This window comes from Streptomyces sclerotialus (assembly GCF_040907265.1).
Lineage (GTDB): Bacteria > Actinomycetota > Actinomycetes > Streptomycetales > Streptomycetaceae > Streptomyces > Streptomyces sclerotialus.
This window is the reverse complement of the sequence record NZ_JBFOHP010000002.1, coordinates 1-919,370: the sequence shown is the minus strand read 5'-3', so window position 1 is coordinate 919,370 and position 919,370 is coordinate 1. Positions and strand designations below refer to the sequence as shown.

The window sequence follows — 919,370 nt, the reverse complement described above, 5'->3', positions numbered from 1 at the left end:
GGCCGCGCGGCCGGCGGCCGGGGCGGATGTCGGCGGTCAGCGCCTTGTCCTCCTGGATGTGCGCGTTGGGGTCCAGCGCGATGGCCACCAGTTCGTTGGCGGCGTCGCCGGTCACCGTGCCGTTGGGGCCCCAGTGGAAGGGCAGGCCGATCTGGTGCACGGTGCGGCCCTGTACGGTCAGCGTTTTGATCCGCTCGGTGACCAGTACGCGTGCCTCGACGGCGTTGCGCGCCGTGATGATCGTCGCCCAGCCGGTGTGCGTCAGGCCGCGTTCGGCGGCCAGCGCGGGGGAGACCTCGCAGAAGAACTCCGGTTGCAGCTCGGAGAGGTACGGCGACCAGCGGCTCATCCCGCCCGCCGTGAAGTGCTCGGTGAGCCGGTGGGTGGTGACCACGTACGGGTAGGTCCCCGCGCCGGGCTCGTCGCCGCTGGGGTGGTAGCGGTTGCCGGGGCGTGAGTGGACCTGCCGCGCGGGCGACCGGGAGCGGGACGGGTACAGGGCGTTGGTGAACGGCGAGTCCTGGGGCTCGTAGTGGGTGGGCAGCGGCCCGTCGAGCAGCCCGGCGGGCGCGAACAGCCAGCCCTTGCCGTCGGCCTGCATGATGAACGGGTCGTCGCCGCGGAGCGCGTCGGCCCCCTCGGCGCCGTGGGGCGGTACGTACCCCGGCTCCTTGTCGGGGACGAAGTCGGGGACATCGCGCCCGGTCCACTTGCCGGCCTCGGCGTCCCACCAGATGTAGGCCTTGCGGTCGCTCCAGGGTGTGCCGTCGGGCCGGGCGGAGGCGCGGTTGTAGAGGATGCGGCGGTTGGCGGGCCAGGCCCAGGCCCATTCGGCGGCGACCCAGTCCTGTGCGGTGTGGGGCTTGCGGCGGGCGGCCTGGTTGACGCCGTCCGCGTACACCCCGCAGTAGATCCAGCAGCCGCAGCTCGTCGAGCCGTCGTCCTTGAGCTGGGTGTACGCCGAGAGGGGCGCGCCGTCCGGGCCGCGGCCGTTGATCTCCGCCAGCACGGCGTCGGCGACCGGCTCGGCCAGCTCACCCTGTACGGGATAGTCCCAGGCCAGGTCCTGGATCGCGCGGTCCATCGGGTCGGTGGAGGCGGCCAGCTTCGCCTTGATGCGGCGGCCGAGGTGGTAGGTGAACCACAGGTCGCTGCGCGCGTCCCCGTCCGGTTCCACGGCGGCGTGGTGCCACTGGACCCAGCGGTTGGTGTTGGTGAAGGAGCCGGACTTCTCGGTGTGCGAGGCGGCGGGGAGGAAGAAGACCTCCGTGCCGATGTCCTCGGTGCGCAGCTCCCCGGACTCGATCTCCGGGCCGTCCTGCCACCAGGTCGCCGATTCGATGAGGGAGAAGTCGCGGACCACCAGCCAGTCGAGGTTGGCCATGCCGAGCCGCTGGAGGCGGGTGTTGGCGGAGCCGACGGCCGGGTTCTCGCCCATCAGGAAGTAGCCCTTGCAGGCGCCGTCCAGCTGCGCGAGGACGATGTCGTACGCGCCGTGCGAGCCGGTCAGCCGCGGCAGGTGGTCGAAGCAGAAGTCGTTCTCCGGCTGCGCCGCGTCGCCGTAGTAGGACTTCAGCAGGCTCACGAGATAGGCCCGCATATTGCTCCAGAATCCCTTGTCCGTACGGCTCGCCGTGACGAACGTGTCGAGATCCTCGTGGGTGTGGGCGTGCGGCATCGGCAAATAGCCGGGCAGCAGGTTGAACAGCGTGGGAATGTCGCTCGAGCCCTGGATGGAGGCGTGGCCGCGGAGCGCCTGGATTCCGCCGCCGGGCCGTCCGATGTTTCCCAGCAGCAATTGCAGGATGCTTGCCGCGCGAATGTACTGCGAGCCGACCGTGTGCTGGGTCCAGCCCACCGCGTACGCGAAAGCGCTGGTGCGGTCCGGGCCTGAATTCTCGGTGAGGGCTTCGCAGACGCGCAGGAACGTCTCCTGCGGTACGCCGCAGATGTCCGCCACCATCTCGGGCGTGTAGCGCGCGTAGTGCCGCTTGAGGATCTGGAAGACGCACCGCGGGTGCTGGAGCGTCGGGTCCCGGTCGGGGTCCGGCTCGGCCTGTGCGCCGCCCGAGCCGTGTGTCTCGGCGTGCGCCGCCTCCTGCAGCCGGCGCCCGGTCTCGGGGTCCTTCTGGAGCCGCTGGTCGTGCCGCTGCTCCACGTCGCCCGCCGGGGCCTGCACGCCGCCGCCCTCGTACTGCCAGGTCTCGGCGTCGTAGCGGTGCTTCTCCTCGTCGAGCCCGGAGAAGACGCCGGCCAGGTCCTCGGTGTCCTGGAAGTCCTCGCCGACCAGCGTGGCGGCGTTGGTGTACGCCAGGACGTAGTCGCGGAACTCCTTGCCCTCGGTCAGTACGTAATTGATGATCCCGCCGAGGAAGGCGATGTCGGTGCCGGCCCGCAGCGGTACGTGCAGGTCGGCCAGGGCGCTGGTGCGGGTGAAGCGCGGGTCGACGTGGATGACGGTCGCGCCGCGGGCCTTGGCCTCCATCACCCACTGGAAGCCGACCGGGTGTGCTTCGGCGAAGTTGGAGCCCTCGATGACGATGCAGTCGGCGTGCTGGAGGTCCTGCATGAAGGTGGTGGCGCCGCCGCGCCCGAAGGACGTGCCGAGTCCGGCGACCGTGGAGCTGTGGCAGACCCGCGCCTGGTTCTCCACCTGGACCACGCCGAGGCCGGTCAGCAACTTCTTGATCAGATAGTTCTCTTCGTTGTCCAGCGTCGCGCCGCCCAGGCTGGCGATGCCGAGGGTACGGGCCACCCGCTTGCCGTCGGCCTCCCACTGCCAGGTGTCGCGGCGGGTCGCGATGACCCGGTCGGCGATCATGTCCATGGCGGTGTCGAGGTCGAGCGGTTCCCAGTCGGTGCCGTGCGGCCGCCGGTACAGCACCTGGTGCCGCCGTGCGTCGCCGGTCGTCAGCTGGAGCGTCGCCGACCCCTTGGGGCACAGCCGGCCCCGGCTGACGGGGGAGCCGGGGTCGCCCTCGATCTGCACGACCTTCTCGTCCTTGACGTACACCTGCTGGCCGCAGCCGACCGCGCAGTAGGGGCAGACCGACTGCACCACCCGGTCGGCGGTGTCCGTACGGGGCCGCAGCCGCTCGGTGTACTCCGACATCGCGGCCCGCCCGCGGCCGAGCGGGTCCTTGCCGGTGAGCTGCCGGTACACGGGCCAGTCGCGGATCAGCCGCTGCACGCCCATGAGTCCTCCAGCCGTCGGCGCCCCGCACGGGGATCGGAACGAATGCCTCCAGGGTTGCCCCTGGTGCGGACGGGTGCCCGCCGACATGCCGTCCACACCCGCCGATCGGAGGAGCGGCCGGGGGCCCCGGAGCCCGGGAGGAGTGCGGCGTGTCCGAGGTGAGAAAGGCGGTTCGCCGGTCAACCCTGGAAGGCGTGAGTACTACCGCCCTCATCGTCATCGACATGATCAACACCTACGACCACCAGGACGCCGAGCTGCTGCTGCCCTCGGTACGCAAGGCGCTGCCCGCCGTCGTCCGCCTGATCGACCGGGCCCGCGCGGACGGCGTCCCGGTGATCTACGCCAACGACAACTTCGGCGAGTGGCGCTCGCACCACGGCGAGATCCTGGAGACCGCGCTGGCCGGGCCGCACGCGGAGCTGGTGGACCCCGTACGCCCCGACGACTCCTCGCTGTTCATCGTCAAGGCCCGGCACTCGATCTTCTTCGAGACCCCGATGACCTATCTGCTGGCGCAGCTGGGCATCGACCACGTCGTACTGTGCGGGCAGGTCACCGAGCAGTGCGTGCTGTACTCGGCGCTGGACGCGCACATCCGGCACCTGAAGGTGACCGTCCCGGACGACGCCGTCGCGCACATCCATCCCGACCTCGCCGACGCCGCGCTGCGGATGATGGAACGGAACATGAACACGCGCATCTGCACCGTCGACACGCTGGACTGGGACGCGGCGGCCCGCCGTGATTGACGGCCGCCGTGCCGGGCACACGGGGGCGCGGGAAAGAAGCCGGGCGGAACGCGAGGCGCGTTCCGCGGGAGGAAAGGAGCGCATGATGCCCAGCGGCTCCAACGCCAAGCGTGAACGGCAGTACGAGCACATCAAGGAAGGCGCCGAGAAGCGGGGCACCTCGACCGGGCGGGCGAAGGAGATCGCCGCGCGGACGGTCAACAAGGAGCGGGCGCGCTCCGGCGAGGCGAAGAGCGCGAGCAAGGAGTCCACGCAGGACCGTAAGTCCGCGCCGGAGCGGGGCGGCCAGCGCTCGGGCAACCGTACGGGCCCGAAGGGGCCGACCAAGGACCAGCTCTACCGCGAGGCCAAGGAGAAGAACATCGACGGCCGCTCCTCGATGACCAAGGACGAGCTGGCCAAGGCACTCGGCCGCTGAACCGCCCCGCCGGGCCTACTGCCCGTCGCCCGGGTGCGCCAGGTCGTACGGGCGCGGGTACGGTCCCGACCGGTAGGCGAGGTAGCGCGCCGCCGTCGTCGGGTCGGCCCGCCGTGCCTCCGCGTTGAGGCCATCCGGTGAGGTGTCCCCCCAGCGCCCGGTGCCGATCCGGCGGTCGACCGCGTGCAGCGCGGCCAGCTGCTCGGCGGGCGTGAACGTGCAGTGCCCGGCGTTGTCGACGAACGCCTGGCGCAGCAGGCCGCCCGATCCGGCGGCCGTGACGGCACGGCGGTGCGCCGCGGTCACCTGTACCGGGACCAGCGGGTCGCCGGTGGTGTGCACGTCCAGCTGCGGGGTGCGCAGCTTCCCGGTGAAGGCGATGTTGCGGGTCAGGTAGCGGACGGCCGCGGGGTCGGCCTCGATCCGGGGCGCGCCCGCGAGCGTGCGCAGGTCCTTGCCGAGCGACAGCCCGGCCGACCGGTACAGTGCCTCGACCTCCTCGTACCCGGCCGACCTGCGCAGCATCGCCGCGTAGTCCACGCCCGTGTTCCAGGACATGTTCCCGCCGGCCCGCTGTTCGGCCTCCTGGCGGCGCCGGAAGGCGGCGTCCACCAGCATCGTGCTGACGGCGCGGTACTGGTTGGCCTGCTGCGCCTCGTAGTCGTCCGGCGCGGGCCGGTCCTGGCCCGGATCGTTCCAGCCGGGGATGTTGTGCAGGGCCGCGGCCAGTGCGATACGGGCCCGCCCGGCCGCGCTGCCCTGGGCCTTGGAGAGCACGTCACCGAGCCGGCCGGCGGCCCGGTCCGCCTCGCCGGCGTCGGCGAAGCCGGTCAGCGGGATGCCGGAGCCGGGCGCGAGAAGTGTCTTCAGGGCGAAGGCCGGGTCGAGGGTGGAGTTCCAGTTGGCGACGCCGCCCTGGACGAGGCCGCACAGGGACAGCGAGCCGTCGATGCGGCCGGGGTGCCGTTCGGCGATCGCGGTGGTGACCAGGCCGCCGTACGACTCGCCCCAGGCGAGCGTGCGGCGGGCCGGGCCCACCCGGTCCGCGAAGGCGTCCAGGGTGGCGAGCTGGTCGGGCACGGCCTGCTCGACGGCCCACCCGGTCGCCGCGTACGACGACCCGGCGAGCGCGTACCCCTCCTTCAGCAGCAGTTTCCGCGTGGCGTCGTCGGACGCGTCCACCGCCTCGTTCGGGGCGCCCGCGGGCCGGTACCCGTGGCTGAACAGCAGCAGCGTGCCGTTCCAGCGGGCCGGTGTGTCGATCACGTACGTGGCGCCGGACGGCAGCGTGCCTTGGAGGTGCCGGTCCGCGGGCCGCGGCGCGGCGGTCGCCGGGGCGGCCGTGGCGGCCAGGAGCAGCGCGGCCAGTGCCGCGCCGGTCCGGGCCCGGCGCCGGGCGCGGTGCCGTCGTCCCGGGCCGGTCGTCGAAGAGCGGGTCGTCGAAGAGCGGGGTGTCGAAGCGCCGGTCGTCGAGGAGCGGGACGTCGTGGCGCCGGTCGGGCCGGTCATCAGAGGGCTCCTTCCGCGGAGGTGGCAGGTGGGGCCGATGAGGTGGAGGCGGTGGGCGCGGCACTTTCCAGCCGGTCGCCGCTGGTCTCCCGCAGCCACCACACCGTGAGCGCGGTGACGGCCGCGCCCGCGGTGAGCAGCAGGGCGACGGGTGTACTGCCCCCGTACGAGGCGAGCAGGCTCCCGGCGATCAGCGGCGAGAACCCGGCACCGAGCAGCGTCGCGGTCTGGTAGCCGAGCGAGGCCCCGGTGTACCGAACCCGGGTGCCGAACATCTCGGTGAGCAGCGCGCCCAGCGGCCCGTACATCGTGGACTGGGCGACCCCGTGCCCGAGGACGAGTGCGACGATCAGCAGCCCGGGGCGGCCGGAGTCGACGAGTGCGAACACCGGGAACGCGGTGGCGGCCGAGAGGACCGCACCGGCCAGCACGACCGGGCGCCGCCCGAAGCGGTCCGACAGCGCCCCGGCGCAGGGCAGGACCAGCAGGGCCGTGCAGGAGGCGAGCGTGACGCCGGTGAGGACCTGGGTGCGGGTGAAGCCCTGGCCGACCGCGTAGGACACCATGAAGCTGGTCAGCAGGGACTGGGCGACGAACGGGCCGATCCCGACGCACGCCGCGAGCAGCACGGCGCGCGGCCTGCGCACCACGTCGAACAGCGGCAGCCGGGCGGCGGTCCGCTCTTCCTTGACCGCGCGGAACAGCGGGCTCTCGGCCACTTTCAGCCGTACGTACAGCCCGGCGAACAGCAGGACCAGGCTGAGCAGGAACGGCACCCGCCACCCCCAGGTGCGGAACTGTTCGTCGGGCAGCGCGGCGACGAGGGTGACGACGCCGGTGGACAGGACGGTGCCGAGCGGCGCGCCCAGCTGGGTGAGGCTGGTCCACCGGCCACGCGGCCGGCCGCCCGCGTGCTCGGCGACCATCAGCGTCGCCCCGCCCCACTCGCCGCCGATCGCGACGCCCTGGACGACGCGCAGCAGGACCAGCAGCACGGGCGCCCACACGCCGATCGCGTCGTACGTCGGCAGCAGCCCGATGAGGAAGCTGCCGACGCCCATCAGCACCATCGTCGTCAGCATCATCGCCTTGCGGCCGAGCCGGTCGCCGAAGTGGCCGAAGACGATGCCGCCGAGCGGCCGGGCGACGTACCCGGCGGCGAAGGTGCCGAAGGCCGCGACGGTGCCGGCCGCGGGGTCGGCGGCGGGGAAGAACAGGTCGCCGAAGACGAGCGCGGCGACCGTTCCGTAGACCAGGAAGTCGTAGAACTCCACGGCCGTGCCGATCAGGCCGGAGAGGGCGACGCGTCTGAGCTGCCGTGGGTCCTGGGCGTCGCGCACGGCGGTCATCCGTGGAAGCGGGAGAGGCTGCGCAGGACACAGGCGGGCTTGGTACCGCCCTCGATCTCGACCGTGCCGTCCACCGCGATCTGCACCCCGCCCTTCACCTCGTCCACGGACGCGAGGGTGGCGGCGAGCCGGATGCGCGAACCCACCTTGACGGGGGCGGGGAAGCGGACCTTGTCCAGGCCGTAGTTGACCTTCGTGGTGACGCCCTGGACGTCGAGAAGCTCGGTGAAGAGCGGTATGAAGAGCGAGAGCGTCAGGTAGCCGTGGGCGATCGGCGCGCCGAAGGGGCCCTCGGCGGCCTTCTCGGGGTCGGTGTGGATCCACTGGTGGTCGCCGGTGGCGTCGGCGAAGGTGTCGATGCGGTCCTGGGTGACCTCGATCCAGTCGCTGGTGCCCAGGTCGCTGCCGGCGAGCTTCTTGAGTTCGGCGAGGCCGTCGACGGTGATGGTCATGAGAGTCTCCTTACGGGGAGGTGGAGGTGACGGTGCGTCAGCGCGGGCCGTAGAGCGCGCGGACGCGGGGCTTGAGGAGCTTTCCTGAGGCGGTGCGCGGCAGTTCGTCCGCGACCACGACCGATTTCGGGATCTTGTACTTGGCCAGCCGCCCGGCCAGCGAGGCGAGCACCTCGGCGGGGTCCAGGGCGCAGCCGTCCCGGGGGACGACCACGGCCCGCGGCACCTCGCCCCACCGCTCGTCCGGTACGCCGATCACGGCGCACTCCGCGATACCGGGGTGGGCGAGCAGGGCACTCTCGACCTCGGCCGGGTAGACGTTCTCGCCACCCGAGATGATCATGTCCTTGAGGCGGTCGACGACGGTGACGTAGCCGTCCGCGTCCACCCGGGCCGCGTCGCCGGTACGGAACCAGCCGTCGGCGAAGACCGCCGCGCTCTCCTCCGGCAGGCCCCAGTAGCCGGACATCACGTTCGGGCCGCGCACCAACACCTCGCCGGGCTCGCCGACCGCGGTGGGGGAGAGGTCGGGGCGCACCACCCGTACGTCGGTGAAGAAGTGCGGCACCCCGGCCGAGCCCGCCTTGCTCACGGCGTGCTCACCGTCCAGGAAGAGCGCACCGGGCGCCGCCTCGGTCATGCCGTACCCCTGCTGGAAGGTGAGCCCGCGCTCCTGGTACGTGGCGATCAGCGGCGCCGGCACGGGGGAGCCGCCGCAGGTGAGGATGCGCAGCGAGGAGAGGTCGGCGGCCGGCCAGCGCGGGCTGTGCGCGATCCGCTCGAACATGGTGGGCACGCCGAACATGAAGGTGATCCGGTGCTCGGCGATCAGGTCGAAGGTGGCCTCCGGGTCGAAGGACTCCACCAGGACGCAGGTGCCGCCCTTCAGCAGCACCGGCAGGGTGAGCATGTTCAGCCCGGCGGTGTGGAACAGCGGCGCGGAGACCAGCGCCACCTCGTCCGCCGTGAGGTCGGTGTCGACCAGGACGTTGACGGCGTTCCAGGTGAGGTTGGCGTGCGTGAGCATCGCACCCTTGGGACGCCCCGTGGTGCCGGAGGTGTACATGATGATGCACACGTCGTCGCCGGTGACCGGCTCGTCGAGCGGTCCGTCCGTGGCCTCCGCGATCAGCTCCTCGTACTCCGGGCCCACTTCGACGTACGTCCGCACGGGCCCTGCCGGGTCCCGCAGCCCGTCGACGAGCGCGGCGTGCGCGGGGGCGTGGACCAGTGTGGCCGCTCCGGAGTCGGCCAGTTGGTAGGCGATCTCGGGCCCGGCCAGGCGGGTGTTGAGCGGCACGAAGACGGCGCCCAGCGCGCCGGCGGCGAAGAACGTCTCCAGGAAGGACGGATGGTTGGGGCCGAGGTAGGCGACCCGGTCGCCGCGCCGGACACCGCGTGCGCGCAGCGCGTGGGCCAGCCGGGTGGTGCGGTCGTGCAGCTCTGCGTAGGTGGTCGCCGCGCCCTCGTGGCGGACGGCGGTGCGGTGCGGGGTCTTGCGGGCCCGGCGGGCGGGCCACGACCCCAGTCCCTCGTTGCGCACAGCGGCTCTCCTTGGGGGGCCTTGCGGTGGGATCAGGCGAGCCCGAGCAGCCGGGCGGCGTTCTCCTTGAGGATCTTCGGCCGGACCGCGTCCTTGATCTGGAGCTTCTCGAAGTCCGCGAGCCAGCGGTCCGGCGTGAGCACGGGGTAGTCGGAGCCGAACAGCACCTTGTCCTTGAGCAGCGTGTTGGCGTACTGCACCAGCTGCGGCGGGAAGTACTTCGGCGACCAGCCCGACAGGTCGATGTGCACTCCGGGCTTGTGCGTGGCGACGGCCAGCGCCTCGTCCTGCCAGGGGAACGACGGGTGCGCGAGGATGACCTTCAGGTGCGGGAAGTCGGCGGCCACGTCGTCGACGTGCAGCGGGTTGGAGTACTTCAGCCGGATCCCGCCGCCGCCCGGCACGCCCGCGCCGATGCCGGTCTGCCCGGTGTGGAAGAGGGCGATGGCGCCGGTCTCCTCGATGACCTCGTACAGGCCGTACGCCAGCCGGTCGTTGGGGAAGAACGCCTGGATGCTCGGGTGGAACTTGAAGCCGCGTACGCCGTACTCCTCCACCAGCCGCCGGGCCTGCTTGACGGCCGCCTTGCCGCGGTGCGGATCGAGGGAGGCGAACGGGATCAGGACGTCGGCGTTCTCGGCGGCGGCCTCCGCCACCTCCTCGTTCGGTACCGGCTCGGTGCCGGTCGCGGACTCCGCGTCCACGGTGAAGACGACCGCGGCCATCTTCCGCTCACGGTAGTACGCGGCGATCTCCGGCAGCGTCGGCTTCCGGTTGCCCTCGATCTTGAAGTATGCGGAGGAGGCGTCGGCCAGGCTGTCGTCCAGGGACGCCTGCCCCTTGCTGGAGACCTCGGCGTGCGTGTGCACGTCGATGGCCACCAGCTCGGCCACGTTCATCGTGCCGGTCGTCATGGCTCAGGCCTCCGGGATCACGGGGGCGGGGATGCCCACGGTCTGCGGCTCGCGGCCCACGCTGCTGTGCCAGGCCGCCGCGACGGTCTCCGGGCGCCAGCCCCCGTCCGCGTACGCGACGGACACCTCCTGCGGGTGCGACCACAGCGCGAGCTTGTCGCCGCCGATGCCGACGCACTGGCCGGTGACGTCCTTCGCCGCGTCCGAGGCGAGGAAGGGCACCAGCGCCGCGCAGTCCTCGGCCGTGCCGAAGCCCTCGCCCTTGCGCAGGAAGTCCGGCAGCGGCTCGCCGCGCCGCATCGCCTCGACGTACGGGGCGAACGCCGGGATCGTCTCGGTCATCGCCGTCGCCGCGACGGGCACGATCGCGTTGACGGTGATCCCCGCCCGCGCCAGCTCCATCGACCAGGTACGGGTCATCGCGGCGATACCGGCCTTGGCGGCGGCGTAGTTGGTCTGGCCGAAGTTGCCGCGCTGGCCCGCGGGGGAGCCGACCAGGATCAGCCGGCCGCCGTCGCCCTGCTCCCGCATCCGTACGGCGGCGGCCCTGGCGCAGGTGAAGGTGCCCTTGAGGTGGGTGGTGAGCACGGCGTCGAAGTCGTCGTCGGTCATCTTCCACAGCACCCGGTCCCGCAGGATGCCCGCGTTGGTGACCATCACGTCCAGCCGGCCGAACTCGTCGACGGCGCGGGCCACGAGCCGGTCGGCGGCCTCGGCGGTGCCGACGGCCACGGCCTCGGCGACGGCCCGGCCGCCGGCCTCCGTGATGCTCTTCGCGGCCTGCTCGGCCACGGCTTCGTCGAGGTCGTTGACCACGACGGAGGCGCCGGCCGCGGCGAGCGCCGAGGCGTACGCGAGGCCCAGGCCGCGGCCGGAACCGGTCACGACGGCGACCTTTCCGGTGAGGTCGACGGGGCTGGGGGAAGCGGGTCCGGACATGGTGGCGTCCTCTCAACAGGTCTGCTGAACAAGGGGGTTGGCGGTACCGCGGGAAGGCGTCCGGACTGCTCGTCCGGCTCCCGGCCTCGCCGTGATCGAAGCTAAGACCAATCATTGTTGACGTCAATGTTTGTTCTTGTAATCGAATATGCGGCATGCTGGGCCCGCTGGTGAGATGGAGAGCCGGAGAGACCGCCCCGCACCCGGGGCTCTGAACAGGGAGCGCCATGACCCCCCAGGGAAAGCCCGCCGTCCAGGCCAGGCCCGTCGACGCCGACGAGCCGTGGATGCGGGAGCTGCACGCCGACACCGGATACCTGCTCTACCGGCTCGGCCTGCGCTCGGGGCAGCTCTTCAACGCGGCCCTCCAGGAGTCGGGCCTCCGGCTGCGCCACTACGCGCTGCTGCGCTACCTGGCCACCGTCGAGGGCGCGCCGCAGCGGGAACTGAGCGAACGGCTCGGCTACGACCCCAGCGCCATCGTCGGCCTCGTCGACGACCTGGAACGGCTCCGCCTCGTCGAGCGCCGCCCGGCCCCCGCCGACCGGCGCCGCCGCATCGTCGTCCTGGCCGAGGCCGGCCGTACCTACCTCCGTGACACCGACGAGGCCAGCCACCGCGTCACCGAGGAACTGACCGGCCCGCTCTCGGCGGAGGAACGCGAGACGCTGCACACCCTGCTGCTGCGGGTCGCGAAGCGGGACGAGGAGCGCTAGGCCTTTCGTTCGCATCACGCCGGGCGCGCGAAACGTCCCGCGACGAGCCGGTCTACGCCGTCGGGATGCGCGCGAAGCGGCCCGCGATGTGCAGGTCCGCCTCGATCCTCGCCACCGTGGCGCGCAGCTCCGGGAGGACGTCGGTGACGCAGTCCTCCGCGCTGCGGCGGACCGTGTGCATCGCGACGTTCACGGCCGCGACGACCTCGCCCGTACCGCTGCGGACCGGTACGGCGATCGAGCGGAGGCCCTCCTCCAGCTCCTCCTCCACCAGTGCGTAGCCCTGGCCGGCCACCCGGTCCAGGACGGCGGCCAGTTCGGCGGGGCCGGTGACCGTCCGCGGGGTCAGCGGCCGGCGTTCGGTGCGTGCGAGCCGTGCGGAGCGCTCGGCGGACGGCAGGCCGGCCAGCATCACCCGGCCCAGCGCGGTGGCGTACGCGGGCAGCCGGGTGCCGGTGGTGATGTTGACGCTCATCACGCGGGTGGTGGCGGCCCGCGCCGTGTACTGGATGTCGTCGCCCGCGAGTACGGCCAGGGACGCCGAGTCGTGCACGCGCGCGGCGAGCGTGGCGAGGTGCGGCGCGGCGATCCGGGGGAGCGACGTGCGGGAGAGCGGCGGGTAGCCGAGCGCCAGTACGCGCGGGGTGAGCCGGAAGACGCGCCCTTCGGAGGCGACGTACCCCAGGTGCTCCAGGGTGATCAGGGCCCGGCGGGCGGTGGCCCGGGCCAGCCCGGTCGCCTCGGCGGCGGCGGAGAGCGTCAGTTCGGCCCGGCCCGCGCCGAACGCCGTCAGCACGGTGAGGCCGCGGGCCAGTGACTCGATGAATTCCCGGCCCAGTTCCTGCTTGGAGGCGGCGGTCCAGGCGGCGAGCGGCGCGGGCGGCGGGAGGTCGGCCTCCCGCGGCGTCGTCTCCGCCTGCCGGAGTTCCCGCTCCATCTCCGTCACGGTCTCCCGCAGCCGGGGCAGCAGCGTGTCGCGCAGGGAGGCGGCGCTGTGCCGGCTGGTGTGGCTCACCACGCTCGCCGCGCACGCGACCGAGCCGTCCGGGGCGCGCACCGGCACGGCCAGCGCGACCAGCCCCGGCTCGATCAGCTGGTCGTCCAGCGCCCACCCCTGGTCCCGCGCCTGCCGGGCGAGCTCCTCGAAGCGGTCGCCTTCCGCCGCGGCCCGGGCGGCGTCCCGCGGTGGTACGGCCGGGAAGCCGCGGTGTTCCGGATCGGCGGCCCGGCGCTCCCGCCACCGCGCCCACTCCTCCTCGGTCCACCCGGCGGCGAACAGCGCGCCGGGCGCGGTGCGCTCGGCGGGCAGCAGGTCGCCGATGCGGAAGCTGAGGGACATCGCGCGGCGCCGGGTCGCCTGGTGGAGGAAGCGGATGCCGTCCCGGTCGGGCACCGCGAGGGACACCGACTCGTCCAGCGCGTCGGCCAGCGCGTCGGCGTGCCCGCCGAGCAGGCCGGGCAGCCGCAGCGCGGCCAGGTAGGCGTTGCCCAGCTCCATGACGCGCGGGGTGAGCACGGCGTCCCTGCCGTCGAGCCGTACGAAGCCCATCCGGGCCAGGGTCGCGGTCACCCGGTCGACGGTGGACCGGGCGAGGCCCGTGGCGCGCTCCAGTTCGCTCAGGCTCAGCGTGCCGTCGGCCTCGGTGAGCCGGCGCAGTACGGCGATGCCGCGCATCAGGGGGGTGACGGCCTCGGCCGGTGCCCCGGCGGCGGCGTCGGGCGGCGTCGTGGTGTCGGTCGGTGGCATCGGCTCTCCGTCGCGGTCTGTCAGGACACCGTAAGGAATGCGGGCGGCCCGCCGCACCGGAGGTCCGCTGTGGCGTCCCGTCCGGCGGACCATTGACAGCGGGCAGCGCCGGGCGCAGACTCAGCGGAACGTCAGTGAACATTATTTCACCACGCGAACATCCTGCACAAGCCCGCCTCCTGGGACGTCGGAGCGCGGGCCCGTCCTCGACGACGAGGAGACACGTATGCACACCACCGTCGGGATCATCGGCGGCGGCCCCGCAGGCCTGCTGCTCGCCCGCCTGCTGCACACCGCCGGCATCGACAGCGTCCTGCTGGAACGCCGCGACCGCCGGTACGTGGAGCAGCGCCAGCGCGCCGGAATCCTGGAACAGGCCACCGTGGACGCCCTGCGGGCGTGCGGAGCCGGGGCGCGGCTGGACGCCGAGGGCATGGTCCACGACGGGATCGAGCTGCGCTTCGACCGGCGCGCCCACCGTGTCGACTTCCCCTCCCTCGCCGACGGGCGCCGGGTGACGGTGTACGCACAGACCGAGGTCGTCAAGGACCTCATCGCGCTCCAGCTCGCCGAGGGCGGCCCGCTCCTCTTCGAGGCCGACGTGCACGCGGTCGAGGGCGCCGACACCGACCGCCCGCTGATCCGGTACACCCACGAGGGCGAGGAGCAGACCCTCACCTGCGATTACGTGGTCGGCTGCGACGGCTTCCACGGAGTGGCCCGCAACGCCGTGCCGGAACACCTGCGCACCACGTACGAGCGCGTCTATCCGTACTCCTGGCTCGGCATCCTCGCCGACGCGCCGCCCGCCGCTGACGAGCTGATCTACGCCCACTCCGACCGCGGCTTCGCGCTGGCCAGCATGCGCTCCCCGTCGGTCAGCCGGCACTACCTCCAGGTCCCCAACGGCACCGACCCCGCCGACTGGCCCGACGACCGCATCTGGGACGAGCTCGACGCCCGCTTCGCCCTCGACGCGGACCCCAGCCGGCGGCTCAAGCGCGGCCCCGTGACCGCCAAGTCGGTCCTCCCGATGCGCAGCCACGTCACCGAGCCGATGGCGTACGGCCGGGTCCTGCTGGCCGGCGACGCCGCGCACATCGTGCCGCCCACCGGCGCCAAGGGCCTCAACCTCGCCGCCGCCGACGTCATCGTCCTGGCCCGCGCCTTCGCGGACTGGGGCACCACCGGCGCGACGGACCTCCTGGACGCCTACTCCGACACCTGTCTGCGCCGCGTCTGGCGCGCCGAGCACTTCTCGTACTTCATGACCACCACCCTGCACACCGCGCCCGGCCAGTCCCCCTTCGAGACCCGCCTGCAGATCTCCCAGCTCGACCGCATCGCGGCCTCCCGCCACGCGGCAGCCGAGCTGGCCGAGAACTACACGGGGCTGCCGCTGCCGACGGCGCCGGCGGTCTGATCCGCCCGGGGCGGTGCAGTTCTTCGTCGTGCACCTGGTGGTGCAGGCGGCTCGGCCGGCCGCGCCCCGTCTCACCCGTTCGGACGGTGGCGGTCGGCGGGCGGGCGCGAGCGTGGTCACGCTGTGACGGGTACGCGGGTACTCCGCAGGCCCCCGACGGAAAGGCACATCCATGGCACGCGCGGCACTCTTCGACGTCGACGGCACGCTCGCGGACACCAACCACCTGCACGTCACCGCCTGGTGGGAGGCGTTCCGCCAGTACGGCCACCACGTGGCGATGACCACCGTCCACCATGCGCTGGGGCGCCCGTCGAGCGACCTGATCGCCCATGTGCTGGGGGCGGACCGGGACACCGGCCAGGACGCCGGCATCAGCGCCGCGCACAAGACGCTGTACGCGACGTACTTCGACCGGCTGCCCGCGCTGCACGCGGCGGGCGACCTGCTGCGCGCCCTGGCCCGGCGCGGCTGGCGGAACGTCCTGGTCACCTCGGCGGGCGGGTACGAGCTGGCCGCGCTGCGCCGGGCCGTCGACGCCGACGACGCCATCACGGACACCGCCAGCGCGGACGACGTGAACGAGGGCAAGCCCGCGCCCGAGCCGGTGGAGCACGCCCGGAAGCTGGCCGGGGTGACGGCCGAGCAGGCGGTGTTCGTGGGGGACTCGGTCTGGGACATGCAGGCGGCGGCCCGCGCCGGGGTCCCGGCCGTCGCCCTGCTGTGCGGCGGGATTCCGCGCGCCGACCTGGAAGAGGCCGGCGCTTCGGAGGTGTACGCCGACCCCGCTGAGCTCCTGGACCGGCTCGACGACAGCATCTTCGCCAAGGTGGCGGGTTAGCGAGGGGCCGGCGGAACGTCCCGTGATGCCGGATATGACGTGGACCACCATCATGAGTTGAGGCCCGTGCGGCGGGGCACCCGGCGGTCCCGGAAGGACGGAACGGAGTGTTATGACTCGGAAGAACGCACACGACGAGAACGGTCGCAGCGCCGCGAAGGGCGCGGGCCGGGGCGACCCCCGGGACCGGGACACGGCGGCGAAGGAGGTGCTGGCCGAGTTCGAGGACGCCGAGACGCGCGTGGCGGAGCCCGAGGAGCGGCGGCACGTCGTCGGCGAGAGCGGCGACCCGCTGACGCCCAGTCTGGACGCCCAGGAGGACGTCGACGAGGACGCCCGCGCCGAGGCCGGCACCCGGCGCGACCCGGAGCGGCCCGAGCGCACCCGGCCCCCGCGGTCCGGGTCCCCGCGTGCCGAGGAGGACTGAGGCCGTGGCGGTGCCCCTGTCCTCCCTGCCCGCGCTGTCCTCCCTGTCCGACAGCACCGTGCCGCTCCTGCTGGAGGGGTACGCCTGGCTGCCGGACCGGCGGCGCCGCAACGGCGGCGCGCCGGTCCGTACCCGGCTGCTGGGCAAGCCGGCGATCGCGCTGCACGGCACGGACGCCGTGCGGTTCTTCTACGACGAGGGCCACGTCCACCGGCGCGACGCGCTGCCCGGGCCGGTGCTCGACACCCTCTTCGGCCGCGGCGCCGTGCACACGCTCGACGGTGAGCGGCACCGGGTACGCAAGGCCCTCTTCGTGCACCTCCTCAAGGACCGGGAGGGCATCGCCGACCTGACCGAGCGCGCGAAGGCGGAGTGGGAGCGATCCCGTGCCGACTGGGCCGGCCGGTCGCACGTGGTCCTCTTCGACGCGTTCGCGCTGCTGCTCACCCGTACGGTCTGCGGCTGGGCGGGCATCGCGCTCGACGACGAGGAGGCGCGGGAGACGGCGGCCGACCTCGTGGCGATGGTGGACGGCTTCGCGACACCGGGACCGCGCCACTGGCGGGCCCGCCGCGCCCGCCGCCGCCAGGAGGAGCGGCTGGCGCGCCGCATCGAGGACCTCCGGCGGGCCGGCCCCGGGCACACGGAGCCGGGCCCGCCGACCGGTACGGCGCTGACGGAGGTGGCCCGGCACCACGAGGCGGACGGCGCTCCGCTGGACCCGCACACGGCCGCCGTGGAGATCCTCAACGTCATCCGGCCGACCGTCGCGGTCGCCTGGTTCCTGACGTTCGCCGCGCACGCACTGCACCGCTGGCCCGAGCACCGCGCGCCGCTCGCGAAGGGCGACACCGCGTACGCCCGGGGCTTCGCCCACGAGGTACGCCGCTTCTACCCCTTCGTGCCGTTCCTCGGCGGCCTGGCCGCGCGCGACCTGGAGTGGCAGGGCGAGCGGATCGGGGCCGGCACGATGGTCCTGCTCGACGTCTACGGGCAGAACCACGACCCCGCCCTCTGGCCCCGCCCGTACACCTTCGACCCCACGCGCTTCACGGACGCCGAACCGGGGCGCGACGACCTCATCCCGCAGGGCGGCGGCGAGGTCTCCAGCGGTCACCGCTGCCCGGGCGAGGACATCGTGCTCGCCCTCCTCCAGACGCTCGTCCCGCTGCTGGCCCGGCTGGAGTACCGGGTGCCGCAGCAGGACCTCACGGTCCCGCTGCACCGGGTGCCCTCCACCGTGGGCGGCGGGTTCATCGTCACCGACGTGCACTGAGCGTCACCGACGTGCGCTGAGCGCCCGGACGGGCGCGGGCGGTCCGGCTTCCCGCCGGACCGCCCGAGTCCGTCCGCCCGGATTCACGCCGCCCGCGGCTCCTCCCGTACCACCTCGGACGGCTTCTTGTCGTCGCGCAGGCCCTGGAAACGGGGGTGGCGCAGCATGCCGTCCCTGGTCCACTCGGTGAAGCCGACCTCGGCGACCAGCTCGGGGCGTACCCAGTGCGCGCCCCGCTCCCGTACCGCGTCCCCGAAGGGCGAGCGGGTCTGCTCCCGCTCGTCGAGGAGGCCGCGGATACGGTGCAGCGCCGCCTGGTCGTAGCCGGTGCCGACCTTGCCCGCGTAGCGCAGCGTCCCCCTCCGCGTAGTAGCCGAGCAGCAGCGCCCCGAAGCCGACGCGGCTGCCGGCCGGCTCGGTGAAGCCGCCGATGACGAACTCCTGGCCGCGCTCGCACTTCAGCTTCAGCCAGTCGCCGGAGCGGCGCGGCACGTACGGCCCGTCGGCCCGCTTGGCGATCAGCCCTTCCCAGCCCCGGTCGCAGGCGTCGGCCAGCTCCTCGGGGCCGCCCTGGTTGCGGTGCGGGGTGAAGCGCAGCGGGGAGACGAAGCGCAGGGCGCGGCGGAGCAGCGACTTGCGGGTCCGCAGCGGCAGCCGGGTGAGGTCCTGGCCGTCCAGCCGCAGCAGGTCGAAGACGTAGTAGGTGACCGCCACGGAGCTGGCGCGGGCCTGCGCGGGATCGGTGATGCCCATCCGCTGCTGGAGCCGGGAGAACTCGGTGCGGCCCCGCGAGAAGGCGACGACCTCGCCGTCCACCGCGAAGTCCCGGCAGGTCTGCGCGGCCAGCGCGTCCGCGATCTCGGGGTAGGTGCCGTCCATGGCGCGGCCGGTGCGGGACAGCAGCCGGGTGCGGTCCCCGTCGCGTACGGCCAGCGCCCGGACGCCGTCGAGCTTGCGCTCGAAGAGCCAGTCGCCGTCGAAGTCGCGCCGGTCGGAGAGCACCGCGAGCATGGGGCGGGCTGCCAGCTCCTCGCCCGAAGGCGCTTCGGCCAGCAGCCGCCGTTGTTCGCCGGGCAGCGACTCCAGCAGTCCTTCCGCCATGCTCAGCTCTCCTCGCCCGCGCCGGTGCCCTCGTCGGCCGCCACCTGCTTGAGCGTCCGTCCGCTCCGTACCGACTTGGCCCGGCGCGGGTCCGGGGCGCCGCGCTGCGCCGCCCGCTCGTCGTTCTCCTTCACCAGCAGCCAGGACTCCCGGCCCTCGGACTCCTCGGTACGGAACCGGGTGAGCGCGTAGCCGCCGCGCAGCTTCTCGCCGTCCATCCAGAACGTGACGTGCCCGTGCTCCAGCCGCTCGGCGAAGGACGCGACGCGGTCCTTGCGCTTCTTCGGCGGGAGCGGGCGGTACGTCCCCTGGTCCCACACGATCACCGTGCCGCCGCCGTACTCGCCCTTCGGGATCACCCCTTCGAACTCCCGGTACTCCATCGGGTGGTCCTCCGTGGGCATGGCCAGCCGCTTGTCGTGCGGGTCGGTGGACGGCCCCTTCGGCACGGACCAGGACTTCAGGACGCCGTCCACCTCCAGCCGGAAATCGAAGTGCATGGTGGAGGCGTCGTGGATCTGCACGACGAAGACCGGATCGCCGCCGTCGGCAGGCGGCGGTCCGGCGGCCTGCTTCCCCCGCGGTTCACGGGTCCGCTCGAAGTCGCGCTTGCTCTCGTACGTCGTCAGGCCTCGCTCGCCCTTCACGGCAACCCCTTCCTGCCGATGGCCGCTGCTGTCACTGTCGCGCACGGGCCCGTCGAGCGCATGCGGGAGCGGTGTGCCGGGCGGGTCCGCCGGGGCGCGCGACGCCGTCGTGCCGAGCGGTCATACGGAGCGCAGCGCGAAGGGGTGGCCCGCGGGGTCCGAGAAGAGCCGCAGCTCCTCGCCGCCCTCGTTGCGCTGCGACTCGATCGGACGCCCGCCGTAGTCGATCACCTGGCGCTCCACGTCGTCCATGCGGTCCCTGGGCACCGTCAGGTGCAGATGGGACTGCTGTGAGTCGTCGGGCCGCGGCCAGGAGGGCGGTGCGGCGCCGTGGTCCCGCCGGAACGCCATCCGCGTGCCGCCCCTGCCGGTGATCTCGATGAGCTCGACGCCCAGCTCGGCGGGGAGTTCGGCGCCCATGAGCTTCGCGTAGAACTCGGCGACCGGCTCGGGCTCCGCACAGTCCAGGACCAGTACCCCGGCTTCGACATGAACGGGTGCCTCCCCGAAGACGGGGCCTTCCGCGTTCTTGGCCATCACATGTCTCTCCCGAATCAGAGCCGCCCGGCGGAGTCGTCCGCCGGAGCCGTCCGCCGGGCCGTCGCCCGGCGGTGCCGGTCCGGGTAACCGTGTGCGGCCGCTTCATGCACCGTGCGGGGCAGTGCGGGGAGCGGGGGAGGGGAGGCGGGCGCGGGGCCCGTGTGCCGGCCGGTCCGCCTGGGCGGGCGGGCCGGCCGGCCTGTCCGGTGTTCGGCTGTCCGTTCGTTTCCTTTCTCGTCCGTCGCCGTCCGCTACGGCCGCTTGGTCACCTTCGCGGCCGCTCCCGCGCAGGCCAGCCCGAGCAGGGCGGTCAGGACGCCGACGATGACGTTGTTCCAGACGACTCCCGCGTCGGGGCTGCTGCCGACGATCCACGGCGAGATGATCAGCCACACGCCGATGGCGGACATGGCCCAGCTCATGCCGTACATCCGCTCCGGTGTGACGGTGAATCCGAGTGCCAGCAGGCCGATCGCGATGCCCAGGATGAGGTTGTGGGTCACCAGGGCGGGCTGGTTCGCGGTGAAGTGGAGTGTCCAGGGCGAGATGGCGCAGTACAGACCGATGAGGAAGACCGGCCCGTCCATGAGCGCCACATCGCGACCGCCGAGCATGCGGGCGTACCGGTCCCGCATCTCGGGAACATCAGGGTGACTGGCGATATCGCCTCTGGTGTGTGAGACGTCTGCCATCAGACTCGTCTCCTTCGATCTCCGCGGCTCTGTTTCCTGAAGTGCAGAGCGCCGCTACGGCTATCTTGCGCTTATTTCGTCTTTATGTGTAGCGGAGGGCCGAAGGGCCGGATTCCGGCCGCGCGCGGGGCGGCGGCGCGGCCGGTTCCGGCCGTCTCGGGCCGGGCCGGCGGGGTACTCGTCCGGCGTCCCGCACGTCGAGACGAGAGGGGCCGCACGACATGACCGAGAAGCAGAAGAACGTCGTGGAGCTGCTCGAACAGCAGCACCAGCAGATCCGCCGCCTCCTGGACGACGTCGCGAACAGCAAGGGCGACGAGCGCAAGCAGGCCTTCCACCGCGTGGTGCGCCTGCTGTCGGTGCACGAGACGGCCGAGGAGGAGGTCGTCCACCCCTACGTCCGCGACCACGTCAAGGGTGGCGGACAGGTGGTGAAGGACCGCTTGGCGGAGGAGAAGGGCGCCAAGGAGGCACTGAAGCGACTGGAGGACATGGACACCGAATCACCGGAGTTCCACGAGCTCTTCGCCGCGCTCCGCCAGGACGTGCTGGCGCACGCCGAGGCGGAGGAGAAGCAGGAGTTCACCCACCTGCGCGCGGTCGCCGACCAGAACGCCCTGCGCGGCATGGCGAAGGCGGTCGAGGCCGCCGAGGCGGTGGCGCCGACCCATCCGCACCCGGGTTCGGAGTCCGCGCTGAAGAACGTGGTCACCGGCCCGCTGCACGGCCTGGCGGACCGCACCCGGGACGCGGCGGTGGCAGCCGTGCGGGCCGCGATGGGGAAGGACACCGAGCGCTGAACCGGCGGACCGGTCACTGAACCGGCACACCGGCGGCCCCGCCCGCGTGGCGGGGCCGCCGTACTGCCGGGCCGCCGTACCGCCGGTCCGTGGTGCCGGGCCCGGCACTCCCGGCACCACGGAGCTTCGAAGTCTTCGCCACTACCGGTCCTCGTCCCTCGGAAGGAGCGAGCCGAGCGGACCCAGGTCCAGATTGAGCTCGTCGCGGCCCACGTCGTACCGCGCGCACAGCTCGTCCATGCGGCGCTCCAGCAGCATCAGCGTCGTGCCGATGCGCTCCTCCTGGTCCTCGGACAGGTCACCCTGGTCCACGCGGCGCAGCGCCTGCCGCTCCATGAGCTGGTGCAGCAGCTCCACGACGGTCAGCACCAGCCGTACGAGGTCCCGCTCGACGCTCTCCTCGTCCAGTTCCACCCGCCTGCTCACGGCCGCACCTCCTCGACCCGTACCGGCGCCACCGCGCGTACCGGGTCCGTCGCGGGTGCCGCCCCCTGCGGGGTGAGTTCCGCGAACGGCGACGGCACGTTCTCGTTCACCGAGCTGATCAGGGCACGCAGGTCCACCCGTACGAGGTCCACGTCGGCGATGCGCAGGGTGAGGTCCCCGGCGATCACCACGCCGCCGGCGAGCAGCCGGTCCAGCAGGTCGATCAGGGCGACGGGCGTGTGCGGGGCCGGGGTGCTCATGGTGCCTCGTCCGGCAGGTCGGTGAAGGAGTAGGGGGCCCAGGGGCCGGTCAGTTCGATCCGCAGGGCGGGGGAGCGGGCCGCCAGCTCCCCGACCCGCTCGGCGAACGCGCCGGCCTCCTCGCGGCGCACCAGGTACGCGCCGTTCAGGAGGTTCGGGCCGCGTACCACGGCGGCGCGGGAGCCCGCGGGGGCGTGGCCGTCACCGTCGGCGGCGCCGGAAGCGGCGACGGCCTCGGCGAGCTTCGGGTCCTGCGGGCGGTGCAGCCGGCTGTCCTCGGCGGCCTGCGTCAGCGTGTCGTGCACGGTCCGTGCCAGGCCGTCGGCCTCCTGGCGCGCGCTGTCCTTGACCTTGCGGTCCCGCAGCCGCCGGCGCAGGAACTCCCGGCCGGTCTCCGCCTCGGCCGCCGGGCGCCGCGCGGCGGGCTCGTGCCCGGCCGCCGGCCGGCCCTCCGTCGCCTGGGCGTACGCCTTCACGCCCCACTCCAGCCGTCCGTCCAGCCGCGCCAGCAGCCGGCCGAACCGCTCCGCGTGCGCGACCAGCGCGGCCCGTACCGAGTCCTCGTCGTGGTACACGGTGACCAGCCGCAGCGGCAGCACCCCGACCTCGGCGGCGGCCTCGTCCACGACCCGGCGGTGCGCCCGCGCGGTCGCCTCCAGCCACGCCAGGTCCTCCAGGCGTTCGCGTACCTGCGGCTGGTCGAACTCCGCGGCCGGCACCGCGGAGACCAGTGCTGCCAGCCGGCCCTCGGCCACGGTGTGCACGGGCGCCTCCCCTATGCCGACCAGACCGGCCGGCGGCCGGGCGCCGCGGCGGAGGACGGCGTAGGCGTACGTCAGCCGGCCGTTGTTCTCGAGCGTGGTCACGGTGACTCCTCCTTTCTGTCCTCCAGCGCGTCCCGCCCGCCCTCCAGGGCGGCGATGCGCTCACGCAACTCGGCGTTCTCCCGGGCCAGTTCATGCTGTTCCCGGTTCTTCTCCCGGTTTTCCCGGTCCACCTCCCTGCGGCGGGCGCCGGCCGACAGCGACGGGTCGTCGCGCCACCAGTCGATGCCCATCTGCTCGGCGCGTTCCACCGAGGCCACGATCAGCCGCAGTTTGATGGTGAGCAGTTCGATGTCGAGCAGGTTGATCCGGATGTCGCCGACGATCACCACGCCCCGGTCCAGGACGCGTTCCAGGATGTCGGCGAGGCTGGCGCCGCTGCCGGCGCCACTGGCGGGGTACGACATGGGGCGTGTGCTCACCTCACCCGTTCCGGCTCGGGCTCGTCCTCGTACTCCTCGGCCTCGGCGTCCTCGACTTCCTCCGCCTCGACGTCCTCCGCCTCGGTGTCCTCGTCCTCGTCGTACGCCTCCGGTTCCTCGTCGGCGTACTCGTCCTCGTCCGTGAACTCCTCGTCCTCGTACGCCTCTGCCGGCTCGTCCCGGTCCTCCGGCGCGTCTTCGTCGCCCTGGTCCGCGGGCTCCTCCCGCTCGTCCGCCGCGGCGTCCGGCGTCTCCGCCGGTGCCTCGTCCTCCTCGCGGGCCACCGCGTCCTCGTGCGACTCGACGACCTCGCCGTCGCGGATCTCACCGCGCCAGCTGCCGGTCGGTTCGCCGCGCAGCATCACGAAGCGGCGGAAGTGCTTCAGGTCCAGCCGGGCCCGCCGCCCCTGCGCCCGCCACAGATTGCCGGTCCGTTCGAAGAGGCCCTGCGGGTAGTACTCGATGACCAGCAGGACACGCGTCAGGTCCGGCGTCAGTTCATGGAAGGTGACGACCCCCTTCAGGGACGCCTTCGCCCCCTTGGCCGTCCAGGCGATCCGCCGGTCCGGCAGCTGTTCGGTCACCGTGGCCTGCCAGCTGCGGGTGGACCAGAAGACCTTGGCACGCCAGTCGGACGTGGTGTCGTCCGTGCGGTCCACGCCCTGCACGCCCTTGGCGAAGTTGCTGAACTCCTGGAACTGCGTCCACTGGTCGTACGCGGTGCGCACCGGCACCCCGACGTCGGTGTCCTCGACGACGGTGACGAACGAACCCTGTCCGGTGCCGGCCCGCGCGCCGCCGACCGCCTTCCGCAGCGTGTCGCGGATGCGGTCCTTCGCCCCGGCGGCGCCGGCGCCGACGGCCGCCCGCAGCGGCCCCTCGCCGCCGGCGATGCGGCGGCCGCCGTCCAGCACCATCCGGCCCAGGCCGGGGCCGTTGCCCTCGGCCATGTCCTGCAGCCGGGTGGTCGCGGCGCCCAGCTTCCGGCCACCGGCGATCAGCAGCCGCTGGGCCTGGGCCGCGGCGAACGCGGCGGCCTCCTCCTTGAGCCGGTCGGTGGCCGGGCTGCGGGCGATGCTCTCCTTCAGTTGGGTGGCGGCGCCACCCTGCGTCCGGTCAGCCATCGGTACCCTCCCGGCTCCGGCCGGACGACGACCTGGCGCCGCCCGCCGACCGGGTGCCGGCCTTGCCGCCGGACCCGGTTCCCGTCCTGGTCCCGGTCCTGCCCGCGGCCTTGCCGCCGGTCCTGCCCGCCGCCTTCGTGCCGCTCTTCGCCGCGGTCCTCGCGGGGCGCCGGGCGGGGGACGGCTTGCCGGCGGCCTTCTTCCGCGGCGTACGGGTCCGTGCGGCGCGGGTCTCTTCCTGCTCGTCCTCGTCCCGCCGGTCCTCGTCCTGCCGGTCCTCGCCTTCGGGCCGGTCGTCCGCCGCGCGGTCCGCTTCCTCCGCTTCGGGTTCCTGGGCCGGTCCGTCCTCGGCGTCCGCGTCCCGTCCCTGCGGGAGTACGCCGCCGGCGATCCGGTCCTGGATGCCGAGGGTGCGTTCGTGGAGGCTGTTCGCCAGCCCGTCGATCCGGCGGCCGACGAACGCGTCCGTCGCCGCGCGGCCCACGCCGCTGAGGTCGTCCCGCAGCTGTTCGCGCAGCTCCGCGAGTTGCGGGTCCGCTTTCAGGCGCTCGTCGACCAGGCTCAGCAGCCGCTGCGGGTCCAGTTGCAGCCGCCGTCCCAGAACCATGCCGCCGACGGTGAGCGCGAGCTTCATCTTCTTCGTGCGGCCCAGTGCGTATCCTCCGGCAACGGCTAATGCCAGTGCCGCCCGGTTGTTCATCTCACCCGTCTCCTCGTCATTCCCGTCGTCCGTGTGGTGTGCGTCCGCGAGGCGCCTGTCCGCGCGCGACGGCCAGCCGGTCCAGCAGCTCGTCCTCGCGCCGGTCGAACTCCGCCTCGTCGATCCGGCCGTCGTCCAACTGGCGGGCCAGTTCCCGTAGTTCCTTCTGGATGGCCTGGGGGTCGTAGTGCTGCCGCTCGGCCTCGGCCACGACCTGGCGCAGCACCCATGCGGTACCGCGCACCGGCGCGGCGGGCAGCAGCAGCACTTCCTTGAGCAGTCCCATCAGCCGACCGACTTCTCCTGCGACCGCTCACCGGCCTGTCCGTCCGAGGCCGAGTGCGCCGGGCGGACGAAGCTGTACGGCGGGAGCGGGCCGTTCACCAGCAGCTCCAGGTGGGGCTGGGTCTCGGCGAGACGGTGGGCCGCCTCGGTGAAGGGTGCCGTCTCCCCGCGTGGCAGCAGGAACGAGAGGTTGACCAGCCAGCCCGATCCCTCGGGGCCGGGCGCCGACTGCTCGGCCAGCGGCGCCAGGGTCCGTTCGACCGTACGGGCGTCGCTCACCTCACGGGCCCGTACGCCGTTGGCCACCAGTTCACCCAGCTGGACGCGTTCGGGGTAGCTGCCCCCGCCGGCCGACTGCAGGGACTCCGTGAGGCGGCGGACCTCCGGCTCGTCGTCGACGACGAGCCGCAGGACGGCCTCCTCGCGGTGCACGGCCTTGACGTTGTACTCGACCCGGCCGGCCAGCTCGGCCAGCTGCGTCTTGTAGTGCTCGGTGTGCTCACCGAGCGCGTCGCGCACCGCCTCGTCGTCCGCCGAGAGGGAGCCGAAGCGCAGCGGCAGCACCGCGCCGGCGCTGCTCGTCTCGGTGAGGACGTGCTGGTGTGCCAGCAGGTCGCGGCGCTTGGGCCGCAGGTCGTCGGGGCAGTCGCTGACGACGGCGGCCAGCTCGCCGGCGCGTACGATGCGGACCGGGCGGGGCGGGTCGCCGATGCCCAGTACCTGCTTCTCGGGCGCGGGGTGGTCGGCGTGCGCTATGCCGTACACGTACGTGGTCATCAGCTCTCCTCCTTCTTGCGGGAGCTGGTGGCGCGCCGGGTGCGGCGCGGGGCCTCCTCGCCTTCGGACCCGCTCCGGGAGCCGTTGCTTCCGCCGGCCGCCTCCCGGCCCTGGCCGATGGCCTCGGCGAAGGTCTCGGCGGCGCCGGAGAGCGCGCCCTTGCTCTTCCCGCGGGCGCCGGACTCGGTCATCTCACCGACCAGGTCGGGTAGGCCGGGCTGCTTCTTGGGTCCGGATTCCAGGTCCAGCCGGTTGCAGGCCTCGGCGAAGCGCAGGTAGGTGTCCACGCTCGCCACCACGACCCGGACGTCGATCTTGAGGATTTCGATGCCGACCAGGGAGACGCGCACGAAGGCGTCGATCACCAGTCCGCGGTCCAGCACGAGCTCCAGTACGTCGTAGAGCCCGCTGCTGCCGCCGCCTCCCTGGCCGGTCTGCTGTTGAGCGGGGAGCACAGTCATGTCTACGGGTTTCCTTTCGCGCGTTCGTAGCGGCCGACGCGCCGGTACCCGGTGAGCAGTCCCTCGTGGTCGAGTACCAGCTCGTAGAGGGCCATGAGGCTCATCGTGTCGGGCACCCTGGCCAGCTCCAGCACTTCGGCTTCCAGGAGCCAGCCGTCCTCGGTCCTCTCGAACCGGGTGATCGTCTCGGGGTGCAGTCCGGTGAGCTCGGCGAGCTGGGCGCGGGCCGCGCGCATCAGCTCGGGCAGTGCCAGGCCCTTCGCGGGGCCCCGGCGGTCGCCGTCATCCGGTGTGTTCGTGTGGTGCGTCATGAGGTCATCTCGCTCGGGCTTCTCCGTCCGGGAGTCACCGCAGGGAAGTCCATGGCGCACCGAGTACCGCCTCCAGGCGAAAGGAAACCCGCATGCCTCTCGGGTGCCGCACCGCCGCGCCGGCCCGGTGCCGGGTCGCCGATCCTGCCGGGCGCCCCGATGATGGATTGAGGCCCGTCGGGCGGGGGACCCGTGGCACAGCCGAAGGGGGCGGCTGACCACGGAATACGGTCGATGTGGAACAGGAGGAAACAGTGGCCGCGCAGAACCCGGACCACCACGACGACGCGGGGAACGGCACCGCGAGCGGGCAGCCGCAGAACCCCCGGGAGAAATACCCGAAGCCCGAATTCCGGCAGCAGGACCAGGAGCACCCCGGCTGGACCGGACCGATGGACCCGCCGCCCGACCACGGCGAGGAGTCCTACCGCGGCAGCGGACAGCTGACGGACCGTAAGGCGCTGCTGACGGGCGGCGATTCCGGTATCGGCCGGGCGGTGGCGCTGGCGTTCGCGCGCGAGGGAGCGGACGTGGTCTTCACCCATCTGCCCGAGGAGGCCGACGAGGCCCGGGAGACCACACGGCTGGTGGAGGAGGCGGGCCGCAAGGCGGTCGCGGTCGCCTGCGACATCCGCACGGAGTCCGCCTGCCGGGAGCTGGTGGAGCGGGCCGTCGCGGAGCTCGGCCGGATCGACATCCTGGTGAACAACGCGGCGTACCAGATGTCCCAGCCGGACGGCATCCAGGCCATCAGCACCGAGCAGTTCGACCGCGTGATGCACACCAACCTCTACGCGATGTTCTGGCTGTCGAAGCTGTCGCTGCCGCACATGCCCAAGGGCGGCTCCATCATCAACACCACGTCGGTGCAGGCGTACAAGCCCAGCCCGCACCTGCTGGACTACGCGACGACCAAGGGCGCCATCGTCACCTTCACGCAGGGGCTGGCGCAGATGCTCGCCCCCGACGGCATCCGTGTGAACGCCGTCGCGCCGGGCCCGGTGTGGACGCCGCTGATCCCGGCGACGCTGCCGGACACGCAGGAGTTCGGCAAGCAGGCGCCGCTGGGCCGGCCCGCGCAGCCCGCCGAGATGGCCCCGGCCTATGTGTTCCTCGCGTCCGAGCACGCCGGGTTCATCACGGCGGAGATCGTGAACGCCACGGGCGGTACGCCGCTGCCGTGACGCTCCGCTGACGTCGTGCCAGGTCGTATCAAGAGGCCTTCTTGCGGCGGCGGGACTTCGGCCCGCCGCCGGAGAGGGCCTCGATCAGTTCGTCCCGGTCCATCGAGGAGCGGCCGGGCACGTCCGCCTCGGTGGCCCGCCGGTAGAGCTCCGCCTTGGTGAGCCCGTCGAGCCCGGCCCGGCCGGACTCCGCGTTCCGACCGGCTTTCGGTTCACTGCCCGACTTCGATTCCCCGCCGGACTTCGACTCCCCGCCCGACGCCGGCTGCCCGCCGCCCTTCCGGCGGCCCTTCGCGCGGTCCACGCTGGCCTGCAGGGCCTCGCGCAGGTCGATGACGTTGGTGGGCTCCGGAGCGGGCTCGGCCTTCTCCACGGACTCCCCGGCGCGCTTGGCCTCGATGAGCCGCCGCACCTTCTCCTGGTACGTGTCGTGGTAGTCCGCCGGGTCCCATTCGACGGTCAGCGCGTCGATCAGTGACACCGCGGTCTCCAGCTCCTTCTTCTCCGGCTTCGCGCGTCCGGGCAGCGTCGGCAGCTCCTTGCGCGGGTCCCGTACCTCGTCCGCCCAGTGCAGCGTGTGCAGCGCCAGGATGTCGCCCTCGGCCTTCACGGCGACGAGGTACTCCCGGTTGCGCATCACGAACGTGGCGATGCCGGCCTTGTTCGCCTTCGCCAGCGCCTCCCGCAGCAGGCCGTACACCTTCGCGTACTCCTTGCTCCTGGGCGCGAGGTAGTACGTCCGGTCGAAGAAGATCGGATCGACCGCGTCGAGATCGACGAATCCGGTGATATCCAGTTGCTTCGACCGGCCCGGCGCGATCTCGTCCAGCTCGTCCGGCTCCACGAGCACGTACTCGTCCCCGGCGTCGTAGCCCTTGACGATGTCGTCGTACCGGACTTCCTTGCCGGTGCGCTCGTTGACGCGCTTGTTGCGCACCCGGTCGGAGGTGCCGCGCTGCAACTGGTGGAAGTGGACCGTGTGGCTCTCCGTCGCGGTCACCATCTGCACCGGCAGGGCGACCAGCCCGAACGAGAGCGCACCGGCCCAGACCGCATGTGCCACGTACCGCCACCTCCTCCGCTCCCATCGCACCCCGTACGGGCGGCCGCCGCATCCCGGCGTGCGCCGTACGGAGGGCCGGTGCGGCAGGGAGGTTTGCGTCCGGGAGAGCGTGGCACTCGGCACCCTGGCCGAGCGGCCGGCCATTGGGAGATGGGAAGGCGCCGGGCCGGAAGGGAGAATCCGGCCCGGCGCAACCATGTCCGGGGGAGGACGGACGGGGCGGCGTGCGCGCCCGGGTCCGCCGCTGCGGTTCAGGTACGGCGCTCCTCGGTGCCGAGGCCGAGCGCCCGCGCGATGTCCTGCACGTTGCCGAACTGCTGCCCGCCGGGCAGGTTCTCGGCCCGCGCCAGGATGCTGTCCGGCGCGTTGTTGCTGCGCAGCGAGTCCAGCACGGTGGTTCGGTCGGCGGGGTAGATGCTCGGTTCCAGGTGGCGGGCCAGCTCCGACCGCAGCTCCACGTCGCCGCCGGACATCCCCGGGGGTGTGCCGCCTTCGAGGGTCCCTTCCGGGGAGCGCTGCACCGCGGGCTGGTCCTCACCCGCGGGCTCGGCTTCGTGCTCCTCCTCCACCCGGATGCCGCGATTGGCCTGCAGCTCGCCCTTCAGGCGCTTCTTCACCTCGTCGTCGTGCAGCGGGCTGTCCGGCCCGCTCCCCTTGTCCGCCATGTCGTCCTCCAGAGGATCGGTGCTTGCGGGCTTGCCTGCCGCCGGAGCCGTCCGCGGCGCGCACGGTGGCGCGGTGACCTGCCGGCGGCGCTCCCGGAGTGCCCGTCACCGCGGCCGCGGAAACCCGTGACGATCAGGTTCGGCCCAACGGCGCAGCAACCCCGGCGGCGGCCCGGCGCACCCGGCCCGTCAGGCGGTTTTCGGCCGGCTCGCCAGGGGCGGCGTGGGCGCTCCGCTCTCGTTCCGCAGCCCGCTCAGCAGCGCTTCGACGGCCTCGGTCGCGGTGCGCTCCGGCCGCCAGCCCAGCTCCTCGCGCGCCCGGCGGCAGTCCATCAGCGGCAGCCCCAGCACCGCGTCGAACAGGTGCGGCGAGGCGCGTACCAGCCGCAGCCGCCAGCCGGTGCCGAGCGCTGCCCGGGCGGCCGCCGCGGGCATCCGTACCGTACGGGCCTTCAGCAGCCGGGCGAGGAAGGGCATGTCCACCGGCGGTTCGGCCGCGAGGTTGAAGGCGCCGCGTGCCTCACCGAGGACGGCCAGCCGGTAGGCGCCGGCCGCGTCGTCGGTGTGCAGCACCTGGAAGCGCAGGCCCGGGATGTCCGGCAGGAACGGCAGCAGCCCGGGACGGGCCAGCTTGCCGAGCTGCGCGGGTGTCGCGACGCCGCCGAAGATCCGCCGCTGCTCGGACGCCGACTCCTCCTTGAAGAGGAACCCCGGGCGCATGCGGACCACCCGCATGTCGGGGTGGTCCCGCTCGAAGCCGTCCAGGACCCGTTCCAGGTACGCCTTCTCGCGGCAGTAAGCGGCGTCCGGCCAGCCGTGGGTGGGCCACTCCTCGTCCACCTTGTGGTCCTTGGGGCCGGGGGAGTAGGCACCGACCGAGGACGCGTGGACCAGCGCGGGCACGCCGGCCCTGGCCGCCGCCTCGAAGACCCGCATGCTGCCGAGGACGTTGGTGCGCCAGGTCTCCGGCGGGCGGTGGGTGGGCTGGAAGGCCCAGGCGAGATGTACCACGGCGGACGCGCCCGCGAAGTCGGCGGCGAGGTCGTACGCCTCGTCCGCGATGTCGGCCGCGGTCCATGTGGTCTTCTCCGGCGAGCTGCGCGGCATGCGGCGCGCGACGCAGTGGACCTCGTCGACCTGCGGGTCCTCACTCAGCACGCGGACCACACTGGTGCCGACGTTACCGGTGGCGCCGGTCACCACGACCCGCCGCTGGGAAGCACTGCTCATCAGCTGTTTCCTCTCTGCCGCCGACGCGTCGGCGAGGCGGACGGAAGGTGCCCGTCCTGGGTGCCCCGCGGGCCCGCCGTTACACGTCGGTGCCGATGTCCAGCTGCTCCAGCGGGTGCAGCGCCGGACCTTGGAGTACGGTGCCCTCCGTGCCGAAGCGGGAGCCGTGGCAGGGGCACTCCCACGCCGTCTCCGCCGCGTTGAACGCGACCAGACAGCCCAGGTGGGTGCAGCGGGCCGAGACCGCCTGCACGGTGCCGTCCTCGTCCCGGTACACCGCGCACCGCCGGCCGTCCACCCGTACCACCGCGCCGGTTCCGGGCGGAATGTCCGCGACCGAGTCGACGTGCGTGGTGCGCAGCCGGTCGCCGATGAAGTGCAGGCCGACCTTCGCCTGGTGGCTGAGGAAGGCGGGCGCCTCCCGGACCGGACCCCACAGCCGCCGCGGGTCGTACAGCCCGGCCCACGGCGGCGGGTCCCCGGCGATCAGCCCGGCGATCAGGCGGCCCGCCATCACACCGCCGCTCAGCCCCCAGCCGCCGAAGCCGGTGGCGACGTAGGTGTGCCGGGCGCCCGGGTGGAACGGCCCGACCAGCGGCACCGTGTCGGTGGAGTCGTTGTCCTGGGCCGCCCACCGGTAGGCGACCTCCGTGCCGGGGAAGTTCCGCTCGGTCCAGCCGGCGAGCTTCCGGAACCGCTCGACGGTGTCGCCCGTACCGGGGGTGAAGGTCTCGCCGGTGACGACGAGCAGCCGCCGGTCGTCGCCGTACGGCGCGGTGCGTACCGAGCGCTTGCCCTCCTCCTCGGTGATGTACATCCCGCCGATGTCCCGGCCGGCCTCGATGGGCGCGGCGACCACCAGCTCCCGGCGCGGCGAGAGCCGGGTGAACAGCAGGGCCCGGTCGAACACCGGGTAGTGCGTGGCGACGACCACCTCGCGGGAGGTCACCGTCGCGCCGGTCTCGGTCGTCACCCGGCAGGGCGAGCCCTCGTGCAGCCCGGTGGCGCGCGTCCGCTCGTACACCGCACCGCCGTGTCCCCGCAGGTCCTCGGCGAGCGCCAGCAGGTACTTGCGGGGATGGAAGAGGAGCTGGTCCTCGACGCGCACCGCACCGGCCACGTCGAACGGCAGCCCGGTCTCGGTGACGTACGAGGCCGGCAGGCCCGCCTCCTGCGCGGCGTCGGCCTCGGCGCGCAGCTGGTCGGTGCCCGCCGGGTCACGGACGTAGGTGAACGCGGGGAACCGCTCCAGCTCGCAGTCGATGCCCAGCTCCTGCGCGACCTCGGCGACCCGCTCGACCGCGCCCTGCTGGGAGACGGCGTACTGGAGCGCGGCTCCGCTGCCACGGGTGCGGCGCAGCCGGTCGTAGACCAGGGTGTGCAGCGCGGAGAGCTTGGCGGTGGTGTAGCCGGTGACGCCCGCCGCGATCCGGTCCGCTTCGAGGACGACGACGCGCCGGCCGGCTCTCGACAGCTCCCACGCCGTGCAGAGCCCCGCGATGCCGCCTCCGATCACCGTCACGTCGGCTTCGGTGTCCTCGGTGAGCGGGGCGTACGAGGTGGTGTGCGCGCTGGCCATCCAGTACGACTCGTCGATGCCGGGAAGATCTGAGATGTGGGACATGCGGGGACGGGTGCCCCTCCCCGGCCTGGCCGAAGCCTGCCGGTGCGGGGATGCGCCCGTACGGAGGGCGACGGCCGCCGCGCGTCGGTGCGGGACGCGGGCCCGCCCTGCGCATGGGTTGCGGCTCCGGGCGGGAGCCGCACCATGGAAGGGACCAGAGGAGGCGGCATCATGGGCGGCGACCTGCTCGCGGCGGTGCGGACCTCGGGGCGCTACCGGACCATGGCGGAGGCCGAGCGGGCCGTCCGGCACATACTGGTGGCCTTCGCCGGCCAGCTCACCGGCGCGGAGCGCGTCGCCTTCCTCCGGTCGCTGCCGCCCGAGGCCGCGCGGATCGTCGCCGGTGACATAACGGACGAGCGGCGGCGGACCGCCTGCGAGTTCGTGGACCGGTTGGCGGCCCGCACGGAGGGCGCCACGCACGCGACCGCGCGCTGGGACGCCAGCACCGTCCTCACCGCCGTCGGCGCCCATCTGGGGGAGGAACTGCTGCAACGCATCCTGGCGCAGCTGCCCCGCGGGTACGCCCTGCTGTTCGGCCGGGCCGATCTGACCCCGATGGCCTGACGCGCCCCTCCCGCACCAGCCCTGACCTGCCGGTATCGGCGAATTTTCGGCGCGCGGAGGTTTGCCCGCCGCGGTGCATGGGACCCGGACGTCGGCCATGGGCTCCCATGGGGATGGGAAGCGCCGGGCCGGTGACCGTCGAACCGGCCCGGCGCGCAGTCCTTTACGGATAAGTCGGCCATTCGGCCCAATCCTTCCCGATCGGTCGAGTTGCGGCGTTACGGGACTGAGGTATCGGGAACTCGTCCGATGGCGCCCGGAAGGTCCGGTCCGCGCCGCTTCCAGGAAAGGTGGCAGTACTCATGGGTCACGGCGGCGACGTCATCCAGGAACTGACCACTGACCACCGCGAGGTGACCGAGCTCTTCCGACGCATCGAGGGCGCCGTCCCCGGGTCGGAGGAGCGCAAGCGGCTGGCCGACGAGCTGACGATCGAGCTGGTCCGGCACTCGGTGGCCGAGGAGCAGCACCTCTACCCGGCGGTGCGCAGGCACCTCCCGGACGGGGACGCGCTCGCCGACAAGGAGACAGCCGACCACGGCCGGGTGGAAACACTGCTGAAGAGCCTGGAGAAGACCGGGGCCGAGCATCCCGACTTCAGCCACCTCGTCGTCAAGCTGCGCACCGAGGTCACCGAGCACGTCAGGGACGAGGAGGGCCGGCTCTTCCCGCAGCTGCGTGACGCCTGCCCGCAGGAGGAGCTGGACGAGCTCGGCGAGAAGATCCGCAGCGCGAAGAAGACGGCGCCCACCCGGCCGCACCCCAAGGCCCCCAGCACCCCGCCCGCCAACAAGCTGCTGGCCCCCGGCGCGGGACTGGTCGACCGGGCCCGGGACTTCGTCACCGGGCGCGGCAAGTAACCCCGGTCCGGGGCCGGACCGCCGGCCCGCCGCGGCTTCCCGGTACGCCCGCCCCTGTGCCGCCGGCGGGCGTTCCGGCGGCACAGGGGCGGGCGGCCCGGCGACGGCGGCGGTGCCGAGGCGGAGACGGACGAGGAAGGTGACCATGGCCCCGAACGAACGAGCGGCGCTGACCGACCGCAAGCGCGCGGTGTCCGGCGGGACGGACCTGGACGTGGCCGCGCTGGAGCGGGCGCTGCGCGAGCGGGTCGACGGCGAGGTCCGCTTCGACGCGGGCAGCCGGGGCGCGTACGCCACCGACGGCTCGAACTACCGGCAGGTACCCATCGGCGTGGTCGCTCCGCGCGACGTGGAAGCGGGCGCCGCGGCGGTCGAGGTCTGCGCGGAGTTCGGCGCTCCGGTGCTCTCCCGGGGCGGCGGCACCAGCCTGGGCGGCCAGTGCACCAACACGGCGGTGGTCATCGACTGGACGAAGTACTGCCACCGTCTGGTCTCGGTCGACCCGCAGCGCCGCACCTGTGTCGTCGAGCCCGGCATCGTGCTGGACGACCTCAACCGGCAGCTGGCGGAGCACGGCCTGAAGTTCGGGCCCAAGCCGTCCACGCACAGCCACTGCGCACTCGGCGGCATGATCGGCAACAATTCCTGCGGCGCCTCGGCGCAGGCGTACGGCAAGACCGCCGACAACGTGCGTCGCATGGAAGTGCTCACCTACGACGGCACCCGGATGTGGGTCGGGGCCACCACCGACGCGGAGTTCGAGGAGGCCGTCGGGGCCGGCGGCCGCAGGGGCGAGCTGTACCAGGGGCTGCGCCGCATCGCCGACCGCTACCTGGCCGACATCCGGCGCGGCTATCCGCGCATCCCGCGCCGCGTCTCCGGCTACAACCTCGACGCGCTGCTCCCGGAGAACGAGTTCCACCTCGCCCGCGCGCTGATCGGCAGCGAAGGCACGCTGGTCACCGTCCTGCACGCGGAGCTGGACCTGGTACCGGTACCGGCCGCCGAGGCCATACTGGTCCTCGGGTACGACGACATCTGCGCCGCCGCCGACGACGTGCCCCGGCTGCTGAAGCACTGCCGTCCCACCCAGCTGGAGGCGCTGGACGGGCGGATGGCCCAGCTCATGCGCGAGGAGGGCGCCTTCCTGGACTCCCTCGAACGGTTCCCCGAGGGCGAGAGCTGGCTGCTGCTGCAGTTCAGCGGCGACAACCAGGAGGACGTCGACGGGCAGGCGTGCGATCTGCTGCACGCGATCAACCGCAGCGAGGGCGACCCCGACGTGGCGTTCTCCGACGACCCCGAGCGCGAGCAGAAGATGCTCAAGGCCCGCGAGGCCGGGCTCGGCGTGACCGCGCGGCCCCCGGACGACCGCGAGACCTGGGAGGGCTGGGAGGACTCCGCCGTACCGCCCGACAAGCTCGGCGACTACCTGCGCGACCTCAAGCGGCTCTTCGCGGAGTTCCACTACGACCACCCGTCCCTCTACGGGCACTTCGGCCAGGGCTGTGTGCACACCCGTATCCCCTTCGACCTCAAGACCGCCGAGGGCGTCGCCGCGTTCCGGGAGTTCCTGCACCGCGCCGCCGACCTCGTCGCCTCCTACGGCGGGTCGCTCTCCGGCGAGCACGGGGACGGGCAGGCCCGCGGCGAGCTGCTGCCGAAGATGTTCGGCGAGCGGCTGGTCACCGCGTTCGGCGAGCTCAAGGCGCTGTTCGACCCGGACGACCGGATGAACCCCGGCAAGGTCGTGGCGCCCTACCGGGTGGACGAGAACCTCCGGCTCGGCGCCGGCTGGCGCCCCGACAGCCACGAGACGCACTTCGGCTACCCCGAGGACGACCACTCCTTCACCCGCGCGGTGATGCGCTGCGTCGGCATCGGCAACTGCCGCACCCACTCCGGCGGCGTGATGTGCCCCTCGTACCGGGCGACCGACGAGGAGGAGCACTCCACCCGCGGGCGTGCCCGGCTGCTCTTCGAGATGCTCGGCGGGCACGCCGACTCGCCCGTCACCGACGGCTGGCGCTCCACCGAGGTCAGGGACGCCCTCGACCTCTGCCTGGCCTGCAAGGGCTGCAAGTCCGACTGCCCGGTCGGCGTCGACATGGCCACCTACAAGGCCGAGTTCCTCGCGCACCACTACGAGGGGCGACTGCGGCCCGCGGCACACTACTCGATGGGCTGGCTGCCGCTGTGGGCCCGGCTCTCCCGGGCGGCGCCACGGCTGGTCAACGCCGCGCTGAGCGCGCCCGGCATCGGACGGCTCGGGAAGCTCGCGGCCGGCGTCGCCGGGGAGCGCACAGCGCCGGTCCTCGCCGAGGAGTCGTTCGTCCAGTGGTGGCGGGCGCGCAAGGCGCCGGAGCCCGACCCCGCCGATCCCCGCACGGTCCTCCTCTGGCCCGACACCTTCAGCACGTACTTCCACCCCTCCATCGCCAAGTCGGCGGTGCGCGTGCTCGAGGACGCGGGCTTCCGCGTCACCGTGCCCACCCAGGCCGTGTGCTGCGGGCTGACCTGGATCTCCACCGGGCAGCTGCGCACCGCCAAGCACGTGCTCCGCCGCACCCTGGACGCCCTGCGGCCCTGGCTGGAGGCCGGTACGCCGGTCATCGGGCTGGAACCGTCCTGCGCGGCCGTCTTCCGTGCCGACGCGCCCGAACTCCTGCCGGAGGACGAGGACGTCCAGCGGCTCGCCGGGCAGTTCCGCACCTTCGCGGAGCAGCTGCTGAACCACGCGCCCGACGACTGGCGGCCGCCCCGGCTGGCCCGTACCGCCACCGTGCAGACCCACTGCCACCAGCACGCCGTCCTCAAGGACGACGCCGACCGGGAGCTGATGCGCCGGGCCGGCATCCAGGCGGAGGTGCTGGACGAAGGCTGCTGCGGGCTGGCCGGCAACTTCGGTTTCGAACGCGGCCACCACGACCTGTCGATGAAGGTCGGCGAGCTGGGCGTGCTGCCCGCCGTACGGGACGCGGCGCCCAGCGCCCTGGTCCTCGCCGACGGGTTCAGCTGCCGTACCCAGATCGAGCAGGGCGGCACCGGGCGGCGCGCGCTGCACCTCGCCGAGGTCCTCGCGCTCGGTCTCGACGGGCCGCTGCCCGCCACCCGGCCCGAAGCGCTCGCGCAGCGGCCCGACGTCAGCGCCCGCGACGGCCGGCTGCTCACCGCGGGCGCGCTGGCAGCGCTCGGCGCCGCGGCCGTCCTGGCCGTCCGGTCGGCCCGCCGCTCGCACCGCACGTCACCCACCGGAAAGTGAGAGGTATACCAAGTGTCGATCAAGGTGTCCGACTACATCCTGCAGCGGCTGCGCGAGTGGGACGTCGACCATGTCTTCAGCTATGCGGGTGACGGCATCAACGGCCTGCTCGCCGCCTGGGGGAGGGCCGACAACAAGCCGGAGTTCGTCCAGGCGCGGCACGAGGAGATGGCCGCTTTCGAGGCCGTCGGCTACGCCAAGTTCTCCGGCCGGGTGGGCGTCTGCGCCGCTACCTCCGGGCCCGGCGCCATCCACCTGCTCAACGGCCTCTACGACGCCAAGCTCGACCACGTGCCCGTCGTCGCGCTCGTCGGCCAGACCAACCGCAGCGCCATGGGCGGCTCGTACCAGCAGGAGGTCGACCTCGCGAGCCTCTACAAGGACGTCGCCTCCGACTTCTGCGAGACGGTGACCGTCCCCGAGCAGCTGCCCAACGTCATCGACCGGGCCATGCGCACCGCGATCGCCCGGCGGACCGTCACCGCGGTCATCATCCCGGCCGACGTGCAGGAGCTGGACTACTCCCCGCCGCAGCACGCGTTCAAGATGGTGCCCTCCAGCCTGGGCATGGCCGACTACGCCCCGCTCCCCGCGAAGCCCGCCATCGCCGACGCCGCCAAGGTCATCAACGAGGGCGAGAAGGTCGCGGTCCTCATCGGGCAGGGCGCCCGCGGCGCCCGCGCCGAGGTCGAGGAGCTGGCCGACGTCACCGGCGCGGGCGTCGCCAAGGCGCTGCTGGGCAAGGACGCGCTGCCGGACGACCTGCCGTACGTCACCGGCGCCATCGGCCTGCTCGGCACCCGGCCCTCGTACGAGCTGATGATGGAGTGCGACACCCTCGTCGTGATCGGCTCCAGCTTCCCGTACACCCAGTTCATGCCCGAGCTGGACCAGGCACGCGCCGTCAACATCGACATCGACGCGCACATGGTCGGCATGCGTTACCCCTTCGAGGTCAACCTCGTCGGCGACGCCAAGGAGACACTGCGGGCGCTGCTGCCGCAGCTGAAGCGGAAGAAGCACGGCGACTGGCGCAAGAAGATCGAGAAGAACACCAAGCGCTGGTGGGAGGTGATGCAGCGGCGCGCCGCCGTGGACGCGGACCCGATCAACCCCGAGTACGTCGTGCACGCACTGGACGCGCTGCTGCCCCACGACGTGATCCTGGCCGCCGACTCCGGCTCCGCCGCCAACTGGTACGCGCGCCATCTGCGGATGCGCGGCGCCATGCGCGGCTCGCTGTCCGGCACCCTGGCCACCATGGGCCCCGGCGTGCCGTACGTCATCGGCGCCAAGTTCGCGCACCCCGAGCGGCCCGCGCTGGCCATCGTCGGTGACGGCGCGATGCAGATGAACGGCATGGCCGAGCTGATCACCGCGCGCAAGTACTGGCAGCAGTGGTCCGACCCGCGGCTCGTCGTCGCCGTCCTGAACAACGAGGACCTCAACCAGGTCACCTGGGAGATGCGCGCGATGTCCGGCGCCCCGCAGTTCGAGCCCTCGCAGCACATCCCGGACGTGCCGTACGCCGACTTCGCCCGCTCCATCGGCCTCGGCGGCGTCCGCGTGGAGAAGCCCGGTGACGTGGAGTCCGCCTGGCGCCAGGCGCTCTCCGCCGACCGCCCGTTCGTCATCGACTTCCGTACCGACCCGGCCGTGCCGCCGATCCCGCCGCACGCCAGCTTCGACCAGATCGAGGCCGCAGCGGCCGCCGTCCTCAAGGGCGACAGCGACCGCGGCAACGTCCTCAAGCAGGGCATCAAGGCCAAGATGCAGGAGATGCTGCCCGGCCACCGGCACCGCGAGGACCGGCCCGGCGCCGACGACGACCGCAACGCGTGATGGCAGCTGAGCACGAAGGGGGCACCGAACCCCCGGTGGAGTCGGTCGGGACGGCGGTCTACACCGTCCCGACCGACGCTCCGGAGGGCGATGGCACCCTCACCTGGGACTCCACCACGCTGGTGCTGGTGACCGTGCGCTCGGGAGCCACCACCGGCTTCGGCTGGACCTACGGCGCGCCCGCCACCGCACAGGTCGTCACCGGCCAGCTGGCGGACGTGGTGACCGGCCGCTGCGCCCTCGACGTGCCGGCCGCCAACGAGGCGATGCACCGGGCCGTCCGCAACGCCGGACGGCCCGGCCTGATCGCCGGGGCGGTCTCGGCCGTCGACCTCGCGCTGTGGGACCTCAAGGCCCGGCTGCTGGACCTCCCGCTGGTCCGGCTGCTCGGGGCCTGCCGGACCGATGTACCGGTGTACGGCAGCGGCGGCTTCACCACGTACGACGCCGGGCAGCAGGAGCGCCAGCTGCGGCACTGGGTCGAGGAACAGGACATCCCCCGCGTCAAGATCAAGATCGGGGAGTCGTGGGGGAGCGCCACCTGGCGCGACGCCGAGCGCGTCACCGCCGCCCGCCGCGCCATCGGCGACACCACCGACCTCTACGTCGACGCCAACGGCGGCTACTCCCGCAAGCAGGCCGTCCGGGTCGCGGCGCACCTCGCGCAGCAGGGCGTCACCTGGTTCGAGGAGCCGGTCTCCTCCGACGACCTCACCGGCCTCGCCCACGTCCGCGCCGCCGTCACCCCCGACGTCACCGCCGGCGAATACGGCTACACCCTGCCGTACTTCGGGCACCTGCTCCGCGCGGACGCGGTGGACTGCCTGCAGGCCGACGCCACCCGCTGCGGCGGCCTCACCGTCTGGCTGCGCACCGCCGCGCTCGCCGAGGCCAACGGGCTGGAGCTGTCCGGCCACTGCGCGCCGCACGTGCACGCGCACGCAGCCGCCGCCGTGCCCAACCTGCGGCACCTGGAGTGGTTCCACGACCACGTACGCATCGAGAACCTGCTCTTCGACGGCGCCCTCGACCCGGCCGGCGGCAGCATCCGGCCCGGCGCCGACGGGGCACCCGGACACGGGCTCACGCTCCGCGCCGACCTGGCCGAGCAGTACCGCACCGGCTGAACCGCCCCACCGAGCACACTCCGCACCACCCCCTCCGGAGACCGATGAGCACCGTCGAACCGCCCGAAAGCCACGCCTTCCCGCCGCAGGCGCTGCGCGACTACGCCGTACTGGCCGACGGCGAGCGTGCGGCGCTGGTCGGCCCGCGCGGCGAGATCTGCTGGCTGTGCGCCCCGCGCTGGCACGACGAGGCGGTCTTCGCCACCCTCATCGGCGGGGGCGGGACGTACGCGGTGACCCCGGAGGAACGGTACGTGCCGGGCGGGCACTACGAAGAGGGCACGCTGATCTGGCGCAGCCGCTGGATCACCCAGAGCGGCATCGTCGAGTGCCGGGAGGCGCTCGCGTACCCGGGCGACCCCGGCCGCGTCGTCCTGCTGCGCCGCGTCGAGGCCTGCCAGGGCCCGGCCCGCCTGCGGGTGGTCCTGCACCCGCTGGCCGGCTACGGCGCCGCACCGCTGACCGAGCCGCACCGCGACGAGCACGGCGTGTGGACCGCCCGGGCCGGCGGCCTCCACCTGCGCTGGACGGGCGGCGCCACGGCCCGCCTGACGGACGCCCCGACGGACGCGGGTGCGGAGGCGGCCGTCGGCGTGCACACGGAGACCGGCGGTACCGACGCGCGTACCGGCACCGGCCGGGGCACCGGTTCCCGCCGCGCCACCCGCCTCGTCCTCGACCTGCGGCTCGACGCCGGGCAACGGCACGACCTCGTCCTGGAGATCGGCCGCACCCCGCCGCCCGGCCCGCCCCCGGAGCCCGGCGCCGCCTGGGCCCGTACCGAACAGGCCTGGCGGGAGGCCGTGCCCGCGCTGGACGACACCATCGCCGCGGGGGACGCCCGGCAGTCGTACGCCGTGCTGTGCGGCATGACCGGCGCGAGCGGCGGGCTGATCGCGGCAGCCACCACCAGCCTGCCCGAACGCGCCGAAGAGGGCCGCAACTACGACTACCGGTACGTGTGGATCCGCGACCAGTGCTACGCGGGCCAGGCCGCGGCGGCGGCCGGGCAGTACCCGCTGCTCGACGCGGCGGTCCGCTTCATCGGCGCCCGGCTGCGCGAGGACGGCCCCGAGCTCAGCCCGGCGTACACGGTCGACGGCGGTCCCGTACCCGACCAGCGGGAACTGGACCTGGCCGGCTACCCCGGCGGTTACGACCGGATCGGCAACCGCGTCAACCGGCAGTTCCAGCTCGACGCCTTCGGCGAGGCACTGCTGCTGTTCGCCGCCGCGGCCCGCGCCGGCCGGCTCGACGGCGACGGCCGCAAGGCCGCCGAGATCGCCGCGGACGCCGTCGCCCGCCGCTGGCAGGAACCGGACGCGGGCATCTGGGAACTGGAGCCCCGCGCCTGGACGCACAGCCGCCTCATCTGCTCCGCCGGGCTGCGCGCGATGGCCGCCGCCGGACCGCCAGGCCCGCAGGCGCGCAGGTGGACCGAGCTCGCCGACACCCTCCTCGCCGCCACCACCGCCACCGCACTGCACCCCGACGGCCACTGGCAGCGCGCCGCCGACGACCCGGCCCTGGACGCGGCACTGCTGATACCGGCGCTGCGCGGCGCGCTGTCCGCCGACGACCCGCGCACCCGCGCCACACTGCAGGCGTACACGGAGCGGCTGACCGACCACCACTACGCCTACCGGTTCCGGCACGACGACCGGCCGCTGGCGGCGGCGGAAGGCGCCTTCGTGCTCTGCGGCTTCGCGATGGCGCTGGCGGAACACCAGCAGGGCAGGGAAGTTGAGGCGTACCGCTGGTTCGAGCGCAACCGCGCCGCGTGCGGCGCGGCGGGGCTGTACGCCGAGGAGTACGACATCACGCAGCGTCAGTTGCGGGGCAACCTGCCGCAGTCGTTCGTGCACGCCATGATGCTGGAGTGCGCGGTCCGGCTGGCCGGTGCCGACGGCGTGCCCGAACGGCCCCCCTCCTCTCGCGGACCGCGCAGGTGAGAGGTGGAGTGGAACGTGCCACCTGCCCGCGCTCCCGGCGGGCCGGGGCCGACCACGAGGAGACGTGACATGCCGCGAGGTTCCAGCAACAAGCGCGAGCGACAGTACGAGCACATCAAGGAGGGCGCCCAGAAGCGCGGCACCTCCACCGGCCGCGCGAAGGAGATCGCCGCGCGCACGGTCAACAAGGAGCGGGCCCGCTCGGGCGAGTCGAAGACCGCGAGCAAGACCTCCACCCAGGACCGGAAGTCCGCGCCGCAGCGCGGCGGCCAGCGCTCCGGCAACCGTACGGGCCCGCAGGGACCGACCAGGGACCAGCTCTACGCCGAGGCCAAGAAGAAGAACATCGACGGCCGTTCCTCGATGAACAAGGACGAGCTGGCCAAGGCCCTCGGCCGCTGACCGGCCGGTACGCCGGCCATCGGGCCGGCCCCCGGTTCCGTCCTACGGGGCGCCCTCGCCCCGCCCCGCCGGCGCCGTGTCCCGGTCGTGGGCGAGGCGTCCCGCCACGTACGTGGCGCGGACCACGCGGTCGTCGCCCATCGCCGCGAGCACGAACAGCAGCTCCTCGATGTCCTCGGTGCGTGCGGCGCGCCGGGCGAGCAGCGGGGTGGCCCGGGGATCGAGCACCGCGAAGTCCGCCTCCTGGCCGGGCGCGAGGGAGCCGACGGTGTCCGCCAGGCCGAGCGCCGCGGCCCCGCCCCGGGTGGCCAGGTGGTACGCCTGCACGGTGTCGACCGGGGCGCCGCGCACGGCCGCGACCTTGTACGCCTCGTACAGCGTCGACAGCATCGAGAAGGTGGGGCCCGCGCCGACGTCGGTGCCGAGCCCGACGGTCACCGGGCGCGGCCCGCCGGCGGTCTCGCGCAGCGGGAACAGTCCGCTGCCCAGGGCGAGGTTGGAGCCGGGGCAGTGGGCGAGGGCCGTGCCGGTGGCGGCGCAGCGGTCGCGTTCGGCGGGGGAGAGGTGGACGCCGTGCGCGAGTACCGCGCCCGGCCCGAGCAGCCCGTAGTGGTCGTAGATGTCGAGGTAGCCGGCCCGGCCGGGGAAGAGCGAGCGGGCCCACTCGGCCTCGTCCGGGGTCTCCGAGACGTGGGTGTGCAGGAGGGCGCCGGGGTGCTCCCGCCACAGCGCGGCGGCCGCTTCCAGCTGTTCCGGCGTGCTGCTGGGAGCGAAGCGGGGCGTGATCGCGTACCGGGCACGCCCCTTGCCGTGCCAGCGTTCCAGCAGCGCCTTGGACTCCTCGTAACCGCTCTGCGCCGTGTCGAGCAGCGCGTCGGGTGCGTTGCGGTCCATGAGCACCTTGCCGCAGACGATACGGAGGTTCCGCCGGGCGGCCGCCTCGAACAGCGCGTCGGCGGAGCCGGGGTGGACGGAGCCGAAGACCAGGGCCGTGGTGGTGCCGTTGCGCAGCAGCTGGTCGCAGAAGGCGGCGGCGGCCTCGCGGGCGTACCGGCCGTCGGCGAACCGCTCCTCCTCGGGGAACGCGCGCCGCTCCAGCCAGCCGGTCAGGTCGGCGCCGGTCGCCGCCATGACATCGGTCTGCACGCCGTGCACGTGGGTGTCGACGAAGCCGGGGACGACGACGTGGTCCGGATAGTGCGCCGGAGTGACGCCGGCGGGCAGCCGGTGGCGCAGCGCCGCGTGGTCGCCGACGGCGGTGATCCGGCCGTCGGTGCAGATCAGCAGCGCGTCGGGCGTGTACGTGAACGCCGCGTCGCGGCCGGTGCGGAACGGGTCGTCGAGGAAGCGGACGAGCGGGCCGCGTACGGCGGTGGTGTTCTCGCCGGTACGGGCCCGGGTGTCGTCGGCGGTGGTCATGGCGGACAGCTCCGGGGATCGGCGTGGGCCGGGCCGCCGTCAGGGGGCGCCGGGAGGGGCCCAGCCCAGGGGATAGGGATCGGCTTCGACGGCCTGCGCCGCGGGTTCACCGGCGGCGCAGGCGAAGGCGGTCAGCGCCGCCACCAGTTCGGCGCGCCGGGGCGCCGGCATCCGCGCGACGATCTCCGCGATCTCGGCGTGCCGCCGCGCGGTGACCTCCTCGACGATGCGCCGCCCCTCGCCGGTCAACTGCAGAATCGTTTCTCGACGGTTGTGGGGATTGACCTCGCGACGCACATGACCGGCCGCGATCAGCCGGTCGACCATGCGCAGCGCGGTGGAGGGGTTGACGCCCAGCAGCTCCGCGACGGTCACCAGCTTGGCGCCGCCGTGCGCGGACAGCACGACCAGCAGCCGGAACTGCGGCAGCGTCACCGTCCCCTCGATGGCGGCCAGCGAGCGCGCCGAGACGGCCACCAGCACCCGGGACGCGGTCAGCACGGCACGCGTCACCGCGTCCACGTCGTCCTCGTGTGCCTGTCCCGCGCCCTCGCTCATGCCCCCTTTCTACCGCCTCAGCGCAGCGGCGGGGACTGGTCGTCGTTGACGTTCTCGTCGTCCACGACGTGCATCGCGGCCTCCTCCGCGCCCGCGGCACCGCCGTCGATGCCCACGTCCCGGGCGACCACGTCGTTGGCGTTCCGGCCGCGGTCGGGGTAGCCCTGGTCGCCGCCGACGATCCGGCCGGCCCGGTCCTCGCCGACCTGCTCGTCCACCGGCTCGCCGTCGCTGTCCACCTCGTCGCCGATGCCGTCGCCCTCGGGCGGTGTCACGTCCGGCACCTCCTCGGCGAGCCGCTCGTCCAGGCTCTCGCCCTCGCGCTGCTCGTTCGCCGTGGTGCCCGTCTTGTTCACCCCGAGAGGCTTCTCGGGCGGCGAATAGCCCTGGTCCAGCTGCTCATCGGCGTCCGGCTCGTCGAGGGCGTCCTCCATGTCGAGGTCGTCGGGCTTGGCCGCCACTTCGTAGGCGGGCGGCTGGTAGACCTCGTCACCCATCGCCTCGTCGGACATGGCCGCTCTCCTCTCCTGGACCGCCGTTCCGCGGGATCTCGCCGGTGCCTTCCCCGGTGTCCTCCGGTGCCTTCTTCGGTGTCTTCTCCCGGCCCGTGCAGCACGGGTGCCCGTTTCTGCACCGGTGCACCCCACCCTGCGGAACCGTCACATATCGCGCAAACGCAACTTCGGGCTGTCAGCGAGTACCCGCCTGCCACCGGTCCACCGCCCGCTGTGAGAATCCGCACCCACTCGGCGGAACCCTTGGGGCGCAAGGGATGCGCGACAGGGTGACGGCCATCGCACCCGCAGGGCGTTTCGCCGGCCGCACCGGTGTGTGAAAGTCGGATCTCGTCGTGCCCGGGGCGTGCACCGTCCGCCCCGGCCCGGCACCGACCGATCTCGGCACCCCGGCCCGCCGCCGCACGCAGTCGTGCCCGCGCGCCAGCCGAGCCGCTTTCCGAGCCTGACGGGCTCTTCACGAAGTGTCTTCCGCTGTGCCTTCTCCCGTCCTTGCTCCCGAGCCCACGCCCGGGCAGACGCCGTCCGCGCACCCGTCCGCCGCCGCGGACCCCGCCGAACCCGTCGCCGAGCCGGGCGAACCCGCCGGCGATCCACGCGGCGGCAAGGCCCCCTCCGCGGTCCGCCGGTACACCGCCAACCTGCGTTACCTGTTCGGCCGCGGCCGTACGCGCGACGGCGGCGACCACGCGCCCTGGCGCTCGCTCCGCTACCGCAGCATGCGCTGGTGGTCGGTGGCCAACCTGGTCTCCAACGCCGGCACCTGGATGCAGCTGACCGTGCAGAACCTGCTGGTGCTGCAGCTCACCGGCTCCGCGGCCGCCACCGGCCTGTCACTCTCCGTACAGGCCGGCCCCGGTCTGCTCATGGGCCTCTTCGGCGGCGCCGCCGTCGACCGCTGGCCCCGCAAGCTCACCGCCGCGGTGAGCCAGGGCGTGCTGGGCCTGGTGGCCTTCGCCACCGCGTTCCTCGTGGCGACCGACCAGCTCAACTACGGCCTGCTCATGGCGCTGTCCGCCGTGACCGGTCTGATCGCCACGGTCGACGGGCCCGCCACCGCGCTGCTCGGCAACGACCTGGTACGCCGGGAGGACGTCCCCTCGGCCATCGCGGTCGGCTCGCTGGTGCACAGCGTGGGCCGGCTGGGCGGTACGGCGCTGGCCGGTGTGGCCGTCGGCGTCCTCGGCACGGGCGCCGCCTACGCCGCGAACGGCTTCTCCTTCCTCTTCGTGGCCGCGGTCATCCCCTTCCTCCGCCCGGTCGGCAAGGCGCTGCGCGCGGGGGGCGAGGACACCGGGTCGCAGCAGGCGAAGGTGAGCCTGGAGAAGGCGCCCGAACCCGCGGCCGCGCCCGCCGAGGCGGACACGGAGCCCGCCATGACGGCCCGCGAGGGCATGGCCTTCTTCCTGCGCCGTCCCCGGCTGGTCGCGCTGGCCGTGATCACCGGCCTGAGCGCGATCTTCGGCCGGAACTACCAGCTGACCCTGGCCGTCCTGGTCACCGGGCCGCTCAGCGCGGGCGCCGGCGCGTTCGGCACGGTCTCCTCCGTCCTGGCCGCCGGTGGCATCGTCGGCGCGATCCTCGCCGCCCGGCTGCGCAGCCCCTCGGTCAAGCTCGTCGGCGCGCTGGCCGCCGCCGGAGCGCTGCTCCAGATCGTCGCGGGGCTCTCGCCCTCGCTGATCTTCCTGCTGGTCCTCGTGCTGCCGATGTCGGTGGTGGAAGCGGTGTCCGACACCGCGGGCACCACCGTGCTCCAGACCGACCCGCCGGCGAACATGCGGGGCCGGGTGCTCGGCGTCTGGCGGAGCCTGAGCACCGGCTGGGGCCTGGTCGCCCCGCCGCTGCTGGGCCTCCTGATGGAGTGGGCCGGTGCGCGTGGCGCGCTGGTGCTGGGCGGCCTGATCATCGCGGGTGTGACCGGCGTGGGCGCGCTGCTGCACACCCGCAAGGGCACTCTCCTGCGGACCGCTCCGGCCACCGCGGAGGCCTACCGGACCGCCGCCTGACGGCAGGAACGCAGGTACCCCGACCGGACGAAGGGGCCGGGACACGCACGTGTCCCGGCCCCTTCCGCATGTACGCTCCGGTGCAGCATGTCCCCTCCGGGGCAGCGTGTCCGCTCCAGGGCGTCCGCCGCGATCAGGAGGTCTCCTCCGTCACGTCCTCCACCACGGACTTCTCCAGTGCGGCGCGCACCAGGGCGGCGGCGAAGGCGGCGGTGTCCTTGCCGGGCACCAGCCGTGCCAGCGCACCGGAATCCTTCGGCAGGCCGAGCCGTTCCGCACCCTGGACGGCCTTGGCGTCGATGTACGGGACGAGGTCCGGCCAGACGGCCTGGGCCTCGCGCAGGAAGATGTCCGCGCCGGCCGGGCCGAGTCCTGGCACCTTCTGCAGCAGCTCACGCAGCCGGCCCACGTCGCCGCCGGCCTCGTCGCGGAGTTTCCGCAGGTCACCCTGGTAGTCGTCGAGCAGCAGCTGGGCGCCGTCGCCGAGCTGGGTGGCCGTGCGCTCGTCGTACCGGCGGTAGCTGCCCCGGCCCAGGGCGTCCACCCGCTGCTGCCAGGTGGCGTCCCGCATGCTCCGGGCGTCCCGCATGCCGGCCTCGAAGAGCTCACGGGCCGCCGCGACCGCCACCGAGGCCCGGATACGGGCGCTGAGCAGGCAGGACAGTACGAGCAGCTGGTAGAGGGGCTGCGGGGTGTCGCGGAGCTTGATGCCTGCTTCCGCGGCGTACGTCCGCCCGTGCGTCTTCAGCAGGGCATGCGCGGTCTTCCGCTGGTCACCCGTCATGCCTGCACTCCTCGTGAGGTCGGGGGCGGGGGCTAGTGGGCGCCTCGCGAGGCGCCGCCGAAGAGCCGGGCGAGCGCACGGAAGGGGAGCGTCACCACGGCGGCGATGGTGCTGCCGATGGCCCGCAGTACGTCGGCGATGGCGCTGAGCACGATTCCTCCTCATACAGGACGGACTGTTCCTGTCCCTCGGGTTACCGGAATCGCGGAACGTAATCATGGCCGGTGGGCCCCGCGGGCCCGCTCCATGAGCCGCGCCCGCCGCCCGGCCGCCGCGCGGCCCGCGGGGGAGAGGCACCACTCCCACCACCGGTCCAGCGTCCCCGGCGTGACGCCGTCGGCGGGCAGGACGGCGGGCCAGCGCAGCGCCCGCGCCTGGGCCGTGACCTTGGCGCCGCCCAGTACGGGATCGACGACCAGCGCCGGGGTGCCGGCGCGCAGCGCCAGCACCATGCCGTGCAGCCGGTTGGTGAGCACGGCGTCGAGGCGTGCCGCGAGCCCCATGAACTGTTCGGGGGTCGCGCAGTGCCGCCAGTCGTCGATCGCCAGCCGGGTGTCGGCGGCCACCCGTGTGCAGTCCAGCCGGGTGAGCCACTCGGCCAGCCGCTCACCGACCGTGTCGTGCCGCCGCCGGTCGGCGTACTCGCCCTGCCCGTAGGTCAGCACCACGCCCACGACGGGTGGCACCGGGTGCACGGGTGCCGAGGCGGCCAGGTCGACGGTGGGCGCGGCGGCCGGCTCGTCCCGCGCGAAGACCCGGTCGAAGCCGGTCACCGCGGGGTCGGCGGGGTCGATGACGCTCACGCCGACGGCGAGCCGCCGGCAGCCGGCGAACTGCCGGTGCAGCCGCCGCACTTGCTCGCCGTGCGCGGGTCCGCAGGTGAAGAGGACATGGCCGTAGGCGGCGGGGTCGGCGGCGTCCAGAGGCATCCGGTCCGGTGCGAAGCCCCGGCTCCAGGCGGTGTCGTGGGAGATGCCGCACGCCGTGAGCGCCTCGGACACCCGGCGCTGGGCCAGCGCGTCACCGACCGTGACCTCGCCGTCGTCGAAGCTGAACCACCCGGTCAGCAGCGTCCGTCCGGGGCCACCGGGGCGAGAGAGCAGATCGTCGGTGAGGGCTCGAAGCGGTGGGTGCATGGGAAGTTTGCTCCTTCGCTCAGTGCGCACTCGGGAGGCGTACCCGGACAGTCGCCGGTAGAACAGTACGAAGATGCGTAAAAGCATCGAAAGGGGACACTCAGTGTCCGTGCTGCCCAGACTCTGCCGCACACAAAGGAGGACGACGGGTGACAGCCCTGCCCCTGCGACCGACGTGGCGCCGAGCGCTCGTGACCGGCGGCGCCGGTTTCCTCGGCTCCCACCTCTGTGAACGTCTGCTGGAGAGCGACGTCGAGGTCGACTGCGTGGACAACCTCTGCTCGGGATCCATGGAGAACATCGAGCACCTGCTCGGACGTCCCGGCTTCCGCTTCCTGGACCGGGACGTCTGCCTTCCGCAGTGCGTCGAGGAACTCCGCGGCCCCTACGACCTCGTCCTGCACTTCGCGTGCCCGGCCTCGCCCGTGGACTACCTCCGGATGCCGCTGGAGACGCTGGACGTCGGCAGTCTCGGGACGCGGAACGCGCTGGCCGTCGCGCACCGCGACGGCGCGCGCTTCGTCCTCGCCTCCACCTCCGAGGTGTACGGCGACCCACTGGAGCACCCGCAGCGCGAGGACTACTGGGGCAACGTCAACCCGGTCGGCCCGCGCAGCGTGTACGACGAGTCCAAGCGGTTCGCCGAAGCGCTGGTCACCGCCCACGTCGGCGCCAAGGGCAGCAATGCCGGCATCGTGCGGATGTTCAACACCTACGGACCCCGGATGCGCGCGCACGACGGCCGGGCGGTTCCGACCTTCATCTGCCAGGCGCTGGCCGGCGAGCCGCTGACGGTGGCCGGCAGCGGCGAGCAGACCCGCTCGCTGTGCTTCGTCGACGACACCGTCGACGGCATCCTGCTGGTGGCCGCGAGCCGCGCGGTACGGCCGGTCAACATCGGCGGCGGCGAGGAGACGCCCGTCGCCGAGATCGCGCGCCGCATCATCGCGCTGACCGGCTCCCGGTCGGAACTGCGGTACGTCGAACGGCCCGAGGACGACCCCGAACGGCGGCGGCCCGACACCAACCTGGCCCGCGAGATGTTCGGCTGGGAGCCCAAGGTGGCGTGGGAAGAAGGGATCAAGCGCACCATCGGCTACTTCGCGAGCCGCGACCCCCGCGAACGGCTCACCGCGCAGCCGGCGACCACCGCCGCCGCTCATGCCGCCCCGCCCGAAGAAGCCCCCCACCCCTGAGGGATCATTCCATGCGCGTCCTTGGTGTCAACGCTCTCTTCCACGACCCCGCAGCAGCTCTCGTCGTCGACGGCACGACCGTCGCCGCCGCGGAGGAGGAACGGTTCAGCCGCCGTAAGCACGGCAAGCGCCCCGTCCCCTTCTCCGCCTGGGAACTGCCCGAGCTCTCCGCCCGCTGGTGCCTGGAACAGGCCGGCCTGACCCCGGCCGACCTCGACGCGGTCGCCTACTCCTACGACCCCGAACTCTCCCGCCCCGCCGAGATGATGGGCCTGGACGACCCCTGGGACCACCTCCGCCAGGAGTACGCGAGCCGGGCACCGGAGTTCCTCGCCGAGGCGCTGCCCGGCCTGAAACCCGGACGCGTCCGCTTCGTGGCCCACCACGTCGCCCACGCCGCCTCCGCCGGGCTCGCCTCCCCGCACGACGACAGCGCCGTCCTCGTCCTCGACGGCCGCGGCGAGTGCGCCTCGCACCTCGCGGGCGCGTACTCCGACGGCGAGCTGAAGGTCCTCGCGGCCCAGGAACTCCCGCACTCCCTCGGCCTGTTCTACGAAGAGCTCACCGACCACCTCGGCTTCCTGCGCAGCAGCGACGAGTACAAGGTCATGGCGCTCGCCTCCTACGGCACGCCCCGCTTCCGCGAGCAGCTGCGCGAGTACGTCCACGCCGACGGCACCGGCGGCTACGTCGCCCACCACGTGCCCTGGGAGCGGATGGTGCCGCGCCGGCTCCCCGGCCGCCGCATCACCACCGACCACGCCGACCTCGCCGCCAGCGCCCAGGCCTGCCTGGAGGACATGACCCTCGACCTCGGCCGCTGGCTGCACGAGAAGACCGGCCGCCGGACCCTCTCCATGGCCGGCGGCGTCGCGCTCAACTGCGTGGCCAACACCCGCCTGTACCGCGACGGACCGTACGAGGACATCTGGGTCCAGCCCGCGGCGGGCGACGCCGGCACGGCACTGGGCGCCGCACTGCACGTCGCCCAGGAACAGGAAGCCTCACCGGTCGCCCCGATGCCGACCGCCGCGCTCGGCCGCGGCTGGTCCGACGAGGAACTGCGCGCCGTCCTCGAGGAGGCCGCCGTCCCGTACGAGGAGCCCGACGACGTCGCCGAGACGGTCGCCGAGGCACTCGCGGACAACGGCATCGTCGCCTGGTACCAGGGCCGCAGCGAGTACGGCCCGCGGGCGCTCGGCCACCGCTCCCTGCTCGCCCACCCCGGACACCCCGACAACCTGGAACGGCTCAACGCCGTGAAGGGCCGCGAGGAGTTCCGGCCCGTCGCACCGATGGTCCTGGAGGACCGGGCGGCCGAGCTGTTCGAGGGCGGGCCGCTGCCCAGCCCGTACATGCTCTTCGTGCACGACGTCCGCGAGGCGTGGCGGGACAGGATCCCCGCCGTGGTGCACGTCGACGGCACCGCCCGTGTGCAGACCGTCGAGGAACGCACCGAACCGCTGGTGGCCCGCATGCTGGCGGCCTTCGACCGCCGCACCGGCATCCCCGTCGTCGTCAACACCAGCCTCAACACCGCCGGACGCCCCATGGTGGACAGCCCGCGCGAGGCACTGGAGTGCTTCGGCAGCGCGCCGGTCGACCTGCTGGCCATCGGACCGTTCGTGGTCCGCCGGGGAAGGGCCTTCGCATGACGCCTCCCGACACCCCCGCAAGTACCGCGACCGGCACCGCGGAACCCGCACAGCACCGCGCCGAGGGCAAGATCTCCTACGCCGTCGTGATACCCACCCTCGGCAGGCCCTGCCTCACGGACTGCCTGCGGGCCCTCGCCGACGCCGGCGAACCACGGCCCGACCAGGTCGTCCTGGTCGACGACCGGCCCGAGCCCGGCGAGCCGCTGCCCCTGGAGGCCGCGGGCCCGCTGCGGGACCGGATCCGTACGACGGCCACCGGCGGGCGCGGACCCGCCGCCGCCCGGAACGCCGGCCTGGCCGCCGTGGGCACCCCCTGGGTCGTCTTCCTCGACGACGACGTACGGGTGACGCCCGACTGGAGCCGCCGGCTCACCGCCGACCTCGCGGCCGCCGACGTCCGCACCGGCGGCGTCCAGGGCCGCATCCACGTCCCCCTCGACGGCGGCCGCCGCCCCACCGACTGGGAACGCGGCACCGCCGGCCTGGAAGGCGCCGCCTGGGCGACCGCCGACATGGCCTACCGCAGCGCCGCGCTCCGCGACGTCGGCGGCTTCGACGAGCGCTTCCCGCGCGCCTTCCGCGAGGACGCCGACCTGGCGCTGCGCGTACTGGACGCCGGGTGGACACTGCGCCGCGGCGCACGCGTCACCCACCACCCGGTACGCCCCGCCGACCGCTGGGTCTCCGTGCGCGTTCAGCGCGGCAACGCCGACGACGCCCTCATGCGGCGGCTGCACGGCGGCGACTGGTGGCAGCGGGCCGCGGCGCCGCGCGGCCGGCTCGCCCGGCACGCCGCCGTCACCGCCGCCGCCACGGCCGCCGCCGCCCTCGCGCTGGCCCGCCGCCCGCGCGCGGCGGCGCTGGCCGGGGCGGTGTGGGCGCTGGGCACCGCCGAGTTCGCCTGGGCCCGCATCGCGCCGGGCCCGCGCACCCGTCACGAGGTCACCACGATGCTCTCCACCAGCGTGCTCATCCCGCCGCTCGCCGTCGCCCACCGCCTCCGCGGCGAGCTGGCACACCGCCGCACGGCGCCCTGGCGAGGTGCCGCATGACCGAATCACCCCACGACGGCGCGTCCCTCGCGGACGGCCGCCCCGGCGGACGGCACGAGCGGCCCGCCGCCGTCCTCTTCGACCGGGACGGCACGCTCATCGAGGACGTGCCCTACAACAGCGACCCCCGGCTGGTCCGCGTGCTGCCCGGAGTGCCCGAGGCGCTCCGGCTGCTGCGCGCAGCCGGCATCCCCACCGCCGTGGTCAGCAACCAGTCGGGCGTGGGCCGCGGCCTGCTGACCGAACAGCAGGTACGGCTGGTCAACGCCCGCGTGGACGACGCCCTCGGCGGCTTCGGCACCTGGGTGTACTGCCCGCACAGCCCCGACGCCGGCTGCCTCTGCCGCAAGCCGAAGCCCGGCCTGGTCATCGAGGCGGCCCGCCGGCTCGCCGTACCGGCCGAGAAGTGCGTGGTCATCGGGGACATCGGCGCCGACGTACTGGCCGCGCAGGCCGCCGGCGCCCGCGCCGTCCTCGTCCCCAACGCCGTCACCCGCCCGGAAGAGGTCACCGCCGCGCCGTGCACCGCGCCGGACGTGCTCACGGCCGTACGGGAACTGCTCGGCCACGGGCCGGAGACCGCACCCGTGCCCATCACGGAGACCTGGGGGTGGGACCGGTGAGATCACTCGTGGTACGCCTCGACAGCTTCGGCGACGTACTGCTCGCAGGCCCGGCGGTCCGGGCGGTCGCCGCGCACTCCTCGCACGTCACCATGGTGTGCGGGCCGCGCGGCGAGGACGCGGCGCGCATGCTGCCCGGAGTCGACGAGGTCCTGGTGTGGGAGGCGCCCTGGGAGGGCTTCAGCCCGCCGAGCGTCGAGGACGCCGACGTGGCGGACTTCATCCGCCGGGTGCGCGAGGGCGCCTACGACACGGCCCTGATCCTCACCTCCTTCCACCAGAGCCCGCTGCCCGCCGCCCTGCTGCTGCGGATGGCGCACGTCGGCCGGATCGGCGCCGACAGCCGCGACCACCCGGGACGGCTGCTCGACGTACGCCACCGGCGGCTGCCCGGACGGCACGAGGCCGAAGCCGCACTCGACACGGCGGCGGCCCTCGGATTCGTCCCCGAACCCCGCGACGACGGCCGGCTGCGCGTGCTGCCGCCACCGGACACCGTGGGGCTCACCGGCAACGGCCCGTACGTCGTGGTCCACCCCGGCGCCAGCGCACCCGCACGCGCCTGGAGCCCGCACCGCTGCGCCGAGGCGGTCGCCGCCCTGGCCGACGCCGGCCACCGCGTCATCGTCACCGGCGGACCGGCCGAGACCGCCCTGACCAAGGAGGTCAGCGGGACGGCGGCACGCGACCTCGGCGGACGCACCGATCCCCGCAGCCTGGCCGGAGTACTGCGCTCCGCCGACGTGGTGGTCAGCGGCAACACCGGCCCCGCGCACCTGGCCGCGGCCGTCGGCACGCCCGTCGTGTCGCTGTTCGCGCCCGTGGTACCCGCAGAGCGGTGGGCGCCGTACGGCGTGTCCACGATCGTGCTCGGTGACCAGCAGGCGGCGTGCGCCGGCAGCCGTGCCCGGTACTGCCCGCAGCCCGGCCATCCCTGCCTCGACGACGTCACCGCGACCGACGTGGTGCTCGCCGTGCAGAAACTGCTGAAGGAGAGCACATGAACATCCTCATCTGGCATGTGCACGGCTCCTGGATCACCGCGTTCGTCCAGGGTGCGCACACCTACCTGGTCCCGGTCACGCCGGACCGCGGCCCGGACGGCCTGGGCCGCGCCCGGACCTGGGACTGGCCGGCCTCCGTCCGCGAACTCTCCCCGGAGCAGCTGCGCGCGGCCGACATCGACCTGATGGTCCTGCAACGCCCGCACGAGGTGGACCTCGCCCACGAATGGACCGGACGGCGGCCGGGCCGCGACGTGCCCGCGGTGTACGTCGAGCACAACAGCCCGCACGGAACGCCCGTGGACACCCGCCACCCGCTCGCGGACCGCGACGACATCCCCGTCGTCCACGTCACCCACTTCAACCGGCTGATGTGGGACAACGGCCGCGCTCCGACCACCGTCGTGGAGCACGGCATCATCGACCCGGGCCCGCGCTGGACCGGCGCGGAACAGCGGGCCGCCGTGGTCGTCAACGAACCGGTGCGGCGCGGCCGTACGACCGGTACCGATCTGCTGCCGCGGTTCGCCGACGCCGCGCCGCTGGACGTCTTCGGCATGCGCACCGAGGGGCTGACCCGCCACCTGGGCCTGCCGCCGGACCGCTGCCGCACCCGTGACCTGCCGCAGGAGGAGCTGCACACGGCGATGTCCCGCTGCCGGGTGTACGTGCACCCGATCCGCTGGACCTCGCTCGGGCTCTCCCTGCTGGAAGCCATGTTCCTCGGGATGCCCGTCGTGGCACTGGACACCACCGAGGTGCGCGAGGCCGTCCCCGAGGGGGCCGGCGTGGTCTCCAACCGGCTGGAGACGCTGACCGACGCGGTCCGCGGCTTCGTCGCCGACCGGGACCTCGCCGAACGGACGGGCCGGGAAGCGAGGGCCGCCGTACAGGCCCGCTACGGGGTGGGGCGCTTCCTGGACGACTGGGACCAACTCTTGAAAGAGGTCACGCGATGAAGCACGAAGCCCCCGCCCTCCACGTCGCCATGGTCTCCGAACACGCCAGCCCGCTGGCCGCGCTGGGCGGTCCGGACGCGGGCGGTCAGAACGTGTACGTGGCGCAGCTCGCCCGGCACCTGGTCCGCCGCGGGCACGAGGTCACGGTCTACACGCGGCGTGACGATCCCGCGCTGGCGCACACCGTCACCACCCGGGACGGCTTCAAGGTCGTCCACGTGCCGGCCGGACCGGCGGCCCCCGTGCCGAAGGACGAACTCCCCGCCCACATGCCCGAGTTCGGCCGTCACCTCGCGCGCTCCTGGGCCGTGGCGCCGCCCGACCTGGTGCACGCCCACTTCTGGATGTCGGGTACGGCCGCCCTGGCCGGCGCCCGTGACCAGGGCATCCCGGTCGTGCAGACCTTCCACGCGCTGGGCACCGTCAAGCGGCGCTACCAGGGCTCGGAGGACACCAGTCCGCCCGAGCGCATCGAGACCGAGGCCCGCATCGGCAGAGCCTGCCGCCGGGTCCTCGCGACGTGCTCCGACGAGGTCGGCGAGCTTCTCGCGATGGGCATCGACCGCGGTCACGTACGTGTCGTGCCGTGCGGCGTGGACACCACCCACTTCGCGCCCGTGGCCGACGCCCGGCGGCCGGACGGCGCCCCCAGACGGCTGCTGGCCGTGGGCCGGCTCGTCCCCCGCAAGGGCTTCGACCGGGCCATCCGCGCCCTGGCCGGCATCCCGGACGCCGAACTCCTCATCGCCGGCGGGCCCGAGGAGCCGCTGCTCTTCGACGACCCGGAGGCGAACCGGCTGCGCAAGGTCGCCGAGGAGTACGGCGTGAGCGAGCGGGTACGGCTGCTGGGCGCGGTCTCGCACGACGAGATGCCCGCCCTGATGTCCAGCGCCGACCTGGTGCTCTCGCTGCCGCGTTACGAGCCCTTCGGCATCGTCCCCATCGAGGCGATGGCCTGCCGTACCCCGGTGGTGGCCACCGCCGTCGGCGGCCACCTCGACACGGTCGTCGACGGGGTCACCGGCGTCCTCGTGCCGCCGGTCGACGACCACGGCCTGGACCGGGTCGTCCGGCAGCTGCTGGACGACCCCGACCTGCTCGCGCGCCTCGGCGCCGCCGGCCGCGAACGTGCCCTGGACCGTTACACCTGGGGACGCGTCGCGGAAGGCGTCGCCGCCGTCTACGACGGCCTGCTCTCCGTACCCGAACTCTCGGGGGTTGCCCGATGACCGCACTCGACGACGCCCGGCACTGCGACGACCTGCAGCACGCCCTGACCCGCTTCCGCGCCTCCGCCGCCCGTCTGGAGTCCTGGGGCAGCCGGCTGGCCGACCGCCTCGGCCGGGGCGCCCGGCTGCTCGTCGCCGGCAACGGCGGCAGCGCGGCCCAGGCCCAGCACCTCACCGCCGAACTGGTCGGCCGGTACCGCGAGGACCGCCCCGCCTACTCGGCGCTCGCGCTGCACGCCGACACCTCCTCCACCACCGCCATCGCCAACGACTACGGCGTGCAGGAGGTGTTCGCCCGGCAGACCCGCGCCCACGGCCGCCCCGGCGACGTCCTGCTGCTGATGTCCACCAGCGGCGCCAGCGCCAACCTGCTGACCGCGGCGGGCGAGGCCCGCCGCATGGGCATGACCGTGTGGTCGCTGACCGGCCCTGCGCCCAACCCGCTGGAGGCGGCCGGCGACGAGGCGCTGTGCGTGGACGCGCCGGTGCCCGCCACTGTCCAGGAACTCCATCTGGTCGCCGTCCACATGATCTGCGAGGCGTTCGACCGGGCCATCGCCCTGCAGGACGGTGCGGCACAGCAGGAACCGGCCCTGGACCGCGTACGCGTGGAGGAGTCATGAGCCCACCGGCACCCCTGCTCGTCGTCGGCGACGGCCTGCTCGACCACGACCTCTCCGGGCGCGCCGAACGCCTCGCGCCCGACGCCCCGGTACCGGTACTGAAGGGCCTGCGCCGTACGGTGCGGCCCGGTGGCGCCGCGCTGGCCGCCTGCCTGGCCGCCGAGGACGGCCGTGAGGTCACCTTCGTCACCGCCCTCGGCGACGACGAGACCAGCCGCACGCTGCGCAGGCTCCTCGCCGACCGGGTGCGGCTGGTCGAACTGCCGCTCTCCGGCGCGCTGTCCAGCAAGACCCGGCTGATGGCGCGGGACCGCCCGCTGCTCCGGCTGGACGAGGGCGACGGCCGGGCGGGCGACGCGACGCAGGAGGCGGCGGAGGCGATCGCCGCGGCCCGTGCCGTCCTCGTCGCGGACTACGGCCGGGGCACCGCCGACGCCGTACGCGACGCGCTCGCCCGTGCGGCGCGGCGCGTCCCCGTCGTCTGGGACCCGCACCCCAACGGGCAGCCGCCCGTGCCCGGCGTGAAGCTGGCCACCCCGGCCGCCGCCGAGGCCCGTGCCTTCGCCGGCGCGCTCGCCGAGGAGACCGGTACGCGCGCCCGGCAGCGGCCGTCGCGCGCCGCGTCCGGTGACGAGACGGCCGCCGGCGGTTCCCGCGTGCAGCTCGCCCAGGCGGCGGCCGACGCCCGCACGCTGCTGAGCGCCTGGCAGGCCGCCTCGGTGGCGGTGACGATGGGGGAGCGCGGCGCGCTGCTCACGCACGGCGAGGCACCCATGCTGGTGCCCGCGCCTTGGAGCGCGCAGGGCGACGCCTGTGGTGCCGGGGACCGCTTCGCCGCCTCCGCCGCGGGGCTGCTGGCCGACGAGGCGCTGCCCGAGGACGCCGTGCAGGGTGCCGTCCACGCGGCCACCCAGTTCGTCGAGGACGGTGGTGCGCACGGCTTCACCGCCCACTTCGAGTCCGCCTCCGCGCCGAAGGACGACGGCGGCGAGAGCGCCGCCGAACTCGCGGCCCGGGTGCGGGCCGCGGGCGGCACGGTCGTCGCGGCGGGCGGCTGCTTCGACCTGCTGCACGCCGGGCACGTCGCGCTGCTCCAGGCCGCCCGGCGGGCCGGTGACTGTCTCATCGTGTGCCTGAACTCCGACGCGTCCGTACGCCGCCGCAAGGGTGAGGAGCGGCCGATCGTGCCCGCCGCCGACCGGGTACGGGTGCTCCAGGCGCTGGGCTGCGTCGACGCCGTCACCGTCTTCGAAGAGGACACGCCCGAGCAGGTCCTGCGGGAACTCCGCCCGCACATCTGGGTCAAGGGCGGCGACTACGCGCTGACCCGGATGCCGGAGGCGGAGGCGCTGGAGGGCTGGGGCGGCCAGGTCATGCTGCTGCCGTACCTCGACGGCCGGTCCAGCACCAAGCTGGCCGAACGCGCCGCGGGACGGCTCGGCGACCCGCACGGCGATCCGCTGCCGGGCGCCACGGCCGACAGGGTGGTGTGAATGACCTCCGCCGACGGACCCACCTCGCCCCGCCCCCGCCTTCTGGTGCTGCGTGCGCTGGGCCTGGGTGACCTGCTGGCCGGCGTGCCCGCGCTGCGCGGCGTACGCCGGCACTTCCCGGGCCACGCGATCGTGCTGGCAGCGCCGCCCGCCCTGACCGACGCGGCGCTGGCCACCGGCGCGGTGGACGCCGTGCTCGCCGCGCAGGCGCCGGGCCGCGGCGTGCCCTCGCTGCGGCACTGGCCGGGAGCGCCCCCCGACGTCGCCATCGACCTGCACGGCAACGGCGCGGCCAGCGCCGACGTCCTCGCCGAGCTGCGCCCCGGACGGCTCATCGCCTATGCGGCGCGGGACTCGCCCGCCGCCGCGCTGGGCGTCTGGGAGCGCGGTGAGCACGAGCGCATCCGCTGGTGCAGCGTCCTCGGTGCGTACGGTATCGCCGCCGACCCCGAGGACTTCCGTCTTCCGGTGCCGGACCAGCCTTCTCCCGCGCCGGGTGCCGTGGTGATCCACCCGGGTGCCGACGCAGGGTCCCGCCGCTGGCCTGCTCACCGCTACGGCGCGGTCGCCGCGCGGTTGCGCGCCGCCGGGCGGCGGGTGGTGGTGCTCGGCGGGCCGGGGGAGGAGGACCTGACGCTGACCGTGGCGGAGGCCGCGGGGCTCGGGCCGGGCGAAGTGCTCACCGGAGGGCTGCCGTTCACCGAGCTGTCCGCGCTGGTCGGGCAGGCCGGCGTGCTCGTCAGCGGTGACACCGGCACCGCTCACCTCGCCACCGCGCACGGCACGCCCTCGGTCACCCTCTTCGGGCCGGTCCCGCCGCGCCTGTGGGGCCCGCCGCCCAGCGACCGGCACACCGCGCTGTGGCACCCGGGCCCGCCCGGCGACCCGCACGGCACCGAGCCCGATCCGCTGCTGCTGCGGATCGGCGTGGAGGAGGTGGTGGAGGCCGTGCTGTGGCACGACCGCGAGATCACGCCGATGCCCCGTGCCACGGAAGCCGGCGGTGCGTCCGGCCGCCCCCGCATGCGGCGCAGGCTCCGGGCCCCCGGTGCCGTTCCGTACCACAGCGCGCGCGGCGCGGCCCGGCCCCGGACCACCGGGGAGGTGTGACCGTGACAGCGGACCAGCACGCCGTCCCCGGGCGCACCGAGGACGACGCGCGGCCCCCGGCCCGTACCACCGTCGCGATCATCACCCGCGACCGCCGCGAGCGCGTCCTGCACACCCTGGACCGGCTGGCCGAACTCCCCGAACGGCCCCCGGTGATCGTGGTGGACAACGCCTCGGGTGACGGCACGGCGGACGCGGTCCGGGCGCACCCCATCGGTGCCCGGGTCCTCCGCCCGGGCCGCAACACCGGCGCGCTGGGCCGGACCCTCGCGGTCCGTGCGGCGCGCACCCCGTACGTCGCGTTCAGCGACGACGACTCGTGGTGGGCCCCGGGCGCCCTGGCCACCGCGGCCCGTCTCCTGGACGACCACCCCGGTCTCGGCCTGGTCGCGGCGCGCACGCTCGTCGGGCCGCGGAACACCGAGGACCCGCTGAACGCGGTGCTCGCGGAGTCCCCGCTGCCGGCGTCCGAACGGTTCCCGGGCCGGCCCGTCCTCGGCTTCCTGGCCTGCGCCGCCGTCGTACGCCGCTGCGCCTACTTGGAGGTCGGCGGCTACCATCCGCTGCTCTTCTTCGGCGCGGAGGAGACGCTGCTGGCGTACGACCTGACGGCGGCGGGCTGGGGCGTGGTCTACGAGCCCGCGCTCACCGCCCACCACCATCCGGATGCCGCGGCCAAGCCCGGCCGCTCCCCGCTGCTCCAGCGCAACGAGGCGCTCACCGGCTGGCTGCGCCGCCCGCCGCGTGTCGCCCTGCGGCGCACCGCCACGCTGGCCGCCGCGGCGGCGCGCGGTGAACCGGGTGCGGCCCGCGCCCTGCTGGGCCTGCTCGCCCGCATTCCGCCGGCGCTCGCCCGGCGCCGCCCGCTGCCCGCCCATGTGGAGCACGCCATCGCCCTCCTGGAGCGCCCGGCCTCCGCACCGCCCGCCGAACGACCAGGGACACACCAGCCATGACGCAGCACGAGGCGAACGACACGGTGGCCGCTCCGGAGCCCGTCGGCACCGGGGGCCCGGCGGCCGGACCGGACGGCCGGACCACCGTCGTGGTCATCACCCACAACCGCCGCGGCGAACTCCTGCGCACCTTGCGCCTGTTGCGTGAACTGCCGGAGCGGCCACCGGTGATCGTCACGGACAACGGGTCCACGGACGGGACGGCGGAGGCGGTGGCGCGGGAGTTCCCCGAGGTACGCCTGCTGCGGCCCGGCCGTAACCTCGGCGCCGTGGGCCGCAACCTCGCCGTCCACTTCGCGGCCACTCCCTACGTGGCGTTCTGCGACGACGACACCTGGTGGGACCCCGGCGCGCTGCGGCGCGCCGCCGACGTCCTGGACGCCCGGCCGCGGCTGGCGGCGGTCACGGCCCGGATCGTGGTCGAGCCGGCGGGGACCGAGGACCCGGTGGTCGCCGAGCTGCGCGACTCCCCGCTGTCCGGGCCCGACTGGCTGCCGGGGCCCGCGCTCGGCTCGTTCCTCGCCGCCGCGACGGTGCTGCGGACCGACGCCTTCCGGGAGGCCGGCGGCTTCCACCCGGGGCTGTGGCTGGGCGGCGAGGAGGAGCTGCTCGCCACCGATCTGATGGAGCGCGGCTGGTGGCTCGCGTACGACGAGGCGCTGACGATCCACCACGCGGCTTCGAAGGCCCGCGACAGCACCGAGCGGCGGGTGCTGGGGCTGCGGAACACCCTGTGGTTCACCTGGCTGCGGCGGCCCGCGGCGGCCGCGTTGCGGCGCACGGCGCACCTGGCGCGTACGGTCCCGCGCGATCTCGCGTCGGTACGTGCCTTCGGGCGTGCGTGTGCCGGGCTGCCGTGGGTACTGCGGGAGCGGGTCGCCGTCTCCGCCGCCACCGAGGCGCGGATCGTGGCGCTGGAGGAGGCGCGGCGGGGGTCCAGCGCCCGGCGGTACGTGGGCTGAGCAGCCAAGGAGGCGCGTTCGGCCCAGCCGGGCACGCATGATCCGCCGTGCGCGTGGAACTCTGGACAAGGTACCCATAACGCCCATTTGTTTCCGATGATGCGTGAGGACGTGAACACCATGCAGGTGGCATTCCTGGTGGCCCCCGAGGGCGTCGAGCAGGTCGAGCTGACCGAGCCCTGGCAGGCCGTGAAGGACGCCGGCCACGAACCGCGGCTGGTCTCCACGAAGTCCGGGCAGATCCAGGGCTTCAACCACCTCGACAAGGCCGACACCTTCGACGTCGACACGACCGTCGCCGACGCGCGGGTGGAGGACTACGGCGGCCTCGTGCTGCCCGGCGGCGTCGCCAACCCCGACTTCCTGCGCATGGACGCCAAGGCCGTCGCCTTCGCCAAGGGCTTCTTCGACGCGGGCAAGCCGGTCGCCGCGATCTGCCACGCACCCTGGACGCTGGTCGAGGCCGACGTGGTGCGCGGCCGCACCCTGACCTCCTGGCCCAGCCTGCGGACCGACATCAGCAACGCGGGCGGCGTCTGGGTCGACGAGCAGGTCAAGGTCTGCACCGGCGGCCCGAACACGCTGATCACCAGCCGCAAGCCGGACGACCTGAAGGCCTTCAACGGCGCCCTCGTCAAGGAATTCACCGCTCAGGACCACCGGTCCTGACGACCCACCACTCCTGACCCACAGCTCTCCGCGAGCGGGAGGCAGCGATGCGCGCCCTCACCTGGCACGGGAAGCGGGACGTACGGATCGACACCGTCCCCGACCCGAAGATCCAGGACCCGACAGACGTCCTGGTGAAGATCACCTCCACCGGCATCTGCGGTTCCGACCTGCATCTGTACGAGGTCCTCGGACCCTTCCTCGAACCGGGTGACATCCTGGGCCACGAGCCCATGGGCGTCGTCGAGGAGATCGGCCCCGAGGTCACCCGGCTCAAGCCGGGGGACCGGGTCGTGGTGCCCTTCAACGTCTCCTGCGGCACCTGCTGGATGTGCTCCCAGGGCCTGCACTCGCAGTGCGAGACCACCCAGGTCCGCGAGCGCGGCAAGGGCGGCTCGCTCTTCGGCTACACCAAGCTGTACGGGCAGGTGCCCGGCGGGCAGGCGGAGTTCCTGCGGGTACCGTTCGGCGACCAGCTGCCGATCAAGGTGCCGCACGGGCCGCCGGACGACCGCTTCGTCTACCTCTCCGACGTACTGCCCACCGCGTGGCAGGCGGTGGAGTACGCGGACGTCCCGCCCGGCGGCACCGTCACCGTCCTCGGCCTCGGCCCGATCGGGGACATGGCCGCGCGGATCGCCCTGCACCGCGGCGCCTCGAAGGTCATCGGTGTCGACCTGGTGCCCGAGCGCCTGGACCGGGCGCGGGACCGCGGCGTGCACACCCTGGACCTCAACGAGTACGGGAAGCACACCGCCGACGAGATCCGCCGGCTCACCGACGGCCGGGGCACCGACGCCGTCATCGAGGCCGTCGGCATGGAGGCGCACGGCACGCCGGGGGCGAAGATCGCCCAGCAGGCCGTGGGACTGCTGCCGAGCCCGGTGGCCGAGAAGCTCACCGAGCGCGCCGGGGTGGACCCGCTCGCGGCCCTGAACACCGCGATCGACGCGGTCCGCCGCGGCGGCACCCTCTCCATCTCCGGCGTCTACGGCGGCAACGTCGACCCGCTGCCGATGCTGACCATGTTCGACAAGCAGATCCAGATCCGCATGGGCCAGGCGAACGTCCGCCGCTGGGTGGACGACATCCTGCCGCTGCTGGACGACGCCGACGTGCTCGGCGTCGAGGACTTCGCCACCCACCGGCTGCCCCTGGAGGAAGGCCCCCAGGCCTACGCCACCTTCCAGGCCAAGAAGGACGGCATGGTCAAGACGCTGCTCCAGCCCTGACCGCCCGTCTCCGGGCCCGGACGGCGGGCCACGGCCAGCGGATGCGTACCGCGCGCCGGTCCCCGATCCTGGACGGGACGGGGAAACACGCAGGAAGGACGGACACCATGTCGGTGATGGACAAGCTCAAGCAGATGCTGAAGGGCCACGAGGAGCAGGCCGGAAAGGGCATCGACAAGGGCGGCGACATGCTCGACGAGCGGACCCAGGGCAAGTACAGCGGCCAGGTCGACACCGGCCAGGACAGGCTCAAGGGCCAGCTGGGACCGGACCAGGGGAAGGAGCCCCCGCACGGGCAGTAGCCGCCCGCCCTGTCAGGGCCGGCCCGGCGGGACCCGGCTCAGCTGGTCAGGCCGAAGTCGCGCGCCCACCGCATGACGTCCGCGGTCGACGCGTTGCCGCCGCACAGCACCAGCCCGATCCGGGCCTCGTCCCCGACCCGTTCGATCACCTGCCGGGCCGCCGGCAGCAGACAGCCGGCGGCCGGCTCGGCCCAGACCTTCGCGTGCTCGGCGAGGTCGAGGACGCCGCGCACCGCCTCCCGGTCCGGCACCGTCAGCACCTCGTGCACCAGCGCCGCCGTGTGGTCGTACGTGAGCTGGGAGACGGCCGGGGCGCTCAGCGTGGAGACGATCGAGGACAGCTCCACCGGGACCGGGCCGCCGGCCGCCAGCGCCTCGGACATGGCCTGCGCGCCTTCCGTCTCCACACCCCAGACCCGCACGCCGGGCCGGAGCGCGTGCAGCGCCGCCGCGACGCCCGAGATGAGGCCGCCGCCCCCGATGCTGACCAGTATGTCGGTCAGCTCGCCCGCGTCCTCGGCGAGCTCCTTGCCGACGGTGCCCTGAGCGGCCACCACCACCGGGTCGTCGAAGGGGTGCACCAGCGTCAGGCCGTCCGCCTCCAGCTCCGACACCAGCTTGAACGCACCGTCCATGTCGTCGGTGAGCTGCACGGAAGCGCCGGCCGCCGTCGCGATGTCCACGGACCTGGCGGGCGCCGACCGCGGCATCACCACGGTCGCCTTGAGCCCCAGCACCCCGGCCATCACCGCGAGGCCGATCCCGTGGTTGCCGCCGCTCACCGCCACGACGCCCGCCGCACGGTCCGCCTCGCTCAGCGAGAGCAGCTTGGCCGTCGCCCCGCGCGACTTGAAGGAACCGGTCCGCTGCAACAGCTCCAGCTTGGTGGTGACCGGCACACCGAGCAGCGCCGACAGGCCCGGACTCGGCACCGTCGGAGTCCGTACGACGTACTCGCCGATCCGCCCGGCCGCTTCCTCGATGTCCGCGATGCCGATCACGGCACCCCTCCCTCTCCGTCGCCGATGTCTCCGCTGCCACCTGCGCTTTCACCCCTGGCGGCGCTCCCCGACCCTACAACTCGCGGGCCTCGCGCAGGCCGGCCTCAGGACACGGTCACCGGCCGGCGGACTTCCGCCCCCGGTGAAGTAGCCAGCCCCTGCTGGAGTCCCGGCTCGGGTACGCGGCGGGCATCCTGCTGATCGTGCCGGCCGGCGACAGCCGCGACCGGCGCCGGCGGCGCTGGTCGGCGTCGCCTTCGGCGCGTTCCGGACGACGCTGACGTTCCTGCTGGCGCGCCGGTACCACCTCGGCCCGACCGGTGGAGCGCTGTCCCTCCTGACCGGCCTGGACGGCGGGTGGCCGGCCCGCCGTGGTCGGCACCGGCGTCGCCGCGGCGGTGGCGGGCCTGCTCATCGGCGTCATACCGACCGGTACGCAACCTTTCCGGCGCCTCGGCGGTCTTTGAGGCACGCACCTTGACCGGGGGAGTCGCACATGGCTGGTAGCCGCCTGATCGTCAGCCTCATCGGAGCCGTCCTCGCCCTGTGGGGCCTCGTCATCCACGGACAGGCCGACACCGCGGCGGTACCGGCGGACGGCACCACGCGCCAGCAGGCTTCACCCCTGCTGGCCCTGGAGGTCACCGACGACACCGACCCCACGGAGGCCGCCGCCGACGCCGAACTCACCCAGCAGGGCAGGACGCTCGGCATCGGCATGGCCGCCGGCGGCGTGCTGATCGCCGCCGTGCCGTGGGTGGGCCGCCGCCGCACCGGCTGAACGGCGGCCCCGGGGCTACGTCACCAGGCCGACCGCAGCGGCCACACCGTCAGCCGCTCGATCCGCAGCCCGCCCTCCTCGGCGAAGGCGCCCAGACCTGTGGCGTCCTCGCCGGGGAAGATCTGGTCGGTCAGGCAGACCGTGCCGTCGCCCGCGTACACCTCCACCGACGAGCGGTCCACGAGCACCCGCAGCCGCAGCACGCCGTCCGTGAGCGCCAGCGGGGCGCGGTGGACGGCCGGGAACTCCGCGGCGAAGCCGACGTCACCGGAGGCCGTGCGGTCCACGTACACCTCGCCGCCGGAGTCGTAACCGATCCGGGTACGGTGCCCGCCACCGGTCCGTACCTCCAGACCGCAGCGCTTCGCCCCGTCCGGCCGCAGCACCGCCTCGACCTCGTACGTCTGCCCCACGTCCCGCAGCAGCCGGGCGGCGGTGCCCGCCCGGACCCGGCGGCCGGAGAGCCGCAGGGCCGGCCGGCGGCGCAGCGTGGCCAGTTCGGCGACCGGCCGCTGCACGAGCGCCACACCGCCGCCCGCCGCGGACCGCAGGCCCAGTTCGCGGGGGAAGCCCATCGCGCTGCGCCACGGGTCGGTGGGGATCTTCTCGCCGTACAGCCAGTTGTTCATCCAGGCGACCAGGACGCGGCGGCCGCCGGGCGCGTCGTTGTAGGTGACGCCCGCGTACGCGTCGGCGCCGTGGTCCAGCCAGCGCGGCCCGTCCTGCGGGTCGGCGGTGAAGGTGGTGCCGTCGAAGTCGCCGGTGAAGTACTGGCCCGCCGAACCGCCCGCCGGGCCACCGGGGTTGAGGTTGACGATCAGTACCCACCGGCGGCGCCCCGAGGCACCGTCCACCGGCAGCTCGAAGAGGTCAGGGCACTCCCACACGCCGCCGGTCGCCCCGCTCGGCCCGAAGTCGCTCAGGTACGTCCACGTCTTCAGGTCGGGGGAGGCGTAGAAGCGGATGCGGTGCTCGGCGGCCATCGCGACGGCCATCACCCAGCGGTCGGTCGGCGCGTGCCAGAAGACCTTGGGGTCACGGAAGTCGTTCGAGCCGATGTCCAGGACCGGGTTGCCCGCGTACCGCGTCCAGGTCTCGCCGTCGTCCGTGCTGTAGGCAAGCGACTGCCGCTGCCGCCCGGTCGCCTTGACCATGCTGGTGTAGACGGCGACCAGCGGGGGAGCGGCCGTGGTGCCCAGGCCGCTGGTGTTGTCGCGGTCGAAGACCGCGCTGCCGGAGAAGACCATCTCCTCGTCGTCGTGCGCAATGGCGACGGGGCGTTCCTCCCAGTGCACGAGGTCGGGGCTGGTGGCGTGGCCCCAGGACATGTTGCCCCAGGTGTTCCCGGACGGGTTGTACTGGAAGAAGAGGTGGTACGTGCCGTTGTGGTGGAGGAGCCCGTTGGGGTCGTTCATCCAGTTCCGGGCGGGGGAGAAGTGCACCTGGGGGCGGTACGGCTCGTCGTACGCGCGGAGTCCGGCGGCCGCGGCCGGTGCGGTGGACCAGGCGCTCAGCGCGCCGGTGCCGGCGAGGGCGAGGGCGGCCGTCAGGACGGTGCGCCGGGTGACGTGGCGGTGCGGGGTGTCGGGCATGGGGTGCTGCCTCCAGTCGGGCGCGCGGCGGGGCCGCGCGCCAGGGAAGGTGAGGCACAGCGCGTCCGCGGCTCCCGACGAACCGGGCGGCTGAGCAGGGTGGGTGTGCGGCGGCCGGTGCCGACGACGGCCGCGGGAACGGAGCGTGGCCCGGTGGTCACCGGGAGACGTCCGCCGCAGACTGTAGGAGGCCCGCCGCGCGGATGTCCAGAGTTTCCGCCGCAGTCGTGCGGGGCCCCGGTCAGCGCATGGTTTCGGCGGGGCAGCCGCAGGACGTGCGGTGCACCAGCGTCGGTTCCAGCAGCACGGTCCGCTTCGCGCCGTCCGGGTCCGCGAGCCGGTCGATCAGCATCCGTACGGACCGGGCGCCGATCTCCTCGACCGGCTGGGCGATGGCGGTCAGCTGCGGCTGGAGCAGGTCGGCCCACTCGAAGTCGTCGAAGACGCTGAGGGCGACGTCCCCCGGGGCCTTGAGGCCCAGCCGGGACAGCGCGCGCAGCACGCCGAGCGTCATGTGGTTGTTGCCGACCACCAGCGCGGTCGGCGCGTCCTTCCCGCTCAGCAGCCGCTCGGTGACCTGCTGCGCCATGTACGCGTGGCTGTGCCCTTGGACGACCAGCTCCTTGGCCGGGTCCAGGCCCTGCCGCCGCATGCCGCGCTGCCAGCCGCGTACCCGCTCCGAGCTGGTACGGATCCCGCGCCGCCCGGCGACCATGCCGATCCGGGTGTGGCCGAGGTCGGCGAGGTGGTCGACCAGGCGGGCCGTGGACTCGACGTTCGCGGTGCCGATCTGGTCGAAGGCGGGGGAGGCGCAGCGGTCGATCAGGACGGTGGGCAGGCCGGTGTCCTTGAGGTACCGCAGTGCGGCACCGCGGGCGCCGGCCGCGGTGGCGAGCAGCAGTCCGTCGACGCGGCGCTGGTGGAGGTTCTGCACGACCCGCAGCTCTTCGGCGGGGTCGTCGTGGGTGTCGGCTATCAGCAGGGTGTAGCCGGCGGCGCGGGCCGTGGCGTCGATCGACGAGACCATGTCGGCGAAGTGGAAGTTGGTGACGGCGGAGACCGCGAGGCCGAGGGTCTTGGTGCTGGAGGTCACCAGCGAGCGGGCGATGGTGTTCGGGATGTAGCCGCTCTCGCGCATGGCGGCGTGCACCTGGTCGCGGGTCTCCTCCTTCACGAACCGGGTCCCGTTGATCACGTGGGACACGGTCGAGACCGAGACACCGGCCCGACGTGCCACGTCGGCCATGGTCGCCATGCGTGCCTCCTCCGCTGTCTGCCCGTCCCCGCGATCGTACGTGAGCCCCAGCAGGAGAAAAGCGCTTGCGCAAACGCTTGCGCGAAAACGCTCGACAGGTCACGATGCCGTACCGGCGGTCACTTCCCGACCGGACCTTCCGGCACCCAGCGTCGCGTGCCGGAGTTCCGTGACCGCCCCCTCCGGCTGCCGTGCGACGCGGCACCGGCTCCCGCCGCCCGTCCCCGCCGACGGACGGCGGCGGGAGCACCGCCTGCCCCGCCCCGCCGGACGACCGGGACGGGGCACGGCGGGGCGCACCGGTACCAGCTGACCTCGCGTCAGCCCACCTGAAGGAGACTGGCCTTGGCCCGCACCGACACCGTCCTCCCGCCCGAGCCGGGCGCACCGCCGCGCACGCGCGGCCGCGCCGCGGTCCTCGGCGCGTCAGCGGTCGCCGCGCTCGGCGGCTTCCTCTTCGGCTACGACACCGGAATCATCTCCTCGGCGCTGCTGCACATCGCGCCCGAGTTCCACCTCAGCGACGGCATGCAGCAGGTCACCGTGGCCTCCCTGCTGCTCGGCGCGATCGTCGGCGTGCTGGTCAGCGGCGCGGTCACCGACGCGGCGGGCCGCCGCCGCACGCTGCTCACCGCCGCCGGCATCTTCACCGCGGGCGCCGTCGGCTGCGCCGTGGCACCGGGCAACGGGGTGCTGATCGGCGCCCGCTTCGTCCTCGGGCTCGCCATCGGCACCGCCTCGCTCGCCGTGCCCGCGTACATCGCCGAGATCGCGCCCAAGGAGAGCCGCGGCAAGCTGGTCTCGCTCAACCAGCTGATGATCACCGTCGGGATCTTCGTCTCGTACCTCGTCGGCTACGCCTTCGACGACGTGGCCCAGGGCTGGCGCTGGATGCTCGGCCTCGGCGCCGTACCGTCCCTGCTCATGCTCGTCGGCGTGTTCCGGCTCTCGGAGAGTCCGCGCTGGCTGCTCACCCACGGCCGCCCCGACGAGGCACGCGCGGTCCTGTGCCGCACCCGCACCGCCGAGGAGGCCGAGCGCGAGGTCCGCGAGATCGAGACGCTGGCGGCCCAGGAGTCGAAGATCGGCTACCGGGACCTGCTGCGCCCCGCCATGCGCCCCGCGGTCGTCCTCGGCGTGGTGGTCGCCGCCACCAACCAGCTCGTCGGCGTCAACGCGGTCATCTACTACGCGCCCACCATGCTCCAGCAGGCCGGCTTCGCCAGCTCCGCCGCGATCCTCTCCTCGCTCGGCATCGGCCTGGTCAACATGGTCCTCACCGGCATCGCACTGCTCCTCGTCGACCGGGTCGGCCGCCGCCCGCTGCTGCTCGGCGGCACCGCCGTCGTCGTCCTCGCCCTGGTCCTGCTCGGCGCGCTCTACCTCGCCGGTGACGGACAGCCCGCGCACAGCGGCCTGCTGGTCGCCGGACTCTGCCTCTACATCGGCGCGTTCGCGCCCAGCCTGGGCCTGGCGATCTGGCTCATCAACAGTGAGATCTTCCCCACCGCGGCACGCGGCAAGGCGTCCTCCTTCGGCAACGTCACGCACTGGGGCCTGGACTTCGCCATCTCGCTCACGGTGCTGACCACCATCAGCGCCCTCACCCCGACCGGCCTCTTCTGGCTGTACGCCGTCTTCGGCCTGCTCGGCGTCGGCTACCTCTACCGCAAGCTGCCGGAAACCAAGGGCCGCAGCCTGGAGGACATCTCGGCGTCCCTGCGCGGCGGCCGCAACCCGGCCGGGGGCTGACCGGCGACGGCCGGGCCGACGGCGAGCTCCGGCGACGAGGGGCGGCCGGGCCGTGCGGTCCGGCCGCCCACCACGTCCTGCGCTAATCCGCGTTGACCGGACGCTCGAACTCCAGGGTCCACGTCTCCTGGAAATCCGGGCTGGGCGGCGACAGATGGAGCTGTGCACCGCGGTGGCCGGAGCGCCAGGCGAGACCCTTCTCCGAAATGATCTTGAGCCCGCCGATGACCCTTTCGAACGTGAACTTCGCCCATTCGGGACGGGGTACGGCTTTGACGTAAAGCTTGTCGTTGTGCACCACGATGCCTGCCTCGTCCTGGTGCGCCAGGTGAATCGCATACGGCGCGCCCGGGACGGGCTCTGCGGGCTCGATGACCCATTCCTGCTCGATCGGCAGCTGGTTCATCCGGTCGGTGATGATCGGGGCGCCGTGCTCGGTGGCATACTCGGTGGTCGTGACCAGCGAGGACGGGCCGATGATGTGGGCGTGGATCTTGTAGATGCCAGGACGTACCGGAATCGGGGCCATTGCGGACTTCCTCTTTCTCGGTGTGCCGACACCCCCAGGCCGAGCGCCGGGAGATGATGCCCCACCCTCGCGGCGCGCCGGGCCGCCGTACAGGACCGGATACGGCCAGACCGACGACGTCGCAGATCGATCGGTCTCCGAAACTGACCGGTCAGCTCCTTCCCGCGCACGCGTGCCCCCCTCGTGCCCGGGGGACACATGTCCACAATCGCCGCGCGCGGCGAACACGTTGGTCGTTGACCCTCCCCGCCCCTCTCCCACAAGGTGAGTAGAAGCCCGTGACTGATCCCGCCGGGGCCCGGTCACCGGCCGCACCGTCCATCCGCACCGCTTCAACGCCGTGGGAGAGAGCTGTCGTATGAGCCACCTTTCCGAGCATCTGCGCCAGGCCACACCCGTCGTCGCCGAGCGCGGCGAGGGCGTCCACCTCTTCGGTACGGACGGCCGCCGCTATCTGGACTTCACCGCCGGCATCGGCGTCACCAGCACCGGCCACTGCCACCCGCGGGTGGTCGCCGCCGCACAGGAACAGGTGGCCACCCTGATCCACGGCCAGTACACGACCGTCCTGCACCAGCCGCTCCAGAAGCTGGTCGAACGGCTCGGTGACGTACTGCCCGAGGGGCTCGACAGCCTCTTCTTCGCCAACTCCGGGAGCGAGGCCGTCGAGTCCGCGATGCGGCTCGCCCGGCAGGCCACGGGCCGCCCCAACATCGTCGTCTGCCAGGGCGGTTTCCACGGCCGTACGGTCGCCGCCGCCTCGCTGACCACCTCCGGCACCAAGGTCCGTACGGGTTTCGGTCCGCTCATGAGCGGCGTCCACGTCACGCCCTTCCCGAACACCTACTACTACGGCTCGCGTTACGGCTGGGACGAGGAGGCCACCACCCGCTTCGCGCTCGGCGAGCTCGACCACCTCCTGCAGACCGTCACCGACCCCGACGACACCGCCGCGATCATGGTGGAGCCGGTGCTCGGCGAGGGCGGCTACGTCCCCGCCAACAGTGCCTTCCTCCAAGGGCTGCGGGAACGTGCCGACCGGCACGGCATCCTGCTGATCCTGGACGAGGTGCAGACCGGCGTCGGGCGCACAGGGCGGTTCTGGGGCCACGACCACTTCGGCGTACGGCCCGACATCATCATCACCGCCAAGGGCCTGGCCAGTGGCTTCCCGCTGTCCGGCATCGCCGCCTCCGACGCGCTGATGGCCAAGGCCCGGCCCGGCTCGCAGGGCGGCACGTACGGCGGCAACGCGGTGGCCTGCGCCGCGGCCGTCGCCACCCTCGACGTGGTCCAGGACGAGGGGCTGGTCGGCAACGCCGCCACCACGGGCGCCCGGCTGCGCAGCGGCCTGGAGGACGTGGCCGCGAAGAACCCCGCCATCGGCGACGTACGGGGACTCGGCCTGATGCTGGCCAACGAATTCGTCACCGACGACGGGCAACCGGACCCGAAGACCGCCTCCCGCGTCCAGCAGGCCGCCGTCGAGGAGGGGCTGCTCCTCCTCACGTGCGGCCCGTGGGGCAACGTGGTCCGGATGATCCCGCCGCTGATCGTGACCGAGCAGCAGATCGACGAGGGGCTGCGGGCCTGGTCCGCGGCCGTCCAGGCAGGCTGCGCCGACCGCTGAGCCGCCGCCACGGCAAGGCCGGCCGGTCCCCGTACGGAAAGGGGCCGGCCGCCCGTACCCCGCCCGCTCCGCGTACCGAACCGCCGGGAGGCACCGATCATGACCACGACCACCAGCACCCAGCCGTCGGGCTCAGCGGACGCGCCGCGCTCCGGCATCGGCGTCGTCGACGCGGCGCCCAAGCAGCTCTTCCTCGACGGCCGGTGGCAGGACGCGGCCGGCGGCCGCACCCTGCCCGTGGACGACCCGGCCACGGGGCGCGAGCTGTGCCAGGTCGCCGACGCCGCGCCCGAGGACGGCCGGCGCGCCCTGGACGCCGCCGTCGCCGCGCAGGAGTCCTGGGCGGCCACCGCACCGCGCGCCCGCAGCGAGATCCTGCGCCGCGCCTACGAGCTGATCATCGAACGCAAGGAGGACCTCGCCCTCCTGATGACCCTGGAGATGGGCAAGCCGCTGGCCGAGGCGCGCGGTGAGGTCGGGTACGCGGCGGAGTTCTTCCGCTGGTTCTCCGAGGAGGCCGTGCGCATCGACGGCGGCATGTCCCGCACCCCCGACGGCGCCAACCGCGTCCTGGTGATGCGCCAGCCCGTCGGCCCCTGCCTGCTCATCACCCCGTGGAACTTCCCGCTCGCGATGGGCACCCGCAAGATCGGCCCGGCCGTCGCGGCCGGCTGCACGATGGTCCTCAAGCCCGCCCCGCAGACCCCGCTCTCCAGCCTGGCGCTGGCCGCCATCATGACCGAGGCGGGCCTGCCGCCCGGCGTCCTCAACGTCGTCACCACCACGGACGCGGCCGGCGTCGTGGAGCCCCTGCTGCGCAGTGGCGACGTACGCAAACTGTCCTTCACCGGCTCCACCCAGGTCGGCCGCATCCTCCTGGCCCAGTGCGCCGACACCGTCGTACGGACCTCGATGGAGCTGGGCGGGAACGCGCCCTTCCTCGTCTTCGCCGACGCCGACCTGGACAAGGCCGTGGACGGCGCGATGGTCGCCAAGATGCGGAACATGGGCGAGGCCTGCACCGCCGCCAACCGCTTCTTCGTGCACCGCTCCGTCGCCGACGCCTTCGCCGGCCGGCTCGCCGAGCGGATGGGTGCCCTCACCGTCGGCCCCGGCACGCAGGACGGCACCGACGTCGGCCCGCTGATCGACGCGGCAGGGCGTGACAAGGCCGCCGACCTGGTCCAGGACGCCGTACGGCGCGGCGCCAAGGCCGTGCTCGGCGGCGAGGCCCCGGACGGCGCCGGCTACTTCTACCCGCCCACCGTCCTCACCGACGTGCACCCCGACTCCGCGCTGATGTCCACCGAGATCTTCGGCCCGGTCGCCGCGATCCTCACCTTCGACGACGAGGACGAGGCCGTACGCGCCGCCAACGACACCGAGTGGGGCCTGGTCGGCTACCTCTTCACCGAGAACCTGGACCGCGCGCTGCGGGTCGGCGAGCGGCTGGAGACCGGCATGGTCGGCGTCAACACCGGCCTGGTCTCCAACCCGGCCGCGCCCTTCGGCGGCATCAAGCAGTCCGGCCTGGGCCGGGAGGGCGGCCGGGTCGGGATCGAGGAGTTCCTGGAGTACAAGTACCTGGCCATTCCGGCCGGGCAGGGCTGACAGGCGGTATGTCAGCTGACCTGTTCGGCCTCATGTACTACTGCAATCAGGCGGTGACGGCGTGCCCCGGGTGGCGAACCGGCCGCGAGTGGTCATCCTCTCAGGGACAAACCCCCTCGCAACTGGAGAAAACATGTCCATCCGTACCGTCCTTGCCGGAACTGCCCTGGCTGCCGCGATGGTCCTCGGCGGCGCCGCCGGTGCCGTCGCCGACTCCGCCGCGGAGGGCGCGGCCTACGGCAGCCCGGGCGTCCTCTCCGGCAACGTCGTCCAGGTGCCGGTGGGTGTCCCGGCCAACGTCTGCGGCACCAGCGTCGACGTCATCGGTCTGCTGAACCCCGCGAACGGCAACGGGTGCGCGGCGGACACGCAGCAGGGCAAGCACCACGGCAACTACGGCCGCGGCTGACCGCTCACTGCAGGCGCACACGCCCGCCGCCGGGTCCAGGACCCGGCGGCGGGCGTCGTGATGGGCGCGTCGGAAGAACGCGGGCGGCGTGCCGCGTTCAGAGCCTGTGTCCTCACCCCGGCCGGGCGCCCGCCGCCCGGCACTTCCCCGAGCTCTCGGCTTCGCTCGAGCAGAGGAGGCCCCATCCTCGCGGCGTTGCCGAAACGCCCTGGTAGCTCCTCCCCCAAGGCCTTGAGGGCCAGGGGGCGTCCCCTTCGAGGACGCTCCGGCGCCTTGCGAGCGCACGCACCGGACGACGTTCGCTGATCCGACCGGGGTGATGACACAGGCTCTCACGTCCGGGACGGAGTGGTGACCGGAGTACGGTCATCGGGCCGCGTCGGCGGTGCGGCGGGGACGCGGTTCAGGCGGCTGACGGCCGGGCCCGTGACCGCTGTGGTGAGCAAGGCCATCAGGACCAGCACGGTGAACAGCTCCGGGCCGATGGCGCCGAGTTCGAGCCCGATGTTGAGGACCACCAGTTCGGTCAGGCCGCGGCAGTTCATCAGCGCGCCGATCGACAGGGCCTCCCGCCAGGGCCGTCCGCAGGCGCGGGCGGCGACGGCCGCCCCGCCCCACTTGCCGAGCATCGCCACGACCAGGACGGCAGCCGCCCAGCCCCACTGCGCCGGATCGGCCGCCAGCCCGCCGATGTCCGTCCGCAGGCCCGTATGGACGAAGAACAGCGGCAGCAGTACGGGAACGGCGACGGCCCGCAGCCGCCCGGCCGAGACGTCGATGCGCGCCGCGCCGCGGGGGGTGATCACACCGAACAGGAAGGCACCGAAGAGGGCGTGCACCCCGATCAGGTCGGTGGCCAGTGCCGACAGGCTCAGTCCGCTGAACAGGCCGACCAGGACGACCCCGTCGCCCGCCCGGTCGAGCCGTGCCGCCCAGCGGGCGAGCAGCGGCCGCACCACGTGGAGCATGAGGAGGGTGAAGCCCACCGCCAGCGCCGCGGTGGTCACCGCGTCCAGCGGGGAGCCGGCCGACGCGAGCGCCACCACCAGGGCCAGCAGGCACCAGGCGGTCACGTCGTCCACGGCCGCACAGGCCATGGCGAGCGCCCCGACCGGGGTCCCGTACATGCCCCGGTCCACGAGGATCCTGGCCAGTACGGGGAACGCCGTGATGCTCATCGCCACCGCGATGAACAGGGTGAAGGGCAGCCGGCCGACGCCCTCCGGGGCGAACTGCCCGTACATCCCCAGGGCCAGCAGGGCACCGAGCGCCAGCGGCAGCACCATGCCCGCCTGACTGACGGCGAGCGCGATCCGGCTGTGCCCGCGCAGCGCTCCCAGGTCCAGTTCCAGGCCGACCAGGAACATGAAGGAGAGCAGCCCGAGCTGGCCGAGCACGGAGGTGAACGGCAGCACGGCCTCCGGGAACAGCCAGTGCTGCGCCCCGGGCCACAACCAGCCCAGCAGCGAGGGGCCGAGCAGGATGCCGAGGGCGATCTCGCCGACCACCGCCGGCTGGCCGAACCGGCGGAAGAGCACCGCCCCCGCCTGGCAGGCCAGGATCACCGCCGGCACGGCCACCAGCAGTGCGGGCAGCGGGTCAGCGGCGGACACGGGCGGCTCCTTCGGACGGCGCCGGCGGGGCGCCGGCCTCGGGGAGCGATGCCACGGTGGGCTGCGGTACCGCGGCGGGCTGCGGTACCGCGGCGGCGTCGGACCAGTGGGCGTAGCGGCGCCGCCCGTACAGCAGCGGCTGCCCCGACTCGCGTACCGTCACCCGGCTCACCTCGGCGAAGACGGCCGTGTGGTCACCGAAGCGGATGGTTCTGACGACCGCGCAGTCCGCGACGGCGTGTGCGTCGGCGGTGAGGTGGGGGCCGCCGGCGCCCAGTGGCAGCCGCCACTCGGTGCGTGCGAAGCGGTCGGGGGCGCCGGAGGCGAAGAGGTCCGAGGTGGCCCGCGCCCGCTCGTGCAGCAGGTTGAGCGCGAACCTGCCGTGCGCGAGCAGGGCTTCCAGGGTCGGGCTCGCGGTCCGTACGCACACCACGAGGGTGGGCGGGGAGAGGGCGACGCTCGCCAGGGAACTGCAGGTCAGGCCGCGCGGTGCGGCGTCGGCGTCGAGCGTGGTGACGACCGAGACCCCGGTGGGGAAGGCGGTCATGAACGAGCGGAGATCGGCCGGCTGGGCCCCGGGGCGGTGCGGCGCGGGGTGAGGCATGTCTGACTCCTGTGGGTGGCTGGAGCAGTGCCGCCCGGCAGCCGGCGCGATGGCCGTGCTGCCGGGCGGGCCGTAGGGGAGAAGCGGTGGGCCGCGGCGGTGGGGGGACAGCGGCGGGTTACGCCTTGCCGTGCAGCAGGCGCAGGTAGTCGTATGTGCTGGGCAGGGTCTCCAGCAGGTTCTGCTGCTGGCGCTTGACCGTCTCGAAGAGCGGTTCGGCACCGGCCACCGACTCGGGCTTGTGGTCGAGGGCGGGCAGCGGGGCGTCCGGCTCCAGCCCGAGGCCGGCGAAGATGCAGTAGTAGCTGCCGTTGGTCCAGAAGTTGCGGAACTCGGCCTCGAAGTTCCCGTAGTACGTCGACTCGTCGGTGATCGGCGAGTTGATGGGCAGCCCCGCCTTGTACGCGGCGATCTTCTTCTTGATGTTGTCGGCGAGCTTCAGCTCCTTGTTGGCCCGCCAGAACGGCGTGTCGTTGCGCGGCGCGTAGAAGAAGTGCGCCTGGATGAAGTCGCGGGTATCGTCGAACATCACCTCGATCTCGTGGTTGAAGCTGTCCACCAGACCCTGGTTGAACGTCTTGTCAGGGAAGTGCTTGGCCAGCTGGTAGATCGCCGCGGTGATGAAGTAGATGCCGGTCGACTCCAGCGGCTCCACGAAGCAGGACGACAGACCGATGCTGACGACGTTCTTCACCCACGCCCGGCGGTTGCGCCCGACCCGGAAGCGGATGTGGTTGAACTGCGTCTCCTCCGGGTCCAGGCCCCACATCCGCGCGAACTCACGGGTGGCGGTGTCCTGGTCGGTGAACTTGCTGGAGTACACGTAGCCGGTGCCGGACCGGCCCAGCATCGGGATCTTCCAGGCCCAGCCGGAGGACATGGCGATCGAGGAGGTGTACGGCTCGACACCCTCCGCCTCGTCGTCGTGCGGGATCGCGGTGGCCACCGCGCTGTCGCACAGCAGGTGGTCGCTCATGTCGAGGAACGGCTCCGCCATCGCCTTGTTGATGAGCAGACCGCGGAAGCCCGAGCAGTCCACGAAGAGGTCGGCGTCCAGCACCCGGCCGCCCTTGGTGCGCAGCGCCGTCACGTAGCCGCGCTCGTCCTGCTCGACGCGCGTCATCTCGTCCTCGACGTGGTGCACGCCCTGCTTCTCGGTGGCGAAGCGGCGCAGGAAGTCGGCGACCAGCTGCGCGTCGAAGTGCCAGGCGTAGCGGGTGGCCGGCCGGCCGTCGAGCCAGCGCGGCGCCTTCATCGCGTCCATCACCGGGGGCTCGCGGAAGCAGGCGTAGTCGAACGGCTCGGTGGTGCGGCCCTCGTACTTGCGCTTGTACCAGTAGTGCGACAGCGGGGTCTGGTCGTAGTCCGGGAGCAGGCCGAACGGGTGGTAGAAGTGGTCGGGCCGGCCGTCCGGCAGCTCGCGCGCCGTGGCTTCGCCCTGCCCGTCGGTGCGCCAGTTCACGAACCGCACGGCCATCTTGAAGCTGGCGTTGCACTCCCGCATCCACTCGTCCTCGGCGATACCGAGGTAGTCGAAGAAGGCACGCTGGAGGTTGGGCACGGTGGCCTCGCCGACGCCGATGCGCGGGATGGCCGGCGCCTCCAGGACGGTGATGTCGACGGTGCCCTGGAGCGCCTTGCCCAGGTACGCGGCGGTCATCCAGCCGGCCGTGCCGCCGCCCAGGATGACGACCTTCTTCAGTCGGGTGTCGCTGCTGGTCATGGAACAGCCTCATTTCTACGGGCCGGTCGGGGTGGTCGTGCCGAGAACAGTGGCGGGCCGCCCTATGCCGGACCTACACGCGCGGGCCCCGCCGGTTATAGGGCCCGCGTAGAGCACCGGAAGACACTCGCCGCAGGCAGAACGGCCTGCGAGCGACTTCCGGGAGGAAGCGATGACCACCGCGGTGGGGGACAGAGCGCGGCACACGGACGCGGCTCGGCGTGCGGACGCGGCCGGGAGCGCGGCGAAGGTACGCATCCGGTTCCTGGGCGACTTCGCGCTGACCGTGAACGGCAGCCCCGTGGAACAGTGGCGGGCCGGCAAGGCACGCGGCCTCTTCCAGTACCTGGTCACCCACCGTGGCCGTACGCTCACCCGCGAGCGGCTGTACGAGGCCCTGTGGCCCGACGCGGACCGGTCCGCCGACAGCAGCTCCCTGAAGGTCGCGGCGCACGCGCTGCGCCGGGTGCTCGACGCCCACCCCGACCGCCCGGGACCGGCCGGAATCCGGCTCAGCTACCGCGACTTCGGCTACGTCCTGGACGTCGCCGACCTCTGGTCCGACGTGGACCGGTTCCAGGAACTGGTGCACGGCGGGCTGCGCGCCGCAGGGCGCGAGGACACCGGACTCGCCCGCACCCGGCTGCGGGCCGCCGTCGCGCTCTACGGCGGTGAGTTCCTGCGCGGCGAGAGCGCCGACTGGGTCGTCGAGCAGCGCGAGTACCTCAAGTCGATGGCCCTGCGCGCGCTGGCCGTCCTGCGCACCGACGCCGAGGCCCGCGAGGATTTCGCGGAACTGATCGAGGTGTGCCGGCGCACGCTCGAGATCGACCGCCACCACGAGGAGACCTACCGCACGCTGATGGCGGCACACGGCAGGCGGGGCGAGTTCGCGGGCGTACGGAGCTGGTACGAGCTGTGCGCGCGCCGGCTGCGCGACGAGCTCGCCGTGGCACCCGGCCGGGAGACCGAACGGCTGCTGCGCTCCCTCGTCCCGGCCGCCACCCGGCCGGCGGCGGTACCGCCCCCTGCCGCACGCACCGCGCGGACCGCCGCCATGCGGACCACCGCGCCCCTCCCGGCATGGTCGGCGCACTTCCCGGCGTGGCCGGCCGACCGGCTCCGCCCGGCGCGGCGCGCCAGGCCGGACGGCCGGAACACCGCCACCGCCCCCGCCCGCGCGGCCGGCCGGACGCCGGCCGCCCCTGCCCGCCCGTGACGCGGCGACGCAGTGACCGGATCCAGTGACTCAGTGAGGACCCCATCGTGACTGTGCTGTCCGTGCCGCACGACCCCGGCCCGTCGCAGGCCGCGGCGTGCCCGCCCGCCCTGCCGCCCCGCCACGACGACCAGTGGATCGGCGGCCGCTGGACCGCCTCCGACGCCGAAGGCCGGCTCGTGGTGACCGACCCCAGCACCGAACTGCCGCTGGCCACCGTGCCGGCGGGCACCGGACGCGACGCCGACCTCGCCGCGCGCGCCGCGGCCGGCGCCTTCCCCCGCTGGGCCGCGACCCCCGTACGGGACCGGGCCCGGCTGCTCCGCCGGGTCGTCGAGGGCCTGGAACGGCGTGCCGACCGGTTCACCGAGGTGATCACCGCCGAGGTGGGGGCGCCCCTGCGCATGGCGCGCCAGACCCATGTGGGGCTCGCCCTCGGCATGGCGGCGCACTGCGTCGAGACGGCCGCCTCCTACGCCTTCGAGGAGCGCGTGGGCCACTCGCTGGTGGTGCGCGAGGCCGCCGGGGTCGCCGCCTGCATCACCCCGTGGAACACCCCCCTGCTGCTCACCGTGCAGAAGATCCTCCCGGCGCTCGCGGCGGGCTGCACCGTGGTCCACAAGCCCAGCGAGATCACCCCGCTGCACGCCCGGCTCCTCGCCGAGGTGATCGCGGAGGCCGATCTGCCCCCCGGCGTCTTCAACATGGTCGTCGGCACCGGCCGCACGGTCGGCGCGGCGCTGGTCACCCATCCGCTGGTCGACGTGGTGTCGCTGACCGGTTCCACCCGCGCCGGGCGCGAGGTCTCCGCGCTGGGCGCCGACGGCATCAAGCGCGTCCACCTGGAGCTGGGCGGCAAGAACGCCAGCCTGGTCCTGGCCGACGCGGACCTGGAAGCGGCCGTCCGCGCCACCGTCGACCAGATGCTCTTCAACACCGGCCAGACCTGCCTGCAGTGGAGCCGGCTGCTGGTGCCCCGGGACCGCCAGGACGAGGCGGTCCGTGTCGCGGGGGAGGCGATGGACGGCTACGTGACCGGCGACCCGCGCTCCCCGGACACCGACCTCGGCCCGCTCGTCTCCGCCGCCGCGCACGACCGGGTGACCGGGTACATCCGGCGGGGCGCGGGCGAGGGCGGCGCCCGGCTGGTGCGCGGCGGTCCCGAGCGCCCCGCCGGGCTGGACACCGGGTACTACGTCCAGCCCACGATCTTCGCCGATGTCGACCCGCTGACCACCATCGGCCGCGAGGAGATCTTCGGCCCGGTGCTGTGCGTCATGCCGTACGACGACGAGGACGAGGCGGTACGGATCGTCAACGGCACCCGCTACGGGCTGCACGGCGCGGTCTGGTCGGCCGACGACAGCCACGCCGAACGGGTGGCCCGCCGCTTCCGCACCGGCCTGGTCGACGTCAACGGCGGCCAGTTCAACCCCGCGGCGCCGTTCGGCGGCTTCAAGCAGTCCGGGATCGGACGCGAGTGCGGCACCGCCGGACTGGAGTCCTTCCTGGAGACCAAGTCGATGCAACTGCCCCAGGGCCCGGGCGGACAGGTGGTCGGCCCGCGGCTGCGCGCCACCGCGCCGGCCCGCACCACGGCCGCCGGGAGGACCGACGGATGACCACCAGAACCGCACCCCCGCCGCCCCTCTTCGAGGCGCTGGAGCGATGGACCCGCGAACAGCCGGACGCCACCGCCGTCAGCGCCGCCGACGGCACCCTGACCTACGCGGCGCTCACCGCCCGCACCGCCGCGGTCGCCACCGCGCTGGCCACCGCCGGCACCGGACCGGAGACCGCCGTCGGGCTGCTGCTCGGCCGGTCCCGGGAGAGCGTGCCCGCCCTGCTCGCCGTCTGGAGCCTCGGCGCCACCGCCGTCCCCCTGGACGCCGGGCACCCCGTCGAACGCCTCGGCCACGTACTGCGGGACGCCGCGGCCTCGGTCCTGCTCGCCGACGCCGTACCGGCCGGACTCGGCCTCACCGGCATCCGCACCCTGTCCCCGGCCGACTGCCACCGGCCGGCGCCCGGCGCGCTCGCGGTGACCGTGCCCGCTCCCGAGAGCTGCGCGTACCTGATCTACACCTCGGGAACCACCGGGCGGCCCAAGGGAGTCGAGGTCACCTACCGGGGGCTGGACACCTTCCTGACCGCGCTCGCCGGTCTCGGCCTGCCAGCGGGCGGGCTCGGGCTCAACGCCGTCTCGCCCGCCTTCGACGGCTGGCTGTGGTGCACACTGCTCTACCTCCTGCACGGCCAGGGCGTCGCACTGGCCGACCTGTCCCTCCGCGGACTGCGCGAGGCCACCGCCACGGGCCGCGACCCCCTGCCCGCCGGGCTGCGCACCGCCTCCCTCACGCCCTCGCTGCTGGCCGCGCACGGTGCCGGTCTCGGCTCCGCCGAGGTGGTCGTGGTCGCCGGGGAAGCCTGCCCGGCCGCGCTCGCCGAACGGTTCGCGGACGGCCGCCGGCTGCTCAACGTGTACGGACCGACCGAGGTGACCATCGCGGCGACCTGGGCCGACAGCGAGCGAGGTGACGATGTGAGCGCGATCGGACGACCGCTGCCCGGCTACCGGGCCTACGTCCTGGACGACGCACTGCGCCCCGTACCGGCGGGGGTGGAGGGCGAGCTGTACCTCGGCGGGCCCGCCGTCGCCCGCGGCTACCGGGGCCGCCCCGGGCTGACCGCCACGCGCTTCCTGCCCGACCCGTTCCAGGGCGGCGGCGCCCGGATGTACCGCACCGGAGACCTGGTGGTACGCCGCCCCGGCGGCGAACTGGAGTACCGGGGACGCCGCGACGACCAGGTGAAGGTCCGCGGCCACCGCGTCGAACTCGGCGAGGTCGAGCGGATCGCCGCCGAGCTTCCCGAGGTCGTCGCCGCGGCCTGCTGCCCGCTGTCCGACGGACAGGCCCTCGGCCTCGCCGTGCTCGCCGCACCCGGCGCCGACCCGGGCACCCTCCCCGACCGCGTCGCCGGTCACTGCCGGGACCTGCTGCCCGAGGCGGCGGTGCCCACCACCGTACGGGTGCTCGACCGGCTGCCCACCCTGACCACCGGCAAGGCGGACCGGGCGGCACTGGCCCGCGAACTGGCGGTACCCGTACGGACACCGAGCGCCGGAGGGACCGCGCGCGAGCGCCAGGTGATGGCGGTCTGGGCCGACGTGCTCGGACGCGAGGTCCCCGGCCCGGAGGCCGACTTCTTCGAGCTGGGCGGCCACTCGCTGGCCGCGGCGCGCGCCATCGCCGAACTGCGCCGCACCACAGGACTGCGGATCACCCTCGGCAAGCTCCTCGCCCGGCCGACGGCCGCCGACCTCGCGGCCGAACTCGACCGGCTCGCCGCGGCACCGGACGCACCCGGGGCCGCCCCCGCGGCGGAAGGAGCCTGACGCCATGGGTACCTGGATCTCCACCTGGCCCACCGGGCCCGCTGACAGCCGCCTGCCCGCGCTGCTCTGCCTGCCCCCGGCCGGCGCCGGCTGCCAGCAGTTCCGCGCCTGGCAGCCCGCGCTGGCGGGCATCGCCCAGGTGTACGGCGTCCAGCTGCCGGGCCGCGAGAACCGCTGGCGCGAGCCGATGCCGGACACCTTCGGCGAGGCCGTCACGGCCGTCGTGGACGAACTGCGGCACACCGTCGCCGCCGACCGGCCGCTGGTCGTCTTCGGCCACAGCTTCGGCGGGCTGCTCGGCTACGAAGTGGCCCGCCGGGTCCGGCCGCGGGCCCTGGTGGTCAGCGCCTGCCGGGCGCCCGGCCACTGGGACGGCGCCGGGCACGGCATCGTCGAGGACGACGCGGAGCTCGACAAGCTCTTCGACACCGCGGGGGTCGACCCCGCGTTCCTGGACGAGGACACCCGCGCCCTGATGGTCGCCATGCTCCGCAAGGACGCCCAGCTGTCGCTGAGTTACGCCCACACGCCCGGTGCCCGCCTCGACGTGCCCGTGCACGCCTGGGGCGCGGACGGCGACGAGACCGTCAGCGCCGAGGAGCTGGCCGGCTGGGCCGAGGTCACCACGGCCGGCTTCCACCGGCACACCGCCACCGGCGGCCACCACGCCGTACTGCGCCGCCCCGCACCCGTACTGGAGCAGCTGGCCGGACTCCTCAGGGGCGACGGTGACCGCCTGCCCCGCACCGCCTGACGCACCGCCGGCCCAGCCGGCCCGAGCCCGGAGGACACCGTGCCCACCACCTACCAGGTCCTGGTCAACCACGAGGAGCAGTACGCCCTGTACCCGGCGGCGCGCGAGCTGCCGGACGGCTGGGCGCCGGCCGGGTTCACCGGCACCGAGGACGAGTGCGCGGCCCACGTGGACGCGCACTGGACCGACACCCGTCCGCTGAGCCTCCGCGCACGCGAAGGAGCCTGAGATGCGGATCGATCTGCTCGACCCGGCCCCCTTCGGCCGCAACGACTTCTGGTCCGCCTTCACCTGGCTGCGCGCCAACGCGCCCGTCCACCGGCACCCCGAGCCCGGCGGCGAGGGCTTCTGGGTGCTCAGCAAGCACCGCGACATCATGCGGGTGTACGCGGACAGCGACACCTTCAGCTCCGCGCGGGGCATGCGGCTCGGCAGCGAGCCGGCGGCCGTGGCGGCCGTCGCCCAGCGCATGCTGATCGTCTCCGACGTACCGCACCACACCCGGCTCAAGCGCGCGCTGTCCCAGGCCTTCGGTCCCCAGCAGATGCCCCGGCTGGAGTCCCTGGTCGAGACGGTCGTCGGGGAGCTGGTGACCGAGGCGGCCGAGCGCGGCGAGCTGGACTTCATCGACCTCGCCAAGCAGCTCCCCAACCGGGTGGTCTGCGCCATGATGGGCATCCCGCGCGCCGACTGGGCGTGGATCGGGGCGCTGACCACCGACGCCTTCGACTCCCCGGACGAGACGGTGCGCAGCAACGCGCACTCGGAGATCTTCCTCTACTTCATCGAACTGCTCGCCGAGCGCCGGGCCCGCCCCGGAGCCGACCTGATCAGCCAGATCGCCCACGACACCCTCGTCGACGAGGGCGACGGCACCGCCCGCCCGCTAAGTGACGAAGAGATCGTCTTCAACTGCAACGGCGTCCTCTCCGGGGCCAACGAGACCACCCGCTACTCCGCCGCCGGCGCCGTGCACCAGTTCGCCCGGCAGCCGGAGCAGTGGGAGCTGCTGCGCCGCCTCGGCCCCGAGGGCATCGCACCGGCGGTCGAGGAGATCCTGCGCTGGACCACCCCCGGCGTGCACGCGCTGCGCACCGCCGTGCGCGACACCGAGATCAACGGGGTGCCCGTCGCGGCGGGCGACCGGGTGACCCTCTGGAACGTCTCGGCCAACCGGGACGAGGACGTCTTCACCGACCCGCACAGCTTCCGGGTCGACCGCCGCCCGAACCGGCACGTCGCCTTCGGCCACGGACGCCATCTCTGCCTCGGCGCCCGCCTCGCCCGCTTCGAACTCGGTGCCCTGCTCACCGAGATGCTCGCCGTGCTCGACGGCTTCGAACTCACCGATCCCGCCGTCTTCAACTCGTCCAATTTCACCTGGGGCATCAAGAGCCTCCCGGTGCGGCTGCTGCGCAGCCGAGCCTTCACAGGAGCAGAAAGGGCCGCGCTGTGACCACCGCACTCCTCGACCTCAACCGTACGGACACCCCGTTCCCCGCGACGGGCTACCCGGAACTGCTCGCCGAGCAGACCGCCCGCACCCCGCACGCCCCCGCCCTGGTGCAGGGCGACCGCTCCTGGACGTACGCGGAACTGGAGGCCGCCACCAACCGCCTGGCGCACGCGCTGATCGGCCGCGGCGCGCGGCCCGGCGAGCGGGTCGGACTGTGCTACCCGCGCGGTGCCGACTACGTGATCGGCTCGCTCGCCATCCTGAAGACCGGTGCCGCGATCGTCGCGCTCGACCCGGTCAACCCCGACGACCGGCTCGCCGCGATGATCGGCGACGCCGGGCCCCTCCTCGTCCTCACCCCCGCCGAGCTCACCGCGCGGATACCCGCGGGAGTGGCGCACGCCGAGGTCGCCACCGCCGGCCACGGGCAGCCCGCGACACCCGCCGGCGTGCCCACCGGGCCCGACACCATCAGCCACCTGATCTACACCTCCGGCTCCACCGGCACCCCCAAGGCCGTCCTGGAGCGGCACGGGGCGCTCACCAACCTGGTGCACTGGACCCGGCGCGCCTACGGGGTACGCCCGGGGGACCGCGCCTCGTGGATGTCCACCCCCGGATTCGCCGTACAGATCATGGAGTGGCTGGCCTACCTCCCGACAGGCGCCGCGATCCACATCCCCGAGGCCGGCCAGGCCCAGACCCCCGACCAGATCCGCGACTGGCTGGTCCGGGAGCGGATCACCCACACCATGCTGGTGGCCGCGCTCGCCGAGCCTGTCTGGGGTCTCGCATGGCCCGCGGACACGGCGCTGCGGATCATGGTGACCACGGCCGAACGGGTGCACAGCTGGCCGCTCACCGACACCCCGTTCCGGGTGGTGATGACGTACGGCACCACCGAGACCACCAACGTGCTCTCCTGCCTCGACCTGGGCGCCGGCATCGACTTCACCAGCCCGGCCACCCCGGCGGAGATCCGCGCGACCCGGCAGGTACCGGTCGGGGTGCCCATCGCCAACCTCCGCGTCCACCTCCTCGACGACGCGGACCGCCCGGTGGCCGACGGCGAGGTCGGCCGGCTGCACGTGTCGGGCGCCGGACTCGCCGCCGGGTACCACGGCAGACCGGAACTGACCGCCGCGGCGTTCCGCCCCAACGTCGTCGACGGCGACCCGCACCCGGTGCTCTACGACACCGGTGACCTGGCCCGCCGCCGCGAGGACGGCGCCGTCGAACTCCTCGGCCGCGCCGACTCCCAGGTGAAGATCCGCGGCTTCCGGGTCGAACTGGGCGAGGTCGAGACGCACGTGGCGCGCCTCGACGGCATCGCCGAGGCCGTCGTCGTCACCCAGGAGCGCGGCCCGAACGACAAACGGCTCCTCGCCTACGTGGCGCCCGAGCAGGGCGCGGCACCCGACTCCGGCACCGTACGCGCCGAGGTCGCCCGCACCCTGCCGTACTACATGGTGCCCGGCGCGATCGTCGTCCTCCCCGAACTGCCGCGGCTGCCCAACGGCAAGGTCGACCGCCGGCGGCTGCCCGAGCCCGCCGACATCAAGGACGGTGCCGCGCAGGCGGGATACGAAGCGCCGCGCAACGAGGTCGAGGACTCCCTCGCCCGCCTGTGGTGCGAGGCCTTCCGCACCGACGGCATCGGCATCCACGACAACTTCTTCGAGCTGGGCGGGCATTCGCTGCTCGCCTTCCAGCTGATCGACGAGATCCGCCGCCGGTACGGCGCCGAGCTCAGCCTCTCCGACCTCTCCGGCTGCCCGACCGTCGCCGAACTCGCCGCCCTCCTCACCACCGAAAGATCCGGCGGACGCGGCGACTTCGGCGGACTGCCGGCCATCGTCCCCGACCCGGACCGGCGCTTCGCGCCCTTCCCGCTCACCGAGAGCCAGCAGGCCCTGTGGATCGGGCGCGGCGGCCTCGTCGAGCTGGGCAACGTGGGCTGCCACGGCTACTTCGAGTGGGAGAGCGAGCAGCTGGACGTCCCCCGCTTCACCCGCGCCTGGCACCGGCTCGTCGAGCGCCACGACGCACTGCGCACCCGCATCCTGCCCGACGGCACCCAGCAGGTGTACGAGGAGATCCCCGCGTACGACATCCCGGTCACCGACCTCGGCGGCCTGGACGAAGCAGCCCGCGAGACGGAGCTCGCCGCGCTGCGCGAGCGGCTGTCCCACCAGGTGCTGGACGCCGACAGCTGGCCGCTGTTCGACGTACGGATCAGCCTGCTCGGCGGCGGCCGGGCCCGCATCCACCTCTCGCTGGACTTCCTGGTCGCCGACGCCTGGAGCTACTTCCAGGTCCTCGTCCCGGACCTGGTCACCTTCTACACCGAGCCGGACGCCGACCCCGCGCCGCTGGAACTGACCTTCCGCGACTACGTGCTCGCCGTCGGCAGTTCGCTGCGCGACAGCGAGCTCTACCGCCGCTCCGAGTGGTACTGGCGCGACCGGCTCGCCACCCTCCCGCCCGCCCCCCAGCTGCCCGAGCGCCCCGCCGACGCGCCCGAACTGCCCGTCCGCTTCGAGCGGCGCAGCCACGTCGTGGACGCCGCGCTGTGGACCCGCATCCAGGAGCGGGCGCACGCCCGCGAGGTGACGCCCTCCGGCGTGCTGGCCGCCGCGTACGCCGAGGTACTGGGCAGGGCCGCCGGACAGTCCCGGTTCACCGTCAACTTCCCGCTGTTCAACAGGCTGCCGCTGCACCCGCAGGTCAACGCGCTGCTCGCGGACACCACCACCACACTGCTGCTCGCCGTCGAACAGCGCGAGAACACCTTCGCGGGGCGCGCCCGCGACCTCCAGCGGCGGCTGTGGGCCGACCTGGAGCACCGCTACTTCAGCGGCGTGCAGGTGCTGCGCGAACTGACCAAGCTGCGCGGCTCGCTCGCGCCCGCCATGCCGGTCGTGATGACCAGCCTCGCCGGTCACCCGCCGCAGTACGCGGAGACCGAACTCGGCGTCCCGGTCTACGGCATCTCCCAGACGCCGCAGGTCTCGCTGGACTTCCAGGTCTTCGAGAAGGCCGGCGGCCTCACCTTCAACTGGGACTTCCTGCCCGCCGTCTACCCCGACGGCCTGATCGACGCGATGTTCACCGAGTTCGTCACCCTCCTGGAGGCGCTGGGCGACGAGGAGGTCTGGGAGCGCTGCTCGCCACCGCCCGGCGAGGAGACCGCGCCGGAACAGGCCGAGGAGCGCGACACCGGCGACGCGTGGGAGCGCTACTGGGCCGGGATCGAGCGGACGGGCCGGGGCGGCGACGTGATCTGGGACGCCGACAGCGGCGAGGAGTTCCACTGGCTGCTCGGCCAGGCCGCGCGCCACTTCGACCCCCGCCTCCCGGTCATCGACCTGGGCTGCGGCAACGGCCGCTACAGCCGCGAACTCGCCCCGCGCTACCCGCGCGTCGTCGGTGTCGACGTCTCCGCCAGCGCGATCGAGCACGCCCGGCGCGAGGCCGCCGAACGCGGCGGGGAACTCTCGAACGTCGACTACCTGGCGCTCGACATGACCGACGCCGAGCAGGCCGCCGAACTGGGTGAGGGCCCGTACAACATCTTCGTCCGCGGGGTCTTCCACGTCCTGGACGGCGCGGCGCGGGCCCGGCTCGCCGCCGTCGCCGGCCGGCTGCTCGGCCCCGGCGGGACGCTGATCGTGCACGAGCCCGACTATTCCAGCAACTCCTTCGGATACCTCGGCTTCGTCGGCGGCAAGCGCGGCCGGGCCGAGGACCTGGTCGGGCCGCTGGAGGCGGCCGGGGTCCGGCACTCGCACCGCTTCACCCGCCCCGAACTGGCCGAGGCCTTCCCCGAGCCGGACTGGGAGGTCGTCGACGACGAGGCGATCGAACTGCACGCCATCGACCCGCGGTCGGACTCCGATGCGCTGCGGCTGCCCGGCTACTACGCGGTGCTGCGCCGCAAGCGCTGATGGGCGGGGTGGCGCTGGCCGGGCGGACCGGAGCGGTGCTCGCGGCGGCCGGTGCGGCCCGCGACCTGCTGACCCCTGCCGAACTGGCGCGGGCCGACGCCTTCCGGTCACCCGGCGACCGGGACGACTTCCTGGCCGCCCACGCCCTGGTCCGGCTCTGCGCCGGGCGGCTCCTCGGCCGCCCGGCGCACACCCTCACCGTGGTACAGCGCTGCGGGGAGTGCGCCCGGCCGCACGGCCGGCCCCGGCTCGCCGAGGCACCGGACCTCGGCGTGAGCCTCACGCACACCCGGGGCCGGGTCGCCGCCGCCGCGGCTCCCGGCCCCGTCGGCATCGACCTGGAGACCGACCCGGGCGGCCCGCTGGACTGGCGGGTCGCCCACCGGGCGTGCACGGAACGGGAACTGGCGGCGCTGCGGCGGCACGACCGGCCGCTGCGCGCCTTCCTCCGCCAGTGGGTCCGGAAGGAGTCACTGGTCAAGGTCGGGGTGGCTACGCTCGACGAGCTGAGCCGCCTCGACCTTCCGGTGTACGGACAGGAACCGCCCCGGTGGGGTGCCTGGCGGCTGACGGACTGGGCCGCCGGGGACGCCGTCGGCTGCGTGGCGGCGCAAGAGGACATGCGGCTGACGCTGCTCGACTGAAAGACGGGACACGTGGCACAAGGAACGACCGACCGGCTGCTCAGGGCAGAGGCACAGGCGATCGGCGGCGGACACCGGGAACCGTCGGCCGCCGCCGTGCTCGACCGGGTCCTCGCCGTCCAGGCGCAGGACCTGACCGCCGCGGCGCTCGGACTGCGGGTACGGGCCCGTGGGCTGACCGCCGAAGCGGTACGGCAGGCCACCGACACCGACCGCAGCGTCGTACGCGGCTGGTTCATGCGCGGCACCCTGCAGTACGTGCCGGCCGCCGACGCCCGCTGGCTGCTCGCGCTCTTCGGCCCGGTACACCTCGCGCTCGCCGCCCGCCGGCTGCGCGAACTCGGCCTGGACGAGGCGCTGTGCGAGCGCGCGGAACGGCTCATCGCCGACGCCGTCGACGGCGAGGGGCCGCTGACCCGTCCCGAACTCACCGACCGGCTCACCACCCTCGGCGTGCCCCCGAAGGGCCAGGCCGCCTTCCACCTGATCCGCCGGGCGGCGCTGGCCGGCCGGATCTGCCACGGACCGCAGCGCGACGGGGAGGCCACCTTCGTCCTCCTCGACGACTGGCTGCCCGCCACCGGCCCGCTCCCGTTCACCGGAGCGGCCGCCGAGACCGAACTCGCCCGCCGCTACCGCGCCGCCCACGGGCCCGCGACGGTGGAGGACTTCGCGCACTGGTCCGGGCTGAGGATCGGGACGTGCCGGAACGCCTGGGCCGCCGCACCCGCCCCCGGACCGGCCACCCCCGCCGACTGCGCCGGGCCCGACGTACGGCTGCTGCCCGCCTACGACAACTACCTGGTCGGATACCGCAGCCGGGAACTGTCCGTGCCCGCCGCGCACGAGCGTGTGGTGTGGCCCGGCGGCGGCCAGATCCGGGCCACCGTCATGGTCGACGGCCTGGCGGTGGGCACCTGGACGCGCGGCCGGCGCGGGGGAGCGGTGACGGCCGAACCCTTCCCCGGGGACGCGCCCTGGGACCCGGAAGTGGCCGCCGGCATCGCCCGCGAGAGCGCGGACATCACGCGTTTCTACGCCGCTTCTCATCCGCTGTCTACAGCCGGCCTATAGTCCCCCGGATTCATAACCGGCCGCTAACCCCCGCCGCATAATTTCGGAGCCGTCCGACAATTCCGTCCCCCACAGAAAAGGGCGTCTCCATGGCACTCGGTCGGCATTCCGATTTCAATCGACTCTGGTTCGGGCAGACCGTCAGCAATTTCGGCGACAAGATCTCGCTGCTCGCGCTCCCCACCCTCGCGGTCGTGGTTCTCGGCGGCGGAGCATTCGAGGTCGGCGTGCTCGGCGCGCTGCGCTTCCTCCCCTTCGTGCTGCTGGCGCCGGTCGCCGGTCTCGTGGCGGACCGGGTCTCGCGCCGCATGGTCATGATCGTGGCCGACCTGGGGCGCTTCCTCGCCCTGGGTACGATCCCGCTGGCGTTCGCCCTCGACTCCGTCAGCATGACCCACGTCTACCTCGTGGCGGCCGTCACCGGCTGTCTCACCACCTTCTTCGAGGTCTCCTACCAGTCCTGGCTGCCACAGCTGATCGGTACCGAGAACCTCGTCGAGGGCAACACCAAACTGCAGATCAGCCGCAGCGTCGCCGAGGCCGTCGGCGCCGGTGCCGGCGGTGCGCTGATCCAGCTGCTCGGCGCCGCGCGCGCCATCACGGCGGACGCGTTCACCTTCCTGGTCTCGCTGATCGCGCTGCTCGTCATCCGCCACCGCGACACCCGTGAGCGGACCGAGGAGCGCAAGGCCTCCGCCAAGGCCGAGATGAAGGAGGGCCTGCGCACCCTCTTCGGCAACCCGATCCTGCGCGGCCTGTTCACCGCCAACGTCGTGGTCAACCTCGGTGCCGCGATGGGTGACGCGCTGCTGGTGGTGTACGCGTACAAGACGCTGCACCTGAGCCCCGGCCAGGTCGGCGCGGCCTTCGCCGTGATGTCGGTCTTCGTGATCGTCGGCGCGGTCCTCTCCGAGCAGGTCGCCAAGGGGCTCACGCTCGGCCGCACCCTGGTGCTGACCGCCGTCGTGCTCGGCGCCGGCTACATCCTGGTGCCGACGGGCGGCGCGGCCGCCGGGTTCATCGGGCTGATCGTGGTCCAGGCCGTCATCGGATTCGTCTCGCCGATGTTCGACATCCACGTCCTGAGCCTGGTGCAGGGGGTCACCCCGAACGAGCAGATGGGCCGCGTCAGCGGTTCCGCGCTCGCCGCGGTGTACGGCGCCCTGTCGCTCGGCTACTTCGCGGGCGGCGCGCTGGGCGAGGCGATCGGCCTCACCGCGGGCCTCGCGGTGGCCGGCGCGATCGCCGTCCTCGGCGGTCTGACCCTGCTGGCCGGGCCGGTCGCCCGGATCAAGGACATGCCGGGCGGCGACACGCCCGAGGAGAAGACCGCCGCGGCGGCCGCCACCACGGGCGGCCACGAGGACAACGCCAAGATCACCGCCTGACCGCCCGACGCGCGACGCCCTTGGGGGAGTGGGTGCCGGCCGGCACCCACTCGCCCCGTACGAGGAAACCCCGCCGGAAACCCCGCCGAGGCACCCGCGGCGGCTCGCGCGGAGCCCGCCGTACGCGTCCCCCTGCCGCGAACCACCCACCCCCTCGCACCGTCCCGCTCCCGAACACGCACGGAGGCTCAAGGTGAGCGAGTCCCTCGCCGAACGCATAGCCGCACTGCCGAAGGCCCGCCGGGCACTGTTCCAGGCCCTCGCCGGCCGCAACGGGAGCCGTGCCGCCACGCCGGAGGACCCCGCGCCGGCCCGCCGGGACGCCGCGGAGCCGCCCACGCTCTCCTTCGCCCAGCGGCGGCTGTGGTTCATCGACCAGCTCCAGCCCGGCAGCCCCGCGTACAACGTGCCGGTCGCCACCCGTATCCGCGGGCCCCTCGACGTCCCCGCGCTGCACGCCACGCTCCAGGAGATCGTCGACCGGCACGAGGTGCTGCGCACCGTCTACGCCGACCGGCCGGGCGCCGAAGAGGCCGAGCCCCGGGTGCTGGGTGACTTCCGGCTGCCCCTGCCCGTCACCGAACTGCCCGACGAGAGTGCCGTCCGGCCGTTCTACGACGCGGACGCCGCGGCCCCCTTCGACCTCGCGGGCGCCGCACCCCTGCGCGCCTCGCTCGGCCGGCTCGCGCCCGACGACCACGTCCTGGTCCTCAACCTCCACCACATCGTCACCGACGGCTGGTCGATGCGGCTGCTCTACACCGAACTGGAGCGCGGCTACGCGGCGCGGGTCGGCGCCGCCGCCGAAGCCCTGCCCGAACTCGCTCTCCAGTACGCCGACTTCGCCGCCTGGCAGCGCCGGCGCGTCAGCGGGGACCGGCTGGCTCAGCTCACCGGATTCTGGCGCACCGAACTCGACGGCGCGGCACCGGTGGACCTGCCCACCGACCGCCCCCGGCCGCCCGTCTTCGGCCACGCCGGGGCCTCCCGCTACATCGACCTGCCCGCCGGACTCATCAGCCGGCTGCGCGAGTTCGGCAAGGCCGAAGGCGCCACGCTCTACATGACCATGCTGGCCGGCTTCGCCGCGACCCTGCGCCGCTGGACCGGCCAGGACGACATCGTCGTCGGCACCTCCGTCTCCGGGCGCGACCACCCCGCCTTCAGCGAACTCATCGGCTTCTTCGTCAACACCCTGCCGCTGCGCATCCGGACCGGCGGCGACCCCGGCTTCGCCGAACTGGTCCGCGCCACCCGCACCACCACGCTCCAGGCGTACGCGCACCAGGAACTGCCCTTCGACCTCATCGTGGACGCCGTCGGACTGCCCCGCGACCCCAGCCGGCCACCGCTGACCTCCGTGATGTTCCTGCTGGACGAGACCCCGGACACCGCGCCCGGCCTCGCCGGACTCGGCACCGAGCCCCTCGACTTCGCCTCGCGCGCCACCAAGTACGACCTGATGATCAGCGTCCACGACACCGGCACCGCCGTACGGGCCCTGGTGGAGTACCCCACCGACCTCTTCGACGCCTCGACCGTGGACCGGCTGCTCGGCCACTTCCTCACCACCCTCGAAGGCGCCGTCGCCCGCCCGGAGGCGCCGCTGTCCGAACTGCCGCTGCTCACCGAGGCCGAGCAGCGGGCGGCCCTGCACGACTGGAACGCCACCCGCGCCCCCTTCCCGCAGGACGCCTGCCTGCACCAGCTCTTCGAGCAGCACGCCGACCGGCGCCCCGAAGCACCGGCCGTCCTCTGCGGCGGCCTCGGCGGCTGGGCGGTCACCTACCGGGAACTGGAGGAGCGCGCCAACCGGCTGGCGCACCGGCTCATCGAGGCGGGCGCAGGCCCCGACCGGACCGTCGCGCTCTGCCTGCGCCGCGGCCCGGGGCTGGTCACCGCGATCCTCGCCGTGCTCAAGGCGGGCGGCGCCTACGTCCCGCTGGACCCCGGTTACCCGGCCGAGCGGCTGGCCCTGCTGCTGCGCGACGCGGCCCCGCCGATCGTCGTCTCCGACTCCGAGCTGATCGGCCGGCTGCCGGCCGGCACCGCCACCACGGTGCTGCTGGACACCGACCGCGCGGCCCTCGCCCAGCAGCCCGCCACCCGGCCCGCCGTGCCCGTCACCTCGCGCGACCTGGCGTACCTCATCTTCACCTCGGGCTCCACCGGCACCCCCAAGGGCATCGCCCTCGAACACCGGGGCGTGGTCAACAACCTGCTGGACCTCAACCGGTCGTACGGCATCGGCCCGGGCGACGCGGTGCTCGCACTGTCCTCGCCGAGCTTCGACATGAGCGTGTACGAGACGCTGGGCATGCTCGCGGCGGGCGGCACCCTCGTCCTCCCCGACCCGGCCGCCGCCAAGGACCCGGCGCACTGGGCGGACCTGATGGCGCGGCACGGCGTCACCGTGTGGAACTCCGCGCCCGCCCTGCTCGACCTCCTCGTCGACCAGCTCGAACACGCCGCCGGGCCCGCACTGCCGAAGCTGCGCACCGCGTTCCTCGGCGGCGACTGGATCCCGGTCGCCCAGCCGGACCGCATCCGCGCCTTCGCGCCGGAGCTGGCGTTCGTCGCGCTCGGCGGGGCCACCGAGGCGTCCATCCACTCCGTGGAGTACCGGGTCGGCCGCGTCGACCCCGGCTGGACCAAGCTGCCCTACGGGCGGCCGATGGCCAACCAGCTCGCCTTCGTCCTCGACCCGCACGACCGCATCGTCCCGGCGGGCGTCCCCGGCGAGCTGCACCTCGGCGGCGTCGGCCTGGCCCGCGGCTACCTGGGCAGGCCGGAGCTGACCGACGAGAAGTTCGTGCACGTCGAACTGGAGCCCGGCCGCACCGAACGGCTGTACCGCACCGGCGACCTGGCCCGCTACGGGCCGGACGGCACCATCGAACTCCTCGGCCGCACCGACTTCCGCATCAAGCTCAACGGCCTGCGCATCGAGCCCGGCGAGGTCGAGAGCGCCCTGCGCGAGCAGCCGGGCGTCCGCGAGGCCGTGGTCGTCGCCCGGCAGGCGGCGGGCTCGGCGCGGCTCGTCGGTTACCTCGTCCCGGAGGACGGTACGGAACCGGACCTGCCGGCCGTGCGCACCGCGCTGGCCACCGTCCTGCCGCCGCACTGCGTGCCCGCCGACCTGGTGGTACTGGACCGGCTGCCGCTCAGCCCCAACGGCAAGGTGGACCGCAACGCCCTGCCCGCCCCGCGGACCGGGCCGTCCGCCGCACCTCAGCGGCCGGCCCCGGAGGCCGGGCCCGCCGCAGCACCGCAGCCGGCCCCGGACACCGCGGGCCACGCCACCGCCCAGCGCATCGCCGCCGTCTGGGCCGAGGTGCTCGGCGTCCCCGCCGTCGGGTCCGACGACGACTTCTTCGCCCTCGGCGGGGACTCGTTCGCGGCCGTACGCGCGGTACGGGCCGTCGCCGCGGCGCTCCCGCAGGGCGGCGCGGCCGCCCTGCGCGTCGTCGACCTCTTCAGCAACCCGACCCCGGCCGGGCTCGCCGCCCGGGCCGCCGAACTCGCCGGCCCGGCCGGCGGCGGCGCGGTACCGCACCGGCTGCTGCACCGGCTCACGCCCGAGCGCCCCGCCGGCACCGTCACCCTCACCCTGGTCTGTTTCCCGCACGGCGGCGGGGACGCCATCGCCTACCAGCCGCTGGCCGCCCACCTGCCGCCGCACATCGAGCTGCTGGCGGTCTCCCCGCCCGGCCACGACCCGCTGCGGCCCGGACCCATGCTGCCGGTCGCCGAGTTCGCCGAGCTGGCCGCCGCGGAGATCGCCCGGACCGTCAGCGGACCGTACGCGGTGTACGGACACTGCGCCGGAGTCGTCACCGCGCTGGAGACCACGCACGTCCTGGAGCGCAGCGGACAGCGGCCGGTCGCCCTCCACCTGGCGGCAGCGCTGCCCGACGAGGACCCGGAACACGCCCTGGAGATGGAGCGCGTCTCCGGTGACGACGACCTCGTCGCCTACCTGACCGCCATGGACGGCTTCGACGGCGTGCTCGACGACAGCGACCTCACCGCCGTGCTCCGGATGGTCCGGCACGACATGACCGAAGCCGCGCGCTTCTTCGCCCGTACCCCGGACGGCTTCGAGAAGCCGCTGGTCACGCCGGTCACCTGCGTCATCGGTGACGCCGACGACGCGACCGAAGGCTACGCACAGGGATTCCGTGCCTGGGGCCGGTACGCCGCCGACCTGCGGCTCGCCGTGCTCCCCGGCGGCCGCCACTACTTCGCCAAGCACCTGCCCGACCGGCTCGCCGCACTACTCGCCGACCTGCACCGCAACGGAGGAACCCATGTCTGATCTCGCCGAACGGCTCGGCCGGCTGCCCCAGGGCCAGCGGTCCCGTCTCCTCGGCCGGATGCGCAACCAGATGACCGCCGGCGTCGGCCGCCGCGCCGAGCTCAAGCGCACCGACCACGGACCGCGCTCCCGCACCTCCTTCCAGCAGGAGCAGATGTGGTTCGTGGACCGGCTCGGCGCCGGCAAGGCCCGCAACAACATCGCCCTGGCGATACGGCTGTCCGGACAGCTGGACCGGGCAGCCCTCCACGAGGCACTGAACGCGGTGGTCTCCGGACACCAGGTGCTGCACAGCAGACTCGTCGAGGTCGACGGGGTCCCCTGGCAGGAGCCCGTACCCGGGTTCGTCCTCGGCGTCCTGTCCACCGACCTGTCCGGCAGCGACGACGCCGACCGGGAGCTGCGCGAGCTCACCGAGACCTGCGCCGCGGCCCCCTTCGACCTGGCCGCCGCGCCGCCCGTACGGGCCCACCTGGTGCGCCTGGCCGCCGACCGGCACGTCCTGCTGTGGGTCGTCCACCACGTCGTCTGGGACCCGGGCTCCACCCGGATCTTCACCGAGGAACTGACCTCCCACTACGCGGAGGCGGCGGCCGGCCGGCGCCCCCAGTGCCCCGAACTAGCCGTGGAGTACGCCGACTTCGCCGCCTGGCAGCGCGCCAAGCTGGAGAACGAGGAGCACGGCAGGGCGCTGGCCGACAAGTGGCGGCAGCTCCTGGCCGGCGCGCAGGCCACCGAGATCATGACCGACCACCCGCGCAGCCCCGAGACCCGCGGCGACGGGCGCGGCCTGAAGATCAACCTTTCCCAGGAGCTCCTGGACCGGCTGAACGAGGTCGCCGAGAGCAGCGGTACCACCGTCTTCACCACCCTGCTCGCCGCCTTCAACGCCACCCTGCGGCACTGGACCCGCACCGAGGACGTCGTCGTCGGCACCGCCAGCGCCTCCCGCCCGCACCCCGACCTGGAACGCGTCATCGGCTGCTTCGTACAGATGATCACGCTGCGCACCGAGGTCACGGACGACCTCACCTTCCGCGAGCTGGTCAGCCGCACCGCGGGCACGGTCATGGACGCCTTCACCCACAGCGAGCTGCCCTTCGAGCAGGTCGTGGAGGCCGTCCGCCCGGTCCGCGACCCGCTGCGGCACCCGCTCTTCCAGATCGAGTTCACCTCGCTCGGCCGCTGGGGCACCCACCGCGCGGAGGCCGCCGGCGTCGAGTTCGCCATGGACCAGCTGCACGACGGCGCCGCCAAGTTCGACATGAGCTTCCTGGTCGGCGAGAACGACGGCCTGGAACTGTCCCTGGAGTACAACACCTCCCTCTACCGGCACGGCACGGCCGCCGCCCTCCTCGCCGCCTTCCAGCGGATCCTGGAACAGGTCGCGCAGCACCCGGACGTCCAGGTCGGCGAGCTGACCCTGGTCGAGGAGCCGGCGGCCTCCCGGCACGCCCGCGAACTCTCCCGCGGCGGACCGGTCGACGAGGCCGCCTGGACCACCACCCTGGACCGCGCGTTCCGCGAGCGCGCCACCATCTCCCCGGACGCGGTCGCCGTCCGGCACGGCAGCACCCGCCTCGACTACGCCGCGCTCGACCGCTGGTCCGAGGCCATCGCCCACCGGCTCCGCGACCGGGGCGTCCGGCACGGCGACCCGGTGGCCGTGTGCGCCGGCCGCGGCCCGGCGGCCGTCGCCGGACTCCTCGGCATCCTCAAGGCCGGTGCCCACTACGTACCGCTCGACCCGGCGGCGCCCGCCGAGCGGACCAGGACCGTCCTCGCCGACGCCAAGGTGCGGCACGCCCTCGTCGACGCCGCCGCCGAGCTGCCCGTACCGCTGGAGCTGGTCCAGACGGGCTCGACGGCACCGGTCCGCGAAGTACCCTCCCTCGCGCCGTCGTCGACCCCCGGCGACCTGGCGTACGTGCTCTACACCTCCGGCAGCAGCGGCACGCCCAAGGGCGTGATGATCGAGCACCGGTCGGTCACCCACTTCTCCCGCACCATCGCCAAGGCGTACGAGATCGGCGCCCAGGACCGGGTGCTGCAGTTCGCCCCGCTCACCTTCGACGTGTCCGTCTTCGAGGTGTTCAGCACCCTGCTGGCCGGCGGTGAACTCGTCGTCGCCACCGACGACGAGCGCCGCGACCCGGCCCTGCTGGAGGCCCGGATGCGCACGGACGCGGTGACCGTCGCGGAACTGCCGCCCGCCCTGCTGCCGCTGCTGGACCAGTCCCGGCTGCCGGACCTGCGGCTGGTGTCGGTCGGCGGCGAGGCGTTCCCCGGCCGGCTCGTCGCCGAATGGACGCAAGGCGAGCGCCGCTTCGTCAACGGATACGGCCCGACCGAGGCCACCGTCGCGGTCACCCTGATGGACTGCACCGGCAGCTACGACCGCAATCCGCCGATCGGCCGCCCGATGCCGGGCCACCAGGCGTTCGTGCTCGACGCCCGGCTGCGCCCGGTGCCGCCCGGCGTACCCGGTGAACTCTGCGTGGCAGGACCCGGCGTGGCACGCGGCTACCTCGGCCGCCCCGAACTGACCGCCGAGCGGTTCGTCGACAATCCCTTCGCGGACGGCCCGGAGACCGCCCGGCTGTACCGCACCGGCGACCTCGTCCGCTGGCTGCCCGGCGGCAACCTGGACTTCCTCGGCCGCACCGACCGCCAGCTCAAACTGCGCGGCCACCGGATCGAACCGGGTGAGGTCGAGGCCGTCCTCACCGGCCACCCCTCCGTCCAGCAGGCCGTCGCCGTGGACCGGCCCGCCGCCGGCGGCGAGCGGATGCTCGTCGCCTACGTGACGGTCGAGCAGGTCGGGGCCTACGCCTCCGAGGTCGCCGACGCGGAGGGCGTGCGCGCCTACGCCGCCGCCCGGCTGCCCGGCTACATGGTGCCGGTCGTCGTGGTCCTCCCCGAGCTGCCCCTCACCCCGCACGGCAAGGTCGACACCGCGGCGCTGCCGCTCCCCGCCGACCAGGCCGCCGAGGGCGGCACCGCACCCCGCGACGCGATCGAGGAACAGATCTGCCGGGACATCCTCACCCCGCTGCTGGAGTGGTCCAGCCCGGACGTCGAGGGCGACTTCTTCGCGCTCGGCGGCAGCTCGCTCCAGGCCACCATCGTGGTGTCCCGGGTCCGCGCCGTGTTCGGCATCGACATCGCCCTCGCCGACTTCTTCAGCCGGCCCACCGTCGCCGGCCTCGCCGACCTGGTCCGCGCGGCCAAGGCCGAGGCGGCGGGCGAACAGGACCGGCTGCTCGCGGTCTTCGAGCAGATCGAGAACATGAGCGACGAGGAAGCCGCCGCCCTGCTCGGCTCCCTCCAGACCCCGGACGGTCCGAGATGACCACCCCGGCCGGGTCGGCGCCGCCCGGCGCCACCGCGGGGGTCGAAGGAGCACTCGCCGCGCTGCCCGAGTCCCGGCGCGAGCTCGCACGGCTGCTCCTCGCGGCCCGCAGCCCCGTGCCCGGCCGCCCGGCCCCGCGCTCCGGCGCCGGGCCGGTCCCGGCCACCGCGCTGCTGACCCGGCTGTGGCACCGGGAACACGGCACGGGCCGGGCCCCCGCACAGCCGGGAACGGGCGGCGCACCGGGCACCGGCTCGCACGCCGTACGCCTCGAGGGCCGCCTCGACCACGACCGGCTGCGGGACGCGCTCACCGGCGTACTCCGCCGCCACGAGGCGCTGCGCACCCGGCTGGCCGCGGACGGCACGGCGGCGCCGCGGCTGTACGTGGACGAGGAACCGGTCCTGCGGCTCACCCGTACCGACCTCTCCGCGTACGGCGAGGACGCCCGCGCCGACCGCGTCCGGCACGAGCTCACCGAGAGCGCCGACGCCGCCCTCGACCTGGGCACCGGCCGCACCAGCCGCTTCCGGCTGCTGCGGCTGGCACCCGACGAGCACGTCCTGGTGCTCGCCTCCCACCTGGGGGTCTTCGACGGCTGGTCGTCCGGTGTGTTCCTGACCGGTCTCGCGGCCGGGTACCGGGACGGCGCGGACAGCCTCCCCCCGCCGGGGCTGCAGTTCACGGACTACGCCGACTGGCAGAGCCGCTGGCTGGCCGGACCGGAGGGCACCGCCGAGCTGGCCGCCCGCCGGGCGGTGTTCGCCGACGCCCCGCCGGCGCCGCGGGCCCCCGGCGGGTTCGAGCGGGGGCATCTCCCGGTCCGGCTCGGCCGCGGCCCGGTCGACGCCGGGCTCGCGCTCGGCGCGGCCGAGGGGGCCACCCCCTTCATGACGCTGCTGACGGCGCTCGCCGTGGTCCTCGCCCGGCGCGAAGGGCGCGACGAAGCGGTGATCGGCACGCCTGCCGCCGGACGTTTCTCGGACCGGCTGGAGGACGCCGTCGGGCAGTTCACCACCGTCGTGCCGATCCGGATCGACCTCGCCGGCGGCGCGGCCTTCCCGGAGCTGCTGCACCGTACCCGCGCCGCCGTAGCGGACGCGCTCAGCCACCAGCGGCTGCCGGTGGACGCGCTGTTCGGGCCCGGCACCCCGCCGCCGTACCGCGTCCTGTTCGCCCTCCACAACTACCCGGCCGTCCCGTTCGGCCTGCCCGGGATCGAGGTGAGCCAGCTGCCCGGGCCACCCGCCCGCCATCTGGAGCTCTACAGCCCGGACCCCGCCGCCACGCTCGCCTGCATCGGCCTGACCGAGCGCGACGGGCGGATCGGCGGCACCGCCGAGTACAACCGACGGGCGGCAGCGCCCGAGGACGTACGCGGACTGCTCACCGGAATCGAAGCGGTGCTGGACCGGGCCGTCGCCGAGCCCGCCGCCCCCGTCCGCACCCGGCACTAGGGAGTCCCCTTTGCTCACCACCGAGTTCTACCGCGCACCCGCGGACTGCGGACTCGTCCGGTCCGGCCCGGACGTGCCCCGCACGCCGATGCGCGCCCTGCGGGAAGAGGTGCACGACGTCCTCGTCTCGGCGCCGGTCGCCGAGGCCCGGCGCACCCGTGACCCCCGGCCCGTCCACCTGGCGCTGGGGCAGGCGGGCCTGCTCGCCCCCCAGTGGCCCACGGAGTACGGCGGCCGGGGCGTCAGCCAGGTCGCCGCCGCCGTGCTGGTCGAGGAGCTGGCCATGCACGACGTACCGGACCTGCTGCACACCCTCACCGTGCAGATCGTCGGTTCCACGCTGCTCAACGTCGCGAGCCCCGAGATGAAGGCCCGGCATCTGCCGGGCTTCGCGGCCGGCACGGCGTTCGGCTGCGTGCTCTTCAGCGAGCCGCAGGCCGGGTCCGACCTCAACATCCTCTCCACCCGAGCCGTCGCCGACGGCAACGGCGGCCACAAGCTGTACGGCACCAAGGTCCACTCCCTCTTCGCCGGGCTCGCCGACTACGGGCTGTGCCTCGCCCGCGGCGAGAACGACGCGCTCAGCCTGTTCCTGGTGCCCCTCGCCCAGCCGGGCGTCACCATCCGGCCGATCCCCGGCATCGGCGACGACGCCTTCCACGAAGTCACCCTGGACGGGGTGGCGGTGACCGCCGACGACGTGGTCGGCGAGATCGGGCAGGGCTGGGCCATCGTCGTCAAGACCCTGGCGTTCGAACGCACCGGCCTCGACTACTACGTCAAGGCCCTGCGCTGGTACCGCGCCGCCCTGGAGCGGCTGGAGGGACACAGCGACCGCCTCGAAGCCGGCCAGCACGACCAGATCGGGCTCGCCAAGCTCAACGCCCGGCTGCTCGCCGCCGGGACGCTGGTCCGCCGCGTCCTCACCCGGCTGGACCGGGGCGAACTCAACGAGGACGAGGCCGCGGCCGCCAAGTGGTACACCACCGAACTCGCCGCCGAGGTGGCCTGGTGGGCCGCCGAGCTCGACGGCGACCGGAGCATGACCCTCGACGACCCCCGGGTCGACGGGGTGGCACACCCACTCGACGCGGCGCTGCGCGAAGCACCCGGGATGCGGATATCCGGCGGCACCGCCGAAATGATGCTGGAGACGCTGGCCCGGCTGCGTCTCGACTCAGGGGCGGAGGTACGGCCGTGACGACGACCACGGAGGCCGGCGGGAGAGCCGAGCGCTGGCGGGAGCGGGAGGACGAGGACGCCCTCTTCCGGCAGCTGCGGCTCACCGTACGGCAGGGCCTGGAGGCCGGCGGGGACACGCCCGCCGCCTCCTGGGAGGCGCTGACCCAGGTCGGCGCCTGGGAGTTCGCACTGCCCATCGGCACGGACGGCCTCGACCTCGGCCAGGCCGTCCTCGCGATGGTGTGCGAGGAGGCGGGCAACGCGATGCAGCCCGTACCACTGACCGACACCCTGCTCGCCCTCGACCTGCTCGCCGGGCTCGGCCCCGCCGCACCGGAGGCGGCCGACGCCCTCCTGGACCGGGTACGGGCCGGGGAGCACCCCCTCGCCGTACCGGGCCGGCTGCCGGACCCGCGCGGCACCGTACCGCCCGGCGTCACCTGGAAACCGGACGGCGGGACCGGCGGCATCGTGCTGACCGGCACCGGCGGCCCGTTCGCCGCCGGAGTCGGCGCCGGTTCACTGCTGGTCCTGGCGAGCGGCCCGGACGGGCCGTGCGTCGCGCTGGTGGACCTGCCGGCCGCGGGCGTCGAGGTACGGCCGCTGCGCGACCACGGCGGGGGAGCGGTGTCCGGGGCGGTCTTCGACGACGCCCGGCTGCCGGCCGAGGCGGTGCTGCTGCGCGGCCTCGCCGCCGAGCAGGCGCTCGCCCGCGTGGGCCTGCGGGCCGCAGTCCACCAGGCCTCGCTGCTGGCCGGCATCACGGCGGCGGCGCTGACCGCTGTGGTGTCCCGGATCCGCGGCCGGCAGCAGTTCGGGCAGGCACTGGTCAAGCACCAGGCCCCGCGGCTGCGGGTGGCGGGGCTGCTCGCCCGGCTGGACGCCGTGCGCTGGGCGGTGGACGACGCGGCCCGGGACCTGGACAAGGACCGGCTCACCGTGGGCGAGGCGGCCGGGCTGATCGCGCTGACGGCGGAGACCTCCCTCGACGTGACGCGCGACGCGGTCCATCTGCACGGCGCTTCGGGGCTGGTGCGCGACGGGCTGGTCGCCGGGTGCTACCGCCGCGCTGCCTGGGAGGCGCTGCGCTGCGGCCGGCCCGCCCACCTGTGGGACACCGCGGCACACACCGTCTGAACACGCCAGGAGGGGGAGGGACGTCCGTGGTGCGGACGTCCCTCCCCCTCCTGTCCGGACCGGGCGCCGGAACCGGCCCGACGCCCGGCGCCGGCCCGTCAGTCCAGGTCGCGGCGGAGCACCCAGCGGTACCGCTTGTCGCTCTTGGCCTCGGTCCGCTTCACCCGCCGGAAGCCCGCCCGCTCGAACATCTCCATCGTCCCGACGTACGCGAGCGTCGGGTTCACCCGGCCGCCCTCAGGATCCACCGGGTAACCCTCGACGGCCGGAGCGCCGTGCGCCCTGGCGTGCTCGACGGCACCTTCCAGCAGGGCCGACGCCACGCCCTTGCCGCGGAACTCCTTGCGTACGACGAAGCAGGTCACCGACCACACCGGTACCTCGTCCACCGGAGTGATCGTCTTGGAGGAGGTGAGCCGGTCCAGCTCCTTCCGCGGTGCCACGTTGCACCAGCCGGCCACCTCGCCTCCCACGTACCCCAGTACGCCGGGCGGCGGGTCGGCGGCCTCCACCAGGGTGCGCAGGTGCTCGCCCCGCTGGTCCGCCGACATCCGCCCGTAGTCGCCGGTGGTCAGCCGCCAGGCCATGCACCAGCACGTGTGCGCGCTCTTCTTCGGTTGCAGTACGGCCTGGAGATCGTCCCAGCGCTCTTTCGTGGCGGGACGTACTTCTACACTCATGCTGCTTCTGTGCTCTCTTCCGCTGTCGCCGTGTGTTCCGTGTCCGCGCTCCGCCGCGCCCCGGTTCCGGCCTCTCGCAGCGCCGTCACCAGGACCCCGACGGCCCGTCGGCACGCCTGTCGTCCTGCGTCCAGATGGGTGACCAGCCGGACCGTTCCGGGACCGGGCGCGGTCACCAGCACCCCCTCCCGGGCCGCCCGTGCCACGACGTCCCCGGCGCCGGGCGCCTCGACGAGGACGATGTTGGTCTCCGGCGGGCGCACGGCGAACCCCGCGTCCCGCAGCCCCGCCGCCAGCAGCGCGGCGTTCTCGTGGTCCTCGGCGAGCCGCGCCACATGGTGGTCCAGGGCGTACAGCCCCGCGGCCGCCAGGATGCCCGACTGCCGCATCCCGCCGCCCAGTCCGTGCGCCAACTTCCGTGCGCGGGAGAGTTGTTCGGCGGGGAGCAGCAGCACCGAGCCGACCGGCGCGCCGAGCCCCTTCGAGAGGCACACCGAGAGCGAGTCGGCGACCGGCGCCCCGTACTCGGCCCACGGCGTCCTGGTCGCGGCCCCGGCGTTCCAGATCCGCGCCCCGTCGATGTGCACGGCGACGCCCGCCTCAGCGGTCAGTTTCCGTACCGCGCGCAGCGTCTCCAGCGGCTGGACCGTGCCGCCCGCGCGGGTGTGCGTCTGCTCCACCTCCACCGCGCGGGTGCCGAGCGTGTACGCGTTCCCGGCCCGCAGGGCCCCGGCCAGCGCCTCGGCGGTGACCAGGCCGCGCCCGGCCGACACGGTGCGCGTCTGGATCCCGCCGTACCGGGCGGGCGCGGCCTCCTCGTGCGCCAGGATGTGCGCCTCGGCGTCGCACACCAGCTCCTCACCGGGGCCGGCCAGCAGCCGCAGCCCGATCTGGTTGGCCATCACGCCGGAGGGCACGAACAGCGCGCCGGAGAAGCCGAACATGCCGGCCAGCCGCTCCTCCAGCGCGCGTACGGTGGGATCTTCGCCGAACAGGGCGTCCCCGACCTCGGCGGACGCCATCGCCGCGCGCATCCCCGCGGTCGGCCGGGTCACCGTGTCGCTGCGCAGATCGACGGTCTCGGTGGTCATGACGGCGCGTCAGCTCCTCGGTCGCGGGGCTCCGGGGTGAGCTTGTGGTCCACCACCCAGTCCAGCAGCGGACGGACCAGCTGCCAGGTCTCGCGGACCAGCTCCCCGGCGCGGGCCGTGTGGACGTCGGGCCCCGGGCCGTAGCGGCGCCCGGCATCGATCTTGCGGTGCCGGAGGAGACCCAGGCGCGGGTGGTCCGCCGGGACCCCGCGCGGCCGGGACTTCAGCCGGTCACCGCCGATCGTGAAACCCCGTGCCGCCAACTCCGCCGTGATCGCGGCCAGTTCACCGCCACTGTGCGGATCGTCGACGGCGGCGCGGTACCGGGCGACCTCGGCACCGGCGTACGGGTAGTACCGCCCGGAGACGTACAGCCCCTCCCGGTCCAGATGCACCCAGAACCCGAGACAGGGCAGCACGTCCAGGTACGCGCCCTGGTAGGTCTTGTACGGGGACTTGTCGTGCGACATCCGGGTGTCGCGGACGGGGCCGAGCACCCGCACCCCGTCCGGCCCGGCGAGCTCACCGAAAACCTCGGTGAGCTCGCCGGCCAGCGCGTCCATCGGCGCCCGCACGTCCCGCTCGTACACCTCGCGGTGGCGCAGCCGCCACGCCTCCTTGGTGTTGTCGGCAGCGAGGTCCGCGTACAGGCGCAGCGCGCCGGGCGGAAATCCGGTGAAGGTCACGAGAGGTACCCCGGCAGGGGATGGCGGGCGCACAGCGCGGACACCCGGTCGCGGACCCGGTCGCGCACCGCGTCCGGCAGCGCGCCGCCGTGCGCGCGCAGCGCGTCGAGGACGTCGGCGACCAGGTCGGCGCACTCGGCGGCCGCGGTCCTGTCCATCCCGCGGGCGGCCAGCGTGTTGCTGCCCAGCCGCAGTCCGCCCGTCACACGGGCGGGGGTGGTGTCCCCCGGTACCCGGTTGCGGTTGACGACGATCCCGCAGGACTCCAGGGCCCCTTCGGCGACATCGCCGGTCACTCCGGTGCCGCGCAGGTCGAGCAGCACCATGTGGGTGTCGGTGCCGCCGGTGACCAGGCGCAGCCCGCGCTCGGCCAGCCGCTCGGCGACGGCCTGGGCACCGTCCGCCAGCCGCTTGGCCAGTTCGGCGAAGCCGGGGCCCGCCACGAAGTCCAGCGCACGGGCCTTCGCCGCCACCGACGCCAGATCGGGCGTGCCCTGGGTGAAGGGGAACACGGCCCGGCGCAGGGTCGCGGCGAGGGTGCCGCGCTCGGGCCCCGGCATCCGGGCGTCGCGGCCCAGCAGGATCAGACCACCGCGCGGACCGTAGAGCTGCTTGTACGTACTGGTCGTCGTCACATGGGCGTGGTCGACGGGGCTGGGGTGCAGCCCGGCCGCCACCAGCCCGGCGATGTGCGAGATGTCGGCGAGCAGATAGGCGTTGGCCTCGTCCGCGATCTCCCGGAAGCGGGCGAAGTCGATGCTCCGCGGGTACGCGCTCGCGCCGCAGACGATCAGCTTGGGCCGGTGGGCGAGGGCCAGTTCGCGGATCCGGTCGTAGTCGAGGAAGCCGTCCGGGGTCACCCGGTAGCCCTTGGCCCGGTAGTAGCGGCCGGTCACCGAGGCGGGGGAGCCATGGGTGAGGTGGCCGCCGCAGTCGAGGTCGAGGCCGAGCAGGGTGTCACCCGGGCTCAGCAGTGCGGTGATGACGGCGAGGTTCGCCGAGGAGCCGGAGTGCGGCTGCACGATCGCGTCCCGCGCGCCGAAGGCCGCGCACGCCCGGTCGATCGCGAGCCGCTCGATCTCGTCGGCCACCCCGCACCCCGCGTGGTAACGGGCGCCGGGGAACCCCTCGGCGGTCAGATTGCCGAGCGCGCTGCCGCCGCAGGCGAGTACGGAGGGGTCGGCCACGCTGGAGGCCGCGACCATCATCAGGGTGTCGTTCTGGCGGGCCGACTCCCGGCTCAGCAGCGCGTACAGCGCGGGGTCCGCCTCCCGGAGCCCGGCCGCGGCCCGGCCGGCGAACGCGACCAGGTCGGGGCCGGTCGCCGGCCCCGCGACGGGCGCCGCGGCGGCCTCGACGGGCTCCGCGACGGGCGTGGGCAGGGTGAGGCTCATGACTGTCCCTTCTCGGACTCGTCCGTGGTGTCCGTGGCGCCGGCGGCGTCCGCGTCGTCCGGCTCCAGCGCGCTCAGCGCCTCGGCGGCCGCGACGGCGTCCGCGCCGTGCCGCTCGTCCGCCGCGGTCTTCGCGGCCAGCTCGCGGAGCAGCGGGTTCCCGAACACGGTCTTGACCGGCACCGGCACGCCCAGCAGGTCCTGGAGCAGACCGGCGAGCCGGGTGCCGCTGAGCGAATCGCCGCCCAGCTTGAAGAAGTTGTCGTCCGGCGACACCCGGTCCAGGCCGAGGATGTCGGCGACGGCCGCGCAGAGCACCAGCTCCAGCGGGCTGCTGGGCGCCTCGTCCCCGTCCGGTGCCGCGGCGTTCCCGGCGGGCTGCTGCTGCCCGGCCTCGGTGGCGAGCCGCAGCCGGTCCACCTTGCCGTTGCGGGTGAGCGGCAGCCGGTCGAGCACGGTGAGCGCGGACGGCACCATGTACGAGGGCAGCTGTTCGGCGAGCCGGGCCAGCACGGGATCCGCTGCCTCCGGGCCCTCGGCCACCACGAACGCGTGCAGCCGGCGGACGCCGTGGGCGCTGGCCGGGGCCACCACCACGGCCGCCTCGACGCGCTCGTCCCGGCGCAGCACCGCCTCGATCTCGCCCAGCTCGATGCGGTGGCCCTGCACCTTCACCTGGAAGTCGTCCCGGCCCAGGATCTCGATGCTGCCGTCCGGCAGGTAGCGGCCCAGATCGCCGGTCAGATAGGCGCGTTCACCGGTCTCGGGCAGGTGGACGAAGCGGCTGCCGGTGCGCTCCGCGTCGTTCCAGTAGCCGAGCGCCAGGCCCACGTCGCTGGCCACCGCCATCTCGCCGACGACGCCGAGCGGCCGCTCGTACGCCCCGCCGTCGACGACGTAGTACCGCTGGTTGGTGATCGGCTTGCCGTACGGGATGCTCGTCCAGGACGGGTCGACCGCGCCGATCGGCTGGAACAGCGACCAGCAGATCGTCTCCGTCGGGCCGCCGGAGCCGACCACCTGGATCCCCGGGCTCTGCGCGCGCAGCCGGTCCGGCAGCGTCAGCGGGATCCAGTCGCCGGAGAGCACGGACAGCCGCAGCGACTCCAGCGGCCGGCCGCCGCCGCGCCGCTCCCGCACCTCGGCCTCGCCGACCAGCAGCTCCATCAGGACCGGCACGGAGTTCCACAGGGTGACCCGCTCGGCGGCCACCAGGTCGGCCCAGACGTCCGGTTCGGCGTGCTCGAACGGCGGCGGGACCACGACGGTGCCGCCCTGCGTCAGCACCCCGAACACGTCGTAGACCGAGGCGTCGAAGTGCAGCCCGGAGATGGCCAGGAGCCGGTCGGCCGCGGTGACCTCGAAGCGCGCGGCCACGTCGCGGATCAGGTTGACCACACCGATGTGGTCGACCATCACCCCCTTGGGCTCACCGGTCGAGCCGGAGGTGAAGATGGTGTACGCCAGGTCCGCCGGGGTCTGCGCGGTGTCGGGACGCTCGGCGCTGCCGATCTCGAAGTCCAGGTCCACCCGGTAGCGGTGGGCGCTCGGCGGCCAGCCGATCCGGGTCTCCAGCCGCGACTGGGTGAGGATCTTGTCGACCTTGCCCTCGGCGAGCAGCCGGCGCAGCCGCTCCGGCGGCACGGACGGGTCCAGCGGCAGGTAGGCGGCGCCGGCCGCGAGGATGCCGTACACCGCCGCGTACTGCTCCCAGCCCTTCTCCATGACCACGGCGACCAGCTCGCCCGGCGCGGCACCGTGGGAGCGCAGGGTACGGGCGATCCGCCAGGCGTAGGCGGCCAGTTCCGCGTACGTCAGCCGGCGGCCGGCCGCCACGACCGCCTCGGCGTCGGGCGTGCGCGCCGCCTGCTCGGCGAAGAGCTCGTGCAGCGTGACGTACGGGATCTGGGCGGCCGTGTCGTTGACCTGGCGGCGCAGCTCCCGCTCGGCCGGCGGGACCAGGTCGAAGCGCTTGGCGCGCAGGCTGTCCGGGTCCTCGACGAGCCGCTGGAGCAGGGAGACGTACGCCTCGAAAGCGGCGTCGACGAAGCCGGGCGCGAACGCGCCGTCGACGAAGTCCCAGATGACCCGCAGTTCGCCGGCCAGCTCGCGGAGCTGGACGTCCAGGGAGACCTGCGGGGTCTGTGAGATCGAGTAGACCTCTTCGCCGAGGTCGGTCACCGGGCGGCGCACCGGGTAGTCGAGCAGGCTGGTGACGACGACGGGCATGGCGGACCGCGCGCCCGTGCCGTGCTGCCGGGTCAGCTCACGCAGTACGCGTACGCCGTTGAACGCGTCGTGTTCCAGGTCCCGGGCCAGCTGATCGCGGAGCGCGTGGGCCCGGTCGAGGAAGGTCTCGCCCGAGCCGTCGGCGGCCAGCAGCACGGCGTTGGTGAAGTCGCCGAGTACTCCGCCGATCTCCTCGTGCACCGGCGGGCGCCGGAAGACGGGGTAGTTGAGGGTGAAGTCCCGCTCCTCCGACCAGCACCGGATCACCTCGGCGAAGGCGGCGGTGAGCAGCACGGACGGTGTCAGCCCGGCCTCCGCTGCGCGCTCCGCGAACCGCTGCCGGTCGGCGGGGGAGAGGCGGTGCTCGCGCCGGTCGAAGCGGACCCCGCCGTCCTCCTGGCCGCCGCCCTGTGGCAGGGACGGCGCGGGCGGCAGGTCAGGGACGCGCGCCAGCCAGTACTCGCGGGCGGTCCGGAAGGCGTCGGTGTGCGGCAGCGCCTCGGCACGCCAGCGGGCGTACTCGGCGAACGAGATGCCGGGAGCGGGCAGCTCCGCTTCCGGGGCCTCGTACAGCTCGATCAGGTCGGGGAAGAGCACCTGGAAGGCGCTGGAGGCGTCCAGCACCTGGAGGTCGATGCCCAGGTGCACCCGGCCGCGGTTCCCCGCACCGGGCAGCAGGATGATCCGCAGGTCGAACAGCGGCCAGCTGCCCACCGGGAAGACCACGTGGCTCATCTCGGCACGCAGCGCGGCGAGCCGCTCGTCGGCCGCGTCCGGCGTGAGCGCGCGCAGGTCCAGGACCGGGATGTCGTACGGCGGCGGGTCGGCCGGCACGTGCTGGGTGCCGTCCGGGCTGCCGACCGCGCGGAGCATGTCGTGCCGGGCGACCACCCGGCGCCAGGCGGTGGCGAGGCGCTCCGGGTCGAGACCGGCGCGCTCCCACTCGAAGTAGCCGTAGCAGCCGATGCTGCCGAGCTCCACTCCCTCGCCCCGCCCGATCATCAGCGCCTGCTGCGTCTCGGTCATGGGGAAGGGCGCGGCACTGTCCGTACGGGTGTGCAAGAGGTCGGTCATGGTCCAACTCCACTCACTGATAAGGGGTCCGGTCCGAAGCGGCATGGCGGCGGGCGCGGCGAGGCTAGGAGCCGCCGGTTAGCCGCCGGTTACGTGCCGGGAGGCGGGCATCCGCACCGGGGGCGTCGGCCGGTCCGGCAGCGAGAGGGCGAACAGCCGCACCAGGGGGTGGAACAGGTAGCAGGGCTGCCCCCACTCGTCGGCGCCGCTGACCTCCAGCAGTGCCGCGTCGGCGAGCGCTTCCAGCAGCCGTTCGGCGTCCGCCTCCGGCACCGCCAGCGAGCGGGCGGCCTCCCGCGCGGGGAACGGCTCGGAGCCCAGCGCGGCGAGCGCGGGGAAGGCCTCCCGCACCTCGGTCTCCAGCACTCGCCAGGACGCCTGCAGCGCGGTGTGCACGTCCAGTTCGCCCGAGTGCAGCTCGCGCAGCCGGGCGGCGGGGTCCGCGAGGCGCCGGGCCAGCCGGTCCGGCGCGTAGTGCGGCCGGGCGGCGATGCGGATGCCGGCGATCCGCAGCGCCAGCGGCAGGCCGGCGCAGTGCTCCACGATCGCGGCCGCCGCGCCGGGCGCCGCCGCCAGCCGGTCGGGCCCGGCGGCCGAGGCGAGCAGTTCCAGCGCGGACCGGGAATCCAGGGGGTCCAGGGCGACGGTGTGTGCGCCGCCCACCGAGGGCAGCGCGGTACGGCCGGTGATCAGTACGGTCGGCTCGGGGGAGTTGGGCAGCAGCGGTCCGAGCTGGGCGGCGCCGGACGCGTTGTCGAGCAGGATCAGCAGCCGTCTGCCCCGGGTCAGCGCGCGGTAGCGGCGGACCAGTTCGTCCAGATCGTCGGCGCCGGCCCCGTCGTCCGGCGCGTCGAGCGCGCGCAGCAGATGCCGCAGCACCCGGCCGGGGTGCTGCGGGGAGCCGTCGGGGGCCCGCAGGTCCGCGAACAGCTGGCCGTCCGGGAACTCCCGGTGGCAGCGGTGGGCCGCGTGCACGGCGAGCGCGGTCTTGCCGAGGCCCGCCATCCCGGTGACCAGGACGCGGCGGGGGCGGTCAGCGGTGCCGTCGTCCGGCGCGAGCGCCCGGCACACCAGGTCCAGCTCGTGCTCCCGGCCGGTGAAGTCGGCGGTGTCCGGGGGCAGCATCGCCGGTACGCCGTGCCGCCGGGCGGCCTCCGGCACCGGCCGGCCGTCCCGTGGCGCGGCCGCGGCGGGCGGCTGCCGGTCGAGCGTGCCGTCGAGCAGCGCCTGGTACGTGGCCTGCAGCTCCTCGCCGGGGTCCACGCCGAGCTCCTCGGCGAGCACCTCGCGGCCGTGGTGGAAGAGGTGGATGGCGTCGGCCTGCCGCCCGGAGCGGTACAGGGCGGTCATGAGCTGGCTGCGGATGCGCTCACGCAGCGGGAACTCGGCGACCAGACCGGCGAGCTCCATGGTGATCTGCTCGTGCCTGCCGAGCGCGAGATCGGCCGTGATCCGGTGCTCCAGGGCCGCCACCCGGGCCTCCATCAGGCGCGGGGCCTCGGCGTCGGCGAGGTACTCGGTGGCATTGGCGAAGGGAAAGCCGTTCCACTGCTTCAGGGCGGCGCGCAGCAGATCACCCGCTCTTTCGAAGTCGCCTTCGAGAAGTGCCGCCCGGCCGCCCTGCTCCAGTCTTTCGAATTCCGTCGCGTCCACCGTGGAATGTCCGGCGGACATGGCATATCCGGGCGGCCGGCGGTCGATGCGCACCTCGTCGCCGAGTATTTTCCGCAGCCGCGAAACGTACGTGTAGATCTGCGCGCTCATGGTCGCCGGCGGGGCCCAGCCCCACAGCAGCTGGCTGAGCCGCTCGTCGGAGACGACCTCTTCGCGGGCGAGGAGAAGCGCCGCGAGGACCGTGTGCAGCTTCGCTCCGGAGAGCGGGATCCTGCGGCCGTCGCGGCGTACTTCGACCGGCCCGAGCACCCGGAATTCCATGTTCAGCCCCCGTTCGTGATGCACAGCAAGAATCTCCGGACGATGCTGGTCGATCCCGCTGTTCTCTCGATATCGTGGCGATTTCACGGGGTCTCCCGCGCACGAAACAGGAACAACAAGGGTTCAAAACGAGCCATCCCTACTGTTCCGGTCGTGCCGCAGCAGCGGTGCCGACGGTCCACCGGGAGGGGAATTCCGATGCGCAGGTCTCGTACGGCGAAGAGCGTGAGAACGAGCTGCCTGGTCGTGCTCACAGGGCTCTTTCTGGGGGTGGCCGGCGGACCGCAGGCCCTGGCGCAGTCGGCCGTCGTCGCCGGCGGCGAGGACATGCCGTGGGGCATCGTCCAGCCCGTGGGGCCGCACGCCACCGGCAGCGGAGAGGACGACATGCCGTGGGGCTGAGCCCCGCCACGCCTGCCGGGTGACCGGCCGGTCCGGCGGTCAGTCCGGCGCGTGCGCCAGCAGCAGCGTCAACTGATCAGCCGTGAACGAACGTTGCGGCGCACCGTCGCCGCCCACTCCGCCGCACTCGCCGCCGTCGCCGCGCACCGCGGCGAGCAGCCGTGCCGCCCGCGCCCGCCAGAGCTGGGCCCCCACTTCGCCGAACGCGGCGTGGGCCCGCCCGAACCGCTCCGCCGCCTCGTCCCGGCCGTCGAGCGCCGCCACACAGCCGAGGTCGGTCTCCACCCGTGCGTACAGGAACCGGTCGGCCAGCTCCTTCGTGATCTCCAGGGCCTGCTGCAGCGTCTCCCCCGCCGCTGCCAGCAGGCCCTGGCTCCACTGCGTCTGGCCCAGCCCGCGCAGCGCGTGGGCCTCGCCGACCCGGTCGCCCTCCTTGCGCGTGAGCTGGAGCACCTCACGGAACGACACCGCGGCCTCCGCCAGCTCACCGGCCAGCAGCCGGACCTCGGCCAGGCGGTAGACGCTCTGCGACTCGGCGCGTACGGACCCGGTGCGCCGGCTCAGCGCCACGGCCTCCACCGCCAGCGGCAGCGCGGGTTCCACCTGCCCCCGGTCGAGCTCGATCTGGGCGAGGAAGCCGAGCAGATGGGCCTCGTTCCCGGTGTCACCCGCCTCGTGGAAGCCTTCCAGGGCCGCCCGGCAGTACTCCAGCGCCCGGTCCCAGTCCCCCTGGAACCGCGCGCACATGGCCAGATTGCGCTGGGCCAGGGCGACGCCCCGCACGTCCCCGGTGGCGCGCAGCAGCCGCAGCGCCGCGACGTTCCAGCCCTCGCCCTGCTCGTACCGCCGCTGGTAGATCGCCAGCGACCCCAGCAGCCGCAGCATGGTGGCCTCGCCCCGCCGGTCCCCGGTGCGCCGCGCCGACGCGAGGGACAGTTCGGCGCAGCGCTGCCATTCCTCCAGGTAGTTGCGGGTCTCGAAGTGCGGTACGGCGCTCTCGGCCAGCGCCCACGCGTACCGGGCCCGGTCGGTCTCCGCCGCGTGCGCGACGACGTCCGGGATCGTCGCGCGCTCGGACTCGAACCAGTCCGAGGGCGTGGCCAGCAGTTCGTCGGCCGACTCCGCCAGGTGGGCGGGCGCGGGCACTCCGGCGCGGCCGACGGGGTAGGCCCGCCCGTCCAGCCGCCGGTGCGCCTCCTCCGCGAGCCAGAGCCAGGCGGCGAAGGCGCGCTCCAGCGCGGCGTCGCACTCCGCCGGCGGCTCGTCGGCCTCCGCGCGTTCCCGCGCGAACAGCCGCAGCAGGTCCTGGAAGCGGTAGCGGGCGGGCCGGCCGGGACCGGCGTCGGAGACCTCCAGCAGCTGGGCGTCGACGAGCTGGTCCATCAGCTCCTCCGCGTGCCAGACGTCCGTCTCCAGTACGGCGGCGCCGGCCCAGGCCGCGAAGTCGGCGGTACGCAGCAGGCCGAGCCTGCGGTACATCAGCGCCGCCTCCGGCCGCAGGTCGCGGTAGGTCAGCCGGAAGCCGGCCCGCACCCCGCCCTCGCCGGGGCTCAGGATGTCCAGCCGTCTTCGCTGGTCCCGCAGCCGGTCGACCAGGCTTCGTACGCTCAGCCCTGGCTTGGCGGCGAGCCGGGCGCCGGCGATCCGCAACGCCAGCGGCAGACGGTCGCACAGCGCGCCGAGCTGTTCGACGGCCACCGGGTCGCTGCCGAACCGTTCGGCGCCGGCGATCTTCGTCAGCAGGGTGGTGGCCTCGGCCGGGGCGAGCACCCGCAACCGGATGCGCAGCGCGGTGTAGTCGCCGGTGAGGTCGTCCAGCGTCTCCCGGCTCGTGGCCAGCACCACGCTCTGGCCGCCCCCGGGCAGCAGCGGCCTGAGCTGGGCGAAGGAGCGAACGTTGTCCAGGACGAGGAGTGTCCGGCGGGTGCTGAGGATGCTGCGGAACAGCGCGGCCCGCTCGTCCGGCTCCGCCGGTATCTGCGGCGCCGGCATCCCGAGGGCGCGCAGGAACCGGTCGAGTACGACCGTGGGGGAGACGGGCGCGTGCTCCTCGTCGTAGCCGCGGAGGTCGGCGAAGAGCTGGCCGTCCGGGAAGCGGTCGGCGACCTGGCTGGCCCAGTGCACGGCCAGCGCGGTCTTGCCCACCCCGCCGGCGCCGGCGATGGTCGCGACGGCCGGTGCGTGCAGGCGGTGCGGCTCCTTCAGCAGCCGGTCCAGCGCGGCCATCTCCGCCTGGCGGCCGGTGAATCCCATGATGTCGGCGGGCAGCTGCGCGGGGACGGTCCGCACCGGGGCCGGTGACATCGTGCCCACGGTGGGCGGCCGGGTCAGCTCGGGGGAGTCCTTGAGGATCAGGTCGTGCAACTGCCGCAGCCCGGGACCGGGTTCGATGCCGAGCTCCTTGATGAGCAGCTGCCGGCCCTGGCGGAAGACGTCCAGCGCCTCGGCGCGCTGCCCCGAGCGGTACAGCGCCAGCATCAGGTGCTCGCGCGACTGCTCGCGCAGCGGGTGCAGCTTGACCAGTTCGGTGAGTTCCCCGGTCAGTACGCGATGACGGCCGAGCTCCAGCATGAGCCCGGCCCGTTCCTCGGTCAGGTCCAGCCGTATCTGCTCCAGGCGTACGGCCTCCACCTCGATCCGCTCGCCGCCCAGTTCGTCGAGCGCGGGCCCGCGCCATTGGTTCAGGGCCTCCTCCAGCAGGGCGCAGGCTTCCTCGGTCCGGCCGTGCCGGGCGGCGTCCCGGCCCCGCTCGGCCTTCTCCAGGAACTCGGTGACGTCGATGCGGTGTTCGCCGCTTGCCAGCAGATAACCCGGGGAGTGGGTGACCAGCAGGTCGTCCACGCCGGCCTGTTTGAAGGTCTTGCGCAGCGTCGCCACGCAGATCGCGATCTGGTTGCGGGCCGTGGTCGGCGGGGAGTCGGGCCAGACGGCGTCCACGAGGGTGTCGACGGAGACGACCCGGTCGGCCGAGAGCAGGAGCATCGCGAGGACGACGGACTGACGGCGTCCGTGTATCCGCAGGGGACCCTCGTCGGTCTGCACGGTGAGTGGGCCCAGCACTCTGAAGACGAACCGGTTCAAGAGATCCCCCTAAGTGCCGACTTGGCAGGCGGTAACGCTACAGCAAAGGGATGGTCAGAGGGTGGTCAACCGTTCGTGTGCGCGGACCGTGCGGGCGGAGGCGTGACGCGCGTTTTCGTCACGGTCGGTGAGGCCGTCGGCGGCCGGAGCGCGAAATAGTCCTCCCGGTATTTTACGCCGGGCACCGCCTGCCATTTGCCCTACTGTTTCCCCGTTGTCTGCGACAGGGAGAGAACAGATGGCCACGTTCGTGCTGGTACCCGGCGCCTGGCTGGGCGCCTGGGCATGGGAAGACACTGCCCGCGAGCTGCGCGAGCGCGGTCACACCGTGCTGGCGACGGCACTGACCGGGCTCGGTGAGCGGGCCGGTCAGGCGACCCCGGAGACGGGCCTGGACACCCACGTCGACGACATCGTCACCTTCGTCGAGGAGCATGACCTGCGCGACGTCACACTCGTGGCGCACAGTTACGCGGCGGCCCCCGCCACCGGTGCCGCCGGGCGCCTGGGTACGCGGCTGGCGCGCGTCGTCTACGTCGACAGCGCCCCGTTCGCCGAGGGCATGCGGATGCTCGACCTCATGTCGGAGGCCGAGGCGGAGATACTGCGCGAGCAGGTCGCAGCGGAGGGGGACGGGTGGCGGCTCCCGATGCCGGCGATCGACGCGCTCGGCCAGGTGGGAGATCTCGACGGACTCACCGAGGACCGGCGCGAGCTGATGCGCAGCCGTGCCACACCACAGCCGTTCCGCACGTACGAGCAGCCCCTCACGGCGCCGGTCGGACCCGCCCCCGAGGTGGACCGCGTCCTCATCGCCTGCAACGAGTTCAAGGCCCTGCTGGACGCGGGCGTCCCCATGCTGGCGTACCTCGGCCGGCCGCCGTGGCGGCGGGTCGACCTGGCCACGGGGCACTGGCCCATGCTGTCGGCCCCCGCCGAGCTCGCGAAGGCCCTCGACACGGCCGTCTCCTGACCCCGGCTGCCCGGTTCAGGCAGACGGCCCGGGCTCTCGGCCCCGGTCGCGGGCGTCCGCCGTCCACATGTCCTGGAGGACCGGCGGGGCCGTGTGACCGGGGAGGCCCACCAGGGCCTCCACCTGGCTGCGGTGGTACGGCGTGGGGCCGTGCCACTCCACCAGCAGGACCGTGGCGTCGTCGTTCAGCCGGCCGTGGTGGTAGTCCAGGTGGTGCCGGATCAGGCGGCGCAGCGTCTCCGGGAGCGGCAGGCCGTCCGAGTGCCGGCGGATGAGGAAGTCGGTGAAGCGGGCGAGCCCGAACTCCTCGCCCTCGGGGTTGCGGGCCTCGGTGATGCCGTCGGTGTGGAGCAGCAGCCGGTCGCCGGGCTCCAGCTGGTCGTGGCAGAGCGAGGGGGACAGCCCCAGGCCGGTGCCGAGCGGCGGACCCGGCGGGCAGTCCAGGGAGAGCGCCGTGCGGCCGCCGCGGATGATGACCGGCGCGGGGTGGCCGCAGCTCGTCCAGCTCAGCACACCCGTGGTGAGGTCCAGGTCGGCCAGGACGCCGGTGGCGAAGCGGCTGCCGTCGAACTGCGCGGCGAGCGCCTCCTCCACGGCCGCCGCGGTCCGCAGCATGCCCGAGTGCTGGCGGCGGTGGTTGCGGCAGGCGGCGAGCGCGAGGTTGGCGGTCAGCCCGGCGGCCGTGTCGTGGCCCATCGCGTCGAAGACGCCCAGGTGGACGGTGTCCCCGGCCACGCCGTAGTCGAAGACGTCGCCGCTGACCTCGTAGGCCGGCTCCATGACGGCGCTGATCAGCACCCGGTCGGTGGCGAACGTCCGCGGGGGCATCAGCCGCCACTCCATCTCGGCGGCCACGTTCATCTCCCGGCGGCGCACCAGCCGGGAGTAGGAGTCGCTCGTACCGCGCTTGCTGACCAGCATCAGTCCGATGAGGCCCGCGAGGTTGCGCAGGTCGGCCATGAGGGCCGGGTCGTCGGGCGCCTCGATCCGCAGGACGCCCATCCGCTCCGTGCCGTTCACCAGCGGTACCCACCACTGGTCGCCACCGGTCGCACAGGCGGGCACCACCGTGCCGAGCTGGAAGGCGCGGCCTGCGAGCGTCCCGTCCACCCGGAGCTCGGACGGCCGGTCCCGGTCGTCCTGGCGGGGCGGGCCGTACCCGGAGTCCGGGCCCCGTTCGGTCAGCAGGTGGAGCATGTCCTGCTGGAGGTCGGCGAGGTAGATCAGCACGTCCGGCCAGCCCGCCCGCGCCGCGTGCTCGGCGACCAGGCCCGGTAGCTGCTCCAGCGTGATCAGGTGGCTGGCGGCGATGAGGTCGGCCAGTAGGCTCCGCCGGGCGGCCGCAGTGCTCATACGGGGCCCTCCTCGGTGTGGGGACACAGCGGCCCCATGGCGGTCCCTGTGTGCACGCAGTACCCGCCGCCGGTACCTCCGTAACACCCTGCGGGTGCCGTAACGGGAGGAGGCCGGTACAACGGGAGATACCGGGCGTTTGCCGTGTGACGCCCGGTGGTACGGCTGTGGCGCACGCCCGGCGCGCCGCCGGGCCCGCACCCGCGCCGGCCCCGCCGGACCGGCGAAGACCGTCGAAGGAGACAGTGCCGTGGCCTCGAAAGCCGACCCGAAGCTCGCCTACACGGTTCCGGGCATGAGCACCTCCGAAGGCTCGGAGGTCGTCCAGCTGCTCCGGATGCGGCTGCATGCGCTCAACGACCTGGCGCTCACCCTCAAGCACGTGCACTGGAACGTGGTCGGCCCGCACTTCATCGCCGTACACGAAATGCTCGACCCGCAGGTGGACGCCGTACGCGACATGATCGACACCACCGCCGAGCGCATCTCGACGCTCGGCGGCGAGCCCGCCGGTACCCCCGGCGCCCTGGTCGCCGAGCGCACCTGGGAGGACTACGCCATCGGGCGGGCCGAGTCGATCGAGCACCTGGGCGCGCTGGACGTGGTCTACACCGGCGTCATCGAGGACCACCGCGCGGCGGTGCGCGCCACCGACGAGCCCGACCCGATCACCCAGGACATGCTGATCGAGCAGCTGCGCAGCCTGGAGCTGTTCCAGTGGTTCATCCGGGCCCACCTGGAGAACTCCGGCGGGAAGCTCAGCACCGCCGGCCGGACCAGCGAGGCGCAAGCGGCGCAGGCGGCGGGCCGGCAGGCCCGGCAGCAGCCCTGAGGCCCACCGCGTGCGCCACGCTCAGCGGCGGTGGCCAGGGCCGGTGGTCCGCCGGTTGGTCCGAGTGAGGTGTGCGGCTGGTTTGTCCGTTTTCGGGTGCTGCGTTCAGGGGCACTGGTGACTCCATGAGACGCACGGAGGGTACGGGCGGCGCGGACACCACCACCGCGCTCACCCTGCACATCAACGGTGAACGCCAGGAGCGCACGGTCGACAACCGCACCTCACTCCTCGACCTGCTCCGCGAGGACCTGCGGCTGACCGGCGCCAAGAAGGGCTGCGACCACGGCCAGTGCGGGGCCTGCACGGTCCTGCTGGACGGCCGGCGGGTCAACTCCTGCCTGCTGCTCGCGGTGGCCGCCGACGGCGCCGAGGTCACGACCGTCGAGGGCCTGGCCGACGGCGACGCGCTGCATCCGCTCCAGGAGGCGTTCCTCGCGCACGACGGTTACCAGTGCGGCTTCTGCACCCCCGGCCAGATCTGCTCGGGCGTCGGCGCGATCGCCGAGGCCGAGGCGGGCTGGCCCAGTGCGGTGACGCCGGACGGCGCACCGGACGGACCGGTGGAGCTGACCGGCGGCGAGGTCCGGGAGCGGATGAGCGGCAACATCTGCCGCTGCGGCGCGTACGTGAACATCATCGACGCGGTACAGGAGGCGGCGCGGTGAAACCCTTCCGGTACGAGACGGCCACCGATCCCGCCGCGGCCGTGGACCTGCTCTCCCGGGAGCCGCGCGCGGCCTTCCTCGGCGGCGGCACGAACCTGGTGGACCTGATGAAGCTCGGGGTCGAGGTGCCCGAGATGCTGGTCGACGTGAGCCGGCTGCCGTTCGACGAGATCGCCGGCACGGACGACGGGGGCCTGCGGGTCGGCGCCACCGTACGCAACAGCACCCTCGCCGTGCACCCCGTCGTCCGCGAGCGCTACCCGGCGCTGTCCCAGGCGCTGCTGGCCGGCGCCTCGCCGCAGCTCCGCAACCTCGCCACGATCGGCGGCAACCTGCTCCAGCGCACCCGCTGCACGTACTTCCAGGACGTCGGCAAGCCGTGCAACAAACGGCGGCCCGGCTCAGGCTGCCCCGCGCGCAGCGGCGTCCACCGGGACCTCGCGGTCCTCGGCGCCTCCCAGCACTGCGTGGCCACGCACCCGTCGGACATGGCGGTGGCGCTGGCGGCGCTCGACGCGCGGGTGCACTGCGTGTCGGTGGAAGGTACGCGGACGCTGCCGGTGGCCGAACTGCACCGGCTGCCGGGCGACGCACCGGACCGCGACACCGTGCTGGAACACGGCGAGCTGATCACGGCCGTCGAGCTGCCGCCGCCGGCCCAAGGCGCCCGCTCGGCCTACCGCAAGGCCCGGGAGCGCGCGTCGTACGCCTTCGCGCTCGCCTCGGCCGCCGCCGACCTGCGGGTCACGGACGGCACCGTGGAGCACGTGCGGCTCGCGTTCGGCGCGCTGGCGGCCAAGCCCTGGCGGGCCCGGGCCGCCGAAGAGGCGCTGCTCGGCCGGCCCGCCACCGAGGAGTCCTTCGGCCGGGCCGTGGACCAGGAACTGGCGGCCGCCGAGCCGCTCCGCGACAACGGCTACAAGATCCCCCTGGCCCGCCGGCTGGCCGTCGCCCTGCTGACGGACCTGACAGGCGACCACGCGGGAGGTGCGCGATGACGACCCTGCCCCGGACCCTGGGCGCGGACACCGCACGGCTGGAGGGCCGCGAGAAGGTCACCGGCACGGCGCGGTACGCCGCCGACCACGGACATCCCGACGGCCTGTACGCCTGGGCGGTGCCTGCCACGATCGCCCGCGGCGAGATCACCGGCGTGGACACCGGCACCGCGCTCGCCGACCCGGCCGTCCTCACCGTGCTCACCCACGAGAACGCGCCCCGCCTCGAAGAGGGTGACGACCCGACGCTCGCCGTCCTGCAGTCGCCGCGCGTCGCGCACCGCGGCCAGATCGTCGCCCTCGCGGTCGCCACCTCCCTGGAGGCGGCCCGCGCCGCGGCCGCCGCCGTCCACCTGGACTACACCTCGGAGCCGCACGACGTCCTCCTCGGCCCCGACCACCCGGGCCTCTACGCCCCCGAGACCGCCAACGGCGGCCACCCCGCCGACCGGGAACGCGGCGACTTCGACACCGCGTACGCCGGGGCGGCCGTCCAGCACGACGCCGTGTACGAGACGCCGCCGCTGCACAACCACCCGATGGAGCCGCACGCCGCCACGGCCTGGTGGGAGGGCGAGCGCCGGCTGTGCCTGTACGACTCCAGCCAGGGCTCCTCCACCGTCCAGCAGATGCTGGCGCAGCTCTTCGGACTCGGCCCGGACCAGGTGCGGGTCACCAGTGAGCACGTCGGGGGCGGTTTCGGCTCCAAGGGCACACCGCGCCCGCAGGCGGTACTCGCCGCCATGGCGGCCCGCGTGACGGGCCGTCCGGTGACCCTCGCCCTGCCGCGGCAGCTGCTGGAGTCCGTCACCGGGCACCGCGCGCCCACGATCCAGCGCCTGCGCCTGGGCGCCGACCGCGACGGCCGCATCCAGGCGCTCGCGCACGAGATCCTCACCCAGTCCTCCACCGTCCAGGAGTTCGTCGAGCAGGCCGCGGCCCCCAGCCGGACGATGTACGTCTCGCCGCACAGCCGCACCACCCACCGGGTGACCCGGCTGGACGTCCCGACCCCGTCATGGATGCGGGCGCCCGGCGAGTGCCCCGGCATGTACGCGCTGGAATCGGCCATGGACGAACTCGCCCTCGCCTGCGGTCTGGACCCCGTCGAGCTGCGGGTACGCAACGAGCCCGACCGGGAGCCGGACTCCGGCCGCCCGTACAGCAGCCGCCACCTCGTGGAGTGCCTGCGCGAGGGCGCCCGCCGCTTCGGCTGGCAGCACCGCGACCCGGCCCCCGGGAAGCGCCGCGACGGCCGGCTGCTGCTCGGCACCGGTGTGGCCGCCTCGACGTACCCGGTCATGGTCGCGCCGTGCCGGGCCGAGGCGCACGCCCGCGCCGACGGGCGGATCGACGTACGGGTGAACGCCACCGACATCGGCACCGGCGCCCGGACCGTCCTGGCCCAGATCGCCGCCGACGCGCTGCGGATGCCCCTGGACCGGGTCCGGATCCAGGTGGGCAACAGCGATCTGCCCGAAGCTCCGGTGGCGGGCGGCTCGTCCGGCACCTCCTCGTGGGGCTCCGCCGTGCACAAGGCGTGCGAGGGGCTGCGGCGGAAGCTGGCGGAGCACAGCGAGGTACCGGCGGGCGGCCTGACGGTCACCGCCGACACCACCGAGGACGCCGAGCGGGGCAAGGAGTACGCGCGGCACGCGTACGGCGCCCAGTTCTGCGAGGTGCAGGTGGACACCGCGACCGGCGAGACGCGGGTACGGCGGCTGCTCGGTGTCTTCGCCGCCGGCCGCATCCTGAACCCGCGTACAGCGCGCTCGCAGTTCATCGGCGGCATGACGATGGGCCTCGGCATGGCGCTGACGGAACACAGCACGATGGACCGGGAGTTCGGCGACTACGCGGAACGCGACCTGGCCATGTACCACGTGCCGGTCTGCGCCGACGTCCCGGTCCTGGACGTGCACTGGCTCGACGAGGAGGACCCGCACCTGAACCCGATGGGCTCCAAGGGCATCGGTGAGATCGGCATCGTCGGCACCGCGGCCGCCGTCACCAACGCCGTCCACCACGCCACGGGCGTTCGCGTCCGCGCGCTGCCGGTCACCCCGGACGCACTGCTGCCGCAGCTGTGACGGTGCCCGGTACCTGATGCGCTGTCAGCGTTGTGGCAGGGCGGCGGCGAAACGGGACGCTATGGCGGCCGGCGCGGTGATGGCGCCGCCCACCACGACGCCCCACGCACCCGCCTCGATCGCGGCCGCCGCCTGCTCCGGGGTGTGCAGCCGCCCCTCGGCGAAGACGGGCACATCCAGGCGCCCGGCCAGCTCGGCGACCAGCTCCAAATCCGGGCCCGGCTGCCGGCGGCTGTACGGCGTGTAGCCGGAGAGGGTGGTGGAGACGAGGTCGGCGCCGAGCGCGGCGGCCGCCACCCCCTCCGCCACGGTGGAGACATCGGCCATCAGCAGCCTGCCCAGCGCGTGCACCGCCTCGACCGTCTCGCGCAGCGGCCGTCCGTCCGGCCGCGGCCGGTCCGTGGCGTCCACGGCGACGATCTCGGCCCCGGCCTCGGCGACGGCCCGCGCGTGGTCGGCCGTCGGCGTGATGTATACGCCCTCCGCGCCGTCCTTCCACAATCCGACGATCGGCAGGTCCACCACGGCCCGTACGGTCTCGATGTCGGCCACGCCCTGTACCCGGACGCCCGCCACCGGCGCGCCCGCGGTCACCGAGGCGGCCATCGCGGCCATGTGCTCCGGGGCCCGCAGCGGATCGCCGGGCGGCGCCTGACAGGAGACCACCAGCCGGCCGCGCAGCCCGTCCAGCAGCTCGCGGGCGCGGTCGGCGGGCAGTGCGGTCCGGCGGGTGTCCCGGCCGTGCTCGGTGCCGGATGCGGTCTCGGTCATGCGCTGTCCCTCGTCGTCCTTCGTCGGGTCCGTGCGGTGGTTCATCGGCCGTTCTCCGGTCGCCGTACCGGGACGTCCACGGGGCCGTCCTCCAGCAGCAGCGCCGCCGCGCCGACCACCGCGGCGCGCGGGCCGAGCGCCGCCGGTACGGGCCGGAGGCCGGCGGGCCCCGGCAGCAGCTCCGCGGCGAACGCCTCGGTCAGCGGCTCCCAGAACGGCGCGCCGATCGAGGCGACACCGCCGCCGACCACGACCCGCTCCGGGTCCAGGGTGTTGACCAGCCCGGCCAGGGCGCGGCCCAGCGCGCCCGCGCCCTCCGCGAGGGCGGCACGCGCCGCTTCCGTACCGGCACCGGTCGGCCCGGCGTCCGGCTCCGCCAGCGCCGCGACCCTCCGCAGGTCGTGTACGTCCTCGTCTCCGCTCAGCTCGCGGAAGCGGGCGGTGATCGCGGGCCCGGACGCGACGGCTTCCAGATGCCCCGCGCGCCCGCAGTTGCAGGGCCGCCCGGCGGCCTCGGGCACCGCGAGGTGGCCGAACTCGCCCGCCGTCCAGTGCGCGCCGCGCAGCAGCCGGCCCCCGCTGACCAGTCCGCCGCCGATGCCCGTGCCCACGCTCACGTACAGCGCGGACGCGCAGCCCGCACCGGCGCCGTAGGTCTGCTCGGCCAGCGCGAAGACGTTCGCGTCGTTGTCGGCGGTCACCGGCAGTCCGAGCCGGTCGCCCAGCTCCTCGCTCAGCCGGGTGCCCGCCCAGCCGGAAAGCAGCGCGTTGGCGGACAGTACGACCCCTTGGTCGCGGTCGACGACGCCTCCCGTACCGATGCCGAGGCCCACCGCGCCTTCCCGGCCAGGCAGTTCGCGGACGGCCGCCGCGATGGCGTCCAGTACGGCCGTCCGGCCCTGTGCGGCGGGCGTGGGCCGGACGACCGAGGCCAGCAGCGTCCCCTCGGGGGAGACGACCCCGGCGGCGATCTTCGTGCCGCCCACGTCGACGCCGAGCAGCGGGCGCGGCGATGCGGAGGCGGGCCCGGACTCCGCCGCGTGCCGCGGTCGCGGCGCCCGTACGGCCGTCACGGCTGCGCCCTGCGGACGGTGAAGCGGATGTCGTAGCGGTCGGCGCGGTAGATCGTGGTGGTCGCCTCGACGGGGGAGTCGCGGCGGTCCAGGCCGACCCGCTGCACCCGCAGCCCCGAACTGCCCAGCGGGACATCCAGCAGGGCCGACTCGGTCTCGTCGAGGTCGACGGCGCGGACGATCTGGTCGGCCGAGCGGATGTCCAGCCCGTAGCGCTCGTCGAGCAGGGCGTAGAGCGAACCGGTCAGGTCCTCGTCGACGAGGCCGGGGACCCGGTCGGCCGGGAAGTGCACGTTCTCCAGGCACATGGGGGAGCCGTCCGCCAGCCGCAGCCGGGAGACGCGTACGACGTCGGAGTCGGGGGCCACGCCGAGCCGCTCGGCGATCTGCCGGCCGGCCCGTACCGTCCCGGCCGCCAGCAGCCGCGAGGCCGGTGCGAGGTCACGGGCGCGCATGTCCTCGGAGAACGAGGTGAGGGTGAGCGACTTGGAGACGACGGGCGGCGCGACGAACGTGCCCGCGCCCTGGACCCGGTAGACGCTGCCCGCCGCCTCCAGCGCGTCCAGTGCCTGCCGGACGGTGTTGCGCGAGACGCCGTGGTCCGTGGCGATCTCCCGTTCCGTGGGAAGCGGGGTGTGCGGGGGAGCCCCGGCCGTCTCGGCCAGCAGCGCCAGCCGTAGTTCCTCGTGCTTGGCCTGTCGGGCCACGCTTCACCATCCAAGGTCGTTGTGATTGGTACCAACCAATACCGGGATTATGACGGGAGAGCTCGGGAAAGCCAAGGCTGGAGTCGGATTGGTACCTGCCAATCTCTGGACTGAGTGAAGGGAAAGCGCGATGGCGGCACTCGGTACGGGCGCCGTGCCGCGGAGCGGCGGACCGCAAGGGTCCGAGGCTTTCCCGAAGGGCCTCCGGAGGGTCACAAATCCCCTCTGGCCAGCAGCTTTTGTCAGTGTGACGGGGTAATATAGAAGCAGTGTTCGAGAGAGCTCACGGGGGGTCCGGGGCTCTCGACCACGACAGGAGGGACCCTGTGACGGCTGCCGCAATGACTCCGACGTCCGCTCTGTTCGACCTGCCGTACGCCCCGCTCGCCAAGAAGCCGCTGCCCGCCGGCCGGCCCCGCGAGTGGTACATCGCCCACAACCGCCGGCTCAAGGCCATGCGTCTGGCCATCGCGCTGCTCGACTCCGGTGTGCACACGCCGGACCGCGCGCCGAACCGGCTCATCCGCGACACCGCCGCGCTCGTCGGCATTCACCGCCCGTCCGACACCACCTGCCACATGGTCCGCACCCTGATGCGCTACACCCGCTGACACGCACCGAAGCCGAAGGGGCGGGCCGGTTCTCCGGCCCGCCCTTTCCGCTTCCGCGTGCGCGGCTACACAGCTCCGGCGGCGGTGGCCGCGCTCCCGGTCTGCGGGGCCGGTCCGGGTGTCCCGCCGGGGCCGGATGCGCCGTCCCGGGCCGCGGCCGTGAGCAGGGTGAACCACACCGTCTTGCCGTGGGTGGTGGGCCGGGTGCCCCAGGCATCCGCGAGCGCCTCGACCAGGAGCAGGCCGCGGCCGTTCTCCGCCATGCCCTCCGCCAGGCGGGCGCGCGGCCGGGGCGTGCTGCCGTCGGTGATCTCCACGCCCAGCTCACGCACGCTGTGCCAGACCCGCAGGGTGAGCGGGCCCTGCGCGTGCCGGACCCCGTTGGTCAGCAGTTCGGAAGCCAGCAGGAGTGCGGTGTCGGCCAGTTCGGCGAGCCCCCACTCGCGCAGACGCTGACTCAGGAACCGCCGCCCGGCCGGTACCGAGAACGCCTCGCCGGCCAGCTCCGTCTCCGCGGTGTCCAGCGGGGCCGTGGGGAAGCTGACGAGCAGCAGGGTCACGTCGTCGGCGTACGCGGCGGTGTCCGGCAGGAGGGTGTTCAGCACGCGGTCGGCGGCGTCCTCCAGCCCGTCGGCGGTGGCGAACACCTCCTCCAGCGTGCCGGCCACCAGCTCCAGCCGGCGGTCGATGTCGCTGTCGGAGGTCTCCACCAGGCCGTCGGTGTACAAGGCCAGGGTCGTGCCGGCCCGGAGCGGGAGACGGACCTGCTCGTGCGGCACACCGCCCACGCCCAGCGGGATGCCGGTCGGCACCGGCAGTTCGCTGACCACTGCGTCCGGTTCGATGAGGAGGACCGGCAGATGACCGGCCGAGCACACGGTCACCTCGCCCTGTGCGGGATCGGCCTCCAGGTAGACGCAGGTGACGAACTGTTCGGGCAGGTCATGGGTGAACGCGTCCAGGCACCGCATCAGTTCCCACGGCGGGAGCCCGGCCAGGGCGAGGGCGCGGGCAGCGGAGCGCAGCTGCCCCATGACGACGGCCGCGTCCAGGCCGCGCCCCATCACGTCCCCGACGAAGACCCCGACCCGGCCGGCGCCCAGGTCGATCAGGTCCAGCCAGTCCCCGCCGACGCCCTGCCCGTGTGTCGAGGGCAGATAGCGGCTGGCCGCCTGGGCCCCGGGGATCTGCTTGGAGGCCCCCATGAGGTTCAGCGCCAGGGAGATGTGGCGCTGCTGCGCGTACAGCTCGGCGAGCTGTGCTTCGGCTTCCTTGCGTCCGGTGATGTCACGCATGACGGAGCAGGCCGCGGTGATGGCGCCGTCCCGGCTGCGGATGGGCCACAGGGTCACGTCGATGTCCAGGACGCGGCCGTCGCGTGTGGTGCGGCGGGTCTCGTAGTGCTCGATCCGCACGCCGCGGGCGATGCCGTCCAGGAGGTCGGCTTCCTCGTCCTTGAGGTCGGGGGGTACGAGCATGCCGACGTGGCTGCCGACGGCTTCGTCGGGGGTGTACCCGTACAGGCGTTGCGCGGCCGCGTTCCAGAAGGTGATCTCTCCGTCGAGCGACTTGATGAGGATCGCGTCCTGCGAGGACTCGACCACCACCGCCAGCTCGTCGACCCGTGCCTCGGCTCTTTTGCGGTCGGTGATGTCACGCATGACGGAGCAGGCCGCGGTGATGGTGCCGTCCCGGCTGCGGATGGGCCACAGGGAGACGTCGATGTCCAGGACGCGGCCGTCGTGGGTGGTGCGGCGGGTCTCGTGGTGCTCGACGCACTCGCCGCGGGCGATGCGCTCCAGGAGACCGGTTTCCTCGTCCTTGAGGTCGGGGGGTACGAGCATGCCGACGTGGCTGCCGACGGCTTCGCCGGGGGTGTACCCGTACAGGCGCTGTGCGGCGTCGTTCCAGAAGGTGATCTCCCCGTCGACGGTCTTCACGAGGATCGCGTCCTGCGAGGACTCCACGAGTCCTTGGAACAGCTCGTGCCGGCCCCCGGCGCCCCGCAGGGCTTCGATTGACATCAATTGGTGCCTCGCTTCACATGACGCATTCGCACCGAGGCAGCGAGATCACGGTCCCCGTCTGTCATCGCGTGCGCGCCGTCCAACACCTGCTGAGATGCCGGATATTGCAGCACATCAGGCGTCACCTTCTCGTACCTGCCTGGAATTGGCCGCTTCGGTTCGCAAGAGACCGCTTGCTGTAACGCCGAGGAAGATCACGCGCATATTGAGTTCATCGGACACATCAGAAGCGATCCGCGAGGAGGCCGCCCGGGCCTCCCGCCCGGGCTTCCGCCGAGGCTCACGGCTGAGGCGGTAACAGCCCCAGTTCGCGGGCGCGGCGGACCGCGGCCGAGCGGCGGGTGACGCAGAGCTTGCGGTAGACGCTCTTCAGGTGCGTCTTGACGGTGTTGGCGGACAGCTGGAGTTCGGCGGCGATCTCCTCCGTCGTCAGGGTGCGTGCCAGGTGGGCCAGGACGTCCAGCTCACGCCTGCTGAGCGCCACGGCCGGCTCCCGGGCGCGGTCCTCGTCACCGCCTCGCGGCAGCCCGTTGCGGGCCGCCGGCGGCCCGGCGCCGGCCAGGCCGGTCCAGGCACGTACCGCTTGCAGCGCGGCGTGCGAGTGGTCAGCGGGGGAGCAGACGGGCAGCGGGGGCCGCTGTGCGGTCGCGGCGAGCTCGGCGGCGGCACGGAAGCGTCCGCGTACCGCCGCCAGCAGGGCGAGTTCGATGAGGCAGTCCCGGCGCAGCGCCCCGTTCCCCGCGGCACCGGCCGCCTTGAGCCCCGCCGTCAGGGCGCTCTCCGCGGCCGCCGGCCGGCCGCGCCGCAGCTCGGCGCTGCCGCGCACCAGCGAGACCAGCGCCCGCAGTTCGGGCCGGTCCGCGAGCGCTTCGCGGGGAAGGAGCGCGAGGAGTCGTCGCGCGTCGTCCGCCGCCGCCGGGGCCGCTGCGGGGTCCCGGTACCGCTCCAGCTGCGTACGGATGACCGCGTACGCCAGCCGGTTCCGCAGCATCCGGTCACCGTCGGCCGCCGGGCCGCCGAGGGAAGTCCCGTTCGCCGCCGGGCCGTCCGTGGCAGGTCCGGCGAGCGCGCCCGCCGCGTGCGCCAGGGCCGCGGCGCAGGCCGGTACGTCACCGTCCGCCAGGGCGCTCGCCGCGGTGACGAGCGCCGTCTCGGTGCTGTCGTCCGCAGGTGTGAGAGGTCCGGTGACGGGCGGCCGGGCGGTGGCGGCCAGCAGGCCGCGGGGCAGCCGGCCGGCGGTCAGCCCCAGCACCTGGCCGATGGCGAGGTGGTGGACGATCAGCCGGTGCGCGTACGGGCGGTCGTCGGCGGCGAGCGCGTGCCGTACCGCGTCCGCCAGCAGCCCGTGGTCGCCCAGCCAGGCCGCCGCCCGGCGGTGCGGTCCGGCGGCGCGCCCCGGGCGCTCCTCGTCCAGCCGCTTGCGCAGCGCCTCGCCGATCGTGCGGTGGTACCGGTACCAGCCCTGCCCGCTCGCCTCCAGGAACGCGTTCTCCCGTACCAGCGCGGTGAAGTGCCGCCCTGCCCGGCCGCCCGCGACCGCGTCGGCCAGCGCGGCGTTCACCCGGTCCAGGACGCTCGTCGTCAGCAGCAGGCGGCGCACCTGGGCCGGCCGGCCGTCCAGCACCTCCTCCACGACGTAGCCGACGACCTCCTCGTCGGCGCCGGAGAACTGCGCCGCGTACCGTTCCGGGTCGGGCTGCCGCGCCATGGCCCGGGCGGCGAGGGACAATCCCGCCGCCCAGCCCTCCGTACGCCGCGTCAGCGACGCCACGGCGCGGCGGGGGAGCGCGGTGCCGTGCAGTGCCAGCAGTGCCGTCGCCTCCTGGTCGTCGAAGGCCAGCGCGCCGGTACGGAGTTCGGTGAGGCCACCGGCGAGGCGGTGCCGGTGCAGGTGGAGCGGCGGGTCCCCGCGCGCCGCCACCACCAGCCGCAGCGCCGGCCCGGCGTGGGCGAGCAGCGACAGCACCCCGGCGGCGCACGGCGAACCGGCCTCCGTGGGGAAGCCGTCCAGCACGAGCACCACCGGCGCACCGCGCGCCGCCAGTCCCTCGGCGAGCCGGGCCACCGGCAGGAGGCAGTCCTGCGGGCGGCCGGGCACCGGGCCGGTGCCCGGCGCCGCGGTGCCGTCCCGGTCCGGTACCGCGACGCCGGCCGCGCTCAGCGCGCGTGCCACCCGGTGCCAGAAGAGGCCCGGCGGCTCGGCGCCACTGCCGTACGCACCGTTGCCGGGCGCGCCGCCGTCGCACGTCACCCAGGCCACCGGGCCCGGCGCACCGCCCGTCAGCGCCCACTCCCTGAGCAGGGCCGTCTTCCCGGAGCCGGGAGGGCCGACGAGTACGGTCAGCGGCCCGAGCACTCCGGCGGACAGCCGTGCCACGAGCCGGGGACGCGGCACGGACCGGCCGGCCGGGCCGGGGAGCGGGTCCCGTCCCACGCCGGACCGCAGTGGCGTCCGTTCCGCGGAGCAGCCCATCGCCGGCACCTCGCTCTCGGAGCGTGTCCGACGAGTCTGCCGCTCCTACGGGAGGGGTGGCAGCCGGTACGGGACCATCTCCCCCCGGTGCAGTGGCCCCGCCTCGGCGGTGCGGTGGCGACCCTCGTCCCCGGTGCGCCGCTCACCTCCCCTGAAGAGCGGAAACTCACCTCCCTTGAAGAGCGGAGATCAGCTCCTCCTCACGGTCCCTCGTGAGCGAGGTACGGACCTACGGATCCGGTGGATTTCGCGGCCCGTTGAGCCGCCGTCCACGCCGCCGGTCGTCACCCGGAACGGGTGAGTGCCGGCCCGGCGGCCCGCGGTGCCAGTCGTGGACGACCACGCTCGCCACGGCCAGGTCCTGGAGCGACCTGCCGTACCGGCTGACGGGTATCCAGAGCAGGCCCCAGGGGAAGGCCACGCAGAGCACCGCCCGCAGCAGGGCCCGGCCGGGCCCCAGCGGGCGTCCCGACCGGCCGGTCACCCGGAGCCCCATCAGCCGGTCCCCGGCGGTACGGCCGGCCGTCAGCCAGCTCCCCGCGAGGTAGCCGACGGCGAGTACGGCGCCGCACGCGGAACTGGTCCTGGGCGGCAGGTGCGGCAGCGCGAACGGCGGCCCGGCCACCATGAACCGCACGGCCCCGGCGGCCAGCAGCGCCGCGAGCCCGACGGCGAGGACGACGAGCACGTCGACGACCGCCGCGAGGGTACGGGAGACGAGCCCCGCGGCCTGCCCTTGTCCCGTGGCCGGGCCGTACTGCCGGGCGGGCTCCGTCACGGTGCTTCCGGGGGCGCGGGCGCCGGGCCCGGAGGGAGAGCCGGGCCCGTGACGTCGCCCCTGCGCAGCAGCCGGCCGGCGGCACGGTTCACCAGCCGGTCGGCGCGCATGGCCTGGAAGCGGAACGCGTCGACCGTCTCCTCGGCCATCCCGCCGCCGGTCTCCCGCACGATCCGGCCGATGTCGATCTCCTTGAGCACCTGCTCGACGAGGGCCACCAGGTCGATCCGGTCCAGCACCGCGTCGATGTCCACGCGGTCGGCGATCCTGCGTACGTCGACCCGGTCCGCCACCCGGTCGACGTCGACCCGCTCGGCGACGCGCCCGACATCCACCCGCGCGACCACGGCGTCGACGTCCACCCGGCCCACCACGGCATCCACGTCCACCCGCGCGACCACGGCGTCCACATCGACCCGGTTCACCACCGCGTTCACGTCGACCCGCGCGACCGCCGCGTCGAGGTCCACCCGGGACAGCACCGCGTCCAGGTCCAGCTGGTCGAGCACGGCGCCGGCCGCGGCACGGACCGCCGACCGCAGGGCCGACCGGACGGAGGAGCGGAGGCGATCCCGGACCGCGTCCGCCAACTGCCGTACGCCGGACGGTACGAGCCGTCGTGCCGCGGCCAGGCCCCAGCCGACGGCCCGGACGGCGGGCCTCGCCGCGCTCCGCACCGTACGCCGCCCCACCGCTGCCCCGACATGCGCGTCCACTCCGGCATCGCAGCACGCCACCGGGGGCCGCGCCTCCTCCGCCACGGGTGACCGGCAGCGGCCGCGTGCGGGCGGTCAGCTGCGGTACACGTCCACGATCCGGTCGATCACCGCGGCGGTGATGCGGAGTTCCTCCTCGGAGAAGCCCTCCAGCGCGTCGGAGAGCCACTGGCGCCCGGTCGCCTCGGCACGCAGGACGACGTCCCGGCCCTGGCCGGTGACCTCGGCGCGGCGTACCCGCTGGTCCCCGGGCTCGGGGGTGGTCCGCACGAGGCCCTGGTCCTCCAGGCGCCGGACCTCGCGCGTCACGTGCGGGGCCCGGACCAGCAGCGCCTCCGCGAGTTCGCCCATCCGCAGCGGCGAGGGGGCCGCCGCGAGCGCCCGCAGCAGGGCGAGGGAGCCGCGGTCGACCGCCACTCCGGACTCCGAGCGGAGCCGCTTGTGTGTGCGGTTTCCGGCCATTACGTAGGCCAGGCCGGAGAGGGCGGAGTGCAGGTCGGTTATCGGTTCCCGGTCGGGGGAGTCGGTGTGTGCCACGCCCTGATCATGTCGCAGAAGGGGAGCGGGTGGGCAGCGCGGGGAGCGCGGAGCGGACTGGCGGAAAACGTGCCCTTTGCATGTACCGGCGTGGACGAGGGGATTCCGGCGCGGTGATCTCGGTGTTACCGTCTGCGGCGCGTAGTTACTTTTGTTAAGTAATGCGCAGGCAATGCCTGTTCCGAGAAAGCGTCAACTTCCGTTCCGCATCCGCAAGGAGAAGCCGTGCGCATCACCATCGACGAGGACAAGTGCTGCGGGGCCGGGCAGTGTGTGCTGGCGGCGCCCGAGGTGTTCGACCAGCGGGACGAGGACGGCATCGTGGTCCTGCTGGACGCCGAACCGCCCGCGCGGGAGCACGCGGCCGTCACGGAGGCGGCGCAGATCTGCCCCGCGGCAGCCATCACGCTCGCCTGACCCACCGTCACCACCGGCTCCTGCCCGCCCCACCGTGGAAGGACACCCATGACCGAGGCTCCCGCCGCTCCTGCCGACGCCCCCGCTCCCGCCTTCACCACCCGACGCGCTCCCGGCTGCCCCTTCGATCCGCCTCCCGTGACACAGGAACTGCGCGAGCAGGCGCCCGTGACCCGTGTGTCGCTGTGGAACGGCTCGGTGGCGTGGCTGGTCACCCGGCACGAGGAGCAGGTCGCGCTGTTGCGCGACCCGCGGATCAGCGCGGACAGCCAGCACCCCGGCTATCCCAGTGTCAGCGCGTCGTTCGAGGCGACCCGGGCCCACAACCGTACGTTCCTCACGATGGACGAGCCGGAACACAACGCCCAGCGGCGCCGGTTCACCGGTGACTTCACCATCAAGCGCACGCAGGCCCTGCGCCCGCGCATCGAACGCATCATCACCGACCTGCTGGACGCCATGGAGCAGGCGGGCCCGCCGGCCGACCTGGTCACCGCGTTCGCGCTGCCGCTGCCGTCCCTGGTGATCTGTGAACTGCTCGGCGTGCCGTACGAGGACCACGACTTCTTCCAGCGGTGCAGCGCCGTCATGATCGACACGCGCAGTACGCCGGAGGCCGCCCTCGCCGCTTCCCAGGAGCTGCTGGCGTACCTCGAAGAACTCGTGGCGGCCAAGGCGGAGCGGCCCGGTGACGATCTCCTGAGCCGGCTGGCCACGCGGTACCTGCTCACCGGCGAGAGCACCGTCGACGAGTGCGCCAAGCAGGCCCGGCTGCTGCTGGTCGCCGGGCACGAGACCACCGCCAACATGATCGCGCTCGGTACCTGTGCCCTGCTCCAGCACCCCGACCAGCTGGCAGCGGTCCGGGACGGCGATCCGCGGCGCGTGGCCGGCGCGGTCGAGGAACTGCTGCGGTACCTGACCATCACGCACATGGGGCGGCGCCGCGTCGCCGTCGCCGACATCGAGGTCGGCGGGCAGCTCATCCGGGCCGGCGAGGCCGTGATCTGCGCGGGCGACCTGGCCAACCGGGACCCCGAGGTCTTCGCCGACCCCGACCGGCTCGACGTGGACCGGGCCGCCCGCGCACACCTGGCGTTCGGTTCCGGCCCGCACCAGTGCCTGGGCCAGAACCTCGCCCGCATCGAACTGCAGCTGGCCTACCCGGCGCTGCTGCGGCGCTTCCCGGGCCTGCGGACGGACCGGCCCCTGGAGGAGCTGCCCTTCCGTACGGACATGGCGGTCTACGGGCTCCACGAACTGCCGGTCAGCTGGTGACCGGCTGACCGCACCCGCGACGCCGTCCGCAGGCGCGCACGGGACAGCGCCCCGGTGCGCTCAGCCGACCGGCAGCCGGCTGCTGATCTTGTGCGTCCTGCGGGCCGTGCGCGCCCGCAGCGCCGCCTCCCGGCGGGCCTGCTGCGCCGCGTGCCGGCCCTGCCAGGCGAGGGACGGCTTGCCGTGGGTGTCGGCCCCGGCGATGAGCAGGCCGCCGAGCATGGAGAGGTTCTTGAGGAACTGGATGCGCTCCGCAGTGCGGGTCTGTTCGTCCTCGGCCTCCCAGAACCGGTGTCCGGCGAGCGTCGTGGGCACCAGCGTGGCGGCGATCGCCAGCGCGGACAGCCGCGGCAGCCGGCCGATCGACAGCAGCGAGCCCGCCACCAGCTGGACACCGCCGCTGAGCTTGACGAGCTGTTCGGTCTGCTGCGGCAGGCCGGGGACGCGCCGGGCGATCGGCTGGACGACCGGCTCGGCGGCCGGGACCAGCGGCTCGGGATTGCGGAACGTCTGGTAGCCCTGGATGACGTAGGTCGAGGCCAGCATGGGCCGGGCGAGAAGTCGCAGTAGAAGCATGGCCCACGAGTGCCCCCTCCGGCCGGTCCTCATCCCTGGCCCGGGGCGGCGCCGCTCGGATGGGCCACATCCGGGCCGGTTCCCCGCTGCTCCTGCGGGCCCTTCACTCTTCGCCCGGCACCGTCTTTACTTCAGTCGTGACCTACGAGATCCGACCTGTTCCCGGCGCAGCCGGCCCTCCGCCCCGACCGCCCCGCGGCGACCGGGCCGGCCGGGTGGTGGCCGTCAGCGACCTGCACGTCCGGTATGCGGAGAACCGCGACATCGTCGAGCGCCTGAGGCCGGTGTCGCCGGACGACTGGCTCCTGGTCGCCGGGGACCTCGGGGAGTACGTCGCGGACATCCGCTGGGCGCTGGAGCGGCTCAGCGCCGCCTTCGCGAAGGTCGTCTGGGTGCCGGGCAACCACGAGCTGTGGACACCCTCCAAGGACCCGGTGCAGCTGCGCGGCGTCGCGCGCTACGAGCATCTGGTCGGGATCTGCCGGGAGCTGGGGGTCGTCACCCCCGAGGACCCCTACCCCGTCTGGGAGGGCGCGGGCGGCCCGGTCGTCGTCGCGCCGCTCTTCCTCCTCTACGACTACACCTTCCGCCCGCCGGGGACGGCCACCAAGGAGGCGGCGCTCGCCGTGGCCGAGGAGGCGGGCGTGGTCTGCACCGACGAGTTCTTCCTGCACCCCGACCCGTACCCGACGCGGGAGGCGTGGTGCCGGGCCCGGCTGGCGGCCACCGAGGCGCGGCTCGCCGCCGTGCCGGAGGAGCTGCCCACCGTCCTCGTCAACCACTTCCCGCTCGTCCGCGAGCCGGTCCGGCCCCTGCGGTACCCGGAGTTCGCGCTGTGGTGCGGTACGGAGGCGACGGCGGACTGGCCGCGCCGGTTCCGCGCCACCACCGTCGTCCACGGCCATCTGCACATCCCACGGCTGGTGATGTGGGACGGCGTGCCGCACCAGGAGGTGTCCCTCGGTTACCCCCGGGAATGGCGGCCCCGCTCCGGCCCGCAGGGCCGGCCCGTCCAGATCCTCCCCACCGTCACCGCGGCGGCCGGGGCCACCGGGAGCTCCGTATGATCGACAAGCTGCTGCCCGCGCCCGTGATCACCGCCGAGACCTGCCACGACGCCCCGCTCTCCGACATGTTCCCCGAGGAGTGGGCGCTGGTGGACGGAGCCGTACCGAAGCGGCAGCTGGAGTTCGGCACGGTACGCGGCTGCGCCCGCGAGGCCCTGGGGCGGCTGGGCTTCGCGCCCGCCCCGCTGCTGCCGGGCCCCGGCCGCGCGCCGCGCTGGCCGGCCGGCGTCGTCGGGGCGCTGACCCACTGCGACGGGTACCGCGCCGCCGCGGTCGCCCGCGCCACCGACGTGCTGGCGCTCGGCCTGGACGCGGAGCCGCACGAGCCGGTGCCCGATCCGGACGTCATGCAGCTGGTCGCGCTCCCGGAGGAGCGCGACCAGCTGGCCCGGCTCGCGGCGCTGGCGCCCGGTACCTGCTGGGACCGGCTGCTCTTCAGCGCGAAGGAGAGCGTCTACAAGGCCTGGTACCCGCTCGCCCGCCGCTGGCTCGGTTTCGAGGAGGCGCGGCTGACCCTAGACCCGACGGACGCCACCTTCACCGCCCGCCTCCTGGTCCCCGGGCCGGTCGTCCAGGGTCGTGAGATCACCGGGTTCGACGGCCGCTGGATCATCGGCTCGGGGCTGGTGGTGACGGCCGTGCTGATGCCCGCGAGCCGTCCCTGACCAGCCCTGCGACCGCCTTCGGGGGTCGGGATGCGGGCCGGGTGAGGGAGGCGCAGCCTGGAGGGGGAGGGGTGTGCGGGGGCTCATACCGAAACGTTTGCGTTTCGATCGGAGCGAGGCGTACGCTCGAAGGAGGTAAGAGTACGAAACCGTTTCGATCCGCTCTGCCTCGCAGCTGAACGTTCCGCGGGCCATCGGCCCCGGAGAACGCACCACGTCCTGGAGAACAGGTGGACATGTCCGTCTCCACGCCGCCGCCCGCCGCCCCCGCGCCGCGTCAGCACGGGGAAGGGGCGGCCCGCCGGACCCGGCTCTCGCCGGAGCGCGAGGGCGAGCTGTACGCGGCCGTCCTCGAGCTCGTGCGCGAGGTCGGGTACGAGAGCCTCACCCTGGACGCCGTCGCCACGCGCTCCCGGTGCAGCAAGGCCACGCTGTACCGCCGCTGGCACGGCAAACCCCGGCTGGTGTCCGCCGCGCTGCGGCACATGCGGCCGTTCTCGCTGGAGGACCTGGACACCGGCTCGCTCCGCGGCGACGTGCACGAGCTCGCGCGGCGCATCGGGGACACCAAGAAGGACATCGACCTGATGCGCGGCATCACCCACGCCGTGCACAAGGACGCGGAGCTCGCCGAGGCCATGCGCACGGCCCTGATCGAACCCGAACTGGAGGTGATGCAGGCGATGCTCGACCGGGCGGTCGCCCGCGGCGAGGTCGACGCCGACTGCCCCGCGATCCCCTTCTTCCCGCACGCGCTGTCCGGCGCCGTCTTCGCGCGCCCGATGATCGAACAGCGCCCCGCGGACGCCGCGTACCTCACGCGCTATCTGGACGCCGTGGTGCTGCCCGCCCTGCTGCGGAACTGAAGCCGGCCCGGCCCGGACGCCGGGCCGCACGCACGAGAACCACCCCCGGGGCCCCGGAAGAGGAGTACCGGCCCCCGGAAGATCCGAAGGACTCCGTATGACATCCACGCCTGTCGACGCACGCGCCGACGCCGCTCAGCCGGGGGACGCGCCGTCCGACGGCGGGGCGGCGGGGCACGCCCCCCATCGCTGGTGGGTGCTGGCCGTCATCGGCCTCGCCCAGCTGATGGTGGTGCTCGACGCCACCATCGTGAACATCGCCCTCCCGTCCGCCCAGCGCGACCTGGGCTTCAACAACGACGGCCGGCAGTGGGTCGTCACCGCCTACTCCCTCGCCTTCGGCTCGCTGCTGCTGCTCGGCGGCCGCCTCGCCGACCTCTTCGGACGGAAGACGACGCTGCTGATCGGCCTGGTCGGCTTCGCCGGATCCTCGGCGCTGGCCGGCGCGGCCCACAGCTTCTCGATGCTGGTCGCCGGCCGGGCCCTGCAGGGTCTCTTCGGCGCGCTGCTCGCGCCGTCCGCCCTCTCCCTGCTGACGACGACGTTCACCGACGCCAAGGAGCGCGCCAAGGCGTTCGGCATCTTCGGTGCGATCGCCGGTTCCGGCGGCGCCATCGGCCTGCTGCTCGGCGGCGTACTGACCGAGCACCTGGACTGGCGCTGGACGCTCTACGTCAACCTCGTCATCGCCGTCGTCGCGGTCATCGGCGCGCTGGTCTTCGTCCGCCGCCCGGCCCCCGCGGCGCGGCCCCGGCTCGACCTGCTCGGCACGCTGCTCGTGGCGGCCGGTCTCTTCGGCATCGTCTTCGGCTTCTCCAACGCCGAGACGCACGCCTGGAGCCACTGGATGTGCTGGGTCTTCCTCGCGGCCGGTGCCGTGCTGCTGCTCGCCTTCTTCCTGTGGGAGACGCGCGCCGGGCACCCGCTGCTGCCGCTGCGCGTGCTGGGTGACCGTAACCGTGCCGCGTCCTTCATATCCGTGTTCATCTCCGGCGCGGGCATGTTCGGGGTCTTCCTCTTCCTGACCTATTACCTGCAGCAGACGCTCGCGTACACACCGGTCAAGACCGGCCTCGCCTTCCTGCCGATGGTCGGCATGCTGATGGTGATGGCGCAGCTGTCCATGAACATCCTGGTGCCGAAGATCGGCCCCAAGCCGATCGTGCCGCTGGGCATGGCGTTCGCCGCGGTCGGCCTGGTCTGGCTGACGCGGCTGGACATCGACAGCACCTACGCCGCGCATGTGCTGCCGCCGCTGCTGGTGATGGGCCTCGGCCTCGGCATGGTCATGCCGCCGGCGATGAGCCTCGCCACGCTGGGTGTCGCGCCCGGCGACCAGGGCGTCGCCTCCGCGACGGTCAACACCATGCAGCAGGTCGGCGGCTCGATCGGCACCGCGCTGTTCAACACGATGGCCGCCAGCGCCGTCACGAACTACATGGCGGGCAAGCGGCCGACCCGGCTCAACCAGGCCGAGGCCGCGCTGCACAGCTACGACGTCGCGTACTGGTGGGCCGCCGCCTTCTTCGCCGCCGGCCTGATCGTCTCGCTGCTGCTGTACCGCAGGGGCAAGGCCGTCGCCGACCACGGCCCGGCCGTACCGGTGGAGTCGGAGCACCACGGCCACGGCCACGGAGGCGGCCACGGCCGGCACGCGGCGGACGACTCCGCGCCGACGGCCGCGTTCCCGGCGGCGGGCGCGACGCCCGAGACGGACCCGGCCCCCGTGGCCTCCGCCGAGGCCATGGCGGGTCCCGCCCTGCACGGCCGGGTCCTGGACGCGGCGGGCGCCCCCGTGCCGGAAGCCGCCGTCACGCTCATCGACCCGGGCGGCCGCCAGCTCGGCCGCGCCACGGCCGCCGAGGACGGCCGGTACGCCCTGGCCACCCCGGCCGCGGGCAGCTACGTACTGGTCGGCGCTGCCGCCGGGCACCAGCCGCGGGTGGCCACCCTGGCCGTCGGCGAGGAACCGGTCGCCTTCGATCTGCTGCTCGCCGGCACCGGCGGCCTGGAAGGCACGGTGCGGACCGGCACCGCGCCCGTGCCGGGCGCCCTGGTCGTCGCCACCGACGAGCGCGGCGATGTCATCGAGTCGGCCGCCTCCGGCGAGGACGGCGGCTACCGGCTGCCCTCGCTCGTCCCGGGCGTCTACACCCTGACGGCCAGTGCCGAGGGCTTCCAGCCGTACGCGGGCATCGTCGAGGTGACCGGTGGCGTACCGACCCGCCAGGACGCCGTGCTCCAGTCCGCCGCGACCCTCCGCGGCACGGTCCACAGCCGCACCGGTACGCCCCTGGGCGAGGCCCGCGTCTCGCTGCTGGACCCGGCGGGCAACGTGGTGGCGGTCCGGACGACGGGCCCGGACGGCGCGTACGCGTTCACCGACCTGTCCGGCGGCGAGTACACGGTCGTGGCCAGCGGCTACCCGCCGGTCGCCACCCCGCTCACCGTCACCGACCAGGGTCACGACGGCTTCGACATCACCCTCACGCACGGGGACTGACCACCCGCGGCCCGGCACACATCGGGGAGGGCACCGGCATGCTGCCGGTGCCCTCCCCGTTCTCGTGCGTCAGGCGTTCCGGAGGCCGGTCAGGCGGCCGGCCGCTCCGCCGTGGCCGGTTCCTCCGTGAAGTCCAGCTCCGGCGGCGGGACGCGGAACAGCCGGGTGAGGTAGGCCAGGTAGCAGACGCCGAGGGCCAGCCAGACCAGGCCGAGGGTGAGGGCCTTGCCGTCCAGGCGGCTGAGGAGCCAGAGGTCGACCGCGGCACCGACGGCGGGGAAGACCAGGTAGGTGACCGGGTCGAGCCGGGTCCCGGCGTGCCGTTCGCGCAGGTACGTCGCGATGACGCTGATGTTGACCAGCGTGAAGGCGGTGAACGCACCGAAGTTGATGAAGGAGGTCGAGGTGGTGACGCTGAGCCGCAGGGCGATCAGGCCGATCAGTCCGGTGAGGGCGATGTTGAGGGCGGGCGTACGGAGCCGGGGGTGCAGATAGCCGAAGAGGCGGCGGGGGAGCACCCCGTCGCGGCCCATGGCGTACAGCAGGCGGGAGGCGCTGGCCTGGGCGGCGATGCCGGAGGCGAACTGGGCGACGACCAGGCCGGCGAGGAAGACCGAGGCGAAGAGGTCGCCCGCGATGGTCCGCGCGATCTCGAAGGCCGCCGAGTCGGGGTCGTCGAAGGCCGCGCCGGGGTGGACGAGCTGGGTGGTGTAGGCGAGGGCGACGAAGATCCCGCCGCCGATGAGGGCGGTGAGGAGGATGGCGCGCGGAATGGTCCGCTGCGGGTCGACGGCCTCCTCGGTGAGGGTGGTGACGGCGTCGAACCCGAGGAAGGAGTACGCGGCGACGGCCGCACCCGCGGAGACGCTGGACAGGGTGGTCGCGTCGTTGACGAACGGGGTGGTGCTGAACAGCGCGCCGGTACCGCCCTGGTGGAAGACGTGCAGCAGGGACAGGACGGCGAAGAAGCCGATGACCAGGACCTGGAAGGCCATGAGGAGGTCGTTGGCGCGCTCGGCGGTGCGGATGCCGCAGATGTTCAGCGTGGTGGTGACGGCGATGAAGGCGAGGATCCACACCCAGGACGGGACGCCGGGGAACTCGGCCTTGAGGTAGGCGGCGCCGATCAGCCAGATGACCATGGGCAGGAAGAAGTAGTCCAGCAGGGTCGCCCAGCCGACGAGGAACCCGGCACGGGAGTCGACGGCGCGCCGTACGTACGTGTAGGCGGAGCCGGCGACGGGATGGCGTGCGGCCATCTTGCCGTAACTGTGCGCGGTGAAGATCATCGCGACCAGGGCGAGCAGGTACGCGGTGGGGACGGCGCCGTGGGTCTCCGCGGCGACGACGCCGAAGGTGCCGAGCACGATCAGCGGGGCCATGTAGGCGAGGCCGAAGGCGACGACGCCCTTCAGGGACAGGGTCCGGCGGAGCGCGGGGGCCGGCTCGGTCACGGTGGTGCTCCAGGGGTCGGGACGTGCGGGAGGGGGCAAGGGGCCGCGGATCAGGGCCGGGCGTTGTGCGGGTCCGGGCGCCAGCTGCGGGGGTCGATGCGGCCGTCGTACAGCGGCAGTCCGATGGCGGTGTCCCGCTCCCCGAAGTGGTCCCACATGCGGCTGAGGCCGGCCGTGCCGTAGGTGCGTACCCGCTCGACGTCGTCGAGGTCGAGCACGTCGGTGAGGACGGTGGGAACGGAGTCCGCCGCTTCGGTGCGGACCCGGCCCTCGGGGTCGACGATCAGGCTGCGTCCGGTGCCGGCCGGGCCCGCGGTGTTCACGCTGAGGACGTACACCTGGTTCACGATGGCGTTGGCGCGCGCGAGCACCAGCTCCTGCGCCCGGTCCGAGGTGGTCGTCATGACGGGGTTCACGACGACCTCGGCGCCCATCCAGGCCAGCTGCCGCGCCACCTCGGGGAACCAGGCGTCGTAGCAGATCGCGAAGCCGACCCGGCCCGCTTCACCGAGGTCCGCGACGACGAAGCGGTCCCCGGACGCGTACGGCTCGTACGGCCGCCAGGGGAAGACCTTGCGGTACGAGGCGGCCAGCCGGCCTTCCGGTGAGAAGGCCAGTGCGGTGTTGAACAGCTCGCCGCCGGGGCCCCGTTCGCACACGGTGCCGGGCAGCAGCCAGACGCCGAGGTCCCCGGCCAGCTCGGCGAGGGCCTTCGTGCGCGGCCCGTCGAGGGGCTCGGCGGCGTCCTGGAGCCGGGCCTCGCTCTCCGCACGGTTGCCCGTGACGCCGCAGAGGTGCAGCTCCGGGTAGGCGACCAGCCGCGTCCGCGGGAACTTCTCCAGCAGCGCGTGGACGTCGTCGGCGAAGCCGGAGAGCGGCGCTTCGGCGGGGCGGGGCGGTGTCTGGGCGAGTGCGACGGGCAGCGGGCGGGACATGGACGTCACCTGCTTAGAAGGGGGAACGGGTGCGGGGTGCGGAGTGCCCGAGAAAAATAGAGCACATTGATCAGTTAAACAAGAGTGTTCAAGGTGAGCAGTTTTTTGGTTACGGTGCCCCCATGGTCGGCTCCCCTTCCCGTTCCGCTTCCCCCTCCGGCGCGCCGCCGTCCGCGGCGCGCGAGCAGATATCCCCGGCGCCGCACGCCCTGAACGCGCCACCGCTGACGGGCATCCGGCGGCTCTCGGCCCTGGACGCGGTACGGGCACGCATCGCGCTCGCGGTCGACCTGGGACTCCTGGAACCCGGCGAGCGGCTGCCGGCCAGCGACCGGATCGCCGAGGCGCTGCACACCTCCGAGATCACCGTCCGCCGGGCCCTCGTGGCCCTGTGCCGGGACGGCGTGCTGGAGCGCCGGCGGGGACGCACCGGCGGCACGCTCGTGGCGGAACACCCGCCCCGCGGCGCGGTGGGTGCCGTGGAGTCCTACCGGGCCGCGGCGCCGGACGTGCACGCTCTGATCGACCACCGCCTCGTCCTCGAATGCGGCATCGCCCATCTCGCCGCCGCCCGGGGCCTGGACGAGGCCGCCGACCGCGAGCTGCGGCGCCTGGTCGAGGAGATGGAGACGGCCGGGAGCTGGGCCGAGTTCCACCGCTGGGACGAGCGGTTCCACCTCGCCGTCGCGGCCGCCACCGGCCTGCCGTCGGTCGTCGAGCCCTACGGGCTCGCGCTGAAGGAGCTGTACCGGTACTACCTGCCGTATCCGCTGGACCACCTGCGCGAGTCCAACGGCGAGCACCGCGCCCTGGTCGAGGCGGTGCGCCGGGCCGATCCGGCCGCCGCTGCGGAGGTCGCCAGGCGCCACGTACAGACCCTGCACGAGAGCATGTTCATGCACTTGTTGAACGATTCCTGACCGGGATATGTTGCCGAAGGCAACTATTGGTCCGGTGAGAGGCGAGAACGTGACAGCAGTCGTGCAGGGCACCTGCGCCCCCGGGTTCGAGAACGTCCGCGCCGAGTTCGCGCGCAACTTCGCCGAGCGCGGCGAGGTCGGCGCCTCCCTCGCGGTGACGCTCGACGGGGAGTTCGTGGTGGACCTCTGGGGCGGGTACGCCGACGCCGCCCGCAGCCGTCCCTGGGAGCGGGACAGCCTGGTCAACGTCTACTCCACCAGCAAGGGCATGACCGCGCTCTGCGCCCACCTGCTGGCCGACCGCGGCGAACTGGACCTCGACGCCCCCGTCGCCCGCTACTGGCCCGAGTTCGCGCAGGCCGGCAAGGACGACGTCCCGGTGCGCTGGCTGCTGTCCCACCGCGCCGGCCTGATCGCCCCGCGTACGCCCCTCACTCCGGACGACGTCTACGACTGGGAGAAGGTCTGCGCCGTCCTGGCCGCCGCCGAACCGTGGTGGCGGCCCGGCACCGCTCAGGGCTACCACGCCGTCAGCTTCGGCTTCCTGGTCGGCGAGGTCGTCCGCCGGATCACCGGCACCTCCCTCGGCACCTTCCTGCGCACCGAGATCACCGAACCGCTCGGCGCCGATCTGTACATCGGCACCCCTGAGGCCGAACACACCCGCTGCGCCGAGCTGATCGCCCCCGGCGTGGGCGGCGGCCTGCGGAAGGTGTTCCCCGGGATGCCCGAGGGCCCCTTCGCGTCACTGGACGCACATCCCCTGGCCGGCGTGGCCGTGGCCATGGGGTACCTGCCGATCGGGGACGTGAACAGCGCCCGCTGCCGTACCGCCGAGATCCCCGCGGCCAACGGCAACGCCACCGCGCACGGCCTGGCCACGGTCTACCGCGCCCTCGCCACCGGCGGACTGGTCGGCTCCGGCACGCTGGCGGCGATGCGCGCGCAGCAGAGCCGGGACGGCGAACCGGACCTGGTGCTCAGCGCCGCGGCCCCGGAGCGGCTGCCGTTCGCCTGGGCGGCCGGGTACATGCTCAACTGCTTCGGCTACTTCGGGCCCAACCCCGGTACGTTCGGGCACGGCGGCGCCGGCGGCTCGCTGGCCTTCGCCGACCCGGAGAACCGGCTCTCCTACGCCTACACGATGAACAGGTTCGGCGGCAGCACGACCGGCGGCGACACCCGCAACCTCAAGCTCGTCGAGTCGGTGTACGCGGCGCCGGCGCTCGCCGGACAGGCCTGAGACACCGCGTCCGGCGGCGGTACGCGCCTGGTGTGGCGCGCACCGCCGCCGGACGGTGGTGGTACGGGGCCGGGCGGGAGAACCGGCCCGTCCTCACATCTCGTGCGCCGGGTTGCCTCCCCAATGCGCGTGCCGCGGTACCTCCTCGCCCTTCATCAGGAAGGAGTCCGGGGCCAGCGTCGCGCCGTCGCCCACGGTCACGCCGTAGTGCACCAGCGTGCCGTTCCCGAGGGTGCAGCCGTTCCCGAGCGTGGTGCGGTCGGACTTGAAGGTGCCGTCCTCCTGGGAGTGGCACTGGATGACGCTGCCGACGTTGAGCGTGCAGTCGTCGCCGATGGTGACGAGCGTCCGCTCGGGCATCCTGGCCCCGTCGTCGAAGAGCCGCTTCCCGAGCCGGACGCCCAGCATCCGCCAGAACAGGCCCTTGAACGGGGTGCCGTTCAGCAGCCGCAGCTCCATCGCCTGGTGCTTCCAGAAGCGCTCGTGCTGCCAGAAGTACGGGTGGTAGATCGAGCAGAACCGCGGGCTCTGCCGCCGGAACCGGGTGGCGACGCGCTCGACGAGCGCCGTGAACCCGATGGTGAACGCGACGGTGAGGACGGTGGCCGCGGCGATCGCCAGCGCGCCGAGGGACTTGTAGAGCCCGGCAGCCGCGCCCGCCAGCAGCAGCACGCCGAAGGCGTGGATCCACCGCGTGAACAGGAACGAGAGCAGCGTGACGGCGTTGTGACGGTTCTTGGCGGACAGCTGTCGGCGCAGCTCCGCACCGCTGCGCAGGTGGTCGAAGGTCGCGTCGCGCTCGACGGAGCGCGGGATCTCGAAGCTGGGCGACCCCAGGAGCCCGACCCCCTCCCGGACCTTCCCGTCGATCGGGACCATGACCTTCGTCGCGAGCAGGACGTTCTGCCCTGTCCTGCCGCGCGACGGGTAGTTGACCTGGTTGCCGAGGAAGTTGTGCGGGCCGATCGCCACCCGTGTGACGCGGAAGGACGTGCTGGAGTAGTCCGCGTTGATGACCGACAGCCCGTCGGCGACCATCGTCCCCGTGCCCACGGTGCTCAGGTACGGGTTCTCGTGCTTGACCTCCGTGCCGAAGTTCGACCCCGTCTGTTCCACCCGCGACAGGTCGTACCCGATGGCGCGCAGGTAGTGGACGACGAGCGAGCTGTCGCCGGCGAGCCGCATGAAGAACTTGTTGTTGGTCATCCGTGCGATCGTCCGGTGCACCGAGTAGTGGAAGCCGTACAGCGGATAGACCGTGTCCGGCCGGAGGAAGAGGTTCAGCAGACGGGGAACGGTGGTCACGAAGAGCAGACCGAAGACCAGCGAACCGAAGAAGAGCACGAACGACGCGGCCAGCGCGTCCCGGTAGAACGTCCAGCTCGTGAAGGCCATCGACTCCGCGCTCAGCAGCGCGCTGAGCTGCGGCACCTGCGACACCAGCAGGTCCACCCCGCCGAACACCAGCGGCACGTACACCAGCAGCGCGGTCAGCAGCTGGACCACGCTGTAGCCGACCCGGCTCACCGTGGTGCACTTGGCGGGCCCGACCGACCGGTAGTCCGTGTCGGTCGGCTGCGCGGGCGTGCCGTGCCGGCGCTCGCCCGCGGGCACGGACTGCCCGGAGTACAGCGAGGAGGCGTGACCGAGCTGCGCCCCGTCGCCCATCGAGACGTCGATGTCCAGCACCGTGGCCTCGCTGACGTACACGTCCTTCCCGAGGGTGACGGTGCCGGTGCTGATCCAGCCGGCCTCGGCCCGGTAGCAGGTGAGGAACGCTTCCTTGCGGACGACCGAGTCGTCGCCGACGGTCAGCAGGTCGGCGCAGACCGGCACGTGCTTGGAGAGGTACGCGACCCGGCGGCCGATGTGCGCGCCCAGTGCCTTCAGGTAGAGCACGTACAGCGGTGAACCGGCGAACAGCACCAGCGGGTTCAGCTGGATCAGCGTCCGGACGAGCCAGAACCGGACGTACGACAGGCTCCAGATGCGGATCCGCTGCGGCTTCCACCGCCCGATGAGCAGCCACTTCGCCGCGATCGGCAGGGCGCACATGCCGAGGAAGACCGCGCCGCCGAACAGGACGGCCCGCACATAGCCGTCGAGCAGGCCCGGGGCGGCCGCGATCCAGTCGTAGCCGAGGCCCAGGACGAGCGCGGTGACGTAGGCGTAGCCGAGGAAGAGCAGGAACTGCAGGGCTCCGCAGAAGAGGTACTCCGCCGTGCTCGCCCTGGCCGGCTCCGGCGGGGCCGGCAAGGCGGGCGCCGCCACGGCCGCCTGCCCGTTGGACGCGGGCGGCGCGGGCCGGTCGAGCGCCGCGGCCAGGCTGCGGAGCGTCGGGTGCCGGTAGATGTCCTTCATCGACACCGCCGGCAGGTCCGGGCGCTTCCTGACCCGGGCACAGAATTGCGCCATCAGCATCGAGTCGGCACCGAGGTCGTCGAAGAAGTGGCTGTCGGCCGGTACGTGCTCGACGCGCACGACCGCGGCCAGCACTTCGGCGAGGGCACTTTCGGTGCCGACTGCTGCTGGGACGGTGTGTTCGTGTGGAACTGTTGCGGGTTCCGCCAGGTCCTCCGTTGTGACCTGTGCGTTCTTTCCCACCACATGGACTCCTTGAGAGTGTTGGTCGAGCGGGCGGGCGAGTGGCGGAGTGGAATCGTCCACTCGCCCGCTGGTGGGGGCGTGGCCCTCGGGGTCCAGGGGTGCGGTGGGGGAGCCCCCGGGGCTGGCGGAGGGACGGCGCGGCGAGAGCCGGGTGCCTGGCCGCCGTTCAGCGGCGGCCGTGGTTCACCGGAAGGGCGCCGGTGGGACCGTGGGTCTGGGGACCCGCCCGGTCGGGTACATGTCCGGCAGTGCGCTGTGCACCTGCGGCAGTGCGCTGTGCGTCGTCACGGCCACAGTCTTGGGAACGGACAGGATTCAACCGAGCCGCCAGGTTTCCGGAGTCCCCCCGCCGGGCGGCCGGAGCCGAGCCCCCGACCGGCCGGAACCACCCCGCCGACCGGCCGGAGCCGACCCGCCGCATGGCGGGAACCCGCCGCGGGCACCCGGCAGCAGGCAAGGGGCGTGGTACACATCGGGCGGTGTCCCGAGGCGAGTGGAGCACGCGTGATCCGGGTACTGGTGGTCGACGACGAGGCCCTGATCCGTACGGGCTTCCAGCACATCCTCGGTGCGGCGGACGACATCGAGGTCGTGGCGGCGGTCCCCGGCGGTCAGGCGGTCCGGACCGTACGGGAGTTACGGCCGGACGTCGTGCTGCTCGACATCCGCATGCCGGACGTGGACGGGCTCACCGTCCTGGCCGACCTCCGGCGGTTGCGGGAACCACCGGTGGTCGCCATGCTCACCACCTTCGACACCGACGAGTACGTGGCGGCCGCCCTGCGCTCCGGCGCCGACGGATTCCTCCTCAAGGACACCGACCCCGAGCAACTGCCGCATCTGATACGCACGTTGGCGGCCGGCGGTGTCGTGCTGTCCGCCACGGTCACCCGGACGGTCGTCAACGGCTACCTCGACAGCGGCCCCGACGAGCCCGCCGTCCGCGGCGTGGCCCGGCTCACCGACCGCGAACGCGCCGTTCTCCGCCTCGTCGCCGAAGGACTGTCCAACGCCGACATCGGGACACGGATGCACTTGAGCACCGGCACGGTCAAGGACCACGTCAGCACCATCCTCACCAAGCTGGAGGTGGGCAGCCGGGTACAGGCGGCCCTGCTCGCCGAGCGCGCGGGGCTCCTGCGGGCCCCGCGGCACGAGGAGGGCACATGAAGACCCGCCGCCCGCCGGCCCTGCTCAGATCCGGCCGCCCGCTGGTCCTGCTGAAGTCCCGCCGGCTGCCGGTACTGCTGCTGGACCTCGCCCTCATCGTCGCCGTCCTGCTGGACGCCTGGGCCCACTACGAGCCGGACGACCCACTGGGCACCGTCACCTCCCTGGTCGCCGCCTTCTCCCTCGCGCTCCGCCACCGCCTGCCGCTGACCACGTTCGTGCTCACCCTGCCCGCACTCGTGGTCGCCGACGCCAAGTACGCCTCACTGGCGGCGCTCTACACCTTCGCCTCGCTCACCCACCGCCGGGTGCTGCTGGCCGTCTGCGCCCTGACGGTCGTGGCCGGTCACGTCGTGCCGTGGCCGTACCCGGAGTACGACGACTACCAGGACACCTCGACCCTGATCCACCTCGGGTACAAGCTGGCGATGGCGGCCGCTCCCGTCTTCCTCGGCCAGCTCGTCCAGGCCCGCCGGGACCTGTCGGTGCGGCTCGCCGAGATCTCCGAGGCCCGCGACCACGAGCGGCTGCTCATCGCGCAGACGGTCCTCGCGAAGGAACGCGCGCAGCTCGCCCGGGAGATGCACGACGTGGTCTCCCACCAGGTCAGCCTGATCGCCGTCCGGGCCGGAGCGCTCCAGGTCGGCACCCGGGACCCGGCGGTGAAGGAGGCGGCGGCCACGATCCGGCGGCTCAGCGTGCAGACGCTGGAGGAACTGCGGCACATGGTCAGTGTGTTACGGGCTTCCGGCAGCCGGCCGACCGAACTGACCCCGCAGCCCTCCCTCGTCGACCTCCAGCGCCTGGTGAACGGCAGCGGCATCGAGGCGGAGCTCAGGACCGACCTGCCCGAAGGGCTGCCGCCGACCGTGCAGCGTGCCGTCTACCGCACCGTCCAGGAAGCCCTGACCAACGTACGCAAGCACGCCCCGGGCGCCACCGCGACGGTCCACCTCTACTCCGAGGGCGGCACCCTGCACGCCGTCATCACCAACACCGCCCCCACCCGCCCGGCCCTGCCGCTGCCCAGCGCCTCCCACGGCCTGGTCGGCCTGCGACAGCGCGCCGAACTCCTCGGCGGCACCGTCACCGCCGGCCCCACGGCCGACGGCGGCTACCGGCTCCACCTGGAACTCCCGGCGGAGGGCAGACCGGGGACCGGCGGGCAGCGCTGAGCGGCCCGCGCCCCTAGGGCAGCACGGCGCGGGCCCGGTCGATCAGGGCGCGCGCTGCGGGGCTGCGCGGCCCGTCGGCCCGCCAGGCGAACACCAGGCGCCCGCGCAGTGCGGGCGGATCGATCCGGACCGTGCGCAGCTGCCCGGCCAGCGACGCGGCGTAGCCGCCCGGGAGGATCGCGGCCCCCAGTCCGCGCGCTGCGAGCTGGGCGAGGACCTCGGGCTTGCTCGCCTCGAAGGCGATCTGCGGCGTGAAGCCCGCCGCCGCACACGCCTCGTCGAGCCGGGCGCGCAGGCCCGTGCCGCGGGGCAGGCTGATCAGCGGGCGGCCGCGCAGGCTGTCGAGCGGGACGACCGGGTGGACGGCCAGTTCGTGGCCGGGTCCGACCGCCGCGACGACCGGCTGGTCGTCCACCACGATGATCTCCAGGCCGGCCGGGGTGCCGCTCCCCACGCTGACGACCGCCGCGTCCAGCCGGCCCGTCCGCAGATCCTCCATGAGCTCGTCCGACGTGGCTTCGGACAGCGTGATGTCGACCGCGGGGTGGGCGTCGTGGAACTCCGCCAGGAGGCCGGGCAGATCGACGTGGTGCGAGGTCACGGTCCCCACGGCGACGTGCCCGCGCAGCAGCCCGGTCAGCTCGTCGACGGCCGCCCGGGCCCCGTCCACCGCGGCGAGCGCCGCCCGCGCGTACGGCAGGACGGCCGCGCCCACCTCGGTCAGCCGCACCGCGCGCCCCGAGCGGTCCAGCAGTTCCTCGCCCAGCTCCCGCTCCAGCCGCCGGATCTGCGCGCTCACCCCGGGCTGGGCGACGTGCAGCTTCTCCGCGGCCCTGGTGAAGTTCCGCTCCTCGGCCACGGCGACGAAGTACTGCAACTGATGAAGCTCCATGACCGGGCAGTCTAGCCCGCCATAACCACTGCTTCTGATGAGCAGACTCACCATCTCTTGGACTTCTCATCGCCTCCGGACGAGAGTGAAGACACGCGGTCACCACCGGCCGCGGTAGCGAGAAGGGAACCGCCATGACCGAGACCCGTGAACGCGCCACCACCCCGGAGGACCTGGCCCGGCTCTTCGTGGCCCGCGCCAACGCCCGCGACGCCGAGGGGCTGGCCGAGCTGTACGCGCCCGACGCGGTGCTCGCCTACCCGCCGGGCTCCACGACCGTGGGACGGGACGCCATCCGCGCCGTGTGCGAGCGGCTGGTGGCGCACGCGCCGCTCCCGTTCGCCGAGGAGGAGCCGCTGCCGACGCTCCGGTACGGCGATCTCGCCCTGACCGCCACCCGGCCCGCCGACGGCACGGGCGGCCGGGTCCAGGTCGCGCGCCGGCAGCCGGACGGCACCTGGCTGCGCATCATGGACCGCCCGGAGGCCCCCACCGCTCCCGCGGCACAGGACCGGCGATGACCGTCCTGATCGCCGGAGCCGGGATCGGCGGCCTCACCGCGGCGCTGAGCCTGCACGCCGCCGGAACCGACGCGAGGGTGGTGGAGAGCGCGCGCGAGGTCCGGCCGCTCGGCGTCGGCATCAACCTGCTGCCGCACGCCGTACGCGAACTGACCGAGCTGGGCCTGGGCGACGACCTCGCGGCGCTCGGCGTGGCCACCGCCGAGAACGTCTACTGCGACCGGCACGGCCGGCGGATCCACACCGATTTGTGCGGCAGGGCGCAGGGCTACCACTGGCCGCAGTACTCCGTCCACCGCGGCGAACTGCAGATGCTGCTGCTCGCCGCGGTCCGCGCACGGCTGGGCGCCGGCGCGGTCCGGACCGGAACCCGCCTGGTGGACTTCGAGGAACGGGCGGACGGCGTGCGGGCCCGGCTCCTGGACCGGGCGTCCGGGGAGGAGCGGGAGTACGGCGCCACGGCGCTCGTCGGCGCCGACGGCCTGCACTCGACGGTCCGGGCCCGGCTGCATCCGCAGGACGGCCCGCTGCGGTGGTCGGGCGTCCGCATGTGGCGCGGGGTGACCACCGAGGCCGAACCGTTCCTCACCGGCTCCTCGATGGCGATCCTGCGGGACGCGGCGGCGGAACTGGTCGTGTACCCGATCGGCCGCCGCCGCATCAACTGGGTGTGCCTGGTCCGGGAGGCCGAGCCGCAGCCGCTCACCGAGGACGCGGCCTGGAACCGTGCAGGCCGCCCGGCCGACGTACTGCCGCACGTCGCCGGCTGGCGGCTGGACCGGCTCGACGTAGCCGGCCTGGTGGCGGGCAGCGACGTCGTCCTGCAGTACCCGATGGTCGACCGCGACCCGCTGCCCGCCTGGGGCAGCGGCCGCGTCACCCTGCTCGGTGACGCCGCCCACCCGATGTACCCCGTCGGGGCCAACGGCGCGTCCCAGGCGGTCGTCGACGCCCGGGTACTCGCCCACGCACTCGCGCGGGCCGCCGGCGTACCGGACGGACTGGCCCGCTACGAGTCCGCGCGCCGCACCGCGACCACGGCCGTCGTCCTGGCGAACCGGGAGATGCACCGGGCCGGCGGCCGGACCCCGCAGGACCTCGCCCGCATCACCGGCACCTACCGGCACGCCACCGGCAGCGACGTCACCGTGCTCAACTCCCGGGCCTCCCTGTCCGTCCGATGAGGACCGGGACGGGCGCCGTGGTCAGCCGTCCTTGCCCATGACCTTGCGGATGGCGTCCCGGGCCCGGTCCATGACCGCGGCCACGGGGCCGGCCACGAGGTTCTTCGCGGCCGTCTCCGTCCCGGGGTGCGGATGGGTCGGCGCCGTCGCCTCGGCCGCCTTCACGGCCTTGGCCATCGCGGCCAGCCGGCCGGCGTCGTTCAGCCGCCGCAGCTGGGCGAACTCGTACCGCTCCTCGGCGCGGGCGTGCTCCGTCACCGCGGTACGCAGCTCCAGCAGCCGCGGCAGAAAGGCGGAGTCCTCGGGATCCATCCCGTCCAGTTCGCTGAGCGCCTCCTTGGCGGCGTTCTCCTCGGCCAGCCGGTCCGCCACGATGTCCGCGCCGCCGTCCACGGCGCTCTTCACGTACGGGTGGACGACCTCCTCCTCGGCGGTCTCGTGCACGGCCAGCAGCCGCACCAGGCGCCGGAAGGCGTCCCGGCGGGCGTCGCCGGTGGTCTGCTCCACCTCGTCGAAGAGATTGCGGATCTCCCCGTGCTGGCCCATGAGCAGGGCGACCACGTCCTGCTCGGGCGCGGGTGCGGGGGTGGGTGCCGTCGTCGGGCTCACCATGTCCTCCAGGCGTCGATCGGTCGTCTCAGCTCTCGCGCAGCCCGGGCACGGGGTGGTCGCCCTCGGTCTGCACCCGGTACTCGCGGCCGAAGGTCTGGTGATGTTCTTCCATCACGCGGTCGCTCGGCGGTGCCTCACCACCGTGCAGCGCCTCCTGCATCGCCTCGAAGCGCTCGTGTGCCTCGCGGACGTACCCGGTGCCCAGCGTGGTCAGGTCGAGCTGGTCGGCGATCAGCTCGCGCAGGTACGCCTTGTTGGGTTCGAACGTCAGCACGTTCGGCAGCTCGGGCGCCAGGATTTCGGCCGGGTCCCGCTCGTCGTGGCGGCGCATCAGGTCGCACGCGATATGGAGATGCTCCAGCTCCATGTTCAGGTGCAGCTCCCAGATCGCCTTCACCTTCGGGTCGCTCTCCTGCTCCATGAAGGAGTGGTAGAGGTAGCACTCGTTGTACTCGTGGTTGACGAGCTGCTCCCACCACGTCTCACCCGGGTCCACCAGGGACTCGTAGTGCGTGACGTGCTCCTCCTCGATGAGCCCGATCTCCTGGTAGAGCTGGCGGGCGATCGGCTCCATGTAGGTCGGGCCGACGTTCATGTAGAAGTTCATCGTCTGCTGCTCGGCCGACATCACGGTCAGCGCGTGCAGCTTCGACAGCGGATCGGTACGTGCCTTGTCGTAGGGTTCGCGTACGTTGTCCACGGGGCTGCGGTGGTGCATACGGGTCGGCCGGCCCGGCATGACCTCGGTGAGCCCGTCGACGACCGACTCCGCCTTGCGGTGCTCGATCATCTCGTACAGGTTCGCGTACCGGTACAGGTGGTCGAAGTCCTCCAGGACGCCGAACTGGTACGCCTGCTTCAGGTACGGGTCGGGCTCGCTGCGCGCCACCCACGCGGTCAGGTCGACGGCCACCTGCTCGTAGGCGAGGGTCGTCTCCAGCACCGAGGAGACGCCCGGCAGCAGCCAGTTCACGGCCTTCTGCTGCTGCGCCTCGACGTACCGGGTACGCGCCAGCTGCCGCTTGACCGCCGGGTCCTTGCAGTGCCGGGCGAACTGGTGGCTGAAGAGGATCGCTTCCACCTCGATGCCGTTCATCGTGATGATCCGGCAGCGGGTGTACGGATCGCAGTGATCGGGGTCGATCGGCGTCACGTCCAGCTCGCGCCAGTTGCGCAGCTGACGGTCCAGCGGGATGCCCCGCTGCTCCAGAGGGTTGAACGTCACGGGGGCCTCCCGGCCGTTGGGATGGGTCCGAGGATGGCCGGGGTACCCCCGCTCACGGCGGCGAATCGCCGAGTGGGCCGGTTCCGCCCCGCAGCACAACGCAAATGGGCCAAGCACCGGGCCGGCCCGCCCGCCCGCACTCGTCCCCCGTCCGGCGAGCCGCCGTCAGGCCGTACCGAAACTCCGGGCGGCCTGTTCCACGCGCAGCCGCTCCAGGGTCCCGGACTGCCGGTCCGCGCGTTCCAGGAGGTCGTCGAGCCGGGCGGCGTCCAGCCGGTCGTCGGCCTCCGCCAGCTCACGCAGCGTCCGCCAGCCCGCCGCCTTGCCCTCCACACCCAGCCTGAGCACCTCCAGCTCGAGGAGCGGGCTGAGCGGCGAGCGGGACAGCAGCCGGCGGTTGGTCTTGAGCCGGCCGATCTTCTCGGCGGCCCAGCCCGCACCGGCCTTGTAGCCCCGGGCGCGGATGCCGAGGTCCTTCATGATGCGCAGCAGGGCCGCCCGGTCCGCCGCGATCTCGGTGGCCAGCGCCTTGAGCGTCTCCCCGGTCGCGGGGTCCGCCGGGCTCCGGGCCAGCCGGCGCGCCAGCTCCGTACCGAACATCGCCCCGGCCAGGTGGTCGTTGAGGTACACACCGAGCAGCGCGAGCCGGTCACTTCGCGGGGCGCGCGGCACGGAAGGGGTTTCGGCGCGTTTCGTCATGCGGCCACGAGTACCCGTGGGTACCGCGCCTATCCTCGGTCCGTGAGCGGGAGTCCCCTTCAGGCGCCGGCGCCACCCGGACGCCCCGGCTCCCGCCCGTCACACCCGCTCCCGATCCGCACACGAAACGGCAACCCCATGGCTGTGCTCACCGACCAGGCGTTCCCGCACCACGTCGCCGACCGGCTCGCCGCCCTGCCCGCCGTGCACGCCGTCACCCTCGGCGGCTCCCGGGCCCAGGGCACCCACGCGCCGGACAGCGACTGGGACTTCGCCGTCTACTACCGCGGCGCCTTCGACCCGGCGGACCTGCGCGCCGTCGGCTGGGAGGGCGAGGTCTCGGAGATCGGCGACTGGGGCGGCGGCGTCTTCAACGGCGGCGCCTGGCTCACCGTCGACGGCCGGCACGTCGACGTCCACTACCGCGACCTCGACGTCGTCGAGCACGAGCTCGCCGAGGCCGGGCAGGGGCGGTTCCACTGGGAGCCGCTGATGTTCCATCTCGCGGGCATCCCCAGCTACCTGGTGGTGGCCGAGCTGGCCGTCAACCAGGTGCTCCGCGGCGAACTGCCCCGCCCCGCCTTCCCGGAGCCGCTGCGCGCGGCGGCGCCGGCGGTGTGGCGCGGGAGGGCGGAACTCACGCTCCGCTACGCCAAGGGCGCCTACGCCCCGCGCGGCCAGGTCACCGAGGTCGCCGGTGCCCTCGCCACGGCGGCCATGGAAACCGCGCACGCGGTCCTCGCGGCACGCGGCGAGTGGGTCACCAACGAGAAGCGGCTGCTGCAGCGCGCGGGGCTGCGCGGCCTGGACACGGTCCTCGCCGGACTGCGCCCGGACCCGCAGCAGCTGGCCCGCGCCGTCGCGGAGGCGGAGACCCTGTTCGCGGCGGCCTGAGAGCCGGTGTCAGCACCCCGGCCGGACGCCCGCCGCCTGGCACTTCCCCCAGCGCTCGGCTTCGCTCGAGCAGGGGAGACCCCATCCTCGCGGCGTTGCCGAAACGCCCTGGCAGCTCCTCGAGACACAGGCTCCGAGCGGCGTACGGGCTATGCGCTCAGGTGGAGGAGGAGGCGGTCCACGAAGGCGCGCTGGGCCGCGATGAGCAGTTCCCTGGCCCGGTCCGGGCCGTACCACGCCACGCGGTCGATCTCGGGGAAGGAGCGGACGGTGCCGGAGCCCCTGGGCCACTCCGTCTCGAAGGTGCCCGGCACGATCGCGCCGGGGTCGAGGTCGGCCTCGGCGGCCCAGGCGGTGACCGTCTTGCCGCCCGACTGACGGACCTCGCCGAGAGGGACGTACGGCCCCTCCGGGGGCGGCAGGCCCAGTTCCTCCTCGAACTCGCGCCGGGCGGCGGCCAGCGGCTCCTCCGGCGGGACGTACTCGCCCTTGGGCACCGTCCACGCGCCTGCCGTACGGCGGGCCCACAGCGGCCCGCCCATGTGTGCCAGCAGCACCTCCACCCCGGTGTCGCCACGGCGGTACAGCAGGAGGCCGGCGCTCCGTTTCCCCGTCATGGTCCCGGCACACCGTGTGCCGCGAGAACGCTCTTCACCGTGTCGGCCTCCTCGGGGGTCTTGTCCTCCCGGTACCGCACCACCCGGGCGAACCGCAGGGTGACACCGGCAGGGTAGCGGGAGGAGGTCTGGAGGCCGTCGTAGGCGATCTCCACGACGAGTTCGGGACGTACGGTCACGACGGAGCCGGTCTCGTCCACGGCGAGTTCCCGCAGCCGCTCGGTCTGCCAGGCCAGCGTGGCGTCGGTGAGGCCCTTGAAGGTCTTGCCGAGCATGACGAACGAGCCGTCGTCCCCACGGGCGCCGAGGTGCAGGTTGGACAGCTTCCCGGCGCGGCGGCCGTGCCCCCACTCCGCCGCCAGGACGACCAGGTCGAGGGTGTGCACGGGCTTCACCTTGAGCCAGGAGGCGCCGCGCCGCCCCGCGCTGTAGGGCGCGGCGAGCCCCTTGACCACGACGCCTTCGTGGCCGCGGCGCAGCGTCGCGGCCCAGAAGTCCTCCACCGCCTCCAGGGCCTCCGTGTCGTCCGGCTCCCGGACCACGACCCGGCGGACCCGCATCGGCTCCGGCACGATCCGGGCCAGCTCCGCGTGGCGCTCCTCGAAGGGCAGGTCCATCAGGTCCCGGCCGTCGGCGTACAGCACGTCGAAGAAGACCGGTGACAGCGGCAGCGCGGCCTGCGCGGCGGCCACGTCCACGCGGGAGCCGAAGCGCCCGGCGGTGCGCTGGAAGGGCAGCGGCCGGCCGTCGGCGTCCAGCGCGATCACCTCGCCGTCGAGCACGCACCGGGAGGCCGGGAGCGCGAGCGCGGCCTCGGTCACCTCGGGGAGCCGGTCGGTGACGTCGTCCAGGGTGCGGGTGTGGACGCGTACGTCGTCGCCGTCGCGGTGCACCTGTACGCGGATGCCGTCGAGCTTCTCCTCCACGGCGCAGGCACCGAGCTTGGCGACGGCTTCGGCCGGCGACTTCGCGCTGTGGGCGAGCATCGGCCCGACGGGGCGCCCGACGGTGAGCCGGAACCGGGCCAGCGCGGGCGGCCCGTCGGCCAGCAGCGCCCGGGCCACGTCCTGGAGGCCGCCGAGCATCACGGCCCGCCGGACGTCCGCCGCCGGTGCGTCCGTCGCCGCCGCGAGCCCTTCGACGGCGAGCGCGTCCAGCGCCCCCTGGCGTACCTCGCCGGTCAGCAGGCCGATGAGGAATCCCTGTTCCGGCTCGGTGGCCGCGCCCAGCAGTTCCTGCACCAGCCGCCGGCGCTCGGTCTGTGAGCCTGCTCCCGAGACCTGGGCGAGCCCGGTCAGTGCCGCGTCGACGCCGCCTACGGTGAGCGTGGCGCCGGCGGCCGGGGGAGCCGGGTCGCGCAGGGCGCTCCAGCCGATGCCGATGCGCCCCTGGGGCAGCCGTCCGGCGAGGTAGGGGATGACGACCGGTACGTCCTCGGGCGCGGCGTCCCGGAACAGTTCGGCCAGCAGCGCGACCTTCTTGGAGCGCGCGGAGGTCGAGGCGACTTCTTGGGACACGCGGGCAAGGTGGGCCAGCAGCATACGGCCATCGTGCCTCGCCCGGCCCTGCCACGCCTCCGGGCCGGACACCGGGCATGTCGGCCGAGCCGGGCGGCTGTCACGACGTGATCCCGCCAAAAGTTGGCGCGCCCGGCCCCTTCGTCATCCACAGAGATTGCCATTCATTGACATCTGCTTGGTGAACCTTTTACCTTCAAGCGGTGCGGCAAAAGCGCACGTCAGCGCCGCATGTCCAGCTCACTCTCCACCTCTCGGAGGCTTGCATGGAACAGCTCATCAAGAAGATGGCCCAGGACGACGTCTGGCAGGGCTGGGTCGCCGCCAACTCGGCGCAGAAGGCGGACAAGGACGGCTGCATCAGCGCGTCCCCGAAGTCCGGCTGCATCAGCGCGACGAAGACCGGCTGTATCTCCTGACCCGTCGCCGCCCGGTGCTCCGGGGCCGGTCCGCAGCGGCGCACCCCCGCTGCCGGCCGGCCCCGTGAGCCGGCCCACGAGCACTGTTGAGGTTCCCTTGAAGGTTTCCCCGGACGGTCAGCCGACGGCCGAGGTCATCGCGCGCGTCAAGGACATCCCCATCTACCGTGACGCGCTGGCGCGCGGCCACTTCCCCGTACTGGAGAAGGCCGAGATCGCGCGCGGCTTCCCGGACAACTGGATGACGCCCGCGCTCGCGGCCGCCCTCGAAGCCGGCGAGGCGGAATTCGTGCTCTCCACGGGCACCAACCACGCCCGGATGCAGATCATCCGGCCCCCGTACTTCCTCCTCAAGTCCTACTACCGGCTGTGGAGCGAGCACCCGGACATCAAGGAGACCTGGGAGGCGGGCTGCCGGCGCGTCTCGCTCACGACGGTGCTCGCCACGGAGCACGTGGCCAGGGTGAACGCCAAGAAGCGCGGCGAGGAGCCGCGGCCCGACCCGCGACCCGAGGACCGCCGCCTCGACGCCCGCACCTTCTACCTCAACACCCGCCTCGACCCCGCGCTCTGGGAGCGCGCCGACGTCGAGCGGATGCTCGCCGAGATGGCAGAGGCCCGGCAGGCGCATCCGCGCGGGTGGTACCACCTGGACTGCTCCAGCTACCACCTGGCGCACCTGCTCCAGAAGATCGGCACCTGGGGGCTGTGGGACGCCTTCTCGCCGCCGGCGAGCATCATCCACGCCTACGAGTACACCCCGGTCAACGTGCGGCGGTATCTCCAGCAGCACTTCGCGTGCCCGATCATCGACCTGTTCGGCAGCACGGAACTGGGCTACCTCTTCTACAGCGACCGCCGCGGCCGCTACCACCCCTTCCTCGACGACATGAGCGTCGAACTCGCGCCGGTCACCGAGGGCAGCGGGCTCTTCCACCTCATCGTCACCAGCGTCCGCAACCCGCACATGCCGCTGGTCCGCTACCGCTCCGGCGACTGCGTCCGCACGGCCGACGGCACTCCCGACCCGGCGCGCATCACGCAGTTCTGCGGCCGGGAGAAGGAACTGCTGGATTCCCCCGCCGGGCCGGTGGCGCAAGGCGACCTGGACGCCCTCGTCGGTTCCGTCTCGCCCCGCGTCTTCGTCCCCCAGCTGCGGGTCCTCAGCCCCGCCGAGGCCGTGCTCGCCTACACCACCTTCGACGGCAAGCCCCTCGCATCAGCACAGGTGGCCGCCCTGGGACGGGGCGTGCGCGAACTGACAGGCCGCCGCTGCGTACTCGACCACCGCGCACACATCGCCATCGGAAAGTCGGGTAAGTACGCCTGGCTCGACCGGGACGGAAAGGGAGAGGGACCATGACCACGAAGACGTTCGTGACGGCGGACGACCTCACGACGCTGCTCGGCCCCGCACTCCACGCGGAGCTGGTCGGGCACTTCGCGGCCGGCAGCGAAGCGCCCCGCGAGTACACCGAGCGGCAGGCGCTGGAATGCCTGCGCTACCTCTACCTGATCTCCAAGTACCCCGAGCAGCTCAGCGGGCTCTTCCTCCCCGTCGAGCAGGAGATCGACGAGTTCTGGCACTACCTCATCCTGCAGACGCGCGAGTACCGCTTCCTGTGCGAGGAGCGCCTGCCGGGGAAGTTCTTCATCGAGCACCGCAGCATCGGGTACGAGGAGTACCAGCAGGAGCCCGGACGCGAGCAGGCGATCGAAGAGGCGCTGCGCTGGATACCGCTGTACTGCAAGGAGTTCGGCCCCTTCGACGAGGGCGCGCTGCCGCACTGGACCATCGTCCGGTTCCTCCACGACCAGCTGGGCATGCCGCTGGCGGAGATCTCCGCGCTGGAGCCCGTGCGAGGGGACGGCGCGTGACCGGACGGACCCCGGCGGTGCCCGCCGCCCAGGGCCCGCGGCTCCCCGCGGCCACGGCCGTCCCCGCGACGTCCGTCGCCGCCGCACAGCGACGCGTACTGACCGTCCTCGTGGTCTCCCAGGTGCTCAGCGGTGCGGGGCTGGCGGCGGGCATCACCGTCGGCGCGCTGCTCGCCGAGGACATGCTCGGGACCACGGGCCTGGCCGGCCTGCCCAGCGCCCTGTTCACCGCCGGCTCGGCGCTGGGCGCCGTGGGCATCGGGCGGCTGTCCCAGCGGTGGGGCCGGCGCCCCGGCCTCGCACTGGGCTACGCCGGCGGCGCGCTCGGCAGCCTCGGCGTGGTCCTGGCCGCCGCGACCGGCAGCGCACCACTGCTCTTCGTCTCGCTCACGGTCTACGGGGCGGGCACGGCGACGAACCTGATGGCCCGGTACGCGGGCGCGGACCTGGCGGCGCCCGAGCGGCGCGGCCGCGCCGTGAGCACGGTACTGATGGCCACCACGCTCGGCGCGGTGGCCGGACCGCTGCTCGTGAGCGTCACGGGCGAGGCCGCGCACGCCTGGGGCATCCCCCGGCTGGCGGGCCCGTTCGGGCTGGCCGCCCTCGCCTTCACGGCGGCCGCGCTCCTGCTGGCCGCCCTGCTGCGCCCCGACCCCCTCCGCCTGGCGCGCACCCTGGCCGAGGCGGAGGCGGAAGCCGGGTCCGGAGCCGGGGCGCGGAGCCGGTCCGAGGCCGAGGAGGCACGGAGCACGGCGGAGGCCGGCGGTGCCGAGGCGGCCGGCGCGCGTGACGCCCGCCCCGACCGGCGCGCTCTCCTCACCGGTACGTCCGTCATGGTGCTCGGCCAGCTCGCCATGATCGCGATCATGACCATGACGCCGGTCCACATGCTCGCGCACGGCCACAGCACCGGCGACGCCGGGCTGGTCATCGCCCTCCATGTCGGGGCGATGTTCCTGCCCTCCCCGCTGACCGGGCTGCTCGTGGACCGCGTCGGCCGGCCGGCGGTCGCCGCCGCGTCCGGGGTGACGCTGTTCGCCGCCGGCGCCGTCGCCGCCCTGGCGCCGGTCCACTCCGTGCCGGCCCTCGCCACCGCCCTCGTGCTGCTCGGCATCGGCTGGAACTTCGGCCTGATCAGCGGTACCGCCCTGGTCACCGACGCGCTGCCGGCTGCCACCCGGGCCCGTACGCAAGGGCTGCTGGACGTGGGCCTCGCCATCGCCGGGGCCACCGGCGGCATGTCCTCGGGCCTGGTCGTGATGGCGGGCGGCTTCCCGGTACTGGCCCTCGCGGGCGGGGTGCTGGCGCTGGCGATCGTTCCCGTGACGGCACTGACCGCGCGGCGGTCCGGTGCCGCGACCGGTGCCCGGCGCCGTGCCGCCCCGCACGCCTCCCGCAGCGAATCCGGAGAGACCGCTGCATGATCCCCATCCGCGCGCCGAGGCCGCCGCCCGCACGCGCCGCACCACCCCGCGGTACCGCTGCCGGCCGGCACGGACACCGCATCGACGACCACTGCCCGTGCAATCCGCTCCCGCCACATCCCTCAGTGGCACCCTCACCAACAGGAGACATCTCCCGTGGAGTCCTTCATCCAGCAGGCCCGCAACTTCAACGCCCGTATCGCCGAACGACCTGAGGAACGGGAGATCTTCAGCCGCCTCGCCGAAGGCCAGTCGCCGCTCGCCCTGTTCATCACCTGCTCCGACTCCAGGGTCGTGCCGTCCCTGTTCACCGGAGCCCGGCCCGGCGAGCTCTTCGAACTGCGCACCGCAGGCAACGCCGTCCCCGCTTTCCACGAGGGAATGGCCTGCTCGGAGGCGGCGACCATCGAGTACGCGATGCGGGTGCTGAAGGTGTCCGACATCGTGGTGTGCGGCCACTCCCACTGCGGTGCGGTGGGCGCGCGGGCGCGTGCCGAGGACCTGAACGACGCGCCCGCCGTACGGGACTGGCTCGCCCAGGAGTTCTCCTCCGAGCTGCCGAAGGACGACACCCCCGCGGTCGCCGGCGCCGTCCAGCGCCATGTGTGCGAGCAGGTCGAGCGGCTGCGCGCGTACCCCTGTGTCCGTGAGCGGCTGGACGCCGGCGAGGTGACGCTGCACGGCTGGTTCTACGAGGTGCACACCGGCCTGGTGACGGCGCACGACGCGGCCACCGACACCTTCCTGCCGGTCTGAGACCAGGCGGGCGGAGCCCCGGGCCGGTGCTGTCCCGGGGCTCCGCCCGTCGCCCGGTCACGCTCCCCGCGCGACCGCCCTGCGGGACATCGTCCCTGCGTCAGCCGCCTGCCCGGTCGGTGGGTTCGCGGCTGCCGCTCTTCGCCAGGCCCCGGCTGAGCAGGTAGCCGATGCTGAGCAGGGTGACGTACAGCCATGCCTGGTCGGCGGGGAAGCGGTCCACGACGCCGGCGCCGCTGCCCACCACGGCGGAGGCGATGAGAACGGCCACCACGGCGGCCACGTAGACGAAGAACTCGGTGGTCTTGAAGGACGGTTTGGTCTCGGTACTGCTCGGCCGCGCCGCGGTGTAGGTACTTCGCGGCATGCCGGATTCCGAGTACCCGGGGGATGAGGCTGCGGTCATGATGCGCCTGCCTTCTCACGTGGGTCGCCCGGCGGGTGCCGGGTGCGGCGCACGCGTACCCGGGCGCCGGGCACCGGAACGCCGGGCGGCCGCCGGCCGTCCGTACGGGAGCGCTGTCGGCCAGTAGCCCGCCCGCCGCAGGCGACCGCTGTGGCAGGGCGGGCCGCCGTGAGCCGCCGACGGGGTGGGAGGAGCGGCAGGGGACCGGCGGGCCCCGGGGTACGAGGCGGAGGTCGGCCGAATCACCCCCGGAGTTCCGGGTCGGTGGGCGATTTCCGGAGGCCGGCGGGGGCCGCGGTGCGCAGTGAGCGCAGCGCGAGCAGGAGGACGCCGATGTCGTCGAGGTACACCGGGTCCGGGAGAAGGTCGACGGGGGAGAGCAGGTAGAGGAGCGCGCCCCAGAACGCGAACTCGTTCATCGGCAGGCCGGCGGCCTTCAGGCGGCGGCGGGTGGCCACGGTCTTCACGAGGAGCACGACGGCCACCGCCAGGGTCAGCAGGAGCAGGACTCCGGCCACCACCACGACGACCCACAGTGCGTCGTTCATCATGTCACCCCTCACCGCTTCGCCACCCGTCCGGGTGTCGGGCGGGCCCGTTGTCGACGGTACCGGGGTCAACGACATTTCCGACATGTATCCGTCCGTGTGCGACACTCGGCTTGTATCACATGCCCGTAGTTCACTGCCTGTAATTCACGGCCCGGGGCCGACGAGCGCGGCTACCGTCTGGTAACCAACCCGTGGGGTGTCCGTGCGACAGGTGACCGGAGGTGCGATGTCCACGGGTACAGGACGGCTGGCCGTCACTGTTCTCACCGACTCCGATGCATGCGCCGTGCTGCGCGTCAGCGGAGAACTCGACCATGCCTCCGAGGCGGCGTTCCTGTCCAGCACCGGGGCCGTGCTCGCCGACGGCTACCGCTACCTCGTCCTGGACGTGGCAGCGCTCACGTTCTGTGACTCCCGCGGGCTGAACTGCCTGCTCGCGCTGCACTGGCTCCTGCGCCGCCGGGAGGGCACCCTGCTGCTCGCCTGCGCCGGCCGCCGCCTCTCCGACCTGCTCGCCCACACCGGCAGCGACCAGCTCTTCCCCCTCCACGCCACGGTCAGCAAGGCCCTCGCCGCCCTCCCCGAGGCGTACCGCCCCACCTGGCCGCCCGTGGCCACGCGCTAGCGGCCCGGGCCGGCAGGCTGCCCAGGCACAGGTGCGGGCTGCCCTTCGGCGTGGGCGAGTTCCTTGACGCAGGGGGGCCGCCGCTCCTGAGGCACCGCCGGCCACCGCATGGTCCCTGCCGGTCAGGCGGCCGGCCGGGTGCTCCTGGCGTCCAGCGCGGCGTGGAGCCAGTCATGGGTGGCGCCCGGAGTCGGCGCGGCCGGGCCGGTCAGCTCCGCCACGAGCTGCCAGTAGTGGTCGATACGGGGATCGGCGGCGAGCTGTCCGCTGAGTACGCGGCGGAAGGCCGGCGTGTCCCGTGTGCCGCAAGAGCGGGCGTAGGCGTCGACGAAGCAGTCCAGCGCCTCGCCCTCGTAGGGCGCCCGCTGCCCCCGGATGTCGGCGGCGGCCAGCCCGTACGCCTCGATGAGCCCTTCGTAGAGGACGGCCGGGCGGTAGCCCTCGTCGGGGCGGTGCGCCGCGGGCTGCCAGTGCGCGGTGCCGGTGCGGGGGCAGGGACCGGACACGAAGGCGTGCAGCCGGGCGAAGGCCAGTACCTGGTCCGGCGTCGGGTCCGCCGGGGGCTGTGGCACCGCGTGCTCGAGGATCGCGGAAGTCAGCCGGGCCGGGAGCCGCGGGGGCAGCCAGCGCCGCCAGAAGCGGGCCAGCGCGGCCGTGTCGGGCGGTGCCGTCACCGCGCCGATCAGCCGCAGCCGGTCGGCCCGCTCCTCCGGGGCGCAGTCCCGCAGCAGGTGCAGGGCGGCCTCGCGCCAGCGCAGGGCGGCCATGCGCGAGCCGAGCTCCCGGAGCTGCCCCGCGATGACGTCCTCCAGCGCGTCCTCCCGGTCCAGCACCCGGCCGACGTCCGGGACGGGCAGGTCGAGGGTGCGCAGGGAGCGGATGAGCCGGAGCCGGTCGAGCGCCTCGGGGCCGTACCGGCGATGGCCCCCGGCGCTGCGGGCCGCCTCGGGCAGCAGGCCGCGGTCGGAGTAGAAGCGGACGGTCTTGACGGTGACGCCCGCGTGCTCCGCCAGCTCGCCGATGCTCCACATGCCGTCGGCCGCACCGGGCGGCACGGCCCGTGCGGGGACCTCGAAGGACTCGGACGACTCAGCGGTCACGGTTGAACCTCCCTCAGGGGGAGTTCCTACGGTACCCGCGAGCGCGGACGGCCTACGGGGGCGGTCTCGCGGACGCACGGTATGCGAGGAGACCAACATGACGGCATTCATCCTGGTGTCGGGCGCACACACCGGCGACTGGGTATGGGAGGAAGTGGCCGGCCGGCTGCGGGAGTCGGGGGCCGAGGTCCATCCGGTGACGCTGACCGGCATGGGCGACCGCCGCCACCTGGCGGGGCCGAACACGGACCTGGACACACACATCGAGGACGTGGTGGAGCTGATCGACCAGGTGGAAGCCCCCGAGGTGGTGCTCGTCGGCCACTGCTACGGCATCCACCCCGTACTGGGCGCCGCCGGCCGCCGCCCGGAACGGATCGCCCGGATCGTCCACCTCGACGCGGGCCTGCCCCAGGACGGTGACCCCGCCCTCAAGCTGGTACCCGACCAGGCGGTCCGCGACCGGCTGGCGCAGGACGCCGGGCCGGTCGGGCGGACCGGGGACGGCTGGCGGGTCCCGCCGCCACCGCCCGGCGAGTGGCACCGCTGGGGCAGCGTCGCGGGCGTCCCCGAGGCCGCGCTGGCCCGCCTCTCCGAACGCGCCGCACCGCAGCCCGTGCGCACCCTCACCCAGCCGCTCCGGCTGCCGGAGGCGGTCGCCGCACTGCCGACGACCGGCGTCCTGTGCACCGCCAACGGGTCGAGCATCGGCATGGTGGAGACGGTGCTGAGGCTCGGTGACCCCCGCTTCCTGGCGCTGGTCGATCCCCGGGTGACCTTCTTCGAACTGGACACCGGACACTGGCCGATGCTCTCCGTCCCCGGCGAACTGACCGGTGTACTGCTCCGGGCCGCCGCCGGGGAGGGGTACCGGCTGTCGGCGCCGGGCGGCGAGCGGCCCGGCCACCTCCGGGCGTTCCTCCTCGACGTGCCGGAACGGCCGCGTGAGCGGGTGGGGCGGGTCGACCTCTACCTGCCGGACGCCGACGGCCCCCGGCCCGCCGTGGTGTTCGTCCACGGCGGCCCGGTCCCCGCCGGAGCGCGGCCGACGCCACGGGACTGGCCGGCGTTCACCGGCTACGGCCGGTACGTGGCGCAGCTCGGAGCGGTGGGTGTGACGGTGGACCACCGGCTGCACGACCTCACCGACTACGAACGGGCCGCCGAGGACGTCGCCGAGGCCGTCGCCCTCGTACGTGCCGATCCGCGCGTCGACGGGGACCGCGTCGCGCTGTGGTTCTTCTCCGGCGGCGGGCCGCTGTCCGCTGACTGGCTCGCGGCGCCCCCGCCGTGGCTGCGGTGCGTGGCGGCGACCTACCCGATCCTGCTGCCGCCGCCGAGCTGGGGGCTGTCCGGGCCCCGGTTCCGCCCGGCGGACGCGGTGCGCTCGGCGGGCCGGCTGCCCGTCGTGCTGACGCGGGTGGGACTGGAGGTCGCCGAGATCGCGGTCACGGTCGAGGCGTTCCTGACCGCCGCCGAGGAGTGCGGGGCCGATGTCGAGGTGATCGACGTACCGGACGGCCACCACGGGTTCGAGACGCTCGACCACACCGAGCAGGCGCGAGACGCCGTCCGCCACGCGGTCCGTTCCGTACTGGGGCACCTGCGGAGCTGAACGCCACTGCCGGTACCTGTCCGGGTCCGCCCGCGGCCCGTCGATAAGCGCGGCCTATCCGCCGATAACCAAGCCGTCTTTGACGCCTCCCGGGCTCTGCCGGAAGCTGATCGGGTCGGGCCGCCGCTCTCCCGTACGGGCGCGGTGCGGGCCGGCGTCGAAGTGGTACGCGGACGTACCCGGGCAGGGAAAGGTGAGGTCAGGCCATGAGTTCCGACGAGGACCCGACGGACGAGGGGCTGGCGGTCACCCCGCCCAAGACGTGGGCGACCGGGGCGCCGGCCGTGGCGCACGCACTGAAGTACTCCCTCGGCCAGACCTCCGTCCGCCGGACGGCGCTGACCCTGCTGAACATCAACCAGGTCAAGGGGTTCGACTGCCCGGGCTGCGCCTGGCCGGAGCCCGGGCCGGGGAAGCGCCACACGAACGAGTACTGCGAGAACGGCGCCAAGCACATCGCCGACGAGGCGACCTCCCGCCGGATCACCCGCGACTTCTTCCGGCAGCACCCGGTCTCCGAACTGGCCGGCAAGTCCGACTACTGGCTCAACCAGCAGGGCCGCCTCACCGAACCCATGGTCAAGCGGCCCGGCGCCGACCACTACGAACCGATCGGCTGGGACGCGGCCTTCGACCTCCTGGCCACGGAACTGCGCGCCCTGGACTCGCCCGACGAAGCGCTCTTCTACACCTCGGGCCGGCTGAACAACGAGGCGGCGTTCCTCCTCCAGCTGTTCGTCCGCGCCTTCGGCACCAACAACCTGCCGGACTGCTCCAACATGTGCCACGAGTCCAGCGGCACCGCGCTCAACGAGACGCTGGGCATCGGCAAGGGCAGCGTCGGCCTGCAGGACCTCTACGACGCCGACCTGGTCTTCGTCGTCGGGCAGAACCCGGGCACCAACCACCCGCGGATGCTCTCCGCGCTGGAGGAGACCAAGCGCAACGGCGGGCGCGTCATCGCCGTGAACCCGCTGCCCGAAGCGGGCCTGCTGCGGTTCAAGCACCCGCAGAAGGCCCGCGGGGTGATCGGCCGCGGCACCGAGATCGCCGACCGGTTCCTGCAGATCCGCCCCGGCGGCGATCTCGCCCTCTTCCAGGGCCTCAACCGGCTGCTCCTGGAGGCCGAGGACGCCGCGCCGGGCACCGTGCTCGACCACGACTTCATCGAGACGCACACCACCGGCTTCGCCGACTTCGCCGCGCAGGCACGCAAGGTGTCCTGGACCGACGTCCTCGACGCCACCGGACTGACCCGCGAGGAGATCGACCGGGTCCACGCGGACGTCCTGGGCAGCAAGAAGGTCATCGTCTGCTGGGCGATGGGACTCACCCAGCACAAGCACGGCGTGCCCACCATCCGCGAGGTGGTGAACTTCCTGCTGCTCCGCGGCAACATCGGCCGCCCCGGCGCGGGCGTCTGCCCGGTACGCGGCCACAGCAACGTGCAGGGCGACCGCACCATGGGCATCTGGGAGAAGATGCCGCAGTCCTTCCTGGACGCGCTGGAGCGGGAATTCGGCTTCACCCCGCCACAGCACCACGGGCTGGACTCGGTGGACGCGATCCGGGCCATGCGGGACGGCCGCGCGACGTTCTTCCTCGGCGTCGCCGGCAACTTCGTCCGCGCCACCCCTGACAGCGACGTCACCGAGCGGGCCATGCGCAACTGCCGGCTCACCGCGCACATCTCCACCAAGCTGAACCGCTCCCACACCGTCTGCGGTGAGACGGCGCTCATCCTGCCGACGCTCGGCCGCAGCGACCGCGACATCCAGGGCGGCGTCGAGCAGTTCGTCACGGTCGAGGACTCCATGAGCGAGGTGCACGCCTCCCGCGGGCGGCTCGCACCGGCCTCCGAGCACCTGCTCAGCGAGGTCGCCATCATCGGCCGGCTGGCCCGCCGCACCCTCGGCGAGCATCCGGACATCCCCTGGGAGGAGTTCGAGCGGGACTACGGCACCATCCGCGACCGGATCTCCCGTGTCGTCCCCGGCTTCCACGACTTCAACGCCCGCGTCGCCCGGCCCGGCGGCTTCCGGCTGCCGAACCCGGTGAACGAGGGCGTCTTCCCCACCCCCAGCGGCAAGGCCGTCTTCACCCGCAACGCCTTCGAGGCGCCGGAGGTACCGGAGGGCCACCTGCTGCTCCAGACGCTCCGCTCCCACGACCAGTGGAACACCGTCCCGTACGCCATGAACGACCGCTACCGGGGCATCCACAACGCCCGCCGCGTCGTCCTCGTCAACCCCGCCGACCTGGCGGCCCTGGGCCTGGCCGACCGCGACGAGGTGGACCTGGTGAGCGTCTGGCGGGACGGTGCCGAGCGGCGCGCGCCCGCGTTCCGGGTGATCCCGTACCCGACCACGCCGGGTTCCGCCGCCGCCTACTACCCGGAGACCAACGTCCTGGTCCCGCTGGACAGCGTGGCCGACCTCAGCAACACACCGACGTCGAAGAGCGTGGTGGTACGCCTGGAGCCGACCGGGGCCTGATTGGTGCTTCGGCCCTGGCTGAGGTAGACCGGTGCGGTGCTCTTCCGCCAGCTCGAATATCTGGTCGCCCTCTCGCGCGAACGCCACTTCGCGCGCGCCGCGCAGTCCTGCTACGTCTCCCAGCCCGCCCTGTCGGAGGCGATCCGCAAACTGGAGGAGGAGCTCGACGTCCCGCTGATCCGCCGCGGCCGCAAGTACGAGGGGCTCACCCCCGAAGGCGAGCGGGTCGTGCTGTGGGCGCAGCGCATACTGGCGGACCGCGACGCGCTGACGTCCGAGGTGCAGGCGCTGCGCACGGGGCTGAGCGGCGAACTGCGGATCGGCTGCGTCCCCACCGCCTCGGCCGCCGTTGCCCTCCTCGTCGAGCCGTTCTGCGCGGCGCACCCGCTGGTCGACGTGCGCATCGCCTCGGACCTCCGCTCCAGCGACATCCTGGGCCGGCTGGAGAACTTCGAGCTCGACGCCGGCATCACGTACCTGGGCGACGCCCTCTCGGACCAGTTCCGCACCGTGCCGCTCTACCGGGAGCGGTACGTGCTGCTCACCGGCGCGGCGCACCCGCCGGCGGCCTCGGACACGGTGTCCTGGGCGGCGGCCGCCGCCCTCCCGCTGTGTCTGCTCAGCACGGGGATGCAGGGGCGGCGGGTGCTCGACGAGATGTTCGCCGAGGCCGGGGTCCAGGCGGCGCCGCAGGTGGAGACCGACTCGGTCGCCTCCCTGTACGCGCACGTCCGGACCGGCCGGTGGGCCGGCATCCTCCCGCACGCCTGGCTCCGGGTCTTCGACATGCCGCCCGGCATGCGGGCCGTGCCACTCGTGGAACCGGTCCGCACCGCGGCCATCGGTCTGGTCCTCACGGCACGCGAGCCCGGCTCGGTCATGGCCCGCGCGCTGACCGACATCGCCCGCCGCACGGACGTGGCGGCGACGCTCGAATAAGCAGGGGTACCTCTCAGCAGTACTACCTAGCGAATTACGGATTGTTTCGACCGATCGGCAGGCGGAGGGTGAGTCCCGCCCCGCCCGGCCCCCGGCCGGGTGGCACGGCATCCCCCTCGTCACGAAAGGTCCCCCACTCGATGAAGCGCTCCCACCTCGCCGCGCTGCTGCTGGCACTGCCGGCGGCCGTCGTCCCCGCCGCCGGTACCGCGGCCGCCGCGGGCCAGGACGCCGCGCCGCGGCTCGTGACCGTGGAACAGGCTCCGGACAGCAAGGTCATCAAGGGCAACTACATCGTCACCCTCAAGCCGGGCGTGGCACCCGGAGCCCTGGCCGACAGAGCGGACGTCACCACCCGCCACCTCTACAAGAAGGTCCTCAACGGCTTCTCCGCGAAGCTCTCCGCCGACCAGCTCGCCGACCTGCGCAGCGACCCCTCCGTCCAGGCCATCGAGGAGGATCAGAAGGTCACCGCCTCCGCCACGCAGTCCAACGCCACCTGGGGCCTGGACCGGATAGACCAGCGCAACCGCCCGCTGAGCGGCACCTACACCTACAACCGCAACGGCTCGGGCGTCACCGCGTACATCATCGACACCGGCATCGACGCCGGCCACCCCGACTTCGGCGGCCGGGCCCGTAACGTGTACGACGCGTTCGGCGGCAACGGGCAGGACTGCAACGGGCACGGCACGCACGTGGCAGGTACGGTGGGCAGCACCACGTACGGCGTCGCCAAGGGCGTGGCGCTGCGCGGCGTCCGCGTCCTGGACTGCAACGGGTCGGGCTCCTACTCGGGCATCATCGCGGGCTTCGACTGGGTCCGTACCAACGCCACGAAGCCCGCCGTCGCCAACGCCTCGCTCGGCGGCGGCTACTCCTCCGCCGTGAACGACGCGGCCGCGGCCCTGAACAACTCCGGTGTCTTCCTCTCCGTCGCCGCCGGCAACGACAACGCGGACGCCTGCAACACCTCGCCCGCCAGTGCTCCGGGAGTCATCAGCATCGCGGCCTCGGACAGCTCCGACCGCAAGGCGTCGTTCAGCAACTACGGCAGCTGCACGGACCTGTTCGCGCCCGGCGTCTCCATCACCTCCACCCGCCTCGGCGGCGGCACCACCCAGATGAGCGGCACCTCGATGGCCTCCCCGCACGTGGCCGGCGTGGCCGCCCTCTACAAGTCGAGCAAGGGCGACGCGTCGTCCTCGACCGTCAACAACTGGCTGATCACCAATGCCACGGCCAACGTGATCAGCAACCCGAGCGGTACCCCGAACCGCCTGCTCTTCAAGTCCGACCTCTGACCTTCGGACTGAAGAGCCGCGCCGGAGCCGCCACTTCCACGGGGGAGGGGCGGCTCCGGCCGCGATGTCCGCGGGGCGTCGGGGCGCCCCCTGGCCTGGGCTCCCGCGGTGGGGCCCGTACTCTTTCCGCAGTCAGGGAAGGGGGCCGGATGGACCGGAACGTGCGCACGGTCGACGACGTACTGAAGCTGATGGACGGCCTGTTCGCGCCGGCGGCCGACCGCTGGACGAGCGGCGGGGCCGACTGGTGGGACGACTTCTACACCGACCGCTCCCGGCCCGTGCCGTTCTTCGTGGCGAAGCCGGACGAGAACCTCGCCGCGTACCTCACGCGGCACCGGCTCGCCCCGGGGCGGGCCCTCGACCTCGGCTGCGGCCCCGGCCGCAACGCCCTCCACCTGGCCGCGGCGGGCTTCCAGGTGGACGCCGTCGACCTCTCCCCGGCAGCCGTCGGCTGGGCACGGGAGCGCGCCCGCGAGGCCGGTGCCGACATCCGGTTCCTGCAAGGCGACGCCTTCGCGCTCACCGCCGAACTCGGCGGGCCCTACGACCTGATCTACGACTCCGGCTGCTTCCACCACCTGCCGCCGCACCGCCGCATCAGCTACCTCGCCCTCCTGGAGCGGACCCTCGCCCCCGGCGGCCACTTCGCCCTCGCCTGCTTCGCGGCCGGCGGAATGGGCTCCGAGCTGTCCGACGCCGAGCTGTACCGCAGCTCCGAGCTGCACGGCGGGCTCGCCTACACGCCGGAATCGCTGCGCCGGATCTTCTCCGGCCTCACCGAAGTGGAACTCCGGCGGATGCACGACGAGCCGGACGACTCCCCGTACTTCGGCGAACCCTTCCTCTGGACGGCACTCTTCCGCCGCGACGCCTAGCCGGAGGCCGGTACGCACCCGGCTTCCGGCCGAGGTCAGCTGCGCACGCGCTGCGTGACCGCGATGCAGCCGAGGACGATCAGCGCCGCGACGGGAGTGAGCGGGGAGAGCTCCTCCCCCAGGAGCAGGACCGACCAGACGAGGGTGATCAGGGGCTGGGCCAGCTGGATCTGGCTCGCCTTGGGGACTCCGATGACGGCCATGCCGCGGTACCACATGACGAATCCGCCGAACTGTGAGACGGCGGCGATGTAGGCCATGCCGACGACCGCCTTGCCGGTCAGCTGTACCGGCTCGGCGGGCAGGGCGAAGGCGGTGACCAGGGCCGACACCGGCAGCGCCGCGACGACGCCCCAGGCGATGACCTGCCAGCCGGGCATGTGGGACGCGAGCCGGCCGCCCTGCGCGTACCCGGCGGCGCACACCAGCAGGGCGCCGAAGAGGTACGCGTCGCCGAGCGTCGGCAGGCCGTGATTCTGCTGGAGGGTGAAGGCGGCCACGGCGAGCGCGCCGGCCCCGGCCGCGGTCCAGAAGGCCCGCGAGGGACGCCGGCCGGTCAGCGCGGCGGAGGCGGCGGCGGTGGCCAGCGGCAGCATGCCGATGACGACGGCCGAGTGCGCGGTGGTGGACGTCTGCAGGGCCAGGGTGCTCAGCAACGGGAAGCCGATGGCGCAGCCGGCGGCCACCGTGAGCAGGCCGGGCCAGTGCTGCCGCCCGGGCACCGGTACCCGGGCCCCGAACAGGCAGGCCGCGGCGAGGAGGCCCGCGAGCACGCCACGTACGCCGGTCGCCGACCAGGGACCGAAGCCGTCCAGGGCCCACACGGTGGCCGGGAGGCTGAAGGAGAAGGACAGGACGCCGAGCGCGGCCAGGACAGTACCGGTACGGGTAACGCTGCTGACTGCTATCGCCGAGGACTGAGTAGCGCTATCTTGTATCGTCATGAAAGACAGTAGCAGTGTGAACCAGCTGGCCACGACCTTGCGTAAAGAGCTGGACCGCTACTCGGAAGGGGAGAAGCTCCCGTCCAGCAGAGCGCTGGTGACGCGGCACCAGGTCAGTCCGGTGACGGTCTCCCGGGCGATCGCAGCGCTCGCCGCCGAAGGACTCGTCACCTCCCGGCCCGGCGCCGGTGTCTTCAAGGCCGCCGCCCGCCGCCACACGGGCGCCCTCGGCGACGTCTCCTGGCAGGAGGTGGCCCTGAGCGCCGACCCGCCGCACGCCGCCATCGACGCGGGCCCCCGCGGTACCGACGCCGCCGGGGTCCTCGCCACCCTCACCGCCCCGCCGCCCGAGGTCATCGACCTCAACGGCGGCTACCTGCACGCGGCGCTCCAGCCGGAACGCGCCCTGGCCGCCGCCCTGGCCCGGGCGGGCCGCAGGCCCGGCACCTGGTCCCGGCCCCCGGTGGAAGGCCTGGCCGAGCTGCGGGACTGGTTCGCCCGCGACATCGGCGGACCGGCCGGCCCGCTCGACGCCTCCGACGTCCTGATCACCGCCGGGGGACAGGGCGCGCTCACCACCGCCCTGCGGGCCCTGGCAGCACCCGGCTCCGCCGTCCTCGTCGAATCGCCCACGTACCCCGGCATGCTCGCCGTCGCCCGCGCCGCCGGACTGCGCCCCGTACCGGTACCGGTCGACGCCGACGGCGTGCGCACCGACCTGCTCGCCGAGGCGTTCGCGGCGACCAGGGCCCGGGTGTTCGTCTGCCAGCCGCTGTTCCACAACCCCACCGGCGCCGTCCTGTCCGCGCAACGACGGCCCGACGTGCTCGCCGTCGCCCGCGCGTCGGGCGCCTTCGTCGTCGAGGACGACTTCGCCCGCCGCCTGGCGCACGCCGACGCCCCGGCCCTGCCGCTCCCGCTGGCCGCCGACGACCCGGACGGCGTCGTCGTCCACGTCCGCTCGCTGACCAAGGCGGCCTCGCCCAGCCTGCGCATCGGCGCGCTGACCGCCCGCGGTCCGGCTCTGGAGCGGCTGCGCGCCATCCAGGTCGTCGACAGCTTCTTCGTCCCCCGCCCACTCCAGGAAACCGCACTCGAACTGGTCGGTTCGCCCGCCTGGACCCGTCATCTGCGGGTGCTCTCCGCCGCTCTGCGCGAGCGCCGGACCGCCCTGCTCACCGCGCTGGGCAGCGCACTGCCCACGCTCCTGCCGCAGCAGCCGCCGCGCGGCGGATACCACCTGTGGCTGCGGCTGCCCGACGGCACCGACGAGCACGCCGTCACCGCGACGGCCCTGCGCCACGGCGTGGCGGTCACCGCGGGCGGCCCGTACTTCACCGCCGAAGCACCGGCGCCCCACCTCCGCCTGAGCTACGTCAGCGCGTCCGGTACCGCGCAGCTGGAGGAAGGCGTTGGGCGGCTCCACCGGGCCCTCGCCGAGAACTCCGCACTCCCGGCGTGACGGGCCCCCACCGGGCCGGAGTCCGGGCTCAGCCGTCAGGTCCCCGCGTTGCCCCGCAGTTCTTCCACGGCGGTGCGGGCCGCCGCGCCGATGACCGCGTCGGCGCGGGGCAGGGTGCTGTCGGCGCGGGCCGCCTGGGTGAAGACCACGGCGGTGTACGCGCTGCCGTCCGCGAGCTCGACCACCCCGGCCTCGTGCCGCATCGCGCCGAACGTGCCGGTCTTCCCCGAGACGGTCACGTCGTCGTACGGGAACCCGGAGGCCAGCCGGTGCCGCCACGGCTGCTTGCCCATGACCTCCCGCATGAACGCACAGCGCTCCGGAGAGGCCGCCTCCCCGGTCCAGATCGCCCGCAGCAGCCGCGCCATGTCCGTGGGCGTGGTGGACGCCTTCGAGACCGGGTCGTACACATCGGCGGGCACGGTCGTGTCGTTGCTGGAGATGCGCTCCATGGCGGCCGCCAGCGACTCGGTGCCGGTCTCGGTGACCAGCTGCCGCCAGGTCCCCGCGACACCGCCCAGGATGCGGGTGTCCGGCAGGCCGAGCTCGCGGCACATCTCGTCGACCGCCGTCGTGCCGACCGCGCGGAGCACCGCGTCGGCCGCCGTGTTGTCGGAGATGGTCATCATCAGGACGACCAGGTCGCGCAGCGACATGGAGACGGCGTCCCGCAGGATGGAGATGCCGGTGGGCCCGGCGATCCGGTGCGGCGGCTCCAGGGTCAGCCGCCGGCGCGGGTCGACCGCGCCGGCGTCCGCCAGCCGGCAGAACGCGACCATCAGCGGCACCTTGTAGACGGAGCCCATGGGCACCGGCTCGTCCGGGTCGACGGTCACCCGTGCCTCGGGACGGCCCACCTCCGCCACGTGCAGCCAGCCGCGCACACCGGCGTCGGCGAACATCTCGCGCAGCGTGCGTTCCACACCGCTGCCGCGCCGCGCCGCGCTCACTTCGCCGCCTGCCGGGCGAGCGTGTCCACCAGCAGCTGAGCGGTGTCCGCCGTCTCCGCTGCGTCGGGCCGCCGCGGGTCCCACACCACCCGCAGCCGCAGCGGCAGCGCCGGGTCGGTGGCCCGGCGCCGCTCGACGCCCTCGGCGGTCAGCGTCTCGTCGGCGGTGACCAGTACCGCCTGCCCGGCCGCGACGAGCGCGAGACCGGCGCGCTCGTCGGACACCACGACGGTCTCCACCCGCCGCCCCCGGCTGGCGAGGGTGTCGACGAACAGGTCATGGGCGGCGGGCGCCTCCTCCCGCGGCCGTACGGCGACGGGCAGCCGCCGGGACGCACCGCCGGACCCCCTGCCGTCGTAGCCCTCGGGAGAGAGGACCCAGGTCGGGAAGAGCACCACCCGTCCGGCGTCCAGGCCGTGCAGCACCGCCGGGTGCCGGATCACGGCGAGGTCGAGCCGGCCGGCGGCGACGTCGGACAGCAGCGCGGCGGTCGGCGCGGTCACCACCCCTATCCGGCTCTGCTCCCCGGCCCGCACCGGCGCGGCCGCCACGGCCGCCGCGAGCCACGCGGGCACCTCGGGCGCCAGGCCGAGCCGGAGCCGGCGGCCGTCGGCGTGCTCCCGCGCGCCGATCTCCCGCAGTTCGGAGAGCGCGGCGAGCGCCTTGCGCGCGTGCGGCAGCAGCAGGGAACCCTCGTCCGTCAGGGCGACGCCCCGGTTGCGCTCGAAGAGGCGTACGCCGAGCAGTGCCTCCAGCCGGCGCAGCCCCTGCGACAGGGGCGGCTGGGTGATCCCCACCCGCTGGGCGGCGGCGCCGAAGTGCTGCTCCTCCGCCAGCGCGACGAAGATTTCCAGGTGCCGTTCCGTCAGCATTCCAGTCCTGTGGTGCGGTGATATCCCGAGTGAATCGGCCTTAGGCCAAAAGCATATTCGACATGTGCGTCGGCCACCGGTTGACTCCGAGGCGACGCCAGGGGGCGGCGGTCCGCGCTCGTCGTGGCTGTCCTGGCATACCTGACGGGAGGCACCATGACGTACGCGAATTTCCCCGGCGGGCCGGTTCTCCCCGGTCGGCGGCGCGGGAACCGGCGGGTGTACGGCGCCCTCGCCGCCGTCCTGCTTCTCGGCGGCGGGGGCTGGGCCGGCTACCACTTCCTGCTGGCGGACAGGGGCGCGAAGGACCCCCAGGTGATCGCCGCCACGTCCCGCTTCGAGGCGTTCGCCGGGGCATGGGAGGCGGGCGAGGCACGCAAGGCCGCCACGTACACCGACTCGCCGGACGCCGCCGCTTCGCTCCTCACCTCGGTCATGACGAACCTCGCACCGTCCTCGACCGAGATCACTCCCGGCGCCGGCGAGAAGGAGCGGGACGGGGAAGTGCGCCTCCCCTTCACGGTGGACATGAGGATTCCGGGCGCCGGCGCGGTGACCTGGAAGACGCAGGCCCAGCTGCGGCAGCGGTCCGGCACATGGACGGTGCTGTTCACGACGCCGATGGTCCACCCGGAGATGAAGCCGGGCCAGAGCCTCGCCCTGAAGAACCGGAACACCCGCGCGAAAGTCCTCGACAAGAACGGCGATCCGCTGGCGGCCGCCTCCCTCGTCGGCTCCGTGGACGAGGCCACCGGAAAGGGAACGTCCGGGCTGGAAGCCCGCTATGACGCACAGCTCTCCGGAGGAAAGGGGCCGCGGAAATCCGTGGTGGTCGTGGACCGCCACAGCGGACAGGCCGTGAAAACCCTCACCGCGGTGAAGGCCACCAAGGGCCGGCCCGTGCGGACCACCGTCGACCCGCGCATTCAGCGGGCGGCTGCCGAGGCACTTTCCGGGGTGCGGAAAAGGGCGGCGATCGTCGCCGTCGACCCGCGCAACGGCCATGTCCTCGCCGCCGCCAACAAACCCGGCGGACTCAACCGCGCACTGGCCGGACGGTATCCGCCCGGTTCCACCTTCAAGGTCGTCACCGCCGCGGCGCTGCTCGAAGCGGGACGGAAGCCGGCCGACCCCGCGGAGTGCCCGAAATTCGCCCGGGTCGACGGCCAGCGATTCGAGAACCAGGACCAGTTCGAACTGCCGGACGGCGCCACGTTCAAGGACGCCTTCGCGAAGTCCTGCAACACCTTCTTCGTCAATTCCCGCACCGATCTCTCCGCCTCGTCCCTGCGGGACGCCGCGCGGGCTTTCGGCATCGGCGGCAGCTGGGACGTGGGCACCACGACCTACGACGGCAGCGTGCCCGTGAACACGAGCGACAACGACAAGGCCGCCGCCGCCATCGGCCAGGCCCGTGTCCAGGCCTCGCCGCTGGTGATGGCGTCCGTCGCGGCCACGGTGAAGAACGGCACGTTCGAGCAGCCGGTACTGGTACCGGACGCGGTGCAGCGGAAATACCGGGCCCCCGGAAAGCTGGACGCCCAGGTGGTCGCCGATCTGCGCGACATGATGCGCGCGACGGTCACCTCGGGTTCGGGCCACGCACTGAAAGACCTGCCGGGCCGCCCGTACGCGAAGTCCGGTACCGCGGAATTCGGCACCGAGAACCCGCCGCGCACCCACGCCTGGATGATCGGCTACCAGGGCGATTCCGATCTCGCCTGGGCCGTCCTCCTGGAGGACGGCGGCTCCGGCGGCGCGGACGCGGGCCCGGTCGCGGCACGGTTCCTGAAGAACACGGAGAATTCGTGAGAAACAGAGGAGAGAACAGGAAAGTGGAGACCACAGCAACGCGTCCGACCCGCCGCACGGTACTTGCCCTCGGTGCGGGAACGGCCCTGGCCGCCGCCCTTTCCGCGAGCGGTACGGCAACCGCCGCCACCCCACGCGGAACGGACGTCACCCGGCAGCTGCGGAGCCTCGAACAGGAACACGCGGCCCGGCTCGGCGTGTTCGCCCGCAACATGGCGACGGGCGAGACGGTGCGGTACCGCGCCGACGAGCGCTTCCCGATGTGCTCCGTGTTCAAGGGGCTCGCGGCCGCCGCGGTCCTGCGGGACCTCGACCGCGACGGCGAATTCCTCGCCGAGCGCATCCACTACACCGAAGCCGAGGTCAGGAAAGCGGGATACGCCCCGGTCACCGGGGAGCCCGGGAACATCGCGAACGGCCTGACCGTCGAGGAGCTGTGCGCCGCGGCGGTCAGCCACAGCGACAACGCCGCGGCCAACCTCCTCCTCCGCGAACTGGGCGGACCGACGGCCGTCACCCGGTTCTGCCGCTCGATCGGCGACGGCACGACCCGGCTGGACCGGTGGGAGCCCGAACTGAACTCCGCTGAACCCTGGCGGCTGACCGACACCACCAGCCCCCGGGCCGTCGGGACGTCCTACGCCCGGCTCGTCCTCGGCCGCGCGCTGACCCCGCCGGACCGCAAGCGGCTGACCGGCTGGCTGACCGCCAACACGACCAACACCGAGCGCTTCCGCAAGGGCCTGCCGGCCGACTGGACCCTGGCGGACAAGACCGGCGGCGGCAGCGAGTACGGCGTCGCCAACGACGTGGGCGTGGTCTGGCCTCCCGGCCGGTCACCGCTCGTCCTGTCCGTGCTCTCCACCACGTACGACCCCGCGGGCCCTTCGGACAACCAGCTGGTCGCCGAGACCGCGAGGCTGGTCGCCGGCTCGCTCACCTGAGGCCCCGCTTCCGCCGGAACCTGACCGACTCCGTACCGGATCTGCCCCTACGGCCATGGTCCGCCGGTCATTCGTGTCCTCAGCCGGTCATTCGTGTCCTACATGACCGGTTCGGGCCAAAGGTTCCGTACGGCCTCCGATCACCGCGGCCAAGGCGGCAGGTCGGCGGCCGGGCGCCGGCCGTCTCCCCCTACCTCGCCGCCACCCGCCGCGACCGCGAGGCGAAGGCCAGGGAGGGGCTGGGGGAGCAGGCCTACGAGCGGGCCTTCGCGGACGGCGCGCCCGGATGGAAACCGACGAGGGCTACGCCCGCGCCACCGGCCTGGCCGCGGTCAGGTGACGTCGGCCGCGTCCAGCCGGTACAGCGTCTGCCCGGAGCCGCTGCCGCCGTACTCGGACGCCTTCACCGCCGTGCCGTGCTTCTTCACCCAGGCGTTGACCTCGGTGGAGAGGCTGTTGCCGGCACCGGGGCCGCCGCCCATGCCGCCACCGACGATCACGTAGTGCAGTTCGCCGGCCTTGACCAGTGACTTCAGCGTGGCCACGGTCATGGCCCGGTCCGAGCCGGTGAAGCCCCACATCGAGAGCACGGGCTGCTTGCTGCTGAGGATCATGGACGCGGCGCTCTGGGAGTTGGCGACGGCGGCGAGCCAGGTGGCGCCGTCCCGGTGCCGTTCCAGGTAGGAGAGCATCGTGCTGTCCGCGCCGCCCATGCCGCCGGGACCGCCGCCCTGGCCGCCGCCGCGGCGGGCGGTGCCGCCCGAGTCGCCGGAGGTGCCGGCACCCGAAGCGGGGCCGCCGGACGGCGGGGTCATGGCGCCGCCCGGCACACCGCCCTCGGCGCCACCGGGCATGCGGCCCTTCGCGCCCGGGGGAGGTCCGCCGCGGCCGCCGCCCGGCCCGCCCGTGCCGCCGGTCGACGGGCCCGCGGTCGGGTTGACCCCGCCCATGCCGCCGCCACCGGAGGAGGCGGGTACGGAGACCGCGTACGCCGTCGGTCCGGCCAGCGCGGCCAGGACGGCCACGACGAGCGACACCGCGAGCAGCTTCGTGCGCCGTACCGCGCCGGGGCCGGCCGGCGTGCGGAAGGCGAGGAGCCCGGCCAGCGCGGCGAGCGTCAGGACCACGACGACGGGGACGAGCCAGCCGTTCCAGTCCGCGGCGCGGCGCAGCAGGACGACCGCCCACGCCGCCGTCACGGCCAGCGCGGCGGGCAGGACCCAGATCCAGCGGCGGTTGTCGCGGAAGGCCCGGAACAGCAGCGCGCCGCCACCGCCGCACAGCGCCGCGATGCCCGGGGCCAGCGCCGTCGTGTAGTAGGGGTGCACGGTGCCTTCGGACAGGCTGAACACCAGGTAGTGGAGTACGGTCCAGCCGCCCCACATCAGCAGTGAGGCGCGCACGGCGTCGGTGCGGGGTGCCCGGCCGCGCAGTACCAGCCCGGCGGCCAGGGCGATACCCGCGAAGGGGAGCAGCCAGGAGATCTGGCCGCCCAGCGTCTCGTTGAACATCCGGCCCCAGCCGGCGGCCCCGGAGAAGCCGCCGCCGCCTCCGCCGCCCCCGCCGTTGCCCTCGCCGCCGAGGACACGGCCGAGGCCGTTGTAGCCGAGGATCAGGTCCCAGGCGGTGCCGTCCGTCGAGCCGCCGATGTAGGGCCGGCTGCCGGCGGGCCAGAGCTGTACGGCCAGTGCCCACCAGCCGCTGGCCGCCACCAGGGCGACACCGGCGAGCAGCAGGTTGCGGAGCCGCTCGGCGAGGCCGAGGCCGGCCGCGTACAGGTACACCGCCGCGATGGCGGGCACGACGATGTACGCCTGGAGCATCTTGGTGTGGAAGGCCAGCCCGAGCGCGACGGCCGTGCCGAGCAGCGGCAGGAGCCTGCCGGTGCGTATCGCGCGCAGCGCGAGCACGGTGCCGGTGAGCATCAGGAACACCAGCAGCGGGTCGGGGTTGTTGTCCCGGGTGATGGCCACGGTGATGGGCGTGAGCGCCAGGATGAACGCGGTGACCGCCGCGGCGCCGTGCCCGAACACCCGCTTGACCGCGGTGTGCAGCACGGCGATCGAGCCGAGCGCCGCTCCGGTCATCGGCAGCAGCATCTGCCAGGTGCCGTAGCCGAGGACGCGGCAGGACAGGCCCATCACCATCAGGGCGAACGGCGGCTTGTCGACGGTCAGGAAGTTCCCGGCGTCGAGGGAGCCGAAGAACCACGCCTTCCAGCTCTGCGTGCCGCTGTAGACGGCGGCGGAGTAGAAGCTGTTGAGGTCACCGGCCGAGGTGGACCAGCAGTACAGGAGCGCGGCGACGAGAAGCGCGGCCCACAGCGCGGGGCGCGACCAGCGGGGTTCGTCCCGGCGGCCGAGCAGGAACGCTGCCGGCCGGGCCCGCGGCGGTGCGGGCGGGACGGTGGGAACGGGAGGGGCGGTCATGGCGGGAGGCTCTTCCTCGGGCGGGGACGGTCAGTGGCAGGCGGCGGCAGCGGCCGGTGCGCCGGCGGGCTGCCGCCCGGCCGGCAGCGGCTCGCCCGGCAGCGCCTCGGCGAAGTTCCGCAGCCAGGAGCGGAATCCGGGGCCGAGGTCGGGGCGGCCGCACGCCAGCTGTACGACGGCGCGCAGGTAGGAGGCCCGGTCCCCGGTGTCGTACCGCCGGCCCCGGAAGACCACGGCGTGCACGGGTCCGCCCTGACCCTCCGTGCGTCCCGTCAGCTTGTGGATCGCGTCGGTGAGCTGGATCTCCCCGCCGCGTCCGGGGGCCGTGCGCTCCAGGACGCCGAAGACGGCGGGGTCGAGCACGTACCGTCCGATCACCGCGTAGTTGCTGGGCGCCTCGCCCGGCGCCGGCTTCTCGACCAGCCCGGTCACCCGGACCACGTCCTCCGTGCCGGTCGGCTCGACCGCGGCACAGCCGTACAGGTGCGTCTCCGCGGGGTCGACCTCGGCGAGCGCCAGGATGCTGCCGCCGAACCGCGCGTGCGCCGTGAGCATGTCCGCCAGCAGCGTGTCGTCCGGGTGGATCAGGTCGTCACCGAGGAGCACGGCGAAGGGCTCGGCGCCGACGTGCTCCCGGGCGCGGAGCACCGCGTGCCCCAGGCCCAGCGGAGCGCCCTGCCGGACGTGGTGCATCCGGGCCAGCCGGGACAGGTCCCGTACGGTTTCCAGCCGGTCGTCGTCGCCCTTGGCCGCCAGTACCTCTTCCAGCTCGTGCGCGCGGTCGAAGTGGTCCTCCACCGCGCGCTTGTTCCGGCCGGTGACCATCAGGACGTCGTGCAGACCGGCGCCGGCCGCCTCCTCCACGACGTACTGGATCGCCGGCTTGTCGACGACCGGCAGCATTTCCTTGGGCGTGGCCTTCGTCGCGGGCAGGAAGCGGGTGCCGAGACCGGCGGCCGGGACGACGGCCTTGTGCACGGACGTGGGTACGGGCATGAAAAACCTCACGGGAACGGAGAAGTGCAACTGCCCTCACACCCTGCGTCCCTTCGATGTGGGCAGGCTTGGCCGGTCCTTTGAGCGAGCTGTGAAGGGGGCCCACTGCGCGACCTGCGGAAAGAGCCGTACGGTAGGGTCTCTGCCCAGATTTACCTCATGCATATGATGTGCAAATGCGCGGCTACTGCATCAGAACGGCGACGCCCGACGACCTCGACGGCGCTCGCCGCGTCATGCTCGACACGGTCTACCGGGACTTCGGCACCGGATACGTCCCGCGCTGGCACCGCGACATCATCGATCTTGAAAAAGCCTACGTCGTCCCCGGCCGGCACACGCTGCTGGTCGCGGTCGACGAGGCGGACGGGACCGTCGTGGCGACCGGCGCGCTCGACTCCCGGGGCCCCGCCCACCCGCCGAACCCGCGCGAGATCGCCGAGCGCTTCCCCTCGGGCGGCACGGCGCAGCTGCGCCGCATCTACGTCCAGCCCGGCCACCGGCGGCGCGGGCTGGCCCGGCTGCTGGTCCAGGAGCTGCTGGACTTCGCGGCGGCCGAGGGCGGCTACCACGCGGTGTACCTGCACACGGACCCGGCGGTGACGGGTGCCGAGCCGTTCTGGCGGTCGCTCGGCGAGGTGGTCTGCGACGAGCGGCAGCTGCCGGACGGCGGCCAGGGGATCATCCACTTCGAGATCCCGCTGCGGGTGCCCGCCCCGGCCGGCCCCCGCGCCCTGGCCGAGACACCCGCCGTGTCCTGACCGGGCACCCCGCCACGTACCCCTCGCCCCGCTACGCAAAGAACGAGGACCATGCGCCTGCTCCGTCGCCGTCGGTTCGCCGCCGCCGTGCTGCTCGCCCCCCTGCTCTCCGGCTGCTTCGCCGCCAGTGACGGCGGCTCGTCGTCGCAGGGCTCCGGGGGCGGCGACCGGCTGCGGGTCGCCCTCGCCTTCCCGCCCGCCGAGAACTTCTCCCCGTACGGCGCCGACGCCACCCTCCTCAGCCGGCTCGGCGTCACCGAGGGCCTGACCAAGCTGGACGCCAACGGCACGGCCGTGCCGGCGCTCGCCGAGTCCTGGACCCGGGAGAAGGGCGGCAGCTGGCTGTTCACGCTGCGCGAGGCGAAGTTCCAGGACGGCACCGAGGTCACCCCGAAGGCCGTCGCCACCGCCCTCACCCACGCCACGGAGGCCGAGCCGGTGCCCGCCGCGCTGTCGGGCGTGCGGCTGACCGCCGAGGCCGCGGGGGACCGGCAGGTCCGGATCACCACCGCCGACCCCGACCCGGCACTCCCGCTCCGGATGTCCAGCCCCGGCCTCGCGGTCCTCTCCGCCAAGGCGTACGAGGGCGGCAAGAAGGCGGGCGGCGCGGACAGCGCCGACCCCGTCGGCACCGCCACCGGACCCTTCGAGCTGACCAAGGTCACCGGCATCACCCGGGCCTCCCTCGACCGCTTCGACGACTACTGGGGCGGCCGGGCCCAGGCCTCCGGCGTGGACGCGCGGTTCATCTCCGACGGCGCCGCCCGCGCCAACGCCCTGCGCACCGGAGAGCTGGACATCGCCGAGGCCGTACCGGTCTCGCAGGCCGCCTCCCTCGACAAGAAGACCGTCCATGAGACGGGCACCTCACGTACCACGAGCCTGCTGCTCAACACCCGCAAGGGCGCCTTCGCCGACCCCGCGGTGCGCGCCGCGGCGCGCAAGGCCGTCGACACCTCGGCGCTCGCCAAGGGCGTGTACGAGGGGCACGCCGACCCCGGCAAGGGCATCTTCGGGCCCGCGCTGACCTGGGCGGAGGGCAAGCGCGAGAAGCCTTCGGGCCGGGCGGCGGCCGCGGCCCCCGACGGCCGCACCCTCACCCTCGCCACCTACAACAACCGGCCCGAGCTGCCCGAGGTCGCGCAGGTGCTCCAGCAGCAGCTGGAGAAGGCGGGCTTCAAGGTCGAGCTGACGGTGCGTGAGTACTCCCGGCTGGAGAGCGACGCGCTCGACGGCAAGTTCGACGCGATCGTCTCGGCCCGTAACACCATGCTCGACACCGGCGACCCCGTCTCCATCCTCGCCAGCGACTACACCTGCAAGGGCAGCTACAACCTGGCGCAGCTGTGCGACAAGAAGGTGGACGCGGCCGTCGCGAAGGCAGCCGGCCAGACCGACACCGCGAAGCGGCAGGACGCCACGATGACGGCGGAGGCCGAGATCCTCGGCACCGACGCGGTCGTGCCGCTGGTCCACCAGCGGATCATCACCGGCGTCGGCACCTCCGTACAGGGCGTCACCTACGACCCGTACGAGCGCGCCCTCCTCGGCACCGGAACGCGGCGCTGAGCGCCGGGCAGGACAGCGGGATGCGGAGCGGCAGGACCGAGCCGACCGGGAGCGGTGACGGCACCGGCCCGGCGGCACGGATACGCCCGGCAGCACGGATACGCGCGGCGGCCGGGACGCTCGTCCGGGGACGCGGCCCCGCGCTGCTCTGGCGGTTCGTCCTCGCCGCCGTCCTGCTGTGCGGGATCGGCCTGCTGCCCTGGCTGTCCCGCACCGACCCGGCCCTCACCGTCCTCAAGGCGCGGTCCGCCGACCGCGACCCCACCCCCGAGGTGCTGGCCGCCGTCCGGGACCAGCTGGGCCTGGACGCCGGGCCCCTGCACCTGCTCGGGCGGTGGCTCGAACGACTGGTGCTGCACGGCGACGCCGGGCAGTCGTGGATCTCCGGCGCGGACGTCACCCCGTCCGTCGCCCAGGCCCTCGGCGTCTCCCTGCTGCTCATGGCCGGGGCACTGGTGGTCGCCCTGCTCACGGCCGGCGCCGTGTGCGCCCGCACCCTCCGGCTCGGCGCACGGCGCCGGCTGGGCGGCCGGCGGGCCGGTGGCAGCGGTACGGCGATGCTGGCCGCGCTGCCGGAGTTCCTCACCGGATCGGTGCTGGCCGCGGTGGTCGGCGTACAGCTCGGCTGGCTGCCCGCGCTCGGCTGGTACGGGCCCCAGTGGATGGTGCTGCCCGCGCTCGCGCTGGGGCTGCCCGCCGGCGGCCTCCTCGGGCGGGTGCTGGACGACCTGCTGCCCGGCGCGTTCGCCGAGCCCTGGGCGCTCGCCGCCACCGCACGTGGCCTGCCGGCCCGGCGCGTCGCCCGGCAGGCCCTGCGCCGCTGCGTCCCCGGGCTGCTGCCGAACCTCGGGCTGTTCGTGGTCGGTCTGACCGGCGGCGCGGTCGCCGTGGAGCAGATCTTCGACATCCCCGGCCTCGGCCGGCTCACCCTCCAGGCCGCCACAGCGCAGGACCTTCCGGTCCTCCAGGCCGGCACGCCGGCCCTCGTCCTGCTCGCCGCGGTCTCCGGTGCCGTGGCACGCGGCGCGGCCCGGCTGCTGCTCGGGCCCGCGCTGCGCGACGGCGCGCTCCCGACGCTGCACCGGCCCGCGCCGCCCGCCCGCCGGACCCTGCCGGTCCTCTACGGCGTCGTCCTGCTGGGCGTGGTCGCGGCCGGCCTGCCCCGCGATCCGCTGGCGCTGGACACCACCGCCAAGCTCCAGGCGCCCACCGGGACGCATCCCTTCGGTACCGACGCCCTCGGCCGGGACATGCTGGCCCGCGTCGCCCACGGCGCGCTCGACACCCTGTCCCTCGCCCTCGCGCTGAGCGCCGCCGCCCTCGTGACCGGCGTACTGCTGGGCCTGCTGCCCCGGCTCTCCGGCCCGCTGGTCGACACCGTCAACGCCGTACCGCCCGTCCTCGCCGGCCTGCTCGTCGCGGGTGTCGCGGGCAGCGGCCCGGCCACCCCCGCGCTCGCCGTGGCCGCCGTGGCCTGGGCCCCGCTGGCCGCGCACACCTCCGCACTGCTCCAGCAGGAGCGGGCCACCACCCACCTCGCCGCCACCCGCGCGCTCGGCGCGGGCCGCTGGTACGTGCTCCGGCGCGGACTGCTGCCCGCCGTACTGCCCCCGGTCACCCGCCACGCGCTCGTACGGCTGCCCGGGATCGCCCTCGCGCTCGCCGCGCTCGGCTTCCTGGGCCTGGGCGCCCAGCCGCCGTCGCCCGAGTGGGGCCTGCTGCTCGCCGAGAACCAGCCGTACGTGGAACGCGCCCCCTGGGCCGTGCTGGCACCGGCCGCCGTCCTCGCCCTGCTCGGCGCCCTCGCGGTGACGGCCGCGGGCGCGGCCCGGGGCCACCGCCGCAGGGGCGCGCCCGCACCCGGCGGCCACGACGACGGCGCCGGCCAGGGGAGACCTCCGGCGACCGTCCCTCCGGAGCACGTCCCCGGCACGCACCCCGCCCGGGAGTACGTATGACCGACGCCCCGGCCACGGGACGGACGGGCGGGGCCCTGGCACGGCTGCGGGCGCCCGGTTCCTTCCTGCACACCTGGCGGGCCCTCTCCCCGCTGCTCCGCCTGCTGATCCTCACCCAGCTGGCCTTCAACATCGGCTTCTTCGCCGTCCTGCCGTTCCTCGCCGAACACCTCGGTACGGGCATCGGCATGGCCGGCTGGCTGGTCGGCATGGTGCTGGGGCTGCGGACCTTCAGCCAGCAGGGGCTGTTCGTGGTGGGCGGCGCGCTGGCCGACCGGTACGGCGTCCGCCCGGTCGTCCTGACGGGCTGTGTGCTGCGGATCGCCGGCTTCGCCTGGCTGGGCTACGCCGAGCGGCCCTGGGCCGTGATCGGTGCGGTACTGCTCATCGGCTTCGCCGCCGCGCTGTTCTCGCCCGCGGTGGAGTCCGAGGTCGCCCGGCAGGCCGTGGCCTGGGAGGAGGCGGGCGGCGGCCCCCGTACCCGGGTGCTGGCGCTGCTGACCGTGGCCGGCCAGGCCGGCGCGTTCCTCGGCCCGCTGCTCGGCTCCCTCCTGCTCGCCGTGGACTTCCGCACGGCCTGCCTCGCCGGCGCCGGCGTCTTCGTCCTGGTCCTCGCCGGGCACGCCAGGCTGCTGCCCCAGCACATCCCCGGCCGGACGACGACACGCGGCAGGGGCGGCCTGCGCAAGGCCCTGCGCAACGGCCGGTTCCTCGCGCTCTGCGCCGCGTACGGCGCCTACCTGCTGGCCTACAACCAGCTCTACCTGGCGCTGCCCGAGGAGGTGGCCCGCGCGACCGGCTCGCAGGCGCCGCTGGCCTGGCTGTTCGCCCTGTCCTCGCTGCTGGTCGTGACCACCCAGCTGCCGGTCACCAGGTGGGCGGCCGACCGGCTGGACCTGCGCCGTTCGATGTCGGCCGGGCTGCTCCTCATCGCCGCCGGCTTCGCCGCGGTGGCCCTGGCCCGCCCGGCCGGCTGGACGGGCGTACCGGGTCTGCTGCCCGCCGCCGTCTTCGTCGTCCTGCTCACCCTCGGCCAGATGCTGGTCGCCCCGGCCGCCCGCGCCTGGGTCCCCGACCTCGCCGAGGACAGCCGGATCGGCCTCTACACCGGCGCGATGTCCTCCGTCTCGGGCCTCCTCGTCCTGGCCGGCAGCTCCGCGACCGGCTCCCTCCTCGGCACGGGTCTCCCGCCCGCCGTCCCCTGGCTAGTCCTCGCCGCGGTACCGGCCCTGGCCGTACTGCTGCTTCCCCGCCGCGCGCGGGAGGGCGGCGCGGCGTAGGGGGCCCGGCCGGGGGGATGACACAGGCTCTCAGTCGCGGGGCGGGGCCGTGCTCTTCCGGACGACGAGGCTGGTGGCCAGTTCGAGCCTCGTCGTGACGGTTTCCCGCGCCCGTATGCGCAGCAGCATCTGGGTCGCCTCCTCGGCCATCTGCCGCAGCGGCTGGTGCACGGTGGTGAGCGCCGGGCTGGACCAGCGCGCGACCGGTACGTCGTCGTAGCCGACCACGGACAGGTCGTGCGGAACGCGCAGGCCGCTGACGCGCGCCGCCTCCAGGGCGCCCAGCGCCTGGAGATCGCTGCCCGCGAAGACCGCGGTCGGCGGCCGGGGGAGGCCGAGCAGTTTCCGCGTCCCCTCGTAACCGCCCTCGACGTGGAAGTCGCCGTACAGGACGAGGTCGGGGTCGGTCTCCAGGCCCGCCATGCTCATCGCCGAGCGGTAGCCGTCCAGGCGCGCCAGCGAGCAGAGCATGTCGTCGGGGCCGGTGATGATGCCGATGCGGCGGTGCCCGCACTCGATGAGGTGGCGGGTCGCCGCGAGCCCGCCGTTCCAGTTGGCCGAGCCCACCGAGGGCACGTCGGGGTCGGGGTCGCCGGCCGGGTCGACGATGACGAAGGGGATGGAACGCGCGCGCAGCTGCTGCTTGACCTCCGCCGGCAGGGCGGAGAAGACCAGCACCACGCCGAGCGGCCGGCGCTGGAGTACCCCTTCGATCCAGTCGGGGCCGGGAGCCTGCCGGGTACCGCTCTCGGTGAGGACGACGCCGGCCTGGTGGGCCTTGGCGACGTTCTCCACGCCCCGGATCAGCTCCATCGCCCAGATGCTGTCCAGTTCGTGGAAGACGAGCTCGATGAGCGGCGCCTCCTGGGCCGAACGCGTCGTGCGCCGGTAGGAGTGCGTCTCCAGCAGGCGTTCCACCTTGCGCCTGGTCGGTGCGGCGACGTCCTGCCGCCCGTTGAGCACTTTCGAAACTGTCGAGAGGGAAACCCCGGCCTGCTTGGCCACCTGGGCCAGGGTGACACGGCCCAACTCCTCGTCATCGCGCATGGTGAGGAGCATAGAGCACGGGCAACTACGGCCGCAGCATCACAACTTGGTAACTCGCCGACCGAGGGTTGACCCCCCGAAGCGAGGAGCCCTAGCGTCCCGACGCATGAAGTTTCGGAAATAACGTCGAAACATTTCGAAAGGTGGGGGCGATGAGACCACGTGCACGGTTCCTGCGGAAGGCCGTTGTCGGCGGAGCGGTTCTGACCCTGACGCTCACCCTGTCGGCATGCGGCGGGGACACCGGCCGGGCAGGCGGGGACGACGGCAAGATCCACGTCCTGGTCTACGGCGACAGCGCGAACAAGGTGGAGAAGCGGATCATCGCCACCTTCAACAAGACATCGAAGGTGAAGGCCGTCCTGGACACCATTCCGGGCGCGGACTACCAGGCCAAGCTGCAGACCATCATCAACAGCGAGCAGGCTCCCGACGTCTTCTTCAACTGGGGCGGCGGCAGCATCAAGCCGTTCGTCGACGCCGGGCTCCTCATGCCACTGGACGACTTCATCGCCAAGGACCCGGGCCTGAAGGACAAGTTCCTGCCCTCGGTGTTCAAGAGCGCGGAGGTGAACGGGAAGCCGTACGGCGTCCCCATGCGCGGCACCCAGCCCGTCCTGTTGTTCCACAACAAGAAGGTGCTCGAGGAAGCCGGCATCGAGCCGCCCAGAACCTGGGACGACCTGCTGGCGGCGGTCCGGAAGCTCAAGGCGGAGGGCGTCACGCCGATCGCCCTGGGCGGCGGCGACAAGTGGCCCACGCTCATGTGGTTCGAGTACCTCTACGACCGGGTGGCCGGGCCCGGGCTGTTCCAGAAGGCGCTGGCCGGGGACAAGGACGCCTGGGCGAGCGCCGACAGCAGGAAGGCCCTCGGCATGCTCAAGAGCCTGGCGGACGCCGGCGCCTTCGGCACCAACTACGACTCGGTGAAGTTCACCGACCAGGGCTCGCCCACCCTCCTGGCCACGGGGAAGGCCGGCTTCGAGCTGATGGGCTCCTGGGAGTACTCCACCCAGCAGGACAGCCACCCGGACTTCGCCGCACACGACCTCGGTTACAGCACCTTCCCGTCGGTCGACGGCGGCAAGGGTGATCCGGACAACCTCGTCGGCAACACCAACAACTTCTACTCGGTGCTGAAGAAGACCAAGCACCCGGAGGCGGTCGCGGAGTTCCTGAAGCTCCAGTACTCGGACGAGTTCGTCAAGGCCCAGCTCGGCATCGGCAACCTGCCCACCACCACGACCACCGACAAGTTCCTCGACACCGCCGCCGATCCGGACTTCGCCCGCTACCAGTACGACAAGGTCGAGAAGGCGCCCGCTTTCCAGCTCTCCTGGGACCAGGCGTACCCGCAGACGGCAACGGTCGGCATGCACCAGGCCGTCCAGCAGTTCCTCAACGGCGGGCTCGACGAGGACGGGTTCATCAAGGCCATGCAGGCCCTGCCCACGTCGTGACCGCGCCGACCACCCGACTTGGAACCCCTCTCATGACCCCCACCGCCACCGGCGTCAGCCGGCCGGGCTTCGCCTGGGCGGCACCCGCCGCCGTCTTCTTCGGCCTCTTCGCGCTCCTCCCGCTCGTGCTGGTCGCCGTGCTCTCCTTCACCCACTGGGACGGGCTGAGCGCCCCGCGGTTCACCGGGCTCGACAACTGGAGCAAGCTGTTCGACGACCCCGTGATGCTGAAGAGTCTCTGGCTGAGCGTCCTGCTCACCGGTCTCGGCGTCGCCGTCCAGACGCCGCTGAGCATCCTGCTCGGCGTCTGGGCGGCGGGCCACCAGCGCAACCGGGCCGTCCTCTCCGCCATCTACTTCGTCCCGCTGCTGCTGTCGGCGGCGGCCGTGTCCGTGCTGTGGCGCGCCGTCCTCGACCCCAACTTCGGTGTGCCCGCACACGCCGAGTGGCTGTTCGGCGACGGCAACCTCTTCGGCGTACAGAGCAGCGCCATCGGCGTCCTCGTCTTCGTGAGCGCCTGGCAGTTCACGCCGCTGCACACGCTGATCTACCAGGGCGCGGCCCGCGCGGTGCCCCGCGTCCTCTACCAGGCGGCGCAGATCGACGGCGCCGGCAGGGTCCGGCAGTTCTTCCACATCACCCTGCCGCAGCTGCGCAACAGCATCATCACCTCCACCATCCTGATGGTGGTGGGCGGCCTGACGACCTTCGACACCGTCCTCATCCTCACGCAGGGCGGCCCCGGCACCGACACCACCATCAGCGCCTTCTACATGTACCAAAAGGCGTTCAAGAACTTCGACTACGGGACGGCCTCGGCGATCGGCGTGCTGCTCGTCCTGGTCGCCACGGTCATCTCGCTGATCGTGGTGCGCCTCTCGGGCTACGACAGGATGCGCAGCACGATGGAGGGCCTGTGAGCAAGCGCCGCCCCAACTACCTCGCCGGCTTCGGCTCGCTGGTCTGGCTCTTCCTGGTCGGACTGCCGCTGTACGCGATGCTGGTCGCCACGTTCCAGTCGCGGGCCGACTACGGGGCGAACGGACCGCTGGCCCTGCCGAAGACCTTCACGCTCGACAACTACGTCAAGGACTTCCAGAGCGGATTCGGACAGTACTTCCTCAACACGGCCCTCGTCACCGTGTGCGTCGTGGGCATCGTCGTACTCCTCGTACCGCCGCTGTCGTACGCCATCGTGCGCAGCCGCAGCAGGCTGACGCACACGGTCTTCCGGCTGTTCCTGCTCGGCCTCGCCATCCCCTCCCAGGCCGTCATCGTGCCCATGTTCTACGTCATGAGCGAGGCCGGGCTCTACGACAACCTCATCGGTGTCATCCTGCCTACCGCCGCCTTCGCCATGCCGGTGTGCGCCCTGATCCTCAGCGGCGTGATGCGGGACATCACACCGGAGCTGTACGAGGCGATGACGATGGACGGCGCCTCCTCCCGTCGCGTCTTCTTCCAACTGGTCCTGCCGCTCTCCCGCAGCGGCCTCTCCACGATCATCGTCTTCTCCGCCCTGCAGGCATGGAACGGATTCCTCTTCCCCCTGGTGCTCACGCAGTCCGCCGACACCAAGGTCATCACCATGGGCCTCTACGACTTCCAGACCGAGCACGGGGTCGACATCCCGGGTCTGCTCGCCGCGGTCGTCCTGTCCATGCTCCCCATCCTGCTCGTCTATCTGTTCGCCCGTCGCGCCCTGGTCCAGGGGCTGATGGGCGTCGGAGGAAAGTGACCGGCCACGTGTCCGTACACGCCGAACGCACCGAACAGACCGAACAGCCCCGGCGAACCGAAGAGACCCGGGTCCCGCTGTGGCGGGACCCGGCCCGCGACCCGGAGGAGCGGGCCGACGCCCTGCTCGCCGAGATGACCCTGGAGGAGAAGACCGCCCAGCTCTTCGGGGTCTGGGTCGGCGCCTCCGCCGAGGGCGCCGAAGTCGCCCCGCACCAGCACGACATGGAGGAGCCGGTACCCCTCGACGACCTGCTGCCCCACGGCATCGGCCAGCTGACCCGGCCCTTCGGCACCACCCCCGTCGACCCCGCCCTCGGCGCACTGTCGCTGCTCCGTACCCAGCGCAGGATCGCCGGCGCGAACCGCTTCGGCATCCCCGCGCTGGCGCACGAGGAGTGCCTCGCGGGCTTCGCCGCCTGGGGCGCCACCGCCTACCCCGTCCCCCTCTCCTGGGGCGCCACCTTCCACCCCGCGCTGATCCAGGAGATGGCTGCGGCGATCGGCCGCGACCTGCGTGCCGTCGGCGTCCACCAGGGCCTCGCCCCGGTACTCGACGTCGTACGCGACGCCCGCTGGGGCCGGGCCGAGGAGACCATCGGCGAGGATCCCTACCTCGTCGGCACCATCGGCACGGCGTACGTACGCGGCCTGGAGTCCGCCGGCGTCGTCGCCACCCTCAAACACTTCGCCGGATACTCCGCCTCCCGCGCGGGGCGCAACCTGGCCCCCGTCGGCATGGGCCCCCGGGAGCGCGCCGACGTCATCCTGCCCCCCTTCGAGATGGCGGTGCGCGAGGGCGGTGTCCGCTCGGTGATGCACGCCTACACCGACACCGACGGCATCCCGTCCGCGGCCGACGAACCACTGCTCACCGGCCTGCTCCGCGACACCTGGGGCTTCGGGGGAACGGTCGTCGCCGACTACTTCGGGATCGCCTTCCTCCAGACCCTGCACGGTGTCGCCGGGAGCCTCGGCGAGGCCGCGGCCGCCGCACTCACCGCGGGCGTCGACGTGGAACTCCCCACGGTGAAGGCGTTCGGCGCGCCCCTGCGCGAAGCGCTCGCCCATGGACTGGTGCCCGAGGCGGCCGTGGACCGCGCCGTGCGCCGGGTCCTGATCCAGAAAGTCCAGCTGGGACTGCTGGACGCCGACTGGGACCCGACACCGGCGGCCCTCACCGGAACGGCTGCGGACACCGACACGGACGCGGCGAACCTGCGCGGCACGGTCGACCTCGACACGGCGGACAACCGCGACCTGGCCCGCCGCGTCGCGGAGCAGGCCGTCGTCCTGCTCCGCAACGACGGCACGCTGCCCCTCGGGCCCGGCCGGGCCCCGGCGCGCATCGCGCTGATCGGTCCCAACGCCGACACGCCGACGGCGGTCCTCGGCTGCTACTCCTTCCCCGTGCACGTGGGCAGCCAGCACCCGGAGGTGCACGCGGGCATCGAACTGCCCACCCTGCGCGAAGCGCTGGCCGCCGAGTTCCCGGACAGCGAGATCGTCACCGCGTCCGGTACCACCGTCGACGGCAGCGGCACCGACGGCTTCGCCGAGGCCGCCGGGCTGGCGCGCGACGCCGACCTGGTGATCGCCGCACTCGGCGACCGGGCCGGGCTCTTCGGCCGTGGGACCAGCGGCGAAGGCTGCGACACCGGCTCCCTGGCCCTGCCCGGAGTGCAGCAGCAGCTGCTCGACACGCTCCTGGACGCCGGCACCCCGCTCGTCGTCACCCTGCTCGCCGGCCGGCCGTACGCCCTGGGCCGGGCCGCCGACGAGGCCGCCGCCGTCGTCCAGACGTTCTTCCCCGGCGAGGAGGGGGCGGTGGCCCTCGCCTCCGTCCTCAGCGGACGCGTCGCCCCCACGGGTCGGCTCCCCGTCAGCGTGCCGCGGCTCACCGGCGCGCAGCCGTCCACCTACCTCGCCCCCCGCCTGGGGCACGCCACCGAGGTCTCGAACATCGACCCGGCTCCCGCCTTCGGCTTCGGCCACGGGCTGACGTACACCACCTTCGACTGGTCAGGCCTCGCCGTGGAGAACGAACAGGCTGACACCGGAGGGGAGTTCGCGCTGTCCTGCACCGTGTGCAACACCGGGGCGCGCCGGGGCACCGAGGTCGTCCAGCTCTACCTGCACGACCCCGTCGCCTCGGTCGTGCAGCCCGTGCAGCGCCTCATCGGTTACGTACGCCTCGACCTGGCGCCCGGCGAGGCGGCGGAGGTGCGGGTCACCGTCCCGGCCGACCTCGCGTCCTTCACCGGCCGCGACGGCCACCGCGTCGTCGAACCGGGCGAGCTGGAACTGCGGTTCAGCGCCTCCAGCACGGATACCCGGCTGACCGCCCGGGTCACGCTCACCGGGCCGGTCCGCACGGTGGACCACCGGCGCCGGCTGCACGCGGACTTCCGTGTGACGCAACGTCAGGAGCGGTAGAGACCCTTTCGACGCATCGTCAGGTGCCCGGTCGCCGACCCGATCGGCGGCCGGGCACGTGTCCGTGCCACCGAGGAGACGAATGCACACCGATCTTCCCGAGAAGGAACTGCGCACCTACCGCAGCGCCCAGCGCGACCCCACCGACTTCGAAGCGTTCTGGCAGTCCACCCTGGGCGAGGCGAGAGCTGAACCCGCCGAGGCGTCGCTGAGCGCGGTCGAAACGGGCCTGACCGCCATCGACACCTACGACGTCACCTTCCCCGGCCACGCCGGCGAGCCCGTCAAGGGGTGGCTGCGCCTGCCGCACGGGGCGCGCGGGCCGCTGCCCACCGTCGTCGAGTACGTCGGGTACGGCGGCGGGCGCGGCCACGTCCTGGAGAACCTGCTGTGGGCCGGTGCCGGGTTCGCGCACTTCCACATGGACACCCGCGGCCAGGGCTCCGGCTGGTCCCGCGGCGACACCCCGGACAGCTGCGCCGCGGGCCCGCAGGTGCCCGGGATGATGACGCGCGGCATCGAGGACCCGCACACCTACTACTACCGGCGCCTGTTCACCGACGCGGTCCGCGCCGTCGACGCCGCGCGGGGCCTGCGCGCGGTCGACCCCGCACGCATCGCCGTGCTCGGGAGGAGTCAGGGCGGGGGAGTGGCGCTGGCCGTCGCGGCCCTCGTCCCCGACATCGCCGCGGTCGTCGCTCATGTGCCGTTCCTGTGCGACTTCCCGCGCGCCGTCACCGTCACCGACAGCGCCCCGTTCCGTGAGATAGCCGACTACTTGGCCGTCCATCGCGACCGCGAGGCGCAGGTGCACCGTACGCTCGCCTATTTCGACGGGGTCAACTTCGCCCGCCGGGCACGCGTGCCGGCCCGTTTCTCCGTGGCCCTGATGGACGACATCGTGCCGCCCTCCTCGGTGTTCGCCGCATACCACGAGTACGGCGGCCCCAAGGAGATCGACGTATGGCGGTACAACGGCCACGAAGGGGGCGCCGCCGACGACGACGAGGCGGCGCTGCGGTTCCTGCGCGCACGCCTGCGAGTGGCGGGGTGACCGGGTCCGGGCCCCGGTGGGCGGCGGGATCGCTGCGCACCAGGGCCCGGCCGGTCACCGCGCCACCACGGCGGGCGCGGTGTACGTCACGAGGCGGTGCACGCCCCGACGGTGGGCGGGGCGGTGTTGCCGTTGGTCATGACGGTGAACCCGAAGCTGGTCGAGGCACCGGCGGCGAGGCTGCCGTTGCCGTTCGGCCTCATCGTCATGACGTTTCCGGTGCTGTCCCAGCTGGGCGTGCCGTTCCAGGTGGCGGAGATCTTCTGCCCGGAAGCGACGGTCACCGGCACGCTCCAGCCGCTGGTCCCGGACGGGCCGGCGGTCACGGTCACCTTGCCGTTGTACCGGTCGCCCCACTGCTCCTGCTTCGCGTAGGAGACGGTGCAGGTACGGGCGCCGTCACCGCCGCCGCTCGTGCCGCCGAGCGCGGACAGCACCGCGTAGTACGCCGGCTTCTTGCCGTAGTTGTCGTCGAAGAGCAGCGGTGTGCCACTGCTGCGCCACGAGTACTTGTCCGGGATGCCCCAGACGGTGATGCCGGTGCAGCGGGACACCGCCAGACACGCCTTGACCACGTTGCCGTAGCTGGTGGCCTGCGCGGAACCGGAGCCCTCGATGTCCAGCTCGGTGATCTGCACGTCGACGCCCAGGTCGGCGAAGCGCTGCAGGTTCTGCCGGTAGTCGGCCGGCACGGGGGAGTTGCTGTTGAAGTGGCTCTGGAACCCGACGCAGTCGATGGGGACGCCGCGCTGCTTGAAGTCCTTGACCATGGCGTACACGGCGTTGGACTTCGCGTTGACGCCGTCGGTGTTGTAGTCGTTGTAGCAGAGCTTGGCCGCGGGATCGGCGGCCCGGGCGGTGCGGAACGCCTCCTCGATGAAGCCGTTGCCCAGCTTGTCCTGGAAGGGGGAACTGCGCCGCGCCCCGCTGCTGCCGTCCTGGAACGCCTCGTTGACGACGTCCCAGGAGTGGATCTTGCCCTTGTAGTGCTGCATGACCTTGGTGATGTGGTTGTTCATGGCGGTGCGCAGATCGGTGGCGGACAGACCGCCCACCCAGCCGGGCAGCTGGGAGTGCCAGACCAGGGTGTGACCGCGGACCTTCATGCCCTTGCTCTGGGCGTGCCCGACGATCCTGTCCGCGGCGTCGAAGGTGAAGGAGCCCCGCGCGCTCTCGACGGCGTCCCACTTCATCTCGTTCTCCGGTGTCACCGAGGTGAACTCGGTGTCCAGCGTGCTGACGTACGGCGCTTCACCGAGGTGGTTCGCCGCCACCGCCGCACCGAAGTAGCGGCCCTGGGCGGCTGCCGCCGTACCCAGGGTGCTTGCGGCCTGCGCGGAGCCGGAGAGTGCGACGACGCCCGTCACGGTGAGGAGCCCCGTCGTACCCAGGGCCAGGATCCGGCGGGCCGCGCCGGAGGCTCTGTCTTTAGTGTCCGCTCTGTTGTTCATGACTACCTCTTTCGGCGAGGAGGGGTCGAGAACTTTCGGAGGCGATGCGGCCCCACTTGCCGTCCAGGGCATGCCGAGGGCATGCACCTGACAAGCAAGGAGGGCGGGCGGCCGGAGGCCTGAACAGATCCTGGAGCATGGAGTGCCGCCGAAACAATCCCGAGGGATGGTCGAAAGAGTTTCGAGCCGAACCTACGCCGCTCGCCCCAGTACCCGGAGCAGCGCGCGGAACGCGGCCGGCATGTCGACGGCTTCGGGGTCCAGGAGCCACTGGTACTGGAGGCCGTCCATGACCGCGATGAGGAGGGGCGCCGCCTCCTCCGGCGTGAGCCCGCCCGGAAGCCGTTCGCCGAACTCGCCGCGCAGCGAGGCGGCGGCGGACCGCCGCACCAGCTCGTAGCGGTGGGCGAAGAACTCCCGCGCCGGATGGTCCCCGGTGACGCTCTCGCCGAGCAGGGCCGAGAACGTCTGGACGACGCCGGGCCGCATCGCGTTGTACTCGACCAGCGAGGCGTACAGGTCCAGCGGCCAGGGCTCGCCGCCCGGCCGCGGGCCACCGCTGATGTCCCACTCGTCCCGCGCCTCCAGCACGGCGACGAGCAGCGCCTCCTTCGTCGGGAAGTAGTGCAGCAGCCCCTGCTGGGTGATGCCGACGCGCTCGGCGACCGCGCTGAGCGAGGCGCCCCGGTAACCGCGCTCGGCGATCACCTCCAACGCCGCCCGGAGGAGCTCCGCACGGCGGTCCTCGCCGCGCACGGCCCGCCCCTTGCCGCGCTGTACCCCTCGTCCGTTCGCTCCCACGGCGCCGAGCCTAACCGAACGGAAACGCCCCGGATCTTCGGCGGTAACGAAGAGGTAACAACGCCTACCGTTCAACAAGTGGCCGGTACAGGATGCTGCGAACAGCAGGGAGCTGCCCCCTCTTCCTCCCTGTTCGAGCCGCTTTGTTCGCCTCAACGAGGAGGTACGACAGTGGATCAGGCAGCCGTCCCCGCTTCCGCAACGCCCGCTCACCCACGAAGATCCGCCACCGCGGGAACCGCCCCGCGCGGCTTCGTGCTCCGCCTCGGTCTCGCCAACTTCGGCCTCTACAGCGCCCTGATGACGCGGTCATCGTCACCATGGCGCTGCGCGTCGCGGACGTCGCGCCCCGGAACAAGGAATCGGTGCTGGGCCTGGTGCTCGGCGTCGGCGCCGTCATGGCGCTGATCGCCAACCCGCTCTTCGGCAGGCTCTCGGACCGCACCCGCTCCCGCTTCGGCCGGCGCCGCCCCTGGCTCGTCGGGGGAGTGCTCGGCGGCCTGCTGGGTCTGACGGTGATCGCGTTCGTGCCCGCAGTCCCCGCGCTCGTCGCCGGCTGGGCCCTCGTCCAGACCTCCTTCAACGCCGTGTACGCGGCCCTCATGGCGACCATCCCCGACCAGGTCCCCGAAGCCGCCCGCGGCAGCGCGTCCGGCGCCCTCGGCACCAGCATGACCGCCGCCGTACTGGCCGGATCGGGGGTCGCCGCGCTCAGCTCCGACGCCCGGGTGATGTTCCTGCTGCCGGCCGTCCTGACCGTCGTGCTGGTCGGCTGGTTCGCCCTCCGGCTGGCCGACCGGCCGCCGGCCGGGCCGCCCGGCCCGTTCTCCGTCCGGGAGTTCCTCGGCAGCTTCGTCTTCGACCCGCGCCGCAGCCCGGACTTCGGCTGGGCCTGGCTCACCAAGTTCCTCGTCATGTTCGGCGCGGTCGCGCCGATGACCTATCTGGCGTACTACCTGCCCTTCCGGATGGGGGCGAGCCCCGCCGCCACGGCCGGCACCGTCGCACTGCTCGTCGCCGCCGGCTACGCCGTCCAGTCCGTCATGGCAGCGCTCGGCGGCTGGCTCTCCGACCGTTCCGGCCGCCGCAAGCCCTTCGTCGTCGCCTCCGGCCTCGTCGTCGCCGCCGGTCTCGCGCTGCTGGCCCTGGCCCCCGACCTGACCTGGATCGTCGTCGCCCAGCTCGTCATGAGCGTCGGCGGCGGACTCTTCTACGCCGTCGACATGGCGCTGATCACCCAGGTCCTGCCCGACCCGGACAACCCCGCCAAGGACCTCGGCATCGTCAACATCGCCAACGCGCTCCCGCAGTCGCTCATGCCGATGATCGCCCCGTTCGTCCTGGCGCTCGGCGGGGGAGGGAACTACCCCCTGCTCTTCGGCATCGCGGCGGCCGCCGCGCTCGCCGGAGCCGTACTGGTCACCCGTATCAAGGGCACCCGGTGAGCCCCGCCGGCCCCGGCCACGCCACCGCGCCCGACGCGCCACCCCCACGCACCAAGAAGCCACCCCCACGCACCAAGAAGGAGTCACCGATGACCCCGTACGACGCGACCGTCGAGGACGCGCTCGGCAAGCTGGACCTCGACGCCAAGACGCGGCTGCTGGCCGGCCGGAACATGTGGGCACTGCCCGCGCTGCCCGAGATCGGCCTGGCGTCCCTGGTCATGTCCGACGGCCCGGTCGGGGTGCGGGGCGTGCGCTGGACCGCGGACGATCCCTCCGTCGCCCTGCCCAGCCCCACCGCGCTGGCCGCCACCTGGGACCCGGCGCTGGCCCGCCGCACCGGCCACCTGCTCGCCCAGGAGGCCCGCCGCAAGGGCGTACACGTCCTGCTCGCCCCGACCGTCAACCTGCACCGCTCCCCGCTCGGCGGCCGCCACTTCGAGTGCTACTCGGAGGACCCGCACCTCACCGGCGCGATCGGCACCGGATACGTCACCGGAGTGCAGGAGGGCGGCGTCGGCACCACCGTCAAGCACTTCGTCGCCAACGACGCCGAGACCGAGCGCTTCACCGTCAACAACACCGTCGCCCCGCGGCCGCTGCGCGAGCTCTACCTCGCGCCGTTCGAGACGATCGTCAAGAACGCCCGCCCCTGGGGTGTCATGGCCGCCTACAACTCCGTCAACGGCCCCACCATGACCGAACACCGCCACCTCCAGAACGAGGTACTGCGCGGCGAGTGGGGCTTCGACGGCTGCATCGTCTCCGACTGGATGGCAGCGCGCTCCACCAAGGGCGCGATCGAGGGCGGCCTCGACATCGCCATGCCCGGCCCGCGGACCGTCTACGGCGCGGCGCTGGCCGCCGCCGTCCGCGCGGGCGAGGTCGCGGAGTCCGTCGTCGACGACGCCGTACGCAACGTCCTGCGCCTCGCGGCCCGTGTCGGCGTCCTCGACGGCGCGCCGCCCGCCGTCGCCCCCGCCGACCTCCCCGCTCCGGTCGACGGCGCGGCGCTGGCCCGCGAGATCGCGCGCCGCGCCGTCGTCCTCGTACGGAACGAGCACCGCACCCTGCCGCTCGACCCGTCGGCAGTCGGCACCGTCGCCCTCATCGGCGCCGCGGCCCGCGACGCCCGCGTCCTCGGCGGCGGCTCCGCGCAGGTCTTCCCCGACCACGTCGTCTCCCCGCTCGACGGGCTGCGCGCCGCGCTCCCCGAGGGGGACCTCACGTACCGCGTCGGCGCCGACCCCAGCGACGAACTCGCCGCGGCGGGGCACGGCTTCACGCTGCGTGCCGTGTGCCGGGACCGGGCCGGCCGGGTGCTGGGGGAGACCTCGCTGCCCAACGGCGCGGTCCAGTGGCACGGCGACGACCTGCCGGCCGGCGTCACCCACGAGGAGCTGCACACCGTCGAGATCACCGGCACCTTCACGCCGCGCGAGAGCGGACCGCACTGCTTCGGCACCAAGGGCATCGGCGGCTTCCGGCTCACCGTCGGCGACCGCGTCCTCTTCGACGGTGCCGAGGTGCCTGACCACGCCGACCCGTTCGAGGCCTTCTTCGGCGCGCCCGTGGAGCGCGGCCGGGCGGAGCTCACCGCGGGCGAGCCGGTCGAGGTCGGCCTCCGCCACACCGTCCCCGACACGTCCGGCGCGCCGGTCCAGGCCGTCGGGTTCGCCCTGGCCCACCGCGAGCCCCGGCGTGACGCCGAGGAGCTCATCGAGGAGGCCGTGGCCGCCGCCCGCGCCGCCGGCACGGCCGTCGTCGTGGTCGCCACCACCGAGCGGGTCGAGAGCGAGGGCTTCGACCGTACCGACCTCCGGCTCCCCGGCCGCCAGGACGAGCTGGTCCGGCGGGTGGCCGCCGCCAACCCCCGTACCGTCGTGGTCGTCAACTCCGGCTCCCCCGTGGAGCTGCCGTGGCGGAACGACGTGGCCGCCGTGCTGCTCAGCTGGTTCCCCGGACAGGAGGCCGGCGCGGCGCTCGCGGACGTCCTCCTCGGAGCGGCGGAGCCCGGCGGACGGCTGCCCACCACCTGGCCGGCCCGCCTGGCCGACGCGCCGGTCACCCGCGTCACCCCCGACAACGGTGAACTCCCGTACGAAGAGGGCGTCTTCATCGGTTACCGTGCCTGGCAGAAGGCGGGCGCCGAGCCCGCGTACTGCTTCGGTCACGGCCTCGGATACACCGACTGGGAGTACGAGACGGCCACGTACGCAGCCGCTGCGGGCGGCGCTGACCTGGGCACGGTCACGGTACGGGTACGCAACACCGGCGACCGCCCCGGCCGCGAGGTGATCCAGCTCTACCTCGCCGTCCCGGACGGCGACACGGCCGAACGGCCGGTCCGCCGCCTCGCGGGCTTCGCCACCGTGCAGGCGGCCCCCGGGGAGACCGCCGAGGCGAGCATCGCCGTGCCCCGCCGGGCCGCCGAGATCTGGGACGAGCAGGCGCACGGCTGGCGGCTGGTCCCCGGCACGTACACCGCGGAGACCGGCCGTTCCCTGGAAGACGTACGGCTGCGGAACCGGGTCCAGGTCGGCGGCTGACCCACCGCCCGCCGCCCTCGCGAGGGCGGCGGGCGGCACTGTCGGTACCGCGGTCTACATTGTCCTTGGCAACGCCGAATCGATCTTCGCCCGCCCGCCGAGGAGTGACCCCATGAACGCCGGCGCACCGGCCCCGGACAGCTACTTCGAGCGCATCGACGAGCACCGGTACAAGCCCACGCCGCACGTCGGTGGCGCCTGGGACCCCGACGAGCAGCACTTCAGCCCGCTCGGCGGCCTGATCGTGCACGCCGTCGACCGTTACCTGGCCGGGCGCCCCGACACGGGCATGGTGCTCGGCCGGATCGGCTTCGACATCCTCGGGCGGCTCGCCACCGACGAGTGCGAGGTCCGGGTGGAGACCGTCCGGCCGGGCCGCACCATCGAACTCATCGAGGCCACCGTGCTCATAGCCGGCCGCCCGGTGGTCCGCGCCCGCGCCTGGCTGCTGGCCGCACTGGACACCGCCGCCGTCGCGGGCGGCGGGGACGACCGCCTCACCCCGCCCGAGGAGCTGACGTCCTGGCGGATGGCCGACGTGTGGCCCGGCGGCTACATCGGCACGCTGGACGTCCGGCCGGTCGGGCAGCCCCGGCCCGGCCGCACCACCGCCTGGATCTCCACGGGCGTCGGCCTCGTCGCCGGGGAGCCGGCGAGCCCCCTGGCGTCCTTCGTCGCACTGGTCGACACCGCCAACGGCATCGCCGTCCGGCAGTCGCCCGCCGACTGGATGTTCCCCAACGTCGACCTGACCATCCACCTCCACCGGCAGCCCGAGGGCCGCTGGACCGGCCTGGACACCACCGTCGTCTTCGGCCCCACCGGCCAGGGCATCACCAGCACCGTCCTGCACGACACGGCCGGACCGGTCGGACACGCCCAGCAGATCCTGACCGTCCGCCCGCAGCCCACGGCGGACTGACCCCATGGACGACCGCGGGGGCGATCCCATGACCGAGGAAGTCATTCCGATCCTGCACGTCGCGGACGCCGCTGCCGCGGTCGCCTGGTACGCGCGCCTGGGCTTCACCCAGCAGTGGGAGCACCGTTTCGCACCGGGCCTCCCCGCGTTCGTCGAAGTGGCCCGTAACGAGGTGCGGCTGTTCCTGTCGGAGCACGCCGGCGACGCCCGTCCCGGCACACTGGTGTACCTCCGCGTCCGTGACGTCGACACCCTCGCGGACACGTTCGGCGTCGAGCCGACGGACGCTCCGTGGGCGCGCGAGATCGAACTGCGCGACCCCGACGGCAACCGCCTGCGGGTGGGCACGCCGACGGACTGACGGGGGCCCTAGTCGGACGGCTCGGCGGAGTTCTTCGTCCTGGGGCGGGCGCGGAGGTGGGCGCGTTCGCCCTGTTTGCCGAAGAGGCTGAGGAATTCGACCGGCTCCTCGTCGGCGGAGCCGAACCAGTGCGGTACGCGGGTGTCGAACTCGGCCGCCTCACCCGGCGCGAGCACCAGGTCGTGCTCGCCGAGGACGACCCGCAGGCGTCCGTTGAGGACGTAGAGCCACTCGTAGCCCTCGTGGGTCTTCGGGTCGGGCTCCCGGCGCGCGCTGTCGGCCGGGATGACGAGCTTGTACGCCTGGATGCCGCCCGCGCGGCGGGTCAGGGGCAGCATGGTCATGCCGTGGTGCGTGACCGGGCGCAGGTGGATGCGCGGGTCCCCGGTCGGCGGGGCGTCGACGAGCTCGTCGAGCGTGACGCCGTGCGCCTTGGCCAGGGGCAGCAGCAGTTCGAGGTTGGGGCGGCGGGCGCCGGACTCCAGCCGGGACAGGGTGCTCACCGAGATGCCGGTCGTCTCCGACAGGTCGGCCAGCGTGATCTCGCGCTGCCGGCGCAGCGCCCGGAGCCGGGGACCGACTGCTTCCAGTGCTTGGTCGAGGTCGTTGTCCATACCCGCAAGCTTGCCATACCGGCAAAGAAGTTTGCGGGTATGGCCGGTGGTTCCGCATGGTCGTCGTGAAGGAGGTGGTCACGGTGACCGATGCATTGAGGGACAGCTACGACGTGGTGGTGGTCGGTGGCGGCGCCGCGGGGCTGAACGGGGCGTTGATGCTGGCCAGGGCGCGGCGGTCGGTGGTGGTGATCGACGCGGGTGCCCCGCGCAACGCCCCGGCGGACGGTGTGCACGGCCTGCTGGCCAGGGAGGGGATGCCGCCGGCCGAGCTGCTGGAGCGTGGCCGGGCGGAGGTCCGTGCGTACGGCGGCCAGGTGGTGACCGGAGCGGTCGCCGCGGCGGCCCGGGACGCGGCGGGGCTGACCGTGACGCTCGCCGACGGCCGGACGGTGCGCGCGCGCCGGCTGCTGGTGACCACCGGGCTGGTCGACGAGCTGCCGGACGTACCGGGGCTGCGGGAGCGGTGGGGCCGGGAGGTCGTGCACTGCCCGTACTGCCACGGCTGGGAGATCCGCGATCAGGCCATCGGCGTACTGGCCGCCGGGCCGCCGGCGGTGCACCAGGCGCTGATGTTCCGGCAGTGGAGCGACGACGTCACGTTCTTCACGCACACCATGGCGCCGCCGGCCGGTGAGGAGGCGGAGCAGCTGGCCGCCCGCGGCGTACGGGTGGTGGACGGCGAGGTGGCGGGCCTGGAGATCGACGGCGACCGTCTGGTGGGGGTGCGGCTGAGCGACGGCACGGTGGTCGCCCGTGAGGCGCTGGCGGTCGCGCCGCGGTTCACGGCACGGGCCGGCTTCCTGGCGGGGCTCGGGCTGCGGCCCGCCGTCCACCCCTCGGGAGCCGGTGAGCACCTCCCCGCTGACGCGGCCGGCCGTACCGAGGTGCCCGGCGTGTGGGCCGCCGGGAACGTCACCGATCCGACGGCCCAGGTCGGCACCGCCGCCGCTGCGGGCGCCACGGCCGCCGCACAGATCAACGCCGACCTGATCGCCGAGGAGACGCGGCGGGCGGTCGCCGCGTACCGGGACCCGTTCTCGCCCGAGTCCGAGGCGCGCGTCGGCGAACTGGTCGCGGGCGACCGCCGCCACGGCCTGTGAAGCCACGGCCTGTGACACCGCGCCCTGTGGAACACGGAGAGGAACCGAGCACCATGACCGAGGAATTCGGCAAGGACTACTGGGAGCAGCGCTACCGCGGCCACACCATGGCCCGCATCCGGCAGCCCAACCCCCAGCTGGTGACGGAGGCCGCGGACCTCGCGCCCGGTACGGCACTGGACGCGGGCTGCGGCGAGGGGGCCGACGCCGTCTGGCTCGCCGCGCGTGGCTGGCGGGTGACGGCGGTGGACATCTCCGCCGCCGCGCTGGAGCACGCCCGGGAGCAGGCCGCGGCGTCCGGCGCGGACGTGACCGGCCGGATCGACTGGGTGGAGGCCGACCTGACCGCCTGGGCACCGCCCGAGAACCACTACGACCTGGTCTCCACGCACTACGTGCATCCGGCGGCGTCACGGGAGGCGCTGTTCGGCCGGCTGGCCGAGGCGGTCGCGCCGGGCGGCACGCTGCTCGTCGTGGGCCACCATCCGTCGGGGCACGGGACCGCCGGAGTGCACGGCGCCCCGCGCGAGGTGCACTTCACCGCCGAAGAGGTCGCGGCGGCCCTGGATCCGGACCGGTGGGACGTCGTCGCCTCCGAGGCCAGGACCCGGACGGCCACCGGCCACGGCGGTCAGGAGGTCACCCTGCGGGACACCGTCCTGCGGGCCCGCAAGCGGCCCTGACCGAGGTCGGCTCCGCCCTCCCTGAGGCCGCCTGTCCCGCCTGTCAGCACCCGCGATTCTCGTCGCCAATATGGAAAACAAAAGTGTTGACAATCCTGTGGGCTAGATTTACGTTCGACAGGCACTCACTCAGGGAGGGCACGATGCCGAACGAAGCCGGTCCAGGCACCGGAGAGCAGGCCAAGCAGCACGCACTCGTGCAGCTGCGGCAGGCGATCGCACGCGGGGACATGGCGCCGGCGCAGCGGCTGGTGGAGAACGAGCTCGCCGAGCAGTTCGGCGTGACACGGGCCAGCATCCGTGCTGCGTTGATCGATCTGGCGTCGGAAGGGCTGGTCGAGCGCATCCGCAACCGCGGATCGCGGGTACGGGTGGTGACCGTCGAGGAGGCGGTGGCCATCACCGAGTGCCGCATGGTCCTGGAAGGGCTGTGCGCCGCCAAGGCGGCCGTCGCGGCGAACGAGGAGCAGTTGGCGGAGCTCACGGAGCTGGGCGAGGCGATGTCCAAGGCCGTCGCCGCCGGCGAGCCCGTGACCTACTCGGAGCTGAACCATCAACTGCACGACCGGATCAAGGAGTTCTCCGGTCAGCACGTGGCCGTGGAGCTGCTGGAACGGCTCAACGCACAACTCGTGCGCCACCGCTTCCAGCTCGCCCTGCGGCCCGGACGGCCGCAGCAGTCCCTGAGTGAGCACCTGGCCATGATCGAGGCGATCCGGGCCAGGGACCCGCGGGCGGCCGAAGAGGCCGTCCACGCCCACCTCGCGAGCGTGATCGAAGCCTTGCGCCAGTGACGCCACCGGGGTGGGCAGCGGCACCTGCTCACCTAGGAGAACGCAGCAATGACGAACGGCCCCGAAGGGCTGCGCTGCATGCTGATGCGGGGCGGTACGTCGAAGGGGGCGTACTTCCTCGCCGAGGACCTGCCGTTCGATGCGGAAGCCCGGGACGCGCTGCTGTTGCGCGTCATGGGCAGCCCCGACCCGCGGCAGATCGACGGCCTGGGCGGCGCGCACCCGCTCACCAGTAAGGTCGCGGTCGTCTCCGCCTCCGGACACCCCGATGCCGACGTCGACTACCTGTTCCTCCAGGTGGGCGTCGAACGGCCCGAGGTGTCCGACCGGCAGAACTGCGGCAACCTGCTCGCCGGCGTCGGCCCGTTCGCCGCGGAGCGCGGACTGGTGGAGCCCGGGAGCGGCGAAACCTCCGTACGCATCCGCATGCTCAACACCGGGGACCTCGCCACCGCGACCTTCGCCACCCCGGACGGCCGTGTCGCCTACGACGGCTCCGCCGAGATCTCCGGCGTACCGGGGACGGCGGCGCCGGTCGTCATCGGGTTCCAGCAGGGCGACCGCCCCCTGCTGCCCACCGGGCGGGCCCGTGACATCCTCGCGGACACCCCCGTGACCTGCGTGGACAACGGCATGCCGACGGTGCTGATCGCCGCGTCCGCACTGTCGGTCAGCGGCTACGAAGAGCCGGCGGAGCTGGAGGAGGACCAGCGGCTGGGGGAGCGGCTCCAGGAGATCCGGCTGGCGGCCGGCCCGCTGATGGGCCTCGGCGACGTCAGCGGCACCACCGTGCCCAAGCTCAGCCTGCTGGCGCCGCCGCTGCACGGCGGAGCCGTCATGACCCGCACCTTCATCCCGGTCCGCTGCCACACCTCCATCGGTGTGCTGGGCGCTGCCGGCGTCGCCGCCGGCCTGCGCGTCCCCGGCGGCGTAGGTCAGGACGTGGCCGAACTCCCCGAGACAGGCGACCGGTTGAGGATCGAGCACCCCACCGGCTTCCTCGACGTCGAGAGCGCCGTCGACCCCGGTACGGGCGACTCGGCCCCCGCGGCCCGCCGTACGGCCGTCGTCCGCACCGCCCGGAAGATCTTCGACGGCACCGTCTTCCCGCGTCCCGTCTGACCCGCCGTTCGACCCGCGCCCCCTTGAGCGCCACCCCCTCCTGAGTCGTACACACCGTTAAGGACCTGAAGATGACGACCCCGCCGCTCGGCGACATCGCCCACCTCGGCCACGTCGAACTGCTCACCCCCGACCTGGACGCCAGTGTGCGGTTCTTCACCGACTACCTCGGCCTCACCGTGAACGGCCGCTCCGGTGACTCCGTGTACCTGCGGACGTTCGACGACTACGAGCACCACAGCCTCGTCCTCACCGCCCACTCGACCTCCGGCATCCGCCGCACCGCCCTGCGCACCTCCAGCGAGGAGGCCCTGCAACGCCGGGTCGAGGAGCTGGAGAACGCAGGCCGGGCCGGCCACTGGGCCGAGGACGAACCGGGCATCGGCAAGCTGTACGTGACGACCGACCCCGACGGTCACGAGTACGCCCTGTACTGGGAGAGCGAGTGGTACCAGGCCCCGGACGAGCTGAAGCCGGGCCTGAAGAACCAGCCGCAGGCCAAGCCGGGGCACGGCGTGGGCGTGCGCCGGCTGGACCACGTCAACTTCCTGGCCGCCGACGTGCTGCCCAACGGCGACTTCGTGCGCCAGGTGCTCGGCGCCCGGCCGACCGAGCAGATCCAGCTGGACACCGGACGGATCGCCGCCCAGTGGCTGACCTTCAGCAACAAGTCCTACGACCTCGTCTACACCGAGGACTGGACCGGCTCGAACAACCGCCTGCACCACATCGCCTTCGCCACGGACACCCGCGAGGACATCCTGCGCGCCGCCGACCTCGCCATCGACACCGGCGTGTTCATCGAGACAGGGCCGCACAAGCACGCCATCCAGCAGACGTTCTTCCTCTACGTCTACGAGCCGGGCGGCAACCGCGTCGAACTGTGCAACCCGCTCACCCGCCTGGTCCTGGCCCCCGACTGGCCGCTGGTCACCTGGACCCAGGCCGAGCGTGCCAAGGGCCAGGCCTGGGGTCTGCAGACCATCGAGTCCTTCCACACCCACGGCACCCCGCCCGTCGGCTGACGTCCCGGCCGACACCCCCTCGGGCCGGCCTCCGCACCCCGCACCGCCTCCGGGGCGGCGGCACGAGCCGCGCCGCCGCCCTACGTCCCCCACCCCTTCGAGGAACCGCGCCACCCCCACCACTTCCCCTTCGAGGACTCGCCTCCTGGACGAGAGGATCCCCGATGTCCGCCTCCCCCGTTCCCTCCGCCGCCCGCGGTACTCGGCTGGCCGTGCTGGTCGTCTGCCTGTGCTGGCTGGTCGTCCTCTTCGACGGCCTGGACCTCTTCATCTACGGCGCCGTGCTGCCCGGCATGCTCGACGACCCCGAGCTCGGACTGACCGCGGCGCGCGCCGGTGACCTCGGCAGCTACGCCACCTTCGGCATGCTGCTCGGCGCCCTGTCGGTGGGTACGCTCACCGACCGGATCGGCCGCAAAAAGGTGATCATCGGCTGCACCGTGGTGTTCTCCCTCGCCTCCGCCGTGTGCGCGGCGGCCCCCGGCGTCGGTGTCTTCGGGCTGGCCCGCTTCGTCGCCGGCTTCGGCCTCGGCGGCCTGCTGCCCACCACCATCACCCTGGTCGCCGAGTACGCCCCCCGCGGCCGCGGCAACCTCATGATCGGGCTGCTCATGACCGCCCACCAGGCGGGCGGCATCCTCGCGGCCTGCCTGGGCCTTTGGCTGGTCGAGCCCTTCGGCTGGCGCTCCGCCTTCTGGGTCGGCCTCGCGCCTCTGGTCATCGCCGTACCGCTGGTCGTGAAGTTCCTGCCCGAGTCCCTCGGCTTCCTCCTGGCCCGCAACCGTACCGAAGAGGCCCGCCGGCTGGCCGAGCGTTACGAGGTCGAACTACCCGCCATGCGGCCGTCCTCCGCCGCCTCAACGGACCGCTGGGATGCTCTGGCCGCGCTGTTCCGCGACGGCCACTGGAAGCGGACGTTGCTGTTCTGGGCCACGTCCTTCGGGGGCCTGCTGCTCGTCTACGGCGTCTCCACCTGGCTGCCCACCATGATGCGCGGCCAGGGCTACGAACTCGGCTCAGCGCTGGCCTTCCTCGTCGTCATCAATGTCGGCGGCATCGTCGGCATGCTGGTGGCGGGCCGTATCGCCGACCGTTTCGGCGCCGTGCGCGTCGCGGCCGTCTGGTTCGCCCTCACCGCCGTCGGCATCCATCTGCTGGGCATCCACATGCCACTGGTACTCACCTACGTCGTGGTCTTCCTGACCGGCCTCTGGCTCTTCAGCGCCCAGACCATGGTCTACGCGGCCGTGTCGGGGCGTTCCACCGCCGACAACCGGGCCACCGCGGTCGGTTGGACCTCCGGCATGGGCCGCTTCGGTGCGGTCTTCGGCCCGTGGCTCGGCGGTCAGCTCGTCGCCGCCCAGGCGGAGAGCTGGGGCTTCACCGTCTTCGCCGCCACCGCACTGCTCGCGACCGTCCTGGTCGGTCTCGCCGGCCTCGGTCAGCGCAGCAGCACCGGACCGGACCTGACGGTGCGTCCGGTCAGGACCTGAACGAGAAGGAGCAAGCACACCAATGATCATCGACTGCCACGGTCACTACACGACCGCGCCGCCCGCCCTGGAGGCATGGCGCAACCGGCAGATCGCCGCCCTTCCCGGCCCCGCCGCGGCACCCGCCCCCGGTGACCTGCGCATCAGCGACGACGAGCTGCGGGAGAGCATCGAGCCGAACCAACTGCGCCTGATGGACGAGCGCGGCATCGACCTGACGGTCTTCTCGCCCCGCGCCTCGTTCATGGCCCACCACATCGGTGACTTCGACACCTCCTCCCGGTGGGCCGCCCTCTGCAACGACCTGATCCACCGCGTCAGCACGCTGTACCCGGAGCGCTTCGCCCCCGCGGCGATGCTCCCGCAGTCGCCGGGCGTCGACCCCGCCACCTGCGTACCGGAGCTCAAGCGTTGCGTCGAGGAGCTCGGTGCGGTCGCCGTGAACCTCAATCCCGACCCGTCGGGCGGCCACTGGACGGCCCCGCCGCTCACGGACCGCAGTTGGTACCCGCTCTATGAGGCCATGGTCGCGTACGACGTCCCGGCGATGGTGCACGTCAGCACCAGCGTCAACCCGGCCTTCCACACCACGGGCGCGCACTACCTCAACGCCGACACCACGGCATTCATGCAGCTCGTGCAGGGCGACCTGTTCACGGACTTCCCCACACTGCGCCTGGTACTGCCGCACGGCGGCGGCGCCGTCCCGTACCACTGGGGCCGCTTCCGCGGTCTCGCCATGGCGCTGAAGAAGCCGCCGCTGGAGGAACACCTCCTGCACAACGTGTATTTCGACACCTGCGTCTACCACCAGCCCGGCATCGACCTGCTGCTCGACGTCGTATCCTGCCGCAACGTCCTCTTCGCCTCGGAGATGATCGGCGCCGTCCGCGACATCGACCCGTGCAGCGGCCACCACTTCGACGACACCCGCCGCTACGTGAAGAGCGCCGGCCTGTCCGCCACGGAGCTGGCCGACGTCCAGGAGCGCAACGCCCGCACCGTCTACCCCCGTCTGCACGCCCTGCTCACGCGGCAGGGACGCTGAACCAGCGGAAAGAGTGAACACCTCATGTATGAACTCGGAGTCGTCCACCGCACCGTCGACCGGCCGTCCGGCGAGGACGTCGAGAAGCTCGCACCCTTCGGTGTGGCCACGATCCACGAAGCCATGGGCCGCACCGGCCTCATGCGTCCCTACATCCGCCCCGTCTACCCCGAGGCCAGACTCATCGGCACGGCGGTCACCGTCCTGCTCCAGCCCGGGGACAACTGGATGCTGCACGTGGCCGCTGAGCAGCTGCAACCGGGCGACGTCCTGGTCGCGGCCTGCACCACCGAGTGCGAGGACGGGTTCTTCGGCGAACTGCTCGCGACGTCGGTCCGCGCCCAGGGCGGCCGCGGCCTCGTCATCGACGGCGGCTGCCGCGACGTGGCGGAGCTGGCGGCCATGGACTTCCCCGTCTTCAGCCGCGCGGTCAACGCCAAGGGCACCGTGAAGGCCACCCTCGGCTCGGTCAACGTCCCCGTCGTCTGCGCCAACGCGCTGGTCCACCCCGGTGACGTGGTCGTGGGCGACGCCGACGGTGTGGTCGTCGTGCCGGCGGGGCGCGTCGCCGAGGTGGCCGAGGCCGCCCGGAAGCGGGAGGAGAACGAGGAGGGCAAGCGGCAGCGGTTCGCCGCCGGCGAGCTCGGCCTCGACGTCTACGGCATGCGCGAGCCGCTCAAGGCCGCGGGTCTGCGCTACGTCGACTGACCGCGGGCGTCGGCAGCAGCTCCGCCGTTTCACGGAAGCCCGACAACGTCAGTGCCCTGGTGTCCGAGCTGGTCCGGCAGGGTGGCCCCGCACGTGCGGGGCCACCGCTGGTGGGATCCCCAGGGATCAGTGGCCGAGACGGATCCGGGTCAGCTTGTCGTCGGCGGTGCCGGTGCCGGACTTGTCGACCACGTACGCGGTGCCGCCGGCCACCTCGACGTGGTTGGGGTCGGTGCCGGTGGGCACGGTCTTCTCGACGGTGCCCTTGCGGGGGTTCACCACCGACAGGGTGGCGTCGGTGCGGTTCACGACCACGACGCGGCCGGAGCGGGTGTCGGTGGCCACGGACAGGGCGCCCTTGCCGGTGGTGACCGACTTGGTGACGGCGCCCTTGCGCAGGTCGACGACGGAGATGCCGTCGCCGTTCTGGTCGGCGGTGTACGCCGTGCGGCCGTCCTTGGACAGCGCGATCGAGATCGGCGCGTCGCCGGCCGGGATGAACCGCGGGTCCGTGGTGCCGGGGGAGGCCTGGATGATGCGGTCGTTGTTGAGGTCGGCGGCGTAGGCGGTGCCGGACCGCTCGTCCACGGCGAGGCCCGTGGGGCTCGCGCCTTCGACGGTGATCCGCTCCTTCTCCTTGAAGGTGCGGCTGTCGAAGGTCACGAGGGAGCCGTCGCCGAAGCCGCTGGCCCACACGGTGTCGTGGCGCTCGTCGACCACGATCTCGCGGGCGTGCGCCACGTCCGGCAGTGTGGCGAGGTGCTTGCCGGTGCGCTGGCTGTAGACGGCGACGGTGTCGTTGCGGGTGTTCGTGGTCCAGACGGTGTTGTGCTCGTCGTCGACGGCCACGCCGTAGACGGCCTCGACGGCGCCGGTGGCCTCGTCGGTGACCGGCGGGGTGTACGACGCCTGCACCTTCAGCGTGCGCGGGTCGACCTTCATCAGCGTGGACCGGGTGACCGGCGGCCGGCCGACGGCGGCGGTGGTCCACAGCACGTGGTTCCGCTCGGAGTACGCGGACTGGTAGAGGCCCTTGGTGAGCGGCGCGCTCGTGACGGCCTGGCCGGCGGTGCCGGCGTGCGCGGTGCCGGAGTGTGCGGAGGCGGTACCGGTGAGCACCAGCGAGCTGCCCGCTGCGGCGGCCACGGCGATCGCGGCGGTACGGCGCATACGGCGGATGAGAGAGGTCATGCTGCGTCAATCTCCTTGGCGGACGGCACTTCTGGGGAAGTGCGCAACACGTAACTTAGCTTAGCCTTTCCTAAGTAATATTCGATTTCCGGTGTGGCCCGCGCCACTTCCGCTGAGAAGGTAAGGTGACCCTAAGTTGACCTTCTCGTCGGTCGGAGTCCGCCCGCATGAACCTGTCCGTGCCCCCACAGGGAGATCCGCACCGGCCGCCCCGGTCGGCGCGGCCCACCCCGCTGCCGCGTCTCGCGCACCCCGCCCGTGCCCTGCCGGACCCCGGTGAAGTCCGCGAATTCTGGGCCGACGTGCGGCGGCAGGGCACTCCGCTCGTCGGGCCGGACCCCCAAGGGAGTGCGGACCACCGCGCCGTGACCTTCCTCTGGCGCGGTACGCCCGCCACCCGCGCCGTCCAAGTGCTGCCCAACAAACTCGGCGACCCGCGCGCCCCCGAGGGCAACGTGATGGAGCACGTCCCGGGCACCGACGTGTGGCACTGGACGCTCCGGCTGCGCCACGACTGGTACGGCACCTACGACTTCCACGTCGACGAGGGCGAAGGCCCCGAGCCGGGCTCCACCGCGTACTGGCAGTGGCTCCGCACCCAGCGCCGCAACGACCCTTTCAACCGCCGCACGCTGTCCAGGCGTTGGGGCGGTGAGCCGGTCTCCTGCGCCGAGCTCCCGGCCGCTCCGCGCGCCCTGGACTGGGAACCCCGCGAGGACGTCCCCCGCGGCGGTGTCACCGAGCACAAGGTGACCAGCGCGCACCTCGACGGCCCGCGGCGGGTGTGGCTGTACCGGCCGCCGCACACCGCACACCTGCGGCAGCGGCTGCCGGTGCTGATCCTGCTCGACGGCGAGCACTGGGCGCAGCCCGGGCTCGGCCTCGCCCACCTCCTCGACAACCTCATCGCCGACGGCCGCATCCCCCCGGTGGCCGTCGTGCTGCCGGAGTCCGTGGACGCCGCCACCCGGTGGGCGGAGCTCACCTGCCGTCCGGAGTACGTCGCCTTCCTCGCGGACGAGCTGCTGCCCTGGGCCGGCGGCCTGCTGCCCCTCACGGAGGACCCGGCCAGGACCGTGGTCGCAGGACAGAGCCTGGGCGGGCTCACCGCCGCGTACGCGGCCCTGCTCGCACCGCACCGCTTCGGCAACGCCCTCGCCCAGTCCGGCTCGTTCTGGTGGCCCGACGGGCCCCGCGCCGAGTGGCTCACCGACCGCATCGCCGAAGGGCCGCGGCTGCCGGTGCGCTTCTGGCTCTCCTTCGGGGAGCAGGAGTGGGTGGCCCTCCCGGCGGCCCGGCGCCTCCGCGAGACGCTCGCCACCGCCGGCTACGACGACGCCGTGTACCGGGAGTTCAACGGCGGGCACGACTACCTGTGCTGGCGCACGGAGCTCGCGGCAGGACTGGAGGGCCTGCTCTCCGGTGCCGCGGACTGAGTCCGCATCCGCCCCGGTTCGGGCAGCGCGCAGGCCGCGGCGTACCCCGGCGGCACCTCGACGTCGCTGAGCAGCCAGCCCGGCAGCCCGGCCGGCGCGGGGCCCGTCCCCAGCCGGACGGTGCGCAGCCCGTCCCCGGACAGGCCCTCGCCGATCGCCTTCAGATAGGCCTCCTTGCGGGTCCAGCAGCGGGCGAACGCGAGGGCACGGGTGTCCGGCGCCGCCCCGGCCAGCTCCTCCTGTTCCGCCGGGTGCAGCGCGCCGGCCGCGTCCTCCACCAGCCGCTCCTCCGGCACGCGCTCGACGTCCACGCCCACCGGCCGGGCGGCCAGGCCCAGCAGGGCCAGGCCGCCCGTGTGCGACAGCGAGAAGTGCACGTACGCGCCGTACGGCCCGGCCACGGCGGGCCGGCCGTGCGGCCCGCCGCAGCCCGGGCACGGCAGCCGCGTCAGCGGAACCCGCGCTGCCGGAAGCCCCAGACAGCCGCCCAGCGCGCGGCGCAGCGCCACATGCGCCGCCACGTACAGGGCACGGTCGGCCGGCCGCCGCAGCGAATCCGCGCGACGGCGCTCTTCGTCGTCCAGTACCGACTCATCGGGCGGGGCGCCCGGCCCGGGAGCCCGGACCAGCCACAGCCGCGGACCCGGGGCGAGGTCCTGCGGCCGGGGCAGCGGTCCGGGGTCCGGCCACGGCCGTACCGCGGTCATCGGCGTCATGCGGTGTGCGTCTCCACGTGACGCACGCAAGCCTCGTGCGGAGCCGGCCCGAACCGCGCGGACCAGCCCGGCGGCACGGCGCGCCACACCGGCCACAGCGACCGGCGGCCGTGGTCGTTCTCCAGCACCAGGTGGGTGTCGCCCTCACCTGTGCCCGCGTCGAACGGGCCTGCCTGCTGCGTCATGCGTCGAGCTCCTTCAAGCGCGCCGCCAGCACCGCGGCGATGTCGTCCAATTGCCGCTCCCGCATCAGCTGCGGGTGCGTGCAGTCCAGGTCATGGTTGACGACGGCGCCGCTCACGTGCGGACGCCACGCCTCCCGCGTCAGCCAGTCCTCGGGACGCGGCGCGGCGGCCGTGAAGAACAGCACGTCACCGTCGAACACCTCGTGGTGGTGCTCGCGCATCATGCGCGCGTGGTTCGGCACGATGTCCACGATCCTCGCCAGGGTGTGGTCGCTGAGACCGGCGAGCGGACTGCCCGCCTGCCGCAGTGTGGCGAGTACGTCGGCACGGTCGCGTTCGTGCGTACGGTCGAAGCCCGCCATGCGGAGCACCGCGGTCAGCGCGTCGCCCTCCTCGGGCGCGGCGTTCTCCCGCCACTGCTCGGCCGGGAACGCGTCGAGCAGCGCCAGGAGTTCGACCTCCGCACCGGCCTGTTGCAGCAGGACGGCCACCGTGTGGGCGAGGACGCCGCCGACCGACCAGCCCACCAGCCGGTACGGGCCGTGCGGCCGGAGCTCGCGGATGCGCTCGACGTAGTCGGCCGCCTCCTCCCGCAACGTCGACGGCAGCGGTTCGTCGCGCACCAGGCCGCGGGCCTGGATGCCGTACAGCGGCTGCCCCGGGCCGAGCCGCGCCGACAGGCCCGCGTAGCACCACGCGATACCGCCCGCCGGATGGATGGCGAACAGCGGCGGCCGGTCGCCTTCGGTGCGCAGCGGCAGCACGACGTCCAGCGCGTCCTCGGACGCGGGTCCCGTACTGTCGATACGGGCCGCGAGCGCCGCCGGGGTGGGCGCCTCGAACAGCGAACCGATCGTCAGCTCGGCACCCAGCTCCTCCCGGATCCGCGCCACCAGACGCACCGCGAGCAGCGAGGTACCGCCCAGGTCGAAGAACGCGTCGTCAGGGCCCACCTGTTCGACGCCGAGCGCCTGCGCGAACAGCCGCGTCAGCGCCTCCTCGCGCGCCCCGGCGGGGCGCCGGCCGCCCCCGCTCCCGGCGAACACCGGCGCGGGCAGTTCACGGCGGTCCAGCTTGCCGTTGGGGCTCAGCGGGAACGCGTCCAGGGCCACGACCGCCGTCGGCACCATGTGCTCCGGCAGTACGCCCGTCAGCGCGGCGCGTACGGTGGCGGGATCCGCACCGCCCGTCACGTAGCCGATGAGCTGCTGCTCGCCCGGCCGGTCCTCCCGTACCAGGGCGCACGCCCCGTCCACACCGGCCTGCGCCGCGAGGGCCGTCTCGATCTCGCCCAGCTCGATGCGCTGGCCGCGCAGCTTCACCTGGTGGTCGGTGCGGCCGAGGTACTCCACCTCGCCCTCGTCCGTCCAGCGCGCCAGGTCGCCCGTGCGGTACATGAGGCTGCCCGGCGGACCGAAGGGGTTCGCCACGAAGCGGGCGGCGGTCAGGCCGGCACGGTTGAGGTAGCCGTCGGCGAGCTGCCGCCCGGCGAGGTACAACTCGCCCGCCACGCCGGGCGGGCAGGGCTGGAGCGCCGCGTCCAGGACGTACAGCCGGGTGTTCCACACCGGCCGGCCGATCGGGACCGGGCCCGTACCGTCCGGGACGCAGGCGTGGTACGAGACGTCGACGGCGGCCTCCGTCGGTCCGTACAGGTTGTGCAGCTCGGCCCCCGGCAGCGTGCGCGCGAAGGCGTTCGCCGTCTCGCGGGGCAGCGCCTCCCCGCTGCAGAACACCTGCCGCAGACTGCCGCAGCCGGCCGCTCCGGTCTCCGCCTCGGCCAGGAAGACCTGCAGCATGGACGGCACGAAGTGGCAGGTGGTGATCTGCTGCTCGCGGATGATCCGGGTCAGGTAGGCGGGGTCCTTGTGGCCGCCGGGCGCGGCCACCACGAGCGTGGCGCCCGCGCGCAACGGCCAGAAGAACTCCCACACCGACACGTCGAACGAGGACGGTGTCTTCTGCAGCACCCGGTCCCCGGCGCCGATCGGGTACGCGTGCTGCATCCAGCGCAGCCGGTTGTCGATGGCCCCGTGCGGGACGACGACGCCCTTGGGCCTGCCGGTGGAGCCGGAGGTGTAGATGACGTACGCGGGGTGCGCGGGCGTGAGCGGACGCCCCGGGTTGATGGTGAGGTACCCGGACAGGTCGAGTCCGTCCAGGACGACGAGCGGGGTCCCCGCGTCGTCCGGCAGCCGGTCGGCGCGGTCGGTGACGGCGCACACCGGAGCCGCGTCCGCCAGCATGAAGGCGAGCCGTCCGGCGGGGTAGTCCGGGTCGAGCGGCAGGTACGCGGCCCCCGTCTTGACCACGGCGAGCAGCGAGACCACCAGCTCCGCCGACCGGGGCAGCGAGACGGCCACCACCGCGCCGGGCCGCGCGCCGTACGTCTGGAGGTGCCGCGCGAGGCGGTTGGCGCGCGCGTTCAGCTCGGCGAAGGTGAGCGACGTGTCCTCGTACACCAGCGCCGTGGCGTGGGGCGTGCGCATGGCCTGGGACTCGATCGGGCCGACCAGCGTCGTGGGCGGCAGTTCCGCGTCGGTGCGGTTGAACTCCTCGACGACCAGGGCGAGTTCGCTCGGCGTCGCAATGGGGTGGGCGGCCGGCGGCAGGTGCGGGTCGGCGCTGGCGAGCCGGTCGACCAGGTGCAGGAAGCGTTCCTGGTGTGCGGCGAGTGCGCCGTCCTCGTACAGCGCCGGGTTGCCGTCGTGGTCGATGCGCAGGCCGCGCCCGTCGGCGCGGTCGTAGATGTTGACCGTCACATCGTCGACCGGGCCGGCGGAGAGGTTGCGGGCCCGTGCGGGCGCGCCCGCGAAGTCGATGTCGTAGTCGAACGGCATGATGTTGACGAGCGGGCCGACCAGGCCGCGGCTCTCGCCGAGCAGCCCCAGGTCACGGCGGATGTCCTCGTACCGGTAGCGCTGGTGCCTGCGCACCTGCCGGATGCCGAGCACGACCTGCCGCACCAGCTGCGCGAAGGTCGCGTCGGGGGTGACGGTCAGCCGCAGCGGGAGCACGTTCATCACCATGCCGGGCACGCGCAAGGCCACCGACCCCATGCGGCCCATCATCGGCAGGCCGAGCACGACATCGGCACGCCCTGTCGCCCGGGAGGTGTAGAGGGCCTGGGCGGCGATCAGCACGTCCGGCCAGGTCGCGCGCAGTTCGGAGGCCAGCTCCCGCACGCGCTCCGTCGCCTCGGGACCGAGCTGCGCACTGTGCCGCAGGAACGTACGCGAGGGCAGCGCGCCGCGGCCCGCGAGCCGGGACGCCTCGGGCCGGTCGGCGAACGCCTCCGTCCAGTGGGCGCGGTCGGCCTCGAACGCCTCCGAGGCGCGGTACTCGGCGTCCTGCGTGAGGAGGTCGGTCAGCGACCCGAAGGTGCGCGGGCCCGGCTCGTCTCCGCGGACGAGCGCCGTGTAGACCTCGGCGGTGCGCCGGACGAGCAGCGAGTAGCCGTAACCGTCCATGACGAGGTGGTGGATGCGCTGGTACCACAGCCACCGCTCCTCGCCGACGCGGAACAGCGCGTGCCGGAACGGCGGCCCCGCCGCGAGGTCGAAGGGCTCGGCGAGGTCCGCGCGCATCCACGCCTCGGCCTCCTCCTCGGCCCGGTCGCGGCCGCGGAGGTCGCACAGGGCCAGCGGCGGTTCGACGGCGTCCAGGACCCGCTGACGCGGCCCTTCGGCGGTGTCCTCGACCCGTATCCGCAGCGCGTCGGCCTCCGCGGTGACGCGGCGCAGCGCGGCGTCGAACAGCCGCGGGTCGAGGGGCCCGTCGATGTGCAGGCACTCGGCGGTGTTCTGCGCGGGGCTCAGCGGATCGAGGGCCTGTGCGTACCACATGCCCGACTGGGCCGCCGTCAGCGGCAGCGGGGTGCCGGCGGCGCCGGACCGGTGACCGGTGCCCTCCGTCGCCGTGGCGGTCATGCGGCCCCCAGCAGCGGTGCCCACGCCTCGATGGCGGGCTGCTCGGCGAGGTCGGCGAAGGCCGCCTGGACGCCGTGGTCGCGGCGCCAGCGCTCCAGCAGGGCCATGATGCGTACCGAGTCCAGGCCGTGGTCGACCAGGTTCTCGTCGTAGGGGATGTCAGCGGGATCCTCGCCGAGGGAGTCGGCGACGTCGCTGCGGATCTGCTCCAGGGTGAGCGCCATGGCTCTCAGATCTCCTTCAGAAGGGCGTCGGTGGTGGTCACGACGGCGCAGCGGCCGGCGGCCCAGCGCAGGGCCATGTCGTGGTCGGCACGGGAGAAGTCGGCGACGGCGTCGGCGACGACGAACGCCTGGAGGTCCCGCTGCCACGCGTCGGCGGCGCTCATCAGCACGCCGATGTGCGCGTAGACGCCGGTGATCACCAGCTGGTCGCGCCCGGAGTCGCGCATCAGCGTCTCCAGTTCGGTGCGGACGAAGGCGCTGTACTTCCACTTGGTGAGGCGGATGTCCCCGTCGGCGGGCGCGACCACGTCCGGCACCGCCAGCTTCTGCGGGTCGTCCGCGACGCCCGGGCCCCAGAAGTCCAGCTGGAGGCCGCGCTCCTCGGGCGTCTGGCCGCCGCGCTGGGCGGAGTGGACGACCGGGACGCCGAGGCGGCGGTACGCGGCGAGCAGGCGTGCGGTGTTGTCGAGCATGCCGGTCACCGGCTGCTCGCCGGCCGGGAACGCGTCGAGGAAGTGCTGCTGGAGGTCGTGGACCAGCAGCAGCGCGCGCGAGGGGTCCACGGTCCAGGACACACGGTTGGCGGGCAGCTCGTCGGGGGCCGGCAGCGGGTAGGGGGCGATGGCGGGAAGCGCCATGGGCGGCAGCCTTTCAGGTGGTGCGCGTCAGCGGTCGGAGTCGGCGGTGGGCGTGGCGGCGGAGGACCGCAGCCCCTTCTTGCTGACCTTTCCGACGCCGGTCCGCGGGAAGGCGTCGACGAACTCGACGAGGTCGGGGACCTTGTAGGCGGCGAGGCCGCGCTCGCGGACGTACCGCTTGACGGCGACGGGCTTCAGCGGCGCGGCGCCGTCGCGCAGGATCACGTACGCGAGGGAGCGTTCACCGAGGTACGCGTCGGCCACCGCGACGACGGACACGTCGTGCACGGCGGGGTGGCCGAGGATGACGTTCTCGACCTCCTCCGGCGCGATCTTCTCCCCGCCCCGGTTGATCTGGTCCTTGGCCCGGCCCTCGACGACGAGGTGACCGGTCGCGGTGCGGCGCACGATGTCGCCGGTGCGGTAGAAGCCGTCCTCGGTGAAGGTCCGCGCGTTGTGCTCGGGAGCGCGCCAGTACCCGCGGATCGTGTACGGGCCCCGGGTCAGCAGATGCCCGAACTCGCCGTCGGGGACGTCCTGTCCGGCGTCGTCGACGATGCGGATCTCGTCGTCCGGGGAGATCGGCAGGCCCTGGGTGGTGACGATCGTCTCGTAGTCGTCGTCCAGCCGGGTGTAGTTGACGAGCCCCTCGGCCATCCCGAAGACCTGCATCAGCCGGCAGCCCAGCGCAGGCTCCAGCCGCCGCGCCGCCGCCTCGCTGTACTTGGCGCCGCCGACCAGCACCAGCTCCAGGCTGGACAGGTCGTGTTCCGTCTGCGGCGCGGCGTCCGTCCACACCAGGGCGAGCGGCGGCACCATGCCGGTCATGGTGATCCGCTCCCGCTCGATGAGGGGGAAGGCCGTCGCGGGGTCGGGCCGCGGGCACAGGACGACCGTGGCACCGGCGTACAGCGCGCCCAGCCAGCCCGGGGAGCTCATGGGGAAGTTGTGTGCGGCGGGCAGTACGACGAGGAAGCGGGTGCCGGCGTCGACGCCGCAGATCTCGTTGGAGCCCCACAGCGAGTACATGTAGTCGTCGTGGGTGCGCGGAATGAGCTTGGACACGCCGGTCGTACCGCCGGACAGCTGGAGGAACGCCAGCTCGTGCGGCTCGGGCCCGGCGGGCGGCCCGGCCGGGTCGCACGGGACCTCGGACAGCGCGGTGTGCTCGCCCGGATCCCCGACGACGAACACGTGCCGCAGGGCGGGAGTGCGCTCCTTGATCTTCGCCGCCAGTTCGCGGTGGTCGAACCCGGCGTGCCGGTCGGGGATGACGTAGGCGACGGCCTCGGTGAAGGAGCAGAAGTGCGCGATCTCCGTCTCCCGGTGGGCCGGCAGCGCGTAGACCGGCAGCGCGCCGATCCGGAACAGCGCGAAGACGACCTCGATGAACTCCCCGACGTTGGGCAGCTGCACGACGACCCGGTCGCCCTTGGAGATGCCGCGCGCGAGGAACCCGGCGGCGAGCCGGTCGGCGCTCTCGTCCAGCTCCCGGTACGTCCAGGTGCGGCGCTCGGGGGCGGGGTCGACCAGGGCGACACGGTCGGGGTGGGCCGCGGCGCGCTCGCGCAGTACGCCGCCGAACGTCTCCCCGCGCCAGTACCCGGCGGCGCGGTAGCGCGCGGCGAACTCGGCGGGCCAGGTGGGCGCGTCCAGGCCAGGTGTGGTCGCCAGGGGCGGCGGGGCGGCGGTTCCGGTGGTGCTCACAGCGCGGCTCCCACGGCGTTCAGGAAGGTACCGAACTTGGCGCCGGTCTCGGCCGTCTCGGCCTCCGGCGAGGAGGCGGCCACCACGCCGGCCCCCGCGAACAGCCGCAGGGCACGGCCCTCGGCCTCCGCGCAGCGGATCGTCACGACCCACTCGCCGTCGCCGTCCGCGTCCTGCCAGCCCACCATGCCGGTGTACGGGCCGCGGTCGAAGGGCTCGGACTCGGCTATGACCTCGCGGGCCACGTCGGTGGGGGTGCCGCACACTGCGGGCGTGGGGTGCAGCGCCGACGCCAGGTGCAGGGCCGTGGTGCGGCCGGGGTCGGCCAGTTCGCCGGTGACGGTGGTCGACAGGTGCCACATGGCGGCGGTACGCACCAGGGTGGGCCGCGCGGGGACGTCCAGGTAGCGGCAGAACGGCGCGAGCGCCTCGCGCACGGCTTCCACGACCACGGCGTGCTCGTGCAGGTCCTTCGGCGAGTCCAGCAGCGCGGCCGCGCGCCGGACGTCCTCGGCCAGGTCGGTGCTGCGCGGTGCCGACCCCGCCAGCGGGTTGGCGACGAGCCGCCCGCCGCGGCGGGCCACCAGCAGCTCGGGGCTGGCGCCGATGAGCGTACGGGCCGGGCCGCTGGGGACGGCGAAGGTGTAGCCGGCCGGGTCACGCTGGGCGAGCCGGCGCAGCATGGCGGGCAGGTCCAGCTCGCGGGCCGACGTCAGTTCCAGCGTGCGGGCCAGTACGACCTTGTCGAACTCGCCGGCGCGCATCCGCTCGACAGCGGCGGCCACGGCCGCGCCGTACTGCTCGGGCTCCGGTACGGGCCGCACCTGCCACTGGTCCTGTTCGTCGTCGGCGGCCGGGGCCGGCAGCACGACCAGCGGGTCCTCCCGCAGGGGCGGTGCCCAGCGCACCGCGTGCGGCACGGCCAGTGCGGGCGGGGCTTCCGCGGCGAAGGGCACCGATCCGACGACGACGGGCGCCGCGTCGCCCGTCCGCCGCCGCGTATCGAGGACGTCGCGCACGCGATCGGGCAACGGTCTGGCGTCGTGCGGTACCTCGGCCGCCGTACCGCGGCCCAGCAGGGTGCGGTGCGGGGTGGCGAGGAAGCGGTCCGTTCCCGGGCGGTACTCGTCGAGCAGGGCGGTCGCCGAGCCGGGGGTGACCACGGCGCCGGGTGCGGGGCCGTGGGGGAGGGCGGTGGGTTCACGCAAGGAGGCGGACATGGGTGTCTCCAGGGGGAGGGTCGGTACGGCCGTGGTCGGCGGCCGTTCGGAGGGGCCGGAGGCGGAGGTCAGGCCCGGAGGGTGGCGCCACCGTCGACGTACAGGTCGTGCATGGTGATGTGGCGGGCCCGGTCGGAGGCGAGGAAGGCGACCGCCTCCGCGATGTCGGCGGGGTCGGCGATGCGGCCGAGCGGGATGCCCGTGCGGTGGGTGGCGAGGTCTCCCTCGATCACCCGTCGTGCGGCGGCCTCCTCGTCGCCGGAGGTCCACATGCTGCGTTGCATGTCGGTGAGGGTCGAGCCGGGGGAGACGGTGTTGCAGCGGATGCCGCGGGAGGCGAGCTCCAGGCCGAGGCACTTGGTGAACATCACGGTCGCCGCCTTGGACGCGGCGTAGGCGGACATGCCGGCGCGCGGGATCCCGGCCGCGTTCGAGGCGACGGTGACGATGCTGCCGCGGCCCCGCCCGCCCATCCGGCGGGCGACCGCGCGCGAGACGTGGAACACCCCGTCGGTGTTGACGGCGAAGGTGGCGGCCCAGTCCGCGTCGGTGGTGGCCACGACGTCGGACTGCCGCAGGACGCCGGCGACGTTGACCGCGATGTCCAGTGCCCCCAGGGTGCTTTCGGCCTCGGCGACGAGTTCCTCGACGGCCGCGGCGTCGGTGACGTCCAGCCGGCGGGCCACGACCTGGTCGCCGAGGTCCTTCGCGAGCGTCCGGACGTCCCCGGCGGACAGGTCGGTGGCGAGGACGCGGGCGCCGCGCCCGGCGAGCACCTCCACGACCGCGCGGCCGATGCCCCGGCCCGCGCCCGTGACGAGTGCGAACCGCCCGGCGAGCTCCTGGTCGGCGCTCACTTGACCATCGCCTTCCGGATGTCGCCGAGCACGGAGACGGCGGCCTGGGCGCCGCCCAGGCTGGTCCACTTGGAGCCGTCGATGACGGTGGCGTGGTGGTCCCGTACGGCCTTCAGCTCCTTGTAGGCGGGCTTCCCGGCCAGCTCGTCCAGGAGGCCCTTGTCCGGTCCGGCCGAGGAGAGGGTGCCGATGAACAGCCAGTCCCCGTCGATCTCCTGGAGGTTCTCGTCGCTGATCGGGGAGGAGTGGCCCTCGCCCTTCTCGTTCTGGATGCCGGGCCGCCCGAAGCCCAGGTCCTTCAGCACGTCGCTGATGAACACGCCCTGCTGCATGACGGCCGTGCCCTTGGCGGAGTAGCGGGCCACCGACACCTCGGCGCCCGCTTCGGACCCGAGGTCCTTCTTCAGCGCGGCGACCTTGCCGTCGTACGAACTGAGGAACTTCTCCGCCTCGTTGGCCTTGCCGAGCACCGTGCCGGTGAGTGCGAGGGACTTCTTCCAGCTCTTGGTGCCGTCCACCGTGACGACGGTGGGGGCGATCTTCTTGAGCTGCTGGAGCACCTGCTGGTCGGCGAGCTGGCCGGCCAGGATGACGTCCGGCTTCGCCTGGACGACCTTCTCGATGTCCGGGCCGGTGACCGCGCCGACCACGGGGATGCCCTCGGCCTGGTCGGCAAGGTAGGCGGGGGCGCCCTTCTGGCCGCGGCCCGCGGTGAGTCCGACGGGCTTGACGCCGAGGGCGAGCGCGGAGTCCAGGTCCATCTCACTGAGCGCCACGACCCGCTTCGGGGCGGCCGGCACCTGCACCTTCGCGCCGGTCGCGTCGGTGACCCGGGTGGTGCCGCTTTCGCCGGAGCCGCCCGTTTTCGCGCTCTGGTCCGAGGAGCCGCAGGCGGTGGCTGCCAGCGCGAGGGCGGCGAGCACGGCGGCCGCGGCGACGGAGCGCGGGGATCTGCGGGAGGGCGAGACGGTAGTCGACACCAGGGGCCTCTTTCTGCGTTTGTCGTGCGCTTGTGGGGATCGATCCGGCAGGCGGCGCCGGGGCGTTGGACAAGGGCCTGGGCGGGGTGCGCGGCGCGATCAGGGCGTGCGTGAGCCTGCCGAGCCGTCGGCTGACGGGTCGGAACTTAGGTTAGGCTAACCATATGTGGAAAGTGCAAGAAATCCGGGGTCGGACCACGGGAAGCCGAAATGTCCGGCACCCGTCGCCCGAAGCGAGACGCGCGTCGTGGGCCGCCGCCGGACTCGTCGTCGTCTTCCTCGGGCTCGCACTGCTGTCCCTCCTCATCGGGACGGGCAACAGCTCCCCGGCCCGGGCCTGGGGGTACCTGACCGGCGACCCCGCGGCCCGCGCCGACACCCAACTGCGCCTCGCGCTCCTGGACGTACGCCTGCCGCGCACCCTCGCCGCCGTCCTGGTCGGGGTCTGCCTCGGCACGTCCGGCTGCCTGCTCCAGGCCGCGACCCGCAACCCCCTCGCGGAGACCGGACTGCTCGGCGTCAACTCCGGTGCCGCCTTCGCGGTCGTCCTCGGACTCACCTTCTTCGGCGTCACGTCGTCGGCCGCACTGCTGGTCTGGGCACTCGTCGGCGGTATGGCCGCCAGCGCCGTCGTCCTCCTGCTCGCGGCCTCCGGACGCGCCGCCGGATCACCACTGCGGCTCGTCCTCGCCGGTTCCGCGCTGGGCGCCACCTTCCACGGCCTCACCGCGTACGTCCTCCTCGGTACGCAGTCGACCTTCGACACGTACCGGTACTGGACGATCGGCTCGCTCGCCGGAGTCGAGATCTCCGACCTCCTGCCGCTCCTGCCGCTCGCCGCCGCCGGCCTGCTGGCCGCACTCGGCTGCGCACGGCCGCTGTCGGCACTGGGCCTCGGCGACGACAGCGCCCGCTCGCTCGGCCACCACCCGGGCCGGATCCGCCTGGTGGTGGCCGGGGCCGTGTCGCTGCTGGTCGGCTGCGCGGTCGCCGTCGCCGGGCCCATCGCCTTCCTCGGACTGCTCGCCCCCTACGCCGCGCGCGCCGTGGCCGGGGCCCGCATGGCCGTACAACTGGCCCTCTCCGCGCTGATCGCGGCGGACATCATGCTCCTCGCCGACATCCTCGCCCGCGTCGTCATCCGGCCCTGGGAGACCCCGGTCAGCGTGCTGCTCGCCTTCGTCGGCGGGCCGCTCCTCATCTGGATCGCCCGCTCGTCCCGCCTCTCCACCGCGGGAGCCTCGGCATGACGGACGTGACCCCGCCCGACAGCGTCGTGCTGCGCACCGGCACCCTGTCGTGGCTCTTCCCCCGCCGCAGCGCACGGGCCGCCGCTTTCCTGGTGCCGCTCGCCGCCGTCCTCATCTGCTGCGGGGTGCTGGCGAGTTCGACCGGTATGAGTCTGTCGCAGACCGTTTCCGGACTGCTGGGTACGGGCGACCCCGGCACCGTGATGATCGTCCAGGAGTTCCGGCTGCCACGCGTCCTCGTCGGCCTGATGGTCGGTGCCGCGCTCGGCGTCTCCGGCTGCCTGACCCAGACCCTGGCGGGCAACCGGCTGGCCACTCCCGACCTCGTCGGCGTCAACGAGGGTGCGACCGCCGCGGTCGTCGCCTCCGTGGCCGGCTCCGCGACCGGCATGGTGGGCGACTGGTGGCTCGGCCCCCTGGGCGCCGTGGCCGCCGCCGCGGTCGTCGTGCTGTGCGCGGGCGGCGCGGGCGCGGCCGGTTACCGCGTGCTCGTGGTCGGCATCGGCGTCTCCACCTTCCTCGGCGCGGTCAGCGACCTCATCATGTCCCGCGAGAACGACAACACCGCGGGCGGCGTCTTCCTGTGGGCCGTCGGCAGCCTCAACGGGCGCGACGGAGGGGTCGGAGTGCCGCTCTCGCTCGCCCTGCTGTTCCTGCTCCCGCTCGCGCTGGCGGTCGGCCACCGGCTGCAACTCCTCCGCTTCGACGACGACATGGCGGCCTCGCTCGGCGTCGACCTGCGGCGGGTACGGGCGGCCGCACTCGCGGTGGCCGTCGCCCTGGCGGGCCTCGCCGTGGGCGTCGGCGGCCCGATCGCCTTCGTCGCCCTGGCGGCCCCCGTTCTCGCGCAGCGGCTGGCCGGCCCCACCCGGGTCCCGGTCATCGGCTCGGCCCTCGCCGGCGCCGCGCTCATCGCCGCCGCCGACGCGCTCGGCCGCGTCATCGCCCCTGTCGAACTGCCCGTCGGCGTCGTCACCAGCGTCCTCGGCGGCCCCTTCCTCCTCTGGGTCCTCTTCCGCACGGAACGGACCACCGGAAAGGCATGAACACCCCCATGACGCACACCCAGCCGCCGCGGCGCCGGGCCTCGAAGTCCGGGCGCTGCACTCCGGTTACCCCGGCCGCCCCGTCGTCCACGACGTCGACCTCACGGTGCCCGCCGGCCACGTCACCGCCGTCGTCGGCCCCAACGGCTGCGGGAAGTCCACCCTGCTCCGCACCCTCGCCCGCCTGCACAAGCCCGCGTCCGGTACGGTCCTGGCGGCCGGCGACGACATCTGGGGACTGAGCCGGCGGCAGGCCGCGCACCGGGTCGCCCTGCTGCCGCAGTCGCCGCGCGCCCCCGAGGCCGTCACCGTGGCCGGGCTCGTCCGCTACGGCCGCCACCCCCACCAAGGGCTGCTGCGGCAGTGGTCGCGCGAGGACGAGGACGCCGTACGCGCGGCACTGGCGGCCACCGGCACCACCGAACTGGCCGGCGAACGCGTCGACCGGCTCTCCGGCGGCCAGCGCCAGCGCTGCTGGCTCGCGATGGTCCTCGCCCAGCACACCCCCGTCATCCTGCTCGACGAGCCGACCAGCGCCCTCGACCTGGGCCACGTCGTCGACGTACTGGAACTGGTCCGCGAGGTCGCGGCCGCGGGCCGTACCGTCGTCATGGTCCAGCACGACCTGGCCGCCGCGGCCCGCTACGCCGACACGCTCGTCGCCATGAAGGACGGCCGTGTGCTCGCCCAGGGCGCGCCCCGGGACGTCGTCGACGAGGCGCTGATCAAGGACGTCTACGCGCTGGACGCGGACATCCTGCGGGCCCCCGGTGACGGCTCACCGGTCGTGGTTCCCCGCGCCCGCTCAGGAGCGGCTCCGTGAGGTGCGGGGGGTCACGGGCGCGAGCCAGACGGCGGTGATCGCGTCGATGAGCCCGCTCGCGTACTCGGACCAGGTGGAGGGGGTGGCCTGGGTGTTGTCGGCGAGTGCGCGTTCCCGTTCGGCGAGCGTGTGCACCAGCAGCTGCCGGGCCATCTCGCCGCGTTCGATGCGTACCGGCAGCGGCAGGTCGGGCAGGCACCGGTTGAGCCCGTCGAGGGTCTGCTGGACCGTGGGCCCGAACGTCTCGTCGATCATGATCTCGCGCAGCACCGGATCGGTCATCACCTGGGCGGCGAACCGCGCGAACCAGGTGGGGCCGGCCAGCTCGGCCAGGTGCTCGGTGTTCGGGCGGACGAGACAGGCCACCCAGTCCCGTACGTCCTCCGAGCCGCCGGTCTCCGCCAGCATCGCCTGCCGCAGCTCGTCGATCCGCCGCGCGTGCTTGCGGACGATCGCCCGCAGCAGGTCGGTCTTGGTGCCGAAGTGGTAGCCGACGGCGGCGTTGTTGCCCTGCCCGGCGGCCTCACTGACCTGCCGGTTGGAGACGGCGAACACACCGTGCTCGGCGAACATCCGCTCCGCGACGGTGAGGAGGGCCTCTCTGGTTCCCTCGCCCCGCCCGGACCGGGCCGCTCCGCGGACCATCGCGTCTCCCTTCCGTCCCTGCTGTCTGCGCTCAGTGAACGCGTCTCGCTCAGCCAGGTCAAACGGCTGACTTAACCGGGCGGCGCACCCCGTGCGGCCGCACGCCGGACGCCAGGTAGAAAAGGGGGCGACGGGCGCTTTCCGGGCGCGCCCGGGTGAGTGGTCCAGATCACTGGAACCGCTCGTGGCCCGCGAACAGGTAACGGGTGTGAAGCAATCAGAGCACGCGGACGATCTGCGCCGGCGGATCCGGGCCGGGGACCGTCAGGCGTTCGCCGACCTGTACGAGGAGCACGCGCGGGCGGTCTACAACCATGCCCTGCGGCTGACCGGCGACTGGTCGAACGCCGAGGAGATCATGTCCGACACCTTCCTGGCCGCCTGGACCACCCGCGAGCGGCTGAACCCGGACGGTGGTTCGCTCCGAGCCTGGCTCCTGGGCATCGCGACGAACAAGGCCCACAACGCCCACCGCAGCCTGCGCCGCCGGCTCGCCTTCCTCGCCCGCGCCCCGGCGCCGCCCCCGGTGGACGACTTCGCCGAGGAAGCGGCCGGCCGCATCGACGACGCCCGCCGGCTCGCCGCGGTCCACGCGGCGCTGCACCGGCTGCGCCGGCCGGAACGTGAGGTGCTGGCCCTGTGCGTGTGGTCGGGGCTGGACTACGCGCAGGCAGCGCAGGCCCTGGACATCCCCGTCGGCACGGTGCGGTCCCGCCTGTCGCGCGCCCGCGACCGGCTCAGCCGGCTCAGCCGGCTCAGCGAGGAGAACGGGAAAGACACGGAACCGCGGCGGGTCCGCGGAGAGGTAAGAAGCAGGGCCGCGTTCGTGGCCCTGCCCGCCGAGGAGGAAACCCCGTGACCGACGCCGCCCCCGCCCGCCCCGACCGGGACGAGGCCGACGAACTGGCCAGGCTGCTGCCTGCCCCGGCCGAATGGGACCTCCCGGCGGAGCGCCACCTCCACCACAAGGAAACCCTGATGCGACAGATCGACCGCGACCAGGCCGGCGCCATGGCCGCCCGCCGCCGGCTGCTGCGCCCGGCCGTGCTGGCACCCGTCACGGCGCTCGCCCTGGCCGGAGCGCTGACCGTGGGCCTCGCCGTGGCAGGCGACGACGGGACCGGCCCGAAGGCCGTGCCCCAGGCCCGGAGTTCGGCTTCCGGGCAGCAGGCCACGGCGTTGCTCGGCCGGATCTCCGAGGTTGCCCTGGCGACCGACGTCACGCCCGTGCGGGACGACCAGTTCGTCTATGTCAAGAGCAAGGGCCGCGACGCCGACGTGACGAGCGGCAAGGCCGTCACCGGCCCCCTGAAGGACCGGGAGGTCTGGTCCTCACAGCGCCCGGGCCCGGTCAAGAAGCTCGGCCTGGTCCGCGAGGACGGCGAGACCCTGCCGATCAACGCCGAACTGGGCGACGAGAACGGCACCGAGCCGGGTTGGCACCGGCCCACCTACCGCTGGCTCGCCTCGCTCCCGACCGACCCCGAAGCGCTGCTGAAGTACGTCTACGCCCACACCGACAAGACGGCCGGGCAGGAGCACGACCAGGCGGCCTTCGAGCAGATCGGGTACCTGATCTCCGAGCGGGTCATGCCGCCCGAGCTGGCCGCGGCGCTGTACCGGGCCGCCGCCCGCATACCGGGTGTCACCGAGGCCCCGAAGGCGCACGACGCCATCGGCCGGCACGGCGTCGGCATCGCCCGCACCGACACCCGGTACGGCGAGCGCTCGGAGTGGGTCTTCGACGCCGACGACCTCTCCTTCCTGGGATCCCGTACCTACCTGATCAAGGACACCTCGCTCGGTGCTGCCGGCACGCTGCTCTCCAGCAACGCCGTGCTGGCAGGGGCGGTGGTGGACAAGGCCGGCGAGCGGCCCACGGCCGGGCAGGTGGTGGGCGGCGAACCGGACAACTCGGCCACCGGGAAGAGCTGACGGCCCTTCTCCGGGCGGACCCGCGCGACGCCCCGGAAAATGCGTCTGGGATTCCAGGTGAGGGATGCGTTTTCCGGGGTACTGGGGTGCCGCTGCCAGGACTCGGCCGAGGGTGGGGCAGCGCCGGTGGATCTTTGCGTGCTTGACTGCGCTCGGTAAGATCTGCCGGGCCGACCAAGCCCGGAGGGATGGTTTCCGGCTAGCGCCGGCAACCGGCCGAAGCGCCACCGAGAATGGCCGTTGACCTGGAAGGACCGTGGTTTTGAGTTCCACCGAGACCGGCGTGCGCGAGCTTGTCGCCGGTGCGTTGGAGGCAGAGGCCGACGACATCGCCGACCGCTGGGTGCAGCTGCAGTCGACGCGCACCGCCCCGGGGGCCGAGGTGAGCGAGGGCGAACTGCGCGAGGAGGCCGACGGCCTCGTCGGTGCGCTCGCCGCCGGCCTCAAGGGCGACGTGCCCGTGGAGCGGATCGTCGCCACCCACCACGACCTGCGCCGCGCGGTGTCCGAGTTCTCCCTGCGCAGGGCCCGCAAGGGCGCGTTGCCGACCGCGACCTCCATGGCGGTGCTCACCCTCAAGGAGGCGCTGCTGGAGGCCGTACAGCGACGGACGCACGACGGTGACGAGCTGTTCGCGGCAGCCCTGCTGATCAACCAGCTGCTGGACGGCGCCGGAGCGCTCTGTTTCGAGACGTACGTCGAGGGCCGCGAGGAGATCATCCAGCGGCAGAGCCGGCAGCTGCTGGAGGTCTCCACGCCGGTGGTGCGCCTGTGGCGGCAGGTGCTCGCCGTCCCGCTGATCGGCACCCTGGACACCGCCCGCACCCAAGTGGTCATGGAGAACCTCCTCCAGGCCATCCAGGAGCACGAGGCGCGGATCGCCATCATCGACATCACCGGTGTCCCCACGGTGGACACGGCGGTCGCCCAGCACCTGATGCACACGGTGAACGCCGTACGGCTGATGGGCGCGGACTGTGTGATCAGCGGCATCCGGCCGCCCATCGCGCAGACCATCGCCCAGCTGGGCATCGACCTGTCGACCATCGTCACCCGCGCCACGCTCGCCGACGCGCTCTCCGCGGCGATCGAGCTCCGGGACACGCCCGCGCAGGCCACCTTGGCGGAGCGATGAGCGCGCCCGCGTCGACCGGTGTGCCGATCCTGCGCCTCGGTGACGTCCTGGTGACGGGGCTGCTCAACGAGCTGGACGACAAGACCGCCGTCGCGTTCGCCGACGAACTGACCGAGCGGATCTCGGCCGACCGCGCGCGGGGCGTACTGATCGACATCTCCCGACTGGAGATCATCGACTCCTACGTGGCGCGCATGCTCATGGAACTGACCACCATGTCCCGCCTGTTGGGCGCCAGGGTCATAGTGGCCGGCATGCAGCCCCCCGTCGCCATCACCCTGGTCGAGCTCGGCCTCCAGCTGACCGGTGTGGAGACCGCGCTCAACGCCGAACAGGGAATGGCCGCCCTGGGCTGGCACCGAAGTCCACAGGCACCCGAGGGAGTCTCGCGTGACGCCCATAGGTGAACTGCGTACCGCTGTCGCCGATGTCACGGACGCCGGCCCGGAAGCGGCCGACGGCGAGGAGGCGGCGTCGGTGTACCCCGTCGAGAGCGAGGAGGACCTGCTGACCGTACGGCACGCCGTGCGCGCGGCCACCATCCGTGCGGGATTCGGCATCGTGGACCAGACGCGGGTGGTCACGGCCGCCAGCGAACTGGCCCGTAACGCCTACATCCACGGCGGAGGCGGCACCCTCACCGTCGAGCACCCGGTGCGTGCCGACAAGAAGGGACTGCGCCTGACCGTACGGGACAAGGGACCCGGCATCGCCGACCTCGACACCGCGCTCACCGACGGCTACACCACGGGCGCCGGACTGGGGCACGGGCTGGGCGGAGCACGCCGGCTGATGGACGAGTTCGAGGTGGACACCGCGGAAGGCCGTGGCACGACCGTCGTGGCCACTCGGTGGGCGAGCCGTTGACCGACCGTTCCGTCCCGCCCACCGTCTCCGTCCGCATCGACCACTACAGCGCGGTCCACGTGGCGGCCCATGCCGCCCGGCAGCTCGCCGCGCGGTGCGGACTGCCGGGCGCACTGCCCGACCAGGCCGCGGTCATCGCGTCGGAGCTGGGCAGCAACCTCGCCAAGTACGCCACGGACGGCGTCCTCTACCTCCAGCGGCTCCCCACGGGCGGCGGCATGGAGGTGCTCGCGGCCGACCGCGGCCCCGGCATGCCCGAGCTGGAACGGTGTCTCGCGGACGGCTTCAGCACCACCGGCTCGCTCGGCGCGGGCCTGGGCGCCGTGCGCCGGATAGCGTCCCACTTCAGCATCCGGAGCGGCTCGGCGGACGGCACGCTGGTCTGCGCCCGGCTCTGCACGCCGGAACAGGCCGCCGCGTCCGGCGACGGCGTGGGCGCGGTGTGCCTGCCCGCCGAGGGCGAGCAGGAGAGCGGGGACGCCTGCACCGTCCTCGACACCGACGACTCCCGCACCGCCATCGTCGTCGACGGCCTGGGCCACGGGCCGCCGGCGGCCGAAGCCGCGCAGACGGCGCTGCGGGCCTTCCACCGCGTACCGGACGCGCCGCTGCCCGACGTCCTCACCACCGTGCACCGCTCCCTGCGGCGTACCCGTGGAGCCGCGATCGGCCTGCTGCGCCTGCGTCCCGGGCACGGTGAGTACTGCGGCGTCGGCAACATCCGCGCGCTGGTGCTCGGCCCGGACGGCGTCCACCACCGGCTCACCGGCCGGCCCGGCATCGCCGGCCTGCAACTGCCCCCCACCCCCCGGGTCAGCGATCTGCCACTGGCGCCCGGCGGCACCGCGGTGCTGCACACGGACGGCATCAACCACCGGTGGAGCCAGTCGCCCCCGCTCTTCACCCTCAGGCTGCCGCCGCCGCTGCTGACCGCCTCCCTCGCGCACGGGCACCGGATCACCCGTGACGACGCGACCGTACTGGCCGCCACTCCCCGACAGAGAAAGCCATGACCCCGCAGACCTTTCACACCCTGCCGGCGCTCCGTGGTGCGGTGCGCCGGCTCGGCGACGCCCACCAGCTGCCCATCGAGACCCGGGCCCGGCTGGTCCTCGCCATATCGGCGGTCGCGCAACAGGAATTCCAGGCGGGCGGGTACACCGTGCTGGAGACGCTGTCCGCGCAGCAGGACGGTGAGCCGAGCCCGCTGACCGTCGTCCTGCGCGCCCCGCTCAAGCGGTGCATGCTGCCCACCTCGGGCCTGCCGCTCCCCGCGCAGGCGACCCCCGACGGCGCTGCGGTCTGGCGTGTCACGCCCGGGGCGCATCCCGGTTCCGGCGGGCCCGCCGAAGTCCCCGCCGACGGGCACGTACGGGGCAACGGCAGCAACGGCAGCAACGGCACGACGCCGCCGGCGGACGACGGACAGCGGGCCGCGCGGGCCGACGGCGCACGGCAGCAGGCCGCTCCCTCCGCCGAGCTCGCCGCGCTGGAGGAGGAGCTGCGGGCCGCGCTCGCCCACCTCGACGCCGTCAACGCGGAGCACCAGCGCCTCAAGCACGAACTCGCCGAGACCAACAGCGGCGTGCTCGCCCTCTACGTCCAGCTCGAAGAGCGCGACGAGCAGCTGCGCAACGCGCACGGCAAGATCCTCCGCGAGCTGGAGGACGCCCTGCGGCCTTCGCCCATCAGCGTCGAGGGCCTGGAGCTGGCGGTGCACTACGCCCCGGCGGAGGCCGCCGCACCGACGGGCGGCGACTTCTACGACTGGTTCGTGCTGCCCGACGGCACCGTCCACATCACCGTCGTCGACGCCCTCGGACACGGCGTACGCAGTACGAAGAGCGCCCTCAACGTCACCCACGCCGTCCGCACGCTGGCCCTCGAAGGCCACCCGCTGGACTTCATCGTCGCGCGGGTCAACGAAGTCCTCGCGCCGTTCGACCCCGACCTGATGGCGACGGTGCTGCTGGCCAGGATCGAGCCGGCGACCGGCCGGCTCCAGCTGGCCAACGGCAGCCACCCGCCGGCCCTGGTGCTGCGCGCTGACGGCACGGGGGAGTACCAGGAGGCGCGCGGGCGGGGCATCGGCTTCCCGGCGCCCGGCAGCGAGAAGGTGCTGGAGACCCGCCTCGGGGCCGGCGACCTCCTCATGCTCTACACCGACGGCCTGACCGAGAGCCGGCGGGACCCGCTGGAGGGCGAACGCCGGCTCATCGACAGCGCCCGCACGCACCGGCACCTGCCCATCGAGGAGATCCCCGGAGCCATCGCCGGGGACATGCACCGCGTGATACTGCACTCCGACGACACGCTCGCCCTCGCCGTACGGGTCGTCCCCGCGGGCTGAGCGCCCGTGTCATGACCCTGGCCGGCAGCCCCGGGCGGCCGGTGGAGCCCCCGGCCGCCCGGGGGCTGGAGGCTGGGGGCTCCACCGCCCCGCCTCACCCCTGCGTGGCGGCCTCGCCGCTGCCGATGGCGGCCAGGGCGTCGTCCACGGTCGCGTAGACGGGGCTGGTGGCACTCAGCCCGGTCAGCTCCAGGAGCCGGTTCACGGCGGGCGTCACGGCCGCGACGTAGAGGTTGCCCGACACCTGGCGCGCCTCACGGGTCGCGCGCAGCAGGACGTTCAGGCCCATGGAGTCCATGAAGTCCAGGGCTGCCAGGTTCAGTACGAGGTGGCGGCGCCCGTGGTGGAGCTGGTTGACCAGGTGGTGGTGGAGCAGCGTCGCCGAGTCGAGGTCCAGCTCCCCGCCGACGGTGACGACGGCGGTGTCGGAGCTGCGGACCTCGACCTCGACCTCGACGTTCAGTGCTTCGTTGTCGGTGGACACGAGAGCGGTACCTCCTATGGGGATGAGCCCGGGTGCCGGCCGGTCGGCTCGGCCCGGTACGCGGGCGGTCGTGCTGACGGATCCGTCTGCATGACGTACTGCCCCGAACGGGGGAGTTAAACATTCGCCGGACACAAGAGATTCGCGCGTCACGCCTGGCGCCGGGCCTGCGGTCCTGTCGGATGCCCGGGGCACGTGCCATCGGTCCTCTTCGCGTCCGGCCGGTGTGAGAACCGCGACCGTGGGCACCAGCACCTCCGAGCGATGGCGTCGCGGGACGGCACGGTGCGGGACGTACCCCGTACCATGCGAAAAGTGTGCGCAAGCTTCCGCCGCGCCCACAGCGGGAAACCGGTGCAGACCGGAGGAACGAGCGGGATGATCACGAGTTCGCAGGAGGCCGACGTCTCCCAGGCCAGGCACGCCACGGCCGCCTTCCTGTCGGAGGAATGTCCATGGGTGGACCGGGACGCGGTGGTGCTCGTGGTCTCCGAGCTGATCGCCAACGCGGAACGGCACGCCTCGGGCTGGTGGCGGCTGAGCGTCTCGGTGCAGCACGGCCGCCTGGTGGTGGAGCTGCACGACGGGGTCGAGGCGTCACCCGTCGCCAGGAAGGGTGACCTCGGCGGAGCGGGCGGCCACGGCTGGCACATCATCCAGCGGCTGGCCACCGAGGTGGAGGTCGTGCACCGGCCGGGTGGCAAGTCGGTGTGCGCCCGGTGGGACCCCGCCGCGAACGCCCTCTGCGCGTAACCGGCCGACCGGGTTTCTCGCGCACGCCCCTTGTGAATCGTTTCATACGCGCTCTACGGTCCCCTGAGTCGATTCAAACCGCTGGTTCGCGCAGTCGACGACTCAAAGGGGAACCGTCATGGCCCTGCCTCTCGCCGACCCTGCCCAAGCCCCCAGCCCCTGGTGGGTGGGGATCGTTTCGGGAATGGCGTCCTACATCGACGCGGCGGCGATCGTGTCGAACGGCATCGCGCTCGTCATCTACCAGGACACGATCGGCCTGAGCGGGGCCGAATTCGGCCTGCTCTCGGGCGCCCTCACCTTCTGCATCGCGATCGGCGCCGTCACCGGCGGCAAGCTCGGTGACGCCATCGGCCGGCGCACCGTCTTCACCGTGACGATGGCGATGATCGCCATCGGCTCCGCGCTGCTGGTCTTCGGTACGGCGTTCCCGCTCCTGCTGGCCGGTGTCGTCCTGGTGGGCCTCAGTACGGGGGCCGACCTCCCGGTCTCGCTCGCCACGATCTCCGAGGCGGCGACCGACCGGAACCGGGGCGCGCTGCTGGGCCTGTCCAACCTGCTCTGGAGCGTCGGCATCCTCGCGACGACCCTCATCGCGTCCTTCGCCGGCGGCCTCGGCAGGCTCGGCGGCCAGATCATGTACGCCCATGTGGGGATCGTCGCGCTGCTCCTCCTGCTGCTCCGGCTCGGCATCCCCGAGTCGCCGTACTGGCTGCGGGCCCGGGAGGAGCGCCGCCGCGGCATCGGGACGATCCGCGCGGAGCGGGCGCGCTTCGCGGACCTGTTCCGCCCTCCCTACGTCAAGCCGCTGCTCGCGCTGCTCGTCTTCTACTGCCTGACCAATCTCGCGGCCAACACCAACGGCCAGTTCGGCACGTACATCGCGGTCAACGTCGTCGGCATCGGCGTCGAGACCAACTCGCAGCTCGGACTGCTGACCTTCCCCCTCGGTCTGGCCGGCGGCCTGCTCTTCATGAAGTTCGTCGGCACCCGCCACCGGATGCCCCTCTTCGCGATCGGCGCGGTGCTGCTCCTCGCGTCGTACGCCACCCCCGTGGTCTTCGGGTTCCACCTGACGACCGTCGTCGTGGTGATGGTCCTCAGCGTCGCCGGCAGCGCGTTCGCCTTCGAGGGGATCATGAAGGTGTGGACGCAGGAGTCGTTCCCGACGATGCTGCGGTCCACCGCGCAGGGCGGGATCATCGCGGTCGCCCGCGTCCTCGCCGCCGTCCTCGCCCTCTTCACCCCGGCGCTGGTCGCCTACAGCCCGCGCCTGACGTACGCCGGGCTCCTCGCGGCCGTCGCCGTCGGCCTCGGAGCCGCCTGGCTGACCTTCCGGCACCGGACGCGCAGCGAGTTCGCCGTCGAGGGCGAGATCGCGACCGACCAGGCCGGCGCCCCCGGCCGCACCGGCACCGGCCCCGGCACCGACCGCCCGGCGAGCCCGCCCTACGTGTGAACCGCTCACCCCGACCGGCCCCAGGAAGAACCCACCACAGGAACCGGAGTCCTCCGTGCTCGACACCGCCATGATGATCACCGCCGGCAACGACCGTGCCGCAGCCGTCGTCCTGCACCGGACCGTCACCCTCGACGGCCCACGGCCACAGGTCACCGCGGCACGCCTCCGGGCGACGGCCCACGGTGTCTACGAGGCGCGCGTCGACGGGCGCCCGGCCTCCGACTCGGTCCTCGACCCGGGCTGGACGGCCTACGAATGGCGTCTCGAGGTCCAGGAGTTCGACGTGACCGCCCTGGTGCGCGGGCCGGACGGCGCGCCGGCGGGGGAGGAGGGGCAGCCGCCGGCAGCTGACCGCGTCGGCCTCGACGTCCTCCTGGGCAACGGCTGGTGGCGCGGTGACCTCGGCTTCGAGGGGGCGAACGCCAACTACGGCGACGAGACCGGCTTCATCGGCGAACTGGAGATCACCTTCGCCGACGGGCACGTCCAGTCCGTCCCGACGGACACCTCCTGGTCGGCCCGGACGAGCGAGGTCACCGAGAACAGCCTTTACCACGGCCAGCGGATCGATGCCCGGCTCCGCGGCACCGGCGAGCCGCTCGCGGTCCGTGTGACCGCCTTCGACCGCTCGCGCCTCGTGCCCCAGGTGGGGCCGCGGGCGACCCGCCATGAAGTGCTGCGGCCGCAGCGCATCTGGACGTCACCGCAGGGCCGTACCCTCGTGGACTTCGGCCAGAACCTGGTCGGCTGGATCCGGCTGCGGGCCGGCGGCCCGGCCGGTACGGAGATCGTCGTCCGGCACGCCGAGGTCCTGGAGAACGGCGAGCTGGGCACCCGGCCGCTGCGCGCCGCCAAGGCCACCGACACCTTCGTCCTCTCCGGTGAAGACGACCTCTTCGAGCCGACCCTCACCTTCCACGGCTTCCGCTACGCCGAGGTCACCGGCTTTCCCGGAGAGCTGACGGCGGACGCGCTGGAAGCCGTCGTCGTCCACTCGGACATGGCGCGCACCGGCACCTTCGTGTGCTCCGACGACCTCGTGAACCAACTGGTGGCGAACTCGGTCCGGAGCCAGCAGGGCAACTTCCTCCACGTCCCGACCGACTGCCCGCAGCGGGACGAGCGGCTCGGCTGGACCGGTGACATCGCCGCCTACGCCGCCACGGCGTCGTTCCAGTACGACACGTCCGGCTTCCTCCACCGGTGGCTGCTCGACCTCGCCGAGGAGACCCGGCACGCCGGGGCCGACGGCGTACCGCACGTCGTCCCGGACGTGCTGAAGCACGGGACCTTCGCCGACCCGGCGCTGTTCGAGAAGTGGAGCGGGCCCACCGCCATCTGGGGCGACGCCGCGGTGTGGGTCCCGGAGGCGCTGTGGGAGGCGTACGGCGACCGTGAACGGCTCGCAGCGCACTACCCGGGCATGGTGCTCCACCTGGAGTCCGTCCTGCCGAGGCTGTCCGGGAACGGCCTGTGGGACAAGGGCTTCCAGTTCGGCGACTGGCTCGACCCGGACGCCTCGCCGCACGAGCCGTGGGCCGCCAAGGCCGACCCCGGTGTCGTCGCCACCGCCTGCCTGTACCGTTCGGCAGCCTTCGCCGCCCGGACCGCGCGCCTCATCGGCGAGACCGCCGGCGCCGCCCGCTGGGAGGAGCTGGCGCACCGCACCAAGGACGCGTTCCGGCGGCACTACGTCGAGGACGGCGGCCGGATCCGCTCCGACTGCGCGACGGTGTACGCGCTGGCCATCTGCTTCGGTCTGCTGGACGACGAGACCCGGGCGGCCGCCGGTGACCGGCTCGCGGAGGTCGTCCGGGACCGGGACCACCGCGTCACCACGGGCTTCGCGGGCACGCCCTTCGTCACCTGGGCCCTGTCGGAGACCGGGCACGTCGACGACGCCTACCGGCTCCTGCTGGAGAAGGAGTGCCCGTCCTGGCTGTACCCCGTCACCATGGGCGCCACGACGATCTGGGAGCGCTGGGACTCGATGCTCCCGGACGGCACGATCAACCCGGGGGAGATGACGAGCTTCAACCACTACGCCCTCGGTGCCGTCGCCGACTGGCTCTACAAGGTCGTCGCCGGGATCCGGCCCGCCGAACCGGGGTACGCGCGCGTCCGTATCGCCCCGACACCAGGACCCGGCCTCGACTGGGCAAGCGCCGGTCTCCGGACACGGTACGGCCGGGTCGAGTCCGGGTGGCACCGCACGGAATCCGGCTTCGAGATCCGGGCGGTGATACCGGACGGCATCGAGGCCGACGTGCTCCTCCCGGACGGCACCACCACCGCCGTCACGGGCGGCGAGCACACCTTCCGCTCGGGGCCGCGCGCGTAGCGCCGCAGGCCGCACCGGGCGACGGCCGCCGTCAGCCGCCCGGTGTGCCGGTCTGCTCGTTCTCGCGTTCGCGCGCACGGCGGCGCTGCCGGGAGGCGCGGAGGTTGGCGGCGTTGCCGCAGCCGCGCGTGGCGTGCCAGACGCCGCTGTTGTTGCGGGAACGGTCGTAGAACGCGCCGCCGCACTTCTCGTTGCGGCAGATCTTCAGTCGCTGCCAGGTCCCGGTGGCCTGTGCCAGCAGTGCTTCGCCCAGTACGGTCGAGGTCAGCCAGCGCCAGCCCTCGCCCTCGGGTTCGGCGGTGAGCGTCGCGTCACCGTGCAGGCTCACCTGGAGCAGGCACGAGGTGAAGCGCACGGTGTCGCCGCCGGCGGCGTCGTGGCGGCCGGCCAGGGCTCGCCGCAGCTGTTCCCGCAGCCGCCGGAGGTGCGGCAGGTCCTCCTCGGTGAGCGTCAGCCGCACCCGGGCGCGGCCGGTGCCCGCGGCCCAGGAGCGCAGCGCCGTCGTGGCCCACTCCTGTGCGTCCGCCGCCTCGGCCAGGAGGTCGGGGCGACGTGGGCGTCCGCCGGACGCCGTGTTGAGCAGGTCCTGGACGAGGCCGAGGCCGCCGGGCACGGCAGTGGGGTAGTAACGCTCGGTGGCCGGCCAGTTCATGCCTCCATCGTACGCGCACGTGCGGGCCGGGCACCTGGCGACATGGGCGGGTGACATGAGTGGGTGACATGAGCGTAAGCTTTTGCTCATGTCGTCCGGGGCCGGCCCGGACCGCACTGTCCAGACGTACGCAGGAGGACATGTGACTGCCGAGATCGAGCACCGCTTCGTCGAGGTCAACGGGGTCAAGCTGCACATCGCCGAGCAGGGCCGGGGACCGCTGGTCGTCCTGCTGCACGGCTTCCCGGAGAGCTGGTACTCCTGGCGTCACCAGTTCGCGCCGCTGGTCGAGGCCGGGTACCGCGTCGTCGCCCCCGACCAGCGCGGGTACGCCCGCAGTGACCAGCCCGCCGACGCCGACGCGTACAGCCTGCTGCACCTCACCGGCGACGTGATCGGGCTGATCCACGCGCTCGGCGAGGAGCGGGCCGTGGTCGTCGGCCACGACTGGGGCGCACCGGTCGCCTGGACGACGGCCATGCTCCGCCCGGACGTCGTACGGGCCGTCGCCGGACTCAGCGTCCCGCCCGTGCTGCCCGCCGGCCTGGCCCCGCCGTCGGTCACCCGGAAGCAGTACGGCGACCGCTACTACCAGGTCTACTTCCAGCAGCCCGGCGTCGCCGACGCCGAGCTGGCCCGGGACCTCCCCTCGACCTTCCGCCGGATGCTGTTCAACGGTTCGGGCGACAATCCGGCCAACAACCCGCCGCGTCCCTGGGTCGTTCCCGAGAACACCCCGCTGCTCGGCACAGGGCCGGACCCCGAACTGCCCTCCTGGCTCACCGAGGACGACATCGACGCCTTCGCGCGCGACTACGCGCACCACGGGGACCGGGCCTTCACCGGGCCCCTCAACTGGTACCGCAACATCGGGCGCAACAACGAACTCCTCGCCGTCTTCCGCGGCCGCGGCATCGACGTACCGGCGCTGTACGTCACCGGCGACCGGGACATGGTCACCTCGCTGCACGGCATCGACCGGATCATCGACTCGCTCGAAACCGTCGCCCCGAAGCTGCACCGCAAGGTGATGCTGCCCGGCTGCGGTCACTGGACCCAGCAGGAGCGCCCGGACGAGGTCAACGAGGCGCTGCTGGACTTCCTCGGCCACCTGCCGAAGGAGGACTGACCCGCAGGCCGGCGCAGGCGGGGGCCGTGCCGCGCGAAGCACTCGCGCGGCACGGCCCCGTGCGGCGTCCTCGCATCAGACGGCGGCCCAGCCGTCGTCGACCGGCAGGACGGCGCCGTTGACGAACGCCGCGGCGTCGGAGGCCAGGAAGACGATGGCGTCGGCCTGCTCCTCCGCGCTGCCCAGCCGGCCGATGTTCGCACCGATCAACTGGCCGATCACGGTGGGGCCGTGGGCGTCCGGCGCCGCGTCGACGCTGATGCTGGTCGCGGTGGGGCCGGGGGCTATGGCGTTGGCCCGTATGCCCTGCTTCCGGTACATCACGGCGAGGCTCTTCACCAGGCCGACCACACCGTGCTTCGAGGCGGTGTAGGCGGCACCGGCCGCGCCCCCGCGCAGGGCGGCCTCGGAGGCCGTGAAGATGATCGAGCCGCGCCCGGCTCCGAGCATGTGCGGCAGCGCCGCCCGCGTCAAAAGGAAGGGCGCGGTCAGGTTGATCCGTACGACCCGCTCCCACTCCGCGTCGCCGGTCTCGCCCAGCGCGGACATCCGGTCCATGATCCCGGCGTTGTTCACCAGGACGTCCAGCCCGCCGAGCGCCTCGACGGCCCGCTCGACGACGGTGTCCACCACCTGCTGGTCGCTGAGGTCACCGGCGACGGCGAGTGCCGTCCCCCCGGACTTCTCGATCTCGCGGACGACCTCCTCGGCGCCTTCCCGGTTCAGGTCGGCGACCAGTACCCGGGCGCCGGCCCCGGCGAACTTCAGGGCCGCTGCCCGGCCGATGCCGGAGGCGGCTCCGGTGACGACGACACCGCGCCCTGCCAGTCCCGCATGCGTCATGATGTTTCCTCTCCGCCGGAACTTCCGGCACGGTGAACGGTGGTGCCCGCGCGGGGCGTCAGGCGCAGTACGGTGCCCTCTCCGTTGGCCGAGAGGAGCAGGGAACCGTCGGGGGCCGCGGTGAGTCCGGCGAACGGCCGCGGCACACCGGGCATGCCGTTCGTGAACAGCGCGGGTTCGGTACGGGGTCCGGTGCCCGGCGGCAGCCCGACGGGCAGGTCCTCCGCGTCGGTCCGGTGCTCCCCGGTGGTGAGCGAGACGGCCCGCAGCTTCCGCGAGCCGGTCTCCACGACGAAGACCTCGTCTCCCAGCACCGCCAGGCCCTGCGGTGCTTCGAGCCCGTCCGCGACGGTGACGGCCTGTCCGCCGTCGATCCTGAGGACCGCTCCGCGCCGCTCGTCGCTCACGTAGCAGCGCTCCTCGGCGTCGAACGCCACGTCCACGGGGCGGTCGAGTCCGCCGGCGAGCTCGGTGACGGTGTCGTCCGTGCCGACGGCCACTATCCGCCCGGCGTCCGCCTCGGCGACCACCAGGGTGCCGTCCGGCCGCGCGGAGATGCCCGTGGGCCGTCGCAGACCACTGGCCCGGACCCGGGTCGTCCCGTCGCCGGGGTCGTAGGTCGTGACCTCGCCGTACTGCGAGGTGAGGTGCAGGAGCCCGCCCTCGGTGCTGATGCCGTGCGCGAACGGCCGCAGGACGTGCGTGCGCACGTAGTCCGTGCCGTCCGCCGCACGGCTCTCCGGGCCGGCCACCCGGTAGTGGTCGGCCGCGTACACCGTGCCCGCCAGGTCGACGGTGACCCCGAAGGGCCCGTCGAGACCGCGGGGCACGATCTCCCGCGTCCGGCCGTCGGGGCGCAGCTCGGTGATGCCGCCGGTGGCGAAGCTGGAGACGAACATCCGGTTCTCGCCGTCGAAAGCGGCGTTGTCGAGCCCGACGAGACCACTGGTGACGACGGACCGGGAGCCGGTGCCGTGCAGGTCGATACGGGTCACGATGCCCGCGGCGCCCCGGGACAGGACCATCAGGACGCCGCCCTGGTCGAAGCGGACCGCGACCGGTTCGTGCACGTCCTCCGCGACCAGTTCGGGTGCCCCGCCGTCGGGGGGTATGCGCCAGACCTGCCCCGTCACCATGTGCGGGTAGTACAGGTGGCCGTCGGGCCCGAGCTGCATCGCGTTGCCCAGGGCCAGCCCCTCGGTGAGTACCTTCGGGGCGTCGTCGCCGTCGGGGAACAGTTCCAGCAGCCGGCCGTTCATCCGCATCTCGTTGACGAACAGCCGGTTGCCGATGCAGGTGATGCCGTTGGGCACCTTCACCTGGTCCGAGACGAGGGTGTACGCGCCCTGCGGGCTGCGGCGCCACACCCGTCCCGGCACCAGGTCGGTGATGAACATCGAGCCGTCCGCCCCGAAGGCGAGGTCGTCCGGTGACTGCACGGGGCCGTCCATCGGGACCACCGTCTCGACGTCACCGGTGGCCGGGTCCACCGCGCTGATCTGCCCCGCCAGGAACTGCGCCGCGTACAGCCGCCCGTCGGGCCCGAACGCGACCCCGTTCGAACCCCACAGCGGGCTCGGCAGGTTGAGCCGTCGCACGTCCCAGGTGTCCGAGGCCGGTACCGCCGCGGTCCCGCCGTACCGGCTGGGATGCTCCGCCGTCATCGTCCCTCCTCGGCCTCGTCCGGCCCGGCGTCGACGAGGACGTCGCGCATGCCGCCGCCCGCGCGCCAGTCCCGGAGCAGCGCGTGGAAGGCGACGGGGCCGTCCCCGTACGACTCGCTGCGCTTCCTCGGCATGCCCTCGTTGTTGTAGTAGCCGGGGGTGCACTCGGCCTGGAACCTGTACAGGTCAGGGGCCTTCTCGCGGATCGTGGCGACCCATGCGGCCTCGGCCTCCGCGGTCGGCTCCACATACCGGGCCTGCCGTGCGCGTGCCGCCGCGATGACCTCGGCGACGTGTGTCGCCTGCTCGTCGAGGACGTGCACGAAGTTCACGGAGGCGGCGTTCTGGAGCGGCCCGAGCTGGAAGAGGTTGGGGAAGCCGTGGCTGTAGAAGCCGTGCAGCGTCCGGGGGCCCTCCCGCCACGCCTCGGGCAGGGTGATGCCGCCCCTGCCCTGGACCGGCAGCCGTCCGGAGGTGATGCCGGAGACACCGACCTGGAACCCGGTGCCGAAGATGATGCAGTCGACCTCGTAGGAGGTGCCGCCGACCACGACGGCGTTCTCGGTGATCCGCTCCACGCCGTGGTGGTCGGCGGTGTCGACCAGCGTGACGTTGGGCCGGTTGAAGGTCTGGAGGTAGTGGTCGCTGAACGTGGGCCGCTTGCACATGTAGCGGTACCACGGCTTGAGCAGCTCGGCCGTCGCCGGGTCCGTGACGACGGCGTCGACCCGGGCCCGGATCTCGTTCATCTTCTGGAAGTCGGCGAGCTCGTAGGCGCGCTCCCGCTCCTCGGGCGGCACGTCCTGGTAGCTGTCGCTCGGGATGAGCTTCTGCTGGAGGCGGGCGCTGCTGGTCCAGCCGTCGTCGACCAGGTCCTCGTCGGCCCGGCCACCGGTGACGAGGGTGAGGAAGTTGTCCCTGCGGCGCCGCGTCCAGCCGGGGGAGAGGGAGGCCGCCCACTCGGGGTCGGTGGGACGGTTGCCGCGTACGTCGACGGAGGAGGGCGTGCGCTGGAACACGTACAACTGCTGTGCGTCGGCGCCGAGATGGGGCACGCACTGGATGGCCGTCGCGCCCGTGCCGATCAGGGCGACGCGCTTGTCGGCGAGCTTGTGCAGGTTTCCGTCGGCGTCGCCGCCGGTGTACGCGTAGTCCCAGCGGCTGGTGTGGAAGGTGTGTCCCCGGAAGGTCTCGATCCCGGGGATGCCGGGGAGCTTGGCCTCGCTGAGCGTGCCGCTCGCCGTGATCACGTACCGGGCCCGTATCCGGTCCTCCCGGTCGGTGCTCACCAGCCACTCGTCCGCGTCGTCGGCCCAGCGCAGACCGGTCACCCGGGTCTGGAAGACGGCGTCGCGGTAGAGGTCGAAGGTCCGGCCGATGGCCTTCGCGTGCTGCCGGATCTCCTCGCCCGGCGCGTACTTCCACTTCGGGACGTAGCCGACCTCCTCCAGCAGCGGCAGGTAGATGTAGGACTCGATGTCGCAGTGGATGCCGGGGTACCGGTTCCAGTACCAGGTGCCGCCGAAGTCGCCGCCCTTCTCGATCACCCGGATCGACTCCACGCCCGCCTGGCGCAGGCGGGCACCGGCGAGCAGTCCGCCGAAGCCGCCGCCGACGACGACCACCTCGACCTTGTCGTGCAGCGGTTCCCGGGCGGGCGCCGCATCGGCGTACGGGTCCTCGTCGTAGTAGCCGAACCGGCCGGTGACGGGCTGGTACTGGCGGCCGCCCTCCGGCCGGATCCTGCGGTCCCGTTCGGCCTGGTAGCGGGCCCGGAGGGCGGCGACGTCGATCTCCGGTTCCCGGTCGCCGGCGACGGGGCCGGACGGGTTGTGGGGGTGGGGCATGAAGTCCCTGTTCCTCTCAGTAGGGGAGCTGTGGTGAGGGCCTGTCAGCCGTGCCGCGGTGCGGAGGCGAGGTGTCCGGAGTCGGTTCCGGTGGCCGGGCCGGCGTCCTCGGTCCCGGCGCGGGGGCGGCCGGTATGGCGGCCGCGACCGCGACGGCGATCAGTGCGATGCCGCAGCCGACCAGCGGGCCGGTGCGGAAGCCGCTCTCGGAGGTGACGGTGTGACCGCCCATGGTGGTGGTCAGCTGGGCGAGTACCACGCCGGTCACGGCGGCGCCGACCGAGGTGCCGAGCGAGCGCATGAGGGTGTTGAAGCCGTTGGCGGCGGCGGTCTCGGACTGCGGCACCGAGCTCATGATCAGGGCCGGCATCGCACCGTACGCGAGGCCCACCCCAGCCCCAGAGGGCCAGTACCACGACGGCGGCGGCGAACAGGCCGAGCGTGGTGGCCGAACTCCAGCCCCAGTCGGCGCCCTTGGAGACAGCGAGCGGCAGGCAGACCAGGCCGGGGCCGCGCAGCCCCAGAAGAGGGCGCGCCAGCTCGCGTACTGGGCGACGGCGGCGGCGACCGGCAGCCCCAGGCCACCGCCGATGCCCATGGAGGCGCTGACCAGGGCGATGCCCAGCGGCACCATGCCCATGCCCTGCAGACAGCGTCCGGCGATCATGGGCACCACCGAGGAGGAGAGGGCGCACACCACCGAGCCCGCCACCAGCGGCACGGCGCACACGAGCAGCATCCTGCGCTTGCCCGCCAGGTCGCCGAGCCGGCCGAAGACGGGGACGCAGACGGCGCCCACCACCAGCGCGGCGGTGATCACCCAGGCGGCGTCGGAGGCGGTGGTGTGCACGATCGTCGGCAGCTCCGCCAGCAGCGGGGTGACCAGCGTCTGGGTGGTCGCCGCCGTGATGCCGGCGACCGCCGGCGTGGCGACCACGCCGCCGGGGCGGGAGGGGGAGCGGGGGGCGTCCATCGCGGGACTCCTTGACGGTGTTCGCGGCACCATGACGGCGTCCGCAGCGATGTGCATCGTACACGTCGCATGTATGGACCACATGGTGTGCGTGATGCATCTTCGTGAGAAGATGGCGACAAGGAGCCACCTGGAGGCGCGATGCGTCGGCGGCGCGGCAAGGAGCGGAAAGCAGGAGGCGGCGGACGCATGGTCAGGCCGACGGACGAGGTCGAGTACGAGCAGATGCTGCTCAGCCGGCACACGTTCTTGAACAAGCGGGGCGGACGGCACAAGGACGGCGCGCTGGAGCGCAGCGCCTACATCCTCCTCAGCCGCATCCGCATGCAGGGGCCCATGTCGATCGGTGAGCTGAGCGACGCCTTCGGCCTCGACGCCTCCACCCTCAACCGGCAGACCGCCGCGGCGATGCGCGCCGGACTCGTGGAGCGCATCCCCGACCCCGCCGGAGGCATGGCCCGTAAGTTCCGCATCACCGACAAGGGCACGCAGATGCTCGACGAGGAACGCGAGGACCTGGTCCGCATCCTGGACGACATCATGGTGGACTGGCCGGACGAGGACATCGCGGCCTTCGCCTCCTACCTGCGGCGCTTCAACACCGACATAGAGCGCATCGGCGGCCGCCCCTGGCCGCGTCCGTGACCGGCCTGGCCGCGTCCGTGACCGGCGGATCCGCCTCCGCTCCCGTACACCGTCGAGGAAGTCCACCGCACAGCCGCAGAGGGGTTGCCACGGCGCACGACAGGGGGCACAGGGACTGACGGTGCGCCTGCGGTGCAACGGGATGATCAGGGAGGAAAGTTCATTCTCGAAGTATGCGGGCACTCCTGCGGTGCGGTCGGCGAGCGGGGGCGTGAGGGCCGCATTCGGACAGGACGAACCGAAGGGTGGGCAATGATCCGGGTGACCGTGGCGCACGACGTGGATCTCTTACGGTCGGCGCTCGAGGCGTTGTTACGGGCGGAGCCGTCGTTCGAGGTGACCGCGGTGCACTGCCGGAACTGGCACCGGGAGGCGGTGGCGCTCCGCTCCGACGTGGCCGTACTGGACTGTCAGTCCTCCGGCGCCGCGGCGGCCTTGGAGGCGTTCGGCCGGTCCCGGCCGCACACCGGCCGCGTGGGGGAGCTTCTCGTGCTGGTCCCGACGGGACGGCCGAGGCTGCTGCTCAAGGCATGTGATGCGGGTGCCCGCGCCTTCGTCGACCGCGACGGGGACGCGGGCACACTGGTGAAGGCGATCCGGACGCTCGCCGAGGGCGAGAGATTCGTCGACGACTCCCTCGCCCTGGACTTCCTCCGGGCCAAGGACATGCCGCTGTCGGCCAGAGAGCTGACCGTCCTGTCCCTCACCGCCGACGGCCAGGCGACGTCCGACATCGCACGGATCCTCAACCTCTCGATCGGCACCGTCCGCAACTACCTGGCCGCGGCGACCCGCAAGGTGAACGCCCGCAACCGTATGGATGCCATCCGCCTCTGCCGGCAGTACGGCTGGATATGAGCGCCCGGCACGGAGCTCAGCGGCCTGCGCCGCCGCTCCAGACGCCGACGAGATCCCGGTAGAGCGGCGAAGCGGTCAGCAGCTCGTCATGGGTGCCCACCGCGGGCCTGGTCCCGTCCAGCACCAGCACCCGGTCGGCGCGCCGGGCCGAGGAGAGCCGGTGGGCCACCACGATCAGCGTGCCCGGCCGCGCGGCGAGCGCCGTCTCGGCGCGCTCCTCCTCCCGCGGGGACAGGTGGCAGGTCGCCTCGTCGAGAAGGACCAGCGGGGCGGCGGAGAGATGGGCGCGGGCCAGGGCGAACAGCTGGCGTTCGCCCTGGGAGAGCCGGTGCGGCTCCACGGACGCCGACGGCCCGCCGAGCCCGTCCACCAGCCGGTGCAGGCCGAGCGCTTCGAGGGTGGCGGCCAGTTCCTCGTCCGTGGCCTCCGGCCGCAGGTAGCAGAGGTTCTCCCGGACGGTGCCGCTGCAGACGTAGGCCTCCTGCGGCACGAGCGACCGCCGCCGCGCCAGCTCCTCCGCGGGACGGCCCACGACCGCACCGCCGTCCACCAGGACCTCACCCGCCTGCGGGGTCAGCATCCCCGCGACGAGTGCGGTCAGGGTGGACTTCCCGATCCCGCTGGGGCCGACCACGGCCAGGTGTTCCCCGTGCCGCACGGTGAGGTCCAGCCGGTCCAGCACGGGGCGGGCTCCGTATCCGAAGGTCACGGAGCGGAGTTCGACGGCGGGCGGGTGCGCCCCCGCCGCGTCGCGTACGGGAACGGAAGGAGAGGCAGCAGTTCCGAGAGGGCCGGCGCCCGCGGTACCCGGCGTGCCCGGGACCGGCCGGGTGCCCGGTCCGGCACCGGGGTGCGGGCGGTGCGCCGGGGAGGGAGCCCTGCCGGCCAGCCGGTCGAGTACCACCAGCAGCCGGGTCCCCGTGGCGCCGAGTGCGGTCATGAGCGTGCTGAGCGCGGGCAGCAGGGACTGGGTCAGATAGGTGAGGGCGCCGACCAGGGCTCCGGCGGTGACGCCGTTCCGCAGCAGCCACGGCGCACCGGCCAGCAACGACAGCACCGGAAGGTGCGCCGAGACGCCGAGTGCCACGGTGCGTGCCGCTGACCACCGGGCCAGCGCCCGGGACGCGGCGGCCTCGGCCGCGACGAGGTCCGTCAACTCCCCGGCGGTGCGCGGGCCGGCACCGCAGGCGGTGATGTCCCGCAGCCCTTCGCAGGTCCGCCCGGCGGCGGCCGCCAGCGCCTCGTCGGCGTCGAGATAGGCGCGCTGCCGCGCCGCCATGGGGGAGAGGACCGCGAGGAACAGGCCGATGCCCAGCACGAGCGGCAGCACCACGAACGGCAGCAGCAACGGGGCGAGCGCCCCCAGCCCGAGCAGCGCGCCCGCCGCGGTGAACACGAACGAGCGCAGCGTGAGCAGCACCCCGGCGAAGCCGTCCCGTGCCGCTTCCGTCTGTCCGGTGAGCCGGGAGACCGCCGCGGTGTCGGCGCGGGCGGGGTCGGTGAGCGCCCCGGCCAGCGCATCGCTCACCGTCCGTCGTACGAGTCCGTCGCGCAGCGGCTCCACCAGCCCGGCCAGGCCCGTGAACACCCCGCGGACGGCGAAGCCGCCCAGTACGGCGGCCGTTGCCGCGGCCGCCAGCCAGAGCAGGCCGGTCACCGGACGGCCTGCCAGGAAACCGTCGTCCAGCGCGCGCGCCGCGCCGTACCCGCCGAGGAAGGTGTGCCCGGACTCCAGCAGCGACCAGCCCGCGAGCACGGTGAGCGCACGGAGGTGCTGCCCGAGGAAGCGGCGGCCGGGCCGCCACAGGCGCCGCACCGGGCTCCCCGCTCCGCGCTCCGCTCGGGCCCGCGCCCCCGTGCCCGGCCCCGGACGCCGCTGCCGGCCGAGGGGCACCGCGCGCTCGTCGACGGCGCTCACCGGCCGGAACCCGTCGTCGGTACGGCGAAGTTGGCGCGGTAGTCCGGGTCCTGCCACAACTCCTGGTGGGTTCCGGTGGCCCGTACCGTTCCGTCCTCCAGCCACACCACCGTGTCGGCGAGGGCGGCGCACGACGGCCGGTGCGCCACGATGAGCCGGGTACGGGCCCGCACCTCACCGGAGAGCAGCGCGCGGTTGACCTGCTGTTCGGTGACCGTGTCGAGGCTGGACGTGGCATCGTCCATGATCAGAAAGCGCTCGCTCCCGGCGAAGGCACGGGCGAGGCCGAGCCGTTGACGTTCGCCACCGGAGAGCGGAACCGCTTCGAGCGGGGTGCGGTAGCCGTGCGGCAGCAGCGTGACGAAGCCGTCCGCACCGGCCGCGCGCGCCGCCCGGCGCACTTCCCGCGCCGGGTACCGCCGGGGTCCGCAGGCGAGGGCGTCCTCGACGGTACGGCCGAAGAGCGCGGGCCGCGCGAACGCGGTGCCGATCGCCTGCCGGGTCTCCTGGTAGGTCAGGTCGGCCAGCGGTACGCCGTCCAGGGTCACCGTTCCGGTGTCCGGATCGAGCAGCCGTCCGGCCACGGCGGCCAGCAGTGTCTTGCCGGAGCCCGAGGGGCCGACGACGGCGGTGGTGGTGCCGCCCGGCAGCCGCAGCGCGGGAATGTCGAGCAGCCGGGTGCCGTCGCGGGTGACGGTGAGGCCACGCAGCTCCAGCGTGCCCGTGCCGTCGGCCGGCAGCCGCGCCCCGCCATGGCGCAGCTCCGGGAGTTCTTCCAGCGCTCCCACGCGGCGAGCCGCGATGCGCCCGCGTACCAGGGTGTTCAGCGCTCCGGTGACCGTGCCGACGCCCGCGGCGAAGGTCGCGTAACGGGACAGCGCGAGCAGTTCCCCGACGCTGATCTGCCCCGCGGCCAGCCGGAGCCCGCCCACGGCGAGTACCACGGTGGTCAGCAGCGGCATCAGGACGGTGCTGCCGGCCACGGCGAGTCCGTACACCCGCCACATGCGGCGGCCCTGCGCGCCGAGTTCGTCCAGCGGGGCCAGGATGCGGGCGCGCTCCTGGTCCCCGGTGCCGGCCGCGGCGATGGTCCGCGCGCCGGCCAGCGCCTCGGCCAGCCGGCCGGCGATCGTGGCCTGCGTCCGCTGGTAGGCGGCGTTGCTCTCGGCGGTGCCCCGGATGAAGGCGCGCAACAGGAGCAGCAGCAGTGGCACGCCCGCGAGGAAGGCCAGTGCGGTCCAGGCGTCGATGACGAACAGGGCCACCAGCGCGCCCACCGGGGGCAGCACCGCGGTCACGGCGGTCACCGCCGTGACGGGCGCGGTGCCCGCGTCGGTGGTGTTCGCGGTCAGCCGGGTGGCCAGGTCCCCGGCGCCGAGCGCGCCGGCGCGGTGCGGTTCGGCGGCCAGCAGCCGGCGGACGCCGCGCCGCCGCAGCCACGCGGTGGAACGGGCCGTGGCCGTGCCGCTGTGCCAGGCGACGGCGGTGTCCAGCCCGATCTCGGCGATGAGCAGCGCGGCGCAGGTCAGTACCGCCGTGGTGCTGTGCGCGCTGCCGGCGAGCAGCAGGTCGAGGGCGCGGCCGAGCGCCGCGGGCACGGTGAGCGTCACACCTGCCGCCGCGGTGGCGCACAGCGCCACCACCGCCAGCCGCCCTCCGCTGTGCCGGGCGGCGGCCCGCAGCAGGGGGCCGGCGCGGCCCGGCTCCGCCGTGCTCACCGGGGGCGAGGCCATGGGTCCTCCTGGGAGAGTGCCGACGTGCCTGGTTCCGGGCGGAGGACAAGCCGCCCGGAACCAGAGGACCGTCTCACTTCGGCGTCGGCCGTGGCCGGCGCCTCAGAAGCCGGACGAAGGACGGACCCGCGTCACGGGGTGCAGACGAGGACGCTGAGGGAGCTGTACTCGCACGCGATCACACTCACCTGGCTGCCGGTGGCCAGGTCGCCGGCGGCCTCCTCGGCCGGGGTGTCCATCGCCTGAAGGTCCAGAAGTGCCATGACGGTTACCTTTCTGGGGAGAGTGTTCCGTTGTGATGAGCGGTTACTTGCCTTCGGCCCCTGGCTGGGACCGGTCCGTGGGCCGCCGCAGCGGCGGGAGGAAGGGCAGGTGCGCCCGGTCGGGGCGGTGCACACTGCCGAGGGCGAGCAGACATCCGGCGGTGCCGGTGGACAGGTCCATCGACAGCCGGGACAGCTGCTCCCCGGGGAACGCGAGCTCCCCCTGCCAGGGGATCGCGTGCCAGGCGAGGAGTTCCGAGAGCCGGCGCACGTCCTCGCGCAGGCCGTCACCGGGCGTGGCGGTGCGGGCGAGATGCAGGATCAGACCCGCCACGCCGCGGAACAGCCCGGGCTGGACGTAGAAGGAGGAGCGCGCCGCCTGGAGGATCTCCGCGCGCGCCGTCGCGAACTCCTCGTCCGCCCGGTGGACGAGGTAGTCGTCGAGGACCGTGCCGATGCCCACGCTGCCCCCGCCGAGGTACGGCATCGTACGGCGGGCCTCGCGGACCACCAGCGCCCCGTGGTCGTCGCGGACACAACGGGCGAGGTCCCTGCGCAGCGCCGTCGCCGCGGCGTCCAGGAGCGCGGGATCCTCGTAGCACTCGTACAGGCGGATGAAGAGCAGCGCGGACCCGGACGCACCGTGCAGCAGACCGGCGCGCGCGTTCCCCGCGGGTGTGCCGGCCAGCCGGCGGGCGGCCAGCTCGGCGCAGCGCAGCGCCGTCTTCTGGAGTGCCTCCTCCCCGAGGAGCCGGGACAGTTCCAGCAGGGAGAGGCCGACCCCGGCCAGCCCGGAGTGCAGACCGGCGTTCAGGCCGTCCAGCGGCTGCCGGGCCACCAGGTGGGCGAGTTCACCGGCCGCCGTGCGATGGCCCAGCCGCGCCAGGACCCAGGCCACACCGGACAGCCCGTCGTAGAAGCCCGCCGGGGTCCCGGACTCAGCCTCCTTGCTGCGCCGCAGCAGCCACTCCTCACCCTCCTCGCAGCGGACGCCCGCGCTCTGCAGCGCGTACAGGACTCCCGCGGTGCCGTAGCCGAAGGACCGGCCGCCGCACGGCGAGGCGAACTGGGCGATGTCGCCCGGGAAGAAGCGGTCGTCCCGCTCCGGTGTGGCGGAGCCGAGGACGGCCCGCACCATGGAGTCCCGGCTCGCGGGCCAGTCGTCCGGACGTACCGGGAGGTACGCGGGCCGTTCGGGCGCCCCAGCGGGCGCGGGCGGGGTACCGGTGATCTCCGCGACCGCCTGGTCCAGGAGCTCGCGGCGTACCGGATATCGGTCGGCGATGATGTCCGCCAGATGACCGGCCTTCGCCCGGTCGAGCGGGAAGAGCGTGGTGAGGGGCACGAAGAGCGCCAGCCTCAGGCAGGCCAGTGCGTACCGGTCGATCGCCTTGCCGCGGCGGTCGGCGGGCGCGACGAACGCGGGGTTGGCCACCACCTGCCGCCGGTTCTCCGCGGCCGGTGTGGCGGCCTCGAAATCCAGCAGGGTGACCGAGGACTCGTCCGGCGCGACCATCACATTGCTCATGTGCAGGTCCCCGAAGACCAGACCGCGGTCGTTGACCTGCCGCACCGCCCGTTCGACCAGCCGGTACAGCCGTTCCGCCCATTCCGTGTGCGCGGCGAGCCGCTCGGGCTCCGGACCGGGCTCGGAAAGGGGGAACCTCCGGGCGAAGAGGGTGTTGAGCGTGGTGCCCTCGATGTACTCCAGCACCATGAAGTAGTGCTCTCCGAGGGTGAAGGAGTCCAGTACCCGAGGGACGCAGTCCAGGCCCGCCAGCCGTTCCAGCGCCCGCTGTTCACGCCGTAATCGGGCCACCGCGTCGGCGCCGTCGGCCGCCAGCCCGGCGTGCGGGCGGCCTTCCTTGAGCACCACCGGCCGGCCGGTGCGCCGGTCGCGCGCCGCGTAGACGCCACCACCGTTGGAGAAGTGCAGTGCCCGTTCGACCGTGTAGGGCAGGTCGGCCAGGCTGTCCGCGGACCGCGCCGCCAGGTGCGGCGCGAGGAACTCCGGGGGAGTCACCCACTCCGGCAACCGGAAGACCGGCCCGCGCGTATCGGGTACGAGCTTCCCCTCCGGGTCGGCCACGGCGGGGACGAGCACACCGTCGTCGGCGTGGCAGTACCGCCGGGCGAACGCGCCGTAGCGGAGGTGCACCGGACCGTCGCCCCAGCGCAGATCGCTCAGGATGTACGGGCCTTCTTCGCCGGCCAGCAGCCGGTCCAGCTCCCGCGCCGCCTCCTCGCACCGCCGCTCGTCCTCGGGGTACACCGTGAGGAACTTGCCGCTGCCCGCGCGGTCGGCGTACTTGGCGTTCTTGATGTGCAGCAGATAGCGGCTGGGCACGAACTTGAAGGCGAGCCGCTGCCCGAAGCAGTACCCGGCGGCCTTGCGCAGCACCGTGCCGGCGTTGTCAGGACCCGCCGAGACGTGGATCTTCCACCCCTGTGCGGGAAGCCGTGTGCCGGCCGGTGAGAACGCCGTCCAGTCGCCGCTGTTCTGCCGCTCCCACTCCGGTGGCAGCGCGAGGTCCGCCTCCTCCTCGAAGAGGGTGCCGCGCTCCCGTTCCCCCGCCACCCGGCGTGGTGCGTCGTAGAACCAACGGTCGGCGTCACAGTAGACGGCGTACTCCGGGTTCACACCCACCTCCCGCGTCGTCCCTCGGCTCGCTATCGGTGGCCGGGCGGCGCGGTGTGGCTGCGCTTTCGTCCCCGGCGCACCGACGTTCTCATGACGACAGCGGGCACCAACAGTCGCAAATGTCACGTGAGTTGTGTGGGAAACGCATATGCCTGCGGAAGGTCCCCCGTGCCCGCCGTCCGCGTCGTAGCGCAAGAACCCCGGTGAGCGGGGTATTCCACCTGCTCACCGGGGCCGTCCTGCTCAGCGTCGCGGCCGCGGCCGGCTCACAGCGCGGGGTGTGCGTTCTTCAGCAGTTCCTGGAACTGTGCGGAGAACCACTGGCCGGAGAGCGGGGCGTTCGGCAGCGCCCCGGACATCTGGTATCCGTTGCGGGCGTTGCCCGTGTACGACGGGTCGCACATCCGGTCGAAGCCCTTGCCCTCGTCGTTCGGGATCTCCTTGCTGGCCCCGTCGGACTCGCCCGGCGGCTTCATCCAGACGTACGCGTCGATGCCCGGCGCGGGGGCTGCCTTCGGCCGTTCGCCGAGGCCTGCGCCCGCCTGGTTGCACCAGTTGCCCACGTGGATGCGCCGGTCGATGCGGCCGCCCTCGACGTAGGTGTCCACACTGGTCCTCGCCCCCGGCGCGGTGGGCCGTGCCGTACCTCCCCAGCCGTTGCGGGAGGTGTCGATCAGCATGCCGACGCCGGGATCGAACCCCACGGAGACCAGTTTGTCGCGGAACGCCTGCGCGAAGGACTGCTCGTCCACGTACCGGTTCCAGTCCACCCACTTGGACTGGCGCACGGACACGCCGTTGACCGCATCGTCGACGGAGAAGTGTTCCTCCTTGAGCGCGCTGTAGTTGGCCGTGTTGGTGATGAAGCCGTGCACCTTGCCGAGCGTGCTGCCCTCGGCGGTCGCCGCCTGCTTGAACATTTCGGCGGAGGGGCCGAGGTTGTCGTCCCAGCCGATCCAGCCGTGGTGCCCGGCGTCGACGTAGTTGTAGACGTTGGGGACGGCGCCCAGCTTGTTGAGGGCGTAGCCGACGCCCTTGATGTAGTTGCCGTTGGCCTTCATCGTGTCGCACTGCGGAGTCGCGGTCGGCCTGCCGCTGACGTTGGTGACCAGGTTCGGCAGGGAGTCGATCTCGACGGTGGTGACGATGCGCAGCGACGCGTACTTGGAGTCGGCGAGGATCGCCGCGATCGGGTCGATGTACTGCGTCTTGTACTTGTCGATCTCGGTCGGGCCGAGTTCACCGTTGGAGGCGAGCGCCGAGCAGTCCCGGCCCGGGAGGTTGTAGATCACCAGCTGGACGACGAGTTCGCCGTCGCCCTTCTGTCTCAGGGCCTCGTCCAGGTGGTCGCGCAGGCCCATGCCGCCGTTCACGCCGTTGATGGCGGCGATCCGGTCCAGCCAGACACCGGTCGGCTGGTCGGCGACCTTGCTGCCGCCGGGCTCGGCCGCGGCCTTCGCCGACCACTCGGGGTTCACGTACCCCTTGGCTCCGGCGTACGGGTTGTCGACCCTGGCGGCAGCCGGTGCGGCGGCGCTCGCCACCGGACTCAGGGCGGTGGCCGTGCCGGCGCCGGCCATCAGCAGGGCGCAGGCGGCGAGCAGTGCGGTACGCCGTCGGGGCGTCGGGGTGGGTAACGAGCGGCTCATGATGTCCGTCCTTCGGTGTAGTTGGCGCCTCGGTACTCGCGCTTGATGGGGGCGGTGCCCAGTCGGCGCTGCTCGTCGAGGGAGAACGGGAGGAACGGGCGAGGGGGGTGTCGCATGAGCGACTCCTTGCAGCTCGGATGCGTTCCAGGACGCATGTGCCGACTGATGGAATCGTGCCCACTAGCGCTTCCGTTTTCGGAAGGTACCGCCATGCGAGTTCACGCAACAGAGGCAGCACGTGCCTTTTTCAAAGCCTCCGTTCGACACTTCAAACGGCGTGTCACTTCTCTTGACCGTGCTGCCCCTCGCGGTCATATTGGGCACGTTTCCATCGGCACCTGACGAGGTGTGCGCTGTCCGCGTGCCTTCATGCCTTCACGCTTTGGCAGTTCACCACGCGCTCACGCCGCGATCGGACGGTGGACCGCACCTCGTCATGTACCGGCCGCCCTCGAGCCGCAGGCTGAGGCACGCACCTGACATGTCCGATCCCATGAGGAGCGTCCGCATGCGCAGATCCGCGCTCGCCCGGCCCGTCACCCTGTTACTCGGTACCACCCTCGTCGCCCTCGCCGCCGCCGTGCCCGCCGAGGCCGGCGGCCATGGCGCCACCGCACTCCCCGCCGTCACGCCCCGGGCCGAGACGCCCGCGCTGTACGACGACGAGGCGGGCGGCAACGCCGACGCGGACGACCCGGCGATCTGGCGCAACGCCGCGGCGCCCGGCCGCAGTCTGGTGATCGCCACGGCCAAGGAGGGCGGCCTGCGGGTCTACGACCTCGACGCCAGGCCCGTGCAGTCGGTCCCGGCACCGCCGGCGCCCGGACCTGACGACGCACCGGGCCGCTTCAACAACGTGGACCTCGTGCACGGCCTCCGCCTGCCGTCCGGCCGTACCGACCTGGCCGTGACCACCGACCGCGGCCACGACACACTCCGCATCTACCGCATCGACCGCGACCGGCCGGGCGGCCCGCTCACCGACGTCACCGACCCGGCCGCACCGCCGGTGTTCTCCGCCGACCAGGCCGAGGTCAACGGGCAGCAGACCGCTTACGGCCTCGCCACCTGGACCGACACCGCGACCGGACGGTCGTACGCACTCGTCAGCCGGCGCGACCGCACCACCCTCGCACTGCTGGAGCTGACCGCCACCACCCACGGCAAGGTCGGCTACCACACGGTCCGCACCCTGGACCTGCCGTCCGCGTTCCGGCTGCCCGACGGCAGCTCGTGGACGCCCTGCGCCGAACCCGGCGAGCTGCCCCAGGTCGAGGGCATGGTCGTCGACCTGGCCGACAACATTCTCTACGCGGGTCAGGAGGACGTCGGGATCTGGCGGCTGCGGGCCGACCTCACCTCGCGGCCCCAACTCGTCGACAAGGTACGGGAGTACGGCGTCCCCGGCCGGTACGACCCGGGGACCGAGGAGTGCACCCCGGGCGCCGATCCCGGCTACGGCGGCACCCGGCTCTCGGCCGACGTCGAGGGCCTGACACTGCTCACCGAGGCCGACGGGGACGGCTACCTCCTCGCCTCCAGCCAGGGCGACGACACCTTCGCCGCGTACGACCGCGAACGGGACGAGGACAACGAGTACGAGGGCGGATTCCACGTCGCCGCCGCCTCACGGGAGCTGGACGGCTCCGAGGAGTGCGACGGCGCCGCCGTACTGAACGCGCCGCTCGGCGCCCAGTACCCGGACGGCCTCCTCGTCGTCCAGGACGGCCACGACACCCCGGCGGACGGCGACCGCGCCGCCACCGGCTTCAAGTTCGTGGACCTCGGTGATGTCATGCGGGCGGTCGACGACTGAGGACCGCCCCCGCCCTGCCCCGTCGGCGCCCGCCTGCCGGGTCCGGCCCGAACAGCTTGATGACGGCTCCCCGTGCCGTGAGCCGGGTGGCATGCTGTCAGGCAGTGTGCGCCTCCTGCACCGAGGCGGTGGGGGAGGGGCACGTTCCGGTTCCGGGATGTTCCGGGAGGCTTCGTCATGGTGTTGCTGTCCCTCCTGGGTCGTGGCCGTACGCGCCGGCGGGCACGGGCCCGTCTCGCGGGAGCCGCCGTCGCGGTGGCGGTGGCGTTGCCGGCGAGTGGGTGTTCCGGTGGGGGCGACCGGGACGGTGCCCGTGGCGACACCTTCGTGTACCTCTCCAGCCGGGGTCTCGTCACCGAATGGGACCCGGCCCGCTCGTACTCCGACGAAGTGGTGGTCCTGTCGAACGTGTACGAGACCCTCACCCGCTACAACGCCGACACCCGTCGGACGGAGGGAGTGCTCGCGACCCGGTGGACATCGTCGGAGGACCGCCGGACCTGGACGTTCACCCTGCGGGACGGCGTACGGTTCCACTCCGGGCGTCCGCTCACGGCCCAGGCGGTGAAGGCGGCCGTCGAGCGCACCATGCGGCTGAAGGCCAGCGCCTCCTACGTGTGGGACCCGGTGAAGAAGATCGTCCCACTCGGGACCCAGCGGGTCCGCTTCGAGCTGTCCCGGCCGGCACCGCTGGACATCGTCGCCTCCGCCACGTACGCGGCGTACATCTACGAGGTCAGGAACGATGCCGAGGACTACCGGGCCACCAGCCGGGGCACCGGTCCGTACACCATCAGTTCGTGGCGGCCCGGCAGTGAGAACGAGGTGGAGCTGACCGCCTTCGCGGACTACTGGGGCGGCTGGCGCGGCAACCGCTACACAAAGGTGATCTACCAGGCGGTGCCGCAGTCGTCCACGGCGGCGCAGCTCATGAGCTCGGGAAAGGGCGACTACGCCGGAGGGCTGCCGCCGCAGCTGATCGACACGCTGCGCGGTCGGCCGGGCGTCACCGTACGGGAACGGCCCTCATGGCAGACCCTCATCGGCCTGCTGAACACCCAGAAGGAACCGCTCGACGACATACGGGTGCGCCGGGCCGTCGTGAACGCGCTCGACTACGGGGAGCTCACCGCCGCGAGCAGGGGCGCACTCGTACGCTCCGACGGCATCATTCCGCCGGGCCTGCTCGGGCACACCGCCGACCCCGACCTGCCCGGTGACCGCAGCCTTGCGCGGAAACTGCTGAAGGAGGCCGGGTACGGGCCGGGCAGCGGCCGGACCGTCGAACTGGAGATGACCTATCCGGCGGGCGACGACACCATCCGCACCCTCGGCGACCTGATGACGGCACAGCTGCGCCCCTTGGGCATGGACCTGAAGGTCAAAGGCCTGGAGTGGACATCGGCCCAGTGGCCGCTCGCCAAGCGGAAGGATCCGGACGAGCGCCAGGACGTCTTCGTCATGTACTGGTGGCCGGACGACCCCGAGTCGCTGTCGTACTACCGCAACGTGTTCCGTACCGAGAAGGAGATCTCCTACAACCTCGCCTACTACTCCAACCCCCGGCTCGACCGGCTCATCGACCGGGTCGGCGCGCTCACGGCCACCGACCCGGACCGGGCCGTGCGGACCTACCGCGCCATGCAGGAGATCGTCATCGACGACGCGCTCGTCCTCTTCCTCGGCACCACGGTCTACCAGCGGGTGCTGAGCAGCGACGTCGTGGGGTTCACCGACAACCCGGCCTACGCCAACGTCGTGTTCGTCCACGACCTCACCTACCGCTAGGACCGGAGGCGGACATGGTGCGCGCCGGGAACGGCCGCGGAATGCCGGTGTTGCTCTACACGGCCCGCCGGACGGGACTGTCCGCCCTGGTCGCCCTCGGGGTGGTGGTGCTGACGTACTTGATCGCACGCGTGGTGCCGAGCGACCCGGCCGGTGTATGGGCGGGGCCCCGGGCCTCGGCCGCCGCGCGGGCGCGCGTCCGCACCGAACTGGGCCTCGACCGCCCGGTCCACGAGCAGCTCCTCTCCTACGTGGCAGGGGTGTGGCGCGGCGACTGGGGTGTTTCGGTGCACACCCACCGTCCCGTCCGCGACGATCTGTTCGGACTGTTGCCCAACACCTTGCAACTGGTCCTCGCCGGGCTGGCCATCGGACTCGTCGTGGGGGTGCCCGCGGGGCTGGCCGCGGCACGGTGGCACGGACGGTTCCCCGACGCGCTGGTGCGGGCCGGCGCACTGCTGAGCGCCGCGATGCCGGTGTTCTGGCTGGCGCTGCTCCTCCAGATGTTCTTCGCGAGCCGGCTCGGACTGCTGCCCATCGCCGGCAGCTACGACCGCACGGTGCTCGCCGAGCACCCGGTGACCGGCGTCACCGGGCTGCCGTTGCTCGACGCCGTGCTCACCGGCAACCGGGCGGCGGCCGCCAGTTACCTCGGCCATCTGATCCTGCCTGCCCTCGTGGTGGCCACCTATCCGGCCGCTGTCGCCGCCCGCCTGGTGCGGGCCGGCGTCCTGGACGCCCTGGGCGAACCCCACATCCAGATGGTGCGGGCCCTCGGCTTCCCCGAGCGCGCCGTGCTCGGCCGTTTCGCGCTGCGGCTCGTCTGGAACCCGGTCCTGCAGCTCAGCGCGCTGGTCTTCGGGTACTCGCTGGTCAACACCTTCCTGGTGGAAGCCGTTTTCGACTGCCCGGGACTCGGGCTGTACGCGGTCGACGCGGTGAAGTCGCTCGACGCGCCGGCCGTCGTCGGCGTGACCCTCCTGGTCGCGTTGGTCTACCTCGCCGCGAACCTGGCCGTCGACCTGGCCCAGGCCGTCCTCGACCCGCGTATCCGACTGAGGTGACCGCGCATGACGGCCTCCCCCTCCCTCTCGCGTCCCTTCCGCGCCCGCCGGGTCCCCGGTGCGCCGCGCGGCCGGTCGACGCTGGTCCTGACCGTCGGCGGGCTGCTGCTCGTCGCGCTCCTGGCGCTGCTCGCCCCCGTGCTCGCCCCGTACCCGGAACTCGCCACCGACACCGCTCAGGCACTGCGTCCGCCCTCGTCCGCCCATTGGTTCGGCACCGACGAGCTGGGCCGCGACGTGTTCTCCCGGGTGCTGTACGGCGCGCGGACCGGCCCGGTGGTCGCGGTGGCGGTCGTGGCGGTGTCCCTGCTGGCGGGTACCGCGATCGGGCTGGTCGCCGGGTACTTCGGCGGATGGGCCGACGAGGCGCTGATGCGCCTCACCGACGTCTTCCTGGCGGTGCCGGCGCTGTTGCTGGCGCTGGTCCTGACCACGGTGCTGACTCCCGGGCCGGTCGGGCTGACGGTGGCACTGGCCGTGACCTGGTGGCCGTGGTACGCCCGGCTGGTGCGCGGCGAGGCCGCGTCGGTGACCGGACGCGCGTACATAGAGGCGTGCCGCGCCCTCGGGCTGGGCCACCGCCGTACCCTCTTCCGGCACGTCCTGCCCAACGCCTCGACCCCGTTGCTGGTCCAGGCCTCGACCGACGTCGGCGGGGTCCTCCTCGTCGCCTCCGGGCTGTCCTTCCTCGGGCTGGGACCGCAGCCGCCGACACCCGACTGGGGGCTGATGGTGGAGCAGTCGCAGAACTACTTCACCACCCACTGGTGGCTCGGCACCTTCCCCGGCCTGGCCATCATGGTGGTCGCGGCGCTCTGCTTCCTGCTCGGCGACGCACTGCGCGACCGGCTCGACCCCCGGTACGTCCCACCGCCACGGGCCTGACCGATGGCCACCGCCGGCGACGCACCGTTCCTTCAGCTGCGCGACCTCCGCGTCCGGTACGGCACCGCCGATGCCGTACCCGTCGTCCACATCGAAGAACTCGTCCTGGCCGAAGGGGAGTTCCTGGGCCTGGCCGGGGAGAGCGGGGCAGGCAAGACGACGGCCGGGCTGGCGGTGCTGGGGCTGTCACGCCATGCGGGCGCCCGGGTGACCGGCAGCATCCGGCTGGCGGGCGAGGAGCTGGTGTCGGCGCCGGAGCGGCGGCTGCGACGGCTGCGCGGTTCCACCATGACACTGATCCCGCAGAACCCGGCGGCCGCGTTCCACCCGGTACTGCCGGTCGGCGCGACCGTGCTGCGCGCCCTGCGGCTTCACGGGAGCACCCGTGCCGAGGCCCGGCGCCGGGCCGTCACCGGGCTGGAGAGAGTGGGCCTGTCCGCCGCGCACCTCTCCCGTTACCCGCACCAGCTCTCCGGCGGACAGCTCCAGCGCGTGGCGATCGCCCTGGCGTCGGCCCTCAGGACGCGGCTGCTCGTCGCCGACGAACCGACCAGCTCGCTGGATGTGACGGTCCAGGCGGAGATCTGCGCGCTGCTGGCGGAGCTGCGCGCGGCGCACGGCACGGCCGTACTGTTCATCAGCCACGACCTCGCGCTGCTGGCCGGGTTGTGCGACCGGATCGCGGTGCTGCACCGGGGCCGGGTGGCCGAGGAACGCCCCGCGGCCGACCTGGTCGCCGCGCCACGGGCCGATTGCACCCGGCGGCTGCTGGCAGCGGTACCGGAACCGGGCGTGCCGACGGGCCCCGGGCCGGGCGGCGGGCACCGGCACGCCGAAGCACACGGTGCGGCGGGCGGCGGAGGGGCGGACGACGATGCTTGAGGCGCGTGACCTGACCGTGGTGCACGACGGTACGGCCGTGGTGGAGGGGGTGAGCCTCACGCTGCCGGCGGGCCCGTACGGCATGGGGCTGATCGGCGAAAGCGGTTCGGGCAAGACGACGGTGGCCCGGTGCTTGGTCGGCCTGGTGACGCCCACGCACGGCACGGTGTGTTTCGAGGGCGAGGACGTCCGCGGCATGCGGCGGCCGCGCGCGTACCGGCGTGCCGTCCAGATCGTCGTGCAGGACACCGAGGGCGCCCTCGACCCGCGTATGCGCGTGGGCACGGCGATCGCCGAGGTGCTGCGGGCACACCGGATGGTGCCGCGCGGCACCGAGCGCGGGCGCGTCGCCGAACTGCTGGACGACGTGGGGCTGGCCGCCGAGCACGCCACGCGCTTCCCGCACCAGCTGTCCGGAGGGCAGCGCCAGCGGGTGGCGATCGCCCGCGCGCTCGCGGTACGGCCGCGCTTCCTGGTCCTGGACGAACCGACCAGCGCACTGGACACGACCGTACAGGCCCGCATCCTGGACCTCCTCCGGAGACTGCGTGCCGAGCACCGCCTGTCGTACCTCGTCATCTCCCACGACCTCGCCGTGGTGGCACAGCTCTGCCCCCGTGTGGCCGTGCTGCAGCACGGCAGCGTCGTGGAGGAAGGCCCCCTCCGCGACGTACTCCGCACCCCCCGGCACCCCGCCACCCGCGCGCTGCGGAACGCGGTGCCGCGCCTCCCTCGGCGTCCCCCCGGGTGACCGTGGTGACCACGCTGGCCGTGGGGGCCTTGACGGGGGACGCAAGTGTTGAGAACGTTCTCAACCATGGCTGATGAGAACGTTCTCCACGAGTCTGCGGGCAAGCGGTCGGGTGAGGGGCCGGGCAAGCGTGTCGTCGTCGTGGGCGGTGGCATCATCGGGGTGTCCACCGCCACGCACCTGCAACGTGACGGTGCCTCGGTGGTGCTGGTGACCGAAGGCGAGCTCGCCGACGGTGCGTCCGGCCGTTCCCTGTCCTGGCTGAACTCGGCCGGTGCCCGCTCGGATGCGTACCATGCGCTCCGTGTCGCGGGTATCGACCGGTACCGCACGCTGTTCGCGGCCGACCCGAGCCGGGAGTGGCTGCGTTTCGACGGCGGGTTGTACTGGGCGTCCGCGGGGCAGCGGGAGAAGGTTGAGCGGCGCCACCGGCACGAGGTGGCACACGGCTACGACTCACGTCTCGTCGCGCCGTCCGCCGTGCCCGAGCACGTCGCCGGTGTGCGGCCGGACGCGGTCACCGAGGTCGCCGTCGTCAACCCTGGCGAGGGCTGGGTGTCCCTGCCCGAGCTGATCGGCCACCTGGTCGGCGAGTTCACGCGGCACGGGGGAGAGGTGGTCACGCATGCGGGCAAGGCCCGCGTGGTGGTGGACGGTGGTACGGCGCGCGGTGTCACGACGGGCGACAGGCGGCGGTTCGACGCCGACGCGGTCGTCCTCGCGTGCGGCGCGGCCACGCCCGCCGTCGTGGCCGAGCTCGGGGTGACCGTCCCGGACGGCTCGCCACTGTCGATGCTGGTCGTCACCGAACCGGTGGAGTCCGGGGTCACCGCCGTGCTGAACACCCCGCGCGTCGCGGTGCGTCCGCACCCCGGCCAGGCGTTCGCGCTCGACCACTCCTGGTACGAATCACAGATCGACGAAGCCCCGGACGGCAGCTGCACGGTCGACGAAGCCGTGGTGAAGGAACTCGTCGCGGCGGCGAACGCACTCCTCACCGGGAACGTCACACTGACCGCGGCCTCGTGGAAGCTCGGCCGCAAGCCCGTCCCGGGTGACGGTGAGCCCGTGTTCGGTGAGCTGGCGCAGGTGCCGGGCTGCTTCGTCGCCTTCACGCACTCCGGTGCCACGCTCGGGCTCATCGCCGGCGAGCTGATGTCCTACGAGATCCTCACCGGCGCCAGGCATCCGATGCTGGAACCGTTCCGGCCGGAACGGTTCCAGCACGCGTAGCTGCCGGTCAGCGGATGTTCACGTCGATGCACGCGTAGAAGGCGTTGGAGGTGTCGGCGATGTTCCACACCGCGAGCACCTTGTGCCGCCCCGTGGCGCTGCCGAGGTTGACCTGGTGCGAGACCGTCTCCGGCGGCTGCTGGTTGTTGCCGTTGATGGTGGCGACCTTGGTGCCGTCGACGAAGTACTCGTAGTTCGCGGTGCGGTGGCGGGCGGTGAACTTCCAGGTGAAGGTCGTGGTGCGGCTGACGTCGCTGACCTTCCAGCCCTTGCTGTCGTCGTCCAGCTCGGCGAATCTGGAGTTGCCGCCGCTGCAGCTCCGCAGGCCCTTGGGGCCCTCGACGCTCTGCGGCTCGTACTTGATGGCGCCGCACGGGACGATGCCCCTGGCGCACTGCTCCTGGCGGCTGGCCGGTGCGTTGACCCAGCCGTGTGCGGATGCCGAGCCGGTCGGCAGGGTCAGCGCGAGGACCGGTGCCAGGGCCGCGCCGATCGTGGCGGCCAACTTCCGCTTGCTGTCCATGCGTTCTCCTTCATGGGGGTGGTGCATGGGAGGGGGGCTTGCGTGAAGTTCTCCGGCGGGTGAGGGGTGCGAAAGCCGGATTAGTCTAGACCATAGCGCTTGACGGACCTCCGTCAAGCGCCCTCGCACCGCGAGGACATGACCGGGTCCGGGTCCCGTCGGCCCGTACGAGCGGTCGGGAAACGGGCACGGATGAAGGCGATACGGGCAGCCGGTGCCCGCGGAGCGGTGGTCCGGCGGGCGGAGTGCGTGGTCGCGGTGGTGGGGAAACGGGCACGGTATTCGCTGCGAAGAGGCTAGTCAGCGTACGAGGGGCTTGTTTGAATCACACCCACTTGCCCGAACGGGCAGGGTGCCGACCGGAGTGCAGGAGGAGTGTGATGGATGCCGCCGGCCGCCGCAGGGGCATGCTGGAGCTGGTCCGGCGGACGGGCTCCGTCGACGTCGTCCGGCTGGCCGAGGAGTTCGGCGTCTCCAAGGAGACGGTCCGCCGGGACCTGAACGTGCTGGAGGACCAGGGGCTGGTGCGCCGCACGCACGGCGGTGTGTACCCCGTGGAGAGCGCGGGCTTCGAGACCACCCTGGCGTTCCGCGCGACGCAGCAGGTGCCGGAGAAGTCCCGGATCGCCGCTGCCGCCGCTGATCTCCTCGGGGACGCCGAGACGGTCTTCGTCGACGAGGGGTTCACGCCCCAGCTCATCGCCGAGGCGCTGCCCCACGACCGGCAGCTGACGGTGGTCACGGCATCGCTGGCGGTGGTGAGCGCCCTCGCGCCCCGGCCGAAGACCGCCGTGCTGCTCCTGGGCGGCCGGGTACGCAACGGCACCATGGCCACCGTCGACCACTGGGCCGTCCGCATGCTGTCCGACTTCGTCATCGACCTGGCGTACATCGGCGCCAACGGCATCTCCCGCGCCTACGGCCTCACCACGCCCGACCCCGTGGTCGGCGCGGTGAAGGAGCAGGCGATGCGGTCGTCCCGGCGGCACGTCTTCGCCGGTGTGCACACCAAGTTCGGCACGACGAGCTTCTGCAGGTTCGCGGACGTGACCGATCTGGAGGCGATCGTCACCGGCAGCGGCCTGTCGGCGGCGGAGGCCCACCGTTATCAGCTCATGGGGCCCAGAGTCATCCGCGTATGACGCACAGGCGCCCCCGATGCCGTCGGCTCCGTCCGCCGTTGCCGAGCCGTCGGCTCCGTCCACCGTCCCCGAGTTCCTGGAGCCCCCATGCGCAGTCAGCACCGCCGGAGGATCTGCGCGACCGTCGCAGCCGCCACCGTGAGCGCTCTGCTCGCCGGATGCGCGGGAGCCGGCGGAGCCGGCGCCGACAGTGACGCCGTGAACGTCCTCATGGTGAACAACCCGCAGATGATGGAGTTGCAGAAGCTCACCGCCAAGCACTTCACCAAGAAGACCGGCATCAAGGTCAACTTCACCGTGCTGCCCGAGAACGACGTCCGCGACAAGCTGAGCCAGGACTTCGCCAACCAGGCAGGCCAGTACGACGTCGCCACCCTCAGCAACTACGAGACCCCCCTCTACGCCCGCAACGGCTGGCTGCGGAACCTCGACGCCTACGCCGAGCGCGACAAGGCCTTCGACCGTGACGACATCCTCCCCTCGGTACGCACCTCCCTCAGCGGCGCCGACGGCAAGATGTACGCCGAGCCCTTCTACGGCGAGTCGTCGTTCCTGATGTACCGCAAGGACGTCTTCGCCGAGAAAGGGCTGACGATGCCGGCCCACCCCACCTGGCACCAGGTGGCCGACCTCGCCGCGAAGGTGGACGGCGCCCAGCAGGGCATGCGCGGCATCTGCCTGCGCGGGCTGCCCGGCTGGGGCGAGATGATCGCTCCCCTCACCTCGGTCGTGAACACCTTCGGCGGCACGTGGTTCGACGACAAGTGGCGCGCCAGGCTGACCGATCCCGGCTTCAGCAAGGCGACGAAGACGTACGTCGACCTCGTACGGAAGCACGGCACGGCAGGTGCCGCGCAGTCCGGGTACGCCGAGTGCCTGAACAACATGACACAGGGCAAGAGCGCCATGTGGTACGACGCCACGGCCGGGGCCGGCTCGCTGGAGGCCAAGGGCTCACCGGTCAAGGGCAAGATCGGCTACGTCGCCGCGCCCGTGGAGAAGACGAAGTCCTCGGGCTGGCTCTACTCCTGGGCATGGGGCCTCCAGAAGTCGTCCACGAAGCCCGACAAGGCGTGGAAGTTCATCTCCTGGGCCTCCAGCAAGGAGTACGAGCGGCTGGTCGGCAAGGAGTTCGGCTGGGCCAACGTACCGGCGGGCAAGCGCGCCTCCACCTACCGCATCCCCGAGTACAAGAAGGAAGCCGGGGCCTTCAGCGAGGTCGCCCGCAAGGCGATCGTCGAGGCCGACCCGCGCGATCCGGGAGTACAGCCACGCCCGGCGCCCGGCATCCAGTTCGTCGGCATCCCGGAATTCCCTGACCTGGGCACCAAGGTCTCCCAGGAAATCAGCGCGGCCATCGCCGGCCGGCAGTCGACCGACGAGGCACTGCGCCGCTCGCAGGAGCTGGCCTCCGTCGTCGCCAAGGACTACGAGGGGCGGGACACCCAGTGAGCACCGCAGCGACCACCTCCACAGCGCCACGGGACCGCCGTACGGTACCGGCCGCCGGCCGGCCCGGCGGCCCCTCGGACCGGCTGCGCGCCTGGGCGGCGCGCGGGCCGCTGCTGCCCGCGCTGGTGTTCCTGATCCTGGTCACCCAACTGCCCTTCGTGGCCACGCTGGTGATCTCCCTCTTCAAGTGGAACGCCTACTACCCCAAGGAACGCAGCTTCACCTGGTTCGCCAACTACCAGGAGGTGCTGAGCGAACCGGCACTGCGGGACTCGGTCCTCACCACCGTGCTGCTCACCGTGACCGTCGTGCTGGTCAGCCTGGTGCTCGGCCTCGGCCTCGCGCTGCTGCTGGACCGCACCTTCGCCGGGCGCGGCATCGTCCGCACGATGCTCATCGCCCCGTTCCTGGTGGTGCCCATCGCCGCGGCCCTGCTGTGGAAGCACGTCCTCTACAACCCCGAGTACGGCCTCTTCAACGGCCTGCTGCACTGGGTCTTCGGCGACGGGGCCGCGCAGCCCGACTGGATCGCCGAGATGCCGCTCGGCGCGGTCGAGGCGGCGCTGGTGTGGCAGTGGACCCCGTTCATGATGCTGATCCTGCTGGCCGGACTGCAGAGCCGGCCCGCCGACGCCATCGAGGCGGCCCGCATCGACGGCGCGGGCGCCTGGCAGATCTTCCGCTACCTCACCCTGCCGCACCTCCGCCGCTACCTGGAGCTGGGCGCGCTGCTGGGCTCGGTGTACGTCGTGCAGAACTTCGACGCCGTCTACACCATCACCTCGGGCGGCCTGGGCACCGCCAACCTGCCGTACACCATCTACCAGACCTTCTACCAGGGACACGAGTACGGCCGGGCCTCGGCGGCCGGCGTGCTGGTGGTCATCGGATCCCTGATCATCGCCACCTTCGCCCTGCGGGTGGTCTCGTCCCTGTTCCGTGAGGAGTCCGCCGCATGAGCGCCCCGACCACCGGCGTACGCAGCCCTCGCGCCACCGGCGCGCACCGCCCCCGCACCGCCAACACCCTCCTCGGCCTGCTCGCCTGGCTCTGTGCGATCGTCTTCTTCCTGCCGATCGCCTGGATGGCACTGACCTCGTTCCACTCCGAGACGGACGCCGCCACCAACCCGCCCTCGCTGGGCGCCCCGCTCACCCTGGACGGCTACCGCGAGTTCTTCGGTGTGGGCGGCGGCGCGAGCCCCTGGCCCGCGCTCGCCAACTCCGTGACGGCGAGCGTGGTGTCCACCCTCCTCGTCCTGCTCCTGGCGCTGCCGGCGGCGTACGCGCTGTCCATCCGGCCGGTGCGCAAGTGGACGGACGTGCTGTTCTTCTTCCTCTCCACCAAGATGCTGCCGATCGTCGCGGGCCTGCTCCCGGTCTACCTCTTCGCCAAGCAGACCGGCCTCCTGGACAACGTCTGGCTCCTGGTCATCCTCTACGCCTCGATGAACCTGCCGATCGCGGTGTGGATGATGCAGTCCTTCCTGCGCGAGATACCGGTCGCCCTGATCGAGGCCGCCAAGGTGGACGGTGCCCGGCTCCCCACGATCATGGCCCGGGTCGTCGCCCCGATCTCCGCACCGGGCATCGCGGCGACCGCGCTGATCTGCTTCATCTTCAGCTGGAACGAGCTGCTGTTCGCCCGGGTGCTGACCGGCGTGGTGGCCGAGACCGCGCCGGTCTTCCTCACCGGCTTCATCACCAGCCAGGGCCTGTTCCTCGCGAAGGTGTGCGCCGCTTCCCTGGTCATCTCCCTGCCGGTGCTGGCCGCCGGCTTCGCCGCCCAGGACAAACTCGTCCAGGGCCTGTCCCTCGGCGCGGTCAAGTGACGCACCGTCGAGCCTGGGTCTCCGGTGGGGTGCGAGGGATGTCCGAGGTGCGCGGTAGCGTGTGTGGACGTGTGAGCGAACGTCTGGCGCAGCAGGCGGATCAGAGGAGACGCGCATGGATACGGAGCAGATCAGGGCGCTGTACGGGAAGTGGATCGACGAGCTCTGGCACGCCGATCCGGACGACATGGACCAGCTCGCCGAGCAGTTGGTGACCCCGGATTTCGTCGGGCACTGGCCGGGCGAGGAGGTGTCCGGGCCCGCCCAGCTGGCCGAGATGCTCCGCCGGAGCGTCTCCCTCTTCTCGGGGGTGCGCGTCGAAGTCGTCGTCGGGCCCGTCGTGGAGAACGACCTGGTGTCCGCCAGGTGGACGTTCAGCGGGAAGTACAACGGTGAGCTCCCCGGCTCCCCGGCCGCCGCGGGGACAGAGGTCTCCTTTGCGGGTACGGACATCTTCCGCTGCCGTGACGGCAGGTTCGCCGAGTACTGGGTGAGCTCCGACGGGCTCCAGTTCATGGCGCAGCTGGGGTTCACCCCGAAGCCCTGACGGCCATCCGTCGCGGGGGTCAGAGGCGGTCGGCCGGGATCTTCTCGTACCGGCGCCTGAGGTCGGTGAGTACGGGGTGCTTCGCGTCCAGCGGGGTGTCACCGATGGCGGAGAGGGGACGGACGCCGACCGTGGTGTTGGTGGCGAAGGCGGCGCGCATCCGTGGCACGTCGTCGGGGATGAGGGGGCGGCTCACCGACGGGTGCGCCTCCTGGAGCAGGCGCATGGTCACGCCCGGCAGTACGCGGGCCTCGGGCCACACCACGCGGTCCTGATCGTCGACGAAGCCGACGTTCCACGTTCCGCCCTCGGAGACGACCCCGGTCGCCGGATCGGTGAACAGCACGTCGTCGAAGCCGGCCCGTTGGGCCGCACGCCGGACCGCCAGCTGCCCGAAGAGCCCGACGTGTTTCACCTCCGGCATGTCCCGCTGGTACGCCGTCGTCGTGACGCGCAGCGGCGGCTGGTCCGGTGCGACCGGCCGGCAGGTGACCAGGACGTGGGGCCGGGCGTCGGCGCCGGGCTGCCCCACCCCCAGCGCCGGGTCGAACACCGTCACGCGGACGACGAACGACCCCGACTGCTGTTCCGCGGCGTGCCGGACGTACGTGAGGACGCGGGCCGGGTCCAGTTCCGCGTCGAACACCGTCCGGCAGTCACGGACGAGGCGGTCGAGGTGCAGGGACAGCCCTTTGGCCCGGCCGCCGTCGACGCGCAGCGAGGTGAAGTGACCGAAGTTGGTGAGGGCGAGCGCCTTCAGGCTGCCGGTGTCGACAGGGTTGCCGTTGAGGAGGTCCATCACGGCAGTCTGACATCCACCGCGGCCCTGTACCGCCGCCCCCTCACCCCCGTGCCCCGGTTCGCCGCCCCCTCAGCCCTGTACCGCGGTCCGATGTCCCTCGGGCGTGGCCGTGAGGACGAGGTCGACGTCGACGGGGCGGTCCTCGCCGTGGTGCACGGCCGCCGAGGCGCGCGGCGCGTGGCCGGCGACCATCGCGGCCAGTACGTACGATCCGCCGTCCGGGACGGCGACCGAGTAACGGCCGTGCTGGTCGGTGAGCGCGGTACCGGCCCGGCGTCCGTGCCGGTCGATCAGCGCCACCCTGGCGCGGGCGACCGGCTCCCCGGCCGCGTCCAGGACCCGCCCCCGGAACCCGGCGTCCAGCGCCCGGGACGCCCGGACCGCCTGGCCCGCCTGCGCCGTGCGAACCACCTGGTCCGCCTGGCCCGCCTGCGCCGTGCGGCGTTCCTGGCCTGCCCGGAGCGCCTGGGTGGCGCGTTCCAGGTTGGCTTCCTCCTCGCTCGTGGCCATCAGCTGCGGCGCGGACAGCTGCCGGCCGCGCGGCAGGAAGGCCGCGAGCAGCAGGCCGACGGCGACCGCCGCGGTGGCGATGAGGAACGAGACGCGGAAGCCGTGCATGGTGGGCACCGCCACCGGCCCCGCGTGGTGCGCGGTGTCGGCGAGGACCATGCCGATGACGGCGCTCGACACCGACGTGCCGATGGAACGCATCAGGGTGTTGAGCCCGTTGGCCGCGCCCGTCTCGGACGGGTCGACGGCACCGTTGATCAGCGCGGGGAGGGAGGAGTAGGCGAGGCCGATACCGGCGCCGACGATCACCGAGATGACGATGGTCTGCCAAGCCGCGCTCATCAGCCCGAGCCCGGCGCCGTAGCCGACCGCGATGATCAGCATGCCGAGCATGAGGGTGAGCTTCGGACCGTACCGCGCCGACAGACGGGCGTAGACCGGCGCGGTGAACATCATCGTCAGGCCCAGCGGTGCCACGCACAGCCCCGCGACGACCATGGACTGGTCCAGACCGTACCCGGTGGAGGCCGGCAGCTGGAGCAGCTGCGGCAGGACGAGCGAGATCGCGTAGAACGCGACACCGACCATGATCGAGGCGAGGTTGGTGAGCAGTACCTCGCGGCGCGCGGTGGTGCGCAGGTCGACCAGCGGGGCCGTCATGCGCAGTTCCATCAGACCCCACAGGACCAGGACGACCAGCGCGGCGGCGAAGAGGCCGAGTGTGGTGGCGGAACTCCAGCCCCAGTCGCTGCCCTTGGTGATCGGCAGCAGGAACAGGACGAGACCGAGGGAGAGGCCGAGCGCGCCGGCGACGTCGAAGCGGCCCTCGGCCCGGACCCGGCTCTCCGGTACGACCGCCAGCGTGAGCAGGATCGCTACGGCGCCGAGGCCGGCGGCGCCGAAGAACAGCGCGTGCCAGTCGGTGTGCTGGGCGACCAGGGCGGCGAGCGGCAGGGCGAGCCCGCCGCCGACGCCTATGGAAGAACTCATCAGGGCCAGGGCCGAGCCCAGCTTGTCGAGGGGCAGCTCGTCGCGCATCAGGCCGATGCCGAGGGGGATGGCGCCCATGGCGAAACCCTGGAGCGCACGGCCGACGATCATCACGAGGAGATCGCTGGTGAAGCCGCAGACGAGCGAACCGACGATCATGACCGCGAGACTGGTGATGAGCATGCGGCGCTTGCCGAACAGGTCGCCGAGCCGGCCCATGATCGGGGTCGCGACGGCGCCGGCGAGCAGGGTGGACGTCATGACCCATGTCGCGTTCGACGCGGCGGTGTTCAGGAGGGTGGGCAGGTCCTTGATGACCGGCACCAGCAGCGTCTGCATCACGGCGACCGTGATGCCGGCGAAGGCGAGGACGAGGACGACTCCGCGTGGGTGTCGTTGGGTCGTCGTCTGGGGCATTGCCTGGGACCTCCGGAAGCGGGCAGAGCGGCGCGAGTCGGCGAGTACGCGTCGGTGGGTACGCCGATGGGTACAGGTACTGCGTGCACAGTGATACGTGCATAGTGAACTGGTTCACTCGCGCCGGCATTCCGAAGAGCGTCCCACGGGCGTGAGTCTTGACCTTTCCGTTACGTCGCCCGGGGCGAACGCACCGGATTTGTCAGGATGTGGCCGAGGCTCCGCCGCCCTGGGGCGGCTGGTCCTGCGGGCGCGGCCGCAGCACGAAGTCCTGGTGGGCGACGGGTCCGTCCTTGATGAGGACCCGCTTGATGGACGGGACGCGGCGCGGTCCGCCGGCGATGACGTTGACGAAACCCTCGGGCAGCCCGGTCAGTTGGTACCGGCCGTGTTCGTCGGTCCGCGTACGCGTCAGCTGTCGCCCGTCGGTGGTGGTGACGGTGATCAGCACACCGTGCAGGGGCTGCGACTGGGTGTCCAGGATGCGCCCGGCCAGCATCGGTTCGGAGGCGCCGATGTAGTGGGTGGACGCGCGTACCGGCATCGGCTGCGGCATCTCGAACGTCGGGTCCTGGACCGCCTCCTCCAGGTCGGAGGGCGTCAGCTCCTCGTCCCCGCCGGAGCGCGCCACGTTCACCCGGTGCCGTTCCCAGAAGTACCCGATGCAGATGAGCACGATGCCGGCGGCGATCCAGATGCTCAGCGCCAGCAGGGGACGGAAGAGCTCCACGCCGTCGAAGTACATCTCGTTGCGCAGCGCGTCGACCAGGTTGCCCAGCGGCATGTAGGGATGCAGCCAGCGGAAGAAGGACGGCACCATCTCGACCGGGATCGCGCCACCGCTGGCCGGCATGGAGAGCAGCACGAAGACGACGATGGCCACCCCGGGGAAGAACTGCCGTACGAACGGCACCAGCCCGTAGCAGGTCAGCGAGACGCCCAGGCTCAGCATGAACATGTAGAGCAGACAGACGGGCCGGTCCACGATGCAGTCCATGGCGAGCGCGATGTAGAAGGCGGCCACGGCCATCACGGCGCCGGACACGACGAAGGTGACGACCTTCTTCCAGCGGCCGATGCCGGTGGCCCGCAGCATCATCATCACCATGATGTACGACGGGATGGTGAGCCCCAGACAGAGGTAGAAGAGGCTGGTGCCCATCGCGTCCTTGGGCGCGGTGGGCGCGAGCTCGACCTGCTTCAGGCGGGCGCCGCCCCGCTCGGCGAGCGGGGTGAACGTCTGCTGCAGCACGGCCTCGATCTCGAAGCCGCCGGCCTTCGCGGTGTAGAGGGCCGGGTGCGCCGGATCCGGGAGGTAGCCGCCGGCTGCGCGGCGGTCGAGCACCGCGCGCCGGAGGGCGGTGTCACCGCCCGGTACCGGCTTCACCTCGAATCCGCCCGGAACGGCCTGGTCGAGCGTCTTCTGCAGCTGGGCCGCCGCCGGGGCCGGGACGGCCACCTTGATGTCGTGCGGGGTGGGGTTGTGGAAGGCGAGCAGGTAACAGAAGAGGAAGCCGAAGAAGAAGAGCGCAGGGAACCAGAGGCTGCTGGCGAGCACCTTCGCCGTGTGCGTCCACCGCCGGCGCGGTTCGTCGTCGCTGTCGGCCGGTGCTGCGCCTCCGTGCTGTGTTTCGGACATGCCGCGCCTTCCCTGAGCGGGTTCCTGACTCTCCGCTGCTGGGGCATCTCCGCCGCCACGTCCGCGCACACCCTCCTTGCTGCACTCGGCCCAGCATGTTGGCCCGCGCGTGGTAGGCACGGCACCCGGCGGCCTTCGCGATGTGCGCACCCGGTACAGGCCGTCACGGCTGTGCGCGTGGCGGCCGCTGTGCCGGCTTCGCCCGGCCCGGCAGCCGCAGCGCGAGTGCGGCGCCGGCGAGTGCGAGGACGCTCATTCCGGCCGTGGCGGCGGTCAGGCCGTCCTCGCGGGCCAGTGCGTTGATCCGTACCAGTTCGTCGGCGGGGGCGCCGGTCACGCCCCGCTCCGCCAGCGCCGTACGGACCTGGCGGTCGCTCACCGCGGTCACCTGTACGCCGCGCTCCAGCGCCTGCCGGCTCTGCTCCTTCTGGTCCCCGGTCAGCACGGAACTGGCGCCGATGGAGTGCAGGGCGGTGGTCAGCAGGACGCCGGCCAGCAGTGTGCCGGCGAGCGCTACGCCGAGGGACTGGCCCAGGTAGGAGGTACTGCGCGAGAGGCCGGCGACATCGCTCACCGTGTCCTCGGCGGCCGCGGACTGGACGAGGTCGGGGAGCAGGGTGCACAGGCCGAGTCCGAGGCCGCCCACGGCGAGTCCCGGCGCGATGCGCAGGCCGGAGCTGTCCGGGTCGAAGGCGAAGGCGACCAGTGCCGTCCCGGCCGCGACCAGCAGGAAGCCGAGGACGATGAGCGACTTGCGCGTGGTGCGTCCGTCGCCCACGGCGCGGGCGCCGGCCATCGAGCCGAGTACGAGCATCACCGTGGCCGGGAGCAGGGTGAGCCCGCTCTCCAGGGCGTCGTAGCCGAGTGTGGTCTGCACGAAGACCGGCACGAGGAAGAACATCCCCGCCAGTACGAGGAATTGGACGGCGAGGGCGAGCGAGCCCACCCGTACGCGGCGGTCGCGCAGGACGGCGATCCGGACCAGCGGGTCGCGTCCGGCCCGTACGAGGCGGCGTTCCCACCACCCGAACGCCGCGAGGACCAGGAGGCCGGCGAGACCCAGTACCACCGTGGGGGCCGGCCCGCCCGCGTCGAGCACCGTACGGCCGAGGACGGTCACCTCCTCGCGGGCGGTCAGCAGCCCGTACCGGCCGGCCAGCAGGGTGCCCATGACCAGCAGGCCGAAGCCCAGCGCTGACAGGACGACACCCGTGATGTCGAAGGGCTGCCGGGGCTCACGGGACGTCCGGGACAGTGTCCGCCGGAGGTTGCGGTGGCGGAGGACGAGGGCCACGGCCACCGCGGTGACCAGCGTCTCCATGAGGAAGGAGACCCGCCAGGTCAGGTACTTCGTGATCAGGCCGCCGACGACCGGCCCCAGCGCCGCCCCTGCCCCGGCCGCCGCGCCGACGAGGGTGAGGGCGCGGGTGCGCTGGGCACCGGTGAAGGCCATGGTGGCGATCGAGAGGATCGCCGGGAAGACCAGGGCGGCGCCGATGCCTTCCAGCAGCGACCAGCCCACCAGCATGACCGGCAGGCCGGGGCTCAGCGCGGTGATCAGGGCGCCGGTGCCGTACACCGTGGCGCCCAGCGTGAACATGCGGAGATGGCCGGTCCGGCTGCCGAGCTTGCTGCCGGTGATCATCAGGGCGGCCATCACCAGGGCGTAGAGCGAGATGGCGGACTGCACTCCGGTCAGGGTGGTGCCGAGGTCGGTGACGATGTCGGAGACGGCGACGTTCATGGCGGTCGAGTCGTACGCCATCAGCAACTGCTGCGTCGCGATGACCCCGAGCACCGTGCGGGCGGCGCCAGGGCCTGCCGCGTGCGCCTGCGTCTTCGTGGCCATGCGGCGCTCCCTGCCATGGGCTTCCGGGACGGGCTCAGTGTCGCCGCCCGCACCGGCCCGTGCCTCACCTGCTGCGGGTGAGGCTGCCGCCGCCGGGCTCACTGGGCTTCCGGGCCAGCACGTACCCGACGGCGATGCTGATGACGACGGCGGTGAAGAAGAGGATGAGCCAGGACAGCATCGTGAAGACGGAACCGAGCGGCCCGTAGCGCGCCACACTCCGCTCCAGGGAGTACGGCAGCCAGAGACCGGACACCCCGGTGAACAGCACCACGGCACCGCCCGTCACCAGGGCGCCGGGAAGGAGCGGCCGCCACCCGACCCGCCCGGCCAGCAGCAGGTGCTGGGTCCACCACCACAACAGGACCGCCACCAGTACCTGGAGCGCGACGCCGGGCGCGGGCCCGGCACCGAGGCCGCCGCGCAGCATCCCCTGGCACACCAGTGCCGCCGTCCAGACGAGAAGCCACACGAACCATCGCCACACCGCGATGCGTACCTTCGCATGCGGCAGGTGCCAGGCGCGTTCGCACAGCCGCTGCAACGCGCGGACGAAGGCGGTCGCGGACACCAGTGTGACCAGCACGCCGACCGCTCCCCACGTCTCCCGCGCCCCTGGCGCACCCCGGTAGACCCCTTCCACCTGCCGCAGCACGGGACTCGGGGCACCGAACAGGGAGCGCAGCGAGACGAGCAGTTCCGCGCGTACGGCCTCGGGGGAGTAGGCGGCGATCGCGATGAGCATGGGCAGCGCGGTGAGGAACGCCTGCGCGGCGAGGCGGGTCGCGTTGTCCAGCACGCCGACGCTCGCGAGCTGCTGCGCGACACGGCGAGCGAAATGCATGCCCCGAGAATCACACCGGCGGGCCGCCCGGCACCTCACCCGCACCGGGTGGGACACCACAGGGCTCTCCTCCGGCGATGGCCGAAAGCGGTGCCTGACGCGGCACGGCCGTCGTGGAACCGTGGTGAGGAGCTCCACGCGGCCGAGTACCCCAGGACGTACCCATGAGCACCTACGACGACATCGTCCTCTCCGACAGGCCGGTTCTGTACCTCCCACTGGGCGGCAGTGCCAAGGAAACCTCCGTGACGGGCGAGCTCACCGCCGTCCGGCACGGCATTCCGGGCACCGGCCCCCTTCCCAACGGCGACCTCGCCACCGTCTTCGACGGCACCCCGCGCAGTACGCCGAGGTCCCCGACGACGACTCGCTGTCCGTTCCCACCACCGGCGTCCTCACCGTCGAGGCGTGGATGCGCCCGGACGACCGCACCCCGCCACACGTCGAGGGCAGTGGGTACGCCCACTGGCTGGGCAAGATCACGTACGGCGGTGGCAACCAGGCGGAGTGGGCCGCCCGTATGTACTCGCTGAACAACGAGGGAGGCCGGAACAACCGCATCTCCGGTTACGCCTTCAACCGGACAGGCGGACAGGGAGTGGGGTCCTACTTCGAGGATCGGTGGAAGTGGGCAGTGGATCCACTACGTCCTGGTCATCAACACCGTCGTCCGCGATGCGCCGTACCCCATGGGATACACCAAGATCTACAAGAACGGTGACCAGCGGAAGCAGGATTCCCTCGCCCAGCTCGAGATCGTGCCGGAGAACACCACGTCCCCCTGCGCATCGCCACCGCGGGGCTCCGCTCCTTCTTCCCCGGCGGCATCGGCAAGGTGGCGGTCCACTCGTACGAACTGCCGGGCGACCGCATCCGTGCCCACTACGCCGCGATGACCACGTGACGGACTGACGGAGTGAATCCCGCGCTTCCGGGACGCCATGTCCCATGCCGTCCGGGACGCCGGGGCGGCAATGTGACGGTGGAAGCCGGCGCAACGGCCGGCGCGTCCGGCTGTCAGGGCGAGCGCGGGGGACCCGCCCTGACGGCGGGGGCGTGTGTGCCGGGGACGCGCACACGCCCCCGGTGATGACACGGCTCTCAAGGAGGCGTGGACCTCATGCTCGCTTCCCTGGCTCGCCGTCCGGCCTCCAGCCGGTCGCGGGCGGGGAGTTTGCCGAGGACCGCCGACACGTGGTTGCGGGCGGTCTTCACACTGATGCCGAGCCGCAGGGCGATCGCCTCGTTGGAACAGTTCTCGCCCAGGAGGGCCAGCACCTGGTGCTCCCGCTCCGTCAGCCGGGGGAAGGGGCGGGGCGGCCGGTATTCGGTGCGGAAACGGGCGCGTACTGCTTCGGCCAGCCGCGGATCGAGATACATGGCGCCACGGGCGACGGCCCGGACGGCTTCGAGGATGGCCGCCGGCTCCGCGTGCTTGGACAGATACCCCAGGGCTCCGGCCTGCACCGCGGTCTCCAGCTGCTGGACGGTGTCGTGGAAGGTCAGGATGAGGACGGCGGTCGCGGGAGCGGTCGCACGCAGCAGCCGCGTCGTCTCGATGCCGTCGGGCGCGGGCATCTCGATGTCCAGGACGGCTACGTCGGGGCGGAGTTCCTGGGCGAGACGCACCGCTTCTTCGCCGGTGCGGACGCCGGCCACCACGGTCAGGTCCGGGGTGACCGCCAGCCGGTCGGCCAGCCCTTCGAGTACGAGGGGGTGGTCGTCGGCCAGCAGGACGCGGACGGGTCGGTCAGCCATCATGCTCCCCGTGGGTGAGGCGGTTGCGCGTCGGCGGTCCGGCGGCAGGGAGGTCCAGGGCGGGGCCGGGCAGTGGCAGTACCGCCTCTATTACGGTTCCGCCGCCGGGGAGCGAGCGGGCACCGCACAGGCCGCCGAGTTCCTGGGCGCGTTCCCGCATGGTCCGCAGTCCGAGCCCGGCGGAGCTGTCGCCTACGTCAGCGGGCAGGCCGATGCCGTCGTCGCGCACCTCGACGTGCAGGTACTGCGGGGCTCCGGCGCCGAGCAGGTCGTCGGGGGCCGGTGCGAGCCCGGCGGGAACGGTGCGGGTGAGCACGATGCGCACCGTGCACCGTGAAGCGCGCGCGTGCCGCACACAGTTGGCCACCGCCTCGCCCGCGATGTGATACGCCGCCACTTCGGACGCGGCGGGGAGCGGTGTGTCCCGGCCGACACCGGTCACCGTGACCCGTGGGCCGCTGTCGTCACCGGCGGTCAGCTGCTGTGCCCTGAGCCGGACGGCCCCGGTGAGGCCGAGGGCGTCCAGGGCCGGCGGGCGCAGCCCTTCCACCAGTACACGTAAGTCCCTGGCCGCGGACCGCATGCCTGCCACGCTCTCGGTCAGCAGCCGGCGGACGCGCGCCGACCGGTCCGCTGCCGTCCCGGCGTGACCGTCTCCGGACACGTCCGACGGGGCGGCGGGCGGGCAGCGGCCGAGCAGTTCCAGAGCCGTGTCCGTCTTGAGCGACAGCCCGGTCAGGACGGGGCTGAGACCGTCGTGCAGGTCGCGGCGCAGCCTGCGGCGCTCGTCCTCCCGGGTGGCGACGGCCGCGGTGCGGGACCGCAGTACCTCCTCGTACAGGGCCACCGCGTGCACGGCGGCCCCCAGCTGCGCGGCCACCTCGGCCAGCAGGTCGTGATCGGCCCTGGAGAGCGGTTCGTCCGCCTCGCGCGCCGAGACCGTCAGGAAACCGACGGTACGGCCGTGGTGGCGCAGTGCGCTGCGGTAGCTCTCGCCGACCGGTGTGCCCTGGCTTTCGGCGGTCCGGAAACCGCCGGGCACGGTCGGATCGGCCAGCTCGACCGCGGCGTACGGGAGCCGTAACGCCTGGACGACACCGGCCAGCACCTGCGGAAGCGCCTGCTGCGGGGACGGGATGCGGGCGAGTGCCCGGCCGAGTGCGCGGAGCGCCTGGGCGGGGTCCTCCCGCCCGCCGAAGAGCCGCCGGGAGGCGCGGCGCCGGATCGCCTCCCGCAACGGCAGTGCCGCCAGTGCCACGGTCACCCCGGCGGCCGCCGCCGCGAGGGTGTCGGAGGCGGTCGCCGCCGCGGCCAGCGCGGCCGCCGCCAGATAGCAGCAGGAGAGGGTGGCGGCCAGTGCGGCGAACTGCAGGCCGCGGCTGAACACGTGCTGGATGGCGTAGAGGTGGTACCGGAGGACGGCGACGACGATGCCGAGGGTGATGGGCAGTCCGGCCAGGCCGACCCAGAGCATGCTGGTGGGGCGCTGTCCGACGACGATGTCCGGCACCAGCCACAGTGCGAACAGGCCGAGTGCGGTCAGCAGGCCGCCGCCGAGCATCCAGCGCTGGGGCGGCCGACGGGACGCCGGCGAATGGCGGTAGACCAGCACCGACAGCGCTCCGGCGGCGATCCAGCAGGCCATGATGATGGCCTCCTGACCGGTGTGGATCAGCCCGACGGCCGGCGGGCCGCCGGGACCGAGGAGGAGCACGGCGCCGATCCACGCGACGAGCAGCAGGAGGGGGAGGACGTACGCGGCTGCGCGTGCCCCTGCGTAACGGCCGGGTATGCGGGTGCGCAGCGGCGCCAGGGTGAGGGCGACCATCGCTCCCCAGCCGAACGTCCCACCGCCCAGCGTCGCCACGTGGTACAGCCAGAAGAGCTGGCTGCCGGTCGCCACGTCCAGCGCGGTCAGCCCCACGACCGGCCCGGCGACCAGCCACGCGGCGATACCGGCGAAGCCGAGGAAGAGCGGTGTGCCCATGGGGGCGTCCGGGCGGCGGACGCGCAGCCACAGCGCCAGCAGCCCGAAGACGGCCAGGTACAGCAGCACACTGGCCAGCGGGGCGACGGTCTGGCTGAGGTCCGGGCGCAGCAGCGGCAGTGCCACCTCCACCGGCTCCCCGTCCCGCAACAGGCGGTAGTGCAGCACCGCACCGTCGCGGACGACCGTGCCGGGCACCGATCCCACTCCGCCGGCCAGCTCGTGCCCGTCGATCGCGACGGCGACGTCACCGGCACGCACCGGCTCGGCATGGGAGAACCACGCATCGACGCCGAGCCCCACGGGCAGCCAGTCGCCGCGTGAGTACCGCACGTCCGTACCGTCGCACGGGGTGTCGGCGCGCAGTGCGAGACTCCACCCGGCGAGCGCGAGCAGGCTCCCGCCCAGCACCATGGCGGGCCGGATGCGCGTCAGGCCGGGCCGGAGCCGCGGCAGCACATTCACACTTCATGATGCGGCCGGTGCGCTGCCGGCGGCAATCGAGCGGTGCCGTACCGGCCCGGTGTGCGGCCGCGGTCACAGCCGCAGGGCACGCCGTACGATCCCCAGCGCCTGGTCCGCCCAGCCCAGGACGGCCAGGCCCTGCGTCAGGTTTCCCGGCGGCCGGTTGATCAGTGTGTCGTGGCGGATGAGACGGTCGAAGTCGACGAGGACGGGGTCCGGCCGCGGGGTGACCGAGTCCGGACGCCGGAACTCGACCCCCGCCCGCCGCATGACGTTGACCGTCTCCTGGGCGAGGATGCCGTAGGCGACGGTGGTCGGATGGACGCCGTCCAGGGAGAACAGCCCGCCGTCGACACGCCGTTTCCCGTCACTGGCGAGGAAGTGGGTGTTGGGAGGCGGGGTGAGTGCCTGCAACTGCGGCGGCAGCACGTACGGCTGCCACCACTCGGGACGGGCGGCCGGGTCCTCGATGTAGCGGCGCGCGGCGAGCCGGTCCAGGAGGCCGGCCGTGTCGAGGAGGTACCAGTCCTTCCCTTCCTGCCGGGCCTGCCGGACCTCCTCGGTGATCGCGACGTTGTACCGGTCGATGGCCTGGTCGACGTCCTGGGCCTGTTGCCCGGTGAGGTGCGGGTCCTGACGCGGGTCGAAGTCCCGGTCCCGGATCCAGGGCCGGGTGTAGTACGGGAAGTAGGCGGACCCCGGTCGGGTCTTGCCGCCGACGCCCCGCGCGAGCGGTGCGATCGTCACGTGCGGCACGGTGCACCAGATCACGTGCCGCGCCTTGATGTTGCGCACCGCACGGGCGACCAGCCGCAGCTCGGCCGCGAAGTGTTCGGGCCGCCACACGGTGAAGGCACCCTTGCGTGCCAGGTCGTCGTAGCCTTTCGCGCTCCAGACGACGCGCAGCTGAGTGATCACCGGCAGGGCGTTGTTCGCGCCGAGGAACACGATCAGCGTCTCGATGCCGTGCTCCGGGTCCGTCGCGCTGACCTCGTCGCCGAGCCGCTCGGCCGCGCCCAGTTGCGTCAGCGCACCGGCCTCCGGGGGTGTCGTCGGCAGTACCCGCAGTGCGGCGCGCTCACCGGCGTTCTCCACGATCTGGTCGATCCAGTCGTCCTCGGGGGCGGCGATCGCCCGGCGGCACACGTCGGCGGACTTCTCCAGGGCGTCCCGCAGGTCCCAGCCGAAGACGGCCAGGTTGTGGTGGATGGCCGTGGTCTCGCGGACCTTGGTGCCGGGCCCGCGCTCCCAGTAGTCCTCCACCTGGTCCATGAGGTGCCGGGCCCGGAAGAGCGCCGGCGCCGCCTCCCACCAGTCGATCTTCGTCCCGTAGCGCTCCTCCAGGTCACGCAGCAGCAGTTCGATGTTGAACGGGAGACCCCCGTGGCCGTTGAAGGAGGGGTGCCGGAAGTGCTGGTCCCACCCCATCTCGTAGGCGATGATCGCGGGAAAGGAGAGATCCGTACGGAAGATCGCCGCACTCTGGAACCCCTGGGCGAGCGAGTCCCCGACGGCGACGAGACGGTGCCGGGGCTCTCCCCGCCATGTGCGCGCCACCTGGATCCCGAGTGTGGGGTCCGTGACCGGCTCCCCTGCGGTGTGCTGCTGCGGTTCGGTGGTCATACCTCATTCCTCTACCAGAGCGTGCGGCAGGGCAGTAGCGCCCGACGGGGATTTACGTCAGAGATGCCCGGGGGAACGGGATCCGTGACCCATGCCGCCCGGGACGGCTCCGTGCCACGCTGCCGGCAACGACGGCGGTAACGCCCGTTCCACGGGAGAGGGGCGTCATGAGCAACAACTACACGGGAAACGGCGGGAGTTACGGCGCCCCCGAGCGGGAGCCCATGCGACGGCTCCTCTTCTACTGGGCCGCGGAAGCGACCGTGGGGGTGATCGTGACGTGGCTCTTCGCGCACGTGGGTGATGTCGCCACCTTCACGGCGCTCGCGGGCACGGGCCTGAGCATGGCGGTGACGAGCGTAGTGCTCGCTCCCGTGCAGCTGTTCGGAACCGTACTGCTCTTCCTCGGCAACCTGGCCTTCCCCTTCGTCGGCGCGACGGTCTACGAGGAGTCTCAGGGGCAGCCGATCTCCGCCGTGGTCAAGGGCGAGGACCGGACCGGTACCACCTGGGAGCGCACCGGCGGCCAGGTCGTCAAGAACATCACCCGGAACCCGTCACCCACCGACCCCGATCCCACTCCCGATACCGGTCCGCCTACCACTCCCGACACCCCCACCACCCCGAACGGTGACCCCACCACGCCGACAGAACCACCGTCGCTCCCGCCCACCGCGCCCCCGGAGACCGGCGTCCCGCCGCAGACCGGCGGACCGGACACGGGCCCGCCGGCCCCGGGATCGGCCCCGTGACCGTGACCTCGGAGTACGGACGCGCGGCTGGAGGAAGCTGGCGGTCATGGACGTGGACGAGGTGTACGACGCCGTCGCGCCCGGCGGCGTGGATCTGGCGCCGGGCCTGGACCACCCGGACGTACCCGTCCGCCGTGCCCCTGCGCTGCGGATGACGCGCCTGCACCGGGAGCGGTTCCCGCCGGCGGAGCCGCCGGTCCGCCTGGCCGCGATAGCCGATGCCAACGTCGCGCTCGGTGCGGACGCGGCGCGCCGGTACGGGTACGAGCAGGCGCTCCCGAGCTGGGAGGCCGTCGCCGAGGACCCGACGATCGACGCACGCTCTCCCGCCTGAGCCGCTTCCCCCCGACCACCGTCAGCCAGAATGCCCAGGCCCTGAGGCGCTGTGTCAGCGGCAGGCCTCCGCCGCGGTACCGCCTCGCTCAGTGATGCGGCCCGGCGTGCCGGCGCAGCAGCATGCGGGCCGTGGCTGCCATCGCCTCGTCGGCCATCTCTCCCTCGAACGTCACCGCGCCCGCGCCGCGTGCCTGCGCCTCCTCGACGGCGGCGATCAGGCGTGCCGCGCGGGCGAGTTCGCCGGGACCGGGGGAGAACACCTCGTTGATGACGGGAACGTGGGAAGGGTGGACGGCCATCATCCCCGTGTAGCCGAGGGCGCGGTTCTGCTGGGCGAAGGAGCGCAGCCCGTCGAGGTCGCCGATGCGGGTCCACAGGCCCGTCACCGGGTGGGGCGCTCCCGCGGCGCGCACGTCCAGGAGGACCCGGGAGCGCAGGGCGTGCGTCTCGGTCCCCTGGGGGCTCCAGCGGTAGCCGACGGCGCGCTCGACGTCACCGCCTGCCCCGGTGAGCGCGCCGAGGTAGGCGACCCGGCCGGCGGCGGCCGCGCAGTGGTACGCCGCACGGAGGGCACCCGCCGTCTCCAGCACGGGAACGAGGGCGAACTGCCCGCCGGGCAGGCCGTGTTCGCGTTCGCACCAGGTGAGCAGCCGGTCGGCGTACCGCACGTCGAGGGGCCCGGTCACCTTGGGCAGCACGATGCCGCTGAGTCCCGGGCGGGCGACCGCGCGCAGTTCCTCGGCGGCCGCCCAGCTGTCCAGGGGGTTGACGCGTACGAAGAGTGCCGGGGAGCCCGGCCCCGAGGCGTCCTCGGCCGCCCGTGCCACGGCCTCGGCCACCTGGTCACGGGCGGCTTCCTTGCCGCTCGGCGGCACCGCGTCCTCCAGGTCGAGGATGACGGCGTCGGCGCCCGCGGCCCGCGCCTTCGGCAGCCGGTCCGTCCGGGTGCCGGGCACGAAGAGCAGGGAACGCAGCGGAGGACGGGGCGGAACGGCACCCCGGCCGGTGTCAGACGACATGGCTCTTCTCCAGCTCCGTGAGCGCGTCCTCGTCGAGGCCGAGCCAGTCGCGGTAGACGAGGTGGTTGTCCTCGCCGAGTGCGGGGCCGGTGCGCCAGACCCGCCCGGGACGCTGCCGGAAGTGCGGGAGCACCGCCTGCATACGGACCGGGCCCAGGTCCGCGTCGTCGACGGTGACGATGTCCTCGCGCTCGGCGTACACCGGGTCCTCGGCGATGTCCGCGACGCTGAGGACCCGGGACGCCACCACCTCCCTGCGCGTGAACTCCGCCAGGCACTCGGCGGCGGTGCGCTCCGCCACCCACGCCCGCAGGCCGTCGTCCAGTTCCGCCCGGCCGGCGTACTGCTGCGCGGCCGTCGCGAACCGTGCCTCGTCGAGCCCGAGCAGCCGGGCGATGTTCCGTACGGAGCGCAGGGTCGCGGAGGTCACCGTGATCCACTCGTCGTCACGGGACCGATAGGTGTTGATCACCGCGGCGGGGGCGACCGCGAGCTGGTTGCCGGAGCGCTCCGGTACCGATCCCAGTTGGTCGTGGACGATGACCTGCCACTCGACGAGGCGGAACAGCGGCTCGAAGAGGGCGAGGTCGATCCATTCGCCGTCGAAGCCGGGGTCGCGGTCGCGGCGGTGCAGCGCGGCGAGTACGGCGTACGCGCCCATCAGCCCGGTCACGGCGTCCCCGTGCGAGAAGCCGGTGTGCACTGGGGGGCTCTCCGGGAACCCGGTCAGGTGCACCACGCCACTGCGCGCCTCGCCGACCTTGCCGAAGCCGGGCGCGTCGGCCTGCGACGAGGTCGCGCCGAAGCCGGATATCTGGAGCAGCACGGCCTTCGGGTTGATGCGGTGCACGGACTCCCAGTCGAGTCCCCACGTGCGCAGCCGACTGCTGCGCAGGGTGACGATCACGACGTCCGCCCAGGCGACGAGGCGCCGGGCGACGTCCCGGCCGGCCTCGTGGTGCAGGTCCAGGGTGACGGAGCGCTTGTTGCGTCCCGCGACCTTGAACCACAGCGGGTGGCCGTCCTTGCGGGGCCCCATGGCGCGGGCCGCGTCCCCGGCGCCCGGCGGCTCCACGTGCACCACGTCGGCGCCCTGGTCGGCGAGCAGGGAACCCGCCAGCGGACCCGCCACCACGTGCGCGAACTCGACCACCTTCAGGCCGCACAACTGGCCTTGGCCGCCTGATGTACCCACTGACGCACTCACTGCGCTCCCTCGCCGGATCAGTAGTCCTCGCCTGCTGTGGCCTTCAGCCTGCCGATGCGGGAAAATGCCTGTCCAGCAAGAATTGCCCATCAATCGATGCGCTTTCCGCAACAGTGACGGCCGGGCCAGGAGATGAGGCGATCAGGCGATCGGGTGATCAGGCGCTCGGGCGATCAGGTTCAGGCCCAGGCGACCCCCGGCGGCAGGTCGTTCCCTTGTGCCCGGGAGTCCTGAAGCGTGTCCAGGAAGCGCTGGGCCGCCGCGGGCAGCGGACGCCGTGCGCGCAGGGCGACGTCCAGCCGCCGGTCGACCACGGGCCCGACGAGCGGCCGGTGCACCAACGGCCCCGTACCCAGCAGGGGGAGCACGAGCGCGGGCAGCGCCGATACGCCCAGACCCGCCGCGACCAGTCCGCCCACCGTGGCGACGTTGCCGGCCTCGGCGGCCGGTGCCGCCCGTACGCCGGTTTGCGCGAAGGCCGCGTCCGTGAGCCGTCGTACGCTCGACTCCGGCCCAACGGCGAGGAAGGGCTCGCGGGCCAGGTCCTCCCAGGACACCTCCGGCCGCTCGGCCAGCGGATGACCGTGCGGAAGCACCGCGACGAACCGGTCCCGGACGAGCGGGCGGTGCTCCAGCTGACGTGAGGGCTCCCCGGTGGTGATGGCGAAGTCGGCCTCCCCGGACAGGACGCGGCCGAGTACCGACTGTTCCAGCCCGTCCATGATCTGCATCGTCACCTGGGGCCACTGCCTGCGGAAGTCCGAGATCACCCCGGGCAGGAGGACCGCGGCGACCGAGGGGAGGGTGGCCACGGCCACCGTTCCCGACTCGCCGAGCAGGAAGCGTTCCAGCTCCTTCATGCCCGACCGGTGCGCGTTCACTATCTGCTCGGCTATGCGCAGGGCTTCCACGCCCGCCGCCGTCAGCTGGACGTTCCTGGTGTCCCGTTCGAGGAGCTGGGCCCCCAGCTGCCGCTCCAGGTCGGCGACCGCACGGCTCAGCGAGGACTGGGAGACGTGCAGGCCGGCGGCGGCCGCCGTGAAGCTCTCCGCCCGTGCGACGGCCGCGTACGCCGCCAGTTGACGCAGGTTGTTCTCCATGGCGAGCGAGCTTAGGGCCGTATCCGGCTCATCGACCGGCTCATTGATGCGCAGACCGCATGGACAGATCTCGGTTCGATGCTGGACGCCGATCTGTCGTCGCTCCGAAACTCGTCCGCGACGCCGGTGCCGTGGTGTGCCGCGCCGTACCTGGTCACAAGCCGTCACCGAGAAAGTGAGCGAGGCCGATGCAGGCAGCCCTGGGGTTCTCCACGATCGGCCTGTTCCTGCTGCTCACCATGACGAGACGGGTCTCCGTCCTGGTGGCGCTGGTGCTGCTCCCGGTACTGGCCGCGCTCGTCGGCGGCTTCGCCGGCGACCTGGGCGCGATGGTCCTGACGGGCCTCACCACGGTGGCGCCGACCGGCATCATGATCGCGTTCGCGGTCCTCTACTTCACGCTCATGGTCGACGCCGGGCTCTTCGACCCGCTGATCCGCCGGATCCTGCGCGCCGCGCGCAACGATCCGGCGCGGATCGCCGTCGGCACCGCCGTCCTCACGATGTGCGTGGCCCTGGACGGCGACGGCGCCTCCACCTTCCTCATCACCACCTCCGCGCTGCTGCCCGTCTACAAGCGGCTGGGGGTCAGCCCCCTCGTGCTGTCCGGCACCGTGTGCCTGGGCGCGGGCGTGATGAACATGGTCCCCTGGGGCGGGCCGACGGTGCGCGCCATGGCGGCGCTGGAGCTGGAGAGCGCGGAGGTCTTCACGCCGGTCCTGCCCGCGATGGGATGCGGTGCCGCCTGGGTGCTGCTGGCGTCGTACTGGATCGGGCGCCGGGAGCGGCGCCGGCCGGCCGGTACGGCACCGACGGGCGACCGGGCCGAGCGGCTGAACCCGGCAGGCGAACCGGCCGGGCGGCCGGGGCCGCTGGCCGGGGACGGGCCCGGCAGTCCGCTCGTACCTGCGACGACGCGGCCCCCGCTCCCGCTGACCGTCTTCAACGCCCTGCTGACCGTGGCGCTCCTGGCCGGCCTGGTCATGGAGATCATGCCGCTGCCGGTGCTGTTCGCGGTGGCCTTCGCCCTCGCCCTGCTGGTGAACCACCCCTCGTGGGAGGCGCAGCAGGCCCTGCTGGAGAAACACGCCAAGAGCGTGGTCCTGGTCATCACGATGATCTTCGCGGCGGGCGTCTTCACCGGCGTCCTGACCGAAACCAAGATGATCTCCGAGATGGCCGGGTCCCTGGTGTCCGTCGTGCCCGACGTCCTCGGCGGCCACCTGCCGGCCCTGGTGGCCGTCACCGGCATGCCGCTGAGCCTGGCCTTCACCCCGGACGCGTACTACTTCGGCGTACTGCCCGTCCTGGCGCACACCGCCTCCGGGTTCGGCACCGACCAGGCCGAGGTCGCCCGCGCCGCCATCCTCGGCCAGATGACCACCGGCTTCCCGCTCAGCCCGCTCACCGCCTCCACCTTCATCCTCATCGGCATGAGCGGCGTACAGCTCGGCGAGCACCAGCGCTTCATCTTCCGCTGGGCCTTCGGCACCACGCTCGTGATGACCGCGGCGGCGCTGCTCACAGGCGCCATCTCCCTCTGAACCACGCCGTCACCGAAGGAGAGGACGAGAACGGGACCATGACCGACCTCACGAGCGATCCGCAGCAGAGACAGCAAGGACCTCTGCGACGCCGGACCTTCTGCACCCTGGGCGCGGCCGCCGGGCTCACGGCCGCGCTCACCACCCCCGCGGCGCCGGCGGCACCCGCGCCGGGAGAGCGCACCGGCGCCCTCACGGACCCCTTCTTCTCGTACGACCGTCCGGCCCGCTACGGCGTCGTACGGCAGGACGTCAGAGTGCCGTTGCGTGACGGCAGCCACCTGGCGGGGCAGCTGTACCGGCCGGCGGACAGCCACGGGCGGCCGGCCGCCGGCACCTTTCCCGGCATCGTGTACGAGTTCACGGCGTACGCCGCGTCCCTGGAGTCCTTCGGCACCGGCGCCGCCTACTTCGTACGGCGCGGTTACGACGCGCTGGTCTGCCAGGTCCGCGGCTCCGGAGGGTCACCCGGCACGGTCGATCCCTTCAGCCCGCAGGAACAGCGCGACAACTACGACGCGGTCGAATGGCTCGCCCGGCAGCCCCACTCCACCGGCCGCATCGGACAGACGGGCGTCAGCTACGGCGGGCACACCACCCTCCTCGCGGCCGTGAACCGCCCGCCGCACCTCGAAGCCGTCATCCCGATGAACGCGCTCCACGACTGGTACGAGAACACCATCTACCGCGGCGGCATCTACTCCGCCCGTATCCGCGACTGGCAGCGGGTCACCGCGCCCGACACCCTCCGCACCTACGCCGACCACCCGCTCTACGACGACTTCTGGCGCGGCCGCAGCGTCATGTCCCGCTGGGACCGGCTGACCGTCCCGACCCTGGAGATCAACGGCTGGTACGACCGGTACCGGGACGGCATGGTGAAGAACTACCTCGCCCGCCCCGACCACGTGTGGCTGGTGTCGGGGCCGTGGGAGCACGGCTACCCGCAGGGCCAGTACGCCGGTATCGGCCCCGGCAGTTACCTCGCCTGGTGGGACCACTGGCTCGCCCGGGACCGGCGCGCCCCACTGCCCGCCGCGCGCGTGACCTCGTACGAGACACCCGGCCCCGGAGTGGGGAAGGGGTGGCAGCAGTTCGACCGGTGGCCACCGCGAGATACCCGCGACCTGACACTGCGGTTGCGTGCGGACGGCTCGCTGGCGACCCGCCCGGGCCCCGGTGCGGTATCCGCCTTCGACGTCAACACGGGCACCGGCAACCCACGACAGCACCAGCAACTGCGGTACGCCACACGCGCGTTGCCCCACGACCTCGTCCTCGCGGGCGATGCCACCGCACGCGTCCGTGCATCGTTCACCGCCACCGACGGCAACATCGTCGCGGTGCTCCTCGACCAGGCTCCCGACGGGTCGGCCACCCGGATCACCGCCGGGTGGCTCAAGGCGAGCCACCGCCACGGCCACACGGCACGCTCCGCCGTCATCCCGGGCACGTACGACGAACTGGCCGTCCACATCTGGCCGACGCACTACCGGCTCGCCGCCGGACACCGGCTGGTGCTCCGCATCTCCAGCGACGATTACCCGGAGATCGACTCCGACGCACCGGCGGGCCGCGTGCACCTGAGGACCGGCGCCCTCGGATCGGCCCTGCGCCTCACCGTACGGACTGCTTGAACGGTTTGATCGTGGTCGGAGTCCCGTCCGGGGCGAACGAGTGGTGGAAGGTGAAGGCGTGCGGCGCGGGGCCGTGGTCGTGGAGGTTCTCCAGCCTGGAAACCCCGTCCTGCCAGGTGGGTATCACGCCGTCGGAGACCCACCAGAACACGTAGTTCGGGTGTCCTGTCCTCTCGAACCAGTCGGCACGCCTGTTCAGCGCCTCGCGGTGCAGACCGGTGTAGATGGCGTCGAAGGCGGGGCGCAGGCCGGTCCAGAGTGAGAGGGTCGCGTCCAGGGCGATGGTTTCCACCGTACGGCCCTTGCCGTACCAGGCCGGTACGGCGAACTCTCCCCAGGCACCCCAGTCCAAGTCGAAGTGTGTGCCCCGGCCGCGGTCCGCCGCTTCAGCGCGAGTGAGGTACCCGGGGTGCCGGCTGATCTTCCGGTAGACGGCCTCGCCGCTGTCGTGGAGTTCGCGCGTGAGAGGTGCGGGGTCGGCGAGAGGTGACTTCAGGACGCCGAATGTGTACAGCGCAAGATGGGGCATGCGTCTCTCCCTGTCGGGGGTGCCTGGGCTCAGGCTGAAGGAACTCCTGTACGACCGTGGGCGATCGCCGAAGTCCAGGTGAAGGTAGCTGCCTCCGCGGGCCGTGTCGAAGTTGCGTTTTCCCTGCCCAAGTGGCCTCCTGCACCGGCCATTGCGGGGGCTGGGCGGTGACGGGCGGGACGGGCCGCGGGTGCGTGCGCAGGTGGTGCCGCACGCCGCGCATGGACGCTCCCGCGCATGCATCAGCCTTATTGCTTATAGTTTGCAAGTGCGGCAGCGATGCAGAAGGAGTGAGGTATGAGTGCACCGGTGGTCCTGGGCATCGAGTCGTCCTGTGACGAGACCGGCGTGGGCATCGTGCGCGCCGGAGAGCTGCTGGCCCACGTGGTGGCGTCGAGCATGGACGAGCACGCGCGGTTCGGCGGCGTGGTGCCGGAGATCGCCGCCCGCGCGCACCTGGAGTCCTTCGGTCCGGTGGTCCGGCGGGCGCTGGACCAGGCGGGGCTGCGGCTGGGCCGGATCGATGCGGTAGCCGTCACCACCGGCCCCGGGCTCTCCGGAGCGCTGCAGGTCGGTCTCGCGGGCGCCAAGTCCCTGGCCTACTCCGCCGGAGTACCGCTCTACGGCGTGCACCACCTGGCCGGCCACGTCGCCGCCGACACGCTGGAGCACGGCCCGCTGCCGGAACCCTGCGTGGTGCTGATCGTCTCCGGCGGCCACACCTCGCTGCTGCTCGTACGGGACCTGGTGCGCGAGCCGATCCTGCACCTGGGCGACACGCTCGACGACGCGGCGGGGGAGTGCTTCGACAAGGTGGCGCGGATCCTCGGCCTGCCGTATCCCGGCGGACCGGCCGTCGACCGGGCCGCGCGGGAGGGGGATCCGCGCGCCGTCGCCTTCCCGCGGCCGCTGACGCGCCCCGGTGACGACCCGTACGCCTTCTCCTTCTCCGGCCTGAAGACGGCGGCGGCCCGCTGGGCCGAGGGCTGCCGGCAGCGCGGCGAGGAGCCCCCGGTCGCCGACGGGGCCGCGTCCTTGCAGGAGGCGGTCGCGGACGTGCTGACCCGGAAGGCGCTCGCGGCCTGCCGCGCGCACGACGTGCAGACGCTGATCGTGGTGGGCGGAGTGGCCGCCAACTCCCGGGTCCGTACGCTGGCGGAGGAGCGCTGCGCCGCGGCCGGGATCGAACTGCGCGTCCCGCCCCTGACCCTGTGCACCGACAACGGCGCGATGATCGCCGCCGTCGGCGACCTGCTGGTCCGTTCCGGTGCCGAGCCCGCGCCCCTGGAGGTGTCCGTCGACCCCTCCGCACCGCTGGAGTACGCAGCCCTGACCCCGCTCGCCCGCCCGGCGGCCCACGCGGCGTGAGGCCGGACGCCGCCGTCCCTGACCTCAGCCGCCGACCACCGACCGCCCGGAGCACCCCTTGCGCACCGCCGACATCCGCAGCCGTTTCCTCGACTTCTTCGCCGCCCGCGGCCACACGGTCGTCCCGAGCGCGCCGCTGCCCACCCCCGACCCCACCCTGCTGTTCGTCAACGCCGGCATGGTGCCCTTCAAGCCGTACCTGACCGGTGAGCAGGCCGCGCCCTGGCCGCGGGCCACCAGCGTCCAGAAGTGCCTGCGCACCCTGGACATCGAAGAGGTCGGCAGAACCACCCGGCACGGCTCGTTCTTCCAGATGAACGGCAACTTCTCCTTCGGCGACTACTTCAAGGAGGAGGCCATCGCCGTCGCCTGGGAGCTGTCGGTCACGGACCGGGAGCACGGCGGGTTCGGGCTGGACCCCGACCGGATCTGGGTCACCGTGCACCACTCCGACGACGAGGCCCGCGCCGTCTGGCGCCGCGTCGCCGGACTGCCCGAGCAGCGGATCGTGGCCCGCGGCGACGAGGACAACTTCTGGTCCATGGGCGTCCCCGGCCCCTGCGGGCCCTGCTCCGAGCTGTACTACGACCGGGGCCCCGCACTCGGCCGCGAAGGCGGCCCGGCGGTCGACGAGGACCGCTACATGGAGTTCTGGAACCTCGTCTTCATGCAGTACGAGCGAGGCGAGGGAACCGGTAAGTCCGGCTACCCGATCCTCGGCGAACTGCCGCGCCGCAACATCGACACCGGCATGGGCCTGGAGCGGATGGCCACCCTCCTCCAGGACAAGGACAACCTGTACGAGATCGACGAGACCCGCCCGGTCCTCGACCGCGCCGCCGAGCTCGCCGCCGTGCGGTACGGCGCCGACGCCCCGGCCGACGTACGCCTCCGGGTCGTCGCCGACCACGTCCGCACCGCCCTGATGCTGCTCGCCGACGGCACCACCCCCGGCAACGAGGGCCGCGGCTACGTCCTGCGCCGCATCCTGCGCCGTGCCGTCCGCGCCATGCGGCAGCTCGGCTTCCACGATCCGGCGCTGCCCGAGCTGCTGCCCGTGGCCCGCGACTGCATGGCGCCCAGCTACCCCGAGGCCGCCGAAAGCTTCGCCCGCATCGCGGACCAGGCCTACGGCGAGGAGGACGCCTTCCGCACCACCCTCGAGCAAGGCAGCACCGTGCTGGACACCGCGGTGGCCAAGGTCAAGGCCGAAGGCGGGCGTACACTGCCCGGCGCGCAGGCGTTCCTGCTGCACGACACCTACGGATTCCCCGTCGACCTCACCCTGGAGATGGCCGCCGAGCAGGGGGTCGAGGTGGACCGCGCGGGCTTCACCGCGCTGATGAACGCGCAGCGCGAGCGCGCCCGTGCCGACGCCCGCGCCCGTAAGTCCGGCTCCACCGCGGATATCGCGGCGCTCCGTACCGTGCTCGACGCCCATGGCCCGACCGACTGGCGCGCCTGGGAGACGCTGACCACCGAGTCCCGGGTGCTGGTCCTGCTGGGAGCCTCCGGCTGGGTACCGGCCGCCCGCGCGGGCGAGATCGTCACGGTCATCCTGGACCGTTCCCCGTTCTACGCGGAGTCCGGCGGCCAGGACAGCGACGCCGGGCGGCTCTCCGGCAGCTCGGCCGAGGCCGAGGTCCTCGACGTCCAGCGCCCGCTGCCGGGCCTGGTGGCCCACCAGGTACGCATCACCGCGGGCGAACTGGCCGTGGACGACCCGGTGGTCGCCGCGGTCGACCCCGAGTGGCGGCTCGGCGCCCGCCAGGCCCACTCCGGCACCCACGTCCTGCACGCGGCGCTGCGCGAGGTCCTCGGCCCCACCGCCCTGCAGTCCGGCTCCTACAACCGGCCCGGCTATCTGCGCCTGGACTTCCCCTGGCGCGGCGGCCTCTCCCCGGCCGTCCGCGGCGAGATCGAGGAGACCGCCAACCGGGCTCTCCGCCGGGACCTGCCCGTCGACGTGCGCTGGATGCCCCTTCCGCAGGCGAAGGAGCTGGGCGCGCTGGCGCTGTTCGACGAGACGTACGGCGAGAAGGTGCGCGTCGTGGAGATCGGCGGTGCCTGGTCGCGGGAGCTGTGCGGCGGTACGCACGTCGAGCACGCCTCCCAGGTCGGTACGGTCGCCCTGACCGCGGAGTCCTCCGTCGGCGCCGGGATGCGCCGGCTGGAGGCGGCCGTCGGCATCGAAGGCTTCGCCTACCTGGCCCGCGAGCGTGACCTGGTCTCCCGGATCGCCGAGCAGCTGAACGCGCCGCGCGCCGAACTGGCGGACCGGGTCGCCGGCCTGCTGGACCGGCTCAAGGCAGCGGACCGGGAGAACGCCCGCCTCAAGGAGCGGGCCACGGCGGGCCGGGCGGCCGAGCTGGCCGCCACCGCCACGGACACCGGACGGGCCGCCCTCGTCACGACGGTCATCGACGGCTCCCCCGACGAGGCCCGCGCCCTGGCTCTCGCCGTGCGCGACCGCCTCCCGGCCGGCCGGGCCGGTGCGGCGGCGGTGGCCACCGGGACCGGTGCCCTGGTCCTGGCGCTGAACGAACCGGCCCGCGACACAGGCCTGAACGCCTCGACCCTGGTCAAGCAGCTCCTCGGCGGCCGTGGCGGCGGCACGCCGGACACGGCCCAGGGCGGCGGTCTCCCCGCCGACCGCGTCACCGCCGTACTGGCCGACCTCCCGGGGCTCCTGCACGCCGGCTGATGCCGGAGGGCCCGGCGCCCCCTAGGCCGGGAGGCCCGAGGGACTGGCGTCAGGGTCAGGTCAGGGTGAGGGGGCCGTCGATGCGGCGGGGGATGCGGTACGGGTCGTCGTCCTGGAGGGGCGGAGTGCGCCGTGGCCGGGCGGGTGCGCGGGGGGTGCGGTCACCTGGAGTCGTCCTTCTGTGCTGGTGCTGGTGAGGGGGCGTCAGGTGGTGGGGGCCGGCAGGCGCTCGATCAGCTCGGCGAGTTCGGCGCGTTCGGCCTCGGTCAGGTCGGTCAGCGGGGGCCGTACGGGGCCGGCGCTGTGGCCGGTGACGGTCATGCCGGCCTTGACGATGCTGACCGCGTAACCGGCCTGGCGGTCGCGGATCTCGGTGTAGGGCAGCACGAAGTCCCTGAGCCGGTCGAGGACGGTGTCGTGCTTGCGCGCGCGGACGGCGTCGTAGAACTCCAGGGCGAAGGCGGGCAGGAAGTTGAAGAGGGCCGAGGAGTAGGTGGTGACACCGAGTTCGAGGTACGGCAGGGCGTAGGTCTCCGCGGTGGGCAGGCCGCCGACGTAGGTGAGGCGGTCGCCGAGCCGGGTGCGGATGCGGGTCATGGCGTCGATGTCGCCGGTGCCGTCCTTGTAGCCGATGAGGTTGGGGCACGCGTCGGCCAGGCGGGCGAGGGTCTCGGCGGTGTAGGTGGCGTTGGCGCGGCCGTAGACGATGACGCCGAGGGAGGTGGCGCGGCACACGGCTTCGACGTGCCGGGCGAGCCCTTCCTGCCCCGCTTCGGTGAGGTAGGGCGGGAACAGCAGGATGCCGTCGGCGCCGGCGCGCTCGGCGGCCTCGGCGTACTCGACGGCGGTACGGGTGCCGTAGCCGGCCGGGGCGAGGATGGGGGTGCCCTCGGGGGCCGCCTGGACCGCCGCGGTCACCACCTGTTCGGTCTCGGCAGCGGTCAGCGAGAAGAACTCGCCGGTGCCGCCCGCCGCGAACAGGCCGCCGACCTCGTACTGCGCCAGCCGCTCGATGTTGTTGCGGTACGCGTCCTCGTCGAAGGAGAGGTCGTCGGCGTCGAAGTGGGTGACGGGGAAGGACAGCAGGCCGGAGCCGATGCGCCGGCCGAGCTCTGCCGGGGTGAAGGACGTCATGCGTGGTCTCCGCGATGAGGGTGAGGGGTGTGGTGGTGGCGCGGCCGCGCCGGGCGGGAGCGGGGGCGGGTCAGGGGCGCTTGCCCGCCTCGTGGGTCGCCTGGGTCCAGGCGCGGGCCTGGTCGCTGAGCGTGATGCCCAGACCGGGGCGTGCGGGTACGTGCATCCGTCCGTCGCTGATCGTGAGGCGCTCGTTGAACAGCGGCTCCAGCCAGTCGAAGTGCTCCACCCACGGCTCGATGGGGTAGGCGGCGGCGAGGTGCAGGTGGATCTCCATCGCGAAGTGCGGGGCCAGCTGGAGGTGGTGGAGCTCGGCGAGCGCGGCGAGCTTGAGGAACTGGGTGATGCCGCCGATGCGCGGGGCGTCCGGCTGGATGACGTCGGCGGCGTGCCGGCGGATGAGCTCGTAGTGCTCGGCGACACCGGCCAGCATCTCGCCGGTGGCGATGGGAGTGTCCAGCGAGGCCGCGAGGGCGGCATGGCCCTGCGTGTCGTACGCGTCCAGCGGCTCTTCGATCCAGACCAGGCCGAAGTCCTCCATGGCGCGGCCCATGCGCCGGGCGGTGGGGCGGTCCCACTGCTGGTTGGCGTCGACCATCAGCGGTACGTCGTCGCCGATGTGCTCGCGTACAGCGGTCAGGCGGTGCAGGTCCTGCTTGCCGTCCGGGTGCCCGACCTTGATCTTGATGCCGCCGATACCGCTGGCCAGCGACGCGGTGGCGTTGTCGAGGACCTGCTCGGTGGGAGTGTGCAGGAACCCGCCGGAGGTGTTGTAACAGCGCACCGAGTCGCGGTGGGCGCCCAGCAGCTTGGCCAGCGGCAGTCCGGCACGCTTGGCCTTCAGATCCCACAGCGCGACGTCGACGGCGGCGATCGCCTGTGTGGCGACACCGCTGCGGCCGACCGACGCACCGGCCCACACGAGCTTGGTCCACAGCTTGCCGATGTCGCTCGGGTCCTCGCCGATCAGCTCGTCGGCGATCTCCTTGGCGTGGGCGTACTGGGCCGGTCCGCCGGCGCGCTTGGAGTAGCTGAACCCGATGCCCTGGTGTCCCTGTGCCGTTTCGATCTCGGCGAACAGGAACGCCACTTCGGTCATCGGCTTCTGCCGTCCGGTCAGGACCTTGGCGTCGCTGATCGGCGTGGCCAGCGGCAGGGTGACCGAGGAGAGCTTGATCCAGGCGATGGTGTCGAGCGTCGCCTCGCCGTGACGGCCGGCGGAGGTGGCGGTATGCGTCATGGTCACCACTTCATGTCCCTGGGGTGATAGGTGGGTGCGGTCGCGGTCGGCCGCGAGGAGGGGGAGGAGCCCGGTGGCGCTCCCGGTGCGAGGCGGGCGGTTCCTCCCGGCCGGGGCGCCGGCAGGGGTGGCTCGCCGTGGATTTCCCCTGACGCTAGGGTCGGCGATTGATCCACGTCCAACTTAGTTTTTGGATGGCTCAATACCTGGAGGGTATCGTTGTTCACACTCGTGCAGTTGGTGAGCTTTGTCGCGGTGGCCGAGGAACTGCACTTCACGAGGGCCGCCGAGCGCCTGCGCATGACCCAGCCTCCGTTGAGCCGCCAGATCCAGCTGCTCGAACACGAACTGGACGTGCAGCTGCTGGACCGCACCAACCGCACCGTGCGCCTCACCCCGGCCGGCCGGTCCTTCCTCAACGAAGCACGCAACATCCTGCGCCAGGCGGAAGCGGCGACGCTCGCCGCCAAGCAGGTCTCCGCCGGGCAGGCCGGCGCGATCGCCATCGGCTTCACCGCCGCCAGTGCCTACTCCGCGCTCGGCACGCTGCTCGACGTCGCCCGCTCCACCATGCCGGGCACGGAGATCGTGCTGCGCGAGAAGGTCACCCGCGACCAGCTCGAAGCGATCACCGAAGGCTCGCTCGACCTCGGCATGATCCGCCCCTCCAGTACCGGGCCCGACCTGGAGACCCGCCCGGCCATCAGGGAAGGCCTGCTGGCCGCCGTGCCCCGCGACCATCCGCTCGGTGCGGCGGAAGGCCCGGTGGGCGTCGGTGAGTTCGACGGGCAGCAGGTGCTCATGTACTCGCCGGTGGAGGCCCGCTACTTCCACGAACTGCTGGTCAGCATCTTCCGCGCCGCCCGGGTCACCCCCGTGTTCACCCAGTACCTCAGCCAGGTGCACAGCCTGCTGGCCATGGTCAACGCGGGCTGGGGCATCGCCCTCGTGCCCGAGGCGGCCGCCCAGATGCGCTTCTCCGGCATCACCTTCAGGCCCCTCGAACTGCCCGACCCCACCCCGGTCGAGCTGCACCTGGTCTGGCGGAAGGCCAACGACAACCCGGCTCTGCACGCGCTCCTCCGGCATCTGTGAACGATGCGCCGCGGGTATCGCAGGATGCCGAAATGGTGTTGGACCCGCATCGCAACAGGCTCTTAACGTTCCGGCCAGCAATTGAAGCGGTTTCCGCCACGGGCGTCAGCAAGCGCCCCGCCGCGCTCGGAAGTTCCGGAAGTCGTGGGCAGGCCACGCACGGAACCGGGAAGCCGCGTGAGCCGCACGCCTCTCCGTGAGCCAGGAGCCCCAGCCATGACCGACCACACCCCTGCCGAACTGGGCCGCCGCCTCGGTTCCGGCCTGCTCTCCTTCCCGGTGACACACTTCCGGCCCGACGACCTGTCCTTCGACGAGGACGCGTACCGCGAGAACATCGCGCGGCTCGGGAAGTACGACGTGGCGGGCCTCTTCGCGGCCGGTGGCACCGGTGAGTTCTTCTCGCTCTCCCCGGCGGAGGTGGAGCGGGCCGTCGCCGCCGCCGTCGAGAGCGCGCCCGCGGGGACGCCGGTCATCGCCCCCGCCGGGTACGGCACGGCCACCGCCGTCGAGTACGCCAAGGCCGCCGAGCGCGCCGGAGCCGACGGCCTGCTCCTCTTCCCGCCGTACCTCACCGAGGCCCCGCAGGACGGGCTCGCCGCACACGCCGAGGCGGTCTGCCGGGCCACCGGGCTCGGCGTCATCGTGTACAGCCGGGCCAACGCCGTCTACGCTCCGGACACCGTCGCCCGCCTCGCCGAGCGCTGCCCGAATCTGATCGGTTTCAAGGACGGCGTCGGTGACATCGACCCCCTCACCCGCCTGTACGCCCGCACGGGCGACCGCCTGACCTACATCGGCGGCCTCCCGACCGCCGAGACGTACGCCCCGCCCTTGCTGGAACTCGGCGTCACCACCTACTCCTCGGCCCTCTTCAACTTCCTTCCGGAGTTCGCGCTCAGCTTCTACGCCGCGGTCCGGGAGCGCCGCCACGCCGATGTGCGGCGCATGCTCGACGACTTCGTCCTGCCGTACACGCGGATCCGCGACCGCAAGCAGGGCTACGCGGTGAGCATCGTCAAGGCCGGCATGACCGTCACCGGCCACCCGGCAGGGCCGGTCCGGCCGCCGCTGACCGACCTGGAGCCGGCGGAGCTCGAGCAGCTCGCCGCCCTGATCCAGGGTCTCGACGGCTGAGCCACCGCCGACGCCCGCCCGGCCGCGCCGGCAGCCCTCCCGGCGTGCCCCGCCGCCGGTCACGCCCGCCTCACTCCGCTCGTGAAAGGCACCGAACCATGAACACCAGCACACCTCCCGCCGGCCCGCCCGTCGTCGCCGCGATGCGGGTCATCCCGGTCGCCGGACAGGACAGCATGCTGCTGAACCTCAGCGGCGCGCACGCACCGTACTTCACCCGCAATCTGGTGATGCTCACCGACTCCGAGGGCCGCACCGGAGTCGGTGAGGTGCCCGGCGGCGAGGGCATCCGCACCACCCTGGAGGAGGCGCGCGACCTGATCGTCGGCCGGTCCGTCGGTGATCCGCAGGCCGTACTGCGGGCGATACGCGAGCGGTTCGGCGACCGCGACGCCGGCGGGCGCGGTGCCCAGACCTTCGACCTGCGCATCACCGTGCACGCGGTGACCGCCGTCGAGTCGGCCCTGCTCGACCTGCTCGGCCAGCACCTCGGTGTGCCGACCGCCGCACTGCTCGGCGAGGGCGTACAGCGCACCAGCGTCCCCGTCCTCGGCTATCTGTTCTTCGTCGGCGACCGTACGCGCACCGACCTCCCGTACCGGAACGACCCGGACGCCAAGGACGCCTGGCTGCGGCTGCGCGACCAGGAGGCACTGACACCGGAGGCCGTCGTCCGGCTCGCCGAGGCGGCCCAGGAGCGCTACGGATTCCAGGACTTCAAGCTCAAGGGCGGCGTGCTGGACGGGCACGCCGAGGCGGAGGCCGTCACCGCTCTCGCCGAGCGCTTCCCCGAGGCACGCGTCACCCTCGACCCCAACGGCGCCTGGCCGCTGAAGGACGCCATCGAGATCGGGCGCGGGCTGCGCGACGTCCTGGCGTACGCCGAGGACCCCTGCGGCGGGGAGGGCGGCTACTCCGGACGCGAGACGATGGCGGAGTTCCGCCGCGCCACCGGTCTGCCCACCGCGACCAACATGATCGCGACGGACTGGCGGCAGCTCGGCCACGCGGTCAAGTCCGACGCCGTCGACATCCCGCTCGCCGACCCGCACTTCTGGACCATGAACGGCTCGGTGCGCGTCGCCCAGCTCTGTGACGCCTGGGGCCTGACCTGGGGTTCGCACTCCAACAACCACTTCGATGTGTCACTGGCGATGTTCACCCACGTCGCCGCCGCCGCGCCCGGGGACATCACCGCGATCGACACGCACTGGATCTGGCAGGACGGCCAGCACCTGACCCGCGAGCCGCTCGCCATCCGCGACGGCGCCATCGCCCTGCCCGACCGCCCCGGCCTCGGCATCGACCTCGACCTGGAACGCGTCGAGGCGGCCGAGGAACTGTACTTCAGCCTCGGCCTCGGTGGCCGCGACGACGCCGCCGGCATGCAGTACCTCCTCCCCGGCTGGGAGTTCGACCCCAAGCGGCCGGCGCTCGTGCGCTGATCCCTGCTCACGCACACCGTTCGTTCCCACTCACCACCGGGATCCCGGTCCGCCGGAGGCCGCACCTCCGGCGGACCGCATCCCGGCATCACTTCAAGGGAGAAGTGATATGCCCCTGCTCGTCGTGGCGCTCAGCGTGGTGGCGCTGCTCTTCCTGATGACCCGGCTCAAGCTCAACGGGTTCATCGCTCTGCTGCTGGTCGCGGTGGTCGTGGCAGTCGTCCGGGGAATCGACCTGGAGAAGATCCCCGACGTACTCGGTGAGGGCGTCGGCGGCCAGATCGGCGACACCATGCTCGTGATCGGGCTCGGCGCGATGGTCGGCCGGGTGATGGGCGACTCCGGCGCGGCCCAGCGGATCGCGACGACCATGTCCGACCGGTTCGGCGACCGGTGGGTACAGGTCGCCATGGTGGTCACCGCCATGCTCATCGGCGTCACCATGTTCTACGAAGTGGCCTTCGTGATCATCGTGCCGGTGGCGTTCACGCTGGTCCGGGTGACCGGCAAGAACCTGCTGTGGATCGGTCTGCCGATGTCGATCGCGCTGTCCACCATGCACAGCTTCCTGCCGCCGCACCCCGGCCCGACCGCCGTCGCGGCGATGTTCGACGCCTCCATCGGCAAGACCCTCTTCTTCGGCCTGTTCATCGCGGTCCCGGCCGGTGCGCTCATCGCGCTGGTGTGGCCCCGGCTGGCCTTCGTCCGCCGGATGAACCCGTCCATCCCGACCGGACTCGTCAGTGACCGCGCCTTCACCGACGAGGAGATGCCCGGTATGGGGTGGTCCCTCTCGGTCGCGCTCTTCCCGGTGGTGCTCATCGCGGGTGCGTCGGTGGCCGAGATGGTGGTGGGCGCACACCACGCCGGAATGCCGCTGGTCGCCTTCCTCGGTTCCGCCCCTGTCGCCCTGCTGCTCACCCTGATCCTGGCGGCATGGGCGTTCGGCCCGCGCATCGGCCGCTCCCTGGGGGAAGTGGCTTCCTCCTGCGGCGACGCGGCGCAGGCCATGGCGATGATCCTGCTGGTCATCGGCGCCGGCGGCGCCTTCAAGAACGTCCTGGTCGAAGGCGGGATCGCCGATTACATCAAGGACCTCACCCACGGGTGGTCCGTCTCGCCGATCCTCCTGTCGTGGCTGATCGCCGCGATCCTGCGCATCGCGCTCGGGTCGGCGACGGTCGCGGTGACCACGGCGGCGGGCATCGCGGCGCCGCTCGTCGCGGGCAGCGGCATCCACCCGGAACTGATGGTCCTCGCGGTCTCCTGCGGCTCCATCGCCTTCTCCCACGTCAACGACCCCGGCTTCTGGATGTTCAAGGAGTACTTCAACCTGTCGGTCCTGGACGCCATCAAGGCACGTACCACCTACACGACGGTCCTCGCCGTCCTGGGCCTCGGCGGCGTCTTCGCGATGGAGGCCGCCCTCAGCGCCCTCGGGATCTAGTCCCGGCCCGGCACGACCGGGCCTCGCACCGCTCTCACCTGCGATGACCCGTCCCATGGCGGCAAGCCGACAGGTACGTATGCCGCAGATGTCCACCCTCAGGGGTGAGATGTGTGATTGTTCCGTGGCCTTCGGGGAACCAGGAGGCAGACAGCGGCAGACATGCAGGTACCGTCCGTCCCTCTGCGGCGAGGACCTGTGGGATCGCATGCGGAGGCGGTATGAGCGAGGAGCAGTCGTCGTCTTCAAGCAGGCTGCCGGGACCGCTTCGGGCGATCTCGCCGAACCTGCGTCAGGTGCCCGGCGCCACGGAGGTGAAGAAGGCGGCCGAGGGCGCGCTCAACGCGGTGGGCGTGGTGTCGCCGCACGGACGGCGCGTCGCGGCGTATGCCGGCGCGGGGCTGCTCGGCGTGGCAGGCGTCATCGAATGGCCGATCGCGGTGGCCGGTGCGGCTGCCGTCTGGCTGACCCAGCCCCGCCCCCAGGAGGACGGGCAGCACGGTGAGCAGGGCAGCCCCGCACAGGGCACCGCGGCTCCCGAGACCACTGCCAGGAGCGCTCCAAAGACCGCTGCCAAGACCGCTGCCAAGAGCCGGACCGGGACTTCGGCCAAGGCGAAGCCCACGGCCAAGAAGGCCGCGAAGGCGACGGCCGGGAAGGCGACGACGAGGAAGTCGGCGGGGGGCAAGGCGACAGCGGGCAAGACCACGGCGGGCAAGGCCACCGGCACCCGCTCACGTACCGCGTCGGGCGCGAAGGCGACGAAGCGCACGTCATCGCGGGCAACGGCCTCCTGAACGTGACTCCGCACCGGGGAGCGAGCGGCGGCCCGGCCGCGCTCCCCGGGCCGGGCCTCCGTGTGCGTCGACCGTTTGACGAGGGTGGGACATGGTTCTTGGGTTGTTGACCCGGTTGCCTGCGATGGGGTGGGGGGCGGCACTGTCCGCGCCCGGCTACGTCGCCCGTGGTGCGGAGGCGTGTGCCTCGGCGGCAGGGGACGCCATCGGCGCCGGCCTGCGTGCCGCGTCGGACGGCGCGGCGGCGGTGGCGGGGACGAGCGTCCGCGTGGCCCACGTGGCGCGCAACGCGATGCCGGGCGGGGCGGAGGAATGGCGGGCCGGCCCCCGGGTGCACCTCGCGTTGCAGCCTGCCTCGGACACCCAGGTACGGCGTGCGGGCGGGGCGGAGGCAGCGGCCAGGAAGGTGGCCACCGCGCTCGCGAAACGGCCGGACGTACTGCTCGCCTACTGGGACGGTGGGCTGGCCCGGCTGGTGGTCACCGCGACGCAGGAGACGGCCACCGACCGGGTGGTGGAGAAGGCCACCGAGCTGGCCGAGCGGCACGGACTGACCGGGGGACACGAACCCCTGCACGAGTTCGCGCACCCGGAGGGCACCACGGCGGTGCGGGTCGCCGCGACGGCACTGGCGCTGGACGCGGTCGGCGTCGCGGCGGCGATGACCGGGCGCGTGCTGCGCGTGCCGCGCTCGTCCAGGGTCGTGACGGCGGGGGTGACGCTGGTCCGGGAGAACCCGCGGTTCCGGGCCCTGCTGAACAGCCGGCTCGGCTCCGCGGGCGCGGATCTGGCGCTCGCCGCCGCCAACGCCGCGGTGCACGGTGCGGGACAGTCGCCCACCTCGTTGGTCCTGGACGGGATGTTGCGCGCCGGGCAGCTGGTGGAGGCCGTGGCGCGGGCGGCCGTCTTTGACTCCGCCCACGACCGGGTGTGCGCGCCGGAACGCTGCAGCGCGACGACGCGGACGGTCTCCCGGCCGCCGCTGCGTCCGACACCGGCGCAGGAGTACGCGGCCCATGCCGCGACCGGCAGCATGCTGGGCGCCGCCGCGACACTGCTGCTGCGGCGGAACCTCGACGAGGCGGCGGAGGCGGTGCTCTCCGGCTCCCCGAAGGCGGCCCGGTACGGTCCGGTGGCCTTCTCCGCGGCACTGGGCAGCGCACTGGCACGCTCAGGGGTGCTGGTACGTGACCCCGAGCGGCTGAAGCAGCTGCAACTGGTGGACACGGTGGTGCTGCACCCCAGCGCCCTGCGCGGCAGCAAGCGCACCCTCTGCGAGGCGCATCCGAGCGCGGAGGGGTGGGACCGTGTCCGGCTGTGGCAGGCCGCCGCAGCGGCGCTGGGCCGGGAAGGCAACGGCGAAGCGGCCGACGACGCGGAAGGGGTGGCGCTGCGCCCCGTACCGGGCGAGCCCTCGGCCGGTACGGGCATGATGATCGTCTCGGCCGGCGGGCAGGACGTCGGCACGGTGACGGTCGGCTGGGAACTGGATCCGCTGACCGAAGCCGTCCTGGACGCGGCCCGGCAGGCCGACCAGTACACCATCGTGGTGGACGACCCGGCGCTGGCCGACTTCGCCGCCCTGGCCGACGAAGTCGTCTCCGCCGACCGCCCGCTGGTGGACCACGTACGGAGCCGCCAGGCCGACGGGCACGCGATCCTGACCGTCGCACGCGTACCGGCCCCGCACGGTACGGCCGGCGCGCAGCCGGGGACAGCGGTCCAGGACGAGGACGAGGAGCTGCTGGCGGGGTTGCTGAGCAGCGACGTGGCGGTGGCCCTCACCGACGACGACAGCGCCGTCGTGTGGGAAGCGGACGTCCTGGCCTTCGGCGGGCTGAAGGACGTGTGGCGGCTGTTGCGGGCCGTGCCCGCGGCACGCTCCGTGGGCCGGCAGTCGCAGATACTCGCCCGGGCGGGCGCGGCGCTCTCCGGCCTGCTGGTCGCCACCGGCGCCCAACGGCGCGGGCTCTCCTTCCTCACCGGCGCGCAGCACGGCCCGGTCAACGCCGCGGCCCTGGGCGCGCTCCTGACGGGCTGGCGGGCGGCCCTCGGCGTGGCCGCCGCAGCGGCCCCGCGGCCGCGGCCCCGCGTACCGTGGCACGCCCTGGAGCCCGAAGAGGCCGAGGCCCGGCTGCAGGAAAGCCGCCCCGGCGCACCCACGCCGCTGGCACGCGCGGTGACGACGACGCGTGGCGCGGCCGCACGGGTGACGGGCCATCCGGTCCTCGCACCGGCCCGGTGGTCGGTACGGCTCGCCAACGCGGTACGGGCCGAACTGGACGACCCGCTCACCCCCGTCCTCGCGGTCGGCGCGGCGGCCTCCGCCATCGTGGGGTCGGCCGTCGACGCGGTCCTCGTCGTCGGCGCGATGGGCATGAACGCGCTCGTCGGCGGCGTCCAGCGGCAGCGCGCCGAACAGGCCCTGACCGCACTGGCCAAGGGCCAGAAGCAGCAGGCGCGGCGCGCCGACAGCCGTGACGACGACGCGCCGGCCACGGTCGACGCGGCACGGCTGGTACCGGGCGACCTGATCAAGCTGGACGTGGGCGACGTGGTGCCCGCGGATGCGCGCCTGCTGGAACTGACCGGCCTGGAGGTCGACGAGTCCGCCCTGACCGGCGAGTCGCTGCCCACCACCAAACAGATCACCGCGACCCCGCAGGCGGCCATCGCCGACCGCCGGTGCATGGTCTTCGAGGGCACCACGGTGGTCGCCGGGCAGGCCACCGCCGTCGTGGTGGACACGGGGGAGCACACCGAAGCCGGCCGGGCCGTCACCCTCGCTTCCCGCACCCCGCCGGCCGCCGGTGTGCAGGGCCGGCTGAAGGAACTCACCGGCAAGGCGTTGCCGCTCACCTTCGCGGGCGGGGCCGCGGTCACCGGGCTCGCCCTGCTCCGGGGCCGCCCGATCCGCGAGGCCGTCGGCGGTGGTGTGGCCGTCGCGGTCGCGGCCGTCCCCGAGGGGCTTCCGCTGGTGGCCACCGTGGCGCAGATGGCGGCCGCCCGGCGCCTGACCCGGCGCGGCATCCTGGTACGTACTCCCCGTGCCCTGGAGGCCCTCGGGCGGGTGGACACGGTGTGTTTCGACAAGACCGGCACGCTGACCGAGAACCAGCTGCGCGTGGCCCGGCTCGTCACCGCCGACGGGACCGTGTGCGAGCCGGACGAGGACGATGCCGTCGACGTCCTGCGGCTGGCGGGCCGGGCCTGTCCGCAGGAGGCCGAGGACACCGCGGGGCGGCAGGCGCACGCCACCGACGAAGCCGTCCTGGCCGCCGCCCCGGCCGACCCCGACTGGACGGCCAAGGCCGGCCTGCCCTTCGAGGCGAGCCGCGGCTACACCGCTGCCGTCGGCGAATCCGGGGCCGGGGATGCGCTGCTCGTGGTCAAGGGAGCCCCCGAAACCGTCCTGGACGCCTGCGAGGACCTGCCGGCGGAGGCGGCCGAGTGGGCCCACTCGCTCGCCGGCGCGGGACTGCGCGTGCTCGCCGTCGCCGCCCGTACCCTCACCACCGGCCACGACCCCGACGAACTCGTCAACGAACCACTGGCGAAACTGCAGTTCGCGGGATTCGTCGCACTCGCCGATGCCCCGCGGCCGGGCTCGGCCCCCATGATCGAAGAACTGCGGGACGCCGGGCTGAAGCCGGTCATGCTGACCGGCGACCACCCCCACACCGCGCGCGCGATCGCCGTCGCACTGGGCTGGCCGGACGACACCGGTGTCGTCACCGGTGAAGAGCTCGCGGCCGCCGACCGGGCGGGCCGCGCCCGCCTCCTGCGCGACGCGGGGGTCGTCGCCCGCGTCGCTCCGGAACAGAAGCTCCAGGTGGTCGAGGCCTTGCGGGCCGCGGGCAAGGTCGTCGCGATGGTCGGCGACGGCGCCAACGACGCCGCGGCCATCCGCGCCGCCCATGTCGGTGTCGGACTCGCGGCCCGTGGCTCGGCCGCCGCCCGAAACGCCGCCGACCTGGTCCTGACCGACCCGGACCTGTCCGTACTGGTCGAGGCCGTGCGGGAAGGGCGGGCCCTGTGGCGCAGCGTCGCGGACGCCATCAGCATCCTGATCGGAGGCAACGCCGGTGAGGTCGGTTTCACCGTGCTCGGCACCCTGGTCTCCGGGGCGTCGCCGCTGTCCACCCGTCAGCTCCTGCTCGTCAATCTGCTGACGGACATGTTCCCCGCGATGGCCGTGGCCGTGACACCACCGGACGACCGGAACGCCGAGGAATCCACCACGCCGGGCAGCGCGCCGGTCGGTACCGGTGCACTGGGCGCTCCGCTGCTGCGCCAGATCCGCCAGCGGGGCGTCGTGACCGCGCTGGGTGCCACCGTCGCGTGGCTGGTCGGCCGTTTCACCCCTGGCACCATGCGCCGTACCAGCACCATGGCCCTGTGCGGTGTCGTCGGCTCCCAGCTCACCCAGACCCTCACCGGCCGCCACCGCAGCCCCCTGCTGTGGGCGACCACCCTGGGCTCCGCCGCCGCCCTGATGGCCGTCGTACAGACACCCGGCCTCAGCCACTTCTTCGGCTGTACCCCACTGGGGCCCGTGGCCCTCGCGGGCGTGGCCGCCGCCGTCCTGGCCACCGCGGCGGGACCACGCCTCATGCCATCCGTCGAACGACTCCTCACCCACCTCCAGAGCCGGGCCGCACCGACCGCCTCGTGAAGACGGCGCGGGGTGCCACCTGGTCCTCAGCCGTCAGTCGTCGGCCGGTATCGGGGGAGTGGCGAGGGCAGCCGCCACAGCGGCCAGTTCGTCCGGCGTACGGGGGCCGGGTGCCGTGTCGGTCAACAGGCCCTGGCTGCGGAGCAGATGAGCGGCGGCGACGCCCCACGGGAGCCGCAGGCCCGCCTGGTGCAGGAGATCGGTGCGGGCCAGCATGGCCGCGACGGGCCCGGTGTGCGCTCCGGAGGGCGTCAGCAGGGCCGCGTCGTCGGCCCAGCGCAGGGCGAGGTCGACGTCGTGCGTGGCCATCACCACGGTGGTGCCGGACGCGCGCAGTCGGCCAAGGGTGGCGAGCAGCCGTTCCTGGCCGTCCGGGTCGAGCCCCGCCGTCGGTTCGTCGAGGATCAGGACGCGGGGCCGCATCACGACCGCGCCCGCGATGGCGGTCCGCTTGCGCTGCCCGTAGGAGAGCAGGTGGGTGGGCCGGTCGGCCAGCGCGGTGATGTCCAGGGCGGCGAGCGCCTCCTCGACGCGGGCCCGTGCCTCGGCATCGGACAGGCCGAGGTTCAGCGCCCCGAACGACACGTCCTGGGCGACGGAAGCGGCGAACAGCTGGTCGTCCGGGTCCTGCACCACCAGCTGGACGGTCGTCCGCAGCCGGGTGAGCCCCTTGCGGTCGTAACCGACCGGCTGCCCGTCGACGGTCAACCGGCCGGTGCGCGGCCGCAGTCCACCGCTGAGCAGCCGCATCAGCGTGGTCTTGCCGCTGCCGTTGCGGCCGAGCAGCGCCAGCGCACGGCCCTCGGGCACCTCGAAGTCGAGATCGCTGAGTACGAGCGGGCCGTCCTCGTACGCGTAGGACGCGCCCCGCAGGGCGACCGGTACGGGGGCGCTCATGACAGCGGCCTTTCCAGGACGAAGGTGAGGGCGGCCAGGCCCGCGAGGAGTGCGGCGCTGACTGCCGTGAAGCGGACGGAGACCCGGGCCTCGGGCACCAGTACGCGCAGGGTGCCGTCGTAACCGCGCCCGGCGAGCCCGGTCTGGAGACGTGCCGCCCGGTCGAAGGCCCGCACGAAAGCGGTGGCGCCGAGGCCGCCCAGCGAGCGCCACGTGGCGGCCCGCGTGGTGTGCCCGAGCCGGGCGGCCTGGGCCTCCCGGATACGGCGTACGGAGTCCAGGAGCAGGAAGCTCATGCGGTACGTCACCAGGGCGACGTCCACGACCGCTGCGGGCACCCCGGCCTTCACCAGTCGCGGCAGCAGATCGGACATCGGGGTGGTGAAGGCGAACAGGAGCACGCCGAGGGAGGCGGCCGACGTACGCAGCAGCAGGCCTCCGGCGCGGGCCGGGCCGCCGTCGGCCAGGGTGACGAACCCGTCGGGCCCGCCGATCTGGACGAGCAGGGTCAGCGCACCGGTCACGCAGAAGCCCAGCGGCACCCGGTAGGCACGCCACAGCCGGCGGACGGGCACGCCCGCCGGGCCCAGCAGTACGCCGAGCGCCGTCAGCAGCACCAGGGCCGCGCCCGGCCACGGTGGCAGCGAGATCGCGAGGACGGTCAGACCCAGCCCGAGTACGGCCTTGTCCACGGGATGGCGGCGGCGCCAGCGGCTGCTGTGCGCCGTCGCGTCGATCGGCAGCACGGGGCTCAGGCCCCTTCGTCGTCGGACGCGTCCGGGGCGCCCTCGGGACGCGTGGCGTCCTGGCCGGCGACCGTGGCGTCCCGCCGGGCCAGTGCCCGCGACTCGCCCTGGCGGCGGCCCTTGCGCAGGCCGAAGTAGTAGGCGAGGACACCCGCGCCGAGGGCCGCCTGGAGGGCGAAGAGCGCGGACTCGATCTCGCCGGACGGCGGTTCGTACAGCGGTGAGAACCACGGCTCGTAGTCCGGCTCGATCTCGGTGATCGCCGTTTCCGCCTCGGCGTCGGCGCCCGTGAACGGCTCCTTCTTGTGGTCACCGAGGCCGAGGGCCAGGGGCAGTACGGCGAGTGCGGCCACGGCGAGCAGCAGCAGTGCGTTGATCTTGGTGTTCCGCTTCATCGGGCCACCTCCTCGACCCCGGCCTGGTTCTGCTTGCCGGTCAGCAGCACGCCCAGCCGGGTGAGTTCCCCCTTGCTGGACTGCACCAGCAGGCGCATCACCAGCACGGTGAGCAGCCCCTCGCTCACCGCGAGCGGGATCTGGGTGACGGCGAAGATGGCGCCGAACTTGCCGAGCGCTCCCAGGAATCCGCTGCCCGGGTCGGGGAACGCGAGCGCCAGCTGAACGCTGGTGACGCAGTAGGTGGACAGGTCGGCGACGAAAGCGCCGAAGAACACCGTGACCATCAGCGGTACGTCGTACCGCCGCAGCAGCCGGTAGACGGCGTAACCGGCCCAGGGGCCGACGATCGCCATGGAGAAGACGTTGGCACCCAGGGTGGTCAGGCCGCCGTGCGCGAGCAGCAGCGCCTGGAAGAGCAGGGTGATGGTGCCGAGCACCGCCATGATCGGGGGCCGGAACAGGATGGCGCCCAGCCCGGTACCGGTGGGATGGGAGCAGCTGCCCGTCACCGAGGGCAGCTTCAGCGCGGACAGGACGAACGTGAAGGCTCCCGACGCACCGAGCAGCAGCGTGCTCTCGGGATGTGCTCTGACTTCACGGGTGAGGGAGCGGACTCCGTGGACGACGAACGGCGCGGACGCGACGCCCCAGGCGACGGCGTGCGCCGGAGGCAGGAAACCCTCGGCAATGTGCATGGCTCAGCAGACCCTCTCCAGCACCTCGTGGATGGTTGACGCGCCTTGGCCGGTCTCCTGGCTTACGGGTACCACCGCCCGTGCTCCGCCTTCCCGGGTCCGAGGACCCAGTGGCTGCCCGCGAGGGCCGGAGCCGGACTTCCCGATCACAGTGGCGAGGGCCGCACCGGCATCACACCGGAATTCCCGTTCACCAAGGCGTGGTGACAGTAATGCCCACATGAGGGCGGTGACAAGCGGTCACGGTCGGGAGCGCGGTCCTCGCGTCCCCGGCCGGAAGGCGTCGTACCGGTATGCGTGGTGGGTCAGCGGGCCAGGGCGGCCCGGGACACCGCGAGGGCCTGCTCGGCGTAGCCGCGGCCGAAGAGCACCGCGTGCACCAGCAAGGGGAACAGCTGGTGCAGGCCGATGCGGTCGGCCCAGCCGTCGGCCAGCGGCGCCGCTTCCTGGTAGCCCGCCAGGACCCGGTCCAGGCCGGGGCAGCCGAACAGGTGCAGCATGGCCAGGTCGGTCTCGCGGTGACCGCCGTGCGCGGCCGGGTCGATCAGCCAGGCGTGGCCGTCGGCACCCCAAAGCACGTTGCCGTTCCACAGGTCGCCGTGGAGGCGGGCGGGCGGCTCCGCCGGGCCCGCCAGTTCGGGCAGCCGGTCCACCACTTGCTCGATCACGGTGGCCTCGGCGGGGCGTACCGTGCCGTCGTCGACCGCTCGGCGCAGGTAGGGCAGCACCCGGTGCTCGCCGTACCAGAGTGGCCAGTCGGTGCCGGGGACGTTGCGCATGGGCGCCAGTCCGATGGTGGCGTCCCGCGGGCCATCGGGGGGCGGGGCGCCGAACGCGGGCGCGCCGGCGGCGTGCAGGGCGGCCAGCTCCCGGCCGAGCGCGGCCGCTGCCGCTGCGCTCGGCCGGCCGGACGCCACGTGGTCGGTCACCAGCCAGCGCCCCTCCTGGCCGTGCACCGCCGGGACGCGGACCGCGTCGGCCCCGGCCAGCCAGCGCAGCCCGGCGGCCTCGGCCCGCACCGCGCCGGCGCCGTCACCGCGCTTGACCATCACCGTCCGTCCGCCGTCGAGCGTGACCTCGGCGAGCGCGGAGGACACCCGCCGCTCGCCCGCCACCGGCCGCCCGGTGAGCCGGGCCGCCACGGCTCCCGGGCCCTCACCACCCGCGGTCATGCGTCGTCCAGACGCTCGCGCACCCAGGCGAGCAGGCCGGGCACGGCAGCTTCGATCATGGCCAGCACCTCGTCGAATCCCTCCGGGCCGCCGTAGTACGGGTCGGGCACTTCCAGCCCGCCGGACGCCTGCGGGTCGAAGGACCGCAGCAGCCGGACCCGGGACGGCTCCGGCACCAGCCGGCGCAGCGCCTTCTCATGGCTCCGGTCCATCGCCAGGAACAGGTTCGGCGTCCAGATGCTCGGCACCGACCTGGGCCGCGACGTGCCGGGTCGGGTAGCCGTGCCGGGCCAGCACCTCGCCGGCCCGTTCGTCGACGGGTTCACCGGCGTGCCAGGGACCGATGCCGGCGCTGCTGACCCGTACCGCGCCGTCCAGCCCCGCCCGGCGCAGATGCTCGGCGAAGACCAGCGCGGCCGAGGGGGACCGGCAGATGTTGCCGCTGCAGACGAAACAGATATGCACGGACCCCAGCGTACGGCCGCCGCCCCCGGTGCCACCGTACGTCGCCGATCACCGGAGCCGGGATGTCGCAGGTCACGCGGACGCCCCGGACACGCCCTAGGCTGCCACCCGGCAGCGGACTCGACACGACCCAGGAGCGCACCTCATGACCGGACCCGTCCGGAACCTCCCGTACCCCGACGCCCTCGGACCGGACGAGGCACCCGCGCCGCACGCACTGCTCGCGCCCCTGACCGGGCTGCTGGGCACCTGGACCGGGCGGGGGAGCGGCGGGTATCCGACGCTCGCCGAGGACTTCGCGTACGCGCAGGAGGTCACCTTCAGCCACGACGGCCGGCCCTTCCTCCACTACGAGGCCCGGGCCTGGCTGCTCGACGGCGACGGCGCGCCGCTGCGCCCCGCGGCCCGGGAGAGCGGCTGGTGGCGGCTGCAGCCCGAGGGGCGGGTGGAGGCACTGATCACTCAGCCCACCGGGATCACGGAGATCCTGGTGGGCCGGGCGGGCGACGGCACGGTCGACCTCGCCACCCATCAGGTGGCGCTCACACCCACCGCCAAAGAGGTCAGCGCCACCCGCCGCCGCTACACGCTGACCGGCGAGGACACGCTCGACTTCGGCCACGACCTCGCGGCGGTCGGGCAGCCGCTGCAACACCACCTCTCGGCGCGGCTGCGGCGGGTGGACCGCGGCTGACTAGGCGCGCGTGCCGCTGCCCGCGAGGGCCAGTTCGCGGGCCTCTTCCCGTGACTCCACCGCGGGCGCCGAGCCGGGCAGCGGCCGGCCGGCGGATTCCGCCGCGAACCAGCAGGCGACGGCACCGATGGCGCCGGCGGCCATGAGGTAGTAGCCGGGCACATTGATGTCCCCGGTGCCTTCCACCAGCAGCGCGTTGAAGAAGGCCGTGGTGCCGCCGAAGAGCGAGACGGAGATGTTGAAGGCGATCGAGAGGCCGCCGTAACGGATTTCGGTGGGGAAGAGCGCGGGCAGCGTGGACGGGATGGTGCTGTTGAAGCAGAGCAGCATCAGCGACATCAGCGCCAGGCCGAGGAAGACGGACAGCAGGGTGTTCTGCTGGATCAGCAAAACCGACGGCACGCCGAGCACGATCAGCATCGCGCAGCCGAAGTACATCACCGGCTTGCGGCCGATGCGGTCCGAGAGCCGGCCGACGAAGGTGATGAGCACCATGCCCAGCGCCAGGACGGCGATTTCCAGGAGCTGCGCCCAGGTGGCGTTCACCGCGGGCGCGAACTTGCCGATGTACTCCAGCATGTACGTGGTGAGCATGTAATTGGTGACGTTGAAGACGAGCACCAGGCCCATGCAGATCAGCATCGGCCGCCAGTAATTGGAGAAGATCTTCCGGATTTCCTTGAGGGTCTGGTTGCCCTCGCGCCCCTTGGTCTCCGCGACGGCGGCCTGGAACGCGGGGGTGTCCTCCAGCTTCAGGCGGAGGTAGAGCCCGATGATGCCGATCGGCCCGGAGATCAGGAACGGAATGCGCCAGCCCCAGGAGAGCAGATCCTCATGGGACATCACGCCGGGGAGCTGGATGACCAGGCCGGCCACGCCACCGAGCAGATAACCGGTCAGCGTGCCGAACTCCAGCCAGCTGCCGAGGAATCCGCGCTTCTTGTCGGGGGCGTACTCGGAGATGAAGGTCATCGCCCCGCCGTATTCGCCGCCGGTGGAGAAGCCCTGGACGAGGCGGGCGAGCAGCATCAGCAGGGGAGCGGCGGCGCCCCAGGTCTCGTAGCTGGGGATGAAGGCGATGGCGAAGGTGCCGATGGCCATCATGATGACGGTGAGGGAGAGCACCTTGGTGCGGCCGATGCGGTCGCCGAGCGGGCCGAAGAACATGCCGCCGAGCGGGCGGACCAGAAAGGCGACGGCGAACAGGCCCAGAGTGCCGATGGTGCCGACCGTCTCACCGGCACCGGCGAAGAAGACCGCGGTGAGAACCGGAGTCAGGTTGGCGAAGACACCGAAGTCGAACCACTCGGTGATGTTCCCTACCGCCGCGGCGCCGATCGCCCGTCTCGTCACTTTGGGGTCGGTGACCGTTATCTCCTCAGCCGTGAGCGGCTTCCGGCTCGCCGTTTCGGTACCGGCATGTGCGGCCTGCACAAAAAACTCCTCGAACATCGCTCCCGGCGGGCACCACCGGGAGCGCACTTCAGCGCGGCGCGGTCGGGGAAGGACGACCGGCCGCCGCTGCGTACTCTTCACAGCCCATGGCCACGGATCGTTGTCCGTGGCGGAGGGGCGGGCTTTCACTTCACTCGGACAAGGACAAGCTTTCTCTTCGTGGTGGGGACGGTGCGGTCGACTTCGGCGACCGCGGCACTCGTCAGGAGGACGAGGACGGCGGCGACGGACGTCACCAGAGAAGTCGCCGTGGTGAGGGAGAACGGGAGGGTGAGCAGCCCGACGGCGACGGCCGGCAGCCCGGAGCCCAGGTAGAAGGAGAGATAGAGGGCACCGGTGACGGCGCCGCGGTCCTTCCCGGGCGCCCGCGCATCGACCGCGGCGGCCGCCCCGGCATAGGCGAGCCCGTGCCCGGCGCCCGCCACCACGGCCGCGACCAGGGTGAGCGGGGTCGACCTGCCCGCGGTGAGCGACAGCAGGGACAGGCTCACCAGGAGGGCTCCGAGGCCGACGAGCTGCGCGGAGCGTGCGCTGATCCGTCCGACCAGCGGCTGGGTGAGGGCGGAACAGAGCAGTACGGAGCCCAGGATGCAGCCGATGACCGCCATGTTGTGCCGGCCGGACCGTGCCAGCAGGGCCGGGATGATCGCGAGGAACAGGCCGGCCGTCGTCCAGGCGAGGAAGCCGACCGCCGAGGCGGTGGCGAACAGTGCCCGCATTCCCTTGGGTATGCGCGGCATCGTGGGGCTCCGGCGCGGTACGCGTGCGCCCTCGGCAGCGGTCGGCACGAGGGCGGAGACCGCGTACCAGGCGATCGCCAGCAGCACGAGGTGCAGGACGAAGGGCATCACGTACGGGGCCGGAGCGTACTGGGCGAAGAAGCCGCCGGCGGCCGCGCCGAGGGCCGTGCCCGCCACGAAAGCGATGCCGGCGAGCACGGCACCCCGCCGGGCGCCGCGCCCTTCCGTCTCCTCGCTGACGAGCGCGGCGGCAGCGCCGGTGGTCACCCCGAGGGCCAGCCCCTGTGCGGCACGCCCGGCGACCAGCCACTCGACGCCCGGTGCGAGCATGAAGCAGACCGAGCCCAGCGCTGCCGTCACGAGCCCCGCGCGCAGTGCAGGGCGTGCCCCGAAGGCATCCGAGACGGGGCTGAGCAGGAGCAGCGCGGGAGCGCTGACGAGCGCGAAGACGGCGTACACCAGCGTCATGGTCAGGTCGTCAGCGCGGAAGGCGTGCTGATAGCCGGGGTACAGCGAGCTGGGCAGATAGGCCCCGAAGGTGAGCGCGGCCAGCACGTAGAGCCCCGTCGCCGCCTGGCGTCTACGCGACGGGTGCGGGCCTGCGAGGGCACTCCGAGGGTGGCGCGTGGAGGAACTGATGGGCAACACGCCCGCAGCGTGACATTAATGATCAGTGGGCACAATCGTACGGTTTTGAAGATGACCGTGCAAAATGTTTGCATGATCGATCCCAAGCTCAAGATGCTGCAGATGGTCGACCACTACGGCGGCGTCACGGCCGCCGCGGAGGCCATGCGCTACACCCCGTCGGCGGTCTCCTACCAGCTGCGCCAGCTGGCCGAGCAGCTCGGCGTGAAACTGATCGAGCCCGCGGGCCGGGGCATCCAGCTGACGGCCGCGGCCCGCACCCTGCTCCGGCACACCGCCGTCATGCAGGCGCAATGGGAGCAGGCGCGCAGCGAGCTGGCGGCGACGGCGGCGGAGGCATCGGGCACCTTCACCGTGTGCGGCTTCTCCACCGCCGCGACGTACCTGCTGCCGCTCGCGGCGGCAGCACTGCGCGACCGCAACCCCCGCCTCGGCGTCCGGCTGATGGAGGCGGAGCCGATCCGCTGCTTCGAACTGCTCCTGGCGGAGGAAGCGGACCTCGGGGTCGTGGTGGTGACGCCCGACTCGCCGCCTCTGAACGACGACCGCTTCGACCAGCAGCCGCTGCTGGACGACCCGCTGGACCTGATCGTGCCGGTCGGCCACCCGCTCACGGCGCGGAAGCGGGTATCCCTCGCGGACGCGGCTCAGGAGCCGTGGATCCTCGGCACCCCGGGCAGCACCTACCACCAGCTGGTCGTCACGTCCTGCATGGCGGCGGGCTTCACACCGGACATGGCCCACCAGGCCGATGAATGGGACACCGGAAAGGCGATGGTCGCCCAGGGGTTCGGTGTGATCCTGGTGCCCCGCCTCGCCCGCATCAGCACGGAGTGGCCCATGACCCGCATCCGCCTGTCGGGCGAGCCCGCACCCGCCCGCCGGATCATCGCGGCCACCCGCAAGGGCGCGGCGCACCACCCCGTCGTCGCACAGGCCCTCGAACTCCTCCGCGCCTCCGCCACGGAGCTGCTCCCGGCCGCGCACGAGTAGGTTCCGCGAGTTCGCACCGGTACGCCGTACCGAGTGAGTTCGGAATTCCCCCTCTTGTTTGTGTGCTTTCCGTGGAAACCCGCGGACTGAAGTCGGCATGCAACCTTTTCACCCGGTCGCTGGTCTTCCTGGGTAATCGGAGATTCCTGCGGGACGGTATCCATCCGTATAGCTGCCGAAGGCGCTGCGCGGGGCCTCCGTAAAAGTCGTACGCCTGTGTACGCATTCAAGGAGGAAATTCGCCGTGAGATGTTCCAAGCGTGCCCTCATCGGGCTGACCTGTGTCTTCGCGCTCGTTCCGGCCGGCTCCGCGATGGCGGGCACCGGCCCTGCACCGGCCCCGCCGGAACGGTCGGTGGCCAAGTCCACCGCCCCGTCAGCCGCTGGAAATCCCGTCAGTGCGCGGGCGAAAGCGGCCGGTGTGTGCAGCGACGCCTATGCGATCGGAGAAACCGGGTACATCGTCCGGCAAGGAGTGAAGATTGCCTCGGTGAAGCAGTTCTACTCCCCGAAATGCCGGCAGAACTACGGCTACTTGTGGGTCTGGGATTCCTTCCGGGCAACGGCCGGTGACTACGACGTCAGTACGGCGGTCTACAGCTACTCCCAGGACGAGATCCTCGGCACGCGGGCCTGGACGAACAACAACGACCAGGAATTCTGGTCCAACGGCACGGACACCGTGAACGACTGCACGGCGGGCGTCGGCTCGCTGCGCAAGGCCGGAGACCCGGTGTCCGCCCAGGCGGCCGGCTCGAAGCGCTGCTGATCCGCGCCGCCGGCAGGTGACGGTACGCCGTGTGTCCGGGGAGGCGGAGGTGCCGCCCCGGACACACGGCACACGGCTGTTCAGGGCATCGTCGGCGGCCACAGGCCCGTACCGTGACTCCGGCCCGGCTGCCCGCGCAATACCCGGGCGAAATCGGCGTGGCGGGTTCAATAGACTGGCGGAACGATGAAGAAATCGGGGGCAGGGGTTGTGGTCACCGCACAGGTGACGTTCGGGGGAGATCGAAAGCGAGGGGCGGCGGCAGCCCTCCGGTAGTTCCGAGTCCACCGCAGCGCGCGAGAGCGCCCCGCTGCGGTGGAGGACGTCCTGACCGTCAGCCTCGGCGCCCCTGCCGACCGGGCTCCCGACGACTCATCGACCGGCGCATGCCGCCGGGCCCGCGCCCGACCCGACCGAATCCAGTGAGGTGTGCTCGACCATGATCGAACCCGCGAACGCCGGGGGCGTGGGCTCTCCCCGCGGCAGTTCCCCTGTACGTGCCCCGGTGCTGATAGCCGTGCTGGTCGTCTCCGCCTTCGTGATGATCCTCAACGAGACGATCCTGAGCGTCGCCCTCCGCGACCTCACCGTCGACCTGGGCATCTCCACCACGACAGTGCAGTGGCTGACCAGCGGATTCCTCCTGACCATGGCCGTGATCATCCCCATCACCGGCTTCCTGCTCGAACGATTCACCGCACGCCAGGTCTTCCTGGCCTCGCTGACCCTCTTCACCGTGGGCACGCTCGTCAGCGGCCTCGCGCCCGGCTTCGGAGTGCTGATGACCGGGCGCGTGGTGCAGGCGTGCGGCACGGCCGTCATGCTCCCGCTGCTCATGACCTCGGTCATGCGCCTCGTGCCGCCCGAGAAGCGCGGCGCGACGATGGGAACGATCAGCATCGTCATCGCGGTCGCCCCCGCCGTGGGACCGACCGTGGGCGGCGCGGTTCTCGCTTCGCTGGGCTGGCGCTGGATGTTCTGGATCGTCCTGCCGCTCGCCGTGGCCGCGCTGGTCCTCGGCGCGGTCTGGATGCGCCTGGAGAGCGAGACCCGGAAGGTGCCGCTGGACCTGCTCTCGGTGGCGCTGTCCGCCGTCGGCTTCGGCGGCGTCCTCTACGGCCTGGCGTCCGTCGGCGAGTCCGGCGGCGGGGAGCACACGGTCGCGCCGTGGATCCCGATCGTGGTCGGCCTCGCGTCGCTGGGCGTGTTCGTCGCACGCCAGCTCAGTCTGCAGCGTGCGGACCGCGCCCTGCTCGACCTGCGTCCGTTCAAGACCCGCGCGTTCAGCGTCGCCCTGGTCCTGTCGGCCCTGCTGTTCATGTGCCTGCTGGGCGTCGGGTCGATCATGCTGCCGCTGTACCTCCAGACCGTCCTGAAGACCAGTACGTTCGTCAGCGGTCTGGCCGTCCTCCCGGGCGGACTCCTGCTCGGTCTGCTGGGCCGTCCGGTGGGCCGGCTGTTCGACCGCTTCGGCGCGCGCCCCCTGGTGATCCCGGGCGCGCTGGCCCTCGCCGTGTCGCTGTGGCTCTTCACCTTCCTCGGTGCCGACTCGCCGCTGGCCGCGGTCATCGCCATCCACCTCCTGCTGATGGGCGGGCTGGGGCTGATGATGACGCCGCTGATGACCGAGTCACTGGGCGCGTTGAGCAACCAGCTCTACTCCCACGGCAGCGCGATCCTCTCCACGCTCCAGCAGGTCGCGGGTGCCTTCGGTACGGCCGTCTTCGTCACCGTGGCCTCCCTGAGCACGTCCGACCCGTCGGGCGCGCCCGACGCCGGCGGCCTGCGCACGGCGTTCATGGTCGCCGGAGTCATCGGTGTGCTCGCGTTCCTCGCGTCGCTGTTCGTCAGCCGCACGACGCGGCCCGCCCAGTCGCGCTCCACCCTGGCCGCCGAATCCGACTCCGGCACCGGAACGGCAGCGGAGGCCGACGGAGCCGAGCACACCCCCGTACCGCAGCCCAGCTCCACCCACCCGGAGCGCTGACGGCACCGCGGGGCCGGCCGCCGACAGGGCCGGCCCCGCGTACTGCTACCTCAGTGCTCCTGAGCCGCCGGTTCCAGGACGAAGACCGGGATCTCACGGTCCGTCTTCTTCTGGTACTCGGCATAGTCCGGGAACGCCGCGACCGCCCGGTCCCACCACACGGCCTTCTCGTCCCCGGTCACCTCACGCGCCACCATGTCCTGGCGCACCGGGCCGTCCTGGAGTTCCACCCGGGGGTCGGCCACCACGTTGTAGTACCAGACCGGGTGCTTGGGTGCTCCGCCCAGGGAAGCGATCACGGCGTACGACCCCTCGTGCTCCACCCGCATGAGCGGGGTCTTGCGGATCTTGCCGCTCTTCGCGCCCAGGGTGGTCAGGATGACGACCGGCAGGTCCCGCCGCGCCACGTCGTCCGGACCGACCAGGCTCCCCAGGGTCGTGCCTTCCGTACCACCGGAGCTCTCGTACAGCTCCACCTGGTCCCGTACCAACTGCGTCGTGCTCGGCTCGTACTCGCCCTTGAGCGGCATGTCACCATCTCCCAGCAATCGAAGGCTCTTCGGTCCCCACAACGTACGGGTCAGGCGAGATCATCCCCGGCGGTGACACGGTGCCTTCGCGGGTGTCATGGTGCCTTCGCGGTGGACTCGCGGACGATCAGCCGGGGAGCGGCCACGGACGGTGCCGGCGGAGTGCCCTCCTCGCCGAGGTGCCGGAGGAGGGTGAGCGCGGCAGCGCGGCCCATGTGGTCCAGGTCCTGGCGGATGGTCGTCAGCTGCGGGTGCAGCAACTGACCGAGGGGCAGGTCGTCATGGCCGACGACGGACAGCTCACCGGGGACGTCGCGGCCCAGGCGGCGCGCGGCGGAGATGCCGGCCAGCGCCATCATGTCGTTGGCGAAGACGATCGCCGTGGGCGGGGCGTCGGACTGGAGGACCTCCGTGACGACCGAACCGGTGGTGCGGGCCGCGAAGTCGGACGTCAGCGTATGACTGGGCAGCAGGCGGTGGTGGCGGAGCCGGTCGGTGAAGGTGGCCCGGCGGCGACCGGTGTGCACACGGTCCTCGGGCCCTGAGACGTAGGCGATCCTCCGGTGCCCGAGATCCACCAGGTGGTCGACGGCGTCCTTCATGCCCTGTTCCCGGTCGGTGGCCTCCACGGAAGGTATCGCGTGCTCCTGCCAGGGAGCACCGATCAGGACCGCCGGCAGGTGCAGGTCACGCAGCAGGACCGCCCGCGGGTCGTTGACGCGGCTCTCGGTGAGGACGACGCCGTCGACGCGGCGTTCGTCGGCCAGGCGACGGTAGGCGCGCTCCTCGGCCTCGGGACGCTCACCGACGATGTGCAGCAGCAAGCCGTAGTCGCGCGGGGCCAGTTCGCTCTCCATACCGGCGATCAGCAGGGCGAAGTGCGGGTCGGCGTTGAGGAGGTCGGGGGCGCGGTTGACCACCATGCCGATGGCCCGCGTCTTGGCGCCGCGCAGTGCCACGGCCGCGGCGGAGGGGGACCAGCGCAGCCGGTCGGCGGCCCACAGCACCCGCTCGCGGGTGGCCTCGGGGAAACTCCCCTTGCCGTTCACGATTTTCGACACGGCGGAGACGGAGACCCCTGCGAGAGCCGCTACATCGCTGATCGTCGTCCTGCTGGTTCTGCGCTGGGCCACGTCCGTCCTTCTCGCCGCGGAGGGCATCCGTTCCTCCGCCACTAGACCTTCACCGCGCCGCCCATGAGGGCGCCTTCCATACGGCGCTGGAGAACGGCGTACACGGCGTACACAGGGATCAGTGTGACCACGGTACCAGCAGAGAGAACCCCGAAATCGGTGGACAGCGAGGAGCGCAGAGTGGGCACGGCGACCTGGATGGTGCGCTGCGCCTCGTCAGGACCGATGATCACCAGCGAGTACAGGTACTCGTTCCAGAAGGCCAGGAAGCTGAGGATGAGCACGGTGACGATGCCCGGCACCACCATGGGCAGGTAGATCCGCACCAGGACCGTCCAGTTGCCGGCGCCGTCCATCCGCGCGGCCTCCTCCACCTCGTGAGGCACCGTCCGCATGAACTGCGTCAGCAGCACCACGGCCAGCGGCAGCGAGGTGGCGGGCAGGAAGAGGACGATGAACGTCCGGGTGTGGAAGAGGCCGAGCTGCGCGGCGAGGAGGAAGGTGGGGACCAGCGCGGCGAAGGTGGGGATGAGGAAGCCGAGCGAGAAGGCGCGTTCGATGGCGGCGGCGACCTTGCCGCTCGCGCGGGCCAGCGCGTACGCGGCGGGCACCGCGAGCAGCAGGATCACCGCGAGGGACAGCACGGTGACGATCACCGAGTTGAGGACGGCCAGGTCGAGGCGGGCGTCGTGGACGGAGGTGGCGAACTTCCGCAGCGACAGCGAGTCGGGCAGGCCCAGGGGAGCGGCGAAGATGTCGCCGTTGTCCTTGAACGAGGAGACCAGCAGGTAGTACAGGGGCAGGAGCAGCATGAGGGCGTAGGACCAGGCCCCCAGGTAGGAGACGGCGCGGCCGACGCCGAACCTGCGGCGTGGACTTCTGCTCCGCAGGCGGCCGGTACGGGGGGATGCGGGGAGCGTTGTCATGACGGGATCCCTAGGTCAGTAGGACTGCCGGAAGGCGCGGCGGATCACCAGCATCCCCGCCAGCCCGACGGCGAACAGCAGGACGCCGGCGGCCTGGCTGTAGCCGAGGTCGGACTGGACGAAGGCCTTCTGGTAGACGAGGAAGGACAGGTTGGTCGAGCTGTTGCCGGGGCCGCCCTGGGTGAGCAGCAGGACGTTCTGGGCCGAGGTGAACAGCGTCCACAGGAACTGCAGCATCACGGTGACGCCGACGTAGTCGCGCACCATGGGGTAGGCGATGCCCCACATACGGCGCCAGTGTCCGGCGCCGTCGATCTCGGCGGCCTCGTGGACGGAGCTGGGCAGGGCGTCCAGGCGGGCCGCGTACAGGGTGGCGGTGTAGCCGATGCCGGCCCAGATGTCGATGGCGATGATGCAGCCGAACGCGGTGGCGGTGTCGGCGATCCAGGCGTGCTGGAGGGAGGCGAGGCCGACGCCGCCCAGCAGCTTGTTGATCACGCCCTGGGGCGCGAACATGCCCCAGAAGATCATGGCCTTGGCGGAGGCGGAGATGAGCGCCGGGGTGAAGATGACGACCTTCAGGACGCGGTAGCCGCGGGGCTTGGTGGAGAGGAAGTAGCCCAGCATGAACGCGCCGACGATCATGACGGGAACGGCGATGACGAGCTGGACGGCGCTGTTGCGGGCTGCCTGCCAGAAGAGGCTGTCGCCCAGTACGGCGCGGTAGTTGTCGAGCCCGGCGAAGCCGGTCTCGGCGAGCATGCCGGGCCAGCGCAGTACGGAGATGACGAAGATGGCCCCGATCGGCCCGATCATGAAGACGGCGTACCAGAGCAGCGCGGGCGCGGCCATCACGGTGGTGCGCGGGGTGCGGCGGGTGGGCCGGCCGGGGCGGGATCTGGGGCGGGTCACGGGCGCGGGAGAATCAGACATCGTTGTCAGAGTCATCGTGGCTCACTCCGGTCAGCTGCGGTAGGCGGTGTCGAGGGCCTTGCACATCGCCTGCACGCCGGTGCCCCGGGTGTAGGCGAGGGAGGTGGCGCGGTTGAGCGGAGTGGAGACCGCGGCGGGCACGTAGTCGTCCGGCATGACGGCCTCGCTGACGGTGTCGCCGTGCGTGACCCGCGACGACTCGCTCACCAGCGGACGTTCCTCGGAAGGCCGCTGGCCGCGCAGGGTCATCACGTAACCGGACTTGTCGATGAACTTCTGCACCACGTCCTTGCGGTAGAGGAACGTCACGAACTTCTCGCTGAGGTCCGGCTTCTCGGCCCCGTTCGGGGTGAGCCAGATGCCCGTCGAGGTCGCGCCGTTGTAGACGGTGGGCTTGTCGTAGGTGCCGTCGGACGGGACGGGAAAACCCGTGATCTCGGTGTGCCGGGCCAGCGGAGCGGGGACCGCGGCGATGGTGGAGGAGATGGCCGGCATCATCGCGGCGCGTTCCTCCAGGTAGTCGGCGTTCATCTGGTCGGCGTTCAGGCCCTGGGCGCCCTTGACGAACAGCCCGGCGTCCCGCAGCTCCCCGAAGAGCCGCAGCCCCTTCCTGGCCTGTGGCTCGGCGCAGTAACCGCCCTTGCTGAACACCCGCTTGGCCACCGCCGGCTCCATGTACCCCTGCATCACCTGCATCAGGAACTTCTGCCCCGACCAGTCGTTGCCGCCGATGGTCATGGCCGGTATCCGCTCGGCCTTCAGCGCCTTGAGTGCCGCACGCAGCTCCGGCAGGGTGCGCGGGGCTCTCTCGATCCCGGCCTTGTGCAGGAGCTTGCTGTTGACCAGCACCGGCCAGGTGAAGCCCGTCCAGGGGAAGGCCCGGAGCCGGCCCTGGCCGTCCGTCCAGGCCTTCAGGGCCCGTGGCTCGACCCGGTCCCTGAGGCCCCACTCCTTCAGGTAGCGGTCGACCGGCGGTGTGGCGCCCAACTCGGTCCAGGAGTAGGCCTTGTCGTAGAGGTTGATCAGCAGGATGTCGGCTTCCTTGCCGGCGAGCCGCGCGGTCTCGAACGAGTTGAAGATGTCGTCGCCGTTGTAGAGGTTCTTGATGTGCACGCCGGGGTTCTCCCGCTCGAACTGCGCGACGACGGAGCTGTAGGTGTCCGCGCCGTAGGTGCCGGGGGCGAACCGGCTGTGCACCACCAGCGTGTCCGGATCACCCGTCTTGGGATCCAGTGGTCCGCCGCACCCCGTGCACGCAGCCACCAGCACGATTGCGGCGGCTCCTGCCGCCAGGTTCCGCCATCGCTTCATCGACGCTCCTGTCCCGGTATCCAGCGTTGCGTAAGAAAACGATTGACCTGCGAATGTGCCGGACCTTAACAGCGCCGACAACTCCCCGCAATCCCTCGACAGTTGGCGAGTCAATCGATATACCTACTGGGATGCGTCCGGTGTGCGGACAGTCGGCCGACCACTGACGCCCAGTGACACCAGTGACACTGACACCACGACAGGAGCCCCATGCACCGCAACGCAGCCAAACTCGGCCCGGCGGACCGGCCCACCGCCTGGATCGGCGTCAACTTCTGGTCCCGGGCCGGCGGTCCGCTGATGTGGCGTCACTACGACGGCACCGTCATCGACGAGGAGCTGCGCACCCTGCGCGACCACGGCATCACCCTGACCAGGAGCTTCCTGTACTGGCCGGACTTCATGCCCGAGCCCGACCGTCTCGACCGGCGGATGCTGGAACGCTTCGACGATTTCCTCGACCGCCACCACGCCCTCGGCATGACGACCATCCCCACCTTCCTCGTCGGCCACATGTCCGGCCAGAACTGGGACCCGGCCTGGCGCGAGGGCCGCGATGTCTTCGCCGACGAGTGGTTCGTCGAGCGGCAGGCCTGGTACGTACGCGAGTGCGCGGCCCGCTGGAAGGACCACCCGGCCGTCGCCGGCTGGCTGCTGACCAACGAGGTCCCCATCTACGCCGACTGGCGCTCCCGCGGCATCGGCACCGTCGACCGCCGGCACGTCACCGCCTGGGCCCGCACGCTCACCACCGCGCTGCGCGAGGCCGGGGCCCACCAGCCCGTGTCCCTCGGCGACGGCGCCTGGGGCGTGGAGATGAGCGGCGAGGACAACGGCTTCCGCGTCCGCGACCTGGAACCCCTGGTCGACTTCCACGGCCCGCACGTCTACCGCATGGAGGACGACCAGGTCCGCCAGCACCTCGGCGCCGCCTTCGTCTGCGAACTCCTCGACATCGGCGGCAAGCCGGTCGTCATGGAGGAGTTCGGCGTCTCCTCCGACTACACCTCCGAGGAGAACGCCGCCCACTACTACCGCCAGACCCTCCACCACACCCTGCTGGCCGGGGCGACTGGCTGGATCCCCTGGAACAACACCGACTACGACGCGCTCGCCGACCAGGAGCCCTACTCCCACCACCCCTTCGAGATGCACTTCGGGCTCACCGACGACCAGGGCAGGCCCAAGGAACAGCTCCGCGAGATCCACGCCTTCACTCAGCTCCTGGACCGCACGGAGTTCACCCGGCTCTCCCGTCCCGACACGGACATCACCCTGATCGTCTCCTCGTACCTGGAGAAGCAGTACCCCTTCACCCAGCGTGAGGACGCCGCCGACGTCCTCACCGCCACCCGCCAGGCCTACGTCGCGGCCCGCGAGGCCGACCTGCCCGTCGGTGTGGCCCGCGAGGCGGACGGCCTGCCGGCCGACAGCGCGCTGTACCTCCTGCCCAGCGCGAAGCAGCTCACCGCTCCCACCTGGCGTGCCCTGCGCGAGTACGCCGAGCGGGGCGCCACCGTGTACGCCTCGTACTTCGCCGGGTCCCACGCCACCCAGCGCGGTGCCTGGTGGCCGAAGCTGGACGAGACCTTCGGAGTGACGAAGCAGCTGCGCTACGGCCTGGTCGACACGGTCGAGGACGACGAGCTGCGCATGGTCTTCCAGCGCGACTTCGGCACCCTGGCGGCCGGTACGGAACTGGTCTTCCCCGTCGCGGGCAACGCACACTCCCGCAGTTACCTGCCCGTCGTCCCCGACGGCGCGGAGGTCCTCGCCACCGACGCCCACGGCCGCCCCGCTCTCGTCCGGCACCGCACCGGCGCCGGCCAGCTGGTCCTGTCCACCTACCCGCTGGAACACATGGCAGCGCGCACCCCGGCCGTCAACCCGGAACCCACCTGGCGGCTGTACGCGGCCCTGGCCGCCGAGGCCGGCACCACCCCGCCGGTCACCGTCGACGACGGCCGGGTCGTGACGGGGGAGATGGAGCACGAGGACGGTCACCGGTTCGTCTGGTTCCTCAGCCAGCACCCCGCGGAGCTGACCGTCACGCCGCAGGTGAGCAAGGGAGCACTCACCAGCCTGGACGACGGCACGGCCCTGACGGCCGTCACCCTGAGCCCGTACGGAGTCGTGGTGGCGCGGCGCGACGCCTGACCCGGCACGGGCCGCTCCGGACGCCTGTCCGGAGCGGCTCGCCGCCGCACACTGTGCTTCTTCGGAGGCCCTACCGGGTGGGCGGCGCTGCCTCCGCCACTCCCGGCAGTTTCACCTCGCCCTGGTTGAGGACGCGCGGATGGAAGTACGTGGCCTGGATCTCGGCGTTGGTGTTGTTGCCACGCAGCTGCTCGGACCAGATCATGAAGTAGGTCCACTCCGGCTGGCCCCTGAGCAGCGCGTCATCGGGCACCTTCCCCATCTCCGCCAGCGCGATGGGCTTGCTCTTCGCGATGCCCTTGAGCTGCTCGTAGTCCGACTGGCTCGGATAGTTCTTGTACCAGGCGTCCAGGGAGACGACGTCGACGTAGCCGTCCCCGGGGTAGTAGCGGGACCAGCCGCCTTCGGGGTTGTCCTGGACGTTCCACACCCAGATCAGGTTGTCCAGGCCCTTGCCCGCCAGGTAGTCGTGGGTGATCCGGTAGAGCTTGGCCCCGCCCTCGGAGCCGGGCCGGTGGCCCCACCAGTTCCACGACTCGTTCATCTCGTGCAGCGGCCGGAAGAGCACCGGGACGCCCGCGTCCTTGAGCTGCCGCAGGTACGGCACGGCCTCGTCGAGGCGGCGCTTCCAGGCGCTGTTGAGGGCGGTGCCGTCGGTGACGATCTGCCGGAACTGCGTGTCGGAGATCTGCGTCTTGACGCCGCCGTCGAACTCGCACGTGCTGCCACCCGTGGGGGTGCACACATGCCACGTCAGTGTGACCAGCGAGCCGTTGGCCCACTCGGTCTTCGCCTGGTCGACGACCCGCTGCCGGTCGGCCACGTCCTGCGCGCGGAACATCAGGTCACCGCCCCACAGCCCCAGGTACTGGCCGGTGATGTCCTTGACCTGCTGCGTGTACTGCGAGGGCTGACTCGCGGGTTCCTTGTTGTGCTGCCCCGATACGGTGTACGAGCCCTTGAGGGAATTCAGGTAGGCGAGCACGTCCTGCTTGTCGCTCTGGACGGCTGTGCCGGCTCCGGCTTGCGGCGCCACGGTCAGGGCCAGAACGGTCGTTGTCGCCGCTGCGGTGGTGAGGCAGGCGAGCAGCCGCAGTCTGCCACGTCTTGGTGTACGCACGGGATGCATCTTCCTGTCGTGTCGAGGCACGGCACGGCTCTCCCGCACGGCCGGCCGTCAGCCCTGACACCTCCGGTCGACCGCGGCCTCACCGTAGCGCCCGGCCAACTCGACGTCCAGAGAACGACTGCGGTTCACCCAGCAATCAGGAAAACGATGTACCACTTGGAAGCGAACGCATTGACCGCACCGGTAACCCGCCCTACTCTCAACGCACTTGCCAGACGCACGGCAAGATCTCCCACCCGTTCCACCGCCAGACCGCGGGGCGCCGCCCTGACTTCGGCGCCTCGCGTGCGCTCCATCAGCATTCTGCAGGAAAACGATGCACCACGTGGACGCGGCCCTGTTGCTTCCGGTCACACCGGGGGAATCCGCTGCCTCCGAATGGTGCGTTACGGAGCGGACAAGGCGGCGCGGAGTGGTGGCAGGTTGCGTGCGACGGTCCACAGCAGCAAGCCGGCGAGTACGGCCGGCGCCGACCACGCCGGTGCGGCCGGGCCCGTGCCGGCCCGGCCGGAGACGACCCGCAGCCAGCAGACGATGGCGACGGGGAGGGCCGCCACCATCGCGGCATTGTGTCCGAGGGCCTCGGTGAAATGGCCGGTCACGAGGTCGTTGAGTGCGCGCAGACTGCCGCACCCGGGGCATGACCACCCGGTGGCCGCCCGGAAGGGACACGTCGGGTAATGGCCGGGCTCGTGCGGGTCGACGGCGGTGACCAGTACGGCCAGCGTCGCCAGCAGCGCGGCCCCGGACCACGCCTCGATCCGCGTGCGCGCGGTGGTGCGATGCGATGCCATCGGTATGCAGTGATCAGCTGCTCGGTATCCGGTGGGCTCCCCGTACCTGGTGGACGCTCAGTATCCGGCGGTGCTCAGTATCCGGTGGAACTTCCTGAGGCGCCCGCCAGGATCACCAGGTAGATCAGCCCGACGATGATGCCGGCCACCAGGCTCACGACGCACCACAGCTTGGCCTTGCGTGACGCCTCCTGTGCTCCTCGGTAGTCTCCCGCGTTCGACTTCGCCGTCACCTGCGTCGCGAAGACGATCGCGGCGATGCCGGTCGGCAAGAAGCAGAGCAGGGTGACGAGTATGGCCGGCACCATGTACGTCCGGATCGGCGCGACAGGGGGACCGGCTCCCGGCTGGGGGTACTGGTGCGCCTGGTACGAGTACGAGTAGGGCTGCTGCTGCGGCGGTGGTCCTGGTGGCGTCCGGCCCCAAGGGGACCCGGTGTCCCAGTCGTCGCCGGGCGTGGGCCCGTGCGGAGGATTGGTCATGGCGGCGTTTCCTCACTCCCTGTTTGCGGGCCCCGGTGCGCCTCGCTCCCGGAGCCAGCCGTGCTGCCGGCCGTGCCAGACCCAGCGGCCCGGTGCGGATCCCGGGTCGAGGGCCATCGCCTGCCGGAACGCGTCCTCCGGCAGATCTGCGGTGAACAGGAACTGCGAGCCGGTGGTGGCGGACTCGAACACCACCCCTTCCGGGGCGGACTTTCCGGGCTGCCCGTCTCCCAGCAGTCGGTGCACACAACTGCGCAACGCGTCGAAGGCCTCAGAGCCCAGCCTCTCGAACACCCCTTGCAGGAACGACTGCAGGGCCGGGACCGCGAGCATGACGAGTACGTAGGTCTCCATCCCCCGGCGGGTGGCTTGCAGCCGGCATGTGGTGGTGATGCCGGCGGCGCGCAGTACGGTCTCCGTCTCCAGCGCCGCGTCGGGTGGCAGCGCCGCCGGCCAGAAGATCTCCACTTCGGTCATGCGCCTGCTCCCTCCCGAGAGTCCGTGGGCGGGGCGCTCAGCGGCCAGTGCTCGATGACGCCGTCCCGCGTGCCCGTCACCACGGCCTGCTGCCGGCCGAGAAAGCCGGCTCCGACGGGCCGGCCCGACAGCCTGCCCCGGACACCGCGGCGGTGCGTGCGGTCCCAGAGGACCATCCCGTGATCGTCGGAGACCACGGCGAGCAGTGGGGGCGCCCCGGAAGAGGCCACGTCGGCGACCCGTCCGCCCTGGTGGACACGGAACAGCAACTGTCCCTCCCAGTCCCAGAGGCTCACCCGGCCGTCCGTGCCGCCCGTGGCGATGTGGTCCGGCGCGACGGCCAGACCGGTGACCGGCTGAGGATGCGGCCAGCTCCTGACCAGGCGCCCGTGGACGTCCAGCTGGCGCAGGAGGTGATCGGAGGTGGCGACGAGAAGGTGACGATCGTCCGGTGTGAAGCTCAGCGCTCCGACCTCTGAGCGGGCGGAGTGTGTGGCGGCCGGGTCCAGAGGGAGGTCGCGCATGCGGTCGCCGTCCGCGTTGTAGACCTGGAAGCGGCCGCTGCCGGCGGTGGCCAGCCAACGGCCGTCGTTGCTGAACGCCAACGCCTGCGTCACGCCGGGCTGCCCGGGCAGGACGCGTACGGGAACCTCGGTGCTGACGTCCCACACGATGACGCTGCCGTCTTCGTGCAGGCTCGCCACATGGCGTGGCCACGGGCTCCAGGCCAGCCGCACCGGCCTGGCCCGGTACGCGTGCATGCACTCGCCCAGCAGGTCCGCGGTGCGGGCGTGCACGACCCGCACCGCACCGTCGGCGCACGCCACGGCGAGGAGGTCCGTCGGTCCCAGCGCGATGTGGCAACAGGGCCCCAGCGACGGCAACGTCCGCATGGGACGCAGTCCCGCCGGATGCGGCGCGGCCGACGACGATCCACCCTGTCCGCCCTCGGTGGGCCGGGAAGAGCGCAAGGGCCCCTTGTCGAACCGCGGTGGTGTGGGTGGTGTGCGCGGTGTGAAAGACGGCGGGGGCGGGGAATCGCCGGTCGTGCCGGCGGCCGTACTGTGATTCACGAAAGCGGTGACTCTCGTACGGACTGAGCGCAACCAGTCGCGTGACGGTGTCTGATGCGTCGGCGGTGAATTTCCTTCGCTGCCATCGGGCGAGCCGGGCGAGCCGGACGGGACGGAAGGGGCTGACTGCGGAATTCGAGAAGCGGGAACCTGGAACAGCTGTGGCTCTTCGGAACCGAGGAAGAGCACCGGCGTGGCCCACTCCAGAGTTCCCGGAAAGGTCATTTTCACGCTTTCGCGGGCGAGCGTCATCGCACGGTCGACCGGCAGGCCGCGGGCGATTCCCGTGTAGAAGGACGACGCGAAGGCCAGCGCTGCGGGATCGGTGATCTCGTACTGCATGGCCACCACGGCCGGTACGCCCTCCCGGACGATTCTGGCAGCGGTACTGGTGAATACTCCTTCAGCCCCGCAGGTGGCCGACTCGCACACATTCAGGACGACGAGGCGTAGCTGCGGTATGTCCCGGACCAGCGTGCCGAGATCGGTGCCCGAGACGCGCATGGACGTGCCGTCCTTGGCGGTCAGCTCGACATATCCTGAGTCCGTCTCCTCGTCGAAGCCGCCATGGCCGACGAAATGCAGCACGTGTGGTGTCCGGGCCCGTGCCGCTTCGGCCAGTTCGTGCCAGCTGCTGCCCGGCAGCCACTCGACGGCGACGCCGGTGCTGGCCCCCTGCAGCGCATGGGTGATCTCGTCCCGCTCGCGCTCCACCTCCAGTTCGGGCTGGTCGGTGGGCCGGGAGAGCACGCCGAGGACACGCAGCGGCGGGAGGAGCGGCCACGGCGGCTTGGGCTCCATGAGCTGCGGTGAGCGTGCCATCGGCACCCGAAGGGCGAGGTAGGCGTCGCGAGCCGACGGGTCGACGGTGAACTCCCAGGGAATGCGGGAGAGGTTGGGCCCGACCGGAGCGAGCAACACCCGCAATGCCGTGCCCGTCGTCCGGGCGTGCCTCCGACACTGGTCGAACAGCAACCTGACGTCGCCGACCAGCACGCTGTCGGCGAGCCGTTCGCCGAATTCCCGGGTGGTGTGCTCCACCGCCGAGGCCCGCCTGGTGATCAACGGGGCGGACGACCGGATCAAGGCCTTCTCCACACCGGAGAGTGCGGTGCTGAGTGTTTCGCTCGAAAAAGGCGCCCGGATTTTTGTCGCTGCCCCGCCGAACGGTGATGTGCAGACGATTACCCAGTCATCATCCGTCTCGACCAGATCAAGACGGAACCGAAGATCTCCCATGCTTCCCCCGCGGCCCTTGAAGCGCAGAACCCCTTTCATGCTAGTGGTTCCGCGGAGATCGTCGGATGCCGTAAGGGACTTTTTTACGCGCCGGATCCTGCGGGGGGTGTGGCAGGCCCGATCGGATCAATTCCAGCGATCGGGAAACGCTGTCCGGGGAATTACTCCGGATCACCATGGCCGCCGGCGCCTTGCGCTCGGCGCTGCACGCCGACTGAGCGCCGACTGAGCAAGGATTCCGGCTTCCCTGCGGGAAGCCGGTCCCTGTTCGGTGCCTGATCGGCCCCTGTTCGGTGGGTGCTCGGTGCCTGTTGTGCGAGTGTGCCTAGCAGTTGCCGTCCGAGACCTGCAGTCCCTTGCCGGCTCCCGCGGTCCGGCTCACGATGTCCGGCACGCAAGCGGTCTGGTCGAGGCTGTAGGAGTACGGGATGCTGACCGAGGTGTTGGACTGCGGGTTCGGGCCGGCGGGGTTGTTGTCCTCGCCGCGTTCGGACCAGGTCACGTTGTCGAAGGTGTTGCCGCTGACCTGCCAGTAGCCGGCCGCGTCGGTGTAGAAGGTGCCCAGGACGTCCTTGGAGTCCTCGAAGTAGTTGTTGTCCACCTTGGCGCGGGCCCCGGCCCGGGAGTTGATGCCGGAGTCGTTGAGGTTCAGGTAGTGGTTGTTGTACATGTGCGCGACGCCGCCGCGCAGCAGGGGAGCACGGGAGTCGATGTTCTTGTACAGGTTGTGGTGGAAGGTGACGTAGCCGTTGGAGACGTCGCTCTCGCTCGACCCGATGAGGCCACCGCGGCCGGAGTTGCTCAGGGTGCTGTAGGACAGGGTCACGTACTTGGTGTTGTCCTTCATGTCGAAGAGGCCGTCGTACCCCTCCGACTCGCCGCCCGACGCCTCCAGCGTGGCGTGGTCGACCCAGACGTTGCGCACGTCGCTCTCCATGCCGATGGCGTCGCCGCCGTTGGACGTGGGCGAGCCCGACTTCTTGACGTTCTTGACGGTCACGTTCTGGATGATGATGTTGCTGGATTCACGGATGTGGATGCCGAGCTGGTCGAAGACGGCTCCGCTGCCGACTCCGACGATCGTGACGTTGCTGATCTGCTTGAGCTCGATCACACCGGCGGCGGTGTTGCAGCTGTCGCCCGACACCTTGGCGGTGTTGCCGTGATTGATGGTGCCCTCGACCTGGATGATGATCGGGGTGTCACTGCTGGCCCGCTTGCACAGGGCCGTGTGGATCGCGGTCCCCGTGGTGGCCCGTACCGTCTGCCCGCCCGCACCGCCGGTCGTCCCGCCGTTCTGGGTCGCGTAGCCGGTGGCGCCCGCGGTTACTGCCGACGCCTCCGGTGCCGATATCGACAGAACCCCACCGGCCGTGGCCGCAAGGGCCATCGTGGCCAGCGCCGCGTGAAGTCGCAGCGCGACTGATCGTCTCATCCTCATCTCCCCATTCGTCCTTCGCCTCTGAATGCTGGGTGTTGCGACAGCTGGACTGCGATTGCTGGATGTCGCCTCTCTGCGCGGTAGTTGCCGCTGCGGCCGTCCAGGTTGCCGCCCAGCGGCGGACTCTCCGTGGAGCTATGGAGCCAAGGAGCCAAGGAGCCATGGCGTCATGGCGAATTCCGGCGGGGGCAGGGTGGTGGTCACTTCCCAATAAGGGGGAGGGCTGACACTCGCCGGGGCCTGGTGGGGATCGTGCTGGTGGGAGATGACGTGACTGCTGCGGGGACCGCACGAGCGAGTGCACTTGTCGGTGCTGGTGAATCGGGGCGTGCCAGTGCCGCGGCCGGGGTCGGGACCGTGGCCGGGACCGGGACCGGAGGGGGATGGGTCAGCCGTCGGCTCGCATTGCGGGCGGTGGGGGTGGCGGCCGCGGGCACGGTGCCGGTGTCGGCCGGGGCCGCCCATGCCGAGCCCGCGACCGCCGGCAAGGGGGCGGAGGGCAGTGGTGCCGGGCGGCGGCTGCGGGTGATGTCGTTCAATCTGCGGTACGCCTCGGACGAGCGGCCGAACTCATGGGATCAGCGGCGTCCGGTGACGCGCGAGCTGCTGCGGCAGGAGGCGCCGCATCTCCTGGGAACGCAGGAGGGGCTGTACGGCCAGCTGCAGGACATCGCGCAGGATCTTGGTACGCGGTACGCCTGGCTCGGGACGGGGCGGGCAGGCGGCAGCCGTGACGAGTTCGCGGCGATCTTCTACGACACACGACGACTTCGGCCGGTCGAGTACGACCATTTCTGGCTGTCCGATACGCCGTACGTGATCGGCTCGGCGACCTGGGGCAACACCGTCATCCGCATGGTGACCTGGGTACGCTTCCGCGACATGGTGACCGGAGGGGAGTTCTACGCCCTCAACACCCACCTCGACCACGCTCACCAGGGCTCACGCGAACGCTCCGCCGCGCTCATCACCGACCGGCTGCGCGGCCTGGACGCGGCCCTGCCCCGGATCGTGACCGGCGACTTCAACGTCGCGGCGCACGAGAATCCGGTGTACGAGACGATGCTGCGCGCCGGTTCGCTGGTGGACTCCTGGGACACCGCCGAAGAGCGCAGCGCGCACTACGGCACGTTCCACGGCTACCGGCCGCCCGTGCCGGACGGCGACCGGGTGGACTGGGTGCTCACCTCGCCGGCCGTGCGGACGCTGCGCGCGGAGATCAACGTCTTCGCGAAGGACGGACAGTACCCGAGCGATCACTTTCCGGTGCAGGCCGTGCTGGAGTGGTAGGGAGCGGTAGAGGGGGCAGAGGCGGTAGAGGGGGGAGAGCGGCAGAGGGGGCGGGAGGAAGCTACTGCGGAGCGCTGCCTCGTACGCGGAGGCCTGCGAGGAGGTCGCGGGTGGCGGCGGTGACGGCGTCCACGGCCTGGTCGAAGACCTCCCGGTTGTGCGCGGCGGGCGCGCGGAAGCCGGAGACCTTGCGTACGTACTGCAAGGCCGCCGCGCGGATGTCCTCCTCGGTCACGTCAGGGGTGGTCGGTGGGCGGAGAGTCTTGATACTGCGGCACATGAGGCCAGTCTGCCTCGCCGCGCGCCCGGACGCGCGCTTCGTGCGATGCGTGCGGTGCGCACGTCGCGGCGGCTCGCTCGGCCTGCCGTGTCAGGCCGCCGTGACGATCTCGTCCCGCATCGCCGATGTCCAGGCCGCCACGAGCCGTGCGTACTCCTCGCGGTCCTCCGCCGTCCAGGCACACCCGCGCCGAGCCCTGACGAACCGCCGTATGGAGTCGTTCACTTCGGCGGCAGAAGGGCGGACTTGGCCCGGAAGAAGCTGAGTTGCGGACATGGAACACATATTAGGGGCAGGCACTGACAACCGGCCGAGAGTTATCGACGCCGGCTTCAGCCGGGCTCGTCCAGCTTGCGCAGTACGCGGGCGGGGTTGCCGACGGCGAGGACGCCCGCCGGCAGATTCTTGGTGACGACGGAGCCGGCACCCACCACGGTGTTGTCGCCGATGGTCACGCCGGGGCAGACGATCACCCCGCCGCCGAGCCAGACGTTGTCGCCGATGGTCACGGGCAGTGCCTTCTCCCAGCCGGCCCGGCGCCGCTCGGCGTCGAGTTCATGGGTGGGGGTGAGCAGCTGCACGTTGGGGCCGATCTGGACGTGCGCGCCGATGGTGATGGGCGCGGCATCGAGGAGGACAGCCCCGAAGTTGATGAACGTACCGGAGCCGATGCCGATCAGGTATCCGTAGTCGCAGTGGAAGGGCGGGCGGATGCGTACGTCAGCGCCCACCGATCCGAGGAGCTCCTGCAGCAGCGCATCGCGCCGGGCCGGGTCGTACGTGCCGGGGGTGTGTCCGGCGGCCGCGTTGAAGGCCGCGCAGAGCTCGATGCGGCGTTCGGTGTCCGCGCGGAGCTCGGGGTCGTCGGGGACGTACCAGTCACCGGCCAGCATGCGGTCCTTGTTCTCGCCCACGGCGCTCCTTCGAGATCGGCCTCGGATGGTCACGTTTCCCGAGCGGGACAGGACCGTCAAGGAAGGCAGGGGTACGGCTGGTTCACTCCTACGGGGGAATTACTGGCGCCTGGAAACCTGGAAGCGCAGGTGAACGCGGTGCCGGAGCAGCCGGGAACGGGCCGCCACCAGGCAGCGCGACGGGGATTGTCAGTGGCCCCCACTACGGTGAGCAACGTTCATATCCGAGCTGCTGGCGCTACTCGGACCGGCCCCGCTCCCTGACAGCGCGGGGGGCGGGGCTACCGGGAACGGCCGCCCACGGGGCCGCGGTGCGGAACGCCGACGCCCCGCCTCGGACAGAGCCGGGCGGGGCGTGGAGCGGGCTTCGGCCGTGGTCAGCCGGCCGACTCTCCGGCGTGCGGGCTCAGCACGCCCATGCCGATGAGGACGAAGAGGGCGATGCCCAGCAGGACGCGGTAGATGACGAAGGGCATGAAGGACTTGGTGGTGATGAACTTCATGAACCATGCGATCACTGCGTATCCGACCACGAAGGCGATGATCGTGGCGAAGATGGTCGGGGGCCAGGAGACGTGGCCCTCGCCGGCGTCCTTCAGTTCGAAGACGCCGGAGGCCAGTACGGCCGGGATCGCGAGCAGGAACGAGTAACGGGCGGCGGCTTCGCGCGTGTACCCCATGAGCAGGCCGCCGCTGATCGTGGCGCCCGAGCGCGAGACGCCGGGGATCAGAGCCATCGCCTGGCAGACGCCGTAGAGCAGGCCGTCCTTGACGCTGAGGTCGGTGAGCGTCTTGCGCTGCTTCGCGGCGCGGTGCCGGCCGCCGGACTCGTCGCGCGCCGCCAGGCGGTCGGCGATGCCGAGGACGATTCCCAGCACGATGAGGGTCGTGGCGATCAGGCGGAGGTCGCGGAACGGGCCCTCGATCGCGTCCTTGAGGGTGATGCCGAGGACGCCGATCGGGATGGAGCCGATGATCACCAGCCAGCCCATCTGGGCGTCGTGGTCCTGCCGCATCGCCTTGTTCCCCAGCGAGCGGGCCCAGGCCGAGATGATCCGGACGATGTCCTTGCGGAAGTAGATCAGTACGGCCGTCTCGGTACCGATCTGAGTGATCGCGGTGAACGCGGCGCCCGGGTCGTGCCACCCTGCGAAGGCCGCGGTCAGGCGCAGATGCGCACTGGACGAGATCGGAAGGAATTCGGTCAGGCCTTGGACAAGCCCAAGGATGAATGATTCAAACCAAGACATGGGTAGTACGCCATCCGGAAGGTGATCGTGCCGCGACCGGCGATTGTGCAGGCCAGCGGGGAATTCGGGGTGGCGGCCGTCGTGCGTGCGGCCGCTGTGCGTGCCGGTTCAGGAAGTCGGTCGTGGTGGTGGTCGTCGTCCTCAGGCTGGCCCTTTGCTCTGGCTCGGCTTGTGCAGCATCAGGCGACCCCGGAGCGCGACACGGGACGCGGGGCGCGAACGCGTGCAGACGCACGTGCGGGTCACTGATGGCACAGCTGGTGATCGGGTGGCTCGTGGGCGGGCTAGGGCGCGATCTTGCGCCGGTCGTAGGGCAGCGTAGCGTCCCGAAGTGATCGACAGGCGATCGGCCCGGCCCTCGCGCGGGGCGCCTCCCGGCCCGGCACCGGTCAGACATCGGCCCGGAACCGGTCCGGTACCGGACCGATCGGGGTTACCTCCGGTACGCCGGGGGCCCGGCGGGGCCCGCCGGGCGCGGGCCTTCGGCGGGGCGCGGGCCGACGGGTGTGCCCCGCCGGCCCGGCCCCGCCTCGGCGGCCCCGCGGCCTAGCGTCGTTCCAGTGCCGGGGCCAGCAGGTCGAGTGCCTGTTCCCAGCGGAAGTGGACGCGGCCGCCGCCCGTGCCGGGCTGGTGCGGGGCGTAGTCGCCGAGCAGGACGCCCATGCGGCGCAACCGGGCCAGGCTCTGCGCGTATGCGGGATGCGCGGCTTGCGCGGAGTTCAGGTAGGGCAGCGCGGCGATGGGGATGCCGAAGCCGTGTGCCTCGCACAGGATGCCCAGCGCGAGGGTGTCGGAGATGCCCTGGGCCCACTTGTTGATCGTGTTGAACGTCGCCGGGGCGACCGCGATCGCGTCGGCGGGCGGCAGCGGGCGCGACTCGCCCGGCGCACGCCATGCCGACCGTACGGGATAACCGGTCTGGGCCTCGATGGCGGCGGCGTCGATGCACTCCCGGCCGCGCGGCGTGGCGATGACGCCGACGCGCCAGGTGCGTTGCAGCGCGGGCGTGATCAGCTTGGTCACGTCGTCGGCTATGCCCGCCGCGCAGAGGACGACGTACAGGAAGGGATTCCGGCCCGTCGTGGAAGGCGTAGGAGCCGCGCCGGGAGCCGAGGTGCGAGCCGTGCTGCCACGGACCACCCACCCCGCCTGCCCGCCGGCTGCCTCCGTCCCGCCGGCCGTCTGCGGTCCACCGGTCGCCGGTGCCTCCGTCCCGCTCCCGGCCGACGGTAGCTCCGCCTTACTGTCGGCCTCCGCATGGTCGTCGGTCCCCGCCTTTTCCCGGCCGCTCCCTTCACCACCGGTCGTGCTGCTGCTGCGGCTGTCCTGCTGGATCACGCCTGTGCTCCCAGGCGGCGGCTGAACAGGTGCAGCTCGGGGAGGGCGCGGTGGCGGTCGCGCGCGGCCATGTCGGCAACCATCTCGCGCACGGCGGGCCGGCGGATGTCCTGGGATGCGCAGCGCTCGGCGATCCGCAGCGCCTGGAAGGCGTCGGCGAGCTTGCCCTGCTGGCTGTAGGCCCGGGCCACGTCCACCCACAGGCCCGCGCGCCGCTCCGGTACGGGGATGTGTCGGCGCATGAGGGGGCGCGCGGCCTCCAGCGCCTGCCCCGCGTCACCGAGCGAGACGGACGCGCTGACGGTGTGCAGCTCCACGTTGGTGGGGCTGAAGTTGGCCCAGGCGTCCGGCCGGTCGTGGGCGACGTACCGCGCGACCTCGCGCGCCTCGTCGAGGAACTCGCGGGTCGCGGCCCGGTCGCCGCTGCTGCTGGCCGCGGTGACACCGCGCAGCAGCATCAGCCCGAGTGCGGCCAGATACTGCGCCGGGCGCCGGTCGTAGGACCCGCAGAGCTGGTCAGCGGTGTGCCGGACGATCGCCACCGCTTGCGCGGCGTGCTTCTCGCGTACCAGTACGTGCGCGTGGACGCGGACACTGGACGCGAGCACCACCGGGTCTCCGGAGCGCTCGGCCTCCGCCATCGCGCGGCCGACCGCGAGCCAGGCGTTCCCGTGGTCGCTCTGCTTGAGCAGCAGGCCGACCGCGGTCTGGTACACGGTGGCAAGGAGGCCGGAAAGATGCGGAACGTCGGCCGAATTGTGTTCGGCCGCGTTCCGCAGATCGGCGATCACGCCGGGGATGTCGCCCTCCAGTTCCTTGTAACTGCAGGTGCTGAACAGCCGGCGGACGGCGGCCACCCGTTCCTTCAGCTCGGCGAGTTTCAGTACCGGCCTGGCGGGCGTCTTGCCCGGGCCGGGGAGGAGTGAACGGACCAGGTCGTCGTGGGCGACGGGGGCCGGTACGTCGGGCGTCGCGAGCGCAGCGATGCTCGCGGCGAGGAAGGTGCGGCGGTACATGTCCTCTGCCTCAGGGTCGGCGGTGCTTGCATCCGGGGAGGCAGCAAGGCCGAGACTGTCCAGCGGAATACCGAGAACCTGTGCGACTTCGCGCAACAATCGGGTGTCTTCGGTGCCCCGGCCGCCTTCCAGGCGGCTCACTTTCGACTGGTGATAGCCAAGGGCTCTGGCGACATCCGCTTGCGAGCGCTTCTTCAGCACTCGCGCCCGGCGGATCACCTCGCCCAGCCTCTTCGCTTCACTTTGTGCGTCGACCATGTGTGCCACGGCCCCTTTGCCGTCGCCGATCCTGACTGCTCAACCGAGCGTAATGAAACCATAATCGAGAGTGATGCAACTCCTGCATAAGTCATGCGGCGGCGACGTCCGATCTGGCCACCACGGCCGTTTCGCTGCTTGCCTGAGTTGCCCACTCAGTCAGGAGGCCACTCATGCAAGCGCACGGGCTCAGCTTCTCCGTGCCTGGTACGCCCGCCGCCGCAGCAGCAGCGCGGCGCCGGGTAATGAGCGACTTACGGAACTGGAGCGTGCAGTTCGACGCCCAGTCACTCCAGAACGTCGAACTGGTAACCAGCGAATTGATCACCAACGCCGTCCAGCACGCGGGCGGTGACTCCGTCGCCGTCAGCGCCCGGTTGCACGGTGAGGTCCTGCTGATCGAGGTTTCCGACTCCAGTACCGAGCTGCCGAGCGCGTGTCTCGCGGACCTGGACGACGAGGGCGGGCGAGGGCTGTTCCTCGTCGCGGCGTTATCCGTCGACCACGGTGCCGAGCGGACGCCGACGGGCAAGCGGTGCTGGGCGGAGGTCGCGGTCAGCTGGGTGCCGCGTACGGGCGCGCCGGCCGGGGGCGGCGCATCGGCGCAACTCGCCTGCGAAAGGGGAATGGCTCGTACCGCATAGGCGATTGACCGGAACTGAATGAGTTTTACTCAGGAGCGGTCATCGGTGAAGCCTTCGCGGATCGAGATGCGGGGAATTGACGGGTGGCGCCCCGAGCATGAGCCGTAAGCAAGGGGAAGCGCATCGACATCTGTGGTGCGGCGCACTGTGTCGCGGTTCACAAATGCAGATGTCGATGCATGCGCCGGACGCATCCGCTGATGCACATGCATCCGCAGTCGTCCTTTACCCGCCAGGGTCAGGAATCCGATACCTGCCAGGGTCAGGAATCCGAATTACCGCGCAATGCGCCGCGCTTCCACCAGGCGACGGCGACCGCTGCCAAACCCGTGACGGCGATGAAGCCCATCGAGATCAGAAATGCGGGCGACGTGGGAGTGGACGCCTGGGCACCGGCCACGACGTACGCGGCGGTGTTCGGGATGCTGCCGAGCCCCGTCGCGAGGAGGAACGCCGGCCACCGCATACGGGACACCGCGGCGCAGTAGTTGGTCGCGGCGAAGGGCAGGCCGGGGAAGAGCCGGATCGCCAGCATGGAGCGGAAGCCGTGCCGGCTCAACTGCCGGTCGGCGGCGGTCAGCCAGCGGGCACGCAGCAGCGGCCGCAGCGCGTCCTGGCCCAGCAGCCGGCCGAGACCGAACGCGAGCCCGGAACCGAGCACCGTGCCCAGCAGCGCAGCCGGTGTACCGATCTGGGCGCCGAAGAGCGCACCGGCCGCGGCGTTCAGCACGGGGCGCGGGACGAAGGCCGTGGTGCACAGGCCGTACGCGACGGTGAAGAGCACCACGGCTGTCCCGCCGGACAGTTGGGGCGGCCACCCGTGGGCGAGCAGGCGCTGCGGCTGCCATACGACCATGGCGATCGCGGCGCAGGCGAGCAGGACGACGAGCAGTCCCAGCCGGGACCAGGGCGACAGGAGGAGCCGCGTACAGCGCACGGCGAAGGCGTCGGGCGGGGCAGCGGAGTCGAGCATCAGGGGAGCGTAACCGAACCGGGTGTCAGAACGGTGTAATAAGTGTGTACGGGTGACCGGGCGTGAGGGACGAGGCGGGGGTCGCTGCGACACGCCGGCTGCCAGGGACCCGTGCAGCGCAAAAATAGGTCGACGTGGCGGCGTCCGCCCGCGATCCTTTGTGCCATGAACCGGTTTGCCTTCCACGCGCTCAGGTCCGCTGCCGCGGACGCGCCGAAGGCTGCCGTCATTCCTCATGCCGCTGCCGTGGCAGCCGTCTCCTGCGCCGCACTCGGCGGCGTCCGAAGCTGACCCTTCCCGGATCGTCCGGCGGGCCCCGCAGGGGGAGGGTCGGCCAGGCCAGGGGTCCGTACGGCGGTCGTGAGCCGCCGCCGTCGCCGCAGCGTCGCAGCACCGCGTCACCGCAGGCCGTCACGCCTGCCCGGGCGCGCGAGGAGACCTCAGACCCATGTCCCAGACCCAGAACCGGGCGAACAGCCCCAAGCCGGCCTACCTGCGTACCAAGCCTCACCTCAACATCGGCACGATCGGCCATGTCGATCATGGCAAGACCACCCTGACCGCCGCCCTCACCAAGGTCCTCAGCGACCGCGGCAGCGGTACGTACGTCCCGTTCGACCGCATCGACCGGGCCCCGGAGGAGAGCGCCCGCGGCATCACCATCAACATCGCGCACGTCGAGTACGAGACGAGCACACGGCACTACGCGCACGTGGACATGCCGGGCCACGCCGACTTCATCAAGAACATGGTCACCGGCGCCGCGCAGCTCGACGGCGCGATCCTCGTCGTCTCCGCGCTCGACGGGGTCATGCCGCAGACCGCCGAACACGTGCTGCTGGCCCGGCAGGTCGGGGTACGTCACCTCGTCGTCGCCCTCAACAAGGCCGACGCCGGGGACCCCGAACTCACCGACCTGGTGGAGCTGGAGATCCGCGAGCTGCTGGCGGCGAACGGGTACGACGGTGAGCACGTACCGGTCGTCCGCGTCTCCGGGCTGCGCGCCCTGCAGGGCGACCCGCGCTGGACGGCGGCCATCGAGGCGCTGCTCGACGCGGTGGACACGTATGTGCCGATCCCGGAGCGCTACGTGGACGCGCCGTTCCTCCTCCCGGTGGAGAACGTCCTGACGATCACCGGGCGGGGCACGGTCGTCACGGGCGCGGTCGAGCGGGGCAGCGTACGCAAGGGCGACCGCGCGGAGATCGTGGGCGCGGCGAATGCGGCGGACGCGGCGGGGCCGATGACGGGGCCGGGCGCGCTGTCCGTGGTCACCGGCCTGGAGACCTTCGGGAAGCCGATGGAGTACGCGGAGGCGGGCGACAACGTGGCGCTGCTGCTGCGCGGCGTGGCCCGCGACGCGGTCCGCCGTGGCCAGGTGATCGCGGCGCCGGGCAGCGTCACTCCGCACCGCACGTTCACCGCGGACGTCTACGTGCTGTCCGCGGAGGAGGGCGGCCGGCGGACGCCGCTGACGACCGGCTACCGGCCGCAGTTCTACCTCCGGACGGCCGATGTGGTCGGCGAGCTGGACCTCGGGGAGCGCGGCAGCGCCCGCCCCGGGGAGACCGTCCACGTGACCGTACGGCTGGGCCGCGGCCTGCCGTTGGAGCCCGGCCTCGGCTTCGCCATCCGCGAGGGCGGCAGCACGGTCGGCGCCGGCACGATCCGCAGCGTGCTCCCGGAGGCGCGCCGGTAGCCGCCGGTAACGTCGGCGGAGCCGGTGACGCCGGTAGTGCCGACGAGGCCGGTGGCGCCGATGACGCCGGTGGCGCCGGTGATGCGGCGGAGCCGTCCCGAACCCGGCCCGGCCCCTCTCGGACCGTGCCCCGAGCGCCGGTACCGTGCGGCCACACGTGCACCTGCACACCCGCGTTCACGTGCAGTTTCTTGTGCGAGGGCGCGGGTGTCCGGGCGTGCGTGCCGGGTCCGGATGGGGCCTGTCGAAGGCGCGTTCTCGATGGAAGACTGCACGTCCGGCGGACCCGTGGAGCACGGGTCCGCCGGACCATCGAGAAGTCGAGAAGTGTCGGACGATCGACGAACGGAGAGCGGCACGCATGGCGGGTACGGCGTTGGTGCTGGGCGGTGGCGGGCTCACGGGCATCGGCTGGGAGATCGGGATGCTCGCCGGACTGGCCGAGGCGGGGGTGAACCTCTGCACGGCCGACGTCGTCATCGGCACGTCCGCGGGATCCCTGGTCGGCGCGCAGCTCACCTCCGGGCAGCTGACGTTGGAGGAGCTGTACGAGCGGCAGCTGGCCGGGCCCTCGGGAGGCCCGTCGGTCGGTGCATCCGCAGGCGCCGTCGGCATCGCACAGGGCGGGGGCGCGCCGGCCCGGATGGGCGCCGTGTCCATGGCGCGGTTCGCGGCCATCGCGCTGCGGTCGCGGGACGCGGTGGCCTTCGGCGCGCGGATGGGGCGACTGGCGCTGGCCGCCCGTACGGGGCCGGAGAACACCCAGCGTGCGGTGATCGCCGGGCGGTTGCTCTCGCAGGAGTGGCCGGCCAGGCGGCTGATGATCACGGCGGTGGACGCGTACACGGGGGAGCGCAGCGTCTTCGACGGCGGCAGCGGAGTGAAGCTGGCCGACGCGGTCGCCGCGAGCTGCGCGGTGCCCGGGGTCTGGCCGCCCGTGACGATCGGGGACCGGCGGTGGATCGACGGGGGCGTCCACTCGTGCGCGAACGTGGACCTCGCCGCCGGGTACGGGCGCGTCGTCGTGATCGCCCCGATGGCGTCGGGCGGTGGCCCCGTCGCCACGCCCCGCTCGCAGGCCGCGCGGCTGGTGGCGGACGGCGCGGAGGTACTGGTCATCACGCCGGACCGGGCCGCGCGGGCCGCCTTCGGGCGTAACGTCCTGGACCCGTCCAAGCGCGCCGCGGCGGCCCGCGCCGGCCGCACCCAGGCCGCGGCCCACGCGGCTGAGGCAGCACGGGTGTGGTCGGACGGGAACTGAAGCTCCGGCCTCAGCCTCGCGCTTGCGTGGGTTCCCCGGTAGCCGAGTCTGCGGGGGAGCCGGGCACGCGGGACAGCCGGGCGTGCGTACGCACGGACGGACAGCCGGGTGTGCGTACGGACGGGAAGCCGGGCGCGCGTACGTGGCGTCTGGGGCCGGCACGGGCGTCAGGCGCCGTGGACCGGGACGAACTCCCGGTACGGCAGCCCGGTATGCCAAGCGGCGAACGGTACGGAAGCCGCCCCGCGCACCGCACAATAGGACGGTGGCAGACCGAAACGACACGACGGCAGCCGTCGGCGACCCGACACCCGTCACACCCGTGCCCGTCACACGGGAAGTGGACTGCGGCACGGCCAAGTTGCTGCCGGACGTGGACCGGCCGCGCGCCGTACTGCTGACCGTGGACGGTGCTCCGCAGTCGTACGTGGACCTCGACGAGCCCACGTACCTGGAGTTCGAGTACGCGCGCCGGATCGCGCACGTCCTGGACGCGGCGGCCGAGCCCGGTCGCCCGCTGGACGCGCTGCACCTGGGCGGCGGCGCGCTCGCCCTGCCGCGCTACCTCGCCGTGACCCGGCCCGGTTCCCGGCAGCAGGTCATCGAGGCCGACCGCGGCCTGCTCGATCTCGTACGCGAGCACCTGCCACTGCCGCCGGACAGCGGCATATCGGTGCATGCCGCCGACGCCCGCACCGCGCTGGAAGCCGCGCCGCCGGCCTCCGCCGACGTCGTGGTGGCGGACGTCTTCGGCGGGTCGCGGGTGCCGGCCCACCTGACCTCGGCGGAGTACGCGCAGGCGGCCGGCCGGGTGCTGCGGCCCGGCGGCTGGTACGTGGCGAACCTCGCCGACAGTGCCCCCTTCGCCTTCCTACGGGGGCAGCTAGCCAACTTCACGGCGGTCTTCGCGCGGCTCTGCCTGATCGCGGAGCCGTCGATGCTGCGCGGACGGCGGTTCGGCAACGCCGTCCTCGTCGCGTCCCAGGAGGAGCTGCCGCTGGCGGACATCGCCCGGCGGGTGGTGGCCGACGCCTTCCCCGCCCGCGTCGAGCACGGCCCGCGGCTGCGCCGGCTCATCGGCGACGCGCAGCCGGTACGGGACGCGGAGGCGGTCCCGTCACCGGAGCCACCCACAGGCGCATTCAGCGTGGGGTGACGCTGCCGGTCGTGGCCGTTCGGTGCGGGCCGGCGACACCGGCTCTCAGTGCGGGGTGACGTCGTCGGCCGCCGCGGTGGACGGGAGGCCGGTCACCGGGACCTGGCCGGGCGCCTCGGCCGGAGCGTGGTCCAGCACCTCTGCCGACGCCGCTGCCTCTGCCGACGCCGCTGCCCCCGCCGACTCCGTCGGCTCGGCGGCCGGCGCCGCGTCCGGACGCCGCTTCAGCCACCGCACGTCGCGTACGCACAGCACGGCCGCCGTCAGCAAGGCGATCAGCGCCGAGCAGGCCCACAGCGCGGTGGTACGGCCGATCAGGTCCTGGACCGGGCCGGCCAGGGCCGTGGCCAGCGGGACCATGGCGAGGGAGCCGAGCCAGTCGTACGAGGAGACCCGGGAGAACTTCTCCTCCGGGATCTCCTGGTGCAGCGCCATCATCCACGTCACCGCGAACACCTCGACCGCGATCCCCGCGCCGAACATCACGGCCGTCAGGCCCCCGGCCGGCAGCGGTACGGCCAGCGCGGCGGACGGCAGCGCGAGCGGGAAGACGCACAGCGCCCCCACGCGCAGCAGGTAGCGCGGCTTGTACCGGGTCATCAGCAGCGCGCCGCCGACCGTGCCGGCACCGAACGCCGCGAGCGCCAGCCCCCAAGGGCCCGGGCCGCCGAGGTGCTCCTGCGCGACCAGCGGTCCGTACACCGCCTCCGCGGCCGCCACGACCGCGTTGACGATGGCGAACTGCAGGACGATCGACCACAGCCACGGCCGGGAGACCACCTCCCGCCAGCCGTCCCGGAGGTCGGCGAGCAGACCGTGCCCCGGCTCCCGCGGCGGCACGCCCCGTACGTCGAGGAACGCGCGCAGCAGCCCGGCGAGGGCGAAGGCGGCGGCGTCGACCGCGAGCACCCAGCCGGGGCCGACCGCCGCGATCAGGGCACCGCCGAGCGCGGCACCGCCGATGTTCGCGCCGTTCATGCCCATGCGGAAGAAGGCGAAGGCACGGCCGGAATGCTCACCGGAGACGCTGGCCAGCACCATGCCCTCGGCGGCGGGCGCGAAGAACGCCTGGCCGGTGCCGCCGAGCGCGGACAGCAGCGCCATCTGCCACAGCGTCGGCTCTCCGGTCAGCACCAGTAGCGCGAAGGCGCCCTGGGAGACACAGTTCAGGACGTTGGCGGCGACCATCACGCGGTGCCGCGGCAGCCGGTCGGCGACCGCGCCTCCGACGAGGAGGAAGATCACCAGGGGGACCGTACGGGCCGCGGCGACCAGGCCGACGTCGGTCGCCGATCCGCCGGCTTCGAGCACGGCGAACGCCGCCGCGATCAGAGCCCCGGAACTTCCGAGACCGGTGACCACGGCGGCGGCCGTCAACAGCGTGTAATTGCGCCCCGCCCACGCGGGGCGCTTCATCTTCATCACAACAGCATCGCGTTCATCACAACAACATGGCGGGTCAGCACGACAGCATGGCGGTCAGCACCACAGCATGGCGTGCTCGCCCGGAGGCGTCACTCGGTTATTCGAGCGGCCGGAGGGAGCTCATGATCTTCTTGACCGTGGCCTCGTCGATCTCGCCCTTGACGTCCTTGGCAGCGTAAAGGATCCAGGTCGCGTACTCACCGGTGGTGTCGGTGTACGTGACCGCGTACGCCTTGCCGTCCGAGTCGCACTTGTTGTCCTTCTTCACGCCGGTCACGGTCGCCGTCGACAGCTTTCCGGTGATGCCGTGATCGCTCTTGAAGGACTTGGCCTTGGTGCCCTTGAAGGTACCGGTCTTCTTCTGGTCGTAACCGGCCCAGACCCAGTTCAGGGCCTCGTTCTGGGCGGCCTCACCTTGGCTCTTGGCGCCCTGCGCGCCCTTGACGCCGGTGCCGGCCAGCGAGGCGGTGGACTCGTTGCCGTCCTTGTCCTTGACGGTGCACCAGTCCTCCTTGAAGTAGGCCGGTGCGGTCATCGAGATGAGGGTCTTGGGGAACCCGGACTTGTCCTTCTCGTCCTGGAACCCGGTGTAGGTGTCGGCCGAGGTGGTCGTCCAGTCCTCGGTGGGGACGTCGAACGCCACGTGCCGCTTGGCGTTGACCACCGTCTGCCAGCCCTTGATGACGGGCTTACCGGGCGCGTTCGGGTCGCTGCCGGGCCCGCCGCCCTCGCTCTCGCCGCCCGCCGACTCCGTGGGTTCGGCCGTCGCGGACTCGGACCGGGTGGGCTTCGGGTCGTCATGGGCGACGGGCTTCTTCTCGCCGCCCTGGAGGACGAAGACGCCGGTGACCACGGCGGCCGCCACGACCGCTACCGCCGCGACGATGGCGATCGTCATGGTGGTCTTCTTCTCGTTGCGGCCGTTGTCCTTGGGGGACTGCGGTCCGCCCGGTACCTGCCACTGCGGCTGCGTCGGCTGCTGGTAGCCGTGCGGCTGCTGGTAACCCGGCTGCTGATACCCCTGCTGCTGGTACGGATTCGGCTGTTGGTACCCCGGCTGCTGATAAGGGTTCTGATCCTGCGGGTTCTGCTCGCCCCCGGGCGGCTGCTGTCCTGGCCACATGGGCGCTAACGATAAAGGGCCGAGGTGGGAGGTGTCACAGTTGCCCCGCTGGAGCGTGACAGAACCCTGACGTTCACATGCGCTTCGCGGTGCTTCGGGCGGCTTCGGCACCGCGCCGGCACGTTACCTACGAGGAGCTTTTACGGGGAGGGGCAGGGGAGCGAGGCGGCCACCAGGGTGGCCAGCCGTACTACCCGTCGGTAACATCGCACCCATGACAGTTGAGAGCGCCTCGATGGGCGAAATGCTGGCCGCCGCGGTCCCGATGGTGCGGACCCTGAATCTGGAGTTCGACGAGGTCACCTCGGAGCGTGCGGTGCTCCGGCTCCCGGACCAGCCGGACTTCCACAACCACATCGGCGGCCCCCACGCGGGCGCCATGTTCACCCTGGCCGAGTCCGCCAGCGGCGCTGTTGTCCTCAAGGCCTTCGGTGACCAGCTCTCTCGTGCGGTACCGCTCGCGGTGCGGGCCGAGATCGGCTACAAGAAGGTGGCCAAGGGGCCGGTGACAGCCACGGCGACCCTGGGCCGCCCGGTGGACGAGGTCGTGGCCGAGCTGGATGCGGGCGGGCGCCCGGAGTTCCCGGTCGGTATCGCCATTCAGCGCGAGGACGGGGCCGTCACGGGCGAGATGACGGTCGTGTGGACGCTGCGGCTGAACGACTGAGGGCACACGGAAAGGCTCTCTGAGACCTGCTACCGGGCCGGGCCGTCCCTTCGGCCGCGGCCCGGCTTCTTCGACTGCGGCCGAGTCACCGGCGCGAGACCACGTCTCACGGCTCCCGACGCAGGGCGAAGGGGGCGACCGGCGTTCTGCTCGGGGCGGCCCTGCGGATCATGCGAGCACGGACGTCACCGGCTGACCGGCACGGCCGGGGCGCAGTGGGCAGTGGTCATGCATGCTCCTCGGCGTCCGTGGCGTCCATTCCGTGGCATCCAAGCCGTGGCATCCCTCTCGGCGTGCCGAAGCGTCCAATGATGTGCGCAACGTGCGAACGGATGAAGGGGCCGAACAGTTCGCGGGCCTCGGAGTGCGCGCGATGAGCGTGTGGCATCCGTCTTGAGGCCGGTCCGGGCTCGCCGTGTACGAAGTTGAGCTGCGTTTTCCTTCCTGGGCGCCCCGAGACTGACTTCGACGGCGCCGCCCGTGTTCGAGGCCGTCGTGGAGTTCGGCGTCCTGGGCGGCCTGGCGCGCCGAAGCCGACTTTGCGAAAGCGTCGTCGCCGAGGCTCCGCAGCTCGACGTGGCGGGACACGATTCCTGGCGGGGCGAGGTCTCCCCATGATGCGCGAACGAATCGACGCAGCAGGTCGAGCCGGTGCCAGGGTGCGAACGACCGAGAGGCCGGGGTTATTCCGTGATGCATGTGATACTCGTCACACGACGTTGACGACGTGTGAGCGTCGGTGCGAACTTGACGCTCGTGGAGCGGCTCGAACTGCGGTCGCCGCGGGCGTACCGGGTGGCCTGCGATTCGTTTCGTTCCGCGTTCAATGACTCAGGGGATTCGGGGGGCTGACGATGTGCTGCTGTATACAAGTTCAAGAGACGTCGTCGTGACCCTGGTGATCGTCGGGGCCAATCCGACGGTGGCCCGTGCGGCCGCCGCCCTCCCCGCCGACGTCATCCACGTGCAACTGCCGGACGCGCCGGCGCTTGACCTCGACGACCTGCAGGCCCGGGGGACCCACCGGATCTTCACGGTCGATTACCAGGACCGCGCCGCCTTCACCTCATTCATCGACGAGGTGCTCCATCCGCTGTCGCCATCGGCCGTCGTTTCCCTCACGGAGCTCGGCCTGGAGCCGGCGGCGGCCGCAGCAGAACGCCTCGGGGCGAAAGGCGTGGCGGCGAGTGTCGTCAGAGGCACTCGCGACAAGCTGGAAATGCGGCGCATCCTTGAACGGAAAGCGCCTCACCTCAACCCGGCCTTCGCGCCAGGCGACGACACCGTCGCCGTGGAGCGGCTGTTCGCCGCGCACGCGCGGGTGGTGGTCAAGCCGGTCGACGGAGCCGGCAGCGCTGCCGTGGCGCTCGTCGAGCGCCTCGAGGAGCTTCCGCAGGACCGCAGGACTGCGGCCACGCTCCTCGAACAGTACGCAGACGGCCGGGAGTTCAGTGTCGAAGCGATGTCCTCAGGAGGGCGACACACCCTCGTGGGCATCGCCGAGAAGGGGACGACGGACGGCTTCGTGGAGGTCAGCCACATGATGCCGCCGCCCTCCCTGGATCCCGCCCGGCATGGGCTGGTGGAGCAGGCCGTCAGGGAAACCCTCGATGCCGTAGGCCTGACGGACGGCCCGAGCCACACCGAGATCAAGATCGACGGTGACAAGGTCATCGTCATCGAGACCCACAACCGCCTCGGCGGGGACGGACTCGCCGATCTGGTGCTGCTCACCACCGGCGTCGACTGGCGCCGCGCCGCCCTCGGCTGGGCCGTCGGCGAGGGACTCCAGCGCGAGACGCCCGCAGCCGCCGCAGCGGCGACCGTATTCTTCACCGCGCCTCCCGGCCGGGTGACGGCCGTCGCGCCGAAGCCTTCGTTGCGGCACGGATCCATCGGGCTGTGGGACGTGCTGGTGCGCCCCGGAGATGTGGTGCAGCCACTCCGGTCTTCCGCGGACCGGCTGGGGATGGCTGTCCTGACCGCGGCGAGCACCGCGGAGTGCGTTGCGGCCGTGGCGGAGCTGACGGCCCTCCCGATCATCACTTCCCGGCCCGCTCTCTGAACCCCAGGCCGGGCGCCTGACCGCGGGCAGAGCCTGCCGCGTTCCCGCTCTGCCCGCCTCTCTTCCTTCTGTCGATCCATCATGCGAGGGGGACACATGTCTGCCGAGAACACGCCGATTTCTTACGATTTTCACGGTGACGCGCCTTTTACCGTGCCTTTCACGGACCTCAAGCCTGAGGACATCCATATCTACCTCGATCTGGACACCAAGGTCGGGAAGAACACCTGCGGGCAGAAGTGCACGCACTGCTGGTTCGTCAACTACGAGAAGGTGCACGACAAGTCGTTCGCCATGGAGGAGGGGCCGCAGATCCTGGCGGGCCTCCAGTCGCACGGGTACCACGTCTACCCGCGCTACGTGGACAGCTTCGCGTACGACGGAGAGTTCATGCGCCTCTACGGCCCCGCCAACAACCGGGAATTCCGGCAGGAGTCCGACCACAAGCCCACGGAAACGATGGAGAAGGGCGACGCCTGGACCAGTGGGCGCCCGCTGCTCGCGGACAACTGCACAGAGCTCCTCGACCTCGCCCGGGAGTGCGGTTACGGCACGATCTCCATCACCTACCACGGCGTCATCGACGAGAACCTCACCGTGGTGGACGACGGCAGCTACCCGATCAAGGGGGTCTTCAGCGGCGCGAACACCGAGGAGGTGGTGCGCCGGATCGAGGACTACAACAAGCGGTACCGTGCCGGCCTGCCGCAGGACGCCGAGATCACCGACGCGTTCCGCATCAACATCGGCGTCACCGTCGGTCGCCACAACCACGGCCGCGAGTCCCTGGAGCGGTACGCCCGCTACTTCAACAAGCTGGGCGTCGAGACCGTACGGTTCAACAACTTCACCGACCACGGTGGGCGCCATCCCGAGCTCCGCCTGAGTCGCGAAGAGATCGAGCAGGCCTACCGCGACTTCAAGTGGCTGCACGAGAACGTGGAGCTGAACTTCCAGCTCGGCGTCAGCGAGGACTTCGGCACCTTCGGCATCAAGGTCATGGACTTCCCCGGACACGTCGGCTGGTGCCGGGCCGGCCGTCAGCTCTTCGCCGTCATCCCCACTCAGGAAGAGGTCCTGTCGGAAACCGCGGACGAGCGCCGCGAGAAGATCGGGGACATCGTCGGCTGCGTCAACACCTTCGAGCCCCACCTCGGGACCCTTGTGCGCACGGTCACTGACGACGGCCGGCAGGCGCGCTACGACCTGGAGTTCGATGAGGAGAAGATCGAAGCCTTCACGGCAAAGCGGCTGTCCGGCGCCTACAAGGACGGCTGCTTCGCCACGGAGCTCTCCGAGGAGATGGGGCTGGTGTCACGCGTTCCTGCGCGGCGCCGACTGCCCCTCCTCGTCGACGCGAAGGCCTGAGGACGGCAACCATGCGCTACGTCCTCGTCTTCGCCAAGACGCCCCACGCCAAGACCCCCTACGACCGGTGGCTGGCCGGCTCGGGCATCGAACCGATCATCCTGACCACGACGGAGTTCGCGGCAGGCTACGCCCATCTGCCGCATGTGCACGCCTTCGACGACTACGACACCAACCAGCTCGTCGAGAAGACGGCGCTGGGACTGGCCCGCGCCCATGCGGTCGAGGCGGTCTTCGCCCGAGCCGAGGCAGATGTGGTGCGGGCCGCCCAGCTGCGGGACCTGCTGGACCTGCCGGGGCAGCGGACCCCGAGCGCACTCGCCTTCCGCGACAAGGTGGTCATGAAGGACCACCTTGCCGGCGGGGCGGTGGAGATTCCCGCCTACCGGCTCCTCGACTCGGCCTACACCGCCGTGGAGTTCATTGCAGAGCACGGCTACCCAGTGGTGATCAAGCCCGTGTCGGAGTCGGGCTCGCTGGGTGCGAACATCATCCGTGACGAGACGGAACTGAACGCCTACCTCGCCCGTCCATGGCGCGGGACCAGCCAGATCGAGACCTTCGTCCCGGGGCAGATGTACCACGTCGACGGCCTGGTCGTGAACGGCGAAGTGGTATTCGTCCACCCCTTCCGCTACCTCAACGACTGTCTGTCCTTCCGGGCCGACGCATGGATGGGCAGCCTGCCGCTGGCACCGCAGGATCCGGCGTACGACCGGCTGGTCAAGGCGGCGAAGACGGTCCTTGCAGAGCTGCCCACCCCGGCGCACACGGCCTTCCACGCGGAACTGTGGATCACTCCCGACGACCGGGTGGTCTTCTGCGAGGTCGCCAGTCGTACCGGCGGCGGTATGGTCAGCGCCGTGGTGCGCCATGCCTTCGGCATCGACCTGGACAAGGAGTGGCTGTACGCCGAGTGCGGCCTGCCCGCCACGCTCGGCACTCCCGCCTACCAGCCCGCCGGCGGGATGTGGATCCCGCCGACCACCGGCGTGCTGGAGCACCTGCCGTCCGGCGGCGAACCGGACTGCGTCCGTGAAGTGTCGTTGTCCGGGAAGGCCGGCCAGGAGTTCCACGGAGGCGTCAAGTCCGGTCTGTACCTGGCCGGCTATGTCGTGGCCGGTGACACGGAGGACGAGGTGGCCGTCAACATGGACAAGGTCCTGGCCTGGTTCTCCGAACACGTCAGATGGCGTCCCGCCGAGTCCGCAGGAGGCACGCTGTGACCGCCACGAACCCGCCCGGCCCCCTCGTCGACGCCGATTGGCTCGCCGCCCGCCTGGCCGAGCCGGGACTGGTGGTCTTCGATGCCTCGGTAGGGGCCCACCGAGGTGCCGAGCACCGGATTCCGGGGGCGCGGCCCTTCGACATCGACGGTCCGCTGTCCGATCATTCCTCCCCGCTGCCCCACACGATGCCCGGCGCTGCCGCATTCACCGAGGCGATGCGCGCTCTCGGCGTCGACGACAGCAGCACCGTCGTCGTCTACGACGGCGCCGGCATCTACTCCAGCGCCCGGGCGTGGTGGATGCTGCGGGCGATGGGCTTCGACCGGGCCGCCGTTCTCGACGGTGGCCTGCCCGCCTGGACCGCTGCCGGACTCCCGCTCGAAAGCGGAGATCCCGCGCCCACGGGCCGACGCGGCGACTTCACCGCACGGCCCCGCACGGGGCTGATCGTCGGCAGCGACACCGTGAGAGCGGCCCTGGCCGACCCGGGAGCCGGTGTCTTCGATGCCCGCTCCAGGGAGCGGTTCGCCGGCGTGGCCGCGGAACCCCGCCCAGGGCTCCGCGGTGGCCACATGCCCGGCGCCCACAACCTGCCATTCTCCGAGGTCCAGCACGACGGGCGGATGCTCCCCGTACCGGAGCTGCGCGCCGCCTTCTCCTCCCTGGCCGGCGACCGGGAGCGACTGTTCTTCAGCTGCGGGTCCGGCGTGACCGCCTGCGTCCTGGCACTGGCGGCCGAACTGGCCGGGTACCAGGAACTGTCCGTCTACGACGGCTCATGGAGCGAATGGGGCCTGCCCTCGGACCTGCCGGTCACCACCGGAGCGGAGAGCGAGGACGCACGGCCTTGAAGATGCCTTTCTCCGCCAAGTGGCGAACGTTCGCCGGCCTTCCGTCGGGCCTGAAAGCCCTGATCACGCTGTCCTTCGTCGTGGCGCTGGGCAGCTACATGATCACCCCCTTCATCGGAGTACTCCTGGTCGATGGGGTCGGGCTGGACGTACGCCTGGCCGGTGTACTGGTTGCCGCGGCGACGTTCATCCAGTTCGGTGGCAGCATCCTGGGCGGACCGGTCGTGGACCGGCTCGGACTCAAACGGACCATGGTCGTCTCGCTCGCCCTGCGCACCGCGGGCCTCGTCCTGCTCAGCCTGGCTGTCGTGGTGCCCTGGGCCGCGTATCCGGCGGTGGTGCTCGTCTCCATGGGCCCCGCCCTGTACCTCCCGGCGAACAAGGCGTACATCGTCACCTCGGTCGCCGATGATCTGCGCCCGCTGTTCCTCGGTGTCAGCAGCGCCGCCCTGAACGCCGGCATGGGCCTGGGACCGCTCCTCGCCGGCCTGCTGATCGATGCGAACCCGGTGACACTGCTGCTCAGTGCGGCCGCGCTGTTCGGCCTGATCACGGTGGCCCACCAGGTCACCATGCGGCCCGTGACGCCCACCCCTGCCGTACCCGGAAGCCACCCCGACGGCCGGGAACCCGCCCGGACCGGCAGACGCCAGGCGTTGCGCAGCGCCCTGCGTCCAGTGCTGTTCACGTTCGCGGTCTTCTACCTCTATTTCTTCTTCCAGAGCTTCATGGGCCTCTACGCCGCCGGGGTGTCCAACCTCCAGGCACTCGGCTGGGTCATGCTCGTCAACTGCGCCATGGTGGTACTTCTGCAGCCGCCCCTGGCAGGGTGGATCGCACGGGCCAACTACCGTCGGCTGCTCGCCGGGTCCTTCGCGCTGATGGCTGCGGGCATGACCGTGATGTCAATGGGGAACATCCCGGCCCTGCTGGCAGGTACGGCCATGTTCACGCTCAGCGAGGTGTTCCTCTTCCTGCGCTGCGACCTGGAACTCGTCGACCGTGTGCCGGGCAATCCGGCGTTCGCCTTCGGAGTACAGCGGCTGGCCGCCGGCGGTGGTGGGCTGCTCGCCGGCGTCGTCGGCGGCTTCGTGTTCGCCCACTACGAGGAGGCGGGCGAGCTGGGCTCCTTCTGGCTCTTCGTCGCGGTCCAGTGTGCGGTGATGGCCATCGCAGCGCTGCTGCTCGGCGGCCGCCGGACAGCAGCTCAAGCGCAGCCGACCACGGGTACCGAACTGGAGGCGGTGTCGTGACGGAACACCCGGCCGCGATGGACACCCGGTTCGTGCACGCGGGCTCCGACCCTCGGAAACAGCACGGCTATGTCAACCCACCGGTCTACCGGGCGTCAACCGTGCTGTACGAGGACATCGAGGCGATGGATGCCTCCCAGGCCGACCCTCTCAAGCGCGAGATGCCGGTGTACGGCCGTTTCGGCACCCCCACCGGCCGCGCGTTCGAAGCGGCACTGACCGACTTGGAAGGCGGGTATGCCGCCGTCGCCACCTGCTCGGGCCTTGCCGCGATCACCACGGCGATTCTGTCGTTCGTCCAGGCCGGTGACCACATCCTGGTCAGCGACTCCGTCTACCTGCCCACCCGGAAGTTCTGCGACTCCCTCACCGGGCTGGGAGTGGAGATCGAGTACTACGACCCCTGTGTGGGCAAGGACATCGACAACCTGCTCCGCCCCCGCACGCGCTTGGTCTATCTGGAGTCCCCCGGATCCACCACCTTTGAAGTGCAGGACGTGCCGGCCATCACTGGTGTGTGCCGCTCCCGAGGGGTCGTCACGGTGATCGACAACACCTGGGCCACTCCCGCCTTCTGCCGGCCGCTGGGTCTGGGCGCCGATGTCGTGGTGCACTCGGCGACGAAATACCTGACCGGCCACGCCGACAGCATCCTCGGCGCCATCGTGTGCACCGAGGCCACCTTTGCCACGGTCCGCGCCACAGCGATCAGGCTGGGGCAGTGCGCGAGCTCGGACGACGTCTACCTCGGGCTGCGCGGACTGCGCACCCTCGGCGTCCGGTTGCGTCACCACCAGCACCAGGCCTTGGAGCTCGCACGCTGGCTGGAGAAACAGGACGGGGTCGTCAGCGTGCTCTACCCGGCCCTCCCTGACGATCCGGGACACGAGTTGTGGCACCGGGATTTCTCCGGTGCGGCGGGCCTGTTCGGACTCGAACTGGATCCCCGGTACCGTAAGCCCGCCGTGGACGCGTTCCTGGGAGAGTTGCGGCTGTTCGGGCTCGGCCACAGTTACGGCGGATACGAAAGCCTGATCGTGCCGGCCGACCCGGTCAGCCATCGCCTTCCGGGTACCTGGTCCGGCCGGGGCCCTCTGGTCCGCGTCCACGTGGGCCTGGAGGACCTCGACGATCTCAAGGCAGACCTCGGCGCTGGGCTCCACGCACTGTCCGAACAACGGGCGTGACAGCTCGTACGAGCTGCTCCACACCGCGCTTGCCCGCTCAGCCGCAGCTCCCGCGCCGGCCGGAGGCCGCGAGCCGGGCCCGGGCGACACACGGCGCCGACGTGGGGACGGTGGTGCGGGGGCGGACGGGATCCGGTGCGGGGGGGGGGATGAGACCCGGTGCGGGGGTGGACGAGACCCGGTGCGGGGGCGGACGAGACCCGGATGCGATGTCATCGCCGACACCTTCGAGGAGATCAGGAGATCAGGAGATCAGGAGATCATCGGCGACCGGAGGACCTCGGAGCACTACGTGAACGGGGCTTTCCCGGGATCGTCGACCAGCAGCCGCAGCGCCGCGCTTCGAGACGCCGAACAGCGGGGCCAGCTGCCGCGGAGTGAGGTCGGTGCACCGGCAGGCCGTCACCAGAAGGACCCGGTCTCCCGGCGTCAGGCACCAGCGGCACCCCCCGCCCGGCCTCGTCGACGCCCTCCCGCCGCGGAGCGGTCACCAGCTTCATTGCGCTGTCTGCGTTGTCTGCACTGTCTGCGTTGTCTGCACTGCCAGGGCTGCCAGGGCTGCCAGGGCTGCCAGGGCTCTCCGTCCGGGGCCGTCCGTGATTTCACCGGGGTCGCGGGCAACTGATGGGCTTCACGTTGCGTCACACCATGTGAACCAGCTGAATGAGCTGAATAAACAGCGGCTGACCGTTGCCGGGCGCCGAGGGCGACGGCTGCGGCCGCGACCAGCAGATCTAGTACGCTTCCCAGACGCGCGGCACCGCGCGTCAGGGGGCGGCCCGCACGATGGGCCCGATACGAGGTGGAGGAAGGCGCGTTGCACGTCCAGGAGTGGCTCGAGTCCGTACCAGCGGTGAGCGTCTATCTCCTGGTGGGGGTGGTCATCGGGGTGGAGAGCCTGGGCATCCCGCTGCCGGGTGAGATCGTCCTCGTCAGCGCGTCGCTGCTGGCCGCGACCCAGGACCACATCAATCCGTACGTGCTGGGCACGTGCGCGACGGTCGGTGCGATCGTCGGCGACTCCATCGGATACCTCATCGGCCGCAAGGGCGGCCAGCCGCTGCTGGACTGGGCGGGGCGGAAGTTCCCCCGGCACTTCGGGCCCGAGCACGTGGCGATGGCCGAGGAGAAGTTCGACAAGTGGGGCATGTGGGCGGTGTTCTTCGGCCGCTTCATCGCGCTGCTGCGGATCTTCGCCGGGCCGCTGTCGGGCGTGCTGCGGATGCCGTACTGGAAGTTCCTGATCGCCAACGTGCTGGGCGGCATCGTCTGGGCGGGCGGCACCACCGCGCTGATCTACAGCGTCGGCATCGTCGCCGAGCCCTGGCTGAAGCGCTTCTCCTGGCTGGGCCTGGTCGCCGCGGTCCTCTTCGGCCTCGGCTCGCTGATCGTCATGAAGCGCCGGGCCGCGAAGGCCGCCGCCGCGCATGAGGAGCAGCAGGAGGCGAAGGAAGAGCAGGGGACGAAGGAAGAGCAGCCGGCCGCCACAGCCGCCGCTGCCGAGTAGACCGCTGCTGAGGAGCAAGGCGCCGCCTGTCCCGCTGCCTCCTATCCCTCATCTCCTTGTGATCTTCGCCCCAGCAGGGTCTGGTTCCCTGCGCACGTCACCTACGGTGCTGTCGGCGCGACGACAAGACATCACGAGGAGACTGCGATGACGGGACAGGCATTGATTTCCGGGGTGGGCGGGCCGGAGCCGAAGATCGACCCCGGCGCGTTCACCGCCCCGACCTCCGTCGTACTGGGTGAGGTCACCATGGCTCCCGGTTCGAGCGTCTGGTACCAGACCGTCCTGCGAGCCGACGGTGGCCCCATCGTTCTCGGCGCGGACAGCAACATCCAGGACAACTGCACCGTTCATGTCGACCCCGGTTTCCCGGTCACGGTCGGCGAGCGGGTGTCGGTCGGTCACAACGCGGTACTGCACGGCTGCACCGTCGAGGACGACGTCCTGATCGGCATGGGCGCCACGGTGCTGAACGGTGCCCGCATCGGCACCGGATCGCTGGTCGCCGCGCAGGCGCTGGTTCCCCAGGGGATGCAGGTGCCGCCCAATTCGCTGGTCGCCGGCGTACCGGCCAAGGTCAAGCGCGAGCTGACCGACGAGGAGCGGGAGTCCATCAAGCTGAACGCCGCGGTCTACGTCGACCTGGCCGCCCGCCACCGGGAAACCGTACGCAGCGGCAGCGGCAGCGGCAGCGGCAGTGGCAGCGGAGCCGGCAGCGGCCGCAGTGACGGAAACGGGCAGGTCGCGGGCTAGCCGGAGCAGCCGGGCAGCCGGGCAGCCGGGCAGCCGGACAACCGGACGCCGGGCAGGCGGATGACGCGTAGCCAGCAGACCGGCCAGGGCTGCGGGCGGGCCTGCAGGCGGGGCAGTCAGGGCCGTCGGCAGGTCGGCAGGCGGGGCAGTCAGGGCCGTCGGCAGGTCGGCAGGCGGGATGGCTGGGCACTGGGCGGAGCCGGACCCGCCTGCGGCCCCTCGGGGTGCTCCCGCAGGACGGTCCCTGGGGATGATCGCTCAGGACCTCGGAACGGTCCCTCGGGAGCCCCCTTGGGGTGGGGCCTCGCCCTCTGGTCAGCCCACCTGGTTGTTGTCCTTGAGGGTGCCCCAGCCGTGCCAGCGGTCGATCTCGATCCAGGCGCTGACCCGCTTGCGGTCCCGCTGCGGGTACTCCTTGCCCGTGTAGTGCTGAGCCAGCCGGTCGATGTCGGCCAGGCCTTCGTCGTCACGCAGTTCGACGACGCGCCCGATGATGCTGATGTGCGTGTACCAGCTCTCGTCGTCGAGTGCGGTGAGCGTGACCCGCGGGTCCCTGCGCACATGGGTCAGCCGCTTGCGGCCTTCGTCCATGTTGACCAGCACCCGGCCGTCGTCCCAGAGGTACCAGGTGGCCGTGGACACCGGCTGACCGTCGGACCGGAGCGTGGTGATGACAGCCGGGTTCGGCTTCTTCAGCATGGCTACGGCGGCCTCGGGAAGCGGCGGATTGGACATGGACTCTTCTCCTCCTCGTTGTGCTTGCCTCCACGTCGTACGGTCCAACCAGCATGACCGGGCCGTACGGAGAGTCGTACGGGCGGGAGCCGGGCCGGACCACGAGACGCACATGCACCGTCCCACATCCCGGCCGCCGCATCCCGCACCGACCCCCACGACATCTGCCCGATGGCCTAGCAGCCCCCGCCCGGTAGCTCCCGAAGAATCATCATCAGCCGCGATGCGATGATCGCGCGGTCCGGCTCTCACCCCTCCTTCGCGCCCAGTACCAGTACCTGAATGGCCAGGACTGCCGCGCCGCGGGCCCACTGGTGGAAGTCGGAGACCTTGCTCTCCAGGACGACGGGGTCCGCCAAGGGGTGCCGGTTGGCGGATATGGCCTCCTGGACCGCCGGTGCCGCGACGTCGACCAGGCCCACGCCCTCGCCGGCGAGCAGGATCTTCTCCGGCAGGGCGAAGTTCGCGATCTGCGCCACCAGCGTGCCCAGGCCCCGGGCAGCCTCGTCGATCACCCGGGACGCCACGGGATCACCGGCCGCGGCGAGTGCGAGGACCTCTTCGTAATCGACCTCGCGGCCCGTCGCGGCCTGGACCTGGTAGCAGATGTTCGGAATGGTGAGGAGGGCGATGGCGCTGCCGCGCTCGCCGTCCGGAGTGAGCGGGCCGTTCGGATTGACGATCCAGCGCTTGCCGACGCCGCGCCCGTCGTCGCCGGAGCGGATCAGCTTGCCGTTCAGCACCAGGCCGTACCCGATGCCCGCGCCGATCGTGAGGACAGCGAACCGCTCCAGCCCGCGGCCCGCGCCGAACCACGTTTCGGCCTCTATCAACGCGGCGACATCGTTCTCCACGACCACGGGCAGGCCCGACCGCTCCTCCAGGAGCTCTGCTATCGGCACGTCCGACCAGCCGAGGAAGGCGGACTCCGCGACGACGGCACGGTCCTGGACCCGGCCACCCACGCCGATGCCTATCCCCGCCAGCTGCGGGAAATCCTCCGCGAACGCTTCCGCCATGCCGTGCACGAGGTCTGCCACCGCGTGCGGTTCGTGCGTGGTGAGCGGCTGGGTGTGCTCGGCGACGATCTCGCTCCTCAGTGTGGTGACCACCCCGTAGACGGTGTCCGCGGTGATCTTGAAGCCGGCGAAGTGACGTGACTCGGCGATGACGTCCAGTGGCTGGGACGGGCGTCCCTGTCGGGCCGCCGCGGCTGCTGAGGTCTCGTCCGTCGGCCAGTCCGCCTCGATCAGCAGCCCGGACTCGATGAGCGGCTTGGTCAGCCGGGTGAGGCTGCCGGGCGAGAGGTCCAGCCGTCGGGCGATCTCCGTGCGGGAGAGCGGACCGTGGGTCAGCACCTCGAGTGCCACGGCCCGTTCGCCAGGGCTCAGCGGCAACCAGCTCGCGGCAAGTGTGCTCATGGGGTCCTCGCGCAGGTGTGAAGGGGTGGGGGCTCGGACGTGGCAGTGGTTTCAGACATGGCAGCGACCTCAGGTCGTCCGGTCGTCCGAGGTTATTCGGGGTCAGGACCACCTCGAACTGGTCACAGATTAATTTCCCGACGGAAGTAAGGTCAAGGATGTTCATCACTCTGAGTGAATGGATGGGGTGCAGAAAGGTCTGTGCGCGAGCCTTGACGGCAGGATTGTTCTGAGTCGAAAGTAAACCGGACGAGCCGCCGACGAAGGAGTCGCAGATGACCGTCGCTGACAACAGCTCGTCGGTGCGCCTGCGTTGGCGCCCCGGCGCAGCCCCACGGCCCGCGGCCGCGAAGCGGGACGCCGAACGGGACGGTGGCGGGCGCGGAGACGGAGCTCTCGCCGCGCTGTTCGTCGCGCCCGCCATGCTCGGCTTCCTGGTGTTCCTGCTCTGGCCCACCCTGCGCGGCATCTGGCTCAGCTTCACGCGGTACAACCTGCTGACGCCGGCTGAGTGGGTCGGCCTGGACAATTACGTGCGCATGGTCCGCGACCCCCTTTTCTGGGAGTCCTTGCGTCTCACCGTCGAGTACGTCGTGATCAACATCGGCGTGCAGACCGTGGCGGCCCTGGCGATCGCCGTGCTCATGCAGCGGCTCACGCAGTCGGCCGTGCTGCGCGGCATCGTGCTGACGCCCTATCTCGTGTCGAACGTTGTCGCCGGCATCGTCTGGCTGTGGATGCTCGACACCCAGCTGGGCATCGGCAATCGCATCCTCGGCGCCATGGGCATGGAGCACATACCCTTCCTGGCCGACGAGACCTGGGCGATCCCGACCATCGCCCTCATCAACGTCTGGCGGCACGTCGGCTACACCGCACTGCTCCTCTTCGCCGGGCTCCAGGCCATTCCCGGCGACGTCTACGAAGCGGCGAGAGTCGACGGCGCGGGCGAGTGGCGGATGTTCTGGCGGGTGACGCTGCCGCTGCTGCGCCCGGTACTGGCAGTCGTTCTGATCATGACCGTGATCGGGTCGTTCCAGGTCTTCGACACCGTCGCGGTGACCACGGCCGGCGGCCCGGCCAATGCCACCAACGTCCTGCAGCTCTACATCTACAACTCCGCCTTCGGACGCTTCCAGTTCGGCTACGCCTCGGCCATGTCCGTCGCGCTGCTCGCCGTCCTCAGCGTGATCACCGTCATCCAGTACCGGCTCACCCGGGCCGGCCGGACCGACCTCGGTCAGTAGGGAGCCGCCGCCATGGCAGTCACCGTCAGCCCGCCCACCGTGCCGGACACAGCCGGTGCACCGGCCTCCGGGAGGCTCCGCTCGCGACGGCGCCGTACCTCGCCCGGACGGGTATGCGCCTGGATCGTGATGGCCGCGATCATCGCCATCACCCTGCTGCCCTTCTACTGGATCCTGCGTACCGCGCTGTCGTCCAACGCTGCCCTGACCACCGACCCTTCGTCCCCGCTCCCTGTCGGCCTCACCGGTGGCGGCTTCGCCCGCGTCCTCGGCCTCCAGAGCACCGAGGAAGCGCTCGCCCAGGGCGGTGCGGGCGGCTCCATCGACTTCTGGCGCTACCTGCTCAACTCCACGCTCGTCGCCACGGCGATCACGGCCTGCCAGATTCTCTTCTCCGCCATGGCCGCCTACGCCTTCTCGCGGCTCCGGTGGCGCGGGAGGGACCGGGTGTTCGCGCTGTTCCTCGCCGGGCTCATGGTGCCTACGATCTTCACGCTGCTGCCGAACTTCGTGCTGATCAAGCAGCTCGGGCTGGTGGACACCCTGCTCGGCATCGCCCTGCCCAGCCTGTTCATGACGCCGTTCGCCGTCTTCTTCCTCCGGCAGTTCTTCATGAACCTGCCCCGAGAGGTCGAGGAGGCCGCGCTGCTGGACGGCGCGGGCAAGATACGGATCTTCTTCCGGGTGCTGCTGCCCATGGCGTCCACACCGGTCGTCACCCTGTGCGTCCTGACCTACATCACGGCATGGAACGACTACTTCTGGCCGCTGATGGTCTCCTACAGCGACAGCTCCCGGGTGCTGACTGTCGCGCTCGGCATCTTCCGGGCCCAGACACCGCAGACGGGAACGGACTGGTCGGGCCTCATGGCGGCGACGCTGATCGCCGCCCTCCCGATGCTCGTCCTCTTCGCGTGCTGCGCACGCCGCATCGTCAACTCCATCGGTTTCAGCGGGATCAAGTAGTCAGCGGGATCAAGGAGGAAGGAAGGAGGAGCCACGCATGCGCGCCATCTCTAGGTTCCGTACACCGGACGCGACGTCGCCTGCGCTTCGGTGTCCACTGTCGGCGGGCGGACCTGGGCACCTCGGCCACCGGCGGAGACGCGTACGCCTCGCGGGCGCCGTCGCCGGAGCGCTGGTACTGCTCTCCGGTTGCGGTGCGCAGGACGTGTCCGCTGGTGACGCCCGGCGGGAGACCGTCACGTACTGGCTGTGGGACGCCAACCAGCTGCCGGCGTACGAGGCGTGTGCCGCGGGCTTCGAGAAGCGGCACCCCGGTCTCGACGTGAAGATCACTCAGATGGGATGGGACGACTACTGGACCAAGCTCGCGTCGAGCTTCATCGCGGGCACGCAGCCGGACGTCTTCACGAACCATGTCCAGAAGTTCGCCCAGTTCGCCGACCTGAAAGTACTCGCGCCGCTGGACGAGCTGCCGCTGACCCGGAAGATCGAGGACGCCGATTACCAGCCGGGGCTCGCCGCGGCCTGGAAGGGGAAGGACGGCCACCGTTACGGGGCCCCGAAGGACTGGGACACGGTCGCCCTCTTCTTCAACAAGAAGATGGCCGCCGATGCCGGCCTCTCCGCCGCCGAGCTGAACCGCCTGACCTGGAATCCCCGGGACGGCGGCACGTTCGAGAAGGCCATCGCCCGTCTCACCGTCGACGTCAACGGTGTCCGTGGCGACGAACCGGGCTTCGACCGCCGGCACGTCAAGGTGTACGGCCTGGCCACCAACGACGGGGGAGATGCCGACGGCCAGACCCAGTGGAGCAGTTTTGCGGCCTCGGCCGGCTGGCGCTACACGGACAAGCGGACCTGGGGGACCCGTTACCACTACGACCAGGAGGTCTTCCAGCAGACGGTCGGCTGGTACTTCGGTCTCGCGAAGAAGGGGTATCTCGCACCGTTCAAGGACTTCTCGGAGACCAGCGGGCCCGAGGTGCAGGTCGGCGCGGGGAAGGCGGCGGCCGCACTGCACGGCTCATGGATGATCAAGACCTTTCACGGCATGAAGAAGGTCGGCATCGGCACGGCCCGGACACCCGTCGGCCCGACCGGTGAACGCGCCACGATGATGAACGGCCTCGCCGATTCCCTGTCGAAGCACGCGCGGAACAAGAAGGGCGCCGAGCAGTGGGTGGCGTACCTGGCCTCCGACGCGTGCCAGAAGACCGTCGGCGAGCACGGCATCGTCTTCCCCGCGACCCGGGAGGGAACGGACGCCGCTGTCGCCGCGTACGAGAAGCAGGGCATCGACGTCACGGCCTTCACCCGGCCGGTGAACGACAAGGCGACGATGACGTTCTCCTTCCCGATCACCGATCACGCGGCGGACGTGTACGCCCTGATGCGCCCCGCCATGCAGGACATCTACGCCAACGGAGCCCCGGTCGGCAGCCTCGACCGGACCAACAGCCAGATCAACCATCTGTTCTCCCGGTAAGGAGCACCCGTCTTCCGGTGTGGAGCACCCGTCTGCGCTCCACTCACTCACGTCACTCACGGATGCGTTCCACTCGTTACTCGTTCGTGGGTCCGTGCCACTCGCTCATCGACCCGTTCCTACGTCCCGTGTTCCTCCGCCCACCCCGTTTCTCCCAGTGAAGGAATGTTCATGACGTTCTCCATCGGAATCGTCGGCGCCGGGCAGTTCTCCGGACAGTTCGCCGCGCTCTTCCACGCGCATCCCGGAGTCGGTGAGGTGCATGTCACCGACCTGCTCCCCGAGCGTGCCGAGCGCCTGGTCGCGGCCGAGGGCCTGGCCGGCACGTACCCGTCGTACGAGGCCATGCTCGCGTCGGACGTGGACGCCGTCGCGATCTTCACGCAGCGCTGGACCCACGGCCCGCTCGTCGTCCAGGCCCTGCGGGCCGGCAAGCACGTGTACTCCGCGGTCCCGATGGCGGTGACCCAGGAGGAGATCGCCGCCATCATCGATGCCGTACGCGAGACCGGCCTGACGTACATGATGGGCGAGACCAGCCAGTACAACCCGGCCACCGTCTATGCCCGGAAGCGGATGGCGGAAGGCGCCTTCGGCCGGCTCTTCTACGCCGAGGGCGACTACGTCCACGACATGGACCTCGGCTTCTACGAGGCGTACCAGTACAGCGGCGGTGAGAACTGGAAGGCCACCGCGAGTTACCCGCCGCTGCTGTACCCGACCCACTCCGTCGGCGGCGTGCTCGGTGCATGGCAGACGCACGCGGTGAGCGTCTCCGCGATCGGGGTGGCGGACGAGCGGGACGACGGGGTGTTCGACAAGAAGGTCAGCCAGTTCGGGAACGACTTCTCCAACGCGACCGCGCTGTTCGAGGTCGCGGGCGGCGGGTCGTTCCGCACGAACGAGTTCCGCAGGGTGGGCTATCCCTCGCACATACGGGAGTCGCGCTTCCGGTTCTTCGGCACGGACGGAAGCATGGAGCAGCTCGCCACGGTGAGCTGCTGGCAGGACAAGAAGGGGGTCGAGGACATCACCGAGCTCCTGCAGCCCAAGCCCACCCTGTCGCCCGACGACCCGTCGCTGCGCCATGTGGCGCCCGCGCTGCGCGACGCCTTCACGTCAGGGTCCGCCCCCGTGCACGACCGGTCCCGGCTGCCGCGGGCATTCGACCACATGCACAACGGTCATGAGGGGAGCCACCATTTCCTGGTCGACGACTTCGTCACCGCGGTCGCCGAGGGCACGCTGCCGTCCGTGAACGCCTGGGTCGCCGCCCGCTACACACTGCCGGGCATCGTCGCCCACGAGTCGGCGAAGCGAGAGGGGGAACGACTGCCGATACCGGACTTCGGGGACGCGCCGCAGGGGTGACCGTACGGGGGCCCGTGGGGTGAAGATCACAGGACACGGCGGGGTGCGCCGGGCTTACTGGTGAGTACGGTAAGCGGGTGCGTGCGAAGAAGAACGTGTTCTCATCCCTCGGTGCCTGGCGGCGCCGGGCCGCGTCATGGGCCGTGCACCGTGGCGCGAGCTGGGTACGGGAGGCCGGCGCGGTGACCGCGGAGTGCCCCGGGCCGTACCGCTTCCGCCGCATCGGGGGCGGTACCCGGCTCGCCTTCCCGCAGGGCACGGTCTTCGGCGAGCGGTGGATCGAGCTCGGTGACCACTGCATCATCGGCGAACAGGTCACGCTGACCGCCGGGATGATGCCGGGCCTCGACCTCGGCCCGGAGTCCGTGCTGCGGCTGGGCAACGGCGTGGTGCTCGGCCGCGGCAGCCATGTCGTCGCCTCGCAGACCGTCACCATCGGCGACGAGGTCTACTGCGGCCCGTACGTCTACATCACCAGCGACAACCACTCGTACGACGATCCGGCGCGGCCCGTGGGCAAGCAGTGGCCGCGCACCGCGCCCGTCGAGATCGGGACCGGGTCCTGGCTGGGCGCGGGCGCGGTGATCCTGCCCGGCGCGCGGCTGGGGCGGAACGTCGTCGTCGCGGCCGGCGCGGTGGTGCGCGGCGAGGTGCCCGACCACGCCGTCGTCGCCGGCGCACCCGCCAAGGTCGTCCGCACCTGGGACCCGGCGGCGGGCTGGCAGCCGCCGCTGCGTACGCCGCCGCCGGTGCCGATCCCCGAGGACGTCACCTCCGAGCAACTGCTCGCGCTGGCGGAGTGGCAGGCGGCGGAGCAGGTTCCGGCGTCAGCCGCTGGAGGCGAGCAGCGCCGTGCCCGCGAGGGCCAGTGAGGCGCCTGCCGTCTGGACGGCGCGCAACCGCTCCTTGAGCAACCCCATCGCGGCGACCGCGGTGACGACGGGGTAGAGCGAGGCGAGCACGGCGGCGATGGTGACGGGGCCGTCCTGCGTGGCGATCGCGTACGTGCCGTTGGCCGCGACATCGGCGATGCCCACGAAGGCCAGCGCGGGGAGCGCGGCGCGGATGACGGCCGCACCGCCCTCGGGCAGCGCGGGCGTACCGCGCCGGACCGCCACGTACAGCGCGGCGCCGCCGACCACGATGTTGCACAGGCGCTGTACGAAGAGCGCGAGGAACAGGCCGGTCACAGTGGTGGAGGCTTCGGAGATGAAGGCCATCACCGCGCCGAAGCCGAACGCCGCGATGAGCGTGAGGACGACCGCCTCGCGGGTGACCGAGCCACCGCCGCGCTGCGGGCCGCCGGCCAGCACCACGCCGACGACGGCCACGGCCATACCCACGATCTGCACCGGACCGGGGCGCTCGCCCTGTATGAAGCCGACGCCGAGCGGGACGAGGACGGAGCCGAGGGAGGCGACGGGCGAGACCACGCCCATCGGGCCGAGCGCGAGCGCGCGGTAGAAGCACAGCATGGCCGCCGGGCCGACGACACCGGCCGCGACGGCGAACCACAGCTGCGGCTCCGCCGCGTGCCAGGCGCCGGTGGCGACGACGATCGCCCCGAGCACGGTCGCGGCGATCACCTGCGAGACGACCACGACGGTCAGCGCCTGCATCCGACGGGTGAGCAGTCCGCCGCCGAAATCGGCGGCTCCCCACAGAATGCTGCTGGCCAAGGCGAATACCGCGGTCATGGTGTCAGTCCTCGCAAGTACAGTGTGCTGAACGATGAAGTGCACGACAGGGTAGTGCAGAGTGCTGTACTAGGGAATCGAATATATTGGACTGGGGTCACGGGTCAGAGCTACGGCTACGACTACGGCCGGCAGGTCGGTCCGACCGGCCTGACCGAACTGGACTGGATGGAACGTGACGGATCTCGATCAGCTCACGCAGTCGCTGGCGCGCAATCTCAAACACTGGCGCACCGAGAGGGGCTACACGCTCGACGCCCTGGCCGCCCGTGCGGGCGTGAGCCGCGGCATGATCATTCAGATCGAGCAGGCGCGGACGAACCCGAGCGTAGGGACGACTGTCAAGATCGCCGACGCGCTCGGCATCAGCATCACCACGCTCCTGGAGTACGACCAGGAGCCGCAGGTGCGGCTCGTCGCGCCCGGCGAAGCCGTGCGGATGTGGTCGACCGAGGCCGGCAGCTACACCTCGCTGCTCGTCGGCACGGAGGCGCCCGGCCCGTTCGAGCTGTGGGAATGGCGGCTGATGCCGGGGGAGCAGAGCGAGTCGGACCCGCACCCGCAGGGGACGCAGGAGCTGCTCCACGTACGCCGCGGGGAGCTGACGCTCGTCGTGGACGGTGGCGAGCATCCGGTGCCGGCGGGTGGTTCGGTCACCTTCGAGGCGTCGCTGCCGCACGCTTACCGGAACGACGGGGAGGAGATCGTGGAGATGATGATGTCGGTGGTCGTCCCGTCGGGGCACTGAGTACCGGCAGGAGGCGAGAGCCAGGAGTCAGCCAGGTCCGTGGTCCTGTTAGCTTGACGGGCATGTCGACATCAGTGCCTTCGTCCTCCCCGTCTCCTTCCCCTTCCGCTTCCTCGTCGTCGTCCGACTCGGCGTCTGCCACCCCCATGGACGCGTTCGACGAAGTCCGGCCCGCCGCCGAGTGCTTGGAGCTGCTGCCCGAGCCCGTCGCCGCCGCGATCCGTGACTGACAGGGGCCGGTGGACGTCAAGCAGCTGCTCCATGTGGACACCGACCCGGCCATCGCCGACACCGCGCTGCTCGTCGAGCACTACGGTTCCTGGCTGCTCGAACAGTCCGCGAACTGCGTGGTGGTGGCGGGCAAGCGCGGTGACACCGTCACCCTCGCCGGCTGCGTCGTGCTCTCCACCACTCGCGTGGACGTCAACGGCGTCGTACGCCGGGAACTCGGTTCCCGCAAGGCGTCGTTCGCCCCCATGGACACCGCGGTCGGCCGCAGCGGCATGGAGTACGGCGGCATCACCCCCATCGGACTGCCCGCCGACTGGCCACTCCTGGTGGACGCGGCCGTCGCCGACACCCCGTACGTCCTGATCGGCAGCGGTGCCCGCCGCGGAAAGCTCATCGTCCCGGGCAAGGCGCTCGCATCCCTGCCCGGCGCGCGGGTCCTGGAGGGCCTGGGACGCGCCACCGGCTGAGCGGGGAGCGGAAGGCGGTGGGACGGGGCGGCCGGGTGCCGTTCAGAGCGTCTCGATGTCCGTCGTCGAGCCGAGGTACGTCTCGCCGAAGGCCGCGGCCGCCGCGTCGGAGGAGAACAGCTGCCGCAGCCGGGCCGCGGCCGTCCCCGCGCGGAAGCGGTCACCGGACGAGGCGCCGTGCATCACGTCGGACAGCCACTGGGAGAACTCCTGGTACTGCCAGACCTTCGCCAGGCAGGCGTCCGAATAGCGGCTGAGGGCGTCCTCGTCCCCGGTCGTACAGGCCGCGACGAGCGCCCGGGCGAGCAGCAGCGCGTCGTGGATCGCCAGGTTCATGCCCTTGGCCGCGATCGGCGCCACCAGGTGGGCCGATTCGCCCGCCAGGTACAGACGGCCGTACCCCATGGGCTCGACGACGTAGTTGTGCATGTCCAGGACCGTCTTCTCGATGATCCGGCCTTCGGTGAGCGGCTGTGCGCCGGCCGCGGCCAGGCGCGTACGCAGCTCGCTCCAGATCCGGTCGTGCGGCCAGTTCGCCGGGTCGTCGCCCGGCGGGCACTCCAGGTAGTAGCGGGTGACCTCGGGGGTGCGCGCCATGTGGGCGCTGAAGCCGCGCTCATGGAGCCCGAAGACGACACCTTCCGCGGACGGCGGGGCCTCGGCGAGCAGCGCGAGCCAGCCGATGCCGTAGTCCAGGCGGGAGATGCGGAGTCGGTCGGCCGGTATCGCGGCGCGTGACACGCCGCGTGCGCCGTCGCAGCCTGCTATGTACGCGCAGTCGATGCGGTGCCGGACGCCGGTCTCCGGGTCGGTGTACGAGACGGAGGGGTGGTCGGTGTCGATGCCTGCCGGCCGTACGTCCCGTACGCCGAAGCGGATGTCGCCGCCGGCCGCGTCCGCGTAGGCGGCGACCAGGTCGGTCACCAACAGCGGCTGCGGATAGACGAAGTGGCTCTGCCCGGAGAACCTGCCCGGCTCCACCACATGCCGCCGCCCCTCCCACCGGAACTCGAACGTACGCTGCCGCTCGGCCCGTTCCAGCAGGCGGCCGGCCAGACCGTGCCGGTCCAGCGCGCGGACCACCCACTCCTCGATGAAGCCGGCCCGCGGTCGCTGCTCGATGAACTCCCGGCTCTCCGCTTCCAGTACGACACAGGCGACGCCGGCGGCGTGCAGGACGTTCGCGAGCGTCAGCCCGGCGGGGCCGGCGCCGATGACGACGACGGAGGTGCGGTGCGCCTCGTCGGCGGGGGAGCCGACGGAGGAAGCGGAGCAGCCGGGGGAGGAAGCGGGGGCGGCGGCATCGGCCACGGTGGCGGTTCCCTTCGTGCGGTGACAGAACCGGGTGGCAGTGTATGGCCGAATTCGCTGGTCAGGGGGCGGGGGTGACACCCTGCGCCGGCACTTCGTCCGGACGGCTCCGGAACGTGCGGGCGTCGAGGGACAGTGGGGTCGAGTGCTCCGTGAAGCCGAGGCTGCGGTACAGCGCCTCCGCCTCGTCCGTGGCGTGCAGGTCGATGCGGGACACGCCCTGCGCGGCGAGCCATTCCAGGAGCGCTTCGGTGGTCGCGCGGGCGTAACCGCGCCCCCGGTACGCCGGGTCCGTACACACGTTGAAGAGGAAGGCGAACCGGCCTGTGGGGTGATGCGGTGCGGGCAGCCGCTGCTCGACCGTGGCCACCGCGCACGCGGCGAGCCGGCGGCCCGTGTCCCCGCCCGCCGCGTCGTCCGCGCCGTCCGCCCGGTCGGCCTCGTCCGCGTCGACCACGAAGGCGCCGAGTACCGGGTTCGGTCCCGACAACTGCCGGCGGGCGATTCTCGCGGCTTCCGCCTCCCAGTCGCCCGGCTGGTCGATGCCGTCCATCGCGGCGAACATCAGCCGTCGCAGCCGTACCAGTTCCTCGGCGTCCTCGGGGCGCGCCTGTCGTATCTCGATCATGGCGGGACGCTAGCGCACGCGGGGGCCGTCGGCCGCGAGTTTCCGTGGTACGGCCACGCATCACCGGCGGTCATGCACCGCTGGGACGCGGCCGTCTCGGTGCATTAGCGGCCTTTCGGTCGTTCTGCGACCCTGGGAGGGCGACAACCGGTTCAGTGGAGGTGGGAAACCATGCCCGAACCAGGGAGCAAGAAGTTCGACCGGAAGCGGGCGCAGCTCCGCCGGGAGGCCGAGGACCACGGGACCCCGGACCAGCGGGCGAACGAGGAGGCCAAGGCCAGACTGGAGGAGGACCCGCACTGGCAGACGCACGGCCCCCGGGCCGAACGCGGCCTGGGCCCGAAGGGGCAGCGCAACGAGCGCGAGGACCAGCGCGACGGGCGCGACGACCAGCGGAACGCGTGAGCGCCGAGGAGGACACAGTGAGCAAGAGCAGGAATCCGCAGTCGAACGAACTCCGCCGCAGTGGCAAGAGCGCCGCCGTCCAGGACGCGGCTGAAGCCAAGGCGGGCTCGGACCGGAAGGTCGGCCCCGGCGGCGCCGAGCACACGCACGGGACCGACAAGGGAAGCAAGGGCGGTGGCCCGGGCGGCGGCGTGCCTGCCGATCAGCGCCCCGACCACCCGTGACGTTCGTGAGCGCGGTCCCAGCCGGCCACAGCCTCCGCGGCCGCTGTTCAACACCGGTAGCCGGCGGCTGAATTCTGCGCGGGTGCGACGGCCGGGCCGCGGGCTGCCGACCCGGACGCCGCCGCCACCGCCGACCGAGAAGGTCATCAGCGACATGACGGGTGCCGCGTCACGGAGACGCTCGGCTACGCGCAGCCCAGTACCTTCATCGCCGCCTTCCGCAGGGTCATGGGAACCACGCCGGGAGCGTTCTTCGGCGCGGCGGACGGCACGCCAGGGGATGTCCCAAATCCCGTACCGGCTGTCCAGAACTCCTGATTGCCGACATGGCAGGCGGAACATACTCCTCTCGGAGTTAGGTAACCCTTAGTTGGCGCTTGCCGCGCACGGTGCATTCCGTGCGTGCTGCTCTCCGTGCGTGCCGCTCTCCGTGTGGTGCTCTCCGTGCGTGGGAGAGTTTGCTGCCCGGACGGCGACAGCCGGGCGGAGGGTGCCGCAGTCCTGCCCCTCCGACCGTCCGGACCCACCGATGTTCCCGACCCCCCCGGCGCGCGGCTCGCCCCGTGGCCGGTCCCGCCACGCCTGTGGCCGCTCTCAACGGGCACGACCTCGTACTGCGGTACGGCGGCACACCGGTCGTCCACGGCGTCTCGCTGGCCCTGGAACCCGGTCGCGCGACCGCCCTGGTGGGGCCGAACGGCAGCGGGAAGTCCACGCTGCTGCGCGCGCTCTCCCGACTGCACCGGGTGGACGGCGGCCGGGCGTCGCCGTGCGCCGGGCGTGGCCGTCGTCCCCCGTCACGGTCCATCTGGACGTGGACCGGCCCGTCCTGCTGGACCGCGCTGGCGTCGTCCGGGGCGAAGCGGAAGCCAGTCCCGTGCGCCACAGCCGGTCGTTCTCACGGGCCCGGTAGTGGGCGTAGGCACGATGCACGCGGCGACCGGCGGTGGCGGCATCCAGGCCGTCGAGGTCGATCAGCCCTGAGGCGGTGATCAGGCCGGCGAGGCTGCGGGCGGTGTAGGCGCCGCGGCTGAAACCGAACAGTGCGATGAAGTCCCCGGCCGGTGATCACATAGACGGCCGCGCCGAGTTCGCGCGCGGTGACAGGGGCGGCGGCGCCCGCCCGGCCGGCGGCGTACGCGGTATGCCGTGCTGTGCCGCGAATAACTGGTAATTCACGTCACTTCCCTCACAGGCAGCAGACTGAAGATTTAATTCCGTATTCGGCGGGATCGCTCATACCTCACTCGACGCCGTTGACTTTCCGGAGAGGGAGGAGCAGCCTTCCAGCACGGTGATTTTCGGCTTGCCGGGAACGAGTGTGCCGTCGATTCCGCGGCGCCGATAGCCGTGGCGCGGCCCGGGGAGGGCGCTCGTATGTACGTTCGCCGAACCGTGCCCGACCCATGACGACACGGAATCCACCAGCCTCGGGCCCTTCCGGCCCTACAACTCCGGGGAGGCAAGAATGGCGGCCGCGACCAGGCAACTGTTCGTGAACTCACCAGCCAGCAGGTCCGTCACCATCGACCTGGGGGCAAGCACCACATTCGTGGCATGGGGTTCGATCACGATGCTCGACCCGCGAATCCAATTCGACCGGGACAACGCCGTCGTGATCGACATACCTTTTATCGACGGAAATCGAACGAACACTCAGGTTTTCGGAGGTGACCACTGGGGGGATGCCGGCGCCTTCAGCAACGTCCATGATTCAGCAGTCGTTCGCTTCGGCCGGACTGTCACCTTCAGGATGCGCACATTCGGACCTGACATTGACGCCATGGGTTGCGGCATTGTCATCACCAATCCATGACGCTTGAAAGGGAAACCAATGCCGAGGTACTTCGTCTACGACAAGGAAAACGGTCGCGTTGTGCATGTGCACGAGACGTATGACGCGACGAGTGGTGCCACCCGGCCGTGTACACGGGAAGAAGTGTTCGCGGTGGTGGATGAGGGGCTGGACAAAGAGAAGCTGGACATACTGCAGTCCGAGTTCGAGCCGGAGGCCGGCTCCGGGGAGCTGCGTGTCGATCTCACCACTCAGAACGTGGTGGCGGCCGGGGTGCCGAACGAGTAGCCGGTTCAGCAGACCGGCGGCGTCCGGATACGGAACGGGATGGTCAACGTCGTCCCTCCGCCTGCCTGCCGGACAGGCGGAGGGACGACGCGCCGCCCTGGACCACGCGTTGTCCCGTAACCCCGCAGCGAACGCCCGAGGTCTGTCTCCGGTGAGTCAGTCGCAGCGGTCGGTGTAGCGGCAGGCGACGAGGGGCGGCTGCTCGGTGAGGCGGCCGTCGGCGAGGTTGACGGCGAGCCGGAGGTACTGGGCGTGCGTCCAGGCCAGGGGCGTCGCGGAGGTGGTGCCGGTCCCGGGGGTGAAGCCGGCGGGGGCCTTGTCGTCCCAGACCTGTTCGGCCATCAGATAGCCCGAGTTCGTGGTACGTGCCATCGCGGCGAGCTGTTCGCGCGCCCCGGCCGGGTCGTCGGCGACCAGGTCGTACTCGCCGCGTTCACCGTTGAGGAGTGGCCAGCCGCGGCCGTGGGTGCGGCCGTCGCCCGGCTGGGAGATGAACCAGGGGCTGCCGTCGGCGGTCTCGCCGTAGCCGTCGAAGGAACCGCGGTACCAGAAGCGGCCGTTCGGGGTGTCGAAGCCGAGCTGCTCGTCGACGACCTTCAGGCTGTGGACGACGTCCGGGTCGTCGGCCGGCAGTACGCCCAGCCGTACGAGTTCCAGGAAGCTGGGGTCGACGATGATGCGCTGGTCGGCGTCGGCGGGGCCGCCGTTGCTCACGTCGTATGTGGTCCCGGTGTTGGGATTACCGTCCTTGGTGAGCTGCAGGAAGTACGGCTTGGTGGAGTACGGTCCGTTGTGCGTGACCGTCCAGTCCTTGACCTTGCGCTGCCAGGCGTCGGCGGTGTCCAGATACCGCTGCGCGGAGTCGGTGTCACCGTTGGCCTTGGCGATCTTCGCGGCGGTGACCAGGCCGGCGATCTCACTGGCGATGGTGGCCGGCGAGTAGCCGCTCTGGTTCTCCCAGCGCTCCTGCTCCGACCAGGGAGCGGTGTGCCCGTCCTTGGCATAGCCCACGATGAAGTCCGCGGCCCGCTTCACATGCGACCAGGTCTTCGCGTCGGTACGGCCGAGCTGGTCGGCGAGGAGGATCGGGAAGGCGACCTGGTCGAGCTGGATGCCCGTCCAGATCGGCGTGCCGTCGGTGGCGGACTTCTGCGGGAAGGAGCCGTCCTGCCTCTGCTGCTTCTCGAAGAGATAGTCCAGCGCCCGCTCGGCCCCCGCCCGGTCCCCGACGGCGATCAGGGCTGTACCCACCTGGTACAGGTCGCGCGCCCAGACCGCGTTGTAGCCGCTGGTGTCCGGCTCCTCCTTGCCCGACCACGGCATGGAGGGTGAGGCGACGAACGCGCCGCGGTGGGTCTTGTCCTCGGTCGCCGCCAGCACCATCGCCGACACCCGGTACGCCTGGCGTTCCCGCTCGGTGCGCAGGGCCTCCGGCGGGCGGCGCAACCCGGACAAGTAGCGGTGCCAGCCGGCCGCATACGCTGCCGAGACGCGCTTGAACCCGGTGCCGGCCGAGGTGTTCGCCGTCTTCAACGCCCGGGTGGCGTCCGGGCCGAAGCCGAGGGCGAGGGTGGTGCGGCGGCGGTCGTCGAGGCCGGTGAGTGTGGTCCGGCCGGTCTGGACGACATTGCCCTTCGACGCGGAGCCGTACGTCCAGTCCATCCGCCGGTCCTGCAGCAGGTCCGTCCAGCCGTCGCCGGCCCCCAGGTAGCCGCTGGAGGTGGCGGTGAAGCCCGTGGAGGCCACCAGTGCGCTGGCGGTCCGGTCGTCGGAGGCGACCAGAGCGCCGTCCTCCGTACGGCCGGAGTCGTCGGCACCGTAGTTGCTCAGGGCCGGATCGTAGAGCGCGTACACCTGGTACGGACGGCCGGTCAGCGACTCGAACTCGACGTCGGCCTGGACGGCGGAGCGGTCGGGGTCGGTGACGTAGGTGGTCGTCAGCCGCCAGCGGCCGTCCTTGTCCGTGGCCACGGTCCGGTAGGTCGGGCTCTGCGGATCGGAGAGCCGGGTGACCTGGCGGGATGCCTCGTCGGCACGGACGGCGAAGTCCTTCCCGTCCGTGATCACGAAGCCGAGCTCGCGCACGTTGGGTGTGTCCAGGGTCGGGTAGTACACCTCCCCCAGGCGTCCGCCCTGAAGGGTGAACCACGTCTTGCCGGACGTTCCGTAACTCGTACCGAAACCGGTCTTGTCCGCGGGCGGACGGGCCGTCGACGGGGCGGCCCCGGGCGCGCCGGGGGCCTCATCGGATTCGGCCGCCGTCGCCGGTGTCCACTGCGGCGTCAGCGACGATCCCACCGTCAGGGCGAGGGCGGCCCCAATGGCTGCGGTCAGCTTCCGTGTGCGGGTCACTCATTCTCCTTCGAGGAGAGGGATGAAGGCTCGTGGAGGGCCGGTGCGGTCTCGCTCACTGCTTCGAGCCCGCTGTGGTCGCGCGCTTCAGCAGTGCCTTGATGGCGTACACGTCGCTGTAGTTGGAGGGGCCCTCGCGGGTGTCCTTGTAGAGCGCGTTGTGCTGGAAGTAGCTCATGTTGACGGCGAGCGGGTCCTGGGCGAGTTCGATGCGGTAGGTCTTGCCTTCGGTGAGCTCGGCCTTGGCGAAGGTGGAGCCCCGCACCGTCGTCCAACTGCCCGTGTTGGGCATGGCGATGACGCGTTCGGTGACGAGTTCGCCGGTGGCGTCGTCGTAGACACGCAGCATCTTCATGCCGCTGGAGACACCGGTGTTGATCGGCCCGCCGACCGCGGCATCGGCCTGCAGCAGGTACTCGCCTGTGGCCTTCGGAGTGATGCGGGCGGCGAGCTTGTCGCTCGGGCCGGTGCCCCAGTCGGCGTAGTACACGCCGTTGTCGCCGGTGGTCTTCTTGCCGCCGGTGGCTTCGAAGTCCTCGCCGGTGACCTTGTGCACGCGGTCATCGCCCGGTCCCCAGTAACACTCGGGCTCGGCGTGCTGGGAGGTGTTGCCGCTGGAGGTGTAGGTCAGGCGGACGCTGTAGCAGGGCGAGACCTCTTCCGGCCGCGCGGTCCTGTCGGTCCACGTCTGCTCACCGGCGCCGACCGCGACGTTCTCGGCGATCACCTTGCCGTCGCGGAGGACGTCCATGGTGACCTTGGCGGGGTTCTCGTCGCCGGTGTCGAGGGACAGCTGCGTCCGGCCGTCCTTGACGGTGACGTTCTTGACGTCCGGAGTGGTGGGCCCGTAGAGGGCTTCCTTGGAGGAGAGGTCCACGGGCTTCGGCGCCTTCTGTCCCGAGCCGGCCGCGGGCTCGGCGAGCTTCACGACCACGGTGGACTCGCCCGACTCGCCTGATTCACCCGACTCGCCGTCGCCGAGCATCTTCTCGGTGATCGGCGTACCGGCCGGCATCTTCTTGCCGTCGAGGGTCAGCGACTCCACCTGGTATGCGCCCTCACCGGCCTTGCCCGCCGGGATGTCGAGCTCGACGTTCAGCTTGTGGCCCCGGTAGTCGAGGTCGTTCAGCGCCGCCCGCTCGCCGCCGGGGAAGTAGGTTTCGCGCAGCTGGGCGGGCAGGAACGGATCGATGTGCAGGCCGTCCTCACGGGCGTCGATACCAAAGATGCTCTGCTGGACCATCGACATCATGCCGGCGACGCTCCAGAGCTGACGGTCGGAGTTGAGGGCCGTCTTGGTGCTGCCGTCCAGGATGTTGATGTTCTCCTTGTCGGTGGCGAACAGCGCCCCGCCGCGTACCAGGGAGCGGGCCTGCTGCGTGGCCACGCCATCGTTGCCGGTCTTGGCGGCGGCCCGCATCATGTAGGCGGTCACGAACGGCCACACCGCGTTGTTGTGGTACGAGGGCACGCCCTGCTGTTGCGGCCAGAGCACCGACGGGCCGTAGGAGGTCTGGGGGTAGTTCGCAACGGCCTGCTTGGCCTGCTCCGGTGTGGCGACGCCGGTGAGCACGGCCAGCGAGGTGCCCAGGGCGTCGTAACGGTTGACCGGAGAGGTGTCCTTCTCGGTGCTGAGCATTTGGGAGAACTGGCCCTTCTCGGGCAGCCAGAACTTCTCCCGGACAGCCTGCATCAAGTCGTCCGCCCAGCCCCGGTACTTGGCAGCTGCGGTCTTGTCACCCGCGTCGGCAGCGAGACGGGCGGCCGCGTCGATGGCTGCCCAGTGGGTGACGTTCGTGGACAGCGAGCGCGAGGTGGCGATGGTGGCCACGTCGTCCTTGGTCCAGTCCGCGTAGCTCTGCTCGCGCCAGTCCAGGAAGGAGTGCTCACCGAGGTAGAGGCCGTCGTCCTGGTCGAAGACGACCTTGCGGTCGTGCTCGATGGTGTTGCGTATCGCCTCGTACGCCTTGTCCGCGAACGCCTGCCGCTTGCCGTCGGGGAGCCAGTTGATGATCTCGCTCGCGCCGAGCGCCCACACGACCCGGTCGGTGGAGCTGGGATAGCTGCCGCCGGTGCCGGTGTCCTGGATGATCTGGGTGTCCCCGGACCCGTCGCGCCGCTCGCTCAGCTTGAACGCGAGCGTGTTGCGCATCCGTTCGGGGTCGGCCGTGGTCAGGCCGAGGTCGGCGGAGTACGCCACGTCCCGCGTCCAGACGTACGTCCAGAGCTTGCCGGTCTGGTAGCAGCCGCCCGGACAGTCGATCGGTTTGCCGTCGTTGTACGAGCCGTCGGTCAGCCGGTCGGTCTTGTTCAGCTCCGCGTCGTCATGAGCCATCGCGTACAGGCCGTCCAGCAGCACGGAGCCGGATCGCAGGGTCGGCTTGCCCGGCGCCTCCTTGAGGACCCGCTCGCCGGCGACGGAGCTGACCAGCTTGTACGTGCGCAGGCAGTCCGCGTCGACGTCGGTGACCGTCACGGTGGCCGAACCGGTGCCGTCCTTGAAGCGTCCCGGCTCCTCGGGGACGGCGCACCGTGCGTCGCCGGCAGCCGCGGTACCGGTGGCTGCCTGGGCCGGCACGGCCGGCGCGGATGGCATGGTGGCCGCCAGGGCTGTGACGATGGACGCCGTCAGAACGGCCTTGACCACTGGTCTGCCACGGAGAAGAGAGGAATGCCAGGTGCGGCTCTGCGGATGTCTGCTCACATCGGGCTCCTTGTAGTGAGGCGGGGGCCGCTCGCGCTCGTCAACGTTTCTCCTCGGCAAGAGCCGCCAAGAGACACCACTTAAAAGCAAGCGGCGTCCCACAGAGTTCATGCGTTCAAGATCAAAATTCACTGCGCAGCGCATGGTGTCCGTACCTAGCCACGCGCGTGCCCCGGAAGGGCAGGGCCACGCTGTGTACAGCTAGCCCGTGTGCGGGCTTTGACCACCGAATACAAGGCGATGGTTGGATCTCAACCTCGCAGCCCCAGGCCGCTGTCGCAGCTTTTGCAGCGCTTGCAAACTAGGTGTTGCCCGTGACCGCGTCAACAGAAAGTGAACTCATAATTTCGAGAGAATCTCGCGAATAATGAGGGCATACCGGTACCAAGTGGCGATCCGTCTCCTTGGAGACTGCGCTTGCAGCGCTCTCAGCTCGGCCGGGCGAGAAACGCTGGGCGGATACGGGCGCAGCCGGTACGGCCGCCGCACACGCCCCCGCCCCGTTACTGTGTGCTACTTTCCCGCCATGGCGGGAGGAGAGGGAGAGCGGCGAGAGCCGACGATGGCCGACGTGGCCGAGCGGGCAGGCGTTTCCGTCTCGACCGTCTCCCGTACGCTCCGCGGACTCCCCGTCTCGGCGAAGACACGCCTTTGCGTGGAGCGCGCGGCCGACGAACTGTCCTTCGCCATCTCGCGTAGCGCTTCCAGCCTGGTAACCGGCAAGACGGGGCGAATCGCTGTCCTGATGCCCTCCATACACCACTGGTTCCAGAGCACCGCGCTCTCAGGCATCGCCACGGTGCTGCGCGAGAGGGGCCTGGACCTTCTGGTCTACAGCGTGACGAGCATGCGCGAGCGCTCCGCATTCCTCGAGCAACTTCCGGTGCGACGCAACGCCGACGCCTTGCTGGTGATCTCGTTCGCCCTGAACCCCGCGGAACGGCAACGGCTCAAAGAGCTGAGCATGCCGGTGGTGCTCGTCAGCCAGCACGCTCCGGGGTGTGCGAGCGTCCATGTCGACGACGTGGACGGAGCCCGCCGTGGCACCCAACACCTCATCAATGTCGGTCACCAGCGCATCGGCTTCGTCGGATGGAGCGACGACACCGGCTTCCTGTGGAGCGCACAGGACCGGCTGACGGGCTATCGGCATGCCTTGGAGAACGCGCAACTGCCCTGGGACGACGCTCTCGTGACCCGTGTCGTCGGCTCACCCCAGCCGAAAGTCCGCGAGGCGGTCGGTCACCTGCTGAGCCTGCCCGAACCTCCGACAGCTCTCGTCGCCGAAGACGACACCATGGCCATCCACATACTCGGCGTGTTGCGCTCCAGCCACATCGACGTCCCTGGCCGGATGTCCGTTCTCGGCTTCGACGACCGCGACGTCGCCGAAGCCCTCGGTCTCACCACGGTCGCCCAGCCGGCCGCAGAGATGGGGCGCACCGCGGCGGAGCTGGCCCTCTCCCTCATCGACGAACCCAGCACCCACGCCACCCGACACATCACCACTCCCACACACCTCGTACTTCGCGGCAGCACCGCGCCGCCGTCGGCCGAGCCCCCCTCTTCAGCGGGTGAATCGAGCTCGGCCGACGCAGGGCTGAGCGCACCGCCAACAGACCTCCGAACGCACGCACCGCAACACCCGGGGCTGCCACGGCTGGTTCGGCACCAGACCCTCGGCCTGCACCCCCTGGGCACCACCTCGTCCGAGCGGCCGGATGGCCGGTTCGGAGCATGCCCCCGGATGCCGAGGGCGCGGTGGTCGAGTGAAGAGTTCGCTCGCTTGTGGTACGGCGCGGTGCATCGTCGAGGACACCCTGAAGATCTTCGGCCGCCGTGGTTTCCCGTACGCCTTCGGGCTGTGATTGTCGAGCGTCACGCTCGCCGTCTCCTTCGATGTGCTCCTGGTGATGGTCGCGCCGGTCGGCCCGGCCGAGGTCGCCTGGCGCGCCGGGCCGGTCGCGTTCGAGGGAGAGCAGCATTCCGTCACCCAGTAGGCAAAGCGGTGCCGTTCAGCGTTTCGAGGCGCCGTCCCGACCATGGGAGACCCCAGAGGGAGATGCCTGGTGTCAGCGCGGTGTTGGCCAGGCCCAGTCGCTTGCGTCGTTGCAGTGGAGGGGGAAGCGCCGGCTGGGTGGCGCCAAGCAGAAACCGTGGATGGCGGACCGTGGTGCGGAGCCGCGTGGTGCGGAGCCGTTGCTAACGTAGGGAATTGATTTCGATCGCCGGGCAGCGGTCCATGACCATGTCCAGCCCGGCGGCGCGGGTGCGCTCGTACGCCGTCTCGTCGATGACGCCGAGCTGGAACCAGACCGCCTTGGCGCCGATGGACACGGCCTCGTCGGCGACCTGCCCCGCCAGCGCGCTGTTCACGAACACGTCGACGACGTCGACATCGAAGGGGATGGCGTCGAGGGAGGGGTAACCCCGTTCCCCGTGCACCGTCTCGGCCTTCGGGTGCACGGGGACGATCCGCTTGCCGAATCGCTGCAGTACGCCGGCTACGCCGTACGCGGCGCGCTGCTGGTTCGAGGAGAGGCCCACGACGGCCCAGGTGTCCCCGAGCTCCGTCAGGATCTTGCGGATGGTCGCCGGGTCGCCGTACATGAATCTGCCTCCTGAGCTGCCGGGGTGGTGAGGTGCTTGGGTGGGACGTGCTCGGGTGGGACGTGCTCGTACGTCGTGGTCAACAAGCAGCGCCTTCACCGTATGCCGCCGGCCGTCGGCGGGTGCGGTCGGCTTCGCTCGTCCGGGGCGTCCTCCGCGTCCTCGGCGAGCCGACACGGCGTAAAGCATTTGCCGTGGGGAGGGGGCCGTTCGGGATGATGCCGGGATGAGGGTCGGTGTCGTGGGGCTGAAGCGAGGGCTGCACCTGGCGGTGTGGTGCCGGCGGGTGGGGATCGACGTGGCGGCGGTCTGTGACCGTACGGCCGAGCGGCGCGCGGCGGCGCGGGACGAGTTTCCGCAGGCGTTCGTGGCCGTGCGGTGGGAAGAGCTGCTGGAACGGCGCCTGGACGCCGTTCTTCTCGCCAACGACTTCGACGCCCACGCACCGCTCGCCCTGGCCTTCCTGGAGCGAGGGGTGCATGTCCTCTCCGAGACCGCGGCCTGTGTGGACCTGGCGGAGGGGCGGGAGCTGATCGCGGTCGCCGAGCGTTCCTCGGCCACGTACTCCTTCGCCGAGAACTACGTGGCCCATCCGCACGTCCGGCTGCTGCGGCAGGCGGTGGACGCCGGGGAGCTGGGCCGGATCAGCCTGATCGAGGCGGACTACCTGCACGGTATGGCGCCGTCGGCCGTCACGGACCTGACCGGGGACCCCGCGCACTGGCGCGGCCGGATCGCGCCGACCGCCTACTGCACCCACACGGTCTCCCCGGTTCTGGCCCTCACCGGCGCGTGGCCCGTCGAGGTCACGGCGTTCCCGGCGGACCTGGCCGGGCCTCGGAGCGCGGTCGTCATGGCGGTCCGCCTCTCCAGCGGCGCCCTGGCCCTGACCCGGCACGGCTTCCTTCAGGGCGAACCGGACAGCCACTGGAGCTGGCTGTCCGTACGGGGCACCCGCGCGCTGGCGGAGTCGGTGCGCGCACCGGGGGAGCGGGCCTGGTCGGTCAGGGTGCGGACCGAGGCGTGGGCCGCGCCGGACGGCCGCACCCGCGAGGAGGAACGCACTCCGCCGGCGCTCGTCCTGGACGGGGCGGGGCCGGCGGGGGAGCAGGTCGAGCGCGCGGACGAGGGAACCGTGCTGATCCTCCAGGCGCTCCGGGACACGGTCGAGCGGGGTGCTCCGCCGCTGGTCGGGGTGCGTCAGGCGGTGGCGGCCTCGCTGGTCGGCGTGGCGGGGGCCGAGTCGCTGCGCGACGGTTCCCGGCCGGTACCGCTGCCCGACTTCTCGGGCGAGGTGCCGGACCGCCGGGGCGTCTGAGGAGCACGGAGGCAGGCACGCACGTCCTCGTGTGCCGACGTCTTCGTGTGCTGGCGTCCTCGTGTGCTGTCGTCCTCATGCGCCGGCGGCTTCGTGTGCTGAACCGTCGTACAGGGCAGATTGCCCGCATGAGCATTCAAGATCATGACAATGGACGGCGGCCGCTGCAGGGGAGCGTGGCGCTGGTCACCGGCGCCTCCAGCGGGATCGGGACCGCGACGGCGCTGACGCTCGCGCAGGAGGGGTGCGCCCTCGCCCTGGTCGCCCGCCGTACCGAACGGCTGGCGGAGCTGACCGCCGAGATCGGGAAGCTGGGCGGCCCGGCCCCGTTCTCCCTCACCGCCGACCTGAGCGACGCGTCCCAGGCCGACCGTGTCGTCTCGGCGGCCGTCGACCACTTCGGGCGGCTGGACGTCCTGGTGAACAACGCCGGATACGGGGCGCGCAGCCCGTTCGAGGACAGCGACCCCGAGGACTGGGACCGCATGCTCGACCTGAACGTGAAGGCGGTACTGCGCATGTCCCACGCCGCGCTGCCGTACCTGCTGCGCGCGGCGGCGGACAGCCCGCGCGGCATCGCCGACCTGGTGAACATCAGCTCGGTCGCCGGCCGGGTACCGCGCAAGAACAACAGCGTCTATTCGGCGAGCAAGCATGCCGTATGCAGCTTCAGCGAGGCGCTGCGGCAGGAGATGACCGGGCGCGGCGTACGGGTCGGGCTGGTCGAGCCAGGGGTGACGGTGACGGAGATGACCAGCGGCAGCCAGGCGTCCTCGGCCCGCGGGCTTCCGCGGGAGGACTGGCTGGTGGCCGAGGACGTCGCGCGGTGCGTCGGCTTCATGGTCACCCAGCCCGCGCGGATGGCCGTCAATGAAATCACGGTGCGGCCGACCGCTCAGGAGCACTGAGCGCTCACCTGCGGACCTAGACCCTCGGCCGTTCCTGGCCGAAAACCCGCTTATGCCCCACCTCCGGCCGTCCTACTTTGACTTCGTGACCAGATTTCACATCTGGTCACGAAGTCAGAGAGCGAAGTCGGCCGGAGAGGAGACCCGGTGGAGCGCGGTGAGCGGATTCTGGACGCGGCGGGGGAGTTGCTGGTCGCGTGGGGATACCGGCGCGTCACCATCGACGAGATCGCCCGCCGCGCCCAGGTCGGCAAGGGCACGGTCTACCTGCACTGGAAGACCAAGGACGCGCTCTTCCTGGCCGTCGTGCTGCGGTCCAAACTCCGCAGCCACCGTTCCCAGTTGGCGCGCATGCGCGACGACCCGCTGGAGGTCCTGCCGAGCCGGATGATGCGCGGGGTGTACCTGGACTTCCTGGCGGACCCGGTACTGCGCGCCTTCTACCACGACGACGCCGACATCCTCGGCCGGTTCAACGACATCGCCAAGAAGGAGCTCGCCGAGCTCGCCGCGTACGGCAACGAGGTGGTGCGCCGCTACCTAGAAGTGCTGCGCGCGCACGGGCTGGTACGCACGGACATGACCGTCGAGGAGCAGCAGTACGCGCTGCTGGCGACCGCCTCCGGCTTCTTCCTCTCCGAAGCACTGCTGCACGACCGTGCCCCGCAGAACGCGGCGGACCGGTCCCGCATCCTCGCCCGTACGGTACGGGCCGCACTGGAGACCCCGGGCGGCCCCGATCCGGACCCGGGCCCCGATCCGGACCCGGGCCCCGATCCGGACCCGGGCGCCGGCCCGGCCGCGGCCCGTACTCACGAGGCCGCTGTCGCCGCCGCGCCGGAGATCATCCCCGTTTTCGAGCGCCTGGCGGAGCTCAGCGAACGGGAGATGCGCCGGCAACTGCGTGAGTGACGTCCCCACCCCCCACGACCTGGAGGAGAGCGCACGATGACCGAAGCACCCGCCACTCCGCCCACCCCGCTCGCCGCGTACGTCGGCAAGCACCCGGGTGAGCCGAACGTCGCCGACCCCGCGCTCCTCGCCGACCCCTTCGGCGGCTACGGCGCGCTGCGCGAGAAGGGGCCCGTCGTCCGTGGCCGGTTCGTGGACGACTCGCCCGTATGGCTCGTGACCCGCTTCGACGAGGTCCGTGAAGTCCTGCGGGACCAGCGGTTCGTGAACAATCCGGCGGTGGTGTCGGCGGGCGGTGCGCGCGAGGACCCGCTGACCCGGTGGCTGGACATGCTGGGCATGCCCGAGCACCTTCACGTCTACATGCGTGGCTCCATCCTCAACAACGACGCGCCCGACCACACCCGGCTCCGCCGCCTGGTGTCCCGGGCCTTCACCGCACGCAAGATCAACGACCTGCGGCCGCGGGTCGAGGAGATAGCCGACGACCTGCTCTCCCGGCTCCCGGACCACGCCGAGGACGGGGTCGTCGACCTGCTCCCGCACTTCGCCTACCCGCTGCCGATCACGGTCATCTGCGAGCTGGTCGGCATCGCCGAGGAGGACCGGCCCCAGTGGCGGGCCTGGGGCGCCGACCTCATCACGATGGAGCCGGAGCGGCTGTCCCGGGCGTTCCCCGCCATGATCGACCACGTACACGGGCTGATCAGGGAGCGGCGCGAAGCGCTCACCGACGACCTCCTCAGCGAGCTGATCCGCGCCCATGACGACGACGGCGACCGGCTCAGCGACGTCGAGATGGTCACCATGATCCTCACCCTGGTGCTCGCCGGGCACGAGACGACGGCGCACCTCATCACCAACGGCACGGCCGCGCTGCTCACCCATCCCGACCAGCTGGCCCTGCTGCGGAAGGACCCGGCGCTGGTACCGTCCGCCGTCCACGAGCTGATGCGCTGGGCCGGGCCGGTGCACATGACCCAGCTGCGGTTCGCCGCCGAGGACGCGGAGATCGGGGGCACCCTGATCCGCAAGGGTGAGGCGGTGCAGCTCCTGCTGGTCGGCGCCAACCGGGATCCCCGCCACTACGCCGATCCCGACCGGCTCGACCTGACCCGCCACCCGGTGGGGAAGGCCGAGAATCACGTCGGCTTCGGTCACGGCATGCACTACTGCCTGGGCGCCTCGCTCGCCCGTCAGGAGGGCGAGGTCGCGTTCGGCCGGCTGTTCAGCCGCTACCCCGGGCTGTCCCTCGCCGTCGATCCGGGCGATCTGCGGCGTGCGGCGGTACCGGGCAGCTGGCGGCTGACCGCGCTGCCGGTCCGTCTGTAGCCGCCCGCGGAACCGCCGGAGCCGGCTGCCCGACCGGACCCCGGTGCAGCCGGAGCCGGCCGCCCGTACCGGACGACCCGGTACAGCCGGTGCCGCACGTACTACTGTTCCGGCTGGTACGCGTGATATCGGAAACGGGGGCGGCCGGCTGATGGTGACGGGTGAATTCGCCGAGTGGACACGGCACTTCACGGCGCAGGCGGAGTGGCGGGAGCGGACCGGCGATCCCGACTGGGCGCGGGGCGCACGGGCGCCGGGGGCGGTGTGGCGCAGCCTCCAGCGGTTCCAGGTGGGCGAGGACGGGGACGGCGCGAACCTGATCGGCAAGGCCGACGCGGCGGGGGACGGCGACTACGCCGCCGCGGTCCGGCTGTTCGTCGCCGAGGAGCGGAACCACGCCCGGCTGCTGGCCCGGCTGCTGGCCGCCGGCGGCCGGCCGGTCCTCGCGTCGTGCTGGAGCGACCGGGTCTTCGTACGGCTGCGGCGACTGCTCGGGATGCGCACCGAGCTGCTGGTCCTGATGGTCGCCGAGCTCGTGGCGGTGCGGTACTACCGGGCGGTGCGCGACGGGGCGCAGGACCCGCTGGTCTCCGAGGTCGCGGCCCTGATACTGGCCGATGAGCGGCGCCACATACCGTTCCACTGCCGCCGGCTGCGCGCCTCCCTCGACGAGTTGCCGGGCCGTGCGCCGCGGGTGCTGACGATGGCGGGCTGGCGTGCCCTGACGCTGGGCGCGGCGGTGTTCGTGGCGCTGGACCACGGCGCTGCGCTGCGCCGCCTGGGCGTACGGCGGGCCCGTTTCGTCGCCGAGGTGAGGGCACTGACCGGCCCGGTCGTGGCCGACGTCCTGGACCGGACCAGGCCGCTGCCCGTCCCGCCGGCCGGCCCCGTGTCCGGCCCCGCGGCGGCCGTCCGGCGGTACCCGGTCACCGGCACCGCCGGAAAGGGCGGACCGGCCGCCTATTAGGGTGGCGTGATGCAGGAGCAGTACCGCACCCTCGCCGCCGAGGGCGTCCACGAGATCGAGATCAACAAGTCTCGCTTCATCTGCGCGCTCGCGCCGGTGGCGACCGAGGCCGAGGCGCAGGAGTTCATCGCGCGCATCCGCAAGGAGCACCCCACGGCCCGGCACAACTGCTTCGCCTACGTCCTCGGCGCCGACGGTTCCGTCCAGAAGGCGAGCGACGACGGGGAACCGGGCGGCACGGCGGGCGTCCCGATGCTCCAGATGCTGGTCCGGCGGGAGATGCGGTACGTCGTCGCCGTCGTGACCCGCTATTTCGGCGGCATCAAGCTCGGCGCCGGCGGCCTGATCAGGGCGTACGGCGGCGTGGTCGGCGAAGCCCTGGACGCGCTGGGCACCGTCACCCGACGCCGCTTCCGGCTGGTCACGGTCACCGTCGACCACCAGCGGGCCGGCAAGGTCGAGAACGATCTGCGCGCCACCGGGCGCGACGTCCGGGACGTCCGTTACGCCGAGGCCGTCACGATCGAGATCGGCCTCCCGGAGAGCGAGCTGCCCGCCTTCCGCGCCTGGCTCGCCGACACCACCGCCGGTACGGCCACGCTGGAACTGGGCGGCGAGGCGTACGGCGCGGGATAGCCGCCGCTGACGCGGTAGGCCGGCCTGATTGAGCCACGCGGTGACGGGTAACCGGACCCGGACGGGGCGCGCGGTGATGTCCGTTCGCCACGATCGACGACGTCTGCATGCGCGATGCCGGTCAGCGGCATACCTTTCTGCGTGAGGAGGTGCGATGACCAGCACCAATGATCCGGATTCCGGTGGATACGGGCCCCCGCCCGGATCCGCTCCCCGAGAGCCGGAACCCGTACCGCGCGACCCCGAACCGCCGGCGGAGACCCCCGAAGAACCGGCGACCCCCGGCCCGGCGGAGCCTGACACGCCTCCGGAGGAACAGCCCGGCACACCGCCCGGCACCCCCGCGCCGGAGCCGCCCGACTGACCGACCCGCTGCGGAGGGCACCGATGAGCGACCTGGCGCGCGGCAGACACGAGACGGCCGAGGAGCGTGCGGACCGGCGATGGGGTGAACTGCTCCAGGAGCTGCGCGTGGCGCAGACCGGGGTGCAGATTCTCTTCGGTTTCCTGCTCACGGTCGTCTTCCAGCCCGGCTTCGAGGAGCTCGACGCCCTCGGCCGGGACATCTACGTCGTCACCGTCGTCCTGGGCGCGGCGACGACCGGTGCCCTCATCGGCCCGGTGTCGCTGCACCGTCTGGTGACGGGGCACCGGCTCAAGCCGCAGACCGTGACCTGGGCGTCCCGGCTCACGGTGCTCGGACTCGTCCTGCTGCTGTGCACCATGGTGTCGGCCATGCTGCTGATCCTGCGCGTCGCGCTGCACGGCACCGGCGCGCTGTGGCTCGTCGGCGGCATGCTCGTGTGGTTCATCCTCTGCTGGTTCGTCCTCCCGATGTACGCGCGGTGCAGCGCGGGCCGGCGCGACGACAGTGGTGAGACGTGACCGTACGCCTCAGGCGGCGCGTACACGGCCCGCTGACGGCCGCCGGGCCGCCCTCGGGCTGCCGGTTCCGCACCCGCTGCCCCCTCGCACGCGAGGTGCGCGACAACCGAGCCGCCGCCCGCCGAGCCGGCACCCCCGGACACCGTGTGGCCTGCCGCTTTCCGTCGGCAGGCGTAGCCTCAGGAGTGCCGGCCGGCTGACCGGGCGGGCCCGGCGGGTCCCGCGGCCGGTACTTCCGACGCTTTCGGACGGGCGGTACCGGGGTGTCGTCCACGTGTGTCCCCGGCCCACGGATGACACTGTGGGGCGAGTGGATCAGGCCGGGCCCGGACCCCGCGCGGCCGTTCGCGCGCAGCGTCGCGGTGCCGGCGCGCGCACGCACGCCGTGCGTCGTGGAGCGGGGTGACCGGTGCAGGGAAGCCCGGCCGGAGCGAAAGGAGTGACGTCCAGCATGGCGTCGACCGAACCTGTGCCAGGAGTTCCGTGCTGGGTCAGCCTGAGCGCGCGTGACCTGAAGGCGGCCGAGGAGTTCTACGGCGCGGTGCTGGGCTGGTCCTTCCGGCCCGGTGCGCTGGGCGAGGAGTTCTCCGTGGCCTACCGGGACGGCAACCCGGTCGCGGGCCTCGGCGAGCTCGCGGGTGCGTTGCACGTCGCCGTCGCCTGGACGCCCTTCTTCGCCGTCGGGAATGCCGACGATGCCGCCGCCCGGATCAGGGAGCGCGGCGGCACCGTCGCCGTCGGCCCCCGCGCCTTCGGGCCCGGCCGCGCCGCGATCTCCGCCGACCGGGACGGCGCCACCTTCGGCATCTGGGCGGGCCGGGTCCCCGCCGGCTGGTCCGTCGGCCAGGGCAGCGCCCCGGCCTGGCTGGAGCTGCGCACCCGTGACGCCTTCGACGCGGCCATCTTCTACGCGGAGGTCCTGCACTGGGCCGACCAGGAGGGCAAGGGCTGCGACGTCGCGTACGAACAGGAGCGGGTGATCGTGCGGGAGGGCGACCACACCGTGGCCGAGCTGCGCGGGGGAGCGGTGGAGTCGGCACCCGACCCGCACGTCCGGCCCCGCTGGCACGTCCACTTCTGCGTACCGGACGTCAAGGCGGCGGCCGAGGCCGCCGTCGGGACCGGGGGCGCGGTCGTCTCCCCGCCGGTGGAGACCGAGGGGGGCGGGCACCGCTGCACCCTGCGCGACCCGGACGGCGGCCTCTTCACAGTCACCGAGGGGGTCTGAGCGGCACCGGAGGGCCTGCGTGGCACCGAGGGGGCCGCGGCCTCACCGGAGGGAGCTGAGCGCTGGGGCGGGCGCGCCTAGGGGTGCGTCTCCTCCAGCAGTACCCGGACCGTGCCGAGCGTGGTGTCCGTGGCGTCGGGCAGGTTCATGCCCGCCTCGATGCCGGTACGCAGGTAGTCCAGTACCGGCCCGGTGAGCCGTTCGCCGGGCAGCGCGGCCGGGATGCCCGGCGGGTACGGCGTCAGCATCTCCGCCGAGATCCGGCCGGCAGCGCGGGACACCGGTACGTCCTCCGTCGCACCGAAGAACCCGTCCCGCGGCAGACAGCTCTGCTCCAGCCGCAGCCGGGCGGGCGGCGGGATCTCGACCACCGGCGCCGGGCTCAGCTCGGGCGCGGCCCGGGAGAGGTCACGCAACGCGGCGACCAGCCGGTCGGCCGTGCCGCGGTCGTCGGCGTGGGTGATCTGGGCACTGATCCGGCGGTGGTCGGAGAGGTGTGCGTCGATGTGGCGGTGGGCGCGCAGCCAGTCGGCGGCACGGTACCCCGTCGTGCCCAGCCCGCTGACGTCGATGACCACGGGCAGCGGGTCGAAGTCGTACCCGAGGCCGGGGCCGCAGAAGTCCGTCCGGTCGTTGACGTGCAGCCCGTCGATCTTCTCGATCTCCTTCCGCACCTCGGCCGCGAGGTCCAGCGCGTGGCCCAGCAGCGTCTCGCCGTGCAGCATCATCTGCCGCCGCCAGCCGTCCATGCCCGCGTAGAGCAGTACCGAGGGGCTCGTCGTGCCGAGCAGGTCGGCGCGGGACTTCAGCAGTGCCGGGTCGATCAGGTCGCCCCCCAGGTGGAAGACCGAGCCCTGTTCCAGGCCGCTGCCCATCTTGTGGATGCTGGTCACGCAGACGTCGGCGCCCGCGTCCATGGCCCAGGACGGCAGGTCGGCGTGGAAGGGCAGGTGCGCGCCCCACGCCTCGTCCACGATCAGCGGACGGCCCCGGCGGTGGCAGACCTCGGCGATGGCCGCGACGTCCGCGCAGCTGCCGTACGGCGTGGGGCTGGTGACCAGCGCGCCGCGGGCGTCCGGGTGGGCGTCGAAGGCGGCCTCGTACGCCTCGGCGGAGGGGGCGTGCGCGAGGTGCCGGTCCGCATCCCACTGCGGGTCGATCCAGATCGGGTTGATGCCCGAGACGATCAGCCCGGACACCACGGACTTGTGCGCGTCCCGTCCGATGAGCAGCTTCTCGTGCGGCCCCGCGACGGCCAGCATCGCCGCCTTGACGGACAGGGAGCTGCCGCACGTGGAGAAGAAGGTGTGCGAGGCGTGCACCGCGTCGGCCATCAGGTTCTCGGCGCGCTCCAGCACCCGGCCGGTGGTCCGCCGGTCGTCCAGGCCGCCGCTGGCCAGTACGTCGCCGTGGAAGACGGCGTCGCCCAGCACCTCGCGCACCCGGGGATCGGCGCCGCGGGCCTGCTTGTGCCCGGGCGGCGTGAAGGAGAGCCGCCCGAGGTCACGATAGTCGGCGAGCGCTTCGAGTACCGGGGCCTGAGTGTGATCCTGTGCCATGTGACACGGCTTCCCGCGGGTGAGTGCGGTCAATCCGGGCATACGCCGGGTGGCGCCGGGCCGGGGGCGGCACCGCCGGAGTCGCGGCGCGACGGCGACGAAAGCTGCCCGGCGGCGCATACTGGCGGCATGGACAGCGAGCCGTCGGCCGGGCCAGGACCCGACTGGGACAGTGAGCGTATCGGCGTGTCCGACGCGCGTGACCGTGCCGCGGACGAACGGGACTGTTGCTGCGACGAACGGGAGCGCGCCGCGGACGAACGTGACCGGCAAGCGGACGTGCGGGACCGTGTCGCTGATGCGCGTGATCTGCGTGCTGACGAACGGGAGCGGGCGCAGGATGACAGGCAGGCCCGGCTCGACGAGCTGGAACGCCGGCTCGACCTCCGCGCACGCGAGATGGGTGTCGGCGCGCCCGGTCACCGGCAGCGGGCGTACGAGTCCCTGCTGCGTTCGCGCGCGCTGCTCGACCGCAGTACCGACGCTTTGCGCCGCGCCGACCGTCATGACGACCGGGAGCAGCAAGCCATCGACCGCGAGCTGCGGGCGTCGGAACGGCTCGCCGTCTTCCGCTCTGCCGGGCGGCCCTCGGGTGAGGAACCGGACGCGGTGCTGAGCTGGCTGCGCGCGCGGTTCGTCGAGCTGGCGACCGAGCTGGCCGATGCCGCGGACGCGGCGGGCCGCCATCACGACCGCCTCGCAGGGGCACACCCCGACGAGGCGGAAGAGCACCATCGGAAGGCCGACGAGGCCCGCGAGGCGGCACGGCGCGCCAGCGGCAGCGCGCACCTGCTCCGCGACGGCGCCTGACCGTCGCCGGGCTCCCCGCCCGGATCCGGGCCGTCAGGTGCGGCTCCACGAGCCCAGCACCATCAGCGTCTTGGTGCCCGTGACCCGCCCTGCGCTCCTGAGGCCGTCGATGACCTGCTGGAGGTGGGCGATGTCGCGGACCCGTACCTGGATGAGGGCGTCCGGGTCCCCGGCGATGGTGAAGACCGCCTGTACTTCGGGGACGTTGTAGGCGGACCGCACGATCTCGTTGACCCGCGTCGTTCCCGCGTACCGCAGCTCCACGAACGCCTCGATGCCCCAGCCCAACTTGGACTGGTCGATCTGCGCGGCGAAGCCGGTGATCACCCCGATGTCCTTCAGCCGGTCCACGCGCCGCTTGACCGCGGCCACCGACAGGCCCACCTCGGCGGACATCTCGGAGAACGTACGGCGGCCGTCCTCACGCAGCAGGCGGAGCAGGCGGTGATCGATGTCGTCGACCTCAGGCATGCAAAGGAATGTACGTCGACTCGCCCTGGACGTAAATACTTTGCGCCTTGCCGGGGATTTCTCTGCCGATGCTTGTGCGTTCCGCTTCCCGTTGCTGTGCTGTGTGCCGTCCGTCACCACCCCCATCCCAAGATCCTTCACAACGATGTCGAGGAGGCTTGCGTGAGCACCCCACCCGCCGCGGTGTCGCTCGACGACAAGTACACGGCCACCGACGGCCGCGCGCTGATCTCGGGCGTCCAGGCCCTGGTCCGGCTGACGCTGGAGCAGCGCCGGCTGGACGAGGCACGCGGGCTCGACACCCGGGCCTTCGTGAGCGGTTACCAGGGGTCGCCGCTGGGCGGGGTCGACCTGGAGATGGGCCGCGCGGCCCGCTTCCTGGACGAGGCCGGCGTGGTCTTCAAGGCGGGCGTCAACGAGGAGCTGGCCGCCACGGCGGTGGCCGGCACCCAGATGCTCGGCCAGGTACCGGGCCGCCGGCACGCGGGCGTGACCGGCTACTGGTACGGCAAGAACCCCGGCCTGGACCGTGCCGCCGACGCCATCCGGCACGGCAACCTCGCCGGCACCGCACCCCTCGGCGGAGCCGTCGCCTGGATCGGCGACGACCCCGGCTGCAAGTCCTCCACCGTGCCCAGCTCCTGCGAGCGGATGTGCCAGAGCCTGGCGATGCCCGTCCTGGCGCCCGGCTCCGTCGCGGAGATCATTGAGTTCGGGCTGCACGCCGTCGCGCTGTCCCGCGCCACCGGACTCTGGACGGGCCTGAAGATCGTCGCCGATATCGCCGACGCCTCCGCGACCCTGGACTTCGACGCACTGCGCCAGGGCATCCCGGAGCCGGACCGCACCGCGCGCCCCGCGTCCCCTGCCCTGGTCGGCCCCGCCGCGCTGGACGCGGAGCACGACATGCTCACCCGCCGCCTCGGCCTCGCCCGCGCGTACGCCCGCACGGCCGGGCTGAACAAGGTGACCTTCACCGCCCGCCGCGCCACCCTCGGCGTCCTCGCCTCCGGCACCTCCTACGCCGTCGTCCAGCGCGCCCTGGACGACCTGGGCCTGGGCGAGACGGAGATGGCGGAGCTGGGCCTGCGCCTGATCCGCATCGGCATGCCCTTCCCCGTCGCGGACGAGGACCTGGTGGCCATGACCGGCGACCTGGAACAGGTCCTCGTGGTCGAGGACAAGGTGCCCTTCCTCGAAGGCGCGCTGAAAGAAGCGCTGTACCGGACCGCCGAGACGCCCGTCGTCGTCGGCCGCCGCGACGAGACCGGCCGCCCGCTGCTCACCGCCCGCTCCACGCTGGGCGCCGAGGACGTCGCCCGGGCGCTGGCCCGCCGTATCGGCACCGACCGGCTGCCCGCGCGGGTCACCGCCCACCTCGAAGCGCTGGCCCCGGCCCGGCCCGCCCGCATCGACCTGCCCACCGTTGCGGCCCGCACCCCGTACTTCTGCTCCGGCTGCCCGCACAACACCTCCACCCGCACCGCCGACGGCACGCTGGTCGGCGTGGGCATCGGCTGCCACGCGATGATCGCGCTGGACGGTGCCGGGCGCGGCACCCAGGTCGGGCTGACCCAGATGGGCGGCGAGGGCGCGCAGTGGATCGGCATCGCGCCCTTCACCGACGACCCGCACTTCGTGCAGAACCTCGGCGACGGCACGTTCCACCACTCCGGCTCGCTCGCCGTACGCGCCGCGGTCGCCGCCGGCGTCACGATGACGTACAAGCTGCTCTACAACGACGCCGTCGCCATGACCGGCGGCCAGCGTGCCGAAGGCCGCCTCGGCATCCCCGCCGTCATCCGGCTGCTGGCCCTCGAAGGCGTACGCAAGGTCGTCGTCACCACCGCCGACCCGGGCAGTTACCGCGGGGTGCGGCTGGACCCGATCGCGACCGTACGGCACCGCGACGAACTCGCCGACGCCGAACGCGAACTGGCCGCCACCGAAGGCGTCACGGTCCTGCTCCACGACGACCGCTGCGCCGCCGAGGAGCGCCGGCTGCGCAAGCGCGGCCAGCTGCCCACCCCGGTCGAGAAGGTCGCGATCAACGAGCGGGTCTGCGAAGGGTGCGGGGACTGCGGCGACAAGTCGACTTGTCTCTCCGTCCAGCCCGTCGAGACGGAGTTCGGCCGCAAGACCCGTATCCACCAGGCCTCCTGCAACACCGACCTCAGCTGCCTCAAGGGTGACTGCCCGTCCTTCCTGCTCGTCGAACCGGGCCGCAAGGAGCAGCGGAAGATCCCCGAACTGCCGGTCGCACTGCGCGAACCGGAACGCCGGACCACCCCCGACGGCACGCTCCTGCGGATGCCCGGCGTCGGCGGCACCGGCGTCGTCACCGTCTCGCAGATCCTCCAGATGGCGGCCCGGCTCGACGGCCTGTACGCCGCCGGGCTGGAGCAGACCGGCCTCGCGCAGAAGGGCGGCCCCGTCCTCAGCGACCTGCGGATCGCCAAGTCCCCGGTGACCGGCGCGCTGCGCGCCTCCCGCGGCACCGCCGACGTCCTGATCGGCTTCGACCTGCTCGGCGCCGCCTCCGACACCAACATGGCCGTCGCCCGCGCCGGGCACACCGTCGCCGTCGTCAACACCGCCGTCGTACCGACCGCCGCCATGGTCACCGGCCGCGTCGTCCTGCCCGGCTCGCCCGCCGACGCCCTCGAACGCATCGAGTCGGTCACCCGCCGCGCGGACAACCTCTACCTCGACGCACAGGGCCTCTCCGAAGCACTCTTCGCCGACCACATGCCGGCCAACATGGTGCTCATCGGCGCCGCCTACCAGCACGGCTGCCTCCCGGTCAGCGCCGAGGCCGTCGAAAACGCCATCCGCCTCAACGGCGCCGCCGTGCAGAAGAACCTCGCCGCCTTCCGATGGGGCCGCGCCGCCGTCCTCGACCGCGCCGCCGTCACGGCCGCGCTGGCCGCCCCCGAACGCCCCGCCGTCCAGGTCACCCCGGCGGCCAGGACCATCGCCGCCGGACAGCCGGCCGACGAGGAACTGCGGACCGCCGTCGCCACCCGCGCCGCCGACCTCATCGGCTACCAGAACGAGCGGTACGCGCGCCGCTACGCCGACGACGTCGCCCGGGTGGCGGCCCTCGCCGACGAGCGCGGCGGCGCGGAAGCGGGTACCGCCATCGCCCTCGCCTACGCACGCGGCCTGCACAAGCTCATGGCGTACAAGGACGAGTACGAGGTGGCCCGGCTCCACCTCGACGCCACCGAACAGGCGAAGCTCCGCGACGAGTTCGGCGACGGCGCGGCCGTCTCCGTCCTCCTGCACCCGCCCGTCCTGCGCGCCCTCGGCATGAAGCGCAAGATCCGGCTGCGCCGCACCGCGCCGGCCGCCTTCCGGGCGCTGCGCGCCGGCCGCGTACTGCGCGGCACCTCCCTGGACCCCTTCGGATACGCCGAGGTCCGCCGCGTCGAGCGCGCCCTGATCGGCGAGTACCGCCGGCTGGTGCGCGGCGCGCTCGCCCACCTGACTCCCGAGAACGCCGACGCCGTCCGTGCCGTCGCCGAACTCCCCGACCTGATCCGCGGCTACGAGGACATCAAGCTCGCCCGCGTCGCGGAGTTCCGCGCGCAGGCCCGCACCGCGCTCGCGGGCCTCGGCAGCAGCACCACCAGCACGCTCAGCACCACCACGGAGGCACGATGACCATCGACCGGCTGCTGCCGACCCAGGAGGCCGAGGACCTGCTCGCCCTCACCCGCGAGATCGCCGACAAGGAGCTCGCCCCCCGCGTCGACAAGCACGAACGCGAAGAGCTGTACCCCGAAGGCCTCTTCAGAACCCTGGGCGAGGCCGGACTGCTCGGCCTGCCCTACCCCGAGGAGTACGACGGCGGAGGCCAGCCGTACGAGGTGTACCTCCAGGTCATCGAGGAGCTGGCGGCCCGCTGGGCGGCCGTCGCCGTGGCCACCAGCGTGCACACCATGTCGGCGTACGCCCTGATGACGTACGGCACCGAGGAGCAGCGGCAGCGCTGGGCGCCCGGCATACTCGGCGGGGGCATGGTCGGCGGCTACAGCCTCTCCGAGCCGCAGGCCGGCTCCGACGCCGCGGCGCTGACCTGCAAGGCGGTACGCGAGGCGGCCGGCTACCGGATCACCGGCAGCAAGGCGTGGATCACCCACGGCGGCAAGGCCGACTTCTACACCCTCTTCGCCCGCACCTCCGCCGGCAGCCGCGGCATCTCCTGCTTCCTCGCACCCGGCGCGACCGAGGGCCTGACCTTCGGCCGGCCCGAGGAGAAGATGGGCCTGCACGCGATCCCGACCACCGCGGCGCACTGGGACGGCGCGCTCATCGAGGCGGACCGGCTCATCGGCAGCGAGGGCCAGGGCCTGCAGATCGCGCTCTCCGCGCTGGACTCCGGCCGGCTGGGCATCGCCGCCTGCGCCACCGGTGTCGCCCAGGCGGCGCTGGACGCGGCCGTGGCGTACGCCAACGAGCGCACCGCCTTCGGCCGGAAGATCATCGATCACCAGGGCCTGGGCTTCGTCCTCGCCGACATGGCCGCCGCCGTCGACTCGGCCCGCGCCACCTACCTCGACGCGGCCCGCCGCCGCGACGCGGGCCGCCCGTACAGCCGCCAGGCCAGCGTCGCCAAGCTCATCGCCACCGACGCCGCCATGAAGGTCACCACGGACGCGGTCCAGGTGTACGGCGGCTACGGCTACACCCGCGACTTCCCCGTCGAGCGCTACATGCGCGAAGCCAAGATCATGCAGATCTTCGAGGGCACCAACCAGATCCAGCGGCTGGTGATCAGCAGACGGCTGTCCCGGCCGTGATCCCTGTGCGCGGTCACGCGGTGCTGGCGCTGGGGCCGCCGTAGTCGTGCGCCCCGCCGCCGCGCCATTCGACCCAGGCCGGATCGTCCAGCAGGGGCTCGGCGTCGGGCAGCCCGCTCCGCCGCAGGAACTCCACGACGTCCATGTCGCTCTGCGCGAGGCCGAGGTTCTCCCCGTCGACGTGCACGTGCCGCCCGCCGGCGGGGGCGGGCGGCTGGATGACGATCCGGGCGCTGCTCATGCACACCACCGTGCCGTCTGCGGAGCGGACCCGCATCCGGCACGGCGGCCGGGTGCGCGTCCGAGGGGCGGTGATCATGGCCCTCGGGGGTGTGGATAGCGTGCGGACATGGCAGAGGTGCTCGAGGAAGTGGCAGGTGATCCGGCATGCTGATCGATGAGCTGCGGCAGGAGCTGCCGGCCGGGCGGCTGGTCGAGGACCCGGAGGTCGCCGCCGGGTTCGTCCACGACGAGGCGGAGTGGGCGCCGCACGGGACGCCCTGTGCCGTCGTCCGGCCGCACACGGCAGAGGAAGTGCGCACGGTGGTCCGGGCCTGCCTGCGGCACGGCGTCCCGCTCGTCACCCGCGGCGCCGGCACCGGCCTCTCCGGCGGCGCCAACGCCGTCGACGGATGTGTCGTGCTGTCGACGGAGCAGATGAACACGGTGCACGAGATCGACCCCGTGGAGCGGCTCGCGGTCGTCGGACCCGGTGTCGTCAACGACGACCTGCGGGCCGCCTGCGCCGAGCACGGCCTGTGGTACCCGCCGGACCCCGCCAGCGCGCCGTGGTCGACCATCGGGGGCAACGTCGCCACCAACGCGGGCGGGCTGTGCTGCGTGAAGTACGGCGTCACCCGCGACTACGTCCTCGGCCTCGAAGTCGTCACCGGTACCGGCGAGCTGGTCCGGCTGGGGCGGCGCACCGCCAAGGGCGTCGCCGGGTACGACCTCGCCGGGCTGCTGGTCGGCTCCGAGGGCACGCTCGGAGTGATCACCGAGATCACCGTACGGCTGCGGCCCCTGCGCGAGCCGGAGCGCACGGTCGCCGGGTACTTCTCCTCCGTCGTGGCCGCGGGCCGCGCCGTCGCCGCCGTCGGCGCCGCCGGGCTCACGCCCTCGGCACTGGAGCTGATCGACCGGCACTGCCTGGCCGCCGTCGACAAGTGGAAGAACATGGGCCTGTCCGTTGACGCCGACGTGGTCCTGCTCGGCCGTACGGACGCGCCGGGCCCGGCCGGGGAGCAGGAAGCGGCACGCATGCTGGCCTGCTTCGAGGAAGCGGGCGCCACCTGGGCCGCGCAGTCCACCGACCAGGAGGAGGCCGACGCGCTGTTCGACGCCCGGCGGCTGGCCTACCCGGCGCTGGAACGCCTCGGCCCGGTCCTCACCGAGGACGTCTGCGTCCCCAAGGCCGCCGTCCCCGAGATGCTCGCCCGCATCGAGCGCGCCGCCGCCCGGCACGACACCCTCATCGCCAACATCGCCCACGCCGGTGACGGCAACCTCCACCCCCTGCTCATCACCCCGCCCGGCGACACCGCGGCCCGGGAACGTGCCCAGGCCGCCTTCCACGAGATCATCGCGGACGCGCTCGCCCTCGGCGGCACGGTCACCGGCGAGCACGGCGTCGGTCTCCTCAAGCGCGACGGCCTCGCCCAGGAGCTCTCCCGTCCGGTCCTGGACATGCACCACGCGATCAAGGCAGCGCTGGACCCGCGGGGCATCCTCAACCCCGGCAAGGTCGTGTGACGGCGGCGGGCACGGTCCCCCGTGCCCGCTCGCGAACGCCGCCCTCTACGCTGCTGGTCGTGCGTTGATCCACTGCGGTCCGTCGCACAGGGCCGGCAAAAGGGACGAGGGGGACGAACACTTCCATGCACGGTCTCGAACCCGCGGATCCGCCGGCCCTGGGCGGCTATCCGCTGCTGGCCAGGCTCGGCGCGGGCGGCATGGGGCAGGTGTACTTGTCCCGCACGGCAGCCGGACGCCCGCTGGCGCTGAAGACGGTCCGCTCCGACCTCGGCGCCGAGCTGGGCTTCGAAGCGCGCTTCGACCGGGAGATCCGCAACAGCGACCGGGTCCGCTCCCCGTGGTCCGTCGCCGTCATCGACCACAGCGCCGCCGGGCAGCGGCCGCAGTGGCTGGCCACCGAGTACGTACCGGCGCCGTCGCTCGGCGACTGGGTCGAGCAGCACGGCCCGCTCCCCGAACCGGCCCTGCTGGCCCTGGCCGCCGAACTGTGCGGGGCGCTCCGGGCCGTGCACGAGACCGGTCTCGCACACCGGGACGTCAAACCCGGCAACGTCCTGCTCGCCGGTGACCATCCGCGGCTGATCGACTTCGGCATCGCCCGGGCCGCCGACGACTCCCGGCACACCCACACCGGCGGCATGATCGGCTCACCCGGCTTCCTCGCGCCCGAGCAGGCCACCGGTACCGGGACCGCCGCGCCCGCCGACGTGTTCTCGCTGGCCGCCGTCCTGGCCCACGCGGGGACCGGACGCGGCCCCTTCTCCCGGCCGGCGGAGAACGCCTCGGCGCCCGTCCTGCTGTACCGGATCGTCCACGAGGACCCCGACCTCGACGGCGTGCCGGAGGTACTGCGGCCCCTGCTGGCGTCCTGCCTGGTCAAGCAGCCGGAGGACCGGCCGACGGCGAGTGCGCTGGGGGAGTGGCTGGACCGGATCGGCGCCCGCGCGCACCAGTGGCAGCAGGTGGTGCCCGCCGCACTCGCCGAGGACCTGGCCGGCCGCGAACGGTCGCTGCGCAGGCTGGCCGACGGCCCGTCCCGGCCGCGGCAGGAGCCCGTGCCGGGGACCGGTGTCCCCGGCTTCGGTCCGCCGCCGACCATGGCACCGCCCATCGCCCCGTCACCGGTCCTCGTGCCGCCGCCGAGCGGTGCGCAGCCGCCGGTCGTCGCGCAGCCGCCGCAGCCCGTCCAGGTGCCGCACTCCGTCCAGGTGCCGCACTCCGTCCAGACACCGCATGCCGTCCAGACACCGCTTCCCGCTCAGGTCCCGGCCGACGCGGGCAGCGTTCCGCCGGCCTCCGCCGGGCCCGTGACGAAGCGGGTGTCGAACCGCGTGCTGGTCGCCGGCATCCTGCTGGTGTTCCTGCTCTCGCCCTTCATCAGCAGGTCCATGCGGGACGTGGTGTCCTTCGCCGTCCTCCTCGCCCCCTTCGTCCTGGTCGGCTTCCTGATCCGCCGGAGCGTCGTCCGGCGCCGGAGACGCCGCGGGTGACCACCCCGGAACGGCCCCCGCGCGACGGAAAACCGAGGTCCGTGGGGAATCGGGGACACCGGGGCGCTAGCGTGGTGCGTGCCGTTGACCACCGGTCGCGGGCCGGTCGTGGACGCATCCCGCGGAGGAAGGAAACCATGCAGGTCGGAGCCGTCTGTTGAGAATCTTGCACACCTCCGACTGGCATCTGGGCCGCTCCTTCCACCGCGTGAACATGCTCGGCCACCAGCGCGCCTTCCTCGACCACCTCGTCGAGACCGTCCGCACGCACGAGATCGACGCCGTACTGGTGGCGGGCGACGTGTACGACCGGGCCGTGCCGCCGCTGGCCGCCGTCGAGCTGTTCGACGACGCGCTGCACCGGCTCGCCGACCTCGGCGTGGCCACCGTCATGATCTCCGGCAACCACGACTCGGCCCGCCGGCTCGGCGTCGGCTCCCGTCTCATGGCGAAGGCCGGCATCCACCTGCGTACCGACCCGGCCGGCTGCGGCACCCCCGTCCTGCTCGCCGACGACCACGGCGACGTGGCCTGCTACGGCCTGCCGTACCTCGAACCGGCGCTCGTCCGCGACACCCTCGGTGCCGAGAAGGCACACCACACCCAGGTGCTGGGTGCGGCCATGGACCGGGTACGGACCGACCTCGCGGCCCGCCCCGCCGGCACCCGCTCCGTCGTCCTCGCGCACGCCTTCGTCACCGGCGGCGCCCCCAGCGACAGCGAGCGCGACATCACCATCGGCGGCGTCGCCTCCGTACCGGCCGAGGTGTTCGACGGCGTGGACTACGCGGCGCTGGGGCATCTGCACGGCTGCCAGACGATCACCGAGCGGGTGCGGTACTCCGGCTCCCCGCTCGCGTACTCCTTCTCCGAGGCGCACCACCGCAAGTCGATGTGGCTCGTCGACCTGGGCGCGGACGGCACCGTCGCCGCCGAACGGCTGCCGTGCCCCGTGCCGCGGCCGCTCGCCCGACTCCGCGGCCGGCTGGACGACCTGCTCGCCGACCCGGACCTCGCCCGGTACGAGGAGTCCTGGGTCGAGGCCACCCTCACCGACCCCGCGCGGCCGCACGAGCCGATGGCCCGGCTCGCCGAGCGCTTCCCGCACACCCTCGCCCTCGCCTTCGAGCCCGAAGCGCGCGACGGCGAGCCGGCCGTCTCCTACGCGCAGCGGCTGCGCGGCCGCACCGACCAGGAGATCGCCGAGGACTTCGTGGCCCACGTACGGCCGGGCCGGGCCGCCGACGCGGCCGAACGGGCCGTGCTGAGCGCCGCGATCGACGAGGTACGCACGGACGAAGCGGCGAAGGAGTCGGCGTGACGGGGGAGACGACCAGCACGGCCGCGGGGGCGGCGGGACGGGCCGGGGGCACCGCGTGAAACTGCACAAGCTGACGCTCGCCGCCTTCGGGCCGTTCGGCGCCGCCCAGACCGTGGACTTCGACCGGCTCTCCGGCGCCGGGCTCTTCCTGCTGCACGGACCGACCGGCGCCGGGAAGACCTCCGTCCTGGACGCGGTCTGCTTCGCGCTGTACGGCTCCGTCCCCGGCGCCCGCCCCGGCGGCCAGTCGCTGCGCAGCGCGCTCGCCGCGCCCGGCACTGCCACCGAGGTCGTCCTCGACCTCACCGTCGCCGGCCGCCGCCTGGAGATCACCCGGCGGCCCGAACAGCCCCGTCCGAAGAAGCGCGGCACGGGCACGACGATGGAGAAGGCCTACAGCGCGCTGCGCGAGTACGACCCGGTCGCGGGGGAGTGGCAGGCGCTCAGCCGCTCCCACCAGGAGATCGGCGAGGAGATACAGCAGCTGCTCGGCATGAGCAAGGAGCAGTTCTGCCAGGTCGTGCTGTTGCCGCAGGGCGAGTTCGCGAGGTTCCTGCGGGCCGACGCCGAGGCCCGCGCCAAGTTGCTCGGCCGGCTCTTCGACACCCGTCGGTTCGCGGCCCTGGAGGAACGGCTCGCGGCGGTACGCAAGGCGGCGGCCGACCGGGTCACCGCCGCCGACGACCGGCTCCTCGCGCTCGCCCACCGCATGGCACAGGCGGCGGGCGACACCCCCGACCTCACCGACGGCTCCGTACCGGCACCGGGCCGCGCCGAGGAGTCCGCCACGGCCACCGGCAAGGGCTCCCGTACGCGGGCGAAGAAGGCGGCCGGCCGTACGGAAACCGCGCCGGCACCCGGCGAGCCCGGCTTCGCCGCCACCGTCCTGGCCTGGGCCGCCGTCGCCAGGTCAGGAGCGCGCGAGCGGCTGGAGAGCGCCGCGGCGGCGGCCACCGCTGCCGAGACCGCCGCGGCCGAGGCCGCACAGGCGCTGGAGGACACCCTCGAACGCGCCCGGCTCCAGCAGCGGTACGCCGAGGCCCGCCGCCGGGAAGCCCTCGACGCACAGGCCGCCGACCGCGACCGGGCCCGGCAGCGGCTGGACCGCGCCCGCAAGGCCCAGCGCGTCGCCCCCGGGCTCGCGCTGCGCGACGCCGCCTGGCGCGACCACGAAGCGGCGCACGCGGCCGAACGCCGCTGCCGCGGGCTGCTGCGCGCCGACCTCGTCGACGCCGGCGGCGACCAGCTGGCCGCGCTCGAACACCGGCTGAGGGGCGAACTGGGCTCCCTGGACGCGGCCCGCCGCGACGAGCAGCGCGCCGCCGACATCGCCGCCGAACGCACCGCCCTCGAACGAGAAGCCCGCGACGACGAACAGACCCTGCTGGACACCGCCGACTGGCTGGCCGGCTGGGACGCCACCCGCGCCGCCCACCAGCACCGCATCGAAGCCGCCCAGGAAGCCGCGGCCCGCGCCGAACAGCTCGGCGCCCGCATCGAGCCCGCCGAAGCCCGGCTGGCCGCCGCCCGCCGGCGGGACCGCGCCGCATCCGCCCTGGCCGACGCCGAACCCGCCGCACTCCGCGCGCAGGAAGCGGCGAACCAGGCACACGAACACTGGCTGCAGCTCAAGGAAGCCCGGCTGCACGGCATCGCCGCCGAACTCGCCAAGGACCTCAGGGACGGCGAGCCCTGCGCCGTCTGCGGCGCGACCGGCCACCCGGCCCCCGCCCGCACGGAAGCCGGCCACGTGGACCGCGACCAGGAAGAGCGCGCGTTCACCGCGTACGAGGACGCCGTGACCGCACGCGACGAGGCCGAGCGGACCCGGCAGGCCGTCAAGGAGGAGCTGGCCGCCGCCACCGCGGGCGCCGGTGACGCGACCGTCGCCGCCCTCGACCGGGAACTCGCCGAGCTGCGCACCGAGTACGCCGCAGCGCGTACCACCGGCGCCGGGCTGCACGCCGCCCGCGAAGCCCTCGCCCACGCCGAGCGCGAGTACGAGCAGCGCAGGGCCGCCCAGCAGGCCGCCCAGCAGCGCACCGCCGCCCGCGACTCCCGCCGCGACGCCCTGGACCGCGAGGAACAGGCCCTGTCCGAAGGGCTGCGCAGGGCACGCGGGGACAGCGCGAGCGTCGCCGACCGCGCCCACCGCCTGGAACGGCAGGTCACCCTGCTCGCCGAGGCGGTCACCGCGGTACGGGCCGCCGAGACCGCCGCCGAACGCCTGAAGGAAGCCGACGCCGCGCTCGCCGACGACGCCTACAAGGCGGGCTTCGACACCCCGCGGGACGCCGCCGCTGCCCTGCTGAGCGACGACGAATGGCGCCGCGTCCAGGGCCAGTTGGACGCCTGGCAGGCGGAGGAGACCGCGGTCGCCGCCGAACTGGCCGACCCGCGCACCGCCGAGGCCGCTGCCCTGCCGCCCGCCGACACCGACCGGGCCCGCGCCGCCTCGGAGGCGGCGGCCCGCAGGCTGCGCGCCGCCGCCACCGCCCACGCCACCGCACGCGACCGCTGCGCCGAACTGGACCGGCTCTCCGCGCGCGCCGAGTCCGACGCCCGCGAACTGGCCCCGCTCCGCGAGGAGTACGACCGCGTGGCCCGTCTCGCCTCGCTCACGGCCGGCACCTCGGCGGACAACGAACGCAAGATGCGCCTGGAGTCCTACGTCCTCGCCGCCCGCCTCGAACAGGTCGCGGCCGCCGCCAGCGCCCGCCTCACCCGGATGTCCGCGGGCCGCTACACCCTCGTGCACTCCGACGAACGGGCCGGCGGTGCCCGCCGCTCCGGTCTCGGCCTGCACGTCGTCGACGCGTGGACCGGCCAGGAGCGTGACACGGCCGGCCTCTCCGGTGGCGAGACCTTCTTCGCCTCGCTCTCCCTGGCCCTCGGCCTCGCCGACGTCGTCACCGACGAGGCCGGCGGCACCCGGCTGGACACCCTCTTCATCGACGAGGGCTTCGGCAGCCTCGACGAACAGACCCTCGACGAGGTCCTGGACGTACTGGACTCCCTCCGCGAACGGGACCGCAGCGTCGGCATCGTCAGCCACGTCGCCGACCTGCGGCAGCGCATCCCGGCCCAGCTGGAGGTCGTCAAGCACCGGACCGGCTCGTCCGTCCGCCTCCGCGTCGCCGACGGCACCGGCTGACGGGGCGATGCCCCGAGGGCTACTGCCGGCCCGGCGCCGCCGCCTCCAGTTCGTCGACGCTGCCGGACATGACCGTGCGGAGGTGCCGGGTGAGGTGGTCGAGCGGCCAGTCCCACCAGGCGACGTCCAGGAGGCGGGCGATGTCCGCCTCGGCGTACCGGAGCCGGAGGAGGCGGGCCGGGTTGCCGCCCACGATGCCGTAGTCGGGTACGTCGTCGACGACCACCGACCCCGAGGCGATGACCGCGCCGTGGCCGATGCGTACGCCCGGCATCACCGTGGACCGGTAGCCGAACCAGACGTCGTTCCCGACCACCGTGTCACCGCGCCCCGGCAGGCCGGTGATCAGGTCGAAGTGGTCGGCCCACGAGCCGCCCATGATCGGGAAGGGGAAGGTCGACGGCCCGTCCATACGGTGGTTGGCGCCGTTCATCAGGAACCGCACGCCCTCGCCCAGCGCACAGAACTTCCCGATGACCAGCCTCTCCGGCCCGTAGTGGTACAGCACGTTGCGGGTCTCGAACGCGGTCGGGTCGTCCGGGTCGTCGTAGTAGGAGAATTCGCCCACCTCGATCAGCGGCGAGGTCACCAGCGGCTTGAGCAGCACCACACGCGGCTGGTCGGGAACCGGATGCAGCACGGTCGGATCGGCGGGAAGCAGCGGCGGCATGGCAGCACCTCTCTTGCAGTGACGAAAACGGGATGACATCGGCGGCCATGACGGCCAGGCTGTTCGGCCATGACCATGGACCCCGGCAGGAACGACGGAACGCCCGAACCCTCTCCGCACGCGGACGCGCTGCGCCGCGAGCCGTACCCGCTGCGCGGACGCACGGCGCTGGTCACCGGCGCGAGCCGGCGCGGCGGCATCGGATACGCCGCCGCCCGGCGGCTGGCCGCGTACGGCGCGAGCGTGTACCTGCACCACCACGTCCCGCACGACGAACGGCAGCCCTGGGGCGCCGACCCGGGCGGACCCGAGGCGGTCGCGGCGGGCGTACGGGAGGTGGCCGTGGACGGCGCGGTGGTGGCGCACGGGCCGGGCGACCTCGCCGACCCCGCGGCCCCGGCCCGGCTCCTCGCGGCCGCCGCCGACGCGCTCGGCGGCCGGGTGGACGTCCTCGTCGCCAACCACGCGCTCAACGGCAGCGACGGCACCCTCGACACCATCGACGCGGCCATGCTGGACGCACACTGGGCGACCGACACCCGGTCGGTCATCCTGCTGGCGCAGGCGTACGCCCGGCACCGCACGCCCGGGCAGCCCGGCGGCCGCATCGTGATGCTGACGTCCGGTCAGGACCAGGGCGGCGGCATGCCGGGGGAGGTGGCGTACGGCCTGGCGAAGGGCGCACTGGCCTCGGCCACCCGGACGCTCGCCACCAGCCTCGCGCCGCTCGGCGTCACGGTGAACACCGTCAACCCCGGCCCGGTCGACACCGGTTACGCCGTCGGCGAGCTCCGCGAGTGGGTCGCCCGGCGCTTCCCCGGCGGCGCGTGGGGCGCGCCGGACGACCCGGCGCGGCTCATCGCCTGGCTCGCCACGGACGAGGCGGGCTGGATCACGGGCGAGGTCATCAACTCGGAGGGCGGGTTCCAGCACTGACGGCCGGGGCCGCCCGGCCCCGGTCACCGTCGGCCGGGCCGCTCGCTCCCACCGCTCCCCGTTCACCGGCCGCCGCACCGTTCCCGCTCCCCGTGTACGCGAAGACATGCATCTCCGACTCCTCGCCCACGCGCACGAAGCCGGACCGTTCCAGAACGCGCTGCGACGGCAGGTTCGCCGGCTCCGTGGCGGCCCGCAGCGTGCGGACCTCGGGGCGTGCCGCCGCCCAGGAGGCGAGCAGCCGCACCGCGTCCGTCGCCCAGCCGGCGCCGCGCGCCGAGGGCGACAGGTCGTAACCCAGCTCGGCCGTGCCGGTCTCGTCGGGCGGGCCGTGGAAACCGATGCCGCCCAGGGCCACACCGTCGTCGGTACGGGTGACGGCGTACGTGCCCCAGCCCGGCCGGTACAGTCCGGCCGACGCGAGCTGCACCATGATCCCGGCACCTTCCACGGTGCCCCCGGGCGGCTCGCCGTCCACCCACGTCAGCCCGGCCGTCCCGCCGTCCGCGAGCCGGGCGCACTCGGCCGGCGGCAGCGCCCGCAGCGTCAGCCGCCCCGCGGTGAGCGCGAGCGGGAAGCCCTCGCCCGCTGCGGTCAGCGCCTCGAAGAGCCGCGCCGTCTCCGCGTCCGTGACCGGGCCGAGGCCGCCGGTCTGCCCGTCGCCCACCGAGACCGTCTGCCACGCCCCGTCCGCGGCCCGCGCGAGATCGGTCGTCAGGAAGCGGCAGTCCGACTCCCGTACGGAGCGCACGACATCGCGCAGGTCCGGCACGGGGCAGGGCGGGTTCCCGGGCCCTGCGTCCGGGAGCAGCGAGGTCGTCAGGACGGGGACGCCGTCCACCCACCACACCCGTACCGCCGGGGCGGCGGCGGAGGGGACCGCGCGGACCGCGTGGACCGCCTCGTACGGGCCCGGCCCGGTGAGCAGCGTGCGGCCGCGGTCCGCCAGCGCCGCCGCCAGCTCGGCGTAGCGTGCCGGGGGCAGGGGGCGGCCGCGGTACCAGGCGGGTCCTTCACCGGCCGGCACGCCGGCGACGGCACGCGCCGCGTCGCCCGCGCACAGCGCGTCGAGGCCGACGGCCGCGACGTGCGCCCCGGCCGCACGGGCGGCCCGCGCCTCCCGTGCGAAGTCCGGGTCCGGGCACCCCGGTGGCGACGGGTCGCCGGGCAGGAGGAAGAGGAGGGTCATAGGGCTGGACCCTACGGACCGTCCGCCCCGCCCGCCACGGCTTTTCCGGGGCCGCCGGCTACAGCGCCGACAGCTCGCTCTCCAGGTCGTCCAAACCCAGCGAACCCTGGGAGAGGGCCGCCATGTGCCACTTCTTGGGGTCGAAGGCGTCGCCGTGGTGGCGGCGGGCCGCGGCGCGGCCGTTCAGCCAGGCGCGCTCGCCCAGCTTGTAGCCGATCGCCTGGCCCGCCATGCCCTGGTACCGGATGATCTCGCTCTCCACGAAGTCCGACGGGCGGCCGCAGTGCGCGTCCATGAACTCCTGCGCCAGCTCCGGCGTCCAGCGCTCGCCCGGGTGGAACGGCGAGTCCTCCGGGATCTCCAGCTCCAGGTGCATGCCGATGTCGATGATCACGCGGACCGCGCGCATCATCTGCGCGTCGAGGTAGCCCAGCCGCCGTTCCGCGTCGGTGAGGAAGCCCAGCTCGTCCATCAGCCGCTCGGCGTACAGCGCCCAGCCCTCGGCGTTGGCGCTGACCATGCCGACCGTGGTCTGGTAGCGGGACAGCTCGTCGCTGACGTGCGCCCACTGCGCGAGCTGGAGGTGGTGGCCCGGCACGCCCTCGTGGTACCAGGTGGAGACCAGGTCGTAGACGGGGAAGCTGGTCTCACCCATGGTCGGCAGCCAGGTGCGGCCGGGGCGCGAGAAGTCCAGCGAGGGGCCGGTGTAGTACGGCGCCGCCGCCGACCCGGCGGGCGCGATCCGCGACTCCACGCGCTTGACCCGCTCGGCCAGTTCGAAGTGCGTGCCGTCCAGCGCCTCGATGGCCTCGTCCATCAGGGACTGGAGCCACCGCTGGGTCTCCTCGACGCCCTCGATCTTCTGTCCGTGCTCGTCGAGCCAGGCCAGCGCCTCCCACGGCGTCTTCGCACCCGGCAGGACCTTCTCGGCCTCCTTCGCCATCTCGGCGAGCAGCCGGTGGAACTCGGACCAGCCGTACGCGTACGCCTCGTCCAGGTCCAGGTCGCTGCCGTTGTAGTAGCGGGCGAGGCGGGCGTACCGCTCGCGGCCCACCACGTCCGGGGCGCCCTCGACGGCCGGCGCGTAGGTGTCGCGCAGCCAGTCGCGCAGCTCGGTCAGCGCGGCGGTGGCGAACCCGGCGGCGGAGTCCAGCTCGGCGCGCAGGCCCTCCGGCCCGGCCGCGACGAAGTCGGCGAACCAGCCGCCGTCCGTGCCGATCCACTCGGTGAGCTGTCCGAGCACCGTCCGCACCTGCCGCGGCCCGGCCGGCAGCCCCCGCCGCAGGCCCTCGGCCAGCGAGGCCCGGTACCCCTCCAGGGCGGCCGGAACCGCGCGCAGCCGCTGCGCGACGGCCGCCCAGTCCTCGTCCGTCCCGGTCGGCATGATGGTGAAGACCTGGCGTGCGGAGTGCAGCGGCGAGCTGAGGTTGCTGACCGCCCGCAGGCCCTCGCCGGCCTCGTGCACGGCGAGCTCGGCGGTCAGCCGCTCGCGCAGCAGCCGGGCGCAGCGCCGCTCGTTGTCGCTGTCGGCGCCCGGCCGCGCCTCGGCGGCGGTGAGCCGGTCGAGCGTGGTGCGGGCCAGCTGGGCCAGCTCCTCCTGCCCCGTGGGGGAGAAGTCGGGCAGCTTGCCGGAGCTCTCCGGTACGCCGAGGAACGTGCCGGTGATGGGGTCGAGGGCGATCAGGGCGTCGACGTAGGCGTCGGCGACCTGGCGGGGCAGCGGCTCGGCGGCGGAGCCGGTGGAAGTGTTGGGTTCGGACATGGGCCCATCCTGGTACGGAAGGGCCCATCGCGTCACCAGCAATTCTGCTGACGTCCCTGTCCGGTGCTACGCCGTGCGCGAACCGCGGACCCGGTCCCGCACCAGCGCGATCCCCACCACCAGGACGGCGGCCAGCAGGGAGAGCGTGACCTGCTGCCGCCCGGCGGGGTCGGTCAGCATGTAGACCAGCACGAAGGAGATCATCCCGATCGTCGCCCAGGTCAGATACGGGAACAGCCACATCTTCACGACCAGCTTCGACGGGTCGTCCCGCAGGATCATGCCGCGCATCCGCAGCTGCGCGAAACAGATGACCAGCCACACGAACAGCGCGACCGCGCCCGAGGAGTTCAGCAGGAACGCGAAGACGGTGTCCGGCCACTCGTAGTTGAAGAACACCGCGACGAAGCCGAAGAGGACCGAGGAGAGGATCGCGGCGCGCGGCACGCCGCGGGCGGTGGTCCGCGCGAACGCCTTCGGCGCGTCACCGCGCTCGCCGAGCGAGAAGGCCATACGGGACGCGGTGTAGAGGCCGGAGTTGAGACAGGAGAGCACCGCCGTCAGCACGATCACGTTCATGACCTCGCCGGCGTGCGGGATGCCGATCGCGTTCAGGGCCGCGACGTAGCTGCCGTCCTTGGTGATCGACTTGTCGTTCCACGGCAGCAGGCTGACCACGACGAAGATGGAGCCGAGGTAGAAGACCGCGATGCGCCAGATGACGCTGTTGGTCGCCTTGGTGACCGCGCGCTGCGGGTTCTCCGACTCGCCGGCGGCGAGCGTGACGATCTCGCTGCCCATGAAGGAGAAGACCACCATCAGCACGCCGGTGAGGATCGACCCCGGACCGTTCGGCAGGAAGCCGCCGTGCTCGGTGAGGTTCGAGATGCCGGCGGTCTCGCTGTGCACGCCGGGCAGGACGCCGAAGACGGCCAGCATGCCGATCACGACGAAGGCGCCGATGGCGACGACCTTGATCCCGGCGAACCAGAACTCGAACTCGCCGTACGAGGCGACCGACGCCAGGTTCGTCGCGGTGAGCACCACCATCACGATCAGGGCCCAGCCCCACTGCGGCACGGCCGGTATCCAGCCCTCCAGGATCTTGGCGCCCGCCGTGGCCTCGACGGCCAGCACCACGACCCAGAAGAACCAGTACAGCCAGCCGATCGAGAAGCCGGCCCAGCGGCCCAGCGCCCGGTCCGCGTACGCGGAGAACGAACCGGAGCTGGGATAGGCGGCAGCCATCTCGCCCAGCATCCGCATCACGAAGACGACCAGCGCGCCGACCAGTGCGTAGGACAGGAGGATGGCGGGGCCGGCGGCGGCGATGCCGGAGCCGGAGCCCACGAAGAGCCCGGCGCCGATCACCCCGCCGATCGCGATCATGGACAGATGGCGGTTCTTGAGCCCGGCCTGGAGGCCGTCCGACTGGCCTGCGCCGTCTCCGGGGGCGGGTGGCTGCGGCGCCACGTCGGTCGTCGGTTGCGTGCTCATACGGTCCTCGGCATTCGGTGGGATTCCATCCCTGCGCGGGGCAGGGCGCGGCGCGCCGCGGGTGCGGCGGGCCGCGATGAGGGTGCGTCGCGTGGGGAGGCGGAGTGCCGGCGGCGCGCTGCGGGCGGACGCCCGGCGTCCGGGGCCCGGTGTCCCGGGGAGACCCCGGTCGTCCGGGGATCACCCGGCGGTCACGGGGGTTCGATCTTGCGTTACGCAGACGCTAGGAAGAATTCGCTCCACCCACCATGTACAGATGTCACACCCTCCGCGCCGGACCTTTCGACACGTGCACAAACGCGCAGGTCAGAGACGATGCGCCAGGGCGTCGTCGCCGGCCAGGGTGGCCGGATCGGCGTCGCCCGCGACGTCCTCCGGGGCGATGCCGGCGTACCGCGCCAGGGCCGCGACGTCCCGTCCCTGGATCAGTGGGAGCGCTTTCGCGATCCGCTCGTCGCTCCAGTTCCACCAGCCGGTCCGCCACAGCAGCTTGCGGCGCAGCGGGTCGAAGCGGTGCCGTACGACCCTGTTGTCGCCCACCACGACGGAGTACGGAGCGACGTCCTTGGAGACGGTGGCGCGCGCCCCGATGATCGCGCCCGTCCCGATGCGCACGCCGGGCAGGACGACCGCCTCGTAACCGGTCCACACCTCGTGCCCGATGACCGTGTCGCCGGCCGGCGCCCAGGCGTCGTGCTCGTGGGTGAAGAAGTTGAAGCCGTACGGGGTCACCGCGTCGGGGTGGGTGTCGTGCCCGTGATTGCCGCCCAGCAGGAACGTGCTGCCCGAGGCGAACTGGCAGAAGTTCCCGATCCGCAGCCGGTCGAGGGGGATGCCGCTGTCGCGGTACTCCGTGCGGTCGTCGAACGCGTACCGCAGCCGTCCGGCGAAGCCGTCCCGGTGGTGGTAGCCGCTGTACCAGCTGTGCCGCCCCTCCTCCAGTGCGATGAGCGGGTGCTTCGTCACCTCGGGGTCGGTGTCCAGGCGCTGGACCTGGGTGAAGTCCTTGAAGATGTCGGTCATGGGCGCGGACGTTAACAGCGCACCCATGGCGAAGCTTTCGAATTTTTCCTGTGTGCCGCCGGTAAAGGCGTGTGAGACTTCTGTGCCCGGCCTTCCGAGAGGCCGGTGTTACTCAGTAGTCGGCGCGATGCGCGTTGTTACGATGCGTACATGGCGGGGGACGTTGGCCCGAGGGCCCTGGAAGGCAGCGCACCGACGGACCCGAGCACACATCAGCTGAGACTCTTCCTGCTGCTGGCCGAGGAGATGCACTTCGGCCGGGCGGCGAAGCGGGTGTTCATGACCCAGCCCGCCTTCTCGCAGCAGATCCGTTCGCTGGAGCGGCGCCTCGGACTGACCCTGGTCGACCGCACCACACGCACGGCGGGGCTGACGCCCTCGGGGCGCGAACTGCTCCCGGAGATCCGGGCGATGGTGCAGGCCGCCGACCGGCTGCGGCAGGTCGCCGGCGAGCGCGTCCGTACGCTCTCGGGCCGGGTGGTCATCGGCTCCTTCGAAGCGATCACCTCCATCCACCCGATCCCGGACGTGCTGGAGGAGCTGACGGCCCGGCACCCCGGCATAGAGGTCGAGATCGCCCGGACGAGCTTCGCCGACTCGGCGGCCACCGTCCTCTCGGGCGGTGTGGACGCGGCGTTCCTCTTCCCGCCGGTGCCGCCCGGGATCCAGACCCAGCGCCTCGCCGAGATGCCCCGCGTGGTGTGTCTGGCCGCCTCCGACCCGCTGGCGGACGTGGGCCCGCTGACGCTCAGCCGGCTGAACGAGCGCAGGCACATCGGCTGGTCACCGGAGATCCCCAAGGTCTGGCGGAGTTTCTGGTCGGCCGACCCGCGCCCCGACGGCACACCGGCCCGCTACACCGCGCACCAGATCGCCGAGTTCGAGCCCGCGCTCACGGCCATCGCGCTGGGCGACGGCATCCAGCTCCCGCCGGAGCCGGCCCGCTGGCTCTACCAGCGGCACGGCGTCGCGTACGTGGAGGTCACCGACCTGTCACCGTGCCATGCCGCGCTCGCCTGGCGGGCCGCCGACCGTGACCGGCCGATAGTGTCCGCCCTCCGCAACGCGGTCCGCACGGTGCTGGACCGTGACAGGTAGCCGTCGCTCACGGGCAGGCGGGGCCGGAACCGGTTCGCCATGCCCGCCCGCCACGGCTCCACACGCCGAGTGCCGCCAGCCACAAGGCCGTTCCGGTCCAGGCCAGGAGGTGTACGCGAGCGACGAACGGCGCGGCCGGGGCGGCGGGGCCGCTGATCGCGCCGTACAGCGCGACGCCCAGCGCCGTACCGGCCTGGCGCGCGGTGTTGTTGGCGCCACCGGCCACCCCTTTCTGCGTGGCGGGCGCCCCGCGCATGGCGACCGAGACGGCGGCCGTGACCAGCAGCCCGTCACCGGCGCCCAGCCCGATCAGGGCAGGCAGCAGCGCCGGGTAGCCACCGTCCGCACCGGCGGCCAGCAGCCCCAGCGAGCCGGCCGCCGCACAGCAGATGCCCGCGGTGACGACCGGGCCCGGGCCGTACCGTGCCGTCAGCCGGCCGCTGACCGGCGCGAGGAGCACCAGGGGCAGCGCGAGCGGCAGCAGCATCAGGCCGGCCGACCGAGCGGAGTGCCCGTACACCTGCTGCAGCAGCAGCGTCATGACGAACAGCGTCCCGTTGGTCACCAGGTTCATGATCAGGCAGACCGTGTCGGCACGCCGGGCGTCCGGCCGGCGGAGCAGGTCACAGGGGAGGAGCGGGGCCGGCGCCCGGCGTTCGACGGCCACCAGGGCGGCCCCGGCGGCGAGCGCGGTCACCGCGGCCACCACCGCGCCGCGCGGCTGCCCGCGCCCCGCGCAGATCGCCGCCGACGGGACCGCCGGCACCGCACGCCGTCCGGGCGACCCGCTGGCCGCGCCGCTGCCGGACCATCCGTACGCGCTGGGTCCCGCGGCCGACGAGGTGTGCGCGGAGTTCGGCGTCGACCTGCCGGCCGTGCGGGCGGTGCGCACGCGCCGGCCCCTGCTGCGTTTCTGCGTCGACTGGACCGAACAGCGGCACCACCTGGCCGGCCGGCTGGGCGCCGCGTTCACCGAAGCGCTCCTTGCGCAGGGCTGGCTGGAGCGGGCCCGTACGCACCGCGCGCTGCGTCTCACCGAGCGCGGCGCCGACCGGCTCGCCGCCCTGGACGCGCTGCCGCCACCGCCGCCGGGGCCTGACGGCACGCACTCCTGAGAGTGCGTCAGGCCGGCTTGAGCGGGTCGTGGCCGATGTTCATCAGGCCGTGGCGCCAGTCGGCGCCGCCTGCCTGCGGGTCGCGGTGGTCGGCGCGCTGACTGTCCACGATCTCGCACACCCGCCGCATGACCTGCGCGTCGTCCTCGGTCAGGTCGGTACGGCGCTTGCCGAGGATCTCCAGTACGTGCCGTCCGAGCGGCGCGCCGGCCTGGTCGGGGACCACCTCGGAGTTCTGGCCCGCGCCCTGGACGCTCAGCCACTCCTGCAACTCGCGCGACGTCATGTTGACGACGGAGTGGAACGCGTCCCACAACTCGGTGCTGACCTGTGCTGTCACGGCGTGCCTCCTCAGGCTCACGAAACCGGTCTCACGATCACCCGGAATCACCCCGGGATGTACGCCGCACAGGTATCCCGCGACCCACCTGGGCAAACCCGGTCGTACCCGGCGCCTCAGGCGGTGCGTTCAGCGAGCCCTTCGGCGGCGGCCTGCTGGTCGTGGTGCCGATCCGCGCCCGGTGCTCACGGGCGCGGTACGGCCCGCATCCCCGTCTCGGCGGCGACCAGCCGTTCCAGTGCCCGGTCCGGGTCGTCCAGGCCGGGTACGCACACCACGTCGCCGCGCTCCAGCGCGGCCAGTGAAGCCGTCACCACCTCGTCCACCGGCATTCCGCCCTCCGCGTGAACCTGTTGCGTGAGGCCTGCGACCGATTCCTCACCCGTCGTCAGGTGGAATTCCGTGGCGGTGAGTCCCGGGCACAGCACCTGAATGCGCAGTGGAGTGTCCGCCAGTTCGGCGGCGAGGGTGCGGGTGAAGGTGACGACGTACCCCTTGGTGCCGCCGTAGACGGCGCGCCGGGGGAGCGGGTCCGGCGGCAGCGAACCGGCGAACGCCAGTTGGGAGGCGACGTTGACCACCGCGCCCCGGCCGCGTTCGAGCATGCCGGGGACGGCGGCCCGGGACAGTGCCGTCAGCGCCGTGACGTTGACGCTCAGCACGCGCGTCAGCAGCGCGGGGTCGGTCTCGGTGAAGTAGCCGTAGCCGTTGATGCCCGCGTTGTTCACCAGCAGCGCCACGTCCTCGGCGGCCACCCGCGCGGCCGTCCGCGCCAGGTCCTCCGGTACGGCCAGGTCGGCGACGAGCGTCTCGACGGCGACCCCGGCCGTCTCCCGCAGCCGCCCGGCCACCTCGTCCAGGCGCTCGGCCCGTCGTGCCACGAGCACCAGGTCCCAGCCGGCCTCGGCCAGCCGCTCGGCGTACCGGGTGCCGATCCCTGAAGAGGCCCCGGTCACCACGGCCGTCCCCGGCCCGTCGGCCGTTTCCTCGCGCCCGGCTCCGGTCGTCCTCATCCCGCACTCCTTCACTGGTCGGCACCGTGTCCGGCCTACTGATCGACAAGCCGGCCGTACTCCGGCCGGCGCACGGCAAGCAACCGGAACACTCTACTCCGGTTGCTGTCCGGTGCACGTCAACGCGCGGTGCGCGCGCCGCCGTTACGCACTACCACCAAGGGCGCGCGGGTGGGGGAGCGGGGCCTGCCGTTCGGGTGGCAGGACGTGTGTGACCAAGGAGACCCGGCTACTCATCGACCCGTGGGGCGGCACGCGAAAGCCGCCTCCTTCCGTGGCAACCGATGGAGGTATCGATGATCCGCACCGCCCTGCGCCTGACCGCGGTCGCAGTCCCCGTAACGGCTCTGGTCCTGGCCGCCGGCGGCACCGCTTCCGCGGACGACGACGACAACGACTTCCTGAAGAGCAGGATCATCATCACGAAGACGTACCAGCACGGCAATGGCTCCGGACACCACGGGGCGTACGCCTACGAGGGGTGGACGACCTCGGTTCTCATCGAGACCGGCATGGGTGAGGACCTCGAATACGACGGCGACTGACCACCCGCACCACCGTCCGGGCCCCGCTTCTCACGAGGAGAGCGGGGCCCGGCCGCGTGACAGGACGGACCTCAGCCGGCGTTCAGCGGCGGTACCGCCGGGACCTCGATGGCGTTGTCGATGTCCTCCTGGGTGAGGCGGAACTGTACCGGGTAGGCCTCGCGCCGGGTGCGGCGCTCGGGTTCGGTGGTGCGCCAGGTGTAGAGGCAGCGGGTGCACTGGAGTACGTCCCAGACGCCGGGTACCGGGGAGTGGGCGAGGGTGTCGAGCGCGTCGTGCGCGCAGCGGGGGCAGATCATGCGGATTCCAGGTCTGTAGATCTCTATGGCAATGAGTGGGTATGTCGATGAAGCGACGGTCTGGTGGCGGCGCGTCAGCGCTTGGCCAGCATGGACGTCAGCCGGCCGATCCACTCCTTGGTCTCCGGCAGGTCGCGGACCGGGGTGCTGAAGTTGCCGCGGTTGTCGGGGGAGACCGGCGTGGTCGCATCAATGATCATCTTGCTGGTGATGCCGGCCGGGGTGGCGGCCGGCGCCAGCTCCAGGACGGACAGGTTCGGGATGATGACGACGTCGTCCTTGGGGTTCACCTTGGACGACATCGCCCACATCACCTGAGGGAGGTCGAACGGGTCGACGTCCTCGTCCACCAGGATCACCTGGGCGACGTAACCGAGCCCGTGCGGCGTGGTCATCGCCCGCATGCCGACCGCCTTGGCGAAGCCGCCGTACCGCTTCTTCGTGGAGATGATCACGGCAAGGCCGTGCGTGTACATGGCGTTGACCGCCTGCACCTCGGGGAACTCCGCACGCAGCTGCTTCAGCAGCGGTACGCAGGTGTTGGGCCCGACCAGGTAGTCCACCTCGGTCCACGGCATGCCCAGGTACAGCGACTCGAAGACCGGATTCGTGCGGTACGAGATGCGGTCGATGCGGACCACCGGCATCCGGCGGCCGCCGGAGTAGTGGCCGGTGAACTCGCCGAACGGCCCCTCGATCTGCCGCTTGCGCCCCTCGATCACACCCTCGATGACGACCTCGGAACCCCACGGGACGTCGAAGCCGGTGAGCGGCGCGGTGGCGATCGGCGCGGGCGCGCCGCGCAGCGCGCCGGCCATCTCGTACTCGGAACGGTCGTACCCCATCGGCATGCCGGCCACGATCGTCGTCACCGGGTCGTTGCCCAGCGTGATGGCGATGGGCAGGTCCTCGTCGCGGCTCTCCGCCGCCTTGAGGTGCAGCGCCACGTCGTGCACCGGCACCGGCTGGATGGCGAGCCGGTCGCGGCCGATGACCTCCAGGCGGTACGTGCCGACGTTCTGCTTGCCGAAGTGGTCCGGGTCGTCGGGGTCGCGGGAGACGACCGCGGCCTTGTCGAGGTAGAAGCCGCCGTCCCCGTCGTTGAGGCGGAAGAGCGGCAGTACGTCGAAGAGGTCGACGTCCGCGCCTTCCTGCGTGTTCTCGCGCCAGGGGGCGTCCTCGCGGCGCTCGGGCGCGACGGGGAACGCGTCCCAGCGGCGGGCGAACTCCTCGACCTGGTCCTTGACCGAGGTGGCGGCGGGCAGGCCGAGCGCGAGGGCGTGGTTGCGCCAGGAACCGTGCACGTTCAGCGCGATCCGGGCGTCGGTGAAGCCCGTGACGTTGTCGAAGTACAGAGCGGGGGCGCCTTCGCCGATCCGGCCCGCAGCGTTGGCGGCGGCGGCCAGGTCCGGCTCGGGCAGCACCTCGTCGGTGATGCGCAGCAGCTGGCCCTCCTTGTCGAGGGTGTCCAGGAAACTGCGCAGGTCGTCGTAGGGCATGGGTACTCCTGTGGTGAGGGGAGGAGGGAGGGGGAACGCGGCGTCAGGCGGCGCGGGCGGCGCGCATGCCCTCCCACCGCTTCGCGGCCGGTGCGGGCAGGTCGAACTGGTCGATCACGCGGGCCGTGATGTGGTCGACGATGTCGTCGACCGAGGCGGGGTGGTTGTAGAAGGCGGGCATCGGCGGCACGATCTGCACGCCCATCCGGGCCAGCGCCAGCATGTTCTCCAGATGGATCTCGCTGAGCGGCGTCTCCCGGGGGACGACCACCAGCTTGCGGCGCTCCTTCAGCACGACGTCGGCGGCGCGGCCGACCAGCCCGTCGGCGTACCCGGCCCGGATGCCGGCCAGGGTCTTCATCGAGCAGGGCACGATGATCATGCCGTCGGTCCGGAACGAGCCGGAGGAGATCGAGGCGCCCTGGTCCTCGGGGCTGTGCACCACGTCGGCCAGCCCGGCGACCTCACGGGCGCTCCGCCCGGTCTCCAGCTCGATCGTGGACCGGGCCCAGCGGCTCAGGACGAGATGGGTCTCCACCTCCGGCAGCTCGGCCAGATGCTCCAGCACCCGGATTCCGAAGACCGCCCCGGTCGCCCCGGTCATTCCCACGATCAGCCGCACGTCACACCTCTGCTCTCCGGCGGCATCCGGCTCGCCGCCGCCTCTTCTGCGACCGTAGAAGCGGGTAAACGGAAGGCAGCGGTACGCTACGGACTCGGTATGGGAAAAAACGGTCACCTCTCGATCACGGACGTCGCCTACCGGCCGTCTCTCGGCGCCCCGATCGGCATGGACGTCCTGGATTTCGCCGAACTGCGGGCCCGCGGCCACCGCCGCGGCATCGACCTCGCGACGCCCCAGCGCCCCGGCTTCCACCACCTGATCCACGTCAGTTCCGGAACCCTGCGGCACACCGTGGACTTCTCCGAGCACACCCTGCACACGGGCAGCTGGCTGTGGCTGCGGCCCGGCCAGGTCCACCAGTACGTGCCCGAGGACCTGGCGGCCGCGCGCGGCACCTTCGTGATCTGGCAGCCCGGCTTCGTCGACGCCGAGGTCCCCTTCGACCAGTCCCCGCTGCTCCCGGAGGGGCCGCACGCCCGCGCCACCCAGCTCGCCCTGCGCCACCTCACCCATGAGTACGCCGACCTGGCGTCCATCCCCCTCCAGGCGCACATCGAGGCACTGCGGCTGCTGCTCACCGTGCTGCTGCTGCGGCTCGCCCACGCCCGCCCGGAGGCCCCCGCCACCCACCGGCCCGGCGGGCCCTTCGCGCACTACCACGCCGCCGTCGAACGCGACTTCGCCGTCACCCACCGCGTCGCCGACTACGCCGCCGCGCTGGGCTACAACACCCGGACCCTCACGCGCGCCACGCTGGCCGCGACGGGCCTGACCGCCAAGCAGTACCTCGACGCCCGCATCCTGCTGGAGGCCAAACGCCTGCTGGTGCACACCGACGCCTCGGCGGCCGAGGTCTCCCGCCGGCTCGGCTTCCGCGAGCCGGGTGATTTCTCCAAGTTCTTCAGCAAGCGGGACGGCCGCACACCGCAGCGGTTCCGCGCGGTGGCACGCGGAACGACGCGCCCGGCCGTATCGGGTGACAATCCGACGACTCGGTGACCTGATGGACCTCGGTCGGCCATCAGGGGCAATTGCCCGAGCGTCGTGCGTCCGTAGGCGCCGCGGAGGTGAAGCATGGGGGCGATCAACCCACCTACCTGAAGAGGTATGACATGCGCAAGACCTTCGCTCGCACCGCTGCGGCCCTCGCCATCGCCTCGGCCGCCATCGTTCCGATGAGCGGCGTCGCCTCCGCGCACAACGATGACGGCAGCGGCATGCTCAGCGGCTCCGCGGGCAGCTACACCAACGTCGGTGGGCACGACGGCGTCACCGCCTTGGGCAACGCCGAGGCCGCCGCTTACTGGATGCACCAGGTTCTGGCCGGCACCCACCACTGACGGGCCCGGGCGACGGCTGAGCCGTCACAGGTCCAGCGGCGGTGCCGCACCGGCACGGGTGCGGCACCGCCGCTGTGTGTATGTGATCCCTGACGATGCGTCAGGCGGCGGTGCCGTCCGCCGCCGGCCGCTGTACGTCGTGCGCGTGGATCCACCCGAAGTCCGCAGGGACCGTCGCCAGCTTCCGGTCCCGCCGCTCGGCGTCCGGCCCGTCGGGCAGGTGCAGGAGGCCGGAGGTGACCCAGGAACTGCGCTGCACCTGGCGGGTGCGTACCCGGCGGAGCCGTTCGTACCGCCGCAGGGCCGCACCGTACGCGCCGGGTCCGCCGGCCGTCCGCGCGTCGGCCAGGCAGTCCGCGAGCGTCACGGCGTCCTCGATGGTCTGATTGGCGCCCTGCCCGTGGTGCGGCAGCATCGCGTGCGCCGCGTCCCCGAGGAGCACCGCCCGCCCGCGGCTCCAGCGCCGCAGGGGCGTCTGGCCGAACAGTCCCCACCGTGCGCTCTGCGGCGCGGCCGCCAGCATCTCGGTGATCGCGGGGTGCCAGCCGTCGAACGCGGACAACAGCTCCCCGGGAGCCGCCTCGGCGCGCCACGTGTCCTCGGTCCACCGGGCCGGCCCTTCCACCACTGCAAGGAAGTTGACCGTGCCGGCGCTGTCGATGGGGTAGTGCAGCACGTGCGCGCCGGGCCCCATCCAGAACTGGATGGCCCCCGGGTCCGGCAGCGAGGGCATCGCCGCGGCCGGTACGAGGCCGCGGAAACCGCTGGTACCGGAGTACGCGGTGACGTCCTCGTCCGTGACCCGGCGCCGCACGGCGGAGTGCACGCCGTCCGCGCCGACGACCAGGTCGGCCCGCGTGCTGCGGCCGTCGGCGAAGTCCAGGCGGACGCCGTCGCCGTTCGTGGTGTCCTCGCGCACGTCGCTGACCGCCGTACCGAGGTGCAGCCGCTCGCTGCCCCAGGCGTCGGCGAGGATGCGCTGGAACGCCGCGCGGTGCACGCCCAGGTAGGGGCCGCCGAACCGCTCGCGGTACGCGGCGCCGACCGGGTGCGCGGCGATGCGGCGGCCGTCCTTCCCGTGCCGGTGGACCAGTTCGGTCGGCTCGGCGCCCGCTGCCGTCAGCTCCTCGTCCAGGCCGAGCCGCGCGAGCAGCCGGGTGGCGTTGGCCGAGAGCGCGACCGCGGCGCCCACCTCGCGCAACTCCGGTGCCTGCTCGTGAATTTCGGCGTCGATGCCGCGGGCCCGCAGGGCGAGGGCCAGGGTGAGTCCGCCGATTCCGGCACCCACGATCGCGATGTTCGGGCCACTTGCGCCCATGCCCTGCCTCCTCGTCTCGCCTTTTTGATGTACCGATCGGTACATCAACGGATGGTGTTGGACCTTAGGTGTACCGGTCGGTACAGTCAAGGGGTGCCTCGTGCGACTGATCCCGGGAAACGGACCGAACTGCTGGAGAAGGTGGTGCGCCACCTCGAACACCACGGGCTGGCGGGCCTCTCCCTGAGCCCGCTGGCCGAGGCGGTGGGCACCAGCAAACGCATGCTGCTCTACTACTTCGGCAGCCGCGAGAACCTCCTGGCGCAGGCCCTGGCGGCCAGCCGGCCGGACGCCGAAGCGATGTTCGGCACCGTCCACGACGCGGCAGGCCTGCACGACGCCGCCCGCGCACTGTGGGAAGCGATCACGGTCGGCAGGCAGCGCGGCCTGGTCCGCATGCTGCTCCAGCTGCTCAGCCTGTCCACCACGCAGCCGGAGCCGTACGGAGCGCTGGCCGCCGACGCGGTCGAGGTCATGGTCGGCCCGATCGCCGCCGCGTACGTACGCCTCGGGTACGGCGAGCAGGACGCCAGGGTCCGGGCGACGCTCCTCGTCTCGGGGCTGCGCGGACTGTGCCAGGACCGCCTGGTCACCGGCGACACCGCCCGTATCGACGCCGCGGCGCACCGCCTCATCGAGGACGCCACGAGCCCGGCCGGCTGAACACGCCGCCGCCCGCAGCGCCGGAGTCAGGATTCGGCCGCGTAACGCCGCGCCAGTTCGGTGACGGTCCGGGCGAAGGCGGCGCGCAGTCCTGGCGGACCGAGCACCTCCGCCTCCGTGCCGAGCCGGAGCAGGTCGGCGACCGCGACGGCCTGCGTCTCGACCGCCATCTCCACCTCCACCCACCCCTCGTCGTCGGGCGGCCCCGCCGTTTCCAGCGCGCGGGTGCCCGCCGCGCCGAACTGCATGGGCAGCATCCGCTGGGCGCGCGGGGAGATCCGCAGCAGGGCGGTGTCCTGGTACAGCGCCGTCTCCAGCCGGCGGGAGGACTCCTCCCAGTAGGCGGCCAGGTCGAATCCGGCGGGCCGCTCGAAGGACTCCCCGGTGGCCGCCACCGTCCGCAGGCGCGAAATGCGGTACGTGCGCGGCGTTCCGCCGGCCAGCGCCACCAAGTACCAGATACCGCCTTTGAGTACGAGTCCGAGCGGGTGCAGCACCCGGCGCCCCTCGCCCTTCCACCGCCGGTAGTGCACGTGCAGCGCCCGCTGTTCCCACACCGCCCGGGCGACGACGGCCAGATGCGGTACGGGGTCGGCGTCCCGGAACCAGGCCGGTGCGTCGAGGTGGAAGCGCTCCTGGATGCGCCGGGCGCGGTCCGCCAGCCCGGTCGGCAGCGCCGCCGCCACCTTCAGCTGGGCGGTGCCGAGGACCGCGCCGAAACCCAGTTCACGCGCCGGTCCGGGCGCCCCGGCGAGGAAGAGCGAGTCGGCCTCGGCATCGGTGAGCCCGGTCAGCCGCGTGCGGTACCCGTCCATCAGGCGGTAGCCGCCGGCCGGGCCGCGGTCGGCGAGCACCGGGACGCCCGACGCGCTGAGCGCCTCGATGTCGCGGTAGACCGTCCGGACGGAGACCTCCAGCTCAGCGGCGAGGTCGGGCGCCGTCATCCGCCCGCGGTTCTGGAGCAGCAGGAGCAGGGAGAGAAGCCGGTCGGCACGCATGGCCCCATTGTCGTGCCGTACCTGACAGAAGGTGTCAGGTACGGCCGCCAGGCTGATCGCACGCCGCGCGGAACGAGCCGCGCGACCGAGCGAAAGGGCGGACATGCCCGCACAGACTTCCGGCCACTTCACCTACGCCGACTGGAAGGAGCGCACCGTCAGCCCGGGCGGGACGTATCCGAAGCTCGCGCACGCCTCGGTCACCAACGCCTTCTCCGGCGGTATCGAGGCGGCCGGGACGACCTGCGAGTACACCATCGTCTACGGGACGGAGAAGACCGGTACGTTCACCGGTATGGAGGTACTGGCCGGCAGCCTTGACGGGCGTGCGGGCACCTTCGTCGTCGAGGAGCGCGGCACGTTCGGCGCCGACGGGACGGTGCACTGCACCTTCGAGGTCGTTCCGGACGCCGCCACCGGCGAGCTGACCGGGCTGCGGGGGACCGGCGCCTTCACCGCCGTGCAGGGCGAACCGGCCGTCGCGTACACCTTCGACTACGAGCTGGACTGACGGCTGTGGAAAGCAGGAGGCCGGCGGGACATGGCCCGCCGGCCTTCCTGTAGCCGTCCCGGCCCTTCAGGACTGGGGGCGGCTGCCGTGGTTGGCACCGTTCTTGCGACGTGCCTTCTTCTTGCGGCGGCGCTTGGACGACATGGCGGCTCCTTTCTCACGTTGCTTTTCGCCGAGTTTCCACCCTTTCATACCGGTATCCCGCTCGGCGATCTCGGGGCTCGTACCCAGCCCCGCACACGCAACGCCCCCGCTTTCCCGTGAGCCACCTCACGCACCCGTACGGCCCAACGACCGCGGCCACCTCGGGCACCGTGCGATCCAGTGATCTGTCCCCCGGTAGTCGGGTGAAGCTCCGTTAGTCACGCGCCGACACGCGGAAGGACGGTCACGTCACATCCATGATGCGAGGGAGAGAGCACCGTGCGTACCCGACTCGCGGCAGGTGCGGCAGCCGCCGCCTCCATGATCATCCTCCTCGGCGCCCCGGTGGCCGCCGCCTACGCTCCGGCAGCCGCTGCCGGAGCGGCGCAGGCGGCCGACCCCGGCGACGAGGACCCCGTCAACGGCCCGGCGAGCGTCCCGGGCGACCCGCAGCCCGAGCCGCAGGGAGTCACCCCGGGCGAGCAGCAGAATACGACGCCGGGCCTCCAGCCGGGCGTCACCACGCCGGGTAATCAGCCGGACGCCGGACAGAACGAGCCGCCGCAGCAAGACGCGACCAAGGGCGAGACACCCGAGAAGGGCACCGGCGGCCTTCTCGGCGGCAAGGAGGGCAAGGGACTCCTGGGCCTGGGGCTGCTGGGCCTCTGACCGGCCTCCGGCGCCGGCCGGTGCGCGGAACGCCCGTACGAAGTGAAGAACACCCTGTGGCAGGGGGCCGACCGGACGGCGGCCCCCTGCCGCACGCCTGCTCCTCGACGGCGGTGTGGCCGGAAAGCGGCGTAGCCTCCTACCGCCCGGTGTGATCGACCGATTACCGTGCGGACCGCCCAGAGCCGATGGCGTACCAGCAGCGTCGCGGCAGCGTGCGACCACGCGTGCCGCCGGTGCGGCACGCCCTCGGCACGCACCGGCCCGCACGAGGAGAACCCTGAGTGAACCGCCTTCGTACCGTGCTCGCCGCGCTCGGTCTCGCCGCCGGGCTGGCGGCGGCCCCTGCCGCGAGCGCCGCTCCGCAGCAGCAGGAGGAGCGCCCGGCGGCCGCTGCCACCGCCCGTCCTCAGCCCTGCACCGGGAAGTTCCAGGGTGACGCGCGGCTCGGCCCCAAGTGGCTGCCGAACAAGCAGCTGGCACCGGTGGGCCCGCTGCTGAAGGGATACCAGCGGACGGGCTCCCTGTCGCCCGGCGCCTTCCTCAAGAAGTACTGGGAGGGCCCTGCGGACTCGGGCAGCTGGAAGTACCCGCCCAACGACGGGTTCGCCGAGGTCAACGGCGAGGTCGACAAGGAGCCCACGAAGCTGCGCACCGGCCAGCGGCTGGACCGCTTCGGCTCCGAGTTCGGCGGGTACCTCGCGCCGGCCGGCGACCGGTACGCCGAGCGTGCGCTGCCCCCGCAGAACCTCAACACCCGCGAGCCGGCGGCGCCGTGCGACTACCACACGTACAAGGTGATCAAGCCGTTCTGGGTGTGGCAGGGCAGCATAGCCCCCTGGTTCGAGCAGCCCGGCGGCGGTCAGCAGATCAAGCTGGACGCGGTCTTCCTCGACCCCGGCGCGGGCCAACGGCTCAATGTGAAGTGGCTGGTGGACCACAAGTACCTGGCGCGCGCCGACGCGTGACCGGAGCGGACCGCACGGAGGAGGACGCCATCGACCGGCAGGAACTGCGGTCCGCACTGCGCGCGGCCGGGGTGGCGGACGGCCACTACCGCATCGAGGGCGTCCACGAGCCGGCCCCCACGCCCCCCGACTTCCTGTACCTGCGCAGGACGGCGGACGGGGCGTGGGAGACCGGGGCTTACGAACGCGGCAGGTACGAGGTCATCGCACGGCACGCAGGCGAAGCCGCCGCCTGCGCCCACCTGCTCGCCCTCCTGACGTGAGCGCTGCGCCCGTATCCGGGCCGCCGGGTGCCGGACCTCCCGTCACGCCTCCTCCTCGCCTCCTTCCGGGAGCGCGTTCGCGCGGGCCACTTCCGCGTACCACCGGGCGCTCGCCTTCGGGATGCGCCGCCCGGTCGGGTAGTCCACGTACACCGCGCCGAAACGCTTGCTGTAGCCGTACCCCCACTCGAAGTTGTCCAGCAGCGACCACAGGAAGTAGCCGCGGACGTCGACGCCGGCCTCGATCGCGCGGTGCACCGCCGCCAGGTGTCCGTGCAGATACGCGATCCGGTCCGGGTCGTGCACCGCGCCGCTCGGGTCGACGTAGTCGTCGCACGCCACGCCGTTCTCGGTGATCATCAGCGGCAGGTCCGGCACGTCCGCCTTCACCCGCAGCAGCAGGTCGTACAGGCCGCTCGGATCCACGGCCCACCCCATCGCCGTCGTCCGCCCCGGCGGCCGGTGGAAGACCACCTCGTCGGCGCCGGGCCACGGGCTGTGCCCGCTCTCGCCGTGACCGTCGAACGAGTGGCCGGGCTCCTCGTCGCCCGCCGCCGACACCAGGGTCGGCGTGTAGTAGTTGACGCCCAGGAAGTCCAGCGGCTGGTGGATCGTCGCGGTGTCGCCGTCCCGCACGAAGGACCAGTCGGTCAGCCGGGCCGTGTCGGCCAGCAGGTCGGCGGGGTAGGCGCCGGTCAGCAGCGGGCCGGTGAACACCCGGTTGGCCAGGGCGTCGATCCGCCGCGCCGCGTCCGTGTCCTGCGGGTTGCCGGTGCGTGCGCGCACATGGTGGAGGTTGAGCGTGATCGAGATGTCGGCCTCGTCGGGCAGCCCCGCGCGCAGCGCCTGGACGGCCTTGCCGTGCGCGAGGTTGAGGTGGTGCGCGGCACGCAGCGCGGCCACCGGCTCGGTACGGCCTGGCGCGTGCACCCCGGAGGCGTGGCCGAGGAAGGCGCTGCACCACGGCTCGTTCAGCGTGGTCCATGTACGGACCCGGTCGCCCAGCGCCTCGACGGCCAGCGCCGCGTACTCCGCGAACCGGTCGGCGGTGGCCCGCTCCGGCCAGCCGCCCGCGTCCTCCAGCTCCTGCGGCAGGTCCCAGTGGTACAGCGTGACCACCGGCTGGATGCCCTTCTCCAGCAGCCCGTCGGTCAGCCGGCGGTAGAAGTCCAGGCCCTTCTGCACCGCGGGGCCGCGCCCGGTGGGCTGGACGCGGGACCAGGACAGCGAGAAGCGGTACGCGCCCACGCCCAGGTCGGCCATGAGGGCGACGTCCTCGCGCCAGCGGTGGTAGTGGTCCGTGGCGATGTCGCCGGTGTCGCCGTTGCGCACCTTGCCCGGCGTGCGCGCGAAGGTGTCCCAGATGGAGGGCGTCCGGCCGTCCACGGCGGCAGCGCCCTCGATCTGGTAAGCGGCGGTGGCCGTGCCCCAGAGGAAGCCGGGCGGGAACGTGCGGACGGCGGCGGGCTGAGGAGCGGTGGCCACGGTGTGTGATGCGGTAGTCAAAGGAGTCCTTTCCGGAACGGAGTCGGAAGAGGGGGAGACGCAGGAAGCTCGGAAGCGGGGGAATCGCGGGAAACGGGCAGCGGGCCGGCGGTCATCCCTTCACCGCGCCCTGCATGATGCCGCCGACGATCTGGCGGCCGAACACGATGAACATCGCCAGCAGCGGCAGCGTCCCGAGCAGCGCGCCCGCCATGATCAGTGACTGGTCGCGGACGTAGCCCGCGCTCAGCTGGGTCAGGGCGACCGGGACCGTCGGATTGGTCATGTCCAGCGCGATGAACGGCCAGAAGAAGTCGTTCCACGCGTGCACGAACGTGATCATGAACAGCACGGCCATGGCGGGCCGGGCGACCGGCAGCACGATGCTCCAGAAGATGCGGAGCGAGTGCGCGCCGTCCACCCGGCCGGCCTCGACCAGCTCGTCGGGCAGCGCCTCGGCCAGGTACTGCCGCATGAAGAACACGCCGACCGCGCTGACCAGGGTGGGGAAGATGACCGCCGGCAGCTGCTGGCCCCAGCCCAGGTCGCTCATCATCATGAACAGCGGTACGACGCCCAGCTGCGGCGGCACCATCATCGTGCCGATGACCAGCATGAGCAGGATGTTGCGCCCCCGGAAGCGGAGCTTGGCGAAGGCGAAGCCCGCGAGGGTCGCGAACAGCACCGTCGACAGCGCGATGACGCCCGCCACGATCAGGCTGTTCGTCATGGCCTTGCCCAGCGCCGCGTCGTTCCAGGCCTTGCCCAGGTTCTCGAAGAGGTGCGGGCCCGGCAGGAACGGCGGCGGGGTCTGGGAGACCCGGGTGTTGTCGCTGGAGGCCGCCACCATCGTCCAGTACAGCGGGAACAGCGACGCGAGGGTAGCGATGATCAGCAGGGCGTAGGCGACGGGCCCGGCGTGGTGCTGGCGGCCGGCACCGGGCCGCAGGAACCGCCGGCGGCGGACAGGAGGACGGGCACGGTCGGCGGGCGCGGCAGGGCCTCGCCCCGCCGCCGGGGCCTGGAGAGAGTCGGTGGTCATGACTGGCCGCTCCTGGACAGGACGGGCCGGGCACCGGCCGGGCGTGAGGCGAGGCGCCGGACGGCGCGCTGGACGACGAAGACGAGGACCAGCAGCAGGAACATCGCCCAGGCGACGGTCGCGGCACGCCCCATCTGGTAGTTCTTCCAGCCCTCCTCGTACAGCAGCAGGCCCAGGGTCTGGTACTGGTTGTCGGCGCCGCCCGTGATGCCGTTCGGGCCCTGGCCGAAGATCAGCGGCTCACCGAAGAGCTGCGTCGCGCCGATCGTGGACAGCACGATGGTGAAGACGACGGTGGACCGGATGCCGGGGATCGTGACCATGCGGAACTGCTGCCAGCGCGAGGCGCCGTCGAGCGCGGCGGCCTCGTACCGTTCCGCCGGCACGGCCTGCATCGCCGCCAGGTACAGCAGCGCGTTGTAGCCCGTCCAGCGCCAGATGACGATCGAGGAGATGGCGAGCTGGGCCGCCCACTTGTCGTTCTCCCAGTTGACCGGGTCCAGACCGACCAGCCCCAGCAGCCAGTTGATCATGCCGAAGTCGCGCTCGAAGAGCATGGTGAAGACCAGCGCGGCGGCGCCCACCGACGTCGCGTACGGCGTCAGCGCCGCGACCCGGAAGAACACCGAGCCGCGCAGCCGGTAGTGCAGCAGGTGCGCCAGCCCCAGCGCCATCAGCAGCTGCGGGACGGTGGAGACCACGCCGAGCGTGAAGGTGTTGGCGAGCGCGTTCCAGAAGCGCTCGTCCTCCCACAGCGCCACGTAGTTGTCGAACCCCACCCACTCCATGAGGTCCATGGAGGACAGCTCCACCCGGTGCAGCGAGATCCACGCGGTGTAGAGCAGGGGATAGAAGCTGAAGGCGGCGAAGACGACGAAGAACGGGGCGACGAACGCGTAGGGAGCGCCGCGTACGTCCAGCCGGTGCCAGAACGTACGCCGCCGGAAGGTCTGCAGGGCCACCGGGATCCTCCTGTCTCGGTCGGGGCCGGCGGTCAGCCGGTGGCCTTCTTGATGCGCTCTTCGGTGTCCTTCCAGGCCGCGTCCGGGCTCTTGCCCTGGGCCTCGATGAGCGACAGGCCCTGCGAGAAGATGTCCTTGATCGTGCCGTCCTTGCGGCCCAGCACCTGCTTGTCGGGGATCTCCAGGGCGGCGTCGCCGAAGATCTCACCGATGGGTGCGCCGCTGAAGTACTCCGACTTCGCGTCGGCCACCTCGGGCGCCTTCAGCGCCTTCTCCGAGGACGGGAAGTTGCCGAGCTTCTCGAAGATGTACGCCTGCTGCTCCGGGGCCGTGAGCCAGGCGACCAGCTTCTTCGCCTCCTCCTTGACCGGGCTCTGCTCCATGACGCCGAGGAAGGAGCCGCCCCAGTTGGCCCCCTTGGGCGCCTTGGCCACGTCCCACTTGCCCTTGTTCTGCGGTCCCGCCTTCTCACTGATGTGGGCCAGCATCCACGCCGGGCACACCGTCGTGGCGAAGGTGCTGTTGGCCAGGCCCGGGTCCCAGCCCGGCTGGAACTGCCGGAGCTTGGCGGTCAGCCCGGAGGAACCGGCGTCGGAAGCCAGCTTCCAGGCATCCGTGACGACCGGGTTGTCCTTGTAGATCAGCTTGCCCTCGGTGTCGTAGAACTGCTGGGAGCTGCCGTAGATCATGGCGTTGAACAGACCGCTCGCGCTGTCCGTGAAAGCCACGCGGTCGCCCTTGAAGCCGGACTTGAACTTCCGGCCCACATCGACGTACTTCGACCAGTCGCCCGCCCAGAGCTCGGCGACCTTCTCGCGGTCGGTGGGCAGCCCGGCCTTGGCGAACATGTCCTTGCGGTAACAGACCGCCATCGGGCCGATGTCGGTGCCCAGGCCGATGACCTTCTTGTCCGCCGCGGTCACCTGGTTCTGCTTCCACGGCAGGAAATGTCCGGTTCCGGCTACCTTGGAGAGGTCGGCGAACTTGTCGGCCCGGGTGTCCACGATCTCCTTGGCACGCAGGACTTCGATGCCCTGGATGTCCTTGAGGCCGCTGCCCGCGGTGAGGTGGGTCTGCAGGGCGGTGTAGTACGTCTGCTCGTCACCGGCTACCTCCGCCTTGATGGTGACGTTCGGGTGCTCCTTCTCGTACTTCTCCAGCAGCCCGGTCTCCTTGAAGCCCATGACGCCGTACAGGCCCATGGTGATGGTGACCTTGCCGTCCTTGACGCCACCGCCGGTGTTCCCGGCGTCGCTGCCGCCGCAGGCCGCGACCAGGCCCAGCGCGGCCACGGCCGCGACCGCGGCCAGGGATCTCCTTGTCATCGTTTTCCGAACGCTCACCATCGTTCCCCTCCCGGGTTCAGGACGAAGTGGGTACGTTCCCATTCGCGGCAGCCCGCCGCTGGGAACGTGCCCATCGGTGTTCCGGAAGAGTGGCCGCAGTCGGGCCCCGTGTCAATGACTTGAACACATAAGGCAGTTGGCCCTCCGCTAGCCAAGCGCCGGAAGTCGTCCGGGACACCCCGAAGGTCTGGCACAATGCGCTGGTGACGGGCGAGGGGACGGGCAACGACGGGGGAGGCGGGATGGCGGGCGGACAGCGGCCGACCATAAAAACCGTGGCGGCGCGTGCCGGAGTCGGCCGCACCACGGTCTCGCGCGTCATCAACGGTTCGACGCTCGTCAGCGACGAGGCCAGGGCCGCCGTCCTGGCCGCCATCGCCGAGCTGAAGTACGTACCGAACTCGGTGGCCCGCGGCCTGGTCACCAGCAGGACCAACTCCATCGCCCTGGTGATCCCGGAGTCGGAGTCCCGGCTGGGCGCCGAACCGTACTTCGCCGCCGTCATCCGCGGCGTCAGCACCGGCCTCGCCGACACCCGTACCCAGCTCCAGCTGATCCTCGTCCGCGACCAGGGCGAACGCGACCGGCTCACCGAATCCGTCGCCGAGCGGCGGGTGGACGGCGTGCTGGTGGCCTCGGTGCACGAGGACGACCCGCTGCCCGCGCTGCTGGAGGGCATGGGCCTGCCCACCGTGCTCGCGGGCCGCCGCTCGCCCGAGGAGTCGCTCAGCCACGCCCACGCCGACAACGTGGGCGGCGCCCGCGCGGCCGTACGGCACCTGCTGGAGCGGGGCCGCACCACCATCGCGACGGTGACCGGACCGATGGACATGGACGTCGGCCGCGGCCGGCTCCAGGGCTGGCAGGAGGCCCTGCGCGAGGCCGGAGCGCGGCCCGACGAGCGACTGGTGGCGCGGTCGGACTTCACCGAGGAGGGCGGACGGACCGCCGTACGGACGCTCCTGGAGCGGATCCCGGACCTGGACGCCCTCTTCGTGGCCTCGGACGTGATGGCGGTGGGCGCGCTGGCCGAGCTGCGGGCGCACGGGCGGCGGGTGCCGGACGACGTGGCGGTCGTCGGCTTCGACGACTCCTTCATCGCCCGGCACACCAGCCCGCCGCTGACGACCGTGCGCCAGCCCGTCGAGGAGCTGGGCAGGACGATCGCCCGCATCCTGCTGCGCGAGATCGCCGGCCCGGACACGCCCCGGCAGCAGATCACCCTGCCCACGGAGCTGGTCGTGCGCGAGTCCTCCTGACCGCGGACAGGCGGCGCGGGGGCCGGTGCTCAGTCGTGCCGGACGGGCCCGATGCGCCGGTGCGAGACCGCGAACGCCGCGAAGTCCGCGTAGTCGGCCTGCGGCGTCGCCCAGCTCGGGTCGGAGCCGCCGAAGAAGGTGGAGAAGAACACGCCCTCGATCTTCAGCTTCTTCGAGGTGCGGAACTCCAGCTCGTCCTCGCGCAGCACCCGCCGGCCGTCGAGGAACACCTCGACCGAACCGTTGTCCTCGCCCGGTGTGTTGAGCCGTACGGACTGCTCCACACAGACCCAGCGGCCGGTCGGCCACTTCCACTTGCCGCGCCCGAGCGAGGTGCCGTGCTCCACGGAGGTGGGCAGGTACGCGTAGACCTCACCCCGGCCCTTGCTGCGCCACATGTACCGGGTGGACAGGCCGTTCTCGCCGTCCGGGATGCGCCGGCCGCCGGTCACCGTGCCGCCGTACAGGCCCGGCAGCTTGCCGCCCTTGACGAAGTCGAAGCCCTTCGGGAAGCGCAGGTAGTACCGCAGGTGGAGGGAGTCGGTCGGGCCCGAGCGCAGCGGCAGGTACAGCTGCGCGCCGCCTTCCGGGCGGCCGTAGCGGCGGGCGACGGTGGGGCTGGCCGACCGGGCCGGGTAGCGCACCCGCAGCACGGGCCCGTACTCCGGGTGGTGCCGCAGCACGGTCCGGTCCAGCCCGAAGGAGCCTTCCTCGCGCGGCCGCAGCCGGGAGCCGAAGAAGCGGGCCACGGCGGCGGTGTCCCAGTCCAGGGTCGAGCCGGGGGAGGAGGGCTCGTCCGTGTCGCGCGGGGGCGGTGGGTGCTCGTCCGATCCGGAGCACGAGGCGAGGAGGGCGGCGAGGGTGGTGGCCGCTCCCGCGGCGATGAACTTCCTCCGGTCCATGAGCCGTTGCTCCTCTCCGCGCCCGGGCGCGTCAGCCGCCCCGCCGCGAGGCCAGCGGCGGGGCGGCCTGGGTCAGGCGGCGCTGATGCTGTACGTCATCGCCGCGGTGCTGGTCGGCCTGGCGCGCAGGGTCACACTGCCCTCGGCGTCCGCCTTGCCGGTGGCCACAGTACGTCCGTCGGCGACGAGCTTGTACGAAGCGCCCGCTTTCAGGCCAGTCGCCGTGAACGTCGCTGAACTGGCCGCATCCAGCTGCACCTTGACGGGATTCTGGTCGCGGAAGGTGATCGTCCCGGAGGTGCCGGCGTCACTCTTGACGGAGTGCGTCAGTCCGGCCGGCGCGGTGTTCTTCTCGAAGACCGTCCCGGCGGTCGACTGGGTGAGCACGCCGGACTCGAAGGTGCCCGTGAAGGTGTTCTGCCGGAAGGTCAGGTCGTCGCTCTGGTTCAGCTTGGCGGCGTTGCTCCCGGAACCGTCGAAGGTGTTGCCGGTGAACTCCAGCCGGGCGGGCCGGCCGGTGTCGTTGGTGTACGCGGGCTTGTCCGAGCCCTGGTACGTGAAGACGGCGTACAGCCCGCTGTCGGTGACGGTGTTGTTCCGTGTGGTGATGTCCTGGGAACCGACGCTGTAGCGCAGCCCGTACTTCGCACCCGTGACGGTGTTGTTCTCGATGACGTCGTCACTGCTGTCGAAGACCGCGATGCCCGCGCCGTTGGGCTGGTCGTGCACGTTGTTGTTCCGTACGACGCTGTCGGTGACGCCGCGGTGCAGCATGATGCCGTGCACCTGGTTGTCCGACGGGTCGTCGTCGCCCGGCGGCGTGTACGGCGGGATGCCGTTGTGGTCGCTCTCGTTCCCGACGATCTCCAGGTTGTCGCACCGCTGGGAGCAGATGATCCCGTGGTTGCCGTTGTGGTGCGCGTGGTTGTTGGTGATCGTCAGGTGGTCGGAGTCGTCGTGCGGGTCGAGCCCGTACGTGATGTTGTTGTCGTACTCGTTGCGGTCGAACGTCATCCCGTAGGCACCGAAGGTGTAGGTGCCCATGTAGTTGTGGTGGAAGCGGCTGCCGATCTGGTCGCCGAGCACGTCCAGCTTGTCGCAGACGTCCTGGTGGTTGATGTCGCAGCCGCGGGCCTTGTACGCCACGCCGTAGCTCTCGGCCGCGTAGTAGCCGAGGTAGCCGATGTCGCTGTTGTAGATGTTCATCGTGGACTGGCGGGGCGTGCCGTCGGCGTCGAGGAAGGACAGCACCCGGATGAAGGCCCGGCCGCGCTCCCCGGCACCGGCCGAGGTGTCGGTGTCCGGGCCGTTCTTCTCCGCGTCCCAGGACGTGACGTCCACGGCGTCGATGTCGATCTTGCCGTACTGCGCGGTGACGGAGACGACCTCGGTGGGCTTGTTGCTCGCCGGGCTGTTGAGCCGCAGGGTGTCCACGGCACCGCCCGCGTCGCTGCCGTGCACGTTCAGGGTGGCACCGTTCTGGACGACCAGGTTGGCGTCCAGCTGCCAGGTGCCGGGCGAGCCGTCGACCTCGTACAGTGGTGCGCTGGCGCAGAGCCGGGCGATGTCGGGCAGTGTCGCCGTGCCCGACGTCAGGTAGAGCGTGTTGGTGCTGGACGCGTACCGCACCTGTCCGCTGCACGCAGCGGCCTGTGCGGGCGGGGCGAACACGCCGGTCAGGCCGGTGACCAGCGCTCCCGCCGACAGCAGGACGGTGCCGGCACGCAGGGTTCTGGCGGGGCCGCGTAACGCGCGCCCGCCGGGCGAGACCGGTTCGGTGCCGGCCGGGGACTCGGGCCGGGGGCCGGCTCCGGTGGAACGGTGGGTCATGGTGTGCACTCCTTCTCCGGCCGCCGTCCTCGAGGGGCGGCGGCCGGCATCAGCGATACGGCTGACAGGGCGTCAGGCCGTGTTCTCGACGTGCCCGGCGACCTTGGGCCGTGGGGTGCCGCGGTGCCGGACGTGATGGAGGGTCTGCAGGACGACGGCCAGGGCGAGGGCCACCAGCGCGGCGAAGCCCAGCCAGGGGAACGGCGGCAGCGTGATCTCCGTCTTGCCGTGCCGCTTGACCTCGCCCTCCCCGTCGAGCGCGACGGGGGCCCGGACGCGGGAATCGGTGAGGTCCAGCCGGGACCCGGCGTCCGCGACGACGCCCTGCCGCTCGGCCAGCACGTCCAGGGACTTGCCGGAGGCGCGGACCTTCTGCGCCAGGTGCATGCCGCGGTGCGTACTGCCGATCGCCACGTCCTCCAGGCGGGCCGGGGCGCCGAGGTCGACGGCGGTCGTCCCGCCGGACAGCTCGCCGCCGGTGACCCGCAGTCCGGGCGAGCTGGAGGCCAGCCCCTTGCGGCTGGCCTCGGTGACCCGGACGTCGGAGAGCGTGATGCGGCGGGTCGTGGCGGAGGCCAGGACGCCGGTCTCGCCGCCGTCCACCTGGACGTCACGCAGCGCGACCCGTTCCGCGTCGCCGCCGATGGTGATGCCGGTGCGGTTGCCGGTCAGCGCGGTGTCCTCGATGCGGACGCCCGAGCCGGTGATGCCGATACCGCGGTCGAAGCCGCCGACCGTGCCGCCGGAGACCGTGGCGCCCTTGATGCCCTCGCCCAGCAGGATGCCGGGCTCGCTCCCGTTGTGCCCGGTCAGCTCGGCGTCCTCGACGGAGACCGTGCTGTCCCCGCCGGAGACGCGTACCGCGGCACGGGACGAGCTCTCCACCGTGGCCTTCCGTACGACGCACTCCCGGCAGGAGGTGAGGTCGATGCCGCCGCCCTGGTCGAAGTGGGAGTTGGGCGAGTTCAGCGTAAGGCCCCGCTGGAGGGTGGCCTTGATCCCGGCGCCGTCGTTGTCGCGCGTGGTCAGGCCGGCCAGCGTGCGGCCGTCGGTACCGCCGAGGGCGATGCCGGTACGGCCGTTGGAGTCGGCGGCCAGCCCGGTCGCCCGGGTGCCGCGGTCCCCCTTCAGCACGATGCCGTCCTCGGTGGCTCCCGACGCCGTGACGTTCTTCAGCGTCACGTCCTTGGAACCGGCCAGCCGCAGCCCGGTGTAGTTCCCCTCGAACGTCGAGCCGGTGGCCGAACCGGTGCTGTCCCGGGCCCAGGTGACCCCCGACTGATCGGCGGTGGTGGTGTCGCCGACACGGCCGAGCCCGCTGACGGTGGCGTTGCGGAAGTCCATCCGGCCGCCCGCGCCCATCGACACGTACGGCCGCCCCGGCGCGTCGGCGGGCGCGGGGCTGGAGCCGTCCGGAGTGACCGACGCCAGTGTGGTGCTGTCGACGTCGAGCGAGGCCCGGCTGCCGCTGATCCACGTCCCCGACCTGGCATCGCGGCCGGCGTCCAGCAGCACCTTCTTGGTCTGGTCGTCGATGCGCAGGATGGTGTCGGGGGCGAGCAGGATCGCCGTACGGACCCGCACCGTGGACGGCGTGCCGGACTCGTGGGAGATCCACTCCCGGCCCGCGTTGGCGGCCAGCCAGCCCAGCGACACGGACGGCGTCCCCGGGTACAGCCGGCGTACCAGCGTGCCGCCGCTCAGCAGGCTCACGCTGCGCGGCCGCAGCACCATCAGCCGGTCGGGCCGCCCGGTGCGTTCCCAGGCGGCCACGTCCTCCGGAGCGCCGACGGCCGCCGCGGGCGGCGCGGACTCGATGCCGAGCGCCAGGACGGCCGAGAGGGCGGCCGCGGCCGCCCCGAAGCGGTATGCGGTTTTCATGCTCCTGCCTCCGAACCGGCGGCCTGCGGCGAGGTCCGCACCGCGACACCGTTGACGACGGACACCTGCCGGGTCAGCCAGCGCTGCCTGCGGATCGTCAGCAGAGCGCAGATCTTCACGCCGGCCATCACGAACGACACCAGTACGAAGCCGGGCACGAGGAAGAACGAGGACGGCTTGCGGACCAGGTGCGGGAGCATCTTCATGGCCCGGCTGATCCACCACCAGGCGGCCAGGCACGCCACGAAGAACCAGTCCTGCCGGATGATCGCGTACGTCATGAAGAACGGTGCGACCAGCAGGGTGAAGCTGCTCACCGCCTTGTCGGCCATGGTGAAGGCCAGGAACGGGTGGCGCCGGATCCAGCGGGACGACAGCGCTCTGAGATCTGATCTCCACGTGTTGCGGGACCAGCGCAGCCGCTGCTTCATGAAGATCCGCCAGGTGCCCGGGAAGGTCGACCACACCCGGGCCGAACGCTGCATGTACGTACGGTGGCCGCGCGCCAGGACCAGTGTGGTCAGCCGCTTGTCGTCACCGGACATGCAGGGCACGCCCATGAACGTCTCCTGCATGAACTCGTCCGATATCTCCAGCAGCAGTTCCCGCCGGTAGACCGCCGTCCGGCCGGACAGGCACGAGACGGCCCGGCCCACCGCGGTCTGCGCCGCGTTCTCGTCGAAGTACCGGTAGTCCAGGTACATGTCGTTCACCCGCTGCAGGAAGCCCCGCGGGTTGTAGACGTTCTGCCGGGTGCCGACACCGCCGACCTCCGGGTCGGCGAACGGCTTGCACACCTCGGCCGCCACGTCCTCCGCCCAGATGGTGTCGGAGTCCACCAGTGCGACCAGGTCGGTCTTGCACGCCTCCCAGCCGCGCCGCAGCGCGTCACGCTTGCCGGGCACGTCGGTGATGACGACGGTCACGGGATAGCGGGCCGCGACCTCCTGGCACGCGTGGTCGGTGACGTCGATGACGAGGACGATCTCCTCGACGTCGTTGGCCAGCCAGGACTCGATCGCGTGCGCGAAGATCTCGGGATCTTCCTGGTACACCGGGACGACGATGCTCAGGGGCAGCCGGAAGTCGTTCCGCACCGGGCGGTACAGCGCCGCCGGCGCGCGGCGCACGAGCCAGCAGCTCCAGCGCACCAGTCCCAGGATGCCCAGGGGCAGATAGACCAGGTAGTACCGGAAGTCATAGAGCGTGGTGTCTAGTAGGGCACTCATGGTTCCGTTCTCGTTCACGGGTGTGCCGAGGCCGGGCAAGGGGGGAGTGGGGGCTCGGAGGGGGTGTCCGCGCGGTCAGGCGAGTTCGGCGGCCAGTTCGTCCGCTTCGCGGTCGGCCCGTTCGATCAGCGTGTCATTGACCTGTACGACGGCCTTGAGCAGCGGCATGTCCAGGTTCAGGGACTCGGCGAGCCCCAGGAAGCCCTGGGTGTCCTTGGGCAGGCACACACCGCCGTACGGCGCGCCGCCCCGGATGCCGTACAGCGGGTTGTAGGAACCCTCGGCGGAACGCGCGACGGTCTGCGCGACGGGGTCCAGGTCAATGCCGAGGGTCTGGCTGACCAGCCACATCTCGTTCCAGAAGCTGATCTTCGTGGCGTTGTAGATGTTGTGCGCGCACTTCACCAGCTCGGCCGCTGCCGGGTTGGAGAAGGTACGCAGCTCCCCGCCGAACGGCGCCAGCAGCGCGGTCAGCCGCTCCACGGTCCGCTGGCTGCGGGAGGCGATCACGGTCATCCAGGGGTGCCGGAAGTCCTCCAGCGCGGTGGCGGCGCGCAGGAACTCGGGGTTGCCGGCCAGCGAGAAGCCCTCGCCGACGGTCTTCCCCGAGTGCTTCTCCAGCAGCGTCTGCACCAGACCCTCGGTGGTGCCCGGCGGCACGGTGGACCGGACGACCACGGTGTGGTCGGCGGTGGCGTCGGCCAGGGCCGCGCCCACCGACGCGGTACCGTCCTCGAAAGCGGTCAGGTCGTAGCGGTGCCCGACGTTGGGCGTGGGCAGCGTGAGGAAAATGAATGCGTCCGGTTCATTACGCAGATCGAGCACGTCACGCGCATCCAGACCCTGCGAGCGCAGGTATTCGAGCCGCTGGTGCGAGATGTCGATGAAGGTCACCTCGTGTCCGGCGTGTAAAAAGCCCTTACCGGTGGCTGTGCCGACGACACCGGAACCCATGATGAAAATCCGTGCCATGGTGCTGTCCTCCTGATGGATGTGCGTGCTGGGCGCGACGCCGAAAGCGATGACGGAAAGATTGAGGGCCGGAGGGAACCGGTCCGAGTTCACCGGCGTCGGAGCGATGCCGCGCGGGACAGGCCCGCGCCACGGCGAACTCGGACGGGGTGATAACTACCGGGTGCGTCAGGCCCCCCTGCCTGATCAGCATCTATGCATCCTCCGCCGGACGGCCCTCGTGCGACTGCGTGACGGTGTGAGTGCTGTGTCGCACTCTGCACTCATCGGGACGGACAGTACAGAAGCCGACTTACTGTTGGGGCAGGAAATTGCCGTGAGCCCTGAATTCCGTATGTCCGGCTCCGCTACGGGCCGGAAGGCGTCGATATCCTGCGGAAAAGCGCTGCTCAGAGCGGGAAAACGGCAGTCGGGAACTCCGGTAAGTGAGCCGGGCGCACACCACGGCGCCGGGCCGGGAGCCGGGGCATGACAAGCGTTTTCGCGGTCAGCGGCTCCAGGGCGATGAATTCAGCAGGTTGTCCGGAATAGGCAAGGGCCGGCCGGGGTCTCAGGATCAGTAATGAGACGCGCGGAAATATGTGTTCCGGGGTGGCCGGCGGGCCCCCGAGTCACGTCCGTCCCCGCCGCCCCCTCAGCCGCGCACGGCGGAGGCCGGCTCCGCTGCGCTGACCTGTGGTCCGGGCCGTGGCCCGGCCTGGGAAGCGGACACGGCCGCCGGGAGCGTGCCGCTGGCCGGAACCTTCACCGTCGGCGGCCCTTCACGACGCGGCCTGCGCCGCGGCCTTTTCGCGTGCGGCGGCGGCCCGTACCGGATCACCGAGCTGCTCCTCCAGCCGGGCCTGCGCCGACCAGTTGTACGGGCACACCGGGCGCAGCTGGATGCGCTCGCTGAGCAGCGTGCGCGCCAGGTCCGTCCGGCCTGCCCGCAGGGCGGCCTCGACCAGGGTGCGCTGGACGGCGTCCCGCTGGGCGTGGCTGCCGCCGAACTCGTGCAGCCGGTGCCGGACCGGCAGCAGCAGGTCGGTGGCGCGGCCGTACTCCTGGCGTCCGTAGGCGATCAGCGCCCGGCACACCGGTAGCCCGATGTCGGCGGTCATCGCACGGTTGGACAGCGTCGGCGCCGCCCCCACCAGCCAGCGCTGCCGGTCCGCCACCAGCCGCTCGGCCAGTGCGATGCGGCCCGCTCCGACGAAGGCCATCACCGCGTGCGCGTCGTTGAAGGCGTAGTGCGCGCCGTCGTCGCGGCGCTCCCAGGCGTCGGCGAGCCGCGCCCACCGCCCGCCCTGGTCCTCGCCGGCCAGATAGAGCCGCCACAACAGGGCGGCGGCGTCCAGCAGTTCCATCGCGACGCCCGCCGATTCCTCGTGGTGCAGCGCCGCGTCGTAGATCTTCAGCACCCGTGCCGCGTCGCCCAGCTCCAGCGTGTAGAGGGCGTAGTGCCACCAGTTGTGCACGGTGAGCAGGGTGCCGTCCGACCAGTCGTCGGTGCGGGCGTCGAGGAAACGGATGCCGTCGGTGAAGCGGCCCCGCATCTCGTACGTGTGCACCACGCCGTGGATCGCCCAGACGTCGCGCGGGTGTTGTGCGAGGGCTTCGAGACCCGCCTCCTCCGCGCGCTCGTAGTGGCCCGACTCCTCCAGGCCGAAGGCGTACATGCCCAGCAGCGGTCCGCGGTGCGGGTCGTCCGGCTCCCAGGCGCCCAGCGCCCCGCCGATGCGGTCGCGCAGGCGCTGGGCGTCCCCGGTGAGGAAGTCGTGCTGGTGCCCGGCGAAGAGCGCCAGCACATCGCGGGGATGGGCGACGGTGAGGTCGCCGAGCAGGCGCCCGGCGCGGTGGATCTCGCCGCCGAGCCAGGCCTCGGCGGCGGCGAGGTGCATCCGCTCCCGGGGCGTGAGGCCTTCCTCGTCCAGGCCGGCGCGGAAGCGGAGGAAGGTGTCGCGGGCCGTCGCCGCGTCCTTCTCCTCGGTGCCCAGCACGCCGAGGTACGCGGCCAGCACCTGCGCCATCACCGAGCGCGGTGCCGCATCGAGCGCCGCGCGGGCCGAGTCGGCCACCTCGGGGCGGAAGAACACCAGGTGGTCCAGGGCCCGTTCGTAGTGGACGAGGGCATCGGCGCCGGTGTGACTCATCCGGTGCCCGTGCCGGTCCGCTGTCATAGGTCCCTCCTGTGTAGCCGGTCCGCCTGCCTCAGCGATGGTGGACGACCGGCGGCCGCCGGGAGCGGAATCCGGTCCCCTGAGGGCCACCACCCGTACCAGGCCAACGATGCATGCCCCGTCGGGACACGTTCCAGACACCGGGAGCCCGCAGCCGGGCCGCCGGGGGCGCGTCGCCGCCGGAGGTCGCACGGCGGCGGCCCGCCCGCGCCCCGCGGCACCGCTGAGCCGATCCGGCCAGCGCGACCGGGGCCGGAATGGGCGGCCTCGCGCAGACCCGGCCATGCGGGGAACGGCCGGATGCGCCCTCCGAGGAGTGCCGAACACGCCTCACCGCGCATGCCCGCCGCATCTGCCCCCACCGGACTCCAACAGCCGGTCCGCCCGGCCGGGCGGCACCGGGCGCAGCCGGTCCCCACCTCGCGAGCGCGCACGGAACGGCTGGTAACAGCCGCTGTGCGGCCTGATCCGGCCGAGTACCGTCCGGCGGCAGGTCCCGGCGCGCAGTACATTCCCGTGCTCACGACGAGGAATGCCTGCAGTGGCCACGGAAGGACCGGGCAGGAGCACGGGACGGCGCCCGTGCGGAAGACGGCCAAAACCGGGCACCGGGCGCCGGGCGCGGCGGTCCGCGGGGCCCGGCCGCGGGGCGCCGGGTTGCCGGATCGGCAAGAAACGTCGCGACCGCCGGGCGGCACGCAGAGGATCATGAGAGACCGGCCCGCGACCTGCCCCCAGAGGAGGAAACATGCCGCAGCCCTCTCCCGTACCGAGCCGTTCCGTTCCGGAGACCCCCGTGCCGGAACCACGGCACCGCTCGGTGCGCACGCCCGGTGGCCGTATCCACCTCGTCGAGCAGGGGACCGGTCCGCTGGTCCTCTTCCTCCACGGTTTCCCCGAGTCCTGGTACTCCTGGCGGCACCAGCTCCCGGCCGTGGCCGCCGCGGGCTACCGGGCGGTGGCCATCGACGTCCGTGGGTACGGCCGCTCCTCCGCACCCGGTGCGGTGGACGCGTACCGGATGCTGGAGCACGTGGCGGACAACGCCGCCGTCATCGAGGCCCTGGGCGCCGGGAGCGCGGTCGTCGTGGGGCACGACTGGGGCTCTCCCATCGCCGCCAACACCGCACTGCTGAGGCCCGAACTCGTATCGGCGGTGGGGCTGTTGAGTGTTCCGTACGCGCCGCGGGGCGGGCCCCGGCCCTCCGAGGTGTTCTCCCGGATCGGCGGCGACGAGGAGTTCTACGTCAGCTACTTCCAGGAGCCCGGCCGGGCGGAAGCCGAGATCGAACCCGATGTCCGCGGCTGGCTGGCGGGTTTCTACGCCGGGCTCTCGGCCGACACCATGCCGCCGGCCGAGGAGCCCGGTCTCTTCTTCGTGCCCCGAGGCGCGCGGATGCGCGACCGCTTTCCCACCGGCGCCCTGCCGGCCTGGCTCACCGAAGCCGTTCTCGACCACTACGCGGGGGAGTTCGAGCGGACGGGGCTGACCGGCGCGCTCAACCGTTACCGCAACGCCGACCGGGACTGGGCGGACCTCGCCCCGTGGGACGGCGCGCCCGTCACCCAGCCGTCGCTCTTCCTCGGCGGCGCCCTGGACGCTTCGGCCGGCTGGCTGAGCGCGGCCATCGAGGCGTTCCCCAAGACCCTTCCTGGCCTGGTCTCCTGCCGGCTCCTGGAGGGCTGCGGGCACTGGATCCAGCAGGAGCGTCCCGCCGAGGTGAACCGGATACTCCTCGACTGGCTCGGTTCCCCGGAAGTGGGAGTCGGCTAAATCACACACCGTCCGACGGCGCCGGCCAGAGGCCTTCAGCAACGGTGAGCGCCTGTCGCCCCTCGCGGCACTTCCGGCGGTGGGCGGTGGGGCGCACTCCGGGGTTGACAGCGGGCGGCGCACGCGGGCGCGTGCTCCTGGAGCGCGCGCCCGCCCCTTTCTGACCGTGGCGCATGAGGCCGCCCGGTTCCGTTGTTCCGTCGTGCTACCTGCACGAACACCTGTGGGTGAACCGCTTCTCGCCGAGTTCGGCCGCCGGATGGTTCCCGGGTCGGGGCGTGCTTAACCTGCTGTCACCACCTATGCGCGTCTCGAGGGGGAGCCGTGCTCATGACGTCGATGCAGGGTTACGACAAGCTGGTCGGTAGGGGGGAAGCGTCAGGGTCGGGGGGCCCGGGCGCACACAGGGAACGGGGGGAGTTCCTGGACCGCACATCGCAACGACGGCCGGCCCCGGCCGTGCGCGCCGCGGGGGCGTGCACGGTGATCGCGCCGCCGAACCGTGTCCAGTACCGACGGACCTGTACCTCCGTGCTCTCCGGGCGTACGGGCGCGGCGGGCCGGTGTGCCCGCGTACCCGCCCCGGCGCGCAGCAGATCCCTCAGGACGTGCGGATACCTCGACCGGGCAGCGCTCAGGGCCGGGTTCACCGGCCGGGCGGCCGACCCGGAAGCGCCACAGGGGCCCGACAGCGCTCCGGCCCTGAACCACCGCACCGAGGAACCGGGTCACCCCACAGAGGACCCGGGCCACGCCGAGGACGACGGCGAGAGCGATCACCGCGAGCACACCGGGCCGTGGGCCGAGCCTGCCCTCGTGGCGGGCCGTATTGCGCGTGCCTGTAGTGAGCCCTTTCTTCTCGTGCCTCGGGACGCCGCCCTGCCCTGCCCCGGGAGGCGGCTGCCGAGGGCGTCGCGCCAGTCCCCCCACCACGCAGAACGAATGCATTGAATTCGCGCACGGCCATCGACATTGACTTACAAGGAGCTCACGTGGTGGGAAAACCTGTCGAGTTCTCGACAGCGGATCTGGTTGAATCTTCAACTATTCACAATGGGGACACCGCACCATCGACCCGTACCGAGCGGAAGTTCGCCGAGCTGCTGGCCGGTGTGGTCAAGGCCGAACGTGTGTCGGTCGACAGTCACTTCTTCGATGACCTCGGCGCCAACTCCTTGCTCATGGCCCAGTTCTGCGCGCGGGTGCGGAAGCATGACGACCTGCCCTCGGTCTCCATGAAGGACATCTACCGGCACCCGACCATCCGCAGCCTGGCCACGGCCCTGCCGGCCGTCCCGGCCGTACCGGTACCGGTCGTCCCCGAGGAGCCGGCGCCCGCCGGCAGCACGCGGCGGTACGTACTCTGCGGAACCGCGCAACTGCTGATCTTCCTTGCGTACTCCTATCTCGCCGGACTGGTCACGGTCCGCGGCTTCACCTGGGTCTCCGCCGGCTCCGGCCTCGGCGACATCTACCTGCGGTCGGCCCTTTTCGGCACTGCCGGCTTCCTCGGCATGTGCCTCTTTCCGGTGGCGGCCAAATGGATTCTCGTCGGCCGCTGGCAGACCTGCGAATTCCCGGTGTGGAGCCTGGCTTATCTGCGTTTCTGGACCGTCCGGGTACTGATCCACGCGAACCCGATGCGGTTCTTCATCGGCAATCCGCTGTACGTGCTGTACCTCCGGGCCCTCGGTGCGCGCATCGGCAGGAACGTCACGATCCTCTCGCCCGCCGTTCCGGTCTGCACCGACCTGCTCACCATCGGCGCCGGCACGGTGATCCGCAAGGACGCGTACTTCCTCTGCTACCGGGCGCACGCCGGGCGGATCCAGACCGGCCCCGTCACCCTCGGCCGGGACGTCTACATCGGCGAGCGCAGCGTACTGGACATCAAGACGTCGCTGGGCGACGGCGCCCAGCTGGGCCACGCCTCGGCGCTGCAGAGCGGCGAGGCCGTACCGGCCGGGCAGCACTGGCACGGGTCGCCCGCACAGCGGACGGACGTGGACTACGTACGCGTCGCGCCGGCCGGCTGCGGCACCCTGCGCCGCTTCGGCTACGGCTTCCTCACGCTGGTGCAGGTGTGCGTCGTCTACGTGCCGCTCGGGGTCGGTGTCATGTACCTCCTGCTGACGGAGGTCCCCGCGCTCGGCAGGTGGCTGGGGCCGGGCACCGAAGGGCTCACCTCCGCGGCGCTCTACCTCGACGCGCTGGTCATCTCCCTGGTGGTGTTCTTCGGCTTCACCCTGCTGGGCATGGTCTGGCTGTTCACCGTGCCGCGCCTGCTGAACCTGCTGGTCAAGCCGGACAAGGTGTATCCGCTGTACGGCTTCCACTACTCGGTGCACCGGGCCATCGCACGGATGACCAACAACAAGTTCTTCAAGTGGCTCTTCGGCGACAGCTCCTACATCGTCCACTACCTGCGCTACCTCGGGTACGACATGTCCCGGATCGAGCAGACCGGGTCCAACTTCGGCACGGACGTGGCACACGAGACGCCGTTCCTCGCCACCATCGGCAGCGGCACGATGGTCGCCGACGGACTGTCGATCATCAACGCGGACTTCTCCAGCAGCTCCTTCCGCGTGTCCCGGGCGTCGATCGGCGCGCACAACTTCCTCGGCAACTTCATCGCCTACCCCGCGGGCGGCAGGACGGGAGAGAACTGCCTGCTCGCGACGAAGGTGATGGTGCCGCTGGACGGCGAGGTCCGGGAGGGCGTGGGGCTGCTCGGCTCGCCGAGCTTCGAGATCCCCCGCTCCGTGGAGCGGGACATCCGCTTCGACCACTTCCGCACGGGCGACGAGTTCCGCCGGCGCCTCGCGGCGAAGAACCGGCACAACACCGTCACGATGGCCCTCTTCCTGTTCCTGCGGTGGGTGCACGTCTTCGTGCTCACCGTGCTGGCCGTCGCGGCCATCGAACTGTACGGCGTGGTCGAGCAGTTGCTGATCGCGGCCTACATGGCGCTCAGCATCGCCTTCACCGCCGTCTACTTCAGCATGGTGGAGCGGGTCATCCTGCGGTTCCGCCCGCTGCGGCCGCAGCTGTGCTCCATCTACGAGCAGTACTTCTGGTGGCACGAGCGCCTGTGGAAGGTGCCCGACACCCACTTCAACGCGTTCAACGGCACCCCGTTCAAGAATCTGCTGTGGCGGATGCTGGGCGTCCGGCTCGGCCGCCGGGTCTTCGACGACGGCTGCTACATCACCGAGCGGACGCTCACGGCCGTCGGGGACGACGCCACGCTCAACATGGGAAGCAAGATCCAGTGCCACTCGCAGGAGGACGGCACCTTCAAATCCGACCACAGCACCATCGGCAACGGCTGCACGCTGGGCGTCGGAGCCCTGGTCCACTACGGCGTGACCATGGGTGACGGCGCGGTGCTCGCCGCCGACTCCTTCCTCATGAAGGGGGAGGAGATCCCGCAGCGGGCCCGATGGGCGGGAAACCCGGCAACCGAGACGCACCCCGTGCACCAGGGGAGTGCGTGACGCAGGAGCCATGCGGCATGCCGGACGACGCACAGCACACCGCAACCGGGACCGGAACGCGGCCCCTTGGCGCGGAGAGGGCGGCGGGGCCGCCGCTGCCGGCGAGTCCGAGGACCCGGCGACAGGGCCGGTCATCAGGCCGGCCAGGACATCGGTCAGAACAGCAGGAACACCTACCGCGCCGCGCTGGACAGCGGCGCGCGGCACCGTGGCAACGGTGAACGGAGGGGGAAGATCCATGGGAAAGCCAGCCGAGACCGGTCGGGACTTCTGGCGGGGGGCGCTCGTGGGAGGCGGCGTCACCGCGCTCCCGCGGTGGACCCGGCAGCCGGTGCCGGGCGTCGCGGAGCAGGTGGCGAGCGTGCCGGCCGAGGTGGTGACGGCGTTGCGCCGGCTGGCGGAGGAGCTGGCGGTGCCGTTCGACTCCCTGCTGCTGGCCGCGCACGCCAAGGTCCTCGCGGCCCTGGCGGGCGAACGGGAAGTGGTGACCGGCCTGGTCACCGTCCGGGGCGGCCGGCCGCTGCCCTGCCCGCTGACGACCGACGCCGGCACCTGGCGTGCGGTGGTCGAGGAGACCGACCGCGTGGCCGCGTCCGTCCTGACGCACCGTGAGTTCCCCGTCGAGGAACTGCGGCAGGAACTGGACGTGGCGGGTCCTGAGCACGAGACGGTGTGGGACCCGACCGGCGGCGACGGTGAGCCGTCCGGGAACACCGTGCTGTGGGCGGGCATCGAAGCCCGGGACGAGGAACTGGTACTGCGGCTGCGGTACCGCACCGAGGCGATGGACGAGGAGTGCGCGGCCCGCGTCGCCGGCTACCACCGCCGCGCGCTCGCACTGCTGGCCGCGGGACCCGACGCCGAGCACGCACGGCAGAGCCTGCTCTCCGCCGACGAGCTCCGCTTCCAGCTCGAAGGGCTCGCCGGACCGCGGCGCGCACTGCCGGACGTCCGCTTCCACGAACTGTTCGAGCAGCGGGTACGCGCCCACCCGGACGCCGTCGCCGCCGTGCAGGGCACCCGGCAGTGGACGTACCGCGAACTCAACGCCCGCGCCAACCAGCTGGGGCGCGCCCTGCTGACCCGCGGGCTGCGCCGAGAAGGCGTCGTCGCGGTGGTGACCGAACGCAACCTGGACTGGATGGCGGCCGTCCTGGCCGTCTTCAAGGCCGGTGGCGTCTACCTGCCCGTCGAGCCGCACTTCCCGGCCGACCGCATCGCCACCACGCTCAGCCGCGCCGAGTGCGCCTTCGTACTGACCGAGCCCGGCAGCACCGGCACCCTCGACGAGGCCCTGACCACCGTGCCCGGCGCCCACAAGCTCTTCATCGACGCCGCGTACGAGGAGGGGCACGCCGAGGACGACCTCGGCATCCCCGTCGCGCCGGACCAGCTCGCGTACATCTACTTCACCTCCGGCTCCACCGGCGAGCCCAAGGGCGCGATGTGCGAGCACGCCGGCATGCTCAACCACCTGTACGCCAAGATCGAGGACCTGGGTGTCGGCGAGGGGCAGGTGGTCGCCCAGACCGCTCCCCAGTGCTTCGACATCTCGCTGTGGCAGCTGGTCTCCGCGCTGCTGGTCGGCGGCCGGACGCTGCTGATCGGGCAGGACGCGGTGCTGGACGTCCAGCGGTTCGTCGACACCGTCGTCGACGGCCGGGTGGGTGTGCTCCAGGTCGTCCCGTCCTACCTCGAAGTCGTGTTGTCGGCACTGGAGGCGGCGCCCCGCGACCTGCCGGACCTGCGGTGCGTGTCGGTCACCGGCGAGGCGCTGAAGAAGGAGCTGGCCCAGCGGTGGTTCGCGGCCCAGCCCGGGATCAAGCTGGTCAACGCCTACGGTCTCACCGAGACCTCGGACGACACCAACCACGAGGTGATGGTCCGGCCGCCCGAGGGCGACCGGGTGCCGCTCGGCCCGGCCGTGCGCAACGTGCGCGTGTACGTCGTCGACGAACACCTCGCGCCGGTGCCGCTCGGTGCCCCCGGCGAGATCGTCTTCTCCGGCGTCTGCGTCGGCCGCGGCTACATCAACGACCCGGAGCGGACCCGGCAGGCGTTCCTGCCCGACCCGCACCGTGCCGGTGAACGCCTCTACCGGAGCGGTGACCAGGGCCGGTGGCAGGCCGAGGGCAAGCTGGAGTTCCTCGGCCGCCGGGACACCCAGGTCAAGATCCGCGGCTTCCGGATCGAGATCGGGGAGATCGAGAATGCGCTGCTGCGGATGGCCGGCGTACGGGACGGTGCCGTGGTCGTCGCCGAGCGCGCCGACCGCAGCAAGCACCTGGTGGCGTTCTACGCCGGGCGCGAGCTGCCGGTCACGGCGTTGCGCAGGGGGCTGGGGGAGTCGCTGCCCGGCTACATGGTGCCCGCCGCCTTCCACTGGCTGGAGAGCCTGCCGCTGACCGCCAACAGCAAGATCGACCGGAAGGCGCTGACCGCGCTGGCCGGCCGGCTGGGCGAGGCCGAGGAGGAGTACCACGCGCCGCGCACCGCGACCGAACGGCGGCTGGCCGCCGCCTGGTCGGCCGTCCTGGGCATCCCGCAGGAACGGATCGGCCGCCAGGACCACTTCTTCGACCGGGGCGGCACCAGCCTGTCGGCGGTGAAGCTGGCCGTCACCCTCAAGCGCGCCGTCTCCCTGAAGGACGTCACCCGGCACCCCGTCCTGGCCGACCTGGCCGACGTGGTCGACGGCCGGTCCGTACGCCGCGACGGACTGCTGCACGCCCTGGCGGAGCCGGGGGGCGGAACGACCGGGGCGCTGGTCTGCTTCCCGTACGCCGGCGGCAACGCGGTGAACTTCCAGCCCCTGGCCCGCGCCCTGCGCGGCAGCGGGCGCGCGGTGTACGCCGTGGAACTGCCCGGCCACGACCTGACCGCCCACAGCGAGCCGTTCGCGCCGCTGGCGGAGGTGGCCGAGCAGGTCGTCACCGAGATCGTCCGGCGTGGCCTGAACGACGTCCTGTTGTGGGGCCACTCCTCGGGCACCGCCTTCGCCACCGAGACGGCCCGGCGGCTGGAGCGGCGCGGAGTGACGGTACAGCGGCTCTTCCTCGCCGCGCAGCTGCCCGGCGACGCCGCGGACCGGCAGGCCGCCATGGCCGAACTGTCCGCGCGCGACAACGCACAGATCGCCGCGCGGCTCGGCGCGGAGGGCGGATACACCGAACTGGAGGAGCTGGACGCCCAGCGCGCCGAACACGTCGGCGCGGCCTACCGGCACGACTGCCTCGCGGCCCATCAGTACTTCGCCGACCTGCTGGCGGCGCCGCCCACGGAGAAGCTGGCCGCCCCGGTCACCGTGGTCGCGGCCGCCGACGACCCGGTCACGGCCGACGCCGGGGACCGGTACCGCGACTGGCAGCTGCTGGCCGACGACGTCCAGCTGCACGAACTGACCGAAGGCGGTCATTACTTCCTGCGCACCCGCCCTGACCAGGCGGCAGAGGCCGTGCAGGCCGCCGCCGCTCTGCTGGCTTCTTCTTGAGAACCGGTAACGAAAGGAAGATCAGAAATGTCGTCATTCCCGGCGTCCCTGCTCGATGTGGAGCGGCAGCCAGGCAGGCCCCCGATGCTGCGGGCCGAGACCGCAGGTGACGCGACGAGCTGGGTGGCCGAGCACCGCGATGCGCTGCGCGCCGCCGTTGCCGAACACGGCTCGCTGCTCGTCCGCGGCCTGGGCTTACGGGACGCCTCAGGGGCCGGAGCCGTCTTCCACCGGCTGGCCGATGAATTGCTGAGCGAGAAGGAGGCCTTCGCGCCGCGGCGGACCTACGCCGACGGGGTGTACTCCTCGACCAAGTGGCCGCCGAACCAGCAGATGTGCATGCACCACGAGCTGAGTTACACCCTCACCTTCCCTGGCCTGATGATGTTCGCCTGCCTGACCGCGCCCGCCGAGGGCGGGGCCACCGCCGTGGCCGACGCGCCCACCGTGCTCGACGCGCTGCCCCGGAAGCTGGTCAAGCGGTTCCAGAAGGAGGGCTGGCTGCTCACCCGCAGTTACAACGAGGACATCGGCGCGTCCTGGGCGGAGGCCTTCGGTACCGAGAACCCCAAGGAGGTCGAGGAGTACTGCCAGGCCAACGCGATCGCCTTCGAGTGGCAGAAGGACGGCGGACTCCGCACCCGCCAGCGCCGCAGCGCCGTGGTGCACCACCCGGTCACCGGCAAGCGCTGCTGGTTCAACCAGATCGCCTTCCTGAACGAATGGACGATGGATCCGGACGTGCACGAATTCATGGTGGACGAGTACGGCGCGGACGGGCTGCCGTTCAACACCCGTTTCGGCAACGGGGAGCCGATCGGGAAGGACATCGTGGACCTGCTCACCACGATCTACGAGGAGCACACCGTCCGGGAGCCGTGGCAGGCCGGCGATCTGCTGCTCGTGGACAACGTCCGTACCGCGCACAGCAGGGAGCCCTTCGAGGGGCCGCGTGAGGTGCTGGTGGCGATGGCCGACGGTGTGCGGCTGGCCGACTGCTCGCCCACGGTCGAGGTGACGGCTCGATGACGACCACCGACTCCGCCGCCGCCCGCTCCACCGGAGAGGGCCCCTCGGGGGTGCCGCCGTTCTCGGTGATCTCCGGTTCCCAGGTCCAGCGCGCCCTGCAGGGACGCGAGCGGCAGATCGTCGACCTGGTGGAGGCCACCTACCGGCTGCACGACGCCGGCGAAACGGTCAACCCGCCGTCGTACTTCCTGCGGTTCCCGGACCGCCCGTCCTCCCGGATCATCGCCCTGCCGGCCTCGGTGGGCGGCCCGGCGCGGGTGGACGGCCTGAAGTGGATATCCAGCTTCCCCGAGAACGTGGCGGCCGGCATCCCGCGGGCCTCGGCGGTCCTCATCCTCAACGACCACGACACCGGCTATCCCTTCGCCTGTCTGGAGAGCTCGATCATCTCCGCCACCCGGACGGCCGCCTCGGCGGCGTCGGCGGCCGACTGGCTCAGCCGCGGCCGGCCGCGTCCGGTACGCGTCGGGTTCTTCGGCACGGGCCTGATCGCCCGCTACATCCACACCTTCCTGGCCGCCACCGGCTGGGAGTTCGAGGAGATCGGCGTGCACGACGTGTCCGCCGACAGCGCGGCGGGCTTCCGTACGTATCTGGAACAGTCCGGCACCACCGGCCGGATCACCATCCACGACAGCGCCGAGCAGCTGATCCGCCTGAGCGACCTGGTCATCTTCGCCACCGTCGCCGGCCGGCCGCACGTCAGCGACGTGTCGTGGTTCGCACACCATCCACTGGTGCTGCACGTCTCGCTGCGCGACCTCGCGCCGCAGATCGTGCTCGCCTCGTCCAACATCGTCGACGACGTCGAACACTGCCTGAAGGCCGACACCTCACCGCACCTGGCCGAACAGCTCTCCGGCAACAGGAACTTCCTGCACGGCACGCTGGCCGAGGTGATGACGGGGAAGGCGCGGCCACCGGCGGGCCGCCCGCTGGTCTTCTCGCCGTTCGGACTGGGGGTCCTGGACCTGGCGGTCGGCAAGTACGTCTACGACGAAGTGGTCCGCTCGGGGGAGCTGCACGTCATCGACGGCTTCTTCCACGAGTTACGCCGGTACGGATGAGCGGCCGGAACCTGCGGCCGCACATGGGGGGTCATCAAATGAGGGGGTCATCGTGCCAGTCATATCCGTTCCCCTGGAGTTCAATGAGGAAGAGCTCTACGTCGATCTGCGCTCGTCGTTCGGACAGCCACTGTTCCTGAAGTGCGAGGGCTTCAACTTCGCCGGTTCGATCAAGCTGAAGGCCGCCGCCGAGATGGTCGCGGCCGCCGAGCGCAGGGGGGTCCTGCTGCCCGGGTCGGTCATCATCGAGTCCTCGTCCGGGAACCTGGGCGTGGCGCTGAGCATGATCGCGGCGAGCAAGGGCTACCGGTTCCTGTGCGTGACCGATCCGCGGTGCAACCTCTCCACCCGGCGCATGATGGAGGCGCTGGGCAGTGAGGTGCACATCGTCACCGAACCGGACCCCGAGAACGGGTACCTGGGTGCCCGGCTGGACTACGTCCGGCAGCTGTGCGCGTCCGACGACCGGTACGTGTGGCTGAACCAGCACGCCAACCCGGACAACTGGAAGGCGCACTACCGCACCACCGCACCCGCCATCGCCCGCCAGTTCCCCGACCTGGACGTGCTGTTCGTCGGCGCCGGCACCACCGGCACGCTGATGGGCTGCGCGCGCTACTTCTGGGAGTGGCGCCGCAGGGTGCGGGTGGTGGCCGTCGACAGCGTCGGCTCGGTCACCTTCGGCGGCCCGCCCGGCCGCCGGATGATCCCGGGCCTGGGCACCAGCGTCCGCCCGGCACTGCTGGACGAGTCCTACGTGGACGAGGTGATCCAGGTGGAGGAGGCGGACACCGTCCGCGCCTGCCACCGCCTGGCCCGCAGCGGTTTCCTGTTCGGCGGCTCCACCGGCACGGTGGTCAGCGGCGCGACGGAATGGCTGGCCCGACACGAGGACCGTGACCTGACCGCGGTGGCGATCGCCCCTGACCTCGGTGAGCGCTACCTCGACACCATCTACCAGTCCAACTGGGCGCAGGACCTGTACGGAGAGGAGATCCTCGACCACGACGCGCTGACGGCCGGCTCGCGCTCGGCCTGACACCCGCGCCACCAGATGTCCACCACGGTCACCGGCTCCGCTGCGTAAGGGGGCCGGTGCCCGCGTGTGTCACGGCCTCCGCGACGGGGTTCTTCTCGGCCCGGGCCGGGCGCGCGGCAGAGGTCAGCACGCTGACGCCGTTCGCGGTCACGATCGCCCCGATCGCCAGCCATTCGAGCCAGTGCAGTGCCTGGCCCAGCATCACCCAGCCCACCAGCGCGGCCAGCACCGGATTGACGCTCATGAAGATGCCGAAGAAGCGGGCCGAGACCCGGCGCAGCGACAGCAGGTCGGCCAGCATGGGCACCGCCGAGGACAGCACGCCGGCCGCCGCCGCGTACGCCACCGCGCTCACCGTGGGCGGCCGGTGCGCCAGTACGGCGATCCCGACCGGCACGTACAGCACGGCGGATATCCCGGCTGCCGCCGCCGACCCCTCGGTGCCCGGCAGACGGGCGCCGACCGTCCGGTTGAGGAGGATGTAGGCGGCCCAGCACGCGGCCGCGAGCAGGCCGAGCCCGATTCCCGCGTAGTCCGTACTCGGCTGGGGGCGGGTCAGCGCCACCACGGCGGCCCCCGCGACCAGCGCGCACAGTCCGTCGGTCAGCCGGCGGGACGCGGCCAGCGCCACCGCGAGCGGGCCGCAGAACTCCAGCGTCACCGCCAGGCCCAGCCCGATCCGGTCGATCGCGGTGTAGAGGGACAGGTTCATGGTGGCGAACGCCGCCGCCAGACAGAGCACCGGCCACCACTGCCGCCAGGTGAAGGCCCGCACCCTCGGCCGGCCCACCACCAGCAGCACCGCACCCGCCACCCACTGCCGTACCGCCACCACACCCGCCGGCCCGATGACGGGGAACGCCAGCGCGGCGGTCGCGGCACCGACCTGGTTGGCCAGCCCGCTGCCGGCCATCAGCGCCGTCCCCGCCGGCCGGCCCGACCCGGGAGTCACAGCCGCCCGCTTCCCGGCGGCCGGCCGGAAAGAGTCCCCTCCACAGTGCTCACGCGTCATGCACGGCAGCATCCGCCGCTCGCCCGCATACGCAAAATGCATGCGAGAACGTATCTATACGCTGGAGTCATGGATATGGAACTGCGTCATCTGCGGTGCCTCGTGGCCATCGTCGACGCCGGGAGCTTCACCGACGCCGCCATCGAGCTCGGGGTCTCGCAGGCCGCCGTATCCCGCACGCTCGGTGCGCTCGAAGGCGTCCTCGGGGTGCAGCTGCTCCACCGCACCAGCCGGAACGTCACCCCCACCACCGCGGGCGTCCAGGTGCTGGCCCGCGCACGGCAGCTGCTCTCCGACGCCGACAACCTCATACGCGAGGCGACCACCGGCCACACCCGGCTGCGCATCGGCCACGCCTGGTCGGCCATGGGCCGCCACACCGCCGCGTACCAGCGCCGCTGGGCAGCCCTCCGGCCCGACGTCGAGCTGCACCTGGTGCGCACGAACTCCGCCACCGGCGGCCTGGCCGAGGGCCTGTGCGACCTCGCCGTCGTCCGCAGACCGTTCGACGGCGAGCGCTTCGCCTCCGCCGCCGTCGGCCAGGAACGGCGGTACTGCGCGCTGGCGGCGGACGACCCGTGGGCCGGGCGCCGCTCCGTCCCGCTGGCCGACGCCGCCACCCGCACCGTGCTCGCCGACCGGCGCACCGGCACCACCACCGCCGAGCTGTGGCCGGAAGGCGGCCGGCCCGTCATCGAACACACCCGGGACGTCGACGACTGGCTCGCGGCGATCGCCGCGGGCCGCGGCATCGGGATCACCCCCGAGAGCACCGCGAGCCAGTACCGCCGCGACGGCATCGTCTTCCGCCCACTGCGCCACGCCCCGCCGGTCACGGTCCACCTCATCTGGCGGCGTCACGACCCCCACCCCGCGACGCACGCCGCCGTCGCGCTGCTGGCGGACCTCTACCGGGAGGCGGCGCCCCGGCGGCGGCCGGGGCCGGCTAGGACCCGTCGGCGCTGAGACCGACGATACGGAGGAACCCGTTCTCCTTGCCGGGGTGGCGGCTCGCCAGGTCGAGCCTGATCCGGGTGGTGCGGACGGCGTCGAACGTGACCCGGGTGGGGGTCTCCGAGGCCTCCGCCCAGTCGATGCGGACCCGGTCCGCCGGCACGTACTCCCTGCCTTCCCAGTAGCTGACGGTGAGTGAGGCCGGGAGCGCGTACGTGGCGTCATCCGTCGTGAACGACACGTCGAGACCGGAGACCTCACGCCGGCGTGACCAGGCGACCGCCACCCAGTCGGCGGCGCGGGCCGCGCTGACGGCGGGCAGCAGGCCCGTCGCCGCCATGCGGTAGTGGTTGGACCAGCCGGTGGCCGGGTCGCCGTCCAGCATCGCGGCCGGCACGGTGTCCGGCGCGCCGGAGAAGCTCGCGTCCGCTGTCGGTCCGCCGGAGGCGGCCTCGCGCACGCCGGTGTCCGTCGCCGCCGGGGGAGCCGCGGCACTCGCAGAAACGCCCTGCCCGTGCCCCGTGACAGCGATCCGGGCCGATGCCGAGTGCAGGCCCTTCGCCCGCGCCGTGACCGTGACCGCCCCGGCCCCCTCGGCCGGCCGTACGATCGCGAGGGCCTTGCCGTGGAAGGCGGACCGGACGGGGGAGCGGTAGTTCTCGGCGCTCTCCTGCTGCCCGTTGTCGGCGCCGGCCAGATGCCCGCCGGTCACCTGGAAGGTGAGGGCGTGGTCCGCGTCGGGCACGACGACGCCCCGGGAGTCGGTGACCTCGGCGGTGACGAAGACGAGGCCGTCCCCGGCCACTTCCTTCCGGTCCGGGGTCAGCCGCACCGCCGCTGCCTCGCCTGCCGTGCGCAGTGTGTCGCGGGCGACCTCGCGTCCGTTCCGCCGCGCCACCGCCACGAGCTTGCCCGGCTCGAAGGGCACCTGCCAGGTGAGGTGGAGCCGGCCCGCGCTGCCGTTGGGGCTGGTGTAACTGCCCGGGTACGGGCCCGAGGTGACGGTCTTGTCGTCCCCGGTGGCCTCGGTGGTCTCCAGGTACTCCCGGCCGTACGCCGTCTTCTTGCGGTCGAAGCGGCGCACCCCGACCGACCGGCCGTTGAGGAAGAGCTCCACGCTGTCGGCGTTGGTGTAAGCCCACACCGTCACCTCGTCCTTGGCGCGGTGCCCGGTCCAGTCCATGGGCAGCAGATGCACCATCGGCGTCTCGCTCCACTGACTGCGGAAGAGCGAGAACTGGTCCTTGGGGAAGCCGGTGGTGTCGACGGCGCCGAAGAACGAGGACTTCACCGGGAAGACGTCGTCGTACGGTGTCGGCTCACCGAGGTAGTCGATGCCGGTCCAGAGGAACTGGCCGCCGAAGAACTCCCGGTCACGGTCCTTCTTCAGGGCGTACTCGCCGCTCATCGTCCACGACTCCAGGTTGTTGTCGTACGACGAGGCGCCGCGCCGCCCGGGCGTGTAGTTCTCGCCCGTGTTGAGCTGCCCGGGACTCTCGTACACCCCACGGGTCGAGGTGCTCGACGAGCTCTCGGACTCGAAGAAGAACGTGTCCGGGTACTTCTCGTGCAGCGCGTCGACGGAGGCTGCGGTGTTGTAGTTGAGCCCCACGCCGTCGAGCATGCGGAGGATACGGTCCTGCGGTGAACCGTCCTTCGGCACACTGCGGTACTTGTCCGAGCCGATCACCACCGCCCGGGTCGTGTCGACCGACTTCACGGCCGCGATCAGCCGCTCCGCCATCGCCACCCCGGCCTCGCTGGTGCTGTCCGGGATCTCGTTGCCGATCGACCACATCACCACGGCGGGCGAGTTCTTCGCCGCGTGCACCATCTCCTTGATGTCGGCTTCGCTGTGCTCGTCGAAGAACCGGCCGTAGTCGTACCGGTTCTTCGGCGTGCGCCAGCAGTCGAACGCCTCGACCTGCAACAGAATGCCCAACTCCGCGCAGAGCTCGACCACCTGGGGAGCCGGCGGATTGTGCGAGGTCCGCAGGGCGTTGACGCCCATCTCCCGCATGATCTCCAGCTGCCGCCGGGCCGCGTCGGGATGGAAGGCGGCACCCAGCGCACCGAGGTCGTGGTGGAGGTTGACGCCCTGCAGCTTCATCCGTTCGCCGTTGAGCGAGAAGCCGTGCCGGGGGTCGAAGGTGGCCCACCGCAGGCCGAAGGGCGTGCTCGTCTCGTCGACGGTCCGGCCGCGCACGGTGACGCGGGTGTCGACGGTGTAGAGGTACGGGCGCCGCACCGACCAGAGGCGGGGCTTGTCGATGCGCAGGTCCAGCGGCGTCGTCGACGGGTCACCGCCCAGCGTGACGGAGGCGGACTCCGAGGCGACCTGCCGGCCGGCCGCGTCCCGCACCGTCGCCGTCACCTGGGCCCGTACGGACGTGTGCTCCTCGCTCACGGCGGTCACCGCGACGCGGACCGCGGCCCGCCCGGCCGCGACGGCCCGCGCCAGTCCGGGCGTGGTGACCGTGACCCCGTGCCGGACGATGTGCACGGGGTCGGTGACCACGAGCCGTACGTCCCGGTGGATGCCGCTGCCGGAGTACCAACGACTGCTGGGCACCTGGTTGCGGGCCCGGACCGACAGGGTGTTGCCGGTCCGGCCGTCGGTGTGCGCCAGGCCGGTGAGGTCCACGGCGAAGCCGGTGTAGCCGTACGGGTGGGTGGCGACCAGCTGCCCGTTGAAGTGCACCTGCGCGTCCATGTAGACGCCGTCGAACTCGACGGAAATCCGCTTGCCCGCGGTCTTCGCGGGCAGTGTGAAGGTCTTGGTGTACCAGCCGAGACCGCCGGGGAGATAGCCGCTGCCCGCCGTCGTGCGGTCGTCCTTGACGGGGTCCAGGCCGATGCTCCAGTCGTGCGGCACGTCCACCTCGCGCCAGGCCGGGTCGTCGTCGGCGGGCCGGGGCGCGTCCTCACCCGTGGTGTTGACGAGGGCGAACCGCCATCCGCGGCAGAGGTCGTTCGCCCGCCGTGCGGTCGGTGCCGCATCCGCAGCGGGCTTCGCCCGCCCGGCAGCCGACACCGGGGAGCCCACTGCCAGTTGCGCACCGAGGACTCCGCCGAGGGAGGCGCCGGCTGTGCCCAGAACCACGCGTCGTGAGATGGCCATGTGTGCCTTCCGGTATGCCGTGAGGGTGACGAGGCAGCTGAACGCGCTGAGTCTGTCGACTCCTGTTGATATATGTCAATGAACAAAACAAAAGTTCTCAACAATGCTCCAGGAGGCGCTGTCCGCTGCCGCGCGCACGCGACCCGACGGCGCGCAACAGCGCCCAGACCGTGGCCTGGTTGGCGCTGATGACGGGCTTGCCGAGGCGGTCCTCAAGAGCGGGGATGACGTCGTACGTCGGCAGGGCGGTGCAGCTGATGAACACCGCGTCGGCTCCCGGCCGGTCACCTGCGGCGACGGCGTCCCCGACCTGCCCGGTGCGCACGCCGTACACGTCGTCGACCGCATCCAGCCCCAGTGCGGTGCGGCCGGCCACCTCGAACCCGGTCGCCTCCAGGTAGCCGGCCAAGTACCGGTCCACGGGCGCCTGGTACGGATGGACCACCGCGACCCGGCGGGCACCGACGGCCCGCAGGGCCGCGGTGACGGCGCCACTGGTCGTCAGGGCCTGCCGCACCCCCTGTGCCGCCATCTCCTCCCGCAGCGCGGCCTCGCCGTCCACGCCATCGGCGAAACTGCACGCAGTGCAGAGGTACGCCACGGCCTCCGGCAAGCCGCCGGCCGTCCGCCGCAACTCCCCCAGCGGCTCCGTGAGCACCCCGGGCCGGCTGAGCCGGGAGACCAGCTGCCAGTTGTCCTCGTACGCCACCCGCCGGGTGAAGGCCAGCGCGCACGTCACCTCCGGCGGCACCCACCGCGACAGCTCCGCCCGCCGGGTGAAGTCGAACGAGGCCACCACCCCGACCCGCCGCCCGCCTGGCTCCGCTGCCTCGACGCCGTACCGCATGGGGCCGAGGCTAGTGGGGCGGGGGAGCGGAGCGGGTCAGGCGGGCGGTGCGGTGCGGGTGCTGCCCACGCCGGCGAGCGGGCCTTCGGCCACCCGGCGCTCCATGACCTCGGCGAGCCGGGCCAGCGCGTCCACGATCCGGGCCCGGTCGTCGCCCAGCTCGGCGAGGAGTTCGGCCTCGACGGCGAGCTGGCGCGGGAAGAGGGCGTCGATGGCTTCCTTGCCGGCGGGGGTGACGGTGACGAGTGCGGCCCGGCGGTCGGCGGGGTTGGGCGCGCGCTCGATGAAGCCGCGCTTCTCCAGCTTGGCCAGTGCCTTGCTCATGCCGGCCCGGGAGACGCCCATGTTCTCGGCGAGTCGGCGGGCGATGGCGGGTTCGTCCGCGTACCGCAGCGGGACCAGCACGTCCAGCTCGGGCGCGGTGAGCGGCGCGCCGTCGTAGAGCGGCTCGACCGCCTGGTCGAACAGGGCGATGATGCGTTTGGCCAGCGCCACCACCTCCATGGGCGAGGTGTCCAGACCGGGGTTGTGGGCGGCCCACTGCTCGCGGATGACGGACGGGGGGAGGGGCAGCACGGACGCTCCTTCGTGAACCGGTGAGCTTTGTCAACCAGTGAACTTTGTAAACCAGTGAACTATTGGTTACCTTTCCCGAATGGTATCTCCGCCTCATACTCACAGTACCGCCGAAGAGGCCCCGCGCACCGCCGACGCGGCCCCGGCCGCCGCCGCGACGCAGCCGCGCAAGCGTGCGGGCGCCCTGATCGCGGTCCTCGGCGCGCTCACCGGCATCGCCCCGCTCGCCACGGACATGTACGTGCCGGGCTTCCCCTCCATGGGCGAATCCCTGCACGCGAGCAGCTCCGCCGTCCAGCTCACCATGACCACCTTCCTGGCCGGTCTCGTCGTCGGACAGGTGCTGGTGGGGCCGGTCAGCGACGGCCTGGGCCGGCGCGGACTGCTGATCTGGGGCGGCGTCGGCTTCACCGTGCTGTCCCTGGCCTGCGCCGTCGCCCCGAACGTCGAGGTGCTGACCGCCGCCCGGTTCCTTCAGGGCGTCTGCGGAGCCGCGGGCATGGTCCTGGCCCGCGCGGTGATCACCGACCGCTTCCACGGTCCGGACATCCCGCGCTACTTCGCGCTGCTGTCACAGATCCTCGGTGTCGCACCGGTCGCGGCGCCCGTCGTCGGCGGCGTCATCCTCTCGGTCGCCACCTGGCGCGCCGTCTTCGTCGTCCTGGCCGTCATCGGCGCGGTACTGCTGCTCTCGGTGCTGGCCAAGGTCCCGGAGTCGCTGCCGCCCGAGCGCCGCCACAGCGGCGGCATCGGCGGCACCTTCCGCGCGATGGGCACCCTGATGGGCAACCGTGCCTTCATGGGGTACGTACTCGTCCTCGGCTTCAGTGCGGCAGCCCTCTTCGCCTACATCAGCGGATCGAGCTTCGTCTTCGAGAACCTCTACGGCGTCTCCGCCACGGTCTACTCGCTGATCTTCGCGTGCAACGCGATCGCCATGCTCATCGCCGGGGCGGTCTTCGGCAGGCTCGCACGCCGCCACATCCCCCTGAACACACTGCTGACCGCCGGAGTCTGCCTCTCGGTACTGGGCGCACTGGCGCAGGTCCTGCTGCTGCCCACGGTCGGCGGCACCCTGGCCGGCACCTGGATCTGCCTGTTCCTCACCCTGGGCGGCGTCGGCATGACCTTCCCCGCGACGATGAGCCTCGGCCAGACCCTGGGCCGCGCAGCGCCCGGTGCGGCCTCGGCCCTCCTCGGCGGCCTCCAGTTCCTCTTCGGCGCGGCAGCCTCCCCCCTGGTGGGCGCCTTCGGCGAAGGGAGCTCGGCCCCGATGGCCCTCATCATGCTCATATCCCTCGCCGCGGCGGCCCTCTGCCTGGTCGCCCTGGTCCGCCCCTGGCAGCACCGGGACGCCATGCGGTGACCAACTGGGTGCAGGCCCGTGCCACCGCGCTCCGGTAGGTGGTCTCGCGGTGGAGCAGGTACCTCCACCGCGATGTGCGCCCCATGTGCCTGGGCGCGCTGTCCTGCTGGGCCGTGGCCGCGGTCGCCACCGCTGTCTTCCTCCACATGCAGCGGCAGTCAGCGCGCCAGCGCGCCCTGATCGACGACCTCGTCCGCACGCGCCGCGACCTCGCCGCCACCGAACGCCGTGAAGGCACGCTCACCGAGCGTGAGCGGCTCGCCATGGAGATCCACGACACGCTCGCCCAGGGGCTGTCCGGCCAGCGCATGCTCCTGCAGGCCGCCGACCGGATCTGGCACACGGCACCGGACCGGGCCCGCGGCCACGTCCACGCGGCCGCCGCGGTGGCCGAGCGCAACCTCGCCGAGGCACGGCGCTTCGTCCACGACCTCACACCGGCCGACCTGGCCGAGGGCGGCTCCTTCACCGAGGCGCTGCGCACGCTCGCCGTACGGGAGAGTACGGACACGCTGACCGTGCGCTGCCACATCGAGGGCACACCGGCCGCACTGCCCGACCGGATCGAGGCCACACTGCTGCGCATCGCCCAGGGTGCCCTGGCCAACGTACGCGAACACGCCCACGCGACGACCGCCACCCTCACCCTGACCTCCCTGGACGACCAGATCGTCCTGGACATCGCGGACGACGGCCGCGGCTTCGTCCCCGACATCGGTACCGCCCCCGTTACTGCCCCCGTTACCACCCCCGGCCGCCCGGACCTGCGCGGATGGCCTGCCCGCCATCCGCGCCCGGCTCCGCCAGGCCGGTGGTGCCCTGACCGTCGAGTCGGCCCCGGGCGAGGGCACCGTGCTCTCCGCCTCGATCCCCCTGGGCCCGGTGAGCGCCGGTCCTGGTCCTGGCCCCGGTCCCGTCCCACCGAACCCTTCGGAGCACCCGTGAGCACCCCACCCCGTCCCGTACGGCTGCTGATCTGCGACGACCACGCGGTCGTACGGGCCGGACTGCTCGCCCTGCTGGGCAGCGCGCCGGACATCGAGGTCGTCGGCGAGGCCGGCAGTGGTGAGGAGGCGGTGGCGCTGGCCGCGCAGCTCGTACCGGACGTGGTCCTCATGGACCTGCAGCTCGGGCCCGGCATCGACGGAGTCGAGGCCACCCGCCGCAGCACGGCTCTCCGGGACGGTGCCCCGTACGTACTCGTCCTCACCACCTACGACACCGACGCCGACATCACCCGCGCCATCGAGGCGGGCGCCACCGGTTATCTGCTCAAGGCCGAGCGGCCCGAGGAACTGTTCGCGGCCATCCACTCCGCCGCGCAGGGCCGCACCGCGCTGTCGCCGCCGGTCGCCGGGCGGGTCATGGCCCGGATGCGCAGCCCGCGCCCTTCCCTCACCGCCCGGGAGCTGGACATCCTCGGCCAGCTCGCCCGGGGCCTGGGCAATCGCGACATCGCCCGCGCCCTGTTCATCAGCGAGGCCACCGTGAAGACCCACCTGGGCCGTATCTACGACAAACTCGGCGTCGACACCCGCTCCGGCGCCGTTGCGGTCGCCAAGGAGCAGCGCCTGCTGCCCTGACCCCGCACCGCGCGAGCGGAGCGGCCCGGCACTTCATCCCCTTGCTTATCCGCATGCGCATGCGTACTCGGGTAAGTATTCTCAGCGCCGCCGCCCGTGAGGGCCGCGGCAGTGAGCAATACCCGCAGGAGAGGACAACGCATGACCACCGAGCTGAACCCCGACGCCCTGACCGGGCTTCTTGAGCAGGCCCGGCAGGACTACCAGGACCTCGCCGGACGCGGGCTCTCGCTCGACCTCACCCGGGGCAAGCCCGCGCCGGAGCAGCTCGACCTCTCCGACGACCTGCTGAGCCTGCCCGGCGGGCGGCGCACCGCGGCCGACGGCACGGACGTACGCAACTACGGCGGCCTCCAGGGCCTGCCCGAGCTGCGGGAAATCTTCGCCGAGGTGCTCCAGGTGCCGGCCGCGCAGCTGCTCGCACTCGGCAACTCCAGCCTTGAGCTGATGCACGACTGCCTGGTGCACGCACTGCTGGGCAAGGTCCCCGGCGCCGAGTCGCGCTGGGTGGACCAGGAGCGCATCGCGTTCCTGTGCCCGGTGCCCGGCTACGACCGGCACTTCGGCCTCTGCGAGCGGTTCGGCATCGACATGATCCCGGTGCCGATGACCCCCGAGGGCCCGGACATGGACGTCGTGGCGCGGCTTGCCGCCGAGGACCCGGCGGTCAAGGGCATCTGGTGCGTGCCGAAGTACAGCAACCCGGACGGGGTCTGCTACAGCGACGCCACCGTGGCGCGGCTCGCCTCGATGCCCACCGCCGCACCCGATTTCCGGATCTTCTGGGACAACGCCTACGCCGTCCACCACCTCACGGACGAGCCCGTCGAGATCGCCGACCTGCTCGCCGCCTGCGCCGAGGCCGGCAACCCGGACCGCGCTTTCGTCTTCGGCTCCACCTCGAAGATCACCGCGGCGGGTGCGGGGGTCGCCTTCTTCGGCTCGTCGCCGGAGAACGTGCGCTGGCTCCTCGCCCACAACGCCAAGCGGTCGATCGGCCCCGACAAGATCAATCAGCTGCGGCACGTCCTGTTCCTGCGGGACGCCGACGGGGTGCGGGCCCACATGGAGCGCCAGCGCGCCCTGCTCCGGCCCAAGTTCGAGACGGTCGCGCGGATCCTCGACGCCGAGCTGGGCGGCACCGGGCTCGCCACCTGGACCTCACCCAAGGGCGGCTACTTCGTGACCCTGGAGGTACCGGACGGCTGCGCCAAGGAGGTCGTACGCCGCGCCGCCGAGGCGGGCATCGTGCTGACCCCCGCCGGCGCCACGCACCCGTACGGCGACGACCCGCGTGACGCGGTCATCCGGATCGCCCCCAGCTACCCGGGCCTCGCGGAGCTGGAGCAGGCGATCGAGGGCCTGGCCGTCTGCGTCCGCCTCGTGGGCTACGAGAAGCAGGCCGGCTGACCCGGCCCGCCCGGCCTCGCTGCTCCCGCTACCGCTGCTCCCGCTACCGCTGCCCGCCGTCGAGCGCCTGCTCGGCGGCGGGCAGCGGTACGGCGGCGGGATTCGGCGTGGTCCGCAGTACGGCCGCCGTGCAGGCGGCGACCGCGCACAGGACCACGGGCAGGAAGAACGTGATGTTGAGCGGGGCGAGGTGGGTCAGCGGCCCGATGACCGCAGGCCCGGCGAGCATGCCGAGGTAGCCGAGCCCGGCGACGCGCGAGACGTTGACACCGGCCGCGTCCTGGTCGGCGTGGCCCGCCGCGCTGAACAGCTGGGGGATGCACCCGGAAAGCCCCGCGCCGAACACGGCCCAGCCCACCAGCGCGAGCGGCACCCACGGCGAGAGTGCCGCGACGGCCATGCCGAGCGCGCCCACGGCGGCGCCGTAGCGGAGGACGGCCACCGCCCCGAACCGGCCCGACACCCGGTCGGCGAGCAGCCGCCCGACGGTCATGGCGGTGGAGAAAGCCCCGTACGCGAAGGCCGCGGTGGCGGCCGGGGCGTCCAGCACGTCCCGGAGATGGAGCACGCTCCAGTCGTTGGCCACCCCTTCGCAGAGCATCAGCATGAACGCGAGCACGGCCAGGAACCAGATGCGCCGAGGAGTCCGAGTCCGGCGCGCCGCCGCCGTCCCGGTCTCCGTGCCCGTGCCCGCCGCCTGGAGCTCCGTACCCGTACCGGTCGCCTGGAGCTCCGTACCCGTACCGGTCGCCTGGAGCTCCGTACCCGTACCGGTCGCCGTCCCGGCCGGGTTCGCCTCGGCGGCGGTCCGTGTGGTCGATGCGGTCCGCGCGGACCGCAGCAGACCGCCGGCGGCGGCCGCCGCCACGACGAGGCCGAAGACGGCCACCGCGCCGAGGGTGACGGCGGGACTCCAGCCCCAGCTGAGCGTGCGGGCACCGATCAGTGCCGCGAGGACGCCGCCGAGGGAGAAGGTGGCGTGGAAGGCGGACATGACGGGACGGCCGTAACCCCGCTCGACCTGCACGGCATGGGCGTTCATGCTCACGTCGAGACAGCCGTTGCCGAACCCGAGCAGCAGCAGCGCGGCGGCCAGTGTCCAGGCGTTCGCCGCGAGGCCCGGCAGGACGACGGCCGCGCTGCACAGGGCGGCGCTGAGCGGTACGACGGTGCGTGCGCCGAGGCGGTCCGTGAGCGGCCCCGTGATCTGCATTCCCGTGAAGGCGCCGAGGCCGAGCAGCAGCAGGAGCCAGCCCAGCACGGCATGCGTGGTTCCGGTCTGCTGCTCGACGGTGGGGATGTGGACGACCCACATGCCCAGGACGAAGCCGTTCAGGGCGAAGTAGGCGAAGGTGGCCACTCGGCCGTACCGCAGAGATCTCTCCATGCCGCGAAGCTATCGAACATTTTCGGTGTTCGTAAGCTTGATTTTCGCACAGCTTGGATGTTCTATCTGGGGGTGGCGACAACAGCGAGTACAGACCGGCTGAGGCGGATCACCGAGGCCGTACGCGAGGCGGGGCGGATCGGCGTCGCGGAGCTGGCCGGCCTGACCGGCGCTTCGGAGATGACCATCCGCCGTGACCTGGAGGTGCTGGCCGGCCAGGGCGTCCTGGAGCGTTATCGCGGCGGGGCGCGCAGCCTGCTGCTGCGCGGTGAGGAGCCGCCGTTCGCACTGCGGGCGCAGGAGGGCATCAGCGCGAAGCGGCGTATCGCCGCCGAGGTCGCAGGCCTGATCGCCGACGGGGAGTCCGTCGTCCTCGACAGCGGGACGACCTGCCTGGAGGTGGCCCGAGCCCTGGAACCGCGACGGCTGACCGTGATGCCGCTGTCCCTGCACGCGGTGACCGCACTGACCGGGGCGGCACAGCTGACCCTGCTCGTCCCCGGCGGCCGTCCCCGGCCGGGCGAGCTGGCGCTGACCGGCCCGCTGACCGAGGCGTCGCTCGCCGCCCTCCGCTTCGACACGGCGGTCATCGGCTGCTGCGGACTGAACGCGACGGACGGTCTGACCGCCTACGACCTCGACGACGCCGCCGTCAAACGTGCCGCGATCGCGTCGTCCCGCCGTGTCATCGTCGTCGCCGAGGCGGAGAAGTTCTCCCGCACGGCCCTCGCCCTCGTCGCCCCCGCCGCCGCCCTGCACGCCGTCGTCACCGACGGGACCGCGCCGGAAGAGGAGACGGACGCACTGGCCGCCGCAGGGGTGACCGTACGGACGGTGTGACCGTGCTCCGGTAGGCGAACCACGGCAGGCAGTACTGGGTGACCGGGCCGACCGCGAGCGCGTACAGCACCGTTCCGGCCCCCACGGTCCCGCCGAGCAGCGCGCCGGCCACGAGCACGGTGATCTCCATCAGGGTGCGGACCTGCCGGAGGGACCGCCCGGTGACGGCGGCCGTACCGGTCATCAGCCCGTCCCGCGGCCCGGGCCCGAAGCGCGCCCCGACATACACCGCGACGGCGAGCCCGTTGAGGAGGATGCCACCGAGGAGCAGCCCGATCCGGGCCGGCAGCCCGAGGTCCTCGGGGAGCAGCCGGAGCCCGGCATCGGAAGCGCACGCCAGGACCACGACGTTGGCGAACGTGCCGAACGTCGGCCGCTGCCTGAGTGGAATCCACAGCACGAGCACGAGAGCACCCACCACGGCGCTGATCGTCCCGAAGCTCAGTGAGGTGTGCTCCGCCAGCCCCTCGTACAGCACGCTCCAGGGGTTGACGCCCAACGACGCCCGGACCATGACCGAGAGGCTGAACCCGTACAGCGCGAGCCCGGCGAACAGCTGGGGCAGGCGGCGCACGGGACGCTCACGGAGCGGGCAGTAGGTGAGCGCGGGCAGTCCCCGCTGTCGTCGTTGCCGCCCCATGCCGGTTTGCCGTTGCCGTCCCATGCCTGCTGCCTCGCAATACGTTCGTGCGTCGTGCGTCGTGCGTCGTGCGCCGGGCCTTCGTGGCCGGCTTCGGAGGCAACTCTGTACAGTGATTGGCCCAGTTGACATGGCCAATCCGAGGAGAATGGTATGGCTCAGGCGAACCCGTCGCCGTCCGCGGGCCGTACGGGCGATGCGGGTCCTGCGGGTCGTACGGGCCATGCGGGTCGTGCGGGCCACGCGAGCCGTACGGACCGCGTCCTGGGCAGCCGGCAGCTCGCCGCGATGCTGCCCGACCCGACGGGCATGCGACCCGCCTACCGCCACCTCGCCCAGGCGATCGGCGCCCTGATCCTGGACGGACGCGTCGCCCTGCACGTCAGGCTCCCCGCCGAACGGGAGCTGGCCGCGGCGCTGAACATCAGCCGGGCCACCGTCACCGCCGTGTACGACCTGCTGCGCGAGGGCGGCTACGCCCGCAGCCGCCAGGGTTCCGGTACCTGGACGACGCTGCCGGAAGGCCGTACGCCCAGCGGTGTCAAGCGCCTGCTCGGGGCAAGCGAAACCGCGATCGACCTGGCCAGGGCCGCGCCCGCCCTTCCGGAGCGGACGCTCGCCGACGCCCTGGCCGAGGTGTCCCCGCAACTGGCCGAGCACGTGCACACACCCGGCTACCACCCCTACGGCCTGCCGGAACTGCGCGCCGCCATCGCCGAGCGCTTCACCCGCCGCGGCCTGCCCACCCGACCGGAACAGATCCTGGTGACCGCCGGCGCCCAGCACGCCCTGACCCTCGTCCTGGGGCTGCTGTGCGGCCCCGGCGACCGCGTCCTGGTCGAGAATCCGTCCTACCCGAACGCCCTGGACGCGATGCGCCGCGCCCGGCTCCGCACGGTGTCGGTCCCCGTCACCGACACCGGCTGGGACATCGAGATCATCGAATCGACCCTGCGCCAGACGGTTCCCCAACTGGCTTACCTGATACCCGACTTCCACAACCCGACCGGCTGCCTCATGCCCGAGCGCGAACGCGTCCGTACCCTGCGGGCGGCGGAGCGCTCCGGCACCTGGCTGGTCATCGACGAGACGCTGGCCGACCTCGCCCTCGACGTGCCCGCGCCCCCTCCCTTCGCCTCCCACGCCGCGCCGGGCGCGACCGGCCGGCTCGTCACCATCGGCTCGATGAGCAAGACCCACTGGGCCGGGCTGCGCATCGGCTGGCTGCGCGCCCCCGCACGCCTCGTCACCGAACTCGCCGGTCAGCGGGTCGCCACCGACATGGGCGGCTCGGTCCTGGACCAGCTCCTCGCCCTGCACCTGCTCACCCGGCCCCGCGGCCTCCTTCCCGCCCGCCTGGAGCAACTGCGCGGCCAGCGGGCGGCACTGGCCGCCGCGCTGACCGAACACCTCCCGCAGTGGGCCTGGGAACTGCCGCCGGGCGGCCTGTCGCTCTGGGTGGACCTGGGCGAGCCCATCGCCTCGGCACTCGCCGAGCGGGCCCTGGAACACGGCGTACGCATCGAGAGCGGCGCCTACTTCGCCACCGACCCCGGCATCTTCGAACACCGCCTCCGCATCCCGTACACCACACCACCGGACACCCTGCGCGAAGCCGTACACCGCATAGCCACCGCCCGCACCGCAGGCCTCCCGTCCTCCTCGGCCATACGACGGCCGCACTGGATCGCCTGACAGGGCGTCAGGGAGAGCTGGCTCACCGCCAGCCGTCGGCTCCTCGCAGTGCGGTCGGAGCGGTCGGATCGAGTGGCTGCGCGGACGACACATGACAAAGGCAAGGAGATTCCTCTCCTTGCCACTCTTAACTTATAGCGCACTGGGGGGCTTGCGGCAAGGCCCGGGTCTTGCCGCAGAATCATCGGCCGAGCCCACTACCTGCGGAAACGGAGCACGACGTGCGTGGTGCGCGCGCCGCCCGGCTGGGCGGAGCGGTCGGCCGACTCGTCAGGGGGAAGGCAACCGGCGTTGAGGGCGATGAGAGGGATGAAGGCGATGAGGATCGAGGGCGTTGAGGGCGTTGAGGGCGTTGAGGGCGTTGAGAGCGATGAAGGCGATGAGGGCGACGGGGACACGGCCGGCGAAAGGTTCGGCAGAGACCGGGCTGGAGGCGCCGGTGATCCGACCGGCCGGTGCAATGCAGAGAATGCAACGGGACACGACTGCTTCGGAGGTACCGCGATGAACGAGCAGTACGTGTGGGACCTCCAAGAGGTTGACGAGACGCAGGTCGCGGCCGTTGGCGGTAAGGGCGCGCACCTGGGCGAGCTGTCGCGGATCGAAGGCATCCGCGTACCGGGTGGCTTCTGCGTGACCACGGACGCCTTCCGGCGGATCATGGCGGAGGCGCCGTCGATCGATGAGCGGCTCGACCAGCTGTCGCGCTTGCACCCGGACGACCGGGAGGGAATCCGCACGCTCAGCGCGCAGATTCGCCGGACCGTCGAAGAAACTGCCATCCCGGACGATCTCGCGGCGGCGATCACTCGCGCGCTCGCCCGGCTCGGTGCGCAAGCCGCCTACGCCGTCCGGTCCAGCGCGACGGCGGAGGACCTGCCGACGGCCTCCTTCGCCGGCCAGCAGGACACATACCTCAACGTCATGGGCCCGGCGGCGATCCTCCAGCACGTCAGCCGGTGCTGGGCCTCGCTGTTCACCGAGCGGGCCGTGACCTACCGCCGGCGGAACGGCATCGACCACCGTACGGTCCACATGGCCGTGGTCGTGCAGCAGATGGTCTTCCCGCAGGCGGCCGGCATCCTGTTCACGGCCGACCCCGTCACGGGCAACCGGAAGGCCGCCACCGTGGACGCCGGTTTCGGCCTCGGCGAGGCCCTGGTGTCCGGCCTGGTGAACCCGGACGTCTTCACGGTGCGGGACGGCGAAGTCGTCGCCAAGACGATCGCCGCCAAACAGCGCGCCGTGCATGCCCTGCCGGCCGGCGGTACGCAGGAAGTGGCGGTCGACGCGCAGCGGCAGGAGCAGCCGGCGCTGACGGACGCGCAGGCCGTGGAGCTCGTACGGCTCGGGCGGCGGATCGAAGCGCACTTCGGCCGCCCGCAGGACATCGAATGGTGCCTGACCGATGACGGCTTCCGGATCGTTCAGAGCCGGCCGATCACGACGCTGTTCCCTGTCCCCGAGACCGGTGACCAGGAGAATCACGTCTACGTCTCCGTCGGTCATCAGCAGATGATGACCGACGCCATGAAGCCCCTGGGGCTCTCGATGTGGCAGCTGACGGCCATGGTGCCGATGCACGAGGCCGGCGGGAGGCTGTTCGTCGACGTCACCCGGCGCCTGGGCCCGCCCGCGAGCCGCGCCGCCCTCCTGGACGTCATGGGAAGAGGCGATCCGCTGGTCAGGGACGCGCTGGAGACCGTCCTCGACCGCGACGGTTTCATCCCGTCGCTCCCGGACGCGAGTCCCGGTGGCCCACCGGCCGGCGGGCCACCGGCCGGCGGCGCGTCCGCCCCGATCGAGACCGATCCGGCCATCGTCACCGAGCTGATCGAACGCAGCCAGGCGTCCATCGCCGCCCTGGAGCGCGACATCGCCGCGAAGACCGGACCGGCGCTGTTCGACTTCCTGCTGGAGGCCTTCGAGGAGCACAAGCGAGTCCTCAGCGATCCGCTGAGCATGCAGGCGATCATGGCGGGGATGGAGGCCACGTGGTGGCTCAACGACAAGCTGTACGAGTGGCTGGGCGAGAAGAACGCGGCTGACACGCTCACACTGTCCGCTCCCGGCAACGTCACCTCGGAGATGGGACTGGCGCTGCTCGACGTCGCGGACGCGATCCGCCCGCATCCGGAGGTGGTGGCCTTCCTCCAGGGTGTCGGCGTCGAGGACGACGACTTCCTGGACGAGCTGACGAAGCTTACGGGCGGTACCGAAGCGCGCGACGCCATCGAGTCCTACCTCGACCGGTACGGCATGCGCTGCGTCGCCGAGATCGACATCACGAGGCCGCGTTGGCGCGAGCGCCCCGCCACGCTCGTGCCCGTGATCCTCGACAACGTCAAAAACTTCGAGCCGGGCGCCGCCGAGCGGCGCTTCGAGCGAGGACGGCAGGAGGCACTGAAGAAGGAACAGGACGTGCTGTCACGCCTGCGGGCCCTGCCGGACGGGGACCGGAAGGCCGACGAGACCAAGCGGATGATCGACCGGGTCCGCACCTTCATCGGGTACCGGGAGTACCCGAAGTACGCCATCGTCAGCCGCTACTTCGTCTACAAGCAGGCCTTGCTGGCGGAGGCCGAGCGCCTCGTGCGGGCAGGCGTGCTTCCTGAGCAGGAGGACGTCTTCTACCTCACGTTCCAGGAGTTCCACGACGTCGTGCGCTCGCACCGGGTGGATGGCCGGCTCATCCAGCAGCGCAAGGAAGCGTTCCGGTCGTACCAGTCGCTCACACCGCCGCGGGTGCTCACATCGGACGGCGAGGCCGTCACCGGGGCGTACCGGCGCGACGACGTGCCGGACGGTGCCCTGGTCGGCCTGCCGGTTTCCGCCGGGACCATCGAGGGAAGGGCCCGCGTCATCCTTGACATGGCGGACGCCGAACTCGAAGCGGGCGACATCCTGGTCACGTCCTACACGGACCCCAGCTGGTCGCCGCTGTTCGTCGGAATCGCGGGCCTGGTCACGGAGGTGGGCGGCCTGATGACCCATGGCGCAGTGATCGCCCGGGAGTACGGTTTGCCGGCCGTCGTGGGCGTGGAGCAGGCCACCCGGCTGATCCGGGACGGACAGCGAATCCGCGTCCACGGAACCGACGGATACGTCGAAATCCTGCCTTGACCGACCACACCGAGGAGCCCCGTCCGCGGCTCCCGTCCGATGCGGCCGATGCGACCGATGCGACCGATGCGGCCGACGCGACCGATGCCGGAACACCTGCCCTGTGGCTCAGCGCCGGCCTCCTCCGCCCGGATCGGTCCCGCTGTTCCCGGAGTCGGCGCACCCGGGGCAGGGGCGGCCCCCCCGCTGGAGCTGCCGGTGCTCGTTCGCGAGGTCGATCACCTGGGTCATCGCGGGGTCCTCGGTAGGGATGCCGATGCCGATGCCGATGCCGTACCGGCCGCAGAAGGCGAGCAGGTCGGCGTCGGCACGTTCCACCGCCCCCTGTGTCCTGTCGTACGCCACCGAGGCCAGGCTCCTGACATCGATGCGGACGAGCCTGCCACCGTCGGGTGGGGTCTGGCCGACCCGCTCGCCCCACCGGAGGAAGACCTACTTCACCGGACCGTTCTCCACCAGCCCGCCCAAGTACTCCTTGATGATCTGCACGGCCCCGTCGTCTCCCAGGTCGAGGACGTCGAAGGTGCGCGTGATTGCCAGAGAGGCGAGTTCGGCGAACCGGTCGGCCTGTGCCTCTCGTTCTTCGGCGCGCTGCTGACTCTCATCGAGCTCCTCCAGCTGCCCCGCAACGTTCTCGGCTTCCGACGCCTCCGACGCCTCCGACGCCTCCGACGCCTGCGAAGCTTCTGACGCCTCCGAGCCCTGCGACGCTTCCGGCACTTCCGCGGGTTGCGGCGGGTCCGGGGCGCCGAGATCGAGCGTGGCTGCCTGGAACCGGCCGACCTGCCGCGCGATCTCCAGAGCCGTCCGGTTCACGGGCTCTCCGGACGGCGAGGGAGCGGCCCGGCGCACGGCCACCACCACAGCCCTCAGCCGGGTAGCGACCCGGGGATGCGCCGTGACGTACCGGTGGATCTCCTCGTAGGCGTCCGGGCTGACCCCGGTGAGCGACCGCCGCCCGAAGTCGACGAAGGCGCCCAGCGGCAGCCGGGCTTCGCTGAAGCGGGCCGGACGCAGCCGCTGCCTGATCCGTGCAACGCGGTCGGGCCGGCGCAACCCGGCGTAGCTGCCGAGGGCCAGCAAGGTGTATGCCCCTAGCCAGTACATCCAGTGCACCTCGGTCAGTCCCTCGGGACCGTGGTCAGCACGTCGCCGGCAACGAGCTGCTGCGCGGCAAGGGCGACCAGCGCTGCTGGACTCGCTGCACCGCGAGGAGCAGTGCCGCCAACGGGACCAGCCGGGCGGGAAACGCACGGAACAGGAAGAAGGTGAGTGCACCAGGTTGCCGTCACCGAGTACGAGGGCGCCTGCCGCGGCGTACCGGCGATGCCGTATCCAGCGGATCAGCGTTTCGGCGAGCAGCTTGCCCGCCGCCGCCGACGCAGCCGCGAGGCCGTCTCCGAAACCGCCCCGACGACTCCTCCCATGACTGTTCCAAGGGCGCCAGCAGCAGATTCCCCACCGCGCAGTGTCGAAGGCCAGGCACCCTATCCCCGACATTGTCGACGTATCCCTACTTATCCTCTCTATGGGCTGTTTTGTATTTACGCACCTGCCTCACGGGAAGTGAATTGGAGGCAATGATTAGAATTGATGGCCATCTTCTCGATCTTTCGCCATCGGCGTCATTCGTACTGGGTCGTGAAATCCGGGGCTCGGTCGGGCGGGGCGCCCAGGAGGGCGGGCGGGATGGTGTGGCTGCGCCGCCTTTCGTGTCCTCGCCGGGGGCGTAGTCAGTACCGAGTGGGTCCGGATGCTCGTCAGGGCTTCGAATTCTTAGCCCCTTGACGCGTACCCGAGAACGGGCCATGACGTGATCTCGCAGATTCCGTCTGGCTGGGACATGCCCTGGCGACACCCGTTCGGCTCGGCGTCGGTAATTGTGATCTTGGGCCTCTCCGGGTAGGTGTGGAGGGACGTGACTTCGATCGAGCGGACCGCGTACCGGCGATTCCGGCGGCTTGCCGCGCTGCCCGATGTGCCGCATCAGACTCCGTCCCGCCTCCGGCGCCCGCGCCCAATCGGCGATGACGCGGATATGGTCCCGGCGGAGCGGTCACCGGGCCTCTCGCGATTCGTGTGCCGACGAGGCCGTGGCGCAGTTGCATACCCCGGTCTGCGGCCTCGGCTGCTGGAGACGAGCCGCTCCGAGAAACACCGGTTACGATCGTTTTACGAGCTCAATAGCCTGCTACGGCTTATTCAGCCGCTCTTCACCTCGTTCGGGAAGGCTGGGAGGGTACACAGGTCACCGCCGCCCTGTTGATGATCCGCCCCCGAAAGCCAACAGGGAGTCGTGCGCTACATGACTACACCCGAGGATGCTCGACTGAAACGGTTCGTGGTGATCGCCGCCGCAGTATTGGCCGCGGTCGCCGGCTTCGTGAACTCGGTGTTCCTCACATCGTTGATCATCCCGGTCAGCCACGTGACGGGATCGATGTCCGAGGCCAGCATGGACGTGACCGGCGGTGATCTCAGCGGGCTGACGAATCTGGCAACGGTCCTGGTCGCCTTCTTCGTCGGTGCGATCGGGGCTGGTGCCCTACTCGGTCCCCATACTCAGACGATCGGCCGCCGCTACGGAGTGTCCTTGCTGGTGGAGGCCGCTCTGCTGGGTGCAGCTCCGCTGGTGGCCACCGAACAGGAGAACACGCCGTACGCGATGATCTTGGCTGCCGGCGCATGCGGGTTGCAGAACGGGATGTTCTCCAACTACCGCGGCATGGTGCTGCGCACCAGTCACATGACCGGAACGTTGACTGATCTCGGGGTCTTGCTCGGATGCCGCGGCTACCGAAACGGCCAGGTATGGAAGGGCGTGCTGTTGGCCACCACCCTGGTGACTTTCGCGGGCGGCGGTGTTGCCGGTGCCTACGGGGCGAGCGCGGCCGCCCTGAACGCACTGTGGATTCCGGCGATGTGCTGCGCCCTGCTCGGCGGGTGGTATGTGCTTTACCGCCACCGCCAGCACGTCACCCGACAACGCCGTCGGTGGCCCGTTCGCCACAGCCCGTAGAATTCTCGAAAAGGGAAGACAACGAAAAGTCGGACTTCGAAGACGGTGTGCTCGTGGCGGCAGTCGCATCGGGCATCTGTGCGTCGGCCGGCGGCAATGCCTGTGCAGAGCCGAGGCCGCGGACATCGCGGCGAATGCGCCTGGCGCGCTGTCGGGTAGTCTCCTCGGCTCAGTTGCCGATTCATGTGCCGGTCATTCTGTGCGGCAACAAATTATTTCTGCCGGAGTACATTGATGTCGCAGTACCGCCTGCCCCTCCGGGCGACGGCCCCTCGGGCCTGCTCGGCTTGGTGATGCTCGGTTCGAATTCGTGGTCTCCGGGGCCGCGAATGACTGCACTGACCGGCACGGGCCGGCGAATATGCATGGCAGTCGGGGCCCTGTGACGCAAAATGGCGGGGGTGCGCATGCTGGAAGGCGCTCCGGCAAGGGGCGCCCGCGTAGGTCGCGCCACTGACACTGGGTGACGTCCTGGTTGTTGCGTACGGGGGTCAAGGGCGGGTCGGCTCCGGTTCGGGAGAGGAAGGGCCGGGCGCTGTGGAAGGGTCGGCCGCGGTCTTGGTCGGCGTTGAGAGGTCGGACGGTTCGGGTCGGGCCCAGCGGTACAGCGGCACGGCGACGGCAGTCGTGAGGACCGCGACAAGTACCAGCATCGAGAAGACCTTCTGGGTGATCATGCCCTGCGCGAGACCGATGTTGATGAAGATCAGAATCATCAGGCCGCGGGCGTTCATCAGGCCCCCCACTGCCCAGGATGCCCGCCAGGAGAACCCGGCGGTACGCATGGCCACCGCGCACCCGGCGTACTTGCCCACGAATCCCGCGGCGAGGATCAGCAGGAAGGACAGCAACATGGCCCAGCCGGTGATGCCGTTCAGCTGTGTGTTGAGTCCGGAGAAGGCGAAGAAGACGGGCAGGAGGAGGACGCACACGATGTCCATCATCCGGTCGTGCAGCGCGGCCCGGAACGCCGGCGCCCGGGGCATGGCCAGGCCGGTGACGAAACCGCCGAACACGGAGTAGATGCCGATGTGATCGGTGAACAGCCCGGCCAGGAGAACGAGGCAGAGGACCAGGTACAGGTGGTTGAAGCCGAACCGGCCGGAGCGCTGGACGCGAGCGCCCAAGGGTCGCAGCAGCCGGGAGACGACCCCGAGCATGACCAGAGCGAAGGCCAGGGTCAGCCCTATGGTGCGCAGCGCCTGCCCGGCCCCGGCCCCGGCGTGCAGGGCGGACAGCACAGCAAGGAAACACCAGGCGGCGGCGTCGTCCACGGAGGCACCGAGCAGTGTCATCCGTCCGATCCGGGTGTTCTCCAGCCGCTGCTCGTAAAGGATGCGGGCGAGCATGGGGAAGGCGGTGATCGACAACGCGCCCCCGACGAAGAAGGCGAACTCGTACGGTCCTACGTCGGGACGGGAGAGCCGGCCGTGCAGCAGATAGCCCGCGCCCGCGCCGAGCAGCAGGGACGGAACGACGCCGGACAGCGCCAGCACCGCGGCGTTCCGGATGTCCGCACGCTCGCCGCCGTGATCCAGCCCGGCGCCGACCAGGAACATGAAGAGAGTGAGGCCGATGGTGCTCAGCACGTAAAGTACGGGCTTCACTTCGGGAGGAAACACCGCGTGCTGTGCCTCGGGGAACAGCGCGCCGAAGGCTGTCGGGCCCAGCAGAACGCCGGCGACCATCTCGCCCAGCACCCTGGGCTGGTGCATGAGCAGAGCGAGCTGCCCGCACAGCGCGGACGCCGCGAGGATCACCACAAGGGCGGGCAGGACCTTCAGGGCGAAGGAAAGATTGGCGTCGGTGGCCGCCAGGACGGTCGTGGGCAGCACGGAGCCTCCCGGTGTCGTGGGGGAAGGAGGCGAATGACGGGTGGGACCACCGCGCCTCGCCGCAGGTGCGGTGGAGCTCAGCGCAACGGACCGGACAGCTTCCGGGACAGCCACGTGCGACGTGCCGGAGCAGCGGCCCCGGCGTCGGGGCGTCGCGGTTCCTGCACCGCGGCGGCCGCGGTGCGCAGGAGAACGCGCAGTCCTTCGGCGGCCGTTGTGCTCGCCAGGGACGGGCGTCTCTCCCTGGACGCGGCCTGGGCGGGAGTGTAGGGAACATGAGCGAGGCCGCCACGCATCTCAGGGCGTTCGGTGGCGATCACGTGGCCCAACCCGTAGGCGATGTGGTTGCAGACGTACGTACCGGCGGTGTGCGAGACCGAAGCGGGTATCCCGGCCTTCCGCATCGCCGCGACACAGGCCTTGACCGGGAGTGAGGAGAAGTAGGCATCGGGGCCGCCCGCCACGACCGGCTCATCGACCGGCTGGTTGCCCTTGTTGTCCGGGGCCACGGCGTCGTCGAGGTTGATGGCGACCTGTTCGACGGTGATGTCGGGGCGGTTGGCTCCCTGGCCGGTCACCACGACCAGGTCGGGCTCGGTTCGGCTGACCGCATCGTGGAGTACCGTCAGCGATTTTCCGAAGACGCAGGGGAGTTGGACGAGCTCCAAGTGCAGGTCCGCCGGCGGGGCGTCGGCCACGAGCCGACAGGCCTCCCACGACGCGTTGACGGCATCGCTGCCGAACGGCTCCACGGCAGTGAGCAGGACTCGAATGATGGTCGCCTCCGAGGGGTGAGAAGGGACGCGCGCCGCCGCCGGACCCTAGGGCGCGGCACACCGCGGGACAAGGGCAGACCTGCCGAATCCTTCCTTCCAGAGGCCAGACGCAAAGGATGATTGACCGAACGGTAGGTTTTTCCCGTCCCTTCTTTTTCGCTGATCGGACGCCCTCGTCGTGCCATCGGCACAGTGCGTCGAGGAGCCGGGTGCCCTGGCGAAAACGGCTCCTGCAAAACACGTGTAAAGATTCCTTTGCCCTTCACCGAGTGACTCTTGGCGAGAGGTCTCGGTAGCTTCGTCACGGACGTTGCTGATGAGCAGTCAGCGGCTATTGAGCCTTCCGCACACAGGCATGACGGGCACGTCTGCCTGGAAGGGACCAGGCGTGGACTTAACGCATCTTTATGATCCACTGGACTTCCGGACCTTGGTCGACCCGTACCCCCTCTATGCCGAACTGCGGGCGCGGACCCCGGTCTTCTGGCATGAGACCATGCGGTCGTGGGTGCTCCTGACGTATCGGGACTGCCGCGACGTGCTGCGGAATCACGAGGACTTCGCTCGCGACCGGCGGCGGATCGGTGAAGAGGTGCCGGAGTTCCGGCAGAGCCTCCAATCGCTTGATCCGCCGGCGCAAAAACCGCTGCGCAGCCTGCTGATGAACTCCTTTCGCCAGCAGAATCCGGTCGAGATCGCCCGGCGGGCGCGCAGTCATATCCATACGCTTTTCAACCGATTGGCAGACCGGGAACAGTTCGACTGGATGCGCGATGTCGCCGCGCCGGTAGCGCTGCGAGTAACCGCCGAACTGCTGGGCGTGGAAGAGCCGAACGGTGCGGAGTACGCAGAAATCTCGGACGGTATTGCACGGAGAATGGACGCCGGACTCGTACCCGACCGCGCCGGGGTGGGCGACCGCGCGCGTCACCAGCTGAACCGGCTGGTCGAGAACTGGCTCGGCGCGGAGGAACGCCCCGGAGTTCTGGCGGACGTGCGCCGGGATGCGGAACGAGCACGTGTCCCCGAGCACTACATCCGCAACACGACGGGGGTCATGTTCAACGCCAGCTACGGCACGATCTTCGCCACGGCCGGCAACGTCGTCCTCACCCTGCTCCGCCACCCGGAGGTTCTGGCGGCGCTGCACCGCGACGAGTCCCTGTTGCCCACCGCGGTGGACGAGCTGATCCGCTACGACGGGCCGGCCCAGGGGACGAGCCGGGTCGCCGTGAAACGCATGGTCGTCAGCGGCACCGTGATCGAGCCCGGGGAGGTCGTCCTCACGCTGCTCGCGGCAGCCAACCGCGACCCCGATCAGTTCGCACACCCCGACCGGCTCGTCCTCGACAGAGCGCCGAACCAGCATTTGAGCTTCGGCTGGGGCCCGCACGCCTGCCTCGGCGCACTCTTCGGCCGGGCGGCCATCCGCGAACTCGTTCTCGGTCTGCTGCACGCACCGCGACCGCTCACGCTCGCCGGTACGCCGACGAGGCGTCCGACGGCGACGGTCAGGACCATCGACACCCTCCCGGTGACGTTCCGCAGCGAGTCCGGAGCCGAAGCCCTCGCGGCCGGGCGCAGGTAACGCGTACGTACCGCCGACGCGTGCCACTGCGCCGGCCCTGCCGCCACCGAGCCGCGCAGACCACTGGACCTCGGGGACCGGCCTACCTGCCCCGAGCGGCTCGGAGTCACCCGACGAGGAAGGAGGCCACCATGAGCTACGACCACTGATCACCGGCCGAAGAGATGCCGGAACCGGGGGCGGGCTCCGTTGCCGGGCCCGCCCCACCACCGGGCGATCCCGGCCGGGCCCGTCCCGCGGCCCGAAGAGCAACCAGGAAACCGTCGTCACACACGCTGAAGGAGCAAGATGCCGCTGCCCGCTCACGCCGCGACCGCGGCCGACATCGCGCTGGCCGTAGTGGCGTACCGCGGGCTGGTGTCGCCGCTGCTCCGCTGGTGCGCCGAGCGGCTCGGCAGCGGCCGATACCCGGAAACCGCACTCAACGGCGCCTACCCGGAGAGGGCTCCGCGGCCGGGACCGTCCCTCGCGGCCGGCGCCGCGCTCCTCGCGGCCGGCGCGGCCTACGGGGTGGTGGGTTCCACTCCGCCCGGTGCCATGGCACTGGTCCCCGAAGCCGCACTGCTCCTGGTGTGGTGGAAGTACCTCACGCTCGACTACGACGCGGCGCTGAGCGTGCGATGGCAGCGAGCCGACCGGATCGTCGTACTCGCCGTCGGCGCGGCCGCGCTGCTCCTGCCGGCCCTGGCACTGGCGGCGCTGGGTGTGCTGTGCGGGCGGTTGGGAGGCTGGACGCATCACTCCAAGGCCTGCATCCGGCTGGTGAAGGTGGCGTTCTGCTGGTCCCTGTCCGATGGTGTGCTGCACGCCCTGGGACTGACGTCTGCCGCGTCAGGCAGCACGGCACTCGTCGTGCTGCTCGGGACCGCTTACCTTTCCCACTACGTGGTGGCCGCCCGGAGCAAGGCGAAGCTGGGCCGTCGGCCGTGGTCCTGGACGCTGGAGAACCGCACCGATCTGCTGGTGGCGTCCTCCTACTCATGGGGATGGGCGCGCTTCGTCCCGGCGCGGACGGCGGCAACGCTGGTCAACGGCCTGCGTCCGGCAAGCCCGTTCCTCAACGCCGGCACCATGGTGCTGGAGCTCGCCGGACTGGTCGCCTTCGCCGACGAGTGGTGTTTCGTGGCCGCCGTTGCCGGTGCCGTCGTGTTCAACTGCGTCGTCGCGCTGACATCGGGGCTGCTCTTCTGGGAGAACATCGGCGTGGGCATGGTACTCGCCGGGGTGGTCAGCACGTCACGCGAAGCCGGCGATGCCACGGCTTTCGGGCTGTGGCCGTGGCTGTTCAGCAACGCCCTCATGGCCGCGGTGCTGGCGGGGTGGGCCTGGCGGCCCACCGGGCTGGGGTGGTGGGACACGCCCTTCACGGCACGGGTGGTGTGGACGGTCCGGACGCGTGACGGGAAGCAGTACGGACTGCACAACGACTTCTTCAGCCCGCACGACCGTGAGTACGCCCGCGCTCTCGGGAACCCCCTGGTGCCCGAACCCTTCGTCACGTTCTCCCTCGGAGGCGTGGAGGACACCGCGCTGCGCGATCTTCTGGTGCGCGCTCGTCCGCACCAGGACGACATCGAGCACGCCAAGCACCGGCACGGCACCGTGCAGTGGAGCGGGCCGTACACGGAAAGACACACGACGTACCTCAGGCGGCTGCTGTCCAACCTCAACGCGGGTGCCCCGAAGAGCCCGCTGCCGCGGTTCCTCAGCCGGCTCAAGGCCCCCGGTGGCCACCTCTACTACTGGGGCGATCTGCCTCGGTACCGCAGGGACAGGGGACCCGTGTCGGAAGTCGCCGTGTGGTATCGCGAAGAGCTGTACTCGTCCGAACGGCGCACCTGGCTGCGGTTGCGCAATCAGTTCCTCTTCGCCCTCGAGATCCCGATCGCCGGCCCCCACTGAGCCGGTGCCGAAGAAACACGGGTGCGTCATGCATGTCCTACTCGTCGGCCCGCGGGCCGAAGTGGTGCGCGGGCTGCGCGCCGACGGGCACGAGGTCACACTGCTCTACGAAGTGCGCCACAGAGACCGGGTCTCCGACGTGGCGGCCATGGTGGACCGCACCTGCGCGGTCGACTCCTATGCGAAGGTGGAGTCCCTCTGGTCCGCACTGCGCCACCTCGCGCCCCGCCGCCCTGTCGAAGCGGTGCTGACGGCGAGCGAGCCCGCCGTGGTGTCCGCGGCGGTACTGGGACGGCTCATCGGTGCCCGGGCCGTCGCGCCGGACACGGCGCTGGCCTGTCGGGACAAGGCGGTCCAGAAGGAGAGGTGGGCCGCTGCCGGGGTGCCGACGGCGCCCTGGTGCGTGCTGCCGGACGGAGCCGGCTCCAGTACGGAGGTGGGGCGGAGCCTGCTGCGTGCGGGCCTGCGTTTCCCGGTGGTCGTGAAACCACCGGCGGACGGTGGAAGCAAGCACGTAAGGCTGGTCCATGACCTCGCCGAACTGCAGGAGGCCGCCGGCACGATCGACGGTGGAGGCCGCGTGCTCCTCGAACAGTACGTCGATGAGCCGGAGTGGCACTTCGACGGTGTCGTCGAAGGAGGCGAACCGACCGCCCTCATGGTCTCCCGCTACCTCGAGCCCCTGCTGTGCACCAAGCAGGGCCGTCCGGTCATGTCGCTGGCGCTGGCGCCGTCCGGCAATGCCGTGACGTACGCCGGGGCAGCCGCGTTCACCAAGCGGGTCCTGCGGGCTCTCGGTGTGGAACGGGGCGTGTTCCACTTCGAGGCTTTCGGCCGGCCGGCCGCCTTCATCGCCGGGGAACTCGCCTGCCGGCCAGGAGGAGGCATGATCGGTCTGATGGGGGAGCGCACGATCGGCGTCGACCTGTGGGCTGCTGGTGCGCGGGCGGTCCTCGGAGATCCGGTCCCGCGTGGTCCTGTGACCCGCGGCGTGACGCATGGCTTCGTCCACCTGCCCACCGTCCCAGGGCGGGTGAACCGGGTACGCCCGGAGGACCTGGCCGGAGTGCCGGGGGTGACGGCCGTGATGATGCGCGTGCCCTACGGGGCCGTCATGCGCGACATGGCGGAGACCACGTCGACGAGCGTGGCGTTCGCGGCGGTGGAGGGGCGGTCGGAAGCCGAGTGCCGGCAGGCGATGGACGCGGCGGTGTCGGTCGTGGCTGACATCCACGGTACGGCGCCCGCGGCGCTGAGCGGCCATGCGCACTGAGACCGGCCGGGCAGCCGCTTCGGTGCCCGCCGGTGCAAACGACGGGAACAAGGGAGGACACGTGTCGGTGGAGAAGACGATGGACCATGACCAGAGCGTGCGACATGCGCTGGCGAACCTGTTGCGGGAGTCGCCGATCGACGCCACGGACCTCGTCGACACGCTGGCCCTCTACCTGCGGCGACGGCCCCTCGTCGACGTGCTGGCGATGGACGCCTTGTACCGCATGGCCTACGAGGTACCGGGCGCGATGATGGAGTTCGGCGTGCTCCAAGGACGGCACCTCGCGCTCCTCTCGGAGCTCCGGGACATATACGAGCCGCACAACGTGCACCGGGAGATCATCGGCTTCGACACCTTCGAGGGCTTCCAGGGCGCCGTTGACATCGACGGAGGCGGCCCTGCCGGCACGCCGGAGAAATTCGGTCTCCCGCCGTCCTTTCCCGACCACCTGCAAGCGGCACTGGCAGCCCGGAACGGCGACGGGTCGGGCAAGAGCCCCGTACGACTGGTCCGCGGTGACGCGAGCACAACGGTCAAGGAGTACCTGGCGGCCCACGAACACACCGTCGTGGCCATGGCCTACTTCGACCTCGACCTCTACGTGCCGACCAAGGAGGTCCTGACCGCCCTGGTGCCCTACCTGACGAAGGGGAGCATCCTCGCCTTCGACGAGGTCGCGCACGAGGGCTGGCCCGGTGAGACCGCAGCGCTGCGGGACTCCCTCGGGCTGGACCGAGGCGCCGTCAGATTCGTGCTGCCCGGCAGGGCGAAGACAACGTACCTACGATGGGAAGGCTGAGTGCAGCCCGCACGATCCTCCTCCGCACGCGGTCACCGAGACGCCCCCACGCCCCATGAGCGGGCCGTCCCGGTAGTACCCGCCTCTCACCTCCGTCTTTCTTCTCCGCACAGCTGGACCGTTCCGATCAGGGTGGAAACGTGAGCCTGGAAAAAGAGACCGATGCCGCTGCCGACCAGGCGGACACCGGCCCCGAAAGCCCGCTGCGCGTCCGGGCCTTCGCATGGTTCTTCACCGGCCGCATCGTCTCGCTGCTCGGCAGCGCGATGGCGCCGGTCGCCCTGGCCTTCGCCGTACTGAACGCCTCCGGCAGCGCCGGGGACATGGGCGTGGTACTCACCGCGCAGACCGTTCCCGTCATCCTCTTCACGCTGGCCGGAGGAGTGATCGGCGACCGGTTCTCGCGGCAGTGGGTCCTGCTGCTGTCCCACACCGGTGCGGGGCTCACCCAGGCAGCCGTCGCCGCCATGCTGCTGACAGGCAACTACCACCTCGGCGCGTTGGTCGTCCTGGAATTCCTGAACGGCACGATGACGGCCTTCACCACCCCGGCACTGCGGGGGATCGTTCCGGACATCGTCGCGAAGAACCAGAAGCAGAAGGCGAACTCGCTGTTGGGGTCCGCTCGCAACGCAGCGAAGATCCTCGGCCCCACGGCGGGTGGCACACTCGTCGCCACCGCCGGCGGCGGCTGGGCCATCGCCGCCGACGCCGCCACCTACCTCGTCGCCGCCTTCTGCCTGGCACAACTGCACCTCGACACGAAAACCCCGCCCCCCAAGAAGAGTCCGCTGGCCGACATCCGGGAGGGATGGACCGAGTTCACCTCCCGGACCTGGGTGTGGGCCATCGTCGCCTCCTTCGGTGTCACCAACTACCTCCAGGTCGGCATCTGGACGGTCCTCGGCCCCCTCATCGCCAAGGGAAGCATCGGGGAGGCCGCATGGGGCCTGGTCCTCAGCGTCAAGTCGGTGGGCGTACTGCTCATGGCGCTGGTGATGTACCGCGTCACCGTCAGGCGCCTGCTGCCGCTGGGACAGCTCTGCATCGCACTGACCGCCCTGCCGCTGCTGGCACTGGGACTGCGGGCGGACGTCTACTGGCTGGCTGTTGCGACGTTTGTCGCGGGGCTGGGGACCGGCGTGTACGGCATCGCCTGGGAGACCTCCCTCCAGGACCACGTGCCCCGTCACATGCTGTCCAGGATCTCTTCCTACGACAATCTCGGTTCGTTCATCGCCATCCCCGCCGGGCAGCTCACTGCCGCCCGCTTCGCGGACGCCTTCGGCGCCTCACGCGTCGCTCTGGTGGGCGGCATTCTGTACGCGTTCTTCGCTCTGCTCCCGCTGACGGCGTCCTCCGTCAGGACGCTGCGCCACGAACCGTGAAGGAGGGACACCATGAGAATCCTGGTCCTCGGCGATTCGTGCAGCGCCGGCATCGGGGCCCCGCAAGCCGTGTACCCGGTGGTCCTGCACGCATTACTGGGCAGGGCACACCGGATCGAGAACCATGCGGTGCCGGCCTTCAGCAGCGCTGACGCGGCGCGTTACTACCTGCGCGTGCAGGCGCGGCGACGCTGGGACACCGTGGTCGTCTACCTGGGCAACACCGATGGCGCGCAGTCTCCCCACAAGGGTGCCTACCGTCGCTGGCGCGACATCCGGAAGCCACGGCGGAACCGGGGCGACCGCCGCTCGGTGATCCGCATCCGGCCGCCCGAACAGGCAGTGTTCGACGAGGGGCAGGAGTCGCCGACCGTCGCCACCACACCACGCGAGTTCGGCAGGAACATCGAGTCGATCGTCCGCGCGGCACGGCACCGGCGTACGCGCATCGTCCTGATCAACCCCGTTGCCAATCACCGTTTCCCCGCTGCTCTCATGGGAAGCAACGCACCGTTCTACCGCTTCGTCGGACTGGACAACTCATGGTCAGGCACACTGAAGGCGAACGGCACGCCGTCGGACCTGCTGATCGAGGCCATCGGCGCGCACGAGCGAGGCGAGGCCGCCACTGCGCTCGACCGCTACCGCCGGCTCATGGACCGTCCGTCCCGGGCGGCAACGATCGCCACGAACAACCTTGCCGTGCTGCTGGACGAGCAGCACGGTGGTGACCGCCCGCTGACCATGTTGCGGCAGCTGGCCGGGGCCGACGGTGCCTCCGGGGCGGTCGCCGCCTTCAATCTGAGTCGTATGCTCGACCGCCGCGGCCGGCACGAGGAGGCTTTCGAGTACGCTCAGCTGGCGGTGGAGCGGGACAGCAACCTCTACCGCGCCAAGAGCGCGTACCGGCAGCACATCACGCACCTCTCCGCGTACGACCACGTCGACGTCATCGACCTGGCCCAGGTCCTCGCGCCCGGTGACTTCGTCGACTACTGCCATCCCACCGCCGAGGGACACCGGGCCATCGCGGAGGCCATCAACGAGCGGCTGCCTGGCGGCCCGCGCAGCGGCTCCGAACGCGATGCGGGATATCACTGCGTACACCCGAACACAGACGCGTTCTTCGACATCGGTCGCACGATGACCGACCGGTTCGCCATCGATACGCGCGCCGAAGGGGGTGACGTACAGCGTGCCACTGCCGTCATGGTCGACGGGGCCCGCGAACCGGAAGGCCCGGGCGCTGCGGCAGCGACCCCCGAATGGCCGGTGCCGGAGTCGGACGTCCAGGCGAACGTGGTGCACACACTCCGGTTCGCGTTCCGGCATCCGATGATCACGTCGCTGGCGGACGTCCGAAGGGCGCCGCCCGTGCACGGGTGGGAGACCGGGCGTTTCCCGGAGTTCTATCTCTACCGGCTGCTCCACGGCTACGCCGCGATGGCCGAGGCGCGCCGGCTGGATGGACTGCCGGACGCTGCGGGCAGCCATTGGCAGCTGGCACCGGACATCCACCGGGAACGCATCCTGCCGGACCTACCGTTCGACCGCGTTGCCGAACCGGCTCCGGACGTGGCGTACTGCCGGCGCGTTCTCGACCGGGTCCGCCACCATCTCGCCGGCCACCCGGCTCTCTTCGAGGACACCCGTGCCGAACGCATCGCGAGGGTGAAATTCTGGTACTTGCGCGAGGGATTTCGCTACGGAACACATTCCCGGCGCAGCATGCTCTATCCGTTGTGGGAACTGGAGCAGGCCGTCGAAGCGCTGTACGTGTGCGTGTTGGCCGCCAGGGCGCTGCCGGACGCGGCTGCCGAGAAAACAGCGCTCTCCCTGCTGGAGAAAATGGACCGGCTCCGCGGCGTACACGAAAGATATGCCGACTACGATCTTCTGAACATGTGCGGACCCGAGCGCGCCGCATACAGGGCGGAACTGGCCGGCGCCCGTAAGGAGTTCGCCTCCGACCTGCGAGTGGCATGAGCGCGCTGCTGCGATGTGGTGCACCCGGTCCTGGCCCGCTCGCATTCGCCGCCGGTTCTCCGTCGGTATTGCTAACACTTTACTGCTCGATGCATCGACTGCCGCTCGCCGTTGCCGTAGCGTCAATGCCAGGCTTTTCGGGAAGGAGAACCATGACGCGGATCCTCCAGAAAATACCGTTCATCGGCGCACTTCTGAGGAAGCGGGCAGCGCGCAGGAGGAAGCCGGACGACGACGCTTCGATGTATCCGCTCTACTGATGCCGGTCCGACCGCGCCGGGGCTCGCACCGCGCTCGCTTCCTTGGAGAGGGGTTGGATGTCCACGTTGGTGCTCGGAATCTCCGCCTACTACCACGACAGTGCCGCGGCCCTGGTCAGCGACGGCATTCCGATCGCGGCGGCGCAGGAGGAGCGTTTCAGCCGGCGCCGCCACGAACCCGGATTCCCCACCGGGGCCGTGCGGTACTGCCTGAACGAAGGCGGCGTCGGGCTCGGCGACCTGACGGGAGTCGCCTACTACGAAGACCCCCGGCTGAAATTCCGGAGAGTGCTCGCCACATTTCTGGGGGCTGCGCCACGGGGATTCGTGCCGTTCCGCAGTGCCCTGCCGGCCTGGCTCGGATGGAAACGCCGTGCTGCCGACGTGGTACGGGCCGAACTTGCCGCGCTCGCGCCGGGGCCGGTTCCCCGCGTATCCTGTCGGCGGCACCACGAGTCACACGCGGCGTCCGCCTTCTATCCAAGCCCCTTTCGGAGCGCTGCGGTGCTCTGCATCGATGGGGTGGGGGAGTGGGCGACCACCACCATATGGCACGGTGTGGAGCGGCGCCTCCGTCCGGTCGCTGAATTGCGTTTTCCGCATTCGCTGGGGTTTCTGTACTCCGCTTTCACCTATTTCTGCGGCTTCAAGGTGGACTCGGGCGAGTACAAGCTGATGGGGCTCGCGCCGTACGGAACACCGCGGTACGCCGATGTCATCCGTAACCAGCTCATCGACATCAAGTCGGACGGATCGTTCCGGCTGAACATGCGGTACTTCACGTACTTGCACGGCCGCACCATGACCGGGCGTGGTTTCGAAGAACTCTTCGGTGGGCCGCGACGCGAACCGGAGGGCCCGCTGACCGAGCGTGAATTCGACCTGGCGGCGTCCGTACAGCAGGTGACCGAAGAGGCCGTCGTCGCACTCGCCCGGACGGCCCGGCGGCTGACGGGCGAACGCCACCTGTGCCTGGCCGGCGGTGTCGCGCTGAACTGCGTGGCCAACGGCAGGCTCGCACGGGACCCGGACATCGAGGAGATCTGGGTTCAGCCGGCGGCCGGCGACGCGGGCGGCGCGCTCGGCGCGGCCCTGTCGTTGGCGAACGACCAAGGCGCGCTGCGCCCGCACACGGAGCGGGGCCGGGACGCCATGGCCGGGGCACTGCTCGGCCCTGCATACGGCGAGGAGGCCATCCGGACCTGCCTGGACCGCAGGGGCATCCCGTACACCCGGCTCGAGACGGACGAGCTGGTACGACAGGCAGCGAGCGCCCTGGCAGCCGGTCAGGTCGTCGGGTGGTTCCAGGGCCGGATGGAGTTCGGCCCCCGGGCACTGGGCAGTCGCTCGATCCTCGGCGACCCGCGGGACCCGGGCATGCAGGCGAAGATGAATCAAAAAATCAAGTTCCGGGAGTCGTTCCGGCCGTTCGCGCCGTCGGTGCGCGCGGAGAATGCCCGGGAGTATTTCCGGCTCGCTCAGCAGAGCCCGTACATGCAGCTGGTCGCCCATGTGGACGCAAGCAAACAGGTCGGCACCGACGACGGCCATGGCCTCACGGGGCTGGATCTGCTGCGTGTACCGCGCTCGGTGATTCCGGCCGTTACGCACGTCGACCTCTCGGCGAGAGTGCAGACGGTGGCGGCGGACGACAATCCCCTGTACCACCGGCTGCTGACCCGCTTCGGAGAGCTGACCGGCTGCCCGGTGCTCGTGAACACCTCCTTCAACGTCCGGGGCGAACCCATCGTGAACACCCCGGAGGAAGCCCTCACCTGCTTCCTGCGCACCGACATCGACGTTCTCGCTCTGGGGAACTTCCTCGTCTCCAGGCAGGACAAGCCGGAGCGGCGCGATGAGGAGGACTGGCGCGCCGCCATCCCGCTCGACTGACCACCACGACACTGCCGAAGCGGCCGACCGGAGGAATCCGCATGCGCGCAGTACTTCTCTTCCTGCTCTACTACCTCGTCGTCACGCCGGCCGGCCTCCTGGTGCGGGTCTTCCACGACCCGCTGCACCGCGCTCGCCAGCCGCACCGCAACACCTATTGGATCCCGAGCACCGAACGCTCCCGTACGCGGAAGCGCCACCCGGCGAACGTCTGAAGACCGTGGAGAGGCTGAGATGACGCACACCACGACGGACTACCTGATAGTGGGCGCAGGCCCGGCAGGCCTGCAATTGGCCTACTACCTCGAACGCGATGGCCACGACTACACGGTGCTGGAGCAAGGTGACGCCCCAGGTACGTTTTTCACCACCTTTCCCCGGCACCGCCAGATGATTTCCAACAACAAGCGGTACACCGGGAGCGACGACCCGGAGTTCAACCTGCGGATGGACTGGAACTCCCTGCTCTCCGACGACCCGAAACTGCTGTTCACGCGCTACAGCGAGCAATACTTCCCGCCGGCGGACGACTTCGTGCGCTATCTGGCGGACTTCGCGGCAGGCCACGGCCTGCGCATCACCTTCGGCCGCCGAGCCGAACGGGTCTCGCGGTGCGCGGAGGGTTTCACCGTCCTGGACGACCACGGTGACACCTACCGAGCTCGCCGCCTCGTGATGGCCACCGGGGTGAGCCGCGCCAACGTCCCGGACATACCGGGTGCGGACCTCGCGGAGCACTACTCCACGGTGTCGGTCGATCCGGAGGAATTCACCGGACAGCGCGTGCTCATCATCGGAAAGGGCAACTCGGCGTTCGAGACCGCCGACAACCTCGTGGCCAACGCCGCCGTCATTCATGTCGCCGGACCGCGTCCCGTCAGCCTGGCGTGGCACACGCACTTCGTCGGCCACCTTCGGGCCGTGAACAACAACTTCCTGGACACCTACCAACTCAAGGCACAGAACGCGGTGCTGGACGTGCCGGTGAAGCGGATCGCTGCGGCGGAGGGCGGCGGCTGCTGGGTGACCTTCGGGTTCACCCGGGGCGAGGTCACGATTCCGTACGACCGTGTCATCGCCTGCACCGGCTTCCGCTTCGATGCCTCCGTGTTCGACGAGGGCTGCCGTCCGCGGCTCGCCGTCAACGACCGTTTCCCCGAACTCACCGACCGTTACGAGTCGGTGAACGTCGAAGGGCTCTTCTTCGCGGGAACGCTGACTCAGCAGCTGGACTACCGGAAGTCGACGAACGGCTTCATCCATGGGTTCCGGTACGGTGCCCGCGCCCTCTACCGCACCCTGAACGAGCGTTACCACGGCGTGCCCTGGCCGGCTCGCGACGTGGCGCCGGACACCCGCGGACTCGCCGCCGCCGTTCTGGCACGGGTGAACCGGTCTTCCGCCCTGTGGCAGCAGTACGGAACGCTCGCGGACTTCCTGGTGGTGCCCCCCACCGGACAGGCCCGTTACTACGAGGAGCTGCCGGCCCGGCCGGACCGGGCAACGGTGGCCGGCCCCGCTGACGACGTCTTCCTCGTCACCCTCGAGTACGGCCCTGCCCACGAGGCGCAGGTGCCGTTCGCGGGCGAGGTGGTGCATGCGAGCAGCGGCACCGCTTCCAGCTATCTGCACCCGGTGGTCCGACACTGCCGCGCGGGTGCGGTCCTCGCCGAGCATCACATTGCGAGCGACCTGGAGAACGCATGGCAGGACGAGGCGGCCCACATCCGTCCCTTGGAAGCGTTTCTCGACGATGCCCTCGCCAGGAGCGGGGCGGGGGCGGCAGTCGGCTGAAGGACGGCTGCCGGCCCCCGGCCGTCGTGTGGCGCGGAAGGCGCTGGGCGGCACGGCGGATCGCGCCGGTCCCGCCGGCACCGACCCGGCGACGAGGCGCCGCTGGAGGAAAGGGGGCTCCTCGGCACAGCCGCCGCCGACGGCTGTGAGCCGAGGATGACGGTGCCGCCGCGTGGTCATCTCCCGGCGGCGCCGTCCCATCGCGTGGTGGCCAACCAGTCGCCGAAGGTGGCGAGGTCGGGGTGCAGGGCGCGCAGGGCCGGCAGGTCCCGGTCGTGGGAGAGGAGGTCGCGGTCCTGGAAGAAGGCGAACATCGCGGCCAGGTCGTGGCCGATACCGGGTAGAGAGCGGCTGAACTCCTCCAGGTCCACCGCCTGATACACGCTCGGCACACCGGTTGCCTTCTCGAAGGCTGCCGCGATCTGGTCACCGGTGAGCGCTTCGGCGGCGATGCGCAGGGTCCGGCCGCCCCAGTCGTCCCAGTGGTCGAGCTGGTGGCGGGCGAAGAAGGCGATGTCGTCGAGCGCGATCAAGGGCCAGCGACCGGTCTCGCCGAGCGGCAGGGCGAACACGAGGCCCTCGCGTCCGTCGGACAGCCGAGCCGGCTGCGGGGCCAGCTCGTACAGGTTCTCGAAGTACGGTGCGGTCACCAGGACGGCGACATGCCGCGAGTACCAGCCGTCGGTCTCCCGCCGCATGGCCTCTTCGGAGCGCTGCAACGCGATGTGGGCCTCCACAGCGGCCTTCGCGTCGTAGTGCGGGACCGGGATACGCCCGTCGGTGAGGACGGCGGCGTTGTCCAGTGACGACCAGACGAACCGGTCCACCCCGGCCTGCTGTGCCGCGCGCAGGGCCCGCAGCCCCTGTGCGTACTCCTGCTGAGGGCTGGCGGTGGCGAAGAAGTCGGTGTTGCAGAAGGCCTCGTCGACGCCTTGGAAGGCAGCCTTCAGGGACTGCTCGTCGTCCAGGTCACCGCGGACGGGCCGGATGTCCCCGGGAGTGCGCTCGACCAGGGCGCGGGCCCGGTCCGAGGACGGGTCGCGGGTCAGCACCCGCACGACGGTGCCGGTCCGTGCGGCGAGGGCGCGGACGACCCGGGACCCCATGGCCCCGGTGCCTCCCACCACGAGCGCGGTCGTCGACGTCACTGCGCCACCTCCAGCACGAGCTTGCCGCGGGTGCGGTTGGTCTCGCCCAGCCGGTGCGCTTCGGCGGCCTGCTCCAGGGGGAAGGTGCGTTCGACCTCGACCCGGACCGCGCCGGAGTCGACCAGGTCGGCGACGGCCGACAGGGCGGCGGCGTCCGGCTCGACCAGCAGTGGGCTGGTGCGCACCCCCGCCTGCCGGGCCGCGGTGGCCAGGGCGTCGGAGACACCGCCCGGGATGGAGACGATCAGCCCGCCGGGCCGGGTCACCGACACGGACCGTACGTCGGTGTCATCCGCAGCGCCGATCAGGTCGATCACGACATCGACCTTGCCGGTGGCTTCCTCGAACCGCTGCCGGGTGTAGTCGATGGTCTCGTCCGCGCCCAGTTCCTTGAGCCAGGTGTGCCGGGGCTCGCGGGCGGTCGCGATCACTTCGGCGCCGAGGTGCTTGGCGAACTGCACCGCCAAGTGCCCCACGCCACCGGCCGCGGCGTGCACCAGTACCCGCTGCCCGCCGGTGACGCGCGCCGTGTCCACCAGGGCCTGCCAGGCGGTGAGCGCCGCGAGCGGCAGGGCCGCGGCCTCGACGTGCGAGAGCGAGGCCGGCTTGCGGGCGAACTGGCGGGACGGTGCCGTGACGAACTCGGCGTATCCACCGGCCGGGCGCGGGAACCACGGCATGGCGTAGACCTCGTCGCCGGGTGCGAGCGTAGTGACCCCGAAGCCGACCTCCTCGACGACGCCGGAGACGTCCCAGCCGAGGATCAACGGCAACGTCTGCAGCCCGGCCATACCGTGGCCTGCGCGGGTCTTCCAGTCCACCGGGTTGATCCCGGCGGCGTGCACGCGTACCAGCACCTCGGTCGGCAACGGCTCGGGGCGTGCGACCCGCCCGGCGGCCAGCACTTCCGGTCCGCCGAACTTCGTGATGGTGACGGCGCGCATCGTCCGCTCGCTCATATTTCCTCGCTCATATCTGCTTCGCACGTTCTTCGGCCCGGGACCAGCCCCCGGCCACGTGCTTCAGCCTCGCCGACGCTCAGGGACGCCGTGAGTGGCCGGGCAGCCACCTGTCGTACCATTCCAGCCATGCCGCATCGTGTAGCCGTTCTCGCCCTCGACGGGGTCATGCCGATGGACCTGGGCATTCCGGCCCGGGTGCTCAACGAGGCCCTCGACCCGACCGGGGAACGGCTCTATTCCGTGACGACCTGCTCGCTCGGCGGCCGGCCGGTCCGCACCAACGAGGGCTTCCGGATCGTCGTCGACGACGACGAGTCACTCCTTGAGGGTGCGGACACCGTGGTGATCGCCACTCAGGAGCCCGACGAACTCCTGCTGGCCACCGGTGAGTTGCCCGACCGGGTTGCCGCGGCCTTCGGCCGGATCGGGCCCGGGGCCCGCATCGTCAGCCTGTGCACATCGTCGTTCCTGCTCGCGGCGGCCGGCCTGCTGGACGGGCTGCGGGCCACCACCCATTGGGCACTGTGCGACCGGTTCACCCGGCTGTTCCCCGACGTCGAGGTGGATCCCGACGTACTGTTCGTCGACAACGGACGCATCCTGACAGCTGCCGGCGGGGCGGCCGGCATCGACCTGTTCATCCACCTGGTCCGCAGGGACCACGGCGCGGCCGTGGCCACCTCCGCAGCACGACGGTGCGTGGTGGCTCCATGGCGCGAGGGCGGGCAGGCACAGTTCATCGAGCACCCGGTGCCGAAGGATGCCGACCGTTCCACCTCGGCCACCCGTCAGTGGGCACTGGGCCGGCTGGCCGAGCCGCTCACGCTGCGGGACATGGCCCGCCACGCGCATATGAGTGAGCGCACATTCACCCGGCGGTTCCGCGCCGAGGTGGGCACCAGCCCCCTTCAATGGCTGCTGCAGAGCCGGCTGACCCAGGCACGCAGCATGCTGGAATCCAGCGACCTGACCGTCGCGCGGATCGCCACGGCCTGCGGCTTCGGGGACCCCGTCGCGCTGCGTAAGCACTTCCACAGCCACCTCGGCCTGTCCCCACTGGCCTACCGCCGCGCCCACCGCGCCCCTGAACCGGCCCGTTCCACCCCTTCGTGTACCGAGGCCGGCTCCCTTCCCAAGCAGTACGCCTCCACCTAGGCCTTGCCGTGACGCGGGCCCAGCCCGGTGAACGGGGGCATCAAGACGGTTCGGAGCCGTGATCACACCGGACACGACAAGATCGTTTCACGGTGTTCCGCGTGTACGGGACAGCTCCTGGCGGAGGATGCGGGCGTGGATGGTTTTGCCGTGGCCGGGCCCGGTGTCGTGGGTGATGATCAGGGTGTGGGTGAGGTGGCGGACCAGATTCCAGCCGAAGCCGCCGCCTTCATCCAGGTCCGGGGCGCGTTCCTGAGGGGATGCGGGGCTGGGGTCGCTGACGGCCACGTCCAGCGTTTCGGGCCCGGCGGAGAGCTGAAGGGTGTAGTGGCCGCCGCCGTGGCGCAGCGCGTTGGTGACCAGTTCGGACACCACCAGGACCAGAGTGTCGGCCGTCGCGGGATCGGGGCGGGGCGTGAGGCTGTCGGCGAAGGCGCGCGTGGCCTGACGGGCGCGCTGGACGCCGGCCGCGCTGTCCCCTTGCAGCACGGTCGAGGCGGGGGCCGGCGGGCGGGTGGTGACCTTCGTGCTCTTCATCTGCGTAACACCCCACCTGGATCGGTTGCACGGTTTCGCAGGGCCCGACTGCCCCGCTCCACGGGCATCCAGGCATCCTTGCGCTGCTGGTACAGATCTCCGGCGCCGTCTGCCGACAGAAACACGAGTCACTCCAATGCAGGAAATCTGTCGCGACGACTGTAGACATGCGCGGGTCGCAGGGGTACTGTTTTGCCTGTAGCCACGAGATCGAGTGAAGTGCGGCAGAGGACGAACTGTCGCGCAGCAGAACCGAGTAGCAACGGCACGGCAGTGGAGCGAGGGAGCCGGAAGGTACAAAAAGGGTTCCGTCGCTGACTGCCGTGCCGGGCGGCCCGCCAGGGGCCGCGAGCAGTACCGCAAGTTCCAGCAGTACGAACCAGAAGGCCGAGAGAGAAGGAGGCAGACGCCATCAGGATCGCCCGGGCGAGGAAGTGTCACCGCCTGGGTACCGCAAGGCCCCGGATGGGAAGGTGGTCCCCGGTCACGCAACTGCGATCCCCGCGCCTCCGGCCTCCCAGGCGGAGAGACGCGGAATGAGAAGGCCGGCGCAACAGTCGCCGGCAGATGGTGTTGAAATCCTCGGGGCCTTGGTGCCGTACGGCACCAAGGCCCCTCGACGCATGACCGCCACGAGGTGCAGATGACAGCAGACAATCCGCTCGACCGTCTCGATGACGACGACTACCCCGCCTACACCATGGGCCGCGCCGCCGAGATGCTCGGCACCACCCCCGCCTTCCTGCGGGCCATAGGCGAAGCCCGCCTGATCACTCCGCTGCGCTCCGAGGGCGGCCACCGCCGCTACTCCCGCTACCAGCTGCGCATCGCCGCCCGTGCCCGCGAACTGGTCGACCAGGGCACCTCCATCGAGGCGGCCTGCCGCATTGTCGTTCTCGAAGACCAGCTCGAAGAGGCCAAGCGCATCAATGAGGAACTGCGCCACTCCGCCGCCCAGCCCCACCGCCCAAGCGACGCCTGACATCGGCGACCTGCCCCGCGAGTGGCCGGAACGCACTGGTTCGACGGCCGTCCATCGTTTCCTCAAGGCGCCGCTGTTCCGAATGTCTCGAAGCGGCCCAGCTCCTCAATGAGCGAGCGGCGCAGCTGGAACATTTCGACAGCCTGCTGGATGAAAATATCTGGTCTCGCCGTTGCAGAAATGCGGGTATGTGTGGCGAGCTTTTTCGGCCCGGCGGATCCGGGGCGAAAAATTGTCGCCTTCTCCCGGAGCGGCCGTGCTACGGTTACGTCAGTTGCAGTTGTGGTTCCCCGAAACTCCGAGTGTTCCTCCCGAATTCTGGGGGAGTCTCGTGTGTTCCGGTCTTCCCGGAAGGGCGATCATCGCGGCAGCTCCGGTTCCTGCGCAGTGCGGGTTCCGGGTATCGCCCCGAAGGAGATGTATTTTGGCTACTGGCACCGTGAAGTGGTTCAACGCGGAAAAGGGCTTCGGCTTCATCGAGCAGGAGGGTGGCGGCGCTGACGTGTTCGCCCACTACTCGAACATCAACGCCGCCGGCTTCCGTGAGCTGCTCGAAGGCCAGAAGGTGAGCTTCGACGTCACGCAGGGCCAGAAGGGCCCGCAGGCGGAGAACATCGTTCCCGCCTGACGCTGACGCGCACAACGAGCTGGGGCACGCACCTGCGTGCGGCCCCGGCTCGTTGCGTTGTTCACGCTCGCCCGCAGCGACGGACTTCCGCCCGCAGCGGCGAGTGAGCGGCAGCACCGTCTGCCGCAACCGCGAGTCGGGGCGGGCAGCCTCTCCCGGCTCCCTCGCACCCGTATACCGGTCACGTTCGTCACGGACCGCGTCCCGGTGCCTCTTCACGACGACTCGGCGCCATTTCGGGCCCCGTTTGTTTCGTCTTTTCTCCGGCTCGGTCTTGCGAATCCGTACGTAATGAGTAGCACCGCGGCGAATTCCTCGATACGTGCCGCATCGAGGAAGGTTCTGCATGAACCGCACTGCTCGCACCACCGCCGACTCCTCCCTCTCGCACAGCGGCGCCGGCGGCTCCGGCCGCGACAGCCGCCGCCCGCAGGGCACCGCTCGCCGGGGTGGACCTTCCCGCTCGGCCACGGCCAGGCACCCCCGACAGGGACGCGCCACAGGCGCCCCGCAGGAGTTCGCCCTGCCGGTCACCCACACCGCGCCCTTGCCGGCTGTGGACACGTTCGCCGGCCTCGACATGCCCGACCGCCTGAAGACCACGCTCCGCGCCCACGGCATGAGCGCTCCGTTCCCGATCCAGGCCGCGACGCTGCCCGACGCGCTGGCCGGCCGGGACGTGCTGGGCCGCGGCCGTACGGGCTCAGGCAAGACCCTCGCCTTCGGTCTCGCCCTGCTGGCCCGCACCGCAGGGCAGCGAGCCGAGCCGCGGAGCCCGCTGGCGCTCGTCCTCGTCCCCACGCGGGAGCTGGCACAGCAGGTAACGGCCGCGCTCACCCCCTATGCCCGCGCGTTGCGGCTGCGGCTCACCACGGTGGTCGGCGGTATGTCGATCCGCCGTCAGGCACGCGACCTGCAGACCGGCAGCGAGGTGGTGGTCGCCACGCCGGGCCGGCTCAAGGACCTCATCGAACGCGGCGACTGCCGACTGGACCGGGTGGCCATCACGGTCCTGGACGAGGCCGACCAGATGGCCGACATGGGCTTCATGCCCCAGGTGACCTGCCTGCTCGACCAGGTACGCCCGGAGGGGCAGCGCCTCCTGTTCTCCGCCACCCTGGACCGCAACGTCGACCTCCTGGTCCGCCGCTACCTGACCGATCCGGTGGTCCATTCCGTCGATCCCTCCGCGGGCGCGGTCGCCGCCATGGAGCACCACCTGCTGCACGTACAGAGGGCCGACAAGCAGGCGACGACCACGCAGATCGCCGCCCGTGAGGGACGCGTGATCATGTTCTTGGACACCAAGCACGCGGTGGACCGGCTCACCAGTGACCTCCTGGCGGTCGGGGTACGCGCCTCGGCCCTGCACGGCGGGAAGTCGCAGTCCCAGCGCACCCGCACCCTCGCCGGTTTCAGGTCCGGCCACACGAACGTGCTGGTGGCTACCAATGTCGCGGCCCGCGGCATCCACGTCGACAACCTCGACCTCGTCGTCAACGTCGACCCGCCGAGCGACCACAAGGATTACCTGCACCGCGGCGGTCGCACTGCCCGCGCCGGCGAGTCGGGCACCGTGGTGACCCTCGTTCTCCCGGGACAGCGCCGCGGCATGAACCGCCTGATGTCGGACGCCGACATCACCGCACAGGAAACCAGGATCCACCCGGGCGAAGCCGACCTGAGCCGGATCACCGGCGCCCAGGCACCCTCGGGCATCGCCCTGACCGCCGCAGACACCCAGCCCCCCGAGCGCACCGGCACCGCGCGGCAGGCACGGCGCAGTCGCCCTGCCCGACAGCGGCGCCGCTCCTGAGCCAGTGCGCGTGCGGCGGCGGGCCGGCCGTGGAGGTCGCACGGGGCTCACTCACCGCGGTCCTCCTCCAGCAGAGTCAGGGGGATCTCGGGCCGGTCCCAGCCGCAGGCGGTCAGCATCTGGGCGACGTCCGAGGTCCTTGTGTGCAGAATCAGGCGCCGGTCGGGTTCCAGGAGCTCGGCGTAGGTCACCAGGGCGTGCAGCGCGGGGAAGCTGAAGAAGGTCACCTCGCTCAGATCCACCGTGATGTGTGGCGATTCGCCGTCGAGTGCGAGCAGGTGGCCGAGGAGGGCGGTCTGGTTGGTCATGTCGACCTGGCCCTTCAGGCGCAGGCCCGGAGGGTCGGTGGTGGGCCAGATGCGCAGCAGCGCATCGGCGTAGAGCGGCAGACGACGCACGGGGAGCCTCTTCCCTGCACACCACCATGGATGCTGACGCGAACATGGCCGCGGCTGTCCGCGACCAGGCGGTCGGAGCCGCCGGGCAGTGTGGCAGTCGGTGAGCGATCGCAGAGGATCGAAGAACGTCCGCTGGCGGCGTGTGCCGTCTCCTTCGCGAGGCCGCCGAATGCCGGCATCAGAACCATCCTCAGCGCCGCCGGAGGCATCCACGGATACCTTGACCGTACTCCCGCCTGATGTCATAAAGCGGACATCCGGAGCGGCAATTCAGCCCGTGCGGCCCCGGCACCCGCCGAGTCGGCTCTCCTTCCCAGCCGACACCGACGAGACAACAGCCTGCGGTCACTGCTCAGGAGCTCTGCAGTGGACAGACGTCCCGAGCGCAGACCTGGACGCCCGACGGTGCCTGGGCAGTAACGCGACCGCTCATCGCTCTGCTACTCCATGGAAGTGCTCGGATCGCGAGTGGGCGGGGTGTCCCCTCGGGGCGAGGAGGACGGATCGGGGAGCCGGCCGGTGTCGATGATGCTGTGCGCGACGGTCGTGAGCAGGATGCGGTGATGGCGGGCGTGGCGACGCATGGTGTCGAAGGCGTGGTTGAGGGTGGTGCGGCGCTGGGCGGCGAGGATGCCTTTGGCCTGTTCGATGACGATGCGGCTGTGCAGTGCAGTGTGGAGTTGTTCGTTGACGGTTTCGGCGTGCCTCAGGGCGCGGGAGTGCAGCAGGCCGATGGCGGCGGCGTCGGCGAAGGCCTGGGCGAGGACGAGGTCTGCCGGGGGCAGCGGCTCGGCGGTGGTGCCCAGGAGCAGCAGGGAACCGAGGGTGTCCTGGCGTAGTCGTAGCGGGAGGGCGTGGGCGGTGCCGTAGCCGGCGTCGCGGGCGTGGGTGATGAAGTCCTGCCAGTGGTCGGGAGCGCGTGCGAGGTTGCCGTGGGGGGCGGCGGTGGCCGTGCGGTAGGCCTGCAGGGCGGGGCCCTGCTCCAGGGCGACGTCCAGGAGTCTGTTCAGCGCGGGGCTGGGGTCGCAGGGAGCGGGGCTGTAGAGGCGCCGGCCGGGCCAGGCCAGCAGTACCGCGGCGTCGGTGATGGTGAGGATTCCCTTGCACCGCACCGTCAGCTGGTGCAGGAAGTCGATGACGTCGAAGTCGTCCACGAAGGTGTCGGCGAGTTCCACGAAGGTCTGCGCGATCTGTTCTTCCCTGCTCACTCCATCGCTCCTCATCTGCCGGGCAGTGCCTCTTGATGGCGTGCCGCCCACGGTCGGCGGCAGCTACGTCGGCAGTGCCTCATCGATGATCTCCCGGGCGACCTCATGCAGGGGCCGGCCGGCCGCGAACGCCTGCGCCCGGAGCCGGAGGAGCGCCTCGGCCACCGGCACGCCCAGCCGTACGCTCAGTACGCCGGTGGCCTGGTGCACCTCCACCCGGTGCAGGTCGACCGTTCCCGTGGTCCCCGGACCGTCATCGGAGGCGGGTGCTTGCGGCTGCCAGGCCAGCACCTGACCGGCCAGCACATCGGCCACCAGCAACCCGTCCGCCGCCTGCCGCTCGGTCAGCGGCCCCGGGCTGGTCCGGTACCCCGTCAGCGTCCCGATGGACGCCGATCCGACGCGCACCGGCCAGACGAACACCGCTTCGACGCCCAGTTTCTCGGCCTCGATGACGAATTGCGGCCACTGCTCCGCATCGAGCCCGTGCACCTCCGGCACCTGGTAGGGCACCGCGTCGAAGCCGAAGTCCGCGGACAGCCCCGGGCCCTGGCCCAGGGTGAACTGCACGTCCTCCAGTCGCGCGCTGATCTCATCGCTGAACCACACCAGTTCGGCCCCACGCAGCAAGGAGACCGCTATGCCCTCCAGCCCCAGGGCATGCGCACAACGTGCCGCCCATGTCCGCTCCCGCCCGGAGGTGATCGCCGATTGCAGGTCGTCCAGCAACTTCTGCAACGGGACCTGCCTTTCCACCATCGCTGCGCCTCCCACCGGCAGGCGGCCCGACCCCGCAAGCCGCCTACGCGCCGTACCCGCAGACTACTCCGGTCACGGCGTGAACCGGCGGACCGCAACGGGCGACCGGGCCGGGACGGGGATGCTCGACGACCCCGACGCCGAGCTCACCTCTGTCACCACGGCCGCCCGCGAGAACGGCTCGCCGGCGAAGCGACGGCACGAGCACGGTCGACGTGAAAGCCGGTACCGGGTCGGCAAGTTGCTCAGCGCCCAGCAGTCAGCAGGTTGATGAGGGCCACGCGTGAGCCGTTGTCGAGCTTGGCGTAGATATGGCTGAGGTGGTACTCGACGGTCTTGATGCTGAGCATCAGCTCACGGGCTATCTGACGGTTGGTCCGGCCGGTGGTGACCAACCGGGCAATGGCCAACTCCTGAGGGGTCAGCGAAGGCATCTGGGGGGAGACGGGCGCGGCACGGTATCCGCATGCCTGGAACTCCCGCTCGCAGCGGGCGAGGTACGGTGCCGCGCCCAGTTCCGTGAACGCCGCCATGGAGCGGCGCAGATGAGCCGCGGCTTCGGAACGACGGCCGGTACGGCGGAGGAACGCACCGAAGTCCAGAGTGAGCCGGGCGCGTTCGAAGGGGTTCCCCACCTGGTCCGCGTGTCCGAGACCGTCGAGGTACGCACGCTCCGCGGCCTCCTTGTCGTGCCGCGCGGAGAGGAGTCCGCCTTTGATGCGGCCGACGGATGCCAGCGCTGAGTGGCGGCGGCGCGCGGCGGCCGTCTCCTCCAGGCGGCCCAGGACGATCTCCGCTTCGTCGTACTCACCGAGCTCGACAAGAGATTCCGCGAGAAGATCGGCCCAGGTCACCACGCCGGGATCCACGCGGACAGCACCGTCGAGGACGGGGCGCAGGGCACTCACCGCCTGCTCGGGAGCGCCGCATAACACTGCGAGCTGTGCGTGCGCCCTGGCTCCGTAGCACCCGGCGAGCTCTTCGTCACACTGCACGTTGTCGGCGCGCAGGGTCTGAAGGTACCGGGCAGCGCGCTCCTGCGCTCCCCGCGCGGCCAGTACGATCGCGGCCTGGCCGTACGCCATGGGCGCGAGCCACAGCTGTCCGGTGTCGGTGCAGGTGGACGATGCCGACTCGAGGTGGAGGGCGGCATCGTCCCACCGGCCGAGCCGGAACTCGGCCTCGCCCAGAAGTACACGGGCCAGCACCTGCAGTGCGGCGGGACCGCGCCGGCAGAGGGGGAGGGCTGCGCGGAGATCGGCATGGCCTTCTTTGAGATCGTCCGACCAAAGCCGCAGCGCGCCCCTGCCGAGCAGCAGGTCGGCGTCGTCCTCCTGGACCAGGACCCGGGCCGGTAACTCCCGCACACAGGCGAGGCCTTCGCTCGTGGCGCCGGCGATGCCGAGTGCGGCCACCTGCGCGAACCGCAGCATCCCACTGCCGAATGCGGTCCGTGGCAGGGCCTGTGCGAGGTCCGCCCAGTGCGAGACGGACGCCGTGTTGCACCGGATGAGACAAGCGCAGGTGAGCTGTTCCGCTATCCGGCGGGCCAAGGCGGGTTCCGGGCATCGGGTCCATGCGTCTTCGAGCAGGGCGAGGGCGTCGCGTGTTTCGCCCCGTACCAGTGCCAGACGCCCCTGGACGTAGCGGTGCGACGCGGACGCGGCATCGCCCGGCAGTGTGCCGAGTGCCTCGGCGGCCTCCGCGACTCGTCCGTCATGCAGCAGGGCGTCCGTTGCCTCGACGGCGAACTGTGCGCGTGCCGTGTCCGTCGCCGCCAGCCGGGACGCGTGACCGGCAAGCATTGCGGCAGTGGCTCCGGAACCCGCATGCATCGCCCTGCGGGCACCGGCGGCGAGATCGGCGGCGAGCGGCGGATCGGGAAAGGCAGCTCCCAGCAAACGGTGCTGCAGGGCGCTGAAGTCGTCCTCCGCGAGCAGTGCCGCCTGAGTGTGCAGGACGGCCCGGCGTGCGGGGCCTATGTGGTGGTACACGGCAGCACGTATCAGCGGATGGGAAAAGGCGAGGCTCGGGGGGCCGACCGCGAGGGGCAGGTGGAGAAGGTCCTGGGTCGCTGCCTCCTCCACCGCCGGTAACGGGTCCTCGGTGGATGCGAGACGTGCGGCCAGAGCAAGGGGGCTGGTCATGCCGAGCACGCTGGCCGCCGCGACGAGTTGCTGAGTGGGGTATGCACAGCGCGCCAGACGCGCCACGACGAGCAGGCCGAACGAGCGGGGCGCAGGCAGGTCCGCGTCGGGGGAGGCCAGCTGCGCCGGGGGCACCTGCCGCAGCAGGGCACATGCGTGCAGGGGGTTGCCATGAGTGTGTTCGTGCAGGCGTTTGACCGCTGACAGGGGCAGGGGATCGTTGAGGAGCTCCGTGCTGAGTGCCGCGAGCTGGGCTGCGGGCAGGCCGCCCAGCAGCAGCCGCAGTGTGCTGTCGTCGTCGAGCAGGCGATGCAGTCCCTCAGGGAGCCGGGCGTCACCCAGGTCCGGTACGGTCAGCACGGCCATGACCCGGCCGGTGTCCAGTCTGCGCAGGGCGAAGGCGAGTGCCCGCAGGGACGGGGTGTCCGCCCAGTGGGCGTCGTCCAGGACGAGAACAGCGGTACGGCCGTCCTCGAGACAGCTGATCCGGTCCAGCAGTAAGGAGCCTGCGGCGAAGACATCGGCTCTCTCGCGCAGGGCTTCGGCAGTGGCCACACTGGCGGAGGCCGGAGCGGGGGAGAGGAGGCGCCCCAGTACGCCGTAGGCGAGGGCTGATTCGTCCTCGACACCCCCGGCGGCCAGCGTGGTCACCTGGCCTGCCACTCGAAGGAAACGTCGGACCAGGGCGGTCTTCCCGATGCCGGTCCGGCCTTCGATGAGGACCAGGCGGCCGGTGCCGTCCGCGGCGGCTCTCAGGCAGGAGTCCAGAGCGGCAAGTTCCTCGTTCCTGCCGAAGAAGGGGACACCGGGGGTGGCATCATCAGGCGTACGCAGTGGATCAGCATGTGGCATGGCCACCCCCTGCCCTGATGCGTGTCAGTGGCTACCCACCACGGTGGCGGCCCCGACGCGGCGATTCAAGTCGCATCATGCGCACCGTCCGGTCGTGGTCCGCTCCCGGCGTCGCCGGGCTGCTCATCTCGCCCGGCGGGCCGCTCCAGCAGCCTCAGCAGTTCGAGCCAGGTACGGAAGGGCACTGGCGCGTCCGCTCCCTCGGCGAGCAGCCGGCCGTACACCTCGTCCGCTCGGTAATACAGATCGATGACGAATCGCACGGCTCCTCCCAGCTGCGGGAATGCCCGAGCGCCGGCGTGCCGTGAAGCAGCCGCAGGAGATTGCCACCGGTGATGAGGTCCTCGGCAGCGCGCGGGAGGTGCAGCGCGCGGATCTTCTCCAGCTCCAGGCCGGGGTGCAGCCAGGGGCCGTCGGAGCCGAAGAGAATCTTCCCCGGGCCTGCCCTGAGCACCGCCTGGCGAAGGACATCGAAGCGGCGCACCCCTGAGGTGTCGGCATGGATGTTGGGATGGCGGACCAAGTGATCGACGAGGGCGAGCTGCGCACTCCAGTCGTCGGCGAAACTGCCCAGGTGCGGGATGACGAAGCTGACGTCAGGATAGCCGCGGGCCAGCAATTCCAGGGGCGCTGTCTCGCCCATGACGTCGTAGATCACCGGAAGCCGGAAGCGGCGTGCCGTTTCGCACACCTCGCGGGTGATCCGTCCGTCCCGGCGGTGCACCTTGATACCGCGGAATCTCCAGCGCCCGACGGCTTCCGCCACAAGGGTGTGCACCCGGCCGGCGTCCCGTACCGGGTGCACCATTGCGAAACCGATGTACCGCTCCGGCTGCCGGCTCACGATCCGGGCCAGGTCCTGGTTGGCCGCCGCGTAGTCCTCGTGGAAGACGGGCAGCAGCACGGTACGCCGGATTCCGGCGCGCCTGGCGCGGGACTCGTAACCGTCGAGCGACGGCACGGTGTCCCAGGGGCCGCTCAGACCCGACCCCCTTCCCGCATGACAATGGCAGTCAACGATCATGACCGCTCTCCTGTCAGGGCGGCAGGACGCGGACGGCTCCGCGTGGGAGACCGGCGAGTCTGCGGTCGGTGAAGAAGGCGTTCTTCGTCTGGTCGATGCCGGGCACCGGACCGATCCACGACCAGCCCTTCCGCTGTGCGAGCGCCTCGGTGTACTGCCGCCATTCCTCGAGGTTCGGGCTGCGGCGATACCTGTCGCGGAAGTACTGCCAGGTGCTGCCGAACTCGGTCGCGTTGCCGACGGGGTTGGGAACCGCCCCGGTGAGGGCGCGGAAGGCAACGGTACGGGCGGCGTCGGGCAGCCGGTCCCACGGCAACTGCTGCAGCCGGTGGAACGCTCGCAACTGGCCACGGGGGATTCCTGGCGGGGCGGGCGCTTCGTAGGTGTCACCGGTACGGACGTAGTCGGCACGGTGCATGTGGCGGCGGGCGGCCCGCCAGTCCCGGAGGACCCGCTGCAAGGGTGTGGAACAGGCCCTGAGGAACGCCTCGAAGGTGCCGTAACGGTGGCGGGTCAGCAGTGCGTAGCGGTTGAACATGGCGTGCAGGACCGCATGGGTCTCCAGGTCGTCACGGCCGCCGCTTTCCCCGATGACGAAGCGCGCCGTCCACAGCAGGTCCTCCGGGCTGAACCGGTAGGGAGGCGCCGGACCTGCCGGGCCGGGGGCCAGTGTGGTCAGGGTGCCGAGCGCAGTGCTGCCCACCGCGGTCGGCCGGGCCGCCGTCCTGCCGGCGTTCTGCCGACCCGGTACCGAGATGGCCGGCGCGGCGGCCTGTGACGCCGGTGCGCCGGTCGGCGGGGCGAAGCGGACGTGGAGGTGGTTGTCGTGGTTCTTCCACCGTTGCACGCCCCGCACGCCCGGGTCGTTGAAAAGGATGAAGTGCACGCGGAGCACACCGTTGGCGCGCAGGCGGTCGACGAGCTCCTGAGTGAGCTCCTGAGAATAGCCGGGGTGCCCGCGCAGGACCGGCGCTTCCCGACCGTCATCGCGCAGCGGCCGGATGTCCACGTCCAGGCCGAGCCGATGCGACCCGTGGCCCGGGATCGGGCCGCCCCCGCGCAGACTGATGTCACCGATCCCGATCCTCGGGCCGCGCGGGTGCGCCCGCTGCCAGGCCGCTGCCACTGCTTGCAGGGCCCGTACGGTCTCCGCCCTGCCGAAGCGATGATCGGCTCGGCCCGTGGAGTGGAAACCGGGGCCGCTGTCCGGCAGCTGAACCGAGACGGCCGGGTCCTTGCCCAGCCCCGCGGCGACTCGCAGCAACGACCAGGTGGCCGGGCCGACCAGGCCGTCAGCGGCGAGACCCGTCCTGGCCTGCCACTTGGCTGCCTCGGACACCAGCGCGGCCTCGTCCCATGCGGTGCGCTTCCGATTGAGCGCGCGCCGGAGTGCGGGCAGGTGGGCTCCCCACCCCAATGTCGTCGCGTACTGCCGGTTCCGTTCCACCTTGCGGGCGATGTCTGACGACCCGGCTTCTTCGGCGATCCACTCCGGCGCCATGCGCGGCACAACTGGCATGTCCTTACCTGCCTTCCGGCCGCCCGGGCAAGGGCCTGCCAGGTGCGCCCGGCGGAAGCTGGGCGGGTGCTCCGGAAGGCGGCCGGCCGGGAAAGGCCGCACGGGGCTGAGCGGGCGGCAGTTGCCGGACGGGCTGCTGCGCAAGCGGGGCCCGCGGTGCGTACGCAACGGGCGGTGCCGTGGCGGACGTGGCACCAGCCATGGCCTTCCTGCCGGACTGGCCGGCCAGCCGGCGGCGCAGATGGACGGCGGGCATGGTCACGTCGATGCGCGCATCGGTCCGTTCGACACCGAGGTCGACGCCGGTGACCGAGCGGTATGCGTGTACGTACCCCTGGATCTCCGTACGCCAGTAGCGGGCCCATTGGGCCGCCTGCGACCGGTCGATCACGTCGTTCCAGTTGCCGAACCGCACGGACAGCAGCAATTGCTCACCGAACCGCCCCAGGTCACGGAAGTGAATGACACTGTCCGCCGACCAGCCCTGCAGGCGCTTCATGCAGTCGACCTGCCCCATCCACCGCTCCGGGTAGGCAACCATCGTCCGCGTGGGAAGGAACTCGCGCATCTCCGGCCGTGAGAGCAGCCACTCCTGGATCAGCATTTCCTGCCGTGCTGTCCACGGCAGGTCTCCGTACTGGTTGTGCTGGCCTTCAGTGAGCAGCAGATGGACGTCCTTGAGCGCGTTGAGTACGGGGAAACCGTCGGCGAGCACGGTGGTGTCGTCGTCCTCCCGGAAGAACACCGCGGTGAGGTTCAGCAGGGTGTGGAAGGCTTCCAGGAAGCGAGGCCTGCTGTCCGCCGGCCGCAGTGCCGGCGCGCCGAGCGGAAGCTGGGTGATGCCGTAGTGGTGGTCGTACTCGTAGGCCCGCCGTACTGCCGTGAGCCGGTGCTGTTCGTCCTGCACATAGCCCCAGAGCAGCTGACTGAGCGCGCGCAGCGGGTCGGTCTCCAGCTGGGCCAGGGGGTCGGGCCCCAGTGCGCCCCGCAGATTCTGGAAGCGACGGGCCACCGCGTCCAGTGAGGAGCACAACATGCCCTCTTCGTGCCAGTAGGACCAGATGAGCTCCAGGAGGAAGGGGTAGCGCAACTTGTCCTCGAGGATGCCGTAGCAGTCGTCGGCACCGAAGTTGTGGGAGGCTTTGAGAAGCACCCCTGGGAGGTTGCGCTGGATCACTCCCAGGTAGGGCAGTACCGCAGGGTCGTTACGGCCCGAGGAACCCCTGGGGTCGGCGTTGATGTACTTCCGCCAGCGATTCATGATCGCTTGCTTGAAGGGGTCGTCCGGCAGGACCCGTTCGCCGTACCGCTCCCGTTCTTCCCGCACGTCGAGTCGGTTGATGAGTCGTTGGATGGTTTCTTTGTCGGACGAGACGAAAACACCGGACTGGACGAGCAGGAAGACCTCGGTGGCCCTTTTGAGCAACTGGTAGGCATCGACGCCGGGGAACGGCAGCGCTCGTGGGCCGGGCATCTCCCGCGGCAGAGCGATCTTGTCGAGTGCGGTGTCGAGAAGCCCGGGGTTGCACATGATCGGCTCCAGCCAGGCGTCGTACTCCTCGAACGAGATGCGGTCCGTGCTGTTGCGGATGAGGCTCCACAGGGCCTGGTCGTCCTCGGGGAAGGCCGCCGTGGGGTTCAGCTGGACCTGGACGTTGTCCCCCGAGGAGAAAGGAGGCCGGACGGCAGGGAGTACTCGGACGGTGATCTCTCCGACCTCGACTTCTTTGACCGCCGTCACCACGTTGGCACGGTCGTTGGGATCGGTGGTGCTGATGTTCTGGCCAGGTTTGAGAGTGATGACCACGCGAATCACGTAGTCACCCGGAGACTGCTCCGGTGACACGTTCCACCAGGCACGGAACGGGTTACGGCGGTCCTTCACCGGAGAGGCCTGCACTCCGAGGACTTCCCACTCGACGGGAAGTTCGGAGGGAAACTGTTCCTTGACTGCGAACGCGATGCGTCCGCCCTGCTCGACGCTTGCAGAGGAAGGTTCGATGGTGACGGCCATGACCGGCCCCCTCAACTGTCGTTGAATGCCTTGCCGGGCAGCGCCGCACACCTCATGGAGGTCCCGAGGGTGCTGGACAGCGCCCAATGCGTGATCAGGTCACCCAGGAGTCGGCTCTCCTCCTCAGGGGTGATCAGTTCGGTGCTCCTGGCCTGCCCCAGGACCGCGAAGACGACGGACGGTGGTGCGGCGCGCATCAGGGACGGCTCCAGAGTCCAACTCCGGTACCTGGCCGCAAGCAACTGCGGTGTACGTGCGGACCGTGGCACCAGCTCGGTCATCCGCGCGCCGTTCAACGAGGGCGGACGGTGCCGCAGCAGCAGGTCGACGAAGCGCGGCATCGAGGCCTCCAGGGCCCGGACGAGAACGCGCAGCTCACCCGGTACCCGGGGCAGGGGGTAGAGCGTTCCCCACACATCGCTGAGCCTGCGCCATTGCGGGTGCGGATACAGTGCGTCGCCCATGGCACAGCTCAGTCGCACCCGGACGTACGGAAACGGGTGGGGGTCGCCCGGTACCGGAACGAACACGAAACGCCGGGGGAGACTCACGACCGACATCAGTCCGAGCGTTGCGGCGATCCCGAGCTTCCCCACTGCGAAGAAGTCGGCCACGATCTCCGAGACCGTACGCCCCCAGTACGCGAGGGCAGTGCGGGCAGCCGCGTCCCGGCACCGGCGCTCGGCGTCGTACAGCGCGGCACGCAGCGAAACCACAAGACCGAGCAGCGCCGCCACTTGATGGCCGACCTCGTGCAGGAGGGAGGCTCCTATCCCATGGCCGATCATCCGTTCGCGCGGAATCCTGATCAAGGCGAGGGGGCTGCGGGCGCGGCCGGGCACCCGGGTGTTGATCCGGCGGATCGCGCCTCCCGGGCCCCGGTCCAGGTAGCAGGCGACCGGCACGGGTGTGTCGAGCACCGTGCCCGGTACGGTGAGTGCTTCGACAGCGGCGACGTCCAGCCCTGAGAGCCAGACACCGGCCTCCTGTTCGCTGCGCTGGGTGATGACCTCCTGGAACAGGTCGAACTGGGCCAGGACATCGTGGAAACCACCGCGCAGTGCAACGAAGCGGCGCTGTGCCACTCCGGGTGGCGCCGACCGGCCGGTACTGTCGAGCCAGGCGAGGAAGGCCTGGACCCGACGCCGGAGATCCGCCTGACCCCGGGCCAGGAAGTGCTCGATCGCTGTCTGTGCGGCCGGCGACAGGGCGGCGGCGGGCACCATCGGCTCGTACAGCGCGAAGGGACGCACCCGGTCGAGCCGGGCCAGCATGGCACGCGCCTCTCCCGACAGATAAGAGCCCGCGTCCGCGTACGCCTCCATGGTGCTCAGGCCCCCAGAATGACGATCTTGCGCCCCTGGCGTATCCAGCGACCGGAACGCGCCCGGGCGGTCGCCTGACTGCCGGCGCCCATGCCCTCCGGGCCGGTCCCTTCGCCTGCCGGCATCTCCTGACCCGCGCTCTGGAGCGGGTAGCCGGCTTGGCCGTGTGTGCAGGAGCAGGTCGGGACCGGTGCCGGCCAGTACCAGGGAGCCGGGGACGCGAAGGCACGGAAGCGCCGGGCCAGCCCGGGAGCATAACGGCGGGCGGCCGACAGCACAGCGCCCTGTGCCAGAGTCTGGGGCGCGGCCCGGCGGGGATCGAGTGCCGCGTTGCCCGCTGCGGTGGCTGCCAGCCGCACGAAGCGACGGGCGATCTCGAACTCCTGCTCCTCGTGATCGGCGCCTTCCGTGTCGACCTCGAAGAGGTTGCTCGCCATCGAGCCCAGCTTGCCGCCGATGAACGTGCCGACGCCCGGCGCGACGAACGAGCCGAGCGCCTTGCCGGCGATGGGGAGGACGGCCTTCGCGACGTTCTTGAAGATGCCGCCCAGCGAGCGCCCTACGGGCGACCGCAGGAAGCCGCCCACCCCACGCGACACGTTCTTGAAGAGCTTCCCGAGGAACTGCTCGAGTTCGGCCTCGGACGTCACCTCCATCAGTTCCGCGGCCAGCTGGACCTCATCGGTCTCGCTGAGCGGACTCTCCATGGACGGCAAGCCGCTCTCAGCGGGCTCACCGCCCTCCTGCGGACCTTCCCACTGCTCGGACGCGCTGCCGAACTCGGCCTCAGCGCCCTGAAGTTCGTATTCACCGGGGACCTGCATCTCGGTGGCGAACTCAGTCTCGTAGCCATCACTTTCGCTCGGCATGAGCCCGTACTGTGACATGCTCATCGACTCCTTCGACCATCGCCCATCAGCCGTCGGCCAGCCAGGGCCAACGGTGCCGCGAACGTACGGCGCGCCGGGAGAAAGGGCGCCAGGGCCCGGTTCAGGGTTTCCCCTGAAGTGACTGCCAGGGGCACCCAGCGATGCGCGTCGCCGCCGGCCCCTCCGGCGCTGTGCCGCGACTGCAGGCGGGCGAGCGACTGGGGGCATTGGCCGAAAGCAGCGCCTGACGATGAACGGTCGTCGTACGGCCATGGAAACCCAGGACGATCTCGCGGACCCGGTGGATCGAAGTTGCGCGGCGATGGCCGTCGCGGCGCGGGGCCGGCGCGGGTGGCGACAGCCGTCCGCGAATACATCGGGAGCGGAAAGCCGAGCGGCTTGGCTCATGGCCGAACCGCCTTGCCCTGGAGGCCAGTGACCCCACTGTTCTGGGCGGTGGTCGGTCGGGTGACGCGACAGATTGCCGACTCCGGCAAATCGCCCATACGGGTGGCGCGGCACCGGCGGCGTGCTACGTTCCGAATGCCCCGGTCAGCCGCCGTACGAGGACCGATATGCGATACACACCGCCGCTGTGGCCCGTCTCCGTGAAGGGCGTCGCTCTCGACGCGCAGCACCGTGTGCTGCTGCTCCGCAACGAGCGAGAGGAGTGGGAACTCCCGGGCGGGCGCCTGGAGGTGGGCAACGCGGAGACCGGTCAGCTCCCGGACCTCAGCCCGGAGGCCGCGGTGGCGCGCGAGGTGCAGGAAGAGACGGGCTGGGAGGTCAAGGCCGGCCCCCTGCTGAATACCTGGATCTATGAGCCGATCCCCGGCCGCCGCGTCCTGATCGTCACCTACGGGTGCACCGTCGGCACGCCGGAGGCAGAGCCGGTGATCAGCCACGAGCACGAGCAGATCGGCCTCTTCCACAGGGACGAGGTACCGGGGCTGGCCATGCCCGAGGGCTACAAGCACTCGATCGCCACCTGGTACGCCCGACTCCACAGCGCCGATCCCCGCAGCGAGACGTTGTAGGCGAACGCGGCGCGCAGAGAAGCGGAAGCCGTGGCGGCCACCGTCGTTCGTTCGGGCCGACAGGATCCGACGGCTCCCTACGCGCTGGGGCACTGGACCACACCTCAGGCCGAGGCGGTGCTCGCGGCCGACGAGCTGGGGCCGATCCCGCGCTTCTTCCGCGTCCTGCAGCCCGCGGCCAGGGAACCGGTGGCTCCGGCCGGCAGGCGGGCAGTGTCCCGGCCCTCGACGTCAGTCACGCGGACGCCCGGCAACGCCGCCTGCCCTGCGTACTCCATTGGCCATGGATAGTGCGCCAAAACACAGCTGCGGACGCCACCTGGTAGCACACTTGCCCACATTATCGGGCTGCATCTGTTCAACCGGAGCAACCGCCGAGTATGTTCGTCGTGTGGAAGCAGGTACCCACATTCTGCGTATCACGCTGACCGGGCCGCAATCGCAGGAAGAACTGCGCTCTCTGTTCGCCTGGTTGACAGCGGAGAGCGAGCTGCGCGGCCGCGTGGACATGGCCGGGCAAGTGCCTGAACCCGGCAAGCTCGGGACGGCCGCCCAAGAGCTCATCATTGCCTTGGGCCCCGCCGGGGCGACCGTACTGGCGGCGACAGTCGTCACCTGGCTCCGTCAGCGCACCACCACGATTCGGTGCAGGGCAACCACCGAGGACGGGCGCAGCATCGAACTGGCGGCCACGCGAGTTCGTGGGGCTGATCCCGACACCGTGCAGTCATTGATCGGCCAGCTCACTGCGCTCGGCACGAACACCAGTGGCGCGAGGAGCGAACATGGCAGCACCACCACGGGGCCCGAGCCGTGATACGGCGACCGGGCTGGCCTCGCCCGGCACCCGCGCCCTGCTGATCGGCACCGGAAAGTACACGGCGTCGTGCGGGGTGCCTGACGTACCCGCGGTGGCGAGTTCGCTCGCGGACCTGGGACAGACCCTCGTCGAACGGTGCGGACTGGCGGAACGGAACCTGCGGCTCGTGTGCGACCCGGCCCACCCGACCGAGTTGGGTCTCGCCCTGGCCGAGCAGTCCGAGCAGGCGGAACAGGCACTGTTCGTCTACTACGTCGGACATGGTCTGGTCAGCCCCAGCGGGGAACTCCACCTGGCCACGCAGGTGACCGACCCCCGCCCCAATCGCCTGGCGCACACCTCCCTGGCCTACGCCGCGGTGCGTGACTGCCTCCTCTCCAGCCGGGCACGCACCGTGGTCGTCGTCCTGGACTGCTGCTTCTCAGGCCGTGCCGTGGGAACCTTGGGAGACGATGACATCGGCGACACCGCGGGTATCGCCCGGATCCACGGTGGGTACGTCCTCACGGCAGCGGCCCGCGATGCATCGGCTCTCGCCCCTTGCGGTGCGCCGCACACGGCATTCACCGGGGAGCTGATCAACCTGCTCGTGCGCGGTGATCCGTCGGGGCCGGCCGAACTCACCTTGCACGACGCGTACCGCTACCTCTATCACGCGCTGCCCGCGCGCGGCTGTCCGCGGCCGTGCCACCGGGCCACCGAATGGGCGCAGGACCTTGTCCTCGCTCCGAATCCCGCCTACCGGCCCCCTGTCCAAGACCCGCCCACGACCCGCGCTTCGCGGCCGGAGCCGACCGTATGCCCGTACCCGGGACTGGCCTCTTTCGGCCCCGGTGACAGCCAGTGGTTCTTCGGGCGCGAACGCCTGACCCGGGAACTCACCGACCGCCTGGTTGACCGGATGCGCACGGCCCGACCGCTCTTCGTCATCGGGCCCTCCGGGTCGGGCAAGTCCTCTCTTCTCCGGGCCGGGCTGCTCAATGCCCTGGCGACCGGCGGCCTCGCGGTGCCCGGCGCCCGGACCTGGCCGCACCTCCTGCTCACCCCGACCACGCATCCCATCGACGAACTCGTCTCGAAACTCAACACGCTGATACCGCCGGAAAACCGTCTGAACACCAACGCTGCCGCACAGGCGCCGCACATCTGCGTCGACGCCGTCCGCTCCGTCCTGGAAGCCCGAGGCGGCGGGAGCCCGGCCGATGGAGCTCGCCTGGTCATCGTCGTCGACCAGTTCGAGGAGGTCTTCTCCCAGTGTCACGACGAACATGAACGTGCCGCATTCATCGACATCCTGTGCCAGGTTGCCGGCGCTGACGCGGAACGGGAGCCGTCCGCACTGGTCGTCCTTGGTGTACGGGCCGATTTCTACCCGCACTGTGCGGCGCACCCCGCGCTCCGGCCGGCCCTGCAGACCGGGCAGGTGGTGGTCGGAGCGATGACCCGCCAGGAGCTGCGGGACGCGATCGACAAGCCAGCCCGGGCGACCGAGATCGCGCTTGAGCCCGGCCTTACCGATGTCCTGCTGAGCGATCTGGGTATCGACACCGACCCCGTCACCACAACCGATCCTGCCATCGAAACAGAACTCACCGCCGCAACCGGTACTTCTGCCGCCACCGACGCTCCGCGGACCGGCTCCGCCGGCACCCTGCCGTTACTGGCCCACGTCTTGCGCGCCACCTGGCAACGCCGTTCGGGACGCCTGCTCACTGTGAACGGTTATCTGGGGGCCGGCGGGATCACCGGAGCCGTGGCTGTGACGGCCGAGAACACCTACGCGGCACTCGATGACGAGGCCAAGGACTCGGCACGGCTCCTCCTGCTGAACATGGTGCAGGTCGGTGAGGCCACCGAAGACATCCGGCGGCGCGTCGACCCGGCGGCACTCCTGCGGGACATGCCGAACCCCTCCTCGGCCGCGACCGCCATGGACGCACTGACCCGGTCCCGTCTCGTCACCTTGGGAGAGGGAAGTGCGGAGATCGTCCACGAGGCGCTGCTGCGGGCATGGCCCCGGCTGCGCGGATGGATCGACGCCGACCGCATCGGCCTCCGTACCCATCAGCGGCTCGCCGCCGACGCGGACGCCTGGGACCGCCAGCACCGTGATCCTTCCCTGTTGTACCGCGGGAGCCGACTGGGCGTCTCGCGTGATTGGGCGGCCGATGCCGCCAACCAGCGGCGCCTGACAACGGTGCAGAAGGCGTTCCTGGACGCCGGATCCGCCCTGGAGACCAGCGAACTGCGCACTGAGCGGAGGCGCACCCGTCGCCTGCGTGTGCTGATCGTCGCGCTCAGCGTCATCCTCCTCATGGCGCTGGGTGCGGGGGGCGTGGCCCTGCAGCAGCGGCAGAAGGCCCTGAACGGGCAGCACGTTGCCCTGTCGCGGGCCCTGGCCATCAAGGCCAGTTCGCTGGCGACCCAGCACCCCGACGCGCAGATGCTGCTCGCGCTGGAGGCGTACCACCAGTACCCGACTGCGGAAGCACGTAGTGCGCTCCTCAGCCAGCAGTCCAACCTGTTCGCCGGGACCGTCGAGGGGCACATGGGCACAGTCAACGCGGTCGTCTACTCCCCGGACGGCAGATTGCTCGCCTCCGCCGGCACCGACAGCAGCGTACGGCTGTGGAAGCCCGCCGCACGCCGCGCCGTCGCCGTCCTGAAGGGCCACAGCGGCTCCGTCAACGCCGTGGCCTTCAGCCCCGACGGCCGGACCCTCGCCTCCGCCGGCACCGACGGCAGCGTACGGTTGTGGAAGCCCGCCGCACGCCGCGCCGTCGCCGTCCTGAAGGGCCACAGCGGCTCCGTCAACGCCGTGGCCTTCAGCCCCGACGGCCGGACCCTCGCCTCCGCCGGCACCGACCGTACTGTCAGGATCTGGAGCACTTCGAGGTGGCAATCCGAAGCCGTGCTCAAAGGGCACGGGGCCGGAGTGCAGGGCAATGGAGTACGGGACGTGGCCTTCGCTCCACAGGATCGTGTCCTGGCGACCGCGGGCGACGATCAGACCGTCAAACTGTGGGACCTCGACACCCACAAGGAGACCGCCACGCTCACCGGCCATCGCAACAGTGTGGCCACCGCGGCCTTTTCGCCCGACGGGAAGTACCTGGCCTCCGGCGGGCCGGTTGACGCCAGGATATGGCGGACCACCGACCGCAAGCTCCACGCGGACCTCGTCACTGACACCGCCCAGGTGCGTGAGGTCCGCTTCAGCCCCGACAGCCGCCTCCTGGCCGGCGCGAGTGACGGTGACTTCGTCTATCTGTGGGGTGTGGAGAAGGCAGTGGAGGGCACCAGGATCACCGGCCACGTGGGTGGAGTGAAAAGCGTCGATTTCTCCCCGGACGGACGCATGCTCGCCAGCGGCAGCAGCGACCGGACCATTCGTCTGTGGGCCACCAGCAGGACCTATCTCACGTCCGTTCCCAACGACACGCGCGGCCATGTGGCCGTCAGCCCCAACGGCCGGACCATCGCCGCGTACAACGGCAATGATCACTCCATCGGTCTGTGGGACCTCCGCACACACCGCCGCTACGCTTCTCTGTCAGGCAACAAGAAACTCGCCTACGACATCGATTTCAGCCCTGACGGCCGCCTCGTCGCCACGGCGGGCCAGGACGGCTACGCGCGCATCTGGGACACGCGAACGCACCGGCAGACAGCCGCCTTGAGCACGTCGGCCGACTCCAGACTCTTCCGTTCCACCTTCAGCCCGGACGGCCGGACCCTCGTCACCACCAGCCAGCAGGGCAACGTACGACTGTGGGACGTGACGTCACGTCGTCTGACCGCGACTTTGCCACGGCAGGAAGGCTCCGTGCTCGGAACTGAGTACAGCTCCGACGGACGGAGGTTCGCCACGTTCGGCGAGAGCGGTGTCGTCCGGCTGTGGGACGCCGCCACCCACAGGCAGGTGGCCTCCTTCAACCCGCGAGCCGGCACTATCTGGCAGACCACCTACAGCCCCGACGGCCGCCGTCTCGCCACGGCCGGCCAGGACAGCACGGTGCAACTATGGGACGCCACCACCCTGCGCCGTATCGCCAAGTTGGACATTCTCGGCGGGAGCCTGGGCTATGTGCAGTTCAGTCCCGACGGCCGGTCTCTGGCCACCGCACAGGACGACGGCAGCATCCAGATCTGGAACATCGCCGAACGCTCTCTCACCACCACGTTGACCGGCCACCAGAGCTGGGTGATCGAAGTGCTCTTCATCGCCGACGGCCGCAGGCTTATCAGCGTGGGAGAGGACACCGTCCGTATCTGGAATCTGAACGTCACCCACGCCACGTCCCGCATCTGTCAGGCGATCTCCGGCACGGTCACCGAACGCGAATGGAAGCAACTCATGCCCGACGTGCCGTATCACCACTACTGCAGAGACTCCCGATGACACTCAATGTCCCGCCTTCCGGCATGAATTCGAGACCCGCACGAACACTTCGGACCTGTTCCGCTGCACCCGTTGGCATTGACGTCGGCAAGGACGCTGGGGGACAGCCCCATTGTGAAGTCCGCCTCTCGGAGACGCCGCAGGATGGCTTGCCGGAGATCCCGCGGAAAGGATGAAGAAGGTCGCTCCACTGAAGCCCGGAGGGTGTTGCCGGGGTCTTCGAGAACGAACTGCTTCCGTCAGCGTCGCCCCGGTACCTGTGGAGACGCCGGGGTAGGCGGAACACGGGGTCCAGAAGGGCCGCCCGGCGCGGGGCCCGCTGCCGAGCCAGGCACCGCGCTGCTGTACCCGAACGAAGTGATGAGTTGGGTCTTCCCACTGAGCAAGGGGCTCGCGCTGCGCCATCGTCCAGGCACGTCGAGAAGCTCGCCAGCACAGTTGCATGCTGCCCGGGCCGATCCATTTGCTGGACGTCGCTTCCTCCGCGGTGCTCCACACTATCGCCGGCAGCCCGGTTGCACGCAGACGGGCGCGGCGCCAACTGCCGCGTGGTGAGGTTCGTGCGGTAGTGCGGACGTGATCGTTTCTGACCGTCTCTGGGCGGACCAATGCTGACCCGGTGCTGACGTTCCTGACCGCCTGACAGGTGTGGTGAAGCGCCGAGTTCGGCCTGTCGGAAGTCTGGCCGCGGTATCGGTCGACGGGGAGGTCAGGTGCGGTGCCTACGGTCAGGCGGTCCGTCGTTCTGCTTCTCCAGAAGCTGACGCGCTTCGCTGACCATGGCCCCGACGGTGTCGCGCCGTGGCTGAGTCTCCCTCTTCAGAAGGATCAGTACTGTAACGGTCTCATCCGGTGGCTCAAGTCCTCGAAGACCTCAGCAGTAATGTGCGATTGTTTTTTGGAATAATGCATCGTGAAGATGTGATTCCGCATGGCCGAGGCGCCGATGTGCTCGCTGCGGCGTCTATTGACTCCCCCCATGGGGATGGGCAACCTCTTGAGTGTGACCCGCCGTTGGCGCGAACAGTAATGAAGTCGCTGGGCGATCAAGTCTGCGCTGTGCGGAGTGCCCCGCTCTGTCAGTCGGCAATCCGATTTCAGCTCCGTCGGCATTTCCTGCAGTGAAGGACGAGCCGGACCAGGGTATTCGGCGGCGCGGACGTCGGTGCGCCATGTGAGTGCGGACCGACGTTTTTCCCCACTCGTATGAGGTGGAAGGAAGTGTTCTCCATGTTCGAATCACGGGGCGGGACGCGTCCTGGATGCCGACTGGTTGTGCGTATGGCCATGTTGGCGGCAGCGGTGGGAGCGGTCTTGGTGAGCCCCGGTACTGTCCGTGCCGACACCACGGTCGATGAGAAGTGTCTCGGAATGACAGCGACGAAAAAGGGCACTGAAGTGAACGACACGCTCATCGGCACCAACGGCCGTGACGTCATCGTCGGTCTCGGTGGCAACGACACGATCCGCGGTCTCGACGGTCCGGACGTGATCTGCGGAGACTACGGCGATCGAGCCGGGAGCCGGCCCGGTAAGGACACCATCTATGCCGGGCCGAGCGGCCTCGGAGCAACCGATGTGGACATGGTCCGCGGGCAGGAGCGCAACGACAGGCTCTACGGCGAGGCCGGAACGGACGAGCTCGAGGGCCAGGCCGGCGACGACGAGATCCGTGGTGGGCCGGGCAACGACGACCACAACGGGCTCGAAGGCAACGACAAGATGTACGGCGGCCCGGGCGACGACATGCTTCGTGAGTCCAACGCCAACAGCGGAAATGACAAGCTCTTCGGCGAGGACGGCAACGACGAGCTGCAGAGCAACGACGGTAACGATCAGCTCCGAGGAGGCAAGGACAACGACACCCTGATGGGCGAGGACGGCAACGACGACCTCGACGGCAACCAGGGGCAGAACACGAACGACGGCGGAGCGGGACGAGACCGGTGCGTCAATCCCAGCGCGCCAGCAGCTGTCAATTGTGAACGGCCGTAGCCGTCAGATCCCCACTGAGCTCAGTCGCAGCCGATCCATAGACCGTCTGGGAGCACGTCATGTCCGAGTCACCGAATATCGCCGTCGTCCGCCGGATGTATGAGTCCAAGGCCGCCCCGGACGTTCTCCAGGAAGTCATTCATCCGGAGATCGTCTGGGACATCACCCCCGGTTTCCCGGGAGGCGGTGTGTACAACGGCTTCGAGAGCGTGGCGCACGATTTCTTCGGCCCTCTCTTCGAGCGGCTGGAGACCTTCTACCCCGTGTGCAGGGAGTGCTACGCCGACAGCGAGAATCACGTCTTCGCCTTCGGCCACTACCATGGTGCGATCAAGGGTGGGAAGGCCGTTGACGTGCGGTTCATCCACATCTGGACCGTCCGTGACGGCAAGCTCGTGCACCTTCGCCAGGCTGCGGACAGCCTCGTCCTCGACCGGGCCCTGAACGGCTGAGACACCGTCCACGAGCGGAGCGCAGCCCACTCGTGAGTGCTGCCCTGGCCAACGGCGGCCCCACCGTGTCTCGTGGGGGCCGGCAGTGACACCAGTGACGACGGCGTGGGGGCGGCGACATCACTTGCGCCACAGTGTGCGCCGTCGGGCCCGGTTCTCTTCCCAGTAGACGTGCGCGGACCCGAAGACGGCTATCAGGGTGGCGATGACCGCGCCCACGAAAATGCCAATTGTCATAATGACGTTCAGATATGGCACGTTCCGCGCCAGAATCGCCAGCACGACCCAGACGATGCCGGCTCCGAGCCATATGCGCCAGATGAGCTTGAGTGTGTCGCTACCGGCTTGTTTGGTGTCGCGGTAACGGTCGTTGCTGGGCATCTTCCCCCCTCATGTCAGGCGGGGAGCACTTGGCCGACTATTTTACGGTGTCAGACTACTCCGTGTCTTCGGGCCAGTCCGCATGCGCGACGGAAGCAAGACCGATGTGGGTGATGTGACCGAGCGCGACAGTTGGCGTCATTCGCCAAGTACGGTGCCCAGTTCCGCAGGAGGACGAACGACTGCATGGCGGCCGAGCCCCTCGGGGCTCTCGTCAAAGCTCGAATCCGCGGCGTCCCGGTGACCGACTGGATTATCAGTGCTCACAAGGCTCCGCATCCCCGGGGAGTCCAGGCCGTTCGGCCGCTGTGTTGTGACCGGGGTGCGACCGCCTGCTCGGAGCGGTCGGCGCGAACGCTCGTTCAGCGTTGTCCCTTCCCTCGCCTTCAGTCCTCGCCGCGGCGTCGAAGGTTCTCCGCCTTGACGCCGGGCAGTTTCGCCTCCAGCGTGTAGGTGGCGATCACTGTGACCTGCAGGACGGCGATGAGGGTGGGCAGCCCGATGAAGAGCACGGCGATACCGTCGCTCACCTGCCCGGTGACTGCGTCGGGCCGGTAGTCGACGGCCGCCAGTCCCCAGGCCAGGCAGGCCGAGCCGAGTGCGGCACCGATCTTGGTGCTCATGCTGTAGCCCGCGAACAGCAGCCCTTCGTCCCGGCGGCCGCTGCGCCACTCGTGCCACTCGACGGTGTCCGCCACCAGCGCGGGGACGGCGACGAAGCCCAGGCCGCCGACGAGGTTGGCTACAAAGAAGACGATGGTGAAGGCAACAAGGTTGTCGCGCAGGAGCAGGAGGAGGGCGGAGAGGGCGACGCAGGCCAGTAGTCCGAGCAGGATGCCCCGCCGGTGTCCGAGAATCTGAAGGATGCGGGCAGTGACCAGCGAGCCCAGCACCGCGGACAGCGAGAAGGCCAGCAGAAGTACGGAGACGGCTGCGGGCTTGTGCAGCGCGTGAAGAGCGAAGTAGACCGCGCCGCCAGTGATGATGCCGAGCCGGGCGAAGGCCAGCGTGGAGAAGCTGAAGACGGACAGCCACGGCGCGTTGTGGACCAGAGCCTTGATCGAGTGCCAGGCGCCGGCCCGGTCGGTGACCACGGAGGCGACCGGTACACGCTCTTTGACGAGGGCGAAGACGGCCCAGAACAGCGCCATCCCCAGTGCCGAGTACAGGGCGATGGTCCAGGCGAACCCCGCGCGTGATGTCGGCGAGCCACCGGTCAGGCTGATGAGTGGGTGGGTCAGTGTGGAGACAGCGATGAGGCCGATACCGACGCCGAATGAGCGCATGCCGGCCAGCTGCATGCGCGTCGCGGAGTCCCGCGTGGCCATGGCCATGAGTGCACCGTAGGGAACGTTCACCAGCGAGTACGCCAACCCGACGAGGACGAAGGTCACGTAGGCGTACGTGATCGCGGCGGTGCTGCCGCCGCCGGGTGTGAGGAATGTGAGCAGTGTCAGGGCGCCCAGCAGTGGCGCCCCGAACAGCAAGTAGGGCCTGGCCCGGCCCCACCGTGATGTGGTGCGGTCGAGAGCGAGTCCGACAGCGGGATCGAAGAGTGCGTCGAGCAGCCGTGCGACCAGCATGAGTGTGCCGGCGGCCCCGGCCGCGATACCTGCCACGTCGGTGTAGAAGAACAACAGGTAGCTGGAGATGGTGGTCCACGTCAGGTTGGATGCCAGATCGCCCAGCGCGAAGGCCGCTCGCTCGCGGCGGCGCACCGCCCGCGGGTCGTCTGCCGGGGCGGGTTGCCCGCCGTCGGTGCCATCTTCCGCGGTCGAAGCCGGCTCGGTCGGCTCTGCGGCGTGCTGCCTGATGCTCATCGTCGTGTCCTCACGTCAGCGTCGTTGCCTAAGGGACTGGGGCGCATCTTGTGTTCGTGAGGGACTTAAGTCAATGGTCTCGTCGGTGCGTTCCCCTTCGCGGCAGTCAGGATGAGGTCATCCACCTGGGGCTTGTCTTATGTGCCTGAGGAACTTAAGTTGTGGAGCCGAGTGGCCCAGCTGGTCGAAAGCGCGACGGGCCGCGTCGATCTCGTCCGACAGTCGGCGACCGCTACGCATGTGCGGCGCCCAGGGAGGCCCGGATGCCCCGTTCCGCCAGTACTGATGAGCACGGTTCCGCCGCAGGGAGCAGCAGGTTCCCGGCCGGGGTCGATGTCGCGATCGTGGGCAGCGGTCCTGCCGGCGCTGCCTACGCCCGGGTCCTGAGCGAACTGGCTCCTGCCCTGAGGGTCGCCGTCTTCGAAGTGGGGCCGCTCGTCAGTGATCCGCCCGGCGCTCACGTGAAGAACATCGCGGACGACGAGCGGCGGGCGTCGGCGCAGCGTGCTTCGGAGGGACCTCTCCCGCTCGCGGGGGGTGTGCCGAGCAACACGATGGACGGCTACGCCAGCGATCAGCGCAGGCTGCAGCGGCCCGGCACGTTCCTGCTGGAGAAGGGGTGGCGTCAGGAGGGCGAGGACGGCCTGCCGGCCGGCGCGATGTCCAGCAACGTGGGCGGTATGGGCGCGCACTGGACCGGGGCGTGCCCCCGGCCGGGCGACAGCGAGGTCATCCCCTTCGTCTCCGAGATGCCCGTCCTGCTGGCTGAGGCCGAGCGGTTGCTCGGCGTCTCGGCCGAGGTGCTGGCCGACGCACCGTTCGCCGACGAGGTACGCAAGCGCCTCTCCGGTGCCCTCGACCACGACCGCGCCGCCGACAGACAGGTGCAGCCCATGCCGCTCGCCGTTCGGCGCGCTCGGGACGGCGGACTGCTGTGGAGCGGCACGGACGTGGTGTTCGGCGACGTCACCTGGGGCAACTCCCGGTTCTCCCTGCACCCGCAGGCCCTGGTGACCCGCGTTCTTCTGCACGAGGACGGTGGTGCCGTGCGCGGGGTGCGGGTCCGTGACCGGCGTACGGAGACCGAGCACGACGTCACCGCTCGCTATGTGGTGGTGGCCGCGGACAGTCTGCGTACCCCGCAGCTGTTGCACGCCTCCGATGTCCGTCCGCCCGCCCTCGGCCGCTACCTCAACGACCAGCCCCAGGTGGTGTACGCCGTGCGCATGCGGGATCTGCCGGACGGTCCGGCGGCGCGCGGCAGCGTGGGGGTCACGCCCAGCAGCGGCGTGACGTGGGTGCCGTTCACCGATACCCACCCGTTCCACGGCCAGGTGATGCAGCTCGACACCTCACCGGTCCAGTTGGCCGACGACGACTCGCGCCCCGGGGCGATCGTCGGGCTCGGCTGGTTCTGCGCCAAGGACCTCCAGGCGGACGACCGGGTCACCTTCCGCGACGACGAGCAGGACGGCTACGGCATGCCGGCGATGCAGATCCACTACCGGCTCACCGAGGCGGACCACGCCGCGATCAAGAACGCGCGGGCCGACATCCTCCGTGCCGCGGCAGCCCTCGGCGAGCCGCTCGACGACACCCCGCCCCTGGTCTTCCCCGCAGGCGCGTCCCTGCACTACCAGGGCACCGTCCGGATGGGCGCCACCGACGACGGGACCTCGGTGTGCGATCCGGCCAGCCAGGTGTGGGGCGTGCGCGGCCTGTTCGTGGCCGGCAACGGCGTCATCCCCACTGCCACGGCCTGCAACCCCACCCTGACCTCGGTCGCCCTCGCCGTCGGTGGCGCCCGCAGCATCGCCTCCGCCGAAGCCGACCACTGACCGTGCATACGAACCCCTCGTTCCCCACTCACCGGAGGACCCATGCTCGACCGGGACATCATCCAGAACCGCGGCGTGCGCAACGTCGACGCCGACGGGGAAACCATCGGCTTCCAGTTCAAGCTCCGGATGCCCAACTACCGCGGGCTGTGGGGCAGCCTCATCGAAGGCGTCGAGGTCCGGGTCGGTGACCTGTTCTGGGCTCGGGAGACGCCACTGTGGACCCTCCAGGGGCGCGACTTCACCTGCGCCGAGCTGCGCACCTCCACCGACGTGCGCTGGCAGCTCGACGAACCGGCCACCATCACCGTCCCGCACCCGGGCGGCCTGCCCGCGGGCGTGCACCACCTCCAGGTCGACATCGCCCTGCAAGCCCCGTACATCCCGGCCGAGTTCCAGCCCTCGGTCTTCCACGCCGAGCGAAAGGTCACCCTCCTGTGACAAGCGGGCACCCCACCCTGCAGTACGGCGTCTCCCTCTACAGCTACACCGGAGACCTCTACACCCTGCTCACCCTCGACGACGCCATGGCCGAGATCGCCGACCTCGGCGCGACCGGGATCGAGATCCTCGGCGAGGGCAACATCAGCGGCTACCCCACGCCGACCACCCGGTGGATCGACAACTGGCACGCCGGCCTGGAACGTCACCGACTGACCGCCACCAACTACGGCTCCTGGATCGACTCGCGGATGTGGCAGCACCGCGACCTGACTGTCGACGAGGGCGTCACCATCCTGCGCCGCGACCTGGACCTGGCGTCCACGCTCGGCTTCACCACCCTGCGCCCCAAGATCGGCGTGGTGTCGATGCACCTCAAGCCGCACCCCATCTGGGAACCGGTCATCGAACGCGTCCTGGACCGCGCGGCCGAACTCGGCATCGTCATCTGTCCGGAGATCCACGCACCCACCCCCCTCAGGCACGAGGTCGTCGACGACTACCTGACGTTCATCGAGCGCACCGGCACCGACCACTTCCGGCTCCTGATCGACACAGGCATCTTCCAGCGCGCCGCCACCGATGCCCACCAGGAAGGGCTCGACGAGGAGGCCCAGGAAGCCGGCTGGCGCACTCCTCTGGCCGTCCCCATGACGGACCTGGTGGCTGTACTGCCGTACGTCGCCTTCATCCAGGCGAAGTTCTTCGACATCACCGACGACCTCACCGATCCGCAGATCCCGTGGCAGGAGATCGTCAGCACCCTCGTCGAGCACGGCTACACCGGCTATCTCTCCAGCGAGTACGAGGGCGACCGCCTTCCCTACCGCGCAGTCGAACAGGTCCGCCGTCAGCACGCCCTGCTGCGGTCCCTGGAGCGCGACGCCCGTCGGCGCTGACGCCCACCCGCCCTGATCATCCACGAGAAGCGAGGTCTCATGCGCACCGTGCGCGCAGCCGTCGTCGGAACCGGCTTCATGGGAGCCGTCCACTCCCGTTCGATCATCGCCGCCGGCGGTGACCTGGTCGCCGTCGTGGGCTCCAGCCCCGAGAAGGGAAGAGCGGGAGCCCACGCGTTCGGAGCGGGCATGGGCACCGGCTCGGTGGACGAGGCGTTGGGGGCCGGAATTGACGTCCTGCACGTGTGCACGCCCAACGCTTCGCACGCCGGCTTCGTCCAGGCGGCGTTGCAGGCGGGCTGCCACGTGGTGTGCGAGAAGCCGCTCGCCACCGACACGGCCGACGCAGCGCGCCTGACGGCGCTGGCGGCCGACAGCGGACTCGTCGCCACGGTGCCGTTCGTCTACCGCTACTACGCCTCCGTCCGGGAGGCCCGGGCCCGGATCCAGGCCCGGGATGCGACGCCGCCGTGGCTGCTGCACGGCAGCTATCTGCAGGACTGGCTGGCCGACCCGGGCACCACGAACTGGCGTGTCGACGCGGCGACCGGCGGGGACAGCCGTGCGTTCGCCGACATCGGTGTCCACTGGTGCGACCTGGCGGAGTTCGTTACCGGCCAACGCATCGTCCGAGTGCACGCCCGGTTCGCCCGGTCCGTGCCCACCCGGCCCGGCCCCGCCGGCGAGCCCGTCACCGTCACCACTGAGGACGGGGCGGTCGTCGCCTTCACCACCGACACCGGCGCGCTCGGCAGCGTCGTGCTCAGCCAGGCGAGTGCCGGCCGCAAGAACGCCCTGTCCTTCTCCTTCGACGGGCCGGACGCCAGCTACGCGTTCCACCAGGAAACCCCGGAGACCCTCTGGATCGGCGGGCGGGACGTGAACCGGACGGTGGTCCGCGATCCGAGCCGCCCCGGTTCGCCGCCCGCCCCTCGGGGGGCACTGCCCTCCGGGCATCCCCAGGGCTACCACGAGTGCTTCACCGACTTCGTGGCCGACACCTACACCGCCCTACGCGGCGAGGCTGTCGAGGGCCTTCCCCGCTTCGCCGACGGCCTGCGCGCCGCCCGGATCACCGAGGCCGTCCTGGCTTCGGCCGCCTCCGGCAACTGGGCCGACGTCCCGGCCGACGACGAGGAGACAGTATGACGATCGAACAGCCGCAGGCGCCCGCCCGACAGCCTGTCACCCTCTTCACCGGGCAATGGGCGGACCTTCCCTTCGAAACGGTCGCCCGGCTGGCGAGCGAGTGGGGCTACGACGGACTGGAGATCGCCGCGTCCGGCGACCACCTCGACCTGGAGCGCGCCGAAGCCGACCCCGCCTACCTGCGCAGCCGTCTCGACATCCTCGACAGGTACGGTCTCGGCTGCTGGGCGATCTCCCACCACCTCACCAGGCAGGCGGTCTGCGACGACCCCATCGACTTCCGGCACCAGGCGATCCTGCGCGCGAGCACCTGGGGCGACGGCGAGCCCGAAGGCGTACGCCGGCGTGCCGCGCAGGACATGAAGCGCGCCGCCCGCGTGGCCCGCAGGCTCGGCGCGGATGTCGTCGTCGGTTTCACCGGATCGAAGATCTGGCCCTATGTCGCGATGTTCCCGCCGGTTCCCCAGGCGGTGATCGACGACGGTTACGCCGACTTCGCCCGCCGCTGGAACCCGATCCTCGACGTCTTCGACGACGAGGGGGTCCGCTTCGCTCACGAGGTGCATCCCGGGGAGATCGCCTACGACCACTGGACCAGCGTCCGTGCGCTGGAGGCCCTCGACCGGCGTGCGGCCTTCGGATTCAACTGGGACCCCTCGCACATGCTGTGGCAGGGCATCGACTCGGTCGGATTCATCACCGACTTCGCCGACCGCATCTACCACGTCGACTGCAAGGACACCCGCCTGCGGCCGGCCGGCGGGCGCGCGGGCGCCCTCGGCTCGCACCTTCCGTGGGGTGACCCGCGGCGCGGCTGGGACTTCGTGTCCACCGGCCACGGAGACGTCCCCTGGGAGGACGCCTTTCGTGCCCTCGCGTCGATCGGCTACGCCGGCCCCGTCTCCGTCGAGTGGGAGGACGCCGGCATGGACCGCCTGCACGGGGCCGCCGAAGCGCTCCGGTATGTCCGGTCCCTGCTGTGGCGGCTGCCGGGGGCGACCTTCGATGCGGCGTTCAGCAATCAATGACGAGGTGGACAGGCCATGGGTGCGTTCTGGACGGCCGGAACCCCCGCTCAGGGCGGGATCGTCCTGTCGTACCATCTCGTCCAGAGCAAGCCGTGGGAACGACGAACGGGGATACGACATGGGCCGCCCGGTCCCGATCAGTACCGCTCCCCGGCAGGAGCAGACGGCCGGGTTTCCCTCGGTGCCGGCTCTGGAAGCAGCCTCCCTCGCCCTGGTGATCAACCTCGTGCGCTCGGGCCGCGCTGCCACCCGGCCGGAACTGGTCACCGTGACGGGCCTCAGCCGCAAGGCCGTCACCCAGCGAGTCGACCAGGCTCTCGCGCTCGGACTCCTCGAGGACGGCGAACTGGCCCCCTCGTCAGGAGGCCGGCAGGCGCGCACGCTGCGCTTCCGTGCCGAGGCCGGCCACCTCTACAGCGCCTTCGTCGGGGCGTCGGAGTTCACGGCAGCCGTCATGGATCTCACCGGCACCGTCGTCGCCTCGCACCACGAGGACTGGGCCACTGACACCGGTCCCGAGCCCACGATGCGACAGATCCGGTCGGCGTTCACCACACTTGCCCGCAAGACCGGGCTCGGCAGGCCCTGGGCGATCGGCATCGGCATGCCCGGGCCGGTGGAGTTCGCCACCGGTCATCTCGTCGCGCCACCGATCATGCCCGGCTGGGACGGCTTCAGCGTGCGCTCCTGGCTGCGCGAGCACTACGACGCCCCCGTGTGGGTGGACAACGACGTCAACCTCATGGCCCTGGGCGAATGGACTGCGGGAGTCCCGCACGACGGACGCGACATGCTCTTCGTCAAGGTCGGCACCGGCATCGGAGCGGCCCTGGTCACCCGTGGACGTCTGCTGCGCGGCGACCGCGGCGCGGCGGGCGACATCGGCCACACCCACGTCACCGACGACCCCTCGGCCGTGTGCCGGTGCGGCCTGACCGGCTGTCTCGAAGCCGTCGCCAGCGGTTGGTCGATACTCGAGGAAGGCACCCGTCGGGTCGAGGAGAGCGCGCGACTCACCGCCTCACTGCGGCGAACGGGCCGTCTCACACTCGGCGCGATCGGTGCCGCCGCGGTCGACGGTGACCGCCTCGCCCTGGAAATGATCGACAAGCGCTCCCGTCTCGTCGCCGAAGTCATCGCCAACCTGGTCAACTTCTGCAACCCCGGTGTTCTCGTCCTGGGCGGCGGCATCCTGCGCACCGGCTCCCGTTTCGTCGACGTCGTCTCCTCGACGGTCCACGCGCGGTGCAACCGCCTCGTCACCTCCGGCCTGACGGTCCGCGCGGCCTCGCTGGATCACTTCGAAGGGGTCATCGGTGGCGGACTCCTCGCGAGTTCCGCACTGTTCGCCACCACTCCGCTCAGCCACTGGGTGGAGAGCGGCAGCCCGCTCGGCCACGCCACCACCCTGCAGCGGCTCTCCGAGGAATCCGCCTGACCGGGCCGCCCGTGCGGAGACCCGGTGCTGACCGCCGCCTGCCTCAGCCCGCCCTTCCGCCCGCGGCGACGAACGCCGTCTCGGCGCGCTCGATCTGCTCGATCTGCTTGACGATCTCGCCGGGCGTGCCCTCGCCGACGACCTTCTGGAGCAGCGGAGTGTGGTCCAGGACCGCGTCGCGCACGGGCCGCAGCAGTGCGGGCGCGTGGTGGAAGACCTTCCCGAGCGCCCAGGCCGTCTGGGACTGGCGGGCGGTATGAGGCTTGCGGGACACCTCGAACGCGGCAAGCGCGCGCTGGACAGCGCCGAGGTCCGTGAGGTCGACGCCGGCCAGCCGACGGCCGAGGAAATAGCCGTCCTCGGTGGCCATGCCCGCACCGTAGGCGGCGTACGGGGAGGTGGGATGGGCAGCGTCGCCGATCAAGGTGATGCGGCCCTTCGACCACTGCTTGAGCGGCTTGCGGTCGCGGATGGGCCAGCTCTGTACGTGCGCGGGATCGGTCGCGGCGATGAGGCGGGGCAGCGGATCGGGGAAGGCGCGGGCCAGGCCGGCAGCCGCGGAGTGCAGGTCGTCGGGTATGGGGCGGTCGATGTCGTGGGCACTGAGTACCCACCACTGGAAGCCGTCACGGCCCTTGCTGCGGATGGCCGTCCAGGCGCCCTGGACCGTCGGGCTGTGGGTGAGCACGCACAGCCCGGAAGGTGCGGAGACGTTCTCGTCGAGCGTATAGCCGCCGTAGAGCTGCAGATGGTGCGGGCGGATCGGTGAGTCGCCCCACAGGGCGCGGCGGACCAGGGAGTTGATGCCGTCGGCGCCGATCAGGACATCGGCCTCGTGCAGGGTGCCGTCGTCCATGCGCAGCCGGACCACACGCTCGTCCTGCTCGACGCCCGCCAGCGCCTGGCCTGTGTGCAGCACTCCTGCCGGGAGAGCTGCCAGCAGCCGCTCGTACAGGTCGGGGCGCAACAGGCCGATGAAGCCGCCGCCGTAGTCGCGTACGACCTGCTCGGGCAACCGGACCCGCACCCGCCGTTTGCCGCGCATGTTGCGGAACTCGCTCTGACACGGAGCGCCGAGGTCATCGGTGTCCACGCCGAGCAGGCCGAGAGCTTTGACGGGGGCGGGCCACAGGTTCAGGATGTTGCCGGCCGGCCGCGCCTGGGCGTGCCGCTCGAAGAGGGTGACGTGGTGGCCGGCCTGGTGGGCGGAGAGCGCGGCGGCCATGCCGGCGGGTCCGGCGCCGACGACGGCGACCCGGCCGGGCGTGGGGATGGTGGACGTTCGTGACATGTGCGGCTCCCTCTGGAACGTGCGGTTCCGTGGCCGGTCGGTCGGCGGTGGCGGGGGTAGCGGGACAGCACGGGCTCTTCTTCGGCCGGATCGTGAATGCGGTCCAGGAAGGTGGCGGTGCGGGTGTGCGCCGTGTGGGCGTCGAGGTCTTCGGAGGTCTCCCGCACCTCGGTGCAGATGACCGTGTCCGGGTCCTCCAGGTCGGCGGCACAGGCCAACTGTTCCCGGGCTCCGACAGCGGCCCGGGTACGGCTGAGCACGGGCACCATCGACAACCCCCTGAAAGCGTAGTGTGCGCTACGGTTAACTGCGAGGGATATTAGATCGGCCTGAGCGGGCCATATGTCAAGAGGCCCGTACCCGGGGCTTCTCACCGCGTACAGGAGAGAGGATGACGGAATGACCACCGCCGAAGGCCGTCCTGACGAGCTGGAGATTCGCGAACCCCGCCAGGAACGCACCCGGCGCACCTGGGCCCGCGTCCTGGACGCCGGCGTCTCCCTCATCGAGGAGGGCGGCTACGAAGCGTTCACCATCGCCGCACTCTGCGAGAAGGCGCAGGTCGCTCCCAGAGCCCTGTACGACCGCACCACCAGCAAGGACGCGCTCTTCCTGGCCGTCTACGAACACGGCATCTCCCGCGTCACCGCCGACCAGCAGGCCTTCACCGACCCGCACCGCTGGCAGTGCCTCCCTGCCAACGACATGATCACGGCAGCGGTCGCACAGCTGACCTCCCTCTTCCAGCAGCACGCCGCCTTCCTCAAGCCGGTGCTTCTGCTCTCCGGTGCCCATCCGGAGGTGCTGCGCCGTGGCCGGGCCCATGTCCACGCTCTCGCCGATGCCTTCACCGCGGTCCTGCTCCACGCCCGCGACGAGATAACCCACCCCGAGCCGGAAACAGCAGTACGGCAGTGCTTCGCCACCGTCTTCTCCGCGTGCGTCGTCCGCACCGCCCACGGACCGGATTTCGCCACCAGAGAGGTCGACCACCAAACCTTCACCGAGCACCTGGCCCTGACGGCCTGCCGAAGTCTGCTGGCCGCCTCCCCGGACGCCGCCACACAGTGAACCGACCTGCCTCAAGGACCACCGACTTCGACACGCGCGCCGAAGCGAGCCCGCGCCCGGCCCGCGGAGTGCTCGATGCGGTAGTGCTTTCCGCCGATCGGATCCGGAACGAGCTGCCCCACGGCCTGCGCCTCGCCATGAGCTGTTCAGCGCTGCAGCGCGAGGCCGCTCACGCGTGCCCGCTGGAGCCCGAACCGATCCCACAGGCCGAAGTCCGGCGTCAGCACGAGGTCCACGGTGATCGGCTTGGCGGAGTCGTCGTCGACGAGCCTCACCGGCTTGGTGTTCCCTGCTGCGAGTCAACTCGTGGGTATCAGTATGACGGGGCAGTGGGCGTGGTGGAGGGTCGCATGGGTGACCGGGCCCAGTTGGAGGCCGAAGTGGCGTGGTCGGCGGTGGGCCGCCAGGATGACGACATCGGCCTCCCGGCTGTACTCGACCATCGCCTGTGCCGGGCTCTGGCAGACGGCCAGTGCGGATGCCCGGACAGCGGGATACTCGTGTGCCAGCCTGGCGACGGCATATTGGGGGACCGCTTCTGCGGCCTTGCGCAGCCCTGCGACATCGTCCCAGCCCAGTTGAGAGGGCCGGGTCTGGTCGGCGTGCGGGGCCGGGAACTGCCAGGTGTGCAGGACCCGCAGTTCGGCGTCACTGCGGGCCGCCTCGGCGAAGGCGAACCGCAGGGCCTTCACGTCCGTGTCCGTGTCCGATGCAAGGCCGATGAGGACGGTGCCGCGGACGCGGTCCACGTCACCGCGTACCACCATCAGCGGGTTGGTGCAGTGAGCGGCGACGCGCAGGCTGACCGAGCCGAGCAGCAGCCCTGCGAATCCGCCGTGTCCGCGGGTACCGACGACGGTCAGCGAGGCGGTGCGGCCGCAGCGCAGGAGTGCCTCGGCGGCGGATTCCGTGGTCAGCGAAGGGATCATGAGGGTGTTCGGCGCCCGGGACCGGGCTCGTTCCACGGCGCCGTCCATCATTCGGCGTGCGCTGCTGTAGAGCAGCTTGCCCTCGTCGTCCTGGACCCCGTAGTCGGGAAGCGGGCGTTTGGGCCAGGGCCAGCCGGCCAGGATCTCCAGAGCCGTGCCACGGAGCCGGGCCTCGTCGGCCGCGCGGTCCAGAGCCCGTTCGGCGTGGGCTGAGCCGTCGAATCCGACGACTACCCGGCCGTGCGGCGTTTGCGGCGGCTGGGACATATGGACACCTCCTCGGAGCGGGGCTACGCGTCACGGGATGCCCGGTTGCCCGGCCTGGCCGCGGGACACCGGGTGGGAATCAGGCGCGGGACGAGTTCCGCCAGACTGCGGGTGACCTGGGCCGCTCCGCGCTCGTACAGCTCGACGGCGTTCTCCGTGCGCCCTTCCCGGTTCACGCCGAGGGGGAGCGCGAAGCCACCTCTGCGGGCCGCGGTGATCCAGGCGGGGGCCGCGACGACGACAGCGCTGTGCTCGGGTGCCGTCCGCAGATGCCGGGCGGCCTCGATCAGCAGGGCCGGGTCCGGGCCGGCCGGCACGTGGAGCTGGGTGCGGTCGCAGCCGTCGACGATGGCGTCGAACCGTTCGGCCAGGCCGGCTGTCCTCAGCAGCCGGCGGCCGTGCCGGGAGGCCGAGACTGCGACGACGGGCATGGCATGGGCGTGCGTCGCCGCCACGAGATCGAGGCTGTCCGGCCATACCGGTACGCCGTGCCGACGCACCTGCTCGTCGAAGAACCGGTCCTCGTCAGCCACCAGCGCCCGGAGCACGCCGGGGGAGTCGGGATGACCGGGGTCGTAGATGCCGCGGGAGGTGAGAAAGGCCTGGAGGCCGTCGAGCCGTGCCCGGCCCTGGAAGAAGCGGCGGAAGTCGGTCTCCGGATCGAACGGCCGGACGGACAGGCGGTGTACGTGTCCGTTGTCCCGCAGGAAGCCGTCCAGGGTGCGTTTCCAGGCGCCGGCGTGCAGCCGCGCGGTGTCGGTCACCAGTCCCTCGATGCCGAGGAGCAGGGCGCGGCACTGAAGCAGCCGCGAGTGTCCGAGGGTGGCGGGGACGTGCGCGGGCTCCCAGGTGCCGGCGTACGTGCTGCGCTCCCGCTGGTGCGTGCTCATGGGTCACACCTCCTGGGCGCTGTCGTCGGAGCGAGCGCTTTCGACGGAGCCGGGCACCCCACGAGCGGTGGCGTCGCGGTGCCGCACGATCTCCGCCTCCACGGCGTCCGCCAGGGGCTCGACGGTCTCGGCCACCGCCGTGCTGAGGCCCGTACCGAGGGAACGGTCCGCGCCTTCGACGGCGAGGACGAGGAGGCGTCCGGGCAGCCTGCCCAGTGCCTCGGAGAGTTGCAGGGCTTCGCCCAGCCCCAAGCCGTGGGAGCTGGTGGGCGGTGGGGGCAGGTGGGAGGCCGTGAGGCTGAGGCGGTGTACGCGGCCCGGACGGCCGGGTTCGGCGTGGGCGGCGTCGATCACCACGGCCAGCTCCATGCCGTCCCAGAGCGCGATGAGCCGGCCCGGATCCCCGTCGCAGTCCGCGAGCCGGACGGACGGCGGCAGCGGGCGGCTGAGCGCCCGTTCGCGCAGGCGCTGGACCACTGCCGGACCGATGCCGTCGTCGTGCCGGAAGGTGTTGCCGACACCGATCACTGTGATGCGGAACGACTGGACCATGGCGTTCCTCCGGTCGTCAGTGGGAGCGCTGCCCGGAGCGTTCATCCGGATCAGATCCGTCGCAGCCACTCCTCGGTGATGCCGTGCAGGGCTTGTTCGCTCGGCCGGAGGCGGGAGTCGTCCTCCTGGTAGCCGAGGTTGTCGATGACATCGACGACGCCGTCGATCCGGGAGGTGAGGCGGAGGGCGAGGGGGATCTCGCTGCGGCGCTGGAGGGTGCCCGAGAGGGTGACCGTTCCGCCGTGCACAGTGACGTCGATGGTGCGGGGCTCCAGCCACAGGGTGCGGACCAGTACCTCGTCGACCACTTCTTTGCGGATGTCGTCGTCGGAGCGCAGGAACACGCCCAGGAGGTCGCCACGGGTGACGATGCCCATCAGCCGGCCTTCGGCGTCGATGACGGGCAGCCGGTTGCAGTGGTGCCGGGCCATGACGCGGGCGGCTTCGACGAGGGACTGACGTGGGCCGACGGTGACGGCGGGCTTGGTCATCAGGTCGGCGGCCGTGGTCGCGCGGCTCTTGGTCCGCACAGCACGTGCACCGTCGAGCGGCAGACGGGGGAAACGGTGCGGTCGTTCGTCGTGCTGGACGGTCTGCCGGGCCATCAGGTCGGTCTCGGACACCACACCCAACACCTTCCCGTCACCGTCGACGACGGGTACGCCACTGATGCGGTGCTGGGCGAGCAGACGCGCGAGGTCTTTGAACACCATGGCCGGCTCTGCAGTGACGACGTCGCGGTTCATGACGTCGCTGACGGATCGGTAATGCATCGTTCCGCTCCTTCCTGGTGTGGTGCGAGCGGGTCGGCGTGGCGAGGCGCGCCGGGTCAGCGGGCACGTAGGCGGCGCAGGTACGGGGCCTCGGCTGCGCGTGGTGTCAGCCGGATGCGCACGTCCAGGGCGGTCACGGCCCCGGGGCCGGCGAGTACCGGATTGAGGTCAGCTTCGGCGAGCTGCGGCAGGTCGCAGGCCATGCGGGAGAGGCGGTGCAGCAGTTGTTCGAGGCCTTCGAGGTCGACCGGGCCGTCACCGTGCTGTCCGAAGAGCAGTGGAGAACAACGGGGCGTGGTGATCAGGGCATGAACGTCTTGGTCGGTGAGCGGTGCCAGCCGGGCGGCGTGATCGGCCAGTACTTCGGTTGCCGTGCCGCCGAGGCCGAAGAGGACGAGCGGTCCGAAGACGTCGTCGTGCGTCACGCCGGCGACGAGTTCGACGCCCCGCTCAGCCATGGGCTGTACCACCGTCCCCGTCATCAGCTCGCCGAACCTGTCGGCGAAGTCCCGGTAGGCCGCGCGCACCGCCTCCGGACTCCGCAGGTCCAGGCGGACGGCACCGACCTCGCTCTTGTGGACGATGCCGGGCCAGTGGGCTTTGAGGGCGGTGGGCAGGCCCAGACGTTCGGCGGCCGCGGCCGCGGCGTCCGGACTGTTGGCCCAGGCCCAGGGCTGCTGGGGTATCCCGTACGCGTCCAGTAAGGCACCGCACAGCCGGGGATCGGCCCAGCCGCCCTCAGGCGTGTGCTGGAGGAAGTCGTCCACGAGGAGGGCGGCCGTCGGAGCGTCGGTGCGGTCGAGGGACGGTATCGAGCCCAGCGGTTCCGCACGCCAGCGGGCGTACTCCACCGCGTGGCCCAGCGCCCGGGCCGCGGCGGCCGGCTCGGCGTAGGCGGGAACCGGCCGCCCCTCCGGCGCCGGCAGCAGGCGAACCGGTTCCGCCTGGTCCAGGAGCGCCGCCAGGACCGGCCGGTTCCGGGCTCCCGCCGGGCGGATGAGTGCCTCGACCGGGTCGTCTCCGCTCGCCGCGGCGAGTGCGGTGGGCACCAGTACGGCCAGTACGGCGTCGACCGCGCCGTGACGGGCCAGCCGGTCCAGGCACTGGGCGAACGCGGCTGAGGTGACGGCGGGCGTGGTGTCCACCGGGTTGGCCACGCGCGCCCCCGCCGGCAGTGCGGCAGAGAGGTCTGCCGCGAGCGCGGCGGGCAGTTCGGGGATGGTCAGACCGGCTTCGGCGCAGGCGTCGGCGGCCAGGACCGCCGCGCCGCCCGCGTTGCTGACGATCGCGACACGCGGGCCGGCCGGGAGCGGCTGGGTGTGCAGCAGAGCTGCGGTTTCCACGAGTTCACCCAGCCCGGTGGTGGGGATGATGCCGGCCTGGCGGAAGAGGGCACGGCGGGTCATCGTCGGAGTGGCCAGCGCGGCGGTGTGGGAGGCCGCGGCGCGCCGGCCGGCCTCGGAGCGGCCCGCGTCGACGGTGAGCACGGGCATCCGCCGGGCCAGCCGGCGTGCGGTACGGGAAAAGGCGCGCGGGTTGCCGAAGGACTCCAGGTGCAGCACCGCGAGGTCGGTGCGGCCGTCGCACTCCCACCACTGCAGCATGTCGTTGCCACTGACGTCGTACTTGTCGCCGAGCGAGACGAAACTGGAGATGCCGATGCCCAGCCGGGAGAGCGCGCCGAGCAGGGCGATGCCCACTCCGCCGGACTGGACGGCGACTCCGGCCGTGCCGGGGCGGGGCGCGGTGGCGGCGAACGTCGCGTTCAGCCGTACCGCGGGATCGGTGTCGGCCAGGCCGAGGCAGTTGGGACCGACCAGCCGCATACCGTGCCGCCGGCAGGCCGCCAGCAATCCGGTCGCCTCCTCGTCCCGCAGCCCGGCGCCCACGACCACGAGTGCCCGCACGCCTCGCGCACCGCACTGCTCCGCCACGTCCGGCAGCGCCTGTGCGGGCACGGCCAGCACCGCCAGTTCGGGTGCCTCCGGCAGCATGGCGACGGTCGGGAAGCACTGCACGTCGGCGATGGACGCGGCGCGCGGATTGACCGCGTACAGCGCGCCGTTGAAGCCGTTGCGGCGGAGGTTGGTGAGAACGGCGCGGCCCACCGACGTCTCTTTGCGGCCGGCTCCGATGACGGCGACGGACCGTGGCCGCAGCAGGGGGCGCAGGCTGGCCACGTCGGCGGTACGTCCCCGGCTGTCGACCGCCATGAGGTACTGCTCGTCCTCCTGCAGTTCGATGGTGCTGTGCACCTCGCCCTGCTCGAAGCGCCGGGTCGTGCGCAGCCCCAGATCCGCGACGACCTTGAGCATCAGGTGGTTGTCGGCGAGGGATTCCGCCGTGAACGCGGTGACACCTGCGGCGCGTGCGGTGTGCGCCAAATGCTCCAGGAGCAGCGTGCCGACGCCGTGCTCGTGCCAGTCGTCGGCGACCGTCAGGCCGATTTCTGCGAGCTGCGGCCGGTCGGGGGAGTCGATGCGGTGGTACTCCGCGACCCCGATGACCTTGTCGCCGACGAGAGCCAGCAGCGCCTGATCGGTGGGGCTGCTGAGCGTGCAGATCCGTTCGGCAGCCTGTTCGGCGCTGCGCAGGCTCGCGGCGAAGAAACGCCGACGCAGATTGTCCGCGGACATGCGCCGGTACATCTCCAGAACGCGCTCGCGGTCGTCCGGGCGGACGGTCCTGATGGACGCGGTCGTACCGTCCGTCAGAAGCGCGTGCACCGCATCCGGTCCTTCGGCGTGCATGGCCATCGCTGCCCTTTCGCCGGTACGGGCTGAATTCCTGAGGCCATCGTCCGGCCGGGACCGGCCCGCCATGAGGGGCCGGGCGGGGCCGCTACGGGGCTGAACGGCCCTCCTCCGGCCGGGCCGTCGGCCCGGGGCCGGACAAGGCGGCGTCGCGGCTCAGCCGCATACGCGCAGCATCACCGGCAGGCAGGGGTTCACCCAGTTCGCCCGCCACGGCATCACCCATCGCCCGCAGTACGTCGAGCGTGCGTCGGGCCTCTTGCTCGTCGACAGTGGTGATGGCGAAGCCGACATGCACGATGACGTACTCGTCGACGGACGCGCCGGGGGTGTACTCCAGACACACCTCACGGCGCACACCACCGAAGTCCACCGTCGCCATCCGCAGCCCGGCATCGTCATGAACCGACAGGACACGGCCGGGTATGCCCAGGCACATGCTGCTCACGTTCCCTTCGGGAGCAGGGCGGCGGCGATGGCTGCCTGCCCGTAACTGATTCCACCGTCCCCGGGTGGCACGGCGCCGCCGACGTACACCTCCACGTCCCGCGCCTGCAGCAGCCGGCGTACGTCGGTGACCAAGCGGCGGTTGGCGAAGCAGCCGCCGCCCAGGCACACCGTCCGCGGCGCGCCCGCCTCGACCGCCTTTTCGACGAGTGCCGCGGTGACCTCGGCGACCGTGGTGTGGAAGGCGGCGGCGAGCCGGGCGGTGTCCCGCGGTCCGGCGGGTGCGCACAGCGCCGTGAGGGTCGGCATCGGATCGTAGACCCACAGGCCGTCCACCCGTACCAGCCGCCAGGGCAGCGCGGGCGCGCTCCGCCGGCCCGCCGCGGCTTCCAGCGTGACCGCTGCCTGCCCCTCGTACGACACCTCGTCGCACACACCGAGGAGCGCCGCGGCCGCGTCGAAGAGACGGCCCGCGCTGGAGGCCCTGGGGGAGCTGACGCCGCGGCGCACCATGGTGCGGAGGGTGGCGTGCGTGCGCGCGTCGAACCGGTCGGTGAAGGGCGCGATCGCCTCCGGCGGGGGCATGGGCGCGCCGAGGGGTTCGGCACCGTAGAGGTAGCCCAGCGCCATGCGGTCGGGGTGGCGTACCGCCGACTCCCCGCCGGGCAGCGGAGCGGTGGCGAAACGGCCGACCCGGCGGAAGTGTGTGTAGTCGGCGAGCAGCACCTCACCGCCCCAGAGTGTGCCGTCGTCACCGAGGCCGAGTCCGTCGTAGGCCACGCCGAGGAAGGGGCCGCTCAGCCGGTGCTCGGCGGCGCAGGCGGCGATGTGGGCGTGGTGGTGCTGCACGGGCATGCGGTACTGCGCGGGGAATCGCATCGCCCACTGCGTGGACAGGTATCGGGGGTGGAGGTCGTGGGCCACTGTCCGAGGAGTGACGCCGGTGAGCCGGGTGAGGTCTGCGTAGGCGCGTTCGAATGCTTCCAGCGCGTCGGCGTCGTGCAGATCGCCCGTGTGCGGTCCGAGCACGGCCTGCCGGTCGTCCGCCAGCGTGAAGGTGTGTTTGGACTGGGCTCCGACGGCTATCAGGGGAGTCGTCGCGGGATGTGGAAGGGGGAGCGGTGCCGGTGCCAGGCCGCGGGCCCGGCGCAGCGTCATGCGCGTGCCTCCCACTACTTGGACGACCGAGTCGTCGTATCGCGAGCGGATGCCCCGGTCGTGGGTCAGGAAGCCGTCAGCGATCCCGGCCAGCCGCTCGTGGGCGTCGACGTCGTCGATGGCGAGGGGCTCTCCGGAGACGTTGCCGCTGGTGACGACGAGCGGGCGGGTCAGATCCCGCAGCAGCAGATGATGGAGGCCGGTGGTGGGCAGGAAGATGCCGATGTGCCCGGTGTCCGGATGGACCGCGGTGGCGGGTACGGGACTTCCGGCGCGGGCGGGAAGCAGCACCACCGGCCGGTCCGGGGCCGTCAGTTCCCGGGCCGCGGCCCGGCTGACGTGCGCGAGTCGCCGCGCTGCGGCCAGATCAGGGACCATGACCGCGAGCGGCTTGTGCGGGCGGTGTTTGCGCCGGCGCAGCTCATCGACCGTGCCGGGCCGGGCCGCGTCGCACACGAGCTGATAACCGCCGATACCTTTCAGCGCAAGGATGCCACCGACCGAGAGCAGCCCCTCGGCAGCTTGGAGAGCGGACTCGTCCCGTAGTGAGTACCAGATGAGCCGGGGGCCGCAGTGCGGGCAGGCGAGGGGTTCGGCATGGTGACGCCGGTCGGACGGGTCGTCGTACTCCCTCGTGCACGCCGTGCAGAGGCCGTGGCTGCCCATGGTCGTGCCGGCCCGGTCGTACGGCAGCGATTCGATGACGGTGGCGCGCGGGCCGCAGTCCGTGCAGTTGATGAAGGGATGGCGGAAGCGCCGGTTGCCGGGGTCGAACAGTTCCTTGATGCAGGCGTCGCAGGTCGCGGCGTCCGGCGGAATCTCGCGGACGCCGCTCTGCCGCGGTCCGGCAGCGCTGGGGCCGATCGTGAAGCCCGTACCGGGCGGCGGGTCGTCCGGCGTGCGGCCGACCTCGACACTGCCGACCGTTGCCGACGGGGGAGCCTGCGTGTGCAGCGCTGTGACGAGCCGGTACAAGGACAGCGGCGCCCCGGCAGCAACGATCACCACGTGCCCGTTGACGTTGCGTACCGTGCCGTCCAGCCCCAGACGCGTCGCGGTCCGGTGGACGAAGGGGCGGAAGCCCACCCCTTGCACCGTTCCGCGCACGACGATCCGGACCCCGTGCCGACCTGCCGCGTCGCGGGCCGGCCCAGTGGCCCGGGCCGGGGGGCCGTCCCCGCCGTTCGTCGTCCGCTTTCCCGGCTCCGGCTCATCCATGGTGCAGGCATCCCTTCGCTGTGCTGCCGTCAGCATGAAGCCCGGCCGACGTGACGCGCTCGGGGCCGAAAGGCCCCGAGGCGGAGCCGGTCCGGCCCCTGCCCGGAGCCGAACGGCCGGGGTGATGCTGTCCGCGGATTCCGGGGCGGGTTGCCGACGCCGCGGTGACGAGAAGGGCGGCATCATGGAACATCCACTCGTGGTGGGGGCCGATGGTTCGGACGCCGGACTGGATGCGGTGGACTGGGCAGCCGACGCGGCCGCGCGGTACGGCATTCCCCTGCGCATCGTGTACGCCTCGCGCTGGGAAAGGTACGAGGGGCACCTCCCTGACGGGTCGACCGAGTGCTCCTCCGAACGCGTCATGGAGGAGACGATTGTCGGCGTCGCAGCTGAACGTGCCTCTCGGCGCGTGCCGGGGCTGGAGGTCACCACCTATCTCGCTCCGGACGACCCGGTGGAGGCCCTGCTGGCCGAGGGACTACGGGCGAAGGCGGTGGTGGTCGGGCATCGTGGCCGGGGGCGGCTGACGTCGTTGCTGCTCGGTTCGGTGGGGCTGGGCGTGGCGGCCCGTGCTCACTGCCCCGTGATCGTGGTACGCGGCCGTACGGGAAACACCCTGGGCGGCGAACGCAAAGTTGTCCTCGGGGTCGGTGAACGTGCGACGGACCCGGCGGCGGTGACGTTCGCTCTGGAAGAGGCCGCCCTCCGCGACTGCACCGTCGAGGCCGTCCACGCGTGGCGCTGCGCCGGCACCGAAGTGGCTGGACTGTGCGGGCCGCACGGCGAATACCGAGCCGAACACGAGCGCCGCGCAGCGGAGCTGATCGACGAGGCGCTGAACAAACCGGCTGCCGCATTCCCGCAGGTGACCGTGGAGCGCCGGGCGGCCGAGGGGGCGCCGGGCATGGTGCTGGTGGCGGCGTCGCACACCGCCTGCCTCATGGTGGTGGGCGCGCATCGACGGCGTGGACACACCGGGCTGCAACTCGGCCTGGTGAACCACACGGTGCTGCACCACGCGCAGTGTCCGGTCGCCGTCGTCCCGGAAACCTGAGCGTCCACGGACTGCGCACCAAGCGCTGAACCGACAGGTACGGGGTAGGGACGAACTGCTGCCTCCGGGTTAGTCTGCGGGGAGCGGATCGCACACGGGGGAGCGGGGAGGCTCGCCCCATGCCGGGCTCAGCTGACAAGCAACAGCCGGTGCACACGCAACAGTCCGGTGCGCCGCCGACGCTGCGCCTGGACGGACTGCTTCTGGAGGAGCTGCAGTCCCGGCTCGCTGCCGCCCGCGCCACACATGACCGTATGCACGGCCTGCTGGACGCGGTCCTGGACATCGGCGGTGATCTTGATCTCGAGCAGGTACTGCAGCACATCGTCGAGGCCGCCGTGCTGCTTGCCGACGCCGAGTACGGCGCCTTGGGAGTGATCGGAGAAGGCCAGTGCCTGTACCGTTTCCTTCCTGTCGGCATCGCTGACGAACTGGCGCGCAAAATAGGCCCGTTGCCCTCCGGGCACGGCATACTCGGCGAGCTGATCCGCCACCCGAAGCCCTTGCGGCTGACGGACCTCACCACTCACCCCAGCAGTTACGGCTTCCCTGAGCACCACCCGCCGATGCGGACTTTTCTCGGGGTGCCGATACGCGTCCGTGACGAGGTCTTCGGCAATCTGTACCTCACGGAGAAGCGCGGCGGAGTGCAGTTCGACGCCGAGGACCAGGCCATGCTCTCGATGCTGGCGGTCGCCGCTGGCGTGGCCATAGACAACGCGCGTCTCTACGACGAGAGCCGGCGGCGGGAGCAATGGCTCGAAGCGCTGGGCGAGATCACCAGGACGCTGCTGTCCGGAGCCGGTACCGGTGAGGTGCTCGACCTGATCGCACGGCGCAGTGGCGAACTGGCCGACGCGGAGTCGGTGGCGGTCTTCCTTCCGGACGCTGTCACCGGTGAGCTGACCGCAGCAGTCGCACAAGGGGCGGACGCGGAGCAGCTCGCGGGGTCGGCGGTGCCGTTCGACGGTTCGCTCGCGGGCCTGGCTGCCCGCACCGGTGAACCGGTGGTCACCGCTGACCTCTCCACTGATCCACGGGCGCACACGCGGGCTCACACCTCGGCCACCGGTCCGGCCGTCGCCGTTCCGCTGCGGAGCGACGCACAGACTCGCGGCTCCCTCAGGCTCTGCCGCACACAGGGCCGGCAGCCGTTCTCGGACAGCGACGTACGGCTGATCTCCGGGTTCGCCGAGCAAGCCGCTCTCGCCCTGGAGCTGGATCGTGGCCGCCGGGAGTCGGAGCAGGTGAACGCCTTGCGTGAGCGCGACCGGATCGGGCAGGACCTGCACGACCTGGCCATCCAACGCCTGTTCGCGGCGGGAATGACGCTTCAGAGTGCCGGGCGGCTGATCGATCGGCCGGAGGCCGCGGCGCGCGTCGGACGGGCGATCGATGACCTCGATGAGACGATCAAAATCATCCGTTCCACCATCTTCGGCCTGCGCACCGCCGCGGACCCGCGGGAAGCCGCCGGCTTACGGCGCCGGATCCTCGATGTCGTCGGGGCGGCGGGGGAGACGCTGGGGTTCTCGCCCTCACTGCGTATGGACGGGCCGGTCGACACCGATGTGCCGTCGACGACGGCCGAGCATCTTCTCGCCGTACTCACCGAGGCGCTGAGCAACGTCGCCCGGCACGCCCACCCCCGGCGCGTGGACGTCGCCCTCACCGTGGCGGAGGAGGCCGTGCTCAGTGTCACGGACGATGGCACGGGCCTTGGCCCCGGCACGCCGGAACGCGGAGGCCTCGCCAACATCCGGTCCCGGGCCGAAGCGCTCGGCGGAAGCCTGCGCCTGGAGACGCCGGCCCACGGCGGAACCCGTCTGATCTGGAGCGTTCCGTTGTCACAGTAGGTCCTGACGCTCGGGGACGGGGTGGTGCCGACGGGTTCGAGGACCGGTACCACCCCAGGACCCGTGTGTCCCGTACCCGGCAGCCTTGCCGCCCTCCTCCGACTCGCCCCGCTCCCGTAAGCGTTCGGCGATGACGGCGGCCTGTATCCGCCTGCCCACCTTCAGCTTGTTGAGGATGGCGGAGATCCGGTTCTTCACGGTCTTTTCGGCGAGGTAAAGGCGCTCGGCGATCTGGCGGTTGGTGAGGCCTTCACCGATCAGGTCCAGGATTTCCCGTTCACGGGGTGAGAGACGGGCGAGTTCCGGCGGATCGGTGGTGCCGTGGCCGGCAGGGCTGCGGACACGGGCCAGCACGCGGGCGGTCGCACCGGGATCCAGCATCGACTTGCCTGCCGAGACGGTACGTATGGCTGTCACCAGGTCCGTCCCGTGGATCTGCTTGAGTACATAGCCCGCGGCCCCGGCCATGATGGCGTCGAAGAGCGCTTCGTCGTCGTCGAACGACGTCAGCATCAGGCAGGCGAGATCAGGGAGGGCGGCGCGCAGATCGCGGCAGACGCTGATGCCTTCCTTGTCCGCGCCCTCGGTCATGGAACCCAGCCGGACGTCGAGTACCGCAACGTCCGGCCGCAGGGCGGGGGCCCGGGCGAGTGCCTCACGGGCATCGGCCGCTTCGCCGACGACGGTCAGGTCCGGCTCCGAGCTGAGCAGGTCCTGTAATCCGCGGCGGACGAGTTCGTGGTCATCCAGCAGGAAGACCCGGATGGGAGGGGCGTCGGACGACGCCGGACTGGCGTTCATGCTGTCGGGTTCCGTCCTTCTTCTCAGCAAGGCGTGGTCGCATCGACCAGCGGCTCGGTGTCTTCCAGGGCCCCGCAGGCGTCGGGTCAGCTGCCCCGCAAGGCCGTGCGGCGGCGCTGGTACTCCTCCTCGTCGATCTCGCCGCGCGCAAGACGCTCCGCCAGAACCTGTTGCGGCGTCCGATGGGCCGACGGTATTCCCGTATCACGGTGACTGCGGACGAGGTAACGGACAAGAAACGCCACACCCACGAGCAGCAGGCCCCAGAAGATCAGCTGCGCGATCGCCATCGCGATGAATCCCCAGCCGCTCATACCGGTGCCGTATCCGTACATCACGTCACTCACCTCCCGGAGAGTCGACCCAAGCGTGCGCTGACGAGGGAACGGCAGCCATGGGCCGGTCAGCCCTGACTGCCGCCGGCCGGCCCTGCCGGATCGCGCGGTCAGCAGATGCGGGGCAGCTGTTCCCCCAGCGGCATGTCGATGACGCGGTGGGCACCGACCAGCGTACGCAGCACCACGCGGCCGGGGTGGTCCGGCACGACCTCGCCGATCCGGGCGGCACCGCACCCCTCGGGCAGCGAGCGCAGTGCCGACAGCGCGGCGTCGGCGGCGGACGCGGCGATGTACGCCACGAAGCAGCCTTCATTGGCCACCTGCAGGGGATCGAGCCCGAGCAGGTCGCAGGCGGCCGCGACCGGCGCGGGCACCGGCAGGCGGGCCTCGTCGATCTCGGTACCGACCCGGGAGTCGCGGGCGATCTCGTTGAGTGCGGCGGCCAGCCCTCCGCGAGTGGGGTCGCGCAGGGCGTGCACGTGGCCGGCGAGCGGGGCGAGGACCCGTACGAGGCGGTGCAGCGGGCGGGAGTCGGAGGCGATGTCCGCCTCGAAGCCGAGGCCCTCGCGGGTGGAGAGCACGGCGGTGCCGTGCAGGCCGATGGGGCCGGAGAGCAGTATCGCGTCGCCGGGCCGGGCGCCGGCGGCGGTGGGCCGCATGAAGGGGAGACGGCGGCCGATCCCCGTAGTGGTGAGGAACATCCGGTCGACGGCGCCCCGCTCGACGACCTTGGTGTCTCCGGCGACGACGGGTACGTCCGCGCCGCTCGCCGCCTTCCCGACGGACGCCATCACCGTACGGAGCTCGCTGAGGGGAAGTCCCTCCTCCAGGACCAGGGACAGCGTCAGGGCCACCGGCATGCCGCCCCGCATGGCCAGGTCGTTCACGGTCCCGTGGACGGCCAGGGAGCCGATGTCACCGCCGGGGAAGAACAGCGGGCTGACCACGAAGCTGTCGGTGCTGACGACGAGTTCGGGGTGACCGGGGAGGAGGGCGGCGTCCTCCAGCGGGCCGTCCGGTGCGCCGAGCGCGGGCAGCAGCACGGAGCCCAGCAGCTCGGCGCTGAGGCGCCCACCGGCACCGTGGCCGAGCAGCACCCGATCGTCCTCATGGTGCGGGGCAGGGCAGTCGAGGGTCATGAAGCGCTCCTCGGAGTCGGCGCTCGTCCGGCGGCGTGGAAGGCGGCGCAGGTTCCCTCAGCGGAGACCATGGGGGCCCCGAGCGGGGTGCGCGGGGTGCAGCGCGTTCCGTACGCCGTGCAGTCCGTCGGCAGCCGGGCACCGGTGAGGATGGCGCCGGCGATGCACTCGGGATGTTCGGTGGCGTGCAGCCGGCCCACGTCGAAGCGGCGGGCCGCGTCGAACTCGGCGTACTCCTCGGTGAGTTCCAGTCCGCTGCGGGGCAGCGGCCCCATGCCGCGCCAGGCCCGGTCGGTGACGCGGAAGACCTGGGAGACGACCGAGCGTGCGACGGGATTGCCCTGGCGGCGGACTGCCCGGACGTACTGGTTCGCCACCTCGGCCCGCCCGGATTCGAGCTGCCGGACCGCCAGGAGGATGCCCTCCAGCAAGTCCAGTGGTTCGAATCCGGTGACCACGATCGGTACGCGGTAGCGGGCGCTGAGCGGTTCGTACTCGCGCCAGCCCATCACCGCGCAGACGTGTCCCGCGGCGAGGAACGCCTGCACCTCGCAGTCGGGGTCCTCCAGCAGAGTGACCATCGCCGGTGGCACCAGGACGTGACTGACCAGGACGGAGAAGTTGCGCAGCCCCAGCCGTGCGGCCTGGAGCACGGCCATGGCGTTGGCCGGTGCGGTGGTTTCGAAGCCGACGGCGAGGAAGACCACCTGCCGCTCCGGGCGGGCGGCGGCCAGGCGCACCGCCTCCATGGGGGAGTAGACGACGCGGACGTCCGCACCCCGGGCGCGTAAGGACAGCAAGTCGGTGTGCGTGCCCGGGACGCGGAGCATGTCACCGAAGCTGGTGAACGTGACGCCCGGCCGGGCCGCGATGGCCATCGCCCGGTCCAGGGTCTCCAGCGGCGTCACACAGACCGGACAGCCGGGCCCGTGGATCATGCGGATCCCGGCCGGCAGCAGTTCGTCGATGCCCTGGCGGACGAGCGTGTGGGTCTGGCCGCCGCACACCTCCATGATCCGCCAGGGCTGAGTGGCGACCGCCGACAGCTCGTCCAGCAGCCGGCGGGCGAGCCCGGGATCGCGGTATTCGTCGAGGTACTTCACGAGCTGCCTCCGGCGGGCCGCCTGCGGTTTCAGGACGGTGAGTGGTGGCGGGTGCCGGTCAGCCGCATGTCGGCGTCGACCACGCCTTCCACGCTGCGGATCAGCCGGGCGGCCACCGGGACCAGCGAGCAGTCCTTGATTTCACCGCGTACGGTGACCACGCCCTCGTCCACCTCGATGGTCACCTCCTGGCCGGGAGAGCGGAACAGCGGGCCGACTATTTCGCGACGGACCTCCTCGGCGATGTCGGCGTCTTCCCGGAGGAACACCTTCAGCAGATCGCTGCGGCTGACCACGCCTTCCAGACGTCCTGCGGAGTCGGTGACCGGCAGCCGCTTGATCTTGTAGACGGCCATGATGCGGGCGGCCTGGGCGATCGTTGCGTCGGCGTGCACGGTGACGGCCGGGGTGGTCATGAGCTCGCCGGCCGTCATACCGCCGGACTTGACCAGCGCCTCCAGCTCCCGGGCCTGTTCGATCCGGGAGGGGGTGTGGTCGCGGAACTGCTCCTTGGGCAGCAGGTCGGCCTCGGAGACCACGCCGACGACCCGGCTCTCGCCTTCGAGCACGGGCAGGGCGCTGATCTTCCACTGCTCCATCGTCTTGACGATTTCCTTGAAGGGCGCTTCGCGGCCGACCGCGACGACCGTGCGGGTCATCACGTCGTCGACGGTGTGCGGGGACCGCGGGACGGGTGCGATGTCGGGCATGGAGGACTCCTCAGGAGCGGTCGACGGTCAGATCGAGGAAGTGGGCCGAGCAGGAGATGCACGGGTCGTGGTTGCGGATGCCGCGCTCGCACAGCGCGGTGAGTTCGGTATCGGTCACCGGATCGTCCTCGTGGTCGAGCCGGCGCTGGACGAGGCGCCGCAGGTCCTCCTCGATGGCGCCCTGGTTCTGTGCGGTGGGCGGGATCAGGAGGGCGTCGGTCACGGTGCCGTCCGCGTCCAGGGCGTAGCGGTGGTACAGCAGGCCGCGCGGGGCCTCGGTCGCGCCGTGGCCGGTGTCCGCACGGGGGAAGACCTCCACATACGGGCGCGGCGGTGGCCGGTACGCGTCGATGATGCGCAGTGCCTCGTCGATCGCGTACAGGGCCTCCACCGCCCGCACGACGATGCTGCGGAACGGGTTGCGGCACACGGCTCCGGACAGCGGGTCGCCGAGACCGGCCTCGCGGGCTGCCTGCAGCGCGACGGGGGAGAGCCACCGCCCGCTGAGCGCGTAGCGGGCGAGCGATCCCGTGAGGTAGCGCTCGCCGTCGAGTGTCGCCTGCAGGGCGGTGGAGTACGGCACCTGCCGCTCGGTGACCTCCTCGGTGAAGGCGTGCACCGGAAACTGGCGGAGGGGGAGCGGCTCATCGGTGTCGCCAGGCAGCCCGTGTGCGTGCGGTGCGGCCATGACCGCCGGGATGCCGCCTTCGATGGCGTAGCGTCCCGGTTCGATGAGCGCCAGCAGTGCGTGGTCGGCGCCCGCGTCGGGGAAGTCGAAGCCGGCTACCCAGCGAACCGTTGCCCAGGCGTCGTCCCGGGCCCGGGCGAGCTGTTCGCGCAATGGGCGTAGTTCGGCACGCGTCGGGACGCGGTGAAAGCCACCGATTCGCACATTGACCGGGTGGATGGCCCGCCCGCCGAGCAGCTCCAGGATCGCGTTGCCCGCCTGCTTGATGCGCAGGCCGCGCTCGACGTCGGCACGCCGGGTGCGCGCCATGTCGACGGCGCTCGCGTACCCCAGGAAGTCCGGTGCGTGCAGGAGGTGGATGTGCAGGATCTGGCTCTCGATCCACTCGCCGCAGTACAGCAGCCGCCGCAGCGCGGCCAACTGCCCGCCCACCTCGACACCGCAGGCGTCTTCGACGGCACGGCAGGCACTGAGCTGGTACGCCACCGGACAGATGCCGCAGACCCGCGATGTGATGTCGGGCGGTTCGGTGTACGCACGGCCGCGCAGGAACGCTTCGAAGAACCGCGGCGGCTCGTAGATCTGCAACTCCGTCCGCGTCACCCGGCCGTCGTGCAGCCGCAGATGCAGGGCACCCTCACCCTCCACCCGGCTGAGCGCCCCGACGCGCAGCACCCGTGAGCTCCGGTGCGTCATGACGGCCGCTCCTCCTGCTCTTGCGAACGGGCCTCCAGCGCGGCGAAGGCGGTGGCGTTGTAGGTGCGCAGTGCCCGGCGGAGGGTCGGCTCGTCCATGCCGTCCCGCCGCAGCAACGGGATCAGCGCGGGCAGGTTCGTGGTGGCCGAGGGGCCGAAGCAGCCGTAGCAGCCCCTGCCGTACGCGGGGCAGATCGCCCCGCAGCCGGCGTGGGTGACCGGCCCCAGGCAGGGAGTGCCGTGCGCGACGGTCACGCACACCGTGCCGCGCCGCTTGCAGGCGAAGCAGACGCTGTGATCGGGGATGTCGGGCTTGCGGCCGACCAGGAACGCGGTGATGACCTCCAGCAGCTGGCCGCGGTCGATGGGGCAGCCGCGCAGTTCGAAGTCGACCGGGACGTGCGCGGACACGGGGGTGGAGGTGGCGAGCGTGGCGATGTACTCGGGGCGGGCGTAGACCGTGGCCCGGTACTCCTCGACGTCCGCGAAGTTCCGCAGGGCCTGGATGCCACCGGCGGTCGCGCACGCGCCGATGGTCACCAGATGACGCGCGGCGGCCCTGATCTCGTGGACGCGCCGCTCGTCCTCGGGAGTGGTGACCGAGCCTTCCACGAGCGCCAGGTCGTACGGCCCGGAGCCGACGGCGCTGGACGCCTCCAGGAAGTGCCGGATCTCGATGCGTCCGGCCAGTTCCAGCAGCTCGTCCTCGCAGTCCAGCAGGGTGAGCTGACACCCGTCGCAGGAGGCCAGCTTGAAGACGGCGAGGGTGGGGCGGGTCGCACGTGCTGTTGCGGGCACGGTGCTCACCTCACAGTTCCGGAACGGTCAGCAGCGGTTCGGCGCGGTGCCACCCGATCACCGGCCCGTCCCGGCACAGCAGTACGGGACCGAGCTGGCAGTGGCCGCACTCGGCCGACCCGCAGCGCATGTTGCGTTCGAGCGAGACGCGGATGCGGTGCGCCGGAACGCCTCGCGTGACCAGCTGCCGCGCCGTCGCCCGGATCATCGGCTCGGGCCCGCAGACGTACGCGACGGTGTCCGCCGGCCGGAAGACCGCCCGGTCCAGCAGCCGGGTGACGACACCCACCGAGCCCTGCCAGCCCGGCGCCGGACGGTCCACCGTGACCGCGACGTCCGCCGTCGCGCTCCACGCCCTCGCCTGCAGCTTGTACAGCAGGTCCGCCGGAGTGCGTGCCCCGATCAGGACGCTCAGCCGGCCGAAGCGGTCCCGCTCACCCAAGATGTCGAGGATGACCGGCCGCAAGGGCGCGAGACCGATTCCCCCTGCGATGACCAGTACGTCCCTGCCCGCGGCCATGCCGAGGTCCCAGCCGGTGCCGAAGGGGCCGCGTACGCCCACCGTGTCACCGGCGGCCATCGAGTACAGCGCATCGGAAACAGCACCGACCGTGCGTACCGTGTGGACGAGCGCAGCTTCACCCACCGGTAGCCCCGCAACGGATACCGGGATCTCCCCGATGCCGAAGGCACAGAGCATGGCGAACTGCCCCGGCACGAACGGAGGAAGCGGGTTCCCGACCGGCGCCAGCTTGAGCGTCGCGCTGTCCGCGGTTTCCGGGCAGCGCCGGACGACCCGGTACGGCACCGGTACCGACGGCGCACGGGAGAGGGCACCGGACGGCGAAGTCGCCAGGGCCGAAGCCATCACACACCGCTCCCCTGAGGGCCGTACAGATCCATGAGACGGGTACGCGCACACACCAACCGGTGCCCGATCACCTCGGCGCAGGCCAGTACCAGATCACGTCCCAGTACCGGATCCTCATGACACAGCCCGCGTACCGCTTCCGCCTCGAACTCCCAGGCCCGTACGGGACTGAGTGCCGCCGCGCCCAGATGCCAGCTGCGGGGCGGGAAGAGCCACGCCCAGCCGAGCAGGTCTCCCTGCCCCAGGGTTTCGATGACCGCCGGCCGTCGGCCCGGCACGTGCAGGTCGAGCTGGACCGCGCCGCTGCGGAGGATCCAGAACCGGTCGGCCGGCCGGCCCTCCTCGAAGATCCGCGTACCCGCGGGGAAGGACACTTCGCGCCCCAACGCCATCAGCTTCCGGCCCTGCTCGGCGGAGAGCGCTCCGAACCGCCCCGTCAAGGTCTTCATCGCTGTCCGCCGCCTTCCTGCCGCGCGCGCCTGTCCGGCCCGGCCGCCTGCCCGCTGCCCGCGGTCTCCGGCAGTCCGGCCTCCTCGGCAAGCGCCGTGGCCTCCTCGGTGATGTCGATGCCGACCGGGCACCACACGATGCAACGCCCGCATCCCACACACCCCGACTCGCCGAACTGGTCGTGCCAGGTGCCGAGTTTGTGCGTGAGCCACTGCCGGTACCGGCTGCGCCCGCTCGCCCGGACCGGCCCACCGTGCAACCGGCTGAAGTCCAGATCGAAGCAGGAGTCCCAGCGCTGCCACCGTTCGGCGTGGTCGCCCGTGAGATCGGTGACGTCCTCGGTGGTGGTGCAGAAGCACGTCGGACACACCATCGTGCAGTTACCGCAGGTCAGGCACCGGCTCGCCACGTCGTCCCAGCGCCTTGCCGCCGGCGAACCGGCCATCAACGTGTGCAGATCGACCGGTGGCATGGACCGGCCCATCCGTTCCGCCGCGTCCGCCACCACACGTCGCGCGGCAGACTCCGTCACCGGGGCCGCAGCCTCGACCGGCAGCCGGGTCAGCAGCTCCGCCCCGGCGGCACTGCCTGCCCGTACCAGGAAACGGTGCCCGCCCTCGTCCAGCAGCTCCGTCATCGCCAGGTCGTAGCCACGGTCCTCCGCATCCACCGCGGGACCGCTGCCCATGGACGTGCAGAAGCAGGTCGCTCCCGGCTCGGTGCACTCCACGGCGACGACGAACGCCCGCGCCAGGCGGCGCCGGTAGGCGGTGTCGGCTCCCGGCCCGCCGCCGAGCACCCGCCCCTGAACGGCGATCGCCCGCAGATCGCAGGGGCGTACCCCGAGGAAAGCGTAGGCAGGAGTGGCGTCGGCCGCATGCTCGTCCTCTCCCCGTACGGTCCACTCACCGTCTGCGCTCCGGTCAGCGGTCCAGCGGCGCACCCGCTGCGGATGCAGATACGCCTTCCAGGACTGCGGCCCGGCGCTGTGCGCGAACACCATCGCATCCTCGCGGCGCACCAGCCGGTACCGTCCGGCCGCCAGCTCGACGCCCCAGCCGTGGGGCAGCTGTGCCGCGTCGTCGATCTCGGCGAGCACGATCGCGCCGTCCCGGACGGTCGGCCCGATCACCTGCCGGCCGCCGCGCGCGAGTTCCCGGACCAGGGCGGTCAGCCCGTCGTCGCGCAGTACCCAGGCATCCCGCCGTACGTCGTTCACCGAGACCTCCCGCATGTGCTCCGGCCGTCACACTCAGCGTCGTACGCGAGCCGGTCCCACCGACATGGGCCGAAGAGCCCCCGTCAAGGACCGGACAGCCCACAGGCGGACGGCGGTCGCGGTACAGGTGCCCGTTCGGCCCTTTGACGCCGTGGCCGCCTCGCGCAAGGGTGCCGCAAGGGTGCAAGGGTGCGAGGACGCGGGACGCAACCGGCAGGCGGCGGCTCGTGGTTCGGTAGGCACCAGCCCGGTGGCTGCCGGCTTTCTGCCACCGCGCTGTCGGTTCGTGCCCGGTGCCGTACCAGCCGTGCGCGACGGGCGAAGATACGGTGAGCAGGCACATCGTGGCAGGCGTGGACGGTTCACCACCGAGTCGGACCAGGCTCGGGCACGCAGAGCCGAGGCCGGCGGGCCCCGTCCCCGGGCCGGTGACCGCCCGTCGTCAACCGCCCGTCGTCACTCCTCCCGGGGCAGGTGCCCGGCTCCCACCCCCTCGATGTCCATCGCCGCATCGTGGATCAGCAAGCGGCCCATGGCGGCCAGCGCGCGGCCCACCGCCAGTTCGTCGCCGATCTCGGGCACCGGGGCATCCTGCGGATTCCGGTGTGCGTGGCCTCGCGTTTCGAGGATGTTGTCGCCGGTGTCCAGCACGAGCCAGGCGGTGGTCTTCGGGCCCGTCTCGTAGAGGTACAGGCGCAGCTTCCACTCCTTGACGGCCAGCTGCTCGCCGTCGGCGGTTGCGGACATGGTGTCGTCCCCCTCCCGCGACCGGCACCCCCGGGCCCTGAGCACCGGCCGGCACCGCCGCTCCGCCTCCACGATGACACCTCCGGCAGCGATGTACATCGGGCCGAACGGCCTCGGCGGAAGGAGACAGGTACCCCACTGTCCTGATTCCGGAGCGAGCGGGCTCGCGCCTGCCGGGCCCGTCGTCCCCGAGGGAAGACGCACGAGGCCGGTGTCACCGCTGGACACGAAGACCGTGGCGGCTCTCGTCCGAGGTGATGTGTGGGGAGGGGGCCGGTGCCTCGGAACGCAGGCGTCCGCCCACTCGGTGTGCCGTGTCGTGCGTCGGCAGTCATGTGCGCCTGCGCCCCCACCGCGGGCCGACTTCGGCCCATTCGCGCTCCCACTGCTGGGCGCGGTGGTGGTCCAGCCGCAGGTGAATCCCGTACACCACGCTCAGTACGAGGCTGCACCAGCCGAGCGCCGCCACGGTTCCGGCCAGTGCCGCTTCGATGGCGCCGATGACCGGGCCGGGAGGCCGTGCGGTGAGCCGGCCGTGCTCGTCGACCCAGACAGTGATCTTCGTGCCGGCCGGACGGTCCGGCTCGACGCGCGTCGAACCCGTACGGGAGGAGCCGTTCCGGTCCTGCCAGCGGACCGTGACGCTCACCTTGGTGTCACCGGTCCGGTACGCGGTGCCGGAGGACCGGCCGGGTGCGTCATCGACCAGTACGGCGGTGGTCGGGGTGCGGTTCTGACGCTGTTCGTGGAGGTTGTCCGCGGCCGTGCGCCCTGTCACGAGCGCGGCAGTGAGGCCGCCGGTCAGGAGGAGCAGGACCGCCACGAGGATGATCCTCGCCTCAAGGATGTCGGAAGGCCGCTTGAGCGGGTTGCTCCGCCAGCGCCACAGTGTCTTCGTGCGCCTCATGGTTCGGCCTTCCTGGGACCGCGAGCCGGCGCGCTCGCTACGGCTGGTGTGCGGCTCCCGCCGTCAGCCAGGAGACGGCGCGGTTGATGTCCGAACGCGACACGATGCCGACGAGGCTGCCGGTCGTGGGCGAAATGACCAGGGCGCGGCGCCCCGCACCGCTTTCCAGGAGCGGTATCAGCTTCACCACCGGAGTGTCGGGAAGGGCGGTGGTGACGTCGGCCAAGGGGCTCATGATGTCGCCGAGCGTGGTGGTGGCGCGGCGGTCAGCGGGGGTGCGGTCGATCTGCGTGACGGAGACCAGGCCGACCGGAGCTCCGTCCACGCCTGCCGAAGGCATGACGGGAAAGGCCGTATGACGGTAGTAGTCGGTGGGCAGGTGTGCGAGGAAGTCCTCGACGGTGGCCGTGGCGGGGACAGTGGCGGGATGCGGCGTCATCACCTGCCGTACCGGGACGCCGGACAACGTGCTGCGGAACTGGGCCTGCTGGCCTTCCGCGGTCGCCGTCACGATCATGAACCACCCGATGAGCGCCAGCCACAGCCCTGAGAGGTCGCCGCCGAGCAGAACCGATGCGAATCCGAGCAGCACCAGGAGCCAGCCGACGAAGCGTCCGGCGGCGCTGGCGCCGAGAGCGGCCTTCAGCCGGTCGCCGCTGCGCCACCACAGGAACGCGCGCAGCAGTCGGCCACCGTCCAGCGGGGCGGCGGGGAGGGAGTTGAAGACTGCCAGCAGGATGTTGACGGCGGCGAGCCAGCCGACCGCCTCGGTGAGGAGCTGCGGGACGGGCAGGCGGTCCAGCCACAGGAAGAGGCCGACGAACAGGGCGCCCAGTACGGCGCTGGTCAGCGGGCCTACCCCGGCGATGCGCAACTCGGCGCGCGGGGAAGACGCTTCGTCGCGCAGGCGTGCCACTCCGCCGAGCATCCACAGGGTGATGTCTTCGACCTTGACATGGTTGCGGCGTGCCACGACGGCGTGCGCCAATTCGTGGGCCAGCAGCGAAGCGAGGAAGACCACGGCGGTTCCGAGGGCCAGGCCCCAGTAGGCCGCGGCCGAGTGGCCGGGGTGGTTCCCGGGGAGGCGCCCTTGGGCGAGGGCGAGCGTCACCAGCACCAGAATGACCAGGACGCTCCAGTGGACGCCGACCCGTACGCCGGCGATCCGGCCGAGGGTGAGTGTTCCCTTCACGGCCCCTCCTTCAGATGTCCAGCGGCTGATGTCCTGCGGCGGAGACGTCTAGGTGGCGGGGGATTCCTGTTCGGCACCGCCGCAGGTACGACAGGTCGCGCGGCGGGCGGAACGCTTCCCCCAGGAAGGGCCGGTGCCCACGTCGTGGTGCACTTCTTCGGTCGTGAGAACCATGTGCTCGGCACAGATTCCCGTGCCGCAATGACAGCAGACCGCGACCGCCGAGACGTCTTTCCGTTCTTGTGTGCAGTCGAAGCAGTTCATGGAGAGATCCTTGTCGCTCGGACTTCTCACTTCGTCCTACGGCCAGTGTGCAGCGCGCCCCCGCACGGTATGGGGGCCGGACGGCCTCTTGCGCGCGGCAACCGGCTCCGGCCATGGGGGAGAAGCGTGCCGGAGAAGGCAACGGGGCGAGGCGTCCACCTCACTCGACGCCTATACGCCGCCCGCTGATGCGCAGCGGCCTGATCGACACCCAAAGGGGGCGGTCTCCTCCCGCCCACGGCAACGAAGGTGCCCGTGCGGTCAGTTCGTCGGCGGCCGGTCCTGTGACGAGCCGCGCGGGCCCGACCATCAGGACGCTCCAGCCCTGGCTCATGGCCTCGTCGATGTGGTCCACCTGGAACGCCGCGAGTTTCCCGACCGCTGTGGCTGTGACGGTTCCTGGCGCCGTGCGGTAGACGACGGTGTCGTCGATCAGCGTGTAGTTCACCGGTAGCACCTGGGGCCCGTCGGCTGTCGACAGAGCCAGGCGTCCCACGCCGTGTGAGGCCACCAGGCGCAGGCATTCCTCGGGCCCGAGTTCGTGCAGGCGCGGATGGTACGCCGCGCGTCCCGGGCCCGGTGCCCGCTCCGCACCGGCTCCTCGCAACACATCGGGCGTGGTCTCCAGGGCGGCTGCCAGGCTCAGCACGGTGGCGGAGGACGGGTCGGCCGGCCGCTGTTCCAGGTAGGCGAGGTAGTTCTCGGCCATCCCCGCGCGGTCGGCCACCTCGGCCCGGCTCAGGTCCAACCGCCGCCGCCGGTGAGCCACCCGGCGTCCGAAGTCGCTTCCGGGAGGTGACGGGTCGAGTGACGGGTCGAGTGCTGTGCCAGGAGTGCCGGAGTGTTCGTGGGGCTGCTCCGGCAGCCTGGAGGAGCGGATGCGGGCATCCGGTCCAGGATGGACGAGTGTCACCTGGCCGGTGTCCGACCAGCGCACGTCGTAGGGCGGAGAACCGTCCGCGTGATGCAGTCCGACGATCTCTCCCTCCCGCAGGCGGCTTCCGGTGGTGGGGCTTTCCACCACCAGTTCGTCGCCGAGCTGGGCTCGCATGTGTGCCACTCTCCTCTCCGGGGCAGTCCTCCGCCGCTGTGCCTTCGGCGGTGAAGCTAGGCCGTCAGTACGACTTTCAGCGCGTCCGTTTCGCCCGCCCGCGCGAAGGTGTCGTACGCCTCCGCCATCTGTCCGAGGGAGAAGGCGTGCGTGACCATGGGCGCGGTCGGCAGCCTCCCTTCGGCGAGCATGCGCAGCAGCGCGGGCGTGGTACGGGTGTCGACCAGCCCTGTCGTCAGCGTGACGTTCTTGCTCCACAGTTCTTCCAGGTGCAGTGTCGCGGGCTTGCCGTGCACGCCGATGTTGGCCACATGGCCGCCCGGACGCACCATGCGCACACACATCTCGAAGCTCTCGGGGACGCCGACCGCCTCGATGACGACGTCCGCTCCCAGGCCGTCGGTGAGGTCGGCGACGAGCTGTTCGGGCCCCTCGCCCTGCAGCGCCTTCGCGTCCGCGCCGAACGTCCGGGCCGCCGCCAGCCGTGACGGGGCGAGGTCCACGGCGACGATCCGCGCCGGCGAGAACAGTCGCGAGGTGGCAATGGCGGCGAGCCCCACGGGCCCGGCGCCGACCACCACTACCGTGTCACCCGGCCGTACAGTTCCGTTCAGCACTCCCACCTCGTATGCGGTGGGGAAGATGTCGGCCAGCAGTACGGCGTCCTGGTCGCGTACGGCGCTCGGCAGCGGGTGGACGGACAGGTCCGCGAAGGGCACGCGCACGTACTCGGCCTGGGTGCCGTGGAGGGTGTGCCCCAGGAGCCAGCCGCCTCCGCCGCGGCACTGGCCGTAGGTGCCCACCCGGCAGTAGCTGCACCGGCCGCACGCCGAGATGCACGACACCAGCACCCGGTCGCCGGCCTGCACGCTGTGTACCTCGCTGCCGGTTTCGACCACCTCGCCGACGGCCTCGTGGCCGAGCACCGTTTCCGGCCGGACTTCCGGTACGTTTCCCTTGAGGATGTGCAGGTCGGTACCGCAGATGGTGACGGCCGAGACCCGCACGATCACATCGGTGGCGTCCTGGATCACGGGCTCTTTCACGTCCTCCCAGGCCGATCGGCCCGGTCCGTGAAAGACGTACGCCTTCATGGGGACCCCTTCTCTCCGTTCGCTGTGTGCACAGCGCGTCGGTTCGTACGCGGCCACCCGAACCGGCCGTAGCTCCAGCTTTCGCGCGGAGTGCATGACGCACCAGGGCCGAACGGGCCCGGCCGTCGCAGATCGCGGGCCGATCGGCCCAGGGAAAGGGCCCTCGTGCGGGACCGGAACGGCCCTGCCCGCAGACGCCCGGATGCGCGAAGGTGTCGGCGGGCCCCAGGAAGTTCGGAGGGGCCGGGGCGGCGAAAGGACGACATGGTGGATCACCGTCCTGTGGTGGTGGGAGCCGACGGTTCGGCATGGAGCCTGCAGGCCGTCGACTGGGCCGTCGACGCGGCAGTGCGGTACGGCGTGCGGCTGCGTATCGTGCACGCGTTCCGGGAGAAGGAGCGGCAGGCCGAGCACGTTCCCGGCCGTCCCCCGGCCGAGTCCCCGGAGAGCCTCGTCAGCGTCGCGAGCGAGCGTGCCTCCCGGCGCGCTCGGGGGCTGAAGGTCACGACGCGCCTGATGCCGCTTGCCCCGGAGGCGGCTCTGACGGCTGAGAGCCGGGAGGCCAGGGTGGTGGTCGTCGGCCACCGTGGCCGTGGAAGGCTGGCATCGTCGCTGCTCGGTTCGGTGGGGCGTGGCGTGGCCGCCCGCGCACACTGCCCGGTGGTCGTCGTACGGGGCCGTGCAGCGAACATCGCAGGGCGCAATCGCCTTGTATGTCTGGGGATCGGCAATCGGATGCCCGGCACCGGAGCGGCAGCGTTCGCCTTCGAAGAGGCAGCGCTCCGTGGTGGTCACATCGCAGCCGTACATGCTTGGCTGTGCACCAGTGCGGAAGCACGTGAACGGCACGGGCTGCTCAGCGAGTGCCGGGCCGCTCACGAACGGCGGGCGAAGGAACTTTTCGATGAGGTGTTGACCGAACAAGTCAGGACACGCCCGCGGTTGGAAGTCCACCACCGGACGGTGGAGGGGGCGCCGGGCACCGTTCTGACAGCTGCGTCGATGACCGCCGACCTGCTGGTGGTGGGCGCCCGCCGCCGGAAGACGCCCTTCGGTCCCCACCTCGGCTCGGTCGGCCACACGGTACTGCACCACGCACTGTGCCCCGTCGCGGTCGTACCCGAAGGCTGACCTCGTGGAGGGCAGGGCGGCACACCGAGCGGCTGGAGACCGCCGATGCCGGGGCGCTGAGGCGTATACGTTGGATTCCGAGGGCCGGGGAGCAAGGAGACGGTCGACGTGGACGGTGCGGAGGAGTTCGGGACCGCGGGTGAGCGCGCTCGCACGGGGCTTGCCTCCTGCCTCCGTGACGTGCGAGCCGTGGTGTTCGACACGGACGGTGTGCTCGTCGATTCGGCGCGGTTGCATGCGGCCGCCTGGAAGGAAGCCTTCGACGCATGTCTGCGCGCCCACCCGCCCGACGACCCGGCACAGCGCCGCCCCTTCGATGTGCGGGAGGACTACCGGCGGTACGTGGACGGCAAGTCGCGGCTGGACGGGGCTCTCGCCTTTCTGGAATCCCGCGGCCTGCGGCTGCCTGAAGGCGAGACGGGGGAGGAGCCTGGTACGGGGTCCGTGGGTGCCGTGGCAGCGGAGAAGGAGCGGCGTTTCGTCGCACGGCTGCACGTCTCGGGGGCGCCGACCTGGCCGGGCACCGTTCGCCTGCTGCACCGTCTGGATGCGGCGGGCATTCCCTGTGCCGCGGTGTCGGCTTCCCGGCACGCCCGGGAGCTGCTGACAAAAGCCGGCTTGATCGAATTGTTCCGCACGGTCGTGGACGGGCAGGACGCCGCCCGGCTCGGCCTGCACGGTAAGCCCGACCCGGCGCTGTTCCTCGAAGCGGCCCGGCGACTGGAGGTCACCGCCGCCACGGCGGCCGTCGTGGAGGACGCACTGGCCGGCGTGGAGGCAGGGCGGCGCGGGGGCTTCGGGCTGGTGGTGGGTGTGGACCGGACGGCGACGCCGGAGAGCGCCCGCGATCTGCGCGCGCACGGGGCCGATGTCGTGGTCGGTGACCTGGGCGAGCTGCTGACCGCTGTACCCGGAAGCGCGGAGGACTGAGGCGATGGCGGGCTGGACGTGGGAGTACGAGGGGTACGACCCGCAGGAGGAACGCCTGCGCGAAGCGCTGTGCACGCTCGGCAACGGCTACTTCGCCACACGGGGCGCCGCGCCCGAAACCTCCGCCGGACCGGTCCACTACCCCGGGACCTACGCCGCAGGCTGCTACAACCGGCTGCTGTCGGACGTGGCCGGCCGTCAGGTGGAGAACGAGGACCTGGTCAACCTGCCGAACTGGTTGCCCCTGCGGTTCCGCGTCCGCGGTGACGAGGCCTCCGTACCGTGGTTCACGCCGGACGACGGTTCTCTCCTGGCCCACCGGCAGGTCCTGGACCTGCGTGGCGGCATCCTCACCAGGTATCTGAGTGTGCGCGTCGACGGCGGTGCCGAGCGGGAGCTGCGCGTCGTCCAGAAGCGACTGGTCCACATGGGGGATTGCCATGTCGCCGCGCTGCTCACCGAGTTCACCGCGATCGGCTGGTCCGGCACGCTGGAGGTCGAATCCGCGCTCGACGGCGATGTGACCAACGCCGGAGTGGACCGCTACCGCGATCTCGATGGCCACCACCTCACCCACCTGCACACCGGTACGGTCGATCCCAGCACCTGCTGGCTGCGCTGCCGCACCGTCACCTCCGACGTGCGCATCGCCATGGCCGCCCGGACCCGTGTGACGGTCGGCGGACCCGTCGACTCACACCCGCTGCGAGAGCCCGGCCGCGTAGGCCGGCGGCTGACGGCGGAGCTGGCCGACGGTGAGCCGCTGGTGGTGGAGAAGACCGTGGCCCTGTCCACCTCCCGTGACCCGGCCATCAGCGACCCCTCGCTGGCCGCGCTCGACAGTGTGACCCGGGCCCCGGACTTCACCGGCCTGCTCGCGACGCACCGCGCCGCCTGGCAGCGGCTGTGGCGGCGGGCCGAACTGGAGGTGCCTGGCCAGGCCGGCGACATCCTGCGGCTGCACACCTTCCACCTGCTGCAGACGCTGTCGCCGCACACTGCGGAGCTGGACGTCGGGGTGCCGGCCCGGGGACTGCACGGCGAGGCCTACCGGGGGCACGTCTTCTGGGACGAGCTGTTCGTCCTGCCCTACCTCAACCTTCACTTCCCCGAGGTCTCCCGCGCCCTGCTGGACTACCGCTACCGGCGGCTGCCGCAGGCCTGCCGGGCGGCGAGCGCGGCCGGCCGGGCCGGTGCGATGTACCCCTGGCAGAGCGGCAGCGACGGCCGGGAAGAAACACAGACCCTGCATCTCAATCCGCGCTCCGGCCGGTGGCTCCCCGACCACTCCCGGCTCCAGCACCACGTGGGATCGGCCGTGGCGTACAACGTCTGGCGGTACTGCGAGGCCACCGGAGACACGGCATACCTGCACACCAGGGGAGCGGAGATGATGCTGCAGATCGCCCGCTTCTGGTCGGGTACCGCCACGTACGACGCGGCGCTGGACCGCTACCGCATCCGGGGAGTGGTCGGCCCCGACGAGTACCACGACGGATATCCGGACGCGGCCGAGCCGGGACTGAACGACAACGCGTACACGAACGTCACCGCCGCCTGGGTGCTCGCCCGGGCCCTCGACCTGACCCAGCTCCTCCCGGCCCCCCGACGGCGCGAGGTGCTGGAACAACTGGACATCGACGACGGCGAACTCGACCGCTGGCGGGAGATCTCCCGTCGGCTCCACGTGCCCTTCCACGCCGGCGTGGTGAGTCAGTTCGAGGGCTACGGCGGCCTGGCCGAACTGGACTGGGCGGCGTACCGCGCACGCTACGGCGACATCCGGCGGCTGGACCGCATCCTGGAAGGCGAGAACGACACGCCCAACCGCTACCAGGTCTCCAAGCAGGCGGACGTCCTGATGCTGGGATACCTGTTCTCCCCCACGGAGCTGGCGGCGCTCTTCCAGCAGCTGGGCCACGAGATGAACGAAGACCTGTGGCGATCCACCGTCGATTACTACCTGAGCCGTACCGCGCACGGCTCGACGCTGAGCAGCCTCGTGCACGGCTGGGTCCTGGCCCGGGCCCGGCGGCAGGACGCCTGGGAACACTGCCTGGAGACGCTGAAGGGCGACGTGGCCGACACCCAGGGCGGCACCACGGCCGAAGGCATCCACCTCGGTGCGATGGCCGGCACGCTGGACCTCGTCCAGCGGGGGCTGACCGGCCTGGAGACGCGTGAGGACGCCCTGTGGTTCGCCCCCGCCCCGCTCCCGGAACTGTCGGACTTCGGTTACCGGCTGCGGTACCGGGGTCACTGGGACATCGGGGTGAGAGTCGGCGGCGGACGGCTGCTCGTCACTGTGCCGGTCTCGGAGCAACGCCCGGTTCCTGTCGTGTGCGCGGGGCGGTCGACGAGGGTCTCCCCGGGCGAGACGCGGGAATTCGTCCTGGACGAGCCGTACGGTGATGGCTCCGCACCGTAGTGCGACGGCTTTGCCGGGCCGGCGTCGACGTGTCGTCCTCGGCCTGGGCCGGTCGGCCCCGGCCGTGACCGACCGGCCCGCTGCCGCCGTGCACCGACGGACGGAGGCTTGAGGGGAAGACGTACCGAGCACGCGGCGACGCGTGACCGGCGCCCTCCCGTCTCATGGAGGTGATGACGTGCCGGATTGCATAGTTGCCGGACTGGACGGCTCCAAGGAAAGTCTGGCCGCGGCGGACTGGGCGGCCAGGGAAGCCCGGCGACGAGGTCTGCCCCTGCGGCTGGTCCATGCCTGGGAAGGGCTGACGGCCACCGGCACCGCCCCGGACCTTCCGGAGCTCGCCGTCCCTCGCCGGTGGGCCCACCAGGTCCTGCGCGAGGCCGCCGATGCGGTGGTCCAGCGTTACCCGGAGGTGCGTCTCACCTGTGAGCAGGCCGGCAGCGTGCCCGCAGAGGCGATGCGCGAGGCGGCCGAGAACGCGGAGGTGCTGGTGCTCGGCTCCCGAGGACTGGGCGGTGTGGCCGGCGTCCTGGTCGGCTCGGTGGCGCTGGCGACCGTTGCGCATGCCAGGCGGCCTGTGGTGCTGGTACGAGCCGGAGAGACGGCCGAGGACGAACGGCTGCCGGCGAGCGGCGAGCAGCAGATGCCGGACACTCCGTACCGCGAGGTACTGCTCGCCCTGGACCCCGACTCCGCCTGCGACGCACCGCTCTCGTTCGCGTTCGACGCCGCGGTACGCCGCCGGGCACCGCTGCACGTACTGCACGTCTGGAACCCGCCCGCGGGGTACGGTGACCTGCCGGCCACCGCCTACGCGCTCGGTATCGACTCCGAGGCGGAGGCCCGGGCGCGACGGGCGGTGGCGGCGGTCCTGCACCCGTGGCGGGACAAACTCCCGGAACAACCGGTGATCGAGACGGTGACCATGGGGCGAGCCGCGAACAGCGTCCCGGCGGCCGCGCACCGTGCCGGCCTGGTCGTGGTCGGCCGCCGCACCCGGCACTCGGCCGTCGGCGCGCACATCGGGCCGGTCACCCACGCGGTCATTCACCATGTCCGCTGCCCGGTCGCGGTCGTGCCGCACGACTGAGCCACGCCGCGGAGCGAGCCGGGGCTGAGGTCCACCACGCACTGTCGTGGCTCCTCCGCCAGGAGCCGGTCCAGGGGGAGAGTTCGGCGACGACCGACTCTTCCCCGGCGGTCGTCGGCTGCGTATCGGTGGCGCTCACGGGCAGGTCCTCTTGTTCTCGGCGGCGGTACGGGCGGCTGCGGCGAGCGCGGCGAACTGCTCGGACAGGCCGGCCAGGGCCTCCGGCTTGAGCTTGTAGTAGGTGAAGCGGCCGTACCCAACTCCACGGACTCGACAGTATTTTGCGAGCGTCGGTCAGCTTTCGACTTCGGTTCTGTCGTCGCCCCAGAGAGTGTGGAAGACGCCGTCGCGGTCGGTGCGGCGGTAGGTGTGTGCGCCGAAGTAGTCGCGCTGGCCTTGGGTGAGGGCGGCGGGGAGACGTTCGGCGCGCAGGGAGTCGTAGTAGGCGAGGGTGGCGGCGAAGGCGGGGGTGGGGACGCCTTGCCGGACGGCGGTAACGATCACATGGCGCCAGTCGTCCTGTGCGGCGGCGATCTCTTCGGCGAAGCTCTTGTCGGAGAGGAGGCTCGGCAGCTGGGGCTGGGCCTCGTACGCGCTGGTGATCCGGTCGAGGAACGCGGCCCGGATGATGCATCCGCCGCGCCAGATGGCGGCGACCTTGCCGAGGTCGATGTGCCAGTCGTACGCCTGGCTGCCGGCGGCGATCTGGTGGAAGCCCTGGGTGTAGGAGACGACCTTCGAGGCGTACAGGGCCTGCTCGACCTGGTCGGCGAAGGCCGCCGCCTCGTCCTTGCCGAGGGTGCGGGCGGTCGGTCCGGCGAGGTGGCGTGAGGCTTCGCGGAGGGCGGCGTGGCCGGAGACGGAGCGGGCGAAGACGGCCTCTGCGATGCCGGAGACCGGTACGCCCAGGTCGAGGGCGATCTGCACGGTCCAGCGGCCGGTGCCCTTCTGCTCCGCCTGGTCGAGCACCACGTCCACGAAGGGTTTGCCGGTCGCCGCGTCGACGTGGGAGAGGACCTCCGCGGTGATCTCGATCAGGTAGGAGTCCAGGCGGCCGGTGTTCCAGGTACGGAAGATGTCGGCGATCTGCGCGGGGGAGTAGCCGGCGACCTCGCGCAGCAGCTGGTACGCCTCGCCGATCAGCTGCATGTCGGCGTACTCGATACCGTTATGCGTCATTTTCACAAAATGCCCGGACCCATCAGGGCCGATGTGCGTGACGCAGGGAGCTCCGTCCTTGGCCTTCGCGGAGATCTTCCCCAGCATCGGCCCGAGTGAGTCGTACGACTCCTGGCTGCCGCCGGGCATGATGCTGGGCCCGTTGAGCGCTCCTTCCTCGCCGCCGGAGATCCCTGCGCCGACGAAGTGGATGCCCTGCTCGCGCAGCTCGCGCTCACGACGGCGCGTGTCGGCGAAGTGCGCGTTGCCGCCGTCAATGATCATGTCGCCGGACTCCAGCAGAGGGGCGAACTCGGCGATCACCGCGTCCGTGGCCTCCCCGGCCTTCACCATGACGACCAGACGTCGTGGCCTTTCCAGGGAAGCTACGAAGTCCTCGGCGCTCTCCGTAGCGACGAAATCTCCCTCGTCGCCGAACTGTTCGATGAGTTCGTGCGTGCGGGCGGCGGTTCGATTGTGCAGGGCGACGGTGTAGCCGTTGCGTGCGAAGTTCCGGGCCAGATTGCGCCCCATGACAGCAAGCCCCGTGACGCCGATCTGCGCTGTGCTGCTCATAGTGGTCCCGCCTGCTTTCGGTTTCGTCGCGTCCGGTAGGTCGACCGACCGCCATGCTGGAACGGGCTACCGAGCTTACGGTGCGCGACTGGTCGCGGCCTGGGCGTCAGTCGCGATGTCGCCAATGTTCCCCGGATGGCCGCCAGCGCCCTGTGGGTGCGCGCGTTCGGCCCGCGAGGGGGCGGCTCCGAGGTCCGTGTCCCGTTCGGTCCGGTGGGGGTGTGCGTGCGGACAATTCTATGCGTTAGCGTTCTACCTGCGCTGACAATAATTGCATGCGCGTGTTAAATGTAGACGCCGCGCATCCGATACCGGGCGCACGTCCACGCGCATGTCCAGGCGCACGTCACAGGAAAGGTTGTTCCATGCATATCGATCTGTCCGGCCGTACCGCGGTCATCACCGGCTCCACGGCAGGCATCGGCCGCGCCATCGCCGTGGCCGCCGCCCGCGCCGGCGCCGACGTCGTCGTCAACGGCCGGGACGAGACCCGTACCGCTCGGGCGGCCCAGGAGATCGCCGAGGAGACCGGCTCGGACCGGGTCCGGCCCGTCGCCGCCGACGTGTCCACCGCCGAGGGCACCGGCGCCCTGATCGAGGCCGTCCCGGAGTGCGACGTACTGGTCAACAACACCGGCATCTTCTCCGCCACCCCCGTCTTCGAGATCCCCGACGCGGAATGGCAGCGCTTCTTCGACGTCAACGTCCTCAGTGGCGTGCGCCTGGCCCGCCACTACGCACCGCGGATGGCCGAACGGGGCTGGGGCCGCGTGCTGTTCATCTCCAGTGAGTCGGCGGTCATGACGCCGACCGAGATGGTCCACTACGGCATGACCAAGACCGCCCAGCTCGCCATTTCACGCGGTATGGCCCAGGAGCTCGCGGGCACCGGCGTCACCGTCAACTCGGTACTGCCCGGCCCCACGCTGACACCCGGCGTCGAGGAGTTCATCGCCGACCGGGTCGGCCCCGGCACCTCCTTCGCGGAAGCCGAGGCCGCCTTCATCCGGCAGGAGCGGCCCACCTCGCTCCTGGGCCGCCTCATCCGGCCCGAGGAAGTGGCCGCACTGGCTCTGTATGCGGCATCCGAGCACGCTTCCGCCACCACCGGCGCGGCGCTGCGCGTCGACGGCGGTGTGGCACCGACCCTGATCCCCTGACCTGCCACCTCCCGCACATCTCCACGTACGCATCCCCGTACGCACCCCTCCGCGTACGCCACGGCGAACCGTACGCACCTCCTCCGCGTACGCCACGAAAGCCGTACGCCACGAAAGCCGTACGCCACGACGAGCACGGTGCCATGGCCACCGTGCGAAAGGACCGCACTCCTCATGAGCCCTATGACGTCCGTCCCGAACGTGACGCTGAACAACGGTGTGGCGATGCCGCAGCTGGGATTCGGTGTCTTCCAGGTGCCCGACGACGAGACCACCGCCGCCGTCACCAGCGCGCTGGAGGCCGGCTACCGCAGCATCGACACCGCGGCCGTCTACGGCAACGAGGCCGGCGTCGGCCGCGCGCTGGCCTCCTCCGGCATCGCCCGTGAGGACCTCTTCGTCACCACCAAGCTGTGGAACGAGGACCAGGGGTACGACGCCACGCTCGCGGCCTTCGACGCTTCCCTGGCCAAGCTGGGCCTGGACCACGTCGACCTGTACCTGATCCACTGGCCGGCCCCGGCCCGCGACCGCTACCTCGACACCTGGCGCGCGTTCGAGAAGCTGCTCGCCGACGGCCGTATCCGCGCCATCGGCGTGTCGAACTTCCAGCCCGCGCATCTGCGCCGCCTGCTGGACGCCTCCGGCATCGTTCCGGCGGTCAACCAGGTCGAGCTCCACCCCGGCCTCCAGCAGAGCGAGCTGCGTGCCTTCCACGCCGAGCACGGCATCGCCACCGAGGCCTGGAGCCCGCTCGCCCAGGGCGCGCTGCTGAAGGACGAGGCCATCACGGCCATCGCCGAGCGGCACGGCAAGTCCCCGGCCCAGGTGGTCCTGCGCTGGCACCTGCAGATCGGCAACGTCGTGATCCCCAAGTCGGTCACCCCGGCCCGCATCCGCGAGAACCTCGATGTCTTCGACTTCGTCTTGACCGACGCGGACATCGATGCCATCACCGCCCTCGACCAGGGCCTGCGCACCGGTCCGGACCCCGACACCTTCAACTGACGAGCGGGCCCCGCCCCTCCGGCGCCTACCTCGGGCGCCTGCCTCCGGCGCTTTCCTCAGGACGCCGCGGCCAGCGCGTCGATCAGCCGGTGCACCTCCCGCAACGACACGTCGTCGTCCGGCACATGCGCCAGTACGACGGTGAGTACGTCCTGCAAAAGCGGTACCAGCCGGCCGGCCCGGAGGGCGGGGCCGGCATCGCGCAGGGCGGTCCGTGCCGACGCCTCCGTCCAGCGGCAGCGGTGCAGGGCCTCGGCGAACCGGTACTCCTCCGGAAGCGGCACCCACCGCCCCGCGGCGAACGCCTCGCGCAGGGCGGTGGCGCCGCGGTTCAGGGCACGCCAGCACCAGTCGGCGCCGCCCAGCTCCGGCCGGTCGCGGCCCGGCCGGGTGTCATGGCAGGAACGGCACAGCCACACAGTGCGCTCGGGGCCGATCGCGGGCTGGAGCGTCACCGCGAGCTCCGGCAGGGCCGGCCTGGGCTCGGGGCAGAGGTGGCAGGGGAGCGCGGTGGGTACGAGGTACCGCTGTTCGCGGCGGACAGAGAGAGTCACACCAGGTCAACGGCGGTTCGGGTGGGCCGTGACGTATGCGGACAGAAGGTTTACGGTCCTTTGCCTGAAGTTTCCGCAAGGACACTCGGGTGGGGCAATCCGGTCCGGCCGGACGGACCGGATCGCCGCTGGACCGGCGGTGCGCGGTACGGAACCGTGCGGCCGTCAGCCCTTCGCGGGGGCGGGCCGGTAGGTGCACACGTGCACCCCCGTACCGCTGGTTACCGTCGAGACCAGTTCGAACGCGCGCTGCGTACCGTCGCCGGGGAAGATCGTCTTGCCGCCGCCGAGGATCACCGGCTCGATCATGAGCAGCAGCTCGTCGACCAGGTCCTCGTGCAGGAGGGTGCGGACGAGTGTGGGGCTCCCCATCACCCACAGGTCGCCGCCTTCGGTGCCGCGCAGCTCCCGGATGCGGGCGACGGCTTCGTCGCCGGGGATGCGCGTGGTGTTGTTCCAGGTCAGTTCGTCGTCGCCGAGGGTGCGGGAGACGACGTACTTGGGGAGGGAGTTCATCCGGTCGGCGAACGGGTCACCGCTCCGGCCGGGCCAGGCCGCCGCCATCGTCTGCCACGTACGGCGTCCGAAGAGCAGCGCCCCCGCCCTGGTCATCGCCGCGTCGAAGGCGCCGCCCATCGCCTCGGGGTCGAAGAACGGGTGCGACCAGCCGCCGTGGGCGAACCCGCCGTCGGTGTCCTCGTCCGGCCCGCCCGGTGCCTGCACGACGCCGTCCAGGCTGATGAACTCACTGACCACGATGCGCATGGGATGCGCTCCTCTTCTTCGGTATTCCTCGGTAGGGCGGCGGTGGGAAGGAATGTCTGCCGTGCCGCCCCAGAATCATGGCGCCCACGCGGCCTCGTGGTGGGAAGATCACGGATCTCGGGGGCACAACATACGTCGCGTCGCGTCCGTCCTGCTACGCCGTCCGTCCTGCTACGCCGCCGGTACCGGGACGAGACGGTAGCCGGAACCGTCGGCGCGGACGAGGCCGGCGGTGGGCGGTGGGAAGTGGCTGCCGAGGACGAGTGTGTCGGTGCCGGCGAGCGAGGCGAGCAGGTCACGACGGGTGGCCACGGCCGCGACCGGGTCGATGTCGACGCAGCTGGCCAGGTCGGGCCGGCTCAGCTGGACGGGGTGGTGGACGCAGTCACCGGTGATCAGGGCCGACTGCCCGGCGTCGGACAGCCGCACGGCGATCTGGCCGGGAGTGTGCCCCGGGGCGGGTACGAGGGTGACGCCGGGAGCGATGCCGGTGCCGGCGGCGGAGACGGCGACCGGGTCCAGCAGGCCGTGGTCACGCACCGGATGGACGGAGTCGCGGAACATCTGGAGCCGTGCGGGGTCCAGTTCGGCGGCCGACCAGTACGCCCACTCGTCGTGTGCCACCAGGTACCGGGCGTGCGGGAACGTGGGCACCCACGCCCCGTCGTGGTACCGGGTGTTCCAGCCGACGTGGTCGGTGTGCAGATGGGTGAGGACGACGAGGTCGACGGACTCGGGTGGGAAGCCAGCGTCTTCGAGACGGGCGAGGTAGTCCGTGTTCAGGTGGTGCCAGGCGGGGTTGGCGCGGTCCTTGCCGTTGCCGATGCCGGTGTCGACGAGGATGCGCCGGTCGCCCGCGCGGACGGCGAAGGTGTGGCTGGCGAGACGGAGCCGGTGGTCGGGCCGGGCGAAGTCGGGGCGCAGCCAGGGGGATGCGGCGACCACGTCAGGGGTGGCGCCGGGGAGCAGCCAAGGGCCGGTTTCCGGCGGCAGTTCGGTTTCCTCGATGCGGTGGACGGTGATGCCGCCGACGGTCCAGGTGGGTGCGGGCATGGGAGTCCTCGGGTCAGGTGGGCAACTTAAAGCGAAGAAGTTGCGTTAACAGTAAGCGGGGGGCGCCACTAAAGCAAAATAATTGCATTAGTGGCTGTGGGTGCCCTAGGTTCTGAGCATCCGGCGAGCCGCATCCGGCGCCGCCCCCTTTCCGTAAAGGACGCTGACCAGCCATGTCCCTTCCTGCCCACACTCCGCTGAGCGCCGCCGAGGCGGCCGAGCGCGCCGGGGTTCCGCTGCGCGACGACCGGCACGCCGCCGTCGCGGCCACCGCCGACCACATCCTGGCCGTGGTCAGCCGCCTCCGCGAGCTCGACCTGGCGGACGTACCGACCGCCGCCTCCTACCAGCCCGACGGGCGGTGACGGCAGTGCGGCCCTACGAGCTCTCCCTCGCCGAGGCGGCCGACGCGATCGGCGCCGGGCACCTGTCCCCGGTGGAGCTGACCGACTCCGTCCTGGCGCGCATCGAAGCGACCGAGCCGCAGCTGAACGCCTATGCGGCCGTCACCGCGGACCTGGCGCGCGAGCAGGCCGCCGCCGCGGAACGGGAGATCGCCGCCGGGCGGCGCCGCGGTCCGCTGCACGGCATACCCATGGCGCTCAAGGACCTGATCGACACCGCGGGCGTGGTGACCGCCTCCGGTTCGGCCGTACGCGCCGGCCGGGTGCCGGACCGGGACGCCGCCGTCACCGCGCGGCTGAGGCAGGCGGGCGCGGTGCTGCTGGGCAAGGCGCACACCCACGAGTTCGCCTTCGGGCTGACGACACCGCAGACCCGCAACCCCTGGGCGCCGGACCGGGTGCCGGGCGGCTCCAGCGGCGGGTCGGCCGCCGCGGTGGCCGCCGGGGCGGCGACGTTCGCGCTGGGCACGGACACGGGCGGCTCGATCCGGGTGCCCGCGGCGCTGACGGGAACGGTCGGTCTGAAGCCGACGTACGGCCTGGTGCCCCGGGAGGGCGTGACCGCGCTGTCCTGGTCGCTCGACCACGTCGGCCCGATCACCCGCACGGTGCGCGACGCCGGGCTGGTGCTGGACGCCATCGCCGAGCGCCGTGCCGACACCTCAGGGGACGGGTGCGGAACGCACGGCGCCGGTGGCACGGGTGTGAGTGGCGCCGACGACGGCGGGCCGGACCTGCGCGGTGTCCGGGTGGGCGTCCCCGTCGACTACTTCTTCGACCGGGTGGACTCCCAGGTGGAGGCCGCCGTCCGGGCCGCCCTGGACCGCATGGCCGCCCTCGGGGCCCGCCTGGTCGACGTGGAGATCCCACTGCACCGGTACGTCCAGGCCGCCCACTGGGGACTGATGGTGCCCGAGGCGACCGCGTACCACGCCGAGCAGCTCAGCCGTACGCCCGAACTGTACGGGGCCGACGTGCGGGTGCTGCTGGAGGCGGGGGCGCTGCTGCCCGCCGTCGACCATCTGCGTGCGCAGCGGGCCCGCACGCTGATGCGGCAGGAGTGGGGCAGGCTGCTGGACAAGGTGGACCTGATCGCGGCACCGACCGTACCGGCCACCGCCGCGACGGCCGGTCAGGCGACATTCACCTGGGCGGACGGGACGGCGGAGACGGTGGCCGACGCGTACGTACGGTTCTGCGCGCCTGCGAACATCACCGGGCTGCCCGCACTGTCGCTGCCGGTGGGGTTCGACCGGGACGGGCTGCCGATCGGCATGCAGCTGATCGGGCGGGCGTACGGCGAGACGGCACTCCTGGCCGCGGCGGACGCGTACGAGCAGGCCTTCGGCCCCGCCCCACTGGCCGAGGTGCACCAGCCGACCGCCGCCGCCACCGTCTCCGCTTCGACCCCTTCGGCCCTGCCCCTGCCTGCCTCCCGAACCTAGAAGCAAATAATCAGCGTTAAGGTAAGGGAATGGGAGCGAAGCAGCCGAGGACCCGCCCGGGCGGGCGCAGTGCACGCGTACAGGAATCGGTGCACCGGGCCGTACGCGAACTGGAGGCGGAGGAAGGGCGCGAAGCCCTCACCGTGCCGCTGATCGCGTCGCGTGCCGAGGTCACTCCCTCGACGATCTACCGGCGTTGGGGCGACCTCCAGGTGCTGCTGTCCGACGTCGCGGTGGAGCGGCTGCGCCCGGAGGGGCCGCCCGCCGACCGCGGCAGCCTCGCCGAGGACCTGGAGACCTGGGCGGTGGAGTGGCTGGAGGAGATGTCCTCGGCGGCCGGGCGCGCGTACATCCAGGACGCGCTCGCCGGGGACCGGGAGGGCGGTAACGCGGGACAGTGTTCGGCGTACGCCGCCGAGCAGGTCGCCGTGCTCCTCGGCCGCGCCGCCGAGCGGGGCGAGCGGGCGCCCGACGTGGAGACGGTCCTCGACCACCTGGTGGCGCCGATGATGTACCGCATCCTCTTCCGCCCCGGCCTCCTGGACGCCGCCTATGCCCGCGGCCTGGCGCGCACGCTCCTCGCCCGCCTCACCGCCGAACCCACGAAGTAACGCCCACCCGCCGAGTCCGCGAAACGGCGGCTTCAGGTCGTACGGCGCCGGTTGTTGCTGTGGTCGCGCAGCTCGTCCGTCCGGGAGGTCAGGGCGTCGATGCGGGCGGCGAGCTCCGGGTGGCGCCGCTGGAGGTGGGGGCGGGTGGCGGTGAGCGGGGCGAGCAGCTCGGCCGGTTCGTCGTCGGCGAGGGCGCGGTCGAGGCGCGCGAGGGGAGCGGCGGGGAGGTCCGTGAGCGCGGCGACCTGGCCGGCCAGGCGCCGGAGGTCGGCGGCGTTGCCCCGGGCCCAGACGGTGACGCTGCGGTCGGCCGCGCGGCGGTCGCGAGTGGCCTGGACCCGCTGCTCGCCGGTGGTGCCGGCGGGGCCGGGGCGCTGGCGCAGATAGCGGCGTTCGGCGGCCTGGCGGCTGGCGACGCCGAGCGGCTGGGCGAGGTCGGCCCAGCTTGCGCCTGCCTGGCGGGCCGTTTCGATCAGGCCGGTCTCCCAGCCGGCGAGCTCCTCGCGCACCTGACGCAGCAGCAGTAGAGCGGCCAGGGCCTGGTCAGGGCCCTCGTCAGGGGAGGGTGGCGGTTCGGCGTCGCTGTGCCGGGCGGTGTGCACGGCGTCCTTGATGGCATCCAGCGCCGCGGCGGCGGCGAGGAAAGAGGCCGGGCTCGTGTGAGTGGGGGCCGGGGCGGTGTGGTCGGCGGAAGGCATCGTTCTCTCGCTCTCCTCGGCGGCGCCATCGTCAGCTGTCGGCTGGACCGTCGTCGGAATCATGTCACTGACCGCGCCATCGTGCGTCATCGTTTGGATGACATCTCGTTTGTCATCGTTTCGATGACATGCTACAACGGATGCACGTGAAGCGCATTGGCACAGACTGCCTGAGCCTTCTGGAGGTGTTTCCGCAATGTTGATGCGCACTGACCCCTTCCGTGAGTTCGACCGGCTCGCCCAGCATCTGATGGGCTCCGGCACCTGGTCCCGTCCGGCCCCGATGCCGATGGACGCCTACCGCGAGGGCGACACCTACGTCGTGGCGTTCGACCTCCCCGGCGTGACGCCGGACGCGATCGACATCGATGTCGACCGGAACATGCTGACCGTCAAGGCCGAGCGGCGGCCGACGGCGGACGGCGAGCGGATCCAGATGGACCTGTCCGAGCGGCCGTTGGGCGTCTTCTCCCGCCGGCTGGCGCTCGCCGACACCCTCGACACCGAGCACATCACGGCCGACTACGAGGCGGGGGTGCTGACCCTGCGCATCCCGGTCGCGGAGCGCGCCAAGCCCCGCAAGGTCGCCATCCGCGGGGCAACGCCCCAGGACAAGCAGCTCTCCGGCTGAGCCGGGCCGCCGGACCCGGGCCATCCGGCCGGTGATGGCCCGACGCTCCCTTCCTCAGGCCGGCAACACCGTCACGACGGACGAGAATCACGAGAAAGGCGACTGTCACAGCGATGCACCCCCAGTCTGTCCCGGCCCAGCGGCAAGCAGTGATGACGTACCGTCAGATGTTGGAGAAGGTCCGGTACGAAGGCGCCTACCCGACCCGGGAGAGGGCGGAGGAAGCCGTCCAGGCGGTACTCGCGGCCCTGGGGCGGCAGTTGACCGGCGACGAACGCGTCGCATTGGCCGCCTGCCTGCCCCTGGAGGCGGCCCTCACCTTCACGGCCCAGATCCCGCACCCCGAACCGCTCACCGGCTGGGGCTTCGTCAAGGATCTCGCCGCGCGTACCGGCGGCAGCCCCGCCACCACCCGTTGGGACTCCGGTGCCGTCCTGACCACGGTGGCCGCCCTGGCGGGCCGTGACCTCCTCACCCGCATCCTGACCCATCTCCCCTCCGGCTACGCCCCGCTGTTCGGCCGCCCCGAACTCGCCCGGGATGCCGAACCCCAGGCGGCCTGAGCTCCCTCCCGCATCCGGCAGCGCGCCCCGCGGTGCACCGGCTCACAGATCGTCGAACCGGCCGCGGAGGGCAGCCCCGTCCGGTCCGAGGGCAGGCGGCCTGCCGCGGTGCGGCCTGCGCGGCGGCGCCGGCGAGGCCACGGGCGCCGCCGGGCTGACGCGGAGTCACCGGCTGCTTCTTCGCCGGAGACATCCCGTTGGCTGTAGAGTCAGAAGATCATGGGGCGGAGCCGGTGGGAACGCCGGCGCGCGAGAAGAAGGTACTCCACCGTCGGGTGGGGACGCGGCGGGAAGGCTGCTCGTGGGGGAGTGCACGGGGACCGGGATGATCGGTGTCCCGCCGGGAGAGGTGACGCTGTCGGACCGCCGGACGCGGCGCAGTTGGTCGGTCGAGCTGGGTCCTTACCGGCTCGCGGCGTTCCCCGTCACGCAGGCGCTGTACGCGGAGGTCACCGGGCGGCGGCCGAGCACCGCCCAGGGAGACCGGCTGCCCGTCGAGGGTGTCTCCTGGTGGGACGCGGTCCGCTTCTGCAACGCCCTGTCCGAACGCGACGGACTCGTACCGGCCTACCGCCTCCGTGCCGACGTCAAAGGCCTGCACGTCGAGTGGCGCACCTCTGCCGACGGCTACCGGCTGCCGACCGAAGCCGAGTGGGAACACGCCTGCCGGGCCGGTACGACGGGGCCGCGCTACGGGCCGCTCGACGAGATCGCCTGGTACCGCGGCAACTCGGACGAGCGCCTCCACGAGGTGGGCGGCAAGCGCCCCAACGCATGGGGCCTGCACGACATGCTCGGCAACGTCTGGAACTGGTGCTGGGACGTCTACGACGCCGAGGTCTACGGCGCCTACCGGGTGCTGCGGGGCGGCGGCTGGTTCGACGAGCACTGGAGCTGCCGGGCCTCCGCCAGGCGCCGCAGCCACCCGGACTTCCGGGTCGACGACGTGGGCTTCCGCGTCGCCCGGTCCCTTCACTGAGGGTTCGGCTCGGCCTTCCCCTTCACCGAGGGGCCCGACTTCACGAGTCCGCCCGCTTCCTCGCCCGGTGCCGGTACGCCGCTGCCACCAGCAAGGCGGCGCCCGCGAAGCCGACCAGGAGGTTGCCCCACGCCGGTACATGGGCTGCCCGCAGGAGGCCCGCGACGCCGAAGCTGGTGTTCCAGGCGGCTTCCGTGACGGCGGAGCCGAATCCCTGGACGGCGAGGATCGCGCCGAACAGCCACAACAGCCCCTGCCCTGAGCGCTTCCCGGACTCCTTGACCTGCATTGCCATGACGGCTTCCCCTCCCGTTCGTCGCACCGTTCCGTTCCGATGCGCTCGCATCACATCGTGCCGGGGAACCCGTTATGATGCAAGTGCATCGGAACGAGGGAAGGGGCGGACGTGCCCAGGCAGGTCGACTACGAGGACCGGCGTCGGCAGATCGCCGAAGCGGTCTGCACTCTCATCGCGCGGTCCGGGCTGGAAGCCGTCAGCCTCCGAGACGTCGCCACCGAGGCGAACGTGTCGATGGGCGCCGTCCAGCGGTGCTTCCGCACGAAGGAAGACATGCTGCTCTCCGCACTGGAGCACATCTCCCAGCACGTCAGCGGCCGCGCCGAGCAGCGCATCGCCGCGGCCGCCAGCCCCGAGGCCGCAGCCACTCTGCTGGCCCACACCCTGACCGAACTCGCCCTGCTGGACGAGGAGTCCAAGACATTGGCACACGTCTGGCTGGCCTTCGCCACGCGTGCCTCAGCCGGCGACAAGGTGGCCGCCGTCCTGCACGACACCTACGCGAAACTGCACGACCTCATCACCTGGCTGATCCGCTACGGGCAGGACACCGGGGAAGTGCCCCGGTCCTTCGACCCCGACGGCGAAGCGGACACCCTCCTGGCGCTGGCGGACGGTCTCACGGTCCACGTCCTGGCGGGCCACCACACCCCTGCCGCGGCGCTGAACATCCTCCGACGCCACCTCGCCCACCTGCTGCCCGACGCACCCGAGGACGCCTGAGATCGCACGTCCTGGCGTGGCTCAGCCGCAGGGCTCGGGTCGAGCGGAAATGCGGGCCGACGAGAGCCGCCGCTGCCCGAAGCGGGTGGTGGGTCGCGTGAAGTGCTCTTGCCAAGATTGCGAAGGGAGAGTTCCGTGTGCCCTGCGAGATGAACAAGGCCTTGCCAAGGGAGCTGTATGCCGGACCGCCCTTCCTTTCCCGTGCCCTCCGCCACCACGCCGCAGACCTGCCTCCGCGTCAGTGGCACCGGCTTGACCTGTGTCGACGTCGTCCGTGCCGCACGGCGCCGCGTCCTCGTGCATCTGGACGGTGAAGCGCTCAAGCGGGCCGGGCGGGCGTACGAGATCGCCCGGGACAGCGGGGCCAAGCGGGCCGTGTACGGGCGCACCACCGGCGTCGGCGCCAACCGGCACGCCGTCGTCACCCCGGACGCCGCCGACCAGCACGGGCTGCGGCTGTTGCGCAGTCACGCGGGCGGCAGCGGGGACCGGTTGCCGGACGACGTGGTACGCGCCGGACTGCTCGTACGCCTCAACCAGCTGGCCGCCGCGGGCAGTGGCGTACATCCCCGGCTGCTCAGCGCCCTCGAGACCGCGCTGGCCGAGGACGCGTTGCCCTCGGTGCACACCCGCGGCGCCATCGGTACCGGCGACCTCACCGCCCTCGCCGAGATCGCGCTGACCCTCGCCGGGGAGCGGCCCTGGGCACGGGGATCGCTGGAGCCGGTGCCGGTCAGCCCGGGCGACGCCCTCGCGTTCATCTCCAGCAACGCCGTCACGCTCGCGGAATCGGTCCTGGCCTGGCACGACCTGAGCCGGCTGCTGCGCGCGAGCCATGTGATCACGGCGCTCTCCTACGCTGCGCTGGGCGGCTCGCCGGAGGCGTTCTCCGAGGTCGTGCACGCCGCACGCCCGCACAAGGGATCGCTGTACTGCGCCGCCGAGATGCGCCGCATCCTCGGCCTGGACACCGACGCGCCCGCCGGACGGCGCCTGCAGGACCCCTTCGGACTGCGCGCCTTCCCGCAGGTGCACGGCCCGGCACTGGACGCGGCCGACGCGCTGGAACGCGTACTGGACATCGACATCAACGCCGCCGCCGAGAACCCGCTGATCGACATCGGCGGCGAACAGGTCCACCACCACGGCCAGTTCTCCACGGCCTACCTCGCCCTCGCGCTGGACGGCCTGCGCGCCGCGCTGCACCACGCCGCCGAACTGTCCGCAGCGCGCCTGAGCGACCTGGTCGAGCCCGACCTCACCGGCCTGCCACCGTTCCTCGCCGCAGGCCCCGCCGGCAGCTCCGGCATCATGATCCTGGAGTACGTCGCACACGACGCGCTCGGCCAGCTCCGGCACGCGGCAGCCCCGGTCACCCTCGGCACCGCGGTGATCTCGCGCGGCCTGGAGGACCACGCCAGCTTCTCCACCCAGGCGGCGCGCAGCACCACATCGGCCGTCGCCGCCTACCGCGCGGTCCTGGCCTGCGAACTGATAGGCGCGGTACGGGCGCTGCGGCTCTCCGGTCCCGCCCTGCCGTCCGCACCCGTGGCCCGCGCCTTCGCGGCGGCCGCCGAACGGCTCCCGTACGTCGCTGAGGACCATCCCCTCAGCAGTGAGATCGAGCAGGCCGAGGCCCTGATCGGGGACTTCGCCGACTACTGACCCGGCCGCCGGTGCATCAGGACCGCCGACGCGTCAGGAGCGCCGGCCGTGGGTGCCGGGCGTGCAGCCGAAAGCGCGGCGGAAGACGTCGATGAAGGCGCTGGTGGAGGACCAGCCGCAGTGGTGCGCGACCGAGGTCACCGGCATGCCGTCGGCCAGCATGCGCAGGGCGTGGTACAGCCGCAGCCGGGTGCGCCACTGCGGGAACGTCATGCCCAGTTCACGCTGGAAGAGGCGGCTGAGCGTGCGGCCACCGGCGCCCACCGCGCTGCCCAGGGCGGCCAGGGTGCGCGGATCGGCCGGGTTGTCGTACAGCAGGTCGCAGACGGCGGCGAGGCGGGCATCGGTGGGAGCGGGCAGCTGGAGCGGCTGCTGGGGTGAGGCGCACAGCTGGTCGAGGAGGACCGCGCGCAGCCGCTGCCGCTCGGGCGAGCCGTCGTGCGGGCCTCGGGTGTAGGCGAGGAGCAGCTCCCGCAGCAGGGGACCGACGGCGAGGACGGTAGGGGCGTCGAGCCCGAGCGGATTGGTGTCGGGCGCCAGGCCGAGCAGGTGCAGCGCGAGGTGGCCGTGGGCCCGGTGGGCGTGGACGCAGCCGGCGGGCACCCAGATGGCCTGCGTACCGGGCGCGAACCAGGTCCCGGCGTCCGTGGTGACGGACAGCACGCCGGAACCCGCGTAGACGATCTGGTGCTCGTCATGCCGGTGCGCGTCGATGCTGTCTCCAGGAGCCAGCACCCTGATGCAGGTGGGAGCGTCGGGCGTGTGGCGGATGTCCGGCATACCTTGGCACTTTATCGGAAGCGCGCCAGAGCGCCCCGGGGCGACGATGACGAGGTGTCGACGAACCAACTCTCCTCCACCGCACGGCGCGCGGAACCCCGTACGTGGCGGCGCGCCGGCCGCCGTCCGAAGCCCATCACCCTGCTGTCGTTCGGACATGCCTGCGTGGACGTCTACCAGGGCGCGGTGGCAGCCCTGGTGCCGTTCTTCGTCTCGGAACGCGCCTTCACCTACGCCGCCGCCTCCGGTCTCGTCCTCGCCGCCTCCGTACTGTCCTCGGTGGTGCAGCCGCTGTTCGGAGCGCTCACCGACAAGTGGCCCCTGCCGTGGCTGCTGCCGGTCAGCACCCTGGTGGGCGGCGCCGGAGTCGCCCTCGCCGGGGTCTTCGACGCGTACGCGCTGACCCTGGCGGCCGTCGCGGTGTCCGGGATCGGCGTCGCCGCCTACCATCCGGAGGCCGCGCGCGTGGCACGGAACGCCGCGGGCCGCGGCAGCCACACCGCGATGGGCTGGTTCTCCCTCGGCGGCAACCTCGGCTTCGCCACCGCGCCCCTGATGGTCTCCGCCGTCATCGCCACCGGCGGCCTGCGCGCCTCCCCGCTCCTCGTCGTCCCCGCCCTCGCCGGCGCGGCGCTGTGCGTGGCCGCGCTGCGGGGGATGACGGCCCCCGCCGGGACGGAGCCCGCGCCCGACGCGGCGACGTCAGCGGCCGGGCGCCCGAGCCCGGAGCCGGCTCCCGCCCGGGACGACTGGGCCTCCTTCGCGAAGCTGTCGGGCGCCATCGTGTGCCGCTCGATCGTCTTCGTGGGCCTCAGCGCATTCCTCTCGCTGTACGTGCCGCAGCGCGCGGGCGGCGGCGAAGTCGCGGGAACCGCCGCGTTGTTCGTCCTCTACCTCGGCGGTGCCGTCGGCACCGTGACGGGCGGGAGGCTCGCCACCCGCTACGGCCGCATCCCGGTCGTCCAGTGGTCCTACGCGCTGACCGTGCTGGCGGTGGCCGGTGTGGTCCTCGTCCCCGGACCGCTGCTCTACGTGTGTGTCGCGCTCGCCTCGGCCGGCCTGTACGTGCCGTTCTCCCTGCACATCACCCTCGGCCAGGACTACCTGCCCCGGCGCGTCGGCACCGCCAGCGGCGTCACCCTGGGGCTGACCGTGAGCATCGGCGGCGTCGCCAGCCCGCTCATCGGCGCCCTCGCCGACGCCACCTCCCTGCAGACGGCCCTCGCACCGCTGATCGCGCTGCCCGCACTCGGCTGGCTCCTGCTGCGCACCCTGGACGAGCCCGAGCTCCCCGAAGCGGTGACTACGGCATGAGGATCTCCAGCCAGGGGTTCATGACCGTGATGTCGGAAGTCCTGCCGGGGAAGCGCTGGCGCCTGCACTCCTCGAGCAGGCCCGCCTCCACCTGTCCGCGCGCCTGCGTACCGGACGGCAGGAAATACGTACGGCCGCCCACCGCCGCCGCACCCCAGAACTGATAGTGCGTCAGGGTCAGGTAGACACGCTTGTTGATGTAGTCGAGGACGACCTTGGTGTTGTGCTCGCTGTTGGAGCCGGTACCGGTGTACTCGGCGAACCCCCGCGGGAAGTTGGCGCCCTGCTGGATCGCCGATCCGGTCCCGGCGCCGGAGTGTGCGGCGTAGTGGTCGTGCAGCGGACGGCCGTGCGCGGGCACCTGGTCGGCGAACGCGGCCGCGTCATTGCCGTGCGGCACCTGGGTGCCGGGCAGCCGGCCGAGATCGTCCTGATGCCAGCTGCGCAGCGTACCGGGCTCGTTGGGGGTGGTGTCCGGGGTGATACGGGTGTTGTTCTCGTCGTCGTACCCCTGCTGCCGTCGCGTCCGTTCGTCGATCACCGTGCCGCTCTCCAGCTGGAGGCGGACGTCGAAGAGGAGGTTGAGGAGCGGCCGCGGCAGCAGCCGCTTCGCCTGGTCCCAGGTCAGCTGCTTGAGCGGTTCGCTGCCGCTGCGGCCGGTGGTGACCGGTGCGTCGGGGGCCACTTCGCCCAGCCCCGGGCCGACCTTGTCCCACATGTCGGTGTCGCTCGCCCAGGCGACGCGCGGCGTGGTGAGGTCGGTGTGCTGGTAGCCGCCTTTGGGATCGACGTGGTAGCGGGTGTCCTTGTGGGCCGGAGCCGACGCCAGAGCGGCGTCGATCAGACCGATGAGCTCCGTGAGCGCGTCGATGCGGGCCTGGTCGACGGTGTTCCCCCGCAGGGCGCGCTTGGCCGCGGCCTTGAGCGCGGTACCGCCGTCGTCCGCGTAACCGACGGCCATCTGGTAGTCGTCCCACACGGCCGTCCGCAGGTACTCCTTGAGCTGGTCCGGGGTCAGCTCGGCCGCGGAGCCGTGGCCGTGTGCCCGCGCGTAGCCGTCGGGGGTCACCTTGACCGCTCGCTGCACGGTGACGGCGGGGCCCGCCTGGTCGCCTTCCCTGACGAGCTGTGCGACAGCGGTGTTGCCGGCCGAGCGCTGCAACGACAGCAACGAAGCGGGGGAGAGCGGTGCGTGCCGGGCCGCCGTGGGGACGGCGGGCCGCTGCCGGCGGACGCCTTGCTCCTCCTGCCGCTCGGGACTTCTTCCGAGAGAGCGCAAGGTGCCTCCGGTGGTGAGGGACGTGCAGAGTGCGAACCCCTCGATCGTCCCGCCCGTCCGACCGGCCGACCAGGGACTCCGGGGCAGATGAAGGGGCAGACGGAGGGGTAGCGGCGGGTGCCCTTGCGGTACGCGGCGGGCTGTGGTGGTGTCCCGCGGCATGTTCGTGGGCCGCCCCCACCACATCAGGACGGCCCACGGATCACGGCTGAGCCGGTACGGTCACGTCCCGGCCTTGCGCCCGTACACGTAGACCTCGTCGCCGTTCCTCAGCAGCTTCCAGTAGCTCCTGGCGTCCGCCGGCCGCATGTTGACGCAGCCGTGCGAGCCCGGCGCCGACCACACACTGCCGTCGATGGAGTGGAAGGCCTCGCCGCCGTCGAAGAACTGGCTGTACGGCATCGGCACGTCGTACAGCGAGGAGACATGGTCCTTGTGGCGCCAGTAGACGCGGTGCAGACCGGTGCGGGTCTCGAACTTGTTCCGCCCCGTACGCACCGGCACGGGACCCTTGACGAGCTTGCGGCCGTCCTGGATCCAGCTGATCTGCCGGGTCAGGTCCACGCACGCGATGCGTCCCTTGTTCACCGGGCACTTGCCGGCCCGGTTGGGGTTCTTGCCCGCCGCCTTCTGCTGCTTCACCAGCTTCATCACGTTCCAGGTGACCGGGCCGGCGTACCCGTACTGCGGGTGGATGCCGTGTGCACGCTGGAAATCCCGGATCGCGCGGCAGTCTCCGACCGACTGTCTGCCGTCGGCCTTGCGGCCGAGGAACCGCTCGGCCTGCTTCTGGTACGGCCCTTGGAGGCCGCCGCACCAGGAGCCGGAGGCGGCGGCCGCGGGCGCCGACTGCACCCCGACCACCAGCAGGGGTGACACCAGCCCTGCCGCCGCCGCGTACGCGATGCCGCGTCTCGCCCGTGGTATTCGTCTGCTTGTACTTACCATGCATCACCGCTCTCGTCTCGACGCCTGGCAGGCGTCCCCCAACGGATGAGTGCGACGGATGAGGCCGTATACACCTCATGAGCCACCGCACATTCACAGTAGATGTCCATCACCCAGCAAAACCGGCAATTACCGAACATGGACGGCCAATTCAGGTGTGTGAACGACGTTGCTCCCGGCCGCGCCCGGGGTTAGAGTCGGCCGGGTGACTGCCGGGTCGGCCATGTGCCACGCACGAGAGAGGGTCCCGGCCTCGGCGTGAGCGCGAGGCGGGCCAGGGGCCCGCCTGTCTTCCGAGTCTTTGCTCCCGGCGCCCGCCCGTGGCGCCGCATTCCGACGGCCCCGGAGACCGGAGACACCTCACACCCATGCCGTACGACCAGCAGTACTCACACGCACCCGAGGCGGCGACGGCCGCCGTCCAGCTGAACCACACCGTCATCCACGCCACCGACCGGCACCGGTCGGCTGAATTCCTCGCCGCGGTACTGGAGTTGGAAGTCGGCGCCCCGTTCGGCCCGTTCCTGCCCGTCGACCTCGGGAACGGCGTGACGCTCGACTACTACGAGAAGCGGGACGAGCCGATCCAGTCGCAGCACTACGCGTTCCTCGTCCCCGACGCGCGGTTCGACGCCATGATCGCGCGACTGGAGGCGGCCGGGGTGACCTACTACGCCGATCCCGGGCACACCGAACCCGGCCGGACGAACAGCCTCTTCGGCGGTCGCGGCGCATACTTCGACGACCCGGACGGCCACAACATGGAGATCATGACCTGGCCGTACGTCCGCCCCTAGCGGCCGTCCGGCGGGCCACATGACCGCTGAGAGGCCCGGTCGTCCCGGCCGGGCCTCTCGCTCAGCCCCGGCGTTCCTGCGACGGCAGCGTCCCGTACCTGGCCCGGTAGGCCGAGGCGAAGCGGCCCAGGTGGGAGAAGCCCCAGCGGACCGCTACCTCGGTGACCGTGACGGCGGGTCCCAGGCGGGTCAGGTCGCGGTGCGCGCGTTCCAGGCGCAGCCGGCGGAGATACGTCATCGGCGTGGTCTCCATGTGCTGCCGGAACCCGGCCTGCAGGGACCGCGGAGCGACACCGGCGATCCTGGCCAGTTCGCGCACGGTGAAGGGGTGCGCGGGATCGGCCTGCATGGCCTCGATCGCCGTCCTGACCGGACGCGGGCAGGTGCGGGCCGCCGGGCTGAGCAGCTCCTCCAAGTACTGGTGCGGGGTGGCGTGCAGCATCGTCGCGAGGAGGGTCTCGGCCAGCGGCGCGGCGGCGGCCGGCTGCTCCAGCAGGCCCGTCGGCGACAGCACCTCACGCTCCAGGATCCGCGCCAGCCCGGTCAGTGTCCGGCCCCTGCCGGCCGTCGGGTCGAAGCCGCCGGCGAAGCGCAGCGGCCGCACCGAGTGGTCGAGATAATCCGCCAAAGCGCCCTCGACCGCCTGCCGTTCGAAGCCCAGGGACAGCACCTCGGCGCTGTCGACCAACTCCGCGGTGGCCATGCCCGTCGGTTCGGTGACGGGCACCTGCCCGCGCGTGGCCGTGTACGCGTACCTCTCACCGCGGCGGGTCTGCACCAGCCCGCCGGTGCTGACGAAGTTGATGTGGTACGCGCCGAGACCGCCGGTCTCGATGAGGGTGTGGGGGCCGTACGCCACGACGTTGGTGTTGATCGGCCCCAGCTGTGTCCCCCGCATGTCCATCGCGAACCGGGCCGCTCCGGCCAGGGGCTTCAGCGTCACGGGATAGTGCATCACCTCGGCGATCAGGGCCCGGGCCCGGTCGACGTCACAGGTGTGCCAGTGCAGCGGTCCGGTGGCCCGCCGCTCCGTGCCGTGCGCCGGTGCTTCCCGGCCCGCGCGCTGCCCCGTCATCGCTGACTCAAGGAACTCAAGCCCTGCCCCCACCACGCGGTGAACCCGACGGATCGTTCCCTTGTGCGCCCATGCTATCGGGAGCGCAGGGCACCGTTGCCGCATGTCAGGTAGGCCACATGGCGCAGTTGCCAGGGGTGCTGGCGGGGCTGTCGGGTACCGGGGGGCAATGAACCACTGAAGACCACTGGACCTGGCCGGCGCCCTGGCGGGACCGGTGGACCTGGAGGGAGCGGAACGCTGAAGAACACGGAGCGCAGCAGCGACGGGAGCACGGCGCGGGCCGGTGAGCGGGCGGCGCCGCAGAGACAGCCGGCCGAGCTGGGCCGGACGGCACGCATCCGCCAGTGGTGGGGGAGGGCCTTCGGCTCGGCGGGGCACGAGCGGCACACGGCGCTGCTCATCGCCAAGAGCACACTGGCCGCCACGGTCTCCTGGGTGATCTCCTACAACCTGCTCCAGGCCCGGTCGCCGGCCTTCGCGCCCTTCTCCGCCGTGCTGATCATGCAGGTCACGATCTACCAGTCGCTCGTGCAGTCCCTGCGGTACGTGGGCGCCGTCGCGGCCGGTGTGGCCGTCCAGGCCGCGCTCGGCTTCCTGGCCGGCCCCGACGTGCTGACCTTCGCACTGGTCGCCGCCATCGCGCTCACCATCGGCCGCTGGCCGGCGCTGGGCGCACAGGGCTCCCAGGTCGCCACCGCGGCCTTCTTCGCCTTCTCCACCTACTCGACCGCCACGACCGATACCGAGAAGATCACCCAGCTCGGGCAGATCGTCCTGCTCGTGCTCATCGGCTGCGGCGTCGGCTTCCTGGTGAACCTCACCGTCTTCCCGCCGATGCGGTACCGCAGCGCCGAGTACGGCATCCGTACCCTCGCCCACGCCCTGTCCGACCTGGTCAGCGACGTCTACCCGGCGCTGCGCGACGGCGACCTGGACCGGGAACGTACCGAACAGTGGCGGGCGCGAGCGGCACAGACCGAAGGGCTCATCACACAGGCCAGGTCGGGGCTCCAGACCGCCAAGGAGAGCCTGTACTACAACCCGAGACGGCTGCTGCGGCGCGGCCGGGTGCCCACCGCTTTCGACGGGTACGCCTCGGTGATGGAGGCGCTGGAGCGGACCCTGCACCAGATGGCCTCACTGACCCGCAGTCTCGACCGCTGGCGAGCGGACCGCGAGGACGAGAACGGCGCGGACCACCGCCCCTTCCTCGCCTGCTACGCCCGCTTCCTGGAGTCCGTCGCCGCCCTCGCCGGAGTGCTCGAGGAGCTGACCGAGGAGTCCCTGGCGGACCAGGCACGACAGCTGCGCGAATGGGCGGACGAGGCCCAGCGGCGCCGTGAGCAGGTGGCCGACGAGGCCGAACGGCAGAACCTGCCCCTCACCGACCCGGCACGCCCGTACGGCGTGCTCGTCATCGAAGCCACCCGCCTGATGGAGGAGTTCCAGCACACCTGTGACGTCATCCAGGACCACGCCGGCGACTGAGCGCCCCGGGTCGACAGCCCACCGGCGACCAGCAGCCGCACCTGCCGCTCCCGCTCGGTGAGGCCGGTCCGTTCGCCAGTGGGACGACCGCGGCGGTCAGCGCCGGCAGCTGGACGGTGCGGGCGGTCACGGCCACGCCTGCCACCACACGCAGCACCAGCGGGCGGGGCAGCAGATCCTGCACACCGTGCCCGAGGGGGCGCTGGGGCCCTGGGCGGGCCTGGCGGTGATGGCCGCCTGGGCGCCGTCGTGGCGGGCGGCCTGGTGTCACTGCTGCGCAGGGACGTGTGACACAGCCGCGGTGCCGGCCGCCTCGCACGGGGGACGAGGCGGCCGGCACCGCGGTGGTACGGCCCGGCGGGAGCGGCACCGCCGGCTCCGCCCACTCGGCGGTCGCGTCGGCCGTTTCGGGGAGTGGCTTCTCAGGTGTGGGCGAGCAGGCCGCGGCGCAGCCGGGTCAGGATGCGGGTCAGGAGCCGGGAGACGTGCATCTGGGAGATGCCCAGTTCGCCCGCGATCTGGGTCTGGGTCATCTCCTGGCCGAACCGCATGTGCAGGATCCGGCGGTCCCGTTCGTCGAGTTCGTGCAGCAGGCCGCCCAGCGCGTGGATGTTCTCCACCAGCTCCAGGGCGGGGTCCGTCTCGCCGAGCACGTCCGTGAGGCTGCGGCCCTCGCCGTCCGAGTCGGAGCCGTCGTCCGGGGTGTCGAGCGGGCCGGCGGTGTAGCCGTTGCTCGCGACGAGGCCCTCGATCGTCTCCTCCTCGCTGATGCCGAGTTCGGCGGCGAGTTCGGCGACGGTGGGCTCCCGGTCCAGCGCGTTGACGAGCCGTTCCTTGGCCTGGGCCAGCTCGACCCGCAGCTCCTGCAGGCGCCGCGGGACGTGCACGGCCCAGGTGGCGTCGCGGAAGAACCGCTTGATCTCGCCCATGATGTACGGGACGGCGAAGGTGGGGAACTCCGTGCCGCGGGAGAGGTCGAACCGGTCGATGGCCTTGATCAGGCCGATGGTGCCGACCTGGACGATGTCCTCCATCTGCCCGGTGTCCCCGGCGCGGTTACGGAAGCGCCCGGCCACGAAGCGGACCAGGGCCAGGTTCATCTCGATCAGGGTGTTGCGGGCGTACTGGTACTCGCTGGTCCCCTCTTCGAGCACGGTCAGGCGCTCGAAGAACAGCTTCGACAGCGCCCTGGCGTCCTGGGGCGCCACCTTGACGGCGTCCTCGACCCACGGCAGCCCGGCGTCCACGGCAGCCTGGGACTCGCCCTCGAATCCCGTCACCTGCTCCTCGGCCTCAACCGCCAGTGACGTCGTCATGCTGTCATCCCTCCCGGACCGTCGTCATTGCCTCAGGGTTCAGCTTCTGCCCGGGGCAACGGCATCCATGCCCCTCATGCAGGAATTTTAATGCAGGAACCAGAGTTCCTGCTTTCTGTGGCATGTGGGCCCGTCGGAACTGTCACAAATGGGATTGCGTGTTCCTATGTGATGGGGGTACACGTGTGATGCCTGTTGGCTTCTGAGTGAAGAAGAGGTGTTGTTGTGCTGCTGCCGTCCCCTGAGACACTGCGGAATCTCATCGCCCGGTACGAGGAGGCCCAGCTCCTCCACTCCGAGCAAGGCACCTACGAGACGGCCCAGCGCCTGGAGGACGTCACCTACACCCTGTGCGTCTCGACCGGTACGCGTACGCCGGAGGCGGCTCTCGCGGTGGCGCACGACCACCTCTCCCGTACCGCCGCGTCGAAGCCGGCGTCGGCGTCGGACGTGATGCTCACCGCCTGACCGGCGGCTGCCTGCCCCGCCGGACCGGCCGGCCCCCGCCTCGTCCGGCGGGGGCCAACGTCGTTCACCGGCAGTACTCCCCGGCGGTCGCGATCCGTCAGCGGCCGTGCTCGACGGTCAGCGGTGCGAAGGCGATCCGGGTGACCGACCCGTCGTCGGCCCACCGGACGCGGATCTCCTCGGCACCGGCGTCCGCCGCCGCCACGGAGACGACATCGGTCAGCTCCTCCGGCGGTTCCTCCGCACCGGTCAGCGAGGCGAGGGCGGCCACCACCACCGTCGCGTCGGCCTCCTCGACGGGAGCCGTGCTGAGCCGAGGGACCACCGCCCAGCGGGTGCAGGCCGTGCCCTGCGGGGCGCGTACCTCGTCCCGCTCCGCCCAGCCGTGCACACCGACGAGTTGCGAAACCGGCTCCGATGCCCGCTCCGGGCCCGTCGCCCAGCCCGTCAGCCGTATCCGGCCGCCGTACGGCACCCCCGCGACCCGGTGCACCCGCAGTTCGTACCGCCCGCGGGCCACCGTCACGCTCCGCACCGTCAGCCCCGGCACCATCGGCGGGCCGGCGGCGAACACCGGGCGGTGCCAGGACGCCGCCCAGCCCCACCCGTCGCCGCCGCCGGCGCCCAGCGGGTGGATCCGGCAGCGCAGCGACGCCTGCCCGGCGACCTCGACCGAGAGGTGGTTGTCGGGCACGTTCCCGGAGGGCGTCGGTCCGGTACTGGTCGAGTAGGCGAAACGCCCGTACAGCACGTCGTGCACGGCGGCGGTGTCGCCCTCGTGCGGGCGTACGTGGTCGCTGCCGTGATTGTGCAGCCGGGCGATGCCGTCGGCCCCGGTGGTCTGGATGAGCAGGCCGGGAGCGGGAAGCGCGAGCACCCGGTCCGCACCCTCGACGGGCGCAGCCTCCTCGGTGGCCGTCCACAGTGGATCGTCGGCCGGAACGAGGAGCGACACGAACGCCTTGGACGCCCAGTACGGGGAGCCAGGACCGGAGTACGTCTGGAGGGTGGCGTCGTGCGGGCCGTGCCAGCCCAGGCTGAGCAGCCCGTCGTCGGCCCCCACCCCGCCCCGGGTGACGAAGTAGCGCAGCGCACCGCTGAGCAGCCGGCGGGAGACGCCGGGCGCGAGGGGTGTGTGCCCGGTCAGCGCGCCGAGACCCACCGCGGCCGTGGCGGCGAAACGGTAGGTCAGCGAGCGGCCGAAGTGGATCGGGGCGCCGTCGCCGCCGAAGAGGAGCGAGTAGCCCTCCAGGTGCTCGCTCAGCCGGGGACCGTAGAGGTCCAGCAGGTCCTTGTCGCCCGCCAGGTGGGCGTGGAGCACCGGGTACAGGTGCAGCGCCCAGCCGTTGTAGTGGTCGAAGGCGCGGCCGTCGCCGTCCGCGTACCAGCCGTCGCCGCGGTACCACGTCTCCAGCAGGTGCAGGCCGCGGTCGATGGCCCGCCGGGTCTCGGCGTCGCCCCGGCCGACCGACTCAAGGAAGCCCGCCACGGTGACGGCGAACAGGTACCAGTTGTTCGGTGCCGGGGTGTGCCGCAGGGCACCGCGCAGCCACTCCTCGGCGCGGTCCTGGACCGCGCCGTCGAGCCGGTCCCACAGCCACGGGCGGGTCAGCCGCAGGCCGAGCGCGACGGAGGCGGACTCCACCATCGGCTGGCCCTGGACGTGGTGGTCGAGGATCAGAGGCCAGGACTCGGTGTCCTCGCGGCCCGGCGTACGGGTACCGGCGGCGAGCCCGTCGGCGTACCGGCCGAGGAAACCGTGCGGGTCCGCGCCGCCCGCCCCCGCGGCGCGGAACGCCGCGGCGAGGAACGTGCGCGCGTACCCCTCCAGGCCGTCGGAGCGGACGCCGGAACGGGAGGGGCGCCCCGGCAGGTCCAGCAGCGCCCCGCCGGGCGTCGCCCAGCGCAGGGCGGCGCGGACCAGCCCGTCGGCTGCGGCTTCCCAGTGGGCCCGGGTGTAGCCGGTGTGCGGGCTCGCACCCCGGTCGGCGCCGGGTAGTCGCAGGAAGCCGTTCGTGCCGGTGACAGTGACGTCGTTCATGCCAGGAACGCCAGCCTTTCACGGTGTACGGGGTGGGCGAAGCCGTCGCCCCCGGCCCAACGGGCTACCTCACCCACCGTCAGGTCGGCGAGGCGGCGCCATTCGTTGCCCTGCGAGCCCGCCAGGTGCGGAGTCAGCAGGACGTTGTCGCAGTCCCACAGCGGATGGCCGGCGGGCAACAGCTCGGGTTCGGTGACGTCCAGTACCGCATGGATACGGCCCGCGGTGACCGCGTCGGTGAGCGCGTCCTGGTCGACGACGGCGCCCCGCGAGGTGTTGATCAGTGTGGCGCCGGGACGCAGCCGGCCGATCAGCGCACGGCTGACCATGCCGCGGGTGGCGGGCAGCAGCGGCGTGTGCACGCTGACGACATCGCTCGCGGCGAACAGCTGCTCAAGGCCCACGGTCGGCACGCCCAGCTCCGCGGCATCGGCCTCGGTGACGTACGGGTCGTAGAGCAGCACCTGGAGGTCGTACGGGCGGAGCAGTTCGATCACCCGCCGGCCGATCAGCGAGGCGGAGCAGATGCCCACCGTCCTGCGGTAGTTGCCCAGGGAGCGGTCGGTGCGCAGCCAGTTGTCACGGCTGCGGGCTGCGCGGTACTCACGGGCCCGCTCCAGGATCCGCTTGTTCGCCAGGAGAGTCATCGCCACGGTGTACTCGGCGACCGGCAGCGCATTGGCCGCGGCCGCCGAGGAGACCTCGATGCCGCGGTCCCAGCAGGCATCGGTGAGGTGGTGGCGGACGCTGCCCGCGGAGTGTGCGACGGCCCGCAGCCGGGGCGCGGCCGCCAGTACCGCGGTGTCGAGGGGCGGGCAGCCCCAGCCGGTGACCAGGAGTTCGGTCTCCGCGAGCACCGCGCGGGCCCGGTCGGTGGTGAGGTCGTCGAGTACGGGCGGCGGCGCCAGCTCGCACACGGCGGCGAGGGCGGCCGTCTCGTCCGGGCCGAAGACGGCCGCGGCGGCGTCCTGGCTCATGGCGAGCGCGGCACGCGGCCGGTGACGGGCGTCGGGCATGGAACTCCTTCGACGTGTCGTACGAGTGGTTACTTCACCGCTCCCGCGGTCAGGCCCGAGCGCCAGTAGCGCTGCAGCAGCATGAACGCGAGGATCAGGGGCAGCACCGCGAGCAGCGAGCCCATGACGACGACGGGGTAGTACTCGGGGGAGACGGTCGCCGAGCTGTTCCACGTGTACAGCCCCAGGCTCACCGGATACAGCTTCTGGTCGGACAGCATCACCATCGGCAGGAAGAAGTTGTTCCAGACCGCGGTGAGCTGGAAGAGGAAGACGGTCACCAGGCCGGGCCCGAGCATGCGCAGGGCGACCTTGAAGTACGCGGCCAGCTCGCCGGCGCCGTCGATGCGGGCCGCCTCCAGCACCTCGTCGGGCACGTAGCCCTGGCTGAAGATGCGGCCGAGGTAGACCCCGAAGGGGTTGAAGAGGACGGGGATGAAGACCGCCCAGAAGGTGTTGACCAGCCCGACGCCGGACGCCATCAGGTACAGGGGCAGGGCGAGGACGGTCTGCGGCACCATGACCGCGGCCAGCACCAGCCCGAACAGCTTCTCCTTGTGCCGGAAGCGGTACTTGTCGAAGGCGTAACCGCAGGCGACGCTGATCAGCGCACCGAGCGCAGCGCCCACCACCGCGTACAGCAGGCTGTTGCCGTACCAGCGGCTGTAGAGTCCGCCGTCCATGGCGAACAGGTCACCCAGATTGGCGAACAGGGAGAAGTCGCCGAGGGACAGCAGATCGCTGCTGAAGAGCGCCTCGCGGTTCTTGGTGGCGGCGAGCACCAGCCACAGGACGGGCAGCAGGGTGTAGAGCACGCACACACCGACGACGGCGTTCACGGCGGTCCGGCCGAGCATCCGGGGGCGCAGGGTGGAGGTGGTACTCATCGGGCGGCCTCCGCCTTCTCGCCGGACCGGTTGGTCCAGCGGGTCACGCCGTAGGACAGGGCGATGGTGCAGAGGAGCAGGATCACCGAGGCGGCCGCCGCCAGGCTGTAGTTGTTGCGGTTGAAGGCGGCGTCGTAGATGTACATGCTCGGCGTGAACCGCGAGTTGATCATCGGCGTCTGCTGGCCGAGCAGCATCGGCTCGGTGAACAGCTGCAGCCCCCAGATCAGCGTGAACATCGCGACCATGACGACGGACGAACGCACCAGCGGGGCCTTGACCTGAAGAGCCGTGCGCACCGGCCCCGCACCGTCGACCACCGATGCCTCGATCACCTCGCGCGGGACGGCCTGGAGCGCGGCGTAGAAGATGATGGTGTTGTAGCCGAGATTGCTCCACACCGCGATGTTCACGATGGAGGGCAGGACCGTGTGGACGCCCAGGAAGTCGACGGTGATGTCACCGCGCGCCAGCAGTTCGATCACCGGGCTGATGCCGGGGGTGTAGAGGTACAGCCAGATGATCGCGGCGATGATGCCGGGCACGGCGTGCGGCAGGAACAGCGCCAGCTGCGCCCAGGACCGCAGCCGCACCACACCCGAGTCCAGCAGCAGGGCGAGCGCCAGGGCGCACACCACCATCAGCGGGATGTAGACCAGGCAGTACGCGGCGACCGTGCCGAGGCCGCCGAGGAAGGTCGGGTCGGTGACGACGGCGGCGTAACTGCGCAGTCCGACGAAGACCGTCCGCTCCGGGCCGAAACCGAGACCCGGCTGGTCGGCACCGAAGAAGCTCAGCCACACGGCGGTACCGACGGGGATGAGGAAGACCGTCGCGAGCAGCACGAAGAACGGCGTCATCAGCACGCCGCACGCGCCGAGCTGCCGTCTTCGCGCCCCGCGCCGCTGGTCGGCGGAGGACCGGGAAGCGGCCCGGGACGGCAGCGCGACGGTGTCCGTGGTGGTTGTGGTCGTGGTCATGGTGTCACCTGCCTCTCTGATGACTCTCTGGTGCCTCTCTGACGATTGGTCAGCTGCTGTGTTCGGTGGTGGACAGACCGAGGGCCTTGAGGTCGGGCATGGTGCCGCGCTGCGCTTCGCGTACCGCGCCGATGATCGTGCCCTGACCGCCGGCGGCACGGGCGAACCCGTCCTGCATGACTTTCTGCGTCGCCGTCATCCGCGGCCCCCACGTCCACCGGTCGTCTATGAGCTCGGCCTGCTCGCGGAAGAGCGCGTAGATGTCCTGGCCGGAGTAGTACCGGCGGTCGAAGGCCTTGCGGCCCACCTCGATCAGGCCGGGCGCCGCGGGGAACTGACTGCTGGTACCGCTGGAGAGGCGGGCCCGCAGTGCGTCGGGATGGGTGACCTGCCAGCTGATGAACTCCAGCGCGGCCTCGGGATGACGGCAGTCCTTGGTGACGGCGAACGTGGACCCGCCGTGGGTGGCGCTCACCGGCCTCTTGGTGTCCCACTGGGGGAGCGGGGCGACGGCCCATTTGCCCGCCTGCTGGGGGTGGGCGTTCATCTGTGCGCCCGCGTCCCAGGCGCCGCTGAGCCGGGCGAGCAGCCGGCCCTGGCCCACCTGGGCGGTGCCGCGCGTGCCTTCGGTGGGATTCATGAAGACCAGGTCCTGGTCGTACAGCCGCTGCCAGTAGCCGGCCACCCGCCGGCTCGGAGCATCGGCCATGGAGACGTTCCAGGCACCGCGCGAGGTGTCGAACCAACGGCTGCCCGCCTGCCAGGACCAGGCGGCGAACTGCGTCATGCCGTCAGTGGGGAACAGCGCCAGGCGGCGGTCCGGCGCGCGCTTCCGCACCACCCGCGCCGCCTCCTCGAACTCGTCCCAGGTGGCCGGGGCATCGAGGCCGTACTCCCGGAAGAGGTCCGTCCGGTAGTGCAGCACCATCGGCTCGATGTCCAGCGGAACACTGAAGATCCGGCGGTCGAAGGTGGTCAGCTGGAGAGCCTGCGGCAGCAGCTTGCCGCGCAGGTCGTCATCGACCAGGTCGGTGATGTCCCGGGCCACCCCGTCGATCGCGAAACCCGGGACCTGGGGGTACTCGATGGTGGCGACGTCCGGCGCGTTCCCGGCCCGGGCGGCGTTGCTGAGCTTGGCGTATCCGCCCTGCGCGCCGGACGGCACCTGCTGGAAGTCCACCTGGATGTGATCGTGCGTGCGGTTGAACGCGTCCACCACTTCCTGACTGCCGCGCAGGGCGGACCAGAAGGTGACGCGAGTGGTGCTCTTGCCAGTGCTGCGCGGCTGTCTGCCGCCGCTGCCGGTGCAGGCGCTCACACCGGACACGGACAGGGCGGCGAGCGCAGCGAGTACGGAACGACGGCTCTGTTGACCCGGCATGCGTGCCTCCCGCGGCTCGTTTCGGGACACGGGAATAGTGATCGGCGTAACACAACCCGGTCAATAGACCGATCAGAAGAAAATAAAGCGGTCAAACGCTCATCCCGTGCTTTCGCTGCCGCTTCTGACGCCTCCTCACCAGCTCAGCTGTTCGCCGGACCGGTCGAACCGCGGACCTGCAGATCCGGCAGCAGCTCGATACGCCGTACGGGTGCCGGCCGCTCTCCGGCAGGCCGCCGCAGCCGGTGCAGCAGCAGCTCCGCCGCCGCCCGCCCCACCTCGGCCTTGGGCGGCGCCACCGCGGTCAGCGGGGTACTGCCCAACGCGGCGATGACATCGTCGTAGGCCACCGCAGAGAAGTCCTCCGGCACCCTGATCCCGGCCTCCTGGAACCGCTGGACCAGCATCAGAGCATCCGTGTCGCCGTGCAGCAGGGCGGCGGTGGCACCACGTGCACGCACCAGGCCGAGGACGTCGGGCTGCGCGTCCGGGCCCGCAGGCCGACCACGGCCGGACTCCCGCGCATGCTCGGTACGCGACCGCTCCCCATGCTCCGACCGTTCCGCATGCTCCGCACGCGACCGTTCCGCCGGCTCCGGTACGGCGTCCGGCGAACTCAGCGTCACCGCCCAGTCCTCGATCTCCGCCCGCTCCGCCGCGATCGCGGCGAACGCCGCACGCACCGCCCGGGCCGTCGGACTGTCGTCCCGCGCGGCCAGCACGATCCGCCGGTGCCCCAGCGCCACCAGATGCTCGACGGCGAGGTGCACGCCGTACCAGTGGTCGGAACAGACCGAGTCCAGCGCATGCAGCGCACTGCCGGGCCGCGGCCGGCGCTCCATCAGCACGGTCGGTACGTCCAGCGAGCCGAGCCAGCCGTAGTCGGCCTCCTCGGCACCCTGCCCGCGCCACCGCGGCGCGATCAGCAGCCCCCGCACACCACTCGCCAACGCCCGCTCCACCATGGGGCGTTCACCGCCGGACACGGCCGGCGCGATGTGCAGCGCGATCCGCATGCCGGCCTCCTCCAGCACCGTACGCGCACCGTGCAGGGTCTCGAAGAGGTACGAGTGCCGCTCGGGAACCACCAGGCCGACCGCCGGGGCACCGTCCTCACCCGGCCGCGGGCCCGGCACCGCCGCCGTGGCGCCGCCCGCCCCCTCGACCGGCACGATCGAACGCGCCACGCCGTGCCCGCGCCGCAGCTTTCCGGCGCGCGCCAGCTCCTCCACGTCCCGGCGGACGGTGACCACCGAGACCTCCAGCTCGGCCGCGAGATCGGAGACGCGGGCCGAACCGCGCGACCTCAGTACGGCCAGGATCCGCTGCCGCCGGAGTTCGACCGGTTCCCGCATGTCGCGCCCCCCTGTGTGCGTTTGAGCGTTCGGCCGCAGCATAACGATCAGCGCGCCCCGGAACGAGACCCCGCCGCAACGGGCAGGGACCGCCCGCACAGCGGGTGACGGGGTGCCCGTACAGCGGGTGGCGGGCTGCCCGTGCAGCGGGGGACGGCTGAGGCAACCGCTGATCGTCGCTGCCGCGTCCTTCCTCCCATGACCACACTTCCCCCGCCCGGCCTGACGATGGCAGAGGAACTGCTGCTCCTCGGACTCGACCCCGCCCGGTCCCGGCCCCGCGTCCAGCGCAGCTACCTCCGCTACGGCCTGGCCGCTGCGCTCCTCGCGGAGCTGGAGGCGTACGGCAGTGTGACCGAGGACCGAGGACGGATCACCGTCCTGCGCCCACTGCCCACGGGACAACCACTGCTGGACGAAGCGCTCAACACCCTCTCCGCCGGTTCAGCGGTCGGTTCAACAGCCGGCTCAGCAGGCGGTTCAATAGGCGGTTCAATGGGCGGTTCAATGGGCGGTTCAATGGGCGGATCAGGCAAGGCGAAGGGCAGGGGCGAGCGCCTGGGGGGCTGGATCCGGCGCCACGGAGCCCGCGCGGAGCAGCTCGCCGCGGCCGCCCTCGCCGCCCGTGGCACGATCCGCATCGAGGAGCAGCGGGCGCTCGGCCTGTTCCCGCACCAGCGCTTCCACGTCACCGACCAGCAGACACACGGCCAGGCCCTGGCCTCCCTCCACAACGCCGTGGAACAGGGCTTCCCCGACCGCCGCTCCCGCGCCCTGGCCGGGCTGCTCCTGGCGACGGAGGTGGCGACGCGTCTCGACGTCCCCTGGCGCGTACGCCGCGAACTGAGACCTCTGGTCCGCGAACAGTGGTTCGCGGAGGCCGTCCGCAAACAGATCTACTCGGACAAGTCCGCGGCGGGCGGGGGAGGGTGATCACCACCGCCCGAAGCAGCCGTAAGCACGACCGGAAGAGGAAGTCCCCGGGCGCGCCGGCCCGTTCGACGGCCCGGAGTGTCAGTCCCAGGGGGCGGGGCCCGTGCCGGTGGTCCAGGCGGTCAGTTCCGTGCCGTCGAAGCAGAGGATGCCGCACTGTTCGGCGTACTCGATCGCCGGGTCGGTGAACGAGCTGGTGGTGACGAGGACCGCGAGGTCGGCGCCGTGGACGGCGAAGCAGGTACCGCCGAAGCGCTGCAGGTCCTGGGAACCGACCTTGTGCGTGTCCGCGTACCGCTTGCACTGGATGACGACGGTGCGGCCGTCCGGTGCCGTGGCCACGATGTCCGCGCCCAGGTCGTTGGCGCCACCGACGACGCTGACGTCCCGGCAGCCGTCCCGCTCGCACAGGGCGGCCACCGCGGCCTCGAACTCCTCCGCGTCCAGGGCCGCGTAGTCCTCCACGCGCACGGACTCCTCGGCCGCGGCATCTTCCACGACGGGCTCCGGCTCCGCCACGACGAACCCCGCTGCTTCCTCCTCGGGCAGCCCGCTCACGGGGCCGGTACGACGCGCCCGCCCACGCGTACGGGCGCGGAGTACCCCGACGATCAGTACCGCGATGGCCAGGCCCACCAGAAGGCTCGCCACGGGGTGGCCGGCCGCGCTGTCGAGGCCCGTCCGCACCATCAGGCCGATGCCGAGGATGCCGATGGCGATCAGCCCGAAGCAGACGGTCAGCTGTCTCAGGCTGAAGGCGGGACGGCGGGTCGAGGGCCGGGACGAGGGCCGGGTCCGGGGGCGAGGCCGGGGCCGGCGTATCGGTGTGACCATGAGCTGCTCTCCCTGGCTCGGACGAAGATCGTTTTCACCAGGTGCCCCGGATACGCCGAGTTACTGCTCTTACCTTCAACGGCCTGCAGTCGTCAACGGCTTGCAGTCGTCAACGGCCTACAGCCGTCAGCGGTATACAGCCGGGCAGCCCCGGGCGAAGGAGATCCGCCCGAGGCTGCCCGGTGCCGACCGACAGGTCCTGACCAGGTCAGTTCAGGACCAGGTCAGGTCAGGTCAGGGTCAGGCCCGGATCAAGTCAGGCCACCGGAGCCGGGTACGTCGGGTACTCCACGCCGGAGACGTGCTGGACGACGCGGATGACCTGGCAGGAGTAGCCGAACTCGTTGTCGTACCACAGGTACAGGATCGCGTTGTCACCGTCGACCTTGGTGGCACCGGCGTCGACGATCGAGGCGTGGCGCGACCCGATGAAGTCGTTCGAGACCGCGTCGGGGGCGCTGGTGAAGTCGATCTGACGGCGGAGCGGCGAGGTCAGCGACACCGTACGGAGGTACTCGACGACCTCCTCGCGGTTGGTCTCGCGCGCGAGCTGGAGGTTGAGGATCGCGATCGAGACGTCCGGCACCGGGACGCGGATCGAACTGCCGGTGATCTTCGCCTTGAGGTCGGGCAGCGCCTTGGCCACGGCGGAGGCGGCACCGGTCTCGGTGATGACCATGTTGAGCGGCGCCGAGCGGCCGCGGCGGTCGGACTTGTGGTAGTTGTCCAGCAGGTTCTGGTCGTTGGTGAACGAGTGGACGGTCTCCACGTGACCGCGCAGCACGCCGTACTCGTCCTCCATCGCCTTCAGCGGCGGGACGATCGCGTTCGTGGTGCAGGACGCGCAGGACAGGATCTGCTCGTCCGGCTTGATCGTGTCGTGGTTGACGCCGTGCACGATGTTCGGCACGTCGCCCTTGCCCGGTGCGGTCAGCACGACCTTGTCGACCCCGGGGCGCAGGTGCTTCGACAGGCCCTCGCGGTCGCGCCACTTGCCCGTGTTGTCGATGAGGATGGCGTCCTTGATGCCGTACGCCGTGTAGTCGACCTCCGACGGGTCGTTGGCGTAGATCACCTTGATCACATTGCCGTTGGCGATGATCGTGCTGTTCGCCTCGTCAACGGTGATCGTGCCCTGGAACTGGCCGTGGATGGAGTCGCGGCGCAGCAGCGAGGCGCGCTTCACGAGGTCCTGGTCGCCGCCCCCGCGGACGACGATGGCCCGCAGCCGCAGGCCGTTGCCGGAGCCGGCCTTCTCGATGAGCAGGCGGGCGACGAGGCGGCCGATGCGGCCGAAGCCGTAGAGGACGACGTCGCGCCCCTCACGGCGCTCGATCTTGTTGACGCCCGTGGCACCGGCGACGGCCTCGGCGGTGAACGCCTCCACCGACAGGCCGCGGTCGTCGGCCTTGTACGTCTCGGCGAGCATGCCGATGTCGATCTGGGAGGGGCCCAGATCGAGCGCGGTGAGGGCCTGCAGGAACGGCATCGTCTCGATGACCGAGAGTTCCTCACCCGCGATCTGCCGGGCGAATCGGTGCGTCTTGAGGATGCTGACCACCGACTTGTTCACCAAGGAGCGGCTGTGGAGCAGGACGGTGACGTCCCGCTCCCTCTGCAGCTTCCCGATGAGCGGGATCATCGACTCCGCGATCTCCTCGCGAGTCTTCCAGTTGGTGAACGAGTCATCGTTGACAGTCACAGGAGTTATCTTTCGAGCTAGGCGGTGCTCATATGGTAACCCGCCGCCAATTTGATCAGGCAAGCGGTGCCGCATGGGTGAAAGGCGAGCTGGCGCGCGGGATGGGTACGTACGGTTATGTCTGGATTTGCGGAACCGCGGGGAGTGGGAGGAGCGCGGGGAGCGGGAGGAGCGCAAGGAGCGCGAGGAGGGGCGGCCATGGAAATCGTCGAGTACGACCCGGCGTGGCCGGAGCAGGCCGCGGCCGCGATCGCGGAACTGCGCGGTGCGTTGCCCGGCTTACTGGCGGGGGTCGAGCACATCGGCTCCACCGCCGTCCCTGGCCTGGCCGCCAAGCCGGTCATCGACCTGATGGCGGCGACTGACGATCTCGCCGCGGTGGAACTCCGTGAAGAGGCGCTGACAGGGCTCCGCTACCGTCGGCACTTCAACGGCATGACCGACCGCCTGCTGTACGTCCGCGAGGCCGAGGCCGAGGCCGAGGGTGCCGGCGGCGTCGGCGGCGCCCGCGGTGTCGGCGGGGCTCGCGGTGTCGGCGGGGCTCGTAGCGTCGGCCGAGGCCGTAGGACGCACATCCTGCATGTGGTCACCACGGACAGCTGGCCGACCCGTAATCAGCGCATCCTCCGCGATCACCTGCGCACACACCCGCAGGACGCGGCCCGCTACGCGGAACTGAAGAAGGCACTCGCCGCCGCCGGCACCGCCCCCGGCGACTACACACGCGCCAAGACGGAACTGATCCAGGAACTCACCGACCGCGCCCGCGCCCGGCTCGGGCTGCCGTCAGTACCCGTATGGGAGAAGTGACGTAGCCGGCCGAGCGGTTCGCCGCAACCGGCGAAGACCGGCTCGTACTCAGCCGTCAGTCGAGTTCAGTCGACTTCAGTCAAGTTCAGTCGTCAGTCGAGTAACGCCATCAACGTCGCCGTCGTCCCTCCGTCGCACGCCGTGATGTGGAACCAGTCCGCGACCGAACGGACGAGTTGCAGTCCGCGGCTGCGGTCGGCTTCAGGGGCGTAGTGCCGACCGTGATCGTAGTGCCGGCCGTGGCCGTCGGCACGGTCGTCAGCGTGGTCGTCGGCGTGGTCGTCGGCATGGTCGCGGGGAGAGTCCGTGGCCGGTGCCGGGACGGCCGTTCCGGGACCGTCATCAGTGATGACGCAGCGCAGTGCGAGGCCCGTGTGGTGCAGGACGAGGCGGCCTTTGCCGCCGCCGTGCAGGACGGCGTTGGTCGCGACCTCGTTCACCGCGAGCACGAAGTCGCTGAGCCGGAGGCCGTGGAGTCCGGCCTTCTCGGCGCGCTCGGCCACCTCGCGCCGCATCCGCGCGAGGTCTGTGCCCTCGAAGGCGACTTTCAGCAGGACGGACTCTGCCGGCGACACGGCGGTGCCGTTGACGTGCTCGCCACCCGGCGTGGGGTGGCCGTCGCTGTCCTGGCCATCGGCATCGCAAGGGAGGTTCACCGCGCGTAACACCCCTCTTTCACGATCAGTTGGGGCACCTTCGCCACTCCGCAGAGCCGGATCACCTTCGCCTGCGCGGGCCGGCAGCGCACTTCCAGTGACTGGTCGCCGGGCAGCCTGCTCGCGAGCCGTACGACCAGCGAGGCGCTGTGGACATCCATGAAGCACAGCTCGGTGAGGTCGATCACGCTGGGCCGGCCGGGCCCGGCGAGGGCGTCGCTGATGGCTGAACCGAACTCCGCACGCGTATTGACGTCCGCGTCCCCGGCGACTTGCAACGCCGTACCGGCCCGTGTGACGTCCAGTGCGCCCAGACGAGGGAGCACCTTCTTGGGGTGGGCGCGGAGGACACGGCTCAGCAGCCCGTCGTCGTACTTCCGCCGGTCGTACTCGCAGATGGCGGTGAACCCGATGTCGGCGAAGAGCGGTGAGAGTCCCCGCTCGTACTCGACCAGCAGGTCATGGTTGGTGCCGGAGCCGGCGGCCCAGCCCATGTCTGCCATGATCCGAATGCCCGCGAAGCCCTGCAGCCGGGCTCGCATCGTCAACTCCATCCAGAGCCGGGCCCGTTTGCCCGGGACGAAGCCGACGGCCGCGTCGAACCCCGGGCTCTCGTTGTACACCACCAGCTGGCCGTTCGTGAGCGCGGTGCCGCCGCGGAGCCCGCCGGCCCGCAGACACGCAACGGCGGCGCTGGGAGTGGTCACCGGATCGGTGAAAAGGATGACCTGCTCACCACGAGTAAGCCCGATTTCGGTGTAGGCGGCCCGGAGCTCCCAGCGGGATGCGTCGTCGTCGAACCCCAGACATGCGTGATCCCCGCTGGTCATGGAGGTGACCGAGACCGCCCTGACCGCAGAGCTGGCGTCCATGCCCCCGTACTGTAGAAGTCGCGTGAAGATCGCGGAGGCGGCGACCGTAGTTGCCCGAACTGTTGCCGTACGGGCCCAGTTCGGCCCGTACGGTCGCCCCTGGTTGCCCGGCCCACCCTCGTACGAGCCCACCTTCGTACGAGCCCACCTCCGTACGAGCCCCGCTCGACGCGCCGAGGTACGCACTTCCTCGACGAAGACCGGGCGACGCTCGTGGGCGGCCATCCCGAGAACGTCACCCGGCTCAGGTTCAGTACGACCTTCTTCAGTACGACCTTCAGTACGACCTTCCCGGAGCATTCATCCGGGCAGCATTCCTCCGGGCCGGGAAGACGGCGGAACAGGCCGACACGGCATGGCGGTCCAGTCCTCCTGCGAGGCGGATGGTGGTCCGCCCAGTCGCTCCACAACGGCTCCGTAACACCGGACAGTTCCTCACGGGGACGCCGGCCCTGGCGAAATCGTGTTCCACGATCGGCGTGGCACCTCGGGTGTGTGACGTCGTCGGGCCGAGCGGCCATGACGTGGAGTGAGGAAGAAGCTTCCGTCCCCACGGCCACGCTCATCGTGCGGCAGAAAGCCGATCTCCCGTCGAAAACTGCCGTGTGCATGCCGGCCGCGAACGCGCCCACCGACCGAGGCCCTCCTGCGTCGGCCTTGTGCAGGGCAGCTGCTTCCTATTCGGGGCGGCCGTCGGCGAGCCACTGGGCGAGGCCACGCAGTCCGGCCGCCCACCGCCCGAGGTCGGTGACCTCGGCGTGCCCGGTGACGACGGTGAGCAACTCGGCCACCGCCTCGTCCGGCCGCTGGGCGTCGTTGAGGGTCAGGGCGCGGAAGACGCGTACGGAGTCCGAGCCGGGAAACTCCCTGCGGGCGCGGTCGAGCACGGTCAGCGACTCGTCCAACTCTCCCAGCCACCTCAGGGTGCTGGCGTACTGGCACAGGCACCGGCGCAGGACGTCACCGTCGAGACCGAGGGCGAGCGCCCGCTCGTAGTAGCCGCGGGCGGTTTCCTCCTGGCCCGCGGTGTCGTAGGCGCCACCCACCTCGTACATGAGGACCGGGTGACCAGGGTGTTCGGCAAGCAGTGCCTGGAAGTAGGCGATCGTCGGCGCCATGTTCGCCCGATCGCGCTGGTCGTAGCCACGCTGGATCGCCTCGGCCAGTTCGGGCGTCACGTCGGTCGTCACTGCTGCGCCCCCATGCGTACGGGCCGAAGATCAGCTCACCATAACGCAGCCTCGCCCGCAGGCGCCTGCCTGTGGGTCGGCCCGGCCTTGGCAGCGTTGGCGTCCGCACTCGATGGCGCCATGTTCCTCGGCAGATGCGGATACCTGCCTCGCCGAGGGCGGGCTGCCGGGGCGCCCCCTCCTGGTCTCGTCGGCGCCCTCTGGCCGCAGAGCGGCCACCAGCTTTGCGAAGCGGCGCGGGCTCATCGCGGTGAAGGGCACTGTCCAGGACGGCTCCGAGGCCGTGATCACTCCGACCACGGAGGGGAACATGTCACTGCGGCAAGGCTGCACCAGGCTCGGAGCCCAAGGCCCGGCGGCCTCAGCCGGTGACGAGATCGCTGCTGAGAGACGGAATGTCCGATGTTCCTGCCAGGGCCAGGGCCAGGGCCAGGGCCGTGGCCTGGGGCCAGCTCTGCGGTCAGGTCCGAGAGCAACCGTTGCACGCCTGTGGCTCCGCCGACGGTCAGCGCCCACAACGTCGGTCGCCCGACGAACACCGCCGTGGTTGGAGACCCGGATCACAGAGGCGCCGGCGGCCACGCACTCCCGTGCGTCGTCAGCGCGCAGCACTCCCTTGACCACCACCGGCAGCCCAGAGGTGGTGCGCAGACAGTTGATGGCCCCAGGCGTCAGATCGGCAGCCTTCTTAAGCCGCCAGTCCTCCACCCTCCCCGCCAGTCGACGTTGGCCAGCAGATGCTCCGCTGGAGCCGTCTCCCATACGCTCGGTCCGGTGCCGTACTGCTGACCGACAACGGGGTGTCCGCGGTCAGTACCACCGCTCGTGCCCCGGCCTGCCGCGCCCGGTCCGGCATCTCCACGGTCAGCTGTCTGTCCCGCAGGACCTACGCCTGGATCACCACGGAGCCGAGCCCGCAAGAGACTTGAACGGAACCCCTGCGTTGCTGGATACACATGTCAGCGACCAGCGGCAGCAAGCGCAGTGCGTCCAGCTCGCCTCGGCCTCCGTGATCGGCGACCCGGCACCCAGCACCCTGCCGGAAGTAGGTCAGCACTGGAGCAGGCAGACGCCGCTCCGCCTCACGCGCCAGCGTATCGATCCACCGCGTACCGATGCCCGATGCCCGATGCCCGATGCCCCCACAGAAGTACTCGACCCCACAGCCGCCGACCTGACACCTTAGACCGCCGCCTCGCCAACAGCCTGGTCAACCCTGACCACTGTTATTGACGGGACGACCTTTAGGTATGCGCATCGACTCACCCTGCCGGTTCAGTCGGCGGCGCGTGTGTAGGTGAGGAAGACGGCGCCGCTCTTGAGGACGGTGTGATCGGTGAGCGACCAGGTACGCGGGTCGAAGGCGGCCTTGCGGGAGAACAGCGGAATACCGTTGGCGATGGTCAGCGGGCCGACCTTGAGGATCAGCATGTCGATCTCCGCGTACAGGGAGCCCGCCAGCTCGGCGCCGCCGAGCAGCCAGATGTCCTTGCCCTCCTGCTGCTTGAGCCGCCGCACGGTCGCCACCGGGTCGTCGGCGACCAGCTCGACCGCCGGGTCCGGGCTCTCGGTCATGGTCCGGGAGAAGACGAGGTGGCGCAGGTGGGAGTAGGCATCGGTGATCCCGGCCGCAAGCCCGACCTCGTAGCTGCGCCGCCCCTCCAGCACAGTGTCGAAGTGGGTGCCCTCGGCGGTGACCGACAGTGCCTCCCGGGCGTGGCCGGGCAGCGTCTCCGGGTACTCGGCCACGAGGTGGTCGATGTACTCCTCCGGTATGGGCCAGAAGCCGGTCGGGCCGGTCGGGTCCGCACCGTCCGGGCCCGCGATGAAGCCGTCGAGAGTGGTGGCGATGTAGTGCACGAGCCTACGCATGCGGGGTCCCTTTCGTCGGTCCGCTGCCGCGGCATGATGATCGCACGGCAGCACGGCAGCACGGCAGCACGGCAGCACGGCAGCACGGCAGCACGGCAGTGCCGACACTTCTCCTGTTCTGCGGGGATTGTTGAAGACCGAGGGAACCGTGAAGTCCGAGGGAACCGTGAAGGACGTATCCAAGTCATGTTGTATGACCCGGGACGGGAAGACGGGGAGCGTCGGTAAGGGCTGGAAGGGGTTACGGGAGACCATGGGCGTCACGCTGGGCGAAGAGATCATGCTGCTGTCGCTGGACGACGAGTCCGGTGAGGGGAAGGGGCGGCTGTCGGTGGGATGGGGGCTGGCGGGCGGCACGCTCCTGGAACTCACTCTGGCCGGCCGTATCGAGGTCCAGGACGGCGTACTGGTGGTCACGGACTCCGCGCCCACCGGCATACCACTGCTGGACGGGCAGCTGGAAAAGATCACCTCCAAGTCTGGTACCGAGTCCGGCACCAAGTCCGGTACCAAGACCGGCATCAAGGCACAGGACTGGCTGGCGAAGAACCAAGGGCAGCTCGCGGAGGCGACCGTCCGCAGCCTTGTCAACCGCGGCCTGGTACGTGAGGAGAAGCGCCGGGTGGCGGGGCTGTTCCCGGTACGGCGCTACCCGGAGGCGGACGGCGCGGTGGAGCGGGAGCTGCGTGAGCGGCTGACTTCGGCCGTACTGGGTGGCGAGCGGCCCGACGACCGCACCACGGGCCTCGTGGCGGTGCTGGACTCTGCCCAGCTGCACGAAATCGCCTTCCCGGACCTGTCACGCAAGGAGCTCACGGAGCGGGTGAAGCCGCGGATGGCGGAGATCGCCGAGGGGCACTGGACCGGGGACAGCCTCCGTGAGGCGATCCGGGCCACCCAGGCGGCGATGCTGGTCGCTGTGACGGCGGCGACGACCGTCACCACGATCGCGGCAGTGACCTGAGCGGGAAGAATCGCAGGATCACGGTGCGCTACGGAAGGCGCGGGCCGAAGCCGTGAGGGCGCACGATGTCGAAAGGGGGAGGGGCATGCCCCTCCCAGATCCGCTGGGAGGCCCGTTCGGGATAGGGCACGGTCGTCGATTCGGTGTCCAGAACGCGAGTGAGCTGCTGGTCTGGGGCGTACGCGGCCCAACCGGGATCGCCGGTGGCGGCGAACCGGACCCATGCCCGCTGGAGTTCCTGCGACACCGCGACGGTGCCGGCATCCAGGTTCGGCGTGTCGCCGAGGAGCGGACCGCCGCTGCCCGACGTGCCGAACGCGAGGGGAACGTCGAGGCTATGGCAGGCGCCCAGGCGCCCGCCGAACGCGGGGGAGGCGAGCTGCAGCTCGAAGAGGTACGACGTCCCGCCCGCAGCGGCGTTCGCCCTGGCCAGCTGCAGTGAGGGCATACGGAAGAGAGCATCGGAGTACACCGTTTCGCACAGCTGCTCCGGGGTGGCCTGCGGGTGCGCGGCGCGGTAGGCGGCCGCTCCGTCCGGCGCCGGGGCGAACAGGTCCAGTGCCGTGTGGGCATCCTGCTCGGTGAACGTCCCCAGCCGTCCGCTCATGACGCTGAACAGCCGGAACTCATCGCGTGTGTGGCCGACGAGGAGCTCGATCCCGTCGGCGCGACCGCTGGTCAGCGCGGGCCACGGCGTTTCGGCCAGTACGTGGCCGTCGACGACGGGGCATACGGCGACGCCGATCTGGGCGAGCCGCCCCCACTCGTCGCGGCAGCGGGGCAGGTCGGCTCCGAGGGAGGTGAGCGCATCGGCGAGTACGTGCGGGGCGACGTCCCGGAGGGCGGCGGCGGTGGGGGAGAGGCCGAGCCGTCCCGCGAGTGCGGTGGCGACCTCTTCCGCCAGTGCGGGAGTGCAGTGGCTGCCCGGTACCGAGTGGGTGATGGCCCGCCGGAACAAGCCGCGTACCGGCTTCATCGTCAGCAAGGCGGCGATCGACCCCGCTCCGGCCGACTGGCCGGCCACGGTGACGTTGCCGGGGTCACCGCCGAAGACGGCGATGTTCCGCCGCACCCACCGCAATGCCGCGATCTGGTCGAGGAGCCCGCGGTTGGGCGGCGCGCCGTCGAGGAACAGGAACCCCTCAGCGCCCACCCGGTAGTTGAGGCTCACCACGACGAGCCCGGCCTCGGCCGGCGCCGTCGGGTCGTACATCGGGTCGCTCGATGCCCCGGCGATGTAGGCGCCGCCATGTATCCACACCAGCACCGGCAGCCCCGCCGCGCCCGGATCCGGAGTGCAGACGTTGAGCGTCAGCCAGTCACACGACTCCGGGCCCACTGCCGAAGTCGCCGAAGTCGCCGAAGTCGCCGAAGTCGTCGAAGTCGCTGAACTTGTCGAACTTGTCGATCCTGCCGAAGTCGGCGAAGTCGGCGAAGTCGGCGAAGTCGTGCGAGCCGGCCCGGACTGCGGGGCCACGGGCCCGAACTCCGCCGCCTGCCGTGTCCCCGCCCAGCGCCGAGGCGGCACCGGGGCGGCGAACCGGAGCGCTCCTACCGGCGGCCGGGCGTATGGGATGCCCCGGAACACCGCGAGCCCCCGCCGCCGGCGACCCTCCACCGTGCCCTCCGCAGTACACACCTTCGGCCGCTCATGCATGCTGCTTCCTCATTCTGGAGGTGCTCAGGGGTACCAACCGTTGCCAGCCAACTGTATTATGTCAGGTGTAATAAAACGAGAGTCGCGGCAGAGACAGGGATGCGGAGGGCCGATGGTGCCGAAACAGGTGGATCACCAGGAGCGCCGCGAAGTGATTGCCCGAGCGCTGTGGCGGGTGGTCGAGCAGCGCGGCGTCGCGCATCTGTCCCTGCGCGAGGTCGCGCAGGAGGCGGGCATCTCCCACGGGGCGCTGCAGCACTACTTCACGTCGCGGGAGGCGATGCTCTCCTTCGCGATGGATTTCGCGTCCGAGCAGACATCGCTGCGCGTCGGACGAGGCGTCAAGGAACTCGGCGACCGACCGCACCCCCGCGACGTGCTGCGGGTGGTGCTCACCGAAATGCTTCCTCTGCACGCCGACGCTCGCGCTACGAGCCGGATGAGCGCCGCGTACGTATTGGAGGCGTTGCATGACAGGAACGTGCACGCACGGGCGCGTGACGGGATGATTCAAGGGCGCGCTCTCGTCGAGCAGTTGCTGCGCCAGGCCATCGCCGACGGGTACCTCAGCCCCGACCGCGACCCCGCGACCGAGACCAACCTGCTGCTCGCCCTCACCGGCTTCACCCCGCTGATCGAACTGGACGTGATCGAGCCCCGGGACGCGCTCGCCGCGATCGATCAGTACCTGGACGGGCTGTTCGCCGGGGACTTTCGCCGATCGAGCGATGCGGTCAGGTGAGACGGCAGACTGGCGACTGAAGGCGACTGAAGGCGACTGAAGGTGTTGAAGGCGCTGAAGGTGAATCGAGGGGGAGACCGATGACCGGCAACGACTCCATCGACCGTGGCCCGGCGGCGCCCGGGCAGGTGCACGTCACCGTATGGGACGACGGGCAGTCCGACGGCATTTCCGAGCGGAATGCCGATAGGAATGCCGACGGCCGTCCTCCCGTCGTCTTCGTCCACGGGATCCTCACCTGGGGTGACGATGACCGCTACGGATTCGCGGCGCAGCGCCCACTGGCCGACCGGCACCGGCTGCTGGTGATGGACCGCAGAGGATATGGGCGCAGTCCGGACATCGACCACAGTGACTGGTCGGTGGATGCGGAGGACGTCATCGGCCTCCTCGGGGCCGGCGCCCACCTCGTCGGGCACGCGTACGGCGGTGTCGGCGCCATGGCCGCCGCCGTACGCCGTCCCGAGCTCGTTCGTTCGCTCTCCCTCATCCAGCCCGGCGCACTGCGACCGGCCGAGCGCCACCCCGTCGTGGCCGAGGCGCTGGCGCGGGCTCGCGCGGCCACCGCGGCGCTGCCCGCCGACCTCACGCCGGAGGAATTCCTGCGGGCGGCCACCGAGTCGGTCGGCATGGAGACTCCCGAACCGACGCCTGCGCGATTGCGCGCAGCGGCCGCGTCGATGGCGGAGCATCCCTGCTGGGACGCGGACATCCCGCTCGGGCCGCTGGCCGATGCGTCCTTTCCGAAGCTGATGATCTCCGGTGACTGGGAAGGGGCCCCCGAGCAGTACCGGAAGTTCGCGGGCGAGCCGCTGATCGCCTGCGCCACAGAGGTGGCCGAAGCCATCGAAGCCGACCACCTGATCGTTCCCGGCTACTACCCGCACACCCAGCAGCCGGAACGCGTCAACACCGCGCTGCGTGCACTGTGGGACCGAGCCGAGCGCATGTGACGCGAAGGCAGGCAGGCAGGGCGGGAGGGAGGTCAGTAGCCGACGAACGGGGCCTCAGAAGTCGACGGTGGTGCGGTCGTCGACGCGGGCGACGGACTCCTGGTCGAACTTCTTCTCGTAGGCGGAGCGGATCTCCTCGATCTTGCGGCTGCTGGGGCCCGCCTGACCTGTGGGGTAGAAGACGATCAGCTCGTAGGAGCGTTCGCGCTCGATGGTCCCGTGCCTGTCCCGGTACTGACCCGCCCCCTCCTGGACGGTCAGCCCGTCCGGGAAGCGGGGGGTGACGAACTCGTCCACGAAGTTCCGGAACTGCCTTTCGGTGACGGGCGGGCTGCCGTCCGGGTGGGCGGTACCGAAGAAGAGGCTGGTCTCGATGTACGGCCGGCCTCCTTCCGGCTGACCTCCTTCCGGCCGGCCTCCTTCCGGCTGACCTCCTTCCGGCCGGCCTCCTTCCGGCCGGCCTCCTTCCGGCCGGCCTCCTTCCGGCCGGCCTCCTTCCGGCCGGCCTCCCACCGGCTGACCTCCCTCCGGCTGGGGGGCGGAGGCGGAAGCGGTGCCGGAAGCGGGCTGGGAGGGGAGGGCAGGTGCGGATGCGGTAGCGGCGGCGCCGAGCAGAGCGGTGGACACCGCCAGGACTCCGAGGCGCAGACGGGGCTGGGACATCGATGCCAACGGGCTTCCTCTCGGGTCGTGGAGACTCGGCCGGATAACGACAGCGGGCGTCGGGGGATGCGATCAGCAGCCTGACAGAAGAACCCCGAGGGCCCCGAAGACCCCGAAGACCCCGAGGGCCCCGAAGAATCCCGAAGAACCTCAACCCGCCCTCGGTGCCGCTGAGCCCACCCACTATGAACTGGCACGACGACCCGGCACCAGAGTTCGCATCCGCGTCCGGACGCTTCTGGCCAAGTGGTGGGTGGGGGCGTACGGGGAGGTGCTTACCGTCCGCCGCGTGCCGGTTCGGTGCCGGCGGCGGCTTCGTAGCGGGTGGTGGTGAAGCGCCTGCGGTACTGGCTCGGAGTGGTGTCGAGATGGCGGGCGAAGGCGCGGCGGAGGGTTTCGTCGCTGCCGAGCCCGCTGCGCAAGGCTGCGGAGGTGACGCTGTGTCCGTCGAGGAGGAGCTGTTGGGCATGGTCGAGCCGGACCCGTTCGACCCATCGGGCGGGAGTGGTGCCCAGCTCGGTGTGGAACAGCCGGGTCAGATGCCGCGGGCTGACCGCCACGGCACCGGCCATGGCGGACAGGCTGTGGTCGGCGGCGGGGTCGGCCAGTACGGAATTGATCAGTGTGCGCAGCAGGTCACTGCGGGCGGGCTGAGCGGTGGCGGCCGTGGCGAACTGGGACTGCCCGCCCGGGCGCCGCAGGAAGACGACCAGTTCGCGTGCGATGCCGCGCGCCACCTCCGCTCCGTGGTCGTCCTCGACCAGGGCGAGCGTCAGGTCGATGCCCGCGCTGATGCCCGCCGACGTGACGAACCTGCCGTCCCGGACATGGATCGCGTCCGGCTCGACGCGCACCTGGGGGTGACGGCCGGCGAGCGTGTCGGCGTGCCGCCAGTGCGTGGCCGCCCGGCGTCCGTCGAGCAGGCCGAGGGCGGCCAGGACGAAAGCGCCGGTGCACACCGAGGCGACTCGCGTCGCACGCGCGGCCACCGCCCGCGTCGTCGCCAGCAGCTCCTCCTCGATGGGCCGCTCGGCCAGGCGGTCACCTCCGGCGACGACGACCGTGTCGACCGGCCCGGCCTCGGCCGTGGTGACGGTGCCGCTCAGCGTCGGCCCGGTCGACGTCCTGATCTCTCCGCCATGAGCCGAGATCAGGACAAGCTCGTACGGGTGGCCGAGCCGGCTCGCTTGGTGCAGCACCTCCGCGGGGCCGCTGACGTCGAGCATCGTCACGCCGTCGAACACCACGAAGCCCACGCGATGCGTCATGTCTGAATCCGTGGTTTCTCTGTCGGAAAGGACATGCCGCACAGGGTACGTGCCCGGCGAACCTGGGACTGGCCCGACTGCGGTTCTGTGGCGGGTGGCACGTAGGGGGTGATGCGTGACGGGTGCGGGTGGCGCATAACGACGCGCCGAGGAAAGAAAGTTCGGTAAAAGTGATCAACAGCTGATTGAATTGGGTACGTGATCTTGAACCCCTGACCGCGGAAAGGCAACCCCTGATGTCACCCGTCCCCGCCCACGAACGGACCGTCGCCCACGAACGGACCGTCGCCGTGTCGACCGAGTTCCGCGGACACGCTGTGCACCTCGGCGTCCTGCGCGTTGCGATCGCGGGGTCTTGATCATGTACCAGTCCCGTTCCGCTTCCCGGTCCGCTGCCCGCACCGCCGCCCGGCCTGCCGCCCGCACCGCTGCCCGTTCCGCCGCCCGGCCCGCTGCCCGGTCCCGCTCCGGTGTCCCGTTCGGCGCTGCCGACGCCGATGTCCTCCGGGTCATCTCCGACTCCCGCACCCCGGTGTTCCTCACCGTGCACGCGGGCGGGCGACGCCGGTACGGCTACTGGCAGCCGTACGACTCCAGCACCAACACCGGCGGCTGCTACGTCGCCTTGCCCACCGCTGTGTGCGACAGGCTGCATTCCGTAGGCCGGTTCACGTTCGGTGACCCGCTGGAGGACCCGGCCAAGACGACCTACCGCGTATCGCTCGCCCACACCCCGGCCGAGCCCGCCCGTGCCGCGGTTGCGCCCGTACGCATCCCGGCGGCCCCCGTACGCGCGACGGCACAGAGGCTCGCCGCATGATCCGACACCAGGAACTGGCCGTACGGGTCGGCGCCGGGCCCTGACCGCATGATCTGACATCAGCAGCCCTACAACGGCGGTCCCGACGTGACGCGAACCGGTCTCATCCGACCTTGACGAGAGTGACCTTCATGGACGGTATGTAGGTCGTTCCGTCATCGGTGCGCTCGTGCAGGACCGTCTGGACGCGGTGATCGTCGCTGAACACCACGGTGGCACGCGTGGTGTCGCCTTGGTATGTCCACGTGTCGCCGCGCGCGACGAGGCTGCTGACGGTCACGTCGCCCTGACTGTCGTAGAAGTGTGACGTGTAGTCACCACTCGCCTCGTCGTACCCGATGATCTCTACGCCGCCGACGTCGAACCCTCCGATGCGCCCATAGGCCGAGTGGACGATGAAGAACCCACCGGGCGCCCACTCGTACACGTCCGAGGTCGTGATCGTCGGCCCGGGGCTTCCGTCCTCGTTGACCGTGTGGCCCTCGTTGATCCATCTCCCCACCCAGGCCTCGAGCGCGTCGTGCTGGGGACCTCGTCCCGGCCCCTGACCGGCCGCGTGCTCGGTACCCCGATTGACGGCCACCACCCGTGGTGCCGTCTCTTCCGCCGTACCTTCTGCCATGCGTTCGGTCATGTCGTCCGTCATGTCGTCCGTCATGCCTTCCGTCATGTGCGCTCCTCTTCGTGTCGGGAGGGCGTCTCCTTTGTGTCGGGAGGGCGGCCCCCCGTCGCGCTTCGGTGGCTGCCCGGCCTCGGGCGGCGACCGTTTGAGAATGGCACAGGGGTATGACAGCCGGAGCGGACCGCACGTCGGGGGCTTGCGGGGCGTAGAGCGGGCAGACGGGCAGACGCGCAGTCAGATATCGGTTGGCTTACGGAAGGGAATCCGGTCTTCCACACCTGCGAGCGTCAACTATAGTTTAGGGCGATCGAGAGGGAGTGGCACGTGGCCGGAGTGGATGACGTGGATGACAGAGGCGGTGCTGGAGCATCGGGGGAGCACCCCGTGGCTCCCGCTCCCGATGCCGTCCCCGCCCCCGTTCCAGGGCCGGGGGCTTCGTTCGCCGAGCGGCTGAACTTCCTCTTCGACCGGGTACGCGCGCCGGGCGCCAAGGAGTTCAGTAACGCGCACGTGGCCCGGACCATCTCGTCCTACGGCGACGACAGCTTCACCGGTGCCTACATCGGCATGCTGCGCAAGGGGGAGCGGACGCCGACCATCACCCTGGTGCCGCTCCTCGCGCGGTTCTTCGGCGTGGAGGCCGGCTACTTCGTCGAGGACGAGATCACGCGCAAGGTGGCCGAGCAGTTCGAGCTCCTGCGGAAGCTCAGCGAAGCAGGCGTGAAGGAGATCGCCCTCCGCGCGATGGGACTGTCCGACAAGAGCCAGCGCAAGGTCCTGGAGGCGATCGACGCCGTGCGCGAGCTGGAAGGCCTGCCCGCCGACCCCGAGCGGGGCTCGCCATGACGGGCCGGCTGGCGTCGCGCCTGCGAGGCAGCCGCATGTGGCGCAGCCGCTGTGATCACGAAGCCGACGAGGTGGAGCGGCGCAGCCGGGCGTTCGTCGCGGAGCTGGACCTGCCGCCCGTGGACAGCGTCCTGGACCTGGTGCCGTTCATGGAGAACCGGTTCGGCCGGTCGATCCGGCTCATGCCCTTCACGCCGGACCCGTCCGACCCGGACGCCCTCGACGCCTCCGCGCCCTGCGGCATGTGGCTCGCCACCGGCACCACGGACTACGTCTTCTACGACACGGGCATCAGCCGCGCACACGCCGAGGTCATCGTCGGCCACGAGTTCGCGCACATGCTCAAGCGGCACCGCGGCAAGGCCCCGGCCGGCTCGGGCGACCTCGGCGGCCTGATCACCGGCATCGATCCCAGCATCGTTCAGCTCGTACTGGGCCGGACCCGCTACAACGAACCCGAGGAGTTCGAAGCCGAAATGGTCGGTTCCCTGCTGCAGGAGCACGTGATCAGCTCGCGTGCCACGGCCTCGCGCCCCTCCCGGGACACCGACTCCGACCCCATCGCCCGTACGCTGCTGCGCTGACCGAAGCAGGCCCCGTGAAAGACATACTCCACCCCCTGTGTCTGGCAATCGCCGGCACCGGGTTCCTCTTCCTGCTGCGCGACCTCGGCAAGAGCCGCCGCGACCGCGCCCTGGTCGCCCTGGCCTTCACGTACGGCTTCTCCGCGATCAGCTACGCCGTCTCCCTGACCTGGGTGTGGGTGCGCATCGACGGAGTCTTCGGCGTCACCAACATCTCCGTACCGCTCGCCCAGAGCTGTGTGATCCTCGTCTTCGCGCTCCAGGCCACCGTCCTTGCGTACTGGTCGAAACCGACGGCGGAGGCCCGCCGCCGCGGCCGCCTGCTGCTCGTCGCTGCCGCCGCGGTCATCGCCGGCATGGCCGTACTGTTCGCCCTGCTCACCCCGGCGACGACCCGCCCCGCCGACTTCGCCACGTACTACGCGCACGACCCCTTCTACCAGGCGTACGTGCTGCTGTACTTCGGCACGTACACCGTCGCCGAGGTCTACCTGGCGCGCTCCTGCTGGAAGTACGCCCGCACCGCGAGCAACCCGTCGATCGCCTGGGGCCTGCGGCTCATCACGGTCGGCGCGATCATCACCCTCGGGTACAGCACCATCCGGATCGGAGCGGTCGTCGGGGCCGAGGCCGGCTTCGGCGTCAGGCATCTCGACGGGTTCGCGTGGGCCTGCGGCGACATCGGCGCGACCGCCACCCAGATCGGGTACTTCCTGCCCACGCTCGCCCGCCGGACCGCCGCCGCCCGCGACTGGACGACCGCGCACCTCCGCTACCGGCGCCTGCGCCACCTGTGGGCCGCGCTGGACCAGGCGGACCCCGGCATCACGCTGCGCCGCCCGACCCCTCAGCGCGACGCCCTCCTGCGCGGCCGGAGCGCCCACTTCCCCCTGCTGCGCCGTCGTGTGGAGATCCGCCAGGGCCAGAAGCTGCTGCGCCGTTACCTCGACCCGGCCGCGCGGGACGAGTCCGAGACCCGGCGCCGGGCCGACGGCCTGACCGGCACCGACCTCGTCGCGGCCGTCACCGCCGACCAGATCCGCGACGCTCTGCTCCGGCACCGTGCGGATGAACCCGTCGGGACGCCCGCCGAGTACGCCGATGCGGAGCTGCCCCTCGACACCACCGAGGACGAGCTGACGCACCTTCAGCGCGTCGCCGCGTACTTCACCCCGCCGCCGGCGGGCTCTGTCACCACGATTTCCGGCGCCCGCAGCGCCGCCCAGGGAGCCCGCCCGTGATCCGCCGCCGTACGCTGCTCGTCGCCTCCACGGCCGCCGCCGCGGCGTCCGCCGTGACGTCCTCCGCGGCCGCCCGCCCGCGCTCCGGCGCCGGGAAGGCCGGCCGGAGCCTGCACCTGGCTCCCGCGCGTGCACAGCTCACCGCGCTGCGCCGGCGCAAGATCACCAGCCGTGACCTGCTGGAGCGGTACCTCCGGCACATCGCAGCGGCCAACCCGGACCTGAACGCGGTCGTCACCCTCGACGCCGACGCCGCCCGTACCGCCGCCGACGAGGCCGACCGTCACCTGGCCCGGACCGGCAAGCCGCTCGGCCCGCTGCACGGCCTGCCCCTCACCGTGAAGGACGCGCTGGAGACGAAGGGGCTGCGTACCACCAGCGGCTCCCCGGACCTCACCGACCACGTACCCGGCCAGGACGCCGACGCCGTCGCCCGGCTCCGCGCGGCCGGCGCCGTCATCCTCGGCAAGACGAACGTGCCGACGATGTGCCAGGACATCCAGACCTCGAACCCGGTCTTCGGCAGGACGAAGAACCCCCACGACGACACCAGGACCGCCGGCGGTTCCTCCGGCGGCCCGGCCGCCGCCGTCGCCGCGGGCCTCACCAGCCTCGAAGTCGGCTCGGACCTCGCCGGATCGCTTCGCCTCCCGGCCGCGTACTGCGGTGTGTACGCGCTGCGCACCAGCTTCGGCACCGTGCCGACCCGCGGCCACATCCCGCGCCCGCCCGGCTGGCTCACCAGCTCCGACATGCTCACTCTCGGCCCCATCGCCCGCACGCCCGAGGACCTCGGCGTCCTCCTGGACGTGCTCGCCGCCCCGGCCCCCGCGGACGCCACCGCCTGGAAGCTCGACCTCCCGGCACCGAAGCACAGCAGGCTGCGGGACTACCGCGTCGGCATCTGGCAGGACGACCCGTACTGCCACGTCGACAAGGAAACCCGGGACCTGCTGGGCCACGTCGCCGCTCTCGTGCGGTCGGCCGGCGCCACGGTCGACGACTCCACCCGCCCCGTGAACCTCGCCGACAGCGACGAGCTGTTCCAGCGCCTCATGTACGCCACGGCGAGCGCGACCGCCACCGACGAGGCGTTCGCCGACGACGTAGCGGCCGCGGAGAAGATCCCCGCCGACGACCCGAGCGGTCTCTTCCTGCGCTCGCGGACGATGCGGCACCGCGACTGGATGCTCGCGAACGAGGAGCGTGAGAAGCTGCGTGGCCGCTGGGCCGGCTACTTCGCCGACCACGACGTACTCATCACGCCGGCCACCCCGACCGCGGCCGTCGACGACCAGACCGCCACGCCGGTGCCCAGCCGGTACCTCACCGTCGACGGCGAGAAGCGGCCGTACTTCGACCAGACCGCATGGCTGAACATGGCCGGCCACGTCAAGCTCCCCGCCGCCGTACTCCCCGCCGGGAAGACCGCCGACGGGCTGCCGCTGGCCATTCAGATCATCGGTCCTTACCTGGCCGACCGCACGGTCCTCGACGTGGCCGAACACCTTGCGCGGCTCCTTCCCGATCCGGTGCGGCCGCCCGCGTTCACCGCGTGAGCGAGCACCCCTGACCCGGGCTCTTCCCGCCTCCACGGGGGTGGGGCAGGACGAGCCCGTACAGCAGAGGGCCCCAGGCGAACCTGGGGCCCTCTGTGCTGTCCGCAGCACGGAAAGAGCCCGGATACCGACGGGGGATGCGGTATCCGGGACGATGATCAGCTTAGCCCTGAGGACCCGACTCGGGCCAGCGGTTCGTGCGACGCAGGCCGGACGTCAGCGGTGCGTGAGTGGAACGTTAGCGGCTGCCGCCAAGCTGTTCTCAACGGCGGGAGCCTCCCGCCGGACAGCGGAGACATCCCGCGAGACATCCCGCGAGACATCCCGCCACGGAAACGCGGGAGCACTTCCGCCGACCTCACACCACCACCGCACGGGGGAATCCAGTATGCGTACTTCCGGAATCCGCACCGCCGTCCTGGCCGCCACCACCGCGGCACTGGCCGTGACCCTGACCGCCTGTGGCGGCTCGGGCGGCGCCGGCGCCGCTGGGTCCGGCTCCGGTTCCGGCTCCGGCAAAAGCAGCGCTGCCGACGTCACCACCACGCACGTTGCCGCCGCCCAGGACGCCACCAGCACCGCCGGCACCCGTCAGTGCGACGGCGACGAGATGTCGTACTCCGTGCTGCACCGCTTCCCGAACGAGCAGGGCGAGCACCTGCTGATCACCGCACGGAACACCGACTCCAAGCCCTGCTGGGTCACTTCCTTCCCGTCCGTCATTCTCGGGGACACCTCGAACGTCCTGGAACACTCGGACAAGGACGCCCCGGGCGGCAACACCCGGATCACCATCCGGCCCGGCAGCAAGATCTACTCCGCCGTGGCCCTCTTCGCCGACGGCACGAAGACCCACACCTCGACGGAGCTCTCCCTCGCCATGCGCGACCGGACCGGTGACACCGGCCCGGCCACCGAACTGGAAGCTCGCGACAGCAAGGGGGCGCCGTCGACGTTCACCTGGAGCGACGCCGACGTCCTGAACTGGAACAAGACCAAGCCGTACGACTTCTGATCAGCCGGCCCGCCTTCGGGCGCGGTGCGGGTGCCCTGAGTCACGTGCCGGAGCCGCGAGCCTGAGGCTCGTGGTCGCCACGTCGGCGCAGGGCACCCGCGCTGCGCATCGGTGGGGGCCGACGCCCGCGGTGGCAATGACGTGTGACCGTTTTGGGGGTTTACATGCCATTCGCGCGCTGCCATCGCAGAACCTTTCTCATGTGGAGGCCTGCCGGCGCGCATTCTCTTTGCATGAAGATGCGAGATCATGCATACTCTTCCTATGTCCAAGGTCCTCACCTCCCTTCCCGCCGGCGAGCGCGTCGGCATCGCCTTCTCCGGCGGCCTCGACACCTCCGTCGCGGTCGCGTGGATGCGCGACAAGGGTGCTATCCCGTGCACCTACACCGCCGACATCGGCCAGTACGACGAGCCCGACATCGCTTCGGTGCCCGGCCGTGCGAAGACCTACGGTGCCGAGATCGCGCGCCTGGTCGACTGCCGCGCCGCGCTGGTCGAGGAGGGCCTGGCCGCGCTCACCTGCGGCGCGTTCCACATCCGCTCGGGCGGGCGTGCTTACTTCAACACCACGCCGCTGGGCCGTGCCGTCACCGGCACGCTCCTGGTCCGGGCGATGCTGGAGGACAACGTCCAGATCTGGGGCGACGGCTCCACCTTCAAGGGCAACGACATCGAGCGGTTCTACCGCTACGGCCTGCTCGCCAACCCGAACCTGCGGATCTACAAGCCCTGGCTCGACGCGAACTTCGTGACCGAGCTCGGCGGCCGCAAGGAAATGTCGGAGTGGCTGCTCGCCCACGACCTGCCCTACCGCGACAGCACGGAGAAGGCGTACTCCACCGACGCCAACATCTGGGGCGCCACTCACGAGGCCAAGACGCTGGAGCACCTGGACACCGGCGTGGAGACCGTCGAGCCGATCATGGGCGTGCGGTTCTGGGACCCGTCCGTCGAGATCGCCACCGAGGACGTCACCATCGGCTTCGACCAGGGCCGGCCGGTGACGATCAACGGCAAGGAGTTCAGCTCCGCGGTCGACCTGGTGATGGAGGCCAACGCCATCGGCGGCCGCCACGGCATGGGCATGTCGGACCAGATCGAGAACCGGATCATCGAGGCCAAGAGCCGCGGCATCTACGAGGCGCCCGGCATGGCCCTGCTGCACGCGGCCTACGAGCGCCTGGTCAACGCGATCCACAACGAGGACACCCTCGCCCAGTACCACAACGAGGGCCGGCGCCTCGGCCGCCTCATGTACGAGGGCCGCTGGCTGGACCCGCAGGCCCTGATGGTGCGCGAGTCGCTGCAGCGCTGGGTCGGCGCGGCCGTCACCGGCGAGGTGACCCTGCGGCTGCGGCGCGGTGAGGACTACTCGATCCTCGACACCACGGGCCCGGCGTTCAGCTACCACCCGGACAAGCTGTCCATGGAGCGCACCGAGGACTCGGCGTTCGGCCCGGTGGACCGGATCGGCCAGCTCACCATGCGCAACCTCGACATCGCCGACTCCCGCGCCAAGCTGGAGCAGTACGCCGGCATCGGCCTGATCGGCACCGGCAGCCCGGCCATCGGCGCCGCCCAGGCGGCCGCGACCGGCCTGATCGGCAGCATGCCGGAGGGCGGCGCCGAGGCCATCGCCTCCCGCGGCGAGGTCTCCGCCGAGGACGAGTGGCTGGACCGCGCCGCGATGGACTCCGGCACGGACTGATCCCGGGCCAGGCCATGGACCGGCCTGGCCACGAGAACGGTCGGCCCGTCCCCCGAATGCCCGCTGTGCGCCGTACAGCGGGCATTCGGCCGCGTGTCATCGACGTACGGGACCCTCTGCTGCGGCACGGCTCACCGCCGAGTGGGGCAGGCCGTCACTCGCCCCGCCTCGTCTCGCGCCTCGTCACTCGCCGCCGACCAGGGCGACCGGGACGTCGGCGAAGTGGAGGACCGCATGTCCGACCGCGCCGATGTGGCGGCCACCGCCAGGCTGCACGTGGCAGCCGATGACCAGCAGCTGCGCATGGGATGAGGCGGTCAGCAGGATCTCCGGCGCGCTGCCGAAGCCGAGATCCTGGACCACGGGAACCTGCGGGTACCTCTCGCGCCAGGGGGCGACCGCCTCCTCCAGCGTCTGCCGCTCCAGCTCTTCGATACCACCCTGCTCGTCGGCCCGCCGTATCGTCGACGGCCGGAAGGTGAAGACCGTGGGCAGGCTCCAGGCCCGCACCGCGCGTACCGCGGCGCCGCGGGCCGCCGCTGCTTCGAAAGCGAACGACAGCGCGGAGGCCGTCTCCTCGTCCGCCCCCTGCACGCCGACGACGACTTCGTCGCCGGTCGTCCCGCCGTCCCGCTCACGGCTTCGCACCAGCACCACCGGGCACCGGACGCGCTTGAGTGCCTTGAGGCCGATCGAGCCCACCAGGAACCCCATCACCGGGCCGAGCGCGCGGGAACCCAGCACGAGCATCGTCGCGTCATTACTCCGGGCGGCCAGCATGGTGACCTCCGGGCCCGTCGCCAGCTCGGTCGTGACCCGTACACCCGGGTGACGCTCGCGTACCTGCTTCTCGGCGTCCTCCAGCAGCCGTTCGGCGGCTTGCTCCTGCTCCGAAGGGGGAGCGCGAGCGGTACGTTCGCAAGCCGCTGCGGCCCCCACGCATGCAGCAGGATGAGCGGCAGGTCGCGGTGGAGGGCCTCCTCCGCCGCCCAGTCAGCGGCAGCCAGGCTTTCAGCGGTGCCGTCGATACCGACGATGACTGGCAGGGTCATCCGATAGACCTTTCGGTGGGATGCGCGTGCCGGGGCGCACCGTCACGGTGCGTCAGGTGCGGTACGCCGGCCATGGCCGACGGCCACCGGTTCCCATGGTAGGCGGCGGGCTGCTGCTCACGTGGTTCTTACGGCCCGGGAGTTCGGAGGGCGGGGCGAGGCCGGCTCAGTGCAGCAGTTTGAGGCCGACAACGCCGCCGATGATGAGCAGCAGGCACAGCAGACGCGCGGCCGTCGCCGGATCGCCGAGCGCCACCATTCCGTAAACGGCGGTGCCCACGGCGCCGATGCCCACCCAAACGCCGTAGGCGGTGCCGAGCGGAATCTGGTTCACGGCGTACGACAGTCCGCCCATGCTGAGGGCGAGCGCGCCGAGGAAGAGCAGGGACGGCCACAACCGGGAGAAGTTCTTGGATGCCTCAAGGGCTGTCGCCCAGACCGTCTCCAGGACGCCCGACACGATGAGTACCACCCAGGCCATGACGTTCCGCTCTCCTCACGTGTGCGCGAAAGATCGACACCGACCAGTTGACCACTGTGCGCTGCCGCCCGCGCGCGGGGGTGCGGGGCCGGCGTTGCGCCGATCGGGTGGAGATCATCCTTCAGGGCTCCCGTCGCCCTCGCTCGCGCATCACCGGGACCATGGCCGGGTACGTCATGATCACCTATCCGTCCCCCACGGATACGCCGGAGGGCCCGCCGTGCTGCGGGCCCTCCGTACGTCACGGGCGGCCCCGCCGTCCGGGCCGCCGGTCGGTCGCCGCGAGCCCAGTACCGTCTGAGCAACGGGACTTGGACGAGAACGCCCGCCCTGTGATCGCATGGAGCGGTGACCTCGAACGACGGACTTCCCGCAGATCCTGCTCATGCCACAGACCCCATGGAGGCCACGACGCCCACACGGCCCTCGAACCCCGCACGGTCTTCGAAACCCACACGGCCCTCGGAATCCGCACAGCCCGCAGACCCCGAATCCGGCGGCGGGGGCCACGGGCGCCGTACCGCTCGGAGGGCTGCGAAGACGCTCGTCGCCCTGGCCGTCGTACTCGCTTTCCTCGCCCTCGGCGATCGCTGGGCCGTGCTCTACGCCGAGGACCTGGCGGGGCAGAAGGCGCAGGACGCCCTGAAGCTCCGCGCTCAGCCCGAGGTGCACATCGGCAGCTTCCCGTTCCTCACACAGGTCGCCACCGGTCAACTCGACCACGTCGAGGTCAACATCCCCGACGTACCCGCCGGACGGATATCCATAGCGCAGGTGAAGGGGACGGTGGACGACGTACGAGTCGTCGGCAGCCTGCCGACCTCGGTCAAGGGCGCGGTCCTGAGCCGCGTCCGTGGTGAGGTGTTCCTCGACTTCGACGACCTGAACCGTGAAGTAGGGGCGTCGCAGGTCCGCTTGACGCCGGGCCGTGCGAAGAACAGTGTTCTGGCGCATGGTGATCTGCCGGTGGCCGGCACGCACGCCAAGGTACGGGCGCGGGCGCATCTGCAGCGCACAGGGGACCACGGCTTGGCCATGACCGTGGCGGATGCGCGGCTGGTGGTGCCCGGCCTGCTCACCTACACGCCGGGTGAGGGCGGTGGCCTGCAGCTCGCCACCCCCGCCGCCGACAAGATCGACGAGCGCGACCTGCAGCAGGCGACCGGGCAGCGTATCCTCCCGGACCAGCTGATGAAGGGCCGCGCGCTGGACGCGCTGGTCGAGCATCCGGCGCTGCTTGAGCCCACCGGTATCGACCCGTCGCTCATCAGGGGCCTGCAGAAGGTCCGGGAGCCGAAGGTGGCGAAGGCCATGCAGTTCTCGGCTCAGCTGCCGGACGACTTGCCGGGTGACGTACAGCTTCGCGGGATCTCCGTGACGAAGGACGGCGTGCGGGCGGAGCTGTCCGGCACGGACGTGCCGCTGGGCACGTGACCCTGACCCCCTCTTGGTCCTCTTGGTGCTGCTGGTTCCTTCACATTTAATGGGGTGAGAGGCTGCTGGCGTCGCTCACGGAGTCCTCGTACGCACCCCGCCGGGAACATCCGCAGGCCCACCCGTATCCGCCCGCCCCTCCCTTGGAGCAGTACGCGTGAAGATCACCCGGGTTGAAACGTTCGCCGTCCCGCCCCGCTGGCTGTTCTGCCGTATCGAGACCGACGAGGGTGTCGTGGGGTGGGGAGAGCCCGTCGTCGAGGGCCGGGCGGCCACGGTTCGCACCGCCGTTCACGAACTCGCCGAGTACCTGGTCGGCCAGGACCCGATGCGGATCGAGGACCACTGGCAGGTGATGACGAAGGGCTCGTTCTACCGCGGCGGTCCGGTGCTTTCGAGCGCCGTCGCCGGGCTCGACCAGGCGCTGTGGGACATTGCGGGGAAGACGCTGGGGGTGCCGGTCCACGTACTGCTGGGCGGCCCGGTGCGCGAACGGGTACGGGCCTACAGCTGGGTGGGCGGTGACGAGCCAGGGGAGATCGCCGACGCCGTCCAGGCCCAAGTGGAGGCGGGCTTCACCGCCGTCAAGATGAACGCCTGCGGGCGGATGAACAAGCTGGCCACCGCCGCGGACATCACCGCCCTCGTCGAACGGGCCGCCATCGCCCGCGAAGTACTCGGCCCCGGACGGGACTTCGCGATCGACTTCCACGGGCGGTTCAGCGCCGCCAACGCGCGCCGGGTCCTGCCCCACCTCGCCGCGCTGCACCCGCTGTTCGTCGAGGAGCCCGTACTGCCCGAGTACGCCCACCGCCTGGGCGAGGTGGTCTCGGCCGCCACGGTCCCGATCGCCACCGGAGAGCGGATCTACTCGCGCACCGAGGCCCTGCCGGTGCTGCAGGCGGGTATCGCCGTACTGCAGCCGGACCTGTCGCATGCGGGAGGTATCTCGGAGGTGCGGCGCCTGGCGTCGCTGGCGGAGACGTTCGACGTGCTGCTGGCCCCGCACTGCCCGCTGGGGCCGATCTCGCTCGCCGCCAGCCTCCAAGTAGCTTTCGCCACCCCGAACTTCCTCATCCAGGAACAGAGCATCGGTATCCACTACAACGACGGTGCCGAAGTCCTGGACTACGTCGTCGACCCCGAGGTGTTCCGTTTCGACGCGGGCCACATCCGCCGGCCGCTCGGCCCCGGACTCGGCATCGAGGTCGATGAACAGGCGGTACGCCGCGCCGACAACAGCACACCGGACTGGCACAGTCCGGTGTGGCGGCACACCGACGGCTCGTTCGCGGAGTGGTGACCTTCTGGCCGGGGGGACGGGTTCGCCGGGTTTCCGTACCGGTCAGGGCTGAGTTTCTGTACCGGTCAGGGCCGTGCCCTCTGCACCAGTCAGTGCCGGGTCTCTGAACTGGTCAGTGCCGGGGCTCTGAACTGGTCAGCGTCGTACGGGGGACGGCCACCAGCTCGGCGGCCTCGATCGCGGCTCGGCTGCGGGCCGCGTCCAGCCCCTCGCGCGCCGAGGCGTCGACATAGACGCGGGTGGTGGGGTCCAGGGGGAGTACGCGGAGCTCCACGCCGTACCGCACGGCCGCTTCCGCGAAGCGGCGGAGCCCGATCTCCCACTCGGGCCCGTACCAGAAGTGGTCGGCGACGAGCTGTCCGCCGATGTAGGCGCGGGCGGCGTCACCGGTGTAGCGCATTCGCAACAGCACCTCCCCGTCACCGCCCAGAGCCGAAGCGGGGACGGTGAGGTGGTACACGGCGGCCTTGTCGAAGTCCTCCTCGCGTGGGGCGGAGGCCCGCTCACGGGGCCCTCCGGTGCGGGCCGGGGCGGCAACTGCCTCGGCCCGCAGGCATTGCAGTACCGGTTGCGGCAGGTACGGAGCCGGCCGGAGGGGCCAGCGGGTGAAGACACCGTCCGGTGCGGGCCGGCCGATGCCTGGGCCGTGCAGGGCGGTGGGCGGGGGCAGCAGCGCGATGGACGGGGCGGGGGAGGCGATGTGCAGGCGCAGTTCCGCACCGTCGGCGAGGGCCACATCGTCGCTGAGGACGAGCCGGTCTTCGCCGAATACGTGCAGACGGTTCAGCCGCAGTGCCTCGTCGTGCGACAGGACCAGGACCAGAACCCGGGCGCTGCCGGGTGGAGTGGTGCCGGACGGTGTGGTGCCGGGTGGAGTGGTGCCGGACGGGGTGATGCCGGACGGGGTGGTGCAAGGTGGAGTGGTGCCGGACGGAGTGGTCAGGGTCAGGAGCGCCCCCGTACCGGGCTCGTCGACCGTGACGAGGGTGCCGTCGGCGCCGCGTTCCACCCGCGCCGGCCCCTCGACCTCGACCTCCGCCGGGAGCGACAGGGATGCCGGGATGCCGTCGGTGGCCGCCAGTACGGTCAGCGTGGTGCCGTCCATGTCCAGTCGGGTGACGGGCTGCGCGGTGGCCCAGGCCAGGCGCAGGCCACCGCCGAGGTCCAGGCCGATCGGCCACACGAAGTGTGCGCCGGAGGGCACATCGATCGGCTGCGCGGGCAGGGTGACGGTGCGTCCGTCGCCGTCGTCGAGGTGGATGCGGAACCGGACACCGTGATGGCTGGGCAGGTTCTCGTGCGGCTGGTGGTTGTTGACGAACAGGAAGCCCTGGTCGCCCGCCGAGCGGACGGCCCAGCGCAGCGTGGTGCGGTCATCGAGCGAAGCGGGTCCGGTGCCGGGCAGCCACAGTGGCATCCGCGCCAGGCCGGCACCGTAGCCGCGCAGGAACAGGTGCTGCATGCGCAGTCCGTGGAAACTGGGCCTGACCTGGCCGTACTCACCCAGCGGCGCCTGGAAGTCGTAGGTGACCGTCGGCAGGTCGTTGGGATAGCCGGAGTCGTGGCTTTCCTGGTTGGGCTCCTTGAGGTCCATCCGCTGTGAGCAGCCGTGATAGAGGTAGTAGCCCTGCCAGACCGAACCGCTGCCCAGCTTGGTCAGCGCCAGTGCGGTGATGTCCTGACTGGGTACGAGGGGTCTGCGGTGGTACGCGATGGCCATGCCACCGCCGAGTTCGCAGGTGGCGTAGGGGTAGCGGCGGGGGTCGGTGGCAGTGCTGGTGCAGGTGCTGGTGTCGGTCTTGGTGCCAGTATCGGTGTCGGTGTCGGTGTCGGTGTCGGTATCGGTGTCGGTGTCGGTGTCGGCTGGGGTGGAAGGACGCAGATCGGCACCGATGGCGTGATCGTCGCGGATCGGCGTGAAGAAGTAGTGACGCCGCATCTCCCGCGTCCACCCCTCATGAGCGTCCTCCCAGAACGCCTCCGGATAGCCGCCGTACAAGGGCAGCAGCGCATCCCGCGGGAGCTCGGCCGCTCCCCAGGCTGTCGCGGTCCACAGCGGTGCCCGCATACCGGCGCCCTCGGCGATGCGTCGCAAGGTCGCCAGGTGTCCGGGCTGGTCGTACAGCTCGTTCTCCACCTGGACCGCCACGACGGGGCCGCCGTCGTCGTGAAAGAGACCGCGCAGCTCGTGGGCGATGCGCCGGTAGTAGGGCTCGACGAGCGCGAGGTAGGCCGGGTCGTCGGTGCGGGGAGTGCAGTCGGCGGTTGCCAGCCAGTCGGGAAAGCCGCCGTTGCGGCACTCACCGTGCGACCAGGGCCCGATCCGCACCGCCACGTCCAGCCCGAGCTCGCCGCACAGCGTCACGAAGCGGCGTACGTCCAGATTGCCGTCGAAGCGGAGCGTCCCGCGCGTGTTCTCGTGCTGGTTCCAGAACAGGTACGTGGCGATCAGGTCGATGCCGCCTGCCTTGACCTTGAGCAGTTCCTCGCGCCACTCGGCGGCCGGGTAGCGGCTGAAGTGGAACTCGCCCATCACCGGAATCCAGGGACGGCCGTCCCGTAACAGGCTCTGACTGTCAACCGTCACCGGGTGGGACGCGGTGCCCGAACTGCCCATGGGCAGACGGCCGTCCAGCGGCGCGGAGGCTCCGTGGGCATGGGCATGGGCATGGGCACGAGCGTGCAGAGACGGCATGGCAGGCAACTCCTGCGGCGACGGCTATAAGTATTCATAATCAATGCCCACCGTTGAGCCCCGGGTTGCGCGTAAGCCCCGGGCTGCGCGCACGCGACCGCGTCGTCCGCTCCCACGAGCGAACCGACGGCCTCGTGCTCAGCCATCAGGCTGTCCTCGACGCCGTCCGTGACCAGGACCGCGGCCGCGCCGAGCTGTTCAGCAGAGGATGGGCCACGCCGTATCGCCGCCGGACGGGCAGGTCCAGCACGCGATGTTGTCCACGGCCTCAGCAACCGCGGGGTGGCTGTGTCCGGGGCAGGGCGGCTGCGGCCTGCCGTGGGTCTCCTCCAGTACGGCGTCCTGGAGCTGGTCGGCCAGCAGGGTGACGGCTTCGGCTTCGGGCATCGGCTCTTCGAAGTGGACGGACACCGAGGAGCCGTCGGAGAAGGCGAGCGTGACCAGCAGCCCGACGGCAACGCCGTCCGACGCGGTGGTGCCGCCGTCCACACCCGCGCACGTGGCGGCCCCGGAGGCCCCGGCACTCGTGGGGAAGCCAGGGCCGGTGACGGTCAGCGTGTGTCCGGCAGGCGCTCCGAGCTGCGAAACTATCTCCTCGGCCCAGCTCTGGACGAGGTCATGTGAAAGATGCATGGCGGGGCCCCGCTTCGTTGTGGTGTCTTCTTCGTGGTGTCTTCGTTGTGGTGTCTTCGTTGTGGTGTCTTCACGACGTCGTCGTACTGCCCTACGAGTCACCGTCGTCCGAGTCGCTGTCCCTAGCATCGCTGTCGCCCGAGTCGTCATCGCCCGTGCCCGACGCGGACAGGAGCGCGGCCGCCAGGTGGTCGCGGAACCAGCGGTGGGCCGGGTCGGCCGAGTTACGGGGGTGCCAGGCCATGCCGAGCTCCAGAGGCTCCAGGTCAAGGGGGATGGGGAAGGTACGCAGTCCAAGGGCGGAGGTGGTGTCGGGCAGCCAGTCGGCCAGGGTGAGCGCGACGAGGTCGGTCTCCCGGGCGAGCATCATCGCACTCGTATGGCTGGGGACGACGACCGCGATCCGGCGCCGCAGGCCGAGCTCCGCGAGCGCGCTGTCGATGGGGCCGAGGCGCTTGCCGAGCCGGGAGATTCCGATGTGGTCGGCCGTGGCGAAACGGCGAGCGTCGATCCGCCCGTGGAAGAGGGGATGACCACTGCGGGCGATGCCGACGAGATCAGCCCGGGTGAGCGCCTGGGTGTGGATCTCCGGATCCAGGTGAGCGAGTACGCCCAGCTCGACATCCACCCAGCCCTGTCGCAGCGCGGGGCCGCCCTCCATCGCCTCCGGCAGGAATACCACGTCCACGTGCGGGGCTTCCGTATGAATCCGGTCAGCCAGATTTCCGGCCAGCCCCACCAGAAGCAGTTCAGCGGCCTGCACGGTGAAGGTGCGCTGGAGGTGTACGGCGTCGAAACCGGCCCCGGGACGCAGGACGTTGTCGCAGCTGCGCAGCAACGCGCTCACCTCCTCCCGCAGTTCCAGAGCTCGCGGGGTCGGAACCATTCCCTGGCCCGCGCGGACCAGCAGCGGGTCACCGACGGTGCGGCGGAGCCGAGCCAGGGTACGGCTGGCTGCCGCGGGTGACGTACCGAGTCTCTCGGCGGCGCGGGTCACGCTGTTCTCCTGGAGCAGAGCGTCCAGGGCACGCAGCAGGTTGAGATCCATGCAAGCTCCTGAACTGCACCTTTACGTATACGGCAACTATTAGCTGCCAATCTTTGCATTGTCGCGGCAGGCGCGCGTGGCGAGAGTGGAGATGTCCGCGACGACATGACACCTCAGACGTACGACGTCCCCGTCCCCCTTGCCACCTCCCCCTTCGCCACCTCCCCATTAACCTCGTTCAAGGAGCTTGCTGTGCAACAGTCCCCCCGCGCCGGCCGAGAAGGCGATGTTCTGGCAGTGGTCAGCCAGAGCGGTCCGACGGTCTCGTTCTTCGACGCCGCATCCGACCAGCTCCTCGGCACGGTCGAAGTCCCCGCCGAACCACACGAGTTGTGCTTCGATCCGGCGCAGCGACTGCTGTGGTGCACAACGGCGTACCACTCGGGCTACTACCACGCGAACACCGGCCGACGTACCGAGCTGACCGCGATCGACCCTGACACTCGCCGCATCGTCGAGATCGTCGACCTCGCCCCGGAACACGGCCCGCACGGCCTGGCACTGGACACGGCACGCCGTCGCCTCTACGTCAGCGTGGAGGGCTCGGCGGACCGGCCCGGCGGTGTCGTGGTGATCGACACGGAAACCCGTAAGCCCGTGGGCAGGATCGACACGGACGCTCCCGGCCCGCACTGGTTCGCCATCGACACGGCAGGGAAGACGGGTTACGCCACCAACAAGGAGGCGCCGTTCGTGTCGGTCGTCGACCTCGAGCGGGGCATCCTCACCGCGAAGGTCGAGGTGCCGGGCAGCGAGGGGCTCGCCGTCTCCGCCGACGGCACGCACGCCTACGTCGCCTCGCCCTACGCGGCGTTCTCCGGCACGGCGGCCTCCTCCGATACCGCGGCGTTCTCCGACACGGTGTCCTTCTCCGACACCGCCGAGGACCGGCCGGTCGCCGGAATCCGGGTCATCGACGCCCGGACGGCAGCCGTCGTCGACATCCTGCCCACGGAGAACGTCGTCCTGCCGGTGCACCTCACGACCACCGGAAAACTGCTCGTGGGCGAACTGCGCATGGAACCCGATCCGCTGTCCCGGCTCGGGCGCCACGCGCCGGGCCTCCTCACGGTGTTCTCCGCCGGCACGCACAAGCACCTCGGCGAGGTGGAAGTGGGGGCCGGCCCGCTGACCATCACCTCGTCCCCCGACGGCCGGCTCGGCTACGTGTCCTGCGTCGCCTCTTCCAGCGTCCACATCGTCGACCTGGACACCCTGCAGAGCCTGGCCCGCCTGGACATCGCCAAGCTCGACGAACCCGGCGCCCACGGCCTGGCCTACATCCCCCGCCCGGCGTACTGATGGTGTACGCCGATCAGCCGGAGGCTGCCGCGACCGCGAGGCCGAAGCCGATCAGTACGACGCCCGTGGTCCGCCCGAGTGCGCGGCGGACTCGTGGCCTCTGGAGGACCGGCCCGGCCTTGGACAGCAGAAGGACGTAGCTGCTGAGCCAGGCGAGAGTGAGGACGGCGTGGAGGAGGACGAGGAGAGTCATCGCCCAGGCGGCCGGTAGTTGGGGCGGGGCCAGAGTGGGGAGCAGCCCGGTGTAGAAAACCGCGATCTTCGGGTTGAGGACGTTGCTGATCAGGCCGGTCCGCCACGGGTTCCCGGCGGCGGGCCTGGGCCTGGGCCTGGCACCGGTATCGGCCGTGGTATTGGTAACGGCCGTGGCGGCATCGGCCGCGGCGGCGTCCGTGGTGGGGGCTGCGTGGTGGTTCTGACGTAGCGCCTGCACGCCCAGGAAGACCAGGTAACCGGCGCCCACGAGCTTGACTACCAGGTACGCCGTGGGCGAGGCGGCCAGCACGGCCGCGAGCCCGGCAACGGTCAGCGCGCCCCAGACCAGCAGCCCGCACGCGATACCACCGACGGTCCGCAGCCCGTCCCGAGGCCCGGCCGCGACGGCGCGCCGCGTCACCACCGCCATGTCCGGCCCGGGAACGATGGTCAGCAGCCCCAGCACACCGACTGCGGCCATGAGGTGGGTCAGCATGCTGCCGCCCTCCAACCGGTCCGGCCGGTGGGACACGTAGCCAAGGCGGCCATGGCGACCATGGCGGTCAACGCAATCGTGGCAGTCAACACAGTCAGGGCGGTCAAAGCAAAAATCTTCCCGGTAACGCGTGCTCAGTGCTCAGTGCTCAGTGCTCAGTGCTCAGTGATCACTGATCAGTGATTAGTGGTCAGGAGTCAGCGATCAGTGATCAGCTTTCAGTGGGGGAGCGCGGATGCGGATTGGCGGCAGGCCCCTCCGTGCTCAGCAGTACGACCACTGAGGACGGGCCGAGTCCCAGTGCCGTGCGGCGTTCCTCGGCGCCTACGCCGTTGAGCGCCGCCCGTACACCGGCGAGTGCCGCGGCCCCGCAGGGCCCCGAGGAGACACCGAACGCAGCCAGGTCGGCGGCCGCACGGGTGCTGTCCGCGTCGGGGATGGCGACAGCCGCGTCCAGCCCGCTCTGGAGGCAGGGCCAGGCGATGCTGGACGGGGTGCCGCAGTTCAGCCCGGCCATGCTCGTTTCGCCGGTGGTGACACTGACGGGTTCGCCGAGGACGAGGCTTTTGAGGACACACGCCGCGGCCTCCGGCTCCACCGACAGCAACGCCGGGGCCGGCCCGGACGGACGGCTGCGGTAGTGGGTGACCACCGCCTGCGCCAGCGACCCCACACCCACCGGTACGGAGACCAGGTCAGGGCCCTCTTCGATCCCCTCGGCCGCCAGCTGCTCGTCGATCTCGGTGCAGAGCGTGGTGTACCCCTCGACGATCCACCCCGGGATCTCCTCGTAACCCGGCCAGGCGGTGTCCTGGACCAGGACCGCGTCCGGCCCGGCAGCCGCCTCGGCCGCCAGGCGCACAGCCTCGTCGTACGGCCCCGGGACCTCGGTGACCTTCGCCTGCTCGGCGGTGATGGCGGCCACGGCCTGCGGATGCACACCCCGCGGAACGAAGACGTGGGCACGCTGCCCGAGCAGGCGCGCCATGCGGGCCACCGCCCGGCCGTGATTGCCGTCGGTGGCGGTCACCAGGGTGAACGGGCCCGGCTCCGAGTGTCTTCGAGCCCGCTCGGCGAGCGTGCGATGGACCGCCCAGGAAGCCCCCAGCGCCTTGAACGCGGGCAGTCCCAGACGGCACGACTCGTCCTTGACGAAGACCCGGCCGACCCCTAGCTCCGCGGCCAGGGTCGGGAGGTCGGTCAGCGGTGTGGGGGAGTAGCCGGGCAGCGAGGAGTGGAAGTCCCGCACCTCGGCGGGTGTGGCTGCACACCGCCAGGTACGGGCGGCAGGCCGCGCGGACCAGGGCAGCGTACGGAGGGAGGAAGCGTTTCCAGTCACCCGATCATGGTCGGCTGCCTCCTACGATCGGTCCAGCGAATGTTTCCGACGGTTACCATTCGGCTGAGCCGATCATTACTCCCGCGGCTCGTCCGTGGCGCGATCGCTCGAGTCGAGAGGAGACCGGCCGCCGATGTTCGACCTGCACCGACTGCGTCTGCTGCGCGAACTCAAGCACCGCGGCACGCTCGCGGCCGTCGCCGCGGCCCTGTTCTACGCCCCTTCCTCCGTCTCCCAGCAGCTCTCCCAGCTGGAAGCCGAAGTCGGCGTACGGCTGCTGGAGCCGGTCGGGCGGCGCGTGCGGCTGACCGAGCAGGCCGAGATCCTCGTCGCCCACACCGAAGCGGTCCTCGAACGCCTGGAGCGCGCTGAGGCGGACATCGCCACTTCCCTGTCCGACCTGACCGGCACCCTGCGTGTCGCCTCGTTCCAGACGGCAGCCCTGGCCCTGGTCCCGACCACACTCGACCTGCTGCGCGACCGCCATCCGCACCTGCGTGTCCACGTCACGCAGATGGAACCGGAACGGGCTCTGCCCGCCCTACAGGCCCGTGACTTCGACCTGGTACTCGCCGAGGAATACCCCGGCGACCCCAACCCACGGCCCGCCGAACTCGAACAGGAAGACCTGCTCGACGACCCTCTCCACCTCGCACTGCCCGGAGCTGCCGACGGATCGGTTATCTCGTCGGACGCGTCTCCGCGGGGCATCTCCTCGTCGGACGCGTCTCCGCGGGGCACCTCCTCGTCGGGCACCTCCTCGGATGCCCCTTCAGGTACCTCGCATGCCGAGAGCCCGATGGCGGCCCTGCGCTCACTCGCCGACCATCCCTGGGTGATGGAGCCCGAAGGCACCACCGCCCGGCACTGGGCCATGACCCTGTGCCGCGACGCCGGTTTCGAACCCGACGTACGGTTCGAGACCACCGACCTCCTGCTTCACCTACGCCTCGTCGAGCAGGGACACGCTGCCGCCTTCCTGCCCGACCTCGTCTGGCGAGGGCACCCACCGACCGTCGCTCTCCGGAAACTCCCGCGTGGCCGTCGCACCCGCCGCGTCTTCACCGTCGTACGCCGCGGCGGTAGCCGGCACCCTGCCGTCCTCGCGTACCGCGACGCCCTACTCCGGGCAGTGACCTTTCACTCCAGCCAGGCATGAGAGGCACGAGAGGCCCGAGAAGCACGAGAGGTGTGAGCAGACATACGTAGGTATAAGCAATATATGAGGCATCCTGCTCATCAATTACCGTGAAACGGCGGCTCAGTAATGCATACGGGCGCCGGAGGGGTCGCCGCCTGCTCCGGTCTTGCGCTTCCGGGGGCGACGGCCGGCGCGTGCCTGGGCGGGCGGCTTCTGCTTCGCCGGGATCGGGTAGCGCAGGCCGCGGGTGTCGGGGCCGGCGGGGCCGCCCTCCACCGGCATGCAGCCGGCGCATTCGGTGAGGCTGGCCCAGATGCCGGCGGTCGGGTAATAGAGGCCGTCGGGTGGGAGATAGATGCCGCCACAGACGTGGCAGATGCAGATCGGGCGCACTACTCGTTCGCCTCCCCCGTGCCGCCGCACATGTCGCACCGCTGGGTGCTGTGCCGCACGACGTATATCTCGTTGCCGTTCCGGTCGCGCTCGACGGTGTGCTCTTCGCGGTCGGTGACCCCTTGACCGCGACACTTCGGGCACAGTGCGCCGGGCATGTGCCCATGCTGGCACCGAGGGTGCAGGCTTGTCAGCGACACCGTCACTCCCCAGGGGAACGTCATGGCTGAGACCTCGGAGAAATCGATCGCAGCAGCGATCATCGTTCACGGAGACCGTGTCCTGCTGGTCCGCCGCCGTATCACCGAAGGACCTTTCGTCTGGCAGTTCCCGGTCGGCGAGGTCGGGGCGGACGAGACTGCGGAACAGGCCGCGGTGCGCGAGGCTTTGGAGGAGACGGGGCTGAGGACCAGGGCGGTCAGCAGGCTGGGGAGGCGGGCGCAGCCGCAGACCGGCACGTTCCTGTCGTACATCGCCTGCTCGGTCGTCTCCGGTGAGGCGCATGTCGCGGCACCGGAAGAGCTTTCCGCGATCGTGTGGGCTGCCCATGCGGACATTCCGCGGTACGTGCCGTACGGTCTGTACCCGCCCGTACAGGCGTACCTGGACGCCGAACTCCCGCATGGAGCGGTGTCATGACAGATACACGGATCCCCTGGACCACTCCACGGGACCCAAGAAATAGCAACACCCGCGAAATAACAACACTTACGAAATAGCACCACTCACGAAATGGAAAAGAGGAGATCTCGCAGTGAGCCACCCCGGGCCGCCGCCGCAGGCGTCGTACGGCTACCCGCCCCAACAACCGCCGACGCAGCAGGGGTACGGATATCCGCACCAGCAGCCGTACGGGGTCCCGTACCCGGCGTCCCAGCAATCCGGGTTTCCTTACGCGGTGCCCTTCGTGCCGCAGCCCCCTCCGTACGCCGGCTGGCCGCACCGCGCGGGGGCCTTCCTTCTCGACTGTGCGCTCAACTTCGGCCCGATGTGGGTGCTGATGGGGTTCGGAATCGCCTTGGAGGGGCGCACGGGTGAAAGCGGCGACGTCGTCGCGAACGTCCTGTCCTGGCTGGGAATCCTGGCGATGATCGTCACCGTGGTCTTCCAGCTGCGGCGCGAGGGCCGGTCCGGGCAGACCGTGGGCAAGAAGGCACTCGGTATCCGGGCCGTCCGCGCGTACGACGCCCAGATGCTCGGCGTCGGTCTGGCCCTCGGGCGCCGCCTGCTGCAGTTCCTGAACTGCTTCGCGTGCGGGCTGGGCTGGTTGTGGGCCCTCTGGGACGACAGGAGCCAGACGTTCGCCGACAAGATCACCAGCGTGGTCGTCGTCCGCGCGGACGCAGTACCGGGGTCCCGGACCGCCGACGCCTGAAAGCCGGCCGGGCGATCACGCCCGCGTCCGGCAGCAGCAGTACACGGTCGGGACGTAGGGCGTCGCTGGCGCCCTCGTCGTGCGTGACCGTCACGATCGCCCCCGGGTACGAGCCGACCGCGGCAAGCACCTCGTCACGGGAGGCGGGGTCGAGGTGATTGGTCGGCTCGTCCAGCAGCAGGGCGCCGTCGTGTCCGGCGAAACAGGATGCGAGCCAGTTCGACGCGGCGCCGCTGCCCGCCGGAGAGCGCGCCGACCGGCTCGCCCAGTACCCGGTCGGGCAGCCCGAGACCAGCGGCCACCCGGGGCGCCTCGGCCTCCGCGCCGTCCCCCCGGGCGGCCTCGGCACGGGCGTAGGTATGCATCGCCCGGTCCAGGGCGGTGGGCCCGTCGGCGTGCGTCGCCATCGCCGCCTCGGGTGCCCGCATCTCGTGCGGGGTGCGGTTGTGGCCGAGTGCTCCGACCAGCGGCTTATGGGCGGCGCTGGGGGGACGCGTCGGTTCAGCGGTGGCCCAGGACGTTGACCACCCGGCCGTTCGGGTCGAGGACGAAGAACCGGCGTACGCCCCACTCCTCGTCCTGCAGGGGATGCACGATCTCCGCGCCGCTGTCGACCACGGCTGCGTACACCGCGTCCACGTCATCCACCTCGATGCTCATATCGGGCTGGACGGGCGCGGTTTCCTCGCGGCTCATGAGAATGACCTGTGCCGAGGGGTTGGAGGGAGAGGCGAGCGTCATGACCCAGCCCAGATTCATGGTCTCCTCGAGCCCGAGGAGGCCGTAGAAGTCCCGGCTCTCCTCCATGGCTTTCGATTGGACATCGGGCACTACTCGGCGAACGGACATCAGTGGCTCCTGTCGACTCGACTGACGAAGTAAGCGTGCCTGAGCTTCCCCGAACGTCGGCGAGAATACCTGCCGTGCCCGACTTCGTCCCGGTGAGTGGTCTCCATTCCCCGAGGGCGACGACGGAGTCCAGCAGTGTCGTACCGAGTTCCGGCCGGGCGGGTGGACGGACGGGCGGCTGGACGGCTGGGCGGCTGGGCGGACGGGTGGGTGAGCGCTGTCAGCTGAGCCCGGTTGGGCTTGCGCCGGATTCAGCTGCTTCGGGTCGTCGGCGGAAACGGTGAAAGGGAAGTCCGTGCTGTCAGGTTCGGCCTTGCGGGCCGCCGTTACGACAGTAAGGGGGCGGGGCCCGGTGTGTACGCCGTCAACCCCGGTGGCCCGGTGGCCCGGTGGCCCGGTGGCCCGGTGGCCCGGCGGCCCGGCGGCCCGGTGGCACCGGTGACTGTGCTGCTCGCTTCGTCCCGGACTCTTCTGGTCTCGACCGCACCGAGTGGGGGCGGGGCGGTCGGCTGCTCGGCTGGTTAGAGTGGCCGACATGAGCGATCATCCCGGGCCGCCGCTTCGGATCGTGTCGCCGGCGCTGCTCGGCGCGGGTGGCGGAGAGGGCGACTGGCTGCCCGTCACCGCGGGTGAGTCGGGGGCCGCTGTGTTCCGCAGTGCGGATGCCGGCCGGTACGCCAAGTGTGTACCGGCTGCCGACGCGGCCGACCTGGAGGCCGAGCGCGACCGGGTCGTATGGCTCGGCGATGAGGGCGTACCGGGGCCCCAGGTGCTCGACTGGTACACCAATGACGTGGGTGCCTGCCTGGTCACCAGTGCTGTCCGTGGCGTACCCGCCGACCAGCTGCCGGCCGCGGACCTGCGGGCCTCGTGGGAACGCATCGCGGACGCGGTCCGCAGACTGCACGAGGTGCCCGTACGGCGGTGCCCGTTCCGCAGGGATCTGGACACCATGGTCGCCGTGGCGCACGACGTTGTGGCCCGTGATGCGGTGAACCTGGAGTTCCTGCCCGTCGAGCAACAGCACACACCGGCCGCCGAACTGCTGGCCCGCCTGGTGCCGCAGGTCGCGCGGCGACGGGAGCAGGAGGCGGCCGACACGGTCGTCTGCCACGGCGACCTGTGCCTGCCCAACATTGTCCTCGATCCGCAGACCCTGGAGGTGTCGGGCTTCATCGACCTGGGGCGCCTCGGGCTGGCCGACCGTTACGCCGACCTCGCGCTCCTGCTCGCCAACGCGCGGGAGACGTGGCCGGACGAGGGGCGGGCGCGGACCGCGGACGCGGCGTTCGCCGAGCGGTACGGCATCGCCCTCGACCACGACCGCTTGCGTTTCTACCTCCACCTCGACCCGCTCACCTGGGGTTAGGCGCCGCCCCGCTTCAGACGCCGTGCTGGCTCGGGCGGCCGCCCGGCACGCGCCCTCAGGCCGCGACGGTTGTCGGGCTGCGTGTTGCGTGCTGCGGACAGCTTGCAGCGGGCAGCGTGCACCCCGACAACCGTTTCCCGACAACCGTTTCCCGACAACCGGTTCCTGACGACCGGTTCCTGACGACCGGTTCCTGACAACCGGTTTCCCCGGTTGGGGCGTTCAGGCCGTGTTGTGAAGTGTCAGGCCGTGTGAAGTGTCAGGCCGTAGCGGGTCAGGATTTCGTTGATCGGCTGGTACCAAGTCTCGCCGCCGCTGGTGCAGTTGCCCCAGCCGCCGGACGTGACGCCCTGCGCCTGGTCGCCGCTGATGAAGGAGCCGCCCGAGTCGCCGCCCTCGGCGCAGACGCTGGTCTTGGTCATCTGGTGGACGGCGCCCTGGCTGTAGTTGACGGTCTCGTTCTTGGCCAGGACGGTGCCGCAGTGCCAGTGCGTGGTGGAGCCGGAGCGGCAGATCGAGGCGCCGATCGGTGCCTCGTTGGAGCCGCGGACCAGCTGGTCGGACACGGTACCCCAGCCGAGGACCACGGGTACGGTCCACCAGCCGTTGCCGACGTTCACCCATGCGTAGTCGTTGTCGGGGAAGGACGAGCCCCGGAAGTTGCCGATGGGCGAGCGGTCCCAGCCGCTGACCGAGGCGCCGGCCTGGCCGCAGTGGCCGGCTGTGACGAAGCCGCCGTGTACGGAGAAGCCGATGGAGCAGCGGACGTTACCTGTGTAGTACGGATCGCCGCCGACGGTGCCTGCGGCGAACGTCCGGGGCCGCTGCGCCGTCTCCTTGACCGTGACGGGGCCGGCCTGCTGGGCGCGGTCGAGGAATTCGCGGACGTCGCGGTCGTTCTTCTGGGCCGCGACGACATCGACCACGACTCGGTTGGCCTTGGGATCGACGTGCCAGCTGCTGACGCCGGCCGGTGGCGCGGAGAGCGCATCGATGCGCTTCTTGGCCGCATCGAGTTGCGCCGCGCTGTGTTCGACCAGTCGTACGGCTGCGCCCGTCGCCCGTACGGCGTCGGCCTTGCGGGCGTTGCTGACCGCGACCGTCAGGGTGCCGCTGCTCGGAGTGAACCAAGAGCCGCCGTACGTCTTCCCCGCGGCGCGCCGCGCCTTGCTCTCGACCGCCGTCGCCGTCTTCTCTGCGGCCAGACGCGCTTCGGCCTGATGTGCCGTCAGTCCGAAATCACGTTGCATCGCGGAGAGCAGGCCGGCGGACGCGGGGGCTTCGGGAGGAGTGGATGAGGGGGCTGCGGCGGCCGGAGCCAGCCCGGCGGCGCCCCAGGAACCGAGGAGGAGTAGTGCGGACAGGCTGGTGCGTATCACTGTCGTACGTCTCACGGCAGGTGGCCCTTCTGTGTTCCAGTGCGGTGGGGTGGAACAGCGAGCAGGTGAGAGCGCTCTCAAGTGGTGCCAGCCGGAGCGTAACCGAGGATCATGGACAGGTCTACGCCAAGGAAGGGGGGAAGGGCGGCGCGGGGTGACGTGGGGCGGCGCGGCCTTTCCGGCCTTCTTGCCGCCTTATCCTGCGAGGCACCAGGGGACCGTCGGCGTCGGACACCAGGGCGCGCAGGCCCGCGCCCCGTCCCTCGAACTGATCGAGTACCGCGGCCTTCGCGCTCCCGGTGTCGGAGAAGTCGATCGAGTCGAGCCACTCCTCGCCGGCACGCCGGAGCCGCGCCGTACCTGGGCCTTCCGCATACTGCTCGCCGGCATTCTCGACACGCCGCTGCCTGAGGAGGCACGGCCGGCTACCTGAGCGGCTCATTCAGGGGGAAGCTCAGAAGTTGTTCGCACGGCCGTCCGTGTCCTCGGTGTCCACGGCGCCGTCGGCGTCTCCGGCGTTGTCAGCGTCCGCGGCGTTCTCGGTGTCTGTGGCGTTCTCGGTGTCTGTGGCGTTATCGGCCTCCGCGGCGCCCTTCGTGCCCTTTGTGTCCTTCGGACTCTCCGCACTCTCCGCACTCTCCGCGCTGTCCGCACTCTGCGCCCTCTCCGCGCCGTCCGTGCTGTTCGTGCTGTCCGCGTGGCCGCCCGCGCCGAGCAGGCCGGTCGCTTCGAAGGGTGCGGCGGCGGCGAGGCGGGGGAGCTCGTACCGGGAAAGCATCGTGACGACGGGTGGCATGGCGGCCCGCACCAGCTGGGTGGCCCGCAGCCAGGAGGGTACGAGCGCCTGTACGTCGGTCAGATGCAATCCCTGCGACTGGGCGAACTCCTGGACGATCCGGTTGAGCCATCCTGGACGGCGATGGCAACGGCGATGGTGATGGCAGCGGCAACGCCGAGCCCATGACGCCGGGGAGGCTGCGCAAGCAGCTCAACCTCACCTCGGGTGCCATGACCGCATGCCTGGACAGGCTGGAGAAGGCCGGACACATCCGCCGGGTCAGGGCCGCCGACGACCGCCGCGTGGTGCACCTGCACTACGCCGAGGCGGCCAAGGAAGTGGCACGGGACTACTTCCAGCCCCTGGCGCGCGGTACCGACGCCGCGCGCGCCCGTTTCACCCCCGAGGAACTTCACGTGGTTGTCCGCTTCCTCGCCGAGATGAACCGAGAGCTCACCCTGCTTCGGAAATGAACCGAGAACTCACCCCGTTCTGCCGCTGAGGGCCCGCCACGGCGCGCTGCCGTTACTTACTGCTGGCGCGGTTCGGTCGGTTCAGGGCGGAGGGCGAGAAAGGCGATGTCGTCGGCGCTGTCGGCACTCAGCCCGATGAGCAGTTCGTCGCAGAACACATCGAGGGGTTCGTCGGCGAGCTCGGCGGTGTGCCGGCGGAGCCTGTCCATGGCGTGGTCGAGGGATTCGTCGCGGCGTTCGATGAGGCCGTCGGTATACAGCAGCAGGGTCGAGTGGGCGGGGAGGCTATTCGTGGCTCCGGGGCGAGGCATGTCGGGTTCCATGCCGAGCAGCAGGCCCGCGCCCCCTTCCAGGTACCGGGTCTCGCCTTCCCTGGTGGTCAGCAGTGGCGGCAGGTGCCCGGCGGAGGAGTGTTTCAGCTCCCAGGGGCCGGTGCGGGGGCCCGTGACGATAGCGTAGATGCAGGTGGCGGTGGCTTCCTGGGAGAGAGTGTGGTTCGCCATGTCCAGTCGGCGCAGCACTTCTTCGGGCGGCTCCTGGCAGTCGATGGCGATGCCGCGCAGCATGCTGCGCAACTGGCTCATGGCGACGGCCGCCTCCAGGTCGTGTCCGGCGACATCGCCGATGACCACTGCGGTCCGGCCGTTGGGGACGACGAAACTGTCGTACCAGTCGCCGCCGATCTGCGCGGTGGTGGAGGAGGGCGCGTATCGGGCAGCCATCCGCAGGTGCGGGATGTCGGGCAGTACGGGGAGCAGGGAGCGCTGGAGGCGTTCGGCGATCTGCCGGGTCTCCTGGTACAGGCGGGCGTGCTCCACTCCCAGGGCGAGGCTGCGGACCAGGTCACCGATCAGGGGCAGTGCCTCTTCGGTGAACGGCTGCTCGTCGCCGGTACGGGCCAGCGTCAGCGCGCCGAACACCGCACCGCGGGTCCGGAGCGGAGCGATGACGGAGCTGTTCGCTCCCATCCGCTCGAACAGCTCGGAGTATCGGGCATCGAGCGGGCTCGACACTTCGCTCGGCGGCGGGATCTCGGTGAGCAGCAGCGGCCCGGCCCCCTGCAGTACCCGGGCCAGCGGCCCCCGCGCGGATCCGGTCACCGGCGGGAGCCTGCCCGCGTACGCTTCGGCGGGCAGTGTGGTGGGGCTGCGGTGCGAGACGCAGAACCGTTCCAGCTGGTCGGACTCGTTGAGCAGATCCACCACGCACCAGTCGGCCAGCCGCTGCGTCAGCATCCTACACACCCGCTGCAGTCCCTCGTCCAGATTCGGGGTGCTGCTCAGCGCCTCTCCGATGTCCGCGAGCAGCCGCCTTTCCGACGCCGACTCGCCGGCTTCGTCACGACCGCCCGTACGCGGGTCGTGTTCCGTTACGTCCGACTCCGCTGCCCCGTCCGGATTCGTTACGCCAGCATTCATAACGCCAGCATTCATAAGGTCAGGACTCGTGAGGTTAGGACTCGTGACGTCAGACCTCATCACCCCAGGACTTGTTACATCGGGCAGGTGCGGACCGCCCGGCTGTTGTTGCGGGGCCGACGTCCTGCCCTCTCCGGCTCCGGGAGGCAGCGGCGAGGGGGCCGGGGGAGCGGTCCTGGGGGAAAGCCGGGCGACGAACACGGTACGGCCGTCAGCCATGCCCTGGGTCTGGATGAACAGCCGGACGGGGACCAGGCGGCCGTCCCGGTGCAGCGCGGGGAGCGGTACCGAGCGGCCCAGGATACGGGGCCGGCCGGTGAGCAGGAGGGAGGTGAACGACGCCATGTGCCGTTCACGCAGATGCTCCGGGATGAGGACCGTGAGCCGCCGGCCGACGAGTTCGTCCACTTGCCAGCCGAGCATGTCCGCCGCGGGCCCGTTCGCCGCGATGATCCGGTTCTCGTCGTCGGCGGCGATGGTCGGTACCCTGCTGGCCCATACGTGGCTGGCGTCCCAGGGCACCGGTTCGGTGGGACTGGCGCTCGGCTCGCGGGGGACCACGGTCCACGCGGTGGCCGGCCCGCCGGCGAGCTGACCCGTGATCTGATCGAGCAGCCAGTGCCGGAAGGCGCGGTTCTGCGGAAGAGCCGGCCAGGTGAGAAGGCGTTCTTCCCGGGCTGCTTTGTCTGCCAGGTCGAGCACATGACGCAGTGTGAACACTGCCTGTGCGGCATCCGCCGGCAGGGACAGGCGCAGGGAGTGGATGTCCGAAACGGAAGGCAGTTCCGCCAGTGCGACCGTCATGCCGGCGTTGATCAGGTTGTTCATGTCGTGCGCGGTGGCGAGCTCTTCCGGCCGTACGCCGATGTCCTCACCGGCGTACGCGGCAAGGGTGAGCTCGCGCAACAGCCTGTGCCGATGATGCTGGGACGCCAGGAAGAGCGTGTCCGGCAGGTCGATCAGCGTCACGGTGTGAGCGGGACTGCCGCAAGGCGGCACGGGAGTTCCCCACGGGGAGGGTGGGGCCGATGTCGGCGGGTCTGGTGGCGATGCCGGAGGTTCTGAGGCTGCCGGCGATTGTCCGTCCAGCCGTAGTTCGCACCACACCGTCTTACGGTCGTCACCTGTCTCGACCCCGTACCGGGAAGCCAGCTGCTCCACCACGGCCAGCCCCTGCCCCGGGCCGGTGTACGGAAGCCGCCCCTGCGATACCAATCCGCGGCACGGCTGATGATCGCTGACCTGAACGTGAACCTGGTGGTCGGATGCCCGGACCGTCACCTCCGCCGTTGTGCGCGCGTGCAGGACCACGTTGGTCATCAGCTCGCTGACCAGCAGCTGGGCCGTCTCCACCGCATCGGAGCCGACGCCGCCGCCCAACGTGGTCCGTACGAAACGCCGAGCCAGCGCCACACTCTCCGGCCGCGGAGCGAACCTCCGCGAGGCCGCCGCCCCGCCCTGACTCCCGCGCTGCCTGGTGTGATCCATGGCGCCAGTGTGCTGCACACGGCTCCCCACGGCTCCGCACTCCACGGGTGTCAGGCCGCCGCACTCGCCGGAATCCACCAGCTGGGCGAGGGGCCCGCTCATCGCGGGGCCATCCGAACGGCCGTCCGAGCAGCCCCCGAACTGCCGTCCGAACTGTCGTCCGAGCCGTGCTCCGGCAGCCTTTTGGCGAGCAGGAGGTCGAGTCCGACGATGATGGCCATCAAATGACCTCAGCCATCTCGGCCTGCAACCCGGTCGCCTTGTACAGGAGGCTACGCATGATGATGACGAGCATCGCGAACGCCGCTCCTACGGCCGACGCAAGCGGCCGCGGCGACCAGTGCGCTGATGATGGTCATGCTTGATGGTGTCGACTCACCGGAAGGCACGTGCCGTGAAGATCGCACCGCGCTGCACCATGGTGAGCGGCATCAGCACTGCCACGAGCGCGTCTTGGACGCAGGCGGTGCCGACGATCGCCACCGTCACGTACGGCGCGGCGAACGGGGCGTACGGGGGGAAGCGGTCGACCTCATCGGCTGCCGTCGTCGGTATGACCACGATCTGACTACTGCCGACAGCGCCGCAAGGTCCGCAAGTGCCGCAAGTGCCGCAAGTGCCGCAAGCGCCGCAAGGTCCGCAAGTGCCGACAGCACTGCAAATGCCAGCAGTCTCCTCAGCCGAGGATGAGCGGGAGTTTCGTGGCCGGCTCACCCAGCTTGCTCAGCTCGGTCTTCTCCGCTTCGTTCGGGGCACGCCGCCCGGTGCCGATCAGCAGTGCGTCCGCGTCGGAGAACGAGGAGGGGAACGCCGTACCGGCGATCTCTTCCAGCATTTCGCGTGACCGGGCGAGCCCCTCCGCGGGCGGATCCGTCGCATCCGGAAGATGCGCGATCAGATCGAGGTGGTGCAGCGTCCATTCGAGGACGTACGTGGAGAGGTAGTCGGCCGCGGTGAGGACCTCATCGCGAGTACTCACCCGGAGCGCGGGATCCGCGAGTACGGCGGCGCGGCCGGCGGCGGAACCGACGTCGTCGAGATGGAACTTGAGCAGCCGCGGCTCCTCGTACGCGGCAGCCAGCCGAACGGTCAGCGCGTCGAGCGGGTCGTCGCCGGTCGGCGGCGTGTCGGAGACGTTCCAGTAGGTCACCGCGTCCCGGGTCGGTTCCGTGTCGGCGGGGGTGGCGAGGGTGATCAGAACGTCCTGAGCGTCGATGATCAGGTGGCACACCAGGTCCCGTACGAGCCAGCCGGTGCAGCCGGACGGCCGCGCGAAGTCCTCGTCCGGAAGTTCGGCGACCGCTGTGCGCAGTGCTGTCCAGCTACGTGAGAAGAGATCCACGGCCGCAAGCTAGCAGCGCCCGGTCGCCATGGCGACCATCGCTTCACGCCGCACCGGTAGCCCGTATCCCCGTATCTCGCATTCCTATATCTCGCATCCCCATATCTTGCATCTCCGTATCTCGTAGCCCGCCACGGCACGGTACGGCGCGGTACGGCACGGAGATTCATAGGCGAGGCCTATACAGGCCATCGATTTTTGGTCGTGGACCCCGCCATGTGTGACCGGGTTCACTGTGGCTGCCAGTATGCGTGGCGCTGATCGGGCTCGGCGTCACGTGGGTTACGGCCCCAGGTCTCGGGCGTCTGTACGCGGAGCCGCTGCGTGGCGATTCGTGACAATCCGCGATGCGCGTCGTTTCACGTGAACGTGCTGGGCCGTGCCCTCTTCGCGCCTGGAGGAGGTTGCAATGACGCAGACCCCAGCACCTGCCGCAGTGGAAGGCGGAACGCCGGCGAAACCATGGTGGCGGCAGTTGTACGTGCAGGTGCTGGTGGCGATCGTCATCGGAATCCTCCTCGGCTGGCGATGGCCGGATCTCGCCACCTCGATGGAGCCGATCGGGACCACCTTCATCACGGCGATGAAGATGCTGATCGGGCCGATCGTGTTCCTGACGATCATCGGCGGAATCGCCGGCGTCGCGGATCTGAAGAAGGTCGGCCTGACCGGCATCAAGGCCCTGACCTACTTCCAGGTGGGCACGATCGTCGCGTTGCTGACCGGGCTGGTCGCCATCAACATCTTCCGTCTCGGCGACGGTGTGCACGCCGACGCGTCCGCGATCAGTACCTCGGATGAGGCCGACCAGTACATCAAGAGCGGTGAACACCAGTATTGGTGGGAGTTCCTGACCGATCTGGTGCCGCACAGCTTCTTCGGCGCGTTCGTCGAAGGGGACATCCTCCAGGTCATCTTCCTTGCTGTGCTCTTCGGTATCGCGCTCAAGAGCGTGGGCAAGGTCGGCGAGCCGATCACCGCCGGCGTGAACCGGTTGACCGAAGTGGTGTTCAAGGTCCTGGCCTTCGTCATGAAGGCCGCACCGCTGGGCGCGTTCGGCGCGATGGCGTACGCCATCGGGAAGTTCGGGCTTTCCACCCTGACCAGCCTCGGCTCGCTGATCGCGTTGTTCTACGTCACATCGGTCCTGTTCGTCGTGGTGGTGCTGGGCGCGGTCCTGGCCGCCTTCGTGAAGCTGAACATCTTCCAGCTCTTCCGGTACTTCAAAGACGAGTTCTTCCTGGTCCTGGGGACCTCGACGGCCGAGCCCGCGCTTCCGGGGCTGATGCGCAAGCTGCAGTTCATGGGCGTGGAGCGGTCCACGGTCGGGCTCGTCGTACCGACCGGCTACAGCTTCAATCTCGACGGCGCGGCCATCTACCTGTCGCTGGCCACGCTCTACATCGCGCAGGCCACGGACACTCCGTTGTCGGTCGGGCAGCAGCTGGGCCTCCTCGCGGTGATGCTGCTGACGTCGAAGGGCGCAGCAGGTGTGGCGGGCGGCGGTTTCATCGCGCTGACCGCGACGCTTTCGACGGTGGGCCATGTTCCGGCTGCCGGCATCATGCTGATCTTCGGCATCGACAAGTTCATGTCGGAGTGCCGGGCGTTGGTGAACTTCTACGGCAACGCGGTCGCCACGTTGTTCGTCGCCAGGTGGGAGAACAACCTCGATCTCGAACGGGCCCGCGCGGTGCTGGCCGGGCGGCACGAAGTTCCCGCCGGTTCGATCGGGGGATTCGCCGGTTCGGCCAAGGTTACGGAGCAGCATGCCGGCGGCAACGCTGACGGCCTCGAGCAGGTAAGGGGCGGGCGGCACGGAGCGGAGGTGGCACCACAGTGACGGTGACCTGGCCCGGCAACGAGGAGTGCGGGTCCACACCGTGGCCGGCCGCTGTAACTCTGCCGAAGCGATGACTGGTTACCGATAACTGGTTACCGGTGATGGGTAACCGGTAAGGGGTAACCAGTAACTGGTTACTGCCGGATCGATAGGCTGCGGCTACCGAACATGACTCCGCCATCGGAGGTGCCGTGGACGCCAGGCAGCTTGAGTATTTCCTCGCCATCGCCGAGCACGGCGGATTCAGTAAGGCCGCAGCTGCGCTGCACGTGGCTCAGCCGTCGCTGTCGCAGGCGATGGCCAACCTGGAGGCGGACCTCGGGGTCGCACTCTTCCACCGGGTGGGCCGCGGGGTCGTCCTCAGCGAGGCGGGTACCGAACTGCTCGGGCCCAGCCGCCGGGTCCTGCGCGACATGGCGGCCGTACGGGACGCCGCCTCCTCCCTGTCCGGACTGCGCCGGGGCACGGTGGAGGTGGCGTCCATGCCCTCCCCGGGGATCGAGCCGCTGAGCACCCTCATCCACCGTTTCGCCGAGCGGCACCCGGGAGTGACGGTGAGCACGCGGGCCGCCTTCACACCCGAGGAGGTCGTGTCCCTGGTGCGCAGCGGCGCCTGCGAGCTGGGCCTGCTGGGTTCGGCCGAGCCCAGCACGGCCGTCGGCGTGGATGTCCTGCCGGTCCAGGAGCAGCCGTTCGTGGCCGTTGCCGCACCGGGCGGCACACTCCAGGACGATGTCGCCGTCCGCCCCGGCGACCTGGCCGGACACAAGCTCATAGCCTCCCGCCCCGGCAGCCTCATGCGGAGCATCGTCGACGACATCACCGCCGGAGGCACAGGTGCCGAGATCGTCACGGTCGTCGACCACCGGACGTCGATACTCCCGCTGGTCCTGACCGGAGTCGGCATCGCCGTGCTCCCCTCGGCGTGGACCCGGCTCGCGAGGCGCTGCGGAGCCGTGGTCGCCCCGATCGAGAACACGGCCTACCTCCATGTCGCCATGATCAGCCTGTCCGCACATCTGACCCCCGCGGCACGTTCCTTCCTCCAACTGACGCACTCCTTCGCCCACCGGCGAACCCAGGCCACCGCGCCGGCGCACTGAGGCGTCCGCGAGAGGCGTCCGCGAGAGACGCCCGCGAAAGACGCCCGCGAGAGGCGTCCGCGAGAGACTCCCGCGAGGCCCCGTCCCCGCATCCATCGGCTCTGCCTATACGTCGTATCGGAAGCACGTCTTGGACGGCCTCCCGCACCCCTGTGTTGACTCAAGAACCAGAAAGACGAAGACGAGGAAGACCCCGTCGAGCTCACGCAGGAGGCCCCGTGACCCAGCCCCGCACATTCCGCATCGCCGCCATCCCCGCCGACGGTGTGGGCGCCGAGGTCGTGGCCGCAGGCCGTACCGTTCTGGACGCCCTGGCCGAGGACTCAAACGGCGCCTTCGCCTTCGACTGGGAGGAGTTCCCCTGGGGCTGTGACTACTACGCCAGGACCGGCAAGATGATCGACGACGACGGCCTCGACCGGCTCAAGGACTTCGACGCGATCTACTTCGGAGCGGTCGGCTGGCCCACCGTCCCCGATCACATCAGCCTCTGGGGCCTGCGCCTGAAGATCTGCCAGTCCTTCGACCAGTGGGCCAACGTCCGCCCGGTGCACTTCCTGCCCGGCGTCCAGAGCCCCTTGCGCAAGGCCGACGACACCGCGCTCGACTGGGTCGTCGTACGCGAGAACAGCGAGGGCGAGTACGCGGGACTCGGCGGCCGTAACCTCGCAGGCCGCGGCCCCGGAGGTGAAGTTGCCGTCCAGTCGGCCCTGTTCACCGAGGTGGGTTGCGAGCGCATCATGCGCTTCGCGTTCGACCTCGCCCGTACCCGGGACCGACGCAAGGTCTCCAGCGTCACCAAGAGCAACGCGCAGCAGTACGGCATGGTCCTCTGGGACGACGTGTTCACGCGCGTCGCCGCGGAATACCCGGATGTGGAGACCGAGAGCGTGCTGGTCGACGCGATGTCGGCGAAGTTCGTCCTCAAGCCCGAGGAGCTCTCCGTCGTCGTCGCCTCCAACCTCAACGCCGACATCCTCTCCGATCTCGGCAGCGCGCTCGCCGGCAGTCTCGGTCTCGCCGCCAGCGCGAACCTCAATCCCGAGCGCCGTTTCCCCAGCATGTTCGAGCCCGTACACGGCTCGGCCCCCGACATCGCCGGACGGGGCCTCGCCAATCCCATCGGAGCCGTCGGCAGCGCCGCCCTCATGCTCGATCACTTCGGCCTTCCCGAGCAGGCCGCCCGGCTGAATGCGGCCGTCCAGGCCACCACCGCCGCCGGCATCCTCACCCGTGACGTCGGCGGCACCGCCACCACCGAAGACGTCACCAAGGCGCTCATCACTCACCTGGCCGGCTGAACACCTCGGCCTGAACCCGAGAGGGTCCGTGAATGCCGCGGGCCCTCGTCCGGCTACGGGACCTGCTCCGAGTCGGCGTACGGCGCCGGCGCGACAGCGATACTGGTACTGCTCTGCCGTGACGGCCCGACGCGCCGGTGTTCGGGATGTGGCTTCCGGGGCACGGCGGACGGTGGCACGCTCATCGGACGAAGACCCCGGGGAGAGTGAGAGAGGGCATGACAACATACGAGTTCGTTCCTGAGGCGGGGCACCAATTGCAGACAGACCGCCAACTGGCTTCCCCCTCGGCCAATGAACCGGTCGAAGCTGTCGAACCAGTCGAACCGGTCGAACCGGTCGTTGTCGCCTCTCAGCTCAAAGCGCGCCTGGAAGACCTGGGCTTGACTTGTGATCACTTCCACGTCGACGTAGCGGGAATGACGGCGATCGTCAGCGGCGACGCCGCCATGCAGGAGCAGAAGGAGAAAATCCTGCTCGCCTTGGGCAACGTGGTCGGGGTAGCCAGGGTGGAGGACCGCATCACGGTTGGCCAAGAAGGTATGAAGCCGCGATTCGTGACCGTACAGGAGGGCGAATCGCTCACCGACGTCGCAAAACGGATCTACGGTGACGCCGAAGCCAGCCGCAAGATCCTCGACGCGAACAGCCCCGTACTGTCCGGTCCCGACCAGATCTACCCCGGCCAGGTACTCCGCGCCCCCGCCTGATCTTCGCACTGGTGACTCCCGACCGGTTGTCGGCTGCCGGCTGCCGGCCGTCGACCACCGACACGCCGCGCCGGCCTGCTGCCGGAGGACGTCGGCATCGTGAGTTACGGGCCCCGCCGAGTCGCCGGCCTGCGCCGCGAGCAGGTCGCCGTCCTGGCCGGCGTGAACGCCGACTACTACACCCGCCTGGCACAAGGACGCGAACGCAACCCCTCACCCCAGGTGCTCGACGCCCTCAGCCGCGCGCTAACCCTGACACGGATGCCCGAGCGCATCTGTACCAGCTAGCCGGGGCCACACCGGGCGACCGTCCTGCCGTCCACATCCCCGAGCAGGTCGGTCCGGCATTGCGCCAGCTGATGGACGGCTACCTGCCCTCCAGGCTCCGTTCCAGCCGACGGACGACCTGGCCCGCATGACCTTCCTCGGTCCCGCGGGCTGCCACTAGTACCGGAGCGTTCGCGCACCGCGACGTGCTGGTCTATATCTGGACAGTGGAAGATATGTGGCATCTGCCAGGGAATTCTTACGTCTCCTGGTCAGTGTGAAGGGCGGAGTAATGGACGACGACGCCGAGATTCCCTGGGAAGCCGTGGATCCGGATGTCGTTCTCGATGTCCCCGCTCTCCAGGTCGACGAGATCGAACTGGAGGTCGAGGATCTCCGTGCCCGAGTGTCCCTGCAGGCCGAGGTTCTGGATCTGCTCAAACTCAACGTCGGTGCGGACGTGGACCTGGGCAGGGTGCAGCTCACCATCAAGGGTGTGGAGGCCCAGGCGCTGCTGAAGGTACGGCTGGACAATGTGGCGGCGATCATCGAGCGGGTACTGGAAACCATCGACAACAATCCGCAGATCATCCAGTCCGTCACCAACGCCGTCGGTGACGTGGCCCGCGATGTCGGCGGCGGCGCCCGGACCGCGCTGGGCGAGGTGGGGCGCGGCGCCGGGGGAGCTGTTCAGCAGGTCGGCCAGGGCGCGGGGACGGCAGCGGGGGAGCTGGGCCGCAGCGCCGGCGGAGCGCTCGAAGGCGTGGGTCAGGGCGCGGGGGCCGCGGCCGGGGCCCTGGCCGACTCGGCGGGCCGTACGGTGCAGGACGTGGGCGGCATCGCCGGGCACGCGGTCGAGGGCGTGGGCAGCAGCGCGGGACGCACGGCCGAGGCGGCGGGCGGGACGGCTGCCGGAGTGACGGACACGACCGGAAATGTGGCGGGGGCTGAGAAGTCGGCGGCCAAGAGGACGGCCACCGCCGAGGAGACGGCGGCCCCGAAGGCCTCACCCGGTCGGCCCACCGCCAAGAAGACGGCTACCGCTAAGAAGACGGCTGCCGCCAAGAAGACGGCCACCGCCAAGAAGACGGCTGCCGCCAACAAGTCGACGAGCGGCAAGAAGACGGCCACCGCCAACAAGTCGACCAGCGGTAAGAAGACGGCCACCGCCAAGAAGACGACCAGCGGCAAGAAGGCAGCCAGCGCCAAGAAAGCCGCACCCGCCAAGAAGAAGACGGCCAAGAGCGCCTCGTCCCGGTCGGGCAAAGGCGGTGCAGGCGGGCGCGGCGGCTCGGCCAAGAAGCGCATCCAGCCGCCCTGAAAGCGGGATAGCTACATAGGGCCCGACCCCGAGACATCCGACATCGCGCTGACCGCGGGCGTGACGGCCGACGCCCTGCGCTTTGGTACGGACCCGGACGTCACCGTCAGTTTCCACGGCTCCCCGGGCCGCGTCTCGGCCTCCGAAAGCGCCCGCTCCCGGCTTCCCCAGCACGTGACCGCCGGTACGGATTACCCGGACATCCAGGTGGACTATCTCCTGGCAAGCAGTACCTCCTGGCAAGCCGGCTCACCGAGCCCGCCCGGCCGACCGACCGTACGGCTTCCTGCCGGACGCCGCACCCCGGACGCCTGACCCAGGTGGCGGTGCGCGGAAACGGGCCACCGGTCCCACCCGACACCGAACCTGGACCGGCCCGTGTCAAGGCCCTCTTCATCAGCTGTCTAACCCTGATCACTCTGGGTGATCTGGACGGCATCGAGGCCCGGACCGCCGAGTGCCTCGCCCAGGCCGAGCACTTCGGCGTCGCCGAAGCAGCCGCCGCGACAGCCAGCGCCATCCTCGCGGCGACACTGCGTGGTGGTCCGGCGCAGGTGGTGTCTCTGTCCGAGGTCCTGCTCGCCACACACCGGGCCGAGGAACCGCTCACCTTCCCCACTATGGTGGCCCTGGTGAGCACCGGCCACGCCTACGTGGCCGCGGGGCGCATCGCGAAGGCCATCGGCCGGCTGGAAGAGCACGGCGCCACCTGCGACCGGCACGGCGAGCGCTGTCAACGCGCCTGGGGTGACCTCCTACGTGCCCAGGCCGAACTGGCCCGAGGCCGGCCCCGGGCCGCGCAGGAGTACGCCCGGGCGGCCCTGGCGGTCAAGTACCGGCTGCACGACAGCGTGGGCTATGGCATGTGCCTGGACGTGCTGGCCCAGGCCGCAGCCACTGACGGTCAGGTCGAGCACGCCGCCCACCTGCTCGGCCTGGCCCAGCAGGTCTGGGACACCCTCGGCCGACCGCAGACCGGAATTCCTGCATGGACCGCAGCCCGCGAAGCCTGCGAACAGCACACCCGCCAGGCCCTCGGCGGCCACGCTTACCGGCTCGCCTTCCATACCGGCTACGAGACCGACCTGGACACCGGCATCGCCCGTACCCTCGGTACACCCGGATCGGACTCGTCCGGCTGACCTCACCCGCACAGGGACGATGCCATGCCAACCGCCTCAACGCGCCCCGCACCGACGGCGTCGACCGCTCGCATCAACCCAGACCAGCGACCCACCAGCCGCGTCCCCAACCTCACAAGGCAACACACCTAGCCCACCCACTCCCGCAACAACGCCTCCCGCTCCGAGGCCCGAGGCGACCCGCCCTCCCATGCGCGGCCCCACTCCGACATCGCTGCGAGCGTGGTGGCCATCGTCGCGGCGCCCTCCGTGAGGCGGGCCAGGAGAGCTCGGGAGAGATCGACCTCTGTCGAGGAGTAGCCAACGGCCGCGGCCACGTAGGCATGCAACTCGTGGTCACCTTCAGGGGACTCCACGCGCACCGTCATCAATGGCGGGGCTTCGCTCGTGCGGCCCGGGCCCGCGGGGAGAGCCCGATTCACCACGGTGTCCAGAGCCAGGTCCCTGACCGCGCTGACCTGCCGCTTCAGGGATTTCACAGGGACGTCCGCCACTGTCAGGGCGTGCACGTCCTCCCACAGGTAGAGGCCGGACTGCCCGTCGCCGAGGGCCACCACGCCTTCGGGGGCCAGGCGTATCCCGGCAGCCGGGCCGGTGGGCTTCGCGCCCGCGTACACGTCGCCCTCAGCGATCCAGAACAGGCCCACCATGGCCATGGCTTGCTCACTTCCCCCGACGACGGCACGGCCGACGACGGCACGGCCGACGACGGCACGGCCGTCGCGTTACACAGCAAATGATCAGGTCGTCCTCCGCAACGCGCGAAGCCGTCAGGAAGTTCCCGCTCCCAGCCCCAGCCCCAGCCCCAGCCCCAGCCCCAGCCCCAGCCCTAGCCCCAGCCCCACACACGCGGCGCGTGGCCAGTCATGCCCACCAAGGCTCTGCACGTTCCTCACCGCAACCGATCGAGCAACGCACTCACGTCAAGGAGAAGGGCGCCCAGTTGGCGAGCTCGAAGCCGGAACCGCGTCGGCGCAGCTCGAAGGCGCCATGGCCGGGCAGGTGGGCCGGCAGTACGAGGGCGTTGCTGTCGGCCGCGCGGGCGAACATCCGCGCACGGCTGGCGCGGGCGCCGTCCTCGTCCTCCTCGAAGCAGCTGTTGATGTGCGGCTCGTGTATCTGTATCGCGCCATGCAGCAGATCACCGGCGAAGATGGCGCGGTCGCCAGCGGACTCCAGGTGAATGATCGACGCGCCGGGAGTGTGCCCGGGAGCCAGCTCCAAGCGGAGGTTGGCGTCGATGGTGTACGAATCGTCCCAGACCTCCACCAGGCCGGCCTCGACGACCGGGTCGACGCTGTCCTCGTAGACGTTCTGGTTGCCCCGCCCGAACACCGTGTTGTGGAGGTTCTCGGGCTTCCAGTACTCGAAGTCGCGCTGCGGCATGAGGTAAGTGGCGTTGGGGAAGGTGGGCACCCAGTCCCGGCCTTCCAGCCGGGTGTTCCAGCCGACGTGGTCGTCGTGGAGATGGGTGTTGATGACGATGTCGACGTCCTCGGGCCGCACGCCGACGGCGGCGAGATTCGCCAGGTAGTCGGTGTTCAGGTACGACCAGATCGGTTGCAGCGGGCGGTACTTGCCGTTGCCCGCGCCCGTGTCGACGAGAATGATCCTGCCCTCGCTGCGCAGCACCCACGTCTGGGTCGCGGCGCGGGTGAGGTCGCTCTCCGGCTCCCAGTGGTGGGGTGCCAGCAGCTCGGTGTGACGCTGCCACTCCTCGGGCTTGCTGTTGGGGAAGAAGACGTCCGTCGTCATCGGCGTCGTGTCGGAGAACTCCATGACGCGGTGGATCTGCACATCACCGAGCTCGATGGTGCTGACCGTCGGCTTCCCGGCGCCGCCCGGCTGCGCGCTCCGCCCGTTCACGGACTCGCGGGAGGAAGGCGAGGAAGGGGAAGCAGGCGGAGAAGGGGAGGAAGCGGAGGAGGGCAGGAAAGTAGGGGAAGTGCAGGAAGTGGAGGAAGCGGAGGAAGGGGAAGAAAGGGAGGAAAGGGAGGGCGGGGGGAGGGACGACATGGTTCTCCTTCGTAGGTGTCGGACGCTTCCCAGCTTGGGATCGAGCGTGCTCCCAGCGGTATCGGACACCTGACTGCACTTGCCTACGGGGAAGGACCGTCCATAGCGTCGAAATGCGGAATGCGGCGACCGGAATCATCAGGGCCACCACGTTGCTTCAGTCAGCGGAACAGCGACCTCTGGAGACTTGGTGGACGAGCACGCGGCGGGAACCGCAGCCGACGAAGACGGCTTCCGCACGGTCAGGCAAGCGGAACTGGACGAGCTCCTCGCAGCCGTCGATGCGGCGAGGCCCACGGGCGGACTGCTGACGGTGACGGGAGCCGCCGGAGCAGGCAAGACCACGCTTGTGGGGCGGGCCGCGTCCCGCTTCGGCGCGGCGGGCGGCCGGGTACTGAGGGCCGACAGCAGCCGGTCCGAGACCAACCTGGCGTTCTCGGGCCTGCACCAGCTTCTGCGGCCGGTCCGCCAGCACATCGACACACTGCCCCCGAGGCAGCGCAGCGCTCTGCGCACCGCGTTCGGACTGACCGAGCAGAGCGAGGCACCCGATCCGATGCTCATCGGGACCGGCGTCCTCACACTGCTGTCGGAGCTCGCCGTCGAGCGGCCCTTGCTGCTGGTCGTGGACGATGCCCAGTGGACCGACCGCGCCTCGCTGGACGCACTCTCCTTCGCTGCCCGCCGACTGGCCGACGAGCCGGTGACGATGCTGCTGACCACCCGCGACGGTGTACTCGTACTACCGGATCTCGCGGCGCGGCAGCAGACCATCGTCCTGGCCCCACTCGAGCGGACCGCGGCGAACCAACTGCTGGACCAGCAGCCGCAGATACCCGACACGCTCACCCGCCAGCGAATCCTCGACCAGGCGGAAGGAAACCCCTCGGCCTTGGTGGAACTGGCCAGGGCCGCCGCGGAACGCGCCACGCTCACTGACCGCGGTACGCTCACCGATCGCGGCACGCACATCGATCGCGGCACGCTCACCGACCGCGGCACGCTCACCGACCGCGGCACGCTCACCGACCGCGCCACGCTCACCGACCGCGGCGCCGACGGCCCGTTCCTCCCTGTCACGGACCGACTGGCGAGGTTGTACGCGGACCGCCTGGCCGCGCTGCCGGCCGCGACCCGGCGCGCGGTGGTACGCCTGGCCACGACGGACGCCGAGGATCCCCCGCACCCAGTACTGTCCTGGCTTCCGGACGTCGGCGATCCCGTGTGGGCTGCCGCCGAGGAAGCCGGTCTCATCCGCCGGACCGGGGGACGGCTGCGCAACAGCCACCCCTTGTCACGCATCGCGATCTATCAGGCGGCCCCGGCCGAAGAACGCCGGGCGGCCCACTTGGAGCTGGCCGGACTGTTCCGCGGACAGGACCCCGACCGGTACGCCTGGCACCTCGCCGCCGCCACGTCCGGCCTGAGCGCGCACGTGTCCGCCGTACTCGAGAGCAGCGCGGACCGGGCACGGCGCCGCAGCGGGTACGCGGCCGCCGCGCACTTGCTGGAACGTGCCGCCGTTCTGCACCCCGACCAGGCCGACAGCACCCGGCTGCTTGCCGCCGCCACGAGCACGGCGGTACTGACCGGCCGGCTCCACACCGTCCAACGGCTGGCCGCCCGTACCCAGGCCAGTACGGACGACCCGGGGGCCGCGGCGCTCGCGGCCCTGCAGGTGGGGCGGCTCATGGCGCTGACCAGCTCACACAGTGCCGCATTCGCGCAACTGATGCGGCCGGCCCTGGCCCTGGCGGACACCGACCCCAAGGCCGCCGCGGAAGCCCTGGCCGCGGCCGCCGTGGTCCGCTTCTACTCGGGCGACCCGTCCCAACTGCGGGAGATCGAACGCCTTCTTCCTGTCACAGCTGTCTCTGAGCCGTCCCCCGCGGCCCGGCGGCTCGGGAACAAGGAGGCGGCTCTGCTGCGGCTCGGTGACGGTGAGGCTTTCCTACGCCTCGGTGATCAGGAGGCTCTCCTGGGTGAGTGGGCCAGGGTCGTCGCGCGTCCCGAGGCCGCCGGCCGGGATCTGCCCCAGCGACTGCCTTCCCTGATCGCGGCGGCGGTGGACCGGCCGCAGACGCTGACACTGCTCGCCATCGCCGCGTGGCTGCTCGACGAGACGGATCTGGCCGTACGTACCTTCGATACGGCCTTCGCCTCGTGGACGTCCAGGGGGCCACTTCCCGACGGCCTGGGCGGTGTCGCTGCTCTGGCCTATCTGGAACATGGCAGGTGGGACAGAGCCCAGGCAGCGTGCGACGAACTCTCGGCCCTCGCGACCTCCGCCGGTCTCGACCACGCCGCCGCCTGCGCCGCGTCCACCGACGCTCTCCTGCGTGCCTCACGGGGAGACACCTCCGGAGCACGTGCAGAGGCCCGACGTGCCCTGTCGCTCATCGATCCCTTGGAGAGTCGTTCGGTCCTGGTCATCGCCCACCGGGCACTGGGAACCGCCGCAACCGTGGACGGCGACCACGCAACGGCGTACCTGCACTACCGCACGCTCTTCGACGGCCAGGGCAACCCCGTGCACTATCACCTCTCCCACCCGGCGCTGCCGGAACTCGCGGCGGCCGCGGCGCGCTGCGGCCGGCACGAAGAGGCGGCCCGTGCCGTGGACACGGCCGAACGCTCCCTCAGGGACGCCGGGCATCTCGCATCGCGCCGGACGGCCCTGGTCCACCTGAGCCGAGCGGTACTGGCCCCTCCCGACGAGGCCGAGCACCACTTCACTCAGGCCCTGGCAGTTCCGGCACTCGCCCGGAGGCCTCTGGAGCGAGCCCAGGCACTTCTGGCGTACGGCGAATGGCTGCGTCGTCGGCGTCGCATCGTCGAGGCACGTCCGCCGCTGGCCGAGGCCGAGACCGCCTTCGGACAACTGGGCGCGCGGCCCTGGGCCGCGCGAGCCCGGACCGAGCTCCGTGCCGCCGGCGCCCACAGCGGCACAACGGAGCCGGACGCCTACGCCAACCTCACGCCCCAGCAGCGGCAGATCGTACGACTCGCGGCCACAGGCCTGACCAACCGTGAGGTGGCGGAACAGCTGTACCTCTCTCCCCGTACCGTCGCGTCGCACCTGTACCGAGCGTTCCCCAAGCTGGGCATCACCGTGCGCTCCCAGCTGAGGGATGTGCTCGAAGCCGCCGACGCCGGAGCCGGGGCCGACGCCGGAGCCGGCGCCGACACCGGCGCCGACACCGCTCCCGGCTGATCCGCGAGTCCCACCGCTGGTTCGGACTCTGGGCGGCGGAGGTTTCAGGCGGTCAGCCGGGTACCTGGCCAGTCGTCGTCGCTGCCGTTGTCGCCCTGGTCCCTGGTCCCCTGGTCGTCCTAGTCGTCCTGGTCGTCCTGGTCGTCCTGGTCGTCCTGGTCGACGTGCTGGTTGAGGACCTTGCCGTTGGCCGCGTCGATGGTGACGTCGTGGCTCTTGTGGTCCTTGCCGAGGACGTCGACCTCCCAGACGGTGGAGCCGTTGCGGTCGTTGTCGTCGAGGCTGTAGGAGACGACGGTACCGGGGACGGCCTTGAGGGCCTTTTCGGTGGCCTTGGCGTGGCCGATCTTGTCGGCCTTGACCTGGGCCTGAGTCTCGGCGGCGTCCTGGGCGGCGTCGCCGTCGCGGTCGGTGTGCTTGTTCAGGACCTTGCCATTGCCGGCGTCGACGGTCACGTCATGGTTCTTGTGGTCCTTGCCGAAGACATCGACCTCCCAGACGAGGGAACCGTTGCGGTCCGCGGTGTCGAGTTCGGCGGAGGTCGCGGTGCCGGGTACGGCCTTGAGGGCCTTGGCGGTGGCTTCGGACTGGCTGAGCTTGTCGGCCTTGACCTGCGCGCGGTCCTTGGCGGTGTCGTCCAGATGGCGCTCGTTCTGGGAGAGCCGGACCGAGGAATGCGGGGCCGGGGCGTCGTCGTTGGCGAAGGCGGTCACGGCACCCGTGCTGCCGATCAGCGCGACGGCGGCGGCCGTGCCGAGGACGACGGCGCGGGGGGCGAGCGTACGCTTGGTGGTGGCCTTCATGGAGACGTTCCTCCGGTTTCGTGTTGCGGTTCGGTTCCGTCGGCGGACGGCCTTGCCGCGCCCTTCCGACATTCACCACAGTGCCGAACGGAACCTGAACACAACCTGAAAATCCTGAAGCGCTCTTCAGACTCCGCACTCCCGGAACGGACGAAACAGCCGCCCCGATCGCCCCGCCGGACGGGACGGGTGGCCCGGAGACGCCGTTTCTCCGGGCCACCCGACCACTCAGCGGCGGTTCTCCCAGTGTGTGACGACCTCGCGGCATGCTTGCGCGTGCTCCTCAGCGGCGATCAGGACGAGGTTGCCGGCGTGATCGCTGTACTGGACGAGAACGTTGACTCCCGCATCTCCGAGCAGCCTCGCCAACGCGCCGAGTTGGCCGGGCGTCTCCTGGTCCAGCCGAGTCATGACGACATCCCGTACGGCCACAGTGCCGAGATCAGCTTCGGTGGCGGCCTGAAGCGCGAGTGCGCCGTCGTCGACCAGGTAGTGCGCGACGGCCTGGCCGTGGTGGGTGAACACACCGCCGCCTTCGAGACTCACTCCGGCGCGGCCGAGGGCTTGGCCGAGGTCCGCCAGTGCGCCAGGCCGGTCAGGCAGATGTACCTCGAGATCCTGCAGGTGGGCAGTCACGCGCTCACCACCGTGGTGGTCACTTCTACGGGCACCGACAGTGAGTTGGCGACGTAGCACTCGCGGTGGGCCCGTTCAGCCAGTTCCTGGACCGTGCTCTCCTCGGTCCCGGCGGCGACCTGCACGGTGACAGCCAGGTGGATCACGCCGAGGCGGGCGGGCTTGGCCGTCAGATCAAGGTGACTGGTTGCTTCGTCGTCGTAGGCCAGCACGTTGATGCCGGCGCGTGCGGCGGCGCCGAGGAAGGACAGCATCTGGCAGGAGGAAGCGGCCATCACTACGAGCTGCTCCGGGTTGAGCCGCTCAGGACTACCCCTGAAGGCCGGGTCCGCGCTCAATGCCACTTCTGCAGCGGCGGGTGGTGCGGTGGCGACGTGGTCGCGGGAGTAGGAGCGGATCCCGGCGGCGGTGGAGCCGTGCCAGCTCAGCCGGGTGGCGTAGGCGTGAGAGGCATGAAAGGTCCGCGAAGTATGCAAGGTCTGCGAGTCCTGAGAGGTCATGGTGGGACGGTATGACGGGGACGTTTCGGCGGTCAGCGAAGTGTTGTCGGCGCTGGTGGCGGTGAGGGCCGCAACCCGGTACGAGATGCGGCCCTCGGCGCGGGTGTTCACACCGGCCAGCCGCCGTAGCGGGTGTTCACACCGGCCAGCCGCCGTAGGGCACGGTGATCAGCTCCATGGCGTGGCCTGCCGGGTCCATGAAGTACACGCCGCGGCCGCCGTCGTTGTGGTTGATCGTGCCGGGCTGTTGCTGACGCGGGTCGGCGTAGTGCTCGATGCCGCGCTGCCTGATGCGCACGTACGCCGCTTCGAACTCTTCCTCGGAGATCAGGAAGGCGTAGTGCTGCGGGGCGATCTTGTCCGCGGGGATGGTGGCGAAGTCCAGCGTGACGCCGTTGCTCAGGGCAATGGCGAGGAACGGGCCCCATTCGGCGGTGATTTCAAGGCCCAGGATTTCCGCGAAGAACTCCGCGGACTCCCGGTTGTCCCGGGCGTGGATGATCGTGTGGTTGAACTCGACTGACAAGGAATGCCTCCGAGGGCATCTCCCGACACCTCCATGCCTCACCCAGCCGGTGACCGACACGCGATGTCGCCGTAGATCTTAGCCGCTTCCGTGCCTGCGGTGAGCCGGGGCACGCGATGAGTGCTGCGCCGCTCGCCGTCCCTCCGGTGCCCAGCGCATCGGCAAGCGACGAGTGCGTGGGTCCGTCCGGCGACGGCATGGGTCCGTCCGGCGACGGCTGACCATCACGTCCGTCCGGGCGAGAAGTTGACGGTGTCCAGGTCGTCTCCGAAGAATGGCCGGCATGCGTCTGCTGCAGCGGGTACGGGAGGACATTCTTCGGGGCGAGCACTTGGAGATCTATCTCACGGTGTTGTTGTCCCTCACACTTGCGGTGCTCGGCGCATTCGATCTCGCCAGCGGCAAGGTGCTGGCCGCCGCGACTCTGGCTACGCTGGCGCTGCTCGCGGGCAGCTTGTTGGGGAGCCGCCACCGGACGGCCGCGCTGATGGCGCAGGTACAGGATCTGCGCGGTGGCAGGGGGTCGGCGATGGACTTCCTCGCGCGGGACAAGCCGGAGCTCGTCGAGCAGGTGCGCCGTGCCCGGGACATCAGGATCGTGGGCGTGACGCTGTCGCGGACGCTGCGCGACTTGATCGACGAGCTGCAGCGGTGCGCCACCACGGGCGCGACGGTGCGAGTGGCGCTCATCGACCCTGCCTCCTCCGCGCCGGAGGAGGCAGCCCGGCGCAGTACGCTGCCTGACCGGCCCGAGATGTTCGTCAATCGGCTGCGTCCGTCGGTCGACCTCCTGCGTGAGCTGGTCGGCACGCCCGGTTGCGCGGGTCAGGTGGAGGTGCGCTTCCTGCCGTTCGTCCCCGCGTTCGGCCTGGTTCTGCTGGATCCGGAACAGCCCAACGGCATCATTCACGTCGACATCTACTCGCACAGGTCGGCCAGCGGAGACGCGGTCTTTTCGCTTCGCCCGGAACGGGACGGCCAGTGGTACGCGCGCTACCAGGCCGAGTTCGACCGTATGTGGGAGTTCGGGCGCCCGGTCGAGGCCGCCGACGGCTTTCCGCGATGACAACGCGTGCCGTGCAAAGGGCGTTGTGGCGGGTGCTTCAGGTAGCTGCGGGCAGCAGTACCGAAGTGTCCGGTTCCCGTTGGGTGCCGAAGCCGCCGATGACAGCGAACCGTTCCAGATCGACGACGGCGATCCGGTTGGTGTCCAGCAGGGACACATAGGCCAGGGGCCTGCTGGGGTGAAATGACACCGCGGACGGGGTTCCGTCGAGCGGAAGGGACCGGAGTTTCCGCAGGTCGGTGCTCCAGATGGTGAGGGTGTTGGCGACAATGTCCGTCACCAGCAGCCGCTTGTCATCCAGCATATAGACCCGCAACGGGTCTCCGCCCGTCTTCCGGCTCCGCCGTACCTTCATGGTGCGGGCGTCGATGGCAACCAGCGAAGAGCTCTTGCGGGCTCCGACGAACAACGTCTTCTCATCCCGGCTCAGGCAACAGCTCTCGGGCAGTTGGCCGGGGGTGGCCAGAAGGGGCGGGACGGAGGCGTCGTGGGGGCGCACGAGGCTCACCGTGTGCGACAACAGGCCGGTGACATAGGCGCGTTCGCCGTCCCGGCTGAGGGCGAACAGGTGGGTCTTCACGCCGTGCGCGGAGACCGCCCTGGTCGGTGCCTGGTCGGTGGCGGGGGCGTCGAAGCCGAGCAGTACCGCCTTCTCCTCGCTCAAGGCGTACAACCGGTCGTGAGCGTCGATGCCCATGCCGTGGATGCGGTTGAACGGCCGGGTGTCGATGGTCCTGGCCAGGGATCGCTCGGCCAGGTCGATGACGAAGACCGCGGCACCGCCCTCGCCCACGGTGGAGGACATGCGCACCCCGTAGTGCCCCACATAGGCGAACCGTCTGCGCGAGTCGACGACCATCTCATGCGGGTAGTCGGGCAGTCGGATCGTCTGCCGGCGTTGCCCCGAGGCGGTGTCGTAGAAACTGACCGCGTGGCTGCTCTTCTCCACCACGATCAGTACATCGACATCGGCATCGACATCGACATCGACATCGGCATCGACATCGACATCGGCATCGGCATCGGCATCGACGTCGGCCTTGGCCGCCGAGGAAGCACCTGAGGCAGGCGTGGGCAGCCCGCCCGCCAATGCCCCGGCGCCCACTGCCTTGATCACCGTACGACGTGTCGCCACAGTCCACTCCATTCCGATCTTTCGACGGCCCGCCTTCGTCTTGGCGGGGAAGCTGTCCTCGCGCGCGAGCACGAGCTTGCACGGCCGAGAGTGTGGCGTCCAGATCTTCGATGGCAGTGCCGACGGCTGCCGCCGCTATCGGGTCGAACGTGAGTACCAGTACTCATGTGTCATAAGTGCTCGGCAGGAAGCATTGCGCCATGCGTATGCGCAAGCCCACCACCGCGGCGGTCGTCGCAGCAGCCGGCGTCCTGGTTCTGGCAAGTTGCGGAATCAGCGGGGACGAGCTGTTCTCCAACCTCAACGGCACCCGTGCGTCCCACGCGCGCGACACCGATACCTCCGGTACGCAGCCGCCACCCGCCGACGCGCCGCCGAACTACGCCGACAACAGCCGGGTCCGACAGCCTGGCGAAATGAGTGCACAGGACGAGAAGCGAGCCAGGCAGAAGGCCACCGAGGTCAAGAGCGCCCTGGAAGACCTGCGTCGGCGCGGCGAGATCGACCCGTCTGAGGTACGGCCCGTGATCGCCCGTCTCGCCGGATCCGCCAGTCACTCCGTCACAGGGATATCCAGCTTGCGGGCAGAAAAGGTCGACGGCAGCTCTTACGGCATTTGGATCGGTGATACCGCCTGTGTCACTGGCGCTGTCAACAAGGACCGCGTTTGGGCCGACGCCAACGGCTTCTACCCCGAGAGCCGCTGCCTGCCCCCGGCGCCCACTCATTGAGGCATCGCCTTGCTTCTCGCCCTAATTGGGGAGGTGCCTTCGGACGAGGGGTGCTGTGCCGATGAGGAGGAGGCCGGCCGTGGTGACGCGGACCGGCACCACCACCCAGCGCGGGGCACGACGCATCCATACGACCATGCATGAATCTTCTCAGCTGCGTGGGGCCGGGGCCGGTGAACTGGTCGCCGGCCCCACGTCAGGGTGTGTCCGTGTCGCCGTTACTTCAGAAGACCGATCTTCTTGCCGTAGGCCCAGCCCTTGGTGCCCTTGTGGGCTCCGGACGACACCTTGCCGTAGATCCAGGTCGTGGATCCCTTGGTGTACTCGCAGAGGTAGTAGAACTTCGTCCCCTTGGACAGGGTGCCCTTCGAGGAGTACTTGGTCCCGGGCCCGGTGCGCAGGGCCGCCTTCTGCAGAACGTCGAAGGTGACGTTGCTCCAGTCGACGTTGCACTTCGAGGCGCCGACGGCGCTGGCCGTCGGCGCCGTGGCGACCGCACCGCCGGCGAGGACGGCGGTGGCGACGAGAGTGGTCATCCCTCGCCCGAGCAGAGACTGTCGCAAGACAATTCCCCCTTGGTGCGGAGCGCGGGCGCGGTGGTTGTCCCGTACCGTGCAGCGCGCTCTTCTTGCTGGTCAGTTGAGCAGCTGAGCTTAACCCGACTGGCCCTGTGCACCTCGGCCACCCCAACGCCATGCGCCTCGGGCACGGGTGGCTACGGCCGATCTGCGTCAGTCAGTCCAGGCAGAATTCGTTGCCCTCCGGGTCGGTCATCACGATGAAACCGGCGCTCATCGGGGGAGCGGGCTCGGAACGGCGTACCCGTTTCGCTCCCAGTGCAACGAGCCGGTCGCACTCGGCCTCCAGGGCCGCCATCCGCTCCTCTCCCTCCAGCCCGGGAGCCGCGCGGACATCGAGGTGGACGCGGTTCTTGGCGACCTTGTCCTCAGGCACCTGCTGGAAGAACAGCCGTGGGCCGTGCCCGTCGGGGTCCTCGATGGCCGACTTCGAGTTGCGCTGCTCCTCCGGTACGCCGATCCGCGCGAGGAAGTCGTCCCAGGCGGCCAGCGGGTCGGCGCCCTCGGGCAGCTCGACCCCAGGCGGGCCAGGGTGCAGGTAGCCCAGTACGTCGCGCCAGAAGGACGACAGTGCACGCGGGTCGTGGGCGTCGAAGGTGACCTGGAGGTGACGGCTCATCGGGGTGCTCCGTTCGTAGCGAATTTCGTCATGTCCATGCCTGAATGTGTGTACATGCATGTACGGACGTGCATGTACGGAGACGCAAGGCACGGACATGCAGGCACGGACATGCAGGCACGGATAGTCGTGGAGCCACTCTGACACCCCTGGCGGACAGCTACGGTCCGCTTTTCCTCATGGGCTCATGGGCTCATGGACTCATGGGCCCGTTACTCGGCCCACGGAGAATCCAGGATCGTGCGGACGAAGTCGCCGCGCTGGAAACCAGGTACGTAGTGCTGGAGCACATCGGCCTTGACGTTGCCGAACGTCGTCTCCGGCTTGTGGCGGACACCGTCGGTGAACGCACCGAGGATGCGCTTCTTGAAGTCGGGGCGAGGGTGGAGGGCCACGATCTCCTCGCGCTCCGCGGCAGCGATGTCCGCGTAGCCGATGCCCAGGACGTCGTACTCCACACCGGCGGTCACCAGGGCGACCTCCGGCTCCATGAACTCGGGGATGCCGGGTGTGGTGTGCAGGGCGATGGCCGTCCACACGCGGCGGACACTGTCCTCCGGCACTCCGCGCGCCTGGAGGAAGCGGCGCGCTTCGTCGGCGCCGTCGACCTCGAATCGGCGCCCGCTGGTGTGGAACTGCTCGTTCAGCCCCAGGTCGTGGAACATCGCGCCGATGTAGAGCAGTTCGGGGTCGAAGCTGAGGTCACGGTTGCGGCCTTGGAGGCTGCCGAAGAAGTACACCCGCCGCGAGTGGTGGTAGATCAGTTCGCTGGTGCTCTCACGCACCAGCTCGGTCGCCTCGCGGGCGAGCTTGGTGTCCGGCACGCGTACCCCGGTTTTGTCCTGCGTCATGGCCACTCACCTGTCCTTGTTTCTCGGTCCTGCCCGATTCCCGGCAGGACCGAGTCTTGTCGACCTGGCGCTCCGGCTGCCAGGTCTGTAGCGCCACTTACCCCACAGATACGGACATCCGGTGGGTGCGTCTCCGATGCGTCAGGCGTGTGACGTGGTGTTCGGGGAGGGGCCGAATCCTGGCTGTCCTGCGTGGCCTGCATTTCCTGCGTCGCCTGAGTGTCCTGCATCGCCTGCGTGGCCTGTGTGTCCTGCGTCGCCGCCCAGGAGGCGAGTAGACGTAGGCCTTCTTCGGAGGGGGAGCCGGGCTCGGCGGTGTAGACGGTGAGGGTGAGGCCGGGTTCGGCGGCCATCCGGCCCGACGCCGAGCACAGCAGCCCCGACGTCCTGGCCCGGCGCCTGTACGCCATGCACACCGAGCGCAGCGGTTTCCGGCACTACGCCGAGCCGCTGCCCGACTGATTCCTCCGGACCAGGCGTCTGCCTGGCGGGCTGAGGTCCGTGCGCTGCGGCAGGGCCGGCTGTGGCCGGCGCTCACTACCGCCGTGCTGATCATTGGCGGTGTCCTGGCGACGTACACGTACATCACCCCCACACTCACTCCTCGATGGAAGACACCGCATGAACCCACGTACGACTTCACCGGTCAGGTCGCCTTCGTCACCGGAGCCAGCTCCAGGATGGGCCTCGCCACCGCCCGCGCCTTCGCGCGAGCGGGCGCCGCCGTGGCCCTCACCGACATCAACGAGGAGGCTGTGAACGCGGCCGCGAAGCACCTCACCGACGAGGGCCACCAGGCGCTCGCCCTCGTCTGCGACGTCACCGACGAGGACCAGGTCGCCGCGGCAGTCGACCGTGCGGTGGAGACCTTCGGCCGCCTGGACATGGCCTACAACAACGCCGGCATCCAGATCCCGCCCGCCGACGCGGCGGATGAATCCGCCGACCAGTTCGACCGCGTCAACGCGGTCAACCTCCGCGGCATATGGGCCTCCATGAAGCACGAGCTGCGCCACATGCGCGCGCAGGGCAGCGGCGCCATCGTCAACTGTTCCTCCCTCGGGGGCCTGGTCGGCATTCCCGGCCGCGCCTCGTACCACGCCTCCAAGCACGGTGTGATCGGCCTGACCGGCAGTGCGGCCCTGGGTTACGCCCCGCGCGGCATCCGTATCAACGCCGTGTGCTCCGGCACCATCGACACCCCGATGGTGCGCGACATGATCGCCAAGGGGGAACTCGACCGCGCGGAGGCCGAAGCCCACCAGCCCGTCAACCGGCTCGGCCCCGCCGAGGAGATCGCCCAGGCCGTCCTGTGGCTGTGCAGCCCAGGCGCCGGCTTCGTCCTCGGCGTCGCCCTCCCCGTCGACGGCGGCTACGTCGCCCAGTAGGCACACCTACGGCAACACAGGCGTCATCGTTCGTCCCCGCTCGCTCGTGAGATCCGGTCGCTCGTGGGAGGGGGCGCGGGAGCCTTGCCGGAGCGCCCGGGGCGTCCGGAGTGCCCGGGGCGTCCGGAGTGCCCGGAGTGCCCGGTGTGTCCGGAGTGCCCGGGTGGCCGGGGACGGGCGTCTTGCGTGGCGGTCCAGGAGGCGAGCAGGCGGAGGGCGTCTTCGGAGGCGGTGCCTGGTTCGGCGTAGACGGTGAGGTCGTGCACGGCCCGTGCCAGCTGGTTGTGGGCGATGACGTCCATGCGTCCGTTGCGTCCATGCGTCCGTTGCGTCCATGCGTCCATGCGTCCGTTGCGTACGAAGGCGGAGGCCATGGACACGGAGTCGAGCAGCCACTGGACGCGGGGCGGGACCTGGACGTCCTTGCGGCGCGGCGGGATGCGGTGGGTGGGCCGGGCGGCTCTGGCCAGGTCGGACAGGTAGGTGCGCTCGTCCTCGTCCAGCCGCAGCGCCTGGGCCGCGGCGGCGAGCGCGTCCTCGGACACCTCGTTGATGTGGCCCTTCTCCACCCGGGTGTTACCACTCGGTGCTCACCCCGGCAAGGTCTTCGACCTCTCCCTCCCGCTGGAGGACGCCGCCGCCCGCGATCGCCACGCCGCCGACAGCGGTGGTCGTGGCGATGAACGTACGCCGGGTCGGCGCCGGGGGCGGCCCGGCGGGAGGGGAGTGGTTCGACTCGGTGAACTCGGTTGACATGCGCGATCCTCCGGAGTGCGGATGGATGTGACCTGCTGTCAGCAGACGTTCTCCCGAAGGGTTCACGAACTCCTCCCGGGCGTCCACGGCGTGATCGTACGGCCGCGGCCGGGGCTGTGGGATGCCCTGTCGGTACACCCTTCGGCAGGTACGGGACGGGGTCGGGTCCGGGGTCGAGCCACTGCGGTCGGGGGCATGGCGGGCCGTTTGATCGATCATTCCTCAGCTCTTGACGCGTGCTTCACGTACAGGCAACATCCATGCTCATTGAACGATAAGACTTATCACACAGTGATAAGTCGGCGGGGGTGACCGCAGTGCATCCCTGAGAGATGGCGAGGAGGCCATTCATGCGTGTCGGAGTGCTCGGACTGGGCGAAGCGGGGACCTTGTATGCGGCCGGGTTCGTGGCGGGCGGCTGGTCGGTGACCGGATACGACCCGGGCGAGGTGCCGACTCCGGACGGGGTGGTGCGTGCCGGGAGCGTCGAGGCCGCGGTGCGGGACTGCGACCTGGTGCTGGGGCTGACCGGTGCCCGGGTGGCCCTCGACGTGGCTCAGCAGGCCGCGCCGCATCTGGGTGCCGCCGCCGTCTACGCGGACATGAACGCGGGCGCCCCAGGGCTGAAGCGGCGGATCGCGGCCGCGGTGAGCGCCGCATCGCAGGCCGTCTTCGCGGACGTGTCGGTGATCGGCTCGGTCCCCACCTACCGCCACCGCACCGCGCTGGTGACCAGCGGCCCCGGCGCCGCGGCGGTCGCCGAGCACTTCGGCGCGCTGGGAGCCCCGGTGGAGGACCTGGGCGGGGAACCAGGTGCGGCCTCGGCCCGCAAGCTGCTGCGCAGCGTTTTCATGAAGGGCCTGGGCGCGGTCATCGTGCAGGCCGTGGAAGCGGGCCGGGCGGCCGGCGACGAGCCGTGGGTACGGGAGCAGATCACCGCGGAACTCGCCGGCGGCGAACACACACTGCAACGTCTGTACGCGGGCACCGCCAAGCACGGCCTGCGCCGCGCGTTCGAGCTCTCCGCTGCCGCCGACCTGCTGGCCGACCTCGGCCTGGACACCGAGCTGGCTCGCGCGATCGGTCACGTGCACACCCTGGCGGCCCGCCCCGAAGGACTGCGCGCCGTACCGCTCGTCTCCGACGAACTGCTCGCGGCCCACCGGGACATCGCCACCGCGAACATCGGTGACGCGGTGGACCGGCTCGGCCTGCTGGACTCGGGCATCCGGCCGATGTGGCAGGGAGCGCGGGCCATCGGGCGGGCGCTGACCGTGTGGACCCGCGCGGGCGACAACCAGGCCATCCATGAAGCCGTCAAGGCCGCTGTGCCCGGTGACTTCATCGTCGTCAACGGGGAGGGTGACACCTCCCGCGCGCTGATCGGCGAGCTGATCGCCGAACGGGCCAAGGCCCGCGGGGTGGTGGGCATGGTCCTGGACGGTGCGGCCCGTGACATCGACGTACTCGCCGAGATCGGCTTCCCCGTCTGGGCGCGCGCGGTGACCCCGGCAGGCCCGTACAAGTTCGGCCCCGGGCACGTCAACCTGCCCGTGGCGGTGGGCGGACTGGTCTGCCACCCGGGCGATCTGGTCGTGGCGGACAGCGACGGAGTCGCCGTCGTCCCCGCCGGCCAGGCAGGGTCGGTGCTCGCTGCTGCCCGTGCGGTCGAGGCCGACGAAGCAGGACGCCGCGCCGCCATCCGTGCCGCCGCGGCCGGAACGGGAGACGCATCGTGATCGCAGTGTGGGCGCTGGGCTGCTACATCGCGGCCATCATCGTGTGGAACTCCGTCCTCGGACGGAACATCGGTGAGGCGCTGCTCGTGGGGTTCCTGGTCACCGGTCTGTTCGCGGGCGGCGACATCGGCCACGTGATGTGGAGCAGCTTCGTGGAGGCAATGCAGGAAGAGGTCACCTTCGCTGCCCTCGCCTTCGTGTTCATGAGCTACCTGCTGGCCCGCACCCCGGTCCTGGACCACCTCCTGGACATCCTCAACTCACTGCTCGGGCGGCTGCGCGGCGGCCCCGTCTACACCTCCACCGTCGCCTCCGGGGTCTTCGGTGCCATTGCCCACGTGGGCGCCGCGATCACCGCGGCGGTCGGTTCGGTGACCATTCCGTGGATGAAGCGCTCGAACGTGAGCGGTGAGATCGCGGCCACCGTAGCGGCGGGCGGCGCCGGCATGGGCGTCACCTTTCCGTTCAGCTCCACCATGTTCATCCTCATGGGCTCGGCCGGTGTCGCCTCGGTGGTCTCCACCGACGACATCGTGCTGCCGCTGTTCCTCGGCGGCCTGTGGTGCCTGGGCTACCGCCTGGTCGCCGCCTTCGTCATGATCCGCCGTCATGGCATCCAGCCGGTGGACAACACCGAACTGAGACCGCTGCGCCGTACGCTGGGCGCGGGCTGGACCAGCCTGCTCCTGTTCGGCGGTATCGCGATTCCCCTGCTGCTGACCCGCGGTCCCCTCGCCGGTGACCTCGGCCGCTACGTGGGGGCCACGATGTCGGACGCGATCAGCCTGATCACCTGGATACCGGTCCTCATGATCGCGATCGTGCTGCTGCTCAGCCGACGGCACCTGCCGCGCACCGGACGTGCCTGGTGGGAGCTGCTCGGCGGCGTCGCACCGCAGTTCGGTGTCCTCGGCGTCACCATCATCGCCGCGTTCTCCGCCGCCAACGCCCTGGGCGAACTCGGTCTGCCCCGGCAGCTGACCGACCTGCTCGCCGGAGTCGAAGCACCGCTGTGGGCCATGGCCCTGGTCGTCGGCGTCCTCGTCGTCGGCGTCGCCGTCCCGCTCACCGCCAGCGCGACCATGGCCGCCATCGGCCCCGTGGCCGTCTCCGCGCTCATCGGCGCCGGAGCCTCCCCGGCCACCGCCTGCGTCGCCGTACTGATCTTCGCCTCCACCGAGGGCGCCTCGCCGCCGTCCGGAGCGCCGATCTTCGTCGCCAGCGGTATCGCGGGCGTCGACCCGTCCCGCACCTTCGTACCGCTGCTCACCTACTACTGCGTCCCCATCCTGCTCATCGGCGCCGCCGTGGCCACCGGCGTCCTGCCCGTCTGATCCGACCGGAGGCCCACCATGCCCGTCCGACCCCTTCAGGTGCTCTTCCGCCTCAGCATCATCGCCTTCCTGACCGGCGGCTTCGTCATCGTCACCGGCCAGGCGCTGGGCATCGCCCTGGGCGACGCCGGCTGGGTGACAGCCGTCGAGGAACACGCCGGACCGGCCACCTTCATCGCCGCCGGCATCAGCGGACTGCTCGCCTTCCTCCTCTCCTACCTCAAGGAGGACACGGCCGGCGCGCCCGCAGCACACCGAGCCCCACAACCGGCCGCCGGCCCCCGGCCGCAGTAGAACCGGCCCCCGGCCGCAGGAGAAGAGGCCCGGCAACCTGGACGGATCCGGCGATCGGGTGACCCCCAAGGCGTGCGCGTTCTGATAACTCTTATCGGACAACGGAAAGACCGCATGCCACGCCGACCCCCAGGAGTCCACTGCTCATGGCCACCGCCTCCGCCACCCCCATGCGCTCGGTCGACAGGGCCTTCGACGTCCTGGGCGTCCTGGAGGACGCCCGCCAGCCGCTGCGTCTGAGCGACGTCGCCCGCCGCGCCGAGCTGCACGTGGCCACCGCACAGCGCATCCTGAACGTCCTCATCGACCGCGGCTACGCGGCCAAGGAGGAAGCCGGATACGTCGCCGGGCCCGCCGCGGTCGCCACCGCCCATGCCTTCCTGGTCAACAACCGGCTCAGCCAGGTCGCCCTGCCGGTCCTCCAGGAAATGGCAGCCAGCACCGGTCTGACCCCGACCCTGTTCGTACGGGTGGGCCGCGCACGGGTACCGATCGCCCGCGTCGAAGGCCGCAACCCGCTGCGCTACCAACTGCCCATCGGCGACAAGCTCCCGTTGCATCTGGGCGCGGGCAAGGCCCTGCTGGCCTGGCTGCCCGAGGAGGAACAAGCGTCGTACACCGATACCGTGGCCCCCTTCACCCTGGCCTCCGGCGCACAGATCACCGCCGAAGGCCTGACAGCCGAGCTGCGGCGCGTGAAGGCGGACGGTTACGCACTCGCCCACAGCGAACGCGTCCTGGACGTCACCTCGATCAGTGCCCCCGTCCTCCACGGCGACAGGCTGCTGGGTGCCCTCAGCGTCGCCGGGCCCAGCAGCGACCTGCCCGAGGCCGAACAGCCGAACATCGTCACCGAAGTCCGACGCGCGGCGGACGCCATCGCCGCCCGCTGCGCCTGACCGAAAGCCACGACCCGTGTCCGTACCCACCTACCAGGAACTCCTCCGGCGCACCGACGCACCTCCCGGATCCAGCTGGTACCTCTTCCCCCACCAGCCCGAACGCGGCATGGCCAACTTCGCGGGCCCGCGCCAGGTCCTGCGGGCCGCACAGTCCGTCCGCGACGGCCACGCCGTGAATCTGGACTACCCCCTCGACGCGTTCGACCCGCCCATGTCCCGAGCCCGCGGCATTCCACACCACCGCATCACCGCCAAGCACGACCAGGCACGCGACGACGTCCTGGACGGCTTCCACCTCCAGGCCGGCACCCAGATCGACGGGCTGCGCCACCGGCGCGCCTCGGGCCACGGCTTCTACAACGGCGTACCCGATCACGAGATCGCACCGCGCAGCCCGCGCCTGGGCGTCCAGCTGTGGGCCGAGACACCGCTGGCCGGACGCGGACTGCTCATCGACGTCGAAGGGCTGCTGCACCGACGCGGCACCCCACTCGACCACACCGACGGCCCCGCCCTCACCACGGCCGTGCTCGACGAGGCGCTGGCCGCGCAGGACTGCCGCATCGAGGAGGGCGACCTGGTACTCGTACACACCGGCTGGGCCCACTGGTACCTCAATGCCGGCGCCGACCTGCGGGACGAAGTCCGGGCCGCGCGCCGCGCCACCGGGTTCGCGCAGACCCGCGAGTTCGCCGCCTGGTGCTGGGACCACCGCATCGCCCTCATGGCCACCGACACCTTCGCCGTCGAAGTGCTGCCCGTCCTGCCTGACAGCGCCTTCCACGACAGTGCTCCCGAGGACGCCGGGATGATGCACCAGGAGCTGATCGCCAAACTCGGCCTCCCGCTGGGCGAACTGTGGAACCTGACCGCGCTCGCCGCCGACTGCCGGGCCACCGGCCGCTGGGACAGCCTCCTCACGGTCAAGCCGCTCCACCTCACCGGCGGCGTCGGATCACCGGCCAACGCCACCGCCCTCCGCTGACGAGCCCGGGCGGCCGTGGCCCGTACGCACGGATGTAACCGGCGAACGACTCGTGTGGCGTGCCTGGCTCGCTATACGATCAGTGGCCGATGGTGCAGCACGATGCCGGGGAGGCAGGGTGTACGAGCTGGTACTCCGAGTAGATGCCGGGCCCACGGCCTCCGCCGAGCAAGTGGAGCGCCAGGTTCGCACTTTGTACCGGGACCTACGGACGCTCGGGCTGTTCCACGTGGAGCGCAAGCAGGCCCCCGCACCGGCCGGCTCGATGGCCTCCGCCGGTTACGAAATCGGTGCCCTGCTGGTCAGCGGCGCCTTCTCGGCCGCGGCACTGAAGGCCATGAGCAACGTCCTCGTGGCGTACCTCCAGCGTTCCAAGGCCCGTTCCGTGGAGTGGGAGTTCGACGGCAACAAGGGGCAGTTCCAGGCGCTCTCCGCGAAGGACCAGAACAAGCTGGTCGAGGTCGTGGCCTCGCGGATCGCCGCGGAGGCCGGCGCGGACGGCGGCAGCGGGGAACCAGGAGGCAGCGATGACGGGACGCCGGATCGCGCTGCTGGTCGCGACTGACGGATACGTCGACCCCGGCCTCAACCAGCTCCGGTCACCCACGCGCGGCGCCGACGAGCTGGCAGCCCTGTTGCAGGACGAGGCGGTGGGCCGCTTCGACTTCGTCCGTACGCTCACCAACCGCCCCAAAGAGGAGATCGAGCGGGAAGTCGAGGCGCTGCTCAGCAATCGCGCGCCCGACGACCTGGTCCTGCTCTACCTCGCCTGCCACGGCATCAGGAACGACACCGACCGGCTGTTCTTCGCGACCATCGGTACGGACCTGGGCCGCCCGCACACCACCGCCGTCCGCGCGGACCTCATCCATCAGCTCCTGGACGAGTGCGAGGCCCGTACCAAGATCGTGCTCCTGGACTGCTGCTACAGCGGCCTCTTCCACCGGGCCACCCCCATGTCTCCCGCGCCGGTCGACGTGGAGGCGGCGCTGGCCGGCCGCGGCACCTTCGTGATCACCGCGTCCACCGCGCTGGAGTACGCCTACGAAGGAGACCAGCTCACGCTGGACAACGCCCGGCCCGTGGCACGCTTCACCGCCGCGCTCAACGAGGGGCTCAGCACCGGACTGGCCGATCTCGACCGCGACGGCATCATCACACCCGACGAGCTCTACACGTACGTGCACGACGCCGTCGTCAACCAGAGCGGCCCGGAACAGACGCCCACCAAGTCCGGCCAGTGCGAGGGACACGTCCCCCTCGCGTACGCGGCACGCACCGACCCCGCCACCGGCCTGGCCCCGCCGGGGGCACGCACCGACGAACTCGTACTGGGGGCACTGCTCCCGCCGCCGGTCGACACCCCGGACCGGGGGTTCATCTGCGACTCCTGGGAGGGCGCGTCCCGGCTCATCGTGCCCGTCGGCCGTACGGTGGCGACCTCCGGCGGCGAGCCCATGTGCCTGGACCTCTCCCACCGGAGCGGGAACGCGGCGGTCGTCGGCAGACTCGGCAGCGGCAAGACGACGCTGCTGCGCTCCCTCGCGATGTCGCTGGCCCTGACCCACACGCCGCACGAGGCGGAGTTCTACCTCCTGGAAGGAGCCGTCAACCGACTGGGTGTGCTGCGGTCGATGCCGCACGTGAAGAAGGTCGCCGCCGCGCACGAGCACGATGCGGTCGCGGAGGTCCTCACGGCCCTGAAGGACGCCATCACCGCCCGGCGGGCCCTGTTCCGGGACCTGGACATCGACTCCGTCGAGGAGTTCCGCGAGCTGCGGGCAGCCGGGCGCCTGCCGCACGACACCGGCAGCGACGTCTTCCTCGTGGTCGACGGCTGGCTCGACTTCGACTGGGAGATGCCCCAGTTCGCCCAAGAGGTGCACCGGCTCGTCAACGCCGGCGTCAACTACGGACTCCACCTCCTCGTCTCCGCCCGGCGCTGGAGCGAATTCGGCGCGAGTCTGCTGGGCCTGCTGGGGACCCGTGTCGAACTGCCCCTGGACGATCCGTCGGAGTCGCAGATCGATGCGACCCTCTCGGCGAGCCTCGGGGTCGGCTGGGCCCTGTCGCTCCGGCGGCGCTTCCGGGTCGCCGTGCCCCACCTGGAGAAGGTCACCAGTTCAGCGGAGGCCAGGCAGGCCCTGGCCGAGACCACACAGCGGATGCGGGAACGCTGGCTCGGTGTGCAGCCGGACACGGCGCCCCCGCCCCGCACGGACATCCCGTTCACGGATCTGTACGGTATCGCTGACGCAGAGCGGTTCGACGTGGCCCGTACGTGGGCGCAGCGCCCACCGCAGGAGCGGCTGCGGGTGCCGATCGGGGTCAGCGAGGACGGCCGTCCGGTCATGCTCGACCTCAAGGAAGCCGCACACGGCGGGATGGGGCCGCACGGCCTGTGCGTCGGCGCCACCGGCTCCGGCAAGTCGGAACTGCTGCGCACGCTGATCCTCGGCCTCGCCGTCGCGCACTCCTCCGAGACACTGAACTTCGTCCTGGCCGACTTCAAGGGCGGTGCCACCTTCGCGGGGATGTCGGAGCTGCCGCACGTGTCGGCGGTCATCACCAACCTCGCCGACGATCTCACCCTCGTGGACCGCATGCGCGACGCCGTCGTCGGCGAGCTCATGCGCCGCCAGGAACTGCTGCGCGCGGCGGGCAACTATTCCAACGTCTCGCAGTACGAGAAGGCGCGCACGGCAGGCGCCGAGCTGACCCCCATCCCCTCGCTGCTCATCGCGATCGACGAGTTCTCCGAACTCCTCACCGCACGACCCGACTTCATCGATGTCCTCGTCCAGATCGGCCGCGTCGGCCGCTCACTCGGCGTGCACCTGCTGCTGGCCTCACAACGCCTGGAGGAGGGCAAGCTCCGCGGCCTCGACACACACCTCTCGTACCGGATCGGCCTGCGGACCTTCTCGGCCGCCGAATCCCGCACGGCGATCGGAGTCCCGGACGCCTACCACCTGCCTCCCGTGCCGGGCGCCGGCTATCTCAAGTACGACAACGACCAGATGACCCGCTTCCGGGCCGCGTACGTCTCGGCCCGCTACGCCCCCGAAGGAACCGCGTCCACCGCGGACAACACGATCGACGACGTCCTCGCGGACAGCCTGCTGGACGTGCTGGTCCGCCGACTCGCAGGCCAGGGACCGCCCGCGCATCAGGTCTGGCTGCCCCCGCTGGGCGACCCGGCCACCCTCGGCCAGCTGTTCCCGGGGCTGGTGGCCTCGCCGGAACGCGGACTCCACTGTCCCGAGTACGAAGGGCCGGCCCGGCTCCGGGTCCCGGTGGGCCTGGTCGACCGGCCCGACCGGCAGCGCCGGGACCTGATGTTCCTGGACTTCTCGGCCGCGGCCGGGCACGGCCTGATCGTCGGCGCACCCCAGTCGGGCAAGTCGACGCTGCTGCGTACGGTGATCTGCTCACTCGCGCTGACGCACACGCCGTCCGAGGTCCAGTTCTACTGCCTGGACTTCGGCGGCGGAGGCATGCAGCAGCTCCAGCACCTGCCACACGTGGGAGGGGTGGCCTCGCGGCTCGATACGGAGCAGGTACGACGTACGGTCGCCGAGGTCGCCGGCGTGCTCGCCGCGCGGGAGGAGTTCTTCCGGGCCAACGGCATCGCCTCCATGGCCGAGTACCGCAGGGGACGCGCGGCAGGGAAGTGGCCGGACCAGCAGTGGGGCGACGTCTTCCTGGTCATCGACGGCTGGTCGAGCTTCAAGTACGAGTACGAGCAGCTGGAGGAGAGCATCCTCGACCTCGGGACGCGCGGTCTGGGCTACGGCGTCCATCTGCTGCTCGCGGCCACCCGCTACGCCGATGTCCGCATCGCGCTGCGCGACTACTGCGGCACGCGGGTCGAGCTGCGCCTCGGCGACCCGATGGAGTCGGAGATCGCACGGAAGGTGGCCGCGGACGTACCGGTCGGTGCGCCGGGCCGCGGGGTGTCCCCCGACAAGTTCCACTTCCTGGCCGCCCTGCCGCGGCTAGGGGACGGGGCGAGCGCTCCCACGGGACTGGCGGAAGCCACCACAGCGCTCGTCGATGCCATCCGGACACGGTGGGCAGGGCCGGCCGCCCCGCCCGTACGCGTCCTGCCCACGCTGCTGTCCGTGGACGCGCTGCCCAAGGACTTCGGCCGCTCCAAGGCCGAAATCGCCCTGGGCCTCGACGAGACGACCTTGCTCCCCTTCGGCGTCGACTTCGAGGCGGACCCGTACCTGGTCGTCATCGGGGAGAGCGAGTCCGGGAAGACATCGCTGCTGCGGCTCCTCGCCCACAGGATCAGCGAGCGGTACACGCCTGAGGAAGCACAGCTGGTCGTCGTCGACTACCGGCGTTCGCTGCTGAGCGACCTGCCCTCGGAGCACGTGACGGAGTACATCCTCACCGGCTCGCAACTGCAGAACCATGTCGGCGCCCTGACCGCCGTCGCAGCCGAACGGATGCCGCCCTCGGACGTCACCCCCGAAGAGCTGCGGAATCGGAGCTGGTACACGGCACCCGACATCTTCCTGCTCGTGGACGACTACGACCTCGTCGCGACCCCCTCGGGCAACCCCCTCCACCCGCTCCTGGACTACCTGCCGTTCGCGCGGGACATCGGCCTGCGCATCGTGCTGTGCCGCAATTCAGCGGGCGCCGGTCGGTCGATGTTCGAGCCCATGATGCAGTACCTGCGGGAACAGGGCGCACACGGGCTCACGCTCTCGGGCGACAAGTCCGAAGGCCCGCTCATCGGTTCGGTCATCCCGCACCGCCAGTCACCCGGCCGCGCGACCCTCACCGGCCGCCGCAACATACCGCGCCAGGTCCAACTGGCGTACCAGCTTCCTCGTAGCGGGTGAGGGGCTGGGGGCGCGGAAATGGCGCGGACCTTGCCCCCTGATTCCAGTCGGCCGAAGAGGGGGGCAAAGTCTCCGGATCGGGCGGGGAAATCGTCGGTGTCGTCGGTGAAGTGCCGGTCATCCGGACGCATGCTTCATGATCACCGGTGTACCCGACTCGGGGGAGAGGTCTTCTCCCGGTAATGGCGGAAGAGGGATCTGGCGCGGGCAGCGGCCTGGCGTTCCGGCGGTGAAATTGGCCGGAATTATCTGTGGTCGGGCGTCGGGGAGGGTGGTTTCCGCCGTGTCGGAGGGGGCGGCGGCGGTCGAGGCCGACGCCGGTCGCCATGCGTGAAACGTTCACTCGCTCAAGTCGTCCGAATGTCGTCGGTCGTCCGGATAAACCCGGTCCGGAGCAAGGTCACTGCATCGTGGTAACTCCAACGGCTCCATGGGCGAGCTGCGTGTGCGGGTCGTTACTGTTCCTGGTGTACGGAAGGATTCTCGGATATTCGTTCTCGATTACCGGCTATTCGAAGTTCTTCTTCCCCATTCGCCGTTCGGCACCGTACGCCGACCACCGACCTGACGAAGGAGAGCCGGCCCGATGACCGTTGAAACCAGCCCGTGGTCGGCAGAACCGTTCCGGTGCGGTCGGGTTCGCAACGAACCGGGGCCGTGGGTGCGCCGCACGGGCCTGAACGGGCAGGCGGCCGATGTGCACCTGGCCACCCTCCACTCCTTCGCCGCCATCCTGGTGTCCGTCGCGCCCGGCGCACCGGCACACGCGCAGATCACCCGAAGACGCGGCCAGAGGGTACGTCCGGCGGTCTTCGCGGACGGGCCTCACCGAGCCGGGCGGCGCGCCCGGTAGCCGGGACCAGCACATCCACCTCACGAATGAGCAAGGAGCCACGGATGCCCGACCCCGGGATTCCTCCCCTGCAGACGAGCCTGCTCGACCTCGCGGCCCGCTTCGGGGTCCATGCCCGCACCGATGCCGCCGCCGACGTCGTCGGGGACGCCCAGCCGGGCCTGTCCGGCCTGCCGGGCCCGCCCTCCGTCCCCGCCCCTGCCGCGGCGACCGCTCCCGTGGACACGTCCGTACCTGACGGCGGCCCGGGTGGCGACCTGACCGCTCGGCACGCGGAGGAGGGTGCCGCTGCGGCGAGCGGAACGACCCCTGTCCTGGAACGGATCCTGCGTGGTCCCAGCGGACTGGGCACGTCGGGCCTGCACCTGGCGCGGCGCGAGGAGCCCGCGGCGGCTTCTCCGGAGGAGCCCGAGGCGGCGGATGAGGGCAATGCCGTCCCGGGCCTCTACCACCACCCGGTGCCGGACCCCGACCCGGTACGGGTCGAGGAGGTCAGCCGCAGGATCAAGGCATGGGCGGTGGACGAGGCCCAGGTGTACCCCCCGGAGTGGGAGGACCAGTTCGACGGCTTCTCCGTCGGCCGCTACATGGTCGCCTGCCATCCGGACGCCCCCACCGTCGAGCACGTCATGATCGCCACGCGGCTGATGGTAGCCGAGAACGCGGTCGACGACTGCTACTGCGAGGACCACGGCGGCTCGCCCATCGGTCTCGGCAGCCGCCTCCTGCTGGCGCACACGGCTCTCGACCCGCTGCACACCACGGAGGAGTACGAGCCGGGGTGGGTGGAGTCGCTCCGGTCGGACGCCCCCCGGCGCGCCTACCGGTCCGCCATGGAGTACTTCCTCAAGGAGGCCACCCCTTCCCAGGCGGACCGGTACCGGCACGACATGGCCCGCCTGCACCTGGGCTACCTCGCGGAAGCCGCCTGGGCCCAGACGGAGGAGATGCCGGAGGTCTGGGAGTACCTGGCGATGCGTCAGTTCAACAACTTCCGTCCCTGTCCGACCATCACCGACACCGTCGGAGGCTACGAACTCCCGGCGGACCTGCACGCGCAGCCCGCGATGCAGCGGGTCATCGCGCTCGCCGGGAACGCCACCACCATCGTCAACGATCTGTACTCCTACACCAAGGAGCTCAACAGCCCGGGCCGGCACCTGAACCTGCCCGTAGTGATCGCCGAAAAGGAGGGGCTCTCCGACCGGGAGGCCTATCTGAAGGCGGTCGAGGTCCACAACGACCTCATGCACACGTACGAAGCTGAGGCCGCGGCCCTGGCCGCCGCCTGCCCCGTCCCGAGCGTGCAGCGCTTCCTGCGGGGAGTGGCCGCATGGGTCGACGGCAACCACTACTGGCACCGGACCAACACCTATCGCTACAGCCTTCCCGACTTCTGGTAAGAGGAATGGACGTATCAGTGACCAGCACCGAGTTCAGCACCCTCAACGGCACCTCCGCGTTCGTCCCCGCCCCGGCGTCGCCCTACCAGGGTGAGATCGCCCGCTACTGGGACCAGGAAGCCAGGCCCGTGAACCTGCGTCTCGGCGACGTCGACGGGCTCTACCACCACCACTACGGCATCGGTGACGTGGACCGTGCCGCTCTCGGGGACGCCGACGACGGCGACTACGAGAAGAGGCTGATCGCCGAGCTGCACCGCCTGGAGTCGGCACAGGCCGAATACCTCCTGGACCACCTCGGGCCCATCGGGCGTGGCGACACGCTCGTGGACGCCGGCTGCGGCCGGGGCGGTTCGATGGTCATGGCACACCAACGCTTCGGCTGCACGGTCGAGGGCGTCACCCTGTCGGCCAAGCAGGCCGACTTCGCCAACCAGCGTGCCCGCGAACTCGGTATCGCGGACCACGTCCAGGCCCGGGTGTGCAACATGCTCGACATGCCCTTCGGTACGGGGCAGGTCACGGCCTCGTGGAACAACGAATCGACGATGTACGTCGACCTGCACGACCTCTTCGCAGAGCACTCCCGCATCCTCGGGGTCGGCGGCCGGTACGTCACCATCACCGGCTGCTGGAACCCGCGTCACGGCCAGCCCTCGAAGTGGGTGTCCCAGATCAATGCGCACTTCGAGTGCAACATCCACTCCCGCCGGGAGTACCTGCGCGCCATGGCCGACAACCGACTCGTACCGCAGGCCGTCATCGACCTGACTGCCGCGACCCTGCCCTACTGGGAGCTGCGGGCCACGTCTTCGCTGGTCACCGGCATTGAAGAGGCGTTCATCAACTCCTACAGGGACGGTTCCTTCCAGTACCTCCTGATCGCGGCCGACCGCGTCTGACCGCTGACCGACCGAATGGGCCGGCCCGCCACCCGGCGGCCCGGCCCTTCTTGCGCGGTGTCCGGATCTCGGTGGGTGGTCCGGGCGTCCGTACAGTGATACTTCCCGAATTGTCGCGATGGATCTTCAGATAGTGCGGAGGCCGTACGCGGCGCAGAGAAATTCTCGTTCGACGGGTGCCGCGGGGCGCCGAATCGGCGGCGGCCGGAAGCGCCTTCTGGAATGCGCGGGTGCAAGACGCGTATGCCACGGTACTGTTGCGTCTCGCGACCGGGGGGCGTGAACGAGAATGACACCCCTGGCGTTGCTGGAACGGTGGGGGACAATGGGGGAACAGCACGCCGAGCCGTGGTGTCCATCGGCCGACAAGTGGGGGGAATTCCCCGCCGGCCTACGTGATTCTTTTCTCCGCCGGGCCGCGGCGGAAGTGCAGGAAGTGCACGACGGAGTTGCCGGCTCCATGGGGCCCTGGCGGCCCCTGCGGCCGCTCTTCCTCGACCGGGCGCACTACACGCAGGTCGCGGACGTGTCGCTGCGCCTGATGCGGCTGGTGCTGGAGGCCTGCCGGCGCCGGGCCCGTACGGCCGGGGAGCTGCGGGACGTGCTCCGGGTGCCGCCCGAGCGGCTGCCGTTGATGCACGGGTCCGAGCCGCTGGACGACAGTCTCCTGATCGCCGCGCGCCCCGATCTCGTGTACCGCGCGGGCCGGCCGATGTTCGTGGAATTCAACATCGACGGGTCGCTGGGCGGAACGCTTCAGGCGGACATTCTGGCGCGGCGTTTCCGTGATCTTTTCCAGCCGCTGGCGCCGGAACTCGAATTGATCGCTCCGGATTCCGCGGTGGATTCCCGGTTTTCCGTCATCCGCCCGTCACTCGGGCTTTCCGAGGGGGACCGGGTCGCCATTCCGGTGTTCCGCAGAGGGGCCGCCCCAGGGCTGGAGGAGCCGAAGGCCTTCCTGGACTGGCTGGCGCCCATGTGCGACAGCGGGCGGCGGCACGGGCTCGACACGGTCGCCTGCACGATGGACGAGCTCCGGGCCGACGACGCCGGGCGGCTGAGTCTCGACGGGCGGCCCGTGGACGCGGTGTTCCGGCTGTTCCTCGCCCTCGACCTGCCACCGGGCCCGGGGCGTGCGGCGCTCATCCGCGCGGTGCAGGCCGACCGGGTGCGCATGCACACCTCCGAGGCGACCTGGCTGCTCACCGACAAGACGACCTTGGCCTGGCTGTGGGCCGACCGCCCGTTGCTGCCTGCCGCCGACCGGGAGCTGATCGAACGGTACGTACCGTGGACGGCCCTGCTCGGCGGCGAGGACGCCGGGGCGGCCGCCGCGGTCCGCGATGCCCTGGACCGCCGCGCCGAGCTGGTGCTCAAGCCGGCCGGCGGATACGGCGGCTCGGGCGTGGTGCTCGGCCCGGCCGTGTCCGACCCGGAGTGGCAGGCCGCCGTGCGCCGGGCGTGGGAGGGCGACGAACCGCACGTCGTCCAGCGGTTCGTCATCCCGGACCGGGTCCGCCTGGACTTCTCCCACGAGACGACGGGGGCCGTGGAGCAGGCCGAAGTGCCGTTCGTCGTCGGCCCGTTCCTGTTCGGCGGTCGGCCGTCCGGCGTGCTCGTACGCCACGGCGTACCCGGCAGCGGGCTGGTCCTCAACGCACACCACGGAGCCCGTATGAACTCCGTCGTCCTCGTGGACGGGCCGTGTTGAGCCTCCGCCGGGACGGCCGGACGTCCGCGAGGCGCGAGCCGCTCGGTTCGCCGTTCCGCCGCTTCCAGTCGGCCGTGGTCTCCTCGGACCTCGCCGACGGCATCTACAAGATCGCGGTGCCGCTGATCGCCCTGGGCATGACCCGTTCGGCGGTCGCCGTGAGCCTGGTCGGCGTCGCCGTCCGGCTGCCCTGGCTCGTCGCGATGCTGCCCGCCGGCGTCGTCGCCGACCGGTACGAGCCGCGCAGCGTGATGCGCTGGGCGTCGGCCGTGCGGCTGGGGCTGGTGGTGGCCATGTGCGTGGCCGCCGTGCTGGGCCGGCTGCCGCTGTGGACCCTGGCCGTGCTCGCCTTCGCGGTCGGCTGCGCCGGTACCTTCGTCGACGTGGCCGCGCAGTCGGCGCTGCCGCGCCTGGTCACGGCCGGGCAGCTGCCCCGGGCCAACGCGGCGTTGCAGTCCACCCAGATGTTCCTGGCCCAGCTGGTCGGGCCGGCCCTCGGCGGCTACGTGGTCGCGCTGGGCTCAGGGCTGGGCCTGTCGACGGTGGTCGTGCTGTACGTGGTGACCGTCTGGGCACTCGGCATCCTGCCCGCCGCCGTGGGCGGTGCGGCAGTCGTCGCGAAGGCGCCACCGCCCGAAGCGGAGCGCCCCCACGACGACGAGCCGAAGCCCCGGCAGCGCGCCTCCCTGCGCTCGATGGTGTCCGAACTGGGCGAGGGACTGCGCCACTTCAAGGGGCGCCCGGACCTGATCCGCCTCGCGACCACCGCCGCCGTCAACAACCTCTCGTACGCCATGTGCCTGACGCTGCTGCCGCTGCAAGCCGTGGCGCCGGGACAACTGGGCCTGTCCGAGACCGGCTACGGCCTGCTGCTCACCTGTCTGGCGGTCGGCAGCGTCCTGGCCGGACCGCTGACCGGCCGGATCGTCGGGCGCGTGGGGGAGCGGCGGCTGATGCGCTGCGGCGGGCCCCTGGCGGGGCTCTGCTACCTGGCGCTGGCCGCACCGAGCGTGCCGGTGGCCGCCGCGGGGCTGTTCTGCTACGGCCTGGTGTCGATCGTGTGGAACGTCGTCGTGGTCTCCTACCGGCAGACCACCATCCCCGCCGAGATCTTCGGGCGCGTCAACGCCGCCTACCGCTGGATCACCTGGGGCGTGTTCCCGCTCGGCTCCCTCGTCGCCGGCGCGCTCGCCGCGCTGCTCGGCACCACCACGGTCTTCCTCGTCGCCGGCGCGCTGCCGCTGATCGCGGCAGTCGTGGTACCCGTCACAACCGCGCTCGCCACGGCGGCCGACGACACCGAGGCGGCCGACGACGCCCCGGCACAGGCCGCCACCTGAACCATGACCGCCCAGGCCGCGCAGGACCTACCTGCTCCCGGCCGGACCCCGCACCACCCCGAGACGCACCCTGCCCATCCGCCCGGCAGCGGCCCCCACAGGCCGCCGCCGCGGCCCACCGCGCCCGCCCTTCTGTCCCGCCGTCCCTTTCGGGGCTTTCGCACCACGCAACTCGCCGCACTTTCGAACCACGGAAGATGGTGTCCTCGCATGCCGTTCCTGCACGACCTGCTGACCACGCAGGCAGCGTCCGCTCCTGGCCGGACCCTCGCCCTGTACGGTGCCGATTCCCTCACCTACGCCGAGGCCGAGGCGTCGGCCGACCGCGTCGCCGGCGCTCTGGCCGCCCGCGGAGTCGCCCCCGGCGACCGCGTGGGCCTGCACCTGTCCCGCTCGCTGAACCTGCTGCCCGCGCTGTTCGGCGTGCTGCGGTCCGGCGGGGTGTGCGTACCGGTCGACCCGGAGGACCCGGCCGAGCGGCGCGCGACGATCCTGGAGTACTCGGGCTCCCGCATCGTGGTCACCGAACGCGCCCTGCTCGACGAGCCGTATCCCGAAGGCACGGTGGCGGTCGCGGTCGAGGACCTGCTCACCGATGCCGCCACGGCCCTGGCGGAGCCGGTCGCGCTGGCCGAGGACGCGCTCGCGCTGGTCTTCTACACCTCCGGTTCCACCGGCGTGCCCAAGGGCGTCATGCTCACCCACCGAGCCCTGCTCAGCGGCCAGCGGTGGCTGCAGCGCACCTTCCCGCTGGAGCCGGGCGACCGGCAGCTGCTGCGTACCACCCTCAGCATCACCAACCTGGTGCGCGAGGTGTTCTGGCCGGTGCTGTCCGGCGGCACCGTCGTCGTGGTGCCGCCCGGCGCCCACAAGGACCCGGACCGGCTGGTCGAGTTCATCGACAGCGGTGACGTCACCACACTCATGGTCGTGCCGGCCCTGCTGTCCGGCATGCTGGAGAACCCCGCATTCGCGGCCAACACCTCGCTGAAGTACGTCTTCTGCTCCAGCGACGTGATGCCCGGGGACCTCCCCGAGCGGTATTTCGCGACGGGTCCGAAGGCGCGCCTGTTCAACGTGTACGGGCTCACCGAAGCGCTCTACAGCACCTACTGGGAGTGCCTGCCCGGCACGGAGTACGAGGGCTTCGTTCCGGTCGGCCACCCGGCCGAGCTCACGCCGCGCGTCCTGGACGACGGGCTGAACCCGGTGCCGGCGGGAGAGACCGGTGAGCTGTGCCTGGCCGGTGTGGGCATCGCCGAGGGATACGACCGGCTGCCCGAGCTGACCGCGCAGCGGTTCGTGCAGACGTCCGAGGGCCGGGTCTTCCGCACCGGCGACCTGGCGCGCCAGTCGCCCGACGGCCGGCTGGAACTCCTCGGCCGCATGGACGACCAGGTCAAGATCGCCGGTTACCGGGTGGAGCTGGGCGAGGTGGAGGCCCGGCTGCGGGAGATCCCCGGCGTCACCGGTGCGGTGGCCAGTGGTGTACGCGGCGCCGGCGGACACCAGCGCCTGGTCGCCTACCTCACCTGCGACGAGACGCCGAACGCGGGCGAGGTACGGGCCCGGCTGGCCGACCGGCTGCCGCCCTACATGATCCCCGCCGCCTTCACGGTGATCGAGGAGATACCGCTCACCCACAACGGGAAGGTGGACCGCCGGGCGCTCGCCGACCACGACGGCCCCCAGCTGCCGCTGGCCGAGGAGTACACCGCGCCCGGCACCGAGCTGGAGCGCTATCTGTGCGAGGTGTGGGCCGAGACGCTGCAGCTGCCGCGCGTGGGCGTCCACGACAACTTCTTCGCCCTCGGCGGCGACTCCATCCAGGGCTTCCTGATCAGCGCCCGGGCCAACCGCGACGGCTTCGGCCTCAGCGCCACCCAGGTGTTCGCCACGCCGACCGTCGCCGAGACGGCCGCGTTCATGGCGGAGGAGCGCGAGCGGCGGCCGGCGGACTCCGGCGCCGTCGAGCCGGCCCCGGCCGTCCTCTCCGACGCCGACCTGGCCCGCGTCCGGGAGGCCGCGCACGACCCGGACGGCATCGAAGCGGTCCACCCGCTCACCGAGATGCAGAAGGGCATGCTCTTCCACTCGCTGCTCGACCCGGACTCCGGCGTCTACTTCGAGCAGTTCCTGTACGCCGTGGAGGGCGACCTCGACCTCGACGCCTACCACCGCGCCTGGCAGCAGGTCGTCGACCGGCACGAGATCCTCCGGGTGTGGATCGCCTCCCGCGGCCTGAGCGAGCCGCTGCAGGCGGTGCAGAAGGACGCCGAACTGGGCTGGACGGTCCTGGACTGGGCCGGGCGCGGCGAGGACGAGCAGCGCGCCCTGCTGGAGGAGTACCTCGACGAGGACCGCCGCCGCGGCTTCGCCTTCGACCGGGCGCCGCTCTTCCGTCTCACCCTTGTCCGCCTCGCCGAGCGCCGCTTCAAGCTGGTGATGAGCTACCACCACCTGATCCTCGACGCGTGGTCGCTCTTCGTGCTGCTGCGCGACTCCCTGGAGCTCTACCACGCGGGCCTGGAGGGCCGGGCGCCCGAACTGCGGCCGACCCGTTCCTTCGGCGACTACGTGGCGTTCCTGGAGCGGGAGGACACGGACGCGGCGCGCGAGTACTGGCTGCGCCGCCTGGCCGGGTTCCGCAGCCCGACGCTGATCGGCCGCGCCGAGCGGCTGGGTCTTTCGGCCAGTTCCCAGGAGATGCACGCCGAGGCCCGGCTCGACCTGGGCGAGGAGCTGACCGAGCGGCTGCTGGCCTACGGGCGCGCCCGGCAGCTGACCCTCAACTCGCTGGTGCAGGGCGCCTGGGCCGTGGTCGTCGGCGCCTTCAGCGGGCAGGACGACGTGTGCTTCGGCATCACCATCACCCACCGCCCGGTGGCGCTGGCCGGTGTCGAGGACATCGTCGGCATCTTCATCAACAGCCTGCCGATGCGGGTGGGCCTGGCGCACGACGAGCCCGTCGGCCGCTGGCTGCGCGGCATCCAGCGGACCCAGGTGGCGGCGCGGACCCACGACCACTACCCGCTGCCGCTGATCCAGCAGCGCACCGACCTGCCGAGCGGCCAGCCGCTCTTCGAGTCCCTGCTGATCTTCGAGAACTTCCCGCGCGGCACGGGCTGGACGGGCCGCGGCGGCGTGGACGTGCGACAGGAACGCTACGTCGGCTGGACCAACTACCCCTTCGCCATCGAAGCGATGCCCGAAGAGCAGCTGTTCTTCCAGGTCAAGTACGACCTCGCGTTCTTCGACGAGGCAGCCGTCGACCGCATTCTGGGCGCCTTCCGGCACGTGCTGGAGCGCATCGCCGACGGCGGCACGGACACGCTCGGTGAGCTCGTCACCCGGCTGGCGGCGCAGCGCCCCCAGCGGGCCGCTGCGGACGGGGAGCAGGCCGCGGCACCGGCGTTCCCGGCCCGTGGCACCGCGGTCGCCGACGGCGCCGTGACGGAGCCCGCCACCGAGGACGAGCGGACCCTGGCCCGGATCTGGGCGGAGGTGCTCCAGGTCGAGCGGGTCGACGTGCACACGCCGTTCCTGGCGCTCGGCGGCAGCTCGCTGGCGGCCATGCGCGTGGTGGCCCTGGCGGAGGCCGAAGGGTTCGACGTCGAACTGCGCGACCTGTTCACCGGCGACGGCACCGTGCACCGGCTGGCCGCCGACGCCGGCCCGGCCGCAGCGGCCGGCTGACGGGACGGCCGGTCATGGCGACGGCACCGCTGGGCGCGGACCACGACAGGGCGCGCGAGGAAAGGAGGAGCCAGGTGGAACGGGAGCTGCCGGACGAGCGGCAGGAGGCCCACGGCCTGCTGTGGGAGCTGGCCGAACACGGCGTGACGGTGCGTGCGCGGCGCGGCCGGCTGAAGGTCGACGCCCCCGAAGGCACGCCCGCCGCGCTCATGGACCGCGTGACGGCGGCCGAACCCGCGCTGCTGGCGGCGGTGGCGTCCCGTCCCGGCAGCCTCGGCCCGCGCCTGGACGGGACCGCCGGGGACGGCCCGGACCCGGAGCCGTTCGCCCTGACCGACCTGCAGAGCGCCTACCACGTCGGCGAATCGGACTACCCGCAGCTGCGCACCGCGGCCTGCGTCGCCCACGGCTTCGAGGTCCCGGACCTCGACGAGGAGCGGCTGCGCACGGCGCTGCGCACGGTCATGGCGCGGCACGAGATGCTGCGTGCCGCGGTCGACGAGGAGGGCCGGCAGCGGGTCGTGCCGCTCGCCCCCGGCTGGGGCCCGGCCGTGGTCGACTGGAGCGGGCTCGCGCCGGGCCCGGCCCGGGAGGCCTTCACCGCCGAGCGGGCCGGTGCGGCGGACGCCCTGCCGCCGCTCACCGCCGGGCCGCAGCTCTCCTGCACCGTGTACCGGGCGCAGGGCACCTCCTTCGTCCTGCTGTGCCTGCGCCTGTTCGTCCTGGACGCCCGGTCGATCGGGCTGGTGTGCAGGGACCTGGCGGCGGCCTACGAAGACCGGCCCTGCACCGGTCCTACGGCCCCGCCCGGCCTGTTCCGCCGCTATGTGACGGCCCTGGCCGAGCACCGCAGCAGCCAGGCCTACCGCAACTCGGTGGCGCACTGGCGGCGGCGCGCGGCGGAACTGCCGCCCCCGCCGCCGCTGCCGCTGCTCGGCCGGCCCGACCACGCCGCGTTCGCCCGGGTACGCCACCGCCTGCCGGCGCCGGTGTGGCAGCGGCTCCAGGAGCGGGCCCGCATGGCCGGGCTGTCCGCCAACACGGTGCTGTGCACGGCGTACGCCGAGGTGCTGCGCCGCTGGTCGGGGCGGCCCGACATCTCGCTCACCGTGCTGGTGGCGACCCGCGGCATGCTCGCGGCCGACGGGGCCGGAACCGGTCCCGCGCTGGACGCGTGCGTCGGCAACTTCGGCAGCACCCTGCTGCTGGGCTGCGACGGCGCCGGTGACACCTTCGCGCGCCGTGCCGAGGCACTGCAGCTGCGGCTCATGGAGGACCTGCCGCACGCCTGGCTGTCCGCGGTGGAGCTGGCCCGCATGCGGCGGCGCACCCAGCCCGGCGCCGAGCCCGCCAGCCCCTACGTGTTCGCCTCCGGCCTGGACACCACGGCCGGCGGCCCGCTGCCGCCCCATCTGCAAACCCCGGGCTGGGACCTGGTGTTCAAGGCCATGCACACCCCGCAGGTCCTGCTCGACCACCAGGTCTCCGAGGAGGACGGCGAGCTGGTGTGCACCTTCGACCACGTGGCCGCCGCGTTCCCCGAAGGCCTCGTACAGGAGCTGGCGGCGGCCCACGCCGACCTGCTGCACCGCCTGGCCGCCGGCCCCGCCGCCTGGACGGACCCGCACCCGCCCGCGCTGCCGCCGGCCCTGCTCCGGGCCCGCGAGGACGCCAACGCCACCCGGCGCTCCTTCCCGCACGCGCGCGTGCTGGACGGGCTGCGCCGCGGCGCGGCCGACGCCCCCGGGCGTCCGGCGTTCATCGGCGAGGACGGCACGCTGGGCTACGGTGCTGCCGCCGCCGAGGTGGGCCGGATCGCCGCCGAGCTGACCGCCGCCGGAGCGGACCGCGGCGAGCTGGTCGGCGTACTGGCCCGCAAGAGCACCGCCCAGTACCTGGGCGCGCTGGCGGTGGTCGCGGCGGGCTGCGCCTACGTACCGCTCGGCGTGGACTGGCCGGCGGCCCGCATCGAGGCGCTGCTCGGACGGCACGGCATCACCCGCGTGCTCACCGACGCACACGGCTCCCGCCTCCTGGACCAGGTGTCCCACCCGCTCACGGCCGTACCGCTGGACGCACCGGCCGGGCCCGCAGGCCCCGCGGTACTGCGCGAGGGCGACGGCGCCGACCTGGCGTACGTCATCTTCACCTCCGGCTCGACGGGCGCGCCCAAGGGCGTCGCCATCCCGCACAGCGGGCTGCTGAACACGGTCCAGGACATGGTCGAGCGGTTCGGCATCGGCCCGGACGACCGGCTGCTGTCGCTCTCCGAGCTGCACTTCGACCTGTCGGCCTTCGATCTGTTCGGCGCGCTGCACAGCGGAGCAGCCGTCGTCGTCCCACCGCTGGGCGGCCGCCCGGACCCGGAGCTGTGGGCGACCTGGCTGCGCCGCTCGGGCGCCACCGTGTGGAACACGGTGCCGGCGCTGATGGAGATGCTCCTGGACCACCTGGGCGACCGGGCCGCCGACGCGCTCGGCGGGCTGCGGCTGGTCCTGCTCAGCGGCGACTGGATCCCGCTCGGCCTGCCCGAGCGCATCGCACGGGCGGCTCCCAAGGCCCGGACCGTGGCGCTGGGCGGTGCGACCGAGGCGTCGATCTGGTCCAACTACCACGTCGTGGATGGTGTCGACCCCGCCTGGAAGTCCGTCCCGTACGGCCGTCCGCTGGCCAACCAGCGCTACCACGTGCTGGACGCGCACCTCGCCGACGTACCGCACTGGGTGCCAGGCGACCTGTTCATCGCCGGCGAAGGACTCGCCACCGCCTACTACGGACAGCCCGAGCTGACCACTGAGCGGTTCCCGTGCCATCCGCGTACGGGGGAGCGGCTGTACCGCACCGGCGACCAGGCACGCTACTGGCCCGACGGGACCCTGGAGTTCCTGGGCCGTACCGACCACCAGGTCAAGGTGCGCGGTTACCGCGTGGACCTGCTGGAGGTCGAGCAGCAGCTCGCGGCCGTTCCCGGAGTGCGCGCCGCGGCCTGCGTGGTCCTCGGCACCGGTGCCGACGCCCGGCTGGTCGCGTTCGTCGTCCCCGCCGCGGTGGGGGAGGAGCAGCCGGACGCCCTGGACGCGGCGGAGCTGCGGTCCCGGCTGGCCCGCACCCTGCCCGGCTACGCGGTGCCCGGCGCCTTCCACCCCCTGCCCGCGCTGCCGCTGACGGCCAACGGCAAGCGGGACACCAGGAAGCTGCTCGAACTGGCGGGCACGGAGGTACCCCGTACGCGGTCCGCCGCCGCGGGTCGCGCCCCGGCACGGCCGCCGCGCACGGAGCGCGAGAAGACCCTCGCCCGGCTCTGGGAGCAGGTCTGCGGGGTGCCGGTGGCCTCCGTCGACGACGACTTCTTCGCCGTGGGCGGCAGTTCGGTGACCGCGGTGCGGCTGTTGCGCCGTATCGAGGCGGAGTTCGGCATCAGGCTGCCGCTGTCCAGCCTCTTCGAGGCCAGCACCGTCGCCGGTCAGGCGGCGCTGCTCGACCGCGGTGCGGAGACGCTGCTGGTGCCCGTACGCCCCGAGGGCGACGCGGTCGTGGTACTCGTCCACCCCGTCGGCGGCCATCTGCTCGGCTACCGCGACCTGATCGGCGCACTGCCGGAGCACTGGGCGGTGTACGGGCTGCAGAGCCCGGAACCGGCCCGGCTGCCCGCCACACTGGACGCGCTGGCCGACCGGTACGCCACGGCCCTGGACGCGCTGGACGGCCGCCCGGTGCACCTGCTCGGCTGGTCGATGGGCGGGGTCCTGGCCGCCGAGACGGCCCGTCGGTGCCCGGCCGGGGACGTGCGCTCGCTCACCGTGATCGACAGCTTCGTGCAGGCGCCCGAGTCCTGCCCGCCGTCCGTCTTCGACGCCACGGCCGCGGCGGTCGGCTTCTTCGCCGACCACGTCGGGCAGCGCGCGGACGCGGCAGCCGTCGACGCACCCCCGCCCGGCCACCCCGACCCCTTCGGGTACCTGGCGGCCCGCCACGTCCCCGACGAGCCGACCGGGTCCCTCGGCGCCCTGTACGAGCAGTACCACGCGCTGTACCGGCTGCTGCTCACCCACCGTCCCCGGCCGCTGCCCGGAGCCGTGCCCACGCTCGTGGTGCACGCCGAGGGCGAACGCGGTGACGTCTTCCGCGGGCTGACGCCGCTGCGCCGGCACCCCGGCGGCCTCGTGCCCGCGGGTGCCGTACAGCACGCACTGCCCGGGACGCACTACTCCGTGATGCGCGGCGAGGCCGCCCGCACTGTGGGGCGCCTCTTCCACAGCCACCTGTCGCAGATTCCGAACACTCTGGAGGGAACGGCATGAGCGACCGCAGGACGATCGAGGACATCGTGGTCTTCGGCGAGTCGAAGGGCGAGGTCCGGCACGTCCGGAAGGGCCCCGACCGCTGGATATCGGGTGAGCTCGCCATTACCAACACGCTGCAGTTCGCCAGCCACGACGGCGCGTTCACCTCGGGCATCTGGGAGAGCACCCCGGGGAAGTTCCGGGCCGTGTACGAGGAGGACGAGTTCTACCACATGCTGCACGGCTGCGTGGTGATCGCCGACGAGGAGGGCAACTCACGCACCTTCCGCCCCGGCGACACCATCGTCGTGCCCGCAGGGTTCACCGGCACCTGGGAGGTGCTGGAGCCGACCAAGAAGTTCTACGCCCACTACCGGCCCCCGGCCCCGGCCGCCGTGGACGCGGACTGTACCGAGCACGGCGGTGGGGCCCGATGAGCACCGTCTCCCAAGGTGCCCCGGCACGCCACCGGCTCCTGGGCATCGGATTCGGCCCCTCGCACCTGGCGATGAGCGCCCTGCACGCCTCCGGCCAGTGGTCCGGCGACGGCGCGGGGCTGCACTTCCTGGAGGCGCGGCCGTCGTTCGCCTGGCACCCGGACATGCTGCTGCCCGGCGCCCGCATGCAGGTCTCCTTCCTCAAGGACCTGGTCACCCCGCGCCTGCCCACCAGCCCGTACAGCTTCACCAACTACCTGGTGGCGCACGGCCGCCTGGAGCAGTTCCTCAACCTGAGCACGATGAACCCGACCCGCGCCGAGTTCGTCGACTACTTCCGGTGGGTCGCACGGCAGCTGTCCGGCTATGTCGGCTACGCGAGCCGGGTGACGGCCATCCGCCCGGTGCCCGGGCCCGACGGCGGCGTGACGCACCTGGAGGTCGACTACCAGGACGACGCGGGCCGGACGCACGCCCTGGCCGCCGACCACGTCTCGGTCGCGCCGGGTGGCACGCCCGTCGTACCGGCCGGCGTCGCCCCGGAGGCGCTGGGCACGGGAACGGTGTTCCATAGCAGCGCCTTCCTCACCGGCCTGCGCCGCTTCGAGCGGCGCGGCACCGCACTGCCGTACCGCTTCCTGGTGGTGGGTGCGGGCCAGAGCGCCGCCGAGGTCTTCCGCCACCTGGCCGGGCAGTTCCCGGAAGCGGCGGTGACGCTGGCCCACCGGGGCTTCGCCCTGATGCCGGCCGACAGCAGCGCCCTGGCCAACGAGATCTTCAACCCCGAGTCGGTGGACCTCTTCCACGGTGCCGACGCGGACCGCCGCAGACGCATCATGGCCGACCTGAAGACCACCAACTACGCGGCGGTAGACGAGGAGGACATCACCGGCGTCGCCGAACTCCTCTACGAACAGCAGGTGCACGGCGGCCGGAGGCTGGCGCTGCGCCGCTTCACCGAACTGGCCGGCTGCCACGCGGACGGCGAACAGGCCGTGACGTCCCTGCGCGACCTGCTGACCGGCGAGTGCCGCACCGAGCGCTACGACGCGGTCGTGCTGGCCACCGGCTACGACTTCCGTGAGGCCCGCGGCCTGCTCACGGAGCTGGAACCGTACGTACGCCGGGACGCGGACGGGCAGTTGTGCGTCGGGCGCGACTACGCCGTCACCACCGCCGAGGGCTTCGCGCCCAAGGTGTTCCTGCACGGCGCCGCCGAGCACACCCACGGCCTGACCAGCACGTTGCTCTCCCTGGTGGCCCGCCGTGCGGGCGACATCCTCGACACCGTCTTCGGCCCGGCGGCGGACGATCCCGCCGCTCCGCCCACTCTTCTGCAAGGAGCCCCCGCATGAGCGGCATCCAGATCCAGCGACAGGCCGAGGCCGTCGTCCACGAGGAGTACGGCTGTGCCTTCCGCCGCATCCTGCCCTGGCAGCACACCGGCCCCTCGGACACCGGCATGGGAGTGTGCACCGTGGCACCCGGCGGGGTGACCACCCCGCACTCCCACGAGGACCACGAGCACTTCTACGTGGTGCGCGGCCATGGCCTCGTCGAGGTCGACGGCGTACGCACCGAGATCGGCCCGGGCGACGCCCTGGTGGTGGCCTCGCAGCAGACCCACCACTTCACCAACCTCTCCGCGACCGACGAGCTGGAAATGGTCTCCGTCTGGTCGCTCGGCCCCTTCGGAGCGAACCGATGACCGACCGCCGCCCGGCACAGCGCCGCAGCTTCCTCGTCACCGCCACCCCGCCGACCACCAACGGCGACCTGCACGTGGGCCACCTCTCCGGCCCCTACCTGGGTGCTGACGTCTTCACGCGCGCCCAGCGCCGGCTGGGCCACACGGCGCTCTACGCCTCCGGCGGCGACGACCACCAGACGTACGTGGTCACCACGGCCCAGCGCCTCGGCCTGGAGCCGGCGGCCCTCGCCGCCCGCTCCCACCAGGAGATCACCGCGACCCTGGCCGCGGCCGGCATCGACATCGACGCGTTCACCACGCCCGACGACGCCTACCGGGACCTCGTACGGGACTTCTTCGCCGGCCTGCACCGGGCCGGCAAGCTCGTGCCCCGCACCTGGACCTTCCCGTACTGCGCCGAGACCGGCCGCTACCTGCTGGAGGCGTTCGCCACCGGCCACTGCCCGGAGTGCCTGACCGCCACCTGCGGGGCGATCTGCGAGAACTGCGGGCACCCCAACGACGTCACCTCACTGCTCTTCGCCACCAGCACCGGCGCCGCCACCGCGGCCACCGAACCGCGGGAGGTGGAGATCCTGGTACTGCCGCTCGAGGAGTACCGCGAGCAGTTCACCGCCTTCTACGCGGAACACCGCGCCACGATGCGGCCCCATGTGCTGCGCTTCGTGGACGAGATGCTGTCCCGGCCGCTCCCGGACTTCCCCGTCACCTACCCCGCCGACTGGGGCGTGCCGGCAGGCATCGACGGCTTCGACGGCCAGGTGTTCAACGTATGGGCCGAGATGCTGCCCGGCCTGATCCACATGGCCGAGACGGCCCGCGCCGGCCGTGCCCCGGAGCAGACACCGGGCGTGTGGGACAAGGACTCCGGCTTCGAACTCGTCCAGTTCCTCGGCTACGACAACACCTTCTACTTCTCCTTCGCCCACCTCGGACTCGCCCTCGCGCACGGCGGTCTCGTCACGCCGACGGCGATCGTCACCAACGAGTTCTACCACCTGGACGGCGCCAAGTTCTCCACCAGCCGGCGGCACCTGATCTGGGCCCGGGACCTGGTCGCCAAGCACGGCGCCGACAGCGTCCGGTTCTACCTCGCACTGGGCAACCCCGAGCACCAGCCGGCCAACTTCACCGAGCGCGAGTTCACCGACGCGGTCCGCACCCGGCTGCACGAGCCGCTCGCCGCGGTGTGCCGGGCCCTGGCCCCGCACACCGGACAGCGCATCGAGACGTCCCAGGACGCGGCGCAGCCCCTGGAGCGCTACCGGAGCCGCATGCGCCGCGCGTTCACACTGGAGACGTTCTCGCTGCGCACGGCGGCGGACGCGACGGCCAACCTGCTGGCGCTCCTCGCCGAGCGGGCCGCCGACGACCCCGGCCTCGCGGTACAGGGCCTGCGCGAGCTCGCGGCCGAAGCCGCCCCGCTGATGCCCGGCCTGTGCGCACGCGTCGAGTCCCGGTACGCGGCGGCGCCCGGCGCGGTCCCGGACCTCGCGGACCTGCTCCCGGGATCGGACTGATCCGGGCCCGCCACCGCGCCCGTGGTGACCGCATCCGCACCCTGCGGGCGCACCGGGTTTCCCCGCATCCTCACCCCCGTACCCCTCCCCGTCCACGACCCCTGTAGGCAGTCCTCATGCACATTGCGTTCGTCGACTCCAACCCCGCAGCGCTGGATGCCATCCGGCGCGCCAAGGAGGAAGGCCATCGCGTCACCTTCCTCCAGGCCACCGAACCGTGGTACCCGCCCACGGAACAGAACCTCGCGGTCGTCCACTCCGCCGACACCCTGATCGACCGGGTGACGACCACCGACGCCGAAGCCGTCACGCGCGCGCTCGCCGCCAGCCACGCCGCCGACCCGATCGATGCCGTCATCACCCAGCACGAGATGTGCGCCGAGGCGGTGGCCGCCGCCTGCCGCACCCTGGGGCTGCGCGGCACCGCACCCGAGGGAGTCTTCACGGCCCGCCGCAAGGACCTGTGCCGGGCCGCACTGGAGAAGGCGCGCCTGGCGTCCGCGCGCTACGCCCTGGCCGGGACGGCCGAGGAAGCGCTGGCCGCCGCGGAACGGATCGGCTACCCCGCGGTGCTCAAGCCCCCGTCCGGCGCTGACAGCCTGCTGGCGTACGTGGCGCAGGACGCCGCGCAGGCCGCCGAGGCCTGCACCGGCATCCTGGAGGGCCTCGACTCCCTGCCGGAGAACTGGCGGGGACAGTTCCGCCGCGGCATCCTCGTCGAGGAACTGCTGACGGGCACCCTCGTCTCGGTCGAACTCGGCGCGCGCGACGGCGAGTTCTTCCCGTTCTGCGTCACCGGCCGGTTCCGCTGGGCCAAGGACGAGGTCGTCGAACTCGGCTCCTACATCCCCGCGAACCTCCCGGAGGACCTGGCCGGCCGCTGCGTGGCGTACGCCATCGAGGTGTGCCGGGCGATCGGCCTGGACCTGGGCGTGTTCCACCTGGAGATCATGGTCACCGAGCGGGGACCGGTACTGGTGGAGGCCAACCCCCGGGTGATGGGCGGTGCGCTGCCCACCATCTACCGCCACGCCACCGGAACCAACATCTACGACAGCCTGCTGCGCATCCTCGACCCGGAAGCGGACGTGCGCCCGCCCGCCGGTACCGAGGGCTGCACCGGCGGACGCAAGGTGATGCCCGTGCACGGCGGCACCCTCGCACCCACGGCGTCCGTGGACTGGATCGCCGACGAACCCGGAGTGCTGCAGGTCGTCGGCTTCGACGACTACGCGACGGGCCCCGGCCGCACCGTACAGGCCGGGCAGGTGGTGGCCCGCTTCATCCTCCGCGACACCGACCACGCGGCGGTCGTACGCGGCGCGGAGCGGATCCTGCGCAGGCTGGAGCAGGAACTCGGCCTGGAACTCATGATCGGCGAGAAGGACTGACCACCATGGCCGAATCTCCGCACCCGACGGCCGGGACCGCTCCGGTGCCCGCCCGGCCCTTCCCCGGAGCGCTCGACGGCCCCCGCCTGGCCGGCCTCGCCGCCGAGTTCGGCACCCCGCTGTGGGCGTACGACGCCGGCACCGTGCGCGCGCAGATCGCCCGGCTGCGCCGCTTCGACGTCATCCGGTACGCCCAGAAGGCCTGCTCCAACATCCACATCCTGCGCCTGATGCGGGAGGAGGGCGTCCTCGTCGACGCGGTGTCCCTCGGCGAGGTCGAGCGGGCGCTGGCCGCCGGCTACGAGGTGGGCGGCGCCGGCGACCCCATCGTGTTCACCGCCGACCTGCTCGACCGGCCCACCCTGCGCCGCGTGGCGGAGCTCGGCGTACCTGTGAACGCGGGCTCGCCGCAGATGCTGGAGCAGATCGGCACGGTGGCGCCCGGCCACCCCGTGTGGATCCGCATCAACCCCGGCTTCGGCCACGGCCACAGCCGCAAGACGAACACCGGCGGCGAACACAGCAAGCACGGAATCTGGCACGAGCACCTCGCCGAGAGCCTGGCCCTGGTCGACCGCTATGGCCTGGAGCTGATCGGCCTGCACATGCACATCGGCTCCGGGGTGGACTACGGGCACCTGGAAGCCGTGTGCGAGACGATGGTCAAGCAGGCCCGCCTCGCCGGCCGGGACATCCACGCCATCTCGGCGGGCGGCGGCCTCTCGGTGCCGTACGCGCCGGGTGACCCCGAGATCGACACCGACCGGTACTTCGCGCTGTGGGACTCCGCGCGCCGGGAACTGCAGTCCGAGCTGGGCCACCCGGTACGCCTGGAGATCGAGCCGGGACGCTTCCTCGTCGCCGGCTCCGGTGTGCTGGTCAGCGAGGTACGGGCCCGCAAGCCGATGGGCAGCAATCACTTCGTGCTGGCCGACGCGGGCTTCAACGACCTGATGCGGCCCGCGATGTACGGCGCCGGGCACCGCGTGTCCGTACTGGCGTCCGACGGCACCGTACGCGGCGAGCGGCCCCGGGAAACCGTGCTGGCCGGTCCGCTGTGCGAGTCCGGTGACGTGTTCACCCAGCTGGCCACGGGAGAGGTGGAGCCGGTGGTCCTCCCGGACGCCGAGATCGGCGACCTGCTGGTCTTCCACGACACCGGCGCCTACGGCGCGAGCATGTCCTCCACCTACAACTCGCGCCCCCTCATCCCGGAAATCCTCGCGGACGGCGACCGCACCCGGCTCATCCGCCGCCGCCAGACGGTGGCCGAACTCCTGGCCCTGGAGGAGGCCACGGCCGGAACGGAGGAGTGAGGAGCGGCGCTGCGCATTCAGCGGGGCGGCGGTGTGAAGCGGCGGACCGTGTCGGTCCCACGGTCCGCCAGCCAGAAGCCGCCGCCCGGGGCGGGCACGATGCCGGTCAGATTCTTCGCTCCCCGCACGGGCCAGAGTGTGACCCTGCCCTTGGTGGTGATCCGTCCGACCCGGTGGTCCGTCGTGAACCAGAGGGCCTTGTCGGGCCCGAGGACGAGGCCGCCCGGGTGCTCGGACGCCCGGACGCGGAAGTGGGAGAAGCGGCCGCCGGTGTCGATGCGTCCGATGCCGCGCCGCTCGGTGAACCACAGCGCCTCGTCGGGCCCGGCGACCATGCTCTGCGGGAACGTTCCCTTGGGCAGCGGCCACTCCTTGTACTGCCCTTCGGCGGTGAGCCGTCCGACGCCGTCGCGGTCGTCCTCGTCGTACTGAAGCTGCTGGGAGAACCACACCGCACCGTCCGGCCCCGTGGCGATGCCTCGTACGGGGATGTCGAACTTGCCCTTCATCGGCCCGATGCGGCGCAGCCCCCGCTTCATGTCGGCGCGGCTCATGACGTTGGCACCGCGCTCGGCGTGCTCGAACCAGATGGTGTTGTCGGGACCGAGGGTCAGGGCATCGGGGAAGCCGGGGTCCCCGCCTCCGGGGCCGTTGGGGCGGGCGTAGGAACCGCCGTCCCACCAGGTGAACCTGCCGGACGGGGCGAGGCGTCCCAGCTGGTCGCCGGCGGTGTACCAGATCCCGCCGTCCGGAGATTCCTGGCGGTCGTACGGGTAGGGCGGGAAGCCGGGGCCGCGGGGGAGCGGATGCTGGGTGACCTTCCCCGACGGAGAGATCTCCGCGATGGCACTGAGCCGCCCCTGAGCGACCCACAGCGTGCCGTCGTCGCTCACCACCATGTCAGCGAGGAAGGCGTTGCCCGGCAGGCGGATCGCGGATGGACCGCGGTAGGACGCTGACGCGGACGGGCTGCGGTGGGAAGCTGACGCGGAGGGGCCGCGCTCGCTGCCGTGGCCGGTCCCCGGCCCGCAGCCGGACAGCGCGAGCGCCGCCGCCGACGCGAGCGCCGCGGCGATCCCCCGCCGCACCTCACTCCCCGCAGCGCAGCGACGACGGTACCTCGGTGCCCATGTGCTGCTCCCAGTCGTCGGGTCGGAGGTCCCTGCCGGCCGACGAACAGACGGTGCGGATCCAGACACGCGGATCAAGACTCCATTCGATGAGTTGCCCCATGTCGCTGGTGGCAGGGCCGTCGGGTTCGGGAGCGTCGGTCTCCGAGAAGTCGGCCTCCGTCGCGGTGACGAGCTTCGTGCCGTCCGTCGTGAGGGCGATGCCCGTCGACTCCGCCTTGTTGCCCTCGGGCAGCGGAAGCGTTCCGAGGACGCTCTCGGACGGCAGGTCGAGGAGGCGGACGGTGCGGTCCTCGGACGTCGTCCCGGCGACCAGCTCCCCGCCGGTGACCGGGCCGACCGCGGGGTCGGCCACGCCCTCGACCGTGCCGAGGCGCCGGCTCCCGGACGCGGACCACAACTCCAGTGCGTCACTGCCGCGTTGGACGAGCAGCCGGTCGCCGGCGTAGGCGATGCCCCGGACGTCGGCCGCGCGGATCGTACGGATGCGGCCGGACTCGGTGCTGATGACGCGGACGCGGGTGCTGCCGCTCCCGTCGAGGCCCGGCCGGTCGATCACCGCGGCGTGCGCGGCCCGCGCGTCCAGCGCCACGTAGGTGCGGCTCAGCTCGGCGCTGGAGCCGGCCGTCGGCGCCATGGATCTCGGGCCCGGCACCTCGCGCAGCACCTTTCCGGACTCCGCGTCCCGGAAGCGGACCGTACCGGAGGCGTGCACCTCGGCCACCTTCCGGCCGCCGGGCAGGAACCGCAGCAGCGTGGGAGGGTCGAAGAGCCGCAGCGGGTTCGGTACGGCGGGCCAGGTACCGACGGACCGCCACACGCGTTCCCGCGCCAGGATCTCCGCGCTGCCGTCCGGCGCCACCACGATCAGCCGCTCGCTGTCGGGCCGCCACAGCAGTTCCGCGAAACCCGGGATCTTCGCCCTGCGAGGCAGCCTCCGCTGCCGCTCGTCCGAGGCGGGAACACCGAGTCTCAGGGTGGACAGCTGCGTCCCTTCACTGTCGAGGACCGCCGCGTCGCGCCCGTCCGGCGACACGGACACGCGCGGCGCCTCACAGGCCAGGCAGGAGTCCCGGATCGGGACTTCGGCGACCCTCGCGATACGCGTGCGCTGGTCCAGGTCCCACAGGGTGAGTACGTCACGGGACGCCGAGACGAGCCGGCTGCCGCCGCTGCCGACGAAGGCGAGGGCGCCCTCGGTGACCGCGCCGGCGCCCGGGAGGGCGAGGGGATCGGACGCCTTCCCGTCCGGCGCGTGTGTGCGGCTCACGCGGAGGGTGGAGCCGATGGCCGTGGCCACGTGGGAGCCGCCGCGGCTGACGGCCAGGGCTGTCGCACGGCCCGGTTCCGTCTTCGCCTCCCGCTCCGGATCGTAGGCGTCGGGCTTACCCCGGGACGGCCAGACCGGCAGCGTGGAGCCCTTGTTGCTGTAGCTGATGTGGCTGCCGTCCGGGGCGAGTGCGGAGGCCGCGTTGACGGTGCCGAAGCTGAGGGAACTCCCGGCGGTGCGGGCCAGCCGCTTGATGGAGATCCGGTTCCAGGTGCCGTGGGCGTACTCGACGACCACCAGCTCCGCGTCCCCGTCGAAGGCGAGCGCCGACGGATCCGACGTCATGTCGCCGAGCTTCAGGTGTCTCGTCCGCCCCGAGTCCCGGTCCAGGACCGAGAGCGTGCGCGGGAGGCCGAACTCCGAAGTCGTCGTGGTGGCCGCGACATAGCGGCCCGAGGGTGAGACCGCCACCGCCGTGGGCCGCTCCCCGGCGGGCAGGCGAGGCACGGTGGAGGTCTCCCCGTAAGCCCACACCTTGACCGTGCGGCGGTCGGCCGCCGCGACGATTCCGCCGCCGGCATTGGACGCGACCGTCTCCACCGGGCCGGGAAGGCGGCCCAGTCGCTCGTGGTGGCCCTTGAACCGTCCGCCGTCGAGCGCCCACAGCTCCACGTCGCCGCCCCGGGTCCCGGCGAACGCGCGCCTCCCGTCACCCGAGGCCGACACCGCGGAGACCGTCCCGGCGGCCCGCACGCTTCCGGCCAGCTGAGGGCTCACGGTGACCGCGCGGAAGAGGGCCCGGCGGGTCAGCGGATCGGCGTGCTGCCGGTACGCGCGCTCGGCGAACAGCCCGGCGAGCCCGACATCGCTCTGCAGGAGGTTCTCCGACACATCGGCCAGCCGGTGAGCGGTGGCCAGCCGGTTCCGGGCCGTGGACTCCCGGTGCTCCACCACCACCCCGGACGTCACGGCAGCGGCGACCAGGGCCAGCGCGGTGACGAGGCGGGCCGTGCGGAAGCGGCGGGCATAGCGGTCGGCCTGACGGAGCGTCTCGGCGAACTTCACGTCAGCGGGCTCGGGCGCGTGGGCGGCGTCGGGCCGGTTCGCGGCGGGAGCGACCAGACGCAGCCCTTTGCGGCGCGCGGCCAGGAGCTTGCTCTCCATGCCGCTGACGCCGGTGAGCCGCTCACCGTTGCCCAGCGCCCCCGTTACCGCGGTCCGCGGACGCAGGCCGTAGAAGACGCCGCGCAGCCAGGCCACGCTGGGCCGCCGCGTCCGGGGGTACCGCAGGAGTTCCCGCAGGCCCAGGGCGAAGGCGGCGCCGAGGGACGGGCCCCCGATCCGCGGGGGAGGAGAGGGGCGGTCCGTCATGACGAGGCGCCACAGCACACAGCGCGAGCCGCGGCCGGGCCCCGCCACGGCCCACGCCCGGCCGAGGGAGACCGCGAACTGGCCGTCGGAACTGCGCAGCCCGGTCATGAACCGGGGATCGGGGTACAGGCCAGGAGGCCCGGCGGGAAACTCGCGAAACTCCAGGACGCCGGTCGCGCCGGGCTCGGTGCGGTGCTCGGTCTCGCCGAACACCACCGGCACTTGTACCAGCGGCCGGCTGCGCGGCTCGCAGCCCGCCATCAGCAGCACGGCGGCCATCAGCGTGCCGTCCGAGGCGGGCGACCGCTCGCCTTCGCCACCCGGCGGTGGCGGTGGCAGCTGCGGGATGCGTTCGAGGACCGCGTTCAGCCGCTCGGCGGCGTCTGCCGGAAGGCCGTCGGCTCCCCGACCGGACGGCTGCACGGGACCGGGCGCAGCCTGGACGGACAGCAGGCCGCTGCCGGCCCACATGCTCCGTACGCGCGCGAGCGCCTCGTCGTGCTCCGCTGCCCGCCCCTCCGGCGCGCTCAAGGCGCGGGCCAGCAGGTAGGCATGGCGGGCGGACGTCATCGCGTCGGACGCAGGCGTGCCGGACGCAGGCGTGTCGGAAGGAACAGTGTCGGACGGGCGGTCCGGGGCTGTCGCGTCGAGCCAGGCGGCCAGCTCCCCGGCTGCTCCGGAGTACAGCCAGGAGGGGTCCGTGCGGACCGCCTCGCTGCAGCACTTCCACCACAACTGCCGCTCGCCGAGCAGCTCGTGCACCGCGGCCTGCGGGCTCACCGCGTCCCGGAGGGCGGCGTCGAGCGCGGCGCGGTGCCGTCGGGCGGAGCCGGACGCCGCCTCGCTGGACGTCATTTCCTTGGACGTCATCTCCTCGGACGTCATCGCAGCGCACCGTCGATGACATCGCGCATCCCGTCGCTCACGGACTCCCTGACGCGGCGCCAGGCGTCGCGGGTCGTCTCGTTGAGCGCGGCGCCGATGGAGTACGCGACGGTGGCCGGGGCCCAGTCGGCCTCCGGGGACACGGGGGACGGCCCGGTGGCGGCCCACGTCGAGCCCGGTCCGAAACCGGGGAGGCGCACGTACGAAGCCGCGAGCCCGAACCGGCCCCGCACCACGGGCACGAGGACGACGCGCTCGTACCCGTCGTCCGGCTGTGTGTAGCTGACCGTGGACAGCAGCGGCCGGTGGTCCTCTTCGTCGGTGCCGCGTACCACCACTTCGAGGGCGTACTCGGATGTGTTGCCTGCGGGGTGGCGCAGCAGGAAGCCCGCCCGGCCGTCGGGGGAGGTGGCTTCGAGTACCACCGCGTCGGTCCCGGAGGCGGTCAGCGCGCCGACCGTCGGAAGCGGCGGCAGCGTGAACCAACCAGGCGAACCGGGGCGGGCCTGCGGCCGGTGAGCAGGCGGCTGTTGGGGAGCGGGCGGCGGACCGGAGGCGGGAACGCGGACGGGACGCGGGGGGAGGCTGACCCCGATGAACGATGCCAGGACGCGCTGCCACAGGGGGTAACCAGCACGTCCGCGTTCGACTGCCTGCGTGGGGCCGGTGCGACGTCCGCCGGTGAACGACGCCCAGGAACGCCGGGCGACCGCTCCGCGGCTCACGGGGCGGCCTCCCCTCGAACCTGATCGACTCCCGGTGGCCCGGGCTGCGTCGGGACGCTGGAAGGAGCCTGGGTGGTGGCGGCCGGTGCGGAGGGAGGGGCCGGTGCGGATGGAGGAGCCGGTGCGGTGGGCGCGGCGGGAGCTGCCGCGGGAGCGGCGCCGGGGACGGCCCCCACCTGGAGCGCCTCGGTGACCGTGGTGGCGCTCCCCATCTGGGCGAGGACGGCAGGCGCCGAAGCCCCCACCGCGACGGCCGCGAACACCCCTGCCAGTTCGCCGTGGAGCAGCCAGCCCGCCGCGCCGCCCAGCACGATGCGGAAGAGCGCGGCGAGCGCATCAGCGGGCGGATCGATATACGTGTTGAGCTGCGGCAACGCCTCGGCGGCCACCCTCGCCGCATGCCGCGCCTGCTGCCACGCATGCAGTCGCCCGAACGTCACGACGGCCTCGACGACCAGCCCGCCGCCGGCGCCGTACAACGCGCCCTCGGCCCACGTAAGCATCGGACCCCCGTCCCTTCGGCGGATTTCACCACCCCGCCGCACCGCACCCGGTGAACCCTTTTGCGTCAGGCAAACGTACCGGCGGTCACCCCGAACTCAACCGCCACCTAACGAAGTTCGTTCCCCTTCTGGCGCAACATGGCCGGATTCAGCCAGTCGGTCAGCGGTGTACGACAGCTGGAGAGAAAGGGTGAGCTGGGACAGCCAGGAGATGACCAGAAATGTGATCAGCTTCGGCCACCAGCTTCGCGACGATCTCGGCGTACACGAGGCCGTCCCCCGCATCGACGGAATACCGCTCACCGAGCTGATCGACAGGGTTCGAGACCGGCGCCAAGATGCGACCCGCAGGTGACGCCTACGGCGGTCTCATCCCGCAGTTCTTCCGGTTCGGGCCCATGACGGACCACTTCCACGGACGGTCCGCCAACGCAATGGGGCAGCGAACGCCCGTGCTCGGCTGTGAGTGCGGCGAGTGGGGGTGCTGGCCGCTCATGGCCTGCATCACCGCGACAGCTGCCGTCGTGACCTGGGACTCTTTCGAGCAGCCGCACCGTGCAGAACGCGACTGCACGGCGTTCGGCCCGTTCCACTTCGACCGCCGGCGGTACCACGACGCCTTGCGGGTGCTGAGCGCGACAATGGACTCCGACGACACGTGAGCTCGGCGCAGGCTCGACGGTCTCCATCTGAGAGCCGGCTGCATCCGTACGGCGGCGCCGCACCAGAAGGTGCAGCGCCGCTGAGCGTTCCGTGAGGCCTGCTGAGCGCGCCGCGGCGGCTCAGGCCGTCATCGCCTGCTTACGAAGCGTCGTTCACCCAGAGCTGGTACTTCCCGTTGACCGGCTTGCAGTCCCACTGGGAGTAGACGGAGTTCTTGCCGTCGTTGTAGCACTCCTTGTGCGTGCGGTAGGTGCCGACGTAGATCCACGAGTAGGCGCCCGGCGCCACGGCCGTCGTCGTGCTCGTGCCGGGAGACACCGGAGCGGCCTGCGCGGTGGCGACGGAAGCACCGGTCAGCAGGGCGGCTCCCAGCGCGGCACCGGCAAGCGCGAGTCGAGTACGCATGTTGTTCCCTTCGAGGTCGAAGTGGCTGGCGGGACGATCCTCGGGCAAGCCGAGAGCGGTGGGAACGGAAAACGGGTGTCCCGGACAGCCCTGGCGTGTCCCGGACACGGTCCCTCGTGTCCATGCTGGTCAGCCGCCTGTCCCGGCCCGTGCTCGACGCCGGTGGTCCGGCGGCTACTCCGGCGGGTTGAGCTTGCGGAAGTACGTCCAGCTCGTCTCGTTCGGCTCGCTCCACCTCTCCGGGGCCTGGGCGAACTTCGGTTGGTGGGCGGCGATGTAGGCACGGGTGCGCTCGGGAACCTCGGCGTACGAGCCGAGCTTGCGGCCCCGGCAGTGGTAGGTGAGGCCCCCGGGCCGCTGGCCGCGGGCCATCCACGGAAGCCACGGGGACATCCGGGTCCACGACATGGTGGCCGGGACGCTGGGCGCCGGGCCGGCCAGGTCGGCGGCGTCGGCGAAGAACTGGAAGAGCTCCAGGGCCTTGTACGTGTCGTCGGCCGAGTGAACGGGGTACTGGGCCACCGGCAGCGGAGAGGGATAGGCGAGCGGGATCTCCAGGTTGAAGCTGATCTTGTCGCCGAGGTCGGTCGTCGGGATCGGGAAGGGACGCCACTTCTGGTTCGCCGGATCGTTCCAGACGTGCACCACCGGCAGGTCCTGCCAGGTCTCCAGGATCTCGCGCGTAACGGGGTCGAGGTAGAAGGCGGCTTCGCGGGTGAGCAGTCGGTAGGTGTCCGGGCCGTCCTCGGCATCCTGGACGAGGCGGGCGACGTTGAGCCCTTCGAAGCCGAATACGCGCTGGTAGGGCTCGTCGGGGGCCCAGGAGTACACGTCCCCGGACCACCAGTACGTGACCTCCTCACCGTCCAGCGAGGCGCGGGTGCGGGCGAAGGAGCGGAGCAGCTCTGCGGGGGTCGTCATGCGGAGTACTTTGCCGGAGTACTCTGCGTGACTGCCGCCCGGCCGCCGGGACCGAGATCAGCCGGGAATAGCATCGGTTCCTCCATGAACACTGTCACCCTCTGGGAATTCCTGGCGCTCGCCGCGGCCGCGGGCCTCGTCGGCTTCTCCAAGACCGCCGTCAGCGGAGCCAACACCATCAGCCTCGCGGTCTTCGCTGCCGTCCTGCCCGCCCGCGAATCCACCGGTGTACTGCTGCCCCTGCTCATCGCCGGGGACGTGCTGGCGGTACTCACCTACCGGCGTCACGCCCACTGGCCCACGCTGTGGCGGCTGTTCCCCGCGGTCGCCGCCGGTGTCGTGGCGGGCACGCTCTTCATGCTGTGGGCGGACGACGCGGCGGTGCGCGTGTCGATCGGAGCGATCCTCCTCTTCATGGCCGCGGTCACGATGTGGCGCAGGCGCGCCGCCGGCGACACGGGCTCCGGCGACACGGGCTCCGGCGAGGCAGGCTCCGGCGAGGCGGGGGGCGAGCTGGAGAGGGGAGCTGGGCCGGGCCTCGTCCGCCTGAAGACGCGCTCGTACGGTGTGCTCGGCGGCTTCACCACCATGGTGGCCAACGCGGGTGGCCCGGTGATGTCCCTCTACCTCATCTCCACGGGCTTCAAAAAGCTCGGTTTCCTCGGCACGTCGGCCTGGTTCTTCCTGATCGTCAACACCTCCAAGCTGCCCTTCAGCGCCGGCCTCGGCCTGATCGACGGCCAGTCACTGCTCCTGGACGCGGCCCTCGTGCTCTTCGTTCTCCCCGGCGCGTACCTCGGCAAGCGCTGCGTGGACCGGATCAATCAGCGACTGTTCGAACATCTGGTGATCGGCGCGACGGTACTCGGCGGCCTTCAACTGCTGCTGCGCTGACCGGCCTGTTGCAGCAGAAAAGAGACAGTTTCTGCGGCGCCAGGCTTGTTCACGCTGTGTTTCACGAGAGATGGGTGGTGCGGCACCGTCGGCGGGTTAGGATCACGGCGTGATGACGGCCTGGTCACCTTCCGGTGCATGGCGGACCCGCACAACAGCGGCTCCGCTGCATGTGCTGTGGCTGGGCTTGCTCCTTTTCGGGCTGTTCTACACACATGTCGTCAGCCCTGACGTGACGATGCGTCACACTCCTGACGCCGGCAGCATTTCAGCGTCCGCGGTTTCGTCGACCCCCGGTACGGCGAACGACGTCGTCGCGAGCGCCGCGACCGGCTCCGATGCCGCGAAGGGCGAGCCGGGTGGCCACCATGGCGGGCACGGTTCGCATCAGTTCGTCGACGACTGTGCGTTGGGGCAGCCGGAACAGGCGCCGGAGTTGGTGGCGCCCAGCCTGTCGCCCCTGGACGCGGCGTGGGCATGCGGTGTGCCTGTCGTGGAGGGGCACGTCCGAGCTCCGGCGGAGCGGGATCTTGAGGCTTCGATAACCCCCTCAGCGGAACCAACGGTCCTGCGTATCTAGAGGTCGGCGCTGCTCAGCGTCCGGCCTCCCACGCATGCCGTTTTTCACCGGCGGCGCTGGCATGGTCGACGGCTCTCCCGTCATCCCGTTGATCCCTGCTCGTCGTCCTCCTCGGCTTGAGGAGGGCGGCCACCGCGCGGAGGACTTGTGCCGCCCTGTTTTCTCGTTCCACTGAATCCGCCGGCTCGCCCCCACGGCCGCTCCCCGTCGGCACGCTCGTTCTGGACGCGCCGCCTGGTGTGGGCCCTGCTGAGCCTGTTGCTGCTCACCGCTCCGGACTGCGGCGGCATGCCGGCGCAGCTGGACCACCACGCCGCGGCGGCACCCGCACCTCCCGTACCTCCCGCACCTGCCGAGGCCGCCACCGGTACCGGCCACTGCCCGTACTGGGACACCGGCCACTGCCCGTACTGGGACACCGACACGGTTTTCCGAACCGCCCAGCAGCCTCCCGTGAGAGCGGGAGCGACCGCGCACGCGGTGGCCGTGCTGACGACCTTGGGCGCCTGGCCACGGCGGCGGCTTGCTCCCGCTGACGCGAGGAGCCGGATTCCGAGGGAGGGACGGACCGTGCTGGCCGCCGTCTGCCGGTGGCGCATATAGGCGCCGCCGCCGCGGCCGGTCCCCCCCCCGAGCCGGCCTGCCGCGTGCCACGCCCGACCGCACGGCACGCGAGATGAGCGCCCCGACCGAACGCCAGCACTGAACGAGAGCGAAACGATGCACTCTCCGACCAAGAGGCATGCCCTGCCCAAGAGCAATGTGCCCGCCGTGCAGCCCACCCCGGCGACGACGACTGACCTCACCGGCTTCACCCCTGCCGACTCGTCCCTTCGCGGACTGGTCGGCGGAACGCCCGTACTCCGGGTGTCCCAGCCCTTCACCTCGCCCGACCGCGGCTTCTGGGCCAAGCTGGAGGGCTTCAATCCCGGCGGTATCAAGGACCGGCCCGGGCTGCACATGGTGGAACGCGCCCGAGCCCGCGGCGACCTGCTCCCCGGCGCCCCGATCGTCGAGTCGACCAGCGGCACCCTGGGACTCGGCCTCGCCCTGGCCGGCATGGTGCACGGCCACCCCGTCACCCTCGTCACCGACCCGGGCCTCGAACCGTCCATGACGCGGCTGCTGACCGCGTACGGCGCCACCGTCGACATGGTGCCCGCGCCGCACCCCACCGGTGGCTGGCAGCAGGCGCGTCGCGACCGGGTCACCGAGCTCCTGGCCCGGCAGCCGGGCGCCTGGTGTCCGGACCAGTACGGCAACCCGGACAACGTCGCCGCCTACACACCGCTCGCCCTGGAGCTCGCCGCGCAGCTCGGCCACATCGACGTACTGGTCTGCAGCGTCGGCACCGGCGGACACTCCGCAGGGGTCTCCCGCGTCCTGCGCCAGCTCTACCCGGGGATGCGTCTCGTCGGCGTGGACACCGTCGGCTCGACCATCTTCGGCCAGCCCGCGCGTACCCGGCTGATGCGGGGCCTCGGGTCCAGCATCTACCCGCGCAACGTCGCGTACGAGCACTTCAGCGAGGTGCACTGGATCGCCCCCGCAGAGTCCGTGTGGGCCTGCCGGCAGCTGGCGTCCTCGCACTACGCGACGGGTGGCTGGAGCGTCGGCGCGGTCGCGCTGGTGGCGGGCTGGCTGGCCCGTACCCTGCCCCGGGACACCCGCATCGCGGCGATCTTCCCCGACGGCCCGCAGCGCTACCTGGAGACCGTCTACAACGACGAATACTGCGCCGAGCACGGCCTGTTGGGCGTACGCCCCGGCCCGGAACCGGAGCTGATCGGCCGCCCGGACGAGAAGGAAGTCACCCGCTGGACGCGTTGCACGGAGATCGCTGACCCCCTCGCCCCAACGGTGCGGACCGAGAGCATCGAGGGAGGCCGCGCGCGATGAAGAGCATGATCAGGCAGGTCCGCTCCTACGACCGCAGCGTCCAACTGCTGATGGTGAACCAGTTCACCATCAACCTCGGCTTCTACATGCTGATGCCGTACCTGGCCGCCCATCTCTCCGGCACCCTCGGGCTCGCCGGCTGGCTGGTCGGCTTCATCCTGGGCGTACGGAACTTCAGCCAGCAGGGCATGTTCCTCATCGGCGGCACACTCGCCGACCGCCTGGGGTACAAGCCACTCATCGTCGCCGGGTGCGTGCTGCGGACCGTCGGGTTCGCCACCCTCGGACTGGTCGACTCGGTGCCCGCACTGCTCGGGGCCTCCGCGGCCACCGGGTTCGCGGGCGCGCTGTTCAACCCCGCCGTACGCGCCTACCTGGCCGCCGACGCGGGGGAACGCAGGGTCGAGGCGTTCGCGCTCTTCAACGTCTTCTACCAGGCCGGCATCCTGCTCGGCCCGATGGTGGGCATGCTGCTGACCGGCGTCGACTTCCGGGTCACCTGCCTGGTCTCGGCCGCCGTCTTCGCCGTGCTGAGCGCGGTGCAGATCCGCGCGCTGCCGGCGCGCCGGGCGGACGACGTGGAGCAGGCTCCCGGGCGGGAGCGGGAGCGGGAGCGGGAGCGCGTCCTGTCGCAGTGGCGCACGGTAGTGGCCAACCGGGGGTTCCTGCTGTTCTCCCTCGCCATGATCGGGTCGTACGTGCTCTCCTTCCAGGTCTACCTGGCCCTCCCGTTGGAGGTCCGCAGGGTGGGAGGTGACGGTGCGTTCGGCACGGCCGCCGTCGCCGTGCTCTTCGCCGTGTCCGGCCTGACCACCATCCTCGGGCAGACCCGGGTGACCGCGTGGTGCAAGGAACGGCTGGCACCCGGGCGCGCACTGGCGTTGGGTCTGCTGACGATGGGCACCGCGTTCGTGCCGTTGCTCGCGGCAGCAGCGCTGCCCGTGCCGGCCGGCGGCCCCGGGCTGTGGCTCCTGGCCGCACTTCCGCCGACCCTCGCCGCACTGATGCTGGCCCTGGGAACGATGATCGCGTACCCCTTCGAGATGGACACCATCGTCCGCCTCTCGGGCGACCGCCTGGTCGCAACTCACTACGGGTTCTACAACACCATCTGCGGCATCGGCATCACCCTGGGCAACCTGCTCACCGGCGCCGCGCTGGACGCCGCCCGGGCGGCCGGCCTGTCCGCACTGCCGTGGCTCGTGCTGTTCGCCCTTGGTCTTGCCTGCTCAGCTGCCCTTTACGGGCTGCAGCGGTCCGGCCGCCTGACACGGCAGGCAACACCGGCCGAGCCGGTCACTGTGTGACCCCTGCGGTGGCGTACCCCGGCCCGGTTCCGCCCCGGACGCGGTGACGCCGCGGCGACGGTCCGGTGACAGGACCTGATTAAGGTCGGCCGGGCCCGGTGACAGGCCCTCATCAAGGCATCAGGGGTCGGCCGGGCCCGGTGACCGCGAGCGGGCCGCTCGGACTCGGCCGCGGCACCGGAGGTGTTCGGGGGGCAGACCTGTGGCCGAGGCCGAAGTCATCATCCAACTCCGTACGCCGCCGCATTCCGCGACGGCGGGCACCGCGGATGTCGTGGACGTGCGGAACCTTCTGGAGCGGCGGTTCGGCGTCACGGCGGAGCCGTTGCACCCCGGCGTCGGTGACCCGGCCCTCATCGGATGGCAACGGGTCGCCGTCCCCGCCGGCGTGGACGCCGAGGCCGTCGCCGCGGCCCTGCGCGGTCACCCGGCAGTCGAGGCCGCCTATGTGAAACCACCGGCGGACCTTCCGTAACGTGGTGAAGGAGTCAGCTGTGCCACAGCGATCAGGTGCGGAGAACCGCCGGGGGAACAACGGCCCGGCGCCGGATCACGGACCACTCTTCGGACGCCCTGAGCTGGTGTGCGTCACGCGCGCCGACGCCGGCGTACGTATCACCCCGACCGGTGCGACCGCCGCGGCGGACATCTCCGTGAGCGGTCTCGACGCCGTGGCGGCCCAGGAGGACGTCACCATCAGGCCGTTGTTCGGCGCGGACCGGGAAAGGCTGCGCGCCCAGGCCGGGCCTGCCGCGACGCGTACCGCGGCCGACGACGCCACGCTGGAGATCCTCGACCGGATGGGGCTCTTCTTCCACGTCGAAGCGCCGGTCGACCAGCTGGACGCGCTGGCCGAACAACTCCGCGCATCGGACGCCGTGGAGGGTGCGTACGTCAAGCCCCCCGTCGCCCTCGCCGTCCCCGAGATCGTCCCGAAGAAGGAGAGCGAGGAGGCCGAGGCCGAGCTCGCACCGCTCAACGACATGCAGCCGACGGGCGGTGACGCACCGCCCGTCACCCCGGACTTCACCGCCCGGCAGGGCTATCTCGACGCGGCTCCGGGCGGCGTCGACGCCCGCTACGCGTGGACCCGGCCGGGCGGGCGCGGTGCCGGCGTCCGGGTGATCGACTGCGAGTGGGGCTGGCGCTTCACCCATGAGGACCTGCGACTGAACCAGGGCGGCATCATCTCCGGTACCGGGAGCACGGACACCGATCACGGCACCGCGGTGCTCGGCGAAATCGGTGGCGACGTCAACGCCATCGGGGTCACCGGGATCGCGCCGGACGCGGTCACCAGCGCGTCCGCCTTCTCCATCCCCACGGCCACGGCCATCCGGAACGCCGCCGACCGCCTCGGCCCCGGCGACATCATCCTGCTGGAGATCCACCGTGCGGGGCCGCACGCGACCGGCGTCGGCCAGGCGGGCTTCATCGCCGTCGAGTGGTGGCCGGACGACTATCTGGCCATCCGCTACGCCGTCAACAGGGGAATCACCGTCGTCGAGGCCGCGGGCAACGGGGCGGAGGACCTGGACCACTCCGACTACGACACGCCGAGGGCGGGCTTCCCGGCCTGGTGGCGCAACCCCTTCCGGCGCACCGCGCTGGACTCCGGCGCCGTGATCGTCGGTGCCGGCGCGCCGCCGCCCGGCACCCACGGCCGCCAGCACGGCCCGGACCGGTCCCGGCTGGACTTCTCCAACTACGGCGCCTGCGTGGACGCGCAGGGCTGGGGGCGCGAGGTGACCACCACCGGCTACGGCGACCTCCAGGCAGGCGCCAATCCGGACTTCTGGTACACGGACCAGTTCAGCGGTACGTCCAGCGCCTCGCCGATCGTCGTGGGCGCGCTGGCGAGCACCCAGGGCGTCCTGCGCGCGAGCGGGCGCATCCCGCTGTCACCCGCACGGGCCCGGCAGCTGCTGCGCTCCACCGGCTCACCGCAGCAGGACGCGCCCGGCCGCCCGGCGACCCAGCGCATCGGCAGGCGGCCCGACCTGCGGCAGCTCATCCCGGCGGCCCTCCAGACGAGTAGCTGGGTCGGCGTCCAGTTCCGGGGCACCCTCGCGGGGAACCGTACCGGCCGCTGGTTCACCTTCAACTGGCCTGCCCACTGGCATGTGGTGTGGACGGTCGTCCCGACCAGCCCGCGCATCGGAGCCCCGCAGATCCGCTGGAAGGTCAGGGTCGAGCGGGCCAGCGACACCTACGCGACGTACTGGATCGACGTGACCAACCTCGTGGCCGACCCGGTCGACTTCGAGGCCCGGTTCGCGGTTCTCGGATGGTGAGAGGAAAACGGCGATGCGAGTAGGCACACAGTTCACCGGAACACTCGACCCCGGGCAGACCGGGCGCTGGTTCACCTTCGGCTGGCCGCAGGGCTGGCACGTCATCTGGTACTGCATGCCGACGACACCGCAGACGGGCAGGCCGCAGATCGAGTGGGAGACCGAGGTCGAGCGGGCCTCGGCCGCCGCGGTCACGTACTGGCTGACGGTGAAGAACGTCGGCAGCAATCAGATGAACTTCGAAGGCCGGTACGCGGTTCTCAATTGACGGTTCTCCATCAGCGGTTCTCCATCAGCGGTTGTCCATCAGCGGTTCTCCATTGAACGAGGGAGCGGACATGAAGGTGCACATCATGGTCGTGGAGGACGCGGGCGCGGCCCCGGCGGCCGGGACGGAGCGGGACCTCTCCATGGTCTCCATGGCGGAGCGGCAGCTCTCCATTGGGCAGGAGACCGCCGTCACGGGCGCTGTCGACGCAGGACCCGCTGCCGTGGCGGGGGCCGAGCAGGCCATGACGACCGGCTCCTTCGCCACGCCGGGAACGGAAACGACGCGTCCGACGGGGGCCGTCATGGACGGCGGCGAGGCCCCGGGCTGGCTCGCCGAACTCGTCCGCCTCGCGAACGCCGGAGAGGTGGCCCGTCCCGGAGAGGAGGAGCCGCAGGAGACCGGGCGCACCTCGGAGGGCATGTCCATGGACGCCGGGACCATGGATGCCGGGGCCATGAACGCGGGGTCCATGAACGCCGGGTCCATGAACGCCGGGTCCATGAACGCGGGGTCACTGGATGCGGGGACCGCGCCGCCGGCTCCAGGCTGAGCAATCACCACGCCGGTCTGCACCGACGGCTCCAGGCTGAGCGATCACCACCACCGGTCAGCACCGACGGAGCCACGAGTCGAAGTCACCCAGGCCGCGGCCGGAGCGAACGGTTCCCGACCACCGCCGGGACGACCGCCGGGACGACCGCCGAGACGACCGCCGACGCCGCCGAAGGGCGCGCGGCGGGACAGGAGTGAAGTGCGGCGACGGCGTGCACCGGAAGGGCGGATGAGGCCGGCCACGGGACGGACGGGTGACTGCGGCGCCCCTATACTGACGCCCGCGGTCCACACCGACCGGTCACCGGTGAACTCCCGGAGCATGCGGGGAGGCGCGGATGGAGACGGGTTCTCCGGCCGGGCTCTCCCTCGGCCTCCTGAGCGGCTTCCGGCTGAGGACCAGCACCGGCAGCACCAGCGTGGTCCGCGGCGCACAGCGCCTCATCGCCCTGCTGGCCCTCCAGGAACGGCCACTGTCCCGGGCCTACGTCGCCGACGCTCTGTGGCCCTGCGGGCGCCCGGACCGGGCAGGGGCGAACCTCCGCTCCTGCCTGTGGCGGGTCCACCGGGTCTGCGGTCCGCTGATCGAGACATCGGCCCAGCAACTGGCGCTGGCCGACGGCGTGGCCGTCGACGTCCGGGCCGCGAGCCGCCGGGCGTACCGACTGCTGGACGAGACGGACCCCTGCGAGGACTGCCTCACCGCGGCGACCCTCGCCGATCTGTCGCTGGACCTGCTGCCCGATTGGTACGACGAGTGGGTACTCGTCGAGCGCGAGCACTTCCACCAACTGCGGCTGCACGCCCTGGAGGCCATGTGCGAGCGGCTGGTGGCCGCCGGCCGGTACGGCGTCGCGGTGGACGCCGGACTGGCCGCGGTGCACGCCGAACCGCTCCGGGAGAGCTCGCACCGGGCGGTCATCCGGGCGCACCTGGCGGCGGGCAACGACTGGGAGGCGGCCCGGCAGTACGTACGGTGCAGCCGCACCCTCCAGCGGGAACTGGGGATCGAGCCGTCACCCGCCCTGCGGAACCTGGTCCCGTTCCGGGACTCAGCGCTCGGAGCGCTGCGCTGACGGCTGAGGGCGCGCCCCCGATCACCGAGCGGAGCCGGGCAATCACCGAACAGGGCCGGGCGATCACCGAGCGGAGCCAGGAGATCACCGAACAGAGCCGGAGATCACCGAACAGAGTCGGGAACGGAATCGGGGAGCGGCGCTCCGTGGAGAAACGCTCGGTAGGCGTCCGCTGCGTCATCCTCCACGGTCGGTGCCTCGGGCCCGTACCGTGTGTCGCTCCGGTCTCGTTCCGGTCCGGAGAGCCAGAAGTCCTCATGGGTCTCGGCGTCGTAGAAATCCGCGTCGAGCGAGCCGAGGCCCGTGGCACGCCGAAGCGTCCGCCCCTGGAAGCAGGCCGTCTTCCAGGTCTTGGAGAAGTTCACCCACCCGATCCACGACGGGCCGCGGTCGGTGTCATATCCACGACGGGCCGCGGTCAGTGTCATAGCCCGTCTTGAGCTGTACGAACATGATTCTGCGAGGCATGGTCCCAGCTTGGCCGAACGTGCTGCCCCGGCAAACCGAGTTTGTCGCACCGGAAGGACGCCCGACGCGTCGTGTACGGCGCGACGGTGTGCCGTGTTCCCAGGCCACGGCCTTCGGCCTAGCATTGCCGCAGTCACGACTCGGCGGTGGAGGGTGGAGGGCGGACCATGGGCTTGCAGCGTGTCGGCACCGGAGCGCACACCGTGTTGGTTCTGCACGGCTGGTTCGGTTCGTCGCGGTCGTGGCAGGCCCTGCTGCCGCACCTGGACCGGCAGGCCTTCTCCTACGTGTTCCTGGACTACCGCGGCTACGGCGACCGTCGCGGCGAGACGGGCCGGTACTCGCTCGCCGAGGCGGCGGGCGACGTGCTGGCCGCGGCCGACGACCTCGGCGTCGACCGGTTCTCGTTGCTCGGGCACTCGATGGGCGGCTCGGTCATGCAGCGGGTGTACGCCGACGCGCCGGACCGGGTGAAGGCGCTCGTCGGCGTGTCGCCGGTGCCCGCGAGCGGTGTGCCGTTCGACGAGCAGAGCTGGCAGTTGTTCGCCGGCGCCGCCGACAGCCCCGACAACCGCCGCGCGATCGTCGACTTCACCACCGGGAACCGGCTCACCGGCACCTGGCTGGACGCCATGGTGCGGCACTCGCTGGAGCACTCGGACCGCGACGCGTTCGCCGCGTACCTGCCCGCCTGGGCGCGCACCGACTTCCACACCGAGATCAAGGGCAGCGACGTACCGATCCAGGTGATCGCCGGACGGCACGACCCCGCACTGGGCGCCGAGACCATGCGGGCGACCTTCGGAGCCTGGTACCCGAACATCGAGATCGAGATCTTCCCCGACGCCGGGCACTACGCGATGGACGAGTCCCCGGTGGCCCTCGCCACCAGCGTCGAGCGCTTCCTCGCACGGCACGGATGAGGCGAGCGCGGACGAGGCGACCGCGTACGAGCCGATCGCGGATGAGGCGAGCGCGGGCGAGGCGAGGGCGGATTCGCCGACCGCGGAAGAAGCGAGCACGGAAGAAGCGAGGCCTGTGAGCGAGCGCCTATGAGCGAGCCCACCGCGGCGATACCCGATGTGTTCGACCCGCGCGTGTTCGCGCGCGGCATCCCGCACGGCAGCTTCCGCCGCCTCCGCGACGAGGCGCCCGTCTGCCGGCAGGACGAGCACTCGGTGGACGACTGGCCGGCCGGACCCGGATACTGGGCCGTCACCCGCTACCAGGACGTCCGCGACGTGCTCCGCAACCCCGCCGTGTACTCGTCCTGGCTCGGTGCCACCCAGATCCGCGATCCAGCGCCCGACGACCTCGACTTCATCCGGCGGATGATCCTCAACATGGACCCGCCCGAGCACAACCGGATCCGTCACCTGGCCGCCGCCCTCTTCACCCGGCGGCGGCTGGAACAGTTCACCGAGCAGATCACCACACGCGCCGCCACCCTGCTGGACGAGGTCGCCGAACGCGGGAGCTGTGACCTGCCCGTCGAGGTCACCGACGACTTCCCGCTCGCCAACCTCGCCGAGCTGCTCGGCGTCCCCGCCTCCGACCGAGGCCTGCTGCTGAAGTGGACCAACCGGGTCATCGGCTACCAGGACCCCGAGCACGCCGACGTCGTGCGCGATGCCTACGGACGACCGGTCAACCCGCGCTCACCCGCGATGCTGCGCGACATGTTCGACTACGCGCACGAACTCGCCCGGCACAAGCGCAGCCACCCCGCAGACGACCTGATGACCGCACTGGCCACTGCCACCGTCGAGGACGGCCGCCCGCTGACCGAGGAAGAACTGGCGATGTTCTTCTTCCTCGTCGTCATCGCCGGCAACGACACCGTGCGCAGCGCCCTGCCCGGCGGCGTCCTGGCCCTCCTGGACCATCCCGACGCCTACCGGCGGCTGCGCGCCGACCCCGGCCTCGTACCGTCGGCCGTCGAGGAGATGCTCCGCTGGCACCCGCCGGTGCTCAGCTTCCGCCGCACCGCCGCCCGGGACACCGAACTCGCCGGGCAGCGCATCGCGCGGGGGGACAAGGTCGTGGTCTACCACGCCTCCGCGCACTTCGACGAGCGTGCCTTCCCCGACCCGTACCGGTTCGACATCACCCGCACACCCAACGACCACCTGGCCTTCGGCCAGGGCCCCCACGTGTGCCTCGGCGCGCACTTCGCCCGCATGCAACTGCGGATTTTCTTCACCCAGCTCCTCACCCGCCTGCCGGAATTGCAACTCAACGGTCCGCCGGTCCGCCTGAACTCCAACTTCATCAACGGCATCACCCACCTACCGGTGCGCTGGATCCCGAGCCCGCCCCCGGCCCACCCCTGACCGGCTGACCGACTGACCGACTGGCCGGGGGGGGGAGGGGGCGTCGACGGCGTCAATTACCTTACGGCGATGCAGGATTGCAGAACCGAGCAGGCCTGTGCGGCGTCAAGGCTGTTCTCCCACTTGCCGAACACAGTGCTGGCGATGGCGTTGCAGGGGGACAAGGACGTTGATGCCCATGAGGCACGCCGCCCGGGCCCGGTCACGAATTCGACCGTTCATGGAACGCCCATAGAACTCGCTTGCGGAACGGAGAACGACGCGCTTACGTGGTAGTCGAATGACAGCGTATTTCACCACGGCTACGGGGGATCGGTGTGGCCGTAGATTTATCGAATACTTCGGACCGTGACGCAGCGATCAGGGACTTCCTGCGCTCTCGCCTGGAGCGCGCTCGCGGACCGCAGCAGACCTTGCCCGCGACGTTGCTGCTCGGGCCGCGTGGCAGCGGCAAGACCACCCTGCTGGAGTACCTGACCCAATGGGCCAGGCAGGCACCGGTGGCCCACCTGGACCTGGAGACGCTCAGTCGGCGTAGCGGCAAGCCGCTCGATGTGCTCACCAATCTCGTCTTCCAGCTCAACGTGCGGAAACCGCACTGCCCGAAACTCTCCTTCCCCGCCTTCGGCGCCCTCCTGATTGCTGTGACGACCACCGTGGATCCCGACAGCAGGGACCGAGCGGTACGGGAGATGCGCCAGGCGCTGGTCGGAGCGGAAAGGCCCGATGGCTCCCCGCAGCCGCTCCGTGACGAACTGAAACAGTTGCTGGAGGCGGGGGCCACGGCTCTCGGTGCGCCACCAGGCTGGACCCTGGCCGCCGTGCGGCTGCTGCCGGAGTGGCAGCGGCTACGGATCCGGTTGCGCACCCACAGGCAGCTTGCCTGGGCCCGGCGCGCAGTCGGCTTGTCATCGACGGAGGACTTCCTCGTTGGCCTGAGCCAGCTGTACAACGACGAGGAGGCGTACGCCCGGCAGCGAGCGGAGTCCGTATTCTTCGACGCATTCGTGGCCGACCTCTGCGATGCCTACGCCGGACCACGCGCCGACCGGCTGCGCACGACGCACTGTCTCGTGCTGCTCGACAATGTCGACAGTCCGTTGGGAGACAGCTTCCTCGACTCCCTTCTCAAGGCGCGGGAGAAGTCCGGGTCGGCCGACCCGTTGTTGGTGCTGGCGACGGCCGGCAGCCGCCCGGAGCTGCTGACCCGCAGGGAGCCCGGCGCTCCACCGGTCTCGCGCTACCTGGAGTGCTGGTCAGGGCCACGGCAGTTCCGGCCTGTGCACGTCGAGGGCCTGCATGTCGGGCTGTTGCGCGACCTGCACCGCCATGAGGTCACGCGAATGGCTGACACAATCCTGGCGGATATCGGCCCTGAATCGGCCATGCCGCGTGCGGATGACGCGGTGCAGTGGCTCGGCTGGCTCGTCCACGAACTCACGGCGGGCCACCCTGCTGCCAGCGACCGTGTGTTCAAGGCGCTGCGCGATTTTGAGCGGAATACACCATGGGACGAGCGGCTGCGGCAGGTCTTCGCCCCACCGCGCACATTGGCAGGCGACATTCTCGACACACTGCTGCCACGTGACGTGGGATGGCCACTGCGGCGAGCACTGACATGGGCAGCGGCAGCCGTCAACCTGGGACAGGCGGGCGCCACGCAAGAATTATGGGAGCGGACAGGGCCCGCGCTGCGTGCTTCGCTTGCGGAGTTCTCGGGAGATCCGCTCCGCACCATGCATTTCACCGGGACGGACAGCTCTCGTTCCAGCTCGGAGACAGGTGGCAGCAGATACGCCCGGCCGGAAACTCTCCATCCCGTCCTGAGGTTCCTACTGCTGCGTGAACTTGTGGCGGCCGACGGCGCCCACTCTTCCACTTGGGACGACGTGGAGGAGGCACTTCTCCACCGCGCCCGTCGGCGCTTCATGGACAACGAAGCGGCCGATGAGGAGTGGGCGATCGCATACCACCAGCTCGCGGCGGGCGATCTGAGTTCGGCTGCGGCCTTCCTCGACCGCCGATTCGACGAGGTCGGAGCCCAAGAGTGGTGCACTGAACTGTGCCGACTCCGCCGCGCGCCAGTCCGCTCGCCGGGCGGCGCCCTGAACGACACGCCACGCGAACACTTCGAACAGTTGGTACACGCTGTGTTGGACGACGGTCGGCACCGAGACGAACGGATGAAGACGATCATCCGGCTGCTGGCGGCGAGCTGGATTGCTCCCGAGCCACGGGATGACCCGCTGACGGACCGGGTCGGCGACCCGTACCGGAACCCGCTCGGTGATCCTTACGCCGAGCTGTATCCGGACATCGGTGCCGACTTCCTCACTCTGCGGAATCTGGTGGAGGACGAGCGTGACCGGCATGTGTACCTGCGTAAGTCTGAACAGTACAAGAGGAGGCCATGGTGGTAGACGACCAGGGTGGGCTGCCTGGGCGGCCACGTCCCGTACCGGGGGACGACCTCTTCACGCCGTCTCCGCCGCGCCGCCGCAAACTGCTGTGGTCCGTAGTGGCGCTGACGGCTGTCGGCGGTCTGGCGTTCGCCGGGGTCGAGACGTACGACCGGTTCGCGGTGCAGTGTGCTGATGGCGTGCGCGAGCGGGGGCCGGCTGCCGAGTGCATCGGGGTGACCGACGGCGCCTACGTCTACAACGAGTCTCTGGAGGAGGTCAGCAGCAAGATTCTTGAGGAGAACAGAAAGGTCGAGGAATCGGGCAAGCCATGGGTCGGAATCGCGTATCTCCAGCCCATGACTCTCGGGCCGACCGACGCGGGCCGCGAGAGCATACGCCAGGAACTGGAGGGCGCCTACTTGGCCCAGCGAGAACTGAACTCGCACCAGCACGGCGGCCTGGGGACCACCCCGCAGATCAAACTGCTGCTGGCCAACAGCGGTCAGGGCTCCGAGCAGTGGCGGCCTTTGGTCGAGCAGATCGTTTCGCTGACCGAGGTCACCAGCCACCCGGTTGTCGCGGTCGCCGGCCTGGGCCAGAGCCTCGCCACGATCAGGTCTGCGGTCGATGCGTTGCGCAGAGCGGAGGTTCCCGTCATGGGCACGACGGTGACAGCCGACGATCTCAGCTCGGCCGAGCGGCCGGGCTTCTTCCGGGTGGTTCCGCCGAACAAGGACCAGGCGTCGGCCGCGGTGGGATACCTCAGGAAGCAACAGCGAAAACACCCGGAACTCCGAGTGCGCATCGTGAAGGACCGCAACGAGGCTGACATCTACAGCACCTCATTGCGTACCGGATTCTCCCAGTCCGCCTCGGCGGCCGGTTTGAACAGCGCGCCCGAGGAATTGCCGTACGTCTCCGGGGCCGATGCGGTGGACAACGCCCTGGCGTCCATTGCAGACAAGGTGTGCGATTCCTCCGGTCGCAACGACGTCGTTTACTTCGCCGGTCGGGGCCGGGAACTCAAGGTGTTCATCGAGGCGTCGGCGGCCAACGGCCGCACCTGCCCGATCACCGTACTCACGGGGGACGACGCGGTGGGGGGCTACTACGACATGCCCTCAGGTGAGCAGCAAGAGGAGAGCGAGCCGTTTCGACAGCACTGGAAAAGCAGCCGTATGAAGGTGCTTTACACTGCGCTAGGGCACCCGGAGCAGCCCGCCGACATCTTCGCCAAGAGCCGGGTAAACCCTTTCCCGGCCTTTCAGGACGCATACCTCGCGGAATTCGGTGCTGAGGAGGAGCTGCTGTCGGGACTGCCTCTGCTGGGCCACGACAGCGTATACGTTCTGGGCCGGGCCATCCGTAGCGCGGCCGGGGCACGCGGCGAGGACAAGGTGACGGCCGGCAGCGTGCGGCAGATGCTGATGCAGATCAACGGGGTCGATGCGGTGCATGGACTCACCGGAAAGGTCGATTTCGACGACTTGGGAAACCCGAAGAAGAAACCGCTCGCCTTGGTCGAACTCAGGCCGGACCTGGAGCAGGCGTACCACTACATGGGAGTGGTCGAACCTTGAGGCCTCGGCCCCGTCCGGTATCGCCGGCGCAACACCATCGGGCTCCATTGCTCCTCTTCATGGCCCGGCCTAACGATTTGCTGAGTGTTGCCCTGGCAGCGGTGAGGACCACCGAGGCCATCACCGGCCCGTTCTCGAAGAGTCGCGTCCACCGGCGTGAACAGGGTGACATGACGGCGGGGCAGGCAGCGGAAGAAGTCGTCGCGGAAGCGTGACGTCAACGTGAACGCTTTTCCTCCAGCGGTACAGGGCCCTGCCGGCTCATCACCTCGGCCGTCGTCGTCTTGTTCCGTGCGCCGGGTGGACGCGGCTCGCGCGGCTTCCCACCAGGCCGTACCGGACGGTGCCGTTCGCCATGCGCTGCACGAGCTGCCGGCTGAGCGCCGGTGGCCGTCCTGTCCCGCCCGACGGGCGTACCACCACCGCGTCCGAGGCCGCGTATGATCCCAACGCCAGAACACGGCCCGTTTCACGCCGAATTGAGTTGGGTGTAGCTCCAGCTCTGGGAAGTTCGTGGGTCATGCCGTGAGCCGGTAGTTGTGCTGGTAGGAGTTGGGGTAGAGGCGTTCGTGCTCCTGCGCGAGGTGGAATTTCCAGTACTGGTCGAGGTCGTCGTTGTCGTGCAGGGCCCGGAGTTTGAGGATGGCTTCGGCGCCGGACAGGCCCCAGCGGGCGCCGGTAATGTCGAGGCGGTCGCCGATCAGGTGGCGGCATGCCCCTTCGATGGCGCCGGTGGCGATCGGCCAGCCGGCGGCCAGGGCGGTGTCGTAGCGGAGTTGGTCGAGGTGCCCGGTGAGGTAACCGGTGCAGGCATCGACAGCCTCTCGCTTGGCGCCGCGCAGGCGGCCCTGTTCGGCCTGGGCGGTGATTTCGGTGGCGGCGCGGGCGGGCTGGCCGTGCAGGATGGTGGTGAGGTGGCTGGCGACCCAGGTCTCGGCCTCGACAGTGCCGGGCCGGTGGAAGGTGTGCGCCGCGGTCCATAGGTACTCGCTGACGTGCACGATGTCGAGTAGGACATGCACGCTCACCCTGCGCCGGGCGGTTTCGGCGTGGATGAGGTTGAGCTGGTGGCGGGCGCCGTCGACGAGGACGACCCAGGTGCGGTGGTGGCCGGGATCGCGGGCTTCGGCCTGATCGAAGGCGGCGGCAATGGTGTGCTCGGGCGGATGGGCGACCGATCCGGTCAGCCATTTCGCCACCGCAACCGGCCCCGATCGGGGCGAGCGCTGGCGGCTGCGGCCGTCGGGCGGGGCGATGACGTCGTGCGGCCGGCGGGGTGCCGGATCGGCGTCGAAGACGCAGGCCAGGGTGGCCATCCGTTTGCGGTGCGGTTTCTCGCCGGGGGCGAGCCGGGTGTGTATCGTCCGCCGGGCGGTGAGGTGAGCTTTGAGGGTGGCGGGCAGCAGGGTCTCGGGCCTCATGACGATGCCCTTGCCGTCGACCTGCAGGACGAGCAGGGTGTCGGCGGTCGCCGGCAACGGAACCTGTTGGCGGTAAAAGGCGTCGATGTCCCGGGCGGCTTCGGCTGCCAGGCGTTCGGCCTGCCGCTTGCCCAGTACCTTTCCGCAGCGGTCCTCGATCGCCACCTTCGCCTGGTCGTAGGAGCTGCGGATGGCCTCGCGGACCACGAGTCGGTGCAGGCCGTAGGAGTGCCGACCGGCGGGCAGCGACAGCTCCGCGTCGGCGGGACGGACGGCGGACAGTCCCTTCTGCCGCCAGGCGCATCGCTCGACGGTGACCGTGCCGAACACACAGGCCAGTGCGCGGTGGTGACCTGTCTCCCGATACGGCCGCACCAGCCCGTCCGCGGCGGTCGGCGGACGGTCCATGCGTTCGCGCTCGAGGCGGGCGCGCAGGTCGAGATGGCCTTGGAACAGCAACCGCAGCATCTCGCGGCCCTGTGCCTCGATCAATGCTTCCAGCTCGTGATGGGCCAGCCCTGCCGTCCGTGGACCGGCCAGGTCACTCTTGAGACGGTCGAAGGCCCTGACAGCGGCAGCGAACTCGGCGAAGGCAGCGATGGCGTCGTAGCGTTCCATCGTGGCTCTTCTTCCTGCTGTTCGGTTTGGGTGGTACCTCCGACGGTAGGAAGAAGGGCCTTCATCGTTCCGGGAGTTCGGTGTTTTCCCCGGCCGGCCGGTGAGCCAGGGAGAACCGACCGGGCTGGTCCTCGGTCAGCCAGCCCCGCTCCACCAGCCGTTTCAGCTTTCCCCGTGTCCCCTCGACCTTCGCCGAGGCTGCCGGCAGGCCGATCTCGGCACGATCTGTTTGGCCTGCATGGGGCCCGACGCGTCCGCCACCACCTCGACGATGTCCCGGTACACGTCCGGCAGCACGTCCACCGGCAGTCCCTCTCGCCAGTGCGGCACCATGATCGCCCCCACTTTCCGCACGGGCGCGACGTTCACCGACTCCGCCGCCTCCGTGGTGTCGAAGGTGTTCCGGGCGGAGATCTCCGCCGTCACCTGGGCCACCGTCTCGCACGTGACCCGCAACCGCGACCACACCTCGCGCTCGGCCTCCAACCGCCCCGTCAACTCCGCGAGCTGCGACTCAAGGGCTTCCACCCGTGCCCGCGCCGCAGCCTCCCGTGCCCGCAACTCCTCGACCAGCGACACCATCGCCACCGCCTCCTCCACCGCCACGGTAGAAGGACGACCGCTCGACGACAGCCCCCGTCGATGAATGTGCAGTTCAGCACTTCCCGCAGACGACGGCACTCGATATGGAGATCGAAGACTGTGTCTTCATTCGTAGAAGCAGGCCGCCCTCAGCATGCTGGCGATCAAGCTCCAGTCCGGGCGGTCCGGGATCGGTTCTCCTCAGTTGCGGAAGTAGCCGTCCATGTCATTGGTCCAAGCGCTGAGTGCTTCAAGGTAGTGGTCCAGCGATTGGTTCTCCCAACCGCCGGAGGCGGTCTCAGCTTCCTGGCTGAGCCTTCTGACGTAGGACACGAGATCTGCCCTTTTCCTCACCCAACTGGTGTCGTTCAAAGAATCCACGACGAGATCCTGCGCTCATCTCGGATCAAAGCCCAAGAATTATCCGCCGCCCGGCACCGAGATCAGTTTTCCCGCAAGCGAGCTACCCCCCGAAGTTGGTTGCTGGCGTCACGTTGGAGTTCCTGAACGGGTGAAGGACCACAACGGGTGGATGACCATGTGGATCACCAGCCTGGTTTTCCATATTGAGCAATCGAGTTCAAAGCCGCAGCACTTGGGTAACGTGTTGGAGCCACGTCACCTGACCGGCGAAACGGCGCATCCGTGACGGGGTCACCCAGCGATAGCACTCGTGTTCCCAGTTGAGAGTCAGTCGGCGCTGCTCGGTCGAGGCGTGGAAGGTGTGCACACGCCAGGTCCTTCCTTCGCTGTCAGGCAGGTCCAGCGCAGGCCCTTCGTCTAGTGTGACCAGGTGCTCGATCTTGAGCCCCGTTTCCTCGGCCAGCTCACGGAGCGCCGCCTCACGTGATGTTTCGGAGTCATCCAAGAAGCCAGTAACGCAATGCCAGCGCCCAGCGTCGGAAGAGACGTTGACGCTGCGCTTGAACAGCCCTATCTTGCCGCGCCAGGTCACGACCACCGCCACGACTTCATGCCGCGGGGCAGCCGCGGGTCGAAGCGGAGGGTGGGGGTGATGCTCGCCTTCCACCGCGTCACCGATCGACATGGACGCGATCCCGCTGGAGCGCCTCCAAGCCAGCGGCAGCGGCCCAGCCTCTTGCGTCGGCGATGTCGTCCCCGAGTTGGCGTACCAGGGCTTCGACGGAGCCGAAGGCGCGCATGGGGCGGAGCCGTTGGCACAGCTCGACCCTGATCGGTCGTCCGTAGAGGTCACCTCGGAAGTCGAGCAGGTGCGCCTCGAGCAGGCGTGGGCCACGTCTGTCGTAAAAGGTAGGGCGTCGACCCACCGAGACAGCCGCGACCCGTGGCCAGCTGTCGGGTTCGTCGAGCAGTCGGACGAGCCCTGCCCAGACCCCGTCACCACGGACCGCATCGCCGGCCAGCGACAGGTTGGCAGTTGGAAAGCCGAGTTCCCGCCCCCGCTGGGCGCCTGTCTCCACGACGCCCTCCACGATCAGAGGATCCGCTGCTTTCTGCATGATCTCCTCCTCCACGGTGCAATGAGTTGACCTGCCGCTCCCGCACCTCCCAGTACGGCGCACGCAGCTTGAACTTCTGCGGCTTGCCTGTAGTGGGGTGAGACGGCTCCGTTCGTAACTCCACAGATATGGGTGACTCGTAGCTGGCTAGCCGACACGTGCACCAAGTGATCAGCTCGGCCTCGGTCGCTTCCCTGGCCTGCTGAGACCACGACAAGCGCCGCTGCTGGTCAGTGGGTCACGTCGACGATCACTCGGCCGCGGATCCGCCCGGCGAGCAGTTCGTCGGCGGTCGCGATCGACTGGCTGAGTCCGATGTCGTGGCTGATCTCTTCGAGGTGAGCGCGGTTGAGCTCCCGGCTCAGTCGGCGCCAGGCCTTGACGCGCGTGTCGTAGGGCTGGGTGACGCTGTTGATGCCGAGCAGGCTCACGCCGCGCAGGATGAACGGTGCCACGGATGCCGGCAAGTCCATGCCCTGCGCCATGCCGCAGGCCGCCACGGCGCCCTCGGCCCTCGTACCGGCGCAGACGTTGGCGAGGGTGTGGCTGCCGAGAGAGTCGATGGCCGCGACCCACCGTTCCTTGGCAAGCGGACGCCCCGGCTCGGAGAGCTCGGCGCGGTCAAGGATGCTGGTCGCCCCCAGTTGTCGCAGGTAGTCGCCCTCCTCCGGGCGGCCGGTCCCCGCGATCACCGAGTAGCCGTGGCGGCTCAGCAGCGAGATCGCGAAGCTGCCCACCCCTCCGTTGGCGCCCGTCACCAGCACGTCACCGTCGCCTGGCGTCAGGCCGTGCTGCTCCAGCGCCATGAGGCAGAGCATCGCTGTGTAGCCAGCCGTGCCGATCGCCATCGCCTGCCGCTCGCTGAGGCCGTCCGGCAACGGCACCAGCCAGTCGCCCTGCAGTCGGGCGAGCTGCGCGAGCCCGCCCCAGTGGGTCTCGCCGACGCCCCAGCCGTTGAGCAGGACGCGGTCACCGGGGGAGTACGACGGGTGGTCGCTCGACTCGACGACCCCGGCGAGGTCGATGCCGGGGACCATCGGGAACTGCCGCACGACGGGTCCCTTGCCGGTGATGGCCAGGCCGTCCTTGTAGTTGAGGGTGCTGTAGGCGACCCGGACGGTCACGTCGCCCGCGGGCAGGTCGTGCGCGGACAACTCGCGCAGCTCGCTGCGGTAACCGGACTCGTCATTGTCGGTCACGATCGCGGTGAACATCAGTGCTCCTCGGATTGTCGCTCGGCAGGGTGGTCGACGTTCGATGGGTCGGTCAGTGATCGGTAGCGACGCAGACCAGGAAGCCGTCGAGCGGCCCGGTGCTGCGCACCAGCCGCGCCCGCGCCGGTGCTGCGCACCAGCCGCGCCCGCGAGACCGATCGTCTCCAAAGTTGACGACGGGGTGACCTGCCAGCGGACTCGAAGCATCCGGATCGCAACGTTGGCGCCAGCCAACTTGGCCAAGGTCATGGAGAACTGCGCCCGCAGCTCTGCACGACACGCCATGGCACGGGCGTCCTCCTCCGCGGACCCGGAGGCTTTCAAGGCGGCTCTCGTCTGAGGCGCTCAAACCAAATGGGGGCCTCAGACGAGCTCACCGGCGAGGCCCCGGTTGGGCGTTAGCCTTTATGGGCTGGGGCGCCCGAGGCCGAGGTGCTTGTTACGGATGGCCGCCGTGCGGCACGCTGACCCGCGTTGCGAGCACCTGCGACTCCCGGGCGGCGCTGCGTGCGGCCGGGTCGAAGTCGGGTGCCGCGCACAGGAACAGGGTCCGGCCGTCCGCGCCGCCAAGCATGCAGGCGAACACACCGCTGTCGGCTTGTACTTCGTCTATCACCTCACCGCCCTCGCGGACCCGGATTGCCTTGCCGTGCAGGGCGTCCGCGATCCACAGGGCGCCCTCAGCATCCAGGCAGCTGCCGTCCGGGGCCACGTCCGCACCGGTGATCATCGTGCCCATGTCGTCACCCGAGGGCACGGCGCCGAACTCGGCCCAGACGCGACGGTTTATCAGGTCGCCGTGGGCGTCGATGTCGAATGCGGTGACCCGGTTGCCGAGGGTCTCATTGACCAGCAGTACGCCGTCGTCGGTTACGACGGAGCCGTTGGGGAACCACAGGTCGTCGGCGATCTGTTCGACGCCTCCTTTGGCATCGACCCGGATCAGGCTGGTGGTGGCAGGCTTTGCTCCGCCGGCGAGGTCGAAGCCGAAGTTGCCGACGTAGGCCCGGCCGTGGTCGTCGACGACCATGTCGTTGAGGTTGCCGGGGACGTGTTCGCCCAGGTCGGCGTGCACCACCACGCCGCCGTCCGACTCCCGGCGCAGTATGCGGTGATCCTGCGCCGAGACCACCAGCAGACGGCCGTCGGGCAGCCAGCCGATGCCGCCCGGCTGCTGGGGCACCTCGAGCTCGGTGCGCAAGCCCGAGCCATCCGCGGTCACCGAGAGCACCTGGTTGGTGTAGAAGTCCGAAACCCAGAGACGTCCGTCGTGCCACCGCGGGCATTCCGCGAACGACAGGCCCGAGAGGACCGTTGTCAGTTCCGACATGTTTGTTCATTCCTTCCGCGTGCCGCGCGGCGGCACTGACTCCGTTGTCAGTGGATGTGCGGGGATGTGCGTCCCCGCTGGTCGCTGGTCAGCCGCGGGTCGGGCTGATCAGCGAGTCGAGCCGGTGAAACCGCGAGCCGTGGAAGACCAGGGGCTCGGTGTCGCTCGAGGTCGCCATCCGCTGCACACGGAGCAGAACCACATCGTGGTCTCCGCCCCGCAGTTCGGTTTCGACCGTGCAGTCGAGCCAGGCAGGGGCGCCCGAGAGGAACAGCGCCCCGTCCTCGCTGCTCTCGATCTCAAGATCGGCGAACCTGTCGCCCTGCCGCGAGGAGAGCTTGCGCGCCGCGTCGGCGTGTGAGATTCCGAGCACACTCACCCCGAGCCGGGCGGCCCTGCGCAGGGTGGGCCAGGTCTCGGAGCTGTGCGCGGCGCAGACCGATACCAGCGGCGGGTCGAGGGAGACGGAGGTGAATGAGCTGAATACCATGCCGACTGGCTCTCCCTCGACCAGCGCGCATACCGAGACCACTCCGCTGGGGAAGGCCCCGAAGACGCGGCGCAGGTCGCTGGTGTCGACTGGTTGCGCGAGCTCGTTCGGCAGCGCGGCGCTCACGACGCACCCCACAGGGAGCTCAGCCATGCGGCCGCGTTGGCCACAGCCGCGTCCGCCTCGGGAGCCCGACCGACCATGAGGACATACACGTGTTGCATTCCCTCCGCGAGTTCGGTGGTGACGTCGACGCCTGCGGCCCGCGCCTTATCGGCCAGCCGCTCGCTGTCGCTCTGCAGCGTCTCCTGGTCGCCATAGGCGACGAAGAGGGGCGGAAGCCCGGTGAGATCGGCGTGCAACGGATTCGCCGCAGGGTCGGTGACGGCGGTGTCGCCGAGGTACAGCGCCGCCATGTTCTCGGTGACGGGGCGCTGTACGAAGGCGTCCTTCGCGGCGTTCGACTCGAACGTCTCCCCGGCGCACGCCAGGTCGAGCCATGGGGAGAAGGCGACGATGCCGGCAACGCGGGGTTCGCCTTCGTCGCGGAGCCGGAGTGCGAGGGACACGGCCAGGTTTCCGCCGGCGGAGTCGCCCGCAAGGGCGATTCTCTCCCTTGCGTACCCCTGGCCCTCCAGCCACTTCAGCGCCGCAGCCGCGTCATCGAGCGGGGCGGGGAACTGTGCCTCCGGCGCCAGCCGGTAGTCGAGTACCAGCACGAGCGCTCCCGTTAGGCGGGCCAGATGGCCGCCGAGCTTGCGGTGCGTGTGCATCGAGCTGCCGATGAAGCCGCCACCGTGGAGGTAGAGGACGGCGCCGGTCGCGGAGCGCTGGGTCGGGGTGCAGAGGATGGCCGGATGATCGCCGGCCACCACCTCCTCGTAGGTGACCTGGGTCGGCTCGGCGCTGCGCACCTGCAGCTCGTCGAGCATGCGACGGATCGTGGCGAGGTCGGCGTCCGGGTTGGCGGCGAGCCGCTCGGTGAAGGAGTTGAAGTGCAGACGCAGGGCGTCGGACTCGACACTGGGCATGAGGATCAGAGTTCCTTGAGGGCCGGGATGACCTTCTCGGCGAACAGGCGCATGCTCGCCTCGGCCTTGTCGTGCGGCAGGCCGGCGTAGGTGAAGGCGCAGTTGAGGTGGTAGTCGCCGATGACGGCGCGGCGCGCCTTGACCTTCTCGATGATCTGCTCGGGTGTGCCCCAGGTCTGGGCGTCCACGTATGCCGCGGCTGATGCCTCCTGGCCGGCGTTGCGGATGATCTCGGCCACCGCGCTGTAGGACTCATAGCCGGCGGTCCCTGAGAAGTGCGTGCCGCCGAACTCGTAGTGCCGCATGACCTGTGTGAAGTAGCGCGAGATGTACTCGGTGGCGGTCTGCTTGGCCTCCTCCGGGTCCTCGGAGCAGTAGACGAACTCGGTCAGCGTCGGCGCGGGCGCCTCACGGCCCTGCTTCTGCCGGAAGGCCTCGCGGTAGTTCTCGATCAGCGGCGCGTGCTTCTCGATCGGGAACTGAACGAAGGTGGCCATGGCGGCGCCGAGTTCGGCCGCCACGTCCAGCGAGTCGGGCGACATGGCGATGCAGACCGTGCGGTCGCGGAACCCGCGCGGCGGAGCGGGCGCGATCGTGGCTTCGGGCTGCGGGAACAACGGGCCGTCGCCTGAGATCACGCCGGAGTCGAGGGCGCGCAGCACCATTTCGGCGGACTCGTCGAACCGCTCGCGGGCCTCGTTCATGTCCATGCCGAGCGAGGCGTACTCCATGCGGGACAGGCCCCGCCCCAGGCCGAGGCGGACACGGCCGCCCGCGAGGATGTCGAGCATCGCGACCTTCTCCGCGACGCGGACGGGCTGGGTCCACCACGGCAGGATGACGGCCGCCGGCACGAGCTCGATCGAGGTGGTGCGGGCTGCGAGGTAGGACAGCAGCTGCATGTTGTCGGGACACATGGAGTACCCGGCGTCGAAGTGGTGCTCCACGCACCAGATGGCCGAGAAGCCGAGCGGCTCCGCGAGGTCGGCGAGGTGGAGGTCTTTGCGGTAGAGCTCGGCGTCGCTCTGGTTCGGGTCGGAGTTCTGGAACAGGAGTTGGAAGCTCGGAATCATTGCGGTGTCCCCTTCTCGTGGAACAAGGAATGCGAACCCGGCTGATATGTCGAGCCGATGTCGCTCCGATGTCGCGCTGTTTTCGATGCCTGGAACCCTGCCACGCTGTTGGCACTGCCAGTTGTCGCATTCTGAAACGGATGTGACCGCCGCCACGGCAGTCTGTAGCGAAATGCGTCAACCGGTCTCGGGCTTTCGGGATTGCTGCCGGACGACCGCTGTACCGCCGCCCGATCACCGCAATGCGGATCGCTTCCATACGGTGCGAGCGGCCCGGGAAGAGCCCGTGCGCTTCCTCGGCAGCCGCCCGGACGCTGCGGAGTGTCTCGTTACGCGACACTCCGACGGCAAGTGACGTACGTAACATTGCCGTAACCGGGGTGGCACTCGGCGTCTGAGCCGCCGGCCGCGCCACCCTGCAGGAGGCGGGAGTCAGGAGGCCAAGGGATGAATGACTGGCTGCGCACCGCCAGCAGGGCGCGCGACGATGTCTTCTCCAACGCACTGGACGCACAGGTCGGAGCAGCGGCGGACCTGCACCCCACGGTGTACGAGTCATGGCGCCGCTCGCGCTTGCAAGGCCTGGCGCCCGAGGCCGCCTCTCCGGTTCCGCTGACCGAGGTGGAGTTCGACGGCTATCTCACGCGTACCGTCACCCCGATCGTCGAGAAGCGCGTCGCCGCACTCGACCAGAGCGCATGCGCTCTGGTGCTCACCGACCGCGAGGGCCGGCTGCTGCGGCGCTGGGTACGCGACCCCGCGATGGCCGCCGGCCTGGACGCCAAGGGCGTGGCAGCCGGGTTCATGATGGACGAGTCCACGGTCGGCACGACCGGGCTGGTCACATTGCTCACCGGCAGCCCGGTACTGATCCGGGGGCCGGAGCACTTCTCGGAACTGTTCAAGCAGTACAGCTGCGCCAGCGCCCCGATCTTCCATCCAGTGCGCCGGGCCCTGCTGGGCAGTGTCTCGCTCATCTGCCGCCTCGCCGACACCACCCCGCTCATGCTCTCGTGGGTCACGGAACTGGCGAGGGCCATTGAGGAGGCGCTGCTGCTCCGCGCCTCGCAGCGCGGGCAACGGCTCTTCGAGGCCTACACGACCTACAACCGCGACATACGCCACCCGATCGTCGCTCTCGACGTCACGACCATCATCACCAACGCGGCGGCGGCCCGCTTGCTCGGCGGCGTCGACCAGACCCTGCTGTGGGAGCACGCCCGGCGCAGCCTGCGCGAACGCAACCGCGGCCCGAGCAGTCTGACCCTGCCCGACGGCCAGGTGCTCAAGGTGGACTGCCGCCCCCTGGCCCATGACGACGCCGATGCTGGCGCCATCCTGATCTTGCGCAAGGACCCCACCCCCCGTGCGCAGCGGCCGGCGCCCGAGCTCGCGCAGGGCGCCTGCGGAGCCGCCACCGAGGCCTCGGTAGAAAGCCCCAGATCTGCCCCCGCCGCTTCATCCGTCCACGACGCTCCGGCCGTGCTGCCAGGTCTGGTCGGGCACAGCGAGAAGTGGAGAGCGCTCTGCCGCCGCGCGGCGTCCTTGCGCAACGGCCCCGAGGCCGTGCTCGTGCTGGGCGAGCCCGGCACGGGCCGCCTGGCGGTGGCGCAGGCCCTGCAGGACCTGCCAGACGTCCGCGTCGTCGACGCCGCCGAGGCCCTCGCACTCGGCGAGGACGGCTGGCGCAACCTGTTGGCCTCCCAGCTCAGCGGCCCTGACATCGCCCTGGTCGTACGCCACGCCGACTCGCTCTCGCCCTCGGCCGCACTCACGACCCTGGCCGCGGTACGGCGCACCCCGCCAGCCCGGCTGCTGGCGACCGCACGCAGCGCTGCCGGCGAGCCGGCTGCCCACAACGCGCTGCTCGACTCCTTCGAGCTGGTCCTTGAGGTCCCTGCGCTGCGCGAGCGCCTCGACGACTTCCCTGACCTGCTGGCCCGCTTCTCCGCGGAGGCGGCACGCGGCGGCACACCCGCCACATGGTCCCCGGAGGCGGTGCAGGCACTGACCCGGCTCGACTGGCCGGGCAACCTGACCTCCCTGCGGGCATTGGTGCGGCGTACGCTCACGGGCCGCTCCGCCGGACGGATCAGCACCGCCGACCTCCCGCCGGAGTACGTCGCGCGCGCCGCGCGACGCCAACTGGCCGCGCTGGAACAGATCGAGGCGCAGGCGATCGTGCGGGCGCTGCGAGAGGCGGGAGGCAACAAGCACCAGGCGGCACTGGCGCTCGGCATCGCGCGCTCCACCTTGTACCGCAAGATCCGCGCACTGGGTCTGGACCTCTCAGCCAGCATCTACTGATCCGACGGGGCAGGTTGACGCCACCCGGCTGCGCGCCCGCGGATCTCGCCCTGTTTGTCCTGGCGCGTGACGAGATGGCAGCAGGCAGTCCGTGCGATGCCGCTGCGCCCACTATCTATGGGAGGTCTCCGACCGAACCGGAATTATCTGAAGGAACCATCCTTGATATCGCCGCACCGCGCACCGGTTAGCGGTTCAAAAAGCTGGAGAGAACGAAATTATAGCGCTCTGGGTGCTCGAGCTGCGTCCAGTGGCCGCACCGTCCGAAAACGTGCAACTCGGCGCGCCCAATTAGTTCCAGGAGCCGGAAAGCCGAACTCAGCGGGATTACAGCGTCCTCGCGGCCATGGATTATGAGCGTCTCATGTGGCAGCGCGGCGATGAGTTCTTCCGGCACCGCCAGGCGATCCAGCACCTCCTGGTGGGGGTGGGGGAACATCTGCTCATACGCCTCCTGCCGCCCCGGACGGGTGGACGCCTCGAAGCGCAGCCGTAACAGGTCGTCGGTGACGAGGGGGGTGTCGTAGGCGAGCACGTCGACCAGGCCGCGCATGGCCTCGAACGACGGCCGGTAGCCCCACACCTTCCCCAGGCTCCGCGTGACGGGGAACGAGAGTCCGGCACTGCCCATGAGGGCGAGCCTGTCGACACGGTCGGGGTGCTCGGTGGCCAGGCGGAGGGCCAGCGCGCCGCCGAAGCTGTTCCCCACGACGCTGACCTGCTCCAGCCCAAGGCTGTCGAGCAGCGCGACCAAATGCTCGACCCAGCGCGACGGGGTGTAGACCCCGTCGGCGGGTCGCTGGGTGTCACCGAAGCCAGGGATGTCGGGGGCCACGACACGCAGGCTGCTCGCCAGGGCGGGGATCGTGAGACGCCACGTGCCCCACGCCGTGGCCCCGGGCCCGGACCCGTGCAGCAGCAGGACGGTGCCCGCCGGCCGGCCATGGGCCGGCGCAACGTCATGCACGTTCGTGGCTATCCCCCCCCGCGTCGATCGTTGTCCCGGTCTCGGGGTTGCTGACGTCACTGCTGGTCATCGGTCTCCTCCAGTACGGGTCGGGTGGGGTGCGGACAGGGCTCTAAGGTCGCGGTCCAGCCGCCGTCGAGGACATAGGAGGCGCCGTTGATCGAGTCGGTGCCGGGGCCGCACAGGAAGCCCACGACACCAGCGACTTCCTCGGGGTCGATCAGCCGCTTCACGGGTGTGCGGGCCAGCAGCACATCGCGTACCACTTCGTCCTCGGGCACCCCGTGGCGCACTGCCTGATCGGCGATCTGGCCTTCGACCAGGGGGGTACGCACGTACCCCGGCGCGACGGTGTTGCTGGTGACCCCCCGCTCGGCCCCCTCGACCGCGAGGACTTTCGACAGACCCTCAAGGCCGTGCTTGGCGCTTACGTACGCCGACTTGAAGGCGGACGCGCGATGGCCATGAGCGGACGTCACGTGCACCAGCCGGCCCCAGTGCCGCTCATACATCCCCGGCAAGACGGCGCGTGCGAGCAGGAACGGAGCGTGCAGCATGAGCCGGTGGATCAGCTCGAACCGCGCGGGTTCGAACTCCTCCACCGGAGCAACGTGCTGAATGCCCGCACAGTTGACCAGGATGTCGACAGCACGGTCCCGCAGGCCGAGTTCCTCGATCGCCGCGGGATCGCTGAGGTCGACGGCATGCGCTTCCCCGCCGACCTCTTCGGCGACGCGCTCGGCTCCCGCCCGGTCGAGGTCCAGGGCAATGACGCGGGCTCCGTCAGCGGCCAGCCGCCCGGCGATGGCGCGTCCGACGCCGCTGGCCGCGCCCGTGACAACGGCGACGCGGCCCTTGAGTTCCGGGGTGTTCTGAAGTGGTCCCATGGCCGAGAGCGTAGGGGGAACGTACGGCGCTGACTGTGTGCCCGAGACCATATTCAAGCGTCATTGCATGGGTTCGATCCCACCCTCGCGCAGGGCGTGCAGGCGCAGCGCTATCTGCACCTCCACTCTGCGTTCGGGGTTGCGCCAGGTGGCGCCGAGCAGCCGGCCGACCCGGTCGAGCCGCTGGCCGATGGTGTTGGGGTGGACGTGCATCCGGGTCGCCGTCTCGGCCAGAGAACCCCCGGTTGCGAACCAGTGCTGCAGGGTCTCGATCAGCTCCGTGCCGCGCTTGGCCTCGTGCTCCAGCAACGGTCCCAGCGTCCGGGTGAGGAACTCCTCCAGCTCAGATCCGCCGTTGTGCCCCAGCAGCAGGCGGGTGAGGCCGAGATCGGGGGCGGCACAGACCTCACCGTGACGGCCGAGGGCGACCAACGCTTTTAGCGTCTGGTCGGCCTCCCGCCAGCCCTTCGAGACCCCCTCCGCGCCGCGACCGCACACAGCGAGCCCGACCGTGGCGCCTGGCAGGCGCCGGGTGACGAGCCGGCCGAGATCGCCGGGTGCGAGCGGGGCCAGAACGATGACGCAGTCCCGGTACCACGCTCGGCCTCGGCCGCGAGGGTTGCCGCCCGGCGCGCACGGTGGCCAGGGTCCGCCTCATCGGCCGGCCGGGCGATCGCGATGGCGAGCCGCGCGTCGAGGTCGACGCCCTGGCGGCGCGCCAGGTCGCGCAGCCGCGCCGGGTCGAGGCGCTCCCGCGCCAGCAGGTCGGTGAGCAGCTCGCCACGGGCCCGGCCGACGGCCTCCAACTCAGTGCGCCGCAGCAGCAGCACGATGGCCGCCACCTCCGCGCCCCGCTCCAGCGTGCGCTGCTCCGCCACCGTCAGGTCGTGCCCGCGCATCGCCACGAGGGTGCCAAGATGCTCGCCGGCCGCAGCGGCTCGGGCGGCCCAGGTGCCCTCGGTGACCCGCACACAGCCGGCGGCATTGCGCGCCAGGGCCGTCGCGGTGCGTACGTCCGCGGCCGCGGAGCGCGCTGTCGGGGCGAGCAGTTGGTCGGCCTCGCCGTACACCTCGACGTCGGCGCCCAGCGTCGTCGCCAGCACCGCGGCGAGCTTCTCCAGGGCGCCGCCCTCGGTCAGGACGTGGGTCAGCCGGTCGTGCGCGGCAGCGGCCCTGGCGATCTCATCGTTTTGTGCCTGCAGCCGCTCGTTGGCGGTGTCCAGCGCGGCCAGCGCCTCGCGGGCCTCGCCGAAGAGCCGCGCGCTCTCCAGCGCCACCGCCGCGTGGGCGGCGAACGCGCCGAGCAGCGCCACTTCGCGCGGCGGGAAGGGACGTACGCGGCGGTGCACCGCAAGCAGGGCGCCGATCACCCGCCCGGCGCCGATGAGCGGGACGCCCAGGATGGCCTGAATCTGCTCGGCGGCCACCGCCTCGTCGATGTCGCCCTGGTGCAAAAAGCGGGCGTCCGCCTGGTAGTCGTCGGTGAAGTACGGTGCCCCGTCCTGGGCCACCAGCCCGAGCAGGCCGGTGCCGAGCGGTAGTCGCAAGCGCCGGAATTCCGGCGTCAGGGCACCGTCGGTGACCTTCATATACGACGCCCCGTGTTCCTCGTCGTTGAGCGAGAGGTAGGTCATGTCGGCACCGAGCAGCCGCCGGGCTCGTTGCACGATCGCCGTAAGGATCCGGTCGAGGTCGCGGATCTCGTTGAGGTCGATGGCGGTCTGGTTCAGCGCCGACAGCTCCGACTCCCGGCTGGCCTGGTGGGCCATCTGCTCGCGCACGCGCAGTGCCAGCGAGTGCTGGCGGCGCAGCTTGGCCAGCTCCCCCTCGCCCAGACCGGCCGCCAACGCCTCGGCCGTGCCGGCCTCGAGGAGGGCGTCGAAGTCCGCCCGGTCGGCACTGGCGAGCAGCATCTCGAAGAGGCGCTCAGCGGTGTCCACGACAGGTCATTCTGTCAGTTCCGGGGCAGTGCCGGGGTTCTGCCAGCCCTGGGCGCCCACCGTCAGGCGCCCCGGCTGAGGGTGTCGGCCGCAGGATGGCGGCCACGGCGTTCAGCGCCGAAGGAGCGTCGGTTGTCGCCGCAGCACCTCGTCGTTCCCGGCGGCGATGCCCCGCATCGTACGGCGCAGGAACCGGGCCGGGTCAGCCGCGGGCCGGGCCGGCCATCCGCGTAGAGAGCACGTGGGCCTCCCGCATCAGCAGGGCGCCCAACTCGGCCTGTCGCGGCGGGGCCAGCCGCTGCTCGATGCCGGTGATGCTCAGCGCCCAACGCGGCTCGCCCTGGCGGTTGAATACGGCCGCGCCGATCCCCCAGCTGCCGGGGACGATCAACCCGGGGTTGACGGCGAAGCCGCGTCGGCGGGTCTCCTCGACGCGCGCTTCGAGCTCGGCCGCCGAGTGCCCGTCAGGCAGCGGCGTGGAGGCCGGCAGCGAGCGCAGGTAGGCGGAGCGGTCCCCTTCGGGGAGGAACGCAAGGATCGCCAGTCCGGCGGACGCGACGCCGAGGGGGAACCGGATGCCCTCGTGGAGCACGTGGGACCGGATAGGGAAGCTGCCGTCCTCGCGCAGCAGGCACACCGTCTCCTCGCCGCGTCGTACGGAGAAGAAGGCGCTCTCCTGCGTCTCGTCGGCGAGACGCAGGACCGAGCTGCGTGCGACGGGCGCGATGTCGTGGCGAGCGGTCGCCGCGGCGCCCAGCAGGAAACACTCAGGCCCTAGATGCCAGGCAGCGGTGGCGCCGTCGCGCTCGACCATCCCCTCGGCCTCCAGAGCGGTCAGCAGCCGATGAACAGTGGGCCGCGGCAGGTCAACCAAGGCGGCCAGGCCGGTCGTAGTCGAGCCGGCCGGTTCCCGGCCCGCGAGGGCGCGCAAGACGGCGCCGATGCGGCGCGTGACGCTGGGTCCCTCCGGCATGGTGACAGCGTAGCGTGCTGCGTTCATTCAATGGACGCGTGCCGTCCCGCTGCGCTCAGGCAGTGAGCAATAAGGCCAGGATGCACGCTCACTCATTGACCACCCCTCCGGCATGGCAGTGGACTGGACGGCATGGACAAGGTGATCCACTCTGCTGCCGCGGCCGTGGCCGATATTCCGGACGGCGCCACACTGACCGTCGGCGGATTCGGCCTGTGCGGCATCCCCTCCGTACTCATCCAGGCACTCCACGATGCCGGTCCCACCGATCTCGAAGTGGTCTCCAACAACGCCGGCGTCGACGACTGGGGACTGGGCCTGCTGCTCTCCGCCGGGCGACTGCGGCGCGTGGTGGCCTCCTACGTCGGGGAGAACAAGGAGTTCGCCCGCCAGTACCTCGCCGGCGAACTCGAGGTCGAACTCACCCCGCAGGGCACGCTTGCCGAGCGGATGCGCGCCGGCGGCTCCGGGATCGCCGCGTTCTACACCCGCACCGGTGTCGGCACGCACGTCGCGGACGGCGGCCTTCCCTGGCGTTACAACGACGCCGGGAACATCGTCAAGATGTCACCCCAGAAACCGGCGATGACCTTCAAAACCAGGGACGGCGAGCAGGACTTCGTACTGGAGGAGGCCATCACGGCCGACTTCGGCCTGGTTCGTGCTTGGAAGGGCGACCGCCACGGCAACCTCGTCTTCAAGGATGCTGCGCGCAACTTCAACCCGCTCGCCGCGATGGCGGGACGAATCACGATCGCCGAGGTCGAGCGTCTGGTCGAACCCGGCGAGATCCTGCCGAACGACGTTCACCTGCCCGGCGTCTACGTCCACCGCGTCCTCCCGCTCACCCCGGAACAGGCCGCCGACAAGCGGATCGAGAAACGGACCGTACGCGCCCCGCTCGCGCTGCCGGGGCCTGACACGGCGGGCTTCGATGACAAACTCTGGCTGCCGCCCGCCGGCCCAGGATCGTCTTCCTCGGCCACACGAACGGCATTGCTTCCGCTGACCGGTCGGCCCCAAGAGGGGGCGGCATCAATCCTCAGCACCGGTTCGCGATCGCAGCGCGCGCCCCGCGCCATAGCGCCTACCAAAAGCAACAAGGGAGATCTCTGATGGCTTGGACCCGTGAGCAGATGGCCGCCCGGGCCGCGACGGAGCTCACCGACGGCGACTACGTCAACCTCGGCATCGGGCTGCCCACCCTCGTCCCCAACTATGTGCCCGACGACGTCGAGCTTGTGCTGCAAAGCGAGAACGGCATCCTCGGCACTGGTGCATACCCCGCCGAGGACGACATCGACCCCGATCTGATCAACGCGGGCAAGGAGACCGTGACTGTCCGCCAGGGCGCCAGCTTCTTCGACTCCGCAACCAGCTTCGGAATGATCCGCGCAGGCAAGATTCACGCCGCCATCCTCGGCGCCATGCAGGTCTCGGCTCGCGGCGACATCGCAAATTGGATGATCCCCGGCAAGATGGTAAAGGGCATGGGCGGCGCGATGGACCTGGTCCATGGTGCGAAAAAGGTCGTCGTCCTCATGGAACACGTCGCCCGCGACGGCAGTTACAAGATCGTAGAAGAGTGCTCACTGCCCTACACCGGCCGCGGAGTCGTCCAGCGCATCATCACCGACCTCTGCGTACTCGACATCACCCCATACGGTCTACGTCTTATCGAACTCGCTCCTGGCGTCACCGAAGACGAAGTTCGAGCCAAGACCGAACCCCCGATCCGATAAACACCCGCGTCCCGCAGTGCATCCGGTCATTGCGACGGCACCCTTCCTGCGAGTGCAGGCCGAGGGGGGAGCTACGCCGGTGGCCCGTCTCCGCGTGAGCTCCTGGAGCAGATCCTTCTTGGTATGCCGGCCGCAGTACTGGGGGGCGACCAACCCGTCACGAGCACCTGGCGCCCTGAGTTGACTACGTGGAGGCGGCCCGTGGGCAGTCGGGGTTGCAAAGCATGATCACGCCGGTGAGACGGAATATCGGCGGCACGGTCCTTGTTGGTCGCGATCGTTGATCAACATGAAAGAGGACCCAATGCCTGCGATCCTTCGGCCCCGTGCGCTGCGCCCCGGCGACCTGGTGGTCGTCACGGCGCCCTCGGGCCAGCTCGAGCCGGGTGAGGAACCGCTGCTTGCCCGCGGTGTGGCGATACTCGAGCGGATGGGCTTTCGGGTACAGGTCAGCGCGATGGTCAACCCGGCGCGGAACCGCTGGTGGGCATCGGGCACACCGCAGGAGCAGGCCGACGAACTCAATGCGCTGCTCCGGGACCCGGAGGTGCGGGCCATCGTCGCGCATACCGGTGGACAGGCGACCATCGGCTATCTCGATCTGATCGATTTGGACGCGATCCGGGCCGACCCAAAGCCGATCATCGGCTACAGCGATATCTCGCTGCTGCATATGGCGTTGTACGCCCGAACCGGCCTCGTCGGCTTCCATGCCGACATCGCCACCCACGGTTTCGGTGGCGATTGGTACACGCTGGGCGACGAGACTCGGCGCGCCGAACTCGTCGACCTCTACACCCGGGTGCTCACCAGGGCCGGGGCGCCGGGTGAGCTGCCGGCGAAGGAGGCCTGGGAGACGTGGCGATCGGGCAGCGCGCAGGGACCACTGTTCGGCGGTCTGCTGAACCGCCTGATCCTGCTGCAGGCGACACCATTCGCGCCAGCTACCGAGCAATTCGAAGGCGCCGTACTGTTCTGGGAGGAACTGCAGCGGCCGGTCTCGCGGATCTGGAATGACCTGCACACCTTGCGGCTGGCCGGTGTGCTGGACCGGATCGTCGGCATGGTGGTGGGCATCCCGACCGAGGTCACGCCTCACGAGAGCAGAGGACAGCGCGCAGATCTACGCGACGTGGTACTCGATGTGCTGGGCCGACGTGACATCCCGGTTCTCGCACAGGTCGACTTCGGTCATACCTCGCCGAACCTGCCGCTGCCCATTGGCGTCCGCGCACACGTGGACGCGGACAACCAGACGCTGTCCCTGATTGAGCCAGTGGTAGCGGAAGGCTGAGTCCTGGCGGATGGTGGCGCAGGCTTGGAGGGATGCGACCCGTCGTGCTCCGCTTTTCCCGCCGCACCGTCAGGCCCGACGCACTGGCTCTCCCAATCCTCCTAAAGATCGCCGGGCCATACAACCCCTAACAAAGCCGTTGGACGTAGCGGTGGGTGATCACGTAGACGGCGAGTCCGAGGAATGCTTCGGGGATGTCGTCGAGTGGTTCCCAACGAATGCGCAGGCGGCGGAAGCCGTGGAGTCAGGCGATCGTGCGTTCGATGACGTAGCGGAAGGTACCCAGGCCGGTGCCGTGCGGCTCGCCCCGCCGTGCGATCACGGGCCGGATGCCGCGCTGACAGAGCCGGCGGCGGTAGATGTCGTGGTCGTAGCCGCGGTCGGCCAGCAGAGCATCCGGTCGCCGACGCGGCCTGCCGACCCGGCCCGCGACGGACGGGATCTTGTCGAGCAGGGGCAGCAGCTGGGTGACGTCGTTGCGGCTGCCGCCCGGTCAGCGACACCGCGCTCTTGAAGGCGCCGCGGGCGGTCGTCGCCTCGCGCAGCGCGTCCGCGAGGCCCGCCTTCGCCATGGCGTACTGGGCGAGCCGGTCCATCCAAGCTGCGACCAGGGCCAGTGCGGTGCCTGCACGGTGCTCGTCGACGGCCGCAGGGCCGTCTCGTGCCTGGTCCTCGCGGTGGCCTGCCCGGGTGCCGGGGGCGTCACTGCTGCCCGTTGATAAGCCCGAAAACCTTTTCGTAGTCCCCGCGCCGCTCGGCGTAGCGCTGGAGTTTGACCTGGTCAACAAGGATCTCGTGGGCTTCGGGCTGGCTCTCAAGTAGCGCGATGACGTTGTCTGCGAAGTCATCGAGCGGTATTGCGCGCGGGTTGCGGGCGGTGTCGGCGAGGCCCGTGCGGACCACTGGCGGCACCAGCTCGATGACCTGGACGGATGTGTCGGCGTACTGGACGCGGATTGCCTCGGAGAGGGCGTGGATCGCGGCCTTGGTCGCGGAGTATGTGGCTGTGCGGGCCAGGGGGACGGAGGCGAGGCCGGAGGAGACGTTGATGATGGTTGCGGCGGGGCGGCTTTGAAGCTGTTCGGTGAAGGCGGCGATCAGCCGGATGGGGCCGAGAAGATTGACGTTGACCGTGTCCTCGGCAACGGAGAGGAAGTCCTTGGCCGTGTGCCAATCCTCGGCAACCATGATTCCCGCCATGTTGATGAGGGTGTCAAGGTCCGGATACTCGGCGATCACCTGAGTGGCGGCCCGGGTGATGCTCTTCGGGTCTGCGGTATCGATGTGGACGGCGCCGAATCCCTCTCCCCGTAGCTCCTCCAGGAGTTCGGTGCGACGTCCACCGATGACGACCGTGTTCCCGCGGTCCTTGAAGCGCCGGGCCAGGGCGAGCCCGATACCGCTGGTGGCGCCGGGGATGAAGAGGGTGTTTCCAGTGATGTGCATGGTGTCCTTCAGCTCTGTGCGACGGTGAGGAGCCGCTCGTAGCCCATGTGGTGCATGGCCCGGCGGATGTGGGAGGCGCTGAGTTCGTTGATGTCGTCCACGCTGAAGCGGGTGAAGTCCACCACGGTGCGGAACGGACGTGTCCCGTAGGGCAGGGCGAGGACGCGAGTGATCTCGTCTGCGACCGCTACCGGGTCGGGGTCGACGCCCTCGGGGAACAGGCTGTTGGTCGCCTGCAGATTCCGTGCGACGAACGGTTCCAGTTCGGCGTAACCCTCGGTCACTGCCGCATCGCTGGCGCGGCTGGCGTTCGGGAAGTGGTTGGTACCGCGGGTGAACGGGCCGGGCATCACGATGACGGACTCGATGCCGAGCGGGGCGACTTCGTAACGGGTGGCCTGCGCCATCACGTCGAAGGCGGCCTTGGATGCGACGTAGGGGCCGAGGAAGGGGGGCACGTCGAGTACGGAGGTGCTGCCGACGTAGAGAAGGGTCCCGGACCGTCGCGCGCGGAAGTGCGGAAGGACCGCCCGGTTGACGCGCTGCGCGCCCAGTACGTTGACGTCGAAGAGGTGGGCGATGTCCTCGGCGGTGAACGCCTCGACGTATCCGGTGGCGAGGTGGCCGGCGTTCTGGACGACGACGTTTAGGTCTCCGGTTTCCTCAAGGATGGTATCGACCGCCTGCTGAGCGGAGTCTTCGGACTGGACGTCGAGGACGATCGGGCGCAGGTCGATGCGTTCGTCCGTGGCGAGCCTGCGCAGTTCCTCGGCTCGATCTGAGGCCGTGTCCCTCATGCTCGCGTAGACGCGGTGTCCGGCGCGGGCCAGTGCCCGCGCGGTGAGGTTGCCTATGCCTGTTCCTGCACCGGTGATCAGGACGGTGGACATGTTTTCCTGCTTTCTCTGTGATTCTCAGCGGGGTGACGGCGTGAGGAGGGGGTCGTTTTCCAAGGCGGCTATCAGTCCGGGGCGGCTGGGAGCCCAGCCGAGCGTCTCGCGCGTGCTGCGGCTGGAAACCGGGTTGTCCATGCTCACGAAGGGGGCGAGGAAGCCGAAACGCGTCGCAGCCTCTTCGGCGGTGACCGCCGCGGTGGGCACGCCGAGCCGATGCCCGATGGTCTCGGCGATGTCGCGCAGTGCAATGCCCGCCTCCGCGACGGCGTGGATGCGCGATCCGGCCGTGGCTGACTCAAGAGCAAGGCGGTAGGCGCGGCTGGCGTCTTCCAGTGCGGTGGCGCCCCATCGGTTGCCCCCATCACCCAGGTATCCGGCGCTGCCGGCGGCCCGTGCGGTCTCGATGAGCCCGGAGACGAAGCCGTACCTGCCGTTGCCGTGCACGGCGGGAGGCAGGCGCACCACGGACGCACGCACGTCCTGTTCAGCCAGGGCGAGGACTACGTTTTCCGCGTCGATGCGGAGCCCGCCAGCCAGCGAGGTGTCCTCCGTGAGGACGCCGCGGAAGCCTGCCAAGGCAATGCCGCCGGTCGCGTTCGTCCCCACGAAGGGTTTACCCGATCCGGCGAGTGCCGCGCCCATCACCTGCACGGCGGCGAGATCGGCACTCACCGCTCCTTCGAGGTCACCACCGCTCTGACGCTGGTGGTCGAAGGCGAGATGGACGACGCCGTCGGCCTTCGCTGCCGCGGCCGCAAGGCCATCAAGGTCTGAGAGATCACCCCGGAGCACCTCGGCGCCCAAACTCTCGACCTTCACCGCACCCTGATCGGAACGGACGAGGCCGACGACAGAGTGACCCGCGCCGTTCAACTCCGGGATAAGGGCGGAGGCGATGTGCCCGGACGCGCCGGTGAGGAAAACACGCATGGTCAAGCTCCTCCTGGGGCTCCATGTGCCGCAAGCCCCGCTATTTCAGTGCCTGCAATCACCATAGGGTGTGACTTCAGTCAGTGCAATCGCTATCTTGGGGGCATGCCGCGATGGGAGCCGAATGCCGTAGGACGCCTGCACGATGCAGCCCTCGACCTCTTCACAGAGCAGGGCTACGACCAGACGACGGTCGCGCAGATCGCTGCACGCGCCGGCCTGAGCGAGCGCACCTTCTTCAACCACTTCTCCAGCAAGCGCGAAGTCCTCTTCGGCCGCACCTCCGAAACCCAGAAGCAGGTCCTGGCCCGTGAAATCCACGCCAGCCCCGCCGACCTGCGGCCCATCGACATGGTTGTGCGGGCCCTGCGTGCCGCCGCCGACGAGGTGCTGGAGGAATTCCGCGAGCCGGCCGCGCCCAGGCGGACGATCATCGAGGCCACCCCCGAGCTCCAGGAGCGGGAAGAAGCCAAACGCGCGGCCCTTACCGCCGCCATGGCCCAAGCCCTTCGTGACCGCGGCCTCGACGCGGACACCGCGCTCCTGGCGGCAGGGGCCGGCATGCTCATTCAGCAGGTGGCTGAGCAGCGCTGGATTCAGCCCGGAGAGAGGCGGCCGCTGCGCGGCCTGATCGATGAAGCGCTCTCATCGCTCCGTTCCGTCACAGACAGGGGCGCCGCGTGACGGTGCAGACGGCTGCTTGCGCCGCGGTCGGGCAAGGCCGTTGTCCAGGGGGGCTGTCCCGCTAGCAGAACGGCCGGGGCGGCACATCGGTTGCGGAGACTGTCAGTTCGCGGGGGCACCCTTCAGCCGCCGGGGGGCCGGAGAACGTGGTCGCAGCCACCGGCCCGGCGTAGATCACGAACAACGGCAGAATCCGTCCTGGTATCACTTTCTTGCGAGCCGAGGGCTCCGCAGCCGGAACCCAGGGAGCGCATTTGGCAGACGCCCGAGGCAGGGCGAGAGAACGCTGCCGGTGGTGCTGCCGTTGCCTGTGCGGCTCAGGGTGAACCCAGAACGTGCATGAAGTGGTCCGCGAGAGCCTTGGTGTCGATGTCGCTCACGTCGTGCCCGGACAGAACCAAAAAGAAGGGCGGCCCGATCAAAAGCGCGGCCGCCTGCTGCGTGGACAGAGCCGTGTCGCCGGCAGCGCGCGCCGCGTCGTCGTCCATATGCCGGTCCCTGCTGATAAACGAGAGGGCTCGCGCGCCATGGGGCTGGCCAGTTCGTCGATTGCGGCGTCCCGTCCGGTGCAGTGCGGGGCCACGAGCGTGCGCGCCATCCTCAGCGAGTCATCCGGGATTTCGCGGACGCGTCTACGGTCGACCGAGGAGTGTACGCGCGAGCATTGCTTCAAGTGGGTCGGCGTAGTCGTCCTCGGTGATGTGCCCCCAGGTCGCGTCGTGCAGGGCGGAGCCTTCTCGAGCCCGTACCAGCACGGGAATTGTGTAGGCGGATGCGGAGGCGACGAGGCCCTCGATCTCGTGCTCGCCCGCTCCGTCGCCGACGGGTACTTCGACGACGCGCTCGGGATGATGGGGCGTAAAGGTGTCCAGCAGCGGGTGGCGACTGCTGAGGGTGAAGGTTCGCCAGCAGCGGGCCGTGGACGGGTTTCCCCCGGCTTCCGCGTTTCGTGCGGTCACGGAGGCGTTGGATCGCGGCGAAGAAGAGCGGTGCGGTCGTCGCGGTGGGGGCCGGCCGATGGAACGCAGCCGTCTCCAGTTCGAAGGCCGTGCCGACGGGTTCACTGAGCGCTGCCAGGATCTCCCAGCGCGCTGCGAAGGTGAGCTGGTCGCTGGGCGCGTCAAGCTCAGCGCGGACGCGGGCGAGTTCGGCATCGAAGCCGGGCTCCCCAGGGACGCCCCCCCGTACGCGGTAGCCGTCCGACAGCATCAGCCGCCGAAGCGCCACGGAAGCCGCCGACGCGGCGGCAGCAGACCACCGAACAACCACCACCCGGCGGGCTCCATGCGGGCGAACCCTGGCGGGAACGGGATGAGCCCGTCGTATGTCCGCCCGCGATGTTCTTCAGCCGGTAGCCTCTACCACAGGCGCCAGCACGGCGGCCGCCCCCGCCAAGGGTGCCGACAACGCCCACGACAGGCTTTGCAGAGCTGGGGGGCCATGCCAGCCAGCGGCCGCAACGCCAGCGACGAGAAACGTGCCCACGACGACGAGCAGCAGACTCCCGGGCCGCCCCGCTCCCGGCGGTCGCGGTCAGGCCGCTGTGGCTGGCCTTGATTCCGCGAGACGCAGCACGACGCGCGTCGGGAGCAGACCGAGGATGCGGCGCGTCCAGCGGTTCGCGCGGCCCGCGATGATGCTGACGGGCGGCCGGCGGCGGTCGAGCGCCCGAAGCGCGGCGGCGACGACCTCCTCGGCGGACTGAAAGCGTGTCCCCGTGCCGTCCGTGCCGGATGCGGCGTAGAAGCCGGTGCGTGTCGGGCCCGGCGAGACGGCGAGCACGGTGAGCCCGGCTCCGCGCAATTCGTGCGCCAGTGCCTCGGTGAACCGCACCACGAACGCCTTGGCAGCGGCGTACACCGCCATGCCGGGGACCGGCAGATACCCGGTCAGGCTTCCGATGTTCACCAGCGCACCGCGGCCGGACTCACGCAGTTGTGGCAGGAGGGCGTGGCAGAGCTCGACAAGCGCCTCGACGTCGAGACGCAGCTGCCCGCGCAGCTCTGACTCGCTGGAATCCTCGAAGGCCTTGGTGAGACCCACTCCGGCGCAGTTGACGACGGTGTCCACCCGGATCCCCTGCTCGAGGATGCGCTCGCCGAGGAGGCGGCCGCCGCGCTCCGCCGCGAGATCCGCGGTCATGGTCTCGACCGTGCGACCCGTGTCGGCGCGGATCTCGCGCGCGAGCGCCTGGAGGGCGTCCGCCCGGCGGGCTACGAGGACGAGGTCGGCGCCGCGCCTGGCGAGCTGTCGGGCGAACTCGGCGCCGATGCCGGAGCTGGCCCCGGTGATGAGCGCGGTGGTCTGGGAGTACTGCATGAGGTCCCCTCCTGAGACGGCCTCTCAATGTTAGAGGCTCTTACATCTATCGTAGGAGCGAATGTAAGAGACGGCAACATCGGGAGGCGGCATGCCGCGCGACGGTTACCACCACGGCGATCTGCGCAACGCCCTGCTCGCGGCGACCATGGAGCTGGTCCGCGAGCGCGGCGCGCGAGGCTTCAGCGTCGCCGAGGCGGCGCGGCGGGCCGGGGTGTCGAGCGCGGCACCGTACCGGCACTTCCCCGACCGTGACGCGATGCTTGCCGCTGCGGCGCGGGCGGGCTTCCTCGCTCTGGAGCAGCGCTGCGCCGGCCTCGATCTGGAACCGGGGCTCGCGGCGCGGGCGGCGCAGATTGCCGCGGCCTACGTCGTCTTCGCGCAGGAGGATCCGGCCCGTTTTGAGGTGATGTTCGCTGCCGGGCTCGACAAGTCCGCACACCCGGAACTGTTGCGGCAGACCGAGCGCGTCCAGGCGCTCCTCAAGGCTGCCCTCGCACCGTTCACAAACGAGGAACTCCCAGCCGAGCGCGCTGCCGAACTGTGGTCGATCGCCCACGGCGTCGCCGCGCTCGCCGTCGGCGGCGGGCTCGGGCACGTCGTTCGAGAAACCCGGCCCGAGGCAGTCGCTGCGAGGGCGGCCCACTCCTGGGCGACCGGGTTCGCGGGCTGAAAGGAGTGTGGCAGAAGGCCGAAACCAGAGCAGGCCGCAGGGGCGTCCGGGCACGTGGGGCCACGGGAAGCGTGCCTGCGGGCGACGCGGCCTGCACGTCCGTAGCACACCCCACAAGGCCTCTGGCCACGGCGACGACGCTGTCTGTGTCCCCGCCGCGGTCGGTTGCCGCGCGTATGGCGTCCTCGAAGTTAGCGGTGTGTGCAGTGCCCATACGGTGCAACCCCGTTAGGCCAGACCGTGCCGTCGAGCCCGGTCGCCCGGCCGGGATGCCAGTCGGGCGCAAGGGCGGCGACAAGCGGCCGTGGTGGCCGGGGCGGACCAGAGCACGGGTGTCCAGGAGCGCGGTGCGGGGGCGTCCTCGGACGTGATGCGTATGAGTTGGTGGAAGATCGCGGCGTCTTCCCAGGCCGCGCGATCATCGTGAGTGGGAGGGAGATGCGGCGGGCCGCCCCCCATGGTGGCTTCCTGGCCCGCGGCCGTGACGTGGAGCGCGGAGGCCGACGCCCGCATCAATGGGCCGCTTGCCGCTGCTCGTTGGGTGAAAAGGTCGAACGTCTTGGCCTGCCCACAAGACCGGTTGCGATTGTCCCATGCGGCTCGGGCGGCGGATCGGCATGAGTCGTTGAGGCTGGAGGACGCCGCCGCGGCTGTTCGACCATAGAAGCCGTGCCTCGGTCTGTTGCGATGTGCGCCCTTCCGCACCCTGCAACGGTGTAGCTCTCGGCCCTGCTGCCGAACGATGACGCGGCAACGCCCGTGCCTCAGGGCCCTGTCCGACGCGCGCTGAGGTCTGCTCGGACCCACCTCACCGTCTGGCGGGGAAGGGGCAAGGGCCTGGAAACCGCCCCCCGGTTGCGAGGGCGTGGCATCGCGCGGTCACATTGGTTGCACACGCATGCATTGAGAAAGCTTTCTCGATGCGTTAATCTCGAAGAGTGTTCGATCCCATCGAGGTACCGCCGCCCCCCGGCCCCGTCGTCGAGTTCGCCCAGCACATCGGACGGCTGCACTCGCTGCTGGACAGGGTCGTCGTGTCGGCCGCGGGCAGCTGCCACCTGTCGCGCGCAGAGTTCGACGTCCTCGTCGCACTCGCGGCGCAGTCCGACGGCCTTCGCCCGCGGGAGCTTTCGGAAGGCCTGCTGCTGACCACAGGCGGCCTGAGCAACATCCTTCGTCGACTGCAGCGTGAGGAATACGTCGAACGGCAATCTGAGCCCTCGGACCGGCGAGGCCGCATGATCCGCATCACAGGTAAGGGAATGGCGTTGGCGCGTGAGGCGACTCTTCGTGTCAACGCGAGTATTGAGCGACTGCTCGCCCCTGTTGACCGCACGCATCTGGATCAGGCCAACGCTCACCTTCACCTAATGCTGAGCGATCTCGGTGAGGACGGGCCCGTACACCGGCTGCAAGGAGAAGCCCTCCCTGCCCAGCAGGGCGAGCGGTAAAGGAAAACAGAGTGTCTGTTTACCAAAAGCGTACGTACCATCTGTCATCAGAGTGCGCCGTGCCTGATTACCTGGCACGGTGGGAGGCTCACATAGCGACGCTGGCCGAGTTCAACGTCGTGACACACGGGTTCTCCCGGGTGCCTGGCAACCCCAAGGCCGTCGTTGCCCTGGTCAGCTTCCAGGACGGAGACGATCCTCGCGCGGTCATCCGCGACTACATGCAAAGTGAAGGATTCCGGCGCGACATGGCAGGCTTTGACATGTCGCAGATCGAACGGGTGGAGACACTCCTCCTCGATCCCGTGGACACGGTTCAGGAGTCGTCCGCAGCAGACGGCGAGCACCGCAGACGCATGGCGCCCGGCGGGAGTGCACGGCTCGCAGGCAAGGTCGCGCTCATCACCGGAGGCGCCCGCGGCCAGGGCGAGGCCGAAGCACGCCGGTTCGCCCGCGAGGGCGCGACCGTCTACCTGTGCGATCTCCTCGCCGAGCAGGGCGAAAAGGTTGCGCAGGAAATCCGCAGGGCTGGGGGCAAGGCTCACTTCAAAGTGCTCGATGTCACCGACCCCGTGCAATGGGACCGGGTGATCAGTGACATCGAAGCGGAGGCGGGCCACCTCGACATCCTCGTCAACAACGCCGGGACCAACGTCCGCCATTCACTCACCGCCACTTCGCGCGAGGCGTGGGACACCATCCTCGACGTCAATCTGACGGGACAGTTCCTCGGTATGCAGGCCTGCGCGCCGTTGATGGAGCGAACAGGCGGCGGAAGCATCATCAATATCGGGTCCACGGCAGGCATCATGGGTCATCCGGTCGCCGCATACTCCTCCTCCAAGTGGGGAGTACGTGGGATGACCAAGTCCGCAGCCATCGATCTCGCCGCGAAGGGGATTCGGGTCAATGCCATGCACCCCGGCGTGGTCGACACCCCGATGATGGATTCGGGAAGCACCCTGTTCAAGAATCTCGTAAGCATGACTGCCCTCGGCCGTGCGGCAGACGCGGATGAGATGGCTTCGGCCGCACTCTTCCTCGCAAGCGATGACTCCAGCTTCGTGACCGGAATCGACTTGCCGGTCGACGGAGGTTTCAGCGAACTCGCCGCTTACGGTGAAATCTGGAACAGAATCAACAGCTGACCACCCTTCCTCCGCCTCAATCTTCCCTAAGGGCCCGTCACCTACCTGACGGGCCCTTCCGCTTGTCCCACCGAAACAATCCTGTGCAAGGCGTTTTCAGCGTGGCTGATGTAGTGACTTGGTGGCGTGATGCCGGGGCGCAACGGACAAGGCCCGTGCCGTAGCTGCTTACTGTCAGCGGACTGCAGTCGTTCAGCGCCCGGTCCCGCAGGTAGGCGGTAGCCGCCTCGATCTCGTCGTCGTACGCGTCCACGACGATGTACTGGCTTTATCGGCTGATAGTGGCTCCACTTTCCGGCTTGAGTTGGCCCCACTGACGGGGATGCTCGGAGGTATACGGGGGGGTGATCCGGTTGGCCCCCTCAACGCTGGCTTTCGCTCTCGGCGTTTTCCAGGCGACCCTGTCCCGCGCCGGTTTCCGGCAGCCATCGGGCAGAGCCTGGTCACCTAGCGACGGTTCGCCTGCATAAGACCCAAGACCCGGTCGAGTCGATCGCCGCAGCAGTCGGCTATCAGTCGGCCCCTGCCTTCCCCAGGGCTTTCTGTTCCCATGGTGTGACACCTGGGGCGCGGAGATGCTGCCGGAACTCCGCAGGTTACGCTCGCGCTCCGCATGAAGATCGACAACGTGGAGGCCGTAGGTCTTCGCGCCGGCCGCCCCGGTGGCCGGCGCGATCACTTGAGAGCACTCCGATCCGCGGGTCACACAGGGGGAGCCGCCCCTCGAGAGGAGCCACACCCAATTGAGTTCGTTCCTGAAGACGACAGGAGACGGTATGAGCAGCGCCCTTCTCGTGATGGACGTCCAACGGGCCATCGTGGACATCGCCGACGACGGCTCCGGATATCTGCCACGCCTGCGCAGGGCGATCGACGGGGCCCGGGCGGCGGACATTCCCGTGATCTACGTGGTCATCGCGCTACGTCCCGGCTTCCCGGAAGCCGGTACGCGCAACAGGGCACTCGCCGCCATCGCACAGGCCGGTCTCTACGTCGAGGGCGCCCCAGGCACCGAGATCCACCCCGAGATCGCGCCCCGGCCGGGCGACGTGGTGGTCACCAAAAGGCGGGCGAGCGCGTTCTCGGGTAGCGACCTCGATGTGGTGTTGAGGGCACGCGGTATCGACAGTCTCGTGCTCACCGGCATCGCCACCAGCGCTGTGGTGCTGTCCACCCTGTGCCAGGCGAACGACCTGGACTTCGGCCTCACCGTCCTCTCCGACGCCTGCCTGGACACCGACCCGGAGGTACACAGGGTCCTCATCGAGCGACTGTTCCCGCAGTGGGCGGATGTCGTCAGCGTCGACGAGTGGGTCAAGGCGATCACACCTCTATAGCGGAATTGCCCCTGCTGCCGGTGTTCAGGTTGACCGGGGCGTCGCACCGCGTGGCTGCGGCCCCACCCGGCTGCGACTTCGGGCGTCTGCAGCAGGGCAGGGCCGGCGAGACGGGTCCGCCCGCTGCGTGTCGGTGACAGGCGGCCTGCGCCCCGCATCCCCAGCCCAGTGCCCCGTCGCCCGCTCCGCACGGTCAGCCGGGCATTCGTGTGACGGATCGGATGGAGCGGGTGCTCAGCCTCCGAGCAGGGGGAGTCGTGCAGGACCTGCTGGAGGTGGAGGGCGGACGTCGCGGGGGAAGAACTCGGTGCCGGTGGTGGCCATGACATCGGCTGTGCCTTGCACGTCCCGGGCGATTCGGTTGGCCTCGGCGCGGGTGAGCCCGTCAGGGATCTTGCCGGCCGGGATTGGAGGAGGTCAGGACCCATTTCCCGACGTGCTGGTAAGCGTCCTCGGTCCAGTGGCCGGTGATCATGGAGGAGGCCATGGAGGAGGCCATGGCGTGGTAGCCGTTGTGGCCGGTCGCCCCGGTGTCGACGTCGGGGTGGTGAGCCGGGCCAGATGATCGCGAGGTCGTCGCCGTAACGGGCGGCCGGCGAGGTGAACAGCGCGAGGTTACTCGTCAGCGGGCTGACCCGTGCCCGTGCCCGTGCCTGTGCCTGTGCCTGTGGTCGTCCTCGTGCTCGTGCCCGTGCTCGTGCCTGTGGTCGTCCTCGTGCCCGTGCCCGTATCCGTATCCGTGTCGGTGCCCGGAGCCCGAGGAGCGGCAGGTTCTGAGCCGCACAGCTCGGTGACCAGAGCTCGTGCGTACTCCTCGTTCGTACCTGGAATTGAGAAGACCACCCGGAAATAGAGAGGAGCGACCACGCGGTCCAGCACCCGTTCCAGCGAGGGTGTCGTCTCGCCTCGCCGGGCCGCGGCGTCCAGAGCGGCCTGGAACCGGGCGCTGACCCGTTGCAAGCACTCGCGCAATCCGGCCCTGCGGTCGTCCACGTCCGGTGCCACTTCGGCACGGAAGAACGCCACGCCTCCAGGCCGGGACAGATCGGTAAGAGTCCACACCGCCGCCCGCTCGAGGTCCTCTCGCAGATCACCGAGCAGTTCCGGCTTCGCCTCTTCCCTGCGCTGGGCGGCCACGTCCGCCAAGAGGGCAGAAGATGTCCCCCAACGGCGGTAGACCGAGCTGGGATTGACGCCGGCGCGGCGCGCCACCGCGGGGATGGTCACCTTGTCGGCGCCGATTTCGTGCACCAGGTCGACCGTCGCCTGGTACACGGCAGTGCGTACACGGGCGCTCCGGCCGCCGGGGCGGCTGTCTTTGCTTTTAGCGGACACCCTCCCACCTTAAAGCAAAGACTTGTGCTTTAGTGGTGCACCCCTCTAGTCTGCTTAAAGCAGAGGTCATTGCTTTAAGTGCTACCTGTGGCCTGTGGCCCCTGGCCTGAGCTCTATGACCTGAGCTCCATGACCTGAGTCCTATGACCTGAGGAGGAACCATGCCCCAGTACGAAGCCGCCCACGAGCTCGGCAGGAACTTCTACGCCTTCCTTGCCGCCGGTGACTGGGACGGCATCCGGACACTGCTCACCGACGACGTCACCTGGACGCTTCCTGGTGACAACACCATCTCCGGTACGGCGGAAGGCGCCGATGCGGTCGTGGAGCGAGCGAAGAAAATTGCTTCCTACGGTCTCGACTTCGAGCTGCTGCACATTCTGGTCAGCCGCGAGAACATGGCCCTTTCCCTGCACAACACCGCCCGCCGGGGCGAGGTCCGACTGGACGAGTACCTGTCCACCGTCTGCCGGCTGCGCGACGGCAAGATCGCGAGTATCGAGACCTACCTGTCCGACGTCCCCGGCATGAATGCCTTCTTCGTCTGAGCCCTACTGGCCCACTGGTGGGCACTGACGCCCGCACAGGCAACGCCGTAGGCGTTCGCGCTGGCGTTGTCGGTGGTGGCTGGCATAGTCGCGGCCATGCTGCAGGTATGTCTGAACGGGGCGCGAACACGCGAGGAGCACCGGTCTCTGCCCATCTCGCCGAGCGAGCTGGCCGCGGAGGCCGCGCGGGCCGTAGCCGCTGGGGCCGAAGACATTCACCTTCATCCGAAGGACGCCGAGGGGCTCGATTCGCTCGCACCGCAGACGGTCGCGCAGGCGGTCACCGCGGTGCGTGGCGCGGTCCCGTGCGGTGTACGGATCGGGGTGACGACCGGGGCGTGGGCTGTCCCGGACCCGGCAGAACGCGCGGCGCTGGTGCGCTCTTGGACCACGCTGCCCGACCATGCGTCGGTGAACTGGCACGAGGACGGCGCCGAGCGGGTGGCCGAGGCGCTCTTGGAGCGCGGAGTCGGTGTCGAAGCAGGGATCTATTCGGGGACGCAGGCGGCACGCCGGTTCCACGCCTCACCGTTTCCTGGGCGGGTGCTGCGTGTGCTCGCTGAAGTCACCGACACCGACGCGGCTACGGCCGACCGTACTGCCGCTGCGCTGGTGGCGGAGTTGAGCCTGGGTGGGGTTCGGCCGACTCCGATGTTGCTGCATGGGGAAGACGGTGGGGCATGGCCGGTACTGCGGGCGGCCGCCCGGCTGGGGCTGGATACGAGGATCGGCCTGGAGGACGTGCTGACCCTGCCCGACGGCTCCCTCGCAGCCGACAACGCCACGCTCGTACGGGCCGCGCGCCGGCTCCAGGCAGCCCAGGCAGCCGGAGGGCAGTAGAAGGGCAGGCGAAGCTGGGTGACCGCGAGGGCGATGGCTGCTTCCTGGAACTGTCCCGTGTCGACGATCGTGACGTAGGTGCGTACGGCGGTGAGATCCACGTCGGCCACCCGCACCGGCTCCCTGCACAACTGTTGGTTGTTAACAGCGCGGAGACAGTTGTTTGCTTCCCCTGAGCGCCGCCCGCTTAATGTCTTGGGTCAACGTGTGGTTGAGCAACGCGCGCCTTCGAGTGTCCTCCGGGCCCCCGCCGGTTGAGGGGCCACACATCGCGCGTCCGTGCCTTCCGCACTGCGACAGCTCTTCGCCCCTCCACCGCGGTCGGGGCGCACCGCGCACGGGCAGTCGCGGCACAGGCGAGCCGGAATCGCTGCAGCCGGCCGCATCGTCGTGGGGCTGCGCCTCGGTGGCAGGTGGGCAGGGAGTCCGGTGTTTCGTCGGTCACCCGATTGCCGGTGCCGGGGGTACGGAGGCGAGTGGGCTTCGGGCCTTCGGCAAAGCGAGCCACGCCGCAAGGTGCGCAGGGGGATTCGTGGCGTTGGGGTGAATCGGAGAGGCGTCAGGGGCCGGAGCGGGGGACGATTGGTCACGATCACCGATGTGGTGATGGTCGGGTTATCGACACCGATTGCCTTTGGAGGCCAGATGAACCGTACCGGTGAGGACCGTTCGGGCCCGTACTCACGGCAGTGCCGGTCGCCGGCACCGCGCTGACCTTCATCACGCGTGCGCGCCGGGCTCTGCGCTGTCGAGTCGGGCCGAGCCGCCCGCCCGCCTGTCCGTCCGCCGACACTGCCGTCGCGGGAGGACTGGCCCGTCGGGCCCCGTTCCCGTCTGCCATGACCGGCCCAGACCGCCGACCGCCGCTCGGCGTCGCACCGGGACCGACCAGGGAGTTCCACCGTGGAGTATCTGTACCGGCAGACATGTTGCCTGTTGTTGTGGATGGCCAGGATCACCGGCCGGGCCGCCACGGCGCTGTCCGGACTGGTGAAGCAGTGGCCTGCCATCTCATGGGCAGGCGTCCTGGTAGCGGTGACTGCCGCGCTCGGCGTCATCTGGTCGGGCGCGGGCCCGCCCGCGCAGGGGGCGATCGCGCTGACGGTGTTCACCGGAGCCACCCTGGCATGGGTGTCGGGCCGGGGCGACGCCACCTTCGTCGGTGTGATCGCCGTACTGGTGCTGGTCGCCGCCGGAATCGTGGCGCCGGAACGGCTCTTCGCCGGGCTCGGGAACGAGACGGTGTGGTTGCTGATCGCGGCCTTCGTCCTGGCAGCGGGCGTCGGCGCGACGGGCCTCCCGGCCCGGTCGGCCCTGGCCCTGTGCACCCGCGCCCGTACGGTGCGGCAACTGTTCCACCTGGTGGCGGGAGCGCTGGTACTGACGGCCTTCGCCCTTCCTGCCACCGCGGGCCGGGCGGCCCTGGTACTTCCCGTCTTCGCGGCGCTGGCCGCCTCGGTGCAGGAGCGCGTCACGGTCGTACGCGCACTGTCCCTGCTGTTCCCCGCCGTGGTGCTGCTCTCCGCCATGGCCACCCTGACCGGTGCGGGAGCCCACCTGATCACCAGTCAGCTACTGGCCGGCACGACGGGCGACGGCATCGGCTACCTGCGCTGGCTGGTGCTGGGGCTACCGTTCGCACTGATCTGCTCCCACTTGGCGGCGGAGGGACTGCTGCGCACGATGACCGACCCGGACGAACGCCGCGCCCCGTTGACCCTTATGCGCGACAAGTACGCGGTGGGCGAGCGGGCATCGCGACAGCCGTGCGACGAGTCCGTGGTGGGTGAGCGGGCATCGCGACAGCCGTGCGACGAGTCCGTGGCGGGTGAGCAGGAGCCGCTGCAGCCCGGGCGGCGCGGGCGGCTTACGCGTGACGAGGCCAAGGCCGGTGCGGTGCTCCTCGTGGTGGTGGCCCTGTGGTGCACCGAGTCCCTGCACGGCGTCCCGCCCGCCATCACGGCACTGGGCGGTGCGGTCCTGATCACCGCGCCGAGGTGGGGCACCATCAACATGTCGGCAGCCCTCGATGCGGTGCCATGGTCCTTGCTGCTGTTCATGGTGACCACGACCGTGCTGGGCGGCGCCCTGGCCTCCTCCGGAGCGGCACACTGGCTCACCTCCCTGGTCTTCCCCGCCGCCACCGGCCCGGGCGTGATCCTGCTGGCCGTCGTCGTGGTCAGCACGGCCTCCCATCTGGTGCTCCAGTCACGTTCGGCGCGTTCGTCGGTGCTGGTGCCGCTGGTCATCCCGCTGGCTTCGACCGCGGGCCTGCAACCTGCCGCGCTGGCCTTCGCCTCGACCGCCGCCGCCGGGTTCTGCCACACCACCGTCGCTTCGGCCAAGCCCCTCGCCCTGTTCGCCCAGAGCGGCCACACCCCGGTCTTCGGCGAACGGGACCTCCTGCGCCTGTCGGCCTGGCTCGGTCCCGTCACCGCCGCGGTGACCATCGGCTGCGCCCTGACCATCTGGCCCTGGCTGGGCCTGCCCCTGCGCTGAGCACACCGCGCAGCGTGTACGACATGGCGGCCCCGCGCGGGGCCGCCGCCCGAGGAATCGGAAAAGGCTCATGTTCTTGCGTGTTTTGGTCGCCCCCAGTGGCTTCAAGGAGTGCCTGTCCGTCGAGGCGGTCGGCGCGGCGATCAGTGACGGGATCCGGCGCGTACTCCCCGACGCCTGCACATCCGCCGTCTCCCTGGTCGACGGTGGCGAGGGCACCGCCCGTACGCTGGCCGCCGCCAGTGGCGGACGCGTGGTGCCGGTGACGGTCACCGGGCCCACTGGCGACGTCGTCTCCTCGCACATCGCCGTCCTGGGCGGTGCCGGCCCGCTGACCGCGGTCGTCGAGATGGCCGCGGCGGCAGGACTCGCACTCGTTCCCGACGACGCCCGGGACCCCGGCCGCACCACCACCTACGGGGTCGGGGAACTGATCCGTGCCGCCCTCGACCAGCGTTGCGAACGGATCGTGGTCGGCTGCGGCGATTCGGGAACCTGCGACGGCGGCGCGGGCGCCCTGACCGCGCTGGGCGCCCGCGTACTCGACGCCGACGGCCGTCCCGTTCCGGCGGGCGGCAGCGGCCTGCTCCGCGCCACCACCCTGGACCTCGACGGCCTGGACGTACGCCTGGCCGGTACGGAGGTACTCGTCGCCTGCAATCCGTGCAACGTCCTGACCGGCGAGCGCGGCGTCGCCCGGGTCTTCGGGCCGCAGAAAGGTGCTACGGACGTCCAGGTGGAAGAACTGGCTGCGGCCATGGACCACTGGGCCGAGTTGCTGGAACGCCGGTGCGGCACAGACGTACGGCACACACCGGGCGGAGGGGCCTCCGGCGGACTGGGCGCAGGACTGGCCGCCGCCCTCGGCGCCCGGCTGCTGCCCCGTTTCGACGCCCTTCCGGGGTACGCGGAACTCGACGCGCAGCTGGCCGCGGCCGACCTGGTCATCACTGCGGAAGGAGCGCTGGACCACCAGACTCCGCACGGCAAGATCCCGGCCGAGGTCGCCCGCCGCGCCAAACGGCAGGGAAAACAGGTCATCGCGCTGGCCGGCACCATCGGCCGCGGCGCCGCGGAGACCCGTACGGCCGGGATCGACGCGTACGCCTGCATCTGCTGTGGCCCCATGTCGCAGCACGAGGCCATGGCCGGCGCCACCACGCTGCTGGCCGACGCCGCCGAACAGGCCATCCGCATGGTCCTGGTCGGCACTCGCCTCGGTGAACGCCCGCTCCCCACCACCGCACCGGCACCCGGCCGAGCGCTGAGCACAGCAACTGCGAGACGAGTCCGAGGACGGAGACGCCTTCGGGCCAAGGCGATGACGAGGCAAGACGAGGCGATGACCAGGCAAGACGAGGCGGTGACGAGGCAAGACGAGGCGATGACCAGGCAATGGGGAGACGGGGCTGATGAGGTGATGACGAGGCGATGACGACGAAGACGAGGTGATGACGACGAAGACGAGGTGATGACGACGAAGAGGGCGGCCGGTCGCCTGCCTTCGAGGCGGCGACCGGACGCCCCAGCTACTCGTCGCTACACGTCCCAGGTCACCGGGAGGCTCTTCACCCCGTAGATGTCCGCGGTCTCCGGGCGCAGGGCTACCTCTTCGGCCGGTACGGCCAGGCGCAGCGTGGGGAAGCGGTTGACCAGCGCGGAGAACGCGACCCGCATCTCCACGCGGGCCAGCTGCTGGCCCAGGCACTGGTGGATGCCGTGGCCGAAGGCCAGATGCCCGCCGTCCTGCCTGCGGAGGTCGAGCACGTGGGGATCGGCGAACCGCTCGGGATCGCGGTTGGCGGTGTTGTACGACAGCACGACCGTCGTGCCGGCCTTGATGATCTGGCCGCCCACCTCGACGTCCTCCAGCGCCGTCCGCATGAACGACTTGGCGACGCTCAGGTACCGCAGCAGCTCCTCCACCGCCGGGTCGATGAGCGCGGGATCGGCGCGCAGTGCGGCGAGCTGTGCCGGATTCTGCAGCAGTGCGAACGTGCCCAGCGCCAGCATGTTCGCGGTGGTGTCGAGCCCGGCCGCCAGCAGGATCAGGCTGATCCCCTGTAGCTCCTCATCGGTCAGATCGCTGTCGGTGAGTTCACTGAGCACGTCGTCGGTGGGGTTCGCGCGCTTGGCGGCCACCAGCTCCGCGCAGTAGTTCTGGGTCGCGGTGTAGGCCGCTTCCAGATCCTCGTCGCTCGTCTCCCCGTTCATGAACGACTCGATCTGCTCCTGGAAGGAGCCCCGGTCCTGGTACGGCACCCCGAGCAGCTCACAGATCACGATGGCGGGGATGGGCTTGGCGAACGCGCTCACCAGGTCGGCCGGCGGGCCGGCCTCCTCCATGGCGTCCAGGCAGTCGGTGGTGATCTGCTCGATGCGCTCGGTGAGCAGTCGCATCCGCCGTACGGTGAACTTGCCCGCCAGCGGCTTGCGGTAGCGCCTGTGCTCCGGGTCGTCCATGAGGAGGAACTCGCCGGGCGGCGCCGGAGGAATCTCGAAGTCGACCACGTTCAGGAGCTCTTTGCGAGAGCTGAACCGCGAGTCGGCCAGGACCTGCCTGACCAGGTCGTACCCGGTGATCAGCCAGCCGGGTTTCCCAGCGGGGCCGGGGTGGGTGTAACGGCTGATGGAGCCGTGCCGGCGGGCGTCTGTCAGCTCTGCCGGCGGGTCGAAGGGGCAGCCGGGCCGACGTTCCGTCGGCAGCGCGGTGACGGTGTGGAGAGGTTCCCCCATGGCCATTTCCTCATCTCACGACAGGACTTGTTTGGCGTCCCTCGAAAGCTACGTTGCATTCAGAATTGCGTCAATCGACTAAAACGCGAAACTGCAGGTACAGGGCGGTTATTTGATGCAATGACGCTGAGGCCGAATGCAACGTTGCGTTGCAACGAATGGAGGCGAAAGCAATACTGACGGCATGCCAGGAGGACGGTTGACCCAGCAGGAGCGCCAGTGCATCGCGACCGGACTCGCCGACGGGCTCTCGTACGCCGAGATCGCCAGGCGGCTCGGCCGGCCGACCTCGACGATCAGCCGGGAGGTCGCACGCAACGGCGGCCCCGGTGACTACCGGCCTCAGCAGGCGCACCAGGCGACGGTCCAACGGGCGCGGCGTGGCACACCGGCACCCCCACGCGCGGCCGGAGTGCCGGACGGCGCGGTGGAAGCGGAGATCATCGAAACAGCGGTCAGGTCGGGGCTGCCGAGGATGACGGCGCGTGTGCACGTCGACCTGTTGCTGTCCGAGGACGGCAGGCGTACCGCGGCCGAGCTGACCCGCAGGCTGAAGGTCAGCCCGGCTTCCGTCTCCGTGGCGGTGAACTTCCTGGTGGAGCAGGGGTATGTCCGTCGTGAGCGCGATCCGCAGCGGCGCCGCGACATCTACGTGGTCGACGACGAGGCCTGGTACCACTCGATCGCGATCAGTTCGCGGCAGACGCTCGAAGCGGCGCGGGCCGCGATGGCGGCGGCGGAGACATTGGGACTCGACACTCCCGTGGGGCAGCGGCTGGCCAGGGGTGGCACGTTCCTGGAACGGGTCATCCAGGACATGATGGAGTCGGCCGACCGCTGGCGCGGCCTCCTGACCTGATCTGACGGTTTTCATGGGCGGCATGGCCGCGCAAGCCCCGGGCCTGCTGTGCGCCGCCACTCCTGGCAGGCGGCGGCATCGGAGTCCTCACAGGAGGCGTCGGCCGTGGGGGGAGGAGGGGGGGTGTCGGCCGTAGGGGCCGGTCCCGCAATGCGTGGTGCCAGGCCGGTGGTGGGGTGGCGCCCGGCCTGCTGTTCGACGGCGCCACTGTGGCGCCACCGCGGCGCCGTCGTGGGGCGCATCGCTCTCCATACGGCGCCATGGCGAATCAATTCAAAGGGGAAAACGCAGTTCAGAGGCGTGCGCGCCAAAAAGGAGCCAAGATGGCTCGCCATGGTGCCATCGGTGTGCCATGATGGCGTCATGGACCTCACGCCCTACGTCGATAACCTCCGGCAACAGCTGGCCGTCGCTGCGGACGCCGGCGGTGACGATGCCCGCGCCCTCGCCGACCGGCTCACTGCCCCTCTGGAGTCCGCCGCCCGGCTGACCCTGCTCAACGCACTGTCCGCCGCCATGGGCGAGGTCACGCGGGAGCTGGCGCCGGGCTCGGTCGACGTACGGCTGCGCGGACTCGACCCGGAGTTCGTGGTGACGGCGCCGCCCGTCCCCGAGCCGTTCCAAGGGGCGCAGGAGCCGGTCACGGTACCCGCCGCGGCCGCCGCACCACCGCCCCCGCCCGCGGACGCCGACGACGGCGCCATGGCGCGGATCAACTTCCGTCTGCCCGCCCACCTCAAGGCCCGAGCCGAGAGTGCTGCGGCGGCGGAGGGCCTGTCGGTCAACGCCTGGCTGGTGCGGGCCGTTTCCACTGCCCTCGACGGCGGTGAGCGTCGTGCAAGCCCGTCGGGTCGCGGCAAGGACTCGGGTAGCCGGGGCTTCACCGGCTGGGTCCGCTAGAGCCGCCGGACCACCGCCCCCAGCCCCACCACGCCAGCTTCATTCCACCGCACCACCACGCCAGCTTCATTCCACGGCGCCACTGCACTACTGCACCGCGGCGCCACCGCACCACCGCACCACCGCACCACGACGCCACTGCACCACCGCACCACGGCGCCACCGCACTCACCTTCCCTTCACCGACGGATCGCCGACCCATCCCGCCGACGACACTCATCACCCGCCTCACCAGCGGGTTCACTTACCGAAGCCAAGAGGACGGGACAGTCATGCCAACTTTCGAGACCCCCGAACCGATCTCCGCAACCCTTGAGCTGGCTGCCGGCACCGCACGCATCACCGCGGGCAAGCGCACCGACACGGTCGTGGAGGTGCTGCCGAGCAACGGTTCCGACGACAACGACGTACGCGCCGTACAGCAGACCCAGGTCACCTGCTCGGACGGCCGCCTCACGGTCAAGACGCCCAAGAGGCGGTCCCCGTTCGGCAAGCCGGGCTCCATCGAGGTGAGCATCGAACTGCCCGCGGGTTCGGAAATCCGGGGCACCACGGGCATGGGCAGCATCCACTGCGAAGGCCGCTTCGGGGAAGTCACGCTCAAGACCTCGCTCGGCGACCTCCAGGTCGACGAGGTGGCCGGCGGCAACCTCAAGACCGACCTCGGTGACATCCGCCTGACCCGCTCGACCGGGGACGTCGAAGTCATCGGCGCGGGCCCGATCGAGGTCGGCACGGTCACCGGCTCGGCGACCGTCAAGAACGGCCTCGGCGCGACCGAGATCGGCGAGGTCACCGGCGTCCTGAAGGCCAACGCGGCCAACGGCGCCATTTCCGTCGGCATCGCGCACGGCAGTGTCAACGCCAAGTCCGCCCAAGGCGGGATCGAGGTCGGCGTCGCCCACGCCGAGGTCGACGCGAAGTCCTCCGTCGGCGCCATCCGCGTCGGCGACGTCACCCGCGGCCGCATCGACCTGCACACCTCCGTCGGCGAACTCGAAGTGGGCATCCACGAGGGCACCGCCGCCTGGCTCGACGTGCACACCAAGTACGGCACGGTACGCAATTCGCTCGGCTCCGCCGCCGGCCCCGCGGACTCCGACGAGACCGTCGAGGTGCACGCCCGGACCTCGGGCGGCGACATCATCATCCGCCGCGCCTGACGGTGCGCGCCCCGAGCCGGGCGCCGCGGCTTACCACCGGGCGTACCCCAACTCCTCACCTCCGAAGGGAAAGCGGTATGACTGCCCTCCAGAAAACCGCGGCTGTCGCAGCGAACGCGACGGCAGCGGCGATCACCGCCACCGGACTGCGCAAGTCCTACGGCGACAAGCTCGTGCTCGACGGCATCGACCTGAACATCGCCGAAGGCACCATCTTTGCGCTGCTCGGGCCCAACGGCGCCGGCAAGACCACCACGGTGGAGATCCTCTCCACCCTCATCGGCGCCGACGCGGGCGAGGCCTGGGTCGCGGGCCGCCATCTGACCCGGGACGCCGACGCGGTGCGCTCCGCGATCGGCGTCACCGGCCAGTTCTCGGCCGTCGACAACCTGCTGACCGCCGAGGAGAACCTGCTCCTCATGGCGGACCTGCACCACCTCGACCGGCGCGAAGGCAAGCGGCGGGCCAAGGACCTGCTGCGCCGCTTCGACCTGTCCGAGGTGGCGGGCAAGACCGCCGTCACCTTCTCCGGCGGTATGCGGCGCAAGCTCGACCTGGCGATGACCCTGGTCGGCGATCCGCGCATCATCTTCCTCGACGAGCCCACCACCGGGCTCGACCCGCGCAGCCGCCGCACCATGTGGGAGATCATCCGGGACCTCGTCGCCGACGACGGCGTGACCATCTTCCTGACCACCCAGTACCTCGAAGAGGCCGACCAACTCGCCGACCGCATAGCCGTGCTGGACCACGGCAGGCTGATCGCCGAGGGCACCGCCGACGAGCTGAAGCAGCGCATCCCCGGCGGTCACATCCGGGTACGGTTCGCCGACGCCCAGGGCCTGGACACCGCCGCGAGCATCTTCGGCATCGCCACGCGCGACGAGGACTCCCTCACCCTGCAGATCCCCAGCGACGGTTCCCTCCCCAACCTGCGGGCCGTCCTCGACACGCTGGAGTCCACCGCCGTCCAGGCCGAGTCGCTCACCGTACACACCCCCGACCTCGACGACGTCTTCCTGACCCTCACCGGCCGGCCCCGCCCCGCCGACACCGTCGCTTCGCCCAACACCGTCGCTTCGTCCAACACCGTCGTCTTACCCGGCACCGCCGAGTCATCCAAGGAGAACGCCTGATGGCCACCATGTCCTACGCCGCAAGAGACTCCAGGACGATGCTGCGGCGCAACCTCAAGAAGGCCCTGCGCTACCCGTCCCTGACCCTCACCGTCGTCATCATGCCCATCATGATGCTGCTGCTGTTCAACTACGCCTTCGGCACCGCCCTGGGCAGCGGCATCGGAGCGTCGGCCGCCGGCGGTGGCGAGTACATCGACTACCTCGCGCCCGGCATCATCCTGATGGCCGCCACGTCCGGCGCCCTGACCACCGCGATCAGCGTCTGCGTCGACAAGACCGAAGGCATCGTCAACCGCTTCCGTACGATGCCGATCTCCCGTGCCTCGTTCCTCACCGGCCACGTGGTCGGCAGCGTGATCCAGACGATGATCAGCATCACCCTCGTCATCGGCGTCGCGCTCCTCGCGGGCTTCCGTCCCGACGCCACGCCCGTCGAATGGCTCGCCGCGATCGGCCTGCTCGCCCTCCTCACCCTGGCGCTGACCTGGCTCTGCGCCGGTATCGGCCTGGTCGCCAAGAACGTCGAGACGGCCAGCAACATCCCGATGCCGCTGACGTTCCTGCCGTTCATCGGCAGTGCCATCGTGCCGACCGAGTCGATGCCCACCGGTCTGCGCTGGTTCGCCGAGTACCAGCCGTTCACACCGATCATCGAGACGCTGCGCGGCCTGTGGCTCGGCACCGGGATCGGCAGCAGCGCGGTCATCGGCCTCGCCTGGTGCGTAGGCCTCAGCATCGTCGGTTACGTGTGGGCGCGCCGCACCTTCAAGGCCGGCGCCAAGCGGTAGCCCCGGCCGTACCACCGGAACTTCCATGCACCACCGGCCACTTGAGCACAAGGCCACTCGAGCATGAGGTCACTTGAGCATGAGGCCACTTGAGCATGAGGCCACTCGAGCACGAGGCCACTTCCGCATGAGGCCACTTGAGCACGCCCGAACGCACACTGGAGGACACCATGTCGTACGACACGACGGCCGACCCCACTGCCGACGAGCCGCCGATCCTGCCCGCCGACCGTCACACCGGCTGCCCCTTCGATCCGCCCGCCGGCCTCACCGCCCTCAGCGACCGGCCAGTGCGCCGCCTGCGCTACCCCGACGGGCACGTGGGCTGGCTGGCCACCGGACACGCCGCGGCCCGCGCGGTCTTGTCCGACCCGCGCTTCAGCTCCCGCTACGAGCTCATGCACATGCCGGTACCGATGCCGGCCCTAGGGGAAATGACGGAGATACCACCGGCACCGGTCGGTGACTTCCTCGGTCTCGACGCCCCCGAGCACACCCGCTTCCGGCGGCTGCTCACCGGTAAGTTCACCGTCCGCAGGATGCGTCAACTCGCCGAGCGTGTGGAGCAGTTCACCGCTGAGTGTCTGGACGCCATGGAGCAGGACGGACCCGTCGTCGATCTGGTGGAGGCGTTCGCGCGGCCGGTGCCCGCACTCATGATCTGTGAGCTGCTCGGTGTGTCCTACGCCGACCGGGACCGCTTCCAGGAGCATGTGGCGACCCTCTTCGACCAGGCCACGGATGTGGCAGCGAGGGCCGAGGCGTACACGGCCGTCCACCACTTCATCGGCGAACTCGTGGCCGCCAAGCGCGCCGAACCCACCGACGACCTGCTCAGTGATCTCACCACCTCCGACCTCACGGATGAGGAGCTGACCGGAGTCGGCGGAGTGCTGCTTGCCGCCGGGCTCGACACCACCGCGAACATGCTGGGGCTCGGCACCTTCGCCCTGCTGAGCAACCCCGACCAGCTCGAAGCCCTGCGCGCCGACCCGGGCCTCGCCGAGCAGACCGTCGAGGAGCTGCTGCGCTACCTCAGCGTGGCCGACCCCATCCCGCGGGCAGCGCTCGAGGATGTCGAGGTGGAGGGACAGCTCATCAAGGCGGGCGAGACGGTCACGGTGTCCGTGCAGGCCGCCAACCGCGACCCGCACAAGTTCCCCGACCCGGACCGGTTCGACATCCACCGCAAGGCCACCGGACACGTCGCCTTCGGGCACGGCGCCCACCAGTGCCTCGGCCAGCAGCTCGCCCGCGTCGAGATGACCGTGGCGTTCCCGGCGCTCTTCGCCCGTTTCCCCGGGCTGCGCCTCGCGGTACCGCCGGAGAAGGTGCCGCTGCGCGAGCACGCCAACATCTACGGAGTGGTCAGCCTGCCCGTGACCTGGGACCCCGCCCCCTGGAACGGGGAGTAGCCATGAACGACGTACGAGAGCCGCTGCGTCTCAGCGTCGACCGTGAGCGCTGCGTCGGCGCCGGAATGTGCGCCCTGACGGCTCCCGAGGTCTTTGACCAGGACGACGAGGAAGGCCTGACGGTGCTCCTGCACCCCGAGCCGGCCCCCGAGCACCGGGCCGCCGCCCGGATGGCCGCCGGCCTCTGCCCCGCCGGAGCCATCGCCCTGATTCCCACGGAGCCCACGGACTCGTAGCAACCGTGGCACTTCCCGGAACCATGGCACTTCCCGGAACCGTGCTACATCCCGGGACTGTGGCACTTCCCGGAACGTGGCACTTCCCGGGACTGTGGCACCTCCCGGGACCGTGGCACCTCCCGGACCGAGAACCCCGCGCCGCGCGCCGGTGGGGGGCTCTCGCGTATGCGGCCCCAAGGTGGCCAGGGCGGTGAGCCCACTCCCACTGCCCGCGTCCGGAGGCCGGGCAGGTCGCCGACGAGTACCGGTGAGAAACTGTAGCCATGTCGTCGTCCCGCACCACTGTCCACTTCGTACCCGATGCGCTCGCCTATCTCGCAGGTGGCTGGAGCGTGGAACGTGAGTTGTCCGACGGCGGGCACACCGGCAGCTTCACCGGCCGGGCGCAATTCCACGTCGGGGACACGAACGGCGAATGGCTGCACGTGGAGGAAGGCGTCGTGGAATGGGGCGGTGCGACGCGGAATGCCGGCCGGACGCTGCGGATGCTGCCGCTCCCGGACGGTACCGCCGAGGTGTCGTTCGCTGACGGCCGCCCGTTTCACCTGCTGGACCTGCGCCGCGGCCGCTGGACGGCTGTGCACCAGTGTGCCGCCGACCGCTACGAAGGCACGTTCACCGTCCTGTCACCGGACGAGTGGCACCTGCGCTGGGCCGTCCGAGGCCCCGCCAAGGACCAGCTGCTCACTTCGGTATACCGCCGCATCCGCGCCTGAGAAGCGGACGGCGACCGTGTTGTCGTAACGCAGGCCACTGGCCCGGCCGGCTGAGCCTCCCGGCCGGATGGGCCCCGGTCAGATGGCCCCCCGGTCAGATGGTCCCCCGGTCAGAGGGGTCATCCCGGCCAGATGGCCCTGGCCCCCCGTAGATGTGCCCTGGTCAAGGCACCGGCCCGCGCGGCAGGTGCAGGCGGCGACTGATGACGTCGCCGGCCACGTCGACGAGCCGTCGCTGGTTGGAACGGGCGTAGGCACGGAGGGCAGTGAAGGCGTCGTCAGGAGTCAGGTCCCAGCGCTTGGCCAGAAATCCCTTGGCCTGTTCGATCACGACACGGCTGGCAAGAGCCGCCGAGAGCTGCGCGGCCAGCTTGTCGGAGTACTGACGCCTACGTGACTGGTCAAGTGCTGTCATCGTCAGGTCGGCAAGCTGCTGAGCGTTGTGCAGCATTTGTTCGCCCGGCAGCGTTTCATGACCGAACACTTGCCAGATGCCGCGGACACAGCCTTCGCCGGGCAGTGGGAGAACCGCGGCCCGGGTGATCCCGAGTGCCAGCAGTCGGGCGATGGCCTGAGGGCAGTCTCCGTCGTACCCGCGCAGGTCGATGTCGTATCGGGGCCGGACAGGCAGGGGAGCGGGGTGGCCGTTTTCCCTCCGCTCCTGTGCCGTCGCCATCGTGGCCTCTAACAGATGCCCGGACACCTTTCCCGCGGCCGCAGACTGCAGCGCGCCGTTGTCTTCCGTGAACACGACTCCCACAGCGGGGACGTCCAGCAGCTCTCGGATGCGATGACAGAACTCCTGCAAGTAGTCGTAGGCATCGCCATCGGTCTGCATCAACTCCGTGAGACGAACGGCTTCATTCAGCCACCGATCACACGACTGCATCATTTGACCCCCAATGTCACCCCGACGTACATGAAGTTACCTCTTGTGTTCGGCCCGACACGCCGGGTTCCCCTGGTGAAGAACGGTAAGGGGGTGCCTACCCGGCGCATTATGGCCACGCGCAGGCGTACGGCCGCGTGGCTCGCTACGAGGTACGCCCGTGTGGCCGCTCTCCGCCGGCAGCTTCCGGCGCGGCAACCGCGCGCAACCGCGCCCCTTGCGTAAACGTGGCACGAACGATGCAACTGGCGTCCACCGCCCGCCGACCGCATGCTGCTGGTCAGCAAGGAGTACACGCGCATCGCAGCCCCCCCCGCGTTCGCGCACCGCCCGGCCCTCACGTCGGGCCGGGCGGTGGCTCACATGCGGCGGACGGCACGGGCCCAGACCCCGCCCGTGCTGCCGCACAAGCCCCCTCGCTGACGCGCGGGGGTACGGTGCGCATACCGTCTGTCCGACGCACGATGCGAAGTGGGCGGCACGCCACGCCCGCGCCCCGTACGGTGCGGTCATGGAGAGCGCATCACCACTGCCGCGCCGTGCCAGGCTGACCACCGGAGATGTGGCGCTGCGCCTGGGCGTCGCCCCCGCCACCCTCCGTTCATGGGACCGGCGCTACGGGCTCGGCCCGTCCGGTCGGGAGGACGGCAGGCACCGGCGCTGGAGCGAGCAGGACATTGCCGTACTGGAGCGCATGTGCGAACTGACCGCTCGCGGCGTGCCGACGGCGGAGGCCGCCGAACTCGCCCGTACCGTCGAGGGCGCCCGTACCGTCGAGGGCGCTCGCACCGCCGAACTCGCCCGTACCGTCGAGGGCGCCCGCCCCGCCGAGGACGTACCGCAGGACCCGCCGGTGCTGCCAGTGCCGCCAGTGCTGCCGGTGCAGGCCCGTCCCGCACTCCCGCACCCGGAGGCCGTCGCACCGGGGACGGAAAGGGCACACGACGACGCCGATGCCCGGCGCCGCGCCCGGGGCCTGGGCCGCGCCGCCGTCCGTCTCGACGCTCCGCTGCTGGAGGAACTGCTCGCCGGAACGCTCGCCGAGTACGGTCTGATCGGAGCCTGGGAACGGGTTCTCACCCCCGCCCTACGGGCCATCGGCCGCAAGTGGGCCAGCTCCCAGGACCCGCACGGCGAACGGTACGTGGAGGCGGAACACCTGCTGGCCTGGCACATCTCCACGGCGCTACGCCGTTCCACCGGATTCGCCGCCGCGGCGACGGGCAGTGGTCCGGTACTGCTGGCCTGCGTCGCCCGGGAGGCCCACACTCTGGCCCTGGAAGCACTGACCGCGGTGCTGGGGGACCGTGGCGTCCCGGTGCGGATGTTCGGCGCCGCGGTACCGATAGGCGTACTGGCCGAAGCCGTGCGCAGGTGCGGTCCGCGCGCCGTGGTGCTGTGGTCGCAGACCCGCCCCACCGCCGACCCCGCACTGCTCTCCCTGGCGCGTGGCCTCGGCCACGGTCTGAAGGGATCCCGCATCCACCCAGCCGTACTCGCCGTCGGCCCCGGCTGGCCACCGCGCCCGACCCCGGGCATCCACCGCCCCAGCGGCCTGACCCAGGCGCTGGAGGTCCTGGACGATCTCCTTGCAACCGCCGGAAGACCGGAGCGTGGCATGTAGCAGGAGAGACATACGTCACAGCAGCTCATGTCACAACTGGCTGAGCTGCCCCGTCAAAGGTGTGTAACCGTCGAACAGCGCAAGGGAGCACATCATGGAAGCACGTCTGAACCCCTTCACCAGCCCGGTCCTGGGCAAGGTCTTCAAGCACCTCATCGCCGCCGGCAAGGCGCTCGAGGACTCGACGCTGCCCGCCTCGACGCAGGAGCTGGTGAAGCTCCGCGCCAGCCAGATCAACGGCTGCGGTTTCTGCACCGACATGCACTTCAAGGACGCCGTGCACGCCGGAGAGTCCGCGGAACGCCTCAACCTGGTCGCTGCCTGGCGAGAGGCCACGGTGTTCACCGAGGCCGAGCGCGCGGCGCTGGAGCTGGCCGAGGAAGCCACCCGCATCGCCGATGCGGCCGGAGGCGTCCCGGACAAGGTATGGGCGAACGCGGCCAAGCACTACGACGAGGACCAGCTCGCCGCCCTGGTGGGCGTCATCACCGTCATCAATGCCTTCAACCGAGGCAATGTCATGCTCCAGATGCCCGCCGGCGACTACCAGCCCGGCCAGTTCGGATGACCGGCCACCGCGCCTGAGTCCGAGACGAACGGGGAACGGGGAACGGGGAACGGGTCCGCCACCGGACCCGTTCGACCGGCACTACCTGCGACCGGCACTACCTGCGTCCGGCACTTCCTGCGACCGGCACTTCCTGCGACCGGCTCTTCCTGCGGCTGGCTCTTGCTGCGACCGGCTCTTCCTGCGGCTGGCTCTTCCTGCGACCAGCTCTTCCTGTGCCCGGCGGCCCTCTTCCTGTGGTCGGTGCGCCGTGCGGGTAGGCGCCGGGGCCGCTGATTCGCGGTGTTCGGTGTCGGTCGTATATCGGGGGTGTCGATGCGGTGTCGGCGGCTTGTCGGCGGGGCCTGGCAGCTTGGCAGAGTTCCTGCCGGGTGCCCGCTCGGCAGGCGTTCGACACGCAAGGAACCCCATTCACCATGACCACTGACGTAACAATCATCGGCGCCGGACTCGGCGGACTGACCCTCGCCCGCGTCCTGCACGTACACGGCATCCCGGCCACCGTCTATGAAGCGGAGGCCTCACCGACGGCCCGCGCACAGGGCGGGATGCTCGACATCCATGACTACAACGGCCAACCGGCCCTCGAAGCGGCAGGCCTGATCGACGAATTCCGTAGCCTGATCCTGGAGGGCCGCCAGGCAATACGCATCCTCGACCGGGACGGGACCGTCCTGTTCGACAAAGCCGACGACGGTACGGGTGGACGCCCCGAGGTGCAGCGCGGCGAGCTGCGGCAGATTCTGCTCGACTCGCTCCCGGCCGGCACCGTCCGGTGGGACCACAAGGTCAGTGACGCCCGTACCCTCGGCGAGGGGCGCCACGAGGTGACGTTCGCCGACGGCAGCACCGTCGTCACCAGCCTGCTGGTCGGTGCGGACGGCGCGTGGTCACGCGTCCGGCCGCTGCTTTCCACCGCCGTACCCGAGTACACCGGAAAGTCGGTCGTCGAGACCTACCTGTTCGACGCCGACACCCGGCACCCAGCCGTAGCAAAAGCGGTCGGCGGCGGATCGATGATGGCACTCACGCCGGGCAGGGAGATCTTCGCTCACCGGGAAAGGGGCGACACTCTGCACGCCTACGTGGGACTGGCCGAGCCGCAGGACTGGTTCGCCGCGATCGACTTCACCGATGCCGCCGCGGCCACCACGCGGATCGCGCGAGAGTTCGACGGCTGGGCGCCGGAGCTCACCGCGCTGATCACCGACAGCGAATCGGCGCCGATCCTGCGTCCTCTCTATGCTCTGCCGGTCGAGCACCGGTGGGACCGGGTGCCGGGGGTGACTCTGCTCGGCGACGCCGCGCACCTCTCGGCTCCGAACGGCGAGGGCGCCAACCTCGCCATGCTGGACGGCGCCCAACTCGGCAAGGCCATCGCCGCGCACCCCGACGACCTCGAAGCCGCTCTCACCGAGTACGAGCAGGCCATGTTCCCCCGCAGCACCGAAGCCGCCACCGAAGGAACCCACCTCCACGAGTCCCTTCTCGGCGACGACGCGCCTCACAGCCTGGTCACCGCCTTCATCGAGGGCGATCAGGCCCCATGAGCGGCACGAGTCCCATCAACATGAGTCCCATCAACATGAGTGGGGAGCGGGGTGGTGCCAGCCCCAGGAGCGCGCAGGGCCCTGTACGCGGGGCCCTGCGCGCAGGGCCCCGCATCGTGTTGCCGGTACAACCGTCTGCCGCTTCTTCGCAGCTGGGACCGTCGGCTGACATGCGCTGCTTCTCGGCCAGTCGGAGGTGTGGTTCACGCCACGGATTGTGAACTGTATGAACGCAGTTATGGACTGTATGAACACGCCATGAAAGACCTTGTTTGAGTCGTGGCGTCTCCCGTGTACTACATGCCAACCGCCCGGAGGAGCGGCGGTATTCATGACCCGCACTGGGGGAGCGACATGACCGCGATAAGACAGACCACCGCCCGGGAACTGTCCCACGACGACATTCTGGGCGTGGTCGAGGGCAGGCACCTGGCCGTACACATACCGGGATTCGTTCACAAGGAATCCCTCGCTTCGGCTCGCGCGCAGCTGCTGGACCATCCGGACAGAGGTGGCTTGAGCCAGGCCGAAGAATTCAAGCGCATCGGCTTCGCGTACTCCGAGATCAGCGATGAGGCCTCGCGAGAGCGGTACCACACCGAGGCCCGCGGCAATATCCACCGGCTGCGTGACCTGTTCGCCCCGTACGCCTCGCCCAGCGATGTGCTGCGGCTCCTTCTGGAAGAGACCTGGCAGCCCGGAGCGAATCTGCTGCACATCGACGGGCGGAAGGCGTTCATCGGAATCTGCCGCTACCAGGACAGGGACGTCGACCTCAATCCTCATACCGATGCCCTGGAGCGGAATCTGCCTCCCGGCTACTCCGCCGGCCTGACCGCTCAGCTCTCGGTCAACATCTACCTCAATATTCCGGAGCAGGGCGGCGAGTTGGAGCTATGGGGGACCGAGCCGGGAGAGGAGGTCTACGACGGCCTGAAGGGCGACCGCACCTGGGGCATCGACCGCGACAGGATCGGCCCGCCGGTCGAGGTCATCAAGCCGTCCGCCGGCGACCTGCTGCTGCTCAACCCGCGCCAGATCCACGCGGTACGCCCCTCCGGTGACGAACCACGGATCACGCTCGGGCACTTCCTGGGGTACTACGGCCCCGACCGCCCCCTGGCGCTGTGGAGCTGATGCCGCCATGGACACCTACTCCACCGAGGACGGCCGTACGAAGGCGAATTTCGGGCAGGCGGCCAAGCAGCTCACCCTGACGGGGAAGCGCGCGGTACTGCTGGTGAGCGTGGGGCAGCGCTACCACGAGGGCGACAAGCTACGGGCCACCGTAGAACTGGTCAACCGCAGCGGATTCGCCCACCTGACCATCGCCGTCGCCGACACCCTGCAACGCACCAATTACCTCGACATCAGTGTCGAAGAGGCCTACTTCAAGGCTCTGCAGGAGGGTGACGAATGGCTTGAGCGCAACGAGAAAATCCTCGGTCGGCTCACGGTCCCGCACGATGTACTCCGCTGGGGACAGGCGCTGCACGATCCCGAGTACTTCACATTCCGTAAACGCATCGAGTACGCATACGAGAACGATGAAGGGTACCGGCAGGCGGTACAGGCCACCATCGCCAGATTCATCGAACGGCTCACTTCGCGGGATCCGGATGCGGACGTCGAGCTGGCCTTCGAGAAGTGCCTGTCCTATCTGATCGAGGAATGCCCGATCATCATGCCGCTGTGGGCGCACCGCGGTTACGACTACGTCATCTATCCGCAGCCGATGACCGCCGCCATGGCCGAGACGCAGCGGCTGTTCGTCACCGATGACTATCCCGGCAAAGGCGGCTGGCTTTCCTTGCGGTTCAAGAAGCGGGCGAACGTCCCGGAGCCCGCCGCCTGACCTTCAACCGTTCGCCACCACCAACCGCCCGTCAACCGTTCGCCACCGACAACCGCCCGTCAACTGCCCGTCAACCGTTCACCACCGCCAACCACCCGTCAACCGTTCGCCATCACCAGCATCTGCATCTCCTTCACATCACCGTCAAGACCAGCGCAGAGGACACGAAGGCGTGACCACAGACCACAACCGCAAATGGTGGGCGTTCACCGGCGTCGGCCTGATCAGCTTCCTCGGCTGCATCGACCTGACGATCGTCAACACCGCAGCCCCCCGCATCCAGTCCGACCTCGGTGCCTCGGTGACCGACCTGCAGCTGATCGTCAACATGTTCATCGTCGCGCTGTCGATGTTCATGGTGACGATGGGCCGGCTCGCCGACACCTACGGCCGTCGTCGTGTCCTCTTCGCCGGCACCCTCGTCTTCGGCCTGGCCTCGCTCGCGGCCGGCCTGGCCCCCAGTACCGGGTGGCTGATCGCCGCCCGCTTCCTGCAGGGCGCGGCGGGCGCCGTGCTGTACACCTCCACGGGTGCCATCGTGCAGAACGCGTTCCCCCGGTCCCAGCGTGGCCGGGCGATCGGCGCCCTGTACGGGGTCAACGGCTTCGGCCTGGCCATCGGCCCACTGCTCGGCGGCGTCATCGTCTCCGCCCTGGGCTGGTACTGGGTGTTCTGGCTCAACGTTCCCCTCGTCGTGATCGCGCTGGCCATCTGTGCCTTCAGCGTCCAGGAGTCCCGCGCCGAGCAACGGGGGCCCGGGGTGGACTGGCCCGGCCTCATCCTCATCAGCCTCGCCATTCCGGCCGTCGTCCTCGCCTTCACCCTCGGCGGCACCTGGGGCTGGTCCAACCCCCGCACACTGGGGCTGCTGGCGTTCGCGGCGGCCGCCCTCACCGCCTTCTACGTGGTGGAACGCCGGGCCGCCGACCCCATCATCGATTTCCGTCTCTTCCGGCACCGCGCGTTCCTCGGCGCGATCGTCTCCGACTTCGCCCTGGCGTGCTTCTACGCGACCGTGCTGTTCCTGCTGCCCCTGTACCTGAGCGACGTACGGGGCTACGGCGGCTACGCGACCGGTGCCCTGCTGCTGCCGTGCACCGCCGTGATGGCCGCTCTGTCCCCGTTCGTCGGACGGCTGACCGACCGCTACGGCCCGCGCCGCCTCCTCGTCGCCGGATTCACCGCATTCACGGTATCGGGAGTGCTCTTCGCACAGCTGAAGCCCGACAGTTCCCTGGTTCTGCTGTGCACCGCGCTGGTGGCGATGGGCCTCGGCTGGGCTCTCATCCTCGGCCCGGCCACCGTCTCCGCGCTGTCCTCGGTACCGGAGAGCCAGGCGGGCCACGTCGTGGGCTCCTCCTGGACGTTCCACAACCTCGGCGGAGCCATCGGCCTGGCTGCCGGCATCGTGCTCTACCGCCAGCAGTCCGAATCGGCGCTGACCACGGCACTGGCCGACCACCAGATCCCGGCCGGCGACTGGACCCGCGAGGTGGCCGCCGACCCCGAACACGCACTCACCCTGCTGCGGCAGCACACCTCACTGAGCGGCGACGACGTCACCCAGATCTTCCACCAGACGTTCACCCACGGCACCCAGGCCGCGATGTGGTGGGTGACGGCAACCTCACTTGCCGCCCTCCTGGCGCTGCTGCTCGGCCGTAACCGCCCTCGCTCGCCCCAGGCCGCCCCCACCGAATCCGAGGCGCGTAAGCAGCTGGCTTGAGTCGGCACGAGTAGACATGAGTCGACAAGCCTACGCCCCGCTCCGGGAAGCCCGCCGCTCCACGCCCTCGTACAGGCGAGAGGCCGGCTTCCCGGAGGCGGGCCGCTGTCCCCCGATGCCTATCGGATGCCTATCCGGTGTCTATCCGATGCCTATCCGGTGTCTATCCGAACAGGTGCTCCCGCACAGACTGCAGAAATACCTCCCGGCTCGCTGTCGACCTCTTCAACGACTTCTGGATCGCGCCGCGGAGAGACGGCACCGTGTTCAGGAACGCCACCGCACGTGTGGGGGTCTCGCGCCCGAGCTGTACGAGAGCCGGCTCCCACGTGGAGCCCGTCGTCATCGGCAGCGCGCCCTTGGCCTGGCCGGTCAGCCGCTGCGGCGGCTGGTCGTGGTCGGCGAAGATGTTGAACGCGTGCTCCCCCTGCCACCGGGAGGGTTCAGCCAGGCACGCGCAAACGAACTCGTCGACCTGCTGCTCCGTCACGCCCGTCGGACGGCCGCCGTTCCTCCTGCCCTGATCGACGGCGTCGATGATGGCCCGCAGCGCCTCGCTCGACAGCTGCTCCTGATACAGCACGGGCTCATTGCGGCCCACCTTGGTCGCGTAGTAGTGCCCCTGTCCCTGTCTGGTGAGGGTGTAACTCTGGCCGAAGAGTGTGTACGTGCCGCCGCCGTCGCTCTCACCGGCGGTCGCGTATGCCTGCTGCTCCTGAGTCAGGATCCGCTTCGCCGTCTCGAAACGGTCGGGGTCAGCGGTCCCGCCGCGCGCGTTGCCGACCGCGCCCGCCTCAAGGCCGACAAGATGATCGGCGACCTCCCGGCCGGCCACCCACAGGACGACGTGACGAGGGTCCTGGAAGTTGTACTCCACCGGGCTCGCCGCCACTTGGTCAATGAGGGCGCCCAGCCACGGGTGCCTGTCGATGAAGGGGCTGATTTGCGGATTCGCCCTCAGCTGTTGAGCGGTTTCGGGTTGGGCCTGGCCAGGCGGCCCGATCCGCATCGCCCGCTGCACCATGGACGCTGCGACGTCCTGCGCGAACCCTGGGGACGCATCCTGACGGCCACCGGCCCGCTGCACGGGAGCGGAGCTCATCACCCGCCTCGCATTGGCCTCCGCCTCGCGTTCGAACCGGTCGGAAGGGTCGGAGACCTTGAGTCCGGTCCCGTTGTCGGTGCCCGCCACCGGGCCCTGGCGCTGCTGGATGACGTGGGTCAGCTCGTGGGCGAGGGTGTGCTTGTCGCTTCCGCCGTCACCGATGACGACATGGCTGCCGGAGGTATAGGCGCGGGCGCCGACCTCGGCGGCCGACGCACGGGCCGCGGCATCGTTGTGGATGCGCACGTCGGAGAAGTCGGCGCCGAGCCGGTTCTCCATCTCCCCGCGCGTACTGTCGTCGAGGGGGCGGCCAGGAGCGCGCAGCACGTCATGGACGGCGGAGCGCTGTACGGCGGAGCGCTGTACGGCGGCCTGCTGCTCGGCCTGCCGATGAGCGCATCCGGGACCGTGCTGGTGCTGTTCCTGCGCTTGTGTCTGCGTTTGTGTTCGCACCCAGGGGTGTCCGGCATCGCGGAGCATCTGTACGACGGCAGAGTTCCCGACGACGGCCTGAAGGGCGGGCACCCCTTGCAGAGGCGCCCGGTCTCCCGCCGCGGTCCGGCGGGCCGGACTCCGGCCGCTATCGGCACCGTTCGTCCTGGCGTTGTCTTGGTCGCGCAAGGGGCCTCTTCCGATGGAGAGATGCGATGTTCTCCTCCCGTCGTACCGGTGAGTGATCGCTGCGTCCAGGTTCGGAAAGGCAGGAAGAGGCGGCCTTTAGGGCAGACCGGTCGCTTCACACGCCTTGGAGAAACCCAGAATGCGGGGGGGGGAGGGCCCCGATGCGGCACGTCAGCTGCGCATCAGCTGCCAGCAGACTTCCGTCGCCAGAGCGGCGAGGCGAAGGCTGCTGAGGAGTCGATCGGATGTGAGCACCCGAACTTGGGGCTCAAGAAGTAGTTGCGTAGGAACCGGTGCGAGTGCGCTGGTAGCGCGCGGGCGTGGTGCCTACGTGGCGCGTGAAGTGTCGGTTCAGGTGGGCTTGGTCGTGGAATCCCACGGTCGTGGCGACCTCGGCGGGTCGGTGGCCGTCGAGCAGAAGGCGACGTGCTTGTTCGATGCGCTTGCCGGTGAGGTAGGTGTGCGGCGGAAGGCCGTAAGTCTGCTTGAAGCAGCGGATCAGGTGGGTGGGGTGGGCATGCAGGGTGGCCGCGGCCTCGTGCAGGGACAGGCCGGCCTGGATCCGTGCGTCCAGGAGGTCCCGCAGCTCAGCGGCGAGCCGGTGTGCCTCACGCCCCGGCGCGCGAGGCTGGAGCGCCGCGAGGTGGAAGTGGAGTCGTTCGCGGATGAACGAGAGGCGGGACTCGGCTTCGAGCCCATCTCCAGCAGGGGCGAGAGCGGCGTGCAGCTGGCCGATCCGGCGCCGCAGCAGGCCGTCACTGAGGACCGGGGTATCCACTGCACTGCCGACCAGACGCTGCGGGAGTACGGAGTCATCGAGGTAAAGGTTGCGCTTGCGGAACCCGGACGCGGTGACCGTCCGACCATCGTGGGGGACGCCGGGAGGCAGCAGCAGGACACTGGCGCTGCCGGCCGCTCCATGGCGGTGGCGGTCGAGCGCGAAGTCCACCGAGCCGTCGTCGAGGATCATCAGATCCCACGTGTCATGGGTGTGGGTCGGGTACGCGTGGTCGGTGAAGTGTGCGTGGAAAACCTCGGCGATCCCGGGGACCTGCGGCCTCCAGGCGCTGATGGACGGGTGGGGTCGGTCAGAGGTCATGCCAGGAACGTACAAGACCGGCGGAGCCCGGGCGCGGCAGGCTCGTGACACCGGCTGGAGGACCTGAGAGGCCGCTCCCGGTGGCCGGTCTGGAGAAAGGATGCCGTATGTCCACGTCTGCTGTTCCTGTCAACCTCGCTGAGAAGCTTTCGCAGTTCAATGAGCTGTGGACGCAGAAAAAGGTGGCGGTCCTCAACGACTACGAGGTCAAGCTGGCCAAGCTGAAGGGGGAGTTTGTCTGGCACGCTCACGAGGACACCGATGAACTGTTCCTGGTCATCAGTGGGCGGCTCACCATCCAGCTCAACGGTGGCGATGTGGTGTTGGGACCTGGCGAGTTGTTCGTGGTTCCCCGCGGGGTCGCACACTGCCCGGTGGCGGATGAGGAGACCGCGATCCTGTTGTTCGAGCCGGTGGGAACGCTCAACACCGGTGACGCAGGAGGCCCGATGACCAAGACGGTCGAAACGCTCAGCTGAGGAAGCGACGTCAGGCCGCGGCGGCGAGGGGCGTCCGCCCTAGCGGATGCCTTTCTCGCTGCCGCTGCCGCTGCCACTGCTGCCGCCGCTGCTGCTGCCACTGCTGCCGCCGCTGCCGCTGCGGCAGTCGCAGCGGGTGCGGATGCGTGTACGGCTGGATGCGGGTGCGTTCACGGCGTTCAGCGGCCAGAACGTCGCGGTGACGGGCGTTGGCGTTGCGCCGACGCAGGTAGGCGTGCGGGGCCTGGGCCGGCACGGTGGTGGTTGAGGCGGTTGAGGTGGTTGCAGTTGGCGATGGCGCACTGTCTCAGCGATCCGAAGTGCGCCTCGATCGAGGCGGGTGGTGGCCTCTCGGTGAAGTGGGGCACATCGCGGATGGTGTCCTCGTCGGCCTGCACCAGCTGGGCGGTCGCCAGCACACGGTTCCCGTCGGCCGAGGTCAGCAACACCAGTGCATGCCGGTAGCGCACAGAGTTGGTGCTGCCGCGGCGCACGGTCTGCTGCAGTTTTTTCCCCTCCTGGTCGGTCAGTCCGTGCACACGGACCGGCTCGGCCGCCGCGCCTCCAGCAATCGGATCGGACGTCACCGCCCATCCAACCGCCACGACCGCCAAGCCGGCGAACCTATTCGGTCATGGCGCTAGGGTGCTGGAATGAGCAGTGCGATATCGCGTGAGTCGAGTCAGAAGCGACAGGAAGAGCGGAAGCCGGCATGGGGCTGGCGCGTTGCCGGGCTGATGCTTGGTATCGCGCTCACGCTGGTCGGCACCGGAGCTGTCCTCATCAACGGTATCCAGGGAGTGCAGGCCACCGGTCTGGTAGGCACACGCGGTACATTCACGGTCTCTTACTGCACCGACACCAACCCCAGCGGCAAGAATTCTGATTACGAGTGCGGTGGCGACTTCGTCCCAAGGGGCGGGGACGACAACGACGGCTGGAGTGGAACGCTCGAGAACGCGAGCGACTACTCGGCCGGCGAGAAACTTGATGCGGCAGAGTCCTGGGTAGGGAGCGAGCAGAACTTCCGGGAAACCGGTGTCGGGGCAACCTTGGAGTCCCTTCTGTGGTTCTGCATTGGACTGGTGACCCTGGCGATGGGCGCCTCCCAATCGCGTAAATGGACGAAAAGCCTCAAGAAGTAGGGTTGCCGTCAACGAGCGGCCACTTCAGTGAGGACCTGCCTGCCCGAAGAACACAGGCCCGTTACGCAGAGGGACAGCGCCCGCGACAGTGGTGTGGTGAGGGGGCTGGTGAGGGCGGCACCGGCTCAGCCGCTGACCGATGGCGCGCGGCCTGGAACGGCGAGCAAGGCCTGAGCCAGGTAGGCCAGTCAACGGGCACTGTGTCCGAGGCGCCACGCTCCAGGTGCCGGCCCGGCCACGGATGGCGTCGTCGCGCGGTCGTGGAGCAGCTACGTCACCCGATCCGCCCCGAGGCAGCTTCAGCAGGGGCGGTTACATCGGTGGCTGTCATGGCTGTCATGGCTGTCGTGGCAGCCGTGGCCGTCGTGCTGACGATTAGCCGTCTGGCGAGCCGGGTCGCCAAGAGCGTATTGCACCGGCAGGGGGCGCGGATTCCGTAGGCTGCGGTCGGCCTCGTCCGTCAGGTACCGGGCCAGCAGGTCCTCGCGTACCTGCTGCTCGGGTTTTCGTGCCGCGCGGTGTGCTGCCGACGGCGCAACGCCCAGGCGAAGAGCGGACTGAGCAGGGCGATCAACGAGCCGGTGACCGTGAGTACGTCCTTGAGGCCGCCCAGAGAGTAGGTGGACCAGGCCCAGGTGGCTATTGCGACGAGGGCCGCGGTCGCAAGAACTGCCGCGGCCCAGCGCATGTACGCCGCCCGATGGCCCATGCCTCATGGTCCTGCCCCGACCACTGGTCGCCTGGAGTCGGCGCGGTGTATCGGGGGCGGGGCCGATAGGACGGTGATGTGGCGTCTCGGTGAGCCCTTAGGTGAGCCGTCTCGGTGAGCCGTCTCGGTGAGCCGTCTCGGTGAGCCGTCTCGGTGAGCCGTCTCGATCAGTGGCCTTGATGAGGCGTCTCGTCGATGCGGCGAGTTGGTGCGGTGCGACGTGTAGGGGAATGGCGTGCCCGCGTACGGCCGTCAGTTGGGCAGGACGGCTTCGATGGCCTTCGTCACCTCGGCGGCCTCAGGTTCCGTCTGCGGGGCGAAGCGCGCGGCGACGGTGCCGTCGGGGGCGATGAGGAACTTCTCGAAGTTCCAGCGGATGTCGCCGCTGTAGCCGTCGGCATCGGTTGTGCCGACCAGTTCGCTGTACAGCGGGTGACGGGAGTCGCCGTTCACGTCCGTCTTCTGCGTCATTGGGAAGGTGGTGCCGTAAGTGGTGGAGCAGAAGGTGGCGATCTCTTCGGGGGTGCCGGGCTCCTGGCCCATGAACTGGTTGCACGGGACCCCCAGGACGGTGAAGCCACGCGGCGCGTAATGCTGCTGCAGTCGCTCCAGGGCTGCGTACTGCGGAGTGAGACCGCAGCGGGACGCGACGTTGACGATCAGTACGGCCGAGCCCTTGTACTGGGCGAGCTGGGCGGGACCACCGGCAAGGGCGTCGATCTCGATGTCGAGCGCGGACATGGCGTTCCTTATGTGTGAGGCGATGATCGAGGGCTGCGTCAATTGTGCAGCACCGCTTAGCGGCCCTTCTGGGGGCCGGTACACAGACGACTGACTGGCGTACGCCCTGCTGAACCTCTTTCCGAACCGGCTGCGGGTGGAACCCGGCCCGCCGTTGCGCGTACCCGTCTAGGACCCGCGGGAGAGGAGCCGCCGGTATCCCGTCGTCCGCCCGCGATGCGTTTCAGCCTTCTGCACCGACCGCGGGGCAGCGATGGGCGTCCCCCGGGCGGCCGGACCCGGTTTGCCACGACTGCTGACCGTCATGGCTGGTTAACGGGTCCCCTGGCGATACGGGGGCGGCTCGTCCGGTATGTGCGCGCATCCGGCGGTACACGGACACGGCCGACCCATGATGCCGGCGGAACGGCGGCTGTCACGGCGGTGTGTCCCCGCGGCGGCGCGCCGTGGCACCGGCGGGTTGTTCGCGAGTTTCGGCAGCGGGCGGGGACTGCTCGGTCCGGAGGGGGTGGGCCCTGCGTGTTCGGCTGCGAGGAACATGAATCTCGGGGTTGAAGTTGCCGCTGCGGCAGCTTCTAGCCTCGTGACCAGGCCGGAAAGACCGGCCCGGCGACACATATGTGTGGGAGTGGCGATGGAATGGCCGATCTCGGAGGTGGCCCGGATGTCGGGAGTGACCGCCCGGACGCTGCGCCACTACGACGAGACCGGCCTGCTGACGCCGGCCCGTATCGGTACCAACGGTCACCGCTACTACGGGGAGCAGCAGCTCTTGCTGCTGCAGCAGATCCTCGTGCTGCGGGCGCTGAGTGTCGGGCTGCCGGAGATCGGCCGGATTCTGTCCGGTCAGGTCGATGAGGTGGAGGCCCTGCGGGGCCACCACCAGAGGCTGCTCGCGGAGCGGGACCGGCTCGACGCCCTGGCTGGCACCGTCTTCCGCACGATCGCCCAACTGGAGCAGTCCAGAAAGGACGGCCGTCCCGTGACCATCAACCGACCGGAGAACCTGTTCGAGGGCGTGACGCCCTCCCAGTACGCGGAGAACATGCGCGACTTCCCCGAACTCGCCGAGGAGGTCGGGCGGCGCGCTGCCGAGATGAGCCAGGCCGACGCAGACGCCGGGCACCGTGAGCGCACCGCGCAGATGATTAGGCTGGCCGAACTCATGACAGCGGGCCACCCGGCCGACGCCGAGCCGACCCAGGCTGAGATCGACGTCCAGTACCGAACGCTGACCCAGATGCGTGCCGTCTCCGCCGAGGAGTACCGCGCCATCGGACGCTCCTGCGTCGACAACGACGCCTGGCGCACCGTGTACGAAGCGATCGCCCCGGGCCTGGCCGCGTACCAGCGCGACGCGATCGATGCCTATGCGACCACCCGGCTGAGCTGAGCGGCGGCACAAGTGCCCATCGCGGGAACAGCCCGCGATGGCGTCGGCCTCATGCCACGACAGGCGATCGATGTTCGAACCTGCTACCGGTACCTCAGCAGGGTGCTCTCCGGTCTGGTGAAGAACACGAAGACGAACACGAAGACGAGCACGAAGACGAGCACGAAGACGAGCACGAAGACGAGCACGAAGACGAGCACGAAGACGAGCACGAAGACGAGCACGAAGACGAAGGCGGACACGGCATGGACACGGGCATGGACACGGGCATGGACACGGACACGGTCACGGGCATGGACGTAGACACGGACGGACACGAGGAGGTCGCTGCCACTACCCTCCCGGTCGCCATGCAGAACCCGGCATGACGATGACCGGGCCGTGTCAGCCGACCAGCAGTACGAGCTTCCCGCGCACGTGACCGTCCTCGCTGACGCGGTGCGCCTCCGCGATGTCGGCGAGCGGGAAGGTGCGCGCGACCGGGAGCGAGAAGTGCCCGGCCTCGATCAGTTCGCCGATCTCGGCGAGTACGTGGACCGCGCGACCGGCGTCCCCGCGGCTGAACCTCACCCCATGCTCCTGCGCACCGCCGAAGTCGGCGACCGTGACGACGTGCTTGGCGCCGCCGGTGAGCTCGATGAGTTCGGGCAGTACCCCACTCCCGGCGACATCGAGCGCCACGTCGATGCCTTCGGGTGCGAGCGCGCGGACCCGCTCGACGAGGCCCGGGCCGTAGGCGACGGGTTCGGCGCCCAGCGAGCGCAGGTGATCGTGGTTCGCCGGACTGGCAGTGCCGATCACGAGCGCGCCACGCACCACGGCGAGCTGAACCGCGGCGCTGCCGACGCTTCCGGAGGCACCGTTGACGAGCAGCGTGCTGCCGCTCCCGACGCCGAGCTGGTCGAGCGTGCGTGTGGCCGTCTCGATGGCAGCCGGCAGCGCGGCAGCGCCGGAGAAGTCGAGCGACGCCGGGATCGGCGCATAGTGGTCCAGCACGGTCAGCTCGGCCTGGGCCGTCCCCTCGGCGGAGAAGCCGAATACGCGATCACCGACGGCCACGTCCGCTACACCTTCACCGAGCTCGTCGACGGTGCCTGCCGCCTCGTGGCCCATGGTCTGCGGGAGCTCCTGATCCATCAGGCCCCTGCGCTTCTTCCAGTCGCTCGGGTTGACGCCTGCCGCGCGCACCGCAATCCGGACCTGGCCGGGCCCCGGATGCGGATCGGGAAGATCCACGATCTCGAGTACCTCCGGGCCGCCGAAGCGACGGAAACGGACCGCCTTCATCATGTGCTCCGATTGCAACTCAGGGCGTCGCGCCTGCTGCACGCCTGCTGCACGCCTGCATCGAGCCTGCTTCGCGCCGGCTGCGCGTACGACATCGCATGCTGTTCGCCAGGAACACCGTACGGCATGGACGATCTTTTTCTGGACGTCACATCGACGTCCATTGGCGTCCCATTGACGTCACCTTCGGCAATTCGGCGAACGTGCCGCAGCACATGACCTGGGGCGGTCTAATGGGCGGTCTAATGAGCGGTCTCCTGGGCGGGCCCGGTCGCTGGCAGCTGGCCGTCGGCGGCTGGGCAGGGTGGGCAGGTCTGACCGCTGACGGCACCCGTTCCGGCTGCTTATGCCCTGGTGGTTCATCCCGGCCGAAGGGTTGTACTGGGCGGACGACCGTAGGTGGCCTTGTAGAGGGCGGCGAAGCGGCCGGGGTGAAAGAACCCCCAGCGCAGCGCGATGCCGGTGACCGTGGCGTCGTTGCGGGAATTGGCGACTTCGAGGTCAGTGTGGGCCTGGGCGAGTCGCACCCTGCGCAAGTAGCCCAGGGGAGTGGTGTTGGCGTGCCGGCGGAAGGCGTACTGCAGAGCGCGTGGGGTGACCGGTACGGAGGCGGCGATGTCGGCGAGGGCGATGTCGCGGTGGGCGTTGTCCTCGATGAAGGTGATGGCGCGGCGCAGGGTGCTGGGGTTGCCGTCGCGGCTGTCGGTGCGTACGACGGGGGCTGTGACGGTGGCGTTCGGCAGGGCGGCGAGCGTGCTGGTGGCAAGAAGCCGGGCGGCGTTCGCGACGGCCAGCGGTGCGGTGTGTGCTGCCGGCTCGGCCAGCACGTCCTCACGCAGGAAGGTGATGGTGGCCTGCAGCTGTCTGGTGGCACGGGGTGTGACCGGCCGTTGCCCGGTCAGCCGCACCGGGTCGCAAGGCTGGCCCGCGTCGGTGACGGCGGCCTGAGTCAGCAGTGCGGGGTCGAACAGGGCGAGGGTGTAGCGGGCGAAATGGGCTTCGCCGGTATAGGGGAGGTCCGGCTGCACGAGCAGGAAGACGTCTCCAGGACCGAAACTCTCTTCCTGGCCGCCGCTGCGGATGATGAGCGTGCCCTCGTCCAGGCTGACCAGGCATACCTTGCCGAGGGAGTCGGCGCTGTAGGCCATGCTGTAGTTGAGGGCGCATCGGTCCACGCTCAGTTGGTCCGTCGTGTTCTGGGTGATCTGTGTGTGGGGGTTCACGACGCTGCCGATGATGCGGATCGGCGCGTAGGAGGCGGCCAGGAACGCCTCGGTTTCCTCCAGGCTGTTGCTGTCGAAGCGCTGCGTCGTCATCCCGGCCTCCGCTACCCCACTCAGTAGAGCTTGGCATCCGGGGGCGAAGACTTTCCGTCTTCGCCGGTGCGCGGCAGCCGCCAGAGCTCGCCACGGCCCGCTGGAGTCGAAAGGGTCAACTCCTGGCGTACAGCGCTGTGTTGACCATGTTCACCATGTTGACCGTGTTCACCATGTTGACCGTGTTGGTCGAAACCCACTGCCGAGCCAGTCTACTCTTCGCGCCCCTTCCCGCGGACGGGCCCCTTCCCGCGGACGGGCCCCTCCCGGGCGGACGGGCCCCTCCCGGGCGGACGGGCCCCTCCCGGGCGGACGGGCCCTTCCCCGGGCGGACGGGCCCTTCGCGGGTGGACGGGCCCTTCCCGGGCGGACGGGGTCCCTCCGGGCGGATGCGTACCTTCCTCGGCGGACGCGCCCCTTCCCTGGCGGAATGGGCAGCACGGAAGAACGTCGGAAAGTGGTCGAACCTGGTGTGAGGTCGCCAGGGGCCGACCGAACCTCAGGGGCCGACCGAACCTCAGGGGCCGACCGAACCTCAGGGGCCGACCGAACCTCAGGGGCCGACCGAACCTCAGGGACCGGCCGAACCTCATCGAAGCCGGGAGAGCGACAGTAACCGGTCGAACCTGGCCAGGTCTGTCCGCGGGCAGCCGCAGTGCTGGATCTGGCCAGGTCGGGACCGACGGGGTCTGGGCCAGCCCGCGGGAGAAGCCTCACGACCCTCCCGGGCCCAGGCTTGCAGTGTGCCAGGCACCTGGCAGCACCCGCAACGAAGCGCCGCTGGCCGCCAAACGAACACTCACGGAAGCCAGGAGTGGGAGGTGGGGTGCGGTGGGGCGGGTGCAGCGCGATGTTGCTGCGCAGGCCCTCGACCGGATCTGCGCCCTCATCGACCATCCATCGAGCACCTGAAGCGCGGGTCGCACCTGCGCAGCCACCGGGCACCCTCGCCGTCGTTCTCGACACCTATGCGTAACCGATCGAAGAAAAGGACGTCTGGGTTCTTCGGCTCAGATCACTGCGGGGAGACCTTGTGGACGGTGGTGTCGTCCGGGGCGAGCCGTCGCCCGTCCGCGGACAGTACCTCCAGTGTGCGCAGGCGTTGCCCCTGCCCGCGGTCGACCAACTGTGAGTGGGGTTCGCCGGGGGCGAAGAAGTGCTCTTCGCCCCACTGTCGCAGTGCCACGATGACGGGAAAGAGCGCCTTGCCCTTCGGAGTCAGTACGTACTCGCGGTAGGCGCTGCCGTCCGAGGCGGGGACGGATTCGAGGACACCGCCGGCGACCAGGGTGCGCAGACGCGCGGTGAGGATGTTCTTGGCCACGCCGAGGCTGCGCTGGAACTCTCCGAAGCGCCGGCTTCCGTCGAAGGCATCCCGCACGATCAGCAGGGACCACCAGTCGCCGATCGCGTCCACCGACCGGGCGACGGGGCATTCGCTGTCGTTGAAGCGTGTCCTGGTCACCATGGCGTCCCTCACTCTCACACCCTCACGTCGGTTGCAACATGCTACCAAAATGGCTAGCGTCGCCATTGCTGCTGGTAGCAAGATGAAACCAGATGAGTGGATGAAACCAGATGAGCGGAGGGGAAGTGGCGATGCCCAGCGACGGTGAGGCTGTGACACGACGGACCGAGGACCGAGACGAGAAGGGTTCCGCGTTCGTCCTGTCCCGTGGCGTCGTCATACTGTTCGCCGTCGCCTGCGGGGCGGCGGTGGCCAACGTCTACTTCTCCCAACCGCTCCTGGTGACCATGGGCCACGACCTCGCCATGAGCCCGGCACTCGTCGGCAGCGTGGTCACCCTGACGCATGTCGGGTACGGACTGGGACTCTTCTTCCTCGTGCCGCTGGGCGACGTGGCCGACCGCAGGCGGCTCATCGTGACCCAGTTACTGCTCCTGGTGGTGGCGCTGGCCGTGGTGGCCGCCGCCCGCACGGCCGCGCTCCTGCTCGTGGGCATGGCCGCGACGGGGTTTCTCGCGGTCGTCACGCAGACGTTGGTGGCCTTCGCGGCATCACTGGCACCTCCCGCCGGGCGCGGACGCGTCGTCGGTCTGGTCACCAGCGGTGTGGTCGTCGGAATCCTGCTCGCCCGCACCGCGTCCGGCCTCATCGCCGATCTCGCGGGCTGGCGCTCCGTATACCTCGCCTCGGCATCGCTCACCGCACTGCTCGCCCTGGTCCTGTATCGAGTGCTGCCGCGCCACAGCGACGCGACGCCGACGACCCTGCGCTACGGACAGCTTCTGCGCTCCACGGTCACCCTGTTCGCGCGGGAACGACTGCTGCGGCTCCGGGCCCTGTTCGGTCTGCTGGTCTTCGCCGCCTTCAGCACCCTGTGGAGCGCCGTCGCGCTACCACTCAGCGAATCCCCGTACTACCTGCCCCACAGCGCGATCGGGGCACTGGGGCTGATCGGTGTGGCCGGTGCCCTGGCCGCGACCGTGGCGGGCCGTCTGAACGACCGTGGGCTCTCCCGGCGGACAACCGGCATCGCCCTGGCGCTGCTCGGCGCCTCCTGGCTGCCCTTGGCCTTCACCCGCAGCTCGCTCTGGGCCCTGGTCGTCGGGGTGATCCTGCTCGACCTCGCCGTGCAGGCGGTCCACGTCACCAATCAGACCCTGATCTACGCGCTGCACCCGGAAGCGGGCAGCCGGCTGATCGGGGGATACATGGTCTTCTACTCGGTCGGCAGTGCCACCGGCGCCATCGCCGCGACCTCCCTCTACTCGGTGGCCGGCTGGCACGCCGTATGCGCACTGGGCGCCGCGTTCAGCTGCCTCGGGCTCGCGCTGTGGACGCTCACTCGACACAGCATCCCGGACCCCGTCGGAGAGCAGGGCTCTGTCAGCGAGCCGGGCCCCGTCGGAGAGCCGGGCCCCGCCGCCGAGGCGGCTTCCTCCGGAGAAGAAGTGGATCAACGTGCTGGCTGATGATGACTGTTCACATCAACAGGTGCTCTACGGACGTTCCCGAGGCCGGACCAGACCACCGAGCTCACCCCTGAGTGAGGAGGTGAGATTGTGGGAGCTTCAGGTCCCGAGAACTTCTCGCCCCCGAAAACTTCTTGCCGTCCCAGCGAGATGTATTAGACGTGCTGAACTGCCGGGAACCGTCACGGCAAGAAAGAGCGAGAGCCGGTTCTGACACCTCCTCCTCGCGTGTCCCGGATGACAGAAGCCGCGGTCAGCTGCGCGCCGGGTGCAACGCCTGCCAAAAGCTGCGCGGTTGGTCTGTACGGACGGGACGGTTGAGGGGAGGAGCAACGCGTGGCAGTAAAAATGAGCGAGGAGTACGCCTCTGCGATGGTCACCGTCATCCCCGGTCATCTTGATCGTGGCGTCAGTACGCTCAACCGCCTTGCAACACTCGTCTCCTGCGGTGGATAACGACACGGTACGTAGGCAGCTCTGACGAGCACCGACCCGTCGGTGCCTATACATGAGTCGCCGTCACCTGGCGGGGAAGGGGGGACAACTCGGTTGTGACGCTCCCGGTGGGCTCGCTGAGATACGTCCATGGATGATGCAACAGACGATGTGGCTCAGGCGATCGCGGGTGAGTTGCAGCTCATGGACTGACCCGCATGTCCGCTCCTCGCGGGAACGTGCCGGGCAGCTCCTCGATCCGGAGTTCGTGGAGGTCGGCGGCTCTGGGCGCCGGTGGACGTACGAGTCCATGCTCGCCGAACTACCCGATCACCCCGGTAGTTCGCTGGATGCTCCCCGCTTCGAGCCCTCAGACATCTCGGGCGTGCTGCTTGCCCCGGGGCTGGTCCATCTGACGTTCGAGACCAGGCTCGGCGAGCGCAGGACCAGGCACAGTTCGATCTGGCGCAAGGGCGGCAGAGCCGCGGGCTGGCGGATGTACTACCACCAGGCCACACGCGTGCCCCCTGACGTGGAGTAAGACACTGTCACGCCGGCCACTTCGGCTCACTCACCCAGCGGGAGGCATGCCCTGTGGCCTGTGAAGCGCCTGACCATCGTGGTGATAAGTGTCCAGTTGACGTGGGCCTGATCCTGGATGCCACCCCCCGTACGTCGACCGCCAAACGCTTGCTGCCGTGTTAGCGGCCCGTTAGCAGAACGCCAGCCCGGCCTTCGAAGCTGATCGTCGACAGGGCGGCGCCTGACGCCGTGTCCGGTTGAAGCAATCCGACTCACGGGGGAGCCCACTCATCATGCGTAAGAACCTCATTCGCACAACCGCCCTGGCAGCTATGGCGGTGGCCACCGTCTTGTCGCTCAGTGCCTGCGAGGGTGGGGCCGATTCCGCCGACGCTGCGTCCTCGCCCGGCGTGGCGCAATCCGCAGACACGGGACAGGAAGAAGCCGCCGGCGGCACAGGCGGTAACACCGAGGGTTCCGGGTCCGGGTCCGGCTCCGACTCCGGCTCCGGCTCCGGCCCCGAATCCAAGGACACGTCAGCCGGAGCGAAGAGCGGAAAGTCAACGGGCGGCAGCGCGTCCGGCAGCGGCGCTAGCGGGTCCGACGACAGTGGCAGCCGAGGCGGCGACAAGAGCGGGTACGGGCAGGTCTGTGGCGCCAACGATCTGACGTGGGCAGCCAAGTCCGAGACTCAGGCCGGCGGCTACATCCTGATCTCGGTAAAGGCCAAGCCGGGTATCACCTGCACACTCCCGGCGGCGCTTCCCGTCGTGGCGTTCGGGTCCGATGGCACCGAAGCGGGGCCGGCCGAGCAGGCGGTCGGCGAGCAGGTGAAGCTCAGTGGCGCCACCACTGCCTATGCCGGGGTGAACCCCAAGACCACCAACACCAACTCCGGCAAGGAGCTGAACCAGATCATCGCCGCAGTGAGCGAGGACGACCGGACCGACCCGGTCAGCCTGAACACCGGCAGCATCACGGTCGACGAGCCGATCGTCACCAACTGGCACACTTCACCCCAGGACGCCGTTCCCGGTGACGGTGTGGACAGCCACTGACAACAACCCGACGCCTGGGTCACAGGAGAGCGCGAGCGGTCTCCGGAGCTCGCGTAGTGCCCGAGGCGTCGGTAACAGATAGGCCCAGAGGTGACGAGCTCCAGCATCTCTCCGCGGATGGGCTGCTGGTGGCGGTCTGCTCGCACTGACGTTCTTGTCGCCGTTGTTCCGCGGCCTGGAGCTGTAGTGGGCTACGGCCTGGGCGGCGTAGGTGATTTCGAGTTCGAGTTCGAGCACACACCGATACAGCGGCAATGGCCTGTCTTCGTCACGACGGCGCTTAGGGCTGGCTGGCTCTGCACGAAACGCTGACAGCGGACCACAGCCACCACGGCGAGGCGTGAACGGTGTCACGCGCTGGCGGACGGACCGAACGCTGATGTCCACGTATTCGTACGGCGTGGTATTCGTACGGCGCGCTGAACGCGAGAGCGGCCCCGCCGGTCGGACCGGCGGGGCCGCTGGGGCGTCAGATCATGAGCAGTACCCGCGTGTGCGGTACAAGCTTGCGGTTCACGCTGGTGCTCTGCACGAAGATGGTGAAGTCGTCGTTGTGGTCCGGCTTGACGCGGACTTCCGTGTCCGGCAGGCCGAGCAGGGCCCGGGCCTCCGGTCCCGTGTAGACCCGGTCCGTCTTCTTCTCCAGCACCGCGATCTGCTTCCGTGCCTGGATCTTCTCCGACTTACTCAGCTGATAGAACGCACAACCGGTACGGAAAGTGTGCCCGCACTCGATGACCCAGTCCCGTATCGCCGCTTCGCGGGCGACCGGAATCAGCTGGTACTGCGACGGCTTCACCGGTGTGAGGCCGGCTGCCTTGATGGTGTCCTTGTTGACCGCGTCTGCACCCGTGGAGAACACCGCGCGCGATCCCCGGATGCCCTGGGCGCGGCCCACCATGAAGTTCTCGGTGGCCTGCTGGATGACCAGCCCGGCTTCCTCCAGGCCCTGGGTGCTCGTGGCGTCCCAGATGGCGATGTTGTCCCTCGGAAAACCGCACTGCATGGCCTCGCGCTTGCCCATCTGGTCCGGCACGAGGACGGCCAGTGTCCAGTTGTCTTCCTGCGTCTCGCTCATCTTGGCCACGGCCTGCACCAGTTCCCGCGTATTGCCGGCAGGGGCATCCGGGCAGCGGTGACTTGCGTTCTCCTGCCCGTCGGTCAGTACGAACGTCAGGAAGCTGTGGTCGCCGTACAGTTGGGCTGTCTGCGCCAGCTCGCGCTGCGACTTCAGCGTGGCCGCTAGCAGAGCCGTCATGCCACCGACCCGGTACAGCTTCTTCAGGGACGGCATCCGCAGCACGTCCTTGTCGTAGATGACGCACTCCACCTTGTCCGCGAAGACGTACACCGTGACGCGGGTCTCCTGGTCCAGTTCCTTCGAACGGCGGGCCAGGTAGGCAATCTGCTGGTCGGCGACCTCGACGACCTTGCGGCTCAGGTGTGACATGGACGAACTGGCATCCAACACAAGAGCAACGTGGTTGATGTAGTTCTGGTTTCCGGACATGACCGCTCCCCCTTTGCGAAATCGGTGTCCCTACCTTCTCACCCACCACTGACAATCGATCTTGGACGGCTGGACGGCTGGACGGCTGGACGACATCGGCTGCGGGGCGGTGCTCTCCTCCGCGCCCACCGTGACAGCCGGACTGTTTCTCTTCGGTGCCGGCATGGGCGGGGGAGAGGTCGCGATCAACATCGACGGTGCTGAAGTCGAGCAGCTCACCGGCCGGACGCTGTTGGCCACGCTGCATGGCTTCTTCAGCCTCGGCACGGTCGTGGGAGCCGCGTTCGGCATCCTGTGCACTGCCCTCGCCTTCCCGGTGCAGTGGGCAAGACCCGGAACGAGCAGCCGCAGCCAGAAGCCGGTACCGCACCGACCCGAGCGAAGGCCTGGCGGGACCAGCGGCTGCTCCCGATCGGCGGCATCATCCTGGCCATGGCGCTGGCCGAGGGTTCCGCGAACGACTGGCTGCCCCTGCTGATGGTGGACGGCCACGGTATGGACCCTGCCCTGGGGCTGGCCGTCTACGCAGGCTTCACCGCTGCCATGACCCTCGGTCGTTTCGCCGGCGGTTTCTTCATCAACCGCTTAGGTCGGGCCTCCGTCGTCCGCGCCAGCGCCCTTTCCGCGACCCTCGGCATCGCCCTCGTCAGCTTCGCCGACTCCGCCGTTCTGGCCGGTGCCGCAGTGCTCCTGTGGGGTATGGGAGCCTCGCTCGGCTTCCCTGTCGCTCTCTCGGCGGCCGGTGACTCCGGGCCCAACTCCGCGGCTGGTGTCAGCCTCGTAGCAATGATCGGCTACATCGCGTTCCTCGTCGGGCCGCCCAGCTTCGGCTTCCTCGGGGATCACTACGGCCTACGTACCGCCATGATCGCAGTCCTTGCCTTCACGGCCCTGGCGATCTTCCTCGCACCCGCCACCGGGAAGCGCTCCGGCGCCACCACGTCGTCTACCGCGCGCGACACCGCAGCCGCTCCCTGAGGCGCGGTCCACCGGTCGAATGCGGCATCAAGCGCCGCATGTGCCCACCGGGCTGTGGACTGTGGGCTGTGGCCATGAGGTACGACGAGCCCGCCGAGCGCTATGGGGCTCGCCGTCTGCTACGGGGCTCGTCGTGGCCTACGGGGCTCGCCATGCGTTACGGGTCCGTCGTGCGTTATGGGGCTCACCGTCTGCTACGGGCTCACCGTGCGCTACAAGGCTGCCGTGCTGGTCGCAGACCACAACGAGTGTCTGTGACCGGTACGGCGCTTTCCCACGTCTCCTGGCCTTGCCTAGCCGTCAGTTCGTGGGGCTGACGGGCGGCTGGCAGCTCGTTGAAGGCGGAGCTGGCCGATTTCCGCAGCGTTCTTCATCAGTTCGGCGTTCACCCAGGCGATCATGTGCGAGATGGTGTGTCGGGGATCGTTCTGCCACGGGAACGGGGCAGTTGAGCCCAGGTCGGCATCGGTGAACCGGTCCAGCGCCGCCAGCCAGTCCACGCGTAGACCGCGTAGCCACTCGATGGCCGGCTTGCCCGCGCCGGGCCAGGTGACCTCGCTCCGCTCCCGAGGCGCTCTGCCATGAGCGTGGTCCGTGGCCACGCTCCACCACCAGCCGATGTGCCAGCTCAGCCAGGCGATAGTCGGGACAGGGACGGGGTCGGGCTCACTTTCCGCCCAGTCCGGCACCCATGTCCCGTCGTCGGTCCGGCGTACCGTCCAGCAGGTTGCGGCGGGTTCCCACAGGAAGTCGCCAGGTTCGAGCCTTTCCAAGTGGTACTCGAACAGCGACCAGGTCAAGTCGAACTGCCAGCGCAGCAGATCGAGTGTGGACCGGGGGGTGGGCTCGGTAGGTGAGTCAGTCACTGGGCGACCCTCGCACAATGCCGATGCCTTGGGAATCGAGTATCTGTCGGGACGGTTGTGCTCTGGTGGTGTTGACCTCATGCGCTCCGGCGGCGTTGACCTCATGTTCGCACCAGGCGATGGTCGGTACCGGTCGTCCGCGGTGAATCCGGCGTCGCCCGGGAATGCGGGCGATGTCAGTGGCCGCCGGTAACGTGACTGCCGTGACAGTGGGCACCGAAGAAACCCGGCTGGTCGTCCTGCGCGGCAACAGCGCCTCGGGGAAGTCGTCCGTCGCGGCCGGCCTCCGTGAGAGGTTCGGCCGCGGTCTGGCCATCGTCGGCCAGGACAACCTCCGCCGCGTCGTCCTTCGCGAACGCGACCGTCCCAAGGCCGCGAACATCGGCTTGATCAACCTGACCGCCCGCTACGCCCTGAACGCCGGATACCACGTCGTCGTCGAGGGCATCCTCTACGCCGACCACTACGGCGGCATGCTTGCCCAGCTGCGTGCTGACCACCGCGGCCCGACCTACGGCTACTACCTCGATGTTCCGTTCACCGAAACCCTGGCCCGGCATGCCACCAAGCCGATCAGCGACACGGTCGGCGAGACGCAACTACGCGAGTGGTACCGACCGCTCGACCTGCTGCCCGGCGGTAGCGAAACCGTCATCGGAGCCGACAGTCCCCTGGAACAGACGATAGCCCGCATCATGCTCGACACCGGCCTCGCCGACCTCCCCGCACGGAGGAACTGAGCACGCTGACTTGCGCCCGCACGCCGCCTGGCGCTGCGCAATGCGTCGGCGTCCGAGTCCGCGTCGGCGTCCGCGTCGGCGTCCGAGTCCACGTCGGCGTCCGCGTCGGCGTCCGTGTCCGTGTCCGTGTCCGCGGGGAGGTTTGCCGAGCGGAGCAGCCGCAGCAGGTGCTGCCCGGCCTCTGCGCCCGCGCGCAGGTAGGCCGAGGTGGCGCGCGGCCCGTCCGGCTCGGCCTTCACCAGCGCCTCCAAGGGCGTGACGCCTCATCGCGCCCGCCTGCACGTTGCGGGCGGCCTCCGGGGCCACCGGTCTTCCGGGGGCATGGGTCTTCCGGAGCCACCGGTCTTCCGCGGGCATGGGTCTTCCGGGATCACGGGTCTTCCGGGGGCACCGGTCTTCCACGGGCACTCGTCCCTCGGAATCACCGGTCCTCCGGAGCCACCGGTCCTCCGAAGGACCGGTCCCTCAGCTCAACGGTCGGACCTCGGCTCAATGGTCGGACAGGCACGGACGCAATGCGTCGACGATCAGGTCCAGGAGCTGGTCGACCTTGTCCGGCGAGTCGGTCGCCGTGGTCGAGAGGAACACGCCGAGCAGCATCATCGTGACGTCCTCGGGATCGACGTCCGAGCGCAGTGAGCCGGCCTCTGCGCCACTGCGCAGCATCATGGCGATGGTGGCTGTGATGCGTTCCCTCGTTGCGGGCGTGGCGATGCTGCCGGATGCCCAGCCCGCGCGCAGTGTGTCGGACATGCCGCGCTTGATCTTGAAGAACTCCGCGTATCGACTCATCCACGCGCGCAGTGCGGCTGCGGGCTCCAGTTCGTCGAGGAGTGTCGGTGCGCTGGAGACGACCTGGTCGAGTTCCGCGGCGTAGACGGCCTCCACGAGCGCCTCGCGGGTCGGGAAGTGCCGGTACAGCGTGCCGATGCCGACGCCGGCCGCGCGGGCGATGGCATCCAGAGGTACGGCGTCCGAGGACGCGGCGAAGGCGTCCCGGGCCGCGGCGAGGAGGCTGTCGCGGTTCCGCCGTGCGTCGGCGCGGGCAGGCCGGCCGGACGCTGCTGCGCTGCGGCCGGTGCGCGTGGATTCGGTTCCAGACAAAGCGGAGGCCCTCCGGTTAGTGCTACGGTGCGTGGCATGAAACGGAGAGACTCCGTTTTGCTCATGGTCCCACGCGAAGGAGAGAGCCCATGGCTTCCACCGCCCGTTCTCCTCAGACCACCGCGTCCGGCGCGCAGCGCGCCGGCGGCTCGGGGCGGCTCGCGGGCCGCCCCGTCTCCCGAATCGGCTTCGGCGCGATGCAGCTGGAGCGCCTGCGCAGTGATCGCAAGGCAGCGATCACCATGCTGCGCCGCTGCATCGAGCTGGGAATCGACCACATCGACACTGCCCAGTTCTACGGCCACGGCTTCGTGAACGAGGTGATCCGCGAAGCCGTAAGCGCTGAGGACGACGTCATGGTGGTAAGCAAGGTCGGCGCCGAGCCCGATCCCGACGGCCCCCTTCCCCTCCGACTGGCACAACGCCCCGAACAACTGCGGGCCGGCGTCGAGGACAACCTGAGGACCCTGGGAATGGAACAGATCCCCCTGGTCAACCTCCGCCGTACGGACACCGGCCCTGGCCTGCGCGCCGAAGGGGACCAGGACGTCGCCCTGGATGACCAGCTCGCCGTGATGACCGCCTTGCGCGACGAAGGCAAGATCGGCGCGATCGGCCTCAGCAGTGTCTCCCTCGATACGCTGCGCAGCGCCCTGCCCGCGGGCATCGCTTGCGTGCAGAACGCCTACAGCCTCGTGGCCCGCGAGGACGAGGACATGCTTCGCCTGTGCCGTGAAGAAGACATCGCCTGGGTTCCGTACTTTCCGCTCGGCGGCGCCTTCAACGGAATACCGAAGGTGACCGACGAGCCCGCCGTCCTCACCGCCGCGCGTGACCTGGGCGCCACCCCCGCTCAGGTCGGACTGGCCTGGCTGCTCCACCACGCCCCGAACGTACTGCTCATCCCCGGCACCGCCGACCCCGAACACCTGGAGGCGAACGTGCGGGCCGGAGCAGTCACGCTCGACGAAACAACTCTCTCCACCCTGAACGCCGTCCCGTCCCGCTCAGGAGACATCACCCTCGGCTAGAGCACTCTCTTCGACGCCGACACCGCCCACTTCGGCCTTCGCCGGCGAGCCCCGCAGCATGCCCGCACGCGCCGCCCCCCCCCGCGGCCGAGGCCGTCACATCCACTCATTCTCAACGACGGCTCCGCCGCGCCTCGTCCGACGAGAAACATTTCGACGCTGCATGTGGGAGCCCGTGCGCCCGTGTACGGCGGCACGCAGCGAAGCCTGACGAGACCTCGCCGATCAGTCCCGACTCCGCATCTCGTAGGCTCATGCGTCCACAGGCAGACGCAGGCGCAGACGCAGACGCAGACGTAGACGTAGATGCAGACAGAGGGCGAGGAACGTATGACGGGGGACAGGGGCATACACGGGCTCGCGGCCGGAAGCGGCCGAGCGGACCGGCCGACCGAGAAGGCTTCACCGCGACGCCGTACGGTCCCGATTCACTGGTTCCTGTTCAACAGCGCGTGCGTCGCCGTCTCGGTGGGCCTTATGTGGTTCTCGCCGGTCGTGCCACTCCCGTCCTGGTTGCACGGCGCGGGTCTCCTCCTCTCCATGCTGCTGATCCCCCTGGCGCTCATCCTGGTGCCGGTCTTCTTCTTCCGCCGCATCCCCCGGAAGAAGCGGAAAGTGGCCTGGGAGCTCACCATCACCGTCATCGCCGCAGTCGGCCTGGCGGCCATCACCCACGGGGCCGGCGACGATCGGGCGATGGAGAAGCGGGGTCGGTGGACCAAGGCCACCGTGGTCAAGGTCGAGGACAGCAAGAGCGACAAGTGCACGCTGCGCACCCGCGATGGCCAGGAGATCTTCCCCTTGCTGGGGGAGGGCGACGGCTGTGATGCGGAACTGGTCGAGCCAGGCGATGACATACAGGTGCTGTACGACCCCGAGGGAGTGGCCGGCCCCGCGGACGAGATGCCGACCGGCTCGTACGGAGGAGCGATCGGCGGCCTGGCCGCACTGGTCGCCGCGACAGGCACGTGCGGCTGCGTACGGATGAACCGGTGGGACAACGAGTACGACGGGGGTGCCTCCTAGGCACACTTCCGATCGCCTGGACACAACGCGTCACTGCGTCACTGCATCACTCCCAGCGCACCGCAGAAACAGCGCCGACCGAGGCCTCGCGTTACGCGTACGGCAAGCGCGGCCAGGCCCCACCGTCCGGCAGGGGCGCCTGGGGCTATCGAAAGATGCTGTCGTTTCGAATCCGCCGCGCGGACGGTGGCTGGAGCTGAGCGAAAGCGTCCGTAGTGGCCTTACGCGATGGTTCTGGACGATGCCGGGCGGCACTTCCTATGCCGTGGGTCCTGGGTTGTCGATGCGTTGCGCGTCCTGATCTGACAGGCGACCGAGTCGCTGGGCGAGGGCATCGCGATGTGTCGGCTGAGCCAGTACGGACATTGCCGCTTCTTGTCTGCGATGGAGCGCGTCGACGTCCCGACGCAACGCGCGAAGGCGTGCGCGCATCCGAAACCGTGTTTGCCATGGATGCCACAGGGCCCGGAGCAGGTGTTGGCCAGTTGCTTGCCGATATTCCTCACACTGCGTCATGAGCTGTTCAAGGGAGCTACCCAAGACGCCGCCAAGGCGGAGATCAATCAGTCTGATGGCCTCACATTGCAAAGCACGTTCCTCGCCGCCTCCGGCGAAGTCCAGGACCGTACGGGGTATGCCGGCCGAGAGCGCGGCCACCACAAGATCTGAGATCGCTTCCCGCTGGGCGTGCTGGGCGTCACGGCCGTCCTCCAGAACCACCGTGACGCCGAAACGCGCCGAGGCAAGCGAGTGTGCCCCGGTTGAGAACCGCGACCGGCTTGCGCTCCGGCTCGGCACGATGTCGCACGTACTGTCGCGTACCGCTGCGACACGGAGAAGCTGTTGCATGACAGCTGCGCGCAGCTGCCGGCGTTCCTGGTTCATGGAGAGGTAGTTGGTCACCGCAGCACCGATGACACCACCGGCCGTGGTGTAAACCAAGTCCATCCATCCAGGCATGGAAGCCGCCTCACTGTGCCGGGAGCAGGCAGATCACTTGACCCTGAAACGGTTCGAGCGTAAACGGGTTGCTGAGCCCAGGGGAAGACCGGGAACACATGAAGCACACAGTGCGCGAGCAGTACCACCGCCAGAGTCCCAGCGGAGCGGAGCGGAGCGGACGCGGACGCGGACTCGCGCGGAACAGCCACTAACTGAGTCCCGCGACCGGCACATTCACCCCGTGGCGGCCAGCGAGCGCTCGTCGGCTGGTAGCCGCGGAGCTCATCTCGTAGCCCGGGTTCCGCTGATGTAATCGACGGCGCTGGAGACATCGCTGACATCGTCGGACTTCCGGCGTCATCGAGTCGGTCACGCAGCCCATCACTCGGCGCCCAGGCTCGCTAGCGCGCTGCAGCTGCTGCACCAGCCACACCCACCGTGCCGTTGTTGGCCGTAACGAGCCGGGCTTCGAACACAACCAGGCGGCCCGCACCCGGATTGTCCGCCGCAAAGTAGCAGTCCATCGGGTGAACTTCCTCGGTGGTGAACGCCTCCGCGATCCGCGTCCGCCCGCGGAATGACGCTGTAGTCAGCCATCCTGAGGAACCGGACGGCGCCTCGGGCCGGTAACGCCAGAGCGTTGAAGGGCGGGGCCTCGTCAAGCCGAAAACACTGTTGGTCGCTGTTCGAATCCGTGGAGGATGCTGCACGCGTGATTCAGCTAGATGCTGAGGTTTTGGACCGGATCGGACGCGCGGGGTCTTCACCGGGGAAGAGCTACGGAGGTGTACTGGCTGTCTGGTTGACGGCCCAGCGCTCCGAGCCGACCCTCCTTCGGCCAAGCAGCAGTTGGTCGGCCTTCAGCGACGTTCGCAGGTCGCATGTAGCGGAAACCGAAGAGGAAACCAAGAAACTACCGAGGAATACCAAGGACTACCGAGGAATACCAGGGCTACTCCGCCACGCGCCCCGAAGAGAACGACCTTGCTCAACCGGACGGCGCGAGCGAGGACCACACGCCGAACCACTGCTCGGCGCCGTACTCCTCGAATCGCTGGACCTCGGTGAATCCCAGCTTTGCCGCGAGGCGCATCGCACGGTCGTTGGCGGTCTGAGTGCAGAGCACCACCGGCTCGCTGGGGAGCGCGTCTGCGAACCAGCCGAGCGCCGCTGCGCACGCCTCGGCGGCGTACCCACATCCCCACGCCTCCGGCAGGAACACGTAACCGAGCTCCACCTCCCCGGCATCCGGACGGACATGACCCGGACGCCCCGCATCGCGCCGATCGAGCGTAATCATGCCGATCATCGCTCCGTCGAGATCGATCACGAAAAGGCCAGGGCGCCGCCCGGGCACCTCAGGTACCACACGCTCGAGCTCAGCACGCGGTCGAGCCCCACCGATGTAGGTGCCCACCTCTGGTGATGCGAACAGCTCGATGAACGCCGCACGGTCTCGGGCCTCGGACTCGCGGAGCACGAGCCGTTCGGTCCTTATCGGGGCAGGCGGCCAAGCGGCAGTCCAAAGTCCGGTCATGGCGGGCAACCTATCGCACGCCCGTGAGAGTGATCCGAAAGAGAAGGCTGGTGCAGGTCGGTACCACCATCACGCGCACCGCGAAGACGCCTATAGTCGGAACCCCGCGCGCCGGCGATGTCGACCTCCGTGCCGAGAAGCACCGCAACGGCCCGACTGCCACTACCACCATCACCCTTACCGTCGCCGTCGCCGTCGCCGTCGCCATCGCCTCGCAAAGGCACTACTGCCTGCTTCGTCGACAGGGCACAGGACTGACGGCACGGTGTAGATGTAGGTGTAGGTTCTCAGGCTCCGTGTGTGCCACTTTCTCCGCTGACGTGTCGTGTCGTGACGTGGCGTGTCGTGACGATGGCAGTCTTGACGCTCCAGCTCACTCCGTTACGGAGAGGCACTCGGCGAGCAGGGCGACGATGTCGCGCCAGGCTCGCTGTGCGTGCTGCGGGTGGTAGCCGACGCCGGGGAGCACGGTTTGGTCGACCGGCGGATGGTGGAAGGCGTGCAGGGCTCCGCCGTAGACCACGAGGCGCCAGTCGACGCCCGCGGCCTGCATCTCGGCGGCGAAGGCGGCCCGTTGCTCGGCGGGCATGATCGGGTCCTCCGAGCCGACCCCGGCCCACACGGGACAACGGATGCGCGCCGCCTCGCCCGGTCGGCCCGTAGTCAGTGCGTTGACTGTCCCGATCGCGCGTAGGTTGACGCCATCGCGCCCGAGTTCCAGCGCGATGGCGCCCCCGGTGCCGTAGCCGATAGCTGCGATCCGGTCGGGGTCGGTCCGCGGTTCGGCACGCAGCACATCGAGTGCCGCGTGGCCGATGCCCCGCATCCGGTCTGGGTCGGCGAGCAGGGGTTGCACGCGCGCCAGCATTTCCTGTGGATCGGTGAACCAACGCCCGCCATGGAGGTCGAAGGCCAGGGCCACGTACCCGAGTTCGGCGAGGGCGTCGGCCCGGCGGCGCTGGAAGTCGTTCAGGCCCGGCCCCTCAGGCCCGATCAGGACTGCGGGCCGGCGGTCGACACCGGCGGGGAGCGCGAGGTGCCCGATCATCGTGACGCCGTCGGCCGGGTATTCGACCGTGCGCGTGGTGACCGTCGTCATGAGACTGGACTGTAGTGATTGACGAGCCCGGTCGGGCCAGTCTTCACGGTCGGCAGAACAGCGCGGGCGTGGGCTCGTGGGTGGGCACTATGGAAGGTTCTGCTTCTGGCGTGGCTCGACGCCTCACGGCCATCGCGCCGCCGGATCGCACGGCCCGGACGCGCGTCTCGCGTGCACGGCCGCGGTCTCGCCGGACCAGGCCAGCGGGTCCAGTAGGCGAAGCCCCTGCACATCCATCCCGGTACCGCAGCTGGACGTCGCCGAACTGCGGCGGCTGCTGCTCCACTGCCGCTCCGGCAAGAGCCTGCTGAGTGCGGGTCGGCCGCTGCCCTTGAAGTTCCACTGCTCGACGGCCGTGCCCGGGGCGCTGTCGTTGTCGACGACCGTAGTCGACGACGTTCAGGAACAGCTCGCTGTGGCGATTCTGGATGCGCCTCACGCAGGCGGGGCAAACACACTGCGAGGCATTGCTGCACCGACGTGGCATCGGTTCGCGCAAGGGAGTCCTCACGCAACGGCCCCGCTGGCTACGAAGGTCCAAGGTCGGCGTCTCTCTGTAATCCGCTCGGCGTCAGCCTTGAGCAGCACCGTTACGCCCTGTTCGGCCAACGCTCCCGTGATCGCGATGACATCCACCGGTGGTCTTCGCTCATTTTCCCCTGCCTCTCCTCCAGATGTGTTTCGAATGCACCAAACACCCCACCGGACGAACGTATCTGCTCAACCGCCAAGGCCAGCGGACAACTTGAGGCATGACTCAACGGCCCGCCTCAGGGCAGCCCCACTCCGCTATTGGCCTCCCGGGGCTGCCCTGAGGACGGTCACCTGCGCCAGAACAGGTGGTGCGTCACACCGCTCGGGCTGGGCACGACCTCCAGATGGAACCGGTCGAGCAGCTCATCGGGGGACTCCCAGAGTCGCAGTCCGGATCCGAGCTTCACCGGCGAGACCGCCACATGCATGGTGTCGACGAGGCCGGCGTCGAGGAACTGCCGGATGGTGGTGACCCCGCCGCCGAGGCGGATGTCCTTGCCCTGCGCGGCCTCCCGCGCCTGTTCGAGAACCGTGGCCGGGTCGCCGTCGACGAAGTGGAACGTGGTGTCGGAGAGCGTGAACGAAGGACGCTTGTGGTGCGTCATGACGAACACCGGAGTGCGGAACGGGGGCTCGTCACCCCACCAACCGCGCCACTCATGGTCCTGCCAGGGCCCGCGCTGGGGCCCGAATTTGTTGCGGCCCATGATCTCGGCACCGATGTTGCGCGCGTAGTCCCGCGTGAAGTAATCGTCCAGACCTCGGCTCCCCCCGGGATCGGTGCGCATCGGCCAGCTGGCCGTGGCGCCGGCCCAGGCGAAGAGCTTCTCGGGATTGACATGGCCGAACGGACTCTCCAAGCTCTGGTCCTCACCGGCACCGATGCCGTCACTCGAGACGTTGAAGTTCTGGACTCTCAATAACTGCGCCATGTGTTCCTCCAGTGTTGTCGAACAACGGAGTTGAGACTTTACGGGCCGAATGAACTCTTCGCTGGGTCCGTGGCGGGTCAGAGCCTGGGACGAGGGCCGCCTAGGTCCGACCTGTGGGGCTTGCGGGGCTTGCAGGTCTTCCGGGTCTTACCGAGCTTGCGGGGCTTGCGGGATTCGGGCGGTCCCGGTGGTGAGGGGACGTCCGCCGAAGAAGCTGTCACAAACCGCAGGCGCCTTCATGCAGTGGCGCCTCCTCTGGTGAACATTCATGCCGCGTTGCCCCGGCCGCCGATCGCGAGCGGTTGAGCGAAGCCCACGCTGAACCAGGAACAGGTAACCAATGCCTTGGAGGTGCTCCGATGAGAGAACCGGCGAGTTCAAGCGGGCTGCCAACAGCGACGCGCCCCCGCTGTCTACGACGTGGTGGAGTGCGAGGTCCCGGGCGAGCACCCGCTCCTCAACGGGAAGTTCGCCTGACACCACCGGCGTATTCCGGCCGAAATGCGATGGAAGAGCCCTACGTTCGGTGCTGACCGCTGACCGCTGACCGCTGACCGCCGATCGACGAGGAGTGCAGAATCCGGTACCTGGTCGCGGTCGACGGCAACGCGCCCTTCGCTGCAACCGCCAGCGGTCTTACCGTCGGCCTGAACGAATCTATCTACCACACCGGCAACCCGCCTTCGCCCCCTCGCTGCCCGGCTCCTGGCTGATCGACCTCAGCACCCAGACGGGCGACTCCTACCTGGTGGGCGGGCTGGCACAAGCGGCTGCGGGATGCCTTCGTGGCGACCATGGCCGACCTCAGCGTCACCACCGACCTGGTCGGAGCCGAGTTCCTGAACGCGACGGCGGCGGGGCCGGACGGCAAGGTTCCTGGCTGACGATTCCGGACGGCAAGGTTCCTGGCTGACGATTGCGGTATACCGCGAGCAGAAGAGCCCTGCTTGTACTGTTCCTCGTGCTCCTCGTTGCTTATTGACCTTAGTCAGAAGCCAGGCCTGAGCGCCGCCGGGCCGGGCTGAGTAGCCTTCGTTACACGAAGAGGGAAGGAGTTTCGCATGACTCCGAAGCAGCCCAAGACCGAGCTCGACGTCCGTTACAGCTCCGCGCTCAACCCGCGCCCGGGCGCGGAGGACGTCACAGCCACCGACTGGGCCGAGGCCCAGCGCCGACTGCGGGCCGCCGAGATCTTCTGGATCACCACGGTGCGGCCGGACGGCCGGCTGCACGTCACGCCGGTGATCGCCGCCTGGCACGACGGGGCGCTGCACTTCAGCACCGGGCCGGGCGAGCAGAAGGCGAAGAACCTGGCCGCCAATGCTCACTGCGCACTCACCACAGGGCACAACTCACTCTCCGAGGGGCTCGACATCGTGATCGAGGGCACGGCGGAGCGGGTGACGGATCCGGCGCGGCAGGACGAAGTCATCGCCGCGTTCGAGGCGCAGTACGGGGACCACATCACCTCGCCGGAGGGGACCTTCTACGGCTTCGGCGACAGCATCCGCAAGGGCAACGACCTGCTGTTCGCAGTGACACCCGGCACGGCGTACGGCTTCGGGCACGACGGCCAGGTGTTCAGCCACACTCGCTACACCTTCTAGTGAGCCTGCACATAAGGCAGCCCCCGGCCGCCGGGGGAAGACGTGCTGGGGGCTGTTTCTCAGGGGGCGGGGAACGGCAGGGAACAAGCTCGGCCCGGGGCCGCGCCGCGGACTCTTCATGGGCCGCCAGGTCGGCATGCACATGCACATCCTGCTCGCGGCGCAGTCCGCCACCGCCCGCACCCCCCCGGTGGGCCCGAGGTCCGCGAGCCGTTCTGTATCCGCATCCTGACCCCCCTGCAATATGGACGCTGGCGTGAGTTCGCCCCCAGCGGGCCCACGCCGCCACCCTGCCCGACACCATGCCCGCGACGCCGTCGGCGGCTGAGGAGGGAGGGGGACAAGAGGTAGGGCTGCGCGAAGTCCACGTACATCACCTGCCAGGCAACACGCTCGCCGCGCCGCGCTATGCCCGCGCCAACGGCGCGGGCGCGGCCCTTCCTGCCCAAGCGGGCAATCGGGCGAGCAGGCTATCGGGCGAGGGGGCAAGCGGGCGAGCGGGGCGTGGAGCTCCTCCACCGCGTCGGCGATCTGAAGTGCCTGGGCGCGCAACCGGCCCCCGTGGAGCCGTCGGTACCACCGACGTGCCGTGATGCCGAGCAGGTGGCCCGCTGCCACAGTACTTTCCGTTCTAGATGCGGGGCTCAGCTCTAGATGCGGGTTCTTCAGCTCTAGATACGGGTTCTCAGCGCCGATGACGCCAGTGGTGATGCACGTTGAGGACTTCGTACGTCCATGTCATACGTTGGTCGGAAGCGCGGGACGCCATAGGCAGGGCGAGCTGTTCGGCGATGACGGGAAAGCGCGGATGCATCTGCCGTTCCCCGACGGTGACTAGCGCCGAGAGCAGCGGTTCATCTTCCGACGGTCCTCATCCACCAGTCCCAGGACCATGCATTGGTCATCACGGTGGAGACGAGGCAGGCCAGGCAGGCGCCGCCGAATGTGAGACCAGGTTGTCGTGGTGCCGGCGCGAGCGAACTGTGCCAGGAGCGGCCGCAGCTCGGTAGCGATCTCCTTCAATCGGCCCGAGTCCGGTAGCGCCGGCTCCGTTGCTCGAGGGGCCCGCGGGCGCTCAGCAGCCCTGGGAACCTTGGACACTCCCGGCAGGTCCGTGCTCGGCTTTTGCAAGCCCGTGTTCGTCTCGCGGGGGCGCGGGGGCGCGAGGCGCTCGTTGTTGGTGGCGAGGGCATAGAGGTCAGTCGCTGCCGCTACGGCGTGGTTGTCGATGGCCCGCGTCAGCTCCACCCCTCCCCAGAAAGCCGTCAAGCCCAGCAACACGATGCGTGTGACAGTCGGGCACTATCCAGCCACGGCACAAGCGGAACCCAGGCACTACCACCGAGGACGCCGCTCTTACGGGCAAAGCACCAAAATGTGCTGTCACGCCTCTGATTGGGAGATACATCGAACTCGGCCGGGCGCCCCCGTGACACAGAGGCCCGTAGCCGTGTACGGCTGATCGTCCACATGGGGAGCAGCCAGGTTTTCCTCGACTTGAAAGAGCCAGGACGGAAGAGTGAGGGAAGAGTGCAGGATGTTGAGTAGGAGATTCGGTGGAAGTTGCTGCGTTGATTGTGTCGTTGGTGGCGCTCGGGGTGTCCGGAGCGGTGTCATGGCGGCAGATACGACTCTCTGAGCACGCCAACATGCTGCCAGTAGTGGTGGATCTGTTCAGAGAGCACCGGACCGTACGGCTGGGCCAGGCGCGGACGTTTGTACACGAGGAACTGCCTTCCTGCGACCTGTCCCTCGGCCTGGCCGGCCTGCCTCAGGAAGGGCGTGACCTGGTGCGGGAACTGGGCTGGTACTACGACAACCTGGGCGCGCTCGTCGCACACGGTGTGGTGGACGTTGAGCCTGTCTCCGGCTACCTGGGAGGATCGGTGATCTCGGTGTGGGAGCACATGGAGCCGCTGGTGGCCGTGGAACGGGCCAAGCGCGCGCAGAACGGCTTGCCGGATCCCAACCGGTGGCAGGAGTACTTCGAGAATCTCTACCACCTCGTTCGCGAGGCGCCCGCTGAACGAGTCAGAGCGCGGTCACGGCTGTGGCGGCTGCCCGTTTCCTGACAGGATCGGCGCACCAATCCGCCCCTAGGTGTAGTTGAGGGGGCGGTGGTTGGCGTACGGCGTAGCTGCTGGCCTGGAGTGCCGATGGTTGGTTGAGAAGGCGCTGGCGGGGCTCGGGTGGGGGAGTGGGGAAGTGAGGAGGTGGAGGTACGAGTTGGAGGTGGCTGTGTGAGCTGGGTGCTGGTGCGAACAGGTAGGGTCGGTCGCCGGTCATCGGGCTGAAACCGTTCGAGGACGGTGATGGCCCCGGCAACTGGAGGGATGACGATCCAGGTAGCCTCCACGTTGTGGTCTTCTTCGCTCTTGGAGGCCAGACTGCTCAGCCGGTCTCGGTAGGCGTGGCCGTCGGAGGCCCGCTGGATGCTCAGGCAGATCTGCCGAAGATATCGATCTCCGAGTCGCGCATGCCAGGCAGGAAGGTGATGACGACTCAGCAGGCGGTTTTGGAGTACCCGGTCCGGGCGTGGGGCGTCGTAGTAGGAGATCCGCCACCTTCCACGAGTGCTGGCCACCTTCCACGAGTGCTCGCCGAGCCGGCCGGTCACGCGGTGGGTGAGGAAGCAGTCAGCATCGATGCCGCCCTCAGTGCCACCTCGCGATCATTCTGTCCTGCCGGCCGCTCTGCGGCCGGCAGAACAGACCAGCTACCGGGTCGGGAATCGGAGGCCGGGGCAGGGCAGGGGAGTGCGGCCGTCGGCGTGTCATGAACGCGACTCAGCTCAGAACAGCCCAGTGCAGCCCAGTACAGCCCAGTACAGTTACGTACGCGCCAGCACATCAAAGTATCCAACCGAGTTGACCCGCAGCTTCGCTTCGTGCAGCTGCCGTTCGATCTCGCTGGGTGCCTGCCAGCCCGTTCGCGCCATGCGTCGGCTGCGGTAGGCCAGGAGGACAGGAAGCCGGATCTCCCGGCTGACGCGCCGGCTTCGCGACTGAATGGAGAGGCAGCCTCAGGCCGGCTTGCGCCACACGGAGATGTGCTTTGCGGAGTCCTGGGTGAACGGCGCCCCGTCCCAGTCCGCGACTCGCCGTTCCAGCTCGAGCCCCGCGATCCGTGCCATCAGGTCGAGTTCCGCCGGCCACGCGTACCGGTGCCGGGAGTTGCCGCGGCGATAGCGGCCGTCTTCGCCGTCGCGGGTGAAATGGTGCGAGACGAGGATCTGCTCGACCAGGTCGAAGGTGTCGAAGCCGAGATGCCGGTCGGAGACGTCGAACGGCACCGCCACCTGCCCGGGCGGCAGGAACCGTAGCGGCGGTACGCCCAGTTCGATGACGAATCGGCCGCCGGGCGCAAGGTGACGTGCGGCGTTGCGGAAGCACTCGACCTGTTCGTTCTGCGTGAGCAGGTTCGTGATCGTGTTGTAGACGAGATAGACCAGGGTGAACTCGCCGGGGACGACGGTCGTGGCCATGTCCCCGATGGTGACCGGAAGCATGTCCTCGTCGATTTTTCGCCGCAGGACCGCCGCCATGTGCTGGGACAGTTCGATGCCCGCAACGGGCACGCCGCGTTCCCGGAGCGGCACGCCCACTCGTCCGGTTCCGATGGCGAATTCCAGCGCCCGGCCGTCTCCGGCGAGTTCGGTGAGGAAGGCGAGGGTCGGCCCGAGGACAGCGGCCGAGTACATCTCACTCTCTTCAGCGTCGTAGCGATCGGCGGTCGCACGCGTCCATAGCTCACTGCTCGTCACAAACGGCCACTTTGCCGAGTGCTGCGGGGAGCTGTCCATGCATTTACGAGTTGTCGACCGGAGCTGATGGCTCTAGGGCCATCTCGACGGGTGTGATGAGCCGGAGGTGCCGGGAGCCATGAGCAAGGATGATGTGAAGGCCACCCTTGTGAGTGCAGGGAGCACGCACAGTGTCTGCCGCTGGCCGCTGGCCGCTGGCCGCTGGCCGCTGGCCGCTGGCCGCTGGCCGCTGGCCACTGCCGCTGGCCGCTGTCCAAGGGCCGCGGTGAATAGCCCCGTGTCCGCATCGCTGACGACGACTTCGCCCCACCCGATGACCGATGGCCCCGAGGAAACCCCGATGAGGCCAGCCGCCCCCGCCCCTGTGCCCGAACTGAACGACGACGGCGAAGCCCGCTTGGCCTGTGTGAGCCGTCAACCGCACCCGTCGGCACCTCGCCCGGGGAACAGTGAAACTGGGCTTCCGCCCGATGGGCGTAACGCTGCTACACCAGAGAAACATGAGGTGCCGTTACCTACGGGCACCTGCCGCACTTTCGGGACGCCTCTGAGGCGTGTAGCCGCGTTGGCGCTGATGTCCGCGACAGCGCCGGCAGTGGAAGGGCCAACCGCCGACGGCGCGGTAGCCGAGGCGGGCGTCCGCTGGTTCCCTGCGGGCACGTTATGCCCGCAGGGAAGAAGTCGAGTCGGCCATTCATGCACTCAAGGGCGTCTGAGCTGTACCGACCCGGTACGGCAAGAGAGCGTATGTCTTTCACGGAACGGTCACTGTCGCCGCGATCCGACTGTGGCTCCGTGGACGACCCGCCGCACAATCCTTGACCACGCCGCCGGTCAGCCCATGCTTTTGGCGCCGTCCAGGGACTCGCGGATGATGTCGGCGTGGCCGGCATGCTGAGCGGTCTCGGCGATGATGTGCATCAGCACCCGGCGGGCTGACCACTGCGCGCCGGGCTCGAACCACGGGGCTTTCGGCAGCGGCCGCACGGTCTCCAGGTCGGGCAGAGTGGCGACCAGGTCGTCGGTCCGACGGGCCACCTCGGCGTAGTCGGCCAATACACCGGCCAGCGTCTCACCGGGCAGCAGTCGGAACTCGTCGGCCCGCCGGGCCCAGTCGGCCTCGGTCATGGCCGTGAAGTCTCCCATTGCCGACGGGCCGTTCAGGATGAAGTCCACCCAGTTCCGCTCGACCGTGGTGACGTGCTTGATCAGGCCGCCCAGGCAAAGCTCGCTGGCGGTGGTTCGCAGCCCGGCCTGCTCATCGGTGAGGTCACGGGTGGTGAAGCGCAGGAAGTGCCGGTGCTTGGCCAGCATCTCCAGCAATTCGGCGCGCTCACCGGTTACGGCCGGGGCCCCGGCCTCAGTCAGGTCGCGGGCGGTCAGCTCGTTGACGGTCATGATCTTTGCCTTCCGGTGTCACTGTTCCGTCGGTCAGGGACCACGCTATGAGCCATTGCGGTCAGTTTCTGTCCTGAATCGTGGAAGGCGAAGGGTAGAACGCAGGAATGATCAACTTTCGAGGCCCGCACCCGCCCGCCGCAGGCCTCTTCCGCTGCCGGTCACCGCGAGCGGTCCGGCCGACCGCCCGGGCATGACGGCGGTGGGCCGCCTTGGGTCTCTGACAGGCCGCCCGGTCTCAGCGGGCCTCGGAGCGGAACCTACTCGCTGCGCTCTTGGCCTCGGCCTCGGCCTTGGCCTTCTTGACCTGCTCGGCCGCCACGACCACGGCTGTCCCGACGGCACGTACGAGCTCCTCGCAATCGGCCACGGCCCCGTGTCGTCGCCCAGCCGCCGGCACTCGCAGCACTCGACAACGGCGGAGCGCGGCGGGGGCGGTGCGGCGGGCCACGCCCTGTTCCGCAGGTACGGGCGAAAGAGCCCCGCAGGCAAGGGAAATGGAGCTGTTGCCAGGGCTCCGCCGTATCGTATGTACCGTACCGCGCTACCGGGCACGTGGTGGCTGCTGCGGCCTTCAGGTGAGCTGGAAGAAGAGCGTGTCCTGCGTGTACCAGTCGATCTTCTTCGTGGCGTACTCCCACTCCTCGTGTTCGACCTCCAGCTTCTCGATGAGGTCCTGGACGTCGTAGCGGAAGTCGTGGTCCAGCCGGTCCAGGACGGCGCGGTAGGCGTCGGCGGCAGGCTTGGCCTTGGCCAGCGGCAGGTGGCCGATGGCCGGGTAGCCGTCGAGGGAGTACGGGAGGTACGGGAAGGCGTCGGGCAGCCCGCCGAAGAGGTAACCGTAGGGCAGCAGGTCGGCGGGTACACCGAGACGCTGCATCTCCTCGTCCACCAGGCCGAAGAAGGTTGCGGGCTTGGAGTAGGTGCCCAGGTGGGAGGGATCGGAGGCGTTGTGGTCGATGATGTGCTGCAGCGCCCAGTGGTAGGCATTGCCCGCGCACCGAACGTCGGCGTCGGCGCGCCCGGCCAGCAGATGCTCCAGGGCTTCGGGGATCGTCAGCCCCCAGTTGACTCCCTGATGGTCCAGGTCCTCCTGGTGCGCCTGGGCGTCCTTACGCATCCCGTCCAGGCGCCGGCGCTGGTCGGCCGTGAGCTCGCCGTTACTGCCCAGGAAGGCCAGGACATCGGCCTGGTCAGCGGTGGAGTACGCGATGTTGTGACTCATGAGCGCAATAGTGCCAACAGGCACTGACATCGCCCCACCGGCGGAGTCGGAGCGATGCGGAGCGGGCGGGCGGCTCGCCCACGCTCATCCAAGAGAGTGCGAAAAAATCGGACGGCGATGTCGAGAACCCGCGTCCGGCTCCGTCCCCGAGGTGAAAGCGACCACAATGGGTCGTCCGAGCCCCGAGGAGAACGACGATGGCCAAGTACCTGCTGCTGAAGCACTACCGAGGCGCCCCGGCTCCGGTCAACAACGTGCCGATGGACCAGTGGACACCGGAAGAGGTCACGGCGCACGTGCAGTTCATGCACGACTTCGCCGCCCGGCTCGAGAAGACCGGCGAGTTCGTCCACGGTCAGGCGCTCGCCCCCGAGGGCGCGTGGGTCCGCTACGACGGTGAAGGGCGCCCGCCGGTCACCGACGGCCCGTTCCCCGAGACCAAGGACCTCATCGCCGGCTGGATGGTGATCGACGTCGACAGCTACGAGCGCGCGGTCGAGCTGGCCGGGGAGCTGTCGGCCGCCCCCGGGGCGGGCGGCAAGCCGATTCACGAGTGGCTGGAGGTCCGCCCGTGCCTGGCCGAGCCGCCCACCATCACGGAGTGACCTCTCAGGTGCCTCAGATGGACGAGGCCCTGCTCCGGAGCCTCACGCCGAGCGTGCTCACCATCCTCGTCCGCCGCGGAGCCGACTTCGCGGCGGCCGAGGACGCCGTGCAGGACGCACTTGTCGAGGCGCTCCGGGTCTGGCCGGCCGACCCTCCACGGGATGCGAAGGGCTGGCTGGTCACCGTGGCCTGGCGCAAGTTCCTCGACGCGACGCGCGCCGAGGCCGCCCGCCGCCGGCGTGAGTACCGCGTCGAGGAGGAGCCGGCGCCCGGGCCGGCGCCCGCGGTGGACGACACTCTCCAGCTCTACTTCCTGTGCGCTCACCCGTCGCTGTCCCCGGCATCGGCGGTCGCGCTCACGCTGCGCGCCGTCGGTGGGCTGACCACCCGCCAGATCGCCCAGGCATACCTGGTGCCCGAAACAACCATGGCGCAGCGCATCAGTCGGGCCAAGCGCACCGTCTCCGGCGTCCGCTTCGATCAGCCCGGTGACGTCGCCACTGTGCTGCGCGTCCTCTACCTGGTCTTCAACGAGGGCTACTCCGGGGACGTCGACCTCGCCGCCGAGGCCATCCGGCTCACCCGGCAGCTCGCGGCCGCGATCGACCACCCCGAGGTGGCGGGGCTGCTCGCCCTCATGCTGCTCCACCACGCCCGGCGTGCTGCCCGTACCGCGTCCGACGGCAGCCTGGTACCGCTCGCCCAGCAGGACCGCGGTCGGTGGGACACCGCGTTGATCGCCGAGGGCGTCGGGATCCTGCAGGCGGCCCTCGCCCGCGACCGGCTGGGCGAGTTCCAGGCCCAGGCCGCCATCGCCGCCCTCCACGCCGACGCGCCCACCGCCGAGGAGACGGACTGGGTGCAGATCGTCGAGTGGTACGACGAGCTCACGCGCCTGACCGACAGCCCCGTCGTCCGGCTCAACCGCGCGGTCGCCGTCGGGGAGGCCGACGGGCCGCGCGCCGGCCTGGCGGCACTCGCGGCGCTGGACGACTCCCTGCCCCGCCACGCCGCGGTGGCGGCGTACCTCCATGAGCGCGACGGCGACCTGGCCACGGCGGCACGGCTGTACGCAGAGGCCGCCCACAAGGCGCCCAACCTCGCCGAGCGCGACCACCTGACCCGCCAGGCCGCCCGGCTCAACTCCCGCCGATGTCGCTGACGGATCGCGCTCGGATTTCCTCGCGGCGGACGGCACTGGGCGCTGCCCGGTGGACGGCACTGGGCGCTTCCCCGTGGCCAGAGCGGTCGGCTCGCCGCACAGTGAGTGGGCGGGGCAAGGCCAGCTGCACAACGCGTTGCCGGCGAAGAAACGCGGAGAAACTCAGTGGCGACGGCATGCGTGCTGGAGGCGTGGTGACTCAATGAGGTCGTCGTCCCCGGTCGACGGCCGGCGGCTGGCACACCGCGACCGTCATGGGTACTCCCTCGTACACAGGACATGTCCGTCCACCCTGTCGTACGAGAGGCATGTGCGTCCACGCCCTCGTTGTACGCGGCCTGCATCATGGCCCCGATGTGCTGGAGTGGCGCGCGTACGGAGCGGTGGGCCCGAAGGCGCGATGTCCTTCGGGGGCGCGCGGCAGGGGTTCCGGTTCAGGCGTTGTAGCCACCGTGGGCGTCCAGCACCGCGCCCGTGACGTACGACGCGTCGGGACTCGCCAGAAAGGCGATTGCCGCGGCGATTTCTTCGGGGTGACCCATGCGCTGCAGGGACAGCGAGCTGACCAGGGCCTTGAGGATCTCGGGGCCCGGCCCTTCCATGCCGCCCTCCATCAGTCCGGCCTCGACGACGTTGGCCGTGATGTTTCGGGGCCCGAGGTCCCGTGCGACCCCCATGGTGTACCTCTCGATCCCTGACTTGGTCGCCGCGTAGTCGGCAAGCCCGGGGGCGCCGACCCGGGAGCCCAGTCCGGAACTCACCGTGATGATGCGGCCGCCCGCGCGCAGCACGCGGGAGGCGGCCCGGATGACGGCGATCACGCCGAGGTAGTTGGTGGCGTGCATCCGGTCCAGTGCGGCGGTGTCGGCGTCCGGGTCGTCCACCGTGCGGCCCTGCTCCACCGAGATCGCCGCGTTGTTGACGAGGATGTCCAGGCCGCCGAAGTACGCGACCACGTCGTCGATCAGCGCCGGCGCCCGGCTCGTGTCCGCCTGGTCGGACCGGAAGGCGATGGCCTTCGCTCCCTTGCCGCGCACCTCGTCGACGACGACCTGCGCCTGCTTCTCGGAGCTGACATAGGTGAAGGCGACGTCGGCGCCCTGCTCGGCCAGCAGTCGTACGGTCGCGGCTCCCAGTCCGCGCGACCCCCCGGTGACCAGGGCGACCTTGCTCGTGAATGGCTTGCTCATTCTTCTCACCTCGTTGATTGACACTGCCCGATAGTCGCAACGGTAATTGTTACGACAGCTTGTCGCAACCTTCGCTGTTACGTCTGTGCTGTCGTAACATGGATCGTTGCGGTCGAGAGGAGGGTTCATGAGTGCCAACAGCAGGTTGACCATCGCCGCCCACGCGCTGGTCTGGATCGGTCTCTACCAGCGCCAGGGCCATGAGGTCGCCACCTCCGAGCAGATCGCGACCAGCGCGAACACCAACCCTGTGGTGATCAGGCGGCTGCTCGGCGAGTTGCGCAGGGCCGGGCTCGTGGAGTCCCGGCGGGGCGTGGGCGCGGGCTGGTCGCTGGCGCGCGAGCTGGGGTCGATGACCCTGCTCGACGTGTACGAGGCAGTGGAACGGGGCCCGCTGTTCGCGATGCACCGCACCACCCCGGACCAGGGATGCGTGGTGGGCTACGGCATCCAGCCAGCGATGCAGGGCGTCTACGAGGGCATCGAGGACACCCTGAGACACGAGCTGGCCCGCGTCACGCTCGCGAACGTACTCCGGGACGTACTCGCGGCACCTCGTTAGCCTCCCCGTTACGCCCTGACATCACCAAGATCCCCATCCACGTCCTGGCCGGTGAATAGCCTGGCAACCAGCCTCGCCAAGAACCGTTCCGCCGTTCGGGAGGATATGAGTACCCGGCCGTGGATCGTGGACGACAGCTTGTGGGCGCTGATCGAGCCGCGGCTGCCGCCCTCGCCGAAGGAGTCGCGGGCCCGCGGCCAGCTGAACGCGGCCGGCGAACTCGACTGGTTCCGGGTGTGCGTGGCCGGCTCCCACGTCCGCACGGAAAAAGGGCGCTGACACTGGTCCGTCGCCGGTCGACCGGCGGAAGGTGGGCATGGCGGCGCGGGCGGCCCGGGCCGCCTGGCTACGCGCGGGATGCCATCGACCACCGGCGGGAACTGCTGTGGACAACAGGGCCCGCTTTGGGCCCGTTGGCCGGAGTCCGCCCCGGCCCAGTTCGGCGTCGCACACTGACTCGACGACCGCCGCGACCGCCGCGACCGCCGCGACCGTCGCGACCGCTGCGACCGCCGCACCGGCACAACCTGACTCTCCGGTCACGGAACTCGGGGAGGCAGCCATCCAGGCCCGCCAGGCCCGCCTGCCTCCCCAAGCCCGCCATGCTCTCCAGTGTCATCTCCTTCAACTGCCAGGCAGGCGACGAACATTCAACTACCTTGGTCATGTGACACAGCCTCCCCTTGCGCATCCGCCACCTGACTCGTGGCGGGAGCGATTGCGAGACAAGCGGAGGGCGGTTTCACGTCTGAACCGGCCGCGGCACTGGCTCCTCACCAGGTTCCTGTTGTGGGGCCTTGCATTCGTTGCCCTGTACTCAGGCGGCGGTTTGCTCATCGGGTGGACGATGGCCTACGAGGTGCTCATCGGGATCACCTCGCCCGCCGACACCCGGTACCGCCTCTACGGCTGGTTCCTGTCCTTGACGGGATGGCTCCTCGTCCCCGCTGTTGTGGGTGGCGCATCCGGGTATCTGGTCAACCGGCAGATCGATCAGCGGCGACGAGTACCTTCAGACGAATTGCTGACACAGATGCGGGAAGAGATATCTACCCCTTCGACTCCTCCCGCGGCGGAAGAATGGGTGAAGACACTCACCGATCTCCATCAGGAGGGCGGGGAAGCCCGGCGCTTCGCGGAGGAATTCACCAGAGGCGTCCATCAGGGAAACTGGTCCTTGGCGAAGGAGCATTGGACGCGCACGGTTCAGCACATCGCCGACCGGGCCAAGGAACTGGAAGACATGACAGCGTCAGAAGCCTCGCGTTGCGCCGAAAACCTCGCTCGTACGCTCGCCCGTGGTTTGCTTGAAGTCGGGAGCTGCTGGGCATGCAGCCAAGACGCCGCCGCTTCGGACCGAGCGGGAGTGATCACATGACGGACAGGACTCCTGCCGAACAGGTCATCCGCGAGATGATCAACTCGACGCGCCCGCACGCCGAACAAGACGCAGTCCGCGATGCAGCGCAACTGGTCACGCAGATCGGAATGAACCGCCCCCCAGGAAAACGAGATTCACAGCAACTGCGGCGCGTGTTCCTACGATTGATACCGAACCCATCCGCACCGGCGCGTGATGCGAACATTCCATATGCGCCGCATCCCCGAGAAGGCGGGATGCGTAGGCGTAGGCTGTTCGGTGCGCCCCGCCGCAGAATCGGCTTCTGGTACCGCCTCGCCGCGGTCATCGCAAAACCGCCGCTCGTGGTGCTGTTCAAGCGGGACTGGCAGGGAATGGAGAACATTCCGGCCGAAGGCGGATTCATCACCGCGGTCAACCACAACTCGTATCTCGACCCGCTCTCCTACGCGCACTATCAGTACAACAGCGGACGGGTCCCGCGATTCCTCGCCAAGGCCGGCCTCTTCAAGGGCGGCTTCGTCGGCGCGGTCATGCGCGGCACGGGACAGATCCCCGTGTACCGCGAGTCCACCGACGCGGCCACCGCCTTCCGGGCCGCCGTGGACGCCATCAACCGGGGCGAGTGCGTCGCCTTCTACCCCGAAGGCACCCTCACCCGGGACCCCGACATGTGGCCCATGCAGGGCAAGACCGGCGCCGCCCGGGTCGCGCTGCTCACCAAGGCACCCGTCATCCCGGTCGCCCAGTGGGGCGCCAACGAGGCGATGCCGCCGTACGCCAAGGAGAAGAAGCTCCGCCTCTTCCCGCGCAAGACACTGCGCGTGAAGGCCGGGCCGCCCGTCGACCTCGAAGAGTTCTACGACCAAGACCCCACCGCCGAGGTGCTGCGCGCCGTCACCGACCGCATTATGACGGCCATTACCGAACAACTCGCCGAGATTCGCGACGAGCCCGCCCCCGCCGAGCCGTACGACCACAAGAAGGCACGCACCGAACAGCGCCGGAAGAGCCAGCAGCTACGCGCATTTCGAGAATCCGGTTCGGGTGACTTCGAGAATTGATTGCTCGGCCGCGCGGCCCGGCTGCTCACCGTCCATGTAAAGCACGTCGAAGAAGGCCGCGATCAGGGCATTTCCTGTGTATAGGCGCTGAGGGCTGAGGGCTGAGGGCTGAGGGTTGAGGGTTGAGCGAGTGTGGGTGTGGGTGCGGGTGGAGACGTTCACTGAGCTACGGGGCGATGAGGTTCCGGCGACTGCTGAAGGCGATCCGGGAACGCGGCGGCGAGGGCTACGGGTGGGGGCTGTACGAATTTGAGGCCGCGTCAGCTCGTCTGGTGGCCGAGCAGTCGGAAAACTACCGGTATTCAACCAACCACCAGGTCGTCATCGACGCCGACCCGCGACTCGTCGTCGCCAACGGCCAGTCGGCCACGGGTGCCCTCAATGCCGGCAAGGCGTGAGAACTTACCGGTGCGAAGGCCGCCGTTGGCCGGGCCACGGTCATCGCGGACGGCGGCTATCGGGCTACCGCGGTACCGGTGTACTGGCCTGCTCATTCCGCACCGCCGTGAACGCGGCCAGACCGAACTGCCAGCTGGGAAGGAGGAGCGGCCTCGCCCGGCTGCACGAGCTCGTCCTCACGGGACGACTGCCGCCCCGTATGCTCAGTCGATACAGAACTCGTTGCCTTCGATGTCCAGCATCGGATGCGCGCATCATTGCCGTCGTACAGCGTCCGTACGTGTACTGCGCCGAGCGGGATCAGTCGTGCGCATTCGTCCTCAAGGACGGCGAGGCGTTCTTCCCCGCCCCCCATGAGTCGGGTGTCGATCCGCACATCGGACAACCCTTACCTGGGCTTGTGAACCAGGCGACACATCGCATGGCGGAAACGCTGCCACTCCGCGCCGCCCCTGCTCCCGCGCAGCACCACGCCTGCGAGTCGATGATCCGCTGCCTTCCGCGAGGGGGCAGGCGGGCGTTTGTGTGAGTGAGTGGGACCTCCGGACTCGTGAGGGTGTCGGATGCCCCGGTTATGTCACGTGTCTCGGATATTTCTCATGTCTCGGATGACTCCAGGGGCGCAGGCTTCCGGCCCGCGGTCTACTGCCAGGTAGCGGTGTCGGGATCGATGTTGTGGGCACGTGCGCTGGCGTCGATGATCTGACGGAACCACGTGGCAAGCCCGGCGCGGATGCCGTCGTAGTAAGCAGCGAATCCTGGATCGGCCTCAAACTTGCGGCCGAGGCAGACCTGCATCTGCCTGGTGAGGGGAAAGTACGAAGCAAAAACTTCGCGGTGCCGCTCGACGAGCTGATTCGCTTCTGGGCTACCAGGTGTGACGCCGGCGTCCATCGCATCCCCGAGGGCGCCGTCGAGGTCGGCAGTGGCGTCGACGACGGCCTGCCATTCCTCCGGGCCGCGAGAGGCTGAGCGTTCGGCGTACTGCCGCCATTGCGTGGTGTCTCCGTAGCGCTGACGGGCTTGGGCGGGCCAGTCCGGGTTCCACTGGGGGCCGAAGATCGCGGCCTGCTGCTCGACGGTCAGCAGCAGGCCGCGCTCGTGGGCGTCGATCATCCGATCCAGTCCGGCGCTGAGCTGCTGGAGGCGGTCGATCCGTTCAGCGACCTGGGCGCGCTGCGCGCGCAATGCGCCGGGCACGTCTGCGGTCGAGTCGTCCAGGATGGTTTGGATCCTGTCCAGGCCGAGGCCGACCTCACGGTAGACGACGATGCGGTGCAGACGTTCCAGATCACCCGCGGTGTAGAGCCGGTATCCGGCAGCCGTGCGCAGTGACGGTCGCGCCAGACCGATCTCGTCCCAGTGGTGCAGCGCGCGGACTGTCACGCCCAGGCGCGCCGAGACCTGACCGACGGTCAGGCCATCGGCTTCAGTGGCATCAGGCATGTTGCTCATTGTCGCCGCTCATTGTCGTTGTTCATTGTCGCCGTGACCGACGCCTGGTGGGGTGATCCCGACGGCCTCGAGGTTCCGCGCCTCCTGGCTGTCCGGATCGAAGGGCTTCGCCGCCGTGAAAACGATCCGCGCATTCTCGGGGGTGATCACCGCCACATCGCGGGTGTTCCAGGGAGTGTCCCGTGGACCGTCTACCGAGTTCGGGCGCAACGCACGGCAGGACTCAACAAGGGAATCGACTTGGCTGAGCACGCACGCGAAACTGAAGCTCATCGCTGGTGTCTGTTCCGGAACGCTCCCCGCCGGGACGAGGAGTACGTCCTGGAACGCCCACCGGCGCAGATGGACAACCTTGCCGGGGATGCTGAACAGCTCGAAGAACCCGAGCCCACGAATCCAGAAGTCCACCGACGCCGCCAAATCACTCGTGGGGATCGTCACGAACGCGGGCATTCCGTAGATGCCACGGAACGGTTCCGGCGGAACCACCTCCGGGCCGGGGGCGGGCACAGGACTCATCTCGAATGCGTCGTAGTAGTCGCTCATGCGCCTCACTCTCCAGCCTCACGCTACGTGAGGGTCAAGCCGGTTCTCTGGATCTCGCCCTCCAGCGTTGCGACCAACGGTGGCCACGACGTCGTGACCAACGTTGTGGCAGGGCACACCCAGCAGGGGTACCGAACCGGCCGGCACGGCATGCAATTGCCCCCTCCTCTCCCCAGCCGGGCGCGTCGAGTACCGGCGCCTCCTGATCGACGTCGGCACGTCGGCACGTCGGCACGTCGGCACGTCGGCACGTCGGCACGTCGGTGCGTCGGTGCGTCGGTGCGTCGGTGCGTCGGGACGTCGGGACGTCGGCGCGTCTGCGCACCGGCGCGCCGAGGAGTCGTGTACCGGTGCCGGCCTGTGATCACGCCGCCGACAACCACGGCACCACGGCACCACGGCACCACGGCACCTCCTGAACCTGTCGATGAACGCACTCACGCCTCTACCATGACCAAGGTCACGATTCAACGACCAAGGACGGACACGACACACGATCCAATGGGGGACTCGGGGGCAATGGGGGACTCGGGGGCGGCGGCATGATCCGGTTACGGCGGGCGGTGGCGCACCGGCGTGTGGCGTGGCTGGTGGCGTCCGCCCTGTCCTGGTTGCTGTGCGTGCCGTTCTTCGGCCCTTACGCGGCCTTGGCCGGACTCGTCGTCGCGGGCGCGGCCTTCGGTGGCGCCCTCCGCGGTCGCCTGCGTTCCCCCTCCCGGTACCCCGAGCGCCGGGTGCTGGTCTGGGCGCTGGCGACCGCGCTGGTGCAGGGCGGTGGCGCCTGGGCGATGCGCCGGCAGGCACTGCCCGTCGCCTACGGGGAAGCCGTGGCCGGCGCGCGCCCGGAGTCGGTGCGGGTGGTGCTGGAGTGGTTGGACGGGCAGGCGTACGGGGCGCTCTTCGGCCCCTCGTACGCACAGTGGTACTGGCCGCTGCTGGTGGCGGGCGCGGGGCTGCTGGCCGGCGGAGGGAGCGTGGCGCTGCGCGAGTGGTCGGCGCGGCTGGCCGCCTCCCGCGACCCGTTCGACGAGCGCCTGCGCATCTCCGAGGTGCCGGAGCCGGTGACCCGTACCGAGAAGGTCTTCCTCAGCTATTCCCGCAGGGACGCCGACCTCGCATGCCGGCTGGTCGACCGCCTGCAGGGACGGGTCGGGGACGTCTGGGTCGACTGGCGGGCCATCAAGCCCTCCACCCAATGGCGTGAGGAGCTGAGCGAGGCCATCCGCTCCTCGGATGCGCTGGTGGCCCTGGTCAGTCCCGACTCGCTTCGCTCCACATACTGCTGGGACGAGTGCAAGCAGGCCATCGATCTGGGTAAACGCATACTGCCCGTGATCGTTTCGCCGGACTTCACTCATGGGGTCACGGCGGCGCTGTGCGACGCGGAGTGGGATGAACTCACCGCCTATCAGTTCCTGGACATGTCGACTCCACAGGCGTTCGAGGCCGGAGTCGACGCCATCGCCCGCTTCGTCTCCCGGGAGCACGACTGGGTGGCCTTCCACACCCGTCTGGGCCTCCAGGCGCACGCCTGGAAGACCAACGGCAGCAGCGACGGCCTGCTGCTGCGCCCGCACGAGGTGCGTCTGGCCGAGTCGTGGCGGCGCAACACCCCCGCCGACCCGGACTTCAAAGCCGAACTCACCCGCCTCCAGGAGGAGTTCATCGCGGCGAGCGGCGCGGCGGTACGACGCCGGGCGCGGCGCGGGCGCATGGGCGGGGGAGCGGTGCTGGGTGCGCTGCTCGCGCTCGGCTCTCTGGTGGTCTCGGTCCAGACGGAGACCGCCGAGGACCGCCGCCTTGCGCTGTCGCGCACCCTGGCTGCGGCCTCCGAGGTGGCCCCGTACCCCGGTATGCAGCGGTCGCTGCTGCTGAGCGCCGCGGCGTACGAGACGGCGCGGACCAACGCGGCGCAAAGCCGGATGGCCGAGCGGCTCTTACGGTTCAACCACGTGGCGAGGGTGCTGGCGACCGGGGTCGACGACGTCAACGACGCGGCCTTCAGCCGGGACGGGGCATCTTTCGTGTTCACTCTGGCCGACCCCGAGCGCACTGAAGTCTGGGACACCGGCCGGTGGCGGCATCGCACGACGATTCCGGGCGCCCTGCCCCGAGAAGGAGCGAGATGGCCTTGCGAGTCACCCGAACTGAGCCCGTCCGGCGGCTCGCTCACGTGCCGGGACGGCAGAGAGGAGCGGCTTGTGGAGACAGGGTGGGACCCGGGGGAGGGCAAGTACGTGGCCGCCCTTTCAGAAGACGGCCGCCGCGCCCTCGTAGGCATCGAGAGTGCGGAGCGCGAACGGCAATCTGGTTGGGTCGAGCGCGAACGGGCCGAGGTCTGGGACGTGGACGAGCGCCGCAAGCTGGGCGACGTGGACGTCGAGCAACTGCGGGACCGGGGGCTGCGGATCGGGACCGCCATCGACGACTCACGGCTCGCGGCCCTGGTCACTGTCCCGGTCCATGGCATGTGGCTGGCGGCGTCCAAGTACGGGGTGGTGCCGTCCTCCGATCCCGTAACCCCGTTTCGAGGCTTGGACGCCCACACTAAGATCATCCATAGTCCGGACGGCGGCAAGGCCGTCACCCTGACCGAGGATGGCACCCTCCTGGCATGGGACACCCGCTCGGGTGGTCGGCTCGCCGCGGAGACCCCCGCGCCAGGGCTCGCCCCCGAGCAGCTCTTCAACCGCACCGCGCTGAGCCCCGACCGCCGCACCATGGCCGTAGCACAGGGCTCCGAAGTACGACTGCTGAACACCGCCGACGGCTCGCGGCGCGCCAACGTACGTCTCGATGGCAGAGGTGACGCACTGGCCTTCTCCCACGACGGCCGTCGCCTTGCGGTGACGCACGCGGTGTTCGACAAGGGCGAGAAAGCGGCCCAGGGGGCCCAAGGGCCGCCCGGAAGGCTCATCACGGAGGTCTTCGACGTGTCCGGCGGACGGCGGACGGCCGTGCTGCGCAGCCCGCACCAGACCGCCATGGCCTATGTCGGAGGTATGGCCTTCTCCACCGACGACCGGCGGCTGTTCATCGCCGAGACGCGCTCGAGCCACATCCTGGAGTGGGACATCCGGCGGCAGCGCGTGGCCCGGACCTTCACCTCGCGCGAGACCGGCTTCCTCGACCAGATGGTGATGAGCCCGGACGGCCGGAGGCTGGCCGCGGTCGACCGCCAGCAAGTGATACACCTCTGGGACACCGCCTCCGGCACGCATGCCGCGCTCCCGAAGCCGGCCGAGGGCGCGCTGGCCTTCACCCCTGACAGCGAGTGGCTGCTCAGCGCGGGGCAAGAGGGCATCCGACGGTGGCGGCTGTCGGACTACCGGGAAGAGACGCCCCCGCTCGCGGTCGGGCGCAATCAGTACATTCGCAGCATGCGCATCACGCCCGACGGCAGACACGCCGTCCTGGTCTCCGCCGACCGGGACACACTGTGGTTGGACAACGTCGGCGGTGACGTACGTCTGTGGGACCTGTCCCGTCAGGAGCCCATCGGTCCGGTACTGGCGAAGACCACCGGCTCGGCGGTACCGGAGCTGACTCCCGACGGCAGCCGCGCCGTTTTCGCCGCGCAAGGAAAGATCGTCTCCGTTGCGGTATCGCCCGGCACCTGGCACAAACAGCTGTGCGCGCTCACCACCCGCCCGCTCGGCAAGGACGAGTGGCGCGCGGTCGCGCCCCTACAGCGCTATCCATCGGTGTGCGGCCGGCAGGAGTGAACGCTCACGCGGCGCGCTCGGTGACCTTGCTTGTACCGGTAACTCCTGCCTGTACCGGTAACTCCTGCCTGTACCGGTAACTCCTGCCTGTACCGGCAACTAGGGCGTTGCTTTCGGATCGCCTCGGCGGCCGGATGAAGACGGGGGCGAGCTGGAGTCCGCCGAGGTGGACGGTGGACGCGGGGCACTTCCGTCAGGCCCCGCGCGCCGCCGCGGCCGGCGCCGGTGATGAACAGGGCCTCGCCGGTGAGCAGGCCGATGGGTGCGCTGTCCGCCGCGGCCGGCCACCGCAGAAACCGCCGCTTGCCCGGGGGAGATCCGCGGCCGGTGCTACCAGGTGCGTGCGGTGCGGCGCAGGTCCTCAAAGCTCGCGCGCAGGTGGTGCTCGAGCGTTCGGTGCTCCGGGTCGGTCAGCCACCGGGCTGTGCCGAGTCGGTGCGCGGCGGCACAGACGGAGGCGGTCAGCGTTGCCGCCGGATCGGGCAGACCCCGCGCGCGCAGTGCGTCGGCGATCGCCTCGTCCAGGGCTGCTACTTTCGCGCGTTCGCGTTCCCGCAGGTCGGCATGCGCATCGAGGAGTTTCCTGCGGAGCTGTGCCGCCTCCCGGTGCCGGTCGAACCAGTCACTGCCGGCGGTGAAGGCCGCGAGGACCGCGTCGAGCGGGGACTGCTCCGGGGGTGCGGCGGCCACCGTTTCGCGGACCTCGGCGACGAACACGTCCTGACCGGGGAAGAGCACCTCGCGTTTGTCGGCGAAGTGGTTGTAGAAGGTGCGCTCGGTCAGTCCGGCCCGCGTCGCGATCTCGGCGACTGTCGTGCGTTCGTAGCCGCGCTCGGTGAACAACTCGATCGCGGCTTCCTGGAGCCGTTCCTGCGTGCCGCCCGGCCATCGTCCCATGGCACGCAGCGTAGTGATTACAGAAACTGCAATCAATGTGTACGGTGATTTCAGAATCTGCAATCACTCTGGTGCTGCGGGACAGTACTGCGTCCCGGGTGGACGACGCGCCTCGCGGACCGGAATCGGACGGAGGAGTTCGTGATGGACGCTGCCGGACAGCAGGTGGGAGTGTTCCTGGGAGGCCCGTTCGCGCAGGCACCCGGAACGACCAACCTCGTGGACCGGGCTGTGGACCTCGCGCACGAGGTCGCCGGCGCGGGCGTGCACACCCTGTGGTTCGGGCAGGGGTCGGACTACGACGCGCCCCAACTCGCGGCGCTGGTGGGCCGGACGGAGCCCCGGGTGCACGTCGGCACGTCGGTCGTGCCGATGCACCCTCGCCATCCCCTGCTGCTCGCGGCGGCGGCGAAGACGGCGCAGGCAGCCACCGCGGGGCGTTTCCGGCTCGGTGTCGGGCTCGGGGCACGCACCGTGCTCGAGCCGATGTTCGGCCTGGCGTACCCGCCGCAGATCCGGCACCTGCGCGAGTACCTCACCGCACTGCGCCCGTTGCTGGACGGCGACGACACCGTCTTCGAAGGGGAGACGCTGGCGTCCCGTCCGGTCGGCTCGACGGCTGTGGCCGGGGCTTCCCCGGCGATCCCCGTTCTGGTGGCGGCGATGGGGCCGCGGGCCCTCGCGGCTGCCGGCGAGTTGGCCGACGGAACGATTCCGTTCCTCGCCGGGCCGCGCACGCTCGCTGAACGGATCGTGCCGGCCATCACCGAGGCCGCCGCCGCGGCCGGGCGACCGGCCCCGCAGATCGTGGCCGGGGTGCCCGCGGTGGTCACCGACGATGCCGCAGCGGCCCGCGACCGGGTGTCGGCCGCCCTCGGTTTCTACGACAGCATCCCGTCCTACCGGAAGGTCATCGCCGCCGAGGGGCTGTCGCGCGCGGCGGACCTGCTGATCGCCGGCGACGAGGACACCGTCGTCGCCGGGTTGCGCCGCTATCTCGATGCCGGGGCCACCGAGGTCATGCTCACCCACACCGACCTCTTCGAGAGGGAAGAGCGCGTACGGACCTGGAGCGTCGCCCAGCGCCTGTGAGCCGGGGCCGGACCGGCTGCGGCTTCCTCTGCCATGACCGCGCCGGGCCCCGACGACCCGCTGCCGGACCGGTCACCATCAGCACGTCGCGGGGCCTGTCCCATGGGCGGCGCGGCCTCGTCGTAGCGGGTGGCCAGGCCGCGCCACTGCTTGAGCTTGTTGATGCACCGCTCGACGGTGTTGCGCTGCTTGTAAGCCTCGCGGTCGAACGTGGGTGGTCTGCCGCCGTGTTGGCCGCGCCGCTTGCGCTTGGCGGTCTGGTCGGCGGGCTTGCGGGATGACGGCCCGGATGCGGCGTGCGCGCAGATGGGTGCGGATGGCGCGGGAGGAGTACGCCTTGTCCGCCAGGACCATGAGCGGCGTGGTGCGCGGTCGGCCGATCGGCCGGGGAACCCGCAAGCGGGCCATCACCTGCGGAAACGCCGGGGCGTCTCCGGCCTGTCCCGGGGTGAGGTGGAAGGCCGGCGGCCGGCATCCGCCGTCCGCGGCCAGGTGGATCTTCGTGGTCAGTCCGCCGCGGGAGCGTCCGAGGGCATGGTGGTGCGGCTCGCCGGCCGGGGCCCCTTTTGACGAGCCACGGCCGCGTGCTGGTGCGCGCGCACGACGGTGGAGACGACCGCGATCACCCAGTCCAGGTCGCCTTCGGCGTCGGCCTGGGCCAGCAGGGCGGTGAAGACCTTCTCCCAAGTGCCGTCGGCGGCCCACTTGCGCAGCCGGTTATGCACGCCCTTCCAGGAGCCGAACTGTTCGGGCAGGTCCATCCACGGAGAACCGGTGCGGTACTTCCACGCGATCGCGTCGATGACCTGCCGGTGATCCCGCCACCGTCCACCCCGCCTCGGCGTGCGGTCCGGGAGCAGCGGCTCAATCCGCGCCCACCGGGCGTCAGTTAGCGACACGCCCAACCCAACGATCGGATGATCCCAAGGAAACGCCCCAGGCCTATACAAGAGCTACTTCACCAGCCACTTCACCAGCCACTTCCCTATCCGCGCCTCGTTCTGGATGGATACCACGTCCTCTCGGAGCGCTGTACGAAATCGCTGTTGTGCTGGCCGCCGTCATCGCTGTCCTTCTGGCGCGACTGCGACCACACGTTCTGGTGTCGCCACACTTTGGGGGCGGCCGACTCGGCGCGCTCGCCACGTTGTTGACCAGCTGGCAGGCTTTCGTTGTGTGCGAGGCGTTGAGCGTGCCCTGCGAGCTCTCCTCGCCTCGCTCATCTCCGCCCTGCAATTCCGATCTGCAATTTCGTCCTGCAATTCCGACTTGGGTCTCGGACCTGCAACTCCGCGGCGTGAGCGAACCAGGTGCGTTACCGGGCGTACACGATCTGATGCCCACGTGAGGTGCGGAGCTGCGGTGCGGAACTGCCGTGCGGGGGGCTGCCGTCCAGAGCTGCTGTGCAGGGCTGCCGGTCGGGGATGACCTCTGGGCGATCGAGCTCATACACGGCTTCGGCTTCTCGAGGCCAGCTGACGACGCACGATCAGCCGGATAGGTGCCTTTCGAAGCGACTGCCACACCTTCTCCAGGTGACGCCGGATCAGGAGCTTCGACCACCGACCCGCGGCCGGCGACTCGTGTCACGAAACGGAGCGCTTGCAGCCACCGCAGACACCGCCAACTGCCTGCGCCGGGCTGGCTGGCCACCCGCCCGGGGACGGACCTGGGCATGGACGGGAGGCGCTGTGTCGAGGCCGGTAGCCCGGGGCCCGACACGCTGGAGCGGCAGTGCGCCAACAGCGTATGAGCCGGGTGTTAGTCGATCATCAGCGGTGGCGCACAGGAGGGTGGTGTGCAGGACGCGGAACGCACCACGTACCGAGCGCACTCCAACTACCCGGGAGGTTTCCATGCCGCGCAAGACCGCCCTTCGCCGCACCCGTACCTTCGCGGCGGCCTCGCTGATCACCGTTGCGGCGTTCTCGCTCACCGCCTGCGGTGGCGGCGATACCGCAACCGGTGCCAAGGGAGGCCCGTCCCCGGTCGCCACGCCCGTCCACCCGGGCGGTACGCCCACCGTCGACCCGAATCCGGGCGGTACGCCCACCGTGGACCCGAGCGCTGCCGTAGCCATGGCGGCGCCGGACCCAATGACGCGCTGACCTCCACCAATATCTCCCTCTCCATCGCCGGCCGGCACGCCGAATACCTCCAGGAGGTGACCAGCCTGTCCGGGCAGGAGGCGAAGGTGCTGCGTGGTCGCACCCACTCCAAGTACTTCGACAACTTCATCAAGGGGCTGAAGCCGACGTATGTCGCCCTTGTCCTGCACGACGATGAGGGCAGGGTGGTCAAGAAGTACAGGATGAGCAAGCCCAGGGTCACCCGGGTCGACATCGCGGCCGGGGACCCCAACACTCAGACCGTCACGATCCGCTTCCAGAAGCTGACCATCGGCTGATGGTCGTCCCGCTGTCCCGTTGTCCCGCTGTCCCACTGCCCCGTGACTGCTCGTTGCAGGTGCTGAGCCGTCCGGCTTCCGGATTGCCGGTCACCCAGGGATTGTCAGTGGACTGGGGCACACTGGCGGCATGAGCGCCTTTTCGTCCACCTCAGCCGATGCCTCCGCTGTTTCTCCTGTCTGGGTGGAGTCGATGGGCGGTCCCTTGATCGTCATCCCCGTCTCCGCGCTGGCTGCATGGCGAGGGAGCACGCAGGCCGGGGCAGTCATGGGAGACGCGACCGCTCCAGGTGACTGTGACTACGACCGTGCCTGTGCGGTGGACGGTCTGGCCGGTGTGATAGCCGTCGGTGACAGCGGCGCGCAGGCACTGGTACTGGCGGATGAGCCGGCCACCAGCTGCTACCTGCCCGAGCATCGAGCCTTCCTGCGCTGGCTCGCCGCCGACGACTCCGCCGACGACTCCGCCGACTCCGGTGACCGGCTGAAGGCTGCAGCCGAGGCTGTTCTTGCGGATTCTGCCACCGAGTGGGAGGAGTGCGGCATATGGATGTCGGACGGCCCGGCCGTCCTCATGGACTCGGCAGAGGCCGGCGCTGATTCGAGCGTCGCATATCCCGGTGGTGAAATGCCCGCTCAGGCGCCGATCCCGCTGCCTACGGGCCACTGGAGGGTCCGCGCAGTCCACACCGAGGCGGACGAGGACAACTGGGTCGGCTTGGTCCAGCTCCTACCCAGCGTTCAGCTTCTGCCCAGCGAAACCTGACTGCGCATTAGGCGAGCGCGTTCACATGCTGTGCGCGCGAAATTGTGCAGGTGAGCGATGCCGAGCATCGCGCGCTGGATGCCCTCGCCTCTCAGTCGGCAGGCATGTAGTCACGTAGTCATGCAGTCACGTAGTCACGAAAAACCTTGCAAATCTTCATCCGCGCGAAGGCGTGCTCGCCGCAGCCGCAGCCGCAGCCGCAGCCGCAGCGGTGGACGCGGACGCGGGGGTGCGAGGCGACGTGCCGCTGCTTCCATGCCGGTACACGGTCCCCGCCCGGAGCACGCCGATATCCCGGAGGGCGCCGATATCCCGGAGCACACCGATATGCGGATGCATTCCTGACGGGCTTCAGGTTGGATCTACGGTGTCGTCGTGGGGGAGGGAGCAAGAGAGGTGTCAATCGATGCCGGTCAGGAGCGGCCCGCGCTGCTGCCGCCCAATGGGCCTCACTGGGTGGGGACGGAGGCTGTCCATCTCGTCGACGCGGCCCGCCCCGACCCCTGGGAGACAGCCCGCCCGCGAGAGGTGATGGTGCAGCTTTGGTACCCCGCCATGCCGGACGAAGGCGCATCATCCCTCCCCGCACGCTATCTTCCGCCTGCCGTGGCTGCACTGGTCCTCGATGGCTGGGCCGAGGAGGACGAGGAACTCGACCCGGCGCTGGTCGGCGTCCTGGCGGAGGTACGGACGCACGCTTACGAAGGGGCCTCTGCTGTGAGCGGCGGCCCCAGACCACTGGTTCTTCTCTCCCCGGGCCTAGGCGAGTACCGAGCCGGTCTGGCCTGCCTCGCCGAGGAGTTGGCTTCCCACGGATTCATCGCTGCCTGCGTGGACCATCCGTCGGATGCGGCAGCGGTTCAGTTGCCCGACGGACGCATCGTCGCCCACCGGGAGCCGGACTTCGGCCCTACCGAAACAGGCGAAGGAGGCGGAGACATGACCGACCTGCAGCACCGCTACCTCGCCACCCGTATCGACGACCTGCGCTTCGTCCTGAACCGGCTGCTGGCACGCGACAGCCGGTGGAGCACACTGATCGATCCGGCTCGGATTGGTGTCGCCGGGCACTCCCTTGGTGCGGCCGCCGCCGCGGAGGTTGCACGCCTCGACTCCCGTCCCGCCGCAGTGGCCCTCATCGACGGGTCTCTGTACGGCGGTGTCCTCACTGCCGGCCTCGATGTGCCTGTGCTCCTGTGCGGTCTGACGCCACCTGACCCGGACGACCCGCAGATCCTGGCGGGCTGGGAACAAGTGTGGCCGCTGCTGCGTGGGCCACGACGCTGGACGACGGTGCGCGGCGCCGGACACATGTCCGCAACCGACTTCGATGTCCTGGCTGGGCCGTTAGGTCTGCGAGAGGCCGGACACCCCGACGACCTGGCCGCATTCGGCACCTTGCCATCTGGCCGGGGCGTGACGGTGGTACGGAAAGTCCTCACCGCGTTCTTCGAAGAACACCTGACCGACCGCGCCCCGCAGTCGCCGCCGGGGGAGCCCGACGGCTCGCCCGAACACCCGGTCGATGCCGCTCGAGAACGATAGACCGCGCCCACTCGAGCGACCGCGCCCACTCGAGCGACCGCGCCCACCCGAGCGGCCAACCCAGCCCGAGCGGCCAACCCGGCGCGAGGACGTCCTGGCCGACACGGCGTATTCACCCCGCGCTGTCCGCTCGATCACCTACGGAACCGCAACGCATGTAGGGGGGCGAAGAAACCGCGGATCGGCATGGGAGTGCCGTCGGTGACGTAGTAGGGCGCGCCGTGGCGGCCTCGGGTGAGGGCCAGTACGACGGCGTCGGTGGCGCCACAGGGCAGCGTGAGCTACCAGTTGTCTGATCCGGAGCGCCCCGGGAAGAGCGTCGAGGTTGCCATCCAGGGCTGACTGACGGGGCGGCACTGGGCCCAGGCATCAGCCCTGCAAGCAGGGCAGCGCGGCCAATGGCTGTTCGGCTGTCGCCGCCGGGAGGAGAGCGAGGCCGGGCTTCACGCCGGTCCGCATGGCCACCGTCACCGCCTCGCTGTGGGTGCTGCCTCGCTGTGGTTACTGGTGGTGGTATTGGCTGACACCGTCTCCTCGGTCTTGTGGTCTCAGCGATCGCAGCTCGCGCTGCCCCTGCGAAAACCGCGAGAGTCGGAACACGTGGAGCCCGCAGGATTCCTCAGGACATTCGCCAGGACTTTCCTCAGGACATCTGCCAGGACTTTCGCCAAGGCAATTCCTCAGGGCGCGATGTTGTGGTTCAGGCGGAACAGGTTGCCCGGGTCGTAGTGCCGCTTCACCTCCGTCAGCCGGGCGAGATTGCCGCGGTAGTTGGCCTGGACGCGGTCCTGGTCGTCGCTGTCGACGAAGTTCACGTAGGCGCCCGCCATGGAGTACGGTTCGAGCGCCCGATGGTAGGCGCCCACCCAGGCCTTCTGGGCCTCGCACTCCTCGCGGGTGGTGAGGGCCGGGCTGAGAGCGATCGAGTAGTCGGCGTCCCGGTAGGAGAAGGCGGTGTCCTCCGGACCCACCCGGTGGCAGGCGCCGTCGATCGGGAAGACTGCCGTCACGCTCTGGATGGACGGGGTCGTGGCACCGTACTCGATGAATGCGTCGATCGCGCCGTCCGGCAGGCCCTCTGTGAAGGCACCCTTCCAGTACTGGAAGAGGCCGGCCGGTACGAGGTCGTCGAACAGGGTGTTGATCATCGGATACGGAAGGCGCTCCACCATCCGGCCCAGCACCGGTCCCAGTGCGGCGACACGGTCACGGACCCGGTCGTCCTCGTCCTTCGGCCCCGTCCAGCATGCGATCACGCCGCACAGCGGGCGCCCGTGCCAGCGTTCGGGAAGGAACGGCACCGGCGTTCCGAGTCCGACGATGAGCAGCGCGCCGAGCCGCTCGTCGCCCTCGGCGATCAGCTCCCGATACCGGCGGATCACGTCGCCGTCGAGCGGGAAGAACGTCGGCCCGCCCAGGATGTCGGCGATGGGGTGCAGCCGGTATACGAAGGACGTGACGACGCCGAAGTTCCCACCACCCCCGCGCACCGCCCACATCAGGTCGCTGTTCTGCTCGTCGGTGCAGGTCAGGAAGGAGCCGTCGGCGGTCACCAGGTCCACCGAGGTGAGGTTGTCGCAGACCAGGCCGCAGCGGCGGGCCAGATAGCCCATGCCGCCACCCGTCGTCAGACCGCCCACCCCGGTGGTGGAGACGATCCCGCCGGTGGTGGCCAGGCCGAAGGCGTGCGTGGCGTGGTTGACGTCCGCCCAGGTGCAGCCGCCCTCGACCCGCGCCGTGCGCGTGCCGGGGTCGACGCGGATCCCGCGCATCCGTCCCAGGTCGAGGACGACCCCGTCGTCGCAGGTTCCGTAGCCGGATACGCTGTGGCTGCCGCCGCGTACCGCAAGCGTCAGGCCCCGCTCCCGGGCGAAGCCGACGGTGGCCATGACGTCGCCCGCGTCGACGGCCCGGACCACGATCGCCGGCCGCTTGTCGTGCAGGGCGTTGTAGACCTTGCGGGCCTCGTCGTAGTCCGGGTCGCCCGGCTCGACGAGCTCGCCGCGCACGGAACCACGCAGCCGCTCCCGCAGGCTGTCGTCGCGGGCCGGTGTGGAGTTGGTCATGGCCGCCACCTGCTTTCCGCTCGGGTGTGGGGAACCGCTTGAGTGCGGGAAAACCGCTTGGGTGCGGGAAAATCGCTCGGGTGCGGGAAAACCGCTCGCGTGTGTTGGCAAGCGTTCGCGTGCGGGGCAAGCGTTCGTGTGTGGGGCAAGTGCTCGTGTGCGGGGAACTCCCGTGCCCGAAAGGGGCACAGGCCCGGTCTATGCGGAGAGCGGGGTACCTCTCATCGTCGGAATGGCCCATCCGCGGCGGAGCGGGCATGGGCAGAACGGCCCATCACGCCAGCCCGTGCGTGTACGCGTACGCCGTTGCCGCCGCCCGTGAGGACACGTCGAGTTTGGCGAAGATGTTGTTGAGGTGGCGGGCGACCGTGTGCTCGCTGATCACCAGCTTCGCGGCGATGGCCCGGTTCGTCCGGCCTGCCGCGACCAGCCGCAGCACCTCGATCTCGCGCTCGGTGAGCCCGCCTGGCTGTTGTCCGCGCACATCGGCGAGCAGGGCCGCGGCCCGGCGCGTGTCCGGCACCGCGCCCAGTTCCTCGAAGGTCTGCCGTGCGGCCCGCAGCTCCATCCGGGCACCCTCGACGTCACCGGCGGCCCGGTGGGCGGCGGCCAGCGTCATGCGCACCTGTGCCGCCTCGTACGGCACCGCCAGCTCCAGCCAGAGCGTCAGGGCCCGGTGCAGCAGTGGCAGTGCCCGGTCGAGATCGCGCTCCGCCAAGGCCACCGCGCCGCCCGCCGACGCCGCGCTCGCGTGCAGTGGGGTTCCCGCCGAACCGCACCGCTCCTGCCAGTCCTCGGCCGCGCGGACCAGCTTCTCTGCCGCCGCTCGCGCCTCGTCGAGCCGGCTGAGCGCAAGACAGACCTCCACCCGGGCCGCGAGCAGTCGGCACCGTTCGATACCACTGGTCCCGTCACCCGCGAGAGCCAGTCGCAGGGCCGCGGCCGAGGCCTCGGCCTTTCCCTGCGCCAGCCGCAGCAGGGCGAGGCCCGGCTGCGGGTCACGGCCGAGCTCGTGTGCGCGCTCGTACGACTGCTCGGCCGCGGCCGACTCCCCGCGCCGCCGCTGGATCTCGCCCAGCACGTAGAACGCCTCGGCGGCCATCCGCCGCTCGTACGGCAGCAGTTCCTCGCAGGTCCGTACGGCCTCGGCCGCCGCACACGTCCAACGGCCCCGCAGCTGCAGCACCTGCACCCGGTGCACTCGGCACAGCCCCCGGAAATTGTTCTCCGCCGGCATCGAGGCGCACCACCGCATGGCCGCGTCGGTCCATTCGGCGGCGCGCCCGAGGTCGGCACAGGCCATGCATTGCATCAGGCCCAGGCAGTAGATCCAGCCGGTGAAGAAGGCGCTGAGTTCACCGGCCATCGCCGCGCACATCGTGTCGTCGAGCAGATCGAGCCCGTCGGCGACCCGGCCCCGCGCGACCAGGACGGCCGCCTGCACCTGGACCGCCATGGCGTCGAGGTCCGGGCTGTCGCAGCGCCGGGCGATCTGGGCCATTCGACGGGCCGAGGCCGTCGCCTCGTCGAGCGCGCCCCGCTGCTGTGCCGCTTCCGCGTCCGTCCAGGCGAGATAACACTGCTCGACGCACTCGGGCTCCCCGCACAGGTGCCGCCGGGCCCGGCGCAGCCAGCCCGCGGCCACGGCCGCACGTCCGGCCATCTGATGCTCGTTGAAGAGCATCCAGGCGCAGTACGCGGCCCGCCGGGCGGCCCCCGCCGCCGCATACCCGGAGTAGGCCCTCACTCGGTGGACGATCGACTCCTCGATACGACTCGTCCACCAGGCGGCATCGGCGAGCGCGGCGCAGTCGTCAGAGGTGAGACGAGCGGTGTCCAGGCCGGACAGCAAGCCGTAGGCATCGGCCCACGCCTCCCGCGCCACGGCATCTCGCGCCCGACGCAGCACGTCCATGGCCGCCTCGTCGGCCCTCCGCTCAGTCACACGCGGCTCCCTTCCCGCTCGCCGCGAGCAGGACCGTCCCTCTCCAGGATAGGCAGGACCGCATACCTACGGTCGTCAACTGTGGTCGGTGCACGGGCGCTTGGAACTGGGGGAGCGTTCGTGGTCGCGGGACTGGACGACATCCAGCGCACGCTCGCGCAGTTCGGCACTGGGGGCACCGCAGAACGCAGCGCCGTCGGCGACGTCCAGGTCCGCCCCGCCGCGCGTGTGCAGACTCCAGTACGGATTCTGCGGGTCCTGCGGTTTCTGCGGATCCTACGGATTGTGCTGCTTCTGGGGCGGCTCCCAGGGCAGGGATGACGGCCCGGCCGGGACCGGACAGACGAGGAAGGGAATAGCGTTGTCAGACCTGCCTGCAATGCTGCGCCAATACCGGGCGATGACAGGTGTCGCCGAGATCGGCGTTGGAGGGGCAGAGTGACCGGTAACGATGACGGCTGGACGGGCATGGGCTGGGAGAGTTGGAAGGACCTCGACGGCATCCGGCGGCGCCTTGATGAGGGAGCCGATCCAGAGATGCTGAGCGGGCGGCGCCCCCTGCACCGGGCGGCGTTCTTCGGCTCACCGGAAGTCGTGACGGAACTGGCTCGTCGTGTTGTGGACGTGGACGCGCTCGAGGACGGGACGCCCGCCTTGTGGGAAGCCGTCCTGTCCGGCCGACCGGACAACGCGCGAGCCCTCGCCGCTGCCGGCGCAGACCCCTGGCGGCCCGTGATAGGCGGCTGGTCACCGGGGCGGCTCAGCTTGGCCGGACCGACACCAGACCTGTTCGTGAGGCCTGCGCAAGAGCGGGGGCTGAGTGAGGAGGAGCGAGCGGCGGCACAGGAAGGCAAACGGCTCGTCGCCGCGCTGGGAGACCTTCACTACGAGGGCACGGGGCTGGCATGTGTGGCCGGGATCGACGCCGAGGAAGCGATACATCGCTTGGAGGCGGCACCGGCGGGAGCCGAGGAACTTGAGGAACTGCTTGAGGAACCGTGGGCGTACGACTTCGATGAGAGTCTGCGGATCGTCGGCGTGACAACCGTGCCGGGCGGTTGCGTCGTCACTCAGCCGTGGGGGTACATGCCGTCGACACCAGGTGTACTGTCGCGCCTGTCCACCGGAACCGTCTGCTACGGCCTGTACGCCAATCCCAAGAGCGGCAACCAGGGCAGCATCGTCCGTAACGGCATCGTCGAAGGTTCGGATCTTCACCCGGGCGGTGGACCGGACCTTGACGACACCGCCGAGGAAGTTCTGGCCTCGTACCTCTACCGGTACAACGCTGTGGCGTACTCATGTGCCTTCGCCGGACTGCGACTTACCGACGCACGCGCCGTCGTGGGGCCGCCCGATAGGTGGGTCGAGCTGCCGGAGCGCAACTACTGGGAGCACTGAGTCAAGACTGTCCGAAGCAGTTGGGTGCACGGGCGAGACCGGCAGTCATCAACTGCCGGTCAGCCTGTCAGGCCGTCGCCCGCGGAGTGGTGAACTGGCGAGGCGGTTCCAAAGCTGCGACGCCAGGACGGCCCGGCGCCGGCCTCCGGGAGGGCGATGCGCCGTTCACCAGCTCCCTCTCCTGCTCGGCGGTGGTGGTGGACATGCTGCACCACCTCGACCCGCAGCCAGGGGACCAGGTCCTGGAGGTCGGCACGGGAACCGGCTACAGCGCGGCACTGCTGACCTGTCGCGTCGGGGCTGACAACCTGGTGACGGTAGAGATCGACGCGGGCCTCGCAACGTCCGCCCGGACCAACCTCGCCAAGCTGGGGATGACGCCGCAGGTGCTGGTCGGCGACGGCGAGCAGGGCTGGCCGTCGGGTGCACCGTATGACCGCATCATGTCCACCGCCGCGGTCCGCGAAGTACCCACGGCCTGGGTGGAGCAACTGCGCCCCGGCGGCGTGCTCCTCACCCCGCTGGACACGCCCTTCGGCTGCGACGGCCTACTGCTCCTGACAGCCGATGGTCACGGCGCCGCCGACGGCCACCTCATCAACGGGGTGTCGTTCATGAAAGTGCGTGGGCAGCGCGACCGGCGTTCGTTCCGGGAGCTGGGGTGGCCCTTGTGGGAGGACTACCGGGTACGTGTGGGGCCGGTAGGGCAGCGCATCCGCACCGTGCCGTGAGTGAACCGGATGGACGGCGACTGATGAACGCCGCTGCCTTTGAGGCGGAAATCCCTCAGCACTTTCCAGCTCTTCCAGCGATTTCTAGCAATGTCCAGCACTTTCCAACTCTTCAGGCGAGGCAGGCGGTCACATGTGGACATCAGGGTGCCGTCAACGATGTAGACGGCACCCTTGGGCGCCGACGCGCCGGCGAGATGGCCAGCAGCGGTGTACGTGACCGAGGACGCGGTCAGCCGCGGACTTCGATGTCCCGAACAGTCGCGCAAACTGGCGCACGTGAGATTCGTGCGCCCGTACGTAGCCGCCAGCTTGGCGAACTGCGCCTCGGTCAGCCCGGAGAAGGGCTCGATCCGACTTCGGATCATCCGCTGAGATCACCCCGCCCATGCCAGGCCAACGCGGCAACCGCCATCGCAGTTACGGGACAACCGTCGGAAGCGCCTTTTGTCGCGGTTTCCCTCATAGCGCCTCTTCGCTCAGGAAGTTGGTCAGCGGGGGCTGGTACTGACCGTCTCGCATTCAGTCGTGTTGAAAGCGCCGAGAAAGTATGGGGTGCCGCAGTGGTTGCTGGCTTCGGTGGTGCTGGACGAAGCGAAGTTGGACAGCAGTCCTCCCGAAACGGTGTCTTGCTTGTCCTGGTTTCCTTCGGTCACGGTTTTGCAGCGGGTTGTGTGGAAGATTTGGATGGTGCCGCTGTTGCATTTGTTGGACTGGCCGGCCGAGTTGAGGCTACCCATGTTGGAGAGGGTGCCTCCGATGAGGTCGAAGCCCTCGTCGGCCGCTGCGTGCCCGCTGGTCCCCAATGGCATGAAGAGTGCAGCAGCAAGGCTCAATCCATACCGTGCATGCCGTTTCATCATTTCTTATTCATTCTCCAAATCGTTTCACTGGAGGCAGTATTGGCCCCTACTTATACATGTGAACTCTCACTCGTGGTCGGTAAGTGCACGCCTTCGGCGTGTGTGGCGAGGAAGTGTGTGCGGCGAGGAAGTGTATGCAAGGCCACCGAAAGGCAAGGATCTTGTCGTTTATCTTCGGGCAGGGCCGCACCCTTCGTGCCGCCCTGCCCGAAGATAAAGAACAAGCACATGATCCGGTCATGGCTGAGTGAGGGGACGGCGGCACGCCGCGCGGGCGGTACGTGCGCGTGCATCTGCCGGACGGCCAGGGGGCCCACGCCACCATCCGCAGCCGCGAGCAAGACCACACCGGCGCCTGGTGGTACGCAGTGGGGGTGGTACGCAGTGGAGATCGTCGTGGCGGACCGGCTGCCTGCCGTTGGCGGTTTCGTCCAGCAGTGCCGCGTCGTCAGCTTGACGGTTGGCTCTCCCACGGTGGAGCCGATAGAGGGCCAGGATCACAGCGTCTCGGACCCGGCCCGGACGGCATCGGCGCATCGGCATCGAAGGGTCGTTGACCCGTCCCGATCGACCGCGACGGGCTAGAGTGGGTGCGCCGCTCCGACTGCCGCCAGGCCGGGAACACAACACCCGGAGTTGGATCAGGATGCTCGGGCGGGGCTGGAGGATCTCGCGCGCACCCGGCCCGCCCCGTCTGCCGGCCCGGGGCCGTGCTGCGCATCGTGTCGTACGCCTTCAGAGGGGTAGGGCGCGCCGCTGCGGCAGAGTCGGCCTGAAAGAGCCGAAGCGCTCCTCCAGGTCCTCGATGCGCTCCGCGCGGCGGACGAGCAGATGTGTCGGCCGATACATCTGCCGATATATCGTCAGAGTATCGGCCCGTGCGTCCACTGCATCGTGTGAAAGAGCGTAGAGCCCGCAACGGCATCGGCCCCACCCTGAGATCAGGGTGGGGCCAGTCCCATGTGCGCGGCAGACGGTCAGGTCGGGGCGATGAGGACGCCGGGAAGGTCACCTGCCTTCACGGCTTCCTGGTCGATGGCCACGCCCGTGTAGGCGCCCACGGCGGTGAACACCAGCTCGGGCAGGCGTTCGCCATGCTCCTCGAAGTACGCGACGACTTCGGACTCACTGGCCTCAGGCATCGACGGGAACACCGCCCCCGCGGCGCCGAGGGTGGCATCGACGGCCGAGCCCTGCCCGGTGTCGGTGCCGAAGTCAGCCCGGTACGCGCAGGCATCGGGCGCATGGATGATCAGGGCCGGGGGACTGAAGCGGTTGGCGGTCAGGCAGAGGACCTCTTCGCCCTCGCAGGGAAGCATCGACTCGGCCTTGCCCTGGTAGCCGGTCGCCCAGGTTGCCATGCCCCAGTTCTCCAGCACATACGTCCACTCACCGCACGTGCCGTACATGGCGCGGTTGAGGTGGGTGGAGGGCCGGCCCGGCTGCCCGGCCGGTGCGCGCAGCTCCCTGCACGGGGTGCGCGCGGCCAGCTCGTCGAGGTGGGCACCCAGGTTGATGAGGAACTCGTCCGTCTCCACGCCTCGGGCCAGCGTCAGCGAGATGCCGCCGAGCATGCCGGGCACGGCCGAGGAGGGGGTGTGGTGGTGTGTGCCTATCCACGCGATGCCGTCACTCATGCCGGTCAAACTATCGGCCGGGTGCTGGCGTACTGGCGTACTGGCGTACTGGTGGCGGTTGTGATGGTGCCAAGTGCCGGAACGAGGAGTGCGCCTCGTCGCCGAACCGGGAGCCGGGGAACGCCTCGGCGACGTAAACGTGCAACTTTCAACGAGCAACTTTCAACGAGCAACGTTCAACGGGCTACGTATCACGTGTGACCAGGGGATTCGGTCGTTCAGGCCCTCTAGGGGGTACCGGCCGAGTTGACCGGATGCTGCCTCCGTTTTACGCTCGAACCTGTGCGGAGACAGCCTCCGTTTTTCGTGTCGCGGCATCGTGACAGGTGGGAGGGCGTATGAACGTCGAGGGACGGCAGGGGCGCAGGCCCCGTGCGGATGTCCAGCGCAACCGTGCGGCCCTCTTGGAGGCAGCGCAGCGTCATTTCCTGAGGTTCGGGGTCGGCACCTCGCTGGAGGCGGTGGCCAAGGAGGCGGGTGTCGGTCCCGGCACGCTGTACCGGCACTTCCCGACCCGGGAGGCGCTGCTGGCCGCCGTGTTGCAGACCCGTTCGGAGGAGCTGATGGCCCGCCGGGCGGACATCGCGCAGCTCGGTGACGCCTCCGAGGCGCTGCGACAGTGGCTGCGGGCCATGGAGGAGTACTTCAGCGCCTTCAGCGGACTGCCGGAACCGCTCATGGCCGCTGCCAGGGCGCAGGAGCCGGACAACCCGCTCACCCTGCCCTGCGACCTGCTCATCACCACCACCGACGAATACGTGCGGGCCGCGCAGCTCGCGGGGCACGCGAGAGCATCGGTGAAGGGCTACGACCTCTTCCTCGCGGCCGTTTCCGTGGCCTGGATCAAGGGCACCGACGCCACCGACGAGGAGTCGCTCGACCGTTTGCGCGCGCTCATCGAAAGCGGATACCGCGAGCGGGACAACCAGGCGTAGACCGCCGGCCGCGCCCTTGCACAGGGGTAACCGGGGCCGGGGCTGCCGATCGGCCGGGCAGGAGTCGCACAGTCGTCACACCTCGCTGCTCCCTGCTGGGGAGTGGTGCAACTTCGAGGGGTACAAATCATGAGAATTGGCGTTATCGGCACGGGGGCGCTCGGGAAGACGCTGGCGCGCACGTTCAGCGCGGGCGGCCACGACGTGCAGGTGGCGAACTCCCGGGCCCCGGAGACCATCGATGCCGATGTGCTGGAGTTCGGAGCGCGAGCGGTGCGGGCGGCCGACGCGGTGCAGGGCAGGGACGTGGTGATCCTGTCCGTCCCCTTCGGGCGGATCCCCTCGGTGGCGGGACTCTTCGCCGCCGTGCCCAGCGAGACCGTGGTCGTCGACACCTCCAACTACTTCCCCCACCTCAGCGGCCCCATCGACGCGGTGGAGGGCGGCCAGGTGGAGAGCCTGTGGGTGGCCGAGCAGCTGGGACGCCCCGTGGTCAAGGCGTGGAACGCCGCCCTGGCCGGCACCTTGCAGACCAGGGGTCTGCCGGCGGGCACCCCGGGCCGCATCGCGCTTCCGGTGGCCGCCGACTCTGATGAGGCACGGTGCGTGGCCGTGCGCCTGGTGGATGAGAGCGGCTTCGATCCCCTCGACGCCGGCACCCTGGCCGACTCCTGGCGTCAGCAGCCGATGACGCCCGCCTACTGCACCGAGCTGAGCCTTGAGGATCTGGGTCCGGCCCTTCAGGCGGCCGACCGGGCCGAGGCCCCGCGCAACCGCGACCGCCAGATGGAGCGCTTCGCCGCCCTCACCGCCACGCCCACGCTCCAGGAGGTCGTCGAACTCAACCGCTCCCTCCACCGCTGACACCCCGACCGCGCCGCCATGTTCTGCCACGACCTGTGAAACAGGCGCGCACGGCAACCACACTCACCTTCGAAGGATTCGCCTTGCCCACCACAGCCATACCCTTCACCGACCTCGCGCGGTCCCGGCGCTCCGTGCGGAAGTTCCTGCCCGCTCCGGTGCCCCCTGCGGACATCCGCGGCGTACTGGAAGACGCGCAGACCGCCCCGTCGAACTGCAACACCCAGCCGTGGACGGTGCACGTCGTCTCCGGCGCCGCCCGGGACGCCCTGAGCAAGGAACTGCTCCAGGCCGACGAGGAGGGGCGCTTCTCCTACGACTTCACCTTCGACTACGCCGACTTCGGCGAGGGCACCTACCTGGACCGGGCGCACGACCATGCCGCGACCCTCTACCAGGCCATGGGCATACCCCGCTCGGACCGGGCGGCCAGGAAGGCCGCGGCCCGGGAGAACCTGAACTTCTACGGCGCACCTCACGTCGCCTTTCTCTTCATGCCGGCCTTCGGTGACGGGGTACGGGCGGCCGGGGACATCGGCATGTACGCCCAGAACTTCCTGCTCTCGCTGACAGCCCGTGGTCTCGACGGCATCCCGCAGACCATGCTCGGGTTCTACGCCGACACCGTCCGCGAGGCCCTGGGCGTCTCCCAGGACCTCAAGCTGCTGTTCGGCATCTCCTTCGGCACCGCCGACCAGGCCGCACCGGCCAACAGCTTCCGTATGGGACGGGTCCCGCTGGAGCAGAGCGTCGTCCTGCACGAAACCCCCGGAGTCCTCGACGAGCAATAACCGCTCTCTGCCGACGGCGCGCAGCATGCCCTGGCTCAGAGCCCGTCCTACGGCTTGACGACCGTCATCGGGAAGTTCCTGAACTGCTGATCTCTCAGCTCTGGCCAACGGTTGCTGCGAATCGGGCTGCGGATTGACGCTCGGGCTTGGGGACCGATCGGGCCTGGGGGCCGGCGGACGTGGGGGACGGGGGTTGTCGCCGGCAGGGGAGAGCCGATGCCCCGTGCCGCAGGGGGTGGGGCTCGTGCCCGCAAGCGCCAAGGTGCCAGGGAGGGTGCGTTTCGGTGCCCTTGCGGGGCAGTGCAGGCTCGTGCGGAGGTTTCGAAACCCCTGCGGACACGGGCCGGGTGAGTCGGTCCGGTTCGGTGGGCTGCTCCCGCGGCGGCGGAGGTCCTCAGCCAGCGGCCGAGTCAGCCGATGTCGGTGTGGGCGGCGATGACGAGCCAGGTCCACCGGTCAGCGGCCAGCAGATCCTTCACCATACGTCGGCCTTGGCAGGCGGTCGCCTCGATGACGTCGTCCTCCGGGACCCATCCGACCCGGTAACGGGACCCACCCGACCCGGTACCAACGGGCCCCTCCGACCCGGTATCAACGGGACCCGTCCGACCCGGTATCAAGCTGCCCTGCTCGGAGGGAGAACTTCGTGTGGGGTTGCATCCCGAGCTGGGACGGCAGGAGCCGGCCGGTCCTGCCGTCCCAGGTCAGGGGGCTACTTGTTGCCCTTGTGGGAGGGGTGGTGGTGGGCGGTGTGACGGCCGTCGCCGTTGTAGCGGGGCTGGCGCAGGTGGTCCGGCGTGAGCGGGTTCATCGCCGTCACATCGCGCGGAGTGATCTGGAAGCTCTGCCAGTGCACCGGCATGGGCGCCTGGTCCTCGTCCCGCGGGATGTGGTGGTATCCCACCTGCACCCAGACGACGGGCCGCGTCAGTTTCTCGCCGTCGACGAACTGCCCGACGTGCTCGAGGCGGCTGAGTTCGGGCGACACCCTGTTGTCGCTGGCGTACCGTTCGCCCGCCTTGTATTCCGTGAAGTAGATGTCCTTGTCGGTGAAGGGCCGCCCGGAGTACCGGGTGGGGTTGTGGTGGACGATCTCCCAGGAGCGCGGGTGCCCGTCGGCGTTCTTGTGCTTGCTGACGATGCGCCACCAGCGCTGGGCGTTCGCGTCCGTGAGGCCGCCCATCTCCTGCTGGACGGATGTCCGGGTGGTCTCGTGCAGGGGGGTCCTGGGCTCTTTCTTGGAGTATCCGGTCTGCCGGGTCTCGTACTGCTCGACCCGGGAGGTCGGTGTGCTGTCGGGGTCGAAGACCAGCCGCCAGAAGGCGTTGTGGTAGTGACTGGTGGCGTAGGCCTTGCTGCCCTCGCCGAGCGGCCAGCCGGTGCCGTCCGCGGCGTTGAAGTCGCGCGGGGAGAGATTCCCGCCGGATCCCAGCTTCGGTGTGATCGTGCCGTCGTCGGAGAAGTTCCACTGGTTGATGTAGTGGTAGTGCCCGGCCTCGTTGACCGTGTACACGACCAGGTCCTGGCCCTGCTGGGCCTCATTCCCCCTGTGGACGCTGCGGGGCAGGTCGTCATTGTCACCGTGGAAGGCGAAACCACGCTCCTGGGTGGTGACGCACAGACCGCTGACGGTCTCTCCCACCGTGGCGAGATTGCTCCGGATCTGCCTGAGGGCACCGCCGGGACAGTCCTTGGGACGGAGCGGATTGACGTGGGCCCCCAGCTCGTCGGCGGTGAGGTCAGAGTACTCGGCCGTGCCGTTGTCATAGGGGACGTGGATCTGCGCCAGAGCGGCGCGGTGCAGGATTTTGATCGGTTCCGCCTGCCCCTTGGGCTGGAAGGAGATGTCTTCCAGTACGAGCCCTTCCAGGCGCGTGTCGTGCCAGCACATCCGCCAGGTACCGCCGCCCCTGAGCGTGTGTTCGATGGCGTTGTCGGCGCTGCAGGCTCGGGCAGCGGTGTGCTGCGCGTCCGCACCTGTCCGCGTGGCGCCCGCCGCCACGGCAGCGGCGGGCAGTGCGGACGGCAGCAGCAGCGCCAGCGTCGCGGCCTTGGTGAGGGGTCGGAGCACTTTCTTCATCAGGGAAGCCCTCCGCTCTTGGCTACTCGAAGTCGGTGCACGGAGCGGTCACTGAGGTTGATCACGTAGCGGCTGGTGTCGATCCGCGGGCCGTCGGGCACACGGGTGAACACCTGGACGCAGCGCTCGGTGCCGCACTCGAGGAGCGGAGCCGGCCGGGTGCCCGGTGGCTGGTAGGTCCAGCCCAGGACCAGCAACTGCTCGACACGGGTGAGTTCGCCGCCGGTGGCCCTGGCGAAGTCCTGCCGCAGGCCGTCGCCGAGCGGGTCGCCGAGCAGCAGCGCCGCCGCCTCCTGCGCCTCCTCCCGGGTGGCGGGAGGCTGAACACCACGTACCGTCTTGGAGCTCTCGACCTTCTGCGACAGGAGGTCGACCGTCTTGTGGATCAGGGTGTCGTCCCTGTAGTCGTAGAAGCGGACCACTACCTTCCGCTCCCAGGCGCCGCCGACCGACGGCGGGCTCTCGGCCAGGTCGGTGCCGAGGTACTGCGGCCTGCCCCGCTCCTTTTTGACGTTTTCGCTGGCCGTGCGCAGGTCCGTGTCCGCTGCGAACGCCAGTTGCTGCGCCCGTTCGATCTCCGCGGACGTCAGAGGATCACGCCACGGGCCGGGCCCCGTCCTGCCGTCCGCAGTGGGCGCGGGCGACAGAGCCGTCGGGGTCGGCGCGCCGCCGGCCGGCGGCCGGCCGTCGGCGCCGGTGGCCGCCAGCGGAACGGTCCCGGTGATCATGACGGTGGCGGCGGACGCGGTCAGTACCGTGCCGCCCGCCAGGCTCCACAGGGCCGCTCGGCGCCTCGCCGCCGGCGACACCACCCGTCGCTTTCCGGCCCCTGCCCTGCGTGCGTCCCTCATGCCCTTCCCTCCCTGCCACGTCCTCGCAGTGGAACCCGCGCACGGCCAACGTAGGAGTCCGCCCGCCACGGCGCGCCGCCCGAACCGGCCTCTCCTCAGGGAGAACCTCACGCGCGGAATGGCCCACTCACCGTCTGGCCTCGGGAGGTCCCGTCGAACGGCACAGGCACCCACGACGCAGGGAGACGGCGGGCGGCTCGCGTGGCTACCGCGTCCTCGGCACCGGAGGCGGTTCCGGTCCGGAAGAACCGACCGGCTCGCGGCGACGTTCGGCGCACCGCGAGCGGGGGCACCGGCGGCGCCTCCACAGCCGCGGCGATGTTCTTTGCCGTCATACGGAACCCCGCGGGGTACGCCTCGCGCCGGGTACGGCGGTGGGGCTCGGCCGAGCGCCACGTGCAGAGGCACAGGGCGCGCTGAAACACCTGCCGGATGCCGGGCACGGGTGAGTCCACGACCGTGGTGATCGTGGCGGGTTCGCAGCGGACAACATCGCGGGCAACACCGTTTCGCAGTGGGGCTGGCACCTCGAAGAGCCGCATGCTTCTCTCCTGGCTTCCGCCTGGCTTCGGCCTAACTCAGGCCTAACTCAGGCCTAACTTCGGGCTGGCTTCCCAGAGCTGGAGCTGCACCCCATCGCGTCCCGACTCGCGACGTCAGGTCTCAAACTCGGAGCCGGCAGATAGGCGTCGAGCTCACCACTGACCCGACGGGGGTGGCAGGGCCAGCGCGAAGACGTGTCCGGGACAGGGGTCTGACCAGGCAGGATGACCCTCGGATGTCCGGGACAGCTCGTTGCCCTAGAAGGTCGTTGCCGACCGGCCGCATTCTCGATGCCGTCAGCCGGAACCGCCCGGCTGACCTCGTGCGGCCGATGGCTACGTCGCCTCTCACGAGAGGTGGGACTGCACGGTCGCCTCTCACGAGAGGTGGGACTGCACGGGTGTTGCCTACGAAAGGGAAGCAATGATGAGATCAATCCGTGGCACCGGTGGGCTCGCCGTGAAGGCGGCGTCAACCGCGCTGCTGGCCCTGATCGGCACGGCCACGCTGCCGGCCACCCAAGCATCTGCGGCCGTGGTGCCCGATCGGGTCATGACGTGGAACTCCAACGGGCAGAAATTGGGCACACCGGAATCCCTCGCCCAGCAGGTCAGGATCTTCCAGCCGCAGGTGGTCGCCCTGCAGGAGTCCTGCGCCACCGAGGTACGCAAGGCCGTGAAGCTGCTCAACCAGCAGGGCTTCGATTACAAGTTCAAGATCGGCCCGGGTACCAACAACATCGGCTGCGATGGCTGGAGCGTCAACGGCCAAGCGATCATCTACGCCAAGGGAACCCCGATACAGGGCTACCGCGAGGTCCCCTTCGCCGACGACGAAGGCCCGTGGGAGTCCCGCGCCTACACCACGTTCACGACTCGGCTCGCCGGTCAGCGCGTCCAGGTCATCAACACCCATCTCTCCGCCGGCGGCCACCGGGAGGAGAGACGGAGCCAGATCAAGGAGCTGCTGGGCGCCGCGAAGCAGCACAGCCGAACACTGATCCTCGGGGATTTCAACGCCCAGCCCGGGTACGGAGAGATGCCGCCGATCTGGGACGCCAAGTTCACCGACGTCGACCCGTTCTGCAAGAAGGAAACGGGCCGGCCCAAGGACGACCGGTGCAACGGGACGCACGTGAAGACGGGCAAGAAGTTCGACTACATCCTTCACCGGGGCGTCAACTCCAAGAAGTGCACCTTGCGCTCTGTAACCGAGGACCACAGGGTCGTGGTCAGTGACATCACCATGGCCGCAGGCCCTCGAGTCCCGTGCTCCGTCATCTGACAAGCGGTCACCCGGCTGCGGTCAAGGACAACAGAAGTACGCACGGCTACTGAACATGAACGGCGCGCCCCGCGCGCACCATGCCGCCCCTGCCTCACCGGGGCCCGGTACCCATCCGGTGCCGGGCACCGGCCCGGCCCCCGGCCCGGCACCGGCGCTGATCCCTTGGACCGACCGGTGGTATTTCACTTGTTGAGCCGGCAGTAGTTGATGAAGCTGGTGGTGGCGCTGAAGACGAAGGTTCACCGCCGCAGGCGCTCATCGCTGGCATCCGCAGCTGCCAGGTCCCGGGGTACACTGCTCCGCTCCCCCCTGACTGGAGGTCACCTGAGTGTTTTCCGCACGGGTACTTGCCGGTGCTCTGTTGGCTCTGGTGCTTCTCGCCCTATCCGGCTGCTCTTCCCACTGGGGCTGCACCGACACGACGGCGGAGCGCGGTGAGGCCGGTGTCAGGGTGCAGGTCGAGGACACGTCCGGGCGGCCTCTCGGCGTCACCGCCGAGGTCGTTGACTGGCGCCTCGAGCCCCACCCGCAGGTGCCCTCCAAAGGTGACCAGGTCCACTTCCACTACCGCTTCGGCGGCGCCGACGAGATATCCGAGCCTGCAGTGGACGCCTGCGCGGTCGATAAGGAGCGCGTGGCGTTGCTGTGTCAGACGGTCTATGCGTCCGATGCGTTCGGGCCGGACGGTGACCTCACAGGCGACGGCTGGCTCGCCGTCGAGCACCCTGAGCAGGTTGCCGGAGTGCTGTTGATCCCCAATGACCAGTCCTACGACAGACGAACCTGCGAGCAGGACAGCAAGGACGGTGGCGGGCCGCATCCTCCGGAACCAGCCGGTGTGGGGGACCAACTGTAAGCCGTCCGGAGGTCCACGGCGGAGACGCCGACGGACAACGGCAGGCCGTGGCGGTCGACGATGAGGTGGATCTTCGGTCCCTTCTTGCCGCGGTCGGTCGGATTCGGTCCCGTCCATTGCCCCCCTTCGAAGAACCCGCACACTGGTGGAGTCGATCGCTCAGCGGGACCAGTCCAGAGCACCTCGGGAACCTAGGACCTGTCCGACGGGTCGGGTACGAGGTGCGATGTCAGTGGGCTGAGTTAGGTTCGCTGGTCATGGACTTGGAATCTCTGTTGCAGCACCTGAGTGACGAACTCGACGCGTTCCGCGCATGCCTCAACGGTGACCTGACTGTACCCGTCGAACACTGCGGCCAGTGGACGCTCCATGATCTGGCTGAGCACCTGGGCAGCTCGAATCTATGGGCGGCAGCCGCGGTTACCGACCATCATGGCAAGTACCAGGCCGCTCCGGCCCCGCGTGACCCTGGAGGGCTGGTGCGGTGGTTTGAGGAGAGTTCAACGACTTTGCTCAAGGCGCTCGACACCGACCCGAGGGCGAGCGCCTGGACTTTCCATCCGCCGCACACGGTGGGCTTCTGGCAGCGTCGCCGTGCACTGGAGGCGCTCATTCACCGCTGGGATGCCGAGAACGCACTGGGCATCACTCGATCACTCGACCCGATCCTGGCCGGCGAAGGCGTGGCCGAGGTCTTCGACACGATGGCACCACGGCAGATAGCACGGGGACGAGCACAGCACCCGCAACACGCCCTGCGTCTGCACGCGACGGACACCGGGACGTCCTGGGTGTACGGACCTGGCAATGCCGTGGCCGCGCTCTCCGCGACAGCGGAAGACCTCGTGCTGCTCCTGTGGGGGCGGATGCGCAGCTCGGACGCCGCCTTTCGCTGGACCGGCGATCAGGAGGCCGGGCTGCGCATCCTGGCCGGCACGTTGACACCCTGACGCCGTGACCGGTTCAGGAGTGTAGCCACAGGCGGATTGCCGCGACGGTGACCGTGCCATGGAACACGTAGGCCCGCTTGTCGAAACGAGTGGCCACGGCACGGCATGCCTTCAGGGCATTGATCGTTCGCTCAACCTCGTTCCTGCGGCGATACGCCCCACGGTCGAATCCTGTTGGTCGGCCACCGGCGCTACCACGGTGAAGACGGTTGTCCTTCTGATTGGCTGGTTCGGGGATGGTGTGCTTGATCCGTCGTCGGCGCAGGTAGCGACGGTTGCGCCGTGAGCTGTAGGCGCGGTCCCCACAGACGTGACCGGGCCGTGTGCGCGGATGGCCACCGCTGGGGGTCGTGGGACCCGAATGCGTCTCAGGACTTCAACCATCTGCGGAGCATCACCCCACTGTCCAGGTGTGATCACGAACGCCGGCGGCCGCCGTCCGCCTTCGCACGCCAGGTAGATCTTGCAGGTGAAACCGCCCCGGGAACGCCCCAGTCCTTCATCGGGCCGGTGATCGACAGGCTGCCGTCGGCGACGAGGGAGGAACGGGAGGGGCCCGTTTGCGGGCCCCTGCCGCATCTTGATGAGCGCGACAAGAAGTCGAGTCCACACTCACGACGCTCCAGTCGATGCGGCTCTCCGTGTCGGCATCGGCCTGCAGTGCTTGAAAGATTCGTGCCCATGTGCCGTCGGCCGACCATCGCCGATGCCGATCATGAACGGTCTTCCAGCTCCCGAAACGAGGTGGAAAACCCCGTTAGGGGCCCCGGTCCTCTGGCGGAAGAGGATCCCGTTGATCACTGTCCTGTGACAGCATCAACGTCCGCCTCGACCACCGTCCTTCGGCAGATGAGGCTGCAACCGAGCCCATTCAGCATGGCCGGCGAGAGCCTGGACGGCCTGCCCGGCCTGGACGGCCTGTGCGTCGACGACGGTCCACGCGCCACCTTCGACAGGTCCCGCCGGCGGACGCCCGCGCGACCGGGCCGTTCGGATGGGCGGTCGCCACCGACTGACCTGGTGGCGGCCGCCCGCTCAGAACTACTGCGGGGGCTGCGGCTGCTGCCCGTACCATTGCGGCTGACCGTAGGGCTGCTGCGGCGGAGGCTGCTGCCCGTACGGCTGGGGCTGGTACGGAGCCTGCGGCTGCTGAGGGGCTTGCGGCTGCTGGTATGGGGGCTGCGGCTGCTGAGGGGCCTGCGCCTGCTGGTGGTACGACGGCTGGGCGTAGGGCTGCTGCTGCGGCGGGACCTGGCCGAGGCCGGGCTGGTACCCACCGGCCGGGGGTCCCTGGGCCGCGAGGGAGCTGCCCGCCGGGACGTAGTGCACTCGGCCCGTCAGGTCGGGGACCTGCACATAACCGGCCTGCTGCAACTGGGCCTCGTACGCGCTGTGCCGCTTACGGGAGTAGAAGACCATGCCCACGGCGAGACACATCGCCAGGACCCAGAACGGAATCCAGAACACTGCCGCGTCGGCGCCGTCCCGCATCAGCCGGAGCAGCACGACCACCGTGATCGGGATGACGGCGAGGACCCGACGCTTCTCGTTGTGCCGGCCCGTGAGATCGAAGTTGATCTGGGCTTTGAGGAGTTCGGGGGCCTGCGCGGGCAGCGGCGGCACCGGGCCACCGTTGGCGGCCTGCGGGAACTGCGCCCAGGTCTGCTGGGCGCGCTGCTGTGCCTGCGGCTGCAGGTCAGGCACCATAAGGAGCTGGGTGCCACGGCTCACATACCGGGCGTCCGCGTATTGGTAGCCGAACTGCTCCCCGAGGTGCGCCAAGCGCGTCAACTTGCTCGCGGTCGCCCACATGCTGGTGACCTCGACCGGCGCTCCCTGAGCCATCAGGCTCACCATGGTGCGGACCTGGCCAGTGCTCACGATTCCCCTTTCCCGGCGGGCAGACCTTGCACGTTCCGCCGTCGGGCCACCCTTTCACACCAACGGACCAGCGCCGACCTGGGCTAAGGCGCCAACTGAGTCCCGAACATGACCGTTTGGTTCGGGCTGTGTGGGTATCAACTCCTGCTGCCCGAGCCCTGTCACGCTGGGGTCGCGGTGCGCCAGTGGCGTGTCGGCCGAGAGCTAGTCGATCATCAGCGGTGGAGCACAGGGCGGTGTGCCGGGCGCGGAACGCACCGCGTCCCGGGCGCAGTCCAACTACCCAGAGGGTTCTCATGTCGCGCAGGACCGCCCTTCGCCGTACCCCTACCGTCGCGGCGGCTTCGCTGATCACCGCTGCGGCGTTCTCGCTCACTGCCTGCGGAGGAGGTGAACCGGCCTGTCCGGGCAGGAGACTAAGGTGTTGCGTGATCGCAACGCACACCACGTCACGTCCGCTTCCAGAAGCTGACCATCGAGCAGGGGCCGTTAACAGAGGTGCTCCACCCACCGCATGTCCGGTGATGGTCTCGTTCACGCTCAAGGCGGTGGGTATTGCCGCGGTCCGTCCCAGCTCATCGGGATGCTGCACACGGTGCAGCATCCCGATGAGCTCTCCGCTCAGTTCCGCGGGTTCTCGACTCTATTGTCAGACGGCTTTGTCAGACGGCTCCATTGCCAGACGGCGGCGTTGTGAGTTGCTGTTCTTCCGCCTGTCTCGGACGGTGACGGACACCTTCAGTCTCAGGGCGTGTCATTTCCTTGACGACCATGACCGTCACCGGTGGAGTTGATCCAGCGAGTGCGATTCGCGCTAGGCCGGGTCTGAGATGTGTTCGACGATGACGAGCGTGCCTCGGCTGTCGGGGAGCACGGCATGCTCTACGCTCGCGTCGACGATGTACATTTCCCCCGCGTGTACTTCGACCTCGGTGCCGTCGGCCGTCAGCCGCAGTGTGCCGTCCACCACCAGCAGGGCTTCCGCTGTGTCATGGGATTCCGGTGGCAGGGGACGTCCGTCCATCCGCAGCACCTTCACCCCCGTGCTCCCGACCTGCCCGAGCAGAAGCGAGCGCCAGGCATCCGGCAGTTCCGCGGCCGTGCTCCGTATGTCGACAACATTCATGGTATGCCTCCTGGCGGGCCGCCTCGGCGAAGGGCTGAATCAGCCGCCGGAGGCGTCCGCGATCGTGATCAAGGGATGCAGTGACGTTACGACACGGTGGCGCACTGCTGGTCGACCGTCAGGTAAAACCTCTCCGCCGGGATCCCGCCCCGCTTGCGCGGCCGGACGGAAGGGGATGGGGGAGCCGCCGGGTGCGGCCATGGATTCACCTTGGTATGGCTTGCGGGAACCTGACGGGCTGGCGACCAGTGGAAGCGTCTGTTGCCGCTGTTGCCGCTGTTGCCGCTGTTGCCGCCGATGCCGAAGATGGGGCGACCGCTGGGGGACCGGTGTGCAATCCGGGCCTACCTGCGCCGCCGACAGATCCCGCATACGATCCCTGAGTAGCGCGACCGGGCCGGCTACCGAATCCGCCGGGGCTCCGCGAGGGCAGCCCGTCCGGCTTCGTTCACGACCGTTACAAGAGCAGGCACAAGTACAAGAGCAGGCACAAATACAAGAGCAGTCACAAGATCGAGTGCCGGGATGGCGTCCTAGGCATGAAGGGCCTTCTTCAGGAGGTCTCCGAACTCGGCGGGGTGTGTGGTCAGGCCGGTGTGTCCGCCGGGAAGATGCTGGAGTTCGGTGCCGAGGCGCTCGGCCAGGAACGCGGCCGAACGGTAGGGAAGTTCACCGCGTGAGTCCTGGCCGCAGGCGAGGACGAGCCGGTCCGAAAGGGCTTCCAGACGTTGGATGTCCGGGGTGTAGGCCATGAAGCTGGGGACGATGCGTCCGACGAAGTACGGCAGGTTGGCCATCGTCTGCTCGGCCCGTCCCGCTGCATGCGGCGGAAGCTTGGTCTCGGCCTTCGGTTCGGTGGTGTCGCCGTCCTTCTTCAGCCCCGCGGCGAACACGGCCATCGCCGGCATGAGTCCCTGGGTGCGGAACGTCTCCTGCACGCGTGCGATGAGCATGCGGTGTTCGGGGGCGTCCGGCAGAACTTCCACCACCGGCGGTTCGTGCACCACGACACGTTCGACGCGTTCGGGATGGGTGCTGAGCAGATGCAGAGCGGCGATCGCCCCTGAGCTGGCACCGAACACCCTGGCAGGCTCTTTGGGTGACAGCAGTTCCAGCACGCGGAAAGCGTCGTCGGCGTGCTCGGCCACCCGCTGCTCGGCCTCGGGGTCGTCCAGTGTGCTGCGGGACATGCCACGCGGATCGTAGGTCGCGACGGCGTACTCGGCGGCCAGGGCGTCGGCGACGCCGTCGAAGGTAGCCGCACCACCCGCCCCTCCGGGTATCAACAGCAGGAGTGGGCCGTGGCCGCGCACTTCGTAGTGCAGGGTCGCGCCATGTACGCGCAGGCTGCCGGTGGTGGGCTCGGTCATGTGGTGTCTCCTTCTCGGGAGGAGGGCCAGTGCTCCAGGAGCGCGTGCAGAGCGTCGATGGCTCGGACCCAGGACTGCTGCGGCGAACGCTCGTGCGCGAAGCCGCCCGCCGCCTCCAGGGCGATGAACCCGTGCAAGGTGCTGCGTAGCAACCTGACCGCGTCGGTCAGATCGGGCTCGGCCAGTCCGTAACCGCGCAGCACGCCGTAGGTCAGCTCGACCGCGCGACGTGGTCCGGGAGCTTGTGCGACCAGCTCCGGGTCGATCTCGATCGGGATCTGCGTCGCCATGTAGCGGCCCGGGTGCTGATGGGCGTACTCCCGCCAGGTGTCCGCGAACCCGACCAGCGCGTCCTTGCCTGATCGCCCGGCGGTCGCCTCCGCGATGCGGAGGGTCTTCTCGTCCGCCGCCAGAAGTGCGATCCGACCGCGCAGGTCTGCCAAGTTGCGGACGTGCGTGTAGAGGCTCGCGTCCTTCACGCCTAGCCGTCGCGCCACCTGCGACATGGTCACCTGGTCGAGTCCGACCTCGTCCGCCAGTTCAGCGCCCATGGCCGTCACTCGTTCCGCTGTCAGACCGACCCGTGCCATTCATCCTCCTGACTTCCTAGGGGGTCTAGTTTTAACCTAGGGGTCCTAGGAAAGCAATCAAAAGCTCAACTCAATGGCAGGTCCATGGCTGCTGATGAGTGCTGGAAGTCTCAACCCCGGGTCGCAGCCGCCCTGATCTGTCACCAGCCCAGACATTCGACAAAAATTGAGACCCGGCAACGGTGGTGAGCGGCGGCTCCACAGGGGCGGAACGCCGATGTGCTGTCCGTCGCGATCGATACGGACGTGGAAGTCGGTGAGGCGGGGCCAGCCCAGTTCCTTTCACGGCTGACGTTGCCGTTGGCTGCGCAGGAGCATGAAGCTGACGACGGTGAGCAGCCGGCCGGTGGTGCCGCCGCTGTACCGGGTGGACGGCCGGCTCAAGGTCACCGGCAAGGCGCAGTACGCCGCCGAGCACGACGTCTGACGGAAGGTGCACGCCGTCATGGTCGACGCGCGCATCCGCCGCGGCCGCATCACAGCCATCGACACCCGCGCCGCCCTCACCCAGACGGGCGGGCTCAAGATGATCAGCCACCTCGGCGCGCCGAAACTCCCGTACAAGGACAACAAGGCGTCGAACAACCCTCCGGGCGAGCGGCTTCGGGTCTTCCAGGACGCCAAGGTGCGCTTCCACGGGCAGCCGGTCGCCGTCGTCGTCACCACCACCCTCGAGGCCGCCCAGTACGGCGCGGGCCTGATCAAGGTCGACTACGACGCTGAGAAGCCCTCGACCGACCTGGACAAGGCCGCGGCCGACAAGCCCACCGAGTAAGTCCGGGGCGACGCCGAAGACACACTGCGCTCTGCGGCCGTACGGATGGACCTGACCTACCGGACCGCCCGCAACCACCCCAACCCGATGGAGCCGCACTCCACCATCGCCCGATGGAACGGCAACAAGCTCACCGTCTGGGACAAGACCCGGTGGGTCCTGGGCACCTACCCGGACCGAACTCTCCACCGTCGACGCCCGTGGCCTGCCCTGGCCGTGTCATCCCTGCCTTTGCAGGGCGGCGGCGGCCACAGGCGGTTGGTGATTTCTGCGCTTCAGGGACGAGTGGGGGCCGGCGGTGTTTGACAGTAGAACGAGATAGCTCAGCTCCTACGGTGACGGTGGGGCTCAACAGCCGCGTGTCCAGCGAACGGCGGTGAGTTCATACGATCGGATGTTTCGCACGCGAGGCGGGCATGGTGGCCAGGCGCCGGCGGGCAAGCCAACCAAGGCCATGCGCGGGCGCGTCCCGTGCTCCCTCCGGATCAGGAAAGCGAGTTCTGATGCCTCGTCGCCGCCTCGGTGCCTGCTTGTTCCTCCCACTGGTGTTAGCCGCTGTCTTCGCCTCGCCGAGCGCCCACGCGTACGCCCCGGCCCGCACCGCCGCCCTGGTCGATGTGACCTGCCCGGTCGGCAGTCAAACGGGGCACTACCAGCCGGGACTGACCTACGAACCGCGTCAGGTGTCCTTTACCGCCGAGGGCAACGTATCGGGATGTGTGGACCTCACCGGCAACGGACTCAGTGGTGCTTCGTTCACCACCTCCGGCAGCGGGACGGCGAGCTGCACCAGCGGTAGCGTCTCCAACCGTACGACCTACCACTGGAGCGACGGCCGCTCCAGCACGGTCGTCGGAACCGGAGCGATCAACGTCAAACCGAACGGCAGCACCGTGCTCGTGCTCACCGGCACGGTCGAGTCCGGGCTGTTCACAGGCGCGACCGTCGTCCAGACGAAGACACTGCTGAACACGGACCTGGGAGCCTGCCTGAGCCCCACCGGTCTGACCGACGTCGGCGGGCCGATCACCTTGACTGTGGCTTTGTAGACGCTCTGCTCGTCGGTGCTGCGGCCGAAGTCTCCAGCCCGACCTCTGCCGGCGAGGGCAGTGAAGTGAACGCCCTCTCATTTTCCCGGTTCACGAGTACCGTGAGAGGCATAGCCTCGCTGGATTTCCGAGAGTACCGAGCGGGCCGAGGTGAGGTGTTGAGGCCCTTACTTCGAGAGAACGGCACTGCTGGGGGCGTGGTGAGCCGGAAGACGCGGGTGGCGCGGGTGGCGCGGGTGGCGCGCGCCAGGATGGCACGACACCGTCCGGCACCGCGTAGGAGCAGCCTCCGGAGAAGTCCGCAGGCTCGGCGCCGTCGGCACTGGGACTGGGACTGGGACTGGAGTAAGTGGACCGCCATCTTAACGGCCGCCGTCGCGGCCGGCGGTCTGGTGTTCACGGGCGTGGTGACCTACTGGAACGTGCGCACAGCCGAAGATCAGCTTGCGCAGTCCCGGGAAGACCAGGAAAGGACCGTACGGAAACAGGCCTCCCAGGTGACATCGTGGGTGGAGCAGAGGCCTGGAGGACTCGTCAGGGTCTTGGTGAACCGATCTCCCGATCCCATCTCTTCTGTGCAGCTCGACTACGAGTGGACCGACCCGAAAGCCACGGAGAGATTGGCCACGGCCCGCACCGACACACTCTCCGACATCGCCGACGGGGCAAGTGTGCGCGATGCCTGGCAGAAGCTGCACAGAGAAGGTTCTTCGTCGCTGGAGCCCACATACGCTCAGGTTCTTCTCGAGGAGACGTTCCTGGCTGTGAAAGCTCGTTACCTGGGGCAGATTCCTCCCTGCTCGCGGGTAGAGGTGAAACCGCCCGTACGCGACGTCGACCTGCGCTTCATCGACAGTCAGGGAGCACACTGGCTGCGCACCAGCGAGGGCGTACTACGTCCCGGATCTCCCGAGACGGACGGCAACGAATCCTTGGCTCTTGGATACAGCAAGGTCGGTCTCCTCCAGGCAGCGCCCTCCAAGGTGACCAAAATCGAATGTAGCGAGACGGAGAAGCCCTGATGATCCGGCCGTCTTCGAACGTCCGCCCCACATTTCCAGGGCTTCGTCAGAGGGGGCAGACGGGGAGACGTCGGTCTCGTCGGCCGAGGCCGATGAGACCGCGTCGCCCGAGGTGAACGGTCAGCTGGTGACCCAGTTCCTGTAAGCCCAACTCCTGTAAGCCCAACTGCTGAAAGCTCAGCGCTAGGCCATGTCGTCGAAGTCGTCAAAGTTCCTTCCGGCTAGAGGGACACGCCCTGGCGGACGGACGAAGACGCTACTGTGACGACACCCCCTGGGCCGCGGGCCCGCCGCTCAGCCTCCGTTCCCAGAACACCTCGTCGTGCCACGCGCCGTCGGCGTAGAAGTGTTCGTGGGCGATGCCCCAGGAACGGAATCCGTGCTTGCGGAGGATTGCCTGGGAGGCGAGGTTCTCCAGTTGGGTGTGCGCCTCCAGGCGGTGCAGGTTCAGCTCGTTCTCGGCGATCCGCAGGGCCAGACCGACGGCACGGCTCGTGTGCCCGAGTCCTTGGTGGCGGGAGGAGATCCAGTAGCCGAGGAACCCCTTCTGGAACGGGCCGCGCAGGATGGAGCTGATGGTGACCTGCCCGATGACGGTCCCGTCGGAGACCACGACGCCCGGCCACGTGTGCCCCTTGCCGTGGGACTCCAGCAGGGATGCGATGGCCTCGGCCTGCCCGTCGGGTGTGTAGAACTCCTCGGGTCTCGCGGGCAGCCACCGCGCGTACGTCTGCCTGTCGCGGGAGAGCGACTCGGCCAGCACGGGGCCGTCGGAGGGGTCGATCAAGCGAATCAACGTGGATCTCACGGGTGCTCTGCTGCCTTGTCAGTCGCCGTAGTCGGCCAGTCGCCGTAGTTGGTCAGTTTCCGTGTCGGTCGGTCGCCCCCGTAGTTGGTCAGTTGCCGTGGTCGGTCGGTTGCGAGGGTACTTGCGCGGGTGCTTGCGCGGGTCGCGCTCGATGATCGGGGCGAGGATGCGGCGGTGCGCTCGCCTTCCAGCGCTTTCACATGACCCCTGGGAGAAGCAGACCTACGGAGGCGCTCGCTCACCGTAGGTCCGGCCGACGGCACTGCCGTCACGGCCACGGCATCAGACCCGCACCTACGCGTCGGGCAGCCCTCCGGAACGGCGGCCTTCCGGTATCTGGTGTGGTGTTGCGGGCGTGAAGAGGCCCGCGAGCTCTTCGCTGCGCGGTCAGCAGATGACACTGAAGAGTGGGACGAGGAAGAAGGAGGCGACGAAGAGGAAGTCGTCGCCGTAAGTCGGCCGGGGAGGGCTGATCTGTGCTCACCGTCGTCATCTGCGTGTTTCTGGCGCTCGTGGTCTGTGCAGTGGTCAGTGTGTTCTCGCCGGGGTACCGGCGGTGGATGCTCAAAGCGGTCGCGGTGCTTGTCGGTGGACTTCTGGCTGTCTATCTGGTCGCCCGCGGTATCACCGAGTTCTTCATCATCGACTACTCCGATCCTGCGAGTTATGCCCAGGACTGGGGCGGCCCTCATCTGTTGGGCGTCTTCGCCGTGCACTCCGGGCCCGGCCTGATCGTTTTGGCCACAGCTGGTTACCTCGTGTGGCGCCGCGCCCGCCGGCGAGCCGCCGTCAGGCCGTCCCGAGACCGCCGGACTGTGGGGGAATAGCTGTCGCTCTGACGCGCTGGTACGGACCGCGGGCTGCGGACCGCGGGCAGCGATCGGGGACTGCGGACCGCGGGCAGCGATCGGGGTCGGGACTGTTGGGGCGGCGTCCCCGGAGCACGTCAGGGCGGCCGGTGTCGGCATGCGGGCGCAGGTGTCGACGGGCGCGGCCGCGGAGAGCGCGGCCGCGGTGTGCTTTCTTGCGTGGGACGGCGCCGCGTACATCACCGGCGGACGCCGTCGTCTCCGTCGTCTCCGTCGTCGCCGTCGGCGGTGTGCGCATGGGGCATTGAGCGCGACCGCGCCGAATCGCCACGTCACACGTGCTCGGAGACCAGTACTGCCCATGTGCCAGGTTCCACTGCGCGGAATACATGGGGAAGGTCTGCCGGGTACGTGACGGCGTCGCCGGGACGCAGCTCGACCGGATCGTCGGCGAGGCCCACAAAGGCCCGGCCGGCGCTCAGGACGACGTGCTCCACGACCCCCGGCATGTGTGGTTCCGACGTGCGCTGGTGACCGGGTTCGGCGGCGACGCGGTAGATGTCGCGCCGCGCGCCGGGTGGACAGGCTCCGAGGAGAGTGGCGTGGTAGTCGGCCTGCGCGGAGGAGACCGCAGGCCCCTCACCGGCCCTGATCACGTGGACGCGGGGCCGGGGCGGATCCATCAGCCGGGCGAAGGGGATGTCCAGGGCGACGCAGAGCGCCCAGAGCGTCTCCAGGCTGGGGTTTCCCGCTCCCGACTCCAGATGGGACAGCGTGGATTTGGCGATCCTGGCCCGTTGGGCTACCTCGCTCAGGGTCAGGCCGGCGCGGTCGCGTTCCCGGCGCAAGGACGTCGCGATGGCCTCCAGCGGGGGCTTGGAAGGGGTGGAAGGAGCCTTCTCCATGGCTGAAGAGGCCTTCTCCATGGGCTCCTCCACGGCTGAAGGTGCCTTCTCCATGGCGGACGAGGCCTTCTCCATGGCTGTGGCTGTTCGCTTCATCGGCATCCTGTTCGTCTTGACGAACACCTGGGGCGGTGTTCAGTATGCACTCCATGTGTTCGGTATGGCGAATTTTAGGGCGCGGAGCGCTGCGAGACATCGTTCTCGTATGCCTGGCGGTCGGCGTCATCGGCCTTTCCTACGGCGCGATCGCTGTCGCCTCGGGGTTCCCGCTGTGGGTCCCGGTGCTCCTTGGCGTACTCGTCGTCGCCGCCTCCTCCGAGTTCCTGTTCATCGGGATCGTCGCGGCGGGGGGCAGTCCCATCGCGGCGTTGTTCGCCGGGCTGCTGATCAACGCGCGGCACCTGCCCTTCGGTCTGGCGGTGCCCGAGGTGATCGGCTCCGGCTGGCGTCGCTACATCGGCACACATCTGATGAACGACGAGACCGTGGTCTTCGCCCTGGCCCAGCAGGACCTGCCGCGCAAGCGCGCGGCGTACTGGCTGTGCGGCCTCGGCATCCTGGTCTGCTGGCCCGTCGGGGCCTGCCTCGGCGGAATGGCCGGTGCCCTCCTCGACGACACCGACGCGCTCGGACTCGACGCCATGTTCCCGGCCGTGATCCTGGCGCTGATCCTGCCCGCGCTCCGTGACCGAAAGACCCGGAGCGCGGCCCTCGCCGGCTCCGCTCTCGCTCTGGCGACGACCCCGCTGCTGCCGGTGGGGCTGCCGGTGCTGCTGGCACTCCTCGGGGCAGCCTTCGCGATCGAACGAACCCGGGAGAAGGAAGGTACCCGATGAACAACGCTCCGGTGAACGGCACTTCGATGAACAGCACTCCGCTGAACAACACCCCACTGCTCGTCGCCACGATGCTCGCCCTGGCCGCCGGAACGTACGCCTTCCGCCTCGCGGGACCATTGCTGCGCTCCAAGGTCACCTTTTCCCCCGCGGTGGAGAAGCTCATGGAGCGGGTCGCCGTGGTGCTGCTCACCGCTCTCGTGGTCACCACCGCTTTGTTCGAGGCGCGTGAGTGGGCTGGGTTCGCCAGGCCTGCCGGTGTACTGGTGGGCGGCGTACTGGCCTGGCGCAAGGCTCCGTTCCTGGTGGTGGTCCTGGGGGCCGCGACGGGCGCGGCGGTGCTGCGGCTGCTCGGTGTCCCCTGAGCCGGCGGCCTGCCAGGCCGCCCGGAGCCGATGAGCGACGGCGATGAACGGTGCTGATGGGCGGTGCCGATGAGCGACGGCGATGAACGCTGCTGATGGGTGGTGCGATGAGCAACGGCGATGAACGCTGCTGATGAGCGGCGGCGATGAACGGTGCCGCTGAAAGGCGCTGACGAGCGGTGCCGGGGGAGCGGTGCCGGGGAGCGATGTCGGGGGAGCGGTGCCGATGAACGGTGCCGGGGAGCGATGTCGGGGGAGCAGTGCCGACGAGCGGTGCCGGCGAGGGAGAGACGACCAGGCTGCTTGACTCTCCCACGATGGGAGAGTCGAAAGTGGTCCACATGTGCATGGACGACACGTCGCTGCCGACGTGGAGCATCGGAGCCGTGGCGCGGCAGACCGGACTGCCCGTGAAAGTGGTCAGACACTGGTCGGATGTGGGCGTCGTGACACCGGTCGGCCGGACCGCCGGCGGCTACCGCCGCTATGACACCGTCGGCATAGCTCGGCTGCAACTGGCCCGCACGCTACGGGACCTGGGGATGGGGCTCGGTGAAATCCGGGCCGCCCTGGATCGCGAGGACGGGCTCACAGAGGTGGCGGCCGCACACGTCGAGGCTCTGGAGGCGCAGATCCGCCGCCTGCGGACCCACCAGGCCGTCCTGCGCACCGTCACACGTCGCACTACCCATGAAGGACTTGCTCTGATGACCCGCACCGCCCACATGTCGCCCGACGAACGTCGCAAGCTGATCCACGATTTCCTCACCGACACGCTTGGCGACCTGGAAGTGGCCCACTTCCGCGAGGGGCTCCTCGCGGCCGGCAGCGACCTGCCGGAAGACCCCACCGACGAGCAGGTCGAGGCGTGGCTGGAGTTGAGCGAGCTGGTCGCCGAGGGGGGCCTGCGTCCCGCCATGCGGCGCATCGCGGAGTACGCCGCCCGCCATGGGCAGGGAGTGCAGAACTCCACCGCCGCGGCGGCGGAAATGCGCGCACTCACCGACACCTGGACCGCACACGTCCGCGAGGCGATGCAGGCCGGCACCGCGGCGGACTCCCCGGCTGCCGACCAGGTCGTCGCTGACATCATCGCCGCCTGGCTGCCCAGCCGCGCGAATTCCGACCCGGCCGTGACCGGCGACGGCACCGAGGCCCGCACACTCCTGCGTGAGCAGCTGACCGCCGCGGCCGAGCCCGCCGTCGAGCGCTTCTGGCAACTGCTGTGCGTCCTCGGCGGCCGTCCCGCACCCGCCGGAATTGCCGCGGAAGGGCAGTGGCTCGCCACCGCGCTGCGCGCCAACCCCGCGCCCGGCGTACGCAACGCCCGGCTCGAAGCCCTCTACACGGACGACACCGACCCCTGGCCGGGCGGTGTCCTGGACGCTTTCACACGCGTCCAGGGCACCGTCGGCACACTCGTACGCGCAACGGCGCCGGACCAGTTCGGCCTGCCGACCCCCTGCAAGGACTGGACCGTACGGGACCTGGTCGACCATCTGGTGTGGGAGAACATCATCTGGGGCGGCCTGGCACAGGGCACGCCCCCCACCAGCGACCACGGCAAGGATCACCTCGGCGACAACCACATCGCCGCCTTCGAGACCGCTGCCGCCAAGGCTCGCGACGCGTTCCGGCAACCGGGCATGCTGGACCGCACCTTCGGTCCTGCTCCCGGCCGCCGCGTGGTCGAGCAACTCCTCGTCGAGCTGCTCGTGCATGGCTGGGACCTCGCGACCGCGCTCGGCCGCGACCGCGACCTGGAGCCCGGCATCGCGCGCGCCGCCCTGCCAGTCGTACGGGAGATCTACGGCGACCTGCCGCGTACCGCCGGCGGATCCATCGCTCCGGCACAGCCCGCACCCGAGCGGGCCCCGGCCCTTGACCAGGTAGCTGCGTTCCTCGGCCGCCGCATCCCGCACTGACCGGCACCCACATGCCTCCGGCCGTCGCACGCGGACCCGAACGGTCGCACGGGGCCGGTGCAGTTCTGACCCCGACTGGGACCCGATGGCCTGATGGTGGTGTCAGGTGTCAGGTGTCAGGTGTCAGGGGTGAAGTGGAGGCGCTCGTCGAGGACGTCGCGGGCGACGTCAACCAGGCGGCGGTTGTGGCTGAAGGCGTAGGCGCGCAGACGTAGCAGGGCGTCTTCCAGCGGGATGCCGAGCCGGCTGCTGAGGAAACCTGTGGCCTGGTGGACTTTGGCGTGGTACAGGGGCGGACTCGGTCGCGGTCCTGTGTCGGTGTCGGCGTCGATGTCGATGTCGATGTCGATGTCAGTGTCGATGTCAGTGTCGGCGGCTACGGCCTGGGGCGGGGTGTTCAGCAGCAGGACCAGGGCGGCGCGGGCGAAGATGTCGAGGTCGAGCCGCTGGCCCAAGGGAAAGAGGCCCGCGGTGGTGCGGTAGCCGGTCAGGACGCCGGCGGTGGCCACGCCCAGGCGCAGGGGGACGGCGATGACGGCGCGGGCCGATGTGCCGTATGCGGCGGAGGTGAAGGCGGGCCAGCGTTCGCCGGCGGCCTGGGTGGACAGGTCGGTTTCGGTGATGGTCTCTCCGGTACGGGCGGCGTCCAGGGTGGGGCCCTCGCCGAGGGTGTACTGCAGGTCTTCCAGGGCGGAGCCGAGACCGCCGTCGGCCAAGGTGCCCCACAGCAGTTCCAGCGAGCCCGACCGGGCGCGCAGGTTCAGGGTCAGGGCCTGTAGCTGCAGCAGGTGGGCGGCGGAGACGGCGGAGACGGCGGACAGGCCATATCCGTCATCGGCGGCCTGGCGCAGGCTCTTGAGAAATCGGGTGAACTCATCGTGGGACATTACGCCCCCGGCGGACAGCCATAGGCTTCCTCACCCGCAGCAGCAGGGCGGGCTCGTCTCCTGCAGGCGGCGGGAGAAGGAAGGTGCGAAGGAAGTCCGGCGATGGTTGGGCCGGGCCTCACCGGGCCGGATAGAACTCGTCGGGTACGTTCCCGCGGGCGATCTGGGCCGCAAGGTCGGACAGTTTCCGCCGCTGAGAGCGGGCGTAGTTGCGCAGTTGGATGAAGGCCTCATCCATGTCGATACCGAAGCGGCCGACGAGCAGGCCCTTGGCCTGTTCGACGATCACGCGGCCGTCCAGCGCGGTCTGCAACTGAGCCAGGACGGTGTCCTTGTCGGCCAGTTCATGCCGATGGGCCAAGGTGCCGCCGACGGTGTCGGCCAGGGTCTGGGCCAGCTGCATGTCCGGGGTGCCCATGTAGGGCGGGCGGCTCATGAACAGGTTGAGCGCGCCCAGCAGCATCTGGGGCAGGCGTAGGCTCACCGCGGCTATCGCTGTGATGTCGGCCTCATGGGCGTACGGAGCGAAGTGGGGCCAGCGCTCGGCCAGTTCGACCAGTTCGGCCGGTTCCAGCGGCTTTCGGGTGCGGGCACTGTCCAGACACGGCCCCTCGTCCAGGTTGACCTGGTTCTCGGTCAGCTCGCGGCACACCTCGTCGGAGGCGGTGATGTAGTTGACCCGATCGTTGTCCAGGATGGTGATGCTGGCGCCGCGCACCGGCAGCAGCTCGACCGCCTGTGCGGTCAGGTCGTGCAGCAGCTCCAGCGGATCGAAGTCCGCCGGACGGTGAGCGAGGTCGAAAACGGCCTGCGCGATATGCGCCTCGCGCTCGGTGTTGAACACAGCGGACCGCCCATCATTGGCGTCCGCCTCCGTGGCGGTGGCAGGGTCAGGGCAACTCCGCCAGGGGGCGGGACAAGAAGTGGACCGGCCTTTTCCGATAGCCGGATGGTGTCCGCTGACGGGAGGGTGCTCCAGCTCGCCTCATCCCTCGGCTCGCCCGTCCAAGACTGCCACACGGCCGATTCCGAACCGGTACTGGACAGCCTCACGGTTCGACCTGCGCCTCCCCTCGCCCGGCCGCTTCCAAACACGAATTTCCTCGGGATCTCTGCAGTTTCTCCCGCGTGCCCAGCTGCACGTTTTCCCACGTGCCCGGTTGCACGGCAGATGCCTGCTGTCACAGCTGCCTGCCGTCTACGCACTGCCGGTGCTCTACCCGGACAGGCGCGCTCCAGGAGAAGCCCTCGACGCGCCTCACCACCACGCACGCACCACACACCTGCCGGACGGTCTGCCGCGCGTACGGTCTGCCGCGCGTACGGTCTGCCGCGCGTACGGTCTGCCGCGCGTTCGGCTGCCGCGCGTACCGTCTGCCGCGCCGACGCAGCAGAGGCCGCCCCAACTTGAAGCAGGAGGCAGCGCGTAGGCCGGGCCGCCGAACCGGCCGACGGGTCGAGGAACATCGACGCCAGAACGTGCGCCGAGCCCCGCCGGCTACGGCCTGCTTCGGTCAGCTGGCCGGCGGTGTTTTTCGAGCCACAGGCATCTCACCGGGTTCGTCCTGGTCACCGCCAACGGCTCGTACGGCAAACTCGTACGGCAAAGCCGAGGTCGCCTCTCGCGGGGAGGCCCGAGCACTGGACCAGCTCATCGAGACCGCCGAGTACGCTCCCCGGACGGAACGGAAACGGATCCAGGCTGATGCCGCGTGCTACGCCCGCGCGGTACGCACGCAGGAGTGGCGGCGGATGGCCGACGGCAAGGGCTCCATGGCAGCGAGCGTGTGGTCGACGGACGTCCGCCGCGCTTTCCGCCCTCTGGAGGGCGAGCCGGTGTTCGGGATGCTGATCGCCGCCGACAACGAGCGGTCCGACGAACGCGAGGAACGTCTGCCCCCTACACCGCCGCCGAACTTCCCTGCGACGACCAGGACAAGCGCCGGGCCGCCTGACCTGTCGGCCGCCCCCGGGTCGTGTCGTCCGGCCGGCCTCGACTCGGTGGCACTCCGCGGATCGGGGGCGGGGCCAGTCGAAGAGCGGTGCGGGCCCGAGTCTGCCCGAGCCCTGCCGCGCTACCGTGGTATGCCTCTCGGGCTCTCCCATAGCCGGCTCTCCCATGTAGCCGTCAAGGCGTCCTCGCAGAGGTTCCCGCTGTCGACCGTGTCTTCGCCGACGACGGTGTACTGGCTGCACCGCCCGGGCACCAGCGCCCCGGCACGGCGGCGTGGAGATCTTCGTGGTTGCTGCGTGCAGACCTTCGTGGATGCTGATCGTGCGGGCGGGGTAAGGGCATGGTGTGCTGATCCTGCCTGCGCCGGATGACGCCCTCGCCTCCCGCTTCACCGATGACGGCTACCTGCCCCTGCCCGGCCTGCTGAGCGCCGCTCTGCTGGCACGGCTGCGCGCCGAACTTCAGCGGCTGGCCACTCTCGCCGTTCGCCGGGATTTCACCATGGCCTGCATGAACGACTCGCCCCGGCACCTGACCGTGGTCGGCGGACAGAGCATTGCGCAGCACTCCTCGCTCATCCCCGCCCTCTACCGAGAGCCGGGCCTGCTCACCTTCCTCGGCCGCCTCACCGGACTGGACATCACGACCGTGCACGAACCGGTCGAACGGCACGTCCTCAACGTCCTGCACCAGCCAGGCGACACCCACGGCGCCCACATCGATGACTATCCCCTTGCCCTGGTCCTCTTCCTGCACGCCCCCGCGCATCATCGCGACGGCGGCCTACTCGAATACACCCCGCACGCCAGCACCCTCGATGCCCTGGGCACCCGCTCGGCACGCCGGGCCCACCACCGCAGCGGCGACGCCTACCTCCTGCGCAGCGACACCACCGCCCACCGTGTCACCCCTCTGCGCCACCCCGGTCTGCGGCGCGCGGTGCTCAACATGGCCTACACCACCCCCGGGCGGCAGCACGCCGTCACCGACTCGGCCACACTGCTGTACGACGGAAGCCCTGAGCAGGAAGGCACGCCACGAACAGGCGCCGCCCCTCACCACTGATCGACGATCTTCCGCGGGGGCTCAGCGCGACCCTGTCACGGGGCCGGAGGCAGGCCCGCCACAGCTCATTGGTTGCCGCGCACGGTGCAGCGGACGTGGACCCGGCATCTCTCTGTCTCGAGCTCAGCCCAGTTCGCAGCGACCGACAGCGGCCCGCACCCGGTTGAGCCCCTCCACCCTCCAGTGGTCCCGGTCGGGCATTTGGTCGTTCCGGCGCCAGCGCCAGGCCGAGAACAGCGCCCAGTTCAGGGCGCGGCACTGGTGAATCAGGTCCAGGTCGGCCCCCGCGTAGTGCTTTCCTGCGTCCTCGGGGGCATGGGCGAGGTCGAACTCAACGGGCCCGCGGCAGCACGTGGCGAGGTCTACGAGAAGCGGCCCTCTCCTCGTGTTCAGGAGGTTGCCTGGATGTGGTTCGCCGTGCAACAGCTGGTCACCGGCCTTCTCGACGCTGACTGCTGCGCTCAGGCCGCTGAGCGTGGTGCTGAGGAACTCCCGGTCGAGGTCGGGCAGTTCGGGGGACCGCTCGCGGTCGTTCACCTCGCTCAGCGCCCCGGCCACTCGATCGGTGAAATGCGGTGCGGCCAGATCGATCTGGCGCAGAGCGGCGTGGTGTTGCATGAGTACGTTCGCGTAGTCGTCCGGCGCGATCTCTGATCGCACAGGTTCGTAGTAGGTCCAGAGCGAGATGGCGAAGGCATCACGCACATGGACTCGGGGCTCGACCCGAGGCTCGAGCTCAGCCACCGGGGCGTCGATGTCGGCGAGACGGCGAGCAACCTCTACTTCGAACTCGGAACCAGCCAGATGACCCGAAGGCGCGACCCGAGCCAGAACATCACACGGGACCAGGCGCAGGACGACGCGGTCCGAGTTGTGGATGACGATCACATCGTCGACCTGCAAGCCCAGCCGTGAAGCGGTCGTCCGTCCTGCCTCAACAGCGCGACGGAGTTCCCATGGCTCCATACCGGCCTCCCTCATTTCCGGGCCCGGGTCCGCGAAGGGCCTGGGCGCCGAGAGTAGTTGACGGGTCATCGGCCATAACCGGTTTTCCAGGGGCCAGGGCGCGGCGCAGGCGGAGGAGGAGGCGAGCCCATGATGTTCCCGTCCCCGTCCCAGTCCCCGTCCCAGTCCCCGGCCCAATCCCCGTTCTCGTCCCTGTCCTCGTGGTGACGCGGTGCATGGGACCCCGCTTGTGCAGGAGTGCCAGGAGTGCCAGGAGTGCCAGGAGTACGTGGACCGGATACGGATCGGCGGTGCAATTCGTGCCGGGCGGTGCCAGTACCTCGAAGGCCGGCGCGGTCACGGCGGCTTTCCTACGTCACGGCGGCTTTCCGTCGTCGTGGCAGATTCCTTCGTCAGGCGTATCTCTTCGTCATGACGGGCGTCGTGACGGACTTCTGCGGTGACGTGTGTGGCACGCCAGGACGCTACGGACCGCGGCCGCCGGAATCCGCGGTGTGCGCCTCGGGGCCGTCGAGCCAGCCGTTCGGCCCCGCCGGTTACGCCCGATCCGGTGAGCTGTCGCGCGGGTCGGGGTGGGCGGAGGGTGTCCGGCCCGGACGCTGGGCCGGTGGGCAAAGAACATCCCAGAAGCGGTACGGCCGTACCCCTGGCGGCCACGTGCGCGTGGTTGCCCTCCCTGACCGGGTTGCGATTCGTTGCCGCGTTCGGTGTGTTCGTCTGCCACGTGGCCACCCTGGAGGCCGCACGCAAGGGCAGCTGGTCGGCCCCGGCCTTCTTCCTGCTGGGCCCGGTCGGCGTCTCGCTGTTCTTCGTCCTCAGCGGATTCGTGCTGACCTGCTCGGCGCGGGAGACGGACACGGCCCGCAGCTTCTGGCGCCGGCGCATCGTCAAGATCTACCCCAGCCACCTGGTGGTCTGGGTACTCATCATGCTGCTCTTCCGTGGCATGGGGATGCCTCGTCCGGTCACCGATGCTGTGGTTGCCCCTACAGTGCTGGGTGATGTGGCCAACGCCCTGTTGGTGCACACCCTCATCCCGCTGCCGCAGTTCGGCCTGGCAGGCAACGGCGTCGCCTGGTCGCTCACCTGCGAACTGCTGTTCTACCTGCTCTTCCCGCTGCTGCTGCCGCTGGTCAGGCGCGTTCGCACGGGGTGGCTTCCGGTGGCGGCCGGCGCCGCGACGGTGGCGGCCTGGGCGGTCCCCATGGTTTCGCTGGGCCTGGGCGGACCGCCGTTCGAACAGAGCTCCCTGCCCGGGGACGTCACCCAGCCTCAGTTGTTGTTCGTATACATGTTCCCACCGAGCCGGCTGCCGGAGTTCGTCCTGGGCATGATCCTTGCCCGGATGCACCTGAGCGGGTTCCCGGTCCGGATCGGCGTCCTCCCGGCGGCAGGCCTGCTGTGCGCGGCCCTGTTCCTCGGCATCGCGCTGCTTCCCGCGCCGTTCCTGCTCACCGCCGCCACGGTGGTACCCGTCGCGCTGCTGGTCCGGGCGACGGCGGCGGTGGACGTGCGCGGCGGGAGATCCCTGCTGCGGGAGCCGGGCATGGTCTTCCTCGGCAACCTCTCGTACGCCTTCTACCTGGTGCATGCCACGGTGATCGCGGTCGTCCTGTTCTACGGGGGCGGCGCATGGGGAACGGGCCGGGTCGCCTGCGTCTCGTTCATCGTGGCGCTGGCGGTGTCCTGGCTCCTGTACTCGCGCGTGGAACGTCCCTGCATGCGCCGCTTCTCCGCCGCTCGCCCCCGCCCGCGTACCACTGCGGCTCTTCCACCGGTCCTGCCCGGGACGGACTACGAAGGCGCCCCGGTCCGGAACCCGAGCCCCCGGCCCACCGCGGACCCGTAGGGATGCAGGACGGCGGGGTGGCGCGGTGCAACGCGGTGTGCGCCGGCTGGAGGAGCACGCCAACGCCGACGGCGGCTGGGGCGAGCGGTGGGAGTCGTATGCCGACCCCGCCTGGTGGGGCAGGGGCCCGTCCACCGTCTCCCAGACCGCGTAGGCGCTGCTCGGTCTGCTCGCCGCCGGGACACCGCCCGCTCCGAGACCATGCTGTCCATCGGTGCCGCCCACCCCTTCCTGTGCTCGATGTTCGGCACCGGTTTCTCCTTCATGGCCCGAGGAAGCGGAGTACCAGCGCCGGCGCGAGCTGTTCACACCGGTCTTTCGCGGTCGCGCACTCATCACCAGGCGTGCCAAGACGCGGGGCGCCGGACGGGCGAGACGGGGGCCGCTTTCGTTCCGGGGAGGTGCTGGGGTGGCAGACGGGCGTGGCTTTGTCTTGCAGGGGCCTTCCCGAACTCTATTTTAATGCTCGTTCCATAACTGCTACGCTCCCTGTCATGTCTCGCCCCAGAGGTTTCGACCTTGATCACGCGCTCGATGCGGCCATGTCCGTCTTTTGGGACAAGGGCTATACCGCCACCTCGGCCCAGGATCTGGTGGACGGTACCGGGCTCGGACGTGGCAGTCTGTACAACACCTTCCACAGCAAGCACGGTCTGTTCGCGGCCGCGCTGCGCCGGTACGACGCCGTGTGGACCTCTCGCCAGGTGGAGGTGCTGGAGGGGGAGGGGCCGGTCCGGGACCGCATCCGGGCAGTCCTGATGACGGTGGTGGAGGAGGAGTCGGCTCCCTCGTCCGGCCACCGGGGCTGTCTGGCGGTGAACTCGGCGATGGAGCTGGCCGGGCAGGACGAAGAGGTCACCGGCCTCGTGCGGCATATCTTCGCGCGTATGGAGGAGGCGCTGTGTGCGGCCATCCAGCGGGCGCAGCGTGCGGGGGAGATCGACAAGACCCGGGATGCCCGGCAGCTGGCGCAGTACCTGCTCAGCTCCATGTACGGCTTGCGTGTCCTGGGCAAGGTGGCCGATCGCCGGACGTTGACCGGAATCGTCGACCAAGTCCTGCAAAGCCTTTGAGTGTCGCGCTGCGTCAGATCCACTTCCGCAGCGGGCCGTGAACGACCGGCGGTGCCGTCGGTCGTTCTTTTTGACCAAGTTCTGTAATGGTTATTCAAATACAAGGCAAGGAGCAACGATGCCCATCGCCGTGTACGTCCTCGGTCTGACCGTGTTCTGCATCGGGACGACCGAGTTCATGATTTCCGGGCTGCTGCCGGACCTGGCCCGCGACCTGTCGGTGACCGTCCCGACCGTGGGTCTGCTGATCTCCGGCTATGCGTTGGGCGTCGTCATCGGTGGCCCGGTGCTGACGGTCGCCACCCTGCGTATCAACCGCAAGACCTCCCTGATCGGCCTGCTGCTGCTCTTCGTCCTGGGGCAGACCATGGGGGCGCTGGCGCCGGATTACGGAGTGCTGATGACGGGCCGGGTGATCGCCGCCCTGGCGCAGGGGGCCTTCTTCGGCATCGGCTCGGTGGTGGCCGTCGACCTGGCCGGTCAGCAGCGGCGCGGGCAGGCCCTGGCCATCATGTTCGCCGGCCTGACCGTGGCCAACGTCTTCGGCGTGCCCGCGGGAACCTTTCTCAGCCAGCATGCGGGGTGGCGGGCGAGCTTCTGGGTGGTGGACACCCTGGCCGTCCTGGCCCTGCTCGGCGTCATCTTCTTCGTGCCGCGCCGCCCCAACGAGCCCTACGTGGGCGTCCGTGCGGAGCTTGCCGCGTTCCGCAACCCACGGGTCTGGGTGGCGCTGGCCACCTCCATGCTGACCCAGGCGGCCGTCTTCTGCTGTTTCAGCTACCTCTCGCCCTTGTTCACCGACGTCAGCGGCTTCCCTGAGGGGGCCGTGCCGCTGCTGCTCGTCCTCTTCGGCGTCGGCTGCTTCGCCGGCAGCATCGTGGGAGGAAAACTCGCCGACCGCTACCTGCTGCCCAACCTCTACGTCGGAATCGGCGCCATGGCACTCGTGCTGGCCCTGCTGACCCTCACCGCGCACAACCGGATCGCCACCGTGATGACGATCGCCGTCTTCGGCGTGGCGGCGTTCTCCATCAACCCCGCCCTGCAGGCACAGGTGATGCGCGAGGCCGGGGACGCCCCGACGCTGGCCACCACCACCAACACCTCGGCCTTCAACGTCGGCAACACCATCGGCCCGTGGCTCGGCGGCAGCGCCATCAGCGCCGGCCTGGGCTACACCGCTCCCGCCTGGACCGGCGCCCTGCTGGCCGTAGCGGGGCTGGGGACGGCCACTGTCTCCGGCGTACTGCAGCGCCGTGCAGCGCCCGCCGGAGAACGGAGGCCGAACAGCGCGGCTTGGCCCACGCCCGCCAAGTCGGGTTGACGCGCCGGGACCTCAGACGGCGCCGGCCCCCTCGCCTTCTCCCTACGTGGCGGGCCGACGCGCTTCACCATCTCTCAATCTCTCGAACTGCAAGGAGTGCATGAATGACTACCGCACAGCCGGTCATCGCCGTGCTGGGCACCGGCATCATCGGAGCGCCCGTGGCCCGCAACCTGAGCAACAACGGCTTCACCGTTCGGGCCTGGAACCGCACCGCGAGCAAGGCTGAGGCCCTGACCGCCGACGGCATCCACGCCGCGGCCACCCCCGCCGAGGCGGTCACGGGCGCCGATGTGGTGCTGACCGTCCTCAACGACGGCCCCCGAGTGCTGGAAGCCATCGAGGCCGCCGCGCCGGGTCTGACCGAGGGCACCATCTGGGTCCAGGTCAGCACGGTCGGGGAGGCCGTCGACGAGCTGGCCATCCACGCCACCGAGGCCGGGCTGATCTTCGTCGACGCCCCTGTACAAGGCACCCGCCGGCCGGCCGAGCTGGGCAAGCTCGTGGTCATGGCCGCTGGGCCCACCAGCGTGCGCCCCACCGTGCAGCCGCTCTTCGACGCCATCGGCTCGCGCACCCTGTGGGTCGGCGAGGACGGCACCACCGGCGCGGCCAGTCGCCTGAAGCTCGTTCTGAACACCTGGGTGGTAGCGCTGACCCACGGCGTGGGCGAGGCTCTCGCGTTGGCCAAGCAGCTCCAGGTCGACCCGCAGCATTTCATCGACGTCGTCACCGGCGGGCCGATGGACAACGGCTACTTCCGGAGCAAGTCCGCCGCCGTCCTCTCCGGCGACTACACCACGAGCTTCTCCGTGGACAACGCTAAGAAGGACGCCCGGCTGGTCCTGGAGGCAGCACAGCGCACCGGCGTCCGCATGGATACCGTCGAAGCCGGCCACCAGCGCTTCCAGCGAGCCTCGACGCAGGGCCACGGCGACAAGGACATGGCCGCCGGCTACTTCGCCAGCTTCGACGCCTGACGACCGCCGGGCACCGCTGGCCACTGCCCAGGGTGTTCGCGTGGCAAGCGGACCTCGGGGGAGTGGTGGGCTCTCCCGGTCATGTCGGGCCGTAGTCGTGGCCGCCGGCGCGGCGGTCCTGCTCGCTGCCCTGGGCGTGACGAACGCCGAAGCGGCCGCGCCTGTTTCCACGGCGCGCGCCGATGCCCTTGCACCGATGACGCCGATTACGAAGAGCTACAGCGATGCGGGCACGTACACCTGTCGGGCACGTACACCTGTGAGGTGCCTGAGGGGGTGATAGAGGCCACGGTTGCGGCGGTCGGTGCTGGAGGCGGCGGCGGTGGCGGTGCCCGGCGGCGGTGCCCGGCGGCGGTGGCGGTGCCGGCGGCAGGGGCGGTGTGGTCGGTGAGTCCAACGATGGGAGGGACGGGGCGCGCGGAGGTAACGGCTGCATTCGTGCCGTGGCAATGAGTGTGCTCTTGTGTCCGGGACCGGGCGGGAAGCGTTCGCGCAAGCGTGCCGCTTCCGGACGACTGCTGGACGACTTCTCTATGTGTCTGCCTGACCGATCTATGTGCCTGCCTGACCAAGCGGCGCGAGGAGCTGTTCGAGAGCACCGATGCGATGCGCACGCGATAGGTACGTGATGGGCACGCAATGCGCATCGCGTGCACGCGATGTGCACGCGATGTGCACGAGACGGGCAGTTCGTGCCCCGTTCTCGGCGAGGACGGGCCCGGGGTGCGGTGACACCGCAGCCCGGACCCGCGTGAGGCGTGCCCGGGCTGTGCGGTTCGGCAGTGTCCTGCCCGTCGGGGGTCAGGCGGAAAGGGCCTGGCTCAGGGCGTCGAGGCCGTCCGCGTATATCCCGGTGAACAACTCCTCTGCCTCGGTGTCGCCGACACCGTTGGGGGTGAAGCGTCCGGACCACTGGACCTCGGCGAGGTCGTCCCGGCCGTCGACCGGGTGGACGCGCAGGGTGGAAAGGTAACCGGTGACGGGGAACGGGGCTTCGACGATGGCGTAGGTGTAGTGGCGCTCGGCCTCGTTGAAGCCGACCAGGCGCTCGACGATGACGTCGCCGTCCGGGTTGGTCAGCTTGCGGACGCGGCCGCCTTGGAGCGGGGTGCTTTCGGGGATGTAGGGGAGCCAGTCGGGCAGGGCGTCGAAGCCGCCGATGAGGTCCCACACCTTCTGGGGGGAGGCGGGCAGGACGCGGCTGACAGAGGTGGATGCCATGGTCTTTCTCCTGCTGATCGTGCCGGGGGCGGGGGTCAGGCGCCGTTCGGGAGCGGGGCGGCCGGGCTGACGAGTCCGGCGGCACGCAGGTCGGTCCAGAACGCGGCCGGGATGTTCTCGTTCAGGGCGGCGGTGTCCTCGGCGATGCGGCTGGGGCGTGTGGCGCCGGGGATGACGGCCGCGGCTGCCGGGTGGGCGAGGGAGAACTGCAGGGCGGCGGCCTTGATGCCGACGCCGTGCTTCGCCGCGAGCGCCTTGAGCTTGCCGACGCGCTCGACGATCTCGGCCGGGGCCTCCTGGTACTCGAAGTGGGTGCCGCCGGCGAGGATGCCGGAGCTGTAGGGGCCGCCGACGACCATGTCGACGCTCTGTTCCTGGGCCATGGGCAGGAGGCGCCCGAGGGCGTGGTCGTGGTCCAGGAGGGTGTAGCGGCCGGCGAGGAGGAACCCGTCGGGCTGCGGCTCGTCCAGGGCGAGGGTCAGCTCGATGGGCTCGGTCTTGTTGACGCCCAGACCCCAGGCCTTGATGACGCCCTCGTCGCGCAGCCGGGACAGGACGCGGAAGGCGCCGGTGCGGGCCTCCTCGAACTTGCTCAGCCACGCGTCGCCGTGGAAGTCCTGGGCGATGTCGTGCACCCAGACGATGTCGAGGCGGTCGGTGCCCAGGCGCTTGAGGCTGTCCTCGATGGAGCGCTCGGTGGCCTCGGCGGTCCACTCATGGATGATCTTGTTGGGATTGCCGTGCTCGAACAGTCCGCCCTTCTCGCCGAAGTCGGGAGTGGCGGTCTCGTGCTCGTCGAGGATGACCCGCCCGACCTTGGTGGACAGCACGTAGGAGTCGCGGGGCTTGCCCGAGAGCACCTCGCCCAGGCGCTCCTCGGCAAGGCCCGCCCCGTAGAAGGGAGCGGTGTCGTAGTAGCGGATGCCCTGGTCCCAGGCGGCCTCCACGGTGGCGCGGGCCTCGTCGTCGGGGATCGCGCGGAACATGTTGCCGAGCGGGGCGGTACCGAAGCCGAGCCGCCCGGGGAGGAGGGACTTGATGCCCATGGGAAAGATCCTTGTCTCGATGGTGATGCGCGGCATTGAGGAGGTTTCTCCTGGTCCGCGCCTCTTGCTCCACCGAGGTTAGGATCGTGGGGTCAGACTGTCCAAGACTTGCTTGGACATACTTGAGTCCTCCGAGGTCTTACATGCTTGACCTGCGACAACTTCGCTATTTCGTGACCGTGGCCGAAGAGGAGCACGTCGGGCGGGCTGCCGAACGCCTGCACCTCTCGCAGTCCCCGCTCAGTCGGCAGATCGCGCAGCTCGAGAAGAATCTGGGCCTGACGCTCTTCGAGCGCAGCCAGCAGCGTATCCGGCTCACCTCCGACGGCCGCGTCTTCCTCGCCGAGGCCACGGCCCTGCTGCGGCACGCGGACCGTCTGGAGAACCTGGGCCGACGCCTCGGCCGCGGTGACGAGGGCGGCCTGTGCATCGGGTACGTGGGCGACGCCATGCACACCGGTCTGCTGCCGCGGGCCCTGCGTACCCTGAACGAGGAACGCCCCGGCATCCACGTCGCCCTCTACGACCTCACCGCCGCCCAGCAGTTCGAGGGCCTGCACCAGCGCAGCCTGGACATCGCCCTGGTCCCCGAAGCCCCGCCCGAGTCGGACCCGGACCTGCGCAGCACGCTGCTGCTGAAGGATCCCGTGCTGCTGGCGATGCCCAGCGGCCGCCCGCTCGCCGACGTGGCAGAGATCGGGCCCGAGGACCTCGACGGCCAGCCGTGGATCGCCGTCGAGGACAACCAGGACCACGTGTGGCGAGACGACTTCGTCGCGGCGTGCGCCGCCGCCGGCTTCACCCCCGACATCCGCTTCGAGGCCCCAGAACCCCTCACCGCCCTGGGCCTCGTAGCCTCCGGACTCGGCAACGCCTTCGTACAGAAGAGCATGCTGCACGGCGACCTCTCGGGCGTGACCGTCCGCGAACTGCCCTGGTTCCAGAGGTCCGCTCCTCTGTGGGCCGTGTGGCACCGGACCGATCTGCGCCCGGTCGTCGCCTCGTTCCGTACGACGGTCCTGGCCGCCGGAGCCGAGAACGCCGGTACCCGAACCTGAGCCGCGGGCCGTGACGGCGCGTCAGGCTCATGCCGAAGCCCGCCGAACCGGGTCTCGCCGAGCCGAGCCGAGCCGGGCCTCGCCGAACCGAGCCTCGCCGAACTGAGCCCCACCGGCGAACGCATCATGCTCACTGCGGGCAGCATGCCGACAAGCGTGCCGTGCCCGGGAGAGGAGGCGGCCGGGCTGGAACACGGGCCCCCCGTTGGCTGCCCCGTGCCTGGCACGCGCGCGCCGATAACAGGCCCGTGGCCTTCGCCCGGAGCTCGTCGACGGCAGCCGTGCAGCTCGCGCAGAAGCGGGTTCGGCAGCGCCACCGCGAACAGGCCGCCACCACCGTCGGCATCATCACCATCGAAACGCGCGCCCGCTTCGGCAACACCGCTCCCTCGGCACGACCGACGACGGCCGGTTCCGGCGGCTGACCGTCCCCCGTGCGGAGACCTGGGGCGACCGAAATAACCTCACAGGTGACGGGACGGCAGGCTCCGCCTCTATGACCGGCCTCTGCTTGGTTGCCGTATTTGTCTTGAGTGCGGCGTTCGAGTGGATCAGTGTGCCCTCGCGACTGGGACGGAAGGGGATGCGGAAGTACCCCTGCGTACCCGCCAACGGGGCGGGTGGAACCCGGGAGGAATCGTGCGTACTCGTACCGCACTCGCCGCGGCCGTCCTGACCGCGCTGTCTACCGCATCACTGCTGGTCAGCGCTGGCGCAGCCGCCGCTGCCCCTACAGACGACCGTCCCAAATACGTGCTGACCATGGCCAACATGCTGGAGGGCGAGCACACTCCGCCTTGCTACCGGGACCTCTGGGCCACTCCGGCTGCGACTATCTGCTCCTGACTTCCTGTTCGCCGACCGGGTCTCATCCCGCGGCCCGTTGGACAGAATGCCTTGAAGGATGCCGGATGAGGCTATGGGATGTGCATGCCTGCCCGGGCCCCCGGTGACGTTCTGCGGCGGCTGGCAGAACTGACAGAATCCGAGTCGTCCCGACGGGTGAGGAAAAGCTTCTGAGCCGGGCGGGAATTGCCTACACCTTTGGGCGCCGTGGATGACCGCTGTCTACGGCGCCCAAAGGCATCCGGTACGGCAGGGCTGACACGGCGTGTGGTGCGCAGGACAGTGCCGGTACGTGACGGGAGGACGCCGAGAGCAACGGCGCACTCACCGAAGCAGAGCGCGCCAGCCTCGGCGGAATGCTCATCGAAATCCCCGGCGACGACCAGGACCAGGGCGGCGACCACGAGTGAGTGGGGCGGCGACGACGAGTGAGTGGGGCGACGCACGCTTCGGCCGGCGCCTGCAGCAGCGCACCTACCAACCAGGCCGCATGCGCGCCCTCACCCTCACCCCCGGCCCGCCGCGCGCCGCGCACTTGGACCCCGACGTGCCTCGCGCGGTGGTCCGCTGGTACGGGAGCGCTGGAAGCTGGTCGCCATCGTCACCGACCTGGCCACCGCCCAGGACCTGACGCGCCCGGCCACGCCCGGCCCGGAGCCGTGGTAGCCAAGGTGGCGGTCCCCTTCTTGGCCCGAGCCGCGGCCGTGTACTCCCGAGCACGCCCTCGCCGGGCCGTCGGCCCCGGCCCCGGCCCCGGCTCCGGTGGCCGCCGAGCAGCTCCTCGCGCGGATCCTCGCTGACCACCGCCCCGTCCGTGCATGGGAATGGGAGGGGCCTTCGTCATGTTCGGCCACTGTGAGCCAGACCCGTCCGACCTGCGGGTGCGAGTGGGCGAGCTCGTTGCAGTCAGAAGCTGCTGGAGCCGGCGCAGTGGGCGCGTGGATGTGTTAGGGAATGGCGAAGCTGAGACCCGCAGTGACGGCCGATTCTCCGGGGCCGATGGTCAGAAGGTTACCCAGCTGGCAGTCCGGCCCGTTGTAGACGAAGACCGCCATGTCGGTGTCGTTGTTGATGCGGGAAAGGGCCTCGGTAACCCCGAGGGTGTAGCAGTCACTGGGATTCACGTGAGGCGTCTTCTCACCGGTGAGCAAATTTTCCACGGTCAGTGTTCCGGTGGCCGCGTACGCAGAACTCGGCACGGCGAGGGCCAGAACCCCCGCCATGGCGAGCGTGCCCAGGGTGGCGGCTATGTGTCGTCGTCGCTGCATGTGAATTCCTTTGTCCAAGGTGGGCGATGCGTTCCGACGGGACCTTGCACCTGCTGAGTGATCGGCAATCCAGCGCGGGGGACGATCAGCCGCGTGAGTGAACCGTTCCCGGACAGGCTGGTTTCGCCCCTGCCGATGGCTCACCGAAGCGGCGAACCCTTTCTTGGTCCCTGCCGCGGCCGCGTACCGTGCCAACGAAACCGCCTGGACAACCACCTGCCTGAGCGCAACTCCGAGCATGCCCTGACTCGCCGTCGGTTCCGGCCCCGGCGGCCGCCGCGCAGCTGCTCGCGCGAAGCCGCGGCGACCGCCGCGCCGACCGCTGGGCGCCGGCCTTCGAGCGCGACTGGGCAGGGGCACCGGAGGACTCCCGGCACAGCCACAGCCCGGCCCGCTGTACGACGCCGTCCGCCGCGCATGGACAGATCCGCCTCGACACCGCGCCGACCGTGGACTTCTTCCTCGACTCCGGCAGGGACGACTCCGACTTCCGCGTCCTGGACGACGTCCTCGGGCCCCGCTTGTGAGCGATGCGGCATGGGCGGTCCGGCTGTTCGCGAAGGTCGGCCAGGACATCCGGGAGCTGCCCGACCACGGGCAGGACACGGCCCCGGACATCCTCGACAACGCCACTCGCGCCCCTGGGCCTGGCCGGGCTGTGAAGAGAGAGGAGAGGTGTCGGTGGCTGATCCCAGGGCCCGCGGCGTGCCCGAGTTCGGTTACGTCAATCGTGCTCTACGGGCCGCCGGGGCCCAGGCGGTGGCTTCGGTGTCGGTCAGGTGCAACGCCTGCTTCGCCAGTGCGGTGCCGACCTGGACGACATGGACGTGGCCCGGGTGCGAGCCGCCTTCGAGGACGCGGCCGGCCGTCGGAGCGAGCCGGCGCCAGATGTCGGCAGTGACTGACCCGCACCAGGAACAGGAAAGCGAACTGTTCGCGTACCCCCGGGCCGAAGGCCGGCGGCAGTGGGCCGGCCGTCCAGAGGAACACGGCTTCGTGCCTGACCGTCCTCGGACAGGATCCGCGCCACGACGCCCCCCGCGAGGGGCCTCATCGAGGCGGCGCCCCGGCGAGGATCTTCATCGAGGCGGCGCTCCGGCGAGGATCTTCATCGAGGCGGCGCTCCGGCGAGGGACCTCATCGGGGCGCCTGCGTGGCGTGACGCCAGTTCGGCGGTGCCTTGGACCGGTATCGCGGTCCGGCAGTCATCATTCGGCGATCGGGACGGCATGGCCTGTGACGCGCATCCGGGCGTCGTGTGGGGACACCTCGACCCTCAGTTCGCTGGGGCGTCCCATGTCCTCACCCTGACGGATAGTGATCGCACCAGCTGCGGGCGCCAGGCCGAGCGTGCGCAGGTAGCCTCCGAACGCGGCTGCCGCTGCTCCGGTGGCGGGGTCCTCGGTGACGCCGCCGACAGGGAACGGGTCCCGCGCGTGGAACCGGTCATCGCTCTCGCGCCAGACCAGGTGCACCGTCGTCCAGCCGTAGGTCTCCATGACACCGGTGAGGGCTGCGAAGTCGTAGTTCAGGTCGGCCAGCCGGGCCCGGGAGCCGGCCGCGAGAACCAGGTGTTCATTGCCGGCAAAGGCAACGTGCGGCGGCAGCGCCGGGTCGAGGTCGGCTGCGTCCCACCTCAGGGCTGACAGCGCGGCGCCCACTTCGGCGGCCGACGCCGGACGGGACCGGGTGGGGACGCTGGTGAGCGTCGCCCGCACAGCACCCTGGCCATCGGCCACGGTCTCCACGCCGATCTCGCCGGCCGGGGTGTCGAAGACCAGGTCACCGGGGCCTATGCGGCCGGCGAGAGCCACCGCCGCGGCAACGGTGGCGTGGCCGCAGAAGGCGACCTCGGCGAGGGGGCTGAAGTAGCGCAGTGTGAACCGGCGGCGCTGCTCGTCCCGGGAGGTGAGGAAGGCGGTCTCGGAGTATCCGACCTCGGCGGCGATCGCCAGCATCTGTTCCTCGTCCAGTGGCGCGGCATCGAGGACGACGCCGGCCGGGTTTCCGCCGCCGGGATGGGAGGTGAACGCGGCGTAGCGCAGGACAGTGACAGTCGTTGAGGAAGTCATGCCTTCATGCTCCTGCCCACGCCACATTATTACCAACGATAGTTACTCATGAGATCGATCGGCTAACGTAATGACTTGTTAGCATCCGGGCATGGACACCCGGCTGCTGCAGACCTTCACCGCACTCGCGAGGGCGGGGAGCTTCACCGGTGCCGCCGCTGAACTGCAGCTCGCGCAGTCCACGGTCACCGTGCAGATCAAAGCCCTTGAGAAGACGCTGGGCACCCGGCTCTTCGACCGACTCGCCAGAGGCGCACTGCTCACAGACGCCGGCCGACGGATGCTCACCCTGGCCGAAGAAGTCCTGGAGGCCGAGTCACGCTTGCTAGCGGCCGCCACCGAAGACGGCCCGGTCACCGGAACGGTGAGGGTGGGCGCCGGCGAGACCCTGTGCTCGGCCCACCTGCCGACCGTGATCGCCGCGCTACGCAGCCACCACCCGGAGATCGAGGTACACCTGCAGCCGTGCAGCACCGCCTCTGCCATAGAAGGGCTGCGAGCAGGGGGACTGGACTGCGCTCTGCTGCTGGAGGAGGAGATCGACCACCCGGAGATCACGGCTGAGCGCATCGCCGACCAGCCCCTCGTCCTGCTGTGCGCCCCCAGCCATCCCCTCGCCGGCCGCGAAAAGCCCGCTACCTGGCAGGAACTGGCGCGGGAGAACTTCTTCCTCCACGAGCAAGGCTGCTCCTACAGCGACTGGCTCGCTCAACGTCTGCTGGCCGTCGCCGGCGCCCAGCCCCGGCTGACGCGATTCGGCGGCATCGAAGCGACCCGCTCCTGTGTGGCAGCCGGACTGGGCCTGACCATTCTCCCGCGCGCCAACGTCACCGAATCGCTGCGCGATGGCCGACTCGCCGCAGTACCCGGCCCCTCCCTGCCCGATGTCTCCATCCATCTGGCACGTCACCGCCGCCGCCACCCCTCCCGCGCGGCGCGCACCGTCGCAGCCCAAGTCGTACGCCACTTCCACAGGTAACTGAGCGCGACGCTCATCGTGCGAGAAAGCCCGGCTCGCCATCAACCGCACTATTCGCGATCGCTTCCAAAGCCCCATGGCGGAGACAATGTGGTGCGGCGCAGCCTGGGCTTCCTGGGCTTCCTGGGCTCCCTGAACTTCACCGGGGCTGCCTCCGGCGGCGGAGACTTCCAGGGCGCGCGGTTCTCCGGCGGCCACGGTCACCACAACACCAGAGGCATACCGTTCACTGCGGTGACCTGTTGCCGCCGAGCTGTCACCGCGCCAGCCGGGCAAGTCCACGGCCGTTCGCCCGGACATGAGCGCCGCGCTGTCGCTGTGAGCGGCGGAACGCACGCACGGCCTCAACCATGGACGGAAGCGCGCAAGTTCGCGAGCGCTACGGAATCCGCATGTACAAGGCCGGCTTCGCCAGCTGGTCCACATGTGGATACCGCTCAGCCGCCTTCGCGCCGTGCTCATCTCATCGCTTCTGGTCGGACGTTACGCCGCATCAGTGCGGCTCTGGCTCACAGGCTTCGGGGGGGCACAGCCGGGGTCGCGGTAAGTCGAGGAACGGTGAGCGTGTTGTTCGAGCGTAGGGGTCAGCTGAGTCCAAAGCCCGGCTTCGAGGCTTGTGGTTGCCGCACCGTCTGCTCGCACATGCCTCACTAGGTGTCGGTAGCACCGCGAATGTGGGTTCTCAGCGTCGCCAGGTACTCGGCGGCCGGTTCGGCTTCAGCAGCTCCGATGCGCTGATAGATCGAAACTGCCTCCTGCAAGTCGGCCAGCGCGGGTTCATGGCCGCCGTGACCGACTTGGCATCGGGCCGCGCCTTCCAGTGCCCGTGCTGTTTGCAAAGGGTTGCGTACTTGGCGCGCGAGCCGCAGCGCCTGCCGGTACACATCGAGCGCTTCAAGGGCCCCGGCCGTCTCGGCCCGCAGCGCACCCATGTGGAGGAGTACTTCGCCCTGTTCATGGAGGTTGCCGAGCTCCTGGGACAGAGCCAGGGCTTCTTCCAGTAGTCGGGTTGCCGTTGAGTGGTCACCGGCCAGCTGCCGTACGTGGCCCAGGTTCCCCAGAGCGTGCGCCTCGCCTCGGCGATCGCCGAGATCGCGGAGCTGCGCCACAGCCTGCTCCAGCAACTGGGCTGCCGCGGACGGGTCACCCGCCAGAGCACGTATGTGGCCCAGGTTGCAGAGGGCATACGCTTCGCCGATCCGGCTGCCGAGGTCGCGGGTCAGCGCAAGGGCCTGTTCCTCCAGCTCGGCCGCCAACGGCAGATCGCCGACCAGCGCCTGTGCATGGCCTAGTTCCAGGATGACGACGGCCTCGCCGAGGCGGTCCCCGACGTCGCCGAACAGTGTGAGGGATTCCTCCAGCAGCCGGAAGGTCGCCCTGAGCTCACCCGTTCGCTGCCGCATCAACCCCAGCAACAGACGCCCGTATGCCTCGCCCTGGCGGTCCTTGAGCTCACCGAAGGTGGTCAGCGCGCGCCCCAGCAGTGGGAACGCCCCTGACATATCCCCAGCCTCGTACCGGACGATACTCAGCAGAAACAGGACGTACGCCTCGCCTTGCGCATCATTCGCCTCACGGAACAGCGTCAACGCGCGCGCCAGCGCCTCTTCCACCGCCAGCCTGTCTCCCATCAGATACGTCATAACGCTCAGCTGCCACATCGCCATGGCCTCGTCGTGACGGTTGCCGGTCCGGTTGGCGGCGTCCGCGGCAGCCTGGTGCAGTTTCACGGCCTGCGGCCACAGTCCCTCCAAGTAGAGGAAGGCAGCGAAGCCGGCAGTGAGACGGATGACGTGGCGGTCCTGTCCATGAAGGACGGCGTGCTCAACGCAGGCCAGCACGTTGGGGAGCTCCTGACGCATCCAGTCAAGGGCCCTTTCGCGCGTGGTCAGGTCTGGCATGGCGGCCAGGGGGCGGAAGGGGGGCGGAACCCAAAAGCGTGCCATACGTACGAAATGGCGGTCCGCGGTCTCCGCGGCATGTTCGTAGTAGTTCAGGAGTCGCTCGGTGGCCTGTTCGCGGTCTTCGGCTCGGTCGTGCCTGGCTTGGTCGAGGGCATAGGTGCGTAGTAGGTGGTGGAGGCGGTAGCGGCCGGGGGCGGGTTCATCGAGAAGGTGGTCGGTGTAGAGGGCTTCTAACTCGTGGCGGGCCTGAGACACAGAGAGACCGGTGAGGGCGGCGGTGGCGTGGGCATCGGTTTCCGGGCCGGGAAGCAGGCCCAAAGCGCGGAAGACGCGTTGGCGGCCGGCCGGCAGGTCGCGGTAGGACATGTCGAAGGCTGCGGCGGCTGTACGGTCGCCTGCGCCGAGATCGGCCAGCCGGTGTCTGGTGGCGGCGAAGTCGGCGGCGAACTGCTCGATGGTCCAAGTGGGGTGATGGGCGAGACGCCCGGCGAGCAGGACGACGGCAAGCGGCAAGCAGCCGCACCACGTCACGATGTCGCTGACCGCCCGTTGCTCGAGGGCGGTGGGGGAGCGGTGCGCGAGTCGGGTGAAAAGGGAGACGGCCTCGGCGTCGGATAGGACGTCCAACGGCAGGAAGTCCGCGTCGTCCAGGGCGATGAGACGGCGCCGACTGGTGATCAGCGTCAGGCAATGAGAGGTGCCAGGCAACAGAGGTTCAATCTGCGCATGGTCGGCTGCGTCGTCCAGGACGAGCAGCGCCCGCTTGTCGGCGAGCCGGTCGCGCCACAGCGCGGCGCGGCCCTCCAGCGACGGCGGAATGCGACCGGGGGCGATGCCGAGGGCGGTAAGCAGTGTGGTGAGGACATCGGCGGGATCGGCGGCAGACTGGCCGGAGGTATGGGCCTTGAGGGCGACGAAGAACTGGCCGTCGGGGAAGCGGTCGGCCAGCAGGTGGGCGGCCCGGGTGACCAAGGCGGTCTTCCCTACGCCCGGCATGCCGCTGATCGTATGGACGGCTGCCACGTGGTTCGGTCCGGCAGCATCCAGCAGCTGCCTCAGTTCGATGTCGCGGCCGGTGAAGGCGGCTGTATCCCGCGGCAAGCACTGCCGGGCCGTCGGTGGTGACGGGGCAGGCGCGAGATAGGTGATCCGAAACAGGTCACGGCCGGCCTGCTGCACCTCACCGCTGCCTTGGGCCCGCGCATCCTGTCGCAGGCTCGTAGGTCGGAGGTCGTCCTCGCCGTTCATCGCCGTGGCTCCTGGACCGGCACGTCATGCCTGCGCCGGCCGCATCCCAGAAATCCGCGCGGTGAGTGGGCCGACGACTGTTGCACCGAGAAGGCGAAGTGACGCCGCGTCTTCCGGCGGCGGTTGCGCCCACCGGTGCAGTTGGCTCGCCACGCGCTTTCCCGAAGTGTGTTGCGGTGCCATCAGTATGGCGCGCTGAGCCAGGTCGTGGCAGAGGCCGAGACGCATGGACGAATCTGGGTAGTGATCAGTTTGAACGGGCCGCCGAACACGACATGGCCCCTACCACGGGGCAGGGTCCGAGCGTCACACAACGGGTCAGGTGAGAGCGGTTCCCTGGAGACCGCACCGCCGTCCAGCTGGAGCTTCACCGCACTCGTGCCGAGAGTCGAACGCTGTGGTCCGCGCTTCCGTGGTCGGAGTCATCGTCAAGCGCCGCGGATTGGTTGAGGTGGCTCGGCCGCACCCGTCTCCATGAAGGGGAACCAGGTCCGAGTTCCCGGGACCGGTGTCGCTCACCACAGGGCGTATGTTCAGCGCGGGCGGGGGAACCAACGACACGCCGAATGGCCCCCTGGTTCAGCCCGAGGCGGTGGCCGAGACCAGTGCCGACGTCTCTCCGAACGGGCGAAGGCTGGATGGGTGAACGGGGATGAGCAGCCGCTGCGCGGCCGGGGCTGCGGCCACGACCACAACGCCCCGCCTCGGGCCCGGCCCGCTGCCGCACCGGACGTACGCGGCGCTCATGGGCCGGCCGCTGGACGGGCTACTGCTGGACACCGCAGGCTAGCCTGCCGGCCCGGGCGTGAGCTGCCGCTTCTGCCACTCCGGCGACACCCTGACCACCGCCTTCGAAGCCGCGTCAGCCTGGTCCGGTCACTGGGACGGACGAGTCCAGGGCGCACCAAAGGCGGCGGCCCAGCAGCGTAGGCGGAAGGTACACCCCTTCCCGGACCCTGGAGGTCCTGTGCAACGTCAACGTCTCGTGTCCTTCGCCGTCGCGGCCGTGACCGCGGTCGGCGTGGCTCTCACTGCCGCGCCCGGCGCGTCCGCCGATCCCTACGACAATCCCGTCGACTCCCTCCAGTGCATCACTGGGGGCGGACATCTCGTGTCCAGCAACACCTACACCCGTGAGACTCTCTGCAAAGGCGGCATCTACAACGGAGCGAGCGTCATCCCGTTCCCGATGGGCGCTGCTCATATGGCGGAATGACCCCTGGTCACGCCTTCGGTCACCCGGTCACCCGGCCGGGCGGCCGAAGACGTACCGGAGGGCGGAAGGCTCCGGTTGAGAGACGCACCGCGGTCCCGCAGACCGAGCAGGGTGTGGTGCGCGGGGCAGACATTCGCGGACGATAGGGGCAGCTCACCGGCCACGGAGGCGCGCGGGGTCGGGATCCAGCAGATGCAGGTCAGGAGGGGAGGTACCGGGAGGCTCGTAGGTGGACCCGATGGCCTGCGGGAAGCGCAGAACGCGGGCGGGGTCGACCCGTCGTTTGACGGCGACCAGCCGGTCGTAGTGCGGGCCGTGGTACGCCGTGCGCCAGCCCGTCAGCAGCGGATCGTGCTGGTTGACGTAGGCGCCGGTGCCGTGGGGCCGCAGCGCCTCGCCGAAGTCGTACGCCCAGGTCACGTTCGCCCGCGCGGCGGTCTCGTCCCGCCAGATGGACTTCAGCTCGTAGACGGAACCGCTGCTGCGGTGCGGGTAGGCGCCTGCGACCGGGGCTCTCGCCATCCGGCCCCCGGTGTGGACCCAGAGCAAGAAGGACTCCGGTGAGGGGGACCGGGGCATGAAGTCGCAGACAGTGTCCACGAAGTCCGGGGTGAAGGCCCGGGCCGGCAGGACGCCGGAGCGGATGTAGGCGAGCCGGTGCGCGACGGCGGACGCGGCCCCCACCCGGGCCTCCCAGTCGTGCAGGGGCGCCGTCGCCGACCATGCCTGGAGTGGTCCGGCGGTCAGCAAAGGGCGCAGCAGCTCGGTGGCCTCCTCGCGGACGCCGTCGTGAATCACCGTGATCGTCATGGCCCACAGCCGCCGGGTGCGTTCGCGGGTATCTCGCCGGTTGCTGATGTGGAGGTACGCCGCCAGTGTGTCGGGCAGTGCTGCGGTCCACTCGCCGTACAAGGGCAGGATGTCCGGTGCCCGCTGCAACGGAAAGACGATCTGGCCGCCGAACATGCGTTCCGTTCGTGGTCGGTGCAGACGCAGTTCCATGGCGGTGACGACGCCGAAGTTGCCTCCCCCGCCACCGCGGCAGGCCCAGAACAGCTCTCGGTCGGCCGGGCTGATGGAGTGCTCTTCGACACGAGTGCGGGCCCCGTCCGCCAGGACCAGTTCGATCGCGGTGACATTGTCACTGCCGAGGCCGTGTGCGCGGGAGGCGAAGCTCAAGCCGCCGCCCAGCAGCGCGCCCGCCACCCCCACCTGCGGGCTGCTGCAGCCGACCGCAATGAGCCGCTGACGGTCGCCCCTCAGGTGAGGGTGGATGTCCTGCCAGCGGGCCCCGCCGCCGACCCGGACGGTCTGCCGGTCGGCGTCCAGCCGTACGCCCCGCATGGACGACATGTCCAGGACGACGCCGGTTCTGTTGAGGCAGTACCCGGCGGTGCTGTGGCCACCGCCCCGTACGGTCAGCGGCAGTCCCTCGTCCCGCGCGTACCGCAGGGCCGTCCCGATGTCCTCGGCCGACTCGGGGCGGACGGTACAGGCGGGGGTGAGCCGCACTCGGCCGTTGTCGACTCCGGGAACGTTGTCCCGGCCGAGCACCCGGCCGGGCAGCGCGCGGCGCAGGGCGTCCAGGAACGGCGGGCCCGTCATCGTGGGCTGTTCGTCCGGTCGAGAACCTTCCGCAACACCCGGGCCAGCCGCACCTCGTCACCGACGGCCCAGAAGTGGGTGAAGTACAAGGAGGGCCTGATGTCCAGGAAGTGATTGTGCATGCTGACCACGGTGATACGAGCGGCACGCAGGGCCCGGAGGACGGGCTGCACCTCTTGCTCCCGTACGGCGATGTCCCCGTTGGCCAGTGCCCGGCCGCCCGGCAGGGGCTGGAAGCGCAGTGAACTCGCCGGGCCCGGGACGGGAGGCAGCACCCTGCGGTGGTGGGCGAAGGTGTCGCGACGCGGGGGTTCCAGTACGTAGGTACCGAAAAGGGAGGAACCCTTGTATCCCAGGGCGGTGTTGATACCTGCCGTGTCCAGGCCGGTCACCGGCCGCCCGGCGGGCGTCGGGGCCAGGGGAGTGCCGGTGGCGCGCAGGACGGACATGAATCTCCGGGCGAGTGACCCGGCACCGCCCATGCCGTCGAAGTGCAGCCACCACAGGGCGGGCCGGGACGAGAGCAGGTGCTTGTGGATGCCGTGCTGGGCGAAATCACCAGCCTGGATGGCATCGATCACCGGCTCCAACTCCTGCTCGGTCACCACCAGATCACCCATCATCATCACCTGGCCGTCGGCGTACACGGTGAAGGCGGCGAAGTTGGTGAGGTCCGTGCCGAGGGCCAGTTGTACGCCTAGGGTGGTGACGGAGAGGTCGCTGCGAGGAAAGAAGACCCGGTAGGTGAGGTTGTCCGGCGTGATCTTTCCCGGCCGGCCGAGGAGGTTTCCCACCTCGTCCCAGTCGGCGGACGAGGTGGGTACCGGACGACCGGTGTCCGGCCCCGGCGCGTGGTGCCCCGGCACGGCCTGCGGCTGCCCCACGTGCCCGCGTGCGGCCTCCGGAACCCGGTCGTGCCAAGCGGTCGCGCTCACCGCGGCGAGGGACAGGACGAACGCCAGCAGCAGCCCGCCCCAGCGGATGCCGGCCCTCATCGTCATCGCCCGGCCGATCGGACCGCTGCCGGACGAGGACCGACCCGGATGACACCGGCATTCCTGTCCTGAACGGCCATCTTCAGGTACCAGATCCACCCGAAGGGCACCAGTACCAGCCCGTTGACCACCGCGTAGAGGGGATAGAACAGCAACGTCCAGTCCAGGTGACGCCGGTCGCACACCGCCAGCATGCCCGCGTACACCAGGTACACGGACAGCAGCGGCCAGCTGAACGCCACGACGGAGTTCCACCGCCACGGGGTCAGCGCGATGGTGATCCCCAGGCCGTACAGCAGCACGCCCGGATGCCGGAGCAGCACGAAGGCGTTCACGCCCAGTACCCGGAACTCGCCGCCCGCCCACGCAAGCCGCTGGCGCAGCCAAGGGCCCAGCTCGTCCGGTACGGTGGTCAGCACCTCGGTGCGCAGATGCGTGGAGGTGTAGCCCAGCGCGTCACCCAGCAGGCCCATCTCCACGTCGTTGCCCTGGAAGAACAACGAGTGCCGCTCCATGATGGCGAGGTGTGCCTCGGTACGCGCGATGTGGCAGGCCCCGGAGACCATCCACGGGTGGGTCATCCGACGTCGCATGGCCAGTCGGTATTCGTGTCTCTGCAACCGCAGCAGCAGTCCGGGCGTACCGGTCGGGACCAACCGTACCGAAGCGAAGTCCCGGCCACTGTCCCGGAAAGCGCCCATCAGCAGCTCCAGCGGCTCCTTGGTCACGGTGTCCGCATCGATGCAGACCTCGTACGGGGCTCGCACGATGCGCAGGGCCTCCCTGATCAGACAGTCCCGCACCGTCCCGGACACCCGGCGACGCCCGCCCGTCACCCGCCCGGCATCCCGGACCTCCTGGCGCATCACCCGGAAGCCGTGCGCACGAGCCACCGACATCAGACCGGTGTAGAACTCGTCCGTCTCGGAGTCGGTGGTGCACAGCAGCACGCGACTGCCGTAGGGGCGCAGGAACTCGACGTTCTCCAGGTACGAGATGCTTCCGTAGATCGGCACCAGGACCTCGAAGTCCTGGCAGGGCCGCGTCCACGGCCCGATGTCGACGAGGCGCTCCCGGTCGGCGAACAGTGGCGTCAGCAGATCGATGGCCGCCACCGCAGCGGGGAGCACCACCATGGCGATCAGCAGGGCGGCCGGCACGACCGGTCACCACTCCGCTGCTGCGGCCGGGGCGGGAGCCATGGTGCGCTCCGGGCGCACCGCGGCCGGAGCGGAGGTGACGCTGCCCGGTTCGTGGATCAGCTCCTGCCGGGCCCGGGGCGGTTCCTTCCGCGGTGCAGTGCCGCCGGTCGGCCGGATGGCCGTCCATGGTGCCGGTGTCGTGCTGCCGGCCGGTGGCGCAGGGGGCTCGGCCGGGGGCCGGTAGGTGTCGAAGAGTTCGCCGAGCGTGCGGATGAGCGCCTTACGGTGTCCCTGCTCGGCCGCGGCCCGCAGTTCGTCCAGTCGCCGGGCCAGATCGGGCTGTACCGGCTTCAGGCCGAGGCTCCAGATGCGTGGGTGAGCGGTTGGATTGCGCAGCTCCTGCGTTCCGACGAGCTCCTCGCGCAGTTTCTCGCCCGGCTGCAGGCCGGTGACCCGGACCGGTGGCATGCTGATGCCCTGGAAGGCGGCCAGCCGCTCGACGAGCTGGATGATCCGGACCGGTTCGCCCATGTCCAGTGAGTACACCTCGCCATGTGACGCCATGGCCGATGCCTGGATCAGCAGGGACACGGCTTCCGAGACGGACATGAAGAACCGGGTCGCCTCGGGGTCGGTCACCGTGATCGGCAGTCCACGCCGCAGCTGCTCCAGCACGGTGCCGAGGAAGGAACCACGGCTGCCCAGGACGTTGCCGAAACGTACCGAGGCGAACGCGATGCGTCGCGCACCCTGCCCCGCGCCCGCCCGTAGAACCTCCTCGGCCAAACGCTTCGTCGCCCCGAGCACCGAAGCCGGATCGGCAGCTTTATCGGTGGAGACGAGGGTGAATCGTTCGACACCTGTCTGCAATGCGGCATCGACCAGGTTCTGGGTGCCCAGCACGTTGGTCTTGACCGCTTCGGCCGGGTTGCGTTCCAGCAGTGGCAGATGCTTCAGCGCGGCGGCGTGGTAGACGATCTCCGGCCGGGTCCGCCGGAAGAGCCGCTGCATCCTGGCCGCATCCCGGATGTCCGCCAGCAGAGCACGGTCGTCCTCGTGGAACCCCCTGCCGTTCAGCGCCAGCACCGTGCTGTGCAGGGCGTACTCGTCCTGGTCCAGCAGGAAGACCGGGCCCGCCCCGCAGTCGACGGCTCTGCGTGCGAGGGCGCCGCCGATGGTGCCGCCGGCCCCGGTCACCAGGACCCGCCTGCCGCGCAGCAGGGCCTCTTCCTCGCCGGTACGAAGAGGCCAGGACGGCCGGGCGAGCAGTGTCTCGGCGTCTGGTGGTCGACAGTGTTCGGCGGCACGTGGAAGGGTCGTCTTCGACACAGTCAGTCCTTGCACCTTGTCGTGCACCGCTCCCGGGCAAGACCGTGAAGAGCTGGTGGCCCGCTCCGAAATGTGGGGAGCCGACAAGGCCGACCTGTAACCCGCGCTCCGAGCGTATAAACGGCCTGATTGCGTGTCTGGCCTCGCGGACGGCGGATGACCTGCCCGAAGGCTCCGTCTTCCCGCTGGCATATTTTCCTGACATTTAGGCAGGTTGGGGCCATGAACCGCCTCGGGGGCGGTCCGGCGGTGACCCCATGGCGGAGGCGTGTCGGCCGAAATGCCTCACTCGACCGGTCTGCCCGGAAATGGTACTCGCGTTCGAGTTCCGAACGCGGGTTTGCTCCTCCTCTGTCGCGATCGGCGACGGAGGGGTGTGAAGGCCCTCGGTGAGCGCCCTGCCGACCTTGCTGAAGTTCCCCCCGCACTGACGTGCTCCGGTCCGCTGATATCGCGGGCCCGCTCTGAGTAGCCGTCCTACCCGGGGCCTCCCCGTTCGGCAAGGGCCGGCGCTTCGGTTCGTGAGGGGTGAGAACCGGGGCCCAGATGGTCGGTCGGCAACGTGCTGCGCATCCGGTTCGATGAGCTGGTGACGAACGCGGTGAAGCAGCGAACGCCATGACGCGGTGTCAGCTCGCAGTGAGTGAGGCGGCGCTGGAGACCGTCCCGTTGTTACGGTTCCTTCGCTGCTTCGCTGCTTCGCTGCTTCGCTGATCCGCTGGTCCGCTGGTCCGCTGGTCCGCTGAGGAGGTCGGGCTGTCCTTCCATACGGTCCGCACCTCTCGCTGGGTGGCCGCGCGGTGGCCTGCCGAGCAACGGAGTCACCGTGCTGGTTTTCTGCGGTGTCCGTACGTCATGACCTTGCACCGCGCTAGCGTGGGGTGTGTGATCGTATGGCTCAACGGCACCCACGGCGCGGGCAAGACGACGACCAGTGCACTCCTGCCGGCTCTGCTCCCGGATTCACGGGTGTTCGATGCCGAGAAGGTCGGCGAGACACTCATGGACATCACGCCGGGGCTGCCTGCGACGGACAATTTCCAGCACTGGCCGCCGTGGCGGCCCCTCGTCGTTGAGACCGCCCGCCGCGTCCTTGACTACACCGGCGGCACGTTGGTGGTGCCCATGACGGTCCTGGTCGAGCAGTACTGGCGCGAGATCAGCACGGGCCTCGCCCAACACGCCATCCCTGTACGGCACTTCGTCCTACACGCTGACCAAGGCACCCTCCGCGGGCGCATCGAGGGGGACACTGTCCTTGGCCCCTCCCCGTTCCGCCTGGCGTACCTCCAGCCCTATGCCGAGGCGGCCCGTACGTGGCTGCACGACGCGGCCGAGGTCGTCGACACCACACACCTCACCCCCGCGCAGGCGGCTGTGCAGATCGCAGAGGCCGTCAAGAGCTGAGGTCCGCCCGCCACACGAAAACAGACGCAGGTCGCCACAGAGAACGCCCTTTTTGGTGTTGAGCAGCGCCACCAGGCTTCGCCAGGGCCCGCTCCAGCCCAGCACGCGGTGTCCTCTTCTTGAAAGGAAGACGAAAGGCCCCCGGGTGCAAGGACGGGTACGAGGGCGAGGACGGGGACGACGGTGAAAGGCCTCTTCTCCGGGCAGGGAACCGGTTGACAAGGAACGTTGGCAGGGAACGTTGGCAAGGAACGTCGGCGCGGCGCGAGGCATCCGTATCAGGCCACACTGCCGCCCCGATCTTTCGCACTGCCGACCCGCTCCTTCGCACTGTCGATGCGTTCCTTTGCGCTAGCCCCCCGCCTTTCGCCGGCCGCCGCACCCTCCGAGCCCCGCGAGCGCCCCGCGCATCGGAGAAACGCAGGCGGCGATGACCTCTCATATCCGCTCCAGCAGGGCCCCGGCTGGGCGGCGACCATGCCCGGTACGAGCCACCTGTACCTGCGCACCGCCCCTCCAGCTCTTCCGGTAGGTTCACGGACATGAGCAGCGTGGAGATGGCGGAGGCCGTGGCCGACTTCGCCGCCCTGGTACGCCGGGTGCACGACACCGGCCGGCGCCTGACGCTCACCGCCGGCGGCGAACCGGCCGCCGTCCTCCTGCCGGCGGCGGAACTGACCGAACTGGACGAGCAGGCCGCCGCCGGCCACGGCGCGCCGGTCGCCGACCGGCTGCCGAAGACGGACGACGAAGCCGTTATGCGTGCGCCGATGAAGGCCGGGCCCTTCCTCAGACACGCCCACACGGACGGCGAGGGCATCACCTTCACCCAGGATGACGGCGTGGCGGTCGCCGTCCTGCTGCCGGCCGCCGAGTTCGACCGCCTGCAAGACCTTGCGAGGATCGGCCGGCAGGGCCGGATGAGCCCCCAACAGAGCGCGGCATTTGCCGAGTTCCTCGCCCGGCAGTCCCCGCCACCGGACGCCTGACCGCCCCAGAAGCCACCCCCGCGGCACCCCCGGAACCGGATGAAGAGGCCCTCCCGTACCCGCGGGTTTCAGATCTCCGGCGCGAGCTCCGGCCCCATGTAACGCTCCAGAAAGGCACGCGCGTAGGCCGGATCCTCCCGCAGCCGGAACAGCCGGGCCCGTCGCAGCCGCTCCAGATACTCCGCATCCGGGGTACCGGGCCGCGGACCGTGCTGGAGATGCAGCATGAAGTGGCTGAACTCCTGCACCTGCCACACATCGGCCAGGCGCCGCCGCGAGTAGGCCGCCAGCACCTCGCCCACCTCCCCACCGGCACCACCACAGAAGTACCGGCCCAGGGCGACCGCGAGATCGGCCGCATCGGCCATGGCCAGGTTCATCCCCTTTCCACCGGACGGTGGCACGATGTGCGCCGCATCCCCCACCAGCGCCACCCGCCCCAGATGCATGGGCTCCACCACCCGCGTCCGCATCTCCACCAGCGACCGCTCCAGCACCGGCCCCCGCCGCAGCACCCCCGGCGGCAGTGCCAGCCGGCCCTCCAGCTCCCGCCACAACCGCTCCTCAGGCCAGTCCGCCACGCCCTCGCCCTCGGCCACCTCCACGTACAGGCGCGTCACCTCCGGCGAACGCAGCATCTGCCCTGCGAACCCGTCGCCGTGCTGGCCGTAGACGGTATGCGGCGCGAAAGGCGGCGTCTGCGCCAGCACACCCAGCAGCCGAACACCGTGCCGCACGTCGTACTCGGTGAACGCCTCAGCAGGCAGGGCGCCGCGCACCGGACCGTACTGACCGGCCGCCTCCACCACCACCTCGGCTCGCACCACTGTGCCCTCCGCACACCGCACCACCGGCAGCCCCCGCTCATCGCCCAGACCGACCACAGGGTGTCCCAGCAGCACAGATCCACCCGCCGCCTGATACCCCTCCAGCAGATCGGCCACCACCTCCTGCTGCGGATACACAAAGCTCGGCGCGTCACCGCACAGCTCCCCGTAATCCAGCCGCACCACCTCACCGTCATACCGGAACTCGCACGCGGTGTGCGGCAGCCCCTCGGCACGCAACCGCTTCGAACGCCCCAAACGGTCCAGCAGCTGCACGGTACGGCGCTCCAGAAAACCGGCCCGGGCCCGGGCCACCAGCTGCTCATGGTCGAACTTGTCCACCACTACACAGTCCACACCCCGCTCGTGCAGCAGCGTCGCCAGCGTCAGGCCCGCAGGCCCGGCACCGACGACAGCCACCTGGGTCTCGATGGTCCCCACCACAGTGCTCCTTCATTCGTGCTCGGCAAGAGGGCAGGGAGTCACCACACAGAAAAACACTGCGGGACGAGCCTCTCCACCACACCCGACGCTACCGCCCCCAGCACCCCAGCCCCCGCACCGCCATGCACCCACCACCGGCATACACACTCCCTCCCGGACCCCCCCGCGCTCCCACCACCAACCGTCCGACGAAACAGAGGCACCCCCGCGCCCTGACGTCCGTCAGCCCGGAGTCGGCCGGAGGCTTCCAGCATCCCCGGCGCACAGCAATCCTGGGTCTGGAGCGCGGATTCCCTCGACGCTCAGCTCCGGAACCGGACCACGCCCTGACCGGATGAGGGACACACCACCGGATACGGTCCCCGCGCCGGCACCGGCGCATCTTCGTACTCCCGAAACGCTGATCCAGGTGGAAGCGATGAATACTGAGCACGCCACGATCACCACACCTGTCACCGTCGACATCCTGCGCGGTTCACTCGATGTGGAAGCGACTGTGCACGGTCTGCTGCCGCATCGGCTGCCCGCCTGGGCGCGCCGGCAGATCCCTGACGACATGCTGGCCGTATCCGAGGCCCAGTCCTCCGGCGTGCGGGTGGTTTTCCGCACCCGGGCCACCACGGTCGAGCTGGACACGCTGCCCACCAAGCGGGTCTACCCGGGTTTCCCGGCTCCGGCGGACGGCGTGTACGACCTGCTGGTCGACGGCCGTCTCGCTGCTCAGGCCACGGTGGCCGGCGGAAACGTGCGCACGGTCACCGACATGTTCACCCAGTCCTCCGAGCTGTCGGAGGGGCCTGCCGGCACCGCCCGGTTCACCGGTCTGCCGGCGGTGGACAAGGACGTTGAGATCTGGCTCCCGCATACGGAGATCACCGAGCTGATCGCCCTGCGCACCGACGCCCCTGTCGAGCCGGTACCGGACAGCGGGCGCAGGGTGTGGCTGCACCATGGCAGTTCCATCAGCCACGGCTCGAACGCCACCCACCCGACCGCCATCTGGCCGGCCCTGGCAGCCGCCCAAGGCGACGTGGAGCTGGTCAACATGGGGTTCGGCGGCAGTGCACTGCTGGATGCGTTCACCGCCCGTGCGATGCGGGACACCCCTGCCGACCTGATCAGCGTCAAGGTGGGCATCAATGTCGTCACCGCCGACGCCATGCGCCTGCGCGCCTTCGCCCCTGCGGTCCACGGTTTCCTCGACACCATCCGCGAGGGGCATCCGACCACGCCGCTGCTGGTTGTGTCTCCCGTCCTCTGTCCGATCCACGAAGACACCCCAGGCCCGCTCGGCCCCGATTTCGACGGCGGGACCGTGCGATTCAGGGCCACCGGTGATCCGGCCGAACGCGCCGCCGGGCGCCTGACACTCAACGTCATCCGTGATGAACTCGCCCGGATCGTCGAACAGCGGGCGGCTCACGATGCGAACCTGCACTACCTCGACGGCCGTGATCTGTACGGCGAGCGGGACTACGCACAATTTCCCATGCCGGACGAGGTCCACCCTGATACGGCAGGACACCGCCGCATCGGCGAGAACTTCGGGCGGCTTGCGTTCGGCGACGGCGGTCCTTTCGCCACCAAGACCGGCTGACCACATTCGCGGTCACGCAGACCGCCATCGCCGGGCGACCGGTGCTGATAAGGAGCCGCTTCCGACCTGACCGATCGGCAGGCGCTTCGCGTACTTGTCCATCCCTCGGCAATCGATCTGTCCAGCGCGACCCTGCGCTACTTGTCCGGCCTACTCGCCCTGTCCGAGGCTCGGCGTGCAGCGGTACGGGCGCTGCCCCGAGGCGCCCGCGTGCTGACGCCGGGCGAAGACAGCGGTGATCGACCATGCCACGTACGTGCCCGGCCGCTGGCGGTGGCGACAGTCGGCGGTGGGCGTCGGCCACGACCCGAGCGGGTCCCGTTCCGTTACCTGGAGCCGCGAATTCGTGCCGGGCTCAGGGTGCCAGCACGACCCTGCCGAACACCTTGCCCGCATCCATTTCGCGGTGGGCCAGCACCGCCTGGTCCAGCGGCAGCACCTCGTGCACGACCGTGCGCAGGTTCCCGTGTGCGGCATCGGCGAACTGGGATGACCGTACGGTCTGCCGGTCGGGGCCGGGCACGGTGTCGGAGCTGAAGGTGGCGAACGACAGCGACCTGCGGAAGGCGCCCATCAGGCGCACGCCGAAGTCCGCCGGCGGCTGTCCACCGACCAGACCGACAGCCACATACCGCCCGTTGGAGTTCAACTTGTCCAGGAAGGGGGACAGCTGGGGTCCCGCTACGACATCGATCACCACGTCGAAGCCCGTCGGCGCGTCCGGACCGCCGCCCTCGCCGGAGCGGTCGAGGACATGGGACGCGCCCAGGTCCCGCAGGCGGGCGCCACGCTCCGCCGATGAGGTGGTGACCGCCACGGCGCCCGCGCCGCCTTTGGCTGCGAGCTGGACGGCCGTGATCCCGATGCTGCCCGCCGCACCGCGCACCAGCACCGTTTCGCCGGGGAGGAAACGGGCCCGGTCCAGGGCGAAGTGGGCGACCACGCCGGAGCCGCCGAGAGTCACCGCATCGGCGCCGGTCAGGCCGTCGGGCAGGGGAAGGACGTCCTCGACCGCGGTGACGGCCTGCTCGGCGTACCCACCGGACAATCCGGTGAATGCCCACACCCGCCGCCCGAGCCACGAGGCGTCCACGCCCTCTCCCACCGCGGTGACCCTTCCCGCCACCTCGCTGCCGAGGAGATGGCCCTCCCGGAAGCCGTACGCGGCGAGCGTGTCCCGGCGGATCATGGCGTCCACGCCGCCCACCCCGATCGCCTCCGTCGCTATTTGCACCTGCCCCGGGGCAGGAACGGGCACGGGCAGGTCGACGACCTCCAGGCCGTCGGGGTCTCCGAACGTCCTGATGACGACGGCTTTCATCGCTGCTCCTCGGGTCGGTGGTGGGACGGACCGCGGCTGTTGCGGTCGTGGGCGTCGAGTCGGCCCCGCAGCCGGGGCGTCACCGGCAGAGCGCCGGGGCGGGGTGGTGCCACCGCCATCGGAACGTAACGGACGCCCCCGTCCGGTTGAGTAAAGTGAGAGACGATGACCGGCCACTTGCCTCGGACCGTGCGCTCCGACGCCCGCGACAACCGGGCCCGTATCCTGGATTCCGCCCGCGCGGTGTTCGGCGAGGAGGGCCTGAGTGCGCCCATGCGCGAGGTCGCCCGGCACGCAGGCGTCGGCCCCGCCACGCTGTACCGGCACTTCCCGACCAAGCAGGACCTGATCGTGGAGACCTTCGCCGAGCAGCGGCGAGCCTGCCATGCCGCCGTCAGCGACGCCCTCGCGGACTCGGACCCGTGGCACGGATTCCGGAGCCTGGTCGAGCGGATCTGCGAACTCCACGCGCACAGCCGGGGATTCGCCGACGCCTTCATGAGGGAATTCCCCGAGGCCATGGACTTCGCCGCCGACCGGGAGCGGACTCTGCGCGCGGTCGCCGAACTGGCGCGCCGTGCCCAGGAGTCGGGCCGGCTCCGCCCCGGCTTCGTCGTCGACGACCTGATCCTCATGCTCATGGCCCACCGGGGCCTCCAAGACACGCCGCGTGCCGCCCGGATCACAGCCTCCCGCCGCTTCGCGGCCTATGTGATCGAGGCGTTCCGCGCCGTACCGGAGGAGGGAGCCCCTGCGCCGCTGCCACCGGCTCCACGCCTGCAACTCACGCACTCGCCCAGCACGCCGTGAGCCCGCTACCAGGAGGACTGCCGATCCGTGCAGGCCGACAGCCGTATCGGGGCCCTGCCGCAGCCAGGTTGGACAAGACTCAATGGAGGAGTGCACGCCCACGATGCACCCCCTACGCCGGCTCGCGCGTATGGGCGATGGCCACCGTGAGGGGGACCCGGGCGCGGTCGGGACAGGCGGCTTGGCTGGAGCCGCCGGGAGGCAGCGCACTACGCGTACCACGGATGCCAGAACGTCGCTTGGCGCATGCCCCCGCACTTCTGGTCTCCGGACGGGCGAGCAAAAGGCCGGCAGCTGCGAGCAGCGGTTCTGGCAGAGTTCGGGGTGTACCGTCAGCCGAATACGGACAGCACGGGGGCAGTGACAGAGTTCCCCGGTAGTCCGCCTGAGACGAGACTGCTGATCTCTGCGGAGTGGGGCAGTCCAGAAGGACCGAACTCGGGAGCAGCCGTGGAAGCAGTGGTCAAGTGGGTGAACGTTGATGAGGGACTGCCGGAGGAGGGGCTGCCCGTGGCAGCGGCGACATGGGGTCGCTATCCGCCCGACAGTACGGCGGAGTCCGATGCGGCGGCCGGGGAGGACTTCTGGCTGGTGCTGCCCATGCACTTCACCACACTCCACGTCGGCGACGACGGAACCGAGTACCGCGATTGCTTCGTCGACTCCGATCGTGTCGTCCGTCTGCCCTACGGCCGTCCCTGCAGCGAATCCGTGACGCACTGGGCGTACCTTCCCGCGTTGCCAGGTATGGCTGTGCACCAGGTGCTGGGCGCGGACGCGCAGACCGCCGCCCAAGCTGCCCTGAATGAGGGCCAGGCCTGACCTCATCCGTGGAGCAGGGACTGCACACGGGATGAGCGACTCGGTCAGAGCAGCGAGCCGAACGAAAGGCGCCCCCGAAGGTCCGCCTCATCCAGCCGGCTGCCCCCGGCTGCGGCTCCCAGTCCTGGGCGAGTGCGGCAGCCGGGCCGCGGTCGGCGCCGTCTTCGGCCACGGCCACACCGAACAGCCGCAGATCCGAGGACTGCCGTCGTCGCTGCGGCCCGGCATGCTGCTGGCCGACGCTGCTACGACGGCTTGGAGGCCCCGCGGGAGGCCGTCGACCCCGATCTGCTGTGACGGGTGCGGAACGGGCGGCTGTTGTCCGAGGGCACCCATCTCAGCATGGTCACTGCCCGCTACTCCGATGACCGGCTGACCTGCTGGATTGCGCCGCGGCCGGTGCGGCCGAGGTCCACCGACCTCTCCCTGCTCCCTGCGGGTGATCAGCTGCCGGGACAGCCGGACCGCCATGGACGGCACCCGTCGCCCCAGCACCATCCGGTCACCACGCTGCACGGCCCACCACGCCATCCCGCCGCCGAGCCGGCCGTCCTGTATGACCGGCGCCGAGACATCGAGACCGTCCTTCCACGGGACACGGCCCCCTTGCGCGCAGCCGGCCGCATCCTGCGCTCGCGGCCCCTCGACGCCGATCAGATGCTCGCGTCGCAGGCAAACGCGCGGTGACGTCGGGTTCTGCGCGAAGGCGTGGCGGGGATACGTGCCTCAGCCGTGGTCCCGCACCGCCGCGAGGCACTGGTCGTAGAGATCTGCCAGGTCGATCCGTCCGTCATGTCCGGCCCAGAGTTCGGTTGCCGTGTCGATACAGGCGAAGACCGTCGCGACGATCGCCTTGGCCTGCGTGTCGGGAGCCGGGCGGCCGGAGCCGTTGCCCAGCCGCGCCCGGATGATGGGGACGAGTTCGGCCTGCCAGCGCAGTCGCTTCTCGATGTAGCGGGCATGCAGCGAGGGCGTGTCGAAGATGAGGCGGGAGAGTTCCAGCGCACGCTCAGGGGGGTGGTTGGCGGTCAGAATGACCTCGAATCCGGCGCGCAGGGCATCCCAGGCGGACATCTCGGCCGGTTGCTGCTCGACGGTCCGTTTCAGCAGCTCGCCCAGCGCCTCCTGGTCGCCGCAGACCAGGTCCTCCTTGGTTCCGAAGTAGCGGAAGAGGGAGCGCTGCGAGACCCCCGCCTCCCGCGCGATCTGCGCGATCGTCGTCTGCTCGTAGCCCTGCTCGGCGAACAGGCGTACCGCCGTATCCAGGATCGCCTGGACGGCGACCTGTCGCGAACGCTCCCACAAGGTCGTCATGGACGTCAGGATATGCCTCTGGACAGCGACCGCCTACTTGGCATTAACTGCCAGGAAGGCAGCGACTGAAAGAAGGATGACCATGTCGGCCGTCGACTACCACGGACACACCACCCTCATCACCGGGGCCAGCGCGGGCCTCGGCGCCGAGTTCGCCCGCCAGCTCGCCGCCCGCGGCTCCGACCTGGTGCTGGTCGCCCGCCGCAGGGAACGCCTGGAGAAGCTGGCCACCGAGCTGCGCGAACAGCATCGGATCCAGGTGCACGTGGTGGAGATGGACCTGGCCACGGACCACCCGGGGCAGGCGCTGGCCGCGCAGGTGGCCCAGCTCGGCCTGCACGTCACGAGCCTGATCAACAACGCCGGGTTCGCCACCTTCGGCCCTTTCCACCAGGCGGACCCGGACCGGCTGCGCCGGGAGATCGCGGTCGATGTGACCGCGGTCGCCGACATCAGCCGTGCCTTCATCGACCAACTGCGTACCGCGGGCCGCGGGGTACTGGTCAACGTGGCGAGCATGGCCGCCTACCAGCCCAACCCGCGCATGGCGCTCTACGGGGCGACCAAGGCGTTCGTGCTCAGCCTCACCGAGGCTCTGTGGGAGGAGTCACGCGGCACCGGTCTACGGGTACTGGCCCTGTCCCCCGGCGCGACCCGGACCGAGTTCTTCGACGTCGTGGGCACCCCACAGGCCGCCGGAGGGACCAGGCTCGCCTCACCCGTCGACGTCGTCCGCACCGCGCTGGCCGCCCTGGACCGCAGGAACCCGCCGCCCAGCGTCATCGCAGGCCGCATGAACCGGATAATGGCCTTCCTCGCCCGCCGCCTGGCCACCCGGCGCCAGGTCATCCGGGCCATCGGCCGGCTCACCGCCAAGGGGGCATGACGATGGGCGGAAAGGTCGAAGTGACTCCCGAAGCACGACAATCTGCGGGCGCTACGGCAGCGTCTCGACCGTGGTGATCCGGCTGGTGAGGACACCGACGGCTGCGAGCGCGTCCTGAAGACCTGGACGGCCCAGGGCGAGGTAGCAGGACCGCAGAGCCCGTAGCCGCATCGACCGTGGGTGCGGCCGCGCGAGACGCACGCTCCTGGCACGGTTCGACTTCAACGCCCCTTGACAGAGCCTGTGCGCGACCCGGACTCGGCTACTCGGCTTTCGGGGACTCTGTGGCCACTCCATGGCAGCCAGCGGACCTGCGGCCAGACTCTGAGCCGCGAGTGTGGCCACACTCGCGGGCGCCGCCGTGGTCAGTCGGTCTCCTCCAGCAGGAGGTCGCCGCTCAAGGCGGCGCGGGCGGTGGCCAGGAGGGCGCGGTCGTGGGTGAGGGCGTGGCTGCGCAGGCGCAGCCAGGGCGTGTTCGGGGGAGAGGCCGTGGTGCTGGGCGAGGATACCGGCGGCTTGGTGGGCGGGGGAGAAGGGGAGGGCGAAGAGGTCGGTGAGCCAGCAAGGCTGGCTCAAGGCGGCGTGTGCGGTGGCGTCGGCGAGGGCGAGGGCGTCGGTCAGCTGGCGAGAGGTCAGCGGCTGCGCGTGGGTGCGGTGGCCGGTGAGCGCGCCGACGGTGACGTTGCGGACCCGGAGGGGGAACCGGAGGGGGAAGGCGAAGAGCGCGCCGATGCCCAGGCATGTGAGGGCCGGCACGAGGCCGAGCCACACCTCCGGCGGGACGGCGGTGAGGTCGGAGACCAGCAGGGTGTGGCCGTAGGAGCGCCGGTCGCCCGGTGGGAGAGCCGACCGCGGACGATACTGGTCGCCGGTCGCGGCGGTGAGCAGTGGTGCCCGGAGTCGATGCCGTGGCCGCGGACGTTGTGGGCCCACCGGCGCCGGATCGCGCGGGGATCTCCGTACAGATCCTCCAGGCCGTCTTGCGGTGACCACAGGAGCGCTGGTCGGCAAGGAAGTCGAGGAGCTCTTCCGTGACGCGCTCGGGTGCGTCCTCCATCAAGAAGTGTCCGGCCCTGGGGGTGACGGTGAGGCGGGCGCCGGGGGATGTCCTCGGCGAGCCGGCGCGCGTAGGCCTGGGGCTGCCACTGGTCGCGCTCGCCCCGGAGGATACGGACCGGCATGGTCAGGGAAGCGAGCTGGTCGGTGATCTCTTCGGTGTACCGGGAGTCGTAGTGCCGCACCCGGTGCTCGAAATAGCTGTTGGCGGATGGCTGATGTTCGCGAGCTGAGCTCGAAGCTGCCTGCTGCCCGCGACGCGTACGGGTGGCCAGCCCCAACCGGTATCTCAGCTCGGCGCGCCTCGGGCCGTTCCTGGAGCATCTCCCTCGGGAAAAGAGGGAGACATGTGCGGCATGTGGTGCTGCAGGAGTTGGAGGAAGGCACGGGCAGCGGGTGTTGCCGTGGAAGCCTTCCAGACGGCGCCCACCGTTCGCGGGGCCACATCCGTCACGGTTACCGCGCTCACCTGGGGCATACGCGTGGCGGCGGCAGCGGGTACCAGACCTATGCCCAGGCCGCGCCCCACGAGCTCCTCCAGCAGCGCCATGGTGTCGGCCTCGAAGGCGACGGTGCGGGGAACGCCCGCCGTCGCGAACGCCGTGTCGTTGTGCCGGCGGATGCCGGAGCCCGGAGGCATGTCGATCATTGTTTCCTCGGCCAGCCGGCCGAGCGTAGCCTGCGCCGTATCGGCCAGCCGGTGTCCGTGCGGGACGATGGCGACCAGGTCTTCGTGTGCGAGCTCCCGCCCGGCCAGTCCGGCGGGAAGCCGGCCGGGACCCATATCGACGAATGCGAGGTCGAGGGCGTCCTCGCGTACCTGCTGCAACAAGTCCCGGACCGGTCGGGCACGCAGGGTGACGTGCACATCCGGGTGCCGGCCCCGGTAGGCAGCGAGCAGGCCCGGCAAATCCACCGCGGTGAGCGGGGCGATGATGCCGAGGCTCAACTGACCGCGCACCTCACTGCCGCAGGCCACTGCCTCGGCACCGGCTCGTTCCACAGCGGCCAGGGCCTCGCGTGCGGGCCCGAGGAAAGCCTCGCCGGCCGCAGTCACCCGCACCCGCCGGCTCGTCCGCTCGAACAGCCGGGTACCCAACTCCTGCTCCAGTCGGGCGATTTGGTGACTGAGCGCGGACTGAACCACGAAACAGCGATGTGCGGCGCGAGTGAAGCTGCCCGTTTCGGCGACGGCAACGACGTAGGTGAGCTGACGGAGTTCCACCCATCCATCGTGGATTGCGATCGATCGCATGACAACCATCTGTTGGATTCATGCGAACAGTGCGGAGAGCATGAAACCGGCCCCATCCGACGGGCGGCGCGGACACTGCACCGCTCATCGCCGACGAGCCACAGATTTTGTGTGCCGACAGACGAACCACAGGTTCCGTGTACCGACGGACGAACCACAGACGTACTTTGCCGACGAACGACACCGGAAGGCGACGCATATGGCCTGTCCCCCGGCTTCCTCAGCCGCACAACCACCACCTGCCGCAGGCGCGGCCGGGCACCCCGCAGGAAATGCCACCACCGACGGCCCGGGGCGCGGCACGATCACCGTGATGTCCGTGGCCGTCGGCCTGTGCGTGGCGAGCAACTACTATGCCCAGCCGCTGTTGGACACCATCGCCGCAGACCTGGGGCTGTCGGCCACCTCGGCCGCGCTGGTGGTGACGGTCGCTCAGGTCGGATACGCACTCGGACTGGTCTTCCTCCTGCCGCTGGGCGACCTGCTGGAACGGCGCCGGCTGGTGTGCGGCCTGACGCTGGCCACGGCGTGCTCCCTGGCGCTGACAGCGGTTGCTCCCAGCGCCCCACTGTTGCTGATGGGCACCGCGCTGACCGGTCTGCTGTCGGTGACCGCCCAGGTCCTGGTGCCGTTCGCCGCCGATCTGGCCGCGCCGCACCGGCGCGGCCAGATCGTAGGAACGGTCATGAGCGGGCTGGTGCTGGGCATGCTCCTGGCCCGCACGGCATCCGGTGCCCTGGCCGCCGTCGGCGGCTGGCGCACCGTGTACTGGGCCGCGACCGCGGCGATGCTCGTTCTCACCGTCGCCCTGCGCCGGGCACTGCCGCAGTTCCAGGTATCGGCCGGTCTGCGCTACACGCGACTGCTGCGCTCCACCGCACGTCTCCTGGTCGAGGAACCGGTCCTCAGAGCCCGTGCCGCCCTTGGTCTCCTGGCCTTCGCCTGCTTCAGCGCGTTGTGGACGTCGCTGGCCTTTCTCCTCTCCGGCCCCGATTACGGCTGGTCGGACGGCGAGATCGGGCTGCTCGGTCTCGCCGGCGCCGCGGGCGCAGTCGCCGCCCAGCTCGCCGGGCGGCTGGCAGACCGAGGACGCACCACACTGACCACGATGACGGCAGCCATCCTCCTGCTCGGCTCATGGGGACTGCTGGCCCTGGGGGCACACCATCTGGCCGCACTCATCGTCGGCATCGTCCTCTTGGACCTAGCCCACCAGGGGGTACACATCACCAACCAATCGCTGATCTACGCCCTGCGGCCGGAGGCACGCGGGCGTATCACCTCGGCATACATGACGTGTTACTTCGCCGGCGGCGCGATCGGCTCAGCCCTGGTCGGCGTAGTACATGCCCACGCCGGGTGGACGGGAGTGTGCCTCCTCGGAGCCGGTCTCTCCCTGCTGTTGTGCCTGGCGGGCGCAGCCGACGCACCGAGCGTACGAAACTGGTGGCGCCGCCAGAGCCGACTGCAAGACCTGTGGACCATGGTCGGCGCGAGCGTCCTGGGCGTCGCAGTACTTGCCCTCATCGGGCTGGCGATACGCCTGGTGACCTGACGTCGTCGGCCTTGAGGACAGCAGCGTGCCGCGGAGGTCACTGCTCCTTTTCGACGCCTTCATCCTCTCCGGCACCTTCACCCTCTTCGTCCTTGGGAGGTCACAGATAGCACAAATCGAGGGTGTAGGCGTCTGTGATGGGGGTCTGCGCCCACTGCGATGAGCAGCCCCAGGATGTCGGTGGCGATGCCCCGCTTGCGGCCCCGGCTCTCCTTGCCCGGTTCACCACCCGCCCACCGGCACCGGCGGCCGCCGCGTCCACATCGACGGCACCATCCTTGGCCTCGCCCACAGGGACATGGACATCGTGGAGTTCCTGCGCCGCGCCGGCCTCCCCCGACGCCGAGCCGCTTCTGCATGAACTCTCGCAGCTCGGGGTCCTGTCCGATCTTCCTCGGCTTGAGGTGGGGCCGGCGGGCGTCGGCCCGGGCCTGCGCGGCGTGCGGGCGGTAGTGCCACTGGCCACGGGCGCCGGCGGTGCGGTTGCGGTGGATCTCCCGGCTGATGGTGGACGGGCTGCGGCCCAGCTCCGCGGCGATCGCCCGGACCGTCGCCTTCTCCCGCAGTCGGTCGGCGATGTAGATCCGGTCGGCCACACTCAGATACCGGGACGGGCCGGAAGGCGGCACCACCGCATTGATCGGTGGTGCCGCCTTCTGCCTACGGTCGGCACTACGGCCGTTGCGCCACTTCCTGCCGGTCCGGGCGTTGATACCGACCGCCCGGCAGGCTTCCTTGTTGCTGTAGCCCTGCTGCATGAGCCGGGAGTATTCCGCGCGCTCCCGGCTCAGCTTCACAGGCCACTGAGCCGTCCGGTCCCCACGGATCTCGAAGTCCTCTGCATCCCCTGAACTGGGGTGTTGCAACGACCACTGGAACTCAAGCGTCCGGGCCGGCCCTTCGTTGTGCGTCGTCACCCGTGACGGACGCGCGGGCCGACCGCGCTCAACGGCCGGGCCGCGGCCCGACATCCGGGAGATGGTCATCCGTCGCGCAGCGCTTCGAGTTCCGCCCGGGGCAGGGTGAAGGGCGCGGGGCGTCCCTTCCAGTCCTCTTCCACGGCGCGGCGCAGGCCGGCCGCGGGGCGGATTCCGTCGTACCCGGGCGCAGCGTGGGTGATGTCGTCCAGCAGCAGGCCGATGAGCCGGGCCAGGGCCATCGGCCGCCGCCCCCATAGCCGTAGGTGTAGCCGCCGCCGGTCTGCGGCGCCAGGAACACCGTGCCGTCCTCGCAGGTCACCCATACTGAGCGGCGGGCGATGGTCAGCGCGGCCAGCGGCCAGCGGCGAGAGCGTGGGTAGCCGGTGCGCGGCGATGATCTCGGCAGAAGCTCGCCTTCGCCCGCGACGCCGGCGCCGTCCCGCTGTGGGTGCGGTTCGGCTCCGGGAGCATCGAGCAGATCGACGGGGTAAAGGTCCTCGACCTGCGCGAGGCCGTACGCGGCGTACGGGAAGCAGGCAGCGGCTGACCCTAACCGTTGATCTCGTGAGCTATGGCCACCTGGACGCTGTCACACCACCTTCCTGGGCCGCTGCCTGTTCAACATCACCTCCAGCTTCTCGGGTCGGGGCCCTGCACCCCTTCCGGGACCCCGATGCCGCCGAAGACGGTCAGGACGAGGACGGCTGTCGGCCCGGGCACCCGAAAGTGCCTGAGCCGACCTGCTGGGTGGCTCAGTCAGCCGAGATGTTCGCCTGCTTGGGCAGGCAGAACATCGGGTCCACATCAGGGCGAGGAGGCCGCCGTCCCACCACAGCACGGTGAGGAACGCGTCGCGGTTGAGGCCGGCGTCGGGTGAGCCGCCGGTGGTGGCGGAAGAACACCAGGGCGGTCAGCGCGGTACCGAGGGCGATGCCCAGGTGCATGACGGTGTTGAACAGGCCCGAGGCCGAGCCGGCGTCCTCGTGCGGGACCTTGGCCAGTGACATGTCGGCGAGCGGGCCGCCGATCATGCCGAGGCCGAAGCCGATCAGTACCACCGGAGCCCTCATCACCTTCGCCGCGGTGGCCGCCTACGTGCGGTCTCGGGCCTGCATTGCGGCTTTCGCTGCGATGCAGGGGCATCGCGAGGAACGCCCTCGGAGGCACGAACGAGTTCGTCGAAGGCGGGCCCGGACGAAACCCGGAGTCGGCCTGGCAGGGTCGGGTGCCGGTGCTCAACGCGGGCTGCGTCGGCTCCGGTAGGCCGCGACGCTGGCCCGGTGTGCGCAGGTTCGGGTGCAGTACTGCTTCGAGCCGTTGCGCGAGAGGTCCACGAAAGTGGCCCGGCAGGTCGGCCCGGCACATACGCCGAGACGAGCGGGACCGAGCGTGGCGATCACGGAGGCCAGTGCGCTGAGCGTAGTCGCGGCAAGGTGCGCCGCGCAGCGGTCGGTGTCGGAGGTCACCTCGGTCCACCAGCGGTCGTCCTCGTGGCGCAGTACGGGGGTGGCGCGGCTGCGACGCAGACCGTCATTGATCAGAGCCGCAGCCTCGACCGCGTCCGTGTTCGCGCGTTCGAGCACCTCACGCACCGTCTCGCGCAACGCGCGGACTTCCGTCAGGTCGGCGCGGGTGAGATGCCGCTGACCGGTCCCTTGGTTCGCTGCCGAACTCGGAGGCTCAGCCGCGGGATGGTCGTCAAGGAAGTCCCGGAGCTGCTCCACGGTCTCCAGCGCGTCCTCTCCCTTGACCGGCCGCAAGGTGTTGGCCAGATCGACGGCCGTCTGGACCACCAAGGGGCTGTAATACGCATTCCGCAATTGACGTATCTCCTCACTGCTCCGTAACGTTACACGCAAAGGAGCTTTCACATGTCACAACGTACCCGGCAGGGGACGGCGCCGCAGACGATCCCGCTTGGAGGTGCTCCGGCACCGGAGCGAACGGATGCCCCGGGCGGGCGTCGGCTGGGGCTGACCCTGGGGATGCTGGTGCTGCCGATGTACGTGGCACTGGGAGCGCCGTCGGTGGCCCTGCCGGCCATCGGCCGCGCACTCGCGGTGCCGTTCGGGGCCACCGCATGGATTCTCGCCGCGTGGTCGCTGACCTCCGCGCTCGCGATGCCGGTCGCGGGTCGGCTGCTGGTCCGCTGGAGCCCCTTCCAGGTCCTGGTCGCCGGGGTCGTGGCGCTCGCCGCGGGCTCCGCGCTCGCCGGCGCCGGGCCGGCACTGTCCGTCGTGATCGTCGGCCGACTGATCGGCGGCGCTGGGGCGGGCGCGACGGTGATCGCCGTCTTTGCCGCGGCCACCGCCCTTCCCGGGCGGCAACGGGTCCGCGTGCTGGGAATCATCGCGGCGGCCAGCGCGACGGCGTCGGGGTGCGGGACACTGATAGGCGGAGCGGTGACCGCATGGCTCGGGTGGCGTGCCGTGCTCGCAATCCCGGTCCTCGCACTGCCCCTTCTGCTGGCCGCATTGCCGAGCAGGCGCGCGCTGACGCGGAGCGGTAGCGGCGAGCGCAACGGCTCGACCGAGCGACTCGATATCGTCGGCGCGGCCGTGCTGTCGGTACTCGCCGGTTCCTTGATCACGTTGCTGCAGGCACACTCGGTCGGCCTGCACGCTCCGCTCACGCTCGTCGTGGCCGCCGCCGGGGCGCTCGCCGCCGTGGGACTGTGGTGGCGCGTGCGCAGCACGCCCGACGGGTTCGTGCCTCGGCGGGTGATCGCATCCCGCGGCTTCCTGGCGGCCGGGCTCATCGGCGGGACCGTCTTCGCCGGCTACTACGGGGTGCTGTTCCGCGCCCCGTCCCTGATCGAGCAGGCCACGGGCGGTGGCCCCCTGGAAGCCGGCGTGCTCCTGGTCCCGGCCGCCGCCTGCTCGGTGCTGGCCGGGCGGCTGGTCGGCACCTTGACCGACCGGTTCACCGGCTGGCAGGTGTCGGCCGGGCTTGCGGCACTCACCGTCATCGGCGTGCTCGTGGTCGCGGCCTCCACCGCGCCGGCCCCGATCGTCCTCGGCACGGCCCTGACCGTATGCGGGTTCGCCGGTGCCCAAGCCGTACTGGTGAGCCTCGCGCCGGACCTGGTCGCCGCGGACGACCGCCACACCGCACAGGGCCTGCTCAACTTCATGAACGTCCTGGGCGGCGGGATCGGTCCGGCCGCTGTCGCAGGTCTGTCCGGCATCGTGCCGGCGCCGGTGGCCCTCGCCGTGCTCGCGGCGCTTCCCCTGGCCGGACTCGTCCTCAGCCTGACCCGGCGCCCAACCGCCGACCGCCGCTCCGAACCCGACGCCACGCGGGGGAGCCCGCGCTGACAGTCCACCTGCATCTGATCCGACAACGCCTCGACCAGCAAGGAGCCTTGTCATGTCCGCCGAGCCATTCGAGGTCAGCATCACCGAAGCCGAAATCGCGGACCTGCGTGAACGACTGCGACGGACACGGTGGCCCGAGCGCGAGCCGGTGGACGACTGGTCACAGGGGCTGCCGCTGGCGTATGCGCAGGAGCTGTGCCGCAGCTGGGCCGAGGACTACGACTTCGGGTTCGCCGAGCGGCTGAACGTGTTTCCGCAGTACCGCGACACCATCGACGGGCTGGGCATCCACTTCCTGCACGTCCGCTCGCCGGAGCCGGACGCGTTCCCGCTCGTACTCACGCACGGGTGGCCGGGTTCGGTGCTCGAGTTCCTGGAGGTCCTCGGCCCGCTGACCGACCCCCGCGCGCACGGCGGTGACCCGGCGGACGCGTTCCACGTGGTCGCACCGTCGCTGCCCGGGTACGGCTGGAGTGACAAGCCGTCGACGACCGGGTGGGGCATCACTCGTATCGCGCGCGCCTGGGACACCTTGATGGTCTCGCTGGGTTACGAACGGTACGGCGCGCAGGGCGGTGACTGGGGTTCGGCGGTGTCCGGGGCGCTGGGCGACGTGGCGCCCGATCGGGTCGCCGGCGTCCACCTGAACCTGGGATCCGTGGCGGCGGGCACGTTCGACGACCCGACGCCCGCGGAGCTGGCGAATCTTGAGGCCGAGAAGGAGATGCAGCGCACCGGCCGGGGATACTCGGCGATCCAGGCGACCCGGCCGCAGACGCTCGGCTACGGCCTCACCGACTCCCCGGCCGGGCAGGCGGCCTGGATCGCCGAGAAGTTCTGGGCGTGGACGGACAACGACGGTCATCCCGAGGACGCGTTGTCGCGGCAGACGATCCTCGACGAGATCTCGGTCTATTGGTTCACCGCGTCGGCCACGTCGTCGGCGCGCCTGTACTGGGAGAGCTTCGCCAACTTCCGGGACAAGGTGACCGCGCCATCCGGGCTGTCGGTCTACCCACGCGACATCACCCGCCCGTCGAGGCGGGAGGCCGAGCTGCGGTTCACCGACCTGCGCTGGTTCGAGGAGCTGCCGCACGGCGGCCACTTCGCCGCGCTGGAGCAACCGGAGTCGCTGGTCCAGCAGGTGCGCGGTTTCTTCCGCCTGTTCCGCTGACTGTCCGTCCCCCCTGTCCTCGCGCTCCGCGAGGAACTCGACGTCCCCGTCCCCGTCCCCGAGGACCGCGGGCCGGACCTGGGCGCCGGGCCCACCCGTCGAGCAGGCCCCGCCGAGCGCCGCCGCGAAGCCGTTCCGGATCGGATACGCCCGCTGCTCGACCGCCCAGCAGGAGCTCCAGAGCCAGCTCGACGCGCTGGAGCGCGCCGAGTGCAAGGGCGCGCCGAGTGCAAGCGCATCTTCTCCGACAAGATCAGCACCCGCATCAGGACGCGGCCGGAGCCGGAGAAGGCTCTCAAGCTCGCCTACGACATCAAGGAGGCCGCCCCCGGCCAGGAGGCCATCCTCACCGTCCACGAGCTCAAGCGCCTCGCGCACAACGCGGCCGAGCTGATGACGCTCTCCGGCCAGCTCCAGGCCGCCGGCGTGCAGCTCGAACTCCTCACCGGCCCGCTCACCGAGCCCGCAGCCCGTACGCGCGGGGACCGGTCCCACCCTGACCCGTCGGGCGGAGGAGGCGCTGCTCCGCAGCCCGTACGCGCAGGGACGGTCCCGGATAGGCTGAGCCTTGCGCCAGATGCACATTCCGCAGCCCGTACGCGCAGGGACGGTCCCTTTACGGAACAGACTGGGCTACCTCAGCCCAGCCGCAGTCCGTACGCACGAGGCGGGGCCCTTCTTCGATCACTTGGTCATCGGACCACTGCCCGTACGCGTGGGAGCGGTCTCTGGTCGCCTACGCCCAGTCCGACCCGGGCTGGGCGAGCTGGGCGAGCTGATCGGCGGTGAGCTTGGCGCGCCGGCTCTTGCTGTTCGATAGAAATACGCCCAGCCGAACCTCTACGGCTGCGCCGCCGGCCCCGTCCCAGCCCTCCTCCAACACCTCAACGTGAGAGCGGCTGACGGGCCCCACAGAGCCTGTACGGGCCTTGTACTGCGCAGAGGGGGCCCGCCACCCCCCGCTCGAAGGCCCCAGAACCGCTCCTGCGGCCTTTCGCGGGCGTCTTCTCCGGGGCGGGCAACGGGGCGATGCCGAGCTGCTCCAAGCGCTCGCGTTGTCGGGCCAGCCACCGGCCAACGTCAGCGCCGTCGACCGTGTCGCCGGGCAGCAGGTCGGCGACCGCGGCCCCGCCGGTGAGGCATTCGCGTACGGCGGCGTAGTGCCGCTGCCAGTCGATCGGCCAGGCCGGGTTCCAGTCCGGATCGATCGCCGCCAGCGCCGCGGCCCGCTCGGGATGCCCGTCCAGCGTCCCGGGCCGCCGGAGGTCGAGAGCCACTGGCCCACGGGACGGTCCAGGGCGGTGGCCGGCCGCGACGCGGCGAGCGTGACGCTTCGAGGGGGGTTGTTGGTGTACGGGGCGGCGGCTGGCCTGGTGTGTTGCTGGTTCGTTGAGGGCGGAGTGAGTGCTTTGAACGGGGAGGTCAGCGCGTGTGAGCTGGGGTTATGTGTTCTGTGCGGAGAAGGGATGGGCTCGTTGTAGGTAGCGGTAGGGCCAAAAGGCTCGGTGTGCGTTTTTGCTGGTCGGGACTGTTTGTGTTGGTCGGCGGCGGGGGTTGGCGGGCTTGGGCGGGGCGGTTGTGTTGCTCGGCGAGTCTGCTGCTCCGCCGCACCTGCCCTGCCGGCTCCCCGAACCAGGAGGAGAGACGTCTTGAACGCTCAGGATTCGGGCGCGGCCCGACACGAACTGCGCATCAATGTGCCGGATGACGTCTACGAGCAGCTGCACCCTGGACCCCGGGGGCGTTCTGCCCCCTGGCGAGAACAGGCCGGCCCACACGCGGATCATCGCGGCATCCCGATGTGCCCGTCCGGTCACCGCGTGCTGCCCGCCCATACCTTGCACCAGCGGCTCTCCGCCACGTACCCATGGAAGCTGACGATCACGCCAGAAGAGGGGCTCCCGTGCACGATCACGAGAAGGCCGGCTCCCACACCGGGGCGGGCAACAGCCGTATCCCTGCCCGTCGGCCCGCATCCGCCCCGCCCGCACAGCATGGCCTGCTCGGCCTACAGGCCGCTGTGGGCAACGCCGCGGTCGTCCAGATGCTCCGCGGCGCCGACCAGGCACCGCGCGATGTGCAACGCGCCGTGGAGCCACGGACTGCCCCCGCCGCCGGTGCCGCCCACGAGGGTCGCGGCGGCCCGGTCGCCGTACAGACCGCGCCCACCGACGGGAAAAGGAAGCCGCCGCCCGTACCGAACAAGCCCGACAAGCTCTCGGCCGGGCAGACGTCGGCCGCCGCGGAGCCCGCGCAGGCGCAGTCCGACACCCCCGCGCACGGGTACACGCTCGCCGAATCGGCAAGCCTGGTCTTCTTCCGAGCCGATGGGCGCTCCCCTGAGGTCATCCGGCAGGCGAACGGGATGAGGTCCCGGAACAACACGTCCGTCGCGACCGAACTCGCCATGTTCCTTGAGGACCCGATCGCCTACGCCCGGGCCCATGTCAGCAGCCCCAAGCCGACCTTGGTCTCCACGGCGCTGGACGAGGACTGCGGCGGGTACGCCAGCAACGACCGGCACCTCTACCGGATCCAGGTCAGCGGCTGGCATAAATTCGCCGCGCCGCCCGCGCGGAGCAAGATCCTGACCAAGCCGACGGTCTACGCCAACAGCACGTCCCTGGAGACCGCGACCGCGGCGGTCATCGGTCCCGTCGGCCCGACCCAGGAAATGGATTTCATCGGGGGAATCCCCCTGGCGGCCATCACTGGCTGCCGCCGACCGGGGGAGAGCGGCTTCAGCGCACTCTGACGCCCGCGACGGCCAAGGTGCTGGCCGCGGGCGGCGCCGACCTGGCCCTGACCGGCACCGGTCCGAAGCGCGGTGCCCAGGTCGTAAAAGGCTTCCGCGCAGTCGGTGGCGAGTCCGCCGGGACGGTGCGTTTCGTCGCTGCCGATGTGTCCGATTCGGCGGGCGTGCGACAGCTGGCCGCGGCTGCCGAAGCCGTCGACATCTTGCTCAACAACGCGAGCGTCATGACGTTCTCCCCGGCCACCGGGCAGGATTTCGCGAGTTACGACGCCACCTTCGCGGTCAATGTGCGTGCCCCGTCCTGCTCACCGCTCTGCTCGCGGAGAAGATGGCCGCGGGCGGTGGCAGCATCGTCAACGTCCAATCCACCGCGGCCGGTCTCGGCATGCCGGGCATGACCGTCTACGGCGCGACCAAGGCGGTGCTCGAATCGCTGACCCGCACCTGGGCGGCGGAATTCGCCGAGTCGAACGTGCGGGTCAGCGCCGTCGCTCCGGGCCCGATGCGCACCTCGAAGGTGGTCGCGGCGGTGGGACCGGACATCGGTGGTATGAGCCTGGCCGCCGCACTCGAGCGCATCTCCGACCCGGCCGAGGTGCCGCACGTGATCGCGTTTGTCGTCAGTGGCCGGGCCAGTTGCATGACAGGGGCGATCGTGGCCGCTGACGGTGGCCGCACCGCAATCCGAGGAGATCCGAGGAGGGACAGAACCATGGATCGTCTTACGGGAAAGCACGCGCTGATCACAGGGGGGACGAGCGGCATCGGCCTCGAAACGGCCCGCGAGTTCCTCGCCGAGGGAGCGACTGTCGCCATCACCGGCCGCTCTCAGGAAAAGCTGGACGAGGCGGCCCGGCAATTGGACGGCCCGCTGCTGACCATCGCCAGTGACGCCGGCGACGTACCCGGCCAGGCGGCGCTCGCGGCGCGGCTCCAGGAGGAATGGCCGAAGCTCGACATCCTGATGAGCAACGCCGCCGACGTCACCCACCTCCCGATCGAGGCATGGACCGAGGAGGCGTTCGACAGGCTCCTCGCGACCAATCTTAAGTCGCCGTTCTTCCTGATCAGGGACCTGTTACCGCTTTTCTCCCAGCAGTCCTCGGTCATCCTCGTCGGCTCGGTCTCCGCGTACATCGGACACGAGAACGCGACGGTCTACGGCGCGGCCAAGGCGGGCCTGCTCTCCTACACGCGCGGGCTGACCCATGAACTGAAGGACCGAGGGATCCGCGTCAACGGACTGAGCCCGGGCCCGACGATCACCAACGCGTTCGCGCCCCTCGGCCCCGAGCGCCAGGCCGCCCTCTACGAGGAACTCCGGCGGACCGTGCCTCTCCATCGCCTGGGAACCGCCACCGAACTGGCGAAGGCAGCGGTCTATCTCGCCTCGGACGAATCCGCCTACACCGCAGGGACCGTGCTGCGCGTTGACGGGGGCATCGGGCAGCTCGCGTACTAGGCGGTTTCATGTTGGATCAGCGTGCGGACCAGAGGAAGACGCCTGCGACGTAGAGTCCGCCAGGTAGCCGACTGGGTGGCACCAAGCTGCGCTGGGAGCTGACCGCCGACCGCACCGAACGGGACACCCTGCGCCAGTAGGCTCTGAAGTCCCAGCTCTGACACCAGCCGCAGGGTAGTGGGGGGCGGGCTCGCCTTGGTGGCGGTCTGCTCGTGGTGTTCGGGGAGCGTCCGCATGACGGGTGACGGGTGACGGGTGATGGGTGACGGGGCCGGACATGGCGGCGAGCGCGGTGAGCACGATGCCGGACGGGTGGTGCGGACCCTTCAGCTCCTCGGCGAGGAAGTCCAGCCCGACATCACTCGCCGTCAGCTCCTGGGCGAGCAGGGCGAGCATGGCGAGTTCGATCCCGCAGCCGGGTCGCTTGTGCTCGTGGACGGCGAGGGTCACGGCGACGCCGCAGGAGCGGATCTCCCGGCGAGCTTCGCAGCGGCCTCCAGCTCCGGGCGGCTGTCGGCGTCGGCACCTGGGAAACAGGCGGCGGCGAAGCCGATCTATCGCCGTTGGTCTCCACGTTCCGTCGGCTGGTCAGCGATGGGGCCGGAGTCGGGCCGGCGCCGGGTGGCGTGGAGGGAACCGAGCAGATTGAGGGACTGGGCGCTGGGGCTGCCTGGTTCGGCGTGGTAGATGACGAGCTGCTGGCCGGGCGTCTCGCGTACGTCGAATGCTTGGTAGGTGAGGGTGAGCGGGCCGACCTCTGGGTGGAGGAAGTGTTTGGCGTCCTGGGTCTTGCCTCGCACGGTGTGGGACTGCCAGAGGCGGGTGAAGTCCGCGCTGTGCTCGATGAGGGTGCGGACGAGTTCGCGCAGCCGTGGATTGTCCGGGTCGAATCCGGTTGCCTCGCGAAGGTTGGCGACGGTGGCCTGTGCTGCCCGGTCCCAGTCCGTGTAGAAGGTGCGGCCCGCGGGGTCGAGGAAGGTCATGCGGGCCAAGTTGTCCGCCGGCTCGAACGGGGCGTAGAGGGCATCGGCCAAGGCGTTGACGGCGAGGAGGTCCAGGGTCCGGCTCATGACGAACGCTGGAGTGTTCGGGTAGCCGTCCATCAGCTGTCGCAGTGCCGGGCTGACCCGCTCGGCGGCGTGGACGGAGGGCCGTTCGCCTGGCGTGGCCCCGGCCAGCCGGTACAGGTGCGCGCGGGCGTCCGCGTCGAGGCGCAGCGCGCGGCTGAGCGCGTCGACCACCTGGGGTGAGGGGTTGCGTTCGCGGCCTTGTTCGAGGCGGGTGTAGTAGTCGGCGTTCACGCCGGCCAGGACGGCGACCTCCTCGCGGCGCAGGCCGGCGACTCGGCGGGCTCCGTAGCTGGTCATGCCGACGTCCTGCGGCTGCAGGCCGGCGCGGCGTGCGCGCAGGAAGTCTCCCAGGTGGTTGTCGTCCATGTGGTCAGGCTAGGCGGCGGCCCGGTGTGCTGCCTGGGTGTGGCACACCCAGGCAGCACGCGCCCTGGTCGGTGGCCGCTGACCTGCCCAGACTCGGTGGAGCGGGAGGGACCGCACCGTTCGAGGAGAGGAGTTTGCCGTGGCCGGGACCGTGGAGAGCGACCACGTCGACGTGGTCGGAACGGTCGGCGTGGTCGGAACGTGGGTGACCGCGGACGGGCACATCCGTCAGGAGCTACTGCGGGACGGCCGCTACGAAGAGGCCCGCGGCGAGCGGCGCAGCGCGTACACCGGCCGGTACACGGTGACCGGCAGCCACCTGGACTACGTCGACGACACCGGGTTCACCGCCACCGACGACATCCGGGACGGAGTGCTTTATCACGAGCACCTCGTGCTCTACCGGGAGCAGAAGTCGTCGTAGAGGAGGCCGGGCCGCGGCCGCCCTGGTCACCGGGGCGAAGCCGCCGTCGGCGGACCAAGAAGCCCGGCACAGCAGTCAGCCAGTCAGCCAGTCAGCATCAATGAGAACCAAGGATCACATCCATGACAGGACAACGACTTGACGGCAAGGTCGCGCTGATCACGGGCGCGACCGGCGGCCTCGGCACAGCGACCGCCGAACTCTTCGCCCGCGAAGGCGCCCGGCTGGTGGTCACCGATGTCGCCGAAGGCCCCCTGCGGGACCTGTCCCAGCGGATCGGGGCACGCGGCGCAGAGGTCGTCGCTGCCCGCCTCGATGTCTCCTCCGCGCGGGAGTGGGACGAAGTGATCACCGTCGTACGCGACCGGTTCGGAACGCTGGACGTGCTCGTGAATCTCGCCGGCATCCTGGACTGGCCAGGTGTCGAGGACACGCGGGAAGAGGCGTGGGACCGCGTCATCGACGTGAACCAGAAGGGCACCTGGCTCGGCATGAAGGCGGCGATGCCGCTCCTGCGTGCGAGCGGCAACGCCTCGGTGATCAATACCTCGTCCGTACTCGGCCTGGTGGGAAGCGGCGCGGCTGCGGCCTACCAGGCGTCCAAGGGGGCCGTGCGCCTGCTGAGCAAGACCGCCGCGGTCGAGTACGCCCGGCAGGGAGTACGGGTCAACTCGGTGCATCCCGGGGTGATCGCCACGCCGATGATCCAGGACCTCCTGGACGACCAGGGCGACCGGCAGCCGGACATCCGGCGCACCCCCATGCGCCGAGCCGGCCGCGCCGACGAGGTTGCCTCCGCGATCCTCTTCCTGGCCTGCGACGACTCCTCGTTCGTCACCGGCTCGGAGCTGGTGGTCGACGGCGGCCTCACCGCGCACTGAACAGCCCGGCCGTAGGACGGCCACGACGGCCACGACGGCCACGACGGCCTGCCGTGAACGCCGCACCCCGTGACCGCGTCAACGTCCTGGCCTACCTGGCCTACCTGGCCCGCCTGGCCTACCTGGCCCGCTCACCGCGCCACTGCACAGCACCTCAGGTCCGCCCGCACCGGCGCCTGCACTCACCTCACCTTCTCCAGGGACCGCACCATGACACCTGCAACTGCGTCCGCCGAAGCATCCGAATCCGCCGAGTTCGCTGGGATGACCGCTCTCGTCACCGGGGCCGCGCGCGGCGTGGGCAAGGAGACCGTGGCGCTTCTCCACGTCCGCGGCGCCCGCGTCGTAGCCGTGGACCTACGCCCCGACATCATGAGGCTGCCGGACGAGTTTCCCGGCGTATTCGCGATGCGCGGCGACATCACGCGGGAAGAGACCGCCGCCCGCGCGGTGCAATCGGCCCTGGACACCTTCGGAGGGCTGGACATCCTGGTGAACAACGCCGGACGCACTGTGAACAAGCCCATCACCGAAACCACCGCCGAGGACTGGGACGCTGTGATGGCGGTCAACGCCCGCGGCTCGTTCTTCTGCGCCCGTGAAGCATTTCGGGTCATGAAGAACCGCGGCGGCGGTGCCATCGTCAGTACCGGGTCCTACGCCGGCGCCGTCGCCCTGCCCGAAGGCGTCGCCTACAGCGCGTCGAAGGGCGCTCTGGCTCAACTGACCAAGGTGCTCGCCGTCGAGGGCGGGCCACTGGGCATCCGCGCTAATCTCGTTGCCGCAGGCGTCATCGAGACCGATTTCCTCGACACGATCCGCCCCGACAGCCGCTCATACCTGGCGTCCTTCGCTGAGGCGCAGCCCCTGGGACGAGTTGCGCAGCCCGAAGAGATCGCCGAGGTGCTGTGCTTCCTGGCGTCCCCGCGCTCCAGCTTCATCACAGGAGCCGTGGTCGCCGCTGACGGCGGCTTCACCGCGGTCTAGCGCCGCATCAGGCAGTATGTCTTCGGTGGCCACGGCCCGTAGGCCCGGGTTGTCAGCGGTTCCGCCGGATGACGTGGCGGTGAGGTGTCCGAGTCGTGCGGCGGGGCAGTCAGGCGGCCTGACTGTAGCCGTCGGCTCCTGCGCCGCCATCACTCCGCTCGACGCCGATCAGGCGTACAGCATCATGGCCCGGCTGCGCCTGGCCATGCCCCGCCAGCTCAAGATGTTGCTGCTGCCGACCACCAGGCAACGGACTATCTCCGCCGCGCGCTGCGCAACCTCCGCGCGGACGCCCTGGTTGCTCGGGTCCACCGCGCCCAGCACAGCTTCTGGTACTGCGTCCCGGCGGGCCTGGCCGAAGCTGCCGCCTCCGGCGAGCTGCCGCCGAGGGCCGGCTGGGCCACCCGGGATGCGCGCGGCTGGCGGCGGCGGGTGGCCACAGCCGCGCGGACCGGCTTGCGTGAGCACGCCCTCGCCCTGGTCGGCACCGGCATTGCTTCCACCAGGCGCAGACGGCCGACCTGCCGACTGGCAGGTAGAAGTCGCCCATCCCACGCCGGCCGGCCCCCTGATACCCGACGGCGCGGTGCTCCTGAGCGATGGCTCCCACGCGTTCGTGGAGATCGACCGCACGATGTCCTACGCTCGCCTGCTCGCCAAGCTGGAGCGCTACGACGCCTACCGCGGCGCGCCGGCGAGCGGATGAGGCAACGCCGCCCGTGTCCCGCGCAGCCACTGGCAGGAGACCTACGCCGGACCGACCCTGCACCGCCCCTTCCCGCCGGTGCTGTTCGTCTTCGCCCCGGCCCGGCGGCGCGCCGCCCCGGCAACGAGGGAGGCCGCGTTCTGCGACCGCGCTCGCCGCGTGGTGAGTGTGAACTACCGGATTATGGTGGCGACCACGACCCGGCCCTGCTGACCCGGTAGAGGCCCGACCGTCCGGTGTGGCGGGGCGTCGGCCACGGCGAGGACCGCCGGAACCTGGCCGCGCTGCCGACGCCGCGCTGAGCACGGCAGCGGGCCCGGCCTCCATCCAGGTGCCGGGCCTCTGCCGTCCGGCCGCGTTGCCGGTGGTGGCTGCAAGGCTGGGGATGAACGGCGATGAGCAGCTGCTGCGCGGCCGGGGCTACGGCCACGACCACGACACCCCGGCCCCGGCCCGCTGCCGCACCGGACGTACGCGGTGCTGTCGGCGGGCCGCTGGACGGGTTCCTGCTGGGCATCACCGGCTGGCGGCCGGGGGAAGCCGAGGACGGCGCGGCCCTGTCCACCGAGCTGTCGCGGTGGCCCGGCGGCCGCGCCCTGTACGACCCGCGCCCCGGCGAGCCGCGCACACCGGGCCCTGGAGTGAGCTGCCGCTTCTACTACTCCGGCGACACGCCCTGACCACGATGCGTCGGCCCCACCGACGATGGCGAGTCAGGCGTCGGTGAGGCGGTCGAAGCCGCTCAGCATCGGGGGCAGCTGGAGACAACAGGCTGCCACCTAAGAGGCTTGACAGCGGATGGTGAACTGATCATGAATCGCAACCTGAGAGGATCTGATGGCTGGGCGGGCGGCGAGGCCTTCGAATACTTCCGCTACCTATGGGACGAACCAGCCACCCAGCTCGCGATCATCTTCGTCGGCGGCGAAGGCTGCCACACCGTGCTGCGCCGCGAACCGATGCTCTCCTCCCGCATCTTCATCCGGCAGCACTTCACCCGCCTCACCCCCAACGAGGTCCTCGACGTCATCCCCCTGTTCCACCCGATCCGGGCCGATGCCGATCCCGAGGACATCACCTTCGCTGACAGCCACGCCGCGCACGGCAACTTCCGCGCCTGGGCCCAACTGACCGCCCACACCCGCACCGCCCTGACCCGCACCGGCCGCGCCCGCGTGAACCAGGAGCTGCTGCGCTGGGCCTTCAGTCGCCTCGCCTGAACACCACACCGCCACGCACCTCGCCGCGCCGCCGCCCGTCACTGTGGTCATCGACCCGGGCAACGATGTGATCTACACGCACACCGCCCTGGCCGCCCACCATCCGCCGTCCGGCCGGATCACCCTGCACCCCGGCCCGGGCACCACCAGCGAGACCGGCCTCGCCCACGACCTTCTCGCCGCCCTAGGCAAACCGCCCCTACTCCCGGGCCGCTTTCCCGGCGGCCGTCAGCCAGCCCGGCAGGCAGCCACTGCCTGGATGGCCGCCCTGCCCGTGACCCGGCTGACCGTCCTGCGCGCCCACCGCCTCACCCCCCCGCCCGCCGCACGATGCGCCCCCTGCAGCTACAAGCCCTCACCGATATCCACCTGACCCCGATCTGCCACCGCTCTCACCTTCCCGCCGCTCTGCACCAGGCCCTGCGCACGGCCGACTACTCCGTCACCGCCGACTTCGAAGCCGCCCCGCCGCCACTACTACGGCACGCCTATCGCCGAACCCCCGCCGGCAGACGAGCCCGCCTGGCCGGCCAGCCGGTGGCTCACCCTGCCCGCACTGGACCGCCTCATCTCCTACGACAGCCCCGCCCCTGCACTGCCCCGTGCACGCCGCCCCCCGATCGTCTTCCGGCACCGCCCACCGCCCGCTCCACTCACCCCGCACACCGCCCAGCGAGTCACCCACCGGCTTCGCACAGCAACCGCACATCCTCGCCTGGCCGCGGCCGTCGCCGCCGCGCTGTTCACCGGCGCCTCCCTCCAGCAACTCGCCACCGCCCGCCCCCGCGACTACGACGACGCTGCGGCCACACTCGCCCTGCACGACCGCGCCCGCTACACCGACGGCTGCGCCACCCACCCCGTACCGCCCTGGGCGGGCATCTTCCTGCGGGCCGCGGCCTGCTTCGCCCGGCTCGTACCCGGCGAGGGCCAGGAACTGCTCGCCGCGCCAGGTGACCGTGCGCACCTGCTGCGCCTGGCCGAGACGGCCAGGCTGCGCCCACCCCAGCCACCCACGGCCCGCCGCCAAGGCCCGGCCGGCCGTGTCGAGTGGGACTGGCAGGAGCGGCAGGAAGCTGAGAGGTACGAAGCGATGCCGGCCAGACGCGCCAGGCCCACCACGCGACGCTGAACACCTGACGTGTTCGCTCGAAGGTGCAAGCTCATCCGATCGAGAAGTCGGCGAACTCGATGTCGCTGAAGGCGATGCGTAAGCCGTGGGCGCGGCGGCCCCATTCGCGAAAGTAGGCATGTCCCAGCGCGCGGGCCAGGATCACCGTCTGCTGCTGCTCGCCCGCGCCGGCGTCCCGGGCGGCGAACAACTCCCGGGCTACCTCTCCCGGCAGGTACTGGGTGATGCACCGCACCCGCGGATCGTCCGAGGACCCTGCTGGCGCGGCGAACCCGAATCGCGCCCGGGTATGGAAGACGAAGCCCTCCGCTTCGGCCTGGGCACGCCGACGAGCCCGTATCCGGGGCTGCCACCGCGCCAAGACCGCTTCCTCGATCGCCCGGTCCTGCATCGCCCCCCGGCAGGCGGCGCGCTCCGGGCTTCTTCGTCACCCACCGCTGCACAGTGCGCTGCGACACCCCCAGCACGACGGCCACCCTCCGGGTGGAATACCGATTCGTTGCCAGCAGAAACCGCAGGCGAGCCTCGGTGCTCAAGGGAACGGGCCAGGTGCGTAACGCGTGCTCCAGCCCCTGCTCGATATGCCCCACGCCCGCCTCCTCCAAGTGGCCAGCCGATAAGGCCGGCACCCTGCGGCCATGACGTCAGTTCTCCCACACTCCCCGCCCCTCACCGCCGATTGCGGCATTCCCGGAACAGCAGTAGCTGGCATCGGCTAGAGGGCCCCTGCGTCGGCGACAGGGCGGCTATGCCCACTTCACGCCCAGCTCCCGCAGTGCATTCAGCTGGTCGTGAGTGAGCTTGTCGCGCCTCGATTTCGTGTTCGAGACCCACACGCCCAGCTTCACAAGCACCGGCTCGGCCTCGCCAACGACCGCGATTTCTTCGGCGTGACCCCTTGGTACCGGCCGGTCCGCGCCCTCCCGCTCCACCCATTGCGCGAGGGCCGCAAGTCCTCGCTGGAAGGCTGATGCCTTCCCGGTACCCTTGGCCGTCGGGGCGGGAGCCGGCGCTTCATCGGGCTGTACGCCCAGCGCTGTCAGCCGCTCCTGCTGCTCGGTGGTCAGCTGCGCCCACGTACTCGGCTGCTTCTGCCGCTGCAGCCACCTGCCCAGGTCATCCCCCTCGAAGAGCACTCCGCGCTGGATTTCGGCAAGGACGCCGGCCCCGTCGGCGTCGACCAGGTCGGCGAGGACGCGGTAGTGGCGTTGCCAGTCCAGCGGCCAGAGGCAGTTCCAGTCCGGGTCGATCTGGGTGAGCTGGGCGGCACGGGCTGCCGCACGCTGTGGGTTCTTGCCGAGGCCGTCCTTGCGGCGGAGGTTGGCCATGTGCTCCCCGACCGGGACCAGCTCACTGTCGGCGTCGCCCCATACAGCGTGCCGCCTAGGGGCGAGGTGGCCGTGGGCGCGGTGGAAGGAGCGCAGCGCGGCGAGTTTGCTCTCCCAGGCTTCGTCGCCGGGCTCCCACACCATTCCGGCTTCGTCGAGCAGCGTCTTGCGGTGGTCGCCGAGTTCGCCCGCACGGTACACGCGCCGCTGCTGGTGGACCCACCGCCCCAGAGGGAACGCCTTGGTGACGCCCACCGTCGTCTCGGTGTCGTACGGCACCGCGTACAGGCCGGTAATCCCGTTCTCTTGGCGCCAACGCAGGAGGGCTTGGTAGCCCTCGAGCCACACCAGGGATTCCGGCCGGTAGACCCGGGTGCGCAGGAACGCAGCGATGGTGGCGGCGTCGCGCGGGGTGGAGAAGTGCAGCAGCGCCGACTCCACCGCGCCCTCGGTCTCGTCCTGCCCGCCCTCGCCTCCGGCCGTGGTGCCGATGATCCGCCCGTCCTCGTCCCGCTTCACGTGCACGTGCCGCTGCCCGCTGCTCAGCGCCCGGCTGGCAAGCTGTTCGACGAGGCGTTCCGAATGTGAGCGCAGGCCCTGGAGAACGGCCACAAGGGGGCGAAACGAGGCGCTGGCGACCATGTCGGTGGGGTCCTCGCCGGGCTCCAGGAACACCGGCACAATGATCCTGGCGACCTTCGTGCTGCCGTCGCGGTTGAGCCGGAGCGCCCGGCCGATGTTCTGCACGATCTCGACCTGGGAGCCGCGGGTGTCGGCGAAGCACACTGCTTCCACGCCGCGCTCGCCGGTGATGTCCACGCCCTCCCCGAGCACCCGAACGCTCGCCAGGAACGCCCGGTGCACCCGGCGCCCGGCCGCGTTGATCCCATTGGCGAACTGCCGCAGCACCTCGCGCCGCTCGGAGACGAGGTGGTCGCCGCACAACCAGGCTGACCACACCCGGTCCGGGGGGACGTGGCGGCCGGCCTCCAGCTCGTAGAACTCCGCGTCGATCGACGATTTCGGCAACCGGTCCGCAGCCGCCAGGGCCCCGCCGGAGGCGTCGCCTGCGTACAGCTCCGCAGCTGTCTCTGGCAGCTTCTCCGCAAAGGCCGCCGCCTCCTCGACCTTCTGGTGGAACGTCATCACAGTGCGCAGGTTCCACCTCGCCGCGTGCTCCAGCAGCGCCGTCTGCAACAGGGCCAGGCGCCGGCCCCGCTGCGCCTCCTCGGATTCCCCGAGGGCGGGGGTGGGGTCGCGGATTTCCAGGACGTCGATCTCGAATCCGGCGAGGATGCCGCGCTCGATGGCCTCTGAGAGCCCGAGCTCGGCCAGCCACGGCCCGTACGTGCCGTCCGGGTCGTCGGCCATGCTGGCGAGCTCCAGCTCCTGGCCGTCCGCGCCCCTTCGCGGCTGGGGAGAGGCGAGGATGCGGGGGGTGGCGGTGAGATAGAGCCGGAAGTCGGCGGGGATCCGCTGGTTGTCGTGGATCGCCGCCCACGGACGACCAAGATCACCGGCGGTTCCGTGGGCCTCGTCCACGATCGCGAGGTCGAAGCCGTCCATGCGCTGCCCGTACAGCCGCTCGCCGCCCGCCAGAGCGGCCTCCAGCGGCCCGCGGACCTTCCGCTGGCCCGCGGGTGCGTCGAGGTCCTCGCGGTCCACTAGGGAGGCGTATGTGGCGAACACGACGATCGGCCCGTGCGCGGCCCACAGGGCGAGCTGGATCGGGTTGGTGGTGGTGCGCACCCTCAGCGAGTTGAGCACCGGGTCGTTCTCCAGCGAGCACACCGCGACCATCGGCGCCCGGTGGCCCACCAGGCGCCAGGCCTGGGCGGTCTGCACGAGCAGGTCCAGGGTCGGCACCGTCACCAGGATCCGCCGGCCGGAGAAGCACTCCAGCGCGCACGCGGCCGCTGTGATCGTCTTGCCCGACCCGGTCGCGGACACGATCGTGCCCCGTGCCCCCTCCGGGGGAACAGAAGATCTTGCAGGGAATCTGACCCATTCACGGAAGGCCGACTTCTGGTCGACCTGGTGTTCTCTGAGTGAGATTCCCTGCATTTACGGCTTCCTTTCCAGTGCTGGTTCTCAGGGGGCGAGATTATGACGAAAGATGGTCTACGTCGTCACGTCCTCGAAGTCCCCATTCGTCGAGTCCGGCGTAGACAGTGGCGGTCAGGCACTGTGGCGCATCCATGACCTCGGCTTCGCCTCGATAGATGGCGATCAGCGAGTCGCCGCCGCGCCACCAGGTGTCCGCGAGGCCGGCAATCTCTGGCACGGCCTCGAAGCCGTCCAGTTCGAGGTCCTCCACAGCAGCACCCGTATACGTCGTGGTCGTACGCGCACTCCTGCGGGCGTGATCTGCCAGGGCGAGGGCTTCCACCCACCCTTCGACGCTGGCGTGCAAGGGCACCCACTTCCCGGCATGAAGCCCGAACTCCCCGTTCGGACCGATCATGAAGGAGTAGGGAAGAGCCGTACGCTGCGCGCCGGCTCCGAAGCGCCAGTCAGGGTCCGGTCCCTCGGGTACATCTCCGCTGAACGCCCGAGGCCCCCCGTCGTAGTGAGGAGAAGGAGGAAGGACCAGGCCACCCCAGACAGCCTCGAAGGCGGACACCCGATCGATCTGAGCTTCGGGGACCCCGCGCTCCATCCATCGACTCCTGTACCGCTCTATATCACCACGACCAGTCCAGTAGCCATGGCAGCCAATAAAGTACCTAGCTCTGCGGGTGATCCCTCCAGGAATACCATTGTTGATCGCCATCGCTCCACCCTCTACCATGTTTCTGCCAACGCTACATGCTGCATCAGCCTGATGCAGCCGCTACACTGGAACTCGACACGAACGAGCACCCCCTCCCCTCGTAGCCAGCCAGGCCCGTGTAACGGGCCTTCAGGTTCTGGAGGCGCAGCCGGAAGGACCGTTGGGGGCGGGGAGCGTAGCGGACCCGCCGGCTCCTGACTGGAGCGCAGCGGAAGTCAGGAGTTTTGGGGCGTAGCCCCACCGCTCCGGGAGCGCAGCGGACGGAGCGTCA

At 71.1% G+C, this 919,370-nt stretch carries 791 protein-coding genes, 39 pseudogenes and 1 riboswitch (1 of these 831 running past the window's edge); of the genes and pseudogenes, 441 read left to right on the top strand and 389 right to left on the bottom strand.

Going from position 1 to position 919,370, the window contains the following annotated elements:
• Window positions 1–3,196, bottom strand: partial view of a formate dehydrogenase gene (gene fdh / locus AAC944_RS04200; protein WP_030606267.1) — the 5' portion only. 80 nt of this gene lie to the left of the window's left edge; only the first 3,196 of its 3,276 coding nucleotides appear in the window; it begins with the start codon at window positions 3,194–3,196; its stop codon lies beyond the left edge, outside the window.
• 194 nt (window positions 3,197–3,390) lie between these two features.
• Between fdh and AAC944_RS04195 the strand changes: the two genes are divergently transcribed.
• Together AAC944_RS04195 and AAC944_RS04190 are read left to right on the top strand one after the other, a co-directional pair.
• The gene (locus AAC944_RS04195; RefSeq protein ID WP_037771005.1) at window positions 3,391–3,948 is read left to right on the top strand and encodes a cysteine hydrolase family protein; all 558 of its coding nucleotides are present in this window, start codon (window positions 3,391–3,393) and stop codon (window positions 3,946–3,948) included.
• Window positions 3,949–4,033: 85 nt separating this feature from the next.
• Complete coding sequence (locus AAC944_RS04190) at window positions 4,034–4,366, top strand: hypothetical protein (protein ID WP_030606273.1); 333 nt, start codon at window positions 4,034–4,036, stop codon at window positions 4,364–4,366.
• A 15-nt stretch (window positions 4,367–4,381) separates the two neighbouring features.
• On the opposite strand, the gene AAC944_RS04185 is transcribed toward AAC944_RS04190, so the two are convergent.
• From AAC944_RS04185 to AAC944_RS04160, 6 genes are read right to left on the bottom strand one after another with little or no spacing between them, the layout of a single operon-like run.
• A complete protein-coding gene (locus AAC944_RS04185; protein ID WP_368396847.1) occupies window positions 4,382–5,875 on the bottom strand; it encodes an alpha/beta hydrolase family protein in 1,494 nt (497 codons plus the stop codon).
• The gene (locus AAC944_RS04180) at window positions 5,875–7,224 is read right to left on the bottom strand and encodes an MFS transporter (RefSeq protein WP_037771007.1); all 1,350 of its coding nucleotides are present in this window, start codon (window positions 7,222–7,224) and stop codon (window positions 5,875–5,877) included. Before AAC944_RS04180 ends, AAC944_RS04185 begins: the two co-directional genes overlap by 1 nt.
• Window positions 7,221–7,676 (bottom strand): MaoC family dehydratase, encoded by a 456-nt coding sequence (locus AAC944_RS04175; RefSeq protein WP_030606281.1) that lies wholly within the window; start codon window positions 7,674–7,676, stop codon window positions 7,221–7,223. Before AAC944_RS04175 ends, AAC944_RS04180 begins: the two co-directional genes overlap by 4 nt.
• Window positions 7,677–7,713: 37 nt before the next feature.
• The gene (menE, locus tag AAC944_RS04170) at window positions 7,714–9,219 is read right to left on the bottom strand and encodes an o-succinylbenzoate--CoA ligase (RefSeq protein ID WP_030606284.1); all 1,506 of its coding nucleotides are present in this window, start codon (window positions 9,217–9,219) and stop codon (window positions 7,714–7,716) included.
• Window positions 9,220–9,251: 32 nt separating this feature from the next.
• Window positions 9,252–10,118, bottom strand: coding sequence for an amidohydrolase family protein (locus AAC944_RS04165; RefSeq protein WP_030606287.1), 867 nt, complete (start codon window positions 10,116–10,118; stop codon window positions 9,252–9,254).
• A gap of 18 nt (window positions 10,119–10,136) precedes the next feature.
• On the bottom strand, window positions 10,137–11,072 hold the full coding sequence (locus tag AAC944_RS04160; protein ID WP_030606290.1) for an SDR family NAD(P)-dependent oxidoreductase: 936 nt from the start codon (window positions 11,070–11,072) through the stop codon (window positions 10,137–10,139).
• Between the two features lie 227 nt (window positions 11,073–11,299).
• On the opposite strand from AAC944_RS04160, the gene AAC944_RS04155 reads away from it, so the two are divergent.
• Entirely contained in the window at window positions 11,300–11,788 is a 489-nt protein-coding gene (locus AAC944_RS04155) for a MarR family winged helix-turn-helix transcriptional regulator (protein WP_030606293.1), read from the top strand.
• A 52-nt stretch (window positions 11,789–11,840) separates the two neighbouring features.
• Here AAC944_RS04155 and AAC944_RS04150 read toward each other — a convergent pair whose 3' ends face one another.
• Window positions 11,841–13,535, bottom strand: a complete 1,695-nt coding sequence (locus AAC944_RS04150) for an IclR family transcriptional regulator domain-containing protein (protein ID WP_030606296.1) — start codon at window positions 13,533–13,535, stop codon at window positions 11,841–11,843.
• A 226-nt stretch (window positions 13,536–13,761) separates the two neighbouring features.
• Between AAC944_RS04150 and AAC944_RS04145 the strand changes: the two genes are divergently transcribed.
• The 4 genes from AAC944_RS04145 (at window position 13,762) to AAC944_RS04130 (ending at window position 17,502) form a co-directional block, all read left to right on the top strand.
• Window positions 13,762–14,958: a 4-hydroxybenzoate 3-monooxygenase gene (locus AAC944_RS04145; RefSeq protein ID WP_030606300.1), complete on the top strand. Its 1,197-nt coding sequence runs from the start codon at window positions 13,762–13,764 to the stop codon at window positions 14,956–14,958.
• Between the two features lie 172 nt (window positions 14,959–15,130).
• A complete protein-coding gene (locus AAC944_RS04140; RefSeq protein ID WP_030606304.1) occupies window positions 15,131–15,799 on the top strand; it encodes an HAD family hydrolase in 669 nt (222 codons plus the stop codon).
• Window positions 15,800–15,911: 112 nt separating this feature from the next.
• Window positions 15,912–16,226 carry a hypothetical protein gene (locus AAC944_RS04135; protein ID WP_037771009.1) on the top strand — a complete coding sequence of 105 codons (315 nt, stop codon included), beginning with the start codon at window positions 15,912–15,914 and terminating at the stop codon, window positions 16,224–16,226.
• A 43-nt stretch (window positions 16,227–16,269) separates the two neighbouring features.
• The gene (locus AAC944_RS04130; protein WP_030606307.1) at window positions 16,270–17,502 is read left to right on the top strand and encodes a cytochrome P450; all 1,233 of its coding nucleotides are present in this window, start codon (window positions 16,270–16,272) and stop codon (window positions 17,500–17,502) included.
• A gap of 83 nt (window positions 17,503–17,585) precedes the next feature.
• Here AAC944_RS04130 and ligD read toward each other — a convergent pair.
• From ligD to AAC944_RS04110, 4 genes and pseudogenes are all read right to left on the bottom strand, one after another.
• Window positions 17,586–18,603 (bottom strand): annotated as a pseudogene (gene ligD, locus AAC944_RS04125) (non-homologous end-joining DNA ligase).
• Window positions 18,604–18,605: 2 nt separating this feature from the next.
• Window positions 18,606–19,250: a DNA polymerase ligase N-terminal domain-containing protein gene (locus AAC944_RS04120; RefSeq protein ID WP_037771011.1), complete on the bottom strand. Its 645-nt coding sequence runs from the start codon at window positions 19,248–19,250 to the stop codon at window positions 18,606–18,608.
• Between the two features lie 120 nt (window positions 19,251–19,370).
• Window positions 19,371–19,787: a VOC family protein gene (locus tag AAC944_RS04115; RefSeq protein ID WP_051871230.1), complete on the bottom strand. Its 417-nt coding sequence runs from the start codon at window positions 19,785–19,787 to the stop codon at window positions 19,371–19,373.
• Window positions 19,788–20,041: 254 nt separating this feature from the next.
• Window positions 20,042–20,482, bottom strand: coding sequence for an SPW repeat protein (locus AAC944_RS04110; RefSeq protein ID WP_030606319.1), 441 nt, complete (start codon window positions 20,480–20,482; stop codon window positions 20,042–20,044).
• A 221-nt stretch (window positions 20,483–20,703) separates the two neighbouring features.
• Here AAC944_RS04110 and AAC944_RS04105 point away from each other — a divergent pair, with 221 nt between their 5' ends.
• A complete protein-coding gene (locus tag AAC944_RS04105) occupies window positions 20,704–21,282 on the top strand; it encodes a hemerythrin domain-containing protein (RefSeq protein WP_030606322.1) in 579 nt (192 codons plus the stop codon).
• A gap of 141 nt (window positions 21,283–21,423) precedes the next feature.
• Here the strand turns inward: AAC944_RS04105 and AAC944_RS04100 are convergent, their stop codons facing one another.
• The 10 genes from AAC944_RS04100 to AAC944_RS04055 are packed head-to-tail and all read right to left on the bottom strand — an operon-like array spanning window position 21,424 to window position 26,872.
• Window positions 21,424–21,708 carry a gas vesicle protein K gene (locus AAC944_RS04100; RefSeq protein ID WP_030606323.1) on the bottom strand — a complete coding sequence of 95 codons (285 nt, stop codon included), beginning with the start codon at window positions 21,706–21,708 and terminating at the stop codon, window positions 21,424–21,426.
• Complete coding sequence (locus AAC944_RS04095; protein WP_078888192.1) at window positions 21,705–21,968, bottom strand: gas vesicle protein; 264 nt, start codon at window positions 21,966–21,968, stop codon at window positions 21,705–21,707. The genes AAC944_RS04100 and AAC944_RS04095 overlap by 4 nt, the downstream gene beginning before the upstream one ends.
• Window positions 21,965–22,834: a GvpL/GvpF family gas vesicle protein gene (locus AAC944_RS04090; protein ID WP_030606329.1), complete on the bottom strand. Its 870-nt coding sequence runs from the start codon at window positions 22,832–22,834 to the stop codon at window positions 21,965–21,967. The genes AAC944_RS04095 and AAC944_RS04090 overlap by 4 nt, the downstream gene beginning before the upstream one ends.
• Entirely contained in the window at window positions 22,831–23,199 is a 369-nt protein-coding gene (gene gvpJ, locus AAC944_RS04085; protein ID WP_030606333.1) for a gas vesicle protein GvpJ, read from the bottom strand. The genes AAC944_RS04090 and gvpJ overlap by 4 nt, the downstream gene beginning before the upstream one ends.
• 11 nt (window positions 23,200–23,210) lie before the next feature.
• Complete coding sequence (locus AAC944_RS04080; RefSeq protein WP_030606336.1) at window positions 23,211–24,338, bottom strand: SRPBCC family protein; 1,128 nt, start codon at window positions 24,336–24,338, stop codon at window positions 23,211–23,213.
• Window positions 24,331–25,038, bottom strand: coding sequence for a DNA primase (locus AAC944_RS04075; protein WP_196942664.1), 708 nt, complete (start codon window positions 25,036–25,038; stop codon window positions 24,331–24,333). The genes AAC944_RS04080 and AAC944_RS04075 overlap by 8 nt, the downstream gene beginning before the upstream one ends.
• Before the next feature lie 16 nt (window positions 25,039–25,054).
• A complete protein-coding gene (locus AAC944_RS04070; RefSeq protein WP_030606342.1) occupies window positions 25,055–25,324 on the bottom strand; it encodes a gas vesicle protein GvpG in 270 nt (89 codons plus the stop codon).
• Window positions 25,324–26,100, bottom strand: a complete 777-nt coding sequence (locus tag AAC944_RS04065) for a GvpL/GvpF family gas vesicle protein (protein WP_051871232.1) — start codon at window positions 26,098–26,100, stop codon at window positions 25,324–25,326. The genes AAC944_RS04070 and AAC944_RS04065 overlap by 1 nt, the downstream gene beginning before the upstream one ends.
• The gene (locus tag AAC944_RS04060) at window positions 26,100–26,561 is read right to left on the bottom strand and encodes a gas vesicle structural protein GvpA (protein ID WP_030606349.1); all 462 of its coding nucleotides are present in this window, start codon (window positions 26,559–26,561) and stop codon (window positions 26,100–26,102) included. Before AAC944_RS04060 ends, AAC944_RS04065 begins: the two co-directional genes overlap by 1 nt.
• Window positions 26,562–26,563: 2 nt before the next feature.
• Entirely contained in the window at window positions 26,564–26,872 is a 309-nt protein-coding gene (locus AAC944_RS04055) for a gas vesicle protein GvpO (RefSeq protein WP_030606352.1), read from the bottom strand.
• 254 nt (window positions 26,873–27,126) lie between these two features.
• Here AAC944_RS04055 and AAC944_RS04050 point away from each other — a divergent pair, with 254 nt between their 5' ends.
• A complete protein-coding gene (locus AAC944_RS04050) occupies window positions 27,127–28,056 on the top strand; it encodes an SDR family oxidoreductase (protein WP_051871233.1) in 930 nt (309 codons plus the stop codon).
• 28 nt (window positions 28,057–28,084) lie between these two features.
• Here the strand turns inward: AAC944_RS04050 and ku are convergent, their stop codons facing one another.
• The 4 genes from ku to AAC944_RS04030 form a co-directional block, all read right to left on the bottom strand.
• Window positions 28,085–29,119 carry a non-homologous end joining protein Ku gene (gene ku / locus AAC944_RS04045; protein ID WP_030606359.1) on the bottom strand — a complete coding sequence of 345 codons (1,035 nt, stop codon included), beginning with the start codon at window positions 29,117–29,119 and terminating at the stop codon, window positions 28,085–28,087.
• Between the two features lie 251 nt (window positions 29,120–29,370).
• On the bottom strand, window positions 29,371–29,784 hold the full coding sequence (locus AAC944_RS04040; protein ID WP_030606361.1) for a DUF2795 domain-containing protein: 414 nt from the start codon (window positions 29,782–29,784) through the stop codon (window positions 29,371–29,373).
• 189 nt (window positions 29,785–29,973) lie between these two features.
• Window positions 29,974–31,014, bottom strand: coding sequence for an SDR family oxidoreductase (locus AAC944_RS04035; protein ID WP_030606363.1), 1,041 nt, complete (start codon window positions 31,012–31,014; stop codon window positions 29,974–29,976).
• 79 nt (window positions 31,015–31,093) lie between these two features.
• Complete coding sequence (locus AAC944_RS04030; RefSeq protein WP_030606365.1) at window positions 31,094–32,638, bottom strand: FAD-dependent oxidoreductase; 1,545 nt, start codon at window positions 32,636–32,638, stop codon at window positions 31,094–31,096.
• Between the two features lie 144 nt (window positions 32,639–32,782).
• On the opposite strand from AAC944_RS04030, the gene AAC944_RS04025 reads away from it, so the two are divergent.
• The 7 genes from AAC944_RS04025 (at window position 32,783) to AAC944_RS03995 (ending at window position 42,650) form a co-directional block, all read left to right on the top strand.
• Window positions 32,783–33,205, top strand: a complete 423-nt coding sequence (locus AAC944_RS04025; RefSeq protein ID WP_051871234.1) for a DUF2267 domain-containing protein — start codon at window positions 32,783–32,785, stop codon at window positions 33,203–33,205.
• Between the two features lie 302 nt (window positions 33,206–33,507).
• Window positions 33,508–34,065, top strand: coding sequence for a hemerythrin domain-containing protein (locus tag AAC944_RS04020; protein WP_030606369.1), 558 nt, complete (start codon window positions 33,508–33,510; stop codon window positions 34,063–34,065).
• A 145-nt stretch (window positions 34,066–34,210) separates the two neighbouring features.
• A complete protein-coding gene (locus AAC944_RS04015; RefSeq protein ID WP_078888193.1) occupies window positions 34,211–37,327 on the top strand; it encodes an FAD-binding and (Fe-S)-binding domain-containing protein in 3,117 nt (1,038 codons plus the stop codon).
• An 18-nt stretch (window positions 37,328–37,345) separates the two neighbouring features.
• Window positions 37,346–39,169, top strand: coding sequence for a thiamine pyrophosphate-requiring protein (locus tag AAC944_RS04010; RefSeq protein ID WP_030606375.1), 1,824 nt, complete (start codon window positions 37,346–37,348; stop codon window positions 39,167–39,169).
• Window positions 39,169–40,296 (top strand): enolase C-terminal domain-like protein, encoded by a 1,128-nt coding sequence (locus AAC944_RS04005; protein ID WP_030606377.1) that lies wholly within the window; start codon window positions 39,169–39,171, stop codon window positions 40,294–40,296. The genes AAC944_RS04010 and AAC944_RS04005 overlap by 1 nt, the downstream gene beginning before the upstream one ends.
• Window positions 40,297–40,340: 44 nt before the next feature.
• A complete protein-coding gene (locus tag AAC944_RS04000) occupies window positions 40,341–42,248 on the top strand; it encodes a glycoside hydrolase family 15 protein (protein WP_037771013.1) in 1,908 nt (635 codons plus the stop codon).
• A 69-nt stretch (window positions 42,249–42,317) separates the two neighbouring features.
• Entirely contained in the window at window positions 42,318–42,650 is a 333-nt protein-coding gene (locus AAC944_RS03995; RefSeq protein WP_030606384.1) for a hypothetical protein, read from the top strand.
• 42 nt (window positions 42,651–42,692) lie between these two features.
• On the opposite strand, the gene guaD is transcribed toward AAC944_RS03995, so the two are convergent.
• The 3 genes from guaD to AAC944_RS03980 are packed head-to-tail and all read right to left on the bottom strand — an operon-like array spanning window position 42,693 to window position 45,139.
• Window positions 42,693–44,069: a guanine deaminase gene (gene guaD, locus AAC944_RS03990; protein WP_051871235.1), complete on the bottom strand. Its 1,377-nt coding sequence runs from the start codon at window positions 44,067–44,069 to the stop codon at window positions 42,693–42,695.
• Window positions 44,070–44,108: 39 nt separating this feature from the next.
• A complete protein-coding gene (locus AAC944_RS03985) occupies window positions 44,109–44,627 on the bottom strand; it encodes a MarR family winged helix-turn-helix transcriptional regulator (protein ID WP_030606389.1) in 519 nt (172 codons plus the stop codon).
• 17 nt (window positions 44,628–44,644) lie between these two features.
• Window positions 44,645–45,139, bottom strand: a complete 495-nt coding sequence (locus AAC944_RS03980) for a DUF5709 domain-containing protein (protein WP_030606392.1) — start codon at window positions 45,137–45,139, stop codon at window positions 44,645–44,647.
• Window positions 45,140–45,861: 722 nt separating this feature from the next.
• On the opposite strand from AAC944_RS03980, the gene AAC944_RS03975 reads away from it, so the two are divergent.
• Complete coding sequence (locus tag AAC944_RS03975; protein ID WP_030606398.1) at window positions 45,862–47,148, top strand: MFS transporter; 1,287 nt, start codon at window positions 45,862–45,864, stop codon at window positions 47,146–47,148.
• A 133-nt stretch (window positions 47,149–47,281) separates the two neighbouring features.
• On the opposite strand, the gene AAC944_RS03970 is transcribed toward AAC944_RS03975, so the two are convergent.
• The 3 genes from AAC944_RS03970 to AAC944_RS03960 form a co-directional block, all read right to left on the bottom strand.
• Window positions 47,282–47,932: an HhH-GDP family DNA glycosylase gene (locus AAC944_RS03970; protein WP_030606401.1), complete on the bottom strand. Its 651-nt coding sequence runs from the start codon at window positions 47,930–47,932 to the stop codon at window positions 47,282–47,284.
• A 32-nt stretch (window positions 47,933–47,964) separates the two neighbouring features.
• Window positions 47,965–48,084, bottom strand: coding sequence for an LPFR motif small protein (locus AAC944_RS03965; RefSeq protein WP_281179349.1), 120 nt, complete (start codon window positions 48,082–48,084; stop codon window positions 47,965–47,967).
• A gap of 63 nt (window positions 48,085–48,147) precedes the next feature.
• A complete protein-coding gene (locus AAC944_RS03960; RefSeq protein ID WP_030606404.1) occupies window positions 48,148–49,068 on the bottom strand; it encodes a polysaccharide pyruvyl transferase family protein in 921 nt (306 codons plus the stop codon).
• A gap of 149 nt (window positions 49,069–49,217) precedes the next feature.
• Here AAC944_RS03960 and AAC944_RS03955 point away from each other — a divergent pair, with 149 nt between their 5' ends.
• From AAC944_RS03955 to AAC944_RS03885, 15 genes are all read left to right on the top strand, one after another.
• Window positions 49,218–50,264 (top strand): NAD-dependent epimerase/dehydratase family protein, encoded by a 1,047-nt coding sequence (locus AAC944_RS03955; protein WP_051871236.1) that lies wholly within the window; start codon window positions 49,218–49,220, stop codon window positions 50,262–50,264.
• A gap of 11 nt (window positions 50,265–50,275) precedes the next feature.
• A complete protein-coding gene (locus tag AAC944_RS03950) occupies window positions 50,276–51,919 on the top strand; it encodes a carbamoyltransferase family protein (RefSeq protein ID WP_030606409.1) in 1,644 nt (547 codons plus the stop codon).
• Window positions 51,916–52,974 (top strand): glycosyltransferase family 2 protein, encoded by a 1,059-nt coding sequence (locus AAC944_RS03945; protein WP_078888194.1) that lies wholly within the window; start codon window positions 51,916–51,918, stop codon window positions 52,972–52,974. The genes AAC944_RS03950 and AAC944_RS03945 overlap by 4 nt, the downstream gene beginning before the upstream one ends.
• The gene (locus AAC944_RS03940; protein WP_078888195.1) at window positions 52,971–53,597 is read left to right on the top strand and encodes a D-glycero-alpha-D-manno-heptose-1,7-bisphosphate 7-phosphatase; all 627 of its coding nucleotides are present in this window, start codon (window positions 52,971–52,973) and stop codon (window positions 53,595–53,597) included. Before AAC944_RS03945 ends, AAC944_RS03940 begins: the two co-directional genes overlap by 4 nt.
• Complete coding sequence (locus tag AAC944_RS03935) at window positions 53,594–54,601, top strand: glycosyltransferase family 9 protein (protein ID WP_030606426.1); 1,008 nt, start codon at window positions 53,594–53,596, stop codon at window positions 54,599–54,601. The genes AAC944_RS03940 and AAC944_RS03935 overlap by 4 nt, the downstream gene beginning before the upstream one ends.
• The gene (locus tag AAC944_RS03930) at window positions 54,598–55,560 is read left to right on the top strand and encodes a glycosyltransferase (RefSeq protein WP_030606429.1); all 963 of its coding nucleotides are present in this window, start codon (window positions 54,598–54,600) and stop codon (window positions 55,558–55,560) included. Before AAC944_RS03935 ends, AAC944_RS03930 begins: the two co-directional genes overlap by 4 nt.
• Entirely contained in the window at window positions 55,557–56,789 is a 1,233-nt protein-coding gene (locus AAC944_RS03925; protein WP_030606432.1) for a glycosyltransferase, read from the top strand. Before AAC944_RS03930 ends, AAC944_RS03925 begins: the two co-directional genes overlap by 4 nt.
• A complete protein-coding gene (locus AAC944_RS03920) occupies window positions 56,786–57,412 on the top strand; it encodes a D-sedoheptulose-7-phosphate isomerase (protein ID WP_051871237.1) in 627 nt (208 codons plus the stop codon). Before AAC944_RS03925 ends, AAC944_RS03920 begins: the two co-directional genes overlap by 4 nt.
• Window positions 57,409–58,905, top strand: coding sequence for a D-glycero-beta-D-manno-heptose 1-phosphate adenylyltransferase (gene rfaE2, locus AAC944_RS03915; protein ID WP_030606438.1), 1,497 nt, complete (start codon window positions 57,409–57,411; stop codon window positions 58,903–58,905). Before AAC944_RS03920 ends, rfaE2 begins: the two co-directional genes overlap by 4 nt.
• Entirely contained in the window at window positions 58,906–60,015 is a 1,110-nt protein-coding gene (locus AAC944_RS03910; protein WP_063759839.1) for a glycosyltransferase family 9 protein, read from the top strand.
• A 2-nt stretch (window positions 60,016–60,017) separates the two neighbouring features.
• The gene (locus AAC944_RS03905) at window positions 60,018–60,971 is read left to right on the top strand and encodes a glycosyltransferase family 2 protein (protein WP_051871238.1); all 954 of its coding nucleotides are present in this window, start codon (window positions 60,018–60,020) and stop codon (window positions 60,969–60,971) included.
• Window positions 60,968–61,933 (top strand): glycosyltransferase family 2 protein, encoded by a 966-nt coding sequence (locus AAC944_RS03900; protein WP_078888196.1) that lies wholly within the window; start codon window positions 60,968–60,970, stop codon window positions 61,931–61,933. Before AAC944_RS03905 ends, AAC944_RS03900 begins: the two co-directional genes overlap by 4 nt.
• A 120-nt stretch (window positions 61,934–62,053) precedes the next feature.
• Entirely contained in the window at window positions 62,054–62,602 is a 549-nt protein-coding gene (locus AAC944_RS03895) for a type 1 glutamine amidotransferase domain-containing protein (RefSeq protein WP_030606449.1), read from the top strand.
• 47 nt (window positions 62,603–62,649) lie between these two features.
• Window positions 62,650–63,834: a zinc-dependent alcohol dehydrogenase gene (locus AAC944_RS03890; protein WP_030606452.1), complete on the top strand. Its 1,185-nt coding sequence runs from the start codon at window positions 62,650–62,652 to the stop codon at window positions 63,832–63,834.
• A gap of 107 nt (window positions 63,835–63,941) precedes the next feature.
• Entirely contained in the window at window positions 63,942–64,136 is a 195-nt protein-coding gene (locus AAC944_RS03885; protein WP_030606455.1) for an antitoxin, read from the top strand.
• A 38-nt stretch (window positions 64,137–64,174) separates the two neighbouring features.
• Here AAC944_RS03885 and AAC944_RS03880 read toward each other — a convergent pair whose 3' ends face one another.
• On the bottom strand, window positions 64,175–65,137 hold the full coding sequence (locus AAC944_RS03880; protein ID WP_030606457.1) for a threonine/serine dehydratase family protein: 963 nt from the start codon (window positions 65,135–65,137) through the stop codon (window positions 64,175–64,177).
• A 496-nt stretch (window positions 65,138–65,633) separates the two neighbouring features.
• Here AAC944_RS03880 and AAC944_RS03875 point away from each other — a divergent pair, with 496 nt between their 5' ends.
• On the top strand, window positions 65,634–65,918 hold the full coding sequence (locus AAC944_RS03875; protein ID WP_030606463.1) for a hypothetical protein: 285 nt from the start codon (window positions 65,634–65,636) through the stop codon (window positions 65,916–65,918).
• Window positions 65,919–65,938: 20 nt separating this feature from the next.
• On the opposite strand, the gene AAC944_RS03870 is transcribed toward AAC944_RS03875, so the two are convergent.
• Window positions 65,939–67,510, bottom strand: coding sequence for a glycoside hydrolase family 32 protein (locus AAC944_RS03870; RefSeq protein WP_030606466.1), 1,572 nt, complete (start codon window positions 67,508–67,510; stop codon window positions 65,939–65,941).
• A 241-nt stretch (window positions 67,511–67,751) separates the two neighbouring features.
• A complete protein-coding gene (locus AAC944_RS03865) occupies window positions 67,752–68,765 on the bottom strand; it encodes a LacI family DNA-binding transcriptional regulator (RefSeq protein WP_030606469.1) in 1,014 nt (337 codons plus the stop codon).
• A gap of 345 nt (window positions 68,766–69,110) precedes the next feature.
• Between AAC944_RS03865 and AAC944_RS03860 the strand changes: the two genes are divergently transcribed.
• On the top strand, window positions 69,111–70,517 hold the full coding sequence (locus tag AAC944_RS03860) for a sugar porter family MFS transporter (RefSeq protein ID WP_051871239.1): 1,407 nt from the start codon (window positions 69,111–69,113) through the stop codon (window positions 70,515–70,517).
• 82 nt (window positions 70,518–70,599) lie between these two features.
• On the opposite strand, the gene AAC944_RS03855 is transcribed toward AAC944_RS03860, so the two are convergent.
• Window positions 70,600–71,046: a hypothetical protein gene (locus AAC944_RS03855; RefSeq protein ID WP_030606475.1), complete on the bottom strand. Its 447-nt coding sequence runs from the start codon at window positions 71,044–71,046 to the stop codon at window positions 70,600–70,602.
• Between the two features lie 358 nt (window positions 71,047–71,404).
• Here AAC944_RS03855 and AAC944_RS03850 point away from each other — a divergent pair, with 358 nt between their 5' ends.
• From AAC944_RS03850 to AAC944_RS03840, 3 genes are all read left to right on the top strand, one after another.
• Window positions 71,405–72,676 (top strand): aspartate aminotransferase family protein, encoded by a 1,272-nt coding sequence (locus AAC944_RS03850; RefSeq protein WP_030606477.1) that lies wholly within the window; start codon window positions 71,405–71,407, stop codon window positions 72,674–72,676.
• Between the two features lie 99 nt (window positions 72,677–72,775).
• Entirely contained in the window at window positions 72,776–74,287 is a 1,512-nt protein-coding gene (locus AAC944_RS03845; RefSeq protein ID WP_078888197.1) for an NAD-dependent succinate-semialdehyde dehydrogenase, read from the top strand.
• Between the two features lie 133 nt (window positions 74,288–74,420).
• Complete coding sequence (locus AAC944_RS03840) at window positions 74,421–74,696, top strand: chaplin (RefSeq protein ID WP_030606482.1); 276 nt, start codon at window positions 74,421–74,423, stop codon at window positions 74,694–74,696.
• A 332-nt stretch (window positions 74,697–75,028) separates the two neighbouring features.
• Here AAC944_RS03840 and AAC944_RS03835 read toward each other — a convergent pair whose 3' ends face one another.
• From AAC944_RS03835 to AAC944_RS03825, 3 genes are all read right to left on the bottom strand, one after another.
• Window positions 75,029–76,309 (bottom strand): cation:proton antiporter domain-containing protein, encoded by a 1,281-nt coding sequence (locus AAC944_RS03835; protein ID WP_030606485.1) that lies wholly within the window; start codon window positions 76,307–76,309, stop codon window positions 75,029–75,031.
• Window positions 76,296–76,913 (bottom strand): flavin reductase family protein, encoded by a 618-nt coding sequence (locus tag AAC944_RS03830; protein ID WP_063759840.1) that lies wholly within the window; start codon window positions 76,911–76,913, stop codon window positions 76,296–76,298. Before AAC944_RS03830 ends, AAC944_RS03835 begins: the two co-directional genes overlap by 14 nt.
• 118 nt (window positions 76,914–77,031) lie before the next feature.
• Window positions 77,032–78,636 (bottom strand): tryptophan halogenase family protein, encoded by a 1,605-nt coding sequence (locus AAC944_RS03825; RefSeq protein ID WP_030606491.1) that lies wholly within the window; start codon window positions 78,634–78,636, stop codon window positions 77,032–77,034.
• Window positions 78,637–78,808: 172 nt separating this feature from the next.
• On the opposite strand from AAC944_RS03825, the gene AAC944_RS03820 reads away from it, so the two are divergent.
• From AAC944_RS03820 to AAC944_RS03750, 15 genes are all read left to right on the top strand, one after another.
• Complete coding sequence (locus AAC944_RS03820; protein WP_051871240.1) at window positions 78,809–79,855, top strand: AfsR/SARP family transcriptional regulator; 1,047 nt, start codon at window positions 78,809–78,811, stop codon at window positions 79,853–79,855.
• A gap of 110 nt (window positions 79,856–79,965) precedes the next feature.
• The gene (locus tag AAC944_RS03815; protein ID WP_051871350.1) at window positions 79,966–81,477 is read left to right on the top strand and encodes an aldehyde dehydrogenase family protein; all 1,512 of its coding nucleotides are present in this window, start codon (window positions 79,966–79,968) and stop codon (window positions 81,475–81,477) included.
• Complete coding sequence (locus tag AAC944_RS03810) at window positions 81,474–83,252, top strand: non-ribosomal peptide synthetase (RefSeq protein ID WP_078888280.1); 1,779 nt, start codon at window positions 81,474–81,476, stop codon at window positions 83,250–83,252. Before AAC944_RS03815 ends, AAC944_RS03810 begins: the two co-directional genes overlap by 4 nt.
• A gap of 4 nt (window positions 83,253–83,256) precedes the next feature.
• Entirely contained in the window at window positions 83,257–84,006 is a 750-nt protein-coding gene (locus AAC944_RS03805; RefSeq protein WP_051871241.1) for a thioesterase II family protein, read from the top strand.
• Window positions 84,007–84,045: 39 nt separating this feature from the next.
• Window positions 84,046–84,234, top strand: coding sequence for an MbtH family NRPS accessory protein (locus AAC944_RS03800; RefSeq protein ID WP_030606505.1), 189 nt, complete (start codon window positions 84,046–84,048; stop codon window positions 84,232–84,234).
• A 1-nt stretch (window position 84,235) separates the two neighbouring features.
• Window positions 84,236–85,462 carry a cytochrome P450 gene (locus tag AAC944_RS03795; RefSeq protein WP_030606507.1) on the top strand — a complete coding sequence of 409 codons (1,227 nt, stop codon included), beginning with the start codon at window positions 84,236–84,238 and terminating at the stop codon, window positions 85,460–85,462.
• Window positions 85,459–89,409, top strand: coding sequence for a non-ribosomal peptide synthetase (locus tag AAC944_RS03790; protein ID WP_030606510.1), 3,951 nt, complete (start codon window positions 85,459–85,461; stop codon window positions 89,407–89,409). Before AAC944_RS03795 ends, AAC944_RS03790 begins: the two co-directional genes overlap by 4 nt.
• Complete coding sequence (locus AAC944_RS03785) at window positions 89,409–90,053, top strand: 4'-phosphopantetheinyl transferase family protein (RefSeq protein WP_051871242.1); 645 nt, start codon at window positions 89,409–89,411, stop codon at window positions 90,051–90,053. Before AAC944_RS03790 ends, AAC944_RS03785 begins: the two co-directional genes overlap by 1 nt.
• 12 nt (window positions 90,054–90,065) lie before the next feature.
• Window positions 90,066–91,127: a winged helix DNA-binding domain-containing protein gene (locus AAC944_RS03780; protein ID WP_037771015.1), complete on the top strand. Its 1,062-nt coding sequence runs from the start codon at window positions 90,066–90,068 to the stop codon at window positions 91,125–91,127.
• An 89-nt stretch (window positions 91,128–91,216) separates the two neighbouring features.
• A complete protein-coding gene (locus AAC944_RS03775) occupies window positions 91,217–92,515 on the top strand; it encodes an MFS transporter (RefSeq protein ID WP_051871243.1) in 1,299 nt (432 codons plus the stop codon).
• Between the two features lie 193 nt (window positions 92,516–92,708).
• Entirely contained in the window at window positions 92,709–96,833 is a 4,125-nt protein-coding gene (locus tag AAC944_RS03770) for a non-ribosomal peptide synthetase (protein WP_051871244.1), read from the top strand.
• Window positions 96,826–100,185, top strand: coding sequence for a non-ribosomal peptide synthetase (locus AAC944_RS03765; RefSeq protein ID WP_051871245.1), 3,360 nt, complete (start codon window positions 96,826–96,828; stop codon window positions 100,183–100,185). Before AAC944_RS03770 ends, AAC944_RS03765 begins: the two co-directional genes overlap by 8 nt.
• Window positions 100,182–101,642, top strand: a complete 1,461-nt coding sequence (locus tag AAC944_RS03760; protein ID WP_030606528.1) for a condensation domain-containing protein — start codon at window positions 100,182–100,184, stop codon at window positions 101,640–101,642. Before AAC944_RS03765 ends, AAC944_RS03760 begins: the two co-directional genes overlap by 4 nt.
• 10 nt (window positions 101,643–101,652) lie before the next feature.
• Window positions 101,653–102,843 carry an acyl-CoA dehydrogenase family protein gene (locus AAC944_RS03755; RefSeq protein ID WP_051871246.1) on the top strand — a complete coding sequence of 397 codons (1,191 nt, stop codon included), beginning with the start codon at window positions 101,653–101,655 and terminating at the stop codon, window positions 102,841–102,843.
• On the top strand, window positions 102,840–103,961 hold the full coding sequence (locus AAC944_RS03750; protein WP_030606533.1) for an acyl-CoA dehydrogenase family protein: 1,122 nt from the start codon (window positions 102,840–102,842) through the stop codon (window positions 103,959–103,961). The genes AAC944_RS03755 and AAC944_RS03750 overlap by 4 nt, the downstream gene beginning before the upstream one ends.
• 98 nt (window positions 103,962–104,059) lie before the next feature.
• On the opposite strand, the gene AAC944_RS03745 is transcribed toward AAC944_RS03750, so the two are convergent.
• The 6 genes from AAC944_RS03745 to AAC944_RS03720 all read right to left on the bottom strand — a co-directional run bounded on the left by AAC944_RS03745 (window position 104,060) and on the right by AAC944_RS03720 (window position 113,073).
• The gene (locus AAC944_RS03745; protein WP_030606537.1) at window positions 104,060–104,641 is read right to left on the bottom strand and encodes a GNAT family N-acetyltransferase; all 582 of its coding nucleotides are present in this window, start codon (window positions 104,639–104,641) and stop codon (window positions 104,060–104,062) included.
• Window positions 104,638–105,732, bottom strand: a complete 1,095-nt coding sequence (locus AAC944_RS03740; RefSeq protein WP_063759841.1) for a threonine aldolase family protein — start codon at window positions 105,730–105,732, stop codon at window positions 104,638–104,640. Before AAC944_RS03740 ends, AAC944_RS03745 begins: the two co-directional genes overlap by 4 nt.
• Window positions 105,729–106,418 carry a DUF2461 domain-containing protein gene (locus tag AAC944_RS03735; protein ID WP_051871247.1) on the bottom strand — a complete coding sequence of 230 codons (690 nt, stop codon included), beginning with the start codon at window positions 106,416–106,418 and terminating at the stop codon, window positions 105,729–105,731. Before AAC944_RS03735 ends, AAC944_RS03740 begins: the two co-directional genes overlap by 4 nt.
• The gene (glyA, locus tag AAC944_RS03730; protein ID WP_078888201.1) at window positions 106,415–107,812 is read right to left on the bottom strand and encodes a serine hydroxymethyltransferase; all 1,398 of its coding nucleotides are present in this window, start codon (window positions 107,810–107,812) and stop codon (window positions 106,415–106,417) included. Before glyA ends, AAC944_RS03735 begins: the two co-directional genes overlap by 4 nt.
• On the bottom strand, window positions 107,809–111,114 hold the full coding sequence (locus AAC944_RS03725; protein WP_051871248.1) for a non-ribosomal peptide synthetase: 3,306 nt from the start codon (window positions 111,112–111,114) through the stop codon (window positions 107,809–107,811). Before AAC944_RS03725 ends, glyA begins: the two co-directional genes overlap by 4 nt.
• Before the next feature lie 78 nt (window positions 111,115–111,192).
• Complete coding sequence (locus AAC944_RS03720; RefSeq protein ID WP_368396834.1) at window positions 111,193–113,073, bottom strand: AfsR/SARP family transcriptional regulator; 1,881 nt, start codon at window positions 113,071–113,073, stop codon at window positions 111,193–111,195.
• A gap of 201 nt (window positions 113,074–113,274) precedes the next feature.
• Between AAC944_RS03720 and AAC944_RS03715 the strand changes: the two genes are divergently transcribed.
• Window positions 113,275–113,451 carry a hypothetical protein gene (locus tag AAC944_RS03715; protein WP_196942668.1) on the top strand — a complete coding sequence of 59 codons (177 nt, stop codon included), beginning with the start codon at window positions 113,275–113,277 and terminating at the stop codon, window positions 113,449–113,451.
• A gap of 39 nt (window positions 113,452–113,490) precedes the next feature.
• Here AAC944_RS03715 and AAC944_RS03710 read toward each other — a convergent pair whose 3' ends face one another.
• The gene (locus AAC944_RS03710; RefSeq protein ID WP_368396833.1) at window positions 113,491–116,511 is read right to left on the bottom strand and encodes an AfsR/SARP family transcriptional regulator; all 3,021 of its coding nucleotides are present in this window, start codon (window positions 116,509–116,511) and stop codon (window positions 113,491–113,493) included.
• Window positions 116,512–116,770: 259 nt separating this feature from the next.
• On the opposite strand from AAC944_RS03710, the gene AAC944_RS03705 reads away from it, so the two are divergent.
• Complete coding sequence (locus tag AAC944_RS03705) at window positions 116,771–117,505, top strand: alpha/beta fold hydrolase (protein ID WP_030606553.1); 735 nt, start codon at window positions 116,771–116,773, stop codon at window positions 117,503–117,505.
• Window positions 117,506–117,520: 15 nt separating this feature from the next.
• Here the strand turns inward: AAC944_RS03705 and AAC944_RS03700 are convergent, their stop codons facing one another.
• Window positions 117,521–118,858, bottom strand: a complete 1,338-nt coding sequence (locus AAC944_RS03700) for a PP2C family protein-serine/threonine phosphatase (protein WP_078888203.1) — start codon at window positions 118,856–118,858, stop codon at window positions 117,521–117,523.
• Between the two features lie 295 nt (window positions 118,859–119,153).
• Here AAC944_RS03700 and AAC944_RS03695 point away from each other — a divergent pair, with 295 nt between their 5' ends.
• The 4 genes from AAC944_RS03695 (at window position 119,154) to AAC944_RS03680 (ending at window position 123,446) form a co-directional block, all read left to right on the top strand.
• Window positions 119,154–119,690 (top strand): Dps family protein, encoded by a 537-nt coding sequence (locus AAC944_RS03695; protein ID WP_051871353.1) that lies wholly within the window; start codon window positions 119,154–119,156, stop codon window positions 119,688–119,690.
• Between the two features lie 125 nt (window positions 119,691–119,815).
• Window positions 119,816–120,358, top strand: a complete 543-nt coding sequence (locus tag AAC944_RS03690) for a 2Fe-2S iron-sulfur cluster-binding protein (protein ID WP_030606559.1) — start codon at window positions 119,816–119,818, stop codon at window positions 120,356–120,358.
• Window positions 120,355–121,356 carry an FAD binding domain-containing protein gene (locus tag AAC944_RS03685; protein WP_030606561.1) on the top strand — a complete coding sequence of 334 codons (1,002 nt, stop codon included), beginning with the start codon at window positions 120,355–120,357 and terminating at the stop codon, window positions 121,354–121,356. Before AAC944_RS03690 ends, AAC944_RS03685 begins: the two co-directional genes overlap by 4 nt.
• A complete protein-coding gene (locus AAC944_RS03680; protein WP_030606563.1) occupies window positions 121,353–123,446 on the top strand; it encodes a xanthine dehydrogenase family protein molybdopterin-binding subunit in 2,094 nt (697 codons plus the stop codon). Before AAC944_RS03685 ends, AAC944_RS03680 begins: the two co-directional genes overlap by 4 nt.
• Window positions 123,447–123,470: 24 nt before the next feature.
• Here the strand turns inward: AAC944_RS03680 and AAC944_RS03675 are convergent, their stop codons facing one another.
• From AAC944_RS03675 to AAC944_RS03665, 3 genes are read right to left on the bottom strand one after another with little or no spacing between them, the layout of a single operon-like run.
• Complete coding sequence (locus AAC944_RS03675; protein ID WP_078888281.1) at window positions 123,471–124,217, bottom strand: N-acetylmannosamine-6-phosphate 2-epimerase; 747 nt, start codon at window positions 124,215–124,217, stop codon at window positions 123,471–123,473.
• Between the two features lie 41 nt (window positions 124,218–124,258).
• Entirely contained in the window at window positions 124,259–125,290 is a 1,032-nt protein-coding gene (locus tag AAC944_RS03670) for an ROK family protein (RefSeq protein ID WP_078888204.1), read from the bottom strand.
• A complete protein-coding gene (locus tag AAC944_RS03665) occupies window positions 125,287–125,997 on the bottom strand; it encodes a GntR family transcriptional regulator (protein WP_030606571.1) in 711 nt (236 codons plus the stop codon). Before AAC944_RS03665 ends, AAC944_RS03670 begins: the two co-directional genes overlap by 4 nt.
• 341 nt (window positions 125,998–126,338) lie before the next feature.
• Between AAC944_RS03665 and AAC944_RS03660 the strand changes: the two genes are divergently transcribed.
• A complete protein-coding gene (locus AAC944_RS03660) occupies window positions 126,339–126,608 on the top strand; it encodes a hypothetical protein (protein WP_051871249.1) in 270 nt (89 codons plus the stop codon).
• A gap of 65 nt (window positions 126,609–126,673) precedes the next feature.
• Here AAC944_RS03660 and AAC944_RS03655 read toward each other — a convergent pair whose 3' ends face one another.
• The 5 genes from AAC944_RS03655 to AAC944_RS03635 all read right to left on the bottom strand — a co-directional run bounded on the left by AAC944_RS03655 (window position 126,674) and on the right by AAC944_RS03635 (window position 133,139).
• Window positions 126,674–128,632, bottom strand: a complete 1,959-nt coding sequence (locus AAC944_RS03655) for a SpoIIE family protein phosphatase (RefSeq protein ID WP_078888205.1) — start codon at window positions 128,630–128,632, stop codon at window positions 126,674–126,676.
• 283 nt (window positions 128,633–128,915) lie between these two features.
• Window positions 128,916–131,108, bottom strand: coding sequence for a winged helix-turn-helix domain-containing protein (locus AAC944_RS03650; RefSeq protein WP_051871250.1), 2,193 nt, complete (start codon window positions 131,106–131,108; stop codon window positions 128,916–128,918).
• 229 nt (window positions 131,109–131,337) lie between these two features.
• Window positions 131,338–131,886, bottom strand: a complete 549-nt coding sequence (locus AAC944_RS03645) for an RDD family protein (RefSeq protein ID WP_063759844.1) — start codon at window positions 131,884–131,886, stop codon at window positions 131,338–131,340.
• Entirely contained in the window at window positions 131,883–132,602 is a 720-nt protein-coding gene (locus tag AAC944_RS03640) for a hypothetical protein (RefSeq protein ID WP_107054038.1), read from the bottom strand. Before AAC944_RS03640 ends, AAC944_RS03645 begins: the two co-directional genes overlap by 4 nt.
• Before the next feature lie 75 nt (window positions 132,603–132,677).
• Window positions 132,678–133,139, bottom strand: coding sequence for a MarR family winged helix-turn-helix transcriptional regulator (locus tag AAC944_RS03635; protein WP_051871251.1), 462 nt, complete (start codon window positions 133,137–133,139; stop codon window positions 132,678–132,680).
• 225 nt (window positions 133,140–133,364) lie between these two features.
• Here AAC944_RS03635 and AAC944_RS03630 point away from each other — a divergent pair, with 225 nt between their 5' ends.
• Window positions 133,365–133,556 carry a ferredoxin gene (locus tag AAC944_RS03630; protein ID WP_030606590.1) on the top strand — a complete coding sequence of 64 codons (192 nt, stop codon included), beginning with the start codon at window positions 133,365–133,367 and terminating at the stop codon, window positions 133,554–133,556.
• Window positions 133,557–133,604: 48 nt separating this feature from the next.
• A complete protein-coding gene (locus AAC944_RS03625; RefSeq protein WP_030606593.1) occupies window positions 133,605–134,834 on the top strand; it encodes a cytochrome P450 in 1,230 nt (409 codons plus the stop codon).
• 60 nt (window positions 134,835–134,894) lie between these two features.
• Here AAC944_RS03625 and AAC944_RS03620 read toward each other — a convergent pair whose 3' ends face one another.
• The gene (locus AAC944_RS03620) at window positions 134,895–135,410 is read right to left on the bottom strand and encodes a DoxX family protein (RefSeq protein WP_030606596.1); all 516 of its coding nucleotides are present in this window, start codon (window positions 135,408–135,410) and stop codon (window positions 134,895–134,897) included.
• A gap of 137 nt (window positions 135,411–135,547) precedes the next feature.
• Between AAC944_RS03620 and AAC944_RS03615 the strand changes: the two genes are divergently transcribed.
• From AAC944_RS03615 to AAC944_RS03600, 4 genes are all read left to right on the top strand, one after another.
• Window positions 135,548–136,477, top strand: coding sequence for a metallophosphoesterase family protein (locus tag AAC944_RS03615; protein WP_037771018.1), 930 nt, complete (start codon window positions 135,548–135,550; stop codon window positions 136,475–136,477).
• Window positions 136,474–137,142, top strand: coding sequence for a 4'-phosphopantetheinyl transferase family protein (locus tag AAC944_RS03610; protein WP_030606604.1), 669 nt, complete (start codon window positions 136,474–136,476; stop codon window positions 137,140–137,142). Before AAC944_RS03615 ends, AAC944_RS03610 begins: the two co-directional genes overlap by 4 nt.
• A gap of 236 nt (window positions 137,143–137,378) precedes the next feature.
• The gene (locus AAC944_RS03605) at window positions 137,379–138,008 is read left to right on the top strand and encodes a TetR/AcrR family transcriptional regulator (RefSeq protein WP_078888282.1); all 630 of its coding nucleotides are present in this window, start codon (window positions 137,379–137,381) and stop codon (window positions 138,006–138,008) included.
• 97 nt (window positions 138,009–138,105) lie between these two features.
• Window positions 138,106–140,511, top strand: coding sequence for an MFS transporter (locus tag AAC944_RS03600; protein WP_030606610.1), 2,406 nt, complete (start codon window positions 138,106–138,108; stop codon window positions 140,509–140,511).
• A gap of 89 nt (window positions 140,512–140,600) precedes the next feature.
• Here AAC944_RS03600 and AAC944_RS03595 read toward each other — a convergent pair whose 3' ends face one another.
• Window positions 140,601–141,965: an APC family permease gene (locus AAC944_RS03595; protein WP_030606613.1), complete on the bottom strand. Its 1,365-nt coding sequence runs from the start codon at window positions 141,963–141,965 to the stop codon at window positions 140,601–140,603.
• A 50-nt stretch (window positions 141,966–142,015) separates the two neighbouring features.
• Window positions 142,016–142,900 carry a carbon-nitrogen hydrolase family protein gene (locus AAC944_RS03590; RefSeq protein ID WP_030606616.1) on the bottom strand — a complete coding sequence of 295 codons (885 nt, stop codon included), beginning with the start codon at window positions 142,898–142,900 and terminating at the stop codon, window positions 142,016–142,018.
• Between the two features lie 122 nt (window positions 142,901–143,022).
• Between AAC944_RS03590 and AAC944_RS03585 the strand changes: the two genes are divergently transcribed.
• Window positions 143,023–143,820 (top strand): FadR/GntR family transcriptional regulator, encoded by a 798-nt coding sequence (locus AAC944_RS03585; protein WP_030606619.1) that lies wholly within the window; start codon window positions 143,023–143,025, stop codon window positions 143,818–143,820.
• A 7-nt stretch (window positions 143,821–143,827) separates the two neighbouring features.
• Window positions 143,828–145,063 (top strand): serine hydrolase domain-containing protein, encoded by a 1,236-nt coding sequence (locus AAC944_RS03580; protein ID WP_030606622.1) that lies wholly within the window; start codon window positions 143,828–143,830, stop codon window positions 145,061–145,063.
• A gap of 93 nt (window positions 145,064–145,156) precedes the next feature.
• Here the strand turns inward: AAC944_RS03580 and AAC944_RS03575 are convergent, their stop codons facing one another.
• Window positions 145,157–147,670, bottom strand: a complete 2,514-nt coding sequence (locus AAC944_RS03575) for a Pls/PosA family non-ribosomal peptide synthetase (RefSeq protein WP_030606624.1) — start codon at window positions 147,668–147,670, stop codon at window positions 145,157–145,159.
• Between the two features lie 504 nt (window positions 147,671–148,174).
• Here AAC944_RS03575 and AAC944_RS03570 point away from each other — a divergent pair.
• Together AAC944_RS03570 and AAC944_RS03565 are read left to right on the top strand one after the other, a co-directional pair.
• Window positions 148,175–148,840, top strand: coding sequence for a response regulator (locus AAC944_RS03570; protein WP_030606626.1), 666 nt, complete (start codon window positions 148,175–148,177; stop codon window positions 148,838–148,840).
• Window positions 148,841–148,890: 50 nt separating this feature from the next.
• Window positions 148,891–150,015: a sensor histidine kinase gene (locus AAC944_RS03565; protein ID WP_030606630.1), complete on the top strand. Its 1,125-nt coding sequence runs from the start codon at window positions 148,891–148,893 to the stop codon at window positions 150,013–150,015.
• A 13-nt stretch (window positions 150,016–150,028) separates the two neighbouring features.
• Here AAC944_RS03565 and AAC944_RS03560 read toward each other — a convergent pair whose 3' ends face one another.
• Window positions 150,029–150,907, bottom strand: a complete 879-nt coding sequence (locus AAC944_RS03560; protein ID WP_030606632.1) for a LysR family transcriptional regulator — start codon at window positions 150,905–150,907, stop codon at window positions 150,029–150,031.
• Between the two features lie 134 nt (window positions 150,908–151,041).
• On the opposite strand from AAC944_RS03560, the gene AAC944_RS03555 reads away from it, so the two are divergent.
• Both AAC944_RS03555 and AAC944_RS03550 read left to right on the top strand, forming a co-directional pair.
• Window positions 151,042–151,428: a YybH family protein gene (locus tag AAC944_RS03555; RefSeq protein WP_030606637.1), complete on the top strand. Its 387-nt coding sequence runs from the start codon at window positions 151,042–151,044 to the stop codon at window positions 151,426–151,428.
• A complete protein-coding gene (locus tag AAC944_RS03550) occupies window positions 151,425–152,612 on the top strand; it encodes a flavin-dependent oxidoreductase (RefSeq protein WP_030606640.1) in 1,188 nt (395 codons plus the stop codon). Before AAC944_RS03555 ends, AAC944_RS03550 begins: the two co-directional genes overlap by 4 nt.
• A gap of 21 nt (window positions 152,613–152,633) precedes the next feature.
• Here the strand turns inward: AAC944_RS03550 and AAC944_RS03545 are convergent, their stop codons facing one another.
• From AAC944_RS03545 to AAC944_RS03535, 3 genes are all read right to left on the bottom strand, one after another.
• Window positions 152,634–153,224, bottom strand: coding sequence for a hemerythrin domain-containing protein (locus AAC944_RS03545; RefSeq protein ID WP_030606643.1), 591 nt, complete (start codon window positions 153,222–153,224; stop codon window positions 152,634–152,636).
• Window positions 153,225–153,249: 25 nt separating this feature from the next.
• The gene (locus AAC944_RS03540; protein WP_030606645.1) at window positions 153,250–154,449 is read right to left on the bottom strand and encodes a hypothetical protein; all 1,200 of its coding nucleotides are present in this window, start codon (window positions 154,447–154,449) and stop codon (window positions 153,250–153,252) included.
• A 165-nt stretch (window positions 154,450–154,614) separates the two neighbouring features.
• The gene (locus AAC944_RS03535) at window positions 154,615–155,148 is read right to left on the bottom strand and encodes a hypothetical protein (protein WP_030606648.1); all 534 of its coding nucleotides are present in this window, start codon (window positions 155,146–155,148) and stop codon (window positions 154,615–154,617) included.
• Between the two features lie 138 nt (window positions 155,149–155,286).
• On the opposite strand from AAC944_RS03535, the gene AAC944_RS03530 reads away from it, so the two are divergent.
• Window positions 155,287–156,042, top strand: coding sequence for a nucleotidyltransferase domain-containing protein (locus tag AAC944_RS03530; RefSeq protein WP_030606651.1), 756 nt, complete (start codon window positions 155,287–155,289; stop codon window positions 156,040–156,042).
• A 149-nt stretch (window positions 156,043–156,191) separates the two neighbouring features.
• Here AAC944_RS03530 and AAC944_RS03525 read toward each other — a convergent pair whose 3' ends face one another.
• Both AAC944_RS03525 and AAC944_RS03520 read right to left on the bottom strand, forming a co-directional pair.
• On the bottom strand, window positions 156,192–156,659 hold the full coding sequence (locus AAC944_RS03525; RefSeq protein ID WP_030606653.1) for an NUDIX hydrolase: 468 nt from the start codon (window positions 156,657–156,659) through the stop codon (window positions 156,192–156,194).
• Entirely contained in the window at window positions 156,656–158,200 is a 1,545-nt protein-coding gene (locus tag AAC944_RS03520; RefSeq protein WP_030606657.1) for an ATP-dependent DNA ligase, read from the bottom strand. Before AAC944_RS03520 ends, AAC944_RS03525 begins: the two co-directional genes overlap by 4 nt.
• A gap of 242 nt (window positions 158,201–158,442) precedes the next feature.
• Between AAC944_RS03520 and AAC944_RS03515 the strand changes: the two genes are divergently transcribed.
• The 5 genes from AAC944_RS03515 (at window position 158,443) to AAC944_RS03495 (ending at window position 162,653) form a co-directional block, all read left to right on the top strand.
• Window positions 158,443–158,595, top strand: a complete 153-nt coding sequence (locus AAC944_RS03515) for a hypothetical protein (protein WP_181138642.1) — start codon at window positions 158,443–158,445, stop codon at window positions 158,593–158,595.
• A gap of 97 nt (window positions 158,596–158,692) precedes the next feature.
• Entirely contained in the window at window positions 158,693–159,958 is a 1,266-nt protein-coding gene (locus AAC944_RS03510; RefSeq protein ID WP_030606659.1) for a phenylacetate--CoA ligase family protein, read from the top strand.
• Window positions 159,955–160,473, top strand: a complete 519-nt coding sequence (locus AAC944_RS03505) for a glycine-rich domain-containing protein (protein ID WP_030606662.1) — start codon at window positions 159,955–159,957, stop codon at window positions 160,471–160,473. The genes AAC944_RS03510 and AAC944_RS03505 overlap by 4 nt, the downstream gene beginning before the upstream one ends.
• Before the next feature lie 98 nt (window positions 160,474–160,571).
• Window positions 160,572–161,897 carry an MFS transporter gene (locus tag AAC944_RS03500; protein WP_051871356.1) on the top strand — a complete coding sequence of 442 codons (1,326 nt, stop codon included), beginning with the start codon at window positions 160,572–160,574 and terminating at the stop codon, window positions 161,895–161,897.
• A gap of 156 nt (window positions 161,898–162,053) precedes the next feature.
• Window positions 162,054–162,653 carry a carbonic anhydrase gene (locus AAC944_RS03495; RefSeq protein WP_030606668.1) on the top strand — a complete coding sequence of 200 codons (600 nt, stop codon included), beginning with the start codon at window positions 162,054–162,056 and terminating at the stop codon, window positions 162,651–162,653.
• 100 nt (window positions 162,654–162,753) lie between these two features.
• On the opposite strand, the gene AAC944_RS03490 is transcribed toward AAC944_RS03495, so the two are convergent.
• Both AAC944_RS03490 and AAC944_RS03485 read right to left on the bottom strand, forming a co-directional pair.
• Complete coding sequence (locus AAC944_RS03490) at window positions 162,754–163,020, bottom strand: hypothetical protein (RefSeq protein ID WP_368396826.1); 267 nt, start codon at window positions 163,018–163,020, stop codon at window positions 162,754–162,756.
• Window positions 163,021–163,301: 281 nt separating this feature from the next.
• A complete protein-coding gene (locus AAC944_RS03485) occupies window positions 163,302–163,607 on the bottom strand; it encodes a YkvA family protein (RefSeq protein ID WP_030606674.1) in 306 nt (101 codons plus the stop codon).
• Between the two features lie 229 nt (window positions 163,608–163,836).
• Between AAC944_RS03485 and AAC944_RS03480 the strand changes: the two genes are divergently transcribed.
• Window positions 163,837–164,235, top strand: coding sequence for an STAS domain-containing protein (locus tag AAC944_RS03480; RefSeq protein ID WP_030606677.1), 399 nt, complete (start codon window positions 163,837–163,839; stop codon window positions 164,233–164,235).
• Between the two features lie 122 nt (window positions 164,236–164,357).
• Here the strand turns inward: AAC944_RS03480 and AAC944_RS03475 are convergent, their stop codons facing one another.
• Entirely contained in the window at window positions 164,358–165,266 is a 909-nt protein-coding gene (locus tag AAC944_RS03475; protein ID WP_030606680.1) for a MerR family transcriptional regulator, read from the bottom strand.
• Window positions 165,267–165,432: 166 nt separating this feature from the next.
• Here AAC944_RS03475 and AAC944_RS03470 point away from each other — a divergent pair, with 166 nt between their 5' ends.
• From AAC944_RS03470 to AAC944_RS03450, 5 genes are all read left to right on the top strand, one after another.
• Window positions 165,433–166,950, top strand: coding sequence for an alpha/beta hydrolase family protein (locus tag AAC944_RS03470; protein WP_030606682.1), 1,518 nt, complete (start codon window positions 165,433–165,435; stop codon window positions 166,948–166,950).
• 206 nt (window positions 166,951–167,156) lie between these two features.
• Window positions 167,157–169,445 (top strand): FdhF/YdeP family oxidoreductase, encoded by a 2,289-nt coding sequence (locus AAC944_RS03465; protein WP_030606684.1) that lies wholly within the window; start codon window positions 167,157–167,159, stop codon window positions 169,443–169,445.
• A 36-nt stretch (window positions 169,446–169,481) separates the two neighbouring features.
• Window positions 169,482–170,384 (top strand): LysR family transcriptional regulator, encoded by a 903-nt coding sequence (locus AAC944_RS03460; RefSeq protein ID WP_030606685.1) that lies wholly within the window; start codon window positions 169,482–169,484, stop codon window positions 170,382–170,384.
• A 140-nt stretch (window positions 170,385–170,524) separates the two neighbouring features.
• Entirely contained in the window at window positions 170,525–171,688 is a 1,164-nt protein-coding gene (locus AAC944_RS03455) for a S8 family peptidase (protein WP_030606687.1), read from the top strand.
• Window positions 171,689–171,837: 149 nt separating this feature from the next.
• The gene (locus tag AAC944_RS03450; protein WP_030606689.1) at window positions 171,838–172,566 is read left to right on the top strand and encodes a class I SAM-dependent methyltransferase; all 729 of its coding nucleotides are present in this window, start codon (window positions 171,838–171,840) and stop codon (window positions 172,564–172,566) included.
• Between the two features lie 35 nt (window positions 172,567–172,601).
• Here the strand turns inward: AAC944_RS03450 and AAC944_RS03445 are convergent, their stop codons facing one another.
• Complete coding sequence (locus tag AAC944_RS03445; protein ID WP_030606690.1) at window positions 172,602–173,510, bottom strand: DMT family transporter; 909 nt, start codon at window positions 173,508–173,510, stop codon at window positions 172,602–172,604.
• On the opposite strand from AAC944_RS03445, the gene AAC944_RS03440 reads away from it, so the two are divergent.
• On the top strand, window positions 173,509–174,972 hold the full coding sequence (locus AAC944_RS03440) for an aminotransferase-like domain-containing protein (RefSeq protein WP_030606692.1): 1,464 nt from the start codon (window positions 173,509–173,511) through the stop codon (window positions 174,970–174,972). The genes AAC944_RS03445 and AAC944_RS03440 overlap by 2 nt on opposite strands.
• A 35-nt stretch (window positions 174,973–175,007) precedes the next feature.
• On the opposite strand, the gene AAC944_RS03435 is transcribed toward AAC944_RS03440, so the two are convergent.
• Together AAC944_RS03435 and AAC944_RS03430 are read right to left on the bottom strand one after the other, a co-directional pair.
• Window positions 175,008–175,922, bottom strand: coding sequence for a serine hydrolase (locus tag AAC944_RS03435; protein WP_037771020.1), 915 nt, complete (start codon window positions 175,920–175,922; stop codon window positions 175,008–175,010).
• Window positions 175,919–176,794 carry a LysR family transcriptional regulator gene (locus tag AAC944_RS03430; RefSeq protein WP_030606698.1) on the bottom strand — a complete coding sequence of 292 codons (876 nt, stop codon included), beginning with the start codon at window positions 176,792–176,794 and terminating at the stop codon, window positions 175,919–175,921. The genes AAC944_RS03435 and AAC944_RS03430 overlap by 4 nt, the downstream gene beginning before the upstream one ends.
• A 156-nt stretch (window positions 176,795–176,950) precedes the next feature.
• On the opposite strand from AAC944_RS03430, the gene AAC944_RS03425 reads away from it, so the two are divergent.
• Both AAC944_RS03425 and bla read left to right on the top strand, forming a co-directional pair.
• Window positions 176,951–178,606, top strand: a complete 1,656-nt coding sequence (locus tag AAC944_RS03425; protein WP_030606701.1) for a penicillin-binding transpeptidase domain-containing protein — start codon at window positions 176,951–176,953, stop codon at window positions 178,604–178,606.
• A gap of 23 nt (window positions 178,607–178,629) precedes the next feature.
• Complete coding sequence (bla, locus tag AAC944_RS03420) at window positions 178,630–179,550, top strand: class A beta-lactamase (protein ID WP_030606704.1); 921 nt, start codon at window positions 178,630–178,632, stop codon at window positions 179,548–179,550.
• A 332-nt stretch (window positions 179,551–179,882) separates the two neighbouring features.
• Here the strand turns inward: bla and AAC944_RS03415 are convergent, their stop codons facing one another.
• Entirely contained in the window at window positions 179,883–181,979 is a 2,097-nt protein-coding gene (locus AAC944_RS03415; RefSeq protein WP_037771022.1) for an ArnT family glycosyltransferase, read from the bottom strand.
• 30 nt (window positions 181,980–182,009) lie between these two features.
• Window positions 182,010–182,975, bottom strand: a complete 966-nt coding sequence (locus AAC944_RS03410; protein ID WP_051871252.1) for a UTP--glucose-1-phosphate uridylyltransferase — start codon at window positions 182,973–182,975, stop codon at window positions 182,010–182,012.
• Window positions 182,976–183,151: 176 nt separating this feature from the next.
• Here AAC944_RS03410 and AAC944_RS03405 point away from each other — a divergent pair, with 176 nt between their 5' ends.
• The 4 genes from AAC944_RS03405 to AAC944_RS03390 are packed head-to-tail and all read left to right on the top strand — an operon-like array spanning window position 183,152 to window position 188,543.
• Entirely contained in the window at window positions 183,152–183,736 is a 585-nt protein-coding gene (locus AAC944_RS03405; protein ID WP_037771023.1) for a GNAT family N-acetyltransferase, read from the top strand.
• Window positions 183,737–183,787: 51 nt separating this feature from the next.
• Window positions 183,788–185,305 carry an ABC transporter substrate-binding protein gene (locus AAC944_RS03400; RefSeq protein WP_030606716.1) on the top strand — a complete coding sequence of 506 codons (1,518 nt, stop codon included), beginning with the start codon at window positions 183,788–183,790 and terminating at the stop codon, window positions 185,303–185,305.
• A gap of 20 nt (window positions 185,306–185,325) precedes the next feature.
• Complete coding sequence (locus AAC944_RS03395) at window positions 185,326–187,263, top strand: ABC transporter permease subunit (RefSeq protein ID WP_078888207.1); 1,938 nt, start codon at window positions 185,326–185,328, stop codon at window positions 187,261–187,263.
• Window positions 187,260–188,543, top strand: coding sequence for an MFS transporter (locus AAC944_RS03390; protein ID WP_030606722.1), 1,284 nt, complete (start codon window positions 187,260–187,262; stop codon window positions 188,541–188,543). The genes AAC944_RS03395 and AAC944_RS03390 overlap by 4 nt, the downstream gene beginning before the upstream one ends.
• Window positions 188,544–188,573: 30 nt before the next feature.
• Here the strand turns inward: AAC944_RS03390 and AAC944_RS03385 are convergent, their stop codons facing one another.
• Window positions 188,574–189,602 (bottom strand): LacI family DNA-binding transcriptional regulator, encoded by a 1,029-nt coding sequence (locus AAC944_RS03385; RefSeq protein ID WP_030606725.1) that lies wholly within the window; start codon window positions 189,600–189,602, stop codon window positions 188,574–188,576.
• A gap of 140 nt (window positions 189,603–189,742) precedes the next feature.
• Between AAC944_RS03385 and AAC944_RS03380 the strand changes: the two genes are divergently transcribed.
• The 5 genes from AAC944_RS03380 to AAC944_RS03360 all read left to right on the top strand — a co-directional run bounded on the left by AAC944_RS03380 (window position 189,743) and on the right by AAC944_RS03360 (window position 196,277).
• Entirely contained in the window at window positions 189,743–191,050 is a 1,308-nt protein-coding gene (locus AAC944_RS03380) for an ABC transporter substrate-binding protein (protein ID WP_030606728.1), read from the top strand.
• A 32-nt stretch (window positions 191,051–191,082) separates the two neighbouring features.
• Window positions 191,083–191,970 (top strand): carbohydrate ABC transporter permease, encoded by an 888-nt coding sequence (locus AAC944_RS03375; protein WP_030606731.1) that lies wholly within the window; start codon window positions 191,083–191,085, stop codon window positions 191,968–191,970.
• A complete protein-coding gene (locus AAC944_RS03370) occupies window positions 191,967–192,788 on the top strand; it encodes a carbohydrate ABC transporter permease (protein ID WP_030606734.1) in 822 nt (273 codons plus the stop codon). The genes AAC944_RS03375 and AAC944_RS03370 overlap by 4 nt, the downstream gene beginning before the upstream one ends.
• A gap of 77 nt (window positions 192,789–192,865) precedes the next feature.
• A complete protein-coding gene (locus AAC944_RS03365; RefSeq protein ID WP_030606737.1) occupies window positions 192,866–195,223 on the top strand; it encodes a beta-xylosidase/alpha-l-arabinosidase in 2,358 nt (785 codons plus the stop codon).
• Between the two features lie 82 nt (window positions 195,224–195,305).
• A complete protein-coding gene (locus AAC944_RS03360) occupies window positions 195,306–196,277 on the top strand; it encodes an acetylxylan esterase (RefSeq protein ID WP_030606740.1) in 972 nt (323 codons plus the stop codon).
• A gap of 86 nt (window positions 196,278–196,363) precedes the next feature.
• Here AAC944_RS03360 and AAC944_RS03355 read toward each other — a convergent pair whose 3' ends face one another.
• Window positions 196,364–197,728: a glycoside hydrolase family 10 protein gene (locus tag AAC944_RS03355; RefSeq protein WP_030606742.1), complete on the bottom strand. Its 1,365-nt coding sequence runs from the start codon at window positions 197,726–197,728 to the stop codon at window positions 196,364–196,366.
• A 192-nt stretch (window positions 197,729–197,920) separates the two neighbouring features.
• Entirely contained in the window at window positions 197,921–198,529 is a 609-nt protein-coding gene (locus AAC944_RS03350) for a TetR/AcrR family transcriptional regulator (RefSeq protein ID WP_030606745.1), read from the bottom strand.
• 320 nt (window positions 198,530–198,849) lie between these two features.
• Between AAC944_RS03350 and AAC944_RS03345 the strand changes: the two genes are divergently transcribed.
• The 4 genes from AAC944_RS03345 (at window position 198,850) to AAC944_RS03330 (ending at window position 203,806) form a co-directional block, all read left to right on the top strand.
• Entirely contained in the window at window positions 198,850–199,974 is a 1,125-nt protein-coding gene (locus AAC944_RS03345; protein WP_051871254.1) for an MFS transporter, read from the top strand.
• Between the two features lie 89 nt (window positions 199,975–200,063).
• Window positions 200,064–202,523, top strand: a complete 2,460-nt coding sequence (locus AAC944_RS03340; protein WP_030606748.1) for a glycoside hydrolase family 3 protein — start codon at window positions 200,064–200,066, stop codon at window positions 202,521–202,523.
• A 112-nt stretch (window positions 202,524–202,635) separates the two neighbouring features.
• Window positions 202,636–203,445, top strand: a complete 810-nt coding sequence (locus AAC944_RS03335; RefSeq protein ID WP_030606751.1) for a thioesterase family protein — start codon at window positions 202,636–202,638, stop codon at window positions 203,443–203,445.
• 28 nt (window positions 203,446–203,473) lie between these two features.
• Window positions 203,474–203,806 (top strand): glyoxalase superfamily protein, encoded by a 333-nt coding sequence (locus AAC944_RS03330; protein WP_030606753.1) that lies wholly within the window; start codon window positions 203,474–203,476, stop codon window positions 203,804–203,806.
• Window positions 203,807–203,814: 8 nt separating this feature from the next.
• On the opposite strand, the gene AAC944_RS03325 is transcribed toward AAC944_RS03330, so the two are convergent.
• Entirely contained in the window at window positions 203,815–204,420 is a 606-nt protein-coding gene (locus AAC944_RS03325) for a helix-turn-helix domain-containing protein (protein WP_030606756.1), read from the bottom strand.
• Between the two features lie 56 nt (window positions 204,421–204,476).
• Here AAC944_RS03325 and AAC944_RS03320 point away from each other — a divergent pair, with 56 nt between their 5' ends.
• The 8 genes from AAC944_RS03320 to ligK all read left to right on the top strand — a co-directional run bounded on the left by AAC944_RS03320 (window position 204,477) and on the right by ligK (window position 212,396).
• Window positions 204,477–205,523 carry an NAD(P)/FAD-dependent oxidoreductase gene (locus AAC944_RS03320; RefSeq protein WP_196942673.1) on the top strand — a complete coding sequence of 349 codons (1,047 nt, stop codon included), beginning with the start codon at window positions 204,477–204,479 and terminating at the stop codon, window positions 205,521–205,523.
• Window positions 205,524–205,576: 53 nt separating this feature from the next.
• Entirely contained in the window at window positions 205,577–206,206 is a 630-nt protein-coding gene (locus tag AAC944_RS03315; protein ID WP_030606762.1) for a class I SAM-dependent methyltransferase, read from the top strand.
• 143 nt (window positions 206,207–206,349) lie between these two features.
• On the top strand, window positions 206,350–207,000 hold the full coding sequence (locus tag AAC944_RS03310) for a GntR family transcriptional regulator (protein ID WP_030606765.1): 651 nt from the start codon (window positions 206,350–206,352) through the stop codon (window positions 206,998–207,000).
• A gap of 48 nt (window positions 207,001–207,048) precedes the next feature.
• Window positions 207,049–208,122 carry a 4-oxalomesaconate tautomerase gene (locus AAC944_RS03305; RefSeq protein ID WP_030606770.1) on the top strand — a complete coding sequence of 358 codons (1,074 nt, stop codon included), beginning with the start codon at window positions 207,049–207,051 and terminating at the stop codon, window positions 208,120–208,122.
• A gap of 71 nt (window positions 208,123–208,193) precedes the next feature.
• Complete coding sequence (locus tag AAC944_RS03300; RefSeq protein ID WP_030606773.1) at window positions 208,194–209,147, top strand: catechol 2,3-dioxygenase; 954 nt, start codon at window positions 208,194–208,196, stop codon at window positions 209,145–209,147.
• 164 nt (window positions 209,148–209,311) lie between these two features.
• Complete coding sequence (locus AAC944_RS03295) at window positions 209,312–210,640, top strand: MFS transporter (protein ID WP_030606776.1); 1,329 nt, start codon at window positions 209,312–209,314, stop codon at window positions 210,638–210,640.
• Between the two features lie 22 nt (window positions 210,641–210,662).
• Window positions 210,663–211,688, top strand: coding sequence for an amidohydrolase family protein (locus tag AAC944_RS03290; protein ID WP_030606779.1), 1,026 nt, complete (start codon window positions 210,663–210,665; stop codon window positions 211,686–211,688).
• Between the two features lie 24 nt (window positions 211,689–211,712).
• On the top strand, window positions 211,713–212,396 hold the full coding sequence (ligK, locus tag AAC944_RS03285; RefSeq protein ID WP_030606782.1) for a 4-carboxy-4-hydroxy-2-oxoadipate aldolase/oxaloacetate decarboxylase: 684 nt from the start codon (window positions 211,713–211,715) through the stop codon (window positions 212,394–212,396).
• A 126-nt stretch (window positions 212,397–212,522) separates the two neighbouring features.
• Here ligK and AAC944_RS03280 read toward each other — a convergent pair whose 3' ends face one another.
• Window positions 212,523–213,587, bottom strand: coding sequence for a YncE family protein (locus tag AAC944_RS03280; protein ID WP_030606786.1), 1,065 nt, complete (start codon window positions 213,585–213,587; stop codon window positions 212,523–212,525).
• 167 nt (window positions 213,588–213,754) lie between these two features.
• Here AAC944_RS03280 and fes point away from each other — a divergent pair, with 167 nt between their 5' ends.
• A complete protein-coding gene (gene fes / locus AAC944_RS03275) occupies window positions 213,755–215,023 on the top strand; it encodes an enterochelin esterase (RefSeq protein ID WP_030606789.1) in 1,269 nt (422 codons plus the stop codon).
• On the opposite strand, the gene AAC944_RS03270 is transcribed toward fes, so the two are convergent.
• The 9 genes from AAC944_RS03270 to AAC944_RS03230 form a co-directional block, all read right to left on the bottom strand.
• Window positions 214,957–215,739 (bottom strand): 4'-phosphopantetheinyl transferase family protein, encoded by a 783-nt coding sequence (locus tag AAC944_RS03270; protein WP_063759845.1) that lies wholly within the window; start codon window positions 215,737–215,739, stop codon window positions 214,957–214,959. The genes fes and AAC944_RS03270 overlap by 67 nt on opposite strands.
• Window positions 215,736–215,924 (bottom strand): MbtH family NRPS accessory protein, encoded by a 189-nt coding sequence (locus AAC944_RS03265; RefSeq protein WP_037771027.1) that lies wholly within the window; start codon window positions 215,922–215,924, stop codon window positions 215,736–215,738. Before AAC944_RS03265 ends, AAC944_RS03270 begins: the two co-directional genes overlap by 4 nt.
• Entirely contained in the window at window positions 215,921–219,853 is a 3,933-nt protein-coding gene (locus AAC944_RS03260) for a non-ribosomal peptide synthetase (RefSeq protein ID WP_030606798.1), read from the bottom strand. The genes AAC944_RS03265 and AAC944_RS03260 overlap by 4 nt, the downstream gene beginning before the upstream one ends.
• A complete protein-coding gene (locus AAC944_RS03255; protein WP_030606801.1) occupies window positions 219,850–220,077 on the bottom strand; it encodes a phosphopantetheine-binding protein in 228 nt (75 codons plus the stop codon). The genes AAC944_RS03260 and AAC944_RS03255 overlap by 4 nt, the downstream gene beginning before the upstream one ends.
• 5 nt (window positions 220,078–220,082) lie before the next feature.
• The gene (locus tag AAC944_RS03250; protein ID WP_030606804.1) at window positions 220,083–220,715 is read right to left on the bottom strand and encodes an isochorismatase family protein; all 633 of its coding nucleotides are present in this window, start codon (window positions 220,713–220,715) and stop codon (window positions 220,083–220,085) included.
• A gap of 27 nt (window positions 220,716–220,742) precedes the next feature.
• Window positions 220,743–222,422, bottom strand: a complete 1,680-nt coding sequence (locus tag AAC944_RS03245) for a (2,3-dihydroxybenzoyl)adenylate synthase (protein ID WP_368396817.1) — start codon at window positions 222,420–222,422, stop codon at window positions 220,743–220,745.
• Window positions 222,419–223,642, bottom strand: a complete 1,224-nt coding sequence (dhbC, locus tag AAC944_RS03240; RefSeq protein ID WP_030606810.1) for an isochorismate synthase DhbC — start codon at window positions 223,640–223,642, stop codon at window positions 222,419–222,421. The genes AAC944_RS03245 and dhbC overlap by 4 nt, the downstream gene beginning before the upstream one ends.
• Window positions 223,643–223,710: 68 nt before the next feature.
• Complete coding sequence (locus AAC944_RS03235; protein ID WP_030606813.1) at window positions 223,711–224,499, bottom strand: 2,3-dihydro-2,3-dihydroxybenzoate dehydrogenase; 789 nt, start codon at window positions 224,497–224,499, stop codon at window positions 223,711–223,713.
• Window positions 224,496–225,482 (bottom strand): ABC transporter substrate-binding protein, encoded by a 987-nt coding sequence (locus AAC944_RS03230; protein ID WP_030606817.1) that lies wholly within the window; start codon window positions 225,480–225,482, stop codon window positions 224,496–224,498. The genes AAC944_RS03235 and AAC944_RS03230 overlap by 4 nt, the downstream gene beginning before the upstream one ends.
• 161 nt (window positions 225,483–225,643) lie before the next feature.
• Here AAC944_RS03230 and AAC944_RS03225 point away from each other — a divergent pair, with 161 nt between their 5' ends.
• From AAC944_RS03225 to AAC944_RS03215, 3 genes are read left to right on the top strand one after another with little or no spacing between them, the layout of a single operon-like run.
• The gene (locus AAC944_RS03225; RefSeq protein WP_030606820.1) at window positions 225,644–226,729 is read left to right on the top strand and encodes a FecCD family ABC transporter permease; all 1,086 of its coding nucleotides are present in this window, start codon (window positions 225,644–225,646) and stop codon (window positions 226,727–226,729) included.
• Entirely contained in the window at window positions 226,726–227,775 is a 1,050-nt protein-coding gene (locus AAC944_RS03220; RefSeq protein WP_030606823.1) for a FecCD family ABC transporter permease, read from the top strand. Before AAC944_RS03225 ends, AAC944_RS03220 begins: the two co-directional genes overlap by 4 nt.
• A gap of 55 nt (window positions 227,776–227,830) precedes the next feature.
• Complete coding sequence (locus AAC944_RS03215; RefSeq protein WP_368397233.1) at window positions 227,831–228,598, top strand: ABC transporter ATP-binding protein; 768 nt, start codon at window positions 227,831–227,833, stop codon at window positions 228,596–228,598.
• Here the strand turns inward: AAC944_RS03215 and AAC944_RS03210 are convergent.
• Window positions 228,581–229,243 carry a TetR/AcrR family transcriptional regulator gene (locus tag AAC944_RS03210; protein ID WP_030606829.1) on the bottom strand — a complete coding sequence of 221 codons (663 nt, stop codon included), beginning with the start codon at window positions 229,241–229,243 and terminating at the stop codon, window positions 228,581–228,583. The two genes, AAC944_RS03215 and AAC944_RS03210, sit on opposite strands and share 18 nt — an antisense overlap.
• Before the next feature lie 235 nt (window positions 229,244–229,478).
• Here AAC944_RS03210 and AAC944_RS03205 point away from each other — a divergent pair, with 235 nt between their 5' ends.
• The 7 genes from AAC944_RS03205 (at window position 229,479) to AAC944_RS03175 (ending at window position 235,530) form a co-directional block, all read left to right on the top strand.
• Window positions 229,479–230,102, top strand: a complete 624-nt coding sequence (locus tag AAC944_RS03205) for an RNA polymerase sigma factor (RefSeq protein WP_030606832.1) — start codon at window positions 229,479–229,481, stop codon at window positions 230,100–230,102.
• Complete coding sequence (locus AAC944_RS03200) at window positions 230,099–231,178, top strand: CU044_5270 family protein (RefSeq protein WP_037771030.1); 1,080 nt, start codon at window positions 230,099–230,101, stop codon at window positions 231,176–231,178. The genes AAC944_RS03205 and AAC944_RS03200 overlap by 4 nt, the downstream gene beginning before the upstream one ends.
• 262 nt (window positions 231,179–231,440) lie before the next feature.
• A complete protein-coding gene (locus tag AAC944_RS03195; protein WP_030606836.1) occupies window positions 231,441–232,313 on the top strand; it encodes an STAS domain-containing protein in 873 nt (290 codons plus the stop codon).
• A complete protein-coding gene (locus AAC944_RS03190) occupies window positions 232,310–232,720 on the top strand; it encodes an STAS domain-containing protein (protein ID WP_030606839.1) in 411 nt (136 codons plus the stop codon). The genes AAC944_RS03195 and AAC944_RS03190 overlap by 4 nt, the downstream gene beginning before the upstream one ends.
• Window positions 232,704–233,180, top strand: a complete 477-nt coding sequence (locus tag AAC944_RS03185; protein WP_438272780.1) for an ATP-binding protein — start codon at window positions 232,704–232,706, stop codon at window positions 233,178–233,180. Before AAC944_RS03190 ends, AAC944_RS03185 begins: the two co-directional genes overlap by 17 nt.
• Window positions 233,177–234,193: a SpoIIE family protein phosphatase gene (locus AAC944_RS03180; RefSeq protein WP_037771156.1), complete on the top strand. Its 1,017-nt coding sequence runs from the start codon at window positions 233,177–233,179 to the stop codon at window positions 234,191–234,193. The genes AAC944_RS03185 and AAC944_RS03180 overlap by 4 nt, the downstream gene beginning before the upstream one ends.
• Window positions 234,190–235,530 (top strand): PP2C family protein-serine/threonine phosphatase, encoded by a 1,341-nt coding sequence (locus tag AAC944_RS03175; protein ID WP_030606848.1) that lies wholly within the window; start codon window positions 234,190–234,192, stop codon window positions 235,528–235,530. Before AAC944_RS03180 ends, AAC944_RS03175 begins: the two co-directional genes overlap by 4 nt.
• 94 nt (window positions 235,531–235,624) lie before the next feature.
• On the opposite strand, the gene AAC944_RS03170 is transcribed toward AAC944_RS03175, so the two are convergent.
• A complete protein-coding gene (locus AAC944_RS03170; RefSeq protein WP_030606851.1) occupies window positions 235,625–236,014 on the bottom strand; it encodes an STAS domain-containing protein in 390 nt (129 codons plus the stop codon).
• A gap of 378 nt (window positions 236,015–236,392) precedes the next feature.
• On the opposite strand from AAC944_RS03170, the gene AAC944_RS03165 reads away from it, so the two are divergent.
• The 3 genes from AAC944_RS03165 to AAC944_RS03155 all read left to right on the top strand — a co-directional run bounded on the left by AAC944_RS03165 (window position 236,393) and on the right by AAC944_RS03155 (window position 240,570).
• Window positions 236,393–236,767 (top strand): ATP-binding protein, encoded by a 375-nt coding sequence (locus AAC944_RS03165; RefSeq protein WP_030606854.1) that lies wholly within the window; start codon window positions 236,393–236,395, stop codon window positions 236,765–236,767.
• Between the two features lie 184 nt (window positions 236,768–236,951).
• Window positions 236,952–238,226, top strand: coding sequence for an MFS transporter (locus AAC944_RS03160; protein WP_078888209.1), 1,275 nt, complete (start codon window positions 236,952–236,954; stop codon window positions 238,224–238,226).
• 55 nt (window positions 238,227–238,281) lie between these two features.
• Window positions 238,282–240,570: an alpha-L-rhamnosidase gene (locus AAC944_RS03155; protein ID WP_196942677.1), complete on the top strand. Its 2,289-nt coding sequence runs from the start codon at window positions 238,282–238,284 to the stop codon at window positions 240,568–240,570.
• A gap of 31 nt (window positions 240,571–240,601) precedes the next feature.
• On the opposite strand, the gene AAC944_RS03150 is transcribed toward AAC944_RS03155, so the two are convergent.
• Entirely contained in the window at window positions 240,602–241,222 is a 621-nt protein-coding gene (locus tag AAC944_RS03150; protein ID WP_030606873.1) for a CGNR zinc finger domain-containing protein, read from the bottom strand.
• Between the two features lie 142 nt (window positions 241,223–241,364).
• On the opposite strand from AAC944_RS03150, the gene AAC944_RS03145 reads away from it, so the two are divergent.
• The gene (locus AAC944_RS03145) at window positions 241,365–242,351 is read left to right on the top strand and encodes an alpha/beta fold hydrolase (protein ID WP_030606875.1); all 987 of its coding nucleotides are present in this window, start codon (window positions 241,365–241,367) and stop codon (window positions 242,349–242,351) included.
• 75 nt (window positions 242,352–242,426) lie between these two features.
• Here the strand turns inward: AAC944_RS03145 and AAC944_RS03140 are convergent, their stop codons facing one another.
• From AAC944_RS03140 to AAC944_RS03125, 4 genes and pseudogenes are all read right to left on the bottom strand, one after another.
• Window positions 242,427–243,194: an SDR family NAD(P)-dependent oxidoreductase gene (locus tag AAC944_RS03140; protein WP_030606878.1), complete on the bottom strand. Its 768-nt coding sequence runs from the start codon at window positions 243,192–243,194 to the stop codon at window positions 242,427–242,429.
• Complete coding sequence (locus AAC944_RS03135) at window positions 243,191–244,858, bottom strand: hypothetical protein (protein ID WP_051871256.1); 1,668 nt, start codon at window positions 244,856–244,858, stop codon at window positions 243,191–243,193. Before AAC944_RS03135 ends, AAC944_RS03140 begins: the two co-directional genes overlap by 4 nt.
• Window positions 244,855–246,705 carry a flavin-containing monooxygenase gene (locus tag AAC944_RS03130; protein ID WP_030606883.1) on the bottom strand — a complete coding sequence of 617 codons (1,851 nt, stop codon included), beginning with the start codon at window positions 246,703–246,705 and terminating at the stop codon, window positions 244,855–244,857. The genes AAC944_RS03135 and AAC944_RS03130 overlap by 4 nt, the downstream gene beginning before the upstream one ends.
• A gap of 16 nt (window positions 246,706–246,721) precedes the next feature.
• A pseudogene (locus AAC944_RS03125) lies at window positions 246,722–247,678 on the bottom strand (MFS transporter).
• 189 nt (window positions 247,679–247,867) lie between these two features.
• Between AAC944_RS03125 and AAC944_RS03120 the strand changes: the two are divergent.
• Window positions 247,868–248,323 (top strand): MarR family winged helix-turn-helix transcriptional regulator, encoded by a 456-nt coding sequence (locus AAC944_RS03120; RefSeq protein ID WP_030606885.1) that lies wholly within the window; start codon window positions 247,868–247,870, stop codon window positions 248,321–248,323.
• 252 nt (window positions 248,324–248,575) lie between these two features.
• Window positions 248,576–249,181: a response regulator transcription factor gene (locus tag AAC944_RS03115; protein WP_030606888.1), complete on the top strand. Its 606-nt coding sequence runs from the start codon at window positions 248,576–248,578 to the stop codon at window positions 249,179–249,181.
• A gap of 16 nt (window positions 249,182–249,197) precedes the next feature.
• Here the strand turns inward: AAC944_RS03115 and AAC944_RS03110 are convergent, their stop codons facing one another.
• The 5 genes from AAC944_RS03110 to AAC944_RS03090 form a co-directional block, all read right to left on the bottom strand.
• On the bottom strand, window positions 249,198–250,997 hold the full coding sequence (locus AAC944_RS03110) for an ATP-binding cassette domain-containing protein (RefSeq protein WP_030606891.1): 1,800 nt from the start codon (window positions 250,995–250,997) through the stop codon (window positions 249,198–249,200).
• Between the two features lie 98 nt (window positions 250,998–251,095).
• Window positions 251,096–252,832: an ABC transporter ATP-binding protein gene (locus AAC944_RS03105; RefSeq protein ID WP_030606894.1), complete on the bottom strand. Its 1,737-nt coding sequence runs from the start codon at window positions 252,830–252,832 to the stop codon at window positions 251,096–251,098.
• A gap of 131 nt (window positions 252,833–252,963) precedes the next feature.
• Entirely contained in the window at window positions 252,964–253,095 is a 132-nt protein-coding gene (locus tag AAC944_RS03100) for a SapB/AmfS family lanthipeptide (RefSeq protein WP_030606899.1), read from the bottom strand.
• A 43-nt stretch (window positions 253,096–253,138) separates the two neighbouring features.
• Window positions 253,139–255,736 (bottom strand): class III lanthionine synthetase LanKC, encoded by a 2,598-nt coding sequence (gene lanKC, locus AAC944_RS03095; protein ID WP_030606902.1) that lies wholly within the window; start codon window positions 255,734–255,736, stop codon window positions 253,139–253,141.
• A gap of 266 nt (window positions 255,737–256,002) precedes the next feature.
• Window positions 256,003–257,385: a glycoside hydrolase family 6 protein gene (locus AAC944_RS03090; protein WP_078888211.1), complete on the bottom strand. Its 1,383-nt coding sequence runs from the start codon at window positions 257,383–257,385 to the stop codon at window positions 256,003–256,005.
• 508 nt (window positions 257,386–257,893) lie between these two features.
• Here AAC944_RS03090 and AAC944_RS03085 point away from each other — a divergent pair.
• The 7 genes from AAC944_RS03085 (at window position 257,894) to AAC944_RS03055 (ending at window position 265,804) form a co-directional block, all read left to right on the top strand.
• Window positions 257,894–259,201: a phytase gene (locus AAC944_RS03085; RefSeq protein ID WP_030606908.1), complete on the top strand. Its 1,308-nt coding sequence runs from the start codon at window positions 257,894–257,896 to the stop codon at window positions 259,199–259,201.
• Between the two features lie 177 nt (window positions 259,202–259,378).
• Window positions 259,379–260,989: an ABC transporter substrate-binding protein gene (locus AAC944_RS03080; RefSeq protein WP_063759846.1), complete on the top strand. Its 1,611-nt coding sequence runs from the start codon at window positions 259,379–259,381 to the stop codon at window positions 260,987–260,989.
• Between the two features lie 14 nt (window positions 260,990–261,003).
• Entirely contained in the window at window positions 261,004–262,053 is a 1,050-nt protein-coding gene (locus AAC944_RS03075) for an ABC transporter permease (RefSeq protein ID WP_196942679.1), read from the top strand.
• Between the two features lie 6 nt (window positions 262,054–262,059).
• On the top strand, window positions 262,060–262,938 hold the full coding sequence (locus AAC944_RS03070) for an ABC transporter permease (RefSeq protein WP_030606918.1): 879 nt from the start codon (window positions 262,060–262,062) through the stop codon (window positions 262,936–262,938).
• A 3-nt stretch (window positions 262,939–262,941) separates the two neighbouring features.
• The gene (locus tag AAC944_RS03065) at window positions 262,942–263,820 is read left to right on the top strand and encodes an ABC transporter ATP-binding protein (RefSeq protein ID WP_063759847.1); all 879 of its coding nucleotides are present in this window, start codon (window positions 262,942–262,944) and stop codon (window positions 263,818–263,820) included.
• Entirely contained in the window at window positions 263,813–264,571 is a 759-nt protein-coding gene (locus AAC944_RS03060; RefSeq protein ID WP_030606924.1) for an ABC transporter ATP-binding protein, read from the top strand. Before AAC944_RS03065 ends, AAC944_RS03060 begins: the two co-directional genes overlap by 8 nt.
• 66 nt (window positions 264,572–264,637) lie before the next feature.
• Window positions 264,638–265,804: an NAD(P)/FAD-dependent oxidoreductase gene (locus AAC944_RS03055; protein ID WP_051871259.1), complete on the top strand. Its 1,167-nt coding sequence runs from the start codon at window positions 264,638–264,640 to the stop codon at window positions 265,802–265,804.
• Between the two features lie 7 nt (window positions 265,805–265,811).
• Here AAC944_RS03055 and AAC944_RS03050 read toward each other — a convergent pair whose 3' ends face one another.
• The gene (locus AAC944_RS03050; protein WP_030606932.1) at window positions 265,812–266,327 is read right to left on the bottom strand and encodes a lytic polysaccharide monooxygenase auxiliary activity family 9 protein; all 516 of its coding nucleotides are present in this window, start codon (window positions 266,325–266,327) and stop codon (window positions 265,812–265,814) included.
• A gap of 380 nt (window positions 266,328–266,707) precedes the next feature.
• On the opposite strand from AAC944_RS03050, the gene AAC944_RS03045 reads away from it, so the two are divergent.
• From AAC944_RS03045 to AAC944_RS03025, 5 genes are all read left to right on the top strand, one after another.
• Window positions 266,708–267,469 (top strand): DeoR/GlpR family DNA-binding transcription regulator, encoded by a 762-nt coding sequence (locus AAC944_RS03045; RefSeq protein ID WP_030606935.1) that lies wholly within the window; start codon window positions 266,708–266,710, stop codon window positions 267,467–267,469.
• 87 nt (window positions 267,470–267,556) lie between these two features.
• A complete protein-coding gene (locus AAC944_RS03040; protein WP_030606938.1) occupies window positions 267,557–268,921 on the top strand; it encodes an ABC transporter substrate-binding protein in 1,365 nt (454 codons plus the stop codon).
• Window positions 268,918–269,880 (top strand): carbohydrate ABC transporter permease, encoded by a 963-nt coding sequence (locus AAC944_RS03035; RefSeq protein WP_030606941.1) that lies wholly within the window; start codon window positions 268,918–268,920, stop codon window positions 269,878–269,880. The genes AAC944_RS03040 and AAC944_RS03035 overlap by 4 nt, the downstream gene beginning before the upstream one ends.
• A complete protein-coding gene (locus AAC944_RS03030; RefSeq protein ID WP_107054040.1) occupies window positions 269,877–270,752 on the top strand; it encodes a carbohydrate ABC transporter permease in 876 nt (291 codons plus the stop codon). The genes AAC944_RS03035 and AAC944_RS03030 overlap by 4 nt, the downstream gene beginning before the upstream one ends.
• A gap of 115 nt (window positions 270,753–270,867) precedes the next feature.
• Complete coding sequence (locus AAC944_RS03025; protein WP_030606946.1) at window positions 270,868–271,299, top strand: ester cyclase; 432 nt, start codon at window positions 270,868–270,870, stop codon at window positions 271,297–271,299.
• A gap of 19 nt (window positions 271,300–271,318) precedes the next feature.
• On the opposite strand, the gene AAC944_RS03020 is transcribed toward AAC944_RS03025, so the two are convergent.
• The 8 genes and pseudogenes from AAC944_RS03020 to AAC944_RS02985 form a co-directional block, all read right to left on the bottom strand.
• Window positions 271,319–272,098, bottom strand: coding sequence for an aminotransferase class IV family protein (locus AAC944_RS03020; protein ID WP_030606949.1), 780 nt, complete (start codon window positions 272,096–272,098; stop codon window positions 271,319–271,321).
• 72 nt (window positions 272,099–272,170) lie between these two features.
• Window positions 272,171–274,081: pseudogene (locus tag AAC944_RS03015) on the bottom strand (MFS transporter); the annotation flags it as partial.
• 139 nt (window positions 274,082–274,220) lie between these two features.
• Window positions 274,221–275,657 (bottom strand): carboxypeptidase regulatory-like domain-containing protein, encoded by a 1,437-nt coding sequence (locus AAC944_RS03010; protein ID WP_078888212.1) that lies wholly within the window; start codon window positions 275,655–275,657, stop codon window positions 274,221–274,223.
• 163 nt (window positions 275,658–275,820) lie between these two features.
• Window positions 275,821–277,506 carry an MFS transporter gene (locus AAC944_RS03005; protein WP_051871260.1) on the bottom strand — a complete coding sequence of 562 codons (1,686 nt, stop codon included), beginning with the start codon at window positions 277,504–277,506 and terminating at the stop codon, window positions 275,821–275,823.
• 64 nt (window positions 277,507–277,570) lie between these two features.
• Entirely contained in the window at window positions 277,571–278,350 is a 780-nt protein-coding gene (locus AAC944_RS03000) for a YhjD/YihY/BrkB family envelope integrity protein (RefSeq protein ID WP_051871261.1), read from the bottom strand.
• Window positions 278,351–279,451: 1,101 nt separating this feature from the next.
• Entirely contained in the window at window positions 279,452–280,108 is a 657-nt protein-coding gene (locus AAC944_RS02995) for a response regulator (protein ID WP_030606960.1), read from the bottom strand.
• A complete protein-coding gene (locus tag AAC944_RS02990; protein ID WP_196942681.1) occupies window positions 280,101–282,560 on the bottom strand; it encodes a sensor histidine kinase in 2,460 nt (819 codons plus the stop codon). The genes AAC944_RS02995 and AAC944_RS02990 overlap by 8 nt, the downstream gene beginning before the upstream one ends.
• 72 nt (window positions 282,561–282,632) lie before the next feature.
• On the bottom strand, window positions 282,633–284,183 hold the full coding sequence (locus tag AAC944_RS02985; protein WP_078888213.1) for an SGNH/GDSL hydrolase family protein: 1,551 nt from the start codon (window positions 284,181–284,183) through the stop codon (window positions 282,633–282,635).
• 167 nt (window positions 284,184–284,350) lie between these two features.
• Between AAC944_RS02985 and AAC944_RS02980 the strand changes: the two genes are divergently transcribed.
• Together AAC944_RS02980 and AAC944_RS02975 are read left to right on the top strand one after the other, a co-directional pair.
• Window positions 284,351–284,935: a hypothetical protein gene (locus AAC944_RS02980; RefSeq protein ID WP_030606969.1), complete on the top strand. Its 585-nt coding sequence runs from the start codon at window positions 284,351–284,353 to the stop codon at window positions 284,933–284,935.
• 46 nt (window positions 284,936–284,981) lie between these two features.
• Window positions 284,982–285,269, top strand: coding sequence for a hypothetical protein (locus tag AAC944_RS02975; RefSeq protein ID WP_030606972.1), 288 nt, complete (start codon window positions 284,982–284,984; stop codon window positions 285,267–285,269).
• Between the two features lie 88 nt (window positions 285,270–285,357).
• On the opposite strand, the gene AAC944_RS02970 is transcribed toward AAC944_RS02975, so the two are convergent.
• The 3 genes from AAC944_RS02970 to AAC944_RS02960 form a co-directional block, all read right to left on the bottom strand.
• On the bottom strand, window positions 285,358–286,290 hold the full coding sequence (locus AAC944_RS02970; protein WP_030606975.1) for an HpcH/HpaI aldolase/citrate lyase family protein: 933 nt from the start codon (window positions 286,288–286,290) through the stop codon (window positions 285,358–285,360).
• On the bottom strand, window positions 286,280–287,497 hold the full coding sequence (locus AAC944_RS02965) for a CaiB/BaiF CoA transferase family protein (RefSeq protein WP_368396802.1): 1,218 nt from the start codon (window positions 287,495–287,497) through the stop codon (window positions 286,280–286,282). The genes AAC944_RS02970 and AAC944_RS02965 overlap by 11 nt, the downstream gene beginning before the upstream one ends.
• A 179-nt stretch (window positions 287,498–287,676) precedes the next feature.
• On the bottom strand, window positions 287,677–288,597 hold the full coding sequence (locus AAC944_RS02960; protein WP_030606983.1) for a LysR family transcriptional regulator: 921 nt from the start codon (window positions 288,595–288,597) through the stop codon (window positions 287,677–287,679).
• 188 nt (window positions 288,598–288,785) lie between these two features.
• Here AAC944_RS02960 and AAC944_RS02955 point away from each other — a divergent pair, with 188 nt between their 5' ends.
• Both AAC944_RS02955 and AAC944_RS02950 read left to right on the top strand, forming a co-directional pair.
• Window positions 288,786–290,141, top strand: coding sequence for a CitMHS family transporter (locus AAC944_RS02955; RefSeq protein WP_030606986.1), 1,356 nt, complete (start codon window positions 288,786–288,788; stop codon window positions 290,139–290,141).
• 38 nt (window positions 290,142–290,179) lie between these two features.
• Window positions 290,180–291,778 (top strand): CocE/NonD family hydrolase, encoded by a 1,599-nt coding sequence (locus AAC944_RS02950; RefSeq protein WP_078888215.1) that lies wholly within the window; start codon window positions 290,180–290,182, stop codon window positions 291,776–291,778.
• Here AAC944_RS02950 and AAC944_RS02945 read toward each other — a convergent pair.
• Window positions 291,759–292,307 carry a DUF3291 domain-containing protein gene (locus AAC944_RS02945; RefSeq protein ID WP_030606992.1) on the bottom strand — a complete coding sequence of 183 codons (549 nt, stop codon included), beginning with the start codon at window positions 292,305–292,307 and terminating at the stop codon, window positions 291,759–291,761. The genes AAC944_RS02950 and AAC944_RS02945 overlap by 20 nt on opposite strands.
• A 297-nt stretch (window positions 292,308–292,604) precedes the next feature.
• Between AAC944_RS02945 and tsaD the strand changes: the two genes are divergently transcribed.
• Window positions 292,605–293,675: a tRNA (adenosine(37)-N6)-threonylcarbamoyltransferase complex transferase subunit TsaD gene (gene tsaD, locus AAC944_RS02940; protein WP_030606994.1), complete on the top strand. Its 1,071-nt coding sequence runs from the start codon at window positions 292,605–292,607 to the stop codon at window positions 293,673–293,675.
• A gap of 58 nt (window positions 293,676–293,733) precedes the next feature.
• Window positions 293,734–296,379, top strand: a complete 2,646-nt coding sequence (gene alaS, locus AAC944_RS02935; protein WP_030606997.1) for an alanine--tRNA ligase — start codon at window positions 293,734–293,736, stop codon at window positions 296,377–296,379.
• A 204-nt stretch (window positions 296,380–296,583) separates the two neighbouring features.
• On the opposite strand, the gene kdgD (AAC944_RS02930) is transcribed toward alaS, so the two are convergent.
• Both kdgD (AAC944_RS02930) and AAC944_RS02925 read right to left on the bottom strand, forming a co-directional pair.
• Window positions 296,584–297,513, bottom strand: a complete 930-nt coding sequence (gene kdgD / locus AAC944_RS02930) for a 5-dehydro-4-deoxyglucarate dehydratase (RefSeq protein ID WP_030607000.1) — start codon at window positions 297,511–297,513, stop codon at window positions 296,584–296,586.
• Window positions 297,514–297,583: 70 nt separating this feature from the next.
• Window positions 297,584–298,753 carry an L-talarate/galactarate dehydratase gene (locus tag AAC944_RS02925; protein WP_030607003.1) on the bottom strand — a complete coding sequence of 390 codons (1,170 nt, stop codon included), beginning with the start codon at window positions 298,751–298,753 and terminating at the stop codon, window positions 297,584–297,586.
• 219 nt (window positions 298,754–298,972) lie between these two features.
• Here AAC944_RS02925 and AAC944_RS02920 point away from each other — a divergent pair, with 219 nt between their 5' ends.
• The 6 genes from AAC944_RS02920 (at window position 298,973) to AAC944_RS02895 (ending at window position 309,349) form a co-directional block, all read left to right on the top strand.
• Window positions 298,973–299,848 carry a LysR substrate-binding domain-containing protein gene (locus AAC944_RS02920; protein WP_030607007.1) on the top strand — a complete coding sequence of 292 codons (876 nt, stop codon included), beginning with the start codon at window positions 298,973–298,975 and terminating at the stop codon, window positions 299,846–299,848.
• Window positions 299,849–300,064: 216 nt separating this feature from the next.
• Window positions 300,065–300,985, top strand: a complete 921-nt coding sequence (gene kdgD, locus AAC944_RS02915) for a 5-dehydro-4-deoxyglucarate dehydratase (protein WP_030607009.1) — start codon at window positions 300,065–300,067, stop codon at window positions 300,983–300,985.
• 98 nt (window positions 300,986–301,083) lie between these two features.
• Complete coding sequence (gene gudD, locus AAC944_RS02910) at window positions 301,084–302,430, top strand: glucarate dehydratase (protein ID WP_030607011.1); 1,347 nt, start codon at window positions 301,084–301,086, stop codon at window positions 302,428–302,430.
• Window positions 302,431–302,539: 109 nt separating this feature from the next.
• Window positions 302,540–303,877 carry a gluconate:H+ symporter gene (locus tag AAC944_RS02905; protein ID WP_030607013.1) on the top strand — a complete coding sequence of 446 codons (1,338 nt, stop codon included), beginning with the start codon at window positions 302,540–302,542 and terminating at the stop codon, window positions 303,875–303,877.
• 296 nt (window positions 303,878–304,173) lie between these two features.
• A complete protein-coding gene (locus AAC944_RS02900; protein WP_051871263.1) occupies window positions 304,174–304,674 on the top strand; it encodes a hypothetical protein in 501 nt (166 codons plus the stop codon).
• A 91-nt stretch (window positions 304,675–304,765) separates the two neighbouring features.
• The gene (locus AAC944_RS02895) at window positions 304,766–309,349 is read left to right on the top strand and encodes a cation-translocating P-type ATPase (RefSeq protein ID WP_030607017.1); all 4,584 of its coding nucleotides are present in this window, start codon (window positions 304,766–304,768) and stop codon (window positions 309,347–309,349) included.
• Window positions 309,350–309,382: 33 nt separating this feature from the next.
• On the opposite strand, the gene AAC944_RS02890 is transcribed toward AAC944_RS02895, so the two are convergent.
• The 6 genes and pseudogenes from AAC944_RS02890 to AAC944_RS02865 form a co-directional block, all read right to left on the bottom strand.
• The gene (locus AAC944_RS02890; RefSeq protein WP_030607019.1) at window positions 309,383–310,246 is read right to left on the bottom strand and encodes an energy-coupling factor ABC transporter ATP-binding protein; all 864 of its coding nucleotides are present in this window, start codon (window positions 310,244–310,246) and stop codon (window positions 309,383–309,385) included.
• Entirely contained in the window at window positions 310,243–310,992 is a 750-nt protein-coding gene (gene cbiQ / locus AAC944_RS02885; protein WP_030607022.1) for a cobalt ECF transporter T component CbiQ, read from the bottom strand. The genes AAC944_RS02890 and cbiQ overlap by 4 nt, the downstream gene beginning before the upstream one ends.
• A 5-nt stretch (window positions 310,993–310,997) precedes the next feature.
• Entirely contained in the window at window positions 310,998–311,387 is a 390-nt protein-coding gene (locus tag AAC944_RS02880; protein WP_030607025.1) for an energy-coupling factor ABC transporter substrate-binding protein, read from the bottom strand.
• The gene (locus AAC944_RS02875) at window positions 311,384–312,085 is read right to left on the bottom strand and encodes an energy-coupling factor ABC transporter permease (protein WP_030607030.1); all 702 of its coding nucleotides are present in this window, start codon (window positions 312,083–312,085) and stop codon (window positions 311,384–311,386) included. The genes AAC944_RS02880 and AAC944_RS02875 overlap by 4 nt, the downstream gene beginning before the upstream one ends.
• A gap of 30 nt (window positions 312,086–312,115) precedes the next feature.
• Window positions 312,116–312,298: riboswitch (cobalamin riboswitch) on the bottom strand.
• Window positions 312,299–312,390: 92 nt separating this feature from the next.
• Entirely contained in the window at window positions 312,391–313,257 is an 867-nt protein-coding gene (locus AAC944_RS02870; RefSeq protein WP_030607033.1) for a fructosamine kinase family protein, read from the bottom strand.
• Window positions 313,254–313,722, bottom strand: a pseudogene (locus tag AAC944_RS02865) (low molecular weight protein-tyrosine-phosphatase). The gene AAC944_RS02870 and the pseudogene AAC944_RS02865 overlap by 4 nt, the downstream one beginning before the upstream one ends.
• Window positions 313,723–313,867: 145 nt before the next feature.
• Here AAC944_RS02865 and AAC944_RS02860 point away from each other — a divergent pair.
• Window positions 313,868–314,416, top strand: coding sequence for a heme-binding beta-barrel domain-containing protein (locus tag AAC944_RS02860; protein WP_030607036.1), 549 nt, complete (start codon window positions 313,868–313,870; stop codon window positions 314,414–314,416).
• On the opposite strand, the gene AAC944_RS02855 is transcribed toward AAC944_RS02860, so the two are convergent.
• Entirely contained in the window at window positions 314,417–315,850 is a 1,434-nt protein-coding gene (locus AAC944_RS02855) for an MFS transporter (RefSeq protein ID WP_368396798.1), read from the bottom strand.
• A 146-nt stretch (window positions 315,851–315,996) separates the two neighbouring features.
• Window positions 315,997–317,166, bottom strand: coding sequence for an MFS transporter (locus tag AAC944_RS02850; protein WP_051871264.1), 1,170 nt, complete (start codon window positions 317,164–317,166; stop codon window positions 315,997–315,999).
• Window positions 317,167–317,331: 165 nt separating this feature from the next.
• Here AAC944_RS02850 and AAC944_RS02845 point away from each other — a divergent pair, with 165 nt between their 5' ends.
• The 3 genes from AAC944_RS02845 to AAC944_RS02835 all read left to right on the top strand — a co-directional run bounded on the left by AAC944_RS02845 (window position 317,332) and on the right by AAC944_RS02835 (window position 321,008).
• Window positions 317,332–318,252, top strand: a complete 921-nt coding sequence (locus tag AAC944_RS02845; RefSeq protein WP_368396797.1) for a LysR family transcriptional regulator — start codon at window positions 317,332–317,334, stop codon at window positions 318,250–318,252.
• A gap of 244 nt (window positions 318,253–318,496) precedes the next feature.
• The gene (locus tag AAC944_RS02840) at window positions 318,497–319,021 is read left to right on the top strand and encodes a hypothetical protein (protein ID WP_030607046.1); all 525 of its coding nucleotides are present in this window, start codon (window positions 318,497–318,499) and stop codon (window positions 319,019–319,021) included.
• Between the two features lie 439 nt (window positions 319,022–319,460).
• Window positions 319,461–321,008: a DHA2 family efflux MFS transporter permease subunit gene (locus AAC944_RS02835; protein WP_051871265.1), complete on the top strand. Its 1,548-nt coding sequence runs from the start codon at window positions 319,461–319,463 to the stop codon at window positions 321,006–321,008.
• 50 nt (window positions 321,009–321,058) lie between these two features.
• Here the strand turns inward: AAC944_RS02835 and AAC944_RS02830 are convergent, their stop codons facing one another.
• From AAC944_RS02830 to AAC944_RS02810, 5 genes are all read right to left on the bottom strand, one after another.
• Window positions 321,059–321,538, bottom strand: coding sequence for a nitroreductase family deazaflavin-dependent oxidoreductase (locus AAC944_RS02830; protein WP_030607051.1), 480 nt, complete (start codon window positions 321,536–321,538; stop codon window positions 321,059–321,061).
• 95 nt (window positions 321,539–321,633) lie between these two features.
• Window positions 321,634–322,671, bottom strand: coding sequence for a LacI family DNA-binding transcriptional regulator (locus tag AAC944_RS02825; protein ID WP_030607053.1), 1,038 nt, complete (start codon window positions 322,669–322,671; stop codon window positions 321,634–321,636).
• Window positions 322,672–322,712: 41 nt separating this feature from the next.
• Window positions 322,713–323,483 carry a carbohydrate ABC transporter permease gene (locus AAC944_RS02820; RefSeq protein ID WP_051871364.1) on the bottom strand — a complete coding sequence of 257 codons (771 nt, stop codon included), beginning with the start codon at window positions 323,481–323,483 and terminating at the stop codon, window positions 322,713–322,715.
• 129 nt (window positions 323,484–323,612) lie between these two features.
• Entirely contained in the window at window positions 323,613–324,545 is a 933-nt protein-coding gene (locus tag AAC944_RS02815) for a carbohydrate ABC transporter permease (RefSeq protein WP_030607059.1), read from the bottom strand.
• A 15-nt stretch (window positions 324,546–324,560) separates the two neighbouring features.
• Window positions 324,561–325,841 carry an ABC transporter substrate-binding protein gene (locus AAC944_RS02810; RefSeq protein WP_030607061.1) on the bottom strand — a complete coding sequence of 427 codons (1,281 nt, stop codon included), beginning with the start codon at window positions 325,839–325,841 and terminating at the stop codon, window positions 324,561–324,563.
• 210 nt (window positions 325,842–326,051) lie between these two features.
• Here AAC944_RS02810 and AAC944_RS02805 point away from each other — a divergent pair, with 210 nt between their 5' ends.
• Window positions 326,052–327,998: a cellulase family glycosylhydrolase gene (locus AAC944_RS02805; RefSeq protein ID WP_030607062.1), complete on the top strand. Its 1,947-nt coding sequence runs from the start codon at window positions 326,052–326,054 to the stop codon at window positions 327,996–327,998.
• A 70-nt stretch (window positions 327,999–328,068) separates the two neighbouring features.
• Here AAC944_RS02805 and AAC944_RS02800 read toward each other — a convergent pair whose 3' ends face one another.
• The 6 genes and pseudogenes from AAC944_RS02800 to AAC944_RS02775 form a co-directional block, all read right to left on the bottom strand.
• Window positions 328,069–329,118: a glycosyl hydrolase gene (locus AAC944_RS02800; protein ID WP_368396795.1), complete on the bottom strand. Its 1,050-nt coding sequence runs from the start codon at window positions 329,116–329,118 to the stop codon at window positions 328,069–328,071.
• A gap of 395 nt (window positions 329,119–329,513) precedes the next feature.
• Window positions 329,514–329,921 carry a DUF2752 domain-containing protein gene (locus tag AAC944_RS02795; RefSeq protein ID WP_051871266.1) on the bottom strand — a complete coding sequence of 136 codons (408 nt, stop codon included), beginning with the start codon at window positions 329,919–329,921 and terminating at the stop codon, window positions 329,514–329,516.
• A 74-nt stretch (window positions 329,922–329,995) separates the two neighbouring features.
• Entirely contained in the window at window positions 329,996–330,403 is a 408-nt protein-coding gene (locus AAC944_RS02790; protein WP_078888218.1) for a CD225/dispanin family protein, read from the bottom strand.
• A 12-nt stretch (window positions 330,404–330,415) separates the two neighbouring features.
• Window positions 330,416–330,880 carry a hypothetical protein gene (locus AAC944_RS02785; RefSeq protein ID WP_030607069.1) on the bottom strand — a complete coding sequence of 155 codons (465 nt, stop codon included), beginning with the start codon at window positions 330,878–330,880 and terminating at the stop codon, window positions 330,416–330,418.
• Complete coding sequence (locus AAC944_RS02780; RefSeq protein WP_196942683.1) at window positions 330,877–332,994, bottom strand: CHAT domain-containing protein; 2,118 nt, start codon at window positions 332,992–332,994, stop codon at window positions 330,877–330,879. Before AAC944_RS02780 ends, AAC944_RS02785 begins: the two co-directional genes overlap by 4 nt.
• Before the next feature lie 526 nt (window positions 332,995–333,520).
• Window positions 333,521–334,627: pseudogene (locus AAC944_RS02775) on the bottom strand (pectate lyase family protein); the annotation flags it as partial.
• Window positions 334,628–334,990: 363 nt separating this feature from the next.
• Here AAC944_RS02775 and AAC944_RS02770 point away from each other — a divergent pair.
• Window positions 334,991–335,923 (top strand): endonuclease/exonuclease/phosphatase family protein, encoded by a 933-nt coding sequence (locus AAC944_RS02770; RefSeq protein ID WP_030607078.1) that lies wholly within the window; start codon window positions 334,991–334,993, stop codon window positions 335,921–335,923.
• Window positions 335,924–335,984: 61 nt separating this feature from the next.
• Here AAC944_RS02770 and AAC944_RS02765 read toward each other — a convergent pair whose 3' ends face one another.
• From AAC944_RS02765 to AAC944_RS02740, 6 genes are all read right to left on the bottom strand, one after another.
• Window positions 335,985–336,203 (bottom strand): DUF2277 domain-containing protein, encoded by a 219-nt coding sequence (locus tag AAC944_RS02765; RefSeq protein WP_030607081.1) that lies wholly within the window; start codon window positions 336,201–336,203, stop codon window positions 335,985–335,987.
• A 90-nt stretch (window positions 336,204–336,293) separates the two neighbouring features.
• The gene (locus AAC944_RS02760; protein ID WP_368396792.1) at window positions 336,294–336,428 is read right to left on the bottom strand and encodes a hypothetical protein; all 135 of its coding nucleotides are present in this window, start codon (window positions 336,426–336,428) and stop codon (window positions 336,294–336,296) included.
• A gap of 107 nt (window positions 336,429–336,535) precedes the next feature.
• Window positions 336,536–337,117: a sugar O-acetyltransferase gene (locus AAC944_RS02755; protein ID WP_030607084.1), complete on the bottom strand. Its 582-nt coding sequence runs from the start codon at window positions 337,115–337,117 to the stop codon at window positions 336,536–336,538.
• Between the two features lie 377 nt (window positions 337,118–337,494).
• On the bottom strand, window positions 337,495–338,367 hold the full coding sequence (locus AAC944_RS02750; RefSeq protein WP_030607087.1) for an undecaprenyl-diphosphate phosphatase: 873 nt from the start codon (window positions 338,365–338,367) through the stop codon (window positions 337,495–337,497).
• A 546-nt stretch (window positions 338,368–338,913) separates the two neighbouring features.
• The gene (locus AAC944_RS02745) at window positions 338,914–339,390 is read right to left on the bottom strand and encodes a flavoprotein (RefSeq protein WP_368396790.1); all 477 of its coding nucleotides are present in this window, start codon (window positions 339,388–339,390) and stop codon (window positions 338,914–338,916) included.
• 311 nt (window positions 339,391–339,701) lie between these two features.
• Window positions 339,702–340,979: a helix-turn-helix domain-containing protein gene (locus tag AAC944_RS02740; RefSeq protein WP_078888220.1), complete on the bottom strand. Its 1,278-nt coding sequence runs from the start codon at window positions 340,977–340,979 to the stop codon at window positions 339,702–339,704.
• Between the two features lie 173 nt (window positions 340,980–341,152).
• Here AAC944_RS02740 and AAC944_RS02735 point away from each other — a divergent pair, with 173 nt between their 5' ends.
• The gene (locus tag AAC944_RS02735; RefSeq protein WP_063759848.1) at window positions 341,153–341,623 is read left to right on the top strand and encodes an ATP-binding protein; all 471 of its coding nucleotides are present in this window, start codon (window positions 341,153–341,155) and stop codon (window positions 341,621–341,623) included.
• 262 nt (window positions 341,624–341,885) lie between these two features.
• Here the strand turns inward: AAC944_RS02735 and AAC944_RS02730 are convergent, their stop codons facing one another.
• Entirely contained in the window at window positions 341,886–342,596 is a 711-nt protein-coding gene (locus AAC944_RS02730; protein WP_030607095.1) for a TVP38/TMEM64 family protein, read from the bottom strand.
• Window positions 342,597–343,044: 448 nt separating this feature from the next.
• Here AAC944_RS02730 and tuf point away from each other — a divergent pair, with 448 nt between their 5' ends.
• From tuf to AAC944_RS02715, 3 genes are all read left to right on the top strand, one after another.
• Window positions 343,045–344,295 (top strand): elongation factor Tu, encoded by a 1,251-nt coding sequence (gene tuf, locus AAC944_RS02725; protein ID WP_051871267.1) that lies wholly within the window; start codon window positions 343,045–343,047, stop codon window positions 344,293–344,295.
• 361 nt (window positions 344,296–344,656) lie between these two features.
• Window positions 344,657–345,556, top strand: coding sequence for a patatin-like phospholipase family protein (locus AAC944_RS02720; protein ID WP_030607098.1), 900 nt, complete (start codon window positions 344,657–344,659; stop codon window positions 345,554–345,556).
• Window positions 345,557–345,821: 265 nt separating this feature from the next.
• Window positions 345,822–346,712: a spermidine synthase gene (locus AAC944_RS02715; protein ID WP_051871268.1), complete on the top strand. Its 891-nt coding sequence runs from the start codon at window positions 345,822–345,824 to the stop codon at window positions 346,710–346,712.
• Between the two features lie 45 nt (window positions 346,713–346,757).
• Here the strand turns inward: AAC944_RS02715 and AAC944_RS02710 are convergent, their stop codons facing one another.
• Window positions 346,758–348,134, bottom strand: coding sequence for an MFS transporter (locus tag AAC944_RS02710; RefSeq protein WP_078888221.1), 1,377 nt, complete (start codon window positions 348,132–348,134; stop codon window positions 346,758–346,760).
• Between the two features lie 100 nt (window positions 348,135–348,234).
• On the bottom strand, window positions 348,235–349,260 hold the full coding sequence (locus tag AAC944_RS02705; protein ID WP_030607105.1) for a DUF8017 domain-containing protein: 1,026 nt from the start codon (window positions 349,258–349,260) through the stop codon (window positions 348,235–348,237).
• 214 nt (window positions 349,261–349,474) lie between these two features.
• Between AAC944_RS02705 and AAC944_RS02700 the strand changes: the two genes are divergently transcribed.
• The 7 genes from AAC944_RS02700 to metC all read left to right on the top strand — a co-directional run bounded on the left by AAC944_RS02700 (window position 349,475) and on the right by metC (window position 357,880).
• Window positions 349,475–349,927: a DUF4442 domain-containing protein gene (locus AAC944_RS02700; RefSeq protein ID WP_030607107.1), complete on the top strand. Its 453-nt coding sequence runs from the start codon at window positions 349,475–349,477 to the stop codon at window positions 349,925–349,927.
• An 889-nt stretch (window positions 349,928–350,816) separates the two neighbouring features.
• Window positions 350,817–351,992 (top strand): ATP-grasp domain-containing protein, encoded by a 1,176-nt coding sequence (locus AAC944_RS02695; protein WP_030607110.1) that lies wholly within the window; start codon window positions 350,817–350,819, stop codon window positions 351,990–351,992.
• A gap of 153 nt (window positions 351,993–352,145) precedes the next feature.
• Window positions 352,146–353,360: a radical SAM protein gene (locus tag AAC944_RS02690; protein ID WP_078888223.1), complete on the top strand. Its 1,215-nt coding sequence runs from the start codon at window positions 352,146–352,148 to the stop codon at window positions 353,358–353,360.
• Between the two features lie 11 nt (window positions 353,361–353,371).
• On the top strand, window positions 353,372–354,586 hold the full coding sequence (locus AAC944_RS02685) for an ATP-grasp domain-containing protein (RefSeq protein ID WP_037771033.1): 1,215 nt from the start codon (window positions 353,372–353,374) through the stop codon (window positions 354,584–354,586).
• Complete coding sequence (locus tag AAC944_RS02680) at window positions 354,583–355,440, top strand: sulfurtransferase (protein ID WP_438272779.1); 858 nt, start codon at window positions 354,583–354,585, stop codon at window positions 355,438–355,440. The genes AAC944_RS02685 and AAC944_RS02680 overlap by 4 nt, the downstream gene beginning before the upstream one ends.
• A 2-nt stretch (window positions 355,441–355,442) precedes the next feature.
• Window positions 355,443–356,693: an MFS transporter gene (locus AAC944_RS02675; RefSeq protein WP_030607121.1), complete on the top strand. Its 1,251-nt coding sequence runs from the start codon at window positions 355,443–355,445 to the stop codon at window positions 356,691–356,693.
• Between the two features lie 17 nt (window positions 356,694–356,710).
• Window positions 356,711–357,880 (top strand): cystathionine beta-lyase, encoded by a 1,170-nt coding sequence (gene metC, locus AAC944_RS02670; protein ID WP_030607124.1) that lies wholly within the window; start codon window positions 356,711–356,713, stop codon window positions 357,878–357,880.
• Between the two features lie 328 nt (window positions 357,881–358,208).
• Here the strand turns inward: metC and AAC944_RS02665 are convergent.
• Window positions 358,209–358,377 (bottom strand): annotated as a pseudogene (locus AAC944_RS02665) (IS5/IS1182 family transposase); the annotation flags it as partial.
• Between the two features lie 320 nt (window positions 358,378–358,697).
• Between AAC944_RS02665 and AAC944_RS02660 the strand changes: the two are divergent.
• Complete coding sequence (locus AAC944_RS02660) at window positions 358,698–359,387, top strand: DedA family protein (protein WP_051871270.1); 690 nt, start codon at window positions 358,698–358,700, stop codon at window positions 359,385–359,387.
• Window positions 359,388–359,534: 147 nt separating this feature from the next.
• Window positions 359,535–360,140, top strand: a complete 606-nt coding sequence (locus AAC944_RS02655; protein ID WP_051871271.1) for a gamma carbonic anhydrase family protein — start codon at window positions 359,535–359,537, stop codon at window positions 360,138–360,140.
• 315 nt (window positions 360,141–360,455) lie between these two features.
• Here AAC944_RS02655 and AAC944_RS02650 read toward each other — a convergent pair whose 3' ends face one another.
• Together AAC944_RS02650 and AAC944_RS02645 are read right to left on the bottom strand one after the other, a co-directional pair.
• Window positions 360,456–360,875: a PPOX class F420-dependent oxidoreductase gene (locus AAC944_RS02650; RefSeq protein WP_030607131.1), complete on the bottom strand. Its 420-nt coding sequence runs from the start codon at window positions 360,873–360,875 to the stop codon at window positions 360,456–360,458.
• A gap of 248 nt (window positions 360,876–361,123) precedes the next feature.
• Window positions 361,124–362,296, bottom strand: coding sequence for an ROK family protein (locus AAC944_RS02645; RefSeq protein WP_030607133.1), 1,173 nt, complete (start codon window positions 362,294–362,296; stop codon window positions 361,124–361,126).
• Window positions 362,297–362,571: 275 nt separating this feature from the next.
• Between AAC944_RS02645 and AAC944_RS02640 the strand changes: the two genes are divergently transcribed.
• The 5 genes from AAC944_RS02640 (at window position 362,572) to AAC944_RS02620 (ending at window position 368,238) form a co-directional block, all read left to right on the top strand.
• Window positions 362,572–363,543 (top strand): carbohydrate ABC transporter permease, encoded by a 972-nt coding sequence (locus AAC944_RS02640; RefSeq protein WP_030607135.1) that lies wholly within the window; start codon window positions 362,572–362,574, stop codon window positions 363,541–363,543.
• Window positions 363,544–363,555: 12 nt separating this feature from the next.
• The gene (locus tag AAC944_RS02635; RefSeq protein ID WP_030607136.1) at window positions 363,556–364,509 is read left to right on the top strand and encodes a carbohydrate ABC transporter permease; all 954 of its coding nucleotides are present in this window, start codon (window positions 363,556–363,558) and stop codon (window positions 364,507–364,509) included.
• 205 nt (window positions 364,510–364,714) lie between these two features.
• Complete coding sequence (locus AAC944_RS02630; protein WP_438272778.1) at window positions 364,715–365,995, top strand: ABC transporter substrate-binding protein; 1,281 nt, start codon at window positions 364,715–364,717, stop codon at window positions 365,993–365,995.
• 171 nt (window positions 365,996–366,166) lie between these two features.
• The gene (locus AAC944_RS02625) at window positions 366,167–367,366 is read left to right on the top strand and encodes a Gfo/Idh/MocA family protein (protein WP_030607139.1); all 1,200 of its coding nucleotides are present in this window, start codon (window positions 366,167–366,169) and stop codon (window positions 367,364–367,366) included.
• 77 nt (window positions 367,367–367,443) lie between these two features.
• Complete coding sequence (locus AAC944_RS02620) at window positions 367,444–368,238, top strand: acyltransferase (protein ID WP_037771035.1); 795 nt, start codon at window positions 367,444–367,446, stop codon at window positions 368,236–368,238.
• Here the strand turns inward: AAC944_RS02620 and AAC944_RS02615 are convergent.
• The gene (locus AAC944_RS02615; RefSeq protein ID WP_030607144.1) at window positions 368,194–369,063 is read right to left on the bottom strand and encodes an EamA family transporter; all 870 of its coding nucleotides are present in this window, start codon (window positions 369,061–369,063) and stop codon (window positions 368,194–368,196) included. The two genes, AAC944_RS02620 and AAC944_RS02615, sit on opposite strands and share 45 nt — an antisense overlap.
• A 175-nt stretch (window positions 369,064–369,238) precedes the next feature.
• Here AAC944_RS02615 and AAC944_RS02610 point away from each other — a divergent pair, with 175 nt between their 5' ends.
• Window positions 369,239–369,811 carry a helix-turn-helix domain-containing protein gene (locus tag AAC944_RS02610; RefSeq protein ID WP_030607146.1) on the top strand — a complete coding sequence of 191 codons (573 nt, stop codon included), beginning with the start codon at window positions 369,239–369,241 and terminating at the stop codon, window positions 369,809–369,811.
• A 146-nt stretch (window positions 369,812–369,957) separates the two neighbouring features.
• A pseudogene (locus AAC944_RS02605) lies at window positions 369,958–370,509 on the top strand (YbaK/EbsC family protein).
• Between the two features lie 42 nt (window positions 370,510–370,551).
• Here the strand turns inward: AAC944_RS02605 and AAC944_RS02600 are convergent.
• Both AAC944_RS02600 and AAC944_RS02595 read right to left on the bottom strand, forming a co-directional pair.
• Window positions 370,552–371,724, bottom strand: a complete 1,173-nt coding sequence (locus AAC944_RS02600) for a 4-hydroxybenzoate 3-monooxygenase (RefSeq protein ID WP_037771182.1) — start codon at window positions 371,722–371,724, stop codon at window positions 370,552–370,554.
• A gap of 157 nt (window positions 371,725–371,881) precedes the next feature.
• Window positions 371,882–372,448 (bottom strand): GNAT family N-acetyltransferase, encoded by a 567-nt coding sequence (locus AAC944_RS02595; protein WP_051871272.1) that lies wholly within the window; start codon window positions 372,446–372,448, stop codon window positions 371,882–371,884.
• A 171-nt stretch (window positions 372,449–372,619) separates the two neighbouring features.
• Here AAC944_RS02595 and AAC944_RS02590 point away from each other — a divergent pair, with 171 nt between their 5' ends.
• The 4 genes and pseudogenes from AAC944_RS02590 to AAC944_RS02575 all read left to right on the top strand — a co-directional run.
• The gene (locus AAC944_RS02590; protein WP_051871273.1) at window positions 372,620–372,853 is read left to right on the top strand and encodes a hypothetical protein; all 234 of its coding nucleotides are present in this window, start codon (window positions 372,620–372,622) and stop codon (window positions 372,851–372,853) included.
• A 17-nt stretch (window positions 372,854–372,870) separates the two neighbouring features.
• Window positions 372,871–373,077, top strand: coding sequence for a hypothetical protein (locus AAC944_RS02585; protein WP_030607154.1), 207 nt, complete (start codon window positions 372,871–372,873; stop codon window positions 373,075–373,077).
• Between the two features lie 168 nt (window positions 373,078–373,245).
• Window positions 373,246–373,395, top strand: a pseudogene (locus AAC944_RS02580) (AraC family transcriptional regulator); the annotation flags it as partial.
• Between the two features lie 245 nt (window positions 373,396–373,640).
• A pseudogene (locus AAC944_RS02575) lies at window positions 373,641–373,862 on the top strand (ATP-binding cassette domain-containing protein); the annotation flags it as partial.
• Between the two features lie 112 nt (window positions 373,863–373,974).
• Here AAC944_RS02575 and AAC944_RS02570 read toward each other — a convergent pair.
• Window positions 373,975–374,127: pseudogene (locus AAC944_RS02570) on the bottom strand (phospholipase effector Tle1 domain-containing protein); the annotation flags it as partial.
• A 418-nt stretch (window positions 374,128–374,545) separates the two neighbouring features.
• Between AAC944_RS02570 and AAC944_RS02565 the strand changes: the two are divergent.
• Both AAC944_RS02565 and AAC944_RS02560 read left to right on the top strand, forming a co-directional pair.
• On the top strand, window positions 374,546–374,893 hold the full coding sequence (locus AAC944_RS02565) for a hypothetical protein (protein ID WP_196942686.1): 348 nt from the start codon (window positions 374,546–374,548) through the stop codon (window positions 374,891–374,893).
• A gap of 18 nt (window positions 374,894–374,911) precedes the next feature.
• Complete coding sequence (locus tag AAC944_RS02560) at window positions 374,912–375,160, top strand: hypothetical protein (protein WP_196942688.1); 249 nt, start codon at window positions 374,912–374,914, stop codon at window positions 375,158–375,160.
• A 156-nt stretch (window positions 375,161–375,316) separates the two neighbouring features.
• Here the strand turns inward: AAC944_RS02560 and AAC944_RS02555 are convergent, their stop codons facing one another.
• On the bottom strand, window positions 375,317–377,512 hold the full coding sequence (locus AAC944_RS02555) for a glycoside hydrolase family 15 protein (RefSeq protein WP_196942690.1): 2,196 nt from the start codon (window positions 377,510–377,512) through the stop codon (window positions 375,317–375,319).
• A gap of 55 nt (window positions 377,513–377,567) precedes the next feature.
• Window positions 377,568–380,216: an MGH1-like glycoside hydrolase domain-containing protein gene (locus tag AAC944_RS02550; protein WP_196942692.1), complete on the bottom strand. Its 2,649-nt coding sequence runs from the start codon at window positions 380,214–380,216 to the stop codon at window positions 377,568–377,570.
• Between the two features lie 367 nt (window positions 380,217–380,583).
• Between AAC944_RS02550 and AAC944_RS02545 the strand changes: the two are divergent.
• Window positions 380,584–381,696: pseudogene (locus AAC944_RS02545) on the top strand (LacI family DNA-binding transcriptional regulator); the annotation flags it as partial.
• A 388-nt stretch (window positions 381,697–382,084) separates the two neighbouring features.
• Window positions 382,085–382,216, top strand: a complete 132-nt coding sequence (locus tag AAC944_RS02540) for a hypothetical protein (protein ID WP_368397360.1) — start codon at window positions 382,085–382,087, stop codon at window positions 382,214–382,216.
• Window positions 382,217–382,418: 202 nt separating this feature from the next.
• Here AAC944_RS02540 and AAC944_RS02535 read toward each other — a convergent pair whose 3' ends face one another.
• Window positions 382,419–382,826 (bottom strand): CoA-binding protein, encoded by a 408-nt coding sequence (locus tag AAC944_RS02535; protein WP_030607164.1) that lies wholly within the window; start codon window positions 382,824–382,826, stop codon window positions 382,419–382,421.
• Between the two features lie 226 nt (window positions 382,827–383,052).
• Between AAC944_RS02535 and AAC944_RS02530 the strand changes: the two genes are divergently transcribed.
• The 9 genes from AAC944_RS02530 to AAC944_RS02490 all read left to right on the top strand — a co-directional run bounded on the left by AAC944_RS02530 (window position 383,053) and on the right by AAC944_RS02490 (window position 391,012).
• The gene (locus AAC944_RS02530; protein WP_037771037.1) at window positions 383,053–384,144 is read left to right on the top strand and encodes a Gfo/Idh/MocA family protein; all 1,092 of its coding nucleotides are present in this window, start codon (window positions 383,053–383,055) and stop codon (window positions 384,142–384,144) included.
• 128 nt (window positions 384,145–384,272) lie between these two features.
• On the top strand, window positions 384,273–385,052 hold the full coding sequence (locus tag AAC944_RS02525) for an SDR family oxidoreductase (protein WP_030607167.1): 780 nt from the start codon (window positions 384,273–384,275) through the stop codon (window positions 385,050–385,052).
• A 147-nt stretch (window positions 385,053–385,199) separates the two neighbouring features.
• Window positions 385,200–385,964: a TetR/AcrR family transcriptional regulator gene (locus AAC944_RS02520; protein ID WP_037771039.1), complete on the top strand. Its 765-nt coding sequence runs from the start codon at window positions 385,200–385,202 to the stop codon at window positions 385,962–385,964.
• 36 nt (window positions 385,965–386,000) lie between these two features.
• Complete coding sequence (locus tag AAC944_RS02515; protein WP_030607173.1) at window positions 386,001–387,296, top strand: cytochrome P450 family protein; 1,296 nt, start codon at window positions 386,001–386,003, stop codon at window positions 387,294–387,296.
• Window positions 387,297–387,447: 151 nt separating this feature from the next.
• On the top strand, window positions 387,448–388,263 hold the full coding sequence (locus tag AAC944_RS02510; RefSeq protein ID WP_063759849.1) for a ferritin-like domain-containing protein: 816 nt from the start codon (window positions 387,448–387,450) through the stop codon (window positions 388,261–388,263).
• 9 nt (window positions 388,264–388,272) lie between these two features.
• Entirely contained in the window at window positions 388,273–388,899 is a 627-nt protein-coding gene (locus AAC944_RS02505; RefSeq protein WP_030607179.1) for a YigZ family protein, read from the top strand.
• 154 nt (window positions 388,900–389,053) lie between these two features.
• Window positions 389,054–389,263 carry a hypothetical protein gene (locus tag AAC944_RS02500; protein ID WP_078888226.1) on the top strand — a complete coding sequence of 70 codons (210 nt, stop codon included), beginning with the start codon at window positions 389,054–389,056 and terminating at the stop codon, window positions 389,261–389,263.
• A gap of 23 nt (window positions 389,264–389,286) precedes the next feature.
• The gene (locus AAC944_RS02495; RefSeq protein ID WP_030607182.1) at window positions 389,287–389,784 is read left to right on the top strand and encodes a DUF6328 family protein; all 498 of its coding nucleotides are present in this window, start codon (window positions 389,287–389,289) and stop codon (window positions 389,782–389,784) included.
• 451 nt (window positions 389,785–390,235) lie between these two features.
• On the top strand, window positions 390,236–391,012 hold the full coding sequence (locus tag AAC944_RS02490) for a VOC family protein (RefSeq protein ID WP_051871275.1): 777 nt from the start codon (window positions 390,236–390,238) through the stop codon (window positions 391,010–391,012).
• 77 nt (window positions 391,013–391,089) lie between these two features.
• Here AAC944_RS02490 and AAC944_RS02485 read toward each other — a convergent pair whose 3' ends face one another.
• Window positions 391,090–392,571: an aminotransferase class I/II-fold pyridoxal phosphate-dependent enzyme gene (locus AAC944_RS02485; RefSeq protein WP_030607189.1), complete on the bottom strand. Its 1,482-nt coding sequence runs from the start codon at window positions 392,569–392,571 to the stop codon at window positions 391,090–391,092.
• A gap of 129 nt (window positions 392,572–392,700) precedes the next feature.
• Here AAC944_RS02485 and AAC944_RS02480 point away from each other — a divergent pair, with 129 nt between their 5' ends.
• On the top strand, window positions 392,701–393,381 hold the full coding sequence (locus AAC944_RS02480) for a hypothetical protein (RefSeq protein WP_051871276.1): 681 nt from the start codon (window positions 392,701–392,703) through the stop codon (window positions 393,379–393,381).
• Window positions 393,382–393,414: 33 nt separating this feature from the next.
• On the opposite strand, the gene AAC944_RS02475 is transcribed toward AAC944_RS02480, so the two are convergent.
• The gene (locus AAC944_RS02475; RefSeq protein WP_030607195.1) at window positions 393,415–393,852 is read right to left on the bottom strand and encodes an Lrp/AsnC family transcriptional regulator; all 438 of its coding nucleotides are present in this window, start codon (window positions 393,850–393,852) and stop codon (window positions 393,415–393,417) included.
• 162 nt (window positions 393,853–394,014) lie between these two features.
• On the opposite strand from AAC944_RS02475, the gene AAC944_RS02470 reads away from it, so the two are divergent.
• Both AAC944_RS02470 and AAC944_RS02465 read left to right on the top strand, forming a co-directional pair.
• Window positions 394,015–397,518: an indolepyruvate ferredoxin oxidoreductase family protein gene (locus AAC944_RS02470; RefSeq protein WP_051871277.1), complete on the top strand. Its 3,504-nt coding sequence runs from the start codon at window positions 394,015–394,017 to the stop codon at window positions 397,516–397,518.
• Complete coding sequence (locus AAC944_RS02465; RefSeq protein ID WP_030607202.1) at window positions 397,515–398,657, top strand: acyl-CoA dehydrogenase family protein; 1,143 nt, start codon at window positions 397,515–397,517, stop codon at window positions 398,655–398,657. The genes AAC944_RS02470 and AAC944_RS02465 overlap by 4 nt, the downstream gene beginning before the upstream one ends.
• A gap of 13 nt (window positions 398,658–398,670) precedes the next feature.
• Here the strand turns inward: AAC944_RS02465 and AAC944_RS02460 are convergent, their stop codons facing one another.
• A complete protein-coding gene (locus AAC944_RS02460) occupies window positions 398,671–398,898 on the bottom strand; it encodes a hypothetical protein (protein WP_030607205.1) in 228 nt (75 codons plus the stop codon).
• Between the two features lie 146 nt (window positions 398,899–399,044).
• On the opposite strand from AAC944_RS02460, the gene AAC944_RS02455 reads away from it, so the two are divergent.
• The 4 genes from AAC944_RS02455 (at window position 399,045) to AAC944_RS02440 (ending at window position 406,377) form a co-directional block, all read left to right on the top strand.
• A complete protein-coding gene (locus AAC944_RS02455; RefSeq protein ID WP_030607209.1) occupies window positions 399,045–400,409 on the top strand; it encodes an FAD-binding oxidoreductase in 1,365 nt (454 codons plus the stop codon).
• Between the two features lie 125 nt (window positions 400,410–400,534).
• Window positions 400,535–401,902: a serine/threonine-protein kinase gene (locus AAC944_RS02450; protein ID WP_051871278.1), complete on the top strand. Its 1,368-nt coding sequence runs from the start codon at window positions 400,535–400,537 to the stop codon at window positions 401,900–401,902.
• A 157-nt stretch (window positions 401,903–402,059) separates the two neighbouring features.
• On the top strand, window positions 402,060–403,223 hold the full coding sequence (locus AAC944_RS02445) for an exonuclease SbcCD subunit D (protein WP_030607214.1): 1,164 nt from the start codon (window positions 402,060–402,062) through the stop codon (window positions 403,221–403,223).
• A gap of 55 nt (window positions 403,224–403,278) precedes the next feature.
• On the top strand, window positions 403,279–406,377 hold the full coding sequence (locus tag AAC944_RS02440) for an AAA family ATPase (protein WP_030607217.1): 3,099 nt from the start codon (window positions 403,279–403,281) through the stop codon (window positions 406,375–406,377).
• A 19-nt stretch (window positions 406,378–406,396) separates the two neighbouring features.
• Here the strand turns inward: AAC944_RS02440 and AAC944_RS02435 are convergent, their stop codons facing one another.
• Complete coding sequence (locus AAC944_RS02435) at window positions 406,397–407,047, bottom strand: CatB-related O-acetyltransferase (RefSeq protein ID WP_030607220.1); 651 nt, start codon at window positions 407,045–407,047, stop codon at window positions 406,397–406,399.
• A gap of 69 nt (window positions 407,048–407,116) precedes the next feature.
• On the opposite strand from AAC944_RS02435, the gene AAC944_RS02430 reads away from it, so the two are divergent.
• Entirely contained in the window at window positions 407,117–407,983 is an 867-nt protein-coding gene (locus AAC944_RS02430; RefSeq protein WP_107054043.1) for an SDR family oxidoreductase, read from the top strand.
• Here AAC944_RS02430 and AAC944_RS02425 read toward each other — a convergent pair.
• The 4 genes from AAC944_RS02425 to AAC944_RS02410 form a co-directional block, all read right to left on the bottom strand.
• Complete coding sequence (locus AAC944_RS02425) at window positions 407,955–409,172, bottom strand: GNAT family N-acetyltransferase (protein WP_063759850.1); 1,218 nt, start codon at window positions 409,170–409,172, stop codon at window positions 407,955–407,957. The genes AAC944_RS02430 and AAC944_RS02425 overlap by 29 nt on opposite strands.
• Before the next feature lie 58 nt (window positions 409,173–409,230).
• Complete coding sequence (locus AAC944_RS02420; RefSeq protein ID WP_030607230.1) at window positions 409,231–410,934, bottom strand: DUF885 domain-containing protein; 1,704 nt, start codon at window positions 410,932–410,934, stop codon at window positions 409,231–409,233.
• A 66-nt stretch (window positions 410,935–411,000) separates the two neighbouring features.
• Complete coding sequence (locus tag AAC944_RS02415; protein ID WP_030607234.1) at window positions 411,001–412,431, bottom strand: amino acid permease; 1,431 nt, start codon at window positions 412,429–412,431, stop codon at window positions 411,001–411,003.
• 306 nt (window positions 412,432–412,737) lie between these two features.
• Entirely contained in the window at window positions 412,738–413,454 is a 717-nt protein-coding gene (locus tag AAC944_RS02410) for a CatB-related O-acetyltransferase (RefSeq protein ID WP_051871279.1), read from the bottom strand.
• 150 nt (window positions 413,455–413,604) lie between these two features.
• Between AAC944_RS02410 and AAC944_RS02405 the strand changes: the two genes are divergently transcribed.
• Complete coding sequence (locus AAC944_RS02405) at window positions 413,605–414,552, top strand: LysR family transcriptional regulator (RefSeq protein ID WP_030607239.1); 948 nt, start codon at window positions 413,605–413,607, stop codon at window positions 414,550–414,552.
• 7 nt (window positions 414,553–414,559) lie between these two features.
• Here AAC944_RS02405 and AAC944_RS02400 read toward each other — a convergent pair whose 3' ends face one another.
• Window positions 414,560–415,219: an MFS transporter gene (locus AAC944_RS02400; protein ID WP_051871280.1), complete on the bottom strand. Its 660-nt coding sequence runs from the start codon at window positions 415,217–415,219 to the stop codon at window positions 414,560–414,562.
• Between AAC944_RS02400 and AAC944_RS02395 the strand changes: the two genes are divergently transcribed.
• Window positions 415,125–415,667: a hypothetical protein gene (locus AAC944_RS02395; RefSeq protein WP_368397359.1), complete on the top strand. Its 543-nt coding sequence runs from the start codon at window positions 415,125–415,127 to the stop codon at window positions 415,665–415,667. The two genes, AAC944_RS02400 and AAC944_RS02395, sit on opposite strands and share 95 nt — an antisense overlap.
• A gap of 7 nt (window positions 415,668–415,674) precedes the next feature.
• On the opposite strand, the gene AAC944_RS02390 is transcribed toward AAC944_RS02395, so the two are convergent.
• Window positions 415,675–416,007: a DUF3140 domain-containing protein gene (locus tag AAC944_RS02390; RefSeq protein WP_030607247.1), complete on the bottom strand. Its 333-nt coding sequence runs from the start codon at window positions 416,005–416,007 to the stop codon at window positions 415,675–415,677.
• Window positions 416,008–416,192: 185 nt separating this feature from the next.
• A complete protein-coding gene (locus tag AAC944_RS02385; RefSeq protein WP_051871282.1) occupies window positions 416,193–417,020 on the bottom strand; it encodes an SDR family NAD(P)-dependent oxidoreductase in 828 nt (275 codons plus the stop codon).
• Between the two features lie 296 nt (window positions 417,021–417,316).
• Between AAC944_RS02385 and AAC944_RS02380 the strand changes: the two genes are divergently transcribed.
• Entirely contained in the window at window positions 417,317–417,565 is a 249-nt protein-coding gene (locus tag AAC944_RS02380; RefSeq protein ID WP_030607255.1) for a hypothetical protein, read from the top strand.
• Between the two features lie 71 nt (window positions 417,566–417,636).
• Here the strand turns inward: AAC944_RS02380 and AAC944_RS02375 are convergent, their stop codons facing one another.
• The 3 genes from AAC944_RS02375 to AAC944_RS02365 all read right to left on the bottom strand — a co-directional run bounded on the left by AAC944_RS02375 (window position 417,637) and on the right by AAC944_RS02365 (window position 419,985).
• Entirely contained in the window at window positions 417,637–417,864 is a 228-nt protein-coding gene (locus AAC944_RS02375; RefSeq protein ID WP_030607271.1) for a non-oxidative hydroxyarylic acid decarboxylases subunit D, read from the bottom strand.
• 74 nt (window positions 417,865–417,938) lie between these two features.
• Window positions 417,939–419,363, bottom strand: coding sequence for a non-oxidative hydroxyarylic acid decarboxylases subunit C (locus AAC944_RS02370; protein WP_030607274.1), 1,425 nt, complete (start codon window positions 419,361–419,363; stop codon window positions 417,939–417,941).
• 43 nt (window positions 419,364–419,406) lie between these two features.
• Complete coding sequence (locus tag AAC944_RS02365) at window positions 419,407–419,985, bottom strand: non-oxidative hydroxyarylic acid decarboxylases subunit B (protein ID WP_030607277.1); 579 nt, start codon at window positions 419,983–419,985, stop codon at window positions 419,407–419,409.
• Window positions 419,986–420,084: 99 nt separating this feature from the next.
• Between AAC944_RS02365 and AAC944_RS02360 the strand changes: the two genes are divergently transcribed.
• Both AAC944_RS02360 and AAC944_RS02355 read left to right on the top strand, forming a co-directional pair.
• A complete protein-coding gene (locus AAC944_RS02360) occupies window positions 420,085–420,987 on the top strand; it encodes a helix-turn-helix domain-containing protein (protein WP_037771042.1) in 903 nt (300 codons plus the stop codon).
• Between the two features lie 113 nt (window positions 420,988–421,100).
• Window positions 421,101–421,328, top strand: a complete 228-nt coding sequence (locus tag AAC944_RS02355; protein ID WP_030607282.1) for a hypothetical protein — start codon at window positions 421,101–421,103, stop codon at window positions 421,326–421,328.
• A gap of 100 nt (window positions 421,329–421,428) precedes the next feature.
• Here the strand turns inward: AAC944_RS02355 and AAC944_RS02350 are convergent, their stop codons facing one another.
• The gene (locus AAC944_RS02350; protein ID WP_030607286.1) at window positions 421,429–422,646 is read right to left on the bottom strand and encodes an FAD-dependent monooxygenase; all 1,218 of its coding nucleotides are present in this window, start codon (window positions 422,644–422,646) and stop codon (window positions 421,429–421,431) included.
• A gap of 93 nt (window positions 422,647–422,739) precedes the next feature.
• Between AAC944_RS02350 and AAC944_RS02345 the strand changes: the two genes are divergently transcribed.
• Window positions 422,740–423,309: a TetR/AcrR family transcriptional regulator gene (locus AAC944_RS02345; protein WP_030607289.1), complete on the top strand. Its 570-nt coding sequence runs from the start codon at window positions 422,740–422,742 to the stop codon at window positions 423,307–423,309.
• Between the two features lie 26 nt (window positions 423,310–423,335).
• Here AAC944_RS02345 and AAC944_RS02340 read toward each other — a convergent pair whose 3' ends face one another.
• Window positions 423,336–424,307: a helix-turn-helix transcriptional regulator gene (locus tag AAC944_RS02340; RefSeq protein ID WP_030607292.1), complete on the bottom strand. Its 972-nt coding sequence runs from the start codon at window positions 424,305–424,307 to the stop codon at window positions 423,336–423,338.
• A gap of 103 nt (window positions 424,308–424,410) precedes the next feature.
• Between AAC944_RS02340 and AAC944_RS02335 the strand changes: the two genes are divergently transcribed.
• On the top strand, window positions 424,411–424,818 hold the full coding sequence (locus AAC944_RS02335) for a DUF3224 domain-containing protein (protein ID WP_030607295.1): 408 nt from the start codon (window positions 424,411–424,413) through the stop codon (window positions 424,816–424,818).
• Between the two features lie 66 nt (window positions 424,819–424,884).
• Here the strand turns inward: AAC944_RS02335 and AAC944_RS36470 are convergent, their stop codons facing one another.
• Window positions 424,885–424,962: a 50S ribosomal protein bL37 gene (locus AAC944_RS36470; RefSeq protein ID WP_370443954.1), complete on the bottom strand. Its 78-nt coding sequence runs from the start codon at window positions 424,960–424,962 to the stop codon at window positions 424,885–424,887.
• A 279-nt stretch (window positions 424,963–425,241) separates the two neighbouring features.
• On the opposite strand from AAC944_RS36470, the gene AAC944_RS02330 reads away from it, so the two are divergent.
• The 3 genes from AAC944_RS02330 to AAC944_RS02320 all read left to right on the top strand — a co-directional run bounded on the left by AAC944_RS02330 (window position 425,242) and on the right by AAC944_RS02320 (window position 426,862).
• Entirely contained in the window at window positions 425,242–425,631 is a 390-nt protein-coding gene (locus AAC944_RS02330; protein WP_030607297.1) for a hypothetical protein, read from the top strand.
• A gap of 284 nt (window positions 425,632–425,915) precedes the next feature.
• Window positions 425,916–426,599 (top strand): TNT domain-containing protein, encoded by a 684-nt coding sequence (locus AAC944_RS02325; protein WP_030607300.1) that lies wholly within the window; start codon window positions 425,916–425,918, stop codon window positions 426,597–426,599.
• Window positions 426,600–426,628: 29 nt separating this feature from the next.
• Window positions 426,629–426,862: a hypothetical protein gene (locus AAC944_RS02320; RefSeq protein ID WP_030607302.1), complete on the top strand. Its 234-nt coding sequence runs from the start codon at window positions 426,629–426,631 to the stop codon at window positions 426,860–426,862.
• A 42-nt stretch (window positions 426,863–426,904) separates the two neighbouring features.
• On the opposite strand, the gene AAC944_RS02315 is transcribed toward AAC944_RS02320, so the two are convergent.
• From AAC944_RS02315 to AAC944_RS02300, 4 genes are all read right to left on the bottom strand, one after another.
• A complete protein-coding gene (locus tag AAC944_RS02315; protein WP_030607305.1) occupies window positions 426,905–428,368 on the bottom strand; it encodes a GH1 family beta-glucosidase in 1,464 nt (487 codons plus the stop codon).
• A gap of 91 nt (window positions 428,369–428,459) precedes the next feature.
• Window positions 428,460–429,389, bottom strand: coding sequence for a carbohydrate ABC transporter permease (locus AAC944_RS02310; RefSeq protein ID WP_030607308.1), 930 nt, complete (start codon window positions 429,387–429,389; stop codon window positions 428,460–428,462).
• Entirely contained in the window at window positions 429,386–430,357 is a 972-nt protein-coding gene (locus AAC944_RS02305) for a carbohydrate ABC transporter permease (protein ID WP_051871283.1), read from the bottom strand. The genes AAC944_RS02310 and AAC944_RS02305 overlap by 4 nt, the downstream gene beginning before the upstream one ends.
• Before the next feature lie 26 nt (window positions 430,358–430,383).
• A complete protein-coding gene (locus AAC944_RS02300) occupies window positions 430,384–431,676 on the bottom strand; it encodes an ABC transporter substrate-binding protein (protein WP_037771044.1) in 1,293 nt (430 codons plus the stop codon).
• A 263-nt stretch (window positions 431,677–431,939) separates the two neighbouring features.
• Here AAC944_RS02300 and AAC944_RS02295 point away from each other — a divergent pair, with 263 nt between their 5' ends.
• The gene (locus AAC944_RS02295) at window positions 431,940–432,956 is read left to right on the top strand and encodes a LacI family DNA-binding transcriptional regulator (protein WP_030607313.1); all 1,017 of its coding nucleotides are present in this window, start codon (window positions 431,940–431,942) and stop codon (window positions 432,954–432,956) included.
• Between the two features lie 29 nt (window positions 432,957–432,985).
• On the opposite strand, the gene AAC944_RS02290 is transcribed toward AAC944_RS02295, so the two are convergent.
• From AAC944_RS02290 to AAC944_RS02265, 6 genes are all read right to left on the bottom strand, one after another.
• Entirely contained in the window at window positions 432,986–433,858 is an 873-nt protein-coding gene (locus tag AAC944_RS02290; protein ID WP_037771046.1) for a polysaccharide lyase, read from the bottom strand.
• Window positions 433,859–433,930: 72 nt separating this feature from the next.
• A complete protein-coding gene (locus AAC944_RS02285; RefSeq protein ID WP_030607320.1) occupies window positions 433,931–435,688 on the bottom strand; it encodes a right-handed parallel beta-helix repeat-containing protein in 1,758 nt (585 codons plus the stop codon).
• Between the two features lie 72 nt (window positions 435,689–435,760).
• A complete protein-coding gene (locus tag AAC944_RS02280) occupies window positions 435,761–437,569 on the bottom strand; it encodes a right-handed parallel beta-helix repeat-containing protein (RefSeq protein WP_030607323.1) in 1,809 nt (602 codons plus the stop codon).
• A complete protein-coding gene (locus AAC944_RS02275; RefSeq protein ID WP_030607325.1) occupies window positions 437,566–438,798 on the bottom strand; it encodes a glycosyltransferase in 1,233 nt (410 codons plus the stop codon). The genes AAC944_RS02280 and AAC944_RS02275 overlap by 4 nt, the downstream gene beginning before the upstream one ends.
• A 75-nt stretch (window positions 438,799–438,873) precedes the next feature.
• Window positions 438,874–439,770, bottom strand: a complete 897-nt coding sequence (locus tag AAC944_RS02270) for a 2-dehydropantoate 2-reductase N-terminal domain-containing protein (RefSeq protein ID WP_078888291.1) — start codon at window positions 439,768–439,770, stop codon at window positions 438,874–438,876.
• A 761-nt stretch (window positions 439,771–440,531) separates the two neighbouring features.
• A complete protein-coding gene (locus AAC944_RS02265; RefSeq protein ID WP_030607330.1) occupies window positions 440,532–441,929 on the bottom strand; it encodes a tetratricopeptide repeat protein in 1,398 nt (465 codons plus the stop codon).
• A 748-nt stretch (window positions 441,930–442,677) separates the two neighbouring features.
• Between AAC944_RS02265 and AAC944_RS02260 the strand changes: the two genes are divergently transcribed.
• The 6 genes from AAC944_RS02260 (at window position 442,678) to sbnA (ending at window position 453,828) form a co-directional block, all read left to right on the top strand.
• The gene (locus AAC944_RS02260; protein WP_030607333.1) at window positions 442,678–443,703 is read left to right on the top strand and encodes an alpha/beta fold hydrolase; all 1,026 of its coding nucleotides are present in this window, start codon (window positions 442,678–442,680) and stop codon (window positions 443,701–443,703) included.
• A gap of 1,028 nt (window positions 443,704–444,731) precedes the next feature.
• Window positions 444,732–447,203: a Pls/PosA family non-ribosomal peptide synthetase gene (locus AAC944_RS02255; RefSeq protein WP_438272845.1), complete on the top strand. Its 2,472-nt coding sequence runs from the start codon at window positions 444,732–444,734 to the stop codon at window positions 447,201–447,203.
• Window positions 447,204–447,441: 238 nt separating this feature from the next.
• Complete coding sequence (locus tag AAC944_RS02250; RefSeq protein WP_030607338.1) at window positions 447,442–450,693, top strand: non-ribosomal peptide synthetase; 3,252 nt, start codon at window positions 447,442–447,444, stop codon at window positions 450,691–450,693.
• Window positions 450,694–450,720: 27 nt separating this feature from the next.
• A complete protein-coding gene (locus tag AAC944_RS02245) occupies window positions 450,721–451,722 on the top strand; it encodes a TauD/TfdA family dioxygenase (protein WP_030607340.1) in 1,002 nt (333 codons plus the stop codon).
• Window positions 451,719–452,789, top strand: a complete 1,071-nt coding sequence (gene sbnB, locus AAC944_RS02240; protein ID WP_030607343.1) for a 2,3-diaminopropionate biosynthesis protein SbnB — start codon at window positions 451,719–451,721, stop codon at window positions 452,787–452,789. Before AAC944_RS02245 ends, sbnB begins: the two co-directional genes overlap by 4 nt.
• 52 nt (window positions 452,790–452,841) lie before the next feature.
• Window positions 452,842–453,828 (top strand): 2,3-diaminopropionate biosynthesis protein SbnA, encoded by a 987-nt coding sequence (sbnA, locus tag AAC944_RS02235; protein WP_030607346.1) that lies wholly within the window; start codon window positions 452,842–452,844, stop codon window positions 453,826–453,828.
• A gap of 28 nt (window positions 453,829–453,856) precedes the next feature.
• Here sbnA and AAC944_RS02230 read toward each other — a convergent pair whose 3' ends face one another.
• Window positions 453,857–454,852: an EamA family transporter gene (locus AAC944_RS02230; RefSeq protein ID WP_078888232.1), complete on the bottom strand. Its 996-nt coding sequence runs from the start codon at window positions 454,850–454,852 to the stop codon at window positions 453,857–453,859.
• Between the two features lie 57 nt (window positions 454,853–454,909).
• Here AAC944_RS02230 and AAC944_RS02225 point away from each other — a divergent pair, with 57 nt between their 5' ends.
• Window positions 454,910–455,806 (top strand): LysR family transcriptional regulator, encoded by an 897-nt coding sequence (locus AAC944_RS02225; RefSeq protein WP_037771050.1) that lies wholly within the window; start codon window positions 454,910–454,912, stop codon window positions 455,804–455,806.
• Here AAC944_RS02225 and AAC944_RS02220 read toward each other — a convergent pair.
• The 3 genes from AAC944_RS02220 to AAC944_RS02210 all read right to left on the bottom strand — a co-directional run bounded on the left by AAC944_RS02220 (window position 455,787) and on the right by AAC944_RS02210 (window position 460,338).
• Entirely contained in the window at window positions 455,787–458,915 is a 3,129-nt protein-coding gene (locus tag AAC944_RS02220; RefSeq protein ID WP_030607354.1) for a glycoside hydrolase family 2 TIM barrel-domain containing protein, read from the bottom strand. The genes AAC944_RS02225 and AAC944_RS02220 overlap by 20 nt on opposite strands.
• A gap of 97 nt (window positions 458,916–459,012) precedes the next feature.
• Window positions 459,013–459,762: a maleate cis-trans isomerase family protein gene (locus AAC944_RS02215; RefSeq protein WP_051871287.1), complete on the bottom strand. Its 750-nt coding sequence runs from the start codon at window positions 459,760–459,762 to the stop codon at window positions 459,013–459,015.
• 36 nt (window positions 459,763–459,798) lie between these two features.
• Window positions 459,799–460,338 (bottom strand): MarR family winged helix-turn-helix transcriptional regulator, encoded by a 540-nt coding sequence (locus AAC944_RS02210; RefSeq protein ID WP_051871288.1) that lies wholly within the window; start codon window positions 460,336–460,338, stop codon window positions 459,799–459,801.
• Window positions 460,339–460,417: 79 nt separating this feature from the next.
• Between AAC944_RS02210 and AAC944_RS02205 the strand changes: the two genes are divergently transcribed.
• From AAC944_RS02205 to AAC944_RS02190, 4 genes and pseudogenes are all read left to right on the top strand, one after another.
• Window positions 460,418–461,704 (top strand): multidrug effflux MFS transporter, encoded by a 1,287-nt coding sequence (locus AAC944_RS02205; RefSeq protein ID WP_030607363.1) that lies wholly within the window; start codon window positions 460,418–460,420, stop codon window positions 461,702–461,704.
• Window positions 461,705–461,814: 110 nt separating this feature from the next.
• Window positions 461,815–462,649, top strand: a pseudogene (locus tag AAC944_RS02200) (sensor histidine kinase); the annotation flags it as partial.
• A complete protein-coding gene (locus AAC944_RS02195) occupies window positions 462,646–463,287 on the top strand; it encodes a response regulator (protein WP_030607366.1) in 642 nt (213 codons plus the stop codon). The pseudogene AAC944_RS02200 and the gene AAC944_RS02195, both read left to right, overlap by 4 nt.
• A gap of 141 nt (window positions 463,288–463,428) precedes the next feature.
• Complete coding sequence (locus AAC944_RS02190) at window positions 463,429–464,697, top strand: aspartate aminotransferase type Ic (RefSeq protein WP_030607368.1); 1,269 nt, start codon at window positions 463,429–463,431, stop codon at window positions 464,695–464,697.
• Between the two features lie 43 nt (window positions 464,698–464,740).
• Here the strand turns inward: AAC944_RS02190 and AAC944_RS02185 are convergent, their stop codons facing one another.
• A complete protein-coding gene (locus AAC944_RS02185; RefSeq protein ID WP_030607371.1) occupies window positions 464,741–466,084 on the bottom strand; it encodes an MFS transporter in 1,344 nt (447 codons plus the stop codon).
• Window positions 466,085–466,156: 72 nt separating this feature from the next.
• Here AAC944_RS02185 and AAC944_RS02180 point away from each other — a divergent pair, with 72 nt between their 5' ends.
• A complete protein-coding gene (locus AAC944_RS02180; RefSeq protein ID WP_368396773.1) occupies window positions 466,157–466,924 on the top strand; it encodes a DeoR/GlpR family DNA-binding transcription regulator in 768 nt (255 codons plus the stop codon).
• On the opposite strand, the gene yczE is transcribed toward AAC944_RS02180, so the two are convergent.
• On the bottom strand, window positions 466,851–467,588 hold the full coding sequence (yczE, locus tag AAC944_RS02175; RefSeq protein WP_368396772.1) for a membrane protein YczE: 738 nt from the start codon (window positions 467,586–467,588) through the stop codon (window positions 466,851–466,853). The genes AAC944_RS02180 and yczE overlap by 74 nt on opposite strands.
• A 129-nt stretch (window positions 467,589–467,717) precedes the next feature.
• Here yczE and yczR point away from each other — a divergent pair, with 129 nt between their 5' ends.
• Both yczR and rph read left to right on the top strand, forming a co-directional pair.
• Window positions 467,718–469,259 (top strand): MocR-like transcription factor YczR, encoded by a 1,542-nt coding sequence (gene yczR / locus AAC944_RS02170; protein WP_078888234.1) that lies wholly within the window; start codon window positions 467,718–467,720, stop codon window positions 469,257–469,259.
• A gap of 504 nt (window positions 469,260–469,763) precedes the next feature.
• A complete protein-coding gene (gene rph, locus AAC944_RS02165; RefSeq protein ID WP_030607382.1) occupies window positions 469,764–472,382 on the top strand; it encodes a rifamycin-inactivating phosphotransferase in 2,619 nt (872 codons plus the stop codon).
• Between the two features lie 108 nt (window positions 472,383–472,490).
• Here the strand turns inward: rph and AAC944_RS02160 are convergent, their stop codons facing one another.
• The gene (locus tag AAC944_RS02160; protein ID WP_368396771.1) at window positions 472,491–472,700 is read right to left on the bottom strand and encodes a hypothetical protein; all 210 of its coding nucleotides are present in this window, start codon (window positions 472,698–472,700) and stop codon (window positions 472,491–472,493) included.
• A gap of 114 nt (window positions 472,701–472,814) precedes the next feature.
• On the bottom strand, window positions 472,815–473,498 hold the full coding sequence (locus AAC944_RS02155) for a hypothetical protein (protein WP_196942698.1): 684 nt from the start codon (window positions 473,496–473,498) through the stop codon (window positions 472,815–472,817).
• 1,189 nt (window positions 473,499–474,687) lie between these two features.
• Here AAC944_RS02155 and AAC944_RS02150 point away from each other — a divergent pair.
• Window positions 474,688–475,401: a YoaK family protein gene (locus AAC944_RS02150; protein ID WP_063759865.1), complete on the top strand. Its 714-nt coding sequence runs from the start codon at window positions 474,688–474,690 to the stop codon at window positions 475,399–475,401.
• 491 nt (window positions 475,402–475,892) lie between these two features.
• Here AAC944_RS02150 and AAC944_RS02145 read toward each other — a convergent pair whose 3' ends face one another.
• Both AAC944_RS02145 and pcp read right to left on the bottom strand, forming a co-directional pair.
• The gene (locus tag AAC944_RS02145; RefSeq protein ID WP_051871290.1) at window positions 475,893–477,236 is read right to left on the bottom strand and encodes a cation:proton antiporter; all 1,344 of its coding nucleotides are present in this window, start codon (window positions 477,234–477,236) and stop codon (window positions 475,893–475,895) included.
• Between the two features lie 77 nt (window positions 477,237–477,313).
• Window positions 477,314–478,012, bottom strand: coding sequence for a pyroglutamyl-peptidase I (gene pcp, locus AAC944_RS02140; protein WP_051871291.1), 699 nt, complete (start codon window positions 478,010–478,012; stop codon window positions 477,314–477,316).
• A 316-nt stretch (window positions 478,013–478,328) separates the two neighbouring features.
• On the opposite strand from pcp, the gene AAC944_RS02135 reads away from it, so the two are divergent.
• The 9 genes from AAC944_RS02135 (at window position 478,329) to AAC944_RS02095 (ending at window position 490,898) form a co-directional block, all read left to right on the top strand.
• Window positions 478,329–479,600, top strand: coding sequence for a cytochrome P450 (locus tag AAC944_RS02135; protein WP_368396770.1), 1,272 nt, complete (start codon window positions 478,329–478,331; stop codon window positions 479,598–479,600).
• Window positions 479,601–479,888: 288 nt separating this feature from the next.
• The gene (locus tag AAC944_RS02130) at window positions 479,889–481,502 is read left to right on the top strand and encodes a hypothetical protein (RefSeq protein ID WP_051871292.1); all 1,614 of its coding nucleotides are present in this window, start codon (window positions 479,889–479,891) and stop codon (window positions 481,500–481,502) included.
• 28 nt (window positions 481,503–481,530) lie between these two features.
• Window positions 481,531–482,775, top strand: a complete 1,245-nt coding sequence (locus AAC944_RS02125) for an ATP-grasp domain-containing protein (RefSeq protein WP_030607399.1) — start codon at window positions 481,531–481,533, stop codon at window positions 482,773–482,775.
• Between the two features lie 61 nt (window positions 482,776–482,836).
• A complete protein-coding gene (locus tag AAC944_RS02120) occupies window positions 482,837–483,577 on the top strand; it encodes a class I SAM-dependent methyltransferase (RefSeq protein WP_368396769.1) in 741 nt (246 codons plus the stop codon).
• 140 nt (window positions 483,578–483,717) lie between these two features.
• Window positions 483,718–484,965: an MFS transporter gene (locus tag AAC944_RS02115; RefSeq protein ID WP_368396768.1), complete on the top strand. Its 1,248-nt coding sequence runs from the start codon at window positions 483,718–483,720 to the stop codon at window positions 484,963–484,965.
• Window positions 484,966–485,034: 69 nt separating this feature from the next.
• On the top strand, window positions 485,035–486,951 hold the full coding sequence (locus tag AAC944_RS02110; protein ID WP_490368258.1) for a hypothetical protein: 1,917 nt from the start codon (window positions 485,035–485,037) through the stop codon (window positions 486,949–486,951).
• A gap of 317 nt (window positions 486,952–487,268) precedes the next feature.
• Entirely contained in the window at window positions 487,269–489,104 is a 1,836-nt protein-coding gene (locus tag AAC944_RS02105; protein WP_030607410.1) for a carbamoyltransferase family protein, read from the top strand.
• Window positions 489,105–489,145: 41 nt separating this feature from the next.
• Window positions 489,146–489,319 carry a hypothetical protein gene (locus AAC944_RS02100; protein ID WP_196942763.1) on the top strand — a complete coding sequence of 58 codons (174 nt, stop codon included), beginning with the start codon at window positions 489,146–489,148 and terminating at the stop codon, window positions 489,317–489,319.
• A 19-nt stretch (window positions 489,320–489,338) separates the two neighbouring features.
• On the top strand, window positions 489,339–490,898 hold the full coding sequence (locus AAC944_RS02095) for an NAD(P)-binding domain-containing protein (protein ID WP_030607412.1): 1,560 nt from the start codon (window positions 489,339–489,341) through the stop codon (window positions 490,896–490,898).
• A 176-nt stretch (window positions 490,899–491,074) separates the two neighbouring features.
• On the opposite strand, the gene AAC944_RS02090 is transcribed toward AAC944_RS02095, so the two are convergent.
• Window positions 491,075–492,046: an NmrA/HSCARG family protein gene (locus AAC944_RS02090; RefSeq protein WP_030607413.1), complete on the bottom strand. Its 972-nt coding sequence runs from the start codon at window positions 492,044–492,046 to the stop codon at window positions 491,075–491,077.
• The gene (locus tag AAC944_RS02085; RefSeq protein WP_030607419.1) at window positions 492,043–493,005 is read right to left on the bottom strand and encodes an NADP-dependent oxidoreductase; all 963 of its coding nucleotides are present in this window, start codon (window positions 493,003–493,005) and stop codon (window positions 492,043–492,045) included. Before AAC944_RS02085 ends, AAC944_RS02090 begins: the two co-directional genes overlap by 4 nt.
• 129 nt (window positions 493,006–493,134) lie before the next feature.
• Between AAC944_RS02085 and AAC944_RS02080 the strand changes: the two genes are divergently transcribed.
• On the top strand, window positions 493,135–494,163 hold the full coding sequence (locus AAC944_RS02080; protein ID WP_051871293.1) for a GlxA family transcriptional regulator: 1,029 nt from the start codon (window positions 493,135–493,137) through the stop codon (window positions 494,161–494,163).
• 87 nt (window positions 494,164–494,250) lie between these two features.
• On the opposite strand, the gene AAC944_RS02075 is transcribed toward AAC944_RS02080, so the two are convergent.
• On the bottom strand, window positions 494,251–494,700 hold the full coding sequence (locus AAC944_RS02075; RefSeq protein WP_030607423.1) for an ATP-binding protein: 450 nt from the start codon (window positions 494,698–494,700) through the stop codon (window positions 494,251–494,253).
• 643 nt (window positions 494,701–495,343) lie between these two features.
• Between AAC944_RS02075 and AAC944_RS02070 the strand changes: the two genes are divergently transcribed.
• The 3 genes from AAC944_RS02070 (at window position 495,344) to AAC944_RS02060 (ending at window position 498,126) form a co-directional block, all read left to right on the top strand.
• On the top strand, window positions 495,344–495,682 hold the full coding sequence (locus AAC944_RS02070) for a MerR family transcriptional regulator (RefSeq protein WP_030607425.1): 339 nt from the start codon (window positions 495,344–495,346) through the stop codon (window positions 495,680–495,682).
• 424 nt (window positions 495,683–496,106) lie between these two features.
• Complete coding sequence (locus tag AAC944_RS02065) at window positions 496,107–496,310, top strand: cold-shock protein (protein ID WP_030261656.1); 204 nt, start codon at window positions 496,107–496,109, stop codon at window positions 496,308–496,310.
• Between the two features lie 346 nt (window positions 496,311–496,656).
• Window positions 496,657–498,126, top strand: a complete 1,470-nt coding sequence (locus AAC944_RS02060) for a DEAD/DEAH box helicase (protein ID WP_030607427.1) — start codon at window positions 496,657–496,659, stop codon at window positions 498,124–498,126.
• 47 nt (window positions 498,127–498,173) lie between these two features.
• On the opposite strand, the gene AAC944_RS02055 is transcribed toward AAC944_RS02060, so the two are convergent.
• From AAC944_RS02055 to AAC944_RS02015, 9 genes are all read right to left on the bottom strand, one after another.
• Window positions 498,174–498,524 carry an STAS domain-containing protein gene (locus tag AAC944_RS02055; RefSeq protein ID WP_030607430.1) on the bottom strand — a complete coding sequence of 117 codons (351 nt, stop codon included), beginning with the start codon at window positions 498,522–498,524 and terminating at the stop codon, window positions 498,174–498,176.
• Between the two features lie 440 nt (window positions 498,525–498,964).
• On the bottom strand, window positions 498,965–499,732 hold the full coding sequence (locus AAC944_RS02050) for an ANTAR domain-containing protein (protein WP_051871294.1): 768 nt from the start codon (window positions 499,730–499,732) through the stop codon (window positions 498,965–498,967).
• A gap of 63 nt (window positions 499,733–499,795) precedes the next feature.
• Complete coding sequence (locus AAC944_RS02045) at window positions 499,796–500,491, bottom strand: ANTAR domain-containing protein (protein ID WP_078888238.1); 696 nt, start codon at window positions 500,489–500,491, stop codon at window positions 499,796–499,798.
• Window positions 500,492–500,736: 245 nt separating this feature from the next.
• On the bottom strand, window positions 500,737–503,490 hold the full coding sequence (locus tag AAC944_RS02040; RefSeq protein WP_063759852.1) for a helix-turn-helix transcriptional regulator: 2,754 nt from the start codon (window positions 503,488–503,490) through the stop codon (window positions 500,737–500,739).
• A gap of 154 nt (window positions 503,491–503,644) precedes the next feature.
• The gene (locus AAC944_RS02035; protein WP_063759853.1) at window positions 503,645–504,514 is read right to left on the bottom strand and encodes an amidohydrolase family protein; all 870 of its coding nucleotides are present in this window, start codon (window positions 504,512–504,514) and stop codon (window positions 503,645–503,647) included.
• Window positions 504,515–504,527: 13 nt separating this feature from the next.
• A complete protein-coding gene (locus AAC944_RS02030) occupies window positions 504,528–506,033 on the bottom strand; it encodes a penicillin-insensitive murein endopeptidase (protein ID WP_078888239.1) in 1,506 nt (501 codons plus the stop codon).
• Between the two features lie 4 nt (window positions 506,034–506,037).
• On the bottom strand, window positions 506,038–508,047 hold the full coding sequence (locus AAC944_RS02025) for a hypothetical protein (protein ID WP_051871297.1): 2,010 nt from the start codon (window positions 508,045–508,047) through the stop codon (window positions 506,038–506,040).
• A gap of 11 nt (window positions 508,048–508,058) precedes the next feature.
• Window positions 508,059–509,372, bottom strand: a complete 1,314-nt coding sequence (locus tag AAC944_RS02020) for a hypothetical protein (RefSeq protein ID WP_030607454.1) — start codon at window positions 509,370–509,372, stop codon at window positions 508,059–508,061.
• 5 nt (window positions 509,373–509,377) lie between these two features.
• Window positions 509,378–510,259 (bottom strand): hypothetical protein, encoded by an 882-nt coding sequence (locus AAC944_RS02015; RefSeq protein WP_051871298.1) that lies wholly within the window; start codon window positions 510,257–510,259, stop codon window positions 509,378–509,380.
• Window positions 510,260–510,816: 557 nt separating this feature from the next.
• Here AAC944_RS02015 and AAC944_RS02010 point away from each other — a divergent pair.
• The 5 genes from AAC944_RS02010 to AAC944_RS01990 all read left to right on the top strand — a co-directional run bounded on the left by AAC944_RS02010 (window position 510,817) and on the right by AAC944_RS01990 (window position 518,947).
• The gene (locus AAC944_RS02010) at window positions 510,817–511,278 is read left to right on the top strand and encodes an NUDIX hydrolase (RefSeq protein ID WP_037771052.1); all 462 of its coding nucleotides are present in this window, start codon (window positions 510,817–510,819) and stop codon (window positions 511,276–511,278) included.
• A 391-nt stretch (window positions 511,279–511,669) separates the two neighbouring features.
• Window positions 511,670–512,095, top strand: a complete 426-nt coding sequence (locus AAC944_RS02005) for an effector-associated constant component EACC1 (RefSeq protein ID WP_051871299.1) — start codon at window positions 511,670–511,672, stop codon at window positions 512,093–512,095.
• Window positions 512,064–516,500, top strand: coding sequence for a caspase, EACC1-associated type (locus tag AAC944_RS02000; RefSeq protein ID WP_368396767.1), 4,437 nt, complete (start codon window positions 512,064–512,066; stop codon window positions 516,498–516,500). Before AAC944_RS02005 ends, AAC944_RS02000 begins: the two co-directional genes overlap by 32 nt.
• Window positions 516,501–517,871: 1,371 nt before the next feature.
• The gene (locus AAC944_RS01995; protein ID WP_196942702.1) at window positions 517,872–518,495 is read left to right on the top strand and encodes a calcium-binding protein; all 624 of its coding nucleotides are present in this window, start codon (window positions 517,872–517,874) and stop codon (window positions 518,493–518,495) included.
• Between the two features lie 59 nt (window positions 518,496–518,554).
• Window positions 518,555–518,947, top strand: coding sequence for a nuclear transport factor 2 family protein (locus tag AAC944_RS01990; protein ID WP_030607473.1), 393 nt, complete (start codon window positions 518,555–518,557; stop codon window positions 518,945–518,947).
• A gap of 120 nt (window positions 518,948–519,067) precedes the next feature.
• On the opposite strand, the gene AAC944_RS01985 is transcribed toward AAC944_RS01990, so the two are convergent.
• Both AAC944_RS01985 and AAC944_RS01980 read right to left on the bottom strand, forming a co-directional pair.
• Window positions 519,068–519,328 carry a hypothetical protein gene (locus AAC944_RS01985; RefSeq protein ID WP_030607476.1) on the bottom strand — a complete coding sequence of 87 codons (261 nt, stop codon included), beginning with the start codon at window positions 519,326–519,328 and terminating at the stop codon, window positions 519,068–519,070.
• 386 nt (window positions 519,329–519,714) lie between these two features.
• Complete coding sequence (locus AAC944_RS01980) at window positions 519,715–521,148, bottom strand: MFS transporter (protein ID WP_030607479.1); 1,434 nt, start codon at window positions 521,146–521,148, stop codon at window positions 519,715–519,717.
• Between the two features lie 263 nt (window positions 521,149–521,411).
• On the opposite strand from AAC944_RS01980, the gene AAC944_RS01975 reads away from it, so the two are divergent.
• The 6 genes from AAC944_RS01975 to AAC944_RS01950 all read left to right on the top strand — a co-directional run bounded on the left by AAC944_RS01975 (window position 521,412) and on the right by AAC944_RS01950 (window position 527,941).
• Window positions 521,412–522,986, top strand: a complete 1,575-nt coding sequence (locus AAC944_RS01975) for a GMC oxidoreductase (protein ID WP_051871302.1) — start codon at window positions 521,412–521,414, stop codon at window positions 522,984–522,986.
• A gap of 42 nt (window positions 522,987–523,028) precedes the next feature.
• The gene (locus tag AAC944_RS01970; protein ID WP_030607483.1) at window positions 523,029–523,427 is read left to right on the top strand and encodes a C-glycoside deglycosidase beta subunit domain-containing protein; all 399 of its coding nucleotides are present in this window, start codon (window positions 523,029–523,031) and stop codon (window positions 523,425–523,427) included.
• Window positions 523,424–524,326, top strand: coding sequence for a sugar phosphate isomerase/epimerase family protein (locus AAC944_RS01965; RefSeq protein WP_063759854.1), 903 nt, complete (start codon window positions 523,424–523,426; stop codon window positions 524,324–524,326). Before AAC944_RS01970 ends, AAC944_RS01965 begins: the two co-directional genes overlap by 4 nt.
• Window positions 524,327–524,365: 39 nt before the next feature.
• Window positions 524,366–525,475: a Gfo/Idh/MocA family protein gene (locus tag AAC944_RS01960; protein WP_030607488.1), complete on the top strand. Its 1,110-nt coding sequence runs from the start codon at window positions 524,366–524,368 to the stop codon at window positions 525,473–525,475.
• Window positions 525,472–526,503 carry a sugar phosphate isomerase/epimerase family protein gene (locus tag AAC944_RS01955; protein ID WP_051871303.1) on the top strand — a complete coding sequence of 344 codons (1,032 nt, stop codon included), beginning with the start codon at window positions 525,472–525,474 and terminating at the stop codon, window positions 526,501–526,503. The genes AAC944_RS01960 and AAC944_RS01955 overlap by 4 nt, the downstream gene beginning before the upstream one ends.
• Window positions 526,504–526,621: 118 nt before the next feature.
• Window positions 526,622–527,941, top strand: coding sequence for an ROK family protein (locus tag AAC944_RS01950; protein ID WP_051871304.1), 1,320 nt, complete (start codon window positions 526,622–526,624; stop codon window positions 527,939–527,941).
• Window positions 527,942–527,984: 43 nt separating this feature from the next.
• Here the strand turns inward: AAC944_RS01950 and AAC944_RS01945 are convergent, their stop codons facing one another.
• The gene (locus AAC944_RS01945; protein WP_030607497.1) at window positions 527,985–529,232 is read right to left on the bottom strand and encodes an FAD-dependent oxidoreductase; all 1,248 of its coding nucleotides are present in this window, start codon (window positions 529,230–529,232) and stop codon (window positions 527,985–527,987) included.
• 399 nt (window positions 529,233–529,631) lie between these two features.
• On the opposite strand from AAC944_RS01945, the gene AAC944_RS01940 reads away from it, so the two are divergent.
• Entirely contained in the window at window positions 529,632–530,303 is a 672-nt protein-coding gene (locus tag AAC944_RS01940; protein WP_030607500.1) for a TetR/AcrR family transcriptional regulator, read from the top strand.
• A 146-nt stretch (window positions 530,304–530,449) separates the two neighbouring features.
• Here AAC944_RS01940 and AAC944_RS01935 read toward each other — a convergent pair whose 3' ends face one another.
• From AAC944_RS01935 to hypF, 8 genes are all read right to left on the bottom strand, one after another.
• On the bottom strand, window positions 530,450–530,578 hold the full coding sequence (locus AAC944_RS01935; RefSeq protein ID WP_368396765.1) for a hypothetical protein: 129 nt from the start codon (window positions 530,576–530,578) through the stop codon (window positions 530,450–530,452).
• Window positions 530,579–530,602: 24 nt separating this feature from the next.
• Complete coding sequence (locus AAC944_RS01930; protein ID WP_030607503.1) at window positions 530,603–531,499, bottom strand: universal stress protein; 897 nt, start codon at window positions 531,497–531,499, stop codon at window positions 530,603–530,605.
• A gap of 23 nt (window positions 531,500–531,522) precedes the next feature.
• Complete coding sequence (locus AAC944_RS01925; protein WP_051871305.1) at window positions 531,523–532,389, bottom strand: HAD family hydrolase; 867 nt, start codon at window positions 532,387–532,389, stop codon at window positions 531,523–531,525.
• Between the two features lie 3 nt (window positions 532,390–532,392).
• Entirely contained in the window at window positions 532,393–532,941 is a 549-nt protein-coding gene (locus AAC944_RS01920) for a hydrogenase maturation protease (protein WP_051871306.1), read from the bottom strand.
• A 50-nt stretch (window positions 532,942–532,991) separates the two neighbouring features.
• Window positions 532,992–533,714 (bottom strand): CBS domain-containing protein, encoded by a 723-nt coding sequence (locus tag AAC944_RS01915; RefSeq protein WP_030607514.1) that lies wholly within the window; start codon window positions 533,712–533,714, stop codon window positions 532,992–532,994.
• Window positions 533,715–533,770: 56 nt separating this feature from the next.
• Window positions 533,771–536,470, bottom strand: a complete 2,700-nt coding sequence (locus tag AAC944_RS01910) for a bifunctional acetate--CoA ligase family protein/GNAT family N-acetyltransferase (protein WP_037771054.1) — start codon at window positions 536,468–536,470, stop codon at window positions 533,771–533,773.
• Window positions 536,471–536,555: 85 nt separating this feature from the next.
• Window positions 536,556–536,906, bottom strand: coding sequence for a HypC/HybG/HupF family hydrogenase formation chaperone (locus AAC944_RS01905; protein ID WP_063759855.1), 351 nt, complete (start codon window positions 536,904–536,906; stop codon window positions 536,556–536,558).
• Between the two features lie 5 nt (window positions 536,907–536,911).
• Window positions 536,912–539,179 carry a carbamoyltransferase HypF gene (gene hypF / locus AAC944_RS01900; protein WP_368396764.1) on the bottom strand — a complete coding sequence of 756 codons (2,268 nt, stop codon included), beginning with the start codon at window positions 539,177–539,179 and terminating at the stop codon, window positions 536,912–536,914.
• A gap of 235 nt (window positions 539,180–539,414) precedes the next feature.
• Here hypF and AAC944_RS01895 point away from each other — a divergent pair, with 235 nt between their 5' ends.
• Entirely contained in the window at window positions 539,415–540,347 is a 933-nt protein-coding gene (locus AAC944_RS01895) for a universal stress protein (protein ID WP_368396763.1), read from the top strand.
• 119 nt (window positions 540,348–540,466) lie between these two features.
• Complete coding sequence (locus AAC944_RS01890) at window positions 540,467–542,203, top strand: GAF domain-containing sensor histidine kinase (protein ID WP_196942704.1); 1,737 nt, start codon at window positions 540,467–540,469, stop codon at window positions 542,201–542,203.
• On the opposite strand, the gene AAC944_RS01885 is transcribed toward AAC944_RS01890, so the two are convergent.
• The 16 genes from AAC944_RS01885 to AAC944_RS01810 all read right to left on the bottom strand — a co-directional run bounded on the left by AAC944_RS01885 (window position 542,195) and on the right by AAC944_RS01810 (window position 556,270).
• Complete coding sequence (locus AAC944_RS01885; protein WP_078888242.1) at window positions 542,195–543,004, bottom strand: response regulator; 810 nt, start codon at window positions 543,002–543,004, stop codon at window positions 542,195–542,197. The two genes, AAC944_RS01890 and AAC944_RS01885, sit on opposite strands and share 9 nt — an antisense overlap.
• An 86-nt stretch (window positions 543,005–543,090) precedes the next feature.
• Window positions 543,091–543,351: an SHOCT domain-containing protein gene (locus AAC944_RS01880; protein ID WP_368396762.1), complete on the bottom strand. Its 261-nt coding sequence runs from the start codon at window positions 543,349–543,351 to the stop codon at window positions 543,091–543,093.
• Between the two features lie 98 nt (window positions 543,352–543,449).
• Window positions 543,450–544,481, bottom strand: coding sequence for a hydrogenase expression/formation protein HypE (gene hypE, locus AAC944_RS01875; RefSeq protein WP_030607537.1), 1,032 nt, complete (start codon window positions 544,479–544,481; stop codon window positions 543,450–543,452).
• The gene (gene hypD, locus AAC944_RS01870; protein WP_030607540.1) at window positions 544,478–545,584 is read right to left on the bottom strand and encodes a hydrogenase formation protein HypD; all 1,107 of its coding nucleotides are present in this window, start codon (window positions 545,582–545,584) and stop codon (window positions 544,478–544,480) included. Before hypD ends, hypE begins: the two co-directional genes overlap by 4 nt.
• Window positions 545,585–545,613: 29 nt before the next feature.
• Window positions 545,614–546,294, bottom strand: coding sequence for a CBS domain-containing protein (locus tag AAC944_RS01865; RefSeq protein WP_030607544.1), 681 nt, complete (start codon window positions 546,292–546,294; stop codon window positions 545,614–545,616).
• Window positions 546,295–546,304: 10 nt separating this feature from the next.
• On the bottom strand, window positions 546,305–547,678 hold the full coding sequence (locus tag AAC944_RS01860) for a Ni/Fe hydrogenase subunit alpha (protein WP_030607547.1): 1,374 nt from the start codon (window positions 547,676–547,678) through the stop codon (window positions 546,305–546,307).
• Window positions 547,675–548,475, bottom strand: a complete 801-nt coding sequence (locus AAC944_RS01855; RefSeq protein ID WP_030607551.1) for an NADH-quinone oxidoreductase subunit B family protein — start codon at window positions 548,473–548,475, stop codon at window positions 547,675–547,677. The genes AAC944_RS01860 and AAC944_RS01855 overlap by 4 nt, the downstream gene beginning before the upstream one ends.
• Window positions 548,476–548,485: 10 nt before the next feature.
• Window positions 548,486–549,343 (bottom strand): FAD/NAD(P)-binding protein, encoded by an 858-nt coding sequence (locus tag AAC944_RS01850; RefSeq protein WP_051871308.1) that lies wholly within the window; start codon window positions 549,341–549,343, stop codon window positions 548,486–548,488.
• Window positions 549,343–549,795, bottom strand: coding sequence for a cyclic nucleotide-binding domain-containing protein (locus AAC944_RS01845; RefSeq protein ID WP_030607557.1), 453 nt, complete (start codon window positions 549,793–549,795; stop codon window positions 549,343–549,345). Before AAC944_RS01845 ends, AAC944_RS01850 begins: the two co-directional genes overlap by 1 nt.
• Entirely contained in the window at window positions 549,792–551,030 is a 1,239-nt protein-coding gene (locus AAC944_RS01840) for a 4Fe-4S dicluster domain-containing protein (protein ID WP_063759856.1), read from the bottom strand. The genes AAC944_RS01845 and AAC944_RS01840 overlap by 4 nt, the downstream gene beginning before the upstream one ends.
• A gap of 441 nt (window positions 551,031–551,471) precedes the next feature.
• Window positions 551,472–551,762 carry a dsRBD fold-containing protein gene (locus AAC944_RS01835; protein ID WP_030607563.1) on the bottom strand — a complete coding sequence of 97 codons (291 nt, stop codon included), beginning with the start codon at window positions 551,760–551,762 and terminating at the stop codon, window positions 551,472–551,474.
• A 331-nt stretch (window positions 551,763–552,093) separates the two neighbouring features.
• Entirely contained in the window at window positions 552,094–552,669 is a 576-nt protein-coding gene (locus tag AAC944_RS01830) for an Rv1733c family protein (protein ID WP_030607564.1), read from the bottom strand.
• Between the two features lie 37 nt (window positions 552,670–552,706).
• Window positions 552,707–553,861 (bottom strand): site-2 protease family protein, encoded by a 1,155-nt coding sequence (locus AAC944_RS01825; protein WP_030607567.1) that lies wholly within the window; start codon window positions 553,859–553,861, stop codon window positions 552,707–552,709.
• A 48-nt stretch (window positions 553,862–553,909) separates the two neighbouring features.
• The gene (locus AAC944_RS01820; protein ID WP_078888243.1) at window positions 553,910–554,125 is read right to left on the bottom strand and encodes a DUF2180 family protein; all 216 of its coding nucleotides are present in this window, start codon (window positions 554,123–554,125) and stop codon (window positions 553,910–553,912) included.
• A 160-nt stretch (window positions 554,126–554,285) separates the two neighbouring features.
• Window positions 554,286–555,176: a DUF1918 domain-containing protein gene (locus AAC944_RS01815; RefSeq protein ID WP_030607571.1), complete on the bottom strand. Its 891-nt coding sequence runs from the start codon at window positions 555,174–555,176 to the stop codon at window positions 554,286–554,288.
• A 56-nt stretch (window positions 555,177–555,232) separates the two neighbouring features.
• Window positions 555,233–556,270 (bottom strand): alcohol dehydrogenase catalytic domain-containing protein, encoded by a 1,038-nt coding sequence (locus tag AAC944_RS01810; RefSeq protein WP_030607573.1) that lies wholly within the window; start codon window positions 556,268–556,270, stop codon window positions 555,233–555,235.
• 264 nt (window positions 556,271–556,534) lie between these two features.
• On the opposite strand from AAC944_RS01810, the gene AAC944_RS01805 reads away from it, so the two are divergent.
• The 4 genes from AAC944_RS01805 to AAC944_RS01790 all read left to right on the top strand — a co-directional run bounded on the left by AAC944_RS01805 (window position 556,535) and on the right by AAC944_RS01790 (window position 561,849).
• Window positions 556,535–557,401 (top strand): universal stress protein, encoded by an 867-nt coding sequence (locus tag AAC944_RS01805; RefSeq protein ID WP_030607576.1) that lies wholly within the window; start codon window positions 556,535–556,537, stop codon window positions 557,399–557,401.
• Window positions 557,402–557,509: 108 nt separating this feature from the next.
• Window positions 557,510–558,331, top strand: a complete 822-nt coding sequence (locus tag AAC944_RS01800; RefSeq protein ID WP_051871309.1) for an HAD family hydrolase — start codon at window positions 557,510–557,512, stop codon at window positions 558,329–558,331.
• Between the two features lie 4 nt (window positions 558,332–558,335).
• A complete protein-coding gene (locus tag AAC944_RS01795) occupies window positions 558,336–560,759 on the top strand; it encodes a glycoside hydrolase family 65 protein (RefSeq protein WP_030607584.1) in 2,424 nt (807 codons plus the stop codon).
• Between the two features lie 178 nt (window positions 560,760–560,937).
• Window positions 560,938–561,849, top strand: coding sequence for a universal stress protein (locus tag AAC944_RS01790; protein WP_030607586.1), 912 nt, complete (start codon window positions 560,938–560,940; stop codon window positions 561,847–561,849).
• 135 nt (window positions 561,850–561,984) lie between these two features.
• Here the strand turns inward: AAC944_RS01790 and AAC944_RS01785 are convergent.
• Together AAC944_RS01785 and gndA are read right to left on the bottom strand one after the other, a co-directional pair.
• Window positions 561,985–562,101, bottom strand: a pseudogene (locus AAC944_RS01785) (transcriptional regulator); the annotation flags it as partial.
• A gap of 42 nt (window positions 562,102–562,143) precedes the next feature.
• Window positions 562,144–563,583, bottom strand: coding sequence for an NADP-dependent phosphogluconate dehydrogenase (gndA, locus tag AAC944_RS01780; protein ID WP_030607589.1), 1,440 nt, complete (start codon window positions 563,581–563,583; stop codon window positions 562,144–562,146).
• 365 nt (window positions 563,584–563,948) lie between these two features.
• Between gndA and AAC944_RS01775 the strand changes: the two genes are divergently transcribed.
• Both AAC944_RS01775 and AAC944_RS01770 read left to right on the top strand, forming a co-directional pair.
• A complete protein-coding gene (locus tag AAC944_RS01775) occupies window positions 563,949–564,743 on the top strand; it encodes an SDR family NAD(P)-dependent oxidoreductase (RefSeq protein ID WP_030607592.1) in 795 nt (264 codons plus the stop codon).
• Window positions 564,744–564,926: 183 nt separating this feature from the next.
• The gene (locus AAC944_RS01770; protein ID WP_030607595.1) at window positions 564,927–565,751 is read left to right on the top strand and encodes an aldo/keto reductase; all 825 of its coding nucleotides are present in this window, start codon (window positions 564,927–564,929) and stop codon (window positions 565,749–565,751) included.
• Between the two features lie 56 nt (window positions 565,752–565,807).
• Here AAC944_RS01770 and AAC944_RS01765 read toward each other — a convergent pair whose 3' ends face one another.
• From AAC944_RS01765 to AAC944_RS01755, 3 genes are all read right to left on the bottom strand, one after another.
• Entirely contained in the window at window positions 565,808–566,305 is a 498-nt protein-coding gene (locus AAC944_RS01765; RefSeq protein ID WP_196942709.1) for a hypothetical protein, read from the bottom strand.
• Window positions 566,306–566,470: 165 nt separating this feature from the next.
• Complete coding sequence (locus AAC944_RS01760; RefSeq protein WP_030607600.1) at window positions 566,471–567,070, bottom strand: dihydrofolate reductase family protein; 600 nt, start codon at window positions 567,068–567,070, stop codon at window positions 566,471–566,473.
• Window positions 567,071–567,241: 171 nt separating this feature from the next.
• A complete protein-coding gene (locus AAC944_RS01755; RefSeq protein ID WP_030607602.1) occupies window positions 567,242–568,123 on the bottom strand; it encodes an MBL fold metallo-hydrolase in 882 nt (293 codons plus the stop codon).
• 173 nt (window positions 568,124–568,296) lie between these two features.
• Here AAC944_RS01755 and AAC944_RS01750 point away from each other — a divergent pair, with 173 nt between their 5' ends.
• From AAC944_RS01750 to AAC944_RS01740, 3 genes are read left to right on the top strand one after another with little or no spacing between them, the layout of a single operon-like run.
• Complete coding sequence (locus tag AAC944_RS01750; RefSeq protein ID WP_030607604.1) at window positions 568,297–568,488, top strand: hypothetical protein; 192 nt, start codon at window positions 568,297–568,299, stop codon at window positions 568,486–568,488.
• Window positions 568,489–568,493: 5 nt separating this feature from the next.
• A complete protein-coding gene (locus AAC944_RS01745; protein WP_051871311.1) occupies window positions 568,494–569,972 on the top strand; it encodes an Asp-tRNA(Asn)/Glu-tRNA(Gln) amidotransferase GatCAB subunit A in 1,479 nt (492 codons plus the stop codon).
• 29 nt (window positions 569,973–570,001) lie between these two features.
• Window positions 570,002–570,583, top strand: a complete 582-nt coding sequence (locus tag AAC944_RS01740; RefSeq protein ID WP_030607609.1) for a TetR-like C-terminal domain-containing protein — start codon at window positions 570,002–570,004, stop codon at window positions 570,581–570,583.
• 32 nt (window positions 570,584–570,615) lie between these two features.
• On the opposite strand, the gene AAC944_RS01735 is transcribed toward AAC944_RS01740, so the two are convergent.
• Complete coding sequence (locus tag AAC944_RS01735; protein WP_030607612.1) at window positions 570,616–571,281, bottom strand: hypothetical protein; 666 nt, start codon at window positions 571,279–571,281, stop codon at window positions 570,616–570,618.
• A gap of 196 nt (window positions 571,282–571,477) precedes the next feature.
• Here AAC944_RS01735 and AAC944_RS01730 point away from each other — a divergent pair, with 196 nt between their 5' ends.
• The 3 genes from AAC944_RS01730 to AAC944_RS01720 all read left to right on the top strand — a co-directional run bounded on the left by AAC944_RS01730 (window position 571,478) and on the right by AAC944_RS01720 (window position 573,454).
• Window positions 571,478–571,912: an Hsp20/alpha crystallin family protein gene (locus AAC944_RS01730; RefSeq protein ID WP_030607615.1), complete on the top strand. Its 435-nt coding sequence runs from the start codon at window positions 571,478–571,480 to the stop codon at window positions 571,910–571,912.
• A gap of 113 nt (window positions 571,913–572,025) precedes the next feature.
• Window positions 572,026–572,475 carry a DUF2267 domain-containing protein gene (locus tag AAC944_RS01725; RefSeq protein WP_030607617.1) on the top strand — a complete coding sequence of 150 codons (450 nt, stop codon included), beginning with the start codon at window positions 572,026–572,028 and terminating at the stop codon, window positions 572,473–572,475.
• Window positions 572,476–572,800: 325 nt separating this feature from the next.
• Entirely contained in the window at window positions 572,801–573,454 is a 654-nt protein-coding gene (locus tag AAC944_RS01720; RefSeq protein ID WP_030607619.1) for a formylglycine-generating enzyme family protein, read from the top strand.
• A gap of 40 nt (window positions 573,455–573,494) precedes the next feature.
• Here AAC944_RS01720 and AAC944_RS01715 read toward each other — a convergent pair whose 3' ends face one another.
• Window positions 573,495–573,749, bottom strand: coding sequence for a hypothetical protein (locus tag AAC944_RS01715; RefSeq protein ID WP_196942711.1), 255 nt, complete (start codon window positions 573,747–573,749; stop codon window positions 573,495–573,497).
• 111 nt (window positions 573,750–573,860) lie between these two features.
• Between AAC944_RS01715 and AAC944_RS01710 the strand changes: the two genes are divergently transcribed.
• Together AAC944_RS01710 and AAC944_RS01705 are read left to right on the top strand one after the other, a co-directional pair.
• On the top strand, window positions 573,861–574,475 hold the full coding sequence (locus AAC944_RS01710) for a TetR/AcrR family transcriptional regulator (RefSeq protein WP_030607623.1): 615 nt from the start codon (window positions 573,861–573,863) through the stop codon (window positions 574,473–574,475).
• A gap of 177 nt (window positions 574,476–574,652) precedes the next feature.
• Window positions 574,653–576,140 carry an aromatic amino acid ammonia-lyase gene (locus tag AAC944_RS01705; RefSeq protein ID WP_051871312.1) on the top strand — a complete coding sequence of 496 codons (1,488 nt, stop codon included), beginning with the start codon at window positions 574,653–574,655 and terminating at the stop codon, window positions 576,138–576,140.
• Window positions 576,141–576,173: 33 nt separating this feature from the next.
• On the opposite strand, the gene AAC944_RS01700 is transcribed toward AAC944_RS01705, so the two are convergent.
• On the bottom strand, window positions 576,174–576,920 hold the full coding sequence (locus tag AAC944_RS01700; RefSeq protein WP_030607630.1) for a helix-turn-helix transcriptional regulator: 747 nt from the start codon (window positions 576,918–576,920) through the stop codon (window positions 576,174–576,176).
• A 135-nt stretch (window positions 576,921–577,055) separates the two neighbouring features.
• Between AAC944_RS01700 and AAC944_RS01695 the strand changes: the two genes are divergently transcribed.
• Entirely contained in the window at window positions 577,056–578,234 is a 1,179-nt protein-coding gene (locus AAC944_RS01695) for an MFS transporter (protein WP_030607633.1), read from the top strand.
• On the opposite strand, the gene AAC944_RS01690 is transcribed toward AAC944_RS01695, so the two are convergent.
• Complete coding sequence (locus AAC944_RS01690) at window positions 578,224–579,513, bottom strand: hypothetical protein (RefSeq protein ID WP_196942713.1); 1,290 nt, start codon at window positions 579,511–579,513, stop codon at window positions 578,224–578,226. The genes AAC944_RS01695 and AAC944_RS01690 overlap by 11 nt on opposite strands.
• Before the next feature lie 222 nt (window positions 579,514–579,735).
• On the bottom strand, window positions 579,736–580,461 hold the full coding sequence (locus tag AAC944_RS01685) for a L,D-transpeptidase family protein (RefSeq protein WP_078888244.1): 726 nt from the start codon (window positions 580,459–580,461) through the stop codon (window positions 579,736–579,738).
• 368 nt (window positions 580,462–580,829) lie between these two features.
• Between AAC944_RS01685 and AAC944_RS01680 the strand changes: the two genes are divergently transcribed.
• The gene (locus AAC944_RS01680; RefSeq protein ID WP_030607643.1) at window positions 580,830–581,258 is read left to right on the top strand and encodes a VOC family protein; all 429 of its coding nucleotides are present in this window, start codon (window positions 580,830–580,832) and stop codon (window positions 581,256–581,258) included.
• A 61-nt stretch (window positions 581,259–581,319) separates the two neighbouring features.
• On the opposite strand, the gene AAC944_RS01675 is transcribed toward AAC944_RS01680, so the two are convergent.
• On the bottom strand, window positions 581,320–582,333 hold the full coding sequence (locus tag AAC944_RS01675) for an AraC family transcriptional regulator (protein ID WP_051871313.1): 1,014 nt from the start codon (window positions 582,331–582,333) through the stop codon (window positions 581,320–581,322).
• A gap of 339 nt (window positions 582,334–582,672) precedes the next feature.
• On the opposite strand from AAC944_RS01675, the gene AAC944_RS01670 reads away from it, so the two are divergent.
• Window positions 582,673–583,824: an FUSC family protein gene (locus AAC944_RS01670; RefSeq protein ID WP_030607648.1), complete on the top strand. Its 1,152-nt coding sequence runs from the start codon at window positions 582,673–582,675 to the stop codon at window positions 583,822–583,824.
• 422 nt (window positions 583,825–584,246) lie between these two features.
• Here AAC944_RS01670 and AAC944_RS01665 read toward each other — a convergent pair whose 3' ends face one another.
• Window positions 584,247–585,140 (bottom strand): RNA polymerase sigma factor SigF, encoded by an 894-nt coding sequence (locus AAC944_RS01665; protein ID WP_030607650.1) that lies wholly within the window; start codon window positions 585,138–585,140, stop codon window positions 584,247–584,249.
• 225 nt (window positions 585,141–585,365) lie between these two features.
• Here AAC944_RS01665 and AAC944_RS01660 point away from each other — a divergent pair, with 225 nt between their 5' ends.
• On the top strand, window positions 585,366–585,608 hold the full coding sequence (locus AAC944_RS01660) for a DUF5133 domain-containing protein (protein ID WP_030607653.1): 243 nt from the start codon (window positions 585,366–585,368) through the stop codon (window positions 585,606–585,608).
• A gap of 97 nt (window positions 585,609–585,705) precedes the next feature.
• On the opposite strand, the gene AAC944_RS01655 is transcribed toward AAC944_RS01660, so the two are convergent.
• The 6 genes from AAC944_RS01655 to AAC944_RS01630 all read right to left on the bottom strand — a co-directional run bounded on the left by AAC944_RS01655 (window position 585,706) and on the right by AAC944_RS01630 (window position 593,268).
• Complete coding sequence (locus tag AAC944_RS01655) at window positions 585,706–587,649, bottom strand: DUF2264 domain-containing protein (RefSeq protein ID WP_051871314.1); 1,944 nt, start codon at window positions 587,647–587,649, stop codon at window positions 585,706–585,708.
• Window positions 587,646–588,665, bottom strand: coding sequence for a hydroxyacid dehydrogenase (locus AAC944_RS01650; protein ID WP_030607659.1), 1,020 nt, complete (start codon window positions 588,663–588,665; stop codon window positions 587,646–587,648). Before AAC944_RS01650 ends, AAC944_RS01655 begins: the two co-directional genes overlap by 4 nt.
• A gap of 29 nt (window positions 588,666–588,694) precedes the next feature.
• The gene (locus AAC944_RS01645) at window positions 588,695–589,552 is read right to left on the bottom strand and encodes a carbohydrate ABC transporter permease (protein WP_030607662.1); all 858 of its coding nucleotides are present in this window, start codon (window positions 589,550–589,552) and stop codon (window positions 588,695–588,697) included.
• Window positions 589,549–590,532 (bottom strand): carbohydrate ABC transporter permease, encoded by a 984-nt coding sequence (locus AAC944_RS01640; protein WP_030607665.1) that lies wholly within the window; start codon window positions 590,530–590,532, stop codon window positions 589,549–589,551. The genes AAC944_RS01645 and AAC944_RS01640 overlap by 4 nt, the downstream gene beginning before the upstream one ends.
• Window positions 590,533–590,581: 49 nt before the next feature.
• Window positions 590,582–591,913 (bottom strand): ABC transporter substrate-binding protein, encoded by a 1,332-nt coding sequence (locus tag AAC944_RS01635; protein ID WP_030607667.1) that lies wholly within the window; start codon window positions 591,911–591,913, stop codon window positions 590,582–590,584.
• A gap of 143 nt (window positions 591,914–592,056) precedes the next feature.
• Complete coding sequence (locus AAC944_RS01630; protein WP_030607669.1) at window positions 592,057–593,268, bottom strand: substrate-binding domain-containing protein; 1,212 nt, start codon at window positions 593,266–593,268, stop codon at window positions 592,057–592,059.
• Window positions 593,269–593,466: 198 nt separating this feature from the next.
• Between AAC944_RS01630 and AAC944_RS01625 the strand changes: the two genes are divergently transcribed.
• Window positions 593,467–594,201: a GOLPH3/VPS74 family protein gene (locus AAC944_RS01625; RefSeq protein WP_078888246.1), complete on the top strand. Its 735-nt coding sequence runs from the start codon at window positions 593,467–593,469 to the stop codon at window positions 594,199–594,201.
• Window positions 594,202–594,282: 81 nt separating this feature from the next.
• On the opposite strand, the gene AAC944_RS01620 is transcribed toward AAC944_RS01625, so the two are convergent.
• Together AAC944_RS01620 and AAC944_RS01615 are read right to left on the bottom strand one after the other, a co-directional pair.
• Window positions 594,283–595,035 (bottom strand): restriction endonuclease, encoded by a 753-nt coding sequence (locus AAC944_RS01620; protein WP_030607673.1) that lies wholly within the window; start codon window positions 595,033–595,035, stop codon window positions 594,283–594,285.
• A 256-nt stretch (window positions 595,036–595,291) separates the two neighbouring features.
• A complete protein-coding gene (locus AAC944_RS01615; protein ID WP_030607675.1) occupies window positions 595,292–596,737 on the bottom strand; it encodes a glyceraldehyde-3-phosphate dehydrogenase in 1,446 nt (481 codons plus the stop codon).
• 198 nt (window positions 596,738–596,935) lie between these two features.
• Between AAC944_RS01615 and AAC944_RS01610 the strand changes: the two genes are divergently transcribed.
• Complete coding sequence (locus AAC944_RS01610; protein WP_030607677.1) at window positions 596,936–597,547, top strand: GrpB family protein; 612 nt, start codon at window positions 596,936–596,938, stop codon at window positions 597,545–597,547.
• A 92-nt stretch (window positions 597,548–597,639) separates the two neighbouring features.
• Here the strand turns inward: AAC944_RS01610 and AAC944_RS01605 are convergent, their stop codons facing one another.
• From AAC944_RS01605 to AAC944_RS01580, 6 genes and pseudogenes are all read right to left on the bottom strand, one after another.
• Window positions 597,640–598,203 carry an ATP-binding protein gene (locus AAC944_RS01605; protein ID WP_051871315.1) on the bottom strand — a complete coding sequence of 188 codons (564 nt, stop codon included), beginning with the start codon at window positions 598,201–598,203 and terminating at the stop codon, window positions 597,640–597,642.
• Entirely contained in the window at window positions 598,200–599,075 is an 876-nt protein-coding gene (locus tag AAC944_RS01600) for an MEDS domain-containing protein (protein ID WP_030607683.1), read from the bottom strand. Before AAC944_RS01600 ends, AAC944_RS01605 begins: the two co-directional genes overlap by 4 nt.
• A 677-nt stretch (window positions 599,076–599,752) precedes the next feature.
• Window positions 599,753–600,265 (bottom strand): tetratricopeptide repeat protein, encoded by a 513-nt coding sequence (locus AAC944_RS01595; protein ID WP_051871316.1) that lies wholly within the window; start codon window positions 600,263–600,265, stop codon window positions 599,753–599,755.
• Between the two features lie 156 nt (window positions 600,266–600,421).
• A pseudogene (locus AAC944_RS01590) lies at window positions 600,422–600,565 on the bottom strand (IS5/IS1182 family transposase); the annotation flags it as partial.
• Window positions 600,553–601,027, bottom strand: a pseudogene (locus AAC944_RS01585) (alpha-hydroxy-acid oxidizing protein). The pseudogenes AAC944_RS01585 and AAC944_RS01590, both read right to left, overlap by 13 nt.
• A gap of 513 nt (window positions 601,028–601,540) precedes the next feature.
• On the bottom strand, window positions 601,541–602,137 hold the full coding sequence (locus tag AAC944_RS01580) for a dihydrofolate reductase family protein (RefSeq protein WP_030607690.1): 597 nt from the start codon (window positions 602,135–602,137) through the stop codon (window positions 601,541–601,543).
• Window positions 602,138–602,390: 253 nt separating this feature from the next.
• Here AAC944_RS01580 and AAC944_RS01575 point away from each other — a divergent pair, with 253 nt between their 5' ends.
• Window positions 602,391–603,101, top strand: a complete 711-nt coding sequence (locus tag AAC944_RS01575; protein ID WP_030607693.1) for a GOLPH3/VPS74 family protein — start codon at window positions 602,391–602,393, stop codon at window positions 603,099–603,101.
• Window positions 603,102–603,129: 28 nt separating this feature from the next.
• On the opposite strand, the gene AAC944_RS01570 is transcribed toward AAC944_RS01575, so the two are convergent.
• Window positions 603,130–604,758 carry a carboxylesterase/lipase family protein gene (locus AAC944_RS01570; protein WP_051871317.1) on the bottom strand — a complete coding sequence of 543 codons (1,629 nt, stop codon included), beginning with the start codon at window positions 604,756–604,758 and terminating at the stop codon, window positions 603,130–603,132.
• A gap of 112 nt (window positions 604,759–604,870) precedes the next feature.
• Here AAC944_RS01570 and AAC944_RS01565 point away from each other — a divergent pair, with 112 nt between their 5' ends.
• Complete coding sequence (locus AAC944_RS01565; protein ID WP_368396759.1) at window positions 604,871–605,500, top strand: TetR/AcrR family transcriptional regulator; 630 nt, start codon at window positions 604,871–604,873, stop codon at window positions 605,498–605,500.
• An 80-nt stretch (window positions 605,501–605,580) separates the two neighbouring features.
• A complete protein-coding gene (locus tag AAC944_RS01560; protein WP_051871318.1) occupies window positions 605,581–606,453 on the top strand; it encodes an alpha/beta fold hydrolase in 873 nt (290 codons plus the stop codon).
• A gap of 54 nt (window positions 606,454–606,507) precedes the next feature.
• Here AAC944_RS01560 and AAC944_RS01555 read toward each other — a convergent pair.
• Together AAC944_RS01555 and AAC944_RS01550 are read right to left on the bottom strand one after the other, a co-directional pair.
• A pseudogene (locus AAC944_RS01555) lies at window positions 606,508–606,849 on the bottom strand (DUF3574 domain-containing protein); the annotation flags it as partial.
• Window positions 606,850–607,391: 542 nt separating this feature from the next.
• Window positions 607,392–608,384 carry a GlxA family transcriptional regulator gene (locus AAC944_RS01550; protein ID WP_037771060.1) on the bottom strand — a complete coding sequence of 331 codons (993 nt, stop codon included), beginning with the start codon at window positions 608,382–608,384 and terminating at the stop codon, window positions 607,392–607,394.
• Between the two features lie 361 nt (window positions 608,385–608,745).
• On the opposite strand from AAC944_RS01550, the gene AAC944_RS01545 reads away from it, so the two are divergent.
• Window positions 608,746–609,204: a hypothetical protein gene (locus AAC944_RS01545; RefSeq protein WP_368396758.1), complete on the top strand. Its 459-nt coding sequence runs from the start codon at window positions 608,746–608,748 to the stop codon at window positions 609,202–609,204.
• A 103-nt stretch (window positions 609,205–609,307) separates the two neighbouring features.
• On the opposite strand, the gene AAC944_RS01540 is transcribed toward AAC944_RS01545, so the two are convergent.
• Window positions 609,308–609,874 carry a DUF1579 family protein gene (locus AAC944_RS01540; RefSeq protein WP_051871319.1) on the bottom strand — a complete coding sequence of 189 codons (567 nt, stop codon included), beginning with the start codon at window positions 609,872–609,874 and terminating at the stop codon, window positions 609,308–609,310.
• 336 nt (window positions 609,875–610,210) lie between these two features.
• On the opposite strand from AAC944_RS01540, the gene AAC944_RS01535 reads away from it, so the two are divergent.
• From AAC944_RS01535 to argG, 6 genes are all read left to right on the top strand, one after another.
• On the top strand, window positions 610,211–610,672 hold the full coding sequence (locus AAC944_RS01535; RefSeq protein ID WP_030607718.1) for a hypothetical protein: 462 nt from the start codon (window positions 610,211–610,213) through the stop codon (window positions 610,670–610,672).
• 35 nt (window positions 610,673–610,707) lie between these two features.
• Window positions 610,708–611,256 (top strand): hypothetical protein, encoded by a 549-nt coding sequence (locus AAC944_RS01530; RefSeq protein ID WP_368396757.1) that lies wholly within the window; start codon window positions 610,708–610,710, stop codon window positions 611,254–611,256.
• A gap of 14 nt (window positions 611,257–611,270) precedes the next feature.
• Entirely contained in the window at window positions 611,271–612,497 is a 1,227-nt protein-coding gene (locus AAC944_RS01525) for an MAB_1171c family putative transporter (protein WP_030607724.1), read from the top strand.
• The gene (locus AAC944_RS01520; protein WP_030607726.1) at window positions 612,494–614,056 is read left to right on the top strand and encodes an amidase; all 1,563 of its coding nucleotides are present in this window, start codon (window positions 612,494–612,496) and stop codon (window positions 614,054–614,056) included. The genes AAC944_RS01525 and AAC944_RS01520 overlap by 4 nt, the downstream gene beginning before the upstream one ends.
• A gap of 388 nt (window positions 614,057–614,444) precedes the next feature.
• A complete protein-coding gene (locus tag AAC944_RS01515) occupies window positions 614,445–615,071 on the top strand; it encodes a DUF4232 domain-containing protein (protein ID WP_030607729.1) in 627 nt (208 codons plus the stop codon).
• A 264-nt stretch (window positions 615,072–615,335) separates the two neighbouring features.
• Window positions 615,336–616,781, top strand: coding sequence for an argininosuccinate synthase (gene argG / locus AAC944_RS01510; protein WP_030607732.1), 1,446 nt, complete (start codon window positions 615,336–615,338; stop codon window positions 616,779–616,781).
• A 183-nt stretch (window positions 616,782–616,964) separates the two neighbouring features.
• Here the strand turns inward: argG and AAC944_RS01505 are convergent, their stop codons facing one another.
• The 3 genes and pseudogenes from AAC944_RS01505 to AAC944_RS01495 form a co-directional block, all read right to left on the bottom strand.
• Window positions 616,965–617,720 carry a universal stress protein gene (locus tag AAC944_RS01505; RefSeq protein WP_368396756.1) on the bottom strand — a complete coding sequence of 252 codons (756 nt, stop codon included), beginning with the start codon at window positions 617,718–617,720 and terminating at the stop codon, window positions 616,965–616,967.
• Window positions 617,721–617,740: 20 nt separating this feature from the next.
• Window positions 617,741–617,833: pseudogene (locus tag AAC944_RS01500) on the bottom strand (universal stress protein); the annotation flags it as partial.
• 166 nt (window positions 617,834–617,999) lie between these two features.
• A complete protein-coding gene (locus AAC944_RS01495) occupies window positions 618,000–618,314 on the bottom strand; it encodes a DMT family transporter (RefSeq protein WP_030607740.1) in 315 nt (104 codons plus the stop codon).
• Between the two features lie 399 nt (window positions 618,315–618,713).
• Between AAC944_RS01495 and AAC944_RS01490 the strand changes: the two genes are divergently transcribed.
• Both AAC944_RS01490 and dgoD read left to right on the top strand, forming a co-directional pair.
• Window positions 618,714–619,748 (top strand): LmeA family phospholipid-binding protein, encoded by a 1,035-nt coding sequence (locus AAC944_RS01490; RefSeq protein ID WP_078888250.1) that lies wholly within the window; start codon window positions 618,714–618,716, stop codon window positions 619,746–619,748.
• 157 nt (window positions 619,749–619,905) lie between these two features.
• Window positions 619,906–621,051, top strand: coding sequence for a galactonate dehydratase (gene dgoD, locus AAC944_RS01485; RefSeq protein WP_030607743.1), 1,146 nt, complete (start codon window positions 619,906–619,908; stop codon window positions 621,049–621,051).
• A 112-nt stretch (window positions 621,052–621,163) separates the two neighbouring features.
• Here the strand turns inward: dgoD and AAC944_RS01480 are convergent, their stop codons facing one another.
• From AAC944_RS01480 to AAC944_RS01470, 3 genes are all read right to left on the bottom strand, one after another.
• Entirely contained in the window at window positions 621,164–623,746 is a 2,583-nt protein-coding gene (locus tag AAC944_RS01480) for a beta-galactosidase (protein ID WP_078888251.1), read from the bottom strand.
• A 198-nt stretch (window positions 623,747–623,944) separates the two neighbouring features.
• Window positions 623,945–624,379 (bottom strand): hypothetical protein, encoded by a 435-nt coding sequence (locus tag AAC944_RS01475; protein WP_196942717.1) that lies wholly within the window; start codon window positions 624,377–624,379, stop codon window positions 623,945–623,947.
• 91 nt (window positions 624,380–624,470) lie between these two features.
• Window positions 624,471–625,427 carry a LysR family transcriptional regulator gene (locus tag AAC944_RS01470; protein WP_078888252.1) on the bottom strand — a complete coding sequence of 319 codons (957 nt, stop codon included), beginning with the start codon at window positions 625,425–625,427 and terminating at the stop codon, window positions 624,471–624,473.
• Window positions 625,428–625,619: 192 nt separating this feature from the next.
• Here AAC944_RS01470 and AAC944_RS01465 point away from each other — a divergent pair, with 192 nt between their 5' ends.
• Window positions 625,620–626,729: a YncE family protein gene (locus tag AAC944_RS01465; RefSeq protein ID WP_030607750.1), complete on the top strand. Its 1,110-nt coding sequence runs from the start codon at window positions 625,620–625,622 to the stop codon at window positions 626,727–626,729.
• Between the two features lie 13 nt (window positions 626,730–626,742).
• On the opposite strand, the gene AAC944_RS01460 is transcribed toward AAC944_RS01465, so the two are convergent.
• Together AAC944_RS01460 and AAC944_RS01455 are read right to left on the bottom strand one after the other, a co-directional pair.
• Window positions 626,743–627,420 carry a LysE family translocator gene (locus AAC944_RS01460; protein ID WP_030607753.1) on the bottom strand — a complete coding sequence of 226 codons (678 nt, stop codon included), beginning with the start codon at window positions 627,418–627,420 and terminating at the stop codon, window positions 626,743–626,745.
• Window positions 627,421–627,631: 211 nt separating this feature from the next.
• Window positions 627,632–628,759 (bottom strand): diaminopropionate ammonia-lyase, encoded by a 1,128-nt coding sequence (locus tag AAC944_RS01455; RefSeq protein ID WP_030607755.1) that lies wholly within the window; start codon window positions 628,757–628,759, stop codon window positions 627,632–627,634.
• 133 nt (window positions 628,760–628,892) lie between these two features.
• Here AAC944_RS01455 and AAC944_RS01450 point away from each other — a divergent pair, with 133 nt between their 5' ends.
• Window positions 628,893–629,918 carry a LysR substrate-binding domain-containing protein gene (locus tag AAC944_RS01450; protein ID WP_030607757.1) on the top strand — a complete coding sequence of 342 codons (1,026 nt, stop codon included), beginning with the start codon at window positions 628,893–628,895 and terminating at the stop codon, window positions 629,916–629,918.
• A gap of 102 nt (window positions 629,919–630,020) precedes the next feature.
• Here AAC944_RS01450 and AAC944_RS01445 read toward each other — a convergent pair whose 3' ends face one another.
• Both AAC944_RS01445 and AAC944_RS01440 read right to left on the bottom strand, forming a co-directional pair.
• Window positions 630,021–630,293: a hypothetical protein gene (locus AAC944_RS01445; protein ID WP_030607759.1), complete on the bottom strand. Its 273-nt coding sequence runs from the start codon at window positions 630,291–630,293 to the stop codon at window positions 630,021–630,023.
• The gene (locus AAC944_RS01440; protein WP_196942719.1) at window positions 630,293–630,451 is read right to left on the bottom strand and encodes a hypothetical protein; all 159 of its coding nucleotides are present in this window, start codon (window positions 630,449–630,451) and stop codon (window positions 630,293–630,295) included. The genes AAC944_RS01445 and AAC944_RS01440 overlap by 1 nt, the downstream gene beginning before the upstream one ends.
• 64 nt (window positions 630,452–630,515) lie before the next feature.
• On the opposite strand from AAC944_RS01440, the gene AAC944_RS01435 reads away from it, so the two are divergent.
• Together AAC944_RS01435 and AAC944_RS01430 are read left to right on the top strand one after the other, a co-directional pair.
• Window positions 630,516–630,932: an NUDIX hydrolase gene (locus AAC944_RS01435; RefSeq protein ID WP_030607764.1), complete on the top strand. Its 417-nt coding sequence runs from the start codon at window positions 630,516–630,518 to the stop codon at window positions 630,930–630,932.
• A gap of 115 nt (window positions 630,933–631,047) precedes the next feature.
• On the top strand, window positions 631,048–631,668 hold the full coding sequence (locus tag AAC944_RS01430; protein ID WP_037771064.1) for an RDD family protein: 621 nt from the start codon (window positions 631,048–631,050) through the stop codon (window positions 631,666–631,668).
• Window positions 631,669–631,802: 134 nt separating this feature from the next.
• Here the strand turns inward: AAC944_RS01430 and AAC944_RS01425 are convergent, their stop codons facing one another.
• Window positions 631,803–632,096 (bottom strand): hypothetical protein, encoded by a 294-nt coding sequence (locus tag AAC944_RS01425; RefSeq protein WP_438272777.1) that lies wholly within the window; start codon window positions 632,094–632,096, stop codon window positions 631,803–631,805.
• A 73-nt stretch (window positions 632,097–632,169) separates the two neighbouring features.
• Window positions 632,170–632,517, bottom strand: coding sequence for a VOC family protein (locus tag AAC944_RS01420; protein ID WP_030607770.1), 348 nt, complete (start codon window positions 632,515–632,517; stop codon window positions 632,170–632,172).
• Window positions 632,518–633,052: 535 nt separating this feature from the next.
• Here AAC944_RS01420 and AAC944_RS01415 point away from each other — a divergent pair.
• On the top strand, window positions 633,053–633,886 hold the full coding sequence (locus AAC944_RS01415; protein WP_030607773.1) for an APH(3'') family aminoglycoside O-phosphotransferase: 834 nt from the start codon (window positions 633,053–633,055) through the stop codon (window positions 633,884–633,886).
• A 242-nt stretch (window positions 633,887–634,128) separates the two neighbouring features.
• Here the strand turns inward: AAC944_RS01415 and AAC944_RS01410 are convergent, their stop codons facing one another.
• Window positions 634,129–635,265 carry a S1 family peptidase gene (locus AAC944_RS01410; protein WP_037771066.1) on the bottom strand — a complete coding sequence of 379 codons (1,137 nt, stop codon included), beginning with the start codon at window positions 635,263–635,265 and terminating at the stop codon, window positions 634,129–634,131.
• A gap of 691 nt (window positions 635,266–635,956) precedes the next feature.
• A pseudogene (locus AAC944_RS01400) lies at window positions 635,957–636,103 on the bottom strand (short-chain dehydrogenase); the annotation flags it as partial.
• 68 nt (window positions 636,104–636,171) lie between these two features.
• Between AAC944_RS01400 and AAC944_RS01395 the strand changes: the two are divergent.
• Complete coding sequence (locus AAC944_RS01395; RefSeq protein WP_051871321.1) at window positions 636,172–636,516, top strand: MarR family transcriptional regulator; 345 nt, start codon at window positions 636,172–636,174, stop codon at window positions 636,514–636,516.
• 56 nt (window positions 636,517–636,572) lie between these two features.
• On the opposite strand, the gene AAC944_RS01390 is transcribed toward AAC944_RS01395, so the two are convergent.
• From AAC944_RS01390 to AAC944_RS01380, 3 genes are all read right to left on the bottom strand, one after another.
• On the bottom strand, window positions 636,573–639,422 hold the full coding sequence (locus AAC944_RS01390; protein ID WP_078888293.1) for a SpoIIE family protein phosphatase: 2,850 nt from the start codon (window positions 639,420–639,422) through the stop codon (window positions 636,573–636,575).
• A gap of 375 nt (window positions 639,423–639,797) precedes the next feature.
• Window positions 639,798–639,983, bottom strand: coding sequence for a DUF2975 domain-containing protein (locus tag AAC944_RS01385; RefSeq protein ID WP_051871323.1), 186 nt, complete (start codon window positions 639,981–639,983; stop codon window positions 639,798–639,800).
• A gap of 115 nt (window positions 639,984–640,098) precedes the next feature.
• Complete coding sequence (locus AAC944_RS01380; RefSeq protein WP_030607788.1) at window positions 640,099–640,764, bottom strand: maleylpyruvate isomerase N-terminal domain-containing protein; 666 nt, start codon at window positions 640,762–640,764, stop codon at window positions 640,099–640,101.
• A 409-nt stretch (window positions 640,765–641,173) separates the two neighbouring features.
• Between AAC944_RS01380 and dctA the strand changes: the two genes are divergently transcribed.
• The 7 genes and pseudogenes from dctA (at window position 641,174) to AAC944_RS01345 (ending at window position 648,451) form a co-directional block, all read left to right on the top strand.
• Window positions 641,174–642,607, top strand: coding sequence for a C4-dicarboxylate transporter DctA (gene dctA / locus AAC944_RS01375; protein ID WP_078888254.1), 1,434 nt, complete (start codon window positions 641,174–641,176; stop codon window positions 642,605–642,607).
• 191 nt (window positions 642,608–642,798) lie between these two features.
• The gene (locus tag AAC944_RS01370; RefSeq protein WP_030607794.1) at window positions 642,799–643,710 is read left to right on the top strand and encodes a LysR family transcriptional regulator; all 912 of its coding nucleotides are present in this window, start codon (window positions 642,799–642,801) and stop codon (window positions 643,708–643,710) included.
• Window positions 643,711–643,928: 218 nt separating this feature from the next.
• Window positions 643,929–645,011, top strand: a complete 1,083-nt coding sequence (locus AAC944_RS01365) for a tartrate dehydrogenase (RefSeq protein ID WP_030607797.1) — start codon at window positions 643,929–643,931, stop codon at window positions 645,009–645,011.
• A gap of 218 nt (window positions 645,012–645,229) precedes the next feature.
• Window positions 645,230–645,721, top strand: coding sequence for a BON domain-containing protein (locus tag AAC944_RS01360; protein WP_078888255.1), 492 nt, complete (start codon window positions 645,230–645,232; stop codon window positions 645,719–645,721).
• A 33-nt stretch (window positions 645,722–645,754) separates the two neighbouring features.
• Window positions 645,755–646,160 (top strand): annotated as a pseudogene (locus tag AAC944_RS01355) (helix-turn-helix domain-containing protein); the annotation flags it as partial.
• Between the two features lie 120 nt (window positions 646,161–646,280).
• Complete coding sequence (locus AAC944_RS01350; protein WP_051871326.1) at window positions 646,281–647,309, top strand: hypothetical protein; 1,029 nt, start codon at window positions 646,281–646,283, stop codon at window positions 647,307–647,309.
• Window positions 647,310–647,635: 326 nt separating this feature from the next.
• A complete protein-coding gene (locus AAC944_RS01345; RefSeq protein WP_196942721.1) occupies window positions 647,636–648,451 on the top strand; it encodes a hypothetical protein in 816 nt (271 codons plus the stop codon).
• 128 nt (window positions 648,452–648,579) lie between these two features.
• Here AAC944_RS01345 and AAC944_RS01340 read toward each other — a convergent pair whose 3' ends face one another.
• Both AAC944_RS01340 and AAC944_RS01335 read right to left on the bottom strand, forming a co-directional pair.
• Window positions 648,580–649,107, bottom strand: coding sequence for a hypothetical protein (locus AAC944_RS01340; RefSeq protein ID WP_030607814.1), 528 nt, complete (start codon window positions 649,105–649,107; stop codon window positions 648,580–648,582).
• 262 nt (window positions 649,108–649,369) lie between these two features.
• Window positions 649,370–650,230 (bottom strand): MBL fold metallo-hydrolase, encoded by an 861-nt coding sequence (locus tag AAC944_RS01335; RefSeq protein WP_051871377.1) that lies wholly within the window; start codon window positions 650,228–650,230, stop codon window positions 649,370–649,372.
• A gap of 427 nt (window positions 650,231–650,657) precedes the next feature.
• Between AAC944_RS01335 and AAC944_RS01330 the strand changes: the two genes are divergently transcribed.
• The gene (locus AAC944_RS01330; RefSeq protein WP_051871328.1) at window positions 650,658–653,681 is read left to right on the top strand and encodes an AAA family ATPase; all 3,024 of its coding nucleotides are present in this window, start codon (window positions 650,658–650,660) and stop codon (window positions 653,679–653,681) included.
• Window positions 653,682–653,800: 119 nt separating this feature from the next.
• Here the strand turns inward: AAC944_RS01330 and AAC944_RS01325 are convergent, their stop codons facing one another.
• The 4 genes from AAC944_RS01325 to AAC944_RS01310 form a co-directional block, all read right to left on the bottom strand.
• On the bottom strand, window positions 653,801–654,484 hold the full coding sequence (locus AAC944_RS01325; protein WP_051871329.1) for a PepSY domain-containing protein: 684 nt from the start codon (window positions 654,482–654,484) through the stop codon (window positions 653,801–653,803).
• A gap of 228 nt (window positions 654,485–654,712) precedes the next feature.
• Window positions 654,713–655,120 (bottom strand): ACT domain-containing protein, encoded by a 408-nt coding sequence (locus tag AAC944_RS01320; protein WP_063759858.1) that lies wholly within the window; start codon window positions 655,118–655,120, stop codon window positions 654,713–654,715.
• Entirely contained in the window at window positions 655,117–655,620 is a 504-nt protein-coding gene (locus AAC944_RS01315; protein ID WP_051871379.1) for an OsmC family protein, read from the bottom strand. Before AAC944_RS01315 ends, AAC944_RS01320 begins: the two co-directional genes overlap by 4 nt.
• Window positions 655,621–655,756: 136 nt before the next feature.
• Window positions 655,757–656,146 carry a VOC family protein gene (locus AAC944_RS01310; RefSeq protein ID WP_030607834.1) on the bottom strand — a complete coding sequence of 130 codons (390 nt, stop codon included), beginning with the start codon at window positions 656,144–656,146 and terminating at the stop codon, window positions 655,757–655,759.
• 283 nt (window positions 656,147–656,429) lie between these two features.
• Here AAC944_RS01310 and AAC944_RS01305 point away from each other — a divergent pair, with 283 nt between their 5' ends.
• On the top strand, window positions 656,430–657,212 hold the full coding sequence (locus tag AAC944_RS01305; protein WP_368396755.1) for a hypothetical protein: 783 nt from the start codon (window positions 656,430–656,432) through the stop codon (window positions 657,210–657,212).
• A gap of 37 nt (window positions 657,213–657,249) precedes the next feature.
• Here AAC944_RS01305 and AAC944_RS01300 read toward each other — a convergent pair whose 3' ends face one another.
• Window positions 657,250–658,419: a YncE family protein gene (locus tag AAC944_RS01300; RefSeq protein ID WP_368396754.1), complete on the bottom strand. Its 1,170-nt coding sequence runs from the start codon at window positions 658,417–658,419 to the stop codon at window positions 657,250–657,252.
• Between the two features lie 128 nt (window positions 658,420–658,547).
• Here AAC944_RS01300 and AAC944_RS01295 point away from each other — a divergent pair, with 128 nt between their 5' ends.
• Complete coding sequence (locus AAC944_RS01295) at window positions 658,548–659,078, top strand: hypothetical protein (RefSeq protein WP_030607844.1); 531 nt, start codon at window positions 658,548–658,550, stop codon at window positions 659,076–659,078.
• Between the two features lie 218 nt (window positions 659,079–659,296).
• Here AAC944_RS01295 and AAC944_RS01290 read toward each other — a convergent pair whose 3' ends face one another.
• The 4 genes and pseudogenes from AAC944_RS01290 to AAC944_RS01275 form a co-directional block, all read right to left on the bottom strand.
• Complete coding sequence (locus tag AAC944_RS01290) at window positions 659,297–659,614, bottom strand: SH3 domain-containing protein (RefSeq protein ID WP_030607847.1); 318 nt, start codon at window positions 659,612–659,614, stop codon at window positions 659,297–659,299.
• 199 nt (window positions 659,615–659,813) lie between these two features.
• Window positions 659,814–660,275, bottom strand: coding sequence for a VOC family protein (locus AAC944_RS01285; protein ID WP_030607849.1), 462 nt, complete (start codon window positions 660,273–660,275; stop codon window positions 659,814–659,816).
• Window positions 660,276–660,487: 212 nt separating this feature from the next.
• A complete protein-coding gene (locus AAC944_RS01280) occupies window positions 660,488–661,126 on the bottom strand; it encodes an HD domain-containing protein (RefSeq protein WP_030607852.1) in 639 nt (212 codons plus the stop codon).
• A gap of 236 nt (window positions 661,127–661,362) precedes the next feature.
• Window positions 661,363–661,479 (bottom strand): annotated as a pseudogene (locus AAC944_RS01275) (transcriptional regulator); the annotation flags it as partial.
• On the opposite strand from AAC944_RS01275, the pseudogene AAC944_RS01270 reads away from it, so the two are divergent.
• Together AAC944_RS01270 and AAC944_RS01265 are read left to right on the top strand one after the other, a co-directional pair.
• A pseudogene (locus AAC944_RS01270) lies at window positions 661,475–661,588 on the top strand (SDR family NAD(P)-dependent oxidoreductase); the annotation flags it as partial. The pseudogenes AAC944_RS01275 and AAC944_RS01270 overlap by 5 nt on opposite strands.
• 122 nt (window positions 661,589–661,710) lie before the next feature.
• The gene (locus AAC944_RS01265; protein WP_078888294.1) at window positions 661,711–662,514 is read left to right on the top strand and encodes a glucose 1-dehydrogenase; all 804 of its coding nucleotides are present in this window, start codon (window positions 661,711–661,713) and stop codon (window positions 662,512–662,514) included.
• Between the two features lie 23 nt (window positions 662,515–662,537).
• Here AAC944_RS01265 and AAC944_RS01260 read toward each other — a convergent pair whose 3' ends face one another.
• Window positions 662,538–663,083, bottom strand: a complete 546-nt coding sequence (locus AAC944_RS01260; protein WP_051871330.1) for a hypothetical protein — start codon at window positions 663,081–663,083, stop codon at window positions 662,538–662,540.
• Between the two features lie 7 nt (window positions 663,084–663,090).
• Window positions 663,091–663,270, bottom strand: coding sequence for a twin-arginine translocation signal domain-containing protein (locus AAC944_RS01255; protein WP_051871331.1), 180 nt, complete (start codon window positions 663,268–663,270; stop codon window positions 663,091–663,093).
• A 350-nt stretch (window positions 663,271–663,620) separates the two neighbouring features.
• Between AAC944_RS01255 and AAC944_RS01250 the strand changes: the two genes are divergently transcribed.
• From AAC944_RS01250 to lysA, 19 genes are all read left to right on the top strand, one after another.
• Entirely contained in the window at window positions 663,621–665,009 is a 1,389-nt protein-coding gene (locus tag AAC944_RS01250; protein ID WP_030607858.1) for an RraA family protein, read from the top strand.
• Window positions 665,006–666,343 (top strand): TRAP transporter large permease subunit, encoded by a 1,338-nt coding sequence (locus tag AAC944_RS01245; RefSeq protein ID WP_030607861.1) that lies wholly within the window; start codon window positions 665,006–665,008, stop codon window positions 666,341–666,343. Before AAC944_RS01250 ends, AAC944_RS01245 begins: the two co-directional genes overlap by 4 nt.
• 18 nt (window positions 666,344–666,361) lie before the next feature.
• On the top strand, window positions 666,362–666,637 hold the full coding sequence (locus AAC944_RS01240; protein ID WP_051871332.1) for a hypothetical protein: 276 nt from the start codon (window positions 666,362–666,364) through the stop codon (window positions 666,635–666,637).
• Between the two features lie 146 nt (window positions 666,638–666,783).
• The gene (locus AAC944_RS01235) at window positions 666,784–667,536 is read left to right on the top strand and encodes an IclR family transcriptional regulator (protein ID WP_030607867.1); all 753 of its coding nucleotides are present in this window, start codon (window positions 666,784–666,786) and stop codon (window positions 667,534–667,536) included.
• A 16-nt stretch (window positions 667,537–667,552) separates the two neighbouring features.
• Entirely contained in the window at window positions 667,553–668,524 is a 972-nt protein-coding gene (locus AAC944_RS01230; RefSeq protein WP_030607870.1) for a cyclase family protein, read from the top strand.
• 172 nt (window positions 668,525–668,696) lie between these two features.
• A complete protein-coding gene (locus AAC944_RS01225) occupies window positions 668,697–669,089 on the top strand; it encodes a hypothetical protein (RefSeq protein WP_030607872.1) in 393 nt (130 codons plus the stop codon).
• Window positions 669,052–673,383 carry a type VII secretion protein EccCb gene (eccCb, locus tag AAC944_RS01220; protein WP_030607875.1) on the top strand — a complete coding sequence of 1,444 codons (4,332 nt, stop codon included), beginning with the start codon at window positions 669,052–669,054 and terminating at the stop codon, window positions 673,381–673,383. Before AAC944_RS01225 ends, eccCb begins: the two co-directional genes overlap by 38 nt.
• 897 nt (window positions 673,384–674,280) lie before the next feature.
• The gene (locus tag AAC944_RS01215; RefSeq protein WP_030607882.1) at window positions 674,281–675,639 is read left to right on the top strand and encodes a family 2 encapsulin nanocompartment cargo protein terpene cyclase; all 1,359 of its coding nucleotides are present in this window, start codon (window positions 674,281–674,283) and stop codon (window positions 675,637–675,639) included.
• Window positions 675,640–675,644: 5 nt separating this feature from the next.
• Entirely contained in the window at window positions 675,645–676,541 is an 897-nt protein-coding gene (locus AAC944_RS01210; RefSeq protein ID WP_030607885.1) for a geranyl diphosphate 2-C-methyltransferase, read from the top strand.
• Between the two features lie 436 nt (window positions 676,542–676,977).
• Window positions 676,978–678,252: an ATP-grasp domain-containing protein gene (locus AAC944_RS01205; RefSeq protein ID WP_490368257.1), complete on the top strand. Its 1,275-nt coding sequence runs from the start codon at window positions 676,978–676,980 to the stop codon at window positions 678,250–678,252.
• The gene (locus tag AAC944_RS01200; protein ID WP_490368256.1) at window positions 678,249–679,592 is read left to right on the top strand and encodes an MFS transporter; all 1,344 of its coding nucleotides are present in this window, start codon (window positions 678,249–678,251) and stop codon (window positions 679,590–679,592) included. Before AAC944_RS01205 ends, AAC944_RS01200 begins: the two co-directional genes overlap by 4 nt.
• Before the next feature lie 210 nt (window positions 679,593–679,802).
• Window positions 679,803–683,288, top strand: coding sequence for a non-ribosomal peptide synthetase (locus AAC944_RS01195; RefSeq protein WP_030607896.1), 3,486 nt, complete (start codon window positions 679,803–679,805; stop codon window positions 683,286–683,288).
• Between the two features lie 14 nt (window positions 683,289–683,302).
• Window positions 683,303–687,589 (top strand): non-ribosomal peptide synthetase, encoded by a 4,287-nt coding sequence (locus AAC944_RS01190; RefSeq protein ID WP_078888259.1) that lies wholly within the window; start codon window positions 683,303–683,305, stop codon window positions 687,587–687,589.
• Window positions 687,586–688,008, top strand: coding sequence for a cupin domain-containing protein (locus AAC944_RS01185; protein ID WP_051871335.1), 423 nt, complete (start codon window positions 687,586–687,588; stop codon window positions 688,006–688,008). The genes AAC944_RS01190 and AAC944_RS01185 overlap by 4 nt, the downstream gene beginning before the upstream one ends.
• Window positions 688,005–689,363, top strand: a complete 1,359-nt coding sequence (locus tag AAC944_RS01180; protein WP_051871336.1) for a lysine N(6)-hydroxylase/L-ornithine N(5)-oxygenase family protein — start codon at window positions 688,005–688,007, stop codon at window positions 689,361–689,363. Before AAC944_RS01185 ends, AAC944_RS01180 begins: the two co-directional genes overlap by 4 nt.
• A complete protein-coding gene (locus AAC944_RS01175) occupies window positions 689,360–689,716 on the top strand; it encodes a cupin domain-containing protein (RefSeq protein WP_030607909.1) in 357 nt (118 codons plus the stop codon). The genes AAC944_RS01180 and AAC944_RS01175 overlap by 4 nt, the downstream gene beginning before the upstream one ends.
• Window positions 689,713–691,239: a class I tRNA ligase family protein gene (locus AAC944_RS01170; RefSeq protein ID WP_030607912.1), complete on the top strand. Its 1,527-nt coding sequence runs from the start codon at window positions 689,713–689,715 to the stop codon at window positions 691,237–691,239. Before AAC944_RS01175 ends, AAC944_RS01170 begins: the two co-directional genes overlap by 4 nt.
• 116 nt (window positions 691,240–691,355) lie before the next feature.
• Window positions 691,356–692,630, top strand: coding sequence for an ATP-grasp domain-containing protein (locus AAC944_RS01165; protein ID WP_030607915.1), 1,275 nt, complete (start codon window positions 691,356–691,358; stop codon window positions 692,628–692,630).
• Between the two features lie 5 nt (window positions 692,631–692,635).
• Window positions 692,636–693,946 (top strand): diaminopimelate decarboxylase, encoded by a 1,311-nt coding sequence (gene lysA / locus AAC944_RS01160; protein WP_078888260.1) that lies wholly within the window; start codon window positions 692,636–692,638, stop codon window positions 693,944–693,946.
• Window positions 693,947–693,963: 17 nt separating this feature from the next.
• Here the strand turns inward: lysA and AAC944_RS01155 are convergent, their stop codons facing one another.
• From AAC944_RS01155 to AAC944_RS01140, 4 genes are all read right to left on the bottom strand, one after another.
• Entirely contained in the window at window positions 693,964–695,034 is a 1,071-nt protein-coding gene (locus AAC944_RS01155) for a Vgb family protein (RefSeq protein ID WP_368396753.1), read from the bottom strand.
• 1 nt (window position 695,035) lies between these two features.
• On the bottom strand, window positions 695,036–698,602 hold the full coding sequence (locus AAC944_RS01150; protein ID WP_037771068.1) for a WD40 repeat domain-containing protein: 3,567 nt from the start codon (window positions 698,600–698,602) through the stop codon (window positions 695,036–695,038).
• Window positions 698,599–699,027, bottom strand: coding sequence for a hypothetical protein (locus AAC944_RS01145; RefSeq protein ID WP_030607926.1), 429 nt, complete (start codon window positions 699,025–699,027; stop codon window positions 698,599–698,601). The genes AAC944_RS01150 and AAC944_RS01145 overlap by 4 nt, the downstream gene beginning before the upstream one ends.
• 296 nt (window positions 699,028–699,323) lie before the next feature.
• Window positions 699,324–699,830: a hypothetical protein gene (locus tag AAC944_RS01140; protein ID WP_030607929.1), complete on the bottom strand. Its 507-nt coding sequence runs from the start codon at window positions 699,828–699,830 to the stop codon at window positions 699,324–699,326.
• A 190-nt stretch (window positions 699,831–700,020) separates the two neighbouring features.
• On the opposite strand from AAC944_RS01140, the gene AAC944_RS01135 reads away from it, so the two are divergent.
• Window positions 700,021–700,185 carry a hypothetical protein gene (locus AAC944_RS01135; RefSeq protein WP_368396752.1) on the top strand — a complete coding sequence of 55 codons (165 nt, stop codon included), beginning with the start codon at window positions 700,021–700,023 and terminating at the stop codon, window positions 700,183–700,185.
• Complete coding sequence (locus tag AAC944_RS01130) at window positions 700,169–700,492, top strand: hypothetical protein (protein ID WP_368396751.1); 324 nt, start codon at window positions 700,169–700,171, stop codon at window positions 700,490–700,492. The genes AAC944_RS01135 and AAC944_RS01130 overlap by 17 nt, the downstream gene beginning before the upstream one ends.
• Before the next feature lie 139 nt (window positions 700,493–700,631).
• On the opposite strand, the gene AAC944_RS01125 is transcribed toward AAC944_RS01130, so the two are convergent.
• Complete coding sequence (locus AAC944_RS01125; protein WP_030607932.1) at window positions 700,632–700,898, bottom strand: hypothetical protein; 267 nt, start codon at window positions 700,896–700,898, stop codon at window positions 700,632–700,634.
• 174 nt (window positions 700,899–701,072) lie between these two features.
• Window positions 701,073–701,819 carry a DUF1838 family protein gene (locus AAC944_RS01120; protein ID WP_030607935.1) on the bottom strand — a complete coding sequence of 249 codons (747 nt, stop codon included), beginning with the start codon at window positions 701,817–701,819 and terminating at the stop codon, window positions 701,073–701,075.
• An 84-nt stretch (window positions 701,820–701,903) separates the two neighbouring features.
• Here AAC944_RS01120 and AAC944_RS01115 point away from each other — a divergent pair, with 84 nt between their 5' ends.
• The 9 genes from AAC944_RS01115 to AAC944_RS01075 all read left to right on the top strand — a co-directional run bounded on the left by AAC944_RS01115 (window position 701,904) and on the right by AAC944_RS01075 (window position 710,692).
• Entirely contained in the window at window positions 701,904–702,713 is an 810-nt protein-coding gene (locus AAC944_RS01115; protein ID WP_030607938.1) for a sulfite exporter TauE/SafE family protein, read from the top strand.
• A 109-nt stretch (window positions 702,714–702,822) separates the two neighbouring features.
• Window positions 702,823–703,293 (top strand): hypothetical protein, encoded by a 471-nt coding sequence (locus AAC944_RS01110; protein WP_196942723.1) that lies wholly within the window; start codon window positions 702,823–702,825, stop codon window positions 703,291–703,293.
• Between the two features lie 720 nt (window positions 703,294–704,013).
• Window positions 704,014–705,192 carry a PLP-dependent cysteine synthase family protein gene (locus tag AAC944_RS01105; protein ID WP_078888262.1) on the top strand — a complete coding sequence of 393 codons (1,179 nt, stop codon included), beginning with the start codon at window positions 704,014–704,016 and terminating at the stop codon, window positions 705,190–705,192.
• Window positions 705,189–706,499, top strand: a complete 1,311-nt coding sequence (locus AAC944_RS01100; RefSeq protein WP_030607946.1) for an MFS transporter — start codon at window positions 705,189–705,191, stop codon at window positions 706,497–706,499. The genes AAC944_RS01105 and AAC944_RS01100 overlap by 4 nt, the downstream gene beginning before the upstream one ends.
• 202 nt (window positions 706,500–706,701) lie before the next feature.
• A complete protein-coding gene (locus AAC944_RS01095) occupies window positions 706,702–706,974 on the top strand; it encodes a hypothetical protein (protein ID WP_030607949.1) in 273 nt (90 codons plus the stop codon).
• Between the two features lie 19 nt (window positions 706,975–706,993).
• The gene (locus tag AAC944_RS01090; RefSeq protein WP_078888263.1) at window positions 706,994–708,793 is read left to right on the top strand and encodes a S8 family peptidase; all 1,800 of its coding nucleotides are present in this window, start codon (window positions 706,994–706,996) and stop codon (window positions 708,791–708,793) included.
• Window positions 708,794–708,806: 13 nt separating this feature from the next.
• Entirely contained in the window at window positions 708,807–709,061 is a 255-nt protein-coding gene (locus AAC944_RS01085) for a hypothetical protein (protein WP_030607956.1), read from the top strand.
• A 70-nt stretch (window positions 709,062–709,131) separates the two neighbouring features.
• Window positions 709,132–709,614, top strand: a complete 483-nt coding sequence (locus AAC944_RS01080; protein WP_030607959.1) for a hypothetical protein — start codon at window positions 709,132–709,134, stop codon at window positions 709,612–709,614.
• A 340-nt stretch (window positions 709,615–709,954) separates the two neighbouring features.
• Window positions 709,955–710,692: an AfsR/SARP family transcriptional regulator gene (locus AAC944_RS01075; RefSeq protein ID WP_037771074.1), complete on the top strand. Its 738-nt coding sequence runs from the start codon at window positions 709,955–709,957 to the stop codon at window positions 710,690–710,692.
• Between the two features lie 104 nt (window positions 710,693–710,796).
• Here AAC944_RS01075 and AAC944_RS01070 read toward each other — a convergent pair whose 3' ends face one another.
• A complete protein-coding gene (locus AAC944_RS01070; RefSeq protein ID WP_368396750.1) occupies window positions 710,797–711,057 on the bottom strand; it encodes a hypothetical protein in 261 nt (86 codons plus the stop codon).
• A 270-nt stretch (window positions 711,058–711,327) separates the two neighbouring features.
• Between AAC944_RS01070 and AAC944_RS01065 the strand changes: the two genes are divergently transcribed.
• The 4 genes from AAC944_RS01065 to AAC944_RS01050 all read left to right on the top strand — a co-directional run bounded on the left by AAC944_RS01065 (window position 711,328) and on the right by AAC944_RS01050 (window position 717,475).
• Entirely contained in the window at window positions 711,328–712,083 is a 756-nt protein-coding gene (locus tag AAC944_RS01065) for an alpha/beta fold hydrolase (RefSeq protein WP_030607965.1), read from the top strand.
• Between the two features lie 129 nt (window positions 712,084–712,212).
• Window positions 712,213–713,493: a cytochrome P450 gene (locus AAC944_RS01060; RefSeq protein WP_030607968.1), complete on the top strand. Its 1,281-nt coding sequence runs from the start codon at window positions 712,213–712,215 to the stop codon at window positions 713,491–713,493.
• 413 nt (window positions 713,494–713,906) lie between these two features.
• Window positions 713,907–715,913, top strand: coding sequence for an ATP-binding protein (locus AAC944_RS01055; protein ID WP_196942725.1), 2,007 nt, complete (start codon window positions 713,907–713,909; stop codon window positions 715,911–715,913).
• The gene (locus tag AAC944_RS01050) at window positions 715,904–717,475 is read left to right on the top strand and encodes a type 1 periplasmic-binding domain-containing protein (protein WP_051871338.1); all 1,572 of its coding nucleotides are present in this window, start codon (window positions 715,904–715,906) and stop codon (window positions 717,473–717,475) included. The genes AAC944_RS01055 and AAC944_RS01050 overlap by 10 nt, the downstream gene beginning before the upstream one ends.
• 518 nt (window positions 717,476–717,993) lie before the next feature.
• Here the strand turns inward: AAC944_RS01050 and AAC944_RS01045 are convergent.
• From AAC944_RS01045 to AAC944_RS01000, 10 genes are all read right to left on the bottom strand, one after another.
• Entirely contained in the window at window positions 717,994–719,514 is a 1,521-nt protein-coding gene (locus AAC944_RS01045) for an ISKra4 family transposase (RefSeq protein ID WP_030607975.1), read from the bottom strand.
• A gap of 162 nt (window positions 719,515–719,676) precedes the next feature.
• Entirely contained in the window at window positions 719,677–720,120 is a 444-nt protein-coding gene (locus tag AAC944_RS01040; RefSeq protein ID WP_368396749.1) for a hypothetical protein, read from the bottom strand.
• A gap of 177 nt (window positions 720,121–720,297) precedes the next feature.
• On the bottom strand, window positions 720,298–720,477 hold the full coding sequence (locus AAC944_RS01035) for a DUF7660 family protein (RefSeq protein WP_030607978.1): 180 nt from the start codon (window positions 720,475–720,477) through the stop codon (window positions 720,298–720,300).
• Window positions 720,478–720,676: 199 nt separating this feature from the next.
• On the bottom strand, window positions 720,677–721,144 hold the full coding sequence (locus AAC944_RS01030; protein ID WP_078888264.1) for an NUDIX domain-containing protein: 468 nt from the start codon (window positions 721,142–721,144) through the stop codon (window positions 720,677–720,679).
• Entirely contained in the window at window positions 721,131–721,592 is a 462-nt protein-coding gene (locus AAC944_RS01025) for a riboflavin kinase (protein ID WP_196942726.1), read from the bottom strand. The genes AAC944_RS01030 and AAC944_RS01025 overlap by 14 nt, the downstream gene beginning before the upstream one ends.
• Window positions 721,593–721,807: 215 nt before the next feature.
• On the bottom strand, window positions 721,808–722,791 hold the full coding sequence (gene acuI / locus AAC944_RS01020) for an acrylyl-CoA reductase (NADPH) (protein WP_030607987.1): 984 nt from the start codon (window positions 722,789–722,791) through the stop codon (window positions 721,808–721,810).
• A 439-nt stretch (window positions 722,792–723,230) separates the two neighbouring features.
• On the bottom strand, window positions 723,231–724,121 hold the full coding sequence (locus tag AAC944_RS01015; protein ID WP_030607990.1) for an SMP-30/gluconolactonase/LRE family protein: 891 nt from the start codon (window positions 724,119–724,121) through the stop codon (window positions 723,231–723,233).
• Between the two features lie 88 nt (window positions 724,122–724,209).
• On the bottom strand, window positions 724,210–724,737 hold the full coding sequence (locus AAC944_RS01010) for a flavin reductase family protein (protein ID WP_368396748.1): 528 nt from the start codon (window positions 724,735–724,737) through the stop codon (window positions 724,210–724,212).
• On the bottom strand, window positions 724,734–725,642 hold the full coding sequence (locus tag AAC944_RS01005) for an alpha/beta hydrolase (RefSeq protein ID WP_030607995.1): 909 nt from the start codon (window positions 725,640–725,642) through the stop codon (window positions 724,734–724,736). Before AAC944_RS01005 ends, AAC944_RS01010 begins: the two co-directional genes overlap by 4 nt.
• A 5-nt stretch (window positions 725,643–725,647) precedes the next feature.
• The gene (locus AAC944_RS01000; RefSeq protein WP_030607997.1) at window positions 725,648–726,715 is read right to left on the bottom strand and encodes an LLM class flavin-dependent oxidoreductase; all 1,068 of its coding nucleotides are present in this window, start codon (window positions 726,713–726,715) and stop codon (window positions 725,648–725,650) included.
• 447 nt (window positions 726,716–727,162) lie between these two features.
• Between AAC944_RS01000 and AAC944_RS00995 the strand changes: the two genes are divergently transcribed.
• Window positions 727,163–729,022, top strand: coding sequence for a sigma-54-dependent Fis family transcriptional regulator (locus AAC944_RS00995; protein ID WP_051871341.1), 1,860 nt, complete (start codon window positions 727,163–727,165; stop codon window positions 729,020–729,022).
• A 187-nt stretch (window positions 729,023–729,209) separates the two neighbouring features.
• Here the strand turns inward: AAC944_RS00995 and AAC944_RS00990 are convergent, their stop codons facing one another.
• The 5 genes from AAC944_RS00990 to AAC944_RS00970 form a co-directional block, all read right to left on the bottom strand.
• Entirely contained in the window at window positions 729,210–729,989 is a 780-nt protein-coding gene (locus AAC944_RS00990) for an alpha/beta fold hydrolase (RefSeq protein WP_368396747.1), read from the bottom strand.
• Between the two features lie 56 nt (window positions 729,990–730,045).
• A complete protein-coding gene (locus AAC944_RS00985) occupies window positions 730,046–730,876 on the bottom strand; it encodes a 3-hydroxybutyrate dehydrogenase (protein ID WP_051871384.1) in 831 nt (276 codons plus the stop codon).
• A 60-nt stretch (window positions 730,877–730,936) separates the two neighbouring features.
• The gene (locus AAC944_RS00980; protein ID WP_051871342.1) at window positions 730,937–731,308 is read right to left on the bottom strand and encodes a PucR family transcriptional regulator; all 372 of its coding nucleotides are present in this window, start codon (window positions 731,306–731,308) and stop codon (window positions 730,937–730,939) included.
• A gap of 5 nt (window positions 731,309–731,313) precedes the next feature.
• A complete protein-coding gene (locus AAC944_RS00975; RefSeq protein ID WP_051871343.1) occupies window positions 731,314–732,816 on the bottom strand; it encodes a GAF domain-containing protein in 1,503 nt (500 codons plus the stop codon).
• A 202-nt stretch (window positions 732,817–733,018) separates the two neighbouring features.
• Window positions 733,019–733,789 (bottom strand): IclR family transcriptional regulator, encoded by a 771-nt coding sequence (locus AAC944_RS00970; protein WP_030608007.1) that lies wholly within the window; start codon window positions 733,787–733,789, stop codon window positions 733,019–733,021.
• A gap of 132 nt (window positions 733,790–733,921) precedes the next feature.
• Between AAC944_RS00970 and AAC944_RS00965 the strand changes: the two are divergent.
• The 3 genes and pseudogenes from AAC944_RS00965 to AAC944_RS00955 form a co-directional block, all read left to right on the top strand.
• A pseudogene (locus tag AAC944_RS00965) lies at window positions 733,922–734,683 on the top strand (CoA transferase subunit A); the annotation flags it as partial.
• 221 nt (window positions 734,684–734,904) lie between these two features.
• Window positions 734,905–735,531 (top strand): 3-oxoacid CoA-transferase subunit B, encoded by a 627-nt coding sequence (locus AAC944_RS00960; protein ID WP_030608011.1) that lies wholly within the window; start codon window positions 734,905–734,907, stop codon window positions 735,529–735,531.
• 304 nt (window positions 735,532–735,835) lie between these two features.
• Entirely contained in the window at window positions 735,836–736,825 is a 990-nt protein-coding gene (locus tag AAC944_RS00955; RefSeq protein ID WP_030608013.1) for a S66 peptidase family protein, read from the top strand.
• A gap of 127 nt (window positions 736,826–736,952) precedes the next feature.
• On the opposite strand, the pseudogene AAC944_RS00950 reads toward AAC944_RS00955, so the two are convergent.
• A pseudogene (locus AAC944_RS00950) lies at window positions 736,953–737,315 on the bottom strand (transposase); the annotation flags it as partial.
• Between the two features lie 112 nt (window positions 737,316–737,427).
• Between AAC944_RS00950 and AAC944_RS00945 the strand changes: the two are divergent.
• A pseudogene (locus tag AAC944_RS00945) lies at window positions 737,428–737,517 on the top strand ((2Fe-2S)-binding protein); the annotation flags it as partial.
• Window positions 737,518–737,527: 10 nt separating this feature from the next.
• On the opposite strand, the gene AAC944_RS00940 reads toward AAC944_RS00945, so the two are convergent.
• The 3 genes from AAC944_RS00940 to AAC944_RS00930 are packed head-to-tail and all read right to left on the bottom strand — an operon-like array spanning window position 737,528 to window position 740,097.
• Complete coding sequence (locus AAC944_RS00940) at window positions 737,528–738,271, bottom strand: SDR family oxidoreductase (RefSeq protein ID WP_030608017.1); 744 nt, start codon at window positions 738,269–738,271, stop codon at window positions 737,528–737,530.
• An 8-nt stretch (window positions 738,272–738,279) separates the two neighbouring features.
• Window positions 738,280–739,161: an SDR family oxidoreductase gene (locus AAC944_RS00935; RefSeq protein ID WP_030608020.1), complete on the bottom strand. Its 882-nt coding sequence runs from the start codon at window positions 739,159–739,161 to the stop codon at window positions 738,280–738,282.
• A 24-nt stretch (window positions 739,162–739,185) separates the two neighbouring features.
• Entirely contained in the window at window positions 739,186–740,097 is a 912-nt protein-coding gene (locus AAC944_RS00930) for an SDR family oxidoreductase (protein ID WP_030608023.1), read from the bottom strand.
• A 105-nt stretch (window positions 740,098–740,202) separates the two neighbouring features.
• Between AAC944_RS00930 and AAC944_RS00925 the strand changes: the two genes are divergently transcribed.
• On the top strand, window positions 740,203–740,781 hold the full coding sequence (locus AAC944_RS00925; protein ID WP_030608027.1) for a TetR/AcrR family transcriptional regulator: 579 nt from the start codon (window positions 740,203–740,205) through the stop codon (window positions 740,779–740,781).
• A gap of 317 nt (window positions 740,782–741,098) precedes the next feature.
• Here AAC944_RS00925 and AAC944_RS00920 read toward each other — a convergent pair whose 3' ends face one another.
• From AAC944_RS00920 to AAC944_RS00910, 3 genes are all read right to left on the bottom strand, one after another.
• Complete coding sequence (locus tag AAC944_RS00920) at window positions 741,099–741,269, bottom strand: hypothetical protein (protein WP_196942728.1); 171 nt, start codon at window positions 741,267–741,269, stop codon at window positions 741,099–741,101.
• Window positions 741,270–741,413: 144 nt separating this feature from the next.
• Window positions 741,414–741,740: a hypothetical protein gene (locus AAC944_RS00915; RefSeq protein ID WP_196942730.1), complete on the bottom strand. Its 327-nt coding sequence runs from the start codon at window positions 741,738–741,740 to the stop codon at window positions 741,414–741,416.
• Between the two features lie 574 nt (window positions 741,741–742,314).
• Complete coding sequence (locus AAC944_RS00910) at window positions 742,315–743,100, bottom strand: SDR family NAD(P)-dependent oxidoreductase (protein WP_030608030.1); 786 nt, start codon at window positions 743,098–743,100, stop codon at window positions 742,315–742,317.
• A 91-nt stretch (window positions 743,101–743,191) separates the two neighbouring features.
• Here AAC944_RS00910 and AAC944_RS00905 point away from each other — a divergent pair, with 91 nt between their 5' ends.
• From AAC944_RS00905 to AAC944_RS00890, 4 genes are all read left to right on the top strand, one after another.
• Entirely contained in the window at window positions 743,192–743,773 is a 582-nt protein-coding gene (locus tag AAC944_RS00905; RefSeq protein ID WP_051871344.1) for a TetR/AcrR family transcriptional regulator, read from the top strand.
• Between the two features lie 938 nt (window positions 743,774–744,711).
• The gene (locus tag AAC944_RS00900) at window positions 744,712–745,224 is read left to right on the top strand and encodes a MarR family winged helix-turn-helix transcriptional regulator (protein WP_051871345.1); all 513 of its coding nucleotides are present in this window, start codon (window positions 744,712–744,714) and stop codon (window positions 745,222–745,224) included.
• A 59-nt stretch (window positions 745,225–745,283) separates the two neighbouring features.
• Window positions 745,284–746,372 carry an SDR family NAD(P)-dependent oxidoreductase gene (locus tag AAC944_RS00895; RefSeq protein ID WP_196942732.1) on the top strand — a complete coding sequence of 363 codons (1,089 nt, stop codon included), beginning with the start codon at window positions 745,284–745,286 and terminating at the stop codon, window positions 746,370–746,372.
• A 776-nt stretch (window positions 746,373–747,148) separates the two neighbouring features.
• Window positions 747,149–747,709, top strand: a complete 561-nt coding sequence (locus AAC944_RS00890) for a cysteine hydrolase family protein (RefSeq protein WP_030608040.1) — start codon at window positions 747,149–747,151, stop codon at window positions 747,707–747,709.
• 615 nt (window positions 747,710–748,324) lie between these two features.
• Here the strand turns inward: AAC944_RS00890 and AAC944_RS00885 are convergent.
• A complete protein-coding gene (locus AAC944_RS00885) occupies window positions 748,325–748,984 on the bottom strand; it encodes a TetR/AcrR family transcriptional regulator (protein ID WP_368396746.1) in 660 nt (219 codons plus the stop codon).
• 221 nt (window positions 748,985–749,205) lie between these two features.
• Here AAC944_RS00885 and AAC944_RS00880 point away from each other — a divergent pair, with 221 nt between their 5' ends.
• The 4 genes from AAC944_RS00880 to AAC944_RS00865 all read left to right on the top strand — a co-directional run bounded on the left by AAC944_RS00880 (window position 749,206) and on the right by AAC944_RS00865 (window position 754,366).
• The gene (locus AAC944_RS00880; protein WP_030608046.1) at window positions 749,206–749,592 is read left to right on the top strand and encodes a nuclear transport factor 2 family protein; all 387 of its coding nucleotides are present in this window, start codon (window positions 749,206–749,208) and stop codon (window positions 749,590–749,592) included.
• A 96-nt stretch (window positions 749,593–749,688) separates the two neighbouring features.
• Window positions 749,689–750,432 (top strand): 3-keto-5-aminohexanoate cleavage protein, encoded by a 744-nt coding sequence (locus AAC944_RS00875; protein ID WP_030608049.1) that lies wholly within the window; start codon window positions 749,689–749,691, stop codon window positions 750,430–750,432.
• Between the two features lie 945 nt (window positions 750,433–751,377).
• On the top strand, window positions 751,378–752,931 hold the full coding sequence (locus AAC944_RS00870; protein ID WP_107054060.1) for an SLC13 family permease: 1,554 nt from the start codon (window positions 751,378–751,380) through the stop codon (window positions 752,929–752,931).
• Between the two features lie 70 nt (window positions 752,932–753,001).
• The gene (locus AAC944_RS00865; RefSeq protein ID WP_078888269.1) at window positions 753,002–754,366 is read left to right on the top strand and encodes a glycerate kinase family protein; all 1,365 of its coding nucleotides are present in this window, start codon (window positions 753,002–753,004) and stop codon (window positions 754,364–754,366) included.
• 104 nt (window positions 754,367–754,470) lie between these two features.
• On the opposite strand, the gene AAC944_RS00860 is transcribed toward AAC944_RS00865, so the two are convergent.
• Entirely contained in the window at window positions 754,471–755,667 is a 1,197-nt protein-coding gene (locus AAC944_RS00860; protein WP_030608057.1) for a cytochrome P450, read from the bottom strand.
• A gap of 184 nt (window positions 755,668–755,851) precedes the next feature.
• Here AAC944_RS00860 and AAC944_RS00855 point away from each other — a divergent pair, with 184 nt between their 5' ends.
• From AAC944_RS00855 to AAC944_RS00820, 8 genes are all read left to right on the top strand, one after another.
• On the top strand, window positions 755,852–756,526 hold the full coding sequence (locus tag AAC944_RS00855) for a helix-turn-helix domain-containing protein (protein WP_030608058.1): 675 nt from the start codon (window positions 755,852–755,854) through the stop codon (window positions 756,524–756,526).
• 363 nt (window positions 756,527–756,889) lie between these two features.
• Window positions 756,890–757,426 (top strand): toxin-antitoxin system HicB family antitoxin, encoded by a 537-nt coding sequence (locus AAC944_RS00850; RefSeq protein ID WP_030608061.1) that lies wholly within the window; start codon window positions 756,890–756,892, stop codon window positions 757,424–757,426.
• A gap of 272 nt (window positions 757,427–757,698) precedes the next feature.
• A complete protein-coding gene (locus AAC944_RS00845) occupies window positions 757,699–758,589 on the top strand; it encodes a DUF4097 family beta strand repeat-containing protein (protein WP_030608062.1) in 891 nt (296 codons plus the stop codon).
• 77 nt (window positions 758,590–758,666) lie between these two features.
• Window positions 758,667–759,725, top strand: coding sequence for an ATP-binding cassette domain-containing protein (locus tag AAC944_RS00840; protein ID WP_368396745.1), 1,059 nt, complete (start codon window positions 758,667–758,669; stop codon window positions 759,723–759,725).
• Window positions 759,725–760,516: an ABC transporter permease gene (locus tag AAC944_RS00835; protein WP_030608067.1), complete on the top strand. Its 792-nt coding sequence runs from the start codon at window positions 759,725–759,727 to the stop codon at window positions 760,514–760,516. The genes AAC944_RS00840 and AAC944_RS00835 overlap by 1 nt, the downstream gene beginning before the upstream one ends.
• A gap of 170 nt (window positions 760,517–760,686) precedes the next feature.
• Window positions 760,687–761,931 carry a cytochrome P450 gene (locus AAC944_RS00830; protein ID WP_037771289.1) on the top strand — a complete coding sequence of 415 codons (1,245 nt, stop codon included), beginning with the start codon at window positions 760,687–760,689 and terminating at the stop codon, window positions 761,929–761,931.
• 2 nt (window positions 761,932–761,933) lie between these two features.
• Window positions 761,934–762,167, top strand: a complete 234-nt coding sequence (locus AAC944_RS00825) for a ferredoxin (protein WP_030608072.1) — start codon at window positions 761,934–761,936, stop codon at window positions 762,165–762,167.
• 266 nt (window positions 762,168–762,433) lie between these two features.
• Window positions 762,434–762,886: a DUF6314 family protein gene (locus AAC944_RS00820; RefSeq protein WP_030608075.1), complete on the top strand. Its 453-nt coding sequence runs from the start codon at window positions 762,434–762,436 to the stop codon at window positions 762,884–762,886.
• Between the two features lie 163 nt (window positions 762,887–763,049).
• Here the strand turns inward: AAC944_RS00820 and AAC944_RS00815 are convergent, their stop codons facing one another.
• Complete coding sequence (locus AAC944_RS00815) at window positions 763,050–763,724, bottom strand: ANTAR domain-containing protein (RefSeq protein WP_051871346.1); 675 nt, start codon at window positions 763,722–763,724, stop codon at window positions 763,050–763,052.
• Between the two features lie 562 nt (window positions 763,725–764,286).
• Here AAC944_RS00815 and AAC944_RS00810 point away from each other — a divergent pair.
• From AAC944_RS00810 to AAC944_RS00785, 6 genes are all read left to right on the top strand, one after another.
• On the top strand, window positions 764,287–765,399 hold the full coding sequence (locus AAC944_RS00810) for a MerR family transcriptional regulator (protein WP_037771077.1): 1,113 nt from the start codon (window positions 764,287–764,289) through the stop codon (window positions 765,397–765,399).
• Window positions 765,400–765,493: 94 nt separating this feature from the next.
• Window positions 765,494–765,967, top strand: coding sequence for a carboxymuconolactone decarboxylase family protein (locus AAC944_RS00805; protein ID WP_030608082.1), 474 nt, complete (start codon window positions 765,494–765,496; stop codon window positions 765,965–765,967).
• Between the two features lie 416 nt (window positions 765,968–766,383).
• Window positions 766,384–767,517, top strand: coding sequence for an FAD-dependent oxidoreductase (locus AAC944_RS00800; RefSeq protein ID WP_030608084.1), 1,134 nt, complete (start codon window positions 766,384–766,386; stop codon window positions 767,515–767,517).
• A gap of 354 nt (window positions 767,518–767,871) precedes the next feature.
• Window positions 767,872–768,654, top strand: a complete 783-nt coding sequence (locus AAC944_RS00795) for a 2OG-Fe(II)-dependent halogenase WelO5 family protein (protein WP_030608087.1) — start codon at window positions 767,872–767,874, stop codon at window positions 768,652–768,654.
• A 7-nt stretch (window positions 768,655–768,661) separates the two neighbouring features.
• Window positions 768,662–769,372 (top strand): tRNA-dependent cyclodipeptide synthase, encoded by a 711-nt coding sequence (locus AAC944_RS00790; protein ID WP_030608090.1) that lies wholly within the window; start codon window positions 768,662–768,664, stop codon window positions 769,370–769,372.
• A gap of 172 nt (window positions 769,373–769,544) precedes the next feature.
• The gene (locus AAC944_RS00785) at window positions 769,545–771,098 is read left to right on the top strand and encodes an MFS transporter (protein WP_368396742.1); all 1,554 of its coding nucleotides are present in this window, start codon (window positions 769,545–769,547) and stop codon (window positions 771,096–771,098) included.
• A gap of 994 nt (window positions 771,099–772,092) precedes the next feature.
• On the opposite strand, the pseudogene AAC944_RS00780 reads toward AAC944_RS00785, so the two are convergent.
• Window positions 772,093–772,824: pseudogene (locus AAC944_RS00780) on the bottom strand (eCIS core domain-containing protein); the annotation flags it as partial.
• Window positions 772,825–773,092: 268 nt separating this feature from the next.
• Window positions 773,093–773,923: a helix-turn-helix transcriptional regulator gene (locus tag AAC944_RS00775; RefSeq protein WP_030608099.1), complete on the bottom strand. Its 831-nt coding sequence runs from the start codon at window positions 773,921–773,923 to the stop codon at window positions 773,093–773,095.
• Window positions 773,924–774,030: 107 nt separating this feature from the next.
• Here AAC944_RS00775 and AAC944_RS00770 point away from each other — a divergent pair, with 107 nt between their 5' ends.
• Complete coding sequence (locus AAC944_RS00770) at window positions 774,031–774,402, top strand: cupin domain-containing protein (RefSeq protein WP_030608102.1); 372 nt, start codon at window positions 774,031–774,033, stop codon at window positions 774,400–774,402.
• A gap of 39 nt (window positions 774,403–774,441) precedes the next feature.
• On the opposite strand, the gene AAC944_RS00765 is transcribed toward AAC944_RS00770, so the two are convergent.
• Both AAC944_RS00765 and AAC944_RS00760 read right to left on the bottom strand, forming a co-directional pair.
• Entirely contained in the window at window positions 774,442–774,576 is a 135-nt protein-coding gene (locus tag AAC944_RS00765; protein ID WP_368396741.1) for a hypothetical protein, read from the bottom strand.
• A 185-nt stretch (window positions 774,577–774,761) separates the two neighbouring features.
• Window positions 774,762–774,974, bottom strand: a pseudogene (locus AAC944_RS00760) (IS630 family transposase); the annotation flags it as partial.
• Window positions 774,975–775,055: 81 nt separating this feature from the next.
• Between AAC944_RS00760 and AAC944_RS00755 the strand changes: the two are divergent.
• Window positions 775,056–775,547 (top strand): hypothetical protein, encoded by a 492-nt coding sequence (locus tag AAC944_RS00755; RefSeq protein WP_196942736.1) that lies wholly within the window; start codon window positions 775,056–775,058, stop codon window positions 775,545–775,547.
• 460 nt (window positions 775,548–776,007) lie between these two features.
• Here AAC944_RS00755 and AAC944_RS00750 read toward each other — a convergent pair whose 3' ends face one another.
• Together AAC944_RS00750 and AAC944_RS00745 are read right to left on the bottom strand one after the other, a co-directional pair.
• A complete protein-coding gene (locus AAC944_RS00750) occupies window positions 776,008–776,256 on the bottom strand; it encodes a hypothetical protein (protein WP_030608111.1) in 249 nt (82 codons plus the stop codon).
• A 252-nt stretch (window positions 776,257–776,508) separates the two neighbouring features.
• Window positions 776,509–776,997 (bottom strand): glutathione peroxidase, encoded by a 489-nt coding sequence (locus AAC944_RS00745; protein ID WP_030608114.1) that lies wholly within the window; start codon window positions 776,995–776,997, stop codon window positions 776,509–776,511.
• 634 nt (window positions 776,998–777,631) lie between these two features.
• On the opposite strand from AAC944_RS00745, the gene AAC944_RS00740 reads away from it, so the two are divergent.
• Window positions 777,632–778,390 (top strand): MerR family transcriptional regulator, encoded by a 759-nt coding sequence (locus tag AAC944_RS00740; RefSeq protein WP_030608116.1) that lies wholly within the window; start codon window positions 777,632–777,634, stop codon window positions 778,388–778,390.
• Window positions 778,391–778,473: 83 nt separating this feature from the next.
• Here AAC944_RS00740 and AAC944_RS00735 read toward each other — a convergent pair whose 3' ends face one another.
• Window positions 778,474–778,632, bottom strand: a complete 159-nt coding sequence (locus AAC944_RS00735; RefSeq protein WP_196942738.1) for a hypothetical protein — start codon at window positions 778,630–778,632, stop codon at window positions 778,474–778,476.
• 3 nt (window positions 778,633–778,635) lie between these two features.
• Here AAC944_RS00735 and AAC944_RS00730 point away from each other — a divergent pair, with 3 nt between their 5' ends.
• Entirely contained in the window at window positions 778,636–778,758 is a 123-nt protein-coding gene (locus AAC944_RS00730) for a hypothetical protein (RefSeq protein WP_368396740.1), read from the top strand.
• 16 nt (window positions 778,759–778,774) lie between these two features.
• Here the strand turns inward: AAC944_RS00730 and AAC944_RS00725 are convergent, their stop codons facing one another.
• From AAC944_RS00725 to AAC944_RS00715, 3 genes are all read right to left on the bottom strand, one after another.
• Entirely contained in the window at window positions 778,775–779,677 is a 903-nt protein-coding gene (locus AAC944_RS00725) for an NADP-dependent oxidoreductase (protein ID WP_030608119.1), read from the bottom strand.
• 359 nt (window positions 779,678–780,036) lie between these two features.
• On the bottom strand, window positions 780,037–780,993 hold the full coding sequence (locus tag AAC944_RS00720) for a helix-turn-helix transcriptional regulator (RefSeq protein ID WP_030608123.1): 957 nt from the start codon (window positions 780,991–780,993) through the stop codon (window positions 780,037–780,039).
• A gap of 1,015 nt (window positions 780,994–782,008) precedes the next feature.
• Complete coding sequence (locus AAC944_RS00715; RefSeq protein ID WP_030608125.1) at window positions 782,009–782,461, bottom strand: winged helix-turn-helix transcriptional regulator; 453 nt, start codon at window positions 782,459–782,461, stop codon at window positions 782,009–782,011.
• A 131-nt stretch (window positions 782,462–782,592) separates the two neighbouring features.
• On the opposite strand from AAC944_RS00715, the gene AAC944_RS00710 reads away from it, so the two are divergent.
• The 3 genes from AAC944_RS00710 (at window position 782,593) to AAC944_RS00700 (ending at window position 785,945) form a co-directional block, all read left to right on the top strand.
• The gene (locus tag AAC944_RS00710; protein ID WP_368396739.1) at window positions 782,593–783,930 is read left to right on the top strand and encodes an MFS transporter; all 1,338 of its coding nucleotides are present in this window, start codon (window positions 782,593–782,595) and stop codon (window positions 783,928–783,930) included.
• A gap of 508 nt (window positions 783,931–784,438) precedes the next feature.
• Window positions 784,439–784,906, top strand: coding sequence for a nuclear transport factor 2 family protein (locus tag AAC944_RS00705; RefSeq protein ID WP_368396738.1), 468 nt, complete (start codon window positions 784,439–784,441; stop codon window positions 784,904–784,906).
• Between the two features lie 274 nt (window positions 784,907–785,180).
• Window positions 785,181–785,945 carry a DUF4232 domain-containing protein gene (locus AAC944_RS00700; RefSeq protein ID WP_030608131.1) on the top strand — a complete coding sequence of 255 codons (765 nt, stop codon included), beginning with the start codon at window positions 785,181–785,183 and terminating at the stop codon, window positions 785,943–785,945.
• Between the two features lie 469 nt (window positions 785,946–786,414).
• Here the strand turns inward: AAC944_RS00700 and AAC944_RS00695 are convergent, their stop codons facing one another.
• Window positions 786,415–787,455 (bottom strand): vWA domain-containing protein, encoded by a 1,041-nt coding sequence (locus AAC944_RS00695; RefSeq protein ID WP_030608134.1) that lies wholly within the window; start codon window positions 787,453–787,455, stop codon window positions 786,415–786,417.
• Window positions 787,456–787,549: 94 nt separating this feature from the next.
• Here AAC944_RS00695 and AAC944_RS00690 point away from each other — a divergent pair.
• A pseudogene (locus AAC944_RS00690) lies at window positions 787,550–788,433 on the top strand (MFS transporter); the annotation flags it as partial.
• A 293-nt stretch (window positions 788,434–788,726) separates the two neighbouring features.
• Here the strand turns inward: AAC944_RS00690 and AAC944_RS00685 are convergent.
• Entirely contained in the window at window positions 788,727–789,299 is a 573-nt protein-coding gene (locus tag AAC944_RS00685; RefSeq protein WP_030608137.1) for a DinB family protein, read from the bottom strand.
• A 194-nt stretch (window positions 789,300–789,493) separates the two neighbouring features.
• Between AAC944_RS00685 and AAC944_RS00680 the strand changes: the two genes are divergently transcribed.
• Window positions 789,494–790,039 carry an AAA family ATPase gene (locus AAC944_RS00680; RefSeq protein WP_107054061.1) on the top strand — a complete coding sequence of 182 codons (546 nt, stop codon included), beginning with the start codon at window positions 789,494–789,496 and terminating at the stop codon, window positions 790,037–790,039.
• Between the two features lie 489 nt (window positions 790,040–790,528).
• Here AAC944_RS00680 and AAC944_RS00675 read toward each other — a convergent pair whose 3' ends face one another.
• A complete protein-coding gene (locus tag AAC944_RS00675; RefSeq protein ID WP_030608143.1) occupies window positions 790,529–791,143 on the bottom strand; it encodes a TetR/AcrR family transcriptional regulator in 615 nt (204 codons plus the stop codon).
• Between the two features lie 89 nt (window positions 791,144–791,232).
• Here AAC944_RS00675 and AAC944_RS00670 point away from each other — a divergent pair, with 89 nt between their 5' ends.
• Together AAC944_RS00670 and AAC944_RS00665 are read left to right on the top strand one after the other, a co-directional pair.
• Window positions 791,233–792,174 carry an aldo/keto reductase gene (locus tag AAC944_RS00670; protein ID WP_030608146.1) on the top strand — a complete coding sequence of 314 codons (942 nt, stop codon included), beginning with the start codon at window positions 791,233–791,235 and terminating at the stop codon, window positions 792,172–792,174.
• 540 nt (window positions 792,175–792,714) lie between these two features.
• Window positions 792,715–793,200, top strand: a complete 486-nt coding sequence (locus AAC944_RS00665; protein WP_196942740.1) for a hypothetical protein — start codon at window positions 792,715–792,717, stop codon at window positions 793,198–793,200.
• Between the two features lie 258 nt (window positions 793,201–793,458).
• Here AAC944_RS00665 and AAC944_RS00660 read toward each other — a convergent pair whose 3' ends face one another.
• The 4 genes from AAC944_RS00660 to AAC944_RS00645 form a co-directional block, all read right to left on the bottom strand.
• A complete protein-coding gene (locus AAC944_RS00660; protein WP_078888275.1) occupies window positions 793,459–794,148 on the bottom strand; it encodes a hypothetical protein in 690 nt (229 codons plus the stop codon).
• Between the two features lie 982 nt (window positions 794,149–795,130).
• Complete coding sequence (locus AAC944_RS00655; protein ID WP_030608155.1) at window positions 795,131–795,679, bottom strand: GNAT family N-acetyltransferase; 549 nt, start codon at window positions 795,677–795,679, stop codon at window positions 795,131–795,133.
• A gap of 373 nt (window positions 795,680–796,052) precedes the next feature.
• Window positions 796,053–796,778: a dienelactone hydrolase family protein gene (locus tag AAC944_RS00650; protein ID WP_030608158.1), complete on the bottom strand. Its 726-nt coding sequence runs from the start codon at window positions 796,776–796,778 to the stop codon at window positions 796,053–796,055.
• Window positions 796,779–797,599: 821 nt separating this feature from the next.
• A complete protein-coding gene (locus AAC944_RS00645; RefSeq protein WP_030608161.1) occupies window positions 797,600–798,244 on the bottom strand; it encodes a dihydrofolate reductase family protein in 645 nt (214 codons plus the stop codon).
• Window positions 798,245–799,305: 1,061 nt separating this feature from the next.
• Here AAC944_RS00645 and AAC944_RS00640 point away from each other — a divergent pair.
• Together AAC944_RS00640 and AAC944_RS00635 are read left to right on the top strand one after the other, a co-directional pair.
• The gene (locus tag AAC944_RS00640; RefSeq protein WP_030608163.1) at window positions 799,306–799,851 is read left to right on the top strand and encodes a pyridoxamine 5'-phosphate oxidase family protein; all 546 of its coding nucleotides are present in this window, start codon (window positions 799,306–799,308) and stop codon (window positions 799,849–799,851) included.
• Between the two features lie 1,556 nt (window positions 799,852–801,407).
• On the top strand, window positions 801,408–801,923 hold the full coding sequence (locus AAC944_RS00635; protein ID WP_196942741.1) for a DUF4760 domain-containing protein: 516 nt from the start codon (window positions 801,408–801,410) through the stop codon (window positions 801,921–801,923).
• A 950-nt stretch (window positions 801,924–802,873) separates the two neighbouring features.
• Here AAC944_RS00635 and AAC944_RS00630 read toward each other — a convergent pair.
• On the bottom strand, window positions 802,874–803,614 hold the full coding sequence (locus AAC944_RS00630) for a class I SAM-dependent DNA methyltransferase (RefSeq protein ID WP_030608169.1): 741 nt from the start codon (window positions 803,612–803,614) through the stop codon (window positions 802,874–802,876).
• 600 nt (window positions 803,615–804,214) lie between these two features.
• Between AAC944_RS00630 and AAC944_RS00625 the strand changes: the two are divergent.
• Window positions 804,215–804,411 (top strand): annotated as a pseudogene (locus tag AAC944_RS00625) (IS5/IS1182 family transposase); the annotation flags it as partial.
• Between the two features lie 37 nt (window positions 804,412–804,448).
• Here the strand turns inward: AAC944_RS00625 and AAC944_RS00620 are convergent.
• Both AAC944_RS00620 and AAC944_RS00615 read right to left on the bottom strand, forming a co-directional pair.
• Window positions 804,449–805,012, bottom strand: a complete 564-nt coding sequence (locus tag AAC944_RS00620; protein WP_030608172.1) for a DinB family protein — start codon at window positions 805,010–805,012, stop codon at window positions 804,449–804,451.
• A gap of 574 nt (window positions 805,013–805,586) precedes the next feature.
• A complete protein-coding gene (locus tag AAC944_RS00615) occupies window positions 805,587–806,237 on the bottom strand; it encodes a DUF7691 family protein (protein WP_030608175.1) in 651 nt (216 codons plus the stop codon).
• Window positions 806,238–806,434: 197 nt separating this feature from the next.
• Between AAC944_RS00615 and AAC944_RS00610 the strand changes: the two genes are divergently transcribed.
• Entirely contained in the window at window positions 806,435–806,842 is a 408-nt protein-coding gene (locus AAC944_RS00610; protein WP_030608178.1) for a YciI family protein, read from the top strand.
• A gap of 17 nt (window positions 806,843–806,859) precedes the next feature.
• Window positions 806,860–808,005 (top strand): RNA polymerase sigma factor, encoded by a 1,146-nt coding sequence (locus tag AAC944_RS00605; RefSeq protein ID WP_030608181.1) that lies wholly within the window; start codon window positions 806,860–806,862, stop codon window positions 808,003–808,005.
• A 434-nt stretch (window positions 808,006–808,439) separates the two neighbouring features.
• Here AAC944_RS00605 and AAC944_RS00600 read toward each other — a convergent pair whose 3' ends face one another.
• Window positions 808,440–809,195, bottom strand: a complete 756-nt coding sequence (locus AAC944_RS00600; protein WP_030608184.1) for an SDR family NAD(P)-dependent oxidoreductase — start codon at window positions 809,193–809,195, stop codon at window positions 808,440–808,442.
• Between the two features lie 127 nt (window positions 809,196–809,322).
• Between AAC944_RS00600 and AAC944_RS00595 the strand changes: the two genes are divergently transcribed.
• The 5 genes and pseudogenes from AAC944_RS00595 to AAC944_RS00575 form a co-directional block, all read left to right on the top strand.
• Complete coding sequence (locus tag AAC944_RS00595) at window positions 809,323–809,757, top strand: Rrf2 family transcriptional regulator (protein ID WP_030608187.1); 435 nt, start codon at window positions 809,323–809,325, stop codon at window positions 809,755–809,757.
• A 105-nt stretch (window positions 809,758–809,862) separates the two neighbouring features.
• On the top strand, window positions 809,863–810,036 hold the full coding sequence (locus tag AAC944_RS00590; protein WP_196942743.1) for a hypothetical protein: 174 nt from the start codon (window positions 809,863–809,865) through the stop codon (window positions 810,034–810,036).
• A 37-nt stretch (window positions 810,037–810,073) separates the two neighbouring features.
• Complete coding sequence (locus tag AAC944_RS00585) at window positions 810,074–811,135, top strand: DUF6313 family protein (protein ID WP_368396737.1); 1,062 nt, start codon at window positions 810,074–810,076, stop codon at window positions 811,133–811,135.
• Between the two features lie 239 nt (window positions 811,136–811,374).
• Window positions 811,375–812,181, top strand: a complete 807-nt coding sequence (locus AAC944_RS00580; protein WP_368396736.1) for a lysophospholipid acyltransferase family protein — start codon at window positions 811,375–811,377, stop codon at window positions 812,179–812,181.
• Window positions 812,182–812,453: 272 nt separating this feature from the next.
• Window positions 812,454–812,754 (top strand): annotated as a pseudogene (locus AAC944_RS00575) (IS5/IS1182 family transposase); the annotation flags it as partial.
• A gap of 29 nt (window positions 812,755–812,783) precedes the next feature.
• Here the strand turns inward: AAC944_RS00575 and AAC944_RS36465 are convergent.
• The 3 genes and pseudogenes from AAC944_RS36465 to AAC944_RS00565 form a co-directional block, all read right to left on the bottom strand.
• Window positions 812,784–812,959: pseudogene (locus AAC944_RS36465) on the bottom strand (VOC family protein); the annotation flags it as partial.
• A gap of 263 nt (window positions 812,960–813,222) precedes the next feature.
• Window positions 813,223–814,026, bottom strand: a complete 804-nt coding sequence (locus tag AAC944_RS00570; protein ID WP_030622792.1) for a MerR family transcriptional regulator — start codon at window positions 814,024–814,026, stop codon at window positions 813,223–813,225.
• Window positions 814,027–814,044: 18 nt separating this feature from the next.
• Window positions 814,045–814,581 carry a VOC family protein gene (locus AAC944_RS00565; RefSeq protein WP_030622790.1) on the bottom strand — a complete coding sequence of 179 codons (537 nt, stop codon included), beginning with the start codon at window positions 814,579–814,581 and terminating at the stop codon, window positions 814,045–814,047.
• Between the two features lie 563 nt (window positions 814,582–815,144).
• Here AAC944_RS00565 and AAC944_RS00560 point away from each other — a divergent pair.
• Complete coding sequence (locus AAC944_RS00560) at window positions 815,145–818,306, top strand: TIR domain-containing protein (protein WP_030622787.1); 3,162 nt, start codon at window positions 815,145–815,147, stop codon at window positions 818,304–818,306.
• A 330-nt stretch (window positions 818,307–818,636) separates the two neighbouring features.
• On the opposite strand, the gene AAC944_RS00555 is transcribed toward AAC944_RS00560, so the two are convergent.
• Window positions 818,637–819,203, bottom strand: coding sequence for a TetR/AcrR family transcriptional regulator (locus AAC944_RS00555; protein ID WP_030622785.1), 567 nt, complete (start codon window positions 819,201–819,203; stop codon window positions 818,637–818,639).
• A gap of 144 nt (window positions 819,204–819,347) precedes the next feature.
• Between AAC944_RS00555 and AAC944_RS00550 the strand changes: the two genes are divergently transcribed.
• Window positions 819,348–820,295, top strand: a complete 948-nt coding sequence (locus AAC944_RS00550; protein ID WP_030622783.1) for a TIGR03564 family F420-dependent LLM class oxidoreductase — start codon at window positions 819,348–819,350, stop codon at window positions 820,293–820,295.
• Between the two features lie 110 nt (window positions 820,296–820,405).
• Here the strand turns inward: AAC944_RS00550 and AAC944_RS00545 are convergent.
• Window positions 820,406–821,209, bottom strand: a pseudogene (locus AAC944_RS00545) (IS5 family transposase); the annotation flags it as partial.
• 942 nt (window positions 821,210–822,151) lie between these two features.
• Between AAC944_RS00545 and AAC944_RS00540 the strand changes: the two are divergent.
• From AAC944_RS00540 to AAC944_RS00525, 4 genes are all read left to right on the top strand, one after another.
• Entirely contained in the window at window positions 822,152–822,403 is a 252-nt protein-coding gene (locus tag AAC944_RS00540; protein ID WP_030622779.1) for a hypothetical protein, read from the top strand.
• A gap of 56 nt (window positions 822,404–822,459) precedes the next feature.
• Window positions 822,460–822,702: a hypothetical protein gene (locus AAC944_RS00535; protein ID WP_030622777.1), complete on the top strand. Its 243-nt coding sequence runs from the start codon at window positions 822,460–822,462 to the stop codon at window positions 822,700–822,702.
• A gap of 130 nt (window positions 822,703–822,832) precedes the next feature.
• Window positions 822,833–823,468, top strand: coding sequence for an Imm21 family immunity protein (locus tag AAC944_RS00530; RefSeq protein WP_037773275.1), 636 nt, complete (start codon window positions 822,833–822,835; stop codon window positions 823,466–823,468).
• A 396-nt stretch (window positions 823,469–823,864) separates the two neighbouring features.
• Complete coding sequence (locus tag AAC944_RS00525; RefSeq protein WP_051872323.1) at window positions 823,865–825,013, top strand: alpha/beta hydrolase family protein; 1,149 nt, start codon at window positions 823,865–823,867, stop codon at window positions 825,011–825,013.
• A gap of 680 nt (window positions 825,014–825,693) precedes the next feature.
• Here AAC944_RS00525 and AAC944_RS00520 read toward each other — a convergent pair.
• Both AAC944_RS00520 and AAC944_RS00515 read right to left on the bottom strand, forming a co-directional pair.
• Window positions 825,694–827,079, bottom strand: a complete 1,386-nt coding sequence (locus tag AAC944_RS00520) for an FAD-binding oxidoreductase (protein ID WP_030622771.1) — start codon at window positions 827,077–827,079, stop codon at window positions 825,694–825,696.
• Window positions 827,080–827,353: 274 nt separating this feature from the next.
• A complete protein-coding gene (locus tag AAC944_RS00515; protein WP_438272776.1) occupies window positions 827,354–829,024 on the bottom strand; it encodes a LuxR C-terminal-related transcriptional regulator in 1,671 nt (556 codons plus the stop codon).
• Window positions 829,025–829,492: 468 nt separating this feature from the next.
• On the opposite strand from AAC944_RS00515, the gene AAC944_RS00510 reads away from it, so the two are divergent.
• Complete coding sequence (locus AAC944_RS00510; protein ID WP_030622765.1) at window positions 829,493–830,425, top strand: ankyrin repeat domain-containing protein; 933 nt, start codon at window positions 829,493–829,495, stop codon at window positions 830,423–830,425.
• Window positions 830,426–830,514: 89 nt separating this feature from the next.
• Window positions 830,515–831,156, top strand: a complete 642-nt coding sequence (locus tag AAC944_RS00505; protein ID WP_490368254.1) for a methyltransferase domain-containing protein — start codon at window positions 830,515–830,517, stop codon at window positions 831,154–831,156.
• Window positions 831,157–831,281: 125 nt separating this feature from the next.
• Here the strand turns inward: AAC944_RS00505 and AAC944_RS00500 are convergent.
• The 3 genes and pseudogenes from AAC944_RS00500 to AAC944_RS00490 all read right to left on the bottom strand — a co-directional run.
• Window positions 831,282–831,546: pseudogene (locus tag AAC944_RS00500) on the bottom strand (helix-turn-helix domain-containing protein); the annotation flags it as partial.
• Window positions 831,547–831,647: 101 nt separating this feature from the next.
• On the bottom strand, window positions 831,648–832,019 hold the full coding sequence (locus tag AAC944_RS00495) for a hypothetical protein (protein WP_196943305.1): 372 nt from the start codon (window positions 832,017–832,019) through the stop codon (window positions 831,648–831,650).
• A gap of 977 nt (window positions 832,020–832,996) precedes the next feature.
• Window positions 832,997–833,656 carry a hypothetical protein gene (locus AAC944_RS00490; protein WP_051872321.1) on the bottom strand — a complete coding sequence of 220 codons (660 nt, stop codon included), beginning with the start codon at window positions 833,654–833,656 and terminating at the stop codon, window positions 832,997–832,999.
• Between the two features lie 338 nt (window positions 833,657–833,994).
• Here AAC944_RS00490 and AAC944_RS00485 point away from each other — a divergent pair, with 338 nt between their 5' ends.
• The 3 genes from AAC944_RS00485 (at window position 833,995) to AAC944_RS00475 (ending at window position 836,246) form a co-directional block, all read left to right on the top strand.
• Window positions 833,995–834,591 carry a TetR/AcrR family transcriptional regulator gene (locus AAC944_RS00485; protein ID WP_030622760.1) on the top strand — a complete coding sequence of 199 codons (597 nt, stop codon included), beginning with the start codon at window positions 833,995–833,997 and terminating at the stop codon, window positions 834,589–834,591.
• Between the two features lie 102 nt (window positions 834,592–834,693).
• A complete protein-coding gene (locus AAC944_RS00480) occupies window positions 834,694–835,455 on the top strand; it encodes an NADPH-dependent F420 reductase (RefSeq protein ID WP_368396734.1) in 762 nt (253 codons plus the stop codon).
• Window positions 835,456–835,538: 83 nt separating this feature from the next.
• Complete coding sequence (locus tag AAC944_RS00475; RefSeq protein WP_030622757.1) at window positions 835,539–836,246, top strand: nitroreductase; 708 nt, start codon at window positions 835,539–835,541, stop codon at window positions 836,244–836,246.
• Window positions 836,247–836,958: 712 nt separating this feature from the next.
• On the opposite strand, the gene AAC944_RS00470 is transcribed toward AAC944_RS00475, so the two are convergent.
• From AAC944_RS00470 to AAC944_RS00460, 3 genes are all read right to left on the bottom strand, one after another.
• Window positions 836,959–838,326, bottom strand: a complete 1,368-nt coding sequence (locus AAC944_RS00470) for a copper amine oxidase (RefSeq protein WP_051872320.1) — start codon at window positions 838,324–838,326, stop codon at window positions 836,959–836,961.
• The gene (locus tag AAC944_RS00465; RefSeq protein WP_030622754.1) at window positions 838,326–839,177 is read right to left on the bottom strand and encodes a hypothetical protein; all 852 of its coding nucleotides are present in this window, start codon (window positions 839,175–839,177) and stop codon (window positions 838,326–838,328) included. Before AAC944_RS00465 ends, AAC944_RS00470 begins: the two co-directional genes overlap by 1 nt.
• A 107-nt stretch (window positions 839,178–839,284) precedes the next feature.
• Window positions 839,285–839,719, bottom strand: a complete 435-nt coding sequence (locus AAC944_RS00460) for a non-oxidative hydroxyarylic acid decarboxylases subunit D (protein WP_368396732.1) — start codon at window positions 839,717–839,719, stop codon at window positions 839,285–839,287.
• 427 nt (window positions 839,720–840,146) lie between these two features.
• Here AAC944_RS00460 and AAC944_RS00455 point away from each other — a divergent pair, with 427 nt between their 5' ends.
• Both AAC944_RS00455 and AAC944_RS00450 read left to right on the top strand, forming a co-directional pair.
• Complete coding sequence (locus AAC944_RS00455; protein ID WP_196943303.1) at window positions 840,147–841,004, top strand: endonuclease/exonuclease/phosphatase family protein; 858 nt, start codon at window positions 840,147–840,149, stop codon at window positions 841,002–841,004.
• A gap of 331 nt (window positions 841,005–841,335) precedes the next feature.
• Window positions 841,336–841,863, top strand: a complete 528-nt coding sequence (locus tag AAC944_RS00450) for a hypothetical protein (protein ID WP_196943302.1) — start codon at window positions 841,336–841,338, stop codon at window positions 841,861–841,863.
• A gap of 11 nt (window positions 841,864–841,874) precedes the next feature.
• On the opposite strand, the pseudogene AAC944_RS00445 reads toward AAC944_RS00450, so the two are convergent.
• A pseudogene (locus tag AAC944_RS00445) lies at window positions 841,875–842,058 on the bottom strand (IS5/IS1182 family transposase); the annotation flags it as partial.
• Between the two features lie 62 nt (window positions 842,059–842,120).
• Here AAC944_RS00445 and AAC944_RS00440 point away from each other — a divergent pair.
• Window positions 842,121–842,813: a maleylpyruvate isomerase family mycothiol-dependent enzyme gene (locus tag AAC944_RS00440; RefSeq protein WP_030622748.1), complete on the top strand. Its 693-nt coding sequence runs from the start codon at window positions 842,121–842,123 to the stop codon at window positions 842,811–842,813.
• Window positions 842,814–842,826: 13 nt separating this feature from the next.
• Here the strand turns inward: AAC944_RS00440 and AAC944_RS00435 are convergent.
• The 5 genes and pseudogenes from AAC944_RS00435 to AAC944_RS00415 all read right to left on the bottom strand — a co-directional run bounded on the left by AAC944_RS00435 (window position 842,827) and on the right by AAC944_RS00415 (window position 847,780).
• Window positions 842,827–843,674: pseudogene (locus tag AAC944_RS00435) on the bottom strand (IS5 family transposase).
• A gap of 180 nt (window positions 843,675–843,854) precedes the next feature.
• On the bottom strand, window positions 843,855–844,694 hold the full coding sequence (locus AAC944_RS00430; RefSeq protein WP_030622747.1) for a hypothetical protein: 840 nt from the start codon (window positions 844,692–844,694) through the stop codon (window positions 843,855–843,857).
• Window positions 844,695–845,508: 814 nt separating this feature from the next.
• Entirely contained in the window at window positions 845,509–845,820 is a 312-nt protein-coding gene (locus tag AAC944_RS00425; protein ID WP_030622745.1) for a cupin domain-containing protein, read from the bottom strand.
• A gap of 533 nt (window positions 845,821–846,353) precedes the next feature.
• Window positions 846,354–847,190, bottom strand: coding sequence for an alpha/beta fold hydrolase (locus AAC944_RS00420; RefSeq protein WP_030622743.1), 837 nt, complete (start codon window positions 847,188–847,190; stop codon window positions 846,354–846,356).
• Window positions 847,187–847,780, bottom strand: coding sequence for a TetR/AcrR family transcriptional regulator (locus AAC944_RS00415; RefSeq protein WP_030622740.1), 594 nt, complete (start codon window positions 847,778–847,780; stop codon window positions 847,187–847,189). Before AAC944_RS00415 ends, AAC944_RS00420 begins: the two co-directional genes overlap by 4 nt.
• A 445-nt stretch (window positions 847,781–848,225) precedes the next feature.
• Between AAC944_RS00415 and AAC944_RS36460 the strand changes: the two genes are divergently transcribed.
• From AAC944_RS36460 to AAC944_RS00400, 4 genes and pseudogenes are all read left to right on the top strand, one after another.
• Window positions 848,226–848,555 (top strand): hypothetical protein, encoded by a 330-nt coding sequence (locus AAC944_RS36460; protein WP_438272775.1) that lies wholly within the window; start codon window positions 848,226–848,228, stop codon window positions 848,553–848,555.
• 15 nt (window positions 848,556–848,570) lie between these two features.
• Window positions 848,571–848,861: pseudogene (locus AAC944_RS36455) on the top strand (molybdopterin cofactor-binding domain-containing protein); the annotation flags it as partial.
• 224 nt (window positions 848,862–849,085) lie between these two features.
• Window positions 849,086–849,604, top strand: a complete 519-nt coding sequence (locus AAC944_RS00405) for a hypothetical protein (RefSeq protein ID WP_196943301.1) — start codon at window positions 849,086–849,088, stop codon at window positions 849,602–849,604.
• Window positions 849,605–850,179: 575 nt separating this feature from the next.
• A complete protein-coding gene (locus AAC944_RS00400; RefSeq protein ID WP_051872318.1) occupies window positions 850,180–850,626 on the top strand; it encodes a hypothetical protein in 447 nt (148 codons plus the stop codon).
• 256 nt (window positions 850,627–850,882) lie between these two features.
• Here the strand turns inward: AAC944_RS00400 and AAC944_RS00395 are convergent, their stop codons facing one another.
• Window positions 850,883–851,413: a GNAT family N-acetyltransferase gene (locus tag AAC944_RS00395; protein ID WP_368396731.1), complete on the bottom strand. Its 531-nt coding sequence runs from the start codon at window positions 851,411–851,413 to the stop codon at window positions 850,883–850,885.
• Window positions 851,414–851,910: 497 nt separating this feature from the next.
• Between AAC944_RS00395 and AAC944_RS00390 the strand changes: the two genes are divergently transcribed.
• A complete protein-coding gene (locus tag AAC944_RS00390; protein ID WP_030622732.1) occupies window positions 851,911–852,261 on the top strand; it encodes a hypothetical protein in 351 nt (116 codons plus the stop codon).
• Between the two features lie 314 nt (window positions 852,262–852,575).
• Here the strand turns inward: AAC944_RS00390 and AAC944_RS00385 are convergent, their stop codons facing one another.
• The gene (locus AAC944_RS00385) at window positions 852,576–853,148 is read right to left on the bottom strand and encodes a helix-turn-helix domain-containing protein (RefSeq protein ID WP_030622730.1); all 573 of its coding nucleotides are present in this window, start codon (window positions 853,146–853,148) and stop codon (window positions 852,576–852,578) included.
• A 149-nt stretch (window positions 853,149–853,297) separates the two neighbouring features.
• On the opposite strand from AAC944_RS00385, the gene AAC944_RS00380 reads away from it, so the two are divergent.
• The 3 genes from AAC944_RS00380 to AAC944_RS00370 all read left to right on the top strand — a co-directional run bounded on the left by AAC944_RS00380 (window position 853,298) and on the right by AAC944_RS00370 (window position 856,274).
• Window positions 853,298–853,984, top strand: a complete 687-nt coding sequence (locus tag AAC944_RS00380; RefSeq protein ID WP_030622728.1) for an AzlC family ABC transporter permease — start codon at window positions 853,298–853,300, stop codon at window positions 853,982–853,984.
• A 26-nt stretch (window positions 853,985–854,010) separates the two neighbouring features.
• Window positions 854,011–854,349, top strand: coding sequence for an AzlD domain-containing protein (locus AAC944_RS00375; RefSeq protein ID WP_030622726.1), 339 nt, complete (start codon window positions 854,011–854,013; stop codon window positions 854,347–854,349).
• A 317-nt stretch (window positions 854,350–854,666) separates the two neighbouring features.
• On the top strand, window positions 854,667–856,274 hold the full coding sequence (locus tag AAC944_RS00370; RefSeq protein ID WP_368396729.1) for a TIGR03086 family metal-binding protein: 1,608 nt from the start codon (window positions 854,667–854,669) through the stop codon (window positions 856,272–856,274).
• A gap of 116 nt (window positions 856,275–856,390) precedes the next feature.
• Here AAC944_RS00370 and AAC944_RS00365 read toward each other — a convergent pair whose 3' ends face one another.
• Both AAC944_RS00365 and AAC944_RS00360 read right to left on the bottom strand, forming a co-directional pair.
• Window positions 856,391–857,161 (bottom strand): ANTAR domain-containing protein, encoded by a 771-nt coding sequence (locus tag AAC944_RS00365; protein WP_030622722.1) that lies wholly within the window; start codon window positions 857,159–857,161, stop codon window positions 856,391–856,393.
• 118 nt (window positions 857,162–857,279) lie between these two features.
• Window positions 857,280–858,005 carry a GAF and ANTAR domain-containing protein gene (locus AAC944_RS00360; RefSeq protein WP_030622721.1) on the bottom strand — a complete coding sequence of 242 codons (726 nt, stop codon included), beginning with the start codon at window positions 858,003–858,005 and terminating at the stop codon, window positions 857,280–857,282.
• 284 nt (window positions 858,006–858,289) lie between these two features.
• Here AAC944_RS00360 and AAC944_RS36575 point away from each other — a divergent pair, with 284 nt between their 5' ends.
• Both AAC944_RS36575 and AAC944_RS00355 read left to right on the top strand, forming a co-directional pair.
• Entirely contained in the window at window positions 858,290–859,486 is a 1,197-nt protein-coding gene (locus AAC944_RS36575; protein WP_490368253.1) for a bestrophin-like domain, read from the top strand.
• A complete protein-coding gene (locus tag AAC944_RS00355; protein WP_051872315.1) occupies window positions 859,461–860,180 on the top strand; it encodes a HalD/BesD family halogenase in 720 nt (239 codons plus the stop codon). The genes AAC944_RS36575 and AAC944_RS00355 overlap by 26 nt, the downstream gene beginning before the upstream one ends.
• A 123-nt stretch (window positions 860,181–860,303) precedes the next feature.
• Here the strand turns inward: AAC944_RS00355 and AAC944_RS00350 are convergent, their stop codons facing one another.
• Window positions 860,304–861,146, bottom strand: coding sequence for a phosphotransferase (locus AAC944_RS00350; RefSeq protein WP_030622719.1), 843 nt, complete (start codon window positions 861,144–861,146; stop codon window positions 860,304–860,306).
• Between the two features lie 685 nt (window positions 861,147–861,831).
• On the opposite strand from AAC944_RS00350, the gene AAC944_RS00345 reads away from it, so the two are divergent.
• From AAC944_RS00345 to AAC944_RS00325, 5 genes are all read left to right on the top strand, one after another.
• The gene (locus AAC944_RS00345) at window positions 861,832–862,995 is read left to right on the top strand and encodes an acyltransferase family protein (RefSeq protein WP_196943300.1); all 1,164 of its coding nucleotides are present in this window, start codon (window positions 861,832–861,834) and stop codon (window positions 862,993–862,995) included.
• A 25-nt stretch (window positions 862,996–863,020) separates the two neighbouring features.
• Window positions 863,021–863,149, top strand: coding sequence for a hypothetical protein (locus tag AAC944_RS00340; protein WP_368396727.1), 129 nt, complete (start codon window positions 863,021–863,023; stop codon window positions 863,147–863,149).
• A 340-nt stretch (window positions 863,150–863,489) separates the two neighbouring features.
• The gene (locus AAC944_RS00335; protein ID WP_030622717.1) at window positions 863,490–864,068 is read left to right on the top strand and encodes a TetR/AcrR family transcriptional regulator; all 579 of its coding nucleotides are present in this window, start codon (window positions 863,490–863,492) and stop codon (window positions 864,066–864,068) included.
• Between the two features lie 118 nt (window positions 864,069–864,186).
• Window positions 864,187–865,392 (top strand): Cmx/CmrA family chloramphenicol efflux MFS transporter, encoded by a 1,206-nt coding sequence (locus tag AAC944_RS00330; RefSeq protein ID WP_030622716.1) that lies wholly within the window; start codon window positions 864,187–864,189, stop codon window positions 865,390–865,392.
• A gap of 104 nt (window positions 865,393–865,496) precedes the next feature.
• On the top strand, window positions 865,497–866,372 hold the full coding sequence (locus AAC944_RS00325) for an NAD(P)-dependent oxidoreductase (protein ID WP_030622715.1): 876 nt from the start codon (window positions 865,497–865,499) through the stop codon (window positions 866,370–866,372).
• A gap of 801 nt (window positions 866,373–867,173) precedes the next feature.
• Here AAC944_RS00325 and AAC944_RS00320 read toward each other — a convergent pair.
• Both AAC944_RS00320 and AAC944_RS00315 read right to left on the bottom strand, forming a co-directional pair.
• Window positions 867,174–867,593 carry an SRPBCC family protein gene (locus AAC944_RS00320; protein WP_030622713.1) on the bottom strand — a complete coding sequence of 140 codons (420 nt, stop codon included), beginning with the start codon at window positions 867,591–867,593 and terminating at the stop codon, window positions 867,174–867,176.
• Window positions 867,594–867,628: 35 nt separating this feature from the next.
• A complete protein-coding gene (locus AAC944_RS00315; RefSeq protein ID WP_030622711.1) occupies window positions 867,629–868,639 on the bottom strand; it encodes an aldo/keto reductase in 1,011 nt (336 codons plus the stop codon).
• 143 nt (window positions 868,640–868,782) lie between these two features.
• Between AAC944_RS00315 and AAC944_RS00310 the strand changes: the two genes are divergently transcribed.
• The 3 genes from AAC944_RS00310 (at window position 868,783) to AAC944_RS00300 (ending at window position 871,174) form a co-directional block, all read left to right on the top strand.
• A complete protein-coding gene (locus AAC944_RS00310; protein WP_030622709.1) occupies window positions 868,783–869,697 on the top strand; it encodes a LysR substrate-binding domain-containing protein in 915 nt (304 codons plus the stop codon).
• Between the two features lie 248 nt (window positions 869,698–869,945).
• Window positions 869,946–870,122 (top strand): hypothetical protein, encoded by a 177-nt coding sequence (locus AAC944_RS00305; RefSeq protein WP_438272774.1) that lies wholly within the window; start codon window positions 869,946–869,948, stop codon window positions 870,120–870,122.
• Window positions 870,123–870,808: 686 nt separating this feature from the next.
• The gene (locus AAC944_RS00300; RefSeq protein ID WP_368396725.1) at window positions 870,809–871,174 is read left to right on the top strand and encodes a DUF6087 family protein; all 366 of its coding nucleotides are present in this window, start codon (window positions 870,809–870,811) and stop codon (window positions 871,172–871,174) included.
• Window positions 871,175–871,490: 316 nt separating this feature from the next.
• Here AAC944_RS00300 and AAC944_RS00295 read toward each other — a convergent pair whose 3' ends face one another.
• Window positions 871,491–871,811 (bottom strand): hypothetical protein, encoded by a 321-nt coding sequence (locus AAC944_RS00295; RefSeq protein ID WP_030622707.1) that lies wholly within the window; start codon window positions 871,809–871,811, stop codon window positions 871,491–871,493.
• A gap of 1,208 nt (window positions 871,812–873,019) precedes the next feature.
• Window positions 873,020–873,883: a PhzF family phenazine biosynthesis isomerase gene (locus AAC944_RS00290; RefSeq protein WP_030622705.1), complete on the bottom strand. Its 864-nt coding sequence runs from the start codon at window positions 873,881–873,883 to the stop codon at window positions 873,020–873,022.
• A 91-nt stretch (window positions 873,884–873,974) separates the two neighbouring features.
• Here AAC944_RS00290 and AAC944_RS00285 point away from each other — a divergent pair, with 91 nt between their 5' ends.
• Entirely contained in the window at window positions 873,975–874,862 is an 888-nt protein-coding gene (locus tag AAC944_RS00285) for a LysR family transcriptional regulator (protein ID WP_030622703.1), read from the top strand.
• Window positions 874,863–875,512: 650 nt separating this feature from the next.
• Here the strand turns inward: AAC944_RS00285 and AAC944_RS00280 are convergent.
• A complete protein-coding gene (locus AAC944_RS00280) occupies window positions 875,513–878,014 on the bottom strand; it encodes an ATP-binding protein (protein ID WP_051872311.1) in 2,502 nt (833 codons plus the stop codon).
• A gap of 652 nt (window positions 878,015–878,666) precedes the next feature.
• Here AAC944_RS00280 and AAC944_RS00275 point away from each other — a divergent pair.
• Together AAC944_RS00275 and AAC944_RS00270 are read left to right on the top strand one after the other, a co-directional pair.
• Window positions 878,667–878,804, top strand: coding sequence for a hypothetical protein (locus tag AAC944_RS00275; RefSeq protein WP_196943311.1), 138 nt, complete (start codon window positions 878,667–878,669; stop codon window positions 878,802–878,804).
• 177 nt (window positions 878,805–878,981) lie between these two features.
• Complete coding sequence (locus AAC944_RS00270; RefSeq protein ID WP_196943299.1) at window positions 878,982–879,230, top strand: hypothetical protein; 249 nt, start codon at window positions 878,982–878,984, stop codon at window positions 879,228–879,230.
• A 153-nt stretch (window positions 879,231–879,383) separates the two neighbouring features.
• Here the strand turns inward: AAC944_RS00270 and AAC944_RS00265 are convergent, their stop codons facing one another.
• Genes AAC944_RS00265 through AAC944_RS00250 form a run of 4 tightly spaced genes read right to left on the bottom strand, consistent with a single transcriptional unit; the run spans window position 879,384 to window position 884,301 of the window.
• Window positions 879,384–880,835 carry an FAD-binding oxidoreductase gene (locus AAC944_RS00265; protein ID WP_030622696.1) on the bottom strand — a complete coding sequence of 484 codons (1,452 nt, stop codon included), beginning with the start codon at window positions 880,833–880,835 and terminating at the stop codon, window positions 879,384–879,386.
• Window positions 880,832–881,836: an LppY/LpqO family protein gene (locus AAC944_RS00260; RefSeq protein ID WP_078888911.1), complete on the bottom strand. Its 1,005-nt coding sequence runs from the start codon at window positions 881,834–881,836 to the stop codon at window positions 880,832–880,834. The genes AAC944_RS00265 and AAC944_RS00260 overlap by 4 nt, the downstream gene beginning before the upstream one ends.
• Window positions 881,833–882,990, bottom strand: coding sequence for a glycosyltransferase family 2 protein (locus AAC944_RS00255; RefSeq protein ID WP_051872309.1), 1,158 nt, complete (start codon window positions 882,988–882,990; stop codon window positions 881,833–881,835). The genes AAC944_RS00260 and AAC944_RS00255 overlap by 4 nt, the downstream gene beginning before the upstream one ends.
• A gap of 6 nt (window positions 882,991–882,996) precedes the next feature.
• On the bottom strand, window positions 882,997–884,301 hold the full coding sequence (locus AAC944_RS00250) for a polysaccharide biosynthesis protein (RefSeq protein ID WP_196943298.1): 1,305 nt from the start codon (window positions 884,299–884,301) through the stop codon (window positions 882,997–882,999).
• Between the two features lie 885 nt (window positions 884,302–885,186).
• On the opposite strand from AAC944_RS00250, the gene AAC944_RS00245 reads away from it, so the two are divergent.
• Both AAC944_RS00245 and AAC944_RS00240 read left to right on the top strand, forming a co-directional pair.
• Window positions 885,187–885,708 (top strand): AAA family ATPase, encoded by a 522-nt coding sequence (locus AAC944_RS00245; RefSeq protein WP_030622688.1) that lies wholly within the window; start codon window positions 885,187–885,189, stop codon window positions 885,706–885,708.
• 542 nt (window positions 885,709–886,250) lie between these two features.
• Entirely contained in the window at window positions 886,251–886,697 is a 447-nt protein-coding gene (locus tag AAC944_RS00240) for a type II toxin-antitoxin system prevent-host-death family antitoxin (RefSeq protein ID WP_030622686.1), read from the top strand.
• A 68-nt stretch (window positions 886,698–886,765) separates the two neighbouring features.
• Here the strand turns inward: AAC944_RS00240 and AAC944_RS00235 are convergent, their stop codons facing one another.
• A complete protein-coding gene (locus tag AAC944_RS00235; RefSeq protein WP_030622677.1) occupies window positions 886,766–887,965 on the bottom strand; it encodes an FAD-dependent monooxygenase in 1,200 nt (399 codons plus the stop codon).
• A 421-nt stretch (window positions 887,966–888,386) separates the two neighbouring features.
• Between AAC944_RS00235 and AAC944_RS00230 the strand changes: the two genes are divergently transcribed.
• Entirely contained in the window at window positions 888,387–889,565 is a 1,179-nt protein-coding gene (locus AAC944_RS00230; RefSeq protein WP_030622675.1) for a GDSL-type esterase/lipase family protein, read from the top strand.
• A 355-nt stretch (window positions 889,566–889,920) separates the two neighbouring features.
• On the opposite strand, the gene AAC944_RS00225 is transcribed toward AAC944_RS00230, so the two are convergent.
• Window positions 889,921–890,886 carry a zinc-dependent alcohol dehydrogenase family protein gene (locus tag AAC944_RS00225; RefSeq protein ID WP_030622673.1) on the bottom strand — a complete coding sequence of 322 codons (966 nt, stop codon included), beginning with the start codon at window positions 890,884–890,886 and terminating at the stop codon, window positions 889,921–889,923.
• A gap of 165 nt (window positions 890,887–891,051) precedes the next feature.
• On the opposite strand from AAC944_RS00225, the gene AAC944_RS00220 reads away from it, so the two are divergent.
• From AAC944_RS00220 to AAC944_RS00210, 3 genes are all read left to right on the top strand, one after another.
• Window positions 891,052–891,696: a TetR/AcrR family transcriptional regulator gene (locus AAC944_RS00220; protein WP_030622671.1), complete on the top strand. Its 645-nt coding sequence runs from the start codon at window positions 891,052–891,054 to the stop codon at window positions 891,694–891,696.
• A gap of 450 nt (window positions 891,697–892,146) precedes the next feature.
• On the top strand, window positions 892,147–892,518 hold the full coding sequence (locus AAC944_RS00215; RefSeq protein ID WP_030622670.1) for an AQJ64_40280 family protein: 372 nt from the start codon (window positions 892,147–892,149) through the stop codon (window positions 892,516–892,518).
• A gap of 318 nt (window positions 892,519–892,836) precedes the next feature.
• Window positions 892,837–893,205, top strand: a complete 369-nt coding sequence (locus AAC944_RS00210) for a hypothetical protein (protein WP_196943297.1) — start codon at window positions 892,837–892,839, stop codon at window positions 893,203–893,205.
• Window positions 893,206–893,244: 39 nt separating this feature from the next.
• On the opposite strand, the gene AAC944_RS00205 is transcribed toward AAC944_RS00210, so the two are convergent.
• The gene (locus AAC944_RS00205; protein ID WP_030622668.1) at window positions 893,245–893,832 is read right to left on the bottom strand and encodes a TetR/AcrR family transcriptional regulator; all 588 of its coding nucleotides are present in this window, start codon (window positions 893,830–893,832) and stop codon (window positions 893,245–893,247) included.
• Window positions 893,833–893,914: 82 nt separating this feature from the next.
• Between AAC944_RS00205 and AAC944_RS00200 the strand changes: the two genes are divergently transcribed.
• A complete protein-coding gene (locus AAC944_RS00200) occupies window positions 893,915–894,718 on the top strand; it encodes an SDR family NAD(P)-dependent oxidoreductase (RefSeq protein ID WP_030622666.1) in 804 nt (267 codons plus the stop codon).
• A 1,345-nt stretch (window positions 894,719–896,063) separates the two neighbouring features.
• Here the strand turns inward: AAC944_RS00200 and AAC944_RS00195 are convergent.
• Window positions 896,064–897,029, bottom strand: coding sequence for a LysR family transcriptional regulator (locus AAC944_RS00195; RefSeq protein WP_368396719.1), 966 nt, complete (start codon window positions 897,027–897,029; stop codon window positions 896,064–896,066).
• 313 nt (window positions 897,030–897,342) lie between these two features.
• Between AAC944_RS00195 and AAC944_RS00190 the strand changes: the two genes are divergently transcribed.
• Complete coding sequence (locus AAC944_RS00190; RefSeq protein ID WP_368396718.1) at window positions 897,343–898,584, top strand: MFS transporter; 1,242 nt, start codon at window positions 897,343–897,345, stop codon at window positions 898,582–898,584.
• A 344-nt stretch (window positions 898,585–898,928) separates the two neighbouring features.
• On the opposite strand, the pseudogene AAC944_RS00185 reads toward AAC944_RS00190, so the two are convergent.
• From AAC944_RS00185 to AAC944_RS00170, 4 genes and pseudogenes are all read right to left on the bottom strand, one after another.
• Window positions 898,929–899,450 (bottom strand): annotated as a pseudogene (locus AAC944_RS00185) (helix-turn-helix domain-containing protein); the annotation flags it as partial.
• Window positions 899,451–899,566: 116 nt separating this feature from the next.
• Complete coding sequence (locus AAC944_RS00180) at window positions 899,567–899,743, bottom strand: hypothetical protein (RefSeq protein ID WP_196943295.1); 177 nt, start codon at window positions 899,741–899,743, stop codon at window positions 899,567–899,569.
• A gap of 513 nt (window positions 899,744–900,256) precedes the next feature.
• Window positions 900,257–900,574, bottom strand: a complete 318-nt coding sequence (locus AAC944_RS00175; protein ID WP_196943294.1) for a hypothetical protein — start codon at window positions 900,572–900,574, stop codon at window positions 900,257–900,259.
• A 165-nt stretch (window positions 900,575–900,739) separates the two neighbouring features.
• A complete protein-coding gene (locus AAC944_RS00170; protein WP_368397350.1) occupies window positions 900,740–901,297 on the bottom strand; it encodes a CGNR zinc finger domain-containing protein in 558 nt (185 codons plus the stop codon).
• Between the two features lie 78 nt (window positions 901,298–901,375).
• Between AAC944_RS00170 and AAC944_RS00165 the strand changes: the two genes are divergently transcribed.
• From AAC944_RS00165 to AAC944_RS00155, 3 genes are all read left to right on the top strand, one after another.
• On the top strand, window positions 901,376–902,821 hold the full coding sequence (locus AAC944_RS00165; protein ID WP_030622642.1) for an MFS transporter: 1,446 nt from the start codon (window positions 901,376–901,378) through the stop codon (window positions 902,819–902,821).
• 52 nt (window positions 902,822–902,873) lie between these two features.
• Window positions 902,874–903,995: an epoxide hydrolase family protein gene (locus AAC944_RS00160; RefSeq protein ID WP_030622641.1), complete on the top strand. Its 1,122-nt coding sequence runs from the start codon at window positions 902,874–902,876 to the stop codon at window positions 903,993–903,995.
• Between the two features lie 210 nt (window positions 903,996–904,205).
• A complete protein-coding gene (locus tag AAC944_RS00155) occupies window positions 904,206–904,784 on the top strand; it encodes a recombinase family protein (protein ID WP_196943293.1) in 579 nt (192 codons plus the stop codon).
• Window positions 904,785–904,879: 95 nt separating this feature from the next.
• Here AAC944_RS00155 and AAC944_RS00150 read toward each other — a convergent pair whose 3' ends face one another.
• Window positions 904,880–905,272: a helicase associated domain-containing protein gene (locus tag AAC944_RS00150; protein ID WP_030622637.1), complete on the bottom strand. Its 393-nt coding sequence runs from the start codon at window positions 905,270–905,272 to the stop codon at window positions 904,880–904,882.
• A gap of 626 nt (window positions 905,273–905,898) precedes the next feature.
• Between AAC944_RS00150 and AAC944_RS00145 the strand changes: the two genes are divergently transcribed.
• From AAC944_RS00145 to AAC944_RS00135, 3 genes and pseudogenes are all read left to right on the top strand, one after another.
• A complete protein-coding gene (locus tag AAC944_RS00145; protein WP_107054244.1) occupies window positions 905,899–906,750 on the top strand; it encodes a hypothetical protein in 852 nt (283 codons plus the stop codon).
• 17 nt (window positions 906,751–906,767) lie between these two features.
• Window positions 906,768–907,366, top strand: a pseudogene (locus tag AAC944_RS00140) (SDR family NAD(P)-dependent oxidoreductase); the annotation flags it as partial.
• 24 nt (window positions 907,367–907,390) lie between these two features.
• Window positions 907,391–908,212: an SDR family oxidoreductase gene (locus tag AAC944_RS00135; protein WP_368397349.1), complete on the top strand. Its 822-nt coding sequence runs from the start codon at window positions 907,391–907,393 to the stop codon at window positions 908,210–908,212.
• A 554-nt stretch (window positions 908,213–908,766) separates the two neighbouring features.
• On the opposite strand, the gene AAC944_RS00130 is transcribed toward AAC944_RS00135, so the two are convergent.
• On the bottom strand, window positions 908,767–909,648 hold the full coding sequence (locus AAC944_RS00130) for a helix-turn-helix transcriptional regulator (RefSeq protein WP_030625411.1): 882 nt from the start codon (window positions 909,646–909,648) through the stop codon (window positions 908,767–908,769).
• Between the two features lie 139 nt (window positions 909,649–909,787).
• Between AAC944_RS00130 and AAC944_RS00125 the strand changes: the two genes are divergently transcribed.
• The 3 genes from AAC944_RS00125 to AAC944_RS00115 all read left to right on the top strand — a co-directional run bounded on the left by AAC944_RS00125 (window position 909,788) and on the right by AAC944_RS00115 (window position 911,940).
• The gene (locus AAC944_RS00125) at window positions 909,788–910,072 is read left to right on the top strand and encodes an Atu4866 domain-containing protein (RefSeq protein ID WP_037773708.1); all 285 of its coding nucleotides are present in this window, start codon (window positions 909,788–909,790) and stop codon (window positions 910,070–910,072) included.
• Window positions 910,073–910,194: 122 nt separating this feature from the next.
• On the top strand, window positions 910,195–910,953 hold the full coding sequence (locus tag AAC944_RS00120) for an SDR family NAD(P)-dependent oxidoreductase (protein ID WP_030625405.1): 759 nt from the start codon (window positions 910,195–910,197) through the stop codon (window positions 910,951–910,953).
• A gap of 210 nt (window positions 910,954–911,163) precedes the next feature.
• A complete protein-coding gene (locus AAC944_RS00115) occupies window positions 911,164–911,940 on the top strand; it encodes an SDR family NAD(P)-dependent oxidoreductase (RefSeq protein ID WP_030625402.1) in 777 nt (258 codons plus the stop codon).
• Window positions 911,941–912,108: 168 nt separating this feature from the next.
• Here AAC944_RS00115 and AAC944_RS00110 read toward each other — a convergent pair whose 3' ends face one another.
• Window positions 912,109–912,252, bottom strand: a complete 144-nt coding sequence (locus tag AAC944_RS00110; protein ID WP_368396706.1) for a hypothetical protein — start codon at window positions 912,250–912,252, stop codon at window positions 912,109–912,111.
• A 97-nt stretch (window positions 912,253–912,349) separates the two neighbouring features.
• Between AAC944_RS00110 and AAC944_RS00105 the strand changes: the two genes are divergently transcribed.
• The 4 genes and pseudogenes from AAC944_RS00105 (at window position 912,350) to AAC944_RS00090 (ending at window position 914,239) form a co-directional block, all read left to right on the top strand.
• Entirely contained in the window at window positions 912,350–912,646 is a 297-nt protein-coding gene (locus tag AAC944_RS00105; RefSeq protein ID WP_368396708.1) for a replication-relaxation family protein, read from the top strand.
• A gap of 385 nt (window positions 912,647–913,031) precedes the next feature.
• Window positions 913,032–913,326: pseudogene (locus tag AAC944_RS00100) on the top strand (hypothetical protein).
• Window positions 913,327–913,458: 132 nt separating this feature from the next.
• Window positions 913,459–913,866, top strand: coding sequence for a hypothetical protein (locus AAC944_RS00095; RefSeq protein WP_368396711.1), 408 nt, complete (start codon window positions 913,459–913,461; stop codon window positions 913,864–913,866).
• A 43-nt stretch (window positions 913,867–913,909) separates the two neighbouring features.
• A complete protein-coding gene (locus AAC944_RS00090; protein WP_368396717.1) occupies window positions 913,910–914,239 on the top strand; it encodes a hypothetical protein in 330 nt (109 codons plus the stop codon).
• A gap of 790 nt (window positions 914,240–915,029) precedes the next feature.
• Here AAC944_RS00090 and tpg read toward each other — a convergent pair.
• The 4 genes and pseudogenes from tpg to AAC944_RS00070 all read right to left on the bottom strand — a co-directional run bounded on the left by tpg (window position 915,030) and on the right by AAC944_RS00070 (window position 918,790).
• The gene (tpg, locus tag AAC944_RS00085) at window positions 915,030–915,389 is read right to left on the bottom strand and encodes a telomere-protecting terminal protein Tpg (RefSeq protein ID WP_368396714.1); all 360 of its coding nucleotides are present in this window, start codon (window positions 915,387–915,389) and stop codon (window positions 915,030–915,032) included.
• Between the two features lie 49 nt (window positions 915,390–915,438).
• Window positions 915,439–915,588, bottom strand: a pseudogene (locus AAC944_RS00080) (telomere-protecting terminal protein Tpg); the annotation flags it as partial.
• A gap of 156 nt (window positions 915,589–915,744) precedes the next feature.
• Complete coding sequence (locus tag AAC944_RS00075; RefSeq protein WP_030625396.1) at window positions 915,745–918,390, bottom strand: DEAD/DEAH box helicase; 2,646 nt, start codon at window positions 918,388–918,390, stop codon at window positions 915,745–915,747.
• Window positions 918,391–918,430: 40 nt separating this feature from the next.
• On the bottom strand, window positions 918,431–918,790 hold the full coding sequence (locus tag AAC944_RS00070) for a hypothetical protein (protein WP_368396715.1): 360 nt from the start codon (window positions 918,788–918,790) through the stop codon (window positions 918,431–918,433).
• Window positions 918,791–919,370 lie beyond the last annotated feature (580 nt).

Coding starts and splice junctions, on each gene's coding strand:
- AAC944_RS04190 (WP_030606273.1), top strand. CDS start 4,034: ATGCCCAGCGGCTCCAACGCCAAGCGTGAACGGCAGTACGAGCACATC.
- AAC944_RS04185 (WP_368396847.1), bottom strand. CDS start 5,875: ATGACCGGCCCGACCGGCGCCACGACGTCCCGCTCCTCGACGACCGGC.
- AAC944_RS04180 (WP_037771007.1), bottom strand. CDS start 7,224: ATGACCGCCGTGCGCGACGCCCAGGACCCACGGCAGCTCAGACGCGTC.
- AAC944_RS04175 (WP_030606281.1), bottom strand. CDS start 7,676: ATGACCATCACCGTCGACGGCCTCGCCGAACTCAAGAAGCTCGCCGGC.
- AAC944_RS04165 (WP_030606287.1), bottom strand. CDS start 10,118: ATGAACGTGGCCGAGCTGGTGGCCATCGACGTGCACACGCACGCCGAG.
- AAC944_RS04160 (WP_030606290.1), bottom strand. CDS start 11,072: ATGTCCGGACCCGCTTCCCCCAGCCCCGTCGACCTCACCGGAAAGGTC.
- AAC944_RS04155 (WP_030606293.1), top strand. CDS start 11,300: ATGACCCCCCAGGGAAAGCCCGCCGTCCAGGCCAGGCCCGTCGACGCC.
- AAC944_RS04150 (WP_030606296.1), bottom strand. CDS start 13,535: ATGCCACCGACCGACACCACGACGCCGCCCGACGCCGCCGCCGGGGCA.
- AAC944_RS04145 (WP_030606300.1), top strand. CDS start 13,762: ATGCACACCACCGTCGGGATCATCGGCGGCGGCCCCGCAGGCCTGCTG.
- AAC944_RS04140 (WP_030606304.1), top strand. CDS start 15,131: ATGGCACGCGCGGCACTCTTCGACGTCGACGGCACGCTCGCGGACACC.
- AAC944_RS04135 (WP_037771009.1), top strand. CDS start 15,912: ATGACTCGGAAGAACGCACACGACGAGAACGGTCGCAGCGCCGCGAAG.
- AAC944_RS04115 (WP_051871230.1), bottom strand. CDS start 19,787: ATGGCCAAGAACGCGGAAGGCCCCGTCTTCGGGGAGGCACCCGTTCAT.
- AAC944_RS04110 (WP_030606319.1), bottom strand. CDS start 20,482: ATGGCAGACGTCTCACACACCAGAGGCGATATCGCCAGTCACCCTGAT.
- AAC944_RS04105 (WP_030606322.1), top strand. CDS start 20,704: ATGACCGAGAAGCAGAAGAACGTCGTGGAGCTGCTCGAACAGCAGCAC.
- AAC944_RS04095 (WP_078888192.1), bottom strand. CDS start 21,968: ATGAGCACCCCGGCCCCGCACACGCCCGTCGCCCTGATCGACCTGCTG.
- gvpJ (WP_030606333.1), bottom strand. CDS start 23,199: ATGTCGTACCCCGCCAGTGGCGCCGGCAGCGGCGCCAGCCTCGCCGAC.
- AAC944_RS04080 (WP_030606336.1), bottom strand. CDS start 24,338: ATGGCTGACCGGACGCAGGGTGGCGCCGCCACCCAACTGAAGGAGAGC.
- AAC944_RS04075 (WP_196942664.1), bottom strand. CDS start 25,038: ATGAACAACCGGGCGGCACTGGCATTAGCCGTTGCCGGAGGATACGCA.
- AAC944_RS04070 (WP_030606342.1), bottom strand. CDS start 25,324: ATGGGACTGCTCAAGGAAGTGCTGCTGCTGCCCGCCGCGCCGGTGCGC.
- AAC944_RS04065 (WP_051871232.1), bottom strand. CDS start 26,100: ATGACCACGTACGTGTACGGCATAGCGCACGCCGACCACCCCGCGCCC.
- AAC944_RS04060 (WP_030606349.1), bottom strand. CDS start 26,561: ATGACTGTGCTCCCCGCTCAACAGCAGACCGGCCAGGGAGGCGGCGGC.
- AAC944_RS04055 (WP_030606352.1), bottom strand. CDS start 26,872: ATGACGCACCACACGAACACACCGGATGACGGCGACCGCCGGGGCCCC.
- AAC944_RS04040 (WP_030606361.1), bottom strand. CDS start 29,784: ATGGCGGACAAGGGGAGCGGGCCGGACAGCCCGCTGCACGACGACGAG.
- AAC944_RS04035 (WP_030606363.1), bottom strand. CDS start 31,014: ATGAGCAGTGCTTCCCAGCGGCGGGTCGTGGTGACCGGCGCCACCGGT.
- AAC944_RS04030 (WP_030606365.1), bottom strand. CDS start 32,638: ATGTCCCACATCTCAGATCTTCCCGGCATCGACGAGTCGTACTGGATG.
- AAC944_RS04025 (WP_051871234.1), top strand. CDS start 32,783: ATGGAAGGGACCAGAGGAGGCGGCATCATGGGCGGCGACCTGCTCGCG.
- AAC944_RS04020 (WP_030606369.1), top strand. CDS start 33,508: ATGGGTCACGGCGGCGACGTCATCCAGGAACTGACCACTGACCACCGC.
- AAC944_RS04015 (WP_078888193.1), top strand. CDS start 34,211: ATGGCCCCGAACGAACGAGCGGCGCTGACCGACCGCAAGCGCGCGGTG.
- AAC944_RS04005 (WP_030606377.1), top strand. CDS start 39,169: ATGGCAGCTGAGCACGAAGGGGGCACCGAACCCCCGGTGGAGTCGGTC.
- AAC944_RS04000 (WP_037771013.1), top strand. CDS start 40,341: ATGAGCACCGTCGAACCGCCCGAAAGCCACGCCTTCCCGCCGCAGGCG.
- AAC944_RS03995 (WP_030606384.1), top strand. CDS start 42,318: ATGCCGCGAGGTTCCAGCAACAAGCGCGAGCGACAGTACGAGCACATC.
- guaD (WP_051871235.1), bottom strand. CDS start 44,069: ATGACCACCGCCGACGACACCCGGGCCCGTACCGGCGAGAACACCACC.
- AAC944_RS03985 (WP_030606389.1), bottom strand. CDS start 44,627: ATGAGCGAGGGCGCGGGACAGGCACACGAGGACGACGTGGACGCGGTG.
- AAC944_RS03980 (WP_030606392.1), bottom strand. CDS start 45,139: ATGTCCGACGAGGCGATGGGTGACGAGGTCTACCAGCCGCCCGCCTAC.
- AAC944_RS03975 (WP_030606398.1), top strand. CDS start 45,862: ATGCGCTGGTGGTCGGTGGCCAACCTGGTCTCCAACGCCGGCACCTGG.
- AAC944_RS03970 (WP_030606401.1), bottom strand. CDS start 47,932: ATGACGGGTGACCAGCGGAAGACCGCGCATGCCCTGCTGAAGACGCAC.
- AAC944_RS03960 (WP_030606404.1), bottom strand. CDS start 49,068: ATGCACCCACCGCTTCGAGCCCTCACCGACGATCTGCTCTCTCGCCCC.
- AAC944_RS03950 (WP_030606409.1), top strand. CDS start 50,276: ATGCGCGTCCTTGGTGTCAACGCTCTCTTCCACGACCCCGCAGCAGCT.
- AAC944_RS03945 (WP_078888194.1), top strand. CDS start 51,916: ATGACGCCTCCCGACACCCCCGCAAGTACCGCGACCGGCACCGCGGAA.
- AAC944_RS03940 (WP_078888195.1), top strand. CDS start 52,971: ATGACCGAATCACCCCACGACGGCGCGTCCCTCGCGGACGGCCGCCCC.
- AAC944_RS03930 (WP_030606429.1), top strand. CDS start 54,598: ATGAACATCCTCATCTGGCATGTGCACGGCTCCTGGATCACCGCGTTC.
- AAC944_RS03925 (WP_030606432.1), top strand. CDS start 55,557: ATGAAGCACGAAGCCCCCGCCCTCCACGTCGCCATGGTCTCCGAACAC.
- AAC944_RS03920 (WP_051871237.1), top strand. CDS start 56,786: ATGACCGCACTCGACGACGCCCGGCACTGCGACGACCTGCAGCACGCC.
- rfaE2 (WP_030606438.1), top strand. CDS start 57,409: ATGAGCCCACCGGCACCCCTGCTCGTCGTCGGCGACGGCCTGCTCGAC.
- AAC944_RS03910 (WP_063759839.1), top strand. CDS start 58,906: ATGACCTCCGCCGACGGACCCACCTCGCCCCGCCCCCGCCTTCTGGTG.
- AAC944_RS03900 (WP_078888196.1), top strand. CDS start 60,968: ATGACGCAGCACGAGGCGAACGACACGGTGGCCGCTCCGGAGCCCGTC.
- AAC944_RS03895 (WP_030606449.1), top strand. CDS start 62,054: ATGCAGGTGGCATTCCTGGTGGCCCCCGAGGGCGTCGAGCAGGTCGAG.
- AAC944_RS03890 (WP_030606452.1), top strand. CDS start 62,650: ATGCGCGCCCTCACCTGGCACGGGAAGCGGGACGTACGGATCGACACC.
- AAC944_RS03885 (WP_030606455.1), top strand. CDS start 63,942: ATGTCGGTGATGGACAAGCTCAAGCAGATGCTGAAGGGCCACGAGGAG.
- AAC944_RS03875 (WP_030606463.1), top strand. CDS start 65,634: ATGGCTGGTAGCCGCCTGATCGTCAGCCTCATCGGAGCCGTCCTCGCC.
- AAC944_RS03870 (WP_030606466.1), bottom strand. CDS start 67,510: ATGCCCGACACCCCGCACCGCCACGTCACCCGGCGCACCGTCCTGACG.
- AAC944_RS03865 (WP_030606469.1), bottom strand. CDS start 68,765: ATGGCGACCATGGCCGACGTGGCACGTCGGGCCGGTGTCTCGGTCTCG.
- AAC944_RS03855 (WP_030606475.1), bottom strand. CDS start 71,046: ATGGCCCCGATTCCGGTACGTCCTGGCATCTACAAGATCCACGCCCAC.
- AAC944_RS03850 (WP_030606477.1), top strand. CDS start 71,405: ATGAGCCACCTTTCCGAGCATCTGCGCCAGGCCACACCCGTCGTCGCC.
- AAC944_RS03845 (WP_078888197.1), top strand. CDS start 72,776: ATGACCACGACCACCAGCACCCAGCCGTCGGGCTCAGCGGACGCGCCG.
- AAC944_RS03840 (WP_030606482.1), top strand. CDS start 74,421: ATGTCCATCCGTACCGTCCTTGCCGGAACTGCCCTGGCTGCCGCGATG.
- AAC944_RS03830 (WP_063759840.1), bottom strand. CDS start 76,913: ATGCCTCACCCCGCGCCGCACCGCCCCGGGGCCCAGCCGGCCGATCTC.
- AAC944_RS03825 (WP_030606491.1), bottom strand. CDS start 78,636: ATGACCAGCAGCGACACCCGACTGAAGAAGGTCGTCATCCTGGGCGGC.
- AAC944_RS03820 (WP_051871240.1), top strand. CDS start 78,809: ATGACCACCGCGGTGGGGGACAGAGCGCGGCACACGGACGCGGCTCGG.
- AAC944_RS03810 (WP_078888280.1), top strand. CDS start 81,474: ATGACCACCAGAACCGCACCCCCGCCGCCCCTCTTCGAGGCGCTGGAG.
- AAC944_RS03805 (WP_051871241.1), top strand. CDS start 83,257: ATGGGTACCTGGATCTCCACCTGGCCCACCGGGCCCGCTGACAGCCGC.
- AAC944_RS03795 (WP_030606507.1), top strand. CDS start 84,236: ATGCGGATCGATCTGCTCGACCCGGCCCCCTTCGGCCGCAACGACTTC.
- AAC944_RS03785 (WP_051871242.1), top strand. CDS start 89,409: ATGGGCGGGGTGGCGCTGGCCGGGCGGACCGGAGCGGTGCTCGCGGCG.
- AAC944_RS03775 (WP_051871243.1), top strand. CDS start 91,217: ATGGCACTCGGTCGGCATTCCGATTTCAATCGACTCTGGTTCGGGCAG.
- AAC944_RS03765 (WP_051871245.1), top strand. CDS start 96,826: ATGTCTGATCTCGCCGAACGGCTCGGCCGGCTGCCCCAGGGCCAGCGG.
- AAC944_RS03760 (WP_030606528.1), top strand. CDS start 100,182: ATGACCACCCCGGCCGGGTCGGCGCCGCCCGGCGCCACCGCGGGGGTC.
- AAC944_RS03745 (WP_030606537.1), bottom strand. CDS start 104,641: ATGAGTGTAGAAGTACGTCCCGCCACGAAAGAGCGCTGGGACGATCTC.
- AAC944_RS03740 (WP_063759841.1), bottom strand. CDS start 105,732: ATGACCACCGAGACCGTCGATCTGCGCAGCGACACGGTGACCCGGCCG.
- glyA (WP_078888201.1), bottom strand. CDS start 107,812: ATGAGCCTCACCCTGCCCACGCCCGTCGCGGAGCCCGTCGAGGCCGCC.
- AAC944_RS03725 (WP_051871248.1), bottom strand. CDS start 111,114: ATGACCGACCTCTTGCACACCCGTACGGACAGTGCCGCGCCCTTCCCC.
- AAC944_RS03705 (WP_030606553.1), top strand. CDS start 116,771: ATGGCCACGTTCGTGCTGGTACCCGGCGCCTGGCTGGGCGCCTGGGCA.
- AAC944_RS03700 (WP_078888203.1), bottom strand. CDS start 118,858: ATGAGCACTGCGGCCGCCCGGCGGAGCCTACTGGCCGACCTCATCGCC.
- AAC944_RS03695 (WP_051871353.1), top strand. CDS start 119,154: ATGAGCACCTCCGAAGGCTCGGAGGTCGTCCAGCTGCTCCGGATGCGG.
- AAC944_RS03690 (WP_030606559.1), top strand. CDS start 119,816: ATGAGACGCACGGAGGGTACGGGCGGCGCGGACACCACCACCGCGCTC.
- AAC944_RS03680 (WP_030606563.1), top strand. CDS start 121,353: ATGACGACCCTGCCCCGGACCCTGGGCGCGGACACCGCACGGCTGGAG.
- AAC944_RS03675 (WP_078888281.1), bottom strand. CDS start 124,217: ATGACCGAGACCGCATCCGGCACCGAGCACGGCCGGGACACCCGCCGG.
- AAC944_RS03660 (WP_051871249.1), top strand. CDS start 126,339: ATGACTCCGACGTCCGCTCTGTTCGACCTGCCGTACGCCCCGCTCGCC.
- AAC944_RS03655 (WP_078888205.1), bottom strand. CDS start 128,632: ATGTCAATCGAAGCCCTGCGGGGCGCCGGGGGCCGGCACGAGCTGTTC.
- AAC944_RS03650 (WP_051871250.1), bottom strand. CDS start 131,108: ATGGGCTGCTCCGCGGAACGGACGCCACTGCGGTCCGGCGTGGGACGG.
- AAC944_RS03625 (WP_030606593.1), top strand. CDS start 133,605: ATGACCGAGGCTCCCGCCGCTCCTGCCGACGCCCCCGCTCCCGCCTTC.
- AAC944_RS03620 (WP_030606596.1), bottom strand. CDS start 135,410: ATGCTTCTACTGCGACTTCTCGCCCGGCCCATGCTGGCCTCGACCTAC.
- AAC944_RS03610 (WP_030606604.1), top strand. CDS start 136,474: ATGATCGACAAGCTGCTGCCCGCGCCCGTGATCACCGCCGAGACCTGC.
- AAC944_RS03605 (WP_078888282.1), top strand. CDS start 137,379: ATGTCCGTCTCCACGCCGCCGCCCGCCGCCCCCGCGCCGCGTCAGCAC.
- AAC944_RS03600 (WP_030606610.1), top strand. CDS start 138,106: ATGACATCCACGCCTGTCGACGCACGCGCCGACGCCGCTCAGCCGGGG.
- AAC944_RS03590 (WP_030606616.1), bottom strand. CDS start 142,900: ATGTCCCGCCCGCTGCCCGTCGCACTCGCCCAGACACCGCCCCGCCCC.
- AAC944_RS03585 (WP_030606619.1), top strand. CDS start 143,023: ATGGTCGGCTCCCCTTCCCGTTCCGCTTCCCCCTCCGGCGCGCCGCCG.
- AAC944_RS03580 (WP_030606622.1), top strand. CDS start 143,828: ATGTTGCCGAAGGCAACTATTGGTCCGGTGAGAGGCGAGAACGTGACA.
- AAC944_RS03560 (WP_030606632.1), bottom strand. CDS start 150,907: ATGGAGCTTCATCAGTTGCAGTACTTCGTCGCCGTGGCCGAGGAGCGG.
- AAC944_RS03555 (WP_030606637.1), top strand. CDS start 151,042: ATGACCGAGACCCGTGAACGCGCCACCACCCCGGAGGACCTGGCCCGG.
- AAC944_RS03550 (WP_030606640.1), top strand. CDS start 151,425: ATGACCGTCCTGATCGCCGGAGCCGGGATCGGCGGCCTCACCGCGGCG.
- AAC944_RS03545 (WP_030606643.1), bottom strand. CDS start 153,224: ATGGTGAGCCCGACGACGGCACCCACCCCCGCACCCGCGCCCGAGCAG.
- AAC944_RS03535 (WP_030606648.1), bottom strand. CDS start 155,148: ATGACGAAACGCGCCGAAACCCCTTCCGTGCCGCGCGCCCCGCGAAGT.
- AAC944_RS03530 (WP_030606651.1), top strand. CDS start 155,287: ATGGCTGTGCTCACCGACCAGGCGTTCCCGCACCACGTCGCCGACCGG.
- AAC944_RS03525 (WP_030606653.1), bottom strand. CDS start 156,659: ATGACGGGGAAACGGAGCGCCGGCCTCCTGCTGTACCGCCGTGGCGAC.
- AAC944_RS03520 (WP_030606657.1), bottom strand. CDS start 158,200: ATGCTGCTGGCCCACCTTGCCCGCGTGTCCCAAGAAGTCGCCTCGACC.
- AAC944_RS03515 (WP_181138642.1), top strand. CDS start 158,443: ATGGAACAGCTCATCAAGAAGATGGCCCAGGACGACGTCTGGCAGGGC.
- AAC944_RS03505 (WP_030606662.1), top strand. CDS start 159,955: ATGACCACGAAGACGTTCGTGACGGCGGACGACCTCACGACGCTGCTC.
- AAC944_RS03490 (WP_368396826.1), bottom strand. CDS start 163,020: ATGCCGCGAAGTACCTACACCGCGGCGCGGCCGAGCAGTACCGAGACC.
- AAC944_RS03485 (WP_030606674.1), bottom strand. CDS start 163,607: ATGAACGACGCACTGTGGGTCGTCGTGGTGGTGGCCGGAGTCCTGCTC.
- AAC944_RS03480 (WP_030606677.1), top strand. CDS start 163,837: ATGTCCACGGGTACAGGACGGCTGGCCGTCACTGTTCTCACCGACTCC.
- AAC944_RS03475 (WP_030606680.1), bottom strand. CDS start 165,266: ATGTGGAGCATCGGCGAGCTGGCGGAGCACGCGGGCGTCACCGTCAAG.
- AAC944_RS03470 (WP_030606682.1), top strand. CDS start 165,433: ATGACGGCATTCATCCTGGTGTCGGGCGCACACACCGGCGACTGGGTA.
- AAC944_RS03465 (WP_030606684.1), top strand. CDS start 167,157: ATGAGTTCCGACGAGGACCCGACGGACGAGGGGCTGGCGGTCACCCCG.
- AAC944_RS03455 (WP_030606687.1), top strand. CDS start 170,525: ATGAAGCGCTCCCACCTCGCCGCGCTGCTGCTGGCACTGCCGGCGGCC.
- AAC944_RS03450 (WP_030606689.1), top strand. CDS start 171,838: ATGGACCGGAACGTGCGCACGGTCGACGACGTACTGAAGCTGATGGAC.
- AAC944_RS03440 (WP_030606692.1), top strand. CDS start 173,509: ATGAAAGACAGTAGCAGTGTGAACCAGCTGGCCACGACCTTGCGTAAA.
- AAC944_RS03445 (WP_030606690.1), bottom strand. CDS start 173,510: ATGACGATACAAGATAGCGCTACTCAGTCCTCGGCGATAGCAGTCAGC.
- AAC944_RS03430 (WP_030606698.1), bottom strand. CDS start 176,794: ATGCTGACGGAACGGCACCTGGAAATCTTCGTCGCGCTGGCGGAGGAG.
- AAC944_RS03425 (WP_030606701.1), top strand. CDS start 176,951: ATGACGTACGCGAATTTCCCCGGCGGGCCGGTTCTCCCCGGTCGGCGG.
- AAC944_RS03415 (WP_037771022.1), bottom strand. CDS start 181,979: ATGACCGCCCCTCCCGTTCCCACCGTCCCGCCCGCACCGCCGCGGGCC.
- AAC944_RS03410 (WP_051871252.1), bottom strand. CDS start 182,975: ATGCCCGTACCCACGTCCGTGCACAAGGCCGTCGTCCCGGCCGCCGGT.
- AAC944_RS03405 (WP_037771023.1), top strand. CDS start 183,152: ATGCGCGGCTACTGCATCAGAACGGCGACGCCCGACGACCTCGACGGC.
- AAC944_RS03400 (WP_030606716.1), top strand. CDS start 183,788: ATGCGCCTGCTCCGTCGCCGTCGGTTCGCCGCCGCCGTGCTGCTCGCC.
- AAC944_RS03395 (WP_078888207.1), top strand. CDS start 185,326: ATGCGGAGCGGCAGGACCGAGCCGACCGGGAGCGGTGACGGCACCGGC.
- AAC944_RS03390 (WP_030606722.1), top strand. CDS start 187,260: ATGACCGACGCCCCGGCCACGGGACGGACGGGCGGGGCCCTGGCACGG.
- AAC944_RS03385 (WP_030606725.1), bottom strand. CDS start 189,602: ATGCTCCTCACCATGCGCGATGACGAGGAGTTGGGCCGTGTCACCCTG.
- AAC944_RS03380 (WP_030606728.1), top strand. CDS start 189,743: ATGAGACCACGTGCACGGTTCCTGCGGAAGGCCGTTGTCGGCGGAGCG.
- AAC944_RS03375 (WP_030606731.1), top strand. CDS start 191,083: ATGACCCCCACCGCCACCGGCGTCAGCCGGCCGGGCTTCGCCTGGGCG.
- AAC944_RS03360 (WP_030606740.1), top strand. CDS start 195,306: ATGCACACCGATCTTCCCGAGAAGGAACTGCGCACCTACCGCAGCGCC.
- AAC944_RS03355 (WP_030606742.1), bottom strand. CDS start 197,728: ATGAACAACAGAGCGGACACTAAAGACAGAGCCTCCGGCGCGGCCCGC.
- AAC944_RS03345 (WP_051871254.1), top strand. CDS start 198,850: ATGGCGCTGCGCGTCGCGGACGTCGCGCCCCGGAACAAGGAATCGGTG.
- AAC944_RS03340 (WP_030606748.1), top strand. CDS start 200,064: ATGACCCCGTACGACGCGACCGTCGAGGACGCGCTCGGCAAGCTGGAC.
- AAC944_RS03335 (WP_030606751.1), top strand. CDS start 202,636: ATGAACGCCGGCGCACCGGCCCCGGACAGCTACTTCGAGCGCATCGAC.
- AAC944_RS03330 (WP_030606753.1), top strand. CDS start 203,474: ATGACCGAGGAAGTCATTCCGATCCTGCACGTCGCGGACGCCGCTGCC.
- AAC944_RS03325 (WP_030606756.1), bottom strand. CDS start 204,420: ATGGACAACGACCTCGACCAAGCACTGGAAGCAGTCGGTCCCCGGCTC.
- AAC944_RS03320 (WP_196942673.1), top strand. CDS start 204,477: ATGGTCGTCGTGAAGGAGGTGGTCACGGTGACCGATGCATTGAGGGAC.
- AAC944_RS03315 (WP_030606762.1), top strand. CDS start 205,577: ATGACCGAGGAATTCGGCAAGGACTACTGGGAGCAGCGCTACCGCGGC.
- AAC944_RS03310 (WP_030606765.1), top strand. CDS start 206,350: ATGCCGAACGAAGCCGGTCCAGGCACCGGAGAGCAGGCCAAGCAGCAC.
- AAC944_RS03305 (WP_030606770.1), top strand. CDS start 207,049: ATGACGAACGGCCCCGAAGGGCTGCGCTGCATGCTGATGCGGGGCGGT.
- AAC944_RS03300 (WP_030606773.1), top strand. CDS start 208,194: ATGACGACCCCGCCGCTCGGCGACATCGCCCACCTCGGCCACGTCGAA.
- AAC944_RS03295 (WP_030606776.1), top strand. CDS start 209,312: ATGTCCGCCTCCCCCGTTCCCTCCGCCGCCCGCGGTACTCGGCTGGCC.
- AAC944_RS03290 (WP_030606779.1), top strand. CDS start 210,663: ATGATCATCGACTGCCACGGTCACTACACGACCGCGCCGCCCGCCCTG.
- ligK (WP_030606782.1), top strand. CDS start 211,713: ATGTATGAACTCGGAGTCGTCCACCGCACCGTCGACCGGCCGTCCGGC.
- AAC944_RS03280 (WP_030606786.1), bottom strand. CDS start 213,587: ATGACCTCTCTCATCCGCCGTATGCGCCGTACCGCCGCGATCGCCGTG.
- fes (WP_030606789.1), top strand. CDS start 213,755: ATGAACCTGTCCGTGCCCCCACAGGGAGATCCGCACCGGCCGCCCCGG.
- AAC944_RS03270 (WP_063759845.1), bottom strand. CDS start 215,739: ATGACGCCGATGACCGCGGTACGGCCGTGGCCGGACCCCGGACCGCTG.
- AAC944_RS03265 (WP_037771027.1), bottom strand. CDS start 215,924: ATGACGCAGCAGGCAGGCCCGTTCGACGCGGGCACAGGTGAGGGCGAC.
- AAC944_RS03260 (WP_030606798.1), bottom strand. CDS start 219,853: ATGACCGCCACGGCGACGGAGGGCACCGGTCACCGGTCCGGCGCCGCC.
- AAC944_RS03255 (WP_030606801.1), bottom strand. CDS start 220,077: ATGGCGCTCACCCTGGAGCAGATCCGCAGCGACGTCGCCGACTCCCTC.
- AAC944_RS03250 (WP_030606804.1), bottom strand. CDS start 220,715: ATGGCGCTTCCCGCCATCGCCCCCTACCCGCTGCCGGCCCCCGACGAG.
- dhbC (WP_030606810.1), bottom strand. CDS start 223,642: ATGTCCGCCTCCTTGCGTGAACCCACCGCCCTCCCCCACGGCCCCGCA.
- AAC944_RS03225 (WP_030606820.1), top strand. CDS start 225,644: ATGTGGAAAGTGCAAGAAATCCGGGGTCGGACCACGGGAAGCCGAAAT.
- AAC944_RS03220 (WP_030606823.1), top strand. CDS start 226,726: ATGACGGACGTGACCCCGCCCGACAGCGTCGTGCTGCGCACCGGCACC.
- AAC944_RS03210 (WP_030606829.1), bottom strand. CDS start 229,243: ATGGTCCGCGGAGCGGCCCGGTCCGGGCGGGGCGAGGGAACCAGAGAG.
- AAC944_RS03190 (WP_030606839.1), top strand. CDS start 232,310: ATGAGCGCGCCCGCGTCGACCGGTGTGCCGATCCTGCGCCTCGGTGAC.
- AAC944_RS03175 (WP_030606848.1), top strand. CDS start 234,190: ATGACCCCGCAGACCTTTCACACCCTGCCGGCGCTCCGTGGTGCGGTG.
- AAC944_RS03165 (WP_030606854.1), top strand. CDS start 236,393: ATGATCACGAGTTCGCAGGAGGCCGACGTCTCCCAGGCCAGGCACGCC.
- AAC944_RS03160 (WP_078888209.1), top strand. CDS start 236,952: ATGGCGTCCTACATCGACGCGGCGGCGATCGTGTCGAACGGCATCGCG.
- AAC944_RS03150 (WP_030606873.1), bottom strand. CDS start 241,222: ATGAACTGGCCGGCCACCGAGCGTTACTACCCCACTGCCGTGCCCGGC.
- AAC944_RS03140 (WP_030606878.1), bottom strand. CDS start 243,194: ATGACGCATGCGGGACTGGCAGGGCGCGGTGTCGTCGTCACCGGAGCC.
- AAC944_RS03135 (WP_051871256.1), bottom strand. CDS start 244,858: ATGACGGCGGAGCATCCCAGCCGGTACGGCGGGACCGCGGCGGTACCG.
- AAC944_RS03130 (WP_030606883.1), bottom strand. CDS start 246,705: ATGCCCCACCCCCACAACCCGTCCGGCCCCGTCGCCGGCGACCGGGAA.
- AAC944_RS03120 (WP_030606885.1), top strand. CDS start 247,868: ATGGTCAGGCCGACGGACGAGGTCGAGTACGAGCAGATGCTGCTCAGC.
- AAC944_RS03115 (WP_030606888.1), top strand. CDS start 248,576: ATGATCCGGGTGACCGTGGCGCACGACGTGGATCTCTTACGGTCGGCG.
- AAC944_RS03105 (WP_030606894.1), bottom strand. CDS start 252,832: ATGGCCTCGCCCCCGGTGAGCACGGCGGAGCCGGGCCGCGCCGGCCCC.
- AAC944_RS03100 (WP_030606899.1), bottom strand. CDS start 253,095: ATGGCACTTCTGGACCTTCAGGCGATGGACACCCCGGCCGAGGAGGCC.
- AAC944_RS03090 (WP_078888211.1), bottom strand. CDS start 257,385: ATGAGCCGCTCGTTACCCACCCCGACGCCCCGACGGCGTACCGCACTG.
- AAC944_RS03085 (WP_030606908.1), top strand. CDS start 257,894: ATGCGCAGATCCGCGCTCGCCCGGCCCGTCACCCTGTTACTCGGTACC.
- AAC944_RS03080 (WP_063759846.1), top strand. CDS start 259,379: ATGGTGTTGCTGTCCCTCCTGGGTCGTGGCCGTACGCGCCGGCGGGCA.
- AAC944_RS03075 (WP_196942679.1), top strand. CDS start 261,004: ATGGTGCGCGCCGGGAACGGCCGCGGAATGCCGGTGTTGCTCTACACG.
- AAC944_RS03070 (WP_030606918.1), top strand. CDS start 262,060: ATGACGGCCTCCCCCTCCCTCTCGCGTCCCTTCCGCGCCCGCCGGGTC.
- AAC944_RS03065 (WP_063759847.1), top strand. CDS start 262,942: ATGGCCACCGCCGGCGACGCACCGTTCCTTCAGCTGCGCGACCTCCGC.
- AAC944_RS03060 (WP_030606924.1), top strand. CDS start 263,813: ATGCTTGAGGCGCGTGACCTGACCGTGGTGCACGACGGTACGGCCGTG.
- AAC944_RS03055 (WP_051871259.1), top strand. CDS start 264,638: ATGGCTGATGAGAACGTTCTCCACGAGTCTGCGGGCAAGCGGTCGGGT.
- AAC944_RS03050 (WP_030606932.1), bottom strand. CDS start 266,327: ATGGACAGCAAGCGGAAGTTGGCCGCCACGATCGGCGCGGCCCTGGCA.
- AAC944_RS03045 (WP_030606935.1), top strand. CDS start 266,708: ATGGATGCCGCCGGCCGCCGCAGGGGCATGCTGGAGCTGGTCCGGCGG.
- AAC944_RS03040 (WP_030606938.1), top strand. CDS start 267,557: ATGCGCAGTCAGCACCGCCGGAGGATCTGCGCGACCGTCGCAGCCGCC.
- AAC944_RS03030 (WP_107054040.1), top strand. CDS start 269,877: ATGAGCGCCCCGACCACCGGCGTACGCAGCCCTCGCGCCACCGGCGCG.
- AAC944_RS03025 (WP_030606946.1), top strand. CDS start 270,868: ATGGATACGGAGCAGATCAGGGCGCTGTACGGGAAGTGGATCGACGAG.
- AAC944_RS03020 (WP_030606949.1), bottom strand. CDS start 272,098: ATGGACCTCCTCAACGGCAACCCTGTCGACACCGGCAGCCTGAAGGCG.
- AAC944_RS03010 (WP_078888212.1), bottom strand. CDS start 275,657: ATGTCCGAAACACAGCACGGAGGCGCAGCACCGGCCGACAGCGACGAC.
- AAC944_RS03005 (WP_051871260.1), bottom strand. CDS start 277,506: ATGGCCACGAAGACGCAGGCGCACGCGGCAGGCCCTGGCGCCGCCCGC.
- AAC944_RS03000 (WP_051871261.1), bottom strand. CDS start 278,350: ATGCATTTCGCTCGCCGTGTCGCGCAGCAGCTCGCGAGCGTCGGCGTG.
- AAC944_RS02995 (WP_030606960.1), bottom strand. CDS start 280,108: ATGGCTGACCGACCCGTCCGCGTCCTGCTGGCCGACGACCACCCCCTC.
- AAC944_RS02985 (WP_078888213.1), bottom strand. CDS start 284,183: ATGACCACCGAACCGCAGCAGCACACCGCAGGGGAGCCGGTCACGGAC.
- AAC944_RS02980 (WP_030606969.1), top strand. CDS start 284,351: ATGAGCAACAACTACACGGGAAACGGCGGGAGTTACGGCGCCCCCGAG.
- AAC944_RS02975 (WP_030606972.1), top strand. CDS start 284,982: ATGGACGTGGACGAGGTGTACGACGCCGTCGCGCCCGGCGGCGTGGAT.
- AAC944_RS02970 (WP_030606975.1), bottom strand. CDS start 286,290: ATGTCGTCTGACACCGGCCGGGGTGCCGTTCCGCCCCGTCCTCCGCTG.
- AAC944_RS02960 (WP_030606983.1), bottom strand. CDS start 288,597: ATGGAGAACAACCTGCGTCAACTGGCGGCGTACGCGGCCGTCGCACGG.
- AAC944_RS02955 (WP_030606986.1), top strand. CDS start 288,786: ATGCAGGCAGCCCTGGGGTTCTCCACGATCGGCCTGTTCCTGCTGCTC.
- AAC944_RS02950 (WP_078888215.1), top strand. CDS start 290,180: ATGACCGACCTCACGAGCGATCCGCAGCAGAGACAGCAAGGACCTCTG.
- AAC944_RS02945 (WP_030606992.1), bottom strand. CDS start 292,307: ATGCCCCATCTTGCGCTGTACACATTCGGCGTCCTGAAGTCACCTCTC.
- tsaD (WP_030606994.1), top strand. CDS start 292,605: ATGAGTGCACCGGTGGTCCTGGGCATCGAGTCGTCCTGTGACGAGACC.
- kdgD (WP_030607000.1), bottom strand. CDS start 297,513: ATGACGTCCTTCACCCCGGCAGAGCTCGGCCGGCGCATCGGCTCCGGC.
- AAC944_RS02925 (WP_030607003.1), bottom strand. CDS start 298,753: ATGACGCATACCGCCACCTCCGCCGGCCGTCACGGCGAGGCGACGCTC.
- kdgD (WP_030607009.1), top strand. CDS start 300,065: ATGACCGACCACACCCCTGCCGAACTGGGCCGCCGCCTCGGTTCCGGC.
- gudD (WP_030607011.1), top strand. CDS start 301,084: ATGAACACCAGCACACCTCCCGCCGGCCCGCCCGTCGTCGCCGCGATG.
- AAC944_RS02905 (WP_030607013.1), top strand. CDS start 302,540: ATGCCCCTGCTCGTCGTGGCGCTCAGCGTGGTGGCGCTGCTCTTCCTG.
- AAC944_RS02895 (WP_030607017.1), top strand. CDS start 304,766: ATGGTTCTTGGGTTGTTGACCCGGTTGCCTGCGATGGGGTGGGGGGCG.
- AAC944_RS02890 (WP_030607019.1), bottom strand. CDS start 310,246: ATGAGCGCCCCCGTACCGGTCGCCCTGCGGGGCGCGTCCTACGCGTAC.
- AAC944_RS02880 (WP_030607025.1), bottom strand. CDS start 311,387: ATGAAGCGGAACACCAAGATCAACGCACTGCTGCTGCTCGCCGTGGCC.
- AAC944_RS02875 (WP_030607030.1), bottom strand. CDS start 312,085: ATGCACATTGCCGAGGGTTTCCTGCCTCCGGCGCACGCCGTCGCCTGG.
- AAC944_RS02870 (WP_030607033.1), bottom strand. CDS start 313,257: ATGACCGCGGGTGGTGAGGGCCCGGGAGCCGTGGCGGCCCGGCTCACC.
- AAC944_RS02860 (WP_030607036.1), top strand. CDS start 313,868: ATGACCGGACCCGTCCGGAACCTCCCGTACCCCGACGCCCTCGGACCG.
- AAC944_RS02845 (WP_368396797.1), top strand. CDS start 317,332: ATGATCGATCCCAAGCTCAAGATGCTGCAGATGGTCGACCACTACGGC.
- AAC944_RS02835 (WP_051871265.1), top strand. CDS start 319,461: ATGATCGAACCCGCGAACGCCGGGGGCGTGGGCTCTCCCCGCGGCAGT.
- AAC944_RS02830 (WP_030607051.1), bottom strand. CDS start 321,538: ATGCCGCTCAAGGGCGAGTACGAGCCGAGCACGACGCAGTTGGTACGG.
- AAC944_RS02820 (WP_051871364.1), bottom strand. CDS start 323,483: ATGCTGCTCCTGCCCCTGTACTACCTGCTGGTCTCCTCGTTCAAGGAC.
- AAC944_RS02815 (WP_030607059.1), bottom strand. CDS start 324,545: ATGACTCTGACAACGATGTCTGATTCTCCCGCGCCCGTGACCCGCCCC.
- AAC944_RS02810 (WP_030607061.1), bottom strand. CDS start 325,841: ATGAAGCGATGGCGGAACCTGGCGGCAGGAGCCGCCGCAATCGTGCTG.
- AAC944_RS02805 (WP_030607062.1), top strand. CDS start 326,052: ATGCACCGCAACGCAGCCAAACTCGGCCCGGCGGACCGGCCCACCGCC.
- AAC944_RS02795 (WP_051871266.1), bottom strand. CDS start 329,921: ATGGCATCGCATCGCACCACCGCGCGCACGCGGATCGAGGCGTGGTCC.
- AAC944_RS02790 (WP_078888218.1), bottom strand. CDS start 330,403: ATGACCAATCCTCCGCACGGGCCCACGCCCGGCGACGACTGGGACACC.
- AAC944_RS02785 (WP_030607069.1), bottom strand. CDS start 330,880: ATGACCGAAGTGGAGATCTTCTGGCCGGCGGCGCTGCCACCCGACGCG.
- AAC944_RS02765 (WP_030607081.1), bottom strand. CDS start 336,203: ATGTGCCGCAGTATCAAGACTCTCCGCCCACCGACCACCCCTGACGTG.
- AAC944_RS02750 (WP_030607087.1), bottom strand. CDS start 338,367: ATGTCTTGGTTTGAATCATTCATCCTTGGGCTTGTCCAAGGCCTGACC.
- AAC944_RS02740 (WP_078888220.1), bottom strand. CDS start 340,979: ATGGTCGACGCACAAAGTGAAGCGAAGAGGCTGGGCGAGGTGATCCGC.
- AAC944_RS02735 (WP_063759848.1), top strand. CDS start 341,153: ATGCAAGCGCACGGGCTCAGCTTCTCCGTGCCTGGTACGCCCGCCGCC.
- AAC944_RS02730 (WP_030607095.1), bottom strand. CDS start 342,596: ATGCTCGACTCCGCTGCCCCGCCCGACGCCTTCGCCGTGCGCTGTACG.
- tuf (WP_051871267.1), top strand. CDS start 343,045: ATGTCCCAGACCCAGAACCGGGCGAACAGCCCCAAGCCGGCCTACCTG.
- AAC944_RS02720 (WP_030607098.1), top strand. CDS start 344,657: ATGGCGGGTACGGCGTTGGTGCTGGGCGGTGGCGGGCTCACGGGCATC.
- AAC944_RS02710 (WP_078888221.1), bottom strand. CDS start 348,134: ATGAAGATGAAGCGCCCCGCGTGGGCGGGGCGCAATTACACGCTGTTG.
- AAC944_RS02705 (WP_030607105.1), bottom strand. CDS start 349,260: ATGTGGCCAGGACAGCAGCCGCCCGGGGGCGAGCAGAACCCGCAGGAT.
- AAC944_RS02700 (WP_030607107.1), top strand. CDS start 349,475: ATGACAGTTGAGAGCGCCTCGATGGGCGAAATGCTGGCCGCCGCGGTC.
- AAC944_RS02685 (WP_037771033.1), top strand. CDS start 353,372: ATGCGCTACGTCCTCGTCTTCGCCAAGACGCCCCACGCCAAGACCCCC.
- AAC944_RS02675 (WP_030607121.1), top strand. CDS start 355,443: ATGCCTTTCTCCGCCAAGTGGCGAACGTTCGCCGGCCTTCCGTCGGGC.
- metC (WP_030607124.1), top strand. CDS start 356,711: ATGGACACCCGGTTCGTGCACGCGGGCTCCGACCCTCGGAAACAGCAC.
- AAC944_RS02655 (WP_051871271.1), top strand. CDS start 359,535: ATGACGGGACAGGCATTGATTTCCGGGGTGGGCGGGCCGGAGCCGAAG.
- AAC944_RS02650 (WP_030607131.1), bottom strand. CDS start 360,875: ATGTCCAATCCGCCGCTTCCCGAGGCCGCCGTAGCCATGCTGAAGAAG.
- AAC944_RS02645 (WP_030607133.1), bottom strand. CDS start 362,296: ATGAGCACACTTGCCGCGAGCTGGTTGCCGCTGAGCCCTGGCGAACGG.
- AAC944_RS02640 (WP_030607135.1), top strand. CDS start 362,572: ATGACCGTCGCTGACAACAGCTCGTCGGTGCGCCTGCGTTGGCGCCCC.
- AAC944_RS02635 (WP_030607136.1), top strand. CDS start 363,556: ATGGCAGTCACCGTCAGCCCGCCCACCGTGCCGGACACAGCCGGTGCA.
- AAC944_RS02625 (WP_030607139.1), top strand. CDS start 366,167: ATGACGTTCTCCATCGGAATCGTCGGCGCCGGGCAGTTCTCCGGACAG.
- AAC944_RS02615 (WP_030607144.1), bottom strand. CDS start 369,063: ATGACCGCGGTATTCGCCTTGGCCAGCAGCATTCTGTGGGGAGCCGCC.
- AAC944_RS02595 (WP_051871272.1), bottom strand. CDS start 372,448: ATGATCGAGATACGACAGGCGCGCCCCGAGGACGCCGAGGAACTGGTA.
- AAC944_RS02590 (WP_051871273.1), top strand. CDS start 372,620: ATGCCCGAACCAGGGAGCAAGAAGTTCGACCGGAAGCGGGCGCAGCTC.
- AAC944_RS02565 (WP_196942686.1), top strand. CDS start 374,546: ATGGCGGCCGCGACCAGGCAACTGTTCGTGAACTCACCAGCCAGCAGG.
- AAC944_RS02560 (WP_196942688.1), top strand. CDS start 374,912: ATGCCGAGGTACTTCGTCTACGACAAGGAAAACGGTCGCGTTGTGCAT.
- AAC944_RS02535 (WP_030607164.1), bottom strand. CDS start 382,826: ATGTACGGCGACCCGGCGACCATCCGCAAGATCCTGACGGAGCTCGGG.
- AAC944_RS02530 (WP_037771037.1), top strand. CDS start 383,053: ATGAGGGTCGGTGTCGTGGGGCTGAAGCGAGGGCTGCACCTGGCGGTG.
- AAC944_RS02525 (WP_030607167.1), top strand. CDS start 384,273: ATGAGCATTCAAGATCATGACAATGGACGGCGGCCGCTGCAGGGGAGC.
- AAC944_RS02515 (WP_030607173.1), top strand. CDS start 386,001: ATGACCGAAGCACCCGCCACTCCGCCCACCCCGCTCGCCGCGTACGTC.
- AAC944_RS02510 (WP_063759849.1), top strand. CDS start 387,448: ATGGTGACGGGTGAATTCGCCGAGTGGACACGGCACTTCACGGCGCAG.
- AAC944_RS02505 (WP_030607179.1), top strand. CDS start 388,273: ATGCAGGAGCAGTACCGCACCCTCGCCGCCGAGGGCGTCCACGAGATC.
- AAC944_RS02500 (WP_078888226.1), top strand. CDS start 389,054: ATGACCAGCACCAATGATCCGGATTCCGGTGGATACGGGCCCCCGCCC.
- AAC944_RS02495 (WP_030607182.1), top strand. CDS start 389,287: ATGAGCGACCTGGCGCGCGGCAGACACGAGACGGCCGAGGAGCGTGCG.
- AAC944_RS02490 (WP_051871275.1), top strand. CDS start 390,236: ATGGCGTCGACCGAACCTGTGCCAGGAGTTCCGTGCTGGGTCAGCCTG.
- AAC944_RS02485 (WP_030607189.1), bottom strand. CDS start 392,571: ATGGCACAGGATCACACTCAGGCCCCGGTACTCGAAGCGCTCGCCGAC.
- AAC944_RS02480 (WP_051871276.1), top strand. CDS start 392,701: ATGGACAGCGAGCCGTCGGCCGGGCCAGGACCCGACTGGGACAGTGAG.
- AAC944_RS02475 (WP_030607195.1), bottom strand. CDS start 393,852: ATGCCTGAGGTCGACGACATCGATCACCGCCTGCTCCGCCTGCTGCGT.
- AAC944_RS02465 (WP_030607202.1), top strand. CDS start 397,515: ATGACCATCGACCGGCTGCTGCCGACCCAGGAGGCCGAGGACCTGCTC.
- AAC944_RS02460 (WP_030607205.1), bottom strand. CDS start 398,898: ATGAGCAGCGCCCGGATCGTCATCCAGCCGCCCGCCCCCGCCGGCGGG.
- AAC944_RS02455 (WP_030607209.1), top strand. CDS start 399,045: ATGCTGATCGATGAGCTGCGGCAGGAGCTGCCGGCCGGGCGGCTGGTC.
- AAC944_RS02450 (WP_051871278.1), top strand. CDS start 400,535: ATGCACGGTCTCGAACCCGCGGATCCGCCGGCCCTGGGCGGCTATCCG.
- AAC944_RS02435 (WP_030607220.1), bottom strand. CDS start 407,047: ATGCCGCCGCTGCTTCCCGCCGATCCGACCGTGCTGCATCCGGTTCCC.
- AAC944_RS02430 (WP_107054043.1), top strand. CDS start 407,117: ATGACCATGGACCCCGGCAGGAACGACGGAACGCCCGAACCCTCTCCG.
- AAC944_RS02425 (WP_063759850.1), bottom strand. CDS start 409,172: ATGACCCTCCTCTTCCTCCTGCCCGGCGACCCGTCGCCACCGGGGTGC.
- AAC944_RS02420 (WP_030607230.1), bottom strand. CDS start 410,934: ATGTCCGAACCCAACACTTCCACCGGCTCCGCCGCCGAGCCGCTGCCC.
- AAC944_RS02415 (WP_030607234.1), bottom strand. CDS start 412,431: ATGAGCACGCAACCGACGACCGACGTGGCGCCGCAGCCACCCGCCCCC.
- AAC944_RS02410 (WP_051871279.1), bottom strand. CDS start 413,454: ATGACCGACATCTTCAAGGACTTCACCCAGGTCCAGCGCCTGGACACC.
- AAC944_RS02405 (WP_030607239.1), top strand. CDS start 413,605: ATGGCGGGGGACGTTGGCCCGAGGGCCCTGGAAGGCAGCGCACCGACG.
- AAC944_RS02395 (WP_368397359.1), top strand. CDS start 415,125: ATGATCAGGCAGACCGTGTCGGCACGCCGGGCGTCCGGCCGGCGGAGC.
- AAC944_RS02385 (WP_051871282.1), bottom strand. CDS start 417,020: ATGAGGACGACCGGAGCCGGGCGCGAGGAAACGGCCGACGGGCCGGGG.
- AAC944_RS02380 (WP_030607255.1), top strand. CDS start 417,317: ATGATCCGCACCGCCCTGCGCCTGACCGCGGTCGCAGTCCCCGTAACG.
- AAC944_RS02375 (WP_030607271.1), bottom strand. CDS start 417,864: ATGATCTGCCCCCGCTGCGCGCACGACGCGCTCGACACCCTCGCCCAC.
- AAC944_RS02370 (WP_030607274.1), bottom strand. CDS start 419,363: ATGCCCTACGACGACCTGCGCAGTTTCCTGGACACCCTCGACAAGGAG.
- AAC944_RS02360 (WP_037771042.1), top strand. CDS start 420,085: ATGGGAAAAAACGGTCACCTCTCGATCACGGACGTCGCCTACCGGCCG.
- AAC944_RS02355 (WP_030607282.1), top strand. CDS start 421,101: ATGCGCAAGACCTTCGCTCGCACCGCTGCGGCCCTCGCCATCGCCTCG.
- AAC944_RS02350 (WP_030607286.1), bottom strand. CDS start 422,646: ATGGGCGCAAGTGGCCCGAACATCGCGATCGTGGGTGCCGGAATCGGC.
- AAC944_RS02340 (WP_030607292.1), bottom strand. CDS start 424,307: ATGCGTGCCGACCGGCTTCTCTCCCTGCTCCTGCTGCTCCAGAACCGC.
- AAC944_RS02335 (WP_030607295.1), top strand. CDS start 424,411: ATGCCCGCACAGACTTCCGGCCACTTCACCTACGCCGACTGGAAGGAG.
- AAC944_RS36470 (WP_370443954.1), bottom strand. CDS start 424,962: ATGTCGTCCAAGCGCCGCCGCAAGAAGAAGGCACGTCGCAAGAACGGT.
- AAC944_RS02310 (WP_030607308.1), bottom strand. CDS start 429,389: ATGACCACCGACTCTCTCCAGGCCCCGGCGGCGGGGCGAGGCCCTGCC.
- AAC944_RS02300 (WP_037771044.1), bottom strand. CDS start 431,676: ATGACAAGGAGATCCCTGGCCGCGGTCGCGGCCGTGGCCGCGCTGGGC.
- AAC944_RS02295 (WP_030607313.1), top strand. CDS start 431,940: ATGGCGGGCGGACAGCGGCCGACCATAAAAACCGTGGCGGCGCGTGCC.
- AAC944_RS02290 (WP_037771046.1), bottom strand. CDS start 433,858: ATGGACCGGAGGAAGTTCATCGCCGCGGGAGCGGCCACCACCCTCGCC.
- AAC944_RS02285 (WP_030607320.1), bottom strand. CDS start 435,688: ATGACCCACCGTTCCACCGGAGCCGGCCCCCGGCCCGAGTCCCCGGCC.
- AAC944_RS02280 (WP_030607323.1), bottom strand. CDS start 437,569: ATGAAAACCGCATACCGCTTCGGGGCGGCCGCGGCCGCCCTCTCGGCC.
- AAC944_RS02275 (WP_030607325.1), bottom strand. CDS start 438,798: ATGAGTGCCCTACTAGACACCACGCTCTATGACTTCCGGTACTACCTG.
- AAC944_RS02270 (WP_078888291.1), bottom strand. CDS start 439,770: ATGGCACGGATTTTCATCATGGGTTCCGGTGTCGTCGGCACAGCCACC.
- AAC944_RS02265 (WP_030607330.1), bottom strand. CDS start 441,929: ATGACAGCGGACCGGCACGGGCACCGGATGAGTCACACCGGCGCCGAT.
- AAC944_RS02260 (WP_030607333.1), top strand. CDS start 442,678: ATGCCGCAGCCCTCTCCCGTACCGAGCCGTTCCGTTCCGGAGACCCCC.
- AAC944_RS02250 (WP_030607338.1), top strand. CDS start 447,442: ATGGGAAAGCCAGCCGAGACCGGTCGGGACTTCTGGCGGGGGGCGCTC.
- AAC944_RS02245 (WP_030607340.1), top strand. CDS start 450,721: ATGTCGTCATTCCCGGCGTCCCTGCTCGATGTGGAGCGGCAGCCAGGC.
- sbnB (WP_030607343.1), top strand. CDS start 451,719: ATGACGACCACCGACTCCGCCGCCGCCCGCTCCACCGGAGAGGGCCCC.
- AAC944_RS02230 (WP_078888232.1), bottom strand. CDS start 454,852: ATGCTGCCGTGCATGACGCGTGAGCACTGTGGAGGGGACTCTTTCCGG.
- AAC944_RS02225 (WP_037771050.1), top strand. CDS start 454,910: ATGGATATGGAACTGCGTCATCTGCGGTGCCTCGTGGCCATCGTCGAC.
- AAC944_RS02220 (WP_030607354.1), bottom strand. CDS start 458,915: ATGGCCATCTCACGACGCGTGGTTCTGGGCACAGCCGGCGCCTCCCTC.
- AAC944_RS02215 (WP_051871287.1), bottom strand. CDS start 459,762: ATGCGGTACGGCGTCGAGGCAGCGGAGCCAGGCGGGCGGCGGGTCGGG.
- AAC944_RS02205 (WP_030607363.1), top strand. CDS start 460,418: ATGGTATCTCCGCCTCATACTCACAGTACCGCCGAAGAGGCCCCGCGC.
- AAC944_RS02190 (WP_030607368.1), top strand. CDS start 463,429: ATGACCACCGAGCTGAACCCCGACGCCCTGACCGGGCTTCTTGAGCAG.
- AAC944_RS02185 (WP_030607371.1), bottom strand. CDS start 466,084: ATGGAGAGATCTCTGCGGTACGGCCGAGTGGCCACCTTCGCCTACTTC.
- yczE (WP_368396772.1), bottom strand. CDS start 467,588: ATGGGACGGCAACGGCAAACCGGCATGGGGCGGCAACGACGACAGCGG.
- yczR (WP_078888234.1), top strand. CDS start 467,718: ATGGCTCAGGCGAACCCGTCGCCGTCCGCGGGCCGTACGGGCGATGCG.
- rph (WP_030607382.1), top strand. CDS start 469,764: ATGAACGAGCAGTACGTGTGGGACCTCCAAGAGGTTGACGAGACGCAG.
- AAC944_RS02150 (WP_063759865.1), top strand. CDS start 474,688: ATGACTACACCCGAGGATGCTCGACTGAAACGGTTCGTGGTGATCGCC.
- AAC944_RS02135 (WP_368396770.1), top strand. CDS start 478,329: ATGAGCAGTCAGCGGCTATTGAGCCTTCCGCACACAGGCATGACGGGC.
- AAC944_RS02130 (WP_051871292.1), top strand. CDS start 479,889: ATGCCGCTGCCCGCTCACGCCGCGACCGCGGCCGACATCGCGCTGGCC.
- AAC944_RS02125 (WP_030607399.1), top strand. CDS start 481,531: ATGCATGTCCTACTCGTCGGCCCGCGGGCCGAAGTGGTGCGCGGGCTG.
- AAC944_RS02105 (WP_030607410.1), top strand. CDS start 487,269: ATGTCCACGTTGGTGCTCGGAATCTCCGCCTACTACCACGACAGTGCC.
- AAC944_RS02100 (WP_196942763.1), top strand. CDS start 489,146: ATGCGCGCAGTACTTCTCTTCCTGCTCTACTACCTCGTCGTCACGCCG.
- AAC944_RS02095 (WP_030607412.1), top strand. CDS start 489,339: ATGACGCACACCACGACGGACTACCTGATAGTGGGCGCAGGCCCGGCA.
- AAC944_RS02085 (WP_030607419.1), bottom strand. CDS start 493,005: ATGAGCGAGCGGACGATGCGCGCCGTCACCATCACGAAGTTCGGCGGA.
- AAC944_RS02080 (WP_051871293.1), top strand. CDS start 493,135: ATGCCGCATCGTGTAGCCGTTCTCGCCCTCGACGGGGTCATGCCGATG.
- AAC944_RS02075 (WP_030607423.1), bottom strand. CDS start 494,700: ATGAAGAGCACGAAGGTCACCACCCGCCCGCCGGCCCCCGCCTCGACC.
- AAC944_RS02070 (WP_030607425.1), top strand. CDS start 495,344: ATGACAGCAGACAATCCGCTCGACCGTCTCGATGACGACGACTACCCC.
- AAC944_RS02060 (WP_030607427.1), top strand. CDS start 496,657: ATGAACCGCACTGCTCGCACCACCGCCGACTCCTCCCTCTCGCACAGC.
- AAC944_RS02045 (WP_078888238.1), bottom strand. CDS start 500,491: ATGGTGGAAAGGCAGGTCCCGTTGCAGAAGTTGCTGGACGACCTGCAA.
- AAC944_RS02040 (WP_063759852.1), bottom strand. CDS start 503,490: ATGCCACATGCTGATCCACTGCGTACGCCTGATGATGCCACCCCCGGT.
- AAC944_RS02035 (WP_063759853.1), bottom strand. CDS start 504,514: ATGATCGTTGACTGCCATTGTCATGCGGGAAGGGGGTCGGGTCTGAGC.
- AAC944_RS02030 (WP_078888239.1), bottom strand. CDS start 506,033: ATGCCAGTTGTGCCGCGCATGGCGCCGGAGTGGATCGCCGAAGAAGCC.
- AAC944_RS02025 (WP_051871297.1), bottom strand. CDS start 508,047: ATGGCCGTCACCATCGAACCTTCCTCTGCAAGCGTCGAGCAGGGCGGA.
- AAC944_RS02020 (WP_030607454.1), bottom strand. CDS start 509,372: ATGGAGGCGTACGCGGACGCGGGCTCTTATCTGTCGGGAGAGGCGCGT.
- AAC944_RS02015 (WP_051871298.1), bottom strand. CDS start 510,259: ATGTCACAGTACGGGCTCATGCCGAGCGAAAGTGATGGCTACGAGACT.
- AAC944_RS02010 (WP_037771052.1), top strand. CDS start 510,817: ATGCGATACACACCGCCGCTGTGGCCCGTCTCCGTGAAGGGCGTCGCT.
- AAC944_RS02000 (WP_368396767.1), top strand. CDS start 512,064: ATGGCAGCACCACCACGGGGCCCGAGCCGTGATACGGCGACCGGGCTG.
- AAC944_RS01995 (WP_196942702.1), top strand. CDS start 517,872: ATGACAGCGACGAAAAAGGGCACTGAAGTGAACGACACGCTCATCGGC.
- AAC944_RS01990 (WP_030607473.1), top strand. CDS start 518,555: ATGTCCGAGTCACCGAATATCGCCGTCGTCCGCCGGATGTATGAGTCC.
- AAC944_RS01985 (WP_030607476.1), bottom strand. CDS start 519,328: ATGCCCAGCAACGACCGTTACCGCGACACCAAACAAGCCGGTAGCGAC.
- AAC944_RS01980 (WP_030607479.1), bottom strand. CDS start 521,148: ATGAGCATCAGGCAGCACGCCGCAGAGCCGACCGAGCCGGCTTCGACC.
- AAC944_RS01975 (WP_051871302.1), top strand. CDS start 521,412: ATGCCCCGTTCCGCCAGTACTGATGAGCACGGTTCCGCCGCAGGGAGC.
- AAC944_RS01970 (WP_030607483.1), top strand. CDS start 523,029: ATGCTCGACCGGGACATCATCCAGAACCGCGGCGTGCGCAACGTCGAC.
- AAC944_RS01960 (WP_030607488.1), top strand. CDS start 524,366: ATGCGCACCGTGCGCGCAGCCGTCGTCGGAACCGGCTTCATGGGAGCC.
- AAC944_RS01955 (WP_051871303.1), top strand. CDS start 525,472: ATGACGATCGAACAGCCGCAGGCGCCCGCCCGACAGCCTGTCACCCTC.
- AAC944_RS01950 (WP_051871304.1), top strand. CDS start 526,622: ATGGGCCGCCCGGTCCCGATCAGTACCGCTCCCCGGCAGGAGCAGACG.
- AAC944_RS01945 (WP_030607497.1), bottom strand. CDS start 529,232: ATGTCACGAACGTCCACCATCCCCACGCCCGGCCGGGTCGCCGTCGTC.
- AAC944_RS01940 (WP_030607500.1), top strand. CDS start 529,632: ATGACCACCGCCGAAGGCCGTCCTGACGAGCTGGAGATTCGCGAACCC.
- AAC944_RS01930 (WP_030607503.1), bottom strand. CDS start 531,499: ATGTCCCAGCCGCCGCAAACGCCGCACGGCCGGGTAGTCGTCGGATTC.
- AAC944_RS01925 (WP_051871305.1), bottom strand. CDS start 532,389: ATGAGCACGCACCAGCGGGAGCGCAGCACGTACGCCGGCACCTGGGAG.
- AAC944_RS01920 (WP_051871306.1), bottom strand. CDS start 532,941: ATGGTCCAGTCGTTCCGCATCACAGTGATCGGTGTCGGCAACACCTTC.
- AAC944_RS01915 (WP_030607514.1), bottom strand. CDS start 533,714: ATGCATTACCGATCCGTCAGCGACGTCATGAACCGCGACGTCGTCACT.
- AAC944_RS01910 (WP_037771054.1), bottom strand. CDS start 536,470: ATGGCCATGCACGCCGAAGGACCGGATGCGGTGCACGCGCTTCTGACG.
- AAC944_RS01905 (WP_063759855.1), bottom strand. CDS start 536,906: ATGTGCCTGGGCATACCCGGCCGTGTCCTGTCGGTTCATGACGATGCC.
- AAC944_RS01895 (WP_368396763.1), top strand. CDS start 539,415: ATGCTGTCCGCGGATTCCGGGGCGGGTTGCCGACGCCGCGGTGACGAG.
- AAC944_RS01890 (WP_196942704.1), top strand. CDS start 540,467: ATGCCGGGCTCAGCTGACAAGCAACAGCCGGTGCACACGCAACAGTCC.
- AAC944_RS01885 (WP_078888242.1), bottom strand. CDS start 543,004: ATGAACGCCAGTCCGGCGTCGTCCGACGCCCCTCCCATCCGGGTCTTC.
- hypE (WP_030607537.1), bottom strand. CDS start 544,481: ATGACCCTCGACTGCCCTGCCCCGCACCATGAGGACGATCGGGTGCTG.
- AAC944_RS01865 (WP_030607544.1), bottom strand. CDS start 546,294: ATGCCCGACATCGCACCCGTCCCGCGGTCCCCGCACACCGTCGACGAC.
- AAC944_RS01860 (WP_030607547.1), bottom strand. CDS start 547,678: ATGACGCACCGGAGCTCACGGGTGCTGCGCGTCGGGGCGCTCAGCCGG.
- AAC944_RS01850 (WP_051871308.1), bottom strand. CDS start 549,343: ATGGCTTCGGCCCTGGCGACTTCGCCGTCCGGTGCCCTCTCCCGTGCG.
- AAC944_RS01845 (WP_030607557.1), bottom strand. CDS start 549,795: ATGAAGACCTTGACGGGGCGGTTCGGAGCGCTCTCCGCCGAGCAGGGC.
- AAC944_RS01840 (WP_063759856.1), bottom strand. CDS start 551,030: ATGCGGGAGGTCTCGGTGAACGACGTACGGCGGGATGCCTGGGTACTG.
- AAC944_RS01835 (WP_030607563.1), bottom strand. CDS start 551,762: ATGTCCGCAACCGCCGACGGCGAGCAGCTGGCCGTCAAGGAGTGGAAG.
- AAC944_RS01830 (WP_030607564.1), bottom strand. CDS start 552,669: ATGAGGCGCACGAAGACACTGTGGCGCTGGCGGAGCAACCCGCTCAAG.
- AAC944_RS01820 (WP_078888243.1), bottom strand. CDS start 554,125: ATGAACTGCTTCGACTGCACACAAGAACGGAAAGACGTCTCGGCGGTC.
- AAC944_RS01815 (WP_030607571.1), bottom strand. CDS start 555,176: ATGCGAGCCCAGCTCGGCGACGAACTGGTGGTGGAAAGCCCCACCACC.
- AAC944_RS01810 (WP_030607573.1), bottom strand. CDS start 556,270: ATGAAGGCGTACGTCTTTCACGGACCGGGCCGATCGGCCTGGGAGGAC.
- AAC944_RS01805 (WP_030607576.1), top strand. CDS start 556,535: ATGGTGGATCACCGTCCTGTGGTGGTGGGAGCCGACGGTTCGGCATGG.
- AAC944_RS01795 (WP_030607584.1), top strand. CDS start 558,336: ATGGCGGGCTGGACGTGGGAGTACGAGGGGTACGACCCGCAGGAGGAA.
- gndA (WP_030607589.1), bottom strand. CDS start 563,583: ATGAGCAGCACAGCGCAGATCGGCGTCACGGGGCTTGCTGTCATGGGG.
- AAC944_RS01775 (WP_030607592.1), top strand. CDS start 563,949: ATGCATATCGATCTGTCCGGCCGTACCGCGGTCATCACCGGCTCCACG.
- AAC944_RS01770 (WP_030607595.1), top strand. CDS start 564,927: ATGACGTCCGTCCCGAACGTGACGCTGAACAACGGTGTGGCGATGCCG.
- AAC944_RS01760 (WP_030607600.1), bottom strand. CDS start 567,070: ATGCGCATCGTGGTCAGTGAGTTCATCAGCCTGGACGGCGTCGTGCAG.
- AAC944_RS01755 (WP_030607602.1), bottom strand. CDS start 568,123: ATGCCCGCACCCACCTGGACCGTCGGCGGCATCACCGTCCACCGCATC.
- AAC944_RS01750 (WP_030607604.1), top strand. CDS start 568,297: ATGTCCCTTCCTGCCCACACTCCGCTGAGCGCCGCCGAGGCGGCCGAG.
- AAC944_RS01740 (WP_030607609.1), top strand. CDS start 570,002: ATGGGAGCGAAGCAGCCGAGGACCCGCCCGGGCGGGCGCAGTGCACGC.
- AAC944_RS01735 (WP_030607612.1), bottom strand. CDS start 571,281: ATGCCTTCCGCCGACCACACCGCCCCGGCCCCCACTCACACGAGCCCG.
- AAC944_RS01730 (WP_030607615.1), top strand. CDS start 571,478: ATGTTGATGCGCACTGACCCCTTCCGTGAGTTCGACCGGCTCGCCCAG.
- AAC944_RS01725 (WP_030607617.1), top strand. CDS start 572,026: ATGCACCCCCAGTCTGTCCCGGCCCAGCGGCAAGCAGTGATGACGTAC.
- AAC944_RS01720 (WP_030607619.1), top strand. CDS start 572,801: ATGATCGGTGTCCCGCCGGGAGAGGTGACGCTGTCGGACCGCCGGACG.
- AAC944_RS01715 (WP_196942711.1), bottom strand. CDS start 573,749: ATGGCAATGCAGGTCAAGGAGTCCGGGAAGCGCTCAGGGCAGGGGCTG.
- AAC944_RS01705 (WP_051871312.1), top strand. CDS start 574,653: ATGCCGGACCGCCCTTCCTTTCCCGTGCCCTCCGCCACCACGCCGCAG.
- AAC944_RS01700 (WP_030607630.1), bottom strand. CDS start 576,920: ATGCCGGACATCCGCCACACGCCCGACGCTCCCACCTGCATCAGGGTG.
- AAC944_RS01685 (WP_078888244.1), bottom strand. CDS start 580,461: ATGGTAAGTACAAGCAGACGAATACCACGGGCGAGACGCGGCATCGCG.
- AAC944_RS01680 (WP_030607643.1), top strand. CDS start 580,830: ATGCCGTACGACCAGCAGTACTCACACGCACCCGAGGCGGCGACGGCC.
- AAC944_RS01675 (WP_051871313.1), bottom strand. CDS start 582,333: ATGACGGGGCAGCGCGCGGGCCGGGAAGCACCGGCGCACGGCACGGAG.
- AAC944_RS01665 (WP_030607650.1), bottom strand. CDS start 585,140: ATGACGACGTCACTGGCGGTTGAGGCCGAGGAGCAGGTGACGGGATTC.
- AAC944_RS01655 (WP_051871314.1), bottom strand. CDS start 587,649: ATGAACGACGTCACTGTCACCGGCACGAACGGCTTCCTGCGACTACCC.
- AAC944_RS01650 (WP_030607659.1), bottom strand. CDS start 588,665: ATGCCCGACGCCCGTCACCGGCCGCGTGCCGCGCTCGCCATGAGCCAG.
- AAC944_RS01645 (WP_030607662.1), bottom strand. CDS start 589,552: ATGAGTACCACCTCCACCCTGCGCCCCCGGATGCTCGGCCGGACCGCC.
- AAC944_RS01640 (WP_030607665.1), bottom strand. CDS start 590,532: ATGACCACGACCACAACCACCACGGACACCGTCGCGCTGCCGTCCCGG.
- AAC944_RS01635 (WP_030607667.1), bottom strand. CDS start 591,913: ATGCCGGGTCAACAGAGCCGTCGTTCCGTACTCGCTGCGCTCGCCGCC.
- AAC944_RS01630 (WP_030607669.1), bottom strand. CDS start 593,268: ATGCGGGAACCGGTCGAACTCCGGCGGCAGCGGATCCTGGCCGTACTG.
- AAC944_RS01625 (WP_078888246.1), top strand. CDS start 593,467: ATGACCACACTTCCCCCGCCCGGCCTGACGATGGCAGAGGAACTGCTG.
- AAC944_RS01620 (WP_030607673.1), bottom strand. CDS start 595,035: ATGGTCACACCGATACGCCGGCCCCGGCCTCGCCCCCGGACCCGGCCC.
- AAC944_RS01610 (WP_030607677.1), top strand. CDS start 596,936: ATGGAAATCGTCGAGTACGACCCGGCGTGGCCGGAGCAGGCCGCGGCC.
- AAC944_RS01600 (WP_030607683.1), bottom strand. CDS start 599,075: ATGGACGCCAGCTCTGCGGTCAGGGCGGTCTCGGTCACCTCCATGACC.
- AAC944_RS01580 (WP_030607690.1), bottom strand. CDS start 602,137: ATGCGTAGGCTCGTGCACTACATCGCCACCACTCTCGACGGCTTCATC.
- AAC944_RS01575 (WP_030607693.1), top strand. CDS start 602,391: ATGGGCGTCACGCTGGGCGAAGAGATCATGCTGCTGTCGCTGGACGAC.
- AAC944_RS01570 (WP_051871317.1), bottom strand. CDS start 604,758: ATGCATGAGCGGCCGAAGGTGTGTACTGCGGAGGGCACGGTGGAGGGT.
- AAC944_RS01565 (WP_368396759.1), top strand. CDS start 604,871: ATGGTGCCGAAACAGGTGGATCACCAGGAGCGCCGCGAAGTGATTGCC.
- AAC944_RS01560 (WP_051871318.1), top strand. CDS start 605,581: ATGACCGGCAACGACTCCATCGACCGTGGCCCGGCGGCGCCCGGGCAG.
- AAC944_RS01550 (WP_037771060.1), bottom strand. CDS start 608,384: ATGACGCATCGCGTGGGCTTCGTGGTGTTCGACGGCGTGACGATGCTC.
- AAC944_RS01545 (WP_368396758.1), top strand. CDS start 608,746: ATGTACCAGTCCCGTTCCGCTTCCCGGTCCGCTGCCCGCACCGCCGCC.
- AAC944_RS01540 (WP_051871319.1), bottom strand. CDS start 609,874: ATGACGGAAGGCATGACGGACGACATGACGGACGACATGACCGAACGC.
- AAC944_RS01530 (WP_368396757.1), top strand. CDS start 610,708: ATGTGGCGCAGCCGCTGTGATCACGAAGCCGACGAGGTGGAGCGGCGC.
- AAC944_RS01515 (WP_030607729.1), top strand. CDS start 614,445: ATGCGTACTTCCGGAATCCGCACCGCCGTCCTGGCCGCCACCACCGCG.
- argG (WP_030607732.1), top strand. CDS start 615,336: ATGTCCAAGGTCCTCACCTCCCTTCCCGCCGGCGAGCGCGTCGGCATC.
- AAC944_RS01495 (WP_030607740.1), bottom strand. CDS start 618,314: ATGGCCTGGGTGGTACTCATCGTGTCGGGCGTCCTGGAGACGGTCTGG.
- AAC944_RS01490 (WP_078888250.1), top strand. CDS start 618,714: ATGGAGGCCACGACGCCCACACGGCCCTCGAACCCCGCACGGTCTTCG.
- AAC944_RS01480 (WP_078888251.1), bottom strand. CDS start 623,746: ATGCCGTCTCTGCACGCTCGTGCCCATGCCCATGCCCATGCCCACGGA.
- AAC944_RS01475 (WP_196942717.1), bottom strand. CDS start 624,379: ATGCATCTTTCACATGACCTCGTCCAGAGCTGGGCCGAGGAGATAGTT.
- AAC944_RS01470 (WP_078888252.1), bottom strand. CDS start 625,427: ATGGATCTCAACCTGCTGCGTGCCCTGGACGCTCTGCTCCAGGAGAAC.
- AAC944_RS01460 (WP_030607753.1), bottom strand. CDS start 627,420: ATGCTGACCCACCTCATGGCCGCAGTCGGTGTGCTGGGGCTGCTGACC.
- AAC944_RS01450 (WP_030607757.1), top strand. CDS start 628,893: ATGTTCGACCTGCACCGACTGCGTCTGCTGCGCGAACTCAAGCACCGC.
- AAC944_RS01440 (WP_196942719.1), bottom strand. CDS start 630,451: ATGCCCGGCGCACTGTGCCCGAAGTGTCGCGGTCAAGGGGTCACCGAC.
- AAC944_RS01435 (WP_030607764.1), top strand. CDS start 630,516: ATGGCTGAGACCTCGGAGAAATCGATCGCAGCAGCGATCATCGTTCAC.
- AAC944_RS01425 (WP_438272777.1), bottom strand. CDS start 632,096: ATGCGGGCACCCGAGGCGGCGATGGCGACGCACGCCGACGGGCCCACC.
- AAC944_RS01420 (WP_030607770.1), bottom strand. CDS start 632,517: ATGTCCGTTCGCCGAGTAGTGCCCGATGTCCAATCGAAAGCCATGGAG.
- AAC944_RS01415 (WP_030607773.1), top strand. CDS start 633,053: ATGAGCGATCATCCCGGGCCGCCGCTTCGGATCGTGTCGCCGGCGCTG.
- AAC944_RS01390 (WP_078888293.1), bottom strand. CDS start 639,422: ATGGATCACACCAGGCAGCGCGGGAGTCAGGGCGGGGCGGCGGCCTCG.
- dctA (WP_078888254.1), top strand. CDS start 641,174: ATGACGCAGACCCCAGCACCTGCCGCAGTGGAAGGCGGAACGCCGGCG.
- AAC944_RS01360 (WP_078888255.1), top strand. CDS start 645,230: ATGACAACATACGAGTTCGTTCCTGAGGCGGGGCACCAATTGCAGACA.
- AAC944_RS01350 (WP_051871326.1), top strand. CDS start 646,281: ATGGACGACGACGCCGAGATTCCCTGGGAAGCCGTGGATCCGGATGTC.
- AAC944_RS01340 (WP_030607814.1), bottom strand. CDS start 649,107: ATGGCCATGGTGGGCCTGTTCTGGATCGCTGAGGGCGACGTGTACGCG.
- AAC944_RS01335 (WP_051871377.1), bottom strand. CDS start 650,230: ATGGAGTTCTCCGACACGACGCCGATGACGACGGACGTCTTCTTCCCC.
- AAC944_RS01325 (WP_051871329.1), bottom strand. CDS start 654,484: ATGAAGGCCACCACCAAGCGTACGCTCGCCCCCCGCGCCGTCGTCCTC.
- AAC944_RS01315 (WP_051871379.1), bottom strand. CDS start 655,620: ATGACCTCTCAGGACTCGCAGACCTTGCATACTTCGCGGACCTTTCAT.
- AAC944_RS01305 (WP_368396755.1), top strand. CDS start 656,430: ATGCGTCTGCTGCAGCGGGTACGGGAGGACATTCTTCGGGGCGAGCAC.
- AAC944_RS01295 (WP_030607844.1), top strand. CDS start 658,548: ATGCGTATGCGCAAGCCCACCACCGCGGCGGTCGTCGCAGCAGCCGGC.
- AAC944_RS01290 (WP_030607847.1), bottom strand. CDS start 659,614: ATGACCACTCTCGTCGCCACCGCCGTCCTCGCCGGCGGTGCGGTCGCC.
- AAC944_RS01285 (WP_030607849.1), bottom strand. CDS start 660,275: ATGAGCCGTCACCTCCAGGTCACCTTCGACGCCCACGACCCGCGTGCA.
- AAC944_RS01280 (WP_030607852.1), bottom strand. CDS start 661,126: ATGACGCAGGACAAAACCGGGGTACGCGTGCCGGACACCAAGCTCGCC.
- AAC944_RS01255 (WP_051871331.1), bottom strand. CDS start 663,270: ATGTCAACCGAGTTCACCGAGTCGAACCACTCCCCTCCCGCCGGGCCG.
- AAC944_RS01250 (WP_030607858.1), top strand. CDS start 663,621: ATGCGTGTCGGAGTGCTCGGACTGGGCGAAGCGGGGACCTTGTATGCG.
- AAC944_RS01240 (WP_051871332.1), top strand. CDS start 666,362: ATGCCCGTCCGACCCCTTCAGGTGCTCTTCCGCCTCAGCATCATCGCC.
- AAC944_RS01235 (WP_030607867.1), top strand. CDS start 666,784: ATGGCCACCGCCTCCGCCACCCCCATGCGCTCGGTCGACAGGGCCTTC.
- eccCb (WP_030607875.1), top strand. CDS start 669,052: ATGACGGGACGCCGGATCGCGCTGCTGGTCGCGACTGACGGATACGTC.
- AAC944_RS01215 (WP_030607882.1), top strand. CDS start 674,281: ATGCCCGACCCCGGGATTCCTCCCCTGCAGACGAGCCTGCTCGACCTC.
- AAC944_RS01210 (WP_030607885.1), top strand. CDS start 675,645: ATGGACGTATCAGTGACCAGCACCGAGTTCAGCACCCTCAACGGCACC.
- AAC944_RS01195 (WP_030607896.1), top strand. CDS start 679,803: ATGCCGTTCCTGCACGACCTGCTGACCACGCAGGCAGCGTCCGCTCCT.
- AAC944_RS01190 (WP_078888259.1), top strand. CDS start 683,303: ATGGCGACGGCACCGCTGGGCGCGGACCACGACAGGGCGCGCGAGGAA.
- AAC944_RS01185 (WP_051871335.1), top strand. CDS start 687,586: ATGAGCGACCGCAGGACGATCGAGGACATCGTGGTCTTCGGCGAGTCG.
- AAC944_RS01180 (WP_051871336.1), top strand. CDS start 688,005: ATGAGCACCGTCTCCCAAGGTGCCCCGGCACGCCACCGGCTCCTGGGC.
- AAC944_RS01175 (WP_030607909.1), top strand. CDS start 689,360: ATGAGCGGCATCCAGATCCAGCGACAGGCCGAGGCCGTCGTCCACGAG.
- AAC944_RS01170 (WP_030607912.1), top strand. CDS start 689,713: ATGACCGACCGCCGCCCGGCACAGCGCCGCAGCTTCCTCGTCACCGCC.
- AAC944_RS01165 (WP_030607915.1), top strand. CDS start 691,356: ATGCACATTGCGTTCGTCGACTCCAACCCCGCAGCGCTGGATGCCATC.
- lysA (WP_078888260.1), top strand. CDS start 692,636: ATGGCCGAATCTCCGCACCCGACGGCCGGGACCGCTCCGGTGCCCGCC.
- AAC944_RS01150 (WP_037771068.1), bottom strand. CDS start 698,602: ATGACGTCCGAGGAGATGACGTCCAAGGAAATGACGTCCAGCGAGGCG.
- AAC944_RS01140 (WP_030607929.1), bottom strand. CDS start 699,830: ATGCTTACGTGGGCCGAGGGCGCGTTGTACGGCGCCGGCGGCGGGCTG.
- AAC944_RS01130 (WP_368396751.1), top strand. CDS start 700,169: ATGCGACCCGCAGGTGACGCCTACGGCGGTCTCATCCCGCAGTTCTTC.
- AAC944_RS01125 (WP_030607932.1), bottom strand. CDS start 700,898: ATGCGTACTCGACTCGCGCTTGCCGGTGCCGCGCTGGGAGCCGCCCTG.
- AAC944_RS01120 (WP_030607935.1), bottom strand. CDS start 701,819: ATGACGACCCCCGCAGAGCTGCTCCGCTCCTTCGCCCGCACCCGCGCC.
- AAC944_RS01115 (WP_030607938.1), top strand. CDS start 701,904: ATGAACACTGTCACCCTCTGGGAATTCCTGGCGCTCGCCGCGGCCGCG.
- AAC944_RS01105 (WP_078888262.1), top strand. CDS start 704,014: ATGCACTCTCCGACCAAGAGGCATGCCCTGCCCAAGAGCAATGTGCCC.
- AAC944_RS01100 (WP_030607946.1), top strand. CDS start 705,189: ATGAAGAGCATGATCAGGCAGGTCCGCTCCTACGACCGCAGCGTCCAA.
- AAC944_RS01085 (WP_030607956.1), top strand. CDS start 708,807: ATGCGAGTAGGCACACAGTTCACCGGAACACTCGACCCCGGGCAGACC.
- AAC944_RS01080 (WP_030607959.1), top strand. CDS start 709,132: ATGAAGGTGCACATCATGGTCGTGGAGGACGCGGGCGCGGCCCCGGCG.
- AAC944_RS01075 (WP_037771074.1), top strand. CDS start 709,955: ATGGAGACGGGTTCTCCGGCCGGGCTCTCCCTCGGCCTCCTGAGCGGC.
- AAC944_RS01065 (WP_030607965.1), top strand. CDS start 711,328: ATGGGCTTGCAGCGTGTCGGCACCGGAGCGCACACCGTGTTGGTTCTG.
- AAC944_RS01060 (WP_030607968.1), top strand. CDS start 712,213: ATGAGCGAGCCCACCGCGGCGATACCCGATGTGTTCGACCCGCGCGTG.
- AAC944_RS01050 (WP_051871338.1), top strand. CDS start 715,904: ATGGTGGTAGACGACCAGGGTGGGCTGCCTGGGCGGCCACGTCCCGTA.
- AAC944_RS01045 (WP_030607975.1), bottom strand. CDS start 719,514: ATGGAACGCTACGACGCCATCGCTGCCTTCGCCGAGTTCGCTGCCGCT.
- AAC944_RS01030 (WP_078888264.1), bottom strand. CDS start 721,144: ATGTCGATCGGTGACGCGGTGGAAGGCGAGCATCACCCCCACCCTCCG.
- acuI (WP_030607987.1), bottom strand. CDS start 722,791: ATGTTCACCGCGATCGTGACCGACAATGACGAGTCCGGTTACCGCAGC.
- AAC944_RS01015 (WP_030607990.1), bottom strand. CDS start 724,121: ATGTCGGAACTGACAACGGTCCTCTCGGGCCTGTCGTTCGCGGAATGC.
- AAC944_RS01005 (WP_030607995.1), bottom strand. CDS start 725,642: ATGCCCAGTGTCGAGTCCGACGCCCTGCGTCTGCACTTCAACTCCTTC.
- AAC944_RS01000 (WP_030607997.1), bottom strand. CDS start 726,715: ATGATTCCGAGCTTCCAACTCCTGTTCCAGAACTCCGACCCGAACCAG.
- AAC944_RS00995 (WP_051871341.1), top strand. CDS start 727,163: ATGAATGACTGGCTGCGCACCGCCAGCAGGGCGCGCGACGATGTCTTC.
- AAC944_RS00985 (WP_051871384.1), bottom strand. CDS start 730,876: ATGGGACCACTTCAGAACACCCCGGAACTCAAGGGCCGCGTCGCCGTT.
- AAC944_RS00970 (WP_030608007.1), bottom strand. CDS start 733,789: ATGCCGGAGGGACCCAGCGTCACGCGCCGCATCGGCGCCGTCTTGCGC.
- AAC944_RS00960 (WP_030608011.1), top strand. CDS start 734,905: ATGGCTTGGACCCGTGAGCAGATGGCCGCCCGGGCCGCGACGGAGCTC.
- AAC944_RS00955 (WP_030608013.1), top strand. CDS start 735,836: ATGCCTGCGATCCTTCGGCCCCGTGCGCTGCGCCCCGGCGACCTGGTG.
- AAC944_RS00940 (WP_030608017.1), bottom strand. CDS start 738,271: ATGCACATCACTGGAAACACCCTCTTCATCCCCGGCGCCACCAGCGGT.
- AAC944_RS00935 (WP_030608020.1), bottom strand. CDS start 739,161: ATGTCCACCGTCCTGATCACCGGTGCAGGAACAGGCATAGGCAACCTC.
- AAC944_RS00930 (WP_030608023.1), bottom strand. CDS start 740,097: ATGCGTGTTTTCCTCACCGGCGCGTCCGGGCACATCGCCTCCGCCCTT.
- AAC944_RS00925 (WP_030608027.1), top strand. CDS start 740,203: ATGCCGCGATGGGAGCCGAATGCCGTAGGACGCCTGCACGATGCAGCC.
- AAC944_RS00920 (WP_196942728.1), bottom strand. CDS start 741,269: ATGGACGACGACGCGGCGCGCGCTGCCGGCGACACGGCTCTGTCCACG.
- AAC944_RS00910 (WP_030608030.1), bottom strand. CDS start 743,100: ATGCAGTACTCCCAGACCACCGCGCTCATCACCGGGGCCAGCTCCGGC.
- AAC944_RS00905 (WP_051871344.1), top strand. CDS start 743,192: ATGCCGCGCGACGGTTACCACCACGGCGATCTGCGCAACGCCCTGCTC.
- AAC944_RS00890 (WP_030608040.1), top strand. CDS start 747,149: ATGAGCAGCGCCCTTCTCGTGATGGACGTCCAACGGGCCATCGTGGAC.
- AAC944_RS00880 (WP_030608046.1), top strand. CDS start 749,206: ATGCCCCAGTACGAAGCCGCCCACGAGCTCGGCAGGAACTTCTACGCC.
- AAC944_RS00875 (WP_030608049.1), top strand. CDS start 749,689: ATGCTGCAGGTATGTCTGAACGGGGCGCGAACACGCGAGGAGCACCGG.
- AAC944_RS00870 (WP_107054060.1), top strand. CDS start 751,378: ATGGCCAGGATCACCGGCCGGGCCGCCACGGCGCTGTCCGGACTGGTG.
- AAC944_RS00865 (WP_078888269.1), top strand. CDS start 753,002: ATGTTCTTGCGTGTTTTGGTCGCCCCCAGTGGCTTCAAGGAGTGCCTG.
- AAC944_RS00860 (WP_030608057.1), bottom strand. CDS start 755,667: ATGGGGGAACCTCTCCACACCGTCACCGCGCTGCCGACGGAACGTCGG.
- AAC944_RS00855 (WP_030608058.1), top strand. CDS start 755,852: ATGCCAGGAGGACGGTTGACCCAGCAGGAGCGCCAGTGCATCGCGACC.
- AAC944_RS00850 (WP_030608061.1), top strand. CDS start 756,890: ATGGACCTCACGCCCTACGTCGATAACCTCCGGCAACAGCTGGCCGTC.
- AAC944_RS00845 (WP_030608062.1), top strand. CDS start 757,699: ATGCCAACTTTCGAGACCCCCGAACCGATCTCCGCAACCCTTGAGCTG.
- AAC944_RS00840 (WP_368396745.1), top strand. CDS start 758,667: ATGACTGCCCTCCAGAAAACCGCGGCTGTCGCAGCGAACGCGACGGCA.
- AAC944_RS00835 (WP_030608067.1), top strand. CDS start 759,725: ATGGCCACCATGTCCTACGCCGCAAGAGACTCCAGGACGATGCTGCGG.
- AAC944_RS00830 (WP_037771289.1), top strand. CDS start 760,687: ATGTCGTACGACACGACGGCCGACCCCACTGCCGACGAGCCGCCGATC.
- AAC944_RS00825 (WP_030608072.1), top strand. CDS start 761,934: ATGAACGACGTACGAGAGCCGCTGCGTCTCAGCGTCGACCGTGAGCGC.
- AAC944_RS00820 (WP_030608075.1), top strand. CDS start 762,434: ATGTCGTCGTCCCGCACCACTGTCCACTTCGTACCCGATGCGCTCGCC.
- AAC944_RS00815 (WP_051871346.1), bottom strand. CDS start 763,724: ATGCAGACCGATGGCGATGCCTACGACTACTTGCAGGAGTTCTGTCAT.
- AAC944_RS00810 (WP_037771077.1), top strand. CDS start 764,287: ATGGAGAGCGCATCACCACTGCCGCGCCGTGCCAGGCTGACCACCGGA.
- AAC944_RS00805 (WP_030608082.1), top strand. CDS start 765,494: ATGGAAGCACGTCTGAACCCCTTCACCAGCCCGGTCCTGGGCAAGGTC.
- AAC944_RS00800 (WP_030608084.1), top strand. CDS start 766,384: ATGACCACTGACGTAACAATCATCGGCGCCGGACTCGGCGGACTGACC.
- AAC944_RS00795 (WP_030608087.1), top strand. CDS start 767,872: ATGACCGCGATAAGACAGACCACCGCCCGGGAACTGTCCCACGACGAC.
- AAC944_RS00790 (WP_030608090.1), top strand. CDS start 768,662: ATGGACACCTACTCCACCGAGGACGGCCGTACGAAGGCGAATTTCGGG.
- AAC944_RS00775 (WP_030608099.1), bottom strand. CDS start 773,923: ATGACCTCTGACCGACCCCACCCGTCCATCAGCGCCTGGAGGCCGCAG.
- AAC944_RS00770 (WP_030608102.1), top strand. CDS start 774,031: ATGTCCACGTCTGCTGTTCCTGTCAACCTCGCTGAGAAGCTTTCGCAG.
- AAC944_RS00755 (WP_196942736.1), top strand. CDS start 775,056: ATGAGCAGTGCGATATCGCGTGAGTCGAGTCAGAAGCGACAGGAAGAG.
- AAC944_RS00750 (WP_030608111.1), bottom strand. CDS start 776,256: ATGGGCCATCGGGCGGCGTACATGCGCTGGGCCGCGGCAGTTCTTGCG.
- AAC944_RS00745 (WP_030608114.1), bottom strand. CDS start 776,997: ATGTCCGCGCTCGACATCGAGATCGACGCCCTTGCCGGTGGTCCCGCC.
- AAC944_RS00740 (WP_030608116.1), top strand. CDS start 777,632: ATGGAATGGCCGATCTCGGAGGTGGCCCGGATGTCGGGAGTGACCGCC.
- AAC944_RS00730 (WP_368396740.1), top strand. CDS start 778,636: ATGGACACGGGCATGGACACGGGCATGGACACGGACACGGTCACGGGC.
- AAC944_RS00725 (WP_030608119.1), bottom strand. CDS start 779,677: ATGAAGGCGGTCCGTTTCCGTCGCTTCGGCGGCCCGGAGGTACTCGAG.
- AAC944_RS00720 (WP_030608123.1), bottom strand. CDS start 780,993: ATGACGACGCAGCGCTTCGACAGCAACAGCCTGGAGGAAACCGAGGCG.
- AAC944_RS00715 (WP_030608125.1), bottom strand. CDS start 782,461: ATGGTGACCAGGACACGCTTCAACGACAGCGAATGCCCCGTCGCCCGG.
- AAC944_RS00710 (WP_368396739.1), top strand. CDS start 782,593: ATGCCCAGCGACGGTGAGGCTGTGACACGACGGACCGAGGACCGAGAC.
- AAC944_RS00705 (WP_368396738.1), top strand. CDS start 784,439: ATGAGTCGCCGTCACCTGGCGGGGAAGGGGGGACAACTCGGTTGTGAC.
- AAC944_RS00700 (WP_030608131.1), top strand. CDS start 785,181: ATGCGTAAGAACCTCATTCGCACAACCGCCCTGGCAGCTATGGCGGTG.
- AAC944_RS00695 (WP_030608134.1), bottom strand. CDS start 787,455: ATGTCCGGAAACCAGAACTACATCAACCACGTTGCTCTTGTGTTGGAT.
- AAC944_RS00670 (WP_030608146.1), top strand. CDS start 791,233: ATGGCTTCCACCGCCCGTTCTCCTCAGACCACCGCGTCCGGCGCGCAG.
- AAC944_RS00665 (WP_196942740.1), top strand. CDS start 792,715: ATGCTGCTGATCCCCCTGGCGCTCATCCTGGTGCCGGTCTTCTTCTTC.
- AAC944_RS00660 (WP_078888275.1), bottom strand. CDS start 794,148: ATGGACTTGGTTTACACCACGGCCGGTGGTGTCATCGGTGCTGCGGTG.
- AAC944_RS00655 (WP_030608155.1), bottom strand. CDS start 795,679: ATGACCGGACTTTGGACTGCCGCTTGGCCGCCTGCCCCGATAAGGACC.
- AAC944_RS00650 (WP_030608158.1), bottom strand. CDS start 796,778: ATGACGACGGTCACCACGCGCACGGTCGAATACCCGGCCGACGGCGTC.
- AAC944_RS00645 (WP_030608161.1), bottom strand. CDS start 798,244: ATGGCGCAGTTATTGAGAGTCCAGAACTTCAACGTCTCGAGTGACGGC.
- AAC944_RS00640 (WP_030608163.1), top strand. CDS start 799,306: ATGACTCCGAAGCAGCCCAAGACCGAGCTCGACGTCCGTTACAGCTCC.
- AAC944_RS00620 (WP_030608172.1), bottom strand. CDS start 805,012: ATGACCGTCAACGAGCTGACCGCCCGCGACCTGACTGAGGCCGGGGCC.
- AAC944_RS00615 (WP_030608175.1), bottom strand. CDS start 806,237: ATGAGTCACAACATCGCGTACTCCACCGCTGACCAGGCCGATGTCCTG.
- AAC944_RS00610 (WP_030608178.1), top strand. CDS start 806,435: ATGGCCAAGTACCTGCTGCTGAAGCACTACCGAGGCGCCCCGGCTCCG.
- AAC944_RS00605 (WP_030608181.1), top strand. CDS start 806,860: ATGGACGAGGCCCTGCTCCGGAGCCTCACGCCGAGCGTGCTCACCATC.
- AAC944_RS00600 (WP_030608184.1), bottom strand. CDS start 809,195: ATGAGCAAGCCATTCACGAGCAAGGTCGCCCTGGTCACCGGGGGGTCG.
- AAC944_RS00595 (WP_030608187.1), top strand. CDS start 809,323: ATGAGTGCCAACAGCAGGTTGACCATCGCCGCCCACGCGCTGGTCTGG.
- AAC944_RS00590 (WP_196942743.1), top strand. CDS start 809,863: ATGAGTACCCGGCCGTGGATCGTGGACGACAGCTTGTGGGCGCTGATC.
- AAC944_RS00585 (WP_368396737.1), top strand. CDS start 810,074: ATGGCGGCGCGGGCGGCCCGGGCCGCCTGGCTACGCGCGGGATGCCAT.
- AAC944_RS00580 (WP_368396736.1), top strand. CDS start 811,375: ATGCGTAGGCGTAGGCTGTTCGGTGCGCCCCGCCGCAGAATCGGCTTC.
- AAC944_RS00570 (WP_030622792.1), bottom strand. CDS start 814,026: ATGCCTGATGCCACTGAAGCCGATGGCCTGACCGTCGGTCAGGTCTCG.
- AAC944_RS00565 (WP_030622790.1), bottom strand. CDS start 814,581: ATGAGCGACTACTACGACGCATTCGAGATGAGTCCTGTGCCCGCCCCC.
- AAC944_RS00555 (WP_030622785.1), bottom strand. CDS start 819,203: ATGGGACGATGGCCGGGCGGCACGCAGGAACGGCTCCAGGAAGCCGCG.
- AAC944_RS00550 (WP_030622783.1), top strand. CDS start 819,348: ATGGACGCTGCCGGACAGCAGGTGGGAGTGTTCCTGGGAGGCCCGTTC.
- AAC944_RS00540 (WP_030622779.1), top strand. CDS start 822,152: ATGCCGCGCAAGACCGCCCTTCGCCGCACCCGTACCTTCGCGGCGGCC.
- AAC944_RS00530 (WP_037773275.1), top strand. CDS start 822,833: ATGAGCGCCTTTTCGTCCACCTCAGCCGATGCCTCCGCTGTTTCTCCT.
- AAC944_RS00520 (WP_030622771.1), bottom strand. CDS start 827,079: ATGACCAACTCCACACCGGCCCGCGACGACAGCCTGCGGGAGCGGCTG.
- AAC944_RS00510 (WP_030622765.1), top strand. CDS start 829,493: ATGGGCTGGGAGAGTTGGAAGGACCTCGACGGCATCCGGCGGCGCCTT.
- AAC944_RS00495 (WP_196943305.1), bottom strand. CDS start 832,019: ATGATGAAACGGCATGCACGGTATGGATTGAGCCTTGCTGCTGCACTC.
- AAC944_RS00490 (WP_051872321.1), bottom strand. CDS start 833,656: ATGAGTGACGGCATCGCGTGGATAGGCACACACCACCACACCCCCTCC.
- AAC944_RS00485 (WP_030622760.1), top strand. CDS start 833,995: ATGAACGTCGAGGGACGGCAGGGGCGCAGGCCCCGTGCGGATGTCCAG.
- AAC944_RS00470 (WP_051872320.1), bottom strand. CDS start 838,326: ATGAAGAAAGTGCTCCGACCCCTCACCAAGGCCGCGACGCTGGCGCTG.
- AAC944_RS00465 (WP_030622754.1), bottom strand. CDS start 839,177: ATGAGGGACGCACGCAGGGCAGGGGCCGGAAAGCGACGGGTGGTGTCG.
- AAC944_RS00460 (WP_368396732.1), bottom strand. CDS start 839,719: ATGCGGCTCTTCGAGGTGCCAGCCCCACTGCGAAACGGTGTTGCCCGC.
- AAC944_RS00455 (WP_196943303.1), top strand. CDS start 840,147: ATGAGATCAATCCGTGGCACCGGTGGGCTCGCCGTGAAGGCGGCGTCA.
- AAC944_RS00440 (WP_030622748.1), top strand. CDS start 842,121: ATGGACTTGGAATCTCTGTTGCAGCACCTGAGTGACGAACTCGACGCG.
- AAC944_RS00425 (WP_030622745.1), bottom strand. CDS start 845,820: ATGAATGTTGTCGACATACGGAGCACGGCCGCGGAACTGCCGGATGCC.
- AAC944_RS00420 (WP_030622743.1), bottom strand. CDS start 847,190: ATGACCGAGCCCACCACCGGCAGCCTGCGCGTACATGGCGCGACCCTG.
- AAC944_RS00415 (WP_030622740.1), bottom strand. CDS start 847,780: ATGGCACGGGTCGGTCTGACAGCGGAACGAGTGACGGCCATGGGCGCT.
- AAC944_RS36460 (WP_438272775.1), top strand. CDS start 848,226: ATGGTCGACGCGCGCATCCGCCGCGGCCGCATCACAGCCATCGACACC.
- AAC944_RS00385 (WP_030622730.1), bottom strand. CDS start 853,148: ATGGAGAAGGCTCCTTCCACCCCTTCCAAGCCCCCGCTGGAGGCCATC.
- AAC944_RS00380 (WP_030622728.1), top strand. CDS start 853,298: ATGTGTTCGGTATGGCGAATTTTAGGGCGCGGAGCGCTGCGAGACATC.
- AAC944_RS00375 (WP_030622726.1), top strand. CDS start 854,011: ATGAACAGCACTCCGCTGAACAACACCCCACTGCTCGTCGCCACGATG.
- AAC944_RS00370 (WP_368396729.1), top strand. CDS start 854,667: ATGGGAGAGTCGAAAGTGGTCCACATGTGCATGGACGACACGTCGCTG.
- AAC944_RS00365 (WP_030622722.1), bottom strand. CDS start 857,161: ATGTCCCACGATGAGTTCACCCGATTTCTCAAGAGCCTGCGCCAGGCC.
- AAC944_RS00350 (WP_030622719.1), bottom strand. CDS start 861,146: ATGGAGCCATGGGAACTCCGTCGCGCTGTTGAGGCAGGACGGACGACC.
- AAC944_RS00335 (WP_030622717.1), top strand. CDS start 863,490: ATGTCTCGCCCCAGAGGTTTCGACCTTGATCACGCGCTCGATGCGGCC.
- AAC944_RS00330 (WP_030622716.1), top strand. CDS start 864,187: ATGCCCATCGCCGTGTACGTCCTCGGTCTGACCGTGTTCTGCATCGGG.
- AAC944_RS00325 (WP_030622715.1), top strand. CDS start 865,497: ATGACTACCGCACAGCCGGTCATCGCCGTGCTGGGCACCGGCATCATC.
- AAC944_RS00320 (WP_030622713.1), bottom strand. CDS start 867,593: ATGGCATCCACCTCTGTCAGCCGCGTCCTGCCCGCCTCCCCCCAGAAG.
- AAC944_RS00315 (WP_030622711.1), bottom strand. CDS start 868,639: ATGGGCATCAAGTCCCTCCTCCCCGGGCGGCTCGGCTTCGGTACCGCC.
- AAC944_RS00310 (WP_030622709.1), top strand. CDS start 868,783: ATGCTTGACCTGCGACAACTTCGCTATTTCGTGACCGTGGCCGAAGAG.
- AAC944_RS00295 (WP_030622707.1), bottom strand. CDS start 871,811: ATGCAGCGACGACGACACATAGCCGCCACCCTGGGCACGCTCGCCATG.
- AAC944_RS00290 (WP_030622705.1), bottom strand. CDS start 873,883: ATGACTTCCTCAACGACTGTCACTGTCCTGCGCTACGCCGCGTTCACC.
- AAC944_RS00285 (WP_030622703.1), top strand. CDS start 873,975: ATGGACACCCGGCTGCTGCAGACCTTCACCGCACTCGCGAGGGCGGGG.
- AAC944_RS00280 (WP_051872311.1), bottom strand. CDS start 878,014: ATGAACGGCGAGGACGACCTCCGACCTACGAGCCTGCGACAGGATGCG.
- AAC944_RS00275 (WP_196943311.1), top strand. CDS start 878,667: ATGAGCAGCCGCTGCGCGGCCGGGGCTGCGGCCACGACCACAACGCCC.
- AAC944_RS00265 (WP_030622696.1), bottom strand. CDS start 880,835: ATGACGGGCCCGCCGTTCCTGGACGCCCTGCGCCGCGCGCTGCCCGGC.
- AAC944_RS00260 (WP_078888911.1), bottom strand. CDS start 881,836: ATGACGATGAGGGCCGGCATCCGCTGGGGCGGGCTGCTGCTGGCGTTC.
- AAC944_RS00240 (WP_030622686.1), top strand. CDS start 886,251: ATGAGCAGCGTGGAGATGGCGGAGGCCGTGGCCGACTTCGCCGCCCTG.
- AAC944_RS00230 (WP_030622675.1), top strand. CDS start 888,387: ATGAATACTGAGCACGCCACGATCACCACACCTGTCACCGTCGACATC.
- AAC944_RS00225 (WP_030622673.1), bottom strand. CDS start 890,886: ATGAAAGCCGTCGTCATCAGGACGTTCGGAGACCCCGACGGCCTGGAG.
- AAC944_RS00220 (WP_030622671.1), top strand. CDS start 891,052: ATGACCGGCCACTTGCCTCGGACCGTGCGCTCCGACGCCCGCGACAAC.
- AAC944_RS00205 (WP_030622668.1), bottom strand. CDS start 893,832: ATGACGACCTTGTGGGAGCGTTCGCGACAGGTCGCCGTCCAGGCGATC.
- AAC944_RS00200 (WP_030622666.1), top strand. CDS start 893,915: ATGTCGGCCGTCGACTACCACGGACACACCACCCTCATCACCGGGGCC.
- AAC944_RS00195 (WP_368396719.1), bottom strand. CDS start 897,029: ATGCGATCGATCGCAATCCACGATGGATGGGTGGAACTCCGTCAGCTC.
- AAC944_RS00190 (WP_368396718.1), top strand. CDS start 897,343: ATGTCCGTGGCCGTCGGCCTGTGCGTGGCGAGCAACTACTATGCCCAG.
- AAC944_RS00180 (WP_196943295.1), bottom strand. CDS start 899,743: ATGGCCCTGGCCCGGCTCATCGGCCTGCTGCTGGACGACATCACCCAC.
- AAC944_RS00175 (WP_196943294.1), bottom strand. CDS start 900,574: ATGAGGGCTCCGGTGGTACTGATCGGCTTCGGCCTCGGCATGATCGGC.
- AAC944_RS00165 (WP_030622642.1), top strand. CDS start 901,376: ATGTCACAACGTACCCGGCAGGGGACGGCGCCGCAGACGATCCCGCTT.
- AAC944_RS00160 (WP_030622641.1), top strand. CDS start 902,874: ATGTCCGCCGAGCCATTCGAGGTCAGCATCACCGAAGCCGAAATCGCG.
- AAC944_RS00135 (WP_368397349.1), top strand. CDS start 907,391: ATGACAGGGGCGATCGTGGCCGCTGACGGTGGCCGCACCGCAATCCGA.
- AAC944_RS00130 (WP_030625411.1), bottom strand. CDS start 909,648: ATGGACGACAACCACCTGGGAGACTTCCTGCGCGCACGCCGCGCCGGC.
- AAC944_RS00120 (WP_030625405.1), top strand. CDS start 910,195: ATGACAGGACAACGACTTGACGGCAAGGTCGCGCTGATCACGGGCGCG.
- AAC944_RS00115 (WP_030625402.1), top strand. CDS start 911,164: ATGACACCTGCAACTGCGTCCGCCGAAGCATCCGAATCCGCCGAGTTC.
- AAC944_RS00105 (WP_368396708.1), top strand. CDS start 912,350: ATGCGCGCGGCTGGCGGCGGCGGGTGGCCACAGCCGCGCGGACCGGCT.
- AAC944_RS00095 (WP_368396711.1), top strand. CDS start 913,459: ATGAATCGCAACCTGAGAGGATCTGATGGCTGGGCGGGCGGCGAGGCC.
- tpg (WP_368396714.1), bottom strand. CDS start 915,389: ATGCAGGACCGGGCGATCGAGGAAGCGGTCTTGGCGCGGTGGCAGCCC.
- AAC944_RS00075 (WP_030625396.1), bottom strand. CDS start 918,390: ATGCAGGGAATCTCACTCAGAGAACACCAGGTCGACCAGAAGTCGGCC.
- AAC944_RS00070 (WP_368396715.1), bottom strand. CDS start 918,790: ATGATCGGTCCGAACGGGGAGTTCGGGCTTCATGCCGGGAAGTGGGTG.